The organism is Leucobacter luti, assembly GCF_019464495.1.
Classification (GTDB): Bacteria; Actinomycetota; Actinomycetes; order Actinomycetales; family Microbacteriaceae; genus Leucobacter; species Leucobacter luti_A.
The window spans coordinates 1,380,752-2,303,497 of the sequence record NZ_CP080492.1 but is presented as its reverse complement, the minus strand read 5'-3'; the positions used below and the strand labels follow the sequence as shown (position 1 = coordinate 2,303,497).

Annotated in this window: 779 protein-coding genes, 9 tRNA genes, 3 rRNA genes, 1 other RNA gene, 41 pseudogenes and 3 riboswitches (2 of these 836 only partly in view); of the genes and pseudogenes, 459 read left to right on the top strand and 374 right to left on the bottom strand. The window is 65.1% G+C overall.

Translation table 11 applies throughout. The features are described 5' to 3' along the window. On the top strand, positions 1–2,310 hold the 3' portion of the coding sequence (locus K1X41_RS15720; RefSeq protein WP_258566436.1) for an MMPL family transporter. The gene continues 24 nt to the left of window position 1, outside the view; only the last 2,310 of its 2,334 coding nucleotides appear in the window; its start codon lies beyond the left edge, outside the window; its stop codon occupies positions 2,308–2,310. Between the two features lie 306 nt (positions 2,311–2,616). Here K1X41_RS15720 and K1X41_RS10365 read toward each other — a convergent pair whose 3' ends face one another. The 7 genes and pseudogenes from K1X41_RS10365 to K1X41_RS10335 form a co-directional block, all read right to left on the bottom strand. Next, the gene (locus K1X41_RS10365; RefSeq protein WP_220174546.1) at positions 2,617–3,327 is read right to left on the bottom strand and encodes an MgtC/SapB family protein; all 711 of its coding nucleotides are present in this window, start codon (positions 3,325–3,327) and stop codon (positions 2,617–2,619) included. A 529-nt stretch (positions 3,328–3,856) separates the two neighbouring features. Beyond that, positions 3,857–4,024, bottom strand: a riboswitch (M-box (ykoK) riboswitch). A gap of 572 nt (positions 4,025–4,596) precedes the next feature. Then, a pseudogene (locus K1X41_RS10360) lies at positions 4,597–6,074 on the bottom strand (phytoene desaturase family protein). After that, on the bottom strand, positions 6,055–6,291 hold the full coding sequence (locus K1X41_RS10355; RefSeq protein ID WP_220174545.1) for a YegP family protein: 237 nt from the start codon (positions 6,289–6,291) through the stop codon (positions 6,055–6,057). Before K1X41_RS10355 ends, K1X41_RS10360 begins: the two are co-directional and overlap by 20 nt. 331 nt (positions 6,292–6,622) lie before the next feature. Further along, a tRNA-Ser gene (locus tag K1X41_RS10350) sits at positions 6,623–6,714 on the bottom strand. 108 nt (positions 6,715–6,822) lie between these two features. Further along, the gene (locus K1X41_RS10345) at positions 6,823–8,184 is read right to left on the bottom strand and encodes an LCP family protein (RefSeq protein ID WP_220174544.1); all 1,362 of its coding nucleotides are present in this window, start codon (positions 8,182–8,184) and stop codon (positions 6,823–6,825) included. 111 nt (positions 8,185–8,295) lie between these two features. Next, positions 8,296–8,730, bottom strand: a complete 435-nt coding sequence (locus tag K1X41_RS10340; protein ID WP_220174543.1) for a helix-turn-helix transcriptional regulator — start codon at positions 8,728–8,730, stop codon at positions 8,296–8,298. Further along, complete coding sequence (locus K1X41_RS10335; RefSeq protein WP_220174542.1) at positions 8,727–11,189, bottom strand: hypothetical protein; 2,463 nt, start codon at positions 11,187–11,189, stop codon at positions 8,727–8,729. The genes K1X41_RS10340 and K1X41_RS10335 overlap by 4 nt, the downstream gene beginning before the upstream one ends. A gap of 124 nt (positions 11,190–11,313) precedes the next feature. On the opposite strand from K1X41_RS10335, the gene K1X41_RS10330 reads away from it, so the two are divergent. From K1X41_RS10330 to K1X41_RS15710, 5 genes are all read left to right on the top strand, one after another. Next, positions 11,314–12,192, top strand: coding sequence for an exodeoxyribonuclease III (locus K1X41_RS10330; RefSeq protein WP_220174541.1), 879 nt, complete (start codon positions 11,314–11,316; stop codon positions 12,190–12,192). 135 nt (positions 12,193–12,327) lie between these two features. Continuing rightward, complete coding sequence (locus K1X41_RS10325; RefSeq protein WP_133616474.1) at positions 12,328–13,194, top strand: exodeoxyribonuclease III; 867 nt, start codon at positions 12,328–12,330, stop codon at positions 13,192–13,194. Between the two features lie 82 nt (positions 13,195–13,276). After that, a complete protein-coding gene (gene trpS / locus K1X41_RS10320) occupies positions 13,277–14,284 on the top strand; it encodes a tryptophan--tRNA ligase (protein ID WP_220174540.1) in 1,008 nt (335 codons plus the stop codon). Between the two features lie 331 nt (positions 14,285–14,615). Further along, positions 14,616–15,458 carry an amidohydrolase family protein gene (locus K1X41_RS15715; RefSeq protein WP_258566435.1) on the top strand — a complete coding sequence of 281 codons (843 nt, stop codon included), beginning with the start codon at positions 14,616–14,618 and terminating at the stop codon, positions 15,456–15,458. After that, the gene (locus K1X41_RS15710) at positions 15,440–16,153 is read left to right on the top strand and encodes an amidohydrolase family protein (protein WP_258566734.1); all 714 of its coding nucleotides are present in this window, start codon (positions 15,440–15,442) and stop codon (positions 16,151–16,153) included. Before K1X41_RS15715 ends, K1X41_RS15710 begins: the two co-directional genes overlap by 19 nt. A 280-nt stretch (positions 16,154–16,433) precedes the next feature. On the opposite strand, the gene K1X41_RS10310 is transcribed toward K1X41_RS15710, so the two are convergent. After that, the gene (locus tag K1X41_RS10310) at positions 16,434–17,408 is read right to left on the bottom strand and encodes an aldo/keto reductase (protein ID WP_258566434.1); all 975 of its coding nucleotides are present in this window, start codon (positions 17,406–17,408) and stop codon (positions 16,434–16,436) included. Between the two features lie 285 nt (positions 17,409–17,693). Between K1X41_RS10310 and K1X41_RS10305 the strand changes: the two genes are divergently transcribed. Further along, positions 17,694–18,116: a DUF1801 domain-containing protein gene (locus K1X41_RS10305; protein ID WP_220174539.1), complete on the top strand. Its 423-nt coding sequence runs from the start codon at positions 17,694–17,696 to the stop codon at positions 18,114–18,116. Here the strand turns inward: K1X41_RS10305 and K1X41_RS10300 are convergent. The 3 genes from K1X41_RS10300 to K1X41_RS10290 form a co-directional block, all read right to left on the bottom strand. After that, the gene (locus K1X41_RS10300; RefSeq protein ID WP_133616470.1) at positions 18,113–19,000 is read right to left on the bottom strand and encodes a glycerophosphodiester phosphodiesterase; all 888 of its coding nucleotides are present in this window, start codon (positions 18,998–19,000) and stop codon (positions 18,113–18,115) included. The genes K1X41_RS10305 and K1X41_RS10300 overlap by 4 nt on opposite strands. A 291-nt stretch (positions 19,001–19,291) precedes the next feature. Continuing rightward, positions 19,292–21,460 (bottom strand): ATP-dependent Clp protease ATP-binding subunit, encoded by a 2,169-nt coding sequence (locus K1X41_RS10295; RefSeq protein ID WP_220174538.1) that lies wholly within the window; start codon positions 21,458–21,460, stop codon positions 19,292–19,294. 473 nt (positions 21,461–21,933) lie between these two features. After that, on the bottom strand, positions 21,934–22,509 hold the full coding sequence (locus K1X41_RS10290; RefSeq protein ID WP_220174537.1) for an HPP family protein: 576 nt from the start codon (positions 22,507–22,509) through the stop codon (positions 21,934–21,936). An 85-nt stretch (positions 22,510–22,594) separates the two neighbouring features. Between K1X41_RS10290 and K1X41_RS10285 the strand changes: the two genes are divergently transcribed. From K1X41_RS10285 to K1X41_RS10265, 5 genes are all read left to right on the top strand, one after another. Continuing rightward, positions 22,595–23,425: an aldo/keto reductase gene (locus tag K1X41_RS10285; RefSeq protein WP_243736037.1), complete on the top strand. Its 831-nt coding sequence runs from the start codon at positions 22,595–22,597 to the stop codon at positions 23,423–23,425. Between the two features lie 136 nt (positions 23,426–23,561). Next, positions 23,562–24,332 (top strand): dimethylargininase, encoded by a 771-nt coding sequence (gene ddaH, locus K1X41_RS10280; RefSeq protein ID WP_133616467.1) that lies wholly within the window; start codon positions 23,562–23,564, stop codon positions 24,330–24,332. Positions 24,333–24,388: 56 nt separating this feature from the next. Further along, positions 24,389–25,402 carry an aldo/keto reductase family protein gene (locus K1X41_RS10275; RefSeq protein ID WP_133616466.1) on the top strand — a complete coding sequence of 338 codons (1,014 nt, stop codon included), beginning with the start codon at positions 24,389–24,391 and terminating at the stop codon, positions 25,400–25,402. Positions 25,403–25,562: 160 nt separating this feature from the next. After that, positions 25,563–26,852, top strand: a complete 1,290-nt coding sequence (locus K1X41_RS10270) for an MFS transporter (protein ID WP_220174536.1) — start codon at positions 25,563–25,565, stop codon at positions 26,850–26,852. A 649-nt stretch (positions 26,853–27,501) separates the two neighbouring features. Beyond that, entirely contained in the window at positions 27,502–28,659 is a 1,158-nt protein-coding gene (locus tag K1X41_RS10265; protein ID WP_132206711.1) for an NAD(P)-dependent malic enzyme, read from the top strand. A gap of 181 nt (positions 28,660–28,840) precedes the next feature. Here the strand turns inward: K1X41_RS10265 and K1X41_RS10260 are convergent, their stop codons facing one another. Beyond that, entirely contained in the window at positions 28,841–30,013 is a 1,173-nt protein-coding gene (locus tag K1X41_RS10260) for an acetyl-CoA C-acyltransferase (RefSeq protein ID WP_220174535.1), read from the bottom strand. 181 nt (positions 30,014–30,194) lie between these two features. On the opposite strand from K1X41_RS10260, the gene K1X41_RS10255 reads away from it, so the two are divergent. Further along, positions 30,195–31,481, top strand: a complete 1,287-nt coding sequence (locus K1X41_RS10255) for a D-alanyl-D-alanine carboxypeptidase family protein (protein ID WP_220174534.1) — start codon at positions 30,195–30,197, stop codon at positions 31,479–31,481. 23 nt (positions 31,482–31,504) lie between these two features. Here K1X41_RS10255 and K1X41_RS10250 read toward each other — a convergent pair whose 3' ends face one another. From K1X41_RS10250 to K1X41_RS10235, 5 genes are all read right to left on the bottom strand, one after another. Beyond that, a complete protein-coding gene (locus K1X41_RS10250) occupies positions 31,505–32,785 on the bottom strand; it encodes a M20 family metallo-hydrolase (protein WP_220174533.1) in 1,281 nt (426 codons plus the stop codon). Positions 32,786–32,830: 45 nt separating this feature from the next. Further along, entirely contained in the window at positions 32,831–33,727 is an 897-nt protein-coding gene (locus tag K1X41_RS15990) for an amidohydrolase (protein ID WP_309478084.1), read from the bottom strand. After that, positions 33,706–34,479, bottom strand: coding sequence for an amidohydrolase family protein (locus K1X41_RS15985; protein WP_309478044.1), 774 nt, complete (start codon positions 34,477–34,479; stop codon positions 33,706–33,708). Before K1X41_RS15985 ends, K1X41_RS15990 begins: the two co-directional genes overlap by 22 nt. 5 nt (positions 34,480–34,484) lie before the next feature. Then, positions 34,485–36,152: a thiamine pyrophosphate-dependent enzyme gene (locus K1X41_RS10240; protein WP_220174532.1), complete on the bottom strand. Its 1,668-nt coding sequence runs from the start codon at positions 36,150–36,152 to the stop codon at positions 34,485–34,487. Positions 36,153–36,239: 87 nt separating this feature from the next. Continuing rightward, the gene (locus tag K1X41_RS10235; RefSeq protein ID WP_132206607.1) at positions 36,240–37,571 is read right to left on the bottom strand and encodes an MFS transporter; all 1,332 of its coding nucleotides are present in this window, start codon (positions 37,569–37,571) and stop codon (positions 36,240–36,242) included. A 158-nt stretch (positions 37,572–37,729) separates the two neighbouring features. Here K1X41_RS10235 and K1X41_RS10230 point away from each other — a divergent pair, with 158 nt between their 5' ends. Together K1X41_RS10230 and K1X41_RS10225 are read left to right on the top strand one after the other, a co-directional pair. Continuing rightward, entirely contained in the window at positions 37,730–38,902 is a 1,173-nt protein-coding gene (locus K1X41_RS10230) for a helix-turn-helix domain-containing protein (protein WP_220174531.1), read from the top strand. A 242-nt stretch (positions 38,903–39,144) separates the two neighbouring features. After that, on the top strand, positions 39,145–39,525 hold the full coding sequence (locus K1X41_RS10225; RefSeq protein WP_220174530.1) for a TFIIB-type zinc ribbon-containing protein: 381 nt from the start codon (positions 39,145–39,147) through the stop codon (positions 39,523–39,525). Positions 39,526–39,547: 22 nt separating this feature from the next. On the opposite strand, the gene K1X41_RS10220 is transcribed toward K1X41_RS10225, so the two are convergent. Further along, on the bottom strand, positions 39,548–40,201 hold the full coding sequence (locus K1X41_RS10220; RefSeq protein WP_132206601.1) for a TetR/AcrR family transcriptional regulator: 654 nt from the start codon (positions 40,199–40,201) through the stop codon (positions 39,548–39,550). Positions 40,202–40,315: 114 nt separating this feature from the next. On the opposite strand from K1X41_RS10220, the gene K1X41_RS10215 reads away from it, so the two are divergent. Then, positions 40,316–41,068: a Pr6Pr family membrane protein gene (locus tag K1X41_RS10215; RefSeq protein ID WP_220174529.1), complete on the top strand. Its 753-nt coding sequence runs from the start codon at positions 40,316–40,318 to the stop codon at positions 41,066–41,068. A gap of 50 nt (positions 41,069–41,118) precedes the next feature. Here K1X41_RS10215 and K1X41_RS10210 read toward each other — a convergent pair whose 3' ends face one another. Continuing rightward, a complete protein-coding gene (locus tag K1X41_RS10210; RefSeq protein ID WP_220174528.1) occupies positions 41,119–42,837 on the bottom strand; it encodes an AMP-binding protein in 1,719 nt (572 codons plus the stop codon). A 56-nt stretch (positions 42,838–42,893) separates the two neighbouring features. After that, positions 42,894–43,832, bottom strand: a complete 939-nt coding sequence (locus K1X41_RS10205) for a sugar-binding transcriptional regulator (RefSeq protein WP_243642978.1) — start codon at positions 43,830–43,832, stop codon at positions 42,894–42,896. Between the two features lie 138 nt (positions 43,833–43,970). Between K1X41_RS10205 and K1X41_RS10200 the strand changes: the two genes are divergently transcribed. From K1X41_RS10200 to glpK, 3 genes are all read left to right on the top strand, one after another. Next, entirely contained in the window at positions 43,971–45,680 is a 1,710-nt protein-coding gene (locus K1X41_RS10200) for a glycerol-3-phosphate dehydrogenase/oxidase (RefSeq protein ID WP_220174527.1), read from the top strand. A gap of 239 nt (positions 45,681–45,919) precedes the next feature. Further along, the gene (locus K1X41_RS10195; RefSeq protein WP_132206593.1) at positions 45,920–46,675 is read left to right on the top strand and encodes an MIP/aquaporin family protein; all 756 of its coding nucleotides are present in this window, start codon (positions 45,920–45,922) and stop codon (positions 46,673–46,675) included. A 44-nt stretch (positions 46,676–46,719) separates the two neighbouring features. Beyond that, positions 46,720–48,234, top strand: coding sequence for a glycerol kinase GlpK (glpK, locus tag K1X41_RS10190; RefSeq protein WP_132206591.1), 1,515 nt, complete (start codon positions 46,720–46,722; stop codon positions 48,232–48,234). Between the two features lie 227 nt (positions 48,235–48,461). Here the strand turns inward: glpK and K1X41_RS10185 are convergent, their stop codons facing one another. From K1X41_RS10185 to K1X41_RS16135, 6 genes are all read right to left on the bottom strand, one after another. After that, entirely contained in the window at positions 48,462–48,701 is a 240-nt protein-coding gene (locus K1X41_RS10185) for a holin (RefSeq protein ID WP_220174526.1), read from the bottom strand. 11 nt (positions 48,702–48,712) lie between these two features. Then, entirely contained in the window at positions 48,713–49,018 is a 306-nt protein-coding gene (locus K1X41_RS10180; protein WP_220174525.1) for a hypothetical protein, read from the bottom strand. Between the two features lie 94 nt (positions 49,019–49,112). After that, positions 49,113–49,841 (bottom strand): CHAP domain-containing protein, encoded by a 729-nt coding sequence (locus K1X41_RS10175; protein ID WP_220174524.1) that lies wholly within the window; start codon positions 49,839–49,841, stop codon positions 49,113–49,115. A gap of 925 nt (positions 49,842–50,766) precedes the next feature. Beyond that, on the bottom strand, positions 50,767–51,417 hold the full coding sequence (locus K1X41_RS10170; RefSeq protein ID WP_208107873.1) for a M23 family metallopeptidase: 651 nt from the start codon (positions 51,415–51,417) through the stop codon (positions 50,767–50,769). A gap of 572 nt (positions 51,418–51,989) precedes the next feature. Beyond that, positions 51,990–52,643 (bottom strand): DUF7341 domain-containing protein, encoded by a 654-nt coding sequence (locus K1X41_RS10165; RefSeq protein ID WP_220174523.1) that lies wholly within the window; start codon positions 52,641–52,643, stop codon positions 51,990–51,992. Between the two features lie 1,446 nt (positions 52,644–54,089). Further along, positions 54,090–54,326 carry a helix-turn-helix domain-containing protein gene (locus K1X41_RS16135; RefSeq protein ID WP_220174522.1) on the bottom strand — a complete coding sequence of 79 codons (237 nt, stop codon included), beginning with the start codon at positions 54,324–54,326 and terminating at the stop codon, positions 54,090–54,092. Between the two features lie 170 nt (positions 54,327–54,496). On the opposite strand from K1X41_RS16135, the gene K1X41_RS10155 reads away from it, so the two are divergent. Continuing rightward, positions 54,497–54,985: a hypothetical protein gene (locus tag K1X41_RS10155; protein ID WP_133616453.1), complete on the top strand. Its 489-nt coding sequence runs from the start codon at positions 54,497–54,499 to the stop codon at positions 54,983–54,985. Positions 54,986–55,052: 67 nt separating this feature from the next. Further along, positions 55,053–55,535 (top strand): hypothetical protein, encoded by a 483-nt coding sequence (locus K1X41_RS10150; protein ID WP_132206575.1) that lies wholly within the window; start codon positions 55,053–55,055, stop codon positions 55,533–55,535. Between the two features lie 261 nt (positions 55,536–55,796). Here K1X41_RS10150 and nrdF read toward each other — a convergent pair whose 3' ends face one another. The 5 genes from nrdF to K1X41_RS10125 form a co-directional block, all read right to left on the bottom strand. Next, positions 55,797–56,765 (bottom strand): class 1b ribonucleoside-diphosphate reductase subunit beta, encoded by a 969-nt coding sequence (nrdF, locus tag K1X41_RS10145; protein WP_132206569.1) that lies wholly within the window; start codon positions 56,763–56,765, stop codon positions 55,797–55,799. A 53-nt stretch (positions 56,766–56,818) separates the two neighbouring features. Next, entirely contained in the window at positions 56,819–58,960 is a 2,142-nt protein-coding gene (nrdE, locus tag K1X41_RS10140) for a class 1b ribonucleoside-diphosphate reductase subunit alpha (RefSeq protein ID WP_132206709.1), read from the bottom strand. After that, positions 58,960–59,361 carry a class Ib ribonucleoside-diphosphate reductase assembly flavoprotein NrdI gene (gene nrdI, locus K1X41_RS10135; protein ID WP_132206567.1) on the bottom strand — a complete coding sequence of 134 codons (402 nt, stop codon included), beginning with the start codon at positions 59,359–59,361 and terminating at the stop codon, positions 58,960–58,962. Before nrdI ends, nrdE begins: the two co-directional genes overlap by 1 nt. 103 nt (positions 59,362–59,464) lie before the next feature. Further along, positions 59,465–59,701: a glutaredoxin-like protein NrdH gene (nrdH, locus tag K1X41_RS10130; RefSeq protein WP_132206565.1), complete on the bottom strand. Its 237-nt coding sequence runs from the start codon at positions 59,699–59,701 to the stop codon at positions 59,465–59,467. A gap of 446 nt (positions 59,702–60,147) precedes the next feature. Next, a complete protein-coding gene (locus K1X41_RS10125) occupies positions 60,148–60,531 on the bottom strand; it encodes a hypothetical protein (protein ID WP_220174521.1) in 384 nt (127 codons plus the stop codon). A 103-nt stretch (positions 60,532–60,634) separates the two neighbouring features. On the opposite strand from K1X41_RS10125, the gene K1X41_RS10120 reads away from it, so the two are divergent. After that, on the top strand, positions 60,635–61,219 hold the full coding sequence (locus K1X41_RS10120) for a hypothetical protein (protein WP_220174520.1): 585 nt from the start codon (positions 60,635–60,637) through the stop codon (positions 61,217–61,219). A 29-nt stretch (positions 61,220–61,248) separates the two neighbouring features. After that, a complete protein-coding gene (locus K1X41_RS10115) occupies positions 61,249–61,923 on the top strand; it encodes a methyltransferase (protein WP_220174519.1) in 675 nt (224 codons plus the stop codon). Positions 61,924–62,203: 280 nt separating this feature from the next. Here the strand turns inward: K1X41_RS10115 and K1X41_RS10110 are convergent, their stop codons facing one another. The 5 genes from K1X41_RS10110 to K1X41_RS10090 all read right to left on the bottom strand — a co-directional run bounded on the left by K1X41_RS10110 (position 62,204) and on the right by K1X41_RS10090 (position 66,649). After that, positions 62,204–62,662 (bottom strand): 23S rRNA (pseudouridine(1915)-N(3))-methyltransferase RlmH, encoded by a 459-nt coding sequence (locus K1X41_RS10110; protein ID WP_208107872.1) that lies wholly within the window; start codon positions 62,660–62,662, stop codon positions 62,204–62,206. Further along, entirely contained in the window at positions 62,659–63,885 is a 1,227-nt protein-coding gene (locus K1X41_RS10105; RefSeq protein ID WP_220174518.1) for a pyridoxal phosphate-dependent aminotransferase, read from the bottom strand. The genes K1X41_RS10110 and K1X41_RS10105 overlap by 4 nt, the downstream gene beginning before the upstream one ends. 185 nt (positions 63,886–64,070) lie before the next feature. Further along, positions 64,071–65,939, bottom strand: coding sequence for an ABC transporter ATP-binding protein (locus K1X41_RS10100; protein WP_220175829.1), 1,869 nt, complete (start codon positions 65,937–65,939; stop codon positions 64,071–64,073). Between the two features lie 87 nt (positions 65,940–66,026). Then, complete coding sequence (locus K1X41_RS10095; protein ID WP_133616449.1) at positions 66,027–66,344, bottom strand: chorismate mutase; 318 nt, start codon at positions 66,342–66,344, stop codon at positions 66,027–66,029. Positions 66,345–66,373: 29 nt separating this feature from the next. After that, positions 66,374–66,649: a helix-turn-helix domain-containing protein gene (locus K1X41_RS10090; RefSeq protein WP_133616448.1), complete on the bottom strand. Its 276-nt coding sequence runs from the start codon at positions 66,647–66,649 to the stop codon at positions 66,374–66,376. Positions 66,650–66,712: 63 nt separating this feature from the next. Between K1X41_RS10090 and map the strand changes: the two genes are divergently transcribed. Further along, entirely contained in the window at positions 66,713–67,477 is a 765-nt protein-coding gene (map, locus tag K1X41_RS10085) for a type I methionyl aminopeptidase (RefSeq protein WP_220174517.1), read from the top strand. A 21-nt stretch (positions 67,478–67,498) separates the two neighbouring features. Here map and K1X41_RS10080 read toward each other — a convergent pair whose 3' ends face one another. Next, positions 67,499–68,989, bottom strand: coding sequence for an APC family permease (locus K1X41_RS10080; protein ID WP_220174516.1), 1,491 nt, complete (start codon positions 68,987–68,989; stop codon positions 67,499–67,501). A 112-nt stretch (positions 68,990–69,101) separates the two neighbouring features. On the opposite strand from K1X41_RS10080, the gene K1X41_RS10075 reads away from it, so the two are divergent. The 3 genes from K1X41_RS10075 to K1X41_RS10065 are packed head-to-tail and all read left to right on the top strand — an operon-like array spanning position 69,102 to position 71,154. Next, positions 69,102–70,118: a carbon-nitrogen hydrolase family protein gene (locus K1X41_RS10075; protein ID WP_220174515.1), complete on the top strand. Its 1,017-nt coding sequence runs from the start codon at positions 69,102–69,104 to the stop codon at positions 70,116–70,118. After that, entirely contained in the window at positions 70,102–70,503 is a 402-nt protein-coding gene (locus K1X41_RS10070) for a hypothetical protein (RefSeq protein ID WP_133616444.1), read from the top strand. Before K1X41_RS10075 ends, K1X41_RS10070 begins: the two co-directional genes overlap by 17 nt. Before the next feature lie 21 nt (positions 70,504–70,524). Further along, positions 70,525–71,154, top strand: coding sequence for a TetR/AcrR family transcriptional regulator (locus K1X41_RS10065; protein WP_220174514.1), 630 nt, complete (start codon positions 70,525–70,527; stop codon positions 71,152–71,154). 536 nt (positions 71,155–71,690) lie between these two features. Here K1X41_RS10065 and K1X41_RS10060 read toward each other — a convergent pair. From K1X41_RS10060 to K1X41_RS10040, 5 genes are all read right to left on the bottom strand, one after another. Beyond that, a complete protein-coding gene (locus K1X41_RS10060; RefSeq protein ID WP_133616442.1) occupies positions 71,691–72,167 on the bottom strand; it encodes a hypothetical protein in 477 nt (158 codons plus the stop codon). Next, on the bottom strand, positions 72,151–72,915 hold the full coding sequence (locus K1X41_RS10055) for a polymorphic toxin type 35 domain-containing protein (protein WP_220174513.1): 765 nt from the start codon (positions 72,913–72,915) through the stop codon (positions 72,151–72,153). The genes K1X41_RS10060 and K1X41_RS10055 overlap by 17 nt, the downstream gene beginning before the upstream one ends. A 557-nt stretch (positions 72,916–73,472) precedes the next feature. Next, on the bottom strand, positions 73,473–74,372 hold the full coding sequence (locus K1X41_RS10050; RefSeq protein WP_220174512.1) for a DMT family transporter: 900 nt from the start codon (positions 74,370–74,372) through the stop codon (positions 73,473–73,475). Continuing rightward, entirely contained in the window at positions 74,369–75,088 is a 720-nt protein-coding gene (locus tag K1X41_RS10045; protein ID WP_258566433.1) for a GNAT family N-acetyltransferase, read from the bottom strand. Before K1X41_RS10045 ends, K1X41_RS10050 begins: the two co-directional genes overlap by 4 nt. Then, positions 75,075–75,575, bottom strand: coding sequence for a GNAT family N-acetyltransferase (locus K1X41_RS10040; RefSeq protein ID WP_220174511.1), 501 nt, complete (start codon positions 75,573–75,575; stop codon positions 75,075–75,077). The genes K1X41_RS10045 and K1X41_RS10040 overlap by 14 nt, the downstream gene beginning before the upstream one ends. Positions 75,576–75,739: 164 nt before the next feature. Here K1X41_RS10040 and pdxR point away from each other — a divergent pair, with 164 nt between their 5' ends. Then, complete coding sequence (gene pdxR / locus K1X41_RS10035) at positions 75,740–77,200, top strand: MocR-like pyridoxine biosynthesis transcription factor PdxR (protein WP_220174510.1); 1,461 nt, start codon at positions 75,740–75,742, stop codon at positions 77,198–77,200. Positions 77,201–77,260: 60 nt separating this feature from the next. Here the strand turns inward: pdxR and K1X41_RS10030 are convergent, their stop codons facing one another. From K1X41_RS10030 to K1X41_RS10020, 3 genes are read right to left on the bottom strand one after another with little or no spacing between them, the layout of a single operon-like run. Further along, on the bottom strand, positions 77,261–78,232 hold the full coding sequence (locus K1X41_RS10030) for an ABC transporter substrate-binding protein (protein WP_220174509.1): 972 nt from the start codon (positions 78,230–78,232) through the stop codon (positions 77,261–77,263). Then, positions 78,229–79,071, bottom strand: a complete 843-nt coding sequence (locus K1X41_RS10025; RefSeq protein ID WP_220174508.1) for an ABC transporter ATP-binding protein — start codon at positions 79,069–79,071, stop codon at positions 78,229–78,231. Before K1X41_RS10025 ends, K1X41_RS10030 begins: the two co-directional genes overlap by 4 nt. Continuing rightward, on the bottom strand, positions 79,068–80,213 hold the full coding sequence (locus K1X41_RS10020; protein WP_220174507.1) for a FecCD family ABC transporter permease: 1,146 nt from the start codon (positions 80,211–80,213) through the stop codon (positions 79,068–79,070). Before K1X41_RS10020 ends, K1X41_RS10025 begins: the two co-directional genes overlap by 4 nt. A gap of 219 nt (positions 80,214–80,432) precedes the next feature. Between K1X41_RS10020 and K1X41_RS10015 the strand changes: the two genes are divergently transcribed. The 3 genes from K1X41_RS10015 to K1X41_RS10005 all read left to right on the top strand — a co-directional run bounded on the left by K1X41_RS10015 (position 80,433) and on the right by K1X41_RS10005 (position 86,959). Continuing rightward, on the top strand, positions 80,433–81,683 hold the full coding sequence (locus tag K1X41_RS10015) for an MFS transporter (protein WP_220174506.1): 1,251 nt from the start codon (positions 80,433–80,435) through the stop codon (positions 81,681–81,683). A gap of 555 nt (positions 81,684–82,238) precedes the next feature. Continuing rightward, positions 82,239–84,767 carry a YhgE/Pip domain-containing protein gene (locus K1X41_RS10010; RefSeq protein WP_220174505.1) on the top strand — a complete coding sequence of 843 codons (2,529 nt, stop codon included), beginning with the start codon at positions 82,239–82,241 and terminating at the stop codon, positions 84,765–84,767. 5 nt (positions 84,768–84,772) lie between these two features. Beyond that, complete coding sequence (locus K1X41_RS10005) at positions 84,773–86,959, top strand: YhgE/Pip domain-containing protein (protein WP_220174504.1); 2,187 nt, start codon at positions 84,773–84,775, stop codon at positions 86,957–86,959. A 240-nt stretch (positions 86,960–87,199) separates the two neighbouring features. Here K1X41_RS10005 and K1X41_RS10000 read toward each other — a convergent pair whose 3' ends face one another. The 5 genes from K1X41_RS10000 to K1X41_RS09980 form a co-directional block, all read right to left on the bottom strand. Continuing rightward, a complete protein-coding gene (locus tag K1X41_RS10000; protein ID WP_132201222.1) occupies positions 87,200–88,126 on the bottom strand; it encodes a DMT family protein in 927 nt (308 codons plus the stop codon). Positions 88,127–88,261: 135 nt separating this feature from the next. Beyond that, positions 88,262–89,284: a linear amide C-N hydrolase gene (locus K1X41_RS09995; RefSeq protein ID WP_258566432.1), complete on the bottom strand. Its 1,023-nt coding sequence runs from the start codon at positions 89,282–89,284 to the stop codon at positions 88,262–88,264. 161 nt (positions 89,285–89,445) lie between these two features. Beyond that, the gene (locus tag K1X41_RS09990) at positions 89,446–90,126 is read right to left on the bottom strand and encodes a hypothetical protein (protein WP_220174502.1); all 681 of its coding nucleotides are present in this window, start codon (positions 90,124–90,126) and stop codon (positions 89,446–89,448) included. A gap of 162 nt (positions 90,127–90,288) precedes the next feature. Continuing rightward, positions 90,289–91,689 carry a glutamate decarboxylase gene (locus K1X41_RS09985; protein WP_220174501.1) on the bottom strand — a complete coding sequence of 467 codons (1,401 nt, stop codon included), beginning with the start codon at positions 91,687–91,689 and terminating at the stop codon, positions 90,289–90,291. A gap of 761 nt (positions 91,690–92,450) precedes the next feature. Beyond that, positions 92,451–92,684 carry a hypothetical protein gene (locus K1X41_RS09980; RefSeq protein ID WP_132201230.1) on the bottom strand — a complete coding sequence of 78 codons (234 nt, stop codon included), beginning with the start codon at positions 92,682–92,684 and terminating at the stop codon, positions 92,451–92,453. A 65-nt stretch (positions 92,685–92,749) separates the two neighbouring features. Between K1X41_RS09980 and K1X41_RS09975 the strand changes: the two genes are divergently transcribed. The 5 genes and pseudogenes from K1X41_RS09975 to K1X41_RS16130 all read left to right on the top strand — a co-directional run. Further along, entirely contained in the window at positions 92,750–93,961 is a 1,212-nt protein-coding gene (locus tag K1X41_RS09975; protein WP_220174500.1) for an ATP-grasp domain-containing protein, read from the top strand. Positions 93,962–94,022: 61 nt separating this feature from the next. Beyond that, complete coding sequence (locus K1X41_RS09970) at positions 94,023–95,072, top strand: FUSC family protein (protein ID WP_220174499.1); 1,050 nt, start codon at positions 94,023–94,025, stop codon at positions 95,070–95,072. A gap of 125 nt (positions 95,073–95,197) precedes the next feature. Further along, positions 95,198–96,349 carry an alpha/beta hydrolase gene (locus K1X41_RS09965; RefSeq protein WP_258566431.1) on the top strand — a complete coding sequence of 384 codons (1,152 nt, stop codon included), beginning with the start codon at positions 95,198–95,200 and terminating at the stop codon, positions 96,347–96,349. 547 nt (positions 96,350–96,896) lie between these two features. Continuing rightward, positions 96,897–97,592 carry an AAA family ATPase gene (locus K1X41_RS09955; protein ID WP_220174496.1) on the top strand — a complete coding sequence of 232 codons (696 nt, stop codon included), beginning with the start codon at positions 96,897–96,899 and terminating at the stop codon, positions 97,590–97,592. Between the two features lie 69 nt (positions 97,593–97,661). Then, positions 97,662–97,970, top strand: a pseudogene (locus K1X41_RS16130) (AAA family ATPase); the annotation flags it as partial. A 390-nt stretch (positions 97,971–98,360) separates the two neighbouring features. Here K1X41_RS16130 and K1X41_RS09945 read toward each other — a convergent pair. From K1X41_RS09945 to K1X41_RS09915, 7 genes and pseudogenes are all read right to left on the bottom strand, one after another. After that, positions 98,361–98,507: a hypothetical protein gene (locus K1X41_RS09945; RefSeq protein WP_220175878.1), complete on the bottom strand. Its 147-nt coding sequence runs from the start codon at positions 98,505–98,507 to the stop codon at positions 98,361–98,363. Next, positions 98,504–98,947, bottom strand: a complete 444-nt coding sequence (locus K1X41_RS09940) for a hypothetical protein (RefSeq protein ID WP_220174495.1) — start codon at positions 98,945–98,947, stop codon at positions 98,504–98,506. Before K1X41_RS09940 ends, K1X41_RS09945 begins: the two co-directional genes overlap by 4 nt. Positions 98,948–99,141: 194 nt before the next feature. After that, a complete protein-coding gene (locus K1X41_RS09935; RefSeq protein WP_220174494.1) occupies positions 99,142–99,483 on the bottom strand; it encodes a thiamine-binding protein in 342 nt (113 codons plus the stop codon). A 134-nt stretch (positions 99,484–99,617) separates the two neighbouring features. Continuing rightward, on the bottom strand, positions 99,618–101,054 hold the full coding sequence (locus tag K1X41_RS09930) for a DHA2 family efflux MFS transporter permease subunit (protein ID WP_258566733.1): 1,437 nt from the start codon (positions 101,052–101,054) through the stop codon (positions 99,618–99,620). A gap of 180 nt (positions 101,055–101,234) precedes the next feature. Further along, positions 101,235–101,642 carry a cytidine deaminase gene (locus K1X41_RS09925; protein WP_258566732.1) on the bottom strand — a complete coding sequence of 136 codons (408 nt, stop codon included), beginning with the start codon at positions 101,640–101,642 and terminating at the stop codon, positions 101,235–101,237. 328 nt (positions 101,643–101,970) lie between these two features. Continuing rightward, positions 101,971–103,095, bottom strand: a complete 1,125-nt coding sequence (locus K1X41_RS09920; protein ID WP_220174492.1) for an ABC transporter permease — start codon at positions 103,093–103,095, stop codon at positions 101,971–101,973. Next, positions 103,092–103,990 (bottom strand): annotated as a pseudogene (locus K1X41_RS09915) (ABC transporter ATP-binding protein). Before K1X41_RS09915 ends, K1X41_RS09920 begins: the two are co-directional and overlap by 4 nt. A 122-nt stretch (positions 103,991–104,112) precedes the next feature. On the opposite strand from K1X41_RS09915, the gene K1X41_RS09910 reads away from it, so the two are divergent. Next, positions 104,113–105,456, top strand: coding sequence for a sensor histidine kinase (locus K1X41_RS09910; RefSeq protein ID WP_133616432.1), 1,344 nt, complete (start codon positions 104,113–104,115; stop codon positions 105,454–105,456). After that, on the top strand, positions 105,453–106,208 hold the full coding sequence (locus K1X41_RS09905) for a response regulator (RefSeq protein WP_220174491.1): 756 nt from the start codon (positions 105,453–105,455) through the stop codon (positions 106,206–106,208). Before K1X41_RS09910 ends, K1X41_RS09905 begins: the two co-directional genes overlap by 4 nt. A 61-nt stretch (positions 106,209–106,269) precedes the next feature. Here the strand turns inward: K1X41_RS09905 and K1X41_RS09900 are convergent, their stop codons facing one another. The 8 genes from K1X41_RS09900 to K1X41_RS09865 form a co-directional block, all read right to left on the bottom strand. Further along, positions 106,270–108,972 carry an ABC transporter ATP-binding protein/permease gene (locus tag K1X41_RS09900; RefSeq protein WP_220174490.1) on the bottom strand — a complete coding sequence of 901 codons (2,703 nt, stop codon included), beginning with the start codon at positions 108,970–108,972 and terminating at the stop codon, positions 106,270–106,272. Further along, a complete protein-coding gene (locus tag K1X41_RS09895) occupies positions 108,969–109,916 on the bottom strand; it encodes an ABC transporter permease (protein WP_133616429.1) in 948 nt (315 codons plus the stop codon). The genes K1X41_RS09900 and K1X41_RS09895 overlap by 4 nt, the downstream gene beginning before the upstream one ends. A gap of 178 nt (positions 109,917–110,094) precedes the next feature. After that, positions 110,095–111,645, bottom strand: coding sequence for an ABC transporter substrate-binding protein (locus tag K1X41_RS09890; RefSeq protein WP_220174489.1), 1,551 nt, complete (start codon positions 111,643–111,645; stop codon positions 110,095–110,097). Positions 111,646–111,726: 81 nt separating this feature from the next. Continuing rightward, positions 111,727–112,161 (bottom strand): RidA family protein, encoded by a 435-nt coding sequence (locus K1X41_RS09885; RefSeq protein ID WP_132205322.1) that lies wholly within the window; start codon positions 112,159–112,161, stop codon positions 111,727–111,729. Between the two features lies 1 nt (position 112,162). Then, positions 112,163–113,017, bottom strand: coding sequence for a fumarylacetoacetate hydrolase family protein (locus tag K1X41_RS09880; protein ID WP_132205324.1), 855 nt, complete (start codon positions 113,015–113,017; stop codon positions 112,163–112,165). Continuing rightward, the gene (locus tag K1X41_RS09875; RefSeq protein WP_132205326.1) at positions 113,014–113,496 is read right to left on the bottom strand and encodes a YybH family protein; all 483 of its coding nucleotides are present in this window, start codon (positions 113,494–113,496) and stop codon (positions 113,014–113,016) included. Before K1X41_RS09875 ends, K1X41_RS09880 begins: the two co-directional genes overlap by 4 nt. Further along, a complete protein-coding gene (locus K1X41_RS09870) occupies positions 113,493–114,845 on the bottom strand; it encodes an FAD-dependent monooxygenase (RefSeq protein WP_220174488.1) in 1,353 nt (450 codons plus the stop codon). The genes K1X41_RS09875 and K1X41_RS09870 overlap by 4 nt, the downstream gene beginning before the upstream one ends. A 70-nt stretch (positions 114,846–114,915) precedes the next feature. After that, the gene (locus K1X41_RS09865) at positions 114,916–115,749 is read right to left on the bottom strand and encodes a dienelactone hydrolase family protein (RefSeq protein WP_220174487.1); all 834 of its coding nucleotides are present in this window, start codon (positions 115,747–115,749) and stop codon (positions 114,916–114,918) included. A 298-nt stretch (positions 115,750–116,047) separates the two neighbouring features. Between K1X41_RS09865 and K1X41_RS09860 the strand changes: the two genes are divergently transcribed. Further along, on the top strand, positions 116,048–117,097 hold the full coding sequence (locus K1X41_RS09860) for an amidohydrolase family protein (RefSeq protein ID WP_220174486.1): 1,050 nt from the start codon (positions 116,048–116,050) through the stop codon (positions 117,095–117,097). Positions 117,098–117,108: 11 nt separating this feature from the next. Continuing rightward, positions 117,109–118,440, top strand: coding sequence for a DUF3500 domain-containing protein (locus K1X41_RS09855; protein WP_220174485.1), 1,332 nt, complete (start codon positions 117,109–117,111; stop codon positions 118,438–118,440). 103 nt (positions 118,441–118,543) lie between these two features. Here K1X41_RS09855 and K1X41_RS09850 read toward each other — a convergent pair whose 3' ends face one another. After that, positions 118,544–119,212 (bottom strand): GntR family transcriptional regulator, encoded by a 669-nt coding sequence (locus K1X41_RS09850; protein ID WP_132205337.1) that lies wholly within the window; start codon positions 119,210–119,212, stop codon positions 118,544–118,546. A gap of 74 nt (positions 119,213–119,286) precedes the next feature. After that, positions 119,287–120,219 carry a LysR family transcriptional regulator gene (locus K1X41_RS09845; protein ID WP_220174484.1) on the bottom strand — a complete coding sequence of 311 codons (933 nt, stop codon included), beginning with the start codon at positions 120,217–120,219 and terminating at the stop codon, positions 119,287–119,289. Between the two features lie 208 nt (positions 120,220–120,427). Here K1X41_RS09845 and hpaD point away from each other — a divergent pair, with 208 nt between their 5' ends. Continuing rightward, positions 120,428–121,423, top strand: a complete 996-nt coding sequence (gene hpaD, locus K1X41_RS09840) for a 3,4-dihydroxyphenylacetate 2,3-dioxygenase (protein ID WP_220174483.1) — start codon at positions 120,428–120,430, stop codon at positions 121,421–121,423. 172 nt (positions 121,424–121,595) lie between these two features. Here hpaD and K1X41_RS09835 read toward each other — a convergent pair whose 3' ends face one another. Further along, positions 121,596–122,606 (bottom strand): LacI family DNA-binding transcriptional regulator, encoded by a 1,011-nt coding sequence (locus K1X41_RS09835; RefSeq protein WP_220174482.1) that lies wholly within the window; start codon positions 122,604–122,606, stop codon positions 121,596–121,598. Positions 122,607–122,843: 237 nt separating this feature from the next. Here K1X41_RS09835 and K1X41_RS09830 point away from each other — a divergent pair, with 237 nt between their 5' ends. The 6 genes from K1X41_RS09830 (at position 122,844) to rhaI (ending at position 129,351) form a co-directional block, all read left to right on the top strand. Beyond that, the gene (locus tag K1X41_RS09830; protein WP_220174481.1) at positions 122,844–124,373 is read left to right on the top strand and encodes a sugar ABC transporter ATP-binding protein; all 1,530 of its coding nucleotides are present in this window, start codon (positions 122,844–122,846) and stop codon (positions 124,371–124,373) included. Next, complete coding sequence (locus K1X41_RS09825) at positions 124,370–125,404, top strand: ABC transporter permease (RefSeq protein WP_132205347.1); 1,035 nt, start codon at positions 124,370–124,372, stop codon at positions 125,402–125,404. The genes K1X41_RS09830 and K1X41_RS09825 overlap by 4 nt, the downstream gene beginning before the upstream one ends. After that, positions 125,401–126,516, top strand: a complete 1,116-nt coding sequence (locus tag K1X41_RS09820; protein WP_220174480.1) for an ABC transporter permease — start codon at positions 125,401–125,403, stop codon at positions 126,514–126,516. Before K1X41_RS09825 ends, K1X41_RS09820 begins: the two co-directional genes overlap by 4 nt. An 88-nt stretch (positions 126,517–126,604) precedes the next feature. Then, positions 126,605–127,651, top strand: coding sequence for a rhamnose ABC transporter substrate-binding protein (rhaS, locus tag K1X41_RS09815; protein WP_220174479.1), 1,047 nt, complete (start codon positions 126,605–126,607; stop codon positions 127,649–127,651). A 148-nt stretch (positions 127,652–127,799) separates the two neighbouring features. Beyond that, the gene (locus K1X41_RS09810) at positions 127,800–128,153 is read left to right on the top strand and encodes an L-rhamnose mutarotase (RefSeq protein ID WP_220174478.1); all 354 of its coding nucleotides are present in this window, start codon (positions 127,800–127,802) and stop codon (positions 128,151–128,153) included. Positions 128,154–128,181: 28 nt separating this feature from the next. Next, a complete protein-coding gene (rhaI, locus tag K1X41_RS09805) occupies positions 128,182–129,351 on the top strand; it encodes an L-rhamnose isomerase (RefSeq protein ID WP_132205355.1) in 1,170 nt (389 codons plus the stop codon). 98 nt (positions 129,352–129,449) lie between these two features. On the opposite strand, the gene K1X41_RS09800 is transcribed toward rhaI, so the two are convergent. From K1X41_RS09800 to K1X41_RS09775, 6 genes are all read right to left on the bottom strand, one after another. Next, on the bottom strand, positions 129,450–130,874 hold the full coding sequence (locus K1X41_RS09800) for a xylulokinase (protein WP_220174477.1): 1,425 nt from the start codon (positions 130,872–130,874) through the stop codon (positions 129,450–129,452). 67 nt (positions 130,875–130,941) lie between these two features. Then, the gene (locus K1X41_RS09795; RefSeq protein WP_220174476.1) at positions 130,942–132,021 is read right to left on the bottom strand and encodes an NAD(P)-dependent oxidoreductase; all 1,080 of its coding nucleotides are present in this window, start codon (positions 132,019–132,021) and stop codon (positions 130,942–130,944) included. 97 nt (positions 132,022–132,118) lie between these two features. After that, positions 132,119–133,093: a sugar ABC transporter substrate-binding protein gene (locus K1X41_RS09790; RefSeq protein ID WP_220174475.1), complete on the bottom strand. Its 975-nt coding sequence runs from the start codon at positions 133,091–133,093 to the stop codon at positions 132,119–132,121. A 59-nt stretch (positions 133,094–133,152) separates the two neighbouring features. After that, positions 133,153–134,175: an ABC transporter permease gene (locus K1X41_RS09785; RefSeq protein ID WP_220174474.1), complete on the bottom strand. Its 1,023-nt coding sequence runs from the start codon at positions 134,173–134,175 to the stop codon at positions 133,153–133,155. Further along, the gene (locus K1X41_RS09780; RefSeq protein WP_220174473.1) at positions 134,172–135,698 is read right to left on the bottom strand and encodes a sugar ABC transporter ATP-binding protein; all 1,527 of its coding nucleotides are present in this window, start codon (positions 135,696–135,698) and stop codon (positions 134,172–134,174) included. The genes K1X41_RS09785 and K1X41_RS09780 overlap by 4 nt, the downstream gene beginning before the upstream one ends. Before the next feature lie 229 nt (positions 135,699–135,927). After that, positions 135,928–136,677: a DeoR/GlpR family DNA-binding transcription regulator gene (locus K1X41_RS09775; RefSeq protein WP_220174472.1), complete on the bottom strand. Its 750-nt coding sequence runs from the start codon at positions 136,675–136,677 to the stop codon at positions 135,928–135,930. A 40-nt stretch (positions 136,678–136,717) separates the two neighbouring features. On the opposite strand from K1X41_RS09775, the gene K1X41_RS09770 reads away from it, so the two are divergent. The 4 genes and pseudogenes from K1X41_RS09770 to K1X41_RS09755 all read left to right on the top strand — a co-directional run bounded on the left by K1X41_RS09770 (position 136,718) and on the right by K1X41_RS09755 (position 142,355). Next, positions 136,718–137,479 (top strand): DeoR/GlpR family DNA-binding transcription regulator, encoded by a 762-nt coding sequence (locus tag K1X41_RS09770; RefSeq protein ID WP_132205369.1) that lies wholly within the window; start codon positions 136,718–136,720, stop codon positions 137,477–137,479. A gap of 82 nt (positions 137,480–137,561) precedes the next feature. Further along, positions 137,562–139,600, top strand: a pseudogene (locus K1X41_RS09765) (bifunctional aldolase/short-chain dehydrogenase). After that, entirely contained in the window at positions 139,597–141,072 is a 1,476-nt protein-coding gene (locus K1X41_RS09760) for a rhamnulokinase (protein ID WP_220174471.1), read from the top strand. The pseudogene K1X41_RS09765 and the gene K1X41_RS09760 overlap by 4 nt, the downstream one beginning before the upstream one ends. Before the next feature lie 41 nt (positions 141,073–141,113). Next, complete coding sequence (locus K1X41_RS09755; protein WP_220174470.1) at positions 141,114–142,355, top strand: alpha-hydroxy acid oxidase; 1,242 nt, start codon at positions 141,114–141,116, stop codon at positions 142,353–142,355. A gap of 37 nt (positions 142,356–142,392) precedes the next feature. Here the strand turns inward: K1X41_RS09755 and K1X41_RS09750 are convergent, their stop codons facing one another. After that, positions 142,393–143,010 (bottom strand): GNAT family N-acetyltransferase, encoded by a 618-nt coding sequence (locus K1X41_RS09750; protein WP_220174469.1) that lies wholly within the window; start codon positions 143,008–143,010, stop codon positions 142,393–142,395. Positions 143,011–143,147: 137 nt separating this feature from the next. On the opposite strand from K1X41_RS09750, the gene K1X41_RS09745 reads away from it, so the two are divergent. Continuing rightward, complete coding sequence (locus K1X41_RS09745; RefSeq protein WP_220174468.1) at positions 143,148–143,987, top strand: DUF1684 domain-containing protein; 840 nt, start codon at positions 143,148–143,150, stop codon at positions 143,985–143,987. A 145-nt stretch (positions 143,988–144,132) separates the two neighbouring features. Here K1X41_RS09745 and K1X41_RS09740 read toward each other — a convergent pair whose 3' ends face one another. Together K1X41_RS09740 and K1X41_RS09735 are read right to left on the bottom strand one after the other, a co-directional pair. Then, complete coding sequence (locus tag K1X41_RS09740) at positions 144,133–145,221, bottom strand: alpha/beta hydrolase (protein ID WP_258566428.1); 1,089 nt, start codon at positions 145,219–145,221, stop codon at positions 144,133–144,135. A gap of 35 nt (positions 145,222–145,256) precedes the next feature. After that, positions 145,257–145,868, bottom strand: coding sequence for a TetR/AcrR family transcriptional regulator (locus tag K1X41_RS09735; RefSeq protein WP_133616408.1), 612 nt, complete (start codon positions 145,866–145,868; stop codon positions 145,257–145,259). Between the two features lie 140 nt (positions 145,869–146,008). Between K1X41_RS09735 and K1X41_RS09730 the strand changes: the two genes are divergently transcribed. From K1X41_RS09730 to K1X41_RS09715, 5 genes are all read left to right on the top strand, one after another. Then, on the top strand, positions 146,009–147,109 hold the full coding sequence (locus K1X41_RS09730) for an MFS transporter (RefSeq protein WP_258566427.1): 1,101 nt from the start codon (positions 146,009–146,011) through the stop codon (positions 147,107–147,109). A 2-nt stretch (positions 147,110–147,111) separates the two neighbouring features. Further along, positions 147,112–147,237, top strand: a complete 126-nt coding sequence (locus K1X41_RS15705; RefSeq protein ID WP_258566426.1) for a hypothetical protein — start codon at positions 147,112–147,114, stop codon at positions 147,235–147,237. A gap of 118 nt (positions 147,238–147,355) precedes the next feature. Further along, entirely contained in the window at positions 147,356–149,023 is a 1,668-nt protein-coding gene (locus K1X41_RS09725; protein ID WP_132205385.1) for an amidohydrolase, read from the top strand. Positions 149,024–149,227: 204 nt separating this feature from the next. After that, positions 149,228–150,097, top strand: coding sequence for an alpha/beta fold hydrolase (locus tag K1X41_RS09720; RefSeq protein ID WP_243736034.1), 870 nt, complete (start codon positions 149,228–149,230; stop codon positions 150,095–150,097). 94 nt (positions 150,098–150,191) lie between these two features. Continuing rightward, the gene (locus K1X41_RS09715) at positions 150,192–151,241 is read left to right on the top strand and encodes a lipoate--protein ligase family protein (protein ID WP_132205825.1); all 1,050 of its coding nucleotides are present in this window, start codon (positions 150,192–150,194) and stop codon (positions 151,239–151,241) included. Between the two features lie 95 nt (positions 151,242–151,336). On the opposite strand, the gene K1X41_RS09710 is transcribed toward K1X41_RS09715, so the two are convergent. The 6 genes from K1X41_RS09710 to K1X41_RS09685 form a co-directional block, all read right to left on the bottom strand. Further along, positions 151,337–152,302 (bottom strand): quinone oxidoreductase family protein, encoded by a 966-nt coding sequence (locus K1X41_RS09710; RefSeq protein WP_220174467.1) that lies wholly within the window; start codon positions 152,300–152,302, stop codon positions 151,337–151,339. 174 nt (positions 152,303–152,476) lie between these two features. Further along, a complete protein-coding gene (locus K1X41_RS09705) occupies positions 152,477–153,433 on the bottom strand; it encodes a sugar kinase (RefSeq protein WP_133616405.1) in 957 nt (318 codons plus the stop codon). Then, the gene (locus K1X41_RS09700) at positions 153,430–154,107 is read right to left on the bottom strand and encodes a bifunctional 4-hydroxy-2-oxoglutarate aldolase/2-dehydro-3-deoxy-phosphogluconate aldolase (RefSeq protein ID WP_133616404.1); all 678 of its coding nucleotides are present in this window, start codon (positions 154,105–154,107) and stop codon (positions 153,430–153,432) included. The genes K1X41_RS09705 and K1X41_RS09700 overlap by 4 nt, the downstream gene beginning before the upstream one ends. Further along, positions 154,104–154,847 carry an SDR family oxidoreductase gene (locus tag K1X41_RS09695; protein WP_220174466.1) on the bottom strand — a complete coding sequence of 248 codons (744 nt, stop codon included), beginning with the start codon at positions 154,845–154,847 and terminating at the stop codon, positions 154,104–154,106. Before K1X41_RS09695 ends, K1X41_RS09700 begins: the two co-directional genes overlap by 4 nt. Beyond that, the gene (locus K1X41_RS09690; RefSeq protein WP_258566425.1) at positions 154,840–155,847 is read right to left on the bottom strand and encodes a C-terminal binding protein; all 1,008 of its coding nucleotides are present in this window, start codon (positions 155,845–155,847) and stop codon (positions 154,840–154,842) included. Before K1X41_RS09690 ends, K1X41_RS09695 begins: the two co-directional genes overlap by 8 nt. Positions 155,848–155,939: 92 nt before the next feature. Then, positions 155,940–156,761: an IclR family transcriptional regulator gene (locus K1X41_RS09685; RefSeq protein ID WP_132205395.1), complete on the bottom strand. Its 822-nt coding sequence runs from the start codon at positions 156,759–156,761 to the stop codon at positions 155,940–155,942. A 194-nt stretch (positions 156,762–156,955) separates the two neighbouring features. On the opposite strand from K1X41_RS09685, the gene K1X41_RS09680 reads away from it, so the two are divergent. The 6 genes from K1X41_RS09680 (at position 156,956) to kduI (ending at position 163,280) form a co-directional block, all read left to right on the top strand. Further along, positions 156,956–157,321, top strand: coding sequence for a cupin domain-containing protein (locus tag K1X41_RS09680; protein ID WP_220174465.1), 366 nt, complete (start codon positions 156,956–156,958; stop codon positions 157,319–157,321). Positions 157,322–157,353: 32 nt separating this feature from the next. Continuing rightward, a complete protein-coding gene (locus K1X41_RS09675; RefSeq protein WP_220174464.1) occupies positions 157,354–159,099 on the top strand; it encodes an ABC transporter permease in 1,746 nt (581 codons plus the stop codon). A gap of 8 nt (positions 159,100–159,107) precedes the next feature. After that, positions 159,108–160,241 (top strand): ABC transporter ATP-binding protein, encoded by a 1,134-nt coding sequence (locus tag K1X41_RS09670; RefSeq protein ID WP_207907449.1) that lies wholly within the window; start codon positions 159,108–159,110, stop codon positions 160,239–160,241. A 24-nt stretch (positions 160,242–160,265) separates the two neighbouring features. After that, on the top strand, positions 160,266–161,375 hold the full coding sequence (locus K1X41_RS09665; protein WP_165875657.1) for an extracellular solute-binding protein: 1,110 nt from the start codon (positions 160,266–160,268) through the stop codon (positions 161,373–161,375). A gap of 81 nt (positions 161,376–161,456) precedes the next feature. Then, positions 161,457–162,428 (top strand): 2-hydroxyacid dehydrogenase, encoded by a 972-nt coding sequence (locus K1X41_RS09660; protein ID WP_132205403.1) that lies wholly within the window; start codon positions 161,457–161,459, stop codon positions 162,426–162,428. Between the two features lie 27 nt (positions 162,429–162,455). Beyond that, on the top strand, positions 162,456–163,280 hold the full coding sequence (gene kduI, locus K1X41_RS09655) for a 5-dehydro-4-deoxy-D-glucuronate isomerase (protein ID WP_220174463.1): 825 nt from the start codon (positions 162,456–162,458) through the stop codon (positions 163,278–163,280). Between the two features lie 100 nt (positions 163,281–163,380). On the opposite strand, the gene K1X41_RS09650 is transcribed toward kduI, so the two are convergent. The 4 genes and pseudogenes from K1X41_RS09650 to K1X41_RS09640 form a co-directional block, all read right to left on the bottom strand. Next, the gene (locus K1X41_RS09650) at positions 163,381–164,028 is read right to left on the bottom strand and encodes an ABC-2 transporter permease (protein ID WP_220174462.1); all 648 of its coding nucleotides are present in this window, start codon (positions 164,026–164,028) and stop codon (positions 163,381–163,383) included. Between the two features lie 87 nt (positions 164,029–164,115). Then, positions 164,116–164,310, bottom strand: a pseudogene (locus K1X41_RS15700) (hypothetical protein); the annotation flags it as partial. 545 nt (positions 164,311–164,855) lie between these two features. Beyond that, positions 164,856–165,521 (bottom strand): annotated as a pseudogene (locus tag K1X41_RS15695) (YhgE/Pip domain-containing protein); the annotation flags it as partial. A gap of 169 nt (positions 165,522–165,690) precedes the next feature. Further along, positions 165,691–168,483 carry an MMPL family transporter gene (locus K1X41_RS09640; protein ID WP_258566424.1) on the bottom strand — a complete coding sequence of 931 codons (2,793 nt, stop codon included), beginning with the start codon at positions 168,481–168,483 and terminating at the stop codon, positions 165,691–165,693. Between the two features lie 112 nt (positions 168,484–168,595). On the opposite strand from K1X41_RS09640, the gene K1X41_RS09635 reads away from it, so the two are divergent. The 11 genes from K1X41_RS09635 (at position 168,596) to K1X41_RS09585 (ending at position 179,790) form a co-directional block, all read left to right on the top strand. Next, positions 168,596–169,270: a TetR/AcrR family transcriptional regulator gene (locus tag K1X41_RS09635; protein ID WP_133616397.1), complete on the top strand. Its 675-nt coding sequence runs from the start codon at positions 168,596–168,598 to the stop codon at positions 169,268–169,270. Between the two features lie 332 nt (positions 169,271–169,602). Then, positions 169,603–170,424 carry a creatininase family protein gene (locus K1X41_RS09630; protein WP_133616396.1) on the top strand — a complete coding sequence of 274 codons (822 nt, stop codon included), beginning with the start codon at positions 169,603–169,605 and terminating at the stop codon, positions 170,422–170,424. 3 nt (positions 170,425–170,427) lie between these two features. Continuing rightward, entirely contained in the window at positions 170,428–171,267 is an 840-nt protein-coding gene (locus K1X41_RS09625) for a carbon-nitrogen hydrolase family protein (protein WP_220174460.1), read from the top strand. 313 nt (positions 171,268–171,580) lie between these two features. Continuing rightward, positions 171,581–173,149 carry an ABC transporter substrate-binding protein gene (locus K1X41_RS09620; protein WP_220174459.1) on the top strand — a complete coding sequence of 523 codons (1,569 nt, stop codon included), beginning with the start codon at positions 171,581–171,583 and terminating at the stop codon, positions 173,147–173,149. A gap of 25 nt (positions 173,150–173,174) precedes the next feature. Further along, positions 173,175–174,128, top strand: coding sequence for an ABC transporter permease (locus tag K1X41_RS09615; protein WP_208107869.1), 954 nt, complete (start codon positions 173,175–173,177; stop codon positions 174,126–174,128). Next, a complete protein-coding gene (locus K1X41_RS09610; RefSeq protein ID WP_133616393.1) occupies positions 174,125–174,970 on the top strand; it encodes an ABC transporter permease in 846 nt (281 codons plus the stop codon). The genes K1X41_RS09615 and K1X41_RS09610 overlap by 4 nt, the downstream gene beginning before the upstream one ends. Further along, positions 174,967–176,652, top strand: coding sequence for an ABC transporter ATP-binding protein (locus tag K1X41_RS09605; protein ID WP_220174458.1), 1,686 nt, complete (start codon positions 174,967–174,969; stop codon positions 176,650–176,652). Before K1X41_RS09610 ends, K1X41_RS09605 begins: the two co-directional genes overlap by 4 nt. Before the next feature lie 2 nt (positions 176,653–176,654). Then, entirely contained in the window at positions 176,655–177,545 is an 891-nt protein-coding gene (locus tag K1X41_RS09600; protein ID WP_133616391.1) for a LysR family transcriptional regulator, read from the top strand. A 117-nt stretch (positions 177,546–177,662) separates the two neighbouring features. Then, positions 177,663–178,466 (top strand): carbon-nitrogen hydrolase family protein, encoded by an 804-nt coding sequence (locus K1X41_RS09595; RefSeq protein ID WP_133616390.1) that lies wholly within the window; start codon positions 177,663–177,665, stop codon positions 178,464–178,466. Between the two features lie 30 nt (positions 178,467–178,496). Continuing rightward, a complete protein-coding gene (locus tag K1X41_RS09590; RefSeq protein WP_220174457.1) occupies positions 178,497–179,246 on the top strand; it encodes an HpcH/HpaI aldolase family protein in 750 nt (249 codons plus the stop codon). A 76-nt stretch (positions 179,247–179,322) separates the two neighbouring features. Continuing rightward, entirely contained in the window at positions 179,323–179,790 is a 468-nt protein-coding gene (locus K1X41_RS09585; protein ID WP_220174456.1) for a RidA family protein, read from the top strand. Between the two features lie 280 nt (positions 179,791–180,070). On the opposite strand, the pseudogene K1X41_RS09580 reads toward K1X41_RS09585, so the two are convergent. The 4 genes and pseudogenes from K1X41_RS09580 to K1X41_RS09570 all read right to left on the bottom strand — a co-directional run. Next, a pseudogene (locus tag K1X41_RS09580) lies at positions 180,071–180,505 on the bottom strand (FMN-dependent NADH-azoreductase); the annotation flags it as partial. Between the two features lie 61 nt (positions 180,506–180,566). Beyond that, complete coding sequence (locus K1X41_RS15690) at positions 180,567–181,196, bottom strand: 2-oxo acid dehydrogenase subunit E2 (RefSeq protein ID WP_258566730.1); 630 nt, start codon at positions 181,194–181,196, stop codon at positions 180,567–180,569. After that, positions 181,079–181,891 (bottom strand): biotin/lipoyl-containing protein, encoded by an 813-nt coding sequence (locus K1X41_RS15685; RefSeq protein ID WP_258566423.1) that lies wholly within the window; start codon positions 181,889–181,891, stop codon positions 181,079–181,081. The genes K1X41_RS15690 and K1X41_RS15685 overlap by 118 nt, the downstream gene beginning before the upstream one ends. Beyond that, positions 181,888–184,080, bottom strand: coding sequence for an alpha-ketoacid dehydrogenase subunit alpha/beta (locus K1X41_RS09570; RefSeq protein ID WP_220174455.1), 2,193 nt, complete (start codon positions 184,078–184,080; stop codon positions 181,888–181,890). Before K1X41_RS09570 ends, K1X41_RS15685 begins: the two co-directional genes overlap by 4 nt. A gap of 370 nt (positions 184,081–184,450) precedes the next feature. Here K1X41_RS09570 and K1X41_RS09565 point away from each other — a divergent pair, with 370 nt between their 5' ends. From K1X41_RS09565 to K1X41_RS09550, 4 genes are all read left to right on the top strand, one after another. Beyond that, positions 184,451–185,209 (top strand): SDR family oxidoreductase, encoded by a 759-nt coding sequence (locus tag K1X41_RS09565; RefSeq protein ID WP_132205419.1) that lies wholly within the window; start codon positions 184,451–184,453, stop codon positions 185,207–185,209. A 51-nt stretch (positions 185,210–185,260) separates the two neighbouring features. Further along, positions 185,261–186,607, top strand: coding sequence for an MFS transporter (locus tag K1X41_RS09560; protein ID WP_132205421.1), 1,347 nt, complete (start codon positions 185,261–185,263; stop codon positions 186,605–186,607). 78 nt (positions 186,608–186,685) lie between these two features. Continuing rightward, the gene (locus K1X41_RS09555; RefSeq protein WP_133616384.1) at positions 186,686–187,441 is read left to right on the top strand and encodes an SDR family NAD(P)-dependent oxidoreductase; all 756 of its coding nucleotides are present in this window, start codon (positions 186,686–186,688) and stop codon (positions 187,439–187,441) included. An 88-nt stretch (positions 187,442–187,529) separates the two neighbouring features. Further along, on the top strand, positions 187,530–188,207 hold the full coding sequence (locus tag K1X41_RS09550) for a GntR family transcriptional regulator (protein ID WP_132205425.1): 678 nt from the start codon (positions 187,530–187,532) through the stop codon (positions 188,205–188,207). Positions 188,208–188,247: 40 nt separating this feature from the next. Here K1X41_RS09550 and K1X41_RS09545 read toward each other — a convergent pair whose 3' ends face one another. Then, entirely contained in the window at positions 188,248–188,769 is a 522-nt protein-coding gene (locus K1X41_RS09545; RefSeq protein WP_243642923.1) for a VOC family protein, read from the bottom strand. 574 nt (positions 188,770–189,343) lie between these two features. On the opposite strand from K1X41_RS09545, the pseudogene K1X41_RS16125 reads away from it, so the two are divergent. Next, positions 189,344–190,509: pseudogene (locus tag K1X41_RS16125) on the top strand (Cmx/CmrA family chloramphenicol efflux MFS transporter). A gap of 24 nt (positions 190,510–190,533) precedes the next feature. Next, entirely contained in the window at positions 190,534–191,139 is a 606-nt protein-coding gene (gene dcd, locus K1X41_RS09530; RefSeq protein WP_132205431.1) for a dCTP deaminase, read from the top strand. 136 nt (positions 191,140–191,275) lie between these two features. On the opposite strand, the pseudogene K1X41_RS09525 reads toward dcd, so the two are convergent. The 5 genes and pseudogenes from K1X41_RS09525 to rpmB all read right to left on the bottom strand — a co-directional run bounded on the left by K1X41_RS09525 (position 191,276) and on the right by rpmB (position 194,618). Beyond that, a pseudogene (locus K1X41_RS09525) lies at positions 191,276–193,272 on the bottom strand (cytochrome c oxidase assembly protein). A 105-nt stretch (positions 193,273–193,377) separates the two neighbouring features. Continuing rightward, on the bottom strand, positions 193,378–193,656 hold the full coding sequence (locus tag K1X41_RS09520; RefSeq protein WP_130453227.1) for an HU family DNA-binding protein: 279 nt from the start codon (positions 193,654–193,656) through the stop codon (positions 193,378–193,380). A 250-nt stretch (positions 193,657–193,906) separates the two neighbouring features. Continuing rightward, positions 193,907–194,212, bottom strand: coding sequence for a 30S ribosomal protein S14 (gene rpsN / locus K1X41_RS09515; RefSeq protein ID WP_132205433.1), 306 nt, complete (start codon positions 194,210–194,212; stop codon positions 193,907–193,909). A gap of 2 nt (positions 194,213–194,214) precedes the next feature. Next, positions 194,215–194,382 (bottom strand): 50S ribosomal protein L33, encoded by a 168-nt coding sequence (rpmG, locus tag K1X41_RS09510; RefSeq protein ID WP_087012838.1) that lies wholly within the window; start codon positions 194,380–194,382, stop codon positions 194,215–194,217. After that, complete coding sequence (gene rpmB, locus K1X41_RS09505; RefSeq protein WP_087012835.1) at positions 194,382–194,618, bottom strand: 50S ribosomal protein L28; 237 nt, start codon at positions 194,616–194,618, stop codon at positions 194,382–194,384. The genes rpmG and rpmB overlap by 1 nt, the downstream gene beginning before the upstream one ends. A gap of 275 nt (positions 194,619–194,893) precedes the next feature. On the opposite strand from rpmB, the pseudogene K1X41_RS09500 reads away from it, so the two are divergent. Beyond that, a pseudogene (locus tag K1X41_RS09500) lies at positions 194,894–195,681 on the top strand (SGNH/GDSL hydrolase family protein). Here the strand turns inward: K1X41_RS09500 and K1X41_RS09495 are convergent. Continuing rightward, entirely contained in the window at positions 195,678–196,841 is a 1,164-nt protein-coding gene (locus K1X41_RS09495; RefSeq protein ID WP_220174453.1) for an ATP-binding protein, read from the bottom strand. The pseudogene K1X41_RS09500 and the gene K1X41_RS09495 overlap by 4 nt on opposite strands. A gap of 280 nt (positions 196,842–197,121) precedes the next feature. On the opposite strand from K1X41_RS09495, the gene K1X41_RS09490 reads away from it, so the two are divergent. Further along, positions 197,122–201,138, top strand: coding sequence for an efflux RND transporter permease subunit (locus K1X41_RS09490; RefSeq protein ID WP_220174452.1), 4,017 nt, complete (start codon positions 197,122–197,124; stop codon positions 201,136–201,138). Here K1X41_RS09490 and K1X41_RS09485 read toward each other — a convergent pair. Genes K1X41_RS09485 through K1X41_RS09465 form a run of 6 tightly spaced genes read right to left on the bottom strand, consistent with a single transcriptional unit; the run spans position 201,135 to position 205,253 of the window. Further along, on the bottom strand, positions 201,135–201,533 hold the full coding sequence (locus K1X41_RS09485) for a Fur family transcriptional regulator (protein WP_133616379.1): 399 nt from the start codon (positions 201,531–201,533) through the stop codon (positions 201,135–201,137). The genes K1X41_RS09490 and K1X41_RS09485 overlap by 4 nt on opposite strands. A gap of 1 nt (position 201,534) precedes the next feature. Then, entirely contained in the window at positions 201,535–202,398 is an 864-nt protein-coding gene (locus K1X41_RS09480; RefSeq protein ID WP_132205443.1) for a metal ABC transporter permease, read from the bottom strand. Beyond that, a complete protein-coding gene (locus K1X41_RS09475; protein WP_220174451.1) occupies positions 202,395–203,273 on the bottom strand; it encodes a metal ABC transporter permease in 879 nt (292 codons plus the stop codon). The genes K1X41_RS09480 and K1X41_RS09475 overlap by 4 nt, the downstream gene beginning before the upstream one ends. Then, positions 203,270–203,704 (bottom strand): metal ABC transporter ATP-binding protein, encoded by a 435-nt coding sequence (locus K1X41_RS15680; RefSeq protein ID WP_258566422.1) that lies wholly within the window; start codon positions 203,702–203,704, stop codon positions 203,270–203,272. Before K1X41_RS15680 ends, K1X41_RS09475 begins: the two co-directional genes overlap by 4 nt. Continuing rightward, positions 203,680–204,054 carry an ATP-binding cassette domain-containing protein gene (locus K1X41_RS15675; RefSeq protein ID WP_258566421.1) on the bottom strand — a complete coding sequence of 125 codons (375 nt, stop codon included), beginning with the start codon at positions 204,052–204,054 and terminating at the stop codon, positions 203,680–203,682. The genes K1X41_RS15680 and K1X41_RS15675 overlap by 25 nt, the downstream gene beginning before the upstream one ends. Next, positions 204,054–205,253, bottom strand: a complete 1,200-nt coding sequence (locus tag K1X41_RS09465; protein ID WP_220174450.1) for a metal ABC transporter substrate-binding protein — start codon at positions 205,251–205,253, stop codon at positions 204,054–204,056. The genes K1X41_RS15675 and K1X41_RS09465 overlap by 1 nt, the downstream gene beginning before the upstream one ends. A gap of 359 nt (positions 205,254–205,612) precedes the next feature. Here K1X41_RS09465 and K1X41_RS09460 point away from each other — a divergent pair, with 359 nt between their 5' ends. From K1X41_RS09460 to K1X41_RS15965, 4 genes are read left to right on the top strand one after another with little or no spacing between them, the layout of a single operon-like run. Continuing rightward, complete coding sequence (locus K1X41_RS09460; RefSeq protein ID WP_220174449.1) at positions 205,613–206,086, top strand: hypothetical protein; 474 nt, start codon at positions 205,613–205,615, stop codon at positions 206,084–206,086. Positions 206,087–206,115: 29 nt separating this feature from the next. After that, positions 206,116–206,628 (top strand): hypothetical protein, encoded by a 513-nt coding sequence (locus K1X41_RS09455; RefSeq protein WP_133616376.1) that lies wholly within the window; start codon positions 206,116–206,118, stop codon positions 206,626–206,628. 31 nt (positions 206,629–206,659) lie between these two features. After that, a complete protein-coding gene (locus K1X41_RS16235; protein WP_463674514.1) occupies positions 206,660–207,703 on the top strand; it encodes an amidase family protein in 1,044 nt (347 codons plus the stop codon). Then, on the top strand, positions 207,592–208,080 hold the full coding sequence (locus tag K1X41_RS15965) for an amidase family protein (protein WP_309478082.1): 489 nt from the start codon (positions 207,592–207,594) through the stop codon (positions 208,078–208,080). The genes K1X41_RS16235 and K1X41_RS15965 overlap by 112 nt, the downstream gene beginning before the upstream one ends. Before the next feature lie 35 nt (positions 208,081–208,115). Here K1X41_RS15965 and K1X41_RS09445 read toward each other — a convergent pair whose 3' ends face one another. From K1X41_RS09445 to K1X41_RS15670, 15 genes and pseudogenes are all read right to left on the bottom strand, one after another. Continuing rightward, positions 208,116–209,105, bottom strand: coding sequence for a Gfo/Idh/MocA family protein (locus K1X41_RS09445; RefSeq protein WP_220175877.1), 990 nt, complete (start codon positions 209,103–209,105; stop codon positions 208,116–208,118). Positions 209,106–209,178: 73 nt separating this feature from the next. Continuing rightward, a complete protein-coding gene (locus tag K1X41_RS09440; RefSeq protein ID WP_258566420.1) occupies positions 209,179–209,328 on the bottom strand; it encodes a hypothetical protein in 150 nt (49 codons plus the stop codon). Between the two features lie 47 nt (positions 209,329–209,375). Continuing rightward, entirely contained in the window at positions 209,376–210,227 is an 852-nt protein-coding gene (locus K1X41_RS09435) for an SDR family oxidoreductase (protein ID WP_220174448.1), read from the bottom strand. Further along, entirely contained in the window at positions 210,211–211,233 is a 1,023-nt protein-coding gene (locus tag K1X41_RS09430) for a Gfo/Idh/MocA family protein (protein ID WP_220174447.1), read from the bottom strand. Before K1X41_RS09430 ends, K1X41_RS09435 begins: the two co-directional genes overlap by 17 nt. After that, complete coding sequence (locus tag K1X41_RS09425; protein ID WP_133616372.1) at positions 211,230–212,099, bottom strand: sugar phosphate isomerase/epimerase family protein; 870 nt, start codon at positions 212,097–212,099, stop codon at positions 211,230–211,232. The genes K1X41_RS09430 and K1X41_RS09425 overlap by 4 nt, the downstream gene beginning before the upstream one ends. 69 nt (positions 212,100–212,168) lie before the next feature. Continuing rightward, entirely contained in the window at positions 212,169–213,410 is a 1,242-nt protein-coding gene (locus tag K1X41_RS09420) for a Gfo/Idh/MocA family protein (protein ID WP_220174446.1), read from the bottom strand. A 119-nt stretch (positions 213,411–213,529) separates the two neighbouring features. Next, entirely contained in the window at positions 213,530–214,714 is a 1,185-nt protein-coding gene (locus K1X41_RS09415) for an MFS transporter (protein WP_133616371.1), read from the bottom strand. Positions 214,715–214,878: 164 nt separating this feature from the next. After that, a complete protein-coding gene (locus K1X41_RS09410) occupies positions 214,879–215,796 on the bottom strand; it encodes an ATP-binding cassette domain-containing protein (RefSeq protein ID WP_132205465.1) in 918 nt (305 codons plus the stop codon). After that, positions 215,793–216,839, bottom strand: a complete 1,047-nt coding sequence (locus K1X41_RS09405; protein WP_132205467.1) for an ABC transporter permease — start codon at positions 216,837–216,839, stop codon at positions 215,793–215,795. Before K1X41_RS09405 ends, K1X41_RS09410 begins: the two co-directional genes overlap by 4 nt. A 22-nt stretch (positions 216,840–216,861) precedes the next feature. Further along, positions 216,862–217,854 (bottom strand): substrate-binding domain-containing protein, encoded by a 993-nt coding sequence (locus tag K1X41_RS09400; protein ID WP_132205469.1) that lies wholly within the window; start codon positions 217,852–217,854, stop codon positions 216,862–216,864. An 80-nt stretch (positions 217,855–217,934) separates the two neighbouring features. Continuing rightward, positions 217,935–218,882, bottom strand: coding sequence for an NAD(P)-dependent oxidoreductase (locus tag K1X41_RS09395; protein WP_258566419.1), 948 nt, complete (start codon positions 218,880–218,882; stop codon positions 217,935–217,937). Then, on the bottom strand, positions 218,879–219,688 hold the full coding sequence (locus K1X41_RS09390; RefSeq protein WP_132205471.1) for an HpcH/HpaI aldolase family protein: 810 nt from the start codon (positions 219,686–219,688) through the stop codon (positions 218,879–218,881). The genes K1X41_RS09395 and K1X41_RS09390 overlap by 4 nt, the downstream gene beginning before the upstream one ends. Continuing rightward, positions 219,685–221,640, bottom strand: a complete 1,956-nt coding sequence (iolD, locus tag K1X41_RS09385) for a 3D-(3,5/4)-trihydroxycyclohexane-1,2-dione acylhydrolase (decyclizing) (RefSeq protein WP_220174445.1) — start codon at positions 221,638–221,640, stop codon at positions 219,685–219,687. The genes K1X41_RS09390 and iolD (K1X41_RS09385) overlap by 4 nt, the downstream gene beginning before the upstream one ends. Before the next feature lie 47 nt (positions 221,641–221,687). Continuing rightward, complete coding sequence (locus K1X41_RS09380) at positions 221,688–222,710, bottom strand: aldehyde dehydrogenase family protein (RefSeq protein WP_258566418.1); 1,023 nt, start codon at positions 222,708–222,710, stop codon at positions 221,688–221,690. Between the two features lie 94 nt (positions 222,711–222,804). After that, a pseudogene (locus K1X41_RS15670) lies at positions 222,805–223,116 on the bottom strand (aldehyde dehydrogenase family protein); the annotation flags it as partial. Positions 223,117–223,241: 125 nt separating this feature from the next. Here K1X41_RS15670 and K1X41_RS09375 point away from each other — a divergent pair. Then, positions 223,242–224,129 carry a sugar phosphate isomerase/epimerase family protein gene (locus K1X41_RS09375; protein WP_220174444.1) on the top strand — a complete coding sequence of 296 codons (888 nt, stop codon included), beginning with the start codon at positions 223,242–223,244 and terminating at the stop codon, positions 224,127–224,129. Positions 224,130–224,253: 124 nt separating this feature from the next. Here K1X41_RS09375 and K1X41_RS09370 read toward each other — a convergent pair whose 3' ends face one another. The 5 genes and pseudogenes from K1X41_RS09370 to K1X41_RS15660 all read right to left on the bottom strand — a co-directional run. Then, positions 224,254–225,336, bottom strand: a complete 1,083-nt coding sequence (locus K1X41_RS09370) for a LacI family DNA-binding transcriptional regulator (protein WP_220174443.1) — start codon at positions 225,334–225,336, stop codon at positions 224,254–224,256. 45 nt (positions 225,337–225,381) lie between these two features. Beyond that, complete coding sequence (locus K1X41_RS09365) at positions 225,382–226,155, bottom strand: TIM barrel protein (RefSeq protein WP_220174442.1); 774 nt, start codon at positions 226,153–226,155, stop codon at positions 225,382–225,384. A gap of 13 nt (positions 226,156–226,168) precedes the next feature. Next, the gene (iolG, locus tag K1X41_RS09360; protein ID WP_220174441.1) at positions 226,169–227,176 is read right to left on the bottom strand and encodes an inositol 2-dehydrogenase; all 1,008 of its coding nucleotides are present in this window, start codon (positions 227,174–227,176) and stop codon (positions 226,169–226,171) included. A 648-nt stretch (positions 227,177–227,824) separates the two neighbouring features. Beyond that, positions 227,825–228,349: a LacI family DNA-binding transcriptional regulator gene (locus tag K1X41_RS15665; protein ID WP_258566417.1), complete on the bottom strand. Its 525-nt coding sequence runs from the start codon at positions 228,347–228,349 to the stop codon at positions 227,825–227,827. A 371-nt stretch (positions 228,350–228,720) separates the two neighbouring features. After that, positions 228,721–228,813, bottom strand: a pseudogene (locus K1X41_RS15660) (LacI family DNA-binding transcriptional regulator); the annotation flags it as partial. A gap of 133 nt (positions 228,814–228,946) precedes the next feature. Here K1X41_RS15660 and K1X41_RS09350 point away from each other — a divergent pair. Beyond that, positions 228,947–230,136 (top strand): annotated as a pseudogene (locus tag K1X41_RS09350) (Gfo/Idh/MocA family protein). Positions 230,137–230,170: 34 nt separating this feature from the next. After that, entirely contained in the window at positions 230,171–231,178 is a 1,008-nt protein-coding gene (locus K1X41_RS09345; protein WP_220175822.1) for a sugar phosphate isomerase/epimerase family protein, read from the top strand. Between the two features lie 59 nt (positions 231,179–231,237). Here the strand turns inward: K1X41_RS09345 and K1X41_RS15655 are convergent, their stop codons facing one another. The 3 genes from K1X41_RS15655 to K1X41_RS09335 form a co-directional block, all read right to left on the bottom strand. Beyond that, a complete protein-coding gene (locus tag K1X41_RS15655) occupies positions 231,238–231,372 on the bottom strand; it encodes a substrate-binding domain-containing protein (RefSeq protein ID WP_258566416.1) in 135 nt (44 codons plus the stop codon). A 5-nt stretch (positions 231,373–231,377) separates the two neighbouring features. Then, the gene (locus tag K1X41_RS09340) at positions 231,378–232,229 is read right to left on the bottom strand and encodes a LacI family DNA-binding transcriptional regulator (RefSeq protein ID WP_258566415.1); all 852 of its coding nucleotides are present in this window, start codon (positions 232,227–232,229) and stop codon (positions 231,378–231,380) included. Between the two features lie 321 nt (positions 232,230–232,550). Beyond that, entirely contained in the window at positions 232,551–233,987 is a 1,437-nt protein-coding gene (locus tag K1X41_RS09335; RefSeq protein ID WP_220174440.1) for a sugar porter family MFS transporter, read from the bottom strand. A 103-nt stretch (positions 233,988–234,090) separates the two neighbouring features. Here K1X41_RS09335 and K1X41_RS09330 point away from each other — a divergent pair, with 103 nt between their 5' ends. Continuing rightward, positions 234,091–234,867: a sulfite exporter TauE/SafE family protein gene (locus K1X41_RS09330; protein WP_220174439.1), complete on the top strand. Its 777-nt coding sequence runs from the start codon at positions 234,091–234,093 to the stop codon at positions 234,865–234,867. A gap of 30 nt (positions 234,868–234,897) precedes the next feature. On the opposite strand, the gene K1X41_RS09325 is transcribed toward K1X41_RS09330, so the two are convergent. The 9 genes and pseudogenes from K1X41_RS09325 to iolC all read right to left on the bottom strand — a co-directional run bounded on the left by K1X41_RS09325 (position 234,898) and on the right by iolC (position 245,908). Then, positions 234,898–235,395 (bottom strand): hypothetical protein, encoded by a 498-nt coding sequence (locus K1X41_RS09325; RefSeq protein ID WP_220174438.1) that lies wholly within the window; start codon positions 235,393–235,395, stop codon positions 234,898–234,900. A gap of 889 nt (positions 235,396–236,284) precedes the next feature. Continuing rightward, on the bottom strand, positions 236,285–237,157 hold the full coding sequence (locus K1X41_RS09320; protein WP_133616359.1) for a sugar phosphate isomerase/epimerase family protein: 873 nt from the start codon (positions 237,155–237,157) through the stop codon (positions 236,285–236,287). Positions 237,158–237,238: 81 nt separating this feature from the next. Further along, positions 237,239–238,254, bottom strand: a pseudogene (locus K1X41_RS09315) (Gfo/Idh/MocA family protein). A 122-nt stretch (positions 238,255–238,376) separates the two neighbouring features. After that, on the bottom strand, positions 238,377–239,303 hold the full coding sequence (locus K1X41_RS09310) for a sugar phosphate isomerase/epimerase family protein (RefSeq protein WP_396426474.1): 927 nt from the start codon (positions 239,301–239,303) through the stop codon (positions 238,377–238,379). A 153-nt stretch (positions 239,304–239,456) separates the two neighbouring features. Next, positions 239,457–241,380 (bottom strand): annotated as a pseudogene (gene iolD / locus K1X41_RS09305) (3D-(3,5/4)-trihydroxycyclohexane-1,2-dione acylhydrolase (decyclizing)). Further along, positions 241,377–242,414: a 5-deoxy-glucuronate isomerase gene (iolB, locus tag K1X41_RS09300; protein WP_220174437.1), complete on the bottom strand. Its 1,038-nt coding sequence runs from the start codon at positions 242,412–242,414 to the stop codon at positions 241,377–241,379. The pseudogene iolD (K1X41_RS09305) and the gene iolB overlap by 4 nt, the downstream one beginning before the upstream one ends. Before the next feature lie 68 nt (positions 242,415–242,482). Further along, positions 242,483–243,997 (bottom strand): CoA-acylating methylmalonate-semialdehyde dehydrogenase, encoded by a 1,515-nt coding sequence (locus K1X41_RS09295; RefSeq protein WP_133616354.1) that lies wholly within the window; start codon positions 243,995–243,997, stop codon positions 242,483–242,485. A gap of 68 nt (positions 243,998–244,065) precedes the next feature. Further along, entirely contained in the window at positions 244,066–244,950 is an 885-nt protein-coding gene (locus K1X41_RS09290; protein ID WP_133616353.1) for a Cgl0159 family (beta/alpha)8-fold protein, read from the bottom strand. 1 nt (position 244,951) lies between these two features. Continuing rightward, the gene (iolC, locus tag K1X41_RS09285) at positions 244,952–245,908 is read right to left on the bottom strand and encodes a 5-dehydro-2-deoxygluconokinase (RefSeq protein WP_133616352.1); all 957 of its coding nucleotides are present in this window, start codon (positions 245,906–245,908) and stop codon (positions 244,952–244,954) included. Between the two features lie 169 nt (positions 245,909–246,077). Between iolC and K1X41_RS09280 the strand changes: the two genes are divergently transcribed. Then, complete coding sequence (locus K1X41_RS09280) at positions 246,078–246,836, top strand: GntR family transcriptional regulator (protein ID WP_132205511.1); 759 nt, start codon at positions 246,078–246,080, stop codon at positions 246,834–246,836. A gap of 194 nt (positions 246,837–247,030) precedes the next feature. Here K1X41_RS09280 and K1X41_RS09275 read toward each other — a convergent pair. Then, positions 247,031–248,181, bottom strand: a pseudogene (locus K1X41_RS09275) (glycosyltransferase). Positions 248,182–248,396: 215 nt separating this feature from the next. Between K1X41_RS09275 and K1X41_RS09270 the strand changes: the two are divergent. Then, positions 248,397–248,618: a heavy-metal-associated domain-containing protein gene (locus K1X41_RS09270; protein WP_132205515.1), complete on the top strand. Its 222-nt coding sequence runs from the start codon at positions 248,397–248,399 to the stop codon at positions 248,616–248,618. Positions 248,619–248,782: 164 nt separating this feature from the next. After that, positions 248,783–249,787, top strand: a complete 1,005-nt coding sequence (locus tag K1X41_RS09265) for a cation diffusion facilitator family transporter (protein WP_220174436.1) — start codon at positions 248,783–248,785, stop codon at positions 249,785–249,787. Here K1X41_RS09265 and K1X41_RS09260 read toward each other — a convergent pair. The 7 genes from K1X41_RS09260 to K1X41_RS09230 form a co-directional block, all read right to left on the bottom strand. After that, on the bottom strand, positions 249,758–251,275 hold the full coding sequence (locus K1X41_RS09260) for a glycosyltransferase family 2 protein (protein WP_220174435.1): 1,518 nt from the start codon (positions 251,273–251,275) through the stop codon (positions 249,758–249,760). The two genes, K1X41_RS09265 and K1X41_RS09260, sit on opposite strands and share 30 nt — an antisense overlap. A gap of 190 nt (positions 251,276–251,465) precedes the next feature. Further along, positions 251,466–251,840 (bottom strand): hypothetical protein, encoded by a 375-nt coding sequence (locus K1X41_RS09255; protein WP_220174434.1) that lies wholly within the window; start codon positions 251,838–251,840, stop codon positions 251,466–251,468. Positions 251,841–251,874: 34 nt separating this feature from the next. Continuing rightward, positions 251,875–253,251 carry a dihydrolipoamide acetyltransferase family protein gene (locus tag K1X41_RS09250; RefSeq protein WP_133616348.1) on the bottom strand — a complete coding sequence of 459 codons (1,377 nt, stop codon included), beginning with the start codon at positions 253,249–253,251 and terminating at the stop codon, positions 251,875–251,877. A gap of 18 nt (positions 253,252–253,269) precedes the next feature. Then, a complete protein-coding gene (locus tag K1X41_RS09245; RefSeq protein WP_132205525.1) occupies positions 253,270–254,271 on the bottom strand; it encodes an alpha-ketoacid dehydrogenase subunit beta in 1,002 nt (333 codons plus the stop codon). Next, complete coding sequence (locus tag K1X41_RS09240; RefSeq protein WP_132205527.1) at positions 254,268–255,452, bottom strand: thiamine pyrophosphate-dependent enzyme; 1,185 nt, start codon at positions 255,450–255,452, stop codon at positions 254,268–254,270. The genes K1X41_RS09245 and K1X41_RS09240 overlap by 4 nt, the downstream gene beginning before the upstream one ends. Beyond that, complete coding sequence (locus tag K1X41_RS09235) at positions 255,449–256,579, bottom strand: histidinol-phosphate transaminase (protein WP_220174433.1); 1,131 nt, start codon at positions 256,577–256,579, stop codon at positions 255,449–255,451. Before K1X41_RS09235 ends, K1X41_RS09240 begins: the two co-directional genes overlap by 4 nt. 498 nt (positions 256,580–257,077) lie before the next feature. Continuing rightward, positions 257,078–259,771, bottom strand: a complete 2,694-nt coding sequence (locus K1X41_RS09230; RefSeq protein ID WP_220174432.1) for a purple acid phosphatase family protein — start codon at positions 259,769–259,771, stop codon at positions 257,078–257,080. Here K1X41_RS09230 and K1X41_RS15960 point away from each other — a divergent pair. Then, the gene (locus tag K1X41_RS15960) at positions 259,686–260,471 is read left to right on the top strand and encodes a phage holin family protein (RefSeq protein ID WP_309478081.1); all 786 of its coding nucleotides are present in this window, start codon (positions 259,686–259,688) and stop codon (positions 260,469–260,471) included. The two genes, K1X41_RS09230 and K1X41_RS15960, sit on opposite strands and share 86 nt — an antisense overlap. A gap of 843 nt (positions 260,472–261,314) precedes the next feature. Here the strand turns inward: K1X41_RS15960 and K1X41_RS16120 are convergent. Further along, positions 261,315–261,653 (bottom strand): annotated as a pseudogene (locus K1X41_RS16120) (5'-nucleotidase C-terminal domain-containing protein); the annotation flags it as partial. Between the two features lie 1,361 nt (positions 261,654–263,014). Between K1X41_RS16120 and K1X41_RS09220 the strand changes: the two are divergent. The 4 genes from K1X41_RS09220 to K1X41_RS09205 all read left to right on the top strand — a co-directional run bounded on the left by K1X41_RS09220 (position 263,015) and on the right by K1X41_RS09205 (position 266,566). Then, positions 263,015–263,497 (top strand): low molecular weight protein-tyrosine-phosphatase, encoded by a 483-nt coding sequence (locus K1X41_RS09220; RefSeq protein WP_243736030.1) that lies wholly within the window; start codon positions 263,015–263,017, stop codon positions 263,495–263,497. Between the two features lie 104 nt (positions 263,498–263,601). Next, positions 263,602–264,987: an adenylosuccinate lyase gene (purB, locus tag K1X41_RS09215; protein ID WP_132205533.1), complete on the top strand. Its 1,386-nt coding sequence runs from the start codon at positions 263,602–263,604 to the stop codon at positions 264,985–264,987. A 201-nt stretch (positions 264,988–265,188) separates the two neighbouring features. Further along, positions 265,189–266,034, top strand: coding sequence for an LssY C-terminal domain-containing protein (locus tag K1X41_RS09210; RefSeq protein WP_220174430.1), 846 nt, complete (start codon positions 265,189–265,191; stop codon positions 266,032–266,034). Then, positions 266,024–266,566, top strand: coding sequence for a hypothetical protein (locus tag K1X41_RS09205; RefSeq protein WP_133616344.1), 543 nt, complete (start codon positions 266,024–266,026; stop codon positions 266,564–266,566). The genes K1X41_RS09210 and K1X41_RS09205 overlap by 11 nt, the downstream gene beginning before the upstream one ends. A gap of 374 nt (positions 266,567–266,940) precedes the next feature. Here the strand turns inward: K1X41_RS09205 and K1X41_RS09200 are convergent, their stop codons facing one another. The 10 genes and pseudogenes from K1X41_RS09200 to K1X41_RS15625 all read right to left on the bottom strand — a co-directional run. Next, positions 266,941–267,228, bottom strand: a complete 288-nt coding sequence (locus K1X41_RS09200) for an ABC transporter ATP-binding protein (RefSeq protein ID WP_132205539.1) — start codon at positions 267,226–267,228, stop codon at positions 266,941–266,943. A 26-nt stretch (positions 267,229–267,254) separates the two neighbouring features. Further along, a complete protein-coding gene (locus tag K1X41_RS09195) occupies positions 267,255–267,848 on the bottom strand; it encodes a DUF308 domain-containing protein (RefSeq protein ID WP_132205541.1) in 594 nt (197 codons plus the stop codon). Between the two features lie 272 nt (positions 267,849–268,120). Continuing rightward, entirely contained in the window at positions 268,121–269,497 is a 1,377-nt protein-coding gene (gene dnaB, locus K1X41_RS09190) for a replicative DNA helicase (RefSeq protein ID WP_132205543.1), read from the bottom strand. Positions 269,498–270,012: 515 nt separating this feature from the next. After that, positions 270,013–270,462 (bottom strand): 50S ribosomal protein L9, encoded by a 450-nt coding sequence (gene rplI / locus K1X41_RS09185; RefSeq protein WP_132205545.1) that lies wholly within the window; start codon positions 270,460–270,462, stop codon positions 270,013–270,015. A 14-nt stretch (positions 270,463–270,476) separates the two neighbouring features. Continuing rightward, entirely contained in the window at positions 270,477–270,737 is a 261-nt protein-coding gene (gene rpsR, locus K1X41_RS09180; RefSeq protein WP_087015192.1) for a 30S ribosomal protein S18, read from the bottom strand. A gap of 111 nt (positions 270,738–270,848) precedes the next feature. Continuing rightward, positions 270,849–271,397 carry a single-stranded DNA-binding protein gene (gene ssb, locus K1X41_RS09175; RefSeq protein ID WP_132205547.1) on the bottom strand — a complete coding sequence of 183 codons (549 nt, stop codon included), beginning with the start codon at positions 271,395–271,397 and terminating at the stop codon, positions 270,849–270,851. 3 nt (positions 271,398–271,400) lie between these two features. After that, on the bottom strand, positions 271,401–271,760 hold the full coding sequence (gene rpsF, locus K1X41_RS09170; protein WP_132205549.1) for a 30S ribosomal protein S6: 360 nt from the start codon (positions 271,758–271,760) through the stop codon (positions 271,401–271,403). Positions 271,761–271,847: 87 nt separating this feature from the next. After that, the gene (locus K1X41_RS15635) at positions 271,848–272,903 is read right to left on the bottom strand and encodes an FAD-binding protein (protein ID WP_258566412.1); all 1,056 of its coding nucleotides are present in this window, start codon (positions 272,901–272,903) and stop codon (positions 271,848–271,850) included. Positions 272,904–273,030: 127 nt separating this feature from the next. Then, positions 273,031–273,342: pseudogene (locus tag K1X41_RS15630) on the bottom strand (FAD-binding protein); the annotation flags it as partial. A gap of 115 nt (positions 273,343–273,457) precedes the next feature. Further along, positions 273,458–273,628 (bottom strand): annotated as a pseudogene (locus tag K1X41_RS15625) (FAD-dependent oxidoreductase); the annotation flags it as partial. Positions 273,629–273,891: 263 nt separating this feature from the next. Between K1X41_RS15625 and K1X41_RS16115 the strand changes: the two are divergent. Further along, positions 273,892–274,996 (top strand): annotated as a pseudogene (locus tag K1X41_RS16115) (glycosyltransferase); the annotation flags it as partial. A gap of 22 nt (positions 274,997–275,018) precedes the next feature. Here K1X41_RS16115 and K1X41_RS09150 read toward each other — a convergent pair. From K1X41_RS09150 to K1X41_RS09140, 4 genes are all read right to left on the bottom strand, one after another. Beyond that, positions 275,019–276,092, bottom strand: coding sequence for an inositol-3-phosphate synthase (locus tag K1X41_RS09150; RefSeq protein ID WP_220174429.1), 1,074 nt, complete (start codon positions 276,090–276,092; stop codon positions 275,019–275,021). 50 nt (positions 276,093–276,142) lie between these two features. Then, positions 276,143–276,688, bottom strand: a complete 546-nt coding sequence (locus K1X41_RS09145; RefSeq protein ID WP_258566410.1) for a PIG-L deacetylase family protein — start codon at positions 276,686–276,688, stop codon at positions 276,143–276,145. Continuing rightward, complete coding sequence (locus K1X41_RS15615) at positions 276,628–276,900, bottom strand: PIG-L family deacetylase (RefSeq protein WP_258566728.1); 273 nt, start codon at positions 276,898–276,900, stop codon at positions 276,628–276,630. The genes K1X41_RS09145 and K1X41_RS15615 overlap by 61 nt, the downstream gene beginning before the upstream one ends. Positions 276,901–276,986: 86 nt before the next feature. Continuing rightward, positions 276,987–278,492: a CCA tRNA nucleotidyltransferase gene (locus K1X41_RS09140; RefSeq protein WP_220174428.1), complete on the bottom strand. Its 1,506-nt coding sequence runs from the start codon at positions 278,490–278,492 to the stop codon at positions 276,987–276,989. Positions 278,493–278,934: 442 nt separating this feature from the next. On the opposite strand from K1X41_RS09140, the gene K1X41_RS09135 reads away from it, so the two are divergent. The 3 genes from K1X41_RS09135 (at position 278,935) to trxA (ending at position 282,339) form a co-directional block, all read left to right on the top strand. After that, positions 278,935–280,950: a DUF6049 family protein gene (locus K1X41_RS09135; RefSeq protein WP_258566409.1), complete on the top strand. Its 2,016-nt coding sequence runs from the start codon at positions 278,935–278,937 to the stop codon at positions 280,948–280,950. A 74-nt stretch (positions 280,951–281,024) separates the two neighbouring features. Continuing rightward, entirely contained in the window at positions 281,025–281,978 is a 954-nt protein-coding gene (trxB, locus tag K1X41_RS09130; protein ID WP_132205572.1) for a thioredoxin-disulfide reductase, read from the top strand. 37 nt (positions 281,979–282,015) lie between these two features. Beyond that, on the top strand, positions 282,016–282,339 hold the full coding sequence (gene trxA / locus K1X41_RS09125; protein ID WP_132205574.1) for a thioredoxin: 324 nt from the start codon (positions 282,016–282,018) through the stop codon (positions 282,337–282,339). An 82-nt stretch (positions 282,340–282,421) separates the two neighbouring features. On the opposite strand, the gene K1X41_RS09120 is transcribed toward trxA, so the two are convergent. From K1X41_RS09120 to rpmH, 9 genes and pseudogenes are all read right to left on the bottom strand, one after another. Next, on the bottom strand, positions 282,422–282,868 hold the full coding sequence (locus tag K1X41_RS09120) for an SRPBCC family protein (RefSeq protein ID WP_132205576.1): 447 nt from the start codon (positions 282,866–282,868) through the stop codon (positions 282,422–282,424). 56 nt (positions 282,869–282,924) lie between these two features. Beyond that, positions 282,925–283,968 (bottom strand): ParB/RepB/Spo0J family partition protein, encoded by a 1,044-nt coding sequence (locus K1X41_RS09115; protein WP_132205578.1) that lies wholly within the window; start codon positions 283,966–283,968, stop codon positions 282,925–282,927. Beyond that, on the bottom strand, positions 283,968–284,873 hold the full coding sequence (locus tag K1X41_RS09110) for a ParA family protein (RefSeq protein ID WP_132205580.1): 906 nt from the start codon (positions 284,871–284,873) through the stop codon (positions 283,968–283,970). The genes K1X41_RS09115 and K1X41_RS09110 overlap by 1 nt, the downstream gene beginning before the upstream one ends. Beyond that, entirely contained in the window at positions 284,866–285,519 is a 654-nt protein-coding gene (gene rsmG / locus K1X41_RS09105; RefSeq protein ID WP_132205582.1) for a 16S rRNA (guanine(527)-N(7))-methyltransferase RsmG, read from the bottom strand. The genes K1X41_RS09110 and rsmG overlap by 8 nt, the downstream gene beginning before the upstream one ends. A 45-nt stretch (positions 285,520–285,564) precedes the next feature. After that, complete coding sequence (locus K1X41_RS09100) at positions 285,565–286,068, bottom strand: Jag family protein (protein WP_132205845.1); 504 nt, start codon at positions 286,066–286,068, stop codon at positions 285,565–285,567. Positions 286,069–286,070: 2 nt separating this feature from the next. Then, the gene (gene yidC, locus K1X41_RS09095; protein WP_132205584.1) at positions 286,071–287,018 is read right to left on the bottom strand and encodes a membrane protein insertase YidC; all 948 of its coding nucleotides are present in this window, start codon (positions 287,016–287,018) and stop codon (positions 286,071–286,073) included. A gap of 4 nt (positions 287,019–287,022) precedes the next feature. Further along, on the bottom strand, positions 287,023–287,274 hold the full coding sequence (yidD, locus tag K1X41_RS09090) for a membrane protein insertion efficiency factor YidD (protein WP_132205847.1): 252 nt from the start codon (positions 287,272–287,274) through the stop codon (positions 287,023–287,025). Positions 287,275–287,327: 53 nt separating this feature from the next. Then, positions 287,328–287,690 carry a ribonuclease P protein component gene (rnpA, locus tag K1X41_RS09085; protein WP_132205586.1) on the bottom strand — a complete coding sequence of 121 codons (363 nt, stop codon included), beginning with the start codon at positions 287,688–287,690 and terminating at the stop codon, positions 287,328–287,330. Positions 287,691–287,723: 33 nt separating this feature from the next. Then, positions 287,724–287,849 (bottom strand): annotated as a pseudogene (gene rpmH, locus K1X41_RS09080) (50S ribosomal protein L34); the annotation flags it as partial. Between the two features lie 398 nt (positions 287,850–288,247). Between rpmH and dnaA the strand changes: the two are divergent. The 14 genes from dnaA to K1X41_RS09010 all read left to right on the top strand — a co-directional run bounded on the left by dnaA (position 288,248) and on the right by K1X41_RS09010 (position 303,362). Then, complete coding sequence (gene dnaA / locus K1X41_RS09075; protein ID WP_243642941.1) at positions 288,248–289,648, top strand: chromosomal replication initiator protein DnaA; 1,401 nt, start codon at positions 288,248–288,250, stop codon at positions 289,646–289,648. 387 nt (positions 289,649–290,035) lie between these two features. Next, a complete protein-coding gene (gene dnaN / locus K1X41_RS09070; RefSeq protein WP_132205590.1) occupies positions 290,036–291,178 on the top strand; it encodes a DNA polymerase III subunit beta in 1,143 nt (380 codons plus the stop codon). An 11-nt stretch (positions 291,179–291,189) separates the two neighbouring features. Beyond that, the gene (recF, locus tag K1X41_RS09065; protein ID WP_220174427.1) at positions 291,190–292,365 is read left to right on the top strand and encodes a DNA replication/repair protein RecF; all 1,176 of its coding nucleotides are present in this window, start codon (positions 291,190–291,192) and stop codon (positions 292,363–292,365) included. Continuing rightward, the gene (locus K1X41_RS09060) at positions 292,365–292,853 is read left to right on the top strand and encodes a DciA family protein (protein WP_133616335.1); all 489 of its coding nucleotides are present in this window, start codon (positions 292,365–292,367) and stop codon (positions 292,851–292,853) included. The genes recF and K1X41_RS09060 overlap by 1 nt, the downstream gene beginning before the upstream one ends. A gap of 178 nt (positions 292,854–293,031) precedes the next feature. After that, on the top strand, positions 293,032–295,026 hold the full coding sequence (gene gyrB / locus K1X41_RS09055; RefSeq protein WP_132205596.1) for a DNA topoisomerase (ATP-hydrolyzing) subunit B: 1,995 nt from the start codon (positions 293,032–293,034) through the stop codon (positions 295,024–295,026). A gap of 52 nt (positions 295,027–295,078) precedes the next feature. Next, positions 295,079–297,592: a DNA gyrase subunit A gene (gyrA, locus tag K1X41_RS09050; RefSeq protein WP_132205849.1), complete on the top strand. Its 2,514-nt coding sequence runs from the start codon at positions 295,079–295,081 to the stop codon at positions 297,590–297,592. After that, positions 297,585–297,992: a DUF3566 domain-containing protein gene (locus K1X41_RS09045; RefSeq protein WP_132205598.1), complete on the top strand. Its 408-nt coding sequence runs from the start codon at positions 297,585–297,587 to the stop codon at positions 297,990–297,992. The genes gyrA and K1X41_RS09045 overlap by 8 nt, the downstream gene beginning before the upstream one ends. A gap of 161 nt (positions 297,993–298,153) precedes the next feature. After that, positions 298,154–298,227: transfer RNA gene (locus K1X41_RS09040), tRNA-Ile, on the top strand. Positions 298,228–298,256: 29 nt separating this feature from the next. Then, a tRNA-Ala gene (locus K1X41_RS09035) sits at positions 298,257–298,332 on the top strand. 489 nt (positions 298,333–298,821) lie between these two features. Then, complete coding sequence (locus tag K1X41_RS09030) at positions 298,822–300,105, top strand: sensor histidine kinase (RefSeq protein WP_132205600.1); 1,284 nt, start codon at positions 298,822–298,824, stop codon at positions 300,103–300,105. After that, entirely contained in the window at positions 300,093–300,791 is a 699-nt protein-coding gene (locus K1X41_RS09025; protein ID WP_132205602.1) for a response regulator transcription factor, read from the top strand. Before K1X41_RS09030 ends, K1X41_RS09025 begins: the two co-directional genes overlap by 13 nt. After that, entirely contained in the window at positions 300,788–301,717 is a 930-nt protein-coding gene (locus K1X41_RS09020) for a DUF4097 domain-containing protein (RefSeq protein ID WP_220174426.1), read from the top strand. Before K1X41_RS09025 ends, K1X41_RS09020 begins: the two co-directional genes overlap by 4 nt. Positions 301,718–301,761: 44 nt before the next feature. Then, complete coding sequence (locus K1X41_RS09015) at positions 301,762–302,829, top strand: alpha/beta hydrolase (protein WP_220174425.1); 1,068 nt, start codon at positions 301,762–301,764, stop codon at positions 302,827–302,829. 2 nt (positions 302,830–302,831) lie between these two features. Next, the gene (locus K1X41_RS09010) at positions 302,832–303,362 is read left to right on the top strand and encodes an NUDIX hydrolase (RefSeq protein ID WP_132205608.1); all 531 of its coding nucleotides are present in this window, start codon (positions 302,832–302,834) and stop codon (positions 303,360–303,362) included. A gap of 69 nt (positions 303,363–303,431) precedes the next feature. Here K1X41_RS09010 and K1X41_RS09005 read toward each other — a convergent pair whose 3' ends face one another. Then, positions 303,432–303,935, bottom strand: a complete 504-nt coding sequence (locus tag K1X41_RS09005) for a DNA/RNA helicase (RefSeq protein WP_132205610.1) — start codon at positions 303,933–303,935, stop codon at positions 303,432–303,434. 181 nt (positions 303,936–304,116) lie between these two features. Here K1X41_RS09005 and K1X41_RS09000 point away from each other — a divergent pair, with 181 nt between their 5' ends. Next, on the top strand, positions 304,117–304,626 hold the full coding sequence (locus K1X41_RS09000; RefSeq protein ID WP_132205612.1) for a peptidylprolyl isomerase: 510 nt from the start codon (positions 304,117–304,119) through the stop codon (positions 304,624–304,626). Positions 304,627–304,631: 5 nt separating this feature from the next. Continuing rightward, a complete protein-coding gene (locus K1X41_RS08995) occupies positions 304,632–305,573 on the top strand; it encodes a rhomboid family intramembrane serine protease (RefSeq protein ID WP_132205614.1) in 942 nt (313 codons plus the stop codon). 203 nt (positions 305,574–305,776) lie between these two features. Here the strand turns inward: K1X41_RS08995 and K1X41_RS08990 are convergent, their stop codons facing one another. Further along, entirely contained in the window at positions 305,777–306,052 is a 276-nt protein-coding gene (locus tag K1X41_RS08990; RefSeq protein WP_132205616.1) for a cell division protein CrgA, read from the bottom strand. 58 nt (positions 306,053–306,110) lie between these two features. Here K1X41_RS08990 and K1X41_RS08985 point away from each other — a divergent pair, with 58 nt between their 5' ends. The 3 genes from K1X41_RS08985 to K1X41_RS08975 are packed head-to-tail and all read left to right on the top strand — an operon-like array spanning position 306,111 to position 307,656. After that, a complete protein-coding gene (locus K1X41_RS08985) occupies positions 306,111–306,869 on the top strand; it encodes a class E sortase (RefSeq protein ID WP_220174424.1) in 759 nt (252 codons plus the stop codon). Continuing rightward, positions 306,869–307,027, top strand: a complete 159-nt coding sequence (locus K1X41_RS08980; protein WP_165875661.1) for a hypothetical protein — start codon at positions 306,869–306,871, stop codon at positions 307,025–307,027. The genes K1X41_RS08985 and K1X41_RS08980 overlap by 1 nt, the downstream gene beginning before the upstream one ends. After that, positions 307,024–307,656: an anthranilate synthase component II gene (locus K1X41_RS08975; RefSeq protein WP_132205620.1), complete on the top strand. Its 633-nt coding sequence runs from the start codon at positions 307,024–307,026 to the stop codon at positions 307,654–307,656. The genes K1X41_RS08980 and K1X41_RS08975 overlap by 4 nt, the downstream gene beginning before the upstream one ends. Positions 307,657–307,742: 86 nt before the next feature. Here the strand turns inward: K1X41_RS08975 and pknB are convergent, their stop codons facing one another. Genes pknB through K1X41_RS08940 form a run of 7 tightly spaced genes read right to left on the bottom strand, consistent with a single transcriptional unit; the run spans position 307,743 to position 316,937 of the window. Continuing rightward, the gene (gene pknB, locus K1X41_RS08970; RefSeq protein ID WP_133616330.1) at positions 307,743–309,458 is read right to left on the bottom strand and encodes a Stk1 family PASTA domain-containing Ser/Thr kinase; all 1,716 of its coding nucleotides are present in this window, start codon (positions 309,456–309,458) and stop codon (positions 307,743–307,745) included. Between the two features lie 60 nt (positions 309,459–309,518). Next, a complete protein-coding gene (locus K1X41_RS08965; RefSeq protein WP_220174423.1) occupies positions 309,519–311,300 on the bottom strand; it encodes a serine/threonine-protein kinase in 1,782 nt (593 codons plus the stop codon). Next, a complete protein-coding gene (locus tag K1X41_RS08960; RefSeq protein ID WP_133616328.1) occupies positions 311,297–312,778 on the bottom strand; it encodes a peptidoglycan D,D-transpeptidase FtsI family protein in 1,482 nt (493 codons plus the stop codon). The genes K1X41_RS08965 and K1X41_RS08960 overlap by 4 nt, the downstream gene beginning before the upstream one ends. After that, positions 312,775–314,187, bottom strand: a complete 1,413-nt coding sequence (locus K1X41_RS08955) for an FtsW/RodA/SpoVE family cell cycle protein (RefSeq protein ID WP_133616327.1) — start codon at positions 314,185–314,187, stop codon at positions 312,775–312,777. The genes K1X41_RS08960 and K1X41_RS08955 overlap by 4 nt, the downstream gene beginning before the upstream one ends. Next, positions 314,180–315,448, bottom strand: coding sequence for a Stp1/IreP family PP2C-type Ser/Thr phosphatase (locus K1X41_RS08950; RefSeq protein WP_133616326.1), 1,269 nt, complete (start codon positions 315,446–315,448; stop codon positions 314,180–314,182). Before K1X41_RS08950 ends, K1X41_RS08955 begins: the two co-directional genes overlap by 8 nt. A gap of 2 nt (positions 315,449–315,450) precedes the next feature. Continuing rightward, entirely contained in the window at positions 315,451–316,056 is a 606-nt protein-coding gene (locus tag K1X41_RS08945; RefSeq protein WP_132205633.1) for an FHA domain-containing protein FhaB/FipA, read from the bottom strand. Next, on the bottom strand, positions 316,053–316,937 hold the full coding sequence (locus K1X41_RS08940) for a DUF3662 and FHA domain-containing protein (protein WP_220174422.1): 885 nt from the start codon (positions 316,935–316,937) through the stop codon (positions 316,053–316,055). The genes K1X41_RS08945 and K1X41_RS08940 overlap by 4 nt, the downstream gene beginning before the upstream one ends. Before the next feature lie 139 nt (positions 316,938–317,076). On the opposite strand from K1X41_RS08940, the gene K1X41_RS08935 reads away from it, so the two are divergent. Then, positions 317,077–317,159: transfer RNA gene (locus K1X41_RS08935), tRNA-Leu, on the top strand. A 226-nt stretch (positions 317,160–317,385) separates the two neighbouring features. On the opposite strand, the gene K1X41_RS08930 is transcribed toward K1X41_RS08935, so the two are convergent. Together K1X41_RS08930 and K1X41_RS08925 are read right to left on the bottom strand one after the other, a co-directional pair. Next, a complete protein-coding gene (locus K1X41_RS08930; RefSeq protein ID WP_258566408.1) occupies positions 317,386–318,531 on the bottom strand; it encodes an agmatine deiminase family protein in 1,146 nt (381 codons plus the stop codon). A 166-nt stretch (positions 318,532–318,697) separates the two neighbouring features. Beyond that, on the bottom strand, positions 318,698–319,474 hold the full coding sequence (locus tag K1X41_RS08925; protein ID WP_220174421.1) for an SDR family NAD(P)-dependent oxidoreductase: 777 nt from the start codon (positions 319,472–319,474) through the stop codon (positions 318,698–318,700). Positions 319,475–319,640: 166 nt separating this feature from the next. Here K1X41_RS08925 and K1X41_RS08920 point away from each other — a divergent pair, with 166 nt between their 5' ends. From K1X41_RS08920 to K1X41_RS08910, 3 genes are all read left to right on the top strand, one after another. Then, entirely contained in the window at positions 319,641–320,312 is a 672-nt protein-coding gene (locus tag K1X41_RS08920; RefSeq protein WP_132205641.1) for an alpha-ketoglutarate-dependent dioxygenase AlkB family protein, read from the top strand. A gap of 349 nt (positions 320,313–320,661) precedes the next feature. Continuing rightward, positions 320,662–321,576 (top strand): hypothetical protein, encoded by a 915-nt coding sequence (locus K1X41_RS08915; protein WP_220174420.1) that lies wholly within the window; start codon positions 320,662–320,664, stop codon positions 321,574–321,576. 3 nt (positions 321,577–321,579) lie between these two features. Further along, a complete protein-coding gene (locus K1X41_RS08910; RefSeq protein WP_220174419.1) occupies positions 321,580–322,230 on the top strand; it encodes a DNA-3-methyladenine glycosylase I in 651 nt (216 codons plus the stop codon). A 79-nt stretch (positions 322,231–322,309) separates the two neighbouring features. Here the strand turns inward: K1X41_RS08910 and K1X41_RS08905 are convergent, their stop codons facing one another. Both K1X41_RS08905 and K1X41_RS08900 read right to left on the bottom strand, forming a co-directional pair. Continuing rightward, positions 322,310–322,504: a hypothetical protein gene (locus K1X41_RS08905; protein ID WP_220174418.1), complete on the bottom strand. Its 195-nt coding sequence runs from the start codon at positions 322,502–322,504 to the stop codon at positions 322,310–322,312. A gap of 173 nt (positions 322,505–322,677) precedes the next feature. Beyond that, positions 322,678–324,222: a LuxR family transcriptional regulator gene (locus K1X41_RS08900; RefSeq protein ID WP_258566407.1), complete on the bottom strand. Its 1,545-nt coding sequence runs from the start codon at positions 324,220–324,222 to the stop codon at positions 322,678–322,680. A gap of 152 nt (positions 324,223–324,374) precedes the next feature. Between K1X41_RS08900 and K1X41_RS08895 the strand changes: the two genes are divergently transcribed. The 13 genes and pseudogenes from K1X41_RS08895 to K1X41_RS15605 all read left to right on the top strand — a co-directional run bounded on the left by K1X41_RS08895 (position 324,375) and on the right by K1X41_RS15605 (position 336,082). Then, positions 324,375–325,052 carry a GAP family protein gene (locus tag K1X41_RS08895; RefSeq protein WP_243736028.1) on the top strand — a complete coding sequence of 226 codons (678 nt, stop codon included), beginning with the start codon at positions 324,375–324,377 and terminating at the stop codon, positions 325,050–325,052. Positions 325,053–325,099: 47 nt separating this feature from the next. Then, positions 325,100–326,041, top strand: a complete 942-nt coding sequence (locus tag K1X41_RS08890) for a DUF1214 domain-containing protein (RefSeq protein ID WP_220174417.1) — start codon at positions 325,100–325,102, stop codon at positions 326,039–326,041. Between the two features lie 163 nt (positions 326,042–326,204). Further along, positions 326,205–327,214 (top strand): annotated as a pseudogene (locus K1X41_RS08885) (phosphodiester glycosidase family protein). Between the two features lie 3 nt (positions 327,215–327,217). Further along, complete coding sequence (locus K1X41_RS08880; RefSeq protein WP_220174416.1) at positions 327,218–328,309, top strand: bifunctional glycosyltransferase family 2/GtrA family protein; 1,092 nt, start codon at positions 327,218–327,220, stop codon at positions 328,307–328,309. A 72-nt stretch (positions 328,310–328,381) separates the two neighbouring features. Beyond that, complete coding sequence (locus K1X41_RS08875; RefSeq protein ID WP_133616315.1) at positions 328,382–328,993, top strand: DUF4956 domain-containing protein; 612 nt, start codon at positions 328,382–328,384, stop codon at positions 328,991–328,993. Next, positions 328,990–329,937, top strand: coding sequence for a polyphosphate polymerase domain-containing protein (locus K1X41_RS08870; RefSeq protein ID WP_220174415.1), 948 nt, complete (start codon positions 328,990–328,992; stop codon positions 329,935–329,937). The genes K1X41_RS08875 and K1X41_RS08870 overlap by 4 nt, the downstream gene beginning before the upstream one ends. Continuing rightward, positions 329,934–331,586: a carbohydrate-binding domain-containing protein gene (locus K1X41_RS08865; protein ID WP_258566406.1), complete on the top strand. Its 1,653-nt coding sequence runs from the start codon at positions 329,934–329,936 to the stop codon at positions 331,584–331,586. The genes K1X41_RS08870 and K1X41_RS08865 overlap by 4 nt, the downstream gene beginning before the upstream one ends. A 78-nt stretch (positions 331,587–331,664) precedes the next feature. After that, positions 331,665–332,270: a helix-turn-helix domain-containing protein gene (locus tag K1X41_RS08860; protein ID WP_132205659.1), complete on the top strand. Its 606-nt coding sequence runs from the start codon at positions 331,665–331,667 to the stop codon at positions 332,268–332,270. Beyond that, positions 332,263–332,988: a B3/B4 domain-containing protein gene (locus tag K1X41_RS08855; RefSeq protein WP_258566405.1), complete on the top strand. Its 726-nt coding sequence runs from the start codon at positions 332,263–332,265 to the stop codon at positions 332,986–332,988. Before K1X41_RS08860 ends, K1X41_RS08855 begins: the two co-directional genes overlap by 8 nt. A gap of 77 nt (positions 332,989–333,065) precedes the next feature. Further along, positions 333,066–333,956: an EamA family transporter gene (locus tag K1X41_RS08850; protein WP_220175814.1), complete on the top strand. Its 891-nt coding sequence runs from the start codon at positions 333,066–333,068 to the stop codon at positions 333,954–333,956. Between the two features lie 465 nt (positions 333,957–334,421). Further along, complete coding sequence (locus tag K1X41_RS08845) at positions 334,422–334,943, top strand: hypothetical protein (protein WP_132205661.1); 522 nt, start codon at positions 334,422–334,424, stop codon at positions 334,941–334,943. A 60-nt stretch (positions 334,944–335,003) separates the two neighbouring features. After that, positions 335,004–335,618: a hypothetical protein gene (locus K1X41_RS15610; RefSeq protein WP_258566404.1), complete on the top strand. Its 615-nt coding sequence runs from the start codon at positions 335,004–335,006 to the stop codon at positions 335,616–335,618. A 2-nt stretch (positions 335,619–335,620) separates the two neighbouring features. Beyond that, positions 335,621–336,082, top strand: coding sequence for an FUSC family protein (locus K1X41_RS15605; protein ID WP_258566403.1), 462 nt, complete (start codon positions 335,621–335,623; stop codon positions 336,080–336,082). On the opposite strand, the gene K1X41_RS08835 is transcribed toward K1X41_RS15605, so the two are convergent. After that, the gene (locus K1X41_RS08835) at positions 336,063–336,401 is read right to left on the bottom strand and encodes a winged helix-turn-helix transcriptional regulator (RefSeq protein ID WP_258566402.1); all 339 of its coding nucleotides are present in this window, start codon (positions 336,399–336,401) and stop codon (positions 336,063–336,065) included. The genes K1X41_RS15605 and K1X41_RS08835 overlap by 20 nt on opposite strands. Before the next feature lie 66 nt (positions 336,402–336,467). On the opposite strand from K1X41_RS08835, the gene K1X41_RS08830 reads away from it, so the two are divergent. Together K1X41_RS08830 and K1X41_RS08825 are read left to right on the top strand one after the other, a co-directional pair. Further along, positions 336,468–337,328 (top strand): SDR family oxidoreductase, encoded by an 861-nt coding sequence (locus K1X41_RS08830; RefSeq protein WP_220174413.1) that lies wholly within the window; start codon positions 336,468–336,470, stop codon positions 337,326–337,328. Positions 337,329–337,460: 132 nt separating this feature from the next. Further along, positions 337,461–338,995: pseudogene (locus tag K1X41_RS08825) on the top strand (SDR family NAD(P)-dependent oxidoreductase). Here the strand turns inward: K1X41_RS08825 and K1X41_RS08820 are convergent. Further along, positions 338,967–339,947, bottom strand: a complete 981-nt coding sequence (locus K1X41_RS08820; RefSeq protein ID WP_220174412.1) for a methyltransferase family protein — start codon at positions 339,945–339,947, stop codon at positions 338,967–338,969. The pseudogene K1X41_RS08825 and the gene K1X41_RS08820 sit on opposite strands and share 29 nt — an antisense overlap. Before the next feature lie 56 nt (positions 339,948–340,003). Between K1X41_RS08820 and K1X41_RS08815 the strand changes: the two genes are divergently transcribed. Next, a complete protein-coding gene (locus K1X41_RS08815) occupies positions 340,004–340,534 on the top strand; it encodes a GNAT family N-acetyltransferase (RefSeq protein WP_220174411.1) in 531 nt (176 codons plus the stop codon). 106 nt (positions 340,535–340,640) lie between these two features. Here K1X41_RS08815 and K1X41_RS08810 read toward each other — a convergent pair whose 3' ends face one another. Further along, positions 340,641–341,825, bottom strand: a complete 1,185-nt coding sequence (locus tag K1X41_RS08810) for a glycerate kinase (RefSeq protein WP_220174410.1) — start codon at positions 341,823–341,825, stop codon at positions 340,641–340,643. A gap of 317 nt (positions 341,826–342,142) precedes the next feature. Between K1X41_RS08810 and K1X41_RS08805 the strand changes: the two genes are divergently transcribed. The 10 genes and pseudogenes from K1X41_RS08805 to K1X41_RS08760 all read left to right on the top strand — a co-directional run bounded on the left by K1X41_RS08805 (position 342,143) and on the right by K1X41_RS08760 (position 357,227). Then, a complete protein-coding gene (locus tag K1X41_RS08805; protein WP_220174409.1) occupies positions 342,143–345,988 on the top strand; it encodes an SdrD B-like domain-containing protein in 3,846 nt (1,281 codons plus the stop codon). A gap of 422 nt (positions 345,989–346,410) precedes the next feature. Further along, positions 346,411–346,500, top strand: coding sequence for a potassium-transporting ATPase subunit F (locus tag K1X41_RS08800; RefSeq protein WP_132205687.1), 90 nt, complete (start codon positions 346,411–346,413; stop codon positions 346,498–346,500). Further along, positions 346,500–348,173 carry a potassium-transporting ATPase subunit KdpA gene (gene kdpA, locus K1X41_RS08795; protein WP_133616303.1) on the top strand — a complete coding sequence of 558 codons (1,674 nt, stop codon included), beginning with the start codon at positions 346,500–346,502 and terminating at the stop codon, positions 348,171–348,173. Before K1X41_RS08800 ends, kdpA begins: the two co-directional genes overlap by 1 nt. A 2-nt stretch (positions 348,174–348,175) precedes the next feature. Beyond that, positions 348,176–350,354 (top strand): annotated as a pseudogene (kdpB, locus tag K1X41_RS08790) (potassium-transporting ATPase subunit KdpB). A gap of 50 nt (positions 350,355–350,404) precedes the next feature. Further along, a pseudogene (gene kdpC, locus K1X41_RS08785) lies at positions 350,405–351,021 on the top strand (potassium-transporting ATPase subunit KdpC). Then, a pseudogene (locus tag K1X41_RS16110) lies at positions 351,018–353,582 on the top strand (sensor histidine kinase). The pseudogenes kdpC and K1X41_RS16110 overlap by 4 nt, the downstream one beginning before the upstream one ends. Continuing rightward, a complete protein-coding gene (locus K1X41_RS08775) occupies positions 353,579–354,298 on the top strand; it encodes a response regulator (RefSeq protein WP_220174408.1) in 720 nt (239 codons plus the stop codon). The pseudogene K1X41_RS16110 and the gene K1X41_RS08775 overlap by 4 nt, the downstream one beginning before the upstream one ends. Positions 354,299–354,533: 235 nt before the next feature. Continuing rightward, positions 354,534–355,427, top strand: a complete 894-nt coding sequence (locus K1X41_RS08770) for an ABC transporter substrate-binding protein (RefSeq protein ID WP_132205699.1) — start codon at positions 354,534–354,536, stop codon at positions 355,425–355,427. A gap of 19 nt (positions 355,428–355,446) precedes the next feature. Continuing rightward, a complete protein-coding gene (locus tag K1X41_RS08765; RefSeq protein WP_132205701.1) occupies positions 355,447–356,457 on the top strand; it encodes an amino acid ABC transporter permease in 1,011 nt (336 codons plus the stop codon). Beyond that, positions 356,454–357,227, top strand: a complete 774-nt coding sequence (locus K1X41_RS08760; protein WP_132205703.1) for an amino acid ABC transporter ATP-binding protein — start codon at positions 356,454–356,456, stop codon at positions 357,225–357,227. Before K1X41_RS08765 ends, K1X41_RS08760 begins: the two co-directional genes overlap by 4 nt. 204 nt (positions 357,228–357,431) lie before the next feature. Here K1X41_RS08760 and tagD read toward each other — a convergent pair whose 3' ends face one another. After that, complete coding sequence (gene tagD / locus K1X41_RS08755; RefSeq protein ID WP_220174407.1) at positions 357,432–357,830, bottom strand: glycerol-3-phosphate cytidylyltransferase; 399 nt, start codon at positions 357,828–357,830, stop codon at positions 357,432–357,434. 134 nt (positions 357,831–357,964) lie between these two features. On the opposite strand from tagD, the gene K1X41_RS08750 reads away from it, so the two are divergent. Continuing rightward, complete coding sequence (locus tag K1X41_RS08750; protein ID WP_220174406.1) at positions 357,965–358,141, top strand: hypothetical protein; 177 nt, start codon at positions 357,965–357,967, stop codon at positions 358,139–358,141. On the opposite strand, the gene K1X41_RS08745 is transcribed toward K1X41_RS08750, so the two are convergent. From K1X41_RS08745 to K1X41_RS08735, 3 genes are all read right to left on the bottom strand, one after another. Further along, a complete protein-coding gene (locus K1X41_RS08745; RefSeq protein WP_220174405.1) occupies positions 358,138–358,356 on the bottom strand; it encodes an SCO4848 family membrane protein in 219 nt (72 codons plus the stop codon). The genes K1X41_RS08750 and K1X41_RS08745 overlap by 4 nt on opposite strands. Before the next feature lie 111 nt (positions 358,357–358,467). Further along, the gene (locus K1X41_RS08740) at positions 358,468–359,688 is read right to left on the bottom strand and encodes an MFS transporter (RefSeq protein WP_220174404.1); all 1,221 of its coding nucleotides are present in this window, start codon (positions 359,686–359,688) and stop codon (positions 358,468–358,470) included. Next, positions 359,675–360,358 (bottom strand): FadR/GntR family transcriptional regulator, encoded by a 684-nt coding sequence (locus tag K1X41_RS08735; protein ID WP_220174403.1) that lies wholly within the window; start codon positions 360,356–360,358, stop codon positions 359,675–359,677. Before K1X41_RS08735 ends, K1X41_RS08740 begins: the two co-directional genes overlap by 14 nt. A gap of 112 nt (positions 360,359–360,470) precedes the next feature. On the opposite strand from K1X41_RS08735, the gene K1X41_RS08730 reads away from it, so the two are divergent. From K1X41_RS08730 to K1X41_RS15570, 9 genes and pseudogenes are all read left to right on the top strand, one after another. Next, positions 360,471–361,529 (top strand): amidohydrolase family protein, encoded by a 1,059-nt coding sequence (locus K1X41_RS08730; RefSeq protein WP_220174402.1) that lies wholly within the window; start codon positions 360,471–360,473, stop codon positions 361,527–361,529. A gap of 100 nt (positions 361,530–361,629) precedes the next feature. Continuing rightward, entirely contained in the window at positions 361,630–363,285 is a 1,656-nt protein-coding gene (locus K1X41_RS08725; protein ID WP_220174401.1) for an ABC transporter substrate-binding protein, read from the top strand. Between the two features lie 3 nt (positions 363,286–363,288). After that, positions 363,289–364,239, top strand: a complete 951-nt coding sequence (locus tag K1X41_RS08720; RefSeq protein ID WP_243642931.1) for an ABC transporter permease — start codon at positions 363,289–363,291, stop codon at positions 364,237–364,239. After that, positions 364,236–365,120, top strand: a complete 885-nt coding sequence (locus K1X41_RS08715) for an ABC transporter permease (RefSeq protein ID WP_220174400.1) — start codon at positions 364,236–364,238, stop codon at positions 365,118–365,120. The genes K1X41_RS08720 and K1X41_RS08715 overlap by 4 nt, the downstream gene beginning before the upstream one ends. Further along, positions 365,117–365,605, top strand: coding sequence for an ATP-binding cassette domain-containing protein (locus tag K1X41_RS15580; RefSeq protein WP_258566397.1), 489 nt, complete (start codon positions 365,117–365,119; stop codon positions 365,603–365,605). Before K1X41_RS08715 ends, K1X41_RS15580 begins: the two co-directional genes overlap by 4 nt. Beyond that, positions 365,602–365,973 carry an ABC transporter ATP-binding protein gene (locus tag K1X41_RS15575; protein ID WP_258566396.1) on the top strand — a complete coding sequence of 124 codons (372 nt, stop codon included), beginning with the start codon at positions 365,602–365,604 and terminating at the stop codon, positions 365,971–365,973. The genes K1X41_RS15580 and K1X41_RS15575 overlap by 4 nt, the downstream gene beginning before the upstream one ends. Then, positions 365,970–366,821, top strand: a complete 852-nt coding sequence (locus K1X41_RS08705; protein ID WP_220174399.1) for an ATP-binding cassette domain-containing protein — start codon at positions 365,970–365,972, stop codon at positions 366,819–366,821. Before K1X41_RS15575 ends, K1X41_RS08705 begins: the two co-directional genes overlap by 4 nt. Further along, positions 366,818–367,933: an amidohydrolase family protein gene (locus tag K1X41_RS08700; RefSeq protein WP_220174398.1), complete on the top strand. Its 1,116-nt coding sequence runs from the start codon at positions 366,818–366,820 to the stop codon at positions 367,931–367,933. Before K1X41_RS08705 ends, K1X41_RS08700 begins: the two co-directional genes overlap by 4 nt. A gap of 20 nt (positions 367,934–367,953) precedes the next feature. Beyond that, positions 367,954–368,148, top strand: a pseudogene (locus K1X41_RS15570) (amidohydrolase family protein); the annotation flags it as partial. A gap of 277 nt (positions 368,149–368,425) precedes the next feature. On the opposite strand, the gene K1X41_RS08695 reads toward K1X41_RS15570, so the two are convergent. Continuing rightward, positions 368,426–369,811 (bottom strand): APC family permease, encoded by a 1,386-nt coding sequence (locus K1X41_RS08695; protein ID WP_133616292.1) that lies wholly within the window; start codon positions 369,809–369,811, stop codon positions 368,426–368,428. 234 nt (positions 369,812–370,045) lie between these two features. On the opposite strand from K1X41_RS08695, the gene K1X41_RS08690 reads away from it, so the two are divergent. Continuing rightward, positions 370,046–370,753, top strand: coding sequence for a GntR family transcriptional regulator (locus K1X41_RS08690; protein ID WP_207907460.1), 708 nt, complete (start codon positions 370,046–370,048; stop codon positions 370,751–370,753). A 111-nt stretch (positions 370,754–370,864) separates the two neighbouring features. Next, positions 370,865–371,263 (top strand): acyl-CoA thioesterase, encoded by a 399-nt coding sequence (locus K1X41_RS08685; RefSeq protein ID WP_132205721.1) that lies wholly within the window; start codon positions 370,865–370,867, stop codon positions 371,261–371,263. A gap of 85 nt (positions 371,264–371,348) precedes the next feature. Here the strand turns inward: K1X41_RS08685 and K1X41_RS08680 are convergent, their stop codons facing one another. Both K1X41_RS08680 and K1X41_RS08675 read right to left on the bottom strand, forming a co-directional pair. Beyond that, positions 371,349–371,804 (bottom strand): GNAT family N-acetyltransferase, encoded by a 456-nt coding sequence (locus K1X41_RS08680; RefSeq protein WP_132205723.1) that lies wholly within the window; start codon positions 371,802–371,804, stop codon positions 371,349–371,351. Continuing rightward, complete coding sequence (locus K1X41_RS08675; protein WP_133616290.1) at positions 371,801–372,091, bottom strand: cupin domain-containing protein; 291 nt, start codon at positions 372,089–372,091, stop codon at positions 371,801–371,803. Before K1X41_RS08675 ends, K1X41_RS08680 begins: the two co-directional genes overlap by 4 nt. Before the next feature lie 217 nt (positions 372,092–372,308). Here K1X41_RS08675 and K1X41_RS08670 point away from each other — a divergent pair, with 217 nt between their 5' ends. Further along, a complete protein-coding gene (locus K1X41_RS08670; protein ID WP_243736024.1) occupies positions 372,309–372,914 on the top strand; it encodes an HdeD family acid-resistance protein in 606 nt (201 codons plus the stop codon). A 94-nt stretch (positions 372,915–373,008) separates the two neighbouring features. Here K1X41_RS08670 and K1X41_RS08665 read toward each other — a convergent pair whose 3' ends face one another. From K1X41_RS08665 to K1X41_RS08650, 4 genes are read right to left on the bottom strand one after another with little or no spacing between them, the layout of a single operon-like run. Further along, a complete protein-coding gene (locus tag K1X41_RS08665; RefSeq protein WP_133616289.1) occupies positions 373,009–373,467 on the bottom strand; it encodes an SseB family protein in 459 nt (152 codons plus the stop codon). 25 nt (positions 373,468–373,492) lie between these two features. Continuing rightward, positions 373,493–374,146, bottom strand: coding sequence for an energy-coupling factor transporter transmembrane component T family protein (locus K1X41_RS08660; RefSeq protein WP_220174397.1), 654 nt, complete (start codon positions 374,144–374,146; stop codon positions 373,493–373,495). Further along, positions 374,143–375,030: an energy-coupling factor ABC transporter ATP-binding protein gene (locus K1X41_RS08655; protein WP_220174396.1), complete on the bottom strand. Its 888-nt coding sequence runs from the start codon at positions 375,028–375,030 to the stop codon at positions 374,143–374,145. Before K1X41_RS08655 ends, K1X41_RS08660 begins: the two co-directional genes overlap by 4 nt. Continuing rightward, the gene (locus tag K1X41_RS08650) at positions 375,027–375,653 is read right to left on the bottom strand and encodes a biotin transporter BioY (RefSeq protein WP_132205733.1); all 627 of its coding nucleotides are present in this window, start codon (positions 375,651–375,653) and stop codon (positions 375,027–375,029) included. Before K1X41_RS08650 ends, K1X41_RS08655 begins: the two co-directional genes overlap by 4 nt. Positions 375,654–375,745: 92 nt before the next feature. On the opposite strand from K1X41_RS08650, the gene K1X41_RS08645 reads away from it, so the two are divergent. The 4 genes from K1X41_RS08645 to K1X41_RS08630 all read left to right on the top strand — a co-directional run bounded on the left by K1X41_RS08645 (position 375,746) and on the right by K1X41_RS08630 (position 378,005). After that, entirely contained in the window at positions 375,746–376,414 is a 669-nt protein-coding gene (locus tag K1X41_RS08645) for a TetR family transcriptional regulator (RefSeq protein ID WP_220174395.1), read from the top strand. 249 nt (positions 376,415–376,663) lie between these two features. Next, the gene (locus K1X41_RS08640) at positions 376,664–376,861 is read left to right on the top strand and encodes a hypothetical protein (RefSeq protein WP_130453427.1); all 198 of its coding nucleotides are present in this window, start codon (positions 376,664–376,666) and stop codon (positions 376,859–376,861) included. 166 nt (positions 376,862–377,027) lie between these two features. Next, positions 377,028–377,246 carry a hypothetical protein gene (locus tag K1X41_RS08635; protein ID WP_132205737.1) on the top strand — a complete coding sequence of 73 codons (219 nt, stop codon included), beginning with the start codon at positions 377,028–377,030 and terminating at the stop codon, positions 377,244–377,246. Positions 377,247–377,540: 294 nt separating this feature from the next. Next, positions 377,541–378,005, top strand: a complete 465-nt coding sequence (locus K1X41_RS08630) for a GNAT family N-acetyltransferase (RefSeq protein ID WP_220174394.1) — start codon at positions 377,541–377,543, stop codon at positions 378,003–378,005. Between the two features lie 29 nt (positions 378,006–378,034). On the opposite strand, the gene nucS is transcribed toward K1X41_RS08630, so the two are convergent. The 3 genes from nucS to K1X41_RS08615 form a co-directional block, all read right to left on the bottom strand. Then, positions 378,035–378,727, bottom strand: a complete 693-nt coding sequence (nucS, locus tag K1X41_RS08625) for an endonuclease NucS (RefSeq protein WP_132205741.1) — start codon at positions 378,725–378,727, stop codon at positions 378,035–378,037. Between the two features lie 81 nt (positions 378,728–378,808). Next, positions 378,809–380,086: an MFS transporter gene (locus K1X41_RS08620; protein WP_132205743.1), complete on the bottom strand. Its 1,278-nt coding sequence runs from the start codon at positions 380,084–380,086 to the stop codon at positions 378,809–378,811. A 102-nt stretch (positions 380,087–380,188) separates the two neighbouring features. After that, positions 380,189–381,688: an MATE family efflux transporter gene (locus K1X41_RS08615; protein WP_258566395.1), complete on the bottom strand. Its 1,500-nt coding sequence runs from the start codon at positions 381,686–381,688 to the stop codon at positions 380,189–380,191. 86 nt (positions 381,689–381,774) lie between these two features. On the opposite strand from K1X41_RS08615, the gene K1X41_RS08610 reads away from it, so the two are divergent. Then, entirely contained in the window at positions 381,775–383,751 is a 1,977-nt protein-coding gene (locus K1X41_RS08610) for a M13 family metallopeptidase (RefSeq protein ID WP_133616281.1), read from the top strand. A 695-nt stretch (positions 383,752–384,446) separates the two neighbouring features. On the opposite strand, the gene K1X41_RS08605 is transcribed toward K1X41_RS08610, so the two are convergent. Genes K1X41_RS08605 through K1X41_RS08595 form a run of 3 tightly spaced genes read right to left on the bottom strand, consistent with a single transcriptional unit; the run spans position 384,447 to position 386,381 of the window. After that, positions 384,447–385,034, bottom strand: coding sequence for a hypothetical protein (locus K1X41_RS08605; RefSeq protein ID WP_220174393.1), 588 nt, complete (start codon positions 385,032–385,034; stop codon positions 384,447–384,449). After that, the gene (locus K1X41_RS08600; RefSeq protein WP_220174392.1) at positions 384,983–385,498 is read right to left on the bottom strand and encodes a hypothetical protein; all 516 of its coding nucleotides are present in this window, start codon (positions 385,496–385,498) and stop codon (positions 384,983–384,985) included. The genes K1X41_RS08605 and K1X41_RS08600 overlap by 52 nt, the downstream gene beginning before the upstream one ends. A 10-nt stretch (positions 385,499–385,508) precedes the next feature. After that, on the bottom strand, positions 385,509–386,381 hold the full coding sequence (locus tag K1X41_RS08595; protein ID WP_220174391.1) for an NAD(P)H-dependent oxidoreductase: 873 nt from the start codon (positions 386,379–386,381) through the stop codon (positions 385,509–385,511). A gap of 55 nt (positions 386,382–386,436) precedes the next feature. Between K1X41_RS08595 and K1X41_RS15955 the strand changes: the two are divergent. Further along, positions 386,437–386,565, top strand: a pseudogene (locus K1X41_RS15955) (TetR/AcrR family transcriptional regulator); the annotation flags it as partial. Between the two features lie 308 nt (positions 386,566–386,873). Here the strand turns inward: K1X41_RS15955 and K1X41_RS15565 are convergent. Then, positions 386,874–387,071 carry a hypothetical protein gene (locus K1X41_RS15565; protein ID WP_258566751.1) on the bottom strand — a complete coding sequence of 66 codons (198 nt, stop codon included), beginning with the start codon at positions 387,069–387,071 and terminating at the stop codon, positions 386,874–386,876. 153 nt (positions 387,072–387,224) lie between these two features. Beyond that, positions 387,225–388,163 carry a tRNA uridine(34) hydroxylase gene (locus tag K1X41_RS08585; protein WP_220174390.1) on the bottom strand — a complete coding sequence of 313 codons (939 nt, stop codon included), beginning with the start codon at positions 388,161–388,163 and terminating at the stop codon, positions 387,225–387,227. A gap of 136 nt (positions 388,164–388,299) precedes the next feature. Here K1X41_RS08585 and K1X41_RS08580 point away from each other — a divergent pair, with 136 nt between their 5' ends. Then, the gene (locus K1X41_RS08580; RefSeq protein WP_220174389.1) at positions 388,300–389,118 is read left to right on the top strand and encodes a MerR family transcriptional regulator; all 819 of its coding nucleotides are present in this window, start codon (positions 388,300–388,302) and stop codon (positions 389,116–389,118) included. A gap of 87 nt (positions 389,119–389,205) precedes the next feature. On the opposite strand, the gene K1X41_RS08575 is transcribed toward K1X41_RS08580, so the two are convergent. Beyond that, positions 389,206–389,985: a FadR/GntR family transcriptional regulator gene (locus K1X41_RS08575; RefSeq protein WP_132205757.1), complete on the bottom strand. Its 780-nt coding sequence runs from the start codon at positions 389,983–389,985 to the stop codon at positions 389,206–389,208. Positions 389,986–390,148: 163 nt separating this feature from the next. Between K1X41_RS08575 and K1X41_RS08570 the strand changes: the two genes are divergently transcribed. After that, a complete protein-coding gene (locus K1X41_RS08570; RefSeq protein ID WP_220174388.1) occupies positions 390,149–390,727 on the top strand; it encodes a YbhB/YbcL family Raf kinase inhibitor-like protein in 579 nt (192 codons plus the stop codon). 104 nt (positions 390,728–390,831) lie between these two features. On the opposite strand, the gene K1X41_RS08565 is transcribed toward K1X41_RS08570, so the two are convergent. Next, positions 390,832–391,329, bottom strand: coding sequence for an Lrp/AsnC family transcriptional regulator (locus K1X41_RS08565; protein WP_133616274.1), 498 nt, complete (start codon positions 391,327–391,329; stop codon positions 390,832–390,834). 183 nt (positions 391,330–391,512) lie between these two features. On the opposite strand from K1X41_RS08565, the gene hisC reads away from it, so the two are divergent. The 9 genes and pseudogenes from hisC to K1X41_RS15555 all read left to right on the top strand — a co-directional run bounded on the left by hisC (position 391,513) and on the right by K1X41_RS15555 (position 402,638). Continuing rightward, complete coding sequence (gene hisC, locus K1X41_RS08560) at positions 391,513–392,598, top strand: histidinol-phosphate transaminase (protein ID WP_220174387.1); 1,086 nt, start codon at positions 391,513–391,515, stop codon at positions 392,596–392,598. A gap of 196 nt (positions 392,599–392,794) precedes the next feature. After that, positions 392,795–393,820 (top strand): ABC transporter substrate-binding protein, encoded by a 1,026-nt coding sequence (locus K1X41_RS08555; protein ID WP_132205765.1) that lies wholly within the window; start codon positions 392,795–392,797, stop codon positions 393,818–393,820. 5 nt (positions 393,821–393,825) lie between these two features. Further along, entirely contained in the window at positions 393,826–394,776 is a 951-nt protein-coding gene (locus K1X41_RS08550; protein WP_132205767.1) for an ABC transporter permease, read from the top strand. A 5-nt stretch (positions 394,777–394,781) separates the two neighbouring features. Continuing rightward, positions 394,782–395,573 carry an ABC transporter ATP-binding protein gene (locus K1X41_RS08545; RefSeq protein ID WP_132205769.1) on the top strand — a complete coding sequence of 264 codons (792 nt, stop codon included), beginning with the start codon at positions 394,782–394,784 and terminating at the stop codon, positions 395,571–395,573. 264 nt (positions 395,574–395,837) lie between these two features. After that, a complete protein-coding gene (locus tag K1X41_RS08540; protein ID WP_132205771.1) occupies positions 395,838–396,860 on the top strand; it encodes an ABC transporter substrate-binding protein in 1,023 nt (340 codons plus the stop codon). A gap of 120 nt (positions 396,861–396,980) precedes the next feature. Beyond that, positions 396,981–397,973: an ABC transporter permease gene (locus K1X41_RS08535; RefSeq protein WP_220174386.1), complete on the top strand. Its 993-nt coding sequence runs from the start codon at positions 396,981–396,983 to the stop codon at positions 397,971–397,973. Further along, entirely contained in the window at positions 397,967–398,758 is a 792-nt protein-coding gene (locus tag K1X41_RS08530; protein WP_132205775.1) for an ABC transporter ATP-binding protein, read from the top strand. Before K1X41_RS08535 ends, K1X41_RS08530 begins: the two co-directional genes overlap by 7 nt. Positions 398,759–398,850: 92 nt before the next feature. Continuing rightward, positions 398,851–400,863: pseudogene (locus tag K1X41_RS15950) on the top strand (proline dehydrogenase family protein); the annotation flags it as partial. Between the two features lie 269 nt (positions 400,864–401,132). Beyond that, the gene (locus tag K1X41_RS15555; RefSeq protein WP_258566394.1) at positions 401,133–402,638 is read left to right on the top strand and encodes an aldehyde dehydrogenase family protein; all 1,506 of its coding nucleotides are present in this window, start codon (positions 401,133–401,135) and stop codon (positions 402,636–402,638) included. 24 nt (positions 402,639–402,662) lie between these two features. Here the strand turns inward: K1X41_RS15555 and K1X41_RS08520 are convergent, their stop codons facing one another. Continuing rightward, the gene (locus tag K1X41_RS08520) at positions 402,663–403,127 is read right to left on the bottom strand and encodes a GNAT family N-acetyltransferase (RefSeq protein ID WP_133616270.1); all 465 of its coding nucleotides are present in this window, start codon (positions 403,125–403,127) and stop codon (positions 402,663–402,665) included. A gap of 134 nt (positions 403,128–403,261) precedes the next feature. On the opposite strand from K1X41_RS08520, the gene K1X41_RS08515 reads away from it, so the two are divergent. The 7 genes and pseudogenes from K1X41_RS08515 (at position 403,262) to K1X41_RS08485 (ending at position 410,227) form a co-directional block, all read left to right on the top strand. Further along, a tRNA-Tyr gene (locus tag K1X41_RS08515) sits at positions 403,262–403,343 on the top strand. Between the two features lie 202 nt (positions 403,344–403,545). Then, the gene (locus K1X41_RS08510; protein WP_220174384.1) at positions 403,546–403,752 is read left to right on the top strand and encodes a hypothetical protein; all 207 of its coding nucleotides are present in this window, start codon (positions 403,546–403,548) and stop codon (positions 403,750–403,752) included. Between the two features lie 234 nt (positions 403,753–403,986). Beyond that, on the top strand, positions 403,987–406,482 hold the full coding sequence (locus K1X41_RS08505) for a M28 family peptidase (RefSeq protein WP_220174383.1): 2,496 nt from the start codon (positions 403,987–403,989) through the stop codon (positions 406,480–406,482). Between the two features lie 160 nt (positions 406,483–406,642). Beyond that, positions 406,643–407,332, top strand: a complete 690-nt coding sequence (locus K1X41_RS08500; RefSeq protein WP_220174382.1) for a helix-turn-helix transcriptional regulator — start codon at positions 406,643–406,645, stop codon at positions 407,330–407,332. 74 nt (positions 407,333–407,406) lie between these two features. Continuing rightward, positions 407,407–408,891 (top strand): MFS transporter, encoded by a 1,485-nt coding sequence (locus K1X41_RS08495; protein WP_133616266.1) that lies wholly within the window; start codon positions 407,407–407,409, stop codon positions 408,889–408,891. Continuing rightward, a pseudogene (locus K1X41_RS08490) lies at positions 408,888–409,445 on the top strand (amidase family protein); the annotation flags it as partial. The gene K1X41_RS08495 and the pseudogene K1X41_RS08490, both read left to right, overlap by 4 nt. Beyond that, on the top strand, positions 409,343–410,227 hold the full coding sequence (locus K1X41_RS08485; RefSeq protein ID WP_309478040.1) for an amidase family protein: 885 nt from the start codon (positions 409,343–409,345) through the stop codon (positions 410,225–410,227). The pseudogene K1X41_RS08490 and the gene K1X41_RS08485, both read left to right, overlap by 103 nt. Here the strand turns inward: K1X41_RS08485 and K1X41_RS15550 are convergent, their stop codons facing one another. Together K1X41_RS15550 and K1X41_RS08475 are read right to left on the bottom strand one after the other, a co-directional pair. Then, positions 410,228–410,662, bottom strand: coding sequence for an excalibur calcium-binding domain-containing protein (locus K1X41_RS15550; RefSeq protein WP_258566392.1), 435 nt, complete (start codon positions 410,660–410,662; stop codon positions 410,228–410,230). A gap of 48 nt (positions 410,663–410,710) precedes the next feature. Next, a complete protein-coding gene (locus K1X41_RS08475) occupies positions 410,711–411,478 on the bottom strand; it encodes an SDR family NAD(P)-dependent oxidoreductase (protein ID WP_220174380.1) in 768 nt (255 codons plus the stop codon). Between the two features lie 195 nt (positions 411,479–411,673). On the opposite strand from K1X41_RS08475, the gene K1X41_RS08470 reads away from it, so the two are divergent. The 3 genes from K1X41_RS08470 to K1X41_RS08460 all read left to right on the top strand — a co-directional run bounded on the left by K1X41_RS08470 (position 411,674) and on the right by K1X41_RS08460 (position 417,274). Then, a complete protein-coding gene (locus K1X41_RS08470; RefSeq protein WP_220174379.1) occupies positions 411,674–413,197 on the top strand; it encodes a SpaH/EbpB family LPXTG-anchored major pilin in 1,524 nt (507 codons plus the stop codon). Positions 413,198–413,335: 138 nt separating this feature from the next. Beyond that, entirely contained in the window at positions 413,336–416,254 is a 2,919-nt protein-coding gene (locus K1X41_RS08465; protein ID WP_220174378.1) for a DUF7927 domain-containing protein, read from the top strand. A 96-nt stretch (positions 416,255–416,350) separates the two neighbouring features. Further along, positions 416,351–417,274, top strand: a complete 924-nt coding sequence (locus K1X41_RS08460) for a class C sortase (protein ID WP_133616261.1) — start codon at positions 416,351–416,353, stop codon at positions 417,272–417,274. On the opposite strand, the gene K1X41_RS08455 is transcribed toward K1X41_RS08460, so the two are convergent. Beyond that, positions 417,275–419,308, bottom strand: a complete 2,034-nt coding sequence (locus K1X41_RS08455; protein ID WP_220174377.1) for a sigma-70 family RNA polymerase sigma factor — start codon at positions 419,306–419,308, stop codon at positions 417,275–417,277. 241 nt (positions 419,309–419,549) lie between these two features. Between K1X41_RS08455 and K1X41_RS08450 the strand changes: the two genes are divergently transcribed. Together K1X41_RS08450 and K1X41_RS08445 are read left to right on the top strand one after the other, a co-directional pair. Next, positions 419,550–420,521: a helix-turn-helix transcriptional regulator gene (locus K1X41_RS08450; protein WP_220174376.1), complete on the top strand. Its 972-nt coding sequence runs from the start codon at positions 419,550–419,552 to the stop codon at positions 420,519–420,521. Positions 420,522–420,525: 4 nt separating this feature from the next. Next, positions 420,526–421,086, top strand: a complete 561-nt coding sequence (locus tag K1X41_RS08445; protein WP_133616258.1) for a pyridoxine/pyridoxamine 5'-phosphate oxidase — start codon at positions 420,526–420,528, stop codon at positions 421,084–421,086. A gap of 27 nt (positions 421,087–421,113) precedes the next feature. Here K1X41_RS08445 and K1X41_RS08440 read toward each other — a convergent pair whose 3' ends face one another. Continuing rightward, positions 421,114–421,953, bottom strand: coding sequence for an endo alpha-1,4 polygalactosaminidase (locus tag K1X41_RS08440; RefSeq protein ID WP_220174375.1), 840 nt, complete (start codon positions 421,951–421,953; stop codon positions 421,114–421,116). Between the two features lie 34 nt (positions 421,954–421,987). Here K1X41_RS08440 and K1X41_RS08435 point away from each other — a divergent pair, with 34 nt between their 5' ends. The 15 genes from K1X41_RS08435 to K1X41_RS08365 all read left to right on the top strand — a co-directional run bounded on the left by K1X41_RS08435 (position 421,988) and on the right by K1X41_RS08365 (position 440,510). Further along, the gene (locus K1X41_RS08435) at positions 421,988–422,926 is read left to right on the top strand and encodes a 2-hydroxyacid dehydrogenase (RefSeq protein ID WP_220174374.1); all 939 of its coding nucleotides are present in this window, start codon (positions 421,988–421,990) and stop codon (positions 422,924–422,926) included. 7 nt (positions 422,927–422,933) lie between these two features. Beyond that, positions 422,934–423,932, top strand: a complete 999-nt coding sequence (locus K1X41_RS08430; RefSeq protein ID WP_258566391.1) for a DUF2804 domain-containing protein — start codon at positions 422,934–422,936, stop codon at positions 423,930–423,932. A 132-nt stretch (positions 423,933–424,064) separates the two neighbouring features. Next, positions 424,065–425,573 carry an APC family permease gene (locus tag K1X41_RS08425; RefSeq protein ID WP_133616255.1) on the top strand — a complete coding sequence of 503 codons (1,509 nt, stop codon included), beginning with the start codon at positions 424,065–424,067 and terminating at the stop codon, positions 425,571–425,573. Positions 425,574–425,811: 238 nt separating this feature from the next. Then, entirely contained in the window at positions 425,812–427,188 is a 1,377-nt protein-coding gene (locus K1X41_RS08420; RefSeq protein WP_133616254.1) for an NAD-dependent succinate-semialdehyde dehydrogenase, read from the top strand. A 733-nt stretch (positions 427,189–427,921) separates the two neighbouring features. Beyond that, positions 427,922–429,444 (top strand): 16S ribosomal RNA (locus K1X41_RS08415). A 441-nt stretch (positions 429,445–429,885) separates the two neighbouring features. Continuing rightward, a 23S ribosomal RNA gene (locus K1X41_RS08410) occupies positions 429,886–432,992 on the top strand. 145 nt (positions 432,993–433,137) lie between these two features. After that, positions 433,138–433,254: ribosomal RNA gene (gene rrf / locus K1X41_RS08405) — 5S ribosomal RNA — on the top strand. The 16S, 23S and 5S rRNA genes sit together here, the layout of an rRNA operon. Before the next feature lie 267 nt (positions 433,255–433,521). Further along, positions 433,522–434,907, top strand: coding sequence for a glycine--tRNA ligase (locus tag K1X41_RS08400; protein WP_133617914.1), 1,386 nt, complete (start codon positions 433,522–433,524; stop codon positions 434,905–434,907). A 198-nt stretch (positions 434,908–435,105) separates the two neighbouring features. Beyond that, positions 435,106–436,353: a CPBP family intramembrane glutamic endopeptidase gene (locus tag K1X41_RS08395; protein ID WP_220174373.1), complete on the top strand. Its 1,248-nt coding sequence runs from the start codon at positions 435,106–435,108 to the stop codon at positions 436,351–436,353. Position 436,354: 1 nt separating this feature from the next. After that, positions 436,355–437,764 carry a hypothetical protein gene (locus K1X41_RS08390; RefSeq protein ID WP_220174372.1) on the top strand — a complete coding sequence of 470 codons (1,410 nt, stop codon included), beginning with the start codon at positions 436,355–436,357 and terminating at the stop codon, positions 437,762–437,764. A gap of 97 nt (positions 437,765–437,861) precedes the next feature. After that, positions 437,862–438,296 (top strand): YtxH domain-containing protein, encoded by a 435-nt coding sequence (locus tag K1X41_RS15545; RefSeq protein ID WP_258566390.1) that lies wholly within the window; start codon positions 437,862–437,864, stop codon positions 438,294–438,296. Then, positions 438,293–438,844 carry a phage holin family protein gene (locus K1X41_RS08380; protein WP_220174371.1) on the top strand — a complete coding sequence of 184 codons (552 nt, stop codon included), beginning with the start codon at positions 438,293–438,295 and terminating at the stop codon, positions 438,842–438,844. Before K1X41_RS15545 ends, K1X41_RS08380 begins: the two co-directional genes overlap by 4 nt. Then, the gene (locus tag K1X41_RS08375) at positions 438,841–439,101 is read left to right on the top strand and encodes a DUF3618 domain-containing protein (RefSeq protein ID WP_132206845.1); all 261 of its coding nucleotides are present in this window, start codon (positions 438,841–438,843) and stop codon (positions 439,099–439,101) included. Before K1X41_RS08380 ends, K1X41_RS08375 begins: the two co-directional genes overlap by 4 nt. A 188-nt stretch (positions 439,102–439,289) precedes the next feature. After that, positions 439,290–440,081 (top strand): uroporphyrinogen-III synthase, encoded by a 792-nt coding sequence (locus tag K1X41_RS08370; protein ID WP_132206844.1) that lies wholly within the window; start codon positions 439,290–439,292, stop codon positions 440,079–440,081. Between the two features lie 3 nt (positions 440,082–440,084). After that, positions 440,085–440,510 (top strand): hypothetical protein, encoded by a 426-nt coding sequence (locus K1X41_RS08365; protein WP_132206843.1) that lies wholly within the window; start codon positions 440,085–440,087, stop codon positions 440,508–440,510. 89 nt (positions 440,511–440,599) lie between these two features. On the opposite strand, the gene K1X41_RS08360 is transcribed toward K1X41_RS08365, so the two are convergent. The 3 genes from K1X41_RS08360 to K1X41_RS08350 all read right to left on the bottom strand — a co-directional run bounded on the left by K1X41_RS08360 (position 440,600) and on the right by K1X41_RS08350 (position 442,942). Continuing rightward, positions 440,600–441,175 (bottom strand): nitroreductase family protein, encoded by a 576-nt coding sequence (locus K1X41_RS08360; RefSeq protein WP_220174370.1) that lies wholly within the window; start codon positions 441,173–441,175, stop codon positions 440,600–440,602. Between the two features lie 145 nt (positions 441,176–441,320). Beyond that, on the bottom strand, positions 441,321–442,235 hold the full coding sequence (locus K1X41_RS08355) for an AEC family transporter (protein ID WP_243642996.1): 915 nt from the start codon (positions 442,233–442,235) through the stop codon (positions 441,321–441,323). Between the two features lie 8 nt (positions 442,236–442,243). Then, on the bottom strand, positions 442,244–442,942 hold the full coding sequence (locus K1X41_RS08350; protein WP_220174369.1) for a TetR/AcrR family transcriptional regulator: 699 nt from the start codon (positions 442,940–442,942) through the stop codon (positions 442,244–442,246). Between the two features lie 316 nt (positions 442,943–443,258). Here K1X41_RS08350 and K1X41_RS15540 point away from each other — a divergent pair, with 316 nt between their 5' ends. After that, positions 443,259–444,686, top strand: coding sequence for an amidohydrolase family protein (locus K1X41_RS15540; protein ID WP_463674517.1), 1,428 nt, complete (start codon positions 443,259–443,261; stop codon positions 444,684–444,686). A gap of 132 nt (positions 444,687–444,818) precedes the next feature. Further along, positions 444,819–446,198, top strand: coding sequence for a TRAP transporter large permease subunit (locus tag K1X41_RS08340; RefSeq protein WP_132206839.1), 1,380 nt, complete (start codon positions 444,819–444,821; stop codon positions 446,196–446,198). 44 nt (positions 446,199–446,242) lie between these two features. Here K1X41_RS08340 and K1X41_RS08335 read toward each other — a convergent pair whose 3' ends face one another. Further along, the gene (locus tag K1X41_RS08335) at positions 446,243–447,130 is read right to left on the bottom strand and encodes a MurR/RpiR family transcriptional regulator (RefSeq protein ID WP_132206838.1); all 888 of its coding nucleotides are present in this window, start codon (positions 447,128–447,130) and stop codon (positions 446,243–446,245) included. Between the two features lie 99 nt (positions 447,131–447,229). Here K1X41_RS08335 and K1X41_RS08330 point away from each other — a divergent pair, with 99 nt between their 5' ends. Genes K1X41_RS08330 through K1X41_RS08305 form a run of 6 tightly spaced genes read left to right on the top strand, consistent with a single transcriptional unit; the run spans position 447,230 to position 453,585 of the window. After that, complete coding sequence (locus K1X41_RS08330; RefSeq protein WP_165875706.1) at positions 447,230–448,429, top strand: C45 family autoproteolytic acyltransferase/hydolase; 1,200 nt, start codon at positions 447,230–447,232, stop codon at positions 448,427–448,429. 56 nt (positions 448,430–448,485) lie between these two features. Next, complete coding sequence (locus K1X41_RS08325) at positions 448,486–450,138, top strand: ABC transporter substrate-binding protein (protein ID WP_132206836.1); 1,653 nt, start codon at positions 448,486–448,488, stop codon at positions 450,136–450,138. Between the two features lie 3 nt (positions 450,139–450,141). Beyond that, positions 450,142–451,095 carry an ABC transporter permease gene (locus K1X41_RS08320; protein WP_132206835.1) on the top strand — a complete coding sequence of 318 codons (954 nt, stop codon included), beginning with the start codon at positions 450,142–450,144 and terminating at the stop codon, positions 451,093–451,095. Next, positions 451,092–451,949, top strand: a complete 858-nt coding sequence (locus tag K1X41_RS08315) for an ABC transporter permease (protein WP_132206834.1) — start codon at positions 451,092–451,094, stop codon at positions 451,947–451,949. The genes K1X41_RS08320 and K1X41_RS08315 overlap by 4 nt, the downstream gene beginning before the upstream one ends. Then, positions 451,949–452,743: an ABC transporter ATP-binding protein gene (locus K1X41_RS08310; protein WP_220174368.1), complete on the top strand. Its 795-nt coding sequence runs from the start codon at positions 451,949–451,951 to the stop codon at positions 452,741–452,743. The genes K1X41_RS08315 and K1X41_RS08310 overlap by 1 nt, the downstream gene beginning before the upstream one ends. After that, positions 452,740–453,585, top strand: a complete 846-nt coding sequence (locus tag K1X41_RS08305; protein WP_220174367.1) for an ABC transporter ATP-binding protein — start codon at positions 452,740–452,742, stop codon at positions 453,583–453,585. The genes K1X41_RS08310 and K1X41_RS08305 overlap by 4 nt, the downstream gene beginning before the upstream one ends. Before the next feature lie 23 nt (positions 453,586–453,608). Here K1X41_RS08305 and K1X41_RS08300 read toward each other — a convergent pair whose 3' ends face one another. Continuing rightward, positions 453,609–454,529, bottom strand: a complete 921-nt coding sequence (locus tag K1X41_RS08300; RefSeq protein ID WP_258566388.1) for a LysR family transcriptional regulator ArgP — start codon at positions 454,527–454,529, stop codon at positions 453,609–453,611. A 60-nt stretch (positions 454,530–454,589) separates the two neighbouring features. Between K1X41_RS08300 and lysE the strand changes: the two genes are divergently transcribed. Together lysE and K1X41_RS08290 are read left to right on the top strand one after the other, a co-directional pair. After that, on the top strand, positions 454,590–455,204 hold the full coding sequence (lysE, locus tag K1X41_RS08295) for an L-lysine exporter (protein ID WP_220174366.1): 615 nt from the start codon (positions 454,590–454,592) through the stop codon (positions 455,202–455,204). A gap of 83 nt (positions 455,205–455,287) precedes the next feature. Then, entirely contained in the window at positions 455,288–456,427 is a 1,140-nt protein-coding gene (locus K1X41_RS08290) for a lactonase family protein (protein WP_220174365.1), read from the top strand. On the opposite strand, the gene K1X41_RS15530 is transcribed toward K1X41_RS08290, so the two are convergent. From K1X41_RS15530 to K1X41_RS08275, 3 genes are all read right to left on the bottom strand, one after another. Further along, the gene (locus K1X41_RS15530; protein ID WP_258566387.1) at positions 456,424–457,161 is read right to left on the bottom strand and encodes a helix-turn-helix domain-containing protein; all 738 of its coding nucleotides are present in this window, start codon (positions 457,159–457,161) and stop codon (positions 456,424–456,426) included. The two genes, K1X41_RS08290 and K1X41_RS15530, sit on opposite strands and share 4 nt — an antisense overlap. 77 nt (positions 457,162–457,238) lie before the next feature. Next, positions 457,239–457,811: a response regulator gene (locus tag K1X41_RS08280; RefSeq protein ID WP_258566386.1), complete on the bottom strand. Its 573-nt coding sequence runs from the start codon at positions 457,809–457,811 to the stop codon at positions 457,239–457,241. Then, entirely contained in the window at positions 457,811–459,046 is a 1,236-nt protein-coding gene (locus tag K1X41_RS08275; RefSeq protein WP_220174364.1) for a sensor histidine kinase, read from the bottom strand. Before K1X41_RS08275 ends, K1X41_RS08280 begins: the two co-directional genes overlap by 1 nt. A gap of 171 nt (positions 459,047–459,217) precedes the next feature. Between K1X41_RS08275 and K1X41_RS08270 the strand changes: the two genes are divergently transcribed. From K1X41_RS08270 to codB, 5 genes and pseudogenes are all read left to right on the top strand, one after another. After that, positions 459,218–460,252: a tripartite tricarboxylate transporter substrate binding protein gene (locus K1X41_RS08270; RefSeq protein WP_132206826.1), complete on the top strand. Its 1,035-nt coding sequence runs from the start codon at positions 459,218–459,220 to the stop codon at positions 460,250–460,252. Next, entirely contained in the window at positions 460,249–460,923 is a 675-nt protein-coding gene (locus K1X41_RS08265; RefSeq protein ID WP_220174363.1) for a tripartite tricarboxylate transporter TctB family protein, read from the top strand. The genes K1X41_RS08270 and K1X41_RS08265 overlap by 4 nt, the downstream gene beginning before the upstream one ends. 1 nt (position 460,924) lies before the next feature. Further along, a pseudogene (locus K1X41_RS08260) lies at positions 460,925–462,465 on the top strand (tripartite tricarboxylate transporter permease). 218 nt (positions 462,466–462,683) lie between these two features. After that, positions 462,684–463,199, top strand: coding sequence for a nucleoside deaminase (locus tag K1X41_RS08255; protein WP_133617930.1), 516 nt, complete (start codon positions 462,684–462,686; stop codon positions 463,197–463,199). Next, positions 463,196–464,518, top strand: a complete 1,323-nt coding sequence (gene codB, locus K1X41_RS08250; protein ID WP_258566385.1) for a cytosine permease — start codon at positions 463,196–463,198, stop codon at positions 464,516–464,518. The genes K1X41_RS08255 and codB overlap by 4 nt, the downstream gene beginning before the upstream one ends. Before the next feature lie 86 nt (positions 464,519–464,604). Here the strand turns inward: codB and K1X41_RS08245 are convergent, their stop codons facing one another. Then, complete coding sequence (locus tag K1X41_RS08245; protein WP_133617952.1) at positions 464,605–465,606, bottom strand: threonine aldolase family protein; 1,002 nt, start codon at positions 465,604–465,606, stop codon at positions 464,605–464,607. 172 nt (positions 465,607–465,778) lie between these two features. Here K1X41_RS08245 and K1X41_RS08240 point away from each other — a divergent pair, with 172 nt between their 5' ends. The 4 genes from K1X41_RS08240 to K1X41_RS08225 are packed head-to-tail and all read left to right on the top strand — an operon-like array spanning position 465,779 to position 469,666. Next, positions 465,779–466,726, top strand: coding sequence for an ABC transporter ATP-binding protein (locus K1X41_RS08240; RefSeq protein ID WP_220174362.1), 948 nt, complete (start codon positions 465,779–465,781; stop codon positions 466,724–466,726). Continuing rightward, positions 466,723–467,568 carry an ABC transporter permease gene (locus tag K1X41_RS08235; RefSeq protein WP_220174361.1) on the top strand — a complete coding sequence of 282 codons (846 nt, stop codon included), beginning with the start codon at positions 466,723–466,725 and terminating at the stop codon, positions 467,566–467,568. Before K1X41_RS08240 ends, K1X41_RS08235 begins: the two co-directional genes overlap by 4 nt. 44 nt (positions 467,569–467,612) lie before the next feature. Then, entirely contained in the window at positions 467,613–469,013 is a 1,401-nt protein-coding gene (locus K1X41_RS08230; RefSeq protein WP_220174360.1) for a sensor histidine kinase, read from the top strand. Then, positions 469,010–469,666 carry a response regulator gene (locus tag K1X41_RS08225; protein ID WP_220174359.1) on the top strand — a complete coding sequence of 219 codons (657 nt, stop codon included), beginning with the start codon at positions 469,010–469,012 and terminating at the stop codon, positions 469,664–469,666. Before K1X41_RS08230 ends, K1X41_RS08225 begins: the two co-directional genes overlap by 4 nt. A gap of 51 nt (positions 469,667–469,717) precedes the next feature. On the opposite strand, the gene K1X41_RS08220 is transcribed toward K1X41_RS08225, so the two are convergent. Next, positions 469,718–470,662 carry a CPBP family intramembrane glutamic endopeptidase gene (locus tag K1X41_RS08220; RefSeq protein ID WP_220174358.1) on the bottom strand — a complete coding sequence of 315 codons (945 nt, stop codon included), beginning with the start codon at positions 470,660–470,662 and terminating at the stop codon, positions 469,718–469,720. A gap of 87 nt (positions 470,663–470,749) precedes the next feature. Next, a complete protein-coding gene (locus K1X41_RS08215) occupies positions 470,750–471,574 on the bottom strand; it encodes a M15 family metallopeptidase domain-containing protein (RefSeq protein ID WP_258566384.1) in 825 nt (274 codons plus the stop codon). An 87-nt stretch (positions 471,575–471,661) separates the two neighbouring features. Between K1X41_RS08215 and K1X41_RS08210 the strand changes: the two genes are divergently transcribed. Beyond that, positions 471,662–472,339, top strand: a complete 678-nt coding sequence (locus tag K1X41_RS08210) for a response regulator transcription factor (protein WP_220174357.1) — start codon at positions 471,662–471,664, stop codon at positions 472,337–472,339. Positions 472,340–472,365: 26 nt separating this feature from the next. Then, complete coding sequence (locus K1X41_RS08205) at positions 472,366–473,427, top strand: sensor histidine kinase (RefSeq protein WP_132206815.1); 1,062 nt, start codon at positions 472,366–472,368, stop codon at positions 473,425–473,427. Positions 473,428–473,513: 86 nt separating this feature from the next. Here K1X41_RS08205 and K1X41_RS08200 read toward each other — a convergent pair whose 3' ends face one another. Further along, on the bottom strand, positions 473,514–474,362 hold the full coding sequence (locus tag K1X41_RS08200) for a siderophore-interacting protein (RefSeq protein ID WP_132206814.1): 849 nt from the start codon (positions 474,360–474,362) through the stop codon (positions 473,514–473,516). Positions 474,363–474,498: 136 nt separating this feature from the next. Here K1X41_RS08200 and K1X41_RS08195 point away from each other — a divergent pair, with 136 nt between their 5' ends. From K1X41_RS08195 to K1X41_RS08185, 3 genes are read left to right on the top strand one after another with little or no spacing between them, the layout of a single operon-like run. Beyond that, positions 474,499–474,864 (top strand): GntR family transcriptional regulator, encoded by a 366-nt coding sequence (locus K1X41_RS08195; RefSeq protein WP_132206813.1) that lies wholly within the window; start codon positions 474,499–474,501, stop codon positions 474,862–474,864. After that, positions 474,861–475,781, top strand: a complete 921-nt coding sequence (locus K1X41_RS08190) for an ABC transporter ATP-binding protein (RefSeq protein ID WP_133617940.1) — start codon at positions 474,861–474,863, stop codon at positions 475,779–475,781. Before K1X41_RS08195 ends, K1X41_RS08190 begins: the two co-directional genes overlap by 4 nt. Next, a complete protein-coding gene (locus K1X41_RS08185) occupies positions 475,778–476,491 on the top strand; it encodes a hypothetical protein (protein ID WP_220174356.1) in 714 nt (237 codons plus the stop codon). Before K1X41_RS08190 ends, K1X41_RS08185 begins: the two co-directional genes overlap by 4 nt. Positions 476,492–476,629: 138 nt before the next feature. On the opposite strand, the gene K1X41_RS08180 is transcribed toward K1X41_RS08185, so the two are convergent. Next, a complete protein-coding gene (locus K1X41_RS08180; protein WP_132206810.1) occupies positions 476,630–478,063 on the bottom strand; it encodes a dicarboxylate/amino acid:cation symporter in 1,434 nt (477 codons plus the stop codon). A 162-nt stretch (positions 478,064–478,225) separates the two neighbouring features. On the opposite strand from K1X41_RS08180, the gene K1X41_RS08175 reads away from it, so the two are divergent. Together K1X41_RS08175 and K1X41_RS08170 are read left to right on the top strand one after the other, a co-directional pair. Next, a complete protein-coding gene (locus K1X41_RS08175; RefSeq protein ID WP_132206809.1) occupies positions 478,226–478,714 on the top strand; it encodes a YajQ family cyclic di-GMP-binding protein in 489 nt (162 codons plus the stop codon). Between the two features lie 62 nt (positions 478,715–478,776). Continuing rightward, on the top strand, positions 478,777–479,517 hold the full coding sequence (locus K1X41_RS08170; protein WP_220174355.1) for a hypothetical protein: 741 nt from the start codon (positions 478,777–478,779) through the stop codon (positions 479,515–479,517). Between the two features lie 17 nt (positions 479,518–479,534). Here the strand turns inward: K1X41_RS08170 and K1X41_RS08165 are convergent, their stop codons facing one another. Genes K1X41_RS08165 through K1X41_RS08150 form a run of 4 tightly spaced genes read right to left on the bottom strand, consistent with a single transcriptional unit; the run spans position 479,535 to position 483,006 of the window. Further along, the gene (locus tag K1X41_RS08165) at positions 479,535–480,740 is read right to left on the bottom strand and encodes an ABC transporter permease (RefSeq protein WP_133617943.1); all 1,206 of its coding nucleotides are present in this window, start codon (positions 480,738–480,740) and stop codon (positions 479,535–479,537) included. Further along, on the bottom strand, positions 480,737–481,423 hold the full coding sequence (locus K1X41_RS08160; RefSeq protein WP_133617944.1) for an ABC transporter ATP-binding protein: 687 nt from the start codon (positions 481,421–481,423) through the stop codon (positions 480,737–480,739). The genes K1X41_RS08165 and K1X41_RS08160 overlap by 4 nt, the downstream gene beginning before the upstream one ends. Next, positions 481,420–482,484 carry a peptidoglycan-binding protein gene (locus tag K1X41_RS08155; protein WP_132206806.1) on the bottom strand — a complete coding sequence of 355 codons (1,065 nt, stop codon included), beginning with the start codon at positions 482,482–482,484 and terminating at the stop codon, positions 481,420–481,422. Before K1X41_RS08155 ends, K1X41_RS08160 begins: the two co-directional genes overlap by 4 nt. A 3-nt stretch (positions 482,485–482,487) precedes the next feature. Then, positions 482,488–483,006, bottom strand: a complete 519-nt coding sequence (locus tag K1X41_RS08150) for a hypothetical protein (RefSeq protein WP_220174354.1) — start codon at positions 483,004–483,006, stop codon at positions 482,488–482,490. A gap of 176 nt (positions 483,007–483,182) precedes the next feature. Between K1X41_RS08150 and K1X41_RS08145 the strand changes: the two genes are divergently transcribed. The 3 genes and pseudogenes from K1X41_RS08145 to K1X41_RS08135 all read left to right on the top strand — a co-directional run bounded on the left by K1X41_RS08145 (position 483,183) and on the right by K1X41_RS08135 (position 485,681). After that, a complete protein-coding gene (locus tag K1X41_RS08145) occupies positions 483,183–483,881 on the top strand; it encodes a response regulator transcription factor (RefSeq protein ID WP_132206804.1) in 699 nt (232 codons plus the stop codon). Further along, on the top strand, positions 483,878–485,275 hold the full coding sequence (locus tag K1X41_RS08140; RefSeq protein ID WP_133617947.1) for a HAMP domain-containing sensor histidine kinase: 1,398 nt from the start codon (positions 483,878–483,880) through the stop codon (positions 485,273–485,275). Before K1X41_RS08145 ends, K1X41_RS08140 begins: the two co-directional genes overlap by 4 nt. Then, positions 485,272–485,681 (top strand): annotated as a pseudogene (locus tag K1X41_RS08135) (DUF3151 domain-containing protein). The gene K1X41_RS08140 and the pseudogene K1X41_RS08135 overlap by 4 nt, the downstream one beginning before the upstream one ends. Positions 485,682–485,703: 22 nt before the next feature. Here K1X41_RS08135 and K1X41_RS08130 read toward each other — a convergent pair. Both K1X41_RS08130 and K1X41_RS08125 read right to left on the bottom strand, forming a co-directional pair. Next, positions 485,704–487,227 carry a peptide MFS transporter gene (locus K1X41_RS08130; protein ID WP_220174353.1) on the bottom strand — a complete coding sequence of 508 codons (1,524 nt, stop codon included), beginning with the start codon at positions 487,225–487,227 and terminating at the stop codon, positions 485,704–485,706. Positions 487,228–487,258: 31 nt separating this feature from the next. Then, positions 487,259–488,251 carry an epimerase gene (locus K1X41_RS08125; protein WP_220174352.1) on the bottom strand — a complete coding sequence of 331 codons (993 nt, stop codon included), beginning with the start codon at positions 488,249–488,251 and terminating at the stop codon, positions 487,259–487,261. A 132-nt stretch (positions 488,252–488,383) separates the two neighbouring features. On the opposite strand from K1X41_RS08125, the gene K1X41_RS08120 reads away from it, so the two are divergent. Further along, positions 488,384–489,670: an adenylosuccinate synthase gene (locus K1X41_RS08120; protein ID WP_220174351.1), complete on the top strand. Its 1,287-nt coding sequence runs from the start codon at positions 488,384–488,386 to the stop codon at positions 489,668–489,670. A 25-nt stretch (positions 489,671–489,695) separates the two neighbouring features. Continuing rightward, complete coding sequence (locus tag K1X41_RS08115; protein WP_132206798.1) at positions 489,696–489,992, top strand: chorismate mutase; 297 nt, start codon at positions 489,696–489,698, stop codon at positions 489,990–489,992. Positions 489,993–490,185: 193 nt separating this feature from the next. On the opposite strand, the gene fdhA is transcribed toward K1X41_RS08115, so the two are convergent. Beyond that, entirely contained in the window at positions 490,186–491,397 is a 1,212-nt protein-coding gene (gene fdhA / locus K1X41_RS08110) for a formaldehyde dehydrogenase, glutathione-independent (protein WP_132205882.1), read from the bottom strand. 206 nt (positions 491,398–491,603) lie between these two features. On the opposite strand from fdhA, the gene K1X41_RS08105 reads away from it, so the two are divergent. Beyond that, on the top strand, positions 491,604–492,578 hold the full coding sequence (locus tag K1X41_RS08105; RefSeq protein ID WP_133617142.1) for an AraC family transcriptional regulator: 975 nt from the start codon (positions 491,604–491,606) through the stop codon (positions 492,576–492,578). 135 nt (positions 492,579–492,713) lie between these two features. Then, complete coding sequence (locus tag K1X41_RS08100; RefSeq protein ID WP_132205886.1) at positions 492,714–494,582, top strand: heavy metal translocating P-type ATPase; 1,869 nt, start codon at positions 492,714–492,716, stop codon at positions 494,580–494,582. A 1-nt stretch (position 494,583) separates the two neighbouring features. On the opposite strand, the gene K1X41_RS08095 is transcribed toward K1X41_RS08100, so the two are convergent. Continuing rightward, positions 494,584–495,525, bottom strand: coding sequence for a 3-methyladenine DNA glycosylase (locus K1X41_RS08095; protein WP_165875678.1), 942 nt, complete (start codon positions 495,523–495,525; stop codon positions 494,584–494,586). Between the two features lie 295 nt (positions 495,526–495,820). On the opposite strand from K1X41_RS08095, the gene K1X41_RS08090 reads away from it, so the two are divergent. Further along, positions 495,821–505,147, top strand: a complete 9,327-nt coding sequence (locus K1X41_RS08090) for an isopeptide-forming domain-containing fimbrial protein (RefSeq protein WP_220174350.1) — start codon at positions 495,821–495,823, stop codon at positions 505,145–505,147. Between the two features lie 142 nt (positions 505,148–505,289). Here K1X41_RS08090 and K1X41_RS08085 read toward each other — a convergent pair whose 3' ends face one another. Further along, complete coding sequence (locus K1X41_RS08085; protein WP_132205890.1) at positions 505,290–505,676, bottom strand: RNA-binding S4 domain-containing protein; 387 nt, start codon at positions 505,674–505,676, stop codon at positions 505,290–505,292. Between the two features lie 126 nt (positions 505,677–505,802). Here K1X41_RS08085 and K1X41_RS08080 point away from each other — a divergent pair, with 126 nt between their 5' ends. From K1X41_RS08080 to K1X41_RS08055, 6 genes are all read left to right on the top strand, one after another. Then, positions 505,803–506,429, top strand: a complete 627-nt coding sequence (locus K1X41_RS08080) for a YigZ family protein (RefSeq protein WP_132205892.1) — start codon at positions 505,803–505,805, stop codon at positions 506,427–506,429. Between the two features lie 42 nt (positions 506,430–506,471). Beyond that, positions 506,472–507,632 carry a DNA polymerase III subunit delta' gene (locus K1X41_RS08075; RefSeq protein ID WP_220174349.1) on the top strand — a complete coding sequence of 387 codons (1,161 nt, stop codon included), beginning with the start codon at positions 506,472–506,474 and terminating at the stop codon, positions 507,630–507,632. Next, positions 507,629–509,221 (top strand): alpha/beta hydrolase, encoded by a 1,593-nt coding sequence (locus K1X41_RS08070; RefSeq protein ID WP_220174348.1) that lies wholly within the window; start codon positions 507,629–507,631, stop codon positions 509,219–509,221. Before K1X41_RS08075 ends, K1X41_RS08070 begins: the two co-directional genes overlap by 4 nt. 292 nt (positions 509,222–509,513) lie before the next feature. Then, a tRNA-Thr gene (locus tag K1X41_RS08065) sits at positions 509,514–509,589 on the top strand. A gap of 72 nt (positions 509,590–509,661) precedes the next feature. Beyond that, entirely contained in the window at positions 509,662–510,237 is a 576-nt protein-coding gene (locus K1X41_RS08060) for a hypothetical protein (RefSeq protein ID WP_220174347.1), read from the top strand. A gap of 36 nt (positions 510,238–510,273) precedes the next feature. Further along, positions 510,274–511,374: an acyltransferase family protein gene (locus K1X41_RS08055; protein WP_220174346.1), complete on the top strand. Its 1,101-nt coding sequence runs from the start codon at positions 510,274–510,276 to the stop codon at positions 511,372–511,374. Positions 511,375–511,410: 36 nt separating this feature from the next. On the opposite strand, the gene K1X41_RS08050 is transcribed toward K1X41_RS08055, so the two are convergent. From K1X41_RS08050 to K1X41_RS08020, 7 genes are all read right to left on the bottom strand, one after another. Beyond that, positions 511,411–513,396 carry an ABC transporter ATP-binding protein gene (locus K1X41_RS08050; protein WP_220174345.1) on the bottom strand — a complete coding sequence of 662 codons (1,986 nt, stop codon included), beginning with the start codon at positions 513,394–513,396 and terminating at the stop codon, positions 511,411–511,413. Between the two features lie 94 nt (positions 513,397–513,490). Next, positions 513,491–514,018, bottom strand: coding sequence for a 6,7-dimethyl-8-ribityllumazine synthase (gene ribH, locus K1X41_RS08045; protein ID WP_132205904.1), 528 nt, complete (start codon positions 514,016–514,018; stop codon positions 513,491–513,493). A 51-nt stretch (positions 514,019–514,069) separates the two neighbouring features. Further along, positions 514,070–515,353: a GTP cyclohydrolase II gene (gene ribA / locus K1X41_RS08040; protein ID WP_220174344.1), complete on the bottom strand. Its 1,284-nt coding sequence runs from the start codon at positions 515,351–515,353 to the stop codon at positions 514,070–514,072. After that, the gene (locus K1X41_RS08035) at positions 515,350–516,015 is read right to left on the bottom strand and encodes a riboflavin synthase (protein WP_132205908.1); all 666 of its coding nucleotides are present in this window, start codon (positions 516,013–516,015) and stop codon (positions 515,350–515,352) included. Before K1X41_RS08035 ends, ribA begins: the two co-directional genes overlap by 4 nt. Beyond that, positions 516,015–517,136 (bottom strand): bifunctional diaminohydroxyphosphoribosylaminopyrimidine deaminase/5-amino-6-(5-phosphoribosylamino)uracil reductase RibD, encoded by a 1,122-nt coding sequence (gene ribD / locus K1X41_RS08030; protein WP_132205910.1) that lies wholly within the window; start codon positions 517,134–517,136, stop codon positions 516,015–516,017. The genes K1X41_RS08035 and ribD overlap by 1 nt, the downstream gene beginning before the upstream one ends. 56 nt (positions 517,137–517,192) lie before the next feature. Beyond that, positions 517,193–517,334: riboswitch (FMN riboswitch) on the bottom strand. Between the two features lie 71 nt (positions 517,335–517,405). Then, entirely contained in the window at positions 517,406–518,197 is a 792-nt protein-coding gene (locus K1X41_RS08025) for a DUF1345 domain-containing protein (protein ID WP_258566383.1), read from the bottom strand. Continuing rightward, entirely contained in the window at positions 518,194–520,350 is a 2,157-nt protein-coding gene (locus tag K1X41_RS08020; protein WP_132205912.1) for a bifunctional lysylphosphatidylglycerol flippase/synthetase MprF, read from the bottom strand. The genes K1X41_RS08025 and K1X41_RS08020 overlap by 4 nt, the downstream gene beginning before the upstream one ends. A 102-nt stretch (positions 520,351–520,452) precedes the next feature. Here K1X41_RS08020 and K1X41_RS08015 point away from each other — a divergent pair, with 102 nt between their 5' ends. Beyond that, positions 520,453–521,493, top strand: coding sequence for a zinc-binding dehydrogenase (locus K1X41_RS08015; protein WP_132205914.1), 1,041 nt, complete (start codon positions 520,453–520,455; stop codon positions 521,491–521,493). A 105-nt stretch (positions 521,494–521,598) separates the two neighbouring features. Next, a complete protein-coding gene (locus K1X41_RS08010; protein WP_220174343.1) occupies positions 521,599–522,285 on the top strand; it encodes a TrmH family RNA methyltransferase in 687 nt (228 codons plus the stop codon). Between the two features lie 13 nt (positions 522,286–522,298). On the opposite strand, the gene K1X41_RS08005 is transcribed toward K1X41_RS08010, so the two are convergent. The 5 genes from K1X41_RS08005 to K1X41_RS07985 form a co-directional block, all read right to left on the bottom strand. After that, positions 522,299–523,126 carry an ABC transporter permease gene (locus K1X41_RS08005; RefSeq protein WP_133617153.1) on the bottom strand — a complete coding sequence of 276 codons (828 nt, stop codon included), beginning with the start codon at positions 523,124–523,126 and terminating at the stop codon, positions 522,299–522,301. After that, positions 523,123–524,073, bottom strand: a complete 951-nt coding sequence (locus K1X41_RS08000) for an ATP-binding cassette domain-containing protein (RefSeq protein ID WP_220174342.1) — start codon at positions 524,071–524,073, stop codon at positions 523,123–523,125. The genes K1X41_RS08005 and K1X41_RS08000 overlap by 4 nt, the downstream gene beginning before the upstream one ends. Before the next feature lie 106 nt (positions 524,074–524,179). After that, the gene (locus tag K1X41_RS07995) at positions 524,180–524,905 is read right to left on the bottom strand and encodes a GntR family transcriptional regulator (RefSeq protein ID WP_133617155.1); all 726 of its coding nucleotides are present in this window, start codon (positions 524,903–524,905) and stop codon (positions 524,180–524,182) included. Between the two features lie 15 nt (positions 524,906–524,920). After that, on the bottom strand, positions 524,921–525,721 hold the full coding sequence (locus tag K1X41_RS07990) for a carbon-nitrogen hydrolase family protein (protein WP_220174341.1): 801 nt from the start codon (positions 525,719–525,721) through the stop codon (positions 524,921–524,923). Then, positions 525,718–526,362: an RraA family protein gene (locus K1X41_RS07985; protein ID WP_243642945.1), complete on the bottom strand. Its 645-nt coding sequence runs from the start codon at positions 526,360–526,362 to the stop codon at positions 525,718–525,720. The genes K1X41_RS07990 and K1X41_RS07985 overlap by 4 nt, the downstream gene beginning before the upstream one ends. A gap of 374 nt (positions 526,363–526,736) precedes the next feature. Here K1X41_RS07985 and K1X41_RS07980 point away from each other — a divergent pair, with 374 nt between their 5' ends. From K1X41_RS07980 to K1X41_RS07965, 4 genes are read left to right on the top strand one after another with little or no spacing between them, the layout of a single operon-like run. Beyond that, positions 526,737–527,804 carry an extracellular solute-binding protein gene (locus tag K1X41_RS07980; protein WP_133617157.1) on the top strand — a complete coding sequence of 356 codons (1,068 nt, stop codon included), beginning with the start codon at positions 526,737–526,739 and terminating at the stop codon, positions 527,802–527,804. Beyond that, the gene (locus tag K1X41_RS07975; RefSeq protein WP_243736085.1) at positions 527,777–528,907 is read left to right on the top strand and encodes an ABC transporter ATP-binding protein; all 1,131 of its coding nucleotides are present in this window, start codon (positions 527,777–527,779) and stop codon (positions 528,905–528,907) included. The genes K1X41_RS07980 and K1X41_RS07975 overlap by 28 nt, the downstream gene beginning before the upstream one ends. A 10-nt stretch (positions 528,908–528,917) precedes the next feature. After that, positions 528,918–529,823, top strand: coding sequence for an ABC transporter permease (locus K1X41_RS07970; RefSeq protein ID WP_220174340.1), 906 nt, complete (start codon positions 528,918–528,920; stop codon positions 529,821–529,823). A 7-nt stretch (positions 529,824–529,830) separates the two neighbouring features. Continuing rightward, on the top strand, positions 529,831–530,613 hold the full coding sequence (locus tag K1X41_RS07965) for an ABC transporter permease (RefSeq protein WP_132205932.1): 783 nt from the start codon (positions 529,831–529,833) through the stop codon (positions 530,611–530,613). 122 nt (positions 530,614–530,735) lie between these two features. Here K1X41_RS07965 and solA read toward each other — a convergent pair whose 3' ends face one another. Together solA and K1X41_RS07955 are read right to left on the bottom strand one after the other, a co-directional pair. Then, positions 530,736–531,908 carry an N-methyl-L-tryptophan oxidase gene (gene solA, locus K1X41_RS07960; RefSeq protein WP_220174339.1) on the bottom strand — a complete coding sequence of 391 codons (1,173 nt, stop codon included), beginning with the start codon at positions 531,906–531,908 and terminating at the stop codon, positions 530,736–530,738. 89 nt (positions 531,909–531,997) lie between these two features. Next, on the bottom strand, positions 531,998–533,128 hold the full coding sequence (locus tag K1X41_RS07955) for a tyramine oxidase subunit B (RefSeq protein ID WP_132205936.1): 1,131 nt from the start codon (positions 533,126–533,128) through the stop codon (positions 531,998–532,000). A gap of 282 nt (positions 533,129–533,410) precedes the next feature. On the opposite strand from K1X41_RS07955, the gene K1X41_RS16230 reads away from it, so the two are divergent. From K1X41_RS16230 to K1X41_RS07930, 7 genes and pseudogenes are all read left to right on the top strand, one after another. Next, positions 533,411–533,803, top strand: a complete 393-nt coding sequence (locus K1X41_RS16230) for a transposase (protein ID WP_463674513.1) — start codon at positions 533,411–533,413, stop codon at positions 533,801–533,803. A gap of 7 nt (positions 533,804–533,810) precedes the next feature. After that, complete coding sequence (locus K1X41_RS16225; RefSeq protein ID WP_463674512.1) at positions 533,811–534,200, top strand: transposase; 390 nt, start codon at positions 533,811–533,813, stop codon at positions 534,198–534,200. After that, positions 534,158–534,382, top strand: coding sequence for an IS3 family transposase (locus K1X41_RS16220; RefSeq protein WP_463674511.1), 225 nt, complete (start codon positions 534,158–534,160; stop codon positions 534,380–534,382). The genes K1X41_RS16225 and K1X41_RS16220 overlap by 43 nt, the downstream gene beginning before the upstream one ends. 63 nt (positions 534,383–534,445) lie before the next feature. Next, positions 534,446–534,526: pseudogene (locus tag K1X41_RS07945) on the top strand (hypothetical protein); the annotation flags it as partial. A gap of 39 nt (positions 534,527–534,565) precedes the next feature. After that, positions 534,566–534,871, top strand: a complete 306-nt coding sequence (locus tag K1X41_RS07940) for a hypothetical protein (RefSeq protein WP_220174338.1) — start codon at positions 534,566–534,568, stop codon at positions 534,869–534,871. Positions 534,872–536,023: 1,152 nt separating this feature from the next. After that, on the top strand, positions 536,024–536,206 hold the full coding sequence (locus tag K1X41_RS07935; protein ID WP_220174337.1) for a hypothetical protein: 183 nt from the start codon (positions 536,024–536,026) through the stop codon (positions 536,204–536,206). Then, positions 536,191–536,772 carry a hypothetical protein gene (locus K1X41_RS07930; protein WP_220174336.1) on the top strand — a complete coding sequence of 194 codons (582 nt, stop codon included), beginning with the start codon at positions 536,191–536,193 and terminating at the stop codon, positions 536,770–536,772. The genes K1X41_RS07935 and K1X41_RS07930 overlap by 16 nt, the downstream gene beginning before the upstream one ends. Before the next feature lie 998 nt (positions 536,773–537,770). On the opposite strand, the pseudogene K1X41_RS07925 reads toward K1X41_RS07930, so the two are convergent. Continuing rightward, positions 537,771–538,193: pseudogene (locus K1X41_RS07925) on the bottom strand (TniB family NTP-binding protein); the annotation flags it as partial. Positions 538,194–539,369: 1,176 nt separating this feature from the next. Further along, positions 539,370–539,912 carry a TetR/AcrR family transcriptional regulator gene (locus tag K1X41_RS07920; protein WP_220174335.1) on the bottom strand — a complete coding sequence of 181 codons (543 nt, stop codon included), beginning with the start codon at positions 539,910–539,912 and terminating at the stop codon, positions 539,370–539,372. Positions 539,913–540,026: 114 nt separating this feature from the next. On the opposite strand from K1X41_RS07920, the gene K1X41_RS07915 reads away from it, so the two are divergent. The 8 genes from K1X41_RS07915 to K1X41_RS07880 all read left to right on the top strand — a co-directional run bounded on the left by K1X41_RS07915 (position 540,027) and on the right by K1X41_RS07880 (position 549,271). Then, entirely contained in the window at positions 540,027–541,691 is a 1,665-nt protein-coding gene (locus tag K1X41_RS07915) for a DNA-3-methyladenine glycosylase 2 family protein (protein ID WP_220174334.1), read from the top strand. Continuing rightward, a complete protein-coding gene (locus tag K1X41_RS07910) occupies positions 541,688–542,266 on the top strand; it encodes a methylated-DNA--[protein]-cysteine S-methyltransferase (RefSeq protein ID WP_220174333.1) in 579 nt (192 codons plus the stop codon). The genes K1X41_RS07915 and K1X41_RS07910 overlap by 4 nt, the downstream gene beginning before the upstream one ends. Positions 542,267–542,311: 45 nt before the next feature. After that, entirely contained in the window at positions 542,312–542,767 is a 456-nt protein-coding gene (locus K1X41_RS07905; protein ID WP_133617161.1) for a DUF3817 domain-containing protein, read from the top strand. 190 nt (positions 542,768–542,957) lie between these two features. Further along, the gene (locus K1X41_RS07900; RefSeq protein WP_220174332.1) at positions 542,958–543,875 is read left to right on the top strand and encodes an ankyrin repeat domain-containing protein; all 918 of its coding nucleotides are present in this window, start codon (positions 542,958–542,960) and stop codon (positions 543,873–543,875) included. A 114-nt stretch (positions 543,876–543,989) separates the two neighbouring features. Further along, a complete protein-coding gene (locus K1X41_RS07895) occupies positions 543,990–544,631 on the top strand; it encodes a GntR family transcriptional regulator (protein ID WP_220174331.1) in 642 nt (213 codons plus the stop codon). Positions 544,632–544,777: 146 nt separating this feature from the next. Then, positions 544,778–545,446, top strand: a complete 669-nt coding sequence (locus tag K1X41_RS07890) for a GntR family transcriptional regulator (protein WP_133617164.1) — start codon at positions 544,778–544,780, stop codon at positions 545,444–545,446. 236 nt (positions 545,447–545,682) lie between these two features. After that, positions 545,683–547,845 carry an adenylate/guanylate cyclase domain-containing protein gene (locus tag K1X41_RS07885; RefSeq protein WP_133617165.1) on the top strand — a complete coding sequence of 721 codons (2,163 nt, stop codon included), beginning with the start codon at positions 545,683–545,685 and terminating at the stop codon, positions 547,843–547,845. A 1-nt stretch (position 547,846) separates the two neighbouring features. Continuing rightward, complete coding sequence (locus K1X41_RS07880; RefSeq protein WP_133617166.1) at positions 547,847–549,271, top strand: mechanosensitive ion channel domain-containing protein; 1,425 nt, start codon at positions 547,847–547,849, stop codon at positions 549,269–549,271. A 24-nt stretch (positions 549,272–549,295) separates the two neighbouring features. Here K1X41_RS07880 and K1X41_RS07875 read toward each other — a convergent pair whose 3' ends face one another. The 3 genes from K1X41_RS07875 to K1X41_RS07865 form a co-directional block, all read right to left on the bottom strand. Beyond that, complete coding sequence (locus K1X41_RS07875; protein WP_220174330.1) at positions 549,296–550,816, bottom strand: leucine-rich repeat domain-containing protein; 1,521 nt, start codon at positions 550,814–550,816, stop codon at positions 549,296–549,298. A 423-nt stretch (positions 550,817–551,239) separates the two neighbouring features. Beyond that, positions 551,240–551,313: transfer RNA gene (locus K1X41_RS07870), tRNA-Gly, on the bottom strand. Positions 551,314–551,419: 106 nt separating this feature from the next. Next, a complete protein-coding gene (locus K1X41_RS07865) occupies positions 551,420–552,676 on the bottom strand; it encodes a serine hydrolase domain-containing protein (protein ID WP_133617168.1) in 1,257 nt (418 codons plus the stop codon). Between the two features lie 119 nt (positions 552,677–552,795). On the opposite strand from K1X41_RS07865, the gene K1X41_RS15945 reads away from it, so the two are divergent. Further along, positions 552,796–553,947, top strand: coding sequence for a biliverdin-producing heme oxygenase (locus K1X41_RS15945; protein ID WP_309478039.1), 1,152 nt, complete (start codon positions 552,796–552,798; stop codon positions 553,945–553,947). 123 nt (positions 553,948–554,070) lie between these two features. Here K1X41_RS15945 and K1X41_RS07855 read toward each other — a convergent pair whose 3' ends face one another. The 5 genes from K1X41_RS07855 to K1X41_RS07835 all read right to left on the bottom strand — a co-directional run bounded on the left by K1X41_RS07855 (position 554,071) and on the right by K1X41_RS07835 (position 560,104). Further along, the gene (locus tag K1X41_RS07855) at positions 554,071–555,351 is read right to left on the bottom strand and encodes an ATP-dependent DNA helicase (protein WP_132205952.1); all 1,281 of its coding nucleotides are present in this window, start codon (positions 555,349–555,351) and stop codon (positions 554,071–554,073) included. Between the two features lie 65 nt (positions 555,352–555,416). Then, positions 555,417–556,598 carry a DUF4822 domain-containing protein gene (locus tag K1X41_RS07850; RefSeq protein WP_220174329.1) on the bottom strand — a complete coding sequence of 394 codons (1,182 nt, stop codon included), beginning with the start codon at positions 556,596–556,598 and terminating at the stop codon, positions 555,417–555,419. A gap of 318 nt (positions 556,599–556,916) precedes the next feature. Further along, positions 556,917–557,543: a response regulator gene (locus K1X41_RS07845; RefSeq protein ID WP_220174328.1), complete on the bottom strand. Its 627-nt coding sequence runs from the start codon at positions 557,541–557,543 to the stop codon at positions 556,917–556,919. Next, positions 557,540–558,781, bottom strand: coding sequence for a sensor histidine kinase (locus tag K1X41_RS07840; RefSeq protein WP_220174327.1), 1,242 nt, complete (start codon positions 558,779–558,781; stop codon positions 557,540–557,542). Before K1X41_RS07840 ends, K1X41_RS07845 begins: the two co-directional genes overlap by 4 nt. A 9-nt stretch (positions 558,782–558,790) precedes the next feature. Further along, on the bottom strand, positions 558,791–560,104 hold the full coding sequence (locus K1X41_RS07835) for an MFS transporter (protein ID WP_132205958.1): 1,314 nt from the start codon (positions 560,102–560,104) through the stop codon (positions 558,791–558,793). A gap of 265 nt (positions 560,105–560,369) precedes the next feature. Here K1X41_RS07835 and K1X41_RS07830 point away from each other — a divergent pair, with 265 nt between their 5' ends. From K1X41_RS07830 to K1X41_RS07805, 7 genes and pseudogenes are all read left to right on the top strand, one after another. After that, a complete protein-coding gene (locus K1X41_RS07830; protein ID WP_258566382.1) occupies positions 560,370–562,088 on the top strand; it encodes a KAP family P-loop NTPase fold protein in 1,719 nt (572 codons plus the stop codon). Positions 562,089–562,264: 176 nt separating this feature from the next. After that, positions 562,265–564,124, top strand: a complete 1,860-nt coding sequence (gene dnaK / locus K1X41_RS07825) for a molecular chaperone DnaK (protein WP_133617174.1) — start codon at positions 562,265–562,267, stop codon at positions 564,122–564,124. 2 nt (positions 564,125–564,126) lie between these two features. Further along, positions 564,127–564,801 (top strand): nucleotide exchange factor GrpE, encoded by a 675-nt coding sequence (locus K1X41_RS07820; RefSeq protein ID WP_132205964.1) that lies wholly within the window; start codon positions 564,127–564,129, stop codon positions 564,799–564,801. Next, positions 564,794–565,753 (top strand): DnaJ C-terminal domain-containing protein, encoded by a 960-nt coding sequence (locus tag K1X41_RS07815; RefSeq protein WP_132205966.1) that lies wholly within the window; start codon positions 564,794–564,796, stop codon positions 565,751–565,753. The genes K1X41_RS07820 and K1X41_RS07815 overlap by 8 nt, the downstream gene beginning before the upstream one ends. 69 nt (positions 565,754–565,822) lie before the next feature. Then, positions 565,823–566,242 (top strand): annotated as a pseudogene (locus tag K1X41_RS07810) (heat shock protein transcriptional repressor HspR). Between the two features lie 522 nt (positions 566,243–566,764). After that, positions 566,765–567,070, top strand: a pseudogene (locus tag K1X41_RS15515) (methyltransferase); the annotation flags it as partial. 85 nt (positions 567,071–567,155) lie between these two features. Continuing rightward, positions 567,156–567,563 carry a class I SAM-dependent methyltransferase gene (locus tag K1X41_RS07805; protein ID WP_258566381.1) on the top strand — a complete coding sequence of 136 codons (408 nt, stop codon included), beginning with the start codon at positions 567,156–567,158 and terminating at the stop codon, positions 567,561–567,563. Here K1X41_RS07805 and K1X41_RS07800 read toward each other — a convergent pair. Further along, a complete protein-coding gene (locus K1X41_RS07800) occupies positions 567,560–567,883 on the bottom strand; it encodes a helix-turn-helix domain-containing protein (RefSeq protein WP_133617177.1) in 324 nt (107 codons plus the stop codon). The two genes, K1X41_RS07805 and K1X41_RS07800, sit on opposite strands and share 4 nt — an antisense overlap. Before the next feature lie 250 nt (positions 567,884–568,133). Here K1X41_RS07800 and K1X41_RS07795 point away from each other — a divergent pair, with 250 nt between their 5' ends. The 4 genes and pseudogenes from K1X41_RS07795 to K1X41_RS07785 all read left to right on the top strand — a co-directional run bounded on the left by K1X41_RS07795 (position 568,134) and on the right by K1X41_RS07785 (position 571,914). Next, positions 568,134–568,958, top strand: a complete 825-nt coding sequence (locus K1X41_RS07795) for an MFS transporter (protein WP_396426473.1) — start codon at positions 568,134–568,136, stop codon at positions 568,956–568,958. Continuing rightward, positions 568,901–569,320 carry a hypothetical protein gene (locus tag K1X41_RS16105; RefSeq protein ID WP_396426472.1) on the top strand — a complete coding sequence of 140 codons (420 nt, stop codon included), beginning with the start codon at positions 568,901–568,903 and terminating at the stop codon, positions 569,318–569,320. The genes K1X41_RS07795 and K1X41_RS16105 overlap by 58 nt, the downstream gene beginning before the upstream one ends. A gap of 177 nt (positions 569,321–569,497) precedes the next feature. Beyond that, a pseudogene (locus K1X41_RS07790) lies at positions 569,498–570,684 on the top strand (glycosyltransferase). Positions 570,685–570,915: 231 nt separating this feature from the next. Next, a complete protein-coding gene (locus K1X41_RS07785; protein WP_258566380.1) occupies positions 570,916–571,914 on the top strand; it encodes a glycosyltransferase in 999 nt (332 codons plus the stop codon). 108 nt (positions 571,915–572,022) lie between these two features. Here K1X41_RS07785 and K1X41_RS07780 read toward each other — a convergent pair whose 3' ends face one another. Together K1X41_RS07780 and K1X41_RS07775 are read right to left on the bottom strand one after the other, a co-directional pair. Next, complete coding sequence (locus tag K1X41_RS07780; RefSeq protein ID WP_133617181.1) at positions 572,023–575,328, bottom strand: M14 family zinc carboxypeptidase; 3,306 nt, start codon at positions 575,326–575,328, stop codon at positions 572,023–572,025. Positions 575,329–575,611: 283 nt separating this feature from the next. After that, positions 575,612–576,244 carry a CHAP domain-containing protein gene (locus K1X41_RS07775; RefSeq protein ID WP_133617182.1) on the bottom strand — a complete coding sequence of 211 codons (633 nt, stop codon included), beginning with the start codon at positions 576,242–576,244 and terminating at the stop codon, positions 575,612–575,614. Between the two features lie 326 nt (positions 576,245–576,570). Between K1X41_RS07775 and K1X41_RS07770 the strand changes: the two genes are divergently transcribed. After that, positions 576,571–576,658, top strand: a tRNA-Ser gene (locus K1X41_RS07770). 220 nt (positions 576,659–576,878) lie between these two features. Here the strand turns inward: K1X41_RS07770 and K1X41_RS07765 are convergent. After that, positions 576,879–578,093, bottom strand: coding sequence for an aminotransferase class I/II-fold pyridoxal phosphate-dependent enzyme (locus K1X41_RS07765; RefSeq protein ID WP_220174325.1), 1,215 nt, complete (start codon positions 578,091–578,093; stop codon positions 576,879–576,881). Between the two features lie 69 nt (positions 578,094–578,162). Between K1X41_RS07765 and K1X41_RS07760 the strand changes: the two genes are divergently transcribed. Then, the gene (locus K1X41_RS07760; RefSeq protein WP_243642950.1) at positions 578,163–578,513 is read left to right on the top strand and encodes a TIGR02611 family protein; all 351 of its coding nucleotides are present in this window, start codon (positions 578,163–578,165) and stop codon (positions 578,511–578,513) included. Between the two features lie 268 nt (positions 578,514–578,781). On the opposite strand, the gene K1X41_RS07755 is transcribed toward K1X41_RS07760, so the two are convergent. The 3 genes from K1X41_RS07755 to upp all read right to left on the bottom strand — a co-directional run bounded on the left by K1X41_RS07755 (position 578,782) and on the right by upp (position 581,350). After that, positions 578,782–579,489, bottom strand: coding sequence for a DUF4870 domain-containing protein (locus K1X41_RS07755; RefSeq protein WP_133617185.1), 708 nt, complete (start codon positions 579,487–579,489; stop codon positions 578,782–578,784). 128 nt (positions 579,490–579,617) lie between these two features. Further along, a complete protein-coding gene (locus tag K1X41_RS07750) occupies positions 579,618–580,310 on the bottom strand; it encodes a winged helix-turn-helix domain-containing protein (RefSeq protein WP_132205986.1) in 693 nt (230 codons plus the stop codon). A 404-nt stretch (positions 580,311–580,714) separates the two neighbouring features. Further along, the gene (gene upp / locus K1X41_RS07745) at positions 580,715–581,350 is read right to left on the bottom strand and encodes a uracil phosphoribosyltransferase (protein ID WP_132205988.1); all 636 of its coding nucleotides are present in this window, start codon (positions 581,348–581,350) and stop codon (positions 580,715–580,717) included. A 56-nt stretch (positions 581,351–581,406) separates the two neighbouring features. On the opposite strand from upp, the gene K1X41_RS07740 reads away from it, so the two are divergent. Next, on the top strand, positions 581,407–581,889 hold the full coding sequence (locus K1X41_RS07740; RefSeq protein WP_132206228.1) for a nucleoside deaminase: 483 nt from the start codon (positions 581,407–581,409) through the stop codon (positions 581,887–581,889). Here the strand turns inward: K1X41_RS07740 and K1X41_RS07735 are convergent. The 5 genes from K1X41_RS07735 to K1X41_RS07715 all read right to left on the bottom strand — a co-directional run bounded on the left by K1X41_RS07735 (position 581,886) and on the right by K1X41_RS07715 (position 587,100). Then, on the bottom strand, positions 581,886–582,989 hold the full coding sequence (locus K1X41_RS07735) for an ABC transporter ATP-binding protein (protein WP_132205990.1): 1,104 nt from the start codon (positions 582,987–582,989) through the stop codon (positions 581,886–581,888). The two genes, K1X41_RS07740 and K1X41_RS07735, sit on opposite strands and share 4 nt — an antisense overlap. Next, positions 582,979–583,929 carry an ABC transporter permease subunit gene (locus K1X41_RS07730; RefSeq protein ID WP_132205992.1) on the bottom strand — a complete coding sequence of 317 codons (951 nt, stop codon included), beginning with the start codon at positions 583,927–583,929 and terminating at the stop codon, positions 582,979–582,981. The genes K1X41_RS07735 and K1X41_RS07730 overlap by 11 nt, the downstream gene beginning before the upstream one ends. Next, entirely contained in the window at positions 583,926–584,771 is an 846-nt protein-coding gene (locus K1X41_RS07725) for an ABC transporter permease (RefSeq protein WP_133617188.1), read from the bottom strand. The genes K1X41_RS07730 and K1X41_RS07725 overlap by 4 nt, the downstream gene beginning before the upstream one ends. Positions 584,772–584,824: 53 nt before the next feature. After that, a complete protein-coding gene (locus tag K1X41_RS07720) occupies positions 584,825–585,982 on the bottom strand; it encodes an ABC transporter substrate-binding protein (RefSeq protein WP_132205996.1) in 1,158 nt (385 codons plus the stop codon). Between the two features lie 155 nt (positions 585,983–586,137). After that, the gene (locus tag K1X41_RS07715; RefSeq protein WP_132205998.1) at positions 586,138–587,100 is read right to left on the bottom strand and encodes a cation diffusion facilitator family transporter; all 963 of its coding nucleotides are present in this window, start codon (positions 587,098–587,100) and stop codon (positions 586,138–586,140) included. Positions 587,101–587,227: 127 nt separating this feature from the next. Between K1X41_RS07715 and K1X41_RS15940 the strand changes: the two genes are divergently transcribed. The 3 genes from K1X41_RS15940 to K1X41_RS07705 all read left to right on the top strand — a co-directional run bounded on the left by K1X41_RS15940 (position 587,228) and on the right by K1X41_RS07705 (position 591,080). After that, positions 587,228–587,749 carry a pyrroline-5-carboxylate reductase family protein gene (locus K1X41_RS15940; protein ID WP_309478038.1) on the top strand — a complete coding sequence of 174 codons (522 nt, stop codon included), beginning with the start codon at positions 587,228–587,230 and terminating at the stop codon, positions 587,747–587,749. Beyond that, positions 587,716–588,087, top strand: coding sequence for a pyrroline-5-carboxylate reductase family protein (locus K1X41_RS15935; protein WP_309478037.1), 372 nt, complete (start codon positions 587,716–587,718; stop codon positions 588,085–588,087). The genes K1X41_RS15940 and K1X41_RS15935 overlap by 34 nt, the downstream gene beginning before the upstream one ends. A 425-nt stretch (positions 588,088–588,512) precedes the next feature. After that, complete coding sequence (locus K1X41_RS07705; protein WP_133617191.1) at positions 588,513–591,080, top strand: helix-turn-helix transcriptional regulator; 2,568 nt, start codon at positions 588,513–588,515, stop codon at positions 591,078–591,080. Positions 591,081–591,209: 129 nt separating this feature from the next. On the opposite strand, the gene K1X41_RS07700 is transcribed toward K1X41_RS07705, so the two are convergent. Beyond that, a complete protein-coding gene (locus tag K1X41_RS07700) occupies positions 591,210–591,875 on the bottom strand; it encodes a potassium channel family protein (RefSeq protein ID WP_165875672.1) in 666 nt (221 codons plus the stop codon). Then, on the bottom strand, positions 591,868–593,244 hold the full coding sequence (locus tag K1X41_RS07695; protein WP_132206002.1) for a TrkH family potassium uptake protein: 1,377 nt from the start codon (positions 593,242–593,244) through the stop codon (positions 591,868–591,870). Before K1X41_RS07695 ends, K1X41_RS07700 begins: the two co-directional genes overlap by 8 nt. A 221-nt stretch (positions 593,245–593,465) precedes the next feature. Between K1X41_RS07695 and K1X41_RS07690 the strand changes: the two genes are divergently transcribed. From K1X41_RS07690 to K1X41_RS07675, 4 genes are all read left to right on the top strand, one after another. Continuing rightward, positions 593,466–593,948: an ArsR/SmtB family transcription factor gene (locus tag K1X41_RS07690; protein WP_132206004.1), complete on the top strand. Its 483-nt coding sequence runs from the start codon at positions 593,466–593,468 to the stop codon at positions 593,946–593,948. Between the two features lie 193 nt (positions 593,949–594,141). Beyond that, on the top strand, positions 594,142–594,240 hold the full coding sequence (locus K1X41_RS07685; RefSeq protein WP_005504750.1) for a 30S ribosomal protein bS22: 99 nt from the start codon (positions 594,142–594,144) through the stop codon (positions 594,238–594,240). Between the two features lie 120 nt (positions 594,241–594,360). Beyond that, on the top strand, positions 594,361–594,666 hold the full coding sequence (locus K1X41_RS07680) for a glutaredoxin family protein (RefSeq protein ID WP_220174324.1): 306 nt from the start codon (positions 594,361–594,363) through the stop codon (positions 594,664–594,666). Continuing rightward, positions 594,663–594,965 carry a Dabb family protein gene (locus tag K1X41_RS07675; protein WP_133617193.1) on the top strand — a complete coding sequence of 101 codons (303 nt, stop codon included), beginning with the start codon at positions 594,663–594,665 and terminating at the stop codon, positions 594,963–594,965. Before K1X41_RS07680 ends, K1X41_RS07675 begins: the two co-directional genes overlap by 4 nt. A gap of 70 nt (positions 594,966–595,035) precedes the next feature. Here the strand turns inward: K1X41_RS07675 and K1X41_RS07670 are convergent, their stop codons facing one another. Continuing rightward, positions 595,036–596,316: a flavin-containing monooxygenase gene (locus tag K1X41_RS07670; protein WP_220174323.1), complete on the bottom strand. Its 1,281-nt coding sequence runs from the start codon at positions 596,314–596,316 to the stop codon at positions 595,036–595,038. A gap of 208 nt (positions 596,317–596,524) precedes the next feature. After that, complete coding sequence (locus tag K1X41_RS07665; RefSeq protein ID WP_220174322.1) at positions 596,525–597,454, bottom strand: LysR family transcriptional regulator; 930 nt, start codon at positions 597,452–597,454, stop codon at positions 596,525–596,527. A gap of 174 nt (positions 597,455–597,628) precedes the next feature. On the opposite strand from K1X41_RS07665, the gene K1X41_RS07660 reads away from it, so the two are divergent. The 7 genes from K1X41_RS07660 (at position 597,629) to K1X41_RS07630 (ending at position 605,335) form a co-directional block, all read left to right on the top strand. Beyond that, positions 597,629–598,060: a RidA family protein gene (locus tag K1X41_RS07660; protein WP_133617196.1), complete on the top strand. Its 432-nt coding sequence runs from the start codon at positions 597,629–597,631 to the stop codon at positions 598,058–598,060. Then, the gene (locus K1X41_RS07655; RefSeq protein ID WP_220174321.1) at positions 598,057–598,734 is read left to right on the top strand and encodes a DUF1028 domain-containing protein; all 678 of its coding nucleotides are present in this window, start codon (positions 598,057–598,059) and stop codon (positions 598,732–598,734) included. The genes K1X41_RS07660 and K1X41_RS07655 overlap by 4 nt, the downstream gene beginning before the upstream one ends. Then, complete coding sequence (locus K1X41_RS07650) at positions 598,727–599,920, top strand: M20 family metallopeptidase (protein WP_220175736.1); 1,194 nt, start codon at positions 598,727–598,729, stop codon at positions 599,918–599,920. The genes K1X41_RS07655 and K1X41_RS07650 overlap by 8 nt, the downstream gene beginning before the upstream one ends. Before the next feature lie 14 nt (positions 599,921–599,934). Continuing rightward, a complete protein-coding gene (locus K1X41_RS07645; protein WP_220175735.1) occupies positions 599,935–601,425 on the top strand; it encodes an aldehyde dehydrogenase family protein in 1,491 nt (496 codons plus the stop codon). A 170-nt stretch (positions 601,426–601,595) separates the two neighbouring features. Beyond that, positions 601,596–602,366, top strand: coding sequence for an SDR family NAD(P)-dependent oxidoreductase (locus K1X41_RS07640; protein WP_132206022.1), 771 nt, complete (start codon positions 601,596–601,598; stop codon positions 602,364–602,366). Between the two features lie 37 nt (positions 602,367–602,403). After that, positions 602,404–603,828 carry a purine-cytosine permease family protein gene (locus tag K1X41_RS07635; RefSeq protein WP_132206024.1) on the top strand — a complete coding sequence of 475 codons (1,425 nt, stop codon included), beginning with the start codon at positions 602,404–602,406 and terminating at the stop codon, positions 603,826–603,828. Between the two features lie 133 nt (positions 603,829–603,961). Then, the gene (locus tag K1X41_RS07630) at positions 603,962–605,335 is read left to right on the top strand and encodes an amidase family protein (RefSeq protein WP_220175734.1); all 1,374 of its coding nucleotides are present in this window, start codon (positions 603,962–603,964) and stop codon (positions 605,333–605,335) included. Positions 605,336–605,474: 139 nt separating this feature from the next. On the opposite strand, the gene K1X41_RS07625 is transcribed toward K1X41_RS07630, so the two are convergent. Both K1X41_RS07625 and K1X41_RS07620 read right to left on the bottom strand, forming a co-directional pair. After that, positions 605,475–606,200 carry an SDR family oxidoreductase gene (locus K1X41_RS07625; protein ID WP_133617202.1) on the bottom strand — a complete coding sequence of 242 codons (726 nt, stop codon included), beginning with the start codon at positions 606,198–606,200 and terminating at the stop codon, positions 605,475–605,477. Then, entirely contained in the window at positions 606,193–608,307 is a 2,115-nt protein-coding gene (locus K1X41_RS07620) for an FAD/NAD(P)-binding protein (protein ID WP_220175733.1), read from the bottom strand. Before K1X41_RS07620 ends, K1X41_RS07625 begins: the two co-directional genes overlap by 8 nt. Before the next feature lie 228 nt (positions 608,308–608,535). On the opposite strand from K1X41_RS07620, the gene K1X41_RS07615 reads away from it, so the two are divergent. The 6 genes and pseudogenes from K1X41_RS07615 (at position 608,536) to K1X41_RS07590 (ending at position 616,004) form a co-directional block, all read left to right on the top strand. Then, positions 608,536–610,188: a TIGR04028 family ABC transporter substrate-binding protein gene (locus K1X41_RS07615; protein ID WP_220175732.1), complete on the top strand. Its 1,653-nt coding sequence runs from the start codon at positions 608,536–608,538 to the stop codon at positions 610,186–610,188. Positions 610,189–610,201: 13 nt separating this feature from the next. Beyond that, a pseudogene (locus tag K1X41_RS07610) lies at positions 610,202–611,210 on the top strand (ABC transporter permease). Next, positions 611,207–612,076, top strand: coding sequence for an ABC transporter permease (locus K1X41_RS07605; RefSeq protein ID WP_133617205.1), 870 nt, complete (start codon positions 611,207–611,209; stop codon positions 612,074–612,076). Before K1X41_RS07610 ends, K1X41_RS07605 begins: the two are co-directional and overlap by 4 nt. Beyond that, a complete protein-coding gene (locus K1X41_RS07600) occupies positions 612,073–613,863 on the top strand; it encodes a dipeptide ABC transporter ATP-binding protein (protein ID WP_220175731.1) in 1,791 nt (596 codons plus the stop codon). Before K1X41_RS07605 ends, K1X41_RS07600 begins: the two co-directional genes overlap by 4 nt. Positions 613,864–613,884: 21 nt before the next feature. Next, a complete protein-coding gene (locus tag K1X41_RS07595) occupies positions 613,885–615,261 on the top strand; it encodes an alkylhydroperoxidase domain protein (RefSeq protein WP_220175730.1) in 1,377 nt (458 codons plus the stop codon). 14 nt (positions 615,262–615,275) lie between these two features. Beyond that, entirely contained in the window at positions 615,276–616,004 is a 729-nt protein-coding gene (locus K1X41_RS07590; protein WP_258566710.1) for a VOC family protein, read from the top strand. A gap of 137 nt (positions 616,005–616,141) precedes the next feature. On the opposite strand, the gene K1X41_RS07585 is transcribed toward K1X41_RS07590, so the two are convergent. Further along, positions 616,142–616,963 carry a helix-turn-helix domain-containing protein gene (locus K1X41_RS07585; protein ID WP_258566709.1) on the bottom strand — a complete coding sequence of 274 codons (822 nt, stop codon included), beginning with the start codon at positions 616,961–616,963 and terminating at the stop codon, positions 616,142–616,144. A gap of 72 nt (positions 616,964–617,035) precedes the next feature. Here K1X41_RS07585 and K1X41_RS07580 point away from each other — a divergent pair, with 72 nt between their 5' ends. Then, a complete protein-coding gene (locus tag K1X41_RS07580; protein ID WP_133617209.1) occupies positions 617,036–617,545 on the top strand; it encodes a VOC family protein in 510 nt (169 codons plus the stop codon). Between the two features lie 396 nt (positions 617,546–617,941). Here the strand turns inward: K1X41_RS07580 and K1X41_RS07575 are convergent, their stop codons facing one another. The 8 genes from K1X41_RS07575 to K1X41_RS07535 form a co-directional block, all read right to left on the bottom strand. Further along, positions 617,942–618,589, bottom strand: coding sequence for an FAD/NAD(P)-binding protein (locus K1X41_RS07575; RefSeq protein ID WP_220175728.1), 648 nt, complete (start codon positions 618,587–618,589; stop codon positions 617,942–617,944). A gap of 126 nt (positions 618,590–618,715) precedes the next feature. After that, the gene (locus K1X41_RS07570; protein ID WP_220175727.1) at positions 618,716–620,014 is read right to left on the bottom strand and encodes an FAD/NAD(P)-binding protein; all 1,299 of its coding nucleotides are present in this window, start codon (positions 620,012–620,014) and stop codon (positions 618,716–618,718) included. Next, positions 620,011–621,048 (bottom strand): ABC transporter substrate-binding protein, encoded by a 1,038-nt coding sequence (locus K1X41_RS07565; RefSeq protein WP_220175726.1) that lies wholly within the window; start codon positions 621,046–621,048, stop codon positions 620,011–620,013. The genes K1X41_RS07570 and K1X41_RS07565 overlap by 4 nt, the downstream gene beginning before the upstream one ends. Next, entirely contained in the window at positions 621,045–622,091 is a 1,047-nt protein-coding gene (locus K1X41_RS07560; RefSeq protein WP_132206052.1) for an ABC transporter substrate-binding protein, read from the bottom strand. Before K1X41_RS07560 ends, K1X41_RS07565 begins: the two co-directional genes overlap by 4 nt. A 126-nt stretch (positions 622,092–622,217) precedes the next feature. Then, positions 622,218–623,060: an amino acid ABC transporter ATP-binding protein gene (locus K1X41_RS07555; RefSeq protein WP_396426506.1), complete on the bottom strand. Its 843-nt coding sequence runs from the start codon at positions 623,058–623,060 to the stop codon at positions 622,218–622,220. Between the two features lie 9 nt (positions 623,061–623,069). Next, the gene (locus tag K1X41_RS07550) at positions 623,070–624,038 is read right to left on the bottom strand and encodes an amino acid ABC transporter permease (protein ID WP_220175804.1); all 969 of its coding nucleotides are present in this window, start codon (positions 624,036–624,038) and stop codon (positions 623,070–623,072) included. A 209-nt stretch (positions 624,039–624,247) separates the two neighbouring features. Beyond that, a complete protein-coding gene (locus K1X41_RS07540; protein ID WP_258566708.1) occupies positions 624,248–626,137 on the bottom strand; it encodes an NtaA/DmoA family FMN-dependent monooxygenase in 1,890 nt (629 codons plus the stop codon). After that, positions 626,061–627,440, bottom strand: a complete 1,380-nt coding sequence (locus K1X41_RS07535; protein ID WP_220175724.1) for an LLM class flavin-dependent oxidoreductase — start codon at positions 627,438–627,440, stop codon at positions 626,061–626,063. Before K1X41_RS07535 ends, K1X41_RS07540 begins: the two co-directional genes overlap by 77 nt. A gap of 194 nt (positions 627,441–627,634) precedes the next feature. Here K1X41_RS07535 and K1X41_RS07530 point away from each other — a divergent pair, with 194 nt between their 5' ends. Then, on the top strand, positions 627,635–628,156 hold the full coding sequence (locus K1X41_RS07530) for an NADPH-dependent FMN reductase (RefSeq protein ID WP_220175723.1): 522 nt from the start codon (positions 627,635–627,637) through the stop codon (positions 628,154–628,156). Continuing rightward, on the top strand, positions 628,153–628,743 hold the full coding sequence (locus K1X41_RS07525; protein ID WP_220175722.1) for a flavin reductase family protein: 591 nt from the start codon (positions 628,153–628,155) through the stop codon (positions 628,741–628,743). The genes K1X41_RS07530 and K1X41_RS07525 overlap by 4 nt, the downstream gene beginning before the upstream one ends. 136 nt (positions 628,744–628,879) lie before the next feature. On the opposite strand, the gene K1X41_RS07520 is transcribed toward K1X41_RS07525, so the two are convergent. Further along, positions 628,880–629,485 (bottom strand): helix-turn-helix domain-containing protein, encoded by a 606-nt coding sequence (locus tag K1X41_RS07520; protein ID WP_258566707.1) that lies wholly within the window; start codon positions 629,483–629,485, stop codon positions 628,880–628,882. Positions 629,486–629,534: 49 nt separating this feature from the next. On the opposite strand from K1X41_RS07520, the gene K1X41_RS07515 reads away from it, so the two are divergent. Together K1X41_RS07515 and K1X41_RS07510 are read left to right on the top strand one after the other, a co-directional pair. Then, positions 629,535–630,569, top strand: a complete 1,035-nt coding sequence (locus tag K1X41_RS07515) for an NAD(P)/FAD-dependent oxidoreductase (RefSeq protein WP_220175720.1) — start codon at positions 629,535–629,537, stop codon at positions 630,567–630,569. Between the two features lie 5 nt (positions 630,570–630,574). Further along, positions 630,575–631,306: a class I SAM-dependent methyltransferase gene (locus tag K1X41_RS07510; RefSeq protein WP_258566706.1), complete on the top strand. Its 732-nt coding sequence runs from the start codon at positions 630,575–630,577 to the stop codon at positions 631,304–631,306. Between the two features lie 267 nt (positions 631,307–631,573). Here the strand turns inward: K1X41_RS07510 and K1X41_RS07505 are convergent, their stop codons facing one another. The 5 genes from K1X41_RS07505 to aspS form a co-directional block, all read right to left on the bottom strand. Then, on the bottom strand, positions 631,574–633,460 hold the full coding sequence (locus K1X41_RS07505) for a choice-of-anchor G family protein (RefSeq protein WP_220175718.1): 1,887 nt from the start codon (positions 633,458–633,460) through the stop codon (positions 631,574–631,576). Then, positions 633,457–634,233: a hypothetical protein gene (locus K1X41_RS07500; protein ID WP_220175717.1), complete on the bottom strand. Its 777-nt coding sequence runs from the start codon at positions 634,231–634,233 to the stop codon at positions 633,457–633,459. Before K1X41_RS07500 ends, K1X41_RS07505 begins: the two co-directional genes overlap by 4 nt. Beyond that, complete coding sequence (locus K1X41_RS07495) at positions 634,230–635,066, bottom strand: S24/S26 family peptidase (protein ID WP_220175716.1); 837 nt, start codon at positions 635,064–635,066, stop codon at positions 634,230–634,232. The genes K1X41_RS07500 and K1X41_RS07495 overlap by 4 nt, the downstream gene beginning before the upstream one ends. A gap of 31 nt (positions 635,067–635,097) precedes the next feature. Continuing rightward, complete coding sequence (locus K1X41_RS07490; protein ID WP_166644333.1) at positions 635,098–635,817, bottom strand: SipW-dependent-type signal peptide-containing protein; 720 nt, start codon at positions 635,815–635,817, stop codon at positions 635,098–635,100. A gap of 463 nt (positions 635,818–636,280) precedes the next feature. After that, positions 636,281–637,624 (bottom strand): aspartate--tRNA(Asn) ligase, encoded by a 1,344-nt coding sequence (gene aspS / locus K1X41_RS07485; RefSeq protein WP_243642954.1) that lies wholly within the window; start codon positions 637,622–637,624, stop codon positions 636,281–636,283. A gap of 193 nt (positions 637,625–637,817) precedes the next feature. On the opposite strand from aspS, the gene K1X41_RS15510 reads away from it, so the two are divergent. The 6 genes from K1X41_RS15510 to resB all read left to right on the top strand — a co-directional run bounded on the left by K1X41_RS15510 (position 637,818) and on the right by resB (position 643,716). Next, on the top strand, positions 637,818–638,975 hold the full coding sequence (locus K1X41_RS15510; protein WP_258566705.1) for an LLM class flavin-dependent oxidoreductase: 1,158 nt from the start codon (positions 637,818–637,820) through the stop codon (positions 638,973–638,975). A gap of 43 nt (positions 638,976–639,018) precedes the next feature. Beyond that, positions 639,019–639,879: a phosphodiesterase gene (locus tag K1X41_RS07480; protein WP_258566704.1), complete on the top strand. Its 861-nt coding sequence runs from the start codon at positions 639,019–639,021 to the stop codon at positions 639,877–639,879. A 133-nt stretch (positions 639,880–640,012) separates the two neighbouring features. Next, the gene (locus K1X41_RS07475) at positions 640,013–640,666 is read left to right on the top strand and encodes a histidine phosphatase family protein (RefSeq protein WP_132206080.1); all 654 of its coding nucleotides are present in this window, start codon (positions 640,013–640,015) and stop codon (positions 640,664–640,666) included. After that, positions 640,663–641,325, top strand: a complete 663-nt coding sequence (locus tag K1X41_RS07470) for a TlpA disulfide reductase family protein (protein ID WP_132206081.1) — start codon at positions 640,663–640,665, stop codon at positions 641,323–641,325. The genes K1X41_RS07475 and K1X41_RS07470 overlap by 4 nt, the downstream gene beginning before the upstream one ends. Next, positions 641,322–642,065 (top strand): cytochrome c biogenesis CcdA family protein, encoded by a 744-nt coding sequence (locus K1X41_RS07465; protein ID WP_132206083.1) that lies wholly within the window; start codon positions 641,322–641,324, stop codon positions 642,063–642,065. The genes K1X41_RS07470 and K1X41_RS07465 overlap by 4 nt, the downstream gene beginning before the upstream one ends. Then, positions 642,049–643,716 (top strand): cytochrome c biogenesis protein ResB, encoded by a 1,668-nt coding sequence (gene resB, locus K1X41_RS07460; protein WP_132206085.1) that lies wholly within the window; start codon positions 642,049–642,051, stop codon positions 643,714–643,716. The genes K1X41_RS07465 and resB overlap by 17 nt, the downstream gene beginning before the upstream one ends. Before the next feature lie 130 nt (positions 643,717–643,846). Here resB and purU read toward each other — a convergent pair whose 3' ends face one another. Continuing rightward, positions 643,847–644,731, bottom strand: coding sequence for a formyltetrahydrofolate deformylase (gene purU, locus K1X41_RS07455; protein ID WP_132206087.1), 885 nt, complete (start codon positions 644,729–644,731; stop codon positions 643,847–643,849). Positions 644,732–644,817: 86 nt separating this feature from the next. On the opposite strand from purU, the gene K1X41_RS07450 reads away from it, so the two are divergent. The 3 genes from K1X41_RS07450 to K1X41_RS07440 all read left to right on the top strand — a co-directional run bounded on the left by K1X41_RS07450 (position 644,818) and on the right by K1X41_RS07440 (position 648,446). Next, on the top strand, positions 644,818–646,104 hold the full coding sequence (locus K1X41_RS07450; protein WP_220175714.1) for a hypothetical protein: 1,287 nt from the start codon (positions 644,818–644,820) through the stop codon (positions 646,102–646,104). Positions 646,105–646,144: 40 nt separating this feature from the next. Next, positions 646,145–646,229: riboswitch (ZMP/ZTP riboswitch) on the top strand. A 47-nt stretch (positions 646,230–646,276) separates the two neighbouring features. Continuing rightward, positions 646,277–647,560, top strand: a complete 1,284-nt coding sequence (glyA, locus tag K1X41_RS07445) for a serine hydroxymethyltransferase (protein ID WP_132206091.1) — start codon at positions 646,277–646,279, stop codon at positions 647,558–647,560. A gap of 4 nt (positions 647,561–647,564) precedes the next feature. Further along, positions 647,565–648,446: a bifunctional methylenetetrahydrofolate dehydrogenase/methenyltetrahydrofolate cyclohydrolase gene (locus tag K1X41_RS07440; RefSeq protein ID WP_220175713.1), complete on the top strand. Its 882-nt coding sequence runs from the start codon at positions 647,565–647,567 to the stop codon at positions 648,444–648,446. Positions 648,447–648,497: 51 nt separating this feature from the next. On the opposite strand, the gene K1X41_RS07435 is transcribed toward K1X41_RS07440, so the two are convergent. After that, the gene (locus K1X41_RS07435) at positions 648,498–649,157 is read right to left on the bottom strand and encodes a PepSY domain-containing protein (protein WP_220175712.1); all 660 of its coding nucleotides are present in this window, start codon (positions 649,155–649,157) and stop codon (positions 648,498–648,500) included. 193 nt (positions 649,158–649,350) lie between these two features. Between K1X41_RS07435 and K1X41_RS07430 the strand changes: the two genes are divergently transcribed. The 3 genes from K1X41_RS07430 to K1X41_RS07420 are packed head-to-tail and all read left to right on the top strand — an operon-like array spanning position 649,351 to position 651,474. Further along, positions 649,351–650,076, top strand: a complete 726-nt coding sequence (locus K1X41_RS07430; RefSeq protein ID WP_133617225.1) for a VTT domain-containing protein — start codon at positions 649,351–649,353, stop codon at positions 650,074–650,076. Between the two features lie 52 nt (positions 650,077–650,128). Further along, positions 650,129–650,470 (top strand): ArsR/SmtB family transcription factor, encoded by a 342-nt coding sequence (locus tag K1X41_RS07425; RefSeq protein WP_220175711.1) that lies wholly within the window; start codon positions 650,129–650,131, stop codon positions 650,468–650,470. A gap of 11 nt (positions 650,471–650,481) precedes the next feature. Then, on the top strand, positions 650,482–651,474 hold the full coding sequence (locus K1X41_RS07420; protein WP_220175710.1) for an SRPBCC family protein: 993 nt from the start codon (positions 650,482–650,484) through the stop codon (positions 651,472–651,474). Between the two features lie 3 nt (positions 651,475–651,477). On the opposite strand, the gene K1X41_RS07415 is transcribed toward K1X41_RS07420, so the two are convergent. Further along, complete coding sequence (locus tag K1X41_RS07415; protein WP_220175709.1) at positions 651,478–653,313, bottom strand: glycerophosphoryl diester phosphodiesterase membrane domain-containing protein; 1,836 nt, start codon at positions 653,311–653,313, stop codon at positions 651,478–651,480. Between the two features lie 172 nt (positions 653,314–653,485). Here K1X41_RS07415 and K1X41_RS07410 point away from each other — a divergent pair, with 172 nt between their 5' ends. Both K1X41_RS07410 and K1X41_RS07405 read left to right on the top strand, forming a co-directional pair. Then, positions 653,486–655,474, top strand: coding sequence for a TPM domain-containing protein (locus K1X41_RS07410; RefSeq protein WP_220175708.1), 1,989 nt, complete (start codon positions 653,486–653,488; stop codon positions 655,472–655,474). 110 nt (positions 655,475–655,584) lie between these two features. Next, positions 655,585–656,301 (top strand): PspA/IM30 family protein, encoded by a 717-nt coding sequence (locus K1X41_RS07405; protein WP_132206107.1) that lies wholly within the window; start codon positions 655,585–655,587, stop codon positions 656,299–656,301. Positions 656,302–656,345: 44 nt separating this feature from the next. Here the strand turns inward: K1X41_RS07405 and K1X41_RS07400 are convergent, their stop codons facing one another. Beyond that, positions 656,346–657,275, bottom strand: a complete 930-nt coding sequence (locus tag K1X41_RS07400; protein ID WP_220175707.1) for an oxygenase MpaB family protein — start codon at positions 657,273–657,275, stop codon at positions 656,346–656,348. A 110-nt stretch (positions 657,276–657,385) separates the two neighbouring features. Next, the gene (locus K1X41_RS07395) at positions 657,386–658,618 is read right to left on the bottom strand and encodes a cation:proton antiporter (RefSeq protein ID WP_220175706.1); all 1,233 of its coding nucleotides are present in this window, start codon (positions 658,616–658,618) and stop codon (positions 657,386–657,388) included. Positions 658,619–658,722: 104 nt separating this feature from the next. On the opposite strand from K1X41_RS07395, the gene K1X41_RS07390 reads away from it, so the two are divergent. Together K1X41_RS07390 and ccsB are read left to right on the top strand one after the other, a co-directional pair. After that, on the top strand, positions 658,723–659,157 hold the full coding sequence (locus tag K1X41_RS07390) for a hypothetical protein (RefSeq protein WP_220175705.1): 435 nt from the start codon (positions 658,723–658,725) through the stop codon (positions 659,155–659,157). Between the two features lie 96 nt (positions 659,158–659,253). Further along, positions 659,254–660,240 (top strand): c-type cytochrome biogenesis protein CcsB, encoded by a 987-nt coding sequence (gene ccsB, locus K1X41_RS07385; protein WP_396426505.1) that lies wholly within the window; start codon positions 659,254–659,256, stop codon positions 660,238–660,240. 59 nt (positions 660,241–660,299) lie between these two features. On the opposite strand, the gene K1X41_RS07380 is transcribed toward ccsB, so the two are convergent. Both K1X41_RS07380 and ppk2 read right to left on the bottom strand, forming a co-directional pair. After that, the gene (locus tag K1X41_RS07380; RefSeq protein WP_132206115.1) at positions 660,300–660,971 is read right to left on the bottom strand and encodes a chlorite dismutase family protein; all 672 of its coding nucleotides are present in this window, start codon (positions 660,969–660,971) and stop codon (positions 660,300–660,302) included. 126 nt (positions 660,972–661,097) lie between these two features. Continuing rightward, positions 661,098–662,069 carry a polyphosphate kinase 2 gene (gene ppk2 / locus K1X41_RS07375; RefSeq protein WP_133617232.1) on the bottom strand — a complete coding sequence of 324 codons (972 nt, stop codon included), beginning with the start codon at positions 662,067–662,069 and terminating at the stop codon, positions 661,098–661,100. Between the two features lie 191 nt (positions 662,070–662,260). Between ppk2 and K1X41_RS07370 the strand changes: the two genes are divergently transcribed. Further along, the gene (locus K1X41_RS07370) at positions 662,261–663,772 is read left to right on the top strand and encodes a helix-turn-helix transcriptional regulator (protein ID WP_133617233.1); all 1,512 of its coding nucleotides are present in this window, start codon (positions 662,261–662,263) and stop codon (positions 663,770–663,772) included. A gap of 292 nt (positions 663,773–664,064) precedes the next feature. Here K1X41_RS07370 and K1X41_RS07365 read toward each other — a convergent pair whose 3' ends face one another. From K1X41_RS07365 to K1X41_RS07320, 10 genes are all read right to left on the bottom strand, one after another. After that, positions 664,065–664,379: a metal-sensitive transcriptional regulator gene (locus tag K1X41_RS07365; protein ID WP_132206121.1), complete on the bottom strand. Its 315-nt coding sequence runs from the start codon at positions 664,377–664,379 to the stop codon at positions 664,065–664,067. 77 nt (positions 664,380–664,456) lie between these two features. After that, complete coding sequence (rarD, locus tag K1X41_RS07360) at positions 664,457–665,386, bottom strand: EamA family transporter RarD (protein ID WP_133617234.1); 930 nt, start codon at positions 665,384–665,386, stop codon at positions 664,457–664,459. 6 nt (positions 665,387–665,392) lie between these two features. After that, entirely contained in the window at positions 665,393–665,845 is a 453-nt protein-coding gene (locus tag K1X41_RS07355) for a GNAT family N-acetyltransferase (protein WP_132206125.1), read from the bottom strand. 101 nt (positions 665,846–665,946) lie between these two features. Next, the gene (locus K1X41_RS07350; protein WP_243642956.1) at positions 665,947–666,855 is read right to left on the bottom strand and encodes an ROK family protein; all 909 of its coding nucleotides are present in this window, start codon (positions 666,853–666,855) and stop codon (positions 665,947–665,949) included. Further along, positions 666,852–668,390, bottom strand: a complete 1,539-nt coding sequence (locus K1X41_RS07345; RefSeq protein WP_220175704.1) for a glycoside hydrolase family 3 protein — start codon at positions 668,388–668,390, stop codon at positions 666,852–666,854. Before K1X41_RS07345 ends, K1X41_RS07350 begins: the two co-directional genes overlap by 4 nt. Beyond that, the gene (locus tag K1X41_RS07340; protein WP_207907471.1) at positions 668,387–669,289 is read right to left on the bottom strand and encodes a carbohydrate ABC transporter permease; all 903 of its coding nucleotides are present in this window, start codon (positions 669,287–669,289) and stop codon (positions 668,387–668,389) included. The genes K1X41_RS07345 and K1X41_RS07340 overlap by 4 nt, the downstream gene beginning before the upstream one ends. Further along, the gene (locus tag K1X41_RS07335; RefSeq protein ID WP_132206129.1) at positions 669,286–670,206 is read right to left on the bottom strand and encodes a carbohydrate ABC transporter permease; all 921 of its coding nucleotides are present in this window, start codon (positions 670,204–670,206) and stop codon (positions 669,286–669,288) included. Before K1X41_RS07335 ends, K1X41_RS07340 begins: the two co-directional genes overlap by 4 nt. A 64-nt stretch (positions 670,207–670,270) precedes the next feature. Continuing rightward, complete coding sequence (locus K1X41_RS07330) at positions 670,271–671,617, bottom strand: extracellular solute-binding protein (RefSeq protein WP_220175703.1); 1,347 nt, start codon at positions 671,615–671,617, stop codon at positions 670,271–670,273. A 158-nt stretch (positions 671,618–671,775) separates the two neighbouring features. Further along, complete coding sequence (locus K1X41_RS07325) at positions 671,776–672,933, bottom strand: ROK family transcriptional regulator (protein WP_132206133.1); 1,158 nt, start codon at positions 672,931–672,933, stop codon at positions 671,776–671,778. Between the two features lie 179 nt (positions 672,934–673,112). After that, the gene (locus tag K1X41_RS07320; RefSeq protein WP_220175702.1) at positions 673,113–674,192 is read right to left on the bottom strand and encodes an ABC transporter ATP-binding protein; all 1,080 of its coding nucleotides are present in this window, start codon (positions 674,190–674,192) and stop codon (positions 673,113–673,115) included. Positions 674,193–674,397: 205 nt separating this feature from the next. Between K1X41_RS07320 and K1X41_RS07315 the strand changes: the two genes are divergently transcribed. The 5 genes from K1X41_RS07315 (at position 674,398) to K1X41_RS07295 (ending at position 682,337) form a co-directional block, all read left to right on the top strand. After that, positions 674,398–676,962 (top strand): helix-turn-helix transcriptional regulator, encoded by a 2,565-nt coding sequence (locus K1X41_RS07315; RefSeq protein ID WP_220175701.1) that lies wholly within the window; start codon positions 674,398–674,400, stop codon positions 676,960–676,962. A gap of 135 nt (positions 676,963–677,097) precedes the next feature. Continuing rightward, positions 677,098–677,883, top strand: coding sequence for a glucosamine-6-phosphate deaminase (nagB, locus tag K1X41_RS07310; protein ID WP_220175700.1), 786 nt, complete (start codon positions 677,098–677,100; stop codon positions 677,881–677,883). Beyond that, the gene (nagA, locus tag K1X41_RS07305) at positions 677,880–679,004 is read left to right on the top strand and encodes an N-acetylglucosamine-6-phosphate deacetylase (RefSeq protein ID WP_220175699.1); all 1,125 of its coding nucleotides are present in this window, start codon (positions 677,880–677,882) and stop codon (positions 679,002–679,004) included. Before nagB ends, nagA begins: the two co-directional genes overlap by 4 nt. Before the next feature lie 178 nt (positions 679,005–679,182). Beyond that, positions 679,183–680,397: an NADP-dependent isocitrate dehydrogenase gene (locus K1X41_RS07300; RefSeq protein WP_132206141.1), complete on the top strand. Its 1,215-nt coding sequence runs from the start codon at positions 679,183–679,185 to the stop codon at positions 680,395–680,397. Between the two features lie 218 nt (positions 680,398–680,615). Further along, positions 680,616–682,337: a 3-ketosteroid-delta-1-dehydrogenase gene (locus tag K1X41_RS07295; RefSeq protein ID WP_220175698.1), complete on the top strand. Its 1,722-nt coding sequence runs from the start codon at positions 680,616–680,618 to the stop codon at positions 682,335–682,337. Between the two features lie 95 nt (positions 682,338–682,432). On the opposite strand, the gene K1X41_RS07290 is transcribed toward K1X41_RS07295, so the two are convergent. Together K1X41_RS07290 and K1X41_RS07285 are read right to left on the bottom strand one after the other, a co-directional pair. Next, on the bottom strand, positions 682,433–682,585 hold the full coding sequence (locus tag K1X41_RS07290) for a hypothetical protein (RefSeq protein ID WP_220175697.1): 153 nt from the start codon (positions 682,583–682,585) through the stop codon (positions 682,433–682,435). Positions 682,586–683,113: 528 nt separating this feature from the next. After that, positions 683,114–684,109, bottom strand: a complete 996-nt coding sequence (locus tag K1X41_RS07285) for a LacI family DNA-binding transcriptional regulator (protein WP_258566703.1) — start codon at positions 684,107–684,109, stop codon at positions 683,114–683,116. A gap of 200 nt (positions 684,110–684,309) precedes the next feature. On the opposite strand from K1X41_RS07285, the gene K1X41_RS07280 reads away from it, so the two are divergent. The 6 genes from K1X41_RS07280 to K1X41_RS07255 all read left to right on the top strand — a co-directional run bounded on the left by K1X41_RS07280 (position 684,310) and on the right by K1X41_RS07255 (position 690,767). Beyond that, on the top strand, positions 684,310–685,998 hold the full coding sequence (locus K1X41_RS07280; protein WP_258566702.1) for an ABC transporter substrate-binding protein: 1,689 nt from the start codon (positions 684,310–684,312) through the stop codon (positions 685,996–685,998). A 29-nt stretch (positions 685,999–686,027) separates the two neighbouring features. Further along, positions 686,028–686,978: an ABC transporter permease gene (locus K1X41_RS07275; RefSeq protein WP_132206147.1), complete on the top strand. Its 951-nt coding sequence runs from the start codon at positions 686,028–686,030 to the stop codon at positions 686,976–686,978. Continuing rightward, positions 686,975–687,910, top strand: coding sequence for an ABC transporter permease (locus K1X41_RS07270; RefSeq protein WP_220175695.1), 936 nt, complete (start codon positions 686,975–686,977; stop codon positions 687,908–687,910). Before K1X41_RS07275 ends, K1X41_RS07270 begins: the two co-directional genes overlap by 4 nt. Then, positions 687,910–688,749, top strand: a complete 840-nt coding sequence (locus K1X41_RS07265) for an ABC transporter ATP-binding protein (RefSeq protein ID WP_132206151.1) — start codon at positions 687,910–687,912, stop codon at positions 688,747–688,749. Before K1X41_RS07270 ends, K1X41_RS07265 begins: the two co-directional genes overlap by 1 nt. Further along, on the top strand, positions 688,746–689,570 hold the full coding sequence (locus K1X41_RS07260) for an ABC transporter ATP-binding protein (protein ID WP_132206153.1): 825 nt from the start codon (positions 688,746–688,748) through the stop codon (positions 689,568–689,570). Before K1X41_RS07265 ends, K1X41_RS07260 begins: the two co-directional genes overlap by 4 nt. A 132-nt stretch (positions 689,571–689,702) precedes the next feature. Beyond that, on the top strand, positions 689,703–690,767 hold the full coding sequence (locus K1X41_RS07255; protein ID WP_133617242.1) for a C45 family autoproteolytic acyltransferase/hydolase: 1,065 nt from the start codon (positions 689,703–689,705) through the stop codon (positions 690,765–690,767). Positions 690,768–690,830: 63 nt separating this feature from the next. On the opposite strand, the gene K1X41_RS15505 is transcribed toward K1X41_RS07255, so the two are convergent. Genes K1X41_RS15505 through K1X41_RS07245 form a run of 3 tightly spaced genes read right to left on the bottom strand, consistent with a single transcriptional unit; the run spans position 690,831 to position 693,777 of the window. Then, complete coding sequence (locus K1X41_RS15505; RefSeq protein ID WP_258566701.1) at positions 690,831–691,670, bottom strand: amidohydrolase family protein; 840 nt, start codon at positions 691,668–691,670, stop codon at positions 690,831–690,833. Beyond that, positions 691,580–692,482: an amidohydrolase family protein gene (locus K1X41_RS15500; protein WP_258566700.1), complete on the bottom strand. Its 903-nt coding sequence runs from the start codon at positions 692,480–692,482 to the stop codon at positions 691,580–691,582. The genes K1X41_RS15505 and K1X41_RS15500 overlap by 91 nt, the downstream gene beginning before the upstream one ends. A 26-nt stretch (positions 692,483–692,508) precedes the next feature. Beyond that, positions 692,509–693,777, bottom strand: a complete 1,269-nt coding sequence (locus K1X41_RS07245; RefSeq protein WP_243642958.1) for an MFS transporter — start codon at positions 693,775–693,777, stop codon at positions 692,509–692,511. A gap of 209 nt (positions 693,778–693,986) precedes the next feature. On the opposite strand from K1X41_RS07245, the gene K1X41_RS07240 reads away from it, so the two are divergent. Then, complete coding sequence (locus K1X41_RS07240) at positions 693,987–694,955, top strand: LacI family DNA-binding transcriptional regulator (RefSeq protein WP_220175694.1); 969 nt, start codon at positions 693,987–693,989, stop codon at positions 694,953–694,955. Here the strand turns inward: K1X41_RS07240 and K1X41_RS07235 are convergent. Together K1X41_RS07235 and K1X41_RS07230 are read right to left on the bottom strand one after the other, a co-directional pair. Next, complete coding sequence (locus K1X41_RS07235; protein WP_220175693.1) at positions 694,952–696,025, bottom strand: LLM class flavin-dependent oxidoreductase; 1,074 nt, start codon at positions 696,023–696,025, stop codon at positions 694,952–694,954. The genes K1X41_RS07240 and K1X41_RS07235 overlap by 4 nt on opposite strands. A gap of 101 nt (positions 696,026–696,126) precedes the next feature. Continuing rightward, on the bottom strand, positions 696,127–696,492 hold the full coding sequence (locus tag K1X41_RS07230; RefSeq protein ID WP_133617246.1) for a DUF2568 domain-containing protein: 366 nt from the start codon (positions 696,490–696,492) through the stop codon (positions 696,127–696,129). A gap of 76 nt (positions 696,493–696,568) precedes the next feature. Here K1X41_RS07230 and K1X41_RS15495 point away from each other — a divergent pair, with 76 nt between their 5' ends. The 10 genes and pseudogenes from K1X41_RS15495 (at position 696,569) to K1X41_RS07195 (ending at position 705,902) form a co-directional block, all read left to right on the top strand. Further along, positions 696,569–697,243, top strand: a complete 675-nt coding sequence (locus K1X41_RS15495) for an amidohydrolase family protein (RefSeq protein ID WP_258566699.1) — start codon at positions 696,569–696,571, stop codon at positions 697,241–697,243. Further along, the gene (locus tag K1X41_RS15490; RefSeq protein ID WP_258566698.1) at positions 697,149–697,880 is read left to right on the top strand and encodes an amidohydrolase family protein; all 732 of its coding nucleotides are present in this window, start codon (positions 697,149–697,151) and stop codon (positions 697,878–697,880) included. Before K1X41_RS15495 ends, K1X41_RS15490 begins: the two co-directional genes overlap by 95 nt. Continuing rightward, entirely contained in the window at positions 697,877–699,460 is a 1,584-nt protein-coding gene (locus tag K1X41_RS07220; RefSeq protein WP_220175692.1) for an ABC transporter substrate-binding protein, read from the top strand. Before K1X41_RS15490 ends, K1X41_RS07220 begins: the two co-directional genes overlap by 4 nt. A 9-nt stretch (positions 699,461–699,469) precedes the next feature. Continuing rightward, positions 699,470–700,027 carry an ABC transporter permease gene (locus K1X41_RS15485; RefSeq protein WP_258566697.1) on the top strand — a complete coding sequence of 186 codons (558 nt, stop codon included), beginning with the start codon at positions 699,470–699,472 and terminating at the stop codon, positions 700,025–700,027. A 35-nt stretch (positions 700,028–700,062) separates the two neighbouring features. Continuing rightward, positions 700,063–700,278, top strand: a pseudogene (locus K1X41_RS15480) (ABC transporter permease subunit); the annotation flags it as partial. An 86-nt stretch (positions 700,279–700,364) separates the two neighbouring features. Then, complete coding sequence (locus tag K1X41_RS15475) at positions 700,365–700,511, top strand: hypothetical protein (RefSeq protein ID WP_258566696.1); 147 nt, start codon at positions 700,365–700,367, stop codon at positions 700,509–700,511. Beyond that, positions 700,508–702,955 carry an ABC transporter ATP-binding protein/permease gene (locus K1X41_RS07210; RefSeq protein WP_258566695.1) on the top strand — a complete coding sequence of 816 codons (2,448 nt, stop codon included), beginning with the start codon at positions 700,508–700,510 and terminating at the stop codon, positions 702,953–702,955. Before K1X41_RS15475 ends, K1X41_RS07210 begins: the two co-directional genes overlap by 4 nt. 127 nt (positions 702,956–703,082) lie before the next feature. Then, on the top strand, positions 703,083–703,685 hold the full coding sequence (locus K1X41_RS07205; protein WP_243642960.1) for a hypothetical protein: 603 nt from the start codon (positions 703,083–703,085) through the stop codon (positions 703,683–703,685). 14 nt (positions 703,686–703,699) lie between these two features. Next, on the top strand, positions 703,700–705,277 hold the full coding sequence (locus tag K1X41_RS07200) for an SPFH domain-containing protein (RefSeq protein WP_243642961.1): 1,578 nt from the start codon (positions 703,700–703,702) through the stop codon (positions 705,275–705,277). 4 nt (positions 705,278–705,281) lie between these two features. Next, positions 705,282–705,902 carry a PH domain-containing protein gene (locus K1X41_RS07195; RefSeq protein WP_258566694.1) on the top strand — a complete coding sequence of 207 codons (621 nt, stop codon included), beginning with the start codon at positions 705,282–705,284 and terminating at the stop codon, positions 705,900–705,902. 20 nt (positions 705,903–705,922) lie between these two features. Here K1X41_RS07195 and K1X41_RS07190 read toward each other — a convergent pair whose 3' ends face one another. Next, entirely contained in the window at positions 705,923–706,477 is a 555-nt protein-coding gene (locus K1X41_RS07190) for a YqaJ viral recombinase family protein (protein ID WP_220175800.1), read from the bottom strand. Between the two features lie 254 nt (positions 706,478–706,731). Between K1X41_RS07190 and K1X41_RS07185 the strand changes: the two genes are divergently transcribed. The 4 genes from K1X41_RS07185 (at position 706,732) to rplL (ending at position 711,229) form a co-directional block, all read left to right on the top strand. Then, entirely contained in the window at positions 706,732–707,466 is a 735-nt protein-coding gene (locus K1X41_RS07185) for a response regulator transcription factor (RefSeq protein ID WP_132206171.1), read from the top strand. Positions 707,467–707,606: 140 nt separating this feature from the next. After that, positions 707,607–710,042, top strand: coding sequence for an HAD-IC family P-type ATPase (locus tag K1X41_RS07180; protein ID WP_220175691.1), 2,436 nt, complete (start codon positions 707,607–707,609; stop codon positions 710,040–710,042). Positions 710,043–710,261: 219 nt separating this feature from the next. Next, on the top strand, positions 710,262–710,771 hold the full coding sequence (gene rplJ, locus K1X41_RS07175; RefSeq protein WP_132206175.1) for a 50S ribosomal protein L10: 510 nt from the start codon (positions 710,262–710,264) through the stop codon (positions 710,769–710,771). Positions 710,772–710,851: 80 nt separating this feature from the next. Beyond that, positions 710,852–711,229 carry a 50S ribosomal protein L7/L12 gene (rplL, locus tag K1X41_RS07170; RefSeq protein ID WP_130452915.1) on the top strand — a complete coding sequence of 126 codons (378 nt, stop codon included), beginning with the start codon at positions 710,852–710,854 and terminating at the stop codon, positions 711,227–711,229. Between the two features lie 110 nt (positions 711,230–711,339). Here rplL and K1X41_RS07165 read toward each other — a convergent pair whose 3' ends face one another. Both K1X41_RS07165 and K1X41_RS07160 read right to left on the bottom strand, forming a co-directional pair. Next, positions 711,340–712,449, bottom strand: a complete 1,110-nt coding sequence (locus K1X41_RS07165; RefSeq protein WP_220175690.1) for a baeRF11 domain-containing protein — start codon at positions 712,447–712,449, stop codon at positions 711,340–711,342. 207 nt (positions 712,450–712,656) lie between these two features. Further along, positions 712,657–715,050 (bottom strand): glycosyltransferase family 2 protein, encoded by a 2,394-nt coding sequence (locus K1X41_RS07160; RefSeq protein WP_309478072.1) that lies wholly within the window; start codon positions 715,048–715,050, stop codon positions 712,657–712,659. Positions 715,051–715,225: 175 nt separating this feature from the next. Between K1X41_RS07160 and K1X41_RS07155 the strand changes: the two genes are divergently transcribed. The 7 genes from K1X41_RS07155 (at position 715,226) to ffs (ending at position 723,587) form a co-directional block, all read left to right on the top strand. Then, entirely contained in the window at positions 715,226–716,779 is a 1,554-nt protein-coding gene (locus K1X41_RS07155) for a chitinase (protein WP_220175689.1), read from the top strand. A 148-nt stretch (positions 716,780–716,927) separates the two neighbouring features. Next, positions 716,928–718,664: an ABC transporter ATP-binding protein gene (locus K1X41_RS07150; protein ID WP_133617253.1), complete on the top strand. Its 1,737-nt coding sequence runs from the start codon at positions 716,928–716,930 to the stop codon at positions 718,662–718,664. Beyond that, positions 718,664–720,754: an ABC transporter ATP-binding protein gene (locus K1X41_RS07145; RefSeq protein WP_132206183.1), complete on the top strand. Its 2,091-nt coding sequence runs from the start codon at positions 718,664–718,666 to the stop codon at positions 720,752–720,754. Before K1X41_RS07150 ends, K1X41_RS07145 begins: the two co-directional genes overlap by 1 nt. Before the next feature lie 193 nt (positions 720,755–720,947). Next, positions 720,948–721,325 (top strand): hypothetical protein, encoded by a 378-nt coding sequence (locus K1X41_RS07140; RefSeq protein WP_220175688.1) that lies wholly within the window; start codon positions 720,948–720,950, stop codon positions 721,323–721,325. Then, positions 721,298–723,190: a S8 family serine peptidase gene (locus K1X41_RS07135; protein WP_220175687.1), complete on the top strand. Its 1,893-nt coding sequence runs from the start codon at positions 721,298–721,300 to the stop codon at positions 723,188–723,190. Before K1X41_RS07140 ends, K1X41_RS07135 begins: the two co-directional genes overlap by 28 nt. Continuing rightward, on the top strand, positions 723,115–723,486 hold the full coding sequence (locus K1X41_RS07130; protein WP_220175882.1) for a fibronectin type III domain-containing protein: 372 nt from the start codon (positions 723,115–723,117) through the stop codon (positions 723,484–723,486). Before K1X41_RS07135 ends, K1X41_RS07130 begins: the two co-directional genes overlap by 76 nt. A gap of 5 nt (positions 723,487–723,491) precedes the next feature. Beyond that, positions 723,492–723,587, top strand: an RNA gene (ffs, locus tag K1X41_RS07125) — signal recognition particle sRNA small type. A gap of 28 nt (positions 723,588–723,615) precedes the next feature. On the opposite strand, the gene K1X41_RS07120 is transcribed toward ffs, so the two are convergent. Both K1X41_RS07120 and K1X41_RS07115 read right to left on the bottom strand, forming a co-directional pair. After that, positions 723,616–723,894: a MarR family winged helix-turn-helix transcriptional regulator gene (locus tag K1X41_RS07120; RefSeq protein WP_258566693.1), complete on the bottom strand. Its 279-nt coding sequence runs from the start codon at positions 723,892–723,894 to the stop codon at positions 723,616–723,618. A gap of 41 nt (positions 723,895–723,935) precedes the next feature. After that, complete coding sequence (locus K1X41_RS07115; protein WP_220175685.1) at positions 723,936–724,280, bottom strand: hypothetical protein; 345 nt, start codon at positions 724,278–724,280, stop codon at positions 723,936–723,938. 115 nt (positions 724,281–724,395) lie between these two features. Between K1X41_RS07115 and K1X41_RS07110 the strand changes: the two genes are divergently transcribed. The 4 genes from K1X41_RS07110 (at position 724,396) to K1X41_RS07095 (ending at position 730,493) form a co-directional block, all read left to right on the top strand. Continuing rightward, positions 724,396–725,286 (top strand): hypothetical protein, encoded by an 891-nt coding sequence (locus tag K1X41_RS07110; RefSeq protein WP_220175684.1) that lies wholly within the window; start codon positions 724,396–724,398, stop codon positions 725,284–725,286. Between the two features lie 9 nt (positions 725,287–725,295). Further along, positions 725,296–727,419, top strand: coding sequence for a phosphate acetyltransferase (gene pta / locus K1X41_RS07105; protein WP_132206189.1), 2,124 nt, complete (start codon positions 725,296–725,298; stop codon positions 727,417–727,419). Continuing rightward, positions 727,416–728,600, top strand: a complete 1,185-nt coding sequence (locus K1X41_RS07100; RefSeq protein WP_220175683.1) for an acetate/propionate family kinase — start codon at positions 727,416–727,418, stop codon at positions 728,598–728,600. Before pta ends, K1X41_RS07100 begins: the two co-directional genes overlap by 4 nt. 189 nt (positions 728,601–728,789) lie before the next feature. After that, positions 728,790–730,493, top strand: a complete 1,704-nt coding sequence (locus K1X41_RS07095; protein ID WP_258566692.1) for a DNA polymerase III subunit gamma and tau — start codon at positions 728,790–728,792, stop codon at positions 730,491–730,493. A 7-nt stretch (positions 730,494–730,500) separates the two neighbouring features. On the opposite strand, the gene K1X41_RS07090 is transcribed toward K1X41_RS07095, so the two are convergent. After that, a complete protein-coding gene (locus K1X41_RS07090) occupies positions 730,501–730,668 on the bottom strand; it encodes a hypothetical protein (protein WP_220175681.1) in 168 nt (55 codons plus the stop codon). On the opposite strand from K1X41_RS07090, the gene K1X41_RS07085 reads away from it, so the two are divergent. From K1X41_RS07085 to K1X41_RS07070, 4 genes are all read left to right on the top strand, one after another. Further along, entirely contained in the window at positions 730,667–732,076 is a 1,410-nt protein-coding gene (locus K1X41_RS07085; protein WP_220175680.1) for a hypothetical protein, read from the top strand. The genes K1X41_RS07090 and K1X41_RS07085 overlap by 2 nt on opposite strands. A gap of 151 nt (positions 732,077–732,227) precedes the next feature. Then, a complete protein-coding gene (gene recR, locus K1X41_RS07080) occupies positions 732,228–732,824 on the top strand; it encodes a recombination mediator RecR (RefSeq protein ID WP_220175679.1) in 597 nt (198 codons plus the stop codon). 127 nt (positions 732,825–732,951) lie between these two features. Continuing rightward, positions 732,952–734,229 (top strand): aspartate kinase, encoded by a 1,278-nt coding sequence (locus K1X41_RS07075; protein WP_132206197.1) that lies wholly within the window; start codon positions 732,952–732,954, stop codon positions 734,227–734,229. A gap of 37 nt (positions 734,230–734,266) precedes the next feature. Further along, positions 734,267–735,331 carry an aspartate-semialdehyde dehydrogenase gene (locus K1X41_RS07070; RefSeq protein ID WP_220175678.1) on the top strand — a complete coding sequence of 355 codons (1,065 nt, stop codon included), beginning with the start codon at positions 734,267–734,269 and terminating at the stop codon, positions 735,329–735,331. Positions 735,332–735,436: 105 nt separating this feature from the next. Here K1X41_RS07070 and K1X41_RS07065 read toward each other — a convergent pair whose 3' ends face one another. After that, positions 735,437–737,101 (bottom strand): VaFE repeat-containing surface-anchored protein, encoded by a 1,665-nt coding sequence (locus tag K1X41_RS07065; RefSeq protein WP_220175677.1) that lies wholly within the window; start codon positions 737,099–737,101, stop codon positions 735,437–735,439. A 180-nt stretch (positions 737,102–737,281) separates the two neighbouring features. Continuing rightward, positions 737,282–739,594: a sensor histidine kinase gene (locus K1X41_RS07060; RefSeq protein ID WP_220175676.1), complete on the bottom strand. Its 2,313-nt coding sequence runs from the start codon at positions 739,592–739,594 to the stop codon at positions 737,282–737,284. Positions 739,595–739,734: 140 nt separating this feature from the next. On the opposite strand from K1X41_RS07060, the gene K1X41_RS07055 reads away from it, so the two are divergent. After that, positions 739,735–740,370 (top strand): DNA-binding response regulator, encoded by a 636-nt coding sequence (locus tag K1X41_RS07055; RefSeq protein WP_166644335.1) that lies wholly within the window; start codon positions 739,735–739,737, stop codon positions 740,368–740,370. Positions 740,371–740,472: 102 nt separating this feature from the next. On the opposite strand, the gene K1X41_RS07050 is transcribed toward K1X41_RS07055, so the two are convergent. From K1X41_RS07050 to K1X41_RS07035, 4 genes are all read right to left on the bottom strand, one after another. After that, a complete protein-coding gene (locus tag K1X41_RS07050) occupies positions 740,473–741,597 on the bottom strand; it encodes a low temperature requirement protein A (RefSeq protein ID WP_220175675.1) in 1,125 nt (374 codons plus the stop codon). A gap of 102 nt (positions 741,598–741,699) precedes the next feature. Further along, positions 741,700–742,620 (bottom strand): metallophosphoesterase, encoded by a 921-nt coding sequence (locus K1X41_RS07045; protein WP_220175674.1) that lies wholly within the window; start codon positions 742,618–742,620, stop codon positions 741,700–741,702. Positions 742,621–742,625: 5 nt separating this feature from the next. Beyond that, positions 742,626–745,253 (bottom strand): transglycosylase domain-containing protein, encoded by a 2,628-nt coding sequence (locus tag K1X41_RS07040; RefSeq protein WP_220175673.1) that lies wholly within the window; start codon positions 745,251–745,253, stop codon positions 742,626–742,628. Between the two features lie 75 nt (positions 745,254–745,328). Further along, positions 745,329–747,956 carry a transglycosylase domain-containing protein gene (locus K1X41_RS07035; protein ID WP_220175672.1) on the bottom strand — a complete coding sequence of 876 codons (2,628 nt, stop codon included), beginning with the start codon at positions 747,954–747,956 and terminating at the stop codon, positions 745,329–745,331. 544 nt (positions 747,957–748,500) lie between these two features. Here K1X41_RS07035 and K1X41_RS07030 point away from each other — a divergent pair. From K1X41_RS07030 to K1X41_RS07020, 3 genes are all read left to right on the top strand, one after another. Then, on the top strand, positions 748,501–748,671 hold the full coding sequence (locus K1X41_RS07030; protein WP_132206716.1) for a DUF4177 domain-containing protein: 171 nt from the start codon (positions 748,501–748,503) through the stop codon (positions 748,669–748,671). A gap of 4 nt (positions 748,672–748,675) precedes the next feature. After that, positions 748,676–749,152 carry a RidA family protein gene (locus K1X41_RS07025; protein WP_132206717.1) on the top strand — a complete coding sequence of 159 codons (477 nt, stop codon included), beginning with the start codon at positions 748,676–748,678 and terminating at the stop codon, positions 749,150–749,152. A 144-nt stretch (positions 749,153–749,296) separates the two neighbouring features. After that, positions 749,297–749,596: a hypothetical protein gene (locus K1X41_RS07020; protein WP_220175671.1), complete on the top strand. Its 300-nt coding sequence runs from the start codon at positions 749,297–749,299 to the stop codon at positions 749,594–749,596. A gap of 277 nt (positions 749,597–749,873) precedes the next feature. Here the strand turns inward: K1X41_RS07020 and acs are convergent, their stop codons facing one another. Beyond that, positions 749,874–751,856, bottom strand: a complete 1,983-nt coding sequence (acs, locus tag K1X41_RS07015; protein WP_133617269.1) for an acetate--CoA ligase — start codon at positions 751,854–751,856, stop codon at positions 749,874–749,876. 191 nt (positions 751,857–752,047) lie between these two features. Here acs and K1X41_RS07010 point away from each other — a divergent pair, with 191 nt between their 5' ends. The 14 genes from K1X41_RS07010 (at position 752,048) to K1X41_RS06945 (ending at position 766,723) form a co-directional block, all read left to right on the top strand. Then, complete coding sequence (locus K1X41_RS07010; RefSeq protein ID WP_220175670.1) at positions 752,048–753,463, top strand: CpaF family protein; 1,416 nt, start codon at positions 752,048–752,050, stop codon at positions 753,461–753,463. Between the two features lie 145 nt (positions 753,464–753,608). Next, on the top strand, positions 753,609–754,493 hold the full coding sequence (locus tag K1X41_RS07005) for a type II secretion system F family protein (RefSeq protein WP_133617271.1): 885 nt from the start codon (positions 753,609–753,611) through the stop codon (positions 754,491–754,493). A gap of 175 nt (positions 754,494–754,668) precedes the next feature. Further along, positions 754,669–754,953 (top strand): DUF4244 domain-containing protein, encoded by a 285-nt coding sequence (locus K1X41_RS07000; protein WP_243736099.1) that lies wholly within the window; start codon positions 754,669–754,671, stop codon positions 754,951–754,953. 37 nt (positions 754,954–754,990) lie between these two features. Next, a complete protein-coding gene (locus K1X41_RS06995) occupies positions 754,991–755,434 on the top strand; it encodes a TadE family type IV pilus minor pilin (protein WP_220175669.1) in 444 nt (147 codons plus the stop codon). Continuing rightward, entirely contained in the window at positions 755,431–756,222 is a 792-nt protein-coding gene (locus K1X41_RS06990; RefSeq protein WP_220175668.1) for a M23 family metallopeptidase, read from the top strand. The genes K1X41_RS06995 and K1X41_RS06990 overlap by 4 nt, the downstream gene beginning before the upstream one ends. A gap of 181 nt (positions 756,223–756,403) precedes the next feature. Next, complete coding sequence (topA, locus tag K1X41_RS06985) at positions 756,404–759,241, top strand: type I DNA topoisomerase (RefSeq protein WP_220175667.1); 2,838 nt, start codon at positions 756,404–756,406, stop codon at positions 759,239–759,241. Positions 759,242–759,277: 36 nt separating this feature from the next. After that, positions 759,278–760,072, top strand: a complete 795-nt coding sequence (gene tmk, locus K1X41_RS06980; protein WP_220175798.1) for a dTMP kinase — start codon at positions 759,278–759,280, stop codon at positions 760,070–760,072. 166 nt (positions 760,073–760,238) lie between these two features. Next, positions 760,239–760,958 (top strand): GntR family transcriptional regulator, encoded by a 720-nt coding sequence (locus K1X41_RS06975; protein ID WP_220175666.1) that lies wholly within the window; start codon positions 760,239–760,241, stop codon positions 760,956–760,958. A gap of 184 nt (positions 760,959–761,142) precedes the next feature. Continuing rightward, complete coding sequence (locus tag K1X41_RS06970; protein WP_132206725.1) at positions 761,143–761,775, top strand: class II aldolase/adducin family protein; 633 nt, start codon at positions 761,143–761,145, stop codon at positions 761,773–761,775. A gap of 292 nt (positions 761,776–762,067) precedes the next feature. Continuing rightward, entirely contained in the window at positions 762,068–763,066 is a 999-nt protein-coding gene (locus K1X41_RS06965) for a siderophore ABC transporter substrate-binding protein (protein ID WP_243642988.1), read from the top strand. Then, positions 763,063–764,058, top strand: coding sequence for an ABC transporter permease (locus K1X41_RS06960; protein WP_220175665.1), 996 nt, complete (start codon positions 763,063–763,065; stop codon positions 764,056–764,058). Before K1X41_RS06965 ends, K1X41_RS06960 begins: the two co-directional genes overlap by 4 nt. Beyond that, a complete protein-coding gene (locus tag K1X41_RS06955; RefSeq protein WP_220175664.1) occupies positions 764,051–765,079 on the top strand; it encodes an iron chelate uptake ABC transporter family permease subunit in 1,029 nt (342 codons plus the stop codon). The genes K1X41_RS06960 and K1X41_RS06955 overlap by 8 nt, the downstream gene beginning before the upstream one ends. Further along, positions 765,076–765,837, top strand: a complete 762-nt coding sequence (locus tag K1X41_RS06950; RefSeq protein WP_132206727.1) for an iron ABC transporter ATP-binding protein — start codon at positions 765,076–765,078, stop codon at positions 765,835–765,837. Before K1X41_RS06955 ends, K1X41_RS06950 begins: the two co-directional genes overlap by 4 nt. A gap of 67 nt (positions 765,838–765,904) precedes the next feature. Next, positions 765,905–766,723, top strand: a complete 819-nt coding sequence (locus K1X41_RS06945; protein WP_133617275.1) for a serine hydrolase domain-containing protein — start codon at positions 765,905–765,907, stop codon at positions 766,721–766,723. Positions 766,724–766,762: 39 nt separating this feature from the next. Here the strand turns inward: K1X41_RS06945 and K1X41_RS06940 are convergent, their stop codons facing one another. After that, positions 766,763–768,121 (bottom strand): helix-turn-helix domain-containing protein, encoded by a 1,359-nt coding sequence (locus K1X41_RS06940; RefSeq protein WP_220175663.1) that lies wholly within the window; start codon positions 768,119–768,121, stop codon positions 766,763–766,765. Between K1X41_RS06940 and K1X41_RS06935 the strand changes: the two genes are divergently transcribed. Further along, positions 768,080–768,232, top strand: a complete 153-nt coding sequence (locus K1X41_RS06935) for a hypothetical protein (protein WP_220175881.1) — start codon at positions 768,080–768,082, stop codon at positions 768,230–768,232. The two genes, K1X41_RS06940 and K1X41_RS06935, sit on opposite strands and share 42 nt — an antisense overlap. A gap of 16 nt (positions 768,233–768,248) precedes the next feature. Here K1X41_RS06935 and K1X41_RS06930 read toward each other — a convergent pair whose 3' ends face one another. Further along, positions 768,249–769,478, bottom strand: coding sequence for a flavin monoamine oxidase family protein (locus K1X41_RS06930; RefSeq protein ID WP_220175662.1), 1,230 nt, complete (start codon positions 769,476–769,478; stop codon positions 768,249–768,251). Between the two features lie 304 nt (positions 769,479–769,782). Here K1X41_RS06930 and K1X41_RS06925 point away from each other — a divergent pair, with 304 nt between their 5' ends. The 4 genes from K1X41_RS06925 to K1X41_RS06910 are packed head-to-tail and all read left to right on the top strand — an operon-like array spanning position 769,783 to position 773,841. Beyond that, positions 769,783–770,946, top strand: coding sequence for an extracellular solute-binding protein (locus K1X41_RS06925; RefSeq protein WP_243736101.1), 1,164 nt, complete (start codon positions 769,783–769,785; stop codon positions 770,944–770,946). Positions 770,947–770,951: 5 nt separating this feature from the next. Further along, a complete protein-coding gene (locus K1X41_RS06920; RefSeq protein ID WP_132206731.1) occupies positions 770,952–771,869 on the top strand; it encodes an ABC transporter permease in 918 nt (305 codons plus the stop codon). Beyond that, on the top strand, positions 771,869–772,654 hold the full coding sequence (locus tag K1X41_RS06915) for an ABC transporter permease (RefSeq protein WP_132206732.1): 786 nt from the start codon (positions 771,869–771,871) through the stop codon (positions 772,652–772,654). Before K1X41_RS06920 ends, K1X41_RS06915 begins: the two co-directional genes overlap by 1 nt. 5 nt (positions 772,655–772,659) lie before the next feature. Beyond that, the gene (locus K1X41_RS06910) at positions 772,660–773,841 is read left to right on the top strand and encodes an ABC transporter ATP-binding protein (protein ID WP_220175661.1); all 1,182 of its coding nucleotides are present in this window, start codon (positions 772,660–772,662) and stop codon (positions 773,839–773,841) included. Positions 773,842–773,964: 123 nt separating this feature from the next. On the opposite strand, the gene K1X41_RS06905 is transcribed toward K1X41_RS06910, so the two are convergent. Continuing rightward, on the bottom strand, positions 773,965–775,371 hold the full coding sequence (locus K1X41_RS06905; protein WP_208107923.1) for an MFS transporter: 1,407 nt from the start codon (positions 775,369–775,371) through the stop codon (positions 773,965–773,967). A gap of 348 nt (positions 775,372–775,719) precedes the next feature. Between K1X41_RS06905 and K1X41_RS06900 the strand changes: the two genes are divergently transcribed. From K1X41_RS06900 to K1X41_RS06860, 9 genes are all read left to right on the top strand, one after another. Further along, positions 775,720–776,304: a helix-turn-helix domain-containing protein gene (locus K1X41_RS06900; protein ID WP_220175660.1), complete on the top strand. Its 585-nt coding sequence runs from the start codon at positions 775,720–775,722 to the stop codon at positions 776,302–776,304. Between the two features lie 99 nt (positions 776,305–776,403). Further along, complete coding sequence (locus tag K1X41_RS06895) at positions 776,404–777,519, top strand: ABC transporter substrate-binding protein (protein WP_133617279.1); 1,116 nt, start codon at positions 776,404–776,406, stop codon at positions 777,517–777,519. 3 nt (positions 777,520–777,522) lie between these two features. Continuing rightward, entirely contained in the window at positions 777,523–778,404 is an 882-nt protein-coding gene (locus K1X41_RS06890; protein WP_133617280.1) for an ABC transporter permease, read from the top strand. Further along, the gene (locus K1X41_RS06885; RefSeq protein ID WP_132206737.1) at positions 778,404–779,210 is read left to right on the top strand and encodes an ABC transporter permease; all 807 of its coding nucleotides are present in this window, start codon (positions 778,404–778,406) and stop codon (positions 779,208–779,210) included. The genes K1X41_RS06890 and K1X41_RS06885 overlap by 1 nt, the downstream gene beginning before the upstream one ends. After that, entirely contained in the window at positions 779,194–780,222 is a 1,029-nt protein-coding gene (locus K1X41_RS06880) for an ABC transporter ATP-binding protein (RefSeq protein ID WP_220175659.1), read from the top strand. The genes K1X41_RS06885 and K1X41_RS06880 overlap by 17 nt, the downstream gene beginning before the upstream one ends. A gap of 45 nt (positions 780,223–780,267) precedes the next feature. Further along, the gene (locus K1X41_RS06875; RefSeq protein WP_132206739.1) at positions 780,268–781,638 is read left to right on the top strand and encodes an NAD(P)/FAD-dependent oxidoreductase; all 1,371 of its coding nucleotides are present in this window, start codon (positions 780,268–780,270) and stop codon (positions 781,636–781,638) included. Positions 781,639–781,772: 134 nt separating this feature from the next. Continuing rightward, positions 781,773–782,135: a cupin domain-containing protein gene (locus tag K1X41_RS06870; protein ID WP_132206740.1), complete on the top strand. Its 363-nt coding sequence runs from the start codon at positions 781,773–781,775 to the stop codon at positions 782,133–782,135. Between the two features lie 3 nt (positions 782,136–782,138). After that, a complete protein-coding gene (locus tag K1X41_RS06865; protein ID WP_220175658.1) occupies positions 782,139–783,338 on the top strand; it encodes an NAD(P)/FAD-dependent oxidoreductase in 1,200 nt (399 codons plus the stop codon). 25 nt (positions 783,339–783,363) lie between these two features. Next, entirely contained in the window at positions 783,364–784,977 is a 1,614-nt protein-coding gene (locus tag K1X41_RS06860; RefSeq protein WP_220175657.1) for an amidohydrolase, read from the top strand. A gap of 46 nt (positions 784,978–785,023) precedes the next feature. Here the strand turns inward: K1X41_RS06860 and K1X41_RS06855 are convergent, their stop codons facing one another. The 5 genes from K1X41_RS06855 to K1X41_RS06835 all read right to left on the bottom strand — a co-directional run bounded on the left by K1X41_RS06855 (position 785,024) and on the right by K1X41_RS06835 (position 791,841). Further along, positions 785,024–786,352 (bottom strand): flavin monoamine oxidase family protein, encoded by a 1,329-nt coding sequence (locus K1X41_RS06855; RefSeq protein ID WP_220175656.1) that lies wholly within the window; start codon positions 786,350–786,352, stop codon positions 785,024–785,026. Positions 786,353–786,494: 142 nt separating this feature from the next. Beyond that, a complete protein-coding gene (locus K1X41_RS06850) occupies positions 786,495–787,952 on the bottom strand; it encodes a purine-cytosine permease family protein (protein ID WP_220175655.1) in 1,458 nt (485 codons plus the stop codon). Between the two features lie 35 nt (positions 787,953–787,987). Then, positions 787,988–789,424: an aldehyde dehydrogenase family protein gene (locus K1X41_RS06845; protein WP_220175654.1), complete on the bottom strand. Its 1,437-nt coding sequence runs from the start codon at positions 789,422–789,424 to the stop codon at positions 787,988–787,990. A gap of 153 nt (positions 789,425–789,577) precedes the next feature. Beyond that, complete coding sequence (locus K1X41_RS06840; protein WP_220175653.1) at positions 789,578–791,005, bottom strand: PucR family transcriptional regulator; 1,428 nt, start codon at positions 791,003–791,005, stop codon at positions 789,578–789,580. Between the two features lie 29 nt (positions 791,006–791,034). Further along, positions 791,035–791,841, bottom strand: coding sequence for a purine-nucleoside phosphorylase (locus K1X41_RS06835; protein ID WP_132206744.1), 807 nt, complete (start codon positions 791,839–791,841; stop codon positions 791,035–791,037). A 187-nt stretch (positions 791,842–792,028) separates the two neighbouring features. On the opposite strand from K1X41_RS06835, the gene K1X41_RS06830 reads away from it, so the two are divergent. Together K1X41_RS06830 and K1X41_RS06825 are read left to right on the top strand one after the other, a co-directional pair. Continuing rightward, positions 792,029–792,892 (top strand): tryptophan 2,3-dioxygenase, encoded by an 864-nt coding sequence (locus K1X41_RS06830; RefSeq protein WP_220175652.1) that lies wholly within the window; start codon positions 792,029–792,031, stop codon positions 792,890–792,892. A gap of 32 nt (positions 792,893–792,924) precedes the next feature. Further along, positions 792,925–793,851 carry a PaaX family transcriptional regulator gene (locus tag K1X41_RS06825; RefSeq protein ID WP_220175651.1) on the top strand — a complete coding sequence of 309 codons (927 nt, stop codon included), beginning with the start codon at positions 792,925–792,927 and terminating at the stop codon, positions 793,849–793,851. Between the two features lie 104 nt (positions 793,852–793,955). Here K1X41_RS06825 and K1X41_RS06820 read toward each other — a convergent pair whose 3' ends face one another. Both K1X41_RS06820 and K1X41_RS06815 read right to left on the bottom strand, forming a co-directional pair. After that, positions 793,956–795,410 carry an amino acid permease gene (locus K1X41_RS06820; RefSeq protein ID WP_220175650.1) on the bottom strand — a complete coding sequence of 485 codons (1,455 nt, stop codon included), beginning with the start codon at positions 795,408–795,410 and terminating at the stop codon, positions 793,956–793,958. Positions 795,411–795,514: 104 nt separating this feature from the next. After that, positions 795,515–798,352 (bottom strand): aminotransferase class I/II-fold pyridoxal phosphate-dependent enzyme, encoded by a 2,838-nt coding sequence (locus K1X41_RS06815; protein WP_396426504.1) that lies wholly within the window; start codon positions 798,350–798,352, stop codon positions 795,515–795,517. Between the two features lie 214 nt (positions 798,353–798,566). Here K1X41_RS06815 and K1X41_RS06810 point away from each other — a divergent pair, with 214 nt between their 5' ends. From K1X41_RS06810 to K1X41_RS06800, 3 genes are read left to right on the top strand one after another with little or no spacing between them, the layout of a single operon-like run. Beyond that, positions 798,567–799,055: an SIP domain-containing protein gene (locus K1X41_RS06810; RefSeq protein ID WP_132206747.1), complete on the top strand. Its 489-nt coding sequence runs from the start codon at positions 798,567–798,569 to the stop codon at positions 799,053–799,055. Positions 799,056–799,108: 53 nt separating this feature from the next. Beyond that, entirely contained in the window at positions 799,109–800,548 is a 1,440-nt protein-coding gene (locus K1X41_RS06805; RefSeq protein WP_132206748.1) for an NAD(P)H-quinone dehydrogenase, read from the top strand. Between the two features lie 16 nt (positions 800,549–800,564). Then, positions 800,565–800,969: a cupredoxin domain-containing protein gene (locus K1X41_RS06800; protein ID WP_133617291.1), complete on the top strand. Its 405-nt coding sequence runs from the start codon at positions 800,565–800,567 to the stop codon at positions 800,967–800,969. A 76-nt stretch (positions 800,970–801,045) separates the two neighbouring features. Here the strand turns inward: K1X41_RS06800 and K1X41_RS06795 are convergent, their stop codons facing one another. The 5 genes from K1X41_RS06795 to K1X41_RS06775 all read right to left on the bottom strand — a co-directional run bounded on the left by K1X41_RS06795 (position 801,046) and on the right by K1X41_RS06775 (position 807,668). Beyond that, entirely contained in the window at positions 801,046–802,530 is a 1,485-nt protein-coding gene (locus tag K1X41_RS06795; RefSeq protein WP_220175649.1) for an amidase, read from the bottom strand. Beyond that, entirely contained in the window at positions 802,527–803,792 is a 1,266-nt protein-coding gene (locus K1X41_RS06790) for a M20 family metallo-hydrolase (RefSeq protein WP_133617293.1), read from the bottom strand. Before K1X41_RS06790 ends, K1X41_RS06795 begins: the two co-directional genes overlap by 4 nt. After that, a complete protein-coding gene (locus tag K1X41_RS06785; RefSeq protein WP_132206752.1) occupies positions 803,789–805,216 on the bottom strand; it encodes an MFS transporter in 1,428 nt (475 codons plus the stop codon). The genes K1X41_RS06790 and K1X41_RS06785 overlap by 4 nt, the downstream gene beginning before the upstream one ends. A 98-nt stretch (positions 805,217–805,314) precedes the next feature. Further along, complete coding sequence (locus tag K1X41_RS06780; protein WP_132206753.1) at positions 805,315–806,271, bottom strand: LysR family transcriptional regulator; 957 nt, start codon at positions 806,269–806,271, stop codon at positions 805,315–805,317. A gap of 71 nt (positions 806,272–806,342) precedes the next feature. Next, a complete protein-coding gene (locus K1X41_RS06775) occupies positions 806,343–807,668 on the bottom strand; it encodes a class I SAM-dependent RNA methyltransferase (protein ID WP_133617294.1) in 1,326 nt (441 codons plus the stop codon). 58 nt (positions 807,669–807,726) lie between these two features. Between K1X41_RS06775 and K1X41_RS06770 the strand changes: the two genes are divergently transcribed. The 3 genes and pseudogenes from K1X41_RS06770 (at position 807,727) to K1X41_RS06760 (ending at position 809,925) form a co-directional block, all read left to right on the top strand. After that, positions 807,727–808,527, top strand: coding sequence for an ABC transporter ATP-binding protein (locus tag K1X41_RS06770; protein WP_220175648.1), 801 nt, complete (start codon positions 807,727–807,729; stop codon positions 808,525–808,527). Further along, on the top strand, positions 808,524–809,258 hold the full coding sequence (locus K1X41_RS06765; RefSeq protein WP_220175647.1) for an ABC transporter permease: 735 nt from the start codon (positions 808,524–808,526) through the stop codon (positions 809,256–809,258). The genes K1X41_RS06770 and K1X41_RS06765 overlap by 4 nt, the downstream gene beginning before the upstream one ends. Positions 809,259–809,280: 22 nt before the next feature. Further along, positions 809,281–809,925, top strand: a pseudogene (locus K1X41_RS06760) (Maf family protein). A 185-nt stretch (positions 809,926–810,110) separates the two neighbouring features. Here K1X41_RS06760 and K1X41_RS15470 read toward each other — a convergent pair. From K1X41_RS15470 to K1X41_RS15460, 3 genes are all read right to left on the bottom strand, one after another. Beyond that, the gene (locus K1X41_RS15470; protein ID WP_258566691.1) at positions 810,111–810,734 is read right to left on the bottom strand and encodes a PucR family transcriptional regulator; all 624 of its coding nucleotides are present in this window, start codon (positions 810,732–810,734) and stop codon (positions 810,111–810,113) included. Between the two features lie 217 nt (positions 810,735–810,951). Then, complete coding sequence (locus tag K1X41_RS15465; RefSeq protein WP_258566690.1) at positions 810,952–811,632, bottom strand: PucR family transcriptional regulator ligand-binding domain-containing protein; 681 nt, start codon at positions 811,630–811,632, stop codon at positions 810,952–810,954. Beyond that, positions 811,584–811,892, bottom strand: coding sequence for a hypothetical protein (locus tag K1X41_RS15460; RefSeq protein WP_258566689.1), 309 nt, complete (start codon positions 811,890–811,892; stop codon positions 811,584–811,586). The genes K1X41_RS15465 and K1X41_RS15460 overlap by 49 nt, the downstream gene beginning before the upstream one ends. 44 nt (positions 811,893–811,936) lie before the next feature. Here K1X41_RS15460 and K1X41_RS06750 point away from each other — a divergent pair, with 44 nt between their 5' ends. From K1X41_RS06750 to K1X41_RS06735, 4 genes are all read left to right on the top strand, one after another. Next, entirely contained in the window at positions 811,937–813,421 is a 1,485-nt protein-coding gene (locus K1X41_RS06750) for a CoA-acylating methylmalonate-semialdehyde dehydrogenase (protein ID WP_220175646.1), read from the top strand. A gap of 25 nt (positions 813,422–813,446) precedes the next feature. Continuing rightward, on the top strand, positions 813,447–814,835 hold the full coding sequence (locus tag K1X41_RS06745; protein WP_133617299.1) for an aspartate aminotransferase family protein: 1,389 nt from the start codon (positions 813,447–813,449) through the stop codon (positions 814,833–814,835). Positions 814,836–815,051: 216 nt separating this feature from the next. After that, positions 815,052–815,498, top strand: a complete 447-nt coding sequence (locus K1X41_RS06740) for a MarR family winged helix-turn-helix transcriptional regulator (protein WP_243736103.1) — start codon at positions 815,052–815,054, stop codon at positions 815,496–815,498. 223 nt (positions 815,499–815,721) lie between these two features. After that, positions 815,722–816,897: an MFS transporter gene (locus tag K1X41_RS06735; protein ID WP_220175645.1), complete on the top strand. Its 1,176-nt coding sequence runs from the start codon at positions 815,722–815,724 to the stop codon at positions 816,895–816,897. A gap of 70 nt (positions 816,898–816,967) precedes the next feature. Here the strand turns inward: K1X41_RS06735 and K1X41_RS06730 are convergent, their stop codons facing one another. The 5 genes from K1X41_RS06730 to K1X41_RS06710 all read right to left on the bottom strand — a co-directional run bounded on the left by K1X41_RS06730 (position 816,968) and on the right by K1X41_RS06710 (position 822,337). Then, positions 816,968–817,687 carry a CE1759 family FMN reductase gene (locus K1X41_RS06730; protein WP_220175644.1) on the bottom strand — a complete coding sequence of 240 codons (720 nt, stop codon included), beginning with the start codon at positions 817,685–817,687 and terminating at the stop codon, positions 816,968–816,970. Positions 817,688–817,799: 112 nt separating this feature from the next. Further along, positions 817,800–818,276, bottom strand: a complete 477-nt coding sequence (locus tag K1X41_RS06725; protein ID WP_132206764.1) for a MarR family winged helix-turn-helix transcriptional regulator — start codon at positions 818,274–818,276, stop codon at positions 817,800–817,802. Between the two features lie 74 nt (positions 818,277–818,350). Then, complete coding sequence (locus K1X41_RS06720; RefSeq protein WP_133617304.1) at positions 818,351–819,538, bottom strand: CE1758 family FMN-dependent luciferase-like monooxygenase; 1,188 nt, start codon at positions 819,536–819,538, stop codon at positions 818,351–818,353. 237 nt (positions 819,539–819,775) lie between these two features. Beyond that, positions 819,776–821,071, bottom strand: coding sequence for an MFS transporter (locus K1X41_RS06715; protein ID WP_208107924.1), 1,296 nt, complete (start codon positions 821,069–821,071; stop codon positions 819,776–819,778). 72 nt (positions 821,072–821,143) lie between these two features. After that, positions 821,144–822,337 carry a M20 metallopeptidase family protein gene (locus K1X41_RS06710; RefSeq protein ID WP_220175643.1) on the bottom strand — a complete coding sequence of 398 codons (1,194 nt, stop codon included), beginning with the start codon at positions 822,335–822,337 and terminating at the stop codon, positions 821,144–821,146. 108 nt (positions 822,338–822,445) lie between these two features. On the opposite strand from K1X41_RS06710, the gene K1X41_RS06705 reads away from it, so the two are divergent. Next, positions 822,446–823,480, top strand: coding sequence for an Lrp/AsnC family transcriptional regulator (locus K1X41_RS06705; protein ID WP_220175642.1), 1,035 nt, complete (start codon positions 822,446–822,448; stop codon positions 823,478–823,480). Positions 823,481–823,510: 30 nt separating this feature from the next. After that, positions 823,511–824,074, top strand: a complete 564-nt coding sequence (locus K1X41_RS06700; protein WP_133617307.1) for a TetR/AcrR family transcriptional regulator — start codon at positions 823,511–823,513, stop codon at positions 824,072–824,074. 200 nt (positions 824,075–824,274) lie between these two features. Here K1X41_RS06700 and K1X41_RS06695 read toward each other — a convergent pair whose 3' ends face one another. Further along, on the bottom strand, positions 824,275–825,477 hold the full coding sequence (locus K1X41_RS06695; RefSeq protein ID WP_132206770.1) for a pyridoxal phosphate-dependent aminotransferase: 1,203 nt from the start codon (positions 825,475–825,477) through the stop codon (positions 824,275–824,277). Positions 825,478–825,685: 208 nt separating this feature from the next. On the opposite strand from K1X41_RS06695, the gene K1X41_RS06690 reads away from it, so the two are divergent. The 8 genes from K1X41_RS06690 (at position 825,686) to K1X41_RS06655 (ending at position 838,683) form a co-directional block, all read left to right on the top strand. Further along, positions 825,686–828,121 carry a chitobiase/beta-hexosaminidase C-terminal domain-containing protein gene (locus K1X41_RS06690; RefSeq protein WP_220175641.1) on the top strand — a complete coding sequence of 812 codons (2,436 nt, stop codon included), beginning with the start codon at positions 825,686–825,688 and terminating at the stop codon, positions 828,119–828,121. A gap of 172 nt (positions 828,122–828,293) precedes the next feature. Next, positions 828,294–828,366, top strand: a tRNA-Trp gene (locus K1X41_RS06685). A gap of 52 nt (positions 828,367–828,418) precedes the next feature. Further along, positions 828,419–828,691, top strand: a complete 273-nt coding sequence (gene secE / locus K1X41_RS06680; RefSeq protein ID WP_132206772.1) for a preprotein translocase subunit SecE — start codon at positions 828,419–828,421, stop codon at positions 828,689–828,691. A 60-nt stretch (positions 828,692–828,751) separates the two neighbouring features. After that, a complete protein-coding gene (gene nusG, locus K1X41_RS06675; RefSeq protein ID WP_132206773.1) occupies positions 828,752–829,573 on the top strand; it encodes a transcription termination/antitermination protein NusG in 822 nt (273 codons plus the stop codon). A 440-nt stretch (positions 829,574–830,013) separates the two neighbouring features. After that, the gene (gene rplK, locus K1X41_RS06670; RefSeq protein WP_087012629.1) at positions 830,014–830,442 is read left to right on the top strand and encodes a 50S ribosomal protein L11; all 429 of its coding nucleotides are present in this window, start codon (positions 830,014–830,016) and stop codon (positions 830,440–830,442) included. Positions 830,443–830,452: 10 nt separating this feature from the next. Next, the gene (gene rplA / locus K1X41_RS06665) at positions 830,453–831,142 is read left to right on the top strand and encodes a 50S ribosomal protein L1 (protein ID WP_132206774.1); all 690 of its coding nucleotides are present in this window, start codon (positions 830,453–830,455) and stop codon (positions 831,140–831,142) included. 174 nt (positions 831,143–831,316) lie between these two features. Continuing rightward, the gene (locus K1X41_RS06660; protein ID WP_132206775.1) at positions 831,317–832,459 is read left to right on the top strand and encodes a serine/threonine-protein kinase; all 1,143 of its coding nucleotides are present in this window, start codon (positions 831,317–831,319) and stop codon (positions 832,457–832,459) included. Between the two features lie 104 nt (positions 832,460–832,563). Further along, on the top strand, positions 832,564–838,683 hold the full coding sequence (locus tag K1X41_RS06655) for an Ig-like domain-containing protein (RefSeq protein WP_220175640.1): 6,120 nt from the start codon (positions 832,564–832,566) through the stop codon (positions 838,681–838,683). A 252-nt stretch (positions 838,684–838,935) separates the two neighbouring features. On the opposite strand, the gene K1X41_RS06650 is transcribed toward K1X41_RS06655, so the two are convergent. Further along, positions 838,936–839,091, bottom strand: a complete 156-nt coding sequence (locus K1X41_RS06650) for a hypothetical protein (protein WP_220175639.1) — start codon at positions 839,089–839,091, stop codon at positions 838,936–838,938. Between the two features lie 204 nt (positions 839,092–839,295). Here K1X41_RS06650 and K1X41_RS06645 point away from each other — a divergent pair, with 204 nt between their 5' ends. The 7 genes and pseudogenes from K1X41_RS06645 (at position 839,296) to K1X41_RS06615 (ending at position 846,306) form a co-directional block, all read left to right on the top strand. Then, positions 839,296–840,198, top strand: a complete 903-nt coding sequence (locus K1X41_RS06645; protein ID WP_258566688.1) for an AAA family ATPase — start codon at positions 839,296–839,298, stop codon at positions 840,196–840,198. A 128-nt stretch (positions 840,199–840,326) separates the two neighbouring features. Next, positions 840,327–841,520, top strand: coding sequence for a DUF58 domain-containing protein (locus K1X41_RS06640; RefSeq protein WP_258566687.1), 1,194 nt, complete (start codon positions 840,327–840,329; stop codon positions 841,518–841,520). A gap of 52 nt (positions 841,521–841,572) precedes the next feature. Next, positions 841,573–842,931: a hypothetical protein gene (locus K1X41_RS06635; RefSeq protein WP_220175637.1), complete on the top strand. Its 1,359-nt coding sequence runs from the start codon at positions 841,573–841,575 to the stop codon at positions 842,929–842,931. 59 nt (positions 842,932–842,990) lie between these two features. Beyond that, a pseudogene (locus K1X41_RS16100) lies at positions 842,991–843,245 on the top strand (transglutaminase domain-containing protein); the annotation flags it as partial. Between the two features lie 110 nt (positions 843,246–843,355). Next, positions 843,356–843,916, top strand: coding sequence for a hypothetical protein (locus tag K1X41_RS06625; protein WP_258566686.1), 561 nt, complete (start codon positions 843,356–843,358; stop codon positions 843,914–843,916). A gap of 52 nt (positions 843,917–843,968) precedes the next feature. After that, complete coding sequence (locus K1X41_RS06620; RefSeq protein WP_220175634.1) at positions 843,969–844,454, top strand: hypothetical protein; 486 nt, start codon at positions 843,969–843,971, stop codon at positions 844,452–844,454. A gap of 118 nt (positions 844,455–844,572) precedes the next feature. After that, positions 844,573–846,306 (top strand): DUF5684 domain-containing protein, encoded by a 1,734-nt coding sequence (locus K1X41_RS06615; protein WP_220175633.1) that lies wholly within the window; start codon positions 844,573–844,575, stop codon positions 846,304–846,306. Positions 846,307–846,349: 43 nt separating this feature from the next. On the opposite strand, the gene K1X41_RS06610 is transcribed toward K1X41_RS06615, so the two are convergent. Next, positions 846,350–849,922 (bottom strand): bifunctional proline dehydrogenase/L-glutamate gamma-semialdehyde dehydrogenase, encoded by a 3,573-nt coding sequence (locus K1X41_RS06610; RefSeq protein ID WP_258566685.1) that lies wholly within the window; start codon positions 849,920–849,922, stop codon positions 846,350–846,352. Between the two features lie 161 nt (positions 849,923–850,083). Here K1X41_RS06610 and K1X41_RS06605 point away from each other — a divergent pair, with 161 nt between their 5' ends. Then, positions 850,084–850,992 carry a LysR family transcriptional regulator gene (locus tag K1X41_RS06605; protein ID WP_132206781.1) on the top strand — a complete coding sequence of 303 codons (909 nt, stop codon included), beginning with the start codon at positions 850,084–850,086 and terminating at the stop codon, positions 850,990–850,992. A gap of 130 nt (positions 850,993–851,122) precedes the next feature. Then, positions 851,123–851,815 carry an endonuclease/exonuclease/phosphatase family protein gene (locus tag K1X41_RS06600; protein WP_132206782.1) on the top strand — a complete coding sequence of 231 codons (693 nt, stop codon included), beginning with the start codon at positions 851,123–851,125 and terminating at the stop codon, positions 851,813–851,815. Between the two features lie 107 nt (positions 851,816–851,922). Here K1X41_RS06600 and K1X41_RS06595 read toward each other — a convergent pair whose 3' ends face one another. Further along, positions 851,923–855,648: a S8 family serine peptidase gene (locus K1X41_RS06595; protein WP_220175632.1), complete on the bottom strand. Its 3,726-nt coding sequence runs from the start codon at positions 855,646–855,648 to the stop codon at positions 851,923–851,925. Positions 855,649–855,749: 101 nt separating this feature from the next. Between K1X41_RS06595 and K1X41_RS06590 the strand changes: the two genes are divergently transcribed. The 10 genes from K1X41_RS06590 (at position 855,750) to K1X41_RS06550 (ending at position 868,417) form a co-directional block, all read left to right on the top strand. Continuing rightward, the gene (locus tag K1X41_RS06590; RefSeq protein WP_220175631.1) at positions 855,750–856,871 is read left to right on the top strand and encodes a heme/hemin ABC transporter substrate-binding protein; all 1,122 of its coding nucleotides are present in this window, start codon (positions 855,750–855,752) and stop codon (positions 856,869–856,871) included. Next, positions 856,868–857,326 (top strand): hypothetical protein, encoded by a 459-nt coding sequence (locus K1X41_RS15455; RefSeq protein ID WP_258566684.1) that lies wholly within the window; start codon positions 856,868–856,870, stop codon positions 857,324–857,326. The genes K1X41_RS06590 and K1X41_RS15455 overlap by 4 nt, the downstream gene beginning before the upstream one ends. Further along, positions 857,242–858,024, top strand: coding sequence for a FecCD family ABC transporter permease (locus K1X41_RS06585; protein ID WP_258566683.1), 783 nt, complete (start codon positions 857,242–857,244; stop codon positions 858,022–858,024). The genes K1X41_RS15455 and K1X41_RS06585 overlap by 85 nt, the downstream gene beginning before the upstream one ends. Further along, complete coding sequence (locus tag K1X41_RS06580; protein WP_220175630.1) at positions 858,021–858,914, top strand: heme ABC transporter ATP-binding protein; 894 nt, start codon at positions 858,021–858,023, stop codon at positions 858,912–858,914. The genes K1X41_RS06585 and K1X41_RS06580 overlap by 4 nt, the downstream gene beginning before the upstream one ends. Continuing rightward, positions 858,907–859,995 (top strand): hypothetical protein, encoded by a 1,089-nt coding sequence (locus K1X41_RS06575; protein ID WP_220175629.1) that lies wholly within the window; start codon positions 858,907–858,909, stop codon positions 859,993–859,995. The genes K1X41_RS06580 and K1X41_RS06575 overlap by 8 nt, the downstream gene beginning before the upstream one ends. Then, entirely contained in the window at positions 859,992–862,067 is a 2,076-nt protein-coding gene (locus tag K1X41_RS06570) for an HtaA domain-containing protein (protein WP_220175628.1), read from the top strand. Before K1X41_RS06575 ends, K1X41_RS06570 begins: the two co-directional genes overlap by 4 nt. A 101-nt stretch (positions 862,068–862,168) precedes the next feature. Next, the gene (locus tag K1X41_RS06565) at positions 862,169–865,075 is read left to right on the top strand and encodes an S-layer homology domain-containing protein (RefSeq protein ID WP_220175627.1); all 2,907 of its coding nucleotides are present in this window, start codon (positions 862,169–862,171) and stop codon (positions 865,073–865,075) included. An 89-nt stretch (positions 865,076–865,164) separates the two neighbouring features. Then, positions 865,165–865,857: a biliverdin-producing heme oxygenase gene (locus K1X41_RS06560; RefSeq protein WP_220175626.1), complete on the top strand. Its 693-nt coding sequence runs from the start codon at positions 865,165–865,167 to the stop codon at positions 865,855–865,857. Beyond that, complete coding sequence (locus K1X41_RS06555) at positions 865,854–867,641, top strand: S-layer homology domain-containing protein (RefSeq protein ID WP_220175625.1); 1,788 nt, start codon at positions 865,854–865,856, stop codon at positions 867,639–867,641. Before K1X41_RS06560 ends, K1X41_RS06555 begins: the two co-directional genes overlap by 4 nt. Continuing rightward, positions 867,638–868,417 (top strand): lysozyme family protein, encoded by a 780-nt coding sequence (locus tag K1X41_RS06550; RefSeq protein WP_258566682.1) that lies wholly within the window; start codon positions 867,638–867,640, stop codon positions 868,415–868,417. The genes K1X41_RS06555 and K1X41_RS06550 overlap by 4 nt, the downstream gene beginning before the upstream one ends. Here the strand turns inward: K1X41_RS06550 and K1X41_RS06545 are convergent. Then, positions 868,345–869,121 (bottom strand): phosphonatase-like hydrolase, encoded by a 777-nt coding sequence (locus K1X41_RS06545; RefSeq protein WP_220175624.1) that lies wholly within the window; start codon positions 869,119–869,121, stop codon positions 868,345–868,347. The two genes, K1X41_RS06550 and K1X41_RS06545, sit on opposite strands and share 73 nt — an antisense overlap. A gap of 106 nt (positions 869,122–869,227) precedes the next feature. After that, the gene (locus tag K1X41_RS06540) at positions 869,228–870,004 is read right to left on the bottom strand and encodes a GntR family transcriptional regulator (protein WP_132206271.1); all 777 of its coding nucleotides are present in this window, start codon (positions 870,002–870,004) and stop codon (positions 869,228–869,230) included. Positions 870,005–870,168: 164 nt separating this feature from the next. On the opposite strand from K1X41_RS06540, the gene K1X41_RS06535 reads away from it, so the two are divergent. The 4 genes from K1X41_RS06535 (at position 870,169) to phnE (ending at position 873,999) form a co-directional block, all read left to right on the top strand. Next, a complete protein-coding gene (locus K1X41_RS06535; protein WP_220175623.1) occupies positions 870,169–871,302 on the top strand; it encodes a TIGR03364 family FAD-dependent oxidoreductase in 1,134 nt (377 codons plus the stop codon). Between the two features lie 71 nt (positions 871,303–871,373). Beyond that, positions 871,374–872,291 carry a phosphate/phosphite/phosphonate ABC transporter substrate-binding protein gene (locus tag K1X41_RS06530; RefSeq protein WP_132206275.1) on the top strand — a complete coding sequence of 306 codons (918 nt, stop codon included), beginning with the start codon at positions 871,374–871,376 and terminating at the stop codon, positions 872,289–872,291. Continuing rightward, on the top strand, positions 872,291–873,094 hold the full coding sequence (locus K1X41_RS06525) for a phosphonate ABC transporter ATP-binding protein (protein WP_132206277.1): 804 nt from the start codon (positions 872,291–872,293) through the stop codon (positions 873,092–873,094). The genes K1X41_RS06530 and K1X41_RS06525 overlap by 1 nt, the downstream gene beginning before the upstream one ends. Before the next feature lie 68 nt (positions 873,095–873,162). Beyond that, the gene (phnE, locus tag K1X41_RS06520) at positions 873,163–873,999 is read left to right on the top strand and encodes a phosphonate ABC transporter, permease protein PhnE (protein ID WP_243642970.1); all 837 of its coding nucleotides are present in this window, start codon (positions 873,163–873,165) and stop codon (positions 873,997–873,999) included. Positions 874,000–874,084: 85 nt separating this feature from the next. Here phnE and K1X41_RS06515 read toward each other — a convergent pair whose 3' ends face one another. Together K1X41_RS06515 and K1X41_RS06510 are read right to left on the bottom strand one after the other, a co-directional pair. After that, positions 874,085–874,675, bottom strand: a complete 591-nt coding sequence (locus K1X41_RS06515) for a MarR family winged helix-turn-helix transcriptional regulator (protein WP_220175622.1) — start codon at positions 874,673–874,675, stop codon at positions 874,085–874,087. Positions 874,676–874,685: 10 nt separating this feature from the next. Beyond that, the gene (locus K1X41_RS06510) at positions 874,686–876,383 is read right to left on the bottom strand and encodes a DHA2 family efflux MFS transporter permease subunit (RefSeq protein ID WP_133617330.1); all 1,698 of its coding nucleotides are present in this window, start codon (positions 876,381–876,383) and stop codon (positions 874,686–874,688) included. 157 nt (positions 876,384–876,540) lie between these two features. Between K1X41_RS06510 and K1X41_RS06505 the strand changes: the two genes are divergently transcribed. From K1X41_RS06505 to K1X41_RS06495, 3 genes are read left to right on the top strand one after another with little or no spacing between them, the layout of a single operon-like run. Then, a complete protein-coding gene (locus K1X41_RS06505; protein ID WP_133617331.1) occupies positions 876,541–877,689 on the top strand; it encodes a 5-(carboxyamino)imidazole ribonucleotide synthase in 1,149 nt (382 codons plus the stop codon). Between the two features lie 36 nt (positions 877,690–877,725). Further along, positions 877,726–878,259: a 5-(carboxyamino)imidazole ribonucleotide mutase gene (purE, locus tag K1X41_RS06500; protein WP_133617332.1), complete on the top strand. Its 534-nt coding sequence runs from the start codon at positions 877,726–877,728 to the stop codon at positions 878,257–878,259. Further along, positions 878,260–879,489, top strand: a complete 1,230-nt coding sequence (locus tag K1X41_RS06495) for an MFS transporter (RefSeq protein WP_220175621.1) — start codon at positions 878,260–878,262, stop codon at positions 879,487–879,489. 26 nt (positions 879,490–879,515) lie between these two features. Here the strand turns inward: K1X41_RS06495 and K1X41_RS06490 are convergent, their stop codons facing one another. Next, entirely contained in the window at positions 879,516–880,685 is a 1,170-nt protein-coding gene (locus K1X41_RS06490) for a glycosyltransferase (RefSeq protein ID WP_243736105.1), read from the bottom strand. A 187-nt stretch (positions 880,686–880,872) separates the two neighbouring features. On the opposite strand from K1X41_RS06490, the gene galE reads away from it, so the two are divergent. From galE to K1X41_RS06445, 9 genes are all read left to right on the top strand, one after another. Continuing rightward, a complete protein-coding gene (gene galE / locus K1X41_RS06485) occupies positions 880,873–881,886 on the top strand; it encodes a UDP-glucose 4-epimerase GalE (protein WP_220175620.1) in 1,014 nt (337 codons plus the stop codon). Further along, the gene (locus K1X41_RS06480; protein WP_133617335.1) at positions 881,883–883,274 is read left to right on the top strand and encodes an LCP family protein; all 1,392 of its coding nucleotides are present in this window, start codon (positions 881,883–881,885) and stop codon (positions 883,272–883,274) included. Before galE ends, K1X41_RS06480 begins: the two co-directional genes overlap by 4 nt. A 5-nt stretch (positions 883,275–883,279) precedes the next feature. Beyond that, positions 883,280–884,929, top strand: a complete 1,650-nt coding sequence (locus K1X41_RS06475) for an LTA synthase family protein (RefSeq protein ID WP_220175619.1) — start codon at positions 883,280–883,282, stop codon at positions 884,927–884,929. A 94-nt stretch (positions 884,930–885,023) separates the two neighbouring features. Next, entirely contained in the window at positions 885,024–886,001 is a 978-nt protein-coding gene (locus K1X41_RS06470; RefSeq protein WP_133617337.1) for a glycosyltransferase, read from the top strand. A 57-nt stretch (positions 886,002–886,058) separates the two neighbouring features. After that, positions 886,059–887,939 (top strand): sunset domain-containing protein, encoded by a 1,881-nt coding sequence (locus tag K1X41_RS06465; protein ID WP_220175618.1) that lies wholly within the window; start codon positions 886,059–886,061, stop codon positions 887,937–887,939. Positions 887,940–887,970: 31 nt separating this feature from the next. Beyond that, positions 887,971–888,837 (top strand): glycosyltransferase, encoded by an 867-nt coding sequence (locus K1X41_RS06460; protein WP_133617339.1) that lies wholly within the window; start codon positions 887,971–887,973, stop codon positions 888,835–888,837. Between the two features lie 80 nt (positions 888,838–888,917). After that, on the top strand, positions 888,918–892,451 hold the full coding sequence (locus tag K1X41_RS06455; RefSeq protein WP_220175617.1) for an FG-GAP-like repeat-containing protein: 3,534 nt from the start codon (positions 888,918–888,920) through the stop codon (positions 892,449–892,451). 341 nt (positions 892,452–892,792) lie between these two features. Continuing rightward, the gene (locus K1X41_RS06450) at positions 892,793–893,815 is read left to right on the top strand and encodes a CAP and S-layer homology domain-containing protein (RefSeq protein WP_220175616.1); all 1,023 of its coding nucleotides are present in this window, start codon (positions 892,793–892,795) and stop codon (positions 893,813–893,815) included. 73 nt (positions 893,816–893,888) lie between these two features. Next, a complete protein-coding gene (locus K1X41_RS06445) occupies positions 893,889–895,463 on the top strand; it encodes a polysaccharide pyruvyl transferase family protein (RefSeq protein ID WP_220175615.1) in 1,575 nt (524 codons plus the stop codon). Between the two features lie 307 nt (positions 895,464–895,770). On the opposite strand, the gene K1X41_RS06440 is transcribed toward K1X41_RS06445, so the two are convergent. From K1X41_RS06440 to K1X41_RS06380, 13 genes are all read right to left on the bottom strand, one after another. Further along, complete coding sequence (locus K1X41_RS06440) at positions 895,771–899,487, bottom strand: glycosyltransferase (protein ID WP_220175614.1); 3,717 nt, start codon at positions 899,485–899,487, stop codon at positions 895,771–895,773. Positions 899,488–899,490: 3 nt separating this feature from the next. Further along, on the bottom strand, positions 899,491–903,237 hold the full coding sequence (locus tag K1X41_RS06435) for a glycosyltransferase (RefSeq protein WP_220175613.1): 3,747 nt from the start codon (positions 903,235–903,237) through the stop codon (positions 899,491–899,493). Between the two features lie 10 nt (positions 903,238–903,247). Then, positions 903,248–905,269: an LGFP repeat-containing protein gene (locus K1X41_RS06430; protein WP_133617345.1), complete on the bottom strand. Its 2,022-nt coding sequence runs from the start codon at positions 905,267–905,269 to the stop codon at positions 903,248–903,250. 95 nt (positions 905,270–905,364) lie between these two features. Beyond that, positions 905,365–906,501 (bottom strand): ATP-binding cassette domain-containing protein, encoded by a 1,137-nt coding sequence (locus K1X41_RS06425; RefSeq protein ID WP_258566681.1) that lies wholly within the window; start codon positions 906,499–906,501, stop codon positions 905,365–905,367. Further along, entirely contained in the window at positions 906,485–907,351 is an 867-nt protein-coding gene (locus K1X41_RS06420; RefSeq protein WP_133617979.1) for an ABC transporter permease, read from the bottom strand. The genes K1X41_RS06425 and K1X41_RS06420 overlap by 17 nt, the downstream gene beginning before the upstream one ends. An 11-nt stretch (positions 907,352–907,362) precedes the next feature. Continuing rightward, a complete protein-coding gene (locus tag K1X41_RS06415) occupies positions 907,363–908,655 on the bottom strand; it encodes a glycosyltransferase family 2 protein (protein ID WP_133617971.1) in 1,293 nt (430 codons plus the stop codon). Then, positions 908,652–910,469: a LicD family protein gene (locus tag K1X41_RS06410; RefSeq protein WP_166644393.1), complete on the bottom strand. Its 1,818-nt coding sequence runs from the start codon at positions 910,467–910,469 to the stop codon at positions 908,652–908,654. Before K1X41_RS06410 ends, K1X41_RS06415 begins: the two co-directional genes overlap by 4 nt. Before the next feature lie 214 nt (positions 910,470–910,683). Next, a complete protein-coding gene (locus tag K1X41_RS06405; RefSeq protein WP_258566680.1) occupies positions 910,684–911,817 on the bottom strand; it encodes an ATP-binding cassette domain-containing protein in 1,134 nt (377 codons plus the stop codon). Beyond that, complete coding sequence (locus K1X41_RS06400) at positions 911,801–912,667, bottom strand: ABC transporter permease (protein ID WP_133617979.1); 867 nt, start codon at positions 912,665–912,667, stop codon at positions 911,801–911,803. Before K1X41_RS06400 ends, K1X41_RS06405 begins: the two co-directional genes overlap by 17 nt. Positions 912,668–912,678: 11 nt before the next feature. After that, positions 912,679–913,425 carry an acyl-ACP--UDP-N-acetylglucosamine O-acyltransferase family protein gene (locus K1X41_RS06395; protein WP_133617709.1) on the bottom strand — a complete coding sequence of 249 codons (747 nt, stop codon included), beginning with the start codon at positions 913,423–913,425 and terminating at the stop codon, positions 912,679–912,681. Between the two features lie 9 nt (positions 913,426–913,434). Then, positions 913,435–915,417: a DUF6541 family protein gene (locus tag K1X41_RS06390; RefSeq protein ID WP_220175612.1), complete on the bottom strand. Its 1,983-nt coding sequence runs from the start codon at positions 915,415–915,417 to the stop codon at positions 913,435–913,437. Then, positions 915,417–915,803, bottom strand: a complete 387-nt coding sequence (locus K1X41_RS06385; protein WP_220175611.1) for a DUF2304 domain-containing protein — start codon at positions 915,801–915,803, stop codon at positions 915,417–915,419. Before K1X41_RS06385 ends, K1X41_RS06390 begins: the two co-directional genes overlap by 1 nt. Positions 915,804–915,812: 9 nt before the next feature. Continuing rightward, the gene (locus tag K1X41_RS06380) at positions 915,813–916,508 is read right to left on the bottom strand and encodes a glycosyltransferase family 2 protein (protein ID WP_220175610.1); all 696 of its coding nucleotides are present in this window, start codon (positions 916,506–916,508) and stop codon (positions 915,813–915,815) included. Positions 916,509–916,566: 58 nt separating this feature from the next. Here K1X41_RS06380 and K1X41_RS06375 point away from each other — a divergent pair, with 58 nt between their 5' ends. Together K1X41_RS06375 and K1X41_RS06370 are read left to right on the top strand one after the other, a co-directional pair. Then, entirely contained in the window at positions 916,567–917,679 is a 1,113-nt protein-coding gene (locus K1X41_RS06375; protein ID WP_220175609.1) for a DegT/DnrJ/EryC1/StrS family aminotransferase, read from the top strand. A 37-nt stretch (positions 917,680–917,716) separates the two neighbouring features. Then, positions 917,717–919,540, top strand: coding sequence for an ABC transporter ATP-binding protein (locus tag K1X41_RS06370; RefSeq protein ID WP_220175608.1), 1,824 nt, complete (start codon positions 917,717–917,719; stop codon positions 919,538–919,540). A 5-nt stretch (positions 919,541–919,545) separates the two neighbouring features. On the opposite strand, the gene K1X41_RS06365 is transcribed toward K1X41_RS06370, so the two are convergent. Next, entirely contained in the window at positions 919,546–920,631 is a 1,086-nt protein-coding gene (locus tag K1X41_RS06365; RefSeq protein WP_133617703.1) for a glycosyltransferase, read from the bottom strand. Positions 920,632–920,913: 282 nt separating this feature from the next. Between K1X41_RS06365 and K1X41_RS15450 the strand changes: the two genes are divergently transcribed. Next, a complete protein-coding gene (locus K1X41_RS15450; protein ID WP_258566679.1) occupies positions 920,914–921,036 on the top strand; it encodes a hypothetical protein in 123 nt (40 codons plus the stop codon). On the opposite strand, the gene K1X41_RS06360 is transcribed toward K1X41_RS15450, so the two are convergent. Together K1X41_RS06360 and K1X41_RS06355 are read right to left on the bottom strand one after the other, a co-directional pair. Beyond that, the gene (locus K1X41_RS06360) at positions 921,033–922,262 is read right to left on the bottom strand and encodes a glycosyltransferase (protein ID WP_220175607.1); all 1,230 of its coding nucleotides are present in this window, start codon (positions 922,260–922,262) and stop codon (positions 921,033–921,035) included. The two genes, K1X41_RS15450 and K1X41_RS06360, sit on opposite strands and share 4 nt — an antisense overlap. Next, a protein-coding gene (locus K1X41_RS06355) for a glycosyltransferase (RefSeq protein WP_220175606.1) crosses the window boundary here: on the bottom strand, positions 922,259–922,746 show its 3' end. The gene runs 682 nt beyond the window's last position; the window shows 488 of its 1,170 coding nt (coding positions 683–1,170); the start codon falls outside the window, past its right edge; its stop codon occupies positions 922,259–922,261. The genes K1X41_RS06360 and K1X41_RS06355 overlap by 4 nt, the downstream gene beginning before the upstream one ends.

Below are 922,746 nucleotides of genomic sequence, written 5' to 3'. Positions count from 1 at the left end.
CGCTTCTCGGACAGGCTGACCTCGCGCAGCGGCGCCTGGATCTCACTCGGAATAGTGGTGATGATCCTTGTGGGGCTCTTTGGAGCCTTCAGCTCAGCTCAGGCCCCGGCGCGCAGCGCAGCGGCTCCCGTGAACTCGGAATCAACTCACGTGTCTGAGCTCCTCCAGCAGTTTCCTGGAGCTGATCGCCAGTCAGTGCTCGTCGTGGCGACCCGGGACGATGGTGCGCAGCTTTCAGATACCGATCTCGCGGATCTCGACTCGCTCCGTTCAGTGCTCGACGACACCGGCGCCGCCCAAGCTTCGGGACCGCTCCTGAGCGAGGATAACGCGGCAGCCCTGCTCGTCGCGCCCATCACCGTGGGCGAGGACAACACGGAGACTTCGGCCACCATTGAGGGGATCCGCGCGGCGCTTGCTCAGGCACAGCCCGCTGGGCTCCACCTTCAAGTCACCGGTGGCCCAGCCTTCGGCGCGGATATCGCTGCCTCGTTCTCGGGGGCGAACTTCACCCTTCTCATCGTCACCATGCTGATCGTTGCGCTGCTCTTGATCATCACCTACCGCTCCCCCGTACTCTGGCTGGTTCCCCTCATCGTCGTGGCACTCGCAGACGGGCTTGCCGGGCGTATCACGGCCGCAGCAGGATCCGCGTGGGATCTCCAGTTCGACGCCGGAATAATCAGCGTGCTCGTCTTCGGAGCCGGGGCGAACTACGCGCTCCTCCTCATATCCCGCTACCGTGAGGAGCTCCTCCTCAGCGAGGACCACCGGGTGGCGCTCAGTATTGCCTGGCGCAAGACCGCGCCAGCGATCCTCGCATCCAACGTCACCGTGGTGCTCGCACTGCTGACACTCGTTCTCGCCGCCATTCCTGGCACCCACGGCCTCGGTGTCGCATCCGCGCTCGGTCTCGTGGTCGCCCTCGCAGCGGTGCTGTTCGCTTTGCCGCCACTCCTCGCAGTGTGCGGGCGGAAGCTGTTCTGGCCGTTCGTGCCGCGCCCCGGGTCGTCCCGCCCCCAGGGACGGGTGTGGCGGGCCGTCGCCGAGCGCGTGATGCGTCGTCCGCTCGTGAGCCTCCTCGCGGGGCTCGCAGTGCTCAGCGTCATGGCAACCGGCCTGTTCGGCACCGCCGTCGGCCTCGATCAGACCGCGAAATTCCGCGTCGAGTCCGAATCCGCTGCGGGCCTGAACACGCTCTCCGAACACTTTCCAGCGGGCGAAGCACAGCCAATCTGGGTGGTCACCAACAGCGCAGAGGCGCCCCAGGTACTCGCAGCGCTCGAGCGTGTGCCGGGAATCGTGCGCGCCCACCCCGCGGGTACGACGGCGGGGTCTGATGCAGGCTCCGGATCTGACGCAGGCTCCGTGCCCGATGCCAGCTCTATGCCCGATACAGGCTCCGTGCCCAATGCCGGCTCCGCGCCTGATGCCGGCTCTCTGCCTAGTGCCGGTGTCGCCCCAGGTACCGGATCGGACGGCGACTCCGGGGCCGAGACGGAGGCTGGATCCAAGGCTGGATCCAGCGGTTCCCGGTCCCAGCCTGGTGCCGAGTCCGGATCCGGAGCCGAGTCCGAATCCGAGTCCGGTGCCGGATCCGGCAGCACCGAGGGGCTCACCAAGATCATGGTGACGAGCGAGTTCGTGCCGAGCACTCCCGAAAGCCTCGCCCAGATCACAGCGATTCGGGCAGCGGTGCACACGGTGCCCGGCGCTGACGCCCGCGTGGGCGGTGCCGTCGCGACCGATGTTGACGCGCGCGACGGGAACGATCGCGACATGCTCCTCATTGCGCCCCTCGTGTTGCTCGTCAGCTTCGTCGTACTCACCATTCTGTTGCGCTCGCTCATCGCACCGATCCTGCTCCTGCTGGTCAACCTCGCAAGCGCCGTCGCCGCAATCGGGGCGGGAGCGTGGGTGAGCCGGATGCTCTTTGGGCAGCACGCTCTCGATCTGCAAGTGCCGCTGCTCGCATTCCTCTTCCTGATTGCGCTTGGGATCGACTACACGATCTTCCTCGTGCACCGCGCGAAGTCGGAGGTGGCGTCCATCGGCACTCGCGCGGGCATGGTGGAGGCAATTACTCACACGGGCGGTGTGATCACGAGCGCCGGGATCGTGCTCGCCGGCGTCTTTGCAGCGCTCGGGGTGCTCCCGCTCGTGACGCTCGGGCAGCTTGGCCTGATCGTGGGGATCGGCGTACTCGTCGACACACTGGTGGTGCGCACCGTGATCGTGCCGGCCCTCTTCGGCATCCTGGGCGACCGGATCTGGTGGCCCACTCGCGTGCCCGGGCCCCTTCGCCCGTGAATCGTTTCATGGGTCTTGTTTCGGGGCTTCACCAAGGGTGAAGGCCCGAACTTCGACCCATGAAACGATTCACCGCGCAAGACGGAGGGGGAGGGAGCCGGGGCGAGGTGATGTGAGGTGATGTGAGGCGATGGAGTGAGGGGATGACGGGAGCGGCGGGGTGACGGGAGCGGCGGAGTGACGGGGGCGGCGGGGTGTGCTGGATCGTGGGGCGGGGTGAAGGTGAGCGGGACGTGATGGGCGGGAGGAGGGTGAAGGTGGGCGGGACAGCGTGCCGTGAGGCGGGATCGGCAGAGCCCACCAGGCTCAGTCTTCGCCCTCAAACTCACGCGCCCGCCACCGCACGGAGGTCACCTCGGGCACGGGCACCACGTCCGCGATCGCTGCCTCGAACGCTGCGTCGCTGCGCTCGGTGGCGGTGAGCCGCGCGGTCAGTCCGACTTCGCCGGTGGCGAGATCATTCGCCTCAAGGGAGTGGACCGTAAACTCGGGCCGCTGCAACGCAGCCACAACCCGAGATCGGATCGGGACCTCGGATTCAGCAGCCGAGCGCACCACGAAGACGTACTCAGTTGTCACCGCCTCACGCGAGACCCGGTGGCCGCGTCGATCCAGCAGCCTCCCCAGCGGGCGCAGCACCACGTTCGAGAGCATGATCGCGGCGGTACCACCCACAGCTACGAGGATCATGCCACCCCCGGCGAGCGCCCCAACTGCCGCCGAAGCCCACAACGTCGCCGCCGTGTTGAGCCCAGACACCGAAGCCCCCTGTCGCATGATGACGCCGGCCCCGAGGAACCCGATCCCGGACACCACCTGAGCTGCCACCCGAGTAGGATCCGCGCCGGGACCCTCAAAGCTGAAGGCCCCCATGATCACAAACAGCGCGGCGCCCAAACTCACCAGCGCATTCGTGCGGAGTCCGGCCGTGCGAGATCGCATTTGCCGCTCAAAGCCAATGGCCGCGCCGAGGGATACCCCTGCAAAGATCCGGATCGCAAGGTCGAGTGTCTCCATGGGGAGCCTCATTTCGTCAGGTGTGAGTGCCGTGGTCCCTCAGCACGAGGGAACCAGCGGATGTCGAGATATGCGCCGCACCGAGCGGCGGGGCAATGGGGTACGAATGTGCGAGAGTTCCGAACCGAACGGCAGCGGTGATCAGCGGCTACGACGACCGAGGCGAAGGCGCGTGAGCGATACCGCAGGAGCGACGTCACGGGAGCAATACCGCCGAAGCAACGCCACGGAAGCAACGCCACAGATGCGTCGCCACGGGCGGCAGTGAGACCGGCGCCGGGAAGCACACACACGGTGGGACACACGAAGTGCCGCACGCCAAGTGCCGCGCGCGAAGTGCTCCGCGGTCAAAGCCCGGTCGCGCCCGGAGCTTCAGCCCGGAGCTTCAGCTGGGAGCTTCAGCGCAGGGCAACTCCATCGAAGGAGTGCGGGTCTCTGGGGATGTGAGATCGACTCGGTCCGTCGTTCACGAGCCACCTCCTCCACGTCAGCAGCGCTCCACTGGAGATGCGAAACCGTCGGTTCCGTCGAGACACCTCCACGTCAGAGCTTTGGCACTGCGTGACGTATCCGATATCGGAATCCGCTTGGGGCCGACCCTTAAGCCGGGAAGGCCTGTCCTCAGCCTGGGCGTCTCTCGACGTCGTGGGATGAGCGGACTGTGTTCACGCAGGAGCCTCGCCGAACGAAGCGCTACGCCCGGAAGTCTAGGCAGGAACACTTCGAAGCACAACCCGGATGCGCCGGTTGACATCCCTGGGACCGCCGCGCACACTGGAGCTGCGGGCACGAGTTCCGAGGTAGTAGCCTCGGTGGTCTAGCCACGGGGATGGGATTTCCTGGCGAAGGGCACCCCATGCATATTTCTGAGGCGACCTCGGTCGATGAGCAAATTCGAGCACTTCCGCTCGGCGAGCAGCGCGAGATCTTCGCAGCCGTTGCAGAGGGCCGAGCAGTGGCGGATCCGCGGCTCGCACCGTTCACCATCGCCTATGCCGTGCGCTGGCACACGTGCCTCGGGCCTTCCCTCTACCGCAGCCCCTGGTACCTTGCCGCAGCGCTCATGGGAACCGCGATCGCGTGTGCCACTGCTTCGTGGCCAGGCGCGCTCGTGGCTGCGGCAGCGTTTGCGATCAGCCCCCAGCTCACGCGGCGCAGGCGTGCACGAGCACAACGAGCCGAACGCCGCAACCGAGAGCTGCTGTGCGGTGCGAAGACGACGGGCCAGTCTGGAGAGACCGCAAGCGAGAGCTCCGGGACCTGGCCCAGCTACATCCCGAGGGCGGGGGCCTGCAGCCCGAACTCGTGGCGCAGCGCCGACTGTGCGGCGTACCATCCGGCGAGACCGTGCACGCCAGGCCCCGGAGACGTCGCCGATGACGCGAGATAGACGCCCCTCGCCGGGGTCCGCCACGGGTCGGTGTTGAGCGCAGGACGGGCGAGCAGCTGGCGCATTGTGATTGCGCCCGCGCTGAAGTCGCCTCCCACGTAGTTGCGGTTGTACCCGGCGAGTTGCGCGGCAGTGGTCACGGTGTGTGCCAGGATCCGGTCTCTGAATCCTGGCGCGAAACGTTCGATCTGCGCAATGACGGCCGGCGCGACGTCAACGTCTGAGCCTCGGGGCACGTGAGTGTAGCTCCACACGGCGTTCACGTCTGCGGGGTTCCGGCCGCTATCGAATGTGGTGGGCTGCGCGAGGAGCACGTATGGCCGCTCCGGGTGGCGTCCGTGGGCGACATCGAATTCGGCGGTCGCGAGCTGTGCCCGGGTGCCACCGAGGTGCACCGTGGCCGCGGCCGCAATGCGCGGATCCTGCCAGGGGATGGGGCCGTCGAGCACGAAGTCGACCTTTGATGCGGCATCGCCGAATCGGAAGCGAGACAGCGCCCGCCGGTAGCGTGCGGGGAGCACGTCCCCGCGATGCTGAGGAGTCCTCTCGTCGACGTGTCAAACAATTTGACGTCGTAGCCGTCGAGCTCGGCGATGCGATCGATGGGATGGTTCGTCTCGATCTGGCCACCGTGCGCGAGCACGTCGGCGGCGAGCGCGTCGGTGATCACGCGGGAGCCGCCCACCGGGACGGGCCAACCCCGCGCGTGCCCGAGCGCGCCCAGCACAATTCCCACGGCGGCGGTCGCGAGGTGCGGCATTCGTCCAATGCTGTGCGCAGCAACTCCGGACAGAAGCGCCGGGGCCGCGTCCTCGCGGAAGCGCATCCCCCACAGCGGGGTGCCCTGCTCCGCGGTGCGCAGCGCAGTGACGATCGCGGCGAGTGGGTCGCGCGGCCAGCGCAGCATGCTGCCGCCGAGCGCAAAGTCGGTGATTCCTTCGAGACGTTGCAGGAGCGGCCGATACAGGCGAGCATAGGCAGCGCCGTCACGGCCGAGCTCCGCCGCGGTGCGATCGAGATCACGGTAGGCGATGGCCGCGCGCGATCCCGCAGCCCCATCGAGCGGATTCGCGTACGAGGCCTCAGGGACCACGAAGTCAACGCGGCGCTCGATCTCAAACTGGCGGAAGAATTCGGTGGCAAGCGCCATGGGGTGGACGGCCGAGCAGACATCGTGCAGCACACCCGGTTGCACGAGCTCAGTGGTGCGAGTTCCACCGCCGATTGTTTCGGCGGCCTCAAACACAGTGACCGGGACGCCTGCGCGAGCAAGAGTGACCGCGGCGGCGAGCCCGTTGGGGCCTGCGCCGACGACGGCAGCACGCGCGGCGGTGCGCCTAGCCCTGGCAGTGCTCATGGCCAGATTGTATGGCACGTGACCGTGCCCGAAGCGAGCAATCGAGTTCAACAATCTCCGCAACCGACGCGTTCTGCTGCACCGAGGCGATGTCGTTGTGGGCTGCGGTGCGGGAGGAGTGGCCCTCGGACACCGCGAAGGATTCGCCGTTCCTGGCTCCCAGACGGAAGTGGTGCTCGCCGGCCGTATCGGTGGAGATCCCAAAGCCCGCAGCCATACCGTCCCCTCCGCTGAGCGTGTGCGCTCACCAGCGTGGCACAGTGCGGCGCAAAGCACCACACGCTCCTGCACACCACACGCCCCGGTGCACCACACGCCCCGGCTCACCACACACGGTGGCGCGGACTCTCGCGCGTGGCTGCGCGCAGGTGCAGGCGGTGAGCAGGCAGGGAGCAGGCAGGGCAGCATGCCGAAGTAAGAACGCCGAAGACGGTGCTTGTGAGCGCGCCATCTGTTATTCACTGCCCCACCGCGGAAATGCCGACATAGCCCCACCGCGGAAATGCCGAAAGCCCCCGCCTGGGCGGGGGCTTTCGGTGGTGTTCGACTGGCGGAGACGGGGGGATTTGAACCCCCGGTCGAGTTTAACCCCGACCCTTCATTAGCAGTGAAGTCCGTTCGGCCGCTCCGGCACGTCTCCATACGCGAACACCGTCATTCATCCTACCGGACCAATGCGGCGCGCAGGAAATCGACCAGCGCGCCGCGAGGGTCAGTGTCCGGATGAACACTCGACGCTGTCGTCGTTCTAGAACACCGTGCGTCCCGCAGAACACGCTGCCGTGTCGGCTTTGAGTCCCGTGATGTTGTCGGGCAGCTGCGTGGGCCCGGTGTCTTCGGTCGGGAGCGTCGCGGGGTCCACGGGGAGTCCGGTTGCCGGATCGACCGGAATACCGGTCGCAGGATCAATCGGGAACCCGGTGGTCGCGTCGATCTCCCAGCCGGTGGCCGGATCAATCGCCGGCGCCTCGGGTGTCGGCGCAGTCGTGGGATCAGCGGGAGCTGCGGGATCGGCCGCGTCAGCGCCTTCGAGCGCAACACCCTCGCCCACGCCGGTGACCTCAAACGGCTGGCCGCTCTTGAGGATGTCGAACAGCAGATCCGCGCTCTCGCGGTTCGGCGTCAGGCGACCCTCCTGGTAGGGGTGCGTCGAGCTCGGGTACTGCACGAAACTGATGCGATCCAGGTCGATGTCTTTGACGGTCCCGGCGACGGCCTGCAGGAACTCAACGCTGGCCATGTTCTTGGAGAGTGTCATATTCTCAATGCCGGCCTTTGCGAGCGCGTACACCTTCACGGGATCGGACAGCATGTCTGAATCCTTGAGTTTACGCACGAGCGCGGACATGAAGACCTGCTGGTTACTAATGCGGCTCGTGTCGCCGCCGTCACCGACTCCATGGCGGGTACGGAGGAATTGCAGCGCATCCCAGCCCTGCAGCGTGTTCATCCCAGCGGGCAGATCGAGGTCTGCTGCCGGATCAACGATTTCCTGAGTGAGGCACACGTCAACGCCGCCGAGCGCGTTGGAGACTCCAACTACGCCGTCAAACGTAATGAGCCCGGCGTACTGGATGTCCATGCCGGTGAGCTCGGAGATCGTGGCCGCGGCGCACGGCAGCCCCCCGTACATCATGGCGCTGTTCAGCTGCTGCTCACTCATCGCGGGGAAGTAGTCTGGCTCGCCGTTCGGCCCGGGGCAACTGGGGAACGGCACCATGAGGTCACGAGGCAGGCTCACGACCGTGGCGTTCTGATGGTCGGCTGAGACGTGCAGCAGGAGGTTCACATCATTGAGTTCACCCTCCTCGCCATCGTCCCACGACTGCCCTGCCCGGGTATCAGAACCTACGAGCAGGATCGTGAGCTCGCCGTCGATCGATTTTGATCCAGCACCGACCCCTGACGCTTCGTTGCCGAGATCAACGGTGTTCAGGTTCGAGACGAGCCCCCAGAACGCATACGCAACGGTCGCAGCTCCGGAGAGCGCAACAACGATCGTTACCGTCAGCAGAACGCGGAGGGCGTTCCCCCACGCGTTCGAGCGACGCAGCTTTCCGTGCCGCACGAATGATGGTCGTGCGACATCTCCAGCAGTGTTCTTGGCCATTCACAATCCAGTTCCTCGGGGACACCGCGAGACGGGCATCCGACGATAGCGTCCCAATTTACCGGACGCTACTGTATGCGACCTTTGAGCGGCATCGTTCGCGCCACTTTTTCAGCCCTGCGCCGGAACAACGGGCGCGGATCCGGCCCCGGCTCGATCCCGGGCGGCCCACACTCTGAGCTCGTCCCGATTCTCCACCCCCACTTTGGCGAACACGTTCGAAAGGTGTGTCTCAACGGTGCGCGCCGAAATATGCAACCGCTCAGCTATGAAGCGACTGCTGTGCCCGAGCGCCGCGAGGAGGGCCACCTCGCGCTCACGCGCGGTGAGTCCAGCGGCGGGTGGCAGCGGGAGCCAGACGCCGAGCTCGGCGAGCATGCGCACTTCGGGTTCGTCGGTATCCCTGGCCCCCGCGCCGGGCCCAGCCTCGATCCGCTCGATATGCGCAAGATACGCGCCTCCGAGTGGCGGGTCAACGTCCGCAGAAAGGGCGCGTACCCGTTCCAGCAGTTCAGGACGCACCGCCCGTGATTCGAACGCGATCACGTGCAGTGCCTGCAATTCAATGAGGGACAGCCCTCAGCGTTCGCCCACGCCGCGAGCCGCTCGGCTTCCACCATGGTGTCCGGGTCGCGCAGCCACTGCCGCGCGCGGAGCACCAGGAGCCTGCGGTGACCTCCGACGGCCTGCCCGATTCCCCTCGTGTGCACCGTGGCCGCCCGGATCGCACGCACCGCCCCATCACGCTCACCGAGGACGGCGAGTGCAAGCGCAAGCACGCTCTGGATCAGTGGCGCGAGCCCCCAGCTGTCATGGCGCCCCAGCCGGTCGAGCAGCCGCTCGGCAGCCTGGGTGGCATCAGCCCAGCGCCCCTCCTGCACCGCGATCAGCACGGCGCCCGCCTCCACAAGACCGGAGTAGTGCGCTTCAGCGTGCGCATCTGCTGTGGCCTCGGTGACAAGTTCTTCAAGCACCTGGCGCGCAGACTCGGTGCTGCCGCTCACCCAGTACCCCAGCAGCCAGGAGAACCCCTGCATGTCCACGAAATCGGGGCGCACACGCGGGCCGAGCCTGCTCAGCATCCGCGTATTCTCGGCGCTGGCAACTGCGCGGCCAAAGGCGCCCTGCTGGTCAAGGATCAGGGTGCCGATCGCACGCGCGGGCGAGCGCACCCACTCTGCTTTCAGATCGGAGGAGACCTCCGGTTCCGGAGCGGCGAGTGCAGCTTCGCGGAGTCGACCGGCATATGCAAGCGACTGCACTCTGGCGCTGCGGACTGCCTCAATGACGGGAGCGTCCTCGGCGGCGACACTGAGTTCCAAGCCCTCAAACGCAGCGAGCGCGATGTCGACATCGCCGTCATCCCACACGCCCTGTTTGATGAGCGTTGCCGCGATCCGCACGCGCAGCATCGGCGTCATCTGGGCGGCACTCTCAGAGCGATCGAGCATGTGCTGCATGATTCCTAGCAGCGGTCGCAAGCTTCGGGTATCCCCGATGAGGCGTGCCAGCCGGTAGGCCCTGAGCGCGGCCGCACCAGCCTGCATCGCATCTGCGCCAGGGTGCGCGGTCACGGCGAGGGCAAGATTGAGCACGAGACGCGGATCGCCGCCGCGCACCATGAGTTCGAATGCCGCCCAGAGCCAGCTGAATGGCAGGTCGTGCCCGCCCTCAATTCCAAACACCACGAGGCGCATCAGCCGCTCGGGTGCGTAGATCGGGTCGAGCGCGCCGAGATCGTCCGAGAGCACACGGAAGATCTGGTCGTTGAGTTGGATCCTGCGCACCGGCGACATGCCTGAGCGCAGCAACGACGCGAGGAGCGGATGGCCTGCGACGAGCGAGAGCCCCTCGGCGTGCGCACGTGACACCACGAGTCCGCGCTCGAAGAGGGCCGAGAGGCACGCGGCATCCACGCTGCGGAGCAGCACGGTCTCGGTCACTGGCTCGGCCAAAGCTACGAGTTCCAGTACTTCCAGCTCTTCGGGAGTACAGGTGCCGATGAGCACTCGCGCATACTCGCTCGGCACGTCATCGGTATCTGCGGTGGTCCACGCGGTGCCGCGGCTGCGGCGAAGCGCGCCTGATCCATCGCTGGAGAGCGCGAGGACGGCAAGTGCGTAGCTATTGCCGCCAGCTGCCTCGTGCCAACGCCGCAGCGTCTCCGCCTCGATCCGGTCGACCCCGAGCAGGGCACCCAGGTACACCCCCGCTTGGTGGAGATCGAGCGGGGCGACTGAAATCCGAGTGCGCCCTGCTCCGATCCCGAGCCGCTCAACCGAGCTCGTGAGCTGCCTCGCAGTTCCGATTGCGCGCATCCTCGGATCCCGCAGCACAATTTCGAGCACGCGCGCATCGTGCGGTGCGTAGAAGTCAACATTGGGGGCGATCAGTACGGCTTGCGAAGCTTGCGGGGCTTGCGGGGCTTGCGAAGCTTGCGAGGCTTGCGGGTGGACAGGGTCACGCGTGGCACTGGCTTCGCTCGCCTCAGACTCGGCGGAAGAATCGGCCTGCCATGTTGCTGCTTCGGCGTCGCGCCTGCCTTCCCTGCCCGTCCCCGCGTCGTCCCCCGCGTCGCCCGCCGCGTCGTCCCCCGCGTCGCCCGCCGCGTCGCCCACTGCGTCGCCCACTGCGTCGCCGAGGATCTCAGCGACGATTCGCATTGCGACCGTGGCTGCTTCGCCCTCACCAGCACCGGCGTCGGGGAAATCCGGAGTAAAGACGGAGGCGATGCCGCTCGTAGCGTGCGGCGGCTGCGGGAGCACCACCAGCCTGATGGGCTCCGCTACGGCGCGCATGAACGCGAGTGCGGATTCCTCGGCGATGGCGAGGCGACCGGTCCCCGCGTCGCCCAGCAGGACCACGACCGCACCCTGCGGGGCGAGCGCCTCGCTCACCCGCTCCAGGAGTTCCGGGATCGCGGCTGCGACACTCGCGCGCTGGCGGTCCAGGGCGATGGGGCTTCCTGGCGTTCCGGGCTCGGGGAAAGACTGGTTCAGCCGCATTGCCCCACCCCCGTACTACGTGCACCTATGGACTATGTACAAACATATTGTTGGCCCCGGTGCTCTAGTTTCTCAAATCGTGAGTGAAACTGGGGGAAAAATCTCAGCCAGATAGGCTGGACCCATGCGCATCGCCACCTGGAACGTCAACTCGATCCGCACTCGATTCGGCCGCGTGGTCGACTGGCTGGTGCGCGAAGACATTGATGTCCTCGCAATGCAGGAGATCAAGTGCCGTCCAGATCAGTTCCCTCTGGAGGCTTTTGAGAATGCCGGATACCACGTCGAAATTCACGGTTTGAACCAGTGGAACGGCGTGGCGATCGCCAGCCGCCACGAAATGACCGACGTCGCACGCGGATTTACCGACATGCCCGGCTTCGGTGCGCCGATCAAGGGCCAGGAGGACACGCAGGGGACCGGACCGAATGGACTGCCGCTGGAAGCCCGCGCGCTCGGCGTCACCGTCGGCGATCTGCGGCTCTGGAGCCTGTACGTGCCCAATGGCCGTGCGCTCGAAGATCCGCACCTCGAGTACAAGCTGAACTGGCTTGAGGCGCTCCGACGCGACACTGAGGCCTGGCTCGATGAGGATCCCGAACTGCCGCTCGCGCTCATGGGCGACTGGAACATCGCCCCACTCGACGGCGACATGGGGGATCCGAGCTTCACAGTCGGCAAGTCCACCCACGTCTCGGCGCCAGAGCGTAAGATGTTCGCCTCGTTCGCCCCCTTCGTCGAGGATGTCGTCCGCCCGATCGTCCCGGAGGGGTACACCTTCTGGGATTACAAAGCCGGCCGCTTCCCGAAAGACGAGGGCATGCGGATTGACTTCATCATGGGATCGCGCGCGTTTGCTGACGCCGTCACCGGGGCATCGATCCACCGCGACGAGCGCAGAGGCGATGCGCCGAGCGACCACGTTCCCGTCGTCTGTGACATCGATCCATCGCTGCTGGGCGGCACGTTCGAGGACGAGTACGACCGTCCCATGGTGTTCTAGCCGAGCTGGACACACGGGAGATCTCGGCCGCGCATCCCTAGGGTGGCCCAATTCTCGCCCGGCGGCAGGGAGGCTGACCGCCTGATTCCAGCGCACCCACCCGCCGTGTCGGTGCCCCCGCGTAGACTGTCCTCCATGGTCGAAACCCTGCGCGTCGCGTCCGTTAACGTCAATGGCATCCGTGCCGCCTACCGCAAGGGCATGGGCGAATGGCTCGCGAATCGCGACGTCGATGTCCTCGCTCTCCAAGAGGTGCGCGCGCAAGACGAGCACCTCGAGGAGTTCCTGGGAAGCCAGGGCTGGCATTTCCTGCACGATCCGTGCGAAATCAAGGGCCGTGCTGGCGTTGCAATTGCGAGCCGCGTTGCTCCTGTCGCGCATCGAATCGGGCTCGGCAGCGCCGATGCACAAGAGCACATTCAGTCCTCCGGGCGCTGGCTCGAGGCCGACTTCGATTTCGATGGCACCCCATTCACGGTGATCTCCAACTACACCCACTCTGGCGAGGTGGACACCCCACGGCAGGATGCGAAGTGGGCGTTCCTCGACGCGATGGGCACACGAATGAGTGAGTTGGCCGCCGAACGCGAGAACGTCGCGATCGTGGGTGACTTCAACGTCGGGCACCGCGAGCTCGATATCAAGAACTGGAAGGGCAACGTAAAGCGCGCCGGGTTCCTGCCGCGGGAGCGCGCCTACTTCGATCGCTTCTTTGGAGCACAGGGCGCCGCGATCACCGGCGTTGACGGAACCGAGGGCATCGGCCTCGGCTGGGCAGACGTGGGGCGCCGCTGGGCCGGCGAGGTCGACGGCCCGTACTCCTGGTGGTCCAATCGCGGCCAGGCATTCGACAACGACACCGGCTGGCGCATCGACTATCACGTGGTCACGCCGCAGCTTGCAGAGCGCGTCACCCACTACACCATCGACCGCGCAGCGTCATACGCTGAGCGCTGGTCGGATCACGCGCCGGTCGTCGTCGACTACCGCCTCGGCAGCTAGCGGTTCCTGGCCTCCCGGCCCACCACTGGGCAACCGCGCCCCCTCACTTTTCGCCCTCAACACTTCTGGGAACTGAACACACATGAACGCCACCCCCAAGCCTGTCCTTTTCTCCGGCATGCAGCCCTCAAGCGATTCGTTGCAACTCGGCAACTACATTGGCGCGCTGAGCCAGTGGACCAAAATGCAGGAAGACTATAACGCGTTCTTCTGCGTCGTGAATCTGCACGCGATCACGGTCGGGCAGGATCCGGCGGAGTTGGCTGCCCGCACGCGGCGCACCGCCGCGCAGTACATTGCGGCAGGGATCGATCCCGCCAAATCGACGCTGTTCGTGCAGTCGCAGGTCTCGGCACACGCCGAACTCGCGTGGGTGCTCAACACGCTCACCGGATTCGGTGAGGCGAGTCGCATGACGCAGTTCAAAGACAAGTCACAGCGCTTCGGAGCAGACACGGCCTCGGTCGGCCTGTTCACGTACCCGATCCTCATGGCAGCAGACATCCTGCTCTACCAGGCCGCCTCCGTACCCGTCGGCGAAGATCAGCGCCAGCACGTGGAGCTCACGCGCGACCTCGCGACACGCTTCAACAGCCGCTTTGGCGAGACGTTCGTGGTGCCGGAGGCACAGATCCCGCAAGGCACCGCGAAGATCTACGATTTGCAGGAGCCCACGGCGAAGATGTCAAAGTCTGCCGAGACCGAGGCAGGCCTCATCAAAGTCTTGGATCCCGCGAACGTCACGAAGAAAAAGATCATGCGCGCCGTGACCGACGACGAGGGAGAGATCCGTTTCGATCGCGCGGCGAAGCCAGGCGTTTCAAATCTGCTCACCATCTACTCGGTGCTGAGCGGACGCACGATCGATTCGATCGAAACTGAATACGCGGGCCGCGGCTACGGCGACCTCAAAAAGGGCCTCGTCGAGGTGGTTGAAGAGTCACTCGCCCCCGTGCGCAACCGCACGGAAGAACTGCTGGCAGATCCGGCCGAGCTCGACCGCCTGCTCTCAGGCGCCGCTGCGCGCGCAAACGAAGTGGCGAACCGCACGCTCGATACGGTCTACGAACGCATGGGCCTGCTGCGCTAAATCTCTAGGCCGGTTGGGCACGATGCTGCGTGGACGTGCGCCCACCGTCCGTTGTCGCGCTGTGCCTTCGAGCTCACGCAGGAGAACTGCGCTCACGCAGGAAACTCGATCCCACGCAGGAGGTTCGAGCTCAGGCAGGAGGTTCGATCCCACTCCGGAAACTCGAGCTCACGCAGGAGAACCGAGCTCACGCAGGTCGAACTCGGCGATTTCATCCTGCGTGAGCTCGGATTTCCTGCCTGAGTGCCGGTGAACGGCGCCGGTCCAGGGCGCCAGGCGCCTCACCTCGCCTCGCCTCGCCTCGCCTCGAGCACCGAGTAGCGTAGCGAGCATGATTTCGCAGTTGCGCGCCGTCCGCTTCCTCGGACAAGATTCCCCCGTCGACGTCACGCTCGCTGGTGCTCGCATCACTTCAATCACCCCGGCGGGTGAGCTCCCCGCGCTGCCCGGCGGCATCGACGCGGCTGGACGCTTCCTCACCTCCGGCCTGTGGGACGAGCACGTGCACTTTGGGCAGTGGGCACAGCAATCGACCCGTTTCGATCTGAGCGCAGCCGGATCCGCTGCCGCCGCGCTCGATCTGCTGGCTGGCTGGCTACGAGCGGATGAACAAGGCGCCGGGCCGGGAATTGGCGGAGATGGCGGGCCGGGAACGAGCGGCAATGCCGGATCCGGACGCCACGCTGGCCCCACCGCCCCCGAGTGTATTGCCGTACGGGCACGCGCTGGCGCCTGGACGGATACGCTCACTCGCACGGCGCTCGACGCGATCGCCGGCCCGCGCCCTGTCGTCGTCATCGGAGGCGATCTCCATGGAGTGTGGCTGAACTCCGCCGCACTCGCGGCCCGTGGTCTCCCAGTGACGGGCGACGGCCACCTGATCGAAGACGACTGCTTCGCACTGCTGCGCGAAATCGACCGGCTCGACCCAGCGGAGTTGGACGCACTCGTGACCCGCGCTGCCCAGGCAGCCGCCGCGCGCGGGGTAGTCGGCATCGTGGACCTCGAAATGCGCTGGTCCATCGACGACTGGATCAGGCGCGAGGCCAGCGGCTTCGACCTCCTGCGCGTGGAAGCCGCGATCTACCCGGATCAGCTCGACCGCGCCATTGGCGAAGGGCGCCGCACCGGAACCCCCTCAGCAGCAGTGGCCGGATCCACGTCGGCCCGCTGAAGATCATCACCGACGGGTCGCTGGGCACCACGACCGCGTGGTGCTGTGATGCGTATCCCGGAGGCGGCCACGGTCGCGCACTCGTGTCCGCCGCAGCACTCGACGACCTCATGGGCCGCGCGACCGCTGCGGGGCTCGGGCTCACCATCCACGCCATTGGCGACCGCGCCTGCACCCAGGTACTCGATGCGTATGAGCGGCTCGGCCGCGGCGGCAGGATGGAGCACGCTCAGCTGCTGCGCGACGAGGATCTCGGCCGGTTCGCTGCGCTCGGAGTCACCGCCAGTGTGCAACCCGAGCACCTGGTGGACGACCGGGAGAGCATGGCGCTCCACTGGCCAGGGCGCGATCGCCGCACGTTCCCGGTCGCCTCCCTGCACGCGAGCGGAGCACACCTTGTGCTCGGCTCGGACGCGCCGGTGGCCCCGCTGGATCCGTGGCGCTGGATCGAGGCTGCCGTACTTCGAGCCAAGCCGGGCGAGCGCCCCTGGGTGCCCGAGGAGCGTCTGCCCGTCGCGGTCGCCCTCGCCGCCTCAATGCGCGGTCCGCTCCGACCCGGCGTCGGTGCTATCGCCGATCTCGTCCTGCTCGACGCTGACCCGCTGCGGAGCGATCCGGAACAGCTCGCTGAGACCGCCGTCGCGGCAACTCTCCTGGGCGGGGAACCGACGCACCTGGATCCTGCGCTGCGTTGACGTTTGAGCTCAGCGCGCAGCAGAGTTCGACTCGGTTTTCAGCGCTGCCCTGTCAGCCCAGCGTTCAGCCTAGGTCTCAGGTCGACGAGGCTCAGCCCGGACCTCGCCCGAACTCACGCACACACCCCGAGCTCACGCGAGCACGCCGAACTCACGCACATGCCCCGAACTCACGCAGGCACCCCGAACTCACGCAGGAAATTCGAGCTCACGCAGGAGGAATTCGCGTGCTTCCGTCCGAACGAGCTGGAATGTCCTGCGTGAGCTCGACGCGCGGGCGCTACGCCGAGGCCGCGGTCAGACGCACAAGCTCAGCGTCGCTCAGCTCCGTCGTGAACGTTGCCAGGAGCGCAGCCAACTGCTCGGGCGTGCGGCCGCTCGCAATCGGCGCGGTGACCGCCGGCTGCTGGCGCAGCCATGCGAGTGCGACGGTGGCAACTTCGACCTCGTGGGCTGCGGCAATCTCGTCGAGCGCTGTGAGCACCGCGCGTCCCCGGTCATCGAGGTACGCGATTGCACCCTCGGCGCGGGCGCTCGCTCCGGGAGCAGTCGCGTCGGTGACCTCGCGGTATTTCCCGGCCAGGAAGCCTTTCGCCAGTGAGAAGTAGGTGAAAACGGCAAGCTGCTCGCGCTCCGCGATCTCACGGAGCCCGTTCGTCTCAAACTCGCGCTCGACCAGGTTGTAGTGCGGCTGCAGAGCGACGGGCAGGTGGAACCCCCCAGCGCGTGCGATCGAGAACCACTCGGCGATGCGCTCTGCGGTGTAATTCGAGACTCCAATAGCGCGGATCTTGCCGGAGTCAACCAGCGCTGAGAACTCTTCGACCGTCTCTTCGAGCGGTGTTTCTGCGTCGTCGAAGTGTGCGTAATAGAGGTCAATCGTGTCGATGCCGAGGCGCGCGAGTGAGGCATCGACCGCGGCGTGGATGTTCGAAGCGGCGAGACCAGGGAACTGCGGGTGCGTTGAGACCTTTGTGGCGATCACGACGCTGTCGCGGTTGCCGCGCTCGGCGAGCCACTCACCGATGATCGTCTCCGACTCCCCTCCGGAGTGACCCGGCGCCCAGTGCGAGTAGCCATCAGCTGTGTCGATAAAGTTCCCGCCTCCGGCGACAAACGCGTCGAGTACGGCGAATGAGGCGTCACGATCCGCGGTCCAGCCGAACACGTTTGCCCCGAGGGCGAGCGGCGTGATCTCAAGTTCGGAAGTTCCGATGCGGGTCCGTGCAATCTGAGTCGTTGGATTCTGAGTCACTTGGCAGTCCTTCACAGTTGGGAGAGCAACGTTGTCCCTCTCGGCAACATCACGCTATCGCGCACCATTCCTCCATGTCGCAGTATTACGACGCTTTCACGGCCACGGTGCGGTGCTGGTGCCAGATCGGTGTCGGATCGTCGCGGGTGCCAGATCGGTGCCGGTGCCGGATCGGCGCGATACCAGCGCCACATCAGTGCCATACCGGCCCCGAACGCGCTACGCTCCAGAGTGACCGTACTGCAGCCGTCCTACCCGCCGAGACCGTGTTTGGAGTCCCGAGTCATGAGCGCACAACAGCCGGCCATGTCCCCGTCTGACCTCCCGGTCGAGGTCGCACTTGATCTTGCCACCGGGCCACGTCGCGCTGAGGCAGACGAACTGCTCGCGCTCTTCCGCGAGCTCAGCGGCGAAGAGCCAGTGGTCTGGGCGGGCCGGATCGTTGGCTTCGGTGAGGTTGAGTACCGCTACGAATCCGGGCACAGCGGCCGGGCCCCGCTGCTGGCCTTCGCGACGGGGCCCCGCCAGCACACGATCTATCTCGCCAACGACTTCGCCGAGCGCTGGCCAGACTTGCTGGAGCGGCTTGGTCCGCACCGCGCGAGTAAGGTCTGCTTGTACCTCACCCGGTTGAGCAAGGTGGATCAGGACGTGCTGCGGCTGTTGCTCGAGCGGTCGCTGGCGGACACGCTCTCACCCGACGCCTAGTCGCTGATCCCGTCCCGCCACGCCGCAAACGCGACCGGGTCGTCGGTGATCACGAGGTCAATTCCTCGCTCAGCGGCTTCGCTCCAGGTGCGCTGGGAGTTCAGCGTGTACACGAGCGTGCCAATGCCGAGCCCCTGGATCTGGCCAATGAGTTCAGGACGCGCATCAAAAAGCTTGGCTCGTGCTCCGACTGCGGAAACTTGCAGTTCGGCGGCGATCTCGACCGTGGTGGCATCCCACTCACGGGTGAGTAGGATCCGTGCGAACTCCGGGGCGATCTCCACGAGTTCGGTCAGCGTATCCACTTCGAAGGACTGCAGAGCCACCCGGTTCACCATGCCGCGGGCACGGAGGAGCTCTGTGGCGGCGGTCAGCTGTTCCGGGGTCCATTCCCCTTTCAGCTCGACGAGCGCGCGCACACTGGATCGCGCTAGCTCGTCGAGAAATTCCGCCAGCGTCGGCACCGGCTCGCCGGCAAAGTCGGGCCCGAACCAGCTCCCGGCATCGAGCGCCTGGATTTCTGCGAGGGTGTGCGCTGCGACTTCACCGCTGCCAGAGGTGGTGCGGTCAAGCGTCGGATCATGCATGAGCACGGGCACACCGTCTGCCGTGAGGTGCACGTCCGTTTCGACAAACTCGACGCCCTGCTCGATCGCGAAACGCATCGCAGCGAGGGTGTTTTCTGGTGCGATGGCTGCGGCGCCTCGGTGCGAAATGATGCCCACGACGTCTGTGCGCTGCAGTGCGCCGTGTGTCTGCAGCACGCTGGCAGCGGCCGCGTGCGGGTTGGTGCCGAAGCCAATAATGAAGACCGTCGTCAAGGTCCAGGCGAGCAGCCCGAACCGGATCGCCCGTCGCGTTTTCACTGTTCCCAACTCGCGCATCTGGCCTCCTTGCCCCGCGCATCCCCCGCGCGATGGCTCACAGCCTAGCGGACCCCGTTACCAATTTGTGATCTTTTTGGGAACGTGCCCACGTGAATGGCCCGGTGCAATTTCACGAGGAAATCACACCGGGCCATGTAAGCCGCTCCGGAATTGCGACCAGACTCCCGGATCACGAGCGAGCGGTGGGCTCACCGGGATCGCCCTGATCACCGGGATCGCCGTGATCGCCGGGATCGCCGGGATCGCCCTGATCGCCGTGATCGCCGTGATCGCCGTGGGCGGTGTGCGCTACACCCCTGGCATCACCGCAAGCGCGAGTGTGTCCCCGCTCGGAGCAACGTCCACCCGTACCGCAGCGCCGTCACGCACCTCACCAGACAGGATCGCTCGCGCGAGCCGGTCGTCAATTTCTTTCTGCATCAGGCGCCGCAGCGGCCTCGCACCGTAGTTCGGATCGAAACCGCGCGAAGCGAGCCAGCCACGCGCCTCGGGCGTCACTGCCAGCGTCAGCCGGCGATCCGCGAGGCGCACCTGCATCCGGTCAATCGCGAGCTCAACAATTTGCGCAAGATCGGCTTCGGACAGCGGGTGGAAGATGACCATCTCGTCGAGTCGGTTGATGAACTCTGGTTTGAAGGATCGCCGCACCGTCTCGCGCACGGCTTCTTCTTTCTCGGCCCAAACGAGATCCGGATCCACGAGGTACTGGCTCCCCAGATTCGAGGTGAGGATCAGGATCACGTTGCGGAAATCCACCGTACGGCCCTGACCATCGGTCAGCCGACCGTCGTCGAGCACCTGCAGCAGCACGTCGAACACCTCGGGGTGCGCCTTCTCGACCTCGTCGAGCAACACGACGGAGTACGGGCGCCGCCGCACGGCCTCAGTGAGCTGACCACCCTGCTCATACCCGACATACCCCGGAGGGGCACCCACGAGTCGTGCGACCGAGTGCTTCTCGCCATACTCCGACATGTCGATCCGAACCATCGCATGTTCATCATCAAAGAGGAACTCCGCAAGCGCTTTCGCGAGCTCTGTCTTACCCACCCCAGTGGGCCCCAGGAACAGGAACGAGCCGGTCGGCCGATTCGGATCCGCGATGCCCGCACGAGTGCGCCGCACCGCATCAGCAACCGCTTCGACGGCCTGCCCCTGACCGATCAAGCGCTTCCCAAGCTCGGTTTCGAGCGCGAGTAGCTTCTCGGTCTCACCCTGCAGCAGCCGCCCCACGGGGATCCCCGTCCAGACCGCCACCACGCTCGCGATGTCCTCATCAGTGACCTGCTCGTTCACCATGCGGGGTTCGCCGCCGGCTTCGTCAGCAGCCTCGGCGCTTTCAGCCTCGGTGAGCTGCTTCTGGATCACCGGGATCTCCCCGTACAGCAGCTTCGACGCCTGCTCAAGCCGCCCCTCACGCTGGGCGGCCTCGGCCTCCATACGGAGCTGGTCGAGCTTCTCGCGCAATTCGCCCACACGGTTCAGGCTGGCGCGCTCTCGCTCCCAACGCTCCTCGAGCACATCCAGTTCAGCCTGCTTCACTGCGAGATCTTCGCGCAGTTTCGCGAGACGTTCCTTTGACGCGTCGTCCTTCTCTTTCTTCAACGCGAGCTCTTCGAGCTTCAGCCGGTCGACTGCGCGGCGCAGCTCATCGATCTCCATCGGTGCGGAGTCGATCTCCATGCGGAGCCGACTCGCCGCTTCATCGATGAGGTCAATCGCTTTGTCGGGCAGCTGCCGCGCGGTGATGTACCGATCCGAAAGTGCCGCCGCAGCTATGAGGGCGGAATCCGCGATCGTCACCTTATGGTGGGCTTCGTATCGCTCTTTCAACCCGCGCAGGATGGCCACCGTGTCCGCCACAGACGGCTCACCGACATACACCTGCTGGAAGCGGCGTTCGAGCGCAGCGTCCTTCTCGATGTACTCGCGGTACTCATCAAGCGTGGTGGCGCCAATCAGGCGGAGTTCACCGCGCGCGAGCATCGGCTTGAGCATCTGCGATGCCGCGACTGAGCTCTCACCACCACCTGCCCCCATCAGCGTGTGCAGCTCGTCAATGAAGGTGATGATCTTGCCGTCTGATTCCTTAATTTCAGCCAGCACCGCCTTCATGCGCTCCTCAAACTCACCACGATACTTCGCGCCTGCAATCAGCGCGGAGATGTCGAGCGAGATGAGTTCTTTGTCTTTGAGCGACTCGGCAACGTCGCCAGCGATGATTCGCTGCGCGAGGCCCTCTACGACGGCGGTCTTGCCGACGCCTGGCTCGCCGATGAGCACTGGGTTGTTCTTCGTGCGCCTGGTGAGCACCTGGCTCACGCGGCGAATCTCAGCGTCGCGTCCGATCACCGGGTCGAGCTTGCCCGAGCGGGCGACCTCGGTGAGGTTGACGCCAAACTGCTCGAGGGCGGACTGTTCGCCTTCGCCCTGGGCGGGCTGCCAATTTGCCTGCATGTGGGTCCCTTCCGTTCCGCAGTGCCGTGGGTGCGGAAGCGGGGTGCCCCCGCACTCCGTGCCACAAACTTGAGTGATGTTGACTCAAGTTTAACGGAAGCGGAGGAATTGCGCCAGTGAAATCCCTGAACGCGATCGACACCAGCGGGCACTGCATGGTGGTGCGGGATCTGCGAAGTGGGACCCGTGGTGTCGCTACTGTCGCGCAGAATCGGTGGTGTCGGATCGGTGGTGTCGGATCTGCGGTCTCGCGGTTGTCGTGCGGGATCTCTGGCGTGAGTTCTCCGAGGTCGCATCTGCGGCGCTTGATCCAGGCGACGGATTCGTCGCTGGATCAGGACCACCGGAACGATGCGACCCGATCAACTTCACCGGAACGGTGCGACCCGATCAACTTCACCGGAACGGTGCGACCCAATCAGCACCGCCCGATCAGCAACCCCGATCAGCAACAGCGAATTCCGCGAGCGGGCTTAGTCCTCGCGCGGATGCCGCTCCACTCGCCCACTCCCGAGCATGCCGGGAGCCGGGTAGCGGATACCGCTGAGCCGATGCCACACGAGCGCGGTCACGACAATCAGCACGGGGGCCGCGAGCGCGGGCAGCAGCAGGAACATCCAGTCAGCCCCGGTGGAAAGCGCAATCACGGCAACTGCGACGGCTGGCGGGTGAATGATGCGCAGCGCAGCCATCGCCACAGTGGCCACCGCAGCGGCGAGCGCTGCACTCCACCAGGTGAATGGCAGCGTGTACGCCGCAATGACGCCGACGACCGCGGAGACCACGCTGCCGCCGATCACTGCGGCCGGCTGCGACACGGGAGCCTCTGGCAGCACGAATACCAGGAGGCAACTCGGGGCAAACCCTAGGAAAAGCGCAATGTGGTCGTCTGCCCGGCCAACGAGCCCCAGCAACGCCACGAGCAGCGCAATGCCAGCAACCGCAGGCAACAACCGCCGCCAGGGGAGCCGCGGCTGACCGGACCAAAACACGCCCAACGCCCGCACGTACCCACTCCCCCATCGCTGCTCGGCCGCCTGGCAGAGCACCCGCGTAGTCTACTGGGAGGGCAGTGCGACAGACGCATCTGCTCCCCCACCCGCAACGCGGGCCAGCCCAGTAGAGGAGTTCTCCGTGCCGCTTCGTGCCCCCACTCTCCCGCTCGCGGGAGGATCCCAGATGCCGGTGCTCGCGCTTGGCACGTGGCCGATGAACGACGCCGAGACTGCTGCAGCCGTCGCTTCCGCACTCACTTCCGGCTACCGCCACATCGACACTGCTGAGAACTACGGCAACGAACGTGGCGTCGGTGAAGGAATCCGCAACTCCGGGATCCCACGCGAAGAGATCTTCCTCACCACCAAATTCAATCGTGCCCACCACAGCGTGGACGGCGCCCGCACCGCCTTCGAAGCGAGTTGCCACCGCCTCGGGGTCACCGAGATCGACCTGTTGCTGGTGCACTGGCCCAATCCGGATCAAGATCGCTACGTGGACGCCGTACGCGGGCTTGCAGCGCTTCGCGCAGAGGGCAGAATCGGCGCGTTTGGCGTGTCCAATTTCACGCCGCGTCACCTCGCCCGCGTCGTCGACGCTGGTTTCCTCCCAGAAGTGAACCAGATCCAGCTTGATCCGGAACACACTCGACCCGAGCTGCAGCGCGTGCACCACGAGCTCGGAATCGTCACGACGGCATACTCACCGCTCGGGCGGGGAGGTGCGTTCCTGACCTCACCCGCTGTGCTGACCGCCGCAGCCGAGCACGGCAAAACACCGGCGCAGGTGGTGCTGCGGTGGCACGTGCAGCAAGGGATCGCCGCGGCACCGAAGTCGTCCGATCCGGCACGGCAGCGCGAAAACCTCGACATCTTCGACTTCTCACTCACTCCAGCTCAGATGCAGGCCATCTCCGCGCTCGACGTTGGCGCAGCCACCCACCACGATCCGGAGGTGTTCGGGCACTAGCGCGGCACTCACTCCTGCGCCGATCACGAGAGTCAACTGCACACCCCACACGGCTCCCGGTCCGCGCGAGTCAGACGCACTGCACACACCCGGTACGCTTGAACTAACCAGACCCACCCAGCAGAAGCGCGGAGATATGTCGAAGATCGCCCTCGTACGCCAGCCCAGCTCGAAGCTCGACGACGGCATCGTCGACCACATTGAGAAGGTGGCGGTCGATCTCGACCGCGCCCGCGAGGAGTGGCAGGGCTACGTTGCCACGCTCCAGGCACACGGCTGGACCACGATCGAAGTTGATCCGGCCGACGATTGCCCTGACTCAGTCTTCATCGAAGACACTGTCGTGATGTTCAAGAACGTCGCCGTGATCAGCCGCCCAGGCGCCGACAGCCGCAAGGCGGAAACCGCGGGCACCCGCAAGGCGCTTGAGGAGCTTGGCTGCGCAATCGCGGAGATCCGTGAGCCAGGGACGCTCGACGGGGGCGACGTGCTCAAGGTGGGTGACACCGTATACGTGGGTCGCGGCGGCCGCACGAACGGCGAGGGGATCGCGCAGCTGCGCCGTCACCTCACCCCGCTTGGCGCACAGGTCGTCGCCGTGCCCGTCACGAAGGTGCTGCACCTCAAGACCGCGGTCACCGCGCTGCCCGACGGCACGGTCATCGGCTACCCCGAGTTCGTCGACAATCCCGCAATCTTCGACCGGTTCCTCCCTGTGCCCGAGCCGCACGGCACCGCAGTCGTGATCCTGGGCGATAGCGAGCTCATCATCTCGGCCTCAGCTCCGAAGACCGCGCAGATGCTGCGCGAACTCGGCTACACCGTCACCGAAGTGCCGATCGCCGAGTATGAAAAGCTTGAGGGCTGCCCCACGTGCCTCTCCGTGCGCGTGCGCGGCCTGCTGTAGTTATTCTCAGTAACTTTCCCGCCGGACGATAGTGCTGCCGTCCTACAGTGGGAGGCATGGTCAACTATCGATACCTCGGCAACAGCGGGCTCAAAGTTTCGGAGATCACGTTCGGCAACTGGGTGACACACGCGTCACAGGTGGCCGAGGAGGCGGCTGTGCAGACGGTGCACGCCGCCCTCGACGCAGGCATCACCACATTCGATACCGCTGACGTGTACGCGAACACCGCAGCGGAGTCGGTGCTCGGGCGCGCGCTGGCGGGGCAACGCCGCGCTGGGCTGGAGATCTTCACCAAGGTGTACTTCCCGACGGGGCCGAAGGGCCCGAACGACACTGGCCTGAGCCGCAAGCACATCCGCGAGTCGATCGACGCTTCACTCACCCGCCTCGGCACCGACTACGTCGACCTCTACCAGGCACACCGCTACGACTATGAAACCCCGCTCGAGGAGACCATGCAGGCGTTCGCCGATGTGGTGCGCCAGGGGAAAGCGCTCTACATCGGCGTCTCAGAGTGGACTGCTGAGCAGTTGCGCGAGGGCCACGCGATTGCGCGTGACCTCGGCGTGCAGCTGATCTCGAATCAGCCGCAGTATTCGATGCTCCACCGCGTCATCGAGGAACGAGTGATTCCGGCTGCCGATGAGCTCGGGATTTCGCAGATCGTGTGGTCCCCGATGGCGCAGGGCGTCCTCTCTGGCAAGTACTTGCCCGGCCAGCCTGCGCCCGCCGGCTCCCGCGCCACAGATGAGAAGTCCGGTGCCGATTTCATCGAATCGTTCTTGCACGACGACATCCTCACTGCTGTCCAGCGACTCAAGCCGATCGCCTCCGAAGCGGGACTCACCATGCCGCAGCTCGCGATCGCGTGGGTGCTGCAGAACCCCAGTGTCGCCGCGGCCCTCGTTGGCGCCTCCCGACCCGAGCAGCTCGCGGAGACGGTCAAGGCATCAGGCATCACGCTCGACGCCGACACGTTGAGCGCAATCGACGAAGCCCTCGGGGACACCGTGAACCGGGACCCAGAACACACCTACTCAGTGTCTCCGAAGCGCCGACTCGTGTAGCTCCCCTCCAGGAGCGGGGCGGCGGGCCTCCCCGCTCTCACCCGGTGCTCGAGCCGCCACTCTTCGACTTCCGGGCTGATCTCGCGTCTGCGCCGCCTCGCGTGACAACTGAGCGGCGCAGACACGAGGTACGCCAGCCAGCTCTGCGATAGGGTCAGGCGTGACCAAGCCACGAAGCGACGCTCGCCCCTGGGTGCTCCTCTTCGTCGCGGTGTGTCTCGTCGCGGTCAACATGCGGATGACCATCACCGGGGTTGGCCCTCTCCTCGAACAGATCGCAGCAGACCAGGGCGTGAGTGCAGCGGCGCTCGGCTGGCTCGCCTCGGTACCGCTCATCGCGTGGGCTGTCGTCTCACCGCTCGCGCACAGCTTGAGCGTGCGGCTCGGCCTCTCCCGCACAATCACCTGGTCGCTCGTCGCACTCCTGATCGGCACGGTGTGGCGGTCACTTCCCGGCGGCCCCCTTCACCTCTGGCTCGGCACCGCCCTGATCGGCGCGGCTCTCGCCATTGGGAACGTGCTCCTCCCAGCGGTGATCCGGCGCGACTTCGAGACTCGCGTGCCGCTTGTCATGGGGCTGTACACGGCACTGCTGGGAGGTCTCGGCGCGGTATCTGCCGGATACGTCGTGCCCGTCGCAGCCCTCGACATTGGGGGCGGTGCACTCGGCTGGCGGTTCGCGCTGCTCACGACCGGCGCGCTCATCCCCGTCGCAATTGTGGTGTGGGTCACTGCGACCAGGTCGCGGCGCACAAAGGATCCGAGCACGGCGGGGAACATACACACGAGCCCAGCGGGGAGCGCGCACACTGGCACAGCGGGGAGTGGAGGTGCGGGTGCGGGTGCGGCCACCGGATCCGGCGGGGCTGGGGGTCGAGTGTGGCTCGACCCGATCGCGTGGTGGGTGGCGTGCTACATGGGGCTCCAGGCTGCGCTGTTCTACATCATTGCCACCTGGCTCGCCCCAGTTTCCACCTCGGCCGGGCGTTCACCCGTCGAGGCCGGGATCGACGTCATGCTCTACCAAATCGTCGCGATCGCGGGCTCGTTGTTGCTTCCGTTCGTTTACCGTGGGCGTGGGAGGCGCTGGGTGCCCGCCGTGATCCCCGTCATCATCGCAGGCGCGTTCGCCTGCGTCGTGCTTCTCCCAGCTGATCCAACGCCCTGGATCATGCTCGGCGGCCTCGGATCCGGCATGTCGCTCAGCATCTCGCTCCTGTTCATGGTGGAGAAGGCGACCGACCACTGGACGGCGGGCGCGCTCTCCGGGATGGCGCAGTCCGTAGGCTATTTGATCGCCGCGGCCGGACCAATCACGTTCGGAGCCCTGCATGAGGCGAGCGGAGGGTGGGTCGTTCCACTCGCGCTGCTGCTCGCGATCGGCGCGGCGCAGGTCGTCGCGGGAATAGTGCTCGGCGGCACTCGACGCGTAGGTGAAGTACGCACGTAGCCGCTCGGGCACCCGCCACCGCGGGACCCCGCGGCTGCGAGGCTCCGGGCCGAGCGGCTGCGAGGCTCCGGGCCGAGCGGCTGCGAGGCTCCGGGCCGAGCGGCCCCTCCCCGCTGGATCGTTCCAAGGGTCGAATTTTGGGGCTTCGCCCGCCCGAAGCCCCCAAATTCGACCCATGAATCGTTTCACCGGGGAGGGCAGGGGGCGAAGTGCTTGACTTTCGCGCCCGAAGCTCTGGAGAATAGCGAAAGTTCCGAGTGCGCCACTCCCGGCGGACACCCGACACCACGATCCGGCCCGGCGCGCATCCCCACCCCCGTTGCGCTCCCACTCAGAATCAGGGAACCTCGTACCGAATCCGGTGCGAGTTCGCCGCCATGTGGCTCCACGGCCATCGCACGTCCCACGCCCCGGCATCCCACGCGCTGCACCGTCGCACCGTGGCTCGCACCCCACGCCGAGCCGAGTGGTCCGGGGCACCCGAACGAGAGTGAGATCGACCGTGACGAGTACCCAGCATCCCTCCGGAACGACTGCAGCAGCCCCGGCAGGTGCAGCACCCGCAGTTCCGCCAACGCCCACCCCAACACCAAAACCGACACCGACACCGACACCGACACCGACACCCACGCCAACGCCCACCCCGACCATCGCCCCCATCACCGAAGCAGAGATTTTCGCTGCGCACGAGGGCGGCAAGCTCTCCGTCGGAGTCGAGCGCCCCATCGAGACAGCGCGCGACCTCTCCATTGCGTACACGCCGGGCGTGGCTCAGGTCAGTCGCGGGATCGCGGCCGATCCGGCGCTCGCCGCGAGCCACACGTGGGCGTCGCGTCTCGTCGCGGTCGTCTCCGACGGCACCGCGGTGCTCGGCCTCGGTGACATCGGCGCACGCGCATCGCTTCCCGTAATGGAGGGCAAGTCGGCGCTGTTCAAGACCTTCGGCGGGCTTAACTCCATCCCCATCGTGCTGGACACGACGGACACCGACGAGATTGTGGAAGCGCTGGTCCGGATCGCGCCGAGCTTTGGCGCGGTGAACCTCGAAGATGTCTCAGCACCCCGCTGCTTCGAACTCGAGCGCCGACTCATCGAGGCCCTCGACATGCCCGTCATGCATGACGATCAGCACGGCACTGCCGTGGTGGTGCTCGCAGCGTTGCTCGGCGCGAGCACGGTGGTGGGCAAGCCGCTCACCGGGCTCCGCGTCGTAATTTCGGGCTCGGGGGCCGCCGGTGTCGCGGTCGCTGAGATGCTGCTCGCGGCCGGCATTTCCGATGTCATCGTGATTGATTCGAAGGGCACCCTGCAACTCGACCGCACCGATCTTGCCGGCAGTACCGGAGTGAAGCTCGACCTGGCACAGCGCACAAATCCGCGCGGGATCGCTGGCGGCACCCGTGAGGCGCTGATCGGAGCTGATGTCTTCGTGGGCGTCTCGTCGTCGACGCTGCCTGAGGAGCACGCTGCTGGCATGGCCGATGACGCGATCATCCTTGCGCTCTCGAATCCGGATCCGGAGATCACCCCCGACGTTGCCGCGCAGTACGCGACAGTCGTGGCAACGGGTCGCAGCGACTACCCGAACCAGATCAACAATGTGCTCGCGTTCCCCGGAATCTTCCGCGGCGCACTCGACGCGGGTGCGCGCAGGATCACGCTCGCAATGAAACTTGCGGCCGCGCACGCCATTGCGGACCTGGCAGCACCGGATCTGGCGCACGATCGGATCGTGCCGAGCGCGCTCGATCCGCGTGTTGCGCCTGCCGTCGCCGCGGCTGTGATGGCCGCGGTCAACGAAGGATAAGCCGGCGCGTTCCAGCTGGGCTCGGCATCATCTAACCGGGCTCGGCACGATCCAGCTGGGCTCGGCACGATCCGGCCGTGCTCCGCACCATCCAGCCGCGCGCAGCACTGGCGCGCAGCACGAGCGCGCAGCACGAGCGCGCAGCCCTCCCAGCTGCGCGCCAGCCCGAGCGCTGAGCCCGCTAGACCGCGCGCAGCACGAGCGCTGAGCCCTGCCCGCCGCCGCCGCAAATCCCCACAGCACCCAGGGTGCCGGATCCGGCGGCGGCGAGCTGGCGGGCCAGCGTCCCGACAATACGGGCGCCCGAGGCGCCGATCGGGTGGCCGAGCGCGATGGCCCCGCCGTGCTGGTTCACGATCACGGGATCGATCCCGAGTTCACGAGTGGACTGGATCCCGACCGAGGCGAAGGCCTCATTGATCTCCACCGCCGCCAAGTCGGCCGCAGTTGCTCCGTCCGTTTTCGCGAGTGCCGCCGCAATAGCGTTGGCCGGCTGCGAGTGCAGATGGGTATCGGGGCCGGCCACAAACGCGGTCGCCTCGACGCTGGCGATCGGTGTGAGACCGAGCCGCTCCGCCGCGGCGGCGCTGACGATCACGAGCGCGGCGGCGCCATCGGTGATCTGCGAGGCGTTGCCCGCCGTGATCGTGCCGTCAGTGGTAAAGGAGGCGCGCAATTTGGCGAGCCCCTCGGCTGTCGTGTCGGCGCGCACGCCATCGTCGGCCGCCACTACCGTGTCTCCGCGACGTGACGAGACGGTGAACGGTGCGATCTCGGCCGCAAGGAACTCGGCCGAGGCTGCGGCACGCTGATGGGACACCGCTGCGAACTCATCCTGTTCGGCTCGGGTGAGCCCGTGTGCACCGTTCCCGGTCTCGGTGAGCGCGCCCATCGCGACCTGGTCAAATGCGTCGGAGAGGCCATCCCGCTCGACGGTGTCGATGAGCTGCACGGTGCCATACTTCGTGCCGGCGCGCAGCGGGGTGACGTGGGGGGCGAGTGACATTGACTCCTGGCCGACAGCGACAACGATCTCCGCTTCGCCAGCCTGTATCAGCCGAACCGCCTGCGATACGGCCTCTGCGCCGGAGAGACACACTGCGTTCAGCGTGATCGCTGGGACCGTGAGCGGGATGCCTGCGCCCACGGCCGTTTGCCGCGCGGGGTTCTGGCCTGCACCGGCCTGGAGCACCTGGCCGACAACCACGGCGTCAACGTGATCCGGCCGCACTCCGGCGCGTTCGAGCGCTGCAGCGGCGGCGTGTGCGCCGAGCACTGTCGCAGGCTGAGCGGCAAGCTGACCCGTGAAACGCGTAAACGGTGTGCGCGCGTACCCGGCGATCAATGCGGTCATGGTGGGCCTCCTGGGGCATCGAGTGAGCCGCCACGCACCTGGTCGGCACGGTCGGTCGCCGCGGAAACGCGGCGGTGTACGGCCATCCTGCCAGCATCTCCCCATCCGCCGAGCGGATCCTGGCACAGCGATACCCCTGAACTCTGTGCAATCACGCGCGTGGCGCGGCTAGGCTGGACTGATGACCACTCCCGATCCAGCGGCGAGCCACCCATCGCGCCGCCGTGGCCCGTGGATCGTTGGCGGGGTCACCGTCGCGCTCCTTCTCGGCGCTGGCGGGTACACGGCCGCGTGCGCCATGACCCCGCTCGCGGCGCCGCGCGTCACTGGTGCCGATCAGACCGAGTGGAATGAGATGACCGCCGCCGCGGCAACGGCAGCCACCGAAACTGCTCAGGCTGCGGTGGACGCTCAGACCGGTGGCGCCGCCGCAATCGGCTGGCAAGACAGCGACGAGGTGTGGAGCAACGATCCAGCGCCGCGCCCGATCGCGAGCATCTCGAAGCTCGTGACCGTGCTCGTCGGGCTGGAGCGCGTTCCGCTGGAGCCGGGCGCCGACGGAGCAGTGCATGTGTGGTCAGGGGAAGACGCCGCGCGCCAAGCAGGCTACATTGCGCAGGACGGCGTCGCGTTCCCGATCCCGATCGGTACCGAGGTCTCCACCCGGCAGATGTTGACGCTTGCGCTCCTGCCCTCAGCCAACGACTTCGCCGCGGCGTATGCAACGATGACCATTGGAGATGATGCGGCCTTTTCCGCCGCTGTCAGCGAGTGGGCCGACCGTCACGGACTCGACAGTCTCTTCCTTGCCGAACCGACCGGGATGGATGAGGCAAACGTGGCGAGCGCTGCGGATGTCGTGCGCATCGGGCGACTCGCACTCGCGAACCCGACCATCGCCGAGTTCACGGGCATGCACAGCGCAGATCTGCCGTGGGGCATCGGGACCGTGAAGAACACGAATCCGCTGCTCACGAAGCTTCCCGGCGTCGTCGGGCTCAAGACGGGTCGCTCCAGCTCGGCGGGTTTCAACCTCGTGACCGCGCAGGAGAGTGACGCTGCTGGGAGGCCCGTGATCAAGTTCACCGCGGTGCTGGGCCGCGACTCGGGGCCGGATCGCGCCTACGCGAGCAGCGCACTGCTGACCGCGATGGACGGTGCGGCCCAGCCTCTGCAACTCGTGCACCCGCAGGAGGTGATCGCCACGGCGACCACAATCGACGGTGAGCAGATCGAGCTCGTCACCGATGGCAGCGCCAGCACGGTGCTCCTGCCCGGCGAGGCTGCGAGCCGCGACGTGGCACTGGATCCGGTCACGCCGGGCACAGCCGGTCAGCGCGTCGGAGTCGTCACCGTCATGTCTCCCACCGGCGACGCCGAGGTTCCCGTCGTCACCGCCGCAGCGATCGTTGCACCGGATCTGTGGTGGCGCCTCACGCACCCTGCGCTGGTGTTCGGGTGGGACTGACCGGCACCGGGAGCCCGCCGTAACTACTCGGCGGTCAGAGCACCGCTGGCCAGCTGCGCGACCACTCCGCTGAGGTGGGCGATGCCGGCAAGCAGATCGTCGTCTCGGGTGAACTCCTCCAGGTTGTGCGACACTCCGGCAACACTTGGCACGAACAGCATTACCGTCGGCACCTGGTCTTTCATGTTGGTGGAGTCATGGCCTGCGACAGTCATCACCCGATCGTGCGTGAGCCCGAGCTCTTCTGCGACAGCGCGCGCCAGTTCCACTCCCTCTTCCTGGTACGGATTCTGATCCCAGGCATGCTCTGCAACGATTTCGATGGTGACTCGGTCTTCCCGCTGCACCCGTTCCACGGTGGCCATGAGCGAGGCGTGCGCGGCGCGGATCACCTCGGAGCTCGGCGAGCGCAGGTCCAGTAGCAACTGCACCTCACTCGCAACGACGACCGGCGAGTTGGGGTAGACGTTCAGCTCACCGCAGGCGGTGTGCAGTTGCCCCGTTTCGAACTCGTCCACCAGTTCGCGGGCCGCGACCACGAGCCGCGCGGCACCGAGCAGTGCATCCCTGCGGTCGGCCATGAGGGCCGCCCCGCTGTGCGCCTGCTCTCCGCTCACCCGGAACTCAAACTTGTGTGCCGCCCACGTCGCGTTCACGAGCCCGATCGTGACGCCGTCTTCTTCCATGCTGCGCCCCTGTTGCACGTGGATCTCGGCATACGACGCAACTCTGCGATCAGTGCCGCTCCCGAGCACGGGGCCCGCTCCGAGTTCGTCGATCGCGCTCAGCGCCTCGGCTACCGTTGCGCCCTGCGGATCAGGTGTCGCGAGTGCGGTCTCGAGCGGCAGCTTGCCGGTGAACACCGAGCTGCCCATCATCGAAGGCTTGAAGCGTGACCCTTCTTCGTTAAACCAGTTCACCACCGCCAGGTTGTAGCGCGCTGCTGCAGGATCCGCGCGGAGCGCGTCCGCCGCGCGGAAGCAGGCGTACGCGGACGCCATGACGCCGTAGGCTCCGTCGAAGCGGCCGGCTGTGGGCTGCGAGTCCATGTGGGACCCTGTCAGCACGTACGGCGCTCCGGGCACGAGTTCAAGCAGACCGAATTGGTTGCCAATCTCGTCGCGCAGCACGGTGAAGCCGCGCGAGGTGAGCAACTGCTCGAACCACTTGCGCTGCGCACCGTCAGCCGCGCTGCCGGCCTGGCGATCGACACCGTTGGTGTTGGGGACCGCTCCAAACGCGGAGTGGGTGGCCCAGTCCGCGAGGAACGAGGCATCGTTCGGGGCTCCGAGGGAGTCGGTCATGGTGAGTCCTTTCATGGGAAGCGCTGCGCTACGAAATGGGCCGGATCAGCCGCGGCTGTCGTAGCTCAGCTCGCCGCCGACGACGGTCGCGACGATGTCCAGCTCCGCGATGCTTGGCGCGGTCAGCGGCGACCCTGAGAACACCGTGAGGTCCGCGAGCTTTCCGCGTTCCAGCGTTCCCTTCGCTGCGAGCTGCCCCGTCGCGCGTGCCGCCCATTCCGTATGCGTCTGCAGTGCTTCGAGCGGGGTAATCGCCTCACTCGCGGTGAGCGTCGCCCCGCTGTCCGTGCGGCGATCCACCGCGGACTGCATCCCACGACGCAGGTTGTTGTCCGCGACGGGCAGGTCCGAGGATCCGGCGAGCACGATCCCGGCATCGATCACCGAGCGCCCGCGATACAGCCAGGCCGAGCGTTCTGGACCCACCTGATCCGCCATCTGATCTCCGATGGGCCCGATGAACCCGGCCTGCGGGGTCACCGCGATGCCCAGCGCACCCGCGCGCACGAGCTGATCCGGGCGCGCAATCCCAAAGTGCTCGATGCGACACGGGATCTCGCGCACACCGTAGCGCTCCTGCGCCTCAGCGATGAGATCCAGCGCAAGATCAATCGCGGCATCGCCGATCGCGTGCAGCGCGAGCGCCCATCCTGCGCGGTATGCGCCGAGGGCGCGCTCGCGGTAGACCTCTGGCTCGTCGAGGAGGTAGCCCGTATTGTGCTCGTGTCCGCAATAGTCTTCAGTTACTGCAGCGGTGGCACCCAGCAGGGACCCGTCGAGGAAGACTTTCACGTGGCCGAAGCGCACGCGGTCATCGCCGAAGCCGGTGCGGATCCCGAGGTCGAGGCCGGCCCCGGCTCCTTCCCCGCTGAAGTCTGCGGCGTGTGCTGCGATCGGATGCAGCGCATCCAAGGCAGGCATCAGCTGAGCGCGTGCGTGCAGCCGACCCTGTTCCGCGGCGGCCTGATAGGCGGCGACTTCGATGGGACTGTGCCCGATCCACCCCCGCCCACGCCGGCCTCAGAGAAGCTCGTGATCCCCTCGGCGGCGTAGCGTGAGGTCGCTGCCTCGAGGGCTGTGACCAGCTGATCGGTCGAGTACGGGAGCAGCAGGGCCTGCACGAGCCCCTGCGCGGCCTCCTCCACAAGCCCCGTGGGAGCTCCTGCGTGGTCGCGCACCACCACGCCTCCGACGGGGTCGGCGAAGGCCGGATCTTCCGCGCCCACGAGCCGCAGTGTCGCGGTGTTCGTGATCGACGCGTGCCCGGAAGTGTGTCGCAGATACAGTGGGCGATCGCCGGTGAGCTCGTCGAGTCGCGTGATACTTGGGAAGCTGCCGCCGTGATGGGACTGGTTGAAGCCCGTCCCGTGCACCCAGGAGGTCGTATCCCCCAGCGCCTCAAGACGGGCGACTTCTGCAGCAATCATCGCGTAGAGCTCGTCGAGCCCGCGAAGGCGGCTCAGATCGAGCGCTGCGAGCCCCAGCCCCCACCACGCAGTGTGGCAGTGGGCGTCGATGAGGCCCGGTGTGATGCACGCAGCGCCGAAGTCGAGGGTCTGCGCCGCGTCTAGCCCCGCAATCTCCTCGTCGAACCCGACGATGCGGTCGCCGATGACGCCGACTGTGGTGGCGGAGGGGCGCACTGGATTCAGAGTGAGGATCTCGCGTGCGCGGACAATCAGATCAAGTTGCATGGCGCTCACACCTCGCTCGACGCTGGGGGCATCACTGATGCATCAACTACGAGATGGAGCAGGGCAGGTCCCGTGGCGGCCAGCGCACGATCCAGCGCCGCGGCGACGTCCTCGGTGCGGGTGACTCGCTCGCCATGGCCGCCAAATGAACGCATGAGCTCGGCAAAATTCGGGTTTGCCATCGCGGTGCCAGACGGGCGGCCGGGGTAGTGCCGCTCTTGGTGCTGCACGATGGTGCCGTAGATCCCGTTGTCTACCACGATCACGAGCGGAGCCGCTCCGTGTGCAAATGCGGTGGCGAGCTCCTGCCCGTTCATGAGGAAGTCTCCGTCGCCGCAGACGGCGACGGCACGCCGGCCGGGATGCGCGAGCGATGCCGCGATCGCAGCAGGCACGGCCAGGCCCATTGCACCGTTCCGAGCGCCGACGAGGCTCGCGGGGAGATGGTGCTGCACGAAGCGATGCGCCCAGATCGTCGCGTTGCCCGCTCCGAACGTCAGGGTCGCGTTGCCCGCAAGCCGGTCATCAAGCAAGCCGAATGCGACGCCGAGGTCGACGCCGAGATCCGCGGGTGTCGCCGCTGCCGGCTCGCCGGTTGCGACCGCAGCGTCTGCTCGGTGCGTCGCAAACGCCCGCTGCGCGGTGGCGCGTTCCTGCACCCACGTGTCCGCGCGGTTGCCGCGTGCGGCGGCGGGCTCGACTGCGGCGAGCGCTGCGGTGAACGTCGCAGGCGTTGCAAGGATGTGCTGGTCGATCCGACCGGCGTGCGTCGCGGCGTTGGGATCAGAGAGTACGAGCACTGTCTCGGTGTCAAGACCGAGTGTGTACCCCTCACTCAGCACATCGGATCGTGTGCCTCCCACAAAGACGAGCAGGTCAGCTGCGCCGTAGCCAGCTACGACCGCATCCGCTCGCCCGTATCCCAGCCACCCTGCCCAGGCGGGCGAGGTGTGCGGGATCGCGTCATACGCGCGCCAGTCACTGAACACGGGAATCCCCGCTGCACCCGCAAAGTCCGCGAGCAGGCTGCCGCATCCGTCGTGCCAGCCGTCGCCGCCGAGCACCAGCGCGGGCCGTTCTGCACGCGCGAGCCGCTGCACGAGTTCCTGCAACTCGTCTGCCGCGGGGGCCGGACGAGGCGCGCGCGTCACCGCTGGCACAGGGGACGCTGTCTGATGCATCAGCAGATCCTCTGGCAGTCCCACGACCACTGGGCCCGGCCGACCGCTCGCTGCGATCCGGATCGCCTCAGCAACAAGCTCGCCCGCCCGATCAGGATCATCGATGGTCATGACGCGCTTCGCAGTCGATCCGAACCATCCGGTGAGAGAAAACTCCTGGAATGCGTCGCGTTCTCGGTCCGCGACGGGCACCAGGCCGACGAACACCACCAGCGCAGTCGCGTCTTGCCAGGAAGTGTGCACGGAAATCATCACGTTCGCAGCCCCGGGCCCCCGGGTCACCATCGCAATACCTGGGCGGCCGGTCAACCGCCCCTCGGCGAGCGCCATGAACCCTGCACCGCCCTCGTGGCGGCACACCACAGTTTCGATCGGGGAATCGTGCAGCCCATCGAGCACGTCGAGGTAGCTTTCCCCTGGGACGGCATAGATCCGCTCCACGCCGTGAGATTCGAGCGTGCGCACGATCAGGTGACCGGCTGACTGTGACATGGTGATGTGACTCTTTCGGATTGGAGTGAATAGCTGAGATGGGGACCCGGTCAGGACGGCTGACCGGATCCCGCGGCGCTCGCCTGCTTAGTGTTTGAACCCTGGCAGTTTGACGCTCAGACGAGGCGCGAGAACGCCGGCCACTGCAGTGAAGAGCGACAAGAAGACCAGCATCGCAGCGGCGGGCCACCAGTGGTTGGCTGCCATGGCGACGAGGCCGGTCGCGGCGAGCGGGATGAAGCCGGAGAGCATGCCAGCGACGTTCTGGGCGAGGCCAACGCCGGTGTAGCGCGTTTTCGCGGGGAACAATCCCGTGAGCACGGTGCCGGACGCGGCGTACGGGAGCGAGAGCGTGCAGACGGCGAGGGTCATGGCAATCACGACGAGTACGGGAATGCCGGAAGACAGCAGGAGGAACGCGGGGACCGCGACAACGGCCGAGGCGACGCCGCCCCAAATGATCACGCGGCTCGCACCGTACTTCGCGCCCAGGCTTCCGCCCCAGAGCAACGCAGCAATCTCGACTGCCGCGGCTACCATACTGCCGAGCAGCATCAGGGAGGGCGAGTAGCCGAGCACATTGACGCCGTACCAGACGCAGAATGCCGTCACGAGGTAGAACCCGCCCACACCGAGCAATGCTGCGGCCATGCCGACGATGATCTGGCGCCAGCTGTCTTTGAACGTGGTGAGCACCGGGCTCTTCACGACCTCGCCGGACTCCTCCAGCTGCCGGAACACCGGGGACTCCTCGAGCTTGCTGCGGATGTACACGGCGACAAGCAGGAGCGGAATTGCGATGAGGAACGGGATCCGCCAGCCCCAGGCATCGAAGTTCTCCTGTGAGAACACGAGAGTCATGATGAAGAACCCACCCGAGGAGAGGATGGTGCCGATGGGGGAGCCGATCTGGGGAATCGCGGCGTACTTCGCGCGCAGGTGCAGCGGCGCATTCTCCACCACGATGGTCATCGCACCCGACCACTCTCCGCCGACGAACAGCCCCTGCACGACACGGAGTAGCACGAGCAGGATCGGGGCGGCGATGCCGATCGCTGCGTAGGTCGGCAGCATACCGATGAGCCCCGTGACAATACCGATGCCAACGATCGTGATCATGAGCACCTTGCGGCGCCCCACCCGGTCGCCCATGCGACCAAAGATGATGCCGCCGATCGGACGGGCGGCCAGGCCGACACCGAACGTCGCAAAGGAGGCGAGCGCTGCTGCCGTCGCATTCTCGCTGGCGAAGTACTGGACGTTGAACACCAGCGCTGCTGCGGCGCTGAACAGGAAGAAGTCGTACCACTCGAGTGCGGTGCCGATGAGCGCTCCGAGCGCCACCTTATTGGCGTCCTTCACGTCTAATTGCTGTGTCGCGTCATACTCGATTGACGTCGTGTTGGTGATCTCGCTCATTGCTCTCTCTCCGTCGAGGGTGCCGGTTCTGGGGCGGGGCGGCCACCGAGATGCCGGGGCTTGCTACTCGAGAATGCCAGGTGAATCGCCCAGCAGAAGCCACCTTTCGTCGCCAAATTTCCCCCAGAAACAGTGCATATGCACATAATATGGGCGATATGCCCGCTGCACCCCGCCCGCCGCTCAGTGACACCCCCGCTCCCGGCGACCGCAAGCGATGGCTCGAGCTCCTTGATCAGCTCGATCCCCACGCGCTCACGGACACGTTTCTGACGCACATCGTCACAGTGCCCGGGTACGATCCACCCCCTGTGCCACTCTCCGAAGTGCGGCGAACGGGGCGGCTCTCGTTCATTGCCCTCGTCGACGGCTTGCGGGCCGGAGGACTCACCGAAGCGATCCCCGTTGCGCGAGATGTCGGGGTGTCGCGCGCCAGAGCGCGGATCCCCATCACCTCGTTGATGACCGCCATTCGCGCCGACTTCGCCGTGCTCTGGGAAGCACTGACCAGAATTGCCGACCCAGCGGACGCCGAACTCATCGTGCGCCACACCGGCATCGTCCTGCGCACGGTCGATGAGTACGCCGGCCAGACGCAGCAGGCCTACGTCGCTGAACAACAGCGCATGCGCGAAGAAGAGGACTCGGTGCGGCGAGGCCTCATCGCAGCGGTGTTCCAGGATCCGCCCCCCGCGGCCGAACGACTCGCGGCGATTTCGGGCGATCTGGGCCTCCCACCGCACACGGAGCTGACGGTCACGGCGGCGGTGGGCGACGATATTCCCGCCCTCCGCTTCGCGGTGTCAGAGCTCGACCGTGCAGGCGGAATCACCTACACACATCACCTCGATGACACGCTCATCGCCTTCACCCGCCAGATCGATCTGCCCGGCTCGCACATCGACGAGCGGTACCGAGAACTCCTTGACCTCCGCATCGGGCTCGCGAGTGCGCGAGATGGGCTCGCCGATCTCCGCGGTGCGGCGCACGTGGCCCGCGATCTCGCACACGTGCTGGCCGCCGAGGAGACAGGCGCGATGACCTGGTCACGAGGATGGGCCCGGCTTGCGGCGCACAGCTTGCTGTCCTCGGGCAACCCAGTGATCGCTGATGTCCACGCCGCACTCGCCCAGTGCGGCGATGCAGAACGCACTCGGCTCGAGGAGGCTGTGCGGAGCTATCTGCGAACCGGGAACATCGGAGTTTCTGCCGAAGAACTTTTCTGCCACCGCAACACGCTCACGAACCGGCTGCATCGATTCACTGACCTCACCGGCGTCAATCCGGTGATCCCCCATGAAGCGGCTCGGCTCGTGGTGGGGTGGGCATAGCCGCAGGCGCCACTGACACGGCTGGCGCCCCTGGCCGAGCCAGCCCCGGCAGCTCCGGCAGCCCCGGGGGCTCCGGCGGCTCCGGTAACACCGGCGTGCATCGGGAACTCCGACGTGCATCGGCAGCTCCGGCGCGTGCTTGCCCGTTCCGCGTCGCCTCGTGTGCTCGCCAAGCTTCGAATACGCCCCCAGTTCCGGGCCATCCGCGCACACGAGATGCCCCGCACCCTACGCTGAGAACCATGAATTGCCCTAGCGACGGAACGACCCTGCTCATGAGTGAGCGACAGGGCATTGAGATCGACTACTGCCCTCAGTGCCGCGGCATCTGGCTCGACCGCGGAGAGCTCGACAAGATGCTGGACCGGGCCCAGGCCGAGGCCGAATCATTCACGGCTCAGCAGCAGGCACCGGCCCCCCAGCAAGTGGCTCCACCCCTGCCACCACAGCAGCAGTATTCACAGCCGGTGCCCCCGCAGCAGCCCTACGTTGACCCGCGGCACGGCCAGCGCGGCTACGACGAGCGCCGCCGCGACGGGTACTCGAGTGATGGACGCTACCGCGATCCTCGGTACAAGAAAAAGAAGAGCCCGTTCGACTTCCTCGGCGACATCTTCGAGTAGGGCGCTGCCGCCGCCTCGGCGGCTATGCGGCAGCGGCAGAGCGTGAAATCGAATCCAGGATCGCTGTGATCCCGGCTCGGTACACGGTGAGGCCGTCGATCGCGAGGAGCTGGTCGCGATGTTCCCGCACATGCGGGAACCCTGCAAGGTCGACCGATCCGAACGTGCTGATCCACGGGATCGATCCATCCCGCGCGATATCCCGGCGCACCAGCGCTTCCTGAGCCAACGCGGCACTCTGCGCGAGCGTAAAACCTGAGATCGCGGCGTAGGCACGGATGAGGCCCGCGCCAGAAAGTCCCGCGGACGTCAGCATCTCAAGAATGAACTCGTCAGAGGCGACGTCTCCGGGCCCGACCGGATCGAGCACTGCGCCCTCCGCTCCGATCGCGGGGTGCTCCAGGCTCAGCTCCGCCATCCGAGTTGCGAACCGCTCGATCCGGTCGCGCCAATCACCGGTGCTCGCGCGAGCGTCGGCGGTCGCCGTCTCGGCCAAGCGATCAAGTGCCGCGCGCGTCAGCTCGTCTTTGTTGCGAAAGTGGCGGTACATTGCGGTGGCGTCAACGCCGAGTGCTTCACCCAACCGCTTGAACGTGATCCGCGCCTGCGGCTCCCGACTCGCGAGTTCCAACACCGCATCCACGATCGTGCGCTGGTCGAGGCGGCCCCGCTTCATGCACGCCACCTCCGTGAGTCCCGCCCGAGCCGTGATTCCCGCACGGCAGATATCAGTCCATCTTAGTGCGCGCGGTTTCCCACGTGTAGCGTCCTCCCGTGGTGAAATAGACCGGTGACCTCACACCCACCGCACGCCGCGCAGCCGGCAGCCCCCTCCGCCCCCGCTCGCCTGAGCCTGATCTCGGACGGTGCACTCACATCGCGTCTGGCTGCTCTTGCATTCCGGGTCATCTCGCTCGCGCTGATTCTCACCGGCCTGATCCGCATCACGGGCGTATTCACCGCCGAGCCCACTTGGGGCGCACTGCGCTACTACACCGTGCTCAGCAATCTCCTGTGCCTCGTCTGGGTCGTGCTCCTGATCGTGCGCACGCTGCGAGATATCACGGAGACCGGCCCGCGCGGCCTCTCAACGCCGTCGGCCCGGTGGAGCGGCACCGTCATGATGGCGATCACGGTGACATTCCTCGTCTACCTGATTGTCCTCGTGCCCGCCACGTTCCAGCAGGAGGGCGACTATGTGCCGTTCTCACTGACCGACAACCTGATCCACATCATCACCCCGATTCTGCTGATCCTGGATTGGCTCCTCTTCGTCCCCAAGGGGCGGTTGCGATGGACTGATCCGTTGCTGTGGACGCTGCTCCCCTACGCGTACCTCGTGTACGCGATCAGCTATGGCACGTCGGGCGGTGAGTTTGCCGGCGGGGTCAACTATGCGTATCCATTCCTCGACTTCGCACGGCACGGTGTTGGCGGGGTCGCGCTGTGGATCGTGGTGCTGACAATTGCACTGGTTGGCGTGGGATACGTCTACATCGTGCTCGATCGGCTGCTTGCGCGCGCGTTCCGCGGGCGACCTTAGCCGGCGGGTCAACAGGTTCGCGTCACAGCGCCCTGGGGCCCGTACTCCGCCTATTCTTCGTCGACGGTCGCGCGCACGGCATTGCGGTTGGCGACGAGCGCATCGCGCACCTTGCGACGCAGCACCTTCCCGATCAGCGATTTCGGAAGCTCTTCCCAGACGATGTAGGTGCTCGGCCGCTTGAACTCAGCGAGCTGCTCACGAGCGGCGTCGCGTGCTGCCGCCTCGTCGAACACCGCGCCCGGTTCCAGAATCACGGCAGCGGTCACGATCTCGGCACCTCCACCGCGCGGCACACCGACCACCGCAGATTCGGCGACGCCCGGCACGCTGTTCACCACGCGCTCGACCTCGCTCGGAGAGACATTGAAACCGCCGGTGATGATCAGCTCCTTTTTGCGGTCCACCACGGTCACGAAGCCGTCATCATCCTGCACCACTAGATCGCCGGTGCGCAGCCACTCGCCGTCGTGCATCGCGGCGGCGCTCTCCTCCGGCCGGTTCCAGTACCCCTGGAATACCTGGGGTCCAGCGATCAAGAGTTCGCCTACCTCGCCCAGTTCAACCTGGCGGCTCGGGTTCTCCGGGTCCACAACGCGAATGTCGGTCGATGGGAACGGGATCCCGATTGCCCCGATCTTTCGAGCCTCATTAAAGGGATTCGCCAGCGCCACCGGGCTCGTCTCGGTGAGTCCGTAACCCTCGTTCAGCATGCTCCCCGCGAGTGCCTCCCAGCGGTCCACGACCGCCGGGGTCAGGGTCATTGCCCCGGAAATCGCGTACACCACTCCGCTCAGATCGAGCTTCCCGTCTCGTGCAACGCGAGCGAGCCGATCAAACATGGGCGGGACGGCGGGCACAAACGTCGGTGGAAAGCGCTTTGCGGCCTGCGACACGAGTTCTGGATCAAAGGTGGGAAAGAGCACCGCGCGCGAGCCCGTCTCAACGGAGTAGATCACTGAGAGCAGCACTCCGAATGAGTGGAACATGGGGAGCAGCCCGTAAATGCTGCCGGCTCCGCGTTCGAAATCGGGCATCCAGGCCGCGCCCTGGCGCGCATTCGCCCACAGGTTGCCGTGCGAGATCATGGCCCCCTTGGGCACACCCGTTGTCCCCGAGGTGTACTGCAGACATGCGATGTCGTCACGGCCGGGGCGCGGGTGCGTTCCGGCGAGCATCCGGGAGCGCTCAAGCTGCTCAAACGCGACCGTTCCAGTCGTCGCCGTGAACAGCTTCGCGCGCGATTCCTTGGCCTTCTGAATGGGCAAACGCAGCGCTGCACGCGTGGCGAACGGCATCGCCCGTGTCACGTCGACCGCAACGATCGTTTCGATCCCGAGTTCCGCCGGCAGCGACTGCAGCGTCGCGACCACGTTCGTCCAGGCCACCACGACTGTCGCCCCGTGATCCCGGAACTGCACCTCAAGCTCGTCCCTCGTGTACAGCGGGTTATGCTCCACCACAACGGCCCCGAGCCGCAGCACCGCGTAAAACGCAATCACGTGCTGTGGGGCGTTCGGCATGATGAGCGCGACCCGGTCGCCCGCTTTCACGCCCAGATCTGCGAGGCCCTGAGCGACCCGCGCCACCCGCTCGCCCAGCTCCCGATAGCTCACCGTACGGCCGAAGAAACTGATGGCGTCGCGCTCCGACCACTGCAGGCAGCGCTCATCAAGAAGATCCACCAGTGACCCTGTCACTGGTTCAATGTCGATCGGCGTGCCCGGAGCATAGGACTGGTTCCAGGCGCGAGTTTCGTTCAGGTGCATGCCCCAAGCGTAACCGTCGCTCCCGTATCATTCGCGCTTTGGGCCAGGGAATCGCGCTACTGCACCACCAGCCTGGCCAGTTCTTCGTCAAGCACGAGCTCCGTGATGATCCCGCCCCGCAGCGCGCCTTTCAGGCTCTGGAGCTTCGAGGTCCCGGTGACCACGCACAGGCGGTGGGGGATGCGGCGCACCGTATTGAACGAGGGACCGCTCGTGCGCGCATTGATGGGCACTCCCTCAGTTTTTCCGTCGGCCCGGAAGAACACTGTCGCGCAGTCTCCCACGACATCCGCTTCTCCGAGATCGCCCAGATCTCGCTGGGTGAGATAGCTGCCCGAGTAGACGTGTGAGCGAGGCTCACCGAGCCGCGATCCAAGCCCGAAGGCAAAGATGTCAACCGACGACTGCAGCCTCAGCACCCCCAGCACCGAGCTCTCGCGCCACAGCGCTTCACGCGTCGCCTGCTCATCAAAGATCGCGGGAACGGGGAATTCGTACACCGCAGAAGAGAACGCACGGTTGAAATCGCCCAGCAACTTGGCCGTATAGGAGATCCCCATACTCTGCACGTTTGCGGCGCCGTTCATCTGCACCACGCTCGTACCGTGCGCGGCTTTGACCGGCAGATGACGAGCGACGGCACTCATCGTGGTGCCCCACGCGACACCGATCTTTGAGTGGTCGGTCACTGCGGCGGCGAGGCGATGCGCAGCGGCACGGGCGGTCCGCTCCAACCGTTCCGGCCCTGATGCGCCTGGCGGGATTGCAACAACGTGCGCGCGGATGCCGTACAGCTCAGCGATTCGCTTCTCGAGCTTGCTGCCCAGTTCTTTCGGAGAGCGCACCGAGATCTGGACCAGCCCCGTTTCGCGCGCAGTGGTGAGCAATCGAGAGACTGTAGACCGCGAAACCCGCAGTTCCTGAGCAATCGCCTCCATGGTGAGGTGGTGCTGGTAGTACAGCTGCGCAGCGCGGAGCGCGTGTTCAGACTTCATGCCACCCATCCCTTCATCCCTGGTCACATTCTCTCTCACTCCGTGGAATTCTGCACGTTTGTGCAAACAGTTTGCACCGGGGTGCAGTCGCGGAGATCCTGAGGGTGCACATCAGAATCCCGATCCTGGAATGGCCTCATGTCACGCACCCGAAGCTCTGTCCAACAGCTCCGCGACCGTCCACACGCGGACGTCCTCATCATCGGGGGCGGCATCAATGGCATTGCGACATTCCGCGACCTGGCGCTGCAGGGCGTCGACGTCGCACTCGTCGAGCGAGGCGACTTCGTATCTGGTGCGTCCTCGGCGTCCAGCCACATGATCCACGGTGGGATCCGATACCTCGAGAACGGCGAGTTCCGCCTCGTCAAAGAATCCGTCACTGAGCGCAATCGCCTCCTCCGCGCAGCACCTCACTATGTGAAGCCGCTCGAGACCACGATTCCGATCTACTCGACCTTCTCCGGCATCCTGTCCGCCCCCTTCCGCCTTCTCGTCACGCACGGGCGCGGCAAAGCCCGCGAGCGCGGCGCAGCGCTCATCAAAATGGGCCTCATGATGTACGACACGTTCTCGCGCGATGGCGGCCAGGTCCCCAGGCACCGCTTCCTCGGCCGCAAGCGTTCGATGGCAGAACTGCCACACATGAACCCGTCGCTCTCCTACACAGCGACCTACTTCGACGCGTCGATGCACGACCCCGAGCGGCTCGCGCTCGATGTGCTGCACGACGGCGAAGTGGCCGGCGGAGATCGCGCTCGCGCGGCGAACTACATGCCCGCAGTGAACTTCACTGACGGAGGCGTGCGACTGCGCGACGAGGATACGGGCGAGGAGTTCGACTTCACGGCGCGCGTCATCGTCAACACCAGCGGCCCCTGGACGGACCTCACGAACGCAGCGCTCGGCACACCAACTGAATACATGGGCGGAACCAAGGGGTCGCACATCGTGCTCGACAACCCCGAGCTGCTCGCTGCAACCGGTGGGCGCGAGATCTTCTTCGAGCACTCGGACGGGCGCATCGTGCTGATCTACCCGCTGAAGGATCGTGTGCTCGTGGGCACCACGGACATCGACGCGGATCCGCGCGAGGCTCCGGTGTGCACCAGTGAAGAGGTCGACTATTTCTTCGATCTGGTGGCGCATGTGTTCCCGACCATCACCGTTGATCGCTCGCAGATCGTGTACACCTTCTCCGGCATCCGCCCGCTCCCCCGCCACGATGACACGACCCCCGGTTTTGTCTCGCGTGACTACCGGATCGTGGCTTCTTCCGTCGAGGGTGTCCCCCTGCTCAGCCTCGTCGGCGGCAAGTGGACCACTTTCCGCGCACTCGCGGAGCATCTGAGCAACGAGGTGCTCGAGCTACTCGGCGCCTCGCGCACACAGAGCACCGAGACACTCTCCATTGGCGGTGGTACCGGTTTCCCCCGCAGCGCAGCCGAGCGCACCACCTGGCTCACCACGCACTCAGATGGGCGCGAGTCGGATCGTGTCGCCCAGTTGCTCTCGCGCTACGGCACCCGCGCCGAGGAGTTGCTGCGCGCCGAGCCGGAGACTGCTCATGCACTCCCGAGCCTGCCCGGCTACACCGCAGAAGAACTCGCGCATCTCGCCTCGACCGAGCAGGTCGTTCACCTCGACGACCTCCTGCTACGCCGCACGTCGCTCGCGTTCGTCGGTGGCCTCACGGTGGAGAAGCTGCAGGCCGCGGCTGAAGCCATCGCGCCAGCACTCGGCTGGGGCGCCGACCGCGTCGCAATCGAAGTTGCGCGCATGGTCGATCTCCTGCGCGAATCGCACCGGATCGACACCGAGACTGGCGCAGCGTTGCTCGACGCCTAGCGTCGGCGCGGCTGCACCGCACGCGTTGCACAGCGCCCACAATCCGCAAGACCGCAAGACCGCAAGACCGCAAGACCGCAAGACCGCAAGACCAGGCATACCGCACGATCGATCCATAGCTCGACCGCACTTCCGTTGTACCGCAGTTCCGCGCACGGACGACCGTCATCCGTGCGCACCTTCACTCCGCTCCGCGCACCTCACGTTGAGGGGCTCGAAACCGAAAGGTCAATGACGACATGCAAGAACTCAACCTCGGGCTGTACTTCCTCTCCGAGGCCGTCGGCACGGGACTCCTCGTGCTCCTCGGCTGCGGCGTAGTCGCCAACGTCATCCTTGCCAAGACCAAGGGCAATGGCGGCGGGACGCTGATGATCAACTGGGGCTGGGGCCTCGCAGTGTTCATCGGTGTCCTCGCTTCGGCGTACTCCGGCGCGATTCTGAACCCCGCCGTCGGATTCGGTCTGCTCATTGCAGGCAAGATCACCGCCACCCAGTTCTTCATCGCGACCGCGGCCGAAATGCTCGGCGCCATTATTGGAGCGATCCTCTGCTGGGTTGCCTATCGGCAGCACTTTGATGAGGAGCCTGACGCGGCGAACAAGCTCGGCGTCTTCTCGACCGGCCCCGCGATTCGCTCCTACGGCTGGAACTTCCTCACCGAGGTCATCGGCACCTTCGTGCTCGTCTTCGCAGTCTTCGCGTTTGCCGACTACGGTGACATCAACATCGGCGTTCCCGGGGGTCTCGGACCGCTGGCTGCCCTTCCTGTCGCCCTCGTCGTCGTCGGTATCGGTGCATCACTCGGCGGACCCACCGGCTACGCCATCAACCCTGCGCGTGATCTCGGCCCGCGCATCGCACACGCTATTCTCCCCATTAAGGGCAAGGGCGCAAGCGACTGGTCCTACGCGTGGGTGCCGGTAGCTGGCCCGCTCGTCGGTGGCGCTATTGCAGCCTTCGCCGCCCCGGCGCTCTTGGGCCTCGCGGCGTAAGCGCTCGCACACAGAAAAGTTTTTACCGGTAAGAAGGGAAGATTATGTCTCAGTACGTTATCGCCATCGACCAGGGCACGACCTCTAGCCGCGCGATCATCTTCGACCGCCTCGGCACCATCATCTCGGTCGGGCAGAAGGAACACGAGCAGATCATGCCGCAGGCCGGCTGGGTCGAGCACGATGCCTCGGAGATCTGGCAGAACGTGCAGGAGGTGATCGGCATCGCCCTGGGGCGCGCCGATCTCACTCGGCACGACATCGCAGCAATCGGCATCACCAACCAGCGCGAAACCACAGTGGTGTGGAACCGCAAGACCGGCAAGCCGATCTACAACGCGATCGTGTGGCAGGATACCCGGACGCAGGACATCGTGGATCGCCTCGCGGCCGACGGTGGCATCGACCGGTTCAAGGAGGTCGTGGGGCTTCCCCTCGCGACGTATTTCTCGGGCACCAAGATTGCCTGGATCCTGGAGAACGTCGAAGGGGCCCGCGCGGCCGCCGATGCAGGAGATCTGCTCTTCGGCACGACAGACGCGTGGGTGCTGTGGAACCTCACCGGCGGCGCCGAGGGTGGCGTACACGTGACCGATGTAACGAACGCCTCCCGCACCATGTTCATGGATCTGAAGACGCTCGAGTGGCGTGACGACATCCTCGAGGCCTTCGGCGTTCCGCGCTCGATGCTCCCGGAGATCAAGTCCTCCTCCGAGGTGTACGGCGTGGCTGAGGACTCCTCGCTGCTGCGCGAAACCCCCATCTCGGGGATCCTGGGCGACCAGCAGGCCGCGACATTCGGACAGGCCGCCTTCACAGCGGGCGAGTCGAAGAACACCTACGGCACCGGCTGCTTCCTGATCTTCAACACGGGCGAGGAGATCGTCCACTCGAAGAACGGGCTCCTCACGACCGTCGGCTACAAGCTCGGTGACGGGCCTGCGCACTACGCGTTGGAAGGGTCGATTGCGGTCACCGGCTCGCTCATCCAGTGGCTGCGCGATCAGCTCGGGATCATCAGCAGCGCGCCCGAGGTTGAAGAACTGGCAGACAGCGTCCCCGACAACGGCGGCGTGTACATCGTGCCTGCGTTCTCGGGCCTTTTCGCGCCGTACTGGCGACCGGATGCGCGCGGCGCGATCCTGGGTCTCACCCGCTACGCGAACAAGGGCCACGTTGCCCGTGCGGCGCTCGAAGCGGTCGCCTACCAGACGCGTGACGTACTCGACGCGGTGAACGCCGATGCTGGCGTTGACCTCACCGAGTTGAAGGTGGACGGTGGCATGGTCGCAAACAACGCGCTCATGCAGTTCCAGGCCGACATGCTCGGAGTTCCCGTCGTGCGCCCCGTGGTCGCTGAGACGACCGCGCTCGGCGCCGCGTACGCTGCGGGCCTCGCCGTCGGCTTCTGGTCTGGGCTCGACGATCTATCCGCGAACTGGCAGGAAGACCGCCGCTGGGAGCCGTCACTCGACGCGACCGAGCGCGACCGCCTGCTGCGGAACTGGCGTAAGGCAGTGGAGAAGTCGAGCAACTGGGTCGATGAGGATGTGAACTAGCCTTCACCAGATGCGGGGGTGGCGCGTGCTTGGCACGCGCCACCCCCGTTGTCGTGTGAGGGGTGTCGCTTGGCCGGAGGCATGTGCAGCCAGGCGGGCCTGAACTCCCGCAGGAGATTCGAGCTCCGACAGGAGAAACTCACCGATCCCTTCCTGCCTGAGCTCGGAATTCCTGCGGGAGTTCAGAGCGCGTCTTCGGCGAGAAGTACGTGGAGCAGCGCTTCGCACTATCCGGCGTGGCGACCAAGCTGCTCGCCTCCGAGTGACGGACCAGGATTCCCGACCCCATCAGACGCGATTGAGGTCAGGACGGACACCACCGCTGCGAGGCCAGCGACTGACATCACTTGCCCCCATTCGACATCGAGCACTCCGGTAGCGCCTGCACTGAGGATCGCAACCGCGGTTTGTGCACACGTCTTCACTGCACGCTCAGCGGCAGCGATCCAGAACGATGTGTTGAGCATCTGGGCTCCTTTCACTTGAGGTTTTGAATGAGCACCACGCTCAGGCCAATCAGTGATCCGGTGCCGACGAGTGCGGACACGACGAAGCCAGCGATGCCCCAGCCCGAGACCCGCACAGGCTGAGTTGCGGCCACGGTTGCTTTCACGTCCCGAAGCTCACGGTCTACGAACTGTGTCCGCATATCCCACTCCGCCCGACTCACGTAGTTTCCTTTGAGTCGCTTCAGATCGGTGCCGAGCTCGTCGACGTTCTTGTCGAGACGTTTGAGTAGCCGGACGATCTCAGCCTGACTGTAAGACTCCGCATCTTCGCTCATTCATTGCGCCTCTCGATCCAGAGCTTGGCCGCAAGCACGACCGCGCTCAGCACAAGTGCGATACCCGCGGCCATCAGAATCTGCGCTACGACACTCATGCCGTGCCGGCTCTCAGCGTCGCTGCGTCGCGCTTGACAGCGTCGTAGTGCGACACCGAAACGAGCGACGTCGGGTCTTTCACGCCGAAGGTTCGTGCGACGTTCGTGTTGTACTCGCCGTCTCTGGACTCAAACTCGTGGAAGAATCCCGACTGGGTATTGAAGATCGCGTTGATCTGCCTGCCTGCCTCGGTCTTCGCGATGTAGTGGTTTGCCATTTCGAGCTCCTCGCTCCTCTCTTTCGTGGTGAGCGCTGAAGTTCTCTGCGCGTCTGGGGTCCCAACGATCGCCACGCGAGGTCGCAAGTACCCGACGATCCCGTCGGTGATCAGATCCGCGATCTGCACGGCTCCAGGGTTTTGGGTCAGGCAACGCAGCATGCGGTTGCCGGCCAACACCTCGAGCACGGTCGCGACGTGTGACGAGGGGTACCAGGCTGATCCGTACTCCCAGAACACAACATCTCCCCTGCGGGGCGTCACCGTCGCAGGCAGGATTTCGAACCATTCGTTCAGCCCCGCAGACGCTGCGTTGTGGTGCACATTGCACGCGTAGCCCCCGTGAGGGGAAGTTCCTCCGGCATTCGTGTACGTCGGCCACGCTGGGACGCCCAGCCACATTGCGTAGTGGCTGAACTGGTCCCAACACTGCGCACCGAACACAGCGTCGACATCGATGAACTGACCGCGCAGCGCGGCAATATATGCGTCAAGGTCTTTCGCCATGAGTCCGCCTCAAAATACGCTGGCCCGCGACTGGCAGGGCATGTACAAGTTGATCTAGTGCTGGTGGTGGTTTCAGCCCGGGGCCAGGAGCGTCCCCAATGCACCGCTACTCTCTGTCGTCGCAGTGCCTATTCCTGCAGGGACACATCAGCAGTGCTTTGACACTCAGGTGGTCATCGCGGCCGCAGTCTTCGCACTCATAGGTGTGGGGAAACGTGTCACTTCTCACCATCAAGCTGTTCCTCTCGGATGATTCACCGGCCACTTGAGCAGCCACGAGCTCGCCCTTCACCAGAGGTACCGTCACCTCCACGTCCCCGCCTCGCCGAGTCACTGCGCTCCAACGCTCGCAGCGTGAAGCGTTCGAGTCGCAGTGGCGAGGACGCTCACAACGCTCAGGCCATGAATGCTCTCTGTAGCGAGCGTGATACGCGGCTACGGTCCCGGAGCCGGTTGTTCCCGCTCATTCGCAAGGACGTTCGTCTTGCTCCTGTCACCGCTCGCGCCACCCACCTCGGAATGCAGTCGGCTCTCGCAGTGCTCAACGAATCCGAGGCGCAGCGATGCCCGCGTCTTCTCGCGGGGGCGCTGGCGCACGGTCCAGGCACGATCCGTGTCGTTGCAACTTTCATCCTCTGGTTTCCAGCGGCGCGGAGAGTCCGCAGGGGTGTGGCCGCCTGTTTGCTCACGCGCTCGTCGCAAGCAATTTCTTTCGTGTCCAGGCTCTGTTCTCGCGCGCAGAGTCCACGGCAAAGCACCCAGCGCAACAATTCACTTGAAACAGGTTCCCCGCACACCCGAGAACGCTCGCGATTGCGACGGCGGATCTGCTGTGCGATGGCGGGCGGCCGTAGGCGGGGGTCCACACCGAGGACGTGGACCCCCGCCCGCTACTCACCTAGTGCAAGAGTCGCTTTGACCGTGGCTAGGCTGCGGAGGCTGCAAGGAACTTATTCCACGGAGCCGACGACGTGCAGATGTATGCGTTGGCAATACCGAGCTGCCTTGCGATGTTGTTCGCTGCATCCTGCGAAGTGAGGATGAGGCGACGAGGGGTTCCAACAACATTCCAGCCAGGCTGGCCGGCACCGAATGCGTCTGCGTAGAAAACAATAAACATTTTTTTGTTCTTTCTGATCGAGGGGGTTGGCGGCGGGGTGATTTCGCCGCCAAAGGGGATGATGGTGTGGCTGCGCGGGTTTACGCGGCCAGAAACGACGCTCCAGTTCGGGTTGAGCGGGAGCGTCTCAAAGTGGCAGTGCGGACCGGTCGACATGCCGGTGGAACCGACATAGGCAATGACCTGTCCTCGTTTGACCGACTGCCCGGCGTACACAACGTAACTACTTACGTGCGCATATCCGGTGTAGCCCCACGAGTGACGAATGAGGACGTACAGCCCTGCAATCGCACCCATCCAGCCGTTGTCCGCACCGTCTCCGCTGCTATCGACGATCCCATCGTCAGCTGCGTAGATTGGAGTTCCCATAGGTGCAGCGAGGTCGATGCCGGTATGCCCTGAGTGGAACTCCTGGGTGATCGTGAAGTTCGCGAGTGGCCAACTAATGGTCGCCATCTTCATCCCCTTCCGAGTCGGGAACGATCGGTGAAGCGCCAAGTGTGCAGCTGCCCTGTTCGAATTCTTTGGGGTTGTGCTCCATGGTTCTCCTTTCGTGTTGTGATTGATATCGGATAGCTCCAAGCTCGCCCGCGGCTTTCGTGTCTTCGGGGGCTGGAACGTGTGGTCGGCACCCACCGCGCACTCTGACCGCATCATTGCGTGTGCTGCGTTACCGGTGGTGGGGTGGATGCCAAGTTGGGGCCCGCGATCAAGCGGGGAGGGAAGATATCTGCCGCGTATCGCCATGCAGTTTCCCAGTGTCCGCGTGAGCGGAGATTCTGCCGCGGCAAGCTTCGACGCGGTGGCGTACGTGAATACGTCTGTGCGTCATCGCTGGTCGCACACCGGTTCCGCCAGCCTCCGCCGGAGGCCGGTTCATCCCGGTTTTTAGTCCTTGTGGGCCGGGAAGCACGAGGGGCGCACTGGGGTGAGGCGCGCCCCGTAGAAACACAAAAGCGCCCCAGTTCGTTGCAGAGCTGTAGCGCGTAGTGAGAGCAGAACACACTTTCGGAGATATGTGCCGCACACTAACTCGATATTGTGAGGAGCTTCTGGAGTGCGGCGACGTCAGCCTCGATACCCATACCGGCGGCAAGGGCACTGAGGTCGCGTTCGGTGCCCCAATGCATCCCACAGCTGCGGCATTCGGCCACCAGGGCGCGCCCGCTCTTCACGGGGATGATGACGGCCGCCATCCGGACGGTCTCAATAACGGCCCCCCGCTCGTCGGTCGTCACCTTTTGGTGATAGCGCTCGCCACATGTCGGGCAGGGTGCCGTGAGCTCCTGCACCCGGGGAGGGTCAAATAGGTCTTCAATCTGCGTAACCCATGTGGCGAACAGTGCGTCCAGTCGCCCGCGCAGTGCGTCATCGATCTCGTTGAGGACGTGAGCGGCCTGGATCAGCCTCGGGAGGCGCCGGATGACCTGTGCGAGCTCCCCACGATGCCCCGCCCAGAAGGTTTGCTGCCAGCCCCGCGCGACTCCATCGATGTTGTCCCACAGGGTGAGAGCGGCAAGGTTCATGAGCCCCCCGCCCTCGCTCCCGCCGCTGGCCCCAGTCGATGAGGCGATGGCTTCGCGCAGCTGCGTGAGCAGCGCGGTGCATTCATACTCGGCACCATTCAGGCGCACAGTGTGGTTCTCGGTCAGACGCTCTACGGCGCGATCAGTAGTGAGCATTGGACTTCTTTCTGAGGTAGGAAACGCTCCGACCGAAGCCGAGGCGTACGTGGTGTGCGTTACGGAGCGCCCTGTTTGTCATCCCGACGCAGAACGAGTTGGTGCACCCCGGCCGAGAAGGATTTGGCTCGCCCCGCTGCACGCAATCGCCCAGGTAGGAGCCGTCCGTACCGACGGCGGGGCAGAAGAGTGAAGTGTTGGTCAATACGTGAGTCGGCCGTCGGCCTCCCCTGAAACCCTCACGACCACTCGCAGGCGATCGCCTCTGCTCAGGCATCCCACAGAAGTACCATTTCCCTGCCAAGGGTCTTCTGGGACCGAATGAACGCGGCCTCAGCGACACAGTGTTCTCGGTCGGGAAGTAATGAACGCCCTAGTGTGCCGCAGCACCCCGCGCGCTCCGTTTCTTCTTGATTCATCACCGACACGTGCGCCCGTGACACCTCACCTACGTGTGCTCCCGCCCGACGTGCATGGGTCGCCGCTTCGCCAATCTGGGACATGGTGACCCCTGCTGCGTTCGGTGCTCGACCGCCTTCCCACCAACGCTTCTGCCGGCAGGGCAGCCGATCACGTGCTCCGCGGTCAAACGACTCACCAGATGACCGTCCCTGATCCCGCGCCGTGGGGCAACGGAGATTTCTGCGCTTCACCCCGCGCCGGTTCCCGCTGCGAAGCGGGCCAGTTGCTGCCGGGACATACCGGCCAGGCTTTCCACTACCGCGCCACTCCCGCCTCCACCGCAAGGCAGTCACCATGACCAAGTAGTTATGTATCGCTACACCTGTAGAACCGGGCCGGTAGTTGGCATCGGACCCCGCGTTTGGGGCGCTCTTCCACCGCACAATGACGGCTAGACCTATCTGAGAGACATTCAGTGCAGCTATGTAGTTATTGTCCGAAGACAGTGCCGATGATCGATCTGCGAGCGCATCACGGGCGAAATTTGGGTATGCGGCAGCGAAGCCAGGGCCGAGATCCCGAACAATGAGCAACTTCCGGGTGAGCGCTGGCCCCGCCGCAGCAGCGGCCTGGATCAGTTGCAACGTCGTGATGCTCACGCCCCGGATGCCGCTGCCGCCAGCACCTCCTGCGAGTGAGCCGGAGCGGAAGGCGGATACACGGGCCCGGACCTCAAGCGAAGGAAACCTGCGGTATCGCGACTCACAACTGGTGCCAGCCGCGCCGGCGCCGGGAGCCCCTGGGAACGTTCCAGCTCTCGTCTGCTGGCCCATCGACGGGTCGCGTGCATTCCCCAGCGCTGGTGCGCACATCACACCCCTCGAAACGGCAGATACGCCGTCTGCATCGAAATCCGTTCGCGCGCTTTGAGGACCCGCTCACAGCAAGTTCATGACCGAGCGCAGCGCCGCTTACCGCGAGGAGTGCAGGCACTCCAATCGGTGCACGGACATTCCCGCCCCGAGAACCGCCACTCCAAGATGCTCATGCTGCGACCCTGCGGCGCGCTGACGCATCCACGACCTCGAACGCCTCCCCCAGCCCTAATCCGAACGCAGAGCAGAAGCATGCGATGAACGCCCCGGAGGGCTGACCCCCCGCCATGATCCGTCGCAGCGTGGTCCGATCGACTCCGACAAATCGAGCAAGGGCTGCATCCGAAGACAGGCCGCGAGTCTCACGCAGCCTCTCCACCAAGCCCGGCTTCAATCTGATTCCCATAAGGCACCCGCATTCTTTGTGTCATCTTCGCTTCAACCTGTAGCAAGTATGGCATGAATACTGTGCAAATGAGTCAGATGTGCGCCATCGCTCGCGCAACACCCTTGCTTTGGCGCAGTTTCGGCGCAAAATTTCTTGACTCTGACGCAAAGATGCATCAAAATGATCACATGGAGACCGCAGCGAGCATCTTTCTCGGACTTACCGGAGCCAAGAGCGTCCGAGCAATCGCAGCGCACGCTGGGTTGGACGCGTCAACCACGAACCGTCAGCTCAACGGGACGAATGCGCTCACGGTCGAAACGGTGGTGTCCATCTGCCGCGCCTACGACATCGACTTTGCCAGGGCGTTCGTTTCTGTCGGGTTCATCACTGAAGATGAGGCGCAGCACCTCGGGCGCGCTCAGAGCCTGGCTTCCTTTACCGATTTGGAACTCACGAAAGAGTTTCTGCGCCGGGTAGAGGCTGGCGAGACTCGCCTCAATCCCGCAGACCCGCTCAACTCTGAATCCGAATCGAACGTCATTGTCGGTGGCTTCGGGCACAATGCCGACCAACACGAATACACAGAAGTCCCCGACAACGTCGAAGAGGCATGGGCAGGCAAGTTTGCCGCCGACGATAAGGGCGACGACCCGATCGACCACAGTCAGAGCTAGACCCCTGAACACACAGCGGCACAGAGGCCGCGTAGATCAGTGCACCCAAAACACGGAAGGAGAAGCCATGTTCGTGCCTGAATACGACCCGGCATACGACCCTCTTGAGCACCTCGACCAGATGAAGATTCACCACGTTCGCCACACCCTCAACGGACACAATGCCATCTGGGTGCCCGAGCGCCGTATGGTCATTTCTGACAGGAACCTCCGCTCCGAGCTCCTGCGCCCCACCCTTGCGCACGAGTGTGATCACGCAGTCAACGATGACTGCGCAGGACACCACCCACGGAACGAGTCGCGGGCGAATCTCCACTCAGCATTTCGCCTCATCTATCCCCCACTTTGGGATTCCATGACTGCGCTCCACTCAGACTACGATCAGATCTGCTTGGAGATTGGCATCACACGTCGGCAGTTCCGCGCATACTACGATCACCACCGGCGCCTCGCAGCAGCTCGCGAGCGACGCGAACGGCTCGGAGACACCGTCTATGAAAACCCCAAAATGGGGGCTGGACAGTGGACGCGAAAGTTCGAGGTTGCGTGACTCACCGTGCCGTCACGAGTGAGAGGCGGGCTTCTGGCCCGCGCCGCGATTGGGGCTCACTCGCTGTCCGCTCACCGCAGACACCCGTGGTGACGATCTCAACACGGTCGCCGCTCGCTCGAGCGAGTGCCGAGCGGCTGCGCACGAAATGAAATGTGGGCAAAATGTCGGCACACCCAAAAATGCCCCCGCTGGGCAGTCCGCCTTGGCGAACTCACCCAACGAGGGCAATTTGAGAGATATAGCTTTTGAACCGGTGCTTTAGAAGTCCCAGTCCTCGTCTTCGGTGGCTTCAGCCTTGCCGATAACGTAGGAAGAGCCGGAGCCCGAGAAGAAGTCGTGGTTCTCGTCTGCGTTCGGCGAGAGCGACGACAGGATCGCCGGGTTCACGTCGGTCATTTCTTTCGGGAACATCGGCTCGTAGCCCAGGTTCATCAGCGCCTTGTTGGCGTTGTAGTGCAGGAACTTCTTGACGTCTTCGGTGAGGCCCACCGGATCGTACAGATCCTGCGTGTAGCGCACCTCGTTCTCGTAAAGTTCGTACATCAGCTCGAACGTGTAATCCTTGAGCTCCTGGCGGCGCTCCTCGGTCTCGTTCTCAAGCGCCTTCTGGAACTTGTAGCCAATGTAGTAGCCGTGCACAGCCTCGTCACGGATGATGAGGCGGATCAGATCAGCCGTGTTCGTCAGTTTCGCGTGGCTCGACCAGTACATGGGCAGGTAGAAACCTGAGTAGAACAGGAACGACTCGAGCAGCGTCGAGGCCACCTTACGCTTCAGCGGGTCGTCGCCCTCGTAGTAGTCGACGATGATCTGCGCCTTCTTCTGCAGATTCGGGTTCTCGGTGGACCACCGGAACGCGTCGTCAATTTCCTTCGTCGAGGCCAGCGTCGAGAAGATCGACGAGTAGCTCTTCGCGTGCACCGATTCCATGAATGCGATGTTCGTGTACACGGCTTCCTCGTGCGGGGTGAGCGCATCAGGGATCAGTGACACGGCACCCACGGTGCCCTGAATCGTGTCAAGCAGGGTGAGCCCGGTGAACACGCGCATCGTGAGCAGTTGCTCGTCAGGGGTGAGCGTGGCCCACGACTGCACGTCGTTCGACAGCGGCACCTTCTCGGGCAACCAGAAGTTATTGACCAAGCGGTTCCAGACTTCGAGGTCCTTGTCGTCCTCGATCCGGTTCCAGTTGATCGCCTGTACCGCGTGTCCCAGCTTGTAGTTCATTGCGATTGTTCCTCTACGTCCTCTGCGTCAGTGGTGGTCGTGCTGCTGGCTGGTTACAGCATGCAGGACACGCACTCGGTCATGTCGGTGCCCTCGAGGGCGAGCTGACGGAGGCGGATGTAGTAGATCGTCTTGATCCCCTTGCGCCATGCGTAGATCTGCGCCTTGTTGATGTCGCGGGTGGTGGCGGTGTCCTTGAAGAACAGCGTCAGCGAGAGCCCCTGATCGACGTGCTGCGTTGCCGCGGCGTAGGTGTCGATGATCTTTTCCGGCCCGATCTCGTACGCATCTGCGTAGAATTCCAGGTTGTCGTTCGTCATGAACGGAGCCGGGTAGTACACGCGTCCGAGCTTGCCTTCTTTGCGGATCTCCACCTTCGACGCGATCGGGTGGATCGAGCTCGTCGAGTTGTTGATGTACGAGATTGAGCCGGTCGGCGGCACGGCCTGCAGGTTCTGGTTGTAGATGCCGTGCTCCATGACGCTGGCCTTCAGCTCACGCCAATCCTCCTGCGTCGGGATCGCGATCCCGGATGCGGTGAACATCTCGCTCACGCGATCCGTCTCAGGCACCCATGCGGCATCGGTGTACTTGTCGAAGAACTCACCCGAGGCGTACTTCGAGTCAGCGAAGCCACCGAAGACCTCACCGCGTTCGATGGCGATCTTGTTGGAGGCTTGCAGCGCGTGGAACAGCACCGTGTAGAAGTAGATGTTCGTGAAGTCGATGCCCTCCTCCGAACCGTAGTGCACGTGCTCGCGAGCAAGGTAGCCGTGCAGGTTCATCTGGCCGAGGCCGATCGCGTGGGACTGCGCGTTGCCGTCCTCGATCGAGCGCACCGAGGTGATCGCGCTCATGTCGCTCACCGCGGTGAGCGAGCGGATCGCAAGATCAACGGTTCCCGCGAGGTCGCCGCCGTCCATGGCCATCGCAATGTTCATCGACCCGAGGTTGCAGGAGATGTCCTTGCCAATGTTGTCGTAGCTGAGATCCTCGTTGTAGGTGGTCGGGGTGTTGACCTGGAGGATCTCGGAGCACAGGTTCGACATGTTGATGCGACCCTTGATGGGGTTCGCCCGGTTCACCGTGTCTTCGAAGACGATGTAGGGGTAGCCCGACTCGAACTGCAGCTCAGCGACCGTCTGGAAGAAGTGACGTGCGCTGATCTTGGTCTTCTTGATTCGCGCGTCGGCCACCATCTCCGCGTACTTCTCGGAGATCGAGATGTCGCCAAAGGGAACACCGTAGATCCGCTCAACGTCGTACGGCGAGAAGAGGTACATGTCTTCGTTCTTCTTCGCGAGTTCGAACGTGATGTCAGGAACAACCACGCCGAGCGAGAGCGTCTTGATGCGGATCTTCTCGTCCGCATTCTCACGCTTCGTGTCGAGGAACTTCATGATGTCGGGGTGGTGCGCCGACAGGTATACGGCACCGGCACCCTGGCGAGCTCCGAGCTGGTTTGCGTAGCTGAAGCTGTCTTCGAGGAGCTTCATCACTGGGATGATTCCGGAGGACTGATTCTCGATCTTCTTGATCGGTGCGCCGGACTCGCGGATGTTCGAGAGTGACAGCGCGACGCCGCCGCCACGCTTCGAGAGCTGCAGCGAGGAGTTGATGCCGCGCGAGATCGACTCCATGTTGTCTTCCACACGAAGCAGGAAGCAGGAAACGAGCTCACCGCGCTGGGCCTTGCCCAGGTTCAAGAAGGTCGGGGTAGCCGGCTGGAACCGACCGGAGATCATCTCGCGCATGAAGCCGCGTGCGAGTTCCTCGTCGCCGCGGGCGAGGCCCAGCGACACCATGACGACGCGGTCCTCGAAGCGCTCGAGGTAGCGCTTGCCGTCAAACGTCTTCAGCGCGTAAGAGGTGAAGAACTTGAACGCGCCGAGGAAGGCGGGGAAGCGGAACTTCATGGCGTACGCCTCGTCGGTGAGCTGCTCAACGAACGACGTCGAGTACTGGTCCAGCAGCGCCTTCTCGTAGTAATCGTTGTCGATGAGATAGCGCAGGCGCTCTTCAAAGTTGTGGAAGAACACCATGTTTTGGTTGACGTGCTGCAGGAAGTACTGTCGCGCAGCCTCGCGATCCTTTTCAAACTGGATCTTGCCGTCTGCGTCGTACAGGTTCAGCATCGCGTTCAGCGAGTGGTAGTCCATCTCGCTGATCTTGGACGATTCGAGCCCCGACTCCATCACTGCTGTTTCCAAAACTGTTCCAATCCTTCATGGACGGCGGTCACGTCGTCCGGGGTTCCAAAGAGTTCAAATCGGTAGAGGAATGGCACGCGGCACTTCCTCGCGATGAGTTCGCCTGCGATGCCGTAGGCCTCACCGAAATTGGTATTGCCCGCGGCCATCACGCCGCGGAGGTGTTTCCGATTTCGCTCATCGTTGAGGAACCGGATGACTTGCTTCGGAACGGCCTTCGTTTCAGGGCCGCCCCCGTAGGTGGGCACGAGGAGCACGAACGGCTCATCCACCACCAGGGGCTCGTCTCGGGGATAGAGGGGGATACGGGCTGCTGGCCGACCCAGCTTCTCCACGAATCGAGCGGTGTTGCCCGAGACGCTCGAAAAATAGACCAGATCAGCCATTGTGTGCCTCCTCAGTTCACCGTGAGATCCCGATTGCTTCAGAAAACGCCCGCGTTGTTCGTAGCCGAAGCCACCAACCGCCGCGGGCGTCCACTGAGAATCGCTACTCGGCGAGGCGGCCAGCGAGCTCCGAGATCTTGTCGGGGCGGAAGCCAGACCAGTGCTCTTCGTCAGTCACGACGACGGGCGCCTGGAGGTACCCGAGCTCCTTCACCGTTTCCAGTGCAGCCTCGTCCTGCGAGAGATCGAGAATGTTGTACTCAATACCCTTGCTGTCGAGTGCGCGGTACGTCGCGGTGCACTGTACGCAGGACGGCTTGGTGTATACCGTGATGGCCATTTCACGCCCTTCTTCGAAAACCGTGTGCCCCACGCCGAGGCACTACATCTAGTGAACCACACCTCCGCCGACCACAACATGATGTAGTTACACCAATGTAGTTTTCTACAGACTTTCCACGGGTTTGCGGGGCTGCTTGGGGAGAACCTTCGGCGAGATTCCGCGCCTGTTGGGTGGTTATCCACAGGCACCGGGGGGCGAAAGATTTTTGCTCCACACCCCTACCTCGGCGTGTCGCTCGGAGGGCATTTCCTGCGCCCGGCGCGTGGCCGCTGGTGACCCGCTCACGACCTCTCGGTGGCCCGGGCAGAGCGCTCCTGAACGGCGCCGCGAGGGACCCAATTGCGGCAGCAGCGGGTGGAGCAGGAGGAGCCGCGAGTGCAGCAGCGAGTGCCGCAGGTGCCGCAGCCGGAGCGTCCCGCCCGAACCACCAGCAGCCCACTCCCCTACAACGCGATAGGCCACAGCAGCTCCGTCTCGTCGGGCTGAAACCAGCGCAGCACGAGCATGGCATCAGGCGCGAGCACCACCCCGTCCGCGTGTGTGCCGCGCAGTGTGACGCGCAGCCGCTCACCAGGGTGCACCGTGCGCGGCAGTGTCAGGCCGAGCATGCCGTTGCCCGCCAACGCAAACCGCACGGAGTGCAGCGGAGCAGCCCCGCACTGTTCCACTTCGATCACTCCAGACGCCGATCTCCGCGCCACTCGCCACGGCACGGCAACCGGCGACTGGATGCCCTCGGCGCTCCATTGCAGCTCTTGGCGCGGCTGCGCACGCCCCCGCGCGCCTGGCGCGGGCTGTACGCGAGCAGAAAGCCTGAACGGGTTCATGCGGAGAGGATACCGAGTACCTCAGACATTGGGCGGGGCCGACTGTGATACTTTCGGCTAGCGGTATCGACCAGCGCACTCTCGACCCTCACAGGAGCACCACATGTCATCGGTCAGCTGGATCGAGAACGGCGTCACCCACTCAGCACAGTGGCACTCCGAGAACGGCACCCCGGCTCCCACTCGGATCGTCGTGATCGGTGACGAAACCGCTACGAACACCGCGCTGCGCCTCGCGAAGCCCTCCACTGCGCTCCTGTGGCGCGGGGACTTCCAGAATGCGCGCAACCTCATGCGCGCCATGGATCGCCGCCTCCAGAAGCGCTCGGACCGCACGCCACCGAGCAGCGACCTCGGTGCGCTCTTTCGCGCACACCGGAAAGCCCGGGCCGATCGCGCAACTATCCTCGGCAAGATCCTGATCGCGCTCGAGCCTGATTATTCGATCCAGCTCCGCCGTGCACCGGATGTCCGGGATGCCTGTGCTCACGCGTACGGGCCACACGAGGCGGCGCTGCCACACCGGACAGACGAATCCGGCACCGCTCGCAGCACTGGCGGATCCGACCCCGCCCCCATCTCGGTGCTCCCAGCGACACCGGCGATCCCAGCGACACCCGCACCCACAGTCACACCGGCGATCCGGGCGGCGGGGGCGGGGTCACCCTCGTCTCACTCGCGGAGTTGATCGGAGTGCTCGGCGCCTACCAGTGGCATATGACGGGGATCGAGGTGCCAGCGCTCGGGGCCCGGCTCATTCCCGCGTACGGGGTTTTTGCCCCCACGCGCGATGAGTATCTTGATCTTGTCGCCCAGGCCCCGTTCCCTGCGAGGGCGGAACGCCCAGTGGTGTTCGATATCGGAACGGGCACCGGCGTCCTCGCCGCGATGCTCGCCCAGCGCGGCGCGGCCTCCGTGATCGCCACCGACATCAACCAGCGCGCTGTGGCGTGCGCGAGCGAGAACATGCGGCAGCTCGGAGTCGCGGATCGGGTGGAGGTTGTCGCGGCCGACCTCTGGCCGGAATCCGCGCAGCTCGCGGACGTCATCGTGTGTAACCCGCCGTGGCTGCCCGGCACCCCGACTTCGGATCTAGAACTCGGGATCTACGATCCGTCTTCTGACGTGCTGCACCGCTTCCTCGCCGGGCTTGCCCAGCGCCTCACGCCTGGCGGAGAGGGCTGGCTGATCTTGTCCGATCTTGCTGAGCTGCTCGGACTCCGCAGCCGCGAAGAGCTCCTCACGCACATTTCGAGTGCTGGGCTGCACGTCGTCGGTCGGCTCGAGACAGCACCGCGACACTCGCGCGCTGCCGACGCCGCCGATCCCCTCCACGAAGCACGAAGCCGTGAGCGCACCGTGCTCTGGCGCCTCGCGCCGCAGCCCGCCTAGCGGGTCACTCCCCCGCTCGCACCAAGCCCTGCCCGCTGCACAGCCTTGAGCGCGGGACGCACGTCACGCTTCGCTCCCTCTGGCCGAGGTCGCGAGGCACAGGCCAGATGCCTCGCGACACGGATGCACAGGCAGGCACGCAGGCAAGCAGGCTGGCTGGCAAGCGCAGGCCGACAGACGCGCAGGCTGGCTGGCAAGCGCAGGCCGACAGACGCGCAGGCTGGCTGGCAAGCGCAGGCCGACAGGCGCGCAGGCAGGCAAGCAGGACCGAGTGAGGACGCTAAACGTGGTGGTAGCCGCGGCCCGCGGAAATCTCCTGCGCGCGATAGAGCTGCTCGGCGAGGATGAGTCGGACGAGCTGATGCGGGAAGACCAAGGCAGACAGGCTCCATACGAAGTCGGCGCGCTGTCGCAGCACTTCAGTGACGCCATACGCCCCACCGATCACGACCACGATCGGACGGCTCGCCTCGAGCGCAGTCTGCAGTCGCTTCGCCAGTGCGGGCGAATCAACATTGCGGCCCCGCTCGTCTAGCACCACCACGAACGCGTTGCGGTCGAGCTTCGCGATGATCCTGTCCGACTCTTCGCTGCGCGCGGCATCGCCTTCACGGGACGAGTGCGGCACCAACTGCCAGCTCAGCTCATATGGTTTCCGCAGTCGCTGCTCGTAGCGCGCGATTCCGTCGGCAACCCAAGGTTCGTGCTTCTTGCCTACCGCGAGGATCTTGATGCTCACGCGACGCGCACCCGGTCGAGGTACTCGGCAATACGCCCGATCGCTTCGGTCAGCACCGGCACACTCGGCAGCGTTACGAAGCGCAGATGATCCGGTGTCGCGAGGTTGAATCCGCGCCCATTCGTCACGAGCACCCTGGTGGCCCGCAGGAGATCGATCACGAACGCCTGATCGTCCTCGATCGGAAAGCGCTCCGGATCCAGGCGCGGGAACAGATACATCGCGCCACCAGGCATGACACAGCTCACACCCGGGATCTCGGTCAACAGGCGATGCGCCACGTCGCGCTGTTCTCGCAGCCGCCCTCCCGGCGCGCACAGCTCTGCAATCCCTGACCAGTTCGATGCGGGATCAAGCGCGATGGGGATCGCGTGCTGCGCCGGCGCGTTCGCGCACATGCGCATGTTGGCCAGCAGGGTCAACCCCTCAAGGAAATCGTGCGCACGGCTCCGATCCCCCGAGACCGCCACCCAGCCTGAGCGATAGCCCGCCACTCGCTGCGCTTTCGACAGCCCGCTGAACGTGAGGCAGAGCGTCTCGTTCACATGGGCGGCAGCATGCTCGTGCACTGCGTCATCGAAGAGAATACGTTCGTAAATCTCGTCGGCCATCAGCACGATCCCGTGCCGCTCCGCGAGAGCCGCGAATCCCCGCACCAGTTCGGCAGAGTACACACCGCCGGTCGGGTTGTTCGGGTTGATCAGCACGATGCCCTTGGTGGCTGGGGTAATCAGCCGTTCGATCGCCTCCAAATCCGGCATCCACCCGTTCGACTCGTCGCACGGGTAGTGCACGGCACTGCCACCCGAGAGGGTCACCTGCGCCGTCCACAAGGGATAGTCAGGAGACGGGACGAGGATCTCGTCACCGACGTCGACGAGCGCTTGCAGCACGAGTGAGATGAGCTCGCTCACCCCGTTGCCGAGAAACACATCGTCTGGGCCGATCCCCGAGATACCCTCGGCCGCGTAGTAGCGTGACACGGCCTCGCGGGCGGGGAGAATCCCTCGCGAATCGGTGTACCCCTGCGCTTCGGGGAGCACGCGGCGCAACTCCTCAAGAATCTCGGGCGGCGCTTCGAATCCAAAGGGCGCGGGGTTCCCGATGTTCAGCTTCAGGATCTGATGGCCTTCACGCTCCAGGCGTTCGGCTTCCTGCAGGATCGGCCCGCGAACGTCGTAGCGGACACCGGCCAGTTTGCGGGACTGCGTGATCTTGCGCACACGCAGCATCCTACTCCGGCCCGCGGGCGTCTCTACTCACGATGCGACACGTTCCAGCACTCGGAAAGAGCGGCGCATCAGCCCCGGTTCACGTGAGGTCTCGGACATCGGATCCCGCGCGCGTGCCGCGCCGTGCACTGACGGTGCGCAGGCAACGGGTGGTCGCCCCGCGGGGCTCAGGATTCCTATTGTTGCTGTTGGTACAGCTCTGCATACGCGCCGTCGAGCTCCAGAAGTTCTGTGTGCGAGCCTTGCTCCAGGATCCGCCCTGCGCCGACAACGTAGATGCGATCGGCATCAACAACGGTCGAGAGGCGGTGCGCGATCGCAATCGTGGTGCGGCCGCTGCGCGCGTCTTCGAGCGCGTGCTGCACGATGCGCTCGTTGACGGTGTCGAGCGCACTGGTCGCTTCATCGAGCACGAGCACACGCGGGTTCTTCAGCAGCACGCGGGCGATGGCGATGCGTTGCTTCTCTCCGCCGGAAAGCCGGTAGCCGCGCTCTCCGACGATCGTGTCGTAGCCCTCGGCAAAGCTCGCGATGGTGTCGTGGATATTCGCCTGGCGCGCGGCCTGCTCAAGCTCGTCAAGCGTCGCGTCCGGCTTCGCGTAGCGCAGGTTGGCGGCGATCGAGGCGTGGAACAGGTACGCCTCCTGCGTCACGACGCCAATGCGATCCATCAGCGCCTCCTGCGCGAGCACTTTCACATCGTCTCCGCCGTACCGCACCGAACCGCCCGAGGCATCATAGAGGCGCGGGATCAGGGAACCGATCGTCGTCTTCCCTGATCCGGAGGCTCCGACGAATGCGACGAACTCGCCGGGTTCGACCGTGAATGAGATCCTGTCGAGGGTGGGCCGGTCCTCCTCACGCGCGTCCGGGTATCGGAAGGTGACCTCGTCAAACTCGATCTTGCCACCGCGGCCAGGCGCATCAGACGGTTCTTTTGCGCCCGGCGCATCGACGATCGCGGGCTTCAGATCGAGGTACTCGAAGATGCGGGCGAACAGGGCACTCGAGGTCTGCAAGTCGAGCGCGATCCGCATCAGCGCCATGAGGGGGAACAGGAGCCGCGACTGGACCGTCGTGAATGCGACGATGGTGCCCGCTGTGATCCCTGGATCGAAGTCTGTGCCGATGGCCTGCGTCATGAGCCAACCGGAGACGAGATACACAATCGCCGGCACTGCGGATAGAAATACTTGCACGAGGGCGAAGAACACCTGGCCGCTCATGGTCTGCTGCACCTGCAGCGCGATCTGGTTCCGATTCTCGCCTGCGTAGCGCTCGGTCTCAGCGCCCTGGCGTGAGTAGGTCTTTGCGAGCAGCACGCCGGAGACCGAGAGCGCCTCCTGTGTAATGGCGGTCATCTCAGACAGGGATTCTTGGGTGCGCCCGGCGATCCGAGCGCGCACTTGGCCAACGCGGCGCTGCGCGATCACCAGAATGGGCATCAGCACAACGGCCACGAGTGTGAGCTGCCAGCTCAGCAGGATCATGGCGACCGCGGCAGCGACGACCGTCACGGTATTGCCGATGATGTTCGACACGGTATTGGTGAGCACGTTTGCCACACCACCGACGTCGTTTTGCAGGCGGGACTGAATGATGCCTGTTTTCGTGCGCGTGAAGAAGCCCAGCTCCATCGCCTGCAGGTGCGAGAACAGTTTGACCCTCAGGTCGCCCATAACTCGATTACCGACCCGGGCGGTGAAGTAGGTCTGCACGATCCCGAGCCCGGACGAAACGATGAAGACAATAATCATGGCAAGTACGAGCCAGCCGAGCACCGGCATATTCGGCCCGCTGCCGTCGAGCGGGAAGAGTCCGTCATCGAAGACTCGCTGCGTGATGAGCGGCGGCAGGATCGCGATTGCCGCGGAAATGATGACCAGCGTGATGATCACAGCGAGCGGCGCGCGGTATGGACGGAACAGCTCCGCGATCCGATGTCCGAGCCTCGCGACCTTCGGCGCTTGACTATTGAGCTCGCGCTGCCGCTCCGCGTCACCGCCAGAGACGCGGCCGCCTCGGCCGCCCATTCCGCCGCCCATACTCATAGTCGGAGACTAGCGGACACCGCAGACACTCTGCAGAGGTTTCTGGGCTGCGACTCTGGCTGTGCGCGTCGATCGGCGCGTTCACCGCGACGCAGTCGGATGAACCCCCTGAAGATGTGCGAGTTCGAGTTCGATGAACGCGCCAATCATGGCGCGGTAGCTGCGCTCGACCACTTCGGGAGATGCGCCAGCTTCGGTGGCAAGCCCACGCACTTTCGCGATCACTTGATCCACTCGCGCCGGTGCACGCACACCCTGTTCGTCCGATTTCAGCGAGCCCGCCGCGACCACCCACTGTTGGCGCTCGGCAATGAGCTCGACGATGCGTCGGTCGAGGGCGTCGATCTGCTCACGCACTTCGCCGAGGGACGCTGGTGCTGTGGGATCTGGGGCTGTCATGTGTTCAGCGTACGCGGGTGAACGGCGCGCTAGCCGGCTCCGGTCGCCATCGCGCCGGCCCGATCCTGCGAAGCCTCACCCCAGAGCTGGTCAAGTGAAAGGTCCAGCGTTGCCGCGATCCCAGCAACGGTCGAAAATGCCGGTGTCGCGATTCGCCCTGATTCAATCTTGCGCAGCGTTTCGGGTGAGATGCCCGCCGCGAGCGAGACCTCCAGCATTGAGCGCGCTCCGCGAGCCTGTCGCAGCAGTGCGCCGATGCGCTGACCCCGAGCGACTTCATCCTGTGTGAGTGGCAATCGAACCATGCACCCATTCTAATACCGGTATAGTCATACCGGTATAGTTATTGGAGCTTGGGAGACCCGCAGATGATCGAGATACTGAACGACAGAGAAATCGAGCGTGCCCGAGTGAGCGGCCGTCTCGTTGGCGGCATCCTGGAGGCCCTCCGGCAGCGCTGCCGAGTGGGCACGAACCTGCTCGACATCGATCGCTGGGCGCAGCAGATGATCCTCGATGCCGGCGCTCAGTCGTGCTACGTCGACTACGCGCCATCGTTCGGGCGCGGCCCCTTCGGCCACTACATCTGCACCGCAGTGAACGACGCGGTGCTGCACGGGAGGCCGCGCGACTATCGACTCGCGGACGGCGATCTCCTCACCCTCGACCTCGCAGTGCTGCAGGACGGGATCGCTGCGGACGCCGCGGTGAGCTTTCTCATCGGCACTGCCACAGATCCCGAGGATCTCCGCATGATCGCGACCACCGAAGAAGCGCTCGCAGCCGCGGTGGCGGCAGCGCAGCCCGGAGCCCGCATCGGAGATATCTCACACGCGATTGGCACCGTGCTCTCCGGGGCTGGATATCCGGTCAACCTCGAGTTCGGCGGGCACGGGATCGGGACGACGATGCATCAGGCGCCGCACGTGGCGAACAGCGGACGCCCGGGGCGAGGCTACCGACTCCGCCCCGGATTGATGCTCGCGCTCGAGCCGTGGGTCATGGCGGACACCGATCAGCTCGTCACGGATACCGATGGTTGGACACTCCGCAGCGCGACCGGCGCCCGCGCCGCGCACAGCGAGCACACCGTGCTCATCACTGAGCACGGTCCCGAGATCCTGACGCACTAGAGCGCGGGGGGCATGCGCTGCTCAACGCTCAAGCCTCCGAAGCCGCGCGTGGGGTCGCGCAATCAGCAGGGCGAGAAGTGCGATGATTGCAAACCCCCCGAACACCCACACCACCGACCACACCTCGGCCGGGCTCGCCCCGGGGGCCGCCAATTCCGGACGCGGCCAAGCGATGTTGATCGTTTCACACCCGAGCCACAGCAGCGCAGCACCAGAAATCACCGAGAACCACCGCTCCTGCCACTTCGTGCCGATGCGCCACGGCGCCCACCGCCCTGACACCTGGGCGAACACCACCGCAGCAACCACGAGGGTGAACACGATGTAGAGGCCACCCGTGCCGAATCGGATCATCGTCCCCATTGCACCGTCACTCAGACCCAACAACAGTCCGCACAGCGCCACCACCGTGGCCGCCGAGATCGCGCGCACAGGAATCCCGGTTCGTGCGGAGACCTGTGCGAGTCTCAGCTTTGCAGGCAGTGCATCCTCGCGGGCAATAGCGAAGTACACTCGCCCCAGATACGTCTGCATTGAGAGCACACACGCAAAGAATGTGATGGCAACGAGGAGCAGGAACGGCTTCTCTGCCATCGGCCCCAGGTTGCTGGTCACCGCATCCAACACCGGATCCGCCACTTCACCCCGTGTCAGCGCGGGAAGGTCCCGGGTTGCCAGGATCACAGCCACGGCGACCATCAGCACGATCCCACCAACAAGCGCGGTGGCTCCCACGATCGCCTTCGCAGCCGTCGCACCCGAGCCGTGCGCCTCTTCAACCACTGAAGCGCTCGCATCGAAGCCCACGAACGCCCAGCCACACACGGCCAAGGCGGTCATCGCCGCTGGAATCAGTTCGAGCGGTTGCCCCACGATCACCTGGCTGCTCTCCCAGGCAAAGACTTCCCAGGGCTGATGCTGGAACGCAAGGAGCAAGACAATTCCCAGGGCGATCGACGCGAGCACTTCACACAGGATGCCGATGTTGATGACCGCCTTCGTCACCCGAAGGCCCTGACAGTTTATGAGCAGGCCGAGGAGCAAGAGGCCGGCACTCCACAGCAGCGCGGCTGGCCCGGTAACGGTGACCCCGAAGAACAGATTGCTCATCCAGGGCGCCGCCAGGTATGCGACCGTGGTGAGGGCCGCCGATACCGCAATCAGGTACATCACACCCGTGAACCACGCGTATTTCGGCCCCACAAGACGGCGCGCCCACTGGAATGGGCCACCAGTAATGGGGATTCGTCGCGCCAGCCCCGCGTAGACGACCGCCACAAGCAACTGGCATCCCAGTGAGATCAGGAGTGGCCAGATCCACCATGGCCCCGCGGTGACCATGCCGAGCGAGAAGATCGAGTAGAGCCCAACAACGGGTGCAACCGTCGCCACTCCAATCGAGAGCATGCTGACGATGCCGAGGCCGCGGCGTAGCTGTGGGGTGCCCTCGTGCGCAGTCGCGCGAGGGCCTCTCACAGGCTCTGCCTGCTCGGCTGTGACCTGATCCATCATGGCGACTCCGCTCCTTTGCGTCGATTGGCCTATCAAGTGATAGCCTGACTCGAAACGAAAGACTATCACTTGATAGGCCCACAGTCGTGCAAGTCAGTAAGGAAATCCACCTATGCGCACAACCGTTGCGATCGCCCAGATCACGCCGCTCATCCTTGACGCCCACACCGGAGTACGCGCAGCAGCTGACGCCGTCGCCGAAGCCGCCCGAGCAGGCGCACGGATCATAGTGTTCGCGGAAACGTGGCTCGGCGGTTACCCCGCTTGGGCATTCGGACACGCAGGATGGAGTGATCCGACAGGACGAAAACTCTATGGCGATCTCCTGCGCGAGTCCGTCGTGCTCCGTGCCGGCGCGGATGGCCACAGCGTCAACGATGATCTCTCCCCACTTCGCACCGCAGCGCGCGCACACGATGCTGTGGTCGTGATCGGGGCCAATGAACGCTCCTCGCCCCATTCAGGGACGGTCTTCAACTCCCTGATCACGATTGGGACCGACGGCCGGACCGTCAACGTGCACCGGAAGACGACCCCCACGCTCACCGAGAAGCTCGTGCACGCCCCCGGTGACGCAGCAGGCTTGGGAGCCGTCGACACGCCGCACGGGCGCCTGGGCGGACTGATCTGCTGGGAGCACTGGAACCCACTGGCCCGCGCCGCGGCACACGCCACCGAGGAGCAAATCCACGTCGCCGCCTGGCCGGACTTCCCGGAGGCACATCTCCTCGCCTCCCGGTCCTACGCCTATGAGGGGCGCACATTTGTGCTCGCGGCCGCCCAGTATCTTCCACGCGAGGCCGTGCCAGCCGCGCTCCAAGAGGCGTTCCAGCTGGGCGCGGGGTCTGGAGAAACTGGCCCGTTTTTTGATGGTGGCTCGTGCATCATCGCACCGGATGGATCCTGGATCCTCGAACCGCAGTACGGCAATGAGGGCGTCTTTGTGCGGGAACTCGACCTCGCGGTGATCCCTGACGAGCACTACGCCCTCGACGTCAATGGACACTACGGCAGACCCGACATCTTCGACCTCCGTGTCCGGGCCGAACGTCGCAGCCCGGTCACCCGGATCCCCCGAGAGCTCGTGACCGCACCCAGCGTTGAGCACGGTGATGATCGTGGGGAGTGAGCTGCTCGTTGTCGTCGGCCTCTGCTCGGTCGCACTGGGCGGCATCTCCGGCTTCGCGCTGCTCGCAGCCGTCGATGCACCAGAGTCGCTGCGGCGCCTCGGAGTCGTCGACCCTCGACGTGTGCAGCAACTTCACCTCGATTGGATCATCATGGGCTGCGTCATCGGGTTCGTCGGCCTCGCGGTGCCCACACTCCCGGACTGGCTGAGCATCCCCGCCGCCCTCGGCGGGATCATCAACCCGCTCACCTTTCTCCCCATGGCATTCTCGAAGTCCATTGCAGCGACCGGGTGGTTCAAACTCGTGTCATTCGTGTCGTTCTGCAGCCTGTGCCTCGGGCTCGTGGGTGCGTGCGTCTGGCAGATCGCTACGCTAGTGGGATGACTGACGAGCGAGGCCGATCACGTGTTCGATAGCGACACACCCCCGCCCTCGACGTGGAGGACCGCTGCCAGTGGAACGAAACACGACATCCTGGTAGCGGCCTCCCAGCTGTTTTGGAAGCAGGGCTACAAGGGCACGTCCACTCGCGAGATCGCCGCTCAAGTCGGCATTCAGCAGCCCAGCCTCTTCCACTTTTTCGCCAATAAAGCTGCGATTTTGCAAGCGCTCCTCGCGATCAGCCTGGACGACACACTCCTCGCGTCCGACACGGCAGTTGCGAGAAGCGGTTCACCCGCCGCCAGGCTGCACGAGTATCTGGTGTGGGACCTCACCGAGATCCACCAGATGCCCTACGTGCTTGCGGGCATTCACAGTGTTGACATCCTCACCACCCCGGGGTTCGAGGTCTGGGCCGACAAGTCTCGCCGGCTCTACACGAACCTCCGCACGCTCATTGCCCAGGGCGTCGCGGCTGGGGAGTTCCCGGAGCAGAACCTCCGACTCTCCCAGGAGCAGGTCGCGTGGCAGGTGCTCGCGCACATCTCCTTTCACGCGGAGGGGCTCAGCACCGATCCGGCTGCTGAAGCGCGCGCGGGCGCCGACTTCATCATTCGCGGCCTCGGAGGATCCGTGAGCGCGATATCGAAGTGACGCCTCGGCTTCGCGAGCGCCAGCTCACATCTCTGAGCCTACGCGCAGGGTCACCCATGCCAGTGTCGGCAGCGTCTGCGTCCTCACTTCGAAGCAGAGTCGTCCGCCCCGGCAAGAGGTTCACATCCTCCAACGGAAGTACTCCTGCTACAGAACTCACCTCCTTCACCACACCAGTCGCAGGACCACTCCGGAAACGATTCAGATCAGCGAGATTCTCCGAGCGCCACAGGCCACGCGGAAGATGCGGCACTGCTGACACCGCTGCACGACACAGAGTACCCACGATCACAGGCATCGAAGGGGCTGTCAAAGAACCGGATTTTCGAAACCCGGACGTCCGACGAGCATGAACGAATGTCGTCAGAACGAACCGCACCGCGCCGCCGCTCGTGGTGCAAATACTGAGTGCTCGCCACCAAACTCCACCTGCCACGTTTCCCACTGAATTGGGTCCGGAGGAGACTGCGAAACACCCTGTTCAAAAAGCGGAGGGTTGGTGCTGGGAAGAGAACCGGTGAGAGCTGTTTCAGTATTTACTCATGAATTTTGACCGCTCGGCTGCCCTCATCGAGACGCTGCGCCAGCGCAGCCAATTCGGTTTCTCCTAACCGTTTGAAGCCGGATGCAAATTCCTGGCTGAACGTCGCTTCTGGGATATCCGCGGTGAGCGGCAAATCAGACAGAACATCTTTCAGGCTTGTCATTGCAGCGGCTCCAGCAGCAAGAGTTCGCATTGTCATCTTGTCCGCAGCTTGGGGAAGCCAGAAGAGCTCAAGAAGATAGATGTGCGTTGTCTTTGTGGCTGCGGAGAGTCGCTCAAAGGGGGACAAGGATTCCAGCCACGCTTCGACAAAAGCATCGCAAGACTCCGGGTGCTCTGGAGCTGCTGTGGATTCGAGCGCATCGACAACGGCATCGATAGAGAGGCCCTGCGCGAGCTCTACTGCACGGGGAATTTGATTCTGAGCGATAGCACGGAGAAGCTCAGTGTCACTAACGAACCCAGCCATTGCCAACCCTTTTCGTCTTGATGTCGTAAGTGACAGAAATGCTTCTGCCCTTGTATTTCATTGTCGCAATTCCGACCCTGGGGTTGCCTTTGTAGAGCGTGTGCCTACCAGCAGACATGGTTTTCGCCATCACATTCGCTACTTGCGTTTTCGTACGCGCTCCGACAGCACTCCACTTGTGTTTTGGGGCCATGATATGTGACCACTTCGCTGCATTCTGCTTGAGAAGAAACCTCTTCGTTCCACTCTGCACGCCGATCTTCTGCGCCGGCTGTGAAATGTACTTCCATCCCCGCTGAAGGAGCTTGATGAGAATCCCCCAGAACGCTGGCGTCGTCTGCCCTGCCGGGAACGCTTGAGGAATCAAGCTGTGCAGCACAGCGACGTTGATGATCTGTTCTCGCATGGGGAGCGCCCCTGCGCGCACGAGGATAGGGTCCCCAGTGTGCGCGGTTGCGACCAGTGCCGGATCCGCGGCAACGACCAGTTGAGTTGGGGCCGAAAGAGCATAGGGGCTTGCTGCAGACGCGGTTGCAGGGGTGACCCCTCCTGCTGCAAGCAGGAGGCTTACGGCGACAAGCGGAATTATTCCGCTTCGGATTCTTTCCCCGACCACTGCCGCCAGTTTTCTCTGAGAACCGTTCGGGCGGGGGGCAGGTTGGCTTTTCTCGAAGGGAAACATTCGAAAGTTCAAGTAGACGTCCTTATTCTTCGTACGCCGAAACCTGCCCGGCGTGAACTGTGACATCCCCGTGGATCAGTATACAAAGCTCAGTGAATCTTGTGTCCTAAAGATCGGCAAATTATTACGAAAATGAGGGGGTACCTAAGGTGAATGAAGTACTGATACTGAGAATCGGCGAGAAGTCGCCGGATATCCCATAGAGACCAGAACGCTCTCTAGCTCCAGGTGCGTACCCATCATTGGTCAGTGCAGAATCTCTGATTCAGACACACGCGCACAATCCGCATAGGACACCTGGCAGGGGTGACCCGCGGCCACGGCTTTCGAACACGCAGCTGTGGCACCGGGCCGTCTCGAACACGCACAGGTCGGCGCCGGCACGTGGGTCCATCCATCAGCCAGTGCAGCACGTGCCCCTGGCTCACTCCCCCGCCGTAGTGTGTGCACACAACCACGCTGTGCCTCAGTCTCATACGTGTGCTTAGGGAACTATCCGCCCGACTCAAACCGAGACGAACACCGCGTCGTCCTCATCCCACTTTTCGCTCAACAGCTCAAACACTCACGCCTCACGCATGTCCGCCACCGTCGCTGCGGTAGTCGATTTCCTCCCCACCGAGTCACGGGCCGTGCTGCGGTGGCGCCTCACCTCTGGGGGAATCAGGACTGATGAGCGGGATCGCTGCGGCGCTGAAGATGAGCACCAGCCCGCCAATATCTGGGAGCGTGGGAGTCTCCCCCAGAAACGCAGCGGACGCGAGAACTCCGAAGACGGGAACAAGGAGCATTCCGATCCCCGCCGCACCCGCAGGAATCCGTCGCAAGAGTCCAAACCAGATCAGGTACGCTGCGACCGTCCCGAGCAGGATGTTATAGAGCAGCCCCAGGAGAGCGGTGCCCTCAATCACAAGAGGTGTGTCTCTGGGGCTGAGGAAGAGGCCCACGAGGCACACCACGGTGGCAGCCACGAGCTGCCACGTCGTGATCACGATCGGCGGCGCGTCTACCCTGCTGCGTGTGAGATAGACCGTGCCCAGCGCCCAGCTCACCGCAGCGGCTACAGCCGCAAGCGGCCCGAGCCATGCACCGCCGCTGATGAGAGGCCATGCGAGAACTGCGAGCCCTGCTCCTCCGAGGCTCACGGAGAGCGCTTTCCCTCGCGTGATCGGTTCGGCGAGCACGACGCGGGCGAGGAGAACCACCCAGATCGGCATCGTATAGACACAGATCGTGGCGCGCCCCGCTGTGGTGTGGAGGAGCGCAAGCGCCGAGAACACCCCAAATCCACCGATTCCAAACGCTCCCGCGATCAACAACCTCACGACGTCGGCTCGGCGCTGCAGCCGGAGCGGTGTTCGCTTCCAGATTGCGATCACCGTGAGGATGAGGGCGGCTCCCCCAAAGGTGACCACCCGCAGTTCCCACAGTGTGAATGCGCCAAGCGCGGCTTTTGCCGCAACAAAGTTCACTCCCCACAGCAGGGCGACAAGAACGAGCGCCCCGCGATCGGCCAGTCTCATTCTGCGCAGGAGTCCGCATCTGACGAGTGGAGCTTGCTGAGTTGCTGACCGCCTCCGTCGAAGTTCGTCGGCTCCAGCCACGCGAGAAACCCGGCCTTCAGGCGCGGCCATTCAGGCGCGATGATGGAGTACCACGCGGTGTCGCGGTTGCGGCCCTTATAGACAACGTTGTTGCGGAACGTGCCTTCATAGTGGAAGCCGAGCCTGAGCGCCGCGTTTTTCGAGGGCTCGTTGAGGCTGTCGCACTTCCACTCGTAGCGCCGGTACCCCAGTTCCTCGAACACGTAGGCCATGAGGAGAAATTGGGCTTCAGTGGAGATCGGGGTGCGCCGCAGCCTGGGGGAGAACATCACCCACCCCACTTCGATCACTCCAGACACGGCGTCATGCCTGAGCAGCGCAAGCGTCCCTACAGCTACACCTGCCGCGACATCAATGACCGCATAGTGGCGGGGGTCGGTGCGTGTCGAGGCGGATTTCGCCCACTCTCGGTAGGATTCCCGCGTCGGATACGGGCCAGTATCCAGGTAGGTCCAGTCCCGATCGTCGGGTGCTTGTGCGTACGCTTCGTAGAGTTGATCTGCGTGCAGATCCACGTCGAGCACTTCCAGCCGGCAGTATCGTCCAGCCAACTGAGGCGCCTCCGGCACGGGCGCTGGCACCCACCCCGGCACAGGCTCCCCGACCGGCTGACCGTACTCGTTAGTGCGCACCATGGTGCTGCTCACCATCCCAAGCCTGTTCCGCCGCGGGCGCAGCGTCATACGTCACCCAGTTCGTGCGCACCGCAAGCTGGTCGTACAGCGCTTGTGCTTGTTCGTTGTCGTTCGCGGTGATCCATCGCACCACGGAGCGTTCTTCCGCTCCCGCGATCCGTGTCAGTCGCTCGATGAGCGCTCGAGCAACGCCGCGTCCGCGCGCGTCTGGGTCCGTGAACAGATCGTCCAACCAGATCCCCACTGTCCCGGTCGACGGTCGCGGGAACGCACGGTAGTGCGCGATCCCGAGAATTTGACCGTCCGCCTCCGCGACGAGGGCGTTGCACTCATGGGCGGGAGCGATCAGCCAGGCCCACGTCGTGGATACGACTGACTCGTCTTCCTGCAGCAGGTAGAAGTCGCGGTAGCCGCGGAAGAGCTGTCGCCACCGGTCTTCGTCAGTGCGGGCGAGCGGGCGGACAGCGAGCGAAGAGGCACGGGTCATGGTCCTACCGATCCTTCTGTGTGTCCGGGCCGGAGCCGGGCGAGAGCGGCGAATGCGCCTTCCGGTCACCACTGACAGTAGAAGCATTTCCGGTTGGTCTGAAAGACCGGAAACCGGCAATATCACGAGACCAGTATCATGAACGTGTGCGGCATCCTTTTCCGATGAATCTGATCCTCGCCGAAGCGCTGACGCCCGGGCGAGGAGCGCGCGAGGACCTCACAGAGCTCTTGCGCGCTGCACTGCTGTCAGGACAGGTGCAGGCTGGCGATCCGCTGCCTTCCACCCGCGTGCTCGCCCAGTCGGTACGGGTGTCGCGCAGCACCGTCGTTTCGGTCTACGAAGACCTTGCGGGCGAAGGGTACGTGACCTGCATTCCGGGATCAGGCACCTATGTCGCCGAGGGACTCCCCGCCCGCAGGAGCACGCATACGGCTCCTGGGAGGCCGGCTGCGGCGGAGCGGCGGGTGCGCGGCGCAGCAGCGGCCGTGGCGAGTTCTGACCCCCGCACGATCAATTTGTCTCCGGGGAGCCCTGACACGAGTTTTCACAGGAATCGGGACTGGGCCGCCGCCTGGAACCACGCGCTGAAACAGGACCTCCCCGCGTTCCCCCCACCGCCGGCCGGCGACCCGGCCCTCCGGGAGCTGATCTCTCAGCATCTGCGCAGCGCCCGCGGAATCGACTGCGCTGCCGAGCACATCATTGTGACCGCGGGCACGAGTGACGGACTCGCGCTGGTACTCAACAGCCAGAGCGGAGGGGCATCTGGCCTGCGCATCGCGACGGAGAATCCTGGCTATCCTGCTGCGCGACGCGTAATCACAGCGTCAGGCGCAATTCCCGTCCCGATTCCGGTGCGCAACGGGGGCATGGACATTCAGGCGCTGAAGCTTGCACGCGGAAGGTTCGACGGAGCGCTCATCACTCCGAGCCACCAGTACCCGCTCGGGGGCAGGCTGCCCGTCACTGCTCGCCTGGAACTTCTCGCATGGGCGAGCGAAACCGGTGCGCGCATTCTCGAGGACGACTATGACAGCGAGTTCCGGCACGGCGCGCCCCCGCTCCCCGCAATCGCATCGCTTGATCGGGAAGGCCGAGTCGTCTTGATCGGCAGCTATTCCAAAACTCTCACCCCCTGGCTCCGTTGCGGCTACCTCGTCATAGCTGACCCTGATCTGCGCGCACGAGCCATTCACCTGCGGGAAGCGCTCGGGCAGCCCGTGTCCGGGATGCTGCAGCTCGCGCTCGCGCGCTTCCTGGAGAGCGGGGGCCTTCGACGCCACCTCGTGAGGACGGGCCGAGCATATGCGCACCGGCGGAACCTGGTGCTCGAGGCGTCCTCCCACCTTGCGCCCCGTTTCAGGCTCGACGGCACCGAAGGCGGGCTGCACGCCACGATCTCATGGGAGGGCGCTCCCGAGGCAGGTCTGGTGGTGGCACGTCTCGCGGAACGCGGGATTCAGCTCGTGTCTCTTCACCAGTATTCCCACGAGGGCACCAGTTCCCGGCGCAACGGCATTGTGTTCGGCTACGGTGCCCCCACTGACCTCCAACTCCGCCGTGCTCTTGATGAGATCGTCACCGCTCTCCACGCCCCGGAGATCGCCCGCGCCCCTCGCTGAGCCTGGCACCGGCGGCGGGCGGAGTTCCCAGTACGGCTCCGCCCGCTCACGGGGCAACGCTCAGCGAACGGCGAGCTGTGCGGCGGTCTCTTCAATGACGTCGACAATCGCGACGCCAACTGACTGGAATGCGGTGTCATCGATCGCGACAATGCGCCCATGCTGCGCCGCGGGGGCGTTGGCGAAGAGCTCACTCGCTGCTTCGACGGCACCAGTGGCGTCCGCCTCAGGAGAGGTCACGAGGATGACGTCGAGGTCCGACGCGAGGACAGCCTCAGGCGTGATTTCGGACCAGTTCGAATCGAGGTCGGCAAAACCGTTGGTGAGTCCGAGTGCATGGAGGATCGCGGCATAGTAGCTGCCGCCCAGCGCGTACACTTTCCCGTCAAAGATGGTGACTGCACCAGCTGTGAAATCTGCCTCGAAGGAGAGTGGCGCGGTGGCCGCGGTAACGCGGGCTTTCAGCTCCTCAACGAGGGATGCAGCGGAGTCAGGAACGTTGTAGATGGCGCCGAGATGCTCGATGTCGTCGTACACGACATCGAGAGTGGACTGTGCAGGCGCGTCGACACAGTAGTCGCCCAGGACATAGAGGTTGGCGGGGATGGCACCGAGATCGTCCACGCTCGCGGCGCCGTCGCCGAGAAGCTGCTGTTCATCGTTGGACAGGAAGAGGTCCGGTTGAGCTGAGATCAGAAACTCGCGTGATGGCGTGTAGTCCGCAGAGGTGACGGTGAGGTTGGGAAACTCGTCGAGGCCTTCGACGGCATAGTCGGAGAGCGTGTAGCCGATTGCGCTGTCGGCGACCCCCAGCGCGTCGAGCGTGCGCACGATGCCCGGAGCCCCGAGCAGCACCCGTTCGGGGGCGCGATCGTAGGTGTAGTCCGTGCCGCAACTCGTGACGGTCACGGGATACCCGTCTGCTCCGTGAGCAGCTGCATCCTCTGGGCGGGGGCTGCCGGTGCACGCGGCAAGGGTGAGCGCGAGCAGGCTGGCAGCGGTGATGCTGAGTGTGCGCGTGAGTCGGTTCATAGCGGTGTGCTTTCTGTGCTGAGTGAAGGATCAGGAGCGTGAGAAGCGTCAGCGTGGTGCTGGCCTCGGTGGCGGAGAGCTGGGCCGAAGTGCAGCACGCGTCGACCGGTGATGGCGTTCGTGCCAACTGCGGCTCGGACGCCGTATGTGGCTTCGATGAGTTCCGGAGTGAGGATCGTTTCGGGCGGTCCGGCTGCGGCTACACGCCCCCGAGTCAGGACCACGACGCGGTCGCTGTAGGTTGCGGCGAGGTTGAGATCGTGCAGGGCGATGACGACCGTCGCCGGCAGATCGACGAGCAGTTCGAGGAGTTCGGTCTGTGCGAGGAGGTCGAGGTGATTCGTGGGCTCATCGAGGACCAACACGGGAGTCTGCTGTGCGAGTGCCCGGGCGAGGTACACCCGTTGGCGCTCCCCGCCTGAGAGCGTCGCGACTGTGCGATCTTGCAACTCGGACACCCCGGCACGCGTGAGTGCCTCGTCGATGGCGACCCGGTCCGCCTTCGAGACGCGCTCGAACGCCCGCCGGTGCGGGACTCGGCCCAACGCCACGACCTCTCTCACGGTGAACTCGAACTCAGGGGAATCATCTTGCAGCACGACAGCCGTGCGCATCGATGAGGCCCGTGCGGAGAGGCCCCAGACATCGTCGCCATCAATCCAGATGGTGCCGCCTGCCGGACGGAGGCTGCGGTACACCGCACGGAGGAGCGTCGACTTCCCAGAACCGTTCGGTCCTACCAGCGCGACAACGCTCCCGGACGGGGCATCCATGGTGACGTCGTTGATGATGCGAATCCCGTCGACCTCAACGGTGACGTCTTCCGCTACCACTCTCATCGCTCGCCTCCTCGTAGCCCGCGGCGCCGGGGCAAATCCTGCCCGCGGAGCACTGCGGTGTAATGCCGAGCACTGCGCCCCTGCGCCCAGCGAGGCGGAGGAGCTGGCTCGATCGCACGAGGTGACCGCCCCTGCCGTGTGACGCGCGTGCGCGTGCGCCTGCCAGACCCGGCGACCAGCAGCCACAGGAAGAACGGTGCGCCGACTGCGGCCGTGATGACGCCGATCGGAAGTTCGGCGGGCGCACGCAGCAACCGGGCAGCGATATCCGCGAGCGGCAGGAACACCGCTCCGAGGAGGAGCGAAATGATGAGCACGCGTCGATGATCGGCCCCCACGAGGAGTCTGGCGATGTGCGGGATCACCAGCCCCACGAACCCAATGCCCCCGGCCACGGCCACGATAGAGCCCGTCACGAGCGCGACCACCAGCATGAGGAGCAACTGGAATCGTGCGACGTTGATGCCGAGCGTGGCGGTGAGTTCAGTGTCCGCCGAGAGAGCGTTCAGGCGAGACCCATTGAGAGCAAGGAACAGGCTCCCGGCGAGCACCACGACCGAGAGGGTCACGAGATCCTCCCAGCTCGCACCTGCGACGCTCCCCAAGCTCCAGAACAGTACCCGCTGGACCTGATTCGGCGTCGCAATCGTCTGCAGGAAGAACGTCACCGAGGAGATGAGGTACCCGACGGCAACACCGGCCAGCACGAGACGAGCAGGTGGCCACTGCCCATTGTGGCGGCCCAGTAGGAACACCACCGCGAACGCCAGCATCGCACCAGCGAATGCAGCACCGGAGAGCCCGACCCCGCCAACGGCAGACGCCCCGAGCACGATGACACTCACCGCGCCGAGGGACGCACCCGGCATGATGCCGATCAGATAGGGATCACCCAGCGGGTTTCGCACGACGGCCTGAATGACGACTCCTGAAATCGCGAGCCCCGCCCCGACGAGCGCGCCCAGCAGGGCACGGGGGACGCGCACCGTCCACACGATCTGATCGCTGATGGGGTCGCTGTGGACTCCGGGGACCCCGAGATGGCCTGCAACCGCAGTCCATACGACGTCCACAGGCACCGTGACCGCGCCCAGGCTCACTGACGCGATGAGCGTGGCTGCCAACAGTCCGAGCAGCCCCACGGTAAGTATGCGGAATCGGCGCGGTGATGCACACACTGCTCGCCGGGGTGCTGAGCGTGTCCCCAAGAGGGCCTCCAAACTGAGGCCCGATGACCTGGTTGTTGAGAATGATTATCAGTATCCTATACTGAGAATGATCTCGCTGCGCACCACAAGAACTTCGCGCGGTCCAGCGACTCGCTCGGAACCACCCCATAGACACTGCGAGAGGCGTCGACCATGGACGATCGCGCGCTTGCGCTCCCGGCATTTCGCCTCTTTCTCACCGCCCGCACCATCTCCTGGGCAGGGAACGCGATCACGCTCGTCGCCCTGCCGCTCCTCATGTTTCAGATCACAGGAAGCCCGGCGCTCACGGGGCTGCTCACCGCAGTCGAGGCAATCCCGTACCTCGCGCTCGGGCTTGTCGCAGGCGCCCTAGCCGACCGCTGGAATCGGAAACGGGTGCTCATCGTGACAGGGGCCTTCAGCGGGCTCACCCTGGCAACGATCCCCGCTGCCGCCGCGCTCCACAGCTTGACCGTGCCCCATGTCTTCCTCACCGCCCTCACCATGTCCACGCTGTTTGTGTTCTTCGACGCCGCCGGCTTCGGCGCGCTGCCAGAGCTTGTCGGCCGAGACCGCATCCCCTCGGCGACCGCAAACATGGTCGCGTGCAACACCGTCATCACGCTGCTCGGCCCCGCCGCAGGCGGCGCACTGGCGGCCGCCATTGGGCCTGCCTGGGCACTCTCAATCGACGCCGCCGCTTACCTCATCGCCGCTGGCGTCACCGCCCGCGTGCACTGGCAACCGGCACGCCTCACCCCACCCACACCACTCAGCGCACAGGCGCTGTGGGACGACATCGGGGAGGGATTGCAGTACATCTGGCGCACGAGGATCGTGCGCTGGCTCACGATAATCGGAGCAGGCGCCAGCATCTCAGCGGGAGCGATGCTCGGACTGATGATCATCGTCGGGCTTCGGCAATTCACCCTCACAGAACATGATCCGAAACTCGGCCTGCTCTACTCAGCGAGCGCGCTCGGCGCGCTGATCATCAGTCTCACCATCTCCCGCATCCAGCGCGCGCTCCCCACCGGTTGGATCACGATCCTGGCCCTCAGCATCAGCTGGCTGGCTCAGCTCGCATGGGCCGCCACAACCTCCGTCAACGTAGGACTCGTCATACTCGTGTTCTTCCAGGCAGCGACCACGCTCTCCATCATGAACGGCATCATCGTGCGCCAGTCACTCGCCCCAGAGCACCTGCAGTCGCGAGTCAACACAATCGCCAGAATGATCGCCTGGGGCGGCACTCCCGTCGGCGCGCTCCTCGGAGGCACACTCGCCGAGCACTTCAGCACCTCGCTCGCGATTCTGATCTGCTCGGCAGGAACCGCCGCGGGTCTTGCCGTTGCCGCCGGCGCGAAGCTCTGGCGCGTCCCCACACTTGCACGGCTCAGATCCGGCCCTCACGCACACTGACGCCGCGATTGCGGGCTCGGGGCTCAGCGGAATCCGTCTGCGCGCTCAGCGCACACCCGGCCCCATGATTCACGAGTCGGGCGCTCTCGCGTCTCGCAGAGCAGCTTCCGATTCTCTCAATCCAGGGCATCAACCACGAGCACCCGTGCGACACGCGATGTGTGCCGGCCTGTGCGGAGACACGGACTCCTTCTCGAGTGGCAGCTCTTACCCACCGGGCCAGAGGCCCAGCGAAAGCACCCCACTCACTGCCCGGCCCACCATCTCCTTTGGCTGGCCCTGGGCCAGGTGCAGCCCGTCCTCCTGGAAGAACGTGGTCTCCCGCTTCTGGAACTCCAAGGGAGCGAAAGCAAATGCATGCTTTGTGAATACCTTGCTTTTCCTGTCCGCGAGAGGCGGTCTTCCCTGGCACATGATTAAATATGAATTGGGTTTGACTTCGAATGCGTTTACTTCATTCGGGGATGCACATTGGGGTGCAGACATATCAGCGGGGGGACGCGTGTGAACAACTCATTGAAGGTTGCGAGTCGCGACCTCCAAAGGATTCTGCGCGTGCCACAAGCGCTCCTCATACTCATCGGCATAATTATCATCCCCTCGCTCTACGCATGGCTCAATATCGTTGCCTTCTGGGATCCATACGGCGACACCAAAGACGTGCGAGTAGCTGTCGTCAATCTCGACACGGGTGCCTCATCGCCCCTCACCGGCAGCTTGGACGTCGGGACGCAGGTGGTGGCTCAGCTCAAGGAGAATGACCAGCTCGGTTGGCAATTCATGGGTCTCGATGCAGGGATGCGAGCGGTGAAATCTGGCGATGTTTACGCCACCATCGTCATCCCAAAGCAGTTCAGCAAAGATCTTCTCAGTCTGACGACAGGCGACTTCGTTCGGCCCAAGCTCGAGTATTTCGTCAATGAAAAGGCCAACGCCATTGCTCCAAAGATCACTGACGTCGGCGCTACCACCCTTGAAACAAAAATCAATTCAACATTTGTCTCCACGGTTTCTCAGACCGTTACTACGTCTTTTCAGGAAGCTGGCGACAAGATTGGTAGTGACTTACTCGGAGCGCAAACCCAGTCACTCAACACGCTGTCTCGCGCAACCGCCCAAGTCTCAGCAGCCAGGTCGGGAATCGCAGATATCCAGGAGAGCCTCTCTCTTGGAGAAGTTGCGATGGAAGATGCCCGGGCCGCGCTCGTCAATCTCGACGACGTAATCGGAAATGTGCGACTCGCAATCGGTGAGGCACAAGGGATCGCCGCTGAGACACAGAGCGGGGTTGCCGATTTCACGAGTGCAGTGACGGATTCCTACACCACGGGTGCAGCTCAGCTGACTGAGATTTCCGCAAAACTGAATGAACGACTCTCAACTCTCGCCGCCGGAGCCACGCAAGCCAATGGCGAAATCACCACTGCGCTCAATGATGCAAATGCAGTAATCGCCGCAACGAGGCAAGCAATTTCCGAGCTGCAGCAGCTCCAAGACGCGCTCTCACCGACGGATCCACTGCGCCAACACATTGCGGACGCGATCGCCAGCCTTCAAGAACGCAACAGCGCAGATACCGTGCTTCTGCAGCAGCTGAGCCAGCTGAACTCCGATGTCTCGGGGGTCACCCAGGATATCCTCGGCTCGGCTAGCGCGTTGAACATCGCTGTTCGCGAGAGTGCTTCTGCAGCGGGTTCGGTTCGAGACGTAATCGTGCACACCCTTCCCGAAGTGAACCGCTCAATGAATGCACTCTCGACCAGCGCCGGTAGTTTCTCTGCGGCGCTGGATTCCCAAAAGTCGTTGGTCTCAGAGGCCGCGGGTTTACTCGACGCCTTCGAGACCCAACTCGAACAAGCCAACTCAGCGAATACGGCTCTCGACACGAGCCTTGCCGGAGTCGAAGCAAATTTGCGCAGCGTTCAAGCTGACGTTGGAGCACTCAGCTCTGCCGACGTCCTCAAGCAGGTCGAAGCGATGAGTGGGCTCAACCCTGGGCAGATCGCCGAGTTCATGGCATCCCCGGTGCAAGTCAAAGAAAAGGTCGTGTTTTCGGTTGCGACGTACGGATCCGCGATGGCCCCCCTCTTCACGAATCTCTCGCTGTGGATCGCCGCATTTGTGCTCGTGGTGCTTCTCCGACAGGAAGTCGACACAGAGGGCATCGACGGGCTCACGGTCCGGCAAGCTTACTTTGGCCGATGGATGCTGCTCGCATTCATCAATTTCTTCCAAGCGTTGCTGGTGAGTGTCGGAAACGTTGTGATTGGCGTGCAGATGGCGAGTGCAGTTGCTTTCGTGGCAACCAGCGTTTTCATCGGCTTCGTCTATATGGCGTTGATTTACTCACTCGCGGTATCGTTCGGCTACGTGGGCAAGGGCCTCATCATCCTCCTGGTGATCATGCAGATTCCAGGCGCATCAGGCATCTATCCAATCCAAATGATGCCGAGCTTTTTCCAAGCACTGTTCCCATTCTTTCCGTTTACGTACGGAATCGATGCGCTCCGCGAGACGGTCGGCGGATTCTACGGCGGCGACTACTGGAAGTTCACCGCGGTGCTCGGACTCTTCGCTGCGCTGTCGTTTGTCCTCGGTTTGTTCTTCCGTCAGCGGCTTGGAAACTTCTCCCGGCTATTCAACCGCAGGCTGAGTGACACCAATCTATTCGTAAGCGAGAACGTCCAGGTGCTCGGGTCACGCCGCAGGCTGACGCAACTCGTGCAAGCCCTCACAGACCGGCAGGCTTTCCGAACAAAGGTTGCCGGACAAGCGCAGTGGTTTGCGGACCATCATCTCTCGATCATGCGGATCGCGCTCTTGAGTGCCGTAGTGACAACTGCACTGCTCGCGTGTTTGGCTTGGGTCATCCCCGAGGCCAAAGCGACGGTCTTGGCCCTGTGGGGAGTGCTCTGTCTGCTCGTGATCGCGCTGGTCGTGACCCTTGAGTACGTGAAACAAAACATCGCATTCGCCACTCAGGTGGGATCGCTACAGGCACAGGAGTTGCAGTCGAGACTGGCCCAAGAAGAACGGGCCATCCACTCGAACGCGCAACTCGACAAGCTCGAAGAGCAGGTCTGAATCACATGAGAAACATTGCGCATATCTTTGCCACAGACATTCGCCGCGTGCGACGAAACGCCATTGCCATCGTCGTACTATTCGGGGTCGTCGTGCTGCCGTCCTTCTTTGGCTGGTTCAACGTCCTGTCTAGTTGGGACCCATTCGGAAACGTTAAGAGCTTGAAGGTCGCGGTCGCGAACGCCGATCATGGATACACGAGTGACCTGTTCTCGTTGAAAATCAACGTGGGCGAGCAGGTCGTCTCAAATCTTCGCGCGAACACTGATCTGGATTGGGCATTCACATCCGAAGCCCAAGCCATAGCGGGCACGAAATCGGGGGAATACTACGCAGCGCTCGTCCTGCCTCCATCTTTTAGCCGGGACATGATGACGTTTCTTTCTCCCGGCGCGGAGCCCGCAAACATCGACTACTACACCAATGAAAAAAAGAATGCGCTCTCCCCGAAGATCACCGATGAAGCTGCGACTGAAGTCTCAACAACCATCAATTCAACATTCACCAAGACACTGAACGACGTCGGGCTCGCGCTCATTTCCTCTCTCGCAGACCGCGCAGGCGATGAAGAGTCGCGTGCCGCGCTCACGCGTGTGCAAACCAGCGCACAGACCGCCGCGACAACGCTCGATTCTGGCGCGGCCACGCTTGAGATGTTTAGTTCACTCCTCGCTTCGAGCAAAGCACTTGTCAGTAGCGCCTCGTCATTGACCGACGCTTCGCTCACTTCGGTAGGGAGCGCCTCGAATGCGATCGGAGAAGGCGCCAGCGCAGCGCACTCACTGGAATCAGTGCTGACCAGCACCAATGCGGCTATCTCGGAGGCTCTCAACAAGACCTCCACGAGTTATACCTCTCTCATTGACCAGATCTCAGCTCTCGACTCCACGTTCGTTGGCCAGTCACAACAGGCAACAGCGGTACTCACTTCGGCCAGCGCAGATGTCTCGGTGCGTATCGAGCAGCATCAGAAGCTGCTGGACCAGCTGAAGTCCCAAGCCGCCGCGACCTCGGACCCGAAGCTCAAAGCCGCACTTGAGCAGGTCATCACTGATCTCGAAACCGCAATCACCCGGCAGGAGGGGCTGCGGCAACGAGTCGATGACGCGGTGACCAAACTCAGCGAAGCCAACTCGGGACTCGGCGGAACTCGCGATGAGGTCATCGCGCTCGCCGAGACCGCGCGTGCTGCAGTGAATAGTGCCTACAACTCCTACGACGGGGCCCTCAAGCCTCGGCTCGACCAGCTCGCGAGTTCCCTCTCCGAGGTAAACACGGGATTTGGTCGGGTCGGCGATGACCTCGTTTCCGCGGCTCGTTCTCTATCTGGCGGATCGTCCTCGCTGCTCGCATTCCTCACTCAAGCGGAGGAAACGACGGCGACCATTGCGGCAGATCTACGCGATGCGTCAAGTCGTTTCGTAGCTCTCGCCCAGGCGTTAGGACAAGCTGCCCAAAGCGGAGACTTTTCCAAGGTCTCCGCTTTGATTGGCAACAACCCTTCTGTGCTCGCTGGCGAACTGACAAGCCCAGTTGGCCTTGAACGCATTCCGGTCTACCGGGTCGACACATTCGGTGCCCAAATGGCCCCGTTCTACACCGTTCTGGGTCTCTGGGTCGGCGCTCTGCTACTGTCAGTCCTCATCCGCACTGACGTCTCGCCAGGGACGCTGCCCGCCAGAGGATCTTTCTCGAAAACTCAAGAGTATTTCGGGAGATTTGGCATCTTTGCGGTGCTTGGCATCCTCCAAAGCTCGCTTCTCTACCTCGGGCTCATGGGATTTGTCGGTGTGCGTCCGGTCCACCCCTTCCTGCTTCTGCTGGCGGGATGGGTAATGTCGCTCGTGTTCTCGCTACTCACCTACACGCTGGTGTTGTCATTCGGAGAAGCCGGAAAAGCGCTCGCCGTTTTCCTCTTGGTCGTACAGATCTCGGCTGGCGGCGGGGCCTACCCGTTATCGGTGCTGCCCCAATGGTTCCAGAGTATGAGCCCATGGCTCCCCGTCACTCACGCCACAAATGCCGTGCGCGCTGCGATCGCGGGCATTTACGAGGGCGACTACTGGATCGCCCTGGGGCAGCTCGCGCTCTTCCTCGTCCCGGCGCTGCTGATCGGTTTGCTCTTGCGGCTGCCAGTCCTCAAGATAAATGGGAATCTCACTCGAGCGCTCGAGTCAACCAAACTCATGTGAGCGTTCAGCCGGCTGCATCCCCGAGGCCGCTGACCCTGGAAGCACCTCTCGAATGAGGTTCTTCACAGTCCAATGATTCATCTCATCCACCCAAGACACGGTGGATCGGCGAAGCATGGCTTCGCCGACTTCACGGGTGAGGAGTGGGTGCCGCCGTAAAGCTGGCCACGCTGTGGAGAGGATTTGCTGAGGGCAGCCTCCCAGGCAGTATGCCACCTGGAGCCGTTTGGCACCGCAACATTACTCGCTCAGACTCACGGCCGTAGCATCATGTTCGTTGGCGTCTGTGTCCTCAGCCTTTGCTAAGCGGAACACTCCGATAACCGCAACGGCTCCTGCGAGCACAAACGCAAACACTGACCACATCGGAGCGCCCGCAGCTTCTTGCAAAATCGTGATGCCCAGGACGACCGCCAGCGCGGGATCAATCACGGTGAGGCCAGCAATGACGACGTCCGGTGGGTTGCACGTGTGTGAATACTGGACAAAGTAGATGGACAGTATTGAGGCGATCCCGATTCCGAGAAGGCACAACAGGGTGAGGAGGCCCTCTGAGCCGAACTCAAAGTGACCTCCCTGAAACATCGCCTCGACCCTCAACATCACAGTCTTACCCAGGGTCGCAACGAACCCAGAATAGACGCCCCCCAAGACCACGTAGAGCAACGGGGAACCGCTCCCACGCTTGCCCGCGAACATGACCACGATCGATACAATGAGCACCGCCGCAAGCGTCGTCATCATCTCAATGAGCTGCTGATCGCCAATCGGTTTCTGGCGGCTGACAAGCGCGGCGACGCTCACGAATACCGTCACGCCTGTCAGGGAAGTGATGATCGCGGTGACAACAGCCCGCGTCGGTTTCTTGCCCGTAGCCCTGGTGGTGAGCAGAGTCGTGAACACCAGCGCCGCAACCCCGATCGGCTGCACCACGATCAGCGGGGCGAGCGCGAGGCTGCCCATCTGCACGAGGATCGCAAGTCCGAACAGCGCTGTTCCGCCCAGCCAAATGGGGGTTTTGAGGAGCCGCATGAATGACGCGTCGTGAGGAGCCCGCTCGGCGGCGAGATTGACTCCACGGCTTTGCCACAGATTCCCGACGGACAGGATCGCTGCTGACAGCAGCGCGAGGAGTACTCCGAGAACAGGCAGTGAACCGACAAACATCTCAACTCCTTGAGTGGAAGCTCGGCCTCCAAAAAAGTCCCTCCCGCACCAAAACACAGACAAGAGGATTGCAGCGGAATCGTGAGTCTCGTGGGCACCCGCGAGGGCACGGGTGCCCACGAGACTCCAGGTGAACTACTTCTTCGCGCCCACGAGCTTCTGAACAACTTTCTGAATTTCAGCGAACTCGTCTTGTTTCTTGGCGACGAACTCAAGCGCCTGGGTGCCGGTTGCCAAGACCTGGGTGGCTGCTTCTCCCACATCGGAGAAGCTGTGGCTGACGTTGCCAGCAAGTCCGCCCTCCAGCATGAGGCGGCTCACAAGGTCAAGCCTGAGCACCTTCGATCCCTCGGAGAAACTGAGCTCGTCGAGATTCACCCACACGACTCCTGGCCGAGTGGTGGATTCGAAGACGTAGCGTTTGTTCGTCAGGTCGAGCACGACTTGCCAGATCGTCTGAGATGCGTCTGGTTTCCCGGGCTCGGGAGTTCGAAACGGCTGCGCGGCATTCCGGATGATGCTGAACATCGCCGCGATCGCGTCGACCTGGGTTTTCGGCTGCACCTGGTGTTCAACGTAGTAGGAGGCCCGAGCGAAACGATCGCTGGCAAGAGTGGACCCGGGAAGAGATTTGTCTCCGCCGAGGCCGTCGAATTGCGTGACGAGTTCCAGCTGCTTGTCGAAAGTCGGTGAGTTTGTCATGACCTTATAGTCACGGCTGTGGTAGACCTGTGGCTTGCCATCGGTGTATTCAATGATCGCGGAGTCCCCCGTCGCATCGTTGATTGCGAGATGCAGGGTCGGCACCAGGTGGCCAGTCGGATCGAACAGCTGAGCAATTTCCACCTGTGTGTCGTTCGTCCAGGCGACAGCCTCCGCAACAGTCGCAAAGTTGTCCAGGTAATACTGGAGCCAAATGGCCTGGCTGAGCTGAGTTGCTGAAGCCTCGGGCTTCCCATAATCTGACTCGGCCAACCACAGGATGTGCCCGGCGAAGCCCTCTTCGTTCATGCCGTCGGTCGCAACAAGGTCGAACGCGGTCGCGACGATGCTGCCGTATGTTGCTTTCCAAGCGAGAGTGCCGTGTACGCCGTCGGTGCGCTCGATTCCTCGCGGATACTTCCACAGGTTGGTCAAGAGGTCCATATGAAAATCCATGTTTCGGCCGACAATGACCGATCCGTTTGCGTCAGGCCAAACAACTCGTGTGCACATATTGGTTGCACGTCCTTTCTAGGGTGTGTTTTCCGTCACCGAGGCAGGTGTGCCACGGCGTGTAAAACCGTTTCGGGGCCAGCATGAAAGACCAGAGTGGTTGCTCATGGCGTGTGTCGATTCCATCTGAGCTGAGGCAGCACGATCATCGATGCCAAGAAGAAGCAAATGGCTCCGATGAACGTTCCCCAGTTCGCGAGCGCCGTGTCAGCCGTGGAACCGTTCGTTCGAACGAAAGCACCGACTGCTGAAACAGCGAACGCGATGCAGCCGATCATGTTGATTTGGGCTCCCCACCACCCAGAATCTCGCGGCTCCCAAATGCGACCGTGTTCCCGGTAGTAGGCGACGTAGACGAAGACGGCACTGATGAGAAACGCAACGGAACCCCCAGCGTCGGGATTCCACACGAGACGTTCTTCGGCCCGCACTGTTTTCGCGGTGAGGGCCGCGCTCGTGCTGATGTTAAACATGATGGTGCCGAAGCTCTGGATCGCAGCTGCAAGCCAGACCGCCCGGAACATCTTTCCTGCGCCATAGTCCACTGGCACGCTTGCGTTTCCACTCAAGATGACCTGCATCAGGCCTGCTGCCGTGAAGAACCACGCACCGATGAAGCAGAGAATATTGGTCAGATTGGCACTGCCCAGATCCCAGATGCTGATGGCAGTGCCACCAGCGAACAGCGCAGATCCGATCATGAACGACCAGCTCTGCTTCGTCACGGTGGGAGCAAGAAAGGGAACGGGCACTCGAGGCGATTCGATGATCTGTTGCTGGGTCATATGTTCCAACCGTCAGGGTGACGCTGATGAGAGTTCGCCCCAGGTCGGTTCGAGAATGGGGCACGAAGTGGAAGCGGTTTCAATGGCGGGCTGAACGCCGAAGCCCGATGAACGCGTAGAGGACGCAGACTCACCGGCGCTTCGGCGCCCGACGATCTGCGCTTAGTGAGTGAAGCTCTTGCGTTGCTTCTCACGGGGGATGGGCGCCTCAAGATTCTCGAGGAACGCGACTTCTTCGGTGATTGCGGCGAGGAGCAGTTCGGCGAGGTCTCGGCTGAGTCCCATACGCACCACAATGCGCTGAACGACGAGGTCGGCAAGGTTGTCCGGCATGGGATACGCGGGGACCAACCAGCCACGCATGCGAAGCCGATCCGCAAGGTCGTAGAGATCCCAGTTGCGCTCGCCCGGTGTGAGCTTCCACGCGAACACGGGAATTGTGTCGCCTCTGCTGATGAGTTCGAACGGTTCCATTGCTCCGATCTCGGACGAGAGATACGTCGCGACGTCGATCGACCCTTGCTGCACTTCCCGGTACCCCTCCCGCCCCAACCGCAGGAACTGGTAATACTGCAGCAGCACCTGCGCGCCCGGGCGCGAGAAGTTGAGCGCCAGCGTGGGCATGTCTCCGCCGAGGTAGCTGACGTGGAAGATGAGGCTCTCTGGGCAGGCCGCCGTATTCCGCCAGACCACCCACCCCACGCCCGGGTAGACGAGACCGTACTTGTGGCCCGAGGTGCTGATGGAATTGACGCGTGCGACCGTGAAGTCCCATTCAAGTTCAGGCTGGCAGAACGGGGCCACCATCGCTCCGGAGGCACCGTCGACATGGATTTTCACGTCGAGACCGGTCTCAGCCTCGATCTGATCGAGCTTCGCCGCAATCGCTCTCACGGGTTCGTAGAGGCCCGTGTACGTCTGGCCGAGGATAGCAACCACCCCGATCGTGTGCTCGTCCACGTACTTTTCGAGCTCGTATCCATCCAGCACCAGGTGTTCCTCAGTCACTGGAACGTAGCGCGCTTCGACATCCCAGTAGTTGCAGAACTTCTCCCACACGACCTGTACTCCGGCCGACAGCACCAGGTTCGGGCGGTCCGTTGCCTTGCCTGCGGCCCGGCGGCGTTCCTGCCAGAGGCGCTTCAGGGCGAGTCCACCGAGCATGCAGGCCTCGGACGAGCCGATCGTCGAAGTGCCGATTGTGTCCGCGGCATCTGGAACGTTCCAGAGGTCCGCCAGCATCCGCCAGCATCGATCCTCGATCGCTGCTGTCGCAGGATACTCGTCCTTGTCGATCATGTTCTTGTCAGCAGCCTCGAGATAGAGCTTCTGCGCGTTGTCGTCCATCCAGGTGGAGACGAACGTGGCGAGATTGAGTCGAGAATTCCCATCCAGCATCGCCTCGTCATGAATGATCTGATACGCAGTATCTCCCGACATCATGCCGTCAGGCATCTTGAACTTCGGCAGGCTGGTGGCTTCACCCGGCCGAGCAAAGACGGGGCTAATCTGCAGCTCTGCAGAGTCGGACTGCTCAGTCGCGTTTCGGTACAATTCAGACAAGATATCCTCATTTCTTGATGTTCGGGCTTACTCAGGAAAGGGTGACGGGATCAGAGTGACATGCGCGCCTCGACGAACGGGTGAACAGGCCGCGACATCTCCCGGGCTCGTGACCGCCGCGTCTGGGTGTCCATGCTTGCCCCTCTGGCGGAACCGAGACCACGGTGCACGCGAACTCGCTGCTGCAGCCGCTCACGCGGACGTTCACGTGTGAGTGGCTGCAGCATTGCAAGACATGTGTCAACGATTGATTCGTAGCCGCGGGAAGAACAAAAAATTCCGGGCCCGATTGAATTGTCGGGGCCGTCGAGAGACAACGAGCGACAGACTCATATTTCTCCGAGACGAGTCGGGTCCGGTCAGTGGGTGAGCTCACTGCCTGCGACCGAGTCTGGCCCTGGACGTACTTGATTCGAGCATCGCTCCGAGGCTGAACGCTCTTCGGAGCGTGAAAGCTGCGCGCTGCATTTGCCGTCAACACAAGCACTTCCCCTGCCTAGGCCCCTGTGGCCACGTCTTCGTGGCCCCTTGTCTGATCCTGGCATAGGTAGGGTCAAAAAATATAGTGCGGAAATTCGGTTCAGCGCAAATTACGGAATGAAGCTACGTGATCTCTCAACTGAGATATTGGATCTCCACAGCTCAGTTCTGTGCACGCACAGACAATTCGTTGATCTCCTCTTGTCAGCAGGCTGCACCCCAAATGACACGAGTCTCGTTGTCCTCATTGAGGCTCGTCGCGCCTGAGCGTGAACCCCTAGTCACATGACGCCGCACTCAGCGGCGTCGATGAACCACAGCACCGCCGTTCCTGCAGCGAAGAACGGGGCGACGAGGAGAGCAAGGAACGCCAAGTAGGCAATGACCCGTGGAAGAATGTGCGGGTTTATCTGGGATCTGACCCGCCCCGTAAGGTGCATCACGGGGAGGATGGCCACACCGATGACAGAGTCGCTCAGACCGATCACATAGGAAGTACCCCGCCGAAAGTTCACCCCCGCAGCTTGTGGGAAAGCGATAGGGTCTGAACAGGTATTCCATCAATGGGGAAGGAATGTACATGCGGGTACTTGTCACGAGTTCACGAAACACCTTTGCGCTCGATATCATCCGAAAGCTCGGGAGCTCAGGTCACACTGTCTTCGCAAGCGACACCTACCAGGGCGCAGTCGGCAACCACTCGAAGTACCTCACTGGGCATGCGATCACTGCGTCGCCTCGATTCGAAACCGACCAGTTCATCGCGGACATCTCGGCACTTGTCATCACACACCGCATAGAGCTGATCATCCCCACCTTCGAGGAAGTGTTCTACCTATCAGCCCGAGCGCACGATCTCCCTCCTGGGGTCAAGCTCTATGCCGGGAGCTTCGAAAAGCTCGCTCGCTTGCACGACAAGGCGAGCTTCAAACGGCTCGTCATCGAAGCGAATGTCCCAGTCCCGGAGACTGTGGTGGTCTCCAGCGAAACCGAGCTATACGCTGCAATTCAACGCACGCCGAGGTACTTCGCCCGGGCGGCATTCTCCCGAGGAGGTGTGGGGCTGCTGACAAACACCGGTCCGCTCGCTGGCAAGATGAACGTATCCGAGTGTCACCCGACCCTTGAGCAGCCTTGGCTCGTGCAACCATTCGTGGATGGCCCGATGTTGTGCACCTACAGCACGATCGTGGACGGCAGAGTCACCTCCCACTGCACATACAGTGTGCCTGAGCAGTGGGGACACAGCACCGGAATCACGTTCCTCTCGGTCGATAGCACCGAAACGCTTGCCTATACCCAGCAAATCATCGACACACTTGATACCGGATTTACTGGTCAGCTTTCCTTCGACTTCGTCAATAACGACGGGAATCTCTATGCCATCGAGTGCAATCCGCGCCCCACAAACGGTGTGATCCTGCTCGGAGCTGGGGAATTCGCTCGCGCGCTCACGGGGGACGTCGCCGAACCGGTGGTCGTGGCTCCCGGAGTCGAGCGTCAGGTCGCGCTCGCAGTTGTCGCGGACGCCTTTGCGCAGCCGATCGCTCACCTCAAAGACACTTTGCACGACCTTCTGTCGGTGAGGGACGTCGGTGCCGGATGGCACGATTCAGTCGCGATGATGTGGAGCCCTGCCACACTGATCCATGGCGCGAAACTCAGCCACGGCTCCCGCACCGAGCTACTCGCAGCGCTGGGAGACGACATCGTGTGGAACGGGGAACCCATCGCCGGGATGACGCCAGAGGACCGTGAAGCACTTGAAGCCGTTCACCTGCAGCGTGCGTAGCGGCGCTCATCGCTGTTCCGTTTCCGGTTGCACTGTCACTCACCACAACTAGGGAGCGAGTATGCAAGGTGCGAAGGGTGTCGCTTCGACACCCGCGAGGTCAGTAGTCCAGCGACAGCATGCAGTCCTCGGGCTCAAGGTCCTCGCCGGACTGCTGATCATCGCAGCCCCAATTGCTCTTGCCTCGCTCGCTGTTCCCGGAGTTTTCGGCGTTGCGTTTTTCGGGGTCCTCGCCGCAACATTTGGTTGGATCAGCGGTGGTCCACGAATCGGTGCCGCCGTCGTACTCTCGCTCTCAGTGCTTGGGGTAGTCGCCATCATGCTTCGCGAGAACCCGGTAGTGCTCGCGGCAATCCTGCTCCTACTCGGAGTGGCCTACGGCCTTGCTGCACGGAGAGGCGTTGGCAAGGCCGTACTGCAACTCCCCATTCTCGTGCCGTATTTCATGATGAGCCCGCCCCCGCTCTTCTCCGCTCCTCCCGCGTTCGACGCGGCCTACTTCATCGGCGTGCTAGTGGTGGTAAACGCCACCGGTGCCTGGGCGATCCTTGTCTTGCATCTCGCATTGGGCAAGCGTGAACTCGCGGCGCTCAGCGTGCCCGATCCGCGCGTACCGGTACTGTACGGCACTGTGCTCGGCCTTATATCTGCCCTGGTAATGCTGCTCGGCACCACGACGGGAGTGAAATCCCACTGGGTCTGGGTAACACTGACGCTGTATGTCCTCGCCGATCCCACACAGCTCCTCACCCCCAAGCGTATGCTCGGCCGACTCATGGGCACGTTCGCGGGGTTCGCAGCAGTAGCGCTCATGGCACTCTTCGGGATCCCAGACCCGGTACTGCAAGTGCTGGCATTCCCGGCGCTCTGGCTCTGTCTCACCTTCCTCGTCATCCACAAACCGTACTGGGAGTACAGCCTTTTCCTCACGATCTCGGTAGTGTTGATGAACTCACGCGGCATCAGTACGCTCCTCCTCGATGCGGAGCGGTTCGCCTTCACGCTCGTGGGTGCCGGCTTGGCGGCGCTCGCGGCAGTCACTGTCCACTGGATCCTCGACAGGAAGACGCAATCGACTCAGTCCCAGCACGACACCATCAGCGCACACTGATGAGAAGGGGCTTCAAGGTAGGAGCGAGCGAGCGAGCGAGCGCCGCACTCGCGAGGCGGGCGCCAGGACTACGCTTTCTTCATAGGGAGGCAACCTCGACCACCCCGGCCTTCGATTTGGCCTACGTGAGAATCGGTCCCCGCTCACAGAGACCCGGCCTGCTCCCAGCTGTTGTGATCCCAGGAGGCCCCGGCCTCGGGTCGGTGCTTCCCTACGGCACGCTGCGAAGGCTCGCCGCCACACGCGGGCTCGATCTCATCATGGTTGAGCACCGCGGAGTCGGGCTATCGCGACGAGATATCTCCGGACACGACCTGCCCTTGCCTGCGCTGCGAGTCGATGAGGTCGCCGACGATATCGCAGCAGTCCTTGAGCGGGAGCGGGTACCGCTCGCGCATATCGTGGGGTCCTCCTATGGGAGCTACCTCGCCTCGACCTTCGGCGCGCTCTACCCGGAGCGGGTCGCGGGCATGCTGCTTGACTCAGCATTGCAGTCCGCCGAGCACCTGGAAATCGAGCGCGCCGCGATTCGGCAGCGTCTTTGGAATGCCGGGAACGCAAGTTCGAACGCCGTGCAACGCCTCAGCTCAACGGGGATCGACGCGCGCATCTTGTTGGATGTCACCCGCGCGGCGTATGAGCTGGGCGGAGATGAACTCCTGGTGCCGCTCATTCAACAGCGGATGCGCTCGCCACGCTCTGCAACGTGGCGAATGCTTGAGGCATACGCAACACGCGACGCCTCGATGACAAGGCTTCCGGGGATCTACGAGTTCGATCTGGTCGGCGCTCTTGCGTTCCGGGAACTCGGCTACGGCGGCCGCCCGGACGGGCTGCCGCTTGATCCGGCACTCACCTACGCGCAATTAGCGAGCCACTTTCCACCTTTCAGCGGAGAGCCACGCAACCTCGAGGTCACGATGGCCTCAGCATCCTGGCCACTTGTCTTACTTTCCGGATCCCGGGATCTTCGCACGCCGCCGGCAATCGCCGAATCACTCGCTCGTGCAGCGCCCGACGCAGTGCTGGTGCCAATCACGAACGGTCATAGCGCGCTCGACACGCACCCCGCCGCACTGTTGAACGCACTCGCGTGGCTCATGGCTGGAAAGCATCGCGCCCTTCCTGACGTAGCGCGGGCGTTTGATCGCCTTCCTCGACGAGGTGTTGCTGCCCGGTTCCCAGAACTGCTCAGCGCGGTGCTGCGCATCGAGAGATTTGCGCATCCGTATCGCGCACGAGCAACTCACGACACCGGGGCAGCGAGCACCACTTGAGGTTGATCACTGGACCACTCGAACCGGAGCCGCTTCTTCTCCAATGTCAGACCTGATGCGTACACTCGCCTCTATTGGGAGGTGTACCGCCGAGACTCAGGAGACCACATGGACGGCGAGAATTTGCCGGAGAGAGTCCGGGCGAGGGCCGACGCGCTCCCGGGCGTTATCTTGGAGGATCCGTTCAACCCAACTGGCAGTCATTCAAAGTGGGCGTTGGAGTGTTTATGCTCTTGACGGCCGACGCCAGGGAGCCCCTCGTGATCGTCAAGGCCGGATCTGCGGCCAAATTGGCGCTCCAGAGCACATGTCGTGACATCACTCCCGGGTGCCACATGCGCAGCAGTCATTGGATTGCTCTGTCCCCCTCCGGAAACGTGCCGACGCTGCTCATCGATGATCTGGTCACTACTCCCTCTGCCCTGGTCGAGCCCCCCCCCCCCCGCAAAGAGGTCGGGCGCCCTCGTCCACTTCGGGCGCTGGAAGCGGTGACACGTTCGAGGGCGGCAACATACGATCGTCCGCGCCACCTCACGAAAGGTCGACCGTGACTGAGCACACACCATCACTGTTCAATGTCGATGATGCCTCCCGTCCACTCGCGGACCGCCTGCGGCCGCTCAGCCTGTCCGATGTCGTCGGTCAGGATCATCTCCTCGCAGCAGACTCTCCCATCGGGCGGATGGTGAACGCAAACCGCTTGAGTTCGATGGTGCTCTGGGGGCCGCCCGGGTGCGGAAAGACAACAATTGCCAGGTTGCTCGCTGAGCAGACGAACCTCGCCTTCGAACCGCTCTCGGCCACCTTCGCCGGAGTTGCGGATCTCCGGCGCGTTTTCCAGTCCGCGCAGCGCCGGAGGGAGGTCGGCCAGGGCACTCTGCTCTTCGTCGATGAAATCCACCGTTTCAACCGCGCCCAGCAGGACTCGTTCCTCCCGTATGTCGAGGATGGCACCATCGTGCTCGTAGGAGCGACTACCGAGAATCCGAGTTTCGAGCTCAATGGTGCGTTGTTGTCACGCTGCCAGGTATTCGTCCTGAAACGCCTCGACGACATGACCCTCGGAGCACTCGTCGCACGGGCGGAGCAGTTGTTCGCCGGGGGCCTACCGCTTGACAACGACGCGCGCAACGCGCTTATCACCATGTCCGACGGCGATGGTCGGTACTTGTTAAACATGGTCGAGCAGGTGCAGGCCCTCCCCGCGCCAGTCGACTCGGCCGCACTGGCAGCCGCTGTGTAGAAGCGGGCCCCGCTCTATGACAAGGCCCGAGAAGGCCATTACAATCTCATCTCCGCGCTTCATAAGTCCATGCGGGGTTCTGATCATGATGCCGCCCTGTACTGGCTTGCACGAATGCTTGATGGCAGAGAAGATCCTCTGTTTATCGCACGACGAATCACTCGGTTCGCGAACGAAGATATCGGCCTTGCTGACCCCGATGCCGTGCAACAGGCCCTCGCAGCATGGGATGTCTATGACCGACTTGGCTCACCCGAGGGCGAACTTGCTATCGCGCAAGCGGTGCTCTACCTCGCCACCGCCCCCAAATCAATTGGGATCTACCGGGGGTTCAATCGGGCGCGGGCGGCCGCAAAACGCACCGGCTCGTTGATGCCACCACCACACATCCTCAACGCGCCCACGCGGCTGATGAAGGACCTCGGCTACGGCAAAGGAACCAATACGACCCCGACACTGACACCGGTTTCTCCGGCGCCAACTACTTCCCCGTCGGTCTCCCCCGAGAAACGTTCTACGAGCCCACTGCCCACGGATACGAACACACCATTAGTCAACGACTCGACCGATGGGCTCACTTGCGCAATGGCACAACGGGCACTCCGACAGCACAATCCGAAGGCAACTGACCCGCGCCGTTGCAAGCCGCCAACACGAGCTGGCTTGCACCAGACAATGGGCGCAGTGAGCACTGCTTCAATCTCAACCTTTGGGCGATCGAGGGAGTCTGCGGCAGCGTTCACCACAATCGACTTTCATCGAAACCGCTCACAGTTCAGTGATAACGATCCAAAAACTGAACCGAATCTCGTAGGTGGCAAGCATCGTCTTGCTTCCCGCAATGTCATCCCGCAGAAGAGAGGCGTCCGCGAGACGCGTACCCCAGGGCTGCGCTGATCCGATCATCGCCGTCATTGACCAGCGGAACCTCGTTCCCGAGGCGGGAACTCAATCCCGGGAATGTACCGCTCAGTGAGTTCGCGCAATCGACGCAACTCACGCGCCTCGGCCTCCCCCTGGAACACGACCCGCAGTTCTTCAGCGATCAGCGGTGGGTCACTGCGGAGCATGGGAAGAAGTATGAACAGGTGCATCGCAGCTACGCCGAGTGGGGCGAGGATGAACCAGCTGATCACCTCGTTGCTGTATGCCACAGCCATACTGCCGATCGCCGCTGCGAGAGCAAGCATGGTCCATACGACATAGCTCGCAAAGCCCCACCTCATATGGCCAACAACCCGCACGCCAGCTGGTCCTGCTCCCAACTCGCCTGGCAGGGCCTGTTCGATCCGCCCTCGCAAGGTGCCGTTGGGGACGTAGGCGCCGCCGAACGAGTGCACCGTATGAGTCTTCATTCGAGCGGTGATGCGGGCTCTCCCCCTCCGATCATCGCGGATCCGAATCCACAGTGGAGATTGGTCGCGTTTCACTGCGTAGGTCACCGAGAGTTTCCTCGCGTCCTCAACACGAGGGCCGGGAATCACGACCTCAAAGCGTCTGGAGAACACCAGCAGCCCTGTCCACCGTTGGGGCGTGCGCGTGCCGCACGTTAGCCTGCACTCTTTCCCTGCGTGTCGTCTATCGCGCGCTCCAGCCGCTCCAGCTTCCCGTCGAGCTCGCCCTCGAAGCCGGGCCGAATGTCGGCCTTCATCACGAGCGACACGCGAGACCCATAGGGCAGCACCGCCTCCGTGGCGCGCTTCACGACGTCGAAGACCTCGTCCCACTCGCCCTCGATCTCGGTGAACATGCTGCTCGTGCGGTGCGGCAGTCCCGATTCGCGCACCACCTTCACCGCCGCTGCGACCGCGTGTGAGACGGATCCCGATTCGCTCGTTGCTGGTCCGGCTGGGCCGACCCCGTTGGGTGCGACGGAGAATGCAAGGATCATGGTGTGCCTTTCATCGGGAGTGCGTGTGACAGCAGGCTACCCCCAGTCGCGACAGCCGCCGCACGACACCTCAGGGTGCTGCGCACTGGCATTGCTCAGACGCCGCGCCCTGAGGAGGAAATGGACGGGAGCGCCTAGTCGACTGACACCGTGTTCGGCAGCTTAATCTCGCCGGTGCGCGCGGGGCGCGGCGCAAACCAGATCGCGATGAACGCGCCAATGAGTATCACGCTCATCGGCATCATGATCGACTGCATCATGGCCGTGGCAAAGCCCTCGCGCAGTGGCTCGGGCAAGGCCGCTACGCCACCGCCTGCCGCGTGGCCAGCTGAAGCGGCCGCCTGTTCACCGAGCAGCGCCGTGATCCGCGAGTCCATGAGCATTGCCATAGCGGCCGAGCCGAGCACGGCACCGACCTGGCGGCTCGTGTTGTACACGCCAGAGCCGGCTCCCGCGAGTTCCGGGTCCAGGCTGAACGTGGTCAGCGAGGCCATCGGCCCCCACATGAAGGCGTTTCCGACGCCGAGGATCGCGCTCGGGATGAGCAGCATCCAGATCGGGGTGTCCGGCTTCGCGAGGAGCACATACCCCACGAGGCCCGCGGCCACGATCAGCAGACCGATGATCGGGATCCTGCGCGGATCGCGGCGATCAATGAGCAGGCCAACTGGGCGCGCGAGCGCAATTGAGAGCACCGCCATCGGCACCATCATGAGCGCGGACTGTGTCGGGGTTTGGCCCCGCACGAGCTGGAGGTAGAACATCAGCGGCAGGCTCATGCCAGTGACGCTGAAGCCAACCGTGACGATCACCGCTGATCCGACGGAGAAGTTCCTATCGCGGAAAATCTGGAGCGGGATCAGGGGCTCACCGCGCTGCACGCGCTGCCAGACCACGAAGAGGACGAGGATCGCCACACCCGTGATGATCATGCCCCACACGGAGATCGGACCCCAGATGACGCCCCAGTCGTAGCTCTGGCCCTCTTGAATACCGAACACCACGAGGAACATTCCCACGGCGCTCAGGATCACGCCGAGCCAGTCAAAGCGGTGTGCGCTCGTCGGCAGCTTCGGCACAAAGCGCATTGCGAGCACGAACGCCAGCACGCCAACGGGCACGTTGATGAAGAAGATCCATTCCCAGCCCCAGGCATCGAGCAGGAATCCGCCGAGGATGGGGCCGACGAGGGTCGCAACTCCGGCGGTCACACCCCACACCGCCATCGCTGAACCGCGCTCGCGCGGCGCGAAGATGCGCGTGATCACGGCCATCGTCTGCGGAGTCATCAGCGAAGCGCCGAGCCCCTGCATGACGCGGGCGAGGATCAACAGCTCAATGCTGCCGGACAGGCCACACGCAAGAGAGGACAGTGTGAAGATCGAGAGTCCGAGCAGGTACATGCGGCGCGGGCCAAAGCGATCGCCCAAGCGGCCGGTGATCAGCAGCGGCACAGCGTACGCGAGCAAGTAGGCGCTCGTGGCCCACAGGGTCGCGACCATCGTGGTGTCCAAGCCCTGCATGATCGAGGGGTTCGCAACCGACACGATCGTGGTATCCACCAGGATCATGAAGAAGCCGAGGACCAGCGACCAGAGGGCGGCCCAGGGACGGATTGGGGAGCTCGTTGACTCTAGCTTGGTGATCACCGAGACAGACTACTCCTTGGGACTGACACTCAGTGCAGTGATTCGATGGGTGCTGAGCGTTCGACGTCTCCGCGGCTGAGTGCCGCGAGGTGCGCCCACCGATCACGCATCGTCGAGAGGCGTCGGCAGCGAAGCCGGGCCGAAAGCCTCGGGCAGCAGTTCATCGATCGTGCGGAATCCGGCTCCCGTCTCGAGCAGCATGCCCGGGGCCGCGGCTTCATAGAGCACCTGGCGGCAACGCCCGCACGGAGTCAGAGAGGTACCGGATCCGTCAACGCACACGAACGCGACGAGCTGGCCACCACCGCCCATGTGCAGTTCCCCGATCATCGTGCACTCGGCACACAGGGTGACTCCATAGCTCGCATTCTCCACATTGCAGCCGGAAATCACCCGGCCGTCGGTGACCAGCGCCGCGCAGCCCACCGCGAGCCCTGAGTACGGAGCGTAGGCGTGCGTCGTTGCGGCGAGCGCCGCAACGCGCAGGGCGTCCCAGTCGATCGAGATCAGACCCGATCCGGCACCAGCACCAGCACCAGCACCAGCACCAGCACCAGCACCAGCACCAGCCTGCGGCTTCACGCTCTCGCTCATGCCGTCCAGGCTACCCCGATGCTCCCGGCCCACCCCAGCTCCTCACCCCAACCCCACCGCGAGGATTCGGGAGACAACGACGACTCGGGAGACAGCAACGACTCGGGAGACAGCGACGACTCCGGGGAGAGCGAGGACTCGGAGGACAGCAATGACCCGTGAAAGAGCGATGGGCCCCAGCTGGCGACTTCCCCGGACGGGGAGGAGTCAGCTGAGGCCCATCACTCACGTTCACGCGCGGGAGCTAGCCCCTCAGCGCGTCGCCGAGCTTCACACGGGTGCCGGTGCGCAGGATCGAGTTGCTGTAGATTCGCGAGCCGATCCAGAGAACGCCAGCGATCGTAGCGGCGAGGATCCCGAGTGACACGAATGGCTCCCACCATTCTGCGGTGCCGAGGTACAAACGCATGGGCATCGCGGTCGGTGCCGAGAACGGGACATAGCTCATCACCGCGAGGGCGACCGGGTTCTCAAACAAGAAGATGATCAGGAAGAACGGGATCATCACGAGCATCATCACCGGGCTTGTCACCGAGCCAATGTCTTCCTGGCGCGATACGAGCGCGGCCGTCGCGGCATACATTGCGGCGAGCAACACGAATCCGAAGGCGAAGAGGATGCCGAACCAGATCAGCGCGGTACCGAGCTCACCGAGCAGGATGTCCTGGCCGGTCGCGAGCATCCCCACTGCGGCGAGTGCGAGGATCGCGACCACCGTGCCCAGCGCAAGAATGCTGTTGCCGAGGATCTTGCCCGCGAGCATCGTGCGGGCGGACACCGTGGCGAGCAGGATTTCAACGATCCTGGTCTGCTTCTCTTCGACCACGCTCTGTGCGATTGTCACGCCGAAGGTCATCGCGATCATGTAGAACACCATGCCGAATCCCATGGCGATCAGGTAGCCGGCCATGAAACTGGTGCCGCTCGGATCGAGCAGTTCGATCGTGGGCGCGGCGGAGAGCGCCTGAATCAGGTCTACCGGGGCATCGTCGTTCGCGATGATGGTGAGATCGATCGCGGTGTCGCCACCAGGAACCACCGCTGCCTCAACGTCGCCGTCGCGCACGAGCTGCTCGGCCGCCGCACGATCCGGCACGGCGCTCAGTTCGAAGCTTGCCGTGTCGAGCCCCGTCGCTGCCGAGCCGACCGTGGCGACTTTCGTGGCGCCGCCGAGCCCACCGCTCTGCGAGACCAGCCCGCCAATGACGACGCCGGCGAGGACGACGAGCAGCAGGATTCCAGTCGAAATGAGGAACGCTTTCGAGCGCAGGCGCGTGGTGATCTCACGTTCGGCGACGATCCATGCCGCCTGAGGGCCACTCAACTGCCGATGTGTCGCGTTCGACGTGGTGAGGTGTGGAGTGCTCATCGGACGACCTCCTTGAAGATCTGGGCGAGGGACGGGGTGACGGGAGCGAAGCTGCGCACCGTGGTGTCGGACTGTTGCACGGCACACGCGAGGACGGCCTGCGCGGCCTGATCGGTTTCGGCGTCGAAGCGGACAAAGCCGCCGTCGAGATGGGCCACGGTAATTCCGGCCTGTTCACGCACCCAGCCGGCGTCTGCTCCTGGACCGTGCAACTCGAGTTCGAAGCTGCGCCCGGAGTGCGCGGCACGGAGCTCTTCGCGGGAGCCGTGGGCGCGGATCTTGCCGTCGCCGATCACCACGACGTCGTCGCAGAGCCGCTCGACGATATCGAGCTGGTGCGAAGAGAACAACACGGGTGCGCCCTGCGCCGCGTAGTCGCGGAGCACTCCGAGCACTACCTCGACGGCCATTGGGTCGGGCCGGAGAACGGCTCATCCAGCACCAGGGCGGTCGGTTCGTGGACCAGCGCGGCCGCAATCTGGGCGCGCTGTTGGTTGCCGAGCGACAGGCTCTCGAGCGTGTCGTTCGCGCGCTCGGTGAGGCCAAGCCGTTCGAGCAGGCTCGTCGCGGAGGACTTGGCCGCGGCGGCATCCATGCCGTGGAGCCGACCGAGGTACACGAGCTGCTCGAGCACGGCCATCTTTGGGTAGAGCCCGCGCTCCTCCGGCATGTAGCCGAAGCGTGCACGATCGGCGGCGGTAATCGGGCTGCCGTTCAGGCTGACCGTGCCCTCGTCCGCGGCAAGCACCCCGAGGATGATCCGCATCGTGGTGGTCTTGCCAGCGCCGTTGCCGCCAACGAACCCGGTCATACGTCCGCCCTGCACGGTGAAGCTGACCCCGTCGAGCACTCGGCGCTCGCCGTAGCTGCGGGTGATGCCTGAGATATCGATCATCACGTTCCTTTCGTTGCGTCCACGCTATTGCTGCGGTGGGGTGGGCTACCTCCCCCTGGCGGGTGAACGCACTCCCCCTGCGGGTGGAGGTGGGGAGACCGGAACGCGCTTACGCTTGACCCATGACAGAACACCCGGTCGAGTGGGCGCGGCCACGTCCCAACCGTGAGCAACTGCGCACCGATGTGCTCATTGCGCTCGTGCTGGCGTTCGGTGCCACGACGACAGCGCTGCTCTATGCGCGCACCGGGATCCTCGAAGAGCCGGCCCCCCTGTGGGTGTCGGTGCTCGGCCTGGGCCTGTGTACGCTGCCGCTTGCGCTGCGCCGGGTCGCTCCGATTCCGGTGGCGATTGTGGTGACGATCGGGTTCTTCGTGTGCGGTCAGTTCGCGGTACCCGAGCTCTTAATTGTGAACATTTGTTTGTTCCTTGCCCTCTATACCGTCGGTGCGTGGGAGCGGAACCGAAGCGCGGCGATGTGGACGCTGATCGGCGCGACCTGCGCAATCATGATCTGGCTGGTGGTCTCATTGATCATCTCGTCATCCACCGAAGATTCCTTCCCAGGACTCCCGCGCTCCGGCCTATTTTCGGCATTCGCCACGTTCGCGGCGATCGGCATCATCACCAACCTGCTCTATCTGGGCGGCGCGTTCTGGTTCGGCTATCGCGCGTGGCGTGCGGCCCGCACACAGGCGATGCTCGAGGCGCAGGGCCACGAACTGGAACTCGAGCGGCAGACGAGCGCTGCGCAGGCTGTTGCACTCGATCGAGTTGCGATCGCGCGCGAGCTGCACGACGTCGTGGCCCACCATGTCTCGGTGATGGGGATCCAGGCCGCGGCTGCACGGCGGAGCCAGGAGCGGGATCCGGATCGGGCGTCGGTGGCTCTCGCTGTGGTCGAGGAAAGCGCGCACACCGCGGTGACCGAACTCCATCGCCTCGTGCACACACTCCGCACGCCAGAAGCGGAGGACGGATCCACCACCGTGGGAATCGCACAGTTGTCGCCCTTGGTTGCGGAGTCGCAGAGCGCGGGAGTGCCGACAACACTGATCATTGCGGGAGAGCCGCGGCCCGTCCCGTTGCTTGTGGATGTCGCGCTGTACCGGGTGGTGCAGGAGGCGCTCACGAACGTGCGCAAACACGCGGGGCGCGCTGCGGAGGCCACGGTGCGGCTGCGCTTCAGCGACGACGCGGTGGAGGTCGAAATCAGCGACGACGGCATGGTGCAGCGCCTGGCGGCACCGGCTCGATCCGGCGGCTCAGGGCTCGGCCTGCGCGGAATGCGCGAGCGGATCGGCGCTGTCGGTGGCGAAATCTCCGCTGGACGCCGCGAGCGCGGGGGCTTTATGGTGCGTGCGCGTGTGCCGCTCGCGGGGCTCACTGAGCCCGCTGTCGAGGTGTCCGCCGTTGGGCCCGCGCCCACAGCACCGCGATCCGACTCGTCGGAGGTGACCGCGTGATCCGGGTGCTCCTCGTTGACGACCAGGCGCTGGTGCGCTCCGGATTCCGGATCATCTTGGAGTCGGAGCCCGATCTTGAAGTGGTGGGCGAGGCGGCGACCGGGGCCGAAGCAGTGGCGCTCGCCCGGGATCTGCGGCCCGACGTGATCTGCATGGATGTGGAGATGCCCGTGATGGACGGCATCGAGGCCACACGGCAGATCCTGGCCGACACCTCACCTGCGATCTTGATCTTGACGACGTTTGGGCACGATCGCTATCTCTTTGACGCGCTTGCGGCAGGGGTCAGCGGGTTCCTCCTGAAGACCTCACGCGCCGAACAGTTGATCGATGCGGTGCACGCGCTCGCGCGGGGCGAGGCGCTGCTCGGCCCGGATGTCACGAAGGCGGTGCTTGAGCGGATCGCCGGCGCACCCACCCAGTCCGCTCGCTCCGCTGCCGCCGATCCCGCACTACGCGAGCCCGGTGCTCCGCCGATGGTGCCAGCAGGGGCGCACACAGCGGTACCCGCAGTATCGCCCGCAGTATCGCCCGCAGGGGACAGTACCGCGCTCGATGCCGCTGGCCTCACAGAGCGCGAGCGCGAAGTCTTGACCCTGATCGCGCAGGGGCACTCGAACGCGGAGATTGCAGCCGCCCTGTTCCTCGGCGAGTCCACGATCAAAACCCACGTATCAAACGTGCTGCAAAAGCTCGGCGTGCGCGACCGGATCCAGGCGGTCGTCTGGGCTCACACCCGCGGCGCCGCGTAGGCCAGCCCACCTCCCACCGCGCACCTTCAGCGTGATGCACGAGGGGAAGGGGTGGCGCACACTACGGGGTTGGAATCTGGCCTGAGGCGTGAGCGAGTGCATAGTCCGTGCGGATCCGACGGCGCTCCTCGCGCCCTTCCGGATGGTCAGCGGGCGTCGCACCAAGCAGTCGCTTCGTATAGGGGTGCTCCGGTGCGTTGAACAATCGTTCGGTGCCTGCGAGTTCGACGAGTTTGCCCAATCGCATGACCGCTATCCGGTCACAAATATTGCGCACGAGGCCCAGATCGTGCGCAATGAAGAGGTAGCTGATCCCGGTTTCCTCCTGCAACTGCGCGAGCAAATCAATGATCTGGCGCTGCGTAAGCAGATCAAGCGCGCTTACTGCCTCGTCGCAGACCACGAGTTGCGGCCGCAGTACCAAGGCGCGGGCGATCGCAACCCGCTGCTGCTGTCCGCCGGAAAGCTCCGCCGGACGCCGAGCAAGGTGGTCCGTCGTGAGCCCCACCTGCGCAAACGCCACCTCCGCGAGATGCTCCCGCTCGGCACGGTCGCCGATTCCGTGTCGAGCTAGCGCGGCGGTGAGCGCGGCCGCAACCGGCTGCTGTGGGTTCAACGACATCGACGGGTCCTGGAACACCGCCTGCACGTGTTTGCGGTAACTCAACGGCGTGTGTGCACCAAAGCTGGTGATATCGGTGCCTTGGAACTCAATTGTGCCGCCCGCCACGGGGAGCAGCCGCAGGATGGCACGGCCCGTGGTGGACTTGCCGGATCCGGATTCCCCTACCAGGCCGAGCGTTTCGCCCGGCGCGATATCAAAGCTCACGCCCTCGACAACAGGCTTCGACGCCCCTCCGAGCAGCGTGGGCGTGCGGTACGCGAGCGCGAGGTCACGTACCCGCAGGAGCGGAACGGCGTCACCCGCACCGTCGTCGGCACGCGGACCGCCAGACACATTTCCATCTCGCACGAGCATGGCCTGAGCGGTGGCGCGCTCCGACATATGCAGTGCAGGGTTCGCTGCGAGGAGCCGCGCTGTGTACTCATGCTGCGGGCGGTCGAACAGCTCCCACACCCCGGCAGTCTCAACTACTTCTCCTTGGTACATCACGACCACACGATCACACGCTTCAGCGGCAACGCCGAGCCCGTGAGTGATGAACAGAATACTTAGCCCCATTTCGTCGCGGAGCTCGAGCAACAGATCGAGCACTTGTGCTTGTGTCGTCACATCGAGCGCACTCGTCGCTTCATCAGCGATGATGAGCTCGGGGTTTGACGCGATGGCAATGGCGATCGCTACGCGCTGCGCCATACCGCCAGAGAACTGGTGTGGGTAATCATCGAGTCGCTGCGCCGCGTTCGCCACGCCAACACGTGTCAGCAGTTCGGCAGCGCGAGCGCGCGCTTCAGGCTTCGTAAGCTTGGCGTGCGTGCGCAGCGTCTCACAGAGCTGCTGCCCCACCGAATGCACAGGAGAAAGCGAAGCCATCGGATCTTGGAAGATCGCGGCCATGCGTGCGCCACGGATCCCGCGGAGATCTTTTTCGCCGAGGCCGGCGATGTCTTCGCCGTCCAGAAGGATCGCACCACGGGCGACACCGATGCCCGGCTGCATCAGCCCGAGTATGGCACGTGCAAGTGTGGACTTCCCCGATCCCGATTCACCAATGAGGCCAACGATCTCGCCTCGTCTCACCGTCAAATTTACGTCGCGCACGAGCGAGCGGGTGCCTTCGGGCGTGTTCAGCGCCACTTCGAGATCGCGCACCTCCAGCACCGGTGAGCTGACAACGTCTGAGATCGTGGCACTATCCGCAGTCCGCGCCCCAGCCACACGTTTCACGGGCCTCACGAGTTTGCGCTTCTCTCCGGCAAGCGCGTCGTTGATGCCGTCGCCGATCATATTGAATGACAGCACGGTGAGCACAATGGCGATGCCAGGCGGGATCGCGAGGAATGGCTGCACGGCGAGCTTCGCAGCAGCAAGACCCAGCAGACCGCCCCATGAGGGAACAGCGGATTGCAGCCCAATACCGAGGAAGCTCAGCATCGATTCGATGATGATCGCAGATCCGGTGAGCACTGCACCCTGGATCACGAGCGGCCCAATGAGGTTCGGCAGAATCTGCTGAAACAGGATGGACACCTCGCGCAGCCCCGAGACTTTCGCAGCATCGATATACATCTTGCCGCGTTCGGTCAGCGTGATTGCACGCGTCATCCTGGCAAAGTTCATCGCGAAAATCAGTCCAATCGCGAGCATGAGCGCCGGCAGTCCGCGTCCGAGGATAGCGATCACCGCGACCGCGACGAGCAGGCCCGGTAGGGCATCAAGAATGTCCACGAAGCGCGTTCCGATGCGATCCCACCAGCCGCCACGGTACCCGAGTAGCAGACCAATCGGCACACCGATCAGAATCGCGATGAGCACGGAACCGAGACCAACCAGTAGCGCGATCCGCGCCCCGAAGATCATGCGACTCAGAACGTCGCGGCCATTATCGTCCGTGCCGAGCCAGTGCTCAGCACTCGGTCCTTGCAGGAGTGCGTCCGGCGTGAACTGGTTTTCCAGCGGATCGTATGGCGCGAGCGCGCTTGCGAACACAGCGCACAGGACCACGATGAGTAGCCAAGCGAGCGACAGGAGCGTCGCGGGTTGGGCAAGAAAACGGCGCAGGAACGCTGGGCGTTGACGCTGCTGGCCGAGCGGAGTAGGCACTCCGAGCACCTGGGTCTTGGGTGGAGTTGGATGGGTCACTGCGGCCTCGCCTTCGGGTTGATGATGCCGTAGCAAATGTCGACGATGAGATTGACGGCAATGATGATGATCGCCACCACGAGCACGGTGCCCTGCACCACGGGGAAGTCTTTGCCGATCACGGCATTCACCAGCATCGAGCCGACCCCGGGGAAGGCGAACACGCGCTCCATCACCAGGCTCGTGCCGAACAGAATCGAGACCGCGAGCGCAGCCGCGGCGAGCACTGGAACCATCGCGTTCTTGAGCGCGTAGACCCAGATGATCTTCCGCCTGGGAACGCCGGCTGCCGTCAGCGTGTCCGCGTAGCGTGAGGAAAGCGCAGCCGCGGTGGCAGTGCGCGTCTGGCGAGCAATGAGCGCTGATGCACCAGCCCCGAGTGCGAGTGACGGCAGAATGAGGCCGCGCATCCAGCCGAAGAAGTCTTGTTCGGGAGGCACCCATGCCACGACGGGGGCTACGCCGAGCTGAATGACAAACACCAGCACGAGCAGTAACCCCAGCCAGAACTCCGGAATGGCCTGCAGTAGAGAAGTAATCGCCGTCACACCGCGGTCAACCGGACGTCGAGCGTGCGTTCCAGCGAGCACTCCGAGCCCCACCCCGACAATGATCGCGACAATGAGTCCGCCACCGATCAAGGACAGTGTGGCGGGCAGCTTTTCCGCAATGAGTTCGGTGACGGGGCGTCCGCTTTGCAAAGAGGTCCCCAGGTCACCCTGCAACGCGGAGCCGATCCACCCGAAAAGCCGCACGAAGAACGGCTGGTCCAGGCCCAATTGCGTCTCGACGCGAGCGATCTCCTCGGGGCTCGCGGCCGCGTCGCCGAGGATGAGCGACGCCGCGCTCCCTGGTACGAGATACACGAGCAAGAAGACCAGGGCCGACACGAGCAGGAGCTGCGGCACCACGAGCGCGAGACGCGTGCCAATGAGTTTCAGCATCGTCCCTCCCTCGGTGTGATCACGCGAGATGCCATTGTTTCCTTCTCCTCAGGGTTCGTTCTGGTGCTGATGACCCGCTGCGGGGCCGGATCCGGGCTCAGACGCTACGAGCGACTGGATCCGACCCCTGAGCAGCCACCGACGGAATGGGCTGATTGAATGTGAGCGGCTAGAGCGGCTATGCCGCCGGCTTGACCGCGCGGTAATCGATCAGGTTCTGCTCCCAGACCTGAATCGCCGGTTGCACATCAGCAACGGTGTCGGTGTTGTACGCGATGCTCTCGAGGTTGACGGAGTGGCTGCACGCCAGCGCCTCGTCCGAGATCTCCTGCATCACCGCTTGCCAATTCGCATCCGCATCTGGCGTGCCCGTGGATCCGAGTGCTTTCCCAGCAAGGCCAGCGAGCTTCTCGCTCACTGTCTTCGATGTGTTCAACGGCGCGTTCTCAGAGAACCAGCTGCCATACCAGTCCGCAGGCGTGATCTGGGCGTTGTTGCCGACGCCCAGCGGGTAGCTCCCCGCATTCCAGGTGGAGAAGTACTGGGGAGCAGTCAACTCCTGCACGGTGATGTTCACATTCGGGAGCTGACTCATTTGCTCGGCGCGAACGGTGATCTCCTGTTTGTTGAACGGCGCTGCACCGATTTGTGCCGTGATCTCGGGGTTGCCGAGCTCCGCCCAGATCTCCTTCGCCTTCTTGAGGTTCGCGTCGTAGCCGACAATCTCAGGGTTGTAGCCGATTTCACCCTCGATAAAGTGCTGGGTCTCAGCAGTGCGATCCTCGCTCAGACTGGCGATCACGCTGCCGTCAATTGCGTAGCACAGGGCCTCACGAACCTGCTGATCCTCGAATACCCCACCAGTACCGCGGTCGAAAAAGTTAAGGTTGACGCGGATCGCAGGATAGTCGAACGTTTCCACATTGATCGCTGCCTCGATGCGCGGCAGCTCGTCGAGTTCGGTGTCGGTGACGTCGAGATCACCGCTGAGTAGGGCCGCGGTTGCCGCGGTGTCGTCAGCGATGCCATAGAGCTCAACGTTGGCGAACCCCGGCTTCTCGCCCCAGTACTCCGCATACTCGCCAAAGAACATCTTGGTGCCGGCGATCGATTTCGACTCGTCATACGCCCACGGGCTCGTGCCGACCGGGTTCGTCTTGATCGAGCCGTCCGCGATTGCGGCAGGCGAAGCCATCGGCAGGTTGCGTTGGCTCAGCAGGTCCAGGAAAGTACCAAACGGACGGCTGAACGTGAATTTTACGTGGGTGTCGTCAATCGCCTCGACCGAGTCCACTCCAGAAGCGAGCGGCCCTCCAAACTGGCCACCAACGACGTCACGCACGTACTCGACATTGGTCTTCACAGCCTCCGCGTTGAACGGCGTACCGTCTTGGAAAGTGACATCGTCGCGCAGCGTGAGCGTGAGCGACTTCGCGCCCTCACCAAACTCCCACTCGGTTGCGAGGTACGGCAGAATCGTGCCGTCTTTTTGGCGCAGCACGAGCGTCTCGTACGGTACACGCATGTAGCCAGGCTCCATCGCCTGCGAACCCGGTTCCCAGCTTTCGGGGAACCCGCCCCAGTTGGCGCGGAGTGTGTCGCTCGTGGTGGCCGCTGCACTGTCGCCGCCGGATCCTGAGCTTCCGGATCCGCCAGCGCACCCCGAGAGGAGCAGGCCGGCGATACTCAGCGGAACTAGAGCTTTCATGAGGAACTTCGTTGTGGACATGGACGCCTCCTTGCGTCTAACAGTGCGTACGGAAACGACCGCTGCACATTATTGCGAACTTCGGATCTCGGGATGAGGTGTTCAGGTAGGTGGCGCAGATTCTGCGGTGATCGGGCTCGGATCGGGACTTCTCTCACCCAAGACTGCAATGAGATCGCAGTGGATGAGCGCGCCGCCGTCAAGCGTCGCGGCCATCACTTGCCGCGCCGGGCGGTTTTCCGGCTCGGGGAACATCACTTCCCACTCAAAGTTCAGCGCCGCGCGGTCGCGATATGACACGAGGTGGCAGCTGATCTTCGCGATGTCGTCGGGGGTACCGCCAACGGCCGCCATGAGCTCTCGGATGTGCGCAAACACATTGGCGCACTGCTCCGAGAGCCCGACTGGCATCTCGCCCGTGGCTGGGTCACGGCCCGTGAGCACACCCGAGTGGACGAATGGCCCGATTCGGCTCGCAACCGGCACCGGGTTCGCGTGCGCAAACCCGGTGAGGTAGATACTCTGTCTCCGGGGCATGTCAGCCCTCGCCCACCACAGCGTTTTCGATGACGCCAAGTCCCTCGATCTCCGCGCGCACCACGTCGCCAACGCGCAGAAAACTGCCGGTCGGGGCCCCGATCCCTGCTGGAGTGCCTGTAGCGATGATGTCGCCTGGCATGAGCGTCATCACCGTAGTGAGCTCAGCGATTTGCGCCGCGATGTTGTAGATCATGTCGTCCGTGCGCCAGTCCTGCCGCACCTCACCGTTTACCGTCAGGCGCATGCGCAGATTCTGCGGATCGGGGATCTCGTCCGCGGTCGTCAGCCACGGGCCGATCGGACCGTGCGTGTCGAACGATTTTCCCAGCGTGAACGTTGGCGAGCGATGCTGCAGCCAGTCGCGCACCGACACATCGTTTGCGACCAGGTAGCCGGCAATCACCGAGTATGCGTTTTCGATCGAAACGTGCCTGCACTCGCGACCGATCACCACCCCGAGCTCGATTTCGTAGTCCAGCGCGTCCGACACGTCCGGCTTGACGATGTCAGCGGTGGGACCAACAATGCACGACACCTGTTTGTTGAACCAGAGCTGATTCTTGGGGGTGGGGATCCCGGCGGCGCGCGCTTCTGCAGCATGCTCACGGTAGTTCATACCGATCGCCAAGTACTTTTGCGGTGCGTCGATCGGCGCCTCAAGTGTCACACTCGCCAGCGCGTAGCGTTCCCCCTCGGCCGCGAGCAGCTCGGAGCGGCGACGATCCAGCTCGGGGATCAGCTCGCGAAGCGAGGAGTTTCCATTGGTCACAGCAGCGAGATCGGTAATCTGCTCGCCGTCAACACGGCCCAGCCGGATCACTCCGTCCGCAGTGCGGAAGCGTGCGAGCTTCATGAGGTCTCCCCTTCAGTTGCGAAGGCAGTCTGCTCAGCAGTCCGCTCGCCGTGTTGCTCCGAAGGGAGTTCGCCCCACACTTTTTCCCCGAACGGGGTCATGTGGAAGCTCACAAAGCGCCAGGCCCCGTCGACCCCGCGGTGCAGCACCTGCGTGACGGGGCCGCTGAGTGTGCGCTCGCCGCCTCCCGGCGCGCGCATCCGATTCGTGAGCACGCCAGTGACGATCGCAACGTCGCCCACCACGCGAAAGGTGAGCGCACCGCGCGTGATCTCTAGGTAGGGCCGTCTCACGGCAACGTGCTCGAGTAGCTCAGCTTTCCCCTGCACCACACCGGGAGCGTGCACGTGCACAATACTGTCTTCGAACAGATCGGTGAGCGTATCGATATCGCCGTCGACGAGCGCGCGCTGACGACGGTGTTCGGCCGCGAGCAGTGCCGCCTCGATCTCGGCCGAAGCGGTCTCAACGACGCTCACAGTGCAGACTCCCCGCGCGGAGCCTCGGCCGGCGCTGGCGCCAGAACTGCGGCTTCGGATATCGCCGATCCGGGGACAGCCTCGGCTTCCCAGGTACGGAACCCGCTCGAGTAGGTGTCGTGGCCGGCGCGCAATGGCTGGCCAACGAGACGATGGTAGTTCGAGAACAGCTCATCGGCCTCAGCGAGCGGGAGCACGCCCTCGATGTCCGCGCGATCCGCAAGCGGTCTCCCCTCGGTGCGCTCGGCCACCATGCGCCGGATCACCTCGTAGCCCTCGCCGCGCATGTTCATCACGATTCGGTTCACCGGAACGCGCCGCGCCTCGTCGTAGGCGAGAAAGGCGGTGTGCGGATCAGAGTGGGCCGCGAGCTGCTCCGCCACGACGCGTGCGTCGAGGAAGGCCTGGCATACTCCGTTGCCGCCGCGCGGATACATCGCGTGCGCAGCGTCGCCGAGCAGCACCACGCGCCCATCAACCCAGGTCTCAAGGGGCTCGTGTCGAATCAACGGGAAGAGGTACACCTCCCGTGCGTCTGCGATCAACTGTTGAACATCGAGAAAGTCGATGTCGACGCTCTCGTAGAACGGCAGGATCTCATCGACGGATCCGAGCTGATTCCAGTCTTCAACCGATTCGTCGCGCTCCGCCTCGACCACCCAATTCACGAGCGTCTTGCCGCTGCCCTCAAAATTGTCGGCGATCGGGTAGACAATCATTGAGGAGATCCGCGGATCGCCGATGTGCAGGATCGTGTGACCGTCGCGGTACGGCTCGCGCAGCGTCGTGCCGCGGTACATGGTGATGCCTGAGTAGTGCGGCTCGGACAGTTCAGGGTGCATCTGCTTGCGCACGACCGAATTGATGCCGTCGGCCGCGATCACAGCGTCGTGGCGGACGCTTTCGGAGCGCCCGTCGCGGTGTTCCAGGTGCAGTGTCACACCAGCATTGTCCTGCTCGTAGGAGCCAACGCGGGCGCCCAGAACGATCGCGTCTTTCCCCAGTCGCTTCTGCACCGTGCGATAGAACAGCATCTGGAGTTCGCCACGGTGCACGAAGCGCTGCTCATGCTCATAGCCCATGTGCACGCCGCACTTCTCGGCGTAGATCTCCTGGCCGAAGTGGTTGTAAAACACCGAGTCGACCGCGTCGACCGACATCATCCGGAACTCTTCGAGCAGCCCGATCTCCTCAATCTCCTTGAGCCCGTAGACCTTGATGTCAACGCCGACGCCGAGCGGCTTGAGTTCTGGCACAGTCTCATAGATCGTGGGGGCGAAGCCCTGTTGCTGCAGCCGGAGCGCGGTGATGAGCCCGCCCGGGCCTGCTCCGATGATTGCGATGTTCACGTGGTACTCCTCTGTACTCTGGGGCTGCGATGCGGCGATGTGGTCGTTCTGGCTTACGGGTTGCCCGGTTTCAAGGACTGGCGGTGCCGCTCATTTCGGGGAATATCTCGCGCAGGAAGCGCAGTGTCGCGTTCCAAGCGCGCCCGGCGTTCGCCGGGTGGTAATTGAAAACTTCCGGTTCGGGCGAGTGCGCCGCGTTCGGACTTGTGAACGCGTGCACCGTGCCGCTGTACAGATCGAGCTCCCAGTCGATCCCGGCGCGGTCAAGCCCCGCCTGCACCACCCTGTGCTGCTCCGGGGTGGCCATCGGGTCGTCTGCCCCGCTGCAAATCAGCACTCGTGGCGCGAGCCATCCTGCGTCGGCTTTCTTTGCCGCGCCAGCCGCCGCGGCTGTGTCCCAGTCCTCAGCGAGCAGGTCAAGCCCAGCGTGGATCGCGACGACCCCGCGCAGCGTAACGCTGGCAGCCCCGGCCCCGCTGCTCGCGCTGGCGTCGAGCAGCGCCCCAGTGCGCAGCAGTTCCAGCACAGAGGATCCACCGAAGCAGTGGCCGAGCCCAACGACAGCGCGCGGATCCACTTCAGGCTGCGTGATGGCCGCGGCATGTGCTGCAGCAACGCGACCGTGCCACTGGGCGCGATCCGCCACCATGCTGCCGATCAGCGGGCCGATCTCAGCTGGCGACGCCGGCAGCTGCCTCCCGGCCCAGACGTCGGCCGCGAACACGGTGAGGCCGAGCGCCGCGAGGCGAGACGCGATGGATTGGGTCTCGGTGCCCAGCCCGAAGGCATCGTGCACGAGCAGCACCGAGGGGAGGCCCGTGGCACCGGTGGGCGCGACGAGCAGGCCGAGCATTTCGGTGCCGCCGTGCCGGTAGGCGATGTCCCTCGTGACGAGCTCGATCATGTGTTTTCATTCCTCCTTGAACGCGATTGTGAGCGTACGCAAGATCGCACACGATTTCAAGTGCGATCATCAATATGATCAATCCCGCGCGCGCCGCGACCACGCGGAGCACTCCGTAACGTCACCCGGAAAGCCGTCTTGATCGGGGAAATGCACCCCGCCTTCCACCCCGACGAGCTCGCATCACTATCCGTCGAATCGAAAATCACGTATGATTTCACACACGATGGCCTCCCGCTCAGCGAGGGGGCGCTCATCCCGGACCGCAACGAAGCAGCACCACGAAGGAGCACTCGACATGACCGTTGTCGACATCAACATCCACCATCTGCCGGAGGACCTCTTCACCAACGAGAAGATTCTGAACGGCTTTCTCAACAGCGCACCGCGCGGGTTTGGCGAGATCGCCTCGGTCACCACGATGGAGAGTGGGAAGAAACAACTGATTCTCGAGAAGCCGAAGGGGTACCAGAACCTCAATTACGTCGAGGGAGACTACTCGGTTGAGTCAAAGCTCACCGCGATGGACGAGGCCGGCGTCGACTACGGGGTCATGCGCGTGCCGGTGTGGCAGGAGTGGCTCGATCTCGAAACCTGCAAAGCAGTCAACGACAACGCCGCGGACATCGTGTCCCGATCAGGCGGCCGCTTGTTCACCACCGCGTGCGTTCCCCCGTGGGGCGGCAAGGACAACGTCTATGAACTGGAGCGCTGCGTCAACGAGCTCGGCGCCGTCGGCGTGCAGCTCGCCTGCCACTATGGTCAGCTCTACCTCGACGATGAGGTGTTCGAGCCGTACCTGAAGGTGATCGAGAAGCTCGATATCCCGGTCGTGGTGCACCACACCCCGCTCCCCGTCGAGTACAAGTCCGTGATCGACTACACGAACCTCCGCCGCGAATACGGCCGCATCGTGGACCAGGGCGTTGCCGTCGGGCGCGAGCTGTTCAGCGGCATGTTCGACCGCATGCCCGGCCTGCGCTTCATCCACACGATGATGGGCGGCAACTGGTTCGCGAACACCGCGCTGCTGACCCCGCACAAGACGAACAAGGCCGAGGCGATGCAGCGACTCGATCCGACCGGCGGCGAGAAGATCAAGCAGTACCTCGAAGAGAACATCTTCTTCGACATGACCCACCCGCACTCCTGGGGCAAGGATCAGGTTGAGGCCGCGCTCAAGATCAATGGCGCGGATCACTACCTCTTTGGTTCCTCGTTCCCCGTGTTCTACAGCTGGATGGGCCAGGGCGTCGACTTCGTGCAGAACGAGCTGGAAATCAGCGACGCGGATCGCGAGCTCGTGCTCTCGGGCAACGCCAAGCGCCTGTTCAACCTGCCGATCTAGCCGGGGCCAGCATGACGTCGCCAGACGCTCCGGATCAGGCCAACGACATCGATGAGTTCTTCTCGACCGACCGCACGAGCGGCCGGTCCGAGTCGATCGAGCTGTCCTCCGGGAGCTACCACGAACACCTCTACGATCTGGGCGATCCGGTGCTCGCGCCGTATCGCGGCATGAGCTACGAGGAGTTCGCCGCGGATCGATACCAAGCACCATTCCTCAGAGAGCTGCTCGACTCCTGGCGCGGGCTCTACGACGAACCGTTTGTTGGCATCACCACTGACGGTGTCGTGCGGGATGATGTGCATCGGCTGCGCCCGGGATCGGGCGGAGTCTTCCCGGCCGATCCCGCGCCGGCTGCCGCGGCCGCCATCCTCCTCGACCTGCTCACCGACTCCGAGCAGGCCACAGTGCACTACCCGCTCGATGCCCCTGAGTGGCGCGGGTGGAGCAACCCCGAGTTCGTGTTCTTCCGCACCGGGTTGCGGCTCGAGGATCAGCGCACTGAGGTCGTTGACGCCGCGCTCGGTGTGGTGCGCGCATCGCTCAGCCCCGCGGGCTTTGAGCGGGTGCGCGAGGCGATGGACCTCAACGGCTACCTCGGCGAGCTCGTCGAGCTGCCGACGATCATGAATCCACGCAGCTACTGGTTCGCGCTGTTCGGCGATCCAGCGGCCGATGCACCGTGGGGGTGGCAGCTGTTTGGCCACCACGTCGCACTGAATTTCGTCTCGGTTGCCGGGCGCAACGTCATTGCACCGGTGTTCCTCGGGGCCGAACCGGCGCTGGCGGAGGGTGAGCGGCCGCCGCTGTTTGACGCGCGCGAGCGGCTGGCGATCCGGCTCGCGGAATCGTTGACACCCACGCAGCGCTCGCGCGCCGTGGTGTTTGGCTCGGTCCTGGATCCCGCGATGCCGGAGGGGCGACTGCACCCAGCGGATGAGCGGCACGTTGCCGGGGCGTTCCGGGACAACCGCGTGGTGCCGCAGGAGGGGATCCTGGCGTCTGAGCTCGATGACGCGCAGCAAGCCACGCTACTGCGCATCATCGAGGACTTCTTCCTGCTGCTGCGCGACGAACATCGCGCAGCGACGATCGCGGAAGTCGCCGCGCATCTCGCGGAGACGACGCTGTCCTGGTACGGCGCAACGGACGGCTCTCAGCCGTTCTATTTCCGCGTGCAGGGGCCGACGGTGCTGGCGGAGCTGGATCACCACGCTGGCGTCTGGCTGAGCAACCGACTGCCCGCGCGGTTCCACGTGCACACCACGCTGCGCCACCCGAACGGCAACGACTACGGCAAAGCGTATCTCGCGCAGTGGCGGGTCGCTCGCGGTGACAAATAGCGGTTTGCCACGGTACACAGCGCGGCGCCGGGGATTTCCCCAGGCGCCGCGCTGTGTACATCGTTGCGCGTGCGGATCCCAGCGTTGCTGGAGCGCGGCGCGGCTAGAGCGCTGTCTCCTCGTGAATCCGACGCTCGTCGTGCTCCAGCACCGCATTCAGAGTGTTGACGTCGTGGCTGCACGCCGCTGCTTCGATCGCTTCCGCATCTCCGCCCGCCTCGATGAGGTCAAGGATCGCGTCGTGCTCCGCGAGGGAGGCGACCGCGCGGCCTGGCGCATACCAGAAGGCCGATCGGCGGATAATATCCATGCGCGTCCACTCGGTGTCAACGAGTTCGATCAGGCGCTCGTCGTCGCAGTGCGAGCAGATGAACTGGTGAAACTTGCGGTTCAGGCGACCGAAAGTGGCGGTGTCGAAGTTCGCGATCGCGTCTCGCATATCGTTGTTCAGGCCACGGGCCGCGGCAATGTCCTCCGGCGTCATGCGCGATGCGGCAAGCGCCGTGGCGAGTCCCTGCAGCCGCGCGAGGAGGCGGATCGAACGCTTCCAGGTGCCAGTGTCAAACGTCTTGACAAGCGCGCCGGAGTTGGGGACGATATCCACCCAGCCCTCAGCTTCGAGCCTGCGCAGCGACTCGCGCCACGGGACCGAGCTGATTCCGTGCTCGCGCCCGAGCTGATCAATGACCAGCCGGTATCCGGGCCCGTAGGTACCGTCCATAATCTTGGACTTGAGGATGTCGTAGCACTGCTCTGCTTTGCTCTTGGCCATCTTTGCCTCTCTCGAGAACTTCCTTTCCGACACGACGCTGCGTCGGCAGGAACTCACCCTAATCCTATCTGATTTCACACACGATTCGAGGCGGCGTCTGGAATATGATCCAGCAAACGACGCAGCGCCGGATCTGTCGTCTGGCCCTTACGTGTCAGCACCAACGCCCGGAGCGGCTGTGGAGCCGGGTGCACAGGCCGCACTGCCACATTGAACCGCTCGAGGCTGCCGTGATCTGGATCTGGGAGGAGACCCCACGCAAGCCCCGCTTCAATGAGCGGCATGCCGCCCTGGATTGTCTCAACGGTGCGGATCGCACCCGGCACGATCCCGTGGGTGCGGAACGCGGCCTCGACCGATTCCGGCAGACTCGGCACAGCGGCAGTGCGGTGCGGGAGCACGAGCGTGGCGGCGTCGAATGCGCGCAGCGGGAGCGGGAGTGCTGCGTCGTCTGGCGCCCGGAGCTCGGGCGGCAGCGCGGCCACGATCGGCACCGCTCCCCAGTCGAAGATGTTGAACTCGTCGCGGTGGCGCCGCGCAAAGCGGCGCGGATCTGCCACCAGCACGGCGGCGAGATCCACTCGGTTCTGCTGCAACAGATCGAGCGCGACCCACGGAGGCGGATCCAGCGGCCGCACCTCAACCTCGGGCGAGGCACGCGCGAAGTCTCGGAGCAGGCGGGGCACCCGCGCCCACATGAGCACGGGGACCGCCGCGATCGTGAGTGAGCCAGCGAGCCCAGCACCGAAACGCGAAAGCGTGGCGCTGATCTCAGCAACGTCCCCCAGCACACGGGAAGAGGCGTCGAGCAAGAAGCGGCCAGCGCCCGTAGGCTCAACCCCCCGCGAGGAGCGCGTGAGCAGCGGGACGCCGACTTCGGTTTCGAGCTGCGAGATGGCGACGCTCAGGGACGGTTGGGAGAGCCGCAGCTGGGCGGCCGCGGCGGTGAGCGAGCCAGCTTCGACGACGGCAACGAAGTACCGCAGGGCACGGAGTTCAATCGACATTGATATTAAGCCACTCTCTATAGCCGCAAACTATGGCCAGTCTAGGCGAATCAGCGGTTCCGGTCACGCCTCGATCGGCCAAGACTGGAACCACGCAGTACGCGCGGCGTCGTGCGGGTGATGCCGCAGTGCGCTGGGCACGCCACGCAGTCGACGGCAGTCGCACAATCGAGCAATTCACGTAATTCACACGAAAGAAAGGCAGCCCATGCTTCCCGTCACGAACCCGCATCCCGAGTTCCAGATCACACGAGCGAGCCACGTCTCTCTCGGGGTCACCGATCTGGAGCGGAGCAGAGACTTCTATCGCGATGTCATTGGCCTCGTCGTGACCGCTGAGACCGACGATGTCGTCTACCTGCGCGGGCTCGAGGAGGCCGCGCACCACAGCCTGGTGCTGGAGCGCGCCGACGTGGCGCAGGCCCACCGCATCGGGCTGCGCGTGCGCACGGACGAGGACATCTTCGCTGCTGAGCGGTTCTTCACAGCGGCCGGGATCGAACACCAGCGGGTTGAGCGGGATTACCAAGGCCCGACACTGCAGTTCCGCGATCCGGTTGGCACGCTGATGGAGTTCACCTCGTCAATGGACGTGGTGGACCGCAAAATGCAGCGGTACAACGAGTTCGTCGCGGGCGCTCCACAGAGACTCGATCACTACCAGGTGGTGACGTACGACGTGCAGCGGGCGACTGAGTTCTGGACGGGGCTCGGGATGCGCATGTCGGAGTACACGGCGAAGGACGGTACTGACGAGCTGTGGGGGTCCTGGATGGAGGTCAAGGGCAATACACACGACCTCGTCTTCACGAACGGCCGCGGGCCCCGCCTGCACCACTTCGCATTCGCGGTGCCGGACGGGGCGTCGCTGCTGCACGCAGCCGATGTGGCTGGGGCACTCGGCTTCGGCGATGAGATCGACCGCGGGCCGGGCAGACACGGGATCAGCAACGCGCTGTTCCTCTATCTCCGGGATCCGGACCAACACCGCGTGGAGCTGTTCAATACGCACTACCAGTTCATCGATCTCGAAACGCCACCGATCCGGTGGGACATCAGCAATCCACGCCGTGCGCAACTCTGGGGCATGCCTGCGTCACATCGCTGGTTCTTCGAGGCGAGCGAGTTCCCGGCCGAGCCGGTACGAGATCCGCTGCTGCAGGCCTCCCCCGAAACACTCGAAACCTACCTCGGCTTGCACTAACCGCCGCGCGGCGGAGCGCCCCTCACTCACGTCTGAATAGCGTCTCGGCGAATGCGTCGCCACGAGGGTTCACCACACCTGCACGTTCGTTCGATCGATCGCCGATGATGTGCGGCCGGCCAGTGGAGCAGCGCACACCTGCGCCCAGCAGAACGGAGCACCATCGGCCGGGCTATGCACCACCGGTCGACGCCCGCACGGCGAGCTCGGGCTGGAACACGATCTGCTCGCGGGCGCGACCGCGGCCAGCCTCGGCTTCGCGCAGCAGGAGATCGACGGCGGTGGCACCGATTTCGAACGCGGGCTGACGTACCGAGGTGATCGGAACGACGGCAGAGCTCGCGAAGTCGATGTCGTCGTATCCGATGAGCGCGATGTCTTCGGGTACGCGCAGCGATCCGGTCATGACGAGCGCCTGGAGCACCCCGAGCGCGAGCAGGTCATTGGCCGCGAACACCGCGTCCGGCCGGCGATCTGGCGGCAGCAGCGCGAGCTCGTTGCCGATCCGCCGCCCCTCCAGCACGCTGAGCGCTTGCGTGGGGTATATCTCGAGCGCGGCTCCCTGTTGCGCGGCCATCACTTCGGTGACCCCGGCGAGACGATCGGACACCTGCTCGATACTGCGCGGGCCACCGACGAATGCGATCCGCGTGCGTCCGATTTCGAGGAGGTGCCGCGCCGCAATGCGCCCCCCTTCGACATCGTCCACCGACACCGAGGGGAACGACTGATCACTCGAGCCACGGTCGACGAGTACGACAGGGATCCCTCCGTCTCGGAGCCGTCGCAACTGCGACAGGTCCGTGTGCACCGGGGAGATCAGCACGCCCGCGACGCGATGTTCCTCGAACATCTCGAGCAGGCTGGACTCCCGCTCGCTCGACTCATCACTGCCGCCCATCAGCACCGTGTAGCCGTCGTCAAGTGCGCGGCTCTGCGCACCGTGCGCAACGTCCATGAAGAATGGATTTCGTGTGTCGAGCACCACGAGGCCGAAACTGTGGCTGCGCCCGGCCCTGAGCTGGCGGGCAGCATCGTTGCGCACGAATCCCAGCCGCTCGATCGCTCCGTGCACCCGGGCAATCGTGGCGGCTGCAACACGATCAGGGCGGTTGAGCACGTTCGAGACGGTGCCGACAGAGACGCCTGCCTCGCTCGCGACGTCGCGGATACTCGCTGCCATGTCGCCTCCGTCTGCCACCGTTCGGGGCCCATCCGGGCCGTGTGCGCTCCATCCTAATTCAGCAGGAACCGAAATTGAAACGCTTCAATAACGGATTGGACACGGCACATACTCTCACTTGACGCGGAAAATATTCGGGGCTTAAGCTCTGCGTAACGCGATTGAAACGATTCATTAATCGTTCATCGCTATCCATCGCGAGATGCCGCAGCTGTGGCAGAAAGCCCCGTGAGTTCAATGCAGAGATCACCTAGCCCCGAGCCCCTCCTCGAGCTCGCAGGCGTCACCAAGGCCTTCGGCGCCGTGGTCGCGCTCCGAGACGGCACGCTCGCCCTCCATCCCGGCTCGATCCACGCCCTCGTTGGCGAGAACGGGGCCGGAAAGTCCACGATCGTCAAGATCATTGCCGGTCTCTACCACCGCGATGCCGGCGTCATCCAGCTCGCAGGCGAGACGGTCGACTTCACGACCACTGCGGAAGCGAAGGCCGCCGGTATTGCGGTGATCTACCAGGAGCCAACGCTGTTCCCTGATCTCTCAGTCACCGAGAACATCTTCATGGGCCGTCAGCCACGCGGCCGTTTCGGGCGGATCGACCGGGCACGCATGCGCACCGAGACCGACACACTGTTTACCCGCTTGGGCCTCCGCATGGATCCGGATCGCACCGCAGACGGCCTCTCGATCGCCGATCAGCAGATGATCGAGATCGCGAAGGCGATCTCCCTCGACGCCCGCATTCTCATCATGGATGAGCCAACTGCCGCGCTCTCCGGTATCGAGGTCGATCGCCTCTTCACCGTTGCCCGCGCACTCCGCGACGAGGGCCGAGCGCTCGTATTCATCTCCCACCGATTCGATGAGGTCTTCGCACTCTGCGACACCATCACCGTGATGCGCGACGGAAGCTACGTCTCCACGCGCGCCATCTCCGAGACGGATCCCGACAGCGTGGTGGCTGAAATGGTCGGCCGCGAGATTACCGAGCTGTTCCCAAAGCTTGACACCACGGTCGGCGATCCGCTGCTCGAGGTCACCGGCCTCACCAGCCCCGGCGTTTTCAACGACATCAGCTTCACCGTGCGTGCCGGCGAGATCGTCGGCCTCGCGGGGCTCGTCGGCGCCGGCCGCAGCGAGGTCGCCCGCGCGATCTTCGGCGTCGACGACTACCGCAGCGGCGAAGTACGCCTCGCCGGGAAACGCGTGCGCAAAAATCAGCCGACCGCTGCCATGCGCGCCGGGCTCGCACTCGTGCCGGAGGATCGGCGCAAGCAGGGACTCGTGCTCGACGAGAGCGTGGCCCGCAACACCTCCGCCGTGATTCTCGACTCGATCGCGAAGCTCGGACTCGTCACCGCGCGCGCGGAGCAGCGGGCCGCGCGGCCGTGGTCGGAACAGCTCGAGGTCAAAACGACCGCGCTCAGCACACTCGCTGGCACGCTCTCCGGCGGCAACCAGCAGAAGGTGGTGCTCGGCAAGTGGCTCGCGACGAATCCGCGCGTCCTCATCATTGACGAGCCTACGCGCGGGATCGACGTCGGCACGAAGTCCGAGGTGCACCGCCTGCTCTCCACACTCGCAAGCGAGGGCATGGCCGTGCTCATGATCTCAAGCGAGTTGCCCGAGGTGCTCGGGATGGCGGATCGCGTCGTTGTGATGCGCGAGGGCAGGATCACCGCGACGATCGATCGAGCTGAGGCCACGCAGGAGAACGTCATGCGCGCCGCCACCCAGCACCCCACCACCCAGACGGAGCAGGCCGCATGACCACCACGATTACTGCCCCGGCGCCCCGCGTCACGTTCCAGATGGTGCTCGGTCGCCTCACTCGGGCGCGCGAGGCAAGCATCCTGCTCGCCGTGCTCATTGTCGTCGCCGCAGCGACACTCAAGAACCCCAACTTCCTGTTCTCCGTCGATGGCTACCGCGACCTCTGGCTCACGCCGTCGCTGCTGATGCTCGTCGCGGTTGGCCAGGCCGTTGTCCTCATCACCCGCAACGTCGACCTCTCGGTCGGCTCGATCCTTGGGCTCAGCGCCTACCTCACCGGCCGGCTCTTCATCGATATGCCGGGCATCCCGGTGCTCGCGGTCGTGGTGCTCGCGGTGGTCTTCGGGGGCCTCCTCGGACTCATCAACGGTGCCCTCGTGGCCTTCGCCCGCGTTCCGGCCCTCGTGATCACGCTCGGCACGATGTACGCGTTCCGCGGTATCAACGTCTGGTGGACGGGCTCGGATCGAATCAACGCCTCAGACATGCCGAAAGAATTCCTCGGCCTTGGCACCGCGCAGATCTTCACGATCCCCGTGCTCACCATCATCGCCGTGGTCGTCCTGATCGCCGTGGCGTGGTGGATGCGCAACACCCGGGCCGGCCGCGAGAACTACGCGATTGGCTCGGACCCCGATGCGGCCCAGCTCTACGGCCTTCCGGTCACACGCAGAGTCATCACCGCGTTCGTGCTCTCCGGCGCGCTTTCCGGATTCGCAGGGGTGCTCTACGCCGCACGCTACGGCACGATCAACTCGCAGGCCGGATCAGGGTGGGAGCTCGACGCGATTGGCGCTGCGGTGATCGGAGGCGTCGCGATCTTCGGCGGCGTTGGCTCCGTGTGGGGTGCCGCGATCGGCGCCCTACTGCTGCTGACTATCAACCGCGCGCTTCCCGTACTCGGGGTGCCCGACTTCTGGCAGCGCGCCGTCGTCGGCGTCCTGATCATCGGCGCGATCGTCCTCGACAGACTGCTCGCCGTACGACAACATCGAAAGCTGATCGAAGCACGGGAGACGACGCGATGAGCGCACCGGCAACCACGACCACCCCCGCCACGTCGGGGTTCCGACCGATCGCGAACTACGATCGCCCGCTGTGGCAGCGCCTACTGCTCACCCGAGAAGCCGCCATCATCGGCCTGTTCATTGTCGTTGTCATCGCAGCCTCGGCGATCGTGCCGAACTTCAGCGGTCAGATCACCATGACCTACCTGCTGCTCGACATGTTCCCGATCCTCATCATCGCGCTCCCGATGACCGCGATCATTGTGACCGGCGAGATCGACCTCTCGGTCGCGAGCGTGGTCGGATTCTCGAGCGTACTCACGGGTGTGCTGACCCAGGCGGGTGTCCCGTTCGGACTCACAATCGTGATCGCGATCGTCGCGGGGATCCTGTGCGGCGCATTCAACGGCTTTCTGATCACGGCGGTCGGCCTGCCGTCGCTCGCAGTGACAATCGGCACGCTGGCGCTCTACCGCGGCCTCGCCGTCGGCTTGCTCGGCACCACGGCGGTCACGGACTTCCCGGAGTTTTGGACCGGGCTCGCCAAGGCGAAGATCGGCTCGACCGGGATCCCCGTCGTCATGATCCTGTTCGTGCTCCTCGCGGCAGCATTCGCGATCCTGCTCCACTTCACCCGCTTCGGCAGGGGCGTATTCGCGATTGGCCTGTCCCCGGAGGCTGCGCGCTTCTCGGGCGTCAACGTCGCGCGCACGAAGCTGCTGCTCTTCGCACTCAGCGGCGCGGTGGCGGCGCTCGCGGGGATCTACTACACGCTGCGCTACGGCAGCGCTCGCGGCGATAACGCAACCGGGATGGAGATGCAGGTCATCGCTGCCGTGCTGCTCGGCGGCGTCTCAATCTTCGGCGGACGCGGGGCACTGCACGGCGTGATCGCCGGCGTCTTGCTGATCGGCGTGCTTGCGAGCGCGCTGCGTCTCGCGAATGTCACCTCGGACGTGATCAACATCATCACCGGCGTCCTGCTCATCGCCGCGGTCGTCTCCTCCAGCGTGTTCGCCGCGTTCAAGAACCGGCGCAGATCTGGCCCGAAGCTGAGGCTCGCCGGCACCCCGGGCACCGGTGCCATCTCCGTCGCCGGATCGTCCGCGCCCCGCCCTGGCGCAGGATCCTGAGCTGGATCCCGCGTACCCGCAGTCCTCATCCGTTCCAACACCGCACTCACCACCTCCCCGCACCGCGGGATCTGAAAGGAAACGAACAATGTGGTTCTCACGAAATAAGAAGGCCGGCGCACTCGTCGCCATTGCGGCAAGTGCCGCGCTCCTCCTCTCCGGCTGCTCGGGCGGCACCGACTCGGCCGACGGCGGATCAGGCGATGCCGGCGGATCAGGCGAGAGTGTCAGCGTGACGTTCCTGCCGAAGAACCTCGGCAACCCGTACTTCGATACCTCAAGCAAGGGCGGCAAGGCCGCAGTCGAGGCGTTCGGCGGCACCTTCAACGAGGTCGGGCCTGCAGAGGCCACCCCTGACGCGCAGGTCAGCTTCATCAACACCGCCACACAGCAGGGCGTGGACGCGCTCGCCGTCTCGGCGAACGATCCGAAGGCGATCTGTGACGCACTGAACGAGGCGCGCGACGCCGGGATCAAGGTCGTCACCTTCGACTCCGACACCAACACCGACTGCCGCGATCTCTTCGTGAACCAGGCAGACGCCGCCGGTATCGCCAAGGTGCAGGTGGACATGATCGCTGAGCAGATCGGCGACGAGGGTCAGATCGCCGTGCTCTCCGCTGCGGCAAACGCGACGAACCAGAACGCCTGGATCGACATGATGAAAGAAGAGCTGAAGGCGAGCCACCCGAAGATCGAGCTCGTCGAGGTCGTGTACGGCGACGACGACGACCAGATGTCCTTCGATAAGACCGCTGCCCTGCTGCAGACCTACCCGGAGCTCAAGGGCATCGTTTCCCCCACCACCGTCGGCATCGCCGCCGCGGCCCGCTACCTCTCCACTTCAGATGCCAAGGGCAAGGTTGCGCTGACCGGACTCGGCACCCCGAACCAGATGCGCGAATACGTCGAAGACGGCACGGTCACCGAGTTCGCGCTGTGGAACCCGGAGGAGCTCGGCTACCTCACCGCATACGCGGCAGACGCGCTCGTCGCTGGCGATATCACCGGCGCAGAGGGAGATACCTTCGATGCGGGCGACCTCGGCGAGTACACCGTCGGCAAGGACGGCGTCGTGCTGCTGGGTGATCCGTACCGCTTCAACACAGAGAACATCGGCGACTTCGACTTCTAAGTCGAATCCCACCGCTGCTGGATCCCGGGCACGGGCCGCGAACCGAATCAAGATCGCGGGCACCGATCCGGATCCGGGATCCAGCAGCACCGCACCTCTGCACCACCGTTCCACCCCGCCAGCCCACCGCACACCCCAGGGAGAACCGATGCGCGTCTGCTTCGAAATGCGAGTCAAGCCTGAGCGGCTCGCTGAGTACACGCGCCGGCACACTGCGGTATGGCCGGAGATGCTGTCGGCGATCCGCGACGCCGGGCGTCGCAACTACTCGCTATTCCTCCGCGCAGACGGCCTCCTGATCGGCGTCTACGACACCGATGACGATGAGGCGGCGCAACGCGCGCTAGCCGCCGACCCGCGCACCGAGCGCTGGGAGGCCGAAATGTCAGACTTCTTCATCGCTTCTTCCGGTCGCCCAGATCAAGAAGCCCCCAGACTCCCCGAGGTATTCAACCTCGAAGACCAACTCGCCCGCACGCAGCAGGGCCCGGATCGCGCGTAAGCGCGGGACACGATAGAAGGCACAGATCATGAGCACGCAGCTGACCCCAGAGCACTTCAGCACCCTCGCGCAGCAGGCCATCGAGGTCCCCTCGTGGGCGTACGGCAACTCGGGGACGCGCTTCAAAGTGTTCTCGACGCCTGGCACTCCACGAAACCCGTTCGAAAAGATCGCCGACGCTGCTGAGGTGCACCGGGTCACCGGCCTCGCGCCCCGCGTCGCACTCCACATCCCATGGGACGTCGTCGAGGACTACTCGGCCCTCCGCGCACACGCTGAAGATCTGGGGGTCGGGCTCGGTACAGTCAATTCGAACACGTTCCAGGATGAGGACTACAAGTTCGGTGGACTCACCCACGTGGATCCCACAATCCGGCGCAAGGCGATCGACCACCATCTGCGCTGCATCGACGTGATGGACGCTACGGGTTCGCGCGACCTCAAGCTGTGGCTGGCTGATGGGTCGAACTACCCTGGCCAGGTCGACATGCGAGGCCGCCAGGATCGGCTGCAGGAGTCGCTGCAGGAGATCTACGCGCGCCTCACTGGCGAACAGCGGCTCGTGCTTGAGTACAAATTCTTCGAACCGGCGTTCTACCACACCGATGTACCAGACTGGGGCACCTCCTACGCGCAGGTCACGGCGCTGGGCGAGCGAGCACTCGTCTGCCTCGACACCGGACACCACGCGCCCGGCACGAACATCGAGTTCATCGTGATGCAGCTGCTGCGCCTCGGCAAGCTCGGCGCTTTCGATTTCAACAGCCGCTTCTATGCCGATGACGACCTCATCGTCGGCGCTGCCGACCCGTTCCAGCTGTTCCGCATCATCGCCGAGGTGGTGCGCGGCGGCGGGCTGAACAATCCGGACGTCGCGTTCATGCTCGACCAGTGCCACAACATCGAAGACAAGATCCCTGGCCAGATCCGCTCCGTGCTCAATGTGCAAGAGATGACGGCGCGTGCACTCCTGCTCGACCGCGCCGCGCTCGCCACCGCCGAGGCATCAGGCGATGTGCTCGGCGCCAACGCCGTCTACATGGACGCGTTCTATACGGATGTGCGCCCGGCGCTCGCCGAGTGGCGCGAGTCGCGCGGGCTGCCCGCTGATCCGATGGCGGCCTACGCGGCGTCCGGCTACCAGCAGCGCATCACCGCCGATCGCGTCGGCGGGGCTCAGGCGAGCTGGGGAGCGTAGCGGGCGCAGGGCAGGGCGATGTGTCCCAGTTGGCTGCTTCCCGCACTGGGAAGCAGCCCACTGGGACACATCGCTGGAAGCATGGGGCCTTGAACCGCTTAGCGCCGGTGCTCGTTGAGCTCGCTCAGCACGCTGAAGTGCGCCGCGCGTTCAGCGTACGCAACCGTCTTTTCCGCATCGGGCGCAAACGTGGCCTGCAGCTCACGTCCAAGCGAGCGCACGGCGTCGAGCGTAATCACGCCCGTCGCGAAGCCAGCGAGCACTGCTGCACCCTGGGCGGCACCGTGGCCACTGGCCGGCCGTTCCACACGCACGCCGAGCACGTCGGCTTTGATCTGCGACCAGGCGCGCGAGGAGGATCCGCCACCCGTGGTAACTACACGGTCGATCAAGAACCCCGCCCCCGTCATCGTGCTGACATCTCTCGCGAGCGCGAATGCGTTCCCTTCCATCGCGGCGAGCATCAACTCTGAACCGGTGGTGGCGAGCGAGATCCCATCGATGACCCCGCGTGCATGCGGATTCCAGTTCGGAGTGCGCTCGCCGGCAAGGCTCGTGACCATCGTCAGTCCGCCAGGCCGCGGCAGCGCGAGCAGCGCAGCGTCATCACGCAGATCCGATTCTGCAGACAGATTGTTCACCCAGTCGACCGTCGCCCCAGCCGTCACCTGGGCGGTAATCAGTAGGTCGACGTCGGGCACGCAGTGCCGAGTGTGGATGAAACCTGGAATTCGAGTGCCGCGCGGCACCGCGAGGATTGTGACGCTGGAAAAACCGGTCATGTCGACGAGTGGATCACCGACCTCGAAGATGCCGGCCTCGAGCGCTGAACCTATCGAGTCAATGCCCCCCGCGACCACCTGCGCACCCGCGGTAATCCCGGTCACACGTGCGGCTTCCGCGGTGATCGTCCCTACGACCGCGGCCGCTGGCACGATCTGCGGCAGGTAGGCGAGCGCGGGCTCCGCGGCGAGCAGAGCAGCATCAAAAGCACTCTCCTCGTCGTCGAACCCCTGCATCAGCGCTGCAGTTGTGTCGTCCAGCACCGCGACTCCGGTGAGCAGGCGCACAATGAACCCATTGGCCGAAAGCACGTGCTGCGCAGCCGCGAGCGCTTCCGGCCGGTGTGCAGCAAGCCATGGCAGCTTCGCAGTGCCGAAGTACGGATCGGCCCCATTGCGGGAGTTCGGCACAAGCTCAGCGATCCGCGCGGCCTCAGCGCTTGCGCGGCGGTCGAGCCAGGTCAACGCAGACGAAGTCGGTGCACCATGGGCGTCCACGGGCACGAAGGTTGGCGCCTGGGCGGTCACCGCGACCGCCAGGACGGTACGCTCGGCAACAACGCGCTGGGTAAGCTCGCAAACCGCGTCCCACCACGCGGTCGCGTCTTGCTCGGCAGCGGCACCATTCGTCGCGGTCGGGTACCGCTTCGAAGCGTCTGCCACGAGCGTGCCGGTGAGATCGGTCGCGACAACCTTGACCGAACTGGTGCCAACATCGATCCCTAGTAGTAGCTCACTCATGTCTGTCGTCCTCCGTGGTCGAAGCATCATCGCTGATGATGCGGTGTAGCGTGCAGACTTGAGCAGGCTATCGCTGCGCGAGCCCTGCACCCGGCCACGCGGGCCCGGGTGCAGCAACGAGTGGATGGAGTAGCGCCTCACCTGCGAGGAAACGGCGGATCTCTTCTGCGACGCCGTCTGCCGCGCGGTTTGCTGTTTCTCGGCTCGCACCGGCAATGTGCGGTGTCAGCACAATATCGTGCCCTGCTGCGGCCAGGGCGAACAGCCGATGGCTAAAGTCGACGGGTTCTTCCGGGTACACGTCAAATGCCGCGCCGGCGAGCTGGCCACGCTCCACGGCATCTGCCACCGCGTCATAGTCGACGAGTCCGCCACGGGCAGCGTTGACCAGACGGCTCCCGTGACGCATCAGTGCGAGCCGCTCGGCGTTCACCATGTGCGTTGTCTCCTCGGTCAGTCGCGCGTGCACGGAGACGAGATCCGACTCGGCAAAGACCTGCTCGACGCTCTCGGCCTTACGCACTCCCGATCCCAGCGCGCCCGGCTGCAGATACGGATCAAACACCAACACATCGGCTCCCATTGCCGCGAACACGCTGGCGACGTGTCCCCCAACGGCGCCCGCCCCAAGGAGCCCAATGGTGGAACCCTTGACCTCGCCCCCCACCTCGTCGAGCCGGTAGAACTCGCCGCGCCACTCGTGTGCAAGCAGCGTGTTGTGGGAGAGCGGGATCCTGCGCAGCAGCGCAAGTGCGAGCCCGATCGTCATCTCAGCGGTGGAGATGCCGTTCCTCCCCGGCACATTCGCGACGGCGATGCCCCGAGTGCGGGCCGCCTCAAGGTTGACGTTCGTGGGGCCCCCACGAGAGACCGCAATAAGCCGCAGCTCTGGACTCGCAGCGAGCACCCGATCGGTGATCGGGGCAAGCTGCGTCGCAATCGCAGTGACGCCGGTGAGGGCTTCAATCAACTGCTCCTCGGTACCGGAAGCCTCATTAACTTCGGCAACGCGCCCGAAGGGCGCATCTGGCCAGGGGAACTCGATTTCGCGGATGTCCGCCGCGCGACCTGCGAGCGCCCGCTCGATCGATTTTCTCAGGTGGGCAGACCGTATGAATCGGTCTCCTGCAGCAAGAATGTGTGTCATGTGGTGTGTCCTCGACTCTCGCGTCTCATGACGAGACCGCGCTGGCAGTGGCGAGGTGGCACGGACCTCCGGTCGGTCCGCACCACCCGACGACGAATTAGTTCGCGAACGTCTCCTCGAAGTACTCCTGAGCGTTGCTCTTGTCGATGACGGTGACTGGCATGTACTGGTCTTTCTCGACGTTTTCACCGGCGAGCAGATCGGAGGTGATGTCGATCAAAGTGCGGCCGTGGGCTTTGCCACCGCCGAGGCTAATCGAGCTCTTCTGCGGATCGCCCTTCAGAATGTTCTGGATCTCGATCTCGGTGGCGTCGATACCGAACAATCCGAAGGAATCGAAGTCGGTGATTCCGCTGGCCTTCACGCCCTCGTTGCCGCCCTGTGCGCCGCCACCGCCGATCGTCGCGATCATCTTCAGATCAGGGTTCGCCTGCAGGAAGTTCTCGGCGTTGGTGACCCCTTCCTCAGCGGTGAGCGCGGAGTTTGTTGCGACAAGCTTTGCGTTCGGAGCGGTCGCGGCAACGGCTTCCTTGATGCCGTTGGCTCGGTCAATGATCTCCGGGAACGTCGGAAGGTCCATGAGTGCCCATTCAACGACCTTCTCGTCGCCGTAGTTCTCGGTGATCCACTTTCCTGCGGCCTCACCGTTCGCGTAGCCGGTCTCGTAGGCGTCAACGAGGTACTGAGCGTCGTAATTGTCGAGCACCTGCGTGTAGCCAACCACCTTGATGCCGGCATCCTGCGCCTTCTTCGTTGCAGCCTCAAGCGATTTCGAGTCGACGGCACAGATGATGATCGCGTCGACGCCCTGCTGAATGAAATTCTCGATCTGGGTGACTTGGGTTGCAGCGTCGCTCTTTGCATCGACGTAGTTCACCGCGACGCCCTCTTCGGCGCCGTAGCGCTGCGCCTCTTGTACCAGCTCGGCCCACACCGGGTTCGAGAGGTCGGAGAACGTCACCCCAACGGTGTGCTCGGTTGCCGCAGGAGCGGAGGTGGTACCACCTGTGCTGCACGCAGCGAGGCCGAGCAGCAGTGCTCCAGTAGCCGCAATTGAAATGAGCTTCTTCATGATGTTCCTTTCGTCAAACTTCGTGGACTTGCGTGGCCGGCGAGTGGATGCCTCGCCCGTTAGGAAAGCGGGATCGTGGAAGTCCTCGACTCCGGAGCAGGCGTACGTGAGACCGAGACGCCTCCGATCTGCTTGCGCCGCCCGCCGGAACGCTTGGACATAGCGTCATAGATCACAGCAGTCAAGAGGATCAGGCCCTTGATGACGAGCTGCACGTACTCACTGACGTTGAGGAGCACGAGGCCGTTGTCGAGCACCCCGACGATGAGTACGCCAATAAACGCACCGAACAGGCTGCCTCGTCCGCCCATCACGCTCACGCCCCCAAGGACGCAGGCGGTCAGCACGCTGAACTCAAAGCCTGCGCCGGTGGCCGACTGTGCTGAGTTCAACCGCGACAGCAGTAGTACGGCGCCGACGGCCGCGAACAGGCCGCACATTGCGTACACAAGCAGCAGCGTGCGCCGCGTATTCACCCCCGAGAGGCGCGCGGCCTCAGCGTTGTTCCCAATCGCGTAGAAGTAGCGACCGACATAGGTCTTGTTTGCGATGAAGTACCCGATGGCCCAGACGATGACGAGCACGATCACAGAGATCGGCACCCCTATGAACGCGCCCTGGCCTAGCACAGAGAATTCGCTGGGGAAGCCCGAAATCGGGAGCCCCTTTGACAGGAGGTAGCTCACGCCATTCAGGATCGTCATCATCGACAGCGTCACGATGAGCGGCGCGACTCCGGTGAGGGTAATGATCAGCCCGTTGATCAGTCCAATGAACACCCCAAGCACCAGCACAAGTGCAATCGCGAGAGGCCACGGCACATCAAACTGCGACATCATAATCCCGCACACCACCACATACAGCGAGATCTGGTACCCCACCGAGAGGTCGATCCCGCCCGTGAGCAGCACGAACGCGAAGCCGACAGCCACGATCCCGAGCGTGGTCACCTGGCGCAGGATGTTGAACAGGTTCGTGGCGTCCAGGAAGTTGGGGGAGAGCGCGCTAAACCCAATGATCAGGAGCACCAGGACCAGTACGATCCCGAGTTCATGCAGGCGTGGACGAAGCTTTGAGATCATGCGAGGTCTCCTTCTGAAGCCAGCGTGAGGATGGCCTCCTGAGTAATGTCGTCTTTCTCGAGAAGTCCGCGCTGCAGGCCCTCCTGCAGCACAACGATCCGGTCAGACATTCCAATGAGTTCTTCCATATCGGAGGAGATCATGAGGATCGTCTTCCCTTCTTCCGCAAGGCGGTTCATGATCAGGTAGATCTCATGTCGCGCTCCAATGTCGATGCCACGCGTTGGCTCGTCGAAGATCAGCACCTCTGGGCTGGTCGCGAGCCACTTTGCGAGCACCACTTTCTGCTGGTTGCCCCCGCTGAGGTTGCCAACGATCTCTGCACCGCTTGGCGCTTTGATCCGCAGCTCACGCATGTACTGGTCCGAGAGCTCCCGCTCCGCGGATTTCGAGATCACGCCTCCCGGTGACAGCGACTTCAACCGTGGCAGCGATATGTTCTGCTCGATTGAGAATTCGAGGATAAGGCCGTGTCGCTTGCGGTCCTCAGGCACCAGTGCAATACCGTTTCGGATCGCTTCGATGGGGTTCAGCGAGAGCACCGAGTTCCCGTGCAACTCGACAGTTCCGGATTCTGGGCGTTTGGCACCGAAGATGAGCTCCATGAGTTCGGTTCGGCCTGCCCCGATCAGGCCTGCGAAGCCAAGGATCTCGCCCTGTCGCGCTTCGAAGCTGACGCCTCTGACCCCGTTTCCAGAGAGCCCGGAGACGGTCAGCGAGGGCGCCTGCGGTGTATGATCCCGCTGCGGATATCCCTCTCCGAGCTCACGACCCACCATCAATGAGATCAGTTCCCGCTTCGAGGTCTGTGCGGTAACCAGGGTGTCGACGTACCGGCCATCACGGAGCACGGTTACGCGATCGGACAGCCTGAAAATCTCTTCCATCCGGTGCGAGATATAGACGATCGTCATTCCCTCGCGCCGCAGGGTCTCAACGATCGCGAACATCGCGTCGACTTCAGACGCGGTCAGCGGAGCCGAAGGCTCATCCATGATCAGGAGCTTGGCCTCTTTCGACAGCGCCTTCGCAATCTCGACGATCTGTTGATATCCGGTCGTCAGAGTCTCGACCAGCGCGCTGGGCTGGATCGTGACACCGAGCCTTGCGAACAACGCTGCAGACTTCGCAGCCATCGTCTTCCGATCGAGCACTGGCCCTTTGCGAATGAACTCGCCGAGGAACACATTCTCAGAGGCGCTGAGGTTCGGAAACAGGGTGAACTCTTGGTAGATCACCGCGATGCCTAGCTCGCGCGCAGACTGTGGTGTCAGTCGATCGTGGGCCTCACCGTTGACCGTGATGGTACCGCTCGTCGGGGCGATCGCGCCCGCGAGCGTCTTAATTAGCGTGGACTTGCCCGCGCCGTTCTCGCCGATGATGGCGTGCACTTCACCGGGCCGGAGGTCGAGACTGACCCCGTCGAGTGCCCTCACACCCGGATACTCCTTGACGAGTCCGATCGCCTGCAGCGACAGACCAGCCGCGCGATCTGTGACCGCGGATACGTCGTGTGCTGACATGCTGCACGCACCTCACTTCATCGTGGCTTTCCCTACGTGACATGTAGTTTGTTCTAAGTTGTTAAGTTTTGTCAAATTTTGTGAATAGCTGTTTGCGCACTGATTTCACGTGGTGGCGATTCAGCTGTGATTTAGCGGCGCACTGAAGCGCGGCTTGCCGGAAGGCCCGTCCAAAATTGGCACGGACTCCAGCTAGCCCGAGATCAGCACAGGACCCAGCAGGCCGAGATCAGCGCAAGTCGGAGACGAGCGCCCGGTATGCAGCAACATCGCGGGAATCGGGCGCAAGCTCCGTTGCCAGCGTGTCGATCTCTGAAATGTCGACCGCGCGTGCCACCGAAACATTGTCCAGCTTCTCGCGATGCACGCCGATCAGTACCCGAGCAGACGCCGCAGCGATCGCCCGCTTCACCTCCGCCTCCTCGAGTGTGCCTTCGTGGCACCCGCGCTCATCCAGCGCTGCGGCAGAAGCGAAGAACGCCGAGAACCGCACTCGCGACACGAATCCGGTCGCAACCGGACCAATCAGCGAGTCGCTCCGCCGATCAGCAGCCCCTCCCGTCAGCACCGCGGTGAGCCCCGGCCGCTCCTGCAGCGCTTGAAACGTGAGCATCCCGTTCGTCACCACCGTGAGGTCCCCAGAGCCCGAAATCCGTTGCGCGAGCTGGTGCATCGTCGTTGAGGAATCGAGCGCGATGATGCCACGATCCGGCACGAGCGGAAGCAGCTTTTCGGCGATGACCGCCTTTTCGGCCGCGTACGATTGCTCACGGCCATGAAAGCTCACCGGGCCCGTGTACATCGCACCGCCGCGCACGCGCCGGATCGTGCCGCCGAGTTCTAGCCCGTCCAGATCACGCCGCACGGTCATCTCACTCACGCCGAGTTCGTCGGCCGCCTCTGCCAGGGAGACGCGCTGCATCGCGCTCAGCCGCTGCAGCAGCCATGCGCGACGTTCTTCAGCGGCAAGGGAAACCATCGTGGTCCTAGCGTAGCGGCGAGTCACTACACTCGGAATCATGGCCGTAAACAGCAGTGTCGACGGCGAGCGTCGACGACGGGAACTGGTCGAGCATATCCAGCGCGCTGGCGAGATTTCGCTCGAGCAGGCTGCGAGCGAGTTCGAGGTCTCGTCGATGACGATCCGGCGCGATCTCGAGATTCTCGAGCTTGAGGGGGCCCTCAAGCGTGTGCGCGGCGGTGCCGTGAGCGCAACGGGCCCGCGCAGCTACGACGAGCGGCTTGCCATGCGCGGCAGCGCAAAGCGCGCGATTGCCAAGAAAGCACTGGAGCTCGTTCCGCTCGGGGGTGCGATCGCGCTTGACGCATCTACGACGGTGAACGCGCTCGCGGAGATGCTTGGCGATCGAGGTGAGCTCACCGCGTGCACGAACTCGGTGCAGACATTTGAGCTCCTCACACGACTCGGCAGCGTCACGGCACACCTGACTGGCGGCACTCACGAACCGGTCACCGGCAGCCTGGTCGGACCGATTGCGAACGCGGGCGCCCGCCTCCTGCACACCCGAGTGTTCTTCACCTCGGCCGACGGCGTCAGCCCAGAGGGCGGCAGCTCAGAAGCATCTCTGGCCGAAGCGGAGGTGAAGCGCCACCTCTCAGACTCCGCCGATCGCACCGTGCTGTGCGTCGACTCCTCCAAGCTCGGCAAGCGCTCGACGGGCATGGCATTGCGACTCGCCCAGGTCGCCACGCTCATTACGGAGCTTGACCCAAATGACCCCCGACTCGACCCGTACCGTGACGAAGTGGAGATCCGCTAACCCCATCAGCCCCACACACTTGTCGGTCATGTTATTTCGTGTTACATTCACACGAAACAACACACTCGGATCAGGAGCACCCATGACTCTCCCCCTCGCCGCTGAGGAACTTCTCGCCCGCTCCAACCGGCTGGGCGCCGACAAGAAGAACACGAACTTTGCCGGAGGCAACACCTCCGCGAAGGGGCCTGCCATCGATCCGGTGACCGGTGAGACGATCGAGCTCATGTGGGTGAAGGGCTCCGGCGGGGATCTCGGCACGCTGACCGCCGCCGGCCTCTCGGCGCTGCGCATTGATCGACTCCGCGCGCTCACGTCGGTGTACCCCGGTGTTGATCGCGAAGACGAGATGGTCGCTGCTCTCGACTACTGCCTGCACGGCACGGGCGGCGCGACTCCGTCAATCGACACGGCCATGCACGGCCTCGTCGATGCCGCGCACGTTGACCACCTGCACCCCGACTCCGGGATCGCGATCGCGACCGCCGCGGACGGCGAAGCCCTCACCGCCAAGATCTTCGGCACCCGCGTCGTGTGGGTGCCGTGGCGCCGCCCAGGTTTCCAGCTCGGCCTCGACATCGCCGCGATCAAAGAAGCGCACCCAGAAGCCATATCGGCATCCTCGGCGGGCACGGCATCACCGCGTGGGGCGATTCGAGCGCAGAAACCGAGCAGAACTCGCTCTGGATCATCGACACCGCCGCCGCCTACATCGCCGAGCACGGAGCCGCTGAGCCGTTCGGCCCCGTGATCGCCGGCTTCGAAGCCCTGCCGGAGGCCGAGCGCCGCACCCGCGCCGCACAGCTCGCCCCCGTGATCCGTGGCATCGCGAGCCGCGATAAGCCCATGGTCGGCCACTTCACCGACAGTGACGCCGTACTCGATTTCATGGCGCGCGAAGAACTCGCCCGCCTCGCCGCCCTCGGCACCAGCTGCCCGGATCATTTCCTCCGCACCAAGGTCAAGCCAATGGTGCTTGACCTCCCCGCAACTGCGTCGGCCGAAGAGCAGATCGCCCGCCTGGGCGAGCTCCACGAGGCCTACCGCGCCGACTACCGGGCGTACTACGACGCGCACGCCGACGAGGCCAGCCCGGCGATGCGCGGCGCCGATCCGCTCATCGTGCTGGTCCCCGGCGTCGGCATGTTCAGTTTCGGCGCGAACAAGCAGACCGCGCGCGTCGCTGGCGAGTTCTACCTCAACGCCATCAATGTGATGCGCGGTGCTGAAGCACTCTCCACCTACGCTCCGATTAGCGACGCCGAGAAGTTCCGCATCGAGTACTGGGCGCTCGAAGAAGCGAAGCTGCAGCGCTTGCCCCGGCCGAAGTCGCACCAGGGCCGGATCGCGTTTGTCACCGGAGCAGCCTCCGGCATCGGCAAGGCCATCGCCACCCGCCTCGCGTCCGAGGGAGCCTGTGTCGTCGTCGCCGATCTGGATCTCGAAAAGGCGCAAGCGGCAGCCGCCGAACTCGGGAACTCTGACGTCGCCATCGGCGTCGCAGCGAACGTTGCTGATGCCGCGGCGGTGCAGGAAGCCATCGACACGGCAGTGCTCGCCTTCGGAGGCGTTGATCTCATCGTCAATAACGCTGGGCTCTCACTTTCGAAGTCACTGCTCGACACCACCGAGGCGGATTGGAACCTCCAGCACGACGTCATGGCTAAGGGCTCCTTCCTGGTCTCTCAGGCTGCGGCTCGCGCCATGATCGCGCAGGGCATGGGCGGCGATGTCATCTACATCTCTTCGAAGAACAGCGTCTTCGCCGGCCCCAACAACATCGCGTACTCCGCCACAAAGGCCGACCAGGCCCACCAGGTGCGGCTGCTCGCCGTGGAGCTGGGCGAGCACGGGATCCGCGTCAACGGGATCAACCCCGATGGCGTGGTCCGCGGATCTGGCATCTTCGCCTCGGGCTGGGGGGCGAACCGCGCCGCAACCTACGGTGTTGACGAGCAGGATCTCGGCCAGTTCTACGCAAACCGCACGATCCTCAAGCGCGAAGTCGTGCCTGAGAACGTCGCCGACGCGGTCTACGTACTCACCGGCCCCGAGCTCACCCGCACGACCGGCCTGCACATTCCCGTCGATTCCGGCGTCGCCGCCGCATTCCTGCGATGACCGAGCAGCGCGCGCGGGGCGCCGTCGCCGCAGTTGATCTTGGCGCAACCAGCGGCAGGGTGATCGTCGGCCGCGTCGAGGCCGACCGCGACGGCGGAGTGCTGCGGACCGAGCACGTCGCGCGCTTTGCGAACGATCCAGTGCGCACCCGCGACGGGCTGCACTGGAATTTGCTCGAGCTCTATCGGCAGACGCTCGCCGGCCTCACCGCCGCTGAGCGCAGCGCGCCTGGCGAGATCGCCTCGGTCGGGATCGACTCATGGGCCGTCGACTATGGCCTGTTCCGCGACAGCCGGCTCCTCGGAATTCCGTACCACTATCGTGATGCCCGCTGCGATGCCGGGGTCGCTGCGGTGCACGCGCGCGTCTCCGCCGAGGAACTGTACGCCAGGAACGGGCTGCAGCACCTCACCTTCAATACGATCTTCCAGTTGGCGACCGAGGGGGAACTGCTCACCGAGGCAGATCGGATGCTGCTGGTGCCGGATCTGCTGAACTTCTGGCTCACCGGCGCGGAAGCCACCGAGCGCTCGAACGCCTCGACGACCGGGCTGCTCGATCCGCGCTCCCGCGAGTGGGATCTTGCGCTTGCGGACCGGGCTGGAATCCCCCGCCGGATCCTGGCTCCGTTGGTTGACGCAGGGACCAGGCTCGGCCCGCTCACGCCAGACGTGGCCGCGATCGTGGGGCGGCCACTCGACGTTGTCGCAGTCGCCTCGCACGACACGGCCTCAGCGGTAGCCGCGATCCCCAGCACCCGCTCAGACTTTGCCTATATTTCCTGTGGCACGTGGGGTCTCGTCGGCCTCGAACTCGATGCGCCGGTGCTCACGGAGGCGGCGCGCGCAGCGAACTTCACGAATGAGGGCGGCGTGGCGGGGACCACTCGGTTCCTCCACAACGTCATGGGCATGTGGTTGCTGTCCGAGTCACTGCGGCACTGGGAGCGCAGCGAGTCCGGCGCAGCGAGTCTGAGTGCCGGCGGGGCGAGCACGCTGAGTGCACTGCTCGACGCGGCGGCACGCGTGTCCGGCCCGGTCCCGGTGTTCGATGTCAACGATCCGGTGTTCATGCCGCCTGGCGATATCCCCGGCCGGATCCTGAGCTGGTTCACCGAGCGTGGCGAGCGAGCCCCAGAGGGGCCGGCCGAGATCGTGCGCTCGATCGTCGAGAGCCTCGCGATTGCGTTTGCCGACGCGGTGACCACCGGGGCGGCGCTTGCCGATCGCGACGTCTCGGTGATCCACATCATCGGAGGCGGCTCGCAAAACACGCTGCTGTGCCAGCGGCTCGCGGACCGCTCCGGCTTGCCCGTGCTCGCCGGACCGGTTGAGGCCACCGCGATGGGCAACATGCTGCTGCAAGCACAGGCCCTCGGTCAGCTCGGTCCCGAGCTCGCCGATCTGCGTGCGATCGTCGCACGATCCACCCAGATCACCACCTATCAGCCTCGCGCCGCGGCGCGACCCTAGTCCGTCACTCTGCCCGAGCATTCCGACTGGAAGCGAGAATCATGGTCAAGCGCCAGGTCCCCAAGCCCACTGAGCTGTTCGAACTCATGCAGTTCAAGCGTCCTGATTTCAACGGGAAGCGTCGTCGCCTTGAGGGCGCACTCACGATCAACGATCTGCGGACGATTGCGAAGCGCCGCACCCCGAAGGCCGCCTTCGATTACACGGACGGTGCAGCCGAGGGCGAGCTGTCGCTTGCGCGCGCACGCCAGGCGTTCCAAGACGTCGAGTTCCATCCTGGGATCTTGCGCCCGGCCCCCACAGTGGACACGAGCGTTGAGATCCTCGGCGGTCCGAGCGCTTTGCCGTTTGGCATTGCGCCGACGGGTTTCACGCGCCTGATGCAGACCGAGGGCGAGGTCGCCGGAGCCGGGGCCGCTGCCGCTGCCGGGATCCCGTTTACGCTGTCAACGCTGGGCACCACGTCGATCGAAGATGTGCGCGCCACGAATCCGGCCGGCCGCAATTGGTTCCAGCTGTATGTGATGCGGGATCGCGAGATCTCCTATGAGCTCACGCGCCGCGCCGCCGCCGCTGGCTTCGACACGCTCCACTTCACTGTCGATACCCCAGTCGCGGGCGCCCGGCTGCGCGATAAGCGCAACGGCTTCTCGATCCCGCCACAGCTCAGCATTGGCACCGTGATCAATGCGCTGCCGCGGCCCTGGTGGTGGGTCGATTTCCTCACGACGCCGAAGCTTGAGTTTGCCTCGCTGTCAGCGACCGGCGGCACCGTTGGCGAGATGCTCGACGCCGCGATGGATCCGACGATCAGCTATGACGATCTGGCGATCATTCGCGAGTTGTGGCCGGGCAAGATCGTGATCAAGGGCGTGCAGAACATCGAGGACTCACTGCGGTTGCGTGACGCAGGGGTGGACGGCATCGTGCTGTCGAATCACGGTGGGCGCCAGCTCGATCGTGCGCCGATCCCGTTCCACCTGCTCCCGAAGGTGCGCAAGGCCGTCGGCGACGACTTCACCGTGATGATCGACACCGGCATCATGAACGGTGCGGACATCGTGGCCTCGATCGCGCTCGGAGCCGATTTCACGCTGATCGGTCGCGCGTATCTGTACGGGCTCATGGCCGGTGGCCGCGCGGGAGTAGATCGCACGATCGCGATCCTGCGTAGCGAGATCGAGCGCACGATGCGCTTGCTCGGGGTGACCTCGCTTGCAGAGCTCGAGCCGCACCACGTCACTCAGCTGCAGCGACTCGCGCCGGTTGAGGTCACCGAGTAGCGCTCGGGGCGCTGGGGGCACACCTCAGTGCCCCGCGCTACCCCAGCTGAGCCGCGCCTGGCACCGCGAGATGGCGCGCAATGCGATGCTCAAGCCCGCGCCGCACGCCGGGCCACTCGGCCTGTGTGACTGAGAACACCACCGTGTCGCGCAGGTACCCCGCTGCGCGACGGTGCGCGCGGAGCACGCCATCCTGCTTCGCCCCGAGGCGGGCGATGGCCGCCCGCGACTGGTGATTATGGAAATCAGTGCGAAACTCAACGGCAGTGCAGTCCCACACCTCAAAGGCGTGCTGCAACAGCAGCAGTTTCGACTCCGGGTTCGTCCCGCTGCCCTGCGCACTCGCAGCGTTCCACGTGGAACCAATCTCCACCCGCGGCGTTTCGGCTTCAATGTTCATGTACGTCGTCATGCCAATAATGCGCCCCGTATCCGCCATGCGTGCGGTGAACGGGATCATCGTGCCGAGTTCCTGCTGTTCAAGACGGCGCCGGATCTCGGCGGACATCTGTTCCGGGCGCGGCACAATCGTGTACCACAGCGACCACAGCTCGCCGTCGCGCACGGCGTCGACCAGTCCGTCATGGTGTTCGGGAGCCAGCGGTTCGAGCACGACAAGGCGGCCGCTCAGCGTGCCTGGGTGAGACAGGGTCATACGCCTATTCTGCCGCCTGCGACGGCAGCTGGCCGCAGAATTTTCACGGTGCACCCGTGAAACCTCGGGTCACACTTCTTTCAGTGCGCAGCAGAGCTGTGTTTGTGTTGAGCTCCGACTGATCTGAGGGAGCCGATATGTCCAGCCCAGACCCCACCACGTTCGCTGATGAGCACGCCGCTTGGCACACAGGCATCGAGCGTGCGCGGACCGCGCCGTATGGCCCACTGAGCCCCACCGCCCTGCACTGGCTCACCACACAGCCACAGTCTCTTCCTGGGGTACCGGGCACGTGGTCGGCCACAGCGGAGGGCCTCGTCACACTCACGGTCCCGGCTTCCGACGGCGTGACCCGCGACGGTGAACAGGTCGCAGGAACCGTCACCCTCGGCCCCCTCACTGGCACGGCAGGCACGGCCCTCGCGTGGGGTGATATCCAGCTTGAGATCGCCGCGCGAAGCGGTGGCATCATCGTGCGTCCGCGCGATCCGGCAGCCTCCGCACGAGCAAGCTACTCGGGGACGGCGACTTTCCCGCCGAGCACCGACTGGGTGATCACCGGCCGCTTCGTTCCGCACATCCGCGGCTCAGTCGAGGTGCCCTCAGCTGCGGGAGCAGACCGGCTTCAGCACTACGACTCTCCGGGGCGCGCGGAGTTCACCGTCGCAGGGCAGGACGTCGCGCTCACCCTCTTCGGCTCCGCGGAGCACGGCGACCTCCGAGCGCTCTTCTCCGATGCGTCTGGCACCGACCTCACCTTCCCTGCTGCTCGATTCGTTGAGGTCACGGCGAAGGATGCAGGCACCGTTGTCATCGACTTCACCCGCACGACGAACCCGCCCTGCGCGTACTCGGACAGCGCCACATGCCCGTTCCCGCCTCCCGAGAACCGGCTCTCTGTCCGCATCGAGGCAGGCGAGCTCCGACCAGGCGTTGCACTCTCGGAGACTCGCCCTGCCGATCCTGTGCAGCGGTGAGCTTCGATGAGTGCTGCCGTCGGCCCGTCACTCCACGGGCATGGCACAGCACGCACTCAGCGCACCGAGTGTCACACGAATTGCTCAGTCGCAGATCGGAAGTGCTCCCTGCCGGTACCGCGGATGCGCGGCGGAACCGCAGCGTCTATCCCGCCGCGATCTGGCGCAACGCGATCACGAAGCGATCAATCGTTTCTTCCGCGTCCACCAGCGAGGTCGCCGTCTCTTCTGGACGATTGAGGTAGCCGTGCACCGTGCCCGGCTGGATCGACGCTGTCACGGGAACGCCGGCAGCGCGCAACTGCTCGGCAAATTGCTCGCCAGAGGCTCGCAGGTCGTCGGCATCGGCGTTGACGATGGTGGTGGGTGGCAGCGCGGCGAGACGCTCAGCCGGCAGCTCACCCGCGACAGGGGCGTCGCCAGCCTGGAGACCGGCACCGCCTTCAGGGCCGGCTCCGAGGTAGAACGCATACATCTCGGCGATACGATCATCGCTGAATCGCCGCTGCTCGGGGAGCCCTGCGGTGGCAGCGGCGATTGCAGGATCGGGCAGCTGCACGCGGTGCATCGTGGGGTACTCGAGGATCAGCGCATCGGCGACTCTGCCATCCTCCGCTGCCGCGCGATCAGCACGGTCGAGCGCGGCCAACGTCGCAAGGTGTGCACCCGCGCTGGCACCGCCAATCACCAAAAGGGCCTCCGGCTCGGCACGTTCAGCGGCCCAGCTGAGCACTGCGGCCACGTCATTGCTCGGTGCGGGAGCCTGCACCGTATCACTCGCGAGGATGTAGTCGACGGAATAAACCTGGATCCCCGCGTCAGCGAATTGTCGCGACACCCAATCGGCTTCCGGCCAATCGAGCGTGCCCCGCAGGAACGAGCCGCCGTGCGCCCACACGAGCGTCGCCCATGGTTTCCCGCCCGGTTCGAGCACCGGCTCGTACGCGCGCACGCGGATCCGATCTGAGCCAATTCGGTTCGGGGTGCCTGGGTGCTGCGCTGCCGCCGGCCCCGTGACCTCAATGTCCGTGATGCGCATGTGTGCTCCCTGCTCCTGCTCCGCTGGTGTCAGGCCCGCCGTCACCAGTTCGGCGCTGGCCAGCTCCTTGGTCCCGCTGTCGCACCCCACGAGCGCTGCGGCGAGCGCGAGGGCCACGACTGCGGCCGTCCACGTGGGGCGCGGTGCGCGCAGGGGCCGCAACCCGCTGGCTCCGGCACGACCAATTCCTGGCACAGCCCCAGTGTAGGTCAGGGCGCGCAGCCGCGGGATCAGCCCGCGGTCTCCACGCGTGCGCGAATCCCCGTCATGATGAAGTCGAGGCCGCGATCGAACACGCGCCGGTTGCGCTCCTGTCCCACTGGGTGGCGCCGGATGAGCTCCGCCAGCTCTGGCCCAGCGCTCTCCGGGTCGAGAATCGTCTCGGGTGAAAGCGCATCGAGCGCGGCACCAAAGGTGAAGGCGTCAATCACTTCGATCGTCGTGAGAATCTCGTCTTCCGGGAGTCCTGCCTCGGCCAGCGCATCTGCGAGGGCGCTGTAAAACCGGAGGACATCCGGCTCGTCGATGACGACGGTGAGCATGAGCTGCAACACACCGGGGTGATCAGCGTACATCCGCCAGGTGTGCTCGACCTCGCGGCGGATCCGCGCTTCCCAGCCCTCGGCTTCCGGCTCGCTTGCGATGTACTGCGGCACGAGCACCTGCCGCATCGCTCGGATTACGCCCTCGCGGCCATCGACGTGGTGGTAGAGCGAAGAAACGGTGACGCCCAGCTGTTTCGCGAGTGGAACCAATTGGAGCTCGTGTCCCGCCGCGACATAGTCGATGGCGGCACGGCCGATGATCTCTCGGCTGAGCCGAGCAGTGCGGGGTCTCGCCACGGGGTTCCTTCCTCGTTCCTGCTTGACAGATCTTCTCACACGAGGCACGATAAACCTGGGTTTACCGAAATCGTTTCGGTTAATCACAATCGCGCGGCTCGCCGCGTCCCACACCGCCAGAGCCGCCGGAGAGAGCCCTCGTGAACACCACCACACCACGCGCGATCGACCCGCGCCATCCGCTGTCTCTGCGCAACGGGAGCGCCACGTTCGTCATTGCCCTGGCGAGCCTGATGATGGCAAACCTTGCGCCGTTCATCATGACGGCGCTCGCGCATCTCGGCTTCGACGTCATTACGAGCGGCAATATCCTCACCTGGGGGCTGCTGGCCTCCGCTGTGGTGGGCCTCGGAACATCGCGCCTCGCGGCAGGAGCCGCACGCCGCACACTCGCCTGCGCCGGGCTTGCGGTTGCGGTCGTGGCGTTCGGCGCCGCGGCACTGATCCCGAACCCCACCCTCGCCGTAACCGGACTGATCGTCGGCGGCGCAGGCGTCGGTGCCGCAATCTCCACCTCAGGGGCCGCGATCGCCGCACTTCGGAACCCGAATCGAGTCTCCGCCACGAGCGGGCTCGTCAACCGTGTGCTCATCACTCTTGTGCTCGCCGTGATTCCGCTGATCGGAATCACGCAGGGCACCGTGTTCGGTGCGCTTGCGCTGATCTCGCTCGCCGGTCTCACGCTCGCGAGATGGCTCCCGGACTCCCCCGAGCACGCCGAGCCCGTCGATGTGACCACCAGCCTTGCCATTGCAGAGCCGCGACGGATCACGGTCGCCGGCTTCGCTATTCTCCTGGTGTTCCCGCTCTGGGGCACCAGCGAGGACGCGATCTGGACAATGGCACCGGTGCTCGGTGACGCCGTCGGTCTCGATGAGCAGGGTCTCGGCTTCGCTCTCAGTCTCGCCGCGGCAGGCGGCATCCTCGGCATGCTGCTCGTCTCGATCTGTGGCGCGCGCATCGGCCGCGCGGCCCCGCTCGCGATCGCGCTCACCACCGGGGTGCGCTCAAGATCTGGATCGGCTTTGCCGAAGATCCGACGCTGCTCGCCGCGCTCATCATCGGCGTCAACACGATCTATGCTTTCGCGTTCTCTCTGTTCATCGCGACGGCGGCGGGGCTTGATGCCCGCGGCAGGTGGTCTGGCCCCCTGCTCGGCGCGTACCTCGTGGGCTCCAGCTTCGCGCCGCTCATCGGCGGCGCACTCATTGAGCAGTTCGGAGTCCCCACGTTCTCGCTGATCATGGGCGTCATCAGCTTCGTGGTGATCGTGCCGACCGTCATCATCGCCCGCGTATCCGTTGGCGCGGAGCGAGCACTCGCGCGCTCCACGGCGGGCGCATCATCCGCACAGCCCGTGACCCCATAACATCTGAGGGGGAGGAACAATCCGCGGCATGGGTCACCATCACCGCGGATCACTGCGACTCCCACACTGCAGCACCCGATCACCGCAGCACAGCATCACGCAGAGGAAAGCGAGCACCATGACCAGCGAGACCACGATCTACCGGAACGCCACCGTCTTCACCGGTGAGGCTACGGTGGCCCCGCGCGAGTGCTTCGCTGTGCGCGACGGACTCGTGCTCGCAGCCGGAGACCTCACCTCCGTGCGCTTGGCCGTCGGGGGCGACGCCGCGACGCCGCCACCCGGCGTCACGGAGATCGACCTCGGCGGGGCAGTGGTGACCCCCGGCATCATCGAGGGCCACTCCCACATGATGATGCTGGGCGAATCGCTCTCAAAAGTGCAGCTGCGGGATGCCGGATCGATCGCCGTGGTCCAGGAGCGGCTCGCTGCCGCACGCGCGGCGAACCCTGAGGCCCCGATGCTGCTCGGGACGAGCTGGCTGTTCGACATTTTCCCGGAAGGCGAGCGCCCCACCGCGGCGCTGCTCGACGCCGTCGTATCCGACGTGCCCGTGATCCTGGACGCCAATGATCTGCACTCGGTGTGGGTCAACACTGCAGCGCTCGCGGCGATGGGAATCACCCGCGAAACCCCTGATCCCGTCGGCGGCGAAATCGTGCGCGATGCAAACGGAGACGCAACAGGCTTCCTGCTCGAGACCGCGGCCATGAGCCACGCGTGGGGCTACCTCGATTCGGTGCGCAGTGAGGTAGACGAGGATCGTTACCTGCAGGCCGCGTTCGACGCCTACCTGGAGACCGGCGTCACCGGCGCAACCGAGATGTCCTTCGGAGCCGCAGACCTGGCGGCCTACCGGCGGATCCTCGACCGCGACGGGCGGCTCCCCTTCCCGGTCAACGCGCACTGGCTCCTCACCGCCACAGGCGACATCGCCAGCGATGCAGCCCAGATCGAGCAGATCACCCGCGTGCGCGACGAGATCGCAGCGCAGTATGGCGATCAGTGGTTGCGGATCACCGGAGTCAAGTTCATCCTCGACGGCGTGATCGACGCGTGCACCGCGACGATGCGCGAGCCCTACGCGAACGGAGAGCTGCCCGGCGCGATCTGGGAGCGCGAGTTTGCCCTCCCAATGGCGGTTGCGGCAGATGCTGCCGGGCTGCAGCTCGCGCTGCACGCCATCGGAGACGAGGCGAGCACGATCGCGCTCGACATGGTGCAGGAGTGCATCCGGGTGAACGGCGCGCGCGCCGACCGCCGCCCCCGCGTTGAGCACCTCGAATCGGTCGCGGATGACACGATCGCCCGCATGGCTGCGCTCGGCGTCACCGCCTCGATGCAGCCGGTGCACTGCGACCCGGCCGTGCTCGACAACTGGCAGGCCGTGCTCGGCGACGAGCGCGCGCGCACCGGCTTCCCCTGGCACAAGTTCCGCGCGGCCGGCGTCACGCTCGCGCTCGGCACAGACGCCCCGACGGCACCGCACGTCGCGCCGGACAATCTGTTCATTGCGCTCACCGCGGAGTCTGCGCTCGATCGCAGCCGCGAGGCGTACCAACCGGAGCGCGTATTCACCCCGGCGCAGGCGCTCGAGGCGCTCACGCTCGGTGCGGCGTTCGCCACGAAGCGCGAGACGGAACTCGGCCGAATCGCGACAGGCTTCCGCGCCAACGTGGCGGTCTGGGCTGCGAACCCGCTCCAGGGCGCACCCGCCGAGCTGCTCGGCACTGGTGCGGCTCTCACGCTGGTCGACGGCCAGGTCGCCTACCGCCGCGAGGCATAGGGGCGAAGCTCACAGGCCACCCGCCGAGCTCTCACCCCGCTCGGCCTCTGCGCCGCCGTCAGTATCCACGCTGCGGTCGTTCCCGCCGGGCGACCGCAGCGTGGGTGCGCTTGACGGGCGCGGGCGCGGATGCGGGCGCGGCTGCGGGCGCGGCTCGCCCGGGGCGGGCTGGTGCTTCCCAGGCCCGACCGAGAGAATGGCCACATGAGCATGGCACCCGGATCCCCCACCGAATTCAGCTATGTCGATGCCACAGGCGTTGAGATCTTCGCGACCGAGTGGACGGCCGAACACCCCATCGGGGTCGTGCAGATCTCACACGGGATCGGAGAGCACTCGAAGCGTTACGCCGCCTTCGCACAGCACCTCGTGCGCGCCGGCTTCGCCGTGTTCGCAGACGATCACCGCGGACACGGCGAGACCGGCCGCCGACAGCACGACGGCGATCTGAGCAAGCTCGGCAAGCTCGGGCCGGGAGGCCTGCACGCAACCGAGAACGCGATCCTCCAGCTGACCGCGATCGCTCGCGAGCGGTACCCGGATCTGCCCGTCATCATGTTCGCGCACTCCTGGGGCTCCCTCATGGCGCAGCGCACGCTGAACCTCCATCCGCACGCGTGGGACGCCCTCGTCCTCTCCGGCTCAGCGTTCCGCACGCCGCGCTTCATGGAGAGCGGCGATTTGAACGCCACCTGGACGGGGCCTGACGCGAACGGCTTTGAGTGGCTGAGCCGCGACACGGACTCCGTCGCCGCATTCATCGCAGACCCGCTGTGCTTCGAAGCCGACATCTTGAAGCTATTCGGCGTGCGCGATGGTCTTCGCCTGTTCGGCAAGCCCGCCGCTGGCCTCGACCCGGACGTCCCGATTCTCATCGTGTCGGGCAGCGCAGATCCCCTTGCCCGCGGCGACGGCTTGCAACGCCTGGGGGCCGCGTACCGTCACCGCGGCGTGCGCGATGTCACCGTGAAGCTCTACCCTGACGCGCGACACGAGCTCTTGAATGAGACGAACCGCGACGAGGTCATCGCGGACGTGGTGACCTGGATGCTGGAGCGGGTCGGCGCTGAGTAGCTCTGTCCACGGCGAACGCCCGCACTTCGAACGCGCGCGGCACAAACTCGGCTCCCCACTTTGAGCGCCGGAGGCGTACGCTGATGGCATGAGCATGCACGGAGAATACAAGGTTCCCGGCGGCAAACTCGTCGTCGTAGATTTTGACGTGCTCGATGGCCGGATCAGTGATTTCCGGCTCTCGGGTGATTTCTTCCTTGAACCCGACGATGCACTCGAGTGCATCAACGGCGCCGTCGAAGGCCTGAGCCCCAACGGCACCATTGAGCAGTTTGCGAACGCAATTCACGAGGCGCTTCCGAGCGAAGTGCATCTGCTCGGATTCACGCCAGACTCCGTAGGCATTGCCATCCGACGCGCCATTACGGGCGCCGCGCACTGGCGCGACTACGATTGGCAGATCCTGCACGAGCCCCCCATCACGCCAGTGCTGAATGCCGCGCTCGATGAGGTGCTCACCACTGCCGTCGGCGAGGGCTTGCGCGGCCCGACACTGCGAATCTGGGAGTGGAACGAGCCTGCCGTGATTATCGGCAGCTTCCAATCGGTGCAGAACGAAGTCGACGAGGAGCAGGCCGCGGCCCACGGCGCCCAGATCGTGCGCCGAATCTCGGGCGGCGGGGCCATGTACATGGAACCGGCATCGAGCATCACTTACGCGCTCTACGTTCCCGGCGAGCTCGTGCGCGGCATGAGCTTCGCGGACTCCTACGCGTACCTCGATGAGTGGGTGCTCGAAGCGTTGCAGGCGCTCGGGATCGACGCGCACTACAAGCCGCTGAACGACATCACGAGTCCACAGGGCAAGATCGGGGGAGCTGCGCAGAAGCGGCTTGGATCCGGTGCCGTGCTGCACCACGTCACGATGGCGTACGACATGGATGCGGCCGCTATGACGGAGGTGCTTCGGATCGGGCGTGAGAAACTGTCCGATAAGGGCACGACGAGTGCGCAAAAGCGCGTCGACCCGCTGCGCAGCCAAACCGGCCTGACTCGCGAAGCCATCATCGAGAAGATGATCGAGGTCTTCAAACGCCGCCACGGTGGCACCGACGGCGAGGTCACCGAGGGCGAGTGGGACGCGGCCGAGCTGCTCGTCGAGCAGAAATTCACCACGGAGGCCTGGATCCGGCGCGTGCCGTAGGCGGCGCAGCGCTGACACCTGATCCGGCTCGCTGGGGCCTCGCGGTGCTACGGCGCTACGGCGCTACGGCGCTACGGCGCTACGGCGCTACGGCGCTACGGCAGCAGGATCACCTTGCCCGTCGTCTGGCGGCTCTCGAGCGCGGCGTGTGCGGCCGCAGCTTCTGCGAGCGGAAAGCTTGCACCGATCCTGAGGTCGAGCGCACCTGCGGCGATCAGGTCGAAGAGTTCTCCGTAGCGCCAGCCACGTTCTTCCGGGCCGCGCACGAAGTGGCCGAGCGAGGGTCGGGTCACGGAGAGTGAGCCACCCGAGTTCAATCGCTGAAGGTCGAACGGCGGCACCGGCCCGCTCGCAGCGCCAAAGAGCACGAGTTCTCCGCGCACTCTGAGGCTGCGCAGCGAGTCATCAAACGTGTCTTTCCCCACGCCGTCATACACCACGGCCGCGCCAACGCCCGCCGTGTGATCCCAGACCTGCTCAACAAACCCGGAGTAGTCGAACACCGCGACCGCACCAGCAGCGCGGCTCAGCTCCTGCTTCTCCGGCGTCGATGCCGTAGTGAGCACGTGCACTCCGCGGGCCGTGAGAATCTGCGTCAACAGCAGCCCCACTCCGCCAGCTCCGGCATGCACCAGGACAGTGTCGCCAGGTTCAGGGGTTGCGGCCGAGGTGGCAAGGTAGTGCGCGGTTAGCCCTTGGAGCGGCAACGCCGCCGCGGTCTCTGCCGAGATCCCCGTGGGCACGGCCACCGCGCGCGCGGCCTCGACCACGAAGCGATCGGCATAGGTCGCCTGCGCCTCAGCGGTTGTCACGAGATCGCCAACAGCGAATCCGGTGACCCCCGCGCCGAGCGCACGCACGTGACCGGCGCCTTCACCGCCCGGCGTGAAGGGGAGGGGCACCGAGTATGCGCCGGAACGTTGATAGGTCTCGATGAAATTCACACCGATCGCAGCGGTCTCGATGAGCAGTTCACCGGGCCCTGGCACCAACTCGGGTGCCTCGGCAATTCGCAGGACCTCAGGACCGCCGATCTCAGTGGCGATAATTGCGCGCGTCATGCCCTGAGCCTACGCCGCTCGCTCCCGATCCTGCCAGCACCGCATGCTGGTGTGCGTCATGTGAGGTCACGTCCCACCCGCCGCAGTGGCCGCAGCGACACCGCCCCGCCGAACACGCACTCCATGCGCGCTCGGCACCTCAGCAAAGCGCACCGCCGGGAGCGCGCGAACTCCCTAGCGCTGCACCGGTTCGCTCGCGTGAAGCAGGGCGAAATCCTCGCGCCGCGGCAGGCCCTCCCAGTCCCCGGCAGTGAGGCAGGCACAGGCGCCCGCCATCACTGCAGTCTCCAAGCGCTGCGCGAGCGAAGCGCCCTGCACCCACTCGGCGAGGTAGCCGGCAACAAACGCGTCGCCAGCGCCGACGGTGTCAACCGCAGTCACGGGAACAGCGGCGAGTTCCCGTGATCCGCTCACCGTGTCCGCGTAGCAACCGCGCTCCCCGAGCTTGATGATCGCGTCGCTCGGCCCCAGCTCACGCAGTCCGGCAGCGAGCTCCGTGACGCTTCGCTGGCCCAGCAGTATGGCCGCTTCGTCGTCCCCTGCGAACACCAGATCGGCATGAGCGACCAGCTCGATGAGACGCGCAGCCGCTGCGGCGCGCTCCCACAGCGCGGACCGGTAGTTGAGATCGATGGAGACCGGGACCTGTGCTGCGCGAGCACGAACCATCACGGATTCCACGGTCGCGTCGGCACTCGGTGAGAGCGCCGGAGTGATGCCGGTCACGTGCACGAGTGCCGCATTCGCAATCAGCTCATCTGGCACATCCGCCGGTGTCAGCCGCGATCCAGCACTGTGCGTGCGGTAGTAGACGACCTTTGAGGTGCCGGCAGTCGGACGTTCCTTGAGCATGAGCCCGGTAGCGGCTTGCGCATCCCACGTAATCTGCGGGTGAACGCGTTCGGCGCGCAGTTCTCGCTCGATGAGTTCGCCGACGCCGTCCGTCCCTAACCGCCCACACCACACTGAGTCGATACCGAGCCGGCTCAGTGCTATCGCAACGTTGGACTCCGCGCCGCCAAACCCGAAGTCGAGCGACCGTTGCGTCACGAGGCGTCCCGGGGTGTGCTGTCTGAGCAATCCCATCGACTCACCGAAGGTCAGCACGTACGGCGCGCGCGTGCCGCTCATGCGCTTCCCCGCTCCGAAAGCCCCGCGTCAGCGATCCTGGTGACCAGTTCTCGCGCACGAGCGGTGAGGGCGTCAAGGCTGCCGCCCCGGAACACATCCTGCAGCAACGGTCCCCCGAGGCTCACCGCGCAAGCACCGGCGCGGAGCCAGTCGAGCGCCCCATCAATCGTCACACCGCCTGACGGCACCACTTGGATATCCGGGAACGGACCGCGCAGATCCGCCACGTAACCCGGCCCGAGGTGTGACGCTGGGAACACTTTGACCGCGGTCGCCCCTGCGGCCCATCCCGCATGCAGCTCCGTGGGAGTGAAGCCGCCGGGGAACACCGGAAGACCCGCTTCGAGCCCAGCGGCGATCACCTCCGGTTGCGTCGTCGGCGTCACGAGAAAGGCGCTCCCTTGCGCCGCAGCGCGAGCCTCAGCGACCGTCGTGATCGTGCCGACTCCCACAGCGGCATCGGCCCCGAAGCGACGCGTCAGTGCGGGAACCGCTGCGAGCGTTCCCGGAGTACTGAGCGTCACCTCGACGTGCCGGACCCCACCAGAGAGCAGTGCCTCAACGACCGGAGCATAGGCATCAGCGTGGCTGGCGCGCAGGACCGCGATGACGGGGGAAGCCTGCAGCGCGGCTGGCACACGAGAGCGCACGAGGTGAGCGGTCGATGCGGTCATCGGCCCAGCCACCCGCCGTCAACCGGCAGCACGGTGCCGTGGATGTACGAGGCGTACGGCGTGCACAGATAGACGACCGCGTTGGCGATGTCCTCTGGGGCAGCCCAGCGTCCCGCTGGGATCCGTTCGCTCAGCTGTCTGAAGCGCTCAGGATCGGCGAGCAGTGCCTCGTTCATATCGGTCTCGACGTAGCCGGGCGCCACAGCGTTCACATTGACCCCGTGCGAGGCCCACTCGTTGCTCAGCGCCTTCACGAGCTGGGCGACCGCTCCCTTTGACGCGGCGTAGGCTGGCACCCGCAGTCCACCCTGAAATGAGAGCAGCGAAGCGAGCGCGACGATCTTGCCGTGCCCGCGCTCCACCATCTGGGCCCCAAAGCCCTGGCTCAACTGGAATACGGCACTCGTGTTGATGGCCAGCACTCGCTCAAAATCAGCCAGCGGGAAGTCAACCGCATCGTGTCGGATCTGTGTTCCGGCATTGTTCACAAGGATGTCAACGGGGCCCACGGCGCTCATCGCTTCCGAAATTGAGGCGGAATCGGCAAAGTCAACCGGAACGTGCGTCAATGCGCGGCCCAGTTCCGCTGCGGTGCGTTCCAACCGCTCGGAGCCCGGCCCCCGCTGCAGTGTCGTAACGTCGGCGCCGCTGCGCAGCAACCCGATGGCCACCGCCTCACCGATGCCACGGGATGCTCCGGTGACCACTGCAGTCTGCCCGGCGAGTACGTGGTCAAACATGGCTGCCCATCCCTGCCGGCCGAGCCGCAAGCGCCGCCGCATTCACGGTGTTCGGCACAGCCGCTCCCGCGCACACATTGAGGATGTTCTCCATAGCGCGACGCTTGAGTTCCGTGAACGATTCTTCGCTGTACCACGCAGCGTGTGGCGTCACCATGACCTGCTCGAACTGCAGCAGCGCACTCGAGAGCGGCAACGGCTCTTCTTCAAACACGTCGAGCCCCGCGCCCGCGACGATTCCGCTGGACAGCGCACGCACGAGCGCTGCGGTATCCATGACTCCGCCACGGCACGTGTTGACGATTTTGACGCCGGGCTTCATCCCGGCGAAGGCCGCATCGTTGATCAGGTGCTTCGTCTGCGGCAGCAGGGGCAAATGCAGCGAGAGCAGGTCTGCCTCCGCAAGCAGGTCAGCTTCGCTCACCACTTCAGTCCCGTCGGGGGTGCTGGATCCTGCTGCGTAGCGCGGATCCGTTCCGATCACGCGCATGCCGAGGCCTCGCGCTTTGCGGGCCGTCGCCTCACCGATGAGGCCCAAGCCGTACACTCCGAACGTGGTCGCGCTGAAGCGGTGCAGCGGCCGCGCAACGCCCAGGTCAGCGCTTCCCCGCCGCAGTGCCGTGTCGAGAGCAGGCAGCCCGCGCAGCAGCGCCACAGCGTGCGCGATCGCGTGGTCACTCACATCTTCGGTTCCGTAGTCTGGCACGTTGCACACGGCCACTCCGTGTGCCGTAGCGGCGTCGACGTCCACGGTGTCGACGCCTACGCCGTAGCGTCCGACGGCGACGAGCGCGGGCAGCGCGCTGAGCACCTGCTCGGTGACAGGCGCGTACTGCGTCAGAATCGCAGCGGCTCCCTGCGCAGCAGCAACCACTTCGGCTTCGGTCGTGCAGTTGGCGACGACAAGCTCGTAGCCGGCCCGCTCAGCGACGCCACGTTCAATGTCCACACTGCCGTGATCACAGTCAGTGATCACCACTTTCGGCATTTGCTGCTGCACAGATTCCTCCATCGGAACTAGAAATTTGAAACATCATTTCATATTTCCGAGCGGAGTCCAACCGCATTGACGTCGTGCGCGTACGAGAGCGGTTATCCCAGCAGCTCTTCAGGGGCTCCGAGCACACTCGATACTCTGCGCCCAGCCCGGGCCACGAGATCCCCGAAGTTCCGCTTCGCATCCTCGGCATCCAAGCGCGCCGTCGGCCCGCCAACGCTCAGTGCAGCACAGACATTTCCCGTGAAATCAAAGATTGGGGCGGCAAAGCCACGGATCCCCTCGCGGTTCTCGCCGTCATCGATCGCATAGCCCCGGTCGCGCGTCTGCGCCAGGTCGAGATAGAGCTGCTCAAATGAAGTGATGGTGCGCGCAGTGCTTCCCGAGAGCGACTCGGGAAGATGCGTCCGCCGAACATCACCGGGCAGCTGCGCGAGAATCGCCTTGCCAATCGCTGTGGCATATGCCGGCCGCGAATCGCCCACTTTGCTGAACATCCGAATCGGCTGCGGGCTATCCACCAGCTCGATGTAGACCACGTCCTTGCCGGAGAGCACCCCGAGATGAGCGGTCTCCCCTGACTCTGCAACCAGATCTCGCAACACCGGGAGTGCGGCGCGGCGATAGTCGAGACGGCTCAGGTACTCCGACCCCAGCTTCGCAGTCAGCATGCCCAGCGAGTACACCCCGAGCTCCTCATCGAAGTGCAGCAGATTCCTCCTGGTGAGCGTCAGGAGCATGCGCTGCGTCGTTGCTTTACTGAATCCCAGGATTCCGGTGCACTCAGCCAGCGTCACCCCCGGCCGGGGCGCCGCCGCAATGTACTCGAGGATGTCCACCGCCTTTTCCAGGCTCTGTGTTCCGGTCACTCGCTCCGCCGACGTCAGTCCGCCAGTCGAAATCACGCGCTCGCTCATGGATCTCCGCTCTTCTCGGTGACCAGCGCCCGCATCCTCGCGGGCGGCAACTCACCTTCTCATCATACGAACCGGCCATTGCTGATTCATTCGTGTTGACAACATTTCATCACTTATGAGACAGTGTTTCAAATTTGCAAAGACGCTCGCGGAGTTTCCCAGGCGCGTCGCCACCCGGAAAGGCGCACGACACCATGACCACGTTCCCGTTCGACCCAGTCAGCCTGCAGGATCTCGCTGGAGCGACACTCGGGCCAAGCGCCTCACCGGCACGACTCATCTCGGGCGCCCCGCGCGCACAAGAACTCGTGCTGCACGAGGACCCCACGACTGAAATCGGCATTTGGGAGATCACGGCTGGCAGTTTCCACTCGTCGAAGCTCGGAGTCTCCGAGTTCATGTACTTCCTGAGCGGGGCGGGCACCATTACTCGGGAGTCAGGCGAGGTCGTCCCGATCACCGCCGGCAGCTTCGTGTCACTCCCCGACGGTTCGCACGTGATCTGGGACGTCACCGAGCCCACTCGCAAGCTCTACGTGATCACCCAGACCGCAGCGTAGCCGCTCACCACCATGAACCCCAAGGATCGACGATGACCCTGAGCACCACCGGGATCCCGACCGTGCGTCCACCGAGGCGCAGGTTGTTCGAGCTCTCCCGCCTTCCCAAGTTCGCGCTCGCGCTCGGCGCGGCCGGCTTTTTCGTGATTTTCTTCTTCTGGCCCCTGCTGGATGTCGTCCTCCGCAGTATCAGCGTGGACGGCGTGATGGACTGGGCCCAGCCGCAGATCACCTTCGACCACTACCTCACGATCCTGCAAGATGAGTATCTGCATCTGGTCGAGTGGCGCACGATCGTCCTCGCGGTCAATTCAACGCTCCTGGCGCTGCTCCTCGGGTTCCCGGCCGCGTACTTCATCTCCCGCCTGCCCGCCAAAGCCGCCGGCATCATCCTCCTGCTCGTACTGATTCCGTTCCAGGTCTCGATTGTGGTGCGACTCTTCGCAGTCACCTCCATCCTGAGCCCCAACGGCCTCCTGAGCGAGGCAAGCCAAGCGCTCGGCGGGGAACGATTCTCGCTGCTGTACACGCAAGGTGGCACCCTCGTCGGCACTGTGATGTACCTCCTGCCCTACATGGTGCTCATTCTCTACTCAGGCATGACCAGCGTCGACCACAATGTGATCCTCGCTGCCCGCACCATGGGCGCCTCAGGGATCCAGATCTTCTTCAAGGTCTTCCTGCCGCTCGTGCGCACGTCGATCTTGAGCGCCGCTTTGCTCTGCTTCATCCTGGCGCTGAGCTTCTTCATCGTCCCGGCGATCCTTGGCGGGCCACGCGAGCAAACTGTTGCCGTCTATATTCAGCAGCAGATCGACCTCTTCCAGTGGGGCGTCGCGTCCGCACTCGGCGTGGTCCTCCTGCTCGCCACTCTCGTGCTCTATGTGGCCGTGATCCGCATAGGCGGCGGATTCCAGGCACCCGGTCTGGGCGCACAGGCGAAGGGCGTGAGCGCCGAGCAGCGCTTCGCGTGGACGCCAGGGACGGTCTTCACTGGAATCGTCACCCTGGTATCGCTCGCGGTATTGCTCATTCCCGTGCTGATCGTGTTTCCGCTCTCGGTCGGGGAGACACAGACGGTCGTGTTCCCTCCGCGTGGCTTCACGCTTGAGTGGTACGGCCAAGTGCTCACCACCACCACCTGGCTGGACCCCACAGTTCGCAGCTTGCTTGTCGCAACGCTGACTGGCATCGTCTCGACCGCGCTCGCGCTGTATCTCGCGCGCGTGGTGCAAACAGCGAAGTCGGAGCGCACGAAGCTGCTCATCTCGGGCCTCGCCTTCGCCCCGATCATCACCCCGGCAATCCTGCTGGCGATCGGCATCTACGCCGTGGAGCTCCGCCTCAATCTGGCTGGCACCATCCCCGGTCTCGTCTTCGCCCACACGGTGGTGGCGTTTCCCCTCGCCTTCGCGATGCTCAATACCTCGCTTGCCTCCCGCGGCCTCGACCTCGAAACAGCTGCGTGGACGATGGGCGCCTCGCGTACTTCAGCCTTCTGGAAAGTCACCGTACGCGGCATGGTGCCCACACTCCTCGCCGCCTTCGGTCTCGCCTTCGTCACGTCGTGGGACGAAGTCGTGCTGGCGCTCTTCCTCCAGACCGGGCCGGTGAAGACGCTGCCGGTCACCATCTATCAGTACCTCGAGAGCGGCATCGTTCCCGCCGTACCCGCGGTCGCCGCCCTGCTCACGCTGGTCGTCGTCGCCGTCATTATTATCCAGCGCATTACGCAGTCGCGGCGGTCAGCGGCAGCCGCACGTGCACACCAGAAATGAGGATCGACATGTCTTCCACACACGCGGCCGCGCCCACTGCACCAGCGCGCGGAGAGACGAAACGCGGAGAGGTCATCGTTGACCAGGTCAGCTGCGATTTCAGTGGCACGCGAGTGCTCCACGAGACGGACCTCACGGTCGAAGCCGGTGAGTTCTTCACACTGCTCGGCCCGTCAGGATCGGGGAAAACCACGCTCCTGCGCATCATCGCCGGTCTGATTGATTTTACTTCAGGGCGGATCGCCATTGATGGCGCCGACGTCACGAAGCTGCCCACCCAGCAGCGTGACATTGGGTTCGTATTTCAGAACTATGCGCTCTTCCCTCACCTCACCGTTGCCCAGAACATTGCGTTCGGGCTCAAGATCCGGAAGGTGCGCGGCCAGCAACTGATCAAGCGTGTCGACGAGATCCTGGAGCTCACGGAACTCGGCGCTCTGAAGGATCGCCATCCCGCGCAACTCTCAGGCGGTCAGCAGCAGCGCGTTGCCCTCGGCCGCGCACTGGCGCAGCGCCCGCGCGTACTGCTCCTCGATGAGCCGCTTGGCGCCCTGGATCGCCGCCTGCGCCAAGACCTGGGCTCAGAGATTCGGCGGATCCAGCAGGAATCGGAAACCACTGCGATCTACGTCACACATGACCAAGAAGAGGCGTACATCCTCTCCGACCGCATGGGGGTTATGGAGGCGGGGTACATTCGCCAGGTGGGCGCCCCACGCGAGGTGTATAGCGCACCCAACAGCGGTTTCGTCGCGAACTTCCTCGGTGAGACCAACAGCTTCGCCGGCGAAGTACGCGGGCGTGAACAGGGCGGTACGGTCGTTCGCGTCGGGGAGTTTGCTGTCATGGCAGCGGCGCAGCCCGGGCTCGCTCCCGGCGCAGGCTGCATCGTCAGCGCCCGTCCGGAACAGATCCGGCTCAGCGCCACTCTCAGCGATGTGCCAGCGGGGTACGACCCCGTTGCACGCGTCACGGTCACCGAAGCGCGATTCTTCGGCCAGAGCATCCGCGTGCGGCTCGCCGACGCGAACGGGAGCTACCTGGTCGATCTCGATTCCGCGGACCCGATTCCCGAGGCCGGATCACCCGCTGTGATGAGCATCCGCTCCCACAGCGCCGTCCTCCTCCCCCCAACCCAGTAAATGCATCCAAGGAAGGACACGCATATGAATTCACGCTTGACCCGCGCCGTCTCGTTCGGCGCACTGACCCTCGCAAGCGCGCTGGTGCTGACGTCGTGCAGTGCAGCAGACTCTGGCACCAGCGCCTCGAAAGAGGACGGCGCAGCCGCACTCTCCGGCGAGGTGCTCTTCTACGACACGAGTGGCGGTGACGTGTGGGAGGGGCTCAACAAGACGCTCTTTGCTGATTTCACGCAGGACACCGGCGTGAAGGTCATCGACGATTACAACGAGGCATCAACGAAGTTCTTCGCGGCCGCACAGAACGGCGCGGTCGACTGGAGCCTCGTGTTCCTGCCCTCGCTGAGCGATGCACAGCAGGCGGCCGATGCCGGCTACCTCGCAGAAATCGACACGAGCGTGGTTCCGGTGGATCAACTCGTCGAAGGCACCTATTCAAAGACCGGAATCGAAGTCGGCACCTTCGGCATGGTGCTGGCGTGGAACTCAGAGACCTACCCCGAAGGCAGTGCGCAGCCTCAGACCTGGGAAGATCTGTACGACACGAAGAAGTTCCCCGGCCAGCGGTGTTTCTTCAACAACCCTCAGTACGGCTGGACGCTCGAGTCCGCCCTGCTCGCCGACGGCGTTGCGGCAGACGATCTGTACCCGCTCGACACGGAGCGCGCGTTCAAGAAGCTCGACACGGTCAAGGACAGCGTCACCTGGTGGTCCAGCGGCGCGCAGTCGATCGAGAGCTTTGAAAACGGATCGTGTGACCTCGGGATTGTGTGGGCGAACCGCGCGTTCACCGCGAGCCAGAACGGCTTCCCCCTCTCCGTGAGCTGGGATCAGGCCGGTTACGCCAACAGTGTGTGGGCGATCCCCGCTGATGCGCCCAACCCTGAGGCTGCACAGGCGCTGCTGAAAAGCGTGATCGAGAACACCGAGGGCCAGGTTGCGTTCGCCTCCCGCGTGCCCACGCCTATTCCTGCCGCGAGCACCGGGGTCAGCGTCGGCGACTTCCCGAAAGACATCCAGCCCTTCCTCCCCGTTGGAGACAACATCTCCACCGCAATCACGCTCGACGCTGACTACTACAAAGAACACAACGCGGACCTGACGGACCAGTTCAACCGCTGGGTCGCGAAGTAACGAGTTGCGGGGGCTGGCGCGACACGTCCAGCGCGCCAGCCCCCGCGCACTGCACCACCACACACTGAAAGGGACTCCCCCGTGAGAATTGTTTGCATCGATGGCGAGCGGCAGTACGCTGACATCGTCAAGCGAGACGTGATCGAACCGCTTCGCGCAGCAGGCCACCAGCTGGACTGGTTCGAAGAGCGCTTCGAAGACGTCGACGCCACTATTGCCCGCGCGCAGGGCTACGACGCGGTGTACATCATCGCAGATCAGGGTCCGCTCCCCGAGCGGTTCCTCTCGTCTGTGCCCAGCCTCAAGCTCGTCAGCTTCGTCGGCACCGGAGCGCATCGCTTTGTGAACGTCGCCGAGGCAGAGAGCCTGGGGATCACCGTCACCAACGTCCCGGACTTCGCGAGTCGCAGCGTGGCTGAGCACGCCATCGCGCTGATGTTTAGCGTGGCACGGCGCGTGCCGGAGGGCGACCGTATCGTCCGCGCGGGCGAGTGGGCGAAGCACCAGGGCCTCAAACTGCGTGGCCGCACGCTCGGTGTTGTCGGGACCGGCGCAATCGGGCGCGAAGTGATCCAGATGGGTGCTGCGCTCGGCATGGACGTCGTGTTCTGGAACCGAACCGAGCGCCCGGAAGCGGAGGCCGAGCTGCCCGGTCGCCGCGTCGCACTCGACGAACTGTTCCGGGTCAGTGATGTGGTGTCGCTGCACGTGACGCACACCCCGGAAACCGAGGGGCTCGTGTCCGCTGAACTGCTCGGCTCGCTGAAGCCATCGGCGATCCTCGTGAACACCGCCCGTGACGAGATCCTGGATCGTACAGCGCTCTTCGCGCTGCTGCGCGAGGACCGGATCTTCGGCGCCGCCCTCGATGTGTTTGAGACCGAGCCACCCGAGATCAGCGAGCTGCCCCTCGATCACCCGAATCTGGTGCTCACGCCGCACATCGGCTTCCACACCGATGAGGCTGACGAAGTGTTCGCCATCGCGGGCCGCAACATCATCGCTTTCGCCGACGGCACTCCCCGCAACGTCGTGCACAGCATCACCCAGTAGTCAGGAAACACAGACTTGAAGGAAGTAATGGACGTCCGTCACGCCACCCACCCGGATGAAATCGCGAAGATGACCGACGAGGAGCTGCGCGCCCGCTTTGTCATCAGCGATCTCTTCGAGGCTGGCCGCCTCACTGTCGTCTACAGCCACGAGGATCGCATGGTGCTCGGTGGCGTGCAGCCGGTGCCGGGAACCACGCTCACGCTCGAGAACTACCCCGAGCTGCGCGCCGAGTTCTTCTGCCAGCGACGCGAGCTCGCGGTCACCGCGCTCAGCGGCAGCGGCACGGTCACGGTCGACGGAACCGAGTACGAACTCGCATACATGGGGGCGCTCTACATTGGGCGCGGTGCTCGCGAGATCACCTTCGCAGCGGCGACGGCTAACACGCGGTTCTTCCTGTCGTCAGCGGTCTCCGAGACGGCGCACCCGACAACGCTCGTACCGGCAGCTGACGCGCTGACCACGCAGACGGGCGAGCAGGAGCACGCGAACCGGCGCACTGTGCGCAAGCACATCCACGAGGACGGAGTCTCGAGCAGCCAGCTGGTGCTCGGGATCACGGCTCCCGAGACCGGCAACGTGTGGAACAGCATGCCGCCGCACACGCACGACCGGCGCACTGAAGTCTACGTGTACTTCGATCTCGCCGAGAATGAGCGGGTGTTCCACTTCATGGGGCTGCCCGGCCACACCCGCCACCTCGTACTCAAGGACGGCGACGTGGTGATCTCCCCGGCCTGGTCGATGCACTTCGGCGTTGGCACCACGAACTACTCGTTCCTGTGGGTCATGGCTGGCGAGAACCAGTCGTTCGCCGACATGGACCAGATCGCGGTGCCGCAGATCTAAGCCCTGGCCAACACGACAGCGGGGGTGTACCGAAGTTCGGTACACCCCCGCTGTCGTATGCGGCCCGCTCCAGGACTCCGCCCGGCCCGGCCTCCGAAAGCTACGCCGCTCGTTCCCTCCGCACGGCGAGAGCGGTGAGCACGAGCCCTGCACAGGCCCAGAGCGTGAGCAACACCGCCGCACCTCCAGCGCCAGCCGCGCCGGTAGCAACGGCCTGGAACCCAGACAGTGCTGCCCCAACGGGGCTCATATCCCCGATCGCCGCGAGCGGACCCGGCACGGTCGATACGATTCCCACCGCGAACGCCACGACGAGCAGCACAAACGCGATAAACCTTCCGAAGCCGCCGAACAGTGCAGACAGGCCCTGCACCAGCAGCGTAAACGCGACACCGGCGAGCAGCGCGAGCCCGAAGAACTCGGCCCCCTGCGCAAAGCCGTAGCCGAGCGCGATCGGCAGCACGAGGCCGGCGATTGCGCCCTGCGCCGCGCCAAGTCCGAGCGCGGGAAGCGCACTGCGGAACGTGATCGCGCCCACACCGCGGGCCGCTTCACGCGTGCGTCGCCAGAGTGGCGCAAGCATCAGGAATGCCGCCAGCGCACCTGCCCAGAGCGCGATGCCCGCGAACAGTGGCACCCCAGAGGCGTTGAACAGCTCGTCGCTGCCTCCCTCCGCTTTCACTGGCGTGAGCGCCGTCTCGGCGAGCTTGTCGCGCTGCGACTGCGAGTAATTCGGGATCCCGCTCACGGCCTCACCGAGGCCCGTTGCGAGCTCAGAAGCGCCTTCTGCAGATTTTCCAGCACCATCGGCGAGCTGAGACGCACCCTTGGCGAGTTCAGGCGTCTGCGCGGCGAGCTCTGACGTCCCTGCCGCAAGGCCGGACGCACCCGTGGCCAGCCCGGAGGCGCCGCCCGCGAGCTCCGAGGCGCCACCGGCCAGCTGCGACGCACCGCCGGCAAGCTGCGACGCACCACCAGCCAGCCCCTCGGCTCCGACAGCGAGCTGCTCAGCACCCGCGGAGAGCTGCACCCCAGCGCCTGCGAGCTGCTCAGCGGCACCGGCTGCGGTATCCGCTCCAATTGCCGCCTGCCGCACGCCGCCGGCAAGGGCACCCCCTGTGCTTTCAACTGTTCAACCGGGGACTCTGGGGCCGAGCTTGATGCGCCCTGCAGCTCGGTGATGAGCTGACCAAGCTGTGCGGCAACCGCGCCCGGATTTTCAACGGGAATCGCGCCGGCCTCAATGGCGGTCTTCAGCTGGGTGAGGGGTTCGATCGCGGCTCCGGCCCCGGCCTGCAACCCGGTGAGGGCCTCGTTCACGCCGCTCGTATAGGCTTCGACACCGCTCGCGAGCCCGGCAAGGCCCGGGTTCGTCTCCGTCCCATCGCCCGTTGCGAGTACACGCGCGCCAGCGGAGTACTGCGTCAGTCCGTTGGCAAACCCGCTCATCCCGGGGTTCGCTGCGGTCCCGTCCCCGGAGGCAAACAACCGCAGACCCCCGGCGAGCGTCCCGGCGCCGCCGGCAAGGTCGTTCGCCCCGGACGAGAGCGATCCTGCGCCCCCTGCGAGTTCCCCAGCGCCGGACGCGAGCGATCCCGCCCCCGAAGCCAGCTCCCCTGCTCCGCTCGAAAGCTGCTGCGTACCGTCAGCCAACTGCTGCGTGCCGTCAGCGAGCTGATTCGCCCCGTCTGTGAGCTGCTCCCCGCCGTCGGCCAGCTGAGTAGCGCCATCAGCGGCTTCACCAATGCCCTTGTGCAGCTCGGTCATGCCCACAAACACGCTGCCGACGAACTGCTCACCCAGCTGCTGATTCAGTACCGTGGTGGCGGTCTGGGTCACGATTCCGGACAGCGCCGTATCGATCAGGCGGCCGCGGTCGCTCTCCGCGATGTCGATCGTCGCTTGCTCTGCGTCGTCTGGGTCTCCCGACAGGGAGGTTGCCGCAGCCGAGAAGCTCTCCGGGATCGTGATCACGGTCGCGTAGCGGCCGTCATCGAGACCAGCGGTGGCGTCTTCTTCGTCAGTGAGCACCCACGTGAAGTTCGTCTGATCGTCCGCGGCCTTTTTCTTCGCGTCACCGATCAGTTCGCCGGCGAGCACGCGGCCCAGCGGCACGAGCTGCCCATCAACTTCCACGGCCTCGTCGTTGTTCACGATCGCTGCGGTGACCGTGTCGAGCCGCTCGGTCGGATTCCAGAGGCCCCAGAGCAGGACACCCGCGACCGTCAGCGGCACCAGCATGAGCCCGACGATCGTGGTCCAGCGCACAGGCTTGCGGCCGGACAGGCGGGAGAGTGCGGCGCTCATCGGGCGCCTCCTTCGTGAATCGATGCTGCGGGAAGACTGTGTGCTCGTGCCGGACCGTGATCAGATGCTGGATCGGCGACCGACGCGGCGGCGCTCGCTGGCATCACGAATCGTGTGTCGCCGGGCAGGATCCGCTGCGCAAGTTCGCGTTCTCCGAGCACCACAAGTGTGAGTTCGGGGGCCGCGGAGCGGAGGTTTCAACGGTGCGCGCTGCGAGTCCAGAGCGCATCGCGTCAACGAGCGCGAGCGGAAGGGGCCGCTCCGCTGCCGCGCGCAGATCCAGCACCAGCACCGACGGGCGTTCTCCGAGCGCCTCGCGCAGCGACTCTGGTGTGGCCCACGCCGATCGGGCGCGCAGCGACGAGGCGCGCTCCGGCAGCAGGAGACCAGCGACCTTCACGGACCCTCGGGTCACGGGTGCGCGGCCGACCACAGCTTCCGCAAGCGGCAGGCTCACCGGATCACGCGGATCGAGCACGAGCACGTCGCCGGGGGCAACGCGCAGCTCTGGCAACTTGGCCGTTGCCCCGATCTGCGCCCGCTCACTCGCGATCACCGCGGTGGGCTGATCCGCTGGCCACTCTGCGTAGGCGAGCTCCCGCGCGAGTCCCTCGCCCTCGACATCGAACGAGGGCAGCACTTTGGCGAACCAGCGCGGCATCCACCACGCGCGGTCGCCGAGCAGCGCAAGCACGGCAGGAACCAGGGTCATGCGCACAATGAACGCGTCCACGAACACTCCGACAGCGAGGCCGAGCGCAATCACCTTGATACTCGGATCGCCTTCAGGAACGAAGGCCGCGAACACGGCGAACATAATCAGCGCGGCCGCCGTCACCACCTTTGCACTGCCAACGAACCCCCGCCGGATCGCGTCCTGCGCATTCGCACCGTGCACGTACTCTTCGCGGATTCGAGCCACGAGGAACACTTCATAGTCCATCGCAAGGCCGAACAGCACACCCATCAGGATGATCGGCATGAAGCTCAACACCGGGCCGGCCGAGTGCACGTTGAGGAGATCACCGAGCCATCCCCACTGGAACACTGCCACGACCGCGCCGAACGCGGCGCCAACGGAAAGCAGATACCCGAGCGTTGCCTTAATCGGGACCCACACGGAGCGGAACACCATGGCGAGCAGGATCAGCGATAGCCCCACTACCAGGATCCCGAACGGCAGCAGCGCCTCCCCCAGCAGGTGCGACACGTCAATGCCGACGGCGGTGAACCCGGTCACCGCGAGACTCACACCATACTTCTGCTCCCACTCATCATGGTGGGATCGGATCTCGGCAACGAGTTTCTCGGTGCTCTCCGACTGTGGGCCGTCCTCCGGTACCACCTGAATGATGCCGGTGTCTGCGTTCTGATTCGGAGTTGCGAGCGGCACATCTGCCACGCCAGGGAGCGCCCGAACTTCGTCGGCGAGATCCTCCATCAGGCCGAGCGGATCCTCGCTCGTGATGATCGAGCCGGTGAGGATCAGCGGGCCGTTCGCGCCCTCACCAAAGTGCTCACCCGTGAGTTCGTAGGTGACCCGAGCCGGGTTCGTCTCTTCGAGCGTCTCGGCGCCCGGGAGAGCGAGCCTCAGACTCATCGCTGGCAGCGCGGCGGCGCCAAGGCCGATGAGCACCACGAGGATGGTGACGATCGGCTTCGCAGTGGCCAGTCGGACCCATCCGCCAAAGAACCGGTCCGCTCGGCTCGGACCGGCCGCGGCCGGTGCTGGCGCGGTCGCCTTCGCTGGCTTTGCGGCCTGACGGGAATCCGTGAGAGCCGGGTGGTCGCCGCTATCCGGTCCGGCTGTCGCTTCCGCCTCCGTGAATTCGAGCGCTTGCCCCGTCGCCGCGAGATACGCGGCGCGCTGCTTCTTGGGCAGGATCTTGACGCCAGCCATGGCGAGCACGGCGGGCGTGAGCGTGATGCCGATCAGCACTGCGATGCCAACACCTGCGGCGGCCGCGACGCCGAGCGCGGTGAGGAACGGGATCCCCGCAACGGCGAGGCCGAGCAGCGCGATGATTACCGTGAGGCCGGCAAACACCACAGCAGATCCGCTGGTTGCGGTAGCGCGCGCAATGGATTCGTTCACGCCCAAGCCCGCGCGTAGCTGCTCTTGATGGCGGCTCACAATAAAGAGGGTGTAGTCGATGCCGACGGCGAGGCCGAGCATCAGCGCGAGCATTGGAGTGGTCGAGGTCATGTCCGCGAACGCGGTCGTGACGAACAGGCCAGCGATGGTGACGCCGACACCCAGGATCGCAATGAGGAGCGGCATGCCCGCCGCGAGGAGTGACCCGAGTGTGAACAGGAGCACGATGAACGCGATCACCACACCGAGGGCCTCGGTGATCGTGAAGCCAGGAATGGAGACCGAAAAGAGGTCGCCGCCGTAGGAAGTTTCGGAGCCGGCAGGGAGTGCGTCCTGCAGCTCAGCGGAGACCCGCGTGATGCCGTCGCTCGTCTCCGCCGGTGTATCGCTCTGCGTCGCATCAATCTGCACGGTGAGCAGTGCTGCGCGGCCGTCATCGCTGAGCCCGGTCGCGCCCTGGTCGGCGAAGGGATACGAGACGGCGTTGACCTGCGGCAAGTCCGCGAGTTCCTCCGCCGCAGCCACGATCTCCTGCGTGAACGGAGCTGCGTCGACTCGTTCACCCTCCGGCGCGACGACGATGATCGTGGCGCTCGTGCCACTCACCTCGGGGAACGTACGTCCCAGAGTGTCGATCGCCTCTTGCGATTCAGTACCTGGAATCGAGATCGGGGCATTGGCACCCTGCGAAAACAGGCCAGCGCCGATCCCCAGCACCGCCAGCAGCGCGATCCAGAGGATGAGGACGAGCTTCCGTGCACCGGTGGCCCACCGGCCAATCGCATAGAGCAGGGTCGACATGCGTGGTGGGGCCTTCCGATCATGAACGGACGATACACGAGCGTATCCGTTTCGATACACTAATGTATCCGGCCTCCGCTTCGAACCAGCTGAACGTGAGAAACTACGCACTATGACCACCCAACCCGCGAGCCACGTGGCACCCGCCACCGAGCTACCGCCGAGCGCGCGACGCCAAGAGACTCGCACTCGTTTGCTCGACGCGGCGATTGAGGTGTTCGCGGAGGCCGGCCTGCAGGGTGCGGCAGTCGAGGCCATTTGCGCGCGGGCCGGGTTCACACGCGGGGCGTTCTACTCGAACTTCGACAGCAAAGAACAGCTCTTTCTCGCGCTGCTCACGCGCGAGTTCGAACGTCGCGCGGCGGACCTCGCAGTGAAAGCACAGGAGCTGGAGCCCATTCTCCGCGAGCGAGCCGGTTGTGTCTCCCCCGCTGAGGCAGCCAGCTACATCGTGCAGTTCTTCGCACCATCGCAAGATGCCACCGCGTGGTTCGTACTCGAGGCGGAGTTCTTGCTGCTTGCGATGCGGGATCCGGCCCTCGCGCCTGGCCACGACGACTTCATGGACAATTTCTACGCGAGCATCTCCGGCGTCGTGGAACGCGTCCTCACAGCAGCCGGGCGGCGCTTTGTCATCCCGGTAGAGCGTGTCATCCCCGTGTTGAGCGGGGTGTACGAGCAGGCGCTGCGCGTCACGGCGCTTGCAGGCGAACGCTCGTCCGAGGCGTTCGAGCAGCTGGGCGATCGACTCGCGGAGCTGCTGTTCGCCTTGACCGAAGAGATGTAAGGCGCCCGCCCACTCCTAGCCCCGCTCCCGAGGGTTCCCGGATGCCGGCTGCGGCGCGACCGCAGTCGGCATCCGGGGTCCCTCTGAGACGGAGGAAGTGCCAGAAGCGCGCGAGGGAAAGCGCGCGAGTATTCGCGCCTCGAGCGATAAGGCGCGCGAATCGAATATCACACGAGCTTATAGTTAGTGCGTCAACATTCACCCAAAGTTATGCTCGAGATCAGCCGGATCGTCTGCGTTTGACGGCCCACTCTCGGCTCTTCGTGCGCCTTCCCCATTGCCGACGGTCCCGCTTCATGACCCGCGACTGCGCATCAAAGGAGAACGAGCACATGGGACACTTCCGCACACACCGCCTCGGCGAACTCACGTGGACTGAGGCGAGAGACGCCGCAGCACAGAACCCCATCGTGCTTCTCCCCTCCGGCGCGATCGAGCAGCACGGTTCGCACCTCCCACTCAACGAGGACGCGATCACCGCCGAGTGGGTGTCTGAGTACATCGCAGCACATCTGGAAACGCCCGTGCTCGTTGCCCCCACCCTGAGCTATGGCCACTCACCGATCTTCGACGGTTTCGCCGGCACGCTGAACCTCTCATTCGAAACCCTGCAGGCCGTGCTATTTGAAGTCATGGACAGCCTGGTCAAGCACGGATTCCGACGCATCGTGATCGTCAACAACAATGGCGGAAACCAGGCTTCGGCCGCGCACGCAGCAGAGCAGCTCCGCGCGAAATACGGGGTGCTCGTCGGCAGCGTGTACCCGTGGGGCATCGGCTACCGCGTCATGCGCGATTTGTACGAGGATCCTGCAACCGCCTATGGGCACGGTTCAGAGCCCGAGCACAGCGCGATGCTCGCCATGTTCCCTGAACTCGTGCAGTCACAGCTCATCACCGACGGCGGACTCGCCCCGTTTGAGGGCTGGACGCCTACGAACTACACGGAGGGCGCAATCCCAGGCACCGTCGAGTCGGGAACGCTGTACTGGGACTTCTCCGATGTCGCGCCCTCCGGAGTCACTGGCAATCCAAGACTCGGCTCAGCCGAACTGGGCGCCGAGTGGATCAAGCGCGTTGCCCACGACGTCTGCCTCGGCTTCGTGGCAGAGTTCGAACGCAACACCGCGAACGCACTGTGGGCGAGGGCGTAGACCATGGCTGAGTCACTGCAAATCAGCGTCGGTCAATTCCCCGCACTCGAGGACAAGGCCGCAAATCTCGCCGCAATCGCAACTCTCGCGGAGCGGGCCGCAGTTGCGGGATCGCGAGTCCTCATCCTCCCCGAGATGGCAATGTACCACCGCGTCAGTGCGCCGATCCGCGAGGGCGTCGCTGCGGCCGAAGAACTCACAGGCCCGTTTACGACCGAGATCCGCCGACTCTCACTGGAGTACGGCCTGTTCATTGCGGCCGGCATGTCAAAGCGACTCCCAGGCGAGGCGAACCCTGATCGCGCCCTCAACATTCTGCTGCTCGTCGACCGCGGGGAGATCGTCGCGGAGTACGAGAAGATCCACCTCTACGACGCATTCTCAGTCCGCGAATCCGACTCGATCACCCCGGGCAACGAACTGCCGCCGGTGCTCGACATCGACGGGATCAAAGTCGGTTTCGCCATTTGCTATGACCTGCGGTTCCCAGAGCTGTTCCGGCTGCTCATCGACCAGGGCGCGGAAGTGTTGGCACTGAGCGCGGCGTGGGCGCGCGGCGTCATGAAAGAAGACCACTGGCTCACACTGCTGCGAGCGCGCGCGATCGAAAACACCGCGTATGTGTTCGCGTCCGATGAGGTGAGCGTGAAGTCGGTAGGCCGCAGCGCGATCTACGACCCGCTCGGTGTGCAACTCGGCGACGCGGGCGAACAAGACCTCGCACTCATCACAGCGACCGTGGATCGCTCACGCCTCGCCGCAGTTCGGACGACTGTGCCGTCACTCGCCAACCGTCGCGTGAGCGTAGCGCCGCGGGTGCAGCCCCTCCCTTCGGGTAGTTAGACGGCAGCCAGGCCCGGCCGGCGGTAACCGCTCCCGGCCGGGTATGGCGAGCCCCAATTTGGCGCAAAGGGCGCGGAAAATCTGCGTTCTGATCGGGTATTTTCCGAAGTATAAGCGCGGCGTTATCTCCCTCTCCCAATTCTTACTTGCAGCCTATGTTGCAACCTCATACATTGGGGATCGAGCGGTACACCCGCTCGCCCAGCACCCTCGAACGGCGGCCGCAAGAGCTCTCAGCGCTGAGACTCCTCGCCACACAGAGATCACCGGCCACGCTTCGGGGTGGGGTTCCACCCAACGAAGGGAATACCCGATGTCATTCACGCGCCCGAACCGACGCAATACCTGGCTTGCTGCACTCTCGCTCGGGGCCGTCGCTGCCCTTGCCCTTACCGGTTGCGGCGGAACAGCTGCTCCCGATTCGAGCGGGGGTGATTCGAGCGCCACTCAAGTCCTCACCTTCGGGCTCTCGGCTGATCCTGCACAGCCCATCACCGGCGCCTCACAGGGCACAGCGGTGAACCAGCTGCTGACCATGGTGCACCGCGGCCTGATGAGCTTCGATGCCGATGGAGCGGCGGTGCCCGCGCTTGCGCAGTCCGTCGACACCCCTGATGACACCACGTTTGTGTTCACACTCCACGACGGTCTTACCTTCAGTGACGACAGTGAACTCACGGCCGACAACGTCAAGAACTCGCTCGACTATTACCGCGATGTCGCGAACGGATCGCAGCTCGCAGCGCCGTTCGCCGATATCGAGTCGATCGAAAGCGATGGTGGATCAACGGTCACCGTCAAGCTGTCGCAACCAAACACCGCATTCCTGCAGTATCTCGCGCTTCCGTTCGCTGCGATCGTGCCGGACGCCTCGCTAAATCCCGACACCGCGAACTGGGTCGGCGCCGGTCCGTGGGAGATGACGAACCTGGATCAGGGCATCGGCCTCACCATGGAGAAGAACGACGGATACTACGATGCCGAAAACATCGCGCTCGATGAAATCGACGTGAAGTTCTACGCAGACGGGGAAGCCCGCACGAACGCGTTGCTCTCTGGCGACGTCGATCTCATCGATTACGTCACCTGGGAGAACTTCGATCGCGTTGCGGATGCGGGCTTCACCGTTGATCAGGTGAACGGCCCGTTCCAATACGTCCAGTTCAATGTTGAGGAGGGGCCCTTCGCTGACCCGAAGGTGCGGCAGGCCGTCGCATACGCGCTCAATCGCGACAACTCAGTGCTGGCAGCATTCCAGAGCAATGGAGAGCCACTCTACGGCGTCTCGATCTCCGAGAAAGACCCCGCGTACGAAAAGAATCTCGCAAACCTTTGGGAGTACGATCCCGAGAAGGCGAAGTCCTTGCTCGCCGAAGCTGGCTACCCCGATGGGTTCCCCGCGACGCTGCTCGCCACCTCGCAGTACACCTTCCTGCAGGACAACGCGCTGTCCGTCCAGGAGGACCTCAAAGCGATCGGCATCGACGTCACGCTCGACGCCCCTGACTGGTCAACGCGAGTTTCCAAGGGCAACGAGGGTGACTACGACATCGCTGTTTCCGGTGACAGCGGCATGGTCACCGATCCGTCCTACCTCATCAACTGGGTCACTGGCGACAACACCTACAACGTCAGCTGGGGCTACAGCAATGACGAGATCGCAGGCCTGATCGGCGACGGTCTGCGCACGACAGATGATGCCGAGAAGCACGAGATCTACCAGAACATCGGAAAGATCTGGGCCGAAGACGTCCCCTTCGCCTCACTCAACACGCGAGCGCAAGCATACGGCTTCTCTGAGGACGTGACGGGCTTCACCAACATTCCCGGCACCGCAACGTTCTACAGCGGCTACATGCTCGCGAACACCTCGATGCAGTAGTCGACCGAGACAGAAAAATCACATCGTGCTTGCATTCATTGCGAAGCGCCTAGCGATGGGCGTGGGACTCGTACTCCTGGTTCTCACGCTCATCTTCTCGGCCCTACATTTCGTGCCGGGGGACCCGGCCGTCCTGCTCCTCAGTGTCGGTGACGGAGGGGCCCCTACGCCAGAGGCAATCGAGAAGGTACGCGAACAGCTCGGGCTGAACCAGCCCCTCTTCGCGCAGTACCTCCACTTTCTCGGCGGCGTCTTTACCGGCGATCTCGGCGACTCGTTCAAGACTTCTCAACCAGTGCTCGAAGCTATCGGCGCACGGCTCCCCCGCACCCTGTTGCTTGTCGGCTTTGCGACACTTCTCTCGGTCGTCTTTGGCGTCGCCCTCGGCGCACTCGCTGGCCGAAAAGGCGGGTGGGTTGATACCTGCGTGACGGCACTCAGTTCCATTGGCGTCGCCCTCCCGGTGTTCGTGTTCGGCGCCGTGCTGATTCTCGTGTTCTCGATCTCCCTGAAGTGGTTCCCTGCCGGCGGGTATGTCGACTTCGCAGAGGATCCCGGCGGGGCGCTCTGGTCGCTCACTCTGCCAGCGATCTCGCTGGCAGTGGGATTCTCGGCACAGATCGCCCGTATGACTCGATCCGCGGTACTCGAGGTGCAGGGCCAGGACTGGGTCCGGACAGCAAAGTCGATCGGGCTGGCACCGCTCACTGTGTTCCGCAAGCATGTGCTGCGGAACTCGCTCACGCCGGTGGTCACGGTGATCGGCATCGGCTTCGGCACGCTGCTGGGATCCACGGTGCTCGTCGAACGAGTATTCAACTATCCGGGCATGTCCAGTCTCCTGGTCGACGGCGTCACCAATCGCGACTACCCAGTCGTCCAGGGCATCGTGATCGTGATCGCCCTCATGTTCATCCTGATCAACATTGTCGTTGACATCATCTACGGCATTCTCGATCCCCGAGTGAGGCGATCATGAAACTCAGTCCCCGCGTGCGTCAGGCGATTACGCCGCTGCGCGCCATCATGGCCATCTACCTGCTCGTCATGCTCATCGTCATGGTGTTCGCCCCGCTGCTGGCACCCTATGATCCGATTGCACAAAACGTTGCCCTGCGCTTGCAGCCCATCTTCTCCGAGGGTCACATTCTCGGCACCGATGAGCTGGGTCGCGACATTCTCTCGCGAATTATGTACGGTGCTCAGATCGAGCTCTTCATCGCGCTGGGGGCAACGCTCCTCGCCACGGCGCTCGGGACGCTACTCGGGCTGCTGGGAGCGTACTTCAGCGGGCTCACCGAGTTCGTCACGATGCGGCTCATTGTCGACGTGGTGCTCGCGTTCCCGCCGATCATCCTCGCGCTGCTCGCGGTCACACTCTACGGGCCTGGATCAATCACCCTGATCATCGCAATCGGAGTGCTCTTTGCCCCGATCTTCGCGAGAATCACCTACGGCCAGGTGCTCTCGGTCAAGCGTGAGGAGTACGTCGACGCCGCCAAGACATTCGGGGCCCCGACGCCGGTGATTCTGTTCAAGACAGTCCTGCCCAACGTCTCGGCACCGATCATTGTGCAGTTCTCGCTCACGATGGCGGCCGCGATTCTCCTCGAATCTGGCCTGAGTTACCTCGGCCTTGGCGTGGTTCCGCCAACGCCGTCATGGGGGTCGATGGTGGCCCAGGGGCAGCGCTACCTCACCACTGACCCACACGCACTGCTGGTGCCCGGCGCATTCGTGGTGATCACCATCCTCGCGTTCGGCATTCTTGGCGACGCGCTCCGTGACCTCCTCGACCCGAAAGCGAAGCAGCGATCATGAGCACACCACTTCTCACTATCGACCAGCTCTCCGTGGAATTCCAGACCCCCGACGGGTGGCGTGCGGTGACGCACAACGTTTCGTTCGAGCTGGAGAAGGGAAAGACGCTCGCGCTCGTTGGCGAGTCCGGATCAGGGAAGTCAGTCACATCGATGTCGATCCTGGATCTCCTGCCCCCGAACACACGTAGAACTGGGACGATCCGATTCGACGGCGTTGACATCACGCAGTTCTCGGATCGGGAGCTCCGCAAGCTACGCGGCTCCCGGATCGCGACGATCTTTCAGGAGCCAATGACGGCGATGAATCCGGTCTACACGATCGGGCAGCAGTTGATTGCAGCGCTGCGAAGCCACCGCGATATTAGCGCCCAGGAAGCGCGCACCCGCGCGATCCAGCTCCTCAGGGACGTGCATATGCCCGATCCCGAGGCTAAAGTCGACGACTACCCGCACCAGCTCTCGGGTGGACAGCGGCAGCGTGCCATGATCGCGATGGCGATCTCGAGTGAGCCTGAGCTGCTCGTGGCAGATGAGCCAACTACAGCGCTCGATGTCACCGTGCAGGCTGAGATCCTCGATCTCATTGCCGAGCTGCAAGAGCGGCTCGGCATGGGGGTGCTGATCATCACGCACGATATGGGTGTGGTGGCCGATGTGGCCGACGATGTCGTGGTGATGAAGGACGGCGCAGTTGTGGAGGCCGCCCCAGCGCGGCAGCTGTTCGAGCAGCCCCGCGAGGAGTACACGCAGAAGCTGCTCGCCGCAGTGCCCCATCTGGGCCAGGCGAAGGATTTTTTGGACTCCTCGAACGCGAAGCTGCGCATCGATGGCGTCACCGCACTCACCGTGCTGCCCGAGGTCGTGCTCTCACTGGATCAGGCCGTCATCAGGTATCCAGGGCGCTGGCGGCGACCGGGGTTTCAGGCCATCAACGGTATTGATCTCAAGGTCGCGAAGGGTGAGATTGTCGGTCTGGTTGGAGAATCCGGATCGGGCAAGTCCACGATCGGGAAGGCCGCAATCGGCCTGATCCCGATCGCGGAGGGCACACTCGAAGTGGAGGGCGAACAGATTGCGACTCGCGGCGGCGCCGCACTCAAACAACTGCGCAAACACGTCACGATGGTGTTCCAGGATCCGGCCTCCTCGCTGAATCCACGGCGCACCATCGGCCAGGCGATCGGTGATCCACTGCAGTGGCAGGGATTGATACGTGACAGCAAGCGGCGTCGCGCGAAGGCGCAGGAGCTGCTCGAGCAGGTCCAGCTCAACCCCGATTGGGTTGACCGATTCCCGCACGAGCTCTCGGGTGGACAGCGGCAGCGGATCGGCATTGCCCGCGCGATCGCGACGAACCCGGTGCTCATGATTGCGGACGAGCCAACTTCTGCTCTGGATGTCTCGGTACAGGCGCAAGTGCTCGATCTGTTCCTCGGGTTGCAGCGCGAGCTGGGGTTCTCCTGCCTGTTCATCAGCCACGATCTCTCCGTCGTAGAGACGCTGTCGAACCGCGTGGTGGTGCTGCGCAACGGCGACGTGGTGGAACACGGGCCAACAGAGCAGGTACTGCATCACCCGCAGGACGAGTACACGCGCAAGCTCATCGCTGCCGCCCCAGTACCCGATCCCGAGGTGCAGCGGGAACGTCGCGAAGTCCGCCTGGCAGCGAAGCGGGTCTGATCATGGAAACGCGCCGCCTCGAAGCCTTCGTCGCTCTCTGCGACGCCGGGAGTTTTCGGCTCGCCGCCGAAGAGCTCTTCATCACGCAGCCAGCGCTCTCCCAACAAATTGCGCGCCTCGAGAAGGATGTCGGGCTGCAGCTCATCGATCGCACAACGCGGCCCATCACCACGACGGAGGCTGGGCGCGAGTTCTACTTCCGGTGCCGCAATGTGCTCGATTCCATGGGCGAGATCTCGCAGCTCCTTGAGGAGGCGCGCGAGGCCCAATTCGGTCGCGTGCGCATCGGAATCGTGCCGGCGATGCTCTTCGCGTCGCCGGCACGGGCCGTGCGCTCCTTCCAAGAGCGGTTCCCTGAGGCAGAGGTGAGTCTGCGAAGCATTGCCACCAGCACACTCATCGAGGAACTCGAGCAGGGCAGCGTCGACGTCGCAGTGCTGCTCACGCGCCCGGATCTGAAAGATCTTTCCTCATCTGAACTCTTCAGCGAGGAGTACATGGTCTGCCTCCCCAGCGGTCACCCACTCGCGGAGGAAGATGAGGTGTGCTTCGCAGATTTGCGCGACGAGCGCCTGATTCAGGGGCCGCGCTCAGCGAACCCGATGGGCTTTGACTCAGTAGTCGCCGCGTGCATGAACGCTGGTTTCTCACCGAACAGCCTGAACGCGTTCGGCTCCTACCTTGACCACGCGGGGCTGGTCTCCGCTGGGATGGGTGTGTCATTCGCGCCAGAGTCGTTTTCCTATCTCCGGCCGAACGGGGTGGTGTATCGCAAGCTCGTGAAGCCCCGAGCGAGCATGACTACGTCGATTTCTTGGTACTCCCGACGCCTCGATTCGGTGGGACGCGCGTTCGTTGAACACTGCATCGCCGAGTGCACGACGGGCGGCTGATCCGGCCGCCGCAGAACCTGCCCCAGGCGCACTTGAGCTCGGCTCCACCAGCCGAGCGGGGCGGAGCCACCCCAAAAACTCCCCAGAAGCACGACTATCCATCCCGAAAGGACTCCCATGAAACTCTCCATCTGTCAGATGGTCTCGACCGAGGACATCGCCGCAAACCTCGCGGAGATCGACCGCTTGGCCCAGGTCGCGTCGACAGAAGACGCTGACCTCGCCGTGTTCCCCGAGTTCGCCATGATCGGGGTGACTGCGCTGACCCCCGAGGTGCTCGCCAAGGCCCAGCCACTCGACGGGTCGTTCGTCTCCGGCCTCGCCGCGACGGCGAAACGCACCGGCGTCACAATCGTCGCCGGCATCCTGGAAGAGATTCCGGGCGAACAGCGTGCGTACAACTCGCTCGTCGTGCTGACCCCAGCCGATGGGCTCGCCGCGGTCTACCGGAAGACCCATCTCTACGACGCGTTCGGGTTCAAGGAGTCCGACAACATCTGCGCTGGGCCGCTCGACGGCCCCGTCACCATCGATGTTGCCGGAGTCAGAGTCGGCATGCTCACCTGCTACGACCTCAGATTCCCAGAGGCGTCACGGCAGCACGCCGATGCCGGTGTCGACGTGCTCGTGTACCCGGCAGCGTGGGTGCCCGGCCCTCGAAAGGAGGACCACTGGCAGACCCTTGCGCGTGCGCGCGCGATAGAGAACACGTTCTACGTCGCGGCGGTTTCGCAGGGGCCAACGCTCGGCACCGGTGGCAGTCTGATCGTCGACCCCATGGGCTTGATCCTCGGCGAAGTGGGCGAACGCAGTGGCGTCGCTACCACCGCAATCAAGCCAGAACGAATCGCTGAGGTGCGCGCAACCAACCCCTCACTCGCGAATCGTCGTTTCACCGTCGCCGCCGCCCCCGGCGTGTGACCGCTTACACCGAAGGAAAGGAACACTCACATGTCCGGAAAACTCAAGCAGGGCGCCTGGCTCTCCGACGCAAGCGTCGCGACCGGCGAGATCGTCGCGAATCTCGGCTACGACTTTGTGGTGCTCGACATTGAGCACGGCGCATTCGATCTCTCGATCCTGGAACGTTTCGTTCCCGTTCTTAAGGGGCTTGGCCTCGAAGTGCTGTCAAAGGTGCTCGTCCCTGAGCGGGGCGCGATCCAACAGGCACTCGACTTCGGGTCCGACGGCGTCATCATTCCCCATATCGAGGGGCTCGAACACGCCAAACGGGTGACCGACTTCGCGAAGTTCCCGCCGCTCGGGTCGCGCAGCCTCGCAGGTGGACGCACGATGAATTACGGCGGTTACGACGACGAGTGGGTGGCCGCGCAGGATCGCGACATCAAGATTTTCCCGATGGTCGAGGATCCGGGAGCGCTGCGTGACATCGAGGCTATCGCTGCGCTCCCCACAGTCGACGGTGTGTTCATCGGGCCCGGGGACCTTTCGCTGATGCGAGGGCGCGGGGTGTACCGCCAGACCGAGGCCGACTTCGATGATTTCCGTAAGGTGATCGCCGCAGTCCGCGCGAACGATAAGCCGTGGGTACTCCCGGCGTGGACCCCGGTCGAGAAGCAGTTTGCTGTCGCAGAAGGGGCAGACTACGTCCTCCTGACGATGCAGCACGCGGCGATCGCTGAGGGGTACGGCAGCGCCCGCACCCTCATGGACGAATTCGTGTCAGAGGCAGCTGCCTAATCAGACCAGGAGTGAGCGGGCCAGGGGATGTATCAACACACTGGCCCGCTCCTCATCGCACAGACAGGAGCACCCCGTGAGCACCCTCGATCGCCATTCCTCTGACCCCGTCGGCTCGCCTGCCGCTGAACTCCGGATCCAGCGGTATTCTCCGGACCATCTCGCGCCACCAGTGGGCGCATACTCTCACCTCGCCACCGTGACCGGGGCCGCGCGGTGGGTGTTCATCTCAGGCCAAGTTGGCGCGAATCCTGCTGGCGATGTTCCAGCTGATGTGGCGGCACAGACTCGGCACACGCTCCGCAACATCGAGGCACTCATTGCCGCAGCTGGCGGTACGCCGCAGTCGATCGTGCGGCTCATGACCTTCCTTGTCGGCCAGGAGAACATGGTCGCGTACGCGGAAGCGCGAAACGAAATTCTCTCGGAGTGGTTCCCCGCTGGCGACCTCCCCGGGCACTCGCTTGCAATCGTCTCAGCGCTCGCGCAACCCCAGCTCCTCGTGGAGATCGAGGGCTGGATCGCACTGCCGCACCCGGCCTAGCCCCGCTCCCGAGGGATCCCGGATGCCGGCTGCGGCGCGACCGCAGTCGGCATCCGGGGTCCCTCTCGGGTGATCGCGCGGGGATGCCGGCTAGGCGGGCTCGGGACGGGCGGCGAGCTCGCACACGCGCCATCGCCTGCTCGAACTCGGCCGCGGCGTACTCTGGCCCGAGCGCGGGGATGACGTTCGCGAGCGTGCGGCTCGTTGAGACCACTTCGAAGTCCATCCCGCACGCCACCGCAAGCACCTGGCGCAGCGGCCCAGTGACGTATTCATCAATGCCCGGCTCGGCTGCGATCCCCCGCGCCGTGACGACCACCGCGCGCTTGCCGCGCAGCGGCTGGTCCGCGGGGTCGGTGAACGCCGTCTCACCGGGAATGTGCACTAGATCCAGCCACGCCTTGAGCGTTGACGGCATGCTGTAGTTGTACATCGGCGCCCCGATCACGACCACGTCGGCCGCCAGCAGCTCCGCGAGCACGCGGTCCTGCAGCTCAGCCTGCGCCGGGTCGAACCCAGTCTCGCCCCGTGCCGCCCGCGGCCGGTGCAGCGCAACCGAGCCGAGGTGCGGGAGCTGATCCGCGTGCAGATCGCGCACCACGATCCGGCGCTCCGGGCCCGCCGTGCGCCAGGTCTCGGCGAACGCGCGGCTCAGTGCGCGCGTCGCTGAGAGCTCACCCGCAGCCGAAGAATCAATGTGTAGCAGTGTTGCCATGGTGTTCCTCCTCACGGTTGCGGCCGGCACGCGGCCAGGATCCGCATCGGATCTCCATTCCCTAGACGAGAATACTCAGCGGGTTCTCGATCCGCTGCGTGAAGGCAGCCAGCCACTCTGCGGCGAGCGCGCCGTCGAGCACGCGGTGATCCGCCGAGAGTGTCACCGTCATCACCGTGCCGACCCCCACCGTGCCATCGGCCTGCACGACCGGTCGCTGCTGCGCGGCCCCGACCGCGAGAATTCCGGACTGGGGCGGGTTCAGGATCGCGGCGAACTCTGAGGTGCCGTACATGCCCAGGTTTGAGACGGAGAACGAGCCACCCTCGAGTTCATGCTGTTTGAGCTTTCCCTCGCGTGCGCGCCCCGCAAGATCCCGGATCGCCGTTCCGAGCTCACCGAGCGACATGCGCTCCACCCCGCGCACCACGGGAGTGAGCAGACCTGCTGGCACCGAGACCGCTACAGCGATGTCCACACCGGTGAACCGGCGCGTGGCCTCCTCGGTCCAGATCGCATTCGCCGCCGGCACGTCGCGGAACGCTCCGGCTACCGCCTTCACGACGAAGTCGTTCACTGAGACACGCACGCCCTCGACGGCATTGATCTGACTGCGCAGCTCAAGCAGCGCGTCCACCCGGCAGTCCGCCACCAGGTAGAAGTGCGGGACTGTGCTCTTGCTCTCGGCCAGCCGTCGTGCGATTGCGCGCCGCATGCCGGTGTGGGGCACGTCGACCCACTCGGCTGACGCGCTCGCACCCGTGGATGCCAGAGGAGCAGCCGCTGGCTGGGGTGGCAGGGAGGGCTGAGCCGGCTGCGGGATCGCAGCTGGGGCTGCGGTGCCCCCGCCGATGCCGTCAAGATCACGCCGCACAATCCTGCCCCCGGGCCGGATCCGCGCACCGACACGAGGTCGATGCCGCGCTCACGCGCGAGCTTGCGCACCAGTGGACTCACAAAGCGGCGCGCGCCCGGTGCCTCGGGCGCGGCCGCCGCCTGCACCGGCACCGGCACCGGCACCGCCGTCGGAACGACCGCTGCCTCCGCCGAGACCGGCTTGTGCGCCTGGTCCGCTCCGGCCTCAGCTGACGGAGCAGTGCCCGCGCCAGCTGCGCCAGCCGCGGCGAGCGCATCAGCCATCGACTCACCGTCAGCGGCAAGCACTGCAATCGGAGCCCCGACCGGGGCCGTGCTCCCCGCCGCGAGCAGGATGCCAGCGAGTGTGCCCGGTTGCTCAGCCTCGAACTCGACAGTTGCTTTCTCTGTCTCGATCTCGACGAGGGCCTGTCCCACTGCGACAGTCTCCCCGACGGCGACCAGCCACCCGGCAATCGCTGCCTCGTCGGAGCCGGTCGCGATCTCGGGCATGCGTACGATCACGGTCATGAGTTTCCTCCCATTGCCGCGCGCACGCGCTCGAGGCCAGCGACGACCTCTTCGGTGCCCGCAATCGCTGCTCGTTCGAGCACCTTCGAGATACTGGGACTCGCTTCGCCCCCGGTCACCCGCTCGATCGGCTGATCCAGCCAGTCGAAAAAACGGCGCTGGATCTCGTCTGCCAGCCATGCGCCATATGAGGATCCTTGGGCTCCCTGTTCTACGATCAGCACAGCGTTGGTTTTCTTGATGCTCTCCTCGATCGTGCCCCAGTCAATGGAGGCGCGATCAAGCCAGCGCAGGTCTACCACCTCGGCGTCGATCCCGGTTTGGGCGACGGCCTCGAGTGCGTGATCCACCATCGAGAGATAGCTCAGCACCGTGACGTCGGATCCCGCCCTCCGGATCGCAGCGCTCCCGGGGGGAATGATGTAGTCGAGGTCCCCGTCGGGCAGGCTGTCTGCCTTGCCGTACAGGTCCATGTGTTCGATGACGAGCACCGGATCTTCGAGCGCGAGCGCCGCGTTGAGCAGTCCAACGTAGTCTGCTGCCGTCGAGGCTGCGACGATGCGCCACCCGGCCTGGGTTGCGAAGACTCCCGCGGGATCCATCAGGTGCTGTGAGCCGTAGCCCGACCCCATGGCCACCTTGGTACGCAGCACCAGCGGCACCGTGTTGTTGTCGCCAAACATGTGGCGTGCCTTGCCAGCCTGGTTGAATACCTGGTCGGCGGCTACCCACATGAAGTCGGGGTACATGAACTCCACGACGGGCCTGATCCGGCCGTCCAGTGCCGCCCCCGTCGCGAAGCCAAAGAAGGCGTTCTCGCTGATCGGCGTACCGATCACGCGCTCCGAGCCAAACTGCTGGGCGAGCCCCTTCGTCGCGCCGTTGGTGCCGCCACCGAGCTTGTGCACGTCTTCTCCGAGCACCACGATGCGGTCGTCAGTTTCCATGCGGCGCGCCATCGTCTGTGCCACGGCCTCCACGAATTTGACGTCGCGCCAGGTGCCGGCGGTGGGATCCGGCTCGACCGCTGTCCATGCTGCGAGCTCGCTCGCGTCGCTGCGGATCCCGGTATCGACCACCGCAGGGTCCGGCCAGAGCGCTGGCTTGATCCGGCGTTTCCCTTCTCGCTCAGGATCATTCTCAATGATCTTCGCGACGGCATCGGCCATGGCCTGTTGTGCCTGTTCGCGCACCGCCTCCGCCTCAGCTGCGGTGAGGTGACCGAGTTCCTGCATCTTGCGGGCCACGAGCGCGATCGGATCGCGCTCTCGCCAGTCCTTCTCCTCCGCTTTGCTGCGGTACCCGAAGGCGCTGCCTGGGAATGGGCCATTCTGGTGGAAGAATCGGTAGACCTCAGCCTCGATGATCGCGGGACCCTGCCCGCTCCGCATCCGCTCCAGCGCTTCCTGGGTCGCGAGGTGCACCGCGAGGGGGTCCATTCCGTCAACGCGCCACGCCGGGATCGAGAAGCCCTGCCCGCGGACCGAGAACCGTGTGTCTGCGCTGGCCTCGCTCGCGTGCGTCGACACGGCATAGAGGTTGTTCTCGATGAAGAACATGACCGGCGTCTGCCACACCGCAGCTAGGTTCATCGATTCGAGCACGGAACCGATCTGGCTCGAGCCATCTCCGAAGTAGTTGATCGATACGTCATCGGTGCCGGCGAAGCGCTGCGCCCAGGCGTTGCCGCCGGCGATCGGGGCCCCACCGCCCACGATCGCGTTCGTGCCGAGCGCGCCAGCCTCGAGCCACTGCAGGTGCATGGAGCCGCCGCGACCGCCTGAGAATCCCGCAGCGAGGCCGAGGATCTCAGAGAGAGTGCGGTCGAGCATGGCCTGCATGTCGGTGTCCACAAGCGCTTGGAGATCCAAGGCACCGCCCGAGACGTGGGTCATTGCCTTGGCAAGGAACTGGTGGTGACCGCGATGCGAACCGTTCACTCCGTCGCTGGAGCGCAGCGTCAGAATGGATCCAACGGCGCCGCCTTCCTGGCCAATGCTCGAGTGGGCTGGACCGTGCACGAGACCAGCACCCGCGAGCTCCAGCACGGCTTCCTCAAAGGCCCTGATCAGCTGCATCTCGCCGAGCATCGTGGCGAGCAGCTGAGGGTCAGCGCTCTTCCAGTCCGCGTCAGTGGTGGTCAGCTCGATCCAGGGCACCCCGGTATCGAGTTTGCGGCGTCTCGGCATGCGTCTCTCCGTCTTTGCATCAGCACTCTGCGTTGTCCCTGCGGCGAGCGTCGCGAATCATCGCGACGTCGAACAGGCATTGGATACATTAGACCACTTCTCCCGAGAGTCACAACCGTGGTTCGACTCGTCAATTCACCCATTTCAGCACCGCTCGCCTCGTGGATAGTCCACAAATATCGAGCTACAGAGTAGAAACCGAACGGAAATCACGCGCCGGGTTTGCGCGCTCCAATTCGTGGGATAGTGTTACACGGCGGCGACGTTTGGATACATTCATGGCATCGCTCGAGATTCTCACGGGGATCTGCGTCACGCGCAGCCCACCAGGCAAGTTCCCGTTTTCGCGCGATCAAGCAAAGGAGCAACGATGAGTGACACCACGCTCGACTTCACGGACAGGGTCGCTGTGATCACCGGGGCAGCGGGAGGTATCGGCGGAGCACTGGCGGATCTGCTGGCGCGCTCCGGGGCGCATCTCGTCCTCGCCGACCTCGATGAAGCAGCTGTACGCGCACGCGCCACGTCTCTCAGCGGGCAGTACCCGGGCCGCGCCATTGGCGTCCAACTGAACGCCGCGGACGCCGCGAGCATTGACGAGCTCATCGAGCTCGCACGCCGCGAATTCGGCCGGATCGACTTCCTCGTCCCCTCAGCCGGCATCTACCCCGAATCACTCGTGGCTGACACTGATGATGAGCTGTGGCGCCGGGTTCAGAGCATCAACCTCGACGGGGTGTTCATGCTCATCAAGCGCGCAATTCCCCTGATGCCAGCGGGATCCGCAATTGTGAACTTGACCTCGGTCGCTGGTCACCGCGGCAGCATGGGACACGCGCACTACGCCGCAAGCAAGGGCGGTCTCATCGCGTTCACTCGCACGCTCGCCCTTGAGCTCGGCCCGCAGGGGATCCGCGTCAACGCGGTCTCGCCCGGCATCATCGACACCGCAATGACCGCGAGCGCGCGCGCCGCGAAGGGCGACGAGTGGATCGCGGCGACGCCGCTACGCCGCGACGGGACCCCCGAAGAGATTTCCGCCACGATCGCGTTCCTCCTGAGCAACGCCGCCAGCTTTGTGCACGGCGAAGTCCTCCACGTGAACGGTGGACTCTTCATGGCGGGCTAGGACTTCCCTCAACAAGTGATAATCATCGGCGCTCATCACGAAAGGAACCTCATGAGCTCACCCACTTCCGCGGCACCAGCCGCTGCACCACCCGCCAGTCCTGAGCAACTGAAGAACGCACGCAACGCTGCGACGTCGGGCTTCGTTGGCACCACGCTCGAGTACTACGACTTCTATATCTTCGCTACGGCAGCAGCGCTCTATCTCCAGCCGCTGTTCTTCCCGGCCGAAGGCGGTGTTGGCCAGATCTTCGCGCTGGCCACCGTCGGCGTTTCATATGTCACTCGCCCGATCGGCGCAATCATGTGGGGGTGGCTCGGCGATGTACTCGGCCGCAAGACCGCCCTGATGGCGTGCATCATCATGATGGGTGTCGCGACGTTCATCATCGGGCTGGTACCCACGTACGAAACGATCGGCATGTGGGCACCGGTGCTCATCGTGCTGATGCGCTTGCTCCAGGGCCTCTCCGCTGGGGGCGAGTCCCCCGGATCCGCCTCGCTCTCGATGGAAACGGCCCCGGATCATCGCCGCGGCTTCTACGCCAGCTGGACGATCGCCGGTGCGACCGCCGGTCTCGTACTCTCCTCGGCGATCTTCATTCCGCTCAACATGCTGCCAGAGGACTTCATGCTGTCCTTTGGCTGGCGTATCCCGTTCCTCCTCAGCATCCTGGTTACTGTCGTGACCGTGTTCATGCGCAGCCGCCTCAAGGAGCCCGAGGTCTTCGAGGAGGCACAGGAGCAGGAAGAGACCGTCAAGGTGCCCCTCTTCTTCCTGCTGAAGAACTACCCGCTCGAGATGCTGCGTGTTGCGGGCATGGCGCTGTTCCTTCTGATGGTCGGGCTGTTCAGCACGTTCTCACTCTCCTACGGCACCCAGGTCGCCGGAATCTCGAACGGTGAGATGCTCGCGCTCATCACCGTGTCCAACCTCGGCACGCTCGTGATGATCCCCTTCCTCGGCCACGTCTCGGACAGGATCGGACGCAGGCCAGTATTCATCAGCGGCTGTGTCGGCATGATCGTGCTCGTCATCGCCTACTTCGGTGCCCTCTCCAGCGCGAGCCCCGGCAACACCTGGCTCGTGTGGATCCTCGGAATCCTGCTGATGTCCTTCGCGTATGCCGCGGCCAACGGCATCTACCCCGTGTTCTTCCCCGAGCAGTTCCCTGCGAAGGTGCGCTACAGCGGCATGGCGATCAGCCTCATGGCCGGTCTCGTCATTGCGGGCTTCGCCCCCGCGATCGCCCAGACAATCAACGGCGATACGAATAACTGGCTCGGCGTCTCCCTGTTTGCCGCCGGTGGCATCGCAATCTCGGCGCTGTGCGCCCTGTTCACGCCCGAGACTGCCAAGATCCCAACGGCTGAGCTCGGACTGAAGGCCGAGAAGTAACCCCGACGACGCACGCACAGTGTGGGGTGGCGCTGGGTCAACTCAGCGCCACCCCACAGCTGTGACCGGAGGAGCACTATGGACCACCATCAGCCCGTCGCCCTGATTACCGGCGGCGCTTCGGGAATCGGCCGCGCGTTCGCGCAGCATTGGATCGCGGCAGGTGGCCGCGCCGTGATCGCAGATCTCAATGCACAGCACCTTGCCGAAGCAGTCAGCGAGCTGGGTCAGGATCACGCGCGGGGAGCGATCTGCGACGTCACCAGTTCCGCCTCCGTTGCGGACGCCGTTGCAGGGATCCTCGCGGTCGAGGGCAGGATCGACACCGTGTTCAACTCAGCGGGGATCGCCAGGCCTGAACCGAGCGATCGCTGCACCGACGCCGCCTTCTCACTGCTCCTTGATATCCACGTGACCGGCACGATGCGCGTGTGCAGGGAAGCCTTCCCAGCGCTCCGTGAGTCGGGTGGCACCATCGTCAACGTCGCCAGTGTCGCGGCCTTCGCGGGGATGCCCGGCCGTGCGAGTTATACATCCGCGAAAGCAGCCGTTGGTGGCCTCACGCGCACACTCGCAGTTGAGTGGGGCACACACGGGATTCGCGTGAACGCCGTCGCCCCCGGGTACGTGCGCACCGCGCTCACCGACGAGCTGCTTGCTGCCGGCAAGCTCAACGACGCTGCGATCCTTGCCCGCACTCCGGTAGGACGCTTCGCCCGCCCCGCCGAGATTGCGGCGGCTGCACACTTCCTCGCGACGCCGCAGTCGTCATTCGTGACCGGGCACACACTCGTTGTCGACGGCGGACTCACCATCGATGGTGACTGGTATTGATGCCGCCGCGGGCAGCGATTTCCCGGAACGCTACTATCGATGAGGGGCACCCGCGCCCCTCGCTCACCAGCCGACGGAGTCACCGACGATGACAGCTCGACCTACACCCACGATCAGCGCAAACACGCGCGTGGCCGCGGGCCTGCGCCAGATGATCCTCGCAGGCGAATACGCCCCTGGCGAGCGTATTGTGCAGGAGGAACTCGCGGATCACTTTGGTGCGAGCAGACTTCCAGTGCGCGACGCTCTGCGGCTGCTTGAAGCCGAGGGCCTCGTCACCTTGATCCCCAACACCGGGGCGTGGGTGGCCAAGCTCAGCCTCGAAGAGTGCGAGGAGGTGTACCAGATCCGGGAGCGGGTCGAACCGCTCCTCGTGCGAATGAGCATCCCTGCGCTTGCACCGTCAGCCGTGCGGCAGTTGCGCGAGCTTTGCGACGCGATGCGAGAGACGGACAGCATTGAGGAGTTTTTGAAGCTCGACCGCGATTTTCACAGCTTGTCGTACTCCGGCGCGCAGACAAGCGTGCTCGGCGAGTTCGTGTCACGGCTCTGGAACACCACGCAGCACTACCGACGTGCCTACTCACAGATTTTCGGTGTGCACGCGAATCGCACGGTGCACCTGGAACACGAATTGCTCGTGCTCGCAATTGAACGCGGTGACGTCGACGAGGCAGAGCGCATCGTGCAATCGCATATCCGAAGCACGCGGTTAAGCCTGGTGCAGCATCCCGAGATCTTCCAGGAGCCCGAGGTGCGCGACTAGCGCTGCGCGCGTATTCCGCAGACACCGCAAGCACCGTTCGCTACTCGCGGGTGTCCCACAGCAGCACGTCAGCCGTCGCTTCGTACGCTTTGCCTTGCGGGAAGCTCACGAGCTCAAACTGCATCCCCCACGGCGCGAGGAAGTACACCCAGCGCTTCCCGAAGCTCGGCCCCGAGCTCGCCGTTGGCGCGCCGAGTACGCGGATGCCACGGTCTTTCAGAAACTCCACCGCAGCGTCGAGGTCGTCCACGTAGAGCGCCACGTGGTGACCCCCGACGTCGCTGTTCTTCGGGGGCACCGTCGCGGCGTCGGCGACGTCATACTCGAACACCTCGAAGTTGGCACCATTGCCGCAGCGGTAGAACCGGATCTCGCGCATCACCGAGTGGTCCTCGATATTGAGGTGCTCACTCATCCAGGAGCCGTTGGGCAGGAACGGACCGAGTGTGTACACATACGCGCACCCAAGGATCTCGGTGAAGAACTCGTGCGCCTGCTCGATATCGGGCACGGTCACGCCGATGTGGTCGGTGCCGCGCAGGCCTGGCAGTGTGGTCGTCACGCTGATCCTCTATCCCCGGCTACGGTGGCAGCGGTGAGCCGGTCGTTGTCGCTATGGTGCTGGCGCAGTCTTGCCATCGCGAGCCTCGCGCCCGCTCCCTCGCCGCGCTCCCATTGTATCCAACCGGAGCCAAAATTAGGGTTTACCTTGGAGTATTCCGATGAATGTCGATGCTCTGGATACGATGTGGATCTGGTCTGCGAGGAACACCAGCACGCCGCAGTCCCCGATTGCAGCTCCCGCCCCCTCCGCTCGGCCCCAGCCCAGCCCGGCCCCGTCTCCCTCCGCCCGGCCCCAGCCCCAGCCGCAGCTCGGGGCATTCGCGCGCCACTGCAATGGACCGCGTAGACTGCGAGCGTGAGTTCTCCCGAAGCATCAAAGGTCGAGCTGCCGGCACGCCGGTAGCTCACACCACATCGTCGCGCTTTTCACCAGGCGCCACTCGGTGATCCCATCATCCACGCTCTGAACCGCTGCGTTCTGAGCCCCACACGATGACACCGGTGATCCCACACGCGTGAGCACTGCTGTGCCGGTCCGCCCACGACCGTCGCTTCCTCACGAAAGACCCACGATGCCATTCATCATCTTCTTACTCGCGTGCGCCGTTTTCGCGCAAAGCACCTCCGAGTTCATGCTGGCCGGGCTGTTACAGCCCATCGCCGCAGATCTCGACATCACGTTGCCCCAGGCCAGCGCCCTCACCTCCGCGTTTGCGGCCGGTATGGTCATCGGCGCACCCAGCGTGGCCGCGGTAAGCCGCCGCTGGTCGCCCCGGCTGGCGCTCTCCACACTGCTCGCACTATTCATCATGCTGCACGTCATTGGCGCGATGTCGGACAGTTTCGCTGTGCTCCTCCTCACCCGCGTAGGCGCGGCGCTCACCAGCGCCGGGTTTCTGGCCGTGACCCTCGCCACCGTCACGGCGCTCGTGCCAGCTGACCGCATCGCTCGCGCGCTCGCGGTTGTGCTCGGTGGAACCACACTCGCCCTCATCGTCGGAGTCCCAGCGGGCGCCGCAGTGGGTGCGGCACTGAGCTGGCGAGCCACGCTCTGGGGCGTCGCGCTCCTGTCGCTCCCAGCGCTCCTCGCGGTGCTCACTCTCGCACCACGCCGCACGAGCGGTGCAGCCCCACTCACCCCCTGCGGCGCGAGTTCGCCGCGCTCCGTCGCAGCACCCTCACCGTGCCGCTCGGAGCCTGCGCGCTCGTCAACGGGGCCACCTTCTGTGCGTTCACCTACCTCGCCCCCGTGGCCACTGAGATCGCAGGGCTGCCCACGACGACGGTTCCCGTGGTGCTCGCGCTGTTCGGCATGGGCGCCTTCGGCGGTGTTGCCGCGGCCGGCCGCTGGGGCGATGTCCACGCGCGGCGCGTCCTCGCAGTGGGTGGAATCGCGCTCTTCTTCGGCTGGGCAATCCTCGCGAGCTTCGCCGCGATTCCTGCAGTGCTCCTCCTCCTGGCTTTCGCGCAGGGAGCGCTGTCGTTTGCCGTGGGGAGCACCCTCATTGCGGCCTCGCTCCGCGCTGCCCCCGATGCTCCCACGATGGCGGGTGCGTTCGGGACGGCGGCGCTCAACATCGGCGCGATGACCGGTCCGCTGCTCGGCGGTATCGCGTACGCGTCAGCAGGCGGCGCTCAGGGGCCACTCGTGATGAGTTGCGCCTTCACACTCGCCGCGGCACTGCTGTTCGTGACGCAGTTGCGCCGCCCCCGGCCGCGCGTTTCCTTCCCGGGCTGACCTCCCTCACGTAGGATAGGCACCGTGCTGCTCTCAGATCGCGATATCAACGCTGAACTCGAATCCGGCCGGATCCAGCTCTCCCCGAGCGACGCGTCGATGGTGCAGCCATCGAGTGTCGATGTACGGCTTGATCGCTACTTCCGGCTCTTCGATAACCACAAGTACGCGGTGATCGATCCTGCAGAGGAACAGCCGGAGCTCACCCGTCTCATCGAAGTGGATCCCGCAGAGGGATTCATCCTGCATCCCGGCGAGTTCGTGCTCGGCTCAACGTTTGAGCAGGTGGGCTTACCCGATGACGTTGCCGCGCGGCTCGAAGGGAAAAGTTCGCTGGGCCGCTTGGGGTTGCTCACCCACTCAACTGCCGGGTTCATTGACCCGGGGTTCGAAGGGCACGTGACACTCGAACTCTCGAATGTCGCAACCCTCCCAATTCGGTTGTGGCCAGGGATGAAGATCGGGCAGCTGTGCTTCTTCCGGCTCACCTCGCCATCGGACCGCCCGTACGGATCCGGCGCAACCTACTCGCGCTACCTTGGTCAGCGCGGGCCGACTGCCTCACGCTCGCACTTGAACTTCCACCGTGCCGACGTGACTGGCACCGAGGCGGGCGCCCCGGGCGCATAACCGCCCTGCCGCCCGCAGAGAGCACGGCTGACGGGGGCTCGCACCCCTGGAGCCTCCGTGTGCCACTCGTCCGCAGTGCGCGGGCGCGCCACGGGCGCTATCGCGACAGCACTAGCGCGCTACGGCCGCTGGCCCGCTACGGGCGCTGCGCCGTGCGGGTATCGCGCTTCGCCTGCGCGGCAAGCATGTCGTTGTAGGCGTGCAACTCGGCTTCGCCCGAGCGATCCGCGAAGCGATCCTTGCGTTTCTGCTCTTTGTCATCGCTGCGCGACCATTGCACGGCGACGACCAGTGCAAGCGCGAGCGTGGGCAATTCGCCGATTCCCCAGGCGATCCCGCCCCCCGTTGATTGATCCTCAAGCGGTGTCGCACCCCACGTGCGCCCCATGGCGCCGTACCAGTCGGCGAGCATGAGCCCGTCGCCGGTCATGATCGTCACGCCGAAGAACGCGTGCGAGGCCATCGTCGCAAAGAGCGTGACGAGGCGGAGCGGATACGGGAAGCGATACGGCACCGGGTCGATGCCAATCATGGACAAGCTGAACAGGTAGCCAGCGATCAGGAAGTGGATGATCATCCACTGGTGCCCGAGATGCTCTGACGCTGCCCAGCGTGCGATCGGCGTGAAGTAGAACACCCACAGCGAACCGGCAAACACGATTGCTGCGACAGCGGGGTGCGTGATGAACTTTGAATACGGGGTCTGCACGGCCCACATGATCCACTCGCGGCCGCCCCAGGAGCCGTCGGTGCGCTTCTCGGCGGCGCGCAGCGCGAGTGTGACAGGGGCGCCGAGCACGAGCATCAACGGAATCAGCATCGTCAGCATCATGTGCGCGAGCATGTGCACGCTAAACATGTACTGCTCATAGGCATTCAGCGCACCGTTGGTCGTGTAGAACAGGAATGCGATGCCGAGCGCCCAGGAGATGGTGCGGCCGATCGGCCAGCGATCGCCGCGCCGGGCGAGCCGGATCACCGCAGCGAGGTAGAGCCCGAGTGCGAAGACGCACACGAGCGCCCAGGCGAGGTCGAACTTCCAGATGGTGAGGTAGCTCGACGGGGTAAGCTCCGGCGGAAGTGGATCACCGGTGAGCCACTCGGCCGGGCTGATCTTGCCTCCCTGGTCTCGTGCCGGCTCCAAGGCAACGGGGGTCGCGGTGCGGCCCAGGGCGCCTGCAACACCGCTCGCGATGCCCATTACGGCTAGCTCGGCGGTCACGAACCACACGAATGCGCGCTGCCCTCGGGCAGAGTCGGCAATGCGCGGGATCAGCCATTGGCGCTGCACCGCGCCGAACGTGCCGAGCGCGATGAGCGAGACCGTCTTCAGGATCACGAGCACGCCGTAGCCCGTGCCGAACAGGGCATCGAGCGAGCCGATACGCAGCCAGGCGCTGACGACCCCTGAAGCAGCGACGCCGATGAAGGCGAAGAGCGCAAGCGTGGAGTAGCGGGCGGCGAGAACTGAGAGCCGCTTTCGGTCGACGGTCCACGCGACGAAGACGAGAGTCAGCAGTCCGCCCAACCACACGGCAGCGCCGATCAGGTGCACGAGGAGGGAGTTTACGGCCTGGCTGTGTCCCGAAGCGCCTGCGGCGTGGCCCTGCTGTGCGAGCGGCAGTGAGGTGGCAAGCGCTGCAATGAGCACCAGCAGCACCAGGCGCCGATCACGCACCGCGAACGCCAGCACGGTCGTCGCCGCGGCGAGGAGGAGTTCGATGAACCACAGCTGGCCGAGCTCAATCTCGGTGACGAACTGGGCGAGGCCCGCGCCGAAGCTGGCGTCCCCGAGAACGGGAGGCCGGAAACGTCAACGTAAGTGAAGATGAGGGTCGCGGCGCTTGCGACGGTCAGGACGGCGGCGGAGCCGGCCGCGATGTCGAGCGCCAGGCGCATCTCGGGCCGCTCACTCGAAAACGCCCAGATTGCCATGACGACCGAGCCGATGAGGCCAGCCATGGCGATGTTGACGAGCGTGCGCGTGATGGGGACGCCGTAGCGCACGACGGCACCGGGATCCACCAGGGTCCGCTCGGCGGCAGCCCCGCCAATTGCGAGCCCCACGAGCAGCATCCCAAGAGTTGCCGCGAGCAGCAGGGCAGGAGCAAGAACACGCAGAGAACGAGGCACACACCTAGCCTACGGCCTGCTCCATGTACACAAGATCAGTCTGGTGCCCGAGAAACACCACACCCCCGGAGCAAATGCCCCGGGGGTGTGGTGAGGTGGGTGAAATTACTTCACGGCAGCCTTGAGCTTGGAGCCAACCGACACCTTAACGCGCTTGCCAGCGGGGATGTTGATGGTCTCGCCCGTGCGGGGGTTACGGCCGGTGCGGGCAGCGGTCGTCGCGGTCTCGAACGAGATCCAGCCGGGGATCGAAACCTTCTCGCCTGCGGCGACAGTCTCAGAGACAGCGGCGAACAGCCCGTCGATCACGTTGGAAACTGCGGCCTGGCTCTGGCCGGTCTCTGCGGCGATCTTAGCGACAAGCTCGGTCTTGTTGAGTGCCATGTTGTGTCCTTCCAGGGCGACGACATTCAATGGCCGAGCCCCTGATCTGGTTCAGGTGTCCCCACCGGTTTGGGAGGGTCCGATCGGTTGATCGCTACGAATCTACCCCAGTTTGGCGGTTTTATGCGGATCCCGTCACGGCAATTCGGCGTGGCGTGTCGCAAACAGACACAAAAATGGGCGCGAACCCCGAAGGATTCGCGCCCATCTCGCGTAGTTCAGCACCTACCGAATCACACGTGCGAGCTGATTACCAGCTCGACTTGGTGATGCCGGGAAGCTCGCCACGGTGCGCCATGTCGCGGAAGCGAACACGGGAAACACCGAACTTCGACAGCACGCCACGGGGGCGGCCATCGATGACGTCGCGGCTGCGCACGCGCACCGGCGAAGCGTTGCGGGGCAGCTTCTGCAGGCCGTTCCGAGCTGCCTCACGGCTCTCGTCGGTCCCGTTGGGGTCAACGAGGGCCTTCTTCAGCTCAAGGCGCTTCGCGGCGTAGCGCTCAACGATCACCTGACGCTGCTTGTTCTTAGCGATCATGCTCTTCTTAGCCATGTTTAGCGCTCCTCTCGGAAGTCAACGTGCTTACGGACTACCGGGTCGTACTTCTTGAGCACGAGGCGGTCCGGGGTGTTCCGACGGTTCTTCTTGGTCACATACGTGTAACCCGTGCCAGCCGTCGAGCGGAGCTTGATAATCGGACGTACGTCCTTATCCTTAGCCATTAGATCTTCACCCCACGCTTCTGCAGATCAGCAACAACGGACTCGATGCCGCGGGCATCGATGACCTTGATGCCCTTAGCCGACAGGGTGAGCGTCACCTTGCGGCCGAGTGAGGGCACGAAGTAGGTCTTCTTCTGGATGTTCGGATCGAACCGACGCTTGGTGCGACGGTGCGAGTGCGAAATGTTGTGTCCAAAGCCGGGGACGGCTCCGGTCACCTGGCACACTGCTGCCATGATGTTTCCTCTCATACCGTGAGACCGGACGGCCTCACCCAAGATTTCTTGTCTGCGAGGGCAACTACTCGATCTCGGCCGAAGCCACGAACGAGCGGAAACGCTCCCACGGTCTGCGCACTGGGACGGCGCACAGCCAAGGAGCAAGCTTACGTTGCTCCGTGACTGCGCGCAAGCCGGGCGTGTCGGCGGGTTACCCCAGCGGACTGTCGGATGCCCGCGGCTGCGCCACGACAGTCCTCACTCACCCCAGCTCGCAGGCATATGCTGGGGAGGTGGCAGCAGAGCAGGCACCGGCGACTATTCGATATGTTGCGATCGGCGACAGCTTTACCGAGGGCGTTGGCGATGAGCAACCCGACGGCTCGGTGCGCGGTTGGGCTGATCTCGTGGCCCAGGGCCTCGCTGACGCACACGGAGCGCCGATCCAGTACGCCAACCTCGCGATCCGCGGCCGCCTGCTCCGCGCAATCCTCGCGGAGCAGCTCGGACCGGCGCTCGCGCTCGCGCCAACGCTCGTGAGCTTTAACGGTGGCGGAAACGACATGCTGCGCCCCGGAACCGATCTCGCCTGGATCGCCTCGGAAACGGAATCCGCGCTGCGCCAGATCCGGGAGGCGGGCGCCGAGCCGCTGTTGCTCGCGGGCGCGAACCCCACTGGCGGGCTCCCAGGGGTGGCCGGGTGCGCGCCAAGGGCGACGAGCTCACGCGTGCCGCTGCGGTAATCGCTGCCGGGCTCGACGTGCGCTTTGCCGACAACTGGAGCGACGCAGAGCTCGCCGGCCGCCAGTATTGGTCGCACGACCGGCTGCACCTCGCTCCCGTCGGGCATCACCGCGTTGCAGCCAACGTGCTGCGCGCACTCGACCTGCCTGCACCAGCTGACTGGATCGTGGACGCTCCGGCTACTCCGGCGCCCACCACTCGCGAACAGCTGCGCTACACCAGAGAACACGTCGTCCCATGGATCCAGCGCAGACTCACTGGTCGTTCGAGCGGCGACGGCCGCACCGCGAAGTACGGCGAATGGACCTGGGTGCTGCCGCGAGGAGCGAACACCTAGTCGAGTCGGGGTGGCGGCGGGAAGCCCTCATTTTCGCGGGTGCCGTCGCTCGCGGCCTCCCCAACTATGTGGCTGCGAAGGTAGTCACGGAGGTAGGGGAAGGCGATCGTGACGAGGCCGTACCCCACCGACTCAATCAAGCCTGTACCGAGGAGACGGTCACGGTACATCGATACATACCCGGGCGCGACCCCACCCATGCGAACTCGGATGTCCTCGGATGTGCTTGGGCCGTCATCGTGCGCCATCGCCGCAAGATAACTGCGGTCCACCTGTGACAGTCCGGAGAGCGCCGGCTCGTGGATAAAGCTGCCCATCGTGCGAAGTGCAAGTCGATGCCCGTGCTGAGCGTCTCGGAGCCTGATCTCCGTCGTTTCGGAGTTGCTGCGCCAGGCGATGTCGCCAATGGACTGCACGAGGAATGGGTACCCTTGCGCGGCGCGGGCTAAGTAGTCAAGTGTCTCGTCTGACACCGTCCGTCCACGCGTGACGATCGGTTCGCGGAAGGCCTCGAGCGTCTCCGGATAGTTCAGCACCCCGATCTTCACCTCTGCGCACCTGCGCAGGAACGTCGCCGTGGTGCTCGCGAGGAAACTCCGCACTTCTCCCTGCACTCCGGCGCCGATGAACGCCACTTCGTGATCCTCGCGCACGAGATGCTGGTACTCACCCGCAAAGACTGCGAACTCCTCAGCGGACGCTCCGCCGACCTCGTCGATGCTGAACAGCACGCCCCCACGACCGTCAAGCAGTCGCAAGATTTCAGCGACCATGCCCCGAAATGTCGGGGTTTCTTCGCGCCCGTCTGGGTATTGGACCGTGATGCTCCCCAACCCAGCCGCGGCAATCTGCGTCACTCGAAAGTTCGCTTCAGGAGCGAGTTCGTTCAGCAGCGCAGGGAGGTGGGTGCCAACGATGCGCTCAGTGAACCCGGCTGATGCCGTCTCGGAGACCACTCGCCAGCCTGATTCGGCCGCGAGGTCCTCTGCCTGATTGAGCATGACGGTCTTTCCGACACCTCGCATCCCGGTGATGAGGATCCCGCGTTCCTGCGGCCACTGCCCAATTTCCAGGCCAGAGCGAAGTTGCTCGATTGCCCCGGATCTGCCAGCGAGAAACGGTGGGTTCTTTCCAAACCCCGGCCTGAATGGACTGTCCACGGCGTCTCCGATCCGAACTTCTTGAGTTCCTTTATACCATGAGATGACTTTATATCCTTTATATCTTCATAGACCTTTATATCCTTTATATCTCTCGCTGAGGCCTCGGCCGCGGCGCAGCTCACCCCCCGGTCTCATCCCTGGGGCGGAGAGGAATCGTACCTGGGGACGATGTGCACAGGCAGCAGATCCGAAAAACTGGAATCCTCGACCGTGCTGCTCCGGACGAGGCGCGGCTGAGCGAGCTCTGTGCGCCCTGGGGCCCCATCCGAAAGGCGCTATGTCCTTCCTCACCCGCACCAGCCTGATGAATCGGCTCATCGTGGGGCTCATCACGCTCGCCATCGCGGTGCTCGGGATCTTCTCGATGAACTCGCTCAAGCAAGAGCTGATGCCTTCGATGCAGGTGCCCATGGCCATGGTGTCCGTGCAGTCCCCTGGCCTGGCCCCCGAGGAACTCTCGCGACTCGTCACCGAGCCGACCGAACAGGCCGTCGGCGCGGTACCCGGCATCACGAAAGTCTCATCGACGACTTCGGCGGGCGACGCCACAGTCATGGTCGAGTGGCCGTTCGACGGCGACAAGGAGACGCTCGCCAAACTCCGTTCCGCGGCCGAGGCGCTAAAGCCGACCTTCCCGCAGGGCACCGAGATCACCGTGTTCTCTGGCGGCGCCGATGATATGCCCGCCATGATGCTCAGCGCAGCGTCGGAGGACGACCCCGGCACGCTCGGTGACGCTCTGAACCAGACCGTCATTCCCGCGCTCCAGGGCGTGCCCGGCGTGCAGAAAGTCACGCTCGAGGGGCGAGAAGAGCTGCGGATCATGATCGATCTCCGCCCGGCGGACGTGACGCGACTCAAGGTTGATCCCACTCAGATTCCCGGAGTGCTCGAGGCCCACGGCGCCGCACTGCCGGCGGGCGAAGCTGAGGCCCCCGAAGGCGCCCTCGCGGTAACGGTTGGTGGCGCGTTGACCTCCGTTGAAGAAGTCGCGGCGCTCCCGATCGCGGTCGAAAACGGGGTGGTCAAGCTTTCCGACTTCGCAGATGTGAAGACCGAGGCGCAGCCGACCGAGTCCATCTCTCGCGTCAACGGCAACCCGGCGCTCACGCTTCAGGTCAAACCCGGCCAGGGCGCAAACGTCATCGACATCTCGCACGGGGTAAACGAAGAGCTGGATCGCCTCGCCCCCACCATCAACGCCGAGTTCATTACGATCTTCGACCAGGCGCCGTTCATTGAGCAGTCCATCGAGGATCTCTCGGTCGAGGGCGGGCTTGGCCTGCTATTCGCTGTGCTCGTGATCCTCGCGTTCCTGGGCTCCTGGCGATCGACGATCATCGCGGCGATCTCAATCCCCCTCTCACTCCTCATCACCCTCACCGGCCTGCTCTGGAGCGGGAACACGCTGAATATCCTGACTCTCGGCGCGCTCACGATCGCCATCGGTCGCGTAGTGGACGATTCGATTGTGGTGATCGAAAACATCACACGCCGCAAGGGAGCCGGCCACCTCACCATCGAGGGCGTCGTGGCTTCAGTGAAGCAGGTCGCTGGCGCAATCACTGCGTCCACGCTCACCACCGTTGCCGTCTTCTTGCCGATCGCCTTTGTCTCCGGCATTGCCGGGCAGCTGTTCCGCCCGTTTGCGATCACCGTGTCGATCGCGCTCATCGCGTCGCTCGTCGTCGCGCTCACCATCGTTCCGGTGCTCGCCTACTGGTTCATCCGCGGCAAAGAGCGGCGCGGAGCTCCCTCCGCACCGAACGCCGAAGCTGCTGCAACCCCGGGCGACTCCGCTGTGCTCGCCTCCAGTCACCCTGCGGACACCGCAGACGCAGTGCACACCTCCGAGCTCGCGCAACCTACCCCCGGTGATGACACGGTGGAGCTCGCGCGCCCTGTGCCAGCAACGTCGGCCGTATCAGCGGTGTCGGACGGCCCCGTAACCGGGTCCACCCCGGCAGCGGGCACGGTGAGGATTCAGGACGGAGGCGAGCACTCAGATCTCGACGAAATCCACACCGCACCTGACCGCCTACAACGCGCGATCATGCCAGCGCTGAACGCGACACGGCGCCACCCTGTCATCACACTCGTGACCTCTGCGCTGATCCTGGTCGGCACGCTGGGCATGACCTCCATGCTGCAGGCCGACTTCCTCGGATCGTCAGGAAACGAGAGTCTGCAACTCACCCAGTCCCCCAAGGAAACCACGGCGGACGAGCTGGTAGCCGTTGCTGAGCCCGTCGAGGCGGCACTCGGCAAGGTGCCTGGCGTCCGCGACGTCATCACGAACATCCCCGTGAGCGTTGCAGGTGCGCCCAGCACGATCTCCTACGACGTTCAGCTCGAAGAAAACGCTGACGTCGAGACCGTGAACGCCGCGGTGCAGAAGGCACTCGACGGACTCACAGACGCCGAGGAAATTCAGATCCTGACTCAGGATGCGTTCGTCGACGCCGGCGGTTCCGGGATTGCGTTGCAGATCCGCGGCAACGATCCGGCAGCACTGCGCGAAGCAAGCGATCTGCTCGAGAAACAGCTCGCCGATGAATCCGGCGTCCAGTCCGTGAAGAGTGAACTCGCTGGCGAGCAGCCGATCGTCCGTGTGAAGTTGAACGAATTGCAGGCCGCGAACATTGGCTTCAGCCCGGCCACCGTGGCGCAAGCGGTGCAGGAGGCACTCGAGGGCAAGAACGTCGGCAGGATCATGCTCGAGGGCCGGGATCGCGACATCATCGTGCGTACTCCGGGCACTGAGCGCACGGCTGAGCAGCTCGGCGAGATCCTTCTCCCGGTCACCCCGGTGCAGACCGCACAGGCGCAGAAGATCGCGGCCGACGCGCTCAAAGCGAAGGGCGAAGAGGAAGCAGCGGAAGCCGAGCGGAAGCAGGACGCTGAGCTCGCGCAGCAGATCAATGATGCCGTTACCCAGCGCGCCGAGATGGCGGCGCAGGTGGGACCGCTCAATGAGCAGCTCGCCCAGCTGTCAGCTGCTCCGATCGTCGCTGGTCCGCCACTCTCGCCGGAAGATGACGCTATGGCGCGCGCCGTGCAGGAACGGATGGAGCAGCTCGCTGCCCTACAGGGTGCGATCGCGAGCGCCCAGGGCGGGGTCGAGGGAATCGACGAGCAGATCACCTCGCTGCGCGATATGCAGAATCAGACGGCCGAAGGGCGCGCCAAAGCTGCAGAGGCAGAGGCAGAGCAGAAGGCGGCCGCCGAGATTACCGGCTCGGCGATCCCGCTCAGCGCCATCGCCGAGGTGAAGCAGGAACTCACCGCCCCCGTGATCACCCGAGCTGACGGCGAGCGCCAAGTGGCACTCACCATTACGCCGGAGAAGGGTCAGCTCGAAGCTGCCACCGCGGCCATCGACCGCGCGATCGCCACGACAGAACTCCCCGCCGGCGTGAGCTTCGAACTCGGCGGCGCAAGCGCCCAGCAGGACGACGCGTTCGGACAGCTCGGCCTCGCCATGCTGGCAGCGATTGCGCTCGTGCTGCTAGTCATGGTGGCGACGTTCCGCAGCTTCCGCGGACCGTTCGTGCTGCTGGTGTCAATTCCCTTCGCTGCGACCGGGGCGATCCTCGGCCTGCTGCTCACGAACACACCACTCGGGCTGCCCGCACTCATCGGATTGCTGATGCTCATCGGCATCGTAGTGACCAATGCGATCGTCCTCATGGACCTCGTCAATCGACTCCGCTCAGCTGGCGCCGACCTCGACGAGGCGGTGGAGCACGGCACCCGCCTGCGCCTGCGCCCCATCCTGATGACGGCGGCAGCCACCATCTTCGCGCTCGTCCCCATGTCACTCGGTCTCACCGGAGGCGGTGTCTTCATCTCGAAGCCACTCGCGATCGTCGTCATTGGTGGCTTGATCTCCTCGACATTGCTGACGCTGATCCTGGTGCCGATCCTCTACACGCTCGTTGAGCGGCGCCGCGAGAATAAGCTCGCGAAGCGGGCGACACGCAGGGAACGGCGCGAGGAACGGCGCGCCGAGCGTGCAGAGACCCGGGAAACGCAACGGCAGCTCGCAGGCAAGGGGAGGCGCGCACGCCAAAGCCGAAGCGCGATCCCAAGCCACCGCGTGAGCCGAAGCCAAAGCGTGAGCCGAAGCCGAAGCGAAAGTCCAAGCGCGGCGAGCCTGAGCCGCCCACCGAGTTCACCGAACTCGCGTAGCCCCCGGCCACGGCAGCCGCGGGTGTCAAGCCAGAGGCCCCGCCCCAACTCTCTGTTGGGGCGGGGCCTCTGGCAATCCGCAGCGTTGACTCAGAGGAGCTAGCGACCCGCCGCGCGGCACCGTTCGCACAGGCCGAAGAGATCCACGATGTGCTCGATCTCCGTGAAACCGTGCTCGGCGCCCACACGTTTCGTCCACTCCTCAACCACTGTCGCGGAAAGCTCTCTCGTGTCACCGCAACTGCGGCAGATCAGATGGTGGTGGTGTCCCTGGGTTGCGCAGGATCGGAACAGGTTTTCGCCCTCAGGGGACTGCAGCGAGTCGGCCTCGTCACTCTCAACGAGGCTCGCCAGGTTGCGATACACGGTCGCGAGACCGATCGTTGATCCGGCGTCGCGCAGCACCTGGTGCAGTTGCTGTGCGCTCACAAAACCGTGCGCCTCAGCGAGCGACGCGCGCACCGCTTCGCGTTGCCAGGTGTTCCGTCTTGGCTGCATCTCACCCCTCCTGGGCTGGTGTTCTGCTCCCCACCGTAGCGAACTCGGCGTCGCCCCGCCCACGTTGGCCAGCACGGCTGCGCTGCACGAGAGCCTTGGCAGCAACAGCGAGTAAGAAAATTGCTGCAATGACGAGGCCAACAGCGCCGCCCGCAGCGATCCCGAACTCGCGGGAAATCCAGAGCCCAAGCAGGCCTCCGCCGATACCGATACCGGCGGCGAGCGGCGGGATCCATTCCAAGCGCGACGTCAGCGCGCGCGCTGTCGCTGCTGGACCGATGATCACCGCGACGCCGAGAATGGCACCGACCGCCGGCATCGCGACGACCACGGCGGCCGCGATGACACCCGTGACAATGAGCTCAACTGGCCAGCTCCGGAATCCGGCTGCAGCAAAGCCAACCGGGTCAAAGGAGTGGAACAGGATCCGCCGCCAGCTCACTGCGAGCACGAGGAACACCACGACGAGGACCGCGCCGGTTGCCGCAACGTCAGCCGTCGACACGCTGAGCGGAGAGCCGACGAGCAGCGCTTCGACGGGAATACCGAGGCCAGGGTTCAGGCTCGCCAGCAGTGTGCCGAGCGCGAAGCCGAACGACAGCACCACGCCACTTGTGACTTGGCGCCCCTGCCCGGGAATCCTGCCGAGGAGCGTCATCAGCAAGACGAGCACGAGCGCGAATAGGGCCTGACCGAGCAGCAAGTTCCAGCCGACGATCGCAAATACGACGCCGCCTGGGAAGGTCGCGTGGCTCAGCGCCACTGCGAAGAACGAACGCTTGCGCAGCACGATGAGCGTGCCAGCGAGCCCAGCGAGGAGTCCGAGCAGCGTGAGCTCCAGCGCCGCAAGTGCAAAGTAGCTCATGCGCGCACCTCCCGCCGTGTGAGCACTCGCGCAAGCGCGGCAATGCCATAACAGGCAACAAGCAACAGCACCACGATCGCGCCGGGCGAGACCGTTGCCCCTGCGCCAACTGACCACTCGAATGAGAGCCACAGGCCGAAGATACCAGCCACGAGCGGCAGCAGGATCGCGATCGGGATCAGCAGGGCAAACCGCGGTGACAGCAGTCTGGCCGCAGCCATCGGCACGGTGAGCAACGCAAGCACCATCAGCACGCCGAGCGCCTGCACCCCGGCGACCACGAGCAACGCGACCGCGATCCCGAGCGCGAGGTCTGCAGCAAGGGGTTTGAATCCCGCCGCCTCTGCGCCAGCTGCATCGAACGCGCGAAAGAGCTGTGCACGCCAGGTGACCCCGACCACGGCAATGGCGGCGATCGCCACGACAAGGATCTGCCACAGCTGCGCTTCCGTGACGGTCAGGAGCCTGCCGAAGAGCAGCTCTTGCAGTTGGGAGACGTAGCCCTCTTGCCGAGAGACAAGCACAATGCCGAGGCTGAACAGCCCGGTCAACACGACCGCAATCGCTGCGTCAGCGCCCACCCCGCCCCGGTGCTCCAGCACCGTGAACAGGACGGCAGCGACGATTGCGGCGAGCACAGCGCCCGGCAGCACCCCGCCAGATCCGCCGATGGCCGCCCCGATCACCAGTCCGGGGAACACGGCATGCACGAGCCCGTCGCTCACAAATTCAAGCTCGCGGAAGCTAATGAATAGCCCGACGACGCCTGCGGCAATCGCGAGAATCACGACGGTTCCGAGCGCGCGCCACATGAACGGCAGCGCAAACACCTCAAGTGGGCCGTGCGCCGCCACGATACTGGCGAGCTCAGTCACTCCTCAGTCTCCCGAGTCGTGGTCACCGTGTGATGATCCAGCTCCACCGTCGCGTCGTGGAACGCGTGCTGCACCGCGGCGAGTGTGAGCGCTTCATCGAGTGGGCCAAAGCCCGCCGGGTGGCCCGGCTGGTTCGGCTCATGACCGCTCGCGAGTAGCAGCACATGCGAGCACGCCTCGCGAGCAATCTCCAGATCGTGTGTCGACACCACGATCGTCCGCCCCTCGTCCCGCAACTCAGCGACGAGTTGCAGCAGAACCTCGCGATTCTCACGATCAAGTCCATTGAAAGGCTCGTCCAGGAGGAGGAGCTTTGGATCCGACACGAGCGCCCGCGCGAGGATCCCGCGCTGCTGCTGACCACCGGAGAGCTCGCCGAAACGGCGGCCAGCAAACGCCGCGAGCCCTACCCGTTCAAGTGCGGCGGCCACCGCTGCTCGCCCGGCACCACCAATCGGGCCCAGCGCCCCCGTGAGCGGTACAGCCCCATGGTGACGACCTGGCGCAGCGTAATCGGCAGCGTTGTGTCCCGCGTATCCGCCTGCGGCAGCGAACCGACCGCACGGCGGGCGCGATCCGGCGCCATGTCCAGCACCCTGATACTGCCAGCGGTGCGATCCGCGAGCCCCAGGATGCCCCGCAACAGTGTGGACTTACCCGAGCCGTTGGGCCCGATGAGCGCGAGGGCAGCGCCCGTCGGCAGCTGAAACGTGAGGTCCTCTACTCTGGTGACCCCCGCGTAGCCGAAGGCGGCGTGGTCAAGGGCGAGTGCAGCAGTCATCACTGCAGCGTATCGGGGAGCGGAGCAGCAGTTTCGCCCCACGCCTCCAGGATGGTGCGCGTGTTGTGGACCGTCGCGCTGATGTAGGTGTCTGCGCCGCTATCGGCGACGCCGAGCGAGTCTGCGTAGAGCGACTCGGCGTCGATCACGCGGACTCCGGCCTCAGCCGCGATCGTCCGAGCAAGCTTCGGGCTCATCGAGGACTCGACGAACACTGCCGTCACGCCGCGGTCCTTGATGGCAGCCACAAGGGCATCGATATCGGCGGCGCTCGGTTCAGCGTTGTCCTCGAAGCTTGGCAGGATCGCGCCGGCGAAGTCGATGTCGTAGTCGTGCAGGAAGTAGCGGAGCGAATCGTGTCCGCTCACGAGCACGCGCTTGGCCTCGGGGACCGCTGCGAATTGCTCGCTCACCCAGGTGTCGAGAGCCTGCAACTGCTGCACGTATGCCGCGGTGCGTGCGTCGTAATCGGCAGCGTTCGCTGTGTCGATCCGCGCGAACTCCTCGCCGATGTGTGCAGCCATGCCCTCCGCGTAGCGCGGGGAGGTCCACAGGTGCGGGTTCGTGGCACCGTGATCGTGGCCGTCGTGGTCAGTGTGGGCACCCTCGGCAGCTTCCGCGGTTTCTGTGCCGTGGTCGTGCTCGTGGTCCGAGTGATCCGTACCAGCCTCTGCTGTCTCGGTAGCTTCAGCGGTCTCGGCGCCCTCGGCCGCGTGGTCCTGGTCCTCGTGGTCGTGATCCGCGTGGTCATGCTCCGCGGCACCACCCGCCTCACCCTCTGCGGTGATCTCCGTGGCCTCCGCGAGATCAATCCCATCGCTCGCGGTGATGACCTCACCGTCGAATCCGGATGCGTCGATCGCGTCGTCGATGAAGCTCTCAAGACCAGCTCCGTTGACGATGAGCACATCGGCTTCGCTCAACGCAAGCAGGTCAGCGGGTGTGGGGTCAAAGTGGTGCGCTGAGCCACCCGGCACGAGCAGGCCGCGCAGTTCGATGTCGTCCCCACCAATTTCCCGCGCGAAGTCCGTGAGCTGCGTGGTCGTGGCGACCACCTTGAGCGAACCGTCCGCGCCGGAAGCGCCGGCGGTGTCGGCAGAGCAGCCAGTCAGAGTCAGGGCCGCGGCTGCGGCGAGCGCAATGCCGCCAAGGAGCGCGGACTGGGGGAAGCGGCGAGTGCCGTGGAGGGAGAGTGTCATAGTGATCTTTCTAAATGAGAACCACTATCACTCTACTCGCTCATGAGAACGGTTCGCAACAGGGGCGGGGTGCAGCTTCGCAGCGCTCGCCCAGCTCGACGCCACACAGGGGATTCGAGCTCATGCAGGAGATTCGAACTCATGCAGGACAGAACAGGCAGAACCCTCCTGCACGAGCTCGAATCTCCTGTGTGAACCCGACTCCCCGCTCGACCCCTTCAGCCCGCGTGAACTCGACGCCCCGCTCGACCCCTTCAGCCTGCGTGAACCCGGCGCCCCGCGCGGCCTGTTCAGCCCGCTCGCCTCCTTCAGCCCGCTCGCCTCTTGGGAAAGACAGCGGGCGCGCATAGGCTTGACGCATGAACGGCACCAGGCGCCGGATCGCTCCGGCACTCGCGATGGCAGTGGGGATCATCGGGGCACTGGCGCTGCTCGCCCTGTTCCCCGCCTACGCGCTGGGCGACTGGAACCGACCGGTTGACCCGTGGGAGACGGCGCGCGTGCAGCTGCTCGAGATCAACGACTCCAACGCGAGCAGCGCACTCGGCGCCCCCATTGACCCGGACACTTTCACGCTGCTCGAAGACACTGGTGACGGCGGGATGCTGTTCGCCGCCCTCACTACTCAGGGCGCCGTCGTCGCCGGGGTCGCGGACACCACAGGTCAGTGGCAGTCGCTCTGCTCCTCTGCTGACACGGGACCGAGCGCGCAGGTCACGTGCGAGACCTGGGCGTCTGACGGCGAGCGCGCATACGGGTTCTGGGTGCAGCGCTCCGACTCCGCACCGAACGGCTTCCGGTACGACATCACCTACGGGCCACGAGGCAGCTAGGACGCACACTGCTCAGCTATGGTGAGTCTATGAACTCGCAGCGCCGCGTCGGCCCAGCCTTCGCCATGACCGCGGGGGTCGCCGGCGCACTGGTGCTCGCCGCCATGTTCCCCGCCAACGCAGTCGGCGAGTGGAATACGCCAACTGACCCGTGGGAGGCAACGCAGGAGTGGATCATGACGAACTCGCTCCACGCGGAGCCCGGCATGGCGCCGATCCCCGACTCGATCGAGCCGCTGGAGCAGACCGCGGAGGGGTACTTCCTCTACGGCGCGGTGTCCCAGGCCGGCAGTGTCATGTTCGGCTTCGTGAACGAAACCGGCGGCGTCACCTGCGGGGCTGCTGAGGGAACCCCGGAGGAAGAACCCGAGTTCAGCGTGGCCGAGTGCGGCTGGGGCTTCAGCGACCCGGACTACTTCGGTGCTGCCTGGGTCGAGCTCGCCCCGGCATCCCCCACTGGGTACCGCCACCACCTGCGCAGTTTCGCCACTCAGGCAGAACTCGACGCCTCCTTCGCTGATCACGAGAACTCCGCGGAGTAGCCCGTTCCCGACGCAGGCATAGGCTGGGGGCGTGATCGACATTTTTGGCGGCACGACCGCGAACGCAGATTTCCCCGCGACCGCACACGAGCTTCGCAGCGCGATCCAAGCGGGCGAGCTCTCGGCCCGAGAAGCGGTGGCGTGCTCACTCGCTCGGATCGCAGATCGCGCCGACCTCGGCGCCTTTGTCACCGTGACAGCGGACCTGTCCCTCACCGAGGCCGCAGCGCGTGACGAGCACTATGCGGCCACGCCGCGCTCCGAACGCGCAACTCCCGGCACTGCACGGGATCCCCATCGCGCACAAGGACCTCACCGACGTCGCTGGTGTACCCACCACGCACGGCAGCGCTGCGTTCCCACACCCCCGGCGAGCAGTGACGGCCTGAGTGCCAGAGTGCTGCGCGCGGCGGGCGCGATCTCACTCGGCAAGACCCAGGTGCCAGAGTTCGGGCTCACCGGCTACTCCGAAAACCTGATTGCCCCACCGGCACGCAATCCACTCGATCCCGAACGCACCGCTGGCGGATCCTCTGGCGGCAGTGCGGCGGCGGTCGCGGCGGGAATGCTGGCACTGGCACCAGCGAGCGACGGGGGCGGCTCGATCCGGATCCCAGCACTCGCGTGCGGCCTGATCGGACTCAAGCCGGGGCTCGGCGCGATCCCCGCAGACATGCAGCGCGGCCCGCACGACGAGTTCGGGGCACCGCGCCTCACGGTGACTGGGCCGCTCGCGCGATCGGCGGCCGACGCAGCTCTGCTCTTCGACGCGATGCGCGCTGAGCCAGGCGATCCCGCCGAGCCAGCCGTCGCAGCCGTGCAGCGCGCGGACGCCCTCACCGGGCTGCGGATCGGCGTCTCTGCGACTTCCCCGTTCGAGGCGGCGCACCCGGTTCCGCTCTCCCCGAGGCCAGGGCCGCGCACGAACGGGCCGCCACGCTGCTCGCAGATCGTGGGCACCGGATCGAGGCGGCGGACTTCAGCTACGATCCCGTCTACCCACACGCCTTCACCACGGCGTGGACGGCCGGCCTCTCGCTGCTCGAGCTCCCGGAAGGCGCGGAGGAACAACTGACTCCGCTCACGAGACTGTTTCGCGAGCGCGCGCTCGCTCGCCCACGCAACGCACACGTCACCGCCGCCTCACAGCTGCGCGATTTCGCGACCGAGGCGCGCGCCCAGTGGGGCCGCACCGACGTCGTGCTCACGCCCGGGCTTGCGATGCTCCCGCCCCGGATCGGCGCGTTCACCTCGCTCACCCCTGACGAGGATTACCAGTTGCAGTGCGAGTGGGCGCCCTACACATCGATGGTCAACGTCGCAGGGCTCCCAGCGATTGTCGTCCCGATCCTCACGACCCCGGCCGGCCAGTCCTTCGGCGTCCAGTTAATCGGTCGCTACGGCGCCGAGGAGACGCTGCTGCAGCTCGCGGCGCAGCTCACCGCGGCTTAGCTCGCGATCTCCCCGGCACCCTACTGCTCGCCGAGCTACGCCGGGTCCGCCATCAACGCCCTGGCTTCCCCGATCAATGCGACCGTCGCCAGCGTCTGTGCGAGCGGACGCAGCGGCGATTCGGTCAGCCCCGCTTCAAGGCAGCGCGCCACCTCAAGCGCCTCCCAGAACAACTGCGTATGCGCGAGCGCAGCTTCGTCGTGCCGCAACACCGTGCCGTCGTGGAACCGCACGACGACCGGGCCCGGCTGGTAGAACGGGGCCGCGAGTTCCAGCGTCGCTTCTGTGCCAGCAATGAACGCAGTGGTCGGAGTCTCGGCGAGCATCGACGCGCTCACCGTCGCGAGACGGTCAGCGGGATCCGCCAGCAACGCATGGAACTGCCCGATCGCGCCGTGCTCCGGGTGCCGCTGCCCGTGGGCGGCCACGACGCGGAGCCCGGGCAATACCTCGTTGGCGAACATCAGCGTGTAGCTGCCGATGTCGTTCATCACGCCACCGCCCTGCGCCGGATCCATCGCCCGGTGGTGATCGACGAGCCGCTCACCGAGGTTCGCGGAGACGGAGACCACGTCGCCCAGCATCCCGCTCGCAAGAATCTGCCGCACGACTGAGTATCTGGGCAGCGCAAGCGTCCACACGGCCTCCATCGCGAACACCCCGCGGGATCTGGCGAGCGTGACGAGGCGCTGCGTGTCCTCCAGTCGCGGCGTCATCGGCTTCTCCACGAGCACTGCTTTGCCAGCCTCGATCGCGAGCGTGGCGTGTGCGAGGTGATCGAGGTGCCCGGTGGCGACGTAGACCACGTCGACGTCCTCCGCCGCGACCAGCTCCTCGTAGCTGCCGTATGCCCGCGCGATCCCGTGCTCCGCCGCGAACTCCGTCGCGCGCTCACGCGTGCGCGATCCCACTGCCACGACTTGCTGCACGGTATTCGCCTGGAGTGCTTCAACAAAACGGGCCGCGATCCACCCCGTCCCGAGGATCCCCCAGCGCTTCGCAGGAACCGCGCGCGGATCGGGCACCTCGGGGTGGGGAGCGCTGCAGGGACCGCGGCAGGAACCGCGGCAGGAACCGATCCAGTGCGCTCGATCCCGCTCATCGCGCTTCCGCCACACGCACGAAACCGCCTCCGGCCCGCTTCGACGCCACTGCAGCGGCAGCGACACGGGTCGCCTGTGCGCCGTCATTGACAGTCGCGAGCGTCGGGGCGCGGCCGGCGTCGGTGCCGATACTGCCAATGCGCATGCGCTGCTCTCTCAGTGAGTGCGGGAAGCCCGCGTTCGGGGGATGATCTACTGGTCGTAGGCGCCGGGAACGTTCTGATCCCAGTCGATAATGGAGCCGGTAACGACGCCGCTGCGCTCGCTGAGCAAGAAGACGACCGCATCGGCAATCTCATCCGGTCGCCCAAGCTTGCCCATGGGTTGGGCCGCCTCGGCCGATGCGAGCCAGTCGTCAGCCGCGCCGTGGAAGTTCTTCTGCGTTGCAGCCTCACCGGGGGTCGCGGTCCAACCGATGTTGAGACCGTTGATCCGGATCCGGTCGAAGCGATGCGCGAACGCCACGTTCTTCGTGAGCCCGGCAAGGCCTGCCTTCGAGGCAGTGTATGGCGCGAGGTAGGGCTGACCGCCGTGCATCGCCATGCTGATGATGTTCACGATGGTGCCTGATGAGCCGCGCTCTCGCATGTCCGCGACCGCACCCTGCATCGTCATGAACGGCACGACGAGGTTGAGGTTCAGGTGCTCCTGCAGCAGCTCGCGGCTCGTATCGAGCAGCGTGCCGCGAGAGGTTGCACCCGCAGCGTTCACGAGGCTATCGACGCGGCCGAAGCGCGCGCCGGTCTCTGCGACGACACGCTCCGCCTCACCAGGCACCGCGAGATCCGCGATGATCGCCACCGCTTCGAAAGCCGGGGTCTCGTCCGCAGCACTCGCGGCAGCACCAGGAGCACTGGGAGCACCGGCAGCAGCGCGCGCGGCAGCACGGATCGCGACGAGCGCCACCTCTGCCTTTTCAGCGGTCCGGCCCACGATGGCGACGCCGGCGGCACCCTCGCGGGCCGCCGCCTCAGCGATCGCTCGGCCGAGCCCCTGTGTGCCACCGGTGACGAGGAGGACCTTCTGATCAAGCAGTGGCTGCATCGTGGAGCTCCTTCGAACCAGGGCGGAGGGGGAAGCCGCTCAGCGTGTAGATGGCGTCGATGAGTTCCATCGTGCGGCGTGAACGATCGAGTTCCGCTGCTGAGCGCTCACCAGCGTGCAGCGCCTCCCGGATCCGGCGGAGCTGGTACGCATACGAGGAGATCGTGCCAGTGCGTTCCTCGCGCGTCTCGCTGCCGACCGTCACCAGCAGACGGTCGTCCTCTTGCGGCTTCACGAAGTTCGGGGAGCGCACCTCGCCGCGCTCCCCGATCACGCGGTAGCTGAATTCCCACTCCGCGCTGACCATGCTCGCGCGCAGTGTGGCTGGTACGTCGCCCAGACGCAGCTCTGCCGCGATCGAGGCGTCGAGCCGCGCATCTGGTTCGTGCGGCACCCCGGTCGCGGTGGCGAGCGAGACCGGCAGTGCCAGCGCGTCAGCGAGCACCAGCAGCGCGTTGACGGCGTAGCAGCCCAGATCCATCATCGTGCCGCCCGCGAGCTCGAAGTTCCAGCGCGGATCGGTCGCTGGCGGTGACGGCATCAGCATCGCCACCTGCACCTCGCGCAACTCCCCGATCTCGCCGGATCGCACAACGTCGAGGAGACGGCTCATGAGCGGGTGGTCAGCGTAGTGGAACGCCTCCCACGCCCAGCCCCTCGCGCGCTCCAGCTCGGCCGCGACCACGTCGAACTCACCGAGGTTCGCGGCAAACGGCTTCTCCACAAGCACAGAGCGCCCGGCGCGGAGCGCCTTGACCGTCCACTCGGCGTGCAGCCCGTTCGGGAGGCCAATGTAGAGCAGATCGAGCGACTCGTCGGCGATCAGTGCTTCGTAGTCGGCGTGACTGCTCTCGAAGTCATGCTTGGAGGCGAAGACCCGGGCGCGCTCAGGATCGCGCGCGGCAACTGCGGCGCGCACGTCACCGGTGTCTCGGCTCGCCTCGATGATCGCGAGCTCAGCGATCCGCGAGGCGCCAAGCAGCCCGATTCGCAGTGGGGCACTCATGCCCCAACCTCTGCGCGGATGAACGCGATACTGCGGCGCGCATTCTCAAGCGCGCGCTCGGCGTCTGCTTCGGATTCCACCACGGTGTCCTGCTCGATGACGTACCAGCCGGCATACCCGGCATCGCGCAGGGCAGCGACGATCTCCGGAATGCGCGCATCTCCTTCCCCGAGGGCGCAGTACATGCCCTGCTGCACGCCGTCGCGATAGCTGATCTCTCCGGCACGAACGCGCCCAGCGACATCCCGGCTCACGTCTTTGAGGTGCGCGTGCACGATGCGATCGGCGTGATCCCGCACCAGTTGCACTGGATCACCGCCGCCAAGGGTGAAATGCCCGGCGTCGAGGCAGAGCCCGATCCGGGACCCGCTCAGCACACGTTCGACAGCGGCAGGCGACTCGACAACGGTCCCCAGGTGCGGGTGCAGCGTCGCAACCACACCGACCGCCGCAGCCGCGTCGAGTGCCCGATCGAGATTGCTCACGAGCGTGCCCCACTCGGTCTCGCTGAGCTCACTCACACCGTCATAGCCTTCGCGGCCGGTCACTGCGGAGAGCACGAGCGTGTCAGCCCCTGCGGCGACATACGCCTGAAGCTCACGCTCGATGGCGGGCAGCGGATCCTGGTCCGCGTCGTGCAGCACGATCGGGAAGAAGCCGCCCACCGCGGTGAGTCCGGCCTCGGCGAGCACCTGCGCGCGCTCGGCAGGAGCATCGGGCAAGAATCCTTCCGGCCCGAACTCAGTCGCGCTCACGCCCAGGCTGGTCATCTCGGCGAGCACTCGCTCGCGGTCCAGCTGCACCCCCCAGTTCGGAACCTCGATAACGCCCCAGCTGATGGGTGCGGCGGCAATTCGTGCGTTCATGGTGACTCCTTTGGACGTGTGCGTGGGTGCGGGTGTGGAACCGATTTCGGAACGATCAGGCTGACCCGATCAGGATTCCGTGTGCGACTCGTGGCGTGTAGCGGCGGTCGTTCCCGCGACCGCCGTGCTGGCTTCCCAGGTGCGCCCTTCTGCCGAGCGCTCTGCTGCGGTGATTACCTGGGCGGCAGAGAGCGCGTCCTGGATGTTCGAGTTCAGCTGTTCTCGGCCGAGCACGGCTTGCAAGAACTTCTTGGCCTCGATCACCTTGAGATCGTCATAGCCCATGGAGGTGCCAGCTCCCGGCTGGAAACGGCTGAAGTCCCCCATGCCGGCGTGCGCCATGACGCGGGCGTAGCCCGGATACTCGGCCCCGAGTCCGCCCGAGACGTGCAGCTCGTTGAGCCGTTCGAAGTCCCAGTGCGCCGATCCTGCGGTGCCGTAGACCTCGATGCCGTAGCTCGCCCGGGGACCCACTGCGACACGGGAGGCCTCGAGCGTGCCGACCGCGCCGGCGGCCGCTGCATCATCTGCGAGGCGCACGAGCATGCCCGCATAGTCCTCGTTCTCGACCGGCTTCATCACTCCGTCTTCAATCACGGCGAAGTGTGTGCCGGTTCCCATGGGCAGCTCGGGCCGCTCGGAGTAGACCGTCGATGTGACCGCGGTGACCTCTGCAATCGGCCCCAGCGTGTACTGCACGAGGTCGACGAGGTGGCCCATGAGATCACCCAGCACGCCGGTGCCGGCGAGACCGCGGACGAAGCGCCAGGACAGGGCACCCCGCGGATCCGCTGAGTAGTCAGCGAACATTTGGCCGCGCACGTTGGTGATTCGACCGAGCTTGCCCTCCGCTACGAGCTCTCGCAGGTACTCGATTGCAGGCGCATGCCGGTAGTTGAACCCGATCGACGAGACGACTCCCGACTCGGCAGCTGCCTCGGCGACGGCGCGGGTCTCAGCCTCGCCGCGGCCCACTGGCTTCTCAATCCAGAAATGCTTGCCCGCCTTCGCCGCCGCGATTCCGATCTCGGCATGGAGGAAGTTCGGTGCGCAAATCGAGACAACGTCGACTTCCGGGTCGTTGAGCACGTCCTGGTAGTCCGCCGACGCGCGTTCGTAGCCGAGCACCTCGCGAGCTTCAGTGGCGCGCGCGGGGGCTGGATCAGCCGCGTGCACGAGGCGAGGGCGAAGCTTCAGATCCGGATATGCGTAGCGCAGATTCGAGTACGCCCGGCTGTGGAGCTGCCCCATCCATCCGACGCTGATGAGGCCTACGCCGATCGTGATGCTGCCGTCTTCGTTCGTCTGCATGAGGAGTTCTTTCCGTCGAGGTGTCGGGCCGTTCGAGCACCGGGTGCGTCGTTGCGGAGCCCACCGTCAAGAAATGGACCGGTCCAAATTGTAAGTACATACTGACTTAAGTGTCAAGCTCATGGAGCGCGAGATCGCAGCAGTCTGGTGTAGCCAAAAAACGCGACCAACGCGATGATGAGCAACGCACCAGCACCGATCGGAATCACCCCCGGGCCGAAGCCCGCCAACAGCCCTGCCCCGAAAAGCGCGCCAGCAAAACTGCCGAGATTCCCAGTGCCAGAGGGCAACGACGCCGCAAGCCGAGGGAACCGGCTGAGCTCTCGGAGATATAGCACCTGCCCGGCAGGCCCCTGCCCACCCAGCAGCACCCCGATGAGGAGCACCCCGGCGACCGTCATGACCCCACCAGCACCCGGAATGAGCAGCAACGCGGCACCGAACACACCTGCGCAGATCGCTCCCCCGAACGCGAGCCCTGCTGCGCGATCCGCGAGCATCCCCGACACCAAATTGCCGAGATTCATTCCGATCCCGAACGCCAGCATGGCGATCGCCGCGGTGACCCAGGTATCGTCCCCGCGTGTCCAGAGCGTGACCGGAGCGACGTACGTGAGAATCGTGAAGCCACCAGCGGCCCCCACGATCGCGGAACCAAACAACAGGACCAGATTCTTCGTGCGCACGCGCGCCGTGCTCGGCGCGCTCGTGCCGTGCGCCGCATCTGGCACATCGACGAGCACCAACGCCAGGAGCGGAGCGGCGAAGAGCAGCGCGCAGGATCCGAGAATCACGCGCCAGTCAACGACGGCTCCCAACGCGGTGAGCGCTGGTACTCCGGCAAGATTGGCGAGCGCGAGCCCGCCGTGCACGATCGCGGAGCCCCTGCCGTAGCTGCGCGAGCCCAGCACATGCGCGATCGCCATCGCCCCCAGACCGATGAAGCTCGCGTGGGTCAGTGCCGAGAGAAAGCGCAGGGCGAGTGCGATGGGAAGCGTCGGCGCGAGGGCGGTGAGCACCGTCCAGAGCACCATGCTCCCGGCGCACACCAGAAGCGCGTGGCGCTCCGAGAGCCTGCGGACCAGCAGCGGTGTCGTGAAGATGCCAACGGCGACACCGGCTGCGTATGCGGAAGCCATACCGCCCGTTGCGGCGAGCGCGGCATCGCGGTGGCTCCGCACCAACTCAGGCAACAGATCCTCGGCGATCTGCGGGAGGAGTCCCATCACCAGGAACTCACTCACCCCGATACCGAACCCGCCGCACGCGAGTGCTGCGATCAGGATCCAGCGCGAGACGCTCATCCGGTTCCCCCTTGTATGTATTTCAGGCACTGCCTGCGTGTGCCTGGCAGTGGGATGGCCCCCGTTGCTGTCCGCCGCGCTCACCGCTCGTGCGCATCGCCCTGGACACACAGAGGGGCGCTCTCCCTGCCTGGAGAGCGCCCCTCTGCATACTGCGAGAAGCGCTAGCGCTCGTCGTCCTCAGGAAGCACGACGCTGACCACCTCGGTCACGGTGACGCGACCGACTCCTGCGGCAGCATCGTCCTCGATTTCGTCGCGGATGGTGCGCACAGTGTCCGTGCTCGTACCCACCTGACGCAGCTCATGCACCAGTTGCTCAAGCTCTGCGCCACCCGCCATCAGACCGGTCAGCTCCTCGAGCGTGATGTCGGCCTTCTCGTGGTAGCCAATACTCTGACCGCGTTTGAGCAGCAAGAATCGATCGCCAACCGGGTACGCGTGGTGCGGGTTGTGCGTGATGAAGACCACACCGAGGCCGCGATCCCGCGCCTGGATGATGTAGCGCAGCACCACACCCGACTGCTTCACACCGAGCGCCGCTGTCGGTTCGTCCAGGATGAGCACTTTCGCCCCGAAATACACTGCGCGAGCAATCGCGACGCACTGTCGCTCGCCGCCCGAGAGCGTTCCGATCGGCTGATCAACATCGCGCAGATCAATGCCCATGTCGAGCAGTTCCTTTTTCGCGGTCTTCCGCATGAAATCGATGTCCAGGCGCTTGAACGGCCCCCAGCCCTTCGTCTGCTCAGAGCCGAGGAAGAAGTTGCGCCACACCGGCATCAGCGGAGCGACCGCGAGATCCTGGTACACCGTCGCGATGCCCCGGTTCAGCGCCTCGCGCGGCGATCCCAGCTTCACCTCTTCACCCTCGATGAGAAACTCACCACCGGTGTGCTGGTGCAGGCCCGCAATGATCTTGATCAGCGTTGACTTCCCTGCGCCGTTGTCGCCGAGCACACACATGACCTCGCCTGAACTCACCTTCAGGCTTACGTCTCGTAGCGCGATGATGTTGCCGTAGCGCTTTTCAGCGTCACGCAGCTCTACGAGCGGCGTTGCAATTGCCGTTGAGGCGTTCACTTTTTCCCTCCCTGCGCTGCACGTCGCTGCAGCGTGAAGTTGAGCACGGTTGCGCCGAGGAGCATGGCTCCCAGGAAGAACTTCAGCCAGTCCGGATTCCACTCAGCGTAGACAACACCCTTGAGCGCCATGCCGTAGATCAGCGCACCGATTGCGCCGCCAATGGCTGAGCCGTAGCCGCCGGTCATGAGGCAGCCGCCGACAACGGCCGCGATGATGTAGAGGAACTCGTTGCCGATGCCCTCACCCGACTGCACCGTCTTGAAGGCGAACAGCTGGTGCATACCGAGCAGCCAGGCGCAAAAGCTCACACCCATGTACAGGCCGATCTTGGTGCGCACCACTGGTACGCCGACTGCACGAGCGGCATCCGGGGCACCGCCGCTCGCGAAGATCCAGTTCCCCACCCGGGTGCGCTTCAGCACCCAGGTCGCGATTGCCACGAGCAGGATCCAGTAAAAGACCGTGATCTTGACCTTCACTCCGAACACCGGGATGTCCGATGCGAACACGGCTGCGGCTGATTCGAAGCCGGGCCAGTTTGCAATCGACGGGGCTGCGACCCCGCCCGTGATCAATCGCGTCACACCCAGGTTGAGGCCCGTCAACATGAAGAACGTCGCCAGGGTGATGATGAAGCTTGAGAGTTTCGTTTTCGTCAACAGCCAGCCGTTGAGCAAGCCAACGAGCAGTGAGAACACCAGGCCGATCGTGGCACCAACCCAGACGTTGCCGCCGAACCAGTACATGAACAGTGACGAGGACAGCGCTGCCGAGATGACGCCAACACCGGCCGACAGGTCGACCTCACCGCCGATCATCAGGAGAGATACACCCACCGCCATGATTCCGACGGTGGAAGCACCGTAGAGGATCGTGGCGATCGAATCGGGCTGAGTGAACTGCGGCGCGACCACCGCGAACATGATTGCCAGGACGAGGGCTGCGGTGCTCGCTCCCGCTTCAGGCTTCGAGAAGAAGCGCGTGAAGAGGTTGCCAGTGGCAACGCGCTCGTCGAACTTCGGCGCTGTGACTGTAGACATTGATTTCAACTCTCTCGCAGGGTTACTTGAACTGCGCGGCAACGCTCTCGGCGTTGGCGGCGTTCACTACTGCGGGTCCGGTGAGCACTGCCTGGCCACCGCCGAGGACATATCCGCCCTCGTTGAACAGACGCACGGCCTCGACGGACTGGTAGCCCTGCATGAACGGCTGCTGGTCGATGCCGAACAGCATCGTGCCATCCTTGATTGCCGCGTACACATCCGGGTTCAGATCGGTTGTGGCGAGCGCGGCGCTGCTGCCAGCGTCCTTGATCGCGTCGACTGCGGTCATGGCGAAGGGAGCGCCGAGCGTCAGCACGGCGTCGATGTCCTTGTTGGTCTGCAGCTTCGACGTGATCGTCGACGCAACGTTGGTCATGTCCGTGCCCTGCACGTACAGCACCTCAGAAGTTCCTTCGAAGGTGTCAGCGAGACCCTCGCAACGGGCTTCCAGGCCCACGTGACCCTGCTCCTGAATCACGCAGATAGCCTTCGTCTTGCCTGCCTCGTTCAGCTGCTCACCCGCGGCCTGGCCAGCGATGAACTCGTTCTGCCCGAAGTGCGCGAGGACGCCCATCGATTTGAAGTCGTTCTCGCCAGCGTTGATGCTGAAGACGGGGATCCCGGCCTCGGCGGCCTTCTTGACTTCGCCGGACATGGCGTCTGCCTTGGCCAGCGTGACGACAATGCCATCGACGCCCTGGTCAACCGCCTGCTGCACGAGCTGCGCCTGGCGCGCTCCATCGGGGTCAGAGGTGTAGAGCAAATCAATATTGTTCAGGTCGGCCGCGTTCTCGGCCCCGGCACGGATCGTGTCCCAGAAGGTGTCGCCCGGTGCCGCGTGGGTGACCAACGCGACCTTCAGTTTCTCGGTCTGCGGCGCTTCAGCGTCGCCGCCGCCCGCTGCGCCGCCAGCACCGGCAGGACTTCCGCAGGCTGCCAGTAGCAGCGCACCGGTTGCCGCCAAGCCGGCAACGCCGACGCGACTCCACCGTGTGATTCGAGACTTCAACATAGTTTCACTCCATCGTGTTAATTGAACTAATGTCGTTACAAAGCTGTTCGCTTGGTGTAACAGTACCGCAACTCTGAGCGTCAGTCACCGTTTCTGGTAAAAGTTGGATAACGACCGCCGAAGGCCTCCGCAATCGCCACTGCCGCCATTCTGAACGTCTCCCGCGTTGCCCCGGCCGACAGTCCGCTGGTGTGGGGGCTCAGGAGCACGTGAGGCCGACCCGCCAGGGGATGGCTTGTGATGGGTTCTTCATCAAACACGTCAAGCCCAACCCCGCCAAGAATGCCGGCATCAAGTGCGCGCTCGATCGTGGCGGTCGCCACGAGATCGGCGCGGGCGCAGTTGACCAGCACGAGACCAGGCCGCGCCGTCTTCAAGAGCTCGATCGACAGCAGCTCACCCCCACCTCCGGGAAGGTGCAGACTGATGACGTCCGCACGCGCAACGGCCTCGACGAGGCTCACGTTTTCAGCGTCTTCTGCGGCCACGAATGGATCGTGCACCAAGATGCGCATCCCGAATGCGCGGCCAAAGCCGGCCAGGATCCTACCAATCCTGCCGTAGCCCAACACCGCGAGCGTCAGGCCGCCGAGATCACCCGGAGTGGGCGGCGCAGCGCTACCCCACTCCCCGTCCGAGACAAACGCGTTGGACTCAGGCACCCGCTTCACCAGCGCTGCAATCATCGCGAACGCCCCCTCGGCAACGGCTCGGCTATTGCTCCCGGGAGTCGTCGCCACCAGGATCCCGCGCTCCTGCGCAGCCTCGAGATCCACGCGCTCAACGCCGACACCGGTGCGCGCGATCACGCGCAGGGCGGGCATACGGCCGAGCACGTCTCGGTCAACAGCAACGGCCGCGCGCACGATGGCCCCCTCTGCGGCGGCGAGGTCCGACGCAGTTGGGTGCTCCACGAACACCACATCGGGGCCGAGGTGCGGCTGCACAAGCGCCGCATCGACGGGGCCAAGCCCCACAACGATGCGCGCAGCGCTGCCTGGCGTCGTAGCTCCCGTGCCTGCGCTCACCACGGGACCCCGAGCCCTTCGGGGATCGCGCCACGCACTGCGGCCGCGAGCAGTGTGGCATCTGAGCCCACAGCGAGGAAGCCAAAACCGCGCTCGCGGTAGCGCTCAATGGCGGCGCGATCGTTCGCCAAGATCCCAGCGACCTTGCCGTGTGTGCGGCAGGCCGCGAGCACGTGATCGAGCGCCGCCTGGAATACAGGGTGATCAAACTGACGCGGGACGCCGAGCGCGTAGCTCAGATCCTGCGGCCCGATGAACAGGACATCGGCGCCCGGGGTCGCTGCGATCGCATCGAGCTCGGCCATGGCACCGCGGGTTTCGATCTGCACGATCCCGATCGTCTGCTCGTTCGAGTGGTCCAACGCCTGCGTGTCGAGTGCCCAGCGAGCCGCTCGGTTGTAGCTCGCCACCCCACGGTCGCCCTCGGGCGGGTAGAGCTGGTGCGTGCGCGCCGCGACGGCTTCCGCAGCACTCGAAATACGCGGAAACATGATCCCAGCAGCCCCGGCATCAAGCGCACGACCGATCCGGATCCGCTCCGGCTGCTCTACACGAACAAGCGTCGCCGCACCGTATGCGCCAGCGGCGGCCACGATCTCACCGATCTGGCCCTCAGCGCCGCCACCGTGTTCGAGATCCACGAGCACCCAGTCGAGACCGGCCGCCGCGCACACTTCCGCGGCCGCCACCGAGCCGAGCCCCAGGAAGGTGCCGATCGTCGGCTCGCCTGCGAGGAACCGCTGTCGCAGCGACCTGCCCGGGATAAGCGGGCCCGGCTGACTCTGCCGCGTCTCCCGCCCGCTCATCCGTGCCACCGCTGCTGGGCGAGACCGAGACCGTACTCGGCGAGCTTCTCAGAGGTGTCAACGCGCTCGTACACTTCGGCCGGTGAGACATCCCACCACACGTCAGAGGATGGCAGATCGGCGTGGGGAATCGTCGGTACGACAATCACGACCGGGCCACGGATATCGCGCGTTTCATTCAACGCACCGCGCACCTCATCCGCGGTCATCGGCCTGCGCACCTCAGCGCCGAGACCTGCGGCAATCTGCACGAGATCGATCCGGAGGTAGTCTCCTGCCAGACCCTCAGCCCGCGAATTCGCAAGCCCGGCCGGCACTTCCCCCTCGCGGTAGCGGAACTCGTTCCCGAACTGCTCGCCGGTGCGCCACATCTGCAGCCGCCGGATCACCTGGTAGCCGTGGTTTTCCGAGATCACCACCGTGAACGGGATGCCCTCCTGCGCCGCAGTCACGATTTCGGTCGGCATCATGATGAAGGTGCCATCGCCGATGAATGCGGTGACGCGATGGTGGGGATCCGGATCCGCGAGCCGCGTCCCCATCGCAGCCGGCAGCTCGTAGCCCATGCAGGAGAAGCCGAATTCGAGGTGGGCGGCGCGGCCGCCAGTCGCATCCCACACCTTCTGCAGGTCACCGGGGGGCCCGCCAGCCGCCGCGACGATCGTGTCGCCAGCGCGTGCGTGCTCCTGCAGCAGCCCGATGAGCTGACCTTGTGTGAGCACGGCGTCGGTCACGGGAAGCTCCGGGAAATCTTCGCGAGGGAACCGGACATCCGGATCCAGCGCGGCGTCGCGCACGGGCACCCATGCCGCGCGGGCAGCGACCACATCCTCGCCCCAGCCCGCTGGCACTCGGTAGTCGCCCAGCGCTGCGGCGAGTGCTGTGAGCGCGAGCTGTGCGTCGGAGATCACCGCGGTGGCGCCCTGTTTCACCGCGTCGTGCTCGACCACGTTGATCGAAGCGAAGCGCACACGGGGGTTCGCGAAGATCGACTGCGATGCCGTCGCGAAGTCGGTGAGCCGTGTGCCCACGTGCACGATGAGGTCAGCACGCTCGACGAGCCGGTTCGTGCTCGGCGACCCTTCCAGCCCCACCCCGAAGACGCTCCACGGACCATCCTCCGTAACCGCGCCCTTCCCCGCAAAGGTCTCGCTGATCGGGAGCAGCGTCTGCCTGCCCAGTTCCGTCAGCTCTGCCTGCGCGTCGGAGTACATCACGCCGCCGCCAGCAATGACGAGCGGCCGCTCAGCTGCACGAATCAGATCTGCCACCGCGGCGACCTCGCTGGCAGCGGGCTCTCGGCGGCGGATCACCCAGTCACGCTCCGCGAAGAACTCGACGGGGAAGTCATAGGCGTGCGACTGCACGTCTTGCGGGAGGGCCAGCACGGCGGCGCCAGTCTCCTCGGGATTCGCGAGCACACGGAAGGCCTGCGGCAGCGCAGTGAGCAGCTGCTCAGGCCTGGTCACCCGGTCAAAGAAGCGCGAGACCGGGCGGAAGGAATCGTTCGCGGTGACGTCGGGAGTTCCCGGCACATCGAGCTGCTGAAGCACGGGGCCCTGGCGCCGGGTCGCGTAGGTGTCTCCGAGCAACAGCAACAGCGGGAGCCGGTTCACTGTGGCGAGGGCTGCAGCCGTGACGAGGTTCGTCGCGCCGGGGCCGACCGACGCAGTGACGGCGAGCGTCCTGCGTCGACGCGAGGCCTTCGCGAACCCTGTAGCCATGTGCCCGAGCGCCTGCTCGTTGCGGCCCTGCACAAACGGCAGCGTCGCGGTGTGCTCGGCGAGTGCTTGGCCCAGGCCGGCGACGTTTCCGTGGCCGAAGATACCGAGCGCGGCCGGAACAAAGCGCTCGCGCACGCCGTCGGCGACCGAGTGCTGCGCCGCAATGTAGCGCACGATTGCCTGCCCGACGGTGAGCCGGACGGTCTTCTCTGAGGTTCCCAGAACCATGATCTTTGAGCTCCCTTGCTGCTTCGTGAAGTGATCGATGGCTGACGTCAGCCGTGGAGGATGACGGTTTTGACCTCCGTCATCTCCGCAACGGTTGAGCGCACACCCTCTTTGCCGTAGCCGCTGGCCTTGAACCCCCCGTAGGGCATCAGGTCAGCACGCCACAGCGGGGTCCAGCCGAGGTGAATGCTGCCGGCATCGATCTCACGCATGGCGCGTACGCCCTCCGCAAGCGTGCCGCCAAATACGCCCGCCGCGAGGCCATACGGCGTGCCGTTTGCTGCGGCAATTGCGGCGTCAAAATCGGCGACGGTGGTGACGGCGACGGCTGGCCCGAAGAGCTCCTCCTGAGCGAAGGCCTGGCGCGTGTCGACACCGGTGACGATGGCGGGTGAGACGAACGCTCCGTCTCGCTCGCCTCCGGTGAGCAGCTGGGCCCCCTCAGACACGGCGCGCGTGATACTCGTGGCGACGCGCTCCGCTTCACGCTCGGAGATGAGTGGGCCGAGCGTGGTTCCCGCAGCGAAGGGATCACCCATGCGAATCGCCTCGACCTTTGGCTGCAGGGCGGCGAGGAAATCGGCCTCTATATCGCGGTGCAGGATCACGCGCTGCACCGAGATGCACACCTGTCCGCCGTTGACGTACCCGCCTGCCGCGACGGCTGCCGCGGCCTGCTCGAGGTCAGCGCCAGGCAGCACGAGAGTCGGTGATGATGCACCGAGCTCGAGTGAGAGCTTCGTGATGCCGGCGAGCGAGGAGATCCGCTCGCCGACTCCCGTCGAGCCGGTGAATGAGACCTTGCGCACGCGCGGATCTGCCACGAGCGCATCGCCGAGCACGCCGCCGGATCCGGTGAGCACCGAGAGCACGCCAGCTGGCACACCGGCGTCGACGAAAATCTGGGCGAGGGCGAGCGCTGTGAGCGGAGTTGCACTCGCGGGTTTGAGAATGACCGCGTTGCCGGACGCCAGGGCCGGGCCAACCTTGTGGAGCACCAGCAACGCGGGGTAGTTGAACGGGGTGATGGCGACGACGATCCCGACAGGCTGGCGCAGCGTAAAGCCCACCTTGTCCTGCCCCGTACCTGGGTTTGCGTCGAGCGGCAGGCTCGCCGTACAGCTGGGTGCCCTCGTGAGCCGAGAGGCGAATGATCGCGCCCGAGCGACGCGCTTCGCCGAGCGCCTCAGCAAGCGGTTTGCCGTTCTCGGCCGAGATGATGGCTGCGAGTTCGTCCGCGCGCTCATCAGCGAGGACCGCGGCGCGATTCAGAATTGCCGCCCGCTCGTGGCCGGGGGTGCGACGCCACAGCGCGGCGCCATGCTCGGCTGCGGAGAGGGCGAGTTCGACGTCGGCCGCGCCCGCTACCGCAATGTCGCCGACGGCGCTGCCGTCGAATGGTGAACGGATCTGGCCGCGAGCTCGGTCGGCGCTCTCGCGCCACTCGCCGCCAATCAACAGGTCGAACTTCTTCATTCGACGCCTCCTTGTTTCCAGGTTGGACCGGTCCAAATCATAAGCACATGGCTTGACCCAGGTCAACCCCGAGCCGCTATGGTGTGTAGATTCCGCCGGAATGCACCGCGACGCAAAGGAGCCGCATGACCACGCCACCCGAATTGATGGCTACCTGTTGGACCTCCGCAGGCACGGCAATGCCTGGCCCAGGCACTGGTCGCAGCCCACTCCGACTCAAGGACCGGATCGCGGCCGCCGCGGCCGGCGGCTGGCGTGGCTTCGGCGTCGTACACTCCGATCTCGCTGCGTATCTTGAACGGGGCACACTCACCGAACTCCGCGGCATACTGGCAGATCACGGGATCACACAGCTCGAACTTGAGCTCATCGAGGACTGGTGGACCGAAGACGAGCGCCGGCCTGAATCAGACCGGATACGCCGCGAACTCCTCACCGCAGCTGAGGCACTCGGAGCACAGACCATCAAGATCGGTCCTGAAACGAGCTCGCGGGCAGTGGATCCAGACCGCTTCGCGGCAAGCTTCGATGCCCTCGCCACTGAGGCGGCCGAGCACGGGACCCGCGTTGCCTTCGAGTTCTTGCCGTTCGCGAGCTACGGCGACTCACTCAAGGCCGGAATTGACCTCGTCACCCAGGTCGCGAACCCCGCAGGCGGGCTCTGCGTCGATATTTGGCACGTCGCACGCCCAGGAACCGACTACACCATGATCGCCGAGTCACTCCCGAGCGAGTACCTATTTTCTGTTGAGCTCAATGACGCCGCTGCCGCACCGATCGGCACGCTATTCGAGGACACCGTGCAGAGGCGTTTGCTGCCAGGCACCGGCTCGTTCGACGTGCCGGAGTTCATCAACGCGGTCCGCGCGGCTGGGTTCACGGGGATGTGGGGCGTCGAGATGCTCTCCGATCGGCACCGCTCGCTTCCGCTGGAGCGCGGCCTCGCCGAGGCGCGGGAAGCGACCCTCGCCTGCTTCGCGGAGGCTGATCGTCGGCTTACTGCGTCGGCATAGCAGGCGACCGGGGCTGCGAGGCCTGCTTCGCCTGGCTGCCGGGCCAGGTGGAGGCGCGGCACCACCTCGCGGCACCACCTCGCGGCTCCCCGGCGCGACGCCCCGGGGCGATGAGCTCAGGGGCTCACTCTTCCATGCGCACCGCGGCCCGGTGGGTCTCATCCGCACTTGCCCGGTGAGCGGGCGCAACTGACGAAGCGCGCACCACGAGACGCGGTGGGATCAGCACTTCGCCTGCCCCGCCCGACAGCAGCGCTTCAGCGGCTTCCCGTCCGATCCTGCGGTTGTCCGGATCAATGCTCGTGAGCGAAATCCGCGGGATCGCAGCGAGGCTCGTGTCGTCGTAGCCCGTAACACGACAGTCGCGCGGTACTTGCACACCGGCGGCCTCGAGCGCGGTGATCACGCCAACGGCCGTGAGATCGTTCACCGCAACAATGGCCTGCGGGATCCGGTTCTCCGTGAGCATCCGCTCGACCGCGCGGCGGGCGCCAGCCTCGGTGAAGTCAGCGCGCTCCACCCAGCCCACACCGAGCTGGTGTCGCACCAGGGCCGCACGAAACGCAGCCTCGCGCGAAGCAGAAACGGTACCGCCGGCACCGCCGATAAAGGCGATACGCTGCAACCCCTGCCCGGCGAGATGCGCCACCACGAGATTGATCCCGGCGTCATCGTCGCTGCGCACCGTAGCGATCACGTCGTCGGTCGCGTCAATGGCACTGGCGACGACAGTGGGAATGGTCGCCGTGAGATCCGCGAGCTCGGAGAACCCGGGCATCGTACCGACGGTGATCAACCCGGACGGGCGCAGATCCTGCAGCACCGCGAGATTGTCCCGGTCCAACACGGTGGAACCGCTGCCATCGTCCACTTGGGCGCTCACGATCATCGTGCGCTGGCCCGACTCGGCGAGCCTGGCCTTTGCGGCACCGACAATCTCGGCGAAGAGCGGGTTGTGCAGGTTCGACACGAAGATCGCAACGAGATCGCGTCGGCCAGCCGATAGGGACTGCGCCACGAGGTTCGGGCGGTAGCCGAGCTGCTCGGCGGCGGCCTCAACACGCAGCCTGCGCTCCTCGCTCACGTTCTCGCCCCCGTTAAACACGAGCGACACGAGCGACTTCGACACTCCGGCGACGCGGGCGACGTCTCTGATCGTGGGCGGTCGAGAGGCAGCACTCGTGGCGGCATCAGCCTGATCCGACATTGCTCCTCCTTACGCCCGTCTCATCTTACGGTGCCGCTCGGAACATCAAGCAAAGGCCGCCGTGAACGCATCGAGCGCAGCATCAGGATCCCCGCTCGCCCAGGCCTCCATCGCCACCACTCCGGTGTAGCCCAACTCGCGCAGCGCGGCAGCGACCGCCTCATAGCGGATCTCACCCGTGCCTGGCTCACATCGACCAGGAACGTCAGCGATCTGGATCTCCCCGATCCATGGCAGCGCCTCCCGCACCAGTTCGACGAGGTTCCCCTCACCGATCTGCGCGTGGTACAAATCGAGGTTGAGCCGCACATGTGGGTGGTCGACAGCACGCACGAGGGCGAGTGTGTCTGCAGCCCGCGCAAACGGGGTGCCGGGATGGTCCACGGCAAGATTGAGGTTCTCCAGCACGAAGGTTCGCCCCGCCGCAGCGCCGAGTTCGCCCAGCTCACGCAGCGTGTCCGCGGCCTGGATCCAGTCCTGTCCGGTGACGGCTTCCCCTGGCAGGACTGGGATCCCGCCATCGCCCAAGCCAGTGCCGTGCAGGTTGAGGCGGGGCGAGTCGATGAGCTCCGCGGCCACGAGCGACTCCTTCGCTGTCGCAATGAGCGCCGCCCTGCCCTCCGCGGTGGTGAAGTTGCCGCGCAGATATCCGGTCATCGACGAGAACTCGGCCCCGGTTGCCGCCAGCGCGGCGAGATCCTTCGTGCTCCAGTCCCAGATCTCCACGAGATACCCGCGCTCATGGATCCGGCGCACACGCTCCTCAACGGGGAGGTCAAGGAACAGCATTTCCGCGCAGGCGGCGAGACGATAGCTCATGAGTCCCCCGTGCTCAGAGCTGAACCTGGACGGCGACACCCTCGGTCGCAGAGCGCTGCGCCGCATCGGCGAGGACCAGTGCCGCGCGGCCGTCTTCGAACGTGGGACTCGTGGAGGCTTCGCCCCGCACAAGCTTCACGAACTCGGTGAGCTCGTTCGAGTACGCCGCAGCGTAGCGCTCCAGGAAGAATTCTGGGTAGGCCGGCCGCGCCTCAACGGCGTCGGCTGTGGAGAGCGTGACCGTGTTGCTCTGCACGTTGCCCACCTGCAACATGCCCTTGGTGCCGAACGCCTCGATCCGCTGGTCGTACCCCACAGCGCTATGGCGGGAGTTGATGATCGTGACGACAGCGCCAGCGGAGGTGGTCAAGGTGACCGTTGCAGTGTCGAAGTCGCCGTGCTCGCGGGCACCCGGATCGAAGGCCCGCGTGCCCGTCGCAGTGACCGAGACAATGTCAGAGACGAAGAACCTCGCCATGTCGAAATCGTGGATCGTCATGTCGCGGAAGATGCCGCCCGATACGGAGATGTACTCCGCGGGCGGGGCTGCAGGATCGCGGCTGATGATGATCAGCTGCTCCAGCCCGCCGATCTCCCCGGCTGCCACGCGCGCCTGCGCCGCCGCGTGATTCGGGTCGAAGCGACGGTTGAAGCCAAGGGCAACGGGCACACCGGACGACGCGACGAGCGGGCGAAGCGCGTCAACACGGGCGATATCGAGGTCGATCGGCTTTTCGCAGAGCACGGGCAGGCCCGCTGAGATGGACGCCTCAATGAGATCGACGTGCGTGGGCGTTGGTGACGCGATCAGCACGGCATCAATCTCGCCGGATGCGATCAGCTCTTCGGGGCTGGCGGTGGCCGTGCCGCCAAAGCGCTGCGCCACCGAGTTCGCACCCTCGATGAACGGGTCAGCCACCCAGGCCAGCTCCGCGTCAGGGGAGGCCGCGATACTGGCGGCGTGGACCTGGCCGATACGGCCGGTTCCGATGAGTCCGAAGCGGACAGGGTTCTGCGTCATTGCGGTTCCTCGTGATCTCTGTTTCAGCGGGTCTGCCTGTGTCGGCGCTGGGCACTGCACCGGGGTGGAGCCGGAGTGGCGCCGGGGTTTGGCGCTGGGTTGGCGCCGGGTTTGGCGCCGAGCACTGCACCGGAGTGGCACCGGGTGTAGCGCTGGGTTTGGCGCCGACCACTGCACCGGGTACGGCACCGGGTACGGCGCGATTGTCAGGACATAGTCATAACGTACACGAATTGCGCGCCGAAACCGAGCGGTTTCTGAATTTTGTTGGACCGGTACAAGACCTGTGCTCGCGGGGATCGCTGCGCACACGGGCACCACCTTGCATTGGCGCGCTGCAGGCGGTCACTACCTTGCATTGGTGCGCTGCAAGCGGGCCGGGTCCCTGCTTACGGCTGCGTATTGCTGCCTGCTGTAGGGATCTGGGTGAACTTGGGGGCTTTTCGTTCTGCCCATTCGCGCTCACGCAGGAAGTTCGAGTTCGCGCAGGATGCATTGCGTAATTCCTTCCTGCGCGAACTCGAACTTCCTGCGCGAACTCGGCTGCGCGCGATGATCGGCGCCCAGCCCAGCCCAACCCAACCCAACCCAATCCAGCCCAACCCAATCCAGCCCAGCCCAAATCAGGCCAGCCCAGCCCGGCCCAATTCATCTCGGGGCGGTTGAACCCCGCTGCACCAGGCGCGGCTGGAGGAGCGTCTCAGCCGGCGCGTGTCCGCCACCCAGGACGGCGAGCAGTTCGCTGCCCGCAGCCTCTCCCAGCTCTCGCGGGTCGCCACTGATCGAGGTGAGGGAGATGAGCTCGTACTCTGCGAGCGGTGAGTCGTCGTACCCCAGCACCGAGAGATCCCTCGGCACGCTCAGCCCGAGCCGCGCGGCGACCCCCATGACCCCCAGCGCCATCGGATCATTCACCGCGAAGACCGCCGTCGGCCGCCGCGCCTCGGGCTCCTCCAGAAGCTCCGCTACCGCGGCACCGGCGGCGGCGCCACTCGTCTGCGCGGCACGCACTACACGGACCGAGAGCCCCCGCTCCCGCAGTTCGGCCACACAGCCCGCCTCACGCGCGGCGGCCGAGGCGCCGGGCGCAGAGACACAGAGCACATCGCGGTGCCCCAGCTTCGCGAGGTGCGCTGCAGCGAGCCGGCCACCGGCGAACTCGTCGCTTGCCACAACGGGCACCCCGGCACGCTCACCGCACGCGTTCCCAGCACCACTACGGGCACGCCGAGTTGCGTGAGCGCCTCCTCCGATGCCTCGCCCGCAAGGATCACTCCGTCAACGCGGAGCGCCCGGAACGCTTCAAGTGAGTCGAGGCCGAGGTGTGCGTTGAGGCGGGCATCCGTAACGCTCAGGCTGTACCGTGCATCGGCAAGCGCCGCCCGGATTCCCTCCAGCACCGGCGCGAACCACAGGTTCTCAAATTCATCGATCACCACACCAATGCTGCGGGTCTGGGAGCCGGCAAGCCCTGCGGCGAGGCGACTCGGCGAGTACCCGAGTGCAGCCACCGCTTCGAGCACCGCCGCGCGCTTGTCTGGGCGCACGCGCGGTGAGCCCTGGAGCACGAGGGAGACGAGCGACTTCGAGACGCCTGCCCGAGCTGCGACATCGTAGATCGTTGGCCGATTCCCCATAGCTTCTCCGTTCGCTCCCGTCGCCGGCGGCAACACGCTGCTTTCCCCCTTGACAGAAGTATGTCAGGACATTAGCTTTGACGAAATTGGAGCGCTCCAATCCTATCGCGCTCATCCATCGCAAGGGAGCATCGTGTCATCATCGCTCGGCGTCGCCGTTATCGGCGCAGGAATGGCGGGCAAGGCTCACGCCGCCGCCTACCGCGCAGCTACCACCGTCTACAGCCCTGTGCTGCCCGAGATCCGGCTCGTGTCGATCGCCGACGTTTACGAGCCCCTGGCCCAGGAGACCGCAGCGCGCTATGGCTTCTCCCGCGCGGACAGCGACTGGCGCGCGATCGCAGCGGCAGACGACATCGACGTCGTCAGCGTCGTCGTCGCCAACTCGCTGCACCGCGAGATCGTCGAGGGTCTGCTCACAGCTGGCAAGCACGTGCTCTGCGAGAAGCCGCTCAGCGACACGATCGAGGACGCACGCGCCATGGCTGAGTTCGCCGCGGCAGCACAATCGCGCGGCCTCGTCGCCCGGATCGGCTTCAGCTACCTCCGCTCACCCGGGATCGCGTTCCTCCGCCAGCTCATCGACGATGGCCGGCTCGGCGACCTGCAGCACTTCTCAGGCCGCTACTGGACCGACTACGGCTGCCGGCCGGACGCCCCCATCAGCTGGCGGTACCAGGGACCGGCCGGATCAGGGGCGCTCGGCGACGTAGGGAGCCATCTGAGCTACCTCGCGGAGTACCTGTGCGGCCCGGTCAGTGAGGTGTCAGGTGGCCGATTCCACACTGCGATCACCGAGCGCCCCAAGCCCCTCGGACAGGTGGTCGGTCACACTCGCGGCAACGTCAGCGAGGAGCGCTCGCCCGTCACCAACGACGACTACGCGACATTCAATGCGAGCTTCGAGCGCTGCGTGGGAACGCTCGAGGTCTCCCGCGTGGCCGCCGGCCACCCCAACGACCTGTTCCTCGAGATCTTCGGCTCGCGGGGTGCCGCACGCTGGTCGCAGACGAATCCGGCCCAGGTCGAGGTCATGCTGCACGATGAACTGAGCGATCTCGTCGGGTACCGCACCGTGCCGCTTGGTCCGGCGCACCCCTACTACTCCGGCGGCTGGGCCATGGACGCCCCGGGGTCGGGATCGGCCAGAACGACTTGTTCGTGCACCAGGCACGCGCATTCCTCGAGGAGGTCGCCGGCATCGCCGAAGGCCAGTCGCTGCCGCGCTGCCGCAGCTTCGCGGACGGCGTGCACAACATGGAGTTCCTCGCCGCGGTCACCGAATCAGCGGCGGCAGGCGGATCCACCGTCACGGTCGCATAGCCACGACACGCACCTCAGAATCGGAGCATTGAATATGAAACTTGGCGTCTACAACGCGATCCTGCACGATCGCCCACTCCCCGAGGCGATCGCGGTCGTCGCGGAGCTCGGCCTCACCGGACTCGAACTGAACTCAGGAGGCTTCCTCCCCGCCACGCACATTCCAACGCTCGCCGAAATCCTGGAGTCAGACGCCGCGCGCGACGACTTCCTCGGCCTCTTCGAGGGGACGGGCGTGGAAATCGCCGGCCTCAACTGCAACGGCAACCCGCTGCATCCGCAGCCCGTGATCGGGGACGCGCACGCCGCAGATGTTCGCCGCTCGATCCAGCTGGCCGCGCGGCTCGGGCATGATCGCGTCGTCACCATGTCCGGCCTGCCAGGCGGCGAGCCGGGGGCCACCCGCGTGAACTGGGCCGTCAATGCTTGGAACTCCGCGGCACTCGACATGCTCGACTATCAGTGGGATATCGCGGCACCGTTCTGGCGCGAGATCGACCGCTTCGCTGCCGAGCACGGCGTAAAGGTGGCGCTTGAACTGCACCCGCAGAACCTCGTATTCAACTCCGCGGACGTCCACAAGCTGATCGAGCTGACCGGCGCAACTCACGTCGGTGTTGAGCTCGACGCCTCGCACCTGTTCTGGCAGCAGATGGACCCGGTAGCCGTCGTGCGCCACCTCGGGGAATTGGTCTTTCACGCCGCGGCAAAGGATGTGCGCGTCAACCCGGAGTGGGCCAGCATCAACGGCGTGCTCGATAACTCGTTCCGCCGCCTCTCCGCAGACGAGGAACGCACGAACCTGGGCGGTGATGAGTGGGCGAACGAGTGGCCGAAGCAGGCCGCCTGGGATTTTGTTGCCCTCGGGCGCGGACACGACACGATCTTCTGGACCGAGTTCCTGCGCGCACTGCGCGAGGTGGATCCGGGAATGTGGGTCAATATCGAACACGAAGACGTGTCTCTGGGGCGGATCGAAGGCCTCGAGGTCGCGGCGGGTGTGCTGCTCGACGCGCACGCCCGGCTCGGCGGTGACGCGTGAGCTGAGGCGCGCACGGGGACGAGCCACCTGCCGCAGGCCGCCCGTTCAAGAGCGCACGTTCAGCAGTGCGCGGTTGAGCGACGCGGTCTGAGCCGTGGCGGCAGCAGCGTCTTCGTGGGAGCGTGCGCACCGTCGAGCAGAGCGAGCAGCTCGCGTCCAGCCGCCTGGCCCAGCCGCCGCGCGTCACCACTCACCGAGGTCAGGAGACCAGTCCATAGGCCGCGAGCGGGGAATCGCCGTATCCGAGCACGGAGAGCTCGCCCGGCACAGCGAGGTTGCGCGCGGCTGCGGCGCCCATCACGCCGAGGGCCATCGGATCAGACACCGCGAACACAGCGGTGGGGCGAGGATCGCTCGCTGCACCATCCAGCAGTTCGGCAACCGCGGCGTCAGCCGCAGCCTCGCTCGACTCCGCCGCGTGCACAATCCGAACCGGTAGCCCACGATCCCGCATTCCGGCAACGTATCCTGCTTCACGCGCTGCGGCGAGCGCTCCGGGCGCGGAGACGCAGGCGATGTCGGTGTGCCCGAGCTCGACAAGGTGGGCGACGGCGAGCCGGCCACCGGCCACTTCGTCTCCGGCGACCACCGTGATCCCGGTGGCCTCAACCCCTCTGGTTCCGAGTACCACGACGGGCACTCCGAGCCGGGCAAGCGACTCCGGCGAGGCTTCCCCAGCAAGCACGACGCCGTCCACGCGCAGGGCCCGGAACGCCTCAAGCGGATCGAGATCGAGGTGAGAGTTCAGGGCCGCATCTGAGATGCTCAGCGTATAGCGCTCAGCCGCCAGCACATCGCGGAGCCCGGCGAGTGCCGGCGCGAACCACAGCCGCTCGAACTCGTCGATGACGACTCCGATGCTGCGCGTGCGCGATCCGGCCAGCCCGGCTGCCAGCCGACTCGGTGTGTATCCCAGCGCCTCAACTGCGGCGTGCACTGCTTCGCGACGCCCGGTGCTCACGCTCGGTGACTCCTGCAGCACGAGCGATACGAGCGATTTCGACACTCCAGCTCGCGCCGCCACGTCATAGATTGTTGGTCGTTTCCCCATGTCGTTCCTCCACCCAGCCCCGTTCAGGGCACTACCGTGCCATCGTCGCAGGCGAGTGTGTCGGGACTGTTTTCAGGAGAATTCCGAGAGCGAACATCGAGGCGCCCCTGCACTCACGCAGGAGATCCGAGCTCACGCAGGAAGCAGGCGGCAGAAACCATCCTCCTGAGCTCGGATCTCCTGCGTGAGCTCGACAGCCACCATGCCCCGCAGAACAGGCAAAATACCCGGAACAGGCAGCACACCCAGAACAAACAGCACAAACAGCACAAACAGCACTGGCGCGGCACCACAGGTGCCGCGCCAGTGCAGAGCAGCGCGCTACCGCTGCGTGTAGATCGCGCCGGTGGTGACGTCCTCTTCGAGCGATTCAAGCGTGCGCCCCCGCGTTTCAGGCACCCATCGCCACATGAACAGCAGCGCAATCGCGCCCACCACAGCGAAGAGGAAGAACGTCCCGGTAATCCCTACGGTGTCAACGAGCGAGAGGAAGTACAGCGACAGGAACCCGTTCGTGACCCAGAGCATGAACACGGAGATCCCCATGCCGAAGCCGCGCATGTGGAGCGGGAAGATTTCGGACAGATACACCCACACTGCAACGTTCAGGAACGTCTGCATCGAGCCGACGAACACGACCACGAGGAGCAGAATCACCCAGGGCCGTGCAGCGGAGCCCACCGGCAGGAGCATCGAAGCGAGTCCGATCAGCAGGTGGCTCAGTGTGGTCAGCGTGAATCCGATAATGAAGGTTTTGCGGCGATCCAAGCGATCCATCATGGCCAAAGCGATGATGGCGCCGATGACGGCGATGATGCCCGGCGCGATGTTGGCGATGAGCGCGGCACTCTCATCGAAGCCCGATTCGATGAGCACGGTCTGCCCGAAGTACATGATCGAGTTGATGCCGGTGAGCTGCTGGGCAATGCCAACGCCGATGCCGATGAGCAGGATGCGCACCAGGTTCTTGTTCGTGAGCACCGCGCGCCATCCCAGCACGCGCTGGTGGCTTTCCGCCTCTGCGAGCGCAGCGAGTTCTTCGAGTTCAGCCTCGGCACGCTCGGCGCTGCGGACAGTTGCGAGCACCGCGCGCGCTTCAGCAACGTTGCCGCGCTGCACGAGCCATCGCGGTGACTCCGGCATCCGGAGCATGCCGAAGAACAACACGATGGCGGGGATCGCGGAGATGGCAAACATGATGCGCCACACGCCGTCGAGGTGGCCGAGGGTGTTGCCGATGATCGCGTTCACGACGAACGCAGCGAGTTGCCCGACGACGATCATGAGCTCGTTGCGGCCGGCGAGGGACCCTCGGATCTCATACGGTGCGAGTTCGGCAAGGAAGACCGGTACGACCGTCGAAGCGCCGCCGACCGCGAGGCCGAGCAGGATTCTGCCCAGCACGAGCACGGCAAGGTTCGGGGCCACCACGACCGCGAGTGTGCCGACAAAAAATAGCACTGCGAGGGCGATGATGGTCTTGCGGCGCCCCCAGCCATCGGAGAGTCGGCCACCGATCATGGCACCGATTGCCGCGGCAAACACGAGAGAGCTCGTGGCGACGCCCTCGGTGAACGGGGTGAGGCCCAGCTCTGCGGCCATCGGTCGCAGAGCGCCGTTGATCACTCCGGTGTCGTAGCCGAAGAGCAGGCCGCCAAACGTGGCGATCAGCGCAACGAGACCCAGCCTTCTCCGGTGCGGCCCCTCCGTCAGCGGAGGCAACGCCACTCGTCCGGGTCGGGCTGTACCTGCGGGCATTTCGACTCCTTCGTCATGCAAGCCCCGCGATTGCGGAGCGCTCCAATCGACTCTACTATGTTCTGACATTTGCACAAATTCGGCTGTCCGCTAGGGTGACTCCATGACTCTGCCGGATCTCGCGCCAGCCGCCTGGCTCTTGCTCGCCGTCGCTGCGATCTTGGTCGGGGTCTCAAAAACGGCAATTCCGGGGATCAACACACTCTCCATCGCCGCGTTCGCCGCTGTCCTCCCGGCCCGCTCTTCGACTGGCGCACTGCTCATTCTGTTGCTGCTCGGAGACGCGTTCGCACTGCTCAGCTATCGCAAATACGCGCACTGGCCCACGCTCCTCCGCCTGATTCCAGCCGTGGTTACCGGACTCGCGCTCGGGGCGCTCTTCCTCGCCCTGGCGGATGACACGTGGGTGCGCCGCATCATTGGGGTCATCCTGCTATTCGTCGTGGCATTCACCCTGTGGCAGCGTGCGCGCAGGGCGGCCAGCCCACCCCAGTTGTCCGTGGGCGACGGAGCGGTTCCCCAGAGCGGCCGCCTCGCGGCGGGTGGATACGGCACACTCGGCGGCTTCACCACCATGGTTGCGAACGCCGGCGGACCCGTGATGTCGATGTATTTCCTCGCCGCGCGCTTCCCTGTGCACGCGTTCCTCGGCACCGCGGCCTGGTTCTTCGCCGTGATCAATCTCGCGAAACTGCCGATCTCCATCGGCCTCGGCCTCATCACGCCCGAGCTTCTCTCGCTCGATCTGCTGCTCGCGCCCGGAGTCATCCTCGGCGCAATCCTGGGGCGATGGATCGCCGCGCGGATCAAACAGCGCGCATTCGATTGGGCCGTCACGGTGTGCACGATCCTCGGCGCCTGCTACCTCCTCATCGCGTAGCTCACCGCGGGAGTGCAGAAGCTGCGCTGGCTACACCCCGAGCATGGCGTTGGCTGCCACGACGTAGTCAGCGAGGGCACCGTTGGCCTGCACCGATCCGGCGGACTGATCCTGCGCCGCAGCCGCGAGCGCACGCAACTCCTCTGCGGCCTCAGTGCCGTCCATCCCAGCCTGCATGATGACCGCTTCGCTCCCATCAATCGCTGCCGCCCTGAGCTCCTCGGACACGAGCCCGAGTGCGGTCACCACAGGGGCCGCAAGTGCATCGCTCGCAGGGCCGTTGTCGCGCGCGGTGACAAAACCATGGCGCGTGTCAGCGAGTTGTCGGGCAGCCTGCTTCGCTTGGGATCCGGTGACCAAAAAGTCGGCGACCTGCGCGTACGGCCTCGGCTCGGGCTGCGCCCGCAGTTCAGTGAGCTGCGCGATCGGGTCCGCGCTGCGCCACGGGATCGCTGCCGGATCCACGTCATTCGCGCTGAGCTCCGCCGCGACCTCGGCGGCGACTTCCTCACACGCGGTGGTGTCCATGGCCGCGAGGCCCGCACGCGCCGGGTCAATCCCCGCCGCAAGGTTCTCGGTGAGTTCGCTCGGGAGCGCGATCGGCGAGGCGGTCGCGACGGTCTCGAAGCGATCCAGCTCGGCGAGCGCGTCCGGGTGCCCCAGGCACGCAACGGCGAGCTTCGCCTCGTTCTCAGAGTCCAGCGCGAACTCCTTAGGCGTCCAGTAGTCAATAGCCTCGACGGTGGTGCGGTGCTCTCAGCGAGCCGCAGCTGCGCGGCGCCCCACACCGCTCCACCCGCCAGCACGAGGGCGACAACGGAGACGGCCACGATCGTCTTCGTGCGTCGGCGACGACGCGGCGCGGCAGCCGCACGCGCAGCAGGATCCTCGGCGAGCTCAGCGCGATCCATCCGGCGCGTGGTCATCGCGTAGCCGAACACCGTGACCGTCGCGAGCAACAGCGTGATCGCAAATACTCCGACCCCTTCGGCGAGGAGTGGGACTCGCCCCGGCATTTGGAACAGGATGATGGCGGCGGCCGCGACGATCACGAGGCACAGTGTCCACAGCCCGCAGACCACGCCCGCAACTTTCCGGGAGGTCAGCGGATTATTGACCTGGGCAACTGAGGCAAACAGCGTGAAGAGCACTGTGAGGAACGCACCAACTGGCGCGACGATCAGCCAGCCAAACAGGGCTGAGGCGAGTCCGTCTCCGGCGGACGGAAGCGCAAACGGGATCACGAGCGCGGCGGCAGTGATACTGCCGAGGATGATCGCAATGGCGCGGTAATACTTCACGGTGTTCCCATTCTGTGGCCCCGAGCTGAGCCTACCCGAGGCCCGCTGAGTACGTGGCGAATGTGCCTGGCGCGCTGCGAGATGCGCCTGTGCTCGGGTACGTGCCCCCGCGACCCCTATGCCGCGCTGATCAACTCCCGGATCTTCGCCAGCTGGAACCGCGAGATCTCATCCGCGCGCTCGTCCTCGGCAAAGACGTTCGATACGATCAGCGCGTCTGGGCGCTCGAAGTACCCGGCTGCGCGCAACACACCAAACAGCTCCGTCCAGTCAACATCGCCGTCACCGATCGCGAGGTGCTGGTGCACGCGCACAGCGTTGCCCGGGGGGTTGGTGATGTAGCGCAGTGCGTTCGAACGGGTGTGGTCGAACGTGTCTGAGGCGTAGACGGCGCCGAGGCGCCCGCCGAGTTCCGGAATCAGCGTCGCGGCCCGATTTCCCATATGAAAACTATGCGCTGCGACGTAGACGAAGCCCACCTGGCTCGTGTTGAGACCACGAATGATGCGCCACGCTTCGAGCCCGTCCTCGACAAAGTCATCGGGGTGCGGATCGATGTTGAGTGTGACCCCCTCGCGCTCAAGCACGGGAATCAGCTCCTCCATCGAGCGGTAGAACCCAGCCTCGGAGTCTTCTTCACGTTCGGGACGCCCCGAAAACTCCGTGTTCACGATCGGCACGCCGAGCTCAGCCGCGAGCTCGATATAGCGCGTCATATTCCGCACCGCCGCGATGCGCTGCGGCTCCTCCGGCCACGAGAATCGCTGCACCGGGAGCAGCGAGGTGATCGTCACCCCGGCATCACGCGCCCTCCGCTTCAGAGTGCTCACGAGCTCGTCATCCAACTTCGGAAAGTGGAAGTGGCGACCGAAGTCAGGGTTCGGGGTGAGTTGCAGGTACTCATACCCGAGCCGCGCGGCGAGCTCCGGGAAGTCGACAAGCGCAACGGTGTCGTTGTACGGCGTTGGGTCGAGGGCAATGCGGACCATGGTGCTCCTTCGCGGTCAGTGGGTCAGAGTCGTGAGCGGGGGCCGGATCAGCTTCCAGCGGGGCGTCGGATTTGCGTGAGGTTACGCGTAGAACGCCGGTCGATCGACCGCTGCGACGCGCTGTGCGCCGGGCTCGGTGAGCGCGCGCACGCCTGCCTCGCAGGAGAGGGCGACCAGGTAGCCGTCGAACGCATTCGGGCCGTCGACGAAATCGCCGCGGCGCACCGCGTCGACCCAGCGCTGGATCTGTGCGTCATAGGCGGCGGCGAAGCGCGTGGTGAATGATTCGTGCTCCTTGACGATGAACTGGCCGGCTTCCCAGCGCTGCATGCCGGAGGGCTGCCCGATGCGGGCGACGCCGCGCTCCAGCACGGCCTCGGTGCTCACCTGGTAGCCGAACTGCACGCTGACGTTCATCTCGACATCGACGAGCACCCCGTTTTCGAGTTCCATAATCACCAGGATCGGCTCACGCAGGCGCTCGGGCGCGAGCGCGTTGCGGCGCGGGAACTTCACCTCGACGCTCACGACGCGGGATCCGGCGAGCCAGGGCACCACATCAAACTCATGCACCACCGAGTCGGTGATAAGCATCTGCTGCGTGTACGACCCGGGCACGGACGGGTTGCGGTGCACTGCGCGGACCATGAGCAGTTCTCCGGAGTCGCCGGAGGCGATCAGCTCGCGCAACTGCTGGTACTCAGCATCAAAGCGGCGCATGAATCCGACCTGAATGTGGGGCCGGTCGAGTTGCTGCTCGAGTTCGAGGATCTCGAGCGATGAGGCCGAGTCCTGGGTCAACGGCTTCTCGCACAGGATCGGGAGGCGTGCTTCAAGCGCGGGCCGCAGCACCGGGGCGTGGAACTGCCCGGGGTCGCGATCAGCACGGCGTCGACGGCGTCGGCCGCGATCGCCTCTCCCAGGCTGGCGAAGGCGAGTGCCCCCGGCGCGTGTTCCGCGGCGGCGGCTGCGCGTCCGGCATCGGGTTCAACGATCGCCGCGACGCGTGCGCCGCTGATTCGGTCGGTGATGCGCCGGATGTGATCGGCGCCCATCATGCCTGCGCCGACGACGGCTACGCGGAGTTCTGCGGTCATATCTGTGTTCCTTTGCGTGTGTGGTGTGGGTGTCAGCGACGGTGCTGGCGCGATGCTCGGTCCGAGCATCTGGCGAGGGTGATGCCGGCAAGATTCTCGCGAAACCGCTGGCGCGTTCGTGCCTAGGAGGTTCGCGCCAGATGCGTGCAGCCAAAAATGTGCTCGCGAGTGCGCTGCGCAATCGGGAACGGCGCGTCGACATCGCAGCCGTACATGTCCTGCTCGACGATCGCGAAGATGTCCGAGTCGATCTGCGCAACAGCCTCAATGATCGGGGCCAGATCCGGGATCCCGTGCGGCGGTTCGATCATGATCCCGTCGGCGACGGCAGACGCGAACGGCTGGTCATTCTTCAGCACATCGAACAGCAGCGTCGGATCAACCTGCTTGAGGTGCAGGTAGCCAATGCGCTCTGGGCGATCCTCGATCAGCTTGACGTTGTCGCCGCCGTAGTACGCGAAGTGCCCGGTGTCGAGGCAGAGGTTCGTGTAGCGCGGGTCGGTCTCGTCGAGGAACCGCAGCACCTCCCGCGTTGTGCCGATGTGACTGTCGGCGTGGGAGTGGAACTGCTGGCGCATACCGAACTCTTCGAGCAGCGCTTTGCCGAGCCGGTCGTGGCCCGCGGCAAGCTTCTGCCACTGCGCATCGTCTAGCGTGCGCGACTCGAGCACTTCACTCGTCGCGTCGCTGCGCCAGAGGTCCGGGATTACGACCAGGTGCTCGGCACCAAGCTTCGAGGCGAGGCCGGCAACGTCGAGCGCCTGATCCCAGGCCCGGGTCCACTCGTCCTCACCCTTGTGAAACCCGGTGAAGACGGTGCCGGCGGAGAGCTTCAGCCCGCGGGATCCGAGCTCGTCTTCCAGCTGATGCGGGTCAGTCGGAAGGTAGCCGTAGGGACCGAGCTCGATCCACTCGTAGCCGGCCTGCACTGCCTCGTCGAGGAAGCGCTGCCACGGGACCTGCGCCGGGTCGTCCGGGAACCACACGCCCCACGAGTCGGGCGCTGTCCCAATGCGGAGTCCGGGGTTCTCAGCTGACAGTTCGTTCACGGCGTTCACTCCTCGTGCTGCACTCAACGTTCACGCATCCTCGCTGCTGTGCGTGATTTTCGGCGTCTGGGTCTTCGGGAAAAGGTGCGACGCTGAAGCTGAATTCATGCGTCGCGGATCAGGCTGGCGCTGCGCCGGATGGGGCGCCCAGCGCTACCCGAGCAGGGGCCGCTGGGCCTGCTGCTGAGCTTCGTACTCGGTGCGGGCGCGCTGCGTCGACTCGATCGTCGACACCTCGGCGACGGGGACATCCCACCAGCCGGCGCCGTCCGGCGCGTACCGTAGCGGATCGCTGTTGATGTGGATGAACGTTGCCCGCTCAGACGCCTTCGCAGTCGCCATCGCGGCCTCGAGATCAGCGATCGCATCGGGCCCCGGCTCCACCTCGATCACGTCCATCCCATAGCTGCGCGCGTTCATTGCGAGATCCACTGGCAACACCTGTTCCCCCTGGAAATTGCGGGCCGCGGGATCGTACTCGCGATACCAGGTGCCGAAGCGCTCGGACCCGACGGTTTCAGAAAGGTGCCCGATCGAGGCGTAGCCGTGGTTCTGGATCAGGACAACAATGAGCTTGATCCCCTCGGCCACCGCCGTCACGAGCTCCGTGTTGAGCATCAGGTAGGACCCGTCACCGACCATCACGATCACATCGCGGTCGTCGCCAGCTGCGAGCAGCCCACGTTTTGCGCCGAGCCCACCTGCGATCTCGTAGCCCATGCACGAGAATGCGTATTCAACGTGGTAGCCGAGCGGATCGCGCACCCGCCACAGCTTGTGCAGGTCGCCTGGCAGCGATCCTGCTGCCTGCACCACGACGTCTGCGGGATCGGAGGAGCGCTGCACGGCGCCGATGATCTCGCTCTGGCCGGGTAGCGCCAAGCCGGTCGGCGCGAGCGCCGCATCGGCCAGCGCATCCCACTCGCGCTTCTCCCGCACGATCCGCTCGGCGTAGTCGGCGTCGATCCGCAGCTCGCCTGCGACCTCAAGCAGCTCGAGCAGCGTCTCACGCGCATCAGCAACGACGGGCAGCTGCGAGCCGTGTTTGTACGCGTCGAAGGCCGCGACGTTGATGTTCACGAACCGCACATCGGGGTGCTGGAACGCGGTGCGCGAGGCGGTCGTGAAGTCGCTGTAGCGCGTGCCGATCCCGATGATCAGATCGGCCTCCGCTGCCAGGCGGTTCGCCGCCAGTGTTCCGGTCGCCCCGATCCCCCGAGGTTCTGCGGGTGATCCCAATCGAGCACGCCGCCGCCGGCCTGCGAGCTCCCCACAGGAATCCCGGTCGCTTCGACGAACGCGCGCAGCTGAGTCTCGGCCTCAGAGTAGAGCACCCCGCCACCCGCAACGATCAGCGGGCGTTTGGCTTCCTGATCGCTCGCAGCGCCGCGGCGAACGCGTCGCGCTCGGGCCGCGGGCGCCGGATGCGCCACTCGCGCGGCTGCAGGAACTCGGCAGGCACGTCAATCGCCTCGGCCTGCACATCCTCGGGCAACGCGATAGTCACGGCACCGGTCTCGGCCGGATCGGTGAGGACGCGCATTGCGGCGAGCGCGATCGCGAACAGCTGCTCGGGGCGCTGCACGCGATCGAAGAACCTGGACACCGGGCGGAACGCGTCGTTCACTGTGAGCCCGATGTCGTGCGGCTGCTCCAACTGCTGCAGCACGGGATCCGCAACGCGAGTCGCAAACGTGTCGCTCGGCAATAGCAGGGCCGGCAGCCGGTTCGTGGTGGCGAGCGCCGCGCCCGTGAGCAGGTTCGCTGCTCCCGGGCCGACCGACGCCGCGGCAGCGTAGGTGCCGCGCCTGCGGTGCATCCGGGCGTAGCCGACGGCCTGGTGCACCATCGCCTGTTCGTTCCGTGCCTGGTAATAGGGCATCAACTCGGGATCGTGCGTGTTGAGCTGTTTCAGCGCCTGCCCGATCCCGGCCACGTTTCCGTGCCCGAAGATCCCAAACGTGCCCGGGATGGTCCGTTCACGGATCTCAGCACCCGCACCATCACGGTCCAGCGTCCACTGATTTGCGAGGAACTCGATCAGCGCCTGGCTGACCGTCATGCGGCTGGTGGTCATCGAGGATCCTCCGTTTCTGGTGCGGGAACAGTGGTGGTGGTGCTGGCAGACGGATCAGCGGCAGCCGGGACGGCTTGGATTCCAGACGTCGCGGATGCAAACGGCAGGCGCGGATCCAGCTCCTGCCCCTCCCAGGTTTCGCGGACCCAGCCGTGCGCCGGGTCGTCGCTGATCAGCCAGCTGCGCTCCGGATCCGGGCCTGCCATCACGTTCAGGTAGTACATGTCGTACCCGGGGGCGGCGACGGCTGGGCCGTGGTAGCCGTGCGGCACGAGTGCGACGTCTCCGGTATACACCCGTGCGTCGATCTCGATGGGACCCGCTGGGGAGGAGTACGTGCTGAACATGCCAAATGCGTGTTCTGCGCTGACCCCCGCCGGGGCGTCCTGTGTCGGCGCGACCTCGAAGTAGTAGATCTCCTCGAGCTCCGACTCGTGGCCCGGCACGTGCTCATCGTGTTTGTGGGGCGGGTAGGAGGACCAGTTCTCGGCCGGAGTGATCACTTCCACGACGATGAAGCGGGCCGCGTCGAGCGACTCCTTGCGACCGAAGTTGTGCACCTGGCGACTGGACGCGCCGGCCCCGCGCAGCTCAACGGGCACGTCTGCGACAGGCATGTAGTGGCTCGGCCGCACGATGTCCGTCGGTGAAGTCGCGACGAGAAAGCGGCTCTCGCCCGGCCCGGTCGCAGTGACGGTGCCTGTCGCATTCGCGCCGAGGTACAGCACGTCGGTTGGACCGTCGAACACGGAGGCGCGACCCGCAAGCTCGGTGACCGTGTCTGCGACGGTGTCGGCACCGGCGCCCGATCCCGCACCAGCGCTTCGGTACCGCACGGAGAACGAGCCAGAGAGCGGCACAACCAGCCGCTCCACACCAGTGCCGTCGAGCGCGAGGGTGTCACCAGCGCTGAGTCGCCCCACACGCAGTCCAGTGTGTGCCCAGCCCGGAGTGTGCTCGTCAACAACGGTTTCCCACCCTGCTGCGGCGAGATCGCCACGGCGATGGAACCAGCGTTCAGCCTGCTGCGTCATGTCTTCAGTCTCCACTTTCAGTGTCGCGGTGTGCGCGTGCGGTGTCCGCGCGTTGCGAGGATCGCCAGCTAGTCGTTCTGCGGGAAACCGAGGTTGATCCCGCCGTGCTTCGCCGGATCAAGCCAGCGGCTCGTGATCGCTTTCTCGCGTGTGAAGAAGTCGAAGCCGTGCACGCCGTACGCTTTCGCATCACCAAACAGCGAGGCCTTCCACCCGCCGAAGGAGTGGTACGCAACGGGGACCGGGATCGGGACATTGATCCCGATCATGCCGACCTGGATCTCGTGCTGGAATCGGCGTGCCGCTCCCCCATCGTTCGTGAAGATCGCGGTGCCGTTGCCGAACTCACCCGAGTTGATCAGCGCAACACCCTCATCGAACGTGGCGACCCGGACAATCTCCAGCACCGGGCCGAAGATCTCCTCGGTGTAGGCGCGGGAGGTGGTGGGGATCCGGTCGATCAACGTCGGGCCGAAGAAGAAACCGTCTTCGGCGCCGTCGACGCGGAAGTCACGGCCGTCGACGACGATCGTCGCGCCATCCTGTTCGGCGATGTCGACGTAGGACGACACCTTCTCGCGGTGTGCCGCGGTGATCAGCGGCCCCATGTCGGGTTCGGGGGTCGTCGCGCCGTTGCCGATTGTGAGCTGCGCGATACGCTCCTGGATCTTGACGATCAGCTCATCGGCGACCGGCTCCACCGCCAGCACCACGGAAATCGCCATGCAGCGCTCGCCTGCCGCGCCGTAGCCGGCATTGATCGCTTGATCAGCAACGAGATCGAGATCTGCATCCGGCAGCACGAGCATGTGGTTCTTCGCACCGCCGAGTGCCTGCACGCGCTTGCCGTGCTTCGACGCGGTCTCGTAGATGTATTGCGCGATCGGTGTCGAGCCGACGAATGAGATCGACTGCACGATCGGATCGGTGAGCAGCCCGTCAACTGCGAGCTTGTCCCCATTGAGCACGGTGAACACGCCGGCAGGAAGGCCAGCCTCCGCCCACAGCTCTGCGAGCCAGAGCGCTGCCGACGGGTCTTTCTCCGACGGCTTCACGATGACGGCGTTCCCCGCGGCGATCGCAACGGGGAAGAACCACATCGGCACCATCGCTGGGAAGTTGAACGGCGAGATGATACCGGCGACGCCGATCGGCTGCTTGATCGAGTAGACGTCGATCCCGGTCGAAGCGTTTTCCGAGAACGCGCCCTTGATCAGGTGCGGGAACCCCGTCGCGAGCTCTACGACTTCCTGGCCGCGCAGGATCTCGCCCATCGCGTCCGAGCGCACTTTGCCGTGCTCGGCGGTGATGATGTCGGCGAGTTCGCCCTTGCGCGCGTTCAGCAACTCGCGGAACGCGAAGATGATGGTCTGGCGCTTTGCCATGGAGAACGCGCTCCAGGTCTCGAAGCCGCGCTGGGCCGATTGGATCGCCGCGGAGATCTCTGCTTCGCTCGCGAGCGCAACGTGCGCCTGCAGTTCGCCGGTGGCCGGGTTGTAGACGGGGGCCGTGCGGCCGCTCGTCGACTCGAAGCGTGCGCCGTCGATCCAGTGCGGGATAACGGGGAGAGTGTCGGTGCTCATAGTGGGTCCTCTTCGGGGAAGTCGGTGTGAGTCGGAAGTGTGGATGCGGTGCGCGGGATCCGGCCGTGCTACGGCAGGTTGCGGTGCACGAGACGCGCGGCAGTGTCGACGGCGCCGGCAACATCGCCATCGCTCGGGTACAGCAGCGTGCGGCCGACCGTCAGGCCGCGCACGCCTGGCAGCGCGAGCGCGCGCTCCCACGCGGAGTACATGATGTCGGGGGCGTCGCCGTTGTCGCCGCCCAACAGCAGCGTCGGCATCGTCGTTGCTTCCATGACGCGCTCCATCTCGGGCACGACTGGCAGCTTCATCCAGGTGTGGGCACTCGAGTTCCCGAGGCCCGAGGCGATTGCGGTGGAGAGGATCACGGCGTTCGCCGTCAGATCATTGATGACTTTGCCGTCGACTCGGCTGCTCATGAACGGCTCCAGCATGATTGGGAGTCCGGCGGCAGCAGCGGCGTCCACCGCCCGCGCAGTCGCCGCGAGCGTTGCTGCCGTGCCCTCGTCCTGCAGATCGACTCGGATCAGAGTCTTCGCAAAGTCAATCCCCTGCCGCACCATCGCTGGCACGTCGTACGCCGTGTAGCGATCATCGAGCTCGAAGGAGGCGCCGCGGAGGCCGCCGCGGTTCATCGAGCCGACAATGATCTTGTCGTCAAGCAGCCCGAGCGCTGCGAGGTCGTCAATAATGTCGGGGGTGCCGAGCACACCGTCAACGCCGGGCCGGGACAGCGCGAGCGCCATCCGCTCGAGCAGGTCGTAGCGGTTCGCCATTGCGGTCGGATTCTGACCAACGGCGATCGCGCCACGTGCCGGGTGATCCGCGGCGACGATGAACAGTCGCCCGTCGCCTTGGATCACATCGCGGCGGCGGCGTTCCGCGAGCGCGCGGGAGATCCCGGTGGGGTCGGCGGCGCGGAGTTCGCGCAGGCGATCAAAATCCAGTGTCATATCAGGCTCCCTGAGCGAGGATGGTGTTGACCTCGGCCGCGTCTGGCATCGCCGTCGAGCACTCGAGACGAGTGGCAACGATGGCACCAGCGACGTTGGCGAAGCGGAAAATCTGTTCGAGGTCCCAGCCCTCAAGGAGCCCGTGGCAGAGGGCGCCGCCGAACGCATCACCGGAGCCGAGGCCGTTGACGACGTCGACGAAGTGCGGCGCCACCTCGACCCGCTCAGCGCGGGTCTTCGCGAGCACGCCCTTGGGGCCCTGCTTCACGACGGCGAGCTCAACGCCGCGCTCAAGTAGCGCGTCAGCTGCCCGGTCCGGGTCTGTCTCGCCCACGGCGATCTCGCACTCCTCGCGGTTGCCAACCGCAACGGAGACGTGGTCGAGCGCGCGGCCCACCTGGGCGCTTGCCTCGGCGGGGTCTTCCCAGAACATGGGCCGGTAGTCGAGATCAAGGATCGTGTGCGTGCGGCGGCCACGTGCAGCGAGCGCCGCGTGGTGCGCCGCTCGGCTCGGCTCCTGGCTGAAGCCGGTGACGGTGAGCCACAGGATTTGAGCGGCCTGGATGGCCTGCTCGTCCAGATCCTCCACCGCGATCTCCAGGTCTGGCGCCTTCGGTTCGCGGTAGAAGTAGAGCGGGAAGTCGTCAGGCGGAAAGATCTCGCAGAAGGTGATCGGCGTCAGATACTGCGGGTCGACGCGCACCTCACGGGGGTCGACGCCGAGCCGATCAAGCTCTGCGAGCAGGTAGCGGCCGAAGGGATCATTGCCGACTCGGGAGACGAGCGCACTCGAGTGGCCGTATCGCGCAGCGGCGACTGCGACGTTTGCCGCGCTCCCGCCGAGATACTTCCCGAACGTGTCGACTGTGTCGAGCGTTACGCCGCTCTGGAGCGGGTAAATATCGACTCCGAGTCGCCCCATCACCAGCACGTCATCCGGACGTCGAGCCTCCGACATTCGATACCGCCTTTCCCCGCACGAGAGCGACATCGAAAGCGTCGCTGCATTTGTCCTAACAATAGCACGAATGCCGTAATCCACCAGGCGGAGCTGCGATGCCGGTAACATTGTCCGTACATAACGACATCGATGTCGGATATGTCACAGTCACCTGCAAGGAGAGCACATGAGCACCGACGCCGTTTGGCCCGATGAGGTTTTCGCCGACCTCGACCGCTCGGGCCCGGTGCCCCTCTACTTCCAGATCTCCACGCGGCTTGAGCGCGCGATCCGCGAGGGCACGATCCCTGCAGGCGCGCGGCTCGAAAACGAGATCGCCATCGGTGAGCGGCTCTCCCTCTCCCGGCCCACCGTCCGGCGCGCGATCCAAGAGCTCGTCGACAAGGGTCTCCTGGTGCGGCGGCGCGGGATCGGCACCCAGGTGGTGCAGGCGCGCGTCTCTCGCCCGGTTGAACTCACCAGCCTCCACGAAGATCTCGCGCGAGTGGGTCAATCCCCGACGACACGTGTGCTGTCACTCGAGCGCGTGCCGGCCGACGAAGCCACAGCGCTGCTGCTGCGCGTCGATCCGGGCACCGAAATCACCAAGATCCGACGCCTGCGCGGCACGGATGGCACGCCCGTAGCGATCCTCGAGAACTTCCTCCCGCCCGAATTCGCAGACATCACCGAGGAGGCGCTCACTACGCACGGCCTCTATGAGATCTTGCGCGCACGAGGCACCACGATCAAGGTAGCGAACCAGACGATCGGTGCCAGGCGCGCACACGGTGACGAGCACGAACTCCTCGACGTGCCGAAGGGCGGGCCGCTGCTCACGATGGACCGCGTCGCATTCGACCAGGGCGGCCGAGTGGTTGAAGCCGGCCACCACTGCTATCGACCCGATCTCTACTCCTTCGAAACCACGCTCGTCTCGCGGTAGCCCAGGCCCCCGGCACCGGTACCGGCACCGGATCCGCGAATCCGCGAACCCGCCCGTCGAGTTCACGCAGGAATTCCTCACTCACGCAGGAAGAAAACGCCGAATCCACTCCGCACGAGCTCGAATCTCCTGCGCGAGCTCGACAGCGGTGAGCGCGCCGCCGAGCTGCGCGCCCAGAAGCAGCCCCACCCCACCTATGCGGCGGAGTGCGCACCCAGGAGGCCAGCGTACGCCGTGAGCAGCTCCTCGGCCGACGCGCTCCAGCTTCTGGTGAGCGCGTGCGCCCGGGCGGCGGCCCCCATCGCGGCCATGCGCTCCGGATCTCCGAGCAGCTCTGTGATCGCCGCGGCCCAGGCTGCAGGATCCTCCTCAGTAACGAGCAGCCCGGTCACCTCGTCAAGCACGGCCTCGCGCAGCCCCCAGCTGCACGAGCAATCACGGGAATCCCCGAGGCCGCGGCCTCGAGCGCGACAAGCCCGAACGTCTCAGTGTGCGATGGCACGAGCACGAGCGTCGCCCGGCGAATACGCTCGGCGAGATCGGTGCGGCGCAGCGCTCCCTCGAACGCGGTGGTCGCGAGAATCCCGAGCCGGGCGGCCTGCTCATGGAGCTCACGCGCGTACTCATCCCCGTCAGGGGGCGGAGCGCCGACGATGCGCAACGCCGGGCGCTGCTCGGCCGGAATCTGCGCGACTGCGTCGAGGGCGAGATCAAAGCCCTTCAGCGGGTGCAAGCGGCCAACGGCGAGCACCTCAGCGCGGCCGCCGTGCGCGAACCAATCCTGACGCTCGGCGCACTCGCGCTTGGCACAGGGACGAAACAGCTCAGTATCCACCCCAAGCGGGACGACGCGCACACGCTCAGGATCGCCGCCCAGGTCCGCAATGATGGTGTCGCGCTCCGCGGCGCTCACTGCAATGAGCAGATCGGCTTCTCGGGCAAGACGGCGCTCGCCGGCGAGACGGCCCGGTGATTCGGGTCGCTCACCCGGCTGCTCTGACTCCTCGGCCACCGCAATCGAGTGGAAGCTCTGGACAAGCGGGATCTGCTGTTGCCGCGCAACTGGGAGCGCTGCAATCCCCGAGAACCAGTGCTCCGCGTGCAATACGTCAACGGGATCGCGCTCAAGTTCGGCCGCCAGCTGCGCTCCGAACGCGACCATCACTGGCTCGTGCTCCGCTTTCGCGAGCAGCCGTGCAGGCCCAGCATCAAGGTGCACGACCTGGAGCCCCGGAGCCAGTGTGACCCGCGGTGCGGATTCCTGATCCGCGCGACGCGTGAAGATTCGCACTGTATGGCCCGATCGCGCGAGCGCTTCGGCCTGTGCGCGCACCACAACGTTCATGCCGCCCGCATCTTTCGTGCCAGGCACGTCGAGCGGGGAGGTGTGCAGCATGACGAAGCCAACCCGCAGGCGCGGTGACTCCCAGGAGACGGTCATCCATCGAGCGTAGTCCGAAAATCACCGCAACGGGAATAGGCGACCATGAGGTTGCGTTGCGTTGCACGATACCCCTCAGGGGTATAGCCTCAGTGTCACACCCCCACGAATGGAGCACCATGAGCATCGCATCCGCCACCACTGATTTCCTCGTTACCGGGATGACTTGCGGCCACTGCGAGATGTCCGTCCGCGAAGAAGTCGGCGCAGTCCCCGGCGTCGCAAACGTCGAAGTGAGCGCCCAGACCGGCAAGCTCCGCGTCGAAACTGACGGCACAGTAGACGACGCCGCAATCGCCGCCGCGGTCACCGAGGCCGGTTACTCCGCGACCCGCGCCTAGCACGTGTGCACGGCGCCCTCCGAGAGAAACGGGTGTGGCCCGTCATCGCAGACCACACCCATTCCCCGGCGACTCGACGCTGCGCGGTTCGCAGCGCGAGCCCAGCGCGGATCCTCGTGGACACTCGCCGTGCACCCCATCAACGGGCTTGGTATGGTCGCAGCATGAACAGCGGTGAGGAACGCGAACCGGCCTGTGATCCCGATTTCAGTGCCGGCCACCCCGAGCGGCCAGCGACTCCCGAGGGCAGCGGCCACGCGCACGATCACGGCTTGCAGGGCGCCACCACGGCGACGGGAAAGCACCGCAAGCGACTCATCATTGTCCTTTCGATCACGCTGAGCGTCTTCCTCGTCCAGGTGATCGGCGCGCTGATCTCGAATTCACTCGCCCTGCTGGCCGACTCCGGGCACATGCTCACCGATGCGACCGGCGTCGCGATCGCGCTCATCGCCAGCCTCATCGCGACCCTCCCAACGAACTCCAAGCGCACCTACGGCTATCTGCGCGTCGAAGTGCTCGCCGCGCTCGTCAACGGCATTGTGCTCGGCGTGATCGCTGTCGTGATCTTCGTGCAGGCGATCGCCCGTTTCGGCGCCGAGGTCGAGATCGAGTCCGGGATCATGCTCTGGGCTGCGGTCTTCGGCGGGATCGCAAATCTCGTGTCGCTCCTGATACTGCGATCCGGTCAGAAAGAAAGCCTCAACGTGCGCGGCGCGTACCTGGAGGTGCTCGGCGATCTTCTCGGCTCCGCCGCCGTCGTCGTCGCTGCCCTCGTGATCATGATCACGGGCTGGACCACCATTGACCAGATCGCATCGATCGCCATCGCTCTTCTGATCTTCCCGCGTGCGATCAGCCTGCTCCGCGATGTCGTGGCCGTGCTGCTCGAGGGCGCACCCCAGAACATCGACGTCGACGTGGCGCGCGAGCACATGCTCGCCGTGCCGGGCGTCTCAGAGGTGCACGACGTGCACGCGTGGACGATCACCTCGGGTGTCCCTGCGTTCTCCGCACACGTCACGGTCACAGATGCCGCGTGGGACGAGCGCGGCTACCACGCGATCCTTGACGAACTGCGGGCCTGTCTCCACGAGCATTTCGACACCGATCACACGACGATCCAGCTCGAACCAGTGTCACACGGAGACGCCGGGCAACACCCGTAGCGACGCGTTACCCAACGCGGTGGTGTAGAACCGGTCTGCCGCATTTTCGACCACCACCCGTTCATCGCTCCGGACTCGTGATCGTGCACCAGACAGTCCGTCGGTGGTGCCTGCGACCGTCCACATGTCCACGCGATCCGGCCCGAAGCTCTGCAGGAGCTGCGGCGAGAGCACGAACGCGTAGGTGAGCGCCCCGGTGCCCGGCTCGTGTCCAACGAGTCGGCCAGCCAGCGCGACCGTGCGATCGCGCCGTCGGCTCCCGAGGACGAGCCACACCCGCGGCGCTCCGCGGGTCAGCCCGGCCGCGATGCGCCGGTTCAGGCCCCGGGCGGCACGGCTTCCTCCGAACAGCCGCATGGCCCGATCAATACGGCGCACCGCGCCCAACCGCGGCGCTCTCGGTATCCCACGCCGGAGCTGCGATCCGGCAGCAGCGGGCACCGCCGCGAGCGTGAGCTCAGTGCCGCGATCCGTTTCACGTACAGCCATGGCCTGAGCCTGATGCGCGCACTGCGATTCAGCGGCGATGATTGCGTCAAGCCCAGGAAGATCCCCGGCCCGAATGAGCGCAATCTTGCGGCGATCCGTGGGGTGCGCCACCCAAGCATCACACGCAGGTGGGAGGAACTCTTGCAGGAGTGCTCGATGCAGCGCGACCCAGGTCGCTCGAGTCGCCGGTGCCATGCGATCCCAGCGCTGCTGTGCGTAAAAGCGCAGCCCCTTACGCTGGAAGAACTGCAGCACGAGGCGGAGACCTGCGGCCTGATCTGGTGTGCCATCGATCAGGATCTGGGCAATGCGCCGGCACGACGCCACGTAGTTCTCGGGCTCTATCGCACGCGAGGAGATGTTCTGCCCGTCATCACGCAGCGCAATGAAGTACAGCGGGTGCTCTCCGCAGAGCATGATGTGGCGCGCACTCGTGTACGCCCTGGCGACAAAGATGCCGTCTTCGAGCCGCACCCGCTCCTCCGGAAACCTGAGTGCCGCCCGCTCAATGAGCTCGCGCCGGAAGAGCTTCTGCGGTGAGAGCGTCTCCATGGCCCGCGCGACCGAGATCCGCCCCGCCGGATGCCGCTGAAACAGCGATTGCACCCGCCTCCCTCCGGTGCCCGCAAAGCGCGGGATCACGATGTCGGCGCCACGCCCATCAGCCATCTCCACCATGTCGCGCAGCGCGCTTGGGGCCATCGTGTCGTCAGCGTCCATGAAAAACAGGTACTCGCCTCGTGCGCGTTCGATCCCCCGGTTGCGTGGACTGCCCGGCCACCCGCTATTGGGTTGGTGCAGCACGACCACGCGATCGTCTCCCAGCGCGAAGCGATCGAGTTCTGCTCCGGAGTGGTCCGTCGAACCATCGTTGATCGCGATGATCTCGATGTCGCCCAGATCCTGTGCGAGCACCGACTGCAGCGTGCTCGTGAGGTACGGCATCGCGTTGTACACCGGCATGATGACGCTCACTCGTGGTGCGTGCACTTCGCTCATCTGGTCCTCCACCCGTACGGGCGCAGAGGACGCTCCTCGTGCGCCCCCATGAGGACACTACCGAAGCGACGCTTGGGGTTTGCTGGCCGGGCGAGTGAGCTGAGAATGTTGCCAGCTCCCCCGGCCCGGCACCCGCCCCGAGTGCGGCCCCAGGGTGGCCCCAGGTCTCGGGGCGCCGTAAGGGTGGACCCTACAAGTTGCCAAGTAGCGTGAAGGAGAGGAAGCACCCTGGGAGGCAGGCGACGAGGCCGACAATGCCCCAGGTCCGGATCGCGCGCGATCCCACCGAGTGCCCGATCGCAGCGCCCACGCCAGCCAACGGCGCAAACAGCAGACAGGCGAGCCACATCCCATATAGCCACATGAGCCAGGAATAGCCAGGGGAGTGTTGCGTGGCACCCAGCCCGATCCAGCACACCGCGAGTCCCAGGAACGCACTCGCGACGAACCAGGCAGCGAGCGTCCGTCGCCTATTCGTCGAGCCCGCGCGGGCGCCGGAAGTCTCTGACCGTTCTGCGGCGCCACCGGCGTCATCTCCCGGTGCCCGTTCGGGTGCTGGAATCATTGCATCTCCGCTCGACCGAGCCCCGTGGTGCCACTCAATCGAGCAGCAGTGCCGGCTCCTCAAGCACGGAAGCGACGTCGGCCACGAAGCGGGAGATCACATCACCATCAACGATGCGGTGATCGAACGATCCGCCAACGGTCGTGACCATGCGCGGGCGCACCTCACCGTCAACCACCCACGGCTTCTCGCGAATCGTGCCCATCGCCATGATCGCGCACTCCCCCGGATTGAGGATGGGGGTGCCGAAGTCCATGCCGAACACACCAATGTTCGTGATCGTGATGGTCCCGTGTGCCATCTCCGCGGGCTGCGTGCGGCCGTCGCGAGCGGTGAACGTCAGCTGCTCGATCGCCTTCGCGAGTTCGAGCAGGCTGAGATCCTGCGCTTCTTTGATGTTCGGCACGACGAGGCCGCGGGGCGTGGCCGCCGCGATTCCGAGGTTCACGAAGTTGTGCCGGATGATCTCGGTTTCTGTGAAGGTCGAGTTCACCTCCGGGTTGCGTCGGATCGCCCACAGCATCGCCTTCGCAAAGATCAGCAGCGGCGATACCTTGACGCCAGCGAAATCCGAGGAGGTCTTCAGTCGCTTCACGAACTCCATGGTTCGGGTCGCATCGACGTCGGTGAACACGCCAACGTGCGGTGCCTCCGAAGAGCTCGCGACCATCGCTTTCGCGATCTGCTTCCGCATCCCCTTGAGCGGAATCCGCTCTTCGCGGAGCTCGGAGGGTTCTGGCGTCTCGCGATTGCGGAACACCCGCGCCTGCGTCACCTGGCGCTCGATGTCGGCGCGGAGGATCTCGCCTGCGGGCCCCGTTCCCTCGACCTCAGCCAGTGAGACACCCAGATCCTTTGCGAGTTTCCGGATCGGAGGCTTTGCAAGCACCGCCCCCGGTGCCGTCCCGGCAGCGGCAACCGCTGCAGGCAGGCCGTCCGCGCGAGGCAGCACAGGTTCGCCACCGCGGCGGCGACGTGACTTGGGTGCTCCGGTCGTGCCGTACCCGACGAGCACAGCCCCTGCCGGTTCCTCGTGCTCGACGCTCGCGGCGGTATCTGCCTCAATGTCTCGGGCTTCAGCTGAGACTGAGGCAGCGGAATCGATGGCACCCGATCCCCCTGCATCGCCGTGGCTCGGTGCCGCGTCAGCCGCTCCAGCCGCAGCTGCCACATCGGTTGATACCCGCATGATGGGGTCGCCCACTGGCACGGTTTGGCCGGGTTCGGCGAGCAGCTCGGTGACGGTGCCGACGAACGGGGAGGGAAGCTCGACGACCGACTTCGCGGTCTCAATCTCGCAGATCACCTGGTTGAGGGCGACGGCATCGCCGGGAGCCACGTGCCACGTGACGATTTCGGCTTCGGTCAATCCCTCACCGACGTCGGGCAGGGGAAACGACATTTCACTCATAGTGGTTCCTCCGTCGGGTTAATACTGCAGTGTACGGTCAACGGCCTCGAGCACGCGATCCGCGTCGGGGAGGTACAGCCCCTCGAGGTGGGCCGGTGGGAACGGCACGTCGTAGCCGGAGACGCGCAGCACGGGCGCCAGCAGCGCAGTGAACGCGTGTTCAGTGACCGTCGCGGCGACTTCGCTGCCGAGGCTCAGGCCGCCCTGTGCCTCCTGCGCAACGACGAGCCGTCCCGTCTTCCGAACGGACGCGATCAGTGGCGCGTAGTCGATCGGTGAGAGGCTGCGCAGATCGACAACCTCGAGGCTCGTGCCTTCTGATTGCGCAACCTCAGCGGCTTGCAGGAGCGTGGTCACCATTGCGCCGTGGCCGACGACGGTGCAGTCGGTGCCAGTGCGCGCGACCCGGGTCTGGTGCAGTTCGGCTGCTGGCGCGCTCGGATCGACTTCACCCTTCTGCCAGTACTTCGCCTTCGGCTCGAAGAACAGCACTGGATCCGGCGACTGAATCGCCTGCTGAATCATCCAGTACGCATCATTTGGTGTCGAGGGCGCGACCACCCGCAATCCTGGGGTGTGTGCGAAGTACGCCTCAGGGCTCTCCTGGTGGTGCTCGACCGCACCAATGTGCCCGCCGTAGGGCACGCGGATCACGATCGGCATCGACACGGCGCCGTCGTGACGGTTCGTGATCTTCGCCAACTGCGTCACGATCTGGTTGAACGCGGGGAAAATGAACCCGTCGAACTGGATCTCGCACACGGGGCGGTAGCCGCGCATCGCGAGCCCAATCGCACTCCCGATGATGCCGGCCTCCGCGAGCGGCGTGTCGAGGACGCGCGCTGAGCCGAACTCGGCCTGCAGCTTGTCCGTCACGCGGAACACCCCGCCGAGCGGGCCGATATCTTCGCCCATCAGGATGACTCGCTCATCCGCGGCCATGGCTGCGCGCAGCCCCTCATTGATGGCGCGCGCGATCGGCAGCGTACCGGGCTCGTTCAGTGTGGTCACCTGGCTCATGCGCCCACCCCTTCCTGGTGTTCAAACGAGGCCTCATACCGCGCCTGCCAGGCGCGCTGCTCCTCAATTCGCGGGTGTGCTGCTGAGTACACGTGCGCGAACATCGAGTCGGCAGTCGGCTTCGGCAGCTGCAGGATCGCATCGCGAGCGACCTTCGCCTCGCGGTCCGCGGTCTCCTGGACTTCGGCGAAGAAATCGTCCCCCACTCCGAGTGCACGGAGGTGATGCTCAAGGCGGGCGACGGGATCGCGCGCCTCCCAGTGGGCCAACTCTTCGGCCTCGCGGTAGCGAGTGGGATCATCGCTCGTGGTGTGCGCGCCAATCCGGTAGGTCAGGGCTTCAATGTAGCCTGGGCCGGCACCGGTGCGGGCAAGTTTCAAGAAGCGGCGCGCCACTGCGTAGGCAGCAAGCGGGTCGTTGCCATCGATCTGCACGGCACGGATCCCGAACCCGAGTGCGCGGCGGTAGAGCGGGGTGCGCGACTGTCGTGCCACCGGCACGGAGATCGCCCAGCGGTTGTTCTGCACCACGAAGACCTCGGGCGTCTGGTAGCTCGCGGCGAAGATCATTGACTCGTTCGCGTCCCCCTGACTGCTCGTGCCATCACCGTAGAACACAATCGTCGCCTCACCAGTGGCGGTTCCTGCCTCACCGGCGTCGAGCGTCGTATCCGCCGCCGCACGCTTGGCATCGAGCAACTGGCCGAGGGCGTAGCCCGTTGCGTGCTGCGTCTGCGCACCGAGCACGAGTGTGTACAGGTGGAAATTCCCGTTGGCCGGATCCGTGATGTCCCAGCCGCCGTGCGTCAGGCCGCGGAACTGCGCGGCGAGCTGCACGCGCGGCACGCCGCGGATATGCGCAACCGTGTGTTCCCGGTACGCGGGGAAGATGTGATCCTGCGGCTCAGCCGCGCGGCCGATGCCGGCCTGGCAGCCTTCCTGGCCGATGCTCGGAACCCAAAGGGCGAGCTGCCCCTGGCGCTGCAGGTGCGTGCACTCCACATCGAAGGCGCGCGTGGACACCATGTCGCGGTACCACTGCTGGAACTCGGCGACGCCGACCTCCGCCAGTTCATCCGCGTACTCCGCAGCGGTCGCGGAGGGCGCGTAGTTCCCCTCGTCGTCGAGGAACCGGATGGGGTCCGGATCCTGCAGGTCAATCGTGAGTGCGGATTGAGTCACGCGGCTCCTCCCAGCTGCGCGAGAAACTCGCGCACCGTGTCAATAATGAGGGCGAGGCTGTCTTCCTCGCCGACTGAAATTCGAACACCCTTGCCCGCGAATGGCCGCACGAGGGTGCCGACTGCAGCGAACGCTGCGGCGAGCGCGAGGGCGTCTGGGACACCGGCTGCGGCGTCGGGAGTGCCGAGGTCCGCGGCCTCCGGGATCCAGACGAAGTTGCCCTGGGCATCTGGCACCGTGATCCCGAGCTCGCGCAGGCCTGCGACGAGCCGGTCGCGGCGATCCACGATGGCGGCTACTCGCTCCGTGTGCACCTCGCGGGCCTCGGGAGTGAGTGAGGCCAGGGCGGCACTCTCGGCGATCCCGGTCACGGAGAGCGGGATCGCGACACTCGCTGCCGCGCGGAAGATGGCCGGATCGCCGACGCCGTAGCCAATCCGGAGGCCGGCAAGGCCGTATGCCTTCGAGAAGGTGCGCAGCACGACGAGGTTGGGGTGCGCGCTCAGCACATCTTCGCCGCGCACCGCTGCCGGATCCGTGACGAACTCGCGGTAGGCCTCGTCGAGCACGACGAGCGTGTCGCTGGGGACACGCGCCATGAAGCGATCGAAGTCGGCACGGCGCAGGGCGGGGCCGGTGGGGTTGTTGGGAGTGCACAGCAGGATGACGCGGGTGCGCTCCGTGATGGCGTCGGCCATCGCGTCCAGATCGTGTTCCGCGGTGGCCGTGAGGGCAATACCTGCGGGTGTCGCGCCGGAGGCGAGTCCGAGTGACGGGTACGCCTCGAAGCTCGGCCAGGCATACATATAGCTGTCGCCGTGGCCTGCCGCGGCGTGCACGAGCTGGTAGAGGATCGCAACGGAGCCCGCCGCGAGGTGCACGTATTCGCCTGAGGCCCCAAACTCAGCGCCGATTGCTGCGCGCAGCTCAGGCATTGCGGCCGCGGCGTAGCGGTTCACGTCGCCGCGGGAGGCGATGGCGTCTGCCACTCCTGGGAGCGGGGCGAACGGATTCTCGTTGCTGGAGAGTTTGAATCCGGCTGCCGACGGCGCCGCACCCTGCCGGTAGGCGGGTACAGCGAGCACATCGGCGCGGAGCCGCACCGGCGGCAATGCGTTGTCGCTCATAGGGTCCCAGTGTACTGAGGGGGTATCTCCGAGCGGGGATACACGCGTGTGGAGTCCCTGTGCGTGCGCGCCGGCCGGGGCGCACGCAGGCGAGCGCGAGTTCTCCACAGTTTTCCCCAGGCGTGCCCGATTCTGTGGATAACTTCTCGTTATTTAGAACACACGTGCCGAACATTGTGCACAGTCTGGGGAGAGATGTGTGGATAACTCGAACTTTTCTCCGAAATTACACCGCTGTAATTCACATGTCTGCCTTGCGATGCCGCCCGCAGTCCCCCGCAGCCCGACCTCAGCCCGCCCTCCCGCTCACCTTCTCGCACTCTGAACGATGGAATGCATGGCGGCGTTGCGCACTTCGGAGAACTTCCAGGCGGCGAAAGCACCTGCCCGCTCCGGGTGGGGTGCGGGGCAGGCAGGACGCAGCAGCAGGCCCCCACCCGGATGGGATCCGTGTGGGGGCCTGCTGCTGCGCTGAGCCGTGGCGCGCAGGAGTGCGGATTAGCTCTCGCGGCTCACCTCACGTCGGCGTGCCAGCACGATGGCCGCACCGGCGATCAGCAGGCACGCACCCCCGAGCACCAGCGGCAGTACGACGCCACCCGTGGTCGCGAGCGTTCCGTCCTTCGCGCCGGTGCCATTCGGGCCACCTGGCGCGCTTGGCGTGCCGGTGCCGGCATCCCCATCGGTCGAGCCGCCATCGGTGCCACCGTCAGTCGAGCCACCATCAGTGCTGCCATCGGTGCCACCATCAGTGCCACCATCAGTGCCGCCGTCAGTGCCGCCGTCAGTGCCGCCGTCGGTGCTGCCGTCGGTCGAGCCGCCATCGGTGCCACCGTCAGTGCCGCCGTCAACCGCGGGGGTCACAGTCAGCGCGGTCGCCACCTCTGCGCCATTGGGCAGGATCACCACGAGCTGGTGTTCACCGGCGGGCGTTGCCGCAGGCACGGTCGCGGTGAGCGCAAATGACCCATCAGCGGCAACGGTTGCGCCTCCGAGCGAGACGGGCTCGGAGCGCAGCTCCACCTCGACCTCGGATCCTGCAACGAATCCAGAACCCGTCAGCGTCACTTTGGATCCTGCAGCAACCGAGCCTGCCGAGACCTGCAGCGCAGGACCAGCAGGAATGTCAACGCCGGCCTCAGTCACGTACTTTGCCCCAGTGGCGTACTTCGTGATGGTGAACTCGTCGTACAGATCCCCGACAGCCTTGTCCGTCGTGGAGTTCGCGGTCTTTTCGGCCAGGTAGGAGCGGTAAACGAGCTGATCCGAGCTGACGTCAACCACCTGATAGGTGGTGACGCCTTCGCCACGCAGCACCTGCGTCGCACCGTTGTTCGTCCACACATTGTCCTTCTCCGGGGCGAGGTCGTAGTGCTTTGCACCAGAGTTCGACACTGCGTAGACGGGACCAGACGTGATCCCTGGCACATCCGTCGCAGTCTCATTCACGAAACCGCGCCCGTAAGTGTGGTCATGGCCCATGAGAACCAGGTCGATGTTGTGCTTCTCAAAGACCGGCACCCATCGCTTGCGCAGTTCGGGCTCATCCCGTCCAGCTGACGTGGAGAACACGGGCTGGTGGAACGTGACCACATTCCACTGAGACGGGCTCTCCGACAGGATAAAGTCGAGCCAGGCCGCCTGGTACTGCGTCCACAGGCTCGCCACCTGCTTCGATGGGCAGGTCGCTGCTGCACACGCCGGGAGGCCGTTCGGGGTGAGGAAGGTCGTGTCGCGCGTCGCATTCAGCGTGATGAAGCGGACGCCCTGGTAGTCCGTGTAATACACCGTCTCGGCGGCGAACTCGGCCCAGTGCGCAAAGTAGGCTGCTGCCTGACGCGCTTCTTCGGTGTCGCCCTGCGCAAGCTCGGCAAGCGCACCAATTGTCTCAAGCTTCGGCTGGTTGCGCGGATACTCGAAGTTCGCCTTCCACGCAGAGAGGAGCTTGTCGCCCGTATATTCATGGTTGCCAGGCGCGGCCATGACGTTGGTCGTCGCGGCTGAGGTTTTCATACCCTTGAACCAGTTGAGCCACTGCGTCTCATTGCTGGAGGAATCAATGAGGTCTCCGGCGTGCACTGAACCGATCGAGTTCGTGGTGCGCTCCTCCGCCTGGCGAACAACCTCGGGCCACGTGGTATCCAGGCCGATCTGCGCGTCACCGTAGTAGATGAACTGGAAATCGGTCTCAGCGGGATCCGCGGTACCGAATTCGATCCACTCGCTCCAACTGCCCGGCAGTCCGACTCGGTAGCGGTAGTCGGTGCCCGGAGCGAGCCCGTCAACCGTCGCCGAGAAGTGCTGATTCGGGTTGCCGTTGACCACGCCTGCGGCGTAAGCGTCAACGGTGCGGGTGTCTCCGCCAGCAGCGAGCCCGATTTCGACCTGCCCGATGTTGTGACTCGCATCGCCTGCCAGCCACGAGAACGACTGCGATGTCTCGGGTGTTTCAGTGGGCGTGAGGATCACGCGCGTCGGCGGCACGTCGACAACCTGACCGGGCTGCCCTGCGGCCGTGAGCGTGAGCGTTGACATGTCGAAATACGCATCGGACGAGCTCGCGCGATCCTGGTAGAGCGCCACAGCGATCGTGTTTTCGCCGTCGTGCAGCAGCTCACCACTCGCAGAGAACGTGCTCGAGACGGGGTCCCCATTGCTGTTGCCCGCATACTCGAGGTTCGTCGTCTCGGTGATCCGCTGATCCTCGTAGCTCGCGACCTTCGTGCCGTTGATCCACACGACGAGAGCGTCGTCGTAGATCACAGTGCTCGTGAGCGAGGCGACCTGCTCCGCGACGCCGGCGTCGAGATCGAAGCTCGTGCGGAAGAAGTAGCTCGGGATCGTCGGCGCAGCCGCACCGTCAATGTAGTGCTCCAACTTCGTGGCCGGCGTGTAGGGGCCGACCGCGACGAGCTTATTGTTCTTCACTCCGAAGCCGCCCGCAGCGGTCTTCCAGTTCGTATCGTCGTATTCGGGGGCGACCCACGATCGGACGTTCGCGTCGCCGCGTGCCGGATCGGTGTTGTCGTCGAGATACTGCCACGACGTACCGGTGCTCACGAGCGGAGCGGCCGGCACCTCCGGCGTCGCTGACGCCGCGGTCGGGATGAGCAGACTGCCACCGAGCAGTGTGGCAACGGCAACGGCGATGCCGCCCCGTCTCGCACGCGCCGCGGGGTTTGACTGGGACATTGCATTCCTTCGCTTGAGTAGTGCAGAGGTTCGCGCCCCGCGCACAACGGGGCCTGAACCATCCCAGCAACTCGGGGTGGCCACGCCGCGGCTGGCGAGTAACCGGGCGGCGACCCAGCGGTGTCCGCACTGTGAACAGGCGGGGCGGCTGCCCTCGGGGAAGGCCAACTGCACCCGCGCTGGGGGAACACGCCGCGCAGCGAACGCAGGCTGCGCAGAGCGCGCAGTGTCACGCTCCAGCTCCAGCTCCAGCTCCAGCTCCAGCTCCAGCTCCAGGTGTCAGAATAGAGGTATGCGATCGATCATCCGGGTACTCGTCAGCGCGTTCGCGCTGTGGCTCACCACGCTCATCGTTGGCGGCAATGGTGACCACGGCGTCTGGATCAAGGCGATCGAAACCGACGCCTACGGACATCTGATCACACTGCTGCTCGTCGCGCTCGTGTTCGGTCTCGTGAACGGCACACTCGGGCGAGTGGTGCGGTTCGTATCGATCCCGCTCTACATCATTACGTTTGGTCTGTTCGGACTCATCGTGAACGGCATCATGATTGCCGTGGTGGCCTGGATCAGCAGCCTTGCGGGCTTCGGCCTGCAGGTGGAGAGCTTCTGGTGGGGCGTGCTCGCTGCGCTCGTGCTCTCGATCCTCTCCGGCATCATGAACAGCCTCCTCGGCACCAAGAAGAAGCGCGGGCGGTAGGCGGTCATATACTCCGCATACGCCGCAGGCGACTCCGCCGCAGGGGCTGCGGCTGCGGCTGCGGCTGCGGCTGCGGCTGCGGCTGCGGCTGCGATCAGGGTTCCACGCTGTGATGCAGCTTCCGCAGCGCGCGGCGAGACACCAGCAGAGTGCTGCCCGCGCCGAGGGCGACTCCGCCGCAGGCGAGCAGGCCGAACAGCTGAGAACCCGTTGCGGCAAGGTCGCCCGCGTCCGCCTTGGGCGCATCGGGTCCCGGCACCCCGGTGGCCGCACCGCATGGTCATACTTCGAGTCCGGCGCAGGCGTCCGATCCAGATCCGGCCTCTGCCCCGGATCCGGCTCCTGCTCGCCATCGGGTGCCTCACGTGCCACCCTGAAGTGGCGAGTCACCACCGTGCCGCTCGGTTCAGCTCCGAGTTTCAAGACGACGTTTGTTCCCGCGAGTGCCTCTGAAACCTCAACCGTTACTCGCGCTGCGCCATCCACAATCTGCACGGAGCCCAGCTCGGTGTCATTCACCACGACGTTCAATCGAGTGTTCTCTGGCGCACCAGCGCTCGTCAGATCGAGTTCTGAAATGTCGAACTCCAGCGTGCTTCCCGCAGCAACTTCCGTCCCCGCCAGCAGTGAGGCTGATCTCTCGGCTTCGACGAATTTGACCCCGTGCTTCACAAAACTCGGAGCGATCGGCGTCTGCGCACTCAACGCGGCAAAGTACTGCTGAAATCCTTCGACATCGAGCATTCCCGAGTCCGTGACGTTCGTCAGTGTCGAGCCCTCATGGAAGTTCACAAGGCCGAGTAGGATCCCGCCCGTGAGCCCCACCCGATAGCGTTGCGCGGCATCCACCGCTTCTCCATCGACGGTGATCGAGGTGATCCGATCGCCCTCCGGTCTGCCGTCGTCATAGGTATACGTGAGGTTGTCCGAGAGGGCCAGCTGGACGTATCCCTGTGCTTCTCCCTGTGCGGTTCGCTGCCACTGCTGCTCGAGCAACCGTTTCAGCTGGGCACCCGTGATATCAGCGGAGGTGATCCTGTCTCGGATCCCGAAGGTGTCAATGATCTGCCGCACAGGAACGTCCCCTGCCGCGTCAGGGAGGAGGTCGCTGCGGATGAAGTTGGGGAGCGAAAGCCCGATCTGCGGGGGCACTTCCTGATCCTGCTGCACATCACGGAACATATTGGCCACGAGTGTGCCGAGCGCGGACTCCAGCGTCCGTTGACCCGTGAGCCCACCCGTGTAGCGCCCGTCGATAACCTGGCCCCCACTAAACGCTGTCGTGATGGGGGCGGTGGCCCGTCCCGCCGACGTGTTCCCCGTCATTTCGGCGTGCAGGAGGGCCTCGTCCACGATCCGCTCGACGGCCGCCACTCTTGGGAACTGCGAAACCAACGCAGTATCCGGCACCGTGCTTCGCGGAACCAACTCAGCGGTCGAGGAGATCACTGTTTGGGACCCGCGGTCGTAGCGCAGCGTCACTTTGCCGATCATCTGGCCAAACGAGCCAGTCTGAATGACCGGCCGGGTCTGCTCAGAGCTGCCAGGGACAGGCGCTTGGTACACGTATTGAGTGTGCGTGTGGCCGGTGAAGAGCGCGTCAACCAGCGGCGATGTTTGGGTCATGAGGTTCGCAAGAACACCGCCTTGGACAAGCTCATCGTCCACCGTTGCTGGCGGCGACTGCAATCCGCCCCCGTCGTGTACGACCGCGACTGTCAGGTCGGCGAGGTCGTGGTGCTCGATCTCTTCCGCCGTGCGATTGAGCGTGTCAATTGTGGCGAGGAACTTGGGGTCCCCTGCGGGGAACTGGACTTGCGTATCTGGCGTAGTGACGCCGATGATGGCGACTCGCAGGCCGTCGACCGTGTGAACGGAGTAGGCGCCGGTCTCCAATTCCCCCGTGGAGCCGTTGACCATGTTTGCTGCAAGAAACGGGAACCTCGCTTCGTGCGCCAACTTCGTGAACTGGTCATATCCGATAAACAGCTCATTGTTCCCCACGGCTGAAGCGTCGAGATCCAGCGCATTGAGCACGTCGATCGTGGGCGTATCTCGCTGCACCGAAGACGCATAGAGCGAGTTGCCGAAGTTATCGCCTGCGCTGACAAAGAGCGTGTTGTCCGCCCCTCCGGCTGCACGGATCTGCTCGATCGTTCCCGCCCACTTCACCGTGTTCTCATCGATTCGGCCGTGGAAGTCGTTGACAAAGGCGAAGGTAATATCGCTCGTGTCACGCTCCGCCGCCGCCGCGGCGGTCACGGGCGGGACGAGCGTGAGCGCAAGCGCTGCACCTCCGGCGAGCGCTCCCCACATACGGGGTCCGCGGCGTTTCGACATGGGGTGATCTCCTGGAATACGGCTCGGCAGCCGGGCTCTCCCCCCAAGTGCTCACGCTAATTCGAATCCACTCATTGGTCAACCCTTGTGGAAAAACCAGGGGCCCGCGCCCCGACCCCATCACCAGCCGCCTCGGCATCCGGAAGAAGCGCGGGTGGGAGACGCTCCTGGCCCACCGGCGCCAGATCAGGCACACTGGACACGTGACTGCCCCCTACCGCATCAGCTTCATATGCACCGGAAACATCTGCCGCTCCCCCATGGGTGAGGTGGTGCTGCGACAGCTCATCGCCGACGCCGGGCTTGCCGACCGCTTCGAGGTCACCTCACGCGGCACTGGCGGCTGGCACCAGGGCGATCCGGCCGATCCCCGCACCCTCGCAGCCCTCGCAGCGCGCGGGTACGACGGCGCCACACACCGCGCTGCCCAGCTCACAGACGCCGACATCAGGGACCACGACCTACTTATCGCCCTCGCACGCGACCACGAGCGGGCCCTGCTGGATCGCGGCGCTGATCCAGATCGCGTTGCGCTCCTCACCACGTGGGATCCGGATCAGCCCAGCGATCCCGATGTGTTCGACCCGTACTACTCTGACGCTGACGCGTTCGACACCGTCCTCACCCAGGTCGAGCGCAGCGCGGCCGCGGTGCTGGAACAGCTGCGCGCCTCACGGCGTCACTGAGTCCACGGGCCGGCCCCGCGCATGGGAGAATGAGCGTGGATCGCGCGCCCGCACGTGAGGGCAGCTGCGCCACGCCCCAGCCGCCCGACCCGCACGGAGACGCCATGACACCCCTGCCCCCGCAGCCCATCAGCCCCCTCGACGGCCGCTACTTCGCCGCCGTCGCACCACTCGGCGACACGCTTTCCGAAGCCGGGCTGAACAAGGCCCGCGTCCACGTCGAGGTGGAGTGGCTCGCGTACCTGACCGAGCACTCGCTGCTCGGCGGCACGCCGATTCCCGCGGACCAGCTCGCTCAGCTGCGCGCGTGGGCCGCCGATTTCGGCCAGGCCGAGATCGACGAGCTCGCCGAGACCGAGAAGACCACACAGCACGATGTGAAGGCCGTCGAGTACCTCGTGCGCGCCCGCCTGGAAGCACAGGGCCTCGGCCACCTCGCCGAGCTCACCCACGTGTGCTGCACGAGCGAGGACATCAACAACCTCTCCTACGCACTCACGGTGAAGCAGGCGATCGCCGAAGTGTGGCGCCCCCGCTTCGAGCGTGTCATCGCGGAATTGGCCCGCCAGGCCGAGGAGTACCGCGAGCTGCCGATGATGAGCCGCACACACGGCCAGCCGGCGACGCCGACAACGCTCGGCAAAGAGCTCGCCGTGTTCGTGTACCGCCTCGAGCGGCAGCTGAACCAGATCGATGACATCGAGTACCTCGGCAAGTTCTCCGGTGCGACCGGCACCTTCGCCGCGCACCTCGCCGCCGATCCGGATACTGACTGGGCGCAGGTCTCGCAGCAATTCGTTGAGGGACTCGGGCTCGATTGGAATCCGCTCACCACACAGATCGAGTCACACGACTGGCAGGCGGAGCTGTACACTCGCGTCGCTCACGCGAACCGGATCCTGCACAATCTCGCCACCGATATCTGGAGCTACATCTCCATCGGCTACTTCCGGCAGATCCCGGTTGCCGGCGCAACCGGCTCCTCGACGATGCCGCACAAGGTCAACCCAATCCGCTTCGAGAACGCTGAGGCCAACCTCGAGCTCTCGAACGCGATTCTCGATTCACTCGCGGCGACGCTCGTGACGAGCCGCTGGCAGCGCGACCTCACGGACTCTTCGGCACAGCGCAACATCGGGGTCGGCCTCGGGCACTCGGTGCTCGCACTCGACAACATCCTGAAGGGCCTGGGCCAGATCGATGCGGCCCCTGAACTGCTCGCAGCGGATCTCGACGCGAACTGGGAGGTGCTCGGCGAGGCGATCCAGACGGTGATCCGTGCGGAGGTGGCTTCCGGGCGCTCGACGATCAGCGATCCCTACGCCGCGCTTAAAGAGCTCACGCGCGGGCGCCGGATCGGCCAGGCCGAGCTCGTTGAGTTCGTCTCTGGCCTCGAAATTGGTGATGCGGCAAAGCAGCGCCTGCTCGCGCTCACCCCAGCGACCTACATCGGCGACGCTGCGAAGCTGCTCGACTACCTGACTCGCTAGTCGCCAGCGTCCCACACAAGAGCGCCCGGTGCAGCCTGCAGGCCGCGCCGGGCGCTCTTGCTGTGCAGCCCGGTGTCCATCAGCGTGCGACGAGGCTGGCGTCGGCGCGCGACGAAGCTGGCACCGGCGCGCGACGAGACTGGTGTCATTCAGTGGCCTCCCACCCGGCGCCATAGTGGAGCAACTCGCTACGATGTGAGCATGAGTACCGCGCCGAAGCCTGCCAAGAATGCGCGGCGCCGTGTTCCGATTTCGGCCCTCTTCGACCAGTTTTTCTTCATCTATGCTGGCCTCGCCGCCGTTTGGCTTGCGTGGTTGATCCTCACCGAAACCTTCCACATCGGGTGGTTCGGGATCCTGTTCTTCATTGCGTTCTGGGTGCTCCTCGCGTATCTCGTACTCCCCCGGCTGCACCGCATACTGACGTCAATTTACGTGCCCGACTACTTCATCGGGCGCACTCGAACGAGCGACGGATTGCTCGGTGATCCCATCAACTTGGCCCTCCGCGGCCCAGCAGATGAGCTCCACGCAGCCATGCTCGCGGCAGGATGGACACGCGCCGATGCGGTGACGCTGCGCTCCTCGTGGGGCATCATCGTGTCGACAGTGACGAGGCGCAGCTACGACCGCGCACCCGTGAGTCCGCTGTTCCTGTTCGGGCGCATGCAAGACTTCGCCTACCAGCAAGAAGTTGAGGGGAACCCCGCAAAGCGGCACCACGTGCGGTTCTGGCGCACGCCCGATGATTGGCTGCTGCCCGGTGGCTCGCGCGTCGATTGGCTTGCTGCTGGCACGTTCGACCGCGCTGTCGGTTTCTCGCTGTTCACACTGCAAATCACGCACCGGATCGACGCCGATACAGATATCGAGCGCGACCATGTCGTGGCGACCGTGCGGTCAGCCAACCCGGCAGTGAGCCTGGTGACCCTGCACGACTTCTCGACCGGGTACCACTCCCGAAACGGTGGGGGCGACAGCATTCGGACGGATGGCGATTTGCCGATCATCGTGCTGCCGGGAGGTGACGCTTCGGATGTCAACTGAACCACGGAAACGGATCGCGATCGAGTCGGCTACTGACCTGCTCACAGCCGAGCCGCCGCGTGCACAGACTGGGCGCCGCCCTGGCGCGCTCACCGGGGGCATTGTGCTGGTCTTCTTGCGTGCGCTGGGCGGGCCGCTCTGGATCCTGGGGTTCCTGACCGAGTGGCCGGGGCTGCGCGACGACTTCGACCTCGATAGTGAGAGCGCCGCCGTCGTGCTGGGCATCGTGGTCGGGGGCGTGGCACTCTGGGCGCTCGTGCTCCTGTGCTTCGCATTCGGGCTGGTGCGTGGGAGCAACACTGCGCGCATGCTCACGCAGTTTTGGGCGGCGATCAGCATCACGGCTGCGGCGATTACGTACTTCTCGACGAGCGAGTCGATCACCGTGCGCGCGACGCTGCTGACGCTGGCACTCGATATCCTGATCCTGCTGGCGCTCTCAAGCCGCAACGCCCGCTCCTGGACCCGCGGGAGGTCCCGGCGGTGGATCGCGTTCTCCAGCGCCGCACCGCGCCGCACCCCGCACCACTAGTCCACTGGGCGGATCAGAGGCTGCGCGGATCAGAGGCTAGCGGCTCAGACACTGGCGCGTCAGCTACTGGCGGCGTCCTGCGCTGGCAGCACCGTCGAGCTCACGCAGGAGATTCGAGTTCCCGCAGGCCCAAGGCGCCGAATCGTTCCTGCGTGAGCTCAGAACTCCTGCGCGAAGTGAAACGCGGGACGGCACTGCTCAGCGCGGGTTCCTCAGGGCCGGACCCTCAGTGCAGGTTCCTCAGGGCCGGACCCTCAGTGCAGGGTCCTCAGCACCGGACCATCAGCCCCGGACCCCCAGCGGCACATTCTGAGCGCCGGGCCCCAAACGGTTCCCCTCAACACCACGCTCGGGAGCCCAGTGCACCCGAGGAACTAGTGCCAGTTCTTGCCGTCTGGCGACTGGAGATCTTTGCGGGCCTCGAGGTCCTCCGCGCTCGGCTTCCCGCCGAGGCCCACGAGCGCAACCATGACGAGTGAGCTGATGAAGCCAATGCCGAGGAAGATCACGGCGAGCAGGGGCTCTCGGGTCGTCAGGAGCACGATCAGCCCGGCGAAGACACCGAGGACGGCGGAGAACACAATGAGCTCAAGCGGCCGCAGTCGATCCCGACGCGACGGAGTCACGGGCTGGGTCTTGGCGGGCTCAGGGTTCTGGGTCATCGAGTGCTTTCAGTTCAGGAGCGTGGTTACGGGGCGGCGGGCGTTGCGCCCGCTTCGTCTGTTGTCGGCTGGGCTGTGCGACGTGTGTCGAAGGCCGAGATGCCGAGAAAGACACCGGTCAGCAGCGCATAGGCGCCAAAGAATCCAACGATCGCGACCTGGTCTTCGCGTGCAAACAGCACGAGCAACGCGAGTAGGAGGCCTGCGCCACCGAGCAACGTGGCATCCTGGCGACTGCCTGGCCGGACGGTGGCTCCGATGAACTCGAGCAGCCCCGAGACCAGCGACCATGCGGCGATCACGACGGCGAAGCCGATTGCGGCAGTGGTGAACGGCAGGATGATCGCGGCAACGATGGCAACAATTCCGAGCAGCAGTGGCACGGAAGTGCGGTGCGGTGCGGTGAGCGACCACCATTCAAGGAGGTGAGCGATACCGATCAGTCCGAGTGCCGCGGTGGCGACCACGATATCGAAGCCGAATTGCTCATGCAGGGGCGCGGAGAAGGCAATCACGAGCCCTGAGACGATCAACACGCCGACCCTGGTCAGCCGGATCGGGCGTGTGACCGGGGAATCGGGGGCCGTGGATCGCGCTGATGTTCGTACCGCAGCGGACATGCCACCCCTTTTCTGTGTCGTGCTCAAGTGTACCCCGCACACCGGAGAGCCAGCTCACAGCGGCCTCAGGCACTGCCTGCACAGCGGGCTCGGGCCCACGGCTGCACAGGAGTCTCACGCGTGCACCCGGACAGCGGGCTGGGGCGGACACCGGCGCAGCGGGCTCGGGCGGACACCGGCGCAGGCGTGCCAGCGCGCCTTGGCGCGCGCTGGCACGCCTGCGAGATGCCATCGCAGCGCTGTGCTGCAGCGCTCGGTGAGGAATCGCTCGACTACAGGCCGCTCGGCATGTCTTGGAAGCGTGAGTAGTGGCCCTGGAAGGCGACGGTGACCGTGCCGGTCGGACCGTTGCGCTGCTTCGCGAGAATGAAATCGGCCTCACCCGCGCGCGGACTGTCGCGGTCCCCCACAGCCTCGCGGTGCAAGAGGATCACCATATCGGCGTCTTGCTCAAGCGAGCCGGACTCACGCAGATCGCTAATGGCCGGCATCTTGTCGGCGCGCTGCTCAGAAGCACGGTTGAGCTGTGACAGGGCGATCACGGGAACGTCGAGTTCTTTCGAGAGCAGTTTGAGCGCACGTGAGAACTCCGAGACTTCCTGCTGACGGCTTTCGGACTTCTTTCCGCTTGAGAGGAGCTGGAGATAGTCGATTACCACCATGCGCAGTCCGTGCTGCTGCTTGAGGCGTCGGCACTTCGCCCGGATTTCGACGAGCGTAAGGTTCGGGCTGTCGTCGATGTAGAGCGGGGCCTCGGCGACGCGCGCCTGGGTCGCGGCGAGCTTCTGGAAGTCGCGATTGTCGAGCGCACCCTTGCGAAGCGTCTGCATCGGGATGCTGGCTTCCGCGGCGAGCAGTCGCATCGCGATCTCAGCGCGACCCATCTCGAGTGAGAAGAACACTGTTGGGGCGTTTGCGTGCACCGACGCGTTGCGGGCCACATCCATGGCGAGCGTCGACTTACCCATTGCGGGTCGTGCGGCGATAATGATCATCTGCCCGCCCGCGAAGCCGTTCGTCATGGCATCGAGCTCGGCGAATCCCGTCGGCACGCCGAGCATGCCTCCCGTCGAGCTGTTCGCCTTATTGATTTCCTCAAGCGCGGCGTCAACGGCGAGGTGGAGCGGCACGTAATCCTCACCCTGGGCCTCACCTGTCACGCCGTAGATCTCGGACTGTGCGACGTTGACGAGGTCAATGGCCTCACCCTCACCCGCATAGCCCATCTGCACGATGCGCGTTCCGGCCTCGACCAGGCGTCGCAGCAGCGCCTTTTCGCCAACGATTTCGGCGTAGAAGCTGGCGTTTGCCGCGGTGGGAACAATGCTCGTGAGCGTGTGGAGGTATTCGGCTCCGCCAGCGCGCTGCAACTCACCGGTCTTGGTGAGCTCATCGGTGACCGTAATGACGTCGGTCGGCTCGCCGCGAGAGTAGAGCGAGAGCACAGCCTCGTAGATGACCTCGTGTTTGGGAACGTAGAAGTCAATTCCCTTGAGCACACCCGTGACGTCCGCGACGGCATCCTTCGACAGCAGCATGCCACCGATGGCGCTCTGCTCTGCGAGCAAATCGTACGGCGGCGTACGTTCGTGCCCCCGGGGAGCTTCCTCCGCGAGCGAATCTGGGATACCCAGGTGTGCGATCGACACTCGACCACTCCTTTTCGATGCTGTGGGATTGGCGATTCACACATCGAACACCCAACCCCGGACATTCACGTTACGGGCACCCGGGGCGCGTCTCAAGCGGACGCTCGGAAGCCTGTGGATAACTTAGTGGATAACTTGCCCTTTTTCGCCACAGGTTATCCACACGCTTGGGGACAACCTGTGGACAGGAACTGAATATGACGAAATATATATCACCTGACCAGGCATTTTCACTTTCAACAGGGTGAAAGTTATTCAAGCTTCAGGTACACCTTGAGGCTGGAGAGATCCCCGGGTCATGTGGAGAACTACCCGGCCAGCACGCCTGTGTCAATTGCGACACGGCACGAATTCGACGACACGCCGACACGCTGCGTTCACCTGAGTAGCACTGAGCAATTCCCCGGATGAATACACGCTGCGCGGCCGAGTACTCAGTGCGTTCGGCCTAGAAAAACTGAACGGCGGGGCGACGATTCCAAAGAACCGTCACCCCGCCGAACGGGTGCGAGCGACTAGCGCTGCGAGATGACCTGAATGGTCACCGTTGCGTCGACACCATCGTGCAGGTGGACGATCGCCTTGTACTCGCCGGTCGACTTGATGCTGGGCACCGTGATCTTCCGCTTATCGATCTCGCCGATGCCGGCCTGCGACACCGCAGCGGCAACAGCAGCCGGCTTCACCGAGCCGAAGAGACGCCCGCCGGTGCCAGTCTTCGCCTGGAGACGAATCTTGCCCTCCTGCAGCTTGGCCTTGAGCGCCTGAGCGTCCTCGACCGAAGCGAGCGCACGTGCATCACGTGCGGCACGGATCTGAGCAACCTGAGCCTCGCCACCGCGGGTCCAGTGCACCCCGTAGCCCTGGGGCACGAGGTAGTTGCGCGCGTAACCGGTCTTGACGTCAACGACATCGCCGGCGGAACCGAGGCCCTGGACCTCGTTCGTAAGAATTACCTTCGCCATGATTCTCGTTCTCCTTAGCGGCCAGAGCCGGCGTAGGGGAGGAGAGCCATCTCGCGGGCGTTCTTCACGGCCTTTGCGATCAAGCGCTGCTCCTGCACGGACACGCCGGTGATCCGACGTGCACGGATCTTCCCGCGCTCGGAAATGAACTTGCGAAGCGTTGCGACGTCCTTGTAATCAATGACGCCTACGGTCTGCTTCTTGGCGGGTGCGACGACCTTTGCGTTCTTGCCGCGACCCGGCTTGCGGGCTGCGCCGCTGGACTTGCCTGCCATAGTTGGTCTCTTTTCGTGTGATTTCCCGCGCGAGCGCAGGACTCCAAAGTTGATGCTCGCCGTCTGAGAGGACGGGAGGGTGCCCACCGCGTGACGCGGCAGAGAGGCTGCCTAGAAGGGCTGCTCGTCGTCGAAACCGCCACCGAAGTCGCCTGCGCCTGCAGCCGCACCACCCTGCTGCGGCTGGCCGCCCCAGGGAGTTTCCTGCTGCTGCGGAGCGGCTGCGGGCTGGCCCCAGCTGCTCTGCCCGGCTGGCTGACCGCTGCCGCCACCGAAACCGCCGACCTGGCCACGGGACTGCCCCCGGGAGATCTGCGTGGTAGCGAAACGGAGCGACGGCCCGATCTCCTCGACCTCAAGGTCGAGAGAGGTCCGCTGCTGGCCCTGGTTATCGGTGTAACTGCGCTGCGTGAGACGACCCTGCACGATAACGCGCGAGCCCTTCGTGAGCGAAGCGGCAATGTTGTCGGCGTACTCTCCGTACGCACGGCAACCGAGCCACAACGCTTCGCCGTCCGACCAGTCGCCCGACTGGCGGTCACGCACGCGCGGGGTCGAGGCGATACGGAACGTCACCCACGACTTACCGGCCTGGCTCACGCGAGGCTCGGGGTCAGCAACCAGGTTGCCAACAACAGTGATCAGCGGCTCGCCGGCCATGAGCTAGGCGCTCACCTTCGCGGCACGAGCCGCCTTCGCCTGCTCGTGCTTCGCCTGCGCTGCGCGCTGGGCGATGAGCTCGTCGGAGCGCAGCACCTTGGTGCGGAGCACTGCCTCGGAGAGACCAAGCTGACGATCAAGCTCAGCGGTGGCTTCGTGCGACGCGGTGAAGTTCACCACGACGTAGATGCCCTCTGACTGCTTGTTGATCTCGTAAGCAAGACGGCGCTTGCCCCAGATGTCGACGTTCTCGATCTCGCCGCCCGCTGTGCGGATGACGCCGAGGAACTTCTCCATGCTGGGAGCCACGGTGCGCTCGTCGATACCCGGATCGAGGATCACCATGAGTTCATACGGATGCATTACTGACCCACCTCCTTCGGACTTCACGGCCACAGGATTTCTGTGGCAGGAGGGTGTTATTGCATCGTGCCAGTGGGCGAGCGAAGATTACGCCGCACACAGACAACCTGGAAAGCTTATCACTCTTCCGGCCGCAGCGCGGGGAGAGATCCACAGCCGAGGGGTGAGATCGCTCACACGGCGTGAATGCGCACCCCTGACCGTCGCCCGGCTAGAGCGCTGCCGCCATAGCTCGGCCTGCGGTGCGCCCGGTAAACAGGCAGCCCCCGAGGAATGTGCCCTCGAGCGCCCGGTACCCGTGCACCCCGCCACCCCGAATCCGGCGGCCTCCCCAGCCGCGAAGAGTCCGGGCACCGCCGTCCCGTGCGGCCCGAGCACCCGTCCGGACAGATCGGTGTGCAGCCCACCGAGGCTCTTTCGCGTCAGCAGATGCAGTTTCACCGCGACGAGGGGACCGGCTTGGGAATCGGTGAGCGCGTGGGGTGCCGCGACGCGCACGAGCTTGTCGCCGAGGTAGTTCCGGGCCACACGCACGCGGTCCAACTGCGCATCGCTCACGATTCCGGTGGCACCCGCGCGAGCGTGGGGCAGAGGGCCGGATCCGCGGAACCCCCGATCTCGTTCGTTCACCGCGGCATGAATGGCGCTGCGATCCAGCGGTACGGGGGATTTCATCTGCATGCCGTCGATCAGCTGGTCGAGCGAATCGGCGACCACGAAGTCTGCGCCGCGGTCGAGAAATGCTTGGACGGGTGCTGGGGCTCCTGATCCGAGCCGGTCACGGAGTAGCCGCAGCGATTTCCCGGTGAGATCTGGGTTCTGCTCGCTCCCTGAGAGTGCGAACTCGGTACCCGCGATCCGCTCCGTGGTCACGAACCAGGAGTGATCGTGCCCGGTCGCGCGCAGCCGTGTCAGGGTGTCGAGCGTGTCGAATCCGGGATAGTGCGGGGCCGGTAGACGGTGCCCGCTCGCATCGAGCCACAGCGAGGAGGGGCCTGGCAGGATCCGAATCCCGTGCGCCGGCCACACTGGCGAATGATTTGCGATGCCCTCGGTGTAGTGCCACATCCGGTCGCCGTTGATGAGGCGCGCACCCGCGCGTTCGGCGATGCCCAGCATGAGACCGTCGACGTGAGCCGGCACGCCAGCGAGCATCTCGGCCGGGGAGCGCCGAGTCGCGCGGGCCAGCGTTCCCGCACGAGCTCGTGATTCCCCCGATCCCGCCCGAGCTCACCAGCACTGCGTCGGCAGCGAGCTCGAAGTCGCCGATCACCTCTCGCGACGACGATTTGCCCCGCGCCGCACTGTCCTCGCGGAGCCGCTCACCGCGCACTCCTGTAACGCCGCCGTCTGTCACCACGAGCTCGGTCACCCGGTGCCGTGGCACGTACGCGGCACGGCCTTCAGCGATTCCGCGTCGCAGACGCGCAATGAATGGCGCGAGAATTGCGGGGCCGGTGCCCCACACGATGTGAAACCGTGGCACGCTGTTGCGCGCTCGCTCTGCCCAGCCGACGACCGGGAAGAACCCAATGCCACGTTCGCGCAGCCACGCGCGCTTTTCGCCTGCCGCGAAGTCCAGATAGGCCTCGGCCCACTGCCGGGGAGCGCGTCTTCCTCACGGTCGAACGCCGCAGCGTCCATCCAGTCGCGTCCTGCACGTTCGCGAGAGTCGTGCACGCGGAGTCGGCGCTGCTCGGGGAGTCGATGAGGAACAGCCCGCCGAACGACCACCAGGCCTGCCCGCCGAGGTTCGCCTCGCTCTCCTGGTCCAGGACGGTGACGCGCTGGCCAGCGTCGAGCAGCTCGGCCGCGGCAACGAGCCCCGCGAGGCCGGCACCGACCACGATTGCGTGTCCTGTGGGCATGCCGCTCCTTTGCGCCAGGCGAGGAATCCCCGCGTGTGCCCCCGAGTGTAGCGAGTGGCCGCGATCTGCGGGAGGGGGAGAAGTGACGGCACGAGGCCGCCGGATCAGCTGCGTCTGCGTCGCACCATAGGCTGACACTCATGCGGATCGCGCTCATCTCCATGCACACGTCACCCGCGGCAGTTCCCGGGAGCGGGGATGCTGGCGGCATGAACGTCGTGGTGGCGTCAGCTGCCCGGGCGCTCGCCAGGGCAGGGCACAACGTCACCGTGTTTACACGGGCGGACGAGACCACGCCCGCGGGTACGAGCCCGCTCGGGCACGGCGCGCGAGTCACGGCGCTCATCGCGGGGCCAGCAGAGCTCGGCAAGGGGAGCTTCCGGCTGCGGTGCCGGAGTTTGCCTCCGCACTCGCGGAGCAGGGCAGCTTCGACGCAATACACGCGCACTACTGGCTGAGCGGGCTCGCAGCGCTCCCACTCGCAGCGGCCAATCGCGTCATCCCAGCAATCACCATGCACACCGTCGCTGACCAGAAGAATCTGCGACTTGCGCCTGGCGATCAGCCGGAGCCCGAATTGCGGCTCGCGGGGGAGCGCGCGCTCACTCGCGGGGCACACGTGATCGCTTGCAGTCGCAGTGAACTGGCGGCCATCACCTCCGGCTACGGCGAACCGACTCATCCCGCAACGATCGTGCACCCTGGCGTTGACACCGAACTGTTTCGGCCAGTGAGTGTTTCCCGTGAAACACCGAGGCGGCTCCGGATCACGGTGCTCGGACGTGTGCAGCCACTCAAGGGGCAGGACCTCGCCATCGCCGCTGCCGCACGGCTTGCGCACGCCGATCCCGAGCTCTGGCGGAGCTGCGAGCTCGTCATCGCGGGGGAGCCGACTCCGGGGCTGAAGGTTACGCCGCCGAACTGCGCGAGCTCGCGCATCGCACGGGGATTGCGGCGCAGGTCACGTTCCTGCCAGCGCAGGATCGCGTGGCGGCGGCGCGGCTCCTCGCCGAAAGCAGTGTGGTGCTCGTGCCCTCACACTCCGAATCGTTCGGCCTCGTCGCACTCGAAGCTGCAGCGTGCGGCGTGCCGACGATCATCGCTGCGCACACCGGCCTGTTGGAGGCTGCGGCGCCGAGCGGCGCCGAACTGCGGCTCGCCACGCGGGATCCCGCAGCCTGGGCCAGCGCGCTGAGGGCGCTCCTGCGGGATCCCGCACAGCGCAGCAGGCTCGGCGAGCAGGCCCGCGCACACGCCCTCAGCCACAACTGGGATGCCCACGCCGCTCTGCTCGCACAGGCCTACTCCGGTGCACGCCCCGCCAAAGCGGCACCTCTCGGGGCTCCAGAACTCTCGAATCCCCGCTAGGTGCCGCTTCGCCTGACAGTGCCTACGCGTTCGGCTCAGCCAGGAACTTTTCCAGCGCAGCGCGCGCAGCATGGTCCGGCATCTGTACCGGAGGCGACTTCATGAAGTAAGCCGAGCCGGCTTCTACCGGACCGGCGAGGCCGCGCTCTTTCGCAACAGCGGCAACCCGGATCGCGTCGATCATCGTGCCGGCCGAGTTGGGGGAGTCCCAGACCTCGAGCTTGTACTCGATGCTCATCGGCACGTCGCCGAACCCGCGCCCTTCAAGCCGCACAAAGGCAAACTTGCGATCCTCGAGCCACGGCACGTGGTCGCTCGGGCCGATGTGCACATCGTCTGCGGAGAGATTGACATCAAGGTTCGAGGTCACGGCCTGCGTCTTCGAGATCTTCTTCGACTTCAGCCGGCTGCGCTCCAGCATGTTCTTAAAGTCCATGTTGCCGCCGACGTTGAGCTGGTAGGTGTGATCCAGCGCCACGCCACGGCTCTCCATGAGGCGTGCCAGCACGCGGTGCGTGATCGTTGCGCCCACCTGGCTCTTGATATCGTCACCGACGATGGGAAGCCCCGCAGCCACAAACTTCGCGGCCCACTCGGGGTCGCTCGCCACAAACACCGGCACAGCGTTCACAAACGCCACCCCCGCATCGAGCGCGGCCTGCGCGTAAAACTTCACGGCGTCGTCGCTGCCGACGGGAAGGTAGCACGCGAGCACATCTGCGCCGGAGTCGCGCAGCACCTGTGCCACATCCACCGGCGTTGCGCTCGATTCCTCCACAGCGTCACGGTAGAACTCGCCAAGCCCATCAAGTGTGGGGCCGCGCTGCACCGTGATGCCGAGATCCGGCACATCGGAGAACTTGATCGTGTTGTTGTGCCCTGCCCAGATCGCCTGGCCGAGATCGAGGCCGACTTTCTCGGCGTCTACCTCGAACGCGGCGACAAATTCCAGGTCAGACACATGGTGTCCGCCGAGACGGACGTGCATGAGCCCGGGAACCTGCTCGTCGTCGGCGGCCCCTCGGTAGTATTCGACGCCCTGAACGAGCGAACTCACGCAGTTGCCAACGCCCGCGAGGGCTACCTTCACACTCATTGCACCCCTATGTTTTCGAGTCCGGCGCTCGGCGCGCCCGACGTCCCACTCTACTCGCTTGGCTCACTCGAGGCTGCTGGGCTGGGGCACAAGCGGAATGCCTCACTGCGCTCAATCCGCTGCCGTTGGCCCCCAACGTGCACCATTTCGTCGTCTTCAACGGTGAGCTGCGTGACGTGGGAGCGAAGTGCTGCGACTTTGCGGTCGAACCACGGCGAAATATCGTGCGTCTCGACGGCCGGATCGCCCTGGGCCGAGTTCAGCGCACTCGGATCCGAAACAATTTCCCAGAACGGGAGGCCGAGCGCGTGGGCAACAGCGCGCGCGAGACGGTGTGCAAACACGTGGTCTGGGTGACCGTACCCACCACCGGAGTCATAGCTGACCACGGCACGCGCACCTGCACCATGCGCTGCGGCGAGCAGATCGTTGAGCGCTTCGACGGCGGGCGCACGCGTCAGCGCGTCGGCGGTAGCGTCCGCAGCCGCCTCGGCGCGGCCATCGGCGCCCCACACCATGCCAGAGTCCTCGTAAATCACCGGGGTGAGGCCCTCAGCGCGCGCCGGCTCAACGCCGAGGAACGCGTGGCGCTCCACTCCGAGCATAAATAGGGCCGCCGCGAGCTCCGCCTGGCGGTGGGGGCCAGTGCGTCAGTGCCTGCGAGGTGCGCGAAGGGGCCTGGCACCACCTCACCGCGCTCTCCGCGGGTGAGGGTCACGAGCAGGGGTTCGCGCCCAGCGCTCGCCAAGGCGGCAAGTGTTCCACCGGTGCTGATCGATTCGTCATCGGGGTGCGCGTGCACGAACATCACCCGTGGCGCTCCGCCGAACCACTGTGCTGGATCCTGCATGTCGTTCTCCTTCAATTCCGTCTCCGCCACAGTGCCGTCGCCGCTCACGAGGCCGCCGCCGGCTCAGCCCCCGCGGCCGGTGCACGCCCTGCAGCACCTCTCGGCTCGGATGCCTCGTCCGCTTCCAGTTCGGCATACCACGCGCGCAATCGCTCCTCCGCGGCCTCCGGCCCGATCGGTCCCTCGTCCAACCGCACATCGAGCATGTGCTTATACGCCCGGCCCACGAGCGGCCCCGGCGCAATGCCAAGAATTGACATGATCTGCGCGCCATCGAGCTCGGGCCGCACCGCGGCAAGCTCCTCGGCTGCCGCGAGTTCGTCGATCCGGCGCTCAATGTCGTCGTAGGCGTGATCGAGTCGTTCCGCCTTGCGCCGGTTGCGGGTCGTCACATCGGCGCGCGTGAGAATGTGCAATTGCGCGAGTTCGTCACCGGCATCGCGCACATAGCGCCGCACCGCAGAGTCCGTCCACGGTTGATCGCTGTATCCGAAGAAGCGCAGGTGCAGTTCAACCAGGCGCGCTACTCGTTTCACGGTGTCGTTGTCGAAGCGGAGCTCGCGCAGCCGCTTCTTCGCGAGCTTCGCCCCCACCACGTCATGGTGGTGGAACGTGACGCCGCCGCGCTCGAATCGACGGGTGGCGGGCTTGCCGATATCGTGCAACAGCGCCGCGAGGCGGAGCACCACATCAGGTGCGGTGGTGTGTGCTCCACGGCGCTCCGTTTCGAGCGCGATCGCCTGGCGCAGCACTGTGAGGCTGTGCTCGTACACATCCTTGTGCCTGCCGTGATCGTCCTGTGTGGCTTGGAGCGCGGTCAGTTCCGGCAGGAACCGCTCGGCAAGGCCAGTGTCGACCAGCAGACGGATGCCTGGCACTGGGTCGGTCGAGCTCAGAAGTTTCACGAGTTCGTCCCTGATCCGCTCAGCGGAAATGATGTCGAGTCGCTCAGCGAACTGCACCATGGCCTCCTGCGTCTCAGCAGACACTTCGAAGCCCAGTTGAGCAGCGAAGCGTGCGGCACGCAGCATGCGCAGCGGGTCGTCGGTGAAGGAGGCCGCAGGGGCGCCCGGGGTATGGATCCGGCCAGCCACCAAGTCTTCGAGCCCGCCTGAGACGTCAACCAGCCGAAGTTCCGGGAGCATGAGCGCCAGCGCGTTGATCGTGAAGTCACGACGCACGAGATCGCCTTCGATCGTGTCACCGTAGCTCACCGTCGGCTTGCGTGAATCGTCGCGATAGATCTCCGCGCGGTACGTCGTGATCTCGACCGTCTCCCCCTGCACGCGTGCGGCAATCGTTCCGAAGTCGCGACCAACATCCCAGACGCTCGCTGACAGGTCATCAAGAATCGCGCGCGTCTCATCCGGCAGCGCTGAAGTGGTGAAGTCGAGGTCGGTCACGGCTCGGCCGAGCAGTGCGTCGCGGACGGGGCCACCGACGAGCGCGAACTCGTGCCCGCGCGCAGCGAAGGCCTCGGCGAGCGTCGCGACGGGCGCAGAAGCGGCGATGGCGCGCATGGCGGCCATGGAATCGACGAGTGAGGGCATCCCATAAGGGTACCTGGACCCTGATCACAGAGCCGGTCCATAGACTGATGCTCATGGCTTTCCCTTCTCGGATCCGCGCACTTCCGGCTGCCGTGCTCGCGGTCGGCCTTGTCGCGGGCAGCCTGGCCGCCACGTCGGCGCCGGTCACCGCTGCACGAGCGGCAGACAGCTCGGAGGAGTCGGCTTCGGATCCGGCTTCCCTCGTCGTGTCACCGCGGGATCCGGTCATTCGCGCCGACACTGCCGAGCTGCGCTTCGATGTTCTTTTGCGGAACCCTGGCACGGAGGAGCTCCCCGCTGGCCGGCTGCAACTGCGTTTCGGATCCGCGCAGCTCGCGGATGCGGAGCAACTCGACACGATTCTGCCGGTGACCTCCCCCTCATCGCAGAGGCGAGTATCGGCGCCGTTGCAGCAGGGGAGGATCGCACGGCAACGCTCACGGTGCCGCGCGACGATATCCCGCTCGGAACGAATGCCGCGTTCGGGGTGCACTCGGTTCAGGCGAGCTACACGCCTGATCCGGATCCCGACACCACTCAGGATGAGAAGCAGGACCCAGCCGAAGGCGCCGCTGGTGCTGCGAACACCGCGGAGGCCGGCACCGCTGACGCAGCTTCGGGCGCAGCGCAGAAGGCCGACACCGCCTCCGCAGTCGACCCGAGCGATGCCGACTCGAGCGATGCCGACCAGAGCGATGCCGACCCGAGCGATGCCGCGGACACCGCCGATCCGGGTTCAGGGGTACTGACCGGGCTCACCCAGCTGGTCACGGAATTGGGAACTCCTGGGGCACCGCCCGGCTCGGGAGCAAACGCACCGACGCCGATCGTCTCGCTCGGTCTGATTGTGCCGCTCGTGCTGCCCTCTGATATCCGGACGCTTCCTACCAGGCGACAACTCGAAGAGCTCGCTCCCAAGTGGGATGCCTTGCTCACAGAAGCGAGGATCCGGCAGGCCACGCTCGCGATCGATCCGCGCATCGTCGCGGGGATCCGTGCGTACGGGGAGGAAGCGCCGGAGAACGCTCGCGCCCTGCTTGAGCGCATGTCGGCACTGAGCTTGCCGACGTTCATGCTGCAGTTCGCCGACGCAGACCCAGCCGCACAGGCCGCGCTCGGATACTCCAAATTGCTTGCCCCGTCGAGTCTCGACTTCGTCTCACGGTTCGGCGTCTTCCCGGCAGCCGACAGTGACTCAGTGAGCGGCACAGAGCCCCGTGAGCAGACCCCGCAGGATGCGGCCAACGAGGATCAGCCCGACCTCGATTCCGCCGCTACGGAAGCTGTGCCCACTGATCCTGCGCCCACTGAGGATGGCAACGATCCCGGGCCAGAGCCCACGGCGCTGCCGACACTCGCCGAACTGCTGGCGTGGCCAACAACAATCGCAGCTGCCTGGCCAGCCGAGGGGGCGGTGGATCAGGCAACGCTCTCGCTGCTTGAGTCAAGTGGCATCCGCACCGTCGTGCTCGACTCCAGCAATGTCTCCGGGAATGACACACCGCGCGCCTCCGTCGGCGCCACCTCCGCACTCATTACGGATGCGGCACTCGGCGACGCCGCGCGCACAGCGATCGGGGGTGCGACATCCGCCGACCGGAATGCGGGCACGGCCAGATTGGGTGCGATGCTCGCCCTTGCTGCGCAGTCCAATTCGTCTGGGGTGCTTGTCGGCCTCGATCGCGGCGCACTCGGCGACGCAGAGGATCCGAGCGCACTGCTCACAAAAATTGGCACCTTCAATTGGGTTTCGAGCTCGACGGTGGCCGCGCTGCCCGAAGGGAAGGCGTCTCTGCGTGCCGGCGATACGCTCGAAGAGCGGCGCGAACTCTTGCGCACGGCTGCTGGCAGGGAGACCTCCGTCAATGAGCTCGGCGCGGTGCTCGTCCATCCCGAGTACCTCAGCGGCTATCAGCGCACCCGGCTGCTCGAATTGTTCGCCACACGCTTCGCCGAGCCTGAGGATGAGTTTGCGGCGGTCGCAGCACACTACCGGGAGCGCGACGCCGAGTTGCTCGAGGGCGTCCGCGCTCTCAGCACCGAGCACACCCAGCTTGTCGGCACCTCCACGAGAGTGCCCGTTCAGCTCCACAATTCGCTTCCGTTCGATGCCCTCGTGAGCGTTCGCGTTGACCCGTCGTCCGCCGCGCTTTCCCTCCCCGAACGAGATTTCCCTGACATCACGGTGCCAGCCGAGGCGAACCAGCGGATTCTCGTTCCCGTGCACAGCCGCGTCTCCTCAGGAGAGTCCGGCCTCGTCGTGAGTGTTTCGGCGGCGACGGGAGATCCGACGGTGTTCACCGGAACGCTGTCGATCTCGATCCGCAGTGTCGTTGAGACCATCGGCCTGTGGACCCTCGGGAGTCTTGCCGCACTGCTGCTCGGGTTCGGTATCTGGCGGAGCCTGCGCAGGAAGCGCAGTAGCGAAGCTGGACAGACAGCTGCCCACCAGGAATAGCACGCACCTAGGATGGGTTATACCCACCGAGCGGCCCGCAGGCCGCACCACAAGCGATGCGTGCGAGGAGCCTCATGCAGCAGATCATCATCATCGGTTCCGGCCCGGCCGGCTTCACCGCAGCCATCTATGCGGCGCGCGCGGGGCTGAAACCGCTCCTGTTCGCGAGCTCGATCGGCATTGGCGGCGAGCTGATGAACACCACCGAGGTCGAGAATTTCCCCGGCTTCCCCGAGGGCATCCAGGGCCCAGAGCTCATGCAGCGGATGCAGGAGCAGGCTGAGCGCTTCGGCACCGAAGTCGTGTATGACGACATCACCGAGGTCGACTTCTCCGGCGACGTCAAGCGTGTCACCGCGGGCGACGGATCTGTGCACGAAGCACAGACCGTGATTTACGCGACAGGCTCCGCCTACCGCAAGATCGGCTTGGCCGACGAGGATCGCTTGTCCGGCCATGGCGTCTCGTGGTGCGCGACCTGCGACGGGTTCTTCTTCCGTGAGAAGACGATCGCCGTTGTCGGCGGCGGCGATTCAGCCATGGAGGAGGCAACGTTCCTCACCCGCTTCGCTTCCAAGGTGTACGTGATCCACCGCCGCAATGAGCTCAAGGCATCGAAGATCATGCAGCAGCGAGCGTTCGACAATGAAAAGATCGAGTTTGTGTGGGACTCCGAAGTCACCGCCATTCACGGCGAAACGGAAGTCACCGGCGTGACCCTGCGCAACACCGTGGACGGAAGTGAGCGCGAGCTTCCCCTCGAGGGCCTGTTCGTCGCGATTGGCAACGATCCGCGCACGCACCTCGTGCACGGCAAGCTGGATCTCACGGCGGAGGGCACGATTGCCGTCGAGGGCCGGAGCGCGCGCACCTCGGTGGCCGGTGTCTTCGCGGCGGGTGACGTCACCGATCCGAGCTACCGGCAGGCGATCACTGCCGCAGCATCAGGCACCATCGCGGCGCTTGATGCCGAGCATTACCTGGCCGCACGCGAGCAAGAGCACGCCTCAGCGCTTGCCGCGGTCTAACCACACCCACACCAGCTGCGTCACCGAAGGAGTCATCATGAATGAACCCGTTATTGTCGACGAGCAGACCTTCGAGAAGGTCGTGCTCCAGAGTGAAGTTCCCGTCCTCGTGGATTTCTGGGCTGCCTGGTGCGGTCCGTGCCGCGCCGTTGCGCCGATCCTCGACCAGATCGCTGCCGAGCACGAGGGCAAGATCATCATCGCGAAGTTGAACGTCGATGAGAACCCGAACCTCGCTGCGCAGTACCGCATCACCTCCATCCCCGCGATGAAGGTGTTCAAGGACGGCGAAGAGGTGCGTGAAATCATCGGGGCCATGCCGAAGCCGATGATCGAGCAGCACCTCGCAGGCATTATCTAGGCTGCCTCATACGCGAGAGGGCCCCGAATCCCAGTGGGATTCGGGGCCCTCTCGCGTATGGAGGGACGGATATCCTCGCTGACTAGTCCTGCTCGGCGAGCGCCACGAGTCGGTCCACCGATGCCAGGAGCGCCTCCGCGGTGTTCTGCTTGGCGCGCTCGATCCGCCGTGGATCGTGCAGCTCAGACCAATCGTATGTGTGCCGCACGAGCGTGCCACCCTCGCGAGGCTCCAGCTCCCACCGCCACAGATGGCCCGGTGGTGTCTCACCGACAGGCGAGGGCAGCCATGCAATCTTGCGCCCCTCAACGAACTCAACAATGCGGTTCTCGCGCACGCGGTCCCCGGTGTTGGTCATCACGAACACGTCTCCCACGGCATGGACGCGCTGCCCGTCAGCAGCCTCAGCGAGGTTGTCGTTTCCGTCCCACCGCGGTTGCTGTGCGGGATCGGCGATCAGTTCGAAAAGCACCTCGGGGGAAGCGGAGCTGAGCCGCTCGGCCGACACCACTCGGGATTCAGAAGTCATGCCTCCAGTGAACCACATAGGGTCCGTGACCCGGCCGCGAGGGGCGCAAACGTGAGCTAGTTGAAGCCAGGATCTCCGAGCTCGGAGAGGATGCGCTTGAGATCGGCGATCGTGGCGAAATCGATCACGATCTGCCCCTTTTTCGCACCCAATTTCACTGCAACCCGCGTATCGAAACGATCGCCGAGGCGATCAGCGATCTCGCTGAGCTGAGCCTGCACACCGCCGGCACGAGCCTTCGGCGTCTTGCGCTGAGGGCCCTCAGCAGCTGCCGCCTCTGCTGCGCGTACGGAGAGTCCCTCGTTTACGATCTTGTCCGCGAGCCGCTGCATTGACTCGGCATCACCATCGTTCGAGAGGATCGCGCGAGCGTGCCCAGCGGTCAGCACGCCAGCAGCCACCCGTGCCTGCACGGCTTCTGGCAGGCGGAGCAGTCGAATCGTATTGGAAATCTGCGGCCGCGAGCGGCCAATACGCTCGGCGAGCTGCTCCTGAGTGATCCCAAAGTCCGCGAGCAACTGCTGGTAGGCAGAGGCCTCTTCAAGTGGATTCAGCTGCGCGCGGTGCAGGTTCTCGAGCAGCGCGTCACGAAGCATATGTTCATCTGCGGTGCTGCGAATAATCGCGGGAATGCTCTCGAGACCCGCGCGAGTGGAAGCGCGGAAGCGACGCTCACCCATGATGATCTCGAACCGCGGCCCGCTTTTCGGCGCTGGCTCAATTTCACGGACCACGATCGGCTGAAAGACGCCGAATTCGCGGACGCTGTGTGTGAGCTCAGCAAGCGCTTCTTCATCGAACTCCGTGCGCGGCTGCACCCGGTTCGGCGTGATGTCTGTGAGGTCAAGCCGGGTCAGGCGAGCGCCCGGCACTTCCTGCAACTGCGGCTCCTCGGAGCTGGTCGCGGCGCTCGCACTCGCGCTCGTGCTCGCACCGTTGGTGTCCGTCACGGCGTCATCTGCCGGCACCACCTCTGCGACTGCTGCGGTGGATCCTGCAGCCGGGAAAAACACATCAACCGGGCGTTCTCCCGTCGTGGGCGCCTGCGGGATGAGTGCCCCGATACCCCGGCCGAGGCCGCCTCGCTTCTTCGTCGCCATCAGTCGCGCCTCTCCGTGGAAGTGTCTACCGCTGCTCCGCGTTCCGCCATCTCCGCGGCCGCTTCAAGATACGCAAGTGCGCCGATCGAAGCGCCATCGTACGCGTGCACCGTCTGGCCGTAGCTTGGTGCCTCCGAAATCCGCACAGAGCGTGGGATCACTGCGGAGAGAACCTGCTCGGGGAAGTGCGTGCGCACTTCGCCCGCGACTTCCTGCGCAAGGTTGGTGCGCGCGTCGTACATGGTCAGCAGAATCGTCGAAACGCTCAGCCCAGGATTCAAGTGTTTCTGGATGAGCTCAATATTTCCGAGCAACTGGCTCAACCCTTCCAGCGCGTAGTACTCGCACTGGATGGGGATCAGCACTTCATCTGCGGCGACGAAGGCGTTGACCGTCAGCAACCCGAGCGACGGCGGACAATCGATGAAGACGTAGTGGTAGCTCTCCTCGGACTCGGCGAGGAAGCTGTGCAGCGCCGTGCGCAGCCGCTGTTCGCGGGCGACGAGCGAGACTAGCTCAATCTCGGCTCCGGCGAGGTGAATCGTTGAGGGGACGCACCACAGATTGTCGTGATCACTCGTCGGCTGCAGCGCGTCCTCAAGCCCGCTGTCCCCGAGGAGTACGTCGTAGACGCTCGTGACCTCGGGCCGGTGAGCCACCCCGAGCGCGGTCGAGGCGTTGCCCTGGGGATCAAGATCGATCACCAACACTCGAGCCCCGCGACGCGCGAGCGCCGAAGCAAGATTGACGGTGGTGGTGGTCTTTCCCACCCCGCCCTTCTGGTTGGACACCGTGATCACCCGCGTTTCCGAGGGAAGCGGCGACACAGTTTCAGCGAGCTTGCGGCGTCGCCGGATCTTGTCAACGAGGTGATCGCCGACGAGTGACTTCTCAGATTCAGTCATGACTTCTGATTTTAGCCCGAAACACCCGGGTCGTTTCAGCCAGCTGCCCAACCCCGAGCTCTTCAACCGTCACATCGCTTGCGCGATACTTGCGCAGCGTCTTTGCAGCGGCCTCAATTTCTGCGTCAATCGCAGCGCCCTTGAGGAACAGCATCTCACCGCCGTCTCGGAGCAGGGGAGCCGTAATCGGTACGAGCTTACGCAGTGCCGTGACCGCGCGGGCCGTCACCTGATCCACCTCAAATGCATCGTGGAACTCTTCAGCGCGCCCGCGCCGCACCTCAACATTCTCGAGTTCAAGGCGGTCGATCTGTTCGTTCAACCACGCACACCGGCGCTCCATCGGCTCGATGAGCAGGAACTGCGCATCGGGTCGAACAATCGCGAGCACGAGGCCCGGCATCCCGCCGCCAGTGCCGATATCCGCGACTCGCGCTCCGGACTGGATCAGGGGCGCGAGGACCGCGCTGTTCAGCAGGTGACGGGTCCACAGACGCGGAAGCTCAACGGGGCCGATCAGTCCGAGCTCCTCACCCCGCTCAGCGAGGTCAGCTGCAAACGCGCGCAGCACCGTGATCCGTTCGCCAGCGATTTCTGCGGCGGCCGTCGGTTCTCCTTCGAGCGTCAGCTCGCTTGCATCGGACATCACACGCTCCCCGCGCGTTTCACGTGAAACGAGTTCACTGCACACTCAGGCGCGGCTAATAACGAGGCGGCGATCGCGGCCCTCACCGCGAGACTCCGAGAAGTACCCACGCTCGGCGACATCGTCGTGGACGAGTTTGCGCTCATACGATGACATGGGCTCGAGCTCGACCTCATCGCGCCCCGCGGCGATCTGAGCCACCGCTGCATCAACCATGCCCTTGAGCTCAGTTGCGCGAGCATTTCGCGAGCCGCCGACATCAATGATGAGACGTGAGAATCGACCGGTCTTGGCCTGCACCGCGAGACGAGTGAGATCCTGGAGGGCCTGCACGGTGTCCGCGCCGGCGAGGCGCTCGAGCTCAGCGTCCCCTCCCGTGACAGACACATAGGCGCGACCGTTGGCCACGTCAATGTCAATATCTCCATCGAGATCGGCAATATCGAGGAGCCCCTCGACATAGTCCGCCGCCAAGTCGCCGTCAGCTTCGAGTTCGGCGAGGCTGAGTTCGCTCGATTCCTGGGTGGGAGCGTCGTTGTCCTGGGTCACGATCACTTGCCCTTCTTCTTCGCGCGCTTCTTGCCAATCGGCTGATTGCGCTGGCCCTCAGTCTTGGTTGGGGTCTGTGCATCGAGTGCGCGGACCTCATCGTCGGTCAGCTTCCCCTTGGCCTTCAGGCGGGCCTGGCGTGCACGCCAGGCGTCACTGCCGGGGGTCGGCATGTTGCGAATCACGATGAACTGCTGCCCCATCGTCCAGATATTAGACGTAAACCAGTAGACGTTCAGCGCGAGCGGGAAGGTCACGCCCGAGAAGAGGAAAGCGAAGGGGATGATGTAGAGCAGGATGCGCTGCTGGCGGTACATCGGGGAGTTCTTCGTCTCGTCAGAGACGTTCTTCGACATGATCTGGAGCTGCGTAAAGAACTGCGAGGCGATCATGAGAATCACGATGACGCCGAGGAGGATCACGACGGTCCAGTTGCCGCTTTCCCAGCCCTGGGTGAAGTTCATCTTCAGCGGAGCACCGAAGATGCTTGCCTCATTGAAGCTCTGCGTCAGTGGCTTCGTCATGAAGCCAATACCCGTCTTGTTCTCAGATGCGTGACGCAGCACGTAGAACAGTGAGAAGAACACTGGCATCTGGATCAAGATCGGAAGGCATGAGGAGAAGGGGTTGGTCCCATGGCGCTTGTACAGAGCCATCGTCTCGCGGCTCATCGCCTCGCGCGAGAACTGATCCTTCTTGCCCTTGTACTTGTCCTGAACCTTCTTCATCTCGGGCGCGAGATCCATCATGCGTCGCTGCGACTTGATCTGCCGCACCGTCACCGGAATGAGCGCTGAGCGCACCACGATCACGAGGCCGATGATGGACAGCACCCAGGTGAGGCCTGAAGCGGGCTCCATCCCGAGCCAGGTCAGTGCCTGGTGCCAAACCGCCAGCACTAGCTCGACGAGCCAGCGCAACGGCCAGAGTATGGTCTCGAAGAAATCCACCGCGTTAGGCCTTTCGCTCGATGGGGCGGACAAAGCCGCGCGAGTTAATCACAAAGTTCTGTTGCATTCGGGTTGGAACATCGTCGATCCCACCCGGCGTGAAGGGATTGCACCGGAGCAATCGCCAGGCCGTGAGCGCCGTCCCGACAACGAAGCCGCGTAGTTGATACGCCTCCAAAGCGTATCGGGAACACGATGGATAATACCTGCACACCTGCCCATAGAGCGGGGAGATGAGCTTCCGGTATCCCCGCATGATCCCAATCGCGAGATTCCGGGGCAGCCACCAGATTTCAAGGAGTACCCGTTTCACCGGACACCCGCGACTGGTTGCAGCGTTCGTTCCACGCGGTCCAATGCCCGGCCAATCTCAGCCTCCAGGTCCGCGAAGCGAGTATCCCGGATCGCGGGGAGTGCCCGGAACACGATGTCGACGCCCCCAAGACCGGCGGCAATGCGCCGCTCCGCGATCGTCTTCAACCGGCGCCGCACGAGATTGCGGTGCACGGCGTTTCCCACTGCCTTGGACACGATGAAACCGAAGCGAGCTGGTTCTCCGGGCGCACGCAAAACCGCGTGGGTGATGCAGTGTGCACCACCCACGCGGTATCCGGATCTCACGACCCGGCGGTAATCATCCCCCCGGGTAACGCGGTGCCGTAGGGCAGGCATATGAATCCCGGGACTGCGGGTATTACGCGGTGAGCTTGAGCGGCCCTTGCCGCGGCGTGCGGCAACGATCGCGCGGCCCGCGCGGGTACGCATGCGGGCGCGGAAGCCGTGCACCTTGGCGCGACGGCGGTTGTTTGGCTGGAAAGTGCGCTTGCTCATAGAAGACTCCGTGACTTATGGAAGTGATCCCCGAAGCTCGGTGGCATCGAGGAAGTCATATCTGGGCAGGGCAATATTCCGCCCATACAAGGAGTTCACTCTACGCCCTATCTGGCGCTGCGTCAAAAGAGTCGTGAGATCTCTCTCAGCAAGCGATCTTCTCGGCCTGAAACTTGGCCCGAATCTCTCCGGGACTTGCCTGTGGACAAATCTGTGACTAACGTTGCTGCAGATGCACTCACGCCACCGATAATCCCCGGAATTCCCGGAATTTTTCGTTCCTGATCTGTGGATAAGGCTGGGTATAACATTGGCCAACCACCACCACTATTGAGCTGGGTAATTGCGTGACTGAGGACGAAGTACAAGAGGTGTGGGACCGCGTCACACAGGCCGTGATGCAGGATCCGGCGGTCGGACCCGCGGTAGGCGCCCAATTGGCGTTGGCGCTTCCCCGCGGAATTGCGGCTGGGACGCTCTACCTCGCTGTGCAGCTAGAGTTCACGCTCAAGCTGCTCGAGAGCCGGTTGCGCCCGGCCATCATGAACGCGATCGCTGCGATCCCCGAGGCACAGGAGATCCAGAATTTCGTTGTGATCGTCGATGAGGATGCGCACCCCTCCCTCGATCCAGAGCCGGTGCAGGAAGCTCCATCGTCACCGCCGTCCCCCGGCAACAGTTTCGATGATGGGCACTTCATCGCACGTTCCGAGCCCACGCGGCCCGTGGATGAACCGCGTGGCCGTCACGGAGGAGACGACCCGGGCGATAGCCGACTCAATGAGAAGTACCGGTTCGATAGTTTTGTGATCGGCCAGTCAAACCGCTTCGCCCACGCCGCGGCCGTTGCGGTGGCAGAGGCACCAGCCCGTGCCTACAACCCGCTGTTCATCTACGGTGATTCAGGGTTGGGCAAGACGCACTTGTTGCACGCAATCGGCCACTACGCCCGTGAGCTCTTTCCCGATGTTCGCGTGCGCTATGTCAGCTCCGAGGATTTCACCAACGACTTCATCAACTCGATTGCGAACAATCAGGGCGCGGGCTTCCACGCCAGGTACCGCAGTGTCGACATTTTGCTGGTTGACGACATCCAGTTCCTGGCCGACAAAGTGGAGACTCAAGAGGCGTTCTTCCACACGTTCAACACGCTCCACGACCACAACAAGCAGGTCGTGATCACCAGTGACGTGCAGCCGAAGCAGTTGCGTGGATTTGAAGAGCGCATGCTGTCCCGATTCGAATGGGGCTTGCTGACTGATATTCAGGCTCCCGACCTTGAGACTCGAATTGCGATCCTCCGCAAGAAGGCGCAACGCGAGAACCTTGAAATCGACCACAACATCCTCGAGTTCATTGCAAGTAAGTTCTCATCGAATATCCGCGAGCTCGAGGGCACGTTGATCCGCGTGACGGCATACGCAAGCCTGAATCAGCAACGCATCGACATGAACCTTGTCCACACAGTGCTCAAGGACCTCATCACACTCGACGCCGACAATGAAGTGCAGCCCTCGGACATCATCAGCAAGACTGCCGAGTACTTCGATCTCTCTGTGGATGATCTCTATGGTCCGACGCGCGCACAACAAATTGCAACAGCACGGCAGATTGCTATGTACCTCTGCCGCGAGCTGACCCCACTGTCACTCCCCAAGATCGGACAGCTGTTCGGCGGGCGCGACCACACCACGGTGATGTACGCGCACAAGAAGATTTCCCAGCTCATTGCTGAACGTCGATCGATCTATAACCAGGTCACCGAACTGACGACGCGCATCAAACAGGGCTCCCGCTAACAGGAGTTATCCACAGGCTGGGGTGAATATGTGGATATCTGGGGAGAACTCGGGCGTGTCTGTGGAGGAATCGCCCTCGCCTGTGAGTGGCATCGACTCTCACAAGTTCCCTGTCATTCCAAGGGAGTCGGTCTATCCCAAGGCCACCAACAACTCACACAGCTGTAGTTCTCTACGAAACATTGATATCCACCGAGTTATCCACAGTTTCCACAGCTGTTAACACTGTTAACAATCTCTCACTTCTGAAACGGGAACTCGATCACGCGATCGGAATCGGCGGAAACCACGAGAACCGACAATCCTCGGATCACACACCTCGCCGAGTGTGCAAAGATTGTCAAACCATCGAAATTGCCACGCTAGCGGGGCGGGAGGAGAAGCCACATGCGATTCACCGTTAACCGTGACGTGTTCAGTGAGGCAGTGTCATTTGCGGTGAAGCTCTTGCCACAGCGTCCAACACAGCCCTTGCTGAGTGGCGCTCTCATCGAAGCCGAGGGTGAACTGCTCACCGTGTCGTCTTTTGACTATGAGGTGTCAGCGCGCACGAGCGTTCTTGCGGAGGTGACTGAAGCTGGTCGCGCACTGGTCTCGGGTCGTCTCCTCAGCGAGATCGCGCAGCGGCTCCCGCACTCCGATGTCGAGGTTTCCTTGCTGGAGAGTCGTGTAGAGGTGCGATGTGGCTCGGCATCGTTTAGCCTCCCTGCAATGCCAGTAGAAGAATATCCGCAGGTGCCCCGGGTCGAGGACGTGACTGGTGCTGTTCCCGCCGACGTGTTCTCCGACGCTATCGCTCAGGTCTCCCTGGCAGCTTCAAAAGACGACGTCACTCCGGTTATCACGGGTGTGCAGTTTGAGATCAGCGAGAACTCACTCACCCTGACTGCAACCGATCGATACCGCGTTGCAACTCGCGGTATCGACTGGGAAAATGCCGGATCACAGGGCGATTTGACCGCATTGGTGCCGTCAAAGATCGTGACTGAAGTAGGGAAGACATTCTCCGGCGACGGCCAAGTCAAGGTTGCGATCATCAAGGATGGCGAGCGTGAGCTCGTAGCCTTTACGGGTGGGTCGAAGACCGTTACTTCCCTGCTGATCAAGGGAAACTATCCGCCGGTGGGGCGCTTGTTCCCCGAGAGCGTCGACAATTACGCAGTCGTCAACACGGCGGAACTCGTGGAAGCTGTGGGTCGTGTTGGACTGGTGCTGGAGCGCGAAGCAGCACTTCGTTTCTCCTTTGCTGAGGGAACGGTGACGCTTGAGGCTGCTGGCACCGAGTCCGCGCAAGCCGTTGAAACAGTGGATGCCCACCTTGTCGGGGACGAAATGGTTGTCTCGCTGAAGCCGCAGTTCCTGCTCGATGGGCTACGTTCCACTCATTCGGAATTTGCTCGCATTGCGTTTACGCGCACGGACAACCCTGGGAAGCCGGGTCCGGTGCTGATCACGAGCCAGCGCAGCAAAGACGAAGTGGACGAAGAAAGCTTCAAGTATCTGCTGCAGCCTAACCTGCTGTTGCGCTAAGGGGGACTGCGGTGCGGGTCGCGCATCTGTCACTCGGCGACTACCGGAATTACCGCACTGCCGAGTTGACACTCGCGGCGGGGCCGAACCTGTTGATCGGGCGGAACGGCCAGGGGAAAACTAATCTGGTTGAGGCCATCGCCTATTTCGCTTCGCTTCGCTCGCATCGCGTGACGGGGGACGCACCACTCGTCCGCGCTGGAAGTGAGTCTGCAATTGCACGCATGCGTGTGGTCGCCGATGAGCGGGAGGTGCTGCTCGAACTGCAAATCAACCGCGACCGAGCGAACCGGGCACAGGTCAATAGAAACAACGTTCGCCCACGCGAGGTGACTCGATGGTTTTCGGCGGTCGCTTTTGTGCCGGAAGACCTCAGTATCGTTCGTGGAGAGCCATCTGTTCGGCGCCGATTCCTGGATGAGGCGCTCGTCGCCCGCCATCCCGTCGCTGCGGGTGCCCTGTCGGACTACGATCGCGTCGTACGCCAGCGGACCGCGCTCCTCAAATCTCAGCGAGGGAGGGGAGGTGCGCTCGGCGCTGCCCTGGAAGTTTGGGATGATCAGCTCATTGAGTTCGGCTCGCAGATTATGCTCGCACGGCGCGAGCTCATTCGAGACCTCCTGCTGCCCCTTCAAGCGAGTTACCGTGCACTCGTCGAGCAGGACCACAAGCCCCTATTGTCACTCGCCGAATCTGCCACTGACGCGCTCCAGCCGCGCAGTGTTTCACGTGAAACAGGCTCAGTGACCCACGCGGCGTTGGACGCGGAGGTTTCACGTGAAACACTGGCGTCTGAGCTGCGCGCGGCGCTCGACGTGGTGCGCCATCGCGAACTGGAGCGTGGCGTCACCCTTGTCGGACCTCACCGAGACGACCTGATTCTCACGCTCAACGATTTGCCCGTAAAGGGATACGCGAGCCACGGGGAGTCGTGGTCATTTGCCCTCTCCCTCAAACTCGCTCTCGCATCGCTGCTCCGCGATGAGTCTCCCGCCGGTGATCCGGTGATTATCCTCGACGACGTGTTCGCGGAGTTGGATGGTCGGCGCAGGGCTCGACTTATGGATGCAGTTCGTGATTTTGAGCAGGTCATCGTCACCGCGGCCGTTGAGGGAGACGTTCCTGACGAACTATCTTGGCATCGTGTGCGCATCGAGGCCGGCGAAATCCTGAAAGCGGCCCTGTGATGGAGCCTCCGAAGGAGCTGGGATTTGCGAGCGAAGCGTATCTTCGCGCGAAGGCGGTGTGGAAAGGTACCCCGATTCGTCGTCGTCGCCGTGTCGGCTCTGATGGACCGGGTGGTGAGGCCTTTGGCGTTGGCCGTGACCCACGAGCACTCGCTGATGTTCTGGCAACGATGGCTGGTGAGATGGGATGGAGTAGCGAGCTTGAGCAGGCGCGAATCATCGGCGAATGGTCAGAGTTCGCTGGGGAGGCCACGGCCGAGCACACCACAGTGATCGGGATCAGTCACGGTGTGCTTCAGATCCAATGCGACTCGACCACCTGGGCCACCGAACTGCGGCGATTGCGCGCGGAGATGTTGACGCGATTGCTGCGGGAGTATCCCGATGCCGAGATTCGTGACGTTCGATTTCTCGCACCGGGTGCGCCGAGTTGGCGGCACGGTCCTCGGACAGTTCCCGGGCGTGGACCACGAGATACGTACGGATAGGCTGCTGATTTAGGCTTCAGGGCTGTCACTACGGGGGAGAGGGAACGATCCCCGGCGTGAATGTGCCGCCAAACGGCCCCAAACCCCCGTCGAAGGCTACATTCTTGATAGACTGGTGTGCGGAAGTATCCGGGGTGAAAAAGCGCTCTGAGACGCCCAGAAAAGGATCATTCAAGGCATGAGTTCAGAACAGGCCGCCTCAGCGGAAGAATATGGCGCCGGAGCAATCCAGGTGCTTGAGGGTCTCGAGGCGGTACGCAAGCGTCCCGGCATGTATATCGGGTCAACCGGGCCGCGAGGCCTGCACCACCTGGTCTACGAGATCGTAGACAACTCTGTCGATGAAGCGCTCGCGGGGTACTGCGACACCATCGATGTCACGATCCTCGAAGATGGGGGTGTGCGCGTCATCGACAATGGGCGCGGCATTCCTGTGGACATGCATCCCACCGAGGGGCGCTCGACAGTTGAGGTCGTGCTGACAGTGCTGCACGCCGGCGGCAAGTTTGGCGGCGGTGGCTACGCGGTTTCCGGCGGCCTACATGGCGTCGGATCATCTGTCGTTAACGCGCTCTCCTCGCGATTCGAAGTCTCGGTGCTTCGCCAAGGTTTCACGTGGAACATGAGTTTTACTGGCAGCGTTCCGGACGCGCCGCTCGCGCCGGGAGAGCCCAGCGATGAGACCGGCACCATTATTACGTTCTGGCCAAGCCCCGACATCTTCGAAACCGTCGAGTTTGACTACCAAACCCTCCGCACGCGTTTTCAGCAGATGGCGTTCTTGAACAAGAATCTGCGGATCAACCTTACAGATCTGCGCCCGCAGGAGCCGGTGGAGAACGCTGACGGCGAGCTTGTCGTTCCCGCCCCCAAACATGATTCCTTCCTCTACGAGAAGGGCATCGCCGACTACGTTGAATATTTGAACGCCGCGAAGCGCGCTGACATCGTCAACGAAGAAATCATCGGCTTCGAGTCTGAAGACACTGAGCGCAAAATCGCGGTGGAAGTCGCCATGCAGTGGACGACTTCATACACGGAAAGTGTCCACACGTACGCAAACACGATCAACACCCACGAGGGGGGCACCCACGAAGAGGGCTTCCGCGCTGCCCTCACGACGCTGGTGAACCGCTATGCGCGCGAAAAGAACATCATTCGTGAAAAGGACGAGAACCTTTCAGGCGATGACGTGCGTGAGGGGCTTACCGCGGTGGTCTCAGTAAAACTGGGAGAGCCGCAGTTTGAGGGCCAGACCAAGACCAAACTGGGCAACACCGAAGCGAAAGCCTTCGTGCAGAAAGTTGTAGGCGATCAGCTCGGCGACTGGTTTGAGCGAAACCCCGGTCCGGCCAAGGACATCATTCGGAAAGCGATTCAGGCCGCGACCGCTCGTCTCGCTGCCCGCAAGGCTCGCGAGACTGCCCGGCGTAAGGGACTCCTCGAGTCCGGAGGCATGCCTGGCAAGCTCTCGGACTGCACCAGTAAAGATCCTTCGGTATCAGAGATCTTTATCGTGGAGGGCGACTCGGCCGGCGGCTCAGCCAAGACGGGACGTAACCCGCATACGCAGGCCATCTTGCCACTTCGTGGCAAGATCCTGAACGTAGAGAAAGCACGTCTTGATCGCGCGCTGAACAATGCTGAGGTCCAGGCCATGATTACGGCATTTGGTGCCGGCATCGGTGAAGACTTCGACCCGGACAAGGTTCGCTACCACAAGATCGTGCTCATGGCTGACGCCGATGTCGACGGCCAGCACATCACCACGCTGCTGCTCACGCTGCTGTTTCGCTATATGCGCCCGCTTATTGATTTGGGCTACGTATACCTGGCACAGCCGCCGCTCTATCGCATCAAGTGGGTGAATGCTGAGCACGAATACGTGTACAGCGATGACGAACGAGACTCCCAACTCGAGGCAGGCGCAGCCGCTGGCCGTCGCCTCATGAAGGAGAGTGGCGTGCAGCGCTACAAGGGCCTCGGAGAGATGAACCACGAAGAATTGTGGGATACCACGATGAACCCGGAGTCCCGCACACTGTTGCAGGTCACCATGGAGGACGCGGCGATGGCCGATGAGACCTTCGCCACCCTGATGGGCGAAGACGTTGAGGCGCGCCGGAACTTTATTCAGCAGAACGCGAAGGACGTGCGCTTCCTTGACATCTGAGAATCAGACCCCAGAACTCGACAACGACACGGATCCGGAAACCGGAGCGCCCATGACGGCGGTGCACGGACGGATCGATCAGGTCGACCTGCAACTCGAAATGCAGCGGTCGTACCTCGACTACGCCATGAGCGTCATTGTCGGGCGTGCGCTTCCTGACGTTCGCGACGGTCTCAAGCCGGTGCACCGTCGTGTGATTTACACAATGTATGACGGTGGCTACCGCCCAGACAAGGCGTTTTCCAAGTGCACCCGTGTCATTGGTGACGTCATGGGCCAATTCCACCCCCACGGCGATACTGCGGTGTATGACTCGCTCGTGCGACTCGTCCAGCCCTGGTCACTGCGCTACCCGCTGGCGCTCGGCCAAGGAAACTTCGGTTCGCCCGGAAACGACGGCGCGGCCGCACACCGATACACCGAGACCAAGATGTCCCCGCTCGCCATGGAAATGGTCCGAGACATTGACGAAGACACCGTCAATTTTCAGGACAACTATGACGGACGCACCCAGGAACCCACGGTCCTGACCAGCCGGTTCCCCAACCTGCTCGTCAACGGCTCTGTTGGTATCGCCGTTGGTATGGCAACGAACATCCCACCGCACAATTTGCGCGAGGTATCCGAAGCCGCGATCTGGCATTTGGAGCACCCGGAGGCACATCGTGAGGAACTGCTCGACGCACTCATGGAACGGGTGAAGGGGCCCGACTTTCCGACGGGCGCGCAGATTCTCGGGACAAAGGGAATCAAGGACGCGTACCGCACTGGCCGTGGCTCTGTCACGATGCGCGCTGTGGTCAACATCGAGGAAATCCAGGGCCGCACGTGCCTGGTTGTCACCGAGCTGCCCTACCAGGTCAACCCGGATAACCTCGCGGTTAAGATCGCGGATCTCGTGAAAGATCAAAAGGTGCAGGGCATCGCCGACATCCGCGACGAGACCAGTGGGCGTACCGGCCAGCGTCTCGTTGTGGTGCTCAAGCGTGATGCCATCGCGAAGGTGGTGCTGAACAACCTCTACAAGCACACGCAGCTGCAGGAAAATTTCGGCGCGAACATGCTTGCGATCGTTGACGGCGTACCGCGTACGCTCCCGCTCGACGGCTTCATTACTGCGTGGGCAAAGCACCAGATCGAAGTGATTGTGCGCCGTACGGAGTTCCGTCTGCGTAAGGCGGAAGCCGAGGCTCACATCCAGCGTGGGTACCTCAAAGCGCTCGACGCGCTTGACGAAGTGATCGCCCTGATCCGGCGTTCTCCGACGGTCGACGAAGCACGCGAGGGACTCATGCAGCTCCTCGCTGTCGACCAGATCCAGGCAGACGCCATCCTTGGACTGCAGCTGCGCCGGCTCGCGGCGATGGAACGGCAGAAGATTCTTGATCTCGCCGCAAAGCTTGAGCAGCAGATCGCCGAATACGAGGCGATTCTCGCGTCGCCCGCACAGCAGCGGGGAATCGTGACGACCGAGCTCACCGAGCTCGTCGAGAAGTTCGGTGACGAGCGGCGCACCACAATTCTGCACGGCTATGACGGCGATATGTCGATGGAAGACCTCATCCCGGAAGAGGAGATGGTGGTCACGGTGACGCGCGGCGGGTACGTCAAGCGCACGCGTATCGACAACTATCGTTCGCAGCACCGTGGCGGCAAAGGTGTCAAGGGTGCGCAGCTGCGCGCAGACGACATCGTTGAGCACTTCTTTGTCACTACAACTCACCACTGGCTCTTGTTCTTCACGAACACCGGCCGTGTGTATCGTGCGAAGACATATGAGATTCCCGAGGGAGGCCGCGATTCAAAGGGGCAACACCTCGCCAATCTGCTCGCACTCGCCCCGGACGAATCTGTCACCCAGATCCTCGATGTACGGGATTTCGAGAGTGGCTACTTGCTGCTTGCGACACGTGACGGACTCGTGAAGAAGACTGCCCTGGGGGAGTACGACACGAATCGTACCGGAGGCATCATCGCGATCAAGCTTCGCGAGGGCGACGAACTTGTTTCTGCGTTGATTGCGGACGCGGAAGACGATGTCCTGCTCGTATCTCGGCAGGGTATGTCCGTTCGATTTACCGCTTCTGATCAGGCGCTTCGGCCAATGGGGCGGTCAACGAGTGGCGTCCGCGGCATGAACTTCCGCGAGGGCGATGCGCTGCTGTCTGCCTCCCGGGTCAGCGACGAAGGCGGCTTCGTCTTTGTCGTCACCGAGGGTGGATACGCGAAACGGACCGCTGCGAACGAGTACCGCGTCCAGCAGCGCGGTGGGTACGGCATCAAGGTCGCCAAGCTCGACGAAGGCCGCGGCGATCTGGTTGGTGCGCTGATTGTTGATGAGGGCGACGAAGTGCTTGTCGTACTCGCGAGCGGTAAGGTAGTCCGATCGGGTGTCGCGGAGGTCCCCGCTAAGGGGCGCAACACGATGGGCGTCGTCTTCGCACGATTCCCAGAGGCGGACCGTATTATTGGCATCGCGCGAAATTCGGAACGCGGGCTCGACGACGCTGAGTCCGAAGCACCGGGCGCCGAGAGCGCGGAAAACGAGGAAAACCTGAATGAGTAATACTGTCGCCGACAAGCTGGCAAAGAAGACCCGCAAGAAGGCCCCAGCTAAGCAGGTACGTCTGAAGCTGGTGTACGTCGACTTCTGGTCCTCCGTGAAGTTTTCTTTCCTGGTATCGATCTGCCTCGCTATCGTGGGGGTCGTCTCCACGATCCTGATTTACACGGTGCTGATGCAGACCGGCGTGTTCGGGAAGGTCGACGAACTCTTCATGGACATCGTCGGTGAAGACAACAGCCTGATGAAGATCATTGGCTTCCCGCAGGTCCTCGGACTCTCGGTCGTTGTCGGGATCCTGAATGTCATCGTTGGCACCGCACTCGGCGCCATTGGTTCCCTCGTGTACAACCTTCTGGTGCGCGTGCTCGGCGGATTCCAGCTCGGTTTCACGAGCAACTAATCCGTTTGGAAAAGCACAGTTCAGTGGCTGCGAGTTCTCTACGCCGCCGCGGAACTGTGCTTTTCTGGTATCCGGACGCCTCGCTCGCGGCGGAACGCGCCCGAGACGCGAATTCGATTTCGGTTTTTTCTGGGGTTCCGGTAGAGTCATTTCTTGGTCAAGGGGCTATAGCTCAGGTGGTTAGAGCGCTTCACTGATAATGAAGAGGTCCCAGGTTCAAGTCCTGGTAGCCCCACTGACAAATACGCTAGTATGAGTCAGTCAGGGTCCTTAACTCAGTTGGTAGAGTGCCTGCTTTGCAAGCAGGATGTCGGGAGTTCGATTCTCCCAGGATCCACCAGTACGGCCCCGCAGAAGCGGGGCCGTTTTTGGTTTCCGGGCGCTGTGGACGGCCACCGAGACCACGCCGTTCGCGCACGCGGGCGCTGTGTGTGCACTGAGCGCCTCCAGGCGGCGCGCTGCGGCGTCGGAGCCGGTCCTGGCACCCCGCTCTTCGTCCGAGGGCTCCGGTGCTGCGAGACTGCCCGTTGGGACGTGCACATGCTCCAGACCATCCACTGGGGGGAACGGGGCCAGTACCGGCTCGTGTTTCCGTGTGTGGTGTCACACCACGAGGGTCAGCCTGGGGACGTGAGCCCCGGTCGGGGGGAGAGCCCCAATGGGGGGAGCCCCAACGGGGGAGAACACCAACGGGGGAGAGTTCCGACGGGGGAGCACTCCGACGGCTGACCGCCTCGAGAGTGTGGACCACCGAAGGTAGGGAAACCCCGAAAGGTGTTCTCTGGCCTGCCGGGTGCCACAGGATACGCCAGCGGCCTACCGTAGAAGTATGAGCAGTTCCCCCATCACCTCCAGTGTCGCCCCGGCGCAATCCCGGCCGCCGCTTCGCATCCTTCTGACGATCCTGCATCTTGCAGCGCTCGGGCTGTTCGGTTGGTTTGTCGTGAGTATCCTGCTCGCGCTGTTCAGCGTGGGGCTGGGCACCGCGATCATCCTCGGTATCGGATTGGTCTTCCTCATTGGCCTCGTGTACTCGCTCTATGGCGTCGCGTGGTTCGAGACCGAACGAGTGAGCGGCCTGTACCAGCTTCCCGTCCCATCGTTGCAGCTGGTTCGTCAGGACGCCCCAGGATTTGGAGCATATCTCCGAGGCGTGTGGTGGCAGTTCGTTGATGGCCGGATGTGGCAGGGCTTCGCCAGTTTCATGATCGGCACGGCGCTCGGCACCGCTCTGCTCGTGTTCGCGCAGAGCCTGGTGTGGTCAGTGGTCTCGACGATCGCCTCGCTCGGGGGCGGCCCCGTTGCGGCTGATCCCACAGTCGGGTCCGTATTCGGACTGTTTCCCGTGCTGAGCTCCCCGCTCACTGGCATTCTGACGGCCGTGCTCAGTGCAGCAGCGATCGTTGGACTTGCCCTGCTGCATCGCCTCATCAGTGTCGCCATTGCCCGGGCTGGCGCGCGCACCCAGCAGCTCACGCGTCAGGTGCAGGTGTCAGCTCACCAGCGCGAGGGCGCCGTTCGTGCCGCCGAGGTCGAGCGCACCCGGATTGAGCGTGATCTTCATGACGGTGTTCAGCCCAGGCTTGTTTCTGTCGGGATGACCCTCGGTCTCGCGCAGCAGCAGATCGATGCGGATCCGGAAGGCGCAAAAGCCTTGATCTCCGAGGCGCATACGTCAACGAAGGCCGCGATCACTGAATTGCGGCAGCTTGCGCGTGGAATCCACGCCTCGGTACTCGACGACCGCGGCCTCGACGCAGCGCTCTCGGCGCTGGCCGGCCGATCCCACATTCCCGTCGTCCTTGATGTGCGGCTCCAGGGACGGTGCAGCCGAGAGGCAGAGACGGCCGTGTATTTCGCGATCGCCGAGTCCCTGACGAATGCTGCGAAGCACTCACGCGCCAGCGAGTGTCGGGTGGTGGTTCGCCTCCGTGACGGCAACACGCTGTGGGCTCGTGTGGAGGACAACGGTATTGGGGGCGCACGCGTGCTGCCGGGGGGCGGTCTCGATGGGATCACCAACCGGATTCAGGCCGCCGGCGGCGACGTCCGCATCGACAGCCCGCAGGGCGGGCCAACATCACTGGAGGTGAGCGTCCCGTGCGCATCCTGATCTGTGAAGATTCCGTGCTGTTGCGAGAGGGCCTGATCCGCCTCCTGGAGCACTCTGGACACGAGGTGGTTGCCGCGCACCCGGACACCGACGGTGTCGCAGCTGCGGTCCGGTCGGAAGCTCCAGAACTGTGCATCCTGGATGTTCGATTGCCTCCCACGTTCACCGATGAGGGAATTCGGCTTGCACGAGAACTCCGTGCTGAACATCCACAGCTGCCCGTCCTGGTGCTCTCACAGTATGTTGAGGAACGCTATGCCAGCGAACTGATCGCGGCGCAGGGAGGTGCCTTCGGATATCTCCTCAAGGATCGGGTTGCAGATGTGGCCGACTTCATCGATGCCGTCGAACGGATCGCCGGAGGAGCCACCGTGCTGGACCCAGAAGTTGTTGCGCAGCTCCTGAACCGACGCGGCAGAGACGATCGAATGGCGGCCCTCACTGACCGAGAGCGGACCGTGCTATCGGCGCTGGCCGAGGGGCGATCGAACCAAGCCATCGCGGGCCTCCTGTTCCTCTCAGAGGCGAGCGTCGAGAAGCACATCACTGCAATCTTCCAAAAACTGGGGCTCGAACCAGATGAACACGGCAACCGGCGCGTCCTCGCGGCAATTGCCCACCTCGAAAGCACCGGAGCGGTGCCAGCCCAGAACCCCACCACCCCGCAGAGCGGAGCCTCCCAATGACGCACAACCAGCCTCCCGCCCCGGCTCAGCCTCAGCAGCCGGCGCAGCACCCACAGACGTCTCAGGATCCCCACAGCGGCCCCACCAGTCAGCGGCCACCGCAGGGTCCGAGCCGCACGGCCAAGACGATCATGTACATTACCGCGGTCGCTGGCGGAGTTGCCTTACTCGGAATCGCGGCATCGGCTGCCTACTCGGCAGCTGGGACGAGGCTCGGTACGGCATCGGGTGACAGCAGCAGAAGCGTGTCCGTCGAAGGAGTAACCGAACTCGATCTCGACATCAGCCTCGCCGACTTCACGCTCAAGTTTGGTGCTGTCGACGAAGCGCAGCTCAAGGTCAGCGGAACCGACAGCGACCGCTGGGCGCTCAAGCGAGACCGGGACACGCTCGTCGTCACGAGCCCACAGCGGCTGGGTGGGAGCAGCTGCCTGTTCGGATTCTGTCCACCGGATCGCGCTGCTCACACGACCGTCATCCTCACGCTCCCAGAGACGCTAGAACGACAGGCAGTGAATGCGGAGATCGACGTCTCAGTGGGCTCCTTCACCTCAACAGGCACCTTCGGCGACCTTGCGGTGGAGGTCGGCACCGGCGAAGCAACAGTGGCGGGAGATGCGCGCACGCTCAGCGTGAGCGTCGGGGTGGGATCCTTCTCAGGTGATCTCACTGGCGTGACCGCAGCAGACTTTGAAGTCTCCATGGGAGATGTGCGCACCACCCTGCGCGGCGACGCCCCAGATTCGGTTGACGTTGAGGTGGGTACCGGATCAGCGGACCTGCAACTCCCCGACGTTGAGTACCGAGTCGACGCCTCGGTCGAGCTGGGGGACCTGCGCAACCAACTCCGCACCTCTTCGAGCGCCCCGAATCGCATCACTGCAGACGTCAGCCTCGGAGATCTCGCACTGCGGCCGCTCCGCTAGCGCTGATCCACCCGATCCGCCCGCCCCCGCCATAGACTGACGCTATGACGGAGTGGCGGGCGGATGTGCTGGGTGCGGGGTTCACCTGCACCGAACTCGACTTGGGGTCCGACGAAGAGGGGCCACTGAGCGCAACGCTCGTGCGGTCACTCCCAGAACCGCGCAGCTTCTTCGATCGCGTACTCGGGCGCAGGCGCCCGCTCGAAGGCGTGGACGTGCTCTACGTGCACGGCTGGTCAGATTACTTCTTCCAGCGCGATCTCGCGGCGTTCTGGACCGAGCGCGGAGCCCGGTTCTTTGCACTCGATCTGCGAAAATACGGGCGCAGCCTGCGCGAAGGTCAGACTCCCGGGTACATTGACCGCCTCGAGGAGTATGACCTGGAAATCGGGCTCGCACTCGACGTGATCCGAACAGTGGACGGCGCAGATCCCACGCGGAAACTCGTGTTGTTGGGGCACTCCACCGGCGGGCTGGTACTGAGCCTCTGGGCTGGGCGGCACCCCAAGCAGGCCGACGCGCTCGTGCTCAACAGCCCGTGGCTCGAGTTTCAGCTCTCAACGGCCGGCCGGCAGCTACTCGTTCCGCTCGTCTCGCTCGGTGCGCGATTTAAACCGAAAGAGGTGACCCCGCAGCTCGATTACGGCTTTTACACCCGCGCGCAGCACGAGGTTGGCCCGCAGGAGGAGTTGGCGCTCGTGGATCCGCGCTGGCGCCCCGAACGCAGCCATTCGGTTGCCACCGGCTGGCTGCGTGCCATCCTTGCCGGCCACGAGCAAGTGAATCACGGACTCGGGATTGACATCCCGGTCGCCGTACTCTTGTCAGAGCGCTTCGCTGTACCACTGCGTTGGACCGACGAGCTCACGCGCGCGGACACGGTGCTCGATGTCGACGCCGTTGCACGATCGGCGTTGCGGCTTGGCTCGTCCGTCACGATCGAGCGCGTAGCCGACGGCCTGCATGATCTCTTCTTGTCGGCGCCAGGACCCCGGGCAGACGCGTACGCGCGGCTCAACCGGTGGCTTGTGGGCTGGCGTGCAGAGACTGCGCATGAGGCCCCTCGCAGCGCGGCACCGGGGGCCGCGGAGCCCGACAGGCTAGGCTCATAGCCATGGATCTTCGAGTGGCCGCCTACGCGGTGGTTGAGCGGCGCGGCAAGATCCTGCTGACCCACTGGCGGCGCGGACACCTGCATGGTTGGACGCTTCCTGGTGGCGGACTTGAAAGCGGGGAAGACCCGAAAATCGCCGTGGTGCGCGAGGTGCTTGAAGAGACCGGGCTTGAGGCACGGGTGGGGAAGCTCATCGGAGTCGACTCACGGGTGATGGTGCGCGAGGAGGTGCCGGAGGGCACCGACCCGGAGCTTCACACGATCCGGATCGTCTACCGCGCCTCGGTCAAAGATGGTCCGTTGCAGAACGAGATTGACGGCTCCTCAGACGAGGCACGATGGGTGCCGATCCGGGAGATCGGATCGTTGCGCACCCTTTCGCTCGTGCAGACCGGGCTGCGAATGGCTGGGATCTCTCGGCGGCAGCCCGCGCGCTCCGGGAAGAACTCTGGGAAAACCGGCAAGGCCAGCGCTAAGCCAGGCAAATCGCAGGGGAAGCCTGCGGCGAAGGCCGGGAAGCCCCGGAAATAGCGAAAGCGCCGGGCCTGAGGCCGCGGCGCTTTCGCAGTGCACTCCGCTGGGCGGCGCACGCGTGGAGTGCTAGTGCTCGGGTGCGACCCAGAGCTCATCGTCTGTGCGGAACGCCTGCCACAGTGCGTAGCCGACTCCTACGGCCGCCGCAGCTCCGAGGCCGAGAGCGATGAAGCCGCCAACGCGGCCCTTCTTCTTCTTTGCCGGCGAGAGGTAGCCTGCGCGTTCGCCGAAGCCGCGCACCTGCGCTGCGGCCTCGCCATTGTCGATTTCGTCGAGTGCACGAATGGTGCGCGCGAGAGCGCTCGCAACGATGGGGGTGGTGACCCGGCGCACGTTGTCCGCTGCACGGCGTGCAGTGGCGACCCCGCGGTCCACGGTCGGACGCACGGCCTCGATGGTGTGGTCCACCCGCGGTGCGATGTGCTCGTCACTCAGGTACTTGGCCTGACGGCCTGCCTGGCCGAGTACGTCACCTGCCTGGCTGAGCACGATCCGCTGCTGGTCAAGCAGATCCTGTGCGTCACCCCGCAGGCTGCGTAGTTCACGGCGGCGCTTGCGTGAGAGATTCATTACGGTCCTCCTAGCTGGGCGAGGCTGTGAGCAAAGTGCTCGCTCTCCCAACGCTACACCGATCGGGCCGTGTTGCGCTGTGCTGGAGCGCAGAGCGCAGAAATATCCTGGCCGCGAACAGAGCCGTTCGCGTCCGGCGAGTGCTCAGTTCTTGTGCGGGGCCGCGCCTACACTAGTTCGTATGACCATTCACACCTCTGTAGCCACCATCCACACGAACCACGGCGATATCGTGATCAACCTCTTCGGTGATCACGCGCCTCGCACGGTCAAGAACTTCGTCGAACTCTCTGAAAAGGGCTTCTACGACGGGGTTATTTTCCACCGCATCATTCCGAACTTCATGATCCAGGGCGGAGACCCCACAGGCACCGGGACCGGCGGCCCCGGGTACAACTTCGACGATGAGATCCACCCTGAGCTCGGCTTCACACACCCGTACCAGCTCGCCATGGCGAACGCAGGAAAGCGCCCGGACATGACCGGTCGCCTGGCAGGCACGAACGGCTCGCAGTTCTTCATCACCACGATTGCTCCGGACTGGCTCAACGGCAAGCACACCATCTTCGGCGATGTCGCAGATGACGCGTCAAAGGCCGTGGTTGACGCCATTTCGGGTGTCAAGACCGGGGCCATGGATCGCCCCGTCGAGGACGTGGTCATCACCGGCATCGACATCGTCGAGGCCTAAGCACCATGGTGGCGAGTGGATCGGGGCCCGCATTCGGCGAGCGCGTTGAGTACGGGCCAAACGACGTCTGCTATCGCCACCCGCAGGTGCACAGCTTCACGCTGTGCCAGCGCTGCGGCCGCACCATCTGCCCTGAGTGTCAGGTGGTGTCGGCCGTCGGCGTGCTGTGTACGGACTGCGTCAAGCAGACGCAGCCGAGCACAGCGAAGCGTGCCGCACGCGCCTCGCGCGTGACGGGGCGGAGGCTCGCGGCCTCCGATGCCCCAGTCACCTACGCAATCATGATTGCGTGTGGAGTGGTGTTCGCACTGCAACTCATCAGTCACTACTTCGGCACCGACGAAGTAACACGTGCACTCTGGTACGCGCCGCTCTACTCACTGCCGCCCGAGTTGCTTCCTGTGGGAATGGGCTTTGAACCGTGGCGAATGCTCACCGCGATGTTTACCCATTCAACAGGGTTCATCTTCCACATTCTCTTCAACATGTATGCACTGTGGCTGTTCGGCCGCAATCTTGAGCAGATGATTGGGCGGATCGCCTATCTCACGCTCTACGTCTTTGCCGGCCTCGGGGGTTCGCTCGGTGTTATGTACTGGGCGTACGTCTCACCCGAGACGATCAACATCCCGACCGTGGGTGCCTCGGGCGCGATCTTTGGCGTGCTTGCGGCAACGTTTGTGGCCTTCCGTGCGGCAAAGGTGAATGTCACGTCGCTCGCGGTGCTGCTGGCGATCAACATCGGCATTGGGTTCTTGCCAGGAGCGAATATCTCCTGGCAGGCACACCTCGGCGGCATGGTGCTCGGCGCAGCAACGATGGGGATTCTTCTTGCGACCCGCGGCCCGCGCCGCAAGAAGGCGCGCATCGGATCGCTCGTCGCACTGGGTGCGGTGCTCGTTGCGCTTGCCTGTGGGTATCTCGTGGCCACTCCGGCGATCTTCTAACCGCCCACAACGCAGCAGGCCCCCGACCGGGAATCCGGTCGGGGGCCTGCTGCGTTGTGCGGTGTGATCGGGAAGGTGTGACTCATTCCCTCGCTGAAGTAAAGTTATCCACAGCTTTGTCCCCAGCCTGGGGAGGAATTACAGCGGTGTGATTTCAGTCACGACACCGTGCCGCACACGCTGCGTGAGCTGCGAATCGTAGGCTACTTCCACCACGGAGTCATGAGGAAGCCCACGAGCACCAGCCCGAAGCCAACAAAGATGTTCGCTTGGCCGAAGGCAGGTACGGGAAGCTGCAAGCTGCCGCTCGTGATGTAGTAGAGCACGATCCATACGAGCCCGAGCAGCATGAAACCGAACATCACCGGCTTAAACCACACGGGGTTCGGGGCGTCCTTCCGCGCAGCGGCGAGATCCGCCCGCTCGCGATCGAGCTCGCCCGACTTGCGCTTGCTTACATTCTTGCCTGCTGCTGCCATGAGACTGATTCTAGCCGGTCCGGCGCTCGGACTCAGGTGCACATTCTAGAATGGCCGTATGACGGACACTTCAGGTCGGCGAAATCGTCGCCGCAGAGCGCGCCTGAGCCCGCTGACCGTACTCGGAGAGCTATTGCTCGTCGCGGGAATCGGTGTGCTGGGGTATATCGTCTGGCAGCCGTGGCACACCGGGGTCACGGTTACCGCGAAGCAGACCGACCTGTCAGCCCAGACGTCGGCGCAGTGGGACGCAGAGGCGCAACCACTGCAAACTGAAGGCGTCCCCGTCACCGCGGTTCCCGAGAAGTCCGAGGTGTTTGCCACGCTCCACGCGCCCGCGTTCGGCACGACATACGCGAACAGAATCGGCGAGACCACCGACTGGTGGACCGTGCTCAACCTTGATGAGAAGGGCATCGGCCACTATGAGACGACGCAGATGCCGGGTGAGCCAGGCAACTTCGCCCTCGCCGGTCATCGCTCCGGCCCCCTGATCAACTCGTTTCGTGAGGTCATGAACCTTCGGGTCGGAGATCCGCTCTTTATCGAGACTGCGGACGGCTGGTACACCTACCGCTTCCGCTCGATCGAGTACGTGCTTCCCACCGAGACCGATGTGCTCAATCCGTTCCCCCGGCTCGAAGGACAGCCCGGTGTCGATCAGATCATGACCCTCACCACCTGCCACCCGAAGTGGGCCGGGAGCGACGAACGTGCGATCGCCTACTCGGTGTTTGAGGGATTCCAGCCGAGAAGTGACGGGCCACCGTCGGAACTCCTGGAATTGAACCCCGCACTGAAGGGAGCGGCAAGCTGATGTTCTCCATTCTCTGGCGATTCTTCCCCGGCCCCGCCTGGCTGCGGGTCATTGTGCTGCTCGCTGTCGCAGCGGTCGCGGTCTACGCGGTGATTACCTTTGTCTATCCGTGGGTTGCATTGCAGCTGCCCGCGCCTGAAGTAACGGTGGGAACATGACCCGCATCCTGGTCATCGACAATTACGACAGCTTTGTCTACACGCTGAATGGCTACCTGCAGCAGCTCGGTGCCAGCACCCGGGTGATCCGAAATGACGAGGTCACCACTGGTGAGCTTGAGCGACTTGCCGGCGAGTTCGACGGCGTATTGATCTCACCCGGGCCGGGCACTCCGGCAGACGCCGGTGTCTCGATCGCGATGGTAGGGATCGCTCTGCGGACCGGCGTGCCGCTGCTGGGCGTGTGCCTGGGGCACCAGGCGATCGCTGAGGCCCTGGGCGCCACCGTCACGCACGCCGAAGAGTTGATGCACGGGAAGGTCTCACGCGTGCGGCACAGCGATGATTCGTTCTTCGCTGGCGTGCCTGCTGAGTTCAACGCGACCAGGTACCACTCGCTCGCCGTCGTCCGAGCGACCGTGCCTGCGAGCCTGACGATCACTGCTGAAACGGCAGGCGGAGTGGTCATGGCGCTGCGTCACGAGGAACTCCCGATCTACGGAGTGCAATACCACCCCGAGTCGGTGCTCACCGAGGGGGGCTACCAGCAGCTCGGGAACTGGCTCGTCACCACCGGACTCACGAACGCCGCCGAGATCGCGCGATCCCTGACGCCGCTCTTGCGCTGAGCACAGTGCTGTTTCGTGCGCATGTCGCGCACAACAACTGAGGCCGGACACCCGCAGGGTGCCCGGCCTCAGTTGTATCCCGAGAATTACCCGGTGCAGAACTTCAATTCGAGTTCGGTGCCCTGCGGCTGCTGGCCCACGACCGACTGTGACAGTACGGGGTACCCCTCCTGCGTGGGGCAACTGTCAACCGGCACCTGCTTGTTCTCCAGGCCGAGCCCATCGATTTGCGCGTTCGCGACTTCAAGCGGCTGGCCAACGACATCCGGGATGCTCACCTTGCCACTGGACACTTCCAAGTCAACGCTGTCACCGGACGACAGCTCGGTGCCCACCTCAGGCGTGACCTTGAGTACGCGATTCTCCGCCTCGAGTGCATTGTCAACCGTCGTCACGAGACCGACGGTGAGTCCGAGGTCCTCGATTGCCTTCGTATACTCGGCGATCGACATGCGGGAGAACGCCGGCACGGGTGCCGATTCAGGCCCTGTCGAGATGTACAGCGTCACCTTGTCGCCCGGGCTGAGCACGACACCCTTCTCAGGATCGCTGGAAATCACCTTACCGGCCGCGGTGTCAGCGCTCGTCTGCTCGATGGGCACGCCCAGGAGGTCGCGCTCCTGCAACGCCTTCAGCGCCTGACTGCGATCCAGATCGATCAGGGTCGGGATCTCACGCGATGAATCCGGGAGGAACTGCTTCGGAGCAAGCGTGACGAGCCAGAACACGACGGCGATAATCACGGCACCGATCGTCAGAATCGCGGCCCACGTCCACATCACTGGCGGCCGGCTCTGTGTGCGAGAACCGCCACCACCCTCAGCAAGCTGACGGAGCGCCAAATCAGACTCGGAGACCTCTTCGCCGCCGGAGAACAGCACAGCGTCCTGCTGCTGCACCTCAAGCTTGGGCATGGTGCCGTTCGCGGCGAGGCGCAGCGCCTCACGGAACTCGGAGGCAGACTGGAACCGCTTGGCGCGATCCTTCGCAAGACCAAAGAGCACCACGCGGTCGAGCTCAGGAGTCACCTCAGGGGCGAGCTCGCTCGGCGGCTTGGGGCGCTCACTGACGTGCTGATACGCGACGGCTACCGCACTGTCGCCTCGGAACGGGACGACACCGGCGAGCAGCTCGAACAGCAGCACGGCCGTCGAGTACAGGTCAGTGCGGGCATCAATCGCCTCGCCCTTCGCCTGCTCAGGCGAGAAGTACGCTGCGGTACCGAGGATCGCCGTGGTCTGCTGCAGTGTTGAAGAAGTCTCAGATACCGCGCGGGCGATACCGAAGTCCATGACCTTGACCTGGCCGCTCTGGGTGATCATGATGTTCGCTGGCTTGATATCGCGGTGCACGATGCCTGCGCGATGCGAGTACTCGAGTGCGGTGAGCACCGAATCAACGATCCGGCAAGCCTCGGACGGGGAAAGCTTGCGCTCAGCGGTGAGCTGGCGCAGGTTCTTCCCCTCGACGTACTCCATCACAATGAACGGGAGCCGCTTCGCGCCGTCAGCGGTCTGGATCAGATCGTCGCCAGCATCAAACACGCGCACCACAGTGGGGTGCGCCATGCGAGAAGCCGACTGCGCCTCCTGCCTGAAGCGTGAGCGGAACTGATCGTCGCCAGCGAGCTCGGCCTTCATGACCTTGATCGCAACCTGGCGGCCCAGCTTGGTGTCAGTGCCGCGATAGACGGTCGCCATGCCGCCCTGCCCGACAAACTCGCCTATGGCGTAGCGGCCGGCGAGAATGCGCTGCTCGCTATTATCTGCCGTATCGGGCATGGTCACCTCTTCCGTGCTCATAGAATGCCTCCAAGTTTATCGGGATCGCAGCGTGGTCTGCCGACGGTCACCCGTGTCGAATTAGGGCTTGTCGTCCGGGTCCGTGTTTCCGGGGTCCGGCTTCGTATCGGCGGGCGCCTTCACCGTGATCGTTACTGCCTCGGAAGCCGGTGAGACCCGAGTCACTGAAGAGCCATTGCCGCAGGTCACGGTGTAGCTGACCGTAATGGAACCGTCAGCTGCACCAGCGGCGAGCTGGTTCGCGGTCACTGCAACACCGGGGGCCTGCACGGATCCGGCACCAGATCCGTCACCCTCGATTGAGACGTTGTACGCCTGAATCGTGAGCCCTGTCGGGCAGCTCGCGACGCCCCAGCTGATGTTCGAGACTCCACCGGACTCAACGGTGGCGGGGCTCGCCGACGGAGCACCCGGCTGCGCAACCTCGCCAAACGGCACGTTATAGGTGAGCTTGATCGCCTGGTCGAACGGTACCTTGTCGCCAGACGGATTCACCGACGTCACGATATTGACCTGGTCGTCAGGCACCTGATTTCCGGGCACCGCGGTGATGTTGGTGAACCCGAGTCCCTGCAGGTATCCGGTCGCCTCTTCAACGTTCATGCCGACGACCTGGGCCTGATCAACTGCACCAGTCGAGGGCGCAGGCGGTGTCGTGGTGGGCGGTGTCGTGGTCTTCGTTGGCTTTGGCGTCGTCGTCGTGGGCGTTGGCTTGGTGTTCGCAGCGTTGTTGCTCATGATCGCGTAGACCGTGCCGCCGCCGATGAGCAGCAGCAGTGCGATCAGCGTGATGAGCGGCCAGGTCCAGGCGCTCTTTTTCTTCTTCGGCTGGTCTTCAGCCTCGTCCTCGCCGAGCTCGTCACCGTCAAGCGCCGCAGTTGCAGCGGTCTGCCCTGGCAGTGCGGTGGTGCGCGGCAGCGCGGTCGTTGCCGCGTCCATACCGCTCGTCTGCTCCTGCAGCACCGTGGTGGTCGGTTCAACCTGGCCGAGCACCTGTGGCACGTAGCTCGCTGCGAGCTTCACATCGCCACGGTGCAGCGCGGTTGCAGCCTGGGCCAGCTTCGCGGCGGTCTGCGGCCGTCCTGCTGCGTCCTTCGCGAGGCACGCGTATACGAGGTTCCGCACCGGCTCAGGCACGTCGTTCGGCAGATCCGGCGGCGTGTCATTGATCTGCGCCATCGCGATGGCCACCTGCGACTCACCGGTGAACGGGCGCCGCCCGGCCAGGCACTCGTATGCCACAACGCCGAGGGAGTAAATGTCGGTCGCAGCGGTCGCCGTGTGACCACTGGCCTGTTCAGGCGCGAGGTACTGCACGGTGCCCATGACCTGGCCAGTTGCGGTAAGCGGCACCTGATCGGCGATGCGCGCGATCCCGAAGTCGGTGATCTTGACGCGGCCCTCTGGCGTGATCAGCAGGTTGCCCGGCTTGATATCGCGGTGGACCAGGCCAGCATCGTGCGCAGCCTGCAGCGACGTCGCTGTCTGCGCAACGATGCCGAGCACACGGTTCGGTGGGAGCCGACCCTCGCGCTCGATGATCGCGGAGAGCGGCTCGCCTGGCACGAGCTCCATCACGATGTACGCGGAGCCCTGCTCCTCGCCGTAATCGAACACGTTCGCGATGCCCTCGTGGTTGACGAGTGCGGCGTGGCGAGCTTCTGCGCGGAAGCGCTCGAGGAACCCGGGATCCCCCATGTACTCGTCTTTCAGGATCTTGATGGCAACGGTGCGACCGATAATGCTGTCGGTCGCGTTCCACACCTCACCCATGCCCCCGACGGCGATCCGAGAGCTCAGCTCGTAGCGTCCGCCGAATGTGATCCCTGCAGCTGGTCTCATTCGCTCAACACCGCTTCCATAACTCGTTTTCCGACGGCCGTCGGGAGATCATACGAACCCCCCAGATAACCGTATGCCTCTCCGCCACCATCTTCGACCACAACGGCGACGGCAATTTTTGGGTCGTCCACCGGAGCGAACCCTGTGTACCACAGCGTAAAGGGAAGGTCATTCCCCGCAGCGTCAGTTCCGTTCTCGGCGGTCCCCGTCTTTCCCGCGACACGCACACCCTCGATGGCAGATTTCGCGGCGAGTCCCTCCGTAACGCCCTTCTCCATCATCCCAGTGACCGCGTCGGCAGTCTTCTTGGAGATCGGCTTGCTGAGCTCAACAGGAGAGACCTGAGTCTCAACGCGCAGATCCGGCGTAATGACCTGATCCACGACGGTTGGCTTCATCACCGTGCCGCCGTTCGCAATTCCGGCCGAAACCATCGCGATCTGGAGCGGGGTGACGCGCACGTCCAGCTGACCGATGGAGGAGAGCGCGGTTTGCGCCTGATCTTCCGGCAGCGGTGACACACTGGGGGTCACCGCGAGCGGCACGGTGAGCTCCTGCTCGAAGCCGAATGCTCGCGCCATCTCAGGGACGGCGCCGCGGTCCATCTTCATCGCGAGCTCAGCGATCGGGATGTTGCACGACATCACAATGGCCTGCTCAAGTGTGGCCTTGGCGCCAGTGCCACAGGTGGTGCGCGACGCATTCTGCATCACGCTCGTCGACTGCGGAAGTGTCAGCTGCGCCGGGTTCGCGAACTCGGTCGTGGGCGTGGCCTCGCCGTCCTCGATGGCTGCGGCAGCAACGAGGAGCTTGTAGACCGAACCGGGGTGGTACAGATCGCCAGCGATCGCGCGATTCTGCAGCGGCTGCTCAGGATCCTTATCGAGCTGCGCGTAGTTCGCGATGATATCCGCGTTGTTATTCGAGGACAGCAGGTTCGGATCAAAGGTCGGAGAGGAAGCCAGTGCGAGGATCCGCCCCGTCTTGGGCTCGATGGCGACGACGGCACCCGTGAAGCCCTCTTCGGCCATCGCTGCGACGGCGGCTTCCTGCGCCTTCGGATTGATCGTGGTCTGCACGGAGCTACCCTGGGGGGCGACCCCGTTCAGGGTGTTCATGATCCGAGTGAAGAACTGCGCGTTGCCACTGCCGGAGAGCTCGAGATTCATCGCCGATTCTAGGCCGGTGACGCCCTGTGAGTGCGAAAAGTAGCCGGTGATCGGCGCGTAGATCGAACCGGGATCGTACTGCCGCACGAAACTAAACGAGTCGTCGGTTGGAGTCGAGTACGCGATGGGGTCGCCATCTACGAGAATCGAGCCGCGCTCCACCTTGTAGCTGTTCTTGACGGTGCGGGAGTTGAGCTCGTTCGCGCGCAGCTCGTCGGCGTTCACGAATTGAATCATGGTGACCGAGAAGAAGAGGGCGATAAACATCGTGAACACGACGCGGGTGGTGAACTTCAGCTGCTTATTCATGCGCGGATCACCAGCTTCGGTCGGTTTCGGACAGAGTTCGACAGCAGTATCAAAAGCGCGATGATGATCCAGTTCGAGACAAGCGAGGAACCACCTGCTGCAAGGAACGGTGCAGTGAGACCCGTAAGCGGGATCAGCCTGGTGACACCGCCGACGACGATGAATACCTGCAGCGCGATTGTGAAGGCGAGGCCGGAAGCGAGCAGCTTGCCGAAGTCATCCTGGCCGGCGAATCCGATGCGGAGTCCGCGGCCCACGAGCAGCAAGTAGGCGGCGAGGATCACGAACAGGCCGATGAGGCCCAGCTCCTCGCCGAGGCTCGGGATGATGTAATCGCTTTGCGCGAGCGGAGTGTCTTCGGGATAGCCCTGGCCGAGGCCGGTGCCCGTCATTCCACCGTTGGCCATGCCAAAGAGGCCCTGCACCATCTGGTGGCTGGCATTGAACGGATCGGCGAAGGGATCCAGCCAGTTCACGAAGCGTCGGTTGACGTATTCGAGGGTCTGGCTCGCGGCAAGCCCGCCAACGAGGAACAGCCCAACGCCGAGGATGATCCAGCCGATTCTGCCGGTCGCGATGTACAGCATCGAGAGGAACAGCCCAAAGTAGAGCAGTGACGTGCCGAGATCCCGCTGGAACACGAGCACGCTCATCGCGGCCAGCCAGAATACAAGCAGCGGGCCGAGATCGCGACCGCGGGGGAACCGGATCCCGAGGAGCTTCTTCCCAACCATCGCGAGTGAGTCGCGGTTGCGCACGAGATATCCGGCGAAGAATATGGCGAGCAGGATCTTGGCAATCTCGCCGGGCTGGAACGAGAAGCTCTCGCCGATACGGATCCACACCCGCGCACCATTGATGGTGGCGCCAATTCCTGGCAGCATCGGGAGCAGGAGCAACAGCACTGCGGCGAGGCCTGTGAGATAGGTGTACCGGAACAGCACAATATGGTTCCGGATCAGGGCGAGCACGACGATCGCGGCCACCACGGCGACTGCCGACCACACGAGCTGGCGCACGGAATCGGCGCCCCAACCGCTCAGCCCTTTCGCGAGGTCGAGCCGGTAGATCATCGCCACACCGATCACGTTCAGGAACGCGGCAATGGGCATGATCAGCGGGTCTGCGTCAGGGGCGATCCTGCGGATCGTGAAGTGCAGCGCAAGCAGCGCCGCGATGAACAGCGCGCCCGTCGGGAGCAGGGTGGTGGTGACCTTGCCCTGGATGGTGAGGTCGATGATCACTACGGCTGCAACGCCGACGGCGATTGCCAGCAGCAGCAGCGCGAGCTCGAGGCCGAGGAGGAGGCGTGGAGCGCGCAGCGCGGTGATCCGCTGCAGCACTGTCTCGCTGGTGCGCGTCTTCTCGAAGGTGCGCGGCTCGCTGGTTCCGTTGCTGGCGTTACTCATTCTGCACCCCCAAGCGCAGCACGATCTCGCGTGCCTCTTCGATCGAGCCGGCCGCGAGTGTGCGTTCGACCTGGCGCTGTTCGAGGCCGTCGAGTTTGGCGACGGGAATCTCAGTGTCTTCTGCGACTGAGTAGAGCGAGAACGAGCCGATATCTTGCTGCACGCCGCGATAGATGATCACGGTTGTGCCGTCGGTGCCGACGAAGTAGCGCGTCTGGGTCCACTGGTATCCGAACAGCACTGCTCCACCAATCGCGACGAGCACGGCAACGACGCCGAATGCCCAGAGGAGCCGGCGGCGGCGATTGCGGCGGCGCGTTTCGGCGATCAGCTCGGCGAGGTATTCGTCGACGCGGGGCTCGAAGTGGCTCTCCGCGACGAGCGGTGGGCGACGGACGGGGCGGCGGCTCAGGATCCGGTTGCGCGCCGTCGATACCGCGCCGTCGCGCGGGGCGGGTGCGGTCGCGGCGGATCCAGCGAAGCGGCGATTCGGAGCCGGGAGCTCGAGCGTATCGTTGGGGTTGCGGTCGGGAGCTGCCACGGTTTCAACAAGCACCGCCGTGACGTTGTCAGGCGCACCGTGTGAAAGGCTCTTGTCGATCAGGCCGTCAATCGCGCTCTGCAGTGAGGAGCGCCGCTTGAGGATCTTCTCGATGTCGACGTCTTCGACATAGCCGCACAGCCCGTCGGAGCACAGCAGCCAGACATCGCCCGGCCGGGTATCGAGCACCTGCGTGTCGACCTGCGGGGAGGAATCGACGTCGCCGAGCACGCGCATGAGGACGGAGCGGCGAGGATGCGTCTTTGCTTCCTCTTCAGTGATCTTGCCGCTGTCCACGAGCCGCTGCACGAAGGTGTGATCCTTCGTGATCTGCTGCAGTTGGCCGTCGCGCAGGAGGTAGAGCCGTGAATCGCCGATGTGCGCGAGCGCCAGCTGATCTCCGACCGTGATGAAACCGGTGAACGTGGTGCCCATACCGGCGAGCTCAGGACGATCCAGCACGGTGGCGCGGAGCTTGGCGTTCGTCTCGAGCACCGCGGTGCGCAGCGTATTGGTGGTCGCTTCGGGGCTGCCGAGCGGGGCGACGTCGAACTCCGCCATCTCTTTCGCCGCGATCGCCGAGGCAACGTCGCCGCCGGCGTGACCGCCCATGCCGTCCGCGACGAGATACAGATGATCCCCGGCAAAGCCGGAGTCCTGGTTGTTCGATCGCACCATCCCCACATGGGAACCGATGGCGCTCTCGTAGGCGACGGTCACGCTCAGGGCCTCAACTCGAAGGTGGTCGTGCCAATCGTGACCGGCGTGTACATGGGGACTGTGACGGGCTTTGTGACGCGATCACCGTTGAGGCGGGTGCCATTGGTGGAGTCAAGATCAGTGAGCACCCAGTGGTCACCGCTCCGAGCCAGGCGTGCGTGATAGGTCGAGGTGTACTCGTCGACGATGACGAGCGTGGAATCTCCGCTGCGACCGATCGTGACGAAGTCTTCGTCGAGCGCGATCGTGGTGCCTGTAGCAACGCCGGAGGTGATCGCGAGGGTGCGCGGGAAGCCTGTTGCTGCGGCTCCCGCGGAGCCGCCCGCGGCGGCCGTGGGGAGTGCCCCGGCTGATGGTGTGATGGGTGGGGCAGAGGAGACGATCGGCGCGGTGGCCTGCGCCACCTGCTGGGCCGCGGGTGCTGGTGCCGGCGACTGCGCCGAGACGACCACGGGGGAGCCGGATCCGCCGCCATTGGCATCACCGCGCATGCGACGCACTGGAGCGCCAAACAGATCGCTGCGCAGCGCGTAGACAATCGCGAAAATAAAGAGCCACAGCAGTAGCAGGAACCCGATCCGGAGGATCAGGAGGGTGAGTTCACTCATAGGCCTCTCCAGAAGTCCTGATCAATGCCGGGCGTGTCGCCACCCTGAGGGTCAGCGGCATTGGGACGCGCAGACCGCGATTGCGGCGCGGCAGATCGTGGTCCGCGAGCGGCGGGGAAATTCCCCGGATCCGCTGCGGGCGGAACACTCGCAGAGCGTTCCGCCGGGGAGCGGTGCTGTGGAGCAGCCGCTGGGCGGCTCGGCTGGGCGGTGCGCTCGCGCGCTGGCACCAGCTGGAACGTCAGCGACGTTTGGCCGATCGTAATCGTGATTCCCGGGGCCAGCGCTGCCTCCCGGAACCGCTGCCCGTTGATCTTCGAGCCGTTCGTGGAGCCCAGATCCCTGGCAATCCCTGCGGAACCGTCCCAGATCAGCTCCAGGTGTTTCCGAGAGGCTGCGTTGTCGGTGATCCGGATCCCGCAGTCGCTTCCGCGACCGACCGTGGTCGTGCCACGGGGGAGTTCGTGCCGCGTCCCGTCGACGTCGACGGCCGCGGTCCAGCTCACGGAGCCCTCGACACGCGCGGCATCGATCTCCAACACGCCGGTCGTGAGCGATTCGTCGGCGCGCACCTCAACATCAGGCTCGCCGAGCAGCTGGTAGCTCTGCCGTTTAGCGTGCTTCAGTACGACACCCCGGAGCTCCTGCTCGAGGGCGGCGCCCAGGTTCTGCAACCGCTCAGCGTCCTTGAGAGAGACCCGCACCGTAAACCGGTTCGGTGCCAGCACACGGTCGCGATCCACAATGACCGCGCCAATATCCAGCTCCCGCTTGAGCGCCGAAGCGATCTCCACCGGCTGCACGCCGGAGCGGAAGGTGCGAGCGAAGGCGCCATTTACGGCGCGTTCGAGCCCGCGCTCTACGCTGTCGAGAATGCCCACGTGTTGGTGACGCCCTTTCAGTACACACCGCCATCGGCGGCGTCGGTCCTGTTCAGTTTAGCCCGCTTTGGTGAGAGGGGCATGGGCCTGCTAAGCTAGGGGAGTTGTCTGGGGCGGAAACGCGCTGGGAAACAAACTCGCGCGAGTGGCGGAATGGCAGACGCGCTGGCTTCAGGTGCCAGTGCCCGCAAGGGCGTGGGGGTTCAAGTCCCCCCTCGCGCACGAGATTAACGAGAACAGGCTCCCTTTGGGGGCCTGTTCTTTTTTGTGCCTCCGAGTGCCGGTGCGCCCGCCTCATCCTTGACGAGTGAATTTATCTTGAGCGCCGCGATCTCGGCCACATGAAGACGAAGCCGAGGATAAATTCCCGCTGCAAGGACGAGTGGGGGCGTCAGAGTGGGGGCACCAGGGCCGGTGCACCATTGCGCGAGCACCGGAGCGCGAGCCCTCAGCTGGTGGCGAAGTGCGGCTGCTGCTGCGTGGCGCAGTGGATCCCGCCGCCACCGGAGGCGATCGGATCAATGTTGAGCTGCACGATGGTGTGGCCAGGGAACAGTTTCGTCAGCGTCTGTTTGGCGTGTGCGTCGGCTTTCGGATCCCCGAATTCTGGGGCGATGACGCCCCCGTTGCACACGTAAAAGTTGATGTATCCCGCCGCGAAGTCATCGTGCAAAAACTCCTTCCGGAGCTTCTTCGGCGCTGGCAACACGTGCACCTCGAGCTGCCGCCCGCGCGCATCTGTCGCGGCGCGCAGGATCGTGAGGTGTTCCCGCGTGACGTCGTAGTCGAAGCTCCCGCGGTAGTCATCTCTGGCAGCGACCACCACCCCCGGCGACGTAAACCTCGCATAGAAGTCAGTGTGCCCATCGGTAATGTCTGCACCAGCAATCCCGGGCAGCCAGATCACCTTCTCAATACCGAGTAGCTGCGCAAGTTCTGACTCAACGTCCGGCTTTGTCCAACCGGGGTTCCGGTTGTCGTTGAGGACGCAGCTCTCCGTAATGATTGCAGTGCCCTCGCCATCGACTTCGAGCGCACCGCCCTCGAGCACGAGCTCAGTTTTCAGCTCCTCGACGCCTGCGAACGCGCAGACCCCGGATGCGACTGTTGCGTCCGCGGCGTGCTCCTGCTTCTCGCCCCACCCGTTGAAATTGAAATTGACGGCGGCGATCGGATTCTCACCGGCAGAATGCACGAAAACTGGCCCGGTGTCGCGCATCCAGAGATCGTCGCACTCGTGCTCGTGGAGCGTGACTCCCGTACCGGCCCCCACTACCGGCTCGCCGAAAGGTACGAGCGCGTGCACCGGCTCGAACTCCGCGATCGCGTTGGCAATTTCGACGAGGGTCGCCCGCACAGCCGGGGCGAGTTCGGGAGACCAGATATCGTCTCGCACTGCAAAAGACATCCAGGTCGCGGTGTGGGGAGCTGCCTCGTCGGGCATCACCCAGGCCTGAGGCTCACTGGAAGCATCCGGTTCCGGATCGGCGCCAGGAGTTCCGTGCTTGCGAGTTGTGGGCGCGCAAGCGGTGAGCCCCAGCGTCACGGCGCCGAGGCCGAGCAGAGTGGTGAAGCTGCGGCGGGAGGGAGTCATGACGCCAGAGTAGCGCTGGGTCTGCGGCGGCGTGCTCGGGCTGCTTCAGAGAGTGATTTGGCGTCAGAGCGTCGAATCTGCCCGATTTCAACTCTCCGGAGCGCGAGTTCTCTGCGCAGCAGTAGGCCGTGTGTTTCACGTGCAACACTCTGAGAGCGCACGCAGGCTACGCGGAAACACCCGCTTGCGCGTTCGTTGTGGATGCGCGCTCCAGGAGCCGATCGGGCAGGATTCGGGTCAGCGGCCCCATGAGCCGATAGCGCCAGTCTGAGAGCAGGACCGACCGGCCGGCATGCAGCGCGCGGAGACCTTCTCGCGCCACGCGGCGGGTGTCGGCCCAGGCAATCGCCGGCAGCTGGGGGAGATGATCCTCACCCATGCGCTCGTGAAACTCCGTTGCGAGCAGCCCGGGGCACAGCGCCGTGACCCGCACACCGCGTCGCCGATACCGGGCATTCAGTGAACGTGAGAGCGACACGACCGCCGCCTTCGCTGCTCCGTACGTGCCGGTCGGCGTGAAGGCGGCGACGCTCGCGACATTCAGGATCCAGCCCTGGCCACGATCCAGCATTCCAGGAACCGCCGCGTGGCAAAGTCGCAGCGGTGCCCATGACAGCAGTTCTTGGAGTCGGCGCTCGTCAGCGATGTCGCTCGTTTCGAAGCTCGCGTATACGCCGAAGCCGGCGTTGTTGATCAGAATGTCGACGGGGCGATCCGGATCAGAAAGCCGTGTGGCCACGCGCTCAAGCCCGGCTTCGGTGGTGAGATCGGACGCGAGGACCTCAGGAGTTGCTGCATCCGTTGTGAGTTCGTTGGCGAGCGTTGTGAGGCGATCCTCCGCCCGTGCCACCAGGATCAGGTGTACGCCAAACCCGGCGAGTTGCCGCGCGAATTCCTGTCCGAGGCCAGCAGAAGCACCGGTGATGAGAGCCGTGTACGTCATGGGCACAGTCTGGCACCGAACGCTCCTGATCGAGCCAAACACCTGGCCGATGCACAGATCCGCTGAGCAGCGCCAGTTCTTCCCACCCAGTGTCAGGGGTGCCTGCAAGAATCTGGATCAGAGCCAACAGCCCGGCCCCCGGAGACCACACAGATCGGAGCCCAGCATGAGCACACTGTTCGGAGACGACATGATCGATCGTCCCGTCCCAGAGCTCCCTGCCGGTGCGCACTTCGTGCCCGGCTGGCTCACGCTGGACGAACAGCGCTGGATCGTCACCCGCTTCCACGAGTGGGTGCAGGGGCCGGTGCCCATCCGCGCCGCCAAAGTGCGTGGGCACGAGATGAGCGTGCAGACCGTGTGCCTGGGGTGGCACTGGCGACCATACGAGTACTCGCGCGAGGCGGTCGACGTGAACGGGAATCGGGTGCTCGAGTTCCCGGATTGGATGGTTCGGCTCGGTCGCAAGGCTCTGAGCGCCGCAACGGGGAATCCGCGCGCGGGGGACGACTACACACCCGACACCGCGCTGGTGAACTACTACGACGACACCGCCCGCATGGGCATGCATCAGGACAAAGACGAGCGCTCCGCGGCGCCGGTGGTTTCGCTGTCGATCGGAGACACCTGCAAGTTTCGTTTCGGCAACACTGAGACTCGCAATAGGCCCTACACCGACCTTGATCTCGCGTCTGGCGATCTCTTCGTATTCGGCGGCCCGTCCAGGCTCGCGTTCCATGGCATCCCGAAGGTGTACCCGGGCACCGCGCCGGAGGGCTGCGGACTGGAGCGGGGGAGGATCAACATCACGATGCGTGTGACCGGACTTGCGGGCTGAGCGGGATTCGGAATCCGACGTCCGCTGCAGAAACACGAGCTGAGAGAAACCGAGAATCGCAACAAGAACTGTGACGATGACGTCTGAGGAAAGGCGCAGCGGCAGCGGAGAGGCCCATAGAGGCTGTGAAAGGAGAATCGTGGGTGGCGGTCTTACCCGGGGATTCGTGCCGAATCACAGCCATACGAAAGGGGTGCCGCAGTCCTGGCGGGGAACCTCGTGCTGGAAAGCTCGGGCGGGAAACACTCTGCGGGGGAGTTGCCGCAGTCCTGGCATACGCCGCTGGATACCCTGAAGAGAGAAGTACCGTGTCGGGGCACAATTGCCCCGCCAAACGAAGGAGCTCGGCATGACAGGTACGACAGGTGGGACCGGCGTGAGCGGAGCGATGGGCGTGGGCGGGCGACTGACCACGGGTGACCGATCCAAACGCGGGTTCTGGATCCTGATCAGCGTGCTCGCAGCGTCCGGCGTTGCGATCGCGCTCATTGTTGCACTCGGGCTGTTCGACTCGATCACCTACTCACTCACCTGGCGAGTGTTCGTCGCTGACCTGTACCTCATTGCCTCGCTCGCGGCGCAGCATACGTGGCTCCGCAGAGCGGTGTGGATCGGCGCCGGCGTCACTTTCGTGCTGGGCATCGTGAATGCAGCGTGGGACTACACCCCGTTCTCCAAGTGGGCGGATGGTCGCACCTCGATTACGGCCGGCGACCCGAGCACGGGCTGGAGCCCGTGGTTCGGATTTGAAGACCAGCTCGAGGGGGCCGGGCACTTTGTGGTGGGTGGCCTCGTGCTGCTCGGCTTCATCTCCTTTGCGTACCGATGGATCTCGGCCTCGCAGATGCTCCGCACCATCTATTACGTCACATTTGCAGTCGCGGGATCAGTGCTCGTCCTCGGCGTCCTCCTGATCCTCGACAGTCCGTGGCGGCTCGACCTCGGCTCCGCCTGGTCGCAATTGCAGATGGGTCTCATCATCCTGGCACTCACCGGTGCCGCGATCGTGATCATCGCTGGAGTGACGCAGCGGAACGCCGCACGAGCCGCTGCGCGAAGCTTGCAGGGTGCCGGCATCACAGCCGGCACAGTCGTTCAGAACCCTCGCACCCCGCAGAGTCAACAGGCTGTCTCAGACAACCACGCCTCTCCGCACATCGCGGCCCTCCCTGAGCACGAGACACTCGCGAGGCTCACTGAGGCACAACTGCGGGAGCTTGTGCGCAAACACGTCGACGAGTACCTGAACGAACGGGGAATCTGAGCCATGCAGGAGACCGGACGAAACCCCACGGCACGACAGGAACCGGGAAAGCAGCAGCCAGATCCGGGCATTGTGATCGGCGACGACGGGCTCGCCCGCCCAGTCTGGGCCGCGACCGACCCTCTCATGCGTGAGTACTACGACACCGAGTGGGGTGTTCCGGTGCGCGACGAGCAGGGCCTGTTCGAGCGGATCAGCCTGGAAGCATTCCAAGCGGGGCTTTCGTGGGCGACGATTCTGCGGAAGCGGCCAGCCTTCCGCGAAGCATTCGACGGCTTCGACCCGGATGTCATCGCGCAGTACGACGATGACAAGATCGAGCGGCTGATGAGCGACGCGGGTATCGTGCGGAATCGGGCCAAGATCCTGGCCGCGATCACCAATGCCAACGCCACGATCCGGCTCCGAGACCACACCGGTCTCGTCGAGTTTGTGTGGTCGTTCCAGCCAGCTGAGACGCCACGACCATGCACCTTCGCGGAGATTCCCACGAAATCGCCTGAATCGCTCGCGCTCTCAAAAGCACTGCGCAAGGAGGGTTTCGCATTCGTCGGACCCACCACGATGTACGCGCTCATGGAAGCCATCGGTATCGTCGACACCCACCTGCTCGGTTCACACCGCCGAGGCACGTCCGGCGTCTGGCCGGAGTAGCCGCGGCACACAACATCAGCTGAGCATGTCAGCACAGAGTGCCAGCACAGCTGTTGGGGATCGAAGCTCCGCTCAGAGCTCAGGTAGGCGCCGTGCGGAGTGCGTAGCGCTGCGCTGGCTGCACATACTGCGTTGGCTGCGCGAACTGCGCTGACCGCGCCGACCCCGCCGACTGCGCCGATTGCGCCGCGCTTGCTCCGCTTGCGCCGACTGCGCTGACCGCGCCGCGCTGCACCGCTTGTGCCACAAGGAGCCGCTTGGGAAACGCCGCCACGCGGTGAGGCTGCGTCGCTGTCGCTGTCGCTGTCGCTGTCGCTGTCGCTTCCACTTCCGCTCTGCGGTGCTGCGGTTCTGCGGTGCTGCGGCCTTGCGGTTCTGCGGTCCTGCGGCCTTGCGGTCCTGCGGTCCAGCGGTCGAGCGGTGCCGCGGTCCTCCGGTGCTGCGGAACTATGACCCCACAACCTCACGGCCCGACGGCCCGGAGACCTGGACGCGGAGATCGCCCATCTCCCCGGCATCCACCGCCCGCACCGCCGCGCGGCGGGTGGTCACGCCGAGCTTGCGGTAGATCGCGCGAATGTGTGTCTTGACCGTTGGGTACGCGACACGGAGCTGCGCGGCGATCTCGTCGGCGGTCATGGTGGTGCGGAGATAGCCGAGGATCTCCCGCTCGCGCTGTGTCAGCACTCCCGTGACCACCTGAGACACTGCGTCCCGCCGCGCGAATACGTCCCGGAGCACGCGCTCCTGCACCGTCCCACCGGGAGTGTGGGCGCTCAGCAGGTCGCTCACTGTCGGATCGGGGGCGAGGAACGGGCTGAGGGTCCGCTCCGGCGCGGCCGCCTCGAGCGCGCGGTCCAGAAACTCGTGCGCCTGCTGCCCGCGCCCCGCCACGGAGCTCAGGGCCGCCGAGGTGACGAGCGTGCTCACCAGCGCGTAGCGCGGCGGCGGTGTAGCCGTTGCGTGCCGCAGCGCCTGCCGCGCCAGATCAGCCTGATCCAGTCGCTGATACAGCTCGCCCAGCAGCGCGTGTGCCACTGGCGCGCCAGTGCGTGTCACCGCCGGCGCCGCCAGCCGCAGCGCCACCGCCGGCTGGCCCTCGGCATAGGCGAGCCAGGCCGCCACCACCCGGCGCAGCGTGCCCCACGGCACCCCGTGTTTATCCGCGGTGCTCACCCCCTGCAGGAGCTCAGCGGCCTCGCGGTAGCGCTCCTTCTGCTGCAGTGCGATCAGTGTCAGGATCAAATAGAGCCGCGCTTGTGCCTCAAAGTTGGTGCCTGGCGCCTCAGTGCTCACAATCGACCGCAGCTGGGTGGCGGCCGCTTCGTATTCCCCGCGCCAAAACGCAATCGTGCCGCGGGTGGAGGGCCTGAGACCTCCCTCGAAGCGATCCCAATCGGCGGTCTCCACGGCCTCTGGGAGCGCATCGAGTCCGTCCAGGATCCGCTCCGCCTCTGAAAATGCCCCGGCGTGGGTCAACGCGAACGCGAGATTCGACTGCGCGAGCCGGAACGTCGCGTCTCGCGACTGCAGTCTGGCCTCCTCGCTGGCCGAGCGCAGCAGCGAGATTGCCTCCGGAATGTTGCGCCTGAGCCGGATTTCCGTCCACCCGAGTAGGAAGAGCGCCGACGGGTAGTCGTCTTCTGGCCCGCACTCCGACAGCGCGAGCTTGGCCCGGTCCGCAATCGCCGCCTTCGTTGAATTGTCCGGCGCGAGCAGCAGGTTCGTGAAGCAGGCGACGAAGTCGTCGGCCGCCGTGCGCAGCCCCTGGCCGCGCAGAAACGCCGCACCGTGCGGGTCACCTGCGAGATCGCGACAGCAGGCCCGGATCAGGAGCAGGTGCGGATCATGCGGATCCGGGAAGTCAATGCAGAGCCGCTCGAGCTCGCTCGTGTGTGATTCCAGCAGTAGCCGTAACCAATTCTGGCGCAGCATGCTCGTGGCACGCTCTCGCTCTCCTGATGCCAGGGCCCCCCGGATGGCTGCAATCATGATTCTTAAGAATAGTCACGGACCTCCCTCATCCGAGAAGGGTGAGACCCCTGCCCGCGCTGGCCAAAGTAGGCGAGGATGCAATCAGCGCGGGGGACGCGTCTGGTGTGTGCGGGATCACACGCTGCGCCACAGGAACGAGGGGACTGGCCGTGCTGGGAACTGTTATCGGGGAGCTCCTCCCCATCACGCTCGCCATCGCGATCAGTCCGATGGCACTGATCTCGGTGATTCTGATGCTGCTCTCACCCAACGCGAGGCGCACCGGCCCCGGCTTCTTGCTCGGGTGGACCGTCGGCATCGCGGTCCCACTCATCATCTTTGTGTTCTTCGCCGGGTTGCTCCCCGCCCACGAGTCTTCCGACGGCCCCAACGTCACGCGCGCCATCGTGCAGTTCGTGCTCGCTGCCCTGTTGCTCCTGCTCGCCGCGGCCCAGTGGCGCAGGCGCCCGAAGCCGGGAGCCGATCCGGCACTGCCCAAGTGGATGGCCGCGATCGACTCCTTCGGCTTCGGTCGCGCCTTCGGCCTCGGGATCCTGCTCTCCGGCCCGCGCCCCAAGAACCTCCTCGTCGCCGCCAGTGCCGGCGTCACCATCGGCGGCGCTGGGATGTCCGTGTCGGCCGAAGCCATTGCGATGGCCGTCTTCGTGGTGTGCGCGGCATCCACTGTGCTGATCCCCGTGATCGCATTCGCAGTGGCATCGGACCGCCTGCGTGCCCCGCTCGAGACGCTGCACAGCTGGCTCGCGCGCGAGAACGTGGTGATCACCACGCTGCTGCTGCTCGTGATCGGCGTGCTCATGCTCGGCAAGGGAATCGCCGCACTGTGATCCGCATGGCCAGGACCCACACTCCACTCCATCGAAAGGAATCCGTCATGACCGCAATCCCCGTCAACGTCCACAACTTCAACCGCGCGGAGAGCGATCTGATGTTCTCCCGCCTCGCAGCCGGCACAGGACTGGGGGCGTGGAATCACACGTATGACCTCAAGCCGCTCGACGATCAGCCGATCATCCGCCAGAACCGGGACACGCTCTACAGCAGTGCGATCGTTGACGTCCGCGATGGTGTGACGGTCACCCTGCCGGACACCGGCGACCGCTACATCTCGGTCTGGGTCATCAACCAGGATCACTACGGTCCGGTGATCTTGAGCGAGGAGGGCGATCACGTCCTCACCCGCGAGCTCGTGGGCACGGACTACGCCGCCCTGATCGTTCGTATCCTCGTCGATCCGAACAGCCCAGAAGACATCACCGAGGTCAACCGGCTGCAGGACGCGCTCACCCTCGTTGGCGGCGGATCTGGCGCGTACCCGCTGCCCGAGTACGACGCGCAGTCGCAGGCCGAGACGCGCGACGCGATCCTCGTGCTTGCTCGTGGCGTGAGTAAGTACGACCACTCCTTCGGCACCGCAGCTGAGGTGGACCCGATCATGCACCTGCTCGGCACTGCTTCCGGGTGGGGCGGCCTGCCTGAGTATGAGGCGACCTACATTAGCGTCGACGAGAACCTGCCCGTCGCTGAGTACCGGCTGCGGCTCACGGACGTCCCGGTCGACGCGTTCTGGTCCGTCTCGCTCTATAACGCTGCGGGGTACTTCGAGGAGAACACACTCGGCGTCAACAGCATCAACAGCCTCACGGCGACGCCGGACGCGGACGGTGGGGTGACGATCCGCTTCGGTGTGGAGCTCGACGGCGCCGCGAACGCCCTCCCGATCATGCCCGGCTGGAACTACGTGCTGCGGCTGTATCGTCCGCGCCCCGAGGTGCTCGACGGCAGCTGGACCGCACCGCGGCCAGAGGCGCTGTAGCCCGGCAGCGGGAGGCGCAATAGCGCCGCGCACGTGGGCGGGGGACTCGGGACGAACCGCGTACCCCACCCGCGGTACCGCGCCTGCGGACACTTACCGGCATCCCATCAGGATCCGCGCAAACACTGCGCGGATCCATAGTTTCGCTGCATTCCATGGGGGCATGGAAGCGAATCAGAGCCCCCAAGATCACACACCGGCTGCGCATCCGGACCCCAAACGACGCCGGATCCGGCCGCGCACGATCATCCTCTCCGCGACGCTGGCCGTCGTGCTCGCAGCAGGGGCGGCGCCGCGTGGGCCGCCGAGCGGTTTCTGATTCCCGATGTGCAAGTGGCCGACGTCGCCGCCTACGAGGCCGCGCACAGCACGGCAGGCACGAACACGGCAGGCACAGACGCGGACGCCGCAACTGACGCCGCCACGCTCACCGCCGACAGCTACACCAACGGCGACACCGCTGTCACGGTGCAGCAGCTCAGCACCGGATCAGGATCCGACACGGTCACGTACTACGTCGCGGACGTCACGCTCGGTGACGCGACCGAACTCCGCTCCGCCTTCGCCGCCAACCAGTTCGGCACGAACGTCACAGCGACCACGAGCGAGATCGCGGCGGATCACGATGCTGTGTTCGCGATCAACGGCGACTACTACGGCTTCCGCGAGACCGGAATCGAGATCCGCAACGGCGTGATCTACCGAGATGAACCGGCGCGCACCGGGCTCGCCTTGTACACCGACGGCACGGTGAAGGTCTACGACGAAACCGCGACGAGCGCCGCAGAGCTGCTCGCCGCCGGAGTGTGGAGCACTCTCAGCTTCGGGCCGGCGCTGCTCGTGGACGGCGCGGTGCTGAGCGGCATTGACGACGTCGAAGTCGACACGAACTTCGGCAACCACTCGATCCAGGGCGAACAACCGCGCACTGCCGTCGGCGTCATCGACGAGAACCACCTGGTATTTGTGGTGGTCGACGGTCGCAGCGAAGGTTACAGCCGCGGTGTCACCATGACCGAGCTCGCCGAGATCATGCGGGAGCTCGGCGCCGAGACCGCGTACAACCTCGACGGCGGTGGATCCTCCACGATGGTGTTCAACGGCGAGGTGGTGAACCAGCCGTCCAACGGCGGTGAGCGCGGCACCAGCGACATCCTCTACGTGGCGGGCTGAGCCGTGATCGCACTCATCCCCGCCTACGAGCCGGCAGAACACCTCCCGACGCTCGTCACCGCGCTCGCCGCAGCCGATCCCGGGCTCGGGATCGTGGTTGTCGACGACGGATCGGGCCCCGCCTACGCCTCAATCTTCGCCAGGGCGGCCGCGGCTGGCGCCACGATCCTCCGCCACGATCGCAACCTGGGCAAAGGAGCCGCGCTCAAGACCGGGCTCGCTCACGTGCACGGGGTCGCACCGTCCGAGGGTGTGGTGTCGGCCGACGCGGATGGGCAGCACACCTGCGCCGACATCGTGGCGGTGGCGGATCGCGTCCGCGCCCTCGGCGAGCGCGACGGTCGAACACTGGTGCTCGGCTGCCGCACCTTCGACGGCGCTGTCCCGCTGCGCAGCCGCCTGGGCAACGACATCTCCCGCAGGCTGTTTCGAGCGGCTGCCGGGTGGCCGCTTTCGGACACCCAAACCGGGCTGCGCGGGTTCCCCGCTGCGCTGGTGCCGTGGCTGATCGGTCTGCCTGGCGAGCGGTTTGAGTACGAGCAGCGGATGTTGCTGGGACTGCACGGGGCCGGCTTCACGGCCGAGGAGATCCCGATCGCGACCGTGTATCTCGCGGGCAACGAGTCGAGCCACTTTCGGCCAGTGCTCGATTCCGTGCGGGTAACGCTGCCGACGCTGGTGTTCGCAGCGTCCTCGCTGCTCGGCTTCGCCGTCGACACGATCGCGCTGTTCCTGTTGCAGGCGGCCACGGGTGCCCTCGTCCCGTCGATCATCGCGGCCAGGCTGGTGAGCGCGAGCGTCAACTTCTTCGTGAACCGGCGCGTGGTGTTTCTTCGGCGTGGGCGTGAAGGAATGTGGCGGCAGCTCGGCTCCTACGTGTTGCTTGCTGCCGTGCTGCTCGCCTCCAACATCGTGTGGCTGTCGTACCTCACGGGGATCGGGATGTCGCTCTGGGGCGCCAAGCTCCTTACCGAAATCGTGCTCTTCTGCACGAGCTACCGCACGCAGCGCTCCTCAGTCTTCGCCCCGGCGTACCGCGCTGGCGGTATCTCTCGTACAGCGGTGGCGGACTCTTCGCCTCACACCGCCTGTTGAGCCACATAAACATAGCTCGCACCAAGGAATATCGAGTGGGCTGGCTCCAGCCCCAAACTCTAGGAGACCTCAGTGAACACCCCCGATTTCATCCTCATCGCTGTCGACCTCGTCGCGGCCCTGATCCTCGCCTGTGGCCTCTACTATCCGCGGCACCGCAGGCGCGACCTCGTTGTCGCGTTCCTTGGTGTGAACGTTGGAGTGCTCGCCGTCACGAGCGTGCTGGGATCGGCAGAGATCGCAGCGGGCCTCGGCCTGGGACTCTTCGGCGTGCTGTCTATCATCCGGCTCCGCTCCTCCGAGATCTCGCAGCGCGAGGTGGCGTACTACTTCGCGGCGCTCGCGATGGGGCTGATCGGCGGGCTGTCCCAGAGCAACGTGATCATCCCAACCGGCCTCATCGCCCTCATCGTGGTGGTGCTGTGGGCGGTGGATCACCCGGCCGTGCTCGCGAACAGCCGGCACCAAGTGGTGCGTCTCGACCGGGCAATTGCCGACGAGCGGGAGCTGCGCGAAGAATTGGAGGCGCGGCTGGGGGCCACGGTCACCGCGATTACCGTGCAGCAGCTGGACCTCGTGAACGACTCGACGCTGGTGGATGTGCGCTTCCGCCTGGACACTGCGGCGAAGCGTGAGAAGCGGCGCGATCCGGCACTAGTCGCGACGGCTGGAGTCGAGCGATGACCTCCGTGCACCCTGGGGCTGCACCCGCCGCATTCACCACAGCTGTGGCATCTGCTGCACCCGTGGCAGAGGAACTCGCCCCACTCGACTGCCTGGCCCGGCTCGCGCCGATCTCGCTCGATGAACTTGTGTCCGAGGCCGAACTGCTGACTCGAGTCGATCGGAAATACCTGATCCCCGTTGCAACCGCCACTGCGCTGCTCGAGCGTATTGACTCGCGCGCTCGCGTCCTCGAGATCGACGGCCGGCGCGACTTCTCCTACGACTCGGTGTACTTCGATACCCCGGATCACCTGAGCTTCAGGCTCACCGCCCAGCGCCGCAGGCGCAGGTTTAAGCTCCGCACCCGCAGCTACCTCGACACTGGATCGACGTTCCTGGAACTCAAAACCAAGAGTGGCCGGGGCACCACGGTGAAGGAGCGAGTCGCATACGCGCCGACGGACCGCGCGACGCTCACGGCTGCGGGCCGGAGGTACGTCGCCGCGCAGTTCACACACCACGGCCACGATGCCGCGCTCGTTGCTACCCTGCGGCCGACGCTGGTGAGCCAATACCAGCGCACCACGCTGCTCATGCCGGAGGGGAGCCGCGCCACGATTGATACGCGGCTGCGCTGGAGCGACGGCACGGATCTTGGCGGTGCGGTTGCGTGCGGGATCGGGCTGCCTGATCACGTGATCCTCGAGTCGAAGTCCGCCGGCCGCGCGAGCGAGCTGGATCGCGCACTCTGGCGTGCTGGCTACCGCCCCAGCGGGATCAGCAAGTTTGGCACCGGCACCGCTGCCCTGCACCCCGAATTGCCCAGCAATAAGTGGGCGCGCACGCTTGCCGGTCCGTTCGCGACGGCCACCCCGCTCAGCATGTCGCGGCTCCCCGCGCCAACTCACCCCGTGTCCTCCACCCAGCAGTTCCACCTCCCAGCGCAAAGGATCGCATCATGAAACGACCAGTCTTCCCCTTCATTGCCCTCGCCCTGAGCGCGGCGCTCCTTACCGGCTGCACGGCAGTGTCGGGGGCCGGATCGGGCGCCGCGCCGTCGGCGAGCTCCGAGTCCGCCTCGTCTGGGGAATCCACCGCGGCAACACCGGCCGTCAGCACCACGTTTACCGGCGACCTCAGCCCCACTGAGGTGCTCGCGGGGAACGCGGATTACACGACGGTGAACGACGACGAGTGGGCGGCGAGCGACGCGGTTGAGGTTGTGCTGAGCGGGTCGAGCGCAAAGACCAGCTCGGACGCGGTTGCGGCGGCAGACGGCACCATCACCATTTCTGCTGCTGGCGTCTACCGGCTCAGCGGCACGCTCGACGGGCAGGTGGTGGTCGCGGCCCCGGAGGACGCGCTCGTCGTGCTGATCCTCGACGGTGTCACCATCACGAACTCCGCTGGCGCGGCGATCGACGTGCAGACCGCCGACGACGTGGCGATCTCGCTCGCCAAGGGCAGCACAAACGCGGTGTCAGATGCGGCCTCATACGCGGACGACGCTGAGGCAAACGCCGCCATCTACGCCGCGGCCGACCTCACGATCTCGGGAGACGGCAAGCTGCAGGTGACGGCGAACGGCAACGACGGGATCACGAGCAAGGATGATCTGGTGATCCTCTCCGGCACGGTCACGGTGACCGCGGTTGATGACGCGCTGCGCGGCACAGACGCGCTCGTGGTGGAGGGCGGCACTCTGGCGCTCACGGCTACCGGAGGCGACGGGCTGAAGAGTGACCAGGAGGGCGACGAGACGAAGGGATACATTCTCGTGAGCGGCGGGACGATCGACATCACCGCTGGCGATGACGGTGTGCAGGCGCAGACTGACACGGTGATCACCGGCGGCACGCTCACTGTCGCTGCTACCGACGACGGCGTGAAGGGTGAGGTCGTGCTCTCGATCGGCGGCGGCGACATCACCGTGACCGAGTCGAACGAGGCAGTGGAGGCAGGCAATATCGGCGTCTTCGCCGGCACAGTTTCCCTGGTCTCCTCCGACGATGGGATCAACGCATCGGGCAACAGCGCGACCACGGATTCCCAGCAGTCCGGCCCAGGTGGCATGGGTGGCGGTGGGATGGAGGACTCGGGCGAGCGGCTGGAAATCTCAGGCGGCACCATCACCGTCGATGCAGAGGGCGACGGCATCGACTCGAACGGCTCCCTGCGCGTCACCGGCGGCGACATCACCGTCTATGGACCGACACGCAGCGGCAACGGTGCGCTCGACTCGAACGGGGGGATCACCGTGACCGGCGGCACAATCATCGCGTTCAGTGCTGGCGGGATGGAGGAGACACCCGGCACCGAATCGACACTCGGCTGGGCGATGGTGAGCGCGCAGATCGCAGCGGGGCAGGAGATCGAGTTGGCCGATGCCTCCGGTGCGGCAGTGGTGTCCGCAACCGCGCAGAAGGCGGCGAGCTCAGTGGTGATCGCGGCGGCAGGGATCACAGTGGGCGAGAGCTACACGCTGGTGTCGGGCGGCGCCGGCGGCAACGAGCTCGGCACGGCGACCGCCGGCGAGGCGGCGGCCGGGATGGGCGGAGGTATGGGCGGCCCCGGCGGCGGGCAGCCAGGCGGATTTCCCCAGGCCGGCTAGCGATGAGTGTGTTTGACGCTCCGCAGTGCGGCAACCCTGCCCTAGACAATGCGCATAACGTGCACTATCGTGCACTGTGTGGACACGGAAACCGAACAGCTGGCGCGCGTCATCGGCGCGCGGGTGCGACAGGAACGCAAGGGTCGCGACCTCACCCTCGATGAGCTCGCGGCGGCCGCTGGAGTGAGCCGCCGCATGCTGGTGAGCGTGGAGCAGGGGGCGGTGAACCCGAGCGTTGGCACGCTACTGCGGCTCTCGGATGCACTCGGCGTCGGGCTGCCAGCACTCGTCGAGCCACCAGCGCAGCGCGCGGCGAAGCTCGTGCGCGCCGGGACGGGCGCAGCGCTCTGGAGCGGTGATCTTGGCGGCCGCGGGGTGCTCGTTGCCGCGACCGCGGCACCGGACGTGGTCGAGCTGTGGGACTGGACGCTCGCACCGCATGAGCGCCACGAGAGTGAGGCTCACAGTGATGGCACGCGTGAACTCTTGCAGGTGCAGGAGGGAGCGATAGTGGTCGAAGTGGACGGCGCGACACACGAACTGCAGCGCGGCGACGCCCTGAGTTTCTCTGGCGATACCGCGCACGCCTACGCCAATCCGAACCCGGCAGGTGCGCGGTTCTCGCTCACCGTGTTTGAACCGGGTGTTGGCACCCGGCGTCAGGCGGAGGGGCCTCGTGGCTGAGCCGGTGGACGCCGCGGCCTTCCTCGATGCCTGCCGCGTGGATCCCGCAGTCCAGGAGCTCCGGGGAGACTACCGCGCCGTGCTCATCGTGGTCGAGGGCATCGTTCCGGAGCGCGCGCCTGCGGATCCCGGCGCGATCGACGCACTCGTGGCCGCAGCCGAGGCGCACGCGCGCGCACTCCTCGCGCAGCTGCCGGTGACCGAGCTGCCGCACATTGCTGCCTGGCGGGAGGCGTACCAGGCGTTTGGTGCGAAACCACAGCGCACCCGCAACAGCCTGGAAGCGCTGACGCGCCGCGCTGAAAGCGGCCTGCCCAGGGTGAACCCGCTCACCGATATCTACAACGCCATCTCGGTGCTGCACCAGATTCCACTCGGAGGGGAGGATCTGCTGGCTTACCAGGGGCCAGCCCAGTTGGTGCGTGCTGCTGGCGACGAGCCGTTCGACGCGATCGCCAATGGCGAAGCAACTGTCGAGTACCCGGAGCCGGGCGAGGTGATCTGGCGCGACAACGCCGGGGTGACCTGCCGGCGCTGGAACTGGCGGCAGGGGAGGCGCACCGCGCTCACCGAACAGACCACATCCGCGCTGTTCATCTGCGACAGTCTCGCGCCCATGAGCGCTGCCGCGCTCGCCGCAGCGGCGGACGCGCTCACGGCCGCGCTGCGCGGTCTCGGCCCCGATGTTCGGGCAACGCGTCGCGTGGTGACCGCGTGAGCGCCGAACCGGTGCTGCGCACGGACACCCGGATTCGAGGCACAGGGATCCCGCCGTGGTCCCTCGCGATCGCGGCGATGCTGCTGATCCAGCTCTCGAACGCGCTCTCGGTTACCGCGATTGCCGAGGTGGGGCCTGCTGGCACGGCCTGGCTCCGGATGACCATCGGCGGCGCGATCCTGTGGCTGATCGCGCGGCCGCGCGTGCGCTCGATCCGGCGCAGCGATATTCCACCGCTTCTGGGGCTCGGCCTCGTGACCGGATTCATGACCACGTTCTTTCTCGCGGCGGTGGAGCGCATTCCGCTCGGCACCGCGGTGGCGATCGAGTTCCTCGGGCCACTGCTGGTGGCGGGGATCGCGAGCAAGAAGCGCGGCTCACTGATCTGGCCGCTGCTTGCCTTCGTGGGCGTAGTGCTGCTCACCGAACCGTGGCACGGGGAGATTGACCTGATCGGCGTCGGCTTCGCGCTGGCAGCCGGCGTCTGCTGGGGACTCTACAACGTGCTCACCCAGCGCGTGGGTGATCGGTTTTCCGGGATCAGCGGCCTCGCGCTCACGATCCCGATCGCTGCCGTGTTTACCGCGGCCGTTGGCATCCCGCAGGTGGTGACGGGCAATCCCGCGTGGTGGGTGCTGCTGCTTGTCGCTGGGATCGCGGTGATTACCCCGGTGATCTCGTTCGGGCTCGAAATGCTCGCGCTGCGCCGAATGACGCACACCGCCTTCGGGACGCTACTGGCGATCGAACCGGCGTTCGGGATCCTGATCGGGCTCCTGGTGCTCAGCCAATCGCCGACGCTGATGCAACTCGTGGGGATCGCCATCGTGATTTTTGCCGGTGCCGCAGCTCAGCGTGGCAGTGCGCGGGCCCCCGCCCACCTCGGCGAACTTGAGCGCCGCCGCGTGGATGAGCGCGCGCGGCTGGGCGAGGTCACTCGGAACCTGAATCTCGATCGCGAGCACTGAGTCTGCGGGTCTGAACACTGCAGCATTTTGGCTGACGCACGGTTCGGGTCAGAGTTCCCGTCGGTGCTCTGCTCGGGCTTCTACCGTTGCATGTGTCAGCGTGCAGATCAGATAGGAGCCGCAGAGTGAGCCAGCATCCAGAGGTATATGCCCTAGCGCTCGGGCTCCAGCGTTCGGAACCGTGCCAGGGGGACGGGGCGGACCCACTCTCCCTCCTCGGCCCGACTGATCCAACCGGCCCGACTGATCCGACCGGCCCGAGTGATCCAGCAGACCCCAGCGCCACCGGCTGTCCGCACCAGTTTGAATGAGGCGCTGCAGCGCTGCAGCGCACGGTGGCGGGGGAGGGCCGGTGAGGCTCGTGAGCGTGCCGTGGCGACGAATCCGTACTGGGCATAGCCCAGGGTGCGAGATACTGGGAGATGGCCCTTTCGGGCCAGCACGTATTCTCGGAGGGCACACATCATGGAGCAGTCAGCGGCACACGAATCCATCCTGAACCGCTACGGTTCGCTGGAGGAAGCCCTGGTGCACCGGCGTGCTCCTGTGGCCAACCGCGTGTTCCTGCGCAGCCTGCTGAACCGGGTGCCGATCGAGCGGCTGGTGCGCTCAGACGCCGGAATCACCGTCGTGCGTTCCGATGACGCGCCCGACCTCCAGGTGCACAAGGGATACACGGTCGGATTTCTGACCGAGGATGAGATCATCGCCGTGGTCGGAAATGCGCCCCGCTGGCAGAGCGTGCGGCACTCCGGTGCATGGGCCGTCGATCACCCCGTGCACGGGAAGGGCGCGGCGATTGAGGCCGAGGAGCTCGCGGCAGAGCGCGGCCCGGTGAAGGCAGCGCGATCCGGGGCTCGCAAAACCGCCAAGCCAAAAGCGGAGCCCAAGGCGAAACCGAACGCGCAGCCTGAGCGCGTGCAGCCCGTGTGCCCCAACTGCTTCATGCTGATGGCACTCTCGGGTGTGTGCGGCAACTGCGCCTGATCCGGCAGTCGAGCCAGAACCGGGATCTGCGTCTGATCCGGCGGGACAGAGGGGGAGCTGATGGCAGCCGCTGAGTCGGCTCTGAGTTCTTCTGGCAGCCCGCGCGGCTGGCGGCGGCTCGGCTTCCTCGATCTTGAGGTGGGGATCAGAGCCGGGATTGCAATCGGCCTGCCGCTGCTGCTGCTCTTCGTGGCTGGGCGGCTCGATCTCGCGCCCTACGCAGCGTTCGGCGCTATGACGGCGCTCTACGGTCGGAATGAACCGTACCGCCTGCGGTTGCGCTCCCTGCTGCTCGCAGCGTTCACGCTACTGGTGAGCCTCGGGACCGGTGCCCTGCTTGCGCTGCTTGGCGCCGAACTGTGGTTGATCGTTGCCGCCCTCGTCGGCGTGCTCGTGCTGAGCATGCTGGTGGCGCAGGTGGGGCAGCTGTTCCCACCAACGCCGGTGTTCCAAACGTTCGCGTTTCTCGTCTGTGTGCAGGTGCCGGTGCCGGCCGGCGGGCTCGGGCTGCGGCTCGGGATCGCTGCTGCCGCTGCGTGCTTCGCGATTCTGATCTGTCTGTCCGGCTGGCTCCTTCGCTCCGCGCTTGAGCGGGAGGGCCGCCCCTCCTGCGGCCGTTGTTGCGCACGCCGGAGCTGCGGCCGGAGCGTCTGCGCGCCGGTGAGGTGTGGGTGAGCGTGGCGCAGACCGTCGTGGCCGCGCTCGCCGCCGGTGCGCTGGCGCTGGGCCTTGGCCAGGGCCACGCGTACTGGGCGGTGGTCAGCGCCGTCGCGGTGATTCCGCCGCCGGGTGCGCCGCACTCGGTATCGCGCGCGCTGCACCGGGTGGTCGGCACGCTCGGCGGGGTCGTCATTGCCGCGGCCGTGCTGCTGCCGGATCCACCGCCCCTGCTCCTGATCGGGGTCATTGCGCTGTGTCAGCTCCTCGCGGAGGTGCTGATCGGCCGCAGCTACGGGATCGCGCTGCTGTTCGTGACCCCGCTCGCGCTCGCCGTGGTGCAGCTTGTGACCCCGCAGCCGGTGACAGGCATGCTTGTGGATCGCGTGCTGGCGACTGCGCTCGGTGCTGCCGTGAGCGTGGTGCTGGTGCTGGCCGTGCGGTGGGTGGCGCGGCGGAGAGCTAGGCCGCTTCCGAGGTGAATGCGGCGACGGGGGCCGTGACGCCCCACTCGTTCATCGCGTCGAGCACCGGACGCAGTTGGAGGCCCAGTGGCGTCAGCTCATAGACCACGCGCGGTGGGATCTCCGCATAGGCCGTGCGCGTCACGATCCCACGCGACTCGAACAATCGCAGTCGGTTCGTCAACGTGTGGGCACTGATCCCATCGAGCTCAGTGCGGAGTTCACCAAAGCGCTGGGAGCCGTGCATGAGTTCGCGAATGATGAGCGTTGCCCACGGGCCGTCAAACAGCATCAGGAAGCGGGCGACACCGCACTCGGGGAGCTCTGCATCGTTCATGTGAGTCATCCTACGCGCCATTGGTGCAGTTGACGTAACCGGTGCATCGTATGCACTAATAGAGACATGACGATTCTCGTACACGGCGCCACTGGCGCTCAAGGCTCACCCGTTCTCTCCGCGCTGCAGGCCGCAGGCGTCCCCGCGGTCGCCGCGGTCCGCAACACCCAGTCGGTCCCTGATGGCGTCGCCAGCGTCTCAATTGACCTCGCCGACCCGGAGGCGCTCACCGCAGCATACGCCGACGCAACTGGCGTCTTCGTGCACCTCCCGATGGGGCCGCCCGAGCAGACACGGGCGCAGGCCGAGGCCATCGCGCAGGCCATCACGGACGCACGCCCAGCCCGCGTGGTGATCTCGACCAGCGGGGTCATCGTCGATGAGCCTGGCTCGCCGCTGCAGGCCCCGGCGGACCACCCGCTCGTCACGCTGATCGACGCCGTGGCAGCTTCCGGCGTCTCCTACGCCGTTGTTGCGCCCCGGCTCTACCTCGAGAATCTGCTCCTCCCGGTCGTGCACGGACCGGCCCGTGAGACAGGGATCCTGCGCTACCCGTTGCCTGCCGCGTACCCGGTGTCGTGGAGTTCCCACCGTGATGTCGCCGAGGTTGTGGTGCGACTTCTCACCGACCCGGCCGTGACCGGGACCGTGGCAGTGGGCCACCTGCCCGGTCTGGAAGGCGCCGATCTTGCCGCAGCATTCGCGGCGCAGCTCGGCCGTGAGGTGCGCTTCGAGGGCATCACGCCGGAGCAGTTTGGGGAGCTCATTACGCCCATCTTTGGGCCGGCCGCCGCTCCCGTCGTCGCCCTCTACGAGGCGCTCAATGCGCAGGATCGCAACACGATTTCGGCCGAATCGAGTGCGCAGCAGCGACTCGGACTCACCCCGCGGTCCGTCACCCAGTGGCTGCGTGAAGTCGGGCAATAGCGAGTCCGCATCGTGTCTGCACCCCCAAGCCGATGTGCGACTTGAGGCTGCAGACACGAGCCCCGGGCACGGAACAAGCGGATCTTGCACACCCGGAGCTTTCTCCGCTGACACTGGCGTAAAATTGGCCCAATGACCGAAACACCGAGCGGCTCGGCGCCCGCCCCAAGCGACATCGATCCCGCTGAGCTGGAGATCGCACTGCGCGTGCTGGCAGCCGCACAGAACCTTGATCCGGAGCACTCCGACCACACCGCACTGCGGCGGGCGACGTCCTCCATGTTCAAAGCGCAGAAGCGTGAGCGTCGCCGCACGAAGCGCGAGACCATCGCAGCCGCCGACCGCGCGCGGTGATCGCAGCGACCGCTACAGGCGCCGCCGATCGCATCGACGATGAGACTCGTGGCCTTCCGCTCTCCACCAGTGCGGAGACGCCGATCGCCGGTGAGTTGCTCGTGCCGCGCAATTGCTACATCTGCAAGCAGCCATACACCGTCGTCGACGCGTTTTACCACCAGCTCTGCCCCTCGTGCGCGGCGTTTAGTCATGGGAAACGCAACGCGCGCGCCGACCTCACGGGCAAGCGGGCGCTCCTGACCGGCGGCCGTGCGAAGATCGGGATGCACATCGCACTGCGATTGCTTCGCGACGGGGCACACACCACGATCACGACGCGGTTCCCGCGTGATGCTGCCCGGCGCTTTGCGTCGCTCCCCGACTCGGACGACTGGATTGACCGGCTTCGCATCGTCGGCATCGACCTGCGCGACCCTTCGCAGGTGATTGCGCTGGCCGATTCGGTGGCGGCCCGCGGTCCGCTCGATATCCTGATCAACAATGCTGCGCAGACGGTGCGCCGTTCGCCCGGCTCGTACTCGCTGCTGGCCGACGCGGAGTCGCAGCCGCTCCCGGCAGGACGGCTCCCCGAGACAGAGACACTCGGACACCCGGCGGAGCTGCACCCGCGCGCACTGCAGTCATCGGTTGACGCCTCGGGCACCGTCTCGCTCGACGCGCTCTCCACGTCAGCGCTCTCCGGCACGGTTGCGGCCGGATTGGCACAGCACCTCACGGCGACGGATCTCACGGCGCGTGCGATGGCGCCGGGATCGTCCTCGCTTGAAAAGCACGCCGACGGTACGGCGATCGACGCGGGCGGGCTGGTCCCGGATGTAAGCCACGTCAACAGCTGGGTGCAGCACGTGCAGGAGGTGGACCCGCTCGAAATGCTCGAGGTGCAGTTGTGCAACGCCACCGCACCGTTCATCCTGATCAGCCGCCTGCGCGCCGCCATGGCTGCGTCGCCTGCCCGCCGCACCTATGTCGTAAACGTGTCAGCGATGGAGGGGCAGTTTTCCCGCCGCTACAAGGGTCCTGGCCACCCGCACACGAACATGGCGAAGGCTGCGCTCAACATGCTCACGCGCACCAGCGCCGGTGAGATGTTTGAAACCGACGGGATCCTCATGACCGCGGTGGACACCGGCTGGATCACCGACGAGCGCCCACACTTCACGAAGGTGCGTCTCGCGGAGGAGGGCTTCCACGCGCCACTCGATCTCGTCGATGGCGCTGCCCGTGTCTACGACCCCATCGTGCGCGGTGAGGTCGACGAAGAGGACGTCTACGGGTGCTTCCTCAAGGATTACGAGCCGCACGCGTGGTAGCTGGCCCGGACGGGATCCTGCGCCACGTCGGGATCCAGCACCGCACCGCACGGCGGTAGCGCTCGAAGGCTTCGTCAAAACGTACGCTGAGATTCGCTTCCTCGTGGGGGCGGATGAGCCAGTCCCAGATGAGTGCGCCGGCGAGCGCGTAGAGCACGATGAGCCAGGAACCGGCCATGAGCCCCACGGCAATGCCCTGGGTGATGCTGCCCAGTGCCATCGGATTGCGCACGAAACGGAATGGGCCCGCGATCACGAGCTCAGTCGTCATTGCGGCGGGGAGCGGTGTGCCGCGGCCGCGGGTTGCCATCGTGACGGCGGACCAGATTCCGAGCACACTGCCCGCGAGAAACAGCACGATTCCGATCAGCCGCAGAGCTGGGGGGAATGTGATGGCGAGGTCCCACCGGCGTTCGAGCAGCACGATCGCCGCGGGGAAGACACCGAGAAACAGGACCCAGAATACGCTGGTCTGGGCCGCGGTGAGCCAGAGCAGAGAAGCACGCTTCGTTACGCGTGCAGTTCGGAATGCAAATGGGCCGGAGATCAGCCACTCGCTCGGCACACGGCCGACCCAGAGGATGAGTGCTGCGCCGGTGCTGCCGACGGCCGCGGCCAGCATCACGAGCGCGCCCCAGCCGGCGAGGCCGGTGACGGTGGCGTAGATCACCATCCCGACCGTGACGAGCACGGACCAGCATGCAACACCGGCGCTGGCGCTGCGAATCCCCGCAGCTGCAAGAGCTGACGCACACACGAACAGCGGCAGATCGAGCCAGAAGACGAGCACGGGATCGAGCCCGCCGAGCGTTGCCAGACGCACCCCGTCGAGGGTGAATACTCCGATCCACCACAGCGCCCCCGCCGCGGCCTGCACCGCAAAGTACCCTCGTGCGACGCGGCGGTCACGCAGGAACCACGGACCAGCTGCCCGGGGCGACGCGTTTTCCATGTCTCTCAGACTATGGCCCGCGTGGTGGGGACACCTCCTCGCGTTAGCCTGATCTCATGCCAGTACTCACGACTGCCCACCTGTCGCTTCGGGAGATGACGCGCGATGATATGCCGGCGCTGCGCGCGATCCTGCAGGATCCCGAGACGATGGTGGCATATGAGGGGGCGCTCGCTGACTCGGAGGTCGGGGCGTGGCTCACCAAAAACCTCACGCGATACGCCACCGATGGATTCGGGCTCTGGGCGGTGGAATTGCGCAGCAGCGGCGAGGTCATCGGGCAGTGCGGCATCACCTGGCAGGAGATCGCGGGCGAGCGGGTGCTCGAAGTGGGGTACCTCTTCAACCGGGCGCACTGGCACCTCGGGTACGCGACGGAAGCCGCTGCAGCGTGCCTTGACTACGCGTTCGAAACGCTTCTTGCCCATCGCGTCTACGCGCAGGTCCGCGACACGAACACTGCGTCCGCCAGAGTGGCCGAACGGCTGGGGATGACTGCGCGCACGCGCTTCGTGAAGCACTACCGCGGAGTGGAGATGCCCCACATTGCCTTCGCGATCGATCGTCCAGGGCCCGAGGCAGGCTGATCGCTCGCTGCATCCCGGCTGCGGCGTGGGTCAGGGTTCCGGGAACCTCGCTCAGAGGGTCCGCTTTGAGCGGTGACCGCGGCACCCCACGTCAGCGCGGTGTCGCTCAGCCACGCGCGATGAACACTCCACACACTCGTGCGGCTGCCTCGCTGAGCAGCTCAACGCAATTCGATTGAAGCTCGGAGAGCGTTGCGGGGCCGGGCGCGATCGAGAAGGCCGCGGTGACGCCCTTTGCCCGGAGCTCGGCCCCAGAAAGCGCGACTGATCCGGCGATCACCACGACGGGGGTGCCGGGAGGGGCATCCGAGATGACCCGCGAGACTACTTTCCCGTCGAAGGACTGGCGGTCGAAGCGGCCTTCCCCCGTAATGATGAGCGTCGCGTCTGCGAGGGCCGCTGGCAGCCCGACAGCGGTGCTCACCAGCTCGGCACCGGGAACGAGCGTTGCCCCCATGAGCGCGACCGGACCGAGCGCAAGGCCGCCAGCTGCTCCGAGCCCGGGCTGTGCGCGCAACTCGTCCGGACGGAGTGGGCTGTGCGGCGCCAGAGCATCCGTGAGTCGAACGATCCCCGCATCGATGTGGACCACCTCGTCCTCGGTTGCCCCCTTTTGCGGGCCGAAGACGGCAGCGGCACCGCGCGGCCCCGTCAGTGGATTCTCAACATCACAGGCAATGCGCCAGGATGCCGCACGCGCACGCTGGTCGAGACCGGTGAGATCGATCGTCGTCAGCTCAGTGAGGCCGCGCGCGCCGGGGGCAATATCGGCCCCAGCCGCATTGAGGAGACGTGCACCCAGCGCGCGAAGCAGGCCGGCGCCCCCGTCACTGGTCGCAGAGCCGCCCAGGCACAGCAGCAATTCATCGGCCCCGGCGTCGAGTGCGGCCAAGACGAGTGTGCCGACACCGAAGGAGTCTGCGTCGAGTGCCTGCTGCGGAACATCTGACACCGCGAGGAGCCCGTTGGCGTCCGCTGTCTCGATGATCGCGAGCGCACCTGCCCGCACACTCGCCGCAGCAGGCGGAGGCGCGTGGAGTCCAAGCCGACCGATAGCGGCACGCCCGAGCGCATCGGTGGTGGGGATTGAGACGATACGCCCGTCCCAGGCGGCAATCAGTGCGTCGAGTGTGCCCTCGCCACCGTCGGCCAGAGGCACTTCTCGCACGGTGGCGGTCGGCCCGAGCACTGCCCGCACCCCGCGCGCCAGGGCGGCCGCGGCTTCACCCGCGGTGCAGCTTCCCTTCAGAGAATCTGGGGCGACGACGACGATTGGGGCTGCGATGCTCACCCCGCAATCCTATGCATCAGGCAAACTCAGGAGCGGGCGCCTCCTCAGACCTGCGCCGGGGCAGGCCGGCATGCGCAGCGCTGCTAGAGTCGACGCGGGCGATTGCGCCCGTGGGGTGTACTGATCGTGCGATGGGGATCGCGCGGTCTCGGTTCAGGGGTTTGAACCGCACAGCCCACACATACACGGGGGAATCGGTGCGCCCGTCTACGGCGCCCGAAATACATATTGGGGGATATATGCCTTCGGCATATCAGGGTGTACTTGGTGCGCCCAATCGGCGTCGGCGCGGGCGTTCTGCTCTGCTCGCTGGCGTCTTGACCGCACTGCTCGTCGCGACAGGAGTGAGTGCCGCGCCAGCGATGGCCGCGACAGGATCCGTGGAGATCGAGATCCCAGGCGGATCCGAACACCACAACGGCCAGCCGGTCTACGTTGAGGGGAAGTCGTACACGCTCAACATCAAGTACAGCCGCGACGCAATTGCGGCCGGCCACACGGCCGTCATCTCGGTGCCGAAGGGCTTCTCGATTTCCCAGGCACCGGCGGAGAATTCCGCCGTCGAGTCCTTCGAGCTGGGTGACGGCACCCTCACCATCACGTTCAAGGATCCGATCCCCGTGGCGAACGGGAGTATCGACTTGGACTTCACGGTCGATACCCTCACGGAATCCTCCGAGCAGGTGGTGAACTGGGGCGTGAACGGTGAGCAAACCGCGCAGGACGTCATCTTCAAGAAACAGGGCGACAGCTTCGCTACGTTCGGCAACGGGAGCCGCAAGGAGAGCAACAACCCGGGCTTCTCCGGTGTACAGATCGTTGACGGCCAGGTGGTGCTCGGCGCTGACTACCTCACCCGTCCGATCCGCTACTCGATCACTGTGGATTCCCAGGACGCGCGCCCAGTGACGATTGCAGACACGCTGGCAACCGGTATGACCCTGGTCCCAGGATCGTTCGCGACGCAGACCACGGTGTGGGACGCGCAGGGCATGAACAAAATCGTCGAGGCGGAGCAGGCGATCCCTGGCTACTCGGGCACCTCGTTCAGCCACACCTTTACTGCCGCGCAGAACTCGATCACGGTGCTGAGCTACGAAGCGAAGATCACCGATGCGGCGGCGCTTGAGCAACTCCGCACCGCACTGCAAGCCCAGTACGATGCTGTCGCAGATGAGGAGGGTGCGCCCTTCTCGATCGAGCTGAAGAACTCGGCAACGATCAACGGGGAGACGAAGTCCAAGAGCATCTGGGTGGGGGCCACCACCCCAACAGACCCGCGACCCGACACCGGCGCCGCGTTTCTGAAGAGCTCCGATCTCAGCTGGAACACGCCGATCACGGTGAAGGACGACGGGGTGACACTTGACCCGGCCCTCCCCGTGACCTACACGCTCACGGCTGATCTCACGAAGTTCGCGGACTTTGCCTCGACCAAGTACGCGCTGAACCGCAACGTCGTCATCACGGACACGCTGCCGGCGAACCTGCAGTGGATGCTGAACGATGACGCGTTCATCTCGGGCGAGTACACGCTCGTCTCAGGGGTGACGCCCGAGGCGTTGGCCGGCGATGAATACATCGGCTCGTACACGCTTGAGGGCCAGACAATCCGGATCAATGTCGGCAAAGACACCACCCAGTCGCACGCCGTGCGCGTGAAAGCCGAGCTCGTCAACGTCGCTGGCACGACGGTGACCGAGGATCCGAGCGACAACCCGTATGCGAAGCGCTCGTTCTCTGGCATTGAGAACCAGGCGCAGTTCGCGTATGCGGCTAGCGGCACGCAGCAGGCGAGCACCTGGCACCAGGTCGTGACGGCGAAGGATCCGAAGTCCGGAATCGACGATCAGAACAAGTTCAGCAAGCGCACCGACTCGAAGCCGATCGTGCTCGAGCCGGGTCAGACTGTCGCTCAGGTACCGTTTACTTTCACCGTTGCCAACGGGATCGGTGACGCGGCGAAGTCCACGATCGTTGATCACGTCGATCACTCAGTGCTCGACGTCTCCGAAGACACGCTGGCGCAGATCGCAGCGTCGATCACGGGCAACTACGGCGGGGGCTTCACGCTCGATGAGACCAGTTTCGATCTGACGTTGAACCAGGCGAACGATCTCGTCTTCACCCCCACTGCCAGCTTCCCGCAGGGCACAGCGTGGGGCGAGGCGAGCCGCCCGCTCACCGAGGGCTTTACGTTCACCGTGCAGATCCCGACTCGACCCATCGAGGGGAAGGCCGCGATCTCGGTGAAGAACAGCGCGGAGTTCCTTGGCGCGGATCGCGAGATCGTATTCACGTCGAAGACGACCGCGCGTGCTGGCGCTGGCGGCCGCGAGATTGACGTGACGAAGACGGTGTACAACCCGGCCACAGACGAGTTCACCACGAATCTCCGTGCTGAGGTGGGCCCAGACGGTGCCCTCGTGAACGATGAGTACATCTATCGTGTGCAGTTCATCCCGACGCTCGGGTACACGAACATGCTGTTCGACATCACGGATGAGCTGGTCAAGAACCTTGAGTTCGTTGGTTTTGTCGACGCGGATCAGGTGAAAGACGGCGTGACAGTCGGCACGGGTGACTACCGGATTCCCGGGAGCCAAGTCACTGCGAAGTACAGCGCCGCTGACAACCGGATCACGATCGCGAAGAACCAGGGACTCGAGGGCGGCACGCTTGTCGAGATGTTCTTCAAGGTGCGGATCGCTGACTTTGACTACGGCGTTGGGGTGGAAAACGTTATCGGCTCGGACAAGGTGACGATCACCCCGACCAACGATTTCCCGCTCGACATCTCGAAGCTCAACGAGCTCGATCCCACGGGTACGCCGATCACAGACCGCGATGCGCGCTTCGAGCTCCGCGACTCGGCTGGCCAGGTCGTGCTCTCGGATCTCTACGTTGTCGGCGGCAAGCTGCGTATGGCCGGTCCGGCTGGCGGCGACTTGGTGCCAACGGTCAAGGTACCTGGCACGTACACCGTGCATGAGATGAAGGCCCCAGCGGGGTACGTGCTGAATCGCACTCCGGTCGCGCTCGTGGTGAATGGCGACGGCACCTCGCCGGCCACCAAGTTCTTCAACACCCCGCGCAGCGCGGTGAAGACGGTCTCGGTGGGCGATTACGTGTGGCTCGACGTTGATGGTGATGGTGTGCAGGGTACGCACCCTGACGAGCAGCCGATCGCTGGCGTCAAGCTCGTGCTGACCGGGCCGACGGGCCAGCCGGTGCTGGGCGTTGACGGCAATCCGGTTGAGCCGCAGGTGACCGACAAGAACGGCTTGTACGAGTTCACTGATCTGCCAGCGCTGCAGCCGGGCGAGACCTACACGGTTTCGATCGACCGCGACGATGCTGATACGCGGAAGGCGCTCGCGGGCCTGACTCCGACACGGACCGGTGGCAGCGATGATCGTGCCCAGGACTCAGAAGCATGGGTCGCCATCTCGCGCGATGACCTGGTGAATGACGGGGATCGCGACCCCACGCTCGATTTCGGGTTCCGCATGAAGACCTATGCGATCGGCGATGTGGTCTGGATTGACGCGAACAAGAATGGCCTGCAGGATCAGACGGAATCCGTCCTCCCCGGGGTCACCGTCCGTCTGTTCGACGCGCAGGGTGCGCTCGTCGGCGAAACGACGACCGACTCGCACGGGTTGTACGTCTTCGACGAGCTACGCCCTGGCCGCTACCGGGTGCAGTTTGAACTCACTGAGGCGCAGGCGAAAGTGTACGAGTTCACGAAGACGGGCGGCGGGAACACGGCGCTCGATTCCAACGCGGGCAAGGATGGCTTCAGTGCCTGGATCGTGCTCAACGACACGAACTCGAGTCTCACGCTCGACTACTCCTACTCAGACCTTGTGGGCGGGATTCGGGCGACACAGGGGATCGACCCCACGTGGGACGCCGGAGTAATCGTGCGGGAGCTGGTTCCTGGGACGGGCACGGTCCCACCGACGAAGACGCCACCTGTCACGGACCCGACGCCTGGTGACTCGCTCGAGCATCCGAGTGGAGTGGTGACTCTGGGAGGCCTCCCCGTTACGGGTGGCGCAGTCCCATGGCACTACGCGCTGGGCGGGGCTGTGCTGCTCCTGCTGGGCGCCGCGGCACTTGTCTTGCGCGGCCGTCGCACGCGGGGAGCAGGCAACTAGCGATACTTCCGCGGGCGTGAGAAACGCTCACAGCGGAACGAGGGGCACGCACCGTACGGTGCGTGCCCCTCGTTCGTCGGTGGGGGCGTCTCGCCGTCATCAGTAGGGTCCGATGACATCTGCATCTTCCGCACGTTCTGCGCTCGCACTACACCGTTGAACACCCGTGTGAGTGATTGACCGTTAGGGAACCGTCAGGATTGTGGCTGTTTCGAGCCGCCGCCGTATGGATCTCGTGAGGGCCCCGAATCGGTGACTGCGCAGCGTGGTGCACTGACAGGAGCACCCGGTCAGGGTGCTCCGCGGGCCACGCCCGCGGCGGTCCTGTGAACGGAGCTCCTCGTGCTCGACGTCGTCTACATTCTCGGCGCGCTCGTCCTTTTCGCGCTCGTCGCGCTGATCGGCAAGGCGGTGGACAAGCTGTGATCGTCTTCGAAACCCTCGCCGTAGTGCTCGGCCTCGCAGCCATCGCCTACCTCGTGTTCGCGCTCGTGAAGCCGGAGCGGTTCTGATGGCCTGGGTCGCATTTCTTGCCACCGTGGCCACGATTGTTCTGGTGCTCGCCATCACCTATCGCCCCCTCGGCGACTACATGGCCTGGGTATACACGAGCGGAAAAGACTGGGCCGTTGAGCGGCTCCTGTACCGAGTCATCGGAGTGGACCCGCGCAGCGAACAGTCCTGGCAGGCCTATCTGCGTGCGGTGCTCGCGTTCTCCCTCGTGGGCGTCCTCATGCTCTACCTGCTGCAGCGGACACAGCAGTGGCTCCCGTACTCGCTCGGCCTGCCGCCGGTTCCCGAAGGCGTCGCGTTCAACACCGCGATCTCTTTTGTCGCGAATACGAACTGGCAGGCTTACTCTCCTGAGTTGACCGTCGGCTACACGGTGCAGCTCGCAGGCCTCGCCGTGCAGAATTTCGTGTCGGCGGCGACCGGGATCGCGGTGGCGATCGCGCTGGTGCGCGGCTTTGCGTACCGTCGTTCCGGCACGATCGGCAACTTCTGGGTCGACCTGATCCGCGGATCATTCCGGATCCTCCTTCCCATCTCACTGCTCGGTGCGCTCGTGTTGATCGCGGGCGGAGTGGTGCAAAACTTCGCTGGCTTCACGGAGCTCTCCACGCTCAGCGGCGGCACGCAGCAGGTGCCGGGCGGGCCGGTTGCCTCCCAGGAAGTGATCAAACTGCTCGGCACGAACGGCGGCGGATTCTTCAACGCGAATTCCTCGCACCCATTCGAGAACCCGACGGGGTGGACGAACCTCGTGCAGGTGCTCCTGATCCTGCTGATTCCCTTCGCGCTCCCACGCACGCTCGGCACGCTCGTCGGAGACCGCCGCCAGGGGCTCGCGATCCTCGCCGTCATGGCGTCGCTGGCACTCGTCTCAGTGACCGCGCTCACGGCATTCGAGCTGGCAGGCGCCGGCACGGCTCCCGCGCTCGCTGGCGGTGCGCTCGAGGGCAAGGAATTGCGGTTCGGGATCGTGGGGTCAACGATCTTCGGCTCTGCCTCGACGCTCACCTCGACGGGCGCCGTCAACGCGATGCACGATTCTTTCACGGCGCTGGGCGGCATGATGCCAATGCTGAACATGATGCTGGGAGAGATCGCACCCGGCGGCGTCGGATCGGGCCTCTACGGCATGCTGATCATCGCGATCATTGCCGTCTTTATCGCCGGCCTGCTCGTCGGCCGTACGCCGGAGTACCTCGGAAAGAAGATCGGCCCGCGCGAGATGAAGCTTGCGAGCCTGTACATCCTTGTAATGCCGGTGCTCGTGCTCGTCGGCACCGCGCTGAGCTTCACTCTGCCGGGGGTGCGCGACAGCGTCGTGAACGAGTCGATCTGGAACCCCGGTGTGCACGGGCTCTCCGAGGTGATTTACGCATTTGCGTCCGGTGCGAACAACAACGGGTCCGCCTTCGCCGGTCTGACCGCGAGTACCCCGTGGTTTACCGCGACGATCGGTATTGCCATGCTCCTCGGCCGGTTCGTTCCGATCGCGCTCGTGCTGGCGCTCGCGGGCTCGCTCGCTGCGCAGGATACGGTGCCAGCGACCTCCGGCACTCTGCAGACGCATCGCCCGTTGTTTGTCGGTCTCATGGCCGGCACCGCGGTGCTTGTCACCGCGCTTGTCTTCTTCCCCATTCTGACGCTGGGTCCCCTGGCTGAAGGGCTGATGTAACTATGTCCACACTCACTCACTCTCCCGACCAGGCAGCGCGGGAGGCCGCCGAACAAGCGGCAGCCGTGCGCGCCGCCGCTCGGCCACGCACCACGCTCACGTGGGCGCAAATACGTCGGGCGTTGCCTGACTCGTTCCGCAAACTCCGGCCGCGTGACCAGGTCCGCAACCCGGTGATGCTCATCGTGTGGGTCGGCGCTGCCCTCACCACGGCGCTCGCCATCGCCGAGCCGTTTCTCGGCGGGCCGCAGGCCTCGGGTGGCACGCCGGTGCCCTGGCCGTTCACGGCGACGATCGCGGTGTGGCTCTGGCTCACGGTGCTGTTTGCCAATCTCGCAGAGTCCATCGCGGAGGGTCGGGGCAAGGCCCAGGCAAACTCACTCCGTCAGACCCGCACGCGCACGATCGCGCACCGGGTCACGGACTATGACGCCACGGCGGATCCTGCCGCAGGGCACACAACGCTCGAAGAGGTGGCCTCGTCTGAGCTGCGACTGGGCGACGTGGTCGTGATCTCGGCAGGCGAGCCAGTGCCTGGCGATGGCGACATCGTCTGGGGTATCGCTTCGGTCGACGAATCGGCGATCACCGGCGAGTCCGCGCCGGTCGTGCGCGAAGCTGGTGGCGATCGCTCGGCGGTCACTGGCGGCACGCGCATCCTCTCGGATCGCGTCGTGGTGCAAATCACGTCGAAGCCGGGGGAGACCTTTGTCGATCGCATGATCGCACTTGTCGAGGGCGCGGCACGCCAGCGCACGCCGAACGAGATCGCCCTCAATATTCTGCTCGCTGCGCTCTCCATCGTGTTCGTGACAGTCACGCTGACACTCGGCCCGATCGCCTCATTCGCGGCGGCCCCGGTCAGCATCACGGTGCTCGTCGCGCTGCTGGTGTGCCTGATCCCGACGACGATCGGCGCGTTGCTCTCGGCGATCGGGATCGCTGGGATGGATCGCCTCGTGCAACGCAACGTGCTCGCGATGTCCGGTCGCGCGGTCGAGGCGGCCGGCGACGTCACCACACTGCTGCTCGACAAGACCGGCACGATCACCTACGGCAATCGCCGCGCAAGTGCGTTCGTGCGCATGGGAGGCGTGGACGAGACTGAGTTTGCCAGGGCCGCGGCACGCTCCTCGCTCGCGGATCCGACGCCAGAGGGCACTTCGATTGTCGATTTCGCCCGCATGGAAGGTGTGCAGCTTGACGCTGATCCGGCCGCCGTCATTGTGCCGTTCACGGCGCAGACTCGGATGTCGGGGCTCGATTTCCCCGATGGATCGCAGCTGCGCAAGGGGCGGGATCGGCGGTGGCCGCGTGGCTCGAAGCGTGCGGCGAGCCGATCCCGGATGGCGCAGCGGCTGAGTTGCGCGCCGTGGTCGAGCGGATCTCGCAGTCCGGTGGCACTCCGCTCGTTGTCGCGGAGAAACGCGCTGACGGTACGGCACACCTGCTGGGGTGATCCACCTGAAGGATGTGGTGAAGGAGGGGCTCACCGACCGGTTCCGTGAGCTCCGTGCGATGGGGATCCGCACCGTTATGGTGACGGGAGACAACCCCCTGACTGCCGCAGCGATCGCGCACGAGGCCGGAGTCGATGACTTCCTGGCGGAGGCCACGCCGGAAGACAAGCTGGCCTATATCCGCGCGGAGCAGGAGGGCGGCCGGCTCGTGGCCATGACCGGCGACGGCACCAACGATGCTCCCGCGCTCGCGCAGGCCGATGTCGGGGTGGCGATGAACACGGGCACCTCTGCCGCGAAAGAAGCCGGCAATATGGTTGACCTTGATTCGGACCCGACAAAGCTCATCGATATCGTGGCGATCGGCAAGCAATTGCTGATCACCCGCGGCGCGCTCACGACATTCTCGATCGCGAACGACGTTGCCAAGTACTTCGCGATCATCCCGGCCCTGTTCATGGGAGCGTTTCCTGGCCTCGCCGTGCTGAACATCATGGGGCTGCACTCGCCAGCCTCCGCCGTGCTCTCTGCGGTGATCTTCAATGCGATCGTGATCGTGTTTCTCGTGCCGCTCGCGCTGCGCGGTGTCCGCTACCGCCCGGCAACTGCAGCGCAGCTGCTCGGGCGCAACCTGGCGATCTACGGACTCGGCGGCATCATCACGCCGTTCATCGGAATCGGGCTGATCGATCTGCTCGTGCGCCTGATTCCCGGGTTTTAGGCACCCTGCACCTCTGCAGCACTCAATTCGACCGAATAGGAACACACATGATGAACACAGCAACGCGCACCGCGGGAAAGACTGTGTGGGTGTCCATCCGGGCACTCCTCGCCTGCACGCTCGTGCTCGGCCTCGGCTACACCGCTCTCGTCACGGGCATCGGGCAGCTCGCGCTTCCGGCGCAGGCGAACGGCTCCACCGTGACCACCTCAGATGGCGACGTCATCGGCTCCGCGCTGATTGGACAATCGTTCACCGATGCTGATGGGGCAGCCCTGCCGGAGTACTTCCAGTCGCGACCCTCTGCCGCGGGTGACGGCTACGATGCGGGGGCCTCCTCCGGCAGTAACTGGGGCCGGAACATCCCGAGCTGATCGCGGCGATCGCGGCGCGCAGGGCCGAGATCGCGCTCCGTGACGGCGTTCCGGAGTCGGTGATCCCCGCTGACGCCGTCACCGCATCGAGCTCCGGCCCGACCCGCACATCAGCCCGGAGTACGCTGCCCTGCAGGTCGCGCGAGTGGCAGCCGCACGTGGGATCCCCGCGGCGGAGGTCGCCGCGCTCGTGGCAGCACACCGAGGCTCCGGATCTTGGAGTGCTCGGTGACCGCCGGGTCAACGTGCTACGGCTTAACCTGGACCTTGACGAGAGTGAGGGTACGGCATGACGGCACGGGGGCGATTGCGAGTGCTGCTCGGTGCCGCCCCGGCGTGGGCAAGACCTACGCGATGCTGGAGGACGGGCGGCGGCTGCTCGGGGCTGGTGAAGACGTGGTGATCGCGGTCGTCGAGACTCATGGCCGCACGGCCACTGCCGCGATGACCGCTGGGATCCCCGCGCTGCCGAGGCGCACAGTGTCACACCGAGGGGTTGCGCTCGAGGAGATGGATCTTGACGCCGTGCTCGAACGCCGGCCAGGCCTCGCGCTCGTCGATGAGCTCGCCCATACGAACGCTGCAGGATCCCGCAACGAAAAGCGGTGGCAGGACGTCGCGGAGCTCCTGGCAGCCGGGATCGATGTGCTGTCGACGCTGAACATCCAGCACATTGCCTCGGTGAATGACGTGGTCGAACAGATCACTGGAGTGCCGCAGCGGGAGACGGTGCCGGATCGGTTCCTGCGTGAGGCCGATCAGATCGAGGTAATCGACCTCGCGCCACAGGCGCTGCGGGATCGCCTCGCAGGCGGCGTCGTCTACCCCGCGGAGCGAATCGATGCGGCGCTCTCCAACTACTTTCGGCTCGGAAACCTCACCGCGCTGCGTGAGCTCGCGCTGCTGTGGCTCGCAGACGAGGTGGATCAGGCGCTCACGAACTATCGGAGCGAGCACGGGATCGACCGCACGTGGGAGGCGCGCGAGCGAGTGGTGGTCGCACTCACCGGTGGGCCGGAGGGGAGACCCTCTTACGGCGTGGTGCAAGAATCGCGGCGCGCGCGGCGGCTGGTGCCCTCGTCGCCGTGCATGTGACGAGTCCAGACGGGCTCCGCAGCGGCAATCCTGCGGCACTTGCGCAGCAGCGCGCGCTTGCGGAACAGCTCGGCGGCAGTTATCACCAGGTCCTCGGCTCCGACATTCCCACTGCGCTCGTGGAGTTCGCTCGTTCGCACAACGCGACGCAGCTGGTACTCGGGGCAAGCCGGCGGGGCCGCCTCGCCGCGGCATTCACCGGGCCGGGGATCGGCTCGACGGTGATCCGAGAGTCCGGCGATATCGACGTGCACATTGTGACGCATGCAGCCGCAGGCGCGACACGCACGCTGCCGCGACTCGGGGGCGGCCTGAGCGGCCGCCGCCGCCTCGCCGGATTCCTGCTCGCGCTCGGCGGTGGTCCGCTGCTCACCTGGGTGCTGTACGCCATGCGCAGCCAGGAGTCGATCACCGGTGACGTGCTCAGCTACCAGCTCCTGGTGGTGATCGTGGCGCTCGTCGGCGGGCTCTGGCCCGCGCTGTTCGCGGCAATCCTGTCGGGGCTGACCCTCGACTTCCTGTTCATCGCCCCCTATTCACGGTGACGATCACGGACCCCTGCACGTGGTCGCCCTGCTGCTCTACATGACGATCGCGGCGCTCGTGAGTTATGTGGTGGATCGGGCCGCCGCACCGCCCGCACCGCCCGGAGAGCAGCGGCCGAGTCCGAGCTGATCCAGACTGTCGCGGGCAGCGTGCTCCGCGGTGACAACGCCGTCCAAGCGCTCGTGGATCGCCTGTGCGAGGCGTTCTCCCTGGCGGGTGCGCGGCTCGTGGAAGCCGACGTGGTGATCGCGTCGGCGGGGACGCGGGGGCAGGATCTCGCCCGCCGCATCAGGGTGGGGCAGAACGCGGAGCTTGAGCTGTACGGAACTGACCTGCCTGCCTCCGAACAACGGCTTCTCGCGGTCATCGTCGCACAGCTCGACGCCGCACTCGAGCACCAGCACCTCGCCGAAACCGCGAGTGAGATTGAGCCGATCGCGGCCTCGGATCGTGTGCGCGGCGCCCTGCTCTCAGCGCTCAGCCATGACCTGCGGCGCCCCTCGCGGCGGCCACCACGGCCATCGGTGGTCTCCGTGCGGCCGGCACCGCGATGTCACCCAAGGATCGGCGGGATCTCCTGGAGACCGCCGACGAGAGCCTCACGGCGCTCACAGGGCTCGTGACCGATCTCCTGGATGTCAGCAGGCTGCAGGCCGACGCGATGGCGATCGACACCACCCCACTCGATCCAGCGGACGCGATCGGGCCAGCTCTTGACGAACTCGGTTTGGGACCGGCGGAGGTTTCGCTGGCGCTGGGTCACGGAGAGCGGCTCGCCTCCGCGGATCCCGTGCTGTTGCAGCGCGTGCTCGTGAACCTGCTCGCGAACGCCTGTCGCTTTGCGCCTCCGGGCACTACGGTGCTGATTGCAACGAGCACTTTCGCGGATCGCGTTGAACTGCGCGTGATTGACCACGGGCCCGGAATTGCGCCGGATCGCCGGGGCGAGGTCTTCGTTCCATTCCAGCGACTCGGGGACACCGACAACAGCACCGGACTGGGGCTCGGCCTGGCACTCTCGAAGGGCTTCGTCGAGGCGATGGGTGGCACACTGGAACCGGAGGACACCCCTGGAGGCGGACTCACGATGGTCGTGGCGCTGCTGGCGGTCGATCCCACACTTGCTGGCGGCGCGTCGGAGCGTGGTGATTGTGAACCGGGAACTGATGGTTCTGAGCCGCGTCCGATACCACCCGAGGAGGCCAGCGAGTGAAACTGCTCATTGCCGATGATGATCCGCAGTTGCTCCGCGCGCTGCGCATCACCCTGACCTCGCAGGGCTATGAGATCCTGACCGCGACCGACGGTGCCGAGGCGATCACTGCGGCAATAGCGCACCACCCCGACCTTCTGATCCTCGACCTCGGGATGCCGAACCTCGATGGTGTCGAGGTGATCCACGCAGTGCGGGGCTGGTCGCAGGCACCGATTCTGGTGGTGTCGGGCCGGGCGGGCACCGTCGACAAAGTGGAGGCGCTCGATGCGGGGGCCGATGACTACCTGACGAAGCCGTTCTCGGTGGAGGAACTCCTCGCCCGCGTGCGCGCGCTGACGCGAAGACTTCCCCGGCAATCGCAGAGCGAGGAACCCGAGCCGCTCACCGTTGCGCTCGGGGAGATCACGATTGATCTTGCGGCCCGCAGCGTCGTTGATGCTTCTGGGGGTGGGAGACGCCAGATTCGGCTCACGCCGACTGAGTGGCAGATGATCGACCTGCTGGTGCGCAACGCAGGGCGGCTCGTGACGCGGCAGACGTTGTTGACCCATATTTGGGGCACCGATCACGTCACGGACACCGGGTACCTCAGGCTCTATATGTCGCAGTTGAGGAAGAAGCTCGAGCGCGATGCGCGTGCTCCGCGGCATCTGCTGACCGAGCCGGGGATGGGCTACCGCTTGGAGCTGGAGACCTCGAATGGCACGGAATGACGCGCGCTTAACCGGAATGTTATGTGCCGGGAATGCGACGCAAAATTGGCTGAACCGCGCGATTTCCTCGATAGGATGGGTGCCATCTCGACCTGGCACCAGATCCACTATGGAGCCTGGTAGAGACCCTGTAATCATTCGGACTTCCCTGCACAGTACACTCAGACCGACACGCAGCACCGTAGCCATGTCAGCTCACAGGGAGACTTGACCTGGTTCCACATTGGAGAAATCAATGAAGATTCGTTACGCGATTCCCGCGCTCGCCGCAGCCGCACTGCTCACCCTCACCGGGTGCACCAACGCCGATGGCGCCACTGACACGCCGAAGGAAGAAACGCCCTCGGCCTCGATTACGGCAGATGAAGCAGCGGTTGCGCTGCTCCCCGCGGAGATCAAGGACGCTGGTGTGCTCCGGATCGGCACCGACGCCGAGTACCCGCCCAACGAGTACAAGGACAACGACGGCAACCCGGTTGGCTGGGGCGTCGACCTCGCTGAGGCCGTGTCATCCAAGCTGGGGCTGACCCCCGAGTGGGAGATTCTCGGCTTCGACAGCATCATTCCTCGCATCCAGGAGGGTGCACTCGACATGGGCTCATCGTCGTTCACCGACACGGTTGAGCGTCAGAAGTCGGTTGACTTCGTGAACTTCCTCAACGCAGGCAGCCTGTGGGCAGCGCCCGTTGGCTCCGATGTTGACCCCGACAATGCATGTGGCCTCACGGTCGCAGTGCAGGCCGGCACCGTGCAGCACACCGACGAACTCCCCGCAAAGACCAAGGCATGCACCGACGCTGGCAAGGAAGCCATCGAGATCCTGCCGTTCGACGGCCAGCCAGAGGTCACCAACGCCGTGGTCCAGGGCCAGGCGGACGCGTTCTCCGCTGACCTGCCGGTCACGGGCGACGCAGTGAGCAAGCTTGACGGCAAGCTCGAGACGGTCGGCGAGGTGTTCGACGCGGCTCCGTATGGATTCGCGACGCAGAAGGACAGCGAGATGACGAAGGCCGTGCAGGCTGCGCTTGAGTCGCTCATCAAGGACGGCACCTACCTCGAGATCCTCACGGACGCTGGTATCGAGTCGGGCGCGCTGACGGAAGCAACCGTCAACGCCGGCGAGAACTAACCGAGGACGCGACAGGGTCATGTCCGAAACCACCCCCGGCGCTGCGGGGCGACCCGCCCCGCAGCCCGAGGCCGAGATCGACCCGCAGGCGATTGAAGCGATTCGGTTGCGCCACCCGTGGCGCACCGTCTTCGCGGTCGTTCTTGCTGTCATCGCGGTACTGTTCATTTATGATGCCGCCTTCAATCGCCCGGTGTACAACTGGGGCGAGGTCGGCAAATACCTCTTCGATACCCGCGTCATCTCGGCGATCGGGTACACGCTCCAACTGACCATCTACGCGATGATCATCGCCGTGGTGCTGGGCGTCACGCTCGCCATCATGCGACTCTCACCAAACCCCGTGGTGCGTGCGGTGTCCTGGGTCTACCTCTGGGTGTTCCGCGGTACTCCGGTGTACGTCCAGCTGGTGTTCTGGGGCATGGTGCCGGTCGTCTACAAGACGATCGACCTGGGCATCCCGTTCACCGAGGCCGTGGTCTCACTCACGACCAAGGATCTGCTCAGCTACTTCGCCCTCGCCGTGATCGGCCTCGCGCTGAATGAGGCCGCGTACATGGCTGAGATCGTGCGCGCCGGCCTCCTGTCGGTCGACAAGGGCCAGGACGAAGCGGCAGTAGCGCTCGGCCTTGGCTGGTGGCACACGATGACCCGCGTCGTGTTGCCGCAGGCAATGCGCGTGATCATCCCGCCGACGGGCAACGAGCTGATCTCCATGCTCAAGACCACATCGCTGGTCACCGCCGTGCCGTTCACGCTCGAGTTGTACACGCGTACCCGAGACATCGCGTCTGTCACTTACCAGCCGGTGCCCATGCTGATTGTGGCGTCCTTCTGGTACCTGGTGATCACATCGATCCTGATGGTTGGCCAGTATTACGTCGAGCGTCACTTCGGACGCGGGGTCGCGCAGCGGCCTGATGTGATGAAGCCGAGCATTGCGACCGGAGTCATTGGCGTCGTAGGTCCGAACGATCCCGACTACGTCGAAGATGATCCGTCCACGCGTCGATCAGGGGGAATCCTATGACCGCCACAGAAACACCGATGGTGCTGGCCGAGGGCGTCTCGAAGTCTTTCGGCTCAAACCTGGTGCTGAAGTCCATCTCGCTTGAGGTGCAGCGTGGTGAAGTGCTCTGCCTCGTGGGGCCCTCCGGTTCCGGCAAATCGACGTTCCTGCGCTGCATCAACCACCTGGAGACGGTCAATGCCGGCCGGCTGTCAGTGGACGGCGTGCTCGTCGGCTACCGCCAGCAGGGCGACAAGATCTACGAGATGCACCCGCGTGAGGCCTCGAAGCAGCGCCGAGACATCGGAATGGTGTTCCAGCGCTTCAACCTGTTCCCGCACATGACGGCACTGGAAAACGTGATGCTCGCACCGACGCTGCTGCGCAAGGGCGACCGCGCAACGCAGAAGTCGCGTGCGCTGGACCTGTTGGCGCGCGTCGGTCTCGCTGATCGGCACGACTACTACCCGGCGCACCTGTCGGGTGGGCAGCAGCAGCGTGTTGCTATCGCTCGCGCGCTGGCAATGGAACCGAAGCTGATGCTGTTCGACGAGCCCACGTCAGCCCTTGATCCCGAGCTCGTCGGTGAGGTCCTTGACGTGATGAAGGGGCTCGCGCAGAGTGGCATGACGATGATCGTCGTGACGCACGAGATGGGCTTCGCGCGTGAGGTCGCAGACAAGCTCGTGTTCATGGACGGCGGCGTTGTCGTCGAGTCCGGAGTGCCCGCCGAGGTGCTCTCCAATCCGCAGCGCGAGCGCACGAAGGCGTTTCTCTCGAAGGTGCTGTAGCGCGCTCCGCGCCCGGTCCCACTCCTGAGGGGTCCCAGCTGCTGGCTTCACGCGTGATGAAGCCGCCAACTGGGGCCCTTTAGTGGTGCGGCGCGCACGAGTGCGGAGCGAGCGGGTGCCAGGGCGCCGGGGCGCACCGCGGATCAGATCGTGGTCGTATCCCGTCCCGACTGAGGACGCGGAGCTGCCGGGGCGAGGCGCGGGCTAGGCGTTGACGCCGAGGTCTTTTTTGATCTTGGACGTGGAGACGCCCTCGGTGCGGTCGAGGTAGATCACCTCGCAGTAGTCGCGCAGCACCTCGAAGCGGGGGTCGCCCTCCCAATCGCCGCCCATGACGACGGTGTCGATCTCGTACTTCTGCACGTCGCCGATCTTCTGGTCCCACGCGTGCTCCGGGATCACGAGGTCGACGTAGCGCACCGCCTCGAGCATGTTCTTGCGGGTTTCGAAGTCATGGTAGGTCTTCTTGCCCTTGCCCGCGTTGAACTCTTCGCTCGATGCGGCGACGACGAGGTAGTCGCCGAGGGCACGGGCACGCCGCAGCAGTCGGATGTGACCCCAGTGCAGGAGATCGAACGTGCCGTAGGTGAGGATCCGCTTCATCCCTCCATCCTAGGCGTGGAGCTGATTCCGCGCTGAGAATCAGATCGGCCAGGGGTAGCCGTGGCAGTGCGACGGGCGTATTCTGAGGCCACGTGATCTCATCCGACGTGGTGAGATCCGGATGGGAGGACACGATGTTGAATGAACAGCGACGGGGTGTGACTGATCACGAGTCGGACCCAGCTCACAACACCGATGAGGGCCACGAGTGGGTGGACGAGGGCGGAGCCTCGCATCTCGGACCAGCGACGCACACGGACTCTGGCCGCCACGAGACTGTCGAGCCCGAAAGCGAGCCTGCGGAGCACTAGGGCTGCAGGAGCAGCATGACGCCGGCGATGGCAGAGACCACTGCGATGAGCAGTGCGATCCCGATGAGGATCGCGTGCACCTTCAAGAAGCGCGTGGCGCGCCCCTGATCATCCCGGGCGCGCGGATCGTGAGCCACTCGCGTCCAGAATCGGGGCCACACCACGATGTTGTAGACGGCATTGATGAGCAGCACGATTCCGGCGAAGACGACCATGCCCACAGTCTATGCTCGCCTGGGCCTGGGCCTGGGCCTGGGCCTGGGCCTGGGCCTGGGCCTGCGCATGCTGCGCAGCGCACTCCGCGCGGCGGAGGCCTCTTCGCTCGCTTACTCCCCGGCGGTCGTGACGGCAGCCGGGGAGTGCCCCGTTCCGCGCTGCGAGGCGCGCGATCCGGCCACCCCGAATACCAGCTCGACACCTGCAATCCCCACGAGCAGAAGCAGGATTGCGGACCACTCGATTTTCGCCTGCGACAGCAATCCGAGCACGAGTGGGCCCGCTGCGGCGAACGCATAGCCCACGCCCTGACTCACCGCGGAGAACGCCGCCGTTTGGCTTGCGCTTGGAGCGGTGAACACGATGAGTGCGATCGCGAGGCCGAACGCCCCGCTCTGCGCGATTCCGAGCAGTGCCACCACGAGCGGAGCGAATTCGATCGGGCCGTAGGCCAGCCCGAGCAGGGAGGCGGCTGAGAGCAGCGCGACTCCCACGATCAGCGGGGTGCGCAGCCTCGGTTTCGACGCAAGCGTTGGCGCAACGAGGGAGGCGGGCAGGCCCGCGATACTGAGCCAAGCGAGCAGCAGGCCTGCCGCGCTCGGGCTGAGGCCGCGATCCAGAGCGATCGTCGGGAGCCACGCGGTGAGTGCGAAGTAGATGAGTGCCTGGCATCCGAAGAACCCGGTCACTGCCCAGATCCCCGGTGCACGAAACACCGAAGTGCGCGGCACGGGGGCAGCGAGCTGCTCGGACCCCGCCGGGGCGGCAAGGCCCGGCCCGAAGCCGAGTGCAAGCCCGAGTGCGATGAGCAACGGCACGGCCCACGCCATCAGCGCCGCCGACACGCTCTCGCCGAGCACGTGCAGCAGGGGGACGGAGAACGCTGCGCCGACTGCCGCGCTGACTCCGAACGACGTCGTGTACACCCCGGTCCAGAAGCCACCGCGGTGGGCGAGCCCCTGGCGAATGATCTGCGGCGCGAGGATCCCGAGCAGCGCGATCGCAGCTCCGCCAAGGATCACTCCAGCAAAGAGCAGTGGAGTCGCGAGCGGGCGCACGAGTGTGGCGAGTGCGAGCAGCGCGAGGAGCAGTGTCACCGCGCGGGAAAGCCCGAACCGGCGCACGAGCAGCGGGGCGAAGGGTGATGCGAGCCCGAACATCAGTACGGGAAGTGAGCTCAGCGCTGCGAGCCCGCTAGCCGAGAGCCCGTAGGCGGTGCCGATATCGGCGAGCAGCGGGGAAACGGACGTGATGGGGAAGCGGACGCTCAAGCCGATCGCGAGGATCAGGACACCGGCTGAGACCCCCCTGCGCCGCTCAGTCGAGCTCATTGAGGAGACGCTCTTGCTGCTCCAGTACTCCGAGCGCGGCAGCGGCCGCGCGATTCGGATCCTGCGCGGCGATGGCCTGGAACAGCGCGACGTGCATATCGGCACGATCGGGATCATTGCGCTGGGCGAGGCACGAGGCGTCTGCCACTGATTCACGGAGCGAGGCGTCGAAGCTCGCGTAGATATCGGCGAGCAGCCGGTTGCCCGAGGCGTGCGCGATACCGAGGTGATACGCGACATCGGCGTCGGCGAATGCCTCGGCGTCACCCGCGGCGATGGCCGCAGTGCGCTCTGTGAGTCGCCCCTCGAGCTCCGCAAGTTCCGTATCGCTGCGATGCTCTGCAGCCTCCCGGGCTGCCAGTTCGTCGAGCGCGCGCCGCACCCGGATCACTTCGCGGCTGTCCGCCGAGTGAATCGCGCGCCGCAGCGCCACCTGCGTTGGATCGGTGGCGATGACGTAGGTGCCGTCGCCCTGTTTGGTCTCGAGGAGCCCGAGTTGTACGAGCGAGCGGACCGCCTCGCGCACGGAGGGCCTGCTGACGCCGAGTGTCGTGGTGAGTTCGGCCTCCGAGGGGATCCGATCGCCAGGCACCCAGCGGCCAGCGCTGATTTCGCGCTTCAGCTCGTCGACGACAGTGTCGACGAGGGAACGTCGGTTGATTGGTTGCACAAGCACATCCTTGCAGATTCGATAGGTCGTATGGTTATCATATGTCTGACGAGTTGATTCGCGCCATCCCAAACTGTGGCCGGGCGAGCAACCTCACTGAGAAAGGCCTCACATGACGGTGCTCCCGAATCCCCACCTGCTCGCGACCCCGGGCCTCGTGGACAGCCATATCCACCCGGACAAGACCACCTGGGGCGACCCGTGGATGTCGCGTCGCCCGGCGCACTCGCTCACCGAGCTCATCGAGAACGATCGCGCGACCCAGTTCGACCTGCCGTCAAGCGTCGAGGATCGCTCCTACGCGCTGATGCAGCACGCTCTGGCCAACGGCACGCTCGCGATGCGCGCGCACGTTGATGTCTCCACCGAGCTGGGGCTGCGCAACGTCGAAGGCGTGCGCGCCGCGGCCGAGCGCCTCGCACCCCACCTCACCGTGCAGATCGTGGCGTTCCCCCAGTTCGGGCTCCTCACGGATCCCGGCACGCTCGATCTCATGGCAGCCGCGCTGACTGCGGGCGCCGATCTGGTCGGAGGGATTGACCCACTCGGCATCGAGGGAGACCTGCATGGACACCTCGACGCGATCTTCGGGCTCGCGGATCAGTCCGGACGGGATCTCGACATCCACCTGCACGACGGCGGCGAAGACGGGCTCGCGGAGATCCGCGAAATCGCAGCGCGCACGGTCGCAGGCGGCCGCCAGGGGCGCGTCACGATCGGGCACGCGTTCGCGCTGTGCGACGAGACGCTCCCGTCGCTCGGGGAGACGCTCGACTGCGTGGCCGAGGCCGGGATCTGGATCGCCACTTGCGCGCTCGGGCCCGATCCCGTGCCGAATATCGATCGCTTCGAGCAGCACGGTGTCAGGCTCGTCGCCGGGTCAGACGGTGTGCGCGATACCTGGAGCCCGTTCGGCTCTGGCAGCATGGTCGACCGAGCCCACCTCCTGGCCTACCGCACCGGTGCCATGACCGACGCTGAGCTGGAGCGGGCGTTCCGGATCGCATCGACGGCTGGCGGAGAGATGCTCGGGCTGCCGGATCTCGCCGAGTGGGCGGGCGCCACGGCGCCAACCCGGCTGGAGTTCGCCGCCCAGAACCTCGCGCAGCTGGTCGTGGACCGCCCGGCGCCGACGCGCGTGCTGCGCCACGGCGCTGACGTGACCGGCTAACCGCGAGCGGCCGTCCGCACCACACCCTTACGACCACCCACCACAACACCCACCCAACACCCGCACCACCACCGCACCACACTGGAACAAAGGAGTCCCCGTGACTAAACGAACCCTGCTGCTCACCGGCGCGCTCGCCGCAGCGGCACTGACGCTCACCGCCTGCGCTGGCGGAGGAGCCGCACCTGGCGGCGGAGGTGGCGGTGACGCCGCCGCGAAGTTCGACATCGATGCGGCCAGCCTCGCCACCACCACGGAGCCTGGCGCACACCCGGTCGCCGAGGTGACGTGGAACCTGCCGTACGAGCCGATGTCGCTCGACCCGATGCTCTCCTTCAACTACGCGGAGAACACGGTCGATTCCAACACCTGCGAGGGACTTACCCGCATCACCCCCGATCTCACGATCGAGAACGCGCTCGCGGAGAAGATCGAGTCGCCGGATGACACGACGTACGTCTACACCCTGCGCTCCGGCGTGACGTTCTGGGACGGCACACCGCTCACCGCGGACGACGTGGTCTACTCGCTCGGCCGCCAGGTCGGGCCGGAAACGGCGAGCTACTGGACCGACTACTTCCAGAACGTCGCCTCGGTTGAGAAATCAGGCGAGAACCAGGTCACCGTGAAGCTGACACAGCCTGACGCCCTGTTTGAACAGGGCATGTCGAGTGCCGCCGGAGCGATCGTGCAGCAGGCCGCGGCCGAGGCGGCGGGCGAGCAATTCGGCACACCACAGGGCGGCATGATGTGCACCGGCCCGTTCCAGCTCGAAAGCTGGGAGCCAGGCAAGGCGATCACCCTGGTGAAGAACGAGAACTATTGGGATGAGCAGCTGATCCCGAAGGTCGAGAAACTCTCCTTCAGCTTCATTGCGGACGAGTCGACCGCGGTCAACGCGCTGCGATCCGGCGATGTTGACGGCCAGTTCTTCTACCTGCCGCCCGCTGGCCTGAGCCAACTCGAGGGCAGCGACGCGAGCATCACCTTCGGCAAGTCATACATCTTCTGGTCGTTGCGCGCGATCCAGGAGACCGGCACCTTCTCGAACCCGAAGGTGCGCGAGGCGCTGCTCGCGGCAATCGACAGCCGGGCGATCGCCGACGTCGTGTTCCAAGGCGCCGCGATCCCATCGCCGGTGCTCACCGGGCCCGCCTACTACGGTGACGACGAGGCTGGCGCGATGTTCCAGGAGGCGTTCGACAGCTACGAGATGCAGCCGGACATCGCCCACGCGAAGGAACTCCTGGCCGACGCTGGTGACATCTCCGCTCCGATCGTGCTCGGCGTGCAGGGCTCCTCCGCAGTGCACGAACAGACGGCCAACCTGATCCAGGCTGCTGGCCAGGCCATCGGCCTCACGATCGAAACCAAAGTGATCCCGGTTGAGCAGTTCGGTAACCTCTACTTCGACCCGAAGGCGCGCGAGGGTCTCGACGGCTTCTTCACCACCTACTACGGCAATGTGACGGATCCGCTCGACGTCTACACGACGTTCATGCCGGAGAGCACGAACAACTTCATCAAGTACGACGGTGCGGCCCAGGAGCTCACCGACGCCCGCAAGACGCTGGATCCGGTCAAGCGTGCTGAGTACACGATCGCGGCGCAGGAGAAGATCACGCGAGATCTGCCGTGGCTGCCCATGGGGGATCTCCCGGTCATCCTGGTGCAGAACACCGAGATCTCAGGCGCCACGGCGTCCTCGGCGTACCTCGGATACCCGTGGGCCGCCACTATCGGAGGCGTGGAGTAACACGTGTCCATCCCTGCATTCCTCTTGCGGCGATCGGGGAGCTTGCTGCTCGTTCTGCTGATTACCTCGTTCGTTGTCTTCGGTATGCTGTATCTCGCCCCGGGGAGTCCCCTGAGCTTCGTGCTCGGGCCCCGCGGCGGGACTGCCGAGCAGATCGCGCGGGTCACGGCCCAGTACCACCTGGACGACCCGTTCTTCGTGCGCTACTTCGCGTGGGTGGGCGATCTGTTCCGCGGAGACCTCGGCGACTCGGTGGTGTACCGGCAGCCGGTTGCAAATCTGATCGGTGGCCGTGTCGGCACCACCGTTGCGCTCATTGCGCTGGCAACGCTCATCATTGCGGTGGTGGGCGTCGGCCTCGGGCTGCTGGGCTCGCTGCGCGGCGGCTGGGTCGACCAGCTCGTTACGACGCTCGCCACGCTCGGCCTCGCCACGCCGGCGTTTGTCATCGGTGTCGCGCTGATCAGCGTGTTCGCGGTCGGGCTCGGGTGGTTCCCCACGAACGGCAGCGGCAGCGGAGGGATCGACACACTCGTGCACCTGATCCTGCCGGCCACAGCTCTCGCCGTGGCGAGCACCGCCTACCAAGCGCGGATCACGCGCGCCTCGGTGCTTGAGGAGGAGGGGCGCGAACACGTGCAGACCGCCGTCGCACGTGGTCTGCGGCCCGGCCTCATCATTCGCCGCCACATTCTGCGCAACGCGCTCATCCCGATCACGACCGTGCTGGGGCTGACTGTGGCGACGCTGATCGCCGGCGCCGTGGTGATCGAGAACGTGTTCGCGCTTGACGGCCTCGGCTCGCTGCTCGTGCGTGCGATCCTGCAGCGCGACTTCGCGGTGGTGCAGGCGGTGATCCTCGTGCTCGTCGTGGCATTTGTGGTCATCAACGCGATCGTCGACTTCCTGTACACGATCATCGACCCGCGGATCCAGCTGGGGAGCACACAATGACCGCACCATCGACGACTCAGATCGCACTCCGCCGCGTCGCGCTACAGGATCCCGGCTGCCTCACCCGGCTGAGCCGCAAGCTCGGGCCGACGGGAATTATCGCGGCAGCGGTGCTGACCGTGTTCGTGTTCGCAGCGCTGCTGGCGCCGTGGCTTGCGCCGTATGATCCCGACTACCCTGATCTGCTCGCTGCGCTCTCCGGGCCGAGCGCGCAGCACCTGCTCGGCGCCGATGCGCTCGGCAGGGACCTGCTCTCGCGCCTGATGTTCGGGGCGCGGATCACGCTGCTCGGACCCACGCTCGTGATCCTCATCGCGACCGTCGTTGGCACCGTGCTCGCGCTCGTTGCCGCGTGGAATCGAGGCCGCGTCGACACGGTGATCTCGTGGGTACTCGATGTGCTGTTCTCGGTGCCCGGAATCGTGTTTGCGCTGATCGCGGTCGCAATCTTCGGGCCGAATCTGCCCACTGTCGTGGTCGGGCTCTCGATCGGGTACATCCCATACGTCGCCCGCGTGGTGCGTGGCGCTGCGCTGCGGGAGCGCGGCATGCCCTATGTGCAGGCCGCGTGGCTCCAGGGCCAGTCGGGGGTGGGGATCAGCGTGAAGCAGATCCTGCCCAATGTGCAGCCGATCGTGGTCGCACAGGCTGTGTCATCGCTCGGCTTCGCGGTCATCGATCTCGCCGCCGTCTCGTTCCTTGGCCTCGGAGTGCAGCCGCCCACCGCTGATCTCGGCCTGATGGTCAAGAGCGGCTTCGACTCGCTGCTGCGCGGCAACGCGACCGAGGCGATCGTCGCCGGTCTCGCGATCGTGCTCATCGTGTGGAGCATCACCATTGTTGGCGACCGCCTCGCCTCGAACGCAAGGAGCCTCCGATGAGTGCACCGCTGCTCGAAATTGCAGACCTTCACGCCAGTCTGGTCACCAAGTACCGCAGGCTCGACCTGCTCAACGGGGTGAGTCTCACGCTCGACCGCGGTGAGGCGCTCGGCCTCGTCGGAGAGTCGGGATCAGGGAAGTCGCTCACCACGCGCGCGGTGCTGCGGATGCTGGCGCCTGGCTTCCAGACCACCGGGGCGATCCGGTACAACGGGGAGTCGGTGCTCGACATGGGGCGGGAACGCCTGCGGCGATTCCGCGCCGCAGACGTTGGGATGATCTTCCAGGATCCGCGCGCCCACGTGAACCCCGTGCACACCGTTGGGGACTTCCTCACAGAGGCACTGGTGCGGGATCGGGGCCTGCCCCGCGCCGATGTTGAGCGCCGCGCGGTGCAGCTGCTCGACGAGGTCGGGGTGCGGCACGCTGAGCGTCGGCTGAAGCAGTACCCGCACGAGCTGTCCGGGGTCTGCTGCAGCGCGTGATGATCGCAAGTGTGCTGCTCGCTGAGCCGGAGCTGCTGCTGGCGGACGAGCCGACAACGGCGCTCGACGTCACCGCGCAGTCGGACGTGATGGCGATCATCGACGAGCAGCGCAGGGCCCGCGGCCTCGCACTGCTGTTCATCACCCACGATCTGGAGCTCGCGAACGCCTGCTGCGATCGGCTCGCGGTGATGTACGCCGGGGAGATTGTCGAGCAGGGTTCACACGTGTACGACGCACCGACGCACCCGTACACGGTCGAGTTGCTGGGCGCCCGCCCCAGTATCGAGGAGCGGCTCGACCGCCTCCCCGTGCTCGAGTACAACTTGGAACTGCACAACGAGCTGAAGGAGAGGGCCGCACTGTGACCTCACACACGAACGCGCACTCCGCTCCCGCCGGCACGCCGCTGGTGCGCGTCACCGACCTCACGAAAGTGTTTCCAGCACCCCGCGGTACGAAGGGGGAGGATGTCACCGCGGTCGACGGCGTCAGCTTCGAGCTGGGCTCCGACGAGTGCCTCGCCATTGTTGGCGAGTCCGGATCGGGCAAAACCACGGTTGCGCGGATGATCGTCGGCCTGGAACGCGTGTCCTCAGGGCATATCGAGGTTGGCGGCCTGGACTGCACGGCCGCGCCGCGCTCCCTGCGTGATCGCCGCACCCGCGCGCGGGCGGTGCAGTACGTGTTCCAGGATCCGTACTCCTCACTGAACGGGCGGCAGCGGATCGGGGACGTCATCGCGTCGAACCTGAAGCTGCACGGTGCAGGCCCGCGTGAGGTGCGGCTGCGCGCGCAGGGCATCCTCGATGCGGTCGGCCTGCCGAAGCGATTCTTCGACCGCTACCCGCGCGAGCTCTCCGGTGGGCAGCGGCAGCGCGTGGCGATCGCGCGTGCGCTCGCCGCAGACCCCGGGGTGATCGTGCTCGACGAGGCCGTTGCCGCGCTCGACGTGTCGATTCAGGCGCAGATCCTGAACCTGCTGGCCGACATCAAGGCTGAGCGTCAGGTGAGCTACCTGTTCATCTCGCACGATCTCGCGGTCGTGAATCAGATCTCCGATCGCATGATCGTGATGGAAAACGGGGCGGTGGTGGATCAGGGGGTCACCGCGGAGCTGCTGGCGAACCCGACGCACCCGTACACGCGGGCGCTGCGCGCCGCGGTGCCCGGCCCCGGCTGGAAGCCGAAGCGGCGAGAGCAGCTGGCCTCGTGAGTGGGGGCTCGGTCGTTGGCGATGATGCTGAGGCCGCTGCCACCCGCACCGTCGCGCTGCGTGCCTCGCACGTGATCGCGGCCGATCCGGCAGCGGTTCCAGGCTCGCAGCATCCGGGGTTCGTCGAGCTGCGGGACGCAGTGGTCCTCGTCGCCGGCGACCGGATCGCAGCGGTCGCCACTGGCGAGCGCGGTGCGACACTCGCGGCGCGGGCCGACGAGGTGATCGAGCTGGGTGAGAGCCTGCTCATGCCGGGCCTCATCGACCTGGAGGGGCTCGTCGATATCGACCACCTCCTGCTCGACTCGTGGTGGAGCCCGGATCACGAGGCCCGTCTGGAGTGGTCGGAGGTCTACGCACGGCAACCGCGAGAGGTGCTCAGTGCGGCCGAGCGGTCGACCCTGCGTCGCTACGGGCTGGTGCAGTTGCTGCTGCACGGAGTAACGACGGCCATGCCGATTGCGACGGAGCTGCACGGCGCGTGGGCAGAAACCCACGACGACCTGCTTGACACGGCCCACACGGCGAGCGAGCTCGGGCTGCGGGTGTTCCTCGGCCCGTCGTATCGCTCCGGTGTGCACATCACGCGCGCCGACGGATCGCACGGTATCCACTGGGATGCGGCGCAGGGAGAGGCAGCGTTCGCTGGTGCTGCCCGCTTTCTCGATACGGTCGAGGAGCTGGCCGATCCGCTCGTGACCGGTGTGCTCGTGCCGTGCCGAGTTGAGACAGTCACGGACGAGCTGTTGCGGCGCACGGCTGAGCTCTCTGCGTCGCGCGACGTGCTCGTGCGCGTCCACGCCACGCAGGGTCTCGAATCGGAGCGCGGGATCCTGTCGCGCGAGCGCGGCACGACGCCGCTCGGCCTGCTTGAGCGCACCGGCCTCCTGAACGAGCGACTGATCCTCGCCCACGGGGTGTACCTCGATGTGCACCCCGAAGTGCACGGTGAGGATCGCGGCGACCTCGCGACGCTTGCTGCTGCTGGCGCGTCCATCGTGCACTGCCCGGTGACGAACGCGCGCTACGCGTTCTGGCTCGACCGGCTTTCGCAATACCTCGACGCGGGCGTCAACATCGCGCTCGGCAGCGATTCGTTCCCCCAGACCTGATCCGCGCGATCGATACCGGGGTGCAGCTGTCGAAAGCGCAGCATGGCGACCTCGGGCGCGGCATGCTCGCCGAGTACGTCTCGGCTGCGACGCTCGGGGGCGCAGCCGCACTGCGACGGCCCGATCTCGGCCGGATTGAGCCGGGAGCACAGGCTGATCTGGTCGCGTTCTCGCTCGCCGATCTTCGCATGGGGGTGATCGACGATCCGATTCGTACGCTGACGCTCGCGGGCACGGGCCGTGACGCCCACTTCAGTATGGTGGCGGGGCGCGTCGTCCTGCGCGACAGCGCGATCCCCGGCCTGGATATGGCGGCGCTGCGCCGCGCGGGGCAGCTGGTGTTCGAGCGGCTGCGGGCCGCGTACCCGGAGCGCGACGCGCTCGCTCCGGTGGCCGGATCGAGCGCGTCCGAGCTGTTTCCCCGGTGTTCCCGCGGGGGAGTAGCTCGCGTTCCTGGTGCGCCGGCGCCATGTACCGGCGCCGGCGCACCAGTCAGTCCTGGTACTGCAGCGTCGGCATCGTCTCCGTGGCGGCGCCGTCGATCTGCAGCGCCAGCGGCCCGCCAGACTGCTTGCGGCGCACCACGTAGATCGCGATCCCGATCGCGAGCCACACCCCGCCGAGGGCGTAGGTGAACGGCGCGAGTGAGGTCCAGAGCCACGCGATCGATACGAAACCGATGGTGGGCATGATGAGGTGCCGCACGAGGCCCCAGCCGCTGCGCAAGCGCATGTCGAAGAACAGCACCTTGATCGTGGCGAGGTTCACCACGGCGAACGCGACGAGGGCGCCGAAGTTGATCATGTAGACCGCTTGGTCCAGCGTGATGAACAGGGCAACGAGCGCGATCACAGAAACGAGGATCGCTGCGACGTACGGGGTGCGGAAGCGCCGGTGCAGGCGGGCGAGCACGGGTGGCAGGATCCGGTCCCGACCCATTGCGAACAGCACGCGGCTGACGCTCATCTGTGCCGCGGTGCCGCAGAGCACGATACCGACAACGTTCACAATGACGAATACGACCATGAGCACGTCGCCACCCGCCTGTTGCATCAGCTCGGTGCCGGCAGCGTCGAGGTTGTCGAGCTGTGTCCAGTCGGGCACGATGAGGCTGCCGGCGACCGAGAACGCGAGGTAGCCCAGCCCGGCGAAGAGCGTAGAGAGCACGATCCCCTTCGGCACTTTGCGGCGGGGATCCTTTGTCTCCTCCGCGAGCGTTGAGACACCGTCGAAACCGAGGAACGCGAACGCAACGATCGCCGCCGCGGCGAAGATCGGCCCGATCCCACCCTCACCGAGTGAGAGCGGGGTCATTACGGCCTCGAAGCTGAGATCGGGGGCGTTCAGGATCGCGAGCGTGAGGAACACGATGATCACGAGCACTGAGGCGACGATGACCACAGAGTTCATGCGCTTGATCCAGCTCACACCGATGACGCTCAAGAACGCCACGATCGCGATGCAGATGAGCGTGCCAACCCACGACGGGATCATCGTGAACAGGCTGTTGAAGTAGAGCCCGAACAGGAGGAAGTTCACCATCGGGAGGAACAGGTAGTCGAGCATCATGACCCAGCCAGTGAGGAAGCCGGTTGCTGGGCCGAATGCGCGTGTGGCGTAGGCGTATGCGCCGCCGGTGATGGGGACGTGCGCGGCCATGCGCCCGTAACTGTGCGCGGTGAACAGCATGATGATGATCGCCGCAACGTAGGCGGCGGGGAGGTGGCCGTCGCTCAGCGCAGTTGCCGGACCGTAGACCGAGACGACGGAGAGCACGCCCATTGACGTGAGACCGTAAGCGATCAGCGCTGGCAGGCCCAGCGATCGCTTCATGGTGCGCGGCCTCGATGATTCGGAGGCGAGGGTGGGATCGGTCATGCACAGACTCCTTTGCTCTGGTGGACGGCCCACTGGGGCGCGAAACCAGCCCGAGCCCGAATGGATTGTATGCCAGAAATTGCTAAAGTGCGAAATTCCTCGCCATTATGGTGTTCAAAACCGATTTTGGAATGCCAGAATAGAAGAAATTGGTGCACCGCTGCTCCGCGGGCATCATAGAGAGCACGCGCGGTCAGGGCGCCTGATGAGTGCGGTTGAATGGAATCGGTGCGAATGTCAATGAAGAGGGAGCTGGATCACGCCGCGGAGGCGGGTCCCGAATCCGGGCACCTCACACGCGGCGAGGCCGTGTACGAGTGGGTGCGCGAACGGATTATCGACGGACGCCTCCCCACCGGCAGCCGGATCCGGGAACGCGATCTCGCCGAGGAGATCCGTGTTTCGCGCGTGCCGATCCGCGAGGCCTTTCCTCGGCTCGAAGCAGAGGGCTACATTCGTACGCTACCCAGGCGCGGTGCGGTGGTGGCTCCCATGGCGCTGTCAGACGTGATCGAGCTCTTCGACGTGCGCGCTTCGCTGGAGGTGCTGGCGGCGCGGCTCGCGGCTGCGCGGTGTGCGGCAGGCGAACCGGGCGACGAACTGGTGCGCGCGCTCTCCGCAGCGGAGGGTGCGCTCGCAGGAGAAGACAGTCACACGATCGCCAGCGTGACCTCAGATTTTCACGGTGCCATCGTAGATTTGGCTGGCAATGCGCTCCTCCAAGACCTGATGCTCCCGATTCGGGGACGCGTCAAGCGCCTGTTCAACATCGCCAACGAGCGTGACGACGTCGACCTGCATCGCGAGCATCGCGACCTCTGCGACGCGATCGTGCGTGGCCAGGTCGAACGCGCGGCCGCGCTGGCACTGGCGCACGTTGAGCACAGCCGCGCGGACACGGTGCCGATCATTGAACGGATGTCACGGCTGTCGCAGACCTAGTGGGGGCGGAGCGCAGACGTAGAGCAGGCGGCGTGCACACGGCGTGCACACGGCGCAGGATCTCGGTGACAATATTGCCCGTGGCGGAGTCGCCGTGAGTAGGCTTGCGCCATGAGTGAGTATCGGCATATCGTGCGCAAGTGGGTCAAGCCCGAAGACCTCAACCAGCACGGTGCGCTCTTCGGCGGACGCCTGCTGCAGTGGGTGGATGAGGAGGCCGCCATCGTCGCGGTCGCGCAGCTTGGGTCGATTGACGTGGTGACGCGCCACATGTCAGCAATCAACTTTGTGTCGCGCGCAGACCGCGGTGATCTGCTCGAACTCGAGTATCGCGTTGCGGCCTTCGGGCGCACTTCCATCACGCTGAGCTGCCGCGTGGAAAATGCGGTGACCGGCAGCGAGGTGCTCACGCTCGACGAGATCGTGTTTGTCTCGGTTGACGACAGCGGCGCTTCCGTCGCACACGGCCGCTCCGAGCCAACGACCGGCACGGAGCGGCTGCGCGAATAGCGGGGCCGCTGAGTAGGCGGGCCTCCGTGTGCGGCGCTGGGCCCGAGATTCGCGACCGTTGGGCTGCGGTTGCGCTATCGCTGAGCTACCGCTGCGCTGGTGCGAGATCGTAGGTGACCCACGGGGTCTGCGTCGCGACACCGTCGTAGAGACTGCGCGCTGTCGCGTTGCTCTCAGCGGTGATCCAGCGCACCATCGTCGCGCCCTCCTCTGCTGCAATCTCGGCTAGGCGCTGGAGGATCGCACTTCCTGCGCCCGTGCCGCGCGCTTCTGCCGCGGTGAACAAGTCGTCCAGATAGAGCCCGTGTGCGCCGTCGATTGGGCGGGAGAAGCGGCGGAAGTGGCCGATCCCGACGGGCTCGCCACGCACCTCCGCAATCAAGCCACGCGACTCGTGGGCCGGATCCATGAGCCACCCCCAGACCGTTTCAAAGACTGCTGGATCGTGGGGCTTGCCGTAGAAATCGCGGTAGCCACGGTACAGCCGCTCCCAGGCTGCACGATCCGATGGGGCGGCAGCGCGCACCAGCACGGGGCTCACGAGAGACGCTCCACTTCCACGAACACCACGTCGGCGTCGCTGCCGCGATTCTCTACCTGGTGCTCTGAACCGGCCGAGCGGGTGTAGCTCTGTCCGGTGACGAGGGCGGCGACGATCTCGCTGCCGTCGGCGTTGGTCACATACATGGTGCCGGTGACGAGCGGAACGACCACATATTCACACTCGTGGCGGTGCATGGGGATCACGCCACCGGGCTCGATGGTCCACTTCGTGACGCGGAAGTGCTCGTTCTCGAGCTGTACTTCGCCGTTCGATCCAGTGCTCATGATCCTCCTTGATACGCGAGATCCGGGCCTGGCCCGGGGAGCCGCACGTGCGGTCATCCTCAGCCTATGGGATCGCTGCGCCGTTCCGCGGGGGCCAGAACGGCGTCCGGCAATTGCGTGAGGTCGGCGGGGGACCTAGTGGAATTCTCCCTGATGCGGTAAAGATGAAGCATAGCCACGTCCTGGAGGGTCGTGGCCACATCACAAAGGGGGACTCGTGTCCACAAACACAACTGAGAACGCACCGGGCGGCGTTGCGGGCAGTGACGCACAGGTTACGACCCGACTGACTGACGGGATCCGCACCGCCTTTGGCGTTGGCGGGCTCATCGCCTTGGTGCTCGGCTTGCTCATCATTTTCAACCCGGCGAAGTCAGGCGCCGTCGCCATGCAAATCCTGGCTGTGGTCATGGCCGCGTACGCGCTCGTCGTGGGCGTCGTGTACCTCGGCTCCTCGATCTTCAGTCGATCAATGGGTGGCTGGTCGCGAGTAGGCCACATCCTGCTCGGCCTGCTCTACATCATCGGTGGCATCGTGATGATGCTCAACATCGGTGCGGCCGGTGTCGTCATTGCGCTCTTCTTGTCGATCACGGTCGGCATCCTCTGGTTGTTCGAGGGTGTGATGGCCTTCACCGTCGCGGGCAAGAGTGACAACAAGGTGTGGACCATCATCTACGGTGTCGTGAGCGTGATCGCCGGTCTCGTGCTGCTGTTCTCGCCGCTGCTCGGAGCGGTCACCCTGTGGCTGCTGCTCGGTATCTCCATGGTCGTCATGGGAATCGTGCAGGTGATCCGCGCGTTCTCGGTGAAGTCCATCTAGACTGCCCAGCACTTAGCGCAACTTCGCGAGCGGCTCACCCTTCCGGGATGGGCCGCTCGCGATGTTTCCGGGGGAGATTTTTAGCGCATCGCTTCTAGCGCATCGCTTCGAGCGACTCAGCGGTGATCTGATCCGTGCCAGCTGCGAGAGCGACATACTTGCGCAGCACCACGAGTGCTGCGGAGCCTTTGTCGAACTCCGCTGCGACGAAGCGGTCAGAGGCGATCAGCGCGAGCGCCTCGCGCGCCACCATGACTGCTCCCTGCAATTGGTCGCGGCGATCGGCAGGCACGATCTCGCGTAACTCTGCCATCGACGTGAAGATGGGAAGCACGAGCTGGCCGGAAGTGGACCGGATCGTGCGCACGCGTGCACCGCGCTTCCGAGAGGTCGCACCCGTGACATCGATGACGAGGTACCCGTCGCGTAGCGCCGTGAGAAACGCCGCGAGATGCGGGTAATCCGGGGTCTGCTGGAAGGCGTCGAGCGCTGCGCGCGCACCCTCATTCGCGTACTCCGCGTGGACATCCTCGGGAATCTCGGCGTGAACCATGTCCTCTAGCCTACGTGGTGGGCGGCTATCGCTCGTCGCCGTCGTGGTTGCCGGCGCCCTCGGTGTCGTCGTCGCCGATGCCGCGGGCCGTCATTGCCTCCCCAGTGAGCTGCGCGTGTGCGACGGAGCGCAGTACGAGCGGCACGACCCGTGCGCGCAGGCTGTGGTCGAGCCCGCGTGCCCTGGCTGCGGCCCTCGTCTCCTGGGCGACCTCGAGGATGCTCGGAATCGCGCGGATCACGAGCGAGAACGCGAAGGCGACGCGTTCGGGATCGACGCCGAGCGGGCGCAACGGTTGGAGTGCCCAGGCGACGGTGTCGAGCATGTCGTCAACGGCCGTGCTCGCGGTGACCGCGCTTGCGGCGAGGATCAGTGCGAACAGGTCGCCCACGACCTCGAAACCGCGCTCCCACCCGTTCTGCCACGCCTGGAATGCGAACAGTGGGATTGCGATCAGCGCGAAGCCGCGCGTCACGCGCCAAAAGTCGCGGCCGCGGAGGCCGGCGAAGAGCGCGAGCAACACCGCGATCCCGAGCAGGAGCGCGGTCGTCACGGTGCCACGGAGTGCGACGACAGTGGTCGCGAACGCGAAGAGGCCAAGCAGCTTCGCCCCGGGGCGCAGCCGGTGCAGCGCGCTCCGGCCAGGCAGATACGCGCCGAGTGGGCTCACCGTGCTCACGGAGTGATCTCTGGGGCGGACGGCAGATCCGGATTCGGTGCCGCAGCGCGGTGGGTGTCCGCTGCGGGGGCGGTGCCCGCGCGGGTGTCGGGCTCCTCAGCGACGCTCGCTCGGTAGTGTGCAATCGCCCCGGCTGGGGCGCCGTCGAAGACGACAGCGCCGTCGGCGACGACGAGCGTTCGATCCGCGCGGGCGGCGAGTTCGAGGTCGTGGGTGACGATCACGAGCTGCTGCGGGAGGGTGAAGAGGAGATCGCCGATACGGAGTGAGTTGCGCAGGTCAAGCAGTGTCGTGGGCTCGTCGGCGACGAGAATGGCGGGGTCTGTGGCGAGCACAGTGGCAATCGCGAGCAACTGCTTCTGGCCACCGGAGAGGGTGTGCACACTGCGGTCGGCGAGTTCTCGCAAGCCGAACCGTTCCAGCGCAGTGAGGGCGGCGGCGCGGCGATCGGCCTTGTTGCGGATGCGTCGGCGCAGCGAGAGCGCGATGTCCTCTGCGACGGTTGGCATGATCAGCTGAGCCGCCGGATCGGTGAAGACGAAACCGACGGCGCGGCGCACAGCGGCGCCGTCGCGCCCGGTGTCCAGGGGTGCAGCGGGGGCTGCTTCGGCGGTTCCTCGCTCGGTGGATCCTGCTGCGTGATGTCCTCGCCCGATGCTCGGAGCGGCCCCCGAGTGCTCACTGCGATCCGGGGTAATGCGCACAGTCCCCGCGCTCGGCTCCACCAGTCCATTGATGAGCCTGGCGAGCGTCGACTTGCCCGAACCATTCGCCCCAATAATGGAGATCCGACGTTCGGTGAGCGTCAGGGAGATGGGGTGCAGTACCGTCGTGTCACCCCCAGGGCCGGGTGCGACAACGGCGGTGCTCCGAAACTCAATCACGCAGCGATCTTACGCGCTGGGCGCGGCGGGAGGATCGTGGGGAAGGCGCGGTGCACCGCCGTGGCGACGAGGCCCATGAGGAGATTTTTCACGACGTCACCGGGCCAGAACGCGAGATCGGCGAGGAATGCCTGGCCGAGCGTAAGATCGGCACGCCAGGACATCCCGAGGATCCCGAGCGGGTGGATGAAGATGAAGCTCGCGGCGAGGCCGGAGATGAAGATGAGCGGGATGCTCGAAGCGATCCGCTTGCGAGGAAGGCGCTCCACGAAGAACCCGGTGGCAAGAGCGGCGAACGGGAACGCGACGAGGTACCCAACTGAGGGGCCGGCAAACGGGGCGAGGCCGGCGGCGCCGCCTGAGAATACGGGGAGGCCAATCGCGCCGACGGCGAGGTAGAGCAATACCGCGAGGAAGCCGCGGCGAGCACCGAGCACCGCGCCAGCGAGCATCACTGCGAACGTTTGCAGGGTGATGGGCACGGCGCCGCCGACGCTGATGGCTGGCAGTAGCGCACAGACCGCAATGAGCGCTGCGAACGTGGCGATGAGTGCGAGATCTGTGGCCGGGTTGCTGCGGCGGGTCTTGCGCGAGGTCGAAGTCTGCGCGGCGGTGTCAGTCATAGGGCTCCTCTGAGCAGGTGGGCTGGGTCGAGACGACTCAACCTGAACAGTGTTCTGGTGAATGGTGTTCAGGTTAGCGCTAGGATCAAAATATGCGCAACTCACTCGCCGATGTCGTCGCCGCAGCATTGCGCGTGCTTGATGAACAGGGGCTCGAGAACTGCTCGATGCGGCGCGTCGCGGCGGCGCTCGACGTGCAGCCGAGCGCGCTGTACCACCACGTGCCGAACAAGCAGACGCTGCTCGCACTGATGGCTGACGAGATCGTGCTCGGAGTGGGGCCGCGGGTCACCACGGTTTCAGGAGCGGGGACTGCCGGGGATCCGCGTCGGTTGTGCATCGACCTCCGCGAAGCGATGCTCGCGGTGCGCGATGGCGCAGACGTGGTCGCGACGGCAACAGCGTTCCGGCTTGGCCGCTCGCGCATTGAGAATTCGCTCGCGCAACTCGTGGGGAGCGATGGTGCGCGCACGCTCCTGTTGTACACATTCGGGCACGCGCAGTCGACGCAGACGCACCGCCAGGCTGCCGCGCTGGGCGCACTTGTTGACGCGGGCGCTGCGGTCGCAGGCCCTCCTGTCGCAGCTTCCACCGCCGCAGATCCTGCTGTTGCTGGCGCGATCCCGGCTCGAGCGGATCGTCCCGCAGCCGACCTCACTGTCGACCCCGCTGTCGACCTTGACGCCTCCTTTGGCCGCGGTCTCGATCTGATCCTCGCGGGGCTCGCGGCCAGAGAAGCCGCCGAGTTCGTGACGCAGTAGGAGAGCGTGTGGCGAGAAACCCGCGTGCGTCTGCAGCGCAGCCCGAGCGGTGAGATGGCCAGGGTGCCACGCGGATTGAGAGATGTGGTGTAAGCGCGTGGTGGCCCTTGACCGGGCTGGCCTCTCGGGGGATCAGCGGCGCAGGGACACGCCCGGATTTTCCCAAAGCACTCAGCTTGGACTCGTGACGTTCCCAGACTTTAGCGCAAGACTGGTGGTCCACCAACGGTTCACGAAGGGGGAAACCACATGGGATTTCTTGAAGACGCAAAGCACAACGCTGAGGACGCAGTCAAGAAGGCCGGTCAGGCCGTCGAGGACACCGTCGATAAAGCCAAGGACAAGGTCGATGAGCTCCGGGCTGAGGCGGACGTCAAGCGAGCAGAGGCTGAGCGCGATGCCGTGAAGGCCAGAAACGATGTCAAGGACGAGCTCCGCGACAAGTAGTCTGCTCCCAGAACGAACCAGCACTGCCCGCCTTGACTCTGTCGAGGCGGGCAGTGCCGCGTTCGGGGCACGACTGCGGTTGCTGCACGGGTGCGTTTGGTGCACGATTGCGTCCGGGGCACGGTTGCGTTCGGGGCACAGTTGCGGGTGAGAGATCAGGGGAGCCATGGGAATCCGATCAAGCACGGAGTTCGGCGAGCAATACTCGCGCTTTGATGCTGCAGCGGCAGAGGATACGCTGCGCGAACTCGACGAACAATTTGCAGCAGGGGAAATTGAAGCGCACGCCTACTTCGAAAAGAAGCAATCGCTCGTCCGCCTGTTCCTCAAGGCCACGACGAACCCGAGACGTATCCGCCGCGCGGAAAACTACGACGGCGCATAGCCGCGCGGTCGAGGGGCCAGTGCGAATGGATGCTTCGGGGCGAATGGACGTTCCACGGCGGATGGGTGTTCCACGGCGGATGGACCTCACGAACCAGGGCTGAACGGCACCCCTGCTGGGTGCTGGCCCTGGAGCGGTGCGCGACCCGGCAGAGTTGCGCTACTTGGCCGAACTGCAGGGTCGCGCCGAGTTGCAGGGTTCGGCAGAACTGCGCGACCCGTGGAGCGCACCCAAGTGCTTCGCCCACCGCGCTTCGCGGCGCTGTCCAGAAGCGCATCCTTCATACTGGGAGGCATGGGTGAGCGACTGGTGCTGAGGCGTGCCGCGGGCACCGATGTACCTGCCATTCAGGCCCTCGTGCGTGCCGCATATGCGCCGTATGTCGAACGTATCGGGCGTGAGCCTGCACCAATGCACGCAGACTATCCTTCTGCGGTCTTGGCGGGGAACGCGATCGTGGCTCAACATGAGGCGCGAATTGTGGGGGTACTCGTGTGTGAGCCCATCAACGGGTCACTCCATATTGAGAATGTGGCCGTGCACCCCGATGCGCAAGGCCTCGGAGTGGGATCTGCGCTCCTGGCGCACGCCGAAACTCTGGCCGTCTCACTGCGGCTCCCCGAGATCCGGCTTTACACCAACGCGCGAATGACCGAGAATCTTGCGTACTATCCACGACGCGGATTCACAGAGGTCGACCGTCGCGTCGAGGACGGGTTTGACCGAGTGTTCTTCGTGCGTCGGGTCGAGGGCCCGTAGCGAGCCCGCAGTGAGCCCGGCGGGACCGATCAGAACAGGGTGTTCTGATCCTCCATGCCGCGCATCGCATCGTAGTCGAGCACGAGACAGCGGATCCCACGATCCTCGGCCAGCGTGCGCGCCTGCGGCTTGATCTCTTGCGCGGCGAAGACGCCCTGCACCGGCGCAAGCTTGGGGTCACGGTTCATAAGTTCGAGATAGCGAGTGAGCTGCTCGACGCCGTCGATGCCCCCGCGACGCTTGATCTCGATGGCCACTGACCCACCGCTTGCATCCTTCGCAAGGATATCGACAGGGCCGATTGCCGTCATGAACTCGCGGCGCACCAAGGTGTGGCCCGCGCCAGCGAGCTCGATTTGCTCGGCGAGCAACTCCTGGAGATGCGCCTCGACGCCGTCTTTGATGAGGCCCGGGTCGAGCCCGAGGTCGTGTGAGCTGTCGTGGAAAAATTCGAAGATTGAGACGATGAGCTTGTCGGCGGTCTTCTTGTGCACCACCTGCCAGGCCTCCACGATGCCGGCTGCTTCCTGCTCGGCATCGAGCTCGACGGGAGCGAGCGAGCACGGGGGGCTCATCCAGTTCAGTGGCTTGTAGGAGCCACCGTCAGAGTGCACGAGGATACTGCCGTCGTTTTTGAGCATGAGGACCCGCTTGGCCCGGGGCAGGTGGGCCGAGAGCCGGCCGGCATAGTCGACAGAGCAGTCAGCAACAACGATTCGCACGCGCCGTAGTTTACCCGTACTTTGCAGCCGCAAGTTGTGCACGGTGACGGGCCGGGCGCGGCTGCACCGGATGCGGTTCCGCTACGACGCCTCCGCCAGGCCCTTCCGCGCAGGTTCGCGCGCAGTGCCAGCGCAGATGAACGCGATTGCAGCAAAAACCACGATCGGCCAGAACGCGCGCAGCAGCCCGAAGTGCTCGCCCAGGAACCCGATGAGCATGGGGCCGAGGAGATATGCGGTGTACGCGATCGCAGACACGGCTGCGACATCGCGCACCGCCGTCTTCGGGTTGTCGGCCGCGGCGGAGATCCCCACCGGGAAGCCGAATGCGCACCCCACGCCCCACAGCACTGCGCCGACAACGCTCGCCCACGTGCTCGGCACGAGAATCACTACGACCACGCCGAGCACCACGAGTAGCGCTCCACCACGCAGCACGGCGACGCGTCCAAAGCGGGTGAGGAGCCAGGAGCCCGCGATGCGCGTCAGTGTCATCGCGACGAAGAATGCGCCCAGCGTCAATGCTCCGGCCTCATTCGCGAAGCCGCGACCATCAGCGAGCGCGAGCGGCAACCAGTCACTCGCGGTGCCCTCGGCAAGGCTCATGCTCATCGCGATCACGCCGATGATGAGAATCCGTGGGTCTCGCCACGGAGAATACGCACGAGGTGCCGGCCCCACTGGCGTCACGGGCTCAGCCGCGGCCACAATCGGGATCGGACCCGTGTGCACGCTCGCGGGCGGCAGCTGTTCGTGATCGCTTGACTGCGCTGTGTTCGGGATCACTCGTAGCGCACACAATACGCCGACGGCGATGAGCACGAACAGCGCGCCGAGGTGCACGGGGACGGGGATCTTGAGTGCTTCTGCCACGGCGCCGAGCCCCATGGAACCCACGCTGCCGAGGCTGTACGCAGCGTGGAACAGCGGCATCCTCGGCTTGTCCAGCGCGCGCTCCGCCGCCGCACCGCTCACGTTCATTGCAACATCGGAGGTCGCGAAAGTGATGCCGAACACCGCGAGGCACGCGGCGGCGGGGACCGGCAAGTGCGCCCAGAACAGCGCGGCAGCTGCGGGCATCGCGATTGCTTGGCCAATCACGCCGACAGCGAGGGTGCGTTGCGGCCCCAGCCACGTGACGGTGCGACCAGAGAAGATGAGGCCGGCGAGCGAGCCCAGCGCCAGCGTCAGACCAAAGACGCTCATCTCGAGCGTGGTGGCGCCAAGATGATCTCGCACGGCGGGGAGGCGGCTCAGCCAACTCCCGAAACCAGTTCCGAGCAGGGCGAAAACGGCGAGCACGCCGAGGGTCCATCGTCTGGCGGAGCGCAGTCGGAGCGCGGCGTCGGGGGTACTCACCAGATGAGTCTAGGGGGCCAACCACGCTCTGTCACGGGTGCCCACTGAGGCAGAGCGGGGAGAGATCGCAGGCGGTTCCGGATCCCTGTCGCGGATCGCGAGTCATACTCCGAGCCGCACCCAGCGTCCGCCGCGTGTGCGCAGCCCAAGGGTAACTGCGCGGGCCAGCATAAACACGATGGTGAACCCTGCAGTCAGTGCCACCAGCGCGGGCGCGCCACTCGGCACCAGCACAGTCAGCGCCCACAGAATGGGCAAGTACACGGCCAGGTTGAGCACGCTCGTCCACGCGAGATAGCGCGCATCGCCAGCGCCCATGAGCACACCATCAAGCACGAACACCAGCCCTCCAAGCGGGAGGGAGATCCCCAGCACGAGCAGCGCAGGGGTGAGGATCGCGAGCACAGCGGGATCGCTCGTGAATACTCGGCCGAGCACGGGGCTCGAAGCGGCAAGCAGGAGCCCGAACACGATTCCGCAGCTCACGCCCCAGAAGATGCTGCGCCTGGTTACGAACCGGGCCCGCGCTGCGTTGCGTGCCCCGAGCGCATCGCCGATGAGGGCTTGCGCGGCGATCGCGAGCGCGTCCAGCGCGAAGGCCGCGGTCGAGAAGATCGTGAACACGATTTGGTACCCCGCGGTGGCTGCGGTGCCGTGGCTCGTGGCGGCGAACACCGTCGCGAGCAGGGCTGCCCGCAGCCCGAGTGTGCGCACGAACAGCCAGCCGCCGCTCCGCCCAGCATGCCCGAGCCCGTCACGGCGCGGCAGGAATCCCGCCCCAGCGCGGCGTGCGTGGCGGACGATCACCAGCAGGTAGACGGCCACCATGCCCCACTGCGCAATCACCGTGCCGAGTGCGCTGCCGCCGATACCCAATCCGAGTCCGTAGATGAACCACCAGTTCAGCACCGCATTGATGGCAAAGCCGATCGTCGCGACGGTGAGTGGAGTGCGGGTGTCCTGCAGGCCGCGTAGCAAACCGCTCGCGGCGAACACCACGAGCATCGCTGGGATCCCTGCGCACGAAATCGACAGGTAGATCCGTGCCTGCTCGGCAGCGTCGGGTGCGACCCCGAACGCGGTGATCAGCGGCTCACTCAGGAACCAGAGCGCGGTGCCGACGACAGCCCCGATCCCGAGCGCAAGCCAGAGTCCGTCGATACCTGCTTGCACTGCGCCGCGGACATCCCCGGCGCCCCGACGGCGTGCGACGAGTGGGGTGGTGGAGTACGCGAGGAAGATCATGAGCCCAACTGCGGTCTGCAGGATCGCGCCAGCAACGGCGAGCCCCGCGAGCGGAGCCATGCCGAGATGGCCAACGAGCGCAGAATCGACGACGAGGAAGAGCGGCTCAGCAATGAGCGCACCCAGTGCGGGGATCGCGAGCCGCGCAATGCTGCGGTCGATCGTGCGGCGGGTGCTGCCGGACTGCAGGGGAGCGGACGGGGCAGGGAGGGAAGGCTCTGCAGGCAATCCCGTGGTGCGCTCTGCGGGTGATCCCGTGGTGCGCTCTGCGGGTGTCGGCTCACCCTGTGACGGGGCCGAGCCCGAGCCCGAGCCCACAGGGCTGGGATGGGAAGCATCGAGGGGTTCCGAGGGCATGAGCAATACCGTAGCCGGTGCGGTGATCGCTGGCAGCGTATGCGCCACCACCCGCGCTGTCCGTAGCCGCGGCTAGGCTGGGTCGCATGAGCAACGTAGCGCCCGCCTCCGGTATCGACATCGCTGAACTCGACCCCTCCATCCGCCCGCAGGACGACCTGTTCCGACACGTCAACGGCAAATGGATCGAGCGTACTGAGATCCCGGCGGACAAGGCGCGCTATGGCTCCTTCGCCGTGCTTGCGGAGAACGCAGAAGAAGCGGTCCGCAATATCATCACCGGCACTGAGGCGCCGGCGGCCGGAGCTCCCGCTGAGACGGAAGCCGACAAGGTCGCCGCGCTGTATGCCAGCTTCATGGATACGGCCCGCGTGGACGAGCTCGGCGCACAGCCGATCGCCGCGGAAATCGAGCGCACGCTCGCGGTCGCCTCCACCTCTGAACTCATCGCACATGTCGCGCGTCTGGAGCGGCGCGGCATCGGTGGCTTCTTCGGGATGTTCGTCGACAACGATCCGGGCGACCCTGCGCGCTACATCGTGTTCGTGATGCAGGGCGGCATCGGTCTCCCAGACGAGTCCTACTACCGCGAAGAACAATCGGCCGAGATCCGCGAGCAGTACCGCGCGCATATCGCTCGGATGCTCGGCCTCGCAGGCGTGGACGATGCGGATCGCCTGGCGGGCCTCGCGTACGAGCTCGAACGCAGGATCGCTGCGACGCACTGGGATAAGGTCGCGAGCCGCGACATCCAGAAGCTCTACAACCTCCGCACACTGGCTGAACTGGGCGAGATTACGCCGCAGCTCGACTGGAACGCATACCTGAGCGAAATGGGCGCTCCTGAGGCAGCGTTCGCAGAGGTCGTTGCCGCACAGCCGGAGGCGCTCGCTGGCCTCGCCGAATTGCTGGTCGACGAAGAGCTTGAGGCGTGGCGTGCCTGGGCTGTGTGGGGCATTGTGCGCAGCTCGGCCGCGCTCCTCTCGCAGGAAATCTCGCGCGCCAATTTCGACTTCTACGGCACTGCGCTCACCGGGGCGCCCGAGCAGCGCGAGCGTTGGCGCCGCGGTGTCTCGTTCGTTGAGGGCGCGATGGGCGAGGCCGTCGGCCGGATTTACGTGGAGCGGCACTTTGATGAGGACGCGAAGGCAGCGATGGACGGCCTCGTCGAGCACCTCATCGAGGCGTACCGCGACTCGATCGAGCGGCTGGAGTGGATGGGCGCAGACACGCGCACGCGCGCGCTCGAAAAGCTGGACCGCTTCACGCCCAAGATCGGCTACCCCGTGAAGTGGCGCGACTACTCGACGCTCACCGTCGACTCAGGCGATCTCGTCGGAAACTCGCGCGCCGTCGCCGAGGTTGAGTTTCAGCGCGAGCTCGGCAAGGTCGGCAAGCCGATTGACCGCGACGAGTGGTTCATGACGCCGCAAACAGTAAACGCGTATTACAACCCCGGCTTCAACGAGATCGTGTTCCCGGCAGCCATCTTGCAGCCCCCATTCTTCGACAAGCGGGTCGACGGGGCAGCGAACTTCGGCGCGATCGGTGCGGTGATCGGCCACGAGATCGGGCACGGCTTTGACGATCAGGGCTCGCGCTACGACGGCGACGGCAAACTCACCGACTGGTGGACCGAGTCTGATCGCGCAGCGTTCGAGGAGCGCACAAGCGCACTGATTGGCCAGTACAACGCACTCTCTCCCGAGGGAGCAGACGGTCAGACCGTGAATGGCGAGTTGACGATCGGTGAGAACATCGGCGACCTGTCGGGCCTCGAGATCGCGTGGAAGGCATACCTGCGATCGCTCGAGGGCGCTGAGCCTCCCGTGATCGACGGGCTCACCGGAGCCGAGCGCTTCTTCCTCTCCTGGGCGCAAGCCTGGCAGCAGAAGTCACGGCCGGAGGAGACGGTGCGCCTCCTCACGATTGATCCGCACTCGCCGAACGAGTTCCGCTGCAATCAGATCCTGCGCAACCTCGCGCCGTTCCATGAGGCCTACGCCACGAAGCCTGGCGACGCCCTCTGGCTCGATCCCGAGGAGCGCGTGAGTATCTGGTAGCCGCTCGGCTGGCCCGAGCGCGCCACCTCATCCCGCCTGACCGCAGCCGCGGCAGGCGGGATGAGTGCGTTTGGGGCAGTGCGTGCGTTTGGGGCGGTGCGTGGGTGTGGGGGCGAGTGGGAGTCTAGGGCGAGTGCGCCGCGCATCCTGGGCACCCATGGGTCCTTATTTGGGGCTTCACCGCGCTGAAGGCCCAGAAAAGGACCCATGGGCGAGTTGAACGGGGCTCGCTATGCGTTGCTCCGCGCTCGCGGAGGGGCGCATGGCGCAGGTGCTTGCGCTGACTTTCGGCGCTCGTGTCCCTCTCTTCTCTCGCCCCGCCTGGCACTCATGGGTCCATATTTGGGGCTTCGGCGCGGTGAAGCCCCAAATATCGACCCATGAACCTGAGCGCGGCGCGGCGCAGACGCATTGCAGGCGCATCTCGTGCGCAACCGGCGCCGCGGATGGCCGGCGCTGGGGTCCGGGAAGTGCCGGACCGCTGAGGCGTCGGGCTCATAAGGTGCCGGAGAGTCGCAGGACCGCCGAGGCGTCGGGCTCATCAAGTGCGGGAGAGGCGCCGGACGGCTGATGCGTCGGGCTCATGAAGCGCGGGAGAGGCGCCGGACCACCGGACCACCGGACCACCGAGCGGCCGGGTCACCGGATCACCGGGCGGCCGGGGTGCCCCGCGGCGCAGCGGAGGCGCGGAGCGCTTAGTTTTCCCGCTCGGCCTCGGCCTTGAACTCGGCCTCGGCCTTGAACTCGGCCTCGGCCTTGAACTCGGTCTCGAATTCGGGCACCGGCGCCCCATCTTCGACGAGTTCGAAGTGCGGGGTCGCGCGGCGGACGGCGCGCTGGGCGCGGCGCTGCACGGCGCGGTCCTTCAGCGTTGCTCGCGCGGCCGTTTGAGCCCGCAGCTCGGCGAGTTCGTGCGGGAACGTGTGCGGAGCCGGGCCGAATGCGGTGCGGGAGCGGGCCACCACCCTGCGCGCCATGACGTAGTTGCCCGAGCCACCCAGCACCGCGCCGATTCCGTAGGGCATGACCTTGCTCACCACAGACGCGCCGCCAGCGCGCGCGGCTCGCCGGATGAACATGTCTTTGAGTTGCCCGGCGAGCGGGCCAACGAGCTGCTTCGGCAGGGACGTCGAAACGAGATCACCCCAGAACGAGGTGCGCGAAGTGCCGCCCGTCGCCTGCTGGGTGATTTGACGCAGGAGGCCGAGCCCCTCGTCACCGAGCAACAGCGTCAGCACAAGGATGCGCGCCCGATCCGGATCCCGCAGTGTGATCCCGTGCAACTCGGCGAGAGAGTGCGCGTAGAGCGCCGTCGCCCGAGGAACCCGACAGTCTCCGCGCTGGCGATGCCGAGCGCCGCGATCGTGCCAACGCCCGGAATTGCCGCCGCCGCGCCTACGCCGCCGCCACCAGCAGTGACCGCGCCAACGTAGCGCCGTTCGAGTGCGCGCGTGAGCAGCGCTGGCGTCATCCCTGGGTTCTTCGACCCGACACGGCGCAGGTGAGCGAGCACGAGCGGGCGCTGGATCGAGAGCACGCGATCGACGGCGCGGTCGAGCATCGAGTGCGCCGCAGCGCTCTCGGCCACCCGGTACTGCGCTTGCTGCGGCCCCGGCAACGAAACGGGACCGGCAGGGCCCGCGGGCTCGGCAGCGCCCAGAGCCCCTTCCACCTCAGGCGGATAGGGCTCCGGCGGGAGCCAGCGATAGGCTGGCACCTCCTCAAGCGGCTCGGGCTGTGCGTTCATTCTCTGCAGACTAAACGACCTCGCTGAGTGTGGAGTCGGCTGATCGCTCAGGGCGTGACTCCGACGTGCGTGCACCGCCTCCTGACACGGGAAGAGCGTCTGTGCCTGAGCTCGGATCGAGAGTGCTCAGACTCGAAGTGAGAGCGCCGGATCGTGGAGCACGAGCGCCGGAGCTTGGAGCAAGGGTGCCCGAGCTCGAATCGAGAGCGCCCGAACCGGAAGCGCCTGCGCCAGGGCCAGAGCCAGGGCCAGATCCGGCGCCAGAGACGTGGCCTACTCCAGACCCGGCGCCAGAGACGCGGCTAGCGCCAGCACCATCCCGCGCCCCATCAGCAGCGCCGAGAGCGGCAGCGCGCTCGAACCATCGTGCGATGCGCGCTTCGCTCGCTGCGCCCACGCCGAGAAACCGGTGCACGCGGAAGGGGCGCAGTCCCACAAAGCGCATGGTGTGCCTGGCAACCTGGCCCGCGGCTGAGTTCCCGGTGAAGGGCAGCGCGATCGCCGGGGTGTCGGCGAGCATGAAGAATCTGCCGCTGCGCCCGGCGAGCAACCCAATCGGCATACCGAGCTTTGACATGCGATACTCGTCGCCGGGCAAGAGCGCGCGGTCGAAGAATCCCTTCAGGAGTGCGGGCACGCCGCCCCACCACATTGGCGCCACGATAACGATGCGGCGAGCCTCGTGCAGCGCGTCTCGCGCGGCCTGGAGATCCGGCTCGATAGGGATCCGACGCCGATATCCGAAGCGCATATGGGGGTCGAAATCGAGATCCCTGAGTGCGAGCACGACAGCGTCGCCGTGCGCCGAGGCGTAGCTCTGGGCGAGCGCAGCCGAGAGGGAATCAGGGTTCGGGTGGCCGTCAATCACGAGTGCGTTCGGCACGGGGATCCTATCTTGACACTGTCAACTAATGTGGTCGGTGTCAAGATAGGGGACAATGTTGCTCATGTCAAGTTCCCGCGATTCGTATCACCACGGCCGCCTGGCAGACGCGCTGGAGGAGGCTGCCTTCCAGCTGCTTGAGCGGATGCCCGCCGCGGAGATCAGTCTGCGCGAGGTGGCGCGCGCGGCAGACGTGAGCCACAATGCGCCCTACCACCACTTCCGTGACCGGCGTGGGCTGCTCACGGTGCTGGCCGAGCGCAGTATGGCCGGGCTCAACCGAGAGGTCGAAGCGGCGATCAATGCGGATGAGCCCGCGGCGGGCGCGGCGGGCGCGGCGGGAACGATGGGCGCGACGGGAACCGCGGGCGCGGCGGGAACGGCGGGCGCGGCGGGCGCGGCGGGAACGATGGACGCGGCTGCGCGGCTCCGGGCTGGCGCCGCGGCCTATATTCGCTTTGCGGTCGCCCACTCGCACGCGTTCAACGTGATCTACGACCCGCTCGTCTGCATCCCCACACAGCCCACGAAGACGATGGCCCCGCTCATTGAGCGCCCGAGCGGGTGCTCGGCGAGACTGCGGGGCGAGCCGGCTTCGGTGACGAAGCCGAGGTGCGCGCACTCTGGGGCCTCGTGCACGGCCTCGGCACGCTGTGCGCCGCCGGGCACTTCTCCGAGGCGGACGCTCACGCGGCGTGCGACGCTGCGATCACTCGGATGCTCGCGGGAGAACGCGCGGGCCAGGAAAGCGCGCTCGGGTCGGAAGCCACCACAGGCCCCGCACCTCACACAGGCCCCGCACCCGGGCCCGCCGCAAGCGCGAGCGCCGGATCCTGATCAGTCTCAGGCCGTAGCGACCAGGTGCTCCTCGCACCGCGCATCAGCGTGCGAGCCGCAGGACACGAAGCGAACCCGGCAGGCTGGATCGGCGCAGTTCGCGAGCTGGTTCGTTGCCGTGCCGCACTCGACGCAGCGACCGATCCGAGCCGCCCCGGGAGCGAAGTCCAGCGCTTCGCGGCCGTCGAATACGGCGAGCGACCCCTCCCACAGCCCGTCGTTGCCGAAGGCCTCGCCGTAGCGGACGATGCCGCCATCTATCTGGTAGACCTCACTGAAGCCGCGCTCGGTCATGGCCGCAGAGAGGATCTCGCAGCGGATTCCTCCGGTGCAGTACGTGACAACGGGGCGATCCTTGATCGCGTCGAATGCGCCGCTCTCGATCTGCGTGATGAAGTCGTGTGTGGTGCGAGTGTCTGGCACCACAGCGCCCTTGAATCGGCCAATTTCGGCCTCCCACGCATTGCGTCCGTCGAAGAAAACGACGTCGTCACCACGTTCAGCGACGAGTTCGTTGACTGCGGCAGGGGAGAGGTGGACGCCGCCGCCCACGACGCCCGCAGCGTCCACCACGGTTTCTTCGGGGATCCCAAAGGCGACCAGCTCATCGCGTACTTTGACGCTGAGCTTCGGGAAGTCGGCGATCGTGCGCCACGGTGCACTCCGGTCGACTCCGTGCAGCAGTGCGGGCGCAGTCTCTTCGAATCCGGTTCCGTCGCTCCACTTCACTTCGAGGCCGGCGAAGGGTGCGTACTCCCGTGTGCGCCGCGCATACTGCTTGCACGCATCGAGCTCACCGCCCACAGTGCCATTGATCCCGTGCTTCGAGATGATGATGCGTCCGCGCAGCCCGAGTGATTCGCAGAGCTCGTGCTGCCAGAGACGCACGGCCTCGGGGTCAGCAACCGGAGCGAAGACGTAATACAGCAGGATCTTGGGGGTCACGCTTGTAATGGTACGCGGGTGATCCTGGCTGACCCCTCACTCGCGGGTTGACATTGACGTAACGTCAACTCGTATCGTGTGTGTTGCGACGCCACCCTGGCGCCGCGGATTCACTGGGAGAGAGACCGAGAGAGACATGGAGCGTTCGATTCAGGAGGTGGCGCGCGCTGCTGGCACGACCTCGCGTACCCTGCGTCACTACGACCGAGTCGGGCTTGTGCAGCCCAGCCGGATTGGGAGCAACGGCTACCGCTACTACGACGACCGCGCGGTCGTGCGGTTGCAGCGAGTGCTGCTGCTGCGAACGCTCGGCCTCGGTCTTGACACGATCGGAGAGGTGCTCAGAGCGCAGGATGCACAGGCCACAACGGGAGATCACCCGGCAGCCGCTGAGGCCCGGATCCTGAGCGCCCACCTTGAGCTGTTGCACAAGGAAACGGAACGCATCGCAGCCCAGATCGGCGCGGTTGAGCGCACAATCGCCGCGCTGCGGCGGGAGAGTGCGAGGCCGCAACACCACGGAACGCAGGAGGACTTGATGTCCGAGAACATATTTGAAGGATTCGACCACGCGCAGTATCGCGACGAGGTGGTGGATCGCTGGGGCGAGAACGCCGCGGCGAAGAGCGACCGCTGGTGGAGCAGCCTCGCCGACACCGAAAAGCACGACTGGATGGCGCGTGTGCAACAGCTCAACTCAGACTGGGCCGCGGCCGCCTCGCGCAGCGTCGCTCCTGAGAGCGCTGCGGCACAGGAACTCGCCCGCCGACACATCGAGTGGTTGCGGAGTGTGCCTGGGACACCAGCGAGCTCACCCGACGGCGACCTCGCTGGGTACGTGCGAGGGCTTGCTGAGATGTATGTCGCTGATGAGCGATTCGCTGCCAACTACGGCGGGCGTGCCGGCGCGATGCTCGTCCGGGAAGCGCTCAGAGGCTATCTCGACCGCGCGTAGCGCAGCAGGCCCAAACCGAGCTCAGTTGGGGCGGGAGTGCACGAGAGCGCCGCGCCCGAACACTCGCCAGCGGCAGTGCCTCGGTGCCTAGAGCTGCGCCTTCTCCTGTGCCTCGCGGGCGACGTCGATGCGCTGTTGCTGCTCCGGGGTGCGCGTGAGCGGTGGCACGACCTCGTACTGGTCGTTCACAATTACTACGTCGTGGTCCACGTGCTCCACCATCGCGTGGACGGCATCGATGAAGTCGCGGCGGCGAATCGCGTCGAGCACGCGCGCGTGGTCCCGCTCCATCTCAGCGCCCGTGGCAACGTTGGCGAGGCGTCCGCGGTGTTCCGGAGTGCGCAGCCGCTCATTGATACCCGAGTACAGGGCGGCAAGCAGGCGGTTTTTCGCTGCGTCGAAAATGAGGCGATGGAACTTGCTGTCGAATGCTGAGTCGCCGCCATCGGCAAAGCCGAGCACGGGGCAGCGTGTGCAGCCGACTTCTTCAGTGGCAGCGAGTTCGAGCGCGAGGATGTCTTCCTCTGAGCGGTGCAGTGCTGCCTGCTGCGCGGCCTCGATTTCGAGGGCGCGGCGGTAACTCAGGATCTCTTCAAGCGTGAAGTCGGTGAGGAACTCGTTGAGCAGCGAGCTCGTCGGCGCAGCCGAGCGCACGAACGTGCCACGTCCGGGCAGCGTTTCAATCATGCCAATGCTCGCGAGTGAGCGCACAGCCTCGCGGACGGTTGAGCGCCCCACGCCGGTCTGTTCCGCGAGCTCCGGCTCGATGGGGATCCGGCTACCCACCGGCCACTCGCCGGTGGTGATCTTGCGGCGGAGGAATGCAAGGGTCGCGCGAGCGCGGTCGGAACCTGTCGTCACTGCCATGTTTACTCCGAATTCTGTTGGCGTAGGTACGCCGCTGTTGCCTCCCCAGTATAGCCTCCACTCTCTGGCCGCCCGTGGAGCGGAGACGTATGCTGGGGCGGGACAGGGCATGCGCGCGCCCACGAGAAACTCCGTGCGGCGCCACACAGAGTTGGGATGAGTGATGACGCAGACACAGCAATCACAGCAGGGTCGCGGTGCGATCAACCCGTACGCGGGGATGCCACAGGTGGCGGGGTTTACGTTGACCAGCGCAGATATTCAGGATGGTGAGCCGCTGCCGGCAGAGCTTTACGCTGAGCACGCTGGCGGCGCGAATCGCTCGCCGCAGTTGAGCTGGTCGGGCTTTCCCGCGGAAACACAGAGTTTTGTGGTCACCTGCTTCGATCCCGATGCTCCCACGGGGTCGGGCTTCTGGCACTGGGCGGTCGCCAATATTCCGGCGTCCGTCACTGAACTCGCCGCTGGCGCTGGTGCGCCGAGCGGTACACCGGGGAGTGAACTCCTGCCACCAGGTGCGGTAACGATGCCGAACGAGAAGCGCGAGCCCGCGTTCACCGGCGCGGCTCCGCCCGAGGGCTCCGGGGTGCACCACTACTGGTTTGTGGTGCACGCGCTCAATGTGCCACACATCGACGTCGATCCGAACGCGACCCCGGCCGTTCTGGGGTTCATGATGCGCGAGGCTGTTGTGGCGCGCGCCGTCATCGTTGCAACGGGCGAGTACGGCCAGGCAGCCTAACCCCCCAGGCTGGACAATCGAGCGGCGGAATTCCCGAGCGGCGGCATCGCCGAGCGGCGGCTGCACTCGCAGCACTCTCCCGTGGGCGCGTGGCAGTGTGTGCGCTACGAGGCGTCGGCCCGACGGCTGCCCTCTTCAGGGACAGTGCTGCGCACGAGCGGGAGCGTGCGGTTCTTGAAGTGGCTCTCGAGCGCCAGCCTGGTCGACGCACGCGCTACGCCTTCAGTGTTTGACATCTGATCGAGCACCCGTTGCAAATCGTGGGTGGAGCGGGAGACGATCGTCGCCATCATGTCGTAGTCGCCCGTAATGGTGTGCAGTTCGAGGAGTTCAGGAATCTTCGCGAGCCCCTCGGCGACGCGCTGGTGTCCCACGGACTGCTGGATCTGGATCGTGCAGAAGGTGCGCAGGGGATAGCCCAGGGCAGCCGGATCAATGCTGGGGGCTTCCGAGGCGATGACTCCGGTGCGGCGCAGGCGGTCGAGCCTGCCTTGTGCGGTGGCGCGTGCCACGCCGAGACGTCGCGCGCACTCCACCACGGAGATCCCGGCTTCTTCGCTGATGAGCGTGATGAGCCGAACGTCGAGCTGATCGATGCTCATGGTCCCCCTTGTGCTTGCAACTTGTATCCGTATTTCGTGACAAGGCTATACGAACTGAGCACATTGTCGAGAGAAACTTGTACCGTTTGACGTGAGTGTCTGACGGTCCCTAGAGTTGCCCGAGTCAGAATGGGTGGCCGCGGATTGCGCGGCGGGAAGCCCCAGCAACTTAGAGGAGCGTGCATGTCGACGACGACGCAGTCATTTCGTCCCGGTCTCGAGCAGATCGCGGCCTACCGCGCGGGCAAACCTGCCCCGGTTGGCCCGAGTGGCCGCAGCATCAAGCTCTCGTCCAATGAGAATCCATACCCGCCGCTTCCCGCGGTCGTTGCGCATCTCGCGGAGGTGCTGCCTCACGCGATCAGTCGCTACCCGAGCATTGCAGCGGAAGAGCTCACCGCTGCGCTCGCGCAGCGCTTCGATGTGGCTACGGAGAACTTGGCGCTCGGCGCTGGATCCGTCGAAGTCGCAGCGCAGCTGATCCACGCGATGACGGCCCCCGGTGACGAAGTGATGTTCGCGTGGCGCTCCTTTGAGGCCTACCCGATCCTCGTGCGCGTGGCCGGAGCAGTCCCGGTCGAAGTGGCGCTCGACGCTGACTCGCGCCACGACTTGCAGGCGATGGCCGATGCGGTCACGGACCGCACACGCTTGATTTTCGTCTGCAACCCGAATAATCCGACCGGCACGGTGGTGAGCGAGGCCGAACTCGAAGCGTTCATGGCGCGAGTGCCGAGCAACGTGCTCGTCGTGGTCGACGAGGCCTACGTGCACTTCGACCGGAACTCCGATTCGCCCAGCGGCATCGACTTTTTCCGGCGCTACTCCAACGTTGCCGTGCTGCACACCTTCTCGAAGGCGTACGGTCTGGCCGGTCTTCGCGTGGGGTACGCGATCGCTCCCGTCCCGGTCGCTGAGGCGCTGCGCAAGGTGTCCGTGCCGTTCGCAGTGTCCCGTCTCGCCCAAGACGCCGCCGTGGCATCGCTTGCCGCCGAGGATGAACTCCAGCTGCGGATCGACGAAATGGTGACGGAGCGCGATCGGTTGACTACTGGGCTGCGTGCGACCGGTCTCCCTGTTGTGCCGTCGCAGGCAAACTTTGTCTGGTTGCCTCTCGGTGAGGCGAGCGCGGCAATGGGTGAGGCGTTCGAGGCGCAGGGCATCTCCGTGCGCACCTTCGCGGGCGAAGGGGTGCGGGTATCAATCGGCGACCCGGAAGAAAACGACGCTGTCGTTGCCGCGGTCATCGCAGCAGCAAATCGCGTATAGCTATACAAGTTGTCTAGCAAGATTTCGATCTGGCTGGCCTAACTGTCACATCTGTCACGCTCTTGTGTGTCAGGTTTGCACAGAGCTTGAACGTCACTACGATCGAGCAACGGACATCGACGTCACCACGACGCCGAGAAGGAACGCCCTCGGCGGCCGCCGACCGAGGATCATCACACTGAAGTGAGGAACACCCATGGCAATCACACGCTTCCGCCACCGGACGCTGGCCGTCGTAGGGCTGGCCGCCGCGACCGCACTCGCGCTGAGCGGCTGCACCTCGGGTACGAGCGGCGCAGACGGCGCTTCCGGGGACGCCGCGGGGGACGCGAAGATCACCGTCGGCATCAGCCAGTTCGTGCAGCACACTGCGCTCGATGCGGCCGCTGAGGGCTTCAAGCAGGCGTTCATTGACGCTGGGTACGTCGACGGCGAGACCGTGGTGTTCGATGAGAAGAACGCGAACGCAGAGGTGGCAACGGCCACGACGATCGCGCAGACTTTCGCGACGGACGGAGCCGATCTGGTGCTCGCGATCGCGACGCCGTCGGCGCAGGCCGCGGCGCAGAACCTGGCCGACGTTCCCGTGGTGTTCACCGCCGTCACCGATCCCGTCGCTGCCGACTTGGTGGCCTCGGTAGACAAGCCGGGTGGCAACATCACCGGCACGAGCGATATGAGCCCGGTGGCCGATCAGATCGCGCTGATCCAGGAGATCAAGCCCGACGCGAAGAAGATCGGCGTTGTCTACGGCTCCGGCGAGGTGAACTCCTCGGTGCAGGTGGAGTTGGCACGCGCGGCGGCGCAGAAGCTCGGTATGGAGGTCGTTGAAGCCACCGTCACCAACGCTTCTGAGCTGATGCAGGCGACCGAATCACTCGGAGATGTCGACGCGATCTACACTCCGAGTGACAATCTCGTTGCCTCCGGCATTGGCGCCATTGTCGGCGTCGCCGAGGACAAGGGTATCCTGGTCGTCGGATCTGATTCGACCCACGTTGAAGGCGGTGCGGCCGCCACAGTCGGGATCGACTACACGAAGCTCGGACACCAGACCGGCGAGATGGCCGTGCGCATCCTGAAGGATGGTGAGGATCCCGCAACGATGGCGGTGGAGACCTCCAAAGACACCGAATTGACCGTCAACCTCGGTGCGGCGAAGCGCCTCGGAGTCGAGCTCCCCGCTGAACTCGTCGACCGCGCCGTCAACGTCATCAAGTAGTCGTCATGATCGGTGCAATTGAACTCGGCCTCATCTACGGGGTCATGGCGCTCGGCGTCTATCTCACCTTCCGCGTGCTCAACTTCCCCGACCTCACGGTTGACGGCAGCTTCACCACGGGTGCCGCGGTTGCGGCTTCACTCATCACCGCGGGTCAGAACCCGATCCTCGCGACCCTTGCTGGCGGCGCTGCCGGTCTCGTCGCCGGTGTCATCACCGGCCTCTTGCACACGAAGGGCAAGATTGACGGGTTGCTCGCCGGTATCCTGACGATGATCGCGCTCTGGTCGATCAACCTGCGGATCATGGACAAGGCGAACCTGCCGCTGTTGCGCTCGGAGACGATCTTCACCCCGCTGAAGGACGCCGGGGTGCTTGGCACCTGGGGCGGCATCGGGATCATCCTCGTCGGCGTCATCGTGCTGAAGCTCGTTATTGACTGGTTCCTGTCGACCGACTTGGGCCTCGCGATTCAGGCAACGGGAAACAACGAGCAGATGATCCGGAGCTTCGGGGTGAACACCGACGGCACCAAAATCCTGACCCTCGCACTCTCGAACGGACTCGTGGCGCTCTGCGGCGCACTCGTGGCGCAGTACCAGGGGTTCGCAGATATCAGCATGGGCATCGGCCTGATCTTGATCGGCCTTGCCTCAGTGATCCTCGGGCAGGCGATCTTCGGGCAGCGCTTTATCTGGCTCGCGAGCCTCGCGGTGGTCTTCGGCGCGGTGCTGTACCGCCTCATCATCTTCTTCGCGCTGCAGGCGGGCCTGAACCCGAACGATATGAAACTGGTGACTGCGGTGCTCGTGGTCGCTGCGCTGCTGCTCCCGCGTTGGGGCTTCCTCAAGAAGCTGCCATCGCTGCGGGACCGTGGCAACCGACGGCAGGGGGACCCTGCACCCGATCCGGTTGCTTCGGCGACCACAGGCGTGACCGTTCCGGTCGAGAGGTAGAGACCATGCTCAACATCGACCGGATCTCAAAGACCTTCTTTGCTGGCACCATCAACGAGCGGAAGGCACTCGTTGACCTGAGCCTGCGGATGGACGAGGGCGACTTCGTCACCGTTATCGGCTCCAACGGCGCAGGCAAGTCGACGCTGCTCAACGCGGTAGCTGGACGCTACACCGTTGATACCGGCGAGCTCACGATTGACAGCAAGCCCGTCTCGAAGCTCAAGGAGTATCAGCGGGCGCGCTACGTTGGCCGCGTGTTCCAGGATCCGATGGCCGGCACGGCGCCGGACCTCACGATCGAGCAGAACCTCGCTCTTGCCCTGCAGCGCGGGAAGACGCGCGGGCTCGGGCTCGGGCTCACGAAGGCGCGCCGGGACCTGTTCCTTGAGGAACTGAAGTCGCTCGAGCTCGGCCTTGAGAACCGACTGCCAGCGAAAGTCGGCCTCCTCTCGGGTGGCCAGCGCCAGGCACTCTCGCTGCTGATGGCCGGGTTCACGCAGCCGCGGATCCTGCTGCTGGATGAGCACACTGCCGCGTTGGATCCGCAGCGTGCGGCGCTCGTGACGGATCTCACCGAGCGGATCGTGTCCAACGGCGGGCTGACGACGCTGATGGTCACCCACAACATGGAGCAGGCGTTGAAGCTCGGCAACCGTCTCATTATGATGCACGAGGGCCGGATCGTGTTCCAGGCCTCGGCCGAGGAAAAGCAGCATCTCACGGTGCCGCAGCTGCTCGCTGAGTTTGCCAAGATCAAGGGCGCGACCTTCGACGATCGGGCGCTTCTGACATAGCGGCCCGCCCGAGTCACCTCACACGCCAGGCACCCTCCCGTTCACCGCGAGAGGGTGTCTGGCGTGTCCGGTTTCGGAGACATGCGGGCCACTCTCGCTGGCACCAGCGAGCATTTCGCAACGTCCCCATTACGATGCGTCGCGAACTTGCGCCCGACAGGTGCACGCAGTCTACGATGACGATGTCGGCGCATTTCGCCGGAACACACAGTTCATCGCGGCACTGGTCGCGATGGAGTCTATTTTGCTAAGGACCTGATACACATGCGACAGATTTCTTCTCGCCGCCGCGTGCTCGCCCTCGCGAGCCTCGGCGCCGCCGCCGCACTCACGCTCAGCGCCTGCTCAGCACCTGCCGACAGCTCGGGTGGCGACGACGCCGCTGCGCCGAAGGCCGTGAGCATCGGCATCAGCCAGCTCGTGCAGCACCCAGCGTTGGATGCTGCAACGGAGGGCTTCAAGCAGGCGTTCATCGACGCTGGCTATGTCGAAGGCGACACGGTCAAGTTTGATGTCCAGAACGCGAACGGCGAGCAGGCAACCGCGGTGACCATCGCGCAGACCTTCGCGACGTCCGACGTCGACCTCGTGCTTGCAGTTGCGACTCCGGCGGCGCAGGCGGCAGCGCAGGCGATCACGGATAAGCCCGTGCTCTTCACCGCAGTCACCGATGCCGTCTCCGCTGAGCTCGTGAAGTCGGACGAAGAGCCGGGCGCGAACGTGACCGGCACCGTTGACGCCGTTCCTGCTGACGCGCTGAAGACCCAGTTCGAGCTCATCACCGAGATGAAGCCCGATGCCAAGAAGGTCGGCATCGTGTACGCATCGGGTGAGGTGAACTCTGAGGTCCAGGTCAAGGACGCACAGGCGGTCGCTGACGAGATGGGACTCGAGATCGTGACGAAGACCGTCACCACCGCGAACGACATCGCACAGGCCACCGAGGCGCTCGGCGACGTCGACGCGATTTACGTGCCGACCGACAACATGGTCGTCTCGGGCATCGCATCGCTCGTGCAGGTCGCTGAAGCGAACAAGATCCCCGTGATCGGCGCGGAGCCGGGCACGGTCGAGGGCGGCGCAGTTGCCACGTACGGCATCGACTACACCAAGCTCGGCAAGCAGACTGGCGAGATGGCACTCAAGGTGCTCGACGGTGCGGATCCCGCGACCACTCCGGTCGAGACTCCCGCTGAGCTGAGCTACGTGGTCAACCCGGCCGCAGCTGAGCGCATGGGTGTCGAAATCCCGAAGAAGATCCTCGACGAAGCGACCGTCGTAGAGTAGAGCAGTACGCAGGACAATTGACGCAGTGGCTGTCGCATGAATATGCGGCAGCCACTGCTCCCATGAGCGGACACTGCGCCCACACGGGTGGGTGCCCCCAACGCAAGGAATGAAGACCGGATGATCGGCGCGCTCGAACTCGGCCTCCTATACGGAGTCATGGCACTTGGGGTGTATCTCACCTTCCGCGTGCTCAACTTCCCTGACCTGACGGTCGACGGCAGCTTCACGACGGGCGCCGCGGTGGCTGCCGCGCTCATCACTGCAGAGCAAAACCCGATCGTTGCGACACTGGCTGGCGGGGCTGCCGGCCTCGTTGCCGGTGCGATCACCGGCCTGCTCCATACGAAGGGCCGGATCGACGGACTGCTCGCCGGTATCCTGACGATGATTGCACTCTGGTCGATCAACCTTCGGATCATGGGCAAAGCGAACCTGCCGCTCCTGCGCGCCGAGACGGTGTTCACTCCGCTCAAAGACGCCGAGATGCTCGGCACCTGGGTTGGCATCGCCATCATCATTGCCGGTGTGCTCGTGCTGAAGTTCGTGATCGACTGGTTCCTGTCGACTGATCTCGGTCTCGCCATTCAGGCGACAGGCAACAACGAGCAGATGATCCGCAGCTTCGGCGTGAATACCGACGGCACCAAGATCCTCACCCTCTCGCTCTCCAACGGTCTCGTCGCGCTCTGCGGCGCCCTTGTTGCGCAGTATCAGGGATTTGCCGACATCAGCATGGGCATCGGCCTCATCCTCGTGGGCCTCGCGTCAGTAATTCTCGGCCAGGCGATCTTCGGCCAGCGCTTTATCTGGCTCGCGAGCCTCGCCGTGATCCTCGGCGCAGTGCTCTATCGCCTCATCATCTTCTTCGCGCTGCAGGCCGGGCTCAACCCGAACGACATGAAGCTCGTGACCGCGGTGCTCGTGGTCGCTGCGCTGCTGCTCCCGCGCTGGGGCTTCCCGAAGCGCGTGCCTACGCTGCGCGGACGCGGCGGACGAGTTCCCCGAGCGCGGATCCGGGGCGCCTGCTCCAGGATCGCCTCCAGCCTCAGTCGCGGCCACCGCTGCGGCAGATTCCGCGCCCAAGACGGCAGGGAGTTAATCACATGCTGACTATCGATCAGATCGACAAGACCTTCTTCCCGGGCACCGTGAATGAGCGGCGCGCGCTCGCAGAGCTCAGCCTCAAGCTCGACGAAGGTGACTTTGTCACCGTGATCGGCTCCAATGGTGCAGGCAAGTCGACACTGCTCAACGCCGTTGCGGGGCGCTACACCGTTGACACCGGGACTATCGAAATCGACGGCCAGCGCGTCAACCGTCTCAAGGAGCACCAGCGGGCCCGCTACGTCGGCCGTGTGTTCCAGGATCCGATGGCTGGCACGGCACCGGATCTCACCATCGAGCAGAACCTCGCACTGGCGGTGCGACGCGGCAAGAACCGGGGTCTCGCCCTCGCGCTCACCCGGCAACTGCGAGCGCGGTTCCATGACGAGCTCACATCGTTGGAGCTTGGCCTCGAACACCGGCTTACCGCGAAGGTCGGCCTGCTCTCGGGCGGCCAGCGCCAGGCGTTGTCGCTGCTCATGGCTGGATTCACGCAACCGCGGATCCTGCTGCTGGATGAGCACACCGCCGCGTTGGATCCGCAGCGCGCCGCGCTCGTGACGGATCTCACCGAGCGCATCGTGACCCAGGGTGGGCTGACGACCCTCATGGTGACGCACAATATGGAGCAAGCGCTCAAGCTCGGCAACCGGCTGATCATGATGCACGAGGGACGCATCGTGTTCGAGGCTTCGGCTGCGCAGAAGCAACACCTCACCGTGCCGCAACTGCTTGCCGAGTTCGGAAAGATCAAGGGCGCACAGCTCGACGATCGCGCGCTTCTCGCCTAGCCCAGCTGGAGCGCAGCTGAACGCTTGACGTTTCAGACAGTGTGCTCCGCGCGCTTCCCCGCGTTGTCGGAAGTGAACCCTACAGTGGAGACATGACGCGGGACACGAGCTCTTCGGTGCAGGGGCCGGTGTGGCCGAGGGTCGTCGACGCGACGCAGTCGCGCGCGACCGCGTGGATCGATGCGATCGGTGCGCGCGGAGACACCGCCGCTCGGGCGCCGCTCGGCGGGATGCACCGTGACCCAGAGAGCTTCGATTTCACTCGGCGCCTGCTTGAGCTGCTCGGGAGCACTGAAGACGCATTCGCTTCAGCGGTGGGACTGCGGGATATCGCTCAGGAAGTTCCTGCTTCGATGAGCGCGCGTGACCGGCTCGCGATGCGGGCCGGTGGTGCGGCGTCGCTGGGCCTTCCCTGGGCGATCATGCCGGTTGCCAGGCGTTGGCTGCGATCCCGGCTGTCGAGTCTTGTGCTCGCAACTCAGCTCCCCAAACCCGGATCCGCTGCGGACGCTGATGGCACTCTGGAGCCGGGCCGGCTGACTGCCCTGGCCGAGGAGCTGCGACGATTGCGGGATGCAGGAACTGTGCCTGTGGTCGCACCCCTCGGGGCGGCTGTCCACGGGCCAGCGCAGGCGGCAGCGGAGGTGCACAGGCTCGCTGCCCTCGCCGCCCACGCCGCGGTGACCCATCTCGTCGTCGACCCTGCGCGCATCGCGCCCGGCGGCAACGACTGGTCCGCTGACACGGACACGATCGTGGCGGCTGCAGCCCTCCAGCCGATTCTTGCGGCAGCCGCCGAGCACGGCACCACGATCCACCTCGAGCCGCGCAGCGTGCGCTGGGCGAGGCGTGTCCCAGCGGTGCTCGCGCGGGCACTGACGGATCCTGCCCTGGATCGGGCACGCGTCGCGACACGAGTGTTCGCTGAGCTGCCGGAATCGCGCGAGCTCTACGACCAGCTCAGCCGTTGGGCGCAGCGCAGAGTTGCTGAGGGTGGTGCACCCGCGGAGGTCGTGATCGGCGTTGCTGGTGTGGCCGGGGCCGAGCGGATTGCGTCGATCCAGAGCGGCCTCGCGGTGCCGGTGCTGGAAGATCCCCACGCTGTCGCGGCTCAGCTCCTGCGCCTCACCGAGCTGGCACTGCACCCCGGCCGTGCCGCGGTGCTGCGCCCGGTGATTGCGAGCGAGGATCCGCTCCTCCTGGCAGCTGCGATCGAACTCGCGGAGCAGCGAGGAATCACGGAGCTCGTCTCAGTGCAGTTGCGGGTCGGCGTCGTGCCTGGCCTTGCCGAGGTGATCGCAGAAGGTGGGACACAGGTCCGTACGGTGCTCCCCGTTGTCTCGCCGGGAGAGTTCGCTGGAGCGGTTGACCTGCTTGTGGGGCTCGCAGCCGAGGCTGCCGATCCCATCTCGCCCGCGTCGCGAGTGGAAGCGCTTCTGCGCGCAGGCGGGAGCGCCTCGGGTGCTGGTGCTGGTGCTGATGCTGATGCGCCGAGTGTTCCGTCCGCCATTGACCGCGCAGCTGCCCTTGCCGCCGACGCCGCGACCTTCCGGGCGGCCGCCGAGCTCGCGGCTGAGCCGGCACCGACCTCGCACCGCACACAATTGCGGGCACGCGAGTGGGATCCGAGCGAGCGTGACAGTGCACTGTTCTACCGCGCACCGGACGAGCCAGCGCGCTTTGAGACGGGCGGTCTCACCGCGGCAGTGCTCGGCTTGAGCCGCGGGGCGACCGGGGCGTTCCAGCTGGAGGAGTTTGCTCCAGTGCGCGCGATCCCAGCGGTGTCGAACTCGGGGTTCGCCAATGAGCCAGGCACTGACGCGAGCATCCCGGCAAACCGTGACTGGATGCGAGAGCAGTTGCAGCGCGCGGCCGACCGGGTGGCCGCGCAGGATCCAGTGCATGACACAATTGCGCTCTCCGCTGCCGATCTCGATCCCGCCCGAGCTGCGCTCACCGCTCACGAGTCTGCGGAACAGTGGTCGATGCACGGACCAGCGGCCCGCGCAGTGCGGTTGCGCCGCGCGGCGCTCGCTGTGGTCGCCGCGCGCGATCGCCTCGTCCAGGCACTTGCGGCGGACACGGGAGCTCCTGCGGCGGAGCTTGACGCTGAGATCAACGACATCGTGGACGCGGCCAGGTATTCCGGCCAGCTCTCCGAGGGCCTCGGCGCCGTGCGTGGGGCGAGCTTTCTCCCGGGAAGGGTGGTGCTCGTCACAGGTGATCGGGGGACCTCGCTCGCGCGGTACGCCGAGGCAGTGTTCTCCGCGCTTGGCGCGGGGAGTGCAGTGCTTCTTGCGGTGCCGCAGCGATTGCTCGCGTCGGCGACTGCGCTCATCGAGGAATGCGAGGCCGGTGGGCTGACCCCGGTGCTGTGCTCGTCGAAGCGGTTGCCGCGCACGCCACTGTTGCTGAGCTGGCTGCGCACGAGCAGATCGACCGAGCACTCGTGCTGGGCGGCCGCGAGATTGGCCGGGAGCTCGCCAGGAGGCGGCCGGATCTGCGCATCGAGGGGCAGTTCCGCGCGCGCGGTTCGATCCTGGTTGCCCCATCAGCGGATCGCGAGAGCTCGATCGACGACATCGTGGCATCCGGGTTCCGAGCAGCCGGGGCCGATGTCAGTGCCGCGCACGAGGTAATTCTCCTCGGTAGCGTGGCGCGGTCCCGGGGCTTCCGCGAGGATCTCGCCGACGCCGTGCGCGCCCTCCGTGTCGGCGACACGGCGAGACCAGGGAACGACGATCCGCTCAGCTTCGATCTTGGCCCGCTCCCCGGCCCCCCGGACGCCGCTGGTCTTCGCGCGCTCACAGAGTTGGGGCGGGGCGAAGAATGGCTGGTGGAACCCCGTCAGCTTGATGACGCAGGAACGCTGTGGAGCCCCGGCGTGCGACTGGGCGTTGCACCGGACGCCGGTTTCTGGAGGGACGCACTCGAAGTGCCCGTGATCGGGATTACCACTGCGCATAGCCTGGCAGAGGGAATCGACCGCCAGAATGCCCCTGGCGCAGGCAGCGTTGCTGCGCTGTACTCGAACGACGGCGATGAGATCGCGGCCTGGCTGGAACACGTGCGCGCGGCGGCGGTATCGATCAATCGTGCCACGACCGGTGCGCGAATTGAGCGACACCCGAGAGGGGGCTGGGATGACGCGGTCATGGGCCTTCCCGCGCTCTCCGGTGGGCCGAATCGGCTGCTCGCGCTCGGATCGTGGCAGCCGCGGCAGGGCACCAGGAGTGACACGCTGCACTTGCGGGGGCTCGACCCTGAAGTACGCTTGCTTATCGCTGCGGCCCAGCCGAGCCTCGCGTACGAGGAGTTCGACGCCGTGCGGCGCGCGGCGCTGGCTGATGCTCTCGTATGGCGGACCTCGTTTGCGGCGACGCGCGACGCCATCGGGCTGGGAATCGAGCGCAATACGCTTCGCTACCGCTCGGTGGTGACGCAGGTGCGGCTGGCCGAGGACGGGCCCGCTGCAGGCTTGATCCGGGTGCTCGCTGCCGCGCTGCTGGTGCGTGCGCCGATCGCGGTCTCGACGGGGCAATTGCTCGCCCCGGAGGTCGCCGAGGTGCTTGAGGGGCAGGGCATCGAAGTGTCGCTGGAACGCGACGAGGATTGGATGGAGCGCATTGCCGTGACCGGGCCGCTGGGGCCGGGAGAGGCACCCGCCTCACGGGTCCGGCTCATCGGCGGTGACGCGATCCGAGTTGCTGAGTGGATGGGCGGGCTCGACCGCGCTGCACTGTGGGCGGAACCGGTGACGATGGCGGGGCCTGTTGAATTGCTGACACTGCTGCAGGAACAGTCGGTGTCGGCGCGTGCGCACCGGCACGGGCTCGCGATCCCGGTGCCCGGATGGGATGAGGCGCTCGGCGGAGCGTAGCAGTGCCTGTTGGGCGGTGAGGAGCTAGCCGATCCGCATGGGCGTGTGTGGGATCCCGTCTTCGACGAACTCGGGGCCGCTGGCCTGGAAGCCGAAGCGCCCATACCAGTCGGTGAGATATGACTGCGCGTGGATAAGGATGGGGCCGCCGTCGCAGCTCTGAATCGCAGCGTCGAGGAGCACCGCGGCGACGCCGCGCCCGCGCCAGACAGGAGCAGTGGCGACGCGGCCGATGGAGGAGAGGCCGGGTTCGAGCGCGTCCTCGCGCAGCACCCGCATCGTTGCGGCGACGTCGCCTGCAGCGTCTTCGGCCCAGAGCAGCGTGGTACCGGCCTCGGCGTCACGGCCATCGAGATCGAGGTAGACGCAGTGTTGCTCCACAACGAAGACCTCTTGGCGCAGCCGGGCAATGCGGTACAGCGCGGCTGCTGACATCGCGGCGAGGTCGGACGAGGTGTGCATGGTGAGCTCGTTCGGGAGAGTGCGCATGCACTGATCCTGCCACGGCTGGGGTGGTTGAGGGGGTGCAGTGCGGGGCGAGGCAGGCCCGGGAGCCACGGTCGATTTCCGTTCGGGGGATCGAGCCGGTAAAGTTGACTCTCGGTCGTGCACGCACGATCTTTGGCGGATTACCCGAGCGGCCAAAGGGGGCTGACTGTAAATCAGCTGGCAATGCCTACGGGGGTTCGAATCCCTCATCCGCCACAGAAACACAGACCCGGACACTGTTGAGAAATCAACGGAGTCCGGGTCTTTTCTGTTGTGCGGGTAGCAGCGCTGTGCGGCGATCTGTGCTGCGCGGAGCCGGACGAAGCGCGCATCGACGCGGGTGTCGGCCAGACCGTAAGGCCCTGGCGGAATCGTGCAGACAGGCCTAGTGTTGGCAGCCCGAGTGACAGGAGACATCATGACGACTGGACATCACTCCAATGTGCCGCACCACGCAACGCGAACAGAAGCGCCCAACGGTGAGGGTACGGCGCACCCATCGCGAGAGGGCGCCACGCTCGACCATCCCGTGCTCGACGGCGCCACAGAATACTACGGTGACGACGCCGAGGTGAGCCGCGAAGAGGTGCCGCGAGCCGATATCGCGGAGGCGCAGCAGGACTAGCCATACCGGATAGGCGAGCCTCGGGGGCGCTGGGCGTCCTCGAGGACTGGCCGCGCCGAAATTATTCCCGCACACCGTCCGAACTTCGATATGGTCGATCCGGGGGATGCGATCGCATCCAAAAGCAGTCGGTTCGGTTGGGGTGCGTCGGAGTCCTCGCTCGCGTACGCGCGAGAAGGGCTCCTCACGGAGCGCCCTGAGGAGCCGCGACGTCAGAGAGGACGCCAGCGGACAATGCAGTCACGCAATAACGTACATACGGAGCCGAGGCCGCGGAAGCGGCTCGCCTTCGCTTTGGGGGCCGCGGCGATCACCGTGCCCCTCGTCTTTACCCCGACCGCGGCGCTCGCCGTGCCGTACGCACCCGTGGACGGGATCGAAGCGATCCGAACCGCGACCTACCTGCCGGACTACCTGCAGGAATTCGCGGACCAGGTGGACGACGCAGCCGTGTATGAACACGTGCGGCACCTCGCCGTCGATATCGGCCCGCGCGTCGCTGCGACCACGGCCGAGGCAACCGCAAACGCGTACGTGCAGTCAACGCTGGACTCGTACGGCTTCACCACTGAGCTTGAAGCTGTCACCGTGGGGGTGTCCACCTTCGCGAATGTGGTGCCGGATCGTGATCTCCCCACACAAGTGAGCTGGCAGTATCGTCCAGCCAGCAACGCACTCTTCACTGAGGCAGCGGCCCCAGTGGCGGCACAGGTGGTCGACATCGGTGACGGTTCCACCTTCGCCCCGGCAGACGTCGCGGGCAAGTTCGTACTGGTGACCTTTGGGGGGAGCGCGGCTTCGCGATCCGCTCAGCTGACGGCCCTCGCCGGCGCTGGAGCCGCCGGAGTGATCTTCACTAACACCAATGCGAACCAGTCCATGGCAAATCCCGGCACTGTCCCAGCAGAGGCGACGGGGATCCAGGTGGTCGGAGCATCGCTCGGGCAGGGGCAGCGCGTGCGCGACCTGCTCGCAACGGGGCCGCTGACGCTCAGTATCACGACGGAACGAAGTGGCACCCAGAGTTCCAACGTGATCGGTGTGCGCCCAGCAGTTGGAGACACCGACGGCACCGCTCCCATCGTGTACATCGGCGCGCACGTTGACTCGGTGGTGGGGAGCCCCGGCGCGAGCGACAACGCGTCTGGCATCGGGATCATGCTGGAGTCCGCTCGGATCCTGAGCCAGTATTCACTCGACACGGAGATCCGCGTTGGCGCGTGGGGCGCTGAAGAGAAGGGGATCCTCGGCTCCAAGGCCCACGCGCAGAGCCTCACGCCCGAGGAGATCGACCGTGCAGTCGGCGCCTGGAACATGGATATGGCGGGGACTGCATACGCGGGAACGGCGGAGCGACCCATGCAGTTCTGGGGCCTCAGCCTGAAGCCTGAGGGGATGCAGAACTCCGTGCTCAACCACGCCGACGCACTCTCCGAGCACACGAACCGGGGCCCGCTGAACCGCGGCAACGTCGCGCGTAGCGATCACGAATCATTCCAGAACGTCGGCATTGACGCCGCAGTGTTCAGCTGGATGTTCTGGTCAGCAGACTCGTCTATCGTGCTCGAACCGACCTATCATCAGACCTCGGACACAATCGAAAACGTGTCGCAGGAGCGGATGGGGATCTCCGCCGAAATCATCGGGGGCTCTGCGTTCCGTGCCTCGCTCAACAGTGTCACCGTTGACGTGCAGGACGACGCGGGTGCCGCTGCCGCCGGAGTACCCGTTGCGATGTCCTGCGGTGCAGACGAGGGCTGGCGTGAGGTGGGCACGACCGCCTCGGATGGGAGCGTGACGACTCTGGCGCCCGAGACCGAGTGCGATTTTGCGGCGCTCGCCCCGAATGACGCCATCGGCGGGGCGCTAGATCAGGCAATCTCGGGGGATACCTCGGTTCAGTTGAAGCTGATCAACGACACGACGCCTCCGACCGTCACACTCGACACCAGTGCCGAGGCAAACGCTGCCGGGTGGTACCAGGGTCCGGTTGTGGTGAGCCTCGCTGGCGCTGACGATATCGACCAGGCTCCGACGGTGGAGTTCTCGCGGAACGGCACAGACTGGGAGGGGTATACCGCGCCCATCACGCTCGCGGACGAGGGAGTCAATACGCTGCACGCTCGCGTGACCGATGGCAGCGGCACGACCACTCCGGTGGAGCGCAGCTACCCGATCGACACCGTGGCCCCAACGCTCACCGCAGCGGTGGACACCGGGGCATCCGCCCAGCGCGGCGAGGTGACCGTTGCGGCCAGCGACGCCACCTCCGGAGTGGACAAGATCGAGTACCGGATGCTTCCTGACGGCGAATGGGGCTCACTCCTCGGCGCAGGAGGCAGCACAGGCGGCAGCGCTGGCGCAGGCGCAGCGGCTGCCGGGGCAGCGCCCGCTGCTGCTGATGAGACGCTCACTGCGGAGCTTCCGCTCGGCGCAGCGGCTGCGACCGCTGAGATCCGGGCCGTCGACGTGGCCGGTCACGCAAGCGCGACGGTGACGCTGGAGTTCGCCGCGGACGAGTCGGTGAAGCCGGAGCCAAAGCCGGAGCCGGAACCGAGCCCGAAGCCGACTGATACGTCGACGCCCCCTGCGAAGTCGTTGGCCACCACCGGTGGCGCCGCGTTCCTCGGCACCGGCGTCTTCGCAGGCCTTCTGCTCCTCGTGGGCGGCGGGGCGATCGCGATCGCGAAGCGCCGCCGCGCAGGAGGCGCGTCGGACAGCTCGGCGTAGCAGACTGCGCCAACACCTGCCCTGAGCCGCGGCTCGGGTGGCACCAGCGGCCCCGTGGAGGATTCCACGGGGCCGCTGGTGTGTGCGCGGCACGACCCTGGCGCATGCGACTTCGAGCGCTTAAGGTTAGCCTCGGAGCGCTGAGGAGGGCGAAGCCACCATGACGAACACACACGCACTCGCGTCGGAGGCCATCGATATCGTGCTCGCAGGCGCGCCGCAGCGGGTCACGCGCCTGGAACTTGGCGCGATCCTCCGTCGGATGTTCGGTGCGGACATCTTCGTGTCGTACGTCAACGACGGCACTGGGCCGTACGCCGATCCAGTGGAGCTCAACATGGGGGCCGGGCGCCTGGAAGCATATGACCGGCACTTTCGATACGTCGACCGCCTCACTCCGCAGCTGTACTCGGCAGGCACCGCCGTCACCGTCACAGTAGATCGGGCGGGCGGGGACGAGTTCGTTGCTGACTTTCTCAGGCCGCAGGACATGCGCCACGGACTGAACTACTTCCCGCGTTCTGGGGGTTCAGGCGGAATCGATCTGCGGCTGTGGCGTGGGCGCCGGGCGCGGGCGTTCACCGAGGCTGAGGCTGAGTCGTTTCGCGCGTTCGGCGACCTGCTCGCGCGCGTGCTCCCCAAGCAGCCGAAGCCAGGAAGCGCAGCTCTCACTCCCCGCGAGCTGCAGATCGCCGAGCTCATCGCACATGGTGAGGGCGACAAACAGATCGCGCAGCAGCTCGGGATTTCGCTCCCCACTCTCAGGACACACCTGGGGCACGCGTTCGAGAAAACGGGATCTGCGAATCGGGTCTCGTTGGCCGGATACTACTTCCGCCATCATCAATAGTGACGATGTCGTGCGGGTCCGCGAATGGTCAGAATCGAGAGAGCTGATCCATTCGCAGACAAAGGAGTTGACGAGTGTCTTCCACACCCAGATCCGCCGCGCAGACCGTCCCGGCTCCGCGCACCGCAGACGCAGGACGCGTGGCAAGCGCCGCGATCCTCCGCCGCATTGATCGTTTCCCTCGTTGGGGACTGAGCCTCGCCTCGGCATTCACAATCGGGCTCGGCATGCTGTTCGTGCAGTACGACATCTTCAACATCAACGTCTCCTTCGTGCAGACCTGTGTGCAGATCATCGAGGGGTGCGATCTTACGAGCACCGATGGCTTCATCGGTCTCCCGGTGTTCCTGAGCTTGCTGGGCTACGGTGTCGGCGCCCTCACCCTTGGCCCGCTCTCCGACCGCTTCGGGCGGCACAGCATGCTGATCGTGGCGATGGTCATCACCGGCCTCGGTTCGCTGTACTCCATGCTGGCGATGAACGAGGCGCACTTCGGGCTCTCGCGCCTCATCACGGGCATCGGTGTTGGCGCAGATCTTGCCATCATCAACGTCTTCATCAGTGAGATCTCTCCGCGACGCATGCGCGGCCGTTACACGGGCCTGATGTTCATCATGGCCTCGCTTGGCTCTGCGCTCGGAATCTGGCTGGGACTGTTCCTCACCACTCCGATGGGCCCCTGGCCCTCCGCGCTTCCGTTCGCGCTCGCATCCGATTCCTTCACCGCGGGCTGGCGATGGGTGTACGGCATTGGTGCGGTTCTGGCGGTCCTGTCGTTGCTGCTGCGGATCGCGCTTCCGGAGTCACCGCGGTGGCTCGCTGAGCAGGGGCGTACGGAGGAGGCGACAGCGGTGGTCGATCGCATGGAAGTGATCGCCACGAAGCGTGCCCCGCTGCTTCCAGCCGATGCCGTGTCTGATGCTGCGCCCGAGCCGGCGCAGCACGGTTGGGCCGGGGTGAAAGAACTGTTCACCACGCCGAAATACCTGAAGCGGCTGTGCGTGCTCGGCCTGGCATGGATGCTCGGCTACCTCACCATTTACGCCTTCTCTGGCGCCTACACCTCGGTGCTCGTGCGACAGGGCTTCACCGCAAGCGAAGCAGGCATGGTCTCCGCGGTCGGGCTGCTCGGCTTCATTCTCGCGGCCATCGTGGTGCGGCCGCTGGTGGATCGGATCGAGCGCAAATGGTGGATGCTGATCGGTGCGGTGATCACGGTCGCTGGTGCGCTGCTCGTAGCGTTCGGTGACCACTCCCTCGGCGTCGTATTCATCGGTTCGATCGTGTTGTTCTTCGGCCAAAACCTCTGGGTCCCTGCGCAGTACGCGCTGACGGCGGAGGTATACCCCACGCGTTTTCGCACCACGGCGTACGCGGTGACGGACAGCATCGGCCACGTTGGCGGCGGCCTGGGCGTGCTCTTGCTGGTCGGAGTCCTCAGCCGATTCCCGCTTGAAGGCACCATGCTGGGCCTGGTGGCGTTCCTGGCGCTGGGCTCGCTCGTGAACGTGCTGGCTCCGAACACGAAGGGCAAGAACCTGGAGGAGAGCTCGCGGTGAGTGTGCAGGATCCCGAAATCGAGGCGTCCGGCGAACCCTCTCGGTGGCACGCCTGGACGCAGCTTCGCCCGCGCGCGGCGCTGCTGCAGGAACTCGCTGAGCAGGGAGAAGGGGCGTACCTGCTCGGGGTGAAGGCCAACATTGCCGCGCGCGGGTTCGTGCGATCCGCGGGCAGTGCGGCGTTGGATCTCGTGCCTGAGCACGCGGATGCGCCGATCGTCGCCGCACTCCGCCGCACCGGTGCGGTGGTGGCTGGTATGGCGAATATGCACGAACTCGCCTTCGGCATCACTTCGCAAAACCCGGCCTTTGGAGCGGTGACGGTTCCGGGGCACCCGGACCGCTCGGCCGGCGGATCGTCCGGTGGGAGCGCCGCAGTCGTGGCGGGTGGGACTGTCTCTGTTGCGCTCGGCACCGACACCGGGGGTTCGGTCTCGATCCCGGCCAGCCTGTGCGGGGTCGCCGGGTTCCGTCCCACCACGGGGCGGTGGCCCAGCGCCGGCACGATCGGACTCTCCTGGACACGCGACACCCCTGGACTGTTCGCCGACACTCTGCGACGCATCATCGCCCTCGACAGGGCGGTCACGGGGAGGACGCGCGCACGGAGCTCGCGGGGCATGCGGCGGTGCCAGGCCCCGATCCGTCGCGGCGTTTGCGGCTCGGCATTTCAGCGGAGCTCGCAGCGCAGCTACAGCCGCATACTGAGCGGTCCTGGGATCGTGCGGTGCAGGCGCTCGCCGCCGTGGCTGATCCGGTGTCGGTGGATCTTCGTGAGTTCCTTTCGCGTGCTCGCAGTGTCACGGCGGACCTGATGGGCTGGGAGACTCCGCGGTTGCTGGCGGCTGCCGCAGCCGAGGCGTTCGGAGTGGAGCCGAGTGAGGGATTGAGGCGGCTGCGCGCAGGGGTGCAGACGCCTGACGTGCGTGCGGTGCTGGAGGGTATGGCGGAGGCGCCGGTTACTGCGGATGCCTATGCCTCCGCGCAGTTCGCGGTCGCCGTGCTGCGGGCGGAGTATGACGCGCTGCTGCGGGAGCACGAATTGGACGGGCTCATCTTCCCGACGACCCCGGCCGCGGCGCCGCCGATCGACGTGGGTGCCGTGATTACACACTGCGGCGCACCGGCCGCGGTGTTCGATCTGTATACGCGCAACACTGAACACGGCACGGTTGTTGGCGCCCCGATGGTCACGTTCCCGCTCCCGGTCGCCGAGGGAGAGCTCCCCGTTGGTGTCACTCTGCAGGGTGCGAGATTCGGCGATGCTGCTGCGCTCCAGGCTGCGCTGCGCTGCGCTATCGCCGTTGGGTCCCCTGCGGGGCGGGGCGCGCACTAGTTACTCGCAGCCGACGCCGTCTCCGTCTCGATCGAGGTGGGGGCCATACCCGGGTCCTCCGATGGAGACCGGAGCGCCACCTGCCTCTCGTGCTGCTGTGCAATTTTGGTAGTACACAGTGGTCTCGGTGACCGGGGGTGTGTCCACGAGGCCGCGGGGTGTGGAGTCCTGTGCTGCCGTGCTCACTGCGGCCTCAGCGGTTTCTGCCCTGAGTGTGGCAGCCGAAGCGAGCTGCGTGGCATCATCTGCCGCCTGTGTAGCGGCCTCGTGCAGGCGCGTGAGTTCCTTTTTTTCAGTGGCAAACTTGGCCTGCTGCTCGTCGAGCGCAGCCTGTGCAGCGTCGAGCGCCTCTGCGGTGGTTGCAAGCTCATCGTTCGCTTCGACGGTGGCAGCTTCGGCCTCCGCCGAAGCCAGACACTGAGTGATAGGTGACATGCTGGCAGTATTCTGTTCAAACATGGAATTGGTGCAAGTTTTGCAGTCCTAGTGCACGGAGAATCCGCCGTCCACGGCAAGTGATTGGCCGGTGACATACGCGGCGGACGGACTCGCGAGGAACACCGCGGCCCCGGCAAAATCCTCGGGGAGCCCGTTGCGCCCCACAAGCGTGCGTGCGGCAAGGGCCTCGACTACGGCCGGGTCCGAGCTCAAACGCACGTTCAGCGGCGTCTGAACGAAACCGGGGATCAGTACGTTCGCCGTCACGCCCTGTGCAGACCACGCCTCGGCCTGTGATCGCGCGAGTGCTTCGAGGCCTGCCTTGGACACTCCGTACGCGCCGCTCGCCGCAAACGGCCGGTGTGCCTGCTGTGAACTGATGTGAATGATCCGGCCGTAGCCGCGCTCAGCCATGGCCGGCGCGAGACGTTGGCCAAGAACGAACGGTGCGTCGAGGTTGACCGCCATTGTGGCGTCCCAGGTCGCCTCGTCGAGCTCCGGGAGCGGCGGACGAAGGTTGATCCCGGCCGAGTGTACGAGGATGTCGACGGCGTCGGTGGCGGCGATCGCAGCGTCGGCGAGGTCGTGTGCTCCTGCACGCGTCGAGAGGTCGGCGACGATCCCGGTCGCGCATCCTCCCGTGGCGGTAATTTCTGCCACGGTACTCGCGATGGCGGTCTCCGTGCGCGCCGCGATGAGCGTGTGTGCTCCGGCGCCGGCCAGCGCTCCGGCGATTGCGCGGCCGATGCCGGAGCTCCCGCCCGTCACGAGTGCGGTGCGCCCGTCGAGCCCAAAGAGTCGCTGCAGATTCATGGCGCCAGGCTACCAAGCGGCCGGTCTGCAGCTGAGTGCTGTGCGTCCCCACTGAGCTGAAACGCGCGAAGTTGATAACAAAAAGATAACGGGGCGTCACTTATTCCGCAGTCTCCGCACCTGTTTCGCGTAGGCCGCTCAGCGGCTGCACAACGAAGTGGCCCTTGGGGGGCTCTCTACGAGAGGAATGAACGGGTGAATGCAGGAAATGTGCGACGTCGCACAACCACAGCACTGATTGCGGGGGCACTCGGGGTGGCAGCGCTCATGGGCGCAAGCTCTGCAGCGAACGCAGCTCCAGTGGAGTACGGCAACATCGACACGGATCGCCAGGGTTCGATCACGGTGCACAAGTATCTGCACCAGACCGGCAGCGGGCCGGGCGACATTAGCCAGGCTCCAGCTGATGGCGAGTTCACTGATCCCGTCGCTGGGGTTGGCTTCACCGCCTTCCCGCTGCTCAGCGCAGGCGCACCGCTGAACCTCGACACCACCGCAGCATGGAGCAGCCTGAAGGACCTCGCGCCGGGCGCCGGCTGCACCGCACCCACCGGATTCACGCTCGGCACCGCCCGCGCACTTCCCCTCACCACCGCGCTCGGCGTGGCAACGATCTCGCTTCCCGTGGGCGCGTACCAGATCTGTGAGACCTCGGCTCCAGCCAACATCATCGACCGCGCGACGCCGTTTATCGTGACCATCCCGATGCCGCACGAGAGCGGATGGGTGTACGACGTGCACGCGTACCCGAAGAATGGTGAGGGCGTCATCGAGAAGACAATTGAGGAGCAGCAGGAGACGGGCCTGGGATCCGTCGTTCGCTTCCCGGTCACGGTTCCTGTCCCCACGAGCGAGCAGACCTGGACCGGCTTTGCGATTAGGGACACGCTCGACGCCCGCCTCGCCCCGATCCCCGCGGCGGATATCGCCGTGACCGTCGACGGCGCCGCGCTCAACCCCGCGTACTTCACGACTACGGTCACAGGCCAGCAGATCACCGTAAACTTCAGCGCTGCCGGCCTTGCCTGGCTCAACGAGGGCCCGAACGCCCACGCTGGCAAGAAGATCCAGGTCGTCTTCGCGGGCACCGTCGTCGCACTCGGCAACGGCACGATCGAGAACACGGCTGAACTGTGGCCGAACAACCCCACGTTCGATCCCTCGCTGCAGCCCCCGATCCCCTCGAACGAGGTCGAAACCCACTGGGGCAGCCTTGCCGTGCAGAAGCGGGCAGCGGGCACCACTGGCACCGAAGGCCGTCTGAACGGAGCCGTGTTCGAGGTCTACAACGCTGCTGATCCCTACGCAGCCGACTGCAGCACCGCCGTCGCAGCCGGCGCGGCCGTCACCGTCAACGGGGCGACTCAGTTCACATCGGCCGGCACTGGCGTGATCTCCGTCCCCGGCCTGTTCGTGAGCGACAGCGTCAACCCGGTGATTGATGCGCAGCAGCGCTGCTATGTCCTCAAAGAGGTTGCAGCTCCCGCAGGCTATGTCGTCCCGGCCCAGCCCTTCACCCCCGTCACGGTGAAGATTGGGGAGACCACGGTCTCGGACAACGTAGAGATCACGAACACCCAGACCGAGGTACCCGAGTTGCCCCTCACTGGTGCAGCGGGCCAGGCCGTCCTGATCGGGAGTGGACTTGCAGCCGTTGTCGCCGCTGTAGCGCTGATGAACTGGAAGCGCCGCCGCACAGCCACCGCGTCACAGCGGTAATCAAGCCACCTGTCGGGGCGAGGGGCCTATCCCCTTGAGTCTCTCGCCCCGCTGGGTGAACCCCCGGCCGTCCAGCTTCCCCTGGGCGGTCGGGACAGCGCTTCGGCGCTGAACAGTACAGCAGAAAGGCCTCCTGTAATGCAGAACAGTCAGCGAACACGTCGAAGGCTGCGCAGCGCAGCCCGTGCGACCGGGTTCGGTGCGTCGCTCGCACTGTTGGGCGGGTTGGTGTTCCCTGTCGGCCTGATCGCCGCCGTCGCAGCGCCAGCGTCCGCGGAGATCACCGCGCCCGAGACGGGGACCTCCGCGCAAACGGATCCCGCACAGCCGGATTCCGTACCCGAGAATTCCACCGTCGACACCGGCGCTGGTGCCGAAGAAGGCAGTGAAGCGAGTGCAGGCGGAGGCACTGAGGCCCCCGCGGACACGCCGACTGGCGCAGAGGTCGGCGAGGGCACCGACGTCCCCGGCGGCACCGAGACCACTCCAGCACCCGGATCGGGCGCTGGTGAGGATCCCGCCGCCCCAGTCGTTCCGGGCACTGACGCCGTGCCGATTGCGCCGCGCTCGGTGCCGACGGCCCCAGCGGGCAGCGCAGTGCTGTCGGTCAAGGTCGGAGGGAACCGACTCGCAAACGGCACCGTGCAGGGACTTGCCGGAGTGAAGCTGGGCCTCTACAACACGGGTACCGCGACAACGGGTGGTGGCTCCGGGGGCGCTGGCATTTTGCCCGTCCAAGGCGCGGCGGGCACCAGGGTCGATGCAAGCTGGCCGTGGACGACCTGCGTCTCAGACGCCGACGGCGATTGTAACTTCATCATCCCCATCCGCTCGGGAGCTGCTTCCAGCACCGGCACGCCGCAGGACTCCCGGTTCTGGGTGGTGCAAGAGACGAGCCCCACCGGGTGGTATGCGAACCCGCAGCTTCGGGTCGGTACCTTCGGTGCCACACCCGAGGCCTCGTGGCAGTACCGATTCCGTACCGATACGCAGTTGCGAGCCGGGACGACCTACCGATCCACGACAGCGATGCCGTGGGACACTGTGGCTGCGGATCCTGATCGGTACTTCATGCGGAACCGGATCGATGCCAACACCGAAGACTGGTACGCCGCCAACGTGAGCCGCACCACTGGGGTGTGGAACCAGTCACGAAACAACCCAGAGCTTCCCGCGGAGTGCGGGATCAATATCGCGCTCATCGCGGACACTTCCGGTTCGCTGGGAGCCACCGGAATTGCCGATATGAAAGCCGCGATGACGAGCTTCGTCAACGCATTCCGAGGCACGAACACCCAAATGTCGCTGTTCTCGTTCTCGAACGAGACGCCCGGAACCGGAGCGAGCAACCACCCCAATCTCCTCCCCGTGACGACCGCGGCGCAGGGTGCGGCTTTCTCCGCGCAGTACGCTGCGTGGGCCTCCGGCGGTGGCACGAACTGGGATCGCGGGATCGCCGAGGCTGCCAACAGCGGCAACGCGTACGACCTCGCTATTCTGCTCACCGACGGGAACCCCACGGTGATCCGCGGCAACACCGGTGCCGGGTCGAGTGCGTTTAACTCGCTGCAGGATGTCGACGCGGGCATCTTCTCCGCGAACCAGCTGAAGGCGCTGGGAACGCGCCTGGTGGCGCTCGGTGTCGGGCCAGCGCTCACCGCCGCGAGCGAGGCAAATTTGCGCGCGGTATCCGGGCCAACGAAAAACAGCGACTATTACCGCACCTCCAGCTTTACCGAAGCGACGCAGGCTCTTGTTGCACTCGCCAACAAGAACTGCAACGGTACGATCGGCGTGCAGAAGATGATCGTGCCGGCCGGAGGCACCATTGCGCAGGCCACGCCCGCCCCTGAGGGGTGGCGCTTCGACGCGAGCACGACGGCGACCGCGATGACGGTGCAGGCGCCCGTCACGCGCACCACGGCGACCGGTGATGACGGCAAGGTCGACTTCGGCCTAGCCTTCACGGCCCCGACGACCACCGGGCCCGTTCAGATCCTGGAGACGCAGCAGACGGGCTACGAGTTGGTGCCCGTCGGCACAGGTGCCGCTGCCCGCAACGCCGTGTGTGTGAACACTGAGACGGGAGCTCCGACGGCCGTCACGAACGCCGGCACCGCGGCTCAGCCGGGCTTTGTGGTCCAGGGGCTTCGCGCCCAGCGTGTGGAGTGCAAGATCTACAACCGAGTTTTGGCGCCTGGCAAGCTCGAGATCGCCAAGAGCTCCAACCCGCCGACGGGTACGACAGTGAAGCCAGGCCAGAGTGTGACCTACACGCTGACATTCAAGAACACGGGCGAGCTCCCTGTCGCGGTCAATCACGACGACGTCCTCACTGATGTGCTCGACGACGCCGTCCTCACCGGGACGGTGACGGCCCAGAGCCCGCTCACCGCGGCGCTCAACGGCGCGGGGGACCGGATCCGGATCACCGGCACGCTGCAGCCGGGCACCGAGCGCACGGTGAGCTACACCGTCACGGTGCGGGACCCACTGCCCAGCGCAGCCAACGCTTCCGTGCGCAACTATGTCGTCCCGACTGGAGAGCAGCCGCCCACCACCTGCCAGCCGGGAGAGCCATGCACGGTTCATCCGGTCGTCGGCGGACTCACCTGGAACAAAGTGGATCAGACCGGTGTGCGACTGGGCGAGTCTGAGTGGCTCCTCACTCCGGTGAACGCGGCGGGGCAGCCGGTGCCAGGATCCGCGATCACGGTGACCGATTGTGTTGCAGCGGCCGCGGCGAGCTGCACCGGAGCAGATCGAGACCCCACAGCGGGCGGCTTCGCGCTCCGTGACCTCCCGATGGGGAAGTATCAATTGCGTGAGACCAAAGCCCCGCCCGGGTACCAGCTCCTCGCGGATCCGATCGCAATCACGATCAACACGAATGTCGCCTATGGGAACATCGAGAACCGGCAGGTTGACGTGCCAGCCATCCCACTCACCGGCGGATTGGGGAGCTTCGGTTTCCTCCTCACCGGTGGGGGACTCGGCTTGAGCGTGATTGCCGGACTCTGGTGGCAACGCAGGCGCAAGCAGGTGAACGCGGCGTAGCCGCGCGCAGAGCGGGGGTGCGGGATGGGTGCAGCAGGCACCCGGCTCGCACCCCCGCTCACCCGTTCGATTCCCCTTTCACAGACGGAGCACACCATGCGGCATGCAGACGTAGACGCAGCTGAGACGCGCACCGCTGCGCGCACCGCAGCGCGCTGGAGGCCAAGCGCCCTGACCATCGTGATCGCGGTGCTCGCGCTCGCCGGAATCGGCGCGGGCCTGTACCCGATGAGCGCAGGGTGGCTGTCCTCCTACAACCAGTCCAAGGTGCTGAGCACGTCGGTCGCGAATCTCGACTCGCTCACTCCCTCCGCCGACGAGCAGCTTGCAGCGGCCGAAGCCTACAACCGAGCGCTCAGTGCTGGCGTGGTGCTCGGCAAGAACGCGCATGTCCCGGTTGGCGACTGGACGCTCGCCGATCAAACGTTGGAGTACGACGAGCTCTTGCGAGGCGGCGCGAACGGGCTCATGTCTCGCATCAAGATCCCGTCGATCGGCGTTGACCTTCCGGTATTCCACGGCACGAGCGACGCGGTGCTCGCCCGCGGTTCAGGCCACCTGGAGGGCTCGCACCTCCCGGTTGGCGGATCCGGCACCCGCTCGGTCCTCACCGCTCACCGCGGCCTCGCCAACGCGACAATGTTCACGAATCTGGATCAGGTCACGCTGGGCGACACATTCGTTGTCGAGACCCTGGGCCGTGTCATGACCTATCGGGTGCGCGACATTCAGGTGATCGCGCCAGAAGACACGGGCACACTGCGGGCTGAGCTGGGGGAGGACCTGGTGACGCTCATCACTTGCACTCCGCTCGGAATCAACACCCATCGGATCGTGGTCACCGGTGAACGCATCACCCCCACACCCATCGCCGATGTGCAGGCGGCTGGAGCGACTTCTGCGATTCCGGGCTTTCCGTGGTGGGCTGTCTGGTCAGGTCTCGGCCTCCTCCTCGTGACGGGGTATGTGGCGAGGCAGGGGTTCGTTGAGGCCGCGGCGCGCAGCCGCGACGCCGAATAGCTACTGATAGACGAGTGGTGCCGTGCCAGTCACGCCCATGCGCTCGCCGCTGCAATAGCTGTAGTTCAGGCTGAGCGCGAAATCTGCCACCCGCAGTTGCAGTGATCCGGCGCCCTGCGCGTCAAGTGCTACCCGCTGCATCGCCACGCGGGATGACCACACGCACACTTCCGTGAGCGGTTGGCCGGTGACGTCGGCCCAGATTCGAGGCCCGAACACCCCGTCTGGTCCCTGCACCACACTGATCGTGAAGGTCGCGCTCGGCTGCGCCAGCGTAAAGGGAAAAGTGGTGGTCGCCACAATGGCGCCGTCCACCACCTGAGTAATCACGGCAACATGCGCGCCCGCCGCAAGCTGAGTGGGAGCCAGATCGATGTGCCACTCGCCCGCTGCAGAAGCCGTGGTCTCCGAGCGCTGCCCGGATACGTCGATGCGCACGGTCGCGAGCGGGGCCGCTCTGCCGGTCAGCAGCGGCGCGAGCGTATCGGTGTCTGCGTCTCCGCGTGCGACGGTGATCACCGCTGGCACCTCAGGAACTGTCGGCTTTTCAGGCTTCTCAGGCTTTTCCGGTTTCGTTGGCTCGACGGGCTTTTCCGGATTCGTTGGCTCGACGGGCTTTTCCGGATTCGTCGGCTCGGCAGGCTTTTCTGGATTCGTCGGCTGCTCCGGAGGAGCGGGCTCATCCTCTGGGGGCGGAGGAGGCAGAGTCGGCTCTCCCGGCGGCACCGGATTCTGCGGCACGCCAGACGAATCGGGATCCGTGACCGGCGTGCTTGCCGGCTCCGCGCGGAGCTCAGAGCCGGGCGTTGTGTCAGCCTCAGCGGGGGGAGCAGTGTGTGCGGGGGCACGGTCATCAGCTGGGGTGCGCTGCGCGTGGGCAGACTCCGACTCCGACTGAGCTTCGGTGTCCTGCTCTGAAGTGGGAGCGCTCTCGGTGCTTCCACCCTCCGGCAATAGCGGCAGGATTGCGGTGACGCCAACCGCGAGCGCGACGGCAGCTGTGGTGGCCACCGCTATCCCAGCTGTGAGCGCCCCGCCCCCGGCCTGCGAGAGGGCTTGGGTTGCTCGTCTCGTGTGCCGAGCAACGGCCCTGACACCGCGCGTAGCGAGATCTCCAGCCCAGGTGCCTGATCCGGCGATCTGGGCGCCGCCTGCGGGAGCCGCGGAGAACGCTGCAGCGCTCGCCGCAGTGGGCGCCGCCCACAGATCCGTCGTGAGTGTGCCGCCCAGTGCAAGAGCGAGTGCCCCGCCCGCCGCGATCTTGCGACCGAAGCGATGATTCTCGCGGCGGAGGCCGCGTTCGAGCCCAGCGCACTCGGTGCAGGCGGACAGGTGCGTTGCGACGCCGCGCTGCAGTTCCCCGCTGACGGCGCCGCGAACGAACTTCGGGAGCAGTTCGACGATGTCTTCGTGCCCGGAGGCGACCGCATTCGGGAGCTGCTGGCGGAGCCACTCGAGCCGCAGTCCTTCGCGAGCGCGGCGCGTCAGCGCAGAAACCGAGTTGGGGCTGAGACTGAGTCGCTCGGCAATCTCGGTGCGCGGCCGCTCTTCGACTTCTTGCCACCACAGGATTTGCTGCCACCGGTCGGGCAGTGAGGCGAACGCCGCGATGATGTCCCGCGTCTCTGATCCGCCATCCGTGAAATCCGTGGAGTCCTCCGCCGGAGTTTCTTCGAGGAGCTCGCTCGTCACTGTGCGCTGGCGCTCGTGATAGCGGCGTGACGCGATGTTCCGTGACACCGCAACCACATAGGCGCGAAAGTGTTCGACGGGGCCACGGCCGCGCTGCAACTGATCCCAGACCGAGGTGAAGGCCTCTGAAACGGTGTCCTCCGTGTCGGCGAACGCAAGCGGGTAGGTCAGGGCGCACACGGCCTGGTGGTGCTGTTGCCAGAGCTGGCCGAACGCGTCACGATCCCCGTTTCGAGCTGCCGCGATCAGGTGTCCATCGGCGGCGTGTAGCGCGAGTTCTGCATCGCGGCGCTGCAAGATCTCACCGTGGTGTTCGCTCTGGACCTTTGCTGCTGTTTTCACTGGTCCCCCTCCCAATTTCCCCAGTGGCCGCGCGCACGTACCCGCGTCTCACCGAGTGAGTGCTACTTTCCGGGAAAAAGTGACGCGGGGCAATCAAAATAAATGAGCCGTCTGCGATGCCGGGTGATCTGCGCGTTTTGCGGAGGTGTTCGCGCGATTTGCGCTGTGGGTCTCACTTGGGGTTACGATGAAGCAACTTTCGCGCTGTGCGCGGCGAGTACTGCATGACCGATGGGGGCACATGGAGCGGACGCGTGCGTTGCGAATGGGGCTCGGCAATGATCGAGACTTCCACCGCTTCGACGTGCACGCGCAGCGTGTCACGGACCTGCAGCAGTCGCCCCGCGTACGCACCCAGTTGAATGCTGCTGAGATCCAGATTGAGAGCTTCGCTGCGCAGCCACCGCTGCGGATCCGGATCGCGAGGTTCTCCGAGGTCGCGCTCGCACATGCCAGGGTGTCGGAGCTCCGCAGTCGCTGGAACAGGGGAGCCTGGCCAACGGATCGGGCGTTGCTCATGATCGTGCAGCATGGATCTCTGAGCGTGACCGGGCCGGATGGGAAACAGAAGCACGGCAGAGGTGCCTTTCTTATGCCGCCTGGCCCCGGTACGATCCACTTCGCGACGCCGACGGAACGCACCGACTTCGTCTGCATGAGTGTGCCAGCGCGAATCACCGCGGCGATTCTCTCGAGCGGCGGTGCCGACATCGTGCACAGCGCGGAGCACGGTGTCGCTGCTGCGCTCTTCGCCCCCACTGCTGCGTATATTTCCAGTGTGTGCGGGCTGGCGCAAACCGATGTGACCGACGGCGACCCGCTGCAGCACGCGCTCGAGGAACTTGCCCACTCGGTCGTGCGGCTCGCTGGAGGAGACGAGGCACGGGGGCCGAGGACGCTCTATGGGTCTGCAATTGCCGCAATTCGCCGCGGGTACGATGCGCCGTCGTTGAACCCGGAAACCCTCGCGCTGACACTCGGCGTATCCGTGCGCACCCTGCAATCAGCATTCCGAGCGGAGGGCCGCACCGTCGCGGGCGCGATCCGCCAGACGCGTGCCGCCGCCGCCGTCCAACTGCGGCACGAGCACCCGCACATGCCGCAGTCACGGATCGCAGCACTGACAGGCTTCGGCTCGGTTGACTCGTTGCAGCGCGCCATGCAGCTCGGCGCGGCGGTCCAAGCGCCGGAGCAGGCGCCCGAGTTACGCTAGGGCCATGAGCGATCTCGAGTCACGTCTCCGCACACTGCCCGCGTTCCCGAACCCGCTTCCCGTGCTCGACACGACGGGGCTTCCGCAGCATCCAGATGCGCTCTTTCGCGCGTGGCTCGACGAGGCGATTGCGAGCGGGGCACGCCAGCCGCACGCGATGGCGTTTGCGACCGTCCGCGCTGACGGCCTCCCCGCCGTGCGCACGCTGATCCTTAAAGACCTTGACGCTGACGGCTACCACTTTTCCACACACCGCACCTCGCGGAAGGGGCTCGAACTCGCGGCCAATCCGCGTGCGTCGATGCTGTTCTTCTGGCGCGAGTCGGGCAGGCAGGTGCGAGTCACAGGTGACGCCATCCCGCTCTCCGAGGACGCCTCGCAGCGCGACTGGCGTGAGCGCCCGAGCTACACGGGGGAGCCGAATCTCGAGTGGCAGCGCTATGCGCTCCGGCCCACTGAGTTCGAGTTCATGCAAGCGCGCGAGGATCGGCAGCACACGCGGATCGAGTATCGGCTGGGCGAGCTCGGTTGGGCGCATGAGCCAGTGGCAACGCCGGCCGGCTGAGCCGATCGCCAGTGATTCGCTCGCTGGCTAGGCGCAGCGCTCGAAGACATAGCCCGCGTGCTCCGGCGACGTGAGCTCCCGATCCCGCAGGACCATTGCGGGCGGGGACTCCGCATCGTCGCACATCTCAGCAAAGGTGCGCGGAAGGAAATCAGTGTACTCGATGTCAATCACGTGGCCGGCATACACCTCAGTGAAAGCGGCGCACTCCCGGTAGGCGGCGCATGTCTCGGTCACCGCGAAGTCGAAGCCGGCCCGATCGTGTAGCTCTGTGGCATCTTCCGCAGCATTCTTCTGGCCAGCTGCGAGACCTGCCTCATGGGCGGAGGCGACCAGATCAGTTGCGAGCGCGAGGTTGTCGGCCAGCGTGAGCGCCCCGTCTGAGCGCGTGTATGAATCCAGATTGTCGAACTCCACCGCGTCGAACCCGGACGCAGCGCAGCCGACGATCCACGGTTGCACGATCGCGAGAATCTCGGCCCGCTGCGTGGCCGAACTGGTGTCAAGCAGCACCTCGTCCGGCCACGCGGGGTCAACCACCGTCGCACCGTCTGCCGTACGCAACAGCGCGTTCTCCGGCCAGATCTCGAGTTCGCCCGGTTGGGTCTGGAAGCCGTTCACGTAGCAGATGGAGTAGCGGGTGGGATCCGGAGCCGCGGTGCGATCCCGTGCCACCAGCGTGACCGCTGTTTCAGGCTCATAGGCTCCGCCGAGCTGATAATCAGGCACCGCGTCCACAGGAGGCAGCGCGATCTCGGCGGAGCGGGGTGCATCCGGATCGGCGGCTGCGCACCCGACAAGCCCCAGTACCACGGCTGCGAGTACCGCGGTGAACGCTGGAACAGAGGTGCGGCGCGAATGATGCATAGTGACGATGCTATGGCCCCGGTACACTCGGGGCATGAGTGACTTGGTTGTCTCCCTGCCCGCCGAAGGTCTGCGCGAAGCGATCGGGGAGGTGCCAGACGTCGAGTTTGTCGAGTGGGATCTCGCCGGGGACGCTCCCCGCTCCAGTATCGACATCGTCGTCCCGCCGTACTGGGGCGGGAACCGGCAGCTCGCGGCGCTCGCCGCAGTGAACGCGCGTCTGGTGCAGTGGCAGTCGATCGGCTACAACGGTGCCGAAAAGTACCTCCCTGCTGGGGTGCCGCTCGCGAACGCAGCGACCGTGCACGAGGCGTCAACGGCGGAGCTCGCGCTTGGACTCGCGCTCGCCGCACAGCGTGGGATCCCCGATTTCGTGCGCGCTGGCGATGCACACCGCTGGGAGCTGCGCTCGTATCCGAGTATCGCTGATCGCCGCGTGCTGCTTGTGGGCTACGGAGGGGTCTCGAAAGCCATCGAGGCCAGGCTCGCCGGCTTTGAGACGCACATCACCCGCATCGCACGCACGGCACGCGAGGAGCAGAACCTGGCGGGCGAAACGGTCGCGGTGCGTGGCTTTGCTGAGCTTGCGGAAGCGCTCGCTGAAGCCGAAGTGGTGATGATCGCGGTGCCGCTCACCGCCGAGACGCACGGCATGTTCGGCGCAGCCGAGCTCGCGGCGCTGCCGGACGGTGCCCTGCTCGTGAACGTGGCGCGCGGCCCGGTCGTCGATACTGAGGCGCTCGTCGCTGAGCTGCAGGCTGGCCGCATCCGGGCTGCGCTCGACGTGACCGATCCAGAGCCGCTGCCCGCCGACCACCCGCTGTGGGACTGCCCGAACACGCTGATCAGTCCGCATGTTGGTGGGGACTCAACGGCGATGCTGCCGCGCATGGCGGCGCTGATCCGGCGCCAGATCGGCCGGTTGCAGGCTGGCGAGCGCCCCGAGAACCTCGTGATCGGCGACTGGGCATAACCACGTGGTGATCCGCGAGCCGGGGATTGCCGCGCCCACCACGCTCGTGGGCGCCAACGGCCGCCTGAACCGCGCCGCCGTGGGATGGGCCCCTCAGCCCATCATCGACACGAGTGCGTTGGGCGCTGGCCGCGGACGCACCAAGCGATGGGAGTACTGGAACGTCATCACCCCGACGCACATCCTCGCGGCGACGGTCTCGTCGATCGACTACGCCTGCGTGCCGGAAGTATGGGTGCTTGAGCGCGCAACTGGCCGCGAGTGGGGGCGCACCGCCACGGTCATCCCGCCGCGCGACACGGTGCTTGCTGCACGACTTGAATACGGTCCCTCCTGGACACGCGCGAAAGAGCTCGAGATTGAGATCACGGAGGAAGCGGGCGGCACCAGAATCCAAGCTGAGATTCCGGATGTCGAATTTAACGTGTTCGCCGCGCTACCGCCGGGGCACGAGCGCCTCGCGCTCGCAGTTCCGTGGAGCGATACCCGGTTCCAATACACCGTCAAAGACGTCGCGCGCCCGGCAACCGGCACGCTGCGGCTCGACGGTGCAGAGGTGCGATTGCCCGAGGGGGAGAGCTGGGCGGTGCTCGATCACGGTCGCGGTCGGTGGCCCTACAACATCTCCTGGAACTGGGGCGCAGGATCCGGCCGCAGTGACGGCCACGTGATCGGTGTGCAAGTGGGTGCGCAGTGGACCGCCGGCACCGGAGTCTCGGAGAACGCGTTTTTCATCGACGGCCAACTGCACAAGATCCACGGTGAAACCGAGTGGGAATATGACCTCGCGCAGTGGCGGGCACCGTGGCGAGTAAGTGGCGGTGGGCTTGAGGCGGTGTTGACGCCGTTCCACGTGAAGCGCAGCCGGACGAACCTCCTCGTGCTCTCCGGCCGCACCGATCAGTGCTTCGGAGAGTGGGCGGGAACGTTCACCACTGCCGCTGGATCTGCGATCTCGTTTGCGGGTATTGCGGGCTGGGCGGAGGCCGTCCACAACCGCTGGTGAAGCGGATGCACACCCGGAACAGCGCACACTGTGCAGCGCGGTGTAGGCCGTGGCGCCGATCCTGCTCTATGCTCACTCGCGTGGGGGCGGATCGCGCCGCCAGGATCAATGCCGATCCGAAAGGAAACCAACATGTCCGATGCACCAACTCCCGGTCGCCTCGCCGACGAGGAACACCTCGCCGTTCTGGGCTACGAGGGCAAGTTTGATCGCTCGATGAGTCTGTGGGCGAACTTCGCTCTCGGCTTCACCTACCTCTCGCCCCTCGTGGGCGTCTATTCCCTCTTCGCAACTGCGCTCGCAACGGGCGGCCCGCCCTCGATTTGGTGGATCGTGATTGTCGCGTGTGGGCAGATGCTCGTTGCCCTGGTGTTCGGCGAAGTCGTGTCCCAGTACCCGATCCACGGCGGTATCTACCCGTGGGCCCGCCGGCTCTGGGGCCGCCGCTACGCGTGGCTCGCTGCCTGGGTGTATATCTGGGCGATGATCGTTACGATCACCGCTGTCTCCGAGTTTGGTGCTGGCTTCGTCACGAGTCTGCTCGGGATCGAACTCACCCCTGCGAGCACCCTGTTCATCGCGCTCGGCTTGCTGCTGCTCGCGCTCGCGATCAACTTCTCTGGCACGAAGTGGCTGGCACGCATCGCTCGAATCGGCCTGTTCGCCGAGCTCATCGGCGTGATCGGACTGGGACTCTACCTGCTCCTCTTCCAGCGCCACCACTCGTTCAGCGTGTTCTTCGACTCGATGGGCACCGAGGGAGACGGATCCTATGTCCCCGTGTTCTTCGCCTCTGCGCTCGCTGGTCTGTTCTTGTTCTACGGCTTTGAAGCCTGCGGGGACGTCGCTGAAGAGGTGGCGGATCCAGCTCGTCGGATCCCGCGTGCCATGATCATGACAATCCTCGTCGGTGCGGTGTCTGCGCTGTTCTCCTTCGCTGGCTACGTGCTTGCTGCACCCAATCTCGAAGACATCGTCGCTGGCAAGGAGGGGGATCCGATCCCCGCGATCTTGGAAGCAACGCTCGGCACCGCTGGCGCGAAGGTGTTCCTCTGCGTCGCGATCCTCGCGTTCATCTCCTGCGTGCTGAGTTTGCAGGCGGCCGCGAGCCGTCTGCTCTACTCCTTCGCGCGTGATGGCATGCTGCCTGGCCACCGGTGGCTATCGAAGGTGTCCGAGCGCAACAAGGTGCCGACCAATGCGCTGATCGTCGCCTGCACCGTGCCTGCGTTGATCTGCGTGCTCATCTACTTCAATGAGGGCATCCTGTTCTCGGTGACGTCCTTCGCGATCCTCGGTATCTACCTCGCCTTCCAGATGGTCGTGTTTGCCTCGCTGAAGCAGCGCTTCCAGGGCTGGCGCCCAGCTGGTCCCTTCTCGCTCGGCAAGCTGGGCATTGTTGTGAACGTGCTGGCGCTCGCGTACGGTCTGTTCGCGATGTACCTGCTGGCCAAGCCGGGGGAGAGCGGGGACTTCTTCACCGACTGGGTCGTGCTGCTCGGCCTGGGGGTCGTCCTCATCTCCGGGCTCGCCTACCTCTTCATCGCCCGGCCGGATCGCCTGTCGGATGCGCCCTCGGGTGACGCGAGGCACGTGGCCGACGAAATCCGCCGTCGCACCGGGCAGGTGTCCGTGCGGTAACAGCGACGCCGCGCTGCGTGAGCGGCGACTGTAAGCGGCGACTGTGGGCGGAGCGCCGGGACGCGTGAGCGATCCGACGCCCCGCCCACTGCTCAGTGTTTCTCCTGGCGCGAGCATTCTCTCTGCCTCGCCGCCGCAGTTTCTGCTCGAGTTTCTGGCGCGTGCCCCGCGCGAGTGGGACGATAGGAGACGTGCGCAGACATCTGCGCGCTGAACACTAGACAGGAAACGATAAATAATGGCGAAGTATCGAGTTCAGAACCCAGCGACGGGCGAGATTGTCGAGACCTTCGAATCCGCAACGGACGGACAGATCGAGCAGACGCTCACGGCAGCGGACTCCGCGTACCGGGAGTGGCGCGAGCGGAGCGTGCAAGAGCGCGCTGCCGTGGTGAAGCGCGTTGCTGAACTGTTCGAGGAGCGCAAGGACGAGCTTGCGCACCTCATCGCTGTAGAGATGGGCAAGTCACTTGCCGAGTCGATCGACGAGGTGGAGTTCGCCACGGCGATCATCGACTACTACGCGGTCTACGGGCCCAGCCTCATCACCGACAGCGAGATCCCGAGCACCATTCCAGGCAAGGCGGTCATCGAGCACCTGCCGATCGGCGCGCTGCTCGGCGTTATGCCGTGGAACTTCCCCTACTACCAGGTTGCGCGTTTCGCAGCTCCGAACCTGCTGCTCGGCAACACGATCATCCTGAAGCATGCAGACATCTGCGCGCGCTCCGCACTGACAATCCAGGAGATCATGGAGCAGGCCGGCGTTCCCGTGGGCGGCTACCAGAATGTGTTCGCCTCGCACGACCAGATCGCAACCATGATCGCTGATCCGCGCGTGCAGGGTGTCTCCCTCACCGGTTCCGAGCGGGCCGGTGCCATCATTGGCGCTCAGGCCGGTACCCACCTGAAGAAGGCGGTGCTCGAACTGGGTGGCATTGACCCGATGGTGGTGCTCGACAGTGATGATGTCGCCGCAGTTGCCGCTGACGCGTGGGGTTTCCGCACGTATAACGGTGGCCAGGTGTGTAACTCGAACAAGCGCCTCATCGTGATGGCGGATATCTATGACGAGTTCGTTGCCGAGCTGAAGAAGCTCGCCACCGGGCTGGTGCCAGGCGACCCCATGACGCTGGGAGAGGGCGAGTTCCAGCCCCTGTCTAGCCGGGCTGCCGCCGAGACCGTCCACGCGCAGGTGCAGAAGGCGCTCTCCGAGGGAGCGACCCTCGAGGCCGGCGGCGTGCTGAGCGACGGACCCTCCGCGTACTACTCGCCGGCAGTGCTCACGGGTGTGCCGCGCGACTCCGAGTCGTATCGCGAGGAGATCTTCGGGCCCGTCGCCACCGTGTACAAGGTGCACAGCGACGAAGAGGCGCTCGAGCTCGCGAACGACTGCGCGCTCGGCCTTGGCGGATCGGTATTCTCGACCGACGAGGCACGCGCGACCCGCGTCGCAGCGAAGCTCGAGGTCGGCATGGCGCACGTCAATATCATCGCTGCTGAGGCCGCTGAGCTGCCGTTCGGCGGTGTGAAGCGCTCCGGCTTCGGCCGCGAGATGGGCCCGCTCGGAATCGGCGAGTTCTCGAACAAGCGGTTGTTCTTCGTAGCCAAGTAGTGCTGGCGGGGACGCATCCCGCATAGTGCCTCGTGTGCCACCAGTGGCCGTCGCTCTCCGTGAGCGGCGGCCACTGGTGTGTGTGGGGGTGCTTTGGGTGCGTGCTTGGTGTGTGTCCGTGGGGGAGTGATGTGGCGTCGGGGGTTGTTCGGTTCGTGTTTCGACTCTTGAGCGCGGGAGCTCTCTCTGAAGCGTTGCTGCCTGGGGGCGTCGCTGGTCTGCCGTGTGTGGGCGCGCCCGGGATGTGGGGGTGTGGGGGTGTTTTGCTGGGCTTTTGGGGTGTGGGTGGTGGGTGTGGGGTGGGTGGTGTGGTGTGGGTGGTTTGTGAAAAGTGGCGGTTTTATGCGGGGGCGCGCCCGAGATGTGGGTGTGGTTTGCGGGTGGGGGTGGATCCACGTAATCTATTCCCTTGTCACCGCAACGGAGCCGGGCAGCGAGGCAGAAGCTGAGCGGTCCGGCTTATAGGAATGCGAGCAGCGCAAGTTTCTTGTGCTAAGCTAGACAGGTTGCCGTTCGGAAGGGCCGTGAGGGTTCTGACGGGTGGTGTCTGGTCTTTGAGAACTCAATAGTGTGCACTTTATTGTCAAGTGCCAATTTTATCCCGTCGCCAAGTTTTCTTGGTTGATGGCGATTCCTTTTGGACAAATTATATGAACGTCAGTAATGATGTTCGTTTTGTCAGGTTGAACTCGTTCATGGGTGGCTTATTCCGCTGCTTGTGGGCATGTAATTTTTTACGGAGAGTTTGATCCTGGCTCAGGACGAACGCTGGCGGCGTGCTTAACACATGCAAGTCGAACGATGAAGCCTAGCTTGCTAGGTGGAAGAGTGGCGAACGGGTGAGTAACACGTGAGCAACCTGCCCTTCACTCTGGGATACGCACTGGAAACGGTGTCTAATACTGGATATGACCCATCACCGCATGGTGTGTGGGTGGAAAGATTTATCGGTGAAGGATGGGCTCGCGGCCTATCAGCTTGTTGGTGAGGTAGTGGCTCACCAAGGCGACGACGGGTAGCCGGCCTGAGAGGGTGACCGGCCACACTGGGACTGAGACACGGCCCAGACTCCTACGGGAGGCAGCAGTGGGGAATATTGCACAATGGGCGCAAGCCTGATGCAGCAACGCCGCGTGAGGGATGACGGCCTTCGGGTTGTAAACCTCTTTTAGTAGGGAAGAAGCGAAAGTGACGGTACCTGCAGAAAAAGCACCGGCTAACTACGTGCCAGCAGCCGCGGTAATACGTAGGGTGCAAGCGTTGTCCGGAATTATTGGGCGTAAAGAGCTCGTAGGCGGCTTGTCGCGTCTGCTGTGAAAACCCGAGGCTCAACCTCGGGCCTGCAGTGGGTACGGGCAAGCTAGAGTGCGGTAGGGGAGATTGGAATTCCTGGTGTAGCGGTGGAATGCGCAGATATCAGGAGGAACACCGATGGCGAAGGCAGATCTCTGGGCCGTAACTGACGCTGAGGAGCGAAAGCATGGGGAGCGAACAGGATTAGATACCCTGGTAGTCCATGCCGTAAACGTTGGGAACTAGATGTAGGGCCTGTTCCACGGGTTCTGTGTCGTAGCTAACGCATTAAGTTCCCCGCCTGGGGAGTACGGCCGCAAGGCTAAAACTCAAAGGAATTGACGGGGGCCCGCACAAGCGGCGGAGCATGCGGATTAATTCGATGCAACGCGAAGAACCTTACCAAGGCTTGACATATACGAGAACGGGCGAGAGATCGTCAACTCTTTGGACACTCGTAAACAGGTGGTGCATGGTTGTCGTCAGCTCGTGTCGTGAGATGTTCGGTTAAGTCCGGCAACGAGCGCAACCCTCGTCCTATGTTGCCAGCACGTTATGGTGGGAACTCATGGGATACTGCCGTGGTCAACACGGAGGAAGGTGGGGATGACGTCAAATCATCATGCCCCTTATGTCTTGGGCTTCACGCATGCTACAATGGCCGATACAATGGGCTGCGATACCGCGAGGTGGAGCGAATCCCAAAAAGTCGGTCTCAGTTCGGATTGGGGTCTGCAACTCGACCCCATGAAGTCGGAGTCGCTAGTAATCGCAGATCAGCAACGCTGCGGTGAATACGTTCCCGGGCCTTGTACACACCGCCCGTCAAGTCATGAAAGTCGGTAACACCCGAAGCCGGTGGCCTAACCCTTGTGGAGGGAGCCGTCGAAGGTGGGACTGGTGATTAGGACTAAGTCGTAACAAGGTAGCCGTACCGGAAGGTGCGGCTGGATCACCTCCTTTCTAAGGAGCACTCACACCCTTTGGGTGTGCAGAATGGATTGTTCATCACCGAATGTGTGATGCAGTCTGCTCATGGGTGGAACATTTGACAACGTGGATTGTTGTTTGTGGCAGTGTTTTGAGTACGCCGGTGACGGTTGGAAAGAAATGGTGTTGTGGATGATGGTTTCTAGAGTGCATACTATTGGGTCCTGAAGGACCAGCCGGCTTGAGCATCTTTTGGGTGTTTGGGTGGACTGCCTTCTGACTCTTGGGCGGGGAACGTGTTGTTCTCGTTTGGGAGATCGACCGTACGTTGAGAACTACACAGTGGACGCGAGCATCTTATAACATCCCTTTTTTGGGGTGTTATTGATACTAATAATTTCATTGGTCACACATGACTGTGATTGGTCTTTCGGGACTGGTTGTGGTGGTGTGTGTTTCTGAATACTTATGTGATTTCAAGTTTATAAGAGCAAACGGTGGATGCCTTGGCATCTGGAGCCGAAGAAGGACGTAGTAATCTGCGATAAGCCTCGGGGAGCCGATAAACGGGCTGTGATTCGAGGATTTCCGAATGGGGAAACCCCGCCAGGGCGCGTGCGTACCTGGTGACTCCCGCCTGAATATATAGGGCGGGTAGAGGGAACGTGGGGAAGTGAAACATCTCAGTACCCACAGGAAGAGAAAACAACAGTGATTCCGGTAGTAGTGGCGAGCGAACCCGGATGAGGCTAAACCGATTATGTGTGATACCTGGCAGGGGTTGCATAGTCGGGGTTGCGGGACATACCGTGAGGCGCTGCTGAGCCTCGAACGTGAGAGTGAAGCTATAGGAGAACCGCTTGGAACGGCGGACCGGAGTGGGTGAGAGTCCCGTATCCGAAATGGTTTTACCGCGTGGTGTGTATCCCAAGTAGCACGGGGCCCGAGAAATCCCGTGTGAATCAGTCAGGACCACCTGATAAGCCTAAATACTTCCAGATGACCGATAGCGGACTAGTACCGTGAGGGAAAGGTGAAAAGTACCCCGGGAGGGGAGTGAAATAGTACCTGAAACCGTTTGCTTACAATCCGTCGGAGCACCCTTGTAGGTGTGACGGCGTGCCTTTTGAAGAATGAGCCTGCGAGTTAGCGATATGTGGCGAGGTTAACCCGTGTGGGGAAGCCGTAGCGAAAGCGAGTCTGAATAGGGCGATTCAGTCGCATGTCCTAGACCCGAAGCGAAGTGATCTATCCATGGCCAGGTTGAAGCGCGTGTAAGAGCGCGTGGAGGACCGAACCCACTTAGGTTGAAAACTGAGGGGATGAGCTGTGGATAGGGGTGAAAGGCCAATCAAACTTCGTGATAGCTGGTTCTCTCCGAAATGCATTTAGGTGCAGCGTTGCGTGTTTCTTGCCGGAGGTAGAGCTACTGGATGGCCGATGGGCCCTACAAGGTTACTGACGTCAGCTAAACTCCGAATGCCGGTAAGTGAGAGCGCAGCAGTGAGACTGTGGGGGATAAGCTTCATAGTCGAGAGGGAAACAACCCAGATCACCAACTAAGGTCCCAAAGCGCGTGCTAAGTGGAAAAGGATGTGGAGTTGCTGTGACAACCAGGAGGTTGGCTTAGAAGCAGCCACCCTTGAAAGAGTGCGTAATAGCTCACTGGTCAAGTGATTCCGCGCCGACAATGTAACGGGGCTCAAGCACGCCACCGAAGTTGTGGCATTCATATAACAGGTAGGCCTTCGTGGTCCAGCCGTATGGATGGGTAGGAGAGCGTCGTGTGGCGAGTGAAGCGGCGGTGTGAACCAGCCGTGGATGCCACACGAGTGAGAATGCAGGCATGAGTAGCGAAAGACGGGTGAGAAACCCGTCCTCCGGAAGACCAAGGGTTCCAGGGTCAAGCTAATCTTCCCTGGGTAAGTCGGGACCTAAGGCGAGGCCGACAGGCGTAGTCGATGGACAACGGGTTGATATTCCCGTACCGGCGGTAAACCGTCAAAGACCTAACTAGTAGTGCTAAGCAATCCAAAGCTGACTGGATCCTTCGGGTGATGGTTTGTGGCGGCTGCGAACCCGAACTGGGGTGGTGAGCGTGAGGTGTGACGCAGGAAGGTAGCCTGTGCCGGGCGATGGTTGTCCCGGTGTAAGTGCGTAGGCTGAGGGATAGGCAAATCCGTTCCTCGTGAAGGCTGAGACACGACGCGGACCCGTATGGGGAAGCAGGTGATCCTATGCTGCCAAGAAAAGCATCGACGTGAGGTTTGCTGTTGCCCGTACCCCAAACCGACTCAGGTGGTCAGGTAGAGAATACTCAGGAGATCGAGATAATCATGGTGAAGGAACTCGGCAAAATGCCCCCGTAACTTCGGGAGAAGGGGGGCCATCCACTTATACGGATTTACTCCGGAAAGGGTGTGGTGGCCGCAGAGACCAGTGGGAAGCGACTGTTTACTAAAAACACAGGTCCGTGCTAACACGCAAGTGGACGTATACGGACTGACGCCTGCCCGGTGCTGGAAGGTTAAGAGGAGAGGTTAGACCTTTGGGTCGAAGCTTTGAATTTAAGCCCCAGTAAACGGCGGTGGTAACTATAACCATCCTAAGGTAGCGAAATTCCTTGTCGGGTAAGTTCCGACCTGCACGAATGGCGTAACGACTTCCCAGCTGTCTCCACCGTGAACTCGGCGAAATTGCAGTACGAGTAAAGATGCTCGTTACGCGCAGAAGGACGGAAAGACCCCGTGACCTTTACTACAGCTTGGTATTGGTGTTCGGTGTGGCTTGTGTAGGATAGGTGGGAGACTGTGAAGCGGGCACGCTAGTGTTCGTGGAGTCGTTGTTGAAATACCACTCTGGTCATATTGGATATCTAACTACGAACCCTGATCGGGTTTTAGGACAGTGCCTGGTGGGTAGTTTAACTGGGGCGGTTGCCTCCTAAAAAGTAACGGAGGCGCCCAAAGGTTCCCTCAACCTGGTTGGCAATCAGGTGGCGAGTGTAAGTGCACAAGGGAGCTTGACTGTGAGACTGACAGGTCGAGCAGGGACGAAAGTCGGGACTAGTGATCCGGCAGTGGCTTGTGGAAGCGCTGTCGCTCAACGGATAAAAGGTACCTCGGGGATAACAGGCTGATCTTGCCCAAGAGTCCATATCGACGGCATGGTTTGGCACCTCGATGTCGGCTCGTCGCATCCTGGGGCTGGAGTTGGTCCCAAGGGTTGGGCTGTTCGCCCATTAAAGCGGTACGCGAGCTGGGTTTAGAACGTCGTGAGACAGTTCGGTCCCTATCCTCTGCGCGCGTTGGAGATTTGAGAGGATCTGACCCTAGTACGAGAGGACCGGGTTGGACGGACCTCTGGTGTGCCAGTTGTTCTGCCAAGGGCATGGCTGGTTGGCTACGTTCGGGATGGATAACCGCTGAAAGCATCTAAGCGGGAAGCCGGCCTCGAGATGAGATCTCCTTACACCTTTGAGTGTGTGAGGCTCCCAGTAGATGACTGGGTTGATAGGCCAGATGTGGAAGCACTGTAAGGTGTGGAGCTGACTGGTACTAATAAGCCGACGACTTGATTTCATCCCCACTATTGTGTGGGGGCATGAGTTCTTCAGTAACGATGTATTCGCGTCCACTTTGTGGTTCCCAACGGGCGGCCACACACTTTCCCTGATGGGCGGTTGAACCGTTCGTGGGGGTGGTGTGGTTGACAAGTTGATAGAGTTACGGCGGCTATAGCGTCAGGGAAACGCCCGGTCACATTCCGAACCCGGAAGCTAAGACTGACTGCGCCGATGGTACTGCACTCGGGAGGGTGTGGGAGAGTAGGACACCGCCGGACACCTTTTAGAAAGGCCTCAGAAGAACACGCACCAGTGATGGTGGGTGTCTCTTCTGGGGCTTTTCGCATTTTAGGCACCCAACCCCCGTGCCACACCAGCTCGCCGCGGGCGCCCCACCGGGGGCCCAGCGTGCGCCGCACTGGGGTGCCCCACACCCGAGCCACACTCCAATCAGGAGCCTCGCGCGAACGCGAGTAGACTGATCGGATGCCGGCTTGAGCCGGTTCCCAAGATCCCCACTTGCACCTTGGAGTGATACAAGAATTATGGCTGAACAGTCCCGCCTTGATAAGGTCATCGCCCTTGCCCGCCACCGCGGCTTCGTCTTCCAGGCGGGTGAGATCTACGGCGGATCCCGCTCTGCATGGGACTACGGCCCCCTTGGAACCGCGCTGAAGGAGAACATCAAGCGCCAGTGGTGGAAGACCATGGTGCAAAAGCGTGATGACGTTGTGGGTATCGACTCCAGCGTGATCCTCCCGAAGCGCGTGTGGGAAGCCTCCGGACACGTTGAGGTATTCAGCGACCCTCTCGTCGAGTGCCTGCAGTGCCACAAGCGCTACCGCGAGGACCACCTCATTGAGGAGTTCGAAGAGAAGAAGGGCCGTGCGCCGAAGGACGGCCTTGCCGAGATCGTCTGCGTGAACTGCGGCACCCGCGGACAGTGGACTGAGCCGCGCGCCTTCTCGGGCCTCCTGAAGACCTATCTCGGGCCGGTGGACGACGAGGCGGGGATGCACTACCTGCGCCCCGAAACGGCGCAGGGCATCTTCGTGAACTTCGCAAACGTGCTCCAGGCCGCACGCATGAAGCCGCCGTTTGGCATTGGCCAGATTGGGAAGAGCTTCCGCAACGAGATCACTCCGGGCAACTTCATTTTCCGCACTCGTGAGTTTGAGCAGATGGAGATGGAGTTCTTCGTTGAGCCCGGCACAGACGAGGAGTGGCAAGAGTACTGGATGGCCGAACGCATGCGCTGGTACACCGATCTGGGTATCGACGCGGACAACCTGCGCTTCTTCGAGCACCCGAAAGAAAAGCTGTCGCACTACTCGAAGCGCACTGCAGACATTGAGTACCGCTTCGGCTTCACCGGAAGCGAGTGGGGCGAGCTCGAGGGTATCGCGAACCGCACGAACTTCGACCTCACCACACACTCGGAGCACTCGGGCAAGGATCTCGCATTCTTCGATCAGACGAAGAACGAGCGCTACACCCCGTATGTCATCGAGCCCGCTGCTGGCCTGACCCGTTCACTCATGGCGTTCCTCGTCGATGCATACCGCGAAGAGGACGTGCCGAATGCGAAGGGCGGCACTGATAAGCGCACGCTCCTCGCACTCGATCCTCGTCTCGCTCCCGTGAAGGTCGCCGTGCTTCCGCTGAGCCGCAATGAGGCCCTTTCGCCTGCGGCGCGCGAAATCGCCCAGGAACTTCGCGAGGACTGGAACGTCGACTTCGACGATTCGGGTGCAATCGGCCGTCGCTACCGTCGCCAGGACGAGATCGGTACGCCGTTCTGTGTCACGGTCGATTTCGACTCGCTCGACGACAACGCGGTAACCGTGCGTGAGCGCGACACGATGCAGCAGGAGCGTGTACCCCGCGCCGAGCTGCACGCCTACCTCGCTGCGCGCCTCCGCGGCGCGTAGTTCATCGTCGTTTCAACGACGCACGCCCCGAGTCTGGTCTCTGGCTCGGGGCGTGCGTGCGTTGGAGGAAGCATAGGCGGGAGCGAACGGTGACGAGCGCCCCGGCTATGTGTGTTTTGGCAGCCTCGCGGCCTGTGCGGGATCACGGTGTGGGAGTGTGAACGGGAGCTGCTCAGCGCGAGATGAAAGAATAGATGCATGACGAGCATCGGCCCGGATCCCACCGCCCAGCCTGAGCCAGGGAATCCTGCTGCGCAGGTTCCGCCACCTCCCGAGCAGCTTCCCCAGCAACCCGCTCAGCCACTGCCCGGCCAGCCGGCGCCTGCCCACCCCACCGCCCCACCGCAGTGGGCATGGGCACAGCAGCCCGTGCAGATGCGCACCGTGGAAACGGAGCCGCTGGAGTATCACCGGCTCCTGCGTGGCACGCAGAACTACCGCTGGTGGAAGCCGCTGCTGCTCCTGCTGATCTCCGGCGCCTACTTCGGAATCCTGACAGTGCTCGTATCCGTGCTGTTTGTGCCGATCATGCTCGTGTTCGATCCGAACTATGCCATGGACGTCACTACGGGCGCTTCGGAGATGCTCGACACGCAGCGACCCGTTTCGATCCTGCTCAGCATGGTTTCGATCATCATTATGATTCCCGCAGTGCTCCTGGGCATGCTCACACTCGGCATGCGCCCCATTGCCCGGGTCTGGTCGGTTGCCACACGCATCCGGTGGGGGTTCCTCGGTCGACTGTTCGGTGCTGCCGTGCTCGCGGTGATCGTGATGAACGCGGCAGGGATCGGCTTCGATTTCCTCCTGAACCCCACTGCGTTCACCGAGCCAGCTGGCGACGCAGCGAGAGACTTTGACGTCAATGCCGCCCTGCTGTCCTTGCTGTTTATCGTGATCCTGGTGCCGTTCCAGGCCACCGCAGAAGAGGTGGTGTTCCGCGGCCTGTTTATGCAGGTGATCGGCTCTTGGCTGAAGAATCCCTGGTTCGCGATCCTCATTCCCTCGGTCGCGTTTGCGCTTGGCCACATCTACGACATCTGGGGTCTCACCGCCGTCGGGCTCATGGGCGCTGTCGCCGCGTGGCTGACCTGGCGCACGGGTGGCCTCGAGGCCGCGATCGCAATTCACATCGTCAACAATCTGGTCGCCTTCGGCTTCATGACAGCTGGTGTCGGCGGCGAGACCGCACAGACCGCTGAGGGTGCGGGCCCCGGAAGCTTGGTGGGCGAAGTTGCCGGGCTCGCGGTCTTCATCTGGCTCGCACTGCGGATCTTTAGGCGGGGAGGGCATGGTCGGAGCCGGATCGATCTGATCCAGGTAGCGGCGCCGTCTGGGGCACTCCCCGGAGGAGCGGAGCCGGGCCAGACACCCTTCGGCGAGACGTCATCGGTGTTGCCGGGCGCAACGAGCCCGGACTCTGACGCGCGAGAGGGCCGCAACTAGCATGGTCGATGTCGTTGTCCTGGGCGATAGCCTGCCAGAACTCGCGTCGGCGCTTGAGCTCGCTGAGGTCGGTCTGTCGGTCCGCATCTATCCGCATATGCGGGAAGATGACCGGGCTGACCCGCGCGATGCCGACGGAGTGCGGGATCCTGACGGGAGCTTGCGTTCGTTCCTCGCGCACGTAGCGACTCCCATCGGTGGTGCCGGAGCGCCAGAGAACGGATCCAGCCCCGGATTCACAGAGCTGCCCCCGCCCCCGCCGCTGCTGCAGAACGCACAGGGGGAATGGCTGCCGCAACCGCAGCCCGCAGTGTTCGGGATCCCCGCCGTGCCATTGTCGAGCGCGTCGCTCGCGCTCTTGGGCGGCGGTGCTGCATTCCGCGCGGCATTGGATCGGATCCGCCCGGTCTTGACGATTGGCAAAACGCACGAGTTCGGCGAACTGGTGCGCAACCGCATGGGTGGCGGCGTGCTCGAGCGCCTCGTTGAGCCACTCACCCGGGAGGCGTACGGCGTGCCCGCCGCTGATGTCGACGTAGCGATCATTGCGCCCGGCCTGAACGAAGCGCTTACGCGCATGGGCTCGCTCTCAGGCGCCGCGCTTGACTACGCGGAGCGGAATGTTGCACGTGAAACTCGCGTAGCTCCCTCCGTCGGGTGGGGTGAGCTGCGCACGGCGCTGCTGCGGCGCCTGGGGCTCTACGCCGTCGAGTTCGCCGAGTCCCCCGCAGGTATTGTGACCGCAACGGAGACTGGGTGGACCGTGGCGACAGGCGCCGCAGCGGCTTCGGGATCGCTGCATCCGGAGGAATCAGGGCCCCAGCCCACTGCGGGAGTTCAGACACCAGAGCAGGCCACCACCGCGCGTGCGATTGTCCGAGGCGCCGCAGCGAGCGGCCACGCACCACAAGACCCGGAGCTCAGTGGGCTACTGGGAGGCGCTCGCCGTATCTGCGGACGGGTGGCCGTGGCGCAACCCGCCTTCCCCTCGACGCACCCAGAGGGCCCAGGGGTGCGGGGAGTGCAAGTGGGGGATGGGTCTTCATGGACCGTTCGCTTTGCTCCCGCTGGTGCAGGGTGGCAGGCCATCGTTTCCGGACCCGCTGCGCAGGGTCTCGCGACGACCGAGGCCGCACGCAGTGCCGCGGAAGCGTGGGTCAAAGACGCTGCAATCGCCGCCGGGGCAAGTTTGATCGAAGGCACAGCTGAAGTATCAATGCCGTTTGCGCCATATGTGACGATCGAGCAGCGCGATGCAGCGCAGGGCCAGCTCTCGGCCTGGGCTGATGCCCGGCCCGGCCAGATCCCGACTGGGGGAGCGCTGCACGGGGGAGACCTGGCTGCGGCAATCGCGGATGCGCGAGCGCGCGCGATTCAGCTGCGGAGGCACCTGACTGGCATTACAGACTAGAGCGAAATCGATCGCTATATAACCGAATCGGTATGCAGAGTGCGACGAGCCGGAGTAGGCTACTCGTGAGTACCGGACGTTATCGGCTGGAGGCAGTATGAAAGGCAAGATCGCATTCGTTCTTGGCGCGGCCGTTGGCTACGTCTTGGGCACACGGGCGGGCCGCGAGCGATACGAGCAGATCAAGCGAGGCGCGCAGTCCGTGTGGAACACGGAGCCAGTGCAACGCGGGGTTGGCGTGGTTCGCACGGCCGCGCAGGGGCGCGTCGACGAGTTGAAGGCCACTGTGGTCCGCGCTGGCAAGGGTGCGGTTTCCGCCCTCATGCGCGAGTCTCCTGCGCCCGCGCAGGCACCAACACCGCCGCAGCAACAGGCTGCTGAAGGAGTTGCTGCAGCCGCAGAGGGCGTGGTCGCTGCGGCTGAGGGGCTCGCGGCGGCAGTGCAGGATTCAGCTGGCACCCCGCGTGCGGCATCCTCGAAACGCGCGAGTGGGGCGCAACGCTCATCCGCCGGGAGTGACGGTACGGCATGATGCGCAAGAAGGACCAAGCTGGCACATTTGAACTGCTGTCCCGCCTCCCACAGCAGGTTGTTTCGCTCGCAAAGATCGAGTACGAGAACGCCAAGCAGGAGGTCGCCAGCAAAGCAAAGAAGGCTGGGATCGGCGCTGGCGCGATCACGGTCGCATTGTTCTTTGTGTTCTTCATGCTGCAGGCGCTGGTCGTCGCAGCCATCGCTGCCCTCGCGCTGGTGTGGCCGTGGTGGCTTGCGGCGCTCGTAGTGGCAGCCGGACTGCTGGTACTGGCAGCAGCTGCGGTCCTTGCGGGAGTCATGTTGATCAAGCGAGGGAACCCGGTGCCAGAGCAAGCGCTCGGCCGGGTCGGTGATGACGTTGCTGCGCTTGGCGAGGTGCGCTTCAACGCGGAGACCGCGATGCCGCGACCAGGGGCAGGCCCCGCGCGTCCCGCGGGTGCCGCAGGCGGCTCACACACCACCGAGGGCTTCGGCGCTCCCGGTGCCACCGGATCCGTGCGACACCACCGGATGCCACAGGCTGGCGAAGAGGGGAACTGGCGATGAGCGCGAAAGATCGTGAGCAGGGCGTCGCTGAGGCTCAGCATGCACGTGCAGAGTTGTATGACACGCTCTCGCAGTTGCAGAACCGGCTCAATTACGCGCAGCGCATCGACGATTCGGTCGCGGATGCGAAGCGCAGGATCGCGGAGGAGAAGGAGCAGAATCCGCTCCGTTTCATCGCGGGAGTTGCCGGAGTCGCGGCCGTCGCGGGCCTGGTTGTGTGGGGAATCGCGCGTTCGGTCGCAAAACGCTTCCCCTGAGGGGTGCAAAGCCCCGTAGAGTGAGGTCACAGTTCCATTGCGTTCTGTCCCGTGGAGGCGTTCATTTTGCTTCCGCGGGGCCTCAGCGTAAGAATAGGGGCAACGGTTTTCCGTAGCAGTGACCAGCTCCAGGTCCTCGAGTGACTATTGAGTTGGTCTTTTCTTGTTGTTTCGAGTGAGTGGGGTCTATGTCGTCTGAGGCGAAACCGCTCAGTGGCCTGCGGGTACTTATTCCCCGCGGTGGCACGTGGGGGGATTTAGTTTCGAAGGCGCTGCGTGAGCAGGGGGCTCACACCGTCACCGCGCCGCTAGTTGATTTTGCCCATACCAGCGAAGAAGACCAGTTGGTCGATGCGCTCAAACGTCTGGAGTCTGGCGAGTTCGATTGGATGACCGCGACAAGCTCGACGGTTGCTGACGTACTCACGCACCACAATGCCGTGATTCCCGCTGAAACGAACGTCGCCATCGTGGGAGAGGCCACGGCTGTGGCGTTCCGTGATGCGGGGTACCACATCACCCGCACCCCTGAGCGGGAGAACAGCACGCACGCGCTGCTCGAAGAATGGTCGGAGATCGACACGGGTGACGTGCTGAAGGTGCTCACGCTGCGCTCCGATGTTGCGATCCCCGTGCTCACCGAGGGACTGATCGATCGCGGGCACGACGTCACACAGGTGCTGGCGTTCCGCACTGTCGGAGTGCCAGCTTCGGTGCATATCCGCGAAGACATCGAGTCCGGCCGGATCAACGCTCTGCTCGTCGCTTCCGCAAAGATCGCGGAGGAGGTCGCTGCACAGTTCCCGCAGCTCCCAGAGAACACGATCGTGGCCTGCGTTGGCGTCAACACGCTTGAGGTCGCAGCCGCTCTCGGACTGCCCGCTGACGCGGACGACCCGACGCACGGTGATTACCGTCTGAAGCGAGCCTTGATCGAGTCGGTCGAGTCAGTCATTGACCAGAGCGACATGCTGGACTGATCGATGGCGCGCGTAGAGGTACACCGCGACCGCGTGGTCATTCGGCTCACGAATGCTGAGCGGGTGGCCTCGCTGCGGCGTCGCGATATCACGCTGGATCGCGCGGCAATCACGTCCGCGGTGATCACCGATGATCCTTGGGTGTGGTTGCGCGGTGTGCGCTCTCCCGGCACCCACATCCCGGGGGCGCTCGCCTCTGGTACGTGGCGAAGCTTCGCAGGGCGCGATTTCGTGCTCGCCCGCAAGGGCCGCGAAGCAGTCGTGATCGACCTCGAAACCTCGCAGGACGCAGCGGAAGATCGCGGCTGGGTGGGCGAATACGACCCGTTCGCGCGCGTGATCCTATCGACCACACACGCAGCAGAACTTGTGCGTGCGCTGCGGCTCGACGACGGTGAGGGCGGGATCACCGTCGATACCGACCGCTAGGGAGTGGGCGACACTCACCTCGGTTCGGCCCGCAAACACCACGGGGGACCCGCAGCTACTGCTGCGCGTCCCCCGTGGTGTTCATCGCGTTAGTCGCGTGCGAAGAAGAGCTCTTCGAGCTCAATTCGGCTGCGCGGTGCTACCTCGCGCTCGCGCAATGGTTCAGGCAGCTGATCAGCGGAACCGAGGGCACCGATCACCATGACCGAAATGGGGCGGAAGCGAGGGTCGATGCCGAACGCGGCGCTGATCGCGTCGCGGTCAAACCCACCCATCTGGTGTACGAAGAGCCCCTCGGCGTGTGCCTGCACGCTGAGGTGGGCGACAGCCTGACCCAGATCGTACTCGGCCCACGGCTGTGCGTCGCCTGCAGCGTTCGTGACCTCTGCGACGTTCACGACGAGCGCGGCGGCGCTGCCTGCCCATGCGCGGTTGAATCCGGCGAGGGTGTCCTCAATCTTGGCGAAGTTCTCAGTGCCGCGGCGGGCAAGAATGAATCGCCATGGCTGCGTGTTGCTGGCGCTCGGTGCCCAGCGGGCCGCTTCGAAGACGCCACGGAGGGCGTTCGCGGGAAGTGTGTGGTCTGCATCGAATGCGCGGGGGCTCCAGCGCTCGGCGAGGGTGTCGAGGACGGGGGCACTAGTTTGTGCGGTGCGCGGGCTCACGGTGTTCTCCTTGGTGCTGGGATACGGCTTGCGGGCCCGGCTGCGCCGTGGTCCGAGGAGGTACAACGCGGAGGCGCATGCACTATTCCCGAGGGCTGCGTGCGGCCCCTGGGCGGCGCTGCGCCCTGACTTGCTGCAGCACCATCTAGGTCCCGCTGAGCACCCACGCGATACATGCGATCACGGGGAGTGACGCGAAGGTGGTGAGGAACACCGTGTCGCGCACCATCGTCTCAGCGCGGCGATAGGTGGCTGCGTAGTTGTAGACGTTCTGTGCGGTCGGAAGCGCGGCGATCGTTGTGGCAACGAACACCTCGTGTGCAGAGAGCCCGAAAGCGGTGGCGAGCAGCCATGCGACCGCAGGCATCACGAGCACCTTCAGCCCGGCAGCGGCGAACACGGCAGCGCGGCCCGTCCCGGCCTGCAGCGCACGCTGTCCGCGCAGCGACATGCCAAAGCTGAGCAGCACCATCGGGATCGCTGCTGCGCCGAGCATCTCGATCGGGCCCAGCACCAACTCGGGGATGGGCACGCGCACGAGTGCCACCAGGAGGCCGACGACAGACGCAAGAATGATCGGGTTTGATGCCGCGCGGCCGAGTGCCACGAGTGCGCCGCGTTGATTCCCGCGGGTCGTCTCGAGGATCGCGAGCACGGCTGGCGCGAACACCACGAGTTGCACGAGGAGGAGCGGTGCGACGTACGCAGCATCGCCCAGAATGTAGACGGCGACGGGAAGTCCGAGGTTGTTGGAGTTTACGTACCCGGCGCACGTTGCCCCGAGCGTGGTGCCAGCGAGGTCGCGGCGAAACCAGAGCCGTGAGGCGAGTACGAACCCGCCTGCGACGAGCACGGCCGCGAGGCTCGTGACCAGAATCACGGGTGACAGGATGATGGCCGGATCGCTGTCGTGCAGCACCGAGAACAGGAGCGCTGGCGTCGCGACGAAAAATGCGACGTTGTTGAGCACTCGCCGCTGTTCACCTTCAACGACGCGAAATCTGGCCGCGAGGTAGCCAGCACCGATGATCCCGAGGATCAGAGCGAAGCCTTGCAGCACACCGAGCACTAGACGCCCGATTCGGTGGGGCCGGACACTGTGGCAGCGGTTCCGGCTGCCCGCAATCCGGCCACGAGCGCCGCGAGCCCGAACTCAAACGTTTCGGTGGCCGCCGAGCGGCCGTGGGTGCGCAGCTGAGCGCGGGCTGCTTCCTCAGCGCTGGTGAGGTGCGGGGTGCGATCGGGCGCACTGACCGGGCGGAGGTTGTCCTCCGGCGTGAGCGAGTCGAGCGCCGATCCGATGATGAACGATTCGAGCGCGACGATCGCGGGGACGATCCGGTGTTCCGGGTAGCCGTCGCGGTGCATGGCGCGAGCGATCCGCTCATAGTCGAGCATTGACTCGGGTTCGTCGGCGACGGGTAGTGTCGCGAGCGCGGCGACGATCCCCGGGTGAGCGCCAAAGGTGACCCGGTACGTGCGTGCCCAGGGAATGATGGCTTCGTGCCAGGGCAAGGTATCGAACCCGTGGTCACCCACACGCGAGGTGAGCTGTCCACGCATTCCCGCAATGAGTTCGTCCTTGCCAGCGAAGTAGTGGTGCAGCGCAGAGGGGCGCACGCCGAGGCTGCGGGCGAGCGCTGCGAGTGTGAAATCGCCTCCGCGCACGTCGGCGAGTGCGAAGGCGGCAGCGAGGATCCGCTCGCGCGACAGCACCGCGGTCCGGGGTCGCCCTGCCGAGCGGTGGGCGTCGGGCGCCGTCGTCATGGAACTCCCTCGTGCAGCGGAGCTTGCAGTCGTTATTGAATCTGCGTAAATTAAGGGTGCTCCGCGTCTCCATCGAGGATACGCGGTGTCATGAACTCTGGGAGGACACCGTGGCGGAACTGAAGGCCGACTTGATCATCGCGAGCGCGCGCGTGCACACGATGGTCGCCGGTGACGAGAACACCGCACCGCGCTCGATTGCCATCGCAGATGGCCGTGTCCTCGCTGTCGGCTCGGACGATGACATTGCTGAGGCATTCCGGGGCCCGCAGACCCGGGTCGATGATGGCGCCGGTGCGACGGTCACCCCGGCCTCATCGACGCGCACCTGCACCCGATTCAGGGCGTCGAACTCTGTCAGGGCGCCGATCTCGGGGCCGTCCGTGATCTGCGGGATCTCCGCAACGCTCTCAGCGCCGAGACTGCCCGAGTCCGGGAGCGCGGCGGTGACGGTTGGGTCCGCGCCTGGAACCTCGACTACGCTGCCTTCGACGGTGCGACTCTCAGCTCACACCTGATCGACGAGGCCGTGGACGGCATGCCAGCGTTGCTCTTCTTTTTCGACTTTCACACGGCGATCGCGAGTACGGAGGCGCTGCGCCGCTCCGGGATCACGGGCGCACGAGCATTTGAGGACAGCTCCGAGATTATCGTTGACGCGTCAGGCGCCCCCACGGGAGAGTTGCGCGAGGACAGCGCATATCAGCCGATCCTCGAGGTCGCGCCGAAGCCGAGTCGCGCGGAGACGCTCGAGTCAGCCCGCGCAACGTTCGCCAAGATGCGTCGCTCCGGACTCACTGGCGGCACCATCATGGACGGCAACTCCGAGACGCTCGACCTGCTCGAAGCGCTGGACACGACTGGTCTGGGGCTCCCCGTGCGGATCGTGAGCGCGATGGATGTCAAGCCGACGTACACTTCCGAGCAGCGTGCCGCGATCAGGAACCAGCGCGATCGCGCTGGCGCACGTTGGCGCGGCGGCGTGATCAAGCTCTATGCCGACGGTGTGATCGATACGGGGGCCGGGTGGCTCTACGAGGCAGACACTGACGGGGACGGGCTGGCCGGATTTTGGCCGGATCAGACGGACTTTGTCGCGGCGGTGCAGGAATTCACCGCAGCCGGCTTCCAGATCGCGACGCATGCGATTGGAGATCGCGCGGTCGGCGAGACGATTACCGCGTACGAGGGTGTCGGCGCCCGATCGCGCGCTGGGATCCCGCACCGCATTGAACACCTCGAGACCCTCGACCCGCGCGACGTCGCGCGACTCGCCGCCGCGGGGATCACCGCCCGATGCAACTGCCGCACCTGCAGTGGCGGATTGCTGACGGGAGCGATGAGTGGGCGCGTCGGCTTGGCCCGCAGCGCGCCGCTCGCGGATGGAATGCTGCCAGCGTGCTGGCTGCTGGCGCTCCACTTGCGCTCGGCTCCGACTGGCCGATCGCCGATCTGGACGCCCGGTTTGGCCTCGCCTGGGCGATGCTGCGCCGAGCTCCAGGCGCGCGCGATGCGTTCGTGTATGAGCCGGAACAGCGACTCAGCGCGGCGCAGGCGCTGCACGGCTACACCAGAGGGGCAGCGCTCGCGCAGGGCGACGATGATCTGGGAATCATCCGTCCTGGCGCGCGCGGACCTCGCGGTGTGGGCCGAGGATCCGCTGACCGTGCCGGGCGATGATCTCGCCGAGCTGCCGGTCATTGCCACCTACCTGGACGGACTGCACACCTCGCACGCCGCCTAGCGCGGGCTGACCCACCGCACCCAGCTCGCAGTCGTGATCCGGCACCGCGAGCTGAGGCGCTTCTCGTCCGCCACACTATCCACCCACTTCCACCCCCTGAGCGGCGCTGCCGCCGCCCCTTGAAAGGCCACCGTGGTCCAAAACACTGCACTGGCGTTGCTGCCAGTCCTCACCGTCCTGCTGGTCTCGGTGCTCACCAAGCGCGCCTTGCTCGGCCTCCTCGCAGGCACCGTCGTCGGTGCTGTGCTCCTGGGCGGGTGGGGGTTCTTTGACACCCTCGTCGGCACATTCGGAGCCTCACTCACGAATGAGACCGTGCACTGGCTCGTGCTCGTTGTCGTACTGTTCGGGATTCTGATCGCGTATTTCAACGCCTCGGGTGCAGTGAACGATTTCGCTCGCTGGACTGAGCGTTTCGTGAACTCGCGCCGCAAGTCGCTGCTGCTCACGTGGCTGCTGACCGTGGCCCTGTTCATCGATGACTACCTCAACGCGCTGACCGTCGGCACGTCAATGAAGCGCGTCACCGACCGTTACAACGTGCCCCGCACGATGGTGGGCTCGATTGTGAAGCTCACGAGTGCACCGATCGCCGTCATCATTCCGTTCTCTACCTGGGCCGTGTTCTTCTCTGCGCTGCTGGAGCAGGACGGCGTCACCGTCAATGGTTCCGGGTTCGGGGCGTATCTCTCCGGGCTCCCCTATGTGTTCTTCGGCTGGTTCGCGCTCGCAATCGGCCTGCTGCTCGCTCTCGGTCTCCTCCCGCTCGTGGGTCCGCTGAAGCGCGCCCAGGAGCTCGCTGATCGCACGGGTGATCCGTTGCCGGAGGGGCTGAGCCCGGAGGAGCGCGCATTCGAGCTGGCGGAGGACGGGAAGGACAGTACGCGTCCGCTTCCCTTCAACTTCCTGATCCCGATCGTCGTGCTCGTGCTCGTCACGATCCTCACCGAGGTCGACATCGTGAAGGGTGCGGCCGCTGCTGTGGTGGTCGCGATCATTCTCTACGTTGCGCAGCGCCGGCTCACGCTCAAGGGGGTGCTGGATCACGCCTTCGAAGGCATCACGAGCATGGGCTACGTGATGGTGCTGTTCGTTCTCGCGTTCATGGTGCAGCAGATCAACATGGATCTGCAGCTGGCTGACTGGGTGATCGGCGCGACTGAGCCCGTGATGTCCGGCGCACTGCTGCCGGCAATCGTGTTCCTAGTGTGCGGAGTGTATGCGTATGCGACCGGGGCATTTTGGGATCTCGCCGCTGTGATTACGCCGGTCGTGCTGCCGCTGGCGATCGCGGTCGGCGTGGATCCGGTGCTTGCGGGCACCGCGGTGTTCTCCGGAGCTGCGCTCGGATCCACCACCTGTCTCTATGGTGACGGGATCATTCTCGCGTCGAAGTCCGTTGGCGTGAAGCCGCTGAACCTGATGCTGTCGATCCTGCCCTACGCGGGGCTCGCGGCGGCGCTGTCATTCATCGCGTACCTCATCGCTGGATACGTGTCGTTCAACGCGTAGCGGGGTACTGGCGCGGGGGTGCGTGCCCCCGCGCCAGACACACACTAGTACCCCAGTTGGCCCCTGAGCTCATTGAGTTCCTGGGACACTCGCAGCGCGGTGTCTGGCCCCACGGCGACGATCCCCTGCACGAGCACATCCGCGATGAGGATCCCAATGAGCCCCTCTGCGGTAATGCCGGTGGGAGTGTGCGGTGCCGAGAGGACCGCTGTGACTCGACTGGCGAGTGATTCGCGGAGCTCATCTGTGATCAGCAGTACCTTGGCTCCCACCCGCTGCGCGCGATCTAGCAGCGCTTCGATGTCGCGCGTCACGCGGCCCGGTGCGAAGATCACCACGGCGTCGTGCGCGCCCAGCTCGAGCAGCTCGTCAGCAAGCCGGAAACCGTCGACCGCCAGCCGCCTCGTTGCGACGCCAGTGCGGCGCAGCCGGAGGGACAGGTGATCCGCGGCAATGCCAGATGCGCCGAGGCCGTAACTGTACACCGTGCGCGCGTGGATCAGGACGTCGATCGCTGCTGAGTAGTCGGCGTCGGAGTTGCCTTGTGCGCCGAGCGCGATCAGCGACTCGGCCTCACGCCACACTTCCTGCTGGATCGTGGCGAGATTCTGCCCTAGGAACTCGATGCGCTGTCGGAGTCGAACCTCTGGCGCGACCGCCGAGGTGAAGGGCGCCGCGACCTCCTGCTTCAGCTCGGAGAGGCCAGCGTAGCCGAGCGACTGCAGCGTGCGGATCACGGTGGCGTTTGAGGTCTTCGATTCGGCGCCGAGCTCCGCAGCGCTCGCGTAGAGCAGATGCTCGGCCGAGTTCCCGGTGAGGATCCCGCACACGGCGCGTTCGGCTTTCGAGAGCTCGTCCCAACGCTGCGCGATCCGCGACCGAAGCCGCACCAGCGCGGGATTCTCGGTATCGGTTGTTACAAAAGCTTCCATGTGTGTATCATCCATTTTGTGGGGCGCTATTCTTGTAATAGCTGTTCCAAGCATCATGCCCCGTCAAGGAGTCCCGCGCAAGGCCGAAGGAGACCGCTAGTGAGTGTCACCCCCATCCGCACGATCGAGATCAGCGGCACCCCGCGCGAGCGCGGCCGCCAGTACGGCGCCGCCGCTGCCGATCTCATCGAGCGCGCGATCGGCTACTACGAGGCGGCCCTCACACAGCAAACCGGTATGAGCTGGGCCGCGATTACCGATTCGGTGAAGCGCTGGTTGCCAGTGTGCGAGGCACACGCCCCTCACCTCGTCGAGGAGATGCGTGGGATCGCAGACGGATCAGGGCGCAGCTTCGCCGAGATCCTCACCCTGAACGTGCGCGGGGAGTTCGTCTACAACCACCAGGCGAGCCAGACCACGGCACCGGTGCAGGCAGAAGCTGACGACGAGCGCGATCCGGCAGACGGCTGCACCTCGTTCTTCCTCACCGGAACGGCCTCGGGCACCGGCCATACGCTTGTCGGCCAGAACTGGGACTGGCGCACGCTCACCGCCGACACCACGCTGATCGTGCGTGTGGTGCAGGATCCGCTTCCCACGGTCATCCTGCAGGTGGAGGCTGGGCAGGTGGGCCGCCACGGGGCCAACTCCGCGGGGATTGCGCTCAACGCCAACGGTCTCGGGGGCAGCTTCGGCAACGAGATTGGGCTGCCGCAGACGCTCATCCGCCGCCTCGTGCTCGATCACTCAGACCTCAACCTCGCGCTGAAGACCCTCGTCAAGATCCGGCCACACATCGCGAGCAATGCACTCCTCGCGCACCGCAGCGGCTTCGGGATCGACCTCGAGACCACGCCTGACGGTGTCGACTGGTTGTACCCGGAGGGCGGGCTGCTGGCACACACGAACCACTTCCAGGCGTCCGTCCCGCCGCAGCTGGCCGGCCGGTATCGGCCAGTCTCGGCGGACTCCCTGCTCCGCCTGCCGCGCGTCACACAGGGGCTCGCGCGCGTTGCCGACGCCCAAACGAGCCAGGAGAGCTACGATCTCGTGCGTGCTGCGATGTCGGATCACCTCGGCTACCCAGAGGGGGTCTGCACGCACCCCAGCGCGGACGCACCCGAACTGAAGCGCTGGTCGACGCTGCTCTCCAGCTGCGTTGACCTCACCACAGGCGATTACCTCGTCGCGGCAGGCTTCCCGTGCGAGACGGAGTACCAGCTGCTGCCCTGGAACATCTACGACGGACCAGCCTTCGCCGATCCGGCGCCCAGCTTCGCGGTCGCAGCGACTGCGTAGCCCCCAGACTCACACCTGCACCACCATTCACCCCAACGCAAGGAGGCGTCACACACATGAGAGCTCACCGGCATTCCGCCCGTACCCTCACCCTCGCCGCGAGCGCTGTCACCCTGACGGCACTCGTGCTCACCGGCTGCGCGACCGGCTCCCCGGACAGCGGCGACACCGCGGGAGCCGAGGTGCCGTTCGGCCCCAGCACCCCAGCGGCGTCCGGCCCGCTCGACACGGTCACCTGGATGCTCGGCGGCGAGCCGACAACGCTTGACGCTGACGTCGACGCGACGACGGCCGACGATACCGTGCTCGCCAATGTCTGCGACCGCCTCATGCAGGTGCAGCCGGATCTCACGCTCGGTGAGGGGATCGCGGAGTCCGCCGAGTGGATCGATGACACGCACGTCGTATTCACGATCCGCCAGGGCGCCCAGTTCCACGATGGCAGCCCACTCACCACCGCGGACGTGCTGTGGAGCATGCAGCGGCACGCCGAGGAGGGCGCGGCCGAGTCTGATGAGTACGCGAACGTTGTCGACATGCAGCAGACGGCGGAGAACCAGATCACGGTCACCACGAGCCAGCCGGACGCGATCTTTGTGCAAGCGATGGCCGGCGATGGCGGCATCGTCTGGAACCCGCGCGTGATCGAGGAGGCAGGCGATTCCTTCGGCAAGCCGGGCAGCCCTTCGGCCTGCAGTGGCCCCTACGAGGTCACCTCCTGGGATGCAGGATCGCAGCTCACCATTACCAAGACCGACACCTACTGGAACCCGGAGCGCGCCGGCCAGGTCGAGGAGGTGGTGTTCCGCTGGGCAGACGAGTCCGCGATCGTCAACAGCATCACGACCGGCGAGGCGCAGGGCGCATTCCTGGAGAATGCCGCTGGCGCAAAGGCCTTCCTCGGCAGCGACAGCGTCGGGGTATTCCAGGGGCCGTCCACGAACGCGTGGGTGCTAGAGACCACGGCGAAGGGCGCGCTCACCGATGTGCGGCTGCGTCAGGCACTCTCGCTCGCGCTCAATCGCGAGGGCATCGCGCAGTCGGCATTTGCCGGGCTCGCTGAGCCGTGGAAGACCCCCGTCGGTACGGGGGCGTGGGGCTACGAGCAGGAGGCCTTCCAGACGGCCTACGACGCACTCGAGGGCGCACCGGCTGAACCGAGCGACGAGGACCTCACCGCAGCGAAGGCCCTCGTGAAGGAGGCTGGAGCGCCATCAGAGCCGATCGTGGTCGCCTCGAACGGCTCCTCTGCGCACAATGTGATCGCGAGCGCGCTGGTCGACGCAGCAGGCAAGATCGGGCTGCAGGCAGAGATCCTGACCGTGCCAGCCGTGCAGTACGGCGATCTCTACACCGATGAAGCGCTGCGCAACCAGGCTGACCTGTGGCCAGACGAGTACTACATCTCGAAGAACGACCCCATCGGCTTCTACAAGAACGGCAAGTCCGACGCGAGCGTCAACTTCGCCGGGTTCGCTGACCCTGAATACGACACGCTCGTCGCCGAGGGGTACGCGGCGACCGACGACGCGGAGCGCGCACAGATCGCGATCGAGTTGCAGGCCAAGTGGGTCGAGAATGCCGTGTGGCTGCCTGTTGTTGCCACACCAGCGACGCTCGTGATGTCGGGCGACGTGACCGGAGTGCCGTCATCCGCGGCGTTCATCTACTACCCGTGGGCAGCCGATCTCGGCAGCACGAAGGGCTAAACCATGCCGCACGCAATCCGAAAGCTCGCCGGCATGCTCGTCACGCTGGTGATCGCCTCCTTCATCATCTTCGCCGCAATGTATGCGGCACCAGGCGACCCCGTGACGTTCCTCATCGGGAACCCGGAGAATATGACCCCGGAGCGGATTGCGAGCGTCCGGGCCCAGTACCACCTGGATCAGCCGCTGCTGGCGCAGTACTGGCACTGGGCCTCCGGCGTGCTCACCGGCAACTTCGGTGAGTCGTTCAAATACCACCAGCCGGTCGCAGACATCATGGCGGCGCGTGTTCCCACAACGCTGTCGCTTGTGGCCTACGCGTCCGTCCTGCTGACCGTGTTCGGGATCGGCCTCGGCGTGCTCGCCGCGGTACGCCGCCGTACCGCGGTCGATTCTCTCGTGGTGAGCGGCACCACGCTCGCCGCGAGTATCCCGTCGTTTGTGCTCGGGATCGCACTCGTCGCCCTGTTCTCGGTGCAGCTGCGCTGGTTCCCGGTCGCCGGCATCGGCGGCCCAGGCTTCGGCGAACGGCTGTTCCACCTCACCCTGCCAGCGCTGACCCTCGCGATCACCGCACTTGCGATCGTCAGTCGCGTCACGCGTCAGACCATGATCGAGCAGTTCACCTCAGAACACGTCGAGGCTGCGCGGGCGACCGGGCTCCGCGAGCGCTTCATCGTGCGCGATCATGTGCTGCGGAACGCGTGGGGCCCGATCATCACGATGGTCGCCCTCGTCATCGCGTCGATGATCGCGGGCACCGTCGCCGTAGAGACCGTGTTCGGGCTCTCGGGCGTTGGGTCGCTGCTGGTCGACGCGATCAACACCCACGATTTCCCCGTGGTCCAGGCCGTGCTGCTGTTCATGGTGGTGGCCTACATGGTGGTCACCACAGTGGTCGACCTCCTCCTCCCCGTCCTTGATCCCCGAATCTCAGGGAAGGTGGCCCCCCGATGACCGCGCTGCTCCCACCCCGGCTTCGGAAGAAACCGGCGAAGCCAACAACTCCGTTCGGATTCTGGCTCGCCGCGGGCTTCCTCGCCATCGTGATCCTCGTTGCGCTGCTCGCCGGGTGGCTTGCTCCGTACCAGCAGGATGAGATCGACTTCACGGCGCTGTGGGGATCCCCCTCGGCCAGCCACTTGCTCGGCACTGACCAGATGGGCCGGGATCTGCTCTCCCGCGTGATGCTCGGCACCGCGGACACGCTGATCGGCCCGGTCGTGCTGCTCCTGATCGCGACGGTGCTCGGCATCACGATTGGCATGCTCGCCGCATGGCGCGGTGGCTGGGTCGATACCTTGCTCGCACGCGTCACCGACGTCATGTTCGCCTTCCCCGGCCTGCTCTTTGTCGTGCTCGTGATCTCGGTGTTCGGCAAAGGGCCCGTCACCGCGATCGTCGCGCTCGCCCTGGCGTACACCCCGGTGATTGCCAAGTTCGTGCGCAGCCTCGCGCTCAGCGAGATCTCGAAGGCGTACATCGATGCGTACCGCACCCAGGGGATGAGCGGCCTTGCCATCTGCGTGCGCGGCGTGGTGCCGAACCTGCTGCCGCCGCTCGTGGGCTATCTCGTCGTGTTGTTCGGCGAGGCGTTGATGAGTATCGCAACGCTGAGCTTCCTCGGCTTCGGCGCGCAGCCGCCCAGCTCGGAGTGGGGCCTGATGGTGCAGGAAGGGCAGGCCGGGATCGTGCAGGGCCATTTCCTGCCGACGCTGATCCCAGGCGCCGCGATCGCGCTTGTTGTCATCGCCGTCAACGTTGTTGGCGTGCGCGTTGCCGACCGCCTGCTGGCACGGAAGGAGCACTGATGCTGCTCGAACTCACTGACCTGCACCTCAGCTTCAGCTCCCCTGCGGGGCCAGTTCCCGTGCTGCGGGGGATCAGCCTGGCGGTCGGGCCGGGCGAACTCGTCGGCCTCGTCGGAGAGTCGGGCTCGGGCAAATCGACAACAGTGCGGGCCGCACTGCGGCTCTACGGTGATGAGGCAACGCTTGCCGGCAGCGCCGTGATCGACGGCACCGAAATGATCGGGGCTGGCCCTGAGACGCTCCGGCGGGTGCGTGCCGCAGACACCGCATTGATCCAACAGGATCCGCGTGCCGCGCTGAATCCGGTACGCAGGATCGGCGACTCGCTGACCGAACGGCTGGTGCGCGTGCACGGCCGTCCGCAGGGCGAGGCGAACGCGACCGTACGCGAGCTGCTTGCTGCAGTCGGTCTGTCGCAGCCCGAGCGGCGCATGCGGCAGTACCCGCACGAGCTCTCCGGCGGAATGCTGCAGCGCGTGGTGATCGCGGGTGCGCTCAGCACGCAGCCGAAGCTGATCCTGGCGGATGAGGCGACGAGCGCACTTGATGTCACCACGCAGGCCGAGGTGATCGCGATCATGCAGCGTCAGATCCGAGAGCGGGGGCTCGGAGTGCTGTTCATCACGCATGATCTGCACCTCGCCGCCGCGATCTGCGACCGGGTGCACGTGCTGCAGCGCGGCGAGATCGTGGAGTCGCTCGCCGGGCAGCGGCTGTTCGAAGACGCCGCGCACGAGTACACGCGCTCGCTTATTGACGCGGCGCCCACGATGACCAGGAGGGCACAGCCATGACGCTCGTGCAGGCAGATCAGCTCCACCGCGTATTTCGGATGGGGCGCGGTGCAGAAGACGTGACCGCGGTGAACCGGGTGTCGTTCGCGATCGAGCGCGGGGAGTCGTTGGGGCTCGTCGGCGAGTCTGGCTCGGGCAAGTCCACGATCGCGCGCATCCTCGTCGGGCTGGAGCGGCCTGACGCGGGTGCGCTCACGGTCGGCGGACAGGATCAGCTCGCCCGTCCGCGGGGCCGTGCTGCGCGGCTGGCGCGCGCGAGGGCCGTGCAGATGGTGTTCCAGGATCCCAACGGCTCACTGGATCGCCGGCTCTCCGTAGCTGAGACGCTGGTACGGGCGATGCGGTTGCACGGGATCGCGAGCACCGCTGCTGAGGCGCGAATCCGCACGCTTGCATTGCTGGATCGCGTGGGGCTGACCGAGCGGCACGCCGCTGCGAAGCCGCACGAGCTTTCCGGTGGACAGCGGCAGCGCGTCGCCATCGCGCGGGCACTCGCCGTAGAACCTGAGCTGCTGGTGCTCGATGAGGCGGTCTCCGCGCTCGATGTGTCCGTACAGGCTCAGGTGCTCGATCTGCTGTCCGAGATTCGGCGCGATACCGGGGTTGGCTACCTGTTCGTGAGCCACGATCTCGCAGTGGTCGAGGAGGTCTGTGAGCGGGTGCTCGTGCTGTACCGCGGCACCGTGGTCGAGGAGGGGCCGACCGAGCAAGTGCTCAGCGCCCCGCAGCACGCGTACACGCAGTTGCTGATCTCCTCGACACCAGGGCCTGGCTGGGATCCCGAGCGTGTGGTTCGTGACAGGATCACGTTCACGCAGGCGATCGCGCTCGACGCGCTGTAATACCGGCGCTACCCTGGGGCGGGTCAGCCCAGGGCAGCGCCGGCCTCGTCTGCAATGATCTGCGAGAGCGCGTCCAACACAGGGGAGCGGAGCTTCCACCGCTGCCAGTAGAGCGGGAGTTCGATGGCAGCGCCGGGTGCGAGATCGACCATGCGCCCCTCCGCGATCGGCACGGTGCACTGTCGTTCAGGCAGCATGCCCCACCCCATGCCGAGTTCGACCGCGTGGGCGAACTCTGCTGACGACGGGATGAAGTGGCGCGGTGGTCTCACTTCTGCCCGCGTGATCTTGCGGAGGAATCGTTGCTGAAATGCGTCATGGCGATCGAAGTCGACCGATGGTGCGCGCCTGAGTGCCTCAGCCGTGAGCCCGCAGGGGAAGTGCTCGGCGGCGAAGGAGGGGCTCGCGACCGCGTGATAGTGATCGGTGCCGATCCGAGTGGAGGTGCACCCGGGAACGGGCTCGCTGGTTGAGGTGAGCGCTGCCATGACCGCTCCGCGGCGCAACTTCTCAGTCGAGATCGTCTCGTCCGCGCGCAACACCTCGAAGCGTGCGCCCGTTTCACGTGCCGCGCGAGCAAGGGCCGGGACGAACCAGGTGGCGAGTGAATCAGCGTTCACCACGATCGGAATCAGCGAGCCGGCCTCTGGGGCGGTGCCGAGTTCAGCACCCACGTCGTCCGTGATCCTTGCGATCTGCCGCGCCGCCCGGAGCACGGCGGCCCCTGCCTCGGTCACGCTGACCGGGCGGGTGCGTTGCACGAGCACGGATCCTGCGCGTTCCTCCAGTGCACGCACGCGCTGGCTCACGGCTGAAGGGGTCACGTGCAGCTTGCGCGCCGCCCCTTCGAAGCTGCCCTCGTCGATCACGGCAGTGAACGTCGCGAGGTGTTCGACCGGGAGATCCATCGTGCACCCTCCAGTGAAGAAATTCTTATGTTGCATGAAAATATACAGGCACGCTCAACTTGGGGCGCGCGGGTGGCACCCCGTAGCGTCGACAGCATGATTGTTCCTCTGCTCATCGGGGCCGGCAGCGGCCTCTCCTTGATCGTCGCCATCGGTGCGCAAAACGCGTTCGTGCTGCGGCAAGGGATCCGGCGCGAACACGTGCTCCCTGTGGTGCTGATCTGCGGTCTCACGGATGCGCTGCTCGAAACACTGGGGGTCGTCGGGATCGGCTACGTGATCGAGCGCGCGCCTCTCGTGCTCGAGATCGTACGCTGGGGCGGCGTCGCTTTTCTGCTGTGGTACGCGTGGTCGGCTGCGCGGCGGGCCATGCGGCCACAGGTGCTCGTCGCGGATGGTGAGACGGAGAGCTCACTGAAGAAGACGATCCTTGCATGCCTCGCCATCACCTATCTCAACCCACATGTGTACCTCGACACCGTGGTGTTGATGGGATCGATCGGCAACGCGCAGGGCGATCCAGGGAAGTGGTGGTTCGCGGCAGGCGGTGCAATAGCGAGCATCGCTTGGTTCTTCGTGCTCGGCTACGGAGCTCGCGCCCTGACCCGGTTCTTTGCGACACCGCGGTCCTGGCAGATCCTTGACGGCGTTGTGGCCGTCGTGATGCTCGTGATCGCGGCGCGCCTGGTGTTCGGCGGGATCGGGGTCTAGCTGCCTGTGCCCCGAGCAGGATCTGTGGCGGTGCAGGTCCCGCAACTCCGCCAGGCACTCGCCAGGTGCGCTACAGTTTCGGCGTGCGCGTACTACTCGGCTCCTACTCGGTTCCGTCGCCCTGGACAGCCACTCCTCTCGGCCACGGCGCTGGGATCGTCGGGCTAGCGAGCGCGGCCGGAGTCAGATCCGGCGGAGGCTCTCCCACAGGAGCCCGTGCGGGATCGACGCTCACCCGAACCGGCGTTTGGGCCGCATCGGAGATCAATCCGTCGTTCCTCGCGCTCGCCGCAGACGGCGCGGTGTGGGCGGTGACCGAGCCCGAACAGGGCGGTGAACTGCTCCGCTTTGCACCTGGCAGAGGCGGATGGCCAAGCACGGTAGCGCCAGCGCGGGTCACCACGGGGGCCGACGCCCCGTGTCACCTCGCCCTGGGGAGCCCGAACACCACAGGCGGTGCGGGATCCGGGGCAGCCGCCCCACCCGCTGTGGTCTTCGTGAGCCACTATCACGGCGGGGTCGTGACCGCGATCGTGTGCGACGCTGACGGTCTCCCCGAACGGGTCGCCGAGACGATCACGCTGCCGGAGCGCGGGTCCGGTTGGGACCGATCGGCCTCCCGCTCCCGTCCGCACTCCGTGCTCGTCTTGCCGGGGAGCGAGGGCTTCCTTGTCGCCGACTGCGGCCGTGACCTCATCGCACTGTGCACGTGGGATCAGGCCGCCGAGACGGCGACACTGCGTGATGTGCTCGCGCTTGCACCGGGTACGGGGCCGCGACACCTGGCTCGGCACGCGGCCTCCGGGACACTCTATGCGAGCAACCAAGAGCGCGGCGGGGTCACCGTGTTTACCCGTGAAAACGGACGACTGCGTGTTCGAGAGCAGGTGCCGGGTCCCGGCCGTGGACGCGCCCGTCCGGTGCCGTCGGAGATCGCGGTGCACCCGGACGGTAGCAGTGTCGTGCTCGCGAATCGAATCGATGACTCCCTCACGGTGTACGCAATCGCGAAAGATGGTGGGCTCACCGAACGCGTCACGGTCGACTCCTGTGGCGGAACACCACGCCACTTCGCGTTCACCCCAGACGGGGCTGCACTGCTTGTCGCGCATCAAGATTCCGACGAACTTGTGGTGTTCCGGTGGGAGGACGGACGCCCCGTGGACCCGAGCCGGACCCCCGTTGCAACGCCGACCGCGGTACTGGCCCTGAGCGGGAACTAGGAACTCGCGCGGCGCGCGATCTCGTCCGCGAGCTCCTGCACCTGCGCAGGATCAACGTTGCGGGCGAGCGCCACATAGTGGTCCATGACGGTCGGACGGTAGCGCACAGGCAGTGTCTGGCCCTGCTCGAGCCTGGTGAGCTCAGTGATCGTGAGGTCCTCGTCCGCGATGCCACGGAACGCGATGCCGTCGGCGGTCTCGACGTCGAACATCAGGACCACCCGGGGGCTGCCATCGCTACTCACTTCTCGCCAGTCGACGAGCGTGCCAAGTGCCAGGCGCCCAGAGCGCAGTGCTGCGATGCGCTGCCGCGCCGCGCCGCTCAGGAGCGGATTCGGGGCAATCCCGGGGAAACTCGGGCCAACGCCGAGCGCTTCACGACTCAGATCTGGCCGGAGCTGCGCCATCAGATCGTCGAGCTTTCGTGAAAAACCAAACATCCTCATCCCTCTCCCGCGCCGGTGCCGGGGTCTGTGCCTGGACTCCCCACCGCGAGTGTACGTCACGAGCCGGGGGCCGGGAGCCCTCCCCTCTGGCGGCGGCACGAGCCGGTAGAGCACCTCCGGCCGACCGCGCTTGCCATAGCGGTGCGCGAGATCGATGGCTCCGGCCTCGACCAGGTGGTCGAGGTAGCGGCGGGCCGTCGGCACGGAGATGGCGCAGTTTGCTGCGAGTGCGACCACTGTGGTCGGTGCGACCGGATCAAGGGCGGCGATCACACGATCGAGTGTCACGCGCGAGATCCCCTTTGGGAGCGCTCCAGGAGCGACGCCTGGCCGCTGGCCGGTGCCGATCGGCGACGTGCGCGCGATCACGCCGATGCGACCCGTCGAGAGTAACCGGTCAATCTCCCCTGAGCCAGCGGCACTTCACGGGTGCTGGATCCGGGAGGGTTGGTGTCTGCGCCGCGACGTCCCAGGTGCTCCGCGCGATAGGTCGCCAGCCTCGCCAGCAGCGCGTCGGAGGTGAACGGCTTCACGAGGTACCCAACGACCTGACCCGCGAGCGCCTGCCGCACAGTGACGCGATCTTGCGAGGAACTGATCACGAGCACATCGGGGGAGTGCTCGCCAAGTGTGCGCAGCCGATGCAGGACCTCAACTCCGCTGATATCGGGCAGTCGCATGTCAAGCAGCACCAGGTCGACGCCTCCGCGCAGCCCGTGCTCTACCGCGGCCCGCCCGGTGCCAACAGCTGCAACCAGCGTGAAGCCCGGCGCCTCGCCCACGAATCGGCTGTGCAGTGTGCGGGCACCAGCGTCATCATCAACCACGAGCACGTGAATTGCTGCAGACTCGGGCGGGCCCGAGCACGAGTCGTCGCCGGGGTGTGCTCCCGCTCCCGCTCCTGAGCCCGGCCCCGCACCGCCCCCGACAGCACGCATCACCGCACCGCCATATCGAATCGAAATCGCGCGCCGCCGAGATCCGCCCGGCCGAGCTCGACCGAGCCGCCGCGATCCGCGACAGCGCGGCGCACGAGATCGAGCCCGATGCCGCGACCAAGACCGGAGGGGTCGCGCTTCGACGATACTCCGCGTGTAAACACGCGCTCCGCGTCGGCGGGGTCGACGCCGGTGCCATTGTCCGCTACCTCCCCGGAGAACCGCCTGTCCCGTTCGATGAGTGCGCAACGCACCACCGTTGCGCCAGCTTCACCGGCGTTCCGGCAGAGGTTTGCGAGCACGAGCGTCACCTCCTCGTCGACCTCAGAAGTTACCGCCACCTCGGCATCCAGCCTGGCCCCGTGCGCGCCGAGCTCGGCGCGGAGCACATCGAGTGTTGCTCTGAGCAGAGGCTGATCGCTGAGGGCTGCTTCTGGGCCTGCCGAGGTCACCGGAGTGATCCCTGCGATGTAGGCGAGCGCCTCCTCGGCATCCCCGTGGGAGACGAGGCCGTGCACCACATGCAGTCGAGTGTGAAACTCGTGCGACTGCTCGCGCAGGGCAGCGGCCGAGCGGCGCAGCTCGGCCGCCTCGCGTGCGGCGTCGTCAAGCCGGCGGAACCGGCGCTCCAGCAGCGCCGCGATCAGCGAGCTCGCCAGCGTGCCCACCACGAGTGCGCCGATCACCCACGGCAGCAAGCGGTTCAGAGCTTGTGCCGCGTCCGCTGCGATCCGACTCTCGAGAATGCCAACCGACAACACCCCAATGACCTCGCCGGCGTCGTCCCGCACAGGCACCTTTGCCCTGAGCGTGGTGCCGATTGTGCCCGTCTCCGTGCCGAGGAACGTCGCGCCTGCAAGCACCTCTGAATTGTCAGTGGAGAGCGCCTGCCCGCGCTCAGCCGGAGTGGGGTGCGTGACGCGGATCCCCTCCTCGTCTGAAATGACGACGTAGTCAACGCCCGCGGCGCGCTCCACCACAGTCGCCAGCGGCTGCAACTCCGCCATCGCGGCGGGAAAATCCTCGTGTGCGAGCGCGAGGACATCGCGCACCTGAGTCAGCTCAGCAAGGCTCAACGCAACATCTGAGACCCGTTCACCGGTTGCATCGCGAATGCTCCGCTCCTGCACGGAGAATGCGATACTCGCGGTGAGTGTGACGGCAGCGACCACGATCACGGTCGGCAGAAACAGTGTCGCGAGGCGCGCGCCGCGTGAAGTCAACACGCTCGTCATCCTGGCCACCTCCTCATCGCCGACACAGTCTATTCCGGGCGTCGGTCTCCTGCCTCCGGCGCCGTGAGTATCTAAGAGGTTAACTCCGCACGCGGCGCAGCGGTGGCGGGAAAGCTGTCATCTTGGACTCCACACCGTGGCGCACGTGCGCCCTCACAAAGGAGTGAAGCAGTGGAGACACCTCTCTCGGGAGCGCCCCAGCCCCCGCCCCAACCGGAACGTCCAGCCCAAAAACGCACCCTGTCCCGGGTCATCGGCGGCACGATCGCGGTGCTCGCCATCGGGGTTGCCTCGTTCGGCTCAATCAGCTCGGCAAACGCGGGCCAAGACATCCACTCATCGCTCACGCTCATCGCCCCGGCCGCGGCGGGCGGAGGCTGGGACACCGTGGCACGAGAGATGCAGCAAACGCAGCGCGCGAATGGGCTCGCCGCAAACGTGCAGGTCGTGAACATGCCCGGAGCGGGCGGCACGATCGCACTCGGCAATATGTCGCGACTGGAGGGCCGTGCAAACACGCTGCTCGTCGGGGGCACCGGCCTGCTCGCTGCGACAATTCAGTACGGATCGGACGCGACGCTTGATGACGTCACCCCGCTCGCCGTGTTGTTCGAGGAATACGACGTGATCGTAGTGCCGGCTGACTCGCCGTACGAGACGCTCAGCGATCTCGTCGCCGCGTGGCAGGAGAACCCCGGCGCCGTACCGTGGACGGGAGGCGGATCGTTCGACCAACTCGTGGTCACGGATCTCGCGCTCGCCGCAGGAATCAATCCCGTCGACACGACGTACATCTCGTCTGACGGTGGAGGCGAGGCGGTCGCCGCTTTGCTCAACGGCACCGTGCAGGCGGCAGCCGGGGGCTACCCAGACAACATCGATCAGATCCAGTCCGGTCGTCTCCGCGCGCTCGCGCTTGTTGCTGAGGAACCGGTGCCAGGCATCGACATTCCCACTGCGCGCGAGCAGGGCTTCGACATTACGCTCGCCAATTGGCGGATGCTCGCTGCCCCCGCTGGCATCACCGGAGACGAGGCCGGTGAGCTCACCGAACTCATCGAGGACACCCTCGCGACGCCCGAGTGGACCTCGGCTGTGGAGCGCTACTACTGGACTGAACAGGTGATTACGGGCACGGACGTCGCGCCGTTCCTCGCGCAGGAGCACACGCGCATCACCCGCTTGTATGAGGAGATGGGGCAATGATGCCGTCCAACAATCCCACCGCGATGTCAGCGGTTGTGGGCGAGGAGATCCTGCTTGCTGCAGGCCCAGGCCGCCGCGCCGAGCTCCTGAAAGAGCTCATCATGCCGGTGCTGCTCGCGGCCTTCGCCACGTACTTCGTGGTCGGCATGATCACGATGCGCGTGCCGGAGGGCACCGCGTTTCCTGGGCCGCGGTTCTTTCCCGGCCTGATCGCGGCAGGACTGTACCTCTTTGCGATCCTGCTCGGGGCCGCCGCTGTGCGCAACGCGCTGCGCCCGCGCGCTGCGCAGTCGCGCACTGTCGGCTCCGATGGTGACGCATTCGAGCTCTTGTCCGCCGAGCACGATGCGGTGCGGGCGGATGATCTTGCGCGCGAGGGCACTGAGCTCACAGCCGACGGGACCCCGGTCCCAGGAAAGGCCGTTGGTGTTGATTGGCGCTCACTCGCCTGGGTCGTGGGGTCGTTCCTCGCCTTCGCGATGCTGCTCCCGTACCTCGGCTGGATCATCGCCGCTGCGCTCCTGTTCTGGTGTGTATCGCGTGCGTTCGGCCTGCAACAGCCGCTTGCTGCCCTCATCGTCGGATTCACGGTGAGCTCGCTCATTTACATCGCATTCGACATCATGCTCGGGATGTCCCTCCCGTCCGGTGTGCTCGGCTGGGGGTTCTGAAATGGAAACACTGCAACTGCTCCTTGAGGGGTTTGCTGGTGCGCTGACCTGGCAAAACCTGCTGTGGGTGTTGGTCGGCTGCCTGCTGGGCACCGCCGTTGGCGTGCTGCCCGGTCTGGGATCCTCGATGGCCGTGGCGCTGCTGCTCCCCGTCACGTTCTCGCTTGAGCCGACCGCCGCGTTCATCATGTTCGCAGGCGTCTACTTTGGTGGGCTGTTTGGCGATTCGACCATGGGGATCCTGATGAATACGCCCGGCCAAGCCTCGGCGATCGCCTCGACCTTCGAGGGCCACAAGATGGCGCTCAACGGGAGGGCAGCACAGGCGCTCGCAACGGCGGCGATCGGCGCGTTCGTTGGCGGCTTCATCGCATCGATCGTCGTCGTGTTCCTCGCCCCCGTGCTCGCCGACTTCTCAACACGCTTCGGGCCAGCCGAGTTCTTTGCGCTCGCGGTCTTTGCGTTCGCCGCGACCTCGACCGTTGTGACTGACAACCCGACGAAGGGCCTGGCGGCCCTGTGCATCGGGCTCGGGATTGCGGTGATCGGAATCGACGGCGTCTCCGGCGCCCCACGCTTCACGATGGACTCGCCGAACCTGTTTGACGGCATCTCGCTCGTGACGGTAACTGTCGCAGTGCTCGCGCTGGGCGAGGTCATCTACGTCGCGTGCCTTGAACGGCACGTGTCGAACCGCTCATTGATCCGCCCGAAGGGGCGGCCGTGGCTCTCGCGCCGTGAGCTGCGCGAGGCGACGCCGGCGTGGCTGCGCGGCACAGCGATTGGCCTGCCATTCGGGGTGATCCCCGCGGGGGCTCCGAGATCCCCACGTTCCTCGCCTACGGCGTGGAAAAGCGCCTCGACGCCCGCCGCGACACACCACAGTTCGGCACAGGCGCGATCCGGGGCCTCGCTGCGCCTGAGGCTGCAGGCAACTCGACGACGGGCATGGCGATGGGAGCGCTGCTCGCACTCGGGCTTCCGATTTCCGCGACCGCGGCGATCATGCTGGCGGCGTTCCGGCAGTATGGGCTGCAGCCCGGCCCGCTCCTGTTCGAACGCGCTCCAGAGCTCGTGTGGGCACTGCTCGCCAGCTTCTTCATCGCGATGGTCGTGCTGCTGATCCTGAATCTGCCGTTCGCGATGCTGTGGGCGAAGCTTTTGCTGATCCCGCGTCCGTATCTTTATGCGGGCATCACCGTGTTCTGCGCGTTTGGCATCTATGCGACCTCGGGATCGGTATTCGATTTGCTGATGTTGCTCGGAATCGGGCTGCTGGGGTTTCTGATGCGGGCGCTTGACTATCCGATCGCGCCACTCATTATCGGTATGGTGCTGGGCCCGCTTGCGGAGACGAGTTTGCGCGACGCCACGATGAGTGCCGGAGGTGACTTCTCGGTGCTGCTGCAGGGCCCGATCGTGCTCGTGCTGTATGGGCTCCTGCTGTTGGTGCTCGGATTTGCAATCCGGAATCGGATCGTGTCGCGTCGGGCCGCCCGAATTGCCGCGTCGGTGGCGTCTGAGCGAGAGCCAGTGTCGTAGTTCGCGTGGCGGCGCCGGGAGCGGCGGGTATGCCCTCGGCCGCTGGCCGCACGCACTGCACTGAGGGTTCCGCAAGGAGCGTGCGGCTTCCTGCACTGTGGGAAGCCGCACGCGCCTCAGCAAGGTCATGGTCGTGAGGTCGTGGTCGCGAGCGAGTGAGCGAGCGAGGGCCGGGCACGAGGCCAGCCTGCATGCCCGGGCGCGATACGATTTTGGCTATGGGATTGAACGACACCGACCGCACGTACCTCGACCTCGCAATTGAGCAGGCGCAGCTCGGGTGGGACGAGGGCGGCGTTCCGATCGGCGCGGCGCTGATCCACCACGGACCGGAGGGGGACCGGGTGCTCGCGGTCGGGCGCAACCGCCGGGTGCAGGACGGCAGCGTGATCCGTCACGGTGAGACCGATTGCCTGGAACGCGCTGGCCGCCTCCCCGCGAGTGTCTATCGCGAGTGCACGCTGTACACGACGCTCTCTCCCTGCACGATGTGCGCGGGCACGGCGATCCTGTATGACATCCCCCGCATTGTGATCGGCGAGAACCAGAGTTTTGAGGCATCGGAAGAGTGGCTCCGCAGTAAGGGCACCGAGCTCGTTATTGCAGACGACGCGCGCTGTCTCGCGCTGATGCAGCGCATGATGGACGAGCGCCCCGAGATCTGGGCCGAGGACATCGGCGTGGAGACCAGCGAGCTCGGCACCGCGGCCGCTGGCATCGAGCCGCGCGCGTGAGCGCCGGGACGCCAGAAGCGGTCTCCGCTGAAGCTGCCGCAGTCCCTGCTCCCGCGACTGAGGCGATCGTCGACCGCGACTACCCGGTGACGCCGGTGCCGCGGCACGCGCGCAAGGGATTTTTCTCCCTGATGGTTGTCCTGCTGGGGTTCACCATCTTCACGCCGACGATGCTCGCTGGTGCCGCACTGGGTCAAGCATTTGGGCTGCGCGAACTGCTCGTCGTCATTGCGGTGGGGTCCCTCGTGCTCGGCGCCTATGTCGCCGTGCTGGGCTGGATCGGCGCCCGCACGGGCCTCACCACGGTCGTGATGGCGCGCTACACACTTGGCACCCGCGGGTCGAAGCTCGCCTCGATCCTGCTGGGCGGCACCCAGATCGGCTGGTACGGCGTGGTCATCGGCACGATCGGGGAGCTGACCGCTCAAGCCTTTGGGTGGGAATCCTCACTTGCGCGCGCAGCGATCATGATTGGGGTGAGCGCTCTCATGTGCGCCACCGCCGTATACGGCTATCGCGGGATGTACTGGGTCTCACTCATCTCGACCCCGCTGATCCTCATCCTCGCCTTCTGGGTCATGTTCCGCTCGCTCGAGGAAGTCGGCGGCTGGGCAGGCCTCGCCGCGATCGAGCCGTCGGGCAGCATGACCCTCGCGGTCGCTGTCACCACCGTCGTCGGCACCTTCGTCTCGGCGGGGACGCAGGCGCCGAACTGGACGCGCTTTGGCCGCAGCGGCAAACAGGCTGTCATCGCGTGTGTTGTCGGGTTCCTCATCGGCAACGGTCTCATGATCTTCTTCGGCGCGATCGGCGCGATCACCTTTGGAGAGGGCGACTTTGTCCTCGTCCTGTTCCAGCTCGGGTTGATCGGCTGGGGGCTGTTTCTCCTGTTCGGCAACCTTTGGAAGTCGAACGCGGACGCTGCGTACTCCTTTGGGGTTGCCGGCGCAGAGTTGTTTGAGAAGCCCAGCAAGACGCGATTTGTGATCGCCGGCTCGATCATTGGCACCGTGCTGGCCCTGCTCGGTGTGGGTGATCACCTGCCCCAGTACCTCGGCTTGCTCGGCACGTTCATCCCACCGCTCGGCGGCGTGATCATCGGCGACTACCTTGCGCGCTGGCGGCGCACGCAAATGCCCGTCGGTGAGACGTTGCCCCGCTTCAATTGGGTGAACCTGGGCGTGTACGTGGTCTCCTGCGCAGTGGCGTGGAGCGCCGGCCAGCTCGAGATCGGCATCCCCCCAGTGATTGGGATCATTGCTGCGCTGGTGCTCACGGTGCTGCTGTCGCGGCTGACCCCGCGCCGCGCCGCGGCCTAGGCCCGGACCGCGCCGCGGCCTAGGCCCGGGCTGCACCCTCGCACGTATCCGCACGAGCGGACACGACCGCTCTGGGCCGCCGCGGGCTATGCGCCCGCGAGCGCCTCGAGCAGGGCGTCCACTTCTTCCTCCGTCGTGTCGAACGCGCACATGAGGCGGTACTGATCCGCGCCTCCCGGCCACGCTCCGAACGTGAAGCGCTGCTGCGCATGCGCGGCTACCTCGGGCGGGAGCTGCACGAACACGGCGTTCGACTCGACGGGGAAGAGGATCCGGAGTCCGCGCGACGGATCCTGCGCGGCGAGTGTCTCGATCCCTCGAGCGAGCCGCGCAGCCATCGCGTTCGTGTGGGCTGCCGAACGACGCCACAGCTCGCCCTCATAAAGCGCGAGCAACTGTGCAGATACAAAACGCATCTTTGAGGGCAGCTGCAGGTTGATCTTCCGCAGGAACTTCATGCCTTGCGCTGCGTCTGGCCGCAGCAGGATGACCGCTTCAGCGCCGAGCAAGCCGTTCTTTGTGCCGCCGAGGCTCAGGAGATCCGCTCCGGCCTCGCTGGTGATTGCCGCGAGCGAGACGCCGAGGTGGGCGGCCGCATTGCTGATCCGTGAGCCGTCGATGTGGAGCACCATGCCGTGCTCGTGCGCAAAATCAGCGAGGGCGCGGATCTCCTCCGGCGTATAACAGGTGCCGGTCTCGGTGACCTGCGCGATCGAGATCGCCAGTGGCTGCGCCCGGTGTTCTGAGCCGTAGCCCCACGTCTCACGTGCGGCGAGTTCCGGCGTGATCTTGCCGTTGGGCGCGTCGACGGGGAGCAGCTTCAGCCCACCGGTCTTTTCTGGAGCGCCCGTCTCATCAAAGTTGATGTGCGCGGTGCGAGCGCAGATCACGGCCCCCCAGCGTGGGAGTGCAGCCTGCAGGGCGAGCACGTTCGCTCCGGTGCCGTTGAACACGGGATACGCCTCGGCCTCGGCGCCGAACAGTTCCTTCGTCACTTCGGCGAACCGCGCCGTCCACGGGTCGCCGCCATACGCCGCCGCGTGTCCACGGTTCGCTGCGGTGAGCGCGGCGAGGACCTCGGGGTGCATGCCGCCCCAGTTGTCGGAGGCAAACGACTTCGGGGTGAGGAAGGAGGGAGGAGCGTCAGTGCTGTTCACCACACCAGCCTACGCCCGGAGCATGGCATCCACCGATCGGTGGATGGAAAAATACACCGCTCCACCGCTGCCGCTGCCCGCTGCCGAGCAGCAGACTTGAGACATGATCCAGACAGAGCACGAAGCGCCAATCCGCGTGCGCGGCCTCACGAAGCGGTATGGGCAGCGCAGCGTGCTGCGCGGTCTCGACCTCGATGTCGCAGCGGGCGAGACGTACGCGCTCCTCGGCCCCAACGGCGCGGGCAAGAGCACGGCGATTGAGATCCTGGAGGGGACTCGGTGGCCAGACACGGGTGAAGTTCGTGTGCTTGGACGTGAGCCGCTCACGGCTCCGCGTTCGTGGAAGGCCGGGTTCGGCACGGTCGCCCAGACCACCGGTGAGTATGGCCCTTACTCGCCGCGGGAATTGATCTCCTACTTCAGCAGGCTGTACGCGCAGCCCCGCGGTGTCGATGAAGTGCTCGAACTGGTCGGGCTCACCGACCAGGCGCAGGCGCGCGCCGCACAGTTGTCTGGCGGTCAGCAGCGCCGGCTCGACGTTGCGCTCGGCATTGTCGGGCGTCCCCGGCTCTTGTTCCTTGACGAACCGACCACGGGCTTTGATCCGGCTGCGCGGCGTCAGTTTTGGGACATGCTCGAGGGGCTCTCGAGCGAGGGCGTCTCGATCCTGCTGACGACGCACTATCTTGATGAGGCCGCGCGCCTTGCAGATCGGGTTGGAGTGCTCTCGGGCGGCCGGATTGTGGCGGAGGGGCCGCCAGCCGAGCTCGGTGGCGTCGAAGCGCGCACGCCAATCGTCAGCTGGCGAGACGCGTCTGGAGAGCGACGCGAAGAGCGCACTCACCTGCCCGCGGCCGTAGCCGCGAGATTGCGCGAAGCGGCGCTCGCCGCGGGGGACTCGACTGGCGAACCTGCGGAGCTTGAAATCAAGCGACCCGGGCTTGAAGACATTTACCTGGAGCTGATCCGGAGCGAAACCGAGGACGCACAGCGCGCCGAGCATGCGAAACTCACCGAGCACGTCGAGAGCGGGACGGAGGCCACGCGATGAGCGCCCTGAATACGCGGTCCCCCATGAAGGCCCCCAGCATTGTGAGCTCAGGGCTTGCCGCGATCGGGTTCGAACTGCGCGCGTACTTCCGCGTCCCCGATGTCGTGTTCTTCACGTTCCTCTTCCCAATCCTGATGCTCGGGATCTTCGGGGCGGCGTTTCAGTCGATGGGTGATGTCGGCACGCTTCCCGACGGTTCCGGCGGTATCTCACTGGCCGCGTACTATTTGCCTGGCCTCGTGGCAGCAGGCATTCTCCTCTCGGGCGTACAAAACCTCGCGATCGACATCACTCGTGAACGGTACGAAGGGTCGCTCCGGCGTCTCGGAGCGACCCCGATGTCGCCGGTGAGCTATTTCATCGGCAAGATCGGCGTCGTCGTCGTGACTGCGCTGCTCCAGTCCGCACTGTTGCTGGTGTTCGCAGCGGTCGTGTTCCGGGTAGAACTGCCAACAGACCTGTCCACGTGGCTGCGCTTTGCCTGGTTGTTCGCCCTCGGGATCGCCACGATGACGCTGCTTGGAATTGCGCTCTCCGCGCTTCCACGCTCGACGCGCAGCGCATCCGCGGTGGTCATCCCGATTGTGCTGGTGCTGCAGTTTGTTTCCGGCGTCTACCTCCAGTTCACGATGTTGCCGGAGTGGCTGCAAAATGTCGCGTCCGTGTTCCCGCTGAAGTGGTTGGCTCAGGGCATGCGCAGCGTGTTTCTGGCCGCACACCTTGAAGCCGCCGAGGCGGGCGGAACCTGGAACCTCGGGCTGGTGGCGCTGATGTTGCTGGTCTGGCTTGTGGTGGGGTTGGGAGCGTCGCTTCTGACATTCCGGTGGCAGCGCCGTTCGTAAGACTCCCGCACTCGATGTCGGGGGATCATGAGAGAGTGACGTACATGAGCAAGCCCGCGCAGCCCGCCAAGTCCCCGCTGCGGTGGTGGGATCTCGGCGTCGGTGCTGTGTGCATCGTGATGTTGATCCCCGGTGGAGTGGGCGTGGTAAGCCGGCGGGGTGATGCCGCGAATATGCAGCCGTTCGCAGCACTGTTCCCAGAGCTGGGCATACTTGCCGGATTTCTCGTGCTCTATGTGGTCACGATCCGGCCGGCACTGCGTCGCGAGCACGCGGGCCTTCCGCCCGCGGGTCGAGACTGGGTCGCTCTTGCGCTCCTCGCCATTGGGCTCGGTGCGGCGGTAGCGATGAGTCCGGGCTTCGCGACGTTGCAGGCGATTCTCTATCCCATGATCTGGACGATCACTGGGGGAAGCGGACGCCCGCGCGCAGTGCCTATCGGGTGGAGCGCCGCGCTCGCTGCCGCTACAGGGGTCGGCGCATATTTCGCCTACGCGCGGCTCGGGTTCTCCGATGCGGCGTGGTCCGCGGCGATGATCGCCGCGTGCTCGTTCGGCTTCGCGGTGTTCCTGGGGCTGTGGCTCACTCGGGTGTACTCACAGAGTGAGCAGCACCGCTCGCTCGCCGAACGTCTGCGGGAGTCCCAGGCGGAAGTCGCCGCGCTCTCCGAGGCGAGCGGGGCTGCTGCTGAGCGCGAGCGACTCTCACGCGAACTGCATGACACGCTCACACAGACTCTCACCGGGCTCGTGATGCTCAGTGAGCAGGCGGAGCGGGCGCTCCTGGCAGGAGATGCTGAGCGAGCGCTTGAGCGCACTGTCAGAGTGGGGGCCACTGCTCGTGACGCCGTGGGGGAAGCGCGTGCACTGGTTGCCACGACGCAGCCGCTCGGCGAGGGCGAGCTGACCCCGGCGCTTGAGCGCATCGCCGCGCGGCTGCACGCCGACACCGGGCTTGAGGTCGAGTGCTGCTTCGGGCCTGTGCACTTGGACCGCGAACAGGAAGTCGTACTGCTGCGCGCTGCACAGGAGGGGCTCGCGAATGCGCGCCGCCATGCGCATGCAACGCGCGTCGTCCTGGTCTTGGACGAACGCGAATCTAGCAATGCTTCTCTGCCGCCCCGTGTGGTGCTCCGGGTTGAGGACAATGGTGTGGGGCCCGCCGCCGGGCCTGGTCGCGCCTCGGCCTCGGGCTCGGCCTCGGGCACACCGGGCACACCGGGCGCTCGGGAAGCGGGGGCCGGGGGCTTTGGCCTGACCGGCCTTGCGGATCGGGCGCGGGCGCTCGGCGGCGAGATCAATTTCGGCCCGCGCGAGGGCGGAGGCGCGTGTCTTGAGGTATCGCTCACAGGCCGGCAATCTCCTGCCGTGCCCGCAGATCAACGTGTCCGGCCCAGGCGCGCAGCTTCTGCACGCCTCGTCACCCCTGGAAGCGAGGGAGTATGAGCCGCGTCTTTGTGGTCGACGACCACCCGATCGTGCGCGCTGGAATCGTTGGTCTCCTCGAAACCGAAGCCGAAATTACGGTCGTCGGCGAGGCCGCGTCGGGAGAAAATGCACTTGAGCTGCTCGCGGATGCGCGTCCCGACGTTGTGTTGATGGACCTCCGCATGCCGGGCCTTGGCGGAGTCGAAGCAACGAGGCGCATCACCCGGGGTGAGTATCCCGGCTCCGAACGGGTGCCTGCAGGGCCAGGAGTGCTGGTCTTCACGACCTACGAGGATGACGAGCAGATTCTCTCAGCGATCGAAGCGGGCGCGAGCGGATACCTCGTCAAGGCGGCGCCGGCTGCCGAGCTGATTGCTGGGGTGCGAGCGGTCGCTGCTGGCCACACCGTGCTGGCCCCGTCTATCGCAGCGCAGCTCGTTGCTCGGGTGCGCGAGCCGGTCGAGCCGGTCGAGGCGCCGCGGCTCACGCCACGAGAGACGGAGATCCTTGCACTTGTGGCTCAGGGATACAGCAACCCGTCGATCGCAGCGCGGCTGGTGATTGGGGAGTCGACGGTGAAAACGCATCTGCTTCACGTGTTCGAGAAACTCGAGGTGTCGGATCGCACCCGCGCGGTCACCCGCGCGATGGAGTGGGGGATCCTGCCGTAGCCTGGCATATCCACAAGTTGTTCACAACGTTATCCCCAGGCTGTGGATGAATTACACCGGTGTAGTTTCATCGTGTCCCCGACGTGCGCGCCACACACGCCACGCGATCGCGACGCCGATCAGATAGACCGCCGTCGTCACCAGGCTTCCTTCAAGGCCGAAGCTGCCGCCGGAGATCAGTTCGTTCGTCGATCCTGAACTCGTGATCGTGAAGAGAGAGTCCGCAGCGGCGTTGCCGGAGACTGCCACGCCGAACAGATTGCCCTGCGCCCAGTTCCACACTCCGTGCATCGCGCAGATGCCCCACAGGCTCCCGTCGGCCAGCGACAGGAAGCTCGCGAAGCTCGCAAACAGCAGTAGGTTCACCACGGGAAGCACCCCCACTCCGGCGTTCGCGCCGTGAATCGCGGCAAATACCACGGCCTGGGTGATGACCGCAGCCACAAGCCCCCAGCGTCGTGCGACGGCCTGGGTGAGGAAGCCGCGAAGCAGGATCTCCTCGGCGCTCCCCTGCACCAGAAACGCCGCGAGCATCAGGAAAATAAAGGTAGCGCCCGCACCGCTGGGCGCCGCCCAACTGAGCTGCACCTCGCCGAGTGCGAGCGGGACGAGGAGGCACACGATGAGCATCGCGAGGCCGATTCCCGCGCCGCGGAGAGCGACCCGGAGGGCTCCGCGGCGCGACTCAAAGCCGAGCGACGCGAACGGCCGTTGTTCTTTCGCGCGAACCCACAGCCACAGCACTCCAATCGTCAACGCGAACGACAGGAGTAGGACACTCAGCCGCACGCGCTCGTGGGTTTCGGCGAGCGCTGGCTCACTGGCTGCGCCGGCCGGTGAGGCTCCGGTGAGCGAGTCCGCGATCGTGATGCCAACGGTGGGGATCGTCTGCGCCAGGAGCGCGATGAAGAGCACCACGAACGCCATGATGATGCCTGTGGGGCGCTGCGCCCGGAGCATCCCGGCGGTGGGTGCCGGGAGGGTGCGAACGTTCATGATATTGAGACTCCGTCCAGAGTTGGTCGTAGTCACCTTACACTGTCCACAAGCTATCCCCAGGGCTGTCCACAGGCTGTGGATGAATTACAGCTGTGTAATTCGAGCCAGCGATTGGCGCTCTGAGCGCGGCTCACGACGACCCGCACGTGTTCGGGTGCAGCGTCGATCCTTTTGCACGGACGCCCGCTCTGGTGAGGCCCCGTGCGAGCCGTGGCAGGCGTGATTACTGCAATCGCGGGTCGTAGCTCGGATCCCAGTAGAGCTCGGGACAGCCGGTTGTCGCAGCGTTGGGACGCAGCTCGAAGTGCCACGGCTCATTGTCATACACCTGGCAGAGGCCAAACTGGGCTCCATTGTCGGCGACCCATTGCGCCGCGTCCCACGGCCCGACGTCGACCGCTTCGCCAGAGACGTGCACGGACTTCTCCGGGAGGCCACCCAGCGCGCGGCCTCCGCTTCCGAGCCGTACTCTGCAATGGCATCCACGCGCAGCTGCTGCTGGTACGCGGGCGAGCGCCAGCCGCTCGTCACGGTCATCGTGATGCCCTCGGCTTCGGCCGCGCGCGCTGCCTCGCGCAGCGCGCTCAGCAGTTCGGGAGCGAGCCCGGTCACGCCAGGCTGTGCATCGTCGAATGGTGTGGTGCCGTCGGGCAGGAGGCCGTCGACGTCGCCGGATCCGGTTGGCCCAGCTCCAGCGCCGCGTGCGTCGACAGATCCGGATCCGCCACCCTCCTCTCCAGCCACCTGCGTGCCGGCTTTCCCTTCGCGTGCGGCCCCGGCGATGGCTGGCGCTGCAACCTGGGCGACTGCGACCCCCGCAATGAGCGCGAGGAGAGATGCCGCCCCGGCGATGATGAGGGCGGGCACGAGTGCTTTGCGGAACCTGAGGCCGCGTGATTCGTAACGCATAGAGCCAGTTCACCGCGTGCCATGTTGCCAGCGCGTACACGGTTTTCGATACACCAACGATAGGTCTCGGATCGTACGATGGGTCCCATGCGCGTACTACTCGTCGAGGACGAGCCTGATCTGGCTTCCGCGATCCGTGATGGGCTCAGGCTTGAGGCGATCGCGGCCGATGTTGCGGGCGACGGTGACACTGCGCTCGAGTTACTCAGCATCAACGACTACGACATCGCTGTGCTCGACCGCGATATTCCCGGCCCCTCGGGTGACGACGTGGCAGCAAGCATCGTCGCGTCCGGCGTTGGCACACCGATTCTGATGCTCACCGCCGCGGATCGCCTGGACGATAAGGCGTCTGGGTTCGAGCTCGGTGCGGACGACTATCTGACGAAGCCCTTCGCGCTGCAAGAACTGGTGCTGCGCTTGCGCGCGCTGGATCGGCGCCGCGCACACCACCGGCCGCCTGTGCGCGAGATTGCTGGCCTCACCCTCGACCCATTCCGGCGCGAGGTGTATCGGGACGGGCGCTATATTGCGCTCACGCGCAAGCAGTTTGCGGTGCTAGAGGTGCTCGTCGCCGCTGAAGGCGGAGTGATGAGCGCTGAGACTCTGCTGGAGCGGGCGTGGGATGAGAACGCTGACCCGTTCACCAACGCGGTGCGAATCACGGTGTCTGCGCTCCGGAAACGGCTCGGGGAGCCGTGGCTGATCGCCACGGTGCCCGGAGTTGGGTATCGGATTGATGTGGGGACCGGGGGCGCCGAGTGACGCCAGGGCTGGGGCGTCCGCGCGGCATGAGTGCGCGGCTGAAGCTCACGCTGAGCTATGCCGGATTTCTGATGGTCGCCGGGATGCTCCTGCTCCTGGTGGTGTGGGCCTTCTTGCTGCGATATGTGCCGCCGGACGCCGCAGCGCTCCCGGACGGGTTTATGCCCGGTCGCGACGACTTGGTGCGCGCGTTTCGACCGGCCGCGCTGTGGGCGTTGGTGTTTTTGCTCCTGCTCGGACTCGTCGGCGGTTGGCTACTCGCCGGACGGATGCTGTCCCCGCTCACGCGGATCACACAGGCCGCACGGGCGGCCGGCGCCGGTGCCCTCTCCACGCGGGTCGCGCTTGAGGGCCCGCAAGACGAGTTTCGCGAACTCGCCGACAGCTTCGATGCGATGCTCGCACAGCTGGAAGCGCATGTCTCAGAGCAGCAGCGCTTTGCTGCGAACGCATCACATGAATTGCGCACACCGCTCGCGATTACGCGCGCGCAGCTTGATGTTGCGCGCAAAGACCCGGATTGCGACAGCCCCGAACTCGTGGCGCGTCTCACTGCGGTCAACGATCGCGCGATTGAGCTGACTGAGGCGCTCCTGCTTCTCAGCCGGAGCGGCCAGCGCTCGTTCACGCATGAGCGGGTCGACCTCTCGCTGCTCGCAGAAGAGGCGACGGAGACACTGCTGCCGCTCGCCGAGCAGCACGGAGTCACCCTCGTGGCGGTGGGCGAGGCTGCGCATGCCGCCGGATCGCCGGCATTGCTGCTCCAGGTCACGATGAATCTGGTGCACAACGCGATCGTGCACAACCTCAGCGCGGGCGGGGCGGTGTGGGTCACCACTAGCACCGCCCCAGAGGCCGCTGAGCTCACCGTCACAAGCACTGGCGCCGCGCTTGATCCCGCAACCGTGGCGACGTTGACCGAGCCATTCCAGCGAGGGGCTGAGCGCCGTCGCACTGAACGCCCCGGAGTCGGGCTCGGCCTCGCGATTGTGCAGAGTATCGTGCGCGCACACGACGGCGAGTTGACCCTCACGCCGCTTGAGCCGGGTGGCCTGCGGGTCTCGGTGCGGCTCCCAGTAGCTCGATAATGTGCGGGTAGCGGGTAGCGGGTAGCGGGTAGCGGGTAGCGGGTAGCGGGTAGCGGGTAGCGGGCAGCGGCCGCGTTGCCGAGGGGCTATTTCTGGCGCCAGTAGCCGCAGAAGGTGACATCAGCCTTCGCCACGCCGCGCTCTGCAACGAGGGCGCGGCGACCACCGGTGGCGAGTTGCTGCTCGCCGGCAACAAACGCACGGAACTCGCGATTGCTCGGCGTTGGATCCCATGCCGGCAGATTGCGCAGGCGTTCCAGCGCCGCAGTGCCCGGGCGGTCGTGGGGTGAGCGCGTGAGCCAGTGCACTGCGACCCCGTCCGGGGCGTGCAGAGGCTGTCGGTCCGCGGGATCAGGCACCTCGATCAACGCATCGCCGGTGGCGTCTCGCGGAAGATCCCGCAGAATTCCAGCTACGGCCGGAAGCGCGCTCTCGTCCCCTGCGAGGACGATGTGGGGGGCTGCGCCTCTCGTTGGCCGGTAGCCACAGCCCTGATCGATGAGAGCGACGCGGGCTCCTTGGGGGAGGGAGGCGGCCCAGGGGCCGGCGATGCCTGCGTCGTGCGCCGATCCGGCGCTGGGGTCGTGCGGAGCCCCGTGCACCACACAGTCGACATCGATCTCACCGGCCTCTGCGCGGAATTCTCGCACGGTGTAGCTGCGGATCGCGGGCCTGGTGGCTTTCGGCAGGGTGAGGTAGCGCAGGTAACCTCGCATGTCGAAGCGCTCTGAGAGGCGATCAAACCGTGTGGTGTCGCCTGCAACGGGGATCGCGAGCCGGAACCACTGGTCGAAGCCAATGTGGCGCCACTGTCGCAGCTCGGGGCCGACGAGCGTGAGGCGCACGAAGCTTGGCGAAATGCGCTCGGCGCGCCCCACTTCCGCGGTGACGAGGCCGGTGTCGGCGTGGCTAATGGCAATATTTTGTGCTGGCATACCGGCTTCCTGGCGCGTGAATGGGGCGAGATGTAGGCGCCCCTCACAATCATCCGATGAATGTCGGTGCTTGACAACCCCGACTCGAACCACCTAGGTTCATTAGTGAAGTAACTAACCAATGAAGGAGGTGGGAGTGTTTGATGACACGAGGCCGATATTTCTCCAGCTGGCCGACCGCTTATCTGACGAGATCCTGACCGGCGTGTACGCCGAAGAGGAGCAAGTTCCCTCTACAAACGAGTTCGCCGCGCACCTGCGCATCAACCCCGCGACCGCGGGAAAAGGACTGAATCTCCTTGTAGATCAGGGCGTGCTGTACAAGAAGCGCGGCATCGGCATGTTCGTTGCTCCCGGAGCACGCGCCCAGATCGCGGCCGGCCGCCACACCGCCTTCGTCACAGACTTCGTCGATCCACTCATTGCTGAAGCGACACGGCTCGGGCTCAGCACTGACGACATCATCACCCTCATCTCCGAGAAAGGGGAGGCAGCATCATGACCACGACAGCCATACAGACCCGCGGACTCACGCGACGTTATAGCGGGGGAATCGCGCTTGACGACGTCACGCTCGACATCCAGGCAAATGTCATCACCGGACTACTCGGACGCAATGGCGCTGGGAAGACCACGCTGATGGCGCTCATCACCGCGCAGGATCGGCCGGGATCCGGCACGATCCGCGTCGCGGGGCACGAACCGTTCGAGAACGCGGCCGCCATCGAGCAGATGTGTTTTGTGCGTGACAACCAGCGCTATCCGGACGACTACAAATTGAAGCACGCAATCCGCGCTGCGGCGGTGTTCTATCCGAACTGGTCGCAGGAGGTCGCGGACCGCTTGATCGCGCGGTTCCGGATCCCGACGAAGCCGGTCGTGAAGAAGTTTTCGCGCGGCCAGCTCTCGGCGCTCGGCATCGTGCTCGGCCTCGCATCGCGCGCCCCCATTACCTTCTTCGATGAGCCGTATCTCGGGCTGGACGCTACGGCGCGCGGAGTGTTCTATGACGAGCTGCTGCACGACTATGCGGAGCATCCGCGCACGATCGTGCTCTCAACGCACCTCATCGACGAGATGGACCGGCTGCTTGAACGCGTCATCATCCTCGAACAGGGCCGCGTGGTGCAGCACGCCGATGTCGAAGCACTGCGTGGCGGCGCCCACCAGATCGCGGGCAAGGCGGGTGCGCTCGAACAATATCTTGGCGGTCGCGACGTGCTGTCCCGCCGCGGGCTCGGCGGGCTCGCGTCGGCTGTGGTGAATGGCGCGCCAGCGGCGGCAGATCGCACGCTCGCCGCGGAGCTCGGGCTGGAGATGAGCTCGGTCTCACTGCAAGAACTCGTGGCCGCATATGGCTTTGATCATGCGGCAGCGGAAGCCTCGGAATCGGTATCTCAGGAAAGGAGAGCCGCATGAACCGCGCGCTCAAAGTGACCAGGCTACACATGAACCGGCTCGACAATTTCTTTGCGACCCCGGCAATGATCCTGGGGCTCGTACTGATCGTCTCGATCATTATTGCCCTCGCGATTCAGCGCGCCACTGGTCTGACCGGGGGCGGTGCCGAGTACATCGATGGTGCGCGCATGAACATGGGCGTGGTGTGGTCGCTGCCTGGCTTCCTGATCTACTACGGAGTGCAGGCGGTGGCCACGACCTACCCGTTCGCCCTCGCGCTCGGGACCACCCGCCGGAACTTCATTGTCGGCACGATGCTCTCGAATGTCTTGCAGTCCGCCTATGTTGCCGTGCTGCTCGTCGCGCTGTTGGGTGTCGAGCTCGCCACGGGGCACTGGTTCTCGAATACCTATGTACTCGACACCTATGCTGTCGGCGCGGGGAACCCCTGGATCCTCGGCGCAACAGGGTTCATCGGCGTGCTGTTCTGCCTCACGATCGGTGGCTTCTTCGGAGCGGTCTGGGTGCGGTTCGGAGCGAAGGGGCCCGCGATCGTCGGCATCTCGTTTGGCCTCGCGCTCGCCTTCCTGCTGTTGATCCTGGCGCCGAACCTCGGGGAAATACTTGCGAATGCGACTCGCGGTTGGTTTGCGCTGATCGCGTGCTGCGTGATCGTCGCGGCGTTGGTCGCCACCTGGTTCGCGATGCGTCGCGCCTCGGTGCGGTAGATGCTTGGGGGCGGCTGATCGCAGAGCTGACCCCCAAGTGAACTACTGACCCTCAAATTGAGCGATATTCGCTTCATTCGAGGGTCAGTAGCTCACTTGGGGGTCAGTTGTGGCTTTGCGGCCGTATGCGGTGAGGGGCTAGCGGGTGGCCGGCTCCGCGGCGTCCGCTGCATCGGCGGCGTTGGCCGCTGCGAGTTCAGCGTCCACATCGTCGTTGTCGAAAGCCTGGCCGCGACGAGGCGCGTTGTAGAGGTCCATATCGATGATCCCCTCGCGCTTGGCGACGATTGCCGGCACGAGTGCCTGGCCAGCGACGTTCACCGCAGTGCGTCCCATGTCGATGATCGGGTCGACGGCGAGCAGCAGGCCAACGCCCTCGAGCGGCAGGCCCAGTGTGGAGAGCGTCAGCGTGAGCATCACGGTCGCACCGGTGGTGCCGGCCGTAGCTGCCGAACCCACCACGGAGACGAGGACGATGAGCAAGTACTGCACGATCGTCAGTTCAATGCCGAAGAACTGGGCAATGAAAATCGCAGCCACTGCCGGGTAGATCGCCGCGCACCCGTCCATCTTGGTGGTCGCGCCAAGCGGCACGGCGAAGGACGCGTAGCCGCGGGGGACGCCAAGGTTGCGCTCGGTCACCCGCTGCGTCAGCGGGAGAGTGCCGATCGAGGAGCGGCTGACAAAGCCAAGCTGCACCGCTGGCCACACGCCTGAGAAGTACTGTTTCACGGAGAGGCCGTGCGCGCGCACCAGGATCGGGTACACCACGAACAGGACGAGGGCGAGGCCCACGTAGAGCACCGCGACAAACCAGGTCAGCGATCCCATCTTGCTCCAGCCGTATTCGGCAACAGCGTTACCGATCAGTCCGACGGTGCCGAGCGGGGCGATGCGGATGATCCACCACAGCACCTTCTGGATGACGGCAAGTGCGGACTCAGTGAGGCGGATGAACGGTTCGGCCTTCTCGCCGATCTTCAGTGCGGCGATGCCGACCGCGGCGGAGATCACGATGACCTGGAGCACGTTGAAGCTCGGGCTCGCACTCAGTGCGCCCGTCTCAGCATCGACGGAGCCGCCGACCGTGAGGCCGAGGAAGTTGCCGGGTACGAGGCCGGTGAGGAAGTTCCACCAGGTGCCAACGGTGTACGGGTCGCTCGTGGCGAGCTCGGTCTGCGAGGCTGAGGCGCCTGGCTGCAGTGTTACACCGAGCACGATGCCGATCGTGACCGCGATGAGGGCGGTGATGGCGAACCAGAGCAGCGTCTGGCCGGCGAGGCGGGCCGCGTTCGTGACCTTGCGCAGGCCGACGATACTCGACACGATCGCTGTGAAGATCAGAGGAACCACGGCGGCGCGCAACAGCGACACATAGCTGCCGCCGATGGTGGCGAGCGTTGCGTGGAGTCCGTTGGGGTTGTCCTCAGCGTCGGGCCCGAGCGACATAGCGATCCCGCCGAGGACAAGGCCGAGGACGAGCGCCGCGAGGATCTGCCACCCGAAAGAGGTGACCCAGCGGGGGAGTCTGCGGGCGGGCTGGGCGGTGACCGATGCGGTCTGTTGCGACATACGAGCTGGATCCTTCGAACGGGGTGGAGCGATTGGTGCGATGGCGGGTCGGCGCTGATGGTCGTGGTACGGCGCGGGCCAACGAAGAGTGTAGCAACATATTCACTCCAGTTATTCCATCTATTAGGAACCGTGGCCGCGCGGGATCGGTATGCTGAGGGCATGGCTGATTCTTCGTTTGACGTGGTGAGCAAGATCGATTCCATGGAGGTCGAGAACGCGATTAACCAGGCCCGCAAGGAGGTCGAGCAGCGCTACGACTTCAAGGGTGTGGGTGCGGACATCTCCCTGAGTGGTGAGACGATCCTGATAAAGGCGAACACCGAGGAGCGCGCGAATGCGGTGCTCGATGTGCTCCAGTCCAAGTTCATCAAGCGCTCGCTCTCGCTGAAGTCGCTCGAAACCGGCGAGCCCTACCCGAGCGGCAAGGAATACCGCATCGAGTCGAAGCTCAAAGAGGGCATCGACCAGGCCACCGCGAAGAAGCTGAACAAGCTGATCCGCGATGAGGGACCCAAGAGTGTGAAGTCGCAGATCCAGGGCGATGAACTGCGGGTCTCCTCCAAGAGCCGCGATGATCTGCAGGCGACGATGGCGCTGCTCAAAGGCGCCGATATCGACGTTGCGCTGCAGTTTGTGAACTACCGCTAGACGCGGCAGCTGTTCCGCAGCGCACGTTCTGCGATGGCGGTGGCCAGGGAAATGGGGAACTCATGAAGACACGGATCGCTCCGCTCCTTGCGGCGGCAGTGCTCTCGATCGGGATGCTCGGGCTCAGCGCCTGCGCGCCTGAGCCGACGACCCCGGATCCCAAGCCGACCGCGACGGCGAAGCCGACGCCGAGCCCGACGGCAACGCCCACACCAACGGCGACTCCGACGCCCACGCCGACGCCGACCCCGGAACCCTGGGAACGCTTCACCGATGTGCGCATGTCGCAGTCGTTCGAGGTGCCGCCAGGCTGGGAAGTCGAGGACATCGGCACCCCGAACGACATGGGCATCGTGCAGTTCGGGGTGTTCGACCCGGCAGGGGTGCAGCGGCTCTACTTCGCCAACGCGCTGCAGGGTCTCGGAGGTGCGTGCGGCGAGCTGCCGCAGCAGATCGTCGAAGAGCTGGACTCTCAGCCCGTCGAGATCCCCGGCTACGTTGCCGCACCTGACGGGGTCACCCAGCTCGTCGCGCCTCGGGTGGTGTTCCGCGCGGCCCAGGTCGCGGAGGGCGTCATCGCGAGCCTGTCCCTCGCCGATGACGTGCCGCCGCAGTCCTGTATGTACTACAACATGCTGCACACGGATGGTGGCCTCACGGCGTTCGCGACCAAGGTGCAGGTCGACACCTCTGATCCGCAGGCGCAGTGGCTATTTGGATCGATGGATGAGGCGCGCGCGTACATGCAGACTGAGGACTACGCGCTGCTCGTGCGCACTCTGGCCTCGTTCCGGATCGCGTAGCCCTCAGCGCTCGGACACTATCCGCTGAGCGCGGCCGTCGGGGACACCCTGGCAGCTCGCCACGCTGGGGACAGCCCTGCGAGTGCACCCACGACGAGTGTGGCGCCGACGGCTGCGCCCGGGACCAGGAGCGGCAGGGCAAACGGCCAGCCATTGGCTCCCGCGAACGCGAGCGTGATCAACGCGCCGAGACCGGCCCCAAAGACGCCGCCCAGTGCGGAAAGCACGAGCGCCTCGCCGAGGAACTGACGCCGAATGTGTGCGCGCCTGGCGCCAATTGCACGCCGAAGACCGATCTCCTGGCGGCGTTCCATGACGGAAATGATCATCGTGTTTGCCACTCCGATCCCTCCCACGAGCAGGCCGAGCGAGCCCAGACCGAGCAGCAATCCGGTGAACGTCTCGTCCGCCGCGCCCTTCGCTGCGAGCGCGTCTGAGGGCCGCGAAACTTTCACGGCCTCTGGCTGTTCCGGGCCGAGCGTCTGCGGCAGCAGCTCCCGCGTCTTCGGCACGGCGTCCTCCGCTGCCCTGACGTAGAGCCGGGTGAGCGCGCCGTCGAAGCCGAGCCGCTCCTGCGCGACCGCGGAGCTGACCAGCGCCGCGGTGTCGAGCTCTGGCGCGAGCACAACGGGGTCCAGGATCCCGATCACCGAGAACTGCTGATCTCCGAGCCAGATCAGGGAGCCGGGCCGCTCGATCCCCAGCTGCTGCGCCGCGGCCGATCCGAGCACGACCGTGGGGAACGCCGCGGTTGCCTCAGTGAACCATGCGCCGGCGCGGAGCTCGGCCGCGAGCGCTGAGCGCAGCTCGAGGTCGGCCGCGCGCACGGAGAGCCCGCCACTGCGCGCGGCCGGAATCAGGTTGCTGCGGTAGACGCGCGTGTCTGGCACCTCGCCTGCGCCGGCAGCCTCGAGCACACCGGCGATGCGCTGCACCCGCCCGGTCGCGTCGGTCGGCAGCGGAGTTTCCCGCCCGAACAGGTCGGTGCCCGACTCGACGGTCAACAGGTTCGTGCCGAGCGCGTCGAGCTGCTGCTGCAGTTTTGCTTGGCTCGATGCGGAGATGCCAAGGACAGCGACCATCGCTGCGATCCCGATCGCGATGCCGAGCGCTGAGAGGATCGCGCGCAGCGGCCTGGAGCGGAGCCCCGAGGTGCTGAGCGCGAGCAAATCTGTCAGTCGCAACCGCGAGCGCGGCGGCATTCCTGCTGGGGTGGGGGTCATTCGTGCGCTCCCTCTTCGTGGTGCCCGTCGTCCTGGAGCCGGCCATCGATCACGCGTACGCGGCGTGGTAGCGAGGACGCGAGCTCGCGGTCGTGGGTAATCATGACGATCGTCGTGCCGTCACCGTTGAGCTGATGCAGCAGGTCCATGACGCTGGCACCAGCGGCCTGATCGAGGTTCCCAGTCGGCTCATCCGCGAGGAGGATGAGCGGCTGCCCCACGGTGGCCCTGGCGATCGCCACCCGCTGCCGCTCGCCGCCGGAGAGCTCGTGCGGCCGATGGCGCAGGCGGTGCCCGAGCCCGACCCGCTCCAGCGCCTCGGTTGCCGCACGCCGCCGCGCTGCGCGAGACGCGCCGCGATACAGCAGCCCGTCACTCACGTTCTCCAGCGCAGAGCGGCCATCGGTGAGGTGGAACTGCTGGAATACGAAGCCGATGTGGTGGCCGCGCACATCGGCGAGCGCGTTGTCGCTGAGCGCACCGACATCGTGCCCCGCGATCCGCACGCTGCCGGACGTTGGCCGATCGAGTGTGCCGAGGATGTTGAGCAGAGTCGATTTGCCGGAGCCCGACGGCCCGACAATCCCGAGAAACTCGCCTGGTAAAACGCGCAGATCGATGCCGCGCAGCACGTCGGTCGGCGGGCTCCCAAAGCTGCGTGTGATCCCCTCCAGCGCGATCATGACTCCGCCACCACGACGACGGTGCCGCCGTCGATGCCCTCACCCGAGACCTCGACGAGACCGCCGGCGAACAGACCGGTCTCAACCGGTACCTGCCGGGTCGCCCGTTTCCCAGACTGCACAACCTCGACGCCGTAGCCCCCGCCCGGGAGCGCGAGCAGGGCACCGACGGGAACCGAGAGCACATTTTCACGTGTCTCACTCGTGAACGACACCCGGACCGTGGCGCGGTCGATCGTTGCGGCGGCATCCGGATCATCGAGAGTGACGGTGACGGGCACGACGGGCGGGGTGTCCCCGCCGCCCTGTGCGTCTTTCTCGGGCTCGCGCGGGGGCTCGACCGCGGTGATGGTGCCGGCCGTCTTCGTGCCGCCTGGCAGTTCGATCTCAACCGCGGCGCCCACCACGGCGAGTTTTTGCTGGGCAAGCTTGAGGTTCACGGTCACGCTTTTCCCGAGATCCGTGACGCGCAGGATCGCGGTGCCCGGTGCGGTGGGAGCGCCGGTCGCGAGTTCCGCTGCGGCGACGCGCAGTGGGCCGGGGGCGAAGTGAATCTCACCCAAGCCGATCTCGCCGGTCACCGTGCGCCCGGTGCCCTCCTGCCAGAGCCGGATCCCGACCCGCGTGTTCTCATCAAACACCTCGTCGGCGTCTGCCCAGAAATACCCCAGCTCGGCGAGAGATGCTTCGAGCTGCTGCACGTCAGGGCCGTTTGACATGCCGAGCGCGAAGTCGCGCCACTGCGGGAGCGAGCCGGAGAAGAGCACCACGGGCACGTTATCGACCGCGAAGAGCTCTCCGCCGACGGCCACAGTTGATCCGGCAGCCGCGAGCGAGGTCAGCGTGCCAGCCCCGCCTGAGATTGTGCGCTCTCCGGTGTGGCCGAGCGCGCCCTGCACGAGGGTCTGCTCAGAGAGGTCGCCGCGGACGATCTCCGCCGTGTTGCGCGGCGGGGGTTTCTCTGCCGCAGGTGCCGCGGCCGGGCGCAGCAGGACGAAACCGGTTGTCGCGAGCCCTGCGACGGCGACTGCGGCTGCGGCGACGATCCAGATTTTCCGCATCGCTTACTCTGCGACGCTCGTGGCCATACCCGAGAGGCCACAGGCCTCGAGCGCTTCTGTGGACATCGACTCGTCAATGGTGATGCCGCCGGTGGTGCCGGGATCCTCTACGTCAATGCCCTGCTCACGCAGGCACTCGGTGACCTCGAGCGAGTCTTTGCGCATCTGCTCATCAGAGATCGGCTTCCCGTCTTCGCCCGTGGGCTGGGGTGGATCTCCGATTTTTCCGCGGCAGGTCTTGTCCGCAGCGCTGAACGCGTCCATGCCTCCCAAGGCTTCAATATCAATCGCGGCGACCATGCCGTTCGCGTTCGGATCGGGCTCGGGGTAGTCGAGGCCCTCGTCTTGCATGCAGCCCGCGTATTTCACGTGCCACGCCTCGGCGGTCTGATCCGTCTGCTGCTCAGACTTGTTCGCTGCGGAGTCTGTGCCGCCGCCGGCAGCGGTGCAGCCGGAAAGCAACAGGGCTGCGACGGGGAGAGCGAGGAGCACGCTGCGACGGAACTGGGTGGTGTAGGTCATGGGGGACTTCCTTCTGTGGAATGGAGCGGCGGCGGGTGCTGCCGTGATCAAGTCCACCGGGACCGCGGTTGCGGGGGCGTCTGCGAAAACACAGATCATTTCCTTATGTGCGCCGTGTTTGACTGTGGGAACACCGCGGGGCGCACTCCGCAGGGATCGCGAGTGAAGGAACCGGCATGCGGGTATTGATAGTGGAGGACGAGGCGTACCTTGCCGAGGCCGTGCAGACGGTGCTGCGGCGGGCCTCGATTGCCGCGGATATCGCGCTGGACGGTGAGAGCGCCATTGAGATCCTGGGTCATACGGAGTACGACGTGATGCTGCTCGACCGGGATCTTCCCGGCATGCACGGTGATGAGGTGTGCCGCTGGGGGGTCGCGAATGCGCCTGGCACGCGCGTCCTCATGCTCACGGCAGCCGGCCTGCTTGACGACAAAGTCGATGGCTTCGCACTCGGAGCAGACGACTATCTCGTCAAGCCGTTCGACTTTCCTGAGCTCATTGCCAGGTTGCAAGCTCTGCACCGTCGCAATGCCCAGCCGCTGCCACCCGTGCTTGAAGCGAATGGCGTGACACTTGACCCGTTCCGGCGCGAGGTGTTCCGCGATGGCCGCTATGTGCGACTGAGCCGCAAGGAGTTCGCACTGCTCCGCGTACTGCTCGAGGCGAACGGCGGAGTGCTCAGCGCCGAGCAGCTGTTGGAGCGCGCGTGGGACGAAAACGCCGACCCATTTACGAACGCGATCCGGGTCACCATCTCGACGCTGCGCAAGCGGATGGGGGAGCCCTGGATCATCCACACGGTTCCCGGTGTTGGCTACCGCGTGGGGGCCCCAGCGTCGCTCGGCACTGACGCGGCAGGGACTGTCGCGTGACCCGGCGTGCGCGCGGCCGATTCTGGCTCACCATCCGTGCCCGCATCACCCTCAGTGTTGCCCTGCTCGTCGCGCTCGGAGGCGGGATCATCGTCACGGGGCTCAACCTGTTCATGCGCTACGGTCCCGACTGGGCGCTTCCCGTGATGCAGGCAGCCCCAGCGGATCCGGTGGACGGAGCGTTTCCGAGCTCGAACCTCTCGTACTCGGACACGGGGGTCGCGTCATTTCGCGCAGACGGGTTCACGGGGATGCAGGCCACGGTGCCCGCGATCCAGATCCGAGATGTCTCGGACGTGCTGGGCACACTGCTGTGGTCGTCGACGATTGCGCTGGTGGCAATTGTGGTGCTCGGTTCGATTGCCGCGTGGGTGCTCGCGGGCCGCGTGCTGTCGCCACTGCACGAGATCAATGCAGCAGCGCGCTCTGCAACGCCAAACCGGCTCGATCGCCGGGTTGCCTTGCGTGGCCCCCGCGACGAACTGACAGACCTTTCAGACACTCTCGACGAGATGCTCGAGCGGCTTGAGCGCGCGTTTCGAGCGCAGCAGCTCTTCGCCGCGAACGCCTCACACGAACTCCGCACCCCGCTCGCCACCGAAAAGGCGATGCTCGACATGTTGCTCGACGGTCCAGAACCGAGCCTCGCGGAGTACCGTGCAGTTGCTGAGCGGCTGCGCGAGGTCAACAGCCGCAGCATCGCCATGGGTGAGGCGCTCCTGGAGCTCACACGCGCCCAGGTGGGGATCGGCGGCGTGCAGCCACTCGAGTACGAGCGACACCGGGCCTCGGACGTGCTCGCGGAGCCGCTCGCGCGGAGCCGGGCCCGCGCGGCCGAGCGCGACATGGAAATTGTGGCGGAGGTCGAGCCGCACACGGTTCCGGTCAATCCTGAGCTGATGGGCAGACTCTTGGACAACCTCCTCGGCAACGCGGTTCGCCACGGCCGTGCCGGCAGCACGGTCCAGCTGCGCTGGGCGCCGGGCTCCGGCGCTGGGGGAGGCGGGGAGTCCAGCGAATCGGTGCTGTGGATCCAGAACGCGGCGGCACCGCTCGACCCCGAGACCCGCGAGCGACTCCATGAGCCGTTCGTGCGCGGGAGTGGGCGGGTGCGCGCGGAGACCGGGAGCGGACTCGGGCTCGCGATTGCAACGGCGGTGGCCCAGGCTCACGGCGGGACCCTGCGGGTGCTCGGATCAGACCCCGTGCTCACTCACACGGCCGCAGGAGCAGGATCCGGAACCGATGCCCGCTCGGGGTCCGGATCCGGAACCGATGCGGATGCCCGATCCGGGCCTGGAACCGGCGCGGGGCTCGACCAGCGCGGCGAGGAGAGCTTCACCATCGAGGTTCGGCTGCCGCTGAGATCCCCGGTCGCTACACTGGCGCCATGATCGGTGAGAATCTTCTTGGACCAGAACCCACACTCCTCGCACCCGAGCCGGAGGTGACGGCTGCGCTCGCCGCAGGGCGCACTCCAGAAGAGGTTGTGCGTGAACACCCTGAGTCACCGCTCGCCTGGGCGGAGCTGGCTGACGCGGCGAACGCCGAAGGCCGCGAGATCGAGGCCTACGCCTTTGCGCGAGTGGGGTACCACCGGGGCTGGATCGGCTGCGCAAGTCGGGGTGGCGTGGAGCTGGGCCGGTGCCGTGGTCGCACGAGCCGAACCGAGGCGTGCTGCGCGCGCTCTACGCGCTTCGCCGCGGGGCTGAGCAGATCGGGGAGACCGGCGAGGTCGAACGCCTCACGGAGTTCCTGACGGGAGCAGATCCCGAGGCGATCGCCGCACTGGAGGGGTAGCGGCGATCGTGGGGTCCGGACGCTACCGGACCCCCTCCATCAGACGAAGGATCGGCGTGCGGGCGAGGAACAAGGCGACGGCCACGACGATCGAGGCGCCGCCGATGATCAGGAAGTACGGCACTTCGTTGCTCGGGTTGTAGAACGCCGAGAGCGAGCCGGAGGCCGCCGAACCCAGCGAGATGGAGAGGAAGAACAGCGCCACCATCTGCGAGTGGAAAGCGCGCGGTGCGAGCTTCGTGGCAAGTGACTGGCCCACGGGGGACAGGCACAGCTCGGCGATGGTGAACAGCAGCAGAATTCCGGCAAACGCGATCAGCGGGATCGTCCCGTTGGCGCTTCCTGCGAGTGGGATGAAGCACAGGAACGCGATACCCATGATTCCCGCGCCGAGCGCGAACTTCACTGGTGTGCTGGGCTGACGATCGCCGAGTTTCACCCACATTGCCGCGAAGACTCCTGCGAGCACGATGATGAAGATCGGATTGATCGACTGCACCATGCTCGGGGGCATCTCCCACCCGAAGAGGTCTCGGTTCAACCGCTGATCTGCGTAAATCGCGAGCACCGTGAACTGCTGCTGGAACAGCGACCAAAACACGGCGGACGCGAGGAACAACGGGATGAATGAGGTCACTTGGCGGCGCTCAACTCGATTGATCGCGCGGCTCGACAGGATCACGGCGAACAGGGTGATCACGGCGATGATGATGAGCACAACGACGATGTCGGAGAGGTTCTCCGCGGTGACCCAGCCTGCGAGGACCGTCGCACCGATCACGATGAGTGCGACACCCAGGATCAGGAGCCACACGCGCCGTTCGCGGGGCGAGAGCGGGTTCGACGGGGCGGCACTTGCGGCGCTGCGTGTGTGGCGGCGCAGCGCAATGTACTGGATCAGGCCAGCAGCCATGCCGATTGCGGCAAGCCCAAAGCCCCAGTGGAAGCCCTGCCAGCCCCAGAGTGCGCTCGTGGCAAGCGGGCCGAGCAGGCCGCCGATGTTGACGCCCATGTAGTAGATCGAGAATGCGGCGTCGCGGCGCTGGTCCGTCTTCGCATAGAGGTCACCGAGCACGGTCGACGTTGTCGTCTTCAACGATCCAGATCCGAGGGACACGCACACGAGTCCAACCGCAAGCCCCGCAAGGCCTGGCAGCACGGCCAGGGCAATGTGGCCCACCATAATCAGGCAGGCTGCCGCGAGCAGTGTGCGCTCGGCCCCGAGCACGCGGTCGGCTACCCAGCCGCCGAGCACCGCCGAGAGGTACACGAGCCCGCCGTACGCGCCCACAATCGAGGTCGCCGCGGTCTGCGAGAGCCCGAGGCCGCCGTCGGTGACCGAGTAGTAGAGGTAGTAGGCGAGCAACGCCTGCATGCCGTAGAAGCTGAAGCGCTCCCACATCTCGACGCCGGCGAGGTTCGCGAGTCCCCACGGGTGGCCGAAGAAGCCACGCGACTGGGACGGGTCGGGGAGCGCGGCCGGGCCGGCACCGGATTCAGCTCCGGTGGGAACGTCGTCGGACGCAGTAGTGCGGGGTGTAGGCATGATTCCCCCTTCCGGGGACAGCGTATCTTGCCTACTCCCCGGCTGTTCTAAGCCCCGCGCCGATGTCGCGCAACGCTGGCTCTAATTCGGGCCAGCGGAACTCGAAACCGGCGGCGAGCAGCGCCTCAGGTGGCGCCCACCGGCTCTTGAGCACCATCTCCGATTCGGTGCGCAGCACCCAGGCCGCTGGCTCTAGCATCCACCGAAACGCTGGCAGCCCGATCGGTGCTCCCACGCAGTGGCGCAGGATCCGCATCAGCGTGCGGTTATCGCTCACCCCCGGCGCGGCGATATTGATCGGGCCAGCGAGCTCGTCATGCGCGAGGATAAAGCGCACGGCACCGACGAAGTCGTCGATGTGGACCCAGGTGAAGCGCTGCCTGCCGCGGGTATGGCGACTCGTTGGGGGTTCCGGGGACGAAGCCTCCGGGCCGATGCCCCGGTAGCGGCGGTGCGGGAACCAGCGGCCATCGATCTGCGGCCCGCCAACACCGAGCCGCGCGAGCCTGAACAGGATCTTCGTGGCCGGGCCATCGCAGAGCACCACAGAGGTGCGCAGCGCGACTCTGCGAGTGCCTGGCAGTGCTGCCGCGGTGAACTCGCGTTCCCAGGCGCGGGCGACATCGACGGAGAAGCCGCTTCCGAGTTCCCCGTCGCGCTCCGTTTGCGGCCGGTCCATTGCGTGCCGGTAGATCGTGGTCGTGCTCGCGTTGAGCCAGACCTGGGGCGGCTGCGCACTCGCAGCGATGGCGTCGGAGAGCGCGCGGGTGGTGTCGACCCGTGAGCGCAGGATCTCGTCGCGGTTCGCATCCGTGTAGCGGCAGTCAACGCTCTTCCCCGAGAGCCCGATCACGGCGGTTGCGCCGTCCACCAACTCCAGGAGGCGAGCCGGGTCATCCCAGCCAGCATCTGCCGCGCCGCGCCCGACAGTGGCAACCTCCCAGCCGTCGGCGGTGAGCTCGGCGACGAGCCGGGCTCCGAGGGTGCCAGACGCCCCTCCGATGACGATGCGACGGGAGTTCATGGGGCCTCTTCTGCGCTCGATTCGCGGTCTGAACACCCTCAGCCTAGACCGCTTCCTGACCGCGTCGGCTGTGTTGTCTGGGGCTCCGGGTAGACTAGGCCAGTATCTGCCAGTGCTCAGAAAGGGGCTGAAATGCCCGCAGTGCTCATCACCGGTGCCCAGTGGGGCGACGAGGGGAAGGGTCGCGCGACCGATCTCCTCGGAAGCCGCGTCGACTATGTCGTCAAATTCAACGGCGGCAACAACGCCGGCCACACCGTCGTCATCGGCGACCAGAAGTACGCGCTCCACCTGCTGCCGTCCGGCATTCTCACGCCGGGGGTCGTCCCCGTCATCGCGAACGGGGTCGTCGTGGACCTCGCCGTGCTGAAGTTGGAGCTGGACGCGCTCAAGGAGCGCGGAGTCGACGTGTCCAAGCTGAAGGTGAGCGCCAACGCGCACGTCATCACCGAGTACCACCGCACCCTCGATAAGGTCACGGAGCGTTTCCTCGGGAAGCGGCAGATCGGCACCACCGGGCGCGGGATTGGCCCCGCGTACGCGGACAAGATCAATCGTGTCGGGATCCGGATCCAGGACATCTTCGACGAGGGGATCCTGCGCCAGAAGGTGGAGGCGGCGCTCGAGTTCAAGAACCAGGTGCTCGTCAAGATCTACAACCGGCGTGCGATCTCTGCCGATGAAGTTGTGGCAGATCTGCTGAGCTATCGCGAACTGCTGGAGCCGATGGTGTGCGACACCGGGCTGCTGCTGCACAACGCGCTCGCCGACGACAAGACCGTGCTGTACGAGGCGGGCCAGGCGACGATGCTCGACATCGATCACGGCACCTACCCGTTCGTGACGAGCTCGAACGCAACCTCGGGTGGCGCCTCGACCGGCTCGGGCGTTCCGCCGCACCAGATCGACCGGATCATCGCCGTCATCAAGGCCTACACGACCCGTGTCGGCTCGGGGCCGTTCCCCACGGAGCTCTTCGACGAAATGGGCGAGTTCTTGCAGGTCAAGGGCGGCGAGGTCGGGGTGACCACCGGGCGTGCGCGCCGCTGCGGCTGGTACGACGCTCCGATGGCGCGCTACGCGGCTCGGATCAACGGGGTCACGGACTTCGTGCTCACCAAGCTCGACGTGCTCTCCGGCCTGGAGACGATTCCCGTCTGCGTCGCATACGACGTCAATGGCGTGCGCCACGACGAGATGCCCGTGAACCAGTCGGACTTTCACCACGCGACACCTATCTATCAGGAGTTCCCCGGCTGGGCAGAGGACATCACGGGATGCCGCACCTTCGCTGAGCTGCCGAAGAATGCGCAGGACTACATCACTGCGCTCGAGGCCATGAGCGGAGCGAGGTTCTCCGCCGTCGGCGTAGGGCCCGAGCGCGAGCAGGTCGTCGAACTGCACGATCTCCTGAGCTAGCGCGCCCGAGGAACCAGAAGGAATCATGACTGACCTGACCCCTGTGGAGCGGCTCGACCGCCTCCGTTCGAGCATCGACAACATCGATGCGGCCCTCGTGCACATGCTCGCTGAGCGGTTCAGATGCACGCAGGAGGTCGGGCTGCTGAAAGCCGAGAACGAGATGCCGGCGTCTGATCCGTCGCGGGAGACGCGCCAGATCGCACGGCTGCGGAGCCTCGCTGAGGACGCGCACCTCGACCCGGAGTTCGCAGAGAAGTGGTTCAACTTCGTGGTCGCTGAAGTGATTCAGCACCACACGGAAATCGCGGCGGAGCGCTAGCCCGCCGCTAGCCCGCCGCTAGCTCGCCCGCGCGACCTGCACCGAGGGGTCCTGTCACGCGCGGGAGCTCGGCGCGCGGTTCATGGGTCGAAGTTTGGGGCTTCGGGCCGGGGAAGGTCCGAATTTCGACCCATGAAAAGGGGGAGGCCAGGTGAGGCGGGCACACGCCCACCCCACCTGGCCTCAGTTCGAACTAGCGGATCATGCCGTGCGGGTCGATCACGAACTTCTCCGCGGCGCCGGCGTCGAACTCCGCGTACCCGCGTGGCGCCTCGTCGAGGCTAATCGCGGTGGCACCGACGGCATCTGCGATGTGGGCCCGATCCGCGAGGATCAGGTTCATCAACTGCCGGTTGTACTTTTTCACCGGGCACTGACCTGTGACGAGCTGGTGCGATTTCGCCCAGCCCAGGCCGAGGCGAACCCCGATTTGCCCGCGCTTCGCCGCGTCATCCACGGCGCCCGGATCCCCCGTGACATACAGTCCCGGGATGCCGAGGGATGCGCCTGCTCGCGCGATACTCATCACGTCATTCAGCACAGTTGCCGGGGCCTCCGATGCGCCCTCGCCGTGCCCTCTGGCCTCGAATCCCACCGCGTCGACTGCTGCATCCACCTCCGGCTCGCCGAGGATATCGGCGATCATGTCGGCCAGGCTGTTGCCCGTCGAGAGGTTGACTGTGGCGCAGCCGAAGCTCTCCGCTTGCCGCAGCCGGTCAGCGTTCATATCCCCAACAATCACCGTGGCTGCGCCGAGCAACTGCGCGGAGTACGCCGCAGCGAGCCCCACCGGCCCTGCGCCGGCGACGTAGACCGTGGACCCGGTCGTCGTCCCCGCAGAGACCGCGCCGTGATAGCCAGTAGGGAAGATGTCCGAGAGCATCGTGAGGTCGAGGATCTTGTCGAGTGCTTCGTCGCGATCGGGGAATTTCAATAGGTTGAAATCCGCATACGGCACCATCACGTATTCGGCCTGGCCGCCCAGCCAGCCGCCCATGTCGACATAGCCATATGCCGCGCCAGCGCGGGCCGGATTCACGTTCAGACAGATCCCGGTTTTCCCTTCATTGCACATTCGGCAACGGCCGCAGGCGATATTGAACGGCACCGAACAGATATCGCCGACCTTGTGGAACAGGACGTCATCACCCACTTCGATCACCTCACCGGTGATCTCGTGTCCGAGTGTCTGCCCCACCGGCGCTGTGGTGCGGCCGCGCACCATGTGCTGATCGCTGCCGCAGATATTCGTGGTGACGAGTTTTAGGATCACCGCGTGCGGCGCCGAGCGTTTGATTCCGAGCCAGTTGGCCACTTCTGCGGGGATCTCGAGGGTGGGGTACTCGACCTCCTCAACCGCTACCTCGCCGGGCCCCTTGTAAACAACAATCCGATTGCCAGTCATGCCAGTCTCCGATCTGTTGTGGACGCTTCATCACGCCCATCTGCACCGTGTACACTCACCGGTACCACCACGGTAGGTTGCACTCGGCACAGGTTGTGTTGCCGGGGCTGCACGAGCGTTGGCCCAGGCTGCGGCGTGCACCGCGTGCCTGCTGGGGACGCAGTGTCGCGGCTCTGGCCGCGGGAGAGGTGCTCGCCAGGTGAACTATGGAAGCCAAGAGCGTGTGGGATGCCGACGGATGGCGAGCGAGCGCGAATCGGATTTTCGGACCGATCAGTTGCCGGCCATACGATGCGGAGTTCTCAGCGTGGGCAACCCAGCGGGAATTCTCGCCTGATCTCCGCGTGAGCCGGATCGAGACCGGCGCGCAACTGCTCGATCGTCCGGCGGCGTTGATCGACGCGGGCCAGGCCCAGGAACTGCTTGTGCTCATGCAGCTCAACGGCCAGTCGACGCTGATCCAGCGCGGGCGGGCCGTCTCGATCGGAGAGGGGGCTGTGGCGATCTGCGAGGGCGATGTGCCGTTCCGCTTCGAATTGCCGACACCACAGCAGTCGCTGATCGTGCTGCAACTCAGTCGCTCGCTTGCCGGCCTCCCGGCACACATGGTGTCGCAGGCGAGTGCGCACCGGATTGGTGCTGATGTGCCAGGCCAGGTTGCGTTGCGCGGCCTCGTCTACGGGTTGCAGTCTCCGCAGCTCGCGCTCAGCGCCGGCGCAGGGGTGGGCGTTGGTGCAGCGCTGGCGCGCGCCGCTGCTGAAGTGTTTTCGGCCGTCGTGCGCGGGCTGCTGGCGCAGCGCGGCCCCGAGGTCGGAGAGCGGCTCAAGCGTCTCGCCGCGCTTCGCTCGTCACTGCGTGAGCAACTTGCAGACCCGGAGCTGACGGTGGAGCAGCTCGCCGCCCAGCATTTCCTGTCGCCGCGGCAAGTACACGCGCTGTTCGCTGAGGAAGCCGATACTCCGGCAGCGTTTCTCAGACGCACGAGGCTGCAGCACGCTGAGCGTCTCCTGCTGCAGCGGGACCAGACCGGGATGACGGTCGCGGCGATCTCACGCGAGAGTGGATACTCGGACTCCGCAGCCTTCATCCGTGCGTTCACGCGCGAACGCGGTCGCTCACCCGTGCGCTGGGCGGAATCACGCCGCGGGGGATCCGGGTCCCGGGAGACCCGAGAACGCTGAGCACTGCGACACCCCCGCTCGCGCCGGGAGACCCGGGGGCCGCAGTCACCTGCGAGTCCCCGAGGCGCGCGGCACGCGGGGGCTGAAACGGCGCGAATGCTGCGAAATCCGCCCGAGTGTGGAGAGAATGCAGCTATGACCCAGCTCCGTCGCGCAATCCGCGCGTATCCGCTTGTCGCGGCGACCGCGGCTGTCGGCATCGTTGGCTTGCTCCTGCTCGCCACTCCAGCGCGGAGCACAGCGCCGTGGCTCGTCGGCGGCTATGCCCTGCTGATCGCGGCCTGGCAAGCCGTCGGCATGGTGCGGCAGTTGCTGCGTGGCCATGCGGGCCTCGATATCCTCGCGGTCACAGCGGTCGTCGCCGCGGTGCTCGTCGGCGAGCCGTGGGCTGCGCTGGTGGTCGTGCTGATGCTCACGGGCGGTGAGGCGCTCGAGGACTACGCAGAGAACAGGTCCAAGCGCGAGCTCACCGCGTTGCTGGAGCGTGCGCCAAGCCAAGCCATCCGCGTGCTGGAGGGGCAGCTTGATGAAGACGGGGGTGAGCGCACGGAGGTCGTCGATGTGCACGAGATCATGATCGGGGATACGTTGCTGGTGCGCCCTGGCGCCCTCGTACCGGTCGACGCGATCTTGTGTGAGGATGCCGCCTCCTTTGACGAATCCTCGCTCACGGGGGAAAGCCTGCCGGTGGATCGCGCCGCGGGAGAGAAAGTCGCGAGCGGTGTGATCAACGGCTCGGCTGCTGTGCACATGCGGGCGACCGCACTTGCGAGCGACAGCCAATACCAGCAGATCGTCCGCCTGGTCGAGACCGCGCAGCACAGCAAGGCGAAAACGGTGCGCATGGCGGATCGCTACGCGGTGCCGTTCACCCTCGTGTCGCTCGGGATTGCGGGGCTTGCCTGGTGGCTCAGCGGTGATGCCGTGCGTTTTGCAGAGGTGCTCGTCGTGGCGACTCCCTGCCCTTTGCTGATTGCGGCACCCGTCGCGTTCCTCGGGGGGATGAGCCGTGCGGCGAAGGCAGGCCTGATCGTCAAGGGAGGCGGCACACTGGAACAGCTCGCGCGAGTGCGCTCAGCGGCGTTCGACAAGACGGGCACGCTCACGACGGGCAAGCCCGAGCCCCGGCGGATTCTGACCCAGCCTGGCTTCACCGAAGAGGATGTGCTGCAGCTCGCCGCTTCTGCTGAGGTCTACTCCTCACACGTGCTTGCGAGCGCCGTAGTCGGAGCCGCGAAGGCGCGCGACCTCAGCTTGCTCGCCGTCACCGAGGCGGAAGAGTACGCGACGAACGGGGTTTCGGCTCGCCTCGCTGGCGGCACGGTCCGTGTGGGGAAGCCGGCCTGGGTGCGCGAGGTCGCATCCGACCTGGTGCACGCCGAGTTGGAGCCGGGTGAGCTCGCGATTTACGTGGCCCGCAACGATCGCTTCGCGGGGGTCATCGTGATGCGGGATCGCCTGCGGGAGGACGCGATCGATACGATTGCTGCGCTTCACGGCCTCGGTGTCGAGCGGATGTTGGTCGTGACGGGTGACGTTGCGGCGACAGCGTATCCGCTCGCCGCCCAGTTGCGCATCGGTGAGGTGCACGCTGAATGCACACCCGCTGACAAGGTGCGGATTATCGCCGACGTGCACCCTCGCCCACTGCTCATGACGGGTGACGGCCTGAACGATGCTCCGGTACTTGCAGCGGCAGATGTCGGCTTCGCTATGGGCGCGCGTGGCTCGACTGCCGCGAGTGAATCAGCCGACGTGGTGAACCGCTTCGACCGTATTGCTGGAGTCGCGGATGCCGTGCAGATCGGCCGCGACACGGTGCGGATCGCCGTGCAGAGTATCTGGCTAGGGATCGGGTTCAGCGTCGTGCTCATGATGATCGCGGCGTTCGGCTTCCTCCCCGCGTTGCTCGGCGCATGGCTGCAAGAACTCGTTGACCTGGTCGCGATTCTCGGCGCATTGCGTGCGATCCGCGGCCCGAAGCGTCGGCGGGGCGCGGAGTGAGCTAGGCGACCCGCTGCGTCGTCCCCGCAGCCATCGCCAGTGCATCTCCCGTGCGCGCGACTGCGATGGCTGCAAGCACACTGCTGCGGATCGCGTTGCCGCGATCAGCGAAACCGCGCTGCAGCCGCGCGTACGCTCGCTTCCCCGCGGGCGTTTCGATCGGGATCGGGGTGAGCAGGCTGCCGTCTGTCCCGACGAACCCGGTGACGTCGTACGGGGAGGCCCGCATGTCGACCTCTCGAATGTCACGCGCGAGCACGAACGCGTCGAGCAACACCTCTCCTGGCACGATCGGGCCCAGCTTTGCTGCCCATTTGTACACATCCATTCCCGCGTGCAGGCACCCAGCCTGCTCCAGCGCAGGCTGCGTCTCGCGAGTGGGGCGCAGCGTGTTGAGCGGCGCAGCCTCGGGGGTGAAGAACCGGTACGCATCGAAGTGCGTACACCCGATCGAGTGTGACTCGACCACCTGGTCCGTCGCAGCATGTCCGATCCGCAAGGGCAGCGTCGTGTGCCGCAGCTGTTCTGGCGTCATCCGGTACACCATTGCCCACTCGTGGAGGCCGAAGCAGCCGTACTTGGGCGTGTGTGCGAGCGTCGCGGCGAGCAGCCCTTCAATGTAGTCGACTGTGCCACGGCGGCGGGCAAAGAACTCTGGGAGATCGACGACAGCGTCCCTGCCCGCAGCACCTGTCTCCCGGTAGTGTCTCCACCCTCCACGTTCTGGACCAGCACCGGCAAGCACTCGTCCGGCGCCGGGGTGCCAGCGCCGCAGCTCGCCGGGGCTCACCGAGTAATAGGTCCACAGAAAATCTTCAATCGGGTGGCGCTCGCGGCGCTGCGTGCGCTCACGGTGACCTGCGGTGAGCGCATCGGCGCGATCCGCGTGGGCCGCTGCCAGCTCCCGCCACTCGGACTCCGCGATGCGCGGTGCATCCGCGATGCGCGGTGCATCAGTGGCGCAGCGCGCTGGGGCGAACTCTGGCGCACTCACATCGCGAGTGTACCCGGCCAGGCTGAAGGATGAGGCGAGCGAGGCCGGGGTGAAACCACGGGTGATCTTCTCTCGCAACCCCCCAGTGCGACCGTTCCGCTTTATACGATGGGGCACGTTTGGCCTGTCGGGGGACGGGCCGACATGCGTGCGCGCTACGGAGCGCGAAGTCGCCTCGACGAATCGGTACTGCCGTTCGTGGGTGTGACTGGTGCGCGCATGTCGCAAAAATGAGGGGGAACTCATGACGCACGCGTCGACCGCACCATCCGACCATGCCCAGAGTCAGCGTGGCTGGCGCTCCTGGGTGGCCGGTATTGTCGCCGGAACTCTGATCGCGGGCGGCTTTGTTGCCGCAGGTGTCGGGATTCAGGCGGCAGCAGCTGAGCCGCTGGCCCCCCGGGTCTCCGCAACGCCGAGCCAGACGTACATCGCTGGCGAGGACGTCGAGGTGCAGCTGCGGTTCACGAGCGCGTATCCCGCCGATTCCTCAGATCCTGCAGCGAAGCAGTACAACTTGAGCGCGGCCGTGACCCTGTCCGCTGACGTCACCGTCGTGTCATCGCCAACGCTCGGGACGCCGAAGACCTACCAGGCTGGCGCGATCGTGCGCGGACTCGGTGCCTCAGCAGCAGCCTGTGTTGCGCTCGGCCTTGAGGCCGCGCCCGGCCAGACTGCAGCCTGCCGTGTTCCGGCCGGTGCCCAGTATCTCGTCTTCGAGAACATTTCAGACCTTCCCGCCGGTGCAGGCACGAGCCACTCCCTCACGCTCCGCCCGAAGGCCGACACGTACCCCGCAGGTTCCTCCCTCGAATTGGGTATCACCGCGTTCACCAGCGGCGAAGAGCGCCTCGTCCCCGGCTTCCCCGGCGCAACGGGCACCACCAGCTCAGGCACGCACACGTCGGCTCCCGGCCGCGTGGCCCCTGAGATCCCGGTGAATGCGGTGCGGATCGAAAAGAGTGAGCCGAGCCCTGAGGGCGAGCTGCTCCGCGGCGTGCACACGAATTCAACGACCTATACGCTGCGCGTGTCGCACACTGGCGAGGGCGACCTCACGAATACCCGCGTCGTCGACTACTTGCCGGCGGGCCTCGAATACCTCGGTGCAGGTGGCACGGACCACAGCACCGCGGCAAACGGTACTCGCCCAGACGGCACCGAGTACGACGGTTCAGGCGATCTTGCAGTCACCCCGGCACCTGAGGGCGGCCAGGGCGCCTGGTCAGAAGAAGAGTCGGTCGAGACCGTAGCGCTGAGCGCCGCTGAGGCCGAGCAGCTCGGACTTGCCGGCGCAGGCGTGTACACGAAGGTGACGTGGAACATCGGGCAGTTGCTCGGTATCGGCGATCCGCTCGCGACCACGGGGGCAGACGGTGTCAAGCAGGGCTACTCAAGCACGGCAGGCCAGGCGGGCTACGTTGAGATTCGCTACCGCGCAGCCGTCCCGCTCTTCGAGAACACGCTCGATTTTGGCTACGAGGCCGCCACCGATGGCCAGCAGGGCTCGAACCTGGACAATAACCGCGGCCGCTCAACGCGTCACGGCATCGACGGGGATCCGTACGCGGCCCAAACCATGCAGAATGCCGCGATCGTGACCGCAGAGTACGCGGGAGTCGAGACGAGCGACAGCGACACGGCGTCAATCGACGCGGTCGATGTCCGACTCCTCAAGAGTGTCAACGGCGGGGTCGCTGGCGGCTCAGGCTCCTTCGAACAGGGCGAGCTGGCACGCTACGCACTCGATATTTCGACGAGCGAGTATGTGGGCGCCGCCATCGGTGAGCGCCCGCAGCGCCTGGTCGACGACCTGGGCGATGGCCTGTGCCCCGTGTTCCCCAGCGGCACCGCGGTTGCCGACGGCTCCAGCACCGTTGCTGGCTTGCCAAACCTCCTCATCGGTGATCCGAGCGACCCTGCGAAGATCATCTCGCAGAACCTCACGGCAAACGAGTGGGCTGCCGCGCTGCAGAGCCATGGTGTTGCCACGGACTGCGCGTACCCGTCACCCGCGGCAGACGCATCGTCTGGCCTCGTCGGTGCGGCACTCGAGGGCATCGGATTCGACCCGCAGACGGGTCACTTCTTCCTGCGCCTCGCGCTCAACCCAGCAGATGCACTCGCTGGCCCGAACCAGACGCACCGGGTGCAGTACTCGGCCGCGCAGAACGAGAGCTACGTCAGCAATGACGGCAAGCAGGGGGCCACGAGCTCCGGAGACCTCGTCACGAACACCGCCGCGCTGCGCGCAGGAACGACCTCGATTCCGGCGCTTGACGGCGTCACCTCAGCCAGCGGTGCGGAAGCGTTCGGCGAGAACGACGCCTGGGACGATTCGCAGGCCACTCTGAAGGCCGCACTCAGCGGGCTCACCAAGAGCGTGCTGAAGCGTAGCGCGGGAGTGCCCGATGCGGCACAGATTCAGTCGGTGCCGGGCTCAGAGTGGGTGAAGACCGCTGGTGAGAATGATCCGTTCGTCTCGGGCGACGAGGTCTGGTACCACGTGCGCGTGGATCCGCCAGCCGGCGCCGATATCCGCAACCCGCGCCTCACCGATTTCCTTCCGGTAGGCACGCGCTTCGATGAGTCCGCGCAGACCGATGGGCGCTACGACGACATCGTGGTTCGCCCCGCGAGCGATCGCGGCCTCGGCAGCTGCAGCCCGGCAACTCCGGCAGAGTGGCTCGATACCTTCGTGCCGAATCCGACCGTGCAGGGGCAATCCCTGACCTGGCTCCTCGGCTCCGCTGACTGCTCTGGTTCGAGTGACGATCGCTTCTTCCCGATCGATGTTGCGCTTGATATTTACATCAAGGTCACCATCACCGACGTCTCTGCGTTCGGCGAAGTCGACCTTCCCGACAACCTCGCGAAGTACCAGCAGGAAAACGTGAATGGGGAGATCTTCTTCCTGCGCGACGCGGCGGCAATCGAGGCCGGTCACCAGACCGGTTTGCTCAAGGGCATTCTCACGAACCCGCGCGGTACCTCGGGCAACGGCTTCAACAGCAACGTCGACGGCGAGTACACCGCACAGCAGGACGAGGTGCGCTTCCGCGTTGACCTCGCGGCTCCGGAGTACGAGACGGGCGATTACGTCGTCTGGGATGCGCTCCCCGTCGGTATTACGAAGCACGACTTCGTCGGCGCTGGAGCTGGTGCGCCGGCGCTTGAGCTGTGGGATGGCACGGCAGCGACGCCGCTCGCCCTGCCCGCTGGGGCCTCTGTCACCGCATATGATCCGGGCGACCCCGGTCGCCCGGCAACGGTCGCGGCAGCCTACGCGGAGCGGACCATCGTGGTCTGGAACCTCGCTGGCGCCACGGTTCCCGCGGATCCCGCCCGCGGAATCGCAGATCGCACGAGCACCGATCGGCCAGGCCTGTCACTGCAGTATTCCCTCCGTATCCCGGACGAGTCCCAGGGCGAACGCGCTGCGCTCGTTGGGCAGCGCTATGTGAATGACGCTTCGATCGTCTCCTACGACGTCACGACGAACGCTGACTCGCAGGTGACTCATATCGTTGAGAGCCCGATCTCGACCGCCCGCGCCACAGCGGGATCCAACACCGAGTTTGGTGTCGGCGGCGACGGCACCCATGATCCCTCGTTCGTTGAACTGCCGAATGTTTCCGTGGACAAGCAGCTTGTCAGCACGGAAATCGCGCCCAGTGGCACGACTCCGAGCGACGCGAACAACGGCACCGGATCCCCGCGAGCCGACACCGCCATCGTGCAGGGCGAACTGGCCGTGTACGACTACACCGTCACCATCCCGGCGCGCACCAGCGTGCGAGACGGCCTGCTGACGGATGACGGCGTGCTGCGCTGGACTGGCGCGCCCAACACGAACGGGCGCGAGCTCGCGTACCACGTGACCGACGCCGAACTCCGCGCGGCCCCGTGGCTGCCCGGCGAAACCGCGCCAGCAGGGTTCTCCTTTGACCAGGCCACTGGTGACCTCGCCTTCCCGAGCGCAGCGGATGGCTTCTACAACGCGACGGACGCTGAGCGCGTCTTCACCGTGCGCCTCACCGGCTGGATCGAGGATGCCGACGCGAGCCACCCGAACCGCACGCCAGACCTTCCACATGCGAAGCAGTTGCGCAATACGGCGGGGTTCACCTCGGCCGACGCCACAGGCGGCACGCAACCCCGGATCATCGACACCGCAGACGTGAACTATCTTGAGCCGTTCCCCACGCTCAGCAAGAGCGTGATTGATCCGAGTGACGGGGTCGTGAGCGTGAACGGCGATGTGAAGTACCGGCTCACTGCCGGGAATGGCAACGCCCAGAACCTTGGCCGCCCCGCACTCTATAGCGCAGTGGTATTGGATTGTGTCCCGGCCGATCTGCGCGTCGATCCGGATCAGTTCGATGCGGCGCTCGACGTGACCGTGGAGGAGCAGGCCTGCCGGATCACCGGTTCCGCAGGGAACACGCGTGTGGTGACGACGGGGGCTGATCGCACGGGCACTCTCATCACCTGGAACGCTGGCCGCATCGACGGCTTTGTTGCTGCGGGCAACCCGGTGTTCCCGACGCTTGAGTACCGCGCCACGGTGGTGCCGGATGCCGGCGGCGGTGCCCGTCTGGTCAACGGTGCGCAGCTCACTGGAACGACGCTGCCGGATCGCATTGGCGGCGAAAGCACGGCAGAGCGTCGCGGTGACCGAATCACCGGTGTGAGCGCCACAGTGCACCTCAGCGAGGCGAGTATCGTGAAGTCGGTTACTCCGACGAGCGCGCCCGTTGGCGCTTCCGTCGAGTACACCCTGAAGACCACGCTGCCGGCGCGCGCAAACTTCTACGATGCGACGCTGACCGACACACTGCCAGCCGGCGTCGAGTACGTGGCAGGCTCTGCACGCGTGACGCTTGACTGGGCAGGAGCGGCCAGCCCTCCCGCGATCGCGGACGAGCCGAGCCGGAGCGGAAGCACGCTGAACTGGGCCATCGATCCGGCAGATATCCGCGACCATGACAAGGTTCGCACCATCACCGTGACCTTCTCAGGCAAAATCACCACTGCGGCAGCAGCTCCGGTGCGCAACACCGGGACGTTTACGTGGAACACGGTGAACGACGATGCCGCGACCAAGCAGACCAAGCAGGACCGCGCGGACGTCACCTTGCTCGATCCTGTGCTCGCGATCTCGAAAAAGGTCGACGGACAAGACACGATAACTCGCAACCCTGATGCGAGCTTCGAGTACACACTGAACGTCACGAACACGGGACGCACGCCGGCGCACCACATCGCGGTCACTGACCGCGTGCCAGCGGGCGTCAAGGTCGACGCAGACTCGATCACGCCGACCCCGAGCGCAGTTGATGCCGGTGTCGCAGCTGGTACCGGTGGCGTGATTACCTGGCAGCTCGCCGGCCCGCTCGATCAGCAGAGCGGCGACGGCACGCAGAAGTCGCTGGCCATCAGCTACTCGGCAAAGTTCGTGAAGTCGGGTGGCCTGAACGGCACAAACAGTGGGCTCGGTGACACGCTGACGAACACCGCGAGTGTGGTGAGCTTCACCTCCTTCGCGACGGACGGGCGCGAGTACCGCCCGAGCGACGTGCGCGACACCGCGACGGTGACCCCGGTCTTCCCGAAGATCGTGCTCGAGAAGACGGCGACGGGCGGTGCGCTGGCGCGCGTCGGCGAGCCGTTCGACTGGACACTGAAGATCTCGAACAACGGCCTGGGCGACGCGCAGACCATCGAGATCACCGATGTGCTGCCGGCCAACTGGAGCTATGTCGAGGGCTCGGCCAAGCTGCAGCTTGGCGTCGGCGCGTACGCCACGTTGCCCGATCCCACCACCGTGTTTGCCGCGGGCGGATCCACGCTCACGTGGTCGCCAGCACAGACCCGGTTCGGGCTCAACGACACCACTCCGGTGCTTCCTGGCTCCGCCCGCTCCCCGCTCGCCGGGCCGCGGACTGCGACGATCACCTACCAGGCGATCCCGACGGCTGCTGCAGTGCAGACTCCTGGCGTCGGCGTTGGTGTGCATCCTCACGTCAATACGCTTGCTGTGCTCGCCACTGACACCGACGGCTCAACGAGTAACCACAGCGGAAACTACGTCGGGGCGAAGGACGACGCGCAGACGTTCCTCGCTGCCGCCGATCTCGAGATCCAGAAGCGGGGCGCTGCAAAGCCGCTCTCCGCTGGTACCACCGGCACTGGCTGGACCATCGCGGTGCAGAACAACGGGCCGGACACCTCTGAGGGATCCATCACGGTCACCGACACCACACAGGCGCTGCCTGCCGGCGTCGTGGTGACCGGGGCGAGCGGAGACGGCTGGACCTGTTCCGTGCCGAACCGCGCGGCCAACGGCGTGACAGACTTCAGCTGCGCACGCACCGACACCACCGAGTCGCTCGCGAATGGTGCGTCGTTCCCGACGATCGCTGTCGCCGTGAAAATCGCGGAGGATCAGGCACCCGTGACCGTGCAGAACACCGCAACGGTGCACCCGGGCCGCACCTACGACCCGAAGCCGGAGAACAACGAGAGCACGGCATCGTTCTCGATCGTCACCGAGGCTGACCTCGCGATCGTGAAGACCGCGGCGACCGCGCTCCCCACCGCGGGCGCCAGCCTGTCGTGGACGCTCGCGCCACGCAACATCGGTCCGTCGATCTCAGTGAGCACCGCTGAGAAGCCGATCCGGATCACGGACACCGTACCGGCAGGCATGATCGCCGTAGCCGATCCGTCTACCGCGAGCTGGAAGGCCACCGTCGCGAACGCGGCGAAGGCATTCCCGGCAACGGCGGGCGACACGATCACCTGGACCTACACCGGTGCATCGCTTGCAGTGGGGGCGGCCCCAGCGATCACGCTGACTGGCACCATCGACCCGAACTGGGTCGGCGGGAACGAGATCCTGAACGCGACGGAGATCGTGCCAGGCGCAACGACCGATCCGAAGGAAAGCAACAACACGAGCGAAGCTACGGTCACTCCGGGTGACCGCACATCGCTCGGGATCGCCAAGGTGCGCGTCGTCAACGACGGCGGGGTCTGGAAGGACGCCCAGCAACTCGGCTCCGCGCTGCCAGAGATCGTCGCCGGCGAAAGCGTGAACTATCGGATCATTGTCGCCAACAACGGGCCCGCCGCTGCGCGCAACGTGCACGTGGTGGACACTCCGCCTGCGGAACTCACCTTCGAGAGTGTTGCAGACGAGAACAATGGCGCGTGGACCCAGGCTTCAGGGCCAGGGGCGGGGCAGGACACCTTCACGCTCTCCGGGAACATGGCGCCGAGCGCGAGCCGCTCGTTCATCGTGACCTACGCTGTTGATTCGACGCTCCCGATCGGCCACGACATCGTGAACTGGGTGCAGGCATTTGCCGACAACTCGACGAACGAGCCGAAGGCGAATGACACGAATGTCACGGACCGCCAGGCGGATCTCGCAATCGCGAAGTCGCACACCGGCGATGCTGTTGCCGGGCAGCCGCTCGCGTACCAGCTCGTTGTCACGAACAACGGACCGAGCACGTCGAGTGCTCAAGTTGTTGTGACTGACACGCTGCCAGCAGGGTTCAGCTATGTGGCGGACACGGCCAGCCTGGCCTTCGCAGGTGGCGCGGCAGCCGCTTCGGCCCCCACAGTGAGCACCGAAGCAGACGGGCGCCAGACGCTCGTCTGGAGCGGCCCGACGGGGGCAGCCGGGGATCTCGCCATTGGCGAGACGATCGTGATCGACTTCACGGTGCAGATCGCCGAAACGGTTCCCGAGCAGCACGCGCTCATCAACGAAGCGTGGGTCGAAGGCCCTGAAGACAAGGACCCGACGAACAACTACGCCACTGATCCCGTCGACGTCGCAACTCAGGCGGAGATGACCATCACCAAGGATGTTGCGCCAGGTCCGTGGGTTGCTGGCACGGATGTGAGCTACACGCTCACCGTGCGCAACGAGGGCCCCTCGGCGGTGCAGGCAGCCGTGCGCGATCTGCTGCCAGCAGGGATCTCGCTCGTCTCGATCACCGGCAGCGAGGGCTGGAACTGTGACGATGCCGCGGCGGCGTGCGTCTTCCCGCTGCACCCGGTCGGGGTCGACAGCACGATCACCGTGGTCGGTCACATCGACTCGGCAGTGCCGACCGGCACCGAGCTGGTCAACACCGCCGAACTGAGCTGGACCGACAGCCGTGGCGGCCACAAGGACGACGATGACGCGGCGATCGTGGTCGAGACCGCTGCTGACCTCGTACTCGAGAAGTCCGTGGTCAGCGCGAAGACCGGTGACGTGATCGCTGATCCGGCAACTGCCATTGCCGGTGAGACCGCGCGCTTCGGCATCGCCGTGCGCAACGACGGCCCGAGCGACGTCATCGCGCCGCTCACCGTCGTTGACGAGCTCCCGGCAGGCACGAGCTTCGTCGGGCTCGTCGGAGACACCGCTGCAGAGTGGGCGGCGGCCGTTGATCCGGCCAATGCGCAGCTCGTCACCTTCACCCGCGTACCGGCCGATGCCGGGCTCGCGATGGGAGTGAAAGCGCCAGCGATTGTGTACGACGTGCTCATCGACGCAGCGGCCACGACGGGGGCCGAACTCACGAACACGGCAACGGTCAGCTCAGGTACGCCCGAGCTGAACGCGGACAACAACACTGACACCGCGCAGGTGCTCGTGCAGCGTACTGCCGATCTCGGGATCACGAAGTCACACGATGCAGCTGCGGTGCGGATCGGTGACCCGCTTGAGTTCACAATCAACGTGACCAATAGCGGTCCGTCCCTGTCGTCCGGCGCGCGCGTCGTCGACACGGTTCCCGCGGGGCTGACGGTAGTGAGCGCGGTTGGTGACGCCGGGAATGACTGGATCATCGAGTCGGTCACGACGCAGCCGAACGGTACGACCGAGGTGGTGGCGAGCCGTGCGTTGCCGCTCGCGGTGGGGGAGCAGGCGCCCGCTCTGCTGATCACTACCGAGGTCACGGCAGCGGCCTACGCCGAGGTGGTGAATGTCGCGACCGTTGCGCCGGTGGATCCTGCAGAGCAGGATCCGAACCCGAAGAACGATCGTGCGGAGGACCCGGTCACCGTACCGGCCCAGGTGACACTCATCACTGAGAAGACCGCGGTCGGTGCATTCCAGGTGGGCAAACAAGGTACGTTCCGGATCACGGTGGAGAACCGCGGTCCAACGGCGGATCCCGGCCCGATCACTGTGACGGATGCGCTGCCGCGCGGACTCACCTTCCACTCCTCGCCCGATGACGGTGTGGTGGCACGAGGGTCGACAGTGACCTGGACGCTCGCGGACGGCTTGGCCGTAGGTGAGCGCGCGGAGCTCACGCTCGTGGTGAATGTTGCCCAGGGTGCATACCCGGAGGTCACGAACGTGGTGACGGTGACCACGCCGAGTGAAGTGACGCCGAACTCGAAACTGACGGACGACGCGACGGCTCGCGTCGCCGCGGCTGACGGGCTCGCGATCACCGGGAGTAGCCTCGGACTCCTTGCCGCACTCGCCGTGCTGCTGCTCGGGCTCGGTGGCGTTGCTGCCGTGATCGCGCGCAGGCGGACGCGGGAGGCCTAGCGGCGGGGCTGGCTGGCCCGGGCTCGACGCCTGGGCTGGCCGGCCTGCGTGCAACAGGCTCTTGGCTTGCTGGCTGACTTGTCGGCCCGCTGGCTTGTGGGCCCGCTGACTTGTGGGCCCGCTGGCTTGTGGGCCCGCTGGCCTAGTCGAAGAAGTGCTCGTCGCGACCGCGGAGCTTGTCGATCTCGCGGCGATCTCGTTTCGTCGGGCGCCCGGCGCCCGGATCCCGCACCACCGTTGCAGGCCGCTCCACCCGCGGAGGCGGGGGAGGGGTGAGATCTTCAAAGTGCTTCGCGGCCTCAACCGCGCTGCCACGGCGCACTGGAAGCCCGGTCACGCGGTAGATCCGGTCGATACTGTGGAGCCGCACACGCACCTCGTCGCCGAGGCGCACTGCCTGGGCGGCCTTGGCGGTGGAGCCGTTGACGCGGACGTGCCCAGCCCGGCAGGCCGCGGTGGCCTGGCTGCGCGTCTTCGCAAGCCGGACGCCCCACACCCAGGTATCTACCCGTACGCTGTCGCCCGCCATAGACTCGATGCTATCGAGAGTCAGCGTGTCCTGCTCAGGATCCACCGCAGGCACTGGATCTCGCACGACACACGCGATCGCTGCGCACCGCTTCGCACCGCTGGGTCGCCGCAACCGGGGAGAAACATGGAGTACGAGACGATCAGGGCCGCAGTGGATGCGGAGACCGAGATCTCACGATCCCGCTTCATTACCCGTCTGGAGCGCGTGTCTACGGAGGAAGAGGCGCGCGCCGTGATCGCGCGTGTGCGCGCCGAACATCCCCGGGCACGCCACCACTGCACCGCATTTGTGATTGGCCCGGATGGCCGGATCCAGCGCTCGAATGACGACGGCGAGCCGAGTGGCACCGCGGGTGCCCCAATGCTTGATGCGCTCACGTCCTCCGGGCTGTACGACGTCGTCGCCGTGGTGACCCGCTACTTTGGTGGTGTGCTGCTCGGCGCTGGCGGGTTGACACGGGCCTATCGGGCATCGGTGGCGGACGCCGTGCATCGTGCCGATCGGGTGCGACGCGCGATCCGGCAGGAAGTGACCGTGCACTGCAGCTACGAGGTAGCAGCGCAAATCGAGTCAGAGGCGCGCCGCCGCGGATTTGGGATCGGGGGTGCCGAGTACAGCGACCATGTTGCGCAGCGATTCGCTGTCGCCCGCGCTGAGATTGTTCCGTTCACCGAGCTGGTGGCCGAACTCAGCGCTGGCGCAGCAGAGTTTGAGCAGGGTGCCGCGGAGTTCGTCGACCTTTCTGCGTAGCGGCGAGGGGCTGCTGTCAGGGGCTCGCGGTACGCTTCTGTCGTGGAGTATTGGGCAGAAATCGTCGGGCAGACGGACGCGGTCCGTACCCTGGACCGCGCGGCAGAGACCGGCGTCGTCGCGGCGCACGCCTGGCTCATCACGGGCCCTCCAGGGTCGGGACGCTCGAACCTCGCGTTTCGCTTCGCCGCCGCGCTGATCGCCCGCACTGCTGAAACGCGAGAGAGCGTGTTCGAGCAGGTGCGCGCGCGCACCCACCCGGACCTCGGGGTGCTCACCACACAAAAGCTTCTCATTGACATTCGAGCGGCGCGGGACATCGTGACGACCGCCCACTATGCGCCAGCCGAGGGGCGTTACCGCGTCATTGTGATCGAAGATGCTGACCGCATGCCAGAGCGGACCTCGAACGTGCTCCTCAAAGCGCTCGAGGAGCCGCCTGAGCGGACGATCTGGATCCTCTGCGCCCCCAGCGAAGCCGATCTTCTTCCGACGATTCGTTCCCGCGCGCGTTCGCTGCGCCTCGTGACGCCGAGCCCCGCAGACATCGCGAAACTGCTCCACGAGCGGGACGGCATTGATGCTGCCGCTGCTGAACGCGCCGCCCGGCTCGCGCAGAGCCACATCGGCATGGCGCGCCGCCTCGCGAGCGACGAGGGCGCCATGCAACGCCGCGATCGCAGTGTCGAGCTGGCGCTCGGCATCGCCACGCTCGGAGACGCAATGCGCGCCGCAGCCGCACTCGTGAAGGTCGCCGAAGCCGACGCTGCTGCGCTGACTGAGGCGCGTGACCTGCGCGAACGAGAAGATGCGATGCGCAGTCTCGGGCTTGCGCCTGGCGCCGCGATCCCGCCGCAGATGCGCTCGCAGATGCGAGCGCTCGAAGAAGATCAGAAGCGCCGTGCGACCAGGAGCCTGCGCGACGGGATCGACCGGATCCTGACCGACCTGCTCTCTGTGTACCGGGACATCCTGCTGCATGCACTCGTGGCGAGTGACGGAGCCGACGGCGGCATTGACCTCATCAATCGCGAGGAACGCGCAAGGATTGCAGATCGTGCCGAGCGCTGGGGTCCGATCCGTGCCCTGGCCGCTGTTTCCGCCGTGGAGACTGCACGCACCCGACTCACGAGGGGGATCACCCCCGCACTCGTACTCGAGGCACTGTTTGCCGGAATCATCGCCGCGGAGGAACCCGTATGACCCACCCACCCGTCGCCGCCCGGGGCCGCCGTCGCACGCTCGCGCTCATCGTGCTGGCACTGAGCGCTACCGTGGCGCTGACCGGCTGTGCTGGCCTTGCAAACCTGCCTGGTCTGGCGTGGCTCGGTGGCTCCTCAGACGCGGGCGAGCCGCTCGCCTTGCCTGAGGCCCCCGAGGGCACGATCGCCGGGTTCGGCGCTCAGAAGCCGAATTGGACACCCTGCGAGGGCGGGATGGTGTGCGCAGATGTGTACGCGCCGCTTGACTGGGAGGATCCGGCAGGCGAAACAGTGACACTTCGGCTCGTCAAACACGAGGCGACAGGCTCGCAGCGCCTCGGCACACTCTTCGTGAACCCGGGCGGACCGGGGGCGTCCGGTGTCGACTACGTGAAGAACAATTTTGGCTACGCGGTGCGGCCGGAACTGCAGCGGGCATACGACGTCATTGGATGGGATCCCCGTGGCGTTGGCGCGTCAACACCCGTGCAGTGCCTCGACGCTGCGGGCATGGACGAGTACCTGTTCGGACAAGATAAAGCTGCTGGCCTCGAACGCGGGAGTGACGCGTGGATCGACGCTGCTCTGGCAAACGAAGCCGAGTTTGGCGCTGCGTGTGCAGCCGCGTCTGGCGACCTCATCGCCCACGTCAGCACGGCATCGACAGTGCAGGATCTTGACATGCTGCGCGCGATCGTGGGCGATGCAAAGCTGAACTACCTCGGTTTCTCGTACGGCACCTACATCGGTGCACGCTACGCGGACGCGTTCCCGAAAAACGTAGGCCGACTCGTGCTCGACGGCGCGATGGATCCGAGCGCCGGCATGGGCGAAGTGGTGCGGGCACAGACGATGGGCTTTGAACAGGCGCTGCGCGCATACGCCACCGACTGTCTCCAGCGTCGCGGGTGCCCGCTGACCGGCAGCGTCGATGCGGCAATGGGGCAGATCGGACAGTTGCTCGATCGGGTGGATGCGAACCCGTTGCAGGGATCCGACGGCCGCACGCTGACCGTGAACACGGCACTCACCGCGATCATTACGCCGCTCTATTCGAAAGACATGTGGGGCTACCTCGACGAGCTCTTCACGACTCTCGCTACGGATGACGCCGATGTCGCACTCTCGCTCGCGGACTTCTACTATGACCGCGAGGGCGGGAAGTATCTGAGCAACTCCACTGAGGCATTCACCGCGATCAACTGCCTCGATTACCCGAGCGCGGCAACGCTTGATCGTGCGGCAATGCGGGAGAACGCCACTGCGCTAGCTGCAGCCGCGCCCACGATCGGGCGGTTCCAAGGCTACGGGGACGTCGGCTGCTCTGCGTGGCCGGTCCAGGGCGCTGAAACGCGTGAACCGGTGACCGGGGCCGGTGCTGCCCCGATCCTCGTCGTGGGCACCACCGGCGATCCGGCCACACCGTACCAGTGGGCCGAGTCGCTTGCCGAGCAGCTTGAGAGTGGGGTGCTCATCACCTATGTGGGGGAGGGTCACACGGCTACGACCTCGAGCGACTGTGTGGCAGACACCGTCGTTGAATACTTCATCAACGGCGCCGTCCCCACTTCCGATCCTCGCTGCTCATAGCTGCCGCAGATGCTCGACACGTCTCGAGCAGTTGCGGCAGCTGCGCCTAGGCGATCGCGGAGGGACGCGGCCAGCACTCGAAAAGCGGCTCGGCAGGGCAGTGTGCCACGCGGTCGGGAGGCGCTGCCGTGGTGAGCATGCCGTCCGATCGCGGAGTCTGGTGAGAATTCGACCGTTCGTTGATGGCGACCGCCCCGGCAACACACAGCACGCCCGGCCGTACTCGATGTGCCTGCGCCTCGACGGTCGTGCTAGAGTAGTTGCTTGTGCGCGAGAGCAATCTCACGCACAGGCCGCCTTAGCTCAGTTGGTAGAGCGATTCACTCGTAATGAATAGGTCGTCAGTTCGATTCTGACAGGTGGCTCCAGTTCAGAAGTACTTTTCCCTCATGTGGCGGCCCCGCATCACTGGATGCCTGCCGCCCGCATAGGATGGCCGCATGAGCGATCTCGGTGCTGGGCACATCCCCATCCGGCCGCTGTCGGCCAGCCCTCGCACCTCACAGCGCCCCATGGCGTTTACCTCGCTGGAGTTCATCTTGGGGGTCTGGGTCGCGTTCCTTGCGTTCAACGCTGTGTTGTTCCTCTCCGTCCTAGGATCCGGGGTTCTTACAAACGTCTCGGAGGGCCGCCCTATCTTCGACGGCATGGCCATGATGTTCACTCTGACGCTGTTCAGTCTCCCTATTTCTGGGCTGGTGTTCGCCACCTACGGCTGGCTGGCGGCGCTCGGACTCGGCAAGTTCCTGGCGCGGGAGCCACGCAAATGGGTGCACCGAATTGCGTACCTCGGTCTTGGCTTCGCGAGCGGGTACCTCAGTTCTCTGGTCCTCGTTGAACTCACCCTCGGCTATCCCACGGAGGGTGCACCCGAACGGTTCCTGAACCCGCTGCACTTCTGGTGCGCGGTGACGGCTGCACTTGCGGCGTTGGCCGGCTGGGAATTCGCCAGCCGCCGTGCGCTGCGTAAGAATCCTGCCACCGGCACTGTCGTCGCAGCCACCACCACGGCCTGAACCGCGGACGCCGCGAGCGCCATCTAGGCTGGAGGTGTGAGCACTTCGTCAAAACCCCGCATCGCGCTGTGGGATAACGCCCGCTTCCTGCTCATCGTACTCGTGGTGATCGGGCACCTGATCTCCACGATTCGCACCGATACGGCGCTCGGGTACGGCCTGTACGCGTACGTGTACCTGTTCCACATGCCAGCAATGATCGTGCTCGCCGGAATGTTCTCAAAGCCGGAGGCTTCTCCGAAGGCTGTGCGTTCAACCCTGCAGCTGCTCATCACGTGGGGGCTCTGGGAACTCATCTGGGCTGGGATTCGGGCCGCCGTCGAGGGCCGCGCGCCCGGCAGCTCCTTCCTCGTGTCTCCAGCGTGGACCCTCTGGTTCCTCGTCTCGCTCGCCACCATGCGGATCCTGCTCCCGTACCTTGCGCGACTGCGCCACCCGCTGCTCGTGTCGATCGGACTCGCCCTGATTGCGGGCATGCTGCCCGCCATCGGAACCGAGTTCTCCGCGTCGCGTACCTTGGCGTTCCTTCCGTTCTTCGTCGCCGGCTGGCTCGCACGGGAGCGTGGCTGGCTCACCGGTGTCTGGTTCACCAGGCCGGCGCTCGGCACCCGTATCGCCGCGTGGGGGCTGCTCGGGGGTGTTGCGCTTGCGTTCGTGTGCGCACCGCAGCTGCGGGAGTTCTGGCGGATTGATCGCTGGCTGACGTGGCGCGATGACTACTTCTGGTTGTTCAGCCACGCCCCGATCGGCAACTGGCAGCCGACCCAGTGGGGCGAGGTGGTCGCGGGCGGAATCCTCGTCGCTGCGGCCCTGCTCGCGCTGGCGGCAGCGATGACACTCGCATTGCTCATTGTTGTGCCGCGTGGCCACAGCGTCGCCACCACGTGGGGTACGCGCACGCTGTTTGTGTACCTCTTACACGGGCCAATCATTTATCTGTTGCGCGAGAGCGGTGTGATCGCGTGGTTCGGGGCACTGGGAGAACTGGGTCTACTCGCCCTCGTCGTCGGAGGGGTCATGCTTGCGATCGTGCTGTCGATGCAGTGGGTCTCCCGTGCCACGAGGATGGTGATCGAGCCGCGTTTCGATGGGATTCTCGTGCGCGACACAACGACGCAAGCACCGAAGGCCCCGTAGCCCGGCGAGACAGCGGAACAGCGGATAAACGGACGCCTACTCCGCAGGCGCAACGAGCAATTGGTGCTGGGCAAGCTCACGATACAGCGGTGTGCTCTCGACGAGTTCGGCGTGCGTCCCCTCGCCAACGACCCGTCCTGCGTCAAGCACAATAATCTTGTCGGAGTCCACGACGGTTGAGAGGCGGTGCGCGATCACGACCAGTGTGCGCCCAGTCGACACCGAGTCGAGAGCGTCCCGCATCAGCCGCTCGTTCACGCCGTCGAGGCTCGCGGTTGACTCGTCGAGCAGCAGAATGGGCGGTGCAGTGAGCAACGCGCGGGCAATTGCGAGACGCTGCTTCTCACCCCCGGAGAGCATGATTCCGCTCTCGCCCACCTGGAGATCGAGGGCCGCCGCGAGCTGCGGCGGATCGAGTGTGGTGACGGTGGCAGGGTTCGCTGAGGTGGAGGCTCCCCCAGCCGCGCGTCCGAGCAGGCCACCGAGGTTCACCGCGCGCAAGACGCGGGCGCAGGCCTCATCGCTCGCGTGAGGTGCTCCAAGTCGCAGGTTGTCGCGCAGCGTTCCAGCGAGTACCGGAGCGTCCTGCTCGACATAGCCGAGCTGGGACCGGAGCTCCGCCCGGTCGAGCGAGCGCAGATCTGCCCCAAACAGCGAGACGGCACCCTGCTCCGGATCGTAGAACCGCTCGATCAACCCGAGGATCGTGGACTTGCCAGCGCCAGATGGCCCGACGAGTGCCACGCGAGTGCCACGCTGCACCGTGAAATCAACGCCGTGCAGCACGGGAGTCTCGACAATTTCAACGGGCGGGAGATCCCGGGAGCGGCCGCGACCGTTCCGTACGAGGGCGCGCACGTCGGCCCGCTCGGGTGCGGCGGAGCGGTACGTGAAGTGGACGTCTGAAAAGGCGATTGCGGGAGCTCCCGGATCGCTCGCAGCGGCGAGCGGCACGATTTTCCCCTCGGGGGAATGCTCCGCATCGTGCGCCGTCTCGGTCGAGAGTGACGTGATCTCCTGAATTCTGCCGAGTGCTCCGAGCGCCTGATTGACCGCCGTGATCGCACCGAAGGCCTGGCCCAACGGGGTGATCATGAGAAACAGGAACACGATGAACATGACGAGCTGAGCGATGGTGATCGCGCCGGTCGCGACGCGGAAGCCGCCCAGGCCCAGAACCACGAGGAACGAGAGCTGCATCGCCAGGAAGGAGATGGGCACGATGACGGCCGAGATCCGCGCAACCTTGAGGCCGAGCCGGTACGCCTCGCTTGCGTCGCGCTCGGTCGCAGCCTGCTCGCGTTCGGCCGCACCGGCGGCGCGTATCGTGCGGATCGAAGACACTGAGCGATCCACCTGTGCGGCGAGGTCACCGACCTTCTCCTGTGCTTGCGCGACAGCGGGGCGGATCTTGCCCGATACGAGCACGACGATGACGAGCGCCACCAGGATCACGCCAAAGGTGATCGCGAACAGGAGCGGATCGATCACGAGCATCCCGATCAGCGCGCCTACGAAGACGAGCATGCCACTCAGGGCTTCGACGAGCCCCTGAGTTAGCACGGCGCGCAGCAGTGTCGTATCGCTGCCAATGCGGGAGACCAGGTCTCCGGTGCGGCGGCGATCGAACTGCGAAATTGGCAGGTGCAAGATCTTCGCAATTAGTCTGCGCCGGCTCGTCAACACCACCCCCTCGCCCATGCGCTGCAGCACGTAGTGCTGAAAGCCGCTGAGTACGGCGTTGACGATGACGATTGCCGAGAGCAGCACGAGCAGCCCGGTGAGAGCTTCCCCAGACTCCACCCGGGTGATGAGCTGACCGAGGATGGCTGGCTGCACCAGCGCGGTGATCGCACCGATGACGCCGAGCACGAGCGCCAGAATGAGGAGCTTTCGCTGCTCAAAGAGGTAGGGGATCAGCTGGGAGAGCGTAGCGCGTGGCCCGCGTGCACCGGATACTGTCGGCTTCCGCCGTCCGCGTCTACGTGAGTTCTCGGCGGGGGCATCGGGCTGCTCAGGCATGGTGCCAACTCTACCGAGCGCCGCTGACAGGGGGCTGCTGTCAGCGGCGTCTCCGCGTCGTGCGCGACAAGCGGTGCTCAGTGCGTCGTGCGAGTTACCGTTCAGTGCCGGGGACGAGCCGCAGTGTCGGCCCTGCTTCGCGAATACTGCGCGCCGTGACGGCGAGATGCAGGGCGGCTTCTGCCGCCTCGTGACCCTTCGACTCTGGCGCGCCGGGGCGGCCGGAACGATCCAGTGCCTGCTGCTCAGTGTCGGTGGTGAGCACCCCGAAACCGACCGGGAGGCCTGAGTCGAGCTGCACCCGGGTGAGCCCGTCGGTGACGGCGTTGCAGACGTAGTCGAAGTGTGGTGTCCCACCGCGGATGATGATGCCCAGGCAGACGGCAGCGTCGAAACCGCCGCCGCCAGCACTCACCGGGGTGAGTGCGATCTGGGCGGCCAGCGGCAGTTCGAACGCCCCCGCTACTCGGAAGAGCGCGTGCTCGGCGCCGGAGGAGGCGAGCGTCTCTTGCGCGCCGCTCACCAGTGAGGACATGATCTCCTCGTGCCAGCTTCCAGCAATGATGGCGACGCGCAGACCGGTCGCATCGACGGCGAGGTTGGGGGCTCCCGCTCCACTCATGAGGACTCCTTCAGATTCGGTATTGGATCGGTGGGTGTCTGAACTCGGGGATCAGGCGACCGAATTGGGCAGCTGGTGCCCCATGCGATCGCGCTTTGCGTTCAGGTACCCGATGTTCTGTTCGGTGACGCCCACGAGCAATGGCACGCGCTCGACGACACGGATCCCGTGGTCCTCAAGCTGGGAGACCTTGTCGGGGTTATTGGTGAGCAGGCGCACGCTATCGACGCCGAGGTCGGCGAGGATCTCGGCAGCGGCGGTGTAGTCGCGGCTGTCCGCTGGCAGACCGAGCTGGAGGTTGGCATCGAGTGTGTCGAGCCCCTGCTCCTGCAACTGGTAGGCGCGGAGTTTGTTCGCGAGCCCGATTCCACGTCCTTCATGCCCGCGCAGGTATACGACGATGCCACCCCGCTCGTGGATGAGGTCGAGCGCCGCGTCGAGTTGCGGCCCGCACTCGCACTTGAGCGAGCCAAACGCTTCGCCGGTGATGCACTCAGAGTGCACGCGAACAAGCGCCTCGCCTGTCGGGAGCGCCCCGTCGGGGGTGGGGGCGATCAGCGCGATGTGGTCAATCCCCATCCTGCGGTCGCGATAGGCGAGTGCGCGGAAATCGCCGTGCTCAGTGGGGAGGAGGGTGTTGGCGCGCAGGCTCACGCGGCGATTGACCGCCTCGCACTCCGGGGCGCCCTCAGGGTCATGCTCGTTGAGGTATGCAACCAGGCGCTCGATCGTGGTGACCAGCACGCCCTCGCGCGCACCCAGTTCGATGAGACCGGGCAGCCGCATCATCTCGCCGTCCTCGGCGACGATCTCGGCGATCGCAGCAACGGGGCGAAGCCCCGCCAAGCGCATGAGCTCGACCGCGGCTTCGGTGTGCCCATCACGAGCACGCACGCCACCGTCGACGGCGCGCAAGGGAAGGATGTGACCGGGGCGGCGCACGTCCCCGGGAACCCCGTCAGGGTGTGCGAGGGCATGGAGCGTCGTCGTGCGGTCGCTCGCGCTGATCCCCGTGGTGATGCCCTTCGTGGCATCCACTGTCACGGTGTACGCGGTGCTGCGGACATCTTCATTGCGCTCCACCATCATCGGAAGATCCAGCTGGTTCGCGACCTCGTTGGTCATGGGCGCGCAGAGCAGTCCGGAGGACCAGCGCACAGTCCACGCGATCCATTCCTGGCTCGCGAGTTCGGCCGAAATGATGACGTCGCCCTCGTTCTCACGATCCTCATTGTCGGCCACGATGACTGGAAGACCAGCCTTGATCGCGGCGATGGCGTCTTCGATGCTCGCGATCCCAGGAGTGCTGGGGGCTGCTGTTGATTCGGTGCTCATGCGTGGTGTCCTTCGGTGATCGTGGTGGGGGAAGCCGGGCCGACGCCGAGGCGCAGCATGCGGGCGACGTGACGGGCAAGAATGTCGGTCTCGACGTTGACTCGATCGCCGGGGGTGAGACCGCCGAGGATGGTCGCGGTGAGGGTTTCGGGAATGAGAGACACCTCGAACCACGCGTTTGGTTCTTCGGGTGCCGAAATCGCCGAGACGGTGAGCGAGACGCCGGAGAGCGTCACCGACCCCTTGTCGACGAGGAGCGGTGCCAACTCGGAGGAGAGGGTGAATCGCAGTACGCGCCACGCCTCGGCAGGCGTGGTCGAGAGCAGCGTCGCGGTGCCATCGACGTGACCCTGCACAATGTGGCCGCCAAGTCTGGTATCGACGCGCACGGCGCGTTCGAGGTTCACGGTGCTGCCGGTCGTGAGATCTCCGATGGCCGACATCCGGATCGATTGCGCCATGACGTCGGCGGTGAAGGTACCCCGCCCGTCTGGAGTCGTGCCTTGATCGATCACAGTGAGGCACACTCCGGATACGGCGATTGAGGCGCCGTGTGTTGCGTCACTCGTGACGAGCGGCCCGGCGATCGTGAGCCGGAGCGAATCGGCGACAGGTTCAATCGCGATGATCTCCCCGATCTCCTCGATGAGTCCCGTGAACATCAGTTTCCTTCCTCGGCCGAAACGAGAGCGGCCTTGATCAGTAGGTCGACGCCCAGTTGGGCGATATGAGTGACGCGCAGTCGTGAGATGCCGGAAATGCTGGGAATCCCGAGATCACCGAGTGCGAGCATCGGTCCTCCGAGCAGGGCAGGCGCGATGTAGACGAGCACCTCGTCGACGAGACCTGCTGCAATGAGCGCGCTGGAAACGGTGGGCCCGCCCTCGACAAAAATGTGGCGGATTCCGCGCTCGTGCAATTGGGTCAGCTCCGCAGCGAGATCATCACCCGGGATCTGCAGTGGCACTGTGAGGCCGTGGGCCGTCAGCGCGGGGTGCTGCCTGATCCGGGCCGTGGCTGGAATCGCGCGGTGTCCAACAACGATGGGTACTGGCTGCTCGGCGGCAGGCACGAGCAGGCCGCCGGTCTCGGCGCGAGCGGTGAGCGCGGGGTCGTCGGCGAGCAGCGTACCGGTTCCGACCAGGATCGCGTCGGCTTCAGCGCGGCGACGATGCACGTCGCCTCGGGCATCGGCGCCGGTGATCCACTGGCTCGTGCCGTCAGCCGCTGCCGCGCGCCCGTCAAGCGTCTGGGCCCACTTCACTGTCACGAACGGCCGCCCAGTGGCAGAGGTGCTGGAACTGCGGTCGGTCTGAGCGTCAGGAGAAGCTTCGCGTCGTCGTTCGAGCCAGCCGGCGAGCAGCGCGCGCGCTTCGCGGGCCAGCACACCGCTCGAGACGTCGACACCCGCCGCGCGCAGTGTTTCGGCCCCACCGGAAGACGACTGCCCCGGATCGCCGAGCGCGTATGCGACGGCACCGATTCCCGCATCGGAAAGCGCGACCGCACAGGGGCCGGTGCGACCGGTGTGGTTGCACGGTTCAAGTGTGACGACTGCGGTAACTTCGCTGAGTCGAGCGTGCCACTCGGCAGGCACTCTGCTCAGCGCATCGATCTCGGCGTGCGGTGTTCCTGCGCCGCGGTGCCAGCCCTCTGAGATGATCCGGCCTTCTGGATCGAGCAATACGCAACCGACGCGCGGATTCTCATCCTGTGCCGGGCCGCGACTCGCGAGCTCCAGCGCGCGGCGCATTGCCGCTTCGATGAGCACCTGCTCAAGCATCCCGTCCGCCCTGTTCTGCGAACCGGGTGCGCGCGGGGTCGTGGGGTCACCACGACTGCGCGTTCCTCTCATCCGGACTAGCGCGAGTATTTTCGCGCATCACCGTCGGTTCCGGAATTTCACCGGATCCACCTCGCGGAAGCGAGGTTCGCGGACTATCACCGCCGGTTCGGATTCTCACCGACCCCGGAACACGGCACTATGCTACTCCCCTCGCGTGAGCGGAAGCTAGCTGTGTGCCCTCGTATTACGCCACCGGCGCAACAGCGCTAGTCGAAGAGGTCGGCGAAGAGCCTGCCGTTCGCAATCACGTTCATCGTGAGCACGATGATCAGCGCGTTGAAGAAGAACGCGATCGTCGTGTGCCACACGATCGTCCAGCGCATGCGGCTGTCAACGATTTTCACGTCGGACACCGCGAACGTTGTTGAGTTGGTGAAGGCGAGATACACGAAGTCGACGAGCCGTGGATCGTCGGTGCCAGGGAACTGGATCGGAGGCTGCTTCGCTCGGTGGTACCGGGAGAAGTAGATCCGGGCGTAGCCCCAGTTGAACATTGCCCAGGCCAGCAGCATTGCCCAGACCGCAGTAAATTCACCTGCTGGATCATGCAAATCTTTCCCGATGCTTGTGATGAGGTCGATTGCGACGCTCAGGCCGACAAGACTCGACCCGAAGGTGAGCACTGTGGCAAGTGCGCGCGTGAGCGGATGGCCCACGAGCACCCGGGTGACCACCGGATCGGGCTGATCGATGCGCACGAGAATGTTGAGAGTGAGGATTGTCGGCACCAAATACAGCGTTGCGATTCCGCACCAGGTCAGCATCTCGACGAGCGCGAAGTCTTCATCCGTGCCCCACAGGAGATACCAGCCCACCCAGATCAACAGCACCTGCATGATGAGCCCGATGATTTCGCTGCTGACGCTGAGAATCGCACCGAACGTGAGCAGCGAGGTGCGCGGCTTCGGGGCGCGCCTCAGGCGCCGCCGTGTCCAGGGTTCCGCGGGCGCCGGAGCGGGCTCATGAGGCGGCTGCGCCGGGTTGCTGGGCGCGCTCACTCGCGGGCCTCGGCAGTGGCGGAGGCGACCAGATCCCGCAATGACGCGTCAGGCAGATACGCCCGAGTGAGCGCGATTCCGATGCGGGGCAAATCGCCCTCGTCACGGAATAGAAGATACAGCGCGGCAGAGCGCGGGTTGAATTTCTGTTTGAAGCGGTGGAGCGACTTGAAGCCGTACAGCGGTTCGATGAGCCCGCCCAACTGCTCAAGTACCTGGTCAACGGGCCCGGCGGCAACTTCCTCCGGGCGCACGAGCGGTGCGCCAGAGAGTGACAAGAACTCATACCCTGATTCGGAGAAGTGCTGCGCTGCCGAAGCAATGAGAAACTCCATCACGGGCCCGAACCCACCGTCTCGGCGGCGCATGAGGTCGAGCGTCCACCCGATCACTCGGGGTTCTCCGCTTTCGGGATCGGCCGGGCCGTGTACCGGGAGCCAGGAAGTGATTCCGTGGAGGCTTCCGTCCGCATCGACTGCGATCCCGACGCGGACCGCAGGATCGAGTGCTTCCTCCACAGTCCCCAGCGTGAACCGCATCTCAGGGAGTCCCTTGTCGCCGGTCCACTGTTCCGAGATCGCGCGCACCTGCGCGAGTGTGCTCCACGGCTCGTCGGCGAGCCGCACCATCCGGAACTCAATCCCCTCGCGACTGGCTCGATTGATCGCAGTGCGCACGGCACCCCAGGCTTTCCCGGTAAAGGCGAGGCCGGGGAGGTCGACGATGGTGTCCTCGGCGACCACGACAGAGCGCCAGCCCGCCGGCATGGCCTGTGCGCTGACCTCGCTCGCGGAGAACGCGCAGGGGATCAGCCCCGCCCGCTGCGCTCCGCGTTCGAATTCTGCAAGCGCTGCACCGTGCTGACCGGGCCCGACGATCGGATCGCCGAGCATGATGGCGACTCCTGCGTGGCGCTGGAATGTGATGGATCCGGTGGGCGTGGAAGACCCGGACTGTGCTTCGGACCCTGCGCCGGCCGCAACGTGTCGATTGCCCCGCCAGGTGGTCATCCACGAGATCGTTCCGCCTCCCCAGTGCAGCAACCGCGACGTTGCCTCTTCCGTGGTGAGATGTTCGGTCGCGAGGGTCCGGCGTGAGCGCCGCAGTGTGACGCGGAAAGCACCGCGGCCCGCGATGAGAATCACGAGTAACGCCGCCCAGAGCGCGGCAGGCGCGATGATCGTGCCCAGTATTTCACTCGGGGAGGCGATCAGTTTGAGGTCGACCATGAGGGGCACGACCGCGAAGGCGAAAGCCGCTGCGAGGAGATTGAATACGCCGAGCGCGAGGGCGAAGATCCACGCGACACGGACGCCCTGCCTGATCCCATTGGCGATCAGCGCGATCACCAGCACATCGATTCCCACATCAACGAGCGAGGAGACCGGGTCATTGTGCCCGAGTGGACCGTTGTACGGCACGATCAGATCCAGCACCTGGATCACACCGATCGCGATCAGGCCAGAGAAAGCGATCAGGCGCCACTCTCGCTCGCTCGGGCGGCCGGCAGGGTGCCGGAACGCTGGCAACCAGCCGCTCGCGACAAGTGCTGCAACCATCGCGACCGCGTGTTCGAGATCGTGCAATTGCCCGAGATAGAGCACTGAGATCCCGGTCCAGAGGACGACGGCGATTCTGGCACGCAACCGCCAGGGGGCTGGCAGCGTTGCGATTGCGAATACGAGGGCCGCAAGTGCGCCGCAGGATGGGCCAACATCGTATGCCCGCGTGAGGTCGACCGCCCAGTGCCAGCCCGATTGTGACACGAGCAGCAGGATCCCTGCGGCGCCGAGCACGCCAACGATGTGGCCAGAGACGACGATCGCCGCAGTGCGGAGCCAGCCAAAGCGCCATTCGGCCCAGCCGATCCCGCCGACCACGAGTGGGAGGAGCGTGAGATAGACCACTGGGTGATCGACAAAAAATGGGGACGTCGCGATGGTCCACCAGCGTCCGTCTGCAAATGCCGGAAGCCCCGTAGCGACGCGGTCATACCAGGGCTTGTCGGCTGCGGCGGAGAACAGAGTGCCGCTTGCGGCGCCCACCGCGAGAAGCGCGAGGACGAACGTGATGGTGAGGGGAAACCGGCGCAGCACGGTGAGGTACCGCGGCTGCTGGCGTGCGGGCGCTGCGGAGACGGCGTCGTCGGTCATGGACCCAGTCTAGAGTTTTCCGCGTTCTCAGGCGTACGCTGATTTGGGGGACTTCCCCGTCTGATTCGTGACGGCCCCGCGGGGCCAGAGCAGGAGAAGCACATGCGCGCCGTGACCTACGTCAAGCACAACACCGTCGAGGTGCTCGAGAAGCCGGTTCCGGAGATTGGCTCCGACGAGGTGTTGCTCCGCGTCGGTGGCGCGGGGGTGTGCCACTCGGATCTCGCGATTATCGCGCTGGGAGACGAGAACCCGCTGATTGGCGGCACCCTCGGCCATGAGGTTGCTGGCACGATTGCCGAGCTCGGATCTGAGGTGGCTGGGTGGAGCGTGGGGGACCATGCGATTGTGTCGTTGATCTTGTCGTGCGGTCAGTGCCGCGAGTGCCTCGCCGGGCGCGACAATCAGTGCGAAGTGGTGTATCCGCGCGGCGCGCTCGCCCCGCTGTCCCCGGGGATTGGGAGCCCGGGCGGCATGGCTGACTATATTGCGGTGAAAGCTCGCCACCTCGATCCGCTTGGCGAGCTCGATCCCGTTTCGGCCGCGCCCCTCGCGGATGCAGCGCTGACGCCTATGCACGCGATCAACACGGTTCGCGATCGCCTGACTGGCGACGCAACGGTTGTCACGATTGGGCTGGGCGGGCTCGGGCATCTGGCGTTGCAGATCCTCGCCGCGACGACGGGCGCTCGGGTGATCGCGCTCGACACGGATCCGGAGAAGCTGGCATTTGCCGCAGCACACGGCGCCGACCTCGTGCTGCAGAGTGATGGCGGGGCCGCGGACCGGATCCTCCGGGAAACCGGCGGGAAGGGGGCTGACGTGGTGTTCGACTTCGTTGGTGTGCAGCCCACGGTCGAGCTCGCGGTCGCGGTGGTGCGCGGTGGCGGCGCGATCAGGTTCGTGGGTCTCGGTGGAGGCAGTTTCCCGTACGCCGCCGGCACTGCGACGCCGCTTCCCTGGGGCGTGAGCATTGAGCGCGCGTACGGGGGCACCCGCGCCGACATGCGGCAGGTTATCGCGCTCGCCGAGGCAGAGAAGATTGCGGTGGAGGTCGTGCGCTACGACCTTGCTGACGCGGTGCAGGCGTTCGACGATCTCCATCACGGCCGGGTCGCTGGCCGAGCGGTATTGGTGCCCTAGTCCGGGCTCGTTGGGACCTCGGCTCCTCCGCTTCGGCCGCGCAGTATTCGCGTCTCTGGGAGCACGGCGCATTCCCCGAGACGCGAATACTGCGACAATGGTCCAGTGAATGAAACGCCTGCTGGACCGCATCCTGAACGCTCCACTTCGGGCGTTGGCCCGTGGCCTGGGGGCCGAGACGAGTGGCCGACAGAGGATCACTACGATCCGGAGCTGCTGGAACACGGTGACACTCGCAACGTCGTCGATAGATACCGCTACTGGAATATGCCTGCGATCGTTGCCGATCTCGACGAGCATCGTCACCCGTTTCATGTCGCTATTGAGAACTGGCAGCACGACATGAACATTGGATCGATCGTGCGGAGCGCGAACGCATTTGCAGCTGACACGGTGCACATCGTGGGGCGGCGCCGCTGGAACAAGCGCGGCGCAATGGTGACTGACCGCTACCAGCATGTCGAGCATCGAGAGGATGTCGATGCACTTGTGGAGTGGGCGGCTGCGGAAGGAATCCCGATCATTGCGATCGACAATGTGCCTGGCTGCGTGCCGATGGAGACGTTTGACTGGCCGGAGCGCTGCGTGATGCTGTTCGGTCAGGAGGGGCCGGGCCTCACCTCGGAGGCGATCGCGGCATCACAGGCAGTCGTCGAGATCACACAGTATGGATCGACGCGCTCGATCAATGCCTCGGCTGCTGCCGCGGTTGCGATGTTCAGCTGGGTGCAGCAACACTCTCCGCTGGTGCCGCGCAGTGGCCCCGTTACCGGGAACACTGCCTCGGCGTGAGCCGCGGGCCCGGCTAGCGCACGTCACGCCGCCAGCGGGTCGCCCAGCCGATCGCCACAGCGACAATGGCGTATGCCGCGAGCACTGCAAGTCCGCCCCAGATACCGAGGGGCTGCGCTGAAGCTGGCATTGTCGGATCCACGGTGGACATGCTGTTCATGACGCTCGCTCCGACGAATGAGTCGCTCGCGGCTCCCGGGAGAAATTTCGCGAGTTGCGCGCTCCAGTCCCAGAAGCTGGCTGCCATTCGCAGCACCGGTTCGATGAACTGCGTGAACACGAGTGTGAGGACGATGGCGAACGCTTGATTGCGCAGCAGCACGCCGACGCCGAAACCGATCACCGCCCAAATCGCGATCGCGCCGATGATTCGCGCGAGCAACGCGAGAGTGACGGTTGATCCGAGCATGGGATCGCCACCGGAGGCCCCGAATACTGAGGCAGCGGCGGCGACAGCGCCGATCACACCGATCAGGCCGAGCACGATTCCGATCCCGAGCAGCACGATGACCTTGCCGAGTAGCACGATTCCTCGCTTCGGCTCGTACGTAAACGCCAGCCCCAGCGTGCGATGGCGGATCTCACCTGTCGCCATGAGTGCTCCGAAGAGCAGCGGGATCACGTACCCAAATGTCGACACCGAGGAGTATGCGAGGTTTGCCGCGTCCTGGCTCGGGACGGCAATGCCGCCCATTTCGGAGGCCATGGAGCCAAACATAAACGCGAACACCGCAGCCATCATGGCGGAGTACCCGGCGAGCACGATGGCGAGTACCCACCAGAGCTTTGTCGCCCGGACCTTGCGCCACTCGGCAGAAATACTGCGGGCGAGCCGGTTCATGAGTGGGCTCCTTCGCTCAGGGTCGGCTGGTCGACGGCGGAGCCGCCATGGTGGGAGTCGACTCCGTCGATCAAGTCGAGGAAGCTCTGCTCGAGCCCGCCCTCTTCGATGCTGAGGTGGATCAGCGGGATCGCCGCAGCAAGGGCGATGACACCGACCGTATCCGGCTCAATGCCGGTGACCCGCATCGTATCTCCGCGGACACCGTGTACCTGGGCGCCAGCGGCCACCAGCGCGTGGCCGAGGCCGGTCTGATCTGCGGCGGCGACGAGCACGGTGCGCTCGCCGTTTCCACGCTGCAACTCTGCGAGTGTGCCAGTGAACGCGATCTCACCGCGGCGAATCACGACTACATCATCGACGGTCTGCTGCACCTCGCTGAGCAGATGAGACGACAGGAGGACGGTCTTGCCGCTGCTCGCGAGGTGACGCAGGAGCACGCGGATCCACCGGATCCCCTCGGGATCGAGGCCGTTGATCGGCTCGTCGAGCAGGATGACCTCTGGATCGCCGAGGAGGGCGGCTCCGAGCGCGAGTCGCTGTCGCATGCCGAGTGAGTACCCACCGGTCTTGCGATCCGCGGCATCGCTCATGCCCACGAGCTCGAGTACTTCGTCGACGCGGGGAGCTGGAACGCCGATCGCACGCCTGGCGATGTCGAGGTGCGCGCGCCCGGTGTGTGCGGCGTGAAAGTCAGCTGAGAGCGATGCGCCAACGGTGAGCCCGGGGCGTTCGAGATCACGGTAGGCGACGCCACCGATCGTGGCGGTGCCGCTGTCGGGCCGCACGAGCCCGAGGGTCATCGCGAGCGTGGTGGTCTTCCCCGAGCCGTTCGGCCCGAGGAACCCGGTGACGCGCCCCGGTTCAGCCGTAAAGCTGAGGGAGTTGACGGCGCGCACCTGGCCGAAGGACTTCGTGAGTCCGTCGATGCGTACGGCGTGGCCCATATGTGATCCTCTCTCGCATACCCGTTCAAATTAACCCTACAACAAGTAGAACTAATGGGGAGAGGAATGGGCATCGGAAGCGGGACGCGAGAGCCGCGCGGAGGGTCTAGTTGGTGAAGATGCCCGATACTTCGCTCAGGCTGTCGACGAGGTGCGATTTCAGCAGTGACTTCGCCGTCTCCACATCGAACTCGGCAATGGCCTGTGCGATCTCCTCGTGCTGGTGAATTGCTGAGCATCGCCGCGACTCCACCGCCTGGAACATCGCGATACCGATGCGCACCTGGCGATCGTGGATGGAGTTGTAGAGCTGTGCGAACTCCGTGTTGCCAGTGGCTCGGACGAGTGTCCAGTGAAACTCTTTATCGGTGAGGACCATATCGACAATGCGATCGGGATCGTCCTCATAGATTGAGCGCTGGCTCTCCACGAGGGCGAAGAGTCGCTCCGCGATTGGTACTTCATGCTCGCACACCCACTCAACGCCGTAACTCTCAAGTACCACGCGAGTTTGCGCCTGCTCGTGGATCGAGCGCAGGGTGATCTCTGACACGACGGCGCCGCGATGCGGGATCAGGCGGAGGAGCTGCTCGGATTGGAGCCGCGAGAACGCCTCTCGCACTGGTGTGCGAGAGACGCCGGTTGCGGCGGCGATCTCGTTCTCGGTGATAATGGACTGCGGCGCCAGCTCAAGGGTGACGATCAACTCTTTGAGATAGGAGTAAGCGTAGTCCGCCGCTTTCACCTCGGGCGGGCGCACGCCTGGCGGCAGCGGGGCCTTGGTGGACCAGCCGCCGAACCTGGCGTGCGCCACATCCGGGATGAACTGCATGCGTAGAGTCTATGCTCAGTGCTGCGGCGCGACCGCGAACTGCCGATTGTCCAAGCACGGGTTCGTTGCTCGCACCTGTTCGACTCGTGCGGCTCGCACCACGGCGATGGCGAACGACTCCTGTGCTTCGCCTGCTGAGGCGAGCGTCACTCCCAGTGGATCGATGATCTGGCTCTGCCCAGTGCAGTGCGGTCCGGTCTGGCCAGAAGCCGCGACGTACGCCGTGTTCTCGATCGCCCGCGCCCGCAGCAGTGTCTCCCAGTGCAGTTCCTTCATCGGCCCGACGGCCCACGCTGCGGGGTAGAGCAAGACATCGGCAGCATGGTCGATGAGCCAGCGCGCCATCTCGGGGAAGCGAAGGTCGTAGCACGTCGCTGCGCCAACGGTCACGCCATTGATCTCGAATGTGAGCGGAGACTCGGCCGGAGCTGCCTGCACGGTGTCAGATTCCCGGTAGCCGAAGGCGTCGTACAGGTGGATCTTGCGATAGGTGCCCGCCAGTTCCCCCGCATTGTTGAGATGCACCAGGGTGTTGAACGGGCGGGTGCTGTCGCTCGTTTCCGTAAAGCCGGCGACGACGTGCGTGTTCGCGCGCGCTGCGGCCTCGCTGAGCGCGGTGACGAACTCGCCAGTGAGCGGCTCGGAGTGTCCGCCCGTGCTGCTCCGCGCTGGGTCGGAGTACATGGCGTTCTCAGGGAGTACAACAAGATCGGCCTGCGCCCCCGCTGCTGCCACCAGCGACACCGCGATGTGCCGGTTCTGCGCGATATCCGTTGTGGCCGCGAACTGCGCGACGGCGAGACGAAACTCATTCATGATGCGACCTCGCTTGGCTCGAAGAACTTGGCTGCCCCGCTCCACTCGGACAGCATGCGCCCCGCGGTGATTTCAATCTTCTTGTCCGGCTCGGCGCTCTCCTTGGACTGGAGATCGGCCACGATGTCATCGATCTCGGCCTCCGTGAGCACTGCGATGCCATCGGAATCGGCAAAGATCGCGTCACCGGGCGTGACGACGACGCCGCCGACGGTGATGGGCACATTGATGGCCCCTTCAACTCCGAGGATGCGAGTGGTACGAGCCGAGACGCCGCGCGAGTACACCGGAAGCCCGAGTTCCAAGACTTCGTCGAAGTCGTTCATGGCGCCGGCCAAAATGACGCCCTCAGCGCCACGCGTTTGTGCCGTGAATGCGACCATGCCACCGAAGCTCGAACGCTCATCACCCGACTGTTCAACGACGAGGACGTCGCCTGGGCGAAGATGGTCGGCTGCCACGTGGAGCGCCGTTGAATCCATGTGGGGGAGGCGTACGGTGACTGCCGTACCGGCGAACTGAATCGGACGTCGGTTGGGAGTGAGGCCACGGATGAATCCAAAGTCCCGGAGGTGACCGAGCGTGGAGGTTTGGACCGTGAGGAGCGCGTGCCGTCGCTCTTCACGGATCTGTGGGGGCATGGGGCGGAATTCAAACATGAAGCGTGCCTTTCCGGCGGTGTTGCGCGAGAGCGCACACACCTCGTTGTGTGGTTGTGCGGGAGGAGACCAGGCCTGTCGCACGGATTGTGTACGTGTTGTATACACGTGCCATGCACAGTAGCAGGGGAGGGGTCGGAGCGGAACCCCCAGCTCGAATCTTGGCCAAGAAGCCCAGATCAAGTGGCATAAAGTTCTGACTCTGGCGGTGCGAGGTTGGTTGTAGCTCCACGCGGAGGGCTGAGAAATCAGGGCTTGCGCTATCTGAAGCTGCCGCGTATCGTCGCTCGAGACCAGGCTTGTTGACATGGGTCGCTGAGGCAGGGAAACCGCCCTCACTTCAAAGGAGAAGAACCATGTCACTACAGACTCGACTCGGCATGTCTGCCGTCATCGTTTCGGCCCTTGCGCTCTCCGCCTGTAGCGGCGGCGCCGCAAGCTCAGAGAACGCGAACCCGGACGCAGTAGAACTCAATGTCTTGGGCTACGCCGCGCTTTTCGAAGACCAGTACACGGCGGCGGTGATCGACAAGTTCAACGCCGCTCAAGACGACATCGTCGTGAACTTCGTGCCCTCACAGAACAGTGCCGAAATGCTGGGAAAGCTGCGGAGTGAATCGTCAGCCCCCACGGTCGATGTCGCGATTCTCGATGCTTCGGTGGCGCACACGGGCAACCAGGAGGGGCTCTTCTCCAAAGTCTCCGCGTCCGATGTGCCGAACCTGGCGAATGTCGTGGAACTCGGTCAGAGCGCAGATGGATATGGGCCCGCCGTCACGTTTGACAACCTCGTCGTGCTGTACAACACCGCTGAGGTGAAAACTCCACCGAAAGGCATCGCTGACCTCTGGGACGCCCCAGAGAACTCCGTGTCGATCCCCGCGCCACCGGACATCCAGGGACACACGCTCACGATCCTCACCGCCAACAACCTGGGTGTTGACTACCGCGATGGGATTGAACCGGCAGTGGAGAAACTGGCTGAGCTCGCACCGCTTGTCAACACCTGGGAGCCGGTGCCCGATGTCTACCAGCCCGTGATCTCTGGCACCTCACAGTACGGGGTCGGCTGGAACGCGCGTGCGCAGTACTTCGCAGAGGACTCCGACGGAGCGATGAGCGTGGTGCAGCCGGACGACGGCATCGGATTCCAGATCAACACGATCAACCTCGTCGAGGGCACAGAGAACGCCGAGGCGGCCAAGAAGTTCATGGACTACGCGCTCTCCTCAGAAGCTCAGCAGTCCTTTGCTGAGGCGCTCTTCTACGCTCCAGTGGTCTCCGGAGTCGAGCTCCCAGCAGACGTGTCGGACCGAGTGGCTGATTCTGCTGATCCCAACATCGTCGACATTGATTGGATCTGGCTCGCCGACGAACGCGATGCGTGGACTGAGCAGTGGCGACGCAGCGTGATCGGGGGATGATCGTGGCGGCATCGGTCAACTCCGAGTACCTGTCGATTCGAAATCTGCGGAAGACCTATCCAAAGACCACTGCCCCTGCTGTAAACGACGTCAACCTCGACGTCGAGCAGGGAGACCTTGTCGCCCTGCTCGGGCCCTCGGGGTGCGGGAAAACGACGACGCTGCGCATGGTCGCCGGCCTCCTCGAACCGACGTCGGGCCAGATCGTCGTGAACGGGCGCGACGTCGTTTCGACGCCCGTTCATAAGCGCGGCATGGGCATGGTGTTTCAGTCGTACGCTCTGTTCCCACACCTCACGGTGGAGGAGAACGTCGCCTTCGGGCTGCAGATGCATCGGGTACCGAAGGCCCAGGTGGGGCCGCGCACCCGCGAAGCGCTTGAAACCGTACAACTGGGACACCTTGCAGCACGCAAACCGGCGGAGCTCTCAGGTGGGCAGCAGCAGCGGGTCGCACTCGCGCGCGCGCTCGTGATCCACCCCACGCTGCTCTTACTCGACGAACCGCTCTCGAACCTCGACGCGAAGCTGCGCGACGCGATGCGGCGGGAGATTCGCAGTATCCAGCAGCAATCGGGCACCACCACGTTGTTCGTCACCCATGATCAGGACGAAGCACTCGATATGGCCGACCGGATTGCGATTCTCAACAACGGGGTGATTGAGCAGTACGATCGCCCAACTGCCATCTACGAGAGCCCCGCGACGAGATTCGTAGCGAACTTCGTCGGGAAGGCAAACTTTCTCAGCGTTGCCTCCGTCTCCCCGGAGGGCGCTGGTCGCTACAAGGTGGTGACCGAGCAGTTCGGAAGCTTCTCCGTCGCTGGTGCGCCGGGGGTCACATCGGGTGCATCTCTCGTGGTGCGACCGCACCGGGTTGATCTGGCGCCAACAGATGTCGGAGCGGGGTCTCTCCCGACGGCGCGCGGCAGAGTCGTCGCATCCAGCTACACAGGCAACGTGCGCAGTTATGACCTCCATCTCGACAGCGGGCAGGTGATGCGGGCAGACAAGCTCAGTTCGATCTCGGACGAGCTCCGAATCGGTGACGAGGTGTACGTGTCGTTCGAGCCCGGTGACGCTCACCTCGTGCCGGAAGAGTGAGGTGAGACCGATGACGGTATCGCACACCAATACTGAGTTCATCAGCATCGGGTTGAAATCGGACCGGGCACGGAACCGAGGCCGGTTCTCGGCCTACGGCCTCGTGCTTCCCGGAATCATCGGGCTGTTCGTGAGCTTCTTGCTGCCGCTGTTCGTCATGATTCGGATGTCGCTCAACGAGAACGGTTCGGGGGGCCAGCTCATTGAGTCGCTGACATTCGATTCGTATGGCTTTGCGCTTTCTGATCCCTTCTACTGGAAAGTGGTCGGGAACACCCTCCTGTTAGGCCTGGTGTGCGGACTCTCGGCCGTGGTGCTGTCCTATCCGATCGCCCTATTCCTGACCAAGACGACCTCGCGGTGGAAAGGAGTGCTGATGGCGCTCGCCATTGCGCCGCTCTTGACTTCGGCGGTGGCCCGCACCTTCGGGTGGATGGCATTGCTCGGAGACAAGGGTGTCATCAACGAGTCACTGCTCAGCTTTGGACTCATCAGCTCCCCGCTGCGATTGAGCAATAACTTCCTCGGCAGCTCGATCGCTCTCGTGGAGATTCTGATGCCGTACGCGATCCTCGCAATGATTTCGGGGTTCGGACGGATCAACAGCTCCCTCGAGGAAGCGGCAGGCTCGCTCGGAGCCTCGAAGCTGCGGGTGTTTCTGCGGGTGACGCTTCCGCTCTCGCTTCCTGGAGTGTTCACCGGTTTTCTGCTGGTGTTCGTGCTGGCAGTGAGCTCGTTTGTGACGCCGAAGCTGCTCGGGGGCGGGCGTGTCTTTGTCCTCGCGACGGAGGTCTACAGTGAGGCGACGCAGACGCTGAACTGGCCGCTCGCATCGGCGCTCTCGGTCATTCTGCTCGTGGTGTTCGGCGGCATTGTCGCCGTGTATCAGCGGCTCATCAAGCGATTCGAAGGGTGAACGGACCATGGCAAAAATACTCAACCGAATTGTCGTGACAGTCGTCTATCTGTTTCTGCTTGCGCCTATCATCGCAGTGGTACTGATTTCGTTCAACGACTCGAAAAGTCTCGCGATTGAGCTCGGTGCTCCTTCGTTCCAGTGGTACGAGAGCATTCTCGCGAACTCTGAGCTCATGGCCGGAGCTCAGGTGAGTCTCGTGACGGCAGTGGTGACGGCGATCGTGGTGCTGGCGCTCGGCGTTCCGGTCTCGCTCGCGATCGCGCGCTACGAGTTTCCGGGGAAAGCCGCAATCTCCGGGTTCTTCTTGTCGCCGTTGCTCGTCCCCGGGGTAGTGCTCGGCCTGGGCCTCCTGCTGGTGTTTCAGCCGGTGGGCCTCGTCGGGACATATCCCGGGATCGTGATCGCGCACTTTGGGGTCACGGTGCCGTACGTCATTCGTACGACGCTGTCGAGCCTGCTCACGAGTGACATGCGCTGTGAGGAAGCGGCGCGCGTGCACGGCGCAAACGCGGTGACGACATTCCGGCGGGTGACCCTCCCGATTATCGCCCCCGGCATTCTTGCTGGCGGCGTGATGGCGTTCATCATCTCGTTTGATGAGGCCGTCATCTCGCTGTTCGTTGCCGGCTCAGGGCACACCACTCTGCCGGTCGAAATGTTCCGGTACCTGCAGTACCGCTCGGATCCCGGGCTCGCAGCGCTGTCGGTGATCCTGATTGCGCTCTCAGTAGTGATCGTGCTCGTGATTGAGCGGGCGGTCGGATTGCGGAAGGTGGTGGGAAGCTAACCCGCGCTGAGTTGTCGTGATCCACACCGGCCGAGCTGGTGGCTCCGTGTGGGAGCCGCCGGCCCGGCCCGCGTGCGTTGTCGCTTCCAGCTTCTAGCTTCCCGTGCACCCAGTGAGCCCGGCTAGTGCCCGCCTCCGGAGTACGGTCCAGTCTCGGCCAGCCGCTTCATATGTGCTGGGAGTGCGAAGCGGGGATCGACGCCCGCGTCCTCACCCGTGACCAGCTGTGCTGCCCACTCGCCCAGCTTCGGCACGAACTTGAATCCGTGGCCGGAGAGCCCCGTCAGCGTCACGATCCGGCCGCTCGCGCTGCGGTCAACGACGGGGAGGCGATCCGGCGTGTATGCGCAGTGGTGCACGCTCTCGCGCACGGGCTCCGGGTTGATGCCGTTGAACAGCTCTGCCGCGCGCTGCCCGATCCGGATCAGTTCCTCGCGAGTATGGTGCGTCGGCACCTCAGCCACGTCGCGGAAGACCGGCCACTCCGGGTTCGTGCAGGCCTTGAACGCGTAGCCATCGAAGCTGGGGGCGCCGAAGAAGTGCACGGAGCCCGCGTCGCGCAGAAACGCTGGGAACTTGGCCGGAACGAACAGCGACGGATCCTTGGGCATAAACCAGGTCAGGCCGAGGACCTGAAGCCGGAGTAGTTCATTGAGCTCCGGGGAGAGCCGTGTCGACCAAGAGCCGGAAGCCACAACGACCGTCCGCGCCAACCACGCCCCCTGTGTGGTGCGCACCACAACACCGTTCCCCCGCTCCTCGATGTCGATGACGGGGGTGTTGAAGTGCAGTTCGGCGCCGTTGGCCTCGGCCAGATCCAGTGCGCTCATGATCGCGACCTCGGGCCGCAGGCCGCCGCCGTGCGCGTCGAGCAGGCCAACGTCTCCATCTTGAATGCGATGCTGAGGGAACTCAGCGCGCAATTCCTCGGTGCTCAGCATCCGATGCTCGAGATCGAACTCACGCACGGTGCCCTGCGCGGTGACGAGATCCGGGAAGCCCTCGGGTGCGATACTCAGTGCCCCGACCTCAGCGTAGATGTCGCGGCCCGACTCGCGCTCCAGTTCGCGCCAGAGCTCACGGGAGCGTTGGATCATGGGGACATAGGTGCCGCCCTCGTGGACCGCGGTGCGGAACACTCTCGACTCGCCAGCGTAGGAGCCGTGCGAGTGCACACGGCCATACTGCTCGATACCGACAACGCTGAGGCCCTCGCGCTTACTCAACTGCCACAGCGCCATGGCGCCTACGGCGCCGGCTCCGATGACGACAACGTCGGTCTGCTGCAGGTCCATGGGGTTCCTCTTTCTTGTGTGCTGATGCTTGGGGGCGCGAATCGCAGCGCCTAATTCCCCGGGAGTGCGAGGCGCGCTGCGTGCGGCAGCTAGGCCATTGCCGGGGTCTCCCACAGGTTCAGCTTTGTGCCGATCCCGTCGCGCACCGCGTTGCGGTATACCTGCGTTGCCCAGGCCACGTCTTCGACCGGCATGCCGCCGACCGAGTAGATGAACACCTCATCTTCATGTTGGCGCGCAGGGGTCTTCCCCTGGATGATTTCGCCGATGTCCTCGAACTGCTCGGGGCGCATGCGGCCGTCGCGCACCCGATCGAACAGGTGCATGCCCCAGATCCCGACGGTCTCGGAGGCGGGCGCCGGCAGCTCTTCGCCCCAGGCCTCATAGATTTTCCGTGCGTCGGCGACGTGACGGGACCGTGTGATGAGCGACTCATCGAGTGATAGGTGAGCCGAGCAGCAGATAAACGCCCCCGGCTTCACCCACTCGTCCTTGATGTGGGGGTAGTGTTTCGAGCCCGATGGGCTGGGCACCGCGACGCTCACGATGTCGGAGCCACGCACGGCAGCCTCCATATCGGCGACCTGCTCGATCGTGCTGATCTCAGGGAAGCGCTCTTGTGCCCAGCGGATGAATGCATCGATGCCCGCTTGGCCGCGGCCTGCAACCTTCACGGTGTCGATGCCGGGTCGTGTGGCCATGAATGACTCGAGGGAGGTGCGGTTCATGGGGCCGGGGCCAACGATACCGATCACGCGCGCGTCTTCGCGTGCAAGGTACCGAGCGCCAACGCCTGGGATCGCACCCGTGCGGTAGGCACTCAGCAGATTCGCCGACATGATCGCGAGCGGGGCGCCAGTGTCCTTGTCGCTGAGTGTAAACATCAGGATGGAACGGGGGAGGCCGCGCTGTTTGTTCTCGACGTTTGAGCCGTACCACTTGCAACCGGCCATCTGATAGTCGCCACCCAGGTAAGCGGGCATCGCCATGAATCGGCGATCCGGTCCGTCAACGGGCATGCCGGGGAAGAGCTCAGTTTCCGGGAAGTAGATCTGCGCGCCGTGCGAGTTGTTCTCGGTGCCCGCCATCCGGTAGTCGCCCGCGGCGAACAGTCCGAGCATGTCTGACATCGTGTCGACGCATGCCGCCATGTCGGTGACGCCAGCGCGGATCATGTCTGGCTCGCTGAGGTAGAGAAAGTCGATCTGGGTATCGGTCACGTCGGTGTGTCTCTTTCGCTTGGCTTCCCGAGCGACATCGCCCGGTGCGGGACCCGGCGGTGGGCCTCGCGAATAGCGTCAGCTTAAAACTATCCATTTGGATAGTCAAGTGTGAAGGGAAATTCGCGACGGGTGACCCCGAGGGGTCCCAGGGTGGCTGCTTCGCGCGTGCCGAAGCAGCCACCCTGGCAGTGACCCTGGTTGGTGGACACTCTCTAGTGGAGGAAGGTCTTTAGGCGAAAAAGGCGCAAGGCGTACACGCCTGAGTTCACAGACGAGGCCGTGAAGCTGGTGATGAACACCGGCCGGCCGGTCGCGCCTGTCGCTCGCGAGCTGGGCATTGTTGAGCAGACCCTGGGCAACTGGGTCAACGCACATACGGCCCGGCACGAAGCCAGTGCTAGCGCGTTGAACGGGACAGAACGGGCCGAGCTGGCCCGGCTGCGGAAAGAAAACGCGGACCTGAAGCTGGATCGGGCGTTCTCGAAAAAGCGCCACTCTTCTTCGCTCAGGAAGCGTCGGATGCGAACGGGAAGCGTTCAAGCTGATGCTGGCGGAGAAGAACAACTTCACGGTCGTGCGCACGGCACGGCTTTTGCGTGTGGCACGTTCTGGGTACTACGCCTGGCTGGGCCGCGGCCCGTCAACACGCACTCTCCGGCAGGAACGCATTGAGCAGAGAGTGGCATGGTTTCACGGTGAGTCTGACGCAGCGAACCGGGAATGGGACACCTGTGCGTTGAACCAGCTTTGGGCCGGCGACATCACCTATCTGCGCATTTGGGAAGCGTGGCTGCATTTAGTGACACTGGTCGACGCGCACTCGTGGCGGGTGACCGGTTGGGCCATTGATGAACAGCTGCATACCGATCTCGTAGAGCAGGCCCTGCAGATGGCAGTCACGCTCCGCGGAAGCTTGTCTGGCCAGGTCGTGTTCCACACTGACTGGGGCACCCAGTACGCATCGGCACAGGTCACCGCGTTCGCCGCGAGCAACGGCATTCCCCGCTCGATGGGGCGCACCGGCGTGTGCTGGGACAACGCGACGGCGGAATCGTTTTCGCGACTCTGAAAACCGAGTTCTATTGCCGCCGGATCTCGCCGACGAAACAGCGTGCCAAGCAAGCTGTTGGGGAATGGATCGAGGACCGCTACAACCGACGTCGCCGACACGCCTCGCTCGGCCAGGTCACCCCAGTCACTTTCGAGCTCCGATACTCAGATCAGACCGCGAAGTTACAACAAGCCGCATAACCCTGTTTCCACAAAACAGGGTCAAGGTCGACACACGCAGCAGGCAAGCACACCCAGACCGAACTTGCGGAACTCTTCGACATATCCCGCGCCACCGTCTACCGTGAACTCCAACGCACCCAAGCAACCAAAAGCGAGCTTTGATCGCTACGCCTCAACGGCAGAGCAACTCATTGGAGAACCGTGAACACGAATCCCGCCACCGCTCATTCAGAGACAGTCGAGCTCAAGCACGCCCGCGCTGAACTAGTCCGAGCAGCGCATGACCCAGGGGTTATCAACGTCTTGGCGTGCCGCGCGGGCAGGAGGGTCGGTGCGGCACTTGAAACCCCAGAATCGCTACTCGGAAAAGCGCACATTATCGACAAATACATCGCAGTTGACAACGCCAACAACCGCAATGAGATGCCGCACGAATATAGCTCGGTACCACCGGAGAAAGCCAAGCGTTCGTTCCTGCGCTCCTTCAAGGGCAGGCTTCCCCGCTAGACCATTCCCCGACGCATCGGCGGGTGAACGGCCTTCCGCGCTCGATTGAACTATCGAGCTATCACTGCAGCAGGTTCGACCCTATGCGGCGCTGAGCTCAACCCTCCTGCGGGGCCGATGGTCGCACCGACAGGGCTTCGTGGAGCCCTTGTGCAGCACCCTCAGCGACAGCAGCCCGAGCCCGAGTCTCAGCGGCCGCTCCAGCAGCAGCTTCGGTAGCAGCAATGGCCCTGGAAGCCTCATCTTCGAGCGCAGCAATTCGGGCGCGAAGCTCGGACGCTTCCGCTTCCGCGGTGCCCTCGCTTCTCCAAGCTCGCGTTCGACCCGCTCAATCTCCTCAGTAGGCCCGACCGCTCTTTTTCTTCCTGCACTCAGGCGCGCGGCCCACCCTTCCTGCTCGGTGTCGTGCTCAGACCTGGCGCGCTCGACAGTCGACCGCCCGATCGCATCAACGCGGGCGAGTACCTGGCTCGGGGCCTCGGGGATCTCGCGCGCTGCCGTCGCTTGCGCGTTCCACTCCCGTGCAGCGGTAGCAGCCACCGACATACTCACGCGCGCACGCGCTTGCACCGTGCGAGCCGTCACCGACGTACCCTCAGCAGCCAACACTGCTGGCAGCGAGATATAGACGGAAGTCAGCAAGTTGCAGAAAGAAGGCTCAAGCGCATACCCTCTTCAAAGGGGGGAAATTCACTACTCAAAGGAGAATGAGTGTTCAGGCAATCCCGCCCCTTTCAGCGGTTGGTGGCTATCACCGCAGCATTCACGATTGCAGCAGGTGGACTTCTTGTCGCCTCGACTTCAGCCATAGCTGTACCGCAGGATCCTTCTGACCCAAGTGTCGCCGCGCGAGACGTGCGCAACAGCGGAACCGCCTCTGAAGTGTTCGTAAATCGCCCGACAGCTTCGCTTGGAGGCGGAGGTAGTGCGGCAAATAGTCAGCTGAGTTCCGGGGTGTGGGTAGGCGCCAGTGCGAAAATCACTGTGAATCCCTACAACTGCTGGGCCCACACGGAGCGAGTTCACCGGAGCAAGGGACTTGCGTCAGTGCATGCCAGGAATTACAACTGCACCAAGAACCCCACGCTTAGCGTTGTAGGGACCGAAATCATGAAGAAGGGTTGGTTCGGTCAGTGGCATCGAATTGTCTACATGCAGAAAGAGAAAAAGACGAACAACAGAACACTTGATGTCAACGCGAAGAGCTACTGCTCGAATTTGTCGTTCCAGACCTATCGAGGCAACGGCTACCATCGGATCATGATTGGCAAGAAGAGCTACGTTGCGCGGACAAGTAGCGACAAAGAAACTAGGTTTGGGTGCAACGCAAACTGATAGTTCCTCTCGCCGTGCTTGTGATGGCTGTTGTCGGTGTCGGCGGTTGCGCTTCGTCTGGAACAGCCCAGGAAGGTATCGACGTGATCGAACAACAACCTCTGGTGGCAATGGGTGATGTGCCTCTAAGCGTGCCCACGCTTGCAATCAGCTCCTCGATGATTCCAGCCTACTCCTTGGACTGGAGTACATCGGAAGGGCACGAATCCATCGTGAGTGATGGAGAACGGCCAAAGGACGAGGTTGAAATCGGAAGTGATCGTGTTTCTTTCCGAATCTCCGCCCCTGAGCGCCCGCTAAGCCTGACCGTCCTAGTTTTCTCGGGAACAGTTGAGAGTGTCGACCCAACCTCCGACCCGGTCGAGCAATTTGATTGTCTGGAATCAGAAACCGCCTGTGAACTGAGCGACACAGAAACTGGGATGGAATTTTCGATCGATGCCAGTGGACTTCCTGAGGACTTTGTAGTGTCAATCTTCGTTGAGTACTACAAAGCTTCTGAACTGCCGACAGAGGATGGCTCAACAAATACTGTCGGGTGGGTCGCTGGAATTCGTCGCCAGTAAAGCGACGATTCTTTGTTCCCTAGAAGAGGAGGCATGTTTTGAACGTGAACCCGGAGCCTGAACTGGATCCTGTTGCAGTCCTCAATAGTCTTAGGCCGGTTGACAATGCGCTTTTGAGGTCTACTCGGATCCTCAGGAACCCGTCGGACGCTCCACTGCTGCTTGAACGGCTAGGCGAGCATCTTTCCGCAATATCTCAAGTTTGCGATCAGCTTGAGGTTTGGCACGGCTCTGCAACCGCTGGTCTCGAATTACGAGGAGATACCACTTCAAGCTTGGAAGCGTCACATGTGTTGGAAGATGCCGCCCAGGAGCTTCGCACAGCCATTGACTTGATCGATATCGCTCGGGCGCACAGCAGCAACGTTCGTTGGAACTTGCGAGTTTGAGCGGGCGCACGACGCCGCAGAATTGGCGAAGGTCTGGCTTACCCCGCACTAAATGACGAGGCTTGCGCCAGACCTTCGGTCAAGAGCAGTCTTCAATGCGGATTGGGGCTTTCACGTAGGCGCAGGCTATCGAGGTGAGGTGGCAGCTCGCGTGCACCTCACCTCGATAGCCGCTTACAGACGTGTGTAGATGTTCCAACACTCATTGAGGCTTGGGTTCAGCTGCTCTGGTTGAGATACCGCTGAGCCCGTTGAAGAATCCAACGCCCATCGCCAGCGTCAGGTGCGTCTTCTAATACTGGTTCCAAGCGGCACGTAGCGCACTGTCGTTCCATTGTGACGGAACGTAATTTCCAAGTAGTTTGTCACGTTGATCGGAAGCCCCTCCGAGTTGGGCCTCCAGGGCTCATCTGTTTTCTCCACGGCTACGCGCGCAGTGTTCGCCGTGTTGATCAATACACACTGTCGAGTGTTCACTTCTGTGAGACGCTTCAGTGCCATAACATCTGGATTCCTCCTTGCGAGGTGAAATTTACACGCAACCTAGTTTCACTGATCTGTGGGTTTTGTCGTTCGGTGGCGCTGATTTCACATCTTTGAATGGCAGGGTCAGGTGCCGATGACGAGGGTGCTGACGGCTGCTTCGATCACTTCGTCGGTGATGGTTTCGAGCTCGTTGATTTTCAGGATCCTGGGGATCTGCGGGAAGAGTCGTTCGAGGAATCGAAAGTTGCCGCGGGTGATGCGGTCGACAGCGACGATGGCATGCGCGTCTGTGAAGTCTTCGGGGTCGAGCGTGCGTCCGAGTCTTTTCCAGTGTCTGGTGAGCACGAATAGCAGTTCGTCGCGGCCGAGGATTCGGTGTCGGTGCGAGAAGCCGAGTCGACTGTGGAGTTGGGGGTAGTGCCGAAAACGCTGATCGATCCCGGGCATTCCGATCAGGACTATGGCGGTGTGCTGCCGGTCGTGTCGATCTCGGAGTACCTCGAGTGCGGTTGCGGTGAGTCTCTCTGCCTCATCATTGATGATGATGCCACCCCAGTCACTTTCGAGCTGAGATAGTCAGACCAGACCGCGAAGCTACAACAAGCCGCATAACCCTGTGTTCACAAAACAGGGTCAAGGCTACCTGGGCTCTTTGGGGTGTGACCGTTGTGCGGCTACGCCGGGTGGGAACCCGCGTTGGCCGGGTTGGAGAGTGTCAAGTGCGAGGTCCTGAGCGGGGCACCCACAAGTGCTTTCTGAATCTGACTATTGTCTCCGGGCATCATCTGCGACAACGAGTTCGTCATCGATTGGCGTGCTACTCAGGCAGAACCTCGCCAGACTTCCCCACATGCTTGAGGGATTCTCGCCATCCGGTAGTGCGGATCGAGGGGCTGAACGTCCTTTCAGCCAAACTTCATCCCCGGCTGTCACAACATCGCCGCCTGGCAGCTGGATACTGTCCTCCGGTGTCTCAACCCGCTGGCTTCCGGGCGGCCATACAACCCAGCGCTCAGCTCCTGAGTCGGTTGAGATGGGGAGACATCCAGTTCCTTGATCAACAATTCTCCCAGAGAACTCCTCCAGTTTCCCCTCCTGTGGAGGGAAGCCGTCTGCGCCCACTGGGGTATTACCGGCAGTGTCACTGCTGCACCCGGCGGAGAACATGATGATCCCTACTGCCGTGATCGCGAACACTGGGTACGTGAGTCTACTGCGGCGCATGGTTCCTTCTCTTCCGGTGAAGTGAGCTGGCCACGAGCGCGGTGGCAGAGACTCCCGCGATTCCAATTCCTAGGGTCAGTAGCGGGTCGAATTCTCGGTGTCCGCGCAACTGTTCGGCATAGGAGAATCCACCAATCATCCCAGTATTTCCGGGTCCTCTGACGATGTTCAACACGAATGAGTGAAGTGTCCTGCCTGTAATTCAAACGATGGGTGATATCAGCAACGCACACGGTGAGAGTTGAGTGTTGCGACCTGCGGCCCGGAAACCTGTTCGGGGCATAGTGCGAAGGCCGAATGAAGCGGCCGGTCCCCGCTCGCTCGGATCAGGATGCCGAAGGCGCGGGCTGTATGCCGGGCCGGCCCGCGTCGCCGGGCGAGAGAAGATCGTGCTCGATAAGGTTCGAGGGGTCCCAGGCGGCTGCTTCGGGTACACCGAAGCAGCCCTGTCGGGTACCTCGGAGGTGTGCTCGGGGAGTGGTCTAGGGGTGGATGGGGCTAGCGGGGCGATCCGGCCGCGGCCACGAGCTGCCTGATCCGGCGCACTGCGGGGGTGACGTCCTCGGAGATGATGAGCTGCTTAAACACAATGCCGTCGAGTGCGAACCAGATCAGCTCAGTGAGATCGGCATCGTCAACGCCGAGCCTGGCGAGCTGGCGCGAGATCGCGTCGCGGTACGCGCGATAGTGCAGCTCCGCGAGCGGGCGCAGCTCAGGCCTGCGGCGGCTTTCCAGGAGCAGTTCGTACTGGAACGACTGAATGCTCGCCTCACGATCGGCGAGCGATTCGATGCCGCCGGCGAACTCGTCCGGGGTCAGCGCATCGTTCAGCATGTTCGAATCGCGCAGGCTCGTGTGGATCGCGTACTCCATCGCCTCAGCCACGAGCTGATCTCGCGTGCCGAAGTGGTGCCGCACGAGCCCGTGTGACACCCCGGCTTCGGTAGCGACCGCACGGTAGGTCAGTGCCCGCAACCCTCCCGCGGCCACGACGACGACAGTAGCGCGGAGCAGGGCGGTGCGCCCGGACACGTCCTTCATGTTCTCGAGCGTACGCGAGCGGGCAGCAGCGAGGCGCCACCGAAGCTAGAACCCGCCCACCACGATGTCCGATTTCCGCGTGCGTCGCGGCATCGGGCGCGGAAGAATAGACCCGTGCCCATCACCGAAACCACCCTCACGCTCGACTTCGACGCCTGCTACCGCGCGGCGTCGGGTCGCGACGCGCGCTGGGACGGCCGGGTCTACCTCGGGGTCACGAGCACCGGAATCTACTGCCGCCCATCGTGCCCGGCGCGCAAGCCGAAGCCCGAGAACTGCCGCTTCTTCGGCACGGCTGCTGCGTGTGTCGCTGCCGGGTTCCGCGCCTGCAAGCGCTGCCGCCCCGACGCAGTGCCAGGTACCCGCGACTGGGACGCCCGCGGCGACCTCGTGGCGCGCGCGGTGCGGCGGATCCGCGACGGCGCCATCGACTCCTCAGGCGTCGCCGGCCTCGCAAGCGAACTCGCGGTCAGCGAGCGCCACTTGCGCCGCATGCTGCTCGACGGGATCGGCGCAACACCGCTGCAACTCGCCCGCACCCGCAGAGCGCATGCTGCCCGCGCACTCATCGAACAGACGGATCTCTCGCTCGCCGATGTCGCGTTCGCGGCGGGTTTCGGCAGCGTGCGCCAGTTCGGCGACACCATGCGCGAGGAGTTTGGGGTCGCACCGTCGGAGCTTCCCCGGCGGGGTCCTGGATCGCACGGTGCAGGATCGCGCGGTGCTGGATCGCGCAACACCGAATCCGCCACCCCCGTTTCTGGAGACCCCGTCTCTGATGAGCGCCCCCGAATCCCGCTCCGCCTCCGCACCCGCGCTCCATTCGACCCGGGTGCCATGCGCGCCTTCCTGCTGGCGCACGCAATTCCGGGCCGCGATCAGGTCAGTAGCGCAGGAACCACCGGCACTCCCGATGTCACTGGAATCACCGCTCACGCCGTCGACGTGCCTGGCGGCACCGCAGTCGTCCGCATTGACTGGGATGAGATCCCCACTGTGGCTCAGCAGGCCGGAGCACATACCGTCGGCATCCCCGTCGTGCTTACACTGCCGGAGCTCGCGGACACGATGCCGGCGATCCAGAAGGTGCGTCGCATGCTCGACCTCGACGCCGATCCCGGCCAGATCGCCGAGGCGTTTTCGGCGGATCCACTCCTCGCCCCCTTGCGTGCTGCGCGCCCCGGCCTGCGGCTGCCGGGAGCGCGGGATCCGCACGAGTTCGCGCTCGCGACCGTGCTCGGTCAGCAGGTGTCGCTCGCGGCGGCACGCACGCTGCAGGGTCGGCTTGCAGCGGCGTTTACGGGACCGGGGCCGGGCGCTTCGGGGGTGAGTGCAGCTGGCGCAGGATCCGGACCAGCCGATCCTGCGCCAGCGTTCCTCCCGCGCGTCGACGTCACCCGTATCGCCACCCGCACCGCAGCAGAGCTGCAGACTGAGCTGCGGATCACCGGGGCGCGCGCCGAGACACTGCGCGCGCTCGCCGCAGCACTCGCTGGCGGCCTCGACCTCGGCCCTGGCGCGGATCGGGATCGGGCACGCGCCGAGCTTGCCGCGATCCGGGGCGTTGGGCCGTGGACCGTTGAACTCATCGCGATGCGTGCGCTCGGCGATCCGGATGCGTACCCGGCGGGCGATCTGATCCTGCGCCGCGCGCTCGGTGTCGAGAAGCCGCGCGACGCCGAACTGCTTGCTGAATCATGGCGCCCGTTCCGCGGCTACGCCACACAGCACCTCTGGGCCGACTTCCTCGCGGAAGCCGCACGAAAGGACACGAAATGACCGCCGCAACTCGGGGCTCACAGGAGGCCATGCTGGGCCAGCACGCTCCGCTCGCCCACGCCGTGATTGAAATCGTTGGCCACCCGTTCCGCGTGATCTGGACGCCGGAAGACGGGGCCGTACGCGCCGCCGGTTTCGCGACCGCGGCGGATCCGACGGCCGATAGCCTCGTCGAGCGCCTTGCGCGACTCGACCCCGCGTTGGCAGCGCGTGGGCTGGCCGCAGCACCGGATCCGGCCGGCCCGATTGGTGACGCCCTGCGCGCCTACGCCGCAGGAGACACAGAAGCGGTCGAAGCGATCCACGTCGCCCAGCCGGAGACCCCGTTCCGGGGCGAGGTGTGGCGCGCGCTGCGCGGAGTTGCCGCTGGAGAGGCCGTGACCTACACGGAACTCGCGGGACGCGCGGGACGGCCGACCGCGGTGCGGGCAGCGGCCTCGGGTTGCGCCAACAACCTGGTCGCGCTCATCGTGCCGTGCCACCGGATCGTGCGCACTGACGGCGGGCTTGGCGGCTACCTGTTTGGGGTGGACATCAAGGAGCGGCTGCTGCGCCACGAGGGTGCGATCGGCTAGCGTCTTTTGGCGCCCTGCCAGGGGCGGGGCGATACGGTAGAGACCATGTTGCCTCGCACACTGTTCCGGATCTTTGCGTTTGCCGAACTCGTGACCTGGGCGGGACTGATCACCGCACTCATCCTCCGCGGCACCGGCGTGACGGACTCGCTGGTGAGCGTCGCGGGTGGTGTGCACGGCTTCGTGTTCCTCGCCTACTGCGTGGTCACAGTGTTCGTGTGGGTGAACCAGAAGTGGAAGGCGGGGGTCGGCGTTCTCGGACTCGTTTCAGCCGTCGTGCCGTTCGCGACGCTCCCGTTCGAGCTCGCGATCGACAAGCGCGGCCTGCTTACCGGTGAGTGGCGGCTGGCGCCGGGCCGCGACGAGCCGCGCGGCTTCATCGAGCACGTACAGGCGTGGGTACTGCGGCACCCGATCCTCGCCCTGATCGTGCTGCTCGTTGGTGTTACCGCGGTGTTCACGCTGCTGCTGTGGCTGGGCCCGCCGGTTCCGAAGGCGTAGCGCCGGGGAGCACCGCGCTGGAGCCCCCAGTGCGGCCGGCGTGGAGGGAACGGTGCCCAGCTCGCCGATGCTGAATTTGCGAGCGCAGCGCAAACTCAATCAATCGATTGAGTCGGTCGAGCGACGTGCCCCGTAGCGTCGAGAGTGACTCCATCCGCGCTGCGCGACAGCGTGCATCGAAAGGATCCTCATGTCTTCCGCTCCTCGCCTGCCTCGACTGTTTTGGGCTACGGCCGTTACTGCGCTCGCCGCGCTCGCGCTCGCGGGCTGCGCCCCTGAGCCGGACAGCGCTGCACCACCAGCCTCGACGGTGACGCCCGCGCCGAGTGCCGTACCCACACCCGCACCGAAGCCGACTGTGCCACCTGCTCCGATAGTCCGCGAGGATCTCAGGGGTCTCGCCCAAGCGGAACTCGATTCACGACTCATCGCGGCCGCTTGGGCGAACGACGTTCCGGAGGCGGAAGCGCTGATTGTGGCCGGGGCCGATGTGAATGCGAAAGACGAGACTGTGCAGAGTGCGTATCTGGTTGCGACGAGTGAGGGGTACGCGGAGCTGCTCGCGCTGACACTGGCGCACGGTGCCGACCTCGCAAGCCTTGATTCCTACAACGGCACTGGCCTGATCCGCGCAGCGGAGCGAGGCCACACGGCAGTGGTTGGCACGCTCATCACGTCCGGGATCAGCCTGGATCACGTGAACTTTCCCGGGTACGTCGCGCTGCATGAGGCGCTGATCTATGCCAAGCCCGAACAGGTGCAGGAATACCAAGACACTGCGCGTGTGCTTATTGCGGCGGGCGTCGACCTATCGATTCCCACTGTCAACACGGGGGAGACGCCCGAGATGCTCGCGGTGCGCTACGGGTTGGGGCGCCAGGCTGAGCTGATTCGACTCGCACTCCAGGCGCCCATTCCGGCGGCAGACGCGCAGGCCGCGCTCTACGCGGCCGCCGCGGCAGGAGACCCTGATCGCACCGCACTGGCCGTGCGGGCGGGCGCAGAGATATCCGCGGTGAACGCGGAAGGCGAGACGGCACTCGGCCTCGCCACCGCGGGCGATCACCCGGTCACGGTCACCCTGCTCACGAGTTTGGGCGGCTCATAGCCGCCGCTGAACGACGCACATGTACGGAGCGGCATCGGTGCCTCACCCGGGGTGAGAGTGAACAGTGGCTGATATTCCCACCCAGCCGGAGGCAAATGCTGGAATACTAGCCTCATGCCCGTTCCGAAGCAGCGCATTGAGATTCCCGCCAGGCGCCTGCTTCGGGACGATGTTCACGACGCGATTCGTGAGGCAATCCTCACTGGACAGTTTGCGCCGGGGGAGCGGCTTGAAGACAGCGCGCTCCAAGCATGGCTCGGGGTATCACGCACTCCCGTGCGGCAAGCCATCGACGCTCTCGTGCGCGAGGGGCTCGTCGAGACTGCGGCGCAGTCGTTTACACGCGTGGTGAACCCGGACCCGAGGAACTCCAGACACGTGAGCGGCACCGTGGGAGTGCTCATGTCGGGGGTGACGCGATGGGCAGTCGTTCGCCTGAGCGTGAAGAAGCGTGAGCATGCGGCGGCTTTGGCGGAGCAGATTGCTCAGGAGCTGCGCTCGCGGGATCGCGAGAGCTTCGCTCGTGATGTGGTTGAGTTCTTTGCGATCATGCAGCGCGAGTGTGGGAATCCGGTGCTGCAACAGTTGTGCCACACCGTGGGGCCGAGCTATGCCTACCACTTGGGTATCACGCTGGCGAACGCTGAAATCGAGTGGGATCGTCTGTCGCTCGAATATGACATGCTGGCCGCGGCTGTGCGGTCGGGAGACGGCTCCGGAGCGGGGCGAGCGGTAGAGTCCATTCACCCCGGATAGGCCCGAATTTCGAGCGGCGAGACGAGCTCAGGAGTCGACTTCCATGCCGGCTGGGTTTTCTCCCTCGCAGGGCTTCGCGATACTATCCAGTGGCATGCTCGTATCTCGGCATGCCAATATGCTATTCGCGCACACCGAGGAGGACCATGCCCATTCCTGGTACCAAGACCACGACGGCGGCCCGGCGTGTGCTCCTGCGCGACGTCGTCGAGGACCGGTTGCGCGAGGCCATTATGGACGGCACGCTCGAGCCCGGCGAGACACTTCACGACAAAGAACTCCAAGACTGGCTCGGAGTCTCGCGGACACCGATCCGGGATGCACTCAACGAGCTCGCGCGCACCGGGCTCGTCGAGATGGAGCCGAACCGATACACGCGCGTTGTGGTGCCGCGCGAGGAAGAAGCGCTCGAAGCGATGCAGACGCTGGGCGTTCTGCTCGGTGGAATCGTGCGTCTCGCTGTTCCGAGGCTCGATAAGAAGTCCCGCACGCGGATCATTGCTGATCTGAGTCACATCCAAGAGGACCTCGAGTCGGCAGGGCTTCCACAGACGCGAAACACCGTGCTCAAGATGTGGGAGCGCCTGGCGCAGCAGTGTGGCAATGCGATCTTGCAAGGCGTGTATCAGGACGCTATGACGGGGCTCTTCTTCAAAGTCCCGGTCGAGTTTTTCGCCCGCCTCTTCGATCAGGACGAGATTCGAACGGAGGTGGCGAAGCTCTCATCGGCGATCGAATCACGGGATGCCATTGCAGCCGAGCTCGCCACGGAGCGGATCTATCAGTTGCCAGCTGCGGACGCTGCTTCCGACTGACGTCGTGCCGTCATAGGCTCCCGCGCTGCGCTATCGCCTGGACCGGTGCGCGAACCCCACGCCGGAGAGGACAGTTGTGTCCCCCTTTCCGTGCTTCGGGAACTCCGTTGAGAGCGACGTTCGGAATCTCGGCAACTCCGTACGGCTCGCGTCGAAGGAAACTTGTGGCGCCTCGCGGAGTGACGCCACTACAGTTGCACCCGTAAGGGAACTGATCGTCCAGCGTAGGGGGATACATGAGCGACGGCAGTAGTACTGAAGTGACCCACGAAATGCCTGGGAAGAAACGCAAGCACCTGGGTGGCTTGAGTATTCAATCAAAGCTGCTGGTGATGCTGCTGGGGGTCAGTCTGGTCTCTTCGATCGTTGTCGGCGCTATTGGCTTTGTGAACGGGCGACAGTCGCTGCACGAGGCCGCGGTGGACCAGCTCGTCACGATCCGCTCGATGCGCGCGACAGAGATAGAAAACGCGGTGCGCTCCTTCCGGCTCGATGCCTCGTTGCAGTCTCGCAACCTCAGTGCGCAGACGCTCTCGAAGGAAATGAACGCTGGCTTCGCGCAACTGCAGAGCCGTCCGGCTGTGAGCGAGGAAGAAGACGAGCAACTCGCGGCATACTACCGAGACGTGTTCATCCCTGAACTCGAGCAGCGCAACACAGAGGCGTACGGTGATCGCGCGTTTATCCCGGAGTCGAACGCCGGAAAATACCTGCAGCTCCAGTACACGGTGCAGAACCAAGACTTTGACGCCGACTACGACACACTGTTGCGGTCCAACGATGCCGGGGACGGAACGTCCTACTCGGCCGCTGCTGAACGCTACGGCGACTACTTCGGACGCCTCATTGAGCAGGCAGGATATGAGGACGCGCTGCTATTGAACACCGACGGCGACGTGGTGTTCTCGGCATACAAAGGTGCCGAGCTCGGCACAAACCTGAACACCGGCCCCTACCGGGAGACGGCGTTCGCCGAGGCGTATCGCACGGCGATGGCTACAAACTCGGTCGACACCGTTGTCATGACCGACTACGAACGCTGGATCCCGTCTCTGAATGTGCCAGCGATTTGGATCGTGTCACCCGTCGGCAACGACAGTGGGGTCACAGGCGCGATGGCATTCCAAGTCTCGATCGACCGCATCAACGACGTCATGACCGGGGAAGAGCACTGGAAAGAGCAAGGCCTGGGCGACGACGGTGAGGTCTACCTTGTCGGGCGCGACAACCTCATGCGCAGCAACTCACGCAAACTCATCGAAGAACCGGAAAGCTATGCACAGAAGGCGATCAACGGGGGCAACTCTCCGCGGGTGGCTCAGCGCATTGTTGACGTCGGAGGCACCGTGCTGCTTCAGAAAGTCGACACGAAAGCGGTGGATTCGGCGAAGCTCGGGAAAACAGGCGCCATTGTTGGCCGTGACTACATCGGTGGGGAGAGCATCACTGCCTACGCTCCGTTGGATGTCGAAGACGTCGACTGGATGATCGTTGCGCGCATCGACACGAGTGAGGCGTTCGCTCCGGTGACGACTTTTACTCGCAACGTCCTGCTTTCTCTCCTCGGCATTCTTGTTGCGGTATCGCTGCTGTCGCTGGTGCTCGCGCAAGTCTTCACGCGACCGATCCGGCGCTTGGTCGATGCAACCCACCGGGTCGCCGAAGGGGACCTCGACGTGAGAGTGCCGGAGGGCTCGCGCGATGAGTTCGGCGGACTCGGAATCGCATTCAACGACATGGCATCGAGTCTGCAACTCAAACAAGACCTTATTGAGGAGCAGCGGGCGGAGAACGAGAAGCTCCTGCACACGCTCATGCCCGAAAGTGTCGCTGCCAAGTACAAACAGGGCGACGAAGCGATCAGTGAGGCACACGAGAACGTCTCAGTCGTGTTCGCGGAACTCGTGGGCTTCGACGAGAACGCGCGGGGGCTCTCGCCGGAAGAGGAGATCCGTCAGCTCAACACCCTGATGCGTGGGTTCGACGAGGCCGCAGAAAAGGCGGGGGTCGAAAAGGTGCGCACGCTGCGCGGCGGCTACCTTGCGTCTTCCGGTCTGGTGGTGCCGCGCGTCGATAACGTGCGGCGGAGCGTAGAGTTCGCGAAGTCGCTGATCGCTGTCGTCGAACGATTCAACGCACAGAACCGAACATCGATCTCCGTGCGCGCTGGTGTCGATATGGGCACCGTCACGAGCGGGCTCGTAGCCCGAACATCGCTGGCGTATGACCTCTGGGGCGACGCGGTGAGCCTCGCGTATCGTGTGCGCTCAGTGACCGATGAGCCAGGGGTATTCGTGAGCCAGACGGTCTACACCCGCACCCAAGAGATCTTTGACTACGTCGAGGCCGGAACGATCGAGTCTCGCGGCGAACGTGAGACGGTTTGGAAGGTGGTCTAGCGTGGCCGAGCTCTTCAGCCAGTCTTGGACCTGGTGGATCATCACCCTTGCGGTGGGGGTGCCAGTGGTGCTCGTGACTCTCACCGAGCTCAGCAACGCGCTGACGCGCCGGCGGCACCCGATGGCGGGGCCGATCAGGTTCCTGCGCAACTGGGTAATTCCGGCCGGTGCGCTGTTCGCGCTACTCGCCTTTGCGCTGACCTCTCCGGCGGATCTGGTCTGGGTGCGCGTTGCGGCAACGGTGTTCGGCTTCCTGCTGATCCTGCTGGTGCTGTCCTCCTTCAACGCAGCGCTATTCGCAAGCGCGACGCCGGGCACCTGGCGGGAGCGGATCCCGTCGATCTTCGTGGAGATCGCGCGACTCGTGCTCGTGGCCGTGGGGCTCGCGATCCTGTTCTCGTGGGTATGGGAAGCCGATGTTGGCGGGCTGTTCGCCGCACTCGGAGTCACCTCGATCGTTATTGGACTCGCGCTGCAGAATGCGGTGGGCGGAGTCATCTCAGGTTTGCTGTTGCTCTTCGAACAGCCGTTCAAAATCGGCGATTGGCTCGACACGGGAAGCGTGCGCGGTCGAGTGGTTGAGGTGAACTGGCGTGCAGTACACATTGACACCGGTTCCGGGATCCAGATCGTGCCGAACTCGACGCTCTCGGGGGCCTCGTTCACGAACCTCAGCGAGCCGGATGGACCGTACAGCGCCACTGTGGCAGCGAAATTCACGACCGATGATCCACCGCACGAGGTAATGTCCCTGCTGTTGGAAGTTGCGAGCGGCCTGCCAGTGCTTCGTCGAGGTGAAAGCCCCAGCGTTGAGTATGCCGGCAACGCCAGCTACGAAGTGTCGATCCCGCTGGACGGGCCAGCCGACGCGCAGCGCGCGCAGTCGCTGTATCTGTCTTGGCTCTGGTACGCGGCCAGGCGGCGTGGGTTCGCGCTCGACGGTGACGGCACCGATCCGCTCGCAGATCCCGCGCGACTTGAGGAAGCGATCGAGTTCGTCACCCCGACACTGCACCTCCGTGAGACTGGTCAGGAGCTGCTCCGTCGTACCTCACGTTTGGAACGCTTTGGGGTGGGCGAAGTGGTGCAGCCTGCGGGAGTGGTGCCTGATGCCGTGCACGTCGTGCTCTCCGGCCGCGCTGCGATTGCCCTCGATGTGGACGGGGGGCGGTTCGAATTCTCATCGGCGAGTCCTGGTGATCTGATCGGCCTGACCGCACTGACGCGGGAGCCGGCGCACGCGGTCTCCGTAGCTGGTGAGATCCTCACCGTGTTGACGCTTCCGATTTCGACCGTTGACGAGCTCATATCATCACGACCGCACCTCGCCGAAGAGATCGGTGCCTCACTTGATCTCAAACGCAGGCTCACCGCGGAAGCTGTGGCGCAGATCGACCTCACGCGCAGGGTGACACGCGGCAGATAATTCCGCGCGTCACCCGGTGCGAGGTTAGGCCGCGCGCAACTTCCGAGCGATCACGATGCCAGAACCGGTGAGGAGCAGTGCCGCGGCAACACCCAGGGGGAGTGCGTGCCCAGCAGCGCCCGTTGTGGCGAGCGCCACCGGGGTGCTCGCGTGGCTGGCTCCCGTTGGGGTGATGCGTGCACTGTTCTGCCCCGCTGGAGCGGGCTGCTCAGGTGCTGGCTTCTGAATCCCGGGCTTCTCAATGCCCGGAACGACAACGATCGGTTCCTTCACCTCGGGTTTCGCCACGGTGATGACGAGTGATGCAGTGTCAGTCATGCCGTCGACGTTGGTCACCTCATAGGTGATCACGGTCTCGCCTGCGAAGTCGGTGTTCGGAGTGAAAGTGACCGTGCCATCGACGACGGTGTACTCGCCAGCGTCTGTGGTGACAGTGCTCTGCGGGGCGTTCGCGGCGTCCCTCACGGCAAGTGTTGCGGCGTCCAGCGCCGGTTCGTCCGCGTCGCCGTCGTTCGTCAGCACGTCGACGGTGACCGGTGTCGCAGCTGGCGTGGTCGCTACGTCATCATTCAGCGTCGTGGGGAGCGCATCGGTTACGACCTGGGCGAAGTTGCCGCTGAATGCATGAGTGCCAGCGGCGTTCGTCTGATTCCATGAGAAGTAGTTCGTGCCAGCAGTGCTGGCGCTCCACGACAGGCCGTCGGGTGCAGGCGTTGCGCCCGAGAAAGTGAAGATGGAGAGGGGCGCGCCATCCAGGTCGATAACAGGGGACTGGTAGGTGAGCCCGGTCTTGCCGTCTGGGAATGCGATGTTCTGTCCCACTGCGTTGATGATACTCGCGGGGTTCGACTGGTCGGCCGCCGGCAGCGAATTGAGCGGCGAAAGGTCGGCGATTGCGTTGCCGCCAACGTACACCTGTCTCAGTGAGGTGAGGTGCTCCATCGCAGAAATGTCCGAGAGCTTGGACTCCTGGATGTTGATCGATGTGAGCTGCGTGAGCGCGGCGAGCGGCGTAGCGTCTGCGCCGTTGATGTGAGATACCGAGAGGGACGTCAGGTTCGTGAGTCCCGCGACTGCCGAGAGGTCAGTGTTCGGGTTTCCCTGGTAATCGAGGCTGGTGAGGCCCGTGAGCCCGGCAATCGCGGAGATGTCCGTCAGCTGGTTGTAGCCCATATCGAGCGAGGTCAGATTCGTGAGCGAGGACAGGGCTGAGATATCTGAGACTGCGTTGTTCGAGAACGCGAGCGTCTCTAGGCCGCTGAGGCTTGCCACCGCCGAAATGTCGGAGATGCTGTTCACGGCAAGGCGAAGCTCAGTCGTTCCGGTGAGGGCCTCGACTCCGGTGATGTCGGTGATGTCAGCGAAGTTGCAGTTCAGGTACGGCAAGTTTGCCGCCTGTGCGTCAGAGATGGGGCTTCCCGCGGGCTGGCCCAGAGCCTGGTTGATGCAGTTCGCGAAGTTCGCGTCGGGAAATGAAATATCTGCGGCGTGTGCGGGCACTACGCCGAACCCGACCGCGGCGACCCCGATGCCCACGGCAGTCATCCCCGTTGCCCAATTTTTCCGAGCCCGGCGAGCTCCTCGTGTCGAACGTCTCATTTCGTGTACCCCCAAATTATCCATAACTCCAATATATTACTATACTGATGTTGAAATACCGCAATTTCATTTGTGGTCGGTATCAGTGAGCTGCGGGCTTGAACTCTGTGAGCCCAGCTCACCCTCACCCGTGAGGGCTCCCGGCGGACCGCATCGAATGCAGTTGAGTGGTCTGCTGTACGCAGCGATGCCCGGGTTTTCCATGATCAGGGGATGACGAGAATCGAACTCCGGCCGGCCGCTTGGGGCGACGCGGAGCGTTGCGTGGCCACGGCGCTGGCCGAGCGTGCGAGGTCAGTTCCGAGTTCTTGGGATTCTCGGAGTCGTTACATGGAAAGTTCCCCCGGCCGTGGGCCGGGGGAACTGAAGTGGAGGGGATGACGAGAATCGAACTCGCGCTGTCTGCTTGGGAAGCAGAAGTTCTACCATTGAACTACATCCCCGAGAGCGTGATCTCAGTGGATCGCACCAGATAAACCCTAGCAGATCACGCTGTTGTTGTGAGCCGCGAGGCCTCTGCGAAACGGGGCAGCGCGGCTCACAACTGCGCTACTGGCAGACAGCACCCTTCGCGAGGATCGCTGCCTGGTCGTCGGCGGTCCAGGTCATCTCCGGCGCAGCGCCGGCTCCCGCGGAGACTGCGGCGATCTGCTGGGCGAGGGCCTTTACGAAATTCGCACCAGCCGAGGAGTTGTTGAGTGAGACGACCACGGAGTAGCCCGATTCAGGGTCGTGGTACGCGGCGGTCAGCGTGCCGGTGATGGCGCCAGCCCGGCCGTACAGCGGTCCGACCTTTTCCATGCCGAATGCCCACTGGCGCCCTGCGGTGTCGGGCTCTTCGGTGGGCTCGCCGTTCTCGTCGCGTGCCGGGTTCTTGGTGGGCTGGAGTTCCTTCACGACACCTGCGGCGCTGCCGCCGAAGGCGCCGTCGAGGTACTGTTCGTAGAAATTCTTGAGGTCCGAGACTGTGGTCACGGTCGCGCCAGCACCGCCAAGCATGGTGGGCGAGACTTCGGCGACCTCGACGGGTCCGGCGTCACAGACTGGCTTGCCGCCGCTGACAGGGTAGACGAGCCCGGTCATGGTGGAGCCGGAAACGGTCGTGCTTTCAGACGACGGGTAGTACGAGGAACCCATCTTGGCCTTGGCGAAGACGTGTTCGGACAGGAGGTCTGAGATCTCTTCGCCGGTTTCCACCTTCAGCACGCGCGAGAGGAGGAGCACGTTGGTGTCGGACTGGTGGAAGTCCTTGCCCGGCCAGGCCAGTGGTGACTTCGCGAGGCCCTGCGCGATCAGTTCCTGTTCCGGCCACGGGCGGGTTGGGTTGTTTACGAAGAGTGAAGAGAACGCGCCCTTGAAGTCAGCGATCCCGGATCGCATATCGCAGAGCTGGCGGTAGGTGATGCCTTCGACACCCGATTGGCGGGTGAGGTCCTTCGAGATTTCGCGATCCAGATCGATGCGCCCCTGCTCGACCAGATCGAGGAGGAGCGCGCACATGACGGGTTGGGTGGCTTGGGCGCCGCGGATCCGGCTCGCGCCGTCCACTGAATCCGAGCCGTATCCGCGGACGTACTCGCTGCCGTCCCCGCTCCAGACGCCGACGATTGCTTCGGTGGATCCGCTGAGCGCGAGTGCACTTTCGATGGCACCGTCGATGCTTGTTGCGAGCCCCGCGTCAATGGTGTTGACGTCGCCCGAGGAGGAGAGTGGACCCCCTCCGGAGCAGGCGGTGAGGCTCAGAGCCGCGGCCGCAGTGAGGGCGACGACTGCGAGGCGGACGCGATGAGCACGTTTCGGGATCAAACTCGACCGCCAATCTACGCGGGGTATTCGGAGACACAGAACAGAGGAGAGTCTACTGTGTGGTTGCCGTCTGGGCTCTCAGGGAGGCGCAGTGAGGCTGTCCTTACTAGACTGAAGCGGTGACGATCTTTACTGATGACGTTGTGGCGGCAGTGACCGGACACATGAACGGCGACCATACGGACGATAATCTCCTGATCGCGCGGGCCTTTGGGTATCCGGGTGTGACGGAGAGCCGCATGGTCGGCGTAACTGGCGACGGCGGGGTGTGGGTCGTGACCGATGCCGAAGGTGACCACGAACTCACCGTGGCGTGGCCGGGCGGGGAGATTTCTGAGCGCCCGCAGATCCGGCGTCAGGTCGTTGAGCTGTACAAGGTCGCCTGCGACAAGCTCGGCATCTCGGCGCGCGACGAGCACGCTCCGGAGCCGACGGGAGGCGACGATGCTGCGACGCCGCACGCGGCAGCGCACCCGCACAGTGGGAACCCGCACGGTGGGAACCCGCACGGTGGGAACCCGCACGGTGGGAACCCGCACGGTGGGAACCCGCACGGTGGGAATCCCCACGGCGGGAACCCGCACGGTGGCGGACGCCACGCCGGAGCCACAGATGCCGAGGGTGAGCAGCCGTTTTCAAGCGTGATTCGTGAGAGCTCCTGGTCGGATCACTCCGACAGCGAGGGCGCGACCTTCATGGAAGACATCATGCGCGGGATCGGCACGAAGCAGGACTACATCGACCTGGTCGTGCAGCACTACTTTATGTACGAAGCGCTCGAAGCCGCCGCGACTCAGCTCGTGGCCGACCCCGCATTTGCCGGGTTCCACCCTACGGCGCTCGTGCGCATGCCGGCGCTCGAGGCTGACCTCGAGTACCTGATCGGCTCCGATTGGCGCGAGCAGATCGCACCCGTTCCCGCCACTGCGGCCTACGCGGCCCGGATCCGCGAGATCGCCGAAGAGGGCTGGGCCGCGGGCATCGTCGCGCACCACTACACGCGCTACCTCGGCGACCTGTCCGGCGGGCAGATGATCGCAAAGCGCGTCGCGAAGCAGCACGAGCTCGACGCGGCCGGGATTGAGTTTTACGACTTCTCAGCGCTGGGCGCCATCGCTGATTTTAAGAGCGGATACCGTGCCGAGCTCGACGCGCTCGGTGCACGCCTGGACGACGCCGAGCGCGGGCGCATGCTTGATGAGGTGCGCACGGCCTACGGCTTCAACACCGCAGTGTTCGTTGACCTCGGGAAGGCGAAGGCCGCCGCCTAAGCTTCCACTGCCTACGAAACGCAGAACGCGCCGCATTCGACCTCGGTCGGGTGCGGCGCGTTGCTGTTCACGGCTCCGTGATCCTGCAGCGCTGTGATCCTGCAGCGATCCGAGCGCGAGCGGTTACGCCTCGTCGGGAATCTCGCGGCTCTGCATGAAACGCACCACGTTGGGATCGACGATCACGTCGCGAGGCTGCAACGGGCGCTGCAAGAATAGCCCGTCGAGCGAGCGTACTCGGCTCAATGCAACGTAGGTCTGCCCGGCGCTAAACGCGCGTGGCCCGAGATCGATCACGGCGGCATCGTAAGTGTGGCCCTGTGACTTGTGCACGGTGACGGCCCAGGCGAGGCGCAGCGGGAACTGCTCGAACTCCGCGACGACCTCTTTCTCAAGTTTTTTCGTCTCAGCGTCGTAGCGGTACCGGTACCGCTCCCAGGTGGTGGGCTCGACCTCGAACTCCTCGTCGTCGACCGACACCCACACAGTGCCATCCACGCGGGAGACCGTGCCAATCGTGCCGTTGACCCAGCGCCCATCGGAGTCGTTGCGGAGGAACATCACCTGGGCGCCCGGCTTCAGCTCGAGCACCTCATCGGCCGGGTATGTGTTCTCGCGGAACTCACCGTTTACCTCGGCCACCGCGCGCAGCGGAGTGCCACCAATCTTGGCGAGCCGCTCTGCGTTGATCCGGTTCACCGTTGCGTTCGTTGTTGCAAGTGTGATCACGTCTGGCGGAGCGGGCCTGTTGCCAGCGGCGTTCAGTTCTTCGGCTTGATCGGCCTGCACGACACCGTGGCGCACAGCGCCGAGGATCTGCTTGAAGCGATCATCACGCTGGCGGTGCACCTCGACGAGTTCGACCGTCGACAGCTCGGCCGCGGCCCATACATTCGCGTCGAAGAACCACAGCGAGCGATAAGTGTCGTCGAAGTAGGCGCGCTCGTGTGGATCGCGCGGCGGCACAGGAGGCAGCTGGTACGGATCCCCGAACATGATGATCTGCGCGCCGCCGAACGGGTCGTGCCGTTTGCCGCGGGCCTGCCGCAGCGAGCGGTCGATCGCGTCCATAAGATCGGCCGAGACCATCGAGATCTCGTCGATCACGAGCGTGTCGATCGCGGCGAGCATCTTCTTGAGCTCTGCGGGCTGGTCGAGCTCCTGATCGGCGATCACTCCGGTGGGGAGCCGCAGCAGCGAGTGGATCGTCTGACCACCGACATTGAGCGCCGCAACGCCCGTCGGCGCGCAGACCGCGATGATCTTGCTGGTGTTCCACGCGAGGTGATTCAGGATCGTGGACTTGCCGGTGCCAGCGCGACCGGTGACAAAAATGTGCTCTCTGGTGTGCTCGATCCGTTCGTACACGGCGAGCTGTTCGGGAGAGAGAGGGGGGCGGGCCACCCGACTAGGCTACTGCCCCGGGACGCGCGTGTGCAGCGCCCCGGGGCAGTTGGGAGTGTTCCCGGTTACGCGGCTCGGCGCACGAGGCGTACGACGAACGCCGCTGCGCCACCGAGCACCGCGAGCACGCCGCCGACGACGCCGGCGATCGCCGGTGAACCTGCACCCGTTACCGCGAGCGCGCTGGGAGTCTTGGCGCCCGGCGCAGAGGGTGCTGGGGCCGGGTCAGTCGTACCGGGATTGGTGGATCCTGGGTTGGTCGTTCCTGGGTTGGTCGTGCCGGGATCGGTGGTTCCGGGGTCGGTGGTTCCGGGGTCGGTGGTTCCGGGGTCGGTGGTGCCGGGATCGGTGGTGCCGGGGTTCGGCTCTGCGTGGTCCGTGGGGGTGTGCACGATGTCGTAGTACGCGCCGGGGACTGCCGCGTCGGGGATCACGCGGTAGGTGAACTCGTCGCCGGTGAGGACGGTGATGGGGACGACGCGGGTGAAGAGTGGGTTGCCGTCGGCATCGCGGGCGGTGATGGTGCGGCTGGTGCCGTCCTCGGAGACGCTCCAGTCGCCGTGCATTTTCGGGGTGTCGTCGAGGTTGTACATCGTGAAGGTGCCGTTGACGTTGTAGTACGCCCAGCCGACGAAGTTCGACACTGCTGGGTTGTCGAGGGCGACAGGGTTGCCGTCCTGGTCGACGGCGCTCGTGGTTTCCCACGGGGTGGAGGCGAGCACCTCGGAGTAGTTGATCGTGCCTGGTTCTGCGTGATCCGTGGGGGTGTGCACGATGTCGTAGTACACGTCGGGGGTCGCGGCGTCGGGGATCACGCGGTAGGTGAACTCGTCGCCGGTGAGGACGGTGATGGGGACGACGCGGGTGAAGAGTGGGTTGCCGTCGGCATCGCGGGCGGTGATTGTGCGGCTGGTGCCGCCCTCGGAGACGCTCCAGTCGCCGTGCATTTTCGGGGTGTCGTCGAGGTTGTACATCGTGAAGGTGCCGTTGACGTTGTAGTACGCCCAGCCGACGAAGTTCGACACTGCTGGGTTGTCGAGCGCGACAGGGTTGCCGTCCTGGTCGACGGCGCTCGTGGTCTCCCACGGCGTCGAGGCGAGCACCTCGGACGGAGTTAGCGCCTCACTCACCGCTGCGGCGGGCGCAGCGGTCGAAGCAGCAGCGGCCCCAAACGGGCTCGCAGCCGAAGCAGCAGCTCCAGCAGGAGCCGCCGCCGCGAACGCACCTGCCGCCGGCAGCAGGCACATCGAGGTCGCAACGAGCGCCGTCGCGGTGAGGAGGGGCCGCGGGCGCGAAGCCGGCTGCGCTGATCCTGCGCAGCGGGGCGTGAAGCTGAAGGGGGAGTGTGGTCACGCATGTGGGGGATCCTTGTCATCGGCGTTTGACGGAGCCAAAGACCGACGCTGCGGTCTTTGCGATCGCCCGCCAAACTTCTGAAAGGCATCGGAGTTCGAGGGCGACCACTATTCAGGCTATGAACGCCGCACACGGGGCGGATCAATCGATCGGTTGAACCTGCTCGCGATCCGGCACCCGGGTGAAGATGACCCCACCCACCCCGCGCCTCAGATCCGGATCAGGCCCCGCTTAACCGCCGTGGCCACCGCTGCCTGCCGATTGTCCGAGCCCAGCTTCGTGAACGCGTGGTGCAGATGCGTCTTCACTGTCGCCTCGCTCACCACCAGCCGGCTCGCGACCTCGCGGTTTGACAGCCCGGCAGCGACCAGCGCGAGCACTTCAAGTTCGCGCCCGGTGAGGGCATCGTCCGGGTGCTCAGTGCGGCGCCCGAGCCGCTCGGCGATGTTCCCCGCACGCACTCCGTCCCCGTTCGCGGCGGCGCGGATCGCGTGGAACACCTCGTGCGGCCGACTGTCCTTCACGAGATAGCCTGATGCCCCAGCATCTGCCGCCCGCACCACGTCGGCGTCGGAATCGAACGCGGTGAACACAATGACGCGGGCCGGATCGGGGATCCCCCGAATCGCGCGCGTCACCTCAATACCACTCGGCTCGCCATCGCCGAGATCGAGGTCAACCAGTGCGACGTCAATCGGGTGCGCCGCGGCCTGTGCTTCGGCCTCTGCGAGCGATCCTGCCTCCGCGAGCACCGCAAAGTCGGCCTGGGTCTCGAGCAGCGCCCGCATTCCGTGGCGCAGGATCGGGTGATCGTCAACGAGCAGGATCCGGATCATGCGGGGGTCTCACTCTCTGCAGCGGGGCCAGGGCCGGATTCTGCGCTGGACTCAGCACTGGCGTCGATACCGTCGAGCGGAATGCTCGCGGCGATCACAGTACCGTTTCCCGGTTCCGATTCGATCGAGAGTGTGCCTCCGAGATTCTGCGCGCGCCAGCTCATTGCCCGCAGGCCGAAGCCGGCCCCGTCCGCTCCCACGCCGTTTCCCGGGTCAAAACCGACACCGTCATCGGCAATGTCGACGCCGACGGAGTGTGGGAAAAAGGTCACCGTCACGCGCTTCGTCGCGGATCCCGCGTGCTTCGCCGCGTTCACCAGCGCCTCGCGCGTGATGCGCTGGAGCGCGTGCACAGTCATCTCGGGGACCAATCGCTCGTGCCCCGACAGCGCAAACTCGGCGCCCGCAGCCGCTGCTTCTGCTGCCAGCGCGCTGGAGATCGTTGTGCCGATGACCCGCGGATCCGCCAAGCCGTGCACCAGCCTGCGCGTCTCCGTCAACGTCTCCCTGAGCGCCTCGCTCGCGTCGGCAACAGCCGGTGCAGGCGTCGACCCGGGGCCGAGCTGCTGGGCGGACTCCAGCAAGAGCAGTGCGCTCGCCGTGCGCTGCACCACAGTGTCGTGGAGCTCACTCGCCACCCGATTGCGCTCGGCCAGCGCGCCGGCCTCACGCTCGGAGCGGGCGAGCTGCGAGCGGGTCTCGGTGAGCTCGGCAATCACGGCGCGCTTCGCATCGAGGGTCCTCGTGACTGTCGCGTAGGCGTAGGACAGTACGAGTCCACCGAAGAAGGGGCCGAGCACGAGCCCGAGATCCTGCCCCTGTGACATGATCCACAGCCCGAGGCTTACCGCGACGACGATCGCCCCGGACACTGCGAGCGCGAAACGAGGTGTGAGCACGCGGTGCACTGCGAAGATCAGCGCGAACGCGCACCACCCAAAGGACGGCGCGATGACGGTGAGGGGGAGCCACAGCGCCGTGGCGAGGATCAGCCCGATCCGCTGCCCGGTGACGGAGCCGCCGACTCGCGCAGTGCGCTCCACGCTCACGACAGCGGCCGCGTAACTGATGCCAGTGCCGATTGCCAGCGCGAGCACGGCAACACCGGTGCCCGCGAGCGTGTGGAACGCGAAGTAGCGCAGGGCGCAGACGATCAACAGCAGCGCGAAGCCGACGTCGACGGTGCGATCAAGCGCCGGTCGCGGCTCGCGCGGGGTGGATCGAGTGCGGGTGTTCACCCGGGTAGGTTAGCGCGTGCGCACGGGAAGGAGCAGGAGGAGCCCGACGATCAGCACGAGCGCGATCCCGAGGATGCCGAAGATTGCCGCCCCGCCGAGCATGACTGCAAGGGTGAATGCACCCGGTGCGAGGAACGAGACGGCGCGGCCAGTGGTGGCGTACAAGCCAAAGATCTCGCCTTCGCGGCCGGGCGGGATCAGCCGTGCGAGGTAACTGCGGCTGGCGGACTGCACCGGCCCAACGAAGATGCACAGCAGCAGGCCGAAGACCCAGAACACCCAGGTGCCAAGCGGTGCGAGCAGGAACACGAGCAGCGCCGCGAGAATCATGCACGCGATCGACCACACCATGATCGGCTTCGCGCCGATCCGGTCTTCCGCGAAGCCAGCGATGATCGTGGCGAGCCCGGCGACAACGTTGGCCGCGATCGCAAAGATGATCACCGTGGTCGCGTCGAAGCCGAAGCTGCGCGCGGCGATCACGCCGCCAAAGGTGAATACACCGGCGAGCCCGTCGCGGAAGACGGCACTGGCGACCAGGAAGAACAGGGTTTGGCGTGCGGTGCGCCACAGATCCCCGATCGTGCGAAACAGTGTGCCGTACGCGGTGACGATACCGCGGATTCCCGGCTTCCTGGCCGGGTCAACCGAGATCTCAGGTACGGCGAAGAATACGGGGATCGCGCTCAAGCCGAACCAGGCTGCCGCGACGATCATGGCGACGCGGATGTTCCAGCCGCCGTCGTGGGTGACACCGAACCAGCCGGGATCCGGGAAAATGAAGCCGACGAGCAAGATGGCGAGCAGCACGATTCCGCCGAGATACCCCATGCCCCAGCCGAAACCGGAGACGCGGCCGACGTTCGCGTTCGTGGACACCTGACTGAGCATCGCGTTGTAGCTGACACTTGCGAATTCAAAGGCTACGTTGCCAATGGCGAGCAGCACGAGGCCGAGCATGAGGTAGTTCGGCTCCGGAGCAACGAGGGCGAGCAGCGCGGTGCACCCGACCACGACTGCGGTGGTGATTCCGAGCCACAGCTTACGTTTGCCGGCTGCGTCCGTGAGCTGTCCGGTGATCGGGGCGAGCAACGCGACGATGATACCCGCGATCAGGAGCGCAGTGCCGAGCTGCGCGGTGACCACTTCTTCTGCGCCAAACGCAGGCTGTGTGATGTAGACGCCGAAAACGAACGTCGTGACGACCGCCTGGAACGCCGCAGACCCCCAATCCCAGAGCGACCACGCGAGGATCTTGCTCTTCTTCACGGGTGGGGCCGGGGGAGTCACGGCGGGAAAGACGACCGGCGCGGTTTCGCTCATGCTGCTCACAGTAGTGGCTCCGCGGCCTGTGCGGGAGGGGGTGGCACCGCCAAGAAACTGCGGAGGCACTCGTTCATGTGTTGTGAGGCTAGACTCGACCTGGTTCATTTGATATTCATAGTGGTCACCAAAGTAGATGCGGAGCTGTGCAACCTTGACTGAATCAACTGTCGGACTCGTCGATGCCCCCGAGGTGGCGGATCTTTTGGGGGTGGCCCCGCACGCCGAAGCGCTTGCTGACTTCGTTGTGAGATGCGCGACTCCGATGACGGTATCCGTCCAAGGAAGCTGGGGAAGTGGCAAGAGCTCGGTCATGGCGATGGCTGTCAAACGCGTGCGCGACCGTGATGATCGCCAGGTAAATGTTGTCGAATTCAATACTTGGCAGTATTCGCAGTTCAACCTCGGAGAGCAGCTGGCGGCGAATCTCATTCGCAGAATTGCCGACTGTGTCGCGCCGGCCACCGCAACGCCAGAACAGTTGGAACGAAAACAAAGACTCAAGCAGCATCTGGGAACGCTGGCTCTGGCGGGAGCAGATTTTCTATTTGAGGAGGCTGCGCCCTGGATTCCTCAAGGTCACAGGCTCGCCTCCTTTTGGAGGAAGCTCAATGATCGAGTCGAGCGAAGAAAACCTGAGAATGAGCCAGCTGACCAGGTCCAGGCAATAACTGAGCTCCGTGATACCTTTGCAAACCTCGTGGCACAGTCAAAGGAACGTGTTGTTGTGCTCATTGATGATCTCGACCGTTTGGAACCGCGGCGCGCTGTCGAACTGCTGGAATCTATCAAGATATTTCTCGACGTTCCAGGCTGTGTCTTCGTGCTCGCTGTTGACATCGAGATCGTTGAAGAAGGGGTCAGCGCAAGGTACGGCAGTAGCGGAGACTCCGCCAAAGACGCGGCACGCGGGCGGCGGTACTTTGAGAAGCTGATCCAAGTGCCTTTTCATGTTCCTGTGTACGCGTACGACGTAGAAGCTCTGCTCGAGGCCGGCGTGGAGGCGGCCGGCTTGACGACCGGTGAGCACGCCAAGTCCTATCTGAGTTTTGCTCGGCAAGTTGGCAGTAGCAACCCGCGGGCAGTGAAACGTCTGACGAACACTCTGGCCCTGCAGAAGCTTGTCAAAACGGCGGAGTCTCCCGATTCAAGTATCGGCGATCAGGGTGGCCTAGACCTCTTCGCGATGCTCTGCCTGCAGAGTGCCCACCCCGAAGTTGCGGCCTTCGTATATCAGCTGCAGTACGAGGGCTCGGGTGTGAAGGGGCTTGTGCAGTTTCTTGAGAAGGGAGAGGAAAGTGGGGAAGACGAGGCGTGGGCCCCAGAGAATAAGCAGCTCGTCGACAAGCAGGCGTGGGAGCGAGACTGGGGCGCCGCAAAGAACATGCTGTACATGGTCACGGCACATTTTTCCGGAGGTGCAGACGACAGCATCAATGAGCAGCGTTTCCGCGCAGCGGCAGAGCAAGCAGCGGATGCGGATGGCCGACCCGGCCAGTGGAACCTCATCGGTGACCCAGGCGGCATGCGCGCGCGTCTCAGTGAGCTTGGCATCAAAGCCAGGGATATTGGCTGGGGGTTTGAGTTTGCTGACGCAACCGCAGATTTCTTGACGCCAGTTGGGCAGAGCGGGCGGATGTGGACACTGAACTTCGCGAATTCGGAACACCGTGGACCGAAGCGATTCGGCATGCTCAGCTTTGGGGTCAACCGAATGGGGCTTTCAATCGAGAGGGTGGCGCAAGCCTACGAGTCCGAAGCGGCGCTCAGGGAGCTTAGTGAGCAGTGGGCCAAGAAGCTCAATGTGGAGTTTGGTCAGGGGACTGAGCTGCCTCGACTTGAAGCGTCCACTTTGGAGGATCTCCCCGTATCGGTGCGATTACGTTGGTACGGCAGGGATCCGCAGCCGGCCGCGCTGCTTGCACAGTTTGTGCGGGAACTGGTGTTAGGGCCCGAAAGTGGAGCTCGCGTGACTCAGAAGTGACCGAATCCTGAAAGTTGAGTGAGACTGACTCAAGTTTTGCTGCGTGAACTTGACTCCCGGCCGTCGGATAGTAAACTTGAGTGCATCAGGCTCAAGGTCGGAATTCCGGCCCGGCTGACAAGACCCGGACGCCAGCGCACGCTCGCGTCTGATCACATCAACACGAAGGAGCGCACATGTCACGTGCAGTAGGTATCGACCTCGGCACCACGAACTCTGTGGTTGCAGTTCTCGAGGGCGGGGAGCCCACCGTCATTGCGAACGCAGAGGGCTTCCGCACCACCCCCTCAATCGTCGCATTCACCAAAGATGGCGAGGTGCTCGTCGGTGAGACCGCGAAGCGCCAGGCTGTCACCAACGTCGACCGCACGATCGCTTCCGTTAAGCGCCACATGGGCACGGACTGGAAGAGCGACGACGTCGACGGGAAGCGGTACACCGCGCAGGAGATCAGCGCGCGCACGCTGATGAAGCTGAAGCGCGATGCGGAGACCTACCTCGGGGACAAGGTCACCGACGCGGTCATTACCGTACCCGCGTACTTCAACGACGCTGAGCGTCAGGCCACGAAGGAAGCTGGCGAGATCGCTGGCCTCAACGTGCTCCGCATTATCAACGAGCCCACCGCAGCCGCACTCGCATACGGCCTGGATAAGGGGCAGGAAGACGAGCTCATCCTGGTGTTCGACCTCGGTGGCGGCACGTTCGACGTCTCCCTCCTTGAGGTAGGCAAAGACGACGACTTCTCCACCATTCAGGTGCGCGCCACCTCGGGCGACAACCGCCTCGGTGGCGACGACTGGGATCAGCGCGTCGTGGATTACCTCGCAGCGCAGTTCAAGTCCTCCACCGGAGTTGATGTTTCGGGCGACAAGATCGCGCTGCAGCGCCTGAAGGAAGCCGCTGAGCAGGCCAAGAAGGAGCTCTCGAACTCGATGAGCACCCAGGTGCAGCTGCCCTACCTCTCCCTCACGGAGAACGGCCCGGCAAACCTCGATGAAACGCTCACCCGCGCCAAGTTCGAAGAGCTCACGAAGGATCTGCTCGAGCGCACGCGCAAGCCGTTCCAGGATGTCATTGCCGAGGCTGGCGTGAAGGTCGGCGACATTGCACACGTCGTGCTGGTCGGTGGCTCCACCCGTATGCCCGCTGTCACTGAGCTCGTGAAGCAGCTCACCGGCGGCCGCGAGCCCAACAAGGGCGTCAACCCGGATGAGGTCGTCGCAGTCGGCGCAGCTCTGCAGGCTGGCGTGCTGAAGGGTGAGCGCAAGGATGTGCTGCTCATCGACGTCACCCCCCTGTCGCTCGGTATCGAGACCAAGGGTGGCATCATGACGAAGCTCATTGAGCGCAACACCGCGATCCCCACGAAGCGTTCCGAGACCTTCACCACGGCCGAAGATAACCAGCCGTCGGTTGCGATCCAAGTATTCCAGGGCGAGCGCGAGTTCACCCGGGATAACAAGAACCTCGGCACCTTCGAGCTCACCGGAATCGCACCCGCTCCGCGCGGCATCCCGCAGATCGAGGTCACGTTCGACATCGATGCCAACGGCATCGTGCAGGTGTCGGCAAAGGACAAGGGCACCGGCAAGGAGCAGACGATCACCATCTCCGGTGGCTCGACGCTCTCGAAGGACGACATCGAGCGCATGGTACGCGAGGCTGAAGAGCACGCGGCAGAGGACAAGAAGCGTCGCGAGTCAGCTGAGCAGCGCAACAACGCTGAGCAGCTCGCATACTCGGTAGAGAAGCTGATCTCCGAGAACGAGGACAAGCTGCCTGAGGACGTCAAGACTGAAGTGCAGGGCGACCTGGACTCACTGAAGCAGGCACTTGCCGGCGATGACGACGACGCGGTGAAGACCGCATCCGACAAGCTCAGCGAGAGCCAGAGCAAGCTCGGAGAGGCGATCTACGCGGCAGCTCAGTCGGAGCAGCCCGCAGCAGAGAACACCGAATCATCCGATGACGACGTGGTTGATGCCGAGGTCGTTGAAGACGACGAGGCTGAGAACGCCGGGGAGCAGAAGTAATCATGATGAACGAGGAACAGCGCACACCGGGCTCGGACGACGAGCAGCACGGCAGTGAGGTTCCTGCAGCTGGGTCGGAAGCACACGCTTCCGGCCCAGCGGGCCACTCGGACGAGGCGGCAGCGGCTGCCTCGTCCGGCCCCGTCGGCTCATCTGCCGAACAGCAGGACCTGACGGTCGACGACATTCTGGGTGCCCAGCAGAACGCCGATGCCGCGGGGGCTGACGCTGCCGAGGGTACGGAGGGCGCCGCTGAAGCGGAAAACCCGTACCTGGAGGATCTGCGTCGACTCAGCGCCGAATATGCGAACTACCGGAAGCGGACCGAGGCCAATGCGGCCATCGAGAAGCAGCGTGCAATCGCCGCAGCGGTCACTCCGCTGCTGACGGTGCTCGACGATCTGGACCGTGCAGAACAGCACGGCGATCTCGTCGAGGGCACAGCTTTCGCCACGATCGGCCAGAAGCTCCGCACCACGCTCGAGCGCTTCGGCCTCACGAGCTTCGGAGAAAAGGGCGAAGCCTTCGATCCGCAGCTGCACGAGGCCATTGCGCAGGTGCCGGTTCCCGGCACCGAGCACGACACGATCCTGGACGTAATCGAGCGGGGGTACCGACTCGGCGATGTCGAGCTACGCCCCGCCAAGGTCGCGGTGGCGGTGGGGGCAGATGGCTAGTCAAGATTGGCTCGAAAAGGACTTCTACCAGATCCTCGGCGTCTCGAAGAGCGCCAGCGATGCTGAGCTGAAGAAGACCTACCGGAAGCTCGCGCGTACCTACCACCCGGATTCCAACCCGGGAGACGCGGCGGCTGAGGCGAAGTTCAAGGAGATCAGCGAGGCATACTCAGTGCTTTCTGATGCAGAACAGCGCGCGGAGTACGACCAGATCCGGGCCATGGGCACCGGCAGCGCCCGATTCACGTCGGGTGGCGGCGGAGCACAGGGCTTCGAGGACGTGTTCGGCGGGATGTTTGGCGGCGGCGCCCGCGGTGGCCAGCAGTACAGCTACCAGCAGACTGGCGGCCAAAACTTCGAGGACATCTTCGGAATGTTTGGCGGCGGTGCTCAGCGCGGTCCGCAGCCCGGGCGCGACGTGCAGGCATCCACGACCTTGGACTTCGCAACCGCAGTGCAGGGGAAGACCGTCACCCTGCAAGCACCCAGCGGCAACGTCAAGGTCAAGATCCCTGCCGGAGTTTCGGACGGGCAAAAGATCAAGGTGCGTGGCAAGGGCGAAGCGAGCCCGAACGGCGGGCAGCCCGGCGACATCATTCTCACAGTTGCTGTGCGGAAGCACCCGGTGTTCGAGCGCGAAGGAAACAACCTGCGCCTGAAGCTCCCAGTCACTTTTGCTGAGGCCGCGCTCGGCGCGACAGTTGAAGTGCCGACGCTGGGCGGGGAGCCCGTCAAGCTGAAGGTCCAGCCCGGCACCCCGAGCGGGCGCGTGTTGCGCGTCAAGGGGCGAGGGGTCAAGACCGCGAAGGCGACGGGGGATCTCCTCGCGGAGGTTCAGGTCGTCGTTCCATCGCATCTCTCACCGGAAGCGAAAGAAGCACTCGAGGCGTTCCGCGCCGTCGAACCGAACGAGAATCCGCGCGAGGACCTGCTCGCGCGCGCACGAAGTTAGTGTGCAGGGTCCGGTCGCCAATCGGCGACCGGACCCACCATAATTTTGGGGACGAGAGGACAGGACATCATGGCGACACCGCAGATGGATCGCTTCACGCCCGTATTTGCTATCGCGGCGGCCGCAGAGCTCGCCGAGATGCACCCGCAAACGCTGCGCCAATACGACCGGATCGGACTCGTTTCGCCGCAGCGCACCCGGGGCAACACCCGGCGCTACTCCCTGCACGACGTTGCCCAGCTGCGCGAGGTAGCGCGGCTCAGCAGAAGGTCTCAGCCTCGAAGGGATCCGCCGCGTGCTCCAGCTGGAGGATCGTGTCCAAGCGTTGCAGGCGCAGGTGCGCGAGCTGGAACGCGCGCTGTCGGAGGAACGCCTCCAGCGGCCGGATCGTCGCGTCTTCGCCGCTGGCTCCGCCGGGGCGAAGTGGTCACGCTGCGTCGCGGCACCCGCGTGCGCCGCAACGCTGAAGTTGTCGTGTGGAAACCGTAGCCGGCGCGGCAGCGCTATTCGCTCGGCTCTCGCGCGAACCAGACTTCGAAGCTGCCGAGTTGCAAGCCTTCGATGCCACGGACGAACTACTGCTCGCCACGGCCTCCGACGCGATCCGTACTGTGCAGCATGGCGAGCTCGTAGTGCTCGGGGACCGCCACGGCGCCCTCACCCTTGGCGCAGCGCAGTTGCTCGGCGCAACGGGGATTCGCGTCTTTCAGGATCCTGTGCTGGGAGAGCGGGCGCTGCACGCGAACGCGGCGCGCATCGGGCTCGGGACTCGAACAGAGGCGGACGCGGCAGCAGCTTCCGATTCCGGATCGGTGCCTGCTGAGCTGCCGTTCAGCTCACACGCTCGATGCATCTCTGCTGAGCGGTGCCGCTGTCGTGCTCGTGCAGTTACCCCGCGGCCCGATGCGCTCGAAGAGCTCGCCTGGGCGATCGCGCGCTGGGCGAGGCCCGATGTGCGCGTGTTCGCTGGTGGCCGGGTGAAACACATGACGCACACGATGAATACCGTGCTTGCGCGCCACTTTCGCGAGGTCGCGGCGGGGCTCGGCTGGCGCAAATCACGGGTCCTCACTGCGAGCGCGCCGATCCAGGCCGGGCCAGCCCCGTTCCCGCGTTGGGGAGGGGACCCGAGCTCGACTTCCGCGTCGCAGCGTTCGGTGCGACCTTCGGGGTCCGACGCTCGACCACGGAAGCAGGCTCCTGCTGGCTGGTCTCGCGGACGCGGCCCCTGCAGCCACGCGAATCGTCGATCTTGGAAGCGGCAACGGCGTGCTTGCGGTGTCCGCAGCGCGGAGCAGGCCAGACGCACAGGTGATCGCCACAGATCAGTCGGCCGCAGCGGTGAAAGCGACGCTCGAGACAGCCGCGGCTGCGGGGTCCTCGCCGCTGGCTGCGGGCATGCGTGGACCGAAAGCCCGGGAGCGCGCGCCTCGCTGGCCCCGATCTTGCTGCGAGTCCCGTTCCTGCTGCGAGTGCCGCAGCCCGTGCGGGCGTCTGTGTGCACCGGGCCGACGCGCTCGAAGCCGTGCCGGATGGCTGGGCCGATCTGATCCTGCTCAACCCGCCGTTTCACACGGGCGCAACGGTGCACGCTGGTGTCGCACATCGCCTCATCGCGGCGTGTGAGCGTGCGCTGGCGCCAGGCGGGGAGTTGCGCATCGTGTTCAACTCACACTTGGGATATCGCCACCTGGTCGAGCAGGTCGTGGGGCAGACTCGGCAGGTTGCACGCGATCGTACCTTCACGGTGCTCGCCGCGACTCGGGCCGCGAATCACTCGGAGCGTAGCGCCCCGAAAACCAGCACCTAGGACGCTGATTCCCGTGGATCGTCGAGGGCTTCAGCCCGCGCGTTGATCAGATCGCGCGCAGTCACCCGGTGGAGCCGTCGGCCATAGTCATCGGCAGTCACACCGGAGAGGAAGCTGCCCGGATCGACATCGAGAGCTGTCGCGAGTCGCACCAGAGTCTCGGCGTTGGGGCTCTGTGCCCCACGCTCGATCCGGCCGATGCTTGTCCAGCTCACCTGAGAGAGTTCGCCAAAATCCTCGAGGGATATGCCGAGGCGCTCTCGCGCCTCGCGAATACGCTGCCCAATTTTGAGTGCGGCCGCCGAGTGAATCCTTGCCACTTACCCAGCTTGACGTTTCAGACCAATGAATTCCAGGCTGTTGCGAGCCAGGGCGCAGATGCCCTGAACGTAAACGATCGGCAAGGAAATCGTGTGCTAAGGGGCAGGGCTGGACGAGCTCGATCCCTGGCTCGATCCACGGCCTCACCCTCCTCACCCTCCTCACCCTCCTCACCCTCATCCCCTCTTCCCGTTCCTCTTGTCTCTCTCGTCTTGAGTACGGCGCGCACCGGACTAGTCTGGGGGTGAAATGTCGAACTCCACGCGTGCGCTGCTGCTCAGGATGGCCCCGAGCATTTACGGGCCCACCATCCTGTTTACGCTGGGACAAAGCGCGGTCATGCCGCTGATCCCCGTCATCGCAGTCGGCATGGGGGCTGGGATCGGACTCTCCGGTTTCATCGCTTCGGCTCTCGTTGTCGGTCAGCTCGCTGGGAACCTCCCGGCAGGGTGGATCGTGGCTCGCGCTGGAGAACGAATTGCGATGCTCATCGCGACGGGAGTCGCCTTCTTCGGTGCGATCGGAATTGTGCTCGCACCGAATCCTGGCACGCTTGGTGTCGCAGTCTTTGTCATCGGATTCGCCGCGGCCACCTTCGGTCTCGCCCGGCACTCGTTCATGACCACGCGAGTGCCGGTCGCCTTTCGTGCGCGAGCGCTGTCGCTGATCGGTGGCTCCCACCGCCTCGGACGCTTGGAGGACCGTTCCGCGGCGGGCATCCTCGCGCTCACCGCCTCTCCGGTCGCCCCGGTGCGGGCATTTGTGGTGTGCTTGGCGCTCACCGCCCTGCTCGTCACCTGTGCCCCTGATCCGGAGCAAGCGCTTCCCGTGCAGCGCCCAGTTGAGGAGCGGAGCCGCGCACTGCGGGAATCCGGGCCGCTGTGCGCCACAACCGCGCCCCGCTCGCGCGCATCGGTGGTTCTGCGGCGATACTCTCGGGTTTGCGCACCACCAAAGATGTGCTGCTGCCGCTCTGGGCGGTCTCAATCGGCATGGACCCCGCCGGGGTGGCGCTCGTGGTCGGAATCGCTGGCACGGTCGATTTCGCGCTGTTCTACACGAGTGGGCAGGTGATGGACCGCTTTGGGCGGCTGTGGGCTGCGCTGCCTGCAACGATCGGCATGGCCGTCGCCTTCTTGGGACTCTCGCTCACGCACGATTCGCCCGATGCGCTCACCTGGCTGCTGATCTGTGCGGTGGTGATCGGGATTGGAAATGGCCTATCGAGCGGAATCGTTCTCACGCTCGGGGCCGACCTCGCGCCCCAGGGATCCGTCGGCCTTCCTCGCGGCCTGGCGCACCCTCGTCGACTTCGGTGGCGCGACGGCCCCGCTCGCGATCTCGGCAATCGCCGCTGCTCATTGCCGCTCGCTGCGGCGGCGGCAGGCACGCTCGCTGTGCTGGGAGCGGCCGGTTTTGCGCGCTGGGTGCCCTGATACGTGCCACGTGCACACCGGAAGCCGTAGCACCCTGGTACCGAATCTCGGCCGCCCGGTACTGGTGATGCGCTGAACCGCGCGGTGGCCAGGGATTTCTCGCGGCCGTTGCCTACACTTGAGAGTGTTCGCCCACCGGCGCGCACTCCGTCTCAGACCGAAGGACTCCCGCACATCGTGAGCACTACCGATCGTCCGGCCCCGCTACGCATCCTGATCGGCTGCGACACCTTCCTTCCTGACGTCAACGGCGCGGCCCGCTTCGCCGAGCGGCTCGCAGCCGGCCTCGTCCGTCGCGGCGAAGAGGTGCACGTGGTTGCCCCAGCCGTGAAGTACAACCGCGGGGGCAGTTTCGTCGAGACGATCGAGGGCGAACGCATGGTGGTGCATCGCTGGGCGAGCTGGCGCTGGTACCCGCACGATTGGCTGCGCTTCGTGCTGCCATGGCGTGCCAGAAGCCACGCGCGGAAACTGCTCGATCGGCTGCACCCAGACGTGATTCACATCCAGTCGCACATCATCGTCGGCCGAGCGCTGGCCAAAGAGGGTGCGAAGCGCGGGATCCGAATCGTCGCGACGAACCACGTGATGCCGGAAAACGTCCTTGATTTCACCCTGCTCCCCGAACGCGCCAAGAAGCTCCTGGTGCGGTGGGGGTGGCGCGACGCCGACCGCGTGCTGCAGCGCGCAGCCGAGGTGACCACACCGACCCGGCGCGCGGCAGACTCCTCGAGCGAAACACACACCGACGCGGCGTGCTCCCCGTCTCCTGCGGGTTGCGGGCCTCGGACTACACGGCAGACCTCACTCCGCGGCGCGAGAACAAGCTCGTGTTCGTCGGTCGTGTCACGCTTGAGAAAGAAATCGACGTCATCCTCCGCGCAATCCCGCGCGTCGACCCGGCGCTCAACGTCAGCTTCACCATCGTCGGTGACGGGGATCAGCGCAAGCAACTCGAGAAACTCGCGGCAGATCTCGGAATTCGTGATCGTGTGCACTTCACCGGCCGCGTCAGTGATGCCGAACTCCGCGCGAGCCTCACCGAGGCGAGCATTTTCGTGATCGCGTCCATCGCCGAGCTGCAGTCCATCGCGACGATGGAGGCGATGGCCTCTGGACTCCCGATCATCGCGGCCGACGCCATGGCATTGCCGCACTTGGTGCACGAGGGAGAGAACGGCCACCTCTTCCAGCCCGGCTACGACCGCGAGCTTGCCGAGCGAATCGAGGGCGTGTTGCGGCTGTCACCAGAGGAGTACCAGGCAATGCAGCGCGCATCGCTCGAGGCGGTCAAGGTGCACGATATCGATCGCACCCTCGACACCTTTGAAGCGTTGTACCGCGGCGAGACCCCCGCGAGCTGACGATGCACGTGCTCGTCGTCACGGATCAGCACCCGGACTCCCTCGGTGGGGTGCAGGTGGCGATTCGCCTCCAGCGTGAAGAACTGGAGCGGCGCGGGCACCGCGTCACCGTTGCGGCGCCAGCTCTGCACCGCGCTGGGTACGTTCCCGCTGCCGCGGACCGTGCGGCGTACATCGAGCTGCCGTCGTTCCCCATCACGCGGGATCGCGAGTATGGACTGAGCTGGCCAGGTGCGCGCACCGACCGGGCGCTCGCCCGTGCACTGCGCGAGCTCCCCGGTCGATGTCGTGCACGTGCAAGGCGACTTCTGGGGGGCGCTGATCGGGATCCGCGCCGCCACGGGACTGCGTGTGCCGATGGTGCACACAATGCACAATCACGTCGATGCAGGCACGCGTGCGGTGACACCGTTCGCACCCCTGGCGTTTGCCGTGCTGCGGGTGTGGCGTCGTCTCGCAGTGGGCCGCACCACAACTGACATCGATCCTGCGGCCCGTGGTGCGTGGCGCTACCTTGCAGAACTCGCAAGCGCCGCGGACGTCGTCACCGCACCATCACGACACTTCGCCGCCGAGCTAGAAGCACACGGGGTCGCGCCTGAGGTGCTCGTCACTCCAGGTGGTGTCGCAGATGCGGCAATCGCAGCGGCTCGAACGGTGCCGCGTACGCCGCGAAGCAGGCCGAAACTCGTATGGCTCGGGCGTATGAGCCAGGAGAAACGGATCCTCGAGTTCGTCGCAGCAATCGCCGAGTCCGGCATCGACGCGGACGTTGCCCTGCACGGCGCTGGTCTGCTGCTGCCAAAGGTGCGAGAGCGTATTGCGCAACTCGGGCTCGGGGATCGTGTCACCATTCCCGGACCAGTGCCCTATGCTGCTGCGCTCGCCGCCATGCGGGATGCCGACGCCCTCGTGCAGACCTCGATGGGTTTCGAGACTCAAGGGCTGACGCCGTTTGAGGCGGCCGCGCTCGGAACTCCGACGATCTACTGTGATGCAGAGATTGCCGACGATGTCGCTGCATGGCCGGAGTGGCGAGTGGCAGATCGCAGCATCGGCGCACTCGCTACGACGCTCAGAGCGGCCGTGGGTCAGCTCGCAGCGGCTGCCACCGATCGAGAACACTCGGCGGCGCTCAGAGTGAGCGAGCAAGATGCTCAGCGCTTTCTGCAGTCTGCCCAGAGCGAGGTCATGCTTGCCGCGTACGCGCGCGCGGGGATCCGGATCTGAGCTGCAGAGCTCATGTGCTGTTGCCCTGAACAGCACAGCGCCGGAGTGGTTTCCCACCCCGGCGCCGTACTGTTCGCGATCAAGACGCTGATCGCGCTTGGGCGGTGACTAGTTCTCTACCGAACGGTAGATGAACGCGGCCATCGCTTCACGCGTAGTCGAGCTCTTCGGACCGAACTTCGGCTTTCCGCTTGCTTGCTCGATACCCGTCGAAATCCCCGAGTCAGACATCCAAGCGATTTCCTTGTAGAACTTGTCGTTCGTCTTGACATCCGAGAAGGGCGACTTGGCGGGAGCCTTGTAGCCCTTGGGATCGTTGTAGCGGTAGAGGAACGCCGCCATCGCTTCACGAGTCACCGAGGTCTTCGGGCCGAACTTCGGCTGTCCGCTCGGCTGCTTGATTCCCGTGGAGATCTTCTCGTCGTACATCCAGGCGATCTGCTCATAGAACTTATCGCTGGTCTTGACATCGGAGAACGGTGACTTGGCGGGTGCCTTGTAGCCGCTGGGAGCCTCGAGGCGGAAGAGGAACGCGGCCATTGCTTCGCGGCTCATTGCGGACTTCGGCTGGAACTCGTACGTGACGTTTCCATTCGCATCAGTCTTCTCGATGCCGGTCGACAGACCCTTCTCGGCAAGCCAGTAGATCTCCTTCGCGAACTTATCCGTCGGCTTGACATCCGTGAAGGGGGCTACTGGAGGAGCAACCACCTTCGTGCCGGCCGGAGCCGCCCAGAAGAGACCGCGCGCAGCCTGGCTGAGCCCACCCTTCGGGTGGTTGCGGAACACGACGGAGGTACCGAAGACCACGGCCTTGCCGCCGGAGGCCTTCTCGCCAGAGATGACGGATGCCTTCGACGCAGCAACCTCGGGGCCGTTCGTAGCGTTCGTTGCGCGCCAGTGCCCTGCGAGCAGCGGATTGCCTTCGCCGTAGGTCTGCTCAGCCTTCGTGCCCTCGCCGAGGTCCGTGAAGGACACCGCTGGGTACACGAATGCATAGTCCTGGCGGTACGGCTCAAGAATCGAGCCGGCAGGAGTATCCGTTTTCACAATGCCGTTCCCTGACGTGTTGCCTGCAACCGGAGTTGCCTGCAACAGCCCGAAGGTGTTCGCAGCGGTGTATGCCGCGGCCGTGCGGCCGACGATGGAGCCACCCGCGTCAACCCACGCCTGCACCGCATCGCGGCCGGCTGTCTGCGAACCGTTGAAGGTGAAAGACGTGCCGACCCAGATCACATCGACGCCGTCAAGCAACGCCGGGTTGGCGGTGATGTCGGCTGCGGTCACGCGGGTCAGATCATCGAAGCCCAGTTCTTCAAGCGAGAGCTTGTCGTCCTGGTTGCCGACGTAGAGCAGCTTCAGGTCTTTCAGACCCTTGGTGCTCGGCTGCGCCAGTGCTGCGAGGTCTTCCTTCGTTGCCTTCTCCACTGCGATGTCGTACTTCGAGGAAGTTTCGGCGACGATCGCGGCGTTTGCCGCGTCAACGACCGCTGAGCCATCAGCGAGCATCGATACCGCGACGCCCTGACCGAGCAGATCATTGACTGCCTGATAGTCGGCGACGCCTGCGAGGTCGAACGTCAGGTGGCCATCTGCCGGCACCGTTGCGTGCGGCGTGACTGCGGAAATCGCGGTCGCGGCGCCGATCGGAGCTGGATCTGTGGTTGCCCCGACCTTGTCGACGGTCGCGCCCCAAACATAGCCGAGGCTCCAAGCCGAAATGTCGTACATCGACGGCAGCTTGTTCGAGATGTCCTCGCCGAGATCAAGCAGCGCGTTCGCGAGTCCACGCAGCGGCTGGTGCATATCGACAATGTACGAGCCCGCCGGGTAGGTCTTGTCACCGACAACCGTGTCGGCATCAAGCGTGCCGACCTGCACGCCCATGTCGAGCAGGCGCTGCACGAGGCGGTTCGCGTCGCTTGCCGAGCGCTGGCCGTCACCCGCGGGGATGACGTAGGCGCGTGGCAGGTTGACCGTCTCCTGGTTGTCGGAGACATCCCACTCAGCCTTCCACTGATCGGGGCCAGGTACGCCAGCAATGTTCTCCGTGGTGAGCGCTGTGATTGGCGTCCCCTGGATCCCGCGTGCAAAGGTCTCGATCTGGTTGTTCAGCAGATCCTTCGACACGTTTGGCGTGTTCAGGTAGTTGACCATCGCGACCATCGTTTCGTACGCGTTCGCCTGGTTGATGACCGCGTTTTCCGGGGTCATCAGGCTGCGGCCCGAGATGTTCGTGCGGCCCTTCGGGATCTCCACCGTCGCGGTCATCGCCCCGTAGAACGGCGAGATCTGGGCGGTGAAGATGGGCGGGAAGTCGTCCCATCCGGATGCCGTATCGCGGTACGGGATCTTGATGAACTCGGTCGGCGTATTCGTCACGGTGCCACGTGGGCCCGTGAGATACGTGTTTCCGGGGATCAGCTTCTGCGTGACGTGCTTCTCAACTTCGAGTGCGAGCGCGTAGTTGTGCGGAATGAGCAGGTCGTACTCGTAGTTCGAGCCGTGGGGCGGGCCCGTCGGCTCGACCTGCAATACGCTCGTGTAGCCGTGGAAATCGGCGGTGTAGAGCGGCTGAATCGCGTTCGCGGTCTGCGTGTACGACGTTGCCTCAGGCGTCGTCAACGTGATCATGTCACGGTTCGGGTCGAGCCCGAGTGCCGTCGCACGCGTTGCGTTCGTGCGGCCATCGGGGTTGAGTGACGGCGAGAAGTACACGCGGTTGTTGCGCAGGATCGAACCGACTTCCTCCATGGGGGCGGTCGCCAAGTATTCGATGTACTGCAGTGCGGCGTCGGTGCCTTCCCACTCGTTGCCGTGGATATTGTTGCTCAGCCAGATCGGCGACTTGTACCCGGCGAGCAACTCGGCGTCTGTCTTCGCCTCAAGCGGGTTGTTGCGAATCTTGAGGCGCCAGGCCTCCTGCTGCGCGGTAAATTCTGTCGTCTCGGGCGCGGTGACGGTGACGAGGTACAGATCTCGGCCCTGTGTCGATTTGCCGATGGTTTGAACCGAGACACGGTCGCTCTTGGCCATGATCTCGGTGAGCTTGGGTGCGATCTCCGGGTGTGACATGAGCCCAGGTACGGTGGTGTTGTAGTCAGGCTCGCCATTGGGACCGGTGGGGTTGTCCCGGAAGAAGTTCAGCCGAGGTTGCGTCGGGTAGGACGTCGGCATTTGGAACGTGGTGTTCGTGCTGGCACTCGCGTTCGGTGCAGCGTTGGGTGTTGCGCTCGGTGCACTACCTGGCTCGTCGCCTGGCACCTCGATCTCTGCGGTGTACGGAGCGGAGCCGACATCTGCGGTGCCCTCTCCGCGCCCCTCTTCTGCAAACGCAGCTGGGCCGAATGCGGAGACCAGCATGGCCGCGACGGCCACCCCGCTGAGCCCCGCTATCAGTCTTCTGTGCGACATGTTACCCCCATCTACTCTTCATTGAGTTGTCCACCATGGACACGCGCAGCCTAACAATGGCACTCAGCCAACGTCAAGGAAAGCGCATTACAGAGTATGTCCCTCGACTTTGTTGCACCCCACCTGCTCCATACATGGTATTGGGGGCTGCAGGGATCGTGTACGCGCTATTTTGGGAGTGCCAGACATGGCGGCGCGGTCAAGCGGGTGACAGGGATGTCGCGCTCCAAGCGCACGAACGCCGCGCACGGAAACCGCGCGCGGCGTTACGAACGTTTCGGGCTTAGAAGCGCCATACGGCGGCCTGGAAACCCGCCGGCATTTCGGGTTCCCAATTTTCTACCTCAGTGACGAGGCCAGAGCCGCCCGGGCTGTTTGACTGCACAATCGTGAAGGTGCCGTCGGTGTTGACCGCGGTGATGAGTACGGTATGAACACCGGTCACCCAGGAGGTGGGGGATGCGATGTTCTCGTACTGAATGATGTCCCCGGGGGCAGCGGTTTCGAGCGTCATGCGCGTCGCGCCAGCGTAGTTTGCGACAGGGTCGCCGCTGCCGTTCCAAGCGCCGTTCCCGGCGCGGATCCAGCGCTGTGCCGACATGATGCACTCGCCAGGCTGGCTCCACCCGGTGGGGCGGCTCGTGCCGATCTCGCTCTCGGCGAGGGCGATCGTGGCTGCGACGTCAAAATTGTGGGGGATCTGAGGGGTCTCTTCAATCTGGAGCACGGAATCGATGCTTGCGCCAGCAAGCTCCTCGCCCGTCGTGTCCAGCGTCTGGGAGACCGTGGTGGCCGGGAGGACGGAGGCTGGTGAGAAATCCTCGACCGGAACCGCTGCTACCGCCGGTGCTGCACCCATGGTGAACGTCACCGAAGCGACCAGGCTCACAATGAATGCTTTGGCAGGAAATTTCACGCGTAATACTCCGGGGGTTGTCCAACAAAAAACGCCGGGCTCTGGCCCGTGCGCCTCAACCAGTATGCGTTACCGTTCTGTTACGTTCAAGTCGGGAAGCTGAGAATTCCTGATTCGCGGTGAAGAATCCCCGGAATTATGCGAATTTGATACCCAGCTTGCGGCCAAAATAGTTCACCGGCTCGGGCCAAACAGGAGCGCTGCGGCGTGATTTTGGGTTCCGAAAGGGTGCTGAAAGCGTTCCGCGCACCGCCGAGCGGTCGGTCGAATTCAGTCTTGAGCACAGAACACGCTAGACTGATGCGCGCTGGCTTTCGAGTCAGTGAGGAGGATTCGCCTAGCGGCCTATGGCGCACGCCTGGAACGCGTGTTGGGTTAACGCCCTCGGGGGTTCAAATCCCCCATCCTCCGCCAAGACCCCCTGTTGTGTGCAGCAGGGGGTTTTCGCGTCTCCGGGGGTATCGCGCTGGGGAGCGCGACGCAGCGTCGGCAAGACCGTTGCCACGCATAGCGTCCGCTGGAGGCACGGCTTCTATCGACGTCACGGGGCATGTCGCGCGTGGGCGGGAAATCGGCCGGGTTCAGGCTGCGTAGCGCTGTCTGCGCATCACGACGTGTGTGCGCGAAGCTCGGCTCACTCGCGCAGGGTGCCGAGCCGCTCGATTGCCCTACGCAGGGTGCCCTCGTCCTTCACGAACGTGAAGCGCACCCACGACGAGAGCGCCTCCGAGGTGACCGACCCGGGCCGACAAAACGCTGAGAGGGGGACACACGCGACCCCGATGCGTGCGGGAAGGGCGCGCGCAAACGCAGCCCCGTCCGGCATCTCGCTCGTAAGAAACGGTGTTGCATCAGCGCACACGAAGTACGTGCCCTCTGGCACCACGAGCGTGAAGCCCGCCGCGCGCAGGCCAGCGACAAGGAGGTCTCGCCGCGCTGCAAGGGAACTGCGCAACTCAGCGATGTCCGCATCGCCTTCGGTGAGTGCGCGCGCGATGGCGGGCTGGAACGGGGCGCCGCCCGAATAGGTCAAGAATTGCTTCACCGCGAGCAACGCTTCGATCAGGGGTGCGGGGCCAGCGACCCAGCCGACTTTCCAGCCGGTCAAGGAGAACGTCTTGCCTGCGGAAGACACTGTGAGCGTGCGCTCGGCCATGCCAGGGAGCGTTGCGATGGGGTGATGCGGTTGCTCACCGAAGACGAGATGCTCATACACCTCGTCGGTGATTACGATCGCATCAACGCGAGCTGCGGCTTCCGCGACGGTGATGAGCTCCGCATCGTTCAGGACGGTGCCTGTCGGATTGTGCGGGGTGTTCAAAATGATCAGCCTGGTGCGTTCCGATACTGCTGCTGCGAACGCAACAGGATCAAGCCGGAACCCGGTGGGGTCCGGGCGGAGCGGCACGGTCACGTGAGTCGCTCCAGCCATCGCGATCACCGCGGCGTGCGCATCGTAGAACGGTTCGAGCGTCACCACCTCATCGCCCGCCCCTGCGAGCGCGAGTACCGCGGCGGCGAGGGCCTCAGTTGCGCCAGCCGTGACGATCACCTCGGTCGCCGGATCCAACTCGATCCCGTAGTGCCGTTTCTGGTGCGCCGCGATCGCATCCCGCAGCTCAGGGATCCCTCGTCCGGGTGGATACTGGTTCGCGCCAGCTCGGATTGCCTCCATCGCGGCGGCGCGGATCCACTCCGGCCCATCTGCGTCTGGGAAGCCCTGCCCCAGATTCGCCGCACCGGTCGCTTGCGCGAGCGCGGTCATTTCCGCAAAGATCGTGGGACGCGTGGTCCCGTCGGGGGCGGTGAGTCCGCTCGCTCGGGCTACGCTGCGCCACCTCTGAGTCATGTGTCCAGTGTAGGAGAGCAGTGCCCGCACTTCCGGCTGATGTCCAGTTCTGAAACGTACACTCGGATCATGACGGACCCATACGCAGATGACGCGGCGCGCGCGCAGCGGCTCAGCAAGCGGTTCGGGCGATTCATGAGCACCTGGCGGCGCTGGATCAGCCGTAGGCCGTGGCTCAACACCGTGTACAAGGTGATTGTCACCACACTGGGGCTCTTGGTTGTCGTGATTGGACTGATCCTGGTCCCACTGCCCGGCCCCGGCTGGCTCATCGTGTTCATCGGCCTCACCATTCTCGGTACCGAATACCACTGGGCCAGGCGCCTGCTCGGCTGGCTGCGCCGCGTGCTCGCCCGGTTCTGGGAACGCTGGGGAGCATGGCGCGCGTCCCGGAAGGCTCGCCGAGCTGCCACGCAGTAGTGCTGGCGGTGCTTTGTAGTGCTTTCTTGTGCTTTGTAGTGCTGGCGGTGCACTGGGAGCGCTTGGCGGTCAGCGCGTCCCGGCGTGCTGCCGCCCCTGACACTTGCCCGCGGCCGCGCTCACGCAGGAGATTCGAACTCGCACAGGTCGATATCTCAGAAGGCCCACTGCCTGAGCGAGGATCTCCTGTGTGAGCTCGACGCCGGGCGGCGCAAAAAACGCAGGGCCCGAGCCGAAGCTCGAGCCCTGCGCTGTCCCGCGACGAGAATTACTTGACGAGCGGGAGGTTGAAGATGAATCCGGGCTGAGCGCCCTGGCGGTAGTTCTCGCTCACCTTCGCCGCAGCAATGATGTGGAAGATGAACAGCACGACTGAGCCGATTCCCAGCAGCACGACAAGGATGCCGCCGATGAACGGAATGACCCCAAGGATCCAGGTGGCGATCCCAACACCGACGCGCAAGAGCGAGAAGTTCAGGTTGTCGCGGTGGTACACATAGGCCTGCTGGTTGCCCTTGTCCTTCTCGATGAGGAAGAAGATCAGGGCGGGGATCCAGCTGAAGAACACTGACAGCCAGTAGTTCAGCTGAATGTTGCTGAGCGGATCAGCGACCGGCTGCGCATAGCCTGGGGCCGGCTGCTGATAGCCGCCGGGCGGCGGAGCCTGGTACTGGCCGGCTGCAGGCGGAGCTGCGTAGTGCGGCGGCTGCACCGGCTGCTGCGGGGCACTGTACTGCGGTGGCTGCACCGGCTGCTGTGGCGTGCCGAACTGCGGGGCCTGCGGAGGGACCGGAGCCTGCGGGGGAACCGGGGCCTGCGGCGGGGCAGGGGTTTCCGTGGGATCCGGCAGCTGCGGCTCGGAGACCTGCGGCTGCTCAGCGGGGGTGGGGACGTGGGTCGGCTCAGCCGGGACACCCGGTACCGGCTGGTTGCCGGCGGGCTGGCCTTCGTGACCCTCAGGGGGCAGCGTGCTCATGGTGATCTCCTTTGCACTTACGATCTACTACGACGTTACCGCAGGCACACCCGTGTGGATAGGACATCCGGAATTCTTCCTTCCGGATCGCCTGCGCAGATTACCGTACCGCGTTGCGGCGCAGCGGCCTAGAAGACGTCCGGGCTGGGGCCGGAGGTGTGGAGGATCGACACGTCTGCGTGACGGTCAAAGCGGTATCCGGTGCCGCGCACCGTGCGCACGATGTCCTGGTACTGCGCGAGCTTCACTCGCAGGCGGCGGATGTGTACGTCGATCGTGCGCTCGCTCGGGGTGTCTTCGTCGGAAGCGTCATGCCACAGTGCGGTGATGAGCTCATCCCGGCTGACGGTGCGGCCCTCGCGGAGCACGAGGTACTGCAGCAGCTCGAACTCGCGGAACGTGAGTGCCGCCGCGACGTTGTCGAGCAGTACGCGCTTGCGGGAGAGATCGAGCACCACACCGCTGGCTGCGCGATCCTGATCGTCCGCCTCGTGCTGCTTCTGGCGTGCGTGCGCCGCGGGATCTCCGAGGGCGAGGCGCACTACGTCGACGTCACGGCCTCCGGTTTCCTCCGGGGCGAGAGCTACTGCTGCGTAGGTCTCGGCGGCAGGAGCGAGCTGTGCCACGAGCTGCTTGATCTGGGTGACGATGGCTCCGAGCCGGGGATCGCCGTCTGCGATCTTGTCGTCTGCGAGGCCGACGTAGAGTGCGAAGCCTCGGACTTCAGTGCCCTCAGGCACATTGCGTTCCGGAGTGGGCTGTGACGGCAGGATCGCGGTGAGGTCGGGGCGAGCTGCGCGAAGAGTCTGGGTGGTGGTCATGATGATGTGTCCTTGGCTGTCGGTCCGCGTTACGCGGGGTGCCGGCGCGCATGTGCGGCGGCGAGGGTGCTGAGTGAGCGAGCCGAGCGGCTCAGAAGCTCACGGAGAAGCAGCTCCGCGGAGCGGAGGCGCTGTGGTGAACGCAACGAACTGCGGTTCACATGCACATTCGACAGCGCATGCCACCCTGCCCGGCCATCATCATGCCGGTATTCCCAAAGTTCACCTCGAAGGCAGACTGGGGACGAAGGGTGTCATACATAAGGGACAGTTAAGCAAAGTATTGCGTCGGGTGTCAACCTATTGCGCAATATGACGGAAAAATGCGGTGCGGCGGGGTGGCGCCTGCGGGCGGACGGTGTGATCGCGAGTGTTTCTTCGCGATCACACCGTGGCTGGCTGCGCTACTGCGCGGTTCCGTAGAGGCGGTCGCCTGCGTCGCCCAGACCGGGCACGATGTACGCGTGTTCGTCGAGGCCATCGTCGAGCGCGCCGAGCACGAGGGTCACCTCGCGGTCGCCCGCTGCTTCGCGAATCGCCTCGACGCCCTCGGGGGTGCCGAGCACGCAAATCGCAGTGACATCGTCCGCGCCGCGGGCGAAGAGGAATTCAATTGCGCCGGCGAGGGAGCCGCCGGTCGCGAGCATCGGATCGAGCACGAAGCACTGGCGCCCGGCAAGTGACTCGGGAAGGCGCTCAGCGTATGTGGTCGGTTGCAGTGTTTCCTCATCTCGCACCATGCCGAGGAATCCGACCTCGGCGGTAGGGATGAGCTTCACCATGCCCTCGAGCATGCCGAGACCAGCGCGCAGGATCGGAACGACGAGCGGCAGCGGCTCGCTGAGTCGCACACCTGTGGTGGGTGCCACCGGGGTCTGAATCTCGTGCGGCTCGACGCGCACCTCACGGGTCGCCTCGTAGGCGAGCAATGTCATGAGCTCCTCAATGAGGAGCCGGAAGGTGGGCTGCGGCGTCTTCACGTCGCGGAGCACCGTCAGTTTGTGGGTGATCAAGGGATGGTCCGCAACGAAAACTCGCATGCGCCTATTCTATTCCCGTGCCCACCATCCCTCCATCCCCCGCTGACATTGCGGCGATGCGGCTCGCGCTCGCCCAGGCTGAGCGTGCCGCATCCGCAGGCGAGATCCCCGTCGGCGCCATTGTGCTCGGCCCTGCTGGCGAGCTGCTGGGCTCGGGCCACAACGCGCGGGAGAGCGCGCCAGATCCCACCGGTCACGCGGAAGTGCTGGCCATTCGAGCGGCTGCGGAAGCGCTCGGCGATCGCATGCTCACCGACTGCACGCTTGTGGTCACGCTCGAGCCGTGTGTGATGTGCGCCGGGGTGATTCTTGCAGCCCGTATCCCGCGTGTCGTGTTTGGTGCATGGGACGAAAAGGCCGGGGCTGTCGGCAGCGTCTACGATCTGCTGCGCGATGGCCGCCTCCCCTCCGCGGTGCCCGAGGTCGTCGCAGGAGTGTGTGCTGCAGAGTCGATCGCGCTGCTGCGCAGCTTCTTCACCGCTCGCCGCCCGGACGGCAGCGGGCCCGCCGGGGCCACCGCGCGGCCGAGTCACCCTTAGAGTCGCGGCGCCACCGTCACAGGCTCGCGCGTAAACGAGACCTCGACGCGCTCTCCGGCGCGGTACTCCGATTCAGAGCCGTGCTGGGCCGCCACGGTGCTGCCGTCGCCAAATTGCACGACCGTGCGCCGGATCGGTCCGAGGAATCCGCTCGAGATCACGACGGCGCTGCGCTCGCCAGCATCGGACCAGCTCCCAGCGGACCCAGCATTTCCGTTGAGATGTACGTGCTCTGGCCGCACATATGCCGTCACCCGCGCTCCGGTGACACCGGTGGTGCCGGAGGGAACGGCGAGAAGCGGGAGCTCTGTGCCGCGCACGCGGACACGGTCGCCCACAAGGTCACCATCGACGCGGTTCGATAGGCCAACAAAGTCGGCAACAAATGAAGAAATCGGGCGACGGTACAGTTCCTCTGGCGTGCCGAGCTGCGCAATCCGCCCGCCCTCCATGACGGCTACGCGGTCGGAGATCGCGAGGGCTTCTTCTTGGTCGTGGGTCACAAACACCGTCGTCATCCCCAGTTCGGTCTGGATCGCGCGAATCTGCTCGCGCAACCGCACCCGCACCTTCGCGTCGAGCGCCGAAAGGGGCTCATCGAGCAACAGCGCGCGCGGCCGTGTGACGAGCGCTCGGGCGAGCGCGACGCGCTGTTGCTGCCCGCCGGAGAGCTCGTGTGGGAAGCGTTCGGCAAGGTGCGCGAGGCCGACGATCTCCAACATCTCGCCCACTCGCGTGCGGCGCTCCTGCTTCTGCACGCGTCGCATGTCGAGCCCGAATTCCACGTTCTTTGCGACGGTGAGGTGCGGGAACAGTGAGTACTGCTGAAACACCATGCCGATATCGCGACGGTTGACCGGAACATTCGTGACCTCTGCGCCGCCGATGAGCACGCGGCCTGCAGACACCGCCTCGAGCCCTGCGATGCAGCGGAGGGCCGTCGTTTTGCCACAGCCGGAGGGCCCGAGGAGGCAGATGAGCTCGCCGGGCGAGAGCTCGAGATCGACACCGTGGAGCACTGTGGTGGATCCGTACTTCTTGGTGACTCCGTCGAGGCAGACGGACTGACCGGCCTGGCCAAGTGGTGAATCAGTGGACACGTGGGGCCTCCTTGGAAGGCGAGGGCAGGGGAAGGCGGGAATTCGGCAGGGTGATTGCGCTGGGCAGTGCGCCGTGGGCCGCGGCGACCGCGGATGCGCTGGGATCCGGATCCGGGCCGCGGCGAGCAGCCCGACGTGTGGTGCGTCGGCTGCGCGGTGGCCCTCCCGTTGCGCTGACGAGCAGCAGTACCACGAACACGCCAACGAGCGACAGGAGCGAGATTGCGACCGCGATGAACGGATCGGACTTGGAGACCTGCAGGAGCGCAGTCTGGAGGGTGATCCGGTTCAGGAGCGAGGACACGGTGAACTCACCGAGCACGATTGCGATGGTCAGGAGTGCGGCGGCAAGCAATCCGCGCCGCACGCCGGGCGCGATGATCCTGATCAGCACGGTGCCCCAGCCAGCACCGAGTGAGCGCGCCGCCTCAGCACGCACCCGCGCATCCATGCCGGTGAGGTCTGAGACGATCGCGCGGTACGCGAACGGCAGGACGAGCACGCCGTAGGCAAGGGACAGTGTCCACACACCGGATCCGATGGTCTGCCCGATGACACGGTAGATGGGGGCGAACCCGACGACGAGCACGATCGCAGGGATCGCGATGGGCAGCACGGTCAACAAGTCCAGACCGCGTTGGAGCCGAGGAAAGCGCAAGTGCACGAGCACGATCGTGGGAAAGAACACGAGCAGCACGATTGCGAGGGTCAGCAGCGCGAGCAGCACCGAGTTGCCGATGCCTTCGAACAGGACGCGATAGGTCCGCGCCTGATCCGGATCGAAGAGTGCGAGCCAGTGCTCCGGCCCGTACCCCCCGGACGTGCGGCGGAGCGTGAACTCGAGCATCGCGAACAACGGGATCAGGAAGACACCGCCGATGACACCGATAATCGTGCGTGCGACGGCGGGCGAGGGCCGTCCGGGTGCGGCTGCGCTCATCGCTGCCACCGTGCCGCGCGGGACATGAGCCTGCCGTAGCCGAGCATGACGATCGTCATGACGATCACCATGCCGAGCGCCAGAATTCCGGCGGAGGCCGCCTGGCTCGCGCCAGTCTCGCCGATGAGAGCCGCGCGAATCTGGAGTGGCACGATCTGGGAGCCCTGGCTGATGAGGGCCGCGGCTGTCGCGTAGGACGAGAATGCGTTGGCAAACAGCAGCAGGAGCGAACCGAGGAATGCGGGGGCGAGCACGGGAAGGCCGACCCGGCGCCAGTACGCGCCGCTTGATCCGCCGAGCGTGGCAACTGCCTCTGACCAATCGGGTCGCAGCGCCACGACCGCTGGCAGAAATGTGATCACCATGAGTGGTACTTGGAAATAGAGATAGGGGAGGATCAGTCCTGGCAGTTCATACAGCCAGACGCCTTTGGCGAAGAGATCAAGGCCGAATTGCTCGCGCAGGATTACCGTGACGATGCCCTGAATGCCGATCGTCGCGATGAATGCGAACGCGAGCATCACGCCGCCAAACTGGGCGAGCACTGAGCTGGCTGCATCGATCACGCGGCGCAATGGCCCCCGCTCGGGCAGCGCAGCAAGGGCCCAGCACAGGATCGCGCCAATCACGGCACCGCTCAACGCGGTGAGCGCACTCACCCAAATGCTCGACCCGAATGCGGAGAGCGTGTTGGGCTGGGTGAGGACGGCGAGGCCAGCAAGGGTGAACCCGTGCTCACCCACGAAGCCGCTCGCGATAGCAATGCATGTTGGCACCGCGAGGAAGAGGAGGACATATGCGACGAACGGCGTCAGGCCGAACGCGGGAAGGAGGCGTTTCATGGGAACCGGGGAACGGAGCGGGGCGCGAGTGTCCCTCACGCCCCGCGGAGCCGCTACTGAACCGTCGTGGCCCAGCGCTCGGTGAGCAGTGCGTTGGCGGCGTCGGTTTCCTCCTGGGTCGGCGAGACCCAGTCTGCCGAGTCGGTTCCGAAGGTGGCCTGCGAAATCAACTTCTCATCGGCTGCGCCGGCCTTCGTCAGCGCATCGACCCGCACGGGTACGGCGTTCGCTTCGAGGAAGAGCGCCTGCGCTTCGTCGGAGAAGATCCACTCTTGCCAGAGTCGGGCAGCGGCCGGGTTCGGGGCGTCCTTGTTGATCGCCTCGTTGTAGAACGACACGTACGCGGCGCCAGGGAGCACCGTCGTCTTCCAGCTCGGTTTGTCAGCGGCGGCCGCGACGTTGTTGAACGACCAGTCGAACACGAGCGGGGTCTCGCCTGAGGCGATTGTCGCGGGTGTCGGATCGAGCGAAAGGAAGTTCCCTGCCTGGCGCAGCTCTCCGGCAAAGTCGATGCCGGGACCGAAATCATCGACACCGCCGCCATTTAGCGCCGCAATAGAGCCGATTGCTGCGAACGCGGCACCAGCCTGCGTCGGGTCACCGTTGAGCGCCACGGCTCCCGTGAAATCGGAGCCGAGGAGATCTGTGAGGGTCTTCGGTTCGGGCAGCTTGTCCGAGTCGTACCCAATCGACATGATGCCGGAGTAATTGTTGACCCAGAGGCCCTCCGGATCCTTGTTCTCAGCCGGGATCGAATCCCACTCCGCCACCTGGTACGGCGCGAAGTAGTCGGTGCTCGCGAGCGCTACTGCGGTGCCGAGATCGAAGACGTCGGGCGCAGTGTCTTGCCCCTTTAGGTTGTCAGCTGCCTGGATCTCCTCGGCGCTTGACGCGTCGGGGGAGGCCGAATTGACGGTGATGTCGTACTTTTCCTCGAACCCGGAGATGATCTCGCCGTAGTTCGCCCACGTGTCTGGGAGGGCGATGACGTTGAGCTGGCCCTCCTCCTGTGCGGCTTTCACGAGCTCATCCATGCCGCCGAAGTCTTCGGCGCTGGTCGCGGTGGCGGCATCGACTGAGGTGCCGGATCCCGTGTCGCCGGACCCCGTGCCGGGGTCAGCGGCGCCGCCGGTAGAGCAGGCTGCGAGCCCGCTGATCAGGAGTGCGGTCGTGACGAGCGTCGCCGAGCGCAGAAGTGCGCGAGAGGTCACTGGTGTTCCTTCCGGAAAGGGTGAACGGATCGCCGGTACGGCGCGTGCGACGTCCGCCGAGGCGGCGCCGATCCGATCCAACGCTAGAGAAGCGCAGTTTCCAGGAGGCGACCCGGGAGTGCCCGGAAGGTGAACAGCGAGTGAAGCGGGGGCGCTCAGTCGCTCGAGAGCATGACGATTGAGCTCGTTGTCGGCTGAGCAATATTCGGATCGAGATAGACATCGGGCTCGATGTAGATAATCCGTGCGGCGGGTACGGCCTCGCGCACCCGGCGCTCAGCAAGGTTGATGATCATGGAGACCTCGTTCATCGTGCGCTCGGGAGCGAGGCTGATCTTTGCCCCAACCATGAACTCGTCGGGGCCGACGTAGAGCGTCTTCATGTGAATGATCCGGTCCACATCCTGCGACTTCAACAGGGCTGCTTCGATCTTTGCAACGTCCTCATCGCTCGCCCCTTCGCCGACGAGGAGGCTCTTCACTTCGATGCCGATGATGATTGCGACGGCGACGAGCAGCACGCCAATTGCGATCGTGGCGATGCCGTCGAAGAGGCCGTTGCCGGTGATGACGGTGAGGCCAACACCGAAGAACGCGATCACGAGGCCGAGCAGTGCGGCAATGTCCTCAAGGAGCACCACGGGAAGCTCCGGGGCTTTCGAGCGGCGGATGAACTGGATCCAGCTCGAGTCGCCCTTGTGTGGCCGACTTTCTCGGACCGCGGTGCGGAGCGAGAAGCTCTCAAGCCCGATCGCGATTGCGAGGACGAGCAGTGGCAGCCACCACATTTCGAGCGGGTGCGGGTTCTGGATCTTGGAGACGCCCTCGTAGACGGAGAAGACACCGCCGATCGAGAACAGCACGATTGCGACGACGAAGGCGTAAACATAGCGCACACGGCCGTAGCCGAACGGGTGCTCCTTGTCAGCCTTCTGCTGTGCGCGCTTGCCGCCGAGCAGGAGCAAGAGCTGGTTTCCGGAGTCTGCAAGTGAGTGCACACCCTCGGCCAGCATCGACGAGGAACCGGAAAAGGCCCACGCGATGAACTTCGTAATCGCAATGCCCATGTTGGCGAGGAACGCCGCGATGATGGCCTTGTTGCCGCCTGTCGCGCTCATGTCAGTTGCCTCCAGCTGAGTGTTCGTGCTCTTCTGCGCCATTCTATGGCGGGAGGGAGCACCAGGCGGCCATATTGGGGCGCGTCGGTTCGCCCTCCCCGCCGGGGCACTCTCCTAGAATGTGCGTGTGAACGCAGCCAGTGAGACGCCCGAGCAGCCCGGCCTTCCCCGCACCGCGATGATCGGTGTCGGTTCGATGGGGGGTGCAATCCTGCAGGGACTGCGAAATCCCTCGGTCGCGATTACGCGCCCAATTGTTGTTACCACTCGCTCAGCGGCGAGTGCGGCAGAGTATGCAAACACCACTGATGTCACGGCGATCGCGCTCGAAGACGACGCCGAGGCGAACCGGCGCGCTGTCGCGGGGGCTGGCCTCGTGATTCTGGCGGTGAAGCCCTGGCTGCTGATCGACGCAGCACGCGAGATCGCGCAGGCGCTCGAGCCAGGCGCAGTCGTCGTGAGTGTCGCGGCCGGAGTGCCGAGCGCTGCGATTGAAGCGGTGCTGCCTGCAGGGGTCGCCGTCGTGCGCGCGATGCCGAACACTCCGTCACACATCGGGCGCGGCATGACCGGGATCGCTGGGGTGCCACGGCCAGTGCCGCCGATGTCGAGCTCGTGCGCCGCCTGTTCGAGACGGTCGGCCAGGTGATCGTGGTCCGCGAGGACCAGATCAATGACGTCGCAGCGGTCTCCGGGTCCGGCCCGGCATACGTGTTCCTCTACGTCGAAGAGATGATTGCGGCGGCAGAGCGGCTCGGCTTCGAGGCTGCGCAGGCCAGGCAGCTTGTGCGCCAGACCGTGCTGGGAGCCGCGGAACTGATGGAATCCAGCGGTGAGGACGCCGCGCAGCTCCGCCGCAACGTCACGAGCCCGAAGGGCACGACAGAGCAGGCGATCATTGAGCTGCAGGCCGGCGGCTGGCCCGAGCTGTTCGACCGCGCGCTCGCCGCAAACGTGCGGCGCTCGCGGGAGCTCGAAGCGGAGTAGACCGACCGTTCGGAGCCGTCGGGATTCACGCTGATGCGGAGCTGAGCATTCCCCGATCGCGCTGAGCCGCGCTGAGCCGCACTGAGCCGCGCCCGGCTCCGCACGTGTGCGTGGTGCCTGGCAGCGGTGCGCCGTACCTGCCGCACGGAGGAAGCGGCGAGCTCCCACTGCATCCCGTGAGAATGGGCAGTATCGCGGCGTGCCGCCAGTAGCGTTGCCCGAGAGCAGCATTCGAAACGCCACCAGAGATTCCTGTGCTGGTGCCGCGCGAGGCCCATCCTGGGCGCAATTTGTGCTGTCCAAAACCACCGCAGGCGGGCTCTGGTGCACGCGCTGGCACACCAGAGCCGGTCACGCTTCTTCCGCTCAGCCCCAGGTGAGACCTAGGATTGGGAAGGGAACACTCGTTGCGGAAAAGGACTCCTATGCTCATCGGACGAAATCGCAGTCTTGCCAGCGCGGTGAGTTTGCTCCAGGCTGGCACGAGCATCGATGTGGTGGGCAGCCGGGGCAGCGGGCGTAGCGCTTTTCTGCAGAGTTTGCGCGCGTTGCTTGAGAAAGACGAGTGCAAGGTCATCGTCGTGCGCGGAGTTGCGTCGCTGCGACAGCACCCGCTCGCGGCCATGCACCTCGCCGGAATCGGCGGCCCCAACGATCAGCGTGCCTCAAGTATTCAGGTGACTGTCGAGGCGCTGCGTGAGCAGGCACACGGCACGAAGTCGGTGCTGTTCTTGGACGATTGGGATGATCTCGACGAGTCGTCTTGGGGCGTCGCCGAATCTGTGCGACGGACCACAGGTATGCCGATCGTGCTCTCCCGGTTGCAGGGTCTGCGGGCCAGGCACACCCCGAGTGGCCTTGCGGCTTCAACGCTCGAACCCGCGTACGTCATCGATATGGATCCGATTCGCTTCGAAGAGCTTGAGCAGGTGCTTGAAGCGCACCTTGGCGGCACGATCGAAACGGGCACGATGAGTCGGCTCTACGCGAAGTCCGGCGGAATCGTCGGCCTTGCGCGGAACGTGCTTGACGCGGCGGTGCGTGAGGGGCGCATGGTGAACAACCATGGTGTGTGGTCTGCAGCGCGAGACCTCTGGAGCCCTGCGCTGCGGGGCGTGTTGGAGGCGCACCTGGAGAATCTGGGGTCCGAAGCGCGCGACGCCCTTGAGATCATCGCGCTCGTCGGCGTCGCGGACGTTGAGACCGTGCGGAAGCTTGTCAGTTGGCACACGCTCGAGTTGCTGGAGGAACGCGCGATGCTGCGCATCGTGCCAGCCGGAAATCGTCAGCTCGTGACAGTGGTGCCGCCATTGTTGGTCGAGTTCTTCCGCAACGAGCCGTTGGCTGCGCGGCGGATCAGGCTGACCGAGCTCATCATCGACCGATTGGGCTCGTCGGATTCCCTCGACCTGCTGATCGCCCGCTCGAGCCGCAGCGAGACGCTGGGTGAGGACGATGCGCTGTTCGTTCGGCTGCTCCAGGAGCGGGCACGGACCAGGCGGATAGTGACCCGGGCCGAGTGGAAAGACTCTCCCGGACCGCGCACGGCCGTGCAGTATGTGCGTGCCCTGCTGCAGACCCCCGGATCAGAAGAGAAGATCGCGCAAGTGTTTGAGGAAACGGATAGCGCAGCGGGAGACCCCGCGGGGCGCGTAGCGCTCGCGGTGTTGCGCGCGCAGTGGACCGCGTACATCGAGAACGACATGCTTGGCGCACTGCGTCGCCTGCGCGCCGATACTCACGGTCTCGGTGCGTATGAGCGCTCGGCTGAGGCGTGCGCAGTGCTGATCGAGACGAACCTCACTGGGATCCCGGAAGACTACGCTGCGCGACTCGAGAGCTCAGACGATCTGCCCGCCGACGTGCAGCTCGCGCTCCTGGAAGCGCAGATGACGGTGCTGATCTCGCTGGGCCGGTTTGGTGACGCCCGCAGGGTGTTCGACTCGCTCGCAGAACACGTCAAGAACTCGATGGACACCGCCCACAACATGCTCTACGGGCTCGTGCTTCTCGGCCTGGGCGAGTTCGACGCAGCCCTCAGCTGGGCGCTGCGCGGGATTGACGAAGCGCACGGGTACCTTGACCCGGATGCCACGCGAGCGCACGGCTACCTTGCGGCGCTGTGCCTTGGAATCTCGGGAGATTACCCGGCGACGGAGAAGCTGCTCGACACCCTCTTCGCTATGGGGGAACCGCCGAGCTTCCCGACCTCCGTCCAGCTCGGGTTGCTGAACATCGCATCGCTCGTCGCGATCCGACGAGGAAATGTATCGCTCGGTGAGCGCTACGCGAGTGAGGTCCTCAGCAGTGGCGTGCCTGACGGCCCGTTGCCTGTGCAGGCGGGCGCCTGGGCTGATGCGCAGTTGCTCGCATTCAACGGCCAGCAGGTTGAGGCGGCTGAGCGACTGTGGGCTTCGTCCGAGTCGCTCTGGGCGCGTGGCGCACGATTCTCGGCAGTGCTTGGCATGCTCACTTCGTTGGAGATCCGCATGGATCCTGCACGCATGCAGCGCCTCGAAGAGGCGATCGCCGAGCTCGACAGCCCGTATGTGCTGCCGCACCTCGAGTACCTCCGCAGCCGAACGGCCGGAGACGCAGCGGCGCTGGTCGCGATGGAGGAACGCCTGCTTGAGACCGGGAGGCCGGGGCTCGCCGTTGAGGCGCTCAAACAGGCCAGTGCGCTGTTCCAGGAGGCGGGAGACACGGCTCGTGCAGCGGAAGCGCAGGAGCTCCTCGACGAGTTGGTGGAGTCGTTTGGCAGCCGGCGGATCGACACCACGCGGTTTGGCGCAACCGCGGTGACCCTGACTGCTCGCGAGCTCGAGATTGCTGGGATGATCGCTCAGGGGCTGAACAACCCTGATATCGCCTCGCGCCTGGTGCTCAGCGTGCGCACCGTGGAGAGCCACATCAACCGGATTATCCGCAAGACGAAGCTGGGCGGACGCGCTGACGTGGTTGATTATATGAACGGGCTCGCCGTGGGTCGATAGCGTGGGTGCGAGCCGGCGAGTCGGCGATCCGTACCGGGCCACGCTCGACGTGCGATCCGTGCGATCCGTGCGATCCGCGCCTCGCGACCCGTGCCTCGCGCCGCTCGACCTCGGGCTCGCGCCGAGCGATTACGCGATGGTGGCGAAGCGCTCGACGTCTGAGGCCGAACCGCTCACGATGATCAGGTCGTGTGGTGAGATCAGCGTGTCCTGCGTCGCGTGCGTGAATGGCTGACCCGGCGTTTTTACTCCGACGACGGTTACGCGGTAGCGAGTGCGCACGCCGCTGGCGGAAAGTGTGCGGCCTCGAATCGAGCGCGGCGGGTACATCTTCGCGATGACGTAGTTGTTGTCGAATTGGATGAAGTCAAGCATCGCTCCGCTGAGCAGGTGGGCAACACGCTCGCCTGCCTCGCGCTCCGGGTAGATCACGTGGTTCACCCCGATGCGCTCGAGGATTTTGCCGTGCGACGCAGAAATCGCCTTCGCCCAAATCTGAGGGATCTCGAGGTCGACCAGGTTTGCCGCGATGAGCACGCTGGCCTCGATCGAGGATCCGGTGGCGACGACGGCGACCTGAAACTCGTCGGCACCGATCTGACGCAGCGCCTCCATTGAGCGGGCGTCAGCCTGCACGGCGTGTGTGACGCGGTCGGCCCACTTCTGCACGAGCGTGGGATCGGTGTCAACGACGAGCACCTCGCGGTCCTGGCGGTCGAGCTGACCTGCCGTTGCCGCGCCAAAGCGGCCGAGGCCGATCACGAGCACGGGGGCGTCACTGCGAATATCAACCAACGATCGGCCTTTCTTCAGGAAGTCGGAACAGGCGGGAACGGTTGGTCGCGGCGATTGCAGCGGCCAGTGTCACCGTACCAACTCGGCCTGCCCACATGGTGGCAGCGAGCACGTATTTCCCAGCGTCGGGGAGTTGTGCCGAGAGATCCGATGACAGGCCACAGGTGCCAAACGCGGAGATCACCTCAAACAGCACGATGTCGAGAGACTCACCGGTCATGTGCATGATGGTCACCGTTGAGGCGAGCACGATCGTGGCACCCCAAATGAGGATCGAGACAGATACGCGCAACACCTCGTTCGGGATGCTGCGGCCAAACGCCTGCACGTCCTTGTATCCGCGTGCCTCGGCCCACGCTGCGAGGAACAGCACAGCAATCGTGGTGACCTTGATGCCACCTGCGGTGGAAGCGGAGCCGCCCCCCACGAACATCAACATGTCCATCACGAGCAGCGTTGAGCCATTCATGTCGAGCGGGTCAATAATGCCCAGCCCGCCGGAGCGGGTCATGATCGACATGTAGACCGAGCTGAACATCGTCTGGCCGAAGTTCTGCGGACCAAATGTTGACTGGTTGTTCCACTCGAGCGCTGCGATCGCGAGCCAACCGAACACGACGAAGATGAGCGTCGTGGTGAGCGTCAGTTTGGCGTGCAGTCCGAGCCGCTTGTGCGAGCGCCACCCGCTGCCGATCACGTAGCGGTAGAGGGCGAAAATCACGGGGAACCCGATCGCGCCGAGGAACACGCCGACGGCAAGGACCGTGAGCAGGTAGACATCGGTCGCAAACGGCTCCAGGCCGCCCGCCAGGGGCACAAAACCGGTGTTCGTGAATGCGGAGGCGGAGAGGTAGAACCCGTTCCAGAGGGCGTGCGGGAAGTCGTAGCCGGCTGCGAACATCAGGTGCGGCGTGATCAGCAGAGTAAGGATGCCCTCGATCACGACGACGCTGAGCGCTACGGCACCGAGCAGGCCGCCGATCTCACCGAGGCCGACCGCCTGGCTTTCGGAGACGTCGCGCCCCATGCGCATCGGGTTCGTGTCGCCAGCTGCCAGCAACCGCTGCCTGAGGCCCAGGCGTCGCGTGACGGTGAGACCAAGAATGCTGGCGAGGGTGAGGACACCGATCCCGCCGATCTGCAGGCCGGAGAGCACCACGATTTCACCGAAAAGTGACCAGTGCGTCGACATATCGACCGTGGACAGGCCGGTCACGCAGATCGCAGAGACGGCGGTGAAGAGCGCATCGGCCAGCGGCGTCATCGTGCCGCTGCTGCTCGCGATCGGGAGTGAAAGTAGCGCGGTCCAGACCAAGATCAGGGCCGTGAAAATGAGGAGTGCGAAGCGGGCAGGCGAGGAGTGGATCATCGCGCCGATCCACGATCGCCGCGAGAGAGAGGATGAGCCGCGTTGGCTCACCATGGGTGCCCCCACGTTGCCCTACTTTCCGGTTACGGCGCGAGGCGCGTGGATCTCACGGTCTCGATTCAATGCTGTCATGCTACACACGCCGCGCCGCAAGGGTGAATTGTTGAGCCGCGGCACGCGGGAACGGGACAGAATCGGTCCTGGCCACTACCCTGGGTGCTATGCCAGATATCTTCGGGGTCATTGCCGACGCGACCCGGCGCGACATCCTGCAGGTGCTGCTCGAGCGCTTCCAGCGAGACGCCGAGATCAGCGTCTCTGAGATTGTCGGTCAGCTGGAGATCAGTCAGCCCACAGTTTCGAAGCACCTCAAAGTGCTGCGCGAGGCGGAACTCGTGACGGTTCGTGAGGAGGGGCAGCATCGCTACTACTCGCTGAACCCCGAGCCGTTGGAGATGATCGAGGATTTTGTGATCCCCTTCCTCTCCGCGGGCTTCGACACTGAGGTCACGGTCGAGTACCTCTCGGAGGACGGCGAGCGGATTCCCGGTCCTGGAGACCAAGACGCGTTCGCCAACCTTGACGACGGCGAAGAGGTGCTTCCTGAAGAGGCAGCAGCCGCGGCCGAGCGGATCGGGCGCGCCGCTGCGCGCGCTGAGAATCGAGTGAAAGAGCTCGTCGCGCGTTTCCGCCTGCGCGACTAACGCGTTCTGTTCTCGCGGCACCGCGCACTCGATTACGACCGAGATTGTGCCGTGAAGCGGGCCAAATCGCTCGAAATACCGAGAATCAATTGGCTTTTCCCGCCGGTTGGTTCGCGCTGGGCCGCTGGGCAGAGTAGGATTACTGTTTTGTGGGCCACGAATCCGGCGGCCCGAGAGACGTTGTGAGGTGACCGTGGGTTCAGTAATTAAGAAGCGCCGTAAGCGTATGTCCAAGAAGAAGCATCGCAAGCTGCTTCGTAAGACGCGTCACCAGCGTCGCAACAAGAAGTAGTCGGCGCGCAGAGCGCGACCGATAATAGGCGTCGGGCCCCAGGTCCGGCGCCTTTTGTTGTTGTGGGGCTGGCAATTGCGCAGCCCCGCACTGGAGCACGTGAGCGAAGAAGGGAGCCCGATGCGCACGGTGAAGTTGACGCTGATCGGGAAACCGGGCTGTCACCTCTGCGACGATGCACGCGAAGTGATCGCGGGCGTTCGCGCTGACGCCGCGTCTCGCGGAGTCAACACCGAGCTCGAGGAGCTCGATATTCTTCAGGATCCGGCGCTCGCCAGGAAATACGCCGAACACATTCCAGTCGTTCAGATCGGCGGCAAACAGCACGCGATCTGGCGCGTCGATGCGGTGCGCCTCACGGCCGCGATCGACAAGGCCGCCCGTGGCGGCATCTTCTCTCAGTTTGTAAAGGACAGCCCATCATGACTCTGCGCCACATTGTTTCCTGGAAACTCAGCGGTGAGACCCGCGAAGCACGCGACGGCCAGGCTGCGGAAATCATTGCGGCGCTTGAGGCACTGCCGGCGTTAGTGCCGACGCTGAACGCGCTGACGGCGCACCGGAACGAACTGTTCGACGGCGATAACTACGATGTGACACTGATTGCCGATTTCGACGATGAGGCTGGGCTGTCCGCATACGTCGTGCACCCCGACCACGTCGTGGCAGGAGCGGTCATCAAGAAGTACGCGGTCGCCCGCGTCGCAACAGACTTCACGCTCTAGCGCGACGTGCGCCGCGGCGCCCGGGCTCCGGGCGCTGGCTGGCGAGCGCCCGGAACCCGAGACCGGGGAGTTACGCGCTCTCGATCAACTGCGGTGCTGGCTGATACGCCCGGTAGCCCTGCTGGATCGCGATCTGGTCCGCGAGGTACTTCGCGTCGTGCCAGACGCCCCAGATGAAGCTGGATCCGCGACGCGACTGCCACGGCAGGCCGAGGAAGTACACACCGGGCTCCGGGGAGACACCGCGCTGGTGCACTGGCCGGCCGAAGGCGTCGAAGGCTGCGACTTTCAGCCAGCTGTAGTCTGCCCGGTAGCCAGTGGCCCACACGATCGAGTTGATCCCGGCCGCTGCCAGATCCAGTTCGAGAATCGGGTTCGTGACGCACTCGGGATCCGGCCCAAGCTCACGCGCTTCCGGTTCTTCCGGCAGGTCGAGTCCCATGCGCTCGACGTAGGCGTCGGCTTCATCGAGCAGGGAGAGGTAGTTCTCGTCGCCGCCCCGGATGTTTGTCGCGAGGTCAGTGCCGAAGTGCATGATCCCGCCCTCGAAGGCGTTTGCGCGGCCCACGAGCGTGATCCCGTCCGCGGCAAGGTTTCGGAAGTCAATGGTGCGGCCACCGTCTGCGCCGCTCACTGCGATCGTGACGTGCTCAGCCCCCTCTGCCGGTGTCGCGGCATCCCACTTGCCGAGCACCCCGAGCCACCACACAAAGCTGCGATCGCGGTAGCGCTGCGGCGGACGGTCGTGCGGGCCGACGGCGAGTGTGACCTGGCGGCCGGAGTGCCGCAGTTCGTTCGCGATCTGCACGCCGGAGGATCCTGCGCCCACAACGAGGACGCCGCCAGCCGGCAGCTGCTCCGGGTTGCGGTAGCCAGCTGAGTGGAGCTGCGTGATCCCGGTGTCTGCCGGCACGAGCGGTGGGATCACCGGGTTCTGGAACGCGCCAGTTGCGGCGACGATGTAGCGGGCGCGGATCGGGCCGTCTGAGGTTTCGGCGAGGAACCCTGCCGCGCCAGCGAGCTGTGTGACAGACGTCACTTCGACTCCGCAGCGAATGGGCGCCTCGATCTGGCGGGCGTATTCCTCGAAGTAGTCGGCCACCTGATCCTTCGTTGCGAACGCATCAGGCGCCAGGCCAGCAAACGCGAGGCCGGGGAAGCGGTCGTGCCAGGCAGGGCCGTTGGCCACGAGAGAATCCCAGCGCTCACTGCGCCAGCGCTCGGCGATACGGTGTCGCTCCACGACGATGTGTGGCACCTGCTGTGCGCTGAGGTGTTCGCTCATCGCCACACCGGCCTGGCCGGCGCCGACGACGAGGACTTCCGTGACGCAGATCTCTGGGGTCGACATACTTCGTTCTCCGCTCGAGTGTGTTGATTCGAAGCAGATTCGGGAGAGGCACCACACTGGTCACCGCGCCGTGAATCCGTACCCGAGCCTCGTCAACTGGGGCTCGGATAGTGACCAGCAAAGCGCAGCTGTGCGGCGGGAAGCCAATACACGTTCGCGGTGCATTGCATCGTTTTCCGCGATGCAATGCGGTGGGGTGATCGGAAAATCACATATCGGAGGCTGGGTCTGTCGGAGTCAGCAGCTCCCGCACCGCTGTTGCGACGGCCCGCGCTCGCGCGGTCCGCTCCACCTGCGCGAGTGAAGAGACCGTCACGTGCAGTGCCCGCACATCGTCACTGATCTCGACGATCACCGTGCGGCTCCCTGTGTAGGTCTCCTCAATGCGCGGGCGCTGGTTCAGAATCGAAAAGCCACATCCCATCGCTACGAGCGAGCGCACCGCCTCGTAGTTCTTCGTGCGGTACTTCACGTGTGGCGTGATCCCGGCCTCCTGGAGCATGCGCTGGAAATACTCGCGGCTGTCCGGGAGATCGAGCAGTACGAGCGGATCTGCAGCAAGCTCTGCGAGCGCCACGGACCCGCGCTGTGCGAGGGGGTGATCAGTGTGCAGGATCACGTGCGGAGGCACAGCGGCGATGAACTCCTGCTCGATACCGTCTGGCGCCGTGAGGTCATAGCCGATCGCGATTTCGGCGCGGCCGCCGCGGAGGGCTGCGAGGTTCTCCTCGGAGTCGCCCTCCACTACTTCAACGGTGAGGTTGGGATGGCGCTCCTGCAGCAGTCTGAGGAGCTGAGGCAGCACGAACGGAGTGAGCGTGTGGAAACAGGCGATGGTGATGGCGCCGCGCACCTCTTCTTGATCCGCCTGGATCGTCTCAATCGTGTCGGAGAGCAGACCGAACAGCCGGTGGGTGTCGCGCAAGAGCGCCTCACCGGCCGCGGTGAGGATGAGCCCCTTCGAGTGCTGACGGATAAAGAGCGCAGCGCCGAGCGAGCGCTCCAGGTGGGATATTGCCGTGGATACTGCCGACTGAGCGACGTGCAGTTCCTGGCTCGCAGCCGTCATATTGAGCGTCTTCGCGCACTCGGTGAAATAGCTGAGCTGGGTAAGAGTGATCGAGAAGCGGTGCACCATTGCGTTCTTCCTTGAGGTCGGGGGATGCGCCGGAGCCGGCGCGGGACGTACGCCCCGGGCTGCATCTGTTTTCCCGATACCCTATCTTCGTTTTGAGTATTTTACAGATACTCCTGTGGTCTCGACAATGGTGCTGACGGATGAATCACGCCACCCACTCACCGAGGAGACCCTGTGACAGCGACGACGCACCTCCGCCTGCGGAAATTCAACACCCAGGAAACCTACCCTGAGCAACACCTCGACAATGACCTCTGCCAGGCCGTCGTGGCGAACGGGGTGGTGTACCTGCGTGGGCAGATCGGGCAGGACCTGGAGACGCGTGAGTCCGTCGGGATCGGTGACGTCGTGGCGCAAACTGAGCAGGCTATGCAGAACATCTCGATGCTGCTGGACGAAGCGGGCAGCAGTCTCAGAGACATCGTCAAAGTCACCATCTACATCATCGACCCGCGCTACCGCGAGGATGTCTACCGAACCGTCGGCAAATGGCTCAAGGGCGTGTACCCAGTTTCCACCGGACTCGTGGTGCAGGCGCTCGCGCGGCCAGAATGGCTCGTCGAGATCGACGCAACCGCGGTGCTGAGCGATGGCGGTGCGGCATGACATTTTCCTTGATCCTGCGGGATCCCGTGAGCGGTGAGTTCGGGTCGGTGATCTCCTCATCGTCGCCCGCCGTCGCTGCGCGCTGCGTGCACCTCGCGGACGGGATCGGGGGTGCGCACTCGCAGAACGTGACCGATCCGCGCCTGGGCGGTGCTCTGATTGAGGCACTGCGGGAAGGCGCGACCGCGCAGGGGGCCGTAGACGCAGTGGTGGCTGGCGCTGATCCCGAGACGATCCAGTACCGGCAACTGCTGGCGCTCGACGCCGGAGGCCGCGCTGCGGTGTACTCCGGCGGCCGCGCACTCGGGGTTTTCGGGTCCGCCAGTCGCGAGAATGCGGTGGCCGGAGGCAATATGCTCGCGAGCCTCGAAGTGCTCGACGCGCTCGTGGACACTGCCCTCGCAGCCCCTGGCCGAATCGAGGAGCGCCTCTTTGCTGCACTGCAGGCGGCGATGGAAGCAGGCGGCGAGGCGGGTCCCGTCCATTCTGCGGGTCTCGCAGTGGTCGGCAGCGCCGGCTGGCGCGTCACCGATCTGCGTGTTGACTGGTCGGAGGATCCGATCGAAGAGCTCGGACGTGTGCTCACCGAGTGGCTGCCGCAGCGTGATGACTACATCAGCCGCGGGCTCAACCCGGCGGCGGCTCCGACGTACGGGGTGCCCGGCGATGAATGAACGACTGCCACCCGACGACTTGAAGGTGCGGATCGCTGACCGAGTACGCGCGATTGATCCTGAGCTGTGTGCACTGTCGAATCAACTGCACGCAGACCCTGAGATTGGGTGGCAAGAGCACCGCTCCGCCGCGGTTGTCGCGACTGCGCTTGCACCACACGGTTTCACAATTGAGCAGCCCTATCTGGGCCTTGAGACCGCGTTTCGTGCCGTGCGGCTGCCGCGAGGTGCGCACCGCTTTACCGTAGGTTTCCTCGCCGAATACGATGCGCTGCCCGGGCTCGGGCACGCGTGTGGGCACAACCTTATCTCGGCGATGTCCGTTGGCGGCGCCATTGCGCTCGCCGCAGTGGCGGATGATCTCGGCCTCGCAGTTGAGGTTATTGGGACCCCGGCGGAGGAGGGCGGCGGCGGCAAGATCGTGCTGCTCGAGCGCGGGGCGTTCACCGAACTGGATTTCGCGCTGATGGCGCACCCCGCACCGGTGGATGTGGCAGAAGCGCGGCCGTTCGCGGTGACGCACTGGCACGTGCAGTACGACGGCACGGCGGCCCACGCTGCCGCGTATCCGGAGCGCGGGGTCAACGCGAACGATGCGTTCCTCATCGCGCAGCTCGCGATCGGTCTGCTGCGTCAGCAGCTCCCCGCCGGCGTACGTGTGCACGGCGTGCAGACCAGGGGCGGGGAGGCGCCGAACGCGATCCCGGAGCGCACGGAGGGCCGCTGGTATGTGCGGGCCGAGACCACGGCGCAGCTACTGGAACTGGAGGAGCGGGTGCGGAAGTGCTTCGAGGCTGGTGCGCTCGCGACGGGCGCCACGCTCACGATCACACCGGAGAGTGAGCGCTACGCGGAGATGCGCACAGACGAGGACGCGCTGGATCGCTACCGCGAAAACGCGCGCGCGCTCGGCCGCAACTTCGACGTCGATCCGGCTTCCGCGACGATGAACCGGGCGTCCACCGACATGGGCAATGTGTCTCAGGTGGTCAACGCGATCCATCCCTACATCGGCGTTGGCGGGGGTGCGAGCAATCACCAGCCAGATTTCGCGGCGGCATGCGTGGGACCTGCGGCAGAGCAGACCCTCAGAGACGGCGCAACGGCGCTTGCGTGGACCGCGCTGGACGTCACCCGAAACCGCAGCGGGGTGCTGCGCTCAAGCGCTGCGATCCCACACGATTGAGAAACGAGACAGACATGACCCGCAGCTACGCAGAGTGGCAAGCAGCGGCGGCGGCGCTGCAGTTTGATGGCCGCCCGGTAATCAACGGGGCCCGCATCACGGCGAGCTCTGGCACCACCATTCCGAAGTCGAACCCCGCGACCGGGGAGGTGCTCTCCCAGATCCACGAGTGCACCGAGGTCGAAGTCGATGCTGCCGTCGCCGCGGCACGCGCTGCCTACGAATCGGGGGTGTGGTCGCGTGCTGGCGCTGGGTTCCGGCGCGAACGGCTCCTGGAGCTTGCGCGACTCATCGAGGCGCGGGCCGACGAGTTTGCGCTGTACGACACCCTCGACATGGGAAAGCCGATCCGGGAGTCATCGACGATCGATGCTCCAGGCTCCGCGGCGCTGTATCGGTTCTACGGCGAGGCCATCGAAAAACAGGAGAACCTGATCCCGGTCACCCCTCCCGGGGCGACCGCACTCGTGACGCGCGAGGCGCTCGGAGTGGTTGCGGTGATCGTGGCCTGGAACTATCCGCTCGAAATTGCGACCTGGAAGCTTGCTCCGGCGCTTGCCGCAGGAAACGCAGTGGTCGTCAAGCCTCCGGTTGAGGCGTCCCACTCCACGCTGCTGCTTGCGGAGTTGGCGTTGGAAGCCGGGATCCCCGCCGGCATTCTGAACGTGGTGCCCGGCCGCGGCTCGGTGGTGGGGAAAGCGCTCGCGCTGCACGAAGACGTCGACATGCTCGCGTTCACCGGGTCGACCGAGGTGGCGAAGCAGCTGCAGCAGTACGCTGGCCAGTCGAATATGAAGCGACTCGCGCTGGAGGCGGGAGGGAAGAGCTCGAACCTGATCTTTGCGGACTGCGATGATCTCGCGCTCGCTGCGGCGAAGGCCGCCTTCGGGAGTTTCTACAACCAGGGTGAGGTGTGCTCGGCGAATTCGCGGATCTTCGTGGAGCGGCCGGTGTACGAGGAGTTCTTGCGCCTGTACGCTGCAGCGGCCAGCGCGTACGCTCCTGGTGATCCATTGGACCCCGCGAGCGGCACCGGATCACTGGTCTCCGAAGCGCACGCCGACACGGTGTGGGCGACGATTGAAAACGCCCGCAGGGACGGCACCATTGTTGCGGGCGGGAGGCGGCCAGAGATTGCTGGTTCCCGCGCCTTCATCGAGCCAACAATCGTCACGGATGTGCCTGCTGACCACGAGGTTCACACGCGTGAGATTTTCGGTCCGGTTGCCGTTGTGGCCCCGTTTGACACCGAGGACGAAGCGATCGCGCGTGCAAACGACACTCCGTTCGGGCTCGCCGCATCGCTGTGGACTGGGAGCCTCGCGCGTGCGCACCGCGTATCGGAGCGCCTCGTCGCAGGCACAGTGTCGGTAAACACGGTCGATGCGCTCGGCTTCACGACGCCGTTTGGCGGGTTCAAGCAGTCCGGGTTCGGGCGAGATCTCTCGGTCCACGCGCTCGAAAACTATACGGATTACAAGACGACTTGGATGCAGTGGGGCTGACGTTGCTTCCCCGGGTGCCGGGGAGCTAGTGTGTGGAACTCCATCTGATTTGGAGATCGAGAACAGCCATTTTCAGTATTTCCGTTATCTAGCGAACGCGGTGAAACTGAGCTTGGGAGCCGTGCCAGAGCAGGCACGGATTGCAATGACGCAGAAGGAGTAACGAAGACATGAATGGTCTGGCTCAAAAGGTGGCATTCGTCACTGGCGGCGGTTCGGGAATCGGCCGACAGGTCTCGCTGCGACTGGCTCGCGAGGGGGCTCGCGTGGGGGTCGTTGACCTTCGCGAGGAGGCAGCGCAGGCCGTCGCCGAGGAGATTACCGCGGCGGGCGGCGAAGCGCTCGTCGTTGTCGCCGACGTGACCTCGGCCGCGCAGGTCGAAGCCGGTGTGGCACAGCTGAACGATGCGTTCGGCGGCGTGCACTTCGTCGTGAACTGTGCGGGTGTCGCCTTTGGCGAAGGGGGTGTGGTGGAGTGCAGTGAGGCTGCGTGGGACAAGACCATGGCGATCAATGTGAAGAGCATCTTCCTCACCGGCAAGTATGCAATCCCGCAGATCATTGCATCTGGCGGCGGCTCAATCGTGAACATCGCCTCAGTGTTCGGGATGGTCGCGAACCCGGATGAGTGCGGCTACGCCGCGTCGAAGGGCGCTGTGATCAACCTCACCCGTCAGATGGCAGTGCAGCACGCGCAGGATCGGGTCCGCGTGAACGCGGTCCTGCCCTCCGACTGCGATACGCCGCTGATTGCGGGTCTGCTCGGCGTTGAAGGTGCAGAGCTCGAGGCTGCCAAGGCAGAACTCGCAGCCCCGATCCCCATGGGTCGTCTCGCGCAGCCGGAGGAAATTGCTTCCGGGATCGCGTTTCTGCTGTCTGACGATGCCGGCTTCATTACGGGAGTCTCGCTCCCCATTGACGGCGGGTTCCTGACCAAGTAGGTCAGGCGCCCACCACCACTACGAAGGAAGTCCTGACATGACTGCAACGACGCACTCACAAGTTCCCACCATTGAGGACAAAACGATTCAACCGATCCCGCTCGACGAGCGGCACGGCAAACCACGGGATCTCTTCACGATCTGGTTTGGCTCCAACATTATGGTGCTGACCATCGTGACAGGGGCACTTGGCACCACGGTGTTCGGCCTCGATTTCTGGAGCGCAGTCGGGGCAGTCGCCATAGGCAATCTCCTCGGCGCGATCTTTATGGCGCTGCACTCCGCGCAAGGCCCACAGCTCGGGGTGCCCCAGATGGTGCAGACCCGTGGCCAGTTCGGCTCATACGGTTCGCTCCTCGTAGTGATCGTCACCGTGCTCATGTATGTGGGCTTCTTCGCGGCGAACCTGGTGCTCGGCGGGCAGGCGCTCTCGACGATTATCCCCGGGTTGCCCGTTCCCGCCGGGATCATCATCATCGGCATCGCGAGCGTGGTCGCAACGATCTATGGCTACCGACTGATCCACGCATATACGCGGATCCTCAGTGTGGTTTCTGGACTTGCACTGATCGTGGCCTTCATCCTGCTGATGACGACGATGGGCGGTGCCAGCGAGGCAGTTGCCGCTGGCGGATTCAACTGGAGCGGGTTCATGGGCACCCTGTCCGTGGCAGCGCTCTGGCAGATCGCCTACGCGCCCTATGTGTCCGACTACTCGCGCTACCTCCCGCAGGGCATCGGCTCAAAGCAGGCGTTCTGGACCTCGTACTGGGGCTGTGTGCTGGGCGCGACCCTGCCGATGATCCTCGGGGCCCTGGTGGGCGCGAAGCTCCTCGCGCTCGGCATGAACGCCGACAACGTGGTCGAGGGTATGGGCGTGCTCATGGAACCGCTCACCGTCCTGATCGTGGGGATCTTCTCCCTCGGCGTCGCAGCAACGAACTCGATGAACTTGTACTGCGGAGTGCTGTCGACGCTGACGGTTGTGCAGACGTTCCGGCCCAAGTGGACACCGCGGGCTGGTACCCGAGCAGTGACAGCGGTCATTATCTTCGCAGTTGCGCTCACCCTCGCGCTCGTCGGAGCAGACAACTTCCTGGTGTACTACTCCAACTTCCTGGCATTGCTGTTGTACGTGCTCGTGCCGTGGACCGCGATCAACCTCGTTGACTACTACCTGCTGAAGCATGGCCAGTACCGAGTGTCTGATTTCTTCCGGCAGGACGGCGGAATCTATGGCCGCTTCAACTGGGTTGCGATCGGGTGCTACATCCTCGGTGCTCTGGTGCAGGTGCCATTCATGGTGACCGAGCTGTATACCGGGCCCATCGGGGCAGCGCTTGGGGGAGTGGACATCTCCTGGATCGTCGGCTTGCTCATCATTTGTCCGGTCTATTTCTTCGCGCAGCGCGCATCGGAGCGCCGTTCACCGCTTCGCGAGCTCGTCGACGCGGGGCAGTAGCGACCACCGCCGAGGTGGCAGGCGGGGGCTCCTCACTGTCGGGTGGCCGGCGAGGATTCCCCGCCGGCCACCACTGCGATCCGGGCAATTCGGGCCTCTTCGGGCCTCTTCGGCCAGAGCAGGGGGGAAGATCATGCACAGCTTTTCGGAAGCGGTTCGTCGTGCGCACGCGGACAGGACTCGCAGCTTTGTCGCGATCTCGGCCGAACGCGAGTGCACGATCCCGGAGGTCGCTGGTGCCACAGCCGGCGAACTGCGTGGTGTCCCGTTCGCGGTGAAAGACAACATCGATACTCGAGCGCTGCCGACAACCGCGAACACGCCAGCTTTGCTCGGGATGGGGCGGCAGCGCAACAACCCGGTCGTTGCGCGACTGCTGGCGGCTGGTGCTCAGCTCGTTGGTAAAACGAACACGCATGAGCTCGCACTCGGAATTACGACGAGTGCTGCCGCTTTTCCCGCGACACTTCACCCAGTGGATCCAATGCGGTCCCCTGGAGGGTCCTCCGGTGGGAGCGCTGCGGCAGTTGCGGCGGGAATCGTGCCCTTCGCGCTCGGCACCGACACCGGTGGGTCGATTTCAATCCCCGCCTCCTGGTGCGGGGTATTTGGCTTTCGCCCGAGCACGGGGCGGTGGCCCTCCAGAGGGATCGTGCCGCTCTCTCCCACTCGTGACACCGTTGGGGTTATTGCCGAGAGCGCTGAGCTCCTCGAACTCGTAGACAGAGTGGTGTGCAACGTGCCTGGGCGACGCCGAGCCGCTGCGACGGTGTCTCGTGGCGGACGCGTCGGTACCGCAGTGCGGCTCGGCGTGCCTCTGCAGAATTCCGGTTACACGCGCGAACTGGATGCGGACATTCACACGGGATGGGTGCGTGCACAGGAACGCTTGTGCGAATCTGGCTTCGTTGAGCTGGTGCCCGTCGACACCTCCGCGCTCCATCGACTCGAAGCATCGTGCGGCACAGAGATCGAGTTCTTTGAGATTTCGCACGCGCTCTCCGCATATCTCGGGGGACTTCCTATCCCGGTGAGCTTTCGGGACCTGCTCGATCAGGTGGCTCGCTCGGACGTCGGGGATCTGCTCAGCGAATCTGCTCGCTTCGCGACAGCGGAGCCTGCGTATGCAAGCGCGCTACGCCGAAGGCTGAAACTGCAGAGTGTGTACACAACCCTCATGGCTGACCTTGGTCTCGCAGGTTTGCTGTACCCCAGCGTGCCCCGTGTGGCCCCGCGAGTTGTCGGCCCAGGTCGCAGCGCGGACCCGGAGATATTTGCGTGGGGCACGAGAAACGTCAATCCCGGTTCCGTAGCAGGCCACCCAGTCGTCTCGCTGCCTGCTGGTCGCTCAACAAACGGACTACCTGTGGGAATCTCGATCGAGGGGCTCCGCTCGCACGACCGCGCATTGCTCGCTCTTGCGCGCCAAGTGGCGCCGGTGTTGCTGGCCGACGACCATGTTCTTTCGCGAAGCGGTGGCGGCGTTCATCTATCGCTTGGTGACTGACTACCGCGCGTAGTCCTCACCCAAGCGCCAAATGCACAAAATGTGCGGTCGAGATCGTGTCTCGACCGCACATTTTGTGCGCTCGGCGGGGTGTGGTGGGTTGGGAGGGTGCGCAGAGCCGTGCCGACCAGCGCGCGCCCTACAGCCGAACAATCTCCTGGCGCGGGCGTACCGCGACGTCCGTGATCTGCACGTCAGCAGGCGCGTCCACCAGGAAGCGGACCACTCCGGCAACCGAGGACGGCTGGATATAGCGCCCGGAGTCGTACTGCTCCGCTGGCACCAAGCCGCGCAGCATCTCCGTGTCGGTCTGGCCGGGAGCGAGGGTCACCACACGCACTCGCTGCGGCTCTTCTTCGATGCGCAGCGCATCGGCGAGCCCGCGCAGCGCATACTTGCTCGCTGAGTACACCACGTTGCCGGGCACCGGCTTGGTGCCTGCCCCCGACCCGATGAACACGATGGTGCCCTCGGAGTCGCGCAGCAGCGGCAAGGACAGGCGCGTGAGCTCCGCGGGTGCGGTGACATTCACGGCAAAGTGCTCGGCCCAATCGGCTGGGGTTGCGGCGTCGACGCGGTAGTTCCGGCTGATCGCCGCCGCGTGCACGAGTACGTCAAGGCGATCGAGCGCTGCGATCCGCGTGCCAACGGCCGCAGGATCGGAAAGGTCCAGCTGCCACGTCTCGATGCGTGCTGGAGCAGACTCCGCTGACCCAGCGGCGATATCGGCTGCGAGCGCCGCGAGCCGTGCTTCGTTGCGGCCAACTGCAATGACGTGGTGCGTGCGGGAGAGCTCGGTCACGATCTCCTGGCCCATGCCGCCGGTCGCTCCGGTGACGAGGGCTACGGGGGTGTGCTCAGTCATGGTGGGCTCCTGTTCTGGTGAGGACGGGGCCGCCCTGGTGCGCGGCCGCGCGCGCGATGCGCAGCGCGCTCAGTGCAACGCGATCGGTCTCGCGGAGCATGGGCGGATCAGTGCCTGGCATCGGGCTGATGATCGTATCGTGCAGTGTCTCGTCGACCGGGATCCCGGCGACGTGCACGGCAGCATCCAGCGTACCCTCCGCGCCGACGAGGAGACCCGTGGCGCCATCGATGTCGAAGCCGCCAGTGGCGACGAGCGGTGCGTCGGCCCCGCGCGCGGTGATCCGGAACGGGCGCGCGCGGCCAGCGGAAAGGAGGCTGCGGGTCAGCGGATCGGTGCTTTCGTTGATGCGGTGGAAGTGCATCCATGCGTCGATGAGCGTCGTGGCGGTGACCTCGGATCCTGCGACGAGCGGGGACGCCGCGACGAAACCGCGCTCAGTCACCGTCACCTCGGCTTCTGGGCCAATGAAGTGCACGAGCCCAGCATCCGCGAGCGCGAGTAGCTGGCTGGCGCGGAATGCCGGAGGGCCAGATCCCACCATGCCGCCCACGGCGTGAAGCTGTGCGTAGCCGCTCGCGCGCGACTCAGCGTCGAAGCCGCCCAGCGTGCCGATGCGCCCGGTGAGGGCGCGGGCCGAACTGATGGACCAGAGTCCTGCCTTTACGGCGTTCGTGCGGCCCTGTGCGCTTGCGTCGAGATCTGCTTCGACCCGGGCGGAGATCCACGCATCAAAGCTGGTGGGGTCCCGGAACGCTTCGGTCACGGGGTGAATTTCCGCTGCGAGGTCGAAGCTGTCTGCGGGATCTGCGATGAACGGAGCGACCACAGCGGCGACCCGTGACACCGGCTCATCCAGAGTCGCGGGCACGGTGCCATCGAGGATCGGTGCGATCGCGGCCCGGGCCGCCGCCACGATGGCACCGAGCGTCGCGTCGGCGGCTGCCGGATCAGCGCCGAGCGCCGTCGGCGAACTCTCGCGCAGCGTGCTCGCGTGAGCAATGAATGCGTCAGCAACGATGCGTGGCCAGAGCAGTTGGTCGAAGTTGATGGGGCGGGGGACCGACTCCCAGTCCACCTCGCGCAGCAGCGTTTGCTCGGCTCGCGGTGGAAGTGAACGGTACAGCGACTTCGCTCGGAACGGGACACCACGGTGCGAGGTCACGTGCAAGATCGGCTCGCGCCCGGAGGGAGCGTAGCGCAGCCCACCAGACGCGCTCGGATCGGGGGCGAAGGATCCGCCTCGACCGAGCGTCAGGAGCGCCATGGTGTCGAAGAAACCCATGCCAAGGCCGCGGACGATGGCGGGAGCCCCTGCGGCGACCTCGCTGAGATCCTGATCCACGGGGCTGCCCTGGCGCACCCAGTTCAGCTCGGGCCGGTTCGCGAGTGCCGCTTCGAGGGTACGCTCGGCCGCTGTCGAAGCCCGGGGCAGCCATCCGGTCGCGAGGATGACGGAGTCGGCGGCAATGGAGGGGCCGGAGCTGAGTGTGATCAGCTCACGTCCGCCCACGCGCTCGATCTGCTCTGCGCGGGCGCGGTGCCGGACCACGGTGACGGGTGAGGGGAGCGCGGTGATGGCGCGTTCGAAGCACCACACGAGATATTCGCCGTACAGTGCGCGGCTCGGGTGCGACTCCGGCCGCAGACTGGCGAGCTCGGCGCGGTAGTCGTCCGCGAGGCCGGGGCGCACCGGATGGGTCGCAAACGTCGCGGTGTGAGACGCGGGGATCGGTTCGACCGCCGCGGTGTGTGCCGAAGCCTGGGCCAAGAGTCCTGCGTCGCGCACCAGTATCGCCCACTCGTAGAGCGTTGGCCCCTGCTGCACTGGTCCACGCACCGAGCTTCCCGGCTCAGTGAATAGCGTGACTGCGTGTGCCAGCGTGTTCATGCAGAGCTCGCGCTCCTGGTCGGTGCGCCAGATCCGGCCGGCCCCTGCCTGCGCGTCGTCGATCAGGTGCAGCTCGATGCCTTGCCGTGCGGCGAGTGGCGCGGCGCTGAGGTGAGCTCCGAGGCGTTCGACGAGTGAGACACCGCGTGGCCCGAGGCCGACAATGGCGATGCTCGGTGTCGCGTGTTGCGGTGTTGGGGCGGGGGCGTGTGTCATGGTGGCGGGGTCCGCGTCACTTTCGTTTTGATGATGGTTGCTATAAGCCTAACTTGGAAGAGCTGAGACCCTGATCCGCGCTACCCCCACGATTACGCAGTGTGACGGCGCGCGTCTCGCTCGGATTGTGTGCGGAGCGCTCCGCGTGGAACAATAACCTTTCGCAATACCTCGTAGAAGCGCAGCGCATGTTTAGTGCGAATCACCCACCACCCGGAGATTGAATCCATGTCACGTAATCGCCGTGCGGCCCTCGCCGCACTGTCCCTGGCCGCCACGACAGCGCTCCTGGCCGGATGCGCCTCAGGGGCGAGCGACAGCGCCGCTCCGGTGGGTGAGCCCACAGCTGGTGGCACACTCTCCTATCTCGAACCGCAGACTTGGAACACGCTCTACCCGCCGGCCGCCGGCTTCTACCCCAACGGCGGGATCGTGAACAACATCACGGACCGGCTGCTCTACCAGAACCCGGAGACGCTCGAGCTGGAGCCTTGGATCGCGACCGCGCTCCCCGAGGTCAACGCCGACGCGACGGAGTACACGTTCACGCTGCGCGACGACGTCACCTACTCCGATGGGACTCCGCTGACGGCGGAGAACGTCGTGAAGAACCTCGACCTCTTCGGCGCTGGCGATCCGGATCGCGCCCTCACCGTCTCCGAGGCCATCAACAACTACGACCACGGCGAGGTCGTTGACGAACACACAGTGAAGTTCGTGTTCTCCGCTCCGTCGCCGGGCTTCGCGCAGGCCGTCTCCACGATCAACTCGGGTCTTGTGTCCGATGCGACGCTCGATCTCAATGCCGAGGGCTTTGGTCCTGGCAACGCGACGCAGATCATCGGCAGCGGCCCGTTCGTGATCGCCGACGAGAAGATCGGCACCGAAATCGATCTCGAGGCGCGCGACGACTACGACTGGGCGCCGCCGTCGGTCGAGCACCAGGGCAGCCCCTTCCTTGACGGGATCACCATCGTGGTCGCAAGCGAGAGCAGCGTGCGTGTGGGCACCGTCGTGTCGAAGCAGGCGGACATCGCCCGTCAGATCGAGGCGCCTGACGAGCCGCAGTTCGCTGCGGACGGCCTCTCGATCTTCGCCGCCTCGACCAACGGTGTGAACAATGGCCTGAGCTTCCGCTTCCGCCACCCGCTCTTGAACGACATCAAAGTGCGTGAGGCGATCATCGCAGGCATCGATCGTGAGACGATCGTGAGCACACTGTTCACGGACAGCTACCCGCTCGCCACCGGAGCGCTCGCGAAGACCGCGCTGGGGTACACGGACACCTCGGAGTTCTACACGTACGACCCCAAGCTCGCGGCGAAGCTCCTCGACGAAGCTGGCTGGAAGGCCGGCAGTGACGGGATCCTTGAAAAAGACGGCAAGCGTCTCTCCCTCACCTTCAACGAAGCACTGCCGCAGCCGCGCTCGAAAGAGGTGGTGACCCTGATCCAGGAGCAGCTCGGCAAGCTCGGCATCGAGGTCAAGCTCTACGGCGGAGACCAGGCAGCACAGGATGCAGCGCGCCTCGAGCTCGACACCATCCAGGTGTACCACTCCATGGTCGGCCGTGCCGACTACGACGTGCTCAAGTCGCAGTACTTCTCGGCGAACCGCAACACCCTGCTGAACCTCGATCCTGCGGACAACTCGATCGGTGATCAGGAGCTCGACACGCTGCTCTCCGATGTCGCGTCCAAGCCCAGCGCTGAGGATCGGGCCACCGCATCGGCAGCTGCCCAGCAGCGCCTTGCTGAGCAGGCCTATATCCTGCCGATCTTCGAGGAGCCGCAGGTCTTCGGTCTCACCGACGCAGTGCAGGGCTTCCACACCGAGTCCGTCGGCCGCCCGTCCTTCTACAGCACCTGGCTGAACCGGTAGGTGCGGGGTGCGGATCTCATTTGTTGTGCGGCGCCTGCTGCAAGCACTGCTGGTGCTCGCGCTCGCGTACACCGCGGTGTACATCCTCCTTGCTGCGCTGCCTGGCGACGCCGTGCTGGCGCGCTATGGCAACCCAGACCTGGGACTGACACCGCAGCAACTCGATGAGATCCGCACCACCTACGGTTCGGATCGGCCGTTCTTCGCGCGCTACTTCGAATCGCTCGGGGCGTTCCTGCGGGGCGACTTCGGCTACTCCGTCTACAGCGGCACGGCGGTCTCGACGCTGATCCTGGCGGCGCTGCCCTCCACGCTCACTCTCGCGGTGCTCGGACTTGCGCTCGCGGTATTCCTCGCCGTGACCATTGCCTTCACCGCGACCTACGGCTCGGCGCAGTGGCTGCGCCGCCTGTTTCGCAATCTGCCGCCGTTCTTTGTCTCACTGCCGGTGTTCTGGATCGGAATCATCCTGATCCAAGTCGTTTCGTTCCAGCTCGGCCTCGTCCCTGCGATCGGTGCCACCGGGCCAGAAGCGTTGATCCTCCCAGTGATCACGATTGCGATCCCGATCGCGGCGCCCCTCGCCCAAGTGCTGATGCGCAGCATTGACGAGGTGCGCGCGCAGCCGTTCGTCACGGTCGCGCGCGCGCGGGGCGAGCACATCCTGGCTGCTGTGGCGCAACGTTGCACGAAACGCGTTGCTCCCCACGCTCACGATGGCCGGGCTGCTGTTCGGCGAGCTTGTCGGCGGCGCCGTCATCACAGAGACGGTCTTCGCCCGCGCTGGTGTGGGCCAGCTCACGGCGCAGGCGGTCGCGAACCGCGATACGCCGGTGTTGCTCGCCGTCGTGGTGCTCAGCACGGTCGTATTCGTCTTCATTAACCTCATCGTCGATCTGCTCTACCCGGTGCTTGACGCCCGGCTGCGCGTGAAGGCCCCGGCGCCAGCACCGAAGCCCGCATCCCAGCCCGCGCCGGAGCAGACCGCGAAGCCCGCTGCCACGCAGGGAGCGCTGCGATGACTCTCACACGACCGACGCGGCAGCTCGGCGCTGGCCCCCGCACCACGCAGGTGTTCTGGCGCCGCGAGCGCTCTATCACCTGGCTCCGCTTCGCGCTCCCGGTGTTCGTCATCGTCCTTGGGCTCGCCTGGGCGATCGCGCCTGGCCTGTTCACCTCATTCAGCCCCACTGAGACGGTCGGCCCTGCGCTGCAAGCCCCGAGTGGCGCACACTGGTTTGGCACCGATGCGACGGGGCGTGACGTTTACACGCGCGTGATCTTCGGTGCATCCGAGTCGATCGTTGGCGCGATCGTCGCCGTCGCTGTCGGCTTCGTGATCGGCACCACGATCGGTGTGCTCGCCGGATCCGTCGGCGGCTTCCTCGATGAGATCCTGATGCGCCTTGTCGATGTGCTGCTCGCGATCCCGGCCCTTCTGCTCTCACTCACGATCGTGATTCTGCTCGGCTTCGGCACCACGAACGCGGCGATCGCTGTCGGTGTGACGTCGATCGCGGTGTTCGCCCGCCTAGCGAGGTCACAGGTGGTCAGCGTGCGCGTCAGCGAGTACGTTGAGGCCGCGTATGGATCCGGTGGCACCTTCGCCAGTGTCCTGTGGCGCCATATTCTCCCGAACTCGCTCACCCCGGTGATCGCGCTCGCGGCACTGCAGCTCGGATCCGCGATCCTGCAGATCTCGACACTCGGCTTCCTCGGCTATGGTGCACCGCCGCCCACACCGGAGTGGGGCCTGCTCATTGCAGAGGGCCGCAACTATGTCGCAACGGCATGGTGGCTCACTGTGCTTCCCGGTGTTGTCGTCGTCGCTATTGTGCTCGCCACGAACCGCCTGAGCCAGGCAATCCGAGGAGGAGATTCCGCATGAGCGTCACCCCAGTGCTCAGCACCACTCCGCTACTCAGCGTCCGTGATCTCGCGGTCGAATACCGCACCAGCCACGGACCAGTGCACGCCGTCAGAGGCGTCTCGCTCGAAGTCGCGCCAGGCCAGGTCACCGCGCTCGTTGGTGAGTCCGGGTCGGGAAAGACCACGGTCGCGCAGTCCGTGATCGGGCTGCTCGCAAGCAACGGCACGGTCACTGCTGGAGACATCACTCTGCACAGTGAGCTCAACGGCACCGAGCGCCTCGATACGCTCTCGGAGCGCAGCTGGCGCCAAGTGCGCGGGCGCCGAATCGGCCTGATCCCGCAGGATCCGGGGAACTCACTCAACCCGGTCGCGAAGATCGGGGCGAGCGTCGGCGAAGCACTCCGCATCCACGGCTGGCGCGATCGCCGCCGTGTCCAGGCGCGTGTGCTTGAACTCCTGGAGCGGGTCGGCATCGACGATCCTGAGACGCGCGCGCAGCAGTACCCGCACGAGCTCTCCGGTGGCATGCGGCAGCGGGTGCTGATCGCTGCGGCGCTCGCCCTGGAGCCCGAGCTGATCATCGCCGACGAGCCAACCAGTGCCCTCGACGTCACGATCCAGCAGACCGTGCTCGATCTGCTCGACGGGCTGCGAGCGGAGACCGGTATGGGAGTGCTGTTCATCACGCACGATCTTGCGGTAGCCGCGGATCGCTCAGACACGATTGTCGTGATGCGCGGCGGCGAGGTGCAGGAGGCCGGGCCGTCGGCGGCAGTGCTGTCGGCTCCAGCCTCGCCCTACACAGCGAAGCTGCTGAGCGATGCGCCGTCGCTGACGCGCGTGGTGACGCGGGAGGCGAAGCCCGGTGGTGCTGCTGCCGGTGCACGTGCCGGTGGTGGTGCGAGCCGCGGTGCCACGACGCAGCCGCTGGTGACGGTCTCGGGGTTGCGGCAGGAGTTCCGCGTCGCGGGGCGCTCGAGCTCCTTTGTCGCCGTCGATGACGTGTCCTTCACTGTGCCGCGCGGCACGACACACGCGCTCGTCGGCGAATCTGGATCCGGCAAGACCACCACTGGTCGCGCCATCGCGGGCTTCCAACACCCCACCTCCGGCACCATCACTGTCGGTGACACCGACGTGACGCAATTGCGCGATGTGCGAGCGTTCCGTCGGCACACTCAGCTCGTGTACCAGAACCCCTATGGATCGCTGGATCCGCGCCAAACCATTGGCGCAGTGCTGGGGGAGCCGCTGCGCAACTTCAAGATCGGCTCGCCGCGAGATCGGGATGACCGCATCGCACGCGCGCTTGACCTCGTCGCGCTCGCGCCTGAGCTGCGCGATCGCAAGCCGCACGAGCTCTCGGGTGGCCAACGTCAGCGCGTTGCCATTGCCCGCGCGCTGATCGTTGAGCCGGAGCTTGTGGTGCTCGATGAGGCCGTCTCGGCGCTTGACGTCACCGTGCAGGCTCAAATTCTCCGCCTGCTCTCTGAACTGCAGTCCGAGCTTGGACTGACCTATATCTTCATCTCCCACGATCTCGCGGTGGTGCGGCAGATCGCCGACACGGTATCAGTGCTGCAGCACGGCACGCAGGTTGAGTTCGGGACTGCGGAGCAGGTCTTCGCGGATCCGCAGCACGACTACACGCGTGCGTTGCTCGCGGCGATTCCCGGCGCCGGGCTGCGCGTCGGGCCTGGGGCCGAGGCTGCCGGTGCCGCCGGAGCCGGTGCCGCTGGTGCGGGTGCCGCTAGGCCTGCTGCCGTGAATCCTGCCGAGCCGCTGCTGTTGCAGCGACCATGATCTGATCCCTGAAAGGACCCCATGACAGAGCAGAATGCCGCCGCCGTTTCTTCCGAGGCCGGGGCTGGTGGCCCCGGGACGCATGCCCAGGCCGATCTCATCGATCTGCTTGCGGGGATCGCGCCGGGGAGCCGGCTCGCCGCGATCCGGGACCGCCGGCCGCAGGCGAGGGAAAACGCGCAGGCGAGTTTCGTCGCGCTCCTCGAACCGGAGGAGCCGGGCAGTTTCCCGCTCAGCGAGCGCTACGCGGTCGCGGCATTTGTTGCGCTGCTGCACGAGTTCCCCGACGCAATCGACTTCACTGTCGACGTGCTGCGGGACGAGGCCGCTGAACTCGTTGAGCCGCTGCGCGCGGCGGCTGTTGGAGCGCGCACGAACGGACCCGTTGGGGCGTACCGCGAGCCCGCGCTGCGCGACGAAAGCACACCCGCCGTGCGCTGGACGCCAGACGCTGAGCTCACCGCTGCGGTGGGGGATCGTCTCGCTGCGGCGCTTGCGCACACGCACGGGCTCGTGTTCCGGCCGCGTGAATCCCGTGAGACGGATCTCGCGAAGCTTGTGAACGCCGGGTGGTCGGCCGACGACATCGTGACACTGTCGCAGCTCGTGTCGTTCCTCGCCTTCCAATTGCGCGCGGCATGGGGGCTACGCGTGCTCGCCGGGACCGCGACAGCTGCTCCGAGTGCCGCTTCGGCCGTCGCCGTGGGCGAGGGTGGCGCGGGCGAGGGCGGCGCTGATCCGGCGCCTGCTGCGGCCGGTGGGTCCGAGCCTGCCGAGCTGCCTGCCGGGATCCACGCGTACCCCGATCTTGCTCGCCCTGAGCGGTTCACGCAGGAGGGCCTGGGCTGGGTGCCGTGGCTCGAACCGGTTGCTGAGGCAGACCTGACGGCGCAGCAGTTGGACGCGCTGATCGAGCCCGCGCGCGCGAAGATGCCGTACTTCCGGTTGCTCGCGCGCGATCCGGCAGCCCTGAAGGCGCGCACGCTCACCGACCTCGACATCTTCTTTACGGTGACCGACGGGATCGGCCGCGCCGAGCGCGAGTTGGCGGCCACTGCGGCCTCGCGCCACAACGGTTGTGTGTTCTGCGCCTCGGTACACTCGGCAGCGGCGACGCGAGAGTCTGGTCGCGGCGAGACGGTCCAGCGGTTGCTTGACGACGGTGTGGGCGCGGATCTCGGTGACCCGGTGTGGAACGCGGTGGTCGCGGCCTCAGTGGCGCTGACGGATACGCCGCTGCGATTCGGCACCGGCGAGATCGAGCAGCTGCGCGCGGCTGGCCTTGACGATGGAGAGGTCGTCGACGTGATCAACGGGGCCGCGTTCTTCAACTGGGCAAACCGCCTGATGCTGTCGCTCGGGGAGCCGCAGGTGCCCGCGCGGCGTGCGGGGCAGTGATGGGCGGAGCTGGGGTGAGCGGGGTCGGTGGATCCGGCGCGTCCGGGCTGGCAGAGCTGCCAGGGCTGCTTGATCACGTGGTGGTTGCTGGCCCTGATCTGGCGCACCTGGTCGACTGGTTTGCCGAGCTCACGGGCGTGCGGGCAGCTGCAGGCGGAGCGCACCCCACGGGGAGCGCCAACGCGCTCGTCGCGCTCAGCATTGCTGGCGCGCGCGGGCCGCAGTACCTTGAGCTGATTGGCCCGGATCCGGATCGCGCGTCACCTGAGTTGCCAGCCGTGTTCGGCATCGGATCGTGCGGTGCAGCCGCTGAGCCGTGGGTGCACAGTTACGCGGTGCACCCTCCGCGGATCGCGGAGACCGTGGCGCTGGCGCACGCCGCCGGCGTGGAGCTTGGCCCGGTGCGCGAGCTGTCGCGGCTGGCGCCGGACGGCACGCTGCTCGAGTGGCGACTGACCCTGGGAGCCGATGGCCAGCAGGCGGCGAGGCCGGAGCTGCCGTTCCTGATCGACTGGGGTGCCACCCGGCACCCAGGCGAAAGCACCGATCCGGTCGTTGAACTGCTGGAATTCGCGCGCGTTGAGCCTGATCCGGCGGCTGCCGAGCGGCTGGAGCGCGAGCTCGCGGCCCTGGGCCTTGGCGCCGGTGTTGCCCGGGTGCTGCGAGGCGAGCCCGGCGAGGATCCCGGCTACCGCCTGACGCTGCGCGGGCCGAGCGGTGAGGCCGTCAGTCTCGGAGTGTGAGGACGCTCGAAGCGGTCGCGTATCCCCGCCGTTGCTGCCGTGCCCGTGTTGTCACGCTCGTGAGCAACTCGCGAACAATTCGACGCCTGAGCTGACGGGATCGCCTCAGTTGAGGTGAGCCCCGGCGCGGAACTGGCTCAGGTGACACCGAGGACGGACGCGAAGTCCGTCGTGAAGTGAGCGTGGTCGGAGTAGCCCAGCTCCGCGGCGAGCTCGCCGATCCTGAGCTCGGGGTGTTCGCGCAGCCGTTCGGCACCCTCCTGCAAGCGGCGGCGCCGGATCATCGCGTGCAGTGAGATCCCGAAATACCTGGCCGCGATGCGCTGCAGCGTTCGCGTTGAGCTGTGCAGGCGCGGGCCAAGCTCGTCAACGCGGGTCACACCCGGATCCTGCAGTGCCACCGCGAGCGCGTTGGCCAGCGCGGCCTCAGCATCCGGCTCGGGCACACTCGCCAGCAGCCAGTCAGACACCGCGGCGACCGCCGCAGCGCGACGCCCGTCGCCTGCACGCCCAGAGTCGGTCATCGCGGCGGAGACGGTCTCCCACAGTTCCGACGCAGCGAGCGGCGCGACCGCATCGCGCAGCCGCGCGGGATCCGGCGCCGCCTCGGGAACAGAGCCGGCCCGATCGGCAGCGCCGGTGGGATCCGCGAGGCTGGCCAGTACGCCGGGAACCGCCGCTGGCAGCAACAGTGCTCCGACAGCCCAGCCCGATCCGGTCAGCACGCGTTCGGAGCGCCGCGTCGGCGGGCCAACGACAGTTACCCCGCTCGGCTCAACCACCAGATTGCAGGCGGGGAACGGGAGAATTTCCTGCCGCGAGGACACCCCGGCCGGCAGATTCCACTCGGGGATCCAGAACCAGCGCACGGCGAAGTCGAGCCCGCGAGGCGGCGCAATGCGGTGAAACTCGGGGAGGCGTTCCGGGTACAGGACGCCGCGGCGAGACTCGGTGATCACAGCGCACCCCGTCCCCGAAAGCTGTCGCAAATCCGCAAGCGCGATCGCGTTCCCCGATTCTATGGTGGGGACATGAGCACACACGAGACCCGCGCCGCGACCGGCGCGCACACGACCAACGGCCGCCCCAATGGTGCGACCAGCCTCACCCCGTTCCTCGCCATTGCGCGAGCCGCCGAGGCGATCGAGTTCTACCGCACCATCTTTGGTGCCCGCGTCGTCGATGTCACCGAGTTCGGCGGCGTGGTGGCGCACGCTGAGCTCGATTTCGGCATGGGGCATCTCCAGCTGGGGGAGCCGATGCCCGAGTATCACCTCGTCGCGCCGCCAAGCGGTGACGACGATTGCTATTCGCTCGCGCTGTACGTGCCGGACGTGGACGCCACCGTCGCTGCAGCAGTCGCGGCAGGGGCCACCGTTCGCGAGCCCGTTGCAGACTTCGTCTCGGGGGATCGTTTCGCGAGCATCCGAGACCCTTTCGGTGTGCGCTGGTCGATCATGACCCGTGTTGAAGACCTCTCTGAAGAGGAGAGCACAGCTCGCGTTCGCGCCTGGGCGGAGTCCTACGCCGCCGGAGAGTAGGGCGAGTGTTCGCAATATCTCACACCAGCGGTGTGTGAAGATTCGAAATGCTGCTGTAGCTACAGCTGCTGCTCCTGCTGCTGCTGCGCGTCTCATCAAAGTCGCCGCGTGGAGCTCGGGCGGCTGCAGGCCGTTGCACTTCACGCAGGAAATTCGAGCTCACACAGGAAGCATCCCGTGATTCTTTCCTGCGCGAGCTCGAATCCCCGTGCTGAGCTCGACTCTCATCGCGTAGTCCCCCCGCCCGCCCTCAGGCCCCGGGCGTGTATGTGGCCCCACGCCACACCGGACCACAGCTCTTCGAGCGGACCACTTTTCAACACTTTCTCGGCGTAAGAACAGTGGTCTGCTCGAGACCGTGTGGTCCGCTCGGCTTCGCATCCGGCCGCCGGAGTTTCACAGACGCACCATGGCCGCAAGTGCCGGTGCCGGATCCGCCGCCAGCTCGGCCGCACGAAGCCCGGCGGCAGCCACGAGAATCGCTCGCGCGCAGCGATCGTGCACCCGGAACGGGAGCGAGTTGAGCCCGGGCCGCGTGAAGGCGCCTCCGGTGGGCCCCTCTACGAACGGTCCGAGCGCAAACTGCTGCGGGGCGCCCGCGAGACTGCCGTCGAGGGCAGCCTCCAGCCGCCCGGTGGTCGCCTGCGTACCCTCCCCGCCAGGCACCGCGACCTCGCGCACGCGCCCGCTCGTGACGAGGTGTCGCAGCAGCGGATTGTCGCTCTCGGCCGCGCGCGACTGCGGCAGCCACGCGTCGATCAGCGTGCGCGCAGAGACCTGCGCCCGCGCACCTCGGGCGGCGCCCGCCCCGGACTCGCCCGCCCCGGGCTCATCCGCGACGACCGCCGAACCGCTCGCGGTGAACACGCCGCGGGTCACATCGGCCGCGAGTTGCACATCCGCTCCGAGGAAGCGCACCACTCCGGCGTCAGCGAGTGCCAGCAGCTCCTCTAAGCGATGCCCTGGTGGGCCGCTCGCGATGTAGCTGAAAAAGGTGTGCCATCTGCCGGGCAGCGCACGCGTGCGACTCAGCGTTCCAGGCACTCGCCGGCACCTCTGCCAGCGACAGATACACGTGCAGTGCCGTGAGGAATAGCCCCTGCGTCGCACTTCCTGCCTGCGTCGTGCGATCGCGCAGGTCACGCCCGATGTGCGCCCGCACCCGATCATTCACGGCATCACTGGGAACGGTGCCCGGCACGTCACCAAGTCCCGAGCCCGGCACGCCCCCAGGTCCCGTGCCGGGCACGGTATCACCGTCAGCCACCCGCGACAGCGGGCGATCGAAGGCCTCCAGCTCGAAGCGATCCGCCGGATCCGGCACGTGTGCGCGCACCAGATCGGCGAGGCCAGGGAGTCCCAGCCTCGCTTCGCTGCCAGCTCCGCGCGCAGCAGTGGTGCGAAGCGCTCCCACGAGACCGCGACCCGCTCGGGGTGGCCGGTGAACAGTTCCCGGTAGTACCCGGTGACGAGCTCGGCGGCGATGAGCGGCCACGCATCGCGCTCGAAGTCCAGCAGTTCGCCGCGCACCTCGCGGTCCGCGAGTCCGGCGTGGAATGCGGCCCCCAGATACTCCAGCGTCACGGGATCTCCCGCCAGTTGGCTCGTGATCTTCGAGCGGTACGGCACGCCGCGGCGGGAACCCAGGTGCAGCACCGGCTCGCGCCCGCTCGGCAGGTAGCGCAGAGCCCCGCCGTCGCCCGCGACGAAGCGGCCGCCGCGGCCCTCGGTCAACAGCACCACCAGGTCAATGGCCGCAAGCCCCATGCCGCGCACGATCACGTCGGATCCCGCCGGCACGTGGTCGAGATCAACGTCGGCCGTAAAGGCCGGCGCAACATAGTTCAGGCCGTGATCCGCCGCAAACCCAGCGAGCGCCCGCGATTCGGAGGTCGCTTCTGTCCCGTTGTGGCCGACGGCGTACACAACCAGATCCGCCGCGAGGTGTTCCCCAGACTCGAGCTGAATACGAAAGGGCCCGTCTCCGGCCACCGCGGTGGCCGTATCACGGTGCCAAGTGACCTGGAGCGTCTCCCCTGCCCGCCGCAGCGTTTCGTGAAACGCCCAGCTCAGATAGGCATTGTTCAGGCGCCGCGTCGGGAAATCACGGGCACCAATCGTGGCGAGCTCCCGATCCAGCACCGCGTCGGTGCCGCTCGGATAGGGATACTCGCCGCGGCGCACCCCGCGCACCCAGTCCGCAAATGACGGACCGGGTGCAACGGGGCCAGCGAGCTGGCACGACGCATCTGTGAAGAACGCGACGTCTTCGAGCATGGAGTTGAGCTTCAGCAGCGGAGACTGCTCTCTGCGCCAGATCCGGCCGCCTCCCGGCCGATGCGGGTCGATGAGGTGCGCCTCGATCTGTGCTCCGGGAGCCACGGCCTGGTGATTGGCCGTGATTCGTTCGAGCAGCATGACCGCGGCGGGCCCAGCACCGATGCAGGCGATCCGGATCGGCGCACTCATGGCTTCGGCAACCCAGCAGGGTTCACGAGCGACTCGGTGATCGCCTCATCACCCTGCCCCCAGCGCGTGAGAACCTCATCGTAGACACCGGTCTCGATCAGCTCGTTCACTACCACCGCGACAGGTTCAGCGAGGCCGCTGCCTCTCGCGGTGGCCGCGCCGACCTGGCCGGTGACGGGGAACGCGCTGTTGAACTTGCCAACCACGCGCGTCTCCCCGAGCGTCTGCTCCTGGAACTTCGCGAGCGAGTACGGCTGGATACTCACGTCGGCGCGGCCGGATCCGAGCGCGAGCAGGCCCGCAGCGTTGTCTTCGTAGTAGACGGCCTCGCCAGGCGCGATCCCCGCTTTTTCATTCTGCGCGATCCAGTCGAGCAGGAACTTCTCCTGATTCGTGCCGCTGCCGACAATCACCTTCAGCCCCGAGATATCCTCCGGCTTCGAGATCTCGGTGATTTCGCTGCCGTCGGCCACGAGGAAGCCCATCACGGCGTCACGATACGTGGCGAAGTCGAACAGTTCCTTGCGTTCCTCGGTGACCCCGATGTTGGTGAGCGCGAGGTCATACTTGCCCGACTCGATACCGAGCGGCCAGTCCGCCCACGCCACATTTTCCGGGGTGTACTCGAGCCCCAGCCCCTCGGCAATGAGCGAGGACAGATCGGGGTCGCTGCCGATAATGGTCTGAGCATCGTCTTCGGCGAAGAACGACGTGGGAGGAGTTCCTGCCCCGCCGAGCGCGACCGTAAGCTTGCCAGCCTGGATTGGCTGGAAGCCGCTCTCCTCGAGGGCCGCAACGGCGGCGGGGATCGGATCGATGTGTGGGCGGCCATCAAGGCTGCCCGTGGTGAGATCGAACTCGGGGACGGCGGCAGCGGCTGCGGTGTCCGAATCGGACGCGGTGTCGGAGCCGGTGTCCGTGCTTGCAGCCCGCTCGTCGTCGGTGATGACTGCGGCGCAGGACACCAGGGTGAGCGCTGCGAGCAGCGAGGTCGCGGTCAGCGCGAGGCGCGTGGTTCGTGTCAGAGTCCTCATGGCTTCGGCAGCCCAGGTGGGTTGACGAGCGATTCGGTCACGGCCTCATCGCTGAGATCCCAGCGCTCGAGCGCGTCAGCGTAGACCCCGCTCTCGATGATGCTGTTGAGCACGATAGCGACAGGCTCAGCGAGACCGTTCCCCTTCTTCGTCGTGACACCGATCTGCGCGTTCAGCGGGAAGCCGCCGTTGAGCGTGCCGACGACCTTTGATTCTCCGGTGAGCGCTGCGGCGAACGCGGCGGTCGGGTTCGGGCCGAAGATCGCGTCGACTCGGCCGGAAGCGAGCGCCAGCTGCGCCGCGGCATTGTCTTCGTAGTAGACCGGCTCACCCGGCTCAAGCCCAGCCTTTTCGTTTTCAGCAAACCAGTCGAGCAGGATCTTCTCCTGGTTGGTGCCACTGCCCACCACGACGCGGAGACCAGCGACATCCTTGGCCTCGGTGATCGAGTCGATCTCATTGTCGGCCTTCACCGCAAAGGCGAGCACGTCGTCGCGGTGGATTGCGAAGTCGAACAGCTCTTTGCGCTCCTCCGTCACGGTCACGTTCGAGACAACCGCGTCATACTTTCCTGATTCGACGCCGAGCGGCCAATCGGCCCACGCCACATTCTCCGGGGTGTACTCCAGGCCGAGACCGTCTGCCACGAGCTGCGCAATATCCGGCTCAACGCCGAGCAGCGTGGTGTTGTCATCCTCTGCGAGGAATCCGAGCGGCGGCTCGTACGCGGAGTGTGCGACGGTGAATTTGCCGGCCTGGATCGGCTTGAAACCGCTCGCCTTGAGCGCCTCGACGGCCTCAGGCACCGGATCGATGCGCGGCCTGCCGTCGACGTTTGCGGTGGTGAGGTCGAAGGGTGACTCCGCGGTGCTTGAGTCGGATCCTGAGCTGCCGCTTGCGGTATCGTCCGCGGCGCTGGACACTGCGCTGCACGCGGTCAGGCCGAGCAGTGCGGTGAGCGTGAGGCCGGCGAGCGCGACCCCTGCGACGCGGCGCGTGCGGCGAATGCCTGCACGGGTTGGTGGTGCGACTGATGTGTTCATGAGTGATGCTTTCTGTGTGGGTGAGGCTGGTGGGGTGAAGACGTGGTGGGGTGCAGACGTGGTGGGGTGCACGATCGGGATCCCGGCTGCTGGATCGAACATCGCGCTGCCGGAGCCGGCTCCGGATCAGATGACCCAGTCGAGGAACTCCTGGGTGCGCGCCTGCTCCGGTGCGCGCAGGACGATCTCGGGCGGGCCCTGCTCGATCACGTTGCCGGCGTCGAGGAACACGACATGGTCGGCGATCTCGGAGGCGAAACCGATCTCGTGTGTGACGATGATCAGTGTCGTGCCGCCGTGGGCGAGGCCCCGGATCACGCTGAGTACCTCGCCGACGAGTTCGGGATCGAGCGCGCTCGTTGGTTCATCGAACAGCAGCACATCGGGCTCCAGGGCGAGTGCCCTCGCAATGGCAACACGCTGCTGCTGCCCGCCGGAGAGTTGCCGCGGGTAGTGATCCGCGCGATCGGCGAGGCCCACCCGCTGCAGCAGCGTGCGAGCCTGCTCCAGTGCCTGTGCCCGGTTCACACGCTTCAGCCCGAGCGGGGCCTCGATGATGTTCTCGATCGCGGTGAGGTGCGGGAACAGGTTGAAGTTCTGGAACACCATGCCGACGCGGGTGCGCCGCTGGAGTACCTCCTTCTCCCGCAGCTCGAACAGTCGCTCACCGCGGCGTTCATAGCCGATGAAATCCCCGTCAATGGTGATCGAGCCGGCATCGATGGTTTCGAGGTGGTTGATCGCGCGCAGCAGAGTCGATTTCCCGGAGCCGGAGGGGCCGAGCAGAGTGACCACCTGGCCGGGTTCGATCCGGAGCGAGATGTTGTGGAGCACCTCATTGTCGCCGTAGGACTTGTGGACGCCTGAGATTTCGACGAGTCCGGTCTTCGGTGGCACCGGCGCTGAGGCCGGTGAGCTGGACGTGCTGGCAGGTGCGGTGGGCGCCGCTTGGGTGGTCAGTGCAGACACAGTGGGGTCCTAACGTGCGTGCTCGGCGGCGGCCGCGATCGAGGCGGGTGGGAGCGGACGGGCAGGGCGGGAGACGAGGCGGCGGAGACCCGCGCGGGCGCGCTGGATCGGGGTGGGCGGCAGCTCTCTGGCTGCGCCCCTGGCGAAGCGGCGTTCGATGTAGTACTGCGCAACGCTCAGCACAGTCGTGAAGATCGTGTACCACACCGCGGCGACGAGCAGCAGTGGGACGACCTGTTGGTTGCGGTTGTAGATCACCTGCACCGTGTAGAACAGTTCGGGCAGCGCGAGGATGAACACGACCGAGGTGCCCTTCAGGAGGCCGATGACCTCGTTGAACGCGTTGGGCAGGATCGCGCGGGCCGCCTGCGGCAGCATGATCCGGAAGAACCGCCTGCCGCGGGGGATCCCGAGTGCCCGGGCAGCCTCAAGCTGACCGTGATCGACCGACAGGAGCCCGCCGCGAATGATCTCAGAGGAGTACGCGGCCTGGTGCAGCGAAAGCCCGAGGATCGCGGCAACTGAAGCCGAAAGCAGACGGACTGTATCGAACTCGATGAGCCAGAAGTCGTAGGTGAACGGCCAGCCGATCCCGAGTGTGGGGAACAGGTAGCCCAGGTTGTACCAGATCACGAGCTGCACGATCAGGGGGATCGAGCGGAAGAACCAGATGAAGCTCCACGCGAAGGAGTTCAGGAGAGCCGAGCCGGAGAGCCGTGCGAGGGCGAGGAGCCCGCCGAGCACAAAGCCGATCACGGAGGACACCGCAGTGAGCCAGAGCGTGAGCCACAGGCCGCGGAGGATCGCCTCGTTGAAGAAGTACTCGGCAAACACCGGCCAGCGCCACTGCGGATTTGTGAAGAACGTCCACACGAGCTGCGCGAGGATGAAGACTGCAACGGCGCTCAAACTCCAGCGCCACCAGTGACGGAGCGGAACCACACTCAGTTTGCTGGGCTGTGCGGAGCGGGGCACGATCGCGGCAGGCGCTCCATCGCTGGGTGTGGGCGTTTGCTGTCCGGGCGTTCCCGGCCCGGCCGTACCCGGCCCGGCGGTCCCCGGGTCGGTGCCGGGGAGTCGGTCGTGAGCGTCATGAGCGTGGGTCCTGTTCTGCCGCCGTGCTGGCGATCGGCCCCTGAAGCGGGGTGAGTTGCTTATCAAGGGGTGCACGCCGATCTCGTCGGCGCTCAGTGTCTGGTCGTAGCGGGGGTGTAGCCGGATTTCAGGTAGAGCGCGACTGCCTCCGGCTGGCGCGGCCCTGTGGTGAGGTAGATCCGCGCGTACCCGAGCCGCACCGCTTCGCGTTCGAGGGCGTCGAGCACGATTCGTGCGAGGCCGAGGCCGCGTCGATCCGCGCGGGTCCATACTCGTTTCACCTCTGCGGTGGCGTCATCAGCGTGCGGCATGAACGCGCCGCCCGAGACGGGTTCGGTGCCCTCGAGCAGCACCAGAAAGGTGCCGCGCGGCGCCCGAACAGCTCTGCCGGGTAGCGGTTCAACTCGACGGATGCCGTCTCGCCAAACACCTCGACGCCGTAGCGGGCGTCGTACTCGCGCTCGAGATCTTCCAGGAGCGGGCGCGCGAGCGCGTCGCTCGGACGCACGATCCGAATCGTGTGTGCCTGCTGCGTGATGGGTGGAGCTGACACCGGCCCGGTCATGCGCTGACCTCGCTCGCGGCTCGGGCGACGCGCCCCGGCTTCGGCGGCTTCGGCAGGCCGAGGGTGCGGCGCAGCGTCGGGTTCGCCGCGCCACCCTCGGCCGCGGGATACTCCGAACGGAACACGCCGCGCTCCTGGAGCAGCGGCACCACCCGGTCCACGAACTCGTCGAGCCCGCCGGGGGTGAGGTGCGGCACGAGCACGAAGCCGTCAGAGGCGCGCCCCTGTACGTAGCGGTTGATTTCCGCTGCAACGGTCTCGGGGAGCCAACGAACGAGTGGTCCGCGGTCTCCGCCGCCACGAGCTCGCGCAGGGTCAGCCCCTCATCGCGTGCTCGCGCCCTGAGCTGATCAGCGCGGGCCACGCGATCCGCCACCTGGGTAGAGACCTGACCCTGGCGTTGCTCGCCGGTGCCAGGGTCAACCGTTGGTAGCGAGCCATCGGGATCGAGGCCCGGGAGCTCGCGGCCCCACACGGCTTCGATCCAGGCCACTGCAGTCTGTGGACTGGTCTGCTGCAGTGAGATCTCACGGGAGCGCTCGCGGGCCTCGGCGTCGGTGTCCCCGAGCGCAAACGTTGCGCCGGGCAGGATCAACAGCGACTCCTCAGTGCGGCCCACTGCGCCCAGGCGACCCTTCACATCGCGGTAGAACGCGCGGCCGTCGTCGTAGCTCGTGTGGCGCGAGAAAATCACCTCGGCATTGGCTGCAGCGAAGTCTCTGCCTGCAGGTGAGTCACCCGCCTGCACGATGACCGGATAGCCCTGCGGCGAGCGTGGCACCGTGCTGGTGGCTGCCACCTCGAACTGTGGGCCTCGGTGGACCACACCGCGCACGCGATCCGGATCAGCGAAGACGCCGCGCCTGCGATCGGCGACGATTGCGCCGCGGCCCCAGGAATCCCAGAGCTGCTTTGCGAGCGACACGAACTCCTCGGCGCGTGTGTAGCGATCGGCGTGGTTCAGGAAGCCACCGCGGCGGAAATTGCCGCCGTGGAATGCGTCCGAGGAGGTGACAACGTTCCAGCCGACGCGACCGCCGGAGAGGTGGTCGAGCGTCGCGAGCTGACGGGCGAGCTCGACGGGCTCGTTGAAGGTGCTGGAGAGTGTGCCGACGACCCCGATATTGCGGGTCACCGAAGCCATGGCAGCGAGGATCGCAAGCGTTGCGGGGCGGCCGGCGACGTCGAGATCGTGGATCTGTCCACCGTGCTCGCGGAGCCGGAGCCCCTCGGCGAGGAACACATAGTCGAAGCGGCCGCGCTCGGCGGTCTGCGCGAAGCGGCGAAATGATTCGAAGTCGATCTGGCTCCCCGAGTCCGGGTCGGTCCACACCGTTGTGCTATTGACGCCGGGGAAGTGCGCGACCAGGTGGACCTGGCGTGGTGCCGGCTGGCGGGCTGGCTGCTTCGTGCTCATGCTGCGACCTCCTGGGCTGCGGTGTTGGCAGGGGTGTGGTCGGCGGAGCCTCCTGGGGGCTCGCGGCGTACCGGTTCGCTGCCGGATCGAGACCAAACCGAGCGCGGAGCGAAGTGGGATTCGGGTCTGGGGTGTGGATCCCGCGTTCGGCGAGCACGGGAAGCAAGTCCCGGGTGATCGCCGCGAGGTCGGCCGGAAGGGTGAGGGGCCGCAGCCGCACGCCATCGACGCCTGCCTCCTGCAGTGCCGCGATCTCGGCAGCGATGGACGCAGCCGATCCGGCAACAACGCGGGCGTCACTGCCCTCGTTCGCGAAGCGGATTCCCGCTGTGCGGTCGAGCCTGGTGAGCCGTGCACCTCCTGTTTCGCTCCCGTGGTCGAGCGCGACCACCAGATCGGCAACGATTCGGAGTGGCGCGAGACCAGCCGCTGCGCGGTCGGCGGCGGCTGCGTGCTCCGCGGCGCGCACCTGGCCAATGATGTCTGCGGCCGACTGCGTGCCCGGTGTCACGAAGACCACGTCTGCCCCGCGGGCTGCAAGCGCGTAGACCGCGGGGGAATGCGCGAGCAGGGTGATGGGCAACTGGCCCTGTGGTGAGCGCGGCACGATCGATGGGCCCGTGACGGAGAAATGCTCACCTTCGAAGTTGATGTGATGCACGCGATCCCGGTCGAGGAAACGTCCGGTAGCCTCGTCGCGAATGATGGCGTCGTGCTCCCAGCTATCCCAGAGCGACCTGGCGACCTCGGTGACGTCGCCAGCTTCGTCGAGCAGCTCGGTAAGCGCGGGTTCCGGCAACCCGGCACGTACGCGGTCGCGGTTGATCTCAGGCGCGGGGCGGCGTCCGAACGCGGCTGCGGCTGCGGCGTCACCAGAAATCTTGAGCTGCCAGCCCGCGCGGCCACCGGACACGTGGTCGAGGGTCTGGAGCGCGGTGGCGACGTGGAACGGCTCGGTGTGAGTAGTCGTGACCGTGGGGATGATCCCGATCCGGCTCGTGCGCGGTGCGGTCCAGCTCGCGGTGAGCAGCGCGTCCAAGCGCCCGGAAACGATCCCCGCGATGGGGCCGGGCGCCGGGTGGCGAGCTTCGCCCTGCAGGGTGAGCGCGTCCTCGATGCTCACGTAGTCGAGGCCGGAGTGATCGGCTGCCGTGAGGAGGCCCGTCCAATACTCAGGGGAGAACAGTGCGTCAGGCTGCGCGCCCGGATCGCGCCAGGCAGCGGGGTGCCAGCCGGCACCGTCGAGGGCAACACCGACGGTGAACGGAATCGCCGTTGTGGTGGGTTTGGTTATGGGAGACATGCGGCAAACTTATGTGACTGCGGAGCAAACCTCGCAAGAAGATGACGGAAAATGACCATTACGCTCTGTTGCAGCGGATCTGTTGCGGGCGAGCACGGCACCTACACTGGCTTCCAGTTGCACTGGATGAGATCCGGTTGCCGCTCCGCGACACCCCACCGTGGAACACTCACGCAACCCACGTTTGGAGCGCCATGTCCCACATTTCCGTCATCGTCGGCAATCCCAAGCCGGCCTCACGCACGAGACAGATTGCCGAGGAACTCGCCGCCAGAATCGCGGCCGAGACAGGGGCACACCTGCACCCGACCGTCGACCTGATCGATCACTCCGCCGATCTCTTCCGCTGGCCGGCGCCAGAACTCGATGCCATCGCCGAACGGCTACGCACGAGCGCAATCGCCGTCATTGCGACGCCGACATACAAGGCCAGCTACACGGGGCTACTCAAGTCGTTCCTGGATCGCTATCCCGCACGAGGGCTCGCCGGGGTGGTCGCAGTGCCCGTGTTCACGACAGCCTCAGAAGAGCACGCCCTCGCCGTCGAATTCACGCTGCGCCCCCTGCTCGTGGAGCTGGGGGCGAGTGTGCCGACGCGCGGGCTTGCGTTCCCCACACCGCGCTTTGATCGCCGTGCCGCCGTGCTCGATGAGTGGTTCGAGACCGAGGGGCCGTTGCTCGCTCGTGCGGCGCGGGTTGCAGAGGTGGCAGCATGAGTGCAGAGCTGATTGAAGTGGACGCGCCTTCGGGTGCGGGATCAGCCCCTGCGGTCAATCCCGCTCCAGCCGTGGTTGATTCTGCTCCAGCGGTGGCCCCCAGCGCATTCGACCAGCGAGTGTACCGAGATGCGATGGGCGGCTTCGCATCTGGCGTCACAGTGATCACCACGAGTGGCCCGGACGGCCCAGTGGGCTTCACCTGCCAGTCGTTCTACAGCGTTTCGGTTGATCCGCCGCTGATCTCGTTTTCAATCGCGCGCACTGCCAAGAGTCTCGCCGCGGTACGCGAACACCGCAACATCGTGGTGAATTTCCTGAGTGCCGAGCAGCAGCACCTCAGCGGGCAGTTCGCGCGATCCGGAACTGACAAGTGGCAGGGGGTCGAGTGGTTCCCGTCCGAGGCAAACGGAGCGCCGACGCTCGCCGGTGGCACTGGCTGGGTGGCCGGCGAGATCGAGCAAGAGATCGAGGCGGGCGACCACCTGATCTTCCTCGTGCGGGTGGCAGGGGTCTCGACAGACCCGAGCCGCGCGCCCCTGCTCTTCTACCGCGGCGCGTATCGCGAGCTGGAGTACATGATCTAGCTGGTGCGCATCCGGCGGCCCCGCCCCAACGCTCCCCGAACTCACAACTGACCCTCGAGTGAACTCCTGACCCCCAATTCAAGCGATATTCGCTTCAGTTAGGGGTCAGCAGTTCACTCGGGGGTCAGCTCTGCGCTCATGCCGGTGCCGGCGCGGGATCCACGTGGGAGTGCAAGTGCAGCCGCTCACCCACCGCGTTGAAGATGCTCAGCACCTCGGCCTTCCGGCCGCCCTCGGCGCGCATGCGGTGCGGGGTGGTCGTGTCAAACTCGGCTGCCTCGCCGCGCTCCAGCACGAGCTCTTGCTCGCCCAGCGTCAGGCGCAGGCGGCCAGAGAGGACGTAGAGCCACTCATGCCCGTCGTGCACCTGCGGTGCTCGCTCGGGAGCTTCGGGGTGGTAGGTGATCTTGAATGCGCGCACGTCGGACGCCTCGTGTGTGAGGGGTGCAATGGTGAGGCCGTCGCGCGTGATCGGGCGTCGTCGCACGCGCGGGTCGCGGTCGTGCGGCTCGAGGAGATCGTCGACCCGGATCCCGAGGTGCCGTGTGAGGGGGAGGAGGAGTTCGAGACTCGCTTGGCGCTTGCCTGATTCGAGGCGGCTCAGCGTGCTGACCGAGAGCCTGGCACGCCCGGCGAGCTCCTCCAGCGTCCAGCCGCGCTCCTGCCTGGCCGCGCGCAGCCGCGGCCCCAGCTGTGCCAGTTCGTCGTGTGCCACGCGGTACCCGTGCTTTCCTCTTGCCAATAGTGCAAATCTAGTTGCCAGTATTGCACGTCTTTGTGACGATGGGGACATGACATCGACACACTATGACGCAATCGTGATCGGGGGCGGCGCTGCGGGACTGAGCGCGGCACAGGCCCTTGGTCGGTCTCTCCGCAGGACGCTCGTCATCGACGCCGGCGCGCCACGCAATCGCTTCGCAGCCAGGATGCACAACGTGCTCGGCCACGACGGCATCCCGCCGCTCGAGCTGCTGGAGCGGGGCCGCGCCGAGGCGCGCGGCTACGGGGTCGAGTTCGCCTCGGGGACCGTCGTCGCGGTGCGCGAACTGGCGGATGAATCGGGCCTGTGTGTCGACTTCCGCGGGAGCACACTGTCGGAGTCCGAGCGCGCGGGAAGCGCCGAAAGCGCCACTGTTGCCGCCGAAACCGCCGGAACCGCCGGAACCGCCGGAACCGCTACGGTGACCGCGGGGATCCTGATCGTTGCGACCGGGGTGAGTGACACGTTGCCCGATGTCCCCGGCCTCGCTGAGTACTGGGGCAGCTCCGTGCTCCACTGCCCGTATTGCCACGGCTGGGAGGTGCGCGGATCGCGCCTGGCCGTGCTCGCGACCTCGCCAATGTCGCTGCACCAAGCCACGCTGATCCGCCAGTGGAGCGAGCAGTTCACGGTGTTCAGCGCCGAGATCGGCGAGCTTGATCCCGCTGTGGCTGAGGCCCTCCGGACGCGCGGCACTGCGATCGTGCCCGATCCAGTGATCGAGGTGCTGGGCGATGGGGAGCGCGTCACCGGAGTGCGCACTGCTGACGGGGTGGAGCACCCGATCGACGCGATCTTCACGATGGGAACACTCACCGCGCACGACGGCTTCCTCTCCGAGCTCCAGCTCGACCGCACCGACATGCCGTTTGGAAGCTTCCTGGCCGTTGACGCTGCTGGGCGCACGAGCCACCCGCGCATCTGGGCGATCGGGAACATCGCGAATCCGATGGCGACCGTGCCGATCGCGATGGGGGCAGGCGCGATGGCGGGCGGCGCAGCGAACTTCGTCCTCGTTGAGGACGATGTGGCTGCTGCGCTCGGAGCGGTGCGTGCAGCATGAGCGGCGTGAGCGATGCGCGGCGTGCGCAGCGTCCGGACCGGGATCCGGGGCAGAGTCCCGACCGGGATCCGGACCTGGCTCCGGCCGAGCCTTCGGCGCAGACCCCCGCCGAGTTCTGGGAAGAGCGCTATGCGGGCACCGAGCGGGTCTGGTCTGGCAGGGTGAACCCTGCGCTCGCCGCAGTGGCGGCAGATTGGAGCCCCGGCCGCTCACTCGATCTGGGCTGTGGAGAAGGGGGCGATGCGCTCTGGTTGGCTGAGCGCGGATGGACCGCAACCGGAATCGACCTGTCCCCATCTGCGATTGCACGCGCCAGCGCCGAGGCTGAGCGCCGTGGCCTCAGCGGCATCACTTTCGTGGCCGCCGATCTTGTCGCGTGGGCCCGTGACCCTGCGCCGATCGATCGCGGAGCCGCCGGGTTCAATCTCGTGACGGCGAGCTTCCTGCAGTCTCCGGTCGAGTTCCCGCGCGAGCGGGTCCTGCGCGCCGCGGCCGACCGGGTCGTTCCGGGCGGACGCCTCGTGGTACTCGCCCACGCGACCGCTCCGTCATGGGCTGATGCTGCGCACGCCCACCACGACTTCCCGACGCCGGAGCAGGAACTCATGGCGCTCGGCCTTGATCCTGCAGCCTGGAGGATCGAGGTTGCCGAGGTACGCGAGCGTGCGATCCCTGCGCCTGACGGAACGCCGGGCACGATCGGAGACACGGTCGTGGTCGCCGAACGCCTGGGCTAAGCCCCGCGCGGCGCCGCTGAGCCCAGGCGCTGCCGGTTGAAACGATCCATGGGTCGAATTTCGGGCCTTCAGCGCGGTGAAGCCCCGAAATTCGACCCATGAATACAAGGGTGGGCCAGTCTCAAGACCAGTCGCTCTGACTCGGACGCGGGCCCGGGCCCGCGCCCGCGCCCGCGCCCTCGCCCTCGGGCCTGCGTCCTCAGGCCTGCGCCCCCGACCTCACCTGGCCCGGACTCACCGAGCCCGCACCCCGGGCCCGGACTCCCGCTAATACCCGGCACATCCTCCGGCGGCGAGCTTGGCAGATGAGCACACCGGCCCGACAGACGCGCGGCCGAGGTAGAGGCGGACGCCGAGCCCGCCGAGAGTGTCGAGTACCCCGATGCGCAGCGCGGCCACCTCGTACTTTCCGCCCGGGGTCGATGCCCACTCCGGAGGTTCCGGGTGCCCGGAGAACGGGTCGTTCTGCGCGTTGGCGGTGACCGCGACGAGGCCGGACACGAAGAGTTTCGAGTACAGCGTCGAGACAGCCGTGATGATCGGCGTGGTCAATGTTGTGACCGCGGTCGGGAGCGCGGTGAGTGTGCCGACCACCGCCCAAATCGCGTTGCCCACGATTCCGCCCAGCCCGCCAACGAGCCCGGTTACGAGGCTCGAGAGCACGGGAGCCAGGAGCCCGTTGACGATATCTGCGACCAAGCCGAGATCGGGCAGCAGGTGCAGTGATGCGGTGGTCGTGGTGTTCCCGGGGGTCAGCATTTGCCCCAGTGTCCCTGATGTGCTCGCCGTGATCGTCCCGATGTTGATCCACGGGGTGATCAAGATCTTTGCTCGCAGCGCGATGACTACGGACGCGGAGATGGTGATCCCATTGACGGTCTGCACGAGCAGTGCGTTCACGCTGCTCAACCACGCGGTGAGCGCCTGGCCCAGGGCATTCGTGAGCGTCGAAAGGATCGCGGGGTCCGCAAGGAGATTTGTGTTCGGCGGCAGCCCGTTGAGTCCTGCCGTGTAAGAGCCGGGATATGCAGCGGCGAGGAGCGCCGTGGTGTTCACGGAGATGACACCGGTGCCAGGGCTCACGGTGAGCACGCCACCTGGATCTCCAAACGGAGCCGCAATGAAATTGCGCAGCGGTGTGGTGTTCACGGTTGCGACGAGCGGCCCGACGGTCACGCTTCCGAGGCTGAGGGAGCCACTGTTCGCGCCGATCAGTGTGTTCAGTAGCGACGTCACCCCGCTGGTGATCGAGCTGGTGACCCCGGCGTTGCCGGCGAGCCCGTTTACGGTCGTCTCGAGCGTGGACACTGTGTTGGTGACGCCTTGAGTGAGCGCGCTCACGGTCGGAGATGTGAGCTTCAGATTCAGGTGCGACGCGAGATACTGTCGGGAAAGATTGCCCGTCGTTCCATCTGCAGACATCGGCACCGCCCCGCGCCAGGCCGCGTCACAGCCGTTCAGTTGCGCTCGGCCCGCCACCGCACCGGAGGTGAGTGAGACATCCGTAATTCCGGGGATCAGTGTTCCGAGGTTGTAGTTCAACGCACCCAACACATTGGAGAGTTTGAGTGTCGCCAGATCTGGGTAGCCACCTGGAGCACCGTCGAGGTTGATGCCGCCGCTGCTCGTCACATAGCCCGCGGCGCCCGCGGCCTGGCCAGAGTTGCGAGCTTGGCCAAATTGCCCGACGGCCCCGGTCCCCGCGGCCAGCGGAACTTGTAGCGCCTGTGTGAGATTGAGCGGGAGGGCGCCGTTGAGCAGCGCAATATTGAGTGGATCCGCCCATGCCTGTGGCGTGCCGGCCGCCGGTTGCGCGCTGGCCGGGGAGTGGAGGTCTCGTGCGCCGTTGCTGGTGACCGCGACGCCCGAGGCTGCAGCCACGGTGTCGAGGTTTGTGCCAAGCAGCGCCCCACTGAGCGCGCGACCGTCGCCTCGGGTCGCGAATCCGTTTGTTGCTGTGGCGCAGTTCGCGCTGCCGAGCGCCTCGTGTGTCCACTCACGGTCGGTCCACGACGCGTTCGTCGGCGCCGCGGTCTGCACAAGCAACGCGAAGGCGGCGATGAGACCGGCCCCAAGGAGCCTGCGACGCCGGTGCTGCGGAATCTGGCCGCTCGGGATTCTCCTGTGTTGGATCGGGCTGTGTGGCAGTTTCAAGGCTGCCTCCTGCGCGAGTGCAGGGCCAGGCTGATTCCGATGAGACCGACGGCCACGAGGCAGAGGGCGGTGAGATCGGCACCAGTGGTGGCGAGGCTGGGCTGTGCGGTGGTGAGTCCGGGCTGCTGCACGATCGGTGGAGCGGGTGGTTGTGACGGTGGAGTCGGTGGTGGAGTAGTCGGTGGAGTCGTGTCGCCCGCCGCAAACACTCCGAGGCCGACGGTGGCGGCCGCGTCGGCCACCTCTGCGCGGGTGGCTGTTTCTGGGAGGTGCAGCGTGACCAGCAGCTCGCGTGGAGAGCCGGCATGCAGCTCAGCGAGCGCATAGCGCGCGTGGGCTCTCGTGAGATCACGCAGAGGGGTTTCCGCCAGCACCGCTCGGGGCTTCCCGCTGCAGCTCGGCGTATCGCCCTCTGGGGAGCCCGCCGCGAACGAGCCGGAGCATGCCGTCACGGCAGCGGTCAACCCAGCGGTCTCGACGAGTCTGCCGCTCGCGCTGAACTCAAGTGCGAGACTGCCAGCGGACGCTCCGCTGAGCTCGGCCCGCACCAGCCAGTGGCTTTCTTGGCCTGGTTTCAGGGTGGCCCACAGCGGGGTCTCCGAGTTCACGCTGAGCGTGAGGAGGCCTGGCTGACCGGCGTCGATGACCTGCCGATAGGTGGCCATCGCGCGGCCGGCCGTGAGTACTAAGCCGAGGCCGAGCACCGCGAGTGCTGCCGCAGTGAGGACCGTGCGCCCGGTCACGCGGAGCCTGGAGTGCGCCCTGCTGGTCATACTGCCGCCTCTGCGTGGGCCCCTGGTGCCCCGGCCCTCTCAGTCGGGCCTCCTGCGTGGGCCCCTGGTGCCCCGGCCCTCTCAGTCGGGCCTCCTGCGTGGGCCCCTGGTGCCCCGGCCCTCTCAGTCGGGCCTCCTGCGTGGGCCCCTGCTGCCGCAGCCCTCTCAGTCGGGCCTCCCGCGTGGGCCGCTGCTGCCCCAGACCTCACTGACGGCGCGTCTGCTGGGGCGTCGGAACGGTCCACTGCAGGCGACCCCGCTGGAGACGCTGGAGACGCCAGAGACGCTGTAGAACCCGGAGACGCTGGAGACGCCGGAGACCGCGGCCAGAATGCCCAGGTGGTGAGGCCTCCGGCGAGAATGACGAGAAGACCGAGCCCGAGCGGGGTCTGCATGAGTGTCAGTGCGGTGCCCAAGCCCGGGAGCGACGCGACCACCCGGCGCGCATCTCGCACCACATACGGGTGCGTGTCAACGGTGGCGTTCGCATCTCCCTGCAGGATGAGTTCGCGCTCCGCACCAGGGGAGTCTGCGGTTTCAGCAGCGAGTCCAGCACCGGCGCCCGGTGCACGCACCTCCACGACGCGGTGAGACACCGGGAGCGTGCCAGGCTCGCGCTGCACGGTCACCACATCGCCGACGGCGATTTCTGACGCCGCGACCGGCAGCGATACCGCAAGCGAGCCCTGCGGGATCGCGGGCGTCATTGATCCGGTGCGGAAGATCACCAGCGTCGCGCCTGTGGCAGCGGCAAATCCGAACCAGGCCACTAGGGCCAGCGCCGCGATCACGATCAGTGTCGTGACGCTGGCTCCGAGCATGTTCTTGCGCATGAGCGCCTCTCGCGTTGTCGCGACCGCCGCACTAGTTCGACGTTGCCGCGAACTCCCAAGCCGGGGCGATGTTGCGCCCCTGGAGCGTGTCGGGGGACCCCGCAGGAAGCGTAATCGCGAAGCAGTAGTGCTGCACGGATCCGGCATTGGCTGAGAGCGGCTGAGTCGCGCTGGCGTCGGTGCCGAGCGCAGCGTTGGTGACGATCGGGCTCCACCCAGCGTTCGCGATGCCGGCAGCGGTGCACGCTGCCGGCGGCGTTGCTCCGGTCGCGGTGTACACAGTGGTGCGGATCGCGCTCCAGAGGTTCCCCCCGCTGTCCGTGACGGCGATCCCGGTCGCCGGGACTGCGCCCTGGAGTTCAACGGTGCCGGCAACGGAACCGGACTCAGTCTGCAGTGCGACAGGGGCGTAGATCGTATCGCCAGGCGTCAAAGCGAGCGATCCGGTGGTGAATGTGAGCTCATCGCCTGGATTCGTCTCGAAGTCGTCCCACCCGGTGTTCGCATACGGAGACGAGGTGTTCTGCTGCACGTTGAACGTGCTCGTACCGACGTTCGGATCTCCACTCGCGCCGCCCCAGACCCACTCGGAGTCGTTCCACGATGCAAGCGTGTAGGTGGCGCCGATTCCGACGACCAGGATGCCGGCGGCCACCGCCGCGACCTTTCGTGTATTCCGGCTGCGCGGTGCGGGTGCCTGCGCTGGTGCTCCCGTGTCTGACGATCCGACTGGCGTGTGTTCGTTGGTCATTATGGCTCTCCCCTTTGAGTGTGTGCAGGGGAGTGACCCGTGTGATCGACGGTGATCGTGATGCGTGGTTCTCCCCAGTGCATCCCAGCGGCGTTGCGGGAAGCCGTTCCCGCACCGTCTCCGGTTGCTCTGGACACTAGCAGCGGGCTACGAACTGGACAAGAGAATTCTTGGGGCCACGCTGGTGCAACGCCGGATCCAGGCTGGTGCGAAACCAATGCCCCACCAGTGCCACACCGGAGTCACGCTGGTGCAAGCCCGTGGCCACGTTGGTGCCCCGCCAGTGCCACGCCGAGGTCACGCCAACGCCGCACCGACGCCACGCCAGCGCCACACCGACACCATGCCAGCGCAGCATGGACGCCACGCCAGCACCGTGCCGGTCTCACACAGGGGAAACACCTGTGCCCTCCGGATCGCGAGGAAACGGAGGGCATCGGGCGTGTTGCGGGGGCGTGAAGCCCTACGGCAGTAGGCGGTTCGGGCCGCGGAAGAGGTACGTCACCTCGCGGATCGAGGACTGCTCAAGCATCAGCATCAGCACACGGTTCAGACCCATGCCGAAGCCACCGTGCGGCGGCACCCCGTAGCGGAAGAAGTCGAGGTAGAAGCTCAGCTCGGCCGGGTCCATACCCTTGTCGCGCGCCTGTGCTTCGAGGACGTCGATGCGATGTTCGCGCTGCGCGCCCGTCGAGATCTCGGTGCCGCGGTAGATGAGGTCGTAGCTCTTGGTGAGGTGTGCGTCGCCCTCGTGCCGCATGTGGTAGAACGGCCGGATCGACGAGTCGTAGTCGGTGAGGAAGACGAAATCGTTGCCGTGCTCCTCCTTCGCCCACGCAGCAATCTGACGTTCACCCTCGGGATCCATGTCGGCATCGGCGCGGGGGACCTCGTAGCCGCGAGCCTTGACGAGTTCTTTCGCCTCAGCGAGCGGGATCCGCGGGAACGGGCGCGACGGCACCGTGATCTCAATCCCGAACAGCTTCTGGACTTCTTCGCCGTGCTTTTCCCGCACCGCGGTGAGTCCGGCAACGATGAGCTCCTCGTGCAGCTCCATGACGTCCTCGTGTGAGTCGATCCAGCTCAGCTCCGTGTCGATGGAGGTGAACTCGGTGGCGTGACGCGAGGTGAAGGAGTGATCTGCGCGGAAGGCGGGGCCGACCTCGAAGATGCCGCCGAAGCCAGCGGCCTGTGCCATCTGCTTAAAGAACTGGGGGCTCTGCGCCAGGAACGCTTTGCCTTCGAAATACTCCACCTCAAACAGCTCGGCCCGCGACTCGGACGCCGAGGCCATGAGCTTCGGGGTCTGGATCTCGATGAAGCCGCGCTCCACCCAGACGTTGCGCAGTGCGTGCAGGAACGTGGTCTGGATGCGGAACACGAGGTTCTGCTCGGGGCGGCGGAGATCGAGGAAGCGCCAGTCCAGGCGCACGTCGATGCCAGAGTCCTCAGCGACCGGGTTGTCCGGCAGCGACTTCGTGATGACTTCGATGGACTCGATCTGGATCTCAACTCCGCCGAGCTTGACGCGCTCGTTGTGCTGCAGTTCTCCGGTCACCGTCAGGAACGTGCCGTGGGTCAACTCAGAGATCGTCGTTGTGCGCGGCACGAGAATGTCGGATCGCGGGTTCTCCGGATCCGGCTCGCGCAGCACGCCACCGTTGACGAGCTGCACCGCCCCTGACTCGTCGCGGAGCACCACGAACTGGACGTAGCGCTGATCGCGCACCTTCTCGACCCACCCGGAAACAGTTACGGTGCCGTCCTCGTGGGCGGCCAGGTCCTTAATCAATACGCGCTCAGTCACTCCAACAGTCTACCCGTGCGGCGCAGCCTGAGTTTCGCGGATCGAGATCTCGTCGCAACCTTGCTGAGATCAGGTGTCGATCCCGCGGTAATACTGCGTCACCGCTCTTGAACTGGTGAGTGCACGGCTCTTACGCTTGCGACACCACGCGCGGAGGACCGGGCACACGAGTGGCCCTGGCAAAGGAGATCGCATGACTGAACCGAGTGAACCGACTGAACCGAGTGAACCGACTGAACCGACTGAACCGACTGAACCGACGAATTCTGCCGGCATCCTGACGTCAGCGTCAGCGTCAGCGTCAGCGTCAGCACTTGGAGCAGCGTCAGCGCGCCCGTTGCGCAGTCTCGGGTTCATCCATCTCGTGCCGCTTGATCGGGCTGATCCGGGCCGCGGCCTTCGCGAGGGGGTCGAGCTCTTCCGCTACGCCGAGGAACTCGGCCTGGACAGCGGCTGGGTCCGCACACGTCACCTGCAGTACGGCCTGCCATCGCCTGCAGTGTTCTTCGGGGCGGTCGCGCAGCACACGGAACGGATCGGGCTCGGCACGGCCGTGATTCCGGTCGGCCATGAGAACCCGTTCCGGCTCGCCGAGGATCTTGCCACGGCCGATGCGCTCTCTGGTGGCCGGATCCTTGCCGGGCTCAGCGTCCACCCGCCAGGGTACGGCGGCAGCGTCGACGATCTCGTTCATGATTCCGGCTGGCGAGACGAGGACTACACGTACGGCAGGATCGAGCGGCTGCGCGAGTTCCTCGACGGGCAAGCACTGCGTGAAGTGCCTGCATACAGCGGGATCGGCGGTGATCTCGACTCCGAACGCGTCGAGCCTTACAGCCCGGGGCTCTCTGATCGGCTTTGGTACGGTGGCGGATCGATTCGCTCGGCCGAGTGGACGGGGCGTGCCGGTCTGAACTGGCTCGTGAGCAACATCAGCACGACGTCAAACGGCGACACTGACTTTGCGAGAGTGCAGCGCGCGCAGATCGATGCCTACCGCGCAGCGCACGCGGCGGGAGACGGTGCCCGCGCCTCGGTTGCGCGGGTGATGGTGCCAACGGACGGTGCGACTCCGGCGCAGCTCAGCAAGTATCGGGCCTACGCTGAGGCGCGTACGCCGCGAACGGAGCACGTTCACGGCGGAAAAACGATTATTGCCCGTGACGTCTTGGGCTCACGCGATGAGATCGTTGACTTCATTCAGCAGGATCTCGCGTTCCGCGCCGCAGACGACTACGTGTTTGAGCTCCCGTTCGAGTTCGAGCTGGCTGATTGGAAACACATCCTGCACGAGCTCGCGACCAATATTGGCCCCGCTCTCGGCTGGCGCCCGGGGTACTCTGCTCAGTAGTGACGCCAGAACTCAGCGCTGGCGCAGTTCGGAGGGATCCCCTGTGACCGATCCAGCACCGTTCCCACAGCACCAGCCTGCCTCTCACTTCATTCTGCACATCAGCGACACACACTTCGTCAGTGACGGCGAGCTCTTGTTCGGCACGGTCGACAGTGAGGCGAATCTGCGGCGGCTGTTTGCGGAGTTTGCGCGATCCGGAGCGCGGCCAGACGCGATCGTATTCACCGGGGACATCGCAGACGCCGGGGATGAAGCTGCGTATCGCCGGATCCGCGCAGTGGTAGATCCGGCGGCAGCGGAGATCGGCTCGCGGGTCATCTGGGTGATGGGCAACCACGATGTGCGCGCACCGTTCCGGCGACTGTTGCTCGATTCAGACGCTGGAGCCGAGAGCGTCGACGCGGTCACTGACGTGAACGGACTGCGAATCATCACGCTCGACTCCACGGTGCCAGGCCACCACCACGGCGAGATTTCCGATGCGCAGTATGTGTGGCTGGCCGATACGCTCGCCGATCCTGCACCGCACGGCACACTCATCGCGTTGCACCATCCGCCGGTCCCGTCGCTACTCGAACCACTCGAGCTCGTCGAACTCCGGGATCAGCAGCGCTTTGCTGACGCGATCGCAGGCACAGACGTCCGTGCGGTGCTCGGTGGGCACCTGCACTACAACACCTTCAGCACGATCGCCGGGATCCCGGTTTCTGTGGCCTCAGCCACCTGTTACACCCAGGATCTCAACGTGCCGTTCGGTCACCTCCGCGGGCGAGATGGGGCGCAGGGCTTCAACCTGGTGCACCTGTACGGAGATCGCGTGCTGCACACAGTGGTTCCGATCGGGGAAACACCTGCCGTCGATGAGCTCACCACGGCGCAACTGCGATCCTGGCTGGCGTAGCGACCAACGCCGCGACGAACACTGCTGTCAGCGCCCCGAATGCAGCGTGTGGCTCAGCGAACTCTGCAGGAGAACGCCAGGTCTTACGGGGGCGGGGTATGCACTCGGGATTCTCAGCCAGGGCACGCCTAGAATGAATGCCGTGAGCGACAAACTGCTGCATCTGGTGCGCCATGGCGAGGTCCATAACCCTGATTTGGTGCTGTATGGACGGATCCCGGGGTTCCGCCTCTCTGAGCGCGGACACAGCATGGCTGAGGCCGCTGCCCTCGAACTGGCAGGGAGCGATCGGCAAGTCGTGCGTCTTCTGGCTTCGCCGCTCGAACGCGCACAGCAGTCTGCCCGGCCCATCGCGAGCGCGCTGGGCTTGGAGATCGTGACCGAAGAGCGGATCATCGAACCTACGAATTACTTCGAGGGCATGGTGAACTCCGGGCCCGACGCAGCCTTCAAGAAGCCGCGGTACTGGCACAAGTTCATCAACCCATTCCGGCCGAGCTGGGGTGAGCCCTATCGCGAGGTCGCTGCGCGTGTGCGCGAGGCGATGGATGACGCGTGGGAATCAACCCGCGGCGGCGACATTGTGATGGTGTCGCACCAGTCCCCGATCTGGATGGCGCACCTCGATGTCGCCGGAAAGCCCCTGTTTCACAACCCGGCATCGCGACGCTGCGAACTGTCGAGCATCACGAGTTTCGAAAAGCGCGGCGAGCGCTGGTTCGAGGTCGACTACCGGACGCCAGCGTCTGGCTTGCTGGAGAACGCAGTGGACGTGGGGGCCGTATGAATCGCCGACGAATCGGAGCGGTGGTCGCCCTCGGGCTGACTGCGGCACTCGCGCTCTCAGGGTGCAGCGGCGGTGGGAACGATCTCGCGAAACAGTGGCAGGAATCGAACGAGAAGGGCTACGTTTCAGGCGACGGCACCTCCGCGAGCTTCCCGCCAAGTGATCGCACTGAACCGGTCGAGTTCTCCGGCGAGATTGAGAACGGGGACACCCTGAGCTCTGACGAGCTGCGCGGCAAAGTCACCGTCGTGAATTTCTGGTACGCGGGATGTGCCCCGTGCCGCGCTGAGGCGCCAGACCTGGTCGAGGCGTACGATGAATTCGCAGGCGACGACGTCGCGTTCCTTGGCGTGAATACACGCGACCAGGTGGCGCAGGCACAGCAGTTCTCCGAGGAATTCAATATCGAGTACCCCTCGATCATGGACATGCCTGGCGGTCGCTCTGTGCAACGTGCCTTCGCTGGCCAGGTGCCACTGAACGCGGTGCCCACCACGCTGATCCTCGATCGCGAGGGCCGTGTGGCGCACCGCGTGCTCGGCCAGCTCGCTGCGGCATCGCAGTTGAGCACCCTGATCAAGGAGACGCTTGCCGAGGGAGAGACCGGCGGCGGTGACGCGGCAGGAACACCGGGCAGCACCGACGGACAGCCCGAGTGAACGTTCAGGATCTTGTCGCTGACGGGCAGTTGCTCGTTGCGTCTCTGATTGCAGTTGCCGCAGGTCTGCTCTCCTTCTTGTCGCCCTGTGTGCTGCCCCTCGTTCCTGGCTATTTGGCCTACGCAAGCGCGAGCGCAGGATCGGCTCCAGGGGAGCCCCCGGCCAGACGTCGTCTGGTGCTTGGTGCGATCCTGTTTGTCGTTGGCTTTTCGGTCGTGCTCGTCACCTTCCTCGCGGCAGCCGGCACGGTTGGCGTGTGGCTGATCGAGTGGGAAAATCTCATCACCCGGCTGCTCGGCGTCTTCGTGATCGTCATGGGGCTCGTGTTTATCGGCCTGTTCTCGCGGATGCAAACGACCAAGAAGCTCAAAATGAAACCGCGGCTCGGGATCGCGGGTGCACCGGTGCTCGGAGCGGTGTTCGCGATCGGCTGGACTCCGTGTATGGGCCCGACGCTCACCGTGATCATGGGCCTGAGCCTGCAACAGGGATCGATCTCGCGCTCGATTATCCTGGCTGTGGCGTACTGCATCGGTCTCGGTCTCCCGTTCGTGCTCGCCGCGTTCGGATTCGGCTGGATGACGCAAACAATGACCTTCTTCAAGCGGCACATTCGTGCCGTGAACCTGATCGGCGGCGGGCTGCTGATCCTCATCGGTCTCCTCATGGTGACCGGACTCTGGAGCAAGATGATGTTCGCACTGCAGGCGGTGATTGGCGGCTATGTCACGCCCCTCTGATTATGACGATGGAACGGGCGGCGGCGGATCCGTTCGCGCGGAATCCCCCGAGCTCGGGCTGAAGGGCTGGGGCCGCTGGTTCTGGCGTCAGCTCACGAGCATGCGCGTTGCGCTGATCCTGCTTCTGTTGCTCGCGGTTGCGGCGATCCCCGGATCACTGGTGCCCCAGCGCTCAGCTGACCCCAACGGTGTGATCCAGTACCAGCAGGACAACCCAGAGCTGTTCAAGGTGCTCGACGCGTTCCCCATTCAGGCGTTCAACGTCTATGGTTCCGTCTGGTTCTCGGCAATTTACCTGTTGCTCTTCATCTCGCTCATCGGCTGTGTGCTGCCGCGCATCGTGCACCACTGGAAAGCGTGGCGCGGCACCCCGCCGAAGACACCGGCCCGGCTGCAACGGATGGCCGGCTTCGACGAGATCCGTGTCTCGAACCCGGAGGCCACTGCTGCGGAGCGTGAGGCGTTTGCGACTCGCGCGGTCGAAGCGGCGCGCGACCTCCTGAAGAAGCAGCGCTACCGCGTCGAGATCCAGCGTGCCGAGCGCCGCGGAGTTTCCGAGGTCTCAGTGTCCGCGGAGCGCGGCTACCTGCGTGAGACAGGCAATCTGATCTTCCACATTTCACTGCTCGGCGTTCTGGTAAGCGTCGGGATCGGCGGGGCACTCACCTTCAACGGGCAGAAAGTGCTCATTGAGGGCGAGACAATGGTGAATCAGCTGATCGATTACGACACCGTGAACTCCGGCCAGGGCTTCGACACTTCGAGCCTTGAACCGTTCGGTCTCCGGTTGAACTCGCTCGATGTGGACTATATGACCCCGGACGACGGCAACCTGAAGGCGCTCGGTCAGGTCAAGGACTACACAGCGAACATGACGTTGATCAGCGCGGACGGGAAGACGGAGGAAGAGCACGTTATCCGGGTGAATCACCCGTTGCGTGTGCACGGCTCCCCGATCTACCTGATCGCGAACGGCTACGCGCCGCTCATCACGATCACGAACGACGAGGGCACGGTGGTCTACCGCGAGTCGATGCCGTTCATTCCGCAGGACAACCTGAACATGACCTCGCTCGGCGTACTCAAGGTGCCCTACGGCATCACTGATGCGGACGGCAACGCCACGCAGCTCGGCATGCGCGGCTTCTTCTACCCGACGAAGGCGGAGCTCGAGACGGGGGCCTACACCTCGAACTATCCCGATCTGGAGAACCCGCTGCTCACGCTCGACGTGTTCAGCGGCGACCTCGGGATCGACGCGGGTGTCCCACAGTCTGTCTACGCGCTCGACACCACGAATATGGAGCAGCTCACGGGCCGCGCCGTCGAGAAAGACTCGATCGAGCTTGCCCCGGGGGAGTCAGCGAAACTGCCGAACGGTATGGGCACGATTACGCTTGAGTCTGTGCCGCGGTACGCGTCCTTCGACGTGATGCGCAACCCGGCGCAGGAGTGGGTGCTGATCTTCGCACTCGCGGCACTCGGAGGGTTGATGTGGTCGCTGTTCGTGCCGCGTCGCCGCATGTGGGTGAAAGCCGTCACCACCGACGACGGTGTTGCACTGCAGTACGCCGGTCTCGCACGCGGCGATGATCCTGCGCTGGAGCGCGCCGTTGAGGAACTGCGCGAGCGGCATCGTGAGCTGTTGTAGCTCGCTGCGGGGGTGCGGCGAGCGCCCATCCCCGCAGCGCTCACCCATGCGCGCACCCCGGGGCACGCTCGTCACAGGGCGTCGGGCCCACGCCGCCCTGTGACGGGCGCCGAGCCCACGCCCGCTGGTCCTAGCGGAAGATGATGGTGCGCGCGCCGTCGGCGAGGATCCGGTTCTCGGCGAACCAGTTCACTGCGCGACGGAGCACGCGCGCTTCCTCGTCCTGCCCGAGCTGCACGAGCTCGCGCGGCGAGTAGGAGTGATCGACGCGGACAACGTCCTGTTCAATGATCGGGCCCTCGTCGAGGTCCGTCGTCACGAAGTGCGCCGTCGCGCCGATCAGCTTCACACCGCGCTGGTGTGCCTGCTTATACGGATTTGCGCCCTTGAACCCCGGCAAGAAGGAATGGTGGATATTGATCGCGCGGCCCTCGAGCGCTGCGCACAGCGCGGGCGAGAGGATCTGCATGTAGCGGGCAAGCACCACGAGCTCGATGTCGTGCTCCTCGACTGCCTCGAGCACGCGGGCCTCGAACGCGTCGCGCTCGGCGGGGTTGGCAATCGCGCGGTGCTCGAACGGTACGTCGTAGAACTCAGCGATGTCGCGCACGGTCTCGTGGTTCGACAGAATCAGCGGCACTTCGATGGGGAGCTGGCCGCCGCGGCGGCGGTAAAGCAGATCATTGACGCAGTGTGTCGCGGTGGACGCGAGGATGAGGGTGCGTACCGGGCGGTCGACCGTGTCGAGCCGCCACGACATCTGGTACCGCTCCGTGACCGGAGTGAGAGCGAGAGTGAAGCGACTCTCGAACGTTTCTGGCTGCGCGACGGCTTCGACCTGCAGGCGCATGAAGAAGCGGCCGGTGTCTGCTGAGGCAAACTGCTGGCTTTCCGCAATATTGCCGCCGGCCGCCACTACCGCGCCGCTGATCGCGTGGACGATGCCGGGACCGTCAACGCAAGAAAGGGTCAGTACCCACTGAGTATCGGTCGTGTGCGGCGCGATCGTGTTCATCCGATTGATTCTAATCCACTGTGCGCTGGCGAAACTCCGGTGGCGCAATGCGTGGGCCGGTGGCGCGACCGCGTAGCGTATGCACCATGACAGAGCAGGACGTGGCACCGTCTGGAATTGAGCGCTGGGTCTGGCGTGCGTGGGTGCCACTCGTGTGGCTGGTGCCGATTGCGGCGGGCTGTCTACGGTTCCTGACGCCAGATGGAGGGTGGGAGTCCCTCTTCTTGCTGGTCTTCGCGCCACTGTGGCTGCCCGTGCTCGCGGTGCTGGGGCTCGTGCCCCGCTGGGTCTGGCGCTCCCGCGCCGGGAAGAATGCGCCCCCGCCCGCGTTGCTGCTTGGGCTCATGGTGCTGCACTGGGGGATGCAATTCCTCGCCGCGGCGTCGCTGCGCGGGATCGGCGACTCGGGGTCATTCGACTCCGCCGTGGCGCTGACGTTCCCTGCTCTCGATGAGCGGGCGGAAAGCATCGTGCTGAGCTGTGCGTTCTTCGGCCTGCTCACAGCGCTGCTTGCCAGCATCGTCCTTGCCGCGGTGGCGAGACCCGAGCGGCAGCGCACGCCGCGAGGCTGGATCCCCGTGATGATCGCACTGCTGATTCCCGGACTGGTGATCGCCGTGGCCTGGGCCGCGCAGCTTGCGCAGATGAGCGGGGAGCGCGATGCCGCTGGTCGCACTGAGCTGGAGGCCTCTCGGCTCAGCGTTGCTGAGAGTGTTTCGGCGCAGGAGGCCGGGTGGGAAGAAGTGCAGTCTATTGCACAGCCCATCCGCACGGCGGTCGCAGATGAGCACTGGCTCCCGTTGAGTTCGTCGGGGGTGAGCGCCTACGATGCACCGCGTGCGCAGCTGCGCGTCTCGGCTGACTGGCGCACGCGTGTGCCCGAGCCGCTCGACGATGTGCTCGCAACGATGCGCACCGCACTCGCGGCGGAGGGGTGGAAGCCGGACTGTGCGGCCGCTGAGCAGTGGGGCTGGGGCGTTGGCGACGGTGCCACTGAGCAGGAAACCTCGGCAAGCTGTGAGATTCGGGACAGCGCTACGGACGAAAGCGGCGTGCAGACTCGGGCGTATGCGCGGCGGGACGATGGATCGACCGCCGTGATCGATCTGACTGCGCAGCCCAGTGGTGCGGTGACCACCGTCGACGTGTTGATCGCTGGTCCGGGCTACTGGGGTGAATCCGACGGGCTCTGGTGGGACCCCCAGCACGCAGACCTCGTGGGGACGGAGCGCTTCGTCGTACCGGAAGCGGGGTATGCGGCGGACGCTTGGCCAGACCTCGGGCCGTTCGAGCGGAGCAGCCTCACACTCGACAGTGAGCTGGCACTCCCAGCCTGGCCGGATCTCGATCCGCAGCTCGACCCCGCACTCTGAGTGAAATCTCGGCTGCGGCTCCCGCCCCGCGCTGCTATGCTGAGCGGGTCGTGACTGGCGTACAGATGGTCCACCATCGGGGAACGACACCTCTTCACGGATGGCCGCTCGCCTGGGTCATAATCCGGAGCCGATTCCGCCTGCGCGGAACGAACACCATGAGGAGCGCATCATGTCCACCCAGTCAGCTTTCTTCAACGAGCCGCTTGAGACGGTCGATCCCGAGATCGCAGCGGTGCTTCAGAACGAACTCGGTCGCCAGCGCGGCACGCTCGAGATGATCGCGAGCGAAAACTTTGTTCCTCGTGCGGTGCTCGAAGCGCAGGGTTCCGTGCTCACGAACAAGTACGCCGAGGGCTACCCCGGCCGCCGCTACTACGGTGGCTGCGAGTATGTCGATATCGCGGAGGACCTCGCACGCGATCGCGCCAAGAGTCTGTTCGGTGCGGCGTACGCGAACGTGCAGCCGCACTCGGGCGCCTCAGCCAACGCCGCGGTGCTCTCCGCGATCGCTGAGCCCGGCGATACGATCCTCGGCCTTGAGCTCTCCCACGGTGGGCACCTCACCCACGGCATGAAGCTCAATTTCTCCGGCAAGCTCTACAAAGTTGCCTCCTACGGGGTTGATCCAGAGACGTTCCTGGTAGATATGGACGTCGTGCGTCAGAAGGCGCTCGAGCACAAGCCGAAGGTGATCATCGCCGGGTGGTCCGCGTACCCGCGCACGCTCGACTTCGCCGCCTTCCGTGCGATCGCTGATGAGGTTGGCGCCACGCTGTGGGTCGATATGGCACACTTCGCCGGCCTCGTGGCCGCCGGGCTGTACCCGAACCCGGTGCCCCACGCACACGTGGTGTCGTCGACCGTGCATAAGACCATCGGTGGACCGCGCTCAGGCTTTATCCTCACGAACGATCTTGAGCTCTACAAGAAGCTCAACTCGAACGTGTTCCCCGGCCAGCAGGGCGGCCCGCTCATGCACGTCATCGCGGCAAAGGCAACCGCCTTCCTGCTCGCAGCAACGGACGAGTTCGCTGACCGCCAGGCGCGTACCCTCTCGGGCGCGAAGCTGCTCGCCTCCGCATTGACTACCGAGGCTTCGAAGGCCGCCGGCGTCGATGTTCTGACCGGCGGCACTGATGTGCACCTGGTACTCGCGGACCTTCGGCACTCGGCGCTCGACGGCCAGCAGGCGGAGGACGCGCTGCACGCCGTTGGCATCACCGTCAACCGCAACTCCGTGCCGTTTGACCCGCGCCCGCCGATGGTGACCAGCGGCCTGCGCATTGGCACGCCTGCGCTCGCAACCCGCGGCTTCGGAGATGCCGAGTTCGCTGAAGTGGCGGACATCATCGCACTGACACTGCAGCAGGCGGGCGACCTGGACGCGCTCCGCACCCGCGTCAGCGCGCTTGCCGACGCATTCCCGCTGTACCCCGGCCTCGAGGAGTGGTGAGCGCGTGACCGCTCAGATCCTGAACGGCACAGCGGCTGCGGCCACAATCAAGGCTGAGCTGACCGTGCGCGTTGCAGCGCTCGCTGAGCGCGGGATCGTGCCCGGGCTCGCGACGGTGCTCGTGGGAGCGGATCCCGGCTCGCAGTGGTACGTCGCTGGCAAGCACCGTGACTGCGCAGAAGTGGGGATCGCGTCAATCAAGCGCGAGCTGCCTGAATCGGTCACACAGGAGGAACTTGAAGCCGTCCTCGCTGAGCTGAACGCAGATCCGGACTGCACGGGCTATATTGTGCAACTGCCGCTGCCGAAGCACATCGATACAGATCGCATTCTCGAGTGCATCGATCCTGACAAAGATGCTGATGGCCTGCACCCGACGAACCTCGGGCGGCTCGTGCTGAACGCGAACAGTGAGATCAGCTCGCCGCTGCCGTGCACACCACGCGGCGTGATCGAGCTTGTCGAGCGCAATGGCCTGTCGTGGGCTGGCAAGCATGTCGTCGTTGTCGGTCGCGGTGTGACCGTGGGGCGCCCGATTGGACCGCTGCTGACACGTCGGGAGTTCAATGCGACCGTCACGCTGACGCACACGGGCACCACCGATCTTGGCGCCGAGCTGCGCCGAGCGGATGTGATCGTCGCGGCCGCCGGCGTCGCGGGTATCGTGCGCGCCGAAGACGTGAAGCCTGGCGCGATCGTGCTTGATGTGGGAGTCTCACGCACCTCGGACCCCGAGACGGGGAAGTCGCGGGTCGTCGGTGACGTGGACCCCTCGGTCGCTGCGGTCGCTGCGTGGGTGTCTCCCAACCCTGGAGGGGTGGGGCCCATGACGCGGGCATTGCTCCTCAAGAATGTGGTCGAGATGGCGGAGCGCGCCTCCGCGTAGTCTCCGGTCCGATTGTGTTGGGTGGGCCAGCGTGCGCGCTGGCCCACCCAGCTAGTCAGTTTCCTGGGTCAGGATGTTCCCGGTGTTCGCGTCGATCGTGAGCTCGGTTTCTGCCCACGTCTCAGTGTCCACGAGTGTCGCTTCCCACACGGCCACACCGCGGTCCTCGTCTTGTGCGAGCTCGACCAGGCGCGGGCTCGGAGAGCTCTCTCCGGAGAGTCGGGCTGCTTCGGCGATGCCGATGGTGACCTTGGTCTGCTCTTCTGGGTCGAGCTGCACCTCGCGAGAGCTGAGCACTTCGAGCGTTTCTGCGGCGAGGTCAGCCTCAAAGCCGCGCGTAGGGTGTTCGGCGTTCGGGCCGGGGTCCCGACTCGTGACCTCCCAGATCCATTGGCCTCGCTCATAGTCGAGATCGATTGACACGATCGTGCCGCGGACACCCTCCGATTCGCCCATGAAGCCCTCGAGCCAGTCTGACGGCCATTTCACCTGCGTTGGAATGCCAGCCGCCGGGAAATCGGAGTCTCCCAGCTGCTGGGTTGCGCTGGGCTGTGAACTCTGCCGTGATGTTCCAGAGTCGCTCGTGGATGTGGGCGGCACGTTGACCGTGATGCAGCCCGCGAGAGTGAGGGTGAGTGCCCCCGTGCATGCTGCGGCCACCGCGACTCTGCGTGAGTGACTCCAGCTGGTAGCGGGTGATGGTGGTGTCATGCGGTCCCCCTCAGATTCTCACTGCGTGGTCCCTCCAGCGTACCCCTGTCGCCCCTCCAGCGTGCGCCGGGATGTCCGTCTTCCCGCCCTCACCAGCGCACGTCCAGCGATACGCGGCATACTGGACGGGTGCCGGGGTGGAGACGCCGCGTGCCGCCCGAATCCGTCTTGAACGAGAGCTGAGACCTATCCCGTGACCTCGACGCTAGCTGCTCTAACCGCGGCCACTGTCCCGGCCCTCTTCGGTATCGAGTGGCTTGACCCCGAGACGCTACTGAAGGCAGGCGGCTGGGCAGCATTGATTCTCGCGTGCGCGTTCGTATTCCTCGAGACCGGCGTGCTGGTGCTCGCGTTCCTGCCGGGTGACTCGCTACTGTTCACCGTCGGCTTGTTTTCGGCAACCGGAATCATTGACGTTCCCATCTGGCTGACGTGCATCCTGCTCTTCATCTTTGCGTTTGCAGGAGATCAGATGGGCTTCATGATCGGCCGAAAACTGGGGCCTGCGATCTTCAGCCGCGAAAAGAGTCGACTGTTCAACCCCGAGAACGTCGCGCGCACCCACGCGTTCTTTGAGAAGCACGGGCCGAAGGCAATCATCATCGCCAGGTTCCTTCCGATCTTCCGTGCCTTTGTGCCAGCCGCGGCGGGCGTCGGCAATATGCGGTATCGCCAGTTCGTGGTCTATAACGCCGTGGGTGCCCTGCTGTGGGGCGTCGGTGTCACGCTGCTCGGGTTCTTCCTGGGCCAGATCCCGTTTGTGCGTGAGTACAGCGAAGTGTTCATCATCGTGCTCGTACTGATTCCCGGTATCCCGATCTTGTTCGAGCTGGCACGCGCCTTCCGCTCGTGGCGTGCCAAGCGCAGTGCGGCTGCAGCAGTGACGTCGGAGCCCGCTGCGGGCACCGACCCCCAGTAACTCCCGCAGCGGGGGTTGACGGCAGCGTTCGCGAGGCGTAATGTGCAACCAAATGGTTGCACAAATGGTGGAAGAAGAGCAGGCGAACCGGATCTTCCGGGCCCTTGCAGATACGACGCGGCGCGACATCGTACGTCGCACGCTTACCGCGGAGGCCTCGATCTCGGAGCTCGCGGCGGACTACGACATGTCTTTTGCTGCGGTGCAGAAGCACGTCGCGGTGTTGGAAGCGGCAGACCTGGTTGCACGCACTCCACGCGGGCGTGAACGCATGATCCGTGGCAACCCCGAGACGATTCAGCGCGCACGGGATCTGCTCAGCCAGGTTGAACGCGCCTGGCGCAATCGAATCGATCGACTCGACGCATTCCTCGCCGAGCCAGACCAGAACTGAAAGGCTCGATCATGCCCATTACCTCCGTCACTACAGACACCGAGGCGCTGACTCTGACGGTCGTCGCTGATTTCACCGTCCCTGTTCGGCGGCTCTGGGACGCCTACCTCGACCCGCGCCAGATCGAGCGATTCTGGGGGCCGCCGGAATATCCGGCGACGTTTCTCCGCCACGATGCCTTTCCAGGCGGCGTCAGCAACTACTGTATGACGGGGCCGGATGGTGATCAGAGCCGCGGGTACTGGGAGTGGGTATCCGTTGTAGATGGTCGCTCGTTCGAAGTGCGCGACGGCTTCGCACGTGCAGACGGCGAGCCCAACACCGAGCTACCGAGCATGCGAATGGTGTTCGACTTCGCTGAGACCGCGCTGGGTTCCCGCCTCACCACCACCACCCTGTTCGGCTCGCTCGCCGAGCTTGAGCAGCTGATGGAAATGCACATGGAGGAGGGTATGCGCTCGGCCATGGGCCAGATCGACGCTGTGCTCGCTGATCTCACAGCGTTTGCCGCTGGCCGTGTAACCGAGCTGCAGCGCATCGATGGCGAGCGCGCTCGGATCTCTCGTGTCATCCATGGGACGGCGCAGCAGGTGTGGCGCGCGCATACGGAGCCTGAGCTGTTGCAGCGCTGGCTGCTCGGACCCGATGGCTGGAGTATGCCGGTGTGTGAGTTCGAGCCGACGCCGGGGAGCCGGTATCGCTACGAGTGGGTTGCAGCCGATGGCGGCAACCGGTTCGGCTTCACCGGCGAAGTGGTCACGGCGGAGCCCATTGTGCGACTCGTCACCACCGAAGCGATGACCACACCCTCCGATCCCGAAGGCGCCACGAGCCCGGTGACGCTCAACGAGCTGACGCTCACACCGCAGGCCGACGGCACACTCCTGACCCTCGTGATCACGTACCCGGATACCGAGACCCGGGAGATGATCCTCGCGACCGGCATGATCGACGGTATGGAAACGAGCTACGCGCGGCTGGAGCAGGTGGGTTTGCCGGTCTGATCACTACACCACGGTGACGAATCGGGTGAGGGCGTCGAACAGTATCGCCGCCATGCCGCTGCCGTGCTGCATCTCAGCGCGCGCCGCGAGCACGAGATCTGGCACATCTGTGATAATCCCGTCGGTGTTTCGGCGGAGGTGTTCGCGGTAGCCAGCCTCATCGTTGACGGTCCAGGCCATGAACCCGAGGCCTGCGCCCCACGCCGCGTCCTGCATGACGGCCGTTGCGGTCCACTGCTCCACGACGATGAAGTCAGCAACTGTCTCGGGAATTCCGCCGCCAGCAAACGCCATGGTGTACCCGACGGTGAGATCGGGGCGCAGGAGCTTGAGCCGCTCAACGCTGGGGGCGTCGAGCGAGTGGTAGATGTTCTCGTTCAGCGCGCCGAGCTCCTCCAGCTCAGCGACGAGACGATCGACGTGATCGGGAGTCTCGCCGCCGCCGATCTTGATCTCGATGAGCAGCGGCATTTCAAGCTCTTGTGCGCGTTGCACATACGCGCTGAAGCTCGGGATGTGATCCTCGTGTCCGTTCGCATCGCGCACCGTGATCGAGGTCAGTTCTGCGAGGGTGAGATCCTTCACCGCATCGGGGCGGCCAGCGAGGCGGTCGAGCTGTGCGTCGTGCATCGCAACAAATCCGCCATCGCTGGTCTGCATGACATCCATCTCGACGAGATCAGCGCCAGCCCTCGCAGCTGCGTCGAGCCCGCCGAGTGTGTTCTCGACGCCCCCCGCCGAGAAACCGCGGTGAGCCAGCACGAGCGACTCGGGCGCGGCCGCGAGCCGGTGCATTGTGCCCCACCCCGCTGCGCTGCAGCCGATCGCGAGGACGACGGCGATCGCGAGAACGGCGGGGACGATCTGGCGGGCGCTCGCAGCCTGAACCCCGGCCCGCGAGGGCTCCGGGTACTGGAGCAGCGTTCCGTTCTTCGGGAGACGCGACGCGGTGCGACGCAACTGTGTGATGAGCAGCGCCGCAATTCCCGCAGTCACGAGACCGCTCAGCAGCATACCGAGCACTTGCGCGATGCCGAGGGACACCGCCGCGGTGCCAGCGGCGGCGGGAGGGAGGAGCGCGTCTGCAGCGGCAGTCGGAGCGAGCGCGATTGCCGCGAGCACGCTGCCCGCCAGGGAACCGAGTGCGAGCACGACTGTAGCGGCGAGCACCAGGGGAGCCCAGGTGCGGGGGCCGCTGGTGAGCCGCCAGCTCGTGCGCAGCGGGCGCCGGCCAGCTGTGAGGATGAACACTGGCACCGTGAGCGAGAAGCGGACGTTGAGCCAGGCGAGCACAAGCAGGAACAGGAGAAAGCCCACGGTTGTGGCGGGTGCCTTGAACAGTTCCCCGGAGATGAACTGCGGAATAGCCAGGCCGCGGGTCAGCGCAGAGGTGAAACCAAAACCCGTGAGCGGCACGAGGACGAATAGGTAGCCGAGGAGCGGGAGGGCAGCTGGCCGCAGCAGCGCACGCGCCACGCGGCCGAGCTCGCGCACGTACTGTCTGCCGCTCAGGCGCGGCCACCGCAGCAGCACCACGAGTGCGGTGAACTGAAGCGCCAGGATCCAAAATACGAGGACAATGATTGCCACGATGAGGGAGACGGTGAGCGGGAATCCAGCCCGCACTGGCAGCTGACCGAGATCCAATCCCGCCATGCCGTTCGCGCGGAGGGCTTCGCGGAACAGCCAGCTGATCACCGGGAGCGCGACAAGCAGGATCAGGAGCTGCGTGACGAGGATCAGGCCACAGAGCCGAGCCCCGCCAGCGCGCACCAGCTGCAGCGCCCCGCGCAGCAGCGCGCCCGTGTCGCCCCAGATGCTTGGCCGTTTCCCGCGCATGCGAACTTCCCGCTTTCCCAGTCCCTGTCACCGACGACGCTCGGTCACCCCGTGACCAGCTTAGAGTGGGCGGCAGGCCATGGGTTTGCCACTGGCGGTGCACATGTGCTGGCTCCTAGACTGAGGCTCACAACCATGCGTCGCTCCATTGCGCCGCGGCGGGGGGAGCGGTATGAAGCGGGTCGCTACGATGCTCGGGCTGTCAGTGCTGGCCGTACTGATGTGGTGTGCCCCGTCTGCTGCATTCGCCACCGCGCCACCGGAGTTCTCCGGCGCGTACGTGATTGACGGCACCACGAAGTCCGTGCTCGGTGCGGATCGCGACCGGCTCGAGGCCCAGGTGCGTACGTTCGCTGCTGAGCAGGGTGTGCAACTGTTCGTGGTCTATGTCGATCGCTTCAGCTCGCCGGAGGATCCGGAGGCGTGGGGTGCCGCGACTGCACAGAAGAACTTCCTCGGTGACGACGGCGTGCTCTTGAGTATCGCCGTCGAGGACCGGCTGTTCGATCTCAATGCAGCGCAGAATCTCATTACGGACGACCAGTACAAGAAGCTCACGGATGACTATGTGCGGCCGGCATTGAAACAAAGCGACTGGACCGGGGTGATCGGCGAGACGCTCACCGGGATCGAGCAGGTTGTCCTGAGCCCCGAATCGAATGGCGTAGGCGTAGCCGTCGCAGTGATCGGTGGCGTCGTCGTGGTCGGTGGTGTTGCGACCGGAGTGATCGTAGCGCGGAATCGGAAACGCGCGAAGGAGACCGTGGAGGGTGCGGCCCCGGTCGCGTTGGCGGATCTCGAAGCAGAGGCAAGCGCGCTGTTGGTGCGTGTCGATGACGATGTGCGCAGCAGTGAGCAAGAACTCGGGTTCGCACAGGCCCAATTCGGGGCGGCCGCTGCGGAACCGTTTGCGGAGGCGATCGGCGAGGCTCGCGCGCAGTTGCAGGCAGCGTTCGAGCTACGCCAGAAACTCGATGATGACGTTCCAGACACTGATGAGCAGCGCAGGGCATGGCTCGGTGAGATCATCGATCGCTGCTCCGGTGCAAAGGAATCGCTTGACGCACACACGGAGTCGTTCTCCCGGCTCCGGGAAGTCGAGCAGCGCGCGCCCGAAGTGCTTGCACAGCTGAGTGCGGCGTTGCCGCGCGCGCGTGAGCAGTTGACTGCGGCTCGTCAGACCGTGGCCGGGCTGGCAGCGAGCTATGCGGAGACCGTCGTTGGTCAGCTGCAGCACAATCTCGGCGAAGCGGAGTCGCGGCTGGGGTTCGTCGCCGACTGCGTGGGGTCCGCAGAAACGGAGATCGCTGCCGGCGAACGTGCGGCGGCCGCGGTCACGCTCCGCGCAGCTGAGGCGGCGCTGGATCAGGCGAACACTCTGACGAAGTCACCTGAGCTGGTCGCAGCGGAGCTTGCGGAGAGCGCGCGCCAGCTTGAAGCTGCGCGGGCGGACCTCCAGGGCGATCTGCAGACGGTGGCCCAGTTGATCGGCGGCGCCGGTGAGGCCGATCGGCAGGCGCTTGAGGCAGCGGCGCAGCAGGTGAACGCGGTACTCTCCGCGGGAACGCAGGGCGACCCTGTGCGAGCGCTCAGTGCGGTCGCAGCTGCGAACGTGCAGATCGATGCTGCGATTGGGAGTGCGCGCGAGGCCGAGGAGCGCACGCGCCGCGCTGTGGCCGCGCGAGATGAAGCACTGGTCCCAGCGCGCGCCGAGGTGCTCGCTGCCGAGCAGTTCATCGAGACCAGACGGGGCGCTATTGGCGCCGAAGCGCGCACACGGCTCGCTGAGGCACAGCGTCAACTCCAGCTCGCGGAGCAGTACGCGCAGCCCGATCCTGCACGTTCCTATCAGCACGCCCAGTCGGCAACACAGTATGCGCGGGCCGCGTATCAGCTCGCGGGGAACGATGTTTCCGGATGGGGTGGTGGAGGCGGCTACGGCGGTGGCGGTGGCGGCTCGAACGGGAGTTTCGGTGGCGCCGTGCTCGGGGGCATCCTCGGCGGACTGCTGAGCGGCGGCGGGTCCGGTGGCGGGTCCGGAGGCGGCGGCTGGAGTGGCTCACGCGGCGGCGGAGGCGGGTTTCGTGGCGGATGGAACGGTGGCGGTTCCATTGGCGGCGGCGGTGGTGGCGGACGGCGGGGCGGTGGCGGCCGGTTCTGAACCGGATCTCACGCACTGCGTCGGCAGATTGAGACTTCGCTCACCCACTCGGGCGGGCGGTGGAAGCTCCTCCGAGCGAGTTCGGTGGAACGTAAGGAAAGGAAGCCGAAATGGCAAAACAGTCCATCCTTGGCCGGATTGCACAGCTCGCCAAGGCAAACATCAATGCGCTCCTGGATTCCGCCGAGGATCCGGAGAAAATGCTCAACCAGATGGAGCGTGACTTCAAGAACAGCATCGTCGACGCGGAGAGCTCGGTAGCGCAGACTATCGGCAACCTGCGCCTGATGGAGGCTGACCTGGAGGAGGATCGCAGAGCCGTCACCGAGTGGGGCAGCAAGGCAGCGGCCGCGTCGTCGCAGGCTGAGAAGCTCCGCGCATCCGGCGACGCTGCGGACGCTGACCGCTTCGACAACCTGGCGCGCGTCGCACTCTCGAAGCAGATCTCCTTCGAAAAGGAGGTTGCCACTGCTGAGCCCAGCGTCACCGCGCAGCAGCAGGTGGTCGACCAGCTCAAGACTGGCCTCCAGACGATGCGCGAGAAGCTCGTGCAGCTGCAGGCCAAGCGTGACGAGCTCGTCTCGCGCGGCAAGGTCGCTGACGCGCAGTCGCAGGTGCAAGATGCGGTGAAGAACCTCGATGTGCTCGATCCGACAAGCGAGCTGGGTCGCTTCGAGGAGAAGGTCAAGCGTCAGGAAGCGATGGTGCGCGGCCAGGCCGAGCTCGCAGCCTCGACGCTGGACGCACAGTTCAATGAGCTCGACGATCTGGGCTCCCTCAGCGAAGTTGATCTGCGCCTGCAAGCGCTCAAGCAGGGCGGCAACTAGCCACAGCGGGGTGAGCGCACCGGAAATCCCTCCGGTGCGCTCACCTAGTTCCGAGTGCGGAGCTTCTGGTAGGGGTGTGTCTGCACGCGCTCGGCGACCTCGGTGATGAGGTCCTCGGAGGATTTCCCAGCGCGAGCGGACGCCACGAGTCGACGAGTCACGCGGGCGGCAGCGCGGAGATTCATCGGCCTGCCCTCAATCCCAAACAGCAAACGTGCCCAGTCGGGAAGGAGGGCGAGCACGCCGTCCTGAATGTTGACCGCAGCCCACACTTTCAGCGGGTTGCCCGCGAGCGAGGGTTTGCGCATTGAGCGTGAGATCTCCGCGGCGGGGATGGTGAGCGCCATCCAGTCCTTGTTGTCATCAATGTAGCGATCAAGTGCTGCGCGACTGTCGGGCAGGAATTCCGCGTCGGTAATGCCGACGATACGGGCGGCCTCGTGCTGTTCGACCAGGAAACGATCTTGCTCTGCAACGGTAAGTGTTGGCCCGTACAAGTCTGCGGCCCGCAATACGCCGTACACAATGCAGTTGTGAGTCCACGCGAGCCACTCCTGCGTATCAGCGCGCAGTTCCTCTCCGGTGCGTGGATCGGTCCATGTGCTTGCGGCATGGAGCCGTTGCACTGCGGCCCCCGCGGCGTCAGCGTGTGCGCGGTCTCCGAATATCGTCGTATCGATGTACCGGCCGGTGCGCTCTCCGCGCCCCTCCATGTCTGTCGCGTACCCGCTGGTACCGGCGAAGACGCGCATCATCATCGGATTCAGCGACTGCAGGAGCAGGGCGGCGATTCCGCCGATCTTGGACGACGGGTCGGAGTAGAGGCGCCAGCTCACGCTGCCCGGTCCGAAATAGCCGCTGTCTCCTGTGGCTGTCGCGTCGGGAGCCCGGGTCTGCGCTGCGGCGGTGTTCCCGCTGTGCGCGACCGGACAGCCCGCTGCTGGCTCGCGTTTCGTTGTGTCGTGTGTGGTCATCGTGCTCCCCGTGATACATGCGCCGACGCGACGCCGTAGAAAATTGGATAATGTCCAACTATATTGCTTCGAGGCTTCCGTGGGGTGTCAGAACGAAGACTCGGTGTGAACTACTCGTGTGCACCTTGCACGAACGGATCCTCATCGCGTTTCGCCGCCACGACGGTCTCCGGTGCGGCTTCGGGCGTTCTCCCGAGCAGCGCGAGCATGGGGAACAGCAGCACTGTGAGCATGGCGGCCCCCACCATCGCCGCGGCGAGTTGCGAATCGAGCACACCGTGATCCGCGCCAATCGATGTGACCGCGATGACGAGCGGCAGCGTCGTCGCGGTAAACAGCGAAGCCGTGCGACGATCGCTGAGCGTGGTTCCCCGCCCCCCGGCGAACCAACCGGGCACCCCGCGCACTCCGAGCATGACCACGGTGAAGACCGGAACGAGTGCGAGGGCTGCGGGGTCCCCGAACAGCTCAGCGAGGGGGAACGATACCCCCGTCGCAATGAAGAACACCGGCACCAGGAAGCCAAACGCGACAGAGTCGAGCTTTGCCTCGATGACACGTAATTCCTCGGGGTCCCCGCCCTGCAGCACCACCCGAGCCAGCATTCCTGCCGTGAACGCACCGAGCAGGAAATCAACGCCCAGGGCGATGGCGAGCGCCACGAGCGCCGCGAGCAACAGGAGAACAAAACGCACGGCAAACTGTCCGCTCGTGTGCAGCGTGACTGACACCATGCGCCGTAGCCAGTGACGCGGGCCACGTCGCGCAAGCCAGAACGCCGCCCCGGCGACGGCGACAAACACCACGAGCACCAGGGTGCCCGCAAGCGGCTGTTTCCCGCTGAGGAACACAGAGATCGCAACGAGCGGCGCGAATTCTCCGATTGCGCCCGCGGTCGTAATCGCGCCGCCGAGGCGTGTCCCTGAGAGCCCGGCATCGCGCAGTATTGGCATGATCGTGCCCAGCGCGGTGCCGGTCAGCGCGACAGCGATCAGCACAGCCGACGCTGGATCCGGGCCGAGCCCAAACCCAGCACCCAGCGCGAGCAGCGCTGAGACACCCCACCAGCCGAGCGCCCGGCGCCCGGGAGTGCCACGGAGCGTCCCTGGGTCGATTTCGTTCCCGGCCATAAAAAACAGGGCGGCGAGGCCGAACTGCGAGACTGTGCCGAGCAGCTCAGTATCGGCCACCCACCCGAGCCCCGCGGGCCCGATCAGCATGCCCAGGCCAATCTCAAATACGACCAGTGGAATCACGAGTGCGCGGCGCACCAGCGCGGCGAGCAGCGGGGCAACCACCGCAACGAGCGGGATGAGTAGGGTGGTGAGCTCGGAGCTGGTCACTGGGATCCTCTCGACGCCTGTGGCGGGGATGCTGGCGAGTGCAGAACGACTGCACGCGATGCCCCATGCTAGCGAGCGGGCCCGCGCGATGCGACACTGGTGATATGGGGAAGAAGAGGGTGTTGGGAGGAGCAGCCACTGCCGCGATGGTGTTTGGGCTGATCGGCTGTGCTGTCGCGCCAGGCACGGGGGCCGTGGACGAGGGGGCCGCGCGTACGTCTGAGCAGCAGGAACTGTTGGGTGGCGACGTGATCGCGCCGGTGACCCAGGCAGTTGGTGAATTGCAGGGCGCGCGCATTGCGCTCGTGGTGGGTCAGTCCCTCGTCGTCGATACTGCTGGCCTCGACGTAGCGAGCTATCGCGGCGACGTCGCGGATCCCGAGATCGCCGTGTTTACTGCAGGGCTCCACGACGATAGCGCTGAGTTCCGCCCGGGTATCACGGCGCTCGCCGCGGGGTCCACCGAGGTGACGCTGACACACGAACAGGGCGGGATCGAGCCGCTCCATTTTGAGGTACTGGTCTCTCCAGCTCCGTAGTCGCTAGCGTGACACGCCGGTCTCGTGGGAGGTGTGCGTGCCGCGCGGGGTGAGTTCTCAGCCAGAATGCGGGGGCGACGGCTACTCTGAGAAACTGTGCTGAGCGAGCTGGAAACCTTCTCAACGACCGCGCTGTATTCGGCGATGATCGTGTACGCGATCGCCCTCGTCTTCTACGCGGTCGACCTGGCGAATCGAAGCGGAGACGCAGCCTCGGGAGCCCGAGATTCCGCGGCGGGGACCGCCGCGGTGACCGCCGCTGCGGGCGGTGGCGTTGCCACGATGACCCGCACGAAGACCACATCGACACCGATGAAGCAGCCGCGCTCGCGCGCCTTGCGCATCGGTTTCTCGCTCACGGTGCTCGGCTTCATCCTGCACCTCACCGCGACAGTGCTGCGCGGTATCGGTGCCGAGCGAGTGCCGTGGGCCAATATGTACGAGTTCGCGCTCACCGCGACCTGCGCAATCATGCTGATTTTCTTGCTGGTGCAGTTCTTTGTCGACCTGCGCTTCCTCGGAACGCTTGTGACCGGCATGGCAGTGCTGTTCCTCGGCATCACGAAGGTGAACTTTTACGTTGCCATTGTGCCGCTGCAGCCAGCGCTCGACTCCTACTGGCTGGTGATCCACATCCTGGTCGCGGTGCTCGCCGTCGCGTTCCTCACCCTCTCCTTCGGCCTCTCGGTGCTGCAGCTGATGCAGGCAAAGCGAGATGCGAAGCTCGCGGCGGGGCAACCGGGAGGCGCCCGCTTCCTCGCGACGCTGCCGTCTGCGGTGCGTCTTGAGGACCTCTCGTACCGCCTCGCGATCATCGGCTTCGTATTCTGGACCTTCACGCTGATCGCCGGTTCGATCTGGGCAGAGGCGGCGTGGAGTCGCTACTGGGGTTGGGACACCAAAGAAGTCTGGACCTTCGTAATCTGGGTGCTCTACGCCGGCTTCATTCACGCCCGCGCCACGCGTGGGTGGCGTGGCACACGATCCGCGTGGCTGTCGATCATTGCCTACGCTGCGGTGATCTTCAACTTCGCAATCGTGAACGTGTTCTTCAAGGGTCTGCACGCCTACTCCGGGTTGTAAGTCGCTCGGAGTATGCGGAGCATCGGGTGGGGCGGCGGGAGCCGTCCCACCCGATTTGTCTACTGCAGCACCTCGACGATTTCGGCCGGCTCGATGAAGCGGCCCGTGTAGCGGGTCCGCACGTCAGCGATCACGGGAGCGCCGTGCTGCAGTGCCCTGACAAGTCCGATCAGTGCCAGCGGATCGTCGGCCTCGGCCGCAACGAGCCAGCCTGCGTCCGCGAGGCCTGCCGCGTCAAACACGTGGAGCGCAACATCGCCGTCGCTCGCGAGTCCGGCGAGCGGGGTCTCGTCTGGGATTTCAGCGGTCGCACACGCAAGCCACTCTGAGGGCTCCCGCGAGGCGAAGCCCTCCTGCGGCACCGGATCGGCCCCAATCCCGCTCCACGCGCGGATCAGTGGACGCAGCAGAGCACAGCGACGAAGCTGCCGCAGCGCCCACTGGAGATCCTCGATCTCTGAGCCATGCAACCACACCATCAGGTCGGCGTCTGAACGGATCCCGCTCACGTCGTACCACCCGCGCACGAAGACACGTTCTTCGGCGAGCGAGGCGGTGACGTCCTCGAGTTCCTGGACAATGTCGGGCACATCGCGGCCGTCAAGTACGACCGGGTGCGATGAACTGAGGCGGAACACTGCGAACAGTGAGAACGCCACCTCTCCGGGATCCGCTGCGTGCGCGGGAGGTTCGACCGTTGACTGCTGCTGGGTGCTGACGTCTTCGCTCATACCCTCATCGTCTCGCGCGAGCGGCTGGGGCGCAAGCGTTCGCGCCCTCTGATGTCCAGGGGGCGCGAATACTCGGTCTGTAGGGGAATTCAAGTGCACCGTCGGCCTGAATTCCCCGGACACGCCTTAGGCGACGGAGACGGTCGGAAAAGCGACGTCAGGCGATTCCCCGTCGTCATACACCGTGGCCGGTGAGCCGATCACGAGTGGATCTGGCACACCAACGACGGCGTGATCCTTGTCCGGATAGTCGAAGCGGGAGAGCACCCAGCGCATCGCCTCGAGGCGCGCGCGCTTCTTGTCGTTTGATTTCACGACCGTCCACGGTGCGTGCGGAGTGTCCGTGTAGAAGAACATTGCCTGCTTGGCGGCGGTGTAGTCATCCCACTTGTCGATGCTCGCGAGGTCGGTCGGCGAGAGTTTCCACTGTTTCACCGGATCCTGCGAGCGTGCCATGAATCGCTCGTGCTGCTCCGCTTTGCCAACAGAGAACCAGAATTTGATGAGCCTGATCCCTGAGTTCACTAGCATGCTCTCGAACTCGGGGGCTGAGCGCGTGAACTCCAAGTACTGCTGCGGTGAGCAGTACCCCATGACCCGCTCGACCCCAGCCCGGTTGTACCACGAGCGGTCAAACAATACGAGTTCGCCTGCGGCGGGAAAATGCTGCACGTACCGCTGGAAGTACCACTGCGACTGCTCCCGCTCCGTCGGCACTTCGAGTGCGACCACGCGTGCGCCGCGGGGATTCATGTGCTCGGTGAATCGCTTAATTGCGCCGCCTTTGCCGGCGGCGTCGCGTCCCTCGAATAGGATCATGATCCGCTCGCCAGATTCCTTCACCCACGCCTGGAGCTTGAGGAGCTCAATCTGCAGGAGGCGTTTGCGCTCTTCGTATTCCTTGCGCGAAATCTTGGTGTCGTAGGGGTATCCCTGCCGCCACGCGGCGTTCGCGCCGGGATCCGGAGTCTCATCAAGACCGAGCAGTTCGCCGATCTCATCGATTTCGGGGGTCACGTCGACCTGGTCGGGCGAGGCCAACGCAAACTCCTCCGGATTGGACTCGGTGTGGTCGGGCGTGCGGATTGCTTCTCCCATGCGGGGATCCTTCCCTGTGCCTGCGTGTGGCTGTGTACCGTTCCAGTCTAGGGTGGGGATCCGCGGCTGATGCCTGCAGTCGACCCAGCTGTGCGGTGCGCGGGAGGTGCAGGCTGCGGCCACGATGCAACAAATTCAGGGACATTCACTAGTCTGGGAAGACGAACAACGTAGTGAGCCCGGGGGTGGGTGTGCGGAATTCTCCAGTTCTTCGGGAGCTTGAAGACGCGGTCAGTGAGTTCGAGCTGGCGTGCGCGCAGGAGAGCATCGACCCGGCGCTGCGTTACTTCGACCTGTATGCACTCGAGATCTGGTTTGGCTGCGTGCCCAACCGGCTTCGCGGGCTGCTCGGTGGTCTCATGGCCCGCGGAGCCCCGGAAAACAGCATCGTCGGAGCTGTGCATGCGTTTCTGCTGGGCGATCCGATGCCGACCACGCTGCAGGCGACCAGGCTCGATGATGAGGTGCTGCCCGAGGCAGAGCCGTTCGTGCGCATGTACGAGTACCGGCTGCGTGGCGACACTGCGATGGCTGCGAGAGTCGGAGCCGAGCTGATGTCGAAGCGGGTGCAGATGCACCCGGTCATCGACCGCAGGGGTGGCTGGAACCTGTTTCTCTCGGTGCAGCTGGGCACGACGGCCATGTTGGCAGGGGACATGCCGCAGGCATTGCTCCACTTCGCTGAGGCGCAGATCCACCCGCCTGCTCCCGTGCTGCGGTTCCTACTGCGAGAGGCGTATGCGAAGTCTGCGCTGCTTGAGGCGTGCGATGGGGATCCAGAGCTGGCGCGCGACTATGCGGCTCATGCGGCGGCGATCTCGCGCACTCGCAGTTGGACGGAGCCGGGCGTTGACGCGATCCTCACCGTGGTCGAAGCGCTTCTCGATCCAGACCTCGAAGCGGCCGACCGCCTCATCGCGACCGTGCAGCCCGGTCAGATCGGAGAGATGTGGCCGTTCTACGCGATTGCGAGGAGCCGCCTCCTCGCCGAGCGAGGCGCCTACGCCGATGCCGAGCGTCTCCTCGCGTTGCTCGATGGCATGGCGCTGCCTCGCACCAGGGGGATCGGCTACCCAGGCAGTATTGTCGCGCTGCTGCGGGCGAGCCTTCTGCTCGGGATGGACAACGCGCGCGGGGCCGAACAGCACATCGTGACCGCCGATCCCGAGTTGCATCGGACTCAACTCATGCTGGCGCTGCTGCATCTCAACGTCGGACAACCGAGGCGCGCGCTGCAGCGCGTGCTTGATATGCCGGAGAGTGGGCGGGAGCTGCGCCAGATCGCGCTCTGGAGGCACGGCGTGCTGGCGGCGGCTCACCTACGTCTCGAGCAACGCGACGAGTGTCACGAGGTGTTGCAGCGAGCGATGGCGCTGCCAGGTCGATTCACTGCGCGCGACGCTGCCGAATTTGATGACTCAGTGCGTGAGTTCGCAGTGAGCGTGATTCCAACCTGGCCGGAAGGCTTTGTGGTGAGTGGGCCGTTTGCCCGTGCCACCGCGGTGACAGGGAAGCACCTGACCGAGCGTGAGATCGAAGTGCTGGCGCTGCTCGCGAGCGGGCGTTCGCGCGAGGAGATCGCTGCGACGCAGTTCATTTCCCTCAACACCCTGAAGACTCAGTTGCGGTCCGTCTATCGAAAACTCGGGGTTTCGCAGCGCAGCGCGGCGGTGCTTGAGGCGCAGCGGCGCGGCCTCGTCTGATCCTGCACACCGCAACAGGGGGCGCTCGCCCGGGTGAAACGGGGGGTGAATTCTCTCCGTGGTAGTCACCGAGTTGTCTGACCTCGGTAGGGTGAAAGCGTTGTTTGCGCCCGCTGGTTCAGGTGTGCGCGACGACACGTGCGGCCCCGGATCTCACAGGGCCTAGCGCGGGCGCCTTCGGGGGAGGGCGCATGATAAATAATGGGGACTCTCGCGCGCGTCGTGCACGCATGCGGCCCGGAGGGAGTGGCGGTGGGGACCGCGACACCCTCCGGGGAGTCTTGCCCGTTTCCTAGCGCACGAGGCGGGCGATTGCCGCCGAAGCTTCTTCGAGCTTTTCGGTCGCGACAGCGCCACCCTCAGACGCCGCCGACGCGACACAGTGGCGCAGATGATCGTCGAGGAGCGCAAGCGCAACGCGTTCAAGCGCCTTGGTTGCCGCGGACACCTGGGTCAGGATGTCAATACAGTAGACGTCTTCCTCCACCATGCGGTGCACGCCGCGGACCTGGCCCTCCGCACGCCGCAACCGCTTCAGGAGATCATCCTTCTGATCGATATACCCGTGGGTCTGGTGCTCGCAGGTGTCGGCAGTTGCATCGCTCATGACCAGAACCATACACGCGGAAACCGGAGTGCGGCTGCGGGATCGCGCAGGGCGTAGCGCCGTGGCGAGAAGATCCGCTAGATGTCGGGCTGAGGCGGTTTCTGGCGAGAACGCCGATCTCGCACGAGTGCGACGCAGCCGCCCACGAGCAGCACGGTGACTGAGGCCCACACTGCACCGTAGATCACCCACTCTTCTGCCCCGATCCGTTCGCCGTTCAGCAGCGAAGCGACCACCAGGAGGGCTGGTTCGAGGTAGCTCACCAGCCCGAACACGCTCATCGTCAGCAGGCGCGACGCGGAAATGTAGAGCATGAGCGCGATTCCGGTCCATACCGCGAACAGCGGCGCCGCCCACCACAGGGCGGGGTTCGCCGCCGTCGAGGTGCCCGCTCCGATCTCGCGCACAAGAAACGCGAGTGCGAATAGCGATACCGACACAAACTCCCAGAACATCCCGCCAAGATGCGCTGTGCCGAGTGCGCGCCGCAGTACGAAGTAGACCGGATACCCGAGGGCGACGAGCAGCGTCTCCCATGAGACACCGCCAACGCGGATCAGCTCGAACACGACGCCGATCGCTGCGATCCCGGCTGCGAGCCACTGCCACCACACCAGACGGTCTTTGTAGAGGAAGCGGCCGATGATCACGAGTACGAGCGGCAAGAGGAAATACCCGAGCGCGACCTGGAGCCCGCGACCGTGCAACGGTGCCCAGCTGAACACCCAGAGCTGTGCCGCAACCAGAAATCCGCAAGCGAGGATTCCGAGCGCGAGCAGCGGTGTGCGCCTGACCCGATGCACGATCTCAGTGGCGAGATGCCACTGCCGCACCGCGAGGAGCGCAAGCGCGATCATCGGGATCGCGATGAGGTTCCGGATGCCCCACACTGCCTCAGCCGAGGCGGGGGAGAGCATAGGCGTGACGAAGTAGACGCCGGCGAACGCGAGTGATGACCCTACGGACGCGAGAAGCCCGCGTGATACCGGGGTGCGGGAGCCAAGCACTCCCGGCTACAGCGTGATCGCGCCGATGACCTCGCCGTAGGGAGTTTCCCCGACCGGTACGAAGCCAATGTGGAGGAAGAACTCCTCAGGGCCATCTTCGCCACGCTCCCAGAGCACGGTGAGCTTGGAGACTCCCCGTCGGCGCGCCTCATCAATGAGCGCGTTCACAGCGAAGGTACCGACGCCTTCCCCCTGGGCCTCGGCATCGACGTTGATGCGCCACAGTGCCGCCTGAAACTCCTCCTGCGAGGCTTCCGGATCAAAGTGGCCGTGGATGAACCCGACCACATTGGTGCCGTCGAGGACGACGCGCTGCCACGCAGTGTGGGCCGGGGTCACCGCGGCAGCGGCGGCATACGACACCGGGGTAACGAACTGCTCCTGGCCAGGCTTCAGACCGAGCGTGTTCACAGCGACGATGGTCGCAGCAGAGAGTTCTTCGAGTCTGAGATCGGTCATACCCCCAGGCTAGCGGGTGCCGGGCAGGGCGCAAGCCCCGAATGTGAAACCAGTGGAATGCCGCCCTCACGAAGCCCAGTCCAGGCTGTCTGAGGCATGTTCTAGCTGATTCCGGCGAGCGCCGCCCCCACCGCCGCCGCAGAAGAGTCTTCCGGCAGCACCTGCACACGTTCGCCCAGTTGTAGTTCGGTGAGGAACGGCGAAGCCGCAGACCACTCATCGAGGGTGGTGCGGATCCCATCCAAGAGCGGATCGCCCAGCAGCCGGAGACCTCCGCCAATGACGACGGTGTGCGGATCGAGTGCCAAGACGAGGAGACGGACACAATTCGCGGCACCGCGCACAAGGTACTCAAATGCGGTGCGCGCTTCGGCATCGCCTGCCGCGATCGCGCTGAGCAGGATCCGGCCGGGGTGGTCCCCGCCTGCTGGCCAGTACGTCTTCAGCGCTGAGCCGCTCGCGACCGTCTCGAGACAGCCGCGCTGCCCGCACGGGCACGGTCGCTCGAGTCGATCAACCGCGAGGTGACCGATCTCGCCTGCGACGCCGTGTGAACCGCGGAGTGGAGCACCGTCGACCACGAAGCCGGCAGACAGGCCGGTGCCGAGGTTGAGGTACGCGACGGTGCCGGAGAGTCCCATCAGATGCGCCGCCCCGATCGCCGCCGCGGTGACATCGTTGTCGAGCGTGACCGTGAGGCCGGTACGCTCGCTCAACAGCTCAGCGAGGGCGAGGCGTGCGACGTCGATGTTGTAGGCGTTGCGTACGACGCCGAGCTCACGGTCGATCTGGCCAGGAATCCCAATGCCGACTGAGGCGAATTCGCGCGCTGACCGAGCGGTGAGTCGCGCAAGTTCACGAATGGCGTGCTCGGCTGTGTCGAGCACGCCATCGGGGCCGCGCTCCGTGAGCAGTTGTGTCGATGCCACGACGGCACCGCTCAGGTCGAGGGCGACCGCAGCGGTTTTAGAGCCGCCGATGTCCATGCCGATCCGCAGTGCTTCGCTCATGCGCGAGCTCCCTCCGTGATGCGGAGCAGCGCGGCTCCAGCGAGTGCTGAGGAACCGTAGCTCGCCAGCTCAGCGTAACCGCCAGGGACGCCCGGATCAGCCGGCCAGCCCATGTCGACCGTGAGGACTGCGTGGCCGGCCGCTCGGAGCGCGTCGATACCAGCGCGAGCAAATGCGTGCCGGTGGAGATCGCGGCCGATCACGATCGTGCCGAGATCGCTGCTGGCCTCTGCGTCGGGCAGCCAGGGCACCGCCGTCGCGTGTGACACTGCGATTCCCGGCCGGCGTGCGAAACTGCGCGCGGAGTCCCCCTGCGGCAGCACGGGGTGCTCTGAGGTCGCGAACGGTCCCCACGGAGCGAAGCCGACGGCCATGTTTGTCTCGGCGTTCACCCGGATGACGCGGGCGGAAGGGTGTGCTGCGAGCCAGGCCCGCGCAGCAGCACCGCCGGCGAAGCTCGCGGCGATCCGGTCCAGTTCTGCCACGTCCGGTGCTTCCAGCGGAACCGGTGAGACGCCTTCTGAGGCACCGCTCACGGCGCGCAGTTCACGCACTCGTGCGGCGGCCTCACGCACGCGCGCTTCTTCGAGCCGGCCACTGTCGATCGCCGCGAGCACGTGATCTTCGATGTCGCGCATGCCGTCAGCGCCGGTCGAGGTGCCCAGGCAGAGCAGATCGCAGCCGGCGGCGAGCGCACGCACGGCGGCTTCTGGGATTCCGATGCCACCGCTTGCGCCCTGCATATCGAGTGCGTCGGTCACGATGGCCCCGACGAAGCCCAGTTGTTCCCGCAGGAGGCCCTGCAGGATCGGGCGACTGAACGTTGCCGGACCCGAGTCATCAAGGTGCGGCAGCAGGATGTGCGAGGTCATGATCGCACGTGCACCGGCTGCGATCGCGGCGCGGAAGGGCGGGAGATCACGCACATCGAGCAGCGCAAGGTCTGCGTCTACTTGCGGGAGGGCGAGGTGGGAGTCCTGTGCAGTGTCGCCGTGGCCAGGGAAGTGCTTGGGGCACGCAATCGCGCCAGCGCTTTGTAGCCCGCGTACCCAAGCCGCAGTGTGTCTGGCCGCCAGCTCGGGGTCTGTGCCGAAGCTGCGGGTGCCAATCACCGGGTTCTCAGGATTGCTGTTGACGTCGGCATCGGGAGCGAGCGCCAGGGTGAAGCCGGACGCGAGGATGTCGGTCGCGACGCGGCGGCCGATTTCCTCGGTATATGAGAGGTCATCGATGCGGCCGAGGATCGCGGCACCGGGATACGGTGCCCCGTTCAGGTAGTGCAGGCGGGTGACCTCGCCGCCTTCTTCGTCGATCGCGACCAGTGCGCCGGGGGCCGCAGACTGCAGTTGGGCGCCGAGCGCAGCGAGTTGCGCACGGTCTCGGACGTTCGCACCGTAGACGCAGACCGACTGGAGCCCGTTGCCGAGCGCCGCGATGATCCACTCCGGAGCCGTGAAACCGTCGAAGCCGGGCATGAGCGTTGCGCGCACTGCGAGCCGGAGCTCACTCGGTGCCGACTGCTGGGCGCCACTCATCCCTTGACCGCGCCACTGACGAGGCCGCTGGTCATACGACCCTGCACGAACATGAAGAAGATGATGACGGGGACCGCGACGAGCGTCGACGCGGCCATGACTTCGCCCCAGTCGATCGCGCGCGACGCAGACTGTTGGATGAAGCCCCGCAGCCACAGCGGGAGTGTCTGCATATTCGAATCCTGCAGGATCACCAGCGCCACCGTGAACTCGTTCCACGCCTGCAAGAAGGCGTACACGCCACTCGCAACGAGACCAGGTGCGAGCAGCGGGAACGTGATCCGGAGGAATGCCTGGGTGCGACTCAGGCCGTCAACCATGGCAGCCTCTTCAAGCTCAGCGGGGATCCCGGCCACGAAACCGCGCAGCATCCAGATCGTGAACGGCACCACGGCGGCAATATAGATAATGCTGACGCCGATGATGGAATTCAGGAGTCCGAGAGAGCCCATCAACTTGTACTGTGCGATGAACATCCCCTCGGCGGGAAGCATCTGAATAAAGAGGACAGCGAGTACGAAGCTGCGCCGCCCCTTGAACCGGAAGCGGCTGATCGCGAGCGCGGCCAGGAACGCAAAGAGGAGGCAGCACACGACTGCAATCCCCGCCACTGCGAGACTGATCCCGAGCGCCTGGAAAAAGCTGCCGCCCGAGAATACGGAGGCGAAGTTCTTGAATGAGCCACCGATTGGTAGCAGCGTCGGCGTGGTCTTCTCAAGCACGACCCCTGGCAGCAGTGAGGAGTTCAGCATCCAGTAGACCGGGAAGACCCAGACGAGGGCGAGCACGACAGCGAGTGCTCCGAGAAGCGCACGCGGGAGCCGACGCGGCCGGGAACGCCCGCGCTCCCGCACGACCTCGATCGGTGCGGTCATGGTGAGGGTGTCGGTGCGGCTCATGGCTGCTCATCCTCCTTGACGAGGTTTCGGACGTAGGCCCAGCTGAGGGCGATGGTGAGCAGCAGGACAAAGATCGACATTGCGCTCGCCATGGCGAAATCGCTCGAGCCGACTCCGAGCTGATAGATGTACGTGCCGAGCACATCGGTTTGGCTCGCGATGGAGCCGCGATCCTGCAGCAGTTTGATCTGAGTAAATACGCGCAGGTTCCAAATGATCTGCAGCAGCATGACGATGCCGAGGATCGGTTTGATCACCGGAAGGATGATGTAGCGCAGGCGCTGCCAGTGCGACGCGCCGTCCATCTGCGCGGCCTCAAGGACCTCGCCTGGCACCTGTGTGAGGGCGGCATACACCGAGAATGCGACGAACGGGACGCTCATCCAGACGACGATGATCATGGCGACCGCGAAAAACGAGAGCGGATCCTGCAACCAGTTGTGCCCTTGGACGGGGAAGCCGAGGCTCGAGAGGACCCAGTTGACGAGGCCACGGCGCCAGTCGAAGATCCAGTTCCAGATGGTCATCGCGGCGACAACCGGAGTGGCCCAAGCGAGCAGAAGTGCGATCTGAAGGCTGATCCGGATCCACGTAGGGATCGCCTGCATGAGCAGGGCGAGGCCGACACCGATGATCATGGTGACCCCTGCGGTGATGAGGCAGAAGGCGACCGATCGGGCCACCACGAGCCAGGTGGTCGGGTTCGTGAACAGCTCAATGTAGTTGGAGAACCACACCCACTCGGGGGGACTGCCAAACTGCTGTGCGAGACCGAAGTGCTGCATCGAGGTGATGAGCTGCCAGATGATCGGATAGCCGAGCGCCAGCAGCACGATCAGTGTTGCGGGGAGCAGCAGGGCATACGGGGTCAGCCGGAACCTGCGCCGCTGTGTGGCGGGCGGGGCGCTCGTGGTCATCGCAGGGCCTCTCGAGGGTGGTGGAGACGTTGGGGGTGCGGCGCTGGCCGCACCCCCAACACGGTTACTTCTGGTTGAGCAGCGCGTCGAGCTCGGCGTTGGTGTCCTTCGCCAGCTTCTCGAGGTCTTCAGCGTCGCGGATCTTCGCGAAGAAGCCCTCCATGACGTTCTTTGCCTCGACGGCGGCCCAGCCGGGTGCGGCCGGGGTTAGCTTCGAGTTTGCAGCCGACTCGATGAGGGCCTTCGCGAACTGGTCATCTCCGAGCGAGGAGGCGTAGGCCTGGTTCGCGGGACCCAGTCCGTTCTTGCCGAGCATCGTCTGGTAGTCCTCGGAGTAGATGATGCGCAGCAATTCCTTGGCGAGCTCTGGCTCCTTCGACTTCGCTGAGATGCCGATGTTCGAGCCGCCGGCGAAGACCGGTGCGGGCTCTCCGTCGTTGCCCGGCAGTACGAAGGTGCCGAAGACGTCGTCATTCCACTCGCGGGCCGGCTCGCCGTCCTCGCCGGTCACAAGATCACCGATCGACCAGTGCGCCCAGCCCGGAGCCATGATGGTTGCGGCCGCGAGCGAGAGGTCGTCTGTGACTTCGCCATCCTCATCTTTGACCTGATCCGAGTCGTTCAGGAACTGGTACTGGTTCGCGTCCTTCGCGTCGTTCGGGGCGTTCGAAGCCGTGCGGTAGATCGCCTGCAGCTGCTCGAGGCCGGTGATCGCCTCGGGGGAGTCGAGCGTTGCCACCCACTTGCCGTCCTTGAGCTCAGCGATTTCGCCCCCGTTCGCGAAGATCCAGGAGATACCGTCGCGCCAGTCCTGGCCACCGAGGTAGAAGCCGGAGAACTTGTCGATCCCCTTCGGGTTCTTCTCCGTGATCGCGGTGACTGCCGAGTTGAACTCGGCGAGCGTCTTCGGGAGCGCAACGCCTGCGGCGTCCCACACGTCCTTGCGGTAGAACATGTAGCGCGAGCCGAAGTAGTAGGGGAGCGTGTAGTTCTTGCCGTCGACTTCTCCGACCTCAACGAAGGAGGGGATGAGGTCGTCGCCGCCGAGCTCGTCCTTCATGTCGCTGATGTCGAGGAACGCGCCAACGTTCGTGAATGTGGGCGACTGAGTGTTGCCAATCTCGGCGACGTCCGGGGTGTTGTTCGCATCGGGCAGGGCGGTGGTGAGCTTGGTGACGACGTCGCCCCAGCCCTGCTCCTCAATCTTGAGGGTCGCACCGGTCTTGTCCTTGAACTCGGTCTTCAAGTAGTCACGCAGTTCGTCGGGCGTATCGCCACCTGCCAGCCAGAGCGTGATCGACTTGCCGTCGCCCTCCGCGCTCCCGCCACCCTGGGCCCCCTGGCTGCAGCCGGTGAACAGCAGCAGTGAAGCCACGGCCGCGGCGGTGAGACCTGTGAGCTTTCTCTTCATGGTGTTTTCCTTTCGGTGGGCGTCGCGCGGGTCCCCGTGCGATGCGTGTCGTGCGTTCCCACTGGGCGGGAACGCGGTCTGTGTTGGGTTGTGCGAGTGGTGTTCGTATGGGTAAGAGAGCGCTGTGCTGACTGGGGGCCGGTCTGTCTGGGAACCCGTCAGCTGATCCCGAGCTGGTCCTTCACGACCGTTGCGGTGGCGCCGCGCAGGATCAGATCGGCACCCTGTGTGCTCGTGCGGAGCAGGAGGTCGTTGTGGGTGTCTGGCATCGTGCGACGGGTGATGATCTCGCGAGTGGCATCGGCGAGAGTTGCACCGATGAGTTCGAGGGGGCCGGCGAGCACGATCTCTGCAAGGTTGAGTACGCCAACGACGGGCGCAAGCGCAATGCCCAGCCGTTGGCCGGCTTCGCGGAGCACCCGCTCGCGCTCGGCCGGGGTGGCGGCAGCACCCGTGGCCTGGGTGAGGGACGGGACGGAGAGCCAATGCTCGAGTACCTGATCGCGCGCGTAGGGGGTGTTGAGGCCGAGGTCGGTGCCGACCATGACCTGACCGATCTCGCCGGAGGCGAAGCGGTACCCGGCGACGGGGAGGCCGTCGATGATGAGGCCAGAGCCCACACCGTGCCCGATGGTGACCAGGATGAAGTTGTCGCTGGATTCACCAAAGCTGTACTCGGCGAGGGCAGCGACGTTGGCGTCGTTCGCGACAACGGTTGGGAGCCCGGTGCGCTCTGCGAGCATCTCGCGCAGGGGCAGGTCCTCCCACCCAAGGTTGGGGGCAGTGCGGACCACTCCGGCGTCATCGACCACGCCGGGAGTGCCGACACCGACGCCGAGGAGCGGAACCGTGGCTGCTGCGCCGAGTTCGCATGCGAGTTGGATCGCGAGTTCGCTCGCGGTCTCGCCCGTTGCACCAGCGCGCTGCACTTCGGCGCGCGAGAGCACCTGGCCGTCGATGGTGACGACGGCGCCGCGCATGGTGAGGTGGTCGCTCAGGTCGAGCGCAACCACGGCGAAGGCATCGCGGGCGAGATCGAGGAGGATGGCTGGCTTGCCCGGACGCAGCGATTCTTGCTGACCGAGTTCGTGCAGGAGGCCCTCGGTCACGAGTTCAGCGACGAGGCCGGAGACGGTGACTTTGGTGAGGCCCGTGGCACGAGCCACATCAGCACGGCTGAGCGGACCTGCCGTGTGCAGCGTCTGCAAGACCAGGGTGCGATTGTGCTGCTTCGCATCGCCGGGCGTCGCTTTGACTCCGCGGCGCAGCGCGGGAGCAAGGGCCGAGGCCTGGGTGCGCGTCGATGCAGCGGTCATGAGAGTTAGTAAAGCTAACGAACTAAATAATCGCAAGTCCAAGCGCGGACTTTTTTCCGTCGTGACCGAACCGTGACCGAACCGTGACCGACGCCTGGCCGCACGAAGGCCACGTGGTGGCCGGAGGGCGCCGGGCCGGGCCGCTCCGAGGCAACGGCCCGGCCCGGCAGCGTTCGCCTCTATTCCACGCGGGCGCCGCTAGCCGCGTCGAACAGGTGCAGGTGGTCGAGTGTGGGGACGAGGGTGACCGTGTCGCCCGCAGCTGGGTGCACGCGTCCGTTGACGCGGGCGACCACCTCGACCCGGTCGGTCTGGCCGGCGAGGTGCCCGTAGAGGTATCCATCGGCGCCGAGCTCCTCGACCAGGTCCACCACCACGGGCAGTCCAGGCGTCCCCTCCGGCGCGAGCACCAGATCTTCGGGCCGCACACCGATCACGACCGCACCAGTCAGCTCTCCACGCGTGGCAGGGCTGAGCGCCACCTCATATGAGCCGATACGGGCGGACTCGCCTGCGACCTCGGCGGTCAGCAGATTCATCGCGGGCGACCCGATAAACCCTGCGACGAATACGTTGTTCGGGGTTTCATAGAGTTCGCGCGGCGTGCCCAACTGCTGCAACCGGCCGTCTTTGAGCACAGCAATGCGATCGCCCATCGTCAGTGCCTCGGTCTGATCGTGGGTGACGTACACCGTCGTCACCCCCAGCCGCCGCTGCAACGATGCGATCTGGGTGCGGGTCTGCACACGCAATTTCGCGTCGAGGTTTGAAAGCGGCTCGTCCATCAGGAATGCCTGAGGCTTGCGCACGATCGCGCGGCCCATCGCAACACGCTGTCGCTGTCCGCCAGAGAGCGCCTTCGGTTTGCGGTCAAGCAGCGGCTCGAGATCGAGCATTCGCGCGGCTTCGAGGACTCGCGTGCGGCGTTCTTCGGCGCTGATCCCAGCAATCTTGAGTGCGAAGCCCATGTTGTCGGCGACGGTCATGTGCGGGTACAGGGCGTAGTTCTGGAAGACCATCGCGATGTCCCGATCCTTCGGAGCAGCGTGGGTGACATCCCGGTCGCCCAAGAGCACCCGGCCGGAGTCCACTTCTTCGAGCCCAGCGAGCATGCGCAGCGTGGTTGATTTCCCGCAGCCGGACGGTCCCACGAGGACGAGGAATTCACCGTCGCTGATCTCTATATCGAGGCCGTCGACCGACGGAGTGGTCGCTCCCGGGTACACGCGGGAGACATTTTCAAACGTGATTGATGACATGTTTCCTCCACCGGCAGGCACGTGCCGGACGATCCGTTGTAGAAGACGGCGCCCGCCGGGGGCACCGCGCCCGTCGTTGGGCGCGCTCAGGCTAACACAGCGGACACCGAGGCCCACTCCTGTCACCGCAGTTCCCGCTCCGTGTACAGTCTGAAGCACATCATCGCTCCCTGGCCGGAGCGGTGTCGCCGTGGGGGGAGAGCGCATGCGCGCACGTGAAATCCGGGAAATTCGGACGCTGCTACTCGGGGGCGAGTCGGTGCGGCTGGTCGCCCCGCAAGAGACAGGGCGCACACACCTGCTGGACCAAATTGCGCTGGAGATGGAAACCAGGGGTTACTCCACCTTTCGCGTGACGGGACGCCGCGCGTTCCGCGATCAGCCCTATGTTGCACTTCGCGAGGCGGGGCTCGTGAGCCTGCGCGGAGCACAAAGCGAGAGCGATATTGCCGATGAGCTCATTCAAGGGCTCGTCTCCATCGCACACCCGGTGCTGCTGATCGACGACGCTGAGCACCTTGATCTCACCTCGGCGTACCTCCTCGAACAATTGCGCGCGCGGCGCTCCATCCCCGTCGTCGTGGTGTCGCCGCCGTTTGTGATGCTCGACGCGCACGGCCGAGCCGCCACAAACAAGATCCGCACACAGGCCAGACTCGAACTCTCCCCGCTGGGCTACGCCCAGATCAGCTTGCTCGCACAACGCGTTCTCGGCGCACCAGCACGGCCTGAGGTCGTTGCTCAGGTGCTTGCGATGTCCTCGGGCATGATGGGAGTTGCCGACTCGATCTTCCGTTCAGCGGTTCGGGAGCAGCGCATTGTGCAGCAGGAAAGCGGCTGGTCCTTGAACGCCGATTCGCTGTGGAACGTGCATCTGCGCACCACGGTCGAGCAACTGCTCGGAGACCTTGGACGCGACGAGTTCCGCACGCTGCACGCCATCGCGCTGGCGGAGAGCATATCGACTGAGCGACTCCAGGAAATCGCTGGTGAGTCTCTGATCACGCTGTCCCAGCGAGGCCTGCTCACTACGTTTGCCGATGCGAACGAGGGCACACAGGTGGCGCCGCGGCCGTCGCTCATCAGCGACTACTTCCAACAGCAGCCCATCGGTCCGCTGCACTACGAAGCGCTTGCGTTGGTGCGCAGGCTCGAAGATCCCGCCGCTCGGGATCGTGCACTCGCGTATTCCTCGGGACAAGTGGCACGTGCAAAGACCTTCGACCGCTCGGAGAACCGGGGCACTGGGATGGCGCGCCATCAGCAAGCGAAGGCGGCCCATCTCCTCGCTCAGAGCGCTCGAGAATGGCGGCGTGATCCCACGGTTCGAAACGCGGTGGAGTATCTTGACCTGCTGATCGCGTCCGATGCATACGTCTCAGGGGCGACGCGCGTTCTTGAGCACACCCCCAGAACAGGCACTGATCAGTTTGCGCTCCGGCTCGGCTTGCACCAGAGTTTCTGGCTCACCCAGGTGGACACCGCCGACGCGCGGGGCGCCCTCCGCGCATTTGTTGAGTCAGAGCAAGACCCGACGCTGCGCGCTGCGTTCGCGGCGCACGAGGCGTTCTTGCTGTTCTCCAAGCTGGGGATGGACGCCAGCGTGGCGCAGTGGTGGGAAGACTCTGCCGATCTGAACGACAGCTTTTCAGTGGTGTTCAGACACCACATTGGTGTGCTGACTGGGCAGATCGAAGTACCGCTCGCGCCTGAGGAGATTGACCCTGATTTCGAAGTGCAGCGGTGGGTGAGCACGGTCTCCAACACAGTACTCCGGTCACGTCATGCCAGTCCGGAAACGTACGAGCGAGAGCTCACCGAGCAGTTCGTGACGGCGCGAGCTTCGAGCGATTACCGCCAAATCACGGTGAGTGCGTACTTTCTCTCGCAGCTGCAAGCGGCAACGTTCCGTGACCTGCTCGCCACTGACACGGTGAGCGTGACACTCGCGATGGGGGGATCCCACCTCGCATTCGCCCACTACTTCGTTGCGCAGCTGCGGTGGGCGGCCTACGTGCACTATCGGCACGGTGAACCAGATCTTGCACGCTCGGTGCTTGCTGAGACCGCCCGCTACCCGGGGATCCATGGCCCGCTCCCTGCAATGCACGCGGCATTCGGACGAGCGATCGAGCAGCTCGTCGAGGGCGAGCGAGATGCCGCAGTCGAAGAACTGCTCGCTGTTTCGGCAGAGAGCAGCAGGGCACTGCTGGGAGATGCTGCGTGGACGTACGCCGTCGTGGCCTTTACGGAGCGGCCGACCGCGGAGGTTTTCGCGCAGCTGAAGCGCGTCGCCCCGCAGACTGCCCACAGCACCGAGCCACTGCTGCACTTGATCGAGTGTGCTTTGGGCCGGGCACCCGAGATCGCAGAGTTTGCCCAGCAGATGACGCGCGATGCAGAGATCGCCACCGCGATTTCCCTCCTCACTGCGATCCACCAGGAACGCCGGCCCGCGCCGGAGGGGGCAGCGGATCCCTATCAGGATGTGCTCGCGGACACGGTCATTGAGCTTCGCGCACTACTTGCCGCAGGCACCGCACAGATCGCGGCACCGCATGAAACACCGCACGCGACGTCCGCGCCGCTGACGAAGCGCGAGTACGAAATCGCGATGCTCGCAGAGACGTTACACAACCGGGAAATCGCGGAGCGACTCTCGCTCAGCGTGCGCACAGTTGAGAACCACCTGGCCCGGGCGATGAAGAAGCTCGGAGTGACCTCGCGCTCGGAGCTTTCCACGACGCTTGCATTGACCGCGGATCGCTGAGCGGTGGGCGCGAGGAACTCGGCGTGCACGATATGCCCGGGCGCCCCGTAGTCTGGACCTGTTTTCTCTCACGGCACGTGTGGCTGTGAGGACCACCGCGACGCTTGCCGCCGCGACCCAACACCTGGAGGAACTGTGGACGTCGTCATCGTTGCAGACGCGGCAGAGGTTGCCGAGCGCGCCGCTGATCAGATCGCCGCGGTGATCCTGCGCCGCCCAGATGCCGTACTCGGCGTGGCCACTGGATCATCGCCGATCGGCACATACAACGCACTCGCGGAGCGTGTTCGTTCCGGCGTGCTCGATTTCTCGCGCGCTGGCGCCTTTGCGCTTGACGAGTACGCCGGCATCGATCTGCGCCACCCGGAGAGCTACCACGAGGTGATCCGGCGCACCGTGACGGAACCGCTCGGACTCGATCCGGCGCGCGTGCACGTTCCGGATGGCAGCGCGGCAGATCTCACCGCTGCTGGCGAGGAGTATGAGCGGCTCATCCTCGCGGCCGGCGGGGTCGAGCTGCAGTTGCTTGGTATCGGGGCCAACGGCCACATCGGCTTCAACGAACCGACCTCCTCGTTCGGATCGCGCACGCGGCAGAAGACACTTGCACCGCAGACCCGCGCTGACAATGCTCGTTTTTTTGACAGCGCAGACGAGGTACCCGTGCACTGCATCACACAGGGGCTCGGCACGATCCTCGACGCGCGTGAGCTGCTGCTCGTGGCGCAGGGGGAGAGCAAAGCCGAAGCCGTTGCTGCCATGATCGAGGGACCGCTCGCGAGCGTGTGCCCGGCGAGCGCGCTGCAGTTGCACCGCAACGCGACCGTTGTTGTCGATCGGGCCGCGGCGAGTAAGTTGCGCCTCACCGGGTATTACGAGCACGTGCAGCAGTATCGCACCGTGGGTGTTGGAGCAGTGTGACCGAGCTCATCACCGCGGCACGCATCGTCACGAGCGATGCCGTTCTCGCGCCTGGCTGGGTCGAGATCTCGGACGGTCGTGTCGTTGCACTGGGGGGTGGGATCCCAGATCGCAATCCGGATCGTACCTTCCCGGACGCCACAATCGTGCCGGGCTTTGTCGATATACACGTCCACGGTGGTGGCGGGGCGGATTACCCCGACGGAACACGAGAGCAGGCATTCGCGGCCCGCGACGCGCATCGAGCACACGGCACCACCCGCACGATGGCGAGCCTTGTCACGGCCGACGCTGCGACACTGCTGGAGCGCGTGCACTCGCTCGCTGCGCTGGTCGCCGAGGGCGAACTCGGAGGAATCCACCTCGAAGGTCCGTGGCTGAGCCCGGAACGCGCCGGTGCGCACGATCCAGCGTTGCTCCGCGCCCCAGACGCCGCGGAGATCGATGCCCTGCTCGCGGCGGGATCGGGCGCGATCCGGATGGTGACGCTCGCTCCGGAGCTGCCAGGCGCGCTCGCCGCGGTTGAACGCTTCACCGCGGCAGGGGTAGTCGTCGCGATCGGGCACACGAACGCTGATTACGACGGCACGCGCCGGGCGATCGATGCCGGCGCCACGGTGGCGACGCATCTCTTCAACGCGATGCCTCCGCTCCACCACCGGGATCCTGGCCCCGTGCTCGCGCTGCTCGAGGATCCGCGCGTGACCATTGAACTCGTGGCTGACGGCACACACCTGCACCCGGGACTCGCGCGCTGGGTGGAAGCGCGCACCGGCGCGGATCGCGTCGCCCTGGTGACCGACGCCATGGGCGCTGCGGCATGCGGAGATGGCGAGTACCGGCTCGGCTCGCTTATGGTCGAAGTGCACGGCGGCGTCGCACGGCTCGCTGGTACGGACACGATCGCGGGCAGCACGGTCACGATGGATGCGCTGTTCCGCGGTGCCGTTGGCGCAGGCTCTGACGCGGAGTGGTGTGCCGCAGTGCGGATGACTGCGACGACCCCGGCCCGGACCGTCGGGTGGTCGGACGTCGGCGATATCGCCCCCGGCCTGGTCGCAGATTTTGTTGCGCTCGATCCCGAACTGCGGGTCGCGGCAGTGGTGTGCGCGGGGCGCTGACGCGACGGAATTATCTTGACGCCGAGAGAGTCTGCAGAACTCAGGTAGAGTGGTTCCCGGTCCCACCGGACCCGGCATGCGGCGCGTTCTCACCGCCGCGGCCCGAAAGAATTCAGCGCGTGGCGCACACGAAGCCGCGCGCCTCCGAGCTCATCACACTACGAATCTGGGAGAAGCGTTGGCGAAGATCAAGGTAGCAGGAACCGTCGTCGAACTTGACGGCGATGAGATGACGCGCATCATCTGGCAGTTCATCAAGGATCGTCTGATCCACCCGTACCTCGACCTCACGCTCGAGTATTACGACCTCGGTATGGAGCACCGCGACGCGACCGACGATCAGGTCACGATCGACGCGGCACACGCGATCCAGAAGCACGGCGTCGGCGTGAAGTGCGCCACGATCACGCCCGACGAAGCACGCGTCGAGGAATTCGGCCTGAAGAAGATGTGGCGGAGCCCGAACGGCACGATCCGCAATATCCTCGGCGGCGTCATCTTCCGCGAGCCCATCATCATCTCGAACATCCCGCGCCTGGTGCCCGGCTGGAACAAGCCGATCATCATCGGTCGTCACGCGTTCGGTGATCAGTACCGGGCGACGGACTTCCGCTTCGCAGGTGAGGGCACCCTCACCGTTGAGTTCACCCCGAAGGACGGCAGCGAGCCCCAGAAGTTTGAGGTCTACCAGTCCCCGGGAGACGGCATCGCGCAGGTGCAGTACAACCTGGATGCTTCGATCGTCGACTTTGCTCGTGCATCGCTGAACTACGGCCTTTCGCGCAACTACCCGGTGTACCTCTCCACGAAGAATACGATCCTGAAGGCCTACGACGGCCGCTTCAAGGACATCTTCCAGGAGATCTACGACACCGAGTTCAAGCAGCGTTTCGAGGCCGCCGGCCTCACCTACGAGCACCGCCTCATTGACGACATGGTTGCTTCCGCCATGAAGTGGGAGGGCGGCTACGTCTGGGCCTGCAAGAACTACGACGGCGACGTGCAGTCGGATACTGTGGCGCAGGGCTTCGGCTCGCTCGGCCTCATGACCTCGGTGCTCTCGACGCCGGACGGCAAGATCGTCGAGGCTGAGGCAGCTCACGGCACGGTCACGCGGCACTACCGTCAGCACCAGCAGGGCAAGCCGACGTCGACGAACCCGATTGCGTCGATCTTCGCCTGGACCCGCGGGCTCGCGCACCGCGGCAAGCTGGACGAGAACCAGGAGCTCATCGAGTTCTCGCACACGCTCGAGGATGTTGTCATCAAGACGGTTGAGTCCGGCAAGATGACGAAGGACCTCGCGCTGCTCGTCGGCCCCGAGCAGGCATTCCTCACGACCGAGGAGTTCCTCGCCGCGATCGACGAGAACCTGCAACAGCGCTTGGCATAGACACAACGCGGCAGCGTTGTGTGCCAGGCGCTGGTCGCCCCACTGGGCGAGCTGGCGTAGCTCACGGTGCGGCCTGGCCGCGCGTGAGAAGTCTTGAGGGGCGGTGCTTCGGCATCGCCCCTCAGGCGTTTCTGGATGCCCCTGGACAATCGGCGCACGCTCGCTACGCTGAGGGTGTCGGGCTCAGCGTTGAGTCTCACGGCCCAGAGGAGCAGCACATGTCCGCACCGAACTCTCCAGCACCGCAGCCGATCGACCGCGCGAGCGTGGATCTGCTGGTCATCGGATCCGGCACCGGCCTCGCCACGGCACTCGCCGCGCATGAGCTCGGGCTCGAAGTTGCGGTGGCCGAGAAGACTCTGCTCGTCGGCGGGTCCACTGCCCGCTCGGGTGGTGCGTTCTGGATCCCCGGGAATCCTGTGCTGGCGCACGATGGTGCGGTCGACTCCGTTGAGCGGGCAGCTGAGTACCTGACGGCCGCGGTACAGGACTCGAGCCCCAGAGCGAGGTGGCAGACCGTGCTGGATCACGGGGCAGAGACCGTGGAAATGCTCCAGCGCACCACGGAGCTCTCCTTCACCTGGGTGAAGGGATACGCTGACTACTTCCCGCAGCTCCCAGGTGGCAGCGCGCAGGGACGGTCAGTGGAATCGCGCCCGTTCGATCTGCGGAGGCTCGGATCCGAACGAGCCAGGCTGCAGCCGGAGGTGATGTCCGCTCCGTTTCCGATGCCGGTGACGGGGGCGAACTACAAGTGGCTGAACCTGATCGCGAAGCAACCGCTGCGCGTGCTCCCGATGGCGATGAAGCGGGGGATCCAGGGCGTCGGCGGTCTCGCACTGGGGCGTGAGTATGCCGCTGGCGGCCAGGCGCTCGCCGGTGGGATGTACGACGGCGCGATCCGCGCCGGGATCCCGATCTGGACCGGCGCCGAGCTTATCGACCTCGTGCGCGAGGGCACGAGGGTGGTCGGTGCGCGGCTGCGCCAGGGAGACGCCGAGGTGACGGTGCTCGCGAAGTACGGTCTGGTGCTGGCCGCTGGCGGGTTTGACCACAACATGCGCATGCGGCGCGAGTACCAGTCGCCTGCGCTGGTGGCGGATCTGAGCCTGGGCGCGAAGGGGAACACCGGCGATGCGATTCAGATTGCGGAGCGCGCCGGCGCCGCGATCGGCAACATGGACCAGGCGTGGTGGTTTCCCGCAGTGGCACCGGTGGGGGAGGAACCGCCGCAGATCCTTCTCGCGGAGCGCTCGCTGCCAGGGTCGATCATTGTCGACAGCTCCGGCCGGCGCTTCATCAACGAGGCGACAGGCTACATGTCGTTCGGCCAGGAAGTGCTGCGGCGGGAGCGTGCTGGCGACCCAGTGGGCAGCATGTGGATGGTGTTCGATCAGCGCTATCGGAATAGCTATCTGTATGCGGGGCAGGTGTTCCCCCGGATGGCGCTGCCGCCAGCCTGGTATGAGGCCGGCATTGCCCATCGTGCGTCGTCGGTCGCGGGGCTCGCCGGGGCAATCGGTGTTCCCGCTGCGGCGCTTGCGGAGACCATCGCGCGCTTCAACTCCCACGCGGGCGCCGGCACTGACAGCGACTTCGGGCGCGGGGAATCGGCATACGATCGCTACTACGGGGACCCGACGAATTTTCCCAATCCCTGCCTCCGCGAGCTCGACGAGCGGCGGCTCTACGCCGTCCAGATCGTGATCTCCGATCTGGGGACCTGCGGGGGGATCCTGGCGGACGGCACTGGGCGAGTCCTCGACCAGGCCGGTGCTCCCATTTCAGGTCTTTTCACGCAGGGGAACTCGGCGGCGAACGTGTTCGGATCGGTGTATCCGGGCGCTGGCGCCACGATCGGTCAGGGCCTGGTGTATGGCGTGGTGATCGCGAATGAGGTGGCGCGCATCGCGCAGGGGGCGTCTGTGAGCGCGCAGTAGCGGTGCGCCCCGAACAAGGAATCCCTGGACACTGCCACACCACCCGTGGAAGCCTGGCAATTGGAACTCAATGAGGAAGCTCCACAATGACGTATTCAACCTGATACGTCTGTGACGGCGACTGGAAGACTCGGCCATTCGAGGGATCTGAGCGTCTTGTCGCTGAGCCGCTCGTTGTTCGGGCTCGGCGAGACGACAGGCAACTCGACGAGGCCTGGGTTCGTCGCCTCAGGGTGCAAAATCAACACGGTTCTCGGGAATTGGTGTGGCAGGAAACTCTCGTCGGAAACGATCCACCGCTCAAATCGCGTCCCAGATTCGGGTGACCGGCCCGCCATGGCACTTCCGTTGCTGATTCGCTGCGCCCTATCGGGATTCCGGCTCCCCCCTAGCTGCACTTCTCTCCACGAACTTGCTTCAGGTATTTTGGGGTGCTCGATTTCGTGTGGGAGTGAGTTCGAGGTGTGTACCCGGCCGGGAACTGAATGTTGACTGAACCGTAGGCTCGGGAGAGCGCCGAGTTCGGCGTGCAGCGGAGGTCTCCGCCCACACTGACGCTCTTCTTCCCAGTCCTGACCGATGGGTATCCACCGCGCCCGGGAGTACTCATGCGAGACCGAGGCGAGTGGATATCTGTGGGACCACATCTCGGCCGGGGCATTGCTGTTTGGGAGTTCTTTCCCGAATCCCTTCGGAGTCAATCGAGGCCGCTCCAGGGGGAGACGATCGGGCTATCGGGCTATCGGGCTCATGGGCTCATCGCACAGAGCCCGGCGCTACCCCCGCGTCGTCGACTCGCGAATGTTGAGCGTCGCGAGCACTGACGAGGCGGGCAGCGTTACGCTGCGGCCCTCCGCGAGGAGCACCGCAGCTTCAACGGCCGTGCGCGCGACTGCCTCGGGGTGGAGGTCGAGCGTGGTGACGGTGGGGCTCGATGTGCGGTTTTGCATCGCACCGGATCCGCCAGCCACGAGCAGATCCTCCGGCACCCGGATCCCGCGCTTGATCGCAGCAGTGGTAACACCTGCGGCGTGGCGCCCGGTGAGGCAGAAGATCGCGTCGGGATGCTGCGCGAGATCGCCGCTGAAGAAGTGATCGAGCACCTCGTCGCCGACGGTTTCTCCCGCGGCCTCAGGGAGCGCGAGCACGAGCGGGGCATGGCCACGCGCGTCGCTCCACTCCTCCATGAGGTGGTGCGCGCTCAGGTTCCAATCATTGCGGTCGGTGCCGGTGACGAGCGCGATCCTGCGCGCCCCCACGGCTTCGAGGTGGCGAAACATGAGGCCCGCCTGGTGCTCGATCCCCTCATCGAGCGTGATGAACTGGCCGCGGCGCGCCGGGTCCGCACCAACGGTGACGAACGGAATGCGCTCCTGCTGCAGCATCGTGAGCACCGGATCGTGTTCGAACGGCTCGGTCACGATGTACGCATCGGCAGCGAGCGCGCTCAGCGGGACGCCCGGACGGGTGGGATCATCCACGATCATGAGGCTGTAGCCGTGCTCCATCGCCGTCATCGACGCCGCTCCCGCGAGCCGCAGGAAGTAGTCAACACCCTCGGGAAGGAACGTGTCGAGGCTGTGGAAAGGCCTGATCACCAGTGCCAAGAGATTGAGCCTGGAGTTTTGTAGCCCGCGCGCGATCGCGCTCGGGCGATAGCCAATGTCGGATGCAACCTGCTCGATGCGAGCGACGGTTTCGGTGGCGACGACGCCTTTGCCGTTCAGGGCGTGCGACACGGTCGTCGGAGACACTCCGGCCGCTTTGGCCACGTCCTTGATGGTCGGTCTCCCGCTTCGTTGCACTTCGCCAGGATACCCATAGCTGCCTGGGGGAGACGGGCCAAACAGGGGGGTAACGCACCATTCCGTTATCAAACCGTGAGAACCAAACCGTTTTTCACAAATCGTTTTGGGTGCTAAGGTCCTCAGTGAGTCTTCGTTCGGCTGTGACGCCGGAGCGGGGAGCTTCAATGATGAAACTTCGAATGGAGAACAACGTGAAACTCGCACAGACGAGGGCATCGATCGCCCTCCTGGCCATCGCGGGGCTCGCGCTCGCGGGCTGCGCCTCGGGCGACCGCGGCGGCAACGCAGGCGGCTCAGAGGGGGCCGGATCCGGCACTGAGCTGCTGCAGACAACGCCAAAGGCGGCCGCTGAGGCTGACAAGGTCACCTGGAACTCAACCTACGGCGAGCTCGCCAACCTCGACCCGGTGAAGGCGTTCAACTACCCCGAGAACACGATCGTTGCGAACCTCTGCGAGCCGCTGTTCCAGATGCAGCCTGACTTCTCGGTGCAGCCCAACCTGGCTACCGAGTCTGACACGAAGGACGGCATCGTCTGGACCCTCGGGATCCGTGACGATGTGACCTTCTGGGACGGCTCGCCGATGACCGTCGATGACGTCGTCTACTCGATCAACCGTCACCTTGACCCCGCTGAGGGCAGCTACTGGGGCGGCGGCGTTGTGGCAAACATCGCGAGCGTCGAGAACTCCGGCGCCAACGAGGTCACCATCACGCTGAAGACCGCCGATTACACGCTCCCCTCCTCGCTCAGCACGATCATCGGAGTTGTCGTGCAGCAGGCGCAGCGCGAAGCGGCCGGCGAGAACTACGGCAACCCGGACACCGGTGTGATGTGCACCGGCCCGCTGCAGTTCACCCCAGGCAACTGGAAGCAGGGGCAGTCGATCACCCTCGATCGGTACGACGGCTACTGGAACGCGGACAAAAAGGCGCAGGCCAAGCAGGTTGAGATCGGCTTTGTTGTCGATCCGACCGCGATCGCCAATGGCCTCTCGACCGGCGAGATCCAGGGCTCCTACGACGTGCCGCTTCCGGCTCTCGGCCAGCTCTCCAGCAGCTCAACCGGCACACTGTTCGCTGGCCAGGGCATGCAAGACATGGCCATCATCTCCACTGGCGAGGGCCTCTTCGGAGATCCAGCAGTTCGTCGTGCGCTGACTCGCGCCACCGACCGCCAGGCCATTGCGGACACGGTCTATGAGGGCACCGGCACGGTATCGCGCTCGGTGATCCCGCAGTCCGTCTGGGATGCGATCCCCGATGTTGCTGAGCAGCGCGATGAGAAGCTCCCGGATCTCAGCTACGACATCGAGGCAGCGAAGGCCGAACTTGAGGCGGCAGATGTCGATCTGAGTCAGCCGATCAAGATCGCCTACCCGAGTGAGCGCAGCTTCTACGCAGACATCCTGAACGAGATGTCAAACGGTGCAAAGGAACTCGGCATCACGCTCGAGCCCACCGGTGTCCCAAGTGCACAGTTCGGTGCGTTCTTCTCCGATCCCGAAGCGCGCAAGGGTTTCGACGGCTTCGTCACCACGAACTACCTCAGTGCTCCGGATCCGCTGCTGCACCTGATCAGCGTTGCGAAGACCGGCAGTGACCAGAACTACGCGAAGTTCTCCGACGCGAAGGTCGACGCGGCCCTCGACGCGGCAATCGGCGAGAGCGATCCGCAGAAGCGCGCAGAGCTCACCGTTGAGGCAGAGGCGTTGATCATGGCCGCTCAGCCGTGGGTGCCGATCAACGACCTGGCAGTGCGCATGTACATGGACAACAGCATCACTGGCGCCCCCGCCTCGTTCATCTACCTGTACTACCCGTGGGCCGCTGACCTCGGCGCTACGGCCTAGGTCCTGATCACGGCAGGAAGGGATCGTTCATGACCTATCTTCTGAAGCGACTCGGTGCGCTCGTTGGCGTGCTGATCGTGTCCAGCTTCATCGTGTTCTCGGGGATGTATCTCGCCCCGGGAAGCCCCGAGCAGTTCCTCGTGCAGGGGCGCACGGTGAGCCCGGAAGTACTCGCCGCGATTCGCGCGCAGTACGGTCTGGATGATCCCTTCTTGCTGCGGTACTGGCACTGGCTGATTGACGTGTTCCAGGGCGACCTCGGTCGCTCGCTGCTCACGCAGCAGGACGTCACCTCACTCGTGTCATCCCGCCTCCCCACCACGCTGTACCTCGCGACGTTCGCCGCGATCCTCATCGTCGTGTTCGGCGTCGGCCTCGGCGTCCTCGCCGCAACCAAGTCGGGCGTATTCGAGAAGCTCGTCGTGTTCGGTTCCAACCTGGGCTTCGCTGTGCCGACGTTCTTCGCGGCACTCGTGCTGATGTTCCTGTTTGGATCCGGCCTTGGCTGGTTCCCCGTGTCTGGCTCGGGTGAGGGGTTCCTCGACCGGCTGTGGCACCTCACCCTGCCGGCCATCGCGCTCGCGTTCCCCGGCATCGCCGTCGTCGCCCGCATCACCCGCACCGCGGTGCGGGAGGAGCAAGGCTCTGAACACGTGATCATGGCGATCGCGCGCGGGGTGCCTAAGCAGCTCGTGCTGTGGCGGCACACGATCCGCAACTCGATGCTCCCCGTCTCCACGGTGATCGGCACGCAGATCGCCGGCCTCCTCGCCAGTGCCTTCGTGATCGAGTACGCATTCACGCTCGACGGCATCGGATCCCTGCTCGTGAACTCGGTGCAGAAGAAAGACTTCGCGGTCGTCCAGGCGATCGCGCTCATCATGGTGCTGGCCTTCGGCCTCATCAACCTCATCGTCGACCTGCTCTACGCGGTGATCGACCCCAGGGTTCGACTCAGCAAGGGAGTTGCAGCGCGATGACCGATCAGAAATTCACGCGTCGCCCCGACGCGAATACCCGCGCACAGGACACCGTGTCTGTGCAGTTGCTGCGCAAGCAGCGCGGGGCCGTCCCCACCTCCGGCTGGCGGCTGCTGCGCCGTCGCCTCGGACCGATCGGCATGGTCAGCCTCGGCATCATGGCGCTCGTGATTCTGATGGCGATCCTTGCACCCGTGATCGCACCGTATGATCCGTTCGAGGGCAGCGTCACCTCACGGCACGAGGCCTGGAGCCTCGCGCACCTGATGGGCACTGACCAGTCCGGCCGCGACATCCTGTCCCGCATCATTTGGGGTGCACGCACCAGCCTGATTGGTCCAACGATCGTGATCATCATCACGGCCGTCCTCGCGACCACGCTCGCGCTCACCGCAGTGTGGTTCGGCGGCAAGGTCGACGCCATGATCAGCCGCGTGCTCGATGTGCTGTTCGCTTTCCCGAACATGCTGCTCGCGATCCTCGCCGTTGCGATCTTCGGCCCCTCACTGCTGACCGCATCCATTGCGCTCGCGATCGGCTTCACCCCGTATTCCGCGCGCGTGATCCGCTCGGTCGCGCTCCGCGAGCGCAACCTGCCGTATGTCTCTTCAGCGCAGCTGCAGGGTATTTCCGGCTTCCTGATTACGGTGCGCCACATCTTGCCGAACGTGCGCACCCAGATCCTCACCGGCATGACCATCAACTTCGGGTACGCGATGATCGAGCTCGCGGCGCTCTCCTTCCTCGGCCTCGGCGTGCAGCCGCCCATTCCCGACTGGGGCCTCATGGTCTCCAATGGCCAGGCCTCACTCCAGCAGGGCTTCTGGGAGCAGAGCATCTTTGCCGGCCTCATGATCGTCATCACCGTCGCAGCGTTCGGCTACGTCGGCGAGCAGCTCGGCGGCCGCCGCGCCTCAGGAAGGACCCGCTGATGCTCACCATTGAAGACCTCGTCCTCACTGTCACCGATCCCGACACCGGGCAGGAGACCGAGATCCTGCACGGCAACTCGCTCACGTTGGGGGCCGGAGAAGCGCTCGGGCTCGTCGGCGAATCGGGATCCGGCAAATCCATGACCCTGAAGTGCATTCTCGGGATCGAGCCCTCGGGCGCCCGCGTCGACGGCAGGATCGAGCTGGACGGCACGGACCTGCTCACCGCGGGCGGAGAACAGCTGCGCAGGATCCGGGCCGAGGACCTTGCGCTCATCGCCCAGAATCCGCACGGCGCGCTGAACCCGGTGCTGCCCGTCGGCCGCTACCTCATCGAGGGTATGAGCGACGCGCGTGGGATGAGCCGCGCCGACGCGGAGCGGAAAGCGGCAGAACTGCTGCGCGAAGTGGGCATCGACGACACGGATCGCGTGCTGCGGTCATACCCGCACCAGCTCTCGGGCGGCATGCTGCAGCGCGTCGTGATCGCCGGGGCCATCTCCGGGAATCCGAAGCTGCTGCTCGCCGATGAGCCGACCACCGCGCTCGACGTCACGACACAGGCCGAGGTCGTTGCGATCCTCGACGAGATGCGACGCGAGCGGGGGCTGTCGATGATCTTCGTCACCCACGATCTCGACCTCGCGGCCGCCGTGTGCGACCGGCTTGCCGTGATGAAGGACGGTGAGATCCTCGAGATCGGCACGCCAGAGGATATCCGGGATCGGCCGCAGACCGAGTACACCCGCAACCTCATGGCTGCGCGACCCATGCTCTACCCCGACGGACACCCCGCAGCGTTCCTCGCGGACGTCGACACGAAGGAGGCAGACGCATGAGCGAGCAGAGCATCATCGAGGCCATCGGGCTCACCCGCACCTTTCATCTGAGCCGAAAGGCGAGTGTCACCGCGCTCGACGACGTCTCGTGTGAGCTGCGCCGCGGCACCTGCCTCGCAGTCGTTGGCGAGTCCGGATCAGGGAAATCGACGCTGGCTCGCGTGATTGTTGGGCTGGAGTCAGCAGATTCTGGATCGGTGCGGATTGGTGGCACCGAAGTGAAGCCGACCACGGCACGGAGTGCGCTGCGTGAGCGTGCAAAGCTCGTGCAGATGGTGTTTCAGGATCCGCAGGGGTCGCTCAACCGCTCACTGCCGGTCAGTGCGACCATCGACGAAATGCTGCGCGCGCACCGGCCCGATCTCGACCGCGCAGGCCGCAGAGCCCGCGTGCTGGAACTCTTCACCGAGGTAGGGCTCACCGAGCGCCAGGCCGATGCGAAGCCGGAGGCGCTCTCCGGGGGGCAAAAGCAACGCGTGGCGATCGCGCGGGCGCTTGCCGCAGAGCCGCAGATCATCGTGCTCGACGAGGCGGTTTCGGCCCTCGACGTCTCCGTGCAAGCGCAGGTGCTTGACCTGCTCAAACGGCTGCGCGAGGAGCACGGACTGTCGTACCTGTTCATCACACACGATCTGTCAGTGGTGCGGGATATCGCCGACGACGTCGTGGTGATGCGGCAGGGTCGGATCATCGAGCGCGGCACCGTTGACCAGGTGCTCGATGCCCCGCAAGAACCGTATACACAGCTGCTGATTGCCTCCGCCCCGCGGCCGGGATGGAAACCGCGCCGTGGTCTGCGCGACGCGCTGCTCGGCACCTAGCGCTCACTCCCACCGCTGCCCGCGGGACCGATGATTCCGTCGGCGCAGCTTTGTCGACCCCATACGCCCCTCCTCAGAGCATCCGGCTGTTGGCCGCACCGCTCCCATCAAGAACCCGAGAAAGCACAGGACATGACCGAGAAGACGAACCGACTGCACATCGAGATCGCGGGGGACACCGCGCGTGAACTCGGCCTGGCGCGGGGTGCGGCGCTGCGGGAGACCCTCCCGGATGCCGCCGCAAACTACGAGGGCCTGTTCCGCGCACTCGAGGTGTCCGCGGAGCGCCAGCAGGCCGGCGTCGAAGCCGTGTTGGCAACGCTCGCGTCTTGGCGCCCTGCCGTGGTCGAGGAGCTCGCTGGGATCGCGGAGGGCGCGGGAATCAGCGTCGCCCAGGTGGTCGCGCTGAACGCACGCACCGAGATCATCGCGCTCGGCAACAAGGCGTCGCACGAGTGCTCGACAGTCACCGCCGTGATCGACGGCGCCCGCTTTGGCGTGCAGACCTGGGACTGGCACATCGAGTTTGACTCGTTCTGGCACACGCACGAGGTCACTGGGCCCGGCTATCGGTTCGTGGGGCTCACCGAGCAGGGCATCGTGAGCAAGATCGGCATGAACGAGGCTGGGCTTGGCCTGCACTTCAACATCCTCGGGCACGCGCACGATCGGCCAGAGGGTGTTCCGATGCACGTGCTGTCGCGCGTCGTCCTCGCAGAGTGCGCCACGATTGCGGAGGCGCTCGAGCTGATCCGCAGCGCGCCCATCACTTCCTCGTCCGCGTTCACGATGGTGGATGCCACCGGTGCTGTCTCAGTCGAGATGAGCCCGGACGGTATCTTCCCGATTCCCGAGGTCGACGGCTCTGTGCAGCGCACGAACCATTTCCAGCACGCGACGCCGCTCGCGAGCCAGAAGACCGAGATCTACGAGCCGGACTCTTCTGCGCGGCTCGCTCTCGTGCGCGAGCGGCTCGCCGCCGGTCTGCCGAGCGCGACGGATGAGCTGGTCAAACTGCTGCTGTCCACGCCTGAGCAGCCGCCACTGACCTGTGTGGCCGACATGAGCAAGGAATTCGGTGAGCGCTGGGCGACGCTCGCGACCATCATCACCGATCCGGCGGCGCACACGATCCGGATCCTCGACGGGATGCCGCCCGAGGCGGAGACGGGCACCTGGCGCACGCTGACGGCGTAGCGGGGAGATGCGAATGGGCGGGGTACCACTGGTGCCCCGCCCATTCGCATACTGTGGTGTGCCTTAGCCGACAGGCCGCCCGTCGACGTAGGTCGCAACGACCCCCACAGTCGCGAGTTCCTGCGGCGTGAGCGCGAGCGGATCACCGGCGAATACGGTGAGCGCTGCCCGCGCACCAGGCGTGATCGTGCCCTCGTCTGCCGCGCCGATCGCGCGCGCGGCGTGCACGGTGTAGCCCTCGAGCGCCTCGCGCGCGGAGAGCGCTTGCTCGGGCTGTACTGGTGCGAGCTCGGGCTGTGCCAGCGGGAAGCGGAGGATCGTCTCCGCCATCATCTCGCGCGGATCAAACGGGGTGACTGGCCAGTCGCTTCCGAGTGCGAGCACCGCTCCTGAGTCACGCAGGTCTTTGCACCGCCAGCCGTGACCCGCGCGCTCGTCGCCCAGCCGGATCGACCAGTTATCGCTGCGGTCGGCTCGCGTGTGCCTGGTGCCGTGGATCGGCTGCATGCTCGCCGCCACCCCCAGTGCCGCGAAGCGGGGCACAGTGTCGTCCGGGATCGTCTCGATGTGCTCGATCCGGTGTGCCGCGAGCTGCGCCGTCGCTCCGAGCGACTCGATGGCGTCGAGTACGAACGCGACTCCGCGGTCGCCGATCGCGTGGGTTGCGGTGGCGATCCCGCGCTCAGCGAAGTAGCGCAGCGCATGACGGTAGGCCTCGGTGTCGGTCCAGATGGACCGGAGGCCCTCGCCGTAGCAGTCGGGCGCCGCGAGCCAGGCCGAGCCGTTGTCGACGGTGCCGTCGATCATGAACTTCACGCCCTCGACACGCCAGCGGCGACCGTGGAGACCCTGCAGGGCCGCGAACTCGGCCAGCACCGCCTCATTGGCGCCTGGCGGCACCATGGGGAGAACCGCAGCCGCACGGGCAGCTCGCCGCGCTCCTCGAGCAGTTCAAGCACTTCGCGGCTCCCAGGGTGAAAGTCCATCACGTGCGTGCCGGTGAGGCCCGACGCTGCCATCCCCGTGAGTACGGCGGTGAGCCGTTCGGCGCGCACCTCGATCGGTTCGGCCGGGACCTGTGCGAGCACGAGATCCATCGCGGCGAGCTCCAGCAGGTACCCGGTTGGTGTGCCATCTGCGGCAACTCCGACCGCTGACTCGTCTGGGAACGTCTCGGCTCCGGTGAGGCCAACGAGGGAGATTGCCGCGGAGTTAATGACGGCCGAGTGGGCATCACGCATGCGCAGGAACATGGGCCGGTCGCCCGTCGCCTCATCAAAGATCCGGCCAGTGAAGCCGGTGTCTGTGAAGATATTGGGGTCGACGCCCCAACCGAACACCCACTCGCCCGGCGCTGCAGCAGCTGCAGCACGCGCCATGCGATCTTGGGCCGCGGCCAGTGAGAGGTCCGTGAGCTGCTCGCCACGGGTGAGCTCGAGTCCAAACACGATGTGCGTGTGGCCGTCCACGAGCCCCGGCACGATTGTGGCACCTGGGTGTGTCTCAATCTGGGTGTCCGGTCCAGCCACCTCGCCCAGGCTCTCCACCGTGCCGACGGCGAGCACGCGATCACCCGCGAGGGCGACCGCGGTCGGGAGCGCGGACAGCGCGGTGCTCTGCGCTGCCGGCGGGCTGGCCTGAGCGAAGGTGTGGACGCGATCCGCGACGACAATGCGCTCGGCGAACGGCTGTTGGTGCTGCTGCTGCTGGGACATCGTGACTCCTGAGGCTGTGTGGGGGACTAGTCGCGCGCGGCGGCGGGAGCGGGGGACTGCGCTACGGCGACCGCGGTCGTGTTGCCGTCCTCAAACTTGCGGCGGCTGCGCGAGATGATGAAGAGCGCTGCACCAAACACCACGCTTGGGGCCGTGACCACGAGGGCGTACTGCAGCGGGCTCAGGGTGCCAACGAGCTGACCGCCGATCAGCGGACCGAACGCCACGCCAGCGAGGTAAAAGCCTGAGACGATGACGCCGACGCGGCCGGTGACGTCCATCACCGCTGCGAGGCCGGTGACGAGCACGAGGATCGCGCCGTACATCACACCCCAGACGATGATGGAGGTGCCGTACGCGACGGCTGAGCCGCTCGTGATCATGATGAACTTGGTGACGGTGCTGATCGCGATGATGATGACGAGCGACCAGCTTCGGCCGAGCCAGCGCAGCGCGAGCGGGGCGAGCAGTGCACCGATGAGTCCGCCGCCGACTTTGCCAGCGAGCAGCATGCCGGAGGTCTCGGGCGAGATGCCGGCCTGGGTCGCGAGCACGCTGGTCATCGAGTAGACCATGTCTTCCGTGAGGGACCACAGGCACATCGAGATTGCGAGCACGATTGCCGTGGTGGTGATGGCGCGCTCCGTGGTGGTTGGCGCGCTCGTGGTCACAGCGCCGTGCGCGGACGCCGTGGAGGTGGCTGAGGACTGTGCGGGGAACCCCGGCAGGTTCGGCAGGCCGCCTGCGAGGATGAGGCCGAGCACGCCGAGCGCCGTGATCACGATGAGCACGGAGCGCAGATCGTTGTGAAACAGCGGTGCGAGCGCCAACAGCGCGGTCGCGCCGACGCGGTTGATGACCATCACCGTGGTGACGGTGCGGTCGGGATTCTGGGTCGATGACGCGGCGGCCGTGCCGGTCGCGATCATGATGCCCGCGCCGATCCCGCCGAGCATCAGCCCGCCCATGACGGCCGGGGTGGTGAGCAGCGCAGCCGCGATCCCGTAGCCGAGGATCATGGCGACGAGCCCGATCCGGCCGAGCTTCGGGCGATCTGCATGGGCAATGAACCGCGTGGTGACAAACATCGCGAGGGCTGATCCGGCGGTCATGCCCGTTGCGAGCGCCCCAGCCGTCGCAATGTCGACGCCGAGATCCTGCACCATCGCGGCGATGAGCACCGGCACGAGGTTCGCGGCCATGAGCGCGATGACCCAGGTGCCGACAAAGCCCATGATGACTTTCCCGGTCAGGGCGGCGAGCCCGCTTGAAGCGGGGGCGGTGGTGGTTGACACAGGTGACTCCTTTGTCTGGGTGAAAGAGGTGGCGCGCGATCGGGGCGCAGTGCTCGGGTGATGCGCGCACCGGGCGCGGTGCACGATGCGGGATGCGGGAACGTTCCCGCATCCCGCAAATATACGGGGAGGAACGACGGCTCGCAAATCCGCCTCGCTGATTCCTGCCCCGCCGCGGAGCGAGTGAAGCTGGCTCTAGACTGAAGCTCATGGGCTCTTCCGACGTGACAATCGTTGACATTGCGCGGGCGCTCGGGATATCGAAGACGGCGGTGTCTTCGGCACTGCACGGTCGAGGAAGGGTGTCCGAGGAGACGAAACAGCGAGTGCTCTCGCAGGCCGAGCGAATGGGGTACGTCTCGAATCGCGCGGCACAGCGGCTGCGCGGAGGCCGACACGGCGCGATCGGGCTGCACCTGCCCGTTGATCTCCGTGAGCTCGCGTTTTACATGGAGTTCGCCTTCGGGGTTGGTGATGTTGCCGCGGCGACGGGATTGGACCTATTGCTGCGCACAGCGGAGGCGACGAGTGATTCCCGGCCGCAGATCGATGGCCTGCTTGTGGTCGATCCCACGCCCGATACGTTCCCCGCCGCGACCTCCGGCCTCGGATCCGCGCCGATCGTGGCCGTCGGCGAATATCGCGGCGACGGGCACGAGCGCGTTGCGGCGTGGATTGCGGCCGATCATCGCGGGCTCGCGGGCGAGGTGCTCGACGCTCTTGCCGCACAGGGCGCAGCACGACCGGCGATTGCCGCGATCGCCACGCCGCGGGAGCCGCTCTGGGCTGGCGATGTCGTAGCCGGATACGGTGACTGGTGCGCCATCCATCATCGTGCCGCGCTGGTGATCCGGGTGCCTGTCTCGCCCACCGACACTGAAATTGCTGAGGCGCTCGTCGCCGCAGAGGCTGCCGGCCACGACGCCCTTCTGTGGGTGGCGCAGAGCGTCGTGCCGCACGCGCTCGCACTGCAAGCACAGGGGATCGGGGCCAGCGTGCGACTGGGCACGATGGCTGCCGAGCCCGGTCCGGCCCGCGTCGTCGGAGTGGACTTGCGGCCGCGTGAGTACGGCCGCGCGGCCGCCGAACTGCTGCTCCGCGTCATTGATGGCGCAGCGACCGACAGTGAGTATGTGCGTCACGAGGCGCTCATCGTGACCCCGCCGCAGACGCCCTAGTCAGCAGTGCGCAGCAACTCGCGCACGCGCGGGATCACCACAGTCCCGTAGAGCTCAATGCTGCGCAGCTGCTGCGCGTGCGGCATCGTGCCGTTCGAGTACTTCAGGTCGAAGCGATCCGCGCCGAGCGTGCGCACGGTCGCCGCGATCCGCTGCGCCACAGTCTCTGGCGAGCCGACGTACAGCGAGCCGGAGTCGGCCTCGCGCTCGAACTCGGCGCGTGTTGTCGCTGGCCAGCCGCGCTCGGCACCGATCCGATTCCGATTCGTCTCAAAATGCGGCCACAGCTGGTCACGCGCTTCTGCGTCGTTCTCGGCGATGTGCCCGGGCGAGTGCACGCCGAGCGGCATCTGCTCGCGACCCAGCTCCGCCTGGGTCTGCCGGTAGAGGTTGGCGAACGGCAGGAAGCGTTCTGGGGCGCCGCCGATGATGGCGAGCATCATCGGAATTCCGATCTGTACCGAGCGAAGCACGGACTGCGGACTGCCGCCGACACCGATCCAGGCGTTGACCCCATTCGGCTGTTCTGTCTTCGGGTACACCTCCTGCTCGACGAGCGGAGTGCGGTGGCGGCCGGACCACGTCACGGGCCCTTCGCTGCGCAGCCTCGCAAAGAGTTCGAGCTTCTCGGAAAACAGGGTGTCGTAGTCTTCCAACCGGTACCCGAACAGTGGGAACGACTCGGTAAAGGAGCCCCGACCCAGGATCACCTCTGCGCGCCCGGAGCTCACGGCGTCGAGCGTCGCGAATCGCTCGTATACCCGCACCGGGTCGTCGCTTGACAGCACAGTGACGCCAGTGCCGAGCAGGATCCGTTCGGTCTTCCCCGCGATCGCCGCGAGTGCGATCTCGGGAGAGCTGATCGCGAAATCGTCGCGGTGGTGCTCCCCGAGCGTGATCGCATCGACGCCCAGCTGATCCGCGAGTGTGGCCTGCGCTACGACGTCGCGCAGCACCTGCGCGTCGGAATTGCGGCTACCGTCTGGGGCGAAGGTGACGTCGCCGAACGTGTCGAGACCGAGGATCAGCTCGTCTGCGGAGGCGCCGGCGACAGCGCGAGGAAGAGTCATGGTCAGTGCAACGGCGGGGCCATGGTCCCTATTCCGCGCGGGCGCCATCGGGCGCCGCGGCGGCGCAACGCTGTGAGCGACCTGTCACGCTTCGGTGCTGGCTACCGTGCGCGGCGCGAGGATAGGTAACCGACCACGGCGCCAGCAACGCCGAACAGTGCGGGCCACACCCAGAAGATCCCGAGGCTCAGGATCGCCCCGACGGCGGCGGCGAGCAGCAGCAGCTCGAACAGCGCGGCCGCGAAGCGGTCGACGCGCAGCACGGGCCGCGGCGATAGGAACAGCGCCCACAGCAGCACCGCGAGTGCCATCAGTCCGAGGCCGGTCAGAATGCCGGGGAAGGGGAGCGGCCAGGCGAGGAATCCCCAGACGGTGATCGCGACGATCGCAACGAGCTGGAAGAGCCCGCGGACGAGCTGGAGGGTCGCGGTCGAACGGGTGGGCTGAGGGGTGGTGGTGCTGGTCACCTCCCTATGGTAGCCCGTGGTTCAGTGAACGAACACCAAAGTGGTTCATATATTTGGTCCTGGATAACGTATTCATATGGACCAGAAACGTGTGTCGGGGGTGCCCGCGAACGGCCTCGTCACCACGCCGGCCGGGATCACAGGCGTGCGGCTGCTCGATGCCAGCGGAGGCTTCACCCCACCGAGCCGGATCGCGTGGACGGACGGGTGCTTTACGCACGCAACTGCGGGGCCGGTCGAGACAGCAGGCCAGCGGCCAAGCGAACTCGATGGCACGGGGCTGTGGCTCATTCCCGGGCTCGTCGATGCGCACGTGCACGCCGCGTGGCACGCCTTTGACGCCGCGGACCGCGACCTCCCCAGTGCGATAGCGACGCGGCGGGCGACAGCGCACGGGCTCGCGCAGACGCTCGCGGCCGGGATCACCAGTGTGCGCGATGCCGGCGGGCTCTCAGCTCCCGAGCTCGCCCAGATCCCAGCGGGCGCACGGCCACGGATACAGCTTTCGGTGCGGATGCTGGATCGCGCTGCGGCTACGGTGGCGGGCGGCCTCGATCGGGCCGTTGACGCGGTGCTCGCCGAGGGTGCGCGCTGGGTCAAGCTGGTGGGGACGGCCGGCCGGTGTTGCGGCACCGGCGGGGGCAGGGCTCGAGCCGGTGTTCACGCCAGACGAGGTGCGCGACGCCGTGCGGCGTGCAGACCGCGTCGGGGCCGGAGTCATGGTCCACGCCTGGGGCGGCACGGCCATTGATGATGCGATTGCCGCCGGCGCCACGAGTATTGAGCACGGCATCTTCCTGACTCCCGCGCAGGCAACGGCAGCGGCAGCGGCGGGGATGACGCTCGTCCCGACACTGCGGATCTATCACCTGGTGCAACGCATGATTGTGGCGGGCACGCTCCCGGCAGCGTTCCGTGCCCGCGTTGACGAAGCGGTCGGCGCGCATCCACGTGCGGTGCGACTGGCGCGCGACGCCGGGCTGCCGATTGCACTGGGCACTGACTCGGGCACCCCCGAGCAGCACGGCACCGCCCGGCTCGAGTTCGACGCGCTCGTTGCTGCCGGCCTGAGCCCAGCTGAGGCGTTGCATGCCGCGACCCGCACGGGTGCGGCACTGCTTGCGCGGGTCGCTGGTGATGCCGGCGCGGAAGCCCGCACGGTCGTCGGCACGCTCGATCCCGGAGCAGTGGCAGATGCCGTACTGCTGCGTCGCGACCCACGGGAACCCGGTGCACTTTCGGACCCGACCGCCGTGGTGCGTGTGGTGCTCGGAGGCACCGTCCTCGATCCGACAGAGCTCGCACGCGCAGCGCCCGATCCGGCCGTCCACGCTCCGTACCCGCAGACTTCTCAGCCCCAGACTCCCGCCCGAAAGGACCACAAGTGAATACTCCATCCCCCGCGAGGCGCCGGCGCCTCGCCCTCGCTGCCTCAGCGCTCGCGGCAGCGCTGCTGCTCTCCGCCTGCGCAGGCGGAACAGCCCCCGATGCAGGTGGCGAGACGAGCGACCCGGTCTCCGGCGGCACGCTCACCTTCGGCCGCGCAGCCGCGGCGAACGATCTCGACTTGAACCAGCAGATCACGGCGAACAACGCCTTCGCGATCGACAAGATCTTCGAGCCGCTCGTGAGCTTCGACGCTGACGGCAAGATTATCCCGTGGCTCGCGGAGTACACGGTGGACGACGCCGGCACGAGCTACGTGTTCACGCTGCGCGAGGGCCTGCAGTTCTCCGACGGCACGGACGTCACCCCTGCCGATGTGGTGTTCTCGCTGAAGCGGCACCAGGAAGTTGAGGGGCCGCTGCCGCTGACCGCGCCGATCTCAGACATCGCCGAGACCGGTGAGCGCGAGGTCACGATCACGCTCACTGAGGCCTACACTCCGTTCATCTCCGAGCTCGCGAGCTTCTCGAATGGGATCTTCCCCGCCGACTTCGGCGGGCTGAACGAGCAGGAGTTCTTCCAGCAGCCGATCGGCACCGGCCCGTTCGTGGTGACCGAGTGGGATCCGAACGGCGACATGACGTTCGTGAAGAACGAGCACTACTGGCAGGAGGGGAAGCCCTACCTCGACGGTCTCGTCTACCGCGTGATCGCGGACGATGCCCAGCTGCGGCAGCAGCTCGCGGCTGGCCAGATCGACGCAATCGACACCGTCCCCGCGGCGAACGCTGCCGAAGTGAGCGCGGCTGCAAGCACGGAGCTGTCGCAGACACCCGGGTGGTCGACGGAGCAGGTGTTCTTCAACACACAGCGCGAGCAGTTCGGCGATGAGCACGTGCGCCGCGCGATCGCGCACGCGATTGATCGCGAGGGCATCACCGCCGCCACAACGTTTGACACCGCCGAGGTTGCGAACGCGCTGTTGCCCCCGACGATCACAGACTCCGCCAACGACACGGTTACGCCGCTCGAGTTCGACCTCGACGCCGCGAAGGCGGAGCTCGCGAAGTCCGCGTTCCCTGACGGCTTCGAGACGACTCTGCTGATCGCGAGCGGCAACGCACAGCGCGCGCAGATCGCCCAGATCGTGCAGGAGTCACTCGGCAAGATCGGCATCGATGTCACGATCGAGCAGCTTGATATCGCGGTGTTCCGCGAGCGCTTCTTTGCCTACGATTTCGACTTCATGCTCAACAGCGGCCAGTCAGACGCGCCGGATCCGAACGGATTCATCACCTTCCAGGCCGATCCTGCCGGTTTCAGTAAGTCGTACTGGACGCACTATGAAGACGACCGTGTCACTGAGTTGATGCACGAGGGGCGCACGACGCCAGAGGGGGAGGAACGCACGAAGATCTACGCGGAGATTCAGCAGATCCTCGCGGATCAGGTGCCATATGTTCCGCTGTTCTTCCCGTCGAATCTGAAGGCGACCACGAGTGACGTGCACGGTTTTACGGTGCTCCCCAACGGCAGCGTGCTGTTCCAGGACACCTGGCTCGGAAATGGTGGCACCGCATAGGGTAAAGCGGTGAGGAAAAGCGGACGGGGGCGCGCAGCGGTGCTGGCGACCGCGCGCGTCCTCGGCCGTGTGGCGCCGGTGATGCTCGGTGTCGTCGTTGCGGTGTTCTTTCTGCTGCGGCTGGTGCCTGGAGATCCGGCGGCCATGATCCTTGGCGAGCGCGCGACCCCGCAGGCACTCGCCGCGCTGCGCGCCCAGCTCGGGCTGGATCTCCCGCTGTGGCAGCAGTTCACCGATTTCCTGTGGGGACTCATCACACGCTTCGACACGGGAGACTCGCTCGTCACCGGGGTCTCCACCCGCGAGCTGATCTTGGCGAAGGCCCCGGTCAGTCTTGGAATCGTCGTGTTCGCGGTGGTGCTGGCCGTGATCATCGCGGTGCCGCTCGCCGTGACGGCAGCGCTGCGCCAGGACGGCTGGGTGGACCACCTCGTGCGGATCCTGCCAGCAGTGGGCATGGGCATGCCGCTGTTCTGGATCGGACTGCTGCTGATCATCGTGTTCGGGGTGCAGCTGCGGTGGTTCCCGGTCGGCGGAGTCGGCACAGGGCCGGGGAGCCGCTCCTGAGCCTGTTCCTGCCGGCGCTCGCGGTCGCGCTCGGCATGGCGCCGCCGCTGATCCGTTCCCTGCGCGCGCAGCTGATCGAGGTGCTCGCCGCCGACTTCGTGACGACGCTGCGAGCCGCGCGGATCCCCGAGCGGCGGATCCTGTTCCGGCACGTGCTCCGCGGTGCAGCGCTGCCGACGCTCACCCTGCTGAGCGTGAACACGGCGTACCTCATCGGCGGCACGCTCGTGGTCGAGAAAGTGTTCGGGATCAACGGGGTCGGTACGCTGCTATTCCAGTCGATCGGCACCCGTGACTTCCCCGTCGTGCAGGGGTCGCGCTGTACTGCGCCGTGCTCGTGGTGCTCGTCACGACGCTCGCCGGGGTGCTCTCCGCAGTGCTCGATCCCCGCTTGCGCGCCGCTGAGGCACTGCGCGGTTCAGACGCGCTGGCGGCAGGCGGGGTCACCGGGGGCGGGCACTCGCCAGACGGAGCAGTGCGATGACCGCCTGGCGCCGCGCCGCGGCCTCACCTGCGTTCATTGCTGGCGCGATCCTCACCCTCGCCCTGATTGCCATCGCGGTGCTGGCTCCGGTGCTTGCTCCCGCAGATCCGGCAGCGCAGGAGCTCACCGGAGGGCTGCTCCCGCCCTCGCCCGAGCACTGGTTCGGCACCGATCAGCTCGGCCGCGACGTGCTCTCCCGCATGCTGTTCGCCGCCCGCACCGACCTGGGCCTCGCGGTCACAGCCGCGATTGCCCCGTTCGTGATCGGTGTGACCGTTGGTCTCGTCTCGGGCTACTTTGGCGGCGCCACCGACTGGGTTGCCTCTCGCGTTACCGACACGGTCATCGCGTTCCCGTTTTACGTGCTCGTGATCGCCATCGTCTTCGCCGTGGGAGCCGGGGAAGGCGGGATCGTGCTCGCCTTCGCGCTCGTCGGGTGGGTGGGCTATGCCAGGGTGCTGCGCGCGATGACCGCGGCGCTGCGTGAGTCTGGCTGGGTGCAGGCGGCCAGAGGTGGGGCGCTCTCCCACGCCAGGGTGCTCGTGCGCCACGTACTGCCGAACGTGCTGCCCCAGGCGATCGTGCTGCTCGCCACCGAGATCGTGCTGATCATGGTCGCGATCGTCACACTCGGCTACCTCGGGCTCGGGATCCAGCCGCCCACCCCTGACTGGGGCACCATGATCGCCGATTCGCAGCAGTTTGTCACCACCCACTGGTGGCTGCCGACGTTCCCCGGCCTCGCCGTCGTACTCACCGGCATCGCGTTCTCGCTGCTGGGAGACGGGATCGGGGACGCACTCAGAGTGGGCGGACGCCGTATACGAGCTCGCCGTGTGCCGCGGCGGGGCAGCGCGTCTGCCCACGCGCGTCCCGGTGCGCCACGCCAGGCCGTGGCTCCTGGCGCTGTCAGCGTGCGGAACCTCCAGATTGAGGCCAGTGGCGACTCGGCTGCGGAACCTCTGGTCGCTGGAATCTCTCTGGAAGCTGCTCCTGGCGAAGCAGTCGGCATCGTCGGTGAGTCAGGATCCGGAAAGAGTCTGACGCTGCGGGCGCTGCTCGGTATGCTGCCCTCCGGCGTCCGGGTCACAGCTGGCGACATCGCAGTGGGCGGCAGGGTGGGCATGGTGTTCCAAGATCCGCTCACTGCGCTCGACCCGCTCACGCGGGTGGGAACGCAGCTGCGCGAGGCGATCCAGGCTGCGGATCGGAACCGCGGGGCACAGCTCGATGCTGCGGCGCGGGTACGGGAACTCCTCATCGCTGTGCAGCTCACCGATATTGAGCGGATGGCGGCATCGTACCCGCACCAGCTCTCTGGCGGACAGCGGCAACGCGTGGTGATTGCGATGGCGCTCGCCAGCGATCCCGCCGTGTTGCTCTGCGACGAGCCGACGACGGCGCTCGATGTCACAGTGCAGCGCGGGGTGCTCGCGTTGCTCGATGAGCTGCGCCGCAGTCGCGGGCTCACACTCGTGTTCGTGAGCCACGACCTCGCCGTGGTCGCCGAGCTCTGTGAACGAGTGCTCGTGCTGCGCGCTGGCACCGTCATTGAGGTGGGGGTGACGCAGCGTGTGGTGCGGGAGCCGAAGGCCGCATATACGCGGCAGCTGCTGGACGCGGTACCTCGGCTCCCAGAACCGGGGCTCGTGCGAGAGCTTGTCTACGAATCGCCCCCCGCGATCACCGCCTCGATCGCAGCTGCAGCAGGGCTGGCTGTCAACGACGTCACTGTCGCGTATGGGCGCTCAATTGCCGTGGACCGTGCATCGTTCACCGTGGCGCCAGGCACGTCCCTCGGGATCGTTGGCGAGTCCGGATCGGGCAAGACAACACTCGCTCGGGCAATCGTCGGGCAGCTCAAGATCGCGCGCGGAGAGCTCAGCTTCGGCGGCACCCGCCTGGGCGCAACGCGATCCACTGCGCAACGGCGCGAAATCCAATTGATGCCGCAGGATCCATACTCCTCGCTCAACCCCCGCCGCACAGTGGGTGAGGCACTGGGGGAGCTGCTGCGAGTGCACCGGATCGTGCCGCGGGCCGCGGTGGCTCCGAGGGTGGGCGAGCTGTTGACGCGTGTGCGCCTCGATCCCGCGCTCGCCGCAGCGTACCCGCATGAGCTCTCTGGCGGCCAGCGGCAGCGCGTCGCCCTCGCACGCGCGCTCGCCGTTGAGCCGCGAGTGCTGGTCGCGGATGAACCAACGAGCGCGCTTGACGTGTCAGTGCAGGCCAGCATTATCGAGCTGCTGCGCGAACTCCAACGCGAGCTCGGACTCACCGTGCTGCTTGTCTCACACGATCTGGCCGTGGTGCACGCCCTGTGTGAGCGCGTGATCGTGATGCGCGCAGGGGCGATCGTCGAGACCGCAGGGCGCGAGTTCTTCACCGCGCCGCGATCTGACTACGGGCGGGACCTCCTCGCCGCGGTTCCACGACTGCCGTAATTGCGTGCCGAACAGCACTGAAATCATGGACCAGAACGCTGGCTTTGCCGCGTGAGGGCGAAGTGGCACTCCCCGGAGAGCGTGACCTTGCTACGCTCCAAGTACGAAGTTGTGAAAGGAGGCGCCCGTGGACGGCATCATGAACTGGCTCGATCGATTGATTGACGGCTCGGTACTCGCGGGCGGAGTGTTCCTCCTGATCGGCATCATTGGAGCGGTGCTGCTGCTGCTCTCGCTGATCCTCGACGGCATTTTTGACGCGTTTGACTTCGGAGACGGACCGCTGAGCCTCACCACGATCGCGGCATTTACCGCGATCTTCGGCTTTACCGCATTTGCGAGTGTCGGCGCCGGGATGGCGACTCCGGCAGCGGCCGTGGTCGGCGCCCTCGCCGGCTTGGTGGGTGGGGCGGCTGCGTGGTGGCTCACACGGCTGATCCGCGGTGCCGAATCAACGACCGCGCTCAGCAACGATGACTTTGTCGGGTCGCTCGGCTCCGTCGTGCTCGCGATCCCCGAGGGTGGTCTCGGCGAGGTGGCCATCACCCGCCACGGCGAGCGCGTCTCGCTGGCAGCCACCGCAGCTGCGCCGATTGCGCGCGGCGAAGCGGTGCGTATTGTGCAGACGATTACCTCGACCTCGGTGCGCGTTGAGCCGGTCGAGCCGACAAATCCTGTCCCACCTGTTGCACCGATTGACCCTTCCGCTCCGCCCTCCCCACACGCCTGATCGAACGGAGAATCATGTTGTTCGCAAGCCCAGCCATCATCGGCATCTTTGGTGCGGTGATCGCTCTGGTGCTGATCGCCCTGGTCATCATCAAGCGCTACCGCATCGCAAAACCCGATGAGGCCATCATCGTCACTGGTGGCAAGGGCAAGGAAGTGGTTGATGCCTCAGGGCAGCGCTCGCGTGATCTGTCGGGGCAGAAGGTCGTCACCGGTGGCGGCGTCTTCGTCGTACCCTTCGTGCAGAAGTCATTCACGATTTCGCTGCGCTCGCGTCGACTCTCGATCACGACCGAGGCGCAGACGACCGACGGCATCACGATCCAGGCTCAGGCCGTTGCGGTCGTGAAAGTCGGTGGATCACAGGAAATGATTCGCGCCGCCGCACAGCGCTTCCTTTCGAACTCGGACGAGATCGATGAATCAACACAGGAGGTGCTCTCGGGTTCACTGCGCTCCATCATCGGCGGACTTACCGTGCTGCAGATCATTCGTGACCGTGCCGTGGTCGCGCAGAGCGTGCTCGAAGCAGCAGAGGAGGCCCTCACAAAGCAGGGCCTTGTGGTCGATACACTGCAGATCCAGGAGATCCGCGACGGCGCCGACTACATCACGAACATCGGCCGCCCGGAGTCCGCAAAAGTGCGCCAGGAAGCCGACATTGCAGAGACGAACGCCTATCAGGCGTCACAGGAAGCCAAGATCGCTGCCGAGCGGGTGCTCCTCGACCGCAACCGTGAGCTGAAGCTTCGGCAGGCTGAGATTCAGGTTGAGACCGACAAGGCGAACGCACAGGCGGGCGCGGCTGAGCCGCTCGAGCAGGCGATCCAGCAGCAGGCGATTGTTGAACAGCAGCAGATCACTGCGCAGCGTGAAGTTGCGCTCCGCACAGAGAAGCTCAACGCCGACGTGCGCGCTGTCGCGCAGGCCGAGGCGTATCGCGTTGAAGCGCTCGCCAAGGCTGACGCTGCCGCCGCAGTGTCCGCGGCAGACGGACGCGCGCAGGCCGTTGAGCGTGAGGGGCTCGCAAGCCGTGCCGCACGTATCGCGGCCTCTGAAGCTCTCGAAGCCGAGGGGCGTGCCGAGGCCGCAGCACTCGAGGCAAAGGGCACCGCAGAGGCTGCCGCGATCGATGCTCGCGCTCGTGCGCTCGAGACACAGTCACAGGCCGTGCTCGCTCAGGAACTCATCCACTTGCTTCCGGAGATCGCAGGCAAGTACGCCGAGGCGATCGGCGCGATCGACAACATGACGGTGGTTTCCGCCGACGGTACCTCGAAGGTGGCCGGCGACGCGATGGGCAACATCAAGGGACTGCTTGAAATGGCGCGCGAGACAGTCGGGATTGATCTGGTGGGCATGCTCAACGGTGCGGTGACCGGAAACGCGGCTGGCGCGGCTGCAGGCCGTGCGGCTGGGGAGTCAGGGGCGACGCGCGGCGCACAGCCAGCGGCGAACGTTGTGCAAGAGATCGTCGTCCCTGGTGAGGCCGAGGTTCCTGCGCACGCAGCCCAGACGAGTGCTGCGGGGTCCGCCGCCTCGCCCGAGCCCGCGGTCTCCGCGGCTCAGGCGCAGGTGAACCAGGCAGAATAGGGGCATGGTCTCTCGTTCCGCGCGCTCACTGACGGCAGAGGTCGACTCCGTGCTCGGACCGCCTCCCGCGAGCTACTCGCAACCCGAGGTCGTTGTGCTGCGGTTTCGCAGCCACGGGCGCCGGATCGTGCTGCCGGTGTTGTGGCTCGTTGGAGTTGCTGTCGTGGCAGGGTACTGGGTCGGACGGTTGCCCGAGCTCTGGATGAACGTCACGGCGGGCGCCGCGGCGATCGTGCTCGGGTGTGCGTTCGGCGTGCTCCCCATTCTGGGGTGGCTCGCTGGACGCACGACCGTCACAACGCGCCGCGTGATTGTGCGCCGTGGCCTATTCGTGCGGCACCGCTCAGAGCTTCCACTCGCTCGGGTGCGGGAAGTGAGACAGCGCAAGAGTCTCGGCCAGCGACTCTGGGGTACCGGAAGTATCGAACTTCTGCACGGGGCCGAGCGCTTGCTGCTTGAGAATGTACCCGGTGCTGCGGAGACCACGGAAGCGATGCAAGAACTCATGGAACGCAGCTTCGCGTATGAGAGTCGGCTGCAGCGTGCGAGCGCGGAACGGCTTCCTGGGCCGGGGACGCCTGGAATGCCGACCGCTCCCGGGATGCCGGGCGCGACGCACAGCTGAGCCCTGGCTGCGGCCGCGGCCTAGCTGGTGCGGGCGATGAGGGTGTTGATGAGGGTGCTTGCGAGAGAGACGAGGCGCGCGATTTCATTCTCGTCGCGGTCGATCCACCGACACTCGGGATCGCCGACCGGAACGAAATTCTCGTGTCGTTCCCACACCATCAGTGTGCGCTCGGCGCCGAGCACGTACTGTTGCCACCACACCTGTCGCATGTAGTTTTTGGGGATCGTGCGCCACTCTTTGTTGGTGGTCTTGATCTCTGCAAGTTCAATGGTGCCGGTCTCACGCATTACGAGTCCGTCCGGTGTAGCGAGGTGACGCATGTCCGCTGCGGCGTGGTAGAGCGCCTGGCTGGGAGCGATTCCGTACTCGCGGAGCACCCATGAGGCGATCTCCGGTTCGCGCGTTTTTCCGTGCTCCGTGTACACGTTTCCCGTGAAACGGCTGCCGTGTAACTTCTCGTGGGCCGCGCTTTCGATGGACCGCGGGGTCGAGAGCTTTGCAACGTCCGTCGCCGTGATCCCGCGGGCCCTGGCATGCAACCACGCCATTCGGTCGGTCCCATCGGTGACCATGCGGGCAAGGTACTCGGGCGTCAAGTCGGTCACCTGTCTAGTCTCCCATGGACTGCAATGTCGAACAGACCGCAGTACGCGGCAAAAACACAGCGATTCCTGGGACTGTGGTCAGACAACCGCAGTATGCTCACAACAGGGTTTTCGCAGAGTTTCACGGTGGGCGGTGCGCGAAAACACAGTACTGGGTTGGGGGGCCACCTCGGACGTCCGCGTTCGCAACCCCTCCAGCGGAGAGTAGAAATAGAGAAAGCATGGATTCACAGAACCTCACGCGGGCAGACGGCGGCAAGATTCGGGCACTCGTCGTTGACGACGAAGAGTCGATCACGCAGCTCGTCGCCATGGCGCTTCGGTACGAGGGCTGGGAAGTAGAGACCGCGGCAAACGGTCAGGATGCCATCGAGAAGATGCGCACCTTTGGCCCCGACGTCGCAGTGCTCGACATCATGCTCCCCGACTTCGACGGGATGCAGGTCCTCTCCCGGATTCGCGCGGCCGGGGAAATGTTCCCCGTGTTGTTCCTGACTGCGCTCGACTCCGTCGAGGATCGTGTCAACGGGCTCACCGCAGGTGGCGACGACTACGTGGTGAAGCCCTTTAGCCTGGAAGAGCTGATCGCGCGCCTGCGCGGCCTCGTGCGTCGCTCGCAACTCACACTGTCGCAGCACCCGGACCCGATCCTGCGCGTGGGCGATCTCACGCTGAACGAGGATAGCTACGAGGTGGAGCGCGCCGGTGAGCCGATCACCGTCACCAACACTGAGTTCGAATTGCTGCGCTATCTGATGCGCAATCCGAACCGTGTGCTCTCGAAAGCGCAGATCCTCGATCGCGTCTGGGCCTACGACTTCTCAGGCAAGTCGACTGTGGTGGAGCTGTACATCTCCTACCTGCGCAAAAAGGTCGATGCTGGCCGTCCGCCGATGCTGCACACTGTGCGCGGTGCTGGCTACATGCTGAAGGCCGCGGCGCCCGCAAGCGCATAGCCGATCCGCCGTTCTGCACCACTGCGCGCACCCGTATTGCACGGGTGCGCGCTTCTGGTTACCCAGAAATCTGCTGCAGGAACCCCCGAATGTCCCACAAAACCCCGCATCGCAACCCGGGTGTCTCCTAGGCTGGGCGCATGATGTTGACGGGGAACCGGGGTTTGACCACCACCGAGGCCGAGCGCCGATTCGCCGCTGGTCAGGGCAACGCGACTCCGAACGGCTCCAGTCGCTCGCTGTGGGAGATCCTTGCGGCCAACGTCTTCACACTGTTCAACGGGATCGTGTTTGCCGGATTCGGGGTGCTGTTAGCCCTGGGGCGCTGGCAGGATGCACTGTTCGGACTCCCTGCCCTGTTCAACACAGTGATCGGTGTGGTGCAGGAGTTCACTGCGAAACGGACACTTGATCGACTCGCGGTGCTGAACGCGCCAACGGCCAGAGTGCTGCGCGACGGAGTCAGTGTCGAGATCCCGCTCGAGCGTGTTGTGCTGGGTGATTTCCTGGTGCTGCGCACAGGAGACCAGGTCACCGCCGACGCGCGTGTCGTCGACACAGATCACGCGGGACCGAGTGGCCTGGAAGTCGATGAATCGTTGCTTACCGGCGAGTCTGACGCGATTCGTAAGCGGGCTGATGACGAGGTCTTGTCTGGCTCAAGCGTCGTTGGTGGCACTGGTACCGCTGAGGTCATCCGTGTTGGCGCCGATTCCTACGCGGCACAGCTCACCGCCGAGGCCAGGAAATTCTCGTTGGTGCGGTCTGAGCTCCGCAGCAGCATTGATCGGCTGCTGAAATGGGTCACCTGGGCGCTTGCTCCCATGATCTTGATCGTGGCAAACGGCCAAATGCAAGCGCAGGGCGGCTGGGGAGTTGCGATCGCGAGCGGAGCTTGGCGCGAGGCGGTTGTGGGCGCAGTCGCAGCGGTCATCGCGATGGTGCCGCTCGGCCTCGTACTCGTTACGAGTATCGCGTTTGCCGTCAGCGGAGTCGCTCTCGCTCAGCGTCAGGTGCTGATCCAGGAATTGCCCGCAGTTGAAGGACTCGCGCGCGTCGATGCCCTCTGCCTCGATAAGACGGGGACGCTCACGACGGGCGAGATGATGTTCGACCGCGTGATCGGGCTCCGAAACGTCGACGGCTGGGAGGGAGTGCTCGGCCACATGGGCAGTGCTCCAGACGCGAACGGTACTGCCCGCTGTCTTGCGGAACCCTTTGGTGAGGCGCAAGCACCGGTCGACCCGGAGATCATTCCATTCGATTCCGCGCGCAAGTGGAGCGGGCTGATCGTGGCGGAGTGCCCCGATGACACCGTGCCGGCGCCCGGTACGTGGGTGCTTGGCGCGCCGGAGTTCGTCTTTCACGACAGCGGGGATTCCGACCAGCGGATTACTGATGCACTCGCCGAGGCCGGGCACCTCGCGGAATCGGGCGCCCGTACCTTGATCCTCGCGCACAGCACCGAGCGTCCCGCTGCCAGTGAACGCGCTGAACTGCCCGCTGCGCTTCTCCCGGTCGCGCTCCTCACGTTCCGCGAGCAGGTCCGTGATGACGCAGCTCAAACCCTGCGCTATTTCGCCGAACAGGGCGTTGGCGTCCGGGTCATATCCGGTGATGATCCGCGCACTGTCGCTGCCGTCGCTCGTGCGGTGGGGCTTGACTGCCCAGAGGGGCGCGACGCCCGAACGCTGCCGGAGGATCTCGACGAGCTCGGCGAAATCCTGGAACACGAGCGCGTGTTCGGACGGGTAACTCCGCGCCAGAAGCTCGCGATGGTGCACGCACTCCAACGTCGTGGTCATGTGGTCGCGATGACGGGTGACGGGGTCAATGACGCGCTCGCCATCAAGGAGGCCGATCTGGGGATCGCGATGGACACTGCGGCGCAGGCCACAAAGGCGGTCGCACGCCTCGTGCTGCTTGACGGACGCTTCGATCGGATGCCAGGCGTTGTGGCGGAAGGGCGCCGAGTGATCGCAAATATCGAGCGCGTGTCGATGCTGTTCCTCACGAAGACCACCTACGCGTTCGCCATCGCTGTCGTATTCGGGCTGCTTGCCTGGAGCTTCCCGTTCCTTCCGCGCCAGCTGTCAATCACCGATGGCCTCACGATCGGCATCCCGGCGTTCTTCCTTGCGTTGATGCCAAACACTGCGCGCTACCGCTCCGGATTCTTGAAGCGCTCGCTCGCGTTTGCGATCCCTGCCGGCCTCATCGTGACGCTCGCGCTGATCGCGGTTCACATCGCAGCATCCCAGCTGGGGGATGTCAGCGAAATCGAGCTGCAGTCTGCATCGACTCTCACGCTCGCCGGTATCGCGCTGTGGGTGTTGGCCGTGCTCGCCCGGCCGATCCATCCGTTCCGGATCCTGATCGTGCTCGCCATGTATGCCGGACTCGCACTGGTCTGGATCGTTCCTTTCCTGCGCGATTTCTTCCAGGTGACGTGGCTGTCACACGATCTCGGACTGTTCGTACTCAGCATTGTGGCCGGGGGAGTGGTGCTTGTGGAGCTGCTGCGTGCCTGGCATCTGCGACGCATTTCGAGCCGAAGCGAAGCTGTGCTACAGTAGCTGTTGGCCAAAGACCGCCGGTAGGGTTCGCGAGAATCCCGGAACGTCTGCGAGAGCAGAGACCAGCGCAGGTGCAGAACTCCTTGAATGGCGGATTCGTCCCCATCTTCTCGAAGCTCCGTGCGTGCGCGCCGGAGCTTTTTTCATTGGAAAATCGCTCTGAGTGGCACGGCCCTCGAGCGGCATCCGCCGCGCGGGTACAACAAGCTAGGGAGCGCCATGGCTACGAAGGACGCTACGGTCGCCGATCTTCAGCAGAAGTTTGAAGAGTCGAGCGCCGTTCTGCTGACTGAGTACCGCGGTCTTACGGTTGCTGAACTGCGGGAACTCCGCAACAGCCTCCGCGAGAACGCGACGTACGCTGTGGCGAAGAACACGCTGACCAAGATTGCGGCCAACGGCGCCGGGATCACCGCATTCGATGACGAGCTCGCCGGTCCTTCGGCGCTCGCCTTCGTGCACGGTGACACCGTCGCGGTCGCAAAGGCTCTGCGTGACTTCGCCAAGGCACACCCTCTTTTGGTGGTGAAGGCGGGCTACTTCGATGGCAAGCCCCTCACCGCCGCTGAGGTAGGCAAGCTCGCCGATCTCGAGAGCCGCGAGGTACTGCTGGCCAAGGCCGCCGGTGCAATGCAGGCTTCGATCGTCGGCGCAGCGCAGCTGTTCGCCGCCCTGCCCGCCAAGGCCGCACGCGGCTTCGGCGCACTGCAGGAGAAGCAGGACGCGTAATAAGCGGCTCACGCCGTTTCACGTATTACAACCCCGTCTGAAGCACACTCGTGCTCAGGCAAACATCAAGGAGATACACCATGGCTAAGCTTTCGACTGAAGAGCTGCTGGAGCAGTTCAAGGGCCTCACCCTCATCGAGCTCTCCGAGTTCGTGAAGGCATTCGAGGAGACGTTCGACGTTTCCGCTGCTGCTCCGGTTGCCGTTGCTGCTGCTCCGGCTGCTGCTGCTGAGGCCGTCGAGGAGAAGGACGAGTTCGACGTCGTCCTCGAGTCGGCTGGCGACAAGAAGATCCAGGTCATCAAGGTTGTGCGCGAGCTCACCGGCCTGGGCCTTGGCGAGGCGAAGGCTCTCGTCGAGGAGGCTCCCAAGAACGTGCTCGAGGGCGCGAAGAAGGAAGCCGCTGAAGAAGCGAAGGCTAAGCTCGAAGAGGCAGGCGCTGGCGTCAAGCTCGCGTAATTTCTTCGCATCTCGCGATAGGCAGGGGCCGCTCTTCGGAGCGGCCCCTGCTGCGTTGTGGCCCCTGTTGCGCCCGCGTGGCAGAGGGGACCTTGCGCGCTCAGGCGACGCTAGACGCTGAAGCGGACTTCAGCGCCGAGCTCACCGCCGCCCGGTACTTCCCCACGACGGAGTGGGAGCACGCGGCCTCCGTGAGCGAGCACCTGGGCGGCGATCTGATCGACGAGGCTGCGGCCGGGATCTGACTCGGCCGACACCGTTCCCGTCAGAGTATCCAGTGCACCAACCGGGTGCGCATCGATATCGACGTAGAGCGTGGCGACGGCGCCAGCAACCGCGGCTCTCGCGACGTCCGTGAGATCCGTGACGGCCTTGCCGTTCGCCCTCCGCGTCTCGAAACGCTCAGCGTCCGCCGCGAGTTCCGCCGCGTAGTGCGCATCGAGGATCGTGCGAGCAGCCTCATCCAGCTCGGCCGCTGTTCGCTCGTCTGGGTTCCCGTCGATCGTTGCATCGAGGAACTCGGTCGCGGAGGTAATTGATCGGAACATGCCCGCAAGTGGCTGCGTCGCAGCGAGGATCAGCGGCACCCGGGTCGCTCGAAGCACGGGTGCGATCGCTCGGTCCACCGCTCGTGTGTACGCGAGCAAGCGCGGGGTCTGGCCCTCAGGGCTGTGGAGTCGGCGCTGGTGTGACTCGATCCCGGGATCCTCGACATTGAAAGTGTCGAGGAGATCACTGGGGAGTTCGGGCACGGGTACTTCTACGCCCGGGTGATCCGGCCCGATCGCGATCAGGCGGACCGCGTTCTGGCTGAGGGCGAGCACGCGTGCCTCGTGCGGGTAGGTGAGCGTTCGGAGGATCGGCACGATCCGGAAGTGCGAACCGGCAAACCACTCCGATTCAAGTTCGTTGGGGAGCCGGTAGTTGATGGTGCGTTCCGGGCTCGCGAATACGACGAGGCTGTGTGAGAGGTAGCGCCAGAGATGGGCATCATCGTGGAGGGCACGGAGGCCAGCTGCAGTGCGCTCAATCTCGGTGGGCGATCCGCCCAGTTCTGTGAGACGGGCAATCGCCTGCGTGGTGAGTGTGCCAAATGTGATGCGGGCGGCTTCAGCCTCCGTCGTCACCGGTGTGGTGCGCAATACGATCGTGACGAGGTGCGGGCTAGACACCGCTGCGAGGTGTTCGACTTCCGGGCGTTGCGGGATATCAGTGTGCACTGAAGGTCCCCCTTTCCGTTTTTGCGGTGGGAAGACGGCTGGCGTTGCCCACCGCACCTGAACCCCCTTCCGAGGATCCCGGAAGGGGCCTACGTCCTACCCTGCCCGAGCCGCAGCGAAAATGGAACGGTGCAACGCGAAACTGAGGGGGTACTCAGCTCCAGAACCCAGCGCCAGGGAATGCACCGCGGTTCGGCCGCGCGACGCCTATTTTTGACCGGATGCGTGGCGCGCAGCACGGCGACGGGCGCGACCACTCGGGGCCGGTACAGGGAGGGGTACTGGGGCGGTGTCATCGCGCGCCTCAGCACGTACTCCGCTGAGACGCCTGCGACGGTCGCTGGTACGCGCGAGGTCACGGCTCAAACGGCGATCTCCGTGGTACAGGATCGCCTGCCAGTTCACGGTAGCGGTCGGATCAACAGGTGACTTGGCGGCCACTCGCTTCGGTTTGATCGGGACATACAGCCAGCCCACAAGCCCCAGCGCAGCATCAGCGATCGAGGCGCGGATCCCGATGTACGAGAGGATCGCCCAGGTCGCCATGATCGCGTTGAAGGCAGCGAAGGCCGCATTGCCCCAGTTGCCGGCCATACTGTCGCGGACCGCAATGAAGACCGAGAACGCTACGATCACGTACGGGAGAGTGACGTAGATGGCGGGGGCCGCGGTGCGCCCGGTGACTTTGGGGGTGCGGGCAAAGGGGATTTTTGCCCCGGTCGCGCCCTGCTGCACCGACTTGAGTACCCCGGCGAGGTTGACCGGCAACAGGATCAGGTTGAAGCCGTAGATCCGGAATATGTCTGTGAAGCGATGCCCACTCGCGCGCAAGTCGAGGCCCATCGAGAGGAAGTAGGGGAGTGCGGCCGCGACGACGAGTGGACTCAGCAGTCGTGAATCGAACGGAAAGAAGAGCAGGAAGATGAGCCCGAAGCTCGCCCATGCCAGTGACGACATATAGTTGCTGCGCAGCATTTTTTCGGTGAGCCGCACACGGTCGGCCGTACCGCGCCGTGCCCGAATCATCTCGAAGAACTTCGGCATGATCAGGAGGCCGCCGTTCGCCCAGCGGCGACGCTGCACGACCAGCGAGCCAAAGTCCGGCGGGGTCGCACTGTAGCTCAAGCGCTCGGGATAGTTCTCGAGCGTCCAGCCGTGCAGGCCAAGGTCGATGCTTGATTCCGTGTCTTCGATCACGGTGCGATCCTGCACATAGGTCGTGATCTCAAAGCCCCCAACCGTCTGGGTCACCGCGATATCGTCGAGCGCTTCGGTGCGGATGACCGCGTTCGCTCCCACCCAGAACGTTGCGTTGAAATAGGTGAGTCCCTGGTGCTGGATGTGCTGCAGATCGGTGGTTGCCCCTGCCATGCGCTCGATCCGAGTGCTCGCACCGCGGAACGAAGAGTACGGGGTCTGGGTGACGGCGACGCGCTGATTCTCAGGCTGCTCAAGCAGATAGACGAGTCGCAAGCAGTACTCGCGGAGCAACTGCGAGTCGGCATCCAGTGTCAGCAAGTAGCGAGAATCGGGGATCACGAGTTCCGCGGTCGCTGGATCTTCGTCGGGGCCAAGTTCCTCAAGGATCTGCTCGCCTGTGTCGCGGACGATGCGGTAGGTACCGCCCATCAGCGAGATGTACGAGTTCAAGTTCATCGCCTTGTTTGGCTCCTGCGACAGCGACGCGTACTGTTTGCGCTCGAACGAGCCAAGCTGCGCGCTGAAGATCCACACGAGCCGCTGGTGTAGCTGATGCAAGCGCTCGCGGTCAGGGGATCCGCCTTGTTCATGTGCCGCATCAAGCGCGAGCCGTGTGAGCCGCAGATCGTTCGAGAGCCCCAGCAGCACGTACTCGGCAAAAAACTCTGCCATGTGATCCGTGATCGCCTCAGCTGCCACGAAATCGTCGAGCCACACTGCAGCCTCAGCGTAAGCGTCGGCAGCGCGCTTCGCATCAGCGGGCCCAGGATGCTCCGGCGCTTCGGCGAGAAATGCGTCGAGCGCCGCTTGCGCGGCTGCGCGTGGCCGCTCGAGCTCAGCGCTGATCTCCGCGCCGAGCGCACGAGTCCGCTCAAGCCGTTCGAAGGCGTCGCCTGTGAGCCCCGTGGCGCGGTCGTCGATGAGCAAAACGATGCTGATATCTGGGAACTCCTGCAGTGCAGCCGACCAGAGCGTGTACCGGACGACATCCGGTTCCTCGTCGTAGCTCGGGATGAGCACGGTAACACGATCATCGGACCGAGCGAAGTGCTCGTCGAGGAGTGCGCGCTCGACGCGGCGATGCTCTCGAAAGCGCACGAGCGCACCGTAGCGCGCTGTGAGGTACATCACCGCTGAGAAGGTGAGTGCGGTCACGGTGAGTCCGTACACCCAGGTCTGCAGATGGAAGACGAATGATTCCTGCGGTCCCTCGATCACCATTCGAATGATGGTCGTGAGCATGTACAGGAACCAGGAGAGCACAGTGATGACGATCGCGAGGCGCGCCCAGACGATCGCTGCGGGGCTCGGGCGGCTCGGCACGATTGCGAGCGGCTCTGAGCGACGCTCGGCACCCCACTGGCGCCGTCGCACGTTCGGCTGCGGTGCGTCTTCGGTCACGCGCTTCTCCCATCCCAGGCGGACAGGGTGCGCGCATCACGCACCAGCTGTCCCGTCGTCCCCGGAGCCGCTCTGCGCAGATGCTGCAGAGGAACCCCCGACTGTGACACGATTATCCTATCCGGGAGGGCGTGGATCGACCGCGCCGGGTCCGGGAATCTTGGTTTGGGGGGTCATGTCCAAGTGGTTTCCGGGGCGCAAGCTCTCGTGGGTGCGGCTGTCGATTCTGCTCGTGATCGTTGCCGCGCTCGCCGGTGGGGCAGTGTTCGGGTGGGGGTCATGGCGCGATCACCAGGAAGCGAGCGAGCGGCAACCGTGGAGCGATGGGTACGTCGATGTAACGGCGACCCCGAGCTTCCCGTTCGAGAGCCCGGGGACTGACGGGCCGAAGAATGTGGTGCTCGCGTTCATCGTTGGCGCCCCGAATCACGCCTGCACCCCGACCTGGGGCGGCGCCTACGGACTGGACGAGGCGGAAGCGACCCTGGACCTGGATCGGCGTCTCGCCCGGTTGCGGAACCTTGGTGGCTCCGCGATGGTGTCATTCGGTGGCCAGGCGAACGCGGATCTTGCGTTGAAGTGCACTGATGCCTCAGACCTCGTGTCCGGCTACCGCAGTGTCGTCGAACGCTACGAATTGGGCAGCATTGACATGGATCTCGAGGGAGAGCTCCTAGCCAATCACGCGGCGGTAGAACGCCAGGCAGCTGCGATCGCCACAGTGCAGCAGCGCGCAACCGATGGGCTGGACGTGTGGTTGACGCTGCCGGTTGCGCCAGACGGACTGACCTCGGATGGGCTGCACGCGGTGCGCAGCTATTTGAACGCCGGCGTCGCGCTCGCTGGTGTCAACGCAATGACGATGAACTACAACTCTGGAGGCGATCAGTCGCTGATTGACACGATCCGAGGCAGCCTGAGCGCGATGCAGCTGCAGTTGCGTGCAGTGGCCCAGGAGAGTGGCATGCCGCTGGGGGACGCGACGGCGTGGAGCCGAGTTGCAGCAACGCCCATGATCGGCCAGAACGATGTGCGTGATGAGGTGTTCACGCTCGCTGATGCGCGGGCACTGGCCGAGTTCGCGAATGAGCGAGGCATGGTGCGGCTCTCCATGTGGTCGCTCAACCGAGATCGCAGTTGTGACGCGAACTGGCCGGATCCGAAGCAGATGTCTGATTCTTGCAGTGGCGTGGACCAGGGCGATGAGCGGTTCGCTGCCCTGCTCGGGTCCGACCGCACGGGGGAAATCGCTCAGATTGCCGGTGCGCCACCCGAGGTGGATCCGGATCGCAGCCCGGTCGTTGATGATCCTGACACGAGTCCGTATCCCGTGTGGAATGCCGAGGCTGCGTACCCTGCCGAAACCAAGGTGGTTTGGCGCCGCAACGTGTATGAGGCGAAGTGGTGGACGCAGAATGAGCAGCCGGACGAACCAGTGGAGAGCGGTGCGCAGCCGTGGCGCCTGCTTGGGCCGGTGCTCCCCGGCGAGAAGCCGGTTGAACGACCGTCACTGCCCGCAGGCAGCTACCCCGATTGGGTGAAAGCGACGGAGTATCGCCAGGGCGATCGGGTGCTCTTTGACGGACTGGGCTACGAAGCGCGGTGGTGGACGCAGGGGGAGAGCCCCGACGCGTCGTTGGTGCTCCCGCAAAACTCGCCGTGGCGTCCCCTCACGGACGCCGAAGTGGCCGCCGCACTGCAGGGAACGGGTGCACAGACCTCAAGTTGAGTCTCGGATACGCAAATTTTGCGGGATCTGGCCCAATTGCCTCGTAATTGAGGGGGGCAGGTGGTAGTGTTTTCGACCTGCTCCGTCGATTGCGTCTCGCCTGACCAGCGAGAGTGCGCGTCGATTGGCGCGCGACGAAAGGAGCCCTGTGGCCCTCATTTCACTCGCGCTGCGGCACGCAAAACGGTACTGGCTGTTTGTGGTCGCGGTGTTTGTCCTCCAACTACTTTCTACGATTGCTGCACTGTGGCTGCCGAGCCTCAACGCCCAGATTATTGACAAGGGCATCACTCAGGGCGACATCGGCTTTATCTGGCGTACCGGTGGCTTCATGCTCATCGTGTCGCTCGGGCAGCTCATCACCGCCGTTGTTGCGGTCTACTTCGCTTCCCGCACCTCGATGGGGATCGGGCGTGACCTGCGTCGCGAGGTGTACCGCAAGGTTGACTCGCTGAGCACGCTCGAAGCGACCAAGTTCGGTGCAGGCACGCTCATCACCCGCGGCACGAATGATGTGCAGCAGATCCAGATGCTGGTGCTCATGACCCTGAACTTCATGGTCTCGGCGCCGATCATGGCGATCGGCGGCATCATTATGGCGTTGCGCGAAGACGCGGGCATGTCCTGGCTCGTGTGGGCGTCCGTCGCGCTGCTCGCCGTGATTGTGAGCTTCCTCGTGTGGCTCCTGCTGCCACTGTTTCGCACGATGCAGGATCGTGTTGACACGATCAATGGCGTGCTCCGCGAGCAAATCATGGGCATCCGTGTGGTCCGTGCATTTGTGCGTGAGAATTTCGAGGTCGATCGCTATGAGGCGGCGAACCGTGGCATCACTGACGTCTCGGTGAAAGTCGGCAACATCTTCGTGATGATGTTCCCCGTGATCATGATGGTGCTCCATGTTGCGACCGCAGCGGTGCTGTGGTTCGGCGGGCACCGGGTCGAGGCCGGTGTCGTACAGGTGGGGTCGCTCACCGCATTCCTGCAGTATCTGCTGCAGATCCTCGGAGCGGTGATGATGGGGGTCTTTATGACCATGATGATTCCCCGCGCCGTCGTGTGCGCCGAGCGTATTCGCGAGTTGCTCGACACTGAATCGACGCTCTCATTCCCGAAAGTTGAAACAGTAGCCACCCCGGCAGCTGGGCGCGTTGAGTTCAGTGGAGTCTCCTTCGGCTTCCCTGGCGCGGAACAGTCGGTGGTGACGAATGTGAGTTTTGTGGCTGAGCCTGGCAAGACCACCGCGATTATCGGGTCTACGGGCGCAGGGAAAACCGTGCTGTTGAACCTGCTGCTGCGCCTCTACGATCCGCAGCAGGGTTCGATCACGATCGACGGCGCTCCCGTCGCTGCGCTCACGCGTGGCCAGCTCGCTGAGGCGATGAGCCTCGTGCCGCAGCGTCCGTACCTGTTCTCGGGCACGATCGCGTCGAATCTCAGATTCGGCCGCTCGGAAGCCACCGATGAGGAACTGTGGGAGGCTCTGCGCGTGGCGCAGGGAGAGGATTTCGTACGCGCCAAGGAGCTTGGCCTTGAGGAGCCCGTATCGCAGGGGGGCACGAGTGTGTCCGGTGGCCAGCGCCAGCGGCTCTCGATCGCGCGCTCGCTGGTGGCGAAGCCGCGCGTGTACCTCTTCGACGACTCGTTCTCAGCACTCGACGTTGCGACCGACGCTCGGCTCCGCGCTGCACTGCCGAGCGCGACGCATGGCGCAACGACGATCATCGTGGCTCAGCGGGTCTCGACGATTCTCGATGCGGACCAGATTCTCGTCGTCGACGCCGGCGAGATCGTTGGCCGCGGCACCCATGATCAGCTCCTGGAGACCAGCGAGGTCTACCGCGAGATTGTGCGATCCCAGCTTGAAGAGGCGGAGGCTGCCTAATGGCGAAGAAGGATCGAAAGCCCGCGAAGACCGCGGCCGTTGAAGAGTTTGAGCTCCCCGACGATTATCAGCCCGACAACGACGACTGGGGCGGGCAGGCTGCGAAGAAGGCGAAGCACTTCTGGCCAGCGGCCAAACGCCTCGTGGGTCTGCTCGCGCCGCAGAAGTGGTTGTTCGCACTCGTTGTGCTGCTCGTGGTCGGCTCCGTCGTCCTCACGGTGATCGCCCCCAAGATTCTCGGCCAGGCGATGGACGTGATCTTCAACGGCATCCTCGGCAAGAACTTGCCGGCTGGCGTGCCGATTGAGCAGGTGATCTCTGCCGCGCGGAACTCCGGCAACGACGCATATGCCGACATGCTGGCCGGATCGAACGCGATTCCTGGCGAGGGCATTGATTTCGGGCTGCTCGGCCGCCTGATTCTCACCGTCCTCGGCCTGTACCTGGTCGCCTCGTTCCTCATGTGGCTGCAGGGCTTCCTGCTGAACAAGCTCGTGATGCGGGTCGTGTACACATTGCGCCAGGACATCGAGGCGAAGATCAATCGGCTGCCGCTGAGCTTCTTCGATAGCAGGCAGCGCGGCGACGTGCTCTCTCGCGTGACGAACGATGTCGACAATATCCAGCAGGCGCTGCAGCAGGCGCTGTCGCAGCTGGTGCAATCCGTGCTGATGGTGATTGGTATCACGGCGATGATGTTCACGGTGTCCTGGCAGCTTGCGCTGCTCGCCTTGATCGCGCTCCCCCTCTCCGGAATCATCGCAGGCGTCGTCGGTGTGCGCGCACAGAAGCTGTTTGTCGCGCAGTGGAAGTACACCGGCGACCTGAACGGGCATATCGAAGAGTCGTTCACCGGCCACGAACTCGTGCGGATCTTCAACCGTGACACCGAGATGACGGAGGAATTCGACCGGCGCAACGAGGGCCTCTTTGGGGCCGCGTATCGCGCGCAGGCACTCTCGGGCACCATCATGCCTGCGATGCAGTTCGTGCAGTACCTCAGCTATGTGCTCATTGCCGTCGCCGGAGCACTCCGCGTGACCGCGGGGCAAATGACCCTCGGTGATGTGACCGCGTTCATTCAGTACTCGCGAGAGTTCGCGCAGCCGATCGGCGAGATGGCAGGCATGGCAAACATGCTCCAGTCAGGCGTTGCCTCGGCTGAGCGCACGTTTGAGCTGCTCGACGCTGACGAACAGGATCCCGACACGGCGATCGCGGACCTCCCCGACCGCACCGAAGGGCATGTGGTCTTCGAGGATGTGAACTTCAGCTATGACCCCGAGCGGCCGCTTATCGAAGGACTCAACCTCGAGGCGACTCCCGGCCACACCGTCGCGATTGTTGGCCCGACCGGGGCGGGCAAGACCACGCTGGTGAACCTCGTGATGCGGTTCTACGAGCTCGATGCTGGCAGGATCCTGCTCGACGGAATCGACATTACCCAGCTGTCCCGTGCCGAGCTCCGTGGGCACGTTGGTATGGTGCTGCAGGACGCCTGGCTGTTCGACGGCACGATCCGTGAGAACATCCGCTACGGTCGGCTTGACGCCACCGATGAGGAAGTCGTCGCTGCCGCACAAGCGACGATGGTGGATCGCTTTGTGCGCCAATTGCCTGACGGCTATGACACAGTGATCTCCGAGAACGCGTCTTCGCTGTCTGCTGGCGAGCGGCAGTTGCTCACGATCGCGCGCGCGTTCATCGCGAACCCGTCACTGTTGATCCTGGACGAAGCGACTTCCTCTGTCGATACGCGCACTGAAGTGCTGGTGCAGCAAGCGATGAGCGCGCTGCGGACTGACCGGACGTCGTTTGTGATCGCGCATCGCCTCTCCACGATTCGAGACGCTGACACCATCCTGATGATGGAGAGTGGCAAAATCGTTGAGCAGGGCAATCACGAGGCGCTGCTTGCGCGCAACGGCGCCTATGCCGAGCTGTACCGGGCGCAGTTCGCAGGGGAGATCGACGAAGCGCAGGTCGAGGAACTCTTGACCGGCACCGTTCCCGTGGTCACCGGGGCAGTTCCGGTAGCCGGAGTGGCCGACGCCGGCGCTGAGCCTGATCCCGGGAAGCGCTCCGAGTAAGGACACCGAGGTGGCGCCGGGCGCCGCTGCAGCACGCCCCTGACCGCACGAGCGGCCGGGGGCGTGCTGCGTGGTGCACGCGCGAGTGACGCCGATCCCACGCAAATATGTGGACAATGTCCAATGATTTCGATACTCTCAACGGGTGTCGGATACTCTCAGGTCCGATCGGGGAGCACAAAGGAGAGCATTCTTGCGCGCAACGGTACTCAAGGGGATTGCAGTGTGCGCTGCGATCCCGCTGCTTGTCACGCTGATCGGGCCGTCGGCCTACGCAGAGGAACCGGCGGAACAGGCGCCGGGGACGACGCTCACTGATCGTCTTGTCGAGGCGGCGGCGGAGGGCGTGACCGCGCCTGCCGAACTCGCAGAGGAGGTCGCGCTTCCCGTTGCAGGAGGCGGCAGCCTCACCTTCGACGACGCCGAACGCGTTACCGCCACGGTCGTATTCGAGAGTGCCCCAAGTGAAGCGCTCCTCGCGAGCGTCGCCGGAATCGCCGAGGTGGACACCGTCCTCGGCGCGTTCCCGCGGCAACGGTCCGGGTGGCACCTGCCCGGCTCGGCGAGCTAGCTGAGCTCCCCGGAATTCTCAGCGCGACGCCAGCGCTGCGGCCGTTTACCGGCGGCGCCGTTGCCAGTGGCGGTGCTGCCAGCAGCGCACGGGCCGGCGGTCCGCTTGCTGCGGCGCCGCGGCCGAGCGGCGAGGCGTGTGGACCGATCCCCATTGAAGCCGATGGCCCGCTGCACTCCGCGGAAGCGCGCGAGCGATTTGGGGTTGACGGCACCGGTGTCACCGTTGGAGTGATCTCGGATTCCTTTGGCGCCAACGCGCTGCCCACCTCCTGGGAAGCAGATGTGGCTGCCGGCGTGCTGCCGGGCGCAGGCAATCCCTGTGGCCGCACAATCCCGGTTGAAGTGATCTCGGATATGCGCACGGGCTCCGACGAGGGGCGCGCTATGGCCCAGCTCGTACACGGCATTGCGCCTGGTGCGCGGATCCTGTTCGCGGATGCCGGGGCCTCTGAGTTTGAGATGGCCGAGCACATTGGCCAGCTCGCCGCCGCCGGGGCCGACATCATTGTGGACGATATCTCCTGGAACTCAGAGACGACCTTTCAACAGGGCTTCATTGCCACCGCGATCGAACAGGTGAAGGCCAGCGGAGTGGCCTATTTCACCTCGGCGGGCAACGGTACGGCACTGGGAACGCGGGGAGCAAGCGCGGATCGCCCGATTTCGTCCTGGCGTACCACGGCCTACCGGGCCGCGGCATGCCCGGACTGGCTGCTGACCGGACCGCGAGATCCGCTCGCAAACTTGGGTTCGTATGACTGCCTGGACTTTGATCCGGACCCGGCGATCGAGACCCCGTTTGACACGCTCCAGACCGGCGGGGCCGTGGGGGACGGGGCAGACGCTGTCTCAGTGGTCGGATCGATTGCCGAGCCCATGTTTGGGATCACCACCAGCTACGAATGGCGGTTCTACGCAGTGGATCCGGTGACGGATGAACCGAAACTGCTCGCTATCGCACCGCAGATCGGTGAGTTTTTCCCCGGAAGCATCGGGCGGGTGTCGGTGCCGTCCGGCTCAGAGATTCGGATGGTGATGGTGCGCACGGCATTCGATCCGGCGGCGCCCAGCCCAGCCGTACAGTTGCAGTTTATGCGCGGCGGTGAGGCGTTCGTTGAGCGTGCGCACCTCGGTGACGGGGTGAATGACGTGGTGGGTGCGACCACGTTTGGGCACGCCGGCGACGGATCGGCGCTCAGCGTAGCCGCGCTCGATTGGCGCAACCCGACCGTATTGCGGGACTACTCCTCGCTGGGATCAACGACGTTGTACTACGCACCGGTCGACCTCACTGGCCCGAACCCGGCGCAGCCGCTCGCGGCCCCGATCACGCCCCAGACGCCGAACATCGCATCGGTCGACGGAACACAGACCTCTTTCTTCGATGACACCGGGGATCCTGAGTACCGCTTCTTCGGCACCTCGGCAGCCGCGCCGAATGCGGCGGCTGTCGCAGCACTCGCGAAGTCGTATGCGCCTGGCCTGAGCGGTGGTGATCTCACTGCTGGCATTGTGAATACCGCCAGGGGCCCCGCCGCAGGAGGCCCGGTGAATCCATACACCGCGTTCGGGATTCCGGACAGCTCGGTCTTTGGGGCCGGCATCGTTGATGCTTCGGCGCTGCTCGAGAGTCTGACAGCGCTGCCGGGCACTCCGCAGGGGTTCCGCGCGAGCGAGGTCACCGCTGACAGCTTCGTGCTGTCGTGGGACACTGCGAGCGACGCGAAGCAGTTGCAGCTTGAAGCGACTCCGGTCGCAGTGGTGGTTGCCGACGCGCCGGGGAGACCGTGCCGGGAGCGGCTGGGGCCGCAGCGGCCACCATCACGGCAGAGCTCGCGGGTGATGCGACCTCGCACAAGCTGACGGGTCTGAGCTCAGGCACTGTCTATGCCGTGCGCCTCACCGCGCAGAATCCAGTGGGATCCAGCGATGCCGCCACGCTGGAGGTGGCAACCACCTCTATCGCGCCAAAGCCGCCGACCACCACGCCGCCAACCACCACGCCGCCGCCCACACCGTCGTCGGCGGCACCTCAGTCGCCGCTCGCGCAGACTGGCGCTGGAGACACGCCGCTGCTCGCGCTCGGAGCTGGCGCGATCCTGCTGCTCGGCGCGGCCGCGTGCGGGGCGGTGGCATTGCGGCGGCGAATCGTCCGCTAGACTAGAACGGCTCCCTACGTGGCGCTATCTTGAGGAACTCCCCAGGTCGGAAACGAAGCAAGGGTACTTGAGCTCTAGCGGGTACGTAGGGAGTCTTTCTTTTCCAGGGTTCCCACGCCGCTCCAGTTCCTAGGGCTCCGGCCAGGCATCCGCGAGCTTCGTGATAAGCCGCGCGAGCTCACCCCGCTCTGGTGCGGTGAGCGCGTCGAGTGCCACGGTCATGTCCGCGCGCTGTTGACCACGGAAACCGTGCACGGCACGCTGCCCGGCGTCAGTGAGGCGGACTCTGGTGCGCCTGGCGTCTGCTGGATCGGCTTCGCGGGCCGCGAACTCGCGTTCGACCGCCTGCTGCACGAGCCGCGATGCGCGCGGCTGATCCACGCCGATCCGTTCCGCGAGCTCGCTCACGCTCAGCGCTGAATCCGCGTGCGCGAGTTGCCCGAGGAGTCTCAATAGTGCGGGCCCGCCAAACCGGCCGCGCGGCCCGCGTTCCTCGCCGGTTGGCCCTGGGAATCCGGGGTGCCCCGGATGTCCCGGGTGCCCTGCGAAGCCAGGGAGCCCGAGTGCCCGCTCCAGTCGGACCCGAAGCTGTCGCGGGCCGCGGCCCCGTCGTGGTTCCTGCGTCCGTGTCCGCCAGGGCCGCGGAACCCGCGTCCGCCGCGTCCGCGAATTCGGCTCAGCGCGGCAAGAATTGCATCGGCCTCGCTTGCCTGATGTGTCTCGCTCGCCTGTGAAGTGTTGGGATCCTCGGGCTCAGTTCCTGCCGAGTGAGGAGCGGAGTTGGTGGCGGTCATGGGATCTATTTTACATGTTACTTGACATGGAATGAGATGCATGTAATCATACATATACATGCACTATGACATGTAATTTTGCGGGAGGTGATCCCGCCCCTGAAAGGACTGTTCCATGACACCCACTCACGACAACACCAATGCAACCCCGAGCACCGAGACTCAGCAGACAAGCGAACGCACACTGAGCTACTGGCTCACCATGACCGATGCACTCGTTTCCCGCGAGTATGCACGCCGCTTCGATGCGGAGGGTGCCACTCGCCGCGATCTACGGATCCTCTCCGCGATCTCCGGCACTACCGAGATTCCTGGGCGGCTGCGCGAGCAGCTGGAACGAGGCGGCAAGCGCGTCTGTGCCCTCGCCGACCGCGGCTGGATCGAGCGAGACGAGACAGGCTGGCAGCTGACCGATTCAGGCGAAGAAGCACGCACCCGCCTCGCGGGGATCGTGCAGGAGACAACGGACCGGATTGCCGGGTCTGTCTCCCGGGAGGAGCTCGCCACCACCACCGCAACGCTCGCCGCGATCGCGCGAGAGTTTGGCTGGACTGAAGCGACGCGCCTCCGCGACGTGGCCCAGTGGGCCACCGCGGACACGGCGAGTACCGTGGGCAGCGCGATCAGCTTCAGCACCGTGGCCACGTTCGGCACTGCGGCCACTTCGGTCATAAAGAGCCACATGGCAGCGGCTACGATCGTGGCTTCCGCCAGGGCCCCCAAAGTCAGGATCAGTGCGACCACCCTGGCCAAGATCCGCGCCAGGCCAGCCGAGGGCCTCGGGGCCACCAGGGGCACCAAGGCTTTTCAGGGCACCGGCGTGGCGCGGCACGCATGGCGGCGTTCGAGCGCGGCTTCGCGGCTGGGCTCACCGCTGCGCAGTCCAGTGCGGAACCACGCTAAGCGCCGGAGCGGGTGGGGAGCGGCGCACGTCGGATCCCTGCTCGCTCCACTCCGCCCCGCCCGCCTCGCCCGCCTCAGCCCCGCCGAGGTCGCAGCCGCATAGGATTGACCCGTGGCTGCAAGCATCTACTTGACCTCGGCTGAAGGCCGAACTGGGAAGAGCGCCGTGGCGCTCGGAGTGCTCAGCACTCTGCTCGCCGACGCTCCGCGTGTCGGCGTTTTTCGCCCGCTCATTCGATCAGCGAGTGAGCGTGATCGAGTCCTCGATCTGCTCCACCCGCGTGCTACGGCCGAGGTGCCGTATGAGGCATGCGTTGGCGTCACATATGAGGATGCGCACGCCGACCCGGACGCGGCCATGGTGCGGATCGTCGCGGCCTACCAAGAGCTTCGCACACACTGCGACGCTGTCGTGGTCGTAGGGTCAGACTTCACCGATGTGGCGGCCCCCACCGAACTCGCGTTCAATGCGCGGATCGCAGCGAACCTCGACACTCCGGTGCTGCTGGTGCTCGGCGGTCGCTCGAACGAGGAACCTGAGTATCTCGGTCAGCAATCCGCGCGCACGCCGGGAGATCTGGCCCAGCTTGCGGAGCTCGGGCTCGCAGAGCTGCAGTCGGAGCACGCCACCGTGCTCGCCGCACTGGTGAATCGCGCCGACCCGGAGTGGCTGCCCGAAATCGAGCAGGCGGTCTCGCGCGTGCTGCCTGATGGCGTGCCGGTGTGGTCGATCCCGGAAGAGCTCCTGCTCGTCGCTCCGCCGGTGTCCAGCGTGATCGAGGCCGTCGGGGGTACGCTCGCGCGAGGATCAGCCGAGCTCCTGGCCCGCGAAGCGAGGGACATTGTGGTGGCAGGCATGTCGATGGAGAACGTCCTGCCGCGCCTCCTTGAGGGATCGATCGTGGTAATCGCCGCAGATCGGTCTGAGACGTTGCTCGCAGTAACGATGGCGCACGAGGCGCCGACCTTCCCAACGATTGCCGCGGTGGTGCTGAACGGGAACTTTGAGCTTCCACCGGATGTCGAGCGGCTCCTGGATGGGATCGATTCCACGCTGCCGATCGTCCGCACCCACACCGGCACCTTTGATACGGTGCGCCGGATCTCACGCGCTCGAGGGCTGATCACGCCGGATTCACCGGCCAAGTTCGACATCGCGCTCGCCCTGTTCGCGCAGCACGTAGACGGCGCAACACTGCGAGAGCGCCTGCGGCTGCACCGTGGTGGCGTGCGGACGCCGGTCATGTTCGCGTACGAATTGTTCGACCGTGCTGCGGCTGCCAACGCGCATATCGTGCTGCCTGAGGGAAGCGATGATCGGATTCTGCGCGCTGCCAGCACGTTACTCTCGCGGGGAACTGCGCGACTGACGATTCTGGGGGACTCCGCAGCGATTCGGAAGCGGGGAGGCGAGCTCGGGCTCCTCATCGATGGAGCTGAGACGATTGACCCGGTGCACTCGGAACTCCGAGAACGTTTCGCGGAAGAGTATGCGCAGTTGCGTGCCCACAAGGGCGTGACGCTCGATCAAGCTCGAGAGACGATGACCGACGTCAGCTACTTCGGCACGATGATGGTGCATCTCGGGTTGGCAGACGGGATGGTCTCGGGCGCCGCGCACACGACGGCCCACACGATTCGTCCGAGCCTGGAGATCATCAAGACGAAGCCCGGAGTCTCCGTGGTGTCGAGCGTCTTCTTCATGGCGCTCGCTGATCGCGTGCTTGTCTACGGTGATTGTGCCGTGAACCCTGACCCGAATGCCGCCCAATTGGCGGATATTGCGCTTTCTTCCGCTGAGACCGCTGCGCAGTTTGGTGTGGAGCCCCGGGTTGCGATGCTCTCGTATTCCACGGGTGAATCCGGCTCGGGCGCCGACGTCGACAAAGTGCGCGAGGCGACAGCGCTCGCGCGTGCAGCCAGGCCCGAGCTGCTCTTGGAGGGGCCGATGCAGTACGACGCGGCGAGTGACCCGGAAACCGGCGCTTCGAAACTCCCGGGTTCGGCCGTAGCCGGTCGCGCCACAGTCTTCATATTCCCAGACCTGAATACGGGCAACAATACCTACAAGGCCGTGCAGCGCTCGGCCGGTGCAATTGCGGTGGGCCCGGTGCTGCAGGGGCTCGCGAAGCCGGTCAATGATCTTTCGCGCGGGGCCACGGTCACCGACATCCTCAACACCGTCGCGATCACCGCAGTGCAAGCCGGAATGACGCGGGGCGGGGGAAACGCATGAGGAATGTGCTCGTGGTGAACGCCGGATCCTCCTCGATCAAGTATCAGCTGATCGAAGCGGAAACCGGGATCCGCCAAGCCTCAGGCCTCGTTGAGCGCATCGGAGAAGCGAGCGGGCACATCGTGCACCATGGCGTCGAAACCGAAGAGCGCGACATTGTGGCGCCCGATCACACCGCGGCCTTCACTGCGATGCTCGAGGCGTTCGCCAACGCGGGGGCCGCAATCGAAGCGCTGGGAATTGTCGCGATCGGCCACCGGGTCGTGCAGGGTGCTGGCGAGTTCATTGCTCCTACGCTGCTTGACGATCGGGTCGCCGAGCGGATCAACGCGCTGAGCGAGTTGGCGCCACTGCACAACCCCGGGCACTACCAGGCGATCGTCGCGGCTCGCCATCTGTTTCCTGATGTGCCGCAGGTGGCCGTCTTTGACACTGCGTTCCACCAGTCCATGCCAGCAAGTGCATACACGTACGCGATCGATCCAGCGGTGGCCGCCGATCACGGCATCAGGCGTTACGGCTTCCACGGTATCTCGCATCAGGTGGTGTCGCGGCGTGCGGCCGAGTTCCTCGGCACACCGCTCGAATCTCTCAAGCAGATCGTGTTGCATCTCGGCAACGGGGCGTCCGCGTGCGCGATCGAGGGCGGCCGTTCGATCGACACGACGATGGGGCTCACCCCGCTTGAGGGGCTCGTGATGGGCACTCGATCGGGCGATGTCGATCCGGGTGCGCTCCTGCACCTGTTGCGAGCCGGCATGAGCACGGATGCACTCGATGCGCTGCTGAACAAGCGCTCCGGCCTTATCGGCTTCACCGGCACCGGCGACTTTCGTGACGTACGGGCCGCTGCAGACGCGGGGGATCCCGCTGCGGAGCTGGCCATCGCAGTGATGGTGCACCGGATCCGGCACTACCTGGGGGCCTATCTCGCGGTGCTCGGGGGAGCAGACGCGATCGTGTTCACCGCGGGTGTGGGTGAGAACAGCGCCGCGCTGCGCGCCGAAGTGTGCTCGGAACTGGAGTGGTTCGGTATTCGGCTCGACGCTGAACGCAATGCGACGCGGAGCAGTGAAGCACGCGTGATCAGCGCGGACGATTCGCGTGTCGCGGTGCTCGTGGTGCCGACCGACGAAGAAGCAGAAATCGCCCGCCAGACCTGGGACCTCGTGACGGCGTAGCAGCGGTGGGACCAACCTCCCGGGGCCTGCGCCCTCGGACATTCCAGCGGATTCTCTGAGCGCTGACGGCGTCTCCTGGTCCGCACGTGGCTCCGGCCATCGGCGCTGCTGACCTCAAGCGTCAGTGCCCGAGCTGGAATCATGCAGGTTCCGGGGCGAATGTCGGGGGCCACCGGTAGCATTGGGTCTGTGGTTGCCGCACTCTATCGCCGTTATCGGCCAGAAGCCTTCGCCGAGATGATCGGTCAGTCTCAGGTGACCGATCCGCTGATGACCGCGCTCCGAACGGGGCGCATCGGTCACGCGTATCTGTTCAGTGGTCCGCGAGGCTGTGGCAAGACCACATCAGCGCGCATTTTGGCCCGCTGTTTGAACTGTGCCGAGGGGCCCACAGACACGCCATGCGGTGTCTGCCCGAGTTGCGTTGAGCTCAGCCGAGACGGGGGCGGATCGCTCGACGTCGTGGAGATTGACGCCGCGAGTCACGGTGGCGTTGACGACGCGCGCGATCTACGCGAACGCGCCGTGTTTGCTCCGGCACGCGATCGCTTCAAGATTTTCATCATTGACGAGGCGCACATGGTGACCCCGGGCGGCTTCAATGCGCTGCTCAAAATCGTGGAAGAGCCGCCGCCGCACGTCAAGTTCGTATTCGCCACAACCGAACCGGACAAGGTGATTGGCACGATCCGATCCCGCACCCACCATTACCCGTTCCGGCTCATCGCACCCGGCACGCTGATCGACTATGTGCAGACACTGTGCGACAGCGAGGGCGTCCAGGTTGAGCCTGGGGTGCTCCCCCTCGTCGTGCGCGCGGGTGGGGGATCGGTGCGCGACACGCTTTCGATCCTCGATCAGCTCATCGCAGGTTCAGAAGAAGCAATCGTCACCGCAGATCGCGCCGCTGGGCTGCTCGGCTTCACACACACTGAGCTGCTTGATGATGTCGTGACCGCATTCGGGGCGCATGATCCAGCAGCTGCGTTCCAGGCGACCGATCGTGTGGTGCAGACAGGGCAGGATCCACGACGTTTCGTCGAGGATCTCCTTGAGCGTCTGCGCGATCTCATCGTGGTGAGTGCGACCACCGTTGACGGCGCCGCTGCGGTGTTCCGTGGGGTGCCGCAAGATCAGCTCACCCGAATGTTTGAGCAGGCGCAGCGCTTTGCCCCAGGTGAACTTTCGCGCACGGCTGACACGGTGAGTGCTGCGCTCGATCAGATGGCGGGGGCCACCGCGCCGCGCCTCCAGCTCGAATTGATGGTCGCCCGCGTGCTCGTGCAGTCGGGCGCATCGACGCAGGCAGTCGCGACGCAGGCATCTCAGGAGCACGCTGCAGCGGCCGGGTCGGTTCCTCGCGGAGTGCAATCCAGCACCCCTGCTCCGGGTTCAGGCTCCCAGCCACCGGCCTCTGCGCAAGCACCGCAGGCACGGCAGGCGCCCGCTGCACCGGCGCCGAACCCGCTCTCGGCGGTTGCTGCCGCACGCACTGCTGCCACGGGTGTTCCCACGCCAGCTCCGGCCTCAGCTCCGGCTCCGGCTCCGGCTCCGGCTCCCGCCGCGGACTCCGTGCCGAACGCAGCACAGACTGCGGCTTCGATTCGCGAGTTCCTGCGTGAAGAAGACTCGAACGGGGCAGCCCCTGCTGCTGCTTCGGGGTCCGGCCAGCAGGCCCAGGTTTCTCGCGAGCACGGTGAGGCGCAGACCCCATCGCGTCTGGCCAGGCCCCAACCGGGGCTGCTCCGGCCGCTCAGGAGCCCGCGGCTCCGGTCGCTGTTTCCCCTGTCGAATCTGGCCCCGCAGCCTCGGGTGCCCCGGCCCCCGCAGCAGGGGAGCCGCATCCCAACGCCGGTGCAGCCGGGTTCGGCCGGCCCATTTCAGACATTCTGAGTGCGTCTCAGATCGCGAGCATCGGTGAGTCTCCGGCCTCTCCGGCGCGCTCGGCGCCGGAGAGTTCTGGCGCCGCCGCGAATGGTTCGACGAGCGCAGCGCCCGGGCAGCAGGCTGCCTCGGCCCCAACACCACAGCCATCGGGCACTCCTGGTCCCGCTGGGGCTCCGGCCATGGACAACGTTGGCGCGGAGCATCCCCCTGTCGTGGGTGACTCTGCGAGCGCCGCCGGTGTGGGAGCCGCCGAGACTGGCGAAGACACCGCATCTGAGGCCGCCGGGTTCGAAGACTTGCTAGAGCTCTGGCCCGATCTGCTGGATGAACTGCTCGAGAATGACCGCGATGCGTGGAATGCGGTGCGCCCGATCGCGCCCCTCGCGCTCGACGGCGAGCTGCTCACGGTGGGGCTTGCCTCGGAGTCTGACCTCGCAGCGTTTAAGACGACCGGCGCGGGTCCGCTGCGCGAGACGATTCTCTCGGCGGTCGGCATCAGCGTGAAATACAAGCCCACCCGGATGCCTGCCGGAGCGGCTCCCGCGGACCAGGGCGGAGCACGCGAACCGCGCCCCGATGCTGACGCAGAGGAGCCCCATCGAGCGGGCTCCGACGAACACCAGGGACGGACGCAGAGTGCACCGGCTCCATCGAGCCCCCATGATTCGCAGGATCCGGTTGCTCGCGCCACCGCGCGCCTGAACGGACTTGGTCCGGCCCTCACCGCTCCGGCGTGGGCAGATCCGCCCCCGGCGGATCCGACCGTCGAAGTCCCAACAACGACCGGCCCGGAACTGGCTGCGGTGCTCGCCACCACCGAGGTGGCGACACCCGGGGCAGCCCCAGTTGAGCCTGCTCTCGCGGAAACGACAGGAACGGCCAGCCCAGAGCACTCGCAGCCTGCTCCTTCGGACGGGGCACCAGCGGCATCCACAAGCTCCGACGAGGCGACTGACACCGACGAGGCGACTGACACCGACGCTGGCTCCTCCAGTGCCGATACCGGTGCTGATTCGGCTCGCCTCGGGGCCGCGAGTGCGCACTCCGAGGACGCACACCCCCAGCGATCAACTCAGACAGCCGAGCAGACCGTCACGCCGTCTCCCACATCGGCGTCCTCTGCTCCCGCAGCGACCGCAGCGCAGACCGAGCCCGGTGACCTCGTCGACCCGTTTGCGGGAGTCGATCCGTATAGTGACGCTGACGCCGCGCCGAGCGATGGGCCGGACTCTGGTGCCTATGGTGATGTCGACCCGTACCGAGATGCCGCACCCGTCGAGCCGATGTCGGCGGCTCCGCTCGCACAGAACGCATCGGCAACGCCTGCAGTGACGACGCCTGCAGCGGCAACGCCTGCCACGGTGGCACCACTGCCCGAAACGGCCGCAGCGAGCACGCCAGCACCCGGTCCGGATCCTGCGCAGGGACCGGGAGCACCGAGCTCAGCTCCGGCAGCAGCGACGGCATCCGCAGCGAGTGCTCCGGATTCGAAGCGCACGGCCCCGGCATTCACGCGCTATGGCGAGGCGGTGGTGCGTGAAGTACTCGGAGCACGGTTTATCGAGGAACGACCGCTGCCCCCACGCTAGGCCAAGACCCCCACGCGCTGGTCACACCGATGCCCACTCCCAGCGCAGGTGTCCCGGCGAGACCACCCAGCTCACACCACCACCTACACTGAAACCGTCCCGTTCACGCGGGGTGCGGCGAACCGCGCATCACACCCAGGAGGCACGCCCCGTGTACGACGGCATTGTTCAAGACCTGATCGACGAATTCGGCAGGCTCCCCGGCATCGGCCCGAAATCCGCGCAGCGGATCGCGTTCCACATTCTGCAGACGCAGCAGTTCGATGTCAGCAGACTCGCGGAGTTGCTGAGTGAGGTCCGTGAGAAGGTCCGATTCTGCGCGGTGTGTGGCAACATCACAGAGCAGGAAGAGTGCTCGATCTGCCGTGACCCGCGCCGCGACCGCTCCATCATCTGCGTCGTCGAAGAGCCGAAAGACGTCGTCGCAATCGAGCGCACCCGACAGTTCCGCGGTGTCTACCACGTGCTCGGCGGAGCCATCAGCCCCATCGACGGCATCGGCCCCGACGACCTGGCAATCCCGTCCCTCATGCGTCGCATCAGCGACGCAGAGATCCGAGAGGTCATCATCGCGACCGATCCGAACCTCGAAGGCGAAGCCACGGCAGCCTACCTGTCCCGGTTGCTTACGAGCATCGAAGTGCCGGTCTCTCGCCTGGCCTCCGGCCTCCCGGTTGGAGGAGACCTGGAGTTCGCCGACGAAGTCACGCTCGGTCGCGCCTTCGAGGGGCGCCGCAGGGTCGAGTAGTCGCACCAGCTGCCCCGAGGATGCCGCCCTGCACTCCGCACGTCTCCTCGTATGACACCCGAAGTCAGAACGACATATACAACGCAGTAGACTGGGCTTTCGCGTTCGCATTTGAGGAGGAACCCGCGTGGCATTGATCGTGCAGAAGTTCGGGGGCTCGTCGGTTGCTGATGCGGAGAGCATTAAGCGCGTCGCGAAGCGGATCGTTGAGACCCGTCGCGCCGGGAACGAGGTCGTTGTCGCGGTGAGCGCTATGGGCGACACCACAGACGAACTGCTCGACCTCGCAGCAGAGTGCACTCCGATTCCAGCGCCTCGCGAACTGGACATGTTGCTCACAGCTGGTGAGCGAATTTCGATGGCGCTGCTCGCCATGACCATCAAAGGCATGGGGCTTGAAGCGCTGTCGTTCACTGGGAGCCAGGCCGGCATGATTACCACCGCCGAGCACGGCTCGGCGAAGATCGTTGACGTGACCCCGGGCCGCGTCCGTGAGGCACTTGACCAGGGTGCCATCGCCATTGTCGCCGGCTTCCAAGGCTTCAACCGGGACTCGCGTGATATTACGACGCTGGGCCGTGGCGGATCCGACACCACTGCTGTCGCGCTTGCTGCCGCCCTTGACGCCGACGTGTGCGAGATCTACACCGACGTCGACGGCATTTTTACGACCGATCCCCGCGTCGTGCCCCGCGCCCGCAAGATTGACGCGATCACGGCAGAGGAAATGCTCGAACTCGCGGCCTCCGGCGCCAAAGTGCTGCACCTGCGCGCTGTCGAGTACGCGCGCCGCCACGGTGTCGTGTTGCACGTCCGCTCCTCCTTCTCAGGCGAAGAGGGCACCATTGTCTACGACCCCGCGAAGGGGCATCCGAAGGGAGATCAGGTGGAAGATCCGATCATCACTGGCATTGCGGCCGAAAAGGACGAGGCGAAGATCACCGTCGGCGGCGTCCCGGACGTGCCAGGAAAGGCCGCGCAGATCTTTGAGATTGTGGCGAAGACACAGGCCAACATCGACATGATCGTGCAGAACGTGTCGGCTGCCGATACGAACCGCACCGATATTTCCTTCACGCTCCCAGTGGGCGATGGCAAGCGCGTCATCGACGCTCTCGAGGCTGAGCGCGACGCGCTCGAATTTGAGGCGCTGCAGTATGACGACCAGATCGCGAAGGTTGCGGTCGTCGGAGCTGGGATGCGCACAAACTCCGGTGTGTCAGCGAAGCTCTTCCGCACGCTGTTCGATGCAGGCATCAACATCGAGATGATCTCCACCTCAGAAATTCGTATTTCCGTGGTCACGCGCGCAGATGTCATGGACACCGCAGTGCGTGTGCTGCACACCGCGTTCGGGCTCGATGCCGACACGGATGCGACGGTCTACGCAGGCACCGGCCGCTAGGCCCTCACCACTTCACCTCAGGAGAACAGGAACACACATGTCAGAACAGAACGGTGTCAGCGTTGCCGTTGTCGGCGCTACTGGCCAGGTTGGCGCGGTAATGCGCCGCCTGCTCGTGGAGCGCGAGTTCCCGATCGGGAAGATCCGCTTCTTCTCGAGTGCGCGCTCCGCTGGCACGACCCTTGAATTCCGCGGGGAGCAGATTGTCGTCGAAGACGTCGCGACGGCGGACAAGAGCGGGATCGACATCGCGTTGTTCTCGGCCGGGGGGACCGCCTCGAAGCAGTACTCTCCGGAGTTCGCAGCTGCTGGCGCCATCGTGATCGACAATTCGAGCGCCTGGCGCCTCGACCCTGAGGTTCCGCTCGTGGTCAGCGAAGTGAACCCCGAGGCCATCGACTTGGCCCAGAAGGGGATCATCGCGAACCCCAACTGCACCACCATGGCCGCAATGCCCGCGCTGAAAGCGCTGCATGACGAGGCCGGGCTTGAGCGTCTCGTCGTCACCACCTTCCAGGCAGTCTCCGGATCGGGTCTGGTCGGCGCCCGCGAACTTGCCGGGCAGGCGGCTGCTGCAGTCGAGTCCGGCAAACTGGAGCAGCTCGTGCACGACGGTTCGGCTGTCGATTTCCCCGCTCCCGAGGTCTACACCAAGACCATCGCCTTTGACGTGCTGCCGCTCGCCGGCACAATCGTCGATGATGGTGAGGGTGAAACCGACGAGGAAAAGAAGCTCCGGAATGAGAGCCGCAAGATTCTCGGTTTGCCTGATCTCCGCGTGGCTGGCACTTGCGTCCGCGTGCCAGTATTCACCGGCCACTCGCTGTCAATCAACGCCGAGTTCGGGCGCTCGATCTCCGCTGCCCGAGCTCGCGAGGTGCTCGCATCGGCTCCAGGTGTCGAGCTCAGTGATGTTCCGACGCCGTTGGAAGCAGCGGGCCAGGATCCGACACTCGTTGGGCGGATCCGGGAGGATCAGTCCGCGCCCGAGGGCCGCGGCCTGGTGCTGTTCATCTCGAACGACAACTTGCGTAAGGGTGCCGCGCTGAACGCGGTGCAGATCGCCGAGCTCGTCGCGGCGCGGCAGCTCGCGGCCGTCTAAGCACACACTGCTCGACACCGCGGCGCGCGCCGCACTCACCCCTGAACGTCACAGCGCGGGGCAGGATCCGACAGGATCGTGCCCCGCGCTGTGTCATGTTCCGGATCACTGAGGACCCGGGCGCCGGGTGCCGGCTGCGAGGCCGCAGACGCGCCAAGGCGTGCGGCCCCGCGATCGCGCAGCGCTAGCTCGTGCGTCGGCGACGCCCCACATGAGCGCCGCCCCGGCGATGAGCGTCACTGCGGCAATTGCTACGAGCGCGGGGCCACTATCGGATCCGGTGTGCGCAAGCGGCGAGGCCTGAGCCGCGGGTGCGCTGTGAGTTCCAGCAGTGATCGGCGCGGACGGAACGGTGGGTTGCGTGGGCGTGGCTGGGCTCCCCGGGTCCGTGGGTGAGGTGGGAACGCCGGGTGTCCGTGGCTCCTGCTGCACCGAGATGGTCTGTGCCGGATCAGAGATATCCGTGTGCTGGGCAATAGGCTGACCCGTGCCGTCGGCGCCCTCAAATAGCCACTCGAATGCGACGAGCGTGTCGCCGGCGTACCCCTTCGGCACGACAAATGTGACAGTGACGGATCCGTTCGCTGTCGACGGTGTGAACGTGGTCGTTCCGGTGATGCCGGTGCCCGATGCGTCGGACTGCCGCATCAGCTCCCCTCGCACTGTGTACTCCGTTCCGGGCACGAGATTCTGGAACGTCACGGTATCGACGACGGTGCCACCGTTCCATGCAAGGACCCGGTCTTGATCGGACGCATCGACCAGCGACGTTGCAAGGGTGGGTGTCGTACCAGGAGCCGCGGCCCACTCCACGGTCGCGGCTGCGCGGGTCGTCGCTGTGCTGGGCGCCACGAGGACCATCGACTGTGCATGATCAGCGGCACTGGGCGTGCTCCCGCTCGGAGTCGGGACCGAGACGACCGTTCCGGTTGAACTCGCACCAGCGGCTGCAACGCTCACGGTCGCGGAACCGGCCGCGTGCGAGGCACGGAGATCGAGGAAGAGCTCATCTCCGTTGTGCACACTGGTCGCATCAATTGGTGCACCGGCGCTATCGGTGAGCGCACGCGTCGGATCCACCGTCACCGCCACAGAAGGCTGATTCGTGCTCACGGTAAACGGGCCGATGAGTGATCCGCCGGATTGCACCGTGGTGGGCCCCGTAATAGATGCCGTCACCGCGAAATCTGCCGGTGTCGCCCCGGAACTGGCATTGGCGCCGTTGACCAAGTACCAGTAGGCCGCCTCGGAATCGGGCGTCTCCCAGAACCAATCCGCATCGAAGGTGAGATCGGTGTAGCGCCAGATCGCGTACTGGGCTGCTTCGATTGCGTCGTTTCGAGAAATCCCGGGAACACCGCTCGCGGCACCAAATTCTTCTAGGCTCAGTGCAGGGTAGCTGTGCGCAAGGAGCCAGAGCACCTTCCCCTGAATCGTCGGGTCCGTGAAGTAATTGCTTCCCAAATAGCTTGAAAGGTCCCCGACTCGGCCGGTCACGCCGGTGCGAGCCGATACCTGGTTCTCCAAGCAATACGCCCACGCTTCTGGCTCACCCGGTGCACTCGGATCCGGAGGCGTCTCTGCCCAGATCGGGAAAATACCCGTACCACCGTAGCCCTGTTTCGCCCCGACATACACGGGGCTTCCGACTTCAATAGCGGCGAGGGCGGGGGACTGAGCGAGGGGAACGCAGAGTGCAAGCAGCGCCCCCATCGCAGCAGCGAACCATCTTCCCGTCCGTCGGTGTTCGTGTGTGGTACGTAACTTCATTGCACGTCCTGCCGTATGTTCATGGTGATTGAGCTGAGGATGCGGCGTACCGTCACGCTGGAGAAACCGCACGAGAATCGATGTGACTGTACCAAGCCGTGGCCCTCGTGAAAAGTGCCAATCCGGAAATGACCCCTGCGCGGGGGTCACGCGTGCCCTTCGAGGTCTCGGAGCCTGAGCTCACTCGGTGTGCTGGGCAGCGCTCCGAGCTGCCTGAGTTTCTTCTGGCACATGAAACAGGAGCTGGGAGGTGTGCGGCCGGGCCGGCGCTCCGGAGGTGTGTACCAGCGTGAGCTGTAGTCCATCATGGACGGGAAAGAGCGAAACGGCCACTCGATCAGTGGCGGCAGCGGTGTCGATCGCTGCAGTGACTTCACCCACGATCCTCCGAGCCGTATCGTGATCCGGAGCATCTTGATCCCCGAGCCGTAGGGTGAGCTCGATCTCTTGGTCATGCGCGCGCCGCATCGCGGGAAAGAGGCGAGGGGCGAGGCGAATGAGCTGCGGCCCGACTTGGATGACCTGACGTAGATAGCGCTCTTCGTTCCCGCACGCGATCTGCGTCTCGAGCTCCCGCGCATCCCGACGCTCTTCGACGATATCCCGCATCAATTGCATGGCTGAGTCCAGGCCGGTATCGATCCATCGGAGGTACGTGCGCTGTGCGGCCCGTGCCGCGCTCGTGTCCAGATTTGCCCAGAATGTGCGCTGCTCGGCCGCCGCTGTTCCGAAGCAGAGCCGGGCGACTGCGGTTTGGAAACGCGCCCACACGAGCGCGAATCCCAGGCCGACTGCGAGAGCCGTAGCAACGATTGCAAGCCCATCCCGCGTCGACGGCAGCCCGAGGAACATGACCGTGGTCGCGGTAAGTATCCAGAGGACCGTGGCAGCCCAGACTCCGCGTCGACGGCGGTGGGCAAGGAGCCAGACGAATGGGGCAGTGGGTGCGAGAGCTTGCCAGTGGATCGCCTGGCTGGTGCCGAATTCTGTGGTGGCCGCGGCGCACACGAAGATGAAACTCGGTGCGCTGATGAGCACCATGCTGCTCCAGAAAGCCCCGCCCTGACGCGGGCTGAAACGTATCAGGAGCACGGAAATGATCATGGTCGCGATCAGGAGAAGCGCAGAAAGCCTGTAGTTTGCGGGGTTCGCTGCACTGAGAACGATGCTGACCATCGTCACACCGCCCGCCCAGAGGAGGGCTGCCCGTTGCTGCAGGCTTCGAATGGTGTCTTCGACCCGTGGCGGCGGGACGATTCGGGGCACCGGGGAAGTCGCTGCCTGGCTGAGATGCAGGGCGAGCGCCGCTGTCGTGCCGCCACCGGGCACGGAATCGACCGTTGCTGAGAACCCATGGAGTTCTGCGCGTTCGCGCACCGAGTGAGTGAGGCCTCGGAGATCAACAGCCGCAGCATCGAAACCGACACCGTCGTCGCGTATCTCGACGCTCAGGCGACTCCCGCTGATCCTCACCGACGCGTCGAGGTGGGGAACACCGGAGTGTTTTGCCGCGTTGGTGACGATCTCCCTGACCGCCCCAGCAAATCCCGTCAGCCGAGCTATGGAGACCTGGGAGAGAGCCTGAGTGAGCTGCTCGTCGCTCGCTCCACTGCGACGGACCATGATCCATGAGGACTGCAGTGCTTCGATGAGCTGAAGTGCAGCCGGTCGGGACCCTGAACGGTCCCCCTGAAGATCCTCGAGCGCGCGCAGGTCGTTCGCACACTGCATCCGCACGTGATCCGCGTGCGCAACTCCCAGACCGCCGTTCGCGATCGCGCCGAGTGTGTTGACCGCGGTGTCGTGCAGCACGCGAGATTCTTCCGCAATCTGGCGACTCGTGCGCTGCGCAATCTCGGCGCGTTCGATCGCCTCAGCGGAGCGATGTTCCTCCTCATCTCGGAGTTTCGCGAGTGCGAACAGCGGGGGTACACCGTACCGGAGGGCAAGAATGATCGACAGTTGCGTGATGATGATCGAAACGGGGAGGTCCGCTCCCCAGCTTGGAAGCCAGAGGAGGATCCCGCCACTCACCGATACAGCAAGGACGAACACTAGAGGGACCGCCGCGGGACGGAAGACGAGAAGTCCGACCGCGCAACTGGCGAAATTGATCTGCCAGCACGACGCGAAGACCAACACGGAAGCAAGATCACCGCTGCTCAGGTATCCCACCAGACCGAGCGCCGCCATCACCACCGGGAGTGGCCAGACGGGCATGTTCGGAAACCGTCGGAGGGCGAGCACAGCTGCGGCCGCGAGCCCCAGATTCCCCACCATCACAGGCCAGGCGGACCACCCCACCGACACACCGGCCGCGAGCACCATGACCAACTGCCAGACCGCGATCATGCCGAGCATGACTTCTCTGATCGAGGAGAGTAGCGAGCGCGAAGCCCAGCTGGCGTCCGCTGGCCGGAGATCCGCGACGAGAGGAGAGAAGAACGCGCCTATACGAATCAGGAATCCTCTGTCTTGGTCGAGTGCGGACATCGTGGCCCAGCTCTGGTTCCGGTGCCATACGATACTGGATACGAGAGCGGATCATAGAGCTCAAGGGCGGGGAACTGATGAATTACAGTAGCGCACAGCGGTGCCGAGTCGCAATCGTAGAAGACCATATGCTCCAACGCGTGCGCACCGAAGAGCTCTTGCGTGGCGAGGGCTCCTTCGAGATTGTGTTCAGCGGAGAAACCGCCCCTGAGTTCGTCAAGTGGGTGCGGGAGGCCCCAGATGAGCAGCGGCCACATTTGCTGCTGCTCGATCTCATGGTCGAACGTCGCCCAAGCGTGGATGTCGATCTGGTTGAGCGCCTGCTCGCTGCTGGGCTGCGAATCTTGGTCTTCTCTGCGTTGGCTTCGCCGATGCTCGTCCGCAAGATTGTGCGCGCGGGGGTGACCGGGGTGATCGGGAAGCGAGACTCTGAGACTGACATCCTGGCGGCAGTGCACGCTGCGGCACGAGGAGAAAGCTGGGTATCCACGGAACTCGCCGCAATCATTGCAGGTGACTCCGGTCGGCCACAGCTGAGCACTCAAGAAGAACAGTGTCTTGTGCTGTACGCGTCGGGGCTCACGCTTGACCAGGTCGGTGACGCACTGCACATCAGTCGCGAAACTGCGAAGCAATACCTCGACCGCGTCAAGAAGAAGTACTCCTCGCTCGGTGTGGATGTGCGCACCAAACTGGATTTTGCTCGGATGGCATGGGCAGACGGATACATTGATCCCCTGGCCCCGCTCAATCAGAACGGGGAGCCGCTCAGCTGATCATTGAGCGGAGGCAAGGCGCAGAGTGTTCCTCGCGGTCCGCTGTGCTCGCGATCCGCTGTGCTCGCGATCCGCCGTGCTCGCGGTCCGCTGTGCTCGCGCTCAGCGCCGGGAGCGCTGGGCTTCGATCGCCGCCACCGCGACAACGACACAGCCCGCGGTCGCGGCGACCGTTGAAATGGGAACGACCGTGGACGACAGGAGGAGCGCGGTGGCTCCGAAGTAGCAGGCGGTCGCACGGTGCGAGATCTTCCCGCGCAATAGCATGGTCCACACCGCGAGCAAGAAGATCGCCACGGGCACGGCGAGTGCTGCCGCAGCTGTGGCCTCTGAGAGATGTTCGGCTGCTCCAGTGATGAGATCAAGCTCGACTTCGATCCCGGCTGACACTGCACCTGCCGCCGCGAACAAGAAGTAATGCCCGTATCCGTACAGGAACCCGGATCTGGAGGACGTGAGCCGGTCGCCCTGCTCGAAACTGAAGTACACCCACCACATGCCTGCCGCGATGAGCAAACCGCTCACCGCAAGAAACACCAGTCTGGTGGGTTCGTGTGTGGTCGCGGCCGCATCGATGATGGCGTTTGCAGAAGCGAGCAGGCTTTCGCCGAGCAAGATGAGAGTGAACAGACCGAATCGCTCAGCGACGTGAGCGGCATGCCAGGGCGTGCGATGGTGGCGCTCCGCCCAGAGGGGCACCAGGACCTCGAGCAGCATCGCCGGCCAGAAGGTCCAGAACTGGACCTCGGGTGGGAAAGCGAGCCGCACCACCCAAAACACCTGTGCGAGGGCGATTCCTCCGGCGAACCGCAGTGCAACGCTGCGATGCGAGGGGTCGGAAGCGGCGAGGCGCAACCACTGCCCGACCATCGCTATACGCATCACGACGTACCCCAGGGTGACGAGCGACCAGGCACCATTTGCCATTGCATCGTGTACCCCAGCAGCGAGCATGAGCACACCGCCCATCTGCACGATGGTGGTGACTCGATAGAGCCAATCGTCGGTGTCGAACGCCGAAGCAAACCAGGTGAAGTTCATCCACGCCCACCAGACCGCGAAGAACACCATTGCGTAGCTCAGCGTCGCCGCAGCGGCATGGCCCTCGATGATCCCGTGATGTAGATTCTGGGACGCTTGGGAGACAGCGACAACGAAGACGAGGTCGAAGAGGAGCTCAAGTGGGCTCGCCGCTCGGTGCGACTCATGGGGGCTGCGTCCCGTCATCCTGGGCAGGCGAAGTCTGCGTGCACGTGCCCCAGTTGTGCTCGTCAACTGCGCTCCCACCTCGTGTTCTGCACTGCAGCACCGCTCCGGCGCAGAGCAATACTACCTCGCCGCCTCCAGCGTGATCAGTGATGCCTCTGGACGGCATGCGAAGCGCACCGGCGCGTAGATCGAGTTGCCCAGTCCGGCGCTCACATTGAGGAATGCTGCGCGGTGTGCGTCGTGCCACACACTCATGCCCCGAGCCTGCGTGGTCGGCAGATCGCAGTTGGAAGTCAGCGCCCCGACGCCGGGAACGCGCACCTGCCCACCGTGGGTATGACCCGCGAGAATGAGCTCGGCTTGGTCGTCCAGGAGTGCGCCGAGAGCCTCTTGGTACGGCGCGTGGACGACACCGAGACGAAGCACGTGCTCTGGTGCGGTTCCGAGCTGATCACGCGCAGCACGCATCGCGTCGACGCTGTCGTAGCGAATGTGCGGGTCGTTCAGTCCGAGGAGCTCAAGCGAGGTGCCGCGAACTTCGATCCGCCTGGCGCCATTGTTGAGGTTGATGCCGCCAAGCTGTTCGAGCCCCTGAGTCAGCGCCACATTGTCGATGTCCGGCGTGCGCGTGCTCTTGCGGCTCGGCTCAAGCAGGTACTTGACGGGGTTCTTGAAGGCTGGCCCGTAGTAGTCATTCGAGCCGTGCACGAACACTGTCGGCGCCTGCTCGGCGAGCGGGCGAAGCGCATGGAGGAGCGCGTGGCGCGCCTGAAGGTGTCCCATGAGATCACCGGTGAGTACGACGAGATCGGGTCTGAGCTCAGCGAGCGAGCGCACCCAATCGACCTTGTTGGACTGCCACGGGGCGAGGTGGAGATCGGAGAGCTGCAGGACCCGGATCGGCGCAGCTCCGTCCGTGAGGAGCGGGAGCGTGTGCCGCCGCACGGTGAACAGGCGGCGCTCGATCACCGTGGACCACACGGCGACTCCCGCTGCGGCTGCCCCGAGGACAACCGCAGCAGGATGTGGACTCCGCCCCACGGTGACTAGTCCTTACTCTTGCCGCAGTCGAGAGTCAGAGTGATGGTGCCGCTCACGCGGGCTTCCTCGCCGCTGCCCGGACTCACCGCGACCACTTTGTGCTTCTTGCCGTCGGCTTTGCCGCCGGCCTCACAAGTGAAGTCGACGTCGGAGAAACCACTACCGTTCAGCGTGGACTTTGCAGCATTGCCTGTCGCGCCGATGAGGCCGTCGGGTACCGGCGAAGCCTCGCCGTTGCTGCGGAAGACCGTGACGCCGGAGCCCTGCGGGATCGAGGATCCACCCGCCGGGTCAGAGGACGCTACGAGACCCTTGCCGACGGAGGAGTCAACCTCGCCGCCGTCAGAAACGTTGAAGCCGAGCTGTGACAGCATCGAAGAGGCCTCGTCGAACGATTTCCCCTTGACGTCTGGCACGGTGACCATGGTCTGCTGAATCGCCGACTGTGTCGGCTCGGGGAAGGCTTCGCCACCGTAGCGTGCGTCAGCCGTGTTCATCACTGCGGGCCAGATGCTCTGATCGGCGTACATGAGCCCGCCGAAGCCCTGCGTGGAGACGCGGCCCCAGGTGCCGTCAGCGAACTGCACTGGGCCGGCGTTTCCGACCCAGGTTGCTGTTGCGACCCTGGTGCTCGCGCCGACAGTCCAGTTGTCAATGACGTGATCAGAGGTACCGGTCTTCGCGAGGTGCGGGACGCCGTAGGCGGACGCCGCGTGCCGCGCGAGTCCGTTCGAGACCGCGTACTGCAGCGCGTAGGCGACGCCAGCTGCAACCTCGGGCTGAAGCCCTTCCGAGCACTCGCTCTTGGTAAACGGGACCTCAGCACCATCTGGGCCAGTGATGAGATCAATCGGAACCGGAGTGCAGACGGTGCCGTCGCCGGCAAATGCCGCGTAGGCCGCCGCCATCGTGATCGGAGCGATCTCGTCAATGCCACCGTAGACGTTGGAAGGCACCATTGTGAGCTCGCGGGTGCCATAGTTCGGCAGATCCGGATTCGTCTGGTCCGAGGCGCGGTGGATACCGAGCTTCTTTGCCGTGGCGAAGGTCTCGCAGAGATCCATCTTCTGCTGCATGGAAACGAGACCGCCGTTGATCGAGTTGCCGATCGCGGTGAGCACGGGCTGGTTGCCCTTCGTGCCCTCGTTGTCGTTTGTGAACGGGAAGGAGCCGAAGCCGTAGACGCCGTCGGTCATACAAGACGCCTGGAACGAGCTCTCCTGCACGGTGCGGCTATTGACATTTACGATGTCGCGCACGGAGTGACCTGTCCGGATCCACTCGGCGAGTGTGATTGCCTTGAACGTCGAGGCGACCTGGAAGCCGCTGGAGCCGCCGTACTCGAAGTCGGTGTTGTAGTTGATTGCCGAGTAGCCAGGATCTGTCTCGATGACGGTCGGATCGTTACTGAACACCTTGTTCTGTACCATCGAGAGCACACGTCCGGTGCCGACCTCGACGCTGCTGGTCGCGGCCCCAACATCGATGCCGTCCATGACGGCGGGCACCGTGGCGCGGGTTGCGTCCAGGCCCGCGGCCTGCATATCGAGATCGATCGTCGTGTAGATGTCGTAGCCGCCGCGGCTGAAGTTGAACTCGCGCTCTTCTGGGGTGTCCCCGAAGTTGGGATCCTGCTTGATGTACCGCTGCACGTAGTCGCAGAAGTAGCCGACGCCGAAGTTCTTTTCGGCCTCGACGCAGCCCGCGACGCGGGGCTTGATGGCCGGTTCGACCTCGGTAGCGATGGCTTCGTCGTACTGGGCTTGGGTGATCTTGCCGTGGTTCAGCATGCTGCCGAGGATCTTGTCGCGGCGCTCTTTGTTGGCCGGGATGTTCTCGGGAACGTCGATCTGGAGGTGGCCGGGGTTGTTCACGATCGCGACGAGGCTGGCCGCCTGCGCGAGCGAGAGGTCCTTCGCCGAAGAGCTGTAGTAGTACTGTGCTGCAGACTCGATGCCGTAGATCGTGCGGCCAAACAGGGCGATATTGAGGTACCCGAGCAGGATCTCGTCTTTCGGGTACTTCTTCTCGATGCTGATCGCGAGCTTCATTTCTTTGAGCTTGCGATCGACATCCTGCTTCATCGCGTCTTTGTACGCGGCTTTCTGCTCTTCCTCGTCGGGAATCGCGAGTGCGTCCTGGATCAGCACGTTACGCACGTACTGCATCGTGATCGTCGAGGCGCCCGACAGGTTCTGGCCCGCAGCGTTCTGCAGCACCGCTCGCGCCGTTGCGAGCATATCGACACCGCCATGCGTGTAGAAGCGGGGATCCTCCTCGGCGACGGCCGCGTCTTTCACGAACTGGGAGATATCGTCCCAACCCACGGTTTCGCGATCCTGATCATAGAACTCCGCCAACTTGTAGACCGTGGTGTCTGCGCCTGTGGCCCACAGCGTGGAGGGCTCAGCGAGACGACTCGGGTCGAGGTGGTTCGGAAGGCTCTCGAAGATTTCGATTGCGGAGTTTGCCGCGGTGCCGCTGAGTGCGACCACCGGGGTTACCGCTGCCGTGACGAGGACGCCGGCGATTGCGCTCATTGCAACTGCGCCAATGATGCCGCCGAGGGCGCTGCCCGCGCTGCGCGGCTTCACCGAACGCGCGCGTGCGGACGAGGGTGTCTTTCGGGTCATAACATCCAAGCGTATGCGACATTGCTGAAAATCCCCGCACGCAGCGACCCATGCTGCGTGCGGGGAACTCTGCCGCTACGGCTTTCCGCAGGCGAGAGTCAGTGTGACAGTGCCATTCGTATTGGCCTCCTCGCCGCTTCCCGGGCTCACCGAGACGACCTTGTGCTTTTTGCCGTCGGCCTTCCCGTTTGCCTCGCAGGAGAAGTCGACCCTGGTGAATCCGGCGCTGTTGAGCGTGGACTTCGCAGCATTTCCTGTCGCGCCGATCAGGCCGTCAGGCACTGCGCTCGCCTCTCCGTTGCTGCGGAAGAGTGTGACACCCGAGCCTTGAGTGAGCTCAGTGCCTGCGGCCGGATCGGAGTGTGCCACGAGGCCCTCGCCCACAGCGGAGTCAACCTCACCGCCGTCCGCGACGTTGAAGCCGAGATCCGTCAGAGTCTTGCTCGCCTCGTCAAAGGACTTGCCCGCGACATCTGGCACCGTGACGGTCTTCGCCTGAGTGGACGTCGGGCTCGGCTCGGGGAATGGATCCCCGCCATAGCGGGCGTCAGCGACATTCATGACGGCCGGCCAGATTGACTGGTCCGCGACCATCAGGTTGCCGAAGCCCTGTGTGGACACGCGATCCCAGGTGCCGTCTGCGAGCTGCACTGGACCAGCATTGCCCACCCAGGTGGCGGTGGCGACCTTCGTGCTCGCACCCACAGTCCAGTTGTCTTTCACTTCGTCGGTGGTTCCGGTCTTTGCGAGGTGCGGCGTGCCGTACGCGGAGCGAGCGTGATCGGCGAGCCCGTTGGTCACCGCGTATTGCAGGGCATACGCCACACCGGCCGCGACCTCCGGGGACGTCGCCTCGCTGCAGGTGGACTTGGTGAACTCGACTTCTTTACCGTCCGGGCCGATGATCTGGTCGATCGGCACCGGGGTGCAGACCGTGCCGTTGCCGGCGAACGCGCCGAACGCGGAGGCCATCGTGATGGGGGCGACCTCGTCGGTCCCCGCGAACACGCCGGAGGGGACCCGCGTGAGTTCGGTGGTGCCGTAGTTGTTCAGATCTTCATTCGTGTTCTGCGGCGCTGCGCGATGAATGCCGAGCTTGGCGCCCATCGCGTAGGTCTCGCAGAGATCCATCTTCTGCTGCATCGAGACGAAGCCGCCGTTGATGGACTGTGCCGTGGCCGTCAACACTGAACGGTTGCCGGTGATCTGAGTGTTGTCGTTGGAGAACTCCCAGTTGCCGTAGCCGTACACCCCGTCAGGGGAGCAGGAATCCGGGAAAGACTGCAGCGGTACCGTGCGACCGTTTACGTTCACGATGTCCTGGACCGAGTGGCCCGTGCGGATCCACTCGGCGAGTGTGACGGCCTTAAACGTTGAGCCGACCTGGAAGCCGCTGGAGCCTCCGTACTCGTAGTCGGTGTTGTAGTTGATTGCGCTCAGGCCGGGATCCTGTTCGACGGCCTCTGGGTCATTGCTAAACGGGCGGTTTTGCACCATTGCGAGCACGCGGCCGGTACCGACCTCGATGCTGCTCGTTGCCGCACCGACATCGATGCCGTCCAAGAGCGCGGGCACGTTCTCGCGCATCGACGCGGTGGCCGCTGCCTGCATGGGGAGGTCGATCGTGGTCTTGATCTGGTAGCCGCCGCGGCTGAAGTTGAACTCCCGCTCCTCTGGGGTGTCCCCAAAGCTCGGATCCTGCTTGATGTAGCGCTGCACGTAGTCGCAGAAGTTGCCGACGCCGTAATTCGCCTCGGCCACAGCACAGCCCTGTCTGCGTTCCTTGATGACGGGCGTGACCTCGGTAGCGATGGCTTCGTCGTACTGGGCTTGGGTGATCTTGCCGTGGTTCAGCATGCTGCCGAGGATCTTGTCGCGGCGCTCTTTGTTGGCCGGGATGTTCTCGGGAACGTCGATCTGGAGGTGGCCGGGGTTGTTCACGATCGCGACGAGGCTGGCCGCCTGCGCGAGCGAGAGGTCCTTCGCCGAAGAGCTGTAGTAGTACTGTGCTGCAGACTCGATGCCGTAGATCGTGCGGCCAAACAGAGCGATATTGAGGTACCCGAGCAGGATCTCGTCTTTCGGGTACTTCTTCTCGATGCTGATCGCGAGCTTCATTTCTTTGAGCTTGCGATCGACATCCTGCTTCATCGCGTCTTTGTACGCGGCTTTCTGCTCTTCCTCGTCGGGAATCGCGAGTGCGTCCTGGATCAGCACGTTACGCACGTACTGCATCGTGATCGTCGAGGCGCCCGACAGGTTCTGGCCCGCAGCGTTCTGCAGCACTGCTCGCGCCGTTGCGAGCATATCGACACCGCCATGCGTGTAGAAGCGGGGATCCTCCTCGGCGACGGCCGCGTCTTTCACGAACTGGGAGATATCGTCCCAACCCACGGTTTCGCGATCCTGATCATAGAACTCCGTCAGCTGGAATTCTTCTCCGGTGTCCTTGTCTGTGGCCCAGAGCGTGGAGGGCTCAGCGAGACGACCTGGATTGAGATGATCGGGCAGATTCTCAAAGATATCCACGGCGGAGTTTGCCGCGGTGCCGCTGAGTGCGACCACCGGGGTTACCGCTGCCGTGACGAGCACTCCCGCGATCGCACTCATCGCAACAGCGCCGAGGATGCCGCTGAGGGCCCCGCCAGCGCTGCGTGGCTTTTCGGTGCGAACCGGCGGGTTCTGCGTTGTCTTCCTGGTCATAACAGGCGAGCATATGCGACTGATCTGCAATTCCCTGAGTGTGCCAGGTGGATGGTCCGTGCTGCCGCGTGCGGGGAGCGCAGCCGTTCTTTCCCCAGCTCAGCGCACGAAACGTAGCGTCACGGGGCACCGCTTTGAGTGTGCTCCGAGGATGCGCTGGCACGCTCAACGGCGTCTCGCGGGCCTTCCCACCAGACTCACAGCTGAACTTGACGGGCATGGTCGCCACCTGGCACAGGTGTCAGAGACACGTGGGCTGAGCCTCTCCCGGGCAACCAGCGAGACATGCAGGACACCGGACACCGCGTTGAGCGCATCAGCGCCGCGGCCCTCGTCAGCGCGTGGGCTTCCGCGAGCGACTCCGCCTGTTTCGTGTTTGCGCCTATGCCCGCCTTCGTGAGTTCACGGAGACCCGAGTGGTCCTCCTGGTCATACAATCGAAGCGAAGCGACGTTACGAGAAATCTGCGCAAGTCGCGGGTATCAAGTGCGACGCGGCAGACTAAGCCGGAGCTATCCGGCTGAATTCAGAGGGAGATCCGTACGTGAGTGAAACGATCGAGACGGCGCAGTGGGAGTACTTCGTCACCCCGCTGCTGCTGCACAATGAGGCGCAGATCCTGAACAATTGGGGCGCGCAGGGGTGGGAACTCGTGCAGATCATCGAGGGCCCGGCCGGCGGAAATGTTGCCTACCTGAAGAGAAAGAAGGCCTAACCGCATGTCATCAGTCATTGAGGATCGCCTGCGCGAACTCGGATGTGAGGTCCCAGAGGTCGCCGCAGCGGTGGCCGCCTACGTCCCTGCACTGCGTGATGGGAATTACGTCTACACGGCCGGGCAGCTGCCTTTCGTCTCGGGCGCGCTGCCCGAGACCGGCAAAGTCGGGGTCGGGGAGGGGCTCGTGACCCCCGAGCGGGCCGAAGAGCTCGCGCAGCTGTGTGCGTTGAACGCCCTCGCAGCAGTACGCGGCGTCATCGGAGACCTCGACCGTATTGTCCAGGTCGTCAAGGTCACCGCCTTCGTGGCGTCGGATCCGTCTTTTACTGGCCAACCTGCAGTGGCCAACGGCGCCTCGATGTTCCTCGGCCGCGTATTCGGGGATCTCGGGATTCATGTGCGCTCCGCCGTTGGCGTCGCGGTTCTGCCGCTCGACGCTCCAGTAGAAATCGAGTTCGTGTTCAAGATCGCCGATTAGTTTGTCGGAGTCGTGCACTCAGCACGAATAACGCGGGGGCGGATCCGGTGGATTCGTCCCCGCGTTCGTGTGTGTGGGCTCACACAGTGCGAACGACGATGGACTCGTGGAGACTGCTCGCACGACTCAATTCACGGGGGAGCGATGTCGGTTCTCCGGGACTCGCAGGATGCCGCAGGGGAGTCGTTCGACCTGATCGCCCATGATCTCCCCGGGCTGAAAGGGGTGACGTCCTACGGGACGCTGGTGCGGCTGATCGCAGAGCTCCGCGTTTTCCGTGGCGTGCAGTCCGGCGCCGCGATCCCCGATCGCTCCACGGTCTACGATGTGATGCGCCCCAGGCGCACCCGAATGGATAGCGGCCTCGCCAACGACATCGTGCTCGCGCTGGGTGCTGATGAGGCCGAGGCCGAGCACTGGGTGGACCGCTGTGCGCAGGCATAGGCATGGCACCCAACGCGCCAGGCCTCACAAGAGGAGACCACCAGGCTGAACGCATCGAGCACCGTGCGTTCTCGGCTGAAGTCAGATCCGAGCGGTAGTCTCCACGAACACTGGTACTCCGGTGCTCGACACACTCCTCACCGATTGCCTGATCCTGAAGCCGCGTGATTGCGGGCTGTGGGGCGTGGACCAGGGCCTTCGAGAGGTGCGGGGCTGCGCACTGAGAGGGGCACCGCGCGTCGTGCGCGATGCCCCTCTCCACTCCTCGAACGGGTGACTACCTGGTCGCGGTGATCTTCTCTTGGATCGTGCTCATCACCATCGTGTCGGCCAGCGTTGTGATGTCTCCGACCTCTTTGCCCTCGGCGAGCTGCTTCAGGATCCGGCGCACGATCTTCCCAGAGCGCGTCTTGGGGAGTTCGGTCACAATGTAAATGTTGCGGGGCCGAGCGATCGCACCGATCTGACCAGCGACGTGCTTCTTCAGCGCGGCCTCGGCGTCTTCTTCGGTCAGGATGTCCTGCTGGGTTTTCAGCACGACATAGGCCACGACGGCTTGACCTGTGGTTTCGTCGTCAGCGCCGACCACTGCCGACTCGGCAACTGCGTGGTGCTCGACCAGAGCCGATTCGATTTCCGCAGTGGAGAGCCGGTGGCCGGAGACGTTCATCACGTCGTCCACACGGCCGAGGAGCCAGACGTCGCCGTCTGCGTCGAGCCGCGCACCGTCGCCGGCGAAGTACTGATCCCCAAACTTGGACCAGTAGGTATCGACGAAGCGATCCGGATCGCCCCAGATCCCGCGCACCATCGAGGGCCACGGGCGCTGGATCACGAGCAGACCGCCCTGTCCGCGCTCGACCGGGTTGCCCTCGTCGTCCACGACCGCCGCCGAGATGCCAGGCAGCGGCACCTGTGCGCTGCCTGGCTTGAGCTGCGTGATGCCTGGCAACGGGGAAATCATGAGCGCACCGGTTTCCGTCTGCCACCAGGTGTCGACGATTGGGGCGACCCCGCCACCGATGACGTCGTGGTACCACCGCCATGCCTCGGGGTTGATGGGCTCGCCGACCGAGCCGAGCAAACGCACACTCGAGAGGTCATACTGCTCGGGGATCTGCCGACCCATCTTCATGCAGGCCCGGATCGCGGTCGGGGCCGTGTAGAAAATGGTGACGCCGTACTTCTGGATAATGCTCCACCAGCGGCCCCAATCCGGGGTTTCGGGGGTGCCCTCGTAGATTACCTGGGTCGCTCCGTTGGCGAGCGGGCCGTACACGACGTAGCTGTGCCCGGTGATCCAGCCGATGTCAGCCGTGCACCAGTAGACGTCAGTGTCAGCCTTGAGATCGAACACGTTGCGATGGGTCGTGCTGGCCTGGGTCAGGTATCCGCCAGAGGTGTGCAGGATTCCCTTGGGCTTCCCGGTGGTGCCGGAAGTGTAGAGGATAAACAGCGGGTTCTCTGCTGGGAAGCCCTGCGGGGTGTGCTCACCATCAAACGCGGTGATTTCCTCGTGCCACCACAGATCGCGATTGGCGGCCATGGAGATTTCGTTCTTCGTGCGCTGCACTACGAGCACCTTCTCGACGGTGCTGCCACCACCGTGCAGGGCGAGGGCGTCATCGACGGTGGGCTTGAGCGCCGTCACGCGTCCTTTGCGGTAGCCGCCGTCCGCGGTGATGACCAGCTCGGCCTCTGCGTCGTCGATGCGAGAGCGCAGGCTCTCCGCGCTAAAGCCGCCGAAGACCACGGAGTGTGCTGCGCCAAGACGCACGACTGCGAGCATCGCGATGATGGTCTCCGGGATCATCGGCATGTAGATCGCGACGCGGTCGCCCTGGCTCACTCCGAGACTGGTGAGCATATTGGCGGCGCGTTTGACCTCGTGGGTCAGCTCGGCGTAGGTGAGCGAGCGAGTGTCGCCCGGCTCGCCTTCAAAATGAATGGCGACTCGATCGCCGAGACCGGCCGCGACGTGCCGGTCAAGGCAGTTCTCTGCGACGTTGAGTTCGCCGTCTGCGAACCATTTCGCAAATGGCGGGTTGGTCCAGTCCAGGATCTCGGTGAACGGTTTCTTCCAGTTCAGGTTCTGAGCCTGCTCTGCCCAGTACCCCTCGGGGTCTTCGGCCGCGCGCCAGTAGACCGAGGGATCGTTGAGATTTGCCTGCGCACGGAACTCGGCACTTGGCGGATAGATCTCCGCGCCCTCGGCGTTCTGCAGTGGGTGGCTTTCGATGGTGCCGTGCTGGTCAGTCATGGACGCCCTTATCCGTTCTCGCGAGTGGAGCGCTCCGAAACTGCGGGTGCCGGAAGCGCCGATTGCACCACCAGGCTATACCGTGCGGCGACCTTCGCTCTCAATATGACACCGGTGGAGAAAAACCCCGAACTATCCACATTGGACAGTATTTTGTCGTGCACAACTGCGGCATCGGGTGGAATATCCGCATGATTCCCTCACTCCTCAGACACACGGCCCCCGCACAGCCGAAAACGGTCGTGCGCTCGCCTGGCGGGCCCGGGGGTGTTGGAGGTTCTCGGGGGTCTCGGAACTCTCGGAGCTCTGCAGAATCTCGAAGATCTGGAGGTGCTGGTGGGTCCCGGCGCGCTGACGACTTTCGGGGTGCAGTCGAGCGCCAGCAGCGCGGAAAGCACGGCCGGTGGTGGGCGGGGCGCGAAAGCTCCCCGGGCCAAGCCGACACCGCACGGCAGGATGAGATCGCGCCGGAACGCGACGTCTCCGGGGCTGAGCTGCGTGCAACGGAGGCGTCTTGGGCGGAGCTGCTGGGACGCGCGACTCCACAGAGTGACGGGCCGCAGGCCGTCGGGCTGCTGCGGCCAGATCCTCTACCGGATAACGCTGCAGAGCGCTCGTCACGCGTCTGCGCTCCGCTGCCACCGCCGCGCACCGCCGCCCTCCCGCTCGCGGCGCGGCGCGCGCTGGGCGGCTTGCTCCCCGTGCTCGACGATCCTGCGCTGCGGGATCTCCTCGTGCACGTGCGGGCCGGACAGGGTGAACTCTGGGTGGATCGGGCTGGTCAGATCGAGCACATCGCGGGCTGGTCCGTGCAGCCTGCCGCAGTGCACCGCCTTGCTACTGCGCTGATCGCAGCGGGGGGTCGGCACTTGGATGAACTGCATCCGAGCGGTGATGTGCGGTTGGGAGATGGGATGCGGGTGCACGCTGTGCTCCCGCCGGTGGCCGTTGCCGGAGCTGCAGTATCTATCCGAGTGCCGCGAGTAGAGATGCTCAGCTTTGACGAACTTGTGAGCGGGGGACTGTGCACTCTGCGAGTCGCCGACTTGCTGCGGAGCGCAGTGCGTGGGCGCAGAAATCTACTCATCACGGGCGGCACGGGAACCGGCAAGACGACGCTCCTCGCCGCCCTCCTCTCGCTCGTGGGGCGCCGCGAACGTATCGTCACTATCGAGGATCTTGCCGAACTGCGGCTCGCGCATCCGCACGCGATAGCTCTCGAAGCGCGGCAGGCGAGCACTGAAGGGCTCGGACGAGTCACGCTCGACGAACTGCTGCGTGAGGCGCTGCGGATGCGGCCTGACCGCATCGCGTTGGGGGAGTGCCGTGGTCCGGAGATCGCGACGCTGCTCACTGCCCTCAACACAGGACACGATGGCGGAGCCGGCACGCTCCATGCGAGCAAGATCAGCGAAGTGCCCGCCCGGCTCGAAGCACTTGGAGCCAGCGCCGGGTTGCCCCCTGAAGCGCTGGCGAGGCAGGCCGTTTCCGCGCTCGACCTGGTGGTGCACCTGACACGCGTGGCCGGTCGACCGCGAGTGGAAGCCATTGGCAGGCTCAGCATCGGGACTGACCGAGGACTTGCGATCGACGTGGGGCGGCTGTGAACGGCGGACGGCTTTCTCGGCCGCGGCAGTCTGGCCGATCTGGGGGCAGGCTGTGGTGGCTCGGGAGGTCGCATGCGCGGCGATTGCCCCGGCGGACAGGGCCGCGCACGCCGGGGGAGCAGAGGCGTCAACGGCGGCTGCTGAGATGGCACGACGCTGTGCCGTGCTGCTGCGTGGTGGCGTCCCCGCCACGCGAGTGTGCGCCGTGCTCGACCGTGAAGCAGCTGAGAAGGAACACACGGAGCGTGACACCACGAGCCTACGGAAGATCGCGGCCCGCGCTGCGAGGGGTGATCCCGTGGCTGAGGCTATTGCCGCCGAAGACGCGCCGCCGTGGCGGGTCCTGGCAGTGGCATGGCGACTCGCTGAAGAGAGCGGGGCACCACTCGCACCCGCACTTGACCGGATTGGTGGCGCACTGCGCGAGCTTGAGCGGCTCGGCGAACGGCGGGAGGTGCTGCTCTCCGGACCGCGGGCCACCGTACGACTCGTCGCGGCGCTGCCGCTCCTGAGCTTTGGAATCGGGGCGCTGTTGGGTTTCAACCCGCTCGGAGTGCTGTTGAGCCCCGCTGGTGTAGCACTCTTCTGCGGGGGTGGCACTCTGCTGGGAGGAGGCGTGGCCTGGGCGCGAATGATGCGGCGACGCGTTGAGCGTGCCGACAGGGTGGACGGTATCGAGTGCGAGCTGGTGTGGGTCGCGCTGGGAGGCGGTGCCGCCCCGGAGACCGCGAGCCGCAGAGTCGTCGACGCGATCGACGAGTTTGGCGCGTCCTGGGTGCGCTTCGACCGGTTCGTCAGCGACGGGCTTCTTGCCACCACGATCCGGACTGCTGCGGCGACGGGGGTGTCGCTTCGCCCGTTGCTGCTCGAAGAAGCTGCGGGAGCTCGTGCCAGAGCGCACGCTGAACTTGAGCAGGCGGCTGAACGGCTCGGGATTCGTGTGCTGCTTCCGCTGGGGCTCTGCGTGCTGCCGGCGTTCGTAGCGCTCGGGGTTGCGCCTGTCGTGATCTCGATGCTGGGCGGGATGTGACATGCGGGTGCACTGCGGCAGGCTCAGCGCAGCAGATCCTCGCCCACAACTCGTGAGTTGTGCCCTGAGCTCGGGAGATATTCACAGCGCGGGGTTCTCGGCCCCTGGCTCGCTGCCCGACACGCAGGATGGAAGCACCGGCGACCGCCGGGCCGTACCGACCGAAGGGACTACCATGACCACCAAACTTGAACTCGTTCCAGACCCTCCTGCTCGCCCTCCACTGATCCTCCACCGTCCATATCGTGGAGCGCGCACACTGATCCGGGTGCGCCGCTGGGCCAGCGCCCGGTTCGCGCGTTTCCGCGCTGAAGAGCGGGGCGCGGTCACTGCGGAGTACGCCATCGTCATCCTGGCGGCCGTCGCCTTTGCCGGACTGCTGGTCGCAATTCTGCAGTCTTCGGAAATCCGCGCCATGCTTGTGCAGTTGGTGGAAAATGCGCTCGGAACGGGTGAGTGAGCGCTGGGCGCGCTTCTGTGCGGAGGAGCGCGGGACAGTGACCGCGGAGTTCGCGATCGTGCTGCCCGTAGTGGTTGCGGTGCTCGGCCTCGTGATCGGTGCGGTCACGCTCGCGGCCCACCGGATCACCCTCGTTTCGCTCGCGGGAGAGGTCGCGCGTCTCGAAGCACGCGGAGACACAGATGCAGCGCGTGTGCGGCTCGCCAATCTGAGTGCAGGCACGGAGATTACCCGCGACACGCGGGCCGGGCTCCACTGCGTCGAATTGCGAGCTGCGCCCATGAGTGGCCTCCTCGGCGGAATCACCATTGGTGCCGAATCGTGCGCTGCGCGTTCCGGCGCTGGTGCGGTCACAGCCGCTGTTGCCAACATCTCAGGCGCTGGCGCTGGCGCTGGCGCTGGCGCTGGGGAAGGATCGGGGTCCAGTCCCGAAAGTTCCGCCACCACCCGTGCGAGCGAATCTGCCGGGGCTCACTCATGAGCGCCTCGGTAGTGGCGGCGTGCGCGGCCGCCGCAGTCATCCTGGGTCTCCCCGTTGTGGCGGCTGCGGCTCAGCTCGAGGGGAGGCACCGGGTGGCGGTCACAGCGGATGCCGCGGCGCTCGCCGCAGCGGACGCCGCGACCGGGTGGATCGACGCCGATCCGTGCACGGTGGCTGGCGAGGTCGCAGCGGGAGCAGGGGCCGAACTCGTCTCCTGCGTCGTCACTCAAAGCACTGGCGAGGCGCGAGTCGTCATTGCGCGAGGCACGGCCGCGCTCCGTGCCGAGGGGCGTGCCCGAGCTGGCCCCGTGCCGTTGCCGCCAGGGGACGACAGCGCCGCTGGGGAGTCAGGGTGGGTGTGGCCAGCAGCAACGAGGGAAGTGTCCCAGGGCTTGCACGATGGTCTGGCAATCGACCTCAGCGTTCCAGCCGGGGCTGAGCTCACTTCGCCTCGCGCTGGCGTCGTGGTCTTTGCCGGGCAGGACGGGGGGGGAATTCCTGAACCGTGCCGAGCGAATCCCGGCTGGTGGCGCGGCCCAAACGTCACGGTCGTCGTGCGCCACAGCGTCGCCGGGCAGGCGATCTACAGTTCGCACAACCACGTCGCCCCCGGATCTCCCGAACGGTTGGGCATCCGCGCAGGCAGCCTGGTCGGACCAGGCCAGGCCGTAGCGCTTTCCGGGATGAGCGGCTGCACCTCAGGTCCGCACACTCATTTCACGCTGTCCTCGACCCCGACGAATACACACCCAGATCTCAACCCGTTTGAATACCTCGGACCGCCGTGAGAAGCGCGGCTGAGAGGGGGTGCGTCTGGCTCCGCACAGGCGGGCAGCATAATAGAGAGGAGAACCTCAGGTCCGATTCGATGGTGGTTTCTCACTCGAGACTGTGTATCGTGTCGAGGCAGAACCCTGAGGGCAATGGCGGGTCCGCCCAGCGCGAGCTCGAAGTAATGAAGGAGACCCCGTGGCGGGTACGAAAAAATTGGTAATCGTCGAGTCGCCGACCAAGGCGAAGACGATCGGTGGCTATTTGGGCGATGACTATGAAGTCATCGCGTCTGTGGGGCACGTTCGTGACCTCGCCGAACCCTCAGAGCTGCCCGCCGAGCTGAAGAAGGGCCCCTTTGGGCGCTTCGCCGTCGACGTCGAGAACGACTTCGCGCCCTACTACGTCGTAAATGACAACAAGAAGAAAACCGTCGCCGAGCTCAAGCGAGCTCTGAAAGATGCCGACGAACTCTGGCTCGCAACTGATGAGGACCGCGAGGGAGAAGCCATCGCGTGGCACCTGCTTGAGGTGCTAAAGCCCAAGGTGCCTGTCCGCCGCATGGTGTTCCATGAGATCACCAAGGACGCGATCGAGCAGGCCAAGCAGAACACCCGCGATCTCGACACCGCACTCGTCGACGCACAAGAAACTCGCCGCATCCTTGACCGGCTGTACGGCTACGACATTTCACCCGTGCTGTGGCGAAAGGTCGCTCCCAAGCTCTCGGCTGGTCGCGTGCAGTCTGCTGCGACCCGTCTGGTTGTTGACCGTGAGCGTGAGCGCCAGGCCTTCAACGCGGCGGAGTACTGGGATCTCAGCGCCTCGTTCCACCCGAGCGCTGATGCGCCGGACCCCACGGCGTTCACCGCCCGTCTCGTGCGGCTCGACGGCCAACGCCTCGCGACCGGTGGCGATTTCGGCGACGACGGGAAGCTCACCCCGCGTGCGATCAAGGCTGGTTCGGTGCCGCTCGAGCAGCAGCGGGCCGAACAGCTCGCGGCCCTGCTGACCCCGCAGGCCGTTGCCACCGTGCGTTCGGTCGAGACGAAGCCACACACGCGGCGCCCCGCGGCCCCGTTCACCACCTCGACACTGCAGCAGGAAGCGTCCCGCAAGCTCCGCTACAGCTCCCGCCAGACGATGTCGTTCGCGCAGTCGCTCTACGAAAACGGCTACATCACATATATGCGTACCGACTCGCCCACGCTTTCGCAGCAGGCGATTCAGGCGGCCCGTACCCAGGCCTCCGAGCTCTATGGTGCTCAGACGCTGCCTGAGAAGCCGCGCGTGTACACGGGCAAGGCAAAGGGTGCGCAGGAAGCCCACGAAGCTATCCGCCCCGCCGGGGATATCTTCCAGCGTCCCACGGAGCTGAAAGGCAAGCTCTCCCAGGGCGAGCACGCGCTCTACGACCTGATCTGGAAGCGCACCGTCGCCAGCCAGATGGCGGACGCGAAGGGATCCACCGACACGGTGACGCTCGAGGCGAGCGTCACCGAGAGCGATCGCACGGCCCCGACTACGGCGGAGTTCACCGCGAGCGGCACCGTGATCACGTTCCCCGGCTTCCTTCTCGCGTACGAAGAGGGCCGCGATGAAAAGCGCGGCGACACTGAGCAGAACGTCTCGCTGCCGCAGCTCTCGTCCGGCCAGAGCCTTGACGTCACCGACCCGGAGGCGAAAGGGCACGAGACGAGCCCGCCCCCGCGCTACACCGAGGCAAGCCTCACGAAACGCCTCGAAGAGCTCGGGATCGGCCGTCCGTCGACCTATGCCGCGATCATCAGCACGATCATGGACCGGGGATACGTCACGAAGAAGGGGCAGGCGCTTGTTCCAAGCTGGATCGCCTTCTCGGTCGTGCGGCTCCTGGAAGAGCACTTCTCAGCGCTCGTGAACTACGACTTCACGGCCGAGATGGAGAACGACCTCGACCGCATCGCCTCCGGCGAAGCGGATCGCAGCAAATGGCTCGGTGAGTTCTACTTCGGCACCGACAGCCACCCCGGCCTGCGCGGCGTGGTCGACAACCTCGGGGAAATCGACGCGCGCGCGATCAATACGATCCGGATCGATGATCAGATCTCGCTCCGCAACGGCAAGTACGGCCCGTATCTCGAAGTGTTCGATGAGAAGAGCGAAGTCGGCGATGATGGTGTGCTGAAGCCGCGCGCCGTGAACATCCCAGACGGCCTCGCGCCTGATGAGCTGACCCCGGCGAAGGCGCATGAGCTCGCCGAAGCTGAACCAGCAGAGGACCGCGTGGTCGGCCTGCACCCCAGCACAGGCAAACGGGTCATTGCGAAGAACGGCCGCTTTGGACCCTACGTGTCCGAACTGCCCGACGAGGGCGAAGAGCTGCCGAAGGGGCAGAAGCCGCGCACTGCGTCACTGTTCAAGAGCATGGACCCGGCAACGGTGGATCTCGACACCGCGATCGCGCTGCTCGAGTTGCCCCGCGTCGTGGGCGTCGACCCTGAGTCGAATGCCGAGATCACCGCCCAGAACGGGCGGTATGGCCCGTACCTGAAGAAGGGCACGGATACCCGTTCGCTCACGAGCGAAGAAGCGATCTTCTCCATCGACCTCGCGGGGGCGCAGGAACTGTTCGCCCAGCCGAAGTATGGCGCCCGCAAAGCCTCCAGCGCGCTGAAAGAGTTTGACGCCGACCCCGTGAGTGGCAAGCCAGTCAAGGTGCGTGACGGGCGCTTCGGGCCCTACGTCACTGACGGCGAAACGAACGCGACCATTCCGCGCGGAGACTCCGTCGACGACATAACGTTCGAGCGTGCGATCGAGCTCCTCGCCATCAAGCGTGCGAAGGGGCCGGCCAAGAAGAAGGCACCCGCAAAGAAAGCTGCGGCGAAAAAGCCGGCCGCGAAGAAGACGCCTGCCAAGAAAGCTGCAGCGAAGAAGACGACCGCGAAGTCGGCGGAGAAAACCGTTGATCCTGTGCGTTCGGCAGCGGCCAAGAAGGCAGCCGCCACACGAGCAGCGAAGAAAGCGGCAGCCGAGGCCGCACTCGCGGAGTAGCGCGTGAGCGACACTGTGGCGACGAACCCAACGGCCCTGCACGCAGCCCCCGCGCAGGGCGCAGCGGAACAGCCCTCGAACGGGATCTTCATCACGTTCGAGGGCGGGGACGGTGCTGGGAAGACGACGCAGGCCGAACTGCTGAGCGCGTGGTTCATTGCGCAAGGCCGAGAGGTTGTGCGCACTCGCGAGCCGGGCGGCACTCCGCTCGGCGTCGAAGTGCGCAGACTGCTCTTGCACGGCGGCGACGAAATCGGCGCGGTCGATCCGCGCGCCGAAGCGCTGCTCTACGCCGCGGACCGCGCGCAGCATGTCGCAACCGTGGTGCGGCCGGCCCTTGCCCGAGGCGCGATCGTGGTGCAAGACCGCTACATCGACTCCTCGCTCGCCTACCAGGGAGCCGGTCGTGTGCTGGATGTCGCCGAAGTACGCGGGCTGAGCGAGTGGGCCGTAGAGGGCCTCTGGCCAACGCTCACGGTGCTGCTCGATCTGGACCCGACACTCGCGGCCGAGCGCCGCACCGCGCGTGGCGGCACCGCAGATCGGCTCGAAGCCGAGGCGGAGACCTTCCACCGTGCCGTGCGTGACGGTTTCCTCGCCCTCGCTGACGCAGAACCGGAGCGCTACCTCGTGCTCGACGCCGCCCTCCCATTTGGCGAGCTTCACGCGGCGATCGCGGCCCGTGTCTCGCTCCTCACGAACCTGACCGGAGCAAAACAGCACGGCGCCTCTGCCTCTGCCGATGGTGTTGGAGCCGGTGCCAGCGATGGCACCGACGGCGGCACCAGCTTAGACATCATCGCTCCGGCTCAGTCGGCTGACGAGTCGTAGCCCACGTCACCCAGTCACACCGCGCACGTCACACCGCGCAGCAGCACGGAGTCCGTGTTGACAGACAACGCCGGGAGCGACGTCACGCATCTGGAGCGCTCCCAATGTCCTAGACTGAGTACACCGATTGAAGGGCGAGATTGCCCGCACATGAAGGAGGGTGGGCATGGCGAGGCCAGGTTCGCGCGTTGCGCTCGTCGCAGATGGCTTGCGTGATGCGATTCGCTCCGAGGAGTTCTGCGAGGGAGCTCGTCTCCCCACCGAAGCCCAGATCGCAACCCGTTTTGGGGTATCCAGGCCAACGGTTCGCGCCGCACTGCGCGAGCTCGAAACGATCGCCCTCGTGCACACCCAACACGGTGTCGGCACCTTCGTGACCGAGCGTCCGGCGATTACTGCGGGGCTCGAACGACTCGACTCCATTACCGAGTCAATCCGCAGCACTGGTCGCGAACCAGGGATGGTCTACAAGGGGAGAGTCATTCGACCTCTCCTGCCGGATGAAGCGGAGAAGCTGGGTCTCTCGGGAGATGCCCACGCGCTGGAATTGCGACGCACGATCCTCGCTGACGGCGAAGTGGTTGCCTACTCCTATGACCTCATGCCGCTTGGAGTCTTCCCTGAGGGCGCAGACCCGGAAACGGTCGACGGCTCCCTGTTCTCGTATCTGCGCGATAATCGCGATCTGCACCCGCACTACGCCGTCGCCGAGGTGCACGCGGTGCAATCGGATGGCATCGGCTGGGATGTTGCCGGCGGTGGGCGCACAGCCCTGTATGTGCTCCTTGATCAGGTGCACTTCGAGCGCTCTGGCCGGCCTCTCCTGTACTCGCGGACCTACTTCCTCGAGGGGCGCTACGCCTTCACGATCCGCCGCGCGGGGTAGCGCGCCGAACAGCGATCCTCGACCGACGTCCGCTCCTGCGCAGGCGAGTCCCGCGGTTGTTTGACAACAGAGGACCGCTGGGCGGAGAATTGTGAGCGATTCGCGCCGGCCCAGCGCCTGCGAAGCGTGACGGTCGTGAGGTACTCCAACGCCCGCGCGAGTGGCACATGGAAAGAAGAAGCACATGTTGAATACGCACGAGGGCGCAGCTGCTGCCCTGGAGCTCTCCGAGTTGGGCGCTGACGCAGTACGTCGCGGTCTCGTGCTCGCCAGCGGCGGCAACCTGTCTGCTCGCCTCGACGATGAGCACTTTATTGTCACCGGGTCTGGCACCTGGCTGGACCGGCTACGGCCCGGGGACTTCTCCGTGATGCATCTCGACGGCACCGTGGTCTCCGGAAACCCCAAGCCTTCGAGCGAGTGGAAGCTACATCAGCGCGCATACCGGGCGCGTCCCGATGTGAACACTGTGATTCACCTCCATCCGCAGCACGCGGTGCTGCTTGCATCGCTCGGCATTGAGATCCGGTTGATCACCCTCGACCACGCGTTCTACGTCGGGTCAATCGGCGTCACTCCGTTCTATCCAAACGGTTCCGACGAGCTTGCGGACACCGCGGCTGCGCAGCTTTCCGACCATGACTGTGTCGTGATGCAGCACCACGGCTGCACGGTCGTCGGCGACTCGATCGAAATGACCTATCGGCGCGCGATGAACCTGGAGGACGCTGCGAAAGCGACCGCCCTCGCTCGGCAGCTGGGCGATACAGAAACACGTTTCCCCGCTGAGCACGGGCCCGATCTGCACCACGCGTAGGAACTATTCGCTCGGCGCTGCTCGCTCGGCGCTGCTCGCTCGGCGCTGCTGGCCCTCACTGCCGCACCCGCCAGGTTTGCCCCGCCGCAGGTGCGACACGCCCTGTGTGCCGGGAACACTTCGAGGTCAGCGCGGCTTTTTGCGGCCCGGGTTGAACATCTGATGAATGTAAGCATAGGCTGAGGTGTACGCCGCTTGCCGTCTTCCTGGACTGCGCAGCGGCTCGTCCCTCGCACTGTCGCGTCCCCGCAAGACAGTGCTTTTCCCATGCCCATCGACCAGAGGATCCCCCGTGTCACTTCGATCGACCCGCATCTCCGCAGCAGCAGCACTCGCCATGGGCGCTGCGCTGCTGCTCTCCTCCTGCGCGTCAAGCGCGCCAGCCGAGGAGCAGGCTGCCGAGCAGTCAACTTCCACCACGATCACCTTCACCGACAACCACGGTGAAGTTGAGATGCAGTCGAACCCGAAGCGCGTCGTTGCGCTCGACAACCGCGCGTTTGAAACGCTGAGCGAATGGGATGTCCCGCTCGTGGCCGCGCCGAAGGGGCTGATGGGGGATGGCCTGTGGCCCGTCTACACCGACGATGCAGACGTTGCGGATGTTGGCACCCACCGTGAGCCCAACCTCGAGGCCGTCGTCGCCGCGGAGCCGGATCTCATCATCGGCGGCTACCGATTCAGCGACTCCTACGACGACCTCGTGGCGCAGAACCCGAACGCGACGGTGATCGAGCTCGCCGCACGTGACGATAAAGACGTGTTCGAAGAACTCAAGCGCGAGACCACCATCCTGGGGCAGATCTTTGGCCGCGAGGATGACGCTGAGGCGCTGAACGAGGAACTCGACACCGCGATCGCTGGTGCCAAAGACGCCTACAACGGTACGGACAGTGTGATGGGCCTGATCACGTCGGGCGGCAAGATCGAGTTCGCGGCCGCAGGCACCGGTCGCAGCGTCGGCCCCGTGTTCCCAGCGCTCGGACTCACGCCAGCGATCGACCGTGCGGCTGAAGATACGTCGCACGGCGACGACATCAGCGTCGAAGCGATCGCCGCGTCGAACCCGGAGTGGATCATCGTGCTTGATCGCGACGCGTCGTTCGCTGACCCGGAGCCCGGATCCGTGCCGGCCGACGAGCTGATCGCTGGCTCCGAAGCGCTGGCAAACGTGCCCGCCGTCCAGAAGGATCAGATCATCTACCTCGACCCGACCTTCTACCTCACGGAAGATATCCAGGCGTACACCGGACTCTTCGAGCAGATCAAGGCGGCATTCGCGGCAGCGTGACCTCTCGCAATGCTGTCGTCGCACCTGGCCGCACCGCTGTGGCCAAGCGCGGCCGTGGGCCGTGGCCGCTGGTTGCAGCGGCCACGCTCGTGGTCGCGCTGATTGTCGTTTCACTCACGGTCGGCGTCTACGATCTCCGTGCTCAGGAGTTCGGCTCCGAGATGTCCTGGATCACGCGGGTCCCCCGAACGCTCGCACTCGTGCTCGCGGGCGCGGCGATGGCCACGAGCGGCTTGGTGATGCAGATGCTGACGCAGAACCGATTCGTTGACGCCACGACCTCCGGCACGACCGAGTGGGCGGCGCTCGGCCTGTTAGTCACCGTGCTGCTGTTCCCGGCAGCCACCCTCGCCACGCGTATGGTCGCAGCCAGCTGCGCCGCGTTCATCGGAGCGATGCTCTTCATGACGATCCTGCGTCGGATCCCGATCCGCACCATGCTTGTTGTCCCGCTGATCGGGATCATGCTCGGTGCGGTCGTGAGTGCCGTGACGACCTATCTCGCCGTGCAGTTCAACATGCTGCAGATGGTGGGCACCTGGTTCATGGGGAGCTTCACCGCCGTGGTGCGCGGTCGCTACGAAGTGCTGTGGGTTGTCGCGATCGTGACCCTGCTGGTGTTCGTGCTCGCCGATCGGATCACGGTCGCGGGCCTCGGCAAAGACGTGGCCACGAGTGTCGGCGTGCGCTACGACCTGATCCTGATCGCGGGAACCGCGCTTGTGGCAGTTGCGGCCGGTGTCACGACTGTCGTGGTCGGATTCCTTCCGTTCTTGGGTCTCGTCGTACCGAACGTGGTTTCGATGATTCGCGGTGACAACGTGCGCAGCAACCTCCCGTGGGTGTGCTGTGGTGGCATCGCCCTCGTGATCGTGTGCGACCTGATTGGCCGCACGATCAGGATGCCGTTCGAGATCCCCGTGTCGATGGTGCTCGGCCTTGTCGGATCTGTCGTGTTCATCACCCTGCTCCTGAGGCAGCGCCGTGGCTAGTATCGTCCGTCTCGCCGACACTGGCTTGCCCCCGCTGGCTCCCGCTCCGCGCCTCGGGTGGGTGACGCGCGCGCTGCCGATCGTCGTGGTGTTCGCACTGGCGCTGGTGCTCGCGATCCTGATCCTGAGCTATGGCAACCCGGCACCGTTCGGGAGCTCCGGGTATTGGACGATTGTGCGAAGCCGCTCGGGGTCCCTTGCGACAATCGCCCTGGTGGCGGTGTGCCAGGCTGTCGCCACGGTGCTGTTTCACACGGCGACGTCGAACCGGATCCTGACCCCGTCAATCCTTGGTTTCGATGCGCTCTACGTGCTCACCCAGACCGCGCTCGTCTTCGCTTTCGGCACGGCAGCCACGGGACTCGAGGGCATCCCCAAGATCCTCGCCCAGAGCGGACTCATGGTGCTGTTCGCCACGGTGCTCTACGGCTGGCTGTTCTCCGGTCGCCGCGCGAATCTTCACCTGCTCCTGCTGGTCGGCATTGTGCTCGGAATGGGCTTCGGCTCGGTCTCGACATTCATGCAGCGGCTGCTGACGCCGAGTGAATTTGACGTGCTCTCGGCACGACTCTTTGGCAGTATCGGCAAGGCGAACCTCGACTATCTGCCGTTCGCAGCGGCGTTCGTGGCGCTGATCCTCATCTTCGTGTGGCGCAGACGCAGGCGCTACGACGTGATCGCGCTCGGGCGTGATGTCGCCGTCGGGCTTGGCCTGAACTACCGACGAGAGGTCGTAACGATCCTCGTGCTTGTCGCGGTGCTCGTTTCGGTCTCAGCAACGATGGTGGGGCCGATGACCTTTTACGGTTTCCTCGTCGCAACGCTCGCGTACCAGTTTGCGCGCGGGGATCGCCACGCGGAGATCCTGCCGCTCGCTATTGGAATCGGGCTCGTAGCACTGCTGGGCGCCACATTCGTCCTCAAGCATGTGTTCGCAGCGGCAGGGCTCGTGACGGTGATCATCGAGTTCATCGGTGGCCTCCTCTTCTTGATCGTGATCCTCAGAAAGGGCATGCGGTGATCGAACTCAGCGCCGTCGATAAACACTACGGCGGGACTCGGGTGCTCGGCCCGATCAACCTCGCGATCGAGAGCGGCGGCGTGACCGCACTCATCGGCCCGAATGGTGCAGGGAAGTCGACGATGCTCACCATCATCGGTCGTCTGCTCGACGCCGACAGTGGACAGGTCACCGTTGGCGGGCTTGACGTCCGCACGGCGAAGCCGCGGGATCTCGCCAGGGTGGTATCGATTCTGAAACAGGAAAACCACTTCATGGCGCGGCTCACCGTGCGGCAGCTGGTGACCTTCGGCCGTTTTCCGCACTCGGCCGGGCGGCTCACGGCCACCGACGAGCGCGCAATCCACGCCGCCATTGCATTTCTTGATCTCGCTGGGATGGAGGATCGCTTCATCGATGAGCTCTCCGGCGGCCAGCGCCAGCGCGCGTTCGTCGCGATGGTGCTCGCGCAAGACACGGACTATGTGCTGCTCGACGAGCCGCTCACCGGTCTTGACATGCGGCACGCCGTCGCGATGATGGGGCAGGTGCGAGCCGCCGCAGATGCGCTCGGCAAAACAGTCATTCTCGTGATCCACGATGTGAACTTCGCAGCAGCCTATGCAGACCGAATCGTCGCGCTCGCCGACGGTCAGGTGGTCGCGTCTGGAACGCCTGAGGAGATCATCACGCCCGAGGTGCTGGAGCGCGTGTTCGAAACTCCGGTCGACGTGCTTGAGCACGGCGGACGCAGGCTCGCGGTCTACTACCGACCATAGTTGCTGGCACGGCCGGATCCGGGTGCGTGTGAACCAGCTACGCAGCTATCCGGAGTAGCGTTGAGACATGCAGAGTCTCAGCACCATCGATTCCTGGCCAGTACCACACGCCGCCACCGCGGTGATCGCGCGGGACGGACGCATTCTCGGTCAACACGGCGAGCAGGACCGCGAGTTCGCGCTCGCCTCGGTCACGAAACTGCTGAGCGCTGCTGCGATCCTGCTCGCCGTTGAGGAGGGTGCGCTTGAACTTGATGATCCCGCTGGCCCTGACGGCGCGACAGTGCGCCACCTGCTTGCACACGCCTCAGGGCTCGACTTCTCGGAGGACCTGATCCGGGCTCGCCCTGGTCACCGTCGGGTGTACTCCAACCTCGGCATCAACGTGCTCGCAGAGACGTTTACTGAGCGCGCTGGGATGGCATTTGATGAGTACCTCCGCGAGGGGATCCTCGAGCCGCTTGGCATGACGGCAACCAGGCTTGAAGGACCGCCTGCAGCGGGTGGCATCTCGACGGTCGCCGATCTCTCCCGCTTCGCCGCGGAGCTCCAAGCTCCGCACGTGCTGCACCCGGACACGATCGCGCTGGCCACAACCGTCGCGTTCCCCGGGCTCGACGGTGTGCTGCCAGGCTTCGGCAGACAACATCCCAACGACTGGGGTCTCGGATTTGAGATCCGCGGGAGCAAGCACCCGCACTGGACCGGGAGTCGCAATAGTCCGCAGACGTACGGCCACTTCGGGCAGGCCGGGACCTTCCTCTGGGTCGATCCCGTTGCAGAGGTAGCCTGCGTCGCCCTCACTGATCGAAACTTCGGCGCGTGGTCTGCCGAGGCGTGGCCCGTGTTCTCGGACGCGATTCTGGCCGAGCTCGCGGGGGAGTAGCGCGGCCTGCAGACGTCGCACCGGGGAAGCACCGCGGGGCTAGGGTGCTGTTGCGGCGTCGCCGGCCTCAGGGGGCGGATCGCTCGGCGCGAGATCCCCACAGCCGATCGCGGCTTGCACCGCGAGCCAGCACTCGGCAGTGTCTTCCATCGACGACAGGTCGCGCCCGATAATTTTCTCGATCCGGGAGACGCGCGCGATCAGCGTCTGCCGGTGCACGAATAGGCGCTCTGATGCGCGCACCCAGCTGCGATTCTCTTCGAGGAAGATCCGGAGTGTGTGCGTCAGCGAGGTACCGCGTTGCTCGTCGTAGGTGCGGAGCGGGCCGAGCACTTGGCGCGCAATGCCGCGCAGTTGCTCGGGATCGTTGGGCAGGAATAGAGACGTCGTCTCATGCTCCTCGAAGCGCAGCACACGCCCAGACTGGTGGGCCCGGATCAGTGCGCTGCGTGCCTGGCGCAGCGCAGTGGGAAGCGCGTCGAGTTCGGTGAACATGGCGCTGACGCCGATGCCGGATCGCGTATCCGCGAGCGCAATCAGCAGCGGCTCAACGTCGTCTCGCGCTTCAACGAGCACGAGCACTTGCCCATCCTTGAGCGTGGCGAGTGCGGGCACGCGGCCGGTGCCGAACACTGCGTGCACCTCCTCCAGGGCGGCGCGTGAGTCCGGATGCTGTGAGACCGTGAGCAGGTACGGCGGGTGCACGCCATAGGCTGCGACGAGATGATCAGACGGTGCTGAGGCGACCGATTCGTCGCAGAGATCGCTGAGGAGAAGCGAACCGTGCAACCAGTCGCTGCGGCGTGCAGCGATTTTCACCGCGAGCGCGTTGTCGACGATCCCGGCAGCGTGCTGCAGGAGCGCGCGGTCGATCGGGCCCGCGTGCGCGAATTGCAGCTCTGGTTCACCGGGAGAGAGCAGCGGGACCGCCCAGATCCCGGCGGCCAGCTGGCGCAGCGCACCCGGCCCGCTCTCTGCGCTGCGCGGGTGCAGGCTGAGATCAGCGCGTAGGATCCGACCCAGCTCGTCGAGGAGCGCGTCGATGCCGTCGTCGACGTCGTGTTCCCCGAGGGCGGCGTACATTCGCTCAGTCTGCTGCACCCGTGCGGCATACTCTTGCTGCGCGGCAGCGGCCACCGCTTTGGCAAGCGCAACGAACCGCACCGCGTGGGCCGTTTCGAGCACTGGGAACCCGAGCCGCGTTGCGTGCGCGAGCGCCTCCGGGGTGAATGGGTGCGCTGGCATCTCCGCGTCGATGGCGACGGCCGCGATTCCCGCGGCGTGCATCCCCGAGAGGTACACGCACTGCGCGGCGGTGCCCTCGGGGACGCCGAGGCCGGTGGTCATGACGAGTGCGTGATCGCCCAGCCACTGCCAGGGTTCGGCAAGCTCACACACGTGTGCCCACTCGATCTGCCGTTCCTCACCGATGCCGGGGTGAGCGAAACGGTCTCGAGCTCGGTGAGTTCGAGGAGCGACCTGACGGAGAAGGTCATGGCATCAGCATAGGCGAGGGCTGGACACGTCAGCCCGCCAGGACCCGGGTCAGCGCGGAAGCGGCGCGATAGCCGGATGCCACCGCTCCTGACAGGGATTGAGCCAAGCCCGTGTGCTCGCCGGCGATGGCGACGCGGCCCGCCGCGCTCTCGAATACGGCAGCGTCCGCCGCGGTCCACTCAAGTGTCGGAGCCGTGTATGAGCCGCGCGCCCACGGGTCGTCGGCCCAGGTCGTGAGGAGCACGTCTCCGGCGATCTCAAGTTCGGGGCGCATGGCACGCAGCGCCGCAACCCAAGCCGCGGATCCGGCCGTCACGTCAAGCGCGTCAAGCGCGAACGGCCCGCCAGCGAACGAGGAGAGGGCGTTGATCCGGTGTTCACCGTCGACGCTGAGGGAGCGCCACGACCACCAGGTGTGGTCCGGATTCTGAAGCGCGATATCGTCGTCGACCCGTGAGAGCGGAACACCGAGCTTGGCCGCGACGCCCATGAACCGGTGATCCAGCGCGAGTTGCTGCGCTTCGGGGAGCGCGAATCCAAGCTCCAACTCGCGCAGCAGCGGGAGCGGCACAGACACCACTGCGGCGTCAGCGTCGAGCCGTGTGCCGTCGCTCAGCGTCACCTGCACCCCGGCTGCGGTCTGGTCAACGGCGGAGACCGGGTGTTCGAGCCGCACTCGATCCCCGAGTCGCTTGGCCAGTTCGAGCGACAGTGCCTGGTTGCCGCCGACAAAGCGCCCGCCGTCCTCAATGTAGCCGTTGACCGTTGCGGATTCGTGCAGCAGCACCGCTTCAGCGCTCACACGCTCTGGATCCGCCGCCGCCGACGTCGTGGTGCGCCGGTACACCGGATCCAAGCGATACTCACTCCCCAGTGCCGTCGCGAACGCCCGCTCAAGTGAGACGTTCGTTTCACCATCCGCGAGCATCTGTGCGAGCGTTGCACGCACCTGCTCGCTCGTGGCTTCCAGCTCTGCGGAGGAGATCACGCGCCCGTTCACAGTGCGCCTGCCATAGCGAACGTTGTGCGACATGATCGGCACTCCCACCTCGGCCGACAGCTGCCGAATGGGGAACTCCGTGGGGAAGATGTACTCGCCACCGCGCTCGGTGACCTCGCCGTTGGGGAGCCGCTGCGACCAGGTACGCCCGCCGACGCGATTGCGCGACTCAAGCACAGTGCAGCTGTGGCCGGCCTTGCTGAGCTCCCAGGCAGCCGTGAGGCCCGAGAGTCCTGCTCCAACGACGATGACGTCCATGCACGTTCCTCCTTGAACAAGCTTGCTGTGTCGCTCCCATCGTAGGGATCGCTGCCGGGATCGGTGCACCAGATGCCGATCCGTGACATGAAAACTTATGTTCGTACACCCGCCCACGTCGGCGGTGTACGAAGCTATGAAAAACACCGCACCCGGTAACGAAGAAGTAACAGGGAGGGGGGCTGGGGGCCGAAGCGCTGCTAGCTTCAGGGTCTGCCGGGACACTGTGCAAACGCTCGTACGCGGACCGCTCACCGGCACACACCGATCATGAGGACCACGATCACAACGAAGTGAGGAACACATGTCCACTCCCAGAACACGCCAGGCCCGCGGCTCACGCCAGGGCCGCACCACCCCGTTCGCCCGCCGCGGGCTCGCGCTCGCCGCAGGAACTGCCGCACTCGCTCTGACGCTCGTCGGCTGCGCGGGCGGCGGCGAAGCCGCGCCGGCCCCCGAACGCGATCTTGGAACTCCTGTCGCGGGAGAGATCAAGGCTGGCGCACTTGACGGTGTGACACTCACCTTTGCCGGCTCGGGTGGCGTCTTCCAGGACGGCCAGAAGGCCGCGCTGTGGGATCCGTTCGCGAAGGCTTCTGGCGCGACGATGAACCAGGACGCGTTCGACGCTGGCAAGTTGAAGGCCATGGTCGACAGCGGAAACGTCAGCTGGGATGTCGTCAACACGACACAGTTCGACACGGCGCGTGGATGCGGGACCCTGTACGAAAAGTACGACTACTCGCAGATCGATATTTCGAAGATCCCCGAGGGCACCATCACCGATGAGTGCATGGTCCCCCAGATCCTCTACGGCCTGGTCGTCGTGTACAACACCGACAAGTTTGGCGACAACCCTCCGACGAGCGCGGCCGACTTCTTCGACACGGAGAAGTTCCCGGGCAAGCGCACGGTCAGCCAATCGACCTATGTTGATCCGCAGACTGTCGAGTTTGCGCTCACCGCGCAGGGCAAAGATGTCAAGAATCTCAAGCCCGAGGACATCGAAGGCGCGTTCGACATGTACAAGGATCTCGGCGACAACGTGATCGGCTGGACCACTGGCGCAGCTGCGCAGCAGCAGCTCGAGTCTGGCGAGGCAGTGATGGGCCTCGTGTGGTCGGGCCGCGGCTACGGCGCGGCCTCGGCTGGTGCACCGGTCGCCCCGATGTGGGACCAGTGGATGATCATGGTTGATTCCAATGGCATCCCGAAGGGGGTGAAAGACCCGCAGGCGGCGTTCGCTGCGGTGAACTACTCGCTCGGCGCTGAGCAGCAGGCGAAGATGACCGAGGAAACGTCCTACGGCGGGGTGAACATCGACGCGAAGCCGAAGATGGACGAGCAGTTGACCGAGTGGATGACCACCGAGCATCTCGACACTGGCATCGCACCCAACGTCGACTTCTGGGTTGAGAACTACGACGCTCTCGCGGCCGCGTGGGCCGGCTGGGCGACGGGTAACTGATCGACATGACTGACCATTCCGTCACCGAGGGCGACGCGTCAACACGCGCAATCGCCCTCGGTGCGGACCCGGGAAACAAGAAGGCGAGCGGGCCGAAGAACTGGCGCCCGTTGCTCCTGTTGATCCCCGCGTTCGTGATCGTTTCCCTGTTCTTCCTCGCACCCCTCGTCGACGTGTTTATCCGGTCGGTGACTGATCCGCAGCCGGGCATGCAGAACTACGTCTGGCTGTTCACGACCGAGGCGAACCTCACTGTGGTGCTGCGTACCTTCGGCACGGCGATACTGGTCACGATTGTGTGCCTGGTGCTCGCATACCCGTATGCCTATCTGATGACTGTCGTTTCGGATCGCACACGCAACATGATGCAGCTGTTCATCATGATGCCACTGTGGACCTCGATCCTGGTCCGCACGCTTGCATGGATGGTGTTGTTGCAGGACACTGGCCCGATCAACGGCCTGCTCGCCGCATGGTTCGGGATCGGACCGATTCCGCTGATCCGCACCACCTTCGGCGTCGCGCTCGGAATGAGCCAGGTGCTGCTGCCGTTTATGGTGCTGCCGCTGTATTCGTCGATGGCGAAGATCGACAAGCGGTTGCTCCCTGCGGCTTCGAACCTCGGCGCGAACCCGATCACCGCATTCTTCACGGTGTACCTGCCGCTGTCGAAGCCTGGCATCTTCTCGGGGGGCGTGACCGTGTTCATTCTCGGACTCGGCTTCTACATCATCCCTGCCCTGCTCGGCTCGTCGAAGGAGATCATGATCTCGGCGATGATCCAGCAGCAAATCAGCGTGTTCCTGATGTGGGGCCAGGGCACCGCGCTCGGGATCTTCCTGCTCGTGTGTACGGTGCTGATCCTTGTGGTGGTCTCACGTCTCAATAAGGGCGGAAGTCTCTTCCCGGGGGTGAGCCGCTGATGACCTTCAAGCGTGTACTCGGCGTCTTCGCCGTGTTGATCGTCCTGTGGCTGATCCTGCCGACGCTCGTGATCATCCCGATGTCGTTCAACGAGGCACCGTCGTTCAACTTCCCGCCGAAGGGATTCTCAACGCGCTGGTATGAGAACTTCTTCACGGACCCCAGCTGGATCAAGGCGCTGGTGTCTTCGTTGCAGGTTGCGGTGCTGACCATGCTTGTGGCCACCGCGGTGGGGGTGCTGGCGGCACTCGGGCTCTCCAAGGTCCGGTTCCGCGGCAAGGGGCTGCTGGAGGGATACTTCCTGTTGCCGCTTATCGTGCCGGGTATTGTGCTCGCGGTCGGCCTGTACTCCCTGTTCCTCAGGATGAATCTGCTGGGCACCCTGCCCGGCTTCATCCTGGCGCACACGATTGTGGCGATGCCGCTCGTGATCACCAACGTGATGGCCTCGCTGCAGGGACTTGATCCGCGTCTCGAACAGGCCTCGGCCTCGCTGGGGGCCGGGCGGGTGCGCACCTTTTTCAGTATTACGCTGCCGCTCATCGCGCCGGGTGTGACCGCCGGAGCGCTGTTCGCGTTCGTCACCTCCTTCGACGAGGTGATCCTGTCACTGTTCATTCAGAGCCCGTCACTGCAAACCCTGCCAGTGAAGATCTTCAACAGTGTGACCCAGACCAATGACCCGACGGTGGCCGCGGTTGCGGTGATCACGATGCTGACCTCGGTTATCGTGATGCTGATCGCCCAGTTCGCCACGCGCAAGAGAAAGCGACCGGTAGCGTGAACGCTATGACTCACAATGACATCCCGGTGCCCGAAGGGCATGAGGCGGAGCTCCGCTCGGAGGGACTGAACACCCAGGCGATCCATCAGATCGGCGATGCGGGCATCAGCCTGAGCCAGGTGACCAAGCGGTACGGAGACAGCACCGTCGTTGACGAGATCGATCTCGTCATCGAGCCGGGGGAGTTCATGACCTTCCTCGGCCCCTCAGGGTCGGGCAAGACCACGACCCTGAACATGATCGCCGGCTTCACCTCTGTCACGGAGGGGCTGCTGCACATCTACGGGAAGCCCGTCGCGAAGCTGCCGCCGCACAAGCGCGACATCGGCATGGTGTTCCAGAACTACGCGCTGTTCCCGCACAAGACCGTCGCGGAGAACATCGCGTATCCGCTGCAGCGCCGCAAACTGTCGAAGGCCGTGCAGCAACAGAAAGTGGCGACTGCGCTGTCCATGGTGCGGATGGGTGAGTTCGGGGATCGCTTCCCGTCCGAGCTCTCAGGTGGGCAGCAGCAGCGTGTCGCACTCGCCCGTGCGCTCGTGTACGAACCGCGTGTGCTGCTGATGGACGAGCCACTCGGCGCGCTCGACAAGAAGCTGCGCGAGTGGCTGCAGACCGAGATCAAGCGCATCCACCGCGAGGTCGGCTCCACGTTCGTGTATGTGACACACGATCAGGAAGAAGCCCTGTCGATGTCTGACCGCATCGCGGTCTTCAACAACGGCAGGATCGAGCAGGTCGGTACATCGGAGGATCTCTACGAGGCACCGCAGACCCTGTTCGTCGGCCGCTTCCTGGGCGAGTCGACGGTGCTGCTCGGCAAAGGATCGAAGGTGGGCGAGCGCCAGACTGCCATCGATGTTGCTGGCCACCAAGTTGTCGCTGATGGGCAGAGCATCCACGAGGATCTCGCGATCCTGATCCGCCCGGAAAACCTGCGGCTCGAGGCTGCCGGTACGACGCGCAGTGATACGCAGAATGCGATCCCGGTCACCATTCTCGATGTGACCTACCTCGGCGCTTCGCGGCGCTACTCGGTACGGCTGCCCGATGGGAGCGAGGGCGCTGTGCGGCTGGGGCAGGACGCCCGGATCCACAACCGCGGCGACGAGGTGAGCATGATGTGGGACATCTCCTCTGGGGTGCTGCTCGTCGATACCGGCGAAGCGGGGGAGTCCGCGACGTAGAGGCGTGCGCCGCCATCCACGCGTCGGAGACGCCTGGATACACGTGGGGCGTTGCGAACGAGTCAATCGTTCGCAACGCCCCACGTGCGTGCTCGTGCCGAAGCAAGATGCCGGACAGGCGAGCTAGGAGTCCATGTCGATGTTCTTCGTCTCCGGCGTGAGGATCAGCGCGATGAGTGTGAGAACTGCCGCGCCGGTGAGATAGAGCCCAACGTAGACGGGGCTGCCGTCCGCGAGGCCCCAGAGTGCGACCGCGATGATTGGCGCGAGTGCTGCACCAAGGATCGACGACACGTTGTACGCGATCGCCGAGCCCGTGTAGCGCACGTTCGTCGGGAACATCTCAGGTAGGAAGGCACCCATGGGGCCGAAGGTGAGGCCCATCAGGGTGAAGCCGAGCGCGAGGAAGAACATCACGAGTGCGGTGCCGCCTCCGAGCAGCGGAACGAATGTGAATCCGAACGCCGCAATAGCGATCGTCACCCAGATCAGCGTGCGCCTGCGCCCGAAACGGTCAGCAAGCGGGCCAGAAACGAGCGTGAAGATGCCGAAGAATACGACGCCGAACACGAGCATCAAGATGAAGTCGTTGTAGGCATACCCAAGGCCAGGCACATAGGCACTGGCATCGAACTCGGTGCCTGCCGCGGCAGCGGCCTGCTCCGCGGCATCGAGGCCCATGCGAGTGCCAAAGGTGAGCGTGTACGAAGTCATCAGGTAGAACAGGACGTATGTCGCGAGCATCGCGAAGGTTCCGAGGATGAGCGCGCGCCAGTGATCGCGCAGCGCGACCGCGAGCGGCATCTTGGTGACTTCCCCTCGCGCCTTGGTGCGCTCGAACGCACTCGACTCCACCAACTTGAGTCGCACCCAGAGGCCGACGATCACCATGACCGCGGAGAACAGGAAGGGGATTCGCCAGCCCCACGAGAGGAACGCCTCAGAAGCGATGCCAGGGTGCTCCGGATCAGCCAGCGCGATGTTGATCCCGAAGAACAGCATGTTCGCGATGATGAAGCCGAGTGGTGCGCCGAGCTGCGGGAATGTGCCGTACCAAGCGCGCTTGCCCTTCGGGGCATTCTCGGTCGCCACGAGCGCGGCCCCCGACCACTCGCCGCCGATCGCGAAACCTTGTGCGAGGCGCATGAGGAGGAGCAGGACAGCAGCCCACGCACCGATCTGTGAGTGCGTCGGCAGCACGCCGATCAGGAACGTCGCGACGCCCATCGTGATCAGCGATGCCACGAGCGTGGTCTTGCGTCCGAGCCGGTCACCCAAGTGGCCGAAGAAGATCGCGCCGACCGGGCGCGCGAGCATCGCTGCTCCGAACGTCGCGAACGAAGCGAGCAGGGCAGTGGTCTCGTTTCCGGTGGGGAAAAACAGGTGCGGAAAGACCAGCACGGCAGCGGTGGCGTAGACGTAGAAATCGTAGAACTCGATCGTGGTGCCAACGAGGCTGGCGAGGATCACGCGAGAGCGGGAGTTGCGCGGGGCCGGAGATTCCGCGACGGAAGCGGGAGTGGTACTCAAGAGAGACTTTCGGGTTGGAGGATGCGCCAGCCCCGCAACGTCGGTGTGGTGAGATGGCTTGCGCCAATGAAAACGTGGTTCCTTTGTGGGATTCCACGGACGATTCTACGCCCCGCTGAGAAGTTGACAGTGCCCGTGACGCCGGATTGCAGTGTCTCAGCGAGCGCTGAGCCGTTTCAGCCGCGGAGCTGACGCGGTGGAATGTCTTGGACAGTTGCATTCCGCACAGCAGGCGGGTACCTTGGGAGCACTCACTGAACACTTTGTTCAGTGAAACGAACAGCGGTGTTCACGATTGCGTCCATAATGGGAAGCGGGAACCTCGCGAAGAAGCGAAGAGGGTTCCGTATGACCGAAGACCAAGAGCTGGGCCGGAGAGTAGCCGAGTTCCGTGAGCTGCGCGGCATGAGCCTGCGGGCACTCGCTCACGCGGCCGGCGTGAGTTCAAGCTTTCTGAGTCAGCTTGAGAACGGACGCACCAACGCTTCGGTTGCGTCTTTGCGCAAGATCGCTGCAGGGCTTGGCGTGACTCCTGCGCACCTCCTTGATGCGTCGAACGGCCATACGCGTGGCGTGCTTCGCGCGGCTGAGCGTCCGACGCTCCCGCTCGATGGTGCTGAGAAATTTGTGATCTCGCAGGAGCCATTGCGCAACCTGGAAATCTACGCGGGGTCCTTCGCGCCCGGCGGCAGCACCGGTCCTGACCTCTACACGCACGGCAATGCACAGGAATTCTTGATCGTGGTGGTCGGCAGCGTCGTCCTTGAACTCGGGGCTGAGCGCTACGTGATGCACAAAGACGACTCGATCGAGTTCTTGAGCTCGGTGCCGCACCGGATCGTGAACGAGTCTGATGGTGACGCCGAGGTGCTCTGGATCAATAGCCCGCCAACTGAAGCCGAAGAGTTTCACCGTTCGGATCAGCCTCACTAATCATCGAGTGCCACGTGCAGGCCCCTCTGCCAGTGCGGAAGATCGCCCCCCCACACCACCATCCCCCCCCATTCCTATCCCCAACGCAAGGAGATCCAGATGACCAACAGAAGGCGCACTACGCTCACCGCTCTTGGTGGGCTCGCACTGGCAGTAACACTCGTTGGCTGCTCGGGCGGCAGCGCACCGGTCGAAGTTGACCTTGGTGACGGCCCGGCAACAGCTGGGACTGTGAAAGCCGATGCGCTCGACGGAGTCACCCTCACACTCGCCTCATGGGGAGGTGTGTTCCAGGAGGGGCAGGTCGAAGCGGCCTCCGTCCCCTTCGCGAAGGAGTCCGGAGCAACGATGCTCGATGACGGACCCACCGAGTATGCAAAGGTGAAAGCGCAGGTCGAGAGCAAGCAGGTGACCTGGGACATCGTTGACAGCGACATCATCTGGGCCGATATGCAGTGTGGTGAAGACGGCCTCTTGATGGACCTCGACACGAGCATCGTCGACGTCTCGAATGTTCCCGAGAACCTTGTGGGTGAGTGCTACGTTCCCGCGATGCAGTACGGCTACGTGATCATGTACAACGCCGACAAGTATGAGACGGCTCCGACGGGCTGGGCTGATTTCTTTGATCTTGAGAAGTTCCCAGGCAAGCGTGGCATTGCCGGCTTTGAAGACATCGGCCCTGGCGTCTACGAGGGCGCCTTGCTCGCAGACGGCGTGAAGGCCGATGAGCTGTACCCCCTCGATATGGATCGCGTCTACTCGAAGCTCGACGATGTTCGAGACAGCTTCATCTACTGGAAAACCGGTGCTGAGTCGCAGCAGATGATCGAGTCTGGCGAGGCCGACATGGCCCTCGTGTGGTCCGGACGCGGCTACGCAGCAGTCGAGAACGGTGCGAACTACAAACCCGTGTGGAACGAAGCGCTCGTGGTCGCAGACGCGCTGAGTGTGCCGAAGAACGCGAAGAACCCGGATGCTGCCTTTGCATACATCAATTACTACCTGGGGGCGAAGCAGCAGGCGACGCTCTCTGAGCTGACCTCCTACTCACCGGTGCACTCCGATGCAAAGCCGGAGCTGACTGACTTGGGCAAGGACTACCTGACTTCCAGCCCTGAGATTGCCGAGCAGATGGTTCCGACCGACGCTGGCTGGTGGGCGAAGAACTACGACACCGAGCTGAACCGCTGGCTCGATTGGATGCAAGGCTAAGCGATGACTCAGACCGCACTGATCGGAGGTGCGCGAGAGCCCAAGGCTCCGCGCCCCTCCGGTCGGGCGTGGCTCCTGCTGCTGCCCGCCTACGCACTCCTCATCGGGGTGTTCGCGTATCCGCTTCTTGAGAGCGTGTGGCGCAGCTTCAGCGAACCGACGCTCGGCTTGGAAAACTACACCTGGGCACTGACGAACCCCAATAACCTCGGAGTGATCGCTCGCACCTTCGGAAACGCGCTGCTTGCCACTGTGATCTGTCTGGCACTCGCGTATCCCTACGCCTACCTCATGACGATCGTGAGCGCGAAGGCCCGCACCGTGCTCGTGGTGATTGCTCTCATTCCGTTCTGGACTTCTCTCATGATCCGCACCTTCGCGTGGATCGTGCTCTTGCAAGACGGTGGTGTCGTGAACTCGCTGCTCGGAGCAATCGGTATTGGCCCGCTTGAGCTGCTGCGCACAAATACTGGCGTCATCATCGGCCTGAGTCACGTGCTCATGCCCTTTATGGTGCTCCCGCTGTATGCCGTCATGAGCGGAATTGATCTGCGACTCGTGACCGCAGCGCGATCTCTGGGCGCACGCCCTTCGGTGGCCTTTCTCAAGGTGTTCGTGCCGTTGAGTATGCCTGGCGTCGCAGCCGGATCACTTCTGGTGTTTATTCAAGCCCTCGGGTTCTACGTCACACCCGCCCTCCTTGGCTCACCGTCTGACAGCATGCTGGCGCAATCCATCTATGCGCAGGTTTCCGGTCTGCTCGAGTGGGGGAGAGGCGGTGCGCTCGGTGTGATCCTGCTAGTGATCACCGTGATCCTGCTCGGGATCATCGCTCTGATCGCGCGGCTGAGTAGCCGCAAGGGCATCAAAGTGAAGGTGCTGTAATGCTGAAGACTCATCCCGTCACCAAGGGAATCCTCTGGGCCGTTGCGGCTCTCGTATCGATCTGGCTCGTCGCACCGAGTCTGATCGTGATCCCACTGAGCTTTACTGACAAGGCATCACTCGTGTTCCCGCCGACGGGCTGGTCCTGGCGGTGGTACGAATCGTTCTTTACGAATCCGCAGTGGACTGCGGCACTGGGGAACTCGCTACTGATCGGTCTGCTGGTCGCAGCACTCGCAACAGTGCTGGGGTTGTTGGCAGCTCTCGGCTTGCGCCAGATGGCCAACAAGAAGCTCATTGCCGGTCTCACGTTTGGGCTGTTGTCGCCGATGGTTGTTCCCGGAATCGTGGTGGCGATCGGTCTCTACGCAGTGTTTCTCAAAGCTGGGCTGGTGGGCACTCTCCTGGGGTTCGTGTTCGCACACACGGTGCTGGCGCTCCCGTTCACCGTCGTAGCGATTACCGCTGGATTCGCCGGGTTCGACTCGCGTCTGGAACTCGCTGCGATGAGCCTCGGTGCGAATCGCTTTACGACATTCATGCGAGTGACGCTTCCGAACATCGTTCCCGGCATGATCTCCGGCGCCCTCTTCGCGTTTGTCACCTCATTCGACGAGGTCATGCTTTCACTCTTTATTAAGAGCCCCTACCTCAACACGCTGCCCGTGCTCATGTACTCAAGCGTCACGAGGGACACGGACCCGACGCTTGCCGCCGCGGCCACCGTGATCCTCCTCATCACGACCGCTCTGGTCGTTGTGGGGCTCACTCTCTCCGGAAGGAATACACGTGCCCGAGCAAAGTAACCGTGGCGCTGAGATCCGTCTTGACGGCGTATCGAAGCACTACCCCAAGTCGATCGCACTCGACGATGTCACGCTCACGGTGGAGCCCGGTGAGTTCATGACGTTCCTCGGCCCGTCCGGATCCGGAAAGACGACGACGCTGAACTTGATCGCCGGGTTCACGGACCTGACGACCGGAAGCGTGCGCATTGACGGCAAGCAGATGGCCGATGTCCCCGTCCATAAGAGGGACCTTGGGATCGTGTTTCAGCACTACGCGCTGTTCCCTCACATGAGTGTTTTCGACAATGTGGCCTTCCCCCTCGCGCGACGTAAGACGTCAAAATCAGATACGTCCAGGCTGGTGCAGGAAGCCCTCGATACCGCTGGCCTCAACGGCTACGCTGACCGCTACCCCGCTGAGCTTTCCGGCGGCCAGCAACAGCGCGTCGCCCTGGCGCGCGCCCTCGTGTTCCAGCCCAAGGTGCTCCTGCTCGATGAACCACTTGGCGCTCTCGACAAGAATCTCAGGGAACGGCTGCAACTTGAGCTGCGCCGCATTCATCGCGAGGTCGGGCGCACATTCGTGTTCGTGACACACGATCAGGAGGAAGCACTGACGCTGTCAGACCGAATTGCGGTGTTCAATGACGGCAGGATTGAGCAAGTTGGCACCGCGAAAGAACTGTACGAGCGGCCCGCATCACTCTTTGTCGCTGGGTTCATCGGCGAATCAACGATGGTCCCTGCTGCGTCTGGTGGCGGATTTGCCGTCGTGCGGCCCGAACATGGTGAGCTCTTCGCCTCGGCAACAGCGGTGCCGGTTGGGATGCAAAGCGTGCCAGTAACGATCCGGCAATCGGTGTATCTCGGCTCTGGGTGGAAACATGAAATTGTGCTTGAGAACCCAGGCCTCGCTGATCCGGTTGCAGGCGTGATCCGAGGCGTCGAAGAACTCGACTGGCTCACGGGCAGCAACACTCCGGCCCAACTCGCCTGGCATCCGGAGCAGGTCGCCACGCTTGCAGCGTGAACCTCGCTCTCCAGTTCCTCTCGTCTGAATACAGAAAGAAGCATCATGATCAATGGCAATGTGTCGCACTGGTGGGAACAGATCGGTGCCCCGAAGCCGCGGCCAGAACTTCCAGGCAACCTGACGGCGGACGTCGCGATCGTCGGCGCCGGGTACACCGGGCTGTGGACCGCGTACTACCTGAAGCAGGCGCAGCCGGATCTGCGCATCGTGATCGTTGAGCAGCGTCACGTCGGCTACGGTGCGTCTGGCCGCAACGGTGGCTGGCTCACCGCTGCGATCACTGGTGGCCGCGAACAATATGTGAAGTCGCACGGGCGCGACGCTGCGGAACGGTTCCAGCGCGCGATGAATGAGACTGTGGACGAGGTCATTCGAGTGGCCGCCGCCGAGGGCATCGACGCAGACATCAAGAAGGGTGGCGAGTTCAACGTTGCCTACACTCCGGCGCAGGAGTCGAGGATCCGGGCCTTTGCGGCAGCCGAGCGCGAATGGAAGTACGCCGATCTCGAGCTGCTTGAGGCGCCGGAAGCGAAGGCGAAGATCAACGTCGCGAATACTCGCGCGGCCGTGTGGCACCCGCACTCCGCCAGAATCCAGCCCGCCAAGCTCGCCGCTGGCCTCGCAGATGCGGTGGAGCGGCTCGGAGTCGAGATCTACGAGCGCACGCGCGCCGTCGAGATTGCCCCGCACCGGGTCAGCACCACCCACGGCACCGTCTCCGCGCAGTATGTTGTGCGCGCCACCGAAGGTTTCACCGCCAACCTCAAGGGGCTGCACCGCCTCTGGCTCCCCATGAACTCCTCGCTGATTGCTACTGAACCGCTTGCCGCCTCGGTGTGGGATGAGCTCAACTGGAGCAACGGCGAAGTGCTCGGCGACTTCGCGCACGTCTACATGTATGCCCAGCGCACGGCAGACGACCGGATCGCGATCGGCGGTCGCGGTGTCCCGTACCGTTTCGGCTCGAAGACTGATACCGACGGCCAGACTGCCGTGGCCACCGTTGACACGCTCAGCGAGATCCTCCACCGCTTCTTCCCCGCTACCCGCAATGCCGCGATCGATCACGTGTGGTCCGGTGTGCTCGGCGTGCCACGTGACTGGGCCGCCACCGTCGGCCTTGACCGTGAGACCGGGATCGCCTGGGGTGGTGGCTACGTGGGCACCGGCGTCACCTCCACGAACCTTGCCGGACGCACGATCGCAGACCTCATCCTTGACAACAACAGCGAGATCGCAGGCCTCCCGTGGGTCAATCACCGTGTGCGCAAGTGGGAACCTGAGCCGCTGCGCTGGATCGCCACGAAGGGGCTGTATGCGGCCTACGGCGTTGCCGACCGAACTGAGCTCGCCGGCCGCGAGAAGACCTCACCTATCGCGCACGTCGCCGACGTCATCACCGGTCGCCACTGATTCTGATCCGTTCCTGATCCGCGCTGATCTTGATCCGCGACGGTCCTGATCCGCGCTGATTCAGAATCGGCCCTGTTCCGGCGCTGACCCGGCCTGAGACACACACCCGCACCCCCGTATTCCAAGGAGAACTCATGACCACGATCCCCACTCTCGCGGTGCACAACACTGCGGCTGCGGACCTCGGCGCGCACGCAGCAAAGCCCACCGCGGTGACCGCTGACTTGACCGAGGCCTCGCTCACAGCGTGGGAGGGCGGACCCAACAACCGCATTGAGACCGGCCTGTGGGAGTGCACCACCGGTGACTTCACCGCGGCGCGCATTGGCTACACGGAGATTTGCACGATCCTGAGCGGCAGCGTCACCGTTGACGTCGCGGGAGAAGCGCCGGAAGACTTCGGCCCGGGCGACGTGATGATCATGCCGTCCGGCTGGACGGGAACCTGGCGCGTGCACGAACCGCTCCGCAAGCACTACACCACGATCCAGGACTAGGCGGTGGGCGGCACAGCGATCGTCGTTGGCGGGGGCGCCTGGGGGCTCCCTGCCGCGTTGCGCCTGCAAGACCGGGGAGTAGCGGTCACCCTGGTCGAGCGCTTCGCCCCCGGAGGGCCGTCGGCCTCGAACGGGGGAACAACGAGGCTGTGGCGCCTCGCAGATACGCTGGAGTGGCGTGCACGTTCACTGCGTGATGCGCGTGACGCACTCGAGCGGCTCGGTGAGCGGCTGGGAGAGCCTGTGTTCGCGCACACAGGGCTGCTCTGGCGTGACACGGAATCCTTACCCGCGGTCGCGGCAGCACTCATCTCGATCGGAGAATATGGCGAGGCGGTTGCTGCGGATCGCGTGGGAGAGGTGTTCCCAGGGCTCCGCCCAGACGGGCGCAACGCCCTGTACGTCGAGCAGGCTGGTGTCGTGCACGCTGAGCGCCTGCTGCAGGGTGCACTGCGCGCCTTCATCGCGGCAGGCGGGCAGTATCTCGCGGAGACCCGGGTCACCGCGGTAACACCGGGCGAACACTCCGCGAGTGTGCGGGTCAGCTCCGGATCGGGGGACCACGCGGACGCAGTGCTCACCGCAGATCAGGTCCTCATCGCTGCGGGTCCTGGCACCGCGGAACTCCTGCCGGGGCTCGAGCTCGAGCTCCCGCTCACCCCGTACATCGAGCAGGTGGTCTACTTTGGCAATCCCGGAATGCACCCTCCGGCGCCGAGCCTTCCAAGCCTCGTTGACTGCCCCGTCGATGGCGGTCCGGAAGCCACAGCCGGAATCTATGCAATGCCGAACGGGGCGGCCGGCTATAAGGTCGGCCTCGACCTCCCGCTCCGCCCGCTCGCGGGAGGAACGCTGGGAGACGATCTCGATCGCTCGGAATTGCCAGCGCGCACCGCGCAGATCCAAACCCGGGTCGCCCGCGATCTCACTGCGATCACTCCGCAGGTGCTCGGTACGCAAGTCTGCACGTGGACCGATTCAGGTGATGGTGACTTCGTGATCGGTCGGACCCACCCCACCGTTGTGCTCGCCTGCGGCGACTCGGGCGAGGGTTTCAAGTACGCTGCGTTTATGGGCGAATACCTTGCCGCGCTCATCGCCGGGGAAACGGTTGATCCCGTCTACCAAGCGCACTGGAACCCGCGCCGCTTTGGGGCCGCAACGACGCCGCGCAGAGGGCACAGCTCAATTGGGCGGCACTGAATTGAACAGCTTGAAAGGACACAGCATGGCACAGCTCGGAGGCGCTCTCGCGCTCGTTGGGGCGCAGCTGCGCACGAACACCGCCACTGACGGGACAGCGACCGCCCTCTTGATCCGGGACGGCCGGATCGCGGTGATCGGCGATGACGCGACAGTTCGCGCCGCCGCCGAGGCTGAAGGGATCCCGGTGCGAGATCTCGCCGGTGCAACGGTCACCCCCGGCTTCTTTGATTCTCACACCCATCCGCACTGGGCGGCGGAGGTCACCGCTGGCATCGACCTCGGAGGGCTTGAGAGCGTGGCCGAGATCCGCGCTGCGATTGCAGCGGAGCATGCCAGGCTCCCCGAAGGTGCCTGGGTGCGCGGCTGGAACCTTGAGTACGAGCCGTTCGAAGAGACTGGCCTGCGCGGTGAGGTGCTCGCCGAGGCTGCGCCGGGGCGCCCGGTTGCCCTCATCTGCTACGACCTGCACACCGCACTGGCGACGCCAGCCGCGCTCGCCGCAGCTGGCATCACCGGTGCACGGGAGTTTGCTGACGCGAGTGAGATCGTCGTCGATGCTGCCGGTCATCCCACCGGTGAACTGCGCGAGCCGACGGCGTATAACCTGCTGTTCGACGCTGCGCCCTCACCTTCGCACGAGGTCGAGCGAGATGGTCTGCGAGACATGTTCCGCAGGCTCGCAGCGGTCGGCCTGACCGGCGGCGCGATCATGGATGGGAAAGATCGCACGGTCGAACTGCTCGCGGAACTCGAGGAGCGCGGGGAACTCGATCATCGCGTCACGATGCATCACTGGCATGCCGTTGGCGATACCGACGACGATGTGGCACGGGTGATCGCGGGGAAAGACCGGGCGGGGCGACTGTGGCAGACCGGAGCGATCAAGCTCTTCAGCGACGGCGTGATCGACACCGGCACCGCGTGGTTGCACACCGTAGACGCGTGCGGCGACGGCAAGGTCCCATTCTGGCCGTCCTGGGAACGCTATGGCGAAGTGGTGCGTGCCTATCACGACGCCGGTCTGCTCATCGCGACGCACGCGGTCGGCGACTTCGCGGTGAGCCGCGTGCTCGACGTGTATGCGACGCTGCCCGAGCGATCGGGTGTGCCGTTCCACTCGATTGAGCATCTCGAAGTGCTCTCCGATGAAGACGTGGAGCAGCTGCGCGGATCCGGCGTGACTGCATCAATGCAGCCGCTGCACATGCAGTGGCGCGCCGCCGATCACAGCGACAACTGGACGGTGCGCCTCGGTCCGGAGCGAGAAGCGACCGGCTATCGGGTCCGTGATGTGCTCGACGCTGGCGTCGAGCTGACGCTCGGCTCCGACTGGCCTGTTGCGCAGTACGACCCGCGTCTCGGCATGGCGTGGGCCCGGGGTCGGCACACTCCCGGTGACCCGACTGCGCACGTGTTCGAGCCTTCACAGCAGCTCACCGGCGAAGAAGCGGTGCTCGCATACACCTTGTGGCCAGCACGTGCGCGCGGCCACAAGGATCGTGGCGTGCTTGCTGTCGGCGCAGTCGGCGACGTCACCGTGTGGGCATCCGACCCGGTCGCGGCGTCACCGGACGAGCTACCTGAGCTCCCGATCCGACTCACCGTCGTTGAGGGGCGCGTGATCCACGAGGCGTAGCGGGGTGCGTGGGGGCCCTGACTGGCTGCCCCCACGCCCGCCGTGCCTAGGGGCGCTCCAGCAGTGCGTCCTTCACCCGCTTGGCCTCGCGGAGGCCGCTCTCGATCGCGCCGTCGATGAAGCCACCCCAGAGGTTCGCGTTGTCCGTCGTCGCGAAGTGCACGGCCCCGGCTGGCTGTTGCAGTTCGAGCAGATCGCGGGTGAGCTGGCGTGGCCGGTGGGTCATCCAGGTGGTCTGCGCGAAGGGGTCGGTCATCCAGTCGTGCGCGGTGACCTCGGTGATCTCGAGGCCGGGGCGTAGCCGGTCGACTGCGGACTGCACGCTCGCGACGTCGTCGAGGTCGATGCGCGTGTGCTGGGGCCCGAAGCCTACGAGGATCGTGTAGTCGCCATGTTCATCACTGAGATAAAACTCGGCTTTCAGCACTGAGAGTGCGTCGTGCTGGCTACCGTACGCGAAGAACCGCGGCACATGTCCTGCCGCGCGCATCCAAACTTTCGTGCCCTGAGAGGCCACGGTCTCCCCGTGCTGGCGGAGCCAGGCCGCTGGCAGCTCCGGGGTGAATGTGATTTCGGTAATCGCATTGACCGGGAGCGTGCTGACCACGCGGCGGGCCCGGATCTGGGTGCCGTCAGCCGTTTCGACGATCACCCCGGCCGCGTCATCCTCGGTGTCTCCAAGCTGAGTCACAGCGGTCACGACAGTGTTGAGGCGGATCTCGCCCGGCACATCGGCGGCGATGAGATCGGTGAACGTACGCATCCCGTCGACGACGCGATAGGTCGAGGATGCCTCGTGCATCAGTTCCCAGTGGCCGCCGGTTGCGGCTACCCAGCGCAGCGCGCTCGAAAGCCCGACCTGGTCTAGCGGGGCGTTGACGTGGCCCACCCAGACCGCCTCGTTTGCGACGCGCCCCTCGGGGGTCAGCCGGAGCATGTCGAGGCCATCCTGGATACTGCGGCGATCGAGCTCCTGAATCGCACCGACGGTGGGCTCAGTGCCGCGCGGGATTGCCGCTGCGACGTCTTTGACGAGCTCCTGTTGGCCCTCTTCGATCAGGTCCATGAACTCTTCGAGTGTGCCCTGTCGCACCCCGTCCTCACGGCTGCGCCAGTACGCCTCTTCGGCACGAGGGCTGCGGATCATTTCCCGGCCGTAGCGAGTCATTTCGGCCCACACGTGCGGTTGCACCCAGTGCACCCAGTTCGCGCCCAGTTCGAGGTCGTGGCCGAGACGGTGATCGGTCCAGGTGCGGCCGCCAATCCGATCCCGCGCCTCCAGTGTGAGGACCGAAAGACCTGCGTTCCCCAGCTCACGCGCGGCAGTCAGCCCCGCAAATCCGGCTCCGATGACTACAACGTCGACCGACTGCATATCTGTACTCCTTCTGGCGCTGCGTTGCCCCGTTTCGCCCAGGATATCCGGGTCCCTGGTGGCTATGCAGCAGACGATCCCACCCAGTTCGCCTGGCCGTTCGTACGAAGGTACGAACGGCCAGGATCCAGGGCAAAGGTGACTACTCGATTGGGGCTGCGATGCGCTCCAGATCCTGATCCGACTCGGCAATGATCTCCCGTTCGCGGTCGAGATCCATGCCGCGGCAAAGCAGCCAGTAGATCACGCAGCCCACAGGGATCCCGACGAAGAATGCAATATCCACGCCACCGAGAGCGACGGCGATGGGCCCCTGAAAGAAGCTCAAATACATGAACGGGATCATGACAAGGAATGTGAGCAGGTAGGCCGTGATACCTCGCCAGTTCCAGAGGCCGTACATCCCATCCTTGGCAAACATCTCACGGATTGAGTAGTTGCCTCGTCGCACCAGGAAGAAGTCCACAAGATTCACCGAGGTCCACGGTGCCATCAGATACGCAAGGACCGCCAGGATAGTCGCGAAGCTGGTGTTCAAGAAGTCAGCCGGAAGCACTGCGGCAGCAATGGTCCCGGTGACGCCAACAATGAGGATCGTGACAACTCTGATCTTGCGGGTGGGGTCGATTGAGCGGAGGCTGTCGATCGCGGTGATGAGGGTGAGGGAGCCGCCGTAGACGCACATTGCCATGAGGCCCAGGAGGCCCGCGCCGCCAACAATGAGTAGGATCGGCCCGAGCCCGGGGAACACGAGGTCGCCAGTGTGGGCCAGGCTCGCGGTGATGGACTCACCTGGCAGCAGTGCCGCGCAGATCGCGCCGACGGCCTCGAACGAAAACACTCCGAAGAACAGGCCGGAGCTCGTGACACCGATGATTGCCGAGCGCTTCGTGGTTGGGGGCATGTACCGCGAATAGTCGGAAACAAAGAATGCCCATGACAACTGATACGCGCACGAGGCAGACACTACGACGAGGAACGCGGCGAGGTCGAACGACTCTCCGAGCGCGAGGGTGCTCGCCGGGATGTGCCCGCCGATTGCGAGACCGAACACGTACACGGCGAGCACGACCACGAGAGCGATGGTGATCACGCGCTGCGCAGCGTGCAGCCAGTGGTAACCGAACACCGCGAGCACAATCGAGACCACACCGAAGATCACAGCCCAGGGCGGTGCATCGCCCCAGCCGAGTTGTTCCGCCGTTGCCCCGAGCAGATTATTGCCGAGCACAACGTAGCCCCAGTAGACCACGATCGCGATGCCCCAGATGAAGAGCGCTCCGTAGCGGCCGAACTGTGGTCGCGTTTGTACCATCTGGGGCAGTCCGAGGTGCGGCCCCTGTGTTGCGTGGGCTGAGACCGGGATCGTGCCGAGCACCGTACCAATGGCGAGCGCGATGAGCGTCCAAATGAGGTTGAGCCCCATTCCGATACCGATCGCCCCCGTTGCCAGGCTGAGCAGGTGTGCGCTGCCGCCGAACCAGATCGTCGCCTGGTCGCTCAGCCGTCCAGACCGTTCACGCAGCGGCACATAGTCAATGGAACGGGTTTCAATTTTGCTGATAAGGCCGGTGTCGCTCTTCGCCGTTGAAGTGCTCATGCTGGCGTTCCTTTTCTGTGGGGTGCGCGAGTGCGTCACGCGACGTTGAAGACGATGGTCTTCTTTTCAGTGAATGAGAGCAGCGCGTCGGTTGACAGTTCGCGGCCGATGCCGCTCGCCTTCGTGCCACCAAACGGGGCCAACTGGTCCCAGTAGTTCGTGGTCTCGTTGATCAGCACCGTGCCGTGCTGGAGCCCGTCGATGAACCGCCACGAATCGCGGATGTTCTCAGTGAACGCTGCGGCGTTCAAACCGAACTCGGTCTCGTTGGCAATACGCAGCGCCTCGTCGAGTTCGTGGTACACCATGACGGGTGCGACGGGGCCGAACGTTTCCTCGGCAGCGATCCGCATCTCGGGCGTCACGCCGGTGAGAACCGTTGGTGGGTAGAGCCGGCCGTGCTGTTCGTGAAACTGATGGATCGTCGCACCCCGTTCGCGAGCATCTGCGATGTGTGCTTCGACTTTGCAGAGCGTCGCATCGTTGCAGAGCGGTCCCATGTCTGAGCTCTCTGAGAGTGGGTCGCCGAGTGTGAGTTCCTGAGTGCGCTCCAGTAGTCGCGCGACGAACGCGTCGTGCACGTCTGCATGGACGAGCACTCGCTCCGCCGCCGTGCACACCTGCCCGGCCATGTAGAAGCACCCGGTGATCGTGGCCTCAACTGCGCGCTCTATGTTGGCGTCCTGGTGCACGATGATCGGGCCGTTGCCTCCGAGCTCGAGCAGCAGTCGCTTCAGCCCGGACTTCGCGCTAATCTTCCTGCCGACAGCGGTGCTCCCAGTGAAGAAGATGCCGTTGACGTCGTCGTGCTCAACGAGCCGTTCCCCAGCGTCAGCACAGCCAGGAACGAAGTTGAAGACGCCCGGTGGGAACCCCGCCTCCGCGAAGATCTCCGCGTACAGAGCGGTGCTGCCGGGGCACGCCTCTGAAGGTTTCCACACCACCGTGTTCCCGGCGATGAGTGCGTAGGTAATCCCGATCGCAGGGATATCGACAGGGAAGTTGAAGGGGGAGATTACCCCGACAACGCCGAGCGGGTAGTGCGCTACCTGAGTGCGCATCGTGTTCGTGCGGGTCTCACTGTTCGGGAGGGTCTGGCCGCGGAAACGGAGCATGTCTTCTGCAGCGCGCCGAAAGTGGCCCCACGCATACTCGACCATCTCCTCACGAGATTCCGCGATGGTCTTTCCCATCTCAGCGCTGATCGCCTGCGCAATCGGCTCGTTCTTCGCGCTGCAGATCTCGTATGCGCGATAGAACAGGTCGACCTTGTCGAGCAGCGGCACCGCGGCCCAGTCGGCCTGAGCAGCTCGGGCAGCTGCAACGGCGAGGTCGACATCAGCCGGCGTGCAGACCGCGAAATCACCGAGGTCAGCTCCGTCAAGCGCTGCCGTGTAGCGCTGTCGTGCGGCGCTCCCGTCGCGCCACTCGCCGTCGATGTACGCGTGAACTTGGGTGGGTGAAACTGCCATGGAAATCTCCTGGATGCGTCGTTGCGTCAGCTGGTGAGAGCGGCATTCCGTGGGGAACGCGTCCACAGCGTAAGTCACCGAGTGCCGGTGCGTCTGCCGGCATTCTGTCGCATTGTGCCAAGAATGGCAGACAATCGTATGAGGTGGAGCGGACTACGACAGCGGGTCCAGTAGGCCCTCTTCGACCGCGCACTGCAGCGCGAACCACAGGATTGCTGTGTCGTTCATATTGCTGAGGTGGTGGCCGGTGAGCTCCTCGACCCGCGCAATCCGCGAAATCAAGGTTTGCCGGTGAAGTCCCAACCGCTCGGCGGCGCGCACCCAGCTGCGGTTTTCCGCAAGGAAGGCGAATAGCGTCGAGACAAGCTGCGTACGGTGCTCAGCGTCATAGGCAAAGAGTCCGCCGAGGATTTCTTCCACGTGGACCTGACGTGATCCGCTGTTGTTCGGCAGGAACGGTGTGGCGAGAGCGCGATCAGACATCCGGACGACTCTGCCGCGTGAGCCGGAAGACACAGACAGCAGGAGCCGGGTCTGTTTGCAGGTCTCGCGGAGATGTTCGAGCTCTTCGAACGGATCGCCCACTGCGATCTGGCCGTCGAGTGGGGCAACCGCCTCGAGGATCTCGATGAGTTCCGGCGTGCTGCTGCCGAGCAGTACGAGAAAGCCCTCTTTCTCAGTAAGAAGGACAGGGATTCTCGCAGCCTCGAAGCGATACCCCACTTTCTCGAGATCGCCGGGCTCGACGCGCTTTGACCAGAGAGCAAGCGTAAATGGTGCCTGGATGCCGTGACCAGAGACGAGCTCGCGTGCCGTTCGATCCGAGATCGCATCGTCGAGCAGGTTGCCGAGGAGAATCGAGCCGTGCAGTTGGCGCTGCTGGCTCCCCACCATATGCATGGCAAGTACACCGCTCACGATCGCCGCCGCGTGCTGGAACACTGAGTAGTCGAGCGCCCCAGGGATGCGCGGCACATATCGAAGCGCTCCGCGTCTCGGCCCAACGAGCGGAAGCGTGAGAGTCTGATCCGGGTGCAGGGTGACGCGATCCCGAGTTGCATCTGAAGCCCCGAAGTCGATGCGCAGGCTGCCGTCGAGAATCTCCCCGAGTTCGATGAGGAGGTGCTCAACATCTGCGGTCGTCACATGTGACTGGAGCGAGCGGTAGAGCCGCTCGGTGAGCTGTACGCGCTCGTGCCGCTCTTTATTCTGCGCTTCGGCCACGGCCATAGCCAGCGTTACAAACGGGGTGTCGTGGGCGGTTTCCAAGATGGGGAAGTCCAGCGCTGTTGCGCAGGCCAGCAGCTCGGGAGTGAGTGGGGGAGCTGACATGCGCTCACCGATGGCGAGACCCGCGATGCCGCCCTTGGCCATTCCGGTTATGTAGGCGCACTGTGCGGCGGCGTCCGACGGCAGCGCTAGGCCGGTGGTCATGACGAGTGCACCGCCTCCGATCCACTCCCAGGGCTCGCTGAGCTCACACACGTGCGCCCAGCGCACTGCCCGCGACTCGCCCACTCCCGGGGTGAGGGATCGGGTCGCCAGCTGCGGCGTCCCGATGAGGTCGCGAACTGAAAGCATGGCTCGCTTCTTCGACCGCCGTCGCGGCCCTACAGGGCCGCGACGACCCGCGAGAGGAGGTCCGCGAGACGTGGGCCGGCGGCACGGCCTGCTTCCAACACCTCTTCGTGGTTCAGCGGATCATCGCCCATGCCCGCAGCAGGGTTCGTGATCAACGAGAGGCCGAGTACTTCCATTCCGGCGGCACGCGCAGCGATGGCTTCGAGCGCAGTGGACATACCGACGATTTGGCCGCCAATGGCGCGCAAATAGTGGATCTCAGCGGGAGTCTCGTAGTGCGGCCCGGGGAGCTGTACGTAGACGCCCTCCTGCAGCCCTGGCTCGACGCCGCGCGCAATATCGCGCAGGCGTGACGCGTAGAGATCGGTGAGGTCGATGAAGTTTGCGCCCTCGATGGGGGACGTTGCGGTGAGGTTGAGATGATCGCTGATCAGCACCGCCTCGCCTGCACCGAATGCGGGGTCGACTCCACCTGCGCCATTGGTGAGCACCATGATCTTCGCCCCGGCAGCAGCCGCCGTGCGAACGCCGTGCACCACCGCACGCACTCCACGCCCCTCGTAGAAGTGCGTGCGCGCTCCGATGACGAGTGCGTGTGCGCCGTTCGCGAGGCGGATCGAGCGCAGCGTCCCTGAGTGGCCGGCGACCCCGGAGGCATGGAATCCGGGCACCTGCTCGGCGGGGACTTCAGCGACGGTCTCGCCCAGAATATCTGCGGCGCCACCCCAGCCGCTGCCGAGGGTGAGGGCGATGTCGTGCTGCGCAACGCCGGTCAAACGTGCAAGTTCAGCTGCGGCCGCTTCGGCCAGTGCGATGGGATCCGGATCCGTACTCATGGGTCAAGAATACGGGTGTCGGGGCTCTGCGCCGCACACAACTCCGAGCGAGGCGAACGCGGTGCGGTGCGCAGGGTGCGAGCTGCTGGCGTGGACTACCATGTGAGTGAATCCGAATTGGGGCGATCGTCTCAGTAGTGACACACATTGCGCCGGCACCACCGCGGTGCAAGCCAACGGAGGCCCCATGTCAGAGACACCTGGAGAACGACCCATTGAGTCGAGTGTGCGCACCGACTTCCGCAACACCATGGACTACGCGGGGTACCTCAACCTTGAGCAGATCCTCTCTGCGCAGCACCCACTGAGCGACCCTGCGCATCATGATGAACTCCTGTTCATCATTCAGCACCAGACGTCAGAGCTGTGGTTGAAGCTGATGTTGCATGAGCTGCGGGGCTCGCGCGAGTATCTCGATGCTGACGAGCCCTCCAGAGCGCTCAAAGGGCTGGCGCGGGTCAAGCAGATCCTGCGCACGCTCACAGAGCAGTGGTCTGTGCTCGCCACCCTCACTCCGTCAGAGTACGCAGAGTTCCGTGCGGTGCTCGGATCTTCGAGTGGATTCCAGTCAGCGCAGTACCGCTCGATCGAGTTCATCCTCGGCAACAAGAATGCCGGGATGCTGCGGATGTTCGAGGCGAAGCCTGAGATCCATGCCGAGATCACCGCGACGCTGCAGGCTCCGACCCTGTATGACAGTTTTCTCGCGATGCTGTCGAGGCGCGGCTACGCCGTGCCGCAGGAGGTGCTCGAACGGGATGTGACTGCCGCGTGGGTGGAGCAGCCCGCGCTGGTGCCGATGTTCACTGAGATCTACGAGTCGGTCGATGCACACTGGGATGTCTACGAAGTCTGCGAGTCGCTCGTGGATATCGAGGACGCATTCCAGCTCTGGCGCTTCCGCCACATGAGCACCGTGCAGCGCACGATCGGGTTCAAACGTGGCACTGGTGGCTCGTCCGGCGTCGGCTTCCTGCGGCACGCACTTGAGCTGTCCTTTTTCCCCGAGCTCATTTCACTCCGCACCGAAATCCGAGATCTGAGTGACTAGGCGACGAGTTCACGCGAGAAGGGGGTGAGCTGGTGCGCGTTCTCGACGATCTCGACTCCCGGCCCGGGAGTGCGAACTCACTGCTGCGCACCGTCATTGGCGCGGTGATGCGTGAGCACGGCGGCTGGCTACCGACTCGCGTGTGCATTGAACTCATGAGTGCAGTTGGCCTCGCACCCGCGTTGACACGGACAGCGCTGACGCGGGTGAAGCGCAAGGGGCTTGTCGCCTCGGAGCGGCGGGGGAGCCGTGCGGGATATGCGCTCACTCCCGATGCATGGGAATTGCTGGCCAGAGGCGATCGCAGGATCCATCACCCGCGATCGATGACTCTCGGGGATCACTGGTGCCTCGTCTCGTTCAGCATCCCTGAGGCGGAGCGCGGAGCGCGGTACCACCTCCGCACCCGGTTCGCGTGGATCGGCGCCGGCCACGTATCGCAATCACTCTGGATACTGCCCGCGTATCTCCGCCCCGACGTTGAGCACATCGTGGCTGATCTCGGGGTAACTGGACACGTGACGATTTTTACCGTCTCGGAGATCGATCAACTGGCGGTGCCTCCTGACGTAGCGCTGACGCAGTGGTGGGATCTCCCCGCGCTCCGACAGTTGCACGAGGACTTTCTGGCGGCGCATACGCAGGCTCTCGACGTGACAGATCCTGCGCGCGCCTTCGGAGTGTGGATTCGTGCGCTCGACGCGTGGCGGCCGATCCCATACCGCGATCCGGGGTTGCCCCCCGAGCTTCTTCCCGCTGACTGGCCGGGCGTCGCAAGCAGCGAGCTGTTCCTCGCACTCCGCGAGGCGACCGCCGAAGGGGCGAGCGGCTTTGTGCGCGCGGTCGTGGCCGATGAAGTTCCGGTTTCGGCTCCGAGTACCAGCACCGCTCGTCCGGCACGCACCGCATGCACCGCATGCACCGCACGCTCCGCGCTGCGGGAGGACGGAGCCCTCTGACGCAGGCGCCCGCTGAGCGATAGCCAGCAGCGGACAGTCGACGGCGCTTCCAGGCCCCGAAATCGTCTGGTGCGTGGCGGCCCCGACTGCTGCCGTGAGGTCAGCTAGGGAAGCGTCCGCTGTGTTTCCCGTCCGAGCTCAGCTTCGTGGTGGCGCGCTGCTCTGAGCTGGCGGCGCTGCTTCACCTGGTACGCGATGAGGAGCGCTGCGAGCCAGATCGGTCCCACAATGACTGCCGTGCGATAGCCCGGGTGGAAACACATCAGAACTGCGAGCACGGCAAAGAACGAGAGGACGATCCACGGGGTCACGCGTGCGAATGGCAGTGTGAACGTGAGCGCGGCGACCCCGTCTGGTCCGATGCGCCTGCGGAACTTCAGCTGCGTGATCATGATCATGGACCAGTTGATGATCGCTGCAATCGTCGCGATAGACATGAGGTACTGGAAAGCGAAGGCTGGCCAGAGGAAGACGACGACCACTGCGAGCACAGTCACCGCCGACGACGTGAGCACTCCCGCGATCGGGACACCGTTATGGGAGACCGCTTCCAGATATTTTGGCGCGTTTCCTTGTAACGCCAGTGAGCGCAGCATACGACCATTGGCATAGAGGCCCGAATTGTAGACCGAGATCACTGCGGTGAGGACCACGAGGTTGAGAATGTGGGCGGCGCCAGGGACGCCGATTCGGTCAAAGATCTGCACAAATGGGCTCGTCTCGCCGTCTAGGCGATCCCACGGCACGATGGCCATGATGACTGCGAGTGCGCCGATGTAGAAGATCAGAATTCGGAAGATGACCTGGTTGATGGCTTTGGGGATCGTGCGCTCGGGATGCTCAGCCTCCCCTGCCGTGATGCCGATCAGCTCGGTCCCACCGAATGAAAACATGACGACGACGAGCGCGAAGAGCATGCCGCTCAGCCCCATTGGGAAGAAACCGCCCTGATCCCACAGGTGAGTGAAGCTCGGATCCGGGAGATCTGCACTGTTGTTGATTCCCGCCACCACAACGATGGCTCCGAGCACGATCATGCCGATGACCGCAATCACCTTGATCAGGGCCAGCCAGAACTCGAACTCACCGAAGACGCGCACGCCAACGAGATTTATCGCAGTGATCAGAACGAGGAAGACGGCTGCCGACACCCATCCGGGAATGCCAGGCAGCCAATAGTTCACAAATGATCCAACCACCGCGAGCTCCACCATCGAGACCGCGATGTAGTTGAACCAGTAGTTCCACCCTGAGACGAAGCCAGCGCGAGCGCTCCAATTCTTGTTCGCGTAGTGGCTGAACGCGCCTGACACCGGTTCGTCTACCGACATCTCTCCCAGGGCGCGCACCACCAGGAAGATCATCAGTCCACCGATGGCGTAGGTCAGGAGCACAGATGGGCCGGCGAGCCCGATCGATTCCGAAGACCCGTAGAACAGCCCGGTCCCAATGGCCCCGCCCAGCGCGATCATCTGGATGTGGCGAGGCTTCAGCGTCCTGCGAAGTACGTTGATGGTCTGTGTGACGGCCTTGCTTGCGGTCGGAGAAGGGTCAGTCATGAGCAAGACTCCTGTGTTGAGCAGCTCTGTGGAGCGTTGGAGACGTGTGACGCGTTGAACACATGTGACACATCTTGGTGGTTGAGCAGTGACGCTCACCCACCTTACTCGCCGGTGTCGCGCAGGATTCGATATCCGCGGCGTGAATCGTAGCCGTGGATCTCACGGGTGTCGAGCACCGCCATAAAGTCGAGCACTTCAGCGGTGATCAGCTGGCCGGGGACGAGGATCGGGAAGCCAGGAGGATACGGGGTGACGAACCCGGCTGACACTGGGATGGTGCCGTGCGCGACCCGTTCGCGAAGTTCCTCGTGCCGGACATGCTCCACCGCGCCGCGCTGCTGGCCGCGGAAAAACGCCGCGCGCATGTCGCCGTCTGGGAGCACGGTATCGGTGGCGTAGCCCGACGAGAACGCGCTGAAATCGGGCAGTGGCGGCATCGGGACCTCGGCGGGAAGCGGGATCTCGGGATCGCGCTGCGCCTGCTCCTCTTCGAAGCGCTCAGCGAGCTTGACGAGCACCTCGATGAGATACGCGATGGCGCTGCGTGAGGTGCCGATGTTTGTCATGAACAGCACGGTGTTGCGGCTCGTCTTGTTGACCTGGATGCCGTAGCGATCCATCAGGTGCTCGTGTTTGAACGTATCGCCGTCGACCCCGGTTCGGCTGATCTCGATGGTGATTCGGCTCGGATCGACAACGAACTCATCGGTGGCCCAAGCCTTCCACATCGTTGAGAGGCCATCGCGGAGCGGCATGGGACGCCCGATCTCGCGATTGTCACTCGGGATCAGGTCATGCGCCGTGAGCACCCGGAACGTGCGGCGCAGCAGCGGATGCCGAGCGATCGCCTGGGACAGGCTTGTCGCGAGGTCAAGCTGGCGCTGCACGAGTTCGAATCCTTCGAGCTCGACTTGGCGGCGTCCGATGTCGAGCGACGAGAGGATCTGGTAGTTCGGCGACGTCGAGGTGTGTGTCATGTACGCCTCGTGGAAGGCCTCTTCTGCTTCGCGCACCCAGTCCTGGTCGTAGACGTGGATCATCGAGCCTTGCCGCAGTGCGGTCAACGTCTTGTGCGTCGACTGTGTGGCGTAGACACGGATCCGGGCGTCAGGAGCCGGGATCAGCCGTTCATCCAGCCACGCAGTGTCAGGAGCAAATTCGCCGTCTGCGCTCACGAGCCGGTCGCGCTGCTCGCGATACGCAGCGGCGTGGGCCGCGGTCCCGAAGCGCTGTTCGAGCCGCTTTGCGGCAGCCATCGCAGTGCGGCGGCGCGTGACGGGGTGGAACGCGGCGAATGCGAACCACGCCTCATCCCACAGGAACACCAGGTCCGGTTTGATCGCGAGACACTCAGCCATGACGCGCTCTGGATCGTACACAATGCCGTCGAACGTACAGTTGGTGAGTGTGATCATGCGGACTTCGTCGAGCCGTCCAGCAGCTCGGTACTCGAGCAGCATCTGCTTGATCCGGTTGAGCGGCACTGCGCCGTAGAACGCGAAGTCGTTGAGCGGGTACGCCTCGAGGTATGCGGGGCGAGCACCGGTGAGCATCACCGCATGGTGGTGCGATTTATGGCAGTTGCGATCCACCATCACGACGTCGTTGGGGGACACGAGCGCCTGGTGCACGATCTTGTTCGCGGTCGAGGTGCCGTTGGTGACGAAGAAGGTGTGCTTCGCACCGTACGCGCGTGCCGCAAGCTCCTGCGCTTTTTTGAGTGTGTGCACTGGGGCGAGCAGCGAATCGAGGCCGCCTGACGTTGCGCTTGTTTCTGCCAGCAGCAGGTTGAGGCCGTAGAAGTCCGCGAGATCCTTGATCCACTTGGACGACACGACGGAGCCGCCGCGAGCGACGGGGAGGGCGTGGAAGACTCCAACCGGTCGGCGGGCGTGGTCCTGAATCGCGGAGAAGAATGGGGTGTCATAGAGGTGCGAGACGCGGCGCAGCAGGCTGAGGTGGAGTTCAAGCTGATCTTCGCGCCGGAACACGCGGCGGAAGCGGCGAGTGAGCGCGCCGGCCAGATCCTCGATGTGCGCACCAGCCATGAGGTAGAGGTCAAGTTCCGGACGAATTGCGGCGAGTGTGTCGGCGAGCCCGAGCACGCGTTGTACCGACGCAAGCGAACTGCGGGACGGGGCCTGCCCGGGTGTGACCTCGGCGCGAGCGAGGTCGATCGTCTCACGCAGATCGCGGCTCAAGCGCTGTTTCGTGCGCTCGCTGAAGCCAGGGCGCACGACGCAGGCGAGGATGTTGGGGTTGGTGAGCACCGCCGCGACCGCGTCATCGGCAGAAGGCACGATGACGAACTCATAGATGAATGCGTCCGCGCCCGCGCGCAACCGCAGTCCCTCTGATCGGGTCGCGTCCCGCTCGCTCGGCGTCGTCTCGTCAACGATGAGCACTTCGAAGCGAGGGCGCGGGTCGGCGTCGGTGGAGAGTTCGGCCCGCTCCTGTTCATCGATGAACTCGTCGCGGGGCTCCTCGGGGACCGTGTCGCCGCGTAGCCGGTTGACCACGCGGCCGATGCGATCGAGCGCGGTGCGGAAATCGCCAGCCTCAAGCAGCTCGCCAATTGCTCTGACGTAGCGCTGACCAAACCCTGCCCAGTACATTTCCACCGTCTCCAGCGTGCGGAGCGATCGCTGGATCTCCCCGTCTGAAGCGAGGAGATCTGCGCCATCGTTGCCGTAGACGAGCCGCTTCACGGCGAAGCGGAGGTACTCCCATGCATCGCTGCGCATCCGCCAAGTGGTGGAGGGCATCCCTGGATCGCGCTCAAGGCTGGCGCTGGCTCCTGCGGTGACCGCGAGCGAGGCGCCCTGGCTCTCTGACGCGGAAGGGAGTGGAATCGAACCCGTCATCGCCATATCGAGGGTGCCGAGGCCGCGACGGAACGCATCGGCTGACATGTCGTAGTCGGATTCGATCCTCGTCATGTGTGGCAGTCCTTCCAACGTCATTGTTCGGGTTGCCATGCGACGCTCTGTGTGCGTGCACCCCTTGCCCGTTGATCATAGGCCGTTGCTGATGCCCGACCGGGCACGCGAGCCGGTGCTGCGCAATTGCTACGGCGGGTTACGCGTTGACAACGATGCTGATCGTTCGCCGAGAGATCACCCGATGTTGGTAAGGATGGCCTAAGCTGGTGCCGTGAATGCTTTCGATCCCGCCGAGTTTGACCCGGCCTCGCGTCCCGAGCTGGTATCCGTCGTGGATCCAGCTGGCATCGACTGTGTCCTTGCTGCCTGTGATGCCGCGGATCTTCCCGCGTTGCGCGACTGGCTGCGTGAACTTCCGGAGTCGGCGTACGGGCGCGTCTTTGTCGAGGTCTTTTCCCCCATTCAGATTCAAGAGCTTGCGGTGCCGGCCCACGTGGGCGTGACGTGGCTCTGCCGCGAACTTCGCGAGGCGAGCCCCCGTCCTGGCATAGGCAGACAGCGCGGCGAGGCCCTTGCGACAGCGGTTGACGCCTGGTTTGACGAGTGGCTGTGGGCAGATAGCGGCGCTGTGCGCCACATCGAACTGTGGACGGGCGCGCGCACCAGCCCCGTCATGCAGAACTATTGGACGGCACTGGACCGTCGGCTTGAGAAGCGCTGGCCCAGCGAGATGGTGCAGCGCGAGCGCTCCGCGTCCTAGCCGGTGTTGCCGTGACGGCGCGGCGAGACGGCAGCTGGTCGTAGACTGAGGTCATGGCGAAAGCGTATGAACGGAAGCATCGCATCGCGGTGCTGGGTGGCGGTCCTGGCGGTTATGAGGCGGCGCTCGCTGGCGCCCAGCTCGGAGCCGAGGTTACGCTCATTGAAAGTGCCGGCGTCGGTGGAGCTGCGGTGCTCACTGACGTGGTGCCCTCGAAGAGCTTGATCGGTACCGCTGGTGCAGTGCAGGCCGTGCGGGACTCGGGCAAGCTCGGAGTGCAGGCGTTCGTCCCGGGCGGCGATGGCAAGCCTGTTCGCCCCGAGATCGCGGTGAACCTTGCCGCCGTAAACAAGCGGCTGCTCGCCATGGCGGGAGCGCAGTCCGTAGATATGCTCCGCACACTTGAGGACGCTGGCGTCCGGGTAGTGCAGGGGGAGGGGCGTCTCGACGGCCCGAACGCGGTGCTCGTGTCGACCGCTGCCGACGGCGAAGGCACAGACTTTGACCGGATCGAGGCAGACACCATCGTTGTGGCCGTTGGGGCGAGCCCGCGCGAGCTCGACTCTTCGAAGCCTGACGGGGAGCGAATTCTCACGTGGAAGCAGCTCTATGATCTGCCCGCGATCCCCGAACATCTCGTGGTCGTCGGATCTGGCGTGACGGGCGCCGAATTCGCGAACGCGTACCGCACGCTCGGCGCCGAAGTCACCCTCGTGTCGAGCCGTGAACAGGTGCTGCCGGGCGAGGATGCCGACGCTGCTGCTGTGATTGAGCGCGAGTTCACTCGACTCGGCATGCACGTGATGTCAAAGTCACGCGCGTCCACCGTTACCCGCACCGAGAACGGTGTGCTCGTGACGCTTGAGGACGGTCGCACGATCGAGGCTTCGCACTGTCTGATGGCTGTCGGCTCGGTGCCGAACACGGCGGGCCTTGGCTTGGAAGAAGCCGGAGTTGCGCTCACCGAGAGCGGGCACATCCGCGTCAACAAGGTGGCCCGCACCGCGATCCCCTCAATCTATGCTGCGGGTGATTGCACTGATTTCTACCCGCTCGCTTCGGTTGCCTCAATGCAGGGGCGCACGGCCATCATGCATGCGCTGGGCGACTTCGTGCGCCCGATCGATCTGCGAAACGTTGCGGCAAACGTGTTTACCTACCCGGAAATTGCGACTGTCGGCTGGAACCAGCGGACCCTCGAGGGTGCGGCCGATGTCGCGAAAGCGATCTCGCATACGATCCCGCTCAGTGTAAATCCGCGCGCGAAAATGATCGGGTTCACCGATGGCTTCGTGAAGCTCTTCGCCTGGGAGGCTTCCGGCACGGTGATCGGCGGCGTCATTGTTTCCCACCGTGCGAGCGAGTTGATCTTCCCCGTAGCGCTCGCAGTTGAGCACCGGCTGACGGTGGACCAGGTTGCGTCGGCGTTCGCCGTGTATCCGTCGATGACGGGCGCAATCACCGATGCTGCCCGCGCGCTGCACCGCCATTGATCGGGAGCGAAGCGTGATGGGACCGAGTAACGTGACGGCGCCTGGAATCTCACGGCGCGGTATTTTGACTGGCCTCGCCGGGATCATCGGGTTTGGTGCAACAGTGGCTCTCGCAGGCTGCGCGCCGAGCAAGCCTGAACTGGTTCCCTCTGATGACAGCGCAAAGGCGGCGATCACTGTGCGTGCCTACGACAATGCGTTCGAGCCGCGGGAGATTGAGATCGAGCCAGGGCAGGCAGTGCGCTGGGAGTTCGAAGGACCGGCTGAGCACGACGTGGTCGCTGAAGACGGCAGCTTTGTGAGCGAATTGCAGCGCACCGGGAGCTACACGCACGTGTTCGATGCCTCGGGTGAGTTTCCGTATGACTGCTCGGTTCACCCGGAGATGACCGGGATCGTGCGCGTCACTGCTCCGAAATAGGTTGCGCGGTTGTGCACTCGCTGGGGAGCGAGGGCACCCGCTCACGTCGAGTCCACCGGGCTCCCAGCAGCGCGCGCTACGCACGAAGATCCGGGTAGTCCGGCATCTCGATACGTGCCTCGATCGCAGCACCGATTTCGAACACGGTCGCCTCATCCCATGGGTGGCCCACGATCTGCACTCCCGTGGGTACTCCGACGCTCGAAATCCCGCTGGGAACCGCGAGCACAGGGCAGCGGTTTGCAACGTTGAACGGGCTCGTCATGTGGGCTTCCCAGTAGTGGGCGAGGTGAACCGGCAGTCCATCGGGGCCGACCGCGTCGATTCCGTCAAGGTAGTTTCCCGCTGCGTCGAGCATCTCAACGGCCTGCACGGGGGTCAGGAGCGCGTCGAGTCCCGTCATTGCGGAGGCGAGCTCCCCCTGGATTGCGGCGTCGAGCGCGAGTGATTCGGGGAAAGAGACGTCTGCGGCCGCGCGGGCAGCGTCAGCGATGAACTGGGTCGTGTACGCCGCCAGTTCAGATTCTGTGCCAGCGGTGAGCTTCGCCATCGCCGGCCCGAGGATGTACCCGAAGTGCGCAAACGTGGTCGCAGTGATTCGTTCAACGGTCCACGGCAGCTCGACTGGAATGATCACCGCCCCCGCGGCTTCAAGCACCTGGGCCACCCGCTCAGTGTTCGCGCGAATGCTCGGCGCCACCGGGTAGTCGCCCAGCGTGAGTGCGAGGCCAATTCTGCGGCCGCGCATGTTGGGCGCTCGGAGACGTGCCGATGAGATGGGAGCTGCGCCTGGCACGCCGACGGAGCCGTGGTCGACTGCATGGTGACCGCTCAGCACTCCGGCGAAGAGCGCAGTGTCCGCCACCGTGCGGGCCATCGGGCCGTCACCGCGATACCAGTCGGCCGAGAGCGGGGGCAGGCCGGGGATACGGCCGTATGGCGCCTTGTACCCGACTGTTCCGGTGAATCCGGCGGGGATCCTGGTGCTGCCCGCGATGTCGGACGCCGTGGCGAGGGTCGCCATGCCAGCAGCGAGGGCGGATCCGGCTCCGCCCGAGGAGCCGCCAGGAGAAGCCGCGAGGTGCCACGGGTTCCGCGTGATCCCCCAGGCCGGTGAGTGCGTCACTGTGGCACATGAGAACTCCGGGGAAGTGGTACGCGCGTGGATGATCCCACCCGCGTGAAGCACCCGTTCAACGACGGGGTGATGGGCGTCGGCGAGGACTCCGCGCTGCGAGGCGAGTCCCTGTTCCAGGGACCGCCCAGCGAGGCCGTGCTTCTCTTTTGTTGCGACAGGGATCCCGAGCAGGGGTGGTGGCTCGGATCCATCGGACCGGGCATCAGCCCACGCCGTGTCCGCCGCCCGCGCCTGCTCACGCGCCTCAGAGGCGAGGATCTCTGTGAACGCGTTCACGCCTGTCTCGCGGTCGCCGTTCACCGCAGCAATGCGAGCAAAAGTCGCTTCGAGAAGCTCGCTCGGCGCCAGCTCCCCGGAGCGAAAGAGCGCACGAGCGGCATAGGCGTCGAGCCGCGTGAGCTCACACGTGCTCGTCTCAGTCATTTCGTCTCCTGCAGTGCGCCGTGCACGAGCCGCCAGGCAACTTCTGTGAGGAACTCCACTCCCGTGACCATGTCCTCGTCTCGTGAGAACTCACGCTCACAGTGGCTGACCCCATCGACCGAGGGGATGAAGAGCATCACGGTTGGAGCGATCCGGTTCATTGCGACAGAGTCGTGCCCTGCCATGGTGCGGATCCGACGGGCGCCAGTGCCGAGCGCGTCCGCCACCTGCTCGGTGAGTTGCAGGCCAGCCTCGGGGTAGAGCTGATTCGCGCGGACGTCAAAGTCTCGAGCGTTGATCACCAGCCCGTGTTCCGCCTCGATCTCTCGAATATCGCTCAGGATCTTGTCCCGTGCGGAGCGCACGACCTCGCGGTCGTCTGCCCGGAGATCCGCGACAAGATGGACGCGGCGGGCCACGACGATGGGCGAGTTGGGCTCCAGAGTGAGCTGACCGACCGAAGAGACGAGGGTCTCCGGCGGGAACAGATCGGTGACCTCATGCACGCGCTGGATCACCTTCGCAGCGCCGAGGAGTGCGTCGTGACGATCCGACATGAGCGTCGCTCCAGTGTGCGATTGCTCGCCGAGCACTTCAATATCGAGCTTCTGCGTGTGCCAGCTCGCGTCGACGGCGCCGATGGGGATCCCCTCGCGTTCGAGGATGCGGCCCTGCTCAATGTGGATTTCCGCGTAGGAGGCGATGTCGGGCCGCTCATCGGTGCCGAGGTAGCCGATGCTCTCGAGCGCTTCGCGCACTGAAATGCCACGGAGATCGCGCACCTCACGCATTTCGGCTTCATCCATGATGCCCGCGAATACTGAGCTGCCCATGATCGACGGGGCGAAGCGGCCGCCCTCTTCGTTGAACCAATTCACGACGGCGAGATTGTAGGTGGGTGCGTGGGGAGCAGCGCCCGTGCTGACGCGGCGAGCGATGCGGTCGGCCGCGTGGAGTCCGGCAATAACACCGTAGGCTCCATCGAAACGACCACCGAGCGGCTGCGAATCCAGATGTGAGCCGAGCAGCACGTATGGTGCGTTTGAGGTGAGGTTGAGGAGCGCGAACTGATTGCCGATTCCATCGACGCGGACCTCCCACCCACGTGACTCAGCGTAGGTGCGAAACCACTCGCGTGTTTCTCGGTCCTCAGGAGTCGCTGCTTGGCGGTCCACGCCCGCGTTCGGCGTGGCTCCGATCTCGGCGACCGCGTGGAAATCGGTGAGGAACGCTGTTGCGTCGGCGGGGAGTGCAGTGGTCACTTGATGGCTCCTGTGGTGCTGACCCGCTTGAGCGGGTGAGTTTCGGGGATGTTGGTGAGAATGAGGACGAGGAACACCACCGCGGCAGCAACGGCCATGTAGATACCCGGGCTCGCTCCGAAATCGGTGGCTCCCACGAGCCAGGTTCCGATGAACGGCGCGGTGCCCCCGAACACGGCATAGCCGACGTTGTAGCTGACCGCGGCTGAGGTGAACCGTGTGCGAGTGGTGAAGATCTCCACAAAGAACGTGTAGCAGCCGCCACCGTACGTGCACACCGCGAGCACGAAGAGGAATTGACCGATCAGCGCGAGCGGGAAGGATCCCGAAGTGACGAGCATGAACGCTGGCACCGAGAGCACTGCGATGGCCGCCGCCCCCACGATGAGCATGGGTTTCCGGCCAAAGCGGTCGCCGATGAGGCCTGCGACGGGGAGCACGAGTGCGTAGAGCAGCATGGCGGCGGCATTGGCGAGCAGCGCTGCTTCGCGGCTGAGATCTCCTGCGGTCTGCACATAGGTGACGAAGTAGCCTGAAAGGAAGTAGAACCCCATCGCGGTGAGCCCCATTACCATGATGACTTGGAGCATCTGCAGCCAGTTCTCACGGAACGCGTCGCGGATTGGCGTGTGCTCCTTCTGCTGCGCCTGCTGTGTGCGCTGCACCTCTTTGAACGCCTCAGACTCTTCGGTGTGGGAGCGGATCCACAGCCCGAACAAGGCGAGCGGGAGTGCAATCAGGAATGGAATTCGCCAGCCCCACGCCTCGAACGACGCGGCGGACATGCTTTGCGAGAGCACGAGGATCAAGGTGCCCCCGACGACGGAGGGAAGCGCTGTCGCGGCAAGCGTGATGTTCAACCAGAACCCGCGCCGTGCTTTTGGTGCGTGCTCAAAGACGAATGCTGGGGCTCCAACCGACTCACCGCCGGCGGAGAAGCCCTGCAGGAGCCTGCAAATCACGAGCAGAATGGGGGCGAGTACGCCGATCTGTGCGTAGGTGGGGAGCAGCCCAATTGCTGTGGTGGCGATCCCGATTGTGAGCAGTGTCACATACAGGACTGGGCGGCGACCGTAGCGATCCCCGAGAGCGCCAAAGAAGAGCCCCCCGAGCGGGCGCACGAAGAACGCCACGCCGAACGCCGCAAAGGTGGAGAGCAGCGCGATCGCCGGGCTCACATCCGGGAAAAATAGTGCAGATAGGGTGAGCGCGGAGAGCCCGTAGAGCGTGAAGTCGTAGAACTCGATGAACTGTCCCACGCTCCCAGCGAGCAGAACGCGGCGGCGCTCGCGGTCGAGCGTGCGCCGTTCTGCGACGGAAATTGGGCCAGTTGGCAGGTTGACTGGATCGGTGACCGGCGCGCGGCCAGACGGTGCAGCTGCGCCGGACGGCGGGGAGAGGGTCGATTCGGATTGCGGCGTCATTGCGTCCTCCAGAGGGTTGCGTCTCGCGGGCAGGCTGTCAGCTGCACTGCTGACGGGAGCGAAACTGCTCCCATCTTTGGCCCATACGCTTCGAGCGTCTAACGAGGAATACCGTTTGTTTCGATCGATTCTCTCGATGTATGAGCGTGCTCGGCAAAGAGGTCGGTGCACACCTGGGCGAACGCCAGAGCTTTCTTCGTGGGAGCGAGACCGCGGCGGCGCACGAGTGACACCTCCGTGGGAGGTAACTGATCCGTGAGCCGAATCGGACACACGCGCGACCCTGAATAGGTCATGCCGTGGTCGACCCACTGATTCAGTACCGAGTAGCCGTGACCGCGTGCGACAAAGGAACGCACAGTCTCGTATCCGAGGGAGACGTGGCGCACTTTCGGCGTGATTCCGAGCTGTCGGAACAGACTGAGGTAGTAGCCGCTGGTGTGAGGGAGATTTAAGAGGATGAGCGGCTCTTCCGCGAAGTCCGCAAGCCCCGCCGTGGTGCGTCCGGCCCGCACGAGCGGGTGCTGCTCCGAGACGATTACGTGCGGCGGAACGCGATCAATGACCGTGCGCTCAAACCGTTCATCGACGCCCAGATCGTACATGAGAGCGATCTCACACCGGCCGTCGTACAGTGCCTCCTGCAGCGTGCCCTGATCTCCCTCGACAAAGGTCACCGCGACATCTGGGAATTGCTGCTCAAAGCGGTGCAGGATGGCCGGTACCTGGAACGGAGCAAGCGGGGCGTACAAGCCCACTGAAATCTCTCCGCTGAGCGTTGCTCCTGAAGACTGCACGGCTCGCGCAAGGAGATCAGCGTCCTCCAGGAACGCCGCGCTCCGAGTCAGGAGCGCGACCCCCGCCGGGGTGAGGCGAAGGCCGCGGCGCGGGATCCGAGTGAACAGTTCTACGCCGAGTTCGCGTTCAAGCTGCGCGATCGCGCTCGACAGAGTCGACTGCGTGACGTTCAACTCCGCTGCAGCGGCGGTCATATGTTCAAGCCGTGCCACCTCAGCGAAGTAGCGCAACTGGACCAGAGTGAACGTCGTCGTCATGGCCTCATTGTCGCAGGTACACACGGGGGGGGGGGGGCCCCCCCCCCCCCCCCCCCCCGTTCAGCCCCGACTTACTCGCGCTCGAAGACTGCGAGCGACTCGAAGTGGTGCGTGTGCGGGAAGATGTCGAACGCACGCAGCCCGGTGAGTTCATAGCCCGAATCCCGCAGCGTCTTCGTATCGCGAGCGAGCGCCACCGGATCGCACGCCACATACACAATGTTCGCGGGTGAGAGCTGTGTCAGCTGTGCGGTGACCTCGCCGCCGGCGCCCGAGCGTGGAGGATCGAGCACAACGGTGCCGCGTCGGATACGATCGCGGACCGTGGCCGCCGACTTCAGCAGCTCAGCAAGGTGTCGGTCGACTCGTGCCGTGACAGCGAGCCCGCCGAGCAACTCGGAGAGGTTCTCTGAGGCGTCGTCGGTGGCCGCCTCATCTGACTCGACCGTGGTGACTTTGAGGCCCGGGCCTGCGGCCTCGGCCATCGCAGCAGCGAGCAGGCCCGCACCGCCATAGAGATCAAGGTTCCCGGCCGCAGGATCGAAGCGGTCCGCCTCGAGGAGATCGCTGATCGCGTCGCGCACCGCCGTGAACAGCAGCGCCGGAGCTTCGCGGTGCACCTGCCAGAATCCTCCGGCGCGCACAATGAACCCCCGATCCTCGACGAGTTCGCGTACCGGATCTGCCGCACCGGCGCGAGTCCGCTCGCCGACCATTCCCAGCAGCATGCGGGGATCGTCTGCTGAGGGTGCGACCAGGTCGACCGTGGCGACGTCTGGCATGAGATCGTCGAGCGGTGCGATCTGCGCAATGTCAGCATTTGCGAGCGGGAGCGAATCGACTCGGATGACTCGGCGCGTGCGGGCGCCATACGGCCCAACCGCGTTCGTCTCGGGATCCACGTGGAGGCGGACACGGCTCCGGTACCCCAGACCGTTGTTTTCCTCGTCGCCTGGTGCCGCCTCAACGAGGTCCGCGAGCGTCTCCGCGAGATCCTCGCCCTCCTCTGCAGCCAGCTCCACGCCGCCAAAGCGACGCATCGCATCGGTGAGGACTTCAGCCTTAAGCGTGCGTTGCCGCTGCAGCGCAATATGGCCGAACTCGGCACCACCAGCGCGCGCTTCGGGGTCCCGGCTCACATCTGCCTCGGACCAGACGTGGGGACGTCGGTCCGGTGATGCGTCGAGCACCTCTGTGGTGGTGGCGCGCGCGAACGACTTCTTCTTTGCATCGGTGACGCGAGCACGCACCCGCTCACCGGGGATCGCATCAGCGACGAATACGACGCGGCCCTCGTGGCGGGCCACACTCACACCGCCGTGCGCAATGCCGGTGACGTCAAGTTCGATCTCGGCGCCGATTTCAAGGGGAGCGCCGGCGGGTTCATGTGTAGCCATGCTGACCATTCTCCCATCCTTACGACTGCAAAGTCGCGCCCGGGGTTAGCATTGGCCCATGGAGCACAGCGGACACGCAGTGGCCGCTCGGAACCTGGCAGTGAGCCGCGGAGCTCGCACTGTTCTGAGCGGGATCGATCTTGTGGTCCAGGCCGGTCAGGTGACTGGGCTGCTCGGCCCCTCCGGCTGCGGGAAAAGCACGCTATTGCGGGCGATTGTTGGGGTCCAAGCGCGCGTGAGCGGCGAGATCACGGTGCTCGGGCAGCCGGCTGGATCCCGCGGTCTGCGGCGAAGCGTCGCGTACGCCACGCAGGCAGCTTCGGTCTACGACGACCTGACCGTGGAGCAGAATCTGCGGTACTTCGAACGCGTGCTCGGCGCGCCGAGCGGCGACGCGCAGCGGGTGATCGCGCTCGTCGGGTTGCAGGATCATGCCGCGGTGCGGGTGGACGCACTGAGTGGCGGGCAGCGGAGTCGAGTGTCTCTCGCGGTGGCACTGCTCGGAGAGCCGCAGCTGATCGTCCTCGACGAGCCGACGGTCGGCCTTGACCCGGTGCTCCGCGCAGAACTCTGGACGCTGTTTCGCTCGCTCGCGGTGGGTGGGGCAACCCTCATCGTGAGCAGCCATGTGATGGACGAGGCACTGCGGTGCGATCGGTTACTTCTGATGCGTGAGGGGGCGATCCTCGCGGATACGACGCCCACTGAACTGCTCACGCGCACCGGGACAACGGACCCCGAGCAGGCTTTTCTGGCGCTCATCGCCGCTGGCTCGCGCACCGGCCCTCACATCGGCAGGCACGGGGCGGATTCGCATCCGGAACCTGGGGTGGGTGCTGGGACGGAGGCGGGAACATGACACCTCTGCGCACCTTCGCCACTGCGGCCCGCGTATTGCGGCAGCTGTCGCACGATCCACGTTCGATCGCCCTGCTCCTGCTCGCGCCAAGCCTGCTCGTCGGCCTGTTTGCCTGGCTGATGAGCGAGGATGAGGCCGCGTTTGCACGCACCGGCGGCCCGATCCTCGCGCTGTTTCCGTTCGTGCTGATGTTCTTGGTTACCTCGGTCACGGCGTTGCGAGAGCGACGATCCGGCACTCTGGAGCGGCTCATGACCACACCGCTCGGAAGAGCTGACTTCGTGCTCGGCTACGCGCTTGCCTTTGGACTTGCGGCGACGCTGCAAGCGATCGTGACGGTGAGCTTCGCGGTGCTCGTGTGCGGGCTGGAGACGACGGGGCCGATCTGGCAGCTCGGCGTGGTCGCCGTGCTTGACGCGCTGCTCGGCACGGGGCTCGGACTGCTGGCGAGTGCGTTCGCACGCACCGAGTTTCAGGCCGTGCAGTTCATGCCGGTGATCGTGTTTCCGCAAATTCTGCTCGGGGGGCTGCTGATGCCGCGGGATCACATGCCTGAGTCGCTGCACACGATCTCGGATTGGTTGCCGCTGAGCTACGCGATCGATGCGGTCAACGCCGTTACCGCGGGGACCGAGGGCTGGGATCTGGGGAAGCCGCTCGTGGTGATCGTCGGAGTGACGATCGTGGCGCTGGTGTGCGCCGCAGGCACTCTGCGGCGGCGCACGCTCTAGTGCGCCGCGTAGGATTTCAGGCATGCGCCTGTATCTCGCCTCCACCTCGCCCGCCCGACTCTCCGTGCTGCGAGGGGCGGGGATCGAACCGATCTGCTTTTCCCCCGAGGTCGATGAGGATGCGGCGATCGCAGCGCGCGAGGCTGAGCTGGGGAGAGCGCTGACCGCACCGGAGTTCACAGAGTATCTCGGGCGCCTCAAAGCGGAGGATGTCGTGCGTCGACACGGACACGAGATCGACGGTCTCGTGCTCGGTGGAGACTCGATGTTTCTGCTCAACACCGAGATTCTTGGCAAGCCTCACCTGCCTGAGGTTGCGCTCGCGCGGGCGCAACAGCACCGCGGGCGCACCGGAGTGCTGCACTCGGGCCACTGGGTGATCGACCACCGGTGGCCGCGTGCGCGGCGCTGTGGGAGGAGTTGACACCGCGCGGGTCAGCCTCGCCGCGGATGTAACGGACGCTGAGCTCGCCGCGTATGTCGCGACGGGGAACCACTTGAGCTTGCCGGCGGCTTCGCCATCGATGGCCTCGCCGGTGCCTTCATCGAGCGGATCGAGGGGGCCCCGAGCTGTGTGATCGGGCTGTCTTTGCCGGAGCTGCGCCGCCTCGTGGTGCGCCTCGGACACGAGTACCCCGCGCTCTGGAACCTCAAGTCGCCGGTATAGCGACTGCACGCCGCGGGTGTCGCACGGGGCTGAGTTCTGAGGCTCTGGGGCTCGGGGGTGCTGGACACCCGCGAGAAGCCCGCGCGCTCGCCAAGACGCCTTCGCGCACGGCCCTACAGCCCTACGCGCCTACAGGCGTGCAGACGAATAGGGTGCGCAGACCCGTCTTCGAGCTTGGAAGACAGCTATCCCTCGCCGCGAGCGAGCAGTGCCACGGCGAGTGTCGCGATGGTTGTGCCATCGGAAAGGTCTACGTCGAGCAACTCCTCGATGAGCGCGAGCCGCTGGTAAAAGACTGAGCGGGAGAGCCGTGCGCGCTGAGCCGCGAGTGACCGGTTCGTGGGGTGATCGAGATAGGCGCGGAGGACGACGAGCAGATCGCCGCTGTGCCCGGTGCCGCCCGCGGCATCGTGCTCGATCAGGGGGCCCAATGTGGCCAGCGCATATTCCTGGACCTCGGGCGCAGCCGCCAAGCCGCGTACGAGGTAGGCAAGTGCTTGGCGCTCGGCGTGCTGCGCGGTGACCCGGCCCACTGTGCCAGACGGGCGCAACTGGCCAGCTGCGCGCACCCGCTCCAGCGAAGTGATGAGCGAGCGAACACCCCGCCCGGTTGCGCCAAGCCCCAGGTGCGCGCGCCATGATGCGGGTGTGGTCGAGGGGATGAGCATGTCCAGCTCGCGCGCGAGGCGAGCGGCGAGCGGCGGAGCACTGATCCCCAGCGGGGCCGCGACTCGGGGATCCTCCGGCGGGAACGAGAGCAGCGCAAGGAACGTCGTACGCTCACCGGAGACCCCCGAATCCGGGACCACGATCACTCTCCCTCAGGCGCAACGGCCCGGCGCAGGGCCGTCTCCAGGAGGGCGCGCTCGAGAGTGTCGTGCGCCCCGAACGCGCCGGTCCCGCGCAGCGTCGCCCCGAGGAGGAGCCGGCCGTCCACGGGTAAGCCCGCGGCCGCAAGCTGCGCAGCAAGCTCCGTATCTCGGCGGTAGCGCCCGCTGAGGAGCGTGTCGAAGAGCTGTTTGGAACTCAGCTGTAACCACTGTTCGCCAGTCGTGTCGGCGAGCCTGCCGAGGGCGAGCGCAAGTGCCCCGAGTTCAAGCACGGTGCGCCGGCCGGCCGGGTGGGCTGGCCCGGGAAGCGCAGCGAGGTGACCCCAGCTTCGCCCTTGTGCCCGACGGCGATGCGTTCAGAGCCGGCCGGGAGTGAGCGCGGGCCGGCGGCGGTCCACGGGGCAAGCACTGATTCGGGGTCCCGATCACGCGCCGCCCACGCCACCACATGCTCCGCAGAGTCTTCAAGCACCACAGGAGCCCCGATCGTCTCCGCGAGCCGCTCGATCACGTAGTCAACGGGGCTGCGGTTGAGACCGAGTTCGGTGAGCATCTCGTGCACTTCGGTTCGGGCGGCGAGCGCCTCGGTCTGCGCGGCGAGTACGAGCTGGTGGATCCGCTGAGTGATCTGCACGAAGCGCACCTCACGGTGGAGCAGGATGAGCGGAATCGTGCGCTCCTCACATGCCCGGATTAGCTCGACGGGCGCCGCACTGAAGTTCGCCCCGAGTTCCAGCACGACCGCAGCAGGATCGGCGCCAACCAGTGCTGCTGAGAGATCTTCGAGCGCTGCAGCATCGCTGGGCCAGCCGGCCCCTGTCGTGAGGATCAGCTCTGCGCCGTCGAGCAGACCGAACGCGCCCGTCCCCGCGACCACGTGTGCCCAGCGGAGCCTGCGCTCGGGCCGTTTTTGCCCGCCACCAGGTCAGGGGCCCCGGCGCGCAGCTCGGGCAGTGCGAGCGCGTCTGCAACGGTGATCGGAGTGGGGTCTGTGGCATTCGTATCCATGTCATACACAGTGTACGGAATTGGGGCGATTCTGCGATGCTTTGTCGGTCGCTGCTTGAATGCATCAGTGACAGACTCATAACTAGCGAGGATCCGTTCCTCGAACACTTTGCCCGGATAGTTGGGCACTGGCCCAAGAGCACTTCAACACGACACGGAAAGAGGGCGTCAACATGGCACGCATTCCCCACGTTATTGGCGGCGAAAAGGTTGAGGCCGGCGAGCGCTTCCAGCCTGTCTTCAACCCGGCGACCGGCGAGCAGCAGCACGAGCTGGGTATCGCTTCGGCTGAGACCGTGGAGCAGGCCATCGCGGCTGCGCAGGCAGCACTGCCGATGTGGCGCAAGACGAGCCTCACGAAGCGTGCGGACGTGTTCTTCAATCTGCGTCAGCTCCTGAAGCAGCGCACCCCCGAGCTGGCGGCGATCGTCACGAGCGAGCACGGCAAGGTGCTCTCGGACGCCGCGGGTGAGATCGCGCGCGGCCTGGAGAACGTTGAGTTCGCGTCCGGTCTCCTGCACCTCCTCAAGGGTGAGCGCGATGAGCAGGTGTCGACCGGTGTCGACGTGCACTCGATCAAGCAGCCGGTTGGCGTCGTTGCTGCGATCACTCCGTTCAACTTCCCGGTCATGGTGCCGCTGTGGATGATCGCATCAGCAATCGCCTGCGGCAACACGGTCGTCCTCAAGCCCTCCGAGCGTGATCCGTCCGCCTCGGTCTTCATCGCGGATCTGTTCCGCGAGGCAGGCCTGCCCGACGGCGTACTCAACGTCGTCCACGGCGACAAGGTCGCTGTCGATACTCTGCTCGACAGCCGCGACGTCAAGGCGATCAGCTTTGTTGGCTCGACTCCGATCGCAAAGTACATTTACGAGCGCGCAGCTGGCAACGGCAAGCGCGTGCAGGCACTTGGCGGCGCGAAGAACCACATGATCGTGATGCCGGACGCTGACCTCAACATGTCTGCTGACGCAGCGGTCTCCGCGGCGTACGGCTCGGCAGGCGAGCGCTGCATGGCCGTTTCGGTCGTGGTGGCCGTCGGCGACATCGCTGACGAGCTCGTCGGCAAGATCGCCGACCGCATCAAGGATCTGAAGATCGGCGACGGCACGGATCCCGCATCGGAGATGGGCCCGCTCATCACGAAGGAAGCCAAGGAGCGCGTCGAGTCCTACGTCGCAGGTGCCGAGGCCGAGGGTGCGACGGTCGTCGTTGACGGGCGCGAGACCCAGTTCGAGGGCAACGGCTTCTTCACGGGTGTCTCGCTTGTCGATCACGTCAAGACCGACAGCAAGATGTACCTCGACGAGATCTTCGGGCCGGTGCTCGCCGTCGTGCGAGTCGCCACCTATGAAGAGGGCGTGCAGCTGATTAACGATCACCAGTTCGGCAACGGCACAGCGATCTTCACGCGTGACGGCGGCGTCGCTCGCCAGTTCGAGTTTGAAGTTGAGGCCGGCATGGTGGGCATCAACGTCCCGATCCCCGTTCCGGTTGGTTCCTTCTCGTTCGGGGGGTGGAAGGATTCACTGTTCGGTGATTCCCACATCTACGGCCCTGAGTCGATCAACTTCTACACCCGCTCCAAGGTGGTCACCACCCGCTGGCCGAACCCGGACCAGTCGAAGGTCGACCTCGGCTTCCCGAGCAACAGCTAAGACGGATTCGAAGGAGACTGCAGTCATGGCTGACTACATTGATCTGAACGGCGCTGAGCAGCAGTTCGGCGACACCGAGGCGCAGCGCGAGGTGCGCGCGAACGATCGCCAGTACGTATTCCACTCGTGGTCGGCGCAGGGGGCCATCAACCCCCTGCCCATCGCGAAGGGCGAGGGCGTGCGCTTCTGGGACTACGACGGCACGGAATACCTCGACTTCTCGTCGCAGCTCGTTAATCTGAACCTGGGGCACCAGCACCCCGGTCTCGTGCAGGCGATCCAGGAGCAGGCCGGTCGTCTCGCGACCATCCAGCCCGCGATGGCGAATGACGTGCGTGGCGAGCTCGCGAAGCGCATTGTGGAGCACTCCTTCGAGGGTGCGCGCTCGGTGTTCTTCACGAACGGCGGCGCGGACGCGATCGAGTATGCCGTGCGCATGGCGCGGCACCACACCGGGCGCCAGAAGGTGCTCTCGCGCTACCGCTCGTACCACGGCTCCACTGGCACGGCGATTACCCTCACGGGTGAGCCCCGGCGCTGGGCAAACGGCACGCTTGACGCTGGCGTTGTTCACTTCATCGGACCGTACCCGTACCGCTCGGCGTTCTACGCGGAGACCCCTGAGCAAGAGTCGGAGCGGGCGTTGGCGCACCTGCGTCAGACGATCGAGCTGGAAGGTCCCGACACGATTGCCGCGATCATCCTCGAGTCGGTGACTGGCACGAACGGGATCTTAATCCCGCCGCCCGGGTACCTTGCCGGCGTGCGCGCGCTGTGTGACGAGTTCGGCATCATGCTGGTCTGCGATGAGGTGATGGCCGGCTTCGGTCGCACCGGTGAGTGGTTTGCCTACCAGGCATTCGGCGTAAACCCTGATCTCGTGACCTTCGCGAAGGGCGTCAACTCGGGCTACGTCCCGCTCGGCGGAGTCGTCATCAGCGAGGCGATCCACGCGACGTTCGAGCAGCGCGCATTCCCCGGTGGCCTGACCTACTCCGGCCACCCGCTGGCCTGCGCCGCTGGCGTTGCCACCTTCGATATTTTCGAGGAAGAGGGCATTCTGGAGCGCGTACGCGATCTGGGTGAGCGCGTCGTGCGTCCGCGCCTCGAGGCAATGGCAGCAAAGCACCCGGCAGTGGGCGAGGTGCGCGGCACGGGGCTGTTCTGGGCGATCGAGCTCGTGAAAGACCCGGCGACGCGTGAGCCACTCATTCCGTTCAACGCGGCCGGTGAAGCTGCTGCCCCGTTCAATGCGGTCGTTGCCGCGTGTAAGGCTGCAGGCCTCTGGCCGTTCGCGGCTGGCAACCGTCTCCAGGTGGCGCCGCCACTGATCATCTCCGAGGACGATCTGATCGCAGGCCTCGAGATCATCGATGCCGCACTCGACGTCGCTGACGGGTACGTGACGGCGTAGTTTCGCGTGTCGTACTCTGGGCCGGATCCCCCTCGGGGATCCGGCCCTTGTGCTGTACGGGGCGCTCTCGTGACGTAGGAGTCGCAGAACCTTGCTGTATCGCAAGTGAGGCAGCCAAGTGTGGCTCAGCGCTCGTGGTGCCTGCAGGGGGTGAGTGACTAAGTAGATAGCCTGCCTATGTAGTTTGTGCTAAAGTATGGTGACATGGAGCCAGATTTGAGCGATGTATCTCGGGGAGAGGATCGCCTGGCTTTGGATTTGCTGCTCGCTACCGCGCGTTTTAGTCGGACCGTCGGTCGCGTGCCTGGAGTGCACTACTCGACCGTCGCGTGGCGTGTGCTTTCCGAGCTCAGCTCCGCGCCCGCGAGGATCAGTACGCTGGCGCACGGGCAGCGGGTCGCACAGCCGACGATGACCGCGCTCGTGCAGCGCCTCGAAGGAGAGGGCTGGGTGGCCCGTGCTCCCGACCCCGAAGACGGGCGTGCGATGCTCGTGTCCGCGACAGATAGTGGCCGCGCCGCACTTGCGGACTACCGGCACGCCGCGGCAGCGGCGGTGGATCCGCACCTTGCCGGACTGACTGACTTCGATCGGGCGACGCTCGCCCGCGCTGCAGAACTGCTGCAGCAGTTGAGCGAGGCCGTGGGCGATCCTTCGGGATAGCGGGGCACCGCGTCCGAAACGGATCTGGATCGCAGTCCGTGCGGATGACCACCTCGTCTGCCACCTCTCTCATCGCTAGGAGCCCGCCACGTCCACGCACACCTCACCCCAGCAAATACCAGCGCCTGCGGCCGCAGCCCAGGCAACGCATCGCGGTAGGGCATCGCTGCTGCGCCAGCCCACTTCAGTGTGGGCAATCGCGTTTGCTTGCGCAGTTTCCTTTATGGGGATCGGGCTTGTCGATCCGATTCTGCCCGCCATCAGCACGGAGCTCGGCGCAAGCCCCAGCCAGACGATGCTGCTCTTCACGAGTTACCTCTTCATCACGGGGCTCGCGATGTTCTTCACGAGCTGGGTGTCCGGCCGGATCGGAGTGAAGCGCACGCTGATCGCCGGGCTGGTGCTCGTCGTCATCTTCGCTGCCCTCGCAGGCGCTTCAGGAACGGTCGACGCGATTATTGGCTTCCGCGCTGGCTGGGGCTTGGGGAATGCGCTCTTCATTTCGACGGCGCTGGCCGCGATTGTGGGCGCAGCGTCCGGCGGCGCGCGACAAGCGATCGTGCTCTATGAAGCGGCACTCGGAGTGGGGCTCGCGACGGGACCGCTCATCGGCGGTGCGCTCGGCAACGTGTCGTGGCGCGGGCCGTTTTTCGGAACCGCCGCCCTCATGGCGATCGCCCTCGTCGCGATCCTGATCCTGCTGCGGAAACCGGACACCGCGGCGGCGCCGGCACCGACGTCGTTGCTCGCCGGATTCCGTGCACTACGTCACCCTGCGCTGCGGGTGCTGTCGCTCGTTGCCCTGTTCTACAATTTTGGCTTCTTCGTACTACTGGCGTACAGCCCGTACCCAATGGAGGCCGCGGCGCGCACTGCGGGGCTGGAGTTTGGCGCGAGCGAGCTCGGGCTCGTGTTCTTCGGGTGGGGCCTCGCGTTGGCGATCACCTCAGTGCTCGTGGCTCCGGTGCTGACTCGCACACTGGGCTTGCGGCCGGTGCTCTTCAGTATGCTCGGCGGACTGACCGTGTGTCTCGTGTTGCTCGCTGTATTCGTTGACTCGCTGCCTGGGCTCGTCACTGTTGTGGTCATGAGCGGTCTGTTGCTCGGAGTGATGAACACCGCGCTCACCGAGGCCGTGATGGAAGCGACGGATCTCCCGCGCAACGTCGCATCGTCGACATACTCTGGCGTGCGGTTTATGGGTGGAGCCGTTGCGCCAGCAGTCGCAGGGCCACTTGCAGAGGCGCTTGGATCGGGGGCACCATACCTCGCAGGAGCTGCTGCGGTCGTCGTTGCTGTGGTGGTGCTCGCGGTCTCGGGCCGCGCGCTCGCGCACATCGGTCGTCCGCATGAGACCGTGGTCGACGAAGCTGCTGCGATCTCCGCTGGCGACTCATAGAGAAGACGGAACTGCCGCCTGGCTGCGGGCTGTGCCGCGCCCGGCGGCCGAGCCCGTCTCGGCCGGTGAACTAGGCCGCGCCGCCCGTCGCGAGGCGCATGAGGTCCGAGGAGAGATCAATCCCAAGCTCGGTGCCGCCTGCGCTGCCGAAGGAATGCTGGTACGCCGCCCAGGATTCACCGCGCACGGCCGTGCGGAAATCGCCGGAGATCAGTGCGATCAGTTCGGTCGCTGCGCGCTCGATCCGGCCACTGAAGTCGCTCCGGGTCCAGTCGTCGGGCTCCGCGAAGAGCGCGGTGGGCACACTGATCGTGCGGAGATACGCGAACATGCCGCGGATCTGGTCGTCCACAACGAGTGCGTGCCGTGCGCTGCCCGCGGTCGCCGCAAGCACCACGGGCGTGCCGATCAGCAGGTCGTTGTCGAGCACTTGGAAGAATGAAGTGAACAGCCCGCTCGCACCTGCCTTGTAGACCGGCGTCGAAGCGATGATGCCATCGGCCTCGCGCATGATGTCGCTCGCTTCCTGGAGCGCGGGAGACACGTGCTGTGTTACAAGCGCGGTGGTGACGTCTGCGGCAAGGACGCGCAGGTCGATGAGCCGTGCCTCGACGCGCAAGCCCTGTTTTTCGCCGAGCCGTGCGGCCTGCTCCGCGACTCGGCGGGCGAGCATTGTGGTGGTGGATGGGTCGCTCGTGCCAGCGCTCACGAGTGCGAGTGAGACGGTACGGTGGGCTGCCGTGAGCTCAGGATCCGTCAGGGTGGCTGCGCCGTCAAAGGGTGTGTTCATGGTGTGGGGGTTCCTCACGCGTGGTGGGTGGGTAGAGATAGGGGCAGACCCGAAGAAGTCGCCTGTGTTGCGAGCTGTGCCGGAGTGCCGTGGGGGTGCTGGCCGCGCTGGCCTACGCCCCGTGTGGCGCAGGAGACGCGGACACTGCAGGCGTCACGAGCTTGCGGCAGAGTCGCTCGAGTTCGTGGAGTTCGTCAGTGGAGAGTGCCGAGCCGAGTTCGCGAGCCACGCTTTTTGCGTGGGCTCGCCCGATCTCGCGCTGCACCCGTGCGCCCTCAGTGGTGAGTGAGACGCGCACCGCGCGGCCGTCGTGTTCGTCGGCCGCGCGGTCGATCAGACCGCGAGTCGCGAGCCGGTCGATCATGCGGGACAGGGCAGGCTGGCTGAGAAGCACGCTGTCCTGAATCTCGCAGATCCGCATCGGTTCCCCCCGTTTGGCGATCGTGTACAGCACGTCGTACTCACGCACGCTCGCTTCTTTCCACATTCCCTCGCCACCGAAGGTCCCCATGAGCGTGGCGTGTGCGGTCATGAGCGCTTCCCACGCCTCGTTGGTGAGGCGAATATCGGTGCGCGCGGCGGAGTTCATGAGGGGTCCTCTCGGTCACTGTGGTGAGATGGGCATTGGGTGTGGCACGCGGTTCGCTGGGATCGCGTTGATCCCTAGCTCAGACCGAACGCAGCGCCAGATTTGGCTGGCGAATCCTGGTAAGGGGAGCCGCCGGTCACATTGTCTCCGCGGTTCGCATTGGGACGCGGCTGGCGCGGCTCGGCGTCTCCGTACTTTGCGCGGACGAGGCTTTCGTGGCTCGGAGATTCGGGGACCTCAGGATCGCGCCCTGCCGCCATTTCGCGGCGGAGCACTGGGATGACCTCGGAGCCCAGCATATCGAGCTGTTCGAGCACCATCTTCAGCGGGAGGCCCGCGTGATCCACGAGGAACATCTGTCGCTGGTAGTCCCCGAAGGTGTCGCGGAAGGTGAGCGTCTTGTCGATGATCTCCTGCGGGCTCCCAACGGTGAGCGGCGTTTGCTGCGTGAAGTCCTCGAGCTTGGGGCCGTGGCCATAGACCGGGGCCTCCGCGAAGTAGGGCCGGAACTGCGCGACGGCGTCCTGTGACTTCTTCGCGACGAATGCCTGCCCGCCCAGCCCCACGATCGCCTGTTTCTGGGTACCGTGTCCGTAGTGCTCGAAGCGCTCGCGGTAGAACCGGACGAGGCGCAGGAAATGCTCTGACGGAGCGAAGAGGTGGTTCGCGAAGAAGCCGTCGCCGTAGTACGCCGCCTGCTCAGCGATCTCGGGGGTGCGGATCGAACCGTGCCACACGAACGGCGGCACGTCGTCGAGTGGACGGGGCGTTGAAGTGAAACCTTGCAGCGGCGTGCGGAAGTTCCCCTCGGCGTCCACGACGTCTTCGCGCCACAGACGGTGCAAGAGGTTGTAGTTCTCGAGTGCGAGCGGCAGCGCCGAGCGAATGTCTTTGCCGAACCACGGGTACACGGGTGCGGTGTTGCCGCGACCGAGCATGAGGTCCATGCGGCCCTTGGCGAGGTGCTGCAGCATCGCGTATTCCTCGGCGATGCGCACTGGATCGTTCGTGGTGATGAGCGTGGTCGACGTGCTGAGCTTCAGCGTGGTCGTGAGCGCTGCGATGTAGGCGAGGAATGTGGTCGGGCTCGACGAGAAGAACGGCGGATTGTGGTGCTCGCCAATCGCGAAGACGTCGAAGCCGGTGGCCTCGGCGTGCACGGCGATCTGCGCCAGCCCCTCGATGCGTTCCGCCTCGCTGGGCGTTCTATCGGCGACGGGGTCGCGGGTAACGTCGCTGACCGAGAAGATCCCGAATTCCATGATGCTGCCTCCAAATATATGCGCTTGCATATAAAGATAACGCGAAGTGCCCGGATCTATTCCGCAGTGAAGCGCGGCAATTTGCGAACGCACCCGGAACGTTCGCCATGCGCCACAGAAAGATCCTGCAATCCTGCACCACACACGCCAGCTCGGGCAGAGAATCTGAAGGACTCTCGGCCCGAGCTGGCGTGGGAACTCGAAGCTACGGGGCGCAGGAGGAGCCCCGCGCAACGACTACAGCGCGCGACCCTTTGTCTCAGGCAGCAGGAAGAACGCGGTTGCTGCAGAGATCAGCAGCAGGAGTACTGCGTACAGTGAGAACAGCCACGGCAATTCCAGCTGTGCGCCGAAATAGGTCTGCAGATACGGTGACGTGCCGCCGAACAGTGCCACCGCGATGCTGTAGGGGACTGCGGTGCCGACGGTGCGAATATGGGTGGGGAACAGCTCGGCAAACACCGCGGGCAAGATGGACATGGTGCCGGCCAGGAACACCAAGACTGTTCCAGTCGCGACAAGCAGTGTCCACGGCTGATCGGACATGAGATTCTGCATGGGGAAGTACAACGCAGCCGTGCCCAGCAGGCTGATCAGGAGCACCGGCCTGCGGCCAATCCTGTCAGAGAGTGCACCCCACAGCGGAAGCACTGCAATGAATAGCACAATGCCGCCTGCCCCGGCCCAGAGCGCAGCGCCAGGTGCCATGCCGTGCGTCGCCGTTGCGACGGCGGGGGCGGTGACGCCCCAGACGTAGAAGGACACAGTCGCGCCAAGGGTGAGCAGGATCACGAGCAGCGCCGCGCGGCCGGCCGACATCAGCGGAGTGGGGCGTGCATCAGTGAGAGTCTGTACCCGGCCCGTCTCGAATGCCTCGGTCTCCTGCATCCCCACACGCATCAGGAGCACGAAGAGACCAAACGCCGCAGCGACGAAGAACGGGATCCGCCAGCCCCACTCCTGCATGGCCGTCTCACTGATGACCCCGGTGAGCACTGCGCCGAACAGGGTGGCGCACAGGATGCCCGTGGTCCCGGAAACGTAGATCAGTGACGACCACAGTCCGCGCTTGGTGGGTGCCGCGATCTCGGAGAGGTAGGTTTGGGCGGCTGGCATCTCCCCACCGTGAGCAAGGCCCTGGATCAGGCGGGCGACGAGCAGGATCACCGCGGCCCACGCACCGATCGCTGCGTGGGTCGGCGTCAGCCCGATGATCAGGCTCCCGAGCGAGGCAGCGGTGACCGCGAGGATGAGGGAGACCTTCCGACCGCGGCGGTCAGCGATCAAGCCGAACAGCAAGCCGCCGAGCGGGCGGGCGAGGAAGCCGACCGCGAAGATCGCGAAGGTCTGTAGCAGGGATGAGACCGGATTCTCGGCGTTGAACAGTTGGGCGGCGATGAAGGGCGCAAACGTCGCATAGATCTGCCAGTCAAACCATTCGAGTGCGTTGCCGACGCTGGTCGCGAAGACGGTTCGCTTTTGTGATCGTGGCGCTGCGTTCCGCGCCTGTGCGGAGACTGTGGTGGCGGTCATGATGTCCTTCATTGGAGTGACGCGTGAATGGGGTCGAGCGTGAGTGGGAACGAGCGAGGGGACGAGGGCGCGCTAGGAACACAGCGCCGCGAGCCGGGCGATCGCGAACTCAGCATGGAGTGTCGCGCCCGCGCCGAGCACTGCATCGTCGTAGACGGCGTGGGGAGAGTGGTTGTAGTCGCTCCCTTCGGCCGGGGTTGCATCGACGAAGCCGAAGACGCCTGGCACGAGCTCCAAGATCTCGGCGAAGTCCTCCGAGGCAGTTTTTGGATTCTCCAGCTCCTCGACCTGCTCCGCCCCGAAGAGCGAGCGGGCCACGTCAATCGCGATCGCGACCTCCGACGCCGTGTTGACCACCGGTGGAAACTCGGGGCGAAAGGTGACTTCCGCCCGTTGGCCGTGTGCGGCAGCGATCCCGTGCGCAATGGTGGGGAGTACCTCGGCAGCGAGTTCGTGGCTGGCATGGGAGAAACCGCGCACTGTGGCCGCGAGATGGGCGCTATCGGGAATGATGTTGCTCGCGGTGCCGGCGGAGAGCAGGCCGACGGTGACGACGACCGGGTCGAGCGCGTTGAAGCGGCGGGTGGTTGCGCTCTGCAGCGCGAGGACGGTTTCGGCGACCGTGGGGACCGGATCACTCGCGAGGTGTGGTGCGGAGCCATGGCCGCCGCGGCCGATGATTGTGACGTCGAGCGACGCGGCGAAGGCCATTGCGGTGCCGGCGCGGAAACCAAAGCGAGCTGGCCGCGGATCGCCGGTGAACACGTGCAGACCGAATGCAGAGCTGACACGCGGGCCGGCCGCATCGAGCACGCCCTCCTCGATCATGAGGGCGGCGCCACCGCAGCCCTCTTCGCCCGGCTGGAACATCAGTACGACGTCGCCGCACAGCTCATCACGCCTGGTGCTGAGCTCACGCGCCGCTCCGATGAGCATGGCCATGTGAAGATCGTGCCCGCAGGCGTGCATGGTGCCGGAGTTCTGAGAATGAAAGCTCAGCGTGTCTGGCTCGGTGACGGGGAGCCCGTCCATGTCGCTCCGCAGCAGCACGGCAGGCGCATGCTCGGGTCGCCCCGGGTGAGTGCCGCGGAGGACGGCGGTAATTGAGGTGCTGCCGCGGCCGAGCGTGATCTCGAGCGGGAGTCCCGCGAGCTCAGCGAGGAGTGTGCGCTGGGTCCCCGGGAGATCGAGCCCCACTTCGGGGGCCGAGTGCAGCTCGCGTCGGAGACGCACCAGATCGGCCTGTGCGGCATCAGTGATGGCCATGTGTGCTCCATTGCTTTCGAATTCAACCTGGGCGATACGCAGTCGCGTGAGGCCAATTCTGCAAGTCTGATAGTTGCTTTGTTCAAAAAAGCAGGATTCAATCACTACATGCGTGAAATCTCGCGAAACGATCATCTTCATGAACCATCCATTCTGGATGACGAGGATCTGCAACTCGTCCACGCGCTCCAGATTGCGCCGCGTGCCTCGTGGACGAGCTTGGCGCCAATCCTTGGCGTGCACAGCACCACGCTCGCAACGCGGTGGAAGCGGCTGAGCGAAGCGGGAATCGCGTGGATCGCGGTGCACTCGATCGGTACACGGCTGACTCCGGTGACCGCCTTCATCGAAGTGCTGTGTGAGATGTCGCGCAGAGAAGAAGTCATCAGAGAGCTATCGGAAATCCCCGATGTACTCTCGCTGGATATCTCGGCGCGGCACCGAGATCTCCTGCTGACGGTGTCTGCAGCGTCGATGGCTCACCTCACCGAGCACACACTGCCACGGATCGCCTCAGTGCGAGGCATCGAGCACATCGAGACGTCTTTCAGTACGCGGATGCACGTGATTGCGGACAGTTGGACGGTGCGTTCGCTCTCGCCTGAACAGGAGCGACAGGTGGCACAGCTCAATCCGCGCGAGCGCAGCGATGGGCCGGCACCCAGAATCAGCCCGGACGTGCTTCGCGCCCTTGCAGCGGACGGCAGACTCTCTGCCTCCGACATCGCGAGAGGGCTCGGAATGAGCGAGCCGACTGTGCGCCGCCAGATTCGCGCGGCGATCCTGCACGGACTCGTGCACTTCCGCTGTGAACTCGCGCAGGATGTGAGCGGCACCCCAATCACCGCCGAGTGGTTCGCGAGTGTTCCGGCGACAGAACATGAAACACTCGCCCGCGCGGCAGCCCAGATCCCCGGGATCCGACTCTGCGCGTCGACGACCGGACGGACGAACGTGCTCTTGACCTTCTGGCTCCGCTCTGTGAGCGAGGTCCCCCGAGTCGAGGGCCAGCTCACCGCGGCGGTGCCGTCGATCGTGTTCCGCGAGAGCGCGATTGCACTGCGAATTGCGAAGCGCGTGGGGTGGCTCTTAGGCGACGGCGGTCGTGCGACTGGCCGAGTGATTCCGCCCTGGCGGGAGTAACCCCGTGAGCACGGGAGGAAGATAGGAGTCATGGCACGCGTCGATACTCGAAGACTCATCACTCAGGCCGCGGTGCGCGTGGCAGCGCAGCAGGGGATCAGCGGTGCGTCCATGGACCAGATTGCGGATGCCGCCGGAGTCGCCAAGGGCAGCCTGTACTACAACTTTGCCTCAAAGGACGCGATCTTCGAGGCCGTGATCCGCGACGGGTATGCGCAGCTCTCCGCAGCAATCGATGCAGCGAGCGCAACGGCACTGGCAGCTGACGCGCCGCGTGCGGTGGCGGGAGCCACGCTCGCAGCCATGCGGGACAATCTCGACCTCGCAAAGATCATGACTGCCGAGACATTTCGCACCGATCGGCCGTGGGCCCCGACCGTGGAGGTCGCTCGCGCAGCGGTTGCGGTGCGGCTGCGCGACGTGCTGCGCGCGGCGCGGGCGGCTGGAGGTGATGCGACGGGGGCCGCTGCGATCACCGAGACCGCTGGCGCCGCGTTCTTCGGTGCCCTCGCCGCTGCCTGCCTCGACTGGCTCCTGTTTCGCCCCGAGCAGTCAGTCGATGCGGTGCTGGATCAGGTCTTGCGCGCGTTCTGACAGCGGTGTGCGGCGCCGCCTGATGTCACGCAGCCGAAGGCCGCGCCAGGTGACACAGCGTTTTCTGGCAGTGCGCTCTGACTGCGCGGCTGCAGCGAGTGATGCTGCAACGCTGTCCGCGCATGACAGCGGCGGCGGATCCGTGAATGGAACCCACCGCCGCTGACGTGGTCGCGCGTGCTCAGAGGCACGCTCAGTCGCTACTCCGAGAACAGCGCCTGGATCCGGCGCACGCCTGTCAGGAGCGCCTCATCCCCGAGCGCATAGCTGAAACGGAGGTAGCCGGACGGGCCGAAGGCCTCGCCGGGAACCGCTGCGACCTCAGCGTGCTCAAGGATCAGGTCGGCGAGCTCAAGCGAGGTGGTCGGGGTGATCCCGCGCACCGGCTTCCCGAGTGCCGCCGTGACATCCACGTAGGCGTAGAAGGCGCCCTCGGGCGTCGGGCAGTTGAAGCCGGGCACCTTATTGAGTTCGGCGACGATCAGCTTGCGCCGGCGGTCAAACGCGAGACGCATCTCCTCAATCGGCTCCTGCGGGCCCGTGAGAGCTGCGATGGCGGCGCGCTGGGCGATGTTGTTCACGTTGGAGCTGAGGTGGGACTGCAGATTCGACGCACCCTTGATGATGTCGGAGGGCCCGATCATCCAGCCCAGACGCCACCCGGTCATGGCGTAGGTCTTCGCGACACCGTTGACGAGGATCGTGCGATCTTGGAGTGCGGGAGTCGCTTCGACAATGGAGATCGCGCGGACCCCATCGTAGGTGAGATTCTGGTAGATCTCATCTGCGATGATCCACAGGCCGTTGGCCTCAGCCCAATCGCCGATCGCCTTCGTCTCTTCGGGAGAGTAGACGGCACCGGTCGGGTTCGACGGCGAGACGAACAGCAGGACTTTCGTGCGATCAGTGCGTGCAGCTTCCAGCTGCGCGACGGTCACCTTGTAGCCCTGATCGGAGCCGGCGAACACCTCGACGGGCACTCCGCCTGCGAGCTGAATCGCTTCGGGGTAGGTGGTCCAGTATGGCGCGGGCAGCAGCACTTCGTCGCCCGGATCGAGCAGTGCCTGGAACGACTGGTACACGGCCTGCTTGCCGCCGTTGGTGACAATCACCTGCGCGGGATCAACCGCCCAGCCGGAGTCACGCGCGGTCTTATCCGCGATTGCGCGCTTCAGCTCAGGCAAGCCAGCCGCTGCGGTGTACCGGAAGTTCTGGGGATTGTCGAGCGCGGCGCGCGCAGCCTCGACGATGTGGGCCGGAGTCGCGAAGTCCGGCTCGCCAGCGGCGTAGCTGATGACGGGACGACCTTCGGCCTGGAGCGCCTTCGCCTTGGCATCGACCTTGAGCGTGGCAGACTCCGCGATAGCGGCAATCTTCTGGGAAAGACGGGAGATGTGAGTCACGCCCTCGAGTCTATGCGTTCAAGGTGCGCCGCGGCGAATACATCTGGCCTCGCGAAGAGCGCAATCGGGGGAGGTCAGACGCGCGGATGAATCAGGGGTGACGCATCGTTCACGGACCTGACATGCCTCGGCACGGATGCGGACACCCTGTATTGACAACTTAGGACGGGTGCGCCCGATCACGGGCGTCAGAACGGGGAGAATACTGATGTCCAGACGAAGGATCGTCGCACTCGCGCTGAGCGGGGTCGCGCTGTTGGCAGCGCAGGCTGTCATGCCAAGTGGAATGCCCACTGCCGCGATCGCGGCCGAAGTTCAGGGGGCTCCCGCCGCTCCCCAGATCAGTCTGCTCAGTGGGCGATACGTCGGGGCGCAGACCGTGACCGTGTCCGCGCAGGCTGGAGCCGAGATTCGGTACACGCTCGATGGGACGCACCCGACGAGGAACAGCCCGGTCTACTCGGGACCCATCCGGGTCGAGTCATCGGCCAATGTGAGCGCGGTAGCCTTCACCGACCGGTCAGAGAGTGCTCCGGCGATCAGCGGGATCCTGATCAAGTCGGTGGAAGAGCCGCTTGCACAATTCGCGGTGATGAGCGATATCCACCTCTCCACGGGCGACGACGTCAGTGCGCTGAAATGGCAAGGCTACTTCGACACTCTGCAGCGCATCGCGCCGCATCCTGACGCGCTGATCTCGAACGGGGATCAGATCAACGACAACCACTTCAACACCGCTGCGCACCACCAGTACCCGCGCGCGATGCTGGAGGAGAACCTGGCGCGGACCGGGATGACGGACACTCAAGTCATGCTGACGTTCGGCAATCACGACGATTACGTCACTCGGATGGCCGAGCAGTATCCGGAGGACTGGTTCCCGGGCACCACGGGCTACTACGAGAGCAGCATCGGGGAGTTCCCCGCATTTGTGGTGAATACCGAAGCATGGAACAGTGCCCAAGCAAGTTGGTTGTACGGGCGTCTGAGCGCGATCTCTGCGGATCCCACGACACAGCACCTTCCCATTTTCGTATTCGGACACCGTCCCATCTCGTCCACGGTGTGGGACGGGGCTCAATCCTCGAACAGCGGACTGAAGACGAACCTCGCCGACTTCCCGCAGGTCGTGTACTTTTCCGGCCACTCCCACCTCAACATCACTGATGAGCGCTCGATTCACCAGGAGAGCTTCACCTCTGTCAACGAGGGCTCGATGTCGTACGGCGAGAATAACGGCAAATTCCAGATCTTTGGTGAGGGTCTCGCGCGCGATGCAACGATTCCGACTGCTCAGTCGGTCGTCGTGGATGTCTACGCGGATCGAGTCGAAATCGACCGCATCAACTACGCCGCTCAGCCCGGCCGCACCTATGACGACGCAGGTACCTGGCAGTTCCAGACGGATCCGCCGTTTGCCTCGTCAGGCTCTCTGGCGGGGCCCAGCTGGATCGTTGCTCGCGGCACGAGCCCGGCGGCGGTGAAAGCCGGCTTTACCTATACCCCTGAGAACCGGAATACCGCAGCGCCGGCGTGGACTGAATCTCAGCCGTCAGTGCGGCAGACGGCGTCCGGACCGGTCCTGCGCGTGCCGCAAGCAGGGGATGACCAATTCACCGCCGAATACTCGCTCAGCGTGACGGATACCGCGACCGGGCTCGTCACCAACCTGGTTCCCGCGAACGGCCGCATCTATTCCGACTACGTCGTTGCCCCGAAACCCGCGGTCCTTGATATCCCGCTCGCGGTGCGGAAGGGGGACACCGTGGGGCAGCCCATCGATCGCACGCTCACGATTGGGCAGGAGTACCGGGCCACCCTCGTGGCGTACGACTCGTACGGGAACGCGAGCGAGCCGCGTGAGTTCAGCTTCGTGGCCGGAACGATCGATCGGACTGCCCTCGACGTGCAGATCGACCGCGCGGAGTCCGCCATCGGGCAGATCGAGCGTGTGATTGGAACGGCTGCACCCGCAGGAGAAGCGGATTACGGGTTTGCGGTCGCGGATGTCTCCGCGGCAGAAACAGGTATCGCCGCCCTGCGCGCGCAGCTGCCTGGCGCGCCGGCCACGCAGGACGATGCCGATGCCCTCGGTTTCGTCGTCTCGGACGCCGTAGACGCGCTGGAGGCGGTGCTTGAGGTGGTCGATCGCGCAGCACTCATCGATGCCATTGACGCTGTGCAGCTCGGATTGGAGCGCAGGCTGCCAGCCGAACTCGCGGACCCCGCGCAGGTCGCTGAGGCCGAGCGTGCGGTGCGGGCAGAGCTGCGGACGGCGCATGCCGTCCAGGGGCGACTCAACGTTGCTCAGGACACACTCGACGCAACGGCTGCAACCCTGCTCGCTGCCTACGCTGCGTGGGAGCAGGCCGCGAGCGAGAAGCCGATCCCCGAGAAGCCGATCCCCGAGAAGCCGATCCCCGAGAAGCCGGGGAGCGAGCAGCCAGGAGAGGGGAAGCCAGGCAGTGAGGCGCCGGGTGCGGAGGTGCCCGGCGCAGTCCCGCCGGGGCAGGAAACGTCCGCGAATGAGCTGGCGCGTACCGGTGGAAGCGAGCGACTGCTCCTCGTGCTTGTGGGGGCAGGCGCGCTGGGAGCTGGCTGCATTCTGCTGTGGGGTCTGCGTCGCGCCCAGCGCCGCAACTAGAGGGCTGGGGTGTCGCCGTGGAATCTCGGCGACGCCCCAGCCGGCATCACACTCAGTTCGACAACCCGCCCGGGATCCCGTACAGTGGCGTGAGGTAGTTGACTTCTGCCAGAATTTCCTATGCCTGAAGGTCTCCCTGAAGGCATGCGAAATTTGCGAGGTCAGTTTCCATAGGGCGGTGGCTCAATTGGTAGAGCAGCGGTCTCCAAAACCGCAGGTTGCAGGTTCGAGTCCTGTCCGCCCTGCCGCTCCCGTCCGGCGCTTCGGCGCCGGGCGGGTTTATTGAAAGGAACGGCGATGAGCAGTAGCGAAGTTGAGGAAAGCGGCGGCCTGGTCGAGCGCGCCAAGGCCGATCGTGCTGCCAAGCGCAACTGGTTCAGCCGGATTGTCCTGTTTATCCAGCAGGTCATTGCCGAGCTGAAAAAAGTTGTGACGCCCACCCGCAAAGAACTGATCAACTACACGCTCGTGGTGATCGCCTTCGTCGTGATCATGATGGCGATTGTGTGGGCGCTTGATCAGCTGTTCGGGTTCGTAACGGTCTTCATCTTCGGGGCGTCGCTCGGATAGTCGCGCACTCCGCGACAGTTTCGGCCACCAACCCCCACGCATAGAAAGCAAGAACAGCAGATGACGAGCGAGACGAGCAACACACCCGAGGCCGACCTCGATGCGGCACTCGACGCGCTGGCGCACACGGCTGACCCCGTAGTAGACGCGGCAGTCGAGGATGCGCTTGACATTGACAGCGCTGATGAGGCCGAAGCGGCCGCCAGTGCGATTGTCGACGAGGAGACCGAGGAAGAAGCGAGCGAGGATTCTGAGGGCGAGAGCACCGAAGATCCTTACAAGGCGTTCAAGAAGGATCTGCGTCGCCGTCCGGGCAAGTGGTTTGTGATTCACACCTATGCCGGATACGAGCGCAAGGTGAAGTCGAACCTGTGGAACCGTCGCGAGACGATGGGCGCTGTCGATGACATCTTTGAGATCCAGGTCCCCATGGAAGAAGTCATGGAGGTCAAGAACGGCCAGCGCAAGATGGTGACGCGCGTGCGCATCCCCGGCTATGTGCTGGTCCGTATGAACCTCACCGAATCCACGTGGTCTGTTGTCCGGCACACCCCGGGCGTCACCGGCTTCGTTGGCAACGCGCACAACCCGGTTCCGCTGCGGATCAATGAGGCCTTCGAGATGCTGAAGAGCACTGTCGAGCTCGAGCCCGCGGCAACGGCGAAGGGCAAGGCCGCGGCCAACGCTGCTGCTCAGGGCAACGTTGAGATCGACTTCGAGGTCGGCGAAACGATCACGATCAAGTCGGGCTCCTTCGAGGGGCTTCCCGGCACGATTAGCGAGATCAACGCCGCCGCTGGCAAACTCACCGTGCTCGTGTCCCTGTTCGAACGAGAGACTCCCGTGGAGCTCGGCTTCGACCAGGTCACCAAGATGGTCTAGGTTTTCCTGGCTTCGGCCGCACGCATCAGGGGCTCCGCATTGCGCGGGGCCCCTGTTGCGTTGGTGGCGCGGGGACTGGTCCGGGGTCCCTCCCGCTGCGGATGTGCATCCAAGACCTGTTCACGCAACAGCCCCGGCGGGAAGTGCGAGCCTGAGAGAGGACGATGCCACCGCTGCGCGCCGCACACCCAAGCGCCGGTTCGGCTCCGCTCCGCTCCGCTCCGCTCCGCTCCGCCCAGCCCAGCCCACAGCCCAGCCCAGTCGTGGTCTGCCGGCGTGTTCGCGGTGGGCGCGCGGCTGCTGGCCCGAGATGCGAAACTGCCAGAAGTGAGCTAAACTTCTGAGGTTGCGCGCGTGCGAACGTGCGCAATAGCACCGCGTCCGGATCGGCCGGAACTGCGGGAGAGCGGGGACACTCGCTCGAAGGAAAGGAAACAATCATGGCTAAAGCCAAGAAGGTTACCGGTCTGATCAAGCTTCAGATCGCTGCCGGCGCTGCCAACCCGGCACCGCCCGTCGGCCCTGCTCTGGGTCAGCACGGCGTCAACATCATGGAGTTCTGCAAGGCGTACAACGCCGCAACGGAGTCGCAGCGCGGCAACGTTGTCCCGGTTGAGATCACCGTCTACGAGGATCGCTCGTTCACGTTCGTGCTCAAGACCCCGCCGGCTGCAGAGCTGCTCAAGAAGGCCGCAGGAGTCCAGAAGGGCTCCGGCACCCCGCACACCGTCAAGGTGGCAAAGGTGACGGCTGAGCAGGTTCGTCAGATCGCTGAGCAGAAGCAGGCTGATCTGAACGCGAACGACATCGACGCCGCGTCGAAGATCATCGCGGGCACCGCTCGCTCCATGGGCATCACGGTCGAGTAAGGGTACGAACATGGCACAGAAGTCGAAGGCGTACCGCGCCGCTGCCGAGAAGATTCAGGCAGACAAGTTCTACACTCCCGCCGAGGCAGTCGCCCTGGCGAAGGAGACCGGTTCCACCAAGACCGACTCGACCGTTGAGGTTGCAGTCAAGCTCGGTGTGGATCCCCGCAAGGCAGATCAGATGGTGCGTGGCACCGTCAGCCTCCCCCACGGCACGGGCAAGACCGCTCGCGTCATCGTGTTCGCAGTTGGCGCGGCAGCCGAGGCAGCTATTGCTGCTGGCGCTGACGAGGTCGGCGGCGACGAGCTGATCGAGAAGGTTGCCGCTGGCTACACCGACTTCGATTCGGCTGTTTCGACCCCCGAGCTTATGGGCAAGGTCGGTCGTCTCGGTAAGGTGCTCGGCCCCCGTGGTCTGATGCCGAACCCGAAGACCGGCACGGTGACCCCGGATCCGGCCAAGGCCGTGACCGACATCAAGGGTGGCAAGATCGAGTTCCGCGTCGACAAGCACGCAAACGTGCACTTCATTGTTGGCAAGGCCTCGTTCACGGCAGATCAGCTCACGGACAACATCACGTCGGTGCTCGACGAGATCTCGCGTCTGAAGCCCTCGTCGGCTAAGGGCAAGTACGTGCAGAAGGGCGCCGTTTCGACGACCTTCGGCCCGGGCATCCCGCTCGACGTTTCGGGCCTGTAACCACTCAGGTCGCCGAGGCGCCGCGTGGCGGCGCCGGACAGAAATCCCCCCGCTCCAACTGGAGCGGGGGGATTTCTGGGTTTAGGAGGAGTCGCAGCTATCTCGTATCATTAGGGGTATGTGCCCTCCATCTCTGCCCGCCGCCGCGCGCGGAACGCACGGAGCAGCATAGCCGTGGCAGATCAGCGGGTCGCCGAACAGCCGGGCATCCCCGGGTTCAGTTTTGTGCGCCCGCTGGGGTCTGGCGGATTCGCACAGGTCTATCTCTACGAGCAGGATCTCCCGCGCCGCGTGGTCGCGGTGAAGGTGCTCGATTCGGCACCGGATCGACGCGACGTGTTCGAGCGGGAGGCCGATGCCATGGCCGGGCTGAGCGCCCACCCCTCTATTGTGTCGATTTACCAGGCGGGGATTGCCCTCTCCGGGCGGCCATATCTCGTGATGGAGTACTGCCCGGCGTCTCTCGGCGCCCTCACGAAGGGGAGCCCGGCACCCCTGAATGAGGTCCTCGACGCCGGGGTGCGGTTGGCCGGTGCACTCGAAACGGCGCACCGCGCCGGAATGCTGCACCGCGACATCAAGCCGTCAAACGTGCTCGTGACCCAACTCGGGCGCCCGGCGCTCTCCGACTTCGGAATTGCTCGCTCGCTCGCAGACTCGGCGCTGCCCTCGGAAGAAGTCGCGATGTCGGTGCCCTGGTCGGCCCCCGAAGTTGTGCGCCTCGACAGCGCTGGCAGCGTGGCAAGCGAGATCTGGTCGCTCGCCGCGACGCTCTACACTTTTGCGGCTGGTCGCTCGCCCTTCGAAGACGAGAACAAGGATCGCAATACTCGTGCAAAGTTGATTGAGCGGATCGGCAAGGCCGAGGTGCGCCCGATTCCAGGCGCGACCGGATACGCCCCATTTGATGCAGTGCTCGCGCGCGCGATGCAGCGGACCCCCGGGGCGCGGTTCGCCTCGATGGCGGAATTCGGTGCCGCACTGCAAGACGTGCAGCGCGGCTTCGGCTACGACGTGACGCCGCTCGAAATCATCGCCGACGCGTGGCAGCCGCGCGCAGATCTCCTGGCGGACCCGCAGCTCAGCGCCGCCCAGCCCGTGCGTGGCCCAGTGGTGTCGGCGATCCCAGGCAGGCAGACTCGCGCGCAGGCTCGGGATGCTCGGCGCGCGGAGCAGAGCGCGACAGACGCCGACGGCGTCGTTGCTGATCGCGCGATTTCGCCTGCTCGCGCGGCCCTTATCGGAGCTGGAATCACGCTCGGTGTCGTGTTGGGAATCGGTGCCCTCGTCTGGGCTGTCATCGGCGGTGCCGGGTGACCGCCCGGCGGCGGGGAAACAGGGGGAACACGGTCGGCGGTGGCAGCGCAGTCCGGCGATCCCGGCTGGGAGCGTGGCTGGCCGCTGGCATCGCGGCCGCGCTCGTGACGACGATCGCAGTGGTTGCGAGTGGCTATGATGCCCGCGACACTCCGCGCGTTGAGCCAGGGGTATGGGTGGCACGCGACGCCGGCCAATATGGCCGCGTCAACACCGACACCGGTGAACTGGACACCGTGCGCAAAGTGGTCGAGCCCAGCAGCATCGTGCAGTCTGGCGACCGCAGTATCTTGCTGACCAATGGCAATGGTCGTGCCTGGCCGATTGCCGCGGCAAATCCCGTCGATGTCGGAACCGAGAGCACGGAAGCCGAGGCTGAGACGGACTCAGAAACGGCCGAAACGCCAAGCTCGGCGATCACGGCGGTCAACGCCCCTGGCGACAGTGCGACCGCGACCGGAGTGGGCATGCCCGAGGGCACCCGCGACGTGCTTGTGGCCGGAGCATACGTCGCGGTCCGCACAGAGGCCGGTGACGTGTACGTGGGGTCGCTGTCTGAAGCTGGTGGCGCTGCAGACGCCGACGTGGCCACCATCGGGGAGCGAATTTCGGGCCTGCGTCCGCTCACCGCCAGCACCGAGAAGTCCGAAGACGAGGACGGGGCGGATCGCGCGGAAAGCGCAGCCTCGGCTCCGGCAGCGGCTCTCGCGCTCACCGAGAAGGGCGTCCTCGCGGTCTACTCGATCGAGACGGATGAGGTCACTCGATTTGACCTCGCGCGGGGCCTGCTGGCTGCTCCGGAGGACATGCCAACGATCGGGGCGGCCGAGCAGCTGCCGGGAGCGGCGGCCGAGTCTCCGCAGCTCACCCTGGTTGGCACCGATTGGGTGCTGCTTGATGCGGAGGACGGGCGACTGTTCCGCGCTGGCACCGACCCGGTCACCCTGCAGCTCGGGGCGACGCCGCTGCTGCAATCGAGTTCCACGGGCGCTACCGGCCGAGATGTGCTCATCGCGGATCAGGACGGGCTCGTCTCCGTGACCAAGGCAGGGAAAACGGTGAGAACCGCGGCGGAGGGGGTGCCGGCGAGGCCCACCGAGGTTGCTGGTTCCCGCTATGCAGCTTGGCTCGGCACCGGATCTGGGCAGCTGTGGCGCGGCTCGGGTGATCCGATTGCGCTGCAGTTCGATGACGGAGTTCGAGAGGCTTCCGAGCTGCTGCCCGTATTCAGGACGAACGGCGACCGGGCAGTGCTCAGCGAGCAGCGCACGGGCATGCTGTGGACCGTGCCGGATGGCACACTGATCCCGCTTTCGCAGTGGAACCTTGCGATCCCACCCCAAGAAGTCAAGGGGACCGTTGTGGTAAACGACGTCCCCGAGCAGGTGGCGCCCACCGCGGTAGACGACGAGTTCGGAGCGCGACCGGGAGAACCGGCAACGTTGCCGGTGCTCTTGAACGACTTCGACGCGAACTCGCGTGACGTGCTCACGATCGTGCCGGAATCGCTCGGAGAGTCGAAACTGCCCGCGGAGTTTGGCACGCTGCAGCTACTCCCTGACCGCCAGACGCTGGTGGTGCAACCCACACCGGGCGCGGTCGGCAGCGCGAGTTTCACCTACCGTATTTCCGACGGCGTGCTGGAGTCCCAGGCGGCAACGGTGACGGTTCGGATCGCTGCGGACGACGAAAATACCCCGCCCGAGTGGTGCCCCGTAGCGGGCTGCCAGCGCGAGTGGGGCGTCGCAGAGATCGTGCCCGGCGGCACGCTCGTGACCCCGGTGCTCGAAGGCTGGGTGGATCCGCAGGGCGACGTGATGACCCTCGCGAACGTTGCGCCGGTGGAGAGCAGCGACCCGGTGCGCGCGCTGGTCACGGCAGACGGAAGCCTCGCGGTGCGCCACACCGACCCCTCAGCTGTTGCTTCTGATATTGCCCTGCGCTTGACCGTGCGCGACAGTCGCGGCGCTGAGCAGGATCGCGAACTCGTCCTCGCCGTGCGTCCTGAGGCGCTCCCTGTCGTCACGGGAACGGCCGCGACGATCGCGGTGGGAGCGCCGGCCACGCTGACTCCGCTGGATCGCGTATCAGGCGGATCTGGATCTTTCACCCTCGTTGATGTCGCCCCGCAGTCTGGTGCCGCGACTGCTACCACGCACCCTGTCGCGGGTTCCGTCGAAATCACGACCGCTGAGCCGGGCATCTCAACGTTCGTGATGACCGTGCGTGATGCGGTGACCGGAGCGGAGACGACCGGTGCACTACGGGTCACCGCGACTCCTGCCGGTGCCGGCCTCGCTCTCCCTCCGCTGCGCGCCTACGTCCGTCCGCTCGCAGACGCCACCGTGGAAGTGCTCGCTGCGATTCCTGGGAATGCATCACGAGCGCTCGCTGTGGTGGACGCCAGCGTGGTCGATGGGGACCTGCGCTCTGACGTGATCGAACACTCGCGGGTGCGCGTGGCTGGCACTACCACCGATGGCGCCCCCGGCCGGATCGGGTCGGCAGACATCACTGTGGCCGAGGGAGATGCCACCGCACGCGGCAGGCTCACGGTGTTCGAAGTGCCTGAATCGAGCGGTTCAGCGGTGATCGCGGTGGCCGACACCGCGACGGTGCGCGCCGGCTCCGTCGCGGACATCCGCGTCCTGGACAATGATGTTTCGGCGCCTGGCGAGCGGTTGATCCTGCACCCCGAAGTGACCGGATCCGGCGCCTCGGGCGAACTCGCCTTCGCGGCGGGGGGCACGCTACGCTACCTCGCACCGAATGAACCGGGGACCTATCGTGTCGGCTACGCGGCCTACGCCGCGAGTGCGCCGGAGCTCAGCGATAACGGAGAAGTGATCATCACGGTCGTCGCCGCGGGGAATAATCGCGAGCCGCAGCCGGCAACGCTCACCGCAAGGGTCGCGCCGGGCGGCGCGACGAGCGTCACGGTGCCGCGTTCCGGCGTAGACCCGGATGGCGACCGCGTGTGGCTCAATGGCGTGGCTGCCGCAGGAGATCCGCGAATCGCTGCAAACATCGCCGCTTCCGGCACCGCGATCGACGTCGCAGTTGCGCCGGGGACGTCGCCGGGGACCTATGCACTGCGCTACGACGCCACTGATGATCACGGTGGTATCGGTGCGGGCACCCTCAACGTCGTGGTGACCGGCGAGGACGCGGGTCCGCCAGTGACCATCACCGATCAGGTCCGGCTCACCCCTGGTAACAGCACGGTGGTGCAGCCGCTCGACAACGATGTCGATCCGGCAGGCGGGAAGCTGAGTCTCGAAGCGGTCGTTCCCAATGTTGCCGGTGGCGAGGACAGCGCCGAGTATCGGAAGCTTGCGGCTGCCATTGACGATTCCGAGCTAAAGCAGGGCAGGATTCAGCTCACCGCCGGTTCCGACCTCGGCACAGTGTCGTATCGGTACACAGTGCGTTCCAGCGCGAGTTCGAGTACCGCCGAGGGCCTCATCGTCGTGCAAACCTCCGAGCGTGTTGGTGCGCAGGCGCCTGCCGTGAGCGACACCATTGTGAGCGTGCGCGATCGCGCAGACCTCGCAGCCCGCGGTATTGACGTGCTGGCAGGCAAAGTGCGCTGGCCGGCTGGCGATCCTGCCACGCTGAAACTCTCGCTGTGGGACAAACAGTCGGGGGACTACGCGGTGAAGGGCAACCGGATCACCGGGAGCTACGATCCAGCGGGCGACCTCGTGGTGTTCCGCGTCAGCGGTACTGACGCCAGCGGCACCGATGTCACCAGCTACGGCTTACTCATCATCCCTCCGATTGCAGATCTCCAGCTCACGCTGCGCCCGAATCTGCCCCCGATCGAGGTGAAGGAGAACGGGGAGGTGACGACCGCGATTGCAGATCTGCTCGATGTCGGGCCAGACGATACCGTCCAGCTGCGCAGCGGCGTGTTCCCCACAGGCCGCGAGGCGGCGAGCTGTGAGGCGGTGGGAGGTGACGCGATCCGTTACACCACCGGAGCTGGTGGACCGTGGACCGACGTCTGCCGCATGGATGTGCGACTGGAGGATCAGCAAGCCTGGACTTCGCTGCCCGTGCCCGTTCGCGTGACGCCGAACGAGCCGATCGCTGAACTGAGCCCGCTCACCCGGACCATCGCCCCTGGTGCGAGCGAGACAATTCAGCTCGCTGACATGGTCACCTGGCAGGGAGATCGTGCGGGAGATCCCGCCAAACTCCGCTTCAGCGTGAGCGGCGGTGGCAGCGTGTTTGAGCTTGCGTCCGATGGGGAGAGCGCGACGGTCTCGGCGCGAGCCGACGCAACCTCCGGTGTGCAGGAGACGGCGACTGTCACGGTGAGCGGGGCAGGGGAGTCTTCTGCGCAGCTCACTCTGCGAGTAGGGGAGAGTCCGCGCGATCTTCCGAAGGCTGGCAGTGTGGCGCTGCAGTGCACGGTTGGCGCGAGCTGCGGCGCTGACGTGATTGGCGTTCCGGGAGAGTACGATCCGTTCGCTGGCAAGAGCGGCGGTGGGTTGACGCTCGTGTCTGTCGACGGTGGCAGCTGCACTGTGGCCACGTTTGGGGTGGCAGATGAACGCAGCGTCTCGGTGACGTGGCCAGACGCCAGTGGGGCTGGCGGCGTGTGCACGGTCGGGTTCTCGGTCCGTGATGCGCAGGGCCGCACCGGATCGGGCACGATCGAGTTCGACGCGCAGGGCCTCCCTGCCGCTCCGACGAGCATCGCTCAGACCGCGTTCACTGACACGACCGCGACGTTCCAGGTGGCCCTTGGCGGACGCCTCGCGCACCCGGCAGTGACGGGAGTGCAGCTCAGCGGAGCAGGAAACACGCAGTGCACCTCGTCCGGCCCTGACGCTTACACCTGCGTCGCTTCCGGACTGCGCAATGGCGAGCGGCACAGCTTTTCCGCGCGTGCGATCAATGCGGTGGGGGAGTCAGCGCCGTCCCCCGAAACTCCCGGGTGGGCGTACCGTTCCCCAGCACAGCCGACTGTGACGGTCACCTCGCTCAAGAACCCCAGCAATACTGATCAGGCCACTGGGGGACTGCGCGTCGCGATTGCCGGATCCGATGATACGCGAGAGTTCCTCGTGAGTATCGGCGGAGTGGACAAAGGCGCAATACCTGGTCCCAGCGGGAGCTCCGAGTACACGGGGATTCCGGTTGGATCGACCACTGTCATGGTGACCCCGACGACCGCGCTCGAGCTGCCGCCGATTGGTGGTGGATCTGCGACGGGCGCGACAGCCGAGGCCGCCGGGCGCGTGATCGGAGCGCCGAAGCTGGAGAGCGCCGCTGCAACAAGTGCCGATGGCTCGCAGGATGCCGTCGTGGCGGTGACTGGCTCAGGCGCACACCATGATGAAGCGGTCACGTGGAAGTTTGCAATCGCCGAGGGCAGCGCTGCTCCAGATTGCTTTGCGCGGGGGAGCCAGAACTCTCCGAACTTCGGTAGGCTCAAGCGTGGAGTGGTGTACACCGCTGCAGCGTGCGCGAGCAGCGAATTTGGCATCAGCACGTCTGCGACGGGACCGGTGCAGATCGGCGGCACGATCCCGCCTCCCGTTGTGAGCTACGCGATCTCGACGAGCCCGGTCGAGGACGGTGGGGGCCTGCGCTACAAGCAGGTAGACAAACTCACGATCTCGGGCAAGCTCGGCGGGGCGAAACTCAGCTACAGCACGGGGCGCGACTTCGTGCTCGATTCTGAAGTCGGCGGCGCGATCACCGTGCGGCAGTGCCTGAATGGTGCGTGCTCTGAGTGGGTGCCGGTGTCCTGGACCGGCGCACCGCAGCCGGTTGACATCAAGAAGACGACACCGTCGACGTGTATCGACCTGGCACAGCTCCCCACTCGGCCTGAGCTGCTCGCGGCTCAGCTCCGAATCTCATCAGCGGCAGCTGGCTCGGCGACGTACGCACTCGGCCCCGCCACGGGCACCGACGCGAAACTCACGGTGACCTGGGTGGGCGACTTTGCAGCGCTCGCGCCGGCCACCTTCGATGTCTGCGTGATCCCGGTCCCCACCCCGACGACGCCTCCGCCCGCCCCGGGTGGGGCGCTGCCGCGCAGCTCGCCCCGGATGCCGCGCCACGGCCCACCGAATTGTCACGCGCCGCAGCAGCGCGCGGGCCACTCAACTCATACCTGTTCAGCTCAGCGCTCCCAGCCCCCGAGGAATCATGACCACTCAGCCTGCAGACCTTCCCGACGGCGTCGACGAGGCCGCCGATCTTGACCACACGATTCGAGTGAACCAGCCAGCACCGCACGAGGCGGCGCCGAGTGCATCGGATCCTGGCACCGGACCGGATCTCGACCACACTGTTCGGGTGCCGTCGCCGCACGTCGCCGCCGCGCCGAGCGCGCAGCAGCCGTCTGAGACCGAAGACCTGGATCACACGATCAACGTTGCCGCCATCCCGGCCGGCGCATTCCGGTCCCCGAGCCGGGCTCAGCGCGCGCAGCCGGCTCAGGAGTCGGAGGCCGCTCACCCAACGCAGGCGGGGCACGCGAGCGTCCCTGCGCCCGAGAGCGTGCCAGTGACGGGCCCGCATGTCGTGCTGCCGCGCCCGAACACGGCGAGCACGTCACCCCGCAGCGCCCCGGCGTCGAGCAGCCGGGCCGCCAGCACCCCAGCTCCCATGAGCCCGCCCGCGAGTGCTCACCTCCCCCTGCGCAATCGTTCCCAACCGCAAGCGCGTCAGCCTCACATTCCGGTGCTGCGAGCCTGGCCTCCGGGGCAGCATCGTCTCCCGCGCCCTCCCGCGCGCCCGGGATCGCTCAGGACGCACTTCGTCCCGAGCAGGCGCGCTGGGTGCAGCAGCTGTTCCAAGCCTGCGGCGACGCCGTGAGCGAGGTCATTCAGGGCAAGCGCCGCGTGATCGACCTCGTCTTCGCCAGCGCGCTCGCTGGCGGCCACGTGCTGCTGGAAGATGTACCGGGCACCGGCAAGACTGCGCTCGCACGCTCTCTTGCCGAGGTGATTCAGGGCACGGCTTCGCGGATCCAGTTCACGCCCGATCTGCTCCCGGGCGATGTCACCGGCATCTCCGTTTATGACCAGCGCGCAGGCGTCTTCGAGTTTCACGCGGGCCCGGTGTTTGCCAACGTGGTGCTCGCCGATGAGATCAACCGCGCGAGCCCGAAGACGCAGTCCGCGCTCCTTGAGGTCATGGAAGAGAGCCGCGTCACAATCGATGGCGTGTCACACGACGTGGGCAGTCCGTTCCTCGTGATCGCGACACAGAACCCGATCGAGCAGGCGGGCACCTACCGGCTGCCTGAGGCGCAGCTCGACCGGTTCATGATCAAGACTGCGATCGGCTACCCAGACGCGAGTGCGATGCTGCGGATCCTGCAGCAGCACCGCGGCGGCCAGGAGAAGCTCACCGCAGTGGTGACCACTGCGATGGTGGCCCAAGCGCAGGAGTTTGTGAACCGCGTGCATGTGAGCCCACTCGTGGCCGACTATGCGGTGCGACTCGTGGAGGCCACCCGTCGGGCGAGTGAGGTTCGTCTCGGCGCGAGCGTCCGCGGCGCGCTGGCCCTGGTGCGGATGGCCTCCGCGTGGGCTGCAGCGCACGGCAGGCACTACGTCACCCCTGATGATGTGCGCGACCTCGCGATGCCTGCGCTCGCGCACCGGCTCGTGCTCGAGCCGGAGGCCGAATTCGACGGGGTCACCGCCGAACAGGTCGTCGGTCAGGTGCTACTCGACATTCGCATGCCCCAGGAGAACGGCACCGCGTGAGTTCGAGTCGCACCGAGACGAGCAGACGCGACTCGACTTGGACCTCCACGCGCACCGTTGGTCTCACGCGAGCGGCGAAACGTCGCCGCGCCTGGACCCGCTCGGTGCGGAGAGTTCGTGCTGCCTGGGTGAATACCTCGCGCCTGATTACGCCGACCGGTAGCTTCGTGATCGTCGCGGTTATCGTCGCCGCGCTCCTGGGTATCGGGTTTGGTCTGGTTGAGGCATGGACTGTTGCGATCGCCGGCGCTCTGCTGCTGCTGGTCGCCGTGCCGTTCCTCGCCGGTGGGCGGTCCTACGAGATCCGGATCGAGGCCAGTCGCCTCCGCGTGGTGGCTGGCGGCGAGGTGCGTCTCGAAGTTGAGGTGCAGAACCCCGGTGCCACGCCCACTCTCCCCGCGACCGCCGAACTCCCGGTCGGCCCTGCGCTGCGTGAGCTGCCGATCCCGTTGATCGCTCCCGGCTCGAGCACGACTCTGCCGCTCGACGTTCCAACGCCGCAGCGGGGCGTGATCGAGGTGGGCCCCGTTACGCTCGCGCGCCGCGACCCCGTTGGTCTGCTGCGGCGTGAGCTGACGTGGCCAGACACACATCTGCTGCACGTGCACCCGATCACCACGGCGCTGCCACCAGGCGCCGCCGGCCTCGTGCGTGATCTCGAAGGCGACGCGAGCAAGCGTCTGACGGATGCTGATCTCTCTTTCCACGCTGTGCGCGACTACGCACACGGTGACTCGCGGCGCCACATCCACTGGCGCTCGACCGCGAAGACCGGCACCATTATGGTGCGACAGTACGAGGAATCGCAGACTGCGCGTTCTGCGATCCTGTTCGACGCCAACCTTGCGGAGTATGAAAACGCCGAGGCGTTTGAACTCGGGGTGAGCGTTGCCGCCTCCCTTGCGCTGCAGGCTGTGCGCGAGGGACGCGAGCGCTTCGTAGGAACGCAGTGGGAACCAGGCCGCGAGCGATCCGCGATCGACGGTCTGGAAGAGCTGCCGTCGCGCACTCCGACACAGCTGCTCGACGCGTGGTCACGCGTGAACTCCACCGCCGAAGCCGCACCCCTCGAGTACATTGCGCGCGGTCTCGCGCAGTCCAGGCGCCCGCTCTCGCTGGTCGCGCTCGTGACCGGCGGGGTCCCCGATCCGACCAGGCTCCGTCGCGCCGCCGTCGCATTCCCGCCGGATGTCACGGTGCTCACAGTGCGCTGCGCGCCGCTGGCAGACCCCGCTGCGCACCACAGCGACGTGGGGAGCGTCCTGACCGTGGGCGCGCTCACCGATCTACCGCAGTTGCTACTGCGCCGGGCCACCGTATGAGCCCCGCTGGGATGCGCGCACGCGCGACCCCGCCCAGATCGTGTGGAGCGGAGTGCTCGCGGTCGCGATCGGGATCCTTGCTGCAGTTGCGGCCTGGCCGATCTATCGCAGCGAACACCTCTGGCTCCTCATCGCCGGAGCGACGGGTGCCGCGTATGGAGTGGTGCTGGCCGGTCGCCTCTGGCGCTGGGGCAGTTTCACTGCAGGTGCGCTACTACTGGGGTTCGTGGTGCTGCTCGTGCCTCTGGCCGTGCCGGACGCGCTGCTGAGCGGAGCGGCTGGTATTCCGCGTGGCCTGGGCGACGGCCTCGCTGCGGTGGCGCTCGGGTGGAAGCAGGTGCTTACCCTCACCCTGCCGCTCGGCACCTATCAGGCCGTGCTCGTGCCAGTCTTTGTCCTCGTCTACGCATCGGTTGCCGCGAGCACCTGGCTCGCACTGCGCGACGCGAAGAGCGCCGTGTGGGCCGCGCTGCCGGCTGCCGCAGCGGTCGGATACGGCACCGTGTTCGGCCCTGCCGAGCTCAGTGAGCCGCTCCTGTTGGGCTCCGTAACCGTGACAGCCCCGCGCGAGCTCGCGGTGTGGATCGCCGCCGGAATTGTGATCGCTTGCTGGATCTCGTGGACGTCGGGAGCCGCGCGCCGTGCAGCACTGCGCCTCGGACGCGAGTCGCGTGCGCGCCGTCGCAGCGTGACCCGCGGTGCCATCGGGGCCGGCATCGTCGTGCTCGCGCTCAGCGCGGCAGCCGTGCTCGCGCCTGCGGCCGCGACGACTCCGCGCTCGGTGCCGCGCGATCGCATTGACCCCGTGGTGGTCGTGCGCGAACAGACGAGCCCACTGGCGAGTTACCGCGTCTGGAAACGCGATGCAGCGTTCGAAGCACCGCTTTTCACCGTGTCGAGTGCGGGGAAGCTCCCTGGGCGGTTGCGCCTCGCCGTGCTCGATCACTCGAACGGTATCGATTTCACGGTCAGCGTCGGCCCGGGCACGTTCACTCGCTATCCGAGCGGCGGTACGGTGGCCGACCCGACGCAGATCCGCGTCGAAATCGCTGCGGGATACTCTGGGATCTGGGTGCCGCTCACCACGGAACTCGCGGCGACCCCGCGCTTTGCCGGGCCACGCGCAGCTGAGCTCAGCGATGGGTTTTACCTTGATAGAGACACCGGAGCAGGGATCGCGGTGCCGACGGCTGCGGGCCTCCGCTCAGGAGACGAGTACACGGTCGAGCTCAGCGCTGCCCCCGACGCGCAGCTGGGGGTGCCCCCGCACGCGCTACCCCGGATCTTGATCTCTCCGAGCTCCCGCAACTGGATCGCTGGCTCGGGCAACAGTCGCTGCCGTCGAGCGGCGAGGGGCTCGAGACAGCAATCGAGCGGTTGCGCGAGCGCGGCTATCTCAGCCATGCCCTGAGCGATCAGAACGAGCGCCTGTGGCTCGACGAACTCGCCGCTGAATACGGTACGCGGTTCGTGGCGAGCTCTGGCGGTCATTCGACGGCGCGCACCGAAGAACTCTTCACCCAGCTCAATGAGCAGCAGGAAGCCGCAGGTGCCGACGCAGACGATGCCGCGCTGGTGTCGGGGATCGGCGATGATGAGCAGTTCGCGGCTGCCGCCGTGCAGGTGGCGCGCGCCATGGGATTTGATGCTCGGGTGGTCCTCGGAGTGCGCATGGGCGAGGCAGGAGTGCCAGGCGTTCCGGCGTGCGAGCAGAGTTGCACCGGAGCAAACGTGGCGGCGTGGATCGAGGCACGCGGTGCTGACGGTGTGTGGGCCCCGATTGACGTGACCCCCAGGTCGCCACTCCGCCCGTTGCGCTCGACTCAGGCGAACGCTTGCCTGAGCACGCCACGGTGCCAGAGGAACTCGATGCGCCTGAGAGCGATCCCGAATTTGGCTCGGGCGCTGGCGATTCGGTGCCGTCGCAGACGACTGGAGACACGGAGCCCAGCTCGTGGTGGCCGATTGTGCGCTGGGCTGGCCTCGGCATCGTCGCGCTGGTGCTCCTTGCGGTGCTGGTGTTGTTCATCCCCGTGGTGAAACGGGTGCGCTCCCGCTCCCGCCGCGGTTCCGGCACCGTTGAAACCCGGGTGCTGGGCGCATGGGAAGAACTGCTTGACGCACACGCGGATGCTGGCACCCCGGAAATTCGGGCCGTGCGGGCCGCACGTTCGACCCCCACGGCGAGCCGGCGCGACCTTGGCGCTCTCATTCCCGGTGGCCTCAGGATCGCCGCCGAGGTCGACCACGCGGTGTTCTCAGGGGAGGGGCTGACCCCGATGCTGCTGACCGCGTGTGGGCCAGCGTTGACGCTGAACTCGCGGGGCTCCGCGCCGGGCGCTCACGGTGGGCACGCCTCGCGGCCAGGTACTCGCTCGCTTCCTTTGGAATCGTGAGACTGGCCAGAGCAGGCCAGAGGCAGCGCGCAGAGACGGAATCGAGGTGAGCATGAGTCACGAAGATGCGCAGGGGCAGGGCCGCGAGCCGGTGCAAGGGTCAGACCCCGCAGTGCACCCCGCCGTGCCCGGGAGCCGTGAGCGCGGGGTCCCCGCACCACCGCTGCCCGAACCCGCTGACCCGCGCTCGGCGAGCGAACTGTCAGCGCTGATGTTCAAATCGCCGCTCGACAATACGAAGCGCGTTCCCGCTGCCCCCAGTCCAGGTACGGCGGCTCCGCGCGGCGGCGCCAGGCCGGAATTCCCTGTGGTGTACGGGCCGCGGCCGCCGGTGGCACCGGCCAGTGTTCCAGCCGCGCCGCCGTCGGCATCAGGGGTGCCCTCGGGGCCGTCCAACGCAGAGCGGGCAGCGCAGCCATCGCTGGCAAAACAGAATCGGAACTTCCGTCGCGTCGCCGTCTGGGGCGGGACCGCAACCGTGCTGTGTGTGACCGGGGCCCTCTGGGGACTCACGCAATTGGCGTTGTCGTGGATATGAGCGGCCGCAACACGGCCGCGCAACGTAGGATGCTGGGAGACACGGTGTGCCGTGTTTCGCCGCATTCTGCTGCGTGCGACGATCTCGGCATCCCAATGAATGGAATGGTGACGTACTGATGGACAACGATCTCGGTGCTGGCGGACTCGCCCTACTCGGACCGGTCCTTGGAGTGTGGGGGCTCGTCGCTCTCGTCTTCTACGTGTGGTACTTGTGGGCGCTCTCGAAGCTGTTCCCCTACCTCGGCCTGCCGGCGGCGCACGGTTGGATTCCCATCTGGAACGAGTGGCAGCTGATCCGCCGTGCGGGGTTGCCCGGGTGGACGGTGCTGCTCGCGCTCGTCCCCGGCCTTGGCATCGTGACACTCGTGTTCAGGATCATGGCGATCCACCGACTCAACACTGAGTTTGGGAAGACCGCGTCATACACGATTCTTGGCGTGTTCTTGCCACCGATCTGGGCGATGCTCCTCGCCAGCCACATCTCAGATGGCGCCTACGCTGGGGCAAGCGTCTACACGGGAGAGGTTGCGTTCCCGCCGCTTGCTGCACCCCCCACTCCGCCGGCGCAGGGTGGAACCCGCAGCCGGCGCAGGGCGCACCTCGTGGCCGGCCCAGCAGTCACCGGCCCAGCAGGCACCCGCGCCACAGTCGGCTGCCTGGCCCCAGCCGGCTCCGGCTGCAGCTCCATCCTGGCCCGATGCGGCGCAGCCTGTCGCGCAATCCTGGCCAGCCCCCGTGCCCCCGCAGCAGCACGCCGCCCCCACACCTGGGCCGAGCCCACACCTCAGGCCGTGCAACCGCCAGCCGAGGCGTGGGCCCCGCAGGAACTCCCGTCATCTGAACCGCACGTTGAGGCCGGTCACGGGCTCCCTCCGGTGCCTCCGGGAGCGATGCGCGCGACACCCGAAACGCCGCAGGAACCGGTGGCACGCGACCCGCACGCGATGAATGATTGGGGTTTCAGTAGCACCACCGAGGGGAATTACGAGCGACTTGCCGCTGAGCAGTTCGAGGCGCGTCCTGCTGCGCCACTCGGGATTCACCAGACTCCTGAGCCCTTCGCCTGGCCTGGGGATGCCGACGTTGCGCCTCCCGTGTCTGCGGTGCCGCTCTCGCTGCCTGAGCCGCTCGCAGCGGTCGCGCCGCAGCCGAGCACTGCCGAGCAGACCCAGGCACCGGTGATCGAGTCTGAGCCTCATCTCTCGTCAGCGCCTGCGCTTGCAGACTCCGTGGCATCTCCCCAGCCTGTTGCCGCGACGCCACCAGTCCCGCCAGTGACTGAGCACCTCCCGGGAGGCGCTGCCCCTGAGGCAGAGCACACGCTCGAGCCTGCGCAGTCGGCCGAGCCGGTCGCGTCGATCTTCATGGACCCTGTCGCGCAGACGCCTGTGCTGCTCGAGACACCTGCGGTACCCACACCCGCACCGGCACCCGCAGCCGCAGTCGCGGCCTCTGCGCCCGCGTCGGATGCGGGCGGAGTGCTCCGAGATGACGACGAGATCAGCGATCACACCGTCGTGGTTCCGAAGCGCGCGCGGTGGGGACTCGAGCTGCCCGATGGGGACACCATTGAGCTCGTGGGCGATGACGTCGTCGTGGGCCGCAAACCGACGCCGCTCGACGGCTCCACAGTTCTCGTGGTGGGCGATCCAACCCGTACGCTCTCCAAGTCTCACGCGAGGCTGCGCCGCGATGGCGAGGGGTGGACGATCGAGGATCTCGGCTCCACGAACGGCATCGCTGTGCTCGATGGTGCGGGGAATGTGACGCCGCTGCCGTCGGGAGAAGAGTTCATCGCTCCAGAGCGGATGGTGCTTGGCACTCTGGAGGTGCGCCTGCGCCGGCTCTAGCTGGCGTGGGAGCGCACGATGCACCGGCGCGCGCTCATGTGCCTCACAGCAGCCCATCCGAGAGATGAGTGGGCGTGCCGAATCGGTGCGCGGTGATCGAGACGGCCTGTTCCCGCAGATGCGGCAGCAGTTCGACGCGGCCCGCCGCTACGACAGGACCTGCGTAGACCGCGACATCGGGTTTCCCGCCCGTCGCAACTGAGACCGCTGCGGCCTCAGACGCGCGCGAAGCGCCCGCCACGAGGCGGATCCTGGCGCTCGCTGCGGGGCCGTCCTGTGCTGCGAGCTCGGCCACCCGCCTCGCCCACGCTGCGGCGCTCTCGACGTGCACGGAGACACCAGCGCTGCCGAGCGCCGCCAGCAGCGCTTCTGGAAACCGCTGTGCTGTGCTGACCACGGGATGAGCCCCGGCACCCACCGCGGCCGCGATCGCACGGACGGCCTCGTGTAACGGCGCGTCTTCCGCGATCCGCAGTGTCGCCGCGACTGGGAAGTAGCGCAGCACATTGCGTTCGACACCGAGCTGGGACGCATCGCGCGCGATCCCGAATTCGTCCTCCCATGCGGCGGCGTCACTGCCGAGTGCCGCGCGAAGCCAGGCCAAATCCGCGCCAGTGAGACCGGATTGCTGAGCGGCCGTGAGCAGGGGCGCAACACTGGGGAGTGGCGCGCGGAGCGACTGCATGACCGGGGCATCCGCCCAATTGACAAGCCCGTGAAGGTAGCTTGGCCCTCCGGCCTTCGTGCCGGCACCGATCGCCGACTTCTTCCACCCGCCGAAGGACTGTCGGCGCACGATCGCGCCGGTGATTCCACGGTTGACGTAGAGGTTGCCAGCCTCGATCCGCCGCAGCCACGTGGCGAGCTCGTCGGAATCCAGTGAGTGGAGCCCGCTTGTGAGACCGTAGTCAACCTCATTCACCATGTCGATGGCTTCGTCGAGTGTCTCGGCTGTCATGATGCCGAGGATCGGCCCGAAGTATTCGGTGAGGTGATATTCGGAGCCGCGCCGCACGCCAGCGCGGACTCCGGGACGCCAGAGCTTCGTCGTGCCGTCGGAGTCAACGGCAAGTGGGTGTGTGCTCGAGATCGGCTCAGGGGGAATCAGCCACCGCTCGCCTGCGCCGAGCGTCGTGAGGCCGCGCAGCAGCTTGCCGCTCGGAGCTGCAATGATCGGACCCATCTGCGTGGTGAGCTGGTCCGGGGTGCCCACGCGGAGCGAACTCACGGCATCCAGCAGCTGCGCCCTGAACCGGGCGGACTGGGCCACAGAGCCGACCAGGATCACGAGAGATGCGGCCGAGCACTTCTGCCCGGCGTGCCCGAACGCCGATTGGGCGACGTCTCGGGCCGCGAGATCGAGATCCGCGTTCGGTGTGACGATGATCGCGTTTTTGCCGCTCGTTTCGGCGAGCAGCGGCAGGTCAGCGCGCAGCTCGCGGAACCGGGCGGCGGTTTCGTACGCGCCGGTGAGGATGAGTCGATCGACGCGGGAGTCTGCGACGAGAGCCGAGCCGAGACCTCGGTCGCGGAACTGCACGAGTTGCAGCACGTCTCGGGGGACCCCTGCCTCCCAGAGCGCCTCAACGAGCACGGCACCTGAACGTGCGGCGCTCTGTGCCGGCTTGAGAATGACAGCCGAGCCAGCCGCGAGCGCCGCGAGCGTTCCGCCAGCGGGGATCGCCACAGGGAAGTTCCACGGGGGGATAACCGCGGTCAGCGCGACTGGCTGAGGCACCGCTCCGTCGACCTGCTCGAGCAACTGGCCCAGCATGGCGTAGTAATTCGCGAAATCGATGGCCTCGGAAACCTCCGGATCGCCCTGATCGAGCGTCTTTCCGCACTCGGATCCCATCACCTCAAGCAGCGCGGCACGCTTCGCCTCGAGCAGTTCTCCAGCGCGGTAGAGGATCTCGGCGCGCTTCTCGGCGCCGAGGGCTTGCCACGCGGTGGCTGCCGTGACTCCGCGTGTGATCACGGTATTGAGCGCGGTCTGATTCGGCACCGTTGCGGCGGCAACAGTTTCAGCCCCGAGCTGCGAGGCGACCATGCGATCCGCGATTTCGAGGCCCCAGAGGCGGTTTCCAGGGAGATCCGGATCCGTATCGGGGACATTGGTGAATTCGCCGCGGCGGCCGGCCGCGATCCGCTCAGCCACGCGGTCGTCAATTCCGGCGGCGTCAGAGCGGCGCCGATCCTGCCTGCGGTGTGGGAGGGGCGCGGTGCGCTCCTCGCTGGCGCTGTCCGCGGGTGCACCGCCTGTCATCTCGTCGAGCGCTTCGAGCGAAGCGAGGAAACGGTCGCGTTCACGCTCGAACAGCGGGCGATTTTCGTCGAGCTCGAACACCGCCGACATGAAGTTCTCCTGGCTTGCTCCCTCTTCGAGCCGCCGGATCAGGTACGCGATGGCGACGTCGAACTCGCGCGGGTGCACCACCGGGGTGTACAGGAGTAGTGAGCCAACTTCGCGCTTCACCGCCTCCGCCTGACCGGTGGCCATGCCGAGCAACATCTCGAACTCAATTCCTGACTCGGCGCCGCGGGCCTGCGCGAGAAGCCACGCGAGCGCGACGTCAAAGAGATTGTGCCCGGCCACTCCGACGCGCACGTTGCGGACGCGCTCGGGGTGCAGTGCGTAATCGAGCACGGCCTTGTAGCTGGTGTCCGTCTCCTGCTTACTGCCCCACGTTGCGGCGGGCCACCCGTGCAGGGCGGCATCCACCAATTCCATCGGGAGGTTGGCCCCCTTGACCACGCGCACTTTGATGGGGGCGCCGCCATGGGCGACGCGCGTGGCTGACCAGTGCTGGAGGCGGATCATGGCGCGCAACGCATCAGGGAGATACGCCTGAAGCACGATGCCTGCTTCCAATTGCGCGAACTCCGGACGGTCGAGGATGCTCGTGAACACGGCGAGCGTGAGATCGAGGTCTTTGTACTCCTCCATATCGAGGTTGATGAACTTGTGCGGACTCGCTGCGGCCGCGCGGGCGAACAGCGGGAGAAGATGATCTTCGATACGGGCTACTGCCTCGTCAAATGCCCAGTGGTTGTGTGGCGCAACAGTGGAGGACACCTTGATCGATACGTAGTCGACGTCCGGGCGCTGCAGGAGCTGATGGGTTCCTGCAAGCCGTCTGGCCGCCTCCTGCTCGCCGAGGATTGCCTCTCCCAGGAGGTTGATGTTGAGCCGCACATCGTCACGCGTGATCTTGGCGATGGCCGGGCCGAGCTTGGCCTCGCTCGCATCGATGATGAGGTGGCTGACCATCTGCCTGAGCACGCGGCGGGCGAGGGGCACCACGAGAGCCGGAAGCGCCGGCGCCATCGCGCCGCCGACACTGATCGCACCGCGCAGTGCGGCAGGGAGAAACTGTGGGGTGAGCGGGGTGAGCGCCCGCAACTGCTTCGCGGCGGCGGAGAGGTCCTCCGGCCGCACCACGCCGTCGACAAAACCCACGGTGAAGTCGAGTCCACGGGGATCCCGCAGCACACCGGCGAGGCGCTCGGCCGCAGCGTCGGCGGGAATCTCCGCGGCCTCGGCGATCCAGCGCTCGACAAGGGCGACGGCCTGATCGGCGAGATCCTGGGGGCGGGTTGTTGGCTGCGCGGTCACGGGCGACCTTTCTCGGAATGGGTCGCGGGCGACCGGTGATAGTGCCAGTGTGGACCCAGATCAGGATGAAGTACAGTGATCGTTTTCAGTGAATATCGTGAAGTAAAACTGTTGTAACCTGTCCTCGGCAGTGTCGCGCACCGAAGCAGGGAGAACAGCTGATGCTTGAAATGAAACGGCTGCGGTTGCTGTGGGAGTTGCGGGCCCGCGGCACGGTGGCTGCGGTCGCTGCCGCGCTGAACTACAGCCCGTCAGCCGTTTCGCAACAGCTCGCGCTGCTTGAGCGTGAGGCTGGGGTTGAGTTGCTGCGCAAGAGCGGACGCACGCTCGAGATCACCGCTGCAGGTGAGGCACTCGCCGCTGAAGCGGAATCGCTGCTCGCGGGTCTCGAGCGTGCGGAGGCGGCTCTGCATCGAGCGCGCGCCGAAGTGACGGGCACGGTGCGAATCGCGGCGTTCCAAACCGCGATGCTCGCATTCATGCCAGAAGCGCTCCGCGCGCTCCGCGACCGACACCCTGCGCTGCGAGTGGAGGTCGTGCAGGTCGAGCCCGGTGCCGCGCTCAGGGAAACCTGGGCGCGGGGCTTTGACCTGGTGGTCGCAGAGCACTACCCCGGGCACGCCGCCCCGCACTTCCAGGGGCTCGACCGGGAGGCGCTCACACGGGATCCGATCAGGCTCGGGTTGCCGCCCTATGGGGCGGGGGACTCGCGCTTTGACCGTGTCACTGAGCTTGCGCAGCTTGCCGAGTTGCCATGGGTGATGGAGCCACACGGAGCAGCGACACGGCACTGGTCGGAGGAAATCTGCCGGAGTGCCGGCTTCGAGCCAGACGTGCGGTATGAGACCGCTGATCTCCAGGCGCACCTCAGACTCATCGAATCAGGCAACGCAGTCGCCCTCCTACCGGGCCTCGTGCGCACACGCGGGCGGGTGCGCCTGCTCGCGCTGTCGGGGGACCCGCACCGCACCGTGTTCACGGCGGCCCGCGCCTCGAGCGGAGGCCACCCGGCGCTTGCGGCAGTGCGAGCGGCGCTCGGCGATGTGGCCTCCGGGCTCCGCTTCGATTGAGGCGCGCGGTGGTGCCTGCCCCAGAGAGCTGTGAAGGCACCCGGGTGATGCGCTGCCCACACTCAGCTTTACGCGCGTAGGGTTGGGCCTGTTGGACTGGCCCGGGGATATCCCCGGGGAAAGGCAGGGTATGAAGGTCATCAGCTACAATCTGCGGAAAAACCGCGCGGTCACTGAGATCGCTGCGCTCGCCGCAGACCACGAGGTCGATGTACTCTGCCTGCAGGAAGCCGAGTCGGTCGCGCTTCCCGCTGAGCTGGGAGCGCTGCAGCTGGTACACGCCACTGAACGCAATCGGCTCGGACTCGCAATGTACGTGCGCGCCGATCGCTTCGTGACCCGCTCAGCACAAACGTTCCAGCTGAAGAAGTCGCTGCACGACCGGTTGCTCGCTCCGGCACACGAGCGACTGCTGGGTGCGCGCCTGCATGATCGGGAGACCAGCCGCGACCTCGTTGTCGCATCGTTTCACGCAGCGCCTCTCACCGCGCTGAACTCGCTGCGCCGTCATCAGATTCACGCAGCGCTCGCTGAGCTGCGCCAGCTTGGGCCGGGGCTGCCCGCGCTCATGGTCGGCGACTACAACTACCCCGTGTTCAAGGGCAGGCTCGATACCGAGATGCGCGATCATGGCTACGAGCTCAGCCTGAGCGATAAGCGCACCTACACGCGATACAAGATGTTCCGCGGCCACTTCGATTTTGCGACGTCCATGGGGCTCGATATCCAGTGTGTGTCAACGCTGGGCCGTGGTCTCTCGGATCACCTTCCCATCCTGGTGGATGCGGCGATGAGCTCCGAGCGCATCGCGGTCGCAGCCTAATACCCGCATTCCAGCCACGCATCGGGCCGAGTGTGGCGTGTGTGGTCGAAACGATCGTTCAACCACACACGCCGCACTCTCGGCCGGTACCGGTGCAGTTGAGGCGGCTACACCGCCGCGACTGCGGCGGGGGTCTGGCGCTTCCGCGGGCCGAACAGCACAAGCCCTGCTGCGGCCAGAATCAGCAGTGCTGAGCCGAGCAGCATCAGCTGCTCACCGGCGCTGAGTGTGAGCCCGCCTCCTGGTGCAGGAGTCATCGCGCTCAGCTGTGTCGGCTCGTCGACGAGCCCCGGTGCGGCGACACCCTGTGCAGTACCTGAAATCACGATCTCGACCCACCCGGCAAGCGTGCTCTCGCTGGACGTGAAGGCGAACTGATAGCTGCCGCGTGTGAGCTTCGAGATGTCGATGCGGAGCTCGCCCTCATCGTTGACCCTGATCCAGTCGACCGGCGTGCCGTTCGGGTAGACATGGAGGAAGAACCAATCGCCTGCCTGTGCCTTGGGGATCGTGATGTACGCGATGCCGTCTGTGATGCGTGAGGTGATGCCGCCGGCATTGTCCGCGGTGAGGTCGCGCGCGCTCTGTACCGGGGCAGCCGGCTTCTTGTCCGGCTTCGGCGCCGCTTGGCTTGCCGGTGCACGAGTGGAGCCGCCTGCGTTGCTCGAGGCAACTCCTCCAGCCGGGGCTCCTGCCGGAGCCGCGTTCGCGGGAACTGTGACGGGGCCGTTCTCGCCCGGACCGCGTGTGCCGTTCGTGGTGCCTGGCTTCGGAGGAGTTACCACGGGAGGGTTCACGATCGGAGGGACAACCACTGGTGGCGTGATGACGGGTGGCGTACCAACCCAGATCTCTGGCTCTGGCGCCTGAAGCGCGACGGGTGCGGCCCACTTCACGGTATTGAGGAGCAACTGCGCCGACGCTGGGGACCAATTGCGGGCGTCCACCGCCGGTGAGCTGCCGTGCAGCGCAAGATAGGCGTGGCGGTTCTTCGCCCGCTGATCCACTGCGAGGCCGGAACCCTGCGCGGTCGTGCTCACCGCGTTCGGCTGCACCGTCGTGTCGGTGTGCTGCACGACGGTCTCGGCGATGACCGTGGGTGTCGAGCCGGTGAGTGCGCCGAACCACGCTGCAAATTTTGGCCCGGCAGTCGCGGAGTTCTGCACCACGATCGAGCCCGGCTGCAGCGCGTCCGGGCTCAGCAGGCCGCCTGCGAGAATCTCATGCTCCGCGGTGATGCGGTATCCGACCGCGGAGGCGCTGCGATCGTCGGTGGCCGAGCGATCCGCCGGGTCGCCGAGCGCACGCGAGAGTGCGGCGAGGCCGCTGTGCTCGCTGACCCCGAGATCCAGCCAGAGGATCCCGGTGCCAGAAGCGTCGGTCTCAGCGATGGCTTCCTGGATTCGTGCGCGCGAGGCATCACCCGTTGGTGCATCCCACAGCACCGCGTCGTAGGCCCCGAGCTCTGCAAGATTCGCGGGCAGCGCGGGGCGCGCTTCGACGGCAAATCCGTTGTCGGCGAGCAGGGCGGCTGTCCGCCCGGTGGCATCGCCGAGGACGAGCACGCTGCTGAGGTCTGCGAGGCGGAACTTCACCGTGGTCGTGAGCGCAGCCTTGACAGGAGCGGCCGCGGACATGGCAGCAGCCTTGTCATCCGCCACCGCGCGCACCTGGTAGGCGCCGATCGGCAAGGCATCAAATCGATAGGCGCCCTGCGCGTCAGTGGTGGCGGTCAACTCGGTCCCGACGAGGGACACTGTGGCGCCCGCGATCGGTGCTGAGGTGCGATGGTCCAGCACCGTGCCGGTGAGTGATCCAACGGTGATCTGGGTGACCGGAATCGAAAGCTCGGTGAAGCCGTTCGCAGTGACAGTTACCGCGGCGGTCTGAGCGGTCTCGTAGCCGAAGCGCTGCACGGTGAGTGAATAGCTGCCAGGCGCGAGGCGGGCGGTGAAGCGCCCCTGTACATCTGTGGTCCAGGTCTCACCGCGTTCGGCGAAGCTCACCGTCGCGCCTGAAACTGGGGCTCCGCTGCCGGCGTTGACAACCTGGCCCTTCACCCCTGATTCGCCGAGTACGGCGCTGATCGCGGCGTGCACGTCGATGCGGCCGTGACCATAGCCAATGTCAGGGCCAGACTCAGGATTGGGGTGCCAGGCAGTGCGTTCGAGCGCGTCCTCAATCTCGGTCACGCTGAGGCCGGCCTGTGCTGAGCGCAGCAGCGCAACGGCGCCTGCGACGTGCGGAGTCGCCATCGACGTCCCGGTGGCCTCGCCATACTTTCCGCCGGGCATGGCCGACAGCACGCGGACGCCAGGTGCGGAGATGTCTGGCTTCACGAAGCTCTCCGGCCAGCCGTACTCGCTCGTGATTGCGCTGCCCCAGGTCATCACGCCGCCGCTCGAATCGCGGTCCACCTGGTCTTCGGCGTTCGTCATGCCGACTGCGACGGCTTCGAAGTAGTTCCCGGGTGCCGAGGTGGTGCCAGCCTTGTTGCCGATTGCGATGGCGGGGAAAATACCAGCGTCGCGCACATTGCGGATCGCCCGTGCGAGTTGATGCTCGAAGCCTCCGGAACCGAGCGACATGTTGATGACGTCGGCGGCCCTGCCGGCCGGAGCGCCGGTGCCGTCAGTGGGGGAGATCACCCACTCGAGCGCGGCAAGGATCTTTGCGGTGCTGCCGCCGCCGCTGAGCACATTGGCCGCCATGAGCTCAGCGTCCGGGGCGACGCCAATGCTGGTGCCGGAGGCCGAGCCGCCGAGGATAGTGCCGGCGACGTGTGTGCCGTGCGAGCCGGGATCGGTCGGCTTCGTCACGAGTGGCTTGCCAGTGCGGTCGAAGTTGATCCACCCGCCGGGGTAACTGGGGTCGCCGGTGCCGCGGCCGACGAGACGACTGCCGATATCCGGGTGGCTCGCGTCGATGCCGGTGTCGAGTACGGCGACGCGCACGCCCTGGCCGCGGGCGCCGAAGTCGCGCCACGCGTCATCGGCGCCGATCTTTTCGAGCCCGTAGGTGAGTGCCGGTTCGGCCGCCGCGAGGGCCGCCGTCTCGGCATCTGCGGCGGCGGCGGAGGCGTCGGCCGCCTCGGCGGCAACGGGGTCGTCGGTGGCCTCGGCAGTGCTCGGGGTTGCTCCGACGTCACCCGTGTCTGGGGTGTCTCTGACCTCGGGAAGCACGTCGATCGTGTCGTCGAGCGGCTCAACGGTGTAATTCGGTGTGACTTCAATGGCGCCGGGCAACGCGGCCAGATCGGCGAGTGTGCGATCCGTCGCCTCAGCGGATACGAGCACCGCGCTGGTGACCCAGAATCGATTCAGTACTTCGATTCGCCCGCTCTCGGTGAGTGCGGAGAGGCGGCGATCAATCGTGTCCCAGTGTGCGTCAGCGTCCTGCTGCAGCGCGGTGGCGGCAAGCGCAGGGTCCCCCTGGGACGCTGCGGTGACTCCCTGATCGGTGAAGTACACAATGACCTCGATGCGCCCTGTTTTCGCATCGACCCACGCTTCGTCGGGCGCGCTGTTTGGCGCAGCAGCCCGCGCCGGTGCCGGGTCAGCCTCAGGCGCAGGCGCGTTGCTGAGCGCCGCTTCGAAACCACGGGGGAACTCTGTTGCGGGCGCCGCACTGAGGTAGTCCGAGAGTTCTGGGCTGAGGGTGGCTGGCTCAGTGCGCTGCGCTGCTGGCCCCGATATCACCGCGCCCGAGTCGACGGCGGGTGTGGTGAATCCCAGCGCCAGCGCCGCGCACAGCAGAGGCGCGAGTGCCCACACGGAGCGCTTCCCTGCGCGGCGATGGGTGTGCTTCGGGGTGCGGCGTGGCAGGGGTGACATGCGTCCTCTGAGGCTCGGTTACAAACTTGGAATGGAACATCTGATGATGTTTAGGTTAGTCTAAGCAACGTCAGCTCAATTAGATCAGATGAAAGTAAGTCTTGCCTAAATTAATCAGATTCGAGCGGACCGCGTCACCCCGTTCCTGGGGGGTATTCGTCGCGGCCGTGCTTGTCGTCGCGCTCAGCGGCTGCGGACTCATTGTTGGGGACGGCCCGAGCGTTGCCGACGCCGGGCAAGTGTCCGCGGAGAGTCCGCGCAGTATCACCGGGCACGACACCGCCGTGCTCGCCTCTGGCGACATCGAGGCAATCACCGAGGACCCGCAGCCGCAGCTTCCCGTCGAGTTCACCGGACTTGATGATGTGTCGGTCACGGTCACAGACACGAGCAGGATCCTCGCGCTCGATGGCACCGGCAGTCTCGCCTCGATTGTGTTTGGGCTGGGTTTTGGCCCCAACGTGGTCGGACGTGACCTGACCACGGGCTTCGACTCGGCGAAAGATCTGCCGCTCGTGATGACGAACCACACGTTGAACGCGGAGTCGATTCTCGAGCTGAACCCGACGCTCGTGCTCACCGACTACAGCGTTGGCCCGTATGACGTGCAGATGCAGATCCGCAATGCCGGAATCCCGGTGATCTTCTTTAATCCAGCCGACGACATGGAGAGCATCCCCCGCCTCATCGGCGACGTCGCCACGGCCCTGGGGGTACCGGACCTCGGCGCTCAGTACGTCGCGGATTTCGAACGACGCCTGGACGACACACTCGCCAGAATCAAGGCGGTGGTGCCGCAGGCCGAAGAAGACAAAGTACGGATGGTGTTCCTGTACATGCGCGGACGTGCCGGCGTGTACCACCTGTTCGGAAACAACCCTGACGGAACTCGCGGCGCCGCCGGTGTGATCATCGAGACCCTCGGCGGCATCGATGTGGCAGGCGAAGAGGACTGGGTGAGCGGTGCGCTGACAGCTGAGGGCCTGATGCGGCTCGAACCGGATCTGTATCTCATGCTCACGCTCGGCCTTGAATCCGTGGGTGGGGTCGAGGGCCTGATGACGATTCCCGGCCTCCCACTCACGCTAGCCGGCGAGCGTCAGCGCGTCGTCGACATGAGCGACTACGAGATGTTCACCTGGGGGCCCCGCACGCCCGAGGTGCTCACGGCGCTCGCTGAATCGATCTATCACGTCGATCTCTCGAAAGTGGATCCAGCATGACCGCCCCCGGCTCCCCCCACACCGGAGCGCTTGAACTGCCCACCGTTGACGGCGAGCGGATCGAGCTGCCCCATGTCCTCGACTACGAAGCGGATCCCGCGCAGCTGCCTCGGAGCAGTGCGCGGCGGACCGCGCTACTGTTCTTCTTCCTCGGAGCCGGTCTCGTTGTCGCAACGCTCGTCGCCGCGGCCCTCGGGCAGATGCAGATCCCGATTGTCGAGGTGATTGGTGCGCTCTGCCGGCGCGCTGGGATCGCCTGTGGCGCCGACGCGTCGCACGTGAACACGGATGCCGCGCTCTGGGAGGTGCGGTTCCCCGTATCGCCCTCGCGATCCTGGTGGGCGCGGCGCTCGCTGCGGCCGGCGCGATCATGCAGGGCGTGTTCGGAAACCCGCTCGCGGACCCCGGCGTGGTCGGCGTCTCCTCCGGTGCTGCGATCGGCGCGAGCCTCATGATCGTCACGGGGCTTGCCGCTGGCAGCAGCTTCGCGATCCCGATCGGCGCATTCGTTACCGGCGTGATCACCGCGCTCGTGGTCTATTCGATCTCCCGTTCGCGCGGGCGCACTGAGGTCATCACCCTGATTCTCGTGGGTGTCGCCATCAACGCCTTCGCGGGAGCCGCGCTCGCGCTCATGACGTTTTCGGCCACGACGAACCAGCGAGAGCAGATCGTGTTCTGGCAGATGGGGAGCCTCGCGGGGGCGCTCTGGGAATCAGTGTTCACCGTGCTGCCACTCCTGCTCGTCGGCCTCGTGCTCGCGTTCCTTATCGCGGGCCGACTGGATCTCCTCAGTCTCGGCGACGACGCGGCTCGGCACCTGGGCCTGAACATTGAGCGACTCCGGATCACCTCAATCTTGATCGTCGCGGTGCTCACCGCTGCGGCAGTCGCGTTCGCTGGGATCATCGGCTTCGTCGGCCTCGTAGTGCCACATGTGATCCGCATGATTATGGGACCCGGTCACCGCGTGCTCGTTCCGGCGAGCGCACTCGGCGGTGCGCTGCTGCTTGTCGTGGCAGACACCTTCGCGCGCACCGCGCTGCCCTATGCCGAACTTCCGCTGGGCATGATCACGGCGCTCGTGGGCGGCCCGTTCTTCTTCTACCTCATCAAGAGCAGCGGGAAGTCGCGCAACGGAGGCTGGGCATGAAACTCATCGAACAGCTGCGCGCGATGCGGCGAGCCACACCACCTGTTCCTGCTGAGATCGGGGACCCGGTGCTCCAAGCGCGGAACGTGTCGGTGGTGCTCGGCGGCAAACAGATCGTCACCGGCATCGACCTTGACGTGCACGCGGGCGAGATCGTCGCGATTATCGGCCCGAACGGTGCGGGGAAATCAACGCTGCTCGGCGCACTCGCGGGAGACTACCCGTACTCGGGATCAATCGAGATCTCAGGCGGCGAGCTCAGCGGGTACCGGCAGCGCGATCTGGCGCTGCGCCGATCCGTGCTGCGCCAGAGCAACGCGCTCAGCTTCCCGTTTTCCGTTGTCGAAGTCGTGAAAATGGGACGGGCCCCGTGGCGCGCGATCACCTCAGTTGCCGACGATGACCGGATCATCGTGCAGGAGCTGCTCCGAAGCGATACGCTGCGCTTCGCTGAGCGCGCGTTCCCGTCGTTGTCGGGCGGGGAGCGGGCGCGTGTCGCCCTGGCGCGGGCAATGGCCCAGCGCACACCAGTGCTGTTCCTCGACGAGCCGACCGCCGCGCTCGACATCAACTATCAGGAGCAGGTGCTTGCGGTGGCCCGGCGCTATGCGCGGCAGGGGAACGCCGTGATTGTGGTGCTCCACGATCTCGCAGCGGCCGCGGTCTACGCGGATCGGATTCTGCTTCTCGAAGACGGTCTGCCCAAGATCTGCGGCACACCGCGCGAGGTCATGGACCCGGCGCTTCTGAGCACCGTCTACCGGCATCCGGTGCGGGTGCTCGAAGACACCGACCAATCGCCGTTGGTCGTGCCAGCACGCTTCGCAGATGAACCGCCCGTTGCTCGGGCGGCCCGCATGCACACCGATCAGGAGGTTTCCGATGAGTGAACGATTGTCACACCGCGTGTGGCTCGCCCGATGCTCCCGAGTGGGCGCGCTCGCCGCTGCCGCTGCCGTTGCTGGGCTGCTCGCACTCGGCGGAGTGCTCGGTGCTCCTGCCCCGGCACACGCAGCCGGGCGCGTTGACGTTTCGCCCGCCCCAAGCGCTGACGGGGCCACGACGGTCACGCTGTCCGGGTCCGGGTTCCAGTACCTGCCGAATGCGCCGGGTGGCATCTACGTCACCTTTGGTGTGGTCTCGGATCCCACGACGAACGCGTGGGCGCCGAGCCAGGGCGGCAAGTCCGGCTCGACGTTCGGCTACGCGGCGACGGGAGGCACCACGCTGCTCGTCGGATTTGCGGGCGGCAGCTCAGCCGACGCGTCAAACGCGCTGATCGATGAGAGCGGCAACTGGAGCGCTCAGATGACCATTCCCGGGAGCTCCTTTGCCTCTGTCTCGGGCAATCCGCACGCTGGCGGCGCGACAGAGGGGGCCACGATTGACTGCCTGTCAGTACAGTGCGGAATTATCACCTTTGGCGCACACGGCAACGTCAACGCGAACAACGAGTCGTTTACCCCGGTCAGCTTCGTGACCGCTGATGGCGGCCTTGCCTCGGGTACCGCAGGGCAGGACTTCAGCCAGGCCGCCCCTGATGCGGCAACGTCACTCGAGCTCCCCGGTGCGAGCGCGGGGGCCGGGACAGCCGATCAGCCGGCCGCGGTTCCGGGCGCGGCAGGCGATGCGGCAGCGACAGAGGTCGCGGCAGGGACGGCAGGAACCGCGGCCGACGCGCAGGACACGACGCCAGCGCAGGCGACCCAGACTGACTCGGGTATCTCAAGCAGCACGCTCGTGCTCGGGGTGCTGGGCTTCGCCTGCGTGGTGCTCGTTGCCGCGGTAGTCGTGGCGCTCCTGCGCCGCCGCCGCGCGGCGGGACCCGGCAGCACCGCGAACGCGGGGGAGCAGGCACCGTCCCCTGGACAGGCCCCCACTGCCGCCGAAGCCACGATGACACAGGACATCCAACAGACACAGGTACACGCGGCGGCCTCGGCCGTACGCCAACAGGAAGGAGCGCTGTGAACGCGCACACGAAACGGCGAGCGGGACGCCGCTGGGCAGCGCTCAGCGCAGCCGCGGTGATCCTCGCCCCCGTCCTCGGCTTCGGCGGAGCAACTACAGCGCTCGCGCTCGCGCCGGCCGCTGGCGAGGGTCTCACCGCGATGACGACGGCGAGCACTCCGTCGAGCGGCACGCTCGAGTGGGGCGTCCGCACCTCGATCCGGAACTACCTCGAACAGAACGGGCACACCGAGGGCTCGGTCGCCGCCTACGACGGAGCGACATACGCCAAGGGTGATCCCGCCGCGTCGTTCCCTGTGACCGGAGGCACCGTCGATCCAGCGGCCGGCACCGCGAGCCTGAGCTTCGGTGGCACGTTCGAAATGCTCGGGTTCGGCGAGTCCTGGCTGCACTTCACCGATCTCCGGCTCGAGGTTGCCGGTAGTACGGCGTCGCTCACCGTTGACCTGATCGAGAGTTACAACATCAAGACGCGCACCGACGACCTCGTGATCTCCACGTTCGCGGTGCCGAGCGGCGGGCTCGCGATCGCGGACGGGCAGCTGAACCTCACGACCGAGCGAGGGAAGTTCTCGAAGTCCGTGGCTGAGGAGCACCTGCCGTCCTACGGTGGGCCGACGTACGCCGCCCCGAATGACTACACCGATCCGATCAAGCTCGCGCTGAAGTTCGGAGAAACAACTCCTGCGACCGGGCCCTACGGCACGAGCACTGGCACGGCGTACGCTGACACCACAGCGAAGATCACTGTGACCCCCGGCTACGCCGTGAACGCGGAAGACACCACGACGCTGACCGTGACCGGAACCGGGTTCGATCCGGGCACCGCGCAGGCGCCCTCGAATATCTACGTCGGACTCGGCACGATGACGGACCAGTCAAAGCCGGAAAAGTGGCGCCGCAGCGCTGGCGGATCGAGCGGCCCGCTCGGCCTCGCCGATTTCACGTACGGCTCCACCCGGCTCGTGATGAGCCACTACGCCGAGGACGCGGCGGTGGCCGACGGGGTGATCGACGCGAACGGCACCTGGACGCTGCAGTTGGAAGTGCCCGGCAAGAACGTTCCAAGCTTCTTCGGCGGCGAGATCGACTGCGTTGTCAACAACTGCGGCATGTTCTCCTTCGGCGCGCACGGTGCGATCAAGGCCGTCAACGAGGCGTATGCCCCGGTGTTCTTCGACGGCCAGGACAGCTCAACCTGGCCAGACCGAGATGGCGACGGTGGCACCCCGCCCGTCGTAAAGCCCCCGGTGGTGAAGCCGCCCGTGGTCACCCCTCCGGTCGTCGTGCCTCCGACCGGAGAAAAGGACTGCACCCCGAACGGCTCCTCCAGCACGAAGAACGCAGCTGGTGCTGTGCTCGAAGTTTCACCGGCGAAGTGCCTTGGCGACACGAAGCAGACGGTGACCGTGACGGGTACCGGGTATCCGACTTCACGTGACGGCGCCACCTTCGGCGGCGTGTATGTCTTGTTCGGCTGGGTCGACCAGAGCAATGCGAAGTGGGCTCCGTCGGCCGGAGGCTCCAGCGGTGCGACATACACGTATGCGAACGACGGGATCCCGGCCGGAACGTTCCAGAAGATGATCAACTTCCCAGGGAACACCACCGGTGAGGGCATGCCGACGATGGATTCCAAGGGGAACTGGACGCTCGAAATGCCGATCGAGGCTTCGCGCTTCGTGAGTGCGCAGGGCAAACAGATCGACTGCTACGAAATGACCTGCGGGATCATCACCATCGGGGCTCACGGCAACGCGCTTGCTGGCGGTGAAGCATTTACCCCTGTGTACTTCACGGGTGACGCAAAGGATACGGGCACCAAGACCCCGCCAACGGGCGGCACGACCGGCCCAGTGGCGAACCCGAATCTGCAGCCGACAGGCGGCGCCACGCCCCTCGCGACCGGCGCAGGCGCTCCGGCGGCGGGGGCAACTGGTCCACTCGCCAAGACAGGTGAGGAGGCGATGCGTGGGCTCGTCCTCTGGGGCGTGCTGCTGCTGAGCGCAAGCGTATTTACCTTTGCGACGATTCGTGCGCGTCGTTCGCACTCGGTCGCCCCGGGCGCCTGAGCACAGACCCATCCACAAAAAAGTGGATCGGATGCGCAGCCACGCATCCGATCCACCACACCCGGCGCTTGCGCGCCATCCCAAACGCAAGAAAGGGAATCATGAAAGTATCACGCACGGCGCTGAGAACCAGCGCAACAAACGGTCCGAGGAGGAGCCTGACGATCGCTGCAGCGATCGGCACCACCGCAGCGCTCGCCTTCTCCGGGCTTGTCACGACCCCGGCGTTCGCGGCCCCGAACGGGGAGAGCGTCGGTACCGGCACAAACTCCGCTGACTTCTCACCGAGTCTCTCTGTCACGCCAGGCTTCGAACTCGCAGGCGACGGTCCGAGCACACTTGACCTCACCGGCACCGGGTACGCGACAAAGAACGCCTGGAACTCGAACTTCGGTGGCGCCTACGTGCTGTTCGGCGTCGTGACTCCGAAGAGTGATGCTGATCCCGGCAGCTGGGGCCCCTCGAAACAGGGGGTGAGCGGCCAGAACTACGATTACGCTCCTGGCGCGGGGACGAACCAGACCATGGTGAACTACCCGGGCAACGAGACCGAGCCAGGCGTCCCGTTCATGGACGCCAGCGGCAACTGGTCTGGGCAGATCGTGATCCCCGGTGCACAATTCACGTCTCAGGCCGGAAAGCAGATCGACTGCCTCGTGCAGCAGTGCGGCGTGATTACGATCGGCGCGCACGGTTCGGTTCAGGGCGGCGTCGAAGTCTTCACCCCGGTCACGTTCGCCCAGGCCGCAGCCATCACCGCGCAGCCGAGCGACCAAGTTGTCACTGCTGGTGGTGACGCGACGTTCACTGTCACCGCAACGGGAAACCCCGCGCCGAGCTACCAGTGGCAGTCGCGTGCGAGCGAAACCGCTGAATTCGCGAACGTTGCGGGCGCGACCGAAGCTTCGCTCACTCTTCCGCAGGTGGCTTCGGCTGCCACCGGCACCCAGGTGCGCGTGATCGTGACGAACGACGCTGGCAGCGTCACCTCTGCTCCCGCGCAGCTCACGGTGAACGATCCGGCCACCGCAACGACGACGACCCTTGCGACCCAGGTGAGCGAGAGCTACCCGACGGACTTCGCGGGTAAGGACGTTGCGCTGAACGCGACGGTGGCCCCCGCTGAAGCAGCCGGTACCGTCGAGTTCTTCGTTGACGGCACGGCCGTTGGCTCAGCTCCGGTCGCTGAGGGTGCGGCAACGCTGACGACTCAGGCCTTCACTGGCGGCGCCCACCAGGTGAAGAGCGTGTTCACCCCGGCAGATGCTGCGGTGTATGAACGCTCCGAGTCAGGGGAGCGGACATTCCGTATCGTTGATCTCACTCCGGCCGTGTCCGCGATCGCCCTCGGCACAAAGACCCAGAGCATTGCGGATGCGACATTCAACTGGTCAGTTGCGAACTGGGTGAGCTTCGGAAGCGGGCCGGCGAAGACGGTGGTGAGCGGCGACAACGTCGCGCTTGCCCCGCTGCCCGAGGGCGCCACTGTGAACGACCGTGCGAACCAGAACTTCGTGTTCTCTGCCGGCACCGGGTTCGAGGATGCACAGGGCAATCGCGTCGTGAACTTCACCGGCGAGGTCCAGCTCACCTCGGGCTCGATCCCGCGCTGGACGTTCACGAACCCCGCCGTGCACACGAACGCGGCGGGCGATGGCTACATCACGGCTGAGACGAAGATCGAGTACCTCGGCAGCGTTATTGAGGAGACCGACGAGGTATTCACGCCCGGGCGGATCGTCGTATCGACCTTCACCGGGGGGACCGCAACGGGTGACGGTGCCACCACCGCATTCACAGCCACCCCGCTGTTCGAAGGGCAGGTTGCCGCTGGCACCTGGAATGCCGGCTATACCGGCGCTACGTTCACCAACGAGTTCTTGCGCCACGTCCATGCGGGCGTGCGCTCGTTCCTGCTGCAGACCGGAACCACCGGATCGAACCTGACGAAGCCAGCGCAGCCGATCAGCCTCACCTTCGCCGCGACGACCATTGCGGCTCCGAAGCTGTCAGTGCAACCCGCGACCGGGCTCGCCCGTACGGGCGCCGACGTGACAGTATCGGGAACTGATTTTGACGCCTCGGCCCAGACGATGTGGGGAACGCCGCAGGCGGCAGGCCTCTACGTTTCACTCGGTTGGATCGCCAACAGTGGCTGGAAGCCCTCAGAGAACGCGGCGTCGGGCACGCGCGTGGCAGTCGCGACCCGCTGGGTGCAGGAGACCGAAGCGAGCGGGGCAGACTACGTGCGGTGGACGCGCGATGCGAACGATCGGGCGAGCTTCAGCTTCACGTTCCCCGGGGTCACCTACGACGCCGTGATGGCGAAGAAGCCGACCGGTGACTACCGTCTCGCGGTCTTCGCAATTGGCGCTGGTGGAGTACGGCAGGCGATCAATGAGTCCGCTGTCGATGTGGCTTTCGCTGCGGCGCCGCCGGTGGTGGTTCCGTTTACGGATGTGCCGAAGGGGCACAAGTTCTTTACGGAGATTGCGTGGATGTACTCGTCGAAGTTGACGACGGGTGTGGAGCAGTCCAACGGTACGGTGAAGTACTTGCCGAAGCAGAATATGACGCGTGAGGCGATGGCTGCGTTCTTGTACCGCGCTGAGGGTGCGAAGTATGTTGGCCCGAAGGTGTCACCGTTTGCTGATGTGAAGCCGGGTGACAAGTTCTATAACGAGATCACGTGGATGTATCAGCAGGGCCTGTCCACGGGAATCGCGCAGGCTTCAGGGAAGCCGAAGTATGCGCCGAAGAGTTCCGTGACGCGTGAGGCGATGGCAGCGTTCATGTATCGCTTGCAGGGTGCCACGTCTGGTGTTCCGAAGGTGTCGCCGTTTGTGGATGTGAAATCTGGTGACAAATTCGCGAAGGAGATTGCGTGGATGTACTCGTCGAAGTTGTCGACGGGTGTGGAGCAGGCTTCGGGGAAGCCGAAGTATTTGCCGAAGAGTTCGGTGACGCGTGAGGCGATGGCAGCGTTCCTCTACCGCATGAAGAGTTAACTCAACGCGCAGTTGGGGGTGGTGGGGAGCGACTGCACCTCACCACCCCGCACACTTCAGCCTGAATCAGATCGAGGAGATACCGCGACATGAGCGCGCCGCAGACCACAACCGAACCCCTCTCGGCGATGCTTCGTCGAGTCTCGAACCGCGGCCACCGCGGCGGAGACGAGGGCAGCGCTGAACCGCGCTACGCCACCGCCTATCTGCGCGGTGGACTCAACAGAGAAGGGATCGCCGCGCAAGCAGCTCAGCACTTCCTCATGTACGAGGCGCTCGAGGCCGCGACAAGCACACAGCTTGAGCAATACGGGCAGGACTTCGCATTTGCGATGCCCGAGTTGCGGAGGCTCCCCGCGTTGCGCGCGGACCTGGCGCACTGGATTGGGCCCGAGTGGGAAACGGTGACGCGCACACGCTATGCGACGCCGGGGATCACGAGCTATGTCGAGCGGCTCACCGAGGTCGCCGCGAGCTCGCTGCCGCACTTTGTCGCGCACCACTACACTCGGTACCTCGCAGACCTCTCGGGCGGCTTGATGATCGTGAAGATGTTCCGCGACAGCTACAGCATCGAGGGCGACGACGGGGTGCGGTTCTACGTGTTTGATGAGATCCCGGATCCGCGCGCGTTCAAAGACACCTATCGTGCACTGCTCGATGAGTTCCCATTCAGCGAGGCAGACAGGAACAGCATCGCCGAGGAAGTGCAACTCGCCTACGATCTCAACAACGCTGCGGGCGCAGATCTCGAAGCGCGCTTTGAGGAGTACCAGGCATGAGGACGCTCAGGATCCTCACGGGGGCCGTCGTCGCGTGCGCCCTCGTTGGGACGCCGGGGGTCGCATCCGCGCAGCTCCCCGACGTTGGTGCCGGACAGGGGGTGTCTGCGGCGCGCCAGCAGGAGGAAGCCGTGGTGACCAAGATCCAGGTGGCTCCTCCCGTGGTGGGCGAGCGCACGGTGTACCTGCTGGGGCAGGCTGCTCCGGTGACTGCGACGATCACCTGGGTCCCAGCGATTCCCGAACGTGCTGCAGGAGCCAGCGGAGAGGGCTCCGTTCCTGCTGAGGCGCCGCTGACCGGGGAGGTCGAATTCTTCGATGGCGCGGTCTCGCTCGGAGTCGCCGCGGTCACGGGACTCGGAGGGAGCGTCACAGCGACGGTGGAAACCGCTGCCTGGCCCGCCGCTGGATTGCGGCAGGTCACGGCCCAGTTCCGTCCGAGTGATCCGAACGCGTTCGCCGCGGCGCAGAGTCCCGCTCGCGCATACCGCGTCGTGGATACCGCGCGAGCAGTACCTGATGTTGCGCTCTCGGGGGCGTCCGCCGCAACGATCGGGGACGCACGCCTCGAGTGGACGATTGCGAACATTTGGTTCAGCAACTTCGAAGTGGGGTTCGAGCGTGAAGTGCTCGCTGGGCCGGTGACGCTGCCCGAGGCGAGCGTGGGGACTACGATCCCTGAGAAGCAGGCGTATTTCTTCCGTCCGTTCACTTTCACGAGTGGATCTGGCGCCCGTGACCAAGCGGGCAACCGCGTGATCTCCTTTGAGGGTTCGGTGCGCCTCACTTCAGGGAGTGCGAACCGCTGGGACTTCTCTGATCCACGGGTGCACATTGGGGCAAGCGGAGATGGGTATATCACGGCCGAGTTCAGCGGAACCTACCTGCTCGGGGCGCAGGAATTCCCCATTGCTCCGACTCGTGTCGCCATCGCGACCTTTAGCGGCGCGAAGCTGCAGCCGAACTCTGCGGGGGCGGTCTCCGCTGAGATCGTGCTGAACTGGGCCGGGCAGGCTGGGGCTCCGGGCACGTGGGCGCACGAGTACGCTGACTCCTTCCCCAACGAGTTCGTGTCCCTGCTGCACCCGGCGATCAACCTGTTTTTCGCGCGGAGCAGCGTGGCGACGGACAGCTCCAAGATCCCGCATCCGATCACGCTGAGCTTCACGGAGACCCTCGTTCCCGATCCGAAGCCGCCGGTGGTGGTTCCGTTTACGGATGTGCCGAAGGGGCACAAGTTCTTTACGGAGATTGCGTGGATGTACTCGTCGAAGTTGACGACGGGTGTGGAGCAGTCCAACGGTACGGTGAAGTACTTGCCGAAGCAGAATATGACGCGTGAGGCGATGGCTGCGTTCTTGTACCGCGCTGAGGGTGCGAAGTATGTTGGCCCGAAGGTGTCACCGTTTGCTGATGTGAAGCCGGGTGACAAGTTCTATAACGAGATCACGTGGATGTATCAGCAGGGCCTGTCCACGGGAATCGCGCAGGCTTCAGGGAAGCCGAAGTATGCGCCGAAGAGTTCCGTGACGCGTGAGGCGATGGCAGCGTTCATGTATCGCTTGCAGGGTGCCACGTCTGGTGTTCCGAAGGTGTCGCCGTTTGTGGATGTGAAATCTGGTGACAAATTCGCGAAGGAGATTGCGTGGATGTACTCGTCGAAGTTGTCGACGGGTGTGGAGCAGGCTTCGGGGAAGCCGAAGTATTTGCCCAAGAGTTCGGTGACGCGTGAGGCGATGGCAGCGTTCCTCTACCGCGCGCAGGATGGAATACTGAAGCAGTGAAGTGGCGGCGTGCAGCGATCATCGGGATCGGAGTGCTCGGGTTGGGATGTGGTGCCATCGGCGCTGCGCTCTCACTGGGCGTCTTCGAGCCACCGGGGAGCGGTGCCGCCGCAGCTCTCAGCGCGAAGGACTCCGCCGCGCGGCCTGTCGACGATGCCCCAGCCGAACGCGTCGCACCGGCGGCGGCGAATTCCGCTCCGCGCGCTGATCCGGTTTGGATCGCGGCGACAGCCACGGCGACGGGCATTCCCGAGCGAGCGCTCACCGCGTACGCGCAAGCCGCGCTACTCGGAGAGGAGGAGGCGCCGGGGTGCGGCATCGGTTGGAACACGATCGCTGCGATCGGACTGGTCGAATCCGCGCATGGCACGATCAACGGTGCCAAGCTCGGGGCCAACGGCCGGGCAGTGCCCGAGATCGTTGGCCCCGCGCTTGACGGCACCGTGTACGACGCGATCCCCGACACCGACCGCGGAGTGCTCGACGGCGATCCCATGTGGGACCGGGCGGTCGGGCCGCTCCAGTTCCTGCCGCAGACCTGGTCGGACTACGGCAAAGATGCAACGGGCGATGGTACCGCGGATCCGCACCAGATCGACGACGCCGCGTGGGGCACGGCAACTATGCTCTGCGCGGTCGGTGGCGACTTGACGATTCCGGAGAACTGGATCGCCGCGGTTGATGCGTACAATCCGAACATCGCCTATAACAACGACGTCGCCGACGCAGCCGACGCGTATGCCGCCGCTGCGTCGAGCTCCGCCGCTGCAAGATAGGCGGGAATCTGGGCGACGGAGTCGAGCACCGCTGTCGTGTGCTCCGCGGGGAAGTCTGTGCGCTGGAGCTCTCCGGTAAGTACGCCGATTGAGTGCGCTGCGCCGGAATTCGCGCCGGCTTGGACGTCCACCGCGGTATCGCCTGCAACCAGGACCTCGGACACCGCGAGTGTGCCTGTACGTTCCATGGCGCGGTGAATCATGTACGGCGCTGGCCGCCCGGCTGCCACCTCGTCACCGCAGACGAGGGCGTCGAGGATGACGCCAGCCATTGCACCGCTCTCGTCCGCGCGCGCCGCGCCGCGCGAGTCAACGGACCAGTTCAGCTCGGCGAGGATTCCGCTCGCAACGTCACGCGAAAATCCGGTGGTGAGCGCGACGCGAATCCCGGAAGCGCGCAGGGCTGCGATCGCCTCGGGCACCCCGGGGATCGGAGCTGGAGGCGTCGCGGCGTAGCGCTCAGCAAGGATCTCGCGGAAGCGGTCGAACGCTGCGTCGACGACGCCAGCCGGGCGGGGATCGCCGCCCCCCAGCGTCATGAGCGCGGTGATCGCGGCCCGCTTCTCGGTTCCCATCCATGTCTGCAGATCCGCGGGAGCAACTGTCGCACCGGTCTCGCACACCGCATCCTGCAGTGCGTGGTAGACGGCGCCGCCGTCGTCAATAGTGGTTCCGGCCATGTCGAAAACGGCGAGGGAAATCATGAAAGCTCCTGGGTTGGTGCGGCGTCGGTGGCGACGCGCGAGGTGTCTGGGGAAGATCGAGCGGGCTGCCACGGGGTGCTCACCTGGCTCCCGGGTGGGCACACCGCTAGTGGGCAGCGGTTGAGGTTGGGGCCGCGGTGACCGCCTGGCGGGTGAGTGGGATGCGGTGTTCGGCACTGTTCTCCACCGCAAAGTTGGTCATCGATGGGAGATAGCGATCGTCAGCGGTCTCGATCACCGCGCCGAACTCGTTCGTCGCGAGGCGGCGGACGCGGAGCAATGGTGAACCTGGCCCGACTCCGAGCTGCTCCACCTCAAGCGGATGCGCGGCGATCGCGTCGATGACGTGACGGGCGCGTACCGGCACGACTCCGGCTGCAGCGAGCGCTTGGTAGATGCTCCCACTGTCGAGGTCAGCTGACAGCAGGTGCCTGCCGATCTCGTAGGGGTACAGCGAACGCTCGAGCATTGCAGGCTTTCCGTCGAGCGTGCGGACGCGAATGATCTCCACGATGGGGGAGTCGGGCGCGAGCTTGAGTTCGTTCGCGATCCGCTCCGTTGCTGGGCGTCGGCTCGCCTCGATGACGCGCTGACCCGGGGTGAAGCCGAGCTCGCGCGCCCACTCAGTAAACGACATGAAGGTATCGAAGGACTGCACGGGTGCTGTGCGTTGTACGCGCGGCGGGGTGCCGCGGCCGCCGACGATCATTCCCTCTGATCTGAGCGCGGCGAGTGCCTGCCGCACCGGGCCACGAGAGGTGCCGAACTCGGCGATGAGTGACTTCTCGCTCGGCACTTTGTCGCCCTGTTGCCAGGCGCCGGTGCGGATGCGGCGGATCATCTCCTCGTACAGCTGCACGTGGAGGGGTGCGGTGGTCGTCATGCGGCCAGACTACAAGTTGTCATGACTACACAACAGCCTCGCCGGTGACTGCTCAGTGAACGGTCGGTGACTATCCAGCGGGCTTTTGGTGGCCTCGATGAACGCTCGGAGAACACCGGCGCAGGAAGTTGTGTTGACTACTTTCGGGGCCGCAAGATCGAGGCATGACATCGCAGACCACCGCCCCCCGCATCGCCATCGTTGGTGCGGGCATCATCGGCCTGGCTCACGCCGTTGCCGCGCTCGACGCGGGATACCGCGTGACCGTGATCGAGCAAGACGCAGCTGCCGTGACGGCAAGCGTGCGCAACTTTGGACACGTCGGAGCCTCGGTGCAAGCAGGTGAACTCGGCGAGCTTGCTCAGGAGAGCCTGCCGATCTGGCTGGGGCTTGCGCAGCGCGCCGGCGTTGTGGCGCGTCGCGCTGGGACGCTCGTCGTTGCACGTTCTGCCGCTGAAACCGCTGTGCTTGAAGAAGTCGTTGCGGAGCGCTCACCCGAGGGCGCAGAGCTACTGCGGGGGAGCGCCGTCGCTGCGCAACTGCAGCTTCGTTCCGGATCGGACGCGGCTGCTGCCATCCGCGCTGGCCTCCTCCTCCCGGCAGACATCACGGCGGATCCGCGCAGTGCCGTCGCGCGCATCGCAGCATGGGTCGCTGGGCACGAGCGCGGTGAGGTCCAGTTCGCAACCACGGTGCATGCTGTCCATACCGGTGTCGTCGAGACAAGCCGCGGCCGGATCGCCGCAGACCACGTCATCGTGGCAGCGGGACACCTCCTCGGGCGGCTCTTCCCCGCGCAGGCTGAGGCAGCTGAGGTGCGCGAGTGTGCGCTTCAGATGGCGCGCGTGCGCGCGCCGCACAGACTCGGACGTGGACCAGCGGTCTTGACCGGAACCTCAATGCTCCGCTACAGCCGCTTCGCGGGTCCTGCGGCGGACGCGCTGCGCGCCGAGCTCACTCGCGAGCGACCTGAACTGGCGGAAATCGAGGCGAATGTCATGTTCACCCAGCAGGAGGACGGCACGCTGCTCGTCGGGGACTCACACGCCGCCCACCTTACGGCTCCGCCGTTCCTTGACGAACGGTGGTCCCAGATCCTGCTCGACGAAGTCGCCGCGCTGCTGGGCGCCCCGCAGCTTGAGGTGCTCGAGCGTTGGCAGGGGCTCTACGCCACGAGCGCCGATGGAGACATTCTGCGCGCCAGCCCTGCTCCGGGCGTCAGCATCGTCACGCTCACGACCGGGGTCGGCATGACCGTCGGCCTTGGTCTTGGCGCACGCACGATCGCGGCGCTCTGACTCGCCCTCAGGCCCGTTCACCCCGCCCACGAACCGCTTCACCCAGCACCACCCACCACTCAAGGAGAATCGTGAAGAAGCACACCGTCCTCGCCGCCACGACGCTGGCAGCACTGACCCTGAGCCTCGCCGCTTGTTCCACCGCTCCAGGCGAAGACTCAGCAGCCGCCGCCGATTCGGTCACGTGCCCCGGCGGCAAAATCCGCTTCGGTATCCTGCCCTACGAGGATCCCGAGCGACTGGAGCCGGCGTATCAGGCGCTTGGAGCCGCGCTGTCGGAAAAACTCGACTGCCCGGTCGAGGTCATTATCACCGAGGACTATGCGGCCGAGGTGCTCGCGATGGAGAACGACTCCCTCGAGATCGCCCAGTTCGGTCCACTCGGCTTCGTGTTCGCGCAGCAGCGCGCCGATGCCACTCCGCTGGCCTCCTTCGGTGACGCTGAGGGAAAGCCGACCACCTACACCGGCGGAATCTGGGTCCCGAAGGACTCAAAAATCCAGTCACTCAAGGACCTCACGGGACACACGCTGGCGCTCGGAAGCCCTGGATCCACCTCCGGTGATGCGCTTCCGATGTCGGCACTCACTGACGCTGGGATCGCTGACACCGTCACCGCCGATTACGCCGGTGGCCACCCGGAGGCGCTGCTTGCGCTCGTGAACGGCACGGTTGACGCGGCGCAGATCAACTCGCAGACACTCGCAACGGCGACTGCCGAGGGCACATTCGATCCGACGCAGTTCCGGCAGGTGTGGGAGTCTGAAGCGATCCCCAACGACCCGATCACGGTGCGCGGCAACCTGCCAGCAGAGTTCCAGGACGCTGTAGCTGACGCGCTGCTCACGCTGAAGACGGAAGACGTTGAGCAGGTCAGTGCATTCCTCGGCGTTGATCCGGCCGGGCCGTTGATCCCCGTGACGGTCGACACCTATCAGCCGCTGTTCGACCTGGCCGAAATCATGGGCCTCACCGAGAAAGACGTGTAATGCACGCCGTCACCGCGCTTCCAAACCCCGAGCCCACCGTGGCTGCCGAGCAACTCGACCCGCGCGGCGAGGTACTCCTTGACGTCCGCGCCATCTCGAAAAGCTTTGGTGATCGTGTGGTGCTGCAAGACATGAGCATGCGGGTGCACGCCGGGGAGGTGGTCGCCTTTCTCGGCGCGAACGGCTCGGGGAAGTCGACCACACTGCGCGCGGTGAACGGACTGATTGAGGCGGACTCCGGCGATATTACGATTGCCGGAGTCCGGCTCCTCGAAGCCAGCGCCGCGCGCAGGGCAGAAGCCAGGCGCTCGGCCGCGACCGTGTTCCAAAAGATCCATCTCGTCCAGCGCCGTTCCGTCTTGCATAACGTGTGTGCTGGGGGCTTTGCGCGCCTCCCAGCCTGGCGCTCACTGCCACCGCTGTTTGGTCGGGAGTTGCAAGCGGAGGCACTGGCCTGTCTCGATCGCGTGGGGCTTGCAGACCGCGCCCATGATCGAGCCGGGAGCCTGTCTGGCGGGCAGCAACAGCGTGTCGCGATCGCGCGGGCGCTGTGCCAGCGACCACGCATGATCCTCGCGGACGAACCTGTCTCGGCACTCGATCCCAAGGCCGCAGACGATGTCATGCAATTGCTGCATGACCTCGCCGCGGACGAAGGGCTCGGGATCGCGGCCGTATTGCACCAACCGCAGCTTGCTCGCGCGTACGCCGATCGCATCATTGGGCTGCGCGGCGGACATCTCGTGTTCGACGCCGCCGTTGGGGAGATTGACGACGCGCTGCTCGCGACCCTCTATCTCTAGCCGTGCGCGGCCTGATCCGGCGCCCACACGGTTCCATGTACCCCGCTTCTCAACTTCGTGAGGACCCCGTGACTGACACTCTCACCCGCACCGATCCGCGCGCGCCTCGCTCGCTTCCCGTGCCGCGCGATCCCAGGGCGCCCTATCGCGCGGGGTCGTGGGCCGTGATCCTTGGCGTGCTCGTTGTGCTCCACCTGCTCGCGTTCCAGGCCACCGACTTCAAGCCTGAGAAGCTCGTGACAGGCGCGACAGGCATGTGGAATTTCCTCTCGGAGGCGATTCCGCCTGACCTGAGCCCGAAGGTCCTGCAGGCGGGCATCGGCGGAGCGCTCACCACGCTCTGGGTTGGCCTGCTGGGCACGACGGTGTCTGTGCCGTTCGCCCTGCTGCTCGCTGTGCTCGCCGCACGGACCACCGCGCCCAACCAGTTTGTCTATCAGGTGGCGCGTGGCATCCTGTCATTTTTCCGCGCAGTGCCGGACATCGTGTTCGCGCTGATCTTCGTCACCGCCGTTGGGCTGGGGCCCTTCGCGGGAGTGCTCGCGCTCATCTGCCACAACACCGGCGTCATGGGCAAGCTGTGGTCGGAGGCGATGGAGGACGTCGATCCCGGCCCGGAGCAGGCACTGCGCACTGCCGGGGCGAGCCGATGGCAGGTGGTCGCGAATGCGACGATCCCGGGAGTACTGCCGCAGCTCACCGGATTGCTGCTCTATCGCTTCGATGTCAACGTGCGGTCGTCCCTCGTCTTGGGGCTCGTAGGCGCTGGCGGCATCGGGTTGCTGATCAACAAGTCGATCAAGACGTTCCAGTTCGACGAGATGCTGACCTACCTGATCATCATCCTCATCGTGATTGTGGCAGTGGACCTCGCCTCCGCCTGGATCCGCAAACGCTTGCAGTAGGGCCGAAGCCCGTCGTCGACTCACGCACACACTGATGGATCCCGGCCAGGTGCTTCGCACACGCGAAACACATGGCCGGGACCCATCAGATGGATGAGGACGCCTGCGGCTCGGGCTCGGGCTCGGCTGAGGCTTCGTCCGTGTGGTCGCGCGTGCACCGGCTCGACGGGAGTCCCGGCGCAACGTGATCAGCCGTCGCGTTGAAGCGGTGGAGCCCAAAGCGCAGCTGCTCCAGCTCAGCTTCGGTCCACCCGATGAACCGCTCATGGTAGGCACCGGCCCATTTGACGCGAATCCCGTCGAGCAGAGTCTGCGCCTTGGTGCTCGCGGTCAATAGCATGACTCGCCGATCCTCGGGAGCTGACTCGGCTTCTACGAGCCCCAGTTCGCGCAACTTCGCGATCTGGCGGCTCACCACGGCCTTGTCCATATCGAGCATCTGGGCAATCCCGGTCGCTGTGAGCGGCCCCTTACGCACGATGATCTGCAACATAATGAGGCCGACCCCGCGGAGCTCAGGGTGCACGTCTTCTGCGTACCGAGTCCAGCGGCTTCTCGCGAAGGCGATGACCTCGGAGAACTCCGAGATGATCTCGCCCACAACGTCACCGCTCTGCCCGGGTGCTCCAGCCAGCGCCTCGGGTGAGGCGCTGGCTGGAGAAGGGTGATCCTGCATGATCTCGAGCCTAGCTCGCGGAGTCCGACGCTGTTGACGGTGACGTCGGCCCTTGGCGGCGAGGGAGCACGATCGGACCGGTCGTGTCAGTCAACACGGTGACAGAACCGGTCGCGGATCCCAGCCCTGCCGGGTCCGCCTCCTCGTTCTTGCGCAACTCGGCGATCTTCTCCGCGTTGCTCTTCGAACTGAGCGGGATGTTCGGCAAGAAGATGATCGCGATGAGGGCGAGGAGTGCAACGGGAGCCGCAGCAAAGAAGATGTTGCCGATGCTGTGACCGTAGGCGGACTCCACCACCAGGCGCACGGGTCCTGGAAGCTCGGATACCTTCGGCAGCACGCCGCTCGCAAGCGATTCGGCTCCCGCGAGATCCTTCGGTGCGAGCTTCGCGAGTCCGTCCGTAATGTAGTTGGTCACCTGGATCGCGAGCATCGCACCCATGGCTGACATACCTGCCGTGCCACCGATCGTGCGGAAGAAGGTGACCGCCGAACTGGCCACACCCATTTGCGTCGGCGAAACCGTGTTTTGAACGACGAGTACGAGGTTCTGCATGGTCATACCGACACCGGCGCCCATGACGAACATGGAGACCCCCACGTACCAGTAGGTCGTGTCGTAACGGAGCTGGCCCATCATGAGCAAGCCGGCGAGGAGGGCAATCGCGCCCGTGACCATGTAGCGCTTCCATTTGCCAGTGCGGGTGATGATCTGCCCAACGATCGTCGAGGAAATCAGCACGCCGCCCATCATCGGGAGCGTCAACAGGCTCGCCTCGATCACGGTGCGACCACGTGCCAGCTGCATGTACTGGCCGAGGAACACGGCGGTGCCGAACATTGCGAGACCGACCGCAACGCTCGCGAGCACGGACAGCGTGAACGTGCGGTTCTTGAACAGCGTGAGCGGGATCAGCGGCTCTTCGACGCGCAGCTCAACAAACACGGCGAGTGCCAGGATGATGAGGCCACCACCGACCATCGCGATGGTCTGCCAGGACCACCAGTCAAAGCTTGAGCCGCCAAGGGTGACCCAGATGAGCAGGCTCGTGAAGCCCGCCGAGATCAGAGCGGCTCCCAGATAGTCGATCTTGATCTTCCGCTTGATCGTTTGGAGGTGCAGCGTGCGCTGCAGCATGATGATCGCGATGATTGCGATTGGGGCGGCGACATAGAAGTTCCAGCGCCAGCCGATCGTGTCAGTGATGAGACCGCCGAGCAGCGGGCCGCCGACAGTTGCCACCGCCATGATCGCACCCATGATGCCCATGTACTTGCCACGCTCGAGGGGGCTGACGACCTCAGCGAGAACGATCTGGCCCAGGGTGCCGAGGCCGCCGGCGCCCAGCCCCTGAAGCACGCGGAAGATGATCAGCGCGGTCGGGTCCTGTGCGGTGCCGGCGAGGGCCGAGCCGAGTGTGAAGACAATCAGGGAAACCTGCAGGAGTACTTTCTTACTCGTGAGGTCGGCCAGTTTGCCCCAGATCGGGGTCGAGATTGCGCTCGCAAGCATGGTGGCGGTGACCACCCAGGTGAATGCGGCCTGTGTGCCCCCGATGTCCGCGATGATAATCGGCATCGAAGTGCCGACAACGTTCATGGCGAGCATAGAAACAAACATGCTGAGGAAGAGGCCGGCGAGCGCGAGGCGCTTGGTGCGGCCGGTGAGAAGCGAGGCGACAGGGGCCTGCTGTTGAGTTGCGGTCATTCGGGGGTGGAGTCCTTCGCGACAGAGTAAGCGCCGGGTCACGGAAGCGGCGGGGTTTAGTTGACAACGATCAACTATACGACGATGGTTGATCGAAGTCAACTAACGCCGGAAGGGTGCGCACACGCCCAGACGCTCGGTACGGCAGAATGGACCCATGGGACTTGAGACCGGCAGCATCCGCATCGGCGTTATCGGCGGCGGGCAGCTTGCCCGCATGATGGTGCCGCCCGCGATTCACCTCGGGCTGCGCATTAGCGTGCTTGCAGAGAACGAGGGATCGAGCGCCGAACGCGCCGCCGACGTCGTGGGGGACTACCGCGATCCCGAGACCGTTTTCGCCTTCGCTGACACTGTCGACGTGGTCACGTTCGACCACGAGCATGTGCCACAGGAGATCCTGCTCGAGCTGGAGCGCCGCGGCGTTGCGGTGCACCCGCGGCCTCGCGCACTGCAGTATGCACAAGACAAGATCCTGATGCGCCAGAAACTCGGCGAGCTTGGCGTGCCGGTCCCGGCCTGGGCTGCTGTGTCGAATGAGGCAGAGTTGCAGGAATTCATCGCGGGCAACGGTGGCCGCGCCGTCGTGAAAACCGCCCGCGGCGGGTACGACGGGAAGGGTGTGCGCGTCGTTGCCGACGCCGCCGAGGTGCGCGATTGGTTTACGGCACTCGACGAGGATGGCCACGGTGGGCAACTGCTCGTTGAAGAACTCGTCGATTTCACCCGTGAGCTTTCGCAGCTCGTCGCCCGTCGTCCCAGCGGGGAGACCCGCACTTGGCCGGTCGTCGAGACGATTCAGCGCGACGGCGTTTGCGCTGAGGTGCTCGCCCCGGCGCCCGTGGCGAACGCGGCGACGCTCGACGAAGCCGCGCGCATCGGCGCCATCGTCGCGGAGGGCGTTGCCGTGACGGGGGTGCTGGCGGTCGAGATGTTCGAAACCCAGGACGGGCGGGTCCTCGTCAATGAGCTCGCGATGCGGCCCCACAACTCCGGCCACTTCTCCATCGAGGGATCTGTGACCAGCCAGTTCGAGCAGCACCTCCGCGCTGTCGCCGATCTGCCGCTGGGAGCGACGGCAATGACTGCGCCCGCAGCAGTGATGATCAACGTGCTTGGAGGCCCGGCCGAAGGGCCCATGCCCGTGCGCTACGCGACTGCACTCGCTGCGCACCCCGCTGCGAAGTTCCATAGCTACGACAAGCAGCCGCGGCCAGGGCGCAAGGTCGGCCACGTGACCGTGACCGGCGACGACCTCGCGGTGGTGCGCGCGGCAGCGCAGGCGGCGGCTGCGGCCTTCAACTAGGCGCGCTGGGCCGCCCGCGCGGTCTACGATTGAGGCATGGCAGAGAGCGCAACGCCCATCGTCGGCGTGATTATGGGATCCGACTCCGACTTCTCCGTGATGGCGGAGGCGGTTCACGTGCTGCGCGACTTCGGGATCCCGCACGAAGTCGAGGTCGTCAGTGCGCACCGCACGCCAGACAAGATGGTGAGCTACGCGCGAGAAGCCGCCGGCCGCGGTCTCCGCGTCATCATCGCAGGCGCGGGTGGCGCCGCGCACCTGCCAGGTATGGTCGCCTCGATGACCACGCTGCCCGTGATCGGAGTTCCCGTTCCCCTCGCCAAGCTTGACGGGATGGATTCACTGCTGTCGATCGTGCAGATGCCGGGCGGGATCCCCGTCGCCACCGTGTCGATCGGCGGCGCGAAGAACGCCGGATTGCTTGCACTGCGCATCCTGGGGGCAGCCGATTCACAGGTCGCAGAACAGCTTGCCGAGTACGCACAGGGGCTCACCGACGCGGTGGAATTGAAGAACGCGGCGCTGCAGGCTCGCGTTGCCGCTGATGCCGAGGCAGACCCGGCCCACTAGATGGCCGCCGCGGAACAGGCTGCGGCGGAGGAAGATCCTCGAGCAGCGCCTGGCAGTCAGCTCTACCGGCGCTCGCTCCTCGCGCTGTTCTGCGCGGGACTCGCGACATTCGCGCAGATGTACTCCCCGCAGGGAGTGCTCCCCGAACTCGCAGCCGATTTTGGTATCGCGGCGAGCACCTCGTCGTGGGCCATCGGCGCAACGACAATCGGTATCGCGCTCGGTGTGCTGCCGTGGGCGCGGGTGTCTGACCACGTGGGACGAGTCGCCGCCATGCGGTCCGCGCTCGGAGCCGCGCTCGTCGTTGGCCTGCTCGCTCCCTTCGCGCCGAACTTTGAGCTGCTCATCGCGGCCCGCTTCGCAGAGGGAATCGCCCTTGCCGGTCTTCCCGCCATTGCGGTCACCGCGATCGCCGAAACCGTGCAGCCGCGTGCGCTCGGCGCCGCGGTCGGCACATACGTCGCGGGCACGACGCTCGGTGGCCTCGTCGGGCGGATCGTTGCCGCCGGGCTTGGCGAACCGTTCGGGTGGCGCTGGGGCATGGCAGCAGTCGCGGTGCTCGCCGGAATTGCCATGATGATCTTCATGGTGAGGATCCCGCGAACGGTGGTGCCCGCGGGTTCCGGGCTCCCGATCCTGCGCGCGACGCTCGCGAATCTGCGCCGGCCCGGTGTCATAGTGCTGGTGGTGCAGGCCTTCTTGCTCATGGGCGGCTTCGTTGCGGTCTACAACTACCTCGCCTTCCGGTTGCAGGACGCGCCGTTCGACCTCTCACTGGCGCAGGTCTCATGGATCTTCCTTGCCTACCTTGCGGGAGCCGTCACGTCACGCACCGTGTGGCGGGTGACTCGAGTGGTGCCGCCCACCGCAGTGCTTCTCGGGTGTATCGCGCTGATGCTCGGCGGACTTGGCCTGACACTTGTGCCGCAGCTGCTCGCTGTGATTGTCGGACTCGTGGTGTTCACCGGCTGCTTCTTCGCGGCGCACACCGTGGCAAGTGGCCTCATCGCCGGCCGAGCCGGGGAGGGGCGCAGTCTCGCTCCGCCGCTCTACAACCTCGGCTACTATGCGGGATCGAGTGTGCTCGGCTGGGTGGGAGGCGTCGCCTACGGCGCAGGTGGCTGGGCAGGTACTGTGGCAGTGGTCGCCGCCGCAGCGTTCCTCGCCGCAATTGTGGCATTCGGATACGCAAAGACCCAGGGCGGCATCTCCGCCACCGATCGCTCGTAGCTCAGAAGTGCAGACCCGCTGCGTGGCTACAGGTTTGCGTGGGTCTCCCAGAGCTGCCAGGCTGCGCCACTCCAGCTGAAGCCGCGGCTGCGATCGCCAGCCATCACCGAGAGCGTTGTACGAGAGTTCGCCTCGCGATACAGCGCGCGGAAGCTGTCCGTGAAGTCAGCCGCCGAGGTCGCAGCGATACCGGCGTCGAGCACGAGCTCACCCGTTGCATCGTGGCCGGCGTGCAGCACGGGTACCGAGGCGCGGAGCGCTGCGATAGTGAGGTACCCGGTGCCGGCGTATGTCTGGGGGAGGAGCAAGAGGGACGCGCCTGAAACAATTGCACCGATGTCTGAGAGCTCAGTTGGGCGAACCACGAACACTCGGCCATGGAGATCTTCGGGAACCTCTTGCAGCGGAGCCTCGGAGCCGGTCTTTTCGCGACTCGCGGGCCCGGGATCGAGACCTTCAAGAAGTACCAGCGGGGGAAGCTGAGCATCGGTCCGCATGGCGTCGTACACCCACTCCAAACGCCCATGCTCGCCGGAGCTCGCAGTGGTGAGGGCGTACTCCGGAGGCAGAGCTAGCTCAGCGCGCCGCTCCGGGGAGCAACTCGTCGCAAGGTACTCCGTCGGCGGTGCAAGCTGCAGCACCTGCACGGGCAGGTCGGAGCCATAATGCTCCTGCAGGATGCGTGCGGTGGCATGCGTCGGTGTCAGCACCACATCAGCCAGCTTCACAGCGCGCCGGGTGAAGGCACGGTAGAGGCGGGCCGATGCGCTTCCCAGCAGGGCCGGTGCCTCCCACGCGAGACTGTGGGTGATGGTCACTGAGGTTTGTGATCCGTCGTCTTCGCCGCGTGCGCGCAGCGGCATCAGCGGGGTGAGCGCGTGCACGAACTCGCCGTCGAGGGGGCGTGCGGTGGCACCGCTTTGCCACGCGAACGGCAGCATGCTCGCGCGCATCGGAAGCTGCTCGGTGCGGATCAGGGGAGAGGTGAACTGCGGGTTGACCGAGCCTCGAGAAACCAGGTAGCGCGCGCTGCAACTGCGAGGAGCGGTTTCTGCGACGGCCGTTGCGAGGTCACGCGCTGCCGCGGCTTGTGCCTCAGCCTCCCAATCGGGGAAAGGATCAGCGATCAGGGTGAGTGTGGCCACGCCCAGTTCCCCCTTCCTGCCGATGGCGGCGTTCGATCTTGATTCCCTCATTCTATGGAGTGCATCGGTGTGAACTAGCGCACATTCCGGAGCGCCGAGCAGGAGTGAGAGTGAATCGTAATATTCGGCGACCGGGCTGTCCGTTGAAATCAACTGATTTCAACGGTTTTGCTCCCTTTTGTGGTTTCCTGCGGGTGGTGTCGGTATCTACTCGGGTCAGCGAAGTACCCTATTGCGTATGCGTGTTTTGTTGACTGGTGGCGCCGGCTATATCGGATCGCACACCGCCCTCGTCCTCCTGGAGCGTGGACATGAGGTGATCGTGCTCGACGACTTCTCCAACAGCAGTCCCGAAGCGGTGCGCCGAGTCGAGGCGTTAAGCGGCGCAACGATTCCGGTTTTCGAGGCCGACCTTGCGGATCGTGCCGCCGCGCGGGCGGCCCTCGCAGGCGCTGAATTCGACGCGGTCATCCATTTCGCCGGCCTCAAATCAGTGGGCGAATCGGTGGCAGAACCGGTGCGGTATTACCGTGTCAATATCGATTCCACCCTGGTGCTCTTGGACTTGATGCGAGAGCGCGGTGTCGCAAACCTCGTGTTCAGTTCCTCCGCAACGGTCTACGGCGACCCTGACACCTCGCCGATTGATGAGCGGCAGCCAGCGGGCGTCGGTCTCACGAACCCGTACGGCTGGTCGAAGTTCATGAATGAGCAGATCATTCGCGATGCTCAGCGTGCCTGGCCCGCGCTCAGCGCGGTGCTGCTGCGGTACTTCAACCCGGTCGGCGCGCACCCCTCAGGACGGATCGGAGAGGACCCTGCGGGGATCCCGAACAATTTGATGCCCTTCATCGCACAGGTGGCGGTCGGGACCCGAGAGCGCCTCAGTGTGTTCGGCGACAGCTACGACACTGTGGACGGCACGGGAGTGCGCGACTACATTCACGTGATGGATTTGGCCGAGGGCCACGTCGCGGCGCTGGAACGGAGCGCGGCTGGCGTGCGCACCTATAACTTGGGCTCTGGCACGGGATCGAGCGTGCTCGACGTGGTGCGCGCCTTCGAAACGGCGGCCGGGCGGCCTGTGCCCTACACGATTGCCCCGCCTCGGCCGGGTGACGTCGCTGAGGTCGTTGCTGATCCGCGCCGTGCCAATGAAGAACTGGAGTGGCGTACGACCCGCACGCTCGCTGAGGCTTGCCGCGACTCGTGGGCCTGGCAGTCGGCGAACCCTGGCGGGTATTCCGAATGAGTCTTGACCTCGAGCGGCCGCTGCGCAACCCTGACCTCGAATCACCTCCGCTCATGACGAAGCGGGCCAGGTGGCTCGTGGTCTTAGGGTTTTTGCTCCCCGGCAGCGCGCAACTGCTGGCAGGAAACCGGAAACTCGGTCGGTTTGGGCTCGGCGCGACAATCCTGCTGATCATTGGCGTGCTCGCTGTGGTCGCCGGGCTGCTGTTCGCCAGAGTCGCGACGCTGTCGTTCTTCACCAACAGCATCGTGTTGCTCGCGCTTCAGATTCTGCTGATCGCGTACGCCGTGCTCTGGCTCGTGCTCGGCTTCAATACGCTGCGGCTCACGCGGCTGCCGAGGACACAGCGGGGCTGGCGCGTGCCGATCGCCATGCTTGCGATCCTCCTCACTGTTGTTCCCGCTTCGGGCGCTGCGTGGGCTGCGAGCACGATCAATGCGGGCCGGGCGCTGCTGAGCGGCCTGTTCAGCGGTGCACCGTCTGTGGAGCCCGTTGATGGCCGCTACAACATTCTGTTGCTCGGCACCGATGCCGGCGCGGATCGCGAGGGCATGCGCCCCGACAGCATCTCACTCGTGAGCATCGATGCGAAGACGGGGCAGTCGACGATCATCGGGATCCCGCGCGAGCTCGAGGGCACTCCATTCCCCGAAGACTCGCCGATGCGCGAGCTCCACCCGAACGGGTTCGGGGTAGCGCCGAACACCTACGGAGACTGGGGCGGCTGCGAGGTTGGCCGCTGCATTTTGAACGGACTGTTCGCCGAGGTCGAGTATTTCTATCCCGAGCTGTACCCCGATGCGGTGTCGAAGGGTTCTTCGCCGGGCATTGAGGCGACGAAGGACGCGGTGACAGGTGCGACGGGGCTGGAAGTGCAGTTCTACGTGCTCGTCAACATGGATGCGTTCGAGAGCCTCATCAATGCGCTCGGCGGCATCACCATTGATGTGAAGGAGCGCTTGCCGATTGGGGGCGATCAGTACGGCAATAACGTCGAAGGATGGATCGAACCCGGACTGCAGGGGATGGATGGCTACACCGCGCAGTGGTACGCCCGCTCACGCTACGGTTCAGCCGCTGGCGACTACGCCCGTATGGAGCGCCAACGCGAGCTGCAAGCAGCGATCCTCGCCCAGATGAACCCGTCAAACGTCTTGCTGCGATTCCAAGATGTCGCCGCCGCTGGCACCGAGCTCGTGGAAACGGACATCCCGGAGTCCATGCTCGGTCGCTTTGTGGACCTCGCATCGAAAGCACGGGAGTTTACGCCTGTCAATGTGGAGCTGGTGCCGCCCGCCGTTGATCCGGAGTACCCGGATTTCGGTGTGATCCAACAGCTGGTGTCTGACGGCGTCGCCGCCGCTTCGCCTGCGGAGCCCGCGGGGTAGCTGGAATGCAGGAAACCACCGGGTCCGTGCACGACACGGGGCACCCGAACCTTGGCGTGGCTGCGGAGTTGGTCCCGGAGGAGATCGGGCTCGACTCCGCAGATTCGAACGCCACGCCCCAGCGTCCGCGGGCAAGGTATTCGCGGATCTGGGCGAGTGCGTTCTGGAGCCTGATCGGGATCGGTGCTGTGTGCGCCGGGATTGCGCTCTGGGTGCGGCGGACATTCGGCGTCATTTCGATTGACCAGTTGCTCTCAAATCTGCCAGGCGGCGGAGGCGAGGGCGCTGGCGGTTCGGGCATCGTGGTGACCGCGGTGGTGACCGGAATCGTGATTCCCATCGCCGTTGTCCTTGTGCTCGCCTTTCTGGTGTCGCGCTCGCTCAGAAGCCTGCGCGAGGCGGGGATCCTCCGCAACTCGCGCGAGCGACTCAGACGCCTCGTCGCAATCGTGCTCGCCGTGGTGGTGCCGGTGACCGGTGCGGGGTTCCTCGGCGCCACGATTGGCGTTCGTGACTATGTGTCTGCGCTCGCTCGCGAGGCGGCGACGGGCACGAACCTCGGTGACTACTACGTTGCACCAGAGGTGCCAGCCGAGACAAGCGGGGGCACCCGTGGTGTCGCGCCCAAGAACTTGATCCTGATCTATCTCGAATCGATCGAGGACGCCTTCGCAGACGATGACCTGTTCGAAAAGAACATGCTCGCGCCCGTGCAGGAAGCGACTATCGGCTGGGACACGATTCCGCGGCTGTCGCAGTACGAGGGTGGTGGGTGGACCATGTCGGGGATCGTGAGCACGCAGTGCGGAATCCCGCTGCGCACGGCGAGTGCAATAGGTGACGCAACTGAGCTCAACGACTTGGGGGCTGGCTCTCCGGTCGCGAGCTACCTGCCCGGCGCAACGTGTCTCGGCGACGTGCTTGCAGGCGCCGGCTACGAGAGTGTGTTTCTCGGTGGTGCCGACGCGAGCTTCGCTGGCAAGGGAGCTTTCCTCACCAGTCACGGCACCGACGAGATCCACGACCTGCAGTACTGGCAAGAGCTCGATGAACAGGAGTTCCGGCCCGATTGGGGCCTCTCGGATCGTCGCCTTTTCGAGCGTGCGAAGGACACCGTCGTGGCACTGCATGACAGCGGGGACCCCTTTGCGCTGACGATGCTCACCCTCGATACCCACGAGGGGCCAATGGTCTACGAGTACTGCGAATGGGACACTGAAACCGCAATGACCTCGATCACCCTCTGCTCGATGACGCAGGTTGCGAGCTTCGTCGATTTCCTCGGGGCAGAGGGAATCTTAGACGATACGGTGGTGATGCTCACCGGAGATCACCAGAAGATGATTGCGGAGGGCGGCAGCTTCTGGGAGGAACTCAACGGTGCCGAAGGGCGCACCATCTTTAACCGAATCTGGAGTCCCGACGGCGTTGCCATCAAGGAGCCGGACATCGATCAATTCAGCGTGTACCCCACTCTGCTTGAACTGCTCGGGTTTGAGCTTCAAGATCACCGGGCGGGGATCGGCGTCTCTGCGCTGGCATCCGATGATGAGGTGCCCGTCGGAACGATCCGTGACCTGAGTGACACTGAGTACCGAGATCTTGCCCGATCCCGCTCGGTCGATTTCTACCACAAGCTGTGGGGAGACCGGTGAGCGGGCGGACAGCGCTCAGGCTGAACGGTTCGGTGTCAGCGGTACCGCCTAGACTGGGCGAGGCCCATTCGGGGTATGAAAGGGGTGTGAACGCATGCGCGTGACCGCCGTACTGGTTGCTTACAACCGGCGGGAGCTGCTGCGGGAATCGCTCGAGGCGCTTGCCGCTCAAAGCCGACCCGTCGATCGCCTCGTCGTGGTCGACAATGCCTCTGATGATGACTCGGCCGCGGTCGCCGCCGAGCTGCTCGAACACTGGGGTGAGCGAGGTCGCCTGATCCAGCTCACCGAGAACACCGGGGGAGCCGGTGGCTTCGCGACCGGAATCGCTGCCGCGGTGGCCGAGGAGTGTATCGACTGGGTGTGGGTCATGGACGACGACACAGTGCCTGGCACTGACGCGCTCGCTGGTGCGCTCGATGCACACGCCAAGTACCGCGAAACAGGGCAGGATGACCTCGCCGTGATGGGATCACGTGTCGTGTGGACTGACGGCGAAGACCACCCCATGAACACCCCCAAGGCGAAGATCCGTGCCGGCGCAACGGAGCGCGAGCGCGCTGCCGCGGCCGGAGGCATGGAGATCCGGTCCATATCGTTCGTGTCCGCGTTCCTGCGCGCCGACCGAGTGCGCGACCTCGGGCTGCCCATTGCCGACTACTTCCTCTGGAACGACGACTTCGAGTACTCCGCGCGGTTGCTGCGCGGAGCACGGGGGATCTATGTGCCGGGCTCGGTTGTCACCCACAAGACCGCGAAGCGCGGTTCGAGCGACCAAGATCCCGGTCCGCGGTTCTTCTTTGAGGTCCGCAATAAGCTCTGGGTGTTCCGCGAAAGTCCTGCGCTCTCCGGCTGGGAGAAGTTGCTGTACTCGGCCGCGACGGCGAGACGCTGGTTCCGCACCTTCCGGGCCTCGTCAGATCGTGCGCAACTGCGTGACTGTCTGCGGCGCGGGTGGCGTGATGGCTGGCGCACGAAGCCGCGCCCCACACGCCAGGTCCTCCGTGACACCGGAGTCCCCGTCGATGTGATGGTCGCCGTGGACCGGCTTTCGAAGCTCGAAGAACGGTAGGGATGCGCGTCGAATGTTCGCTAAGCTGACCACATTTGTGTCAGTAGGGAGTGTTCGATGAAGAAGACCTGTGGAGCGCTGCTGGTCGCTGCGCTCGTGTGCAGCGGCGCGGGAGCCGGGATTGCTCCGGCGACGGCAGCGTACGCGCTGGAGAGCTCGAGCGACGCCGGTGCTCAGGCGATCGTGCTGACCGCTCCCAACGTGCCAGCAGGCGATCCCAGAGGCGGCGTTGAGGCAACCAACGGCGAGGAGCCCGAACTCGTCACGCAACCGGACGCAGGCGATGAGCAGGGGCACGACGAAGCGCCCAGCCCCGTCGCGGATCCGGACCCCAGTGAGACGGAGGAAGCCGGAGCGGAATCTGGTGATCCTGGTTCGGTCGGCGAGGTCGAGGCTCCCAGTGAGATTCCGGAAATTGCGGCCCCGACCGCGCTCCCCACAATCCTGGGCGGAGGGGCGGCGGTCGGACGAGCCGTCACAGCGACCACGGGGGAGTGGCCAGAAGCTGATCTCGTGTTCTCGTTCCAATGGCAACTTGACGGTGTGGACATCATGGGCGCCACGCAGGCCAGCTTCACGCCCGTTCCGGCGCAGGCTGGAAAGCTCCTCTCCGTTGTCGTGACCGCGAACCGAGACGGGGCTGCACCACGATCCGTGAGCACGCTCTCGCTCACCGTGAGCACTGGTACGCTCACCGCGGGAATCGTGACTGTGAGCGGCGCCACCCGAGTGGGGCAGACCCTGCAGGCGAAGCCGGGAAGCTGGGCTCCGCACGGCCTTCGCTTCAGTTACCAGTGGAAACGTAACGGCGTGGCCATTGCCGGTGCGACCGGTGAGAAATATCTGCTGAGTGCACAGGACCAGGGGCGTCGGGTGACGGCCACGATCACCGGCGCACTCCCGGGATACGCTTCGCGCTCAGTCACGTCGGTATCGACGGCTGTGATTGGTGCCGGAACGCTGAGCGCAGCGGTGCCGACGATTTCGGGCACTGCCACTGTTGGCCAGAGACTCAGCGTGCGCACCACGGCGTGGCAGCCGAACGGAGTGAAGCTCACCTACCAGTGGAAGCGGGACGGCGCGACGATTGCGCGGGCGACAGGCGCGACCTACACGCTCGCGAGCGCGGATGCTGGTAAGCGCATCACGGTGACAGTGACCGGTTCGCTCGCCGGCTATGTGAACACGACGAAGACCTCGAAGGCCACGGCACAGGTCTCGCGGGTCATTTCTGCAGCTCCCACTCCAAATATCACCGGAACGGTGCGCGTGGGTGGCGCAGTCACCGCCCAAACGGGAACCTGGAAGCCTGCTGGCGTGAAGCTCCGGTATCAGTGGCTCCGCAACGGCGCGGTGATCACGGGTGCCACGAAAGCGAAGTACACGCCCAGCAGAGCTGACGCCGGCAAGAAACTCAGCGTCAAGGTGACCGGCTCCAAATCGGGCTATCAGACCGTGAGCCAAACCTCGGGAGCGAAGACTGTCCCGCTGGTGCTCTCCGCGGCGAAACCCAAGGTTTCTGGGCGCGCCCTGGTGGGTACACAGCTCACGGTTTCCAGGGGATCCTGGACCGCGGGAACCTCGTTCCGTTATCAGTGGTACCGCAACGGGGTGGCGCTGCCGGGGAAAACCGGATCGAGCTATCGCGTGACAAGCGCTGATCTGGGGAGCTTCTTCGCGGTGAAAGTGACCGGCACGAAGTCCGGCTACTCGAGTGAAAGCCGTACTTCGGCCACCACTGCCGTGGTGCGATACCCGAGCTCAACCCGACCGGTATCGCTCTGGAACTGCCCAACGTGGGCGCCGATCAAAGGCAACGCCAGCTCGATGATTTACCACATGCCGTGGGGTGCATATTACAGTCGGACGATCCCGGAAGCGTGCTTCACGACCGAGGCCGCGGCGCGGCAGGCCGGCTACCGAGCGTCAAAACGCTAGCAGGAGGAGTGGGCGGCTAGGCTGGGGGATCATGCGGAACACTCCTAGCACTGCCGGCCCCACCGAAGAGTTTTCCCTCCTGCTGCCCGTCTACGCTGGGGATAACGCCAGCTTTGTGCGGCTCGCATTTGAGAGTTCGGTCGATCAGCAGACGCTGCGACCTGCCGAGGCCGTGATTGTGCAAGACGGCCCGGTGCCCGAGGAATTGGAGCGCGAGCTGGCGCGGATCGAGACCGCAAGCCCGATCCCGGTCAAGCGAGTGCAGCTCGCCCAGAATGTCGGTCTCACTGAGGCCTTGAACCGTGGGCTTGACGCGTGCGCCTACGCGGTTGTGGCCCGAATGGACGCGGATGACGTGTCGGTGCCGGACCGGTTCGAACGCCAGTGGGCACTCATTGACCAGGGCTATGACCTGGTCGGCACGGGGATGGCCGAGTTCGAGTCTGACCCTGCCGTTGCCGCGGCGGTGCGCATTCCGCCGGTCGGCGCGGTGCGGATCCGGGATCACGCGCGCACACACAATCCGTTCAACCACCCCACGATGATGTACCGCGTCGCCGCGCTCGATCGCGTTGGGCGGTACCAGCCCTTCGGCAAAATGGAAGACTACTGGCTCGGGATCCGGCTCATTGACTCCGGGGCGCGAGTGGAAAATATTCCGGAGCCGTTGCTGCGGTATCGGGTCGGAGCTGGCGCTTTCGCACGGCGTGGGGGCTGGGCTGAGGCACGCACTGAGTGGCGCCTGCAGGGCGAGCTGCGCCGCATGGGCTTCATCACGCGCGGGGAGTACCTGCGCAATGTCGTAATGAAGGGCGCGTACCGGCTGCTCCCGGCAAGGGTGAAGCGTGTGCTGTTTCGCGGGCTCGTGAGCGGAGGCCTCCCGGGCGATCGCGGGTAGACGCTCGCTACTCTTGCCGGCGGGCACAGCCCGGGCGCGGCCTCCCCGAGCAATACGCGCCCGAGGTTAGGCTGGAACGTATGGAACTGGCTCCACACACCACACGGCTCGCGGCGATTACAGTGAGCGTAGTGCTGGGGCTCTCTGCTCTCGGCGGCGCTCCCGCGCTCGCCCTGGAGCGCACAGTTGCCCCTGACGCGCCGGGGCCATCGGCAGCGGTCCCTTCGATGGCATCGGCCCCGGCATTCCAGACCGTGCTCGACACGGTGTTGCAGAACCCCGATACGCCGGTCACCACGATGCCGACGCTGGTGGAGCCGGATCCTGAACCGACGTCAGATCCTGGTGTGACTCCGGATCCTGAGCCAACTCCGGAAGTCACTCCTGAGCCGTCGCCGGATCCGGGAACGACTCCTGATCCCAATGTGATGCCCGAGGCGCCAATGCCTGAGCCAGCGGATTCTGCAGAGCCTGGCTCAGAACCGCGCGGCCCCAATGGCGGAATTGCCTCCAACTCTCCAGGCCCCGCGACCGCGAAGCCGTGGGATGAGAGCATGCAGCTCCCCCTCACACATGCCAATCGGGCTTTGATCGGGGATAATTATCCCCAGAAGTACAAGAACTTGCCGCTGTTTCCGGTGACGTGGGATGAGTGGAACTTCGCACATCGACAGTGCACCTCCTTCGTTTCCTGGCGTCTGAACACGGCCAACAAGGTGAAGTTCAGCAACCAATACATGGGGCGCTATGCGTGGGGCAATGCTGCGGAGTGGGCCGGATCCGCTCGCAGCGTCGGGATCCGGGTTGACACGACCCCAGAGGTGGGCTCAGTGGCTTGGAGCGGTCCCTACTACGGGGGCGCATCTGAGTTTGGGCACGTCGCCTGGGTCGCCGATGTGCTGAACGACGGACGCGTGGTGATCGAGGAATACAACAACGGTTGGGCGGGGGCCTATGGGACGCGCACCGTGCCAGCAAATGCCTTCCAGGGGTATATCCACATTGCTGATCTCACGAAACCGTTCACGAAGACGACGAAGCCGGTGATCAGCGGCGTGCCACTGGTCGGAGGTACCCTTACCGCCTCCTTGAGCGGCTGGTCGCCGGCACCTGCGAAGGTTCGGTATCGCTGGCTCGCGAACAACGCGGTCATCCCAGGAGCCACGCAACAGACATTTCAGCCCCGGCTCGTGGATTTCGGAAAGCGCATCACTGTGGAGACCACCGGCGACACTCCCGGCTACAAGCCGACTGCGACCACCTCCGCGGCAACGGCTGCAGTGGTGCTCCCTGACGATAACGGTGACGGACTGGGCGATGCCCAATCGATCGTGCCGTGGAACACGGACGTCACTGGGAGTGGCCGGCCCGCCGTCGTCGGCTTCGGGGCTCGTGGCGTGCAAGTTGCCGTCCGAACGAGCTCCGGCCTCGAGCCTGCACGCACTTGGGTCTCCGGATTCGGGACAGCGAACGGTTGGACGACCCGCTCGCATCCGCGGATGCTGGCAGATGTGGACGGGGATGGGAAATCCGATGTTGTCGGTTTCGCAGAGGACGGCGTCTATGTAGCGCTCAGTACCGGATCCAGTTTCGGAGCGCAGGCTCGATGGACTGCGGAATTCGGTGTGAGCGGCGGATGGACCGTCGAGCATCACCCCCGCGCGCTTGTTGACGTGACCGGTGATGGCCGTGCCGATGTGGTCGGATTCGCCTCGGACGGAGTGTATGTCGGGGTCAATACGGGCAAATCGTTCGCTCCGATGAAAAAGTGGTACGCCGGGTTCGGCACGGGAAACGGGTGGAGCGTCGATCGGACGCCTCGCTTTCTGCAAGACGTGAACCAGGACGGCTTGCCAGACATCCTTGGCATCTCCGACTCGGGCGTGTACGTAGCTGTAAACACGGGGTCAGGGTTCGCCAAGGCGCAGCGCTGGTCTCCCGACTTCAGCGGCAACGCTGGATGGTCTGCGTTACATCACCCCCGCACCCTTGCCGACGTGACTGGCGACGGCCTTCCCGATGTGGTCGGATTCGCCTCAGACGGGGTGTATGTCGGGGTCAACACTGGCAAGAGCCTGCGGCCGATGACCCGGTGGAGCAGCGGCTTTGGAACAATGAATGGCTGGCTTGTCGGTGCGCACCCCCGAGTGCTCGCTGACGTGACCGGTGACGGACGAGCGGACTTGGTCGGGTTTGATCAGAATGGAGTGACGGTCGCCCTCAGCACGGGCTCTGGGTTCGGAACACCGGCGCGTTGGTCAGGCGAGTTTGGTGCGAAATCGTGGCGGGTCGACGAACAGCCGCGGGTGGTGACCGACACGAACGGCGACGGGCGCGCGGACATCGTAGCGTTCTCGAACAGTGGGGTTCGCGTAGCGACGAGCACGGGGAAGTCCTTCACAAGCTCACGTCTGCAGCAGGCCGGGTTCGGGGCAACAGCGGGCAGCTGGGGAGTGAGATACCACCCGCGTGGCAGCAGCGTCATGACGTTGAGCCAACGGCCCACCCCCACGCTCTCCGGGCAAATGCGCGTCGGAGAAAGACTTACGGCGAGAGTCGGCACCTGGTTGCCTGCACCCGTGCACGTCTCGACCCAGTGGTTGCGCGACGGGAAAGCGATCTCAGGCGCCACCGGACGCGAGTACACGCTGGTGCCAGCAGACCGCAGTGCGAAGATTTCATTCCGCGTGAACGCGACAAAGCCTGGTTTCGCGAAAGCTTCACAATCGTCAGCCGAATTCCTGGTCGCGGCTGGCACGCTCGTGAGCGCGGCGCCGAAGGTCTCGGGAACCCCGGTCCCCGGCTCGAAACTCGTCGCCAGCGTCGGTGCCTGGGGGCCGGGGCCCGTCACGCTCGCATTTCAGTGGAATCGGAACGGAACGCCGATTCGTGGTGCGAACTCTGCCGAATATACGCTGACGAAAGCCGATGTGGCGCGCAGGATCACCGTCACTGTCACGGGCAAGAAAACTGGCTACACCACCGAGTCGCGGGCGTCAGCGCGCGTTAAAGTTCCCGGAACCCCGGCCCCGCCGAGTTCTCCACCGTTTGCCGACGTGCCGAAGACCCACCCTTTCGCGCGAGAGATCGGCTGGATGTCGACGTCCGGGCTCTCAACTGGCATGCGTCAGCCCACGGGGAAAACCAAATACTTCCCGAAATCTGCGGTGTCCCGAGAGGCAGCTGCGGCGTTCCTCTTCAGGCTCGATGCACAGAAAACCTATGCTGCGCCGGATCGGCCGCTGTTCCTTGACGTTTCGAAGACCCATAAATTCGTGCGCGAAATATCCTGGATGAATGAGACCGGTCTCACGACGGGAATTGCTACCGGGAAGGGACTCCAATATCGGCCGCAGTCACCGGTCTCGCGCGAGGCGATAGCTGCCTTCCTGTTCCGGCTCGAAGCTCCACGGGGGTACACACCACCGCGGACTTCTCCGTTTGCGGATGTGCCCACAACGCACAAGTTCTACCGGGAAATCGCGTGGATGTATGACACGGGAATGTCGACGGGGATTGCACAGCCAACGGGTAAACCGAAATATGAGCCCAAGAGGGCGGTTTCACGGGAGGCGATGGCGGCGTTTCTCTATCGACTCGAAACCCGAGCGTGACGTTCGCCTAGGCGACGATGGTGTGCGCTCAGTACAGTGGACATATGACACAGAAGCTGCGAAAGATGCTCACTACCGCGGTCTCACTGTGCCTTGTCATAAGCGTCCTCTGGCTGTCTCCGCCCGCTGTGGCCGACGCTCTGGAGGCGAGTCCGCACGGAGAGTCAGCTGAGATAGAGACCTCCAGCGACATTGAGAGTGAGCCTTTGCTCAGCGGCGACACAGACACTGAGCCAGCATCCTCGCAGGAGCAGCGAGTGGTGCCGGGCAATGGGCCGGCGGAACTGGATTCATCCCCTTCACCCACTGCACAGCCCGATTCGCCCGACACAGGGGTCTCATTGGCAGATCCTGAGCCGCTGCTCGATCTCGGTGGCCCCGTTTTGAACGCGATATCTCCTGTGGCGCGGAGCGCGGCAGACGAAGCACAAATCCTGACGGCGGTAAACGCCGCCCGGATCAGCGCCTGCGTCCCCATCCTCTATAGGAACCCCGCGATCGACACGGTCGCACGGGCGTGGTCGACCCAGATGGCCACGTCGGGCTCATTTATGCACAACCCCAACTACAGAAACCAGATTCCGGCAGGCTGGACGGCCGCGGGCGAGAATATCGCGGCCGGCTCGCCGAGCGGCTACTACATGTTTGAGATGTGGATGGCCTCGAGCGCGCATCGAGGAAACATGCTGAATCCTGAATATACCGATATCGGGATTGGGTTTGTGCGTGGCGGGACCACTGCGTACGGAAGCCACGGTACCCAGAACTTCGCCTCCTACGCCGCGCGGCGCGGTGGGGCATTTCTCGATGTTCGGCCATGGTCTGACTTCTATTCTGAGATTCAATGGATGTCGACGTCTCGGCTCAGTACCGGAATCACGGTTCCTGGGTGCACGACCGCAAAGACGTATGCGCCGAAGGATCGGGTCTCGCGCGAGGCGATGGCAGCGTTCCTGTATCGCTTGTCTGGGGCGAGCTACACGCCGCCGAAGGTCTCGCCGTTCGTGGATGTGAAGCCGTCTGACCCGTTCTACAAGGAGATCACGTGGATGTACCACGCGAAGCTCACCACGGGGATTCCGCAGCCGACCGGCAAGCCGAAGTATGCGCCGAAGGATCGAGTCTCGCGCGAGGCGATGGCAGCGTTCCTGTATCGCTTGTCTGGGGCGAGCTACACGCCGCCGAAGGTCTCGCCGTTCGTGGATGTGAAGCCGTCTGACCCGTTCTACAAGGAGATCACGTGGATGTACCACGCGAAGCTCACCACGGGGATTCCGCAGCCGACCGGCAAGCCGAAGTATGCGCCGAAGGATCGAGTCTCGCGCGAGGCGATGGCAGCATTCCTGTATCGGCTCCCGCGCTAGCAGCATCCCGGCCCAGCCCGGCAGGACGCTGCTACGCTGATACCTGATGTGTCGCTGAATAGGTGGAGGTCGTATGAAGGTCGTGGTAGTTGGCGACATGAGCTACCGCGGACGATATCACCTCGGTGACGAAGCGATGTCGGAAGTTGCCTTGAGCGAGCTCACCTCGCGGGGGTTTTCGGTAACGCTCGTCGCGGGCAATCCCGAGGTTTCCACGCGCATGTATGGGGTCCCAACAGTGCCCCGCTTCGGTTTCATCGGGATCCCGCAGCGCGCCGACAAAATCGCGCACAGTGACGCGATTCTGGCCAGCGTCTGCGGTGATGCGGAGCCACCCGCCGGTACCGACGTCAGTATCGCTGCCCTTCGCGCTGCCGATGCCCTGGTGATCGCCGGAGGCGGGAACCTCAACACGATTGGGGAGCATCACCTCTTTGAGCGACTGACACTCATGCGAATCGCCAAGAATCTGGGGATTCCGCTCTATGTGACGAGCCAGACGGTCGGCCCTCATCTGCTGCCCCCTGACCAGGAATTGGTGCGCGAAATCGCGGAGTACGCACGGGTATTTGGGGTGCGCGAATCTCGGACCGCCGAACTCATGCGAGGGCTTTGCGGAGAATCAGCGACCATTGTTCGTACCGTGGATGACGCCGTTCTGTTGGATGGTTCCGTGGTGCCGATTGACCCTGCGAAACCGCTCCCGGAACGATACATTTTGGGCAGTTTTGCAGCCGACGAACGGACCAGCGGACTCGATGCGGAAGCCTACTATCGAGAGCTGGCAGCCATCCTCGACCAGGTAGTTTCCGTCACTGACATCGACGTGCTTCTTGTCTCGCACCTGGGATCGCTCGAGCGAGACGACCGGGAAACTCGGGACTTCGACGACTACGCGCACGAACGGATCCGGGGGTATGCGACGAGCGGCCGCGTTCGTGTGCTGCCGATGATGTCGGCCAGAGAGCTGATCGCCCTCACCGAGGGTGCATCGTGGACCCTGTCCACTAGGTACCACCCACTCGTGTTCGGCGCGGGAGTCGGCATTCCCGCGGTTGGCATCGTCCATAGCTACTACTCGGCTGTGCGAATGCGCGGAGCGCTCGAAAACTCAGGGATGCCTGACTGTGCCGTGCCGATGGAGGGCTGGCGTCCTTTGCTCGGAGAACCGCTGTTGCGAGCTCTCGTCGCACGTCGCGACGAATTTGCCGCTCACCTGCGCGATGTGGGCGGTGCACAGCGGGAGTACCAGACTCGGTGGTGGGATGGCATTGCTGCTGATCTCCGCGGCACGGGGACGGTGGTGCGGGATGATTACTCATATCCGCAGGGTCCTCGCTGGACCGACACGGAGACGCAGCTGCAACTGTCGCACATCAGAATCGCCACTGAGTCAGTGCAGCTGACTCGACTGCAGATTCAGATGACCGAACGAGACACCGACATCCGGCAGCGGCGGAAAGCGGTCGAGCAGCGTGGCGCACGGGATCAGAGCGCCGCACTGGAACGTGAACTCATCGCATTGCGCGGTGAACTCACCGCATTGCGCGCCGAGCTCGCCGAGGTACGGCATCGTACTCGTCCTCCTGGGGCTGCACTTCGGGACCGAATTCGATTGGCACTTCAACGGTCGCGAGGGCAGTCCTAGCAAGTGAGCCCCTGGGTACGCTCTCCTATCCGTGCTGGGTCCCCCGGGGTGAGTGAACGATTCTTGCCCCGTTCTTCGGATGGCTGACGGACGAGGACCCTTCACCCGCGTCCACTGCACAAGCCGCCCGTCCGCTGTACTCGAGGCGCTATGGAGTCTCGGGCCCAGCACTGCATCTCTCCCACCAGAGCTCCCGCCACTTGGGTATCAGTGAGAGCGAGATGCCCCGTTTGCGACGAGCCGGAGGAGAGAAACCTATACCCGGGGTAGAACGAGACGGATCAGGGGAAGTGGGACGGGAAAGCGCCTACACCGAGGTCGCAGTGCCCACCTCCGTGAACCCCAACGCGGTGAAGAGCTGGCGCAGTGATTGCGCCGTGAACGCGTCGGCGTCGAACTCGGTCGCTGGGACGAGATCTCCAGTCGAGATTCGTTCGAGCGCGGTCGCAAGCCCGGCATCGTCGAGAGGAACGAGCACGCCGAGCGCGCCGTATTCGAGAGCCGATCGGGAGCCCGGGGTGGCAGTCGCGACTACTGGCGTACCAACCGTGAGCGCTTCCAAAATGACCAGAGGTTGACCCTCGTGAAGCGACGGGAGCAAGAGGGCGTCGGCAGCGCGAAGATGCGCTTGCGGTGCTGGGACATGACCGGCGAACCGGACGAGGTCGGTGAGCCCGAGCGTGCCGCTGAGCCGCTCGAGGTCGGCCCGGAGCGGGCCGTCGCCAAGAAAGGTGAGCCGCACAGGTGGCGTGAGGCGGTGGCGTTGCTCCGCGAGTACATGAAGCAGCGCTGCATGGTTCTTCTCGGGGGACATTCGTGCGACGACGCACGCGTGCCGCCCTGGCAGCCGATACCAAGCTTGCTCTTCTTGGCTTAGGCGTGTGGCGGCCAAGGTGCGAATCCGAGGAACATCGATGGTGTTTTCGATTGTGATGTGTTGATCCCGTGATTGGCCGAGATGCTCCGCGAGAGCTTCAGCGTTTGCATCGCGTACTCCGTCGCTGACGGAGGCGATGAAATCGTAGGCATCGAGGATCTGCATACCCGCGCGTAGCTGAGGGTATTTGGTTTGGATCTCACGCCACATTTCGTTGTGGAAGATGACGCCGCGTTTACCGCGCACTGGCACACCGTAGGCGGTGAGAGCAAGGCTGCTCGACAGGTATCCGGTGAATTCCACCGCACTGTCGAAGGTGGCCCCGCCGAAGCGACGGTGACCTTCACGCTGCCGCTCCGCTTGCACAAAGTCGCGGATGAACGGCGCATCGACGTAGTGGCGGGAAGTAAAAAAGCGCAGCGCTTCTTGCTCCATTCGGGTTCCCGCGGGCTGGCCGACGCCGATAAGGACCCGTGCGTGCGCGAAGATCTCCGCACGGAGCGCGGGATCGGCGTGCGTGAGCGCGCCTGGCCACGGACGGAGGTATGGCGAGCAGTTTGTTGTGGCCAGATTCGTGAGGAGGCTGCGCAGTGACTGCGTAATCCCGTTCTCCGGGAATCCGTCAGTTGATACCAGAAGTGTCCGAGTTGCGCCGTGCTGGGTGGCGGACACGGCGGCGTGAGTCTCCTGTCGCCGGGGCGCGAGGACGAGCTCAACGGCTGAGCAGGGGCGGCCCCTGAGCGTCGGGGCGGTGGAATCCGCGTCAGTGCTGTGGTTGAGGAGATCGGGGAGGAGATCCCGTGCAACCGCAGCGGACGAGACGCTGCGGCCCTGATAGCCGGGAAGCTCGCCCAGCGCGACCGCTGGCAGGCCAAGCGAGAGAGCATCTGAAAGGAGCGCCGCGCCCTCTGAGACGAGTACATCGGTCGCACGGAGGAGCTCGTTCGGGTCCGTGTCAGGCGCTCGCAGGGAGGCCCCGTCTGGAAGTGTTGCTTCCGAGAGTTCGCGTTCGAGCCGAGCGGTGGCGGTGATAACGACGTGTACGCCACCGGAAACGAGTGTCTCTGCCACGCGAATTGCCACGGCGACCTGCTCGGAGAGCTCCATCGCCGGAAAGTGCGGCGCATAGAGGACGAGGTGATCCCCAGCCGCGACGCCGAGTTCGGTGCGCACGTGTGTGATGCGTGATTCGGAGAACGCCCGCGTCAGTTCCAAGCGCGGGGCTTCTGCGAGGACAAAGGCCTCGGGGTTCAGCTCGTCCACATCGAACGCACGCGGAAGCGATGCGAGGGTCGCTGGGTCGGTGCAGACTATGGCGTCGGCGTGCAGGAAGTTCCGGGTCACGTTCCCATGCCTCGTTGGCATCGCCTGGTCGCGTCCGTGCGGCTCCCAGGCAGTTCCCTGCCAGACGCACACGAGGCGTTGCCCCTCGCGCTTGATGAACTCCGTCGGCAACGGGGCATTCGTTACCAGGGAGCCCGCCGTTGCAAGGACTCGGAAGTACCCTGGCGAGCCCTTCCGCACGAAGGTAACATTGGGCTTCCCGAGAAGCGCCGGGTGTATGGAGGCCGCGCTCGTGATACTCCACACGTGGTGAAGATCTGCGGTACTTGGCGCACTGAGTAACTGGCAGCAGAGAGCAAACGGATCCCCGCTGGTTGCTGAGCCGAGCGATGACTCGTAGAGCACGGTCCGGGAATCTATGGCTTCTGACTCGCAGAATTCTGCGTACCGGACCTCGGGCGAGATTTCTCCGGTCAAGCGATCCAGCTCCGTGAAGGGGAGGGCGGGGAGCCTCAGATCCTGTGCTGCGACAACACTCCGCCAGGCGCTCTCCCATTCGCCATTGGCCGCTTCGAGCCGGGCAAGTGCCCACGCTGCCTGGGCTCGGAGCGCCGTCGAGCTGGCCGCCTGCGTGAGCAGGCGGAGTTCGTCTGCACGGTACTCGGCGTCGCCGCGTTCGGTCCGCGAGTCTGTGGACGCGAAATCGCGGCGCGCCGGCCCACGAAGAAGGAGTGCACGAAGGGCTGGATCGACCTCGCCACCGCGAAGTTTCGCCCAGTCGCGCGGAGGGGTCGCTGATTGGCTGAGAATCCACTCGACGGCTTCTCGAGGCGAGCTGAGCTGCTCAAGCAGCGCGCCGACTCGGAACCGTTCGAGTGCTCCTGGCTGCTGGTCCGAGCGGTAGGCGTCGAGCGCTTCATTCGGGCGGTCGAGGAGTTCGAGCAGCATTCCGTGAAAGCCCGTGACCCAGCTTCCCCGATCCGGCCTGCGAGCGGCCCATGCGATGCGCGAGAGCGCCGTATCAGTACGCCCCGCGCGAAGCGCGGCCTGGGCCCCGAGTTCAAGCAGTCGCGTGTCCGTGTCGGATCCGAGAGGTGCGTGGCGCGGAGAGAGCACCCATTCGGCGTCTTCAACGCTCGGGAAGTGCGTGAGATAGGCCCTTGCCGCGCGTTCCCGGTCAATCCCGCCTGCATCGTTCGGCGAAGCATGGTGCAGTGCGGCGTCGGCTTGTTCTTGATATCCCAACTGTCTCGCACAGGAAGCGGCGGAGAACACACGTTCGTCACCTGCATCCAGGTCTTTGAACCGAGCGAGATAGCGCCAGGCGGCGACAGGGTCCTGCCGACGGAGAAGAGCTTGCCCGAGCCAGATCTCCCATGCGAAGACCTCTCCTGAGTCGCTCGCGAGTTCAATGCATCGCTCCACGGCCCTGATTTCGCGGTGCACGTTTGAGCGACGACGCTGGTTGTCAGCCTCTTCGGCGTAAATAGCAGGGAGGTCTGGGTCGAGATGTTTCGCACGTTCCAGAAGCTCGTCGCCCACGAGGTACTGCTCTCGGCCGTATCGAAAGTGTGCGAGCTCGACGAGTGCTGACGCGCTGACCGCGGAGACGTCGGCGATGCGGTCCGCGCTGGCGGAAGCTGCCGCGGCGCCGTGTTCCCGATCCGCCCACTCGAGTACCGGGGCAATGCCCGTGGCGTCCGCGGCGATGAGTGCTTCGAGACGGACAATGGCTGGGTCTGTCCCCGCGCGGAGCTCCGACGTACTTGGCTTCTGGCTGGTGAGCTCCACAAAGGCTCGGTCCCAACGATCACCAGTGAGCCTGCGCAGTGCGCGGGCGAACGGGAATCGCACCGGCCTCATCGGCTACCCCGCAACCTCGGTGGCCTGCCCGTCAATCACGGCGAGGAACCGGTTGCGAGAGTTCTCTGTGAACTGATCCGGATCGAACGCGTCGGCCGGCACGAGATCGCCGGATGCAACGATGCGAATCGCGTCTTCGAGTCCCTCGTCGGTGAGAGGAACGAGCCGTCCCAACTCACCTTCGCGAAGCACCGACCGGGAACCGGGGATATCGGTCGCGATCACCGGCGTGCCGATCGTGAGTGACTCGAGAATGACCAGGGGCTGGCCCTCATGCAGCGATGGGAGGAGTAGCGCGTCGGCGGCGCGGATGTGTGCGTATGGGTTCGCGACGAGGCCGCGGAGCCGCACGTGGCCCTGCAGTCCGAGCTCAGCAACGCTGCGCTGTAGTTCGAGCATGAGAGGCCCGTCGCCGAGAAGCGTGAGAAAGAAGGGACGCTCCAAGGTCGGCGCGATACGCGCCAGCGCTTCAAGGAACGCCTGGTGGTTCTTCTCGGGCGATAGGCGGCCGACGATGCACGCGTGCACCCCCGGACGCGCGTACCATTCCTGGTCGGCCGCGTCGAGCGGGGCGGCGCTCCCAGCGAGGATCTCCGCGGTGTTGATTGTGTTCTCGAGCGTGATGTGCTTTTCGGGAGGTACCCCGTACTGCTCGAACAGGTCTTCGGTGTTGCTTGCCCTCGCTCCGTCACTCACCGAGGCGATGAAATCAAACTCTCCGAGGAGCGACATCCCGGAACGGAGTTTCGGGTAGCGCGTCGTGACTTCTTTCCACATCTCGCTGTGCAGGATCACACCCCGGCGGCCTTCGCCCAGGCGCACGCCGAGCGCCATGAGCGCGATACTCTGTGAGTCGTATGCGCCGTATTCAACCACTGCGGCGAACTCAGTTTCCCCGTAGAGTCTTCGGGCTTCGCTGAGGCGCCCTGACTTGAGAAACGGATCGATGAGGGTGCTTCGACGGAATTCGCGGCTGGCAAAGAAGCGCAGAACTTCGCGCTCCATGCGTGTCCCAGCTGGCCGTCCAACCCACGGAACAACGTTTGCGTACTGGCGAACATCCGAAATGGTCTCAGGGGTGGCCGTATCCAGACCGTTGGCGTTGAGCGGAAGGTGCGGTCGGTAGTCGCTGCCGTCGAGCGCCCACAGGAGACTGCGTGCGGCCCGCGTGATTCCATTCGGGGGCAACCCTCCTGTTGCTAGGAGGAGTGGGCGAGGGTGCTGCCGCGCGGGCTGTGGGTCGCGTTCACCGTCGAAGAACGCGCGAATGGCGCGGGCTGCGGAAGTGCCGTTCTCCCCGGCAGAAAACCGCTGAGTCTGTGCGGCGTATCGTGCTGTGTACTCCGCGGGGTTGGCGATCGCCTCGCGGATCCTACGTGCAGCATCTGCTGCGGTAGCTGCGGATTGGCCTGGCACCTCCTCAGGAGGGAAATAGAGCCCTCGTTCGGCCTGGTACTCTTCGATCGCTGCGGTGAGTGTGACGACGGGGACCCCGACCGCTGCCGCGTCAAACAGCACACTGGAGAAATCGGTGACGAGGACGTCTGCGGCTCCGAGCAACTCGTTCGTGTCGAGATCATCGGGGATAAACCGGACCCCGGCGGGTGGTGCAGACCCAGCGAACGCTTCTCGAACGTATTGGTGCGCGCGCACCGCGACCACATAGCCTGCTCCGCTCATTTCTTGCGCGGCCGCGAGAGTCTCCTCGACTTCGGCATTGCGTTCCTCAAACAGGCCCTTCCACGTAGGCATGAAGACCACGAGCTTGTCGGACGTGGAGAGGCCGATCCTGGTCCGCAATTGTTCGCGTTGTGCGGCGCTGAGGTTGATTGCAAGATCGTTCCGGGGATAGCCGCTGAGCATGAGCGTGCTCGGACTGACGAGATCTTCGATCGCCATACCGCGCGTCAGTACGTCGAGTGTGTGCGAATCCGGAACCAAAATGAGATCGGCCTGCAGCATGCTCCGCGCGACGTTTCCGTAAGCGAAGGAATCAGTACGCAGATCGCGTCCCAGCGTTTTCCAGGGCACCCCGTGCCAGGTGTTGAGGGCGTGCTGTCCTGGGCGGCGGGAGAAGCAGTGCTCCCAGGTCGCGTTGTTGATCAGGTAGCCGGCCGTTGCCAAATAGCGCATGTGGCCAATGGACCCCTTGCGCACGAAACGTACGCGGGGGTGCGCGAGAAGCTCTGGAGCGATCGTTGCCCGGGAAGTCACACTCCACACGTGTGTGAGGTGATCCCGTTCCGGATCTCGGAGCAGCTCGAGGCAGATTGCAAGGGGGTTGCACCCCGTCGACTCCCCGAGAGAAGACTCATACAGCACGGTGTCTGAGGCAATGGGCTCTGTGGCTGCCCACTCTGCGTACTGCATCTCCCAGGTGAGGCCGATGAGCGAACGGTGGAGCAGCCCGAGTGAGATCGCTGGGAGGCGCTGGCCGTGTGATTGCCGAACGGCATCCCAGGCTTCGTCCCAGCGGCCCTCGGCAGCGAGGGAATGCCCGAGCGCGCGCGCGGTCTCCGCAATCGCAGAGGGGTTGCTGAGGCGGGGGAGGAGGTCGCGCAGCGCGGCCTGTCGGGACGGGGTGTCGACTTTCCCTGAGGCCCGGCGCATGAGCTCGGGTACCTGAGGGTCTACCTCTGGCCCTGTCTTGAACGTGAGTGTTTCCGGGGAGATCTGCGGTTCCCCGAGCATCACGCGAACTGCGGCTTCGCTGCCCTCAACTTCCACGAGCAACTGAGCGTGGAGGAGATCGAGCGCCGCGCCGCGTTCGCTATCGGTCAGCTGCCCGTATGTCTCGAGAGCGGCTCTCGGCTCGCCGATGAGCTGTTGGAACTGGGCGAGTGTGGACCTTACCCACGCTGACCGATCCTCCCGGTCGACCGCTCGTGTGAGCGCTTCCATCGCCGCAGAAATGTCCGCTGTGCGCAAATACGCGCGGTACGCGAGCTCAAGTGCTTCTGTCTCGTCCTGAACCGCGCCTTCCTTCAGTAGGCGGAGCACCTCTGTGGCCCGACCGAACGTGACCAATTGTTCTCGCGCCGCTGTGAGGTAGTCGATGCCACCCGACGGCGATGGAGCGGCGAGCCTGTAGGCGCGTGCTGCCGCCTGAGCGTCTCCGATAGTGACCGCGCAATATGCAGCGGAGTAGATGCTGGGGGTTTCAGATGGGAGCTCGGTGAAACGTTGCAGGGTTTCCCATGCGGAATGTGGTTCGCCCAGACGGAGATACGTCTCGCCGAGCCACATCTCCCACCGCAGGCGCTCCTTCGGATCCTCGGCGAGTTCGACGCTGCGCCGCACTGCTTGAAGCTCACGGTGGAGGTTGCCGCGCGCGCGCTGGTTCCAGGCCTCTTCATCGTAGATACGAGGGAGGTCGGGAGCCTCGAGCTTTGCGCGCTCGATGAGCGAATCGCCCAGGGCGAAGCGACCACAGCTGTAGTAATATTTCGCAATTTCGACAAGCACTGCGGCGGTGACCGTCGGGGACTCGGCGAACCCAGTTCCGAGAGCGACCGCCTGCGTCACCCCGTGTTTCTGCGCTGTGTAGCGCAGATAGGGAAACACGGAGGCTGGGCGCTCGCGAAAACGGGAGCGAAAGCGCTCGTCCAACCGTGAGACCAACGGCGCTGCGAAGCCCGCCCGGGCGACCATTCGCAACGCGAGAAACTCGCGGCGCCAGGGGTCTTTCCGATCAAAGAGTACACGGGCAGTGCGTGCAAAAGCGGACGATTGGGGCTCAGGCGTGGACATCGTTCCTAGTCTAGTCAGCAGCGTGGTTCTTGGCTTCGAAAGTGCCGTCAGTGGGAGAGACACGCTCGGCCGCTTCACCGTCTGAATCCGCGCCGCTCACAGATCCCGAATCATTCTCCTCTGGATGATCAGTGCCTGGCGGCTCTGGCACCTCTGTCTGGTTCGGTATCTCCGAGGTCTCGGGAGCCTCAGGGGCTGGAGCTTCTGGCGAGCTGGTTGCCGGAGGACGAGCGCCCTCAGGTGTCGGTGTTGCGTGTTTGAGCTGTTCCGATGGCGTCGGAGCGGTAGTGCTGGAGGACTTGCCCGGGTAGAAGATGACTCCGGTTCGTGCGGAGTGCACCGCCATACCACCGGTGAATACAACCGCAGTGTTTCCATCCTGGAGCGTCTTTTTTCCCGCGACGAGCGTGCCCCACGAGCCCTTTGGGCCGCCAGCCTTCGTATACGCAGTGAGGTACTCGCCGTTGGCGAGATACACGTGCTCGGTCGCGTTCAAGAAATGAACAAGACCCTTTTCCGTGAAGCGAGAAGTCTGCGCACCTATGACAATCTCAGGCCCCGTGAAGTAGCCCACCGTTGCGCGCCCACCGATCGCATTCCATCGAGTGAGCTGCGCCGGCGTTACCACCGCAGAGTTCGAGCCAGACACCATGAGTGTCGCTTTCTGGAACTTCTGCGAACCGGAAGTGCTGGTGGGCAGCGACGCATTGCCAGTCGGGAATCCGAGGGCTCCCTTGTGGCGACCCGCTGCCACCCAAGCAGTGTGGAGGCGAGTGGGAACAAACTTGACGCCGATCTTCGCATCGGCGTAAATTGCGGTACCTTGCTGGAACGCTTGGGCTCGGGTGCCCGCGGCCACCTCTCCGGTTGGACCATCGGACGCGAGGAAGCCCCAGCCACCCTTCGCGGCACCCTGCGCAATATAGGCGGAGAGGAAGCTTCCTGTCCCGGTCGAATCGTGCACCCGTTTCAGTGAGTTCGAGTACGTGATGATGCCCTTGCTGAATCGCCACTGCGAGCCACCTCCATTGGCTGCAATTGCCTCTGGGGCTGCCGTGAGCGGGGTACCGAACTTTCCGGGGTTCGCGGCATATCGCTCCCGCACCTTCATAGTCGACGTTGCTTCGCCCTGGACGCTTCCGAACCACGATTTGTAGAAATTGTGGAAGTTGCGATTGCCGTAGCTTGAACAGCTGTTGCCTGTGCCCCATCCGGCGTTGAGCGACGCTTGGTTCGGTCGGTACGGTGTGTAAATGTACAGCGACGCGGTAGCCCAGTTCTCGATGTAGACGCTGGAGGTGCCGCAATCTACGGGGTTGCGGTTCTTGTCGTCGGGAGCCCACTTAATCGTGTTCGCACGGAACGGCCGGTAGTTGTAGGCATCTGGATGAGCGCGATAGACCTTCAGTTGCCACGCTGCGCGGTACATCTGCGCAGAGAAACCGCCCGATCCGCTACTGCAGTTCGCTGAGTTGTTTGGGCCAGAGTCTGGACAGTCATAGCCCATCGCGAATTCATACTGCCGAGTGGTGGGCCAGGTGTCGCTGACCAAGCTCTGCTCTTTTTCGAGCATGACGAGCAAGACCTTTGGACTGATCCCGCAGGCCTTTCCCACCTTCGCGATGATGGCGCCAACCGTCTCATTCGCGGCACCGACGTAGGCCTTACAGTAGGCGTTTGCCGCGCGGGACGGTGTGGTGAATCGCGCATCTTTGAGGCATGAGCTGGCAATATAAGTGCTCTTCCAAGGGGACCCCGCCTTGCGACCCGGGTCCCCGATCGTGCAGCGTCCATCGGAGGTTTCGGCGAGGCGCTGAGCCAAGAAGGTCTGTATCTGCCCAGCCGACATAGAGCTGCCAGCGTAGAACAAATCGTCGGTGATGATCCGACCCGGATTGAAATCGCTGGACACGGAGGCTTGAGCAGGGGAGACGCCACCCACACCGCTCACCGCGATCCCGATTCCGATCACCCAGACAGCGATAGCGCCGAGAAGTCGTCGCGTCCGTCGGCGAGATTTTTCGACGATCAACTGAGATCCTTGCTATTCGAGATCGATGTGGCCCGTGCCACCCCACGTTAGCCGTGGGGGGAACGCGTGACAACTGCAGATCGCAGCCTGAATGGTCAGGAGTCTTCGTTCGCTGCAGTGAAGCTCACACCGTCTTCGGCGGTGTACGTCGCCTGTCCGTGTTGGAAATCGAGCCTGCGGTCCCCGTCCGAGACCTCGCCGCGCACGGTGTCCGCGAGGAATCCCCACGGGCCGATTGGGCCGTCCAAATGGAGATACCGTTCGAGGAACGATCCACGGTGGATCGCGAATGCCTGGCCTGACTCGTCTGAAACGGTAATCATGCCACGCTCGAAGCGCTGGAACCATCCGCCACCATTTGCCTCGGTGCGAACCTCGTCGTGTATTGCTCCGCCAAGCTCCTCGCTGATCGGGGAGTGATATTGCTCGACATGTTTACCAACTGCATGCCCCGTCGCGGTACTCCCTCGTTTTCCAGCTTTGGGATCCATGTAGGAGATGGCTTCTTCGATGGGGCCATCGAAGACGATCTGGCCGCGTTGGAGGACAACGCCTCGCTCGCAGAGTTGGCGGACCTGGCTGGCTGAATGGCTCACGACGAACATTGTCTTCCCTTGTTCGCGGAGCAGCTGCATGCGTTCTGCGCATTTCGCGCGGAATGCTGCATCACCGACAGAGAGAATCTCATCGACGAGGAGGATATCGAGTTCGGTGTGCACTGCAACTGAAAAACCGAGGCGGGAGTACATGCCTGAGGAATAGTGCTTGACTTCGGTATCGATAAAGTCTCCGATCTCGGAGAACTCAAGGATGTCATCGAATCGGGCTTCGGTTTCTTCTTTACTCATCCCGAGAATGGCCGCGTTGAGGTAGACGTTGTCGCGGCCCGTGAGGTTGGGGTTGAACCCTGCCCCGACTTCGAGGAGCCCAGCGATACGGCCGCGAGTGCGGATCCAGCCGGTATCGGGGCGCATCACACCCGAGAGGAGTTTGAGTGTCGTTGATTTGCCTGAGCCATTGCGACCGAGCAGCGCGATGGATTGTCCTTCAGGCACTTCGAGATTCAGGCCGTCAACTGCGTTGAACTGTGAGGAAAGTTGCTTCCGCTGCAGTGCAGCGACCACTGATTCTTTGAAGGAATTGGTGTGTTTGAGGGTGAAGGTTTTGCTGACATCGGTGATGACGATCGCCGGCTTCACTGCTTCAACCGGAGAGTTAGAGGTGCTGGGCAAAGTTCCCCTCCATCTTTCGGAACGTGAACTGCCCGATGAGCAGAGTTAAGAGGGCAAGCACGAGGCCGATCCCGGCGTTGAGGAGCAGGTGTTCTGGCCGGGCGGAGTCTGGCGCCAAGGGCAGCCAGAACACGTTGTGGAAGAGCTCGACGGCTGTGGTCATGGGGTTGACCATGAAGAGGTTGAAGAGCCACGTTGGCATGAGCTTGTGAACCATCTCCCAGGAGTACAACACCGGAGAAGCCCACGTCGCGAACATGAGAATGAGATCTACGACGTTTCGCGCGTCGCGGTACGCGACGTTGATGGCGCCGAAGAACAGGCCAAGGCCAAGGGCGAACACGAGCACCACGATAAGCCCGACGAGCAGCGCCGCGACTTGCATCCAGGTGATCGTCCAGCCGAGAAACAAGCACACGACGAGGAGCACTGCTGCCTGGGGGAGGAAATGAATGAACGCGACACCAACTGCGGCAACGGGAAATAGCTCACGTGGGAGGTAAATCTTTTTCACGAGCGAGCCGTTGTCGGTAATCGCGTTGGTCGCGTTGCGCAGGGCCTCGCTGAACAGGTTCACCGTGATGATGCCGGCGAACAGATAGACAGGGAAGTAGTCCATGCCCCGGTTTGCTCCGAGCACGACCCCGATCACGAGGTAGTACATCAAGAACTGCGCAGCGGGGCGAACGTAGGACCAAGCCCAACCCAGCACAGATCCGTAGTACCGAGTCGCGACTCCCTTTCTTAACAGAAGGGAGAGGAGGTACCGATGTCGAAATACATCGAAAAGGCCCCTGCTCTTACCCGGACTGTCAAAGTCTGGGTCAGAAAGTGCTGCTACATATGCCACGACACAACAGTCTACTTACTAACGCTGGAAGCTGCCCCGTTCGTCGGGAGGGCATCATTCACAGGCGCGAGTTTCGCTTCGAGCGTCTCGACGAGCGCGTCAAGCGTCTTTCCGTGCGCTTCGTACTCATCGAGCTCACTTTGGAGAAGGTTGATCCTGACTTGCAAGCGATGCAACTGTGCAGGACTCACTGGCTGGCGCCGGGAACGCTGAACAAGGCGGGAGAGTCGTGATTGCTTCTTCGACTTCCGCTTCCGCTGAGGACCGACCTGTTTCGCATTGGAAGCAAAAGGAACTGCTGGCTGCGGCACAATCGCAGCGGGAGGTGCGTCCGCAATCCTTCCGACGTCAAGCTGGAGGTCATCGCGTAGCTCAGCAGGGAACTTGGGGACAGGCGCGAATGATTTGCCGCTCTTCAGCGCTTCGCGCATGTGTCGCTGGACGCTCTGGGGGACTCGCGCCGATCGCATTTGATCAAGGACTCTGCGCCGGTACGCATGATACGATCCCGATCCTTCAAAGTGCCATCGGTACGAACTCTGATTTCGCGCACCGCTTGCAAATTTCCAGAGATTTGCAGCAGTGACCTCGCGATAATTCACACCTGCGTTTACGCCCATATCATGAATCACGATGCTGTCCATTGCAACGATACCGGGTGCATAACGCGCGGAAAGACGCTTCGTGAATTCTTTGTCATCGAACCAGATGAAGTACTCCGCGAGTGGAAGTCCTGCCTCTGAGAGGACGTAGCGAGGGAACAGCACTGAGACGAATGTGCACTCAACGACACGCATTGAATTGAGGCCAGCAAGGAATGCACGGGGCCAATCCCAAGTGGTAATCGGGTTGTTCATTTCGCAGAGTGCACCATCGATCGCTTTCACGACTGAACACGCAAAAGGCACAGGCTTGTTCAAGGTTTCTGCAACGGCGTTGCGCTGCTCGATCAGGATCCTCAAAGCATCTGGGGCAGGATAGCAATCGTCGTCCATCACCCAAACGTAGTCAGCGCCGAGCTCGTGACCCAGGGCCATCCCATACTCGAACCCCCCAGCGCCGCCACGGTTCTCTTGGAGGTGACGCACCACGATACGGGGGTCTTCCGTCGCATCGAGAAACTCACGCGTTTCGTCTGTTGACGCATTGTTGATGACTACGACAGTCGAGCACGGGTAATCCTGGCCCAATACTGACTCGAGCGTCCGGGGTAACTTGTCGACACGATTAAACGTCACGATGACGGCGGCAACGGTTTCTCTACGCTCCTCCTCGAGCGTTGCAGGAGTGTTCTGATCGGTCATGCCTGGGTTGTCCCGTCTTTCATCGTGTTCGCAGCATTGCGCGACAGCGAAGACTCCGCGCGAATGTGCTCGATCATGTCTGCCACTTCCGCAGCTCGAAGCAAATCTCGTCGTCGATGATCGAGACCTCGCTCGAGCGCCGTCACCTGTGTACTGAGTTTGCCGAAGGGGTCTCTGTTCTCAAGCCAAGATTGCGCGGAGCGCTGTATGCGCTTTGAGAGTCGTGCGGTTTCTCTCGAAGAGGTGCGCTCTTTGGTGCCCTGTTGGAGCTCGAAAAAGATTGCATGAGGACGTCGCAGCGCAGCATGCTCGCTCGTCACTGGGAGTGGGCGTGCGATGGCGCTCATTCCCAGACTGGCTGCTTCCCGGGCGATCGCTTCGAGTTCCAGATGCCACTTCGCGGGATTGCTGAACGATACTCCTCGATCCGGCACTGTGAAAACGGTAGCGAGCGCGGTTCCCCCACTGGCGCACGACATGTGTATGAGCCTCAACGCGTTGATGCGGGCGAAGTGAGAGGTCTGCTCAAGTACATGGTTCGCAACGATGTCAAAGGGGCCCTGAAAGCCTAGGTCGCGAGGCGCCTGAAGGATTGAAAGCCGGAGGAGATTGAGATGTATGTACTCGGCGGTGTTGTTGTTTGGGCGTAGTACGTCACTCGGAAGGTAATCACTGGCGACAACTCGTCGTTTTCCGGTGTTCTGTAGTCGGGAGGACAGGGTGCTGCGGCCGCTCCCGAGCTCTATGAGCTGAGGTGACTGCAACTGACCTTGGACACTTTCGATCCAATCAGCGCTGGAGTCCCAGGTGCTCTGACTCTCCACCGCGAGCTCGTGGTCATTGAGGAAAAAGTCAGTCCAGTAGTCACGCTTGAAGTTAAAAGAACCGAACCAGTTCTGAAATCTTCGCTGTGTGCGAGGCTTCGTTCGTAACCGGTACCCAGGAATGGGAGTGCGCCAATCCCTGTCGTAGTTCACTGTGAGCCAGGCATTGCTATCAGCAGGGGCGGGGAAAGCGAATTCGCCAATTTTGACTTCTTGGAAGGGAAGGAGCTGGTCGCGCCGCATCGGGCCGCGGACGTGGAAGGGCTGATTGATACAACCGTCATCTGTAAAGAACGCCGCAAAGATGTCAATGTAGTACTGCAACGATTTGTCAGGCGAGACGAAGTGTAGCTGCATATGTGCTCCGCCATGTTGCACGATCTGGTAGCCGGCGTTTTTGAGAGCACGCGCGAGTCGAAAATGCTCGATTGCGACGTCTGCTGGGTGTGAGTGCGCGGAAAGGTAGGCGATGTCAGCGTCGTCATCATGTGGCAGGAGCTGTCCAGCACGAACAGCGCCCAAGAGCGTTCCTCCGACGATAAAAGGGCGAAGGCCTTGGTTTAGGAGGAACTCGGTAAGCTCAGCCGATCGTTCCAGAATGAGCTGGTGCGAATCGGTGAACTGGGAAAGAGTTCGAGCAAGCCGTCCCCACTTGTTCACCGAAAGCAGCACACCCTGCTCATCAACGACCCTGACCCGTTCTTCGGAATCAGAGAACCGAAGCTCGCGCGCGCCGAGAATCTCGCCGGTTGCAGAGTCTCTGACTGTCAGCTTGGTGCAACCTGCAAGATATGGCCGGAGCGAAGCAGGAATTCTTGCTACTGAGGGAACATTTCCGTTCCGACCCCGAACATCGAGCGACCAAACACGATGGTCATCGAAATAGAAATCAAGCGAGAGCACGGTGACGGGGACCGGCGGGAGCTCGACCGTCCGCACGCTAGAGAGTTCTGATGTCGTATCATCTTGCACGCTGGCAAGACCTCCCATGTCTCTATCCCACTTGGTCTGTGAAAACAGGCGCCGAGAAAAGCGTAAATGTGTCCAGTCTGGAAACGAATAGCAAACTCTGGGCGACTCCCTGATAATAGCAAGAGATTGGGGTTCCCTATGCAGGGTGTCTCGAGGCTGAGGAGTGCTTGAACCCGGTGGGACCGGGTATCCAGGCGCTCCCTCGAAGCATTTCACTACGCGAGTTCGCCGGCTAGGCGGGCTTCGCTCTGAACTCGAGTCCGTGGTCGATACTGTACGCAGCGGTGCCATTCTGAAATGTCATCTGCCGAGTCTGAAACTTTTCAATTTCTCCTTGCGGAGCTCCGGCCATGAATCCCCAAGGTCCCTCTGGGCCGCCCGAACGCATATAGGCCGCCAAGAAGATTCCGTTCGTGAGCCCCACAACTTTCGCATCGGAACGGAGCGAATCACTGGCCGTGATTATCCCATTCTGGAACCGTTGCCAACTCCCTCCGCCGTTGCGATCCACCCGGAGCTCGGGACCCACTGGCGCGCCGAACCGCGCAGGGCTACGTTCGTGTAATTCGCGGATTCTTCCCTGCACCGGGTGGGCCCACGCCTTGAGTTTCTTCGGGGGATCCATGTAGGAGATGGCTTCTTCGATGGGGCCATCGAAGACGATCTGGCCGCGTTGGAGGACAACGCCTCGCTCGCAGAGTTGGCGGACCTGGCTGGCTGAATGGCTCACGACGAACATTGTCTTCCCTTGTTCGCGGAGCAGCTGCATGCGTTCTGCGCATTTCGCGCGGAATGCTGCATCACCGACAGAGAGAATCTCATCGACGAGGAGGATATCGAGTTCGGTGTGCACTGCAACTGAAAAACCGAGGCGGGAGTACATGCCTGAGGAATAGTGCTTGACTTCGGTATCGATAAAGTCTCCGATCTCGGAGAACTCAAGGATGTCATCGAATCGGGCTTCGGTTTCTTCTTTACTCATCCCGAGAATGGCCGCGTTGAGGTAGACGTTGTCGCGGCCCGTGAGGTTGGGGTTGAACCCTGCCCCGACTTCGAGGAGCCCAGCGATACGGCCGCGAGTGCGGATCCAGCCGGTATCGGGGCGCATCACACCCGAGAGGAGTTTGAGTGTCGTTGATTTGCCTGAGCCATTGCGACCGAGCAGCGCGATGGATTGTCCTTCAGGCACTTCGAGATTCAGGCCGTCAACTGCGTTGAACTGTGAGGAAAGTTGCTTCCGCTGCAGTGCAGCGACCACTGATTCTTTGAAGGAATTGGTGTGTTTGAGGGTGAAGGTTTTGCTGACATCGGTGATGACGATCGCCGGCTTCACTGCTTCAACCGGAGAGTTAGAGGTGCTGGGCAAAGTTCCCCTCCATCTTTCGGAACGTGAACTGCCCGATGAGCAGAGTTAAGAGGGCAAGCACGAGGCCGATCCCGGCGTTGAGGAGCAGGTGTTCTGGCCGGGCGGAGTCTGGCGCCAAGGGCAGCCAGAACACGTTGTGGAAGAGCTCGACGGCTGTGGTCATGGGGTTGACCATGAAGAGGTTGAAGAGCCACGTTGGCATGAGCTTGTGAACCATCTCCCAGGAGTACAACACCGGAGAAGCCCACGTCGCGAACATGAGAATGAGATCTACGACGTTTCGCGCGTCGCGGTACGCGACGTTGATGGCGCCGAAGAACAGGCCAAGGCCAAGGGCGAACACGAGCACCACGATAAGCCCGACGAGCAGCGCCGCGACTTGCATCCAGGTGATCGTCCAGCCGAGAAACAAGCACACGACGAGGAGCACTGCTGCCTGGGGGAGGAAATGAATGAACGCGACACCAACTGCGGCAACGGGAAATAGCTCACGTGGGAGGTAAATCTTTTTCACGAGCGAGCCGTTGTCGGTAATCGCGTTGGTCGCGTTGCGCAGGGCCTCGCTGAACAGGTTCACCGTGATGATGCCGGCGAACAGATAGACAGGGAAGTAGTCCATGCCCCGGTTTGCTCCGAGCACGACCCCGATCACGAGGTAGTACATCAAGAACTGCGCAGCGGGGCGAACGTAGGACCAAGCCCAACCCAGCACAGATCCGTAGTACCGAGTCGCGACTCCCTTTCTTAACAGAAGGGAGAGGAGGTACCGATGTCGAAATACATCGAAAAGGCCCCTGCTCTTACCCGGACTGTCAAAGTCTGGGTCAGAAAGTGCTGCTACATATGCCACGACACAACAGCCTAGTTTGCCGGTTTTGACTGCACCTGTACTCGCATCGGCTCCAGTTCCCCCTGCGCTCGCCACCAGGCAATCGCAGTACCGAGCGTGCCGAGCTCGTCTGGCACCCAGTCTGTGCCGGTGAAGAAGTCACCACTGTTGTAGTGCGCGAGCAACACCGCGGTAAGCGCTGCGTCGTGCCCTGCACGCTCAATCCCGACAGCGTTCACGCCCGCCAAGCGCGGAGGGGTGCCGTAGACCTTTGCAAACGGCGGTACGTCACGCGTCACGGGCGTGCCCATTCCAACCATTGCACCGTGAGCGATTACGCGGCGCTGGTGCACGACGGCGTTCATGCCGATGTTCACTCGGTCACCGATGATGCAGTGGCCGCCAACGGATACGCCTGCTGACACGGTCGCGTCGGAGCCGAGTAGCACGTCGTGTGCGAGGTATGCGCGATTCAATACCCAGCTTCGGGGACCAACGGATGTTTCGCGGTAGGTGCCCTGGTGGATCACTGCGCCCTCACGAATCACGGCGCCAGCGCCGATTCGCACTCCGGCGTGCTCCAAATCACCGGTCCAAGCGGCATTCTGGCGGAGGCTCGACATCTCGGGCGGAGCGCCGATCTGCGCGCCAGGCCCGATCCAAGCGCCATCCTCGATGACGCACGGTCCGAGGACTACCGCACCGGGACCGACGGTGACATCGGCTCCGAGGATGACGCCCTCGCCAATAAAGGCCTGTGGACTGATTTGAGTAGACATGGGAACTCCTTAGCAGCCCGTGATTTGGTAGAGCACCGCGTCGCCCTCGCGGTCGACCTCGGTGAGGAGAGGGGACCGGTCAAGCTGTTTCAGCTTGGCGAACTGAGGCCAGACCTTCCCTGCATTCTCGAAGATATAGTCAGTCCCGAAATCAAGCACGAATCTCACGCCTAGGTCCGCGGAAGCCGCGCAGGCGGCGGCCGGATCAGACACCAGGGTGCCGACGAGCGTGTAGGCGCGAGGGTCATAGTTCCCGTTCGTGTGCGGGAACAACACGGCGCGATCGGCGAGTGCGTAGCTGAGTGAACTCCCGTTCAGCGGGTTGTTCGCAACGACCTCACCAGTAGGCACATCCTCATCAAGGCGCTCGAGGAGTGCTCGCTCGTCATGATCGAGCAACAATGCCTTGCGGCTGTCATACCCCTCCCGTACCGACTGCAGCGCCGAGAATGACCCGGCCTGTCCAGCAGCGAGCAGGAAAAGGATGGCAAAGCCAGCGAGCAGTCGGCGCGTGCGCTCTGGATGGCGGGCACGTAGCGTCGCAAACCGACGGAGACCGGGCCGCAACATGGACCATGCAGCTGACGCTCCGAGCACGGCGAGTGGCAGTGCGCCGAAGGGGACGAGTGAGGCCAGCCGGCGCGGATCGTTATACCAGGGGCCGACGAACATGGTGCGCCACTCACTTGAGGGGAAGCCATCGGATACCCAGTACAGGAATGCAAGGGCCGCGGCAGAGCCCAGGAGCCAGCGCAGACCGCGATGCCGCCACGCCAGTGCCACACCGAGCAGCACGATCAGCGAAACGGTCCAAGCGTGGCCTGCCAGGTGGGGCGTGCCACCAATAAGCTGCAGCGCCGCACTGCGAGGGCCGTAGAACCCCTGCCATGCGTTGTCATATGTCTGGCCAAAGATCCACGCGGCAGTGGTGAACACGATGAGGGCGACAACACCGAGCGCCGCTCCAACGCGCCGGAGCGCCGGGGCCATGGCTGGCTGGATCAAGAGGCCACTCGGGCCGAGTACCGGGCGATCTCGGAGTGCGCGCCACGCAACCATGAGCACTGGGACCATGCCCCAGGCGAGAGCCGCGTGGATGACGTTCGGGTGCGCAAGCACCGCGGCGCCAAGCGCGCCAAGGAAGAGCAGCCAGCGTGTGCCAGGCGCGAGCGGCAACGAGCGTCTGGCGGGACCAAGGTTGAGCAGTTGCAGCCCGGCCACGAGCAGATAGGGCAGCAATGTCAGCGCGAACAGATTTGGGTAGATCACCCCGTACCCCGCAAGGAAGAGCGGGAAATTGGGGAATGCGGCAGCGAGAGCTCCAGAAACAATCGTGACGTGCGTGCTGGGCCCCGCGACGGCTCGGCCGAGGGCAACGGCACCGATTGGCCACACAACCGCGGACACCACGAACAGGGCAGCATTGGTCGCAAGGGGGATGGTCGCCCCAGTGAGTTGGACAATGAGCGCTACGAATGCGTGCCAGAGGGCCGGATAGAACCCCGGGGAGCCAGGCGTAGTCAGCTCCATGCCGAACGGCGAGGCCGACCCTGTGTCGAGGATGTAGCGGACTGTATTCAGATGAAAGTTCGCATCAAACGTCTGGGAAATGGCTCCGGGAGAACCAAGGCCGGACGCCAGCGACACCGCAATGACACTGCCGCCGAGGGCGGCAGCCCCGAGCCCGATCCAGAGTTCAGCGTGCCGCACGCGTCCCGAGTTGGACAGGGCTGGTGCGCCGAGCCAGCGGCGAAGAAGCCACAGTGCGGCGGCGAGGAGAATCGCAATGCCAAGCGCAGGAATCAGCGACCAACTGATTCCGACGAAGGGTGTAACGACGGTGCTGAGCGCGAGTACGGCAAATGCTGCGGGCACGGCGACCAACGCGATTGCGAAACCACGCAGGCGGAGTGCGAGCGCGGCGGGCAAACCAAGCACCGCAATAATCAGTACCGCCGCGACGACGGGTGCCACGAGGGCGATCCAAGCCATCACGGTGTGCTCGTTTCCTCGGCTTCAGGAGGCGGGGTGGCGCCGGGGCTCCGCTCCGCAATCCTGACTTCCATGAGCGCGACGGCGCGTGCGAGCTCGGTGACCCTCGCGTCACTGCGTGCCTTTGCGCGCACTGTTGCGGTCGCGAAAATCAGCATCGCGACTATGAATACGTACAGCAGCAGGTCAGTGCCGCGGCCAATACCGAAGAAGTTGGCGACCGCGGTGAGCACGCCGGGGAAAACGATCGCGAGGACCGCTGCGGCGACAAACAGGATGGCGAAAATTCGTTTGAGCGCGAGCGAGCGCTCGCCAGGCAGAAAGCGCACGGCGAGAGTTGCCGCGATGACGACCGCCGCGATCAGGAGAAACTGGAAGAGCGTCATAGTGTGTCCCTACCGAATGATCAGGTCAACGAGGATGTTCACGGAGTTGAGCAGCGATTGACCTTTGGCCTTCGAATACTCCGAGTAGATCACTTCGACGGGGTGCTCTGCATACGGCAGCCCGGTGCGGCCGAGTTGGACGACGATCTCTGTACCGTGCGCCATACGATCCTGGCGCAACTTGATCCTGCGCAGCGCGTCAGCCCGGATGATGCGAAGCCCGTTGTGGGCGTCAGTGAGGCGCGTCCGTGTGGTCACATTTGTCACGGCTACTGCGGTCTTCAATACGATCTTCTTGAGAATGCCAGGGTTCGTGCGGTCGTCGAGAAACCGAGAACCGAACACGATCGCGAGGTCCTCTGCGCGGGCGCGCTGCAGCATCGCGACCGCGTCCTCGACTCGGTGCTGTCCGTCTGCGTCGAACGTCACAACGAATCGAGCGCCCCGTTCGAGCGCATAGTCGAATCCGGTTTGGAGCGCCGCGCCCTGGCCAAGATTGATGGGGTGCGTCACGACGCGGGCACCGGCGCGCCGTGCGATCTCCCCAGAGCCGTCGCTCGATCCGTCGTCGATGCAGACAACCAGGGGGAACTCGGGGAGGAGGCCCTGGACCACCTCAGCGATCACGGTCGCCTCGTTGTAGAGCGGGATCACCACCCAGGTGTCGCCAGCGGAAGCGGGCGCTGCCGCTGATTCAGAGGTCATACAGGTATTCTGGCAGATGAACGTCGGGCAATCCCGTGCCCACGAAAGGTGTGAATAGATGTCAGCAGAGTTCATCCCAGCGGCAAAGCCGATCATTGGCGACGAAGAGCGAGCTGCGGTAGACCGCGTTTTGCGCTCCGGCATGATCGCCCAAGGGCCGGAAGTGGCAGCCTTCGAATTGGAGTTCGCCGAACATTTCGTGAACGGGCGGGCCACAGTGGCCGTAAATTCAGGTACAAGTGGTCAACATCTTGGCTTGCTTGCGGCAGGTGTCGGAGCCGGCGACGAAGTGATCGTCCCCTCTTTCACGTTTGCTGCAACCGGTAACTCGGTGGCGCTCACCGGTGCGACCCCGGTGTTTGCCGACATCGATCCGCAGACCTTCTCGCTTGATCCCGATTCCGTGCGCGCGGCGATCACGCCTCGCACGAAAGGCATCATGCCGGTGCATCTGTACGGGCACCCGTTCCTCGTCGATCAGATTGAGGCGATTGCCAAGGAGCACGGCCTCGCAATCTACGAGGACGCGGCCCAGGCCCACGGTGCTTCCTGGAACGGTCGCCCGGCAGGTACCATCGGGGATTTCGCGATGTTCAGCCTCTACCCGACAAAGAACATGACGTCTGGTGAAGGCGGCATGGTGACGTGCGCGACTGACGACCTCGCGCGGAACGTGCGCCTCCTTCGCAACCAGGGCATGGAAACGCAGTATGCGAATGAGGTCATCGGCTTCAACGCGCGGATGACGGATCTGCACGCAGCGATCGGTCGCGTGCAACTCACCAAAGTCGACGCGTGGACTGCGCAGCGTCAGGCGAACGCCGCAGCGTTGAACGCCGGGCTTGCCGGGATTGCCGGGCTCACCCTGCCATACGTGGCGGCAGAAGCCGTGCACGTGTATCACCAGTACACGATCCGCGTCGATGCTGCGGAGCGGGATGGCCTGCGCGACGCGCTGAAGGCGGAGCACAACATTGGCTCCGGCGTGTACTATCCGATCCCGAACCACCGGCTCCCGTCTCTCGCACACTTCGCGCCTGGACTCGAGCTTCCCGAGACCGAGCGAGCAGCGTCCGAAGTGCTCTCGCTGCCGGTGCACCCGTCGCTCGCCGCTGGCGACGTCGATCGCATTATCGCTGGAGTCACCGCTGTGCTGCAGGCGGGGGCGTAGGCTCGGGCCCCTTCGCGTTCGCGAAGCCTGACACGTTATGAAAGAAATCTGGTCGGTCCTCCGGCAGCTCCTCCCGCTGCTCCCACAGGGAGCACAGCGCTACTTCGTTGGTTTCATGGTGGCGACAAGCCTGATCACGGCACTTGACGCGGTCGGCATGGCGTTGCTCGCCATCGTCATTGGGCCTGCGCTCACGGGCGATACCATTTCGCTTCCAGTGATCGGGGACGTGGCCCCGGAGAGCGCGCCGATCTTCGTGCTCATTGCCCTGCTGCTGATGATTCTGAAGTCCGTGCTCAATGTGGTGCTGCAGTGGTTTGCTACCCGGCGCTTCGCGCGGTACGAGCTGGAGATCGGGGACCGGCTCTTCCGGGCCTACATCAACTCCAGCTGGGAGGAACGGGCAAAGCGCTCCGTCGCAGAGATCACCCGTATTGCAGATGCCGGAATCGCGAACACGATGGCCGGGTTTGTGCTGCCAATCATGCGGATCCCGAGCTCGTTCTTCACGTTCGTGCTGGTGCTCGGTGTGCTCGTGGTGGCCGACCCGATGACCTCAGCGATCGCGTTCGTGTATCTCTCGCTCGTCATGCTGCTGGTGCACTTCGTGGTTACGAAACGCGCGCTCGAAGCCGGCCAGGTCAACCTCTATTACGGCTACCGGGTAGCCAATCTGATGACCGAGATGATCGATGCGCTGAAGGAGCTCAGCCTGCGCAACCGGCTGAGTGAAGTAGCGGATCTGGTGACAAATAACCGACGGCACAGTGTGCGGGCCCGCGCCAACGGTGCGTTCCTGGGAATCTTGCCGGGCTTCGCCTACGAGGCTGCGCTGTTCGGCGGCGTCATCCTCATCGGTGGCTTCGCCGTCTGGCAGGGCGGAATGGCTGCTGGCCTGAGCTCTGTCGCGCTCTTCGCGATGACCGGCATCCGTCTCATCCCGGCACTCACCGGCCTCCAGGGAGGCATCGTGCAGGCGACCGCCAGCACTCCCGGCGCGAAGGATGTCATCGGCGACATGATTGCCGCTGAGCGCGACATGGAAACCTCGCAGGCGCCTGCCGACACGGCGACGCTCGCTGAGCGGCCAGGAAAGCTCCGGCTCGCGGACGTTCACTTCCGCTACCCGGCGGCCGAGGACGAGGTGATTCGCGGCATGTCGCTGGAGATCCCATTCGGCAGCTCCGTCGGAATTGTCGGCCCGTCTGGCGCGGGTAAGTCGACACTGATCGATCTCCTGCTGGGGCTGAGTCAGCCCTCGTCAGGGGAACTCGAGATCGACGGAGAATCGCTGCGCTCAGTATTGAAACAGTGGCGCGGTCGCGTGGGCTATGTGCCGCAGCGGGTGGCGCTGTTCGACGCCACCATTGCGCAAAACGTTGCGTTGACCTGGGGCGATGATCTGGACCGGGACCGCGTGGAGCACGCGCTGCGACGTGCACAGCTCGGCACCCTCATCGACTCGCGCGCCGGCGGCATCGACGAACGCATCGGCGAGCGCGGGGTGTCACTCTCCGGCGGACAGCAACAGCGGCTCGGCATCGCTCGTGCGCTCTACACTGACCCGCTCGTGCTGGTGCTCGACGAATCGACCAGCTCGCTCGACACCAAGACTGAGGACGAGGTCACGAAGGCGATCCGGAGCCTGCAGGGCGAGGTGACGCTGATTTCAGTTGCGCACCGGTTGTCGACGATCAAGGACTACGACCGGATCTGCTACCTCGACGACGGTGTCATCGTGGCGCAGGGCAGCTTCACTGAGGTGGCGCGTGCGCACCCTGCGTTTGGTGAGCAGGTTGCGCTGGCTGGCCTCGCGTCGGAGCTTGGGGTTGGGGAGCCGGAGAATCCGGCGGCACCGTAGCGGGACTAGCGCTTCCCGTTCATGATCCGGAAGCCAGCGAAGAGTGTGCGGAACGGGGCCTGTGCACGCAGCGCGAGGAACGGATTGCGTGTCAGGAGCGTCGGTACCGACAGATACGCGTGGCGAGCTTCGAGACCCCGCAAAATGTCTGCCGGTGTGCCGCTTGGATCACGGAGGGCGTCGAACACTCGTCGGTCGGCGAGTGAGAGGAGCGCGGTCGCTCCCGGCGCGATGTGCTCGAAGCGGTCGAGCAGCGCAAGAATATCGGAGCGGTTCTCAGCAAGCGCCTCAGCTGAACCGATCCGAGCGAGCACCGCGTCAAACACGTGGATCCGGATCAGCTTGACGACAATCGCGATCCGATCTGCCCGGCTGGCGCGCGCGAACCACGCGAATGACTCAAGCTCATCGAGGAACGAGAAATCTTGGGCGAGTGGTCGCGGAGATGCCGTGACGCGATCGGACGCATCGTCGTTGATGACGTACGCGGGGCCATCCAGATCGTAGGCGAGACGTTGGCCGGTGAACCAGAGCGTGAGCGAGTACGCGAGGTCTTCGCCGGAGGGGAGCCCTTCCGTGAGGCGAAGCTCACCGAAGCGCGCTCGGTCGATGAGGCCAAGTGGGGCACTGCGGTACGCAAGGCGGTCGCGCCGGCCGTGCAGCGCGCGCGTGCGGCGGCCATTGCGCACAGGTGGATATGGATCAGTGCGCCCGTCTGCGAGCTGGATTTTCGCGATAACGACCTCTGCGCGCGTGGCCTCATGCACCGCAAGCCACGAGTCGATCGCCCCGGGGGCGAGTTCGTCATCAGAACCCATCACGGAGATGAACGGGGCGGTCGAGGACGCAAAACCAAAGTTCATCGGGCCGGCCGGGGAGGGGATCCCATCTCGGAGTTCAAGCAGCCGCAGCCGGGGATCGCTCGCGAAGCGTCCGAGGTTCGTGCGGATGATCTCCGGATCGATATTGTGCGCCACGACATTGACCCGCACGGGTGCCACGGTGTGATCGAGCACCGAAGCGACCGCTCGGGCGACGGGACGTGAGGCGGAGTGGACAGCGATCGTGATATCGACGCGTGGATCAGACATAGTTTCGATCGTACCGGCCCAGTCAGCTGTCTCGTGCAGCGGAGACTTCGCGGAGACACCGATTCGCCTGCAGTGTCTCCACTGTTTTCCAGCGATGTTCACCGCGACTCCTGCATCACTCGACAGGCGGACTCGCCAGGGCCGAAATGCGGCTGACAGGCAGCGCTCCCGGAAATCAGATTCGGTCTGGGCTCCGTGTTCTGCGATCAGGGCCGTCCCTCGCGCTCTGAAGCCAGCTGAAACCGTCATGAGGTTGCGCTTCGATGAGGGGAGCCCCTCCTCATGGTTGCCGTTGCGCTCTCGAACATTCCATACGCGCTGCATGACTGGATCGAGTACCCGGTTGAGCGCAGGGTGCGCAGCTGGAAAGATGCGCCGGATCAGCGCACGATCAGGATGCTCTAGACGGGATCGACCCAATGGTGGATGAGCGCCGCAGCACTCATCGCGCCAGAGTGCACTCCCGAGACGTACTCAGGTCCCGCTGCAGCTGCCGCGCGAGCAGCGACAGGATCTGCGAGGAGGGCGGCAATAACGTCGTGCAGCGTGTCCGGTGTCGCCTCAACGATCGGGAGCTCCAGGCCGGTGTCGCGCAGGATGCGCGCGCGGACGGATGGAAGCACGTGCCCGACAACGACGCGGCCAGCCGCCATCGCCTCGCAAGCGGCGACCCCGTACGAACCGACGCGGAACTGATCGAGCACAATGTCGGCCGCGGCAAACACGCCCGGCATTTCCGCGGCGGGCGTCGCGGTGATGAGCTCGTACTCGATCTCTCCGGATTCGATGAGGGGAGCGAGTGCAGGCTCGATCCGGTCACTGCCTTTCTGCAAAGGGTTGCTTGAGGCATGGATCACCCGTATGCGCTCGCCGTCAGTAGCGAACGCGGAGTCAGCAGCCGTGAAGCGTGCGGTATCGACCACCACCGGGCACCATACGGCCCATGGGAGGTCCGCCGCAAGATCGGGGGTTGAGATGAACGTTGGCCTGCGGAGCTGTTCAAGCAATGCAATGTTCGCTTGGGCGTCTGTCCGCAGCACCGGTGTGCGCGGGTCCTCCCCATATGGCGACCAGGGGGTCAGCTCCATGTGGTGGTCAGGATCGCGGACATCGGTGCCGTGTCCGAGGAACGCGACGGAGACGCCGGCTGCTTCGAGCGCGGCAACTTCGGCGTGTATGTTGCGCCCGAACTGCTTGCCAAAGATGGGCCGCTCGGCTTCGAAAAGTACGTGAGTAAACTGACGTACCGCCGCCCATTCTGCCGCCGCCCAGTCAGCTGAAGCGTTCACTGCGGCAATGGGAACAAGTGTGTCGGCAAGGAACGCGTACCCGCCAGGCAAATCAATCGCCATATTGCGGGCGCCGATCCGTGAATCAGCGGACTCGAGTGCCCGTGCCCACAGGTACCCCTGCCCGGCATAGTTCGTTGGCGCGACATACACCCGGATCTCCGCGTCGGGAACGCTCGTGACTGCGGCATCGCCGCCCGAGCCCATGAGGCGGGCGCTGAGCTTCCCTACGAGGCCGTCGGGATTGCGTGCGGCAGACTCCATCAGGCGCTGCGCCCACTGAGGCAACTTGGAGCGGTGTGCCACGGCCCAGCCGGCGAATCGGGAGAAGAGGGAAGTCATGCGGTCCTCGACCCGGGGCGCGACCCAACAGCAGCGATGCGTGCGGCGACGCGCTCGGCCACGGCGCGCATCGAATGGTGCTCTGCGGTCCATACCGCGACGCGCTGTCGCTCAGAGGCGCTGAGCGGGGCATCGACAGCAGCGCGCATTGCCGCAGCGATGGCCTCGGGCTCGTATTCGACCGCCGCACCGACGGGCACCTGTGTTGCGGCTTCTGCAATGAAGGGAGCCGTGGGGCCGGGGCCAGCGAAGATGACCGGGCAGCCTGCCGCGAGCGACGAGTATGCTTTTGAGGTGAAGGCGTACTCGTAACCTCCGCCTGGTTTCAGCGTAGCGAGGCTGGCGACTGCGCTGGAGAGCTGGGGACTGAGCTCGGCAGCAGGTACCGGTTCAGCGAACTCAACAGCAGCAGCGATACCGAGCGCAGTCGCCCGCGACACCATGGCGTCCTGACCGGTGCCATTGCCAATGAAACGGAGCCGGT

Coding starts and splice junctions, on each gene's coding strand:
- K1X41_RS10365 (WP_220174546.1), bottom strand. CDS start 3,327: ATGGAGACACTCGACCTTGCGATCCGGATCTTTGCAGGGGTATCCCTC.
- K1X41_RS10355 (WP_220174545.1), bottom strand. CDS start 6,291: ATGGCTGCGGGCTTTGGGATCTCCACCGATACGGCCGGCGAGCACCAC.
- K1X41_RS10345 (WP_220174544.1), bottom strand. CDS start 8,184: ATGGCCAAGAACACTGCTGGAGATGTCGCACGACCATCATTCGTGCGG.
- K1X41_RS10335 (WP_220174542.1), bottom strand. CDS start 11,189: ATGCGGCTGAACCAGTCTTTCCCCGAGCCCGGAACGCCAGGAAGCCCC.
- K1X41_RS10330 (WP_220174541.1), top strand. CDS start 11,314: ATGCGCATCGCCACCTGGAACGTCAACTCGATCCGCACTCGATTCGGC.
- K1X41_RS10325 (WP_133616474.1), top strand. CDS start 12,328: ATGGTCGAAACCCTGCGCGTCGCGTCCGTTAACGTCAATGGCATCCGT.
- trpS (WP_220174540.1), top strand. CDS start 13,277: ATGAACGCCACCCCCAAGCCTGTCCTTTTCTCCGGCATGCAGCCCTCA.
- K1X41_RS15715 (WP_258566435.1), top strand. CDS start 14,616: ATGATTTCGCAGTTGCGCGCCGTCCGCTTCCTCGGACAAGATTCCCCC.
- K1X41_RS10305 (WP_220174539.1), top strand. CDS start 17,694: ATGAGCGCACAACAGCCGGCCATGTCCCCGTCTGACCTCCCGGTCGAG.
- K1X41_RS10300 (WP_133616470.1), bottom strand. CDS start 19,000: ATGCGCGAGTTGGGAACAGTGAAAACGCGACGGGCGATCCGGTTCGGG.
- K1X41_RS10295 (WP_220174538.1), bottom strand. CDS start 21,460: ATGCAGGCAAATTGGCAGCCCGCCCAGGGCGAAGGCGAACAGTCCGCC.
- ddaH (WP_133616467.1), top strand. CDS start 23,562: ATGTCGAAGATCGCCCTCGTACGCCAGCCCAGCTCGAAGCTCGACGAC.
- K1X41_RS10275 (WP_133616466.1), top strand. CDS start 24,389: ATGGTCAACTATCGATACCTCGGCAACAGCGGGCTCAAAGTTTCGGAG.
- K1X41_RS10260 (WP_220174535.1), bottom strand. CDS start 30,013: ATGACCGCATTGATCGCCGGGTACGCGCGCACACCGTTTACGCGTTTC.
- K1X41_RS10255 (WP_220174534.1), top strand. CDS start 30,195: ATGACCACTCCCGATCCAGCGGCGAGCCACCCATCGCGCCGCCGTGGC.
- K1X41_RS10250 (WP_220174533.1), bottom strand. CDS start 32,785: ATGACCGACTCCCTCGGAGCCCCGAACGATGCCTCGTTCCTCGCGGAC.
- K1X41_RS15985 (WP_309478044.1), bottom strand. CDS start 34,479: ATGCAACTTGATCTGATTGTCCGCGCACGCGAGATCCTCACTCTGAAT.
- K1X41_RS10240 (WP_220174532.1), bottom strand. CDS start 36,152: ATGTCACAGTCAGCCGGTCACCTGATCGTGCGCACGCTCGAATCTCAC.
- K1X41_RS10235 (WP_132206607.1), bottom strand. CDS start 37,571: ATGAGCGAGATCACCAACACGACGTCAATCGAGTATGACGCGACACAG.
- K1X41_RS10230 (WP_220174531.1), top strand. CDS start 37,730: ATGCCCGCTGCACCCCGCCCGCCGCTCAGTGACACCCCCGCTCCCGGC.
- K1X41_RS10225 (WP_220174530.1), top strand. CDS start 39,145: ATGAATTGCCCTAGCGACGGAACGACCCTGCTCATGAGTGAGCGACAG.
- K1X41_RS10220 (WP_132206601.1), bottom strand. CDS start 40,201: ATGAAGCGGGGCCGCCTCGACCAGCGCACGATCGTGGATGCGGTGTTG.
- K1X41_RS10210 (WP_220174528.1), bottom strand. CDS start 42,837: ATGCACCTGAACGAAACTCGCGCCTGGAACCAGTCCTATGCTCCGGGC.
- K1X41_RS10205 (WP_243642978.1), bottom strand. CDS start 43,832: ATGAAGTCTGAACACGCGCTCCGCGCTGCGCAGCTGTACTACCAGCAC.
- K1X41_RS10200 (WP_220174527.1), top strand. CDS start 43,971: ATGTCACGCACCCGAAGCTCTGTCCAACAGCTCCGCGACCGTCCACAC.
- K1X41_RS10195 (WP_132206593.1), top strand. CDS start 45,920: ATGCAAGAACTCAACCTCGGGCTGTACTTCCTCTCCGAGGCCGTCGGC.
- glpK (WP_132206591.1), top strand. CDS start 46,720: ATGTCTCAGTACGTTATCGCCATCGACCAGGGCACGACCTCTAGCCGC.
- K1X41_RS10185 (WP_220174526.1), bottom strand. CDS start 48,701: ATGCTCAACACATCGTTCTGGATCGCTGCCGCTGAGCGTGCAGTGAAG.
- K1X41_RS10180 (WP_220174525.1), bottom strand. CDS start 49,018: ATGAGCGAAGATGCGGAGTCTTACAGTCAGGCTGAGATCGTCCGGCTA.
- K1X41_RS10175 (WP_220174524.1), bottom strand. CDS start 49,841: ATGGCGAAAGACCTTGACGCATATATTGCCGCGCTGCGCGGTCAGTTC.
- K1X41_RS10170 (WP_208107873.1), bottom strand. CDS start 51,417: ATGGCGACCATTAGTTGGCCACTCGCGAACTTCACGATCACCCAGGAG.
- K1X41_RS10165 (WP_220174523.1), bottom strand. CDS start 52,643: ATGCTCACTACTGATCGCGCCGTAGAGCGTCTGACCGAGAACCACACT.
- K1X41_RS16135 (WP_220174522.1), bottom strand. CDS start 54,326: ATGGGAATCAGATTGAAGCCGGGCTTGGTGGAGAGGCTGCGTGAGACT.
- K1X41_RS10155 (WP_133616453.1), top strand. CDS start 54,497: ATGGAGACCGCAGCGAGCATCTTTCTCGGACTTACCGGAGCCAAGAGC.
- K1X41_RS10150 (WP_132206575.1), top strand. CDS start 55,053: ATGTTCGTGCCTGAATACGACCCGGCATACGACCCTCTTGAGCACCTC.
- nrdF (WP_132206569.1), bottom strand. CDS start 56,765: ATGAACTACAAGCTGGGACACGCGGTACAGGCGATCAACTGGAACCGG.
- nrdE (WP_132206709.1), bottom strand. CDS start 58,960: ATGGAGTCGGGGCTCGAATCGTCCAAGATCAGCGAGATGGACTACCAC.
- nrdI (WP_132206567.1), bottom strand. CDS start 59,361: ATGGCTGATCTGGTCTATTTTTCGAGCGTCTCGGGCAACACCGCTCGA.
- nrdH (WP_132206565.1), bottom strand. CDS start 59,701: ATGGCCATCACGGTATACACCAAGCCGTCCTGCGTACAGTGCACCGCG.
- K1X41_RS10125 (WP_220174521.1), bottom strand. CDS start 60,531: ATGAACCCGTTCAGGCTTTCTGCTCGCGTACAGCCCGCGCCAGGCGCG.
- K1X41_RS10120 (WP_220174520.1), top strand. CDS start 60,635: ATGTCATCGGTCAGCTGGATCGAGAACGGCGTCACCCACTCAGCACAG.
- K1X41_RS10115 (WP_220174519.1), top strand. CDS start 61,249: ATGACGGGGATCGAGGTGCCAGCGCTCGGGGCCCGGCTCATTCCCGCG.
- K1X41_RS10100 (WP_220175829.1), bottom strand. CDS start 65,939: ATGGGCGGCGGAATGGGCGGCCGAGGCGGCCGCGTCTCTGGCGGTGAC.
- K1X41_RS10095 (WP_133616449.1), bottom strand. CDS start 66,344: ATGACAGCCCCAGATCCCACAGCACCAGCGTCCCTCGGCGAAGTGCGT.
- K1X41_RS10090 (WP_133616448.1), bottom strand. CDS start 66,649: ATGGTTCGATTGCCACTCACACAGGATGAAGTCGCTCGGGGTCAGCGC.
- map (WP_220174517.1), top strand. CDS start 66,713: ATGATCGAGATACTGAACGACAGAGAAATCGAGCGTGCCCGAGTGAGC.
- K1X41_RS10080 (WP_220174516.1), bottom strand. CDS start 68,989: ATGATGGATCAGGTCACAGCCGAGCAGGCAGAGCCTGTGAGAGGCCCT.
- K1X41_RS10075 (WP_220174515.1), top strand. CDS start 69,102: ATGCGCACAACCGTTGCGATCGCCCAGATCACGCCGCTCATCCTTGAC.
- K1X41_RS10070 (WP_133616444.1), top strand. CDS start 70,102: ATGATCGTGGGGAGTGAGCTGCTCGTTGTCGTCGGCCTCTGCTCGGTC.
- K1X41_RS10060 (WP_133616442.1), bottom strand. CDS start 72,167: ATGGCTGGGTTCGTTAGTGACACTGAGCTTCTCCGTGCTATCGCTCAG.
- K1X41_RS10055 (WP_220174513.1), bottom strand. CDS start 72,915: ATGTCACAGTTCACGCCGGGCAGGTTTCGGCGTACGAAGAATAAGGAC.
- K1X41_RS10050 (WP_220174512.1), bottom strand. CDS start 74,372: ATGAGACTGGCCGATCGCGGGGCGCTCGTTCTTGTCGCCCTGCTGTGG.
- K1X41_RS10045 (WP_258566433.1), bottom strand. CDS start 75,088: ATGGTGCGCACTAACGAGTACGGTCAGCCGGTCGGGGAGCCTGTGCCG.
- K1X41_RS10040 (WP_220174511.1), bottom strand. CDS start 75,575: ATGACCCGTGCCTCTTCGCTCGCTGTCCGCCCGCTCGCCCGCACTGAC.
- pdxR (WP_220174510.1), top strand. CDS start 75,740: ATGAATCTGATCCTCGCCGAAGCGCTGACGCCCGGGCGAGGAGCGCGC.
- K1X41_RS10030 (WP_220174509.1), bottom strand. CDS start 78,232: ATGAACCGACTCACGCGCACACTCAGCATCACCGCTGCCAGCCTGCTC.
- K1X41_RS10025 (WP_220174508.1), bottom strand. CDS start 79,071: ATGAGAGTGGTAGCGGAAGACGTCACCGTTGAGGTCGACGGGATTCGC.
- K1X41_RS10015 (WP_220174506.1), top strand. CDS start 80,433: ATGGACGATCGCGCGCTTGCGCTCCCGGCATTTCGCCTCTTTCTCACC.
- K1X41_RS10005 (WP_220174504.1), top strand. CDS start 84,773: ATGAGAAACATTGCGCATATCTTTGCCACAGACATTCGCCGCGTGCGA.
- K1X41_RS10000 (WP_132201222.1), bottom strand. CDS start 88,126: ATGTTTGTCGGTTCACTGCCTGTTCTCGGAGTACTCCTCGCGCTGCTG.
- K1X41_RS09995 (WP_258566432.1), bottom strand. CDS start 89,284: ATGGATTTTCATATGGACCTCTTGACCAACCTGTGGAAGTATCCGCGA.
- K1X41_RS09990 (WP_220174502.1), bottom strand. CDS start 90,126: ATGACCCAGCAACAGATCATCGAATCGCCTCGAGTGCCCGTTCCCTTT.
- K1X41_RS09975 (WP_220174500.1), top strand. CDS start 92,750: ATGCGGGTACTTGTCACGAGTTCACGAAACACCTTTGCGCTCGATATC.
- K1X41_RS09970 (WP_220174499.1), top strand. CDS start 94,023: ATGCAAGGTGCGAAGGGTGTCGCTTCGACACCCGCGAGGTCAGTAGTC.
- K1X41_RS09945 (WP_220175878.1), bottom strand. CDS start 98,507: ATGACGGCGATGATCGGATCAGCGCAGCCCTGGGGTACGCGTCTCGCG.
- K1X41_RS09940 (WP_220174495.1), bottom strand. CDS start 98,947: ATGAAGACTCATACGGTGCACTCGTTCGGCGGCGCCTACGTCCCCAAC.
- K1X41_RS09935 (WP_220174494.1), bottom strand. CDS start 99,483: ATGATCCTTGCATTCTCCGTCGCACCCAACGGGGTCGGCCCAGCCGGA.
- K1X41_RS09930 (WP_258566733.1), bottom strand. CDS start 101,054: ATGATCCTGGTGGATACCACGATCGTGTCGGTTGCGAACCCCTCGATC.
- K1X41_RS09920 (WP_220174492.1), bottom strand. CDS start 103,095: ATGAGCACTCCACACCTCACCACGTCGAACGCGACACATCGGCAGTTG.
- K1X41_RS09910 (WP_133616432.1), top strand. CDS start 104,113: ATGACAGAACACCCGGTCGAGTGGGCGCGGCCACGTCCCAACCGTGAG.
- K1X41_RS09895 (WP_133616429.1), bottom strand. CDS start 109,916: ATGCTGAAACTCATTGGCACGCGTCTCGCGCTCGTGGTGCCGCAGCTC.
- K1X41_RS09890 (WP_220174489.1), bottom strand. CDS start 111,645: ATGTCCACAACGAAGTTCCTCATGAAAGCTCTAGTTCCGCTGAGTATC.
- K1X41_RS09885 (WP_132205322.1), bottom strand. CDS start 112,161: ATGCCCCGGAGACAGAGTATCTACCTCACCGGGTTTGCGCACGCGAAC.
- K1X41_RS09880 (WP_132205324.1), bottom strand. CDS start 113,017: ATGAAGCTCGCACGCTTCCGCACTGCGGACGGAGTGATCCGGCTGGGC.
- K1X41_RS09865 (WP_220174487.1), bottom strand. CDS start 115,749: ATGATCGAGCTCGTCACGAGGGACATCGCCTACCGGCACGGCGGCACC.
- K1X41_RS09860 (WP_220174486.1), top strand. CDS start 116,048: ATGACCGTTGTCGACATCAACATCCACCATCTGCCGGAGGACCTCTTC.
- K1X41_RS09855 (WP_220174485.1), top strand. CDS start 117,109: ATGACGTCGCCAGACGCTCCGGATCAGGCCAACGACATCGATGAGTTC.
- K1X41_RS09850 (WP_132205337.1), bottom strand. CDS start 119,212: ATGGCCAAGAGCAAAGCAGAGCAGTGCTACGACATCCTCAAGTCCAAG.
- K1X41_RS09845 (WP_220174484.1), bottom strand. CDS start 120,219: ATGTCGATTGAACTCCGTGCCCTGCGGTACTTCGTTGCCGTCGTCGAA.
- hpaD (WP_220174483.1), top strand. CDS start 120,428: ATGCTTCCCGTCACGAACCCGCATCCCGAGTTCCAGATCACACGAGCG.
- K1X41_RS09835 (WP_220174482.1), bottom strand. CDS start 122,606: ATGGCAGCGAGTATCCGCGACGTCGCGAGCGAGGCAGGCGTCTCTGTC.
- K1X41_RS09830 (WP_220174481.1), top strand. CDS start 122,844: ATGCAGAGATCACCTAGCCCCGAGCCCCTCCTCGAGCTCGCAGGCGTC.
- K1X41_RS09825 (WP_132205347.1), top strand. CDS start 124,370: ATGACCACCACGATTACTGCCCCGGCGCCCCGCGTCACGTTCCAGATG.
- K1X41_RS09820 (WP_220174480.1), top strand. CDS start 125,401: ATGAGCGCACCGGCAACCACGACCACCCCCGCCACGTCGGGGTTCCGA.
- rhaS (WP_220174479.1), top strand. CDS start 126,605: ATGTGGTTCTCACGAAATAAGAAGGCCGGCGCACTCGTCGCCATTGCG.
- K1X41_RS09810 (WP_220174478.1), top strand. CDS start 127,800: ATGCGCGTCTGCTTCGAAATGCGAGTCAAGCCTGAGCGGCTCGCTGAG.
- rhaI (WP_132205355.1), top strand. CDS start 128,182: ATGAGCACGCAGCTGACCCCAGAGCACTTCAGCACCCTCGCGCAGCAG.
- K1X41_RS09800 (WP_220174477.1), bottom strand. CDS start 130,874: ATGAGTGAGCTACTACTAGGGATCGATGTTGGCACCAGTTCGGTCAAG.
- K1X41_RS09795 (WP_220174476.1), bottom strand. CDS start 132,021: ATGACACACATTCTTGCTGCAGGAGACCGATTCATACGGTCTGCCCAC.
- K1X41_RS09790 (WP_220174475.1), bottom strand. CDS start 133,093: ATGAAGAAGCTCATTTCAATTGCGGCTACTGGAGCACTGCTGCTCGGC.
- K1X41_RS09785 (WP_220174474.1), bottom strand. CDS start 134,175: ATGATCTCAAAGCTTCGTCCACGCCTGCATGAACTCGGGATCGTACTG.
- K1X41_RS09780 (WP_220174473.1), bottom strand. CDS start 135,698: ATGTCAGCACACGACGTATCCGCGGTCACAGATCGCGCGGCTGGTCTG.
- K1X41_RS09775 (WP_220174472.1), bottom strand. CDS start 136,677: ATGGTTTCCCTTGCCGCTGAAGAACGTCGCGCATGGCTGCTGCAGCGG.
- K1X41_RS09770 (WP_132205369.1), top strand. CDS start 136,718: ATGGCCGTAAACAGCAGTGTCGACGGCGAGCGTCGACGACGGGAACTG.
- K1X41_RS09760 (WP_220174471.1), top strand. CDS start 139,597: ATGACCGAGCAGCGCGCGCGGGGCGCCGTCGCCGCAGTTGATCTTGGC.
- K1X41_RS09755 (WP_220174470.1), top strand. CDS start 141,114: ATGGTCAAGCGCCAGGTCCCCAAGCCCACTGAGCTGTTCGAACTCATG.
- K1X41_RS09750 (WP_220174469.1), bottom strand. CDS start 143,010: ATGACCCTGTCTCACCCAGGCACGCTGAGCGGCCGCCTTGTCGTGCTC.
- K1X41_RS09745 (WP_220174468.1), top strand. CDS start 143,148: ATGTCCAGCCCAGACCCCACCACGTTCGCTGATGAGCACGCCGCTTGG.
- K1X41_RS15705 (WP_258566426.1), top strand. CDS start 147,112: ATGGGCGTCATCAGCTTCGTGGTGATCGTGCCGACCGTCATCATCGCC.
- K1X41_RS09725 (WP_132205385.1), top strand. CDS start 147,356: ATGACCAGCGAGACCACGATCTACCGGAACGCCACCGTCTTCACCGGT.
- K1X41_RS09720 (WP_243736034.1), top strand. CDS start 149,228: ATGAGCATGGCACCCGGATCCCCCACCGAATTCAGCTATGTCGATGCC.
- K1X41_RS09715 (WP_132205825.1), top strand. CDS start 150,192: ATGCACGGAGAATACAAGGTTCCCGGCGGCAAACTCGTCGTCGTAGAT.
- K1X41_RS09710 (WP_220174467.1), bottom strand. CDS start 152,302: ATGACGCGCGCAATTATCGCCACTGAGATCGGCGGTCCTGAGGTCCTG.
- K1X41_RS09705 (WP_133616405.1), bottom strand. CDS start 153,433: ATGAGCGGCACGCGCGCGCCGTACGTGCTGACCTTCGGTGAGTCGATG.
- K1X41_RS09700 (WP_133616404.1), bottom strand. CDS start 154,107: ATGACCGCATCGACCGCTCACCTCGTGCGCTCTCGTGTGCCAGCCGCG.
- K1X41_RS09695 (WP_220174466.1), bottom strand. CDS start 154,847: ATGTTTGACCACGTACTCGCCGGGCAGACTGCAGTGGTCACCGGAGCA.
- K1X41_RS09685 (WP_132205395.1), bottom strand. CDS start 156,761: ATGAGCGAGCGCGTGATTTCGACTGGCGGACTGACGTCGGCGGAGCGA.
- K1X41_RS09680 (WP_220174465.1), top strand. CDS start 156,956: ATGACCACGTTCCCGTTCGACCCAGTCAGCCTGCAGGATCTCGCTGGA.
- K1X41_RS09675 (WP_220174464.1), top strand. CDS start 157,354: ATGACCCTGAGCACCACCGGGATCCCGACCGTGCGTCCACCGAGGCGC.
- K1X41_RS09670 (WP_207907449.1), top strand. CDS start 159,108: ATGTCTTCCACACACGCGGCCGCGCCCACTGCACCAGCGCGCGGAGAG.
- K1X41_RS09665 (WP_165875657.1), top strand. CDS start 160,266: ATGAATTCACGCTTGACCCGCGCCGTCTCGTTCGGCGCACTGACCCTC.
- kduI (WP_220174463.1), top strand. CDS start 162,456: ATGGACGTCCGTCACGCCACCCACCCGGATGAAATCGCGAAGATGACC.
- K1X41_RS09640 (WP_258566424.1), bottom strand. CDS start 168,483: ATGTCGACCCTGCTCTATGCGATTGGCCGGTGGGCCACCGGTGCACGG.
- K1X41_RS09635 (WP_133616397.1), top strand. CDS start 168,596: ATGACCACCCAACCCGCGAGCCACGTGGCACCCGCCACCGAGCTACCG.
- K1X41_RS09630 (WP_133616396.1), top strand. CDS start 169,603: ATGGGACACTTCCGCACACACCGCCTCGGCGAACTCACGTGGACTGAG.
- K1X41_RS09625 (WP_220174460.1), top strand. CDS start 170,428: ATGGCTGAGTCACTGCAAATCAGCGTCGGTCAATTCCCCGCACTCGAG.
- K1X41_RS09620 (WP_220174459.1), top strand. CDS start 171,581: ATGTCATTCACGCGCCCGAACCGACGCAATACCTGGCTTGCTGCACTC.
- K1X41_RS09610 (WP_133616393.1), top strand. CDS start 174,125: ATGAAACTCAGTCCCCGCGTGCGTCAGGCGATTACGCCGCTGCGCGCC.
- K1X41_RS09605 (WP_220174458.1), top strand. CDS start 174,967: ATGAGCACACCACTTCTCACTATCGACCAGCTCTCCGTGGAATTCCAG.
- K1X41_RS09600 (WP_133616391.1), top strand. CDS start 176,655: ATGGAAACGCGCCGCCTCGAAGCCTTCGTCGCTCTCTGCGACGCCGGG.
- K1X41_RS09595 (WP_133616390.1), top strand. CDS start 177,663: ATGAAACTCTCCATCTGTCAGATGGTCTCGACCGAGGACATCGCCGCA.
- K1X41_RS09590 (WP_220174457.1), top strand. CDS start 178,497: ATGTCCGGAAAACTCAAGCAGGGCGCCTGGCTCTCCGACGCAAGCGTC.
- K1X41_RS15685 (WP_258566423.1), bottom strand. CDS start 181,891: ATGACCGTGATCGTACGCATGCCCGAGATCGCGACCGGCTCCGACGAG.
- K1X41_RS09570 (WP_220174455.1), bottom strand. CDS start 184,080: ATGCCGAGACGCCGCAAACTCGATACCGGGGTGCCCTGGATCGAGCTG.
- K1X41_RS09565 (WP_132205419.1), top strand. CDS start 184,451: ATGAGTGACACCACGCTCGACTTCACGGACAGGGTCGCTGTGATCACC.
- K1X41_RS09560 (WP_132205421.1), top strand. CDS start 185,261: ATGAGCTCACCCACTTCCGCGGCACCAGCCGCTGCACCACCCGCCAGT.
- K1X41_RS09555 (WP_133616384.1), top strand. CDS start 186,686: ATGGACCACCATCAGCCCGTCGCCCTGATTACCGGCGGCGCTTCGGGA.
- K1X41_RS09550 (WP_132205425.1), top strand. CDS start 187,530: ATGACAGCTCGACCTACACCCACGATCAGCGCAAACACGCGCGTGGCC.
- K1X41_RS09520 (WP_130453227.1), bottom strand. CDS start 193,656: ATGGCACTCAACAAGACCGAGCTTGTCGCTAAGATCGCCGCAGAGACC.
- rpsN (WP_132205433.1), bottom strand. CDS start 194,212: ATGGCTAAGAAGAGCATGATCGCTAAGAACAAGCAGCGTCAGGTGATC.
- rpmG (WP_087012838.1), bottom strand. CDS start 194,382: ATGGCTAAGGATAAGGACGTACGTCCGATTATCAAGCTCCGCTCGACG.
- rpmB (WP_087012835.1), bottom strand. CDS start 194,618: ATGGCAGCAGTGTGCCAGGTGACCGGAGCCGTCCCCGGCTTTGGACAC.
- K1X41_RS09490 (WP_220174452.1), top strand. CDS start 197,122: ATGTCCTTCCTCACCCGCACCAGCCTGATGAATCGGCTCATCGTGGGG.
- K1X41_RS09485 (WP_133616379.1), bottom strand. CDS start 201,533: ATGCAGCCAAGACGGAACACCTGGCAACGCGAAGCGGTGCGCGCGTCG.
- K1X41_RS09480 (WP_132205443.1), bottom strand. CDS start 202,398: ATGAGCTACTTTGCACTTGCGGCGCTGGAGCTCACGCTGCTCGGACTC.
- K1X41_RS15675 (WP_258566421.1), bottom strand. CDS start 204,054: ATGACTGCTGCACTCGCCCTTGACCACGCCGCCTTCGGCTACGCGGGG.
- K1X41_RS09465 (WP_220174450.1), bottom strand. CDS start 205,253: ATGACACTCTCCCTCCACGGCACTCGCCGCTTCCCCCAGTCCGCGCTC.
- K1X41_RS09460 (WP_220174449.1), top strand. CDS start 205,613: ATGAACGGCACCAGGCGCCGGATCGCTCCGGCACTCGCGATGGCAGTG.
- K1X41_RS09455 (WP_133616376.1), top strand. CDS start 206,116: ATGAACTCGCAGCGCCGCGTCGGCCCAGCCTTCGCCATGACCGCGGGG.
- K1X41_RS09440 (WP_258566420.1), bottom strand. CDS start 209,328: ATGCGCATTGGCAGTATCGGCACCGACGCCGGCCGCGCCCCGACGCTC.
- K1X41_RS09435 (WP_220174448.1), bottom strand. CDS start 210,227: ATGCAGCCACTGCTTGATCAGAAGGTCCTCCTCGTCACCGGTGGCACA.
- K1X41_RS09430 (WP_220174447.1), bottom strand. CDS start 211,233: ATGAGTGCCCCACTGCGAATCGGGCTGCTTGGCGCCTCGCGGATCGCT.
- K1X41_RS09425 (WP_133616372.1), bottom strand. CDS start 212,099: ATGAACGCACGAATTGCCGCCGCACCCATCAGCTGGGGCGTTATCGAG.
- K1X41_RS09420 (WP_220174446.1), bottom strand. CDS start 213,410: ATGCAGACGAACGAAGACGGCAGCATCACGATCGGCGTAGGCCTCATC.
- K1X41_RS09415 (WP_133616371.1), bottom strand. CDS start 214,714: ATGAGCGTCTCGCGCTGGATCCTGATCGCAGCACTCGCGTGCGGCGGG.
- K1X41_RS09405 (WP_132205467.1), bottom strand. CDS start 216,839: ATGTCTACAGTCACAGCGCCGAAGTTCGACGAGCGCGTTGCCACTGGC.
- K1X41_RS09400 (WP_132205469.1), bottom strand. CDS start 217,854: ATGTTGAAGTCTCGAATCACACGGTGGAGTCGCGTCGGCGTTGCCGGC.
- K1X41_RS09390 (WP_132205471.1), bottom strand. CDS start 219,688: ATGAGCGGGCGGGAGACGCGGCAGAGTCAGCCGGGCCCGCTTATCCCG.
- iolD (WP_220174445.1), bottom strand. CDS start 221,640: ATGGTTCTGGGAACCTCAGAGAAGACCGTCCGGCTCACCGTCGGGCAG.
- K1X41_RS09375 (WP_220174444.1), top strand. CDS start 223,242: ATGACCACGCCACCCGAATTGATGGCTACCTGTTGGACCTCCGCAGGC.
- K1X41_RS09370 (WP_220174443.1), bottom strand. CDS start 225,336: ATGTCGGATCAGGCTGATGCCGCCACGAGTGCTGCCTCTCGACCGCCC.
- K1X41_RS09365 (WP_220174442.1), bottom strand. CDS start 226,155: ATGAGCTATCGTCTCGCCGCCTGCGCGGAAATGCTGTTCCTTGACCTC.
- iolG (WP_220174441.1), bottom strand. CDS start 227,176: ATGACGCAGAACCCTGTCCGCTTCGGACTCATCGGAACCGGCCGTATC.
- K1X41_RS09345 (WP_220175822.1), top strand. CDS start 230,171: ATGAAACTTGGCGTCTACAACGCGATCCTGCACGATCGCCCACTCCCC.
- K1X41_RS09340 (WP_258566415.1), bottom strand. CDS start 232,229: ATGGGGAAACGACCAACAATCTATGACGTGGCGGCGCGAGCTGGAGTG.
- K1X41_RS09335 (WP_220174440.1), bottom strand. CDS start 233,987: ATGCCCGCAGGTACAGCCCGACCCGGACGAGTGGCGTTGCCTCCGCTG.
- K1X41_RS09330 (WP_220174439.1), top strand. CDS start 234,091: ATGACTCTGCCGGATCTCGCGCCAGCCGCCTGGCTCTTGCTCGCCGTC.
- K1X41_RS09325 (WP_220174438.1), bottom strand. CDS start 235,395: ATGGACACCACCGCGTGTGAGGAAGTCGCCGCCGAGGTCGCGGCGGAG.
- K1X41_RS09320 (WP_133616359.1), bottom strand. CDS start 237,157: ATGGTCCGCATTGCCCTCGACCCAACGCCGTACAACGACACCGTTGCG.
- iolB (WP_220174437.1), bottom strand. CDS start 242,414: ATGACGCAGCAGGCTGAACGCTGGTTCCATCGCCGTGGCGATCTCGCC.
- K1X41_RS09295 (WP_133616354.1), bottom strand. CDS start 243,997: ATGAGCACCGACACTCTCCCCGTTATCCCGCACTGGATCGACGGCGCA.
- K1X41_RS09290 (WP_133616353.1), bottom strand. CDS start 244,950: ATGACACTGGATTTTGATCGCCTGCGCGAACTCCGCGCCGCCGACCCC.
- iolC (WP_133616352.1), bottom strand. CDS start 245,908: ATGTCGGAGGCTCGACGTCCGGATGACGTGCTGGTGATGGGGCGACTC.
- K1X41_RS09280 (WP_132205511.1), top strand. CDS start 246,078: ATGAGCACCGACGCCGTTTGGCCCGATGAGGTTTTCGCCGACCTCGAC.
- K1X41_RS09270 (WP_132205515.1), top strand. CDS start 248,397: ATGAGCATCGCATCCGCCACCACTGATTTCCTCGTTACCGGGATGACT.
- K1X41_RS09265 (WP_220174436.1), top strand. CDS start 248,783: ATGAACAGCGGTGAGGAACGCGAACCGGCCTGTGATCCCGATTTCAGT.
- K1X41_RS09260 (WP_220174435.1), bottom strand. CDS start 251,275: ATGAGCGAAGTGCACGCACCACGAGTGAGCGTCATCATGCCGGTGTAC.
- K1X41_RS09255 (WP_220174434.1), bottom strand. CDS start 251,840: ATGATTCCAGCACCCGAACGGGCACCGGGAGATGACGCCGGTGGCGCC.
- K1X41_RS09250 (WP_133616348.1), bottom strand. CDS start 253,251: ATGAGTGAAATGTCGTTTCCCCTGCCCGACGTCGGTGAGGGATTGACC.
- K1X41_RS09245 (WP_132205525.1), bottom strand. CDS start 254,271: ATGAGCCAGGTGACCACACTGAACGAGCCCGGTACGCTGCCGATCGCG.
- K1X41_RS09235 (WP_220174433.1), bottom strand. CDS start 256,579: ATGAGCGACAACGCATTGCCGCCGGTGCGGCTCCGCGCCGATGTGCTC.
- K1X41_RS15960 (WP_309478081.1), top strand. CDS start 259,686: ATGAGCAGACTGCCACCGAGCAGTGTGGCAACGGCAACGGCGATGCCG.
- K1X41_RS09230 (WP_220174432.1), bottom strand. CDS start 259,771: ATGTCCCAGTCAAACCCCGCGGCGCGTGCGAGACGGGGCGGCATCGCC.
- purB (WP_132205533.1), top strand. CDS start 263,602: ATGACACCCCTGCCCCCGCAGCCCATCAGCCCCCTCGACGGCCGCTAC.
- K1X41_RS09210 (WP_220174430.1), top strand. CDS start 265,189: ATGAGTACCGCGCCGAAGCCTGCCAAGAATGCGCGGCGCCGTGTTCCG.
- K1X41_RS09205 (WP_133616344.1), top strand. CDS start 266,024: ATGTCAACTGAACCACGGAAACGGATCGCGATCGAGTCGGCTACTGAC.
- K1X41_RS09200 (WP_132205539.1), bottom strand. CDS start 267,228: ATGACCCAGAACCCTGAGCCCGCCAAGACCCAGCCCGTGACTCCGTCG.
- K1X41_RS09195 (WP_132205541.1), bottom strand. CDS start 267,848: ATGTCCGCTGCGGTACGAACATCAGCGCGATCCACGGCCCCCGATTCC.
- rplI (WP_132205545.1), bottom strand. CDS start 270,462: ATGGCGAAGGTAATTCTTACGAACGAGGTCCAGGGCCTCGGTTCCGCC.
- rpsR (WP_087015192.1), bottom strand. CDS start 270,737: ATGGCAGGCAAGTCCAGCGGCGCAGCCCGCAAGCCGGGTCGCGGCAAG.
- ssb (WP_132205547.1), bottom strand. CDS start 271,397: ATGGCCGGCGAGCCGCTGATCACTGTTGTTGGCAACCTGGTTGCTGAC.
- rpsF (WP_132205549.1), bottom strand. CDS start 271,760: ATGCATCCGTATGAACTCATGGTGATCCTCGATCCGGGTATCGACGAG.
- K1X41_RS09150 (WP_220174429.1), bottom strand. CDS start 276,092: ATGAGTGTGAAGGTAGCCCTCGCGGGCGTTGGCAACTGCGTGAGTTCG.
- K1X41_RS15615 (WP_258566728.1), bottom strand. CDS start 276,900: ATGTTCGTGCACGCGCACCCCGATGACGAATCGATCAGCACCGGTGGA.
- K1X41_RS09140 (WP_220174428.1), bottom strand. CDS start 278,492: ATGCCCTCACTCGTCGATTCCATGGCCGCCATGCGCGCCATCGCCGCT.
- trxB (WP_132205572.1), top strand. CDS start 281,025: ATGCAGCAGATCATCATCATCGGTTCCGGCCCGGCCGGCTTCACCGCA.
- trxA (WP_132205574.1), top strand. CDS start 282,016: ATGAATGAACCCGTTATTGTCGACGAGCAGACCTTCGAGAAGGTCGTG.
- K1X41_RS09120 (WP_132205576.1), bottom strand. CDS start 282,868: ATGACTTCTGAATCCCGAGTGGTGTCGGCCGAGCGGCTCAGCTCCGCT.
- K1X41_RS09115 (WP_132205578.1), bottom strand. CDS start 283,968: ATGGCGACGAAGAAGCGAGGCGGCCTCGGCCGGGGTATCGGGGCACTC.
- K1X41_RS09110 (WP_132205580.1), bottom strand. CDS start 284,873: ATGACTGAATCTGAGAAGTCACTCGTCGGCGATCACCTCGTTGACAAG.
- rsmG (WP_132205582.1), bottom strand. CDS start 285,519: ATGTCCGATGCAAGCGAGCTGACGCTCGAAGGAGAACCGACGGCCGCC.
- yidD (WP_132205847.1), bottom strand. CDS start 287,274: ATGCGGGGATACCGGAAGCTCATCTCCCCGCTCTATGGGCAGGTGTGC.
- rnpA (WP_132205586.1), bottom strand. CDS start 287,690: ATGCCTGCCCTACGGCACCGCGTTACCCGGGGGGATGATTACCGCCGG.
- dnaA (WP_243642941.1), top strand. CDS start 288,248: ATGCAGGATCCGGCGGTCGGACCCGCGGTAGGCGCCCAATTGGCGTTG.
- dnaN (WP_132205590.1), top strand. CDS start 290,036: ATGCGATTCACCGTTAACCGTGACGTGTTCAGTGAGGCAGTGTCATTT.
- K1X41_RS09060 (WP_133616335.1), top strand. CDS start 292,365: ATGGAGCCTCCGAAGGAGCTGGGATTTGCGAGCGAAGCGTATCTTCGC.
- gyrB (WP_132205596.1), top strand. CDS start 293,032: ATGAGTTCAGAACAGGCCGCCTCAGCGGAAGAATATGGCGCCGGAGCA.
- gyrA (WP_132205849.1), top strand. CDS start 295,079: ATGACGGCGGTGCACGGACGGATCGATCAGGTCGACCTGCAACTCGAA.
- K1X41_RS09045 (WP_132205598.1), top strand. CDS start 297,585: ATGAGTAATACTGTCGCCGACAAGCTGGCAAAGAAGACCCGCAAGAAG.
- K1X41_RS09030 (WP_132205600.1), top strand. CDS start 298,822: ATGAGCAGTTCCCCCATCACCTCCAGTGTCGCCCCGGCGCAATCCCGG.
- K1X41_RS09020 (WP_220174426.1), top strand. CDS start 300,788: ATGACGCACAACCAGCCTCCCGCCCCGGCTCAGCCTCAGCAGCCGGCG.
- K1X41_RS09015 (WP_220174425.1), top strand. CDS start 301,762: ATGACGGAGTGGCGGGCGGATGTGCTGGGTGCGGGGTTCACCTGCACC.
- K1X41_RS09010 (WP_132205608.1), top strand. CDS start 302,832: ATGGATCTTCGAGTGGCCGCCTACGCGGTGGTTGAGCGGCGCGGCAAG.
- K1X41_RS09005 (WP_132205610.1), bottom strand. CDS start 303,935: ATGAATCTCTCACGCAAGCGCCGCCGTGAACTACGCAGCCTGCGGGGT.
- K1X41_RS09000 (WP_132205612.1), top strand. CDS start 304,117: ATGACCATTCACACCTCTGTAGCCACCATCCACACGAACCACGGCGAT.
- K1X41_RS08995 (WP_132205614.1), top strand. CDS start 304,632: ATGGTGGCGAGTGGATCGGGGCCCGCATTCGGCGAGCGCGTTGAGTAC.
- K1X41_RS08990 (WP_132205616.1), bottom strand. CDS start 306,052: ATGGCAGCAGCAGGCAAGAATGTAAGCAAGCGCAAGTCGGGCGAGCTC.
- K1X41_RS08985 (WP_220174424.1), top strand. CDS start 306,111: ATGACGGACACTTCAGGTCGGCGAAATCGTCGCCGCAGAGCGCGCCTG.
- K1X41_RS08980 (WP_165875661.1), top strand. CDS start 306,869: ATGTTCTCCATTCTCTGGCGATTCTTCCCCGGCCCCGCCTGGCTGCGG.
- K1X41_RS08975 (WP_132205620.1), top strand. CDS start 307,024: ATGACCCGCATCCTGGTCATCGACAATTACGACAGCTTTGTCTACACG.
- pknB (WP_133616330.1), bottom strand. CDS start 309,458: ATGAGCACGGAAGAGGTGACCATGCCCGATACGGCAGATAATAGCGAG.
- K1X41_RS08965 (WP_220174423.1), bottom strand. CDS start 311,300: ATGAGACCAGCTGCAGGGATCACATTCGGCGGACGCTACGAGCTGAGC.
- K1X41_RS08960 (WP_133616328.1), bottom strand. CDS start 312,778: ATGAATAAGCAGCTGAAGTTCACCACCCGCGTCGTGTTCACGATGTTT.
- K1X41_RS08955 (WP_133616327.1), bottom strand. CDS start 314,187: ATGAGTAACGCCAGCAACGGAACCAGCGAGCCGCGCACCTTCGAGAAG.
- K1X41_RS08945 (WP_132205633.1), bottom strand. CDS start 316,056: ATGAGTGAACTCACCCTCCTGATCCTCCGGATCGGGTTCCTGCTACTG.
- K1X41_RS08930 (WP_258566408.1), bottom strand. CDS start 318,531: ATGACTCCCTCCCGCCGCAGCTTCACCACTCTGCTCGGCCTCGGCGCC.
- K1X41_RS08925 (WP_220174421.1), bottom strand. CDS start 319,474: ATGACGTACACGGCTCTCATCACCGGTGCTTCTGCTGGCCTCGGACAG.
- K1X41_RS08920 (WP_132205641.1), top strand. CDS start 319,641: ATGAGCACACTGTTCGGAGACGACATGATCGATCGTCCCGTCCCAGAG.
- K1X41_RS08915 (WP_220174420.1), top strand. CDS start 320,662: ATGACAGGTACGACAGGTGGGACCGGCGTGAGCGGAGCGATGGGCGTG.
- K1X41_RS08910 (WP_220174419.1), top strand. CDS start 321,580: ATGCAGGAGACCGGACGAAACCCCACGGCACGACAGGAACCGGGAAAG.
- K1X41_RS08900 (WP_258566407.1), bottom strand. CDS start 324,222: ATGATTGCAGCCATCCGGGGGGCCCTGGCATCAGGAGAGCGAGAGCGT.
- K1X41_RS08890 (WP_220174417.1), top strand. CDS start 325,100: ATGACCGCAATCCCCGTCAACGTCCACAACTTCAACCGCGCGGAGAGC.
- K1X41_RS08870 (WP_220174415.1), top strand. CDS start 328,990: ATGACCTCCGTGCACCCTGGGGCTGCACCCGCCGCATTCACCACAGCT.
- K1X41_RS08865 (WP_258566406.1), top strand. CDS start 329,934: ATGAAACGACCAGTCTTCCCCTTCATTGCCCTCGCCCTGAGCGCGGCG.
- K1X41_RS08850 (WP_220175814.1), top strand. CDS start 333,066: ATGCTGCTGATCCAGCTCTCGAACGCGCTCTCGGTTACCGCGATTGCC.
- K1X41_RS08845 (WP_132205661.1), top strand. CDS start 334,422: ATGGAGCAGTCAGCGGCACACGAATCCATCCTGAACCGCTACGGTTCG.
- K1X41_RS15610 (WP_258566404.1), top strand. CDS start 335,004: ATGGCAGCCGCTGAGTCGGCTCTGAGTTCTTCTGGCAGCCCGCGCGGC.
- K1X41_RS08835 (WP_258566402.1), bottom strand. CDS start 336,401: ATGAACGATGCAGAGCTCCCCGAGTGCGGTGTCGCCCGCTTCCTGATG.
- K1X41_RS08830 (WP_220174413.1), top strand. CDS start 336,468: ATGACGATTCTCGTACACGGCGCCACTGGCGCTCAAGGCTCACCCGTT.
- K1X41_RS08820 (WP_220174412.1), bottom strand. CDS start 339,947: ATGGAAAACGCGTCGCCCCGGGCAGCTGGTCCGTGGTTCCTGCGTGAC.
- K1X41_RS08815 (WP_220174411.1), top strand. CDS start 340,004: ATGCCAGTACTCACGACTGCCCACCTGTCGCTTCGGGAGATGACGCGC.
- kdpA (WP_133616303.1), top strand. CDS start 346,500: ATGGCCTGGGTCGCATTTCTTGCCACCGTGGCCACGATTGTTCTGGTG.
- K1X41_RS08770 (WP_132205699.1), top strand. CDS start 354,534: ATGAAGATTCGTTACGCGATTCCCGCGCTCGCCGCAGCCGCACTGCTC.
- K1X41_RS08765 (WP_132205701.1), top strand. CDS start 355,447: ATGTCCGAAACCACCCCCGGCGCTGCGGGGCGACCCGCCCCGCAGCCC.
- K1X41_RS08760 (WP_132205703.1), top strand. CDS start 356,454: ATGACCGCCACAGAAACACCGATGGTGCTGGCCGAGGGCGTCTCGAAG.
- tagD (WP_220174407.1), bottom strand. CDS start 357,830: ATGAAGCGGATCCTCACCTACGGCACGTTCGATCTCCTGCACTGGGGT.
- K1X41_RS08750 (WP_220174406.1), top strand. CDS start 357,965: ATGTTGAATGAACAGCGACGGGGTGTGACTGATCACGAGTCGGACCCA.
- K1X41_RS08745 (WP_220174405.1), bottom strand. CDS start 358,356: ATGGTCGTCTTCGCCGGAATCGTGCTGCTCATCAATGCCGTCTACAAC.
- K1X41_RS08740 (WP_220174404.1), bottom strand. CDS start 359,688: ATGAGCTCGACTGAGCGGCGCAGGGGGGTCTCAGCCGGTGTCCTGATC.
- K1X41_RS08730 (WP_220174402.1), top strand. CDS start 360,471: ATGACGGTGCTCCCGAATCCCCACCTGCTCGCGACCCCGGGCCTCGTG.
- K1X41_RS08715 (WP_220174400.1), top strand. CDS start 364,236: ATGACCGCACCATCGACGACTCAGATCGCACTCCGCCGCGTCGCGCTA.
- K1X41_RS15580 (WP_258566397.1), top strand. CDS start 365,117: ATGAGTGCACCGCTGCTCGAAATTGCAGACCTTCACGCCAGTCTGGTC.
- K1X41_RS08695 (WP_133616292.1), bottom strand. CDS start 369,811: ATGACCGATCCCACCCTCGCCTCCGAATCATCGAGGCCGCGCACCATG.
- K1X41_RS08690 (WP_207907460.1), top strand. CDS start 370,046: ATGTCAATGAAGAGGGAGCTGGATCACGCCGCGGAGGCGGGTCCCGAA.
- K1X41_RS08685 (WP_132205721.1), top strand. CDS start 370,865: ATGAGTGAGTATCGGCATATCGTGCGCAAGTGGGTCAAGCCCGAAGAC.
- K1X41_RS08675 (WP_133616290.1), bottom strand. CDS start 372,091: ATGAGCACTGGATCGAACGGCGAAGTACAGCTCGAGAACGAGCACTTC.
- K1X41_RS08665 (WP_133616289.1), bottom strand. CDS start 373,467: ATGGTTCACGCCGAGATTCCCGAGGATGTCCACGCGGAGTACGCGAAT.
- K1X41_RS08650 (WP_132205733.1), bottom strand. CDS start 375,653: ATGACTGACACCGCCGCGCAGACTTCGACCTCGCGCAAGACCCGCCGC.
- K1X41_RS08645 (WP_220174395.1), top strand. CDS start 375,746: ATGCGCAACTCACTCGCCGATGTCGTCGCCGCAGCATTGCGCGTGCTT.
- K1X41_RS08640 (WP_130453427.1), top strand. CDS start 376,664: ATGGGATTTCTTGAAGACGCAAAGCACAACGCTGAGGACGCAGTCAAG.
- K1X41_RS08635 (WP_132205737.1), top strand. CDS start 377,028: ATGGGAATCCGATCAAGCACGGAGTTCGGCGAGCAATACTCGCGCTTT.
- K1X41_RS08630 (WP_220174394.1), top strand. CDS start 377,541: ATGGGTGAGCGACTGGTGCTGAGGCGTGCCGCGGGCACCGATGTACCT.
- K1X41_RS08615 (WP_258566395.1), bottom strand. CDS start 381,688: ATGCCCTCGGAACCCCTCGATGCTTCCCATCCCAGCCCTGTGGGCTCG.
- K1X41_RS08610 (WP_133616281.1), top strand. CDS start 381,775: ATGAGCAACGTAGCGCCCGCCTCCGGTATCGACATCGCTGAACTCGAC.
- K1X41_RS08600 (WP_220174392.1), bottom strand. CDS start 385,498: ATGAACGCACAGCCCGAGCCGCTTGAGGAGGTGCCAGCCTATCGCTGG.
- K1X41_RS08580 (WP_220174389.1), top strand. CDS start 388,300: ATGGAGCGTTCGATTCAGGAGGTGGCGCGCGCTGCTGGCACGACCTCG.
- K1X41_RS08575 (WP_132205757.1), bottom strand. CDS start 389,985: ATGGCAGTGACGACAGGTTCCGACCGCGCTCGCGCGACCCTTGCATTC.
- K1X41_RS08570 (WP_220174388.1), top strand. CDS start 390,149: ATGACGCAGACACAGCAATCACAGCAGGGTCGCGGTGCGATCAACCCG.
- K1X41_RS08565 (WP_133616274.1), bottom strand. CDS start 391,329: ATGAGCATCGATCAGCTCGACGTTCGGCTCATCACGCTCATCAGCGAA.
- hisC (WP_220174387.1), top strand. CDS start 391,513: ATGTCGACGACGACGCAGTCATTTCGTCCCGGTCTCGAGCAGATCGCG.
- K1X41_RS08555 (WP_132205765.1), top strand. CDS start 392,795: ATGGCAATCACACGCTTCCGCCACCGGACGCTGGCCGTCGTAGGGCTG.
- K1X41_RS08550 (WP_132205767.1), top strand. CDS start 393,826: ATGATCGGTGCAATTGAACTCGGCCTCATCTACGGGGTCATGGCGCTC.
- K1X41_RS08545 (WP_132205769.1), top strand. CDS start 394,782: ATGCTCAACATCGACCGGATCTCAAAGACCTTCTTTGCTGGCACCATC.
- K1X41_RS08540 (WP_132205771.1), top strand. CDS start 395,838: ATGCGACAGATTTCTTCTCGCCGCCGCGTGCTCGCCCTCGCGAGCCTC.
- K1X41_RS08535 (WP_220174386.1), top strand. CDS start 396,981: ATGATCGGCGCGCTCGAACTCGGCCTCCTATACGGAGTCATGGCACTT.
- K1X41_RS08530 (WP_132205775.1), top strand. CDS start 397,967: ATGCTGACTATCGATCAGATCGACAAGACCTTCTTCCCGGGCACCGTG.
- K1X41_RS08520 (WP_133616270.1), bottom strand. CDS start 403,127: ATGCGCACTCTCCCGAACGAGCTCACCATGCACACCTCGTCCGACCTC.
- K1X41_RS08510 (WP_220174384.1), top strand. CDS start 403,546: ATGACGACTGGACATCACTCCAATGTGCCGCACCACGCAACGCGAACA.
- K1X41_RS08505 (WP_220174383.1), top strand. CDS start 403,987: ATGCAGTCACGCAATAACGTACATACGGAGCCGAGGCCGCGGAAGCGG.
- K1X41_RS08500 (WP_220174382.1), top strand. CDS start 406,643: ATGACGAACACACACGCACTCGCGTCGGAGGCCATCGATATCGTGCTC.
- K1X41_RS15550 (WP_258566392.1), bottom strand. CDS start 410,662: ATGTCACCTATCACTCAGTGTCTGGCTTCGGCGGAGGCCGAAGCTGCC.
- K1X41_RS08475 (WP_220174380.1), bottom strand. CDS start 411,478: ATGAATCTGCAGCGACTCTTTGGGCTCGACGGGCGCACCGCACTCGTG.
- K1X41_RS08465 (WP_220174378.1), top strand. CDS start 413,336: ATGCAGAACAGTCAGCGAACACGTCGAAGGCTGCGCAGCGCAGCCCGT.
- K1X41_RS08460 (WP_133616261.1), top strand. CDS start 416,351: ATGCGGCATGCAGACGTAGACGCAGCTGAGACGCGCACCGCTGCGCGC.
- K1X41_RS08450 (WP_220174376.1), top strand. CDS start 419,550: ATGGAGCGGACGCGTGCGTTGCGAATGGGGCTCGGCAATGATCGAGAC.
- K1X41_RS08445 (WP_133616258.1), top strand. CDS start 420,526: ATGAGCGATCTCGAGTCACGTCTCCGCACACTGCCCGCGTTCCCGAAC.
- K1X41_RS08440 (WP_220174375.1), bottom strand. CDS start 421,953: ATGCATCATTCGCGCCGCACCTCTGTTCCAGCGTTCACCGCGGTACTC.
- K1X41_RS08435 (WP_220174374.1), top strand. CDS start 421,988: ATGAGTGACTTGGTTGTCTCCCTGCCCGCCGAAGGTCTGCGCGAAGCG.
- K1X41_RS08425 (WP_133616255.1), top strand. CDS start 424,065: ATGTCCGATGCACCAACTCCCGGTCGCCTCGCCGACGAGGAACACCTC.
- K1X41_RS08420 (WP_133616254.1), top strand. CDS start 425,812: ATGGCGAAGTATCGAGTTCAGAACCCAGCGACGGGCGAGATTGTCGAG.
- K1X41_RS08400 (WP_133617914.1), top strand. CDS start 433,522: ATGGCTGAACAGTCCCGCCTTGATAAGGTCATCGCCCTTGCCCGCCAC.
- K1X41_RS08395 (WP_220174373.1), top strand. CDS start 435,106: ATGACGAGCATCGGCCCGGATCCCACCGCCCAGCCTGAGCCAGGGAAT.
- K1X41_RS08390 (WP_220174372.1), top strand. CDS start 436,355: ATGGTCGATGTCGTTGTCCTGGGCGATAGCCTGCCAGAACTCGCGTCG.
- K1X41_RS15545 (WP_258566390.1), top strand. CDS start 437,862: ATGAAAGGCAAGATCGCATTCGTTCTTGGCGCGGCCGTTGGCTACGTC.
- K1X41_RS08380 (WP_220174371.1), top strand. CDS start 438,293: ATGATGCGCAAGAAGGACCAAGCTGGCACATTTGAACTGCTGTCCCGC.
- K1X41_RS08375 (WP_132206845.1), top strand. CDS start 438,841: ATGAGCGCGAAAGATCGTGAGCAGGGCGTCGCTGAGGCTCAGCATGCA.
- K1X41_RS08370 (WP_132206844.1), top strand. CDS start 439,290: ATGTCGTCTGAGGCGAAACCGCTCAGTGGCCTGCGGGTACTTATTCCC.
- K1X41_RS08365 (WP_132206843.1), top strand. CDS start 440,085: ATGGCGCGCGTAGAGGTACACCGCGACCGCGTGGTCATTCGGCTCACG.
- K1X41_RS08350 (WP_220174369.1), bottom strand. CDS start 442,942: ATGACGACGGCGCCCGACGCCCACCGCTCGGCAGGGCGACCCCGGACC.
- K1X41_RS08335 (WP_132206838.1), bottom strand. CDS start 447,130: ATGGAAGCTTTTGTAACAACCGATACCGAGAATCCCGCGCTGGTGCGG.
- K1X41_RS08325 (WP_132206836.1), top strand. CDS start 448,486: ATGAGAGCTCACCGGCATTCCGCCCGTACCCTCACCCTCGCCGCGAGC.
- K1X41_RS08320 (WP_132206835.1), top strand. CDS start 450,142: ATGCCGCACGCAATCCGAAAGCTCGCCGGCATGCTCGTCACGCTGGTG.
- K1X41_RS08315 (WP_132206834.1), top strand. CDS start 451,092: ATGACCGCGCTGCTCCCACCCCGGCTTCGGAAGAAACCGGCGAAGCCA.
- K1X41_RS08310 (WP_220174368.1), top strand. CDS start 451,949: ATGCTGCTCGAACTCACTGACCTGCACCTCAGCTTCAGCTCCCCTGCG.
- K1X41_RS08305 (WP_220174367.1), top strand. CDS start 452,740: ATGACGCTCGTGCAGGCAGATCAGCTCCACCGCGTATTTCGGATGGGG.
- K1X41_RS08300 (WP_258566388.1), bottom strand. CDS start 454,529: ATGCAACATAAGAATTTCTTCACTGGAGGGTGCACGATGGATCTCCCG.
- lysE (WP_220174366.1), top strand. CDS start 454,590: ATGATTGTTCCTCTGCTCATCGGGGCCGGCAGCGGCCTCTCCTTGATC.
- K1X41_RS08280 (WP_258566386.1), bottom strand. CDS start 457,811: ATGCGTGCTGTCGGGGGCGGTGCGGGGCCGGGCTCAGGAGCGGGAGCG.
- K1X41_RS08275 (WP_220174364.1), bottom strand. CDS start 459,046: ATGACGAGCGTGTTGACTTCACGCGGCGCGCGCCTCGCGACACTGTTT.
- K1X41_RS08265 (WP_220174363.1), top strand. CDS start 460,249: ATGATGCCGTCCAACAATCCCACCGCGATGTCAGCGGTTGTGGGCGAG.
- K1X41_RS08255 (WP_133617930.1), top strand. CDS start 462,684: ATGGGATTGAACGACACCGACCGCACGTACCTCGACCTCGCAATTGAG.
- K1X41_RS08245 (WP_133617952.1), bottom strand. CDS start 465,606: ATGCACCCCGAGGTCCTCGCCGCGCTCACCGCAGCGAACCGTGGACAC.
- K1X41_RS08240 (WP_220174362.1), top strand. CDS start 465,779: ATGATCCAGACAGAGCACGAAGCGCCAATCCGCGTGCGCGGCCTCACG.
- K1X41_RS08235 (WP_220174361.1), top strand. CDS start 466,723: ATGAGCGCCCTGAATACGCGGTCCCCCATGAAGGCCCCCAGCATTGTG.
- K1X41_RS08230 (WP_220174360.1), top strand. CDS start 467,613: ATGAGCAAGCCCGCGCAGCCCGCCAAGTCCCCGCTGCGGTGGTGGGAT.
- K1X41_RS08225 (WP_220174359.1), top strand. CDS start 469,010: ATGAGCCGCGTCTTTGTGGTCGACGACCACCCGATCGTGCGCGCTGGA.
- K1X41_RS08220 (WP_220174358.1), bottom strand. CDS start 470,662: ATGAACGTTCGCACCCTCCCGGCACCCACCGCCGGGATGCTCCGGGCG.
- K1X41_RS08215 (WP_258566384.1), bottom strand. CDS start 471,574: ATGCGTTACGAATCACGCGGCCTCAGGTTCCGCAAAGCACTCGTGCCC.
- K1X41_RS08210 (WP_220174357.1), top strand. CDS start 471,662: ATGCGCGTACTACTCGTCGAGGACGAGCCTGATCTGGCTTCCGCGATC.
- K1X41_RS08205 (WP_132206815.1), top strand. CDS start 472,366: ATGAGTGCGCGGCTGAAGCTCACGCTGAGCTATGCCGGATTTCTGATG.
- K1X41_RS08200 (WP_132206814.1), bottom strand. CDS start 474,362: ATGCCAGCACAAAATATTGCCATTAGCCACGCCGACACCGGCCTCGTC.
- K1X41_RS08190 (WP_133617940.1), top strand. CDS start 474,861: ATGACCACGACAGCCATACAGACCCGCGGACTCACGCGACGTTATAGC.
- K1X41_RS08185 (WP_220174356.1), top strand. CDS start 475,778: ATGAACCGCGCGCTCAAAGTGACCAGGCTACACATGAACCGGCTCGAC.
- K1X41_RS08180 (WP_132206810.1), bottom strand. CDS start 478,063: ATGTCGCAACAGACCGCATCGGTCACCGCCCAGCCCGCCCGCAGACTC.
- K1X41_RS08175 (WP_132206809.1), top strand. CDS start 478,226: ATGGCTGATTCTTCGTTTGACGTGGTGAGCAAGATCGATTCCATGGAG.
- K1X41_RS08170 (WP_220174355.1), top strand. CDS start 478,777: ATGAAGACACGGATCGCTCCGCTCCTTGCGGCGGCAGTGCTCTCGATC.
- K1X41_RS08165 (WP_133617943.1), bottom strand. CDS start 480,740: ATGACCCCCACCCCAGCAGGAATGCCGCCGCGCTCGCGGTTGCGACTG.
- K1X41_RS08160 (WP_133617944.1), bottom strand. CDS start 481,423: ATGATCGCGCTGGAGGGGATCACACGCAGCTTTGGGAGCCCGCCGACC.
- K1X41_RS08155 (WP_132206806.1), bottom strand. CDS start 482,484: ATGCGGAAAATCTGGATCGTCGCCGCAGCCGCAGTCGCCGTCGCAGGG.
- K1X41_RS08150 (WP_220174354.1), bottom strand. CDS start 483,006: ATGACCTACACCACCCAGTTCCGTCGCAGCGTGCTCCTCGCTCTCCCC.
- K1X41_RS08145 (WP_132206804.1), top strand. CDS start 483,183: ATGCGGGTATTGATAGTGGAGGACGAGGCGTACCTTGCCGAGGCCGTG.
- K1X41_RS08130 (WP_220174353.1), bottom strand. CDS start 487,227: ATGCCTACACCCCGCACTACTGCGTCCGACGACGTTCCCACCGGAGCT.
- K1X41_RS08125 (WP_220174352.1), bottom strand. CDS start 488,251: ATGAACTCCCGTCGCATCGTCATCGGAGGGGCGTCTGGCACCCTCGGA.
- K1X41_RS08120 (WP_220174351.1), top strand. CDS start 488,384: ATGCCCGCAGTGCTCATCACCGGTGCCCAGTGGGGCGACGAGGGGAAG.
- K1X41_RS08115 (WP_132206798.1), top strand. CDS start 489,696: ATGACTGACCTGACCCCTGTGGAGCGGCTCGACCGCCTCCGTTCGAGC.
- fdhA (WP_132205882.1), bottom strand. CDS start 491,397: ATGACTGGCAATCGGATTGTTGTTTACAAGGGGCCCGGCGAGGTAGCG.
- K1X41_RS08105 (WP_133617142.1), top strand. CDS start 491,604: ATGGAAGCCAAGAGCGTGTGGGATGCCGACGGATGGCGAGCGAGCGCG.
- K1X41_RS08100 (WP_132205886.1), top strand. CDS start 492,714: ATGACCCAGCTCCGTCGCGCAATCCGCGCGTATCCGCTTGTCGCGGCG.
- K1X41_RS08090 (WP_220174350.1), top strand. CDS start 495,821: ATGACGCACGCGTCGACCGCACCATCCGACCATGCCCAGAGTCAGCGT.
- K1X41_RS08085 (WP_132205890.1), bottom strand. CDS start 505,676: ATGGCGGGCGACAGCGTACGGGTAGATACCTGGGTGTGGGGCGTCCGG.
- K1X41_RS08080 (WP_132205892.1), top strand. CDS start 505,803: ATGGAGTACGAGACGATCAGGGCCGCAGTGGATGCGGAGACCGAGATC.
- K1X41_RS08070 (WP_220174348.1), top strand. CDS start 507,629: ATGACCCACCCACCCGTCGCCGCCCGGGGCCGCCGTCGCACGCTCGCG.
- K1X41_RS08060 (WP_220174347.1), top strand. CDS start 509,662: ATGAGCGATCTCGGTGCTGGGCACATCCCCATCCGGCCGCTGTCGGCC.
- K1X41_RS08050 (WP_220174345.1), bottom strand. CDS start 513,396: ATGCCTGAGCAGCCCGATGCCCCCGCCGAGAACTCACGTAGACGCGGA.
- ribH (WP_132205904.1), bottom strand. CDS start 514,018: ATGAGTGGAGCGGGAGCCCCCAACCTCGCCGTCGATGCGACCGGTCTG.
- ribA (WP_220174344.1), bottom strand. CDS start 515,353: ATGAGCACCGAATCAACAGCAGCCCCCAGCACTCCTGGGATCGCGAGC.
- K1X41_RS08035 (WP_132205908.1), bottom strand. CDS start 516,015: ATGTTCACGGGACTCATCGAGGAGATCGGGGAGATCATCGCGATTGAA.
- ribD (WP_132205910.1), bottom strand. CDS start 517,136: ATGCTTGAGCAGGTGCTCATCGAAGCGGCAATGCGCCGCGCGCTGGAG.
- K1X41_RS08020 (WP_132205912.1), bottom strand. CDS start 520,350: ATGACCGACGACGCCGTCTCCGCAGCGCCCGCACGCCAGCAGCCGCGG.
- K1X41_RS08015 (WP_132205914.1), top strand. CDS start 520,453: ATGCGCGCCGTGACCTACGTCAAGCACAACACCGTCGAGGTGCTCGAG.
- K1X41_RS08005 (WP_133617153.1), bottom strand. CDS start 523,126: ATGAACCGGCTCGCCCGCAGTATTTCTGCCGAGTGGCGCAAGGTCCGG.
- K1X41_RS08000 (WP_220174342.1), bottom strand. CDS start 524,073: ATGGGCCACGCCGTACGCATCGACGGACTCACGAAGTCCTTCGGCCAG.
- K1X41_RS07995 (WP_133617155.1), bottom strand. CDS start 524,905: ATGCAGTTCATCCCGGATGTGGCGCACGCCAGGTTCGGCGGCTGGTCC.
- K1X41_RS07990 (WP_220174341.1), bottom strand. CDS start 525,721: ATGAATGAGTTTCGTCTCGCCGTCGCGCAGTTCGCGGCCACAACGGAT.
- K1X41_RS07985 (WP_243642945.1), bottom strand. CDS start 526,362: ATGCCCCCACAGATCCGTGAAGAGCGACGGCACGCGCTCCTCACGGTC.
- K1X41_RS07980 (WP_133617157.1), top strand. CDS start 526,737: ATGTCACTACAGACTCGACTCGGCATGTCTGCCGTCATCGTTTCGGCC.
- K1X41_RS07970 (WP_220174340.1), top strand. CDS start 528,918: ATGACGGTATCGCACACCAATACTGAGTTCATCAGCATCGGGTTGAAA.
- K1X41_RS07965 (WP_132205932.1), top strand. CDS start 529,831: ATGGCAAAAATACTCAACCGAATTGTCGTGACAGTCGTCTATCTGTTT.
- solA (WP_220174339.1), bottom strand. CDS start 531,908: ATGGACCTGCAGCAGACCGACGTTGTCGTCATCGGAGCCGGCGCCGTA.
- K1X41_RS07935 (WP_220174337.1), top strand. CDS start 536,024: ATGCAGAAAGAGAAAAAGACGAACAACAGAACACTTGATGTCAACGCG.
- K1X41_RS07920 (WP_220174335.1), bottom strand. CDS start 539,912: ATGAAGGACGTGTCCGGGCGCACCGCCCTGCTCCGCGCTACTGTCGTC.
- K1X41_RS07910 (WP_220174333.1), top strand. CDS start 541,688: ATGACCGCCGCAACTCGGGGCTCACAGGAGGCCATGCTGGGCCAGCAC.
- K1X41_RS07905 (WP_133617161.1), top strand. CDS start 542,312: ATGTTGCCTCGCACACTGTTCCGGATCTTTGCGTTTGCCGAACTCGTG.
- K1X41_RS07900 (WP_220174332.1), top strand. CDS start 542,958: ATGTCTTCCGCTCCTCGCCTGCCTCGACTGTTTTGGGCTACGGCCGTT.
- K1X41_RS07895 (WP_220174331.1), top strand. CDS start 543,990: ATGCCCGTTCCGAAGCAGCGCATTGAGATTCCCGCCAGGCGCCTGCTT.
- K1X41_RS07890 (WP_133617164.1), top strand. CDS start 544,778: ATGCCCATTCCTGGTACCAAGACCACGACGGCGGCCCGGCGTGTGCTC.
- K1X41_RS07885 (WP_133617165.1), top strand. CDS start 545,683: ATGAGCGACGGCAGTAGTACTGAAGTGACCCACGAAATGCCTGGGAAG.
- K1X41_RS07875 (WP_220174330.1), bottom strand. CDS start 550,816: ATGACTGCCGTGGGCATCGGGGTCGCCGCGGTCGGGTTCGGCGTAGTG.
- K1X41_RS07850 (WP_220174329.1), bottom strand. CDS start 556,598: ATGTGCCTGCTGCCGGCGGCAGGTGCGTTCGCGGCGGCGGCTCCTGCT.
- K1X41_RS07845 (WP_220174328.1), bottom strand. CDS start 557,543: ATGATCCGGATCCTGCTCGTTGACGATCACCCGATCCTGCGCCACGGA.
- K1X41_RS07835 (WP_132205958.1), bottom strand. CDS start 560,104: ATGAGCGAAACCGCGCCGGTCGTCTTTCCCGCCGTGACTCCCCCGGCC.
- K1X41_RS07830 (WP_258566382.1), top strand. CDS start 560,370: ATGACGGTATCCGTCCAAGGAAGCTGGGGAAGTGGCAAGAGCTCGGTC.
- dnaK (WP_133617174.1), top strand. CDS start 562,265: ATGTCACGTGCAGTAGGTATCGACCTCGGCACCACGAACTCTGTGGTT.
- K1X41_RS07820 (WP_132205964.1), top strand. CDS start 564,127: ATGATGAACGAGGAACAGCGCACACCGGGCTCGGACGACGAGCAGCAC.
- K1X41_RS07815 (WP_132205966.1), top strand. CDS start 564,794: ATGGCTAGTCAAGATTGGCTCGAAAAGGACTTCTACCAGATCCTCGGC.
- K1X41_RS07795 (WP_396426473.1), top strand. CDS start 568,134: ATGTCGAACTCCACGCGTGCGCTGCTGCTCAGGATGGCCCCGAGCATT.
- K1X41_RS07780 (WP_133617181.1), bottom strand. CDS start 575,328: ATGTCGCACAGAAGACTGATAGCGGGGCTCAGCGGGGTGGCCGTCGCG.
- K1X41_RS07765 (WP_220174325.1), bottom strand. CDS start 578,093: ATGACTCAGAGGTGGCGCAGCGTAGCCCGAGCGAGCGGACTCACCGCC.
- K1X41_RS07760 (WP_243642950.1), top strand. CDS start 578,163: ATGACGGACCCATACGCAGATGACGCGGCGCGCGCGCAGCGGCTCAGC.
- K1X41_RS07755 (WP_133617185.1), bottom strand. CDS start 579,489: ATGAGCACGCTGCCCCCTGAGGGTCACGAAGGCCAGCCCGCCGGCAAC.
- K1X41_RS07750 (WP_132205986.1), bottom strand. CDS start 580,310: ATGACCACCACCCAGACTCTTCGCGCAGCTCGCCCCGACCTCACCGCG.
- upp (WP_132205988.1), bottom strand. CDS start 581,350: ATGCGAGTTTTCGTTGCGGACCATCCCTTGATCACCCACAAACTGACG.
- K1X41_RS07740 (WP_132206228.1), top strand. CDS start 581,407: ATGCGGCTCGCGCTCGCCCAGGCTGAGCGTGCCGCATCCGCAGGCGAG.
- K1X41_RS07730 (WP_132205992.1), bottom strand. CDS start 583,929: ATGAGCGCAGCCGCACCCGGACGGCCCTCGCCCGCCGTCGCACGCACG.
- K1X41_RS07725 (WP_133617188.1), bottom strand. CDS start 584,771: ATGAAACGCCTCCTTCCCGCGTTCGGCCTGACGCCGTTCGTCGCATAT.
- K1X41_RS07715 (WP_132205998.1), bottom strand. CDS start 587,100: ATGAGCGCGACAGGCGGCAACAAGGCCATCATCGCGGCGTTCCTCGCC.
- K1X41_RS07705 (WP_133617191.1), top strand. CDS start 588,513: ATGCTCATCGGACGAAATCGCAGTCTTGCCAGCGCGGTGAGTTTGCTC.
- K1X41_RS07695 (WP_132206002.1), bottom strand. CDS start 593,244: ATGATCCACTCCTCGCCTGCCCGCTTCGCACTCCTCATTTTCACGGCC.
- K1X41_RS07690 (WP_132206004.1), top strand. CDS start 593,466: ATGCCAGATATCTTCGGGGTCATTGCCGACGCGACCCGGCGCGACATC.
- K1X41_RS07680 (WP_220174324.1), top strand. CDS start 594,361: ATGCGCACGGTGAAGTTGACGCTGATCGGGAAACCGGGCTGTCACCTC.
- K1X41_RS07675 (WP_133617193.1), top strand. CDS start 594,663: ATGACTCTGCGCCACATTGTTTCCTGGAAACTCAGCGGTGAGACCCGC.
- K1X41_RS07670 (WP_220174323.1), bottom strand. CDS start 596,316: ATGTCGACCCCAGAGATCTGCGTCACGGAAGTCCTCGTCGTCGGCGCC.
- K1X41_RS07665 (WP_220174322.1), bottom strand. CDS start 597,454: ATGGTGCACCGCTTCTCGATCACTCTTACCCAGCTCAGCTATTTCACC.
- K1X41_RS07655 (WP_220174321.1), top strand. CDS start 598,057: ATGACATTTTCCTTGATCCTGCGGGATCCCGTGAGCGGTGAGTTCGGG.
- K1X41_RS07650 (WP_220175736.1), top strand. CDS start 598,727: ATGAATGAACGACTGCCACCCGACGACTTGAAGGTGCGGATCGCTGAC.
- K1X41_RS07645 (WP_220175735.1), top strand. CDS start 599,935: ATGACCCGCAGCTACGCAGAGTGGCAAGCAGCGGCGGCGGCGCTGCAG.
- K1X41_RS07640 (WP_132206022.1), top strand. CDS start 601,596: ATGAATGGTCTGGCTCAAAAGGTGGCATTCGTCACTGGCGGCGGTTCG.
- K1X41_RS07635 (WP_132206024.1), top strand. CDS start 602,404: ATGACTGCAACGACGCACTCACAAGTTCCCACCATTGAGGACAAAACG.
- K1X41_RS07630 (WP_220175734.1), top strand. CDS start 603,962: ATGCACAGCTTTTCGGAAGCGGTTCGTCGTGCGCACGCGGACAGGACT.
- K1X41_RS07625 (WP_133617202.1), bottom strand. CDS start 606,200: ATGACTGAGCACACCCCCGTAGCCCTCGTCACCGGAGCGACCGGCGGC.
- K1X41_RS07620 (WP_220175733.1), bottom strand. CDS start 608,307: ATGACACACGCCCCCGCCCCAACACCGCAACACGCGACACCGAGCATC.
- K1X41_RS07615 (WP_220175732.1), top strand. CDS start 608,536: ATGTCACGTAATCGCCGTGCGGCCCTCGCCGCACTGTCCCTGGCCGCC.
- K1X41_RS07605 (WP_133617205.1), top strand. CDS start 611,207: ATGACTCTCACACGACCGACGCGGCAGCTCGGCGCTGGCCCCCGCACC.
- K1X41_RS07600 (WP_220175731.1), top strand. CDS start 612,073: ATGAGCGTCACCCCAGTGCTCAGCACCACTCCGCTACTCAGCGTCCGT.
- K1X41_RS07595 (WP_220175730.1), top strand. CDS start 613,885: ATGACAGAGCAGAATGCCGCCGCCGTTTCTTCCGAGGCCGGGGCTGGT.
- K1X41_RS07580 (WP_133617209.1), top strand. CDS start 617,036: ATGAGCACACACGAGACCCGCGCCGCGACCGGCGCGCACACGACCAAC.
- K1X41_RS07570 (WP_220175727.1), bottom strand. CDS start 620,014: ATGAGTGCGCCGATCCGGATCGCCTGCATCGGTGCTGGGCCCGCCGCG.
- K1X41_RS07565 (WP_220175726.1), bottom strand. CDS start 621,048: ATGAGGACTCTGACACGAACCACGCGCCTCGCGCTGACCGCGACCTCG.
- K1X41_RS07560 (WP_132206052.1), bottom strand. CDS start 622,091: ATGAACACATCAGTCGCACCACCAACCCGTGCAGGCATTCGCCGCACG.
- K1X41_RS07540 (WP_258566708.1), bottom strand. CDS start 626,137: ATGAGCACGAAGCAGCCAGCCCGCCAGCCGGCACCACGCCAGGTCCAC.
- K1X41_RS07535 (WP_220175724.1), bottom strand. CDS start 627,440: ATGTCTCCCATAACCAAACCCACCACAACGGCGATTCCGTTCACCGTC.
- K1X41_RS07530 (WP_220175723.1), top strand. CDS start 627,635: ATGTCCCACATTTCCGTCATCGTCGGCAATCCCAAGCCGGCCTCACGC.
- K1X41_RS07525 (WP_220175722.1), top strand. CDS start 628,153: ATGAGTGCAGAGCTGATTGAAGTGGACGCGCCTTCGGGTGCGGGATCA.
- K1X41_RS07515 (WP_220175720.1), top strand. CDS start 629,535: ATGACATCGACACACTATGACGCAATCGTGATCGGGGGCGGCGCTGCG.
- K1X41_RS07500 (WP_220175717.1), bottom strand. CDS start 634,233: ATGACCAGCAGGGCGCACTCCAGGCTCCGCGTGACCGGGCGCACGGTC.
- K1X41_RS07495 (WP_220175716.1), bottom strand. CDS start 635,066: ATGCGCAAGAACATGCTCGGAGCCAGCGTCACGACACTGATCGTGATC.
- K1X41_RS07490 (WP_166644333.1), bottom strand. CDS start 635,817: ATGACCAACGAACACACGCCAGTCGGATCGTCAGACACGGGAGCACCA.
- K1X41_RS15510 (WP_258566705.1), top strand. CDS start 637,818: ATGACTGAACCGAGTGAACCGACTGAACCGAGTGAACCGACTGAACCG.
- K1X41_RS07475 (WP_132206080.1), top strand. CDS start 640,013: ATGAATGCCGTGAGCGACAAACTGCTGCATCTGGTGCGCCATGGCGAG.
- K1X41_RS07470 (WP_132206081.1), top strand. CDS start 640,663: ATGAATCGCCGACGAATCGGAGCGGTGGTCGCCCTCGGGCTGACTGCG.
- resB (WP_132206085.1), top strand. CDS start 642,049: ATGTCACGCCCCTCTGATTATGACGATGGAACGGGCGGCGGCGGATCC.
- purU (WP_132206087.1), bottom strand. CDS start 644,731: ATGAACACGATCGCGCCGCACACGACCGATACTCAGTGGGTACTGACC.
- K1X41_RS07450 (WP_220175714.1), top strand. CDS start 644,818: ATGACAGAGCAGGACGTGGCACCGTCTGGAATTGAGCGCTGGGTCTGG.
- glyA (WP_132206091.1), top strand. CDS start 646,277: ATGTCCACCCAGTCAGCTTTCTTCAACGAGCCGCTTGAGACGGTCGAT.
- K1X41_RS07435 (WP_220175712.1), bottom strand. CDS start 649,157: ATGACACCACCATCACCCGCTACCAGCTGGAGTCACTCACGCAGAGTC.
- K1X41_RS07425 (WP_220175711.1), top strand. CDS start 650,129: ATGGTTGCACAAATGGTGGAAGAAGAGCAGGCGAACCGGATCTTCCGG.
- K1X41_RS07420 (WP_220175710.1), top strand. CDS start 650,482: ATGCCCATTACCTCCGTCACTACAGACACCGAGGCGCTGACTCTGACG.
- K1X41_RS07415 (WP_220175709.1), bottom strand. CDS start 653,313: ATGCGCGGGAAACGGCCAAGCATCTGGGGCGACACGGGCGCGCTGCTG.
- K1X41_RS07410 (WP_220175708.1), top strand. CDS start 653,486: ATGAAGCGGGTCGCTACGATGCTCGGGCTGTCAGTGCTGGCCGTACTG.
- K1X41_RS07405 (WP_132206107.1), top strand. CDS start 655,585: ATGGCAAAACAGTCCATCCTTGGCCGGATTGCACAGCTCGCCAAGGCA.
- K1X41_RS07400 (WP_220175707.1), bottom strand. CDS start 657,275: ATGACCACACACGACACAACGAAACGCGAGCCAGCAGCGGGCTGTCCG.
- K1X41_RS07390 (WP_220175705.1), top strand. CDS start 658,723: ATGGGGAAGAAGAGGGTGTTGGGAGGAGCAGCCACTGCCGCGATGGTG.
- K1X41_RS07380 (WP_132206115.1), bottom strand. CDS start 660,971: ATGAGCGAAGACGTCAGCACCCAGCAGCAGTCAACGGTCGAACCTCCC.
- ppk2 (WP_133617232.1), bottom strand. CDS start 662,069: ATGGGAGAAGCAATCCGCACGCCCGACCACACCGAGTCCAATCCGGAG.
- K1X41_RS07365 (WP_132206121.1), bottom strand. CDS start 664,379: ATGAGCGATGCAACTGCCGACACCTGCGAGCACCAGACCCACGGGTAT.
- K1X41_RS07355 (WP_132206125.1), bottom strand. CDS start 665,845: ATGACCGATCTCAGACTCGAAGAACTCTCTGCTGCGACCATCGTCGCT.
- K1X41_RS07350 (WP_243642956.1), bottom strand. CDS start 666,855: ATGAGCGAAGCACTGCGGATCGGCATGGACATCGGCGGCTCTAAAACC.
- K1X41_RS07345 (WP_220175704.1), bottom strand. CDS start 668,390: ATGAGTGGCGCCCAGCAGTCGGCACCGAGTGAGCTCCGGCTCGCAGTG.
- K1X41_RS07340 (WP_207907471.1), bottom strand. CDS start 669,289: ATGAGCCGCACCGACACCCTCACCATGACCGCACCGATCGAGGTCGTG.
- K1X41_RS07335 (WP_132206129.1), bottom strand. CDS start 670,206: ATGACCACGAGCGCCCCGCCCGCCACACAGCGGCGCAGGTTCCGGCTG.
- K1X41_RS07330 (WP_220175703.1), bottom strand. CDS start 671,617: ATGAAGAGAAAGCTCACAGGTCTCACCGCCGCGGCCGTGGCTTCACTG.
- K1X41_RS07325 (WP_132206133.1), bottom strand. CDS start 672,933: ATGACCGCTGCATCGACGCGCACCCAGGCCTCGGCCCTTGCTCCCGCG.
- K1X41_RS07320 (WP_220175702.1), bottom strand. CDS start 674,192: ATGTCATCAATCACGTTTGAAAATGTCTCCCGCGTGTACCCGGGAGCG.
- K1X41_RS07315 (WP_220175701.1), top strand. CDS start 674,398: ATGCGCGCACGTGAAATCCGGGAAATTCGGACGCTGCTACTCGGGGGC.
- K1X41_RS07295 (WP_220175698.1), top strand. CDS start 680,616: ATGTCCGCACCGAACTCTCCAGCACCGCAGCCGATCGACCGCGCGAGC.
- K1X41_RS07280 (WP_258566702.1), top strand. CDS start 684,310: ATGATGAAACTTCGAATGGAGAACAACGTGAAACTCGCACAGACGAGG.
- K1X41_RS07275 (WP_132206147.1), top strand. CDS start 686,028: ATGACCTATCTTCTGAAGCGACTCGGTGCGCTCGTTGGCGTGCTGATC.
- K1X41_RS07270 (WP_220175695.1), top strand. CDS start 686,975: ATGACCGATCAGAAATTCACGCGTCGCCCCGACGCGAATACCCGCGCA.
- K1X41_RS07265 (WP_132206151.1), top strand. CDS start 687,910: ATGCTCACCATTGAAGACCTCGTCCTCACTGTCACCGATCCCGACACC.
- K1X41_RS07260 (WP_132206153.1), top strand. CDS start 688,746: ATGAGCGAGCAGAGCATCATCGAGGCCATCGGGCTCACCCGCACCTTT.
- K1X41_RS07255 (WP_133617242.1), top strand. CDS start 689,703: ATGACCGAGAAGACGAACCGACTGCACATCGAGATCGCGGGGGACACC.
- K1X41_RS15505 (WP_258566701.1), bottom strand. CDS start 691,670: ATGGTGCCGCCAGGCGCCAATGAGGCGGTGCTGGCCGAGTTCGCGGCC.
- K1X41_RS15500 (WP_258566700.1), bottom strand. CDS start 692,482: ATGTCCCAGCAGCAGCAGCACCAACAGCCGTTCGCCGAGCGCATTGTC.
- K1X41_RS07240 (WP_220175694.1), top strand. CDS start 693,987: ATGGGCTCTTCCGACGTGACAATCGTTGACATTGCGCGGGCGCTCGGG.
- K1X41_RS07235 (WP_220175693.1), bottom strand. CDS start 696,025: ATGACTCTTCCTCGCGCTGTCGCCGGCGCCTCCGCAGACGAGCTGATC.
- K1X41_RS15495 (WP_258566699.1), top strand. CDS start 696,569: ATGGACCAGAAACGTGTGTCGGGGGTGCCCGCGAACGGCCTCGTCACC.
- K1X41_RS07210 (WP_258566695.1), top strand. CDS start 700,508: ATGACCGCCTGGCGCCGCGCCGCGGCCTCACCTGCGTTCATTGCTGGC.
- K1X41_RS07200 (WP_243642961.1), top strand. CDS start 703,700: ATGTTGTTCGCAAGCCCAGCCATCATCGGCATCTTTGGTGCGGTGATC.
- K1X41_RS07195 (WP_258566694.1), top strand. CDS start 705,282: ATGGTCTCTCGTTCCGCGCGCTCACTGACGGCAGAGGTCGACTCCGTG.
- K1X41_RS07190 (WP_220175800.1), bottom strand. CDS start 706,477: ATGGTCACCGATGGGACCGACCGAATGGCGTGGTTGCATGCCAGGGCC.
- K1X41_RS07185 (WP_132206171.1), top strand. CDS start 706,732: ATGGATTCACAGAACCTCACGCGGGCAGACGGCGGCAAGATTCGGGCA.
- K1X41_RS07180 (WP_220175691.1), top strand. CDS start 707,607: ATGATGTTGACGGGGAACCGGGGTTTGACCACCACCGAGGCCGAGCGC.
- rplJ (WP_132206175.1), top strand. CDS start 710,262: ATGGCTACGAAGGACGCTACGGTCGCCGATCTTCAGCAGAAGTTTGAA.
- rplL (WP_130452915.1), top strand. CDS start 710,852: ATGGCTAAGCTTTCGACTGAAGAGCTGCTGGAGCAGTTCAAGGGCCTC.
- K1X41_RS07155 (WP_220175689.1), top strand. CDS start 715,226: ATGTCCAAGTGGTTTCCGGGGCGCAAGCTCTCGTGGGTGCGGCTGTCG.
- K1X41_RS07145 (WP_132206183.1), top strand. CDS start 718,664: ATGGCGAAGAAGGATCGAAAGCCCGCGAAGACCGCGGCCGTTGAAGAG.
- K1X41_RS07115 (WP_220175685.1), bottom strand. CDS start 724,280: ATGACCGCCACCAACTCCGCTCCTCACTCGGCAGGAACTGAGCCCGAG.
- K1X41_RS07110 (WP_220175684.1), top strand. CDS start 724,396: ATGACACCCACTCACGACAACACCAATGCAACCCCGAGCACCGAGACT.
- K1X41_RS07100 (WP_220175683.1), top strand. CDS start 727,416: ATGAGGAATGTGCTCGTGGTGAACGCCGGATCCTCCTCGATCAAGTAT.
- K1X41_RS07085 (WP_220175680.1), top strand. CDS start 730,667: ATGGACAACGTTGGCGCGGAGCATCCCCCTGTCGTGGGTGACTCTGCG.
- K1X41_RS07090 (WP_220175681.1), bottom strand. CDS start 730,668: ATGGCCGGAGCCCCAGCGGGACCAGGAGTGCCCGATGGCTGTGGTGTT.
- K1X41_RS07070 (WP_220175678.1), top strand. CDS start 734,267: ATGTCAGAACAGAACGGTGTCAGCGTTGCCGTTGTCGGCGCTACTGGC.
- K1X41_RS07065 (WP_220175677.1), bottom strand. CDS start 737,101: ATGAAGTTACGTACCACACACGAACACCGACGGACGGGAAGATGGTTC.
- K1X41_RS07060 (WP_220175676.1), bottom strand. CDS start 739,594: ATGTCCGCACTCGACCAAGACAGAGGATTCCTGATTCGTATAGGCGCG.
- K1X41_RS07050 (WP_220175675.1), bottom strand. CDS start 741,597: ATGACGGGACGCAGCCCCCATGAGTCGCACCGAGCGGCGAGCCCACTT.
- K1X41_RS07040 (WP_220175673.1), bottom strand. CDS start 745,253: ATGACCCGAAAGACACCCTCGTCCGCACGCGCGCGTTCGGTGAAGCCG.
- K1X41_RS07035 (WP_220175672.1), bottom strand. CDS start 747,956: ATGACCAGGAAGACAACGCAGAACCCGCCGGTTCGCACCGAAAAGCCA.
- K1X41_RS07025 (WP_132206717.1), top strand. CDS start 748,676: ATGTCATCAGTCATTGAGGATCGCCTGCGCGAACTCGGATGTGAGGTC.
- K1X41_RS07020 (WP_220175671.1), top strand. CDS start 749,297: ATGTCGGTTCTCCGGGACTCGCAGGATGCCGCAGGGGAGTCGTTCGAC.
- acs (WP_133617269.1), bottom strand. CDS start 751,856: ATGACTGACCAGCACGGCACCATCGAAAGCCACCCACTGCAGAACGCC.
- K1X41_RS07010 (WP_220175670.1), top strand. CDS start 752,048: ATGATTCCCTCACTCCTCAGACACACGGCCCCCGCACAGCCGAAAACG.
- K1X41_RS07005 (WP_133617271.1), top strand. CDS start 753,609: ATGGCACGACGCTGTGCCGTGCTGCTGCGTGGTGGCGTCCCCGCCACG.
- K1X41_RS07000 (WP_243736099.1), top strand. CDS start 754,669: ATGACCACCAAACTTGAACTCGTTCCAGACCCTCCTGCTCGCCCTCCA.
- K1X41_RS06990 (WP_220175668.1), top strand. CDS start 755,431: ATGAGCGCCTCGGTAGTGGCGGCGTGCGCGGCCGCCGCAGTCATCCTG.
- K1X41_RS06975 (WP_220175666.1), top strand. CDS start 760,239: ATGGCGAGGCCAGGTTCGCGCGTTGCGCTCGTCGCAGATGGCTTGCGT.
- K1X41_RS06970 (WP_132206725.1), top strand. CDS start 761,143: ATGTTGAATACGCACGAGGGCGCAGCTGCTGCCCTGGAGCTCTCCGAG.
- K1X41_RS06945 (WP_133617275.1), top strand. CDS start 765,905: ATGCAGAGTCTCAGCACCATCGATTCCTGGCCAGTACCACACGCCGCC.
- K1X41_RS06930 (WP_220175662.1), bottom strand. CDS start 769,478: ATGGACGTCATCGTCGTTGGAGCAGGACTCTCGGGCCTCACGGCTGCC.
- K1X41_RS06925 (WP_243736101.1), top strand. CDS start 769,783: ATGTCCACTCCCAGAACACGCCAGGCCCGCGGCTCACGCCAGGGCCGC.
- K1X41_RS06920 (WP_132206731.1), top strand. CDS start 770,952: ATGACTGACCATTCCGTCACCGAGGGCGACGCGTCAACACGCGCAATC.
- K1X41_RS06915 (WP_132206732.1), top strand. CDS start 771,869: ATGACCTTCAAGCGTGTACTCGGCGTCTTCGCCGTGTTGATCGTCCTG.
- K1X41_RS06910 (WP_220175661.1), top strand. CDS start 772,660: ATGACTCACAATGACATCCCGGTGCCCGAAGGGCATGAGGCGGAGCTC.
- K1X41_RS06900 (WP_220175660.1), top strand. CDS start 775,720: ATGACCGAAGACCAAGAGCTGGGCCGGAGAGTAGCCGAGTTCCGTGAG.
- K1X41_RS06895 (WP_133617279.1), top strand. CDS start 776,404: ATGACCAACAGAAGGCGCACTACGCTCACCGCTCTTGGTGGGCTCGCA.
- K1X41_RS06890 (WP_133617280.1), top strand. CDS start 777,523: ATGACTCAGACCGCACTGATCGGAGGTGCGCGAGAGCCCAAGGCTCCG.
- K1X41_RS06885 (WP_132206737.1), top strand. CDS start 778,404: ATGCTGAAGACTCATCCCGTCACCAAGGGAATCCTCTGGGCCGTTGCG.
- K1X41_RS06875 (WP_132206739.1), top strand. CDS start 780,268: ATGATCAATGGCAATGTGTCGCACTGGTGGGAACAGATCGGTGCCCCG.
- K1X41_RS06870 (WP_132206740.1), top strand. CDS start 781,773: ATGACCACGATCCCCACTCTCGCGGTGCACAACACTGCGGCTGCGGAC.
- K1X41_RS06860 (WP_220175657.1), top strand. CDS start 783,364: ATGGCACAGCTCGGAGGCGCTCTCGCGCTCGTTGGGGCGCAGCTGCGC.
- K1X41_RS06855 (WP_220175656.1), bottom strand. CDS start 786,352: ATGCAGTCGGTCGACGTTGTAGTCATCGGAGCCGGATTTGCGGGGCTG.
- K1X41_RS06850 (WP_220175655.1), bottom strand. CDS start 787,952: ATGAGCACTTCAACGGCGAAGAGCGACACCGGCCTTATCAGCAAAATT.
- K1X41_RS06845 (WP_220175654.1), bottom strand. CDS start 789,424: ATGGCAGTTTCACCCACCCAAGTTCACGCGTACATCGACGGCGAGTGG.
- K1X41_RS06840 (WP_220175653.1), bottom strand. CDS start 791,005: ATGCTTTCAGTTCGCGACCTCATCGGGACGCCGCAGCTGGCGACCCGA.
- K1X41_RS06835 (WP_132206744.1), bottom strand. CDS start 791,841: ATGAGTACGGATCCGGATCCCATCGCACTGGCCGAAGCGGCCGCAGCT.
- K1X41_RS06830 (WP_220175652.1), top strand. CDS start 792,029: ATGTCAGAGACACCTGGAGAACGACCCATTGAGTCGAGTGTGCGCACC.
- K1X41_RS06820 (WP_220175650.1), bottom strand. CDS start 795,410: ATGACTGACCCTTCTCCGACCGCAAGCAAGGCCGTCACACAGACCATC.
- K1X41_RS06815 (WP_396426504.1), bottom strand. CDS start 798,352: ATGACGAGGATCGAATCCGACTACGACATGTCAGCCGATGCGTTCCGT.
- K1X41_RS06805 (WP_132206748.1), top strand. CDS start 799,109: ATGGCGAAAGCGTATGAACGGAAGCATCGCATCGCGGTGCTGGGTGGC.
- K1X41_RS06800 (WP_133617291.1), top strand. CDS start 800,565: ATGGGACCGAGTAACGTGACGGCGCCTGGAATCTCACGGCGCGGTATT.
- K1X41_RS06795 (WP_220175649.1), bottom strand. CDS start 802,530: ATGACTGAGACGAGCACGTGTGAGCTCACGCGGCTCGACGCCTATGCC.
- K1X41_RS06785 (WP_132206752.1), bottom strand. CDS start 805,216: ATGACGCCGCAATCCGAATCGACCCTCTCCCCGCCGTCCGGCGCAGCT.
- K1X41_RS06780 (WP_132206753.1), bottom strand. CDS start 806,271: ATGACGACGACGTTCACTCTGGTCCAGTTGCGCTACTTCGCTGAGGTG.
- K1X41_RS06775 (WP_133617294.1), bottom strand. CDS start 807,668: ATGGCTACACATGAACCCGCCGGCGCTCCCCTTGAAATCGGCGCCGAG.
- K1X41_RS06770 (WP_220175648.1), top strand. CDS start 807,727: ATGGAGCACAGCGGACACGCAGTGGCCGCTCGGAACCTGGCAGTGAGC.
- K1X41_RS06765 (WP_220175647.1), top strand. CDS start 808,524: ATGACACCTCTGCGCACCTTCGCCACTGCGGCCCGCGTATTGCGGCAG.
- K1X41_RS06750 (WP_220175646.1), top strand. CDS start 811,937: ATGGCACGCATTCCCCACGTTATTGGCGGCGAAAAGGTTGAGGCCGGC.
- K1X41_RS06745 (WP_133617299.1), top strand. CDS start 813,447: ATGGCTGACTACATTGATCTGAACGGCGCTGAGCAGCAGTTCGGCGAC.
- K1X41_RS06735 (WP_220175645.1), top strand. CDS start 815,722: ATGGGGATCGGGCTTGTCGATCCGATTCTGCCCGCCATCAGCACGGAG.
- K1X41_RS06730 (WP_220175644.1), bottom strand. CDS start 817,687: ATGAACACACCCTTTGACGGCGCAGCCACCCTGACGGATCCTGAGCTC.
- K1X41_RS06725 (WP_132206764.1), bottom strand. CDS start 818,276: ATGAACTCCGCCGCGCGCACCGATATTCGCCTCACCAACGAGGCGTGG.
- K1X41_RS06720 (WP_133617304.1), bottom strand. CDS start 819,538: ATGGAATTCGGGATCTTCTCGGTCAGCGACGTTACCCGCGACCCCGTC.
- K1X41_RS06715 (WP_208107924.1), bottom strand. CDS start 821,071: ATGACCGCCACCACAGTCTCCGCACAGGCGCGGAACGCAGCGCCACGA.
- K1X41_RS06710 (WP_220175643.1), bottom strand. CDS start 822,337: ATGGCCATCACTGATGCCGCACAGGCCGATCTGGTGCGTCTCCGACGC.
- K1X41_RS06705 (WP_220175642.1), top strand. CDS start 822,446: ATGCGTGAAATCTCGCGAAACGATCATCTTCATGAACCATCCATTCTG.
- K1X41_RS06700 (WP_133617307.1), top strand. CDS start 823,511: ATGGCACGCGTCGATACTCGAAGACTCATCACTCAGGCCGCGGTGCGC.
- K1X41_RS06690 (WP_220175641.1), top strand. CDS start 825,686: ATGTCCAGACGAAGGATCGTCGCACTCGCGCTGAGCGGGGTCGCGCTG.
- secE (WP_132206772.1), top strand. CDS start 828,419: ATGAGCAGTAGCGAAGTTGAGGAAAGCGGCGGCCTGGTCGAGCGCGCC.
- nusG (WP_132206773.1), top strand. CDS start 828,752: ATGACGAGCGAGACGAGCAACACACCCGAGGCCGACCTCGATGCGGCA.
- rplK (WP_087012629.1), top strand. CDS start 830,014: ATGGCTAAAGCCAAGAAGGTTACCGGTCTGATCAAGCTTCAGATCGCT.
- rplA (WP_132206774.1), top strand. CDS start 830,453: ATGGCACAGAAGTCGAAGGCGTACCGCGCCGCTGCCGAGAAGATTCAG.
- K1X41_RS06650 (WP_220175639.1), bottom strand. CDS start 839,091: ATGGGAGCTGGGGTGCTGGCGGCCCGGCTGCTCGACGCCGGGGCGCTG.
- K1X41_RS06620 (WP_220175634.1), top strand. CDS start 843,969: ATGAGTCACGAAGATGCGCAGGGGCAGGGCCGCGAGCCGGTGCAAGGG.
- K1X41_RS06615 (WP_220175633.1), top strand. CDS start 844,573: ATGGACAACGATCTCGGTGCTGGCGGACTCGCCCTACTCGGACCGGTC.
- K1X41_RS06605 (WP_132206781.1), top strand. CDS start 850,084: ATGCTTGAAATGAAACGGCTGCGGTTGCTGTGGGAGTTGCGGGCCCGC.
- K1X41_RS06600 (WP_132206782.1), top strand. CDS start 851,123: ATGAAGGTCATCAGCTACAATCTGCGGAAAAACCGCGCGGTCACTGAG.
- K1X41_RS06595 (WP_220175632.1), bottom strand. CDS start 855,648: ATGTCACCCCTGCCACGCCGCACCCCGAAGCACACCCATCGCCGCGCA.
- K1X41_RS15455 (WP_258566684.1), top strand. CDS start 856,868: ATGACCGCCCCCGGCTCCCCCCACACCGGAGCGCTTGAACTGCCCACC.
- K1X41_RS06585 (WP_258566683.1), top strand. CDS start 857,242: ATGCAGGGCGTGTTCGGAAACCCGCTCGCGGACCCCGGCGTGGTCGGC.
- K1X41_RS06580 (WP_220175630.1), top strand. CDS start 858,021: ATGAAACTCATCGAACAGCTGCGCGCGATGCGGCGAGCCACACCACCT.
- K1X41_RS06575 (WP_220175629.1), top strand. CDS start 858,907: ATGAGTGAACGATTGTCACACCGCGTGTGGCTCGCCCGATGCTCCCGA.
- K1X41_RS06565 (WP_220175627.1), top strand. CDS start 862,169: ATGAAAGTATCACGCACGGCGCTGAGAACCAGCGCAACAAACGGTCCG.
- K1X41_RS06560 (WP_220175626.1), top strand. CDS start 865,165: ATGAGCGCGCCGCAGACCACAACCGAACCCCTCTCGGCGATGCTTCGT.
- K1X41_RS06555 (WP_220175625.1), top strand. CDS start 865,854: ATGAGGACGCTCAGGATCCTCACGGGGGCCGTCGTCGCGTGCGCCCTC.
- K1X41_RS06545 (WP_220175624.1), bottom strand. CDS start 869,121: ATGATTTCCCTCGCCGTTTTCGACATGGCCGGAACCACTATTGACGAC.
- K1X41_RS06540 (WP_132206271.1), bottom strand. CDS start 870,004: ATGACGACCACCGCACCCCTCCACGTGCAGCTGTACGAGGAGATGATC.
- K1X41_RS06535 (WP_220175623.1), top strand. CDS start 870,169: ATGACATCGCAGACCACCGCCCCCCGCATCGCCATCGTTGGTGCGGGC.
- K1X41_RS06525 (WP_132206277.1), top strand. CDS start 872,291: ATGCACGCCGTCACCGCGCTTCCAAACCCCGAGCCCACCGTGGCTGCC.
- K1X41_RS06515 (WP_220175622.1), bottom strand. CDS start 874,675: ATGCAGGATCACCCTTCTCCAGCCAGCGCCTCACCCGAGGCGCTGGCT.
- K1X41_RS06510 (WP_133617330.1), bottom strand. CDS start 876,383: ATGACCGCAACTCAACAGCAGGCCCCTGTCGCCTCGCTTCTCACCGGC.
- K1X41_RS06505 (WP_133617331.1), top strand. CDS start 876,541: ATGGGACTTGAGACCGGCAGCATCCGCATCGGCGTTATCGGCGGCGGG.
- purE (WP_133617332.1), top strand. CDS start 877,726: ATGGCAGAGAGCGCAACGCCCATCGTCGGCGTGATTATGGGATCCGAC.
- K1X41_RS06495 (WP_220175621.1), top strand. CDS start 878,260: ATGGCCGCCGCGGAACAGGCTGCGGCGGAGGAAGATCCTCGAGCAGCG.
- K1X41_RS06490 (WP_243736105.1), bottom strand. CDS start 880,685: ATGAGGGAATCAAGATCGAACGCCGCCATCGGCAGGAAGGGGGAACTG.
- galE (WP_220175620.1), top strand. CDS start 880,873: ATGCGTGTTTTGTTGACTGGTGGCGCCGGCTATATCGGATCGCACACC.
- K1X41_RS06480 (WP_133617335.1), top strand. CDS start 881,883: ATGAGTCTTGACCTCGAGCGGCCGCTGCGCAACCCTGACCTCGAATCA.
- K1X41_RS06475 (WP_220175619.1), top strand. CDS start 883,280: ATGCAGGAAACCACCGGGTCCGTGCACGACACGGGGCACCCGAACCTT.
- K1X41_RS06470 (WP_133617337.1), top strand. CDS start 885,024: ATGCGCGTGACCGCCGTACTGGTTGCTTACAACCGGCGGGAGCTGCTG.
- K1X41_RS06465 (WP_220175618.1), top strand. CDS start 886,059: ATGAAGAAGACCTGTGGAGCGCTGCTGGTCGCTGCGCTCGTGTGCAGC.
- K1X41_RS06460 (WP_133617339.1), top strand. CDS start 887,971: ATGCGGAACACTCCTAGCACTGCCGGCCCCACCGAAGAGTTTTCCCTC.
- K1X41_RS06455 (WP_220175617.1), top strand. CDS start 888,918: ATGGAACTGGCTCCACACACCACACGGCTCGCGGCGATTACAGTGAGC.
- K1X41_RS06445 (WP_220175615.1), top strand. CDS start 893,889: ATGAAGGTCGTGGTAGTTGGCGACATGAGCTACCGCGGACGATATCAC.
- K1X41_RS06440 (WP_220175614.1), bottom strand. CDS start 899,487: ATGAGGCCGGTGCGATTCCCGTTCGCCCGCGCACTGCGCAGGCTCACT.
- K1X41_RS06435 (WP_220175613.1), bottom strand. CDS start 903,237: ATGTCCACGCCTGAGCCCCAATCGTCCGCTTTTGCACGCACTGCCCGT.
- K1X41_RS06415 (WP_133617971.1), bottom strand. CDS start 908,655: ATGACCGATCAGAACACTCCTGCAACGCTCGAGGAGGAGCGTAGAGAA.
- K1X41_RS06410 (WP_166644393.1), bottom strand. CDS start 910,469: ATGGGAGGTCTTGCCAGCGTGCAAGATGATACGACATCAGAACTCTCT.
- K1X41_RS06395 (WP_133617709.1), bottom strand. CDS start 913,425: ATGTCTACTCAAATCAGTCCACAGGCCTTTATTGGCGAGGGCGTCATC.
- K1X41_RS06390 (WP_220175612.1), bottom strand. CDS start 915,417: ATGGCTTGGATCGCCCTCGTGGCACCCGTCGTCGCGGCGGTACTGATT.
- K1X41_RS06385 (WP_220175611.1), bottom strand. CDS start 915,803: ATGACGCTCTTCCAGTTTCTCCTGATCGCGGCGGTCGTCATCGCGGCA.
- K1X41_RS06380 (WP_220175610.1), bottom strand. CDS start 916,508: ATGACCTCTGAATCAGCGGCAGCGCCCGCTTCCGCTGGCGACACCTGG.
- K1X41_RS06375 (WP_220175609.1), top strand. CDS start 916,567: ATGTCAGCAGAGTTCATCCCAGCGGCAAAGCCGATCATTGGCGACGAA.
- K1X41_RS06370 (WP_220175608.1), top strand. CDS start 917,717: ATGAAAGAAATCTGGTCGGTCCTCCGGCAGCTCCTCCCGCTGCTCCCA.
- K1X41_RS06365 (WP_133617703.1), bottom strand. CDS start 920,631: ATGTCTGATCCACGCGTCGATATCACGATCGCTGTCCACTCCGCCTCA.
- K1X41_RS15450 (WP_258566679.1), top strand. CDS start 920,914: ATGGTTGCCGTTGCGCTCTCGAACATTCCATACGCGCTGCATGACTGG.
- K1X41_RS06360 (WP_220175607.1), bottom strand. CDS start 922,262: ATGACTTCCCTCTTCTCCCGATTCGCCGGCTGGGCCGTGGCACACCGC.